The sequence below is a fragment of the Paenibacillus sp. FSL R10-2748 genome, assembly GCF_038005565.1.
Classification (GTDB): Bacteria; Bacillota; Bacilli; order Paenibacillales; family Paenibacillaceae; genus Paenibacillus; species Paenibacillus polymyxa_B.
The window spans coordinates 288357-1211102 of sequence record NZ_JBBOTK010000001.1 but is presented as its reverse complement, the minus strand read 5'-3'; the positions used below and the strand labels follow the sequence as shown (position 1 = coordinate 1211102).

Here is a 922746-nt window from a genome sequence, read left to right as displayed (position 1 = left end):
CTTGGCCCTGGATTATGCAGCTGATCTGGCATTGCTGCAAAGCTTTGCTGCCTGGATCAAGCGTGTCCGCAACGAAGGTAAAGGCGTAATCGCTGTATTCGGCGGTTCTGCGGCAGATGATGTGTCCAAAACAGCCGTCAGCTTGGCCTCTGCACGTTCCCTGGCGCTGAACCATGAAGGTATCGTGAACGTCGGTACAGGCGTACGTCTGGCAGGTACGGACTACAGTTCCGCCCAAACGGCTGCTTATGTAGCCGGGCTGATTGCAGGCCAACGTCTGAATCAATCGGCGACGTATGCGGTTACGCCTTTTGAGGATGTGACCCGTCGCTGGACACGTTCCGAGCAGGAGCAGGCAGTCCGTAATGGTGTCTTCCTGTTGTTCTTTGACGGTCGTCAGGTCAAAGCGCTGCGTGGCATCAACAGCTTGGTGAACCCGGCTGCTGGACAAAACAATGCATGGAAGAAAATTCGTTCCATCCGTGTCATGGATGCTATTAATGCTGACTTGCAGCGTGCAGCCGAAGAGACTTACATTGGCAAAATCAACAACACGGTGGAAGGTCGTCTGGCGCTTATCGGTGCGATCAAAGAATACCTGGCACAGCTGTCGCTGAGCAACGTCATCGAAGCAGACGGCTACGATGTCATTCTCGACCCAGCTTACTACGGAGATGCGCCAGTTATCAAACCGGAGCCGGATCAAGTGTTCCTGCAATGGAACGTGAAGCTCACCGACGTGATGGAACAACTGTTCGGCACATTTTACGTGCAATAAATAAGCATTTTACGTGTATAAGTAATTCAAGGCGATCAGCAGAAATAAAGTAGCTTGTTAACAACGAGGATTTTATGAAATCCCGAACTATATTATGAATCATTTTGAGGAGGAAAAAGAAATGTTGGATGCTTCAAGAGTCATTTTAGGTACGTATGGTCAGGCATATATTGATGGGGTATGGCAGACACATATTAACAAGCTCGAAGCTAGCGTGGAAATTGATAAAAGAGAATTGAATTTGGTTGGTAACACTTGGAAAGTGCATAAAAATGGAGCTAAAAAAGGTACTGGAACGATGAGTGGTTACAAAGTAACTTCTGATATGATTCGTCGCGGTTTTGAAAAATTCGATATTATTTCCAAGCTGGACGATCCCGAATCTTTTGGACATGAACGTGTTCGTTTGATTCGCTGCATGCCAGATAAGATTCAATTAGCTAACTGGACCGCAGGAGAGGAAGTACCAGAAGAAACGACCTTCACCTTCGAAGGTTATGAACTGCTTGATCCTATCGTTGCTGAGTAATCTATTGATCATGTTGGGCCTGGAGTAATTCCGGGCCTAATTTTCAAAATTTTATTAGGGGGATATAACATGAGCTTGCCTGAAAATATGTCAGAAGAACAAATTTTAGATAGTCTTTTTGAAGCTGCAGACAAATTACCAGAGGAAACTGTTCGAATTCAACGCCTCGATATGCTTCTCACACTTCGTGGTTTGACGTCCAACAAAGTAGATAGCATCCGTGAACGGTGCACAATTCGTAAAACCATTAAAGGCCGTGTGGATGAAAAAGTAGATACAGAAACATTTAATGCATTGCTTATCTCTGAAGCTACGGCTGGTCTAGAGGTAAAAGGTCTGCAAATTAATGGTTGGGGTGACCCGCGAATTACTAGCCGGCTTAAATTGTCCGGTGGTGAACAGGCTGTGCGCCGTATGCTTCTGGCAGGGGAACTGGATGCGGTAGGTGACAAAGTTCTGGAACTGTCCGGCTTCGGTGTGGAAATTGATGATCTAAAAAACTGATTCGCTCCGGCGGAATGACGACGGTGCTGTATCATCTGTGGATACGGCATCACCTCCGTCCCGGAGAGTTTTGGTCCTTAAACAGAGGGGAAAAATCCATGTTAATCGCTTTTGCAGAAGAGGAACTGGACGCATTATCAAAACAAATACAGCAATAATAGATACGCAAGGAGGTGAGTAGATGGCAGGATCAAGTAACTATAGAGTTAATATTGTTACAGATGTAGAGGATTTAATCATTACAAACCGGGAACTTAAAGCAACAAGTCGCTATATTGAGCAGATACAACGGCTTTCTGATCGCTTAGGTCGTGCCCGTTATCAGAGCTTGATTAAGCTAAATACGGAACTCAAGTATATGCACAGGCATCTGGGTAATATTTATAGCCTAGCTATTCGTCTTAGTCGGCTACGCATTAGGCCAAAAGTCTTTCTCATTGACAAGGCAACTCCGGTGCTTGAAGCGCTTATCAGAAAGCTAAAAAGTCTTAAGGATGCCTATATTGTTGCACGTGCTAAAACGGGCATTGATCAAGACAGTTCAAATAAGAAGAAAGCTAGGGGCGGCAACGGGGGAAACAATTTAAATGTTTCCAATATTGTGAACAAGTCTATCAGTGTTACTGCAAATATAGAAATAAAAGATCCTAAATTTGACTTTAACTTTAATTATGATATTAAGGTAAAACCACCAAGATTGAATATTAGAGTTGCAGCTCCAAAATATGCGCCTAAGATCAATGTAAAAACAGGTCCTATTCGAGTTTCTCCAAAAATTAAGGTGATCTGTGATTGTTGCTGTGGGAAAAAAGGAAACAATAAGAAAAGTATTGCTGAACAAGATGGACCTGATGGTAAAAGCAAAAACAAAAATAAGAACAACAAAAAAAATCCTGGAAAGAAACAAGGACTTCCTAAGCTGTGGGAAACGATAAAACGTATTTTTACCCCAAAGCCTGGCTCTAAGCCTCATAAGCCAGGAATTCCAGGAGGACCGAATGGAACTAAGGGGACACTTGGAAAAATATTTGATTTCGGTAAAAAAATACTTGGTGAAAATCCAGGAAATATGCTTAAAAAGATAGGCAAGGGAGCAATGAAGGGGGGCAAGAAGCTGCTTGGCCCAATTAGCATAGTATTAGATATTGTAGACATTGCTACTGCTTCGCCGGAAGAACGTCCGGCTGCTATTACATCAGCAGTTTTAGGAAGTAGTCTTACCACAGCTGGTGCAGCTATTGGTACAATGATTGCTCCGGGTATAGGTACCGTAATTGGTGGTCTTATTGGTGCAATTGCTAGTGTTATAGTAGATAGTTTAGCAGGTGAATGGTTAGCTCAAAAGTTCTCTGAAATGAGTGATTGGGCCGGAGAAAAAGCTACTTCTGCAATGGACTGGGTTGGAGAAAAAGCTATTGGTGCAAAGGATTGGATTGGCGAGAAAGCAAGTGTTGCGAAGGATTGGGTTGGTGAAAAAGCTTCCCAAGCTACAGATTGGATGAGTAATAAAGCATCTGATGTAAGTAATTGGTTTTCTAGTCAAACAAAAAGCTTGAAAAATGACTTCACCAATATGTTTGGTTATTCAAATGAACCTGAAAAATCACAACCTGCTGTTTCTGTAAATAAGGCCTCACAATCTTATAATCCCGCGTCAACTGCACCGGGGGCATCATTAGCTCTGTCAAGATTCCCCTCAGTTGATCCGGGACTTCCATTACCATCCTTTATCCAGCGTGCTCAAAACCGCTCCAAGGTAATTCAAGGCATGGGGCCAGGTGGTTCACAGATTTCTACGGCGAACGGAGGAAAACCCGCTCCGCAGTTCGTGCAAATAACGGATGAACAAATGAGTAGCTTCTCCGGTTTTCTCAAAGACTTCAAGACAGAAACGAACAACCAAATCAGTGTAACATTGCCTCCGGGAGCAGTACAGGTAACAGTTCAAGAAGATTCTATTGATTTCGACACAATGGCACTTCAAGTGGGACACCGGATTGTAAATGAGGTACGACAGGCAATTATTAATAGAGGTGGAGGGGACAATAGTTCCCTTAAAAAAGGTAAAGCTGTACTAGCCTAACGTAAATCTATCATAGTAGAAAGGAGGGGGGCTATGAGCATAGACTTTTTTCTGATTAATGGTAAAAGTGTATTTCAATTCCCGGTAAATCCTGAAGAGGTGAATATTTCACGACAAAAAGGATATGAGACAGTTACGATGCTTACACACGGAGAATTTGATTTTTCACAAGGAGAAAAGGTGAAAGAAATCACCTTTTCTTCTTTTTTTCCCAAGATGTATGATCCATCTTATTGCCGTTATAAAAATATTCCGGATCCTAACGAAGCGATGAACAAATTAAATGCAATGTTAAAAGCAGAGAAGCCGTATCAATTTATTATTACGAATACGCTAATTAATGTTCCTGTTTTTATCATTGCCCATAATACGACCTTTCGGGGAGGCGAGGCAGGAGACATATACTTTGAAATTACTTTGCGTACATGGCGTGAACCTAAAATAGTGTTGCGGAAAGGGGATTCCCCCAAAAAAGTAAACTCTAGTAACCTTCCACGCACGAATCTTAAAACCAAATCTAAGACGTATACTGTCAAAGCTGGAGATTCACTTTCTAAAATAGCAAAGCTGGAATTGGGGGACAGTTCCAAATGGAAAAGTATATATCAAATTAATACAAAGATCATAGGCAACAATCCGAATAAGATTAAAGTGGGCCAAAAGCTGGTGATGCCATGAGCTACCAAGTAATGCTTCAAGATAAATATGATCTTACCCCTCTGGTCGAAAAAATAACTTTAAAAGATGCTCTAAACCAAATTGCATATCAGGCCAGCATCCGTATAGCTGCTTCTCATGATATGCCGTCGATTACCCCAGGATTGCCTATTCGTGTCAGTGGAATTCCATTTGGAAAAAATGTGAAGGTACCACTTCTCCACCCTGCTGTTGTGTGGGAAGTAGAGAGCTCTAACAGCGGTACAAAACGTTTCTCTCTGGTGGTATATGACCGGACGATTTATTTGGATAAATCCGAGGATGAATATTTATTTCCCAAAGGACAAACGGCCACACAACGGTTGCGTAAATACGCGAAGGATTGGAAGTTTCAAATTCCCTCAATACCCGACACGAAAGTACAGTTAGGAAAAGGTATTTATCGTGCCCAGACTCTATATTCCATGATGCTTGCTGATTTGAAAGAGACAGCAAAATTGGGCGGAGATTTGTACCAGTTACGCATGACAAGTGCTGGATTGGAGCTATTTAAAATTGGTAGCAATCCTTCCCCCTATGTGTTAGACCGATTTATTGATCTTACGCAGTTGCGCACACTTGAGGGAGCCGTAACTAAAGTCAAAGTAATGACAGCTAATGAAAACGTAGGAAGCGGACAAGAGGTGCCGTCTAAGGTGCTGGCTGTAGCAGAAGGGGATACTAAAGCGCTAGGTACTTTGCAAAAACTGGTGGAAGATGATCAAGTGAAAGCAGCTGGTGGAGCGAGTAAGCTTGCTAAAAGTCATCTAACTGGAATCCAGGAAACTTTTACAGTTAATTTACCAGATATTAATACCATACGTGCTGGTGAAGCTGTGATGTTACAAGGATTAAAGTTGATTGTTACTTCGGTCAGTCGGGATTTGGGGAATCCGGGAAATATGACTTTAGAGCTCGCTTCCTTCGATATGGTTAAAAGGAGGTATTTTCTTGAGTAAAGACCCCTATGGTGCATTTGTAAGTGTAATGCAATCGTCTATGGCGGGACACACCCGGCAAGCGCTGAGTGGAGTGGGCGCGGTATTAGGCACGATTACCTCCACGGGGCTCAAGCTGGACGATTTTAAACATGAGCTTCAGGATTATCTGATCGCGGAGCTGCCGGGACTGCTATCTGTACCACGCCATATGTACAAAGGTACCTCAACCGCAGTGGAATCGGAAAATTGGGAAGGCAAAGAGCTGAAAACTTCCTTTTATATCGGGGAAGACGAGCTGGAGGATGTGAATCTCAGTTTGAACGAAGGACTCAAGCCCGGAGATCGTGTACTGGCGGTTCGGGTGAATAGCGGCAATGATGTGGTAGTCGTGTGCAAGGTGGTGAATGGACGTGGCTAATTTATTTCCCGAAACAGATGATATGATCTGGACAGACACGGATATGACCGACCCGGATGTACTGGAGGATACCCGCGCAGTATTTGGGCGAAGCTGGCGGTTTGATTTTGAAGCTGGAGAGTTTGTTATGAGCCCTAGCCGTAAAATCGTGACTACAGGGGAGAAAGAAGCCTGGGTACAGTGGTGTGAAAAAGCGATTCGCACTCCTCGCTACCGGCATGTGATCTATTCACCTGACTATGGTAGCGAGCTGGAGGAGCTAATTGGCAGCAGCTATGGGCACGGTGTGCAGGAAAGTGAAATTAAACGCATGGTCACAGAGGCGTTATTAGCAGATGCACGTACGGCTAGTGTGGACCAATTCACGTTTCGCTGGGAAGGTGAGGCGTGCCATTTTAGCTGCCAGATTACGAACGTGCGAGATGAAACGGAAATTGTGGAAAGTGTGGTGATCTAATGGCAGACTTGCCGGAATATTTGGTAGACCAGACGGAAGAGGAAATTTTAAATCGGATGCTGGAAAAAGTGCCTTCGGACATGGATAAGTCCGAGGGCTCTTTTATTTGGGATGCACAGGCGCCGGTAGCGTTTATGCTATCCGAAGCGGCAATCTGGGCGCAGGAGCTACTGCGACGTGGCTTTGCCAGCACAGCAGCCAGCGACAACCCGGATTTTCGCTCGCCGGAGCTGGATTTGCGGACAGCAGAGCATGGGGTGACACGGCGAGAAGCGGTTGCTGCCTCAGGTATGGTCACGTTCACGGGCACAGCGGGAACGACCGTCCCGGCGGGAACGTTGGTGGCGACCCCGGCAGATGATGTATCCGGGGAAGCTTCCATTGAGTATGGGACCACGGCATCGGTCACGCTAGATGAACAAGGTGCCGGGGAAGCGCCTATTCGGGCGGTCAATCCCGGGCGTAGCGGCAATGTGCCTGCGGGTGTCATCCAAGTGATGGCAACTCCGGTTAGCGGGGTTGCCTCTGTGATCAATACGGAGGAAACAAAAAGCGGTACAGACGTTGAGAGCGACCAGCTTTTGCTGGAGCGTTTTTATGCCAAGGTGCGGAACCAAGGCACAAGCGGCAACAAGGCGCAGTATACCCAGTGGGCGAATGAAATTGCTGGAGTGGGTGGCGTAGAAGTTGTTCCGCTCTGGAAAGGGCCAGGAACAGTGGGGTTATATGTACTGGATACGGACAAACGAGCAGCCAGCCCGGATATCGTGGCTGCGGTGCAAAAGTATATTGATCCGACGCAGGATGGGCAAGGAGAAGGGCTGGCACCAGCGGGTCCTGTGGTGACGATCATGCCAGCGACAGAAGTGGAAATTAACATCTCAGTCAAGGTACAGCGTACCAAAGAGAAGCCGTCCACATTGGATGAAATCAAAAAGCTGATCGAAAGCGGTGTGCGGACGTATTTGAAGCAGCTTGCTTTTTACAAGGAAGACCCGTTGGTACGTTACACCCGGATTTCTGCTGTGCTGCTGGACATTCCGATTATTATTGATTTCTCTGAACTGAAAATCAATGGACAGAGCAATCAGAATATTGAGATTGGATCAGGTCAGGTGGCAGTGCTGGGGACGGTGAGCGTCAGTGAGTAACAATGGAACGAACAGTTTTGAAGATTTATTGAATAACCCAGACCAGGGAAAACGTGCAAACCGTAGTGACACTTTTGTTAATCGGGTAACTATAGCGGGAGATACAGTGGGTCAAATGAGCAGCGAGCGGGGACGCGAGCTGCTTTCCTATTTGCCTGCCTATTATGAAACCTCACGTGTGATGCGTTCCGATATGGATGCTAAAGGAAGCGAATTGGACGCTTTGTATCTTGCAATGGATGCAACGGTGGGACAGTTTTTCGTGCGTACCGCCACATGGGGGTTGGAACGCTGGGAAATGGAGCTGGGTATCGAAACCGACCTGGCGAAGCCATTGGATCAACGGCGTGCGGTGGTGGAATCGAAGCTGCGAGGGGCAGGAACTTTTTCCGGCCGGCTTGTCAAAAATGTAGCTGAAGCTTACGACGGAGGCACGGTAGATGTTATCTTTCATCCCGCCGAATGGGGATTTACCGTCAAATTTATGGATACCATCGGGATTCCGCCCAACGTAGAGGATCTTAAAGCAGCCATTGAGGAGATCAAGCCCGCTCACATGGCGGTGGAGTACAAATTACGCTACCTGACCATTGCTGAAGTCGAGTCTATGACCGTCTATGAAAATGAACATACAACACAGGATAGATATTTAGGAGGTGGCGCATAACATGGCAAGCGAAAAAACACCAAATCTTGGCTTAAATCAAATTGACCGCACATCGCCCAAAACCACGTATTTTGATCTGGAGAAGTATTTGGACCAAAACTGGCGCGCTGTAGATGATTTTGCAGGTGATGTGAATGATGGTGTGAATGCGATCAAGAAGCGTCTGGATACGACGGATCGTAAGGCGGTAACTTTGGAACCTGGGGTACAAATTGTTCATGCGGAAAAGGCATCTCCGTTTTCGCTGACGGGGATGAGCGGGCGTACGTTGGTGAATCTGTTGGGGCGAGCAGGCTCTGGTGACCAAATCGGTAGCCTTTTAGGTTGGGATGCCGATCTTGCAGTTGATACATCTAATAAGGCGCAGGGTATGGGATCAATCAAGGTCACTGCAAAGAATGCCACCGGCGTGTATAACGTGTACAGTAGCGGATTAAAGCTTACTGGCGGAAGGTACTATATCGCCCTGGCTGATGTTAAAAACATCAATGCTTCAAATAATATTTATGTAAACTTTTCTACGGGTGGTAATAAGGCGCTCAAGCAGTCCATAGATAAGAGTCAATTTGTAACGATCTATACAAAATGTGCACCGGCAAACGATACTGCGATAAACTTGGAAGTTTCAGCGATTTCCACAGCAACGGGTCAAGCTTTTTATGCAGACGCGATTCGTCTCTATGAAGTTAGCGCCTCAGAATATGCTGCGCTGGATAGCATGGTTGCTGAACAGGTAGCTGCCAAATATCCATATGTAGACAGCGTAACGCCTGTGCGTAATCCGTATGCGATTCGGTATGGGGAGAATTTGGCCCCCCATTCCTTTTATTCTTGGAACGCTAAGGTGGGAACACCCGTTATTAAAGATGATCGAAGTGTTGTTGTTTCATCTTCCAATATAATGATATCTTCCATCTACCCATTAGTTTCTGGTCAGAGTTACACTATTTCCGCTCAGTCGAGTGGGTCAACGGGTAGAATACATGTAAATACACAAAACGAGACTGCGGTTGTCGGTAATGTAACAGGTATCGGACTTATCTCTTACACATTCACAGTTCCGGTAGGCACTAATGGTGTAGTGATCCGCTTGTTGGGGACATCCACTGACGATATAACGTTTTCCGATGTTATGCTTAACATCGGCAGCACAGCAAAAACATTCAGGTCGCGTGAAGACTCCATGCTTGCTCTCCAAACAGATCTGTACGCCGATCCGGTGACAGGTGGTAGTGCCGATAGGGTGTTTGAGCAGGATGGGCAGTATTTTAAAAGTAAGATGTGGAAGAGTTTGGTATTGGATGGATCGTTACCTTGGTTTTTTTTCTCGTCAGCAATGGGATATAAAGTTGTTCGTCTACCTATCACTAACGGCAGGGTTGATAGTGAGAGGATAACCAAGTTCGATGGTAAGTTGATTCAGCATGTTTTCCCACTGAGTGAGTCAGACCAATCCCACCTTAGCCCAGATTCGGGCGTAGTTGGTCTGTCCATCTCGAGCGCAGACAGCGGATGGGGAGACAACTATACGCCAACAACGGACGAAATTAAAGTGTATTTTATGGGTTGGAAAATGTATGATGCAGGAATATATACTCCAGAGGCGGCACAAGCAGCAACCACCGCGACATATAACGGTACAGGCACAAAATACTGGGTGCATCGTATTGGTGCAGCTACCTATTCCAAACCTTTGCCTACAGCTTCTTATGCGGAATACACGTCATATCAACTCATTTACCAACTTGCAGTTCCAGTTGTAGAGCATATTATCAGTGAAGGGCAACTATCCTTTGTTGAGGGCGATAATCAGATTGAAGTAGGTACGGGGATTGTACTGCGCGAAAGCTCAGGTATTAATACGATTCCCGGTGCTTATGCCTATGTGAATGCCGAAAGCCCTTTAAAATACAAACCGAGGAATATCCTTGCTGTGTACAAGAATGGTAAAAAGGATTCACGGTGGGAGGTTGTTATTAGGCCAGGTTCGGACGCCTTCGCACCCATAGGGGTAGCGTTTTCGCGGTTAGTTGTGGGGTTGTATGACCCAGCGGACAGCTTTTCAACAACCTACTTTATGACTGACGCATCTCCAGCCGTACCATTCACAGGCTCCTACGCAGCCAACGAGAAGACGCTTTTAGCGGACTTGGTGGAAAGTGTGCAGCAGAACACGGCGAGGGTGTCGGTGCTTGAGAACAAGAAGGCTGACAAAGATAATCCTGCATGGCTTACACCGACGTTGCTTAATGGGTGGACTAACATAGATACATCATTGAGCCAAATATCCTACCTAAAAGATTCAAATGGTTACGTCCACATAAAAGGTGTAGCCAAACCAGGCGCGATGAATACGAATGTGTTTCAGTTACCTGTAGGGTATAGACCTTCTCGAACGATCGTGGCTGGTGTGGCAGCGAATACAGACAAAGATCATGACGTTTTAGGGCGAATAAACATTGGAGCCAATGGCAACGTTGCGATACTTGCCGTAGCTGGCATCACGATAACAAATACTGGTTGGGTTAGTTTGGACAGTTTGCCGCCGTTTCTGGCTGAACAATAAGGAGGTCTAACACATGAAAGCAGTACCTAAAGTAAATACAAACGGCCTCTATCTGGAGGACGAGCTGGTGGACGATGCCTTTTCAGGTGTCGTCCCTTTTTATACTCCATCTTCGCCCACGCTATCTGATACAAAGCAGCAGCTAGACACCCATCGGCTTACTGACAGTAGCTCTAGTACCATAAATGGAACAAGTTCAGAAAGCATCCTTGCTGGTTATACGATAGCAATTTCAGTGCCGCCAGGCTTATATCATCCTCGTTTTGATATCCAAGGCTGGCTGACTTATGAAGCGGAATATAACCAAAAATTGATAGAAGCACAGGGTGCGTATGAGCAGTTGAACAAGGAATCTCAGGCAGCATTTCAGAAGCTGCATGATGAATGGCAAAACAAGCCGGAAAACGAACGCGGGGATGAACCTGTATATTTTGCTCAGACATTCACGGCTCCAGAACGAAGAGACCCAACGACGTTCTGGAGTGAAGGATTAAGTGCCGAAGCGATTAAGGAACTGACACAAAAAGCAGAGCAACAGCCAAGTGAGACAGATCAATTGAAGCAGCGTATTGCAGATCTCGAAGTAATGCTGACTCAGCTCATGCTTGGTAGCACAGGAAAATAACGTGTACTGACTATTATATATAGCAAAAATTTTTATATAAAAGAGGTGAAGTCATAACTATGACCGCTTTAACAGAGGCTCAATTGCGTATTTGTGCTCATGCTTGCATCACCCGCTATGAGCGGGGAGAGGGCGATATAGCAACGATCATGGGAAGCTACATTTTAGATGAAGAACAACGTGAACAAGTAATGAAGATTATTTTATCCAAGCGTTCTGATCTGGTAACGGGCAACGTAGGTGATTCATCATCAACTGAAGCTCTGAATGAGCAGGAAGAAACGGTTAAATGGTATAACTCTATTTTCCGTAAAAAAACAGTATAGAGAACAAAACAAAGATAATTGTTTATTTGCCCTTGGATCAGTCCAAGGGCATTCATTTTACACCTTGGTTCAGAAGGGGGAACAAACATGCATGAAAAGATCGATCAGATTTGGCTGGGGCTATCCACGGGGACCTTGATCGGTTATTTTTTTGGGGGGTGGACCACAATGTTGACGTTGCTGTGGTGGATGGTCGTGATCGACTTTTTCACTGGATGGGCAGCGGCCTGGATTAATGGAGAGCTAAAAAGCCGCCAGGGGTATTACGGTATTTTTCGCAAGGTTACCGTGTTTTTGCTCATTACGGTAGCTCATCTAATCGACGGTATTCTCGGGGATGCACATTACTTCCGGGATGCCGTCGTTTTCTTTTATTTAGCGAACGAGCTGTTGTCCATTATTGAAAATGTGGGCAGAATGGGAGTGCCGATGCCGGATATTTTGCGGAATGCGGTAGCTATTTTTGAGTCCAAGTCGAGTGGAGAAAAAATAAAGCCAACCGACCCTTCCGACAAAGAAAATAAAGCTTCATAAAGTGCCACCAGTAGCCACTACCAAAATAGGCAGACTACCTTTTCGCCCTTTTTTCGGTGTAAAAGTGGAAAAGCCCAGACCGTATGGATGGTCCAAGCATATGGATAACAGAGACAAAGTGAGCTACAACATTATGAATGATAAGGAGGGAACGCCTTATGCAGAATCGCAGCCCTAACGCTGCCGAAGGCATTGACGTATCCCGATATCAGGGAACGATTGATTGGAAGCGTGTACGAGCCGATGGTAAATCGTTTGCCTTTATTAAAGCGAGTCAAGGACAGCGTTACGTCGATCCGACATTTATCACGAATGCAAAAGGGATCAAGGCAGCCGGGATTCTCCTGGGAGCTTACCATTTTGTAGATGCAACTAGTGTAAACGCAGCAAAAGCGGAAGCCAGGCATTTCGCCGAGGTGCTGGATCAGGTGGGGGGTGCGAAAGCGCTGGACTTGCCAGCGGTGATGGATTACGAAAATAATCCAGGAGGGCTTAGCTCGGCCGCGATTCATGAGGTTGCGTTGGCATTTATAACGGAATTTGAACGAGTAAGCGGCCGCAAGCCGATGGTATATACAGGGAATGCTTTTGCTGCCCATTTCAAAGCCCCATTGGGTAGTTATAAGCTGTGGATTGCGCGTTATAGTACACGAGTGCCCGGCGACACCACGGCATGGAAGCGCTGGGACTTTTGGCAATATAGCGATAGTGGACGGGTTGATGGAATTCAAGGGCCGGTTGACCTGAATGTATACGTCGGAACAGAGGCCGAGCTACGCCAAGCATTTGTAGGAGAAAAGGGGGATGAGCCAATGACAGCAGAGGAAAAAGCGGCATTTAAGGCCCTGCAGCAGCAGGTCGCCGCCCTTGAAAACAGCAAAGATGTGCTTAAGCAGACGTTGAATGAACAAAGCGCTTATATTAAAAAGGTGGATCAGCGGGTAGCTGAACTGGAGGCGCGTCAGGCTATGCCTGTACCGACCTGGGCGAAGGAAGCGATGGCTGCCGCTGTTGCATTTAATCCGGCAAGCCCGATTGTGGATGCGAAACTGCCAAGCAGTTACGATTTTTATCGCTTACTGGTCGTACTGAACCGTCTGGGTGTGTTTAAAACAACCAAATGATCTTCGAAAGAACTCATTCACTGCCAATCCCACTTTTATATGAAATGAGTAAAGCAGTTACGCCCGAAGTCTAAATAGACAGGCGGTTGAAGGCAACCGCCTGCCCTTATTGCACCCTTATTCGAAAAGCAATTCAATATCCTCTTGGCTAATCCGAGCAGATTCAAAGTCCGAAGGAGTGAAGTGAACATTCTGCTGACTAAGTGTAAAATCAATCACACGGTGTAGAGTTTGGACATACATATGCATAAATTCAGTTATACTTTCTTTTTCAAACATTTCCGTGCTGTACATCATATGGACCACCAACTGGTCGTTAACAATCAGGCTGTTGATATCGATGCCAGCCGTTAGATGATTGACGAAGTCCACATCTTGAAGGCCTGGAGTATGCTTATATACATAGTCTGAACTCTGACTTTCATGATCGAACTGTCCCAGATAATTGAAGCGTAGGGGACGAATCTCTTTACTTTTTTCAATAGCTCCTAGCATGTATTTTAAAATGCCATAACCGATACCCTGTTGGGGAATGCGTCGGCGCAGTTCCTTGACATATGCAATGACACTGCCTATTTCTGTACCTGGCACTTGAATACGCAAGGGATGTAACACCGTAAACCAGCCAACCGTTCTGGATACGTCTACGTGATCCAGGCCCCTTCCGTGATGCTCAACCTCATAAGTGAAATCGTCCAACCCGATCCATTCCTTTACACTTAACGCCAAGGCAGCTAGCTGTAAATCCACAGGCTCAGTATGATAGACCTGATTCGCCTTGGTGAGCAGTTTGTGCGTATGGGTAGGGGAAAGTACTCCTTCGACGACTGCACATGAAGCATAGTTTACGGCAGTATCTGGCTGGCTTGTGATGAATGCTGGAAAATGGTCGTTGCCGCCCTCCATTTCATTCCAAAAATCAAGCTCCTCCCGTAGATCCGCAGTAGTGGAATAATGATGAAGCTCCTTGGCAAAGGTTTGAACAGAGGCTGTTTTTCTTGAAAAATGTACCTCCTTCCCTTCTTCTAAGGCATGATAAGCCTCCAATACATCCTCCAATATAATTCTCCAGGAAACTCCATCTACAACCAGATGATGCGCAGTGATGAACAATTCCCAGGTTCCTTGTCCGTGATCGAATATAGCTGCTCGAATAGGAAGACGGTGGGACAGATCGAAACCGGATTGCAAGCTATGCACCAGCTTATTGAATTCATGCTGCCGAGCCTCTGCTGAAATAGGAGTCATGTCATAACAATCCAGCTTGAATGGGATTGCAGTGAGTTCCGGGTTATAAAATAACTTGCCATCCGGGTGCATGCTCATCCTTAAAGCATCGTGATGTTCAATTACTTTGTGAAATGCCTTTTCTAGAGCAGAACGATCCATTTCATTTTTCAGCAGAAGCAAGACCGATTGATTATAGTGATGAGGATTATGAAATGACTGCTCCATAAACCACAAGGAGATCGGTGTAGGCTGAATTTCTCCGCTGACGGGAGCTGAAGAATCGTACAGTCGGCTCTTTTGGCGTGTGTAATGAGCAAGCTCTGCTATACTGGGATGCGCTAAAACATCCTGTACACCCACTTCCAAATCATAGTTATTTAATTTGGAAGTCATCTGGATCGCTTTAATAGAGTCTCCGCCCAGTGCAAAGAAATTATCGTGGATACCTATGGTAGACGTATGGAACAGCTCTTCCCAAACCTGCACGAGAATGCTTTCCACCGTATTATGGGCTTCCACATATATGTCAGTTAATCCAGAGGACACGTCTGGTACAGGAAGCTTTTGCTTGTCCACCTTGCCATTGGATGTAAGCGGAATGATTTCCAGCTGGAGTATGTGGCTTGGTACCATATAATGGGGAAGACAAGCATGTAAATAATCTTTGAGAAGCTTGGGAGAGATAGCACGATCAGATACATAATAGGCACACAAAACGGGATATCTATTCGCATCGCCTGTTTCCACAACGTTTACGACAGCATGCTGGATGTCAGGATAGGAGGATAAAGCTCCTTCAATCTCACCCAGCTCGATACGAAAGCCTCTGATTTTAACCTGGTTATCATTTCGGCCAAGGTATTCGATCAGGCCATTTTCCAGCCGTATCCCCATGTCACCGGTTTTATACATTCGTTCGCCAGGAACAAAAGGATTATCGAGAAACCTTTCTTTTGTGAGTTCCAGTCTGTTCAGATATCCTCTTGCCACTCCATGACCGGAAATGTAGATTTCTCCTTTTACCTGCACAGGAACAGGCTTTAAGTGCGTATCCAGCAAATATACAGCCACGTTATCGGAAGGCACACCGATGGGAACGGATCTTCTGCTATCCCGGTCTGCATCATACATATGGATCATGCAGCCTACGACGGTTTCCGTAGGTCCGTACTCATTGAACAGGGCAATACTTCCGCCAAACTTGTCATGAATGTTGTGAGCAAGACTGACTTTGAGATCTTCTCCTCCTACAATGCATTTGCGGACGCTCGATGTACGAATGTCCGACTCTTGTAGAAGGGACAAGTGTGCGGGAGTTAGCTTTACAATGGTTGTACGTTGGTCTTTCATAATGCGGAACAATACAAATTCGCCGGGATCATCATCTCTGTAGAGGTTAATGGCATGTCCGCTGATTAATGGGGTGAATATGGAAGTGACAGTCAGATCAAAGGCTATTGACGAATAACAAGCAAAGACCTCGTGAGCTGCGGACAAGTAGGTTTTATTCGCCCACCATATGTAATTCACAAGTCCCTTGTGCGGAACTGCCACTCCTTTAGGTTTGCCTGTGGAACCGGAGGTGTAAATTACATAAGCGAGCTGGTTCGGTCCGCTTTGTGGCTTCAAATTCGAGCAATCTCCATGGTACAGGGATGCATCGTCTATACGATAAACTCCTCTGGAAAATGAAATATCATCATTCAAAGGTGCATCGGTAAGAAGCAAAGCAGCCCCGGAATCCTCCAGCATATAGCTAACACGGTCAGCTGGATAGTGAGGATCTATAGGCAGATAGGCCCCACCTGATTTCAACACAGCTAAGACCGAAATGATAAGCTCAAATGAATGCCCAGCCATGATCCCCACGATACTCTCTTGCCCAATACCACGGCTTTTTAAAAACCTCGCCAGTTGGTTAGCTTGTTCATTTAACTCACGATAGGTTAACGTGTGCTCTTCAAAGTAACAGGCAATATTAGTAGCTTTTTCAACGACTTGCTGCTCAAATAACTGAGTAATGGTTAGGGACGAGGGATAGGAAGAACGTGTTTGATTCAGCCCATAGATCAGCTCATTTTGTTCCTGCGGAGATAGCATTTCAATTTCCGCAATCGGGGTCTGTGGCTGCTCGATCATCTCGCGAACGATATGAATGATATACTCAAACATTTTTGCGATCTGCGTCTCACTGTAAGAATTCACTTTATAGTCAAAGTCCAGCGTAATTCTTCCGCTCCCCTCCCAGTCACGAATAACCAGTTGCAGCGCATAAGGTTGATAACCACTGAAAACCTCCTGAACTTCATAGGGGCACCCATCAAATTGGGGACTAAATTTCATATTGTAATAATTAACACACATACCAAACAGACTGTTATATCCTTTTTGAGCAAGCTCCAGGTCACTAGCTAGAAGATCATATGGATATTTTTGATGAAAATAAAAATTCATCAGCTCTGCCCCCACATGCTTCATCAAAGAGCAGGCATCTAAAGCTTCATCCAGTTGGATGCGAAACGGCATGGTGCTGGTGAACATACCAAACGTATTTTTTTGTTTTTTGCCCGATCTGTTTAGGACTGGAGTCCCGATCACCACATCGGTTTCTTGAGTCGTCCGGTAGATGTAAAGCAGAAGGGCGGATACGAATAATACGTTTACAGAAAGTTTGGAGCTTTGGATAAAGGTCTGAATTATACGTGAAGTTTCACTGTCGATGGCAAAGGACGTTCGAACGGCCGAAATATCTTTGCTTTTGTTGATAGGTATCATGTCGGGTAAGGTTTGAAATTTTTCATGCCAGAATATTTTATTTTTAATAAAACGCTCAGATGTTAAATAGGCTTGTTCTTGATCAATGATAGGTATGTAGGAATATTCTTCATCAGCAGGCAGGGGGCTGTGGTTAACCAGTAGTGTATAATACTGCGAAATTCGTTCAGACACGATATGTAAGGCCCAACCGTCTGCAATAATATGATGAAATTGACCCAAATAACCAACATCACCAGGCCCAAGTTTAAAAATAACAAAAGAATACAGTTTGGCATTCAACAGAGGCATAACCTGTCCGCTCACAGCCTTCAGCCATTGTTCAAAATGAAGTAACGGATCAGGCTCATGACTAAAATCAATACATGTGATCTGCTCCTTTTCATAGGGCTTTACGTACTGTACGGGTTCTCCATTTTGCTCTTCGATCTGGATGCGGAGGCCTTCCGTTTTGGAAATGAAGAGTTGAATCGCTTTCTCCAGCGCGTCAAACTCTAGTTCCTTTTGAATGCGTACAAGTCCGGTCAAATTGTGCATGGCTGTCGTACCATATATTTTCTCGTTATACCAAACTCTTTTTTGAGAATGCGTTAATGCATAGAACATCCATTAGCCTCCTTATACATGCAGATATTGAAAAACATAGAGTCTACATAAAAATGATCCTAGACCACCCAATAAAAACAATCAAGCAGAAAAAATGTATTTTTAAACAAAAAATAAAACGGATTTTCGACAATTTTATTCCAATTTAAAAAGGCGAGTTCCCTTTAAAAGGTTTCCGTAGGTTTACAATGGAATTTTTAAAAAAGTGTGAATTAGCTCACTACATCCGATATGGATGAAATGTTAAGGTGTTAATACAATTTCGATAATATTGATAAATATTAATTTATTAAGTATTTCTGGTAATTGACTCTCCGATTTCGCAATCAATATCCTGGCATTCTTCCTTAATTTTCCTTTAAATAAATCCATTCCTATTTAACATATATTTACTCTTAAACTATTTAATTATCCATAAATTAAATATACAAATTGTGTATATTTATTCATGATGTTGAATACTATTTATCCTAGTTTTTTTATGTAATTACTAGATAAATAGTCTTACATATATTGGTCAAGCAAGCTTTGATTACATATTACAAAGAAAGCTGGAGCGATTATGGAATGTAAAAAGATGATCATGAGAAAAATGGCAGCGGTTATCCTGATTTTCGCTTTAGTGGCTACATGTATTCCGCCCAGTCGTGCGGAGGCCGCAGCAGGATTGGATGAAAACACCACTCAGCGTTTGGAAGCATTTATTCATGAGAAGATGCAGGAAGGTCATATCCCTGGAATGACAGTTATTGTGGTTCGTGGAAAGGAAACGGCCTATCTCAAAAGTTTTGGGTACGCCAATGTGGACAAGCAGGTTCCTGTAACACCCGAGACAAGCTTTGAAATTGCCTCTTGCTCCAAAGGATTTACAGCACTTGCCGTGCTGCAACTACAGCAGCAGGGGTTGTTGAAGCTGGATGATCCCGTTTCAAAGTTTTTTCCATGGTTTCAAGCCAAGTATAAGCACCAAAATGTCGAGATTACACTGCGGCAGCTGTTACATCACTCCAGTGGCATTCCATGGTACACAATTACCGACATCCCGATCTCCAACCGTCCCGATTCACTGGAACAGGTTGTACGAAATGTGAATGGCCTGGAATTACATAATCGTCCTGGCGAACGCTTTGAATATGCCACCATTAACTACGCAATCGTGGGGGCTGTCATTCAAAAGGTCACAGGGCAACCTTACGAAGATTATATGAAGACCCATATTTTTCAGCCTTTAGGTCTGAATAAAACTACTCTTTATCCCACAGAAGCCGCACCCACGATGGCAACAGGCTACAAGAACGGCTTTTTTCAAGCACGTGAATATCAATCCCCTGTCTTTAGAGGAAACCGTCCCGCTGGTTATATCATGATGGACGGAAATGACCTCGCCACTTGGCTCAAATATCAGTTGGGCAGCCTGAAATCTCCCATGACTCCATTAATTATGGAAACTCATGCGCCTGACCGCACCGTTACCCCCAGCAAGTTTGATATGTCGTCTTATGCTATGGGCTGGGCTGACTACCAAAGTGGAAACGGAGAGGTGTCCAAGGCTGGATTAAATCCGAATTTTTCTGCTTATATGGTTTTTCGCCCTCAGGATCAGCTGGCTGTAGGGATTATGGCAAACAACGGTACCACGTTAACGTATATCACCGGGCATGGTCTTATGGACATTTTACGAGATCGTCAGCCTGTGTCTCCGTATGAGCCAGATCAGAAAACAGACAATGCGTGGTCCGTTATTACGATCATGCTGGCATGTTATGTGCTGGCGGTAGTGGTCCTGTTGATGACGGTGGTACGAGATATCATCCGCAAACAACGTGTTTTGAAGCCTTTGAATCCAAAAAAGCTGCTCACATGGCTGCTATTTTTACTTTGCAGTACACCGTTTTTGTATGGAGTTTATTTGGTTCCTACTGCCATGCAGGGCGTTTCATGGACAACCGCGATTGTCTGGTCTCCGTTTAGCTTTCCGTTTGCGATTGGAGCCTTGGGGCTGGGATTGCTTTTGAGCTTTGGCTACCTGGTGTTGGGTACGATTTTTCCGAACACAGACGAAAATAAACGCTCGCTTCCTTTACTGGTAATGATGAGCTTGCTGAGCGGGGCGGCGAATGCCTTTGTCATTTTTATCGTCAATTTCTCAATTGGCAGCGAAATACCGCTCAAATATCTGCTGTATTATTTCGGATTAGCGCTGGCGGTTTATATTTTCGGTCGCAAGCTGATTGAAACCAAATTAGTGAAGATTACCTACAACATGATTTATCGAAAACGAATGGAACTGATTCAACGTGTGCTACACAGCTCTTATGACAAATTAGAACGCATGGACAATGGCAAAATTTTAGCCACTTTAAATAATGATACAGAGATGGTGGGCTTCTCGGCCAATGTGGCGGTGGGGTTCGCGACCAGTCTACTGACAGTCATCTGCTGCTTTGTTTATCTCGGTACGATTTCATTTTGGGGCACGATACTTTCCCTTGTTGTCATTGCGGTGATTGCCGCATTTTATAGCATCGTCAGCGGTACGGCTAACCGCTATTGGGAAGAGGCGAGGGATACCCAAAACGTGTATTTGGGGTTCATCGACCATATGCTCAAGGGCTTTAAAGAGCTTAGTATGCATGGACGCAAAAAGACGGAGTTTAGCAGCGATATTCAGGATAGCTGTGAACAGTATCGTCAAAAACGCTCCGTGTCCCGCATTAAATTTACCAATGCACTGGTGCTGGGCGAGACGCTGCTGATTTTAATTTTAGGTGTAGTTACCTTTGTGTTCCCGACGATTTTCCCGAACATTAAGGATTACACATTAATTCAATTTGTTGTCGTGTTCCTCTACTTGATCGGACCCATCAACGGATTGTTGCAGGCTGTGCCGGAGCTGTTCCAGATTCGGACCTCTTGGCGAAGAATTAAAGCCTTTATTGCGGAAATGCCGACTGATGACAGCGGAGAAGTGTATGATACTGCGAGTTTGGTGGATGAAGAAGTGGCTGTGGAACGAATTGGTTTTCATAATCTTAGCTTCGAGTACAGCAACGTGACTGGAGAGTCCAGCTTTCTGGTCGGACCTATTACACTGGAAGCGGCTAAAGGACAGACCATTTTCATCACAGGCGGCAACGGCAGTGGTAAAACGACGCTTGCTAAATTAATGACTGCCCTCTATCCTCCACAAACGGGATACATCACGATCAATGGAGAAGTCATTGATGCCCGCACGTCGGGCGAGTATTTTTCCACCGTCTTCTCTGATTTTCATCTGTTTGAGCGCTTGTACGACATTGATTATAAGGAAAAGCAGTCCGACATTGAGCGTTATCTGAAAAGACTGGGACTGGAGGAAAAAGTAACGGTCAAGGATGGATATTTCAGTACGCTCAAGCTATCAGGTGGACAACGAAAGCGGCTTGCGCTTTTGATCTGTTATCTGGAAGATCGACCCGTATATTTGTTTGACGAATGGGCTGCCGATCAAGATCCGGAATTCCGCAAGTTCTTTTACCATACACTTCTGCCTGAAATGAAGGCGGCGGGTAAAATTATTTTCGCCATTACGCATGATGACCATTATTTCCATACCGCAGACCGACTGCTGAAGATGGAAATGGGGCAGATGAAGGAGCTGGAGGTGTTGAGTGCTGAAGTCAGTGGCTCATAACCAATCCATTAAAATTTATGAAAAAGTGTGGGCTTAGCATGCAAAACTACATTGTTGTCAAAGGTGCAAGACAGCACAACCTGAAAAATATCTCCTTGCGGATTCCGCGAGATCAACTGGTTGTTTTCACGGGAGTTAGCGGCTCGGGTAAATCATCGCTTGTCTTCAATACACTATATGCGGAAGGGCGACGACGCTTAATGGAGTCGCTGTCCGCATATGAACGAATGGGTTTGCGAAAAACGGAAGAGGCGGATGTGGACTTGATCGAAGGGTTGTCTCCGGCAATTGCGATGGAGCAAAAGACGGTCTCGCGCAACCCGAGGTCAACCGTGGGTACATTGACCGAAATCTCCTCTTTTGTCCGGTTGTTGTTTTCACGAACAAGTCGGGCGGTTTGTCCCTACTGTCAGGAAGCACTGCCTGTGCAGACAAGGAAAAAAATCACGGAGCAGGTACTCCAATGCTCACCTGATGCTTCAATAGAAATCTATGCGCCGATCCTTTCCATGCCACATGAAGGGCCTGTCGCGTTGCTGAAGGAAATACAAAAAAAAGGCTACACCCAATTAAGCTGGAATCAAAAAATGCTGGATATAGAGCAAGCAGAAGCTTTGTTTTCCGGTAGGTCTCCACAGGCCGTACGTCTAGGAAAAGGAGACAGTCAGCTGGAGGTACTGGTTGGCAGAATTACGATTTCAGCTTCCGTGGAGCAACGCAAAGATATTCAAGCTATGGTGGATAAAGCACTGGATTTAGGAGATGGCTGGATTCAAATTCGACCTGTGGTTGATAAACGATTCGTATGTAATCTGAATTTTGGCTGCTCCTGTTGTGGTATGGTGGCGAGTGAAATTTCGGCAGGGGCTTTCTCGTCGAATAGTCCTTTGGGTGCTTGTCCGACTTGTACAGGACTGGGCACTCATTATGAAGTAGATCTGGAACGTGTGATTCCTGATCGATCCAAAAGTCTAGCTGAAGGAGCGATTCAGCTACTTGGCTGGCAATGTGAGCAAGAGAAATTTCATAAAAATCGAAAAATTTTGGAGGGACTAGCGACCCGATATCATTTTGAACTGAGCACGGCGGTAAAGGATCTGCCAGATGAGGCGTTATACGCTGTGCTATACGGTACTCAAGGGGAAAAGATTGCAATTGAGAATCCTGCTACAGGTGGCAAGCTGATGCACGAAAGATTTGCAGGTATTGTGAATCTTATTTATGAGCGCTTTAACGCTAATGCCAAGGATGAAATGAGCGCCATGAAAGCGGAAGACAAGGAAGTGATGCGGGAACAAGTATGTCCGAGCTGCGGAGGAGCACGTTTGAAGGCAGAACGACTGCTATATCGTGTGGGGGACAAAACGATCCGCGATTTTTCGAACATGCCGTTGGTTGAGCTGTATGCAGGCTGTGATGAACTACTGCGAATGGCACCTCAAGTTTTCGAGAGTCTTGCGGCTGTGGCCCAGCCCATTTTACAGGAAATCAAGACTCGTTTGACGCTGCTGCTGGATATGGGACTGGACTATTTAAATTTGAACCGTCCGGTGACCCTGCTCTCGGGTGGTGAATCACAGCGCGTACGCTTGACGACCCAACTAAGCTCAGGACTGATGGGCATGATCTACATTTTGGATGAACCCAGTGTCGGATTACACCCGAAAGATACCGGGAAAATGATAGCTATGCTTCACAGACTACGGGATTTGGGAAATACCATCTTGGTCGTCGAACATGATGAAGAGATTATGGCCCAAGCGGATTATCTTGTAGATATTGGGCCTGGCGCAGGATTGCTCGGTGGTGAAATTGTAGCACAGGGTACGGTGGAAGAAGTCATGAGCAATTCGAAGTCTTTGACAGGACAATATTTGAGCGGCAAGCGAGGTATTCCTGTTCCCACCCAACGAAGAGAGGCGCGTGACGGGAAATATCTTGAGGTGCTGGGAGCCAGGGAGAACAATCTACAGAACCTGAATATACGAATTCCACTGGGTTGTTTAGTTTGTGTTACAGGGGTATCAGGATCAGGGAAAACCACGCTGGTTCATAACGTTATATATGGGAAATTACGTTCTCGCCTGGAGGGTAAATCTGCATATCTGAAGCACGATGTAGAGCTGAAAGGAGAAGCGTCGATTGATCAGGTGATCTGTATCGATCAGAAGCCAATTGGACGGACACCGCGATCCACTCCGGCTACCTATGTGGGGGTGTTTGACGCTATTCGAAAACTATTTGCCAGGACAGAAATAGCTAGACAGCTCCAACGAAAGAGTGCACATTTTAGCTTCAATTCACCGGGTGGACGCTGTGAAGTTTGTTCAGGACTCGGGGTGATCGTCACTGAAATGCAGTTTATGTCTGACGTTGAAATGGTTTGCGAAACGTGCCGGGGCAGACGCTACAGCGAGGATATACTGGCAATTACATATCACGAGAAGAATATCGCGGATGTATTGGAGATGAGCATTGAAGAAGCTGCTGTTTTCTTCGCTGACCAACCGGATATTTACGGCAAGTTGAAGCTCATGAACGAATTGGGTCTTGGTTATATGAAGCTGGGTCAGTCTGCCACGACATTATCTGGCGGGGAAGCCCAGCGTATTAAGCTGGTAGAGGAGCTAAGTCAGTTAAAAAAAGGGCGCAGCCTGTTGTACATTTTGGATGAACCGACCACAGGCTTGCATGCCGACGACATTCAGCGACTGCTAACTATCCTTCAACAGCTCGTGGATGAGGGCAACACCGTACTCATCATTGAACATAACCTGCATCTGATCAAAACAGCAGATTATGTGATAGACCTTGGCCCTGAAGGGGGCACCCGAGGTGGACAGCTAGTGGCAGCTGGAACGCCTGAGCAGGTTGCGACCTGTGAGCACTCCCATACCGGATCTTTTTTACGTAACTTAGGAATGGATTACGACGAGAACGAGGTGAGAGCATGAGCAACAGATTGGAACATTTACGCATTCTCCCGACAGGCCCCCTAAATTATTATCTGCAAAAGCGATACAACGATCTGCCATGGGTGCACAAGTTTGGCTTGGATCACATCAAGGTAAAGGGGGATTTTATACTCATTCATACATGGAAGCCTGGGTATGTGAAGCTAACACGGGAACAGGCAAATCTTCTCAAAGCAGCCATTGAAAAAGGCGAAAATCCTGAGGACAAGCTTCCTCGGCTGCCAGAAGCATGGCTACTGGACGGAGAAGATGAACCTGATGTGGAAGGACTCTTGGCTAAGGTCATCGTGCCCGAGTTATTCGAACTGCTTTCCCCGGAAAATCTTCAAGAAGACGTGACCAGTCCGCAATCTATCCGGTTAAGAGCTATTTTGGAGCGTGTCGCCGAGCATGTACCTGTTTTTCCAGCCATTCAGAATCCCTATGAGCTGCGTCGTTTTCTGGAGGTCGTGAAAGGCCAAAAGCCTAAAACAGTCGTTGAGATCGGGACAGCCAGCGGCGGTGTGTTTTATTGCCTGAGTCAACTGGCCGATCCAGACGCGTTGCTCGTCAGTATTGATTATCCGGGTGGACCGTATGGAGGGGGTCAGGATGACAGTGAGGTACAGCTCTACTCCAGCTTTGGCAGCACGGGACAGCAGTTTTCTTTTATTCGAGACCGTTCATTTCACTGCTCCACCAAACAGGACTTGAAAAAGGTTTTAGGAGACCGGCAGATTGACCTTCTATTTATCGATGGTGATCATTCCTACGGTGGTGTGAGTTCGGATTTTCGTATGTATCAAGAGCTGGTAGCACCGGGCGGCATGATTGCTTTTCATGATATCAGCATGCGGCCTGAAACGTGGGGAAGAGGTTATGATGTTGGCGTTTTCTGGGATGAAGTGAAACAAAGTTATCCCTCCTTTGAGGAATTTGTAGACCCAACGGGCTGTCGAGAGCCGTTTATTCGTCACCCGCAAGAGGGACTGTTCGCATATGGGATTGGCACCATCATTCAATTGTAAGGGGGAGACAACCATGAGCCACCGTCCATTGAACAAAACACGTGTGGAGGATGTCATTGGTTTGACTCCCATGCAGGAAGGAATGCTCTACCACTATTTACGGGACAAGGATACAGGAGCTTACTTTGAGCAATACAGCTATACGCTGCAGGGTCAGCTTGATCTATCTGTCTGCTGTGAGGCGTGGAAATGGACGATTCAACAGCATGAAGTGCTGAGAAGCGTATTCCGCTGGGAAAAGATCCAGAACCCGGTTCAGATTGTCCTGAAAGGACGCGTCCTGTCTTTCACTTTCCATGACCTCACAGAAATGGAAGAGGTGGAGCGAGAGACGGTACTACAGGAGCTGCGCGAGGCAGACCGTGCTGTAGGATTTGACCTGTCCGAGGGCCCCCTACTGCGGATTACGGTGTTTAGGCTGGCACATGATCGTCATATCATGATGGTCAGCAACCACCATATTGTGATGGATGGCTGGAGTAATGGCATTGTGCTGGGTGAGTTTATCCGGGCATATGATGCGCTGCGTGCAGGCCGGGAGCCAGAACGATTAGCCAAGCCGCGTTTTGGAGAGTACGTGAAATGGCTTGGTACGCAGGATAGAAGCGGAAGCAAGGCATTTTGGCAAGCTTACCTGACTGGATATGAGGTTCAGCCCCTGTGTTTACCCGATACAATTTCTAGCTCAGAAATAAGCGATACGGCTTGCGAATCGTATGTTTTGCAATCGGAGCTGGTGAGGGGGCTTGAAGCTGTTGCGAAGGAAGAATCCGTGACAGTAGGTACCCTTTTTACAGCGGCCTGGGGTATTCTGCTGCAAAAGGTCAGCAGACGTCAGGATGTGCTTTTCGGCACGACGGTATCTGGCCGCTCCAGCAGCCTGCCTGGAATTGAACGGGTAGTGGGGCTTTTGATGAACACGGTTCCTGTACGGTTACAGTCAGGCAATGGAGATACGCTGCAACAAGCCTTGCTCGATATTCAGCAAGCCAGCGTAGCGAGACAGCCCTACGAAACAACACCGCTTGTGGATATACAGTCTTACGGCAATTTCAGAAGCACAGAGCGTCTTTTTGATACGTTGCTTGTGATTGAAAATTATCCGCTGGAGATCAATCAACAGAGTGAATTGAACTTGGAATCCTTTTCTGGCCATAGCGTAACGGATTATTCACTTCTGGTGAGCATTCATCAAATGGAGCAAACAGCCATCCAAATCATGTATCAGCCCTCAAAATATGAGCCGTCCGCGATTGAACTGTTATGTGAACGTTATGTTGCTTTGCTCAGGCTGATCGTTACAGAAAGAGATTGTGCCATTCAGAATATTCACTCCTTGACGGAGATGGAAAAGAGACTGGAAGAGGTTTGGGCGATTGAATTTGACTATAGCCCGGATACTTTGAAAAGGAGTGTATGAAGATGAAGAAGCCGAAAGCTTGGGAACAAATGGATTCCTATCAATGGATGACCACGAAAGAAACCGCCCACTATTACCGACTCATCGCCAATCTAATGAAGGAGATTCACGCTAAAATTCCAGATGAACAGTATCATTTGGACAAAGTAGCGACAGAAACGGATATTCGTGAGGAAAACTTTCAGGGAAAAAACTATCAACGCGCAGTCATGTATTTAATGTCTAACGGATGTGAGTGGGCCTTGAAAAACGGAAATGGCTGCACCATGTGCGGTCATTTGGCCAAGCAAACACGTAAAGACGGCCCTCTCTCTGCCCATTATTATTTGGAGCAATTTAGTGAGGAATTTAAGCGGATTGATTTTAGCAAATATCCTTTACTCAATCTGTATAATAACGGCTCCATTCTCAACGACAATGAAGTTCCGGCTGAAGCGCTGTGGGAAATCATACGCATGGTTGGAGAAAAGCCTGAGATCAAAATGCTGGTCATCGAAACCAGACCCGAATTTGTAACGAAAGAAAATATGGCGGAAATTAAGCGCCTTTTACCGGATAAGCATGTGGAAGTCGCCATGGGGCTCGAAATGATTGACGACTTTTTGCGGTATGTATGCATAAACAAAGGCTTTTCCTTAAAGCAATTTGATAAGGCCGCTCGCTTGGTGACCCAGGAGCTGAATTTACGCAGCTATGTGTTGCTGAAGCCGCCCTTTATTACGGAACAAGAGGCTATCGAACATGCCGTGCAAACGATTGAGCATGCTTTTGAGCTCGGTACGACGACCGTTTCACTGGAAAGCTGTACCGTACAGGATTATACACTGGTGCAATATTTAAGTGACCAGGGTGCCTATAAACCGGCATGGCTCTGGAGCATCGTTGAGGTGGTAAAACGGACGGCGCATTTGGGCAAGATCATCGTCGGCTTGTTCCAATTTTACCCTTCCCCTGTCGGGGTGCCTTACAATTGTCCGCATTGCAGTGATCGAGTAATAGAGGCGTTGAAGGAGTATAATCACACTCTTGATCCGAGCGTTCTGGAACATCTGGATTGCAGCTGCAAGGCTGAATGGGAGAAGGGACTGAATCACGTGCATCCTCCATTTGAGGAAAGACTGAGTATTTTGAATAGTGAATTAATTAAGTGATTCATTGAGATTATCAACTGGAAGATATGGTAGATTCGTCAGCTCATGAAGGCCTGGAACGGTTGACAGAGAGGGGAGTGTGTATGGACAAAAGTACACATTTGAAAGGCCGGATCATTGAAGAATATTGGATGGAAAAATGGTCTCAAGACCTGCCGAGGGAGTTACTGCCTGCAAGCAGAAGCAAGTCTAACCATCAGCTGGAGGCTCGCAAGGAAACGCTCGAAATGGTTATTCCCAGGGAAACGATTCGTCAATTGGATCAAATGTCGAAGGGCTCGGAATTGGGACGTTTTATTTTGTTCCTGACGGCGCTGTCAGGGCTGGTCTATCGCTATTCGCAGTCAGAGGATATTTGTATCGGCACGACGACGCTTATACAGTCCGAACCCAAGCGGGGAAATGTACTTTTTCTCAAGCCGCGGGTTCAGGGAAGCCGAACCTGGCGTGAGCTTAACGAAGACATGAAGGCCGAGTTTTCTCGAACGCTGAATCATCAGGATGTTTCTGTGCCCCTTCTCTATAACAAATGGACATCTCTTCACGGGAGAGAACTGCAAGAACTGTGGCAACTGGCATGTGTGGATGAGGGATTACAAACGGTGACTGAGGACCTGGATCGGTTCGATCTGATGATCAGGCTTGTACCAAACGAAGAAGGTCGAATGCTGCAACTGGTTTATCGGCCTGAGGTGTATTCGTTGTCCCTAGTCCAATCCTTTGCTGCAAATTTGCTGTATGTTCTGGCTCAATGGCCTGAGAAATCGGCGGTCTCTCTGGAGGATGATGCGGCAAATATGCTGGCTCCACAGCAACGAGAGCTTCTGGTACATGGATTAAATCAGACGGCTGTAGAGCTGCCGGGTGTGACCTTGCTGCATCAATTGTTCGAAGAACAGGTGATGACAACGCCTGAACAAGCTGCTGTGGTCGAGGCAGGGTATCGCATTAGCTATAGAGAGCTAAATGCGAAGGCAAATCAGTTGGCCCGTACTTTACAACGTCACGGAGTGGGATCGGATGATATCGTGGGCATCATGGCTGAGCCGACGACGGAGGTCATCATTGCCATCTTAGCGGTATTAAAGGCTGGAGCGGCGTATTGTCCGATAGATCCGACGTTTCCAGTAGAGCGGGTACAGCAGCTTTTAACGGATAGTCGGATGGAGTTGTTGATCTCACCTCCACAGCATGTGGATACCCATGCTTTTCAAGGAACAGTGCTCGATCTATCCAATCCTGCATTATATGCGGGGGAGCCGTCCAATCTACCGTTTGAGGGTAGACCTGATCATACAGCGTATGTCATATACACATCAGGCTCGACGGGAGCGCCCAAAGGGGTGGTGATAGAGCATCGTCATATTGTCAATCAATTGGCTGGACTGAAACGCAGCTATGAGTTCCATGAACAGTTGAGACATGTTTTGATGGCTCCGTTCACATTCGATCCCTCTGTGCAGCAGATTTTTTTACCGTTAGCTACAGGCGGGACACTGTATCTGATTCCGAAAGAAGCCAAAATCGATCCAAGCGCCTTTTGGGGACTGGTGCGGAAGGAACGGATTAACGTGTTGAATACCGTACCTTCACTGATGGAAGTGCTGTTGGAACAGGTGACAGATATCGAACATCACTTTGCCTTTATCATGGTGGCAGGTGAGGTTTGCAGCGGCGAGCTGGTACAGCAATTACGCGATAAGCTGAACATAGACAAGCTGCTCAACATTTACGGCCCGACGGAAGCGGCTATTAATACAACTCTGTATGAATGTCTGCCTGTAGAGCAGCGAGCAACATTACCTATAGGTAAGCCTCTGCTGAATTATCAGGTATATGTTCTGGATCCACAGCAGCACTTGCTGCCCTTCGGAGCTACTGGTGAGCTGTTCATCGCTGGCGCTGGACTGGCGCGCGGATACTTATACAATCCACGCTTGACGGCAGAACGCTTTGTGCCGAATCCGTTTGGGACCGAATCAGAACGGATGTATAAAACAGGCGATCTGGTGAAATGGTTGCCCGACGGCAATCTGGAGTTTGTCGGCAGGTCCGATGATCAGGTTAAGATCCGGGGGATGCGTGTGGAGCTGGGGGAGATTGAATCTGTTCTCAGAAGTCATCCGTCCATCAAAGAAGCCGTGGTCATTCCGCATGGATCAGAGGAACGAACCGAGGATCTTGCTGCCTTTTATACCTTGAAAAAATCGGGAGCCAGGCAAGAATCTCCGGTCGGAACGAGCGATGTCCAGTCGTACTTGAAGCAGCATGTACCGGGCTATATGGTCCCGACTCATATCGTCTGCTTGGAGTCCATGCCCGTCACAGTGAACGGCAAGGTGGATAAAAAAGCGTTGCCTCTGCACCAGATTGTAATTACCGAAACCCGTGCATATGTGGCACCACGTAATGAGCTGGAAGAACAGCTGGCGGAGATCTGGAAGAAGCTGCTGGTCGTACCTGTCGTTAGTGTGGAGGAAAGTTTTTTTGAAGCAGGTGGAAATTCGTTGTCTATCGTGCGACTGCAAAGCAGAATCCACCATCTGCTGAAAGTTCAGCTGACGATTCCGCAGCTCTTTACACATCATACGATCGCCATGCAGGCTAAAATCATTCAGTTCGGCGGTGTAGAGCAACCTACCGAAGCCCTTCGCAAAACGGAAACAAAACGACTACATACCCACAGACCTGAGCTTGGAAGCAAGGGGCGAAACGGTGATGTTGCTGTGATTGGCATGGCTTGCCGTTTCCCTATGGCGGACAATTGCGATGACTTCTGGGACAACCTGTGTCGCGAGGTGGATGCCGTCCGCGACATTCCGGCCCATCGGTTACAGGATATTGCTCAGAGTTCAGATGATGTAGTCGGGCAGTCAAGATCGTTGCCGCAAGGGGCATATCTGGATCGAATTGATGGCTTTGATGCATCGTTTTTTCAAATATCCCCTAATGAAGCACGGATGATGGACCCGCAGCAGCGTCTACTGTTGCAGGTTGTATGGGAAGCGATGGTGAATGCGGGATACTCGGAAAAAGAGGTGTATGGCTCGAAGACAGGAGTGTTCGTAGGGACAGGCACACCGCAATATGTGGACCTTATGCCACAGGTAGAGCCTTCCGCAATTCCGGGGAATTTGCAGGCTGTGATTGCCGGACGGATTGCTTATGCCTTCAATTGGACAGGCCCGGCGGAGGTTGTTGATACAGCCTGTTCCTCTTCACTCATCGCCGTGCATCATGCGGTACAGGAGATAACGTCCGGCGGTTGTGAAATGGCTGTAGCTGGTGGTGTCAATCTGTATCTGTCGATGGTGGATGAAAATCTCTTCAATATGGGAATCGCCTCACCTGATGGAAAGACGAAGGCGTACGACGCATCGGCAGATGGTACAGGCGGTGGCGAAGGGGTTGGCGCTGTTGTACTGAAGTCACTGGAGCAGGCGGTGGCTGATGGTGATTATATTTACGCAGTAATCAAAGGAAGCGCAGCTAACTCGGATGGTCGCTCCAACGGGATCACAGCTCCCAATGCGGCAGCGCAGGCTGAAGTGATTGAAGAGGCCTGGAAGCGTGCGGAGATTGATCCGCAGACGGTTTCTTATATCGAAACGCACGGAACAGGCACCAAGCTAGGTGATCCTATTGAAATGGAGGGCATTACACGGGCTTTTGGACGGTATACAGATCGTAAGCAGTTCTGTGCGGTAGGCTCCGTCAAAAGCAATATCGGGCATCTGGATTCAGCGGCAGGGATTGCCGGGTTTATAAAAGCAGTGCTGGCCATCAGCAAGCGTCAGATTCCGGCATCCCTTCATTTTAAAGTGCCTAACCCACATATTGATTTTGCAAATTCTCCGGTTTATGTTGCTCGGTCACTTCAGGAATGGACGCCAGACTGCGGAATTCGTCGTGCAGGGGTAAGCTCCTTTGGCTTGAGCGGAACGAACTGCCATGTTGTGCTGGAGGAATATGCGATCCAAAGAGAAGTTCCTTCTCTGGGCGAGGAATATGTATTCACCTTGTCAGCTCGGACTGAACAAGCGCTCTACGCTTATGCCGACAGGTTTGCAGCTTATCTGGGAAATACCAACGAAGCTTTGGCAGACATTTGTTACTGTACCAATATCAGCCGTGGAAACGACACCTGCCGTTTGGCTACTGTCGTCGGCTCGCAGGAAGAATTACGGCGTAAGCTCATGCTGTTCGTGGAGCAGAGCGATCATGATGCAGCTTCGGCATTACCGGATCGCGAACGAATATACGTAAATACGACAGCAAAAACAGGGAACAGCCCTGAGCCGTATAGGGTACAGCCTGCGGAATCGCTGGAGCATATGGCAAAGGCGTATATGCAAGGAAGGGATCTGAAATGGGAGGACTATTATCACGGGCAAAACCGGGTGCGAGTCCCTCTTCCAGGCTACCCGTTTGAAGAGAAGCGCTACTGGGTTGAACCCAAAGTTCAGCAACCACCGCATGTACGAAACAGTGCGGAATTGACCCCTGACACGCAGGAGGAATCTCCTGATTTCTGGCAGGCTACCGAGGCGGTTTTCCAATTTGGTGAACGGTTATTGGAAGAGAGCGGCTTTGCGGTAGAACAGGGCTATAAAAAGGCGGTTGATGAATTTGCGGCCCAGCTTATTATCGGATTATTCAGACAATGGGGGACGCTCACGGAACCCGGAAAAGTATATAAAGAGCCAGAAATGTTGCATACGATAGGGATTACTTCCACATATCAGCGTCTATTTCGGTTCATGCTGCGTTTCGTAGAAGAACAGGGCTACATCTGCATTGACGGTGATAATATCACGCTAACCCTTGAAGGGTCAGCTCCCGATCTGTCAGCCTTATGTAACCAATACGTGGAACAATATCCGGCATTTGCGGGAACATTCAAGGTGTTGAAGTATTGTCTGGACGCCTATCCGGCTGTGCTGACCGGGAAAAGGTCACCCCTGAGTGTGCTGTTTCCCGATGGTACACCGCAATTCCTGGCGGGCTTTGCCAATCAGGGACGTACGCTGGGCGATCTGTGTGAGACGATGGCGCTGGACGCATTAAAGCAGCATATTTTAGCGCAAGCGGGAAAACGGCTCCGCATTCTGGAAGTCGGGGCTGGCTCGGGAACGGTGGGCAAGGTCCTTTTCCCAGCCATAGCAGATCGTCAAGTCGAGTATTGCTACACCGATTTGGGCCGGGGCATCATTTTGGAAGCACAGAAGCAGTTTTCAGCTTACCCGTTTGTTCGATATCAGACTTTTAATATTGAAGAAGATCCTTTGGCACAAGGCTTTGCGCCAGAACAGTTTGATATCATTATTGGCCTGAATGTAGTTCATGCCACGAGCCGTTTGCGAACGTCCTTGTCCCAGTTGAAAAAGGTGCTTGCTCCCGGTGGAGTACTGTTTATGATCGAAAAAGTGCAGAACGAGCCTGCGGAAAATCTCGTCTGGGGGATGACGGAGGGATGGTGGCTGTTCGAGGATCAGGACATACGAAAGGATTCTCCGCTGGTTCCGACGGAAACATGGGGGCAGTTGTTGAAGGAGGAGCGATTCACGGAGGTACGAACCTTTCCTATGCATTTGCCAAACCGTGCCGAGGCTGAAACCGCGCTGATTATCGGTCGAATGAGCGAGCAAGAACAAGTGAGCAGGGTTGAAGATTTAATGTACCGTGTTCGGTGGATTAAAAAAGAACTGAAGAAGACAAGAGAAGGCGTGCTAGCTCAAGGAAACTGGTTAATTTTCCAAGACAAGCTGGGGATTGGTGAGGAACTGGTGCAACGCTTGACGCACTCCGGTCATCATGTGGTGACTGTAGAGGCTGGGCAAAGGTTTGAAAAAAGGAGCGATCATCAGTACACCATCCAGCCGGGGGTAGAAGCAGATTATGTTCAACTCATGAATGAACTGGGACAACGTAATCAGCGCTTGAACGGTATCGTTCATCTCTGGACCTGCACAGCCACCCCGTCAACCCAAGTGAACATTGAAACAGTGGATGCAGGTTTGGAGTCAGGTGTCTATAGTCTTTATTTTCTGACTAAAGCATTACTGCATCAGGGTCTGCATGAAACGCTGGACTTGCGGGTGGTTTCGAACTTTACCCAGCGGATATCGGACGAGCAACAAGTATCACCTGAAAAAGCGGCGATTCACGGTTTGGTCAAAGTTATTTCTCAGGAGCATCCACAACTGCAATGCTTCGGACTGGATGTCGAAACGCTCCACCACACCAACGAGCAAGTGGCGGATCTGATCATGACCGAGCTGCAAGAAAACAAAACGGATTCATTCGTTGTCATCCGTCAGGAGCGTTACATCCAAGGTATGTCTCGTCTCGAATCGGATACGGTAAGCACTTCAGATAATCGGAATCATCCGGGTATTATACCCCGGCGTTCCATCACCGTTCGTCCGGGTGCCGTGTATATCGTGACTGGAGGCGCAGGGGGATTAGGACTGGAGGTTAGCCGGTATTTATCAAAGCAAGCTCCGATCCATCTAGTCATCCTGAACCGAACGGAGCTGCCGGAAAAATCGCAATGGTCACACATCATAAATGATCCGGTGCAAAGGAAGGCTGATGCCGCAATTTACCGTAAGCTTTCGGCCTTTGCAGACATGGAAAAACACGGCTCACAGGTGCATTATTACGCGGGAGATGTGGCGGATTATAGGCAGATGCAACACATTTTTGACGATGTACAAGCTCGTTATGGCCCCGTTAAGGGAGTGGTTCATTGTGCGGCAGCTAGCGGCGACACCAGCCGTCCGCTGGAGATTCAGAATTTGGACGATTTTGGCAAGGTGCTTCGCCCCAAAATTCACGGAACGCTGGTATTGGATAAGCTTCTGGCGGAGCAAGAGACAGATTTCTTTGTTCTGTACTCCTCGGTAGCCTCGCTATGGGGCGGAGCTGGCGGTGGAGATTATGCGGCTGCCAATGCGTTTATGGATGCCTTCAGCGCACAGCGTAACATGCAGGGGCAAACGACGCTTGCGATCAACTGGTATGCGTGGGAGGGACTCACTGGACCAGGGTGCATGGACTATATGCCTGTATCAGATGCGCTGGCTGCTTTCCGCATGAGCTTGTCTTATCCGCTGGATCAGGTGGCCATCGGCAAGTTTGATACACAGAAGCTGCGTGAATGGGCGCCGATGATGAAAATTCAGCTGGCGACGGATATGTTGACGAGTCGACGCCGAGCTGTAGCTAAATCCACCAAGGAAGCAGGAGCTCTGCCATCTGTCGAGCCTAACCGTTTGGTGACAGATGTGAAGGTCAGTCTGAAAGGGAAAACAACAGAGCCTTACACAGAGCTGGAACAGCAGATCGCTCAAATATGGGCAGAGGTGCTGGGATACGAGGAAATTGATGTAGGTCAACATTTTTTTGAAATCGGCGGGGATTCCTTGCTTATTTTGAAAGTGCTGAGTCTTCTGAATGAACGGGTTGATCCCGAAGTGGAGGCCGGGGATTTGTTCTCGTACGGTACAGTTGCGCAGCTGGCTCAGTTTATGGAAAACAGGCATGCCGCCAGCACAAGAGAAGTGACGGACGTAGCACCGCACTTACAGGTTGAAGTTTCCGGGGCGGACGAAGCGGACGAGGATTTACGAAGCCTGATCAAGCGTGTAAAGGAGGACGCTATTTCAGTGGATGAAGCTATGAAAGGATATGAAAGCATATGAGGGATACGTTTGTTGAAGCCATTTTGCAGCTTGTAGCCAAACAGGAATTATCCGAAGAGCATGCGTATTCTCTGATCAAGCAATATCAGGTTCGGCTCAAAACTGCTTCATCGTCCGCAGCCCACGATGGAATAAACCGCAACAGGGATATAGCCATCATCGGCGTAGCCGGACGGTTCCCGCAAGCAGATAACAAGGAACAATATTGGAGTAATCTGGTCAACGGTTTGAATGGGATACGAACGTTTCCAAGCTCACGTTTGGAGCAGATTCGTCCCTTTTTGGATGAACAGAATCAAGGGCCATATATGCCGGCAGGCTATTTGGAGGAAGTTGATACGTTTGACGCGGCATTTTTTAATATTCTTCCGGGTGAAGCCAAATACATGGACCCGCAGCAGCGTATGTTCATGGAAACCGGTTATGAGGCCATTGAGGACGCAGGGTATGGCGGGGAACGCATTCGTGGCTCACGAGTGGGGGTATATGTCGGCTATAGTGAAGCGCGATACAAGGAGCTGATCGAAAGCGAGTCGTCCACCGCCTTTGTCGGGAATTTCCCGCCAGTTATCGCAAGCCGTCTCGCTTATGCGCTGAATCTGTCCGGTCCTGCATTGAGTGTAGCCACCGCCTGCTCGTCTTCCCTGGTTGCCTTGCATCTTGCATGTGAGGGATTACGCGCTGGAGATTGCAGCATGGCTTTGGTGGGTGGGGTAGCCATTGGTGCGTTACCCACCAGGATGGAGCCGGGCGGGCTGGGGATTACTTCTCCGCAAGGACAATCACGCAGCTTCGACGCGGATGCCGACGGTACGGGATGGGGCGAAGGTTGTGGTGTTGTTCTGATCAAGCCACTGGAGCAAGCCGAGAGGGATCACGATTATATTTACTCTGTGATTAAAGCAAGTGCCATCAATCAGGACGGTGCCTCCAACGGATTGGCCTCCCCGAATGCCCGAGCTCAGGAAGAAGTGATTGTAGAGGCGTGGAAGCGTGCGGGCATTGACCCTTCGACGATCTCTTACATCGAGGCCCATGGAACGGGGACCAAAATTGGAGATCCGATTGAAATTAAGGGGATTACGAATGCCTTTCGCAGGTATACGCAAAACAGACAATTTTGCGGAATCGGCTCGGTTAAAAGCAATATCGGTCATCTTGATTCCGCTTCAGGCATGGCAGGATTAATCAAAATGATCATGGCTTTACAGCATAAGCAGCTTCCGCCCACCCTGCATTTTGCTTATCCGAATCCGTTGATGAACCTGCATAGCTCTCCGGTCTATATCCATACGAAGCTAACCGAATGGCGAAGTGAGGACGGAATACCACTGAGGGCGGGTATCAGTTCATGGGGGTTAAGCGGTACAAATTGTCATGTGGTGCTGGAGGATTATCAGGGAAGCAGGCCCTCCCTTTCTTCGTCCTCCGATCTACCCTGCGGTGGGGAACGTGTATTTACCCTTTCGGCATACAGTGAGAATTCACTGCGAAGATTGACTGCCCGATATATTGATTTTTTGGAGAGTGACGATATTCCGCCTTTGGAAAATATCTGTTACGTCCTGAATACGGGCAGAGGGCATCATGCTTATCGGCTGGCGATTCCGGTCACGGATCGACGCAGTCTTTGGACAAAGCTCAAACAGGCTTACGATGCTTTGGTTCGTCAGGATGGAACAGGACTGGAGCAGCAGGGGATTTTCTGCACCATTTGCAGCGAGTCCCTGGCAGAAATGGCGCTGGATACAGATGATGCCCGGATGATTAGCCGGCGATATGTTGCCGGGGAGAACAGGCGCTGGGCGGAGGATTATCCGGTAGGTGGGTGTGTCAAAGTACCCTTGCCTGCATACGCTTGGGAGAAGCAACGATATTGGGTGGAGCCGCCGATCCAACGTAGAAGCAGCAACCGCGATGAACAGGTGTCAGCTTATAGCGAAGCACGCGTTTCCTTTGGCGACGGATATGTTCCGACGGAAACAGAAGACAGGCTGGCACGTATCTGGGGCCGAATTTTAGGGATTGACGAACTGTCTGTGGATGCGGATTTCTTCGAACTAGGCGGGGATTCTCTGCTGGCAACAGATCTGATTACTGCCATAAGCCAGGTATTCCATACACGAATTACATTGGTTGATTTGTTTGGACATCCCTGCATTCGTGAGCAGGCCAAGCTTATTTCAGGCGAAAAAAAATCGGATTACCCGTCCATTGAACCTGTGTCTCCACAAGCATTTTATCCCGTATCCAATGCGCAGCGCCGTCAGTTTATTTTGAAGCAGCTGGCAGAAGGCAATTTGAGTTACAACATGCCCGGAGCGGCTACGATCACGGGACGCTTGGATGTGGAACGCTTTAAAGCTGCTTTTGCTGCGATCATTCGTCGCCATGAATCCTTTCGGACGGTGTTTGATGTTGCGGAGGATGAAATTGTGCAAAGTGTTCTTCCGCAGGCTGAGCTTGCTATATCGCTGGGTGTGGCTCCAAAGGGAGCAGATGTGCAAAAGCTGATGGAGGAATTTATCCAGCCGTTTTCTCTGGGAGAGGCTCCTTTACTTCGGGTGCGCTTGCTGCGATTAACGGAGGAATGTGAGGAAGAGGACAAGTATTTGCTGATGTTTGATATGCATCATATTGTTTCGGATGGCGTTTCCATGGAGATCCTCATTCGGGAATTTACCAGTCTTTATGCCGGGCAGAACCTGCCGCCGCTGCGTATCCAATATAAGGACTATGCGGTATGGCAAAATGCTTTTCTGCAAAGTGAGCAGATGCTGCAACAGGAGCAATTTTGGCTGAGGACGTTAACGGAAGGACTGGAGTCAGGATTGCCTGTTCTTAAAATGCCCAGTGACTATCCCCGGCCGCCTGTGATGACTTTTGAAGGGGGGGTGTACTCGTTCACGATTGACAAAGTGGTCGCTGAACGCTTGCGAGCGATGGGACAGGAGCATGGCGCTACGCTGTATATGACGCTTCTTGCTATATACAATGTGCTGCTTTATCAATACATCGGGCAGGGGGATATCATTGTAGGCTCCCTCATTGCTGGCAGACGTTATGCGGGTGTAGAGCATACGATAGGACTTTTTACCAACTACTTGCCTATTCGTAATACTCCAGCGGGTGAGCGGCGCTTTACGGACTTCTTAAAGGAGGTGGCTCATCGCACCATAGCCGCGTATGATCATCAGGATTATCCATTTGAAAAAATGGTGGAGCATCTGGATCAGAAGCGCGATCTTTCACGCAACCCTATTTTTGACACCATGCTTATTTTACATAATCAGGGGATGCAGAAAACCCAATTTACGATGGGAGATTTAACGCTAAACATGGTGGACTGGGCCAAGCACAGTTCAACCATGGATTTAAAGCTCGACATTTTTCAGGGAATGCAAGGGGAACTGAAATGTACCTTTGAGTATTACTCCCGTTTGTTTCACGAACAGACGATCACTGCGCTGGCAGGACATTTGCTCAGCCTGATCGACCAGATTGTGGACCAGCCTGAGCAAGCTTTAGCGGAGTACCGGATTTTTTCACCTGAGGAAGCGGAGAAGATGAAACAGAAACGGCAGGGAAAGGACTCTACTTTTGCGCTTCCTGCGATTTGCCCGGCACCGGAGGCTGAGCAGCACCCTTTGTCTTTTTATCAAAAGCAGATATGGCGACATCGAGGATCAGCTCCTCATGTGATCGTTCATGCAGCGTGGAAAGGCAAGGTGGATCAGACGTTATTTGTCAGAGTGCTGGAAGAACTGCAAGCCGAACACAGCACGCTCAGAACAACCTTCAGGGAAGAGACAGCTGGGCCGACTCAGCAGGTGCAGGCGTATCTTCCGTTGGATTACAAATTCACAGATGTACTAGAGGGGGATGCAGCTTCTTGGGCGGAACACCGTGTGGCTGTGGAGTATCAAAACCCGTTCGAGTTACGACAAGGTCCGCTGTACCGGATACGCTTGGGTTGTGACAGCAACGAACGATGCCAATTGATCGTCGCTGTTCATCCATTACTAACGGAGTGCCTCGATCTGAAAGGTTGGCTGGAACAACTGTTTATTCGCTATTCCGCTGCTGTTACGGATTCGGCAGTGGATACAGACCACATATTTCAGTCCATCTCGCAGATTGATTTTACTTATTGGCAACAACGGTTGCTGCAGGAAGGATATTTGGAGCCTCAAAAGGCGTATTGGACTGAGGCACTGCAAAAGCCGCTTCCTCCGATCGGATTGCCGTTCAAACGCGGGGAAGAAGCTTTTGTAACACCCGAGTGGACTTCTATTGAAGTGCCTCTCGCCACAGAGGAGACTGAAGCTCTAAAAGCTTTTGCCTCCAGTCATGAAGGTTCTGTTACGGACGTTCTATTCGCCTGTTATTTCCTGCTGCTGCGGCAATTAACGCATGCGGAGGAGCTTTTGATCTATGTCATGCATCCCGAAGGACATCCAGTTCAGGGCAGCGGAGTACCTTTATGTATCCAGCATCCTGTGCCAGTCAGAGTTTCGATGGAGGGGCTTTCGTCGTTTAATCCTTTGCTAGAAAAAGTGAAGGACAAACATCAAGCTGCGCTTCAAGCTGTTTTATATCCGTTTCATTTGCTGCTGGACCCTAATGAGTTGAAGAGCGGGAGGGAGGGTTCATCACGTTATAACGTCGTCTTTTGCACAGAGGATGGAACGAGATCTTTACCCGAGGGAGGGGAAGTGGGATTGCGTGTATACCCCTCAGAGCCAGCAGCACTGCAACTGTCAGTCGTGAAATCAACAACCGGACTGACCTGTTCCCTGAGGTGGAATACCGCTTTGCTGGAATCTTCCTATGTCCACTCTATGCTGGAAAGGTATCACAAAATAATCAAGACCATTGCTAGTAGTGTGTCCAACCTGTCTAAGGTATCCCATTAACGTGCGGTTCATTCAAAGGAGGCAATTACAAATGGAATTAAGATCATCTATTGAATTTTATGACAATCGGTTTTTAATGTTCGTTCTGGATCAAATGGCTTATGAATTTGAGAAAAACGGCTCCAAAGAGGTCATTCGAATGACCTTGGGAAAATCCGAGCTACCTTTGCATGAGGATATCATTCAGTCGATGAAGGATGCGTTGGACACCTTTGAAAAAAGCTCGCTTGTATTTCCGCCGGGTTTGCCGGAATTAAAGGAAGCACTCGCGGAGGAATACAAGAAAACATATGATCTGGACATTAACCCTAACAATATCCTGATTAATGTAGGCACCAGCGCCTTGTTCCGAAATCTGTTTTATTTGCTGGCAAAAGAGGGGGATGAGGTTCTTTTACCGCGTCCGTACTATTCTCTGTATCATTTTTGCGCCCAATTGGTAGGGGCGAATGTTCGCTACTATGATATCAATTTGGAGACGCTAGCACTGGATCTGGATTCCTTTAAGGAAAATTTCACGGATAAAACTAGAATTGTAGTCATTAATTCGCCTGGTAATCCGCTAGGGAACATCTTAACGAAAGACGAGCTGTATGCCATTGATGAAATTATCAACGGTCAGGCAGTGGTCATTAATGATGAGATTTATGCCAATGTTTGCTTTGATGAACGAAGCACTTCGGTACTGGAGCTGACGGATACCAAATCAGCCTTTATTACAACGAATGCTTTCTCCAAAGGGTACCGGATGTACAGTCGGCGCGTGGGCTACTGCATCGTTCCTGACGAGCTAGTCACACCGCTCACGGTCATACAGCATCACACATTGCTGACAGCCGACCCTGTCGTGCAATTTGGCGCATTGGAAGCATTGGCACATCCCGAAGAGATTGAGCAGCTGGTCAGCCTGTATAAAGCAAGACGGGATTATACGGTGGAGCGATTCAATGAGGTTCCGCTCGTACGTGCTATCCCTGCACAAGGTAGCTTTTACTTCACACTCGATTGTGAAAAGTACATGGACGAGCACGGCATCGAAACGAGTTTGGAGCTGGCTGAACAAATTATGAGAGCCAAACAAGTGGCGACTGTGCCAGGTTCTGATTTTGGATTGCCGAAAATGCTGCGCCTGTCCTACTCTACAACGCGATACAACGAAGGCATAGATCGCTTAGTGGACTTTTTCACAAACAGCTTGGTAGGTCAATCGGCTGTATCTGCTGCAATTCCGGTTCGGGAGTAGACCCTATGGATCTGGATTTTGATGCATTTGAAATTCTATCGGCAGAAGAGGAACGCGTCATTGCGGAGATGAATCAGACTGCAAAGCTTTATGAGGATCATGTTACGATTCCTGATTTGTTTGCCCGTCAGGTCGCAATCACACCACAGCAAACCGCTATTTATGAATACGGCTCCTCCATTACGTATGCCCAATTGGAGGAACAAGCGAACCGAATGGCCCGCCTGCTGCACGCAGCAGGTGTGCGGCCTAACCAGCGGGTAGCAGTGGTAGCGGAACGGGGAATTGAGCTTTTAGTGGCTGTTTTCGGCGTATTAAAAGCAGGTGCAGCTTACGTGCCTATTGACCCGGACTACCCGAAAAAGCGGATTCAATATATGCTGCGCGACAGTGCTTGCGGTGTGCTGATCACCGAGTCTGCCAAGCTGCAAACGATGCTGGGAGATTTGCCGGAAAGCATGACGACGGTTGTTTGTCTTGACGAAACGAAGATGCGAGCAGATCATCTGAAGGTGTATCAGCGGTCGGATTGGGAGCGCCAGGAGCAGGGCTCATGGGCCTGTCCTGCCGGTGAAAATGATCTTGCGTATTTGATTTACACCTCAGGCTCTACGGGAGATCCCAAAGGAGTCATGATGACGCATAAAGCTGTGCTGAATACGCTCTTTTGGTTGCAGGACACCTTTTGTTTGACCGCAGAAGATGTGATTGCGCAGAAGACTTCTGCCAGTTTTACCGATTCGGTATGGGAATTCTTCTGGCCTCTGATATACGGAGCCAAGCTGTCTATATTCAGCTCGGATACGGTCAAAGATCCTCAACGGCTATATGAACAGCTCCGGGATGACAAGATTACCATTACCCAGTTCGTTCCGGCCCAGATGAGTCTCTTTCTGGATGCGGTTCCGACCGAAGAGACGGATCATCCGCTACCGGAACTTAAATGGGTATTCAATGGAGGCGAAGCCTTGCTCGTCAATGGGGTGCGGGACTGGTACAGCACATTCCAGCAAGCCAAGATTGCCAACATTTACGGTATGACCGAGTCGGCTATTTATGCAACCTGTTACCTGATTGACGCATCTCCGGCAGAGGGAGAATTGAGCATTCCGTTGGGAAGGCCCCTTGCGAACACGCATGTTTATATTTTGGACAAGGAGGGGCAATTGTGCCCCTTTGAGGTCAAAGGCGAAATATGCATCGGCGGGATTGGTCTGACGGAGGGGTACTGGAATAAGGCAGAAGCAACTGCCAAGGCTTTTACCCAGCATCCCAAAACAGGAGAAAGGCTATATCGTACAGGTGATTTGGGCATGTTACGGCCGGATGGCATTCTGGAGTATAGCGGCCGCAAGGATGATCAGGTACAGGTGCGGGGGTATCGCGTAGAACTCAAAGAAGTGGAACGGGCTGTATCCGTTTTTCCAGGGATCAAGGAAACAGCTGTGATTGCCCAAACGGATGAGTTTGGTGTAACCAATCTCTTATGTTATTTTACTTCGCTGGAAAAAGGGCTCGAAGTGGATGATCTGACAACACACCTGCGTGAAATATTACCTGAGTATATGATTCCGGGATTTTTCATGGAACTGCTGGAGATGCCGTTAACTCCGAACGGGAAGATTGATCGCAAAAATCTGCCACAGCCGGAGGACCGAGTTCACCGTTCAACCGCATATGTGGCGCCTCGCAATGAAAGAGAGCATATGCTGACGAAAATCTGGGCCGGAATTTTAAATATAAGCCCGGAGGACGTCGGCATCCATGACAGCTTTTTTGAAATCGGCGGCAATTCCATCTCGATTGTTCGGCTTCATCGAAAGATGAAGCACGCACTGGGCAGTGAGGCAACAGTAGCCGAGCTGTTTTCCTATCCTACGATTGCAGCGTATATGAATCACTTTGAAAATCAGTCCAAGGATGACGAACAGCTGGATCAGGATCTTATGAGCCTGCTGGATCAAATTGAAGATGGCTCACTGGATGTAAGCGAGTCTATACGGGCGCTGGACCATCTGAAGGAGGGATAACATATGAAACGGGTTCAGAATTATTTGCTAGCTCAGGTTGCCGCAAAACATCTCTCCAAGATAGAAGCTCTGCCGATGCTAAAAGAGCTATTCGAAAATGAGTCCAAAACGGTGAAGGTTGATGATATTGCCGTTGTTGGGATGGCCTGTCGTTTTCCGGGCGCAAATGGAACAGATGAGTTTTGGGATAATCTTGTGAACAGCATGGATGCCGTGAGGGACTTCCCGGAAAGCCGCAAGGCTGACGTGGACCAGCCTATTCGGGACTATTTTAAAGGTAAACGATACGCGCCGGAGATCAAGTATCGCAGAGGAGCCTATTTGGACCATATTGATCGTTTTGATGCGGAATATTTTAACATTACTCCCGCAGAAGCCCGGTGTATGGACCCTTTGCAGCGCATTTTCCTTGAAGTTACCTGGGAAGCACTGGAGGATGCCGGCTATGCCGAAAAGGAATTGTACGGCTCACGAACCGGGGTATACGTAGGGGATACGGATGCCGATTACTTGCAACTGATTCAGAACATGGAACCGTATGCCTTACCCGGCAATACCATTTCAGTCGTAGCCAGTCGGGTGGCCTACTTGCTGAATCTCGCCAGCGGCAGCCATCTGATTGATACCGCCTGCTCGGCATCTTTGGCTGCTGTGCATCATGCGGTCAAAGGACTGATTACTGGCGATTGTGACATGGCTGTAGCCGGCGGGCTGAACCTGACCCTGTTTCCTGTAGATGAAGGGCTGGTCGATATCGGCATTGCTTCTCCCGACTCTGTTGCGCGCACCTTCGATGCCGCAGCGAATGGGACGGTATGGGGCGAGGGATTCGGGGTCATCGTACTGAAGACGCTGGAAAAGGCTAAAAAGGATCGGGACCATATCTACGCTGTCATTAAAGGCAGCTCCATGAATTCGGACGGAAAGTCCAACGGCATTACCGCGCCAAGTGCCTTGGCTCAGACGGAGCTAATGAAGGAAGCTTGGCGTAATGCGGGTATCTCTCCGGAAACGGTAACCTACATTGAGGCTCACGGTACAGGAACTCGTCTAGGTGACCCAATTGAGATTGAAGGCATTACCAACGCCTTCCGCAGCTACACGGACAAGCGGCATTTTTGTGCCTTGGGCGCGGTGAAAACGAACATAGGTCATCTGGACACCGCAGCCGGTATTGCAGGTCTAATCAAAACAGTGCTGTTATTGCAAAAGAAGGAGATTCCGGCAACCCTCCATTTTAACGAGCCGAATCCGCACATTAATTTCATTGAATCGCCTGTGTATGTGAATACAGAGTTGGTTCCATGGGAGACGGAGGCAGGAGTGCCACGGCGGGCAGGAGTAAGTGCTTTTGGTCTAGCAGGAACTAACTGTCATGTCATATTGGAGGAATATGAGCAGGACGAGCAGAGCCAGTCCGCCAGTGGAGAAAACGTACCGTATGTATTTACGTTGTCTGCCAAGAGTAAAGCTTCCTTTGATGCTTTGGTTGACCGTTATCGTACGTTTTTGGATCGCACGGCTCATGCGCTGCCAGATATTTGTTTTACAAGCAATCAGGGACGGGGGCACTATGCTTATCGGCTTGCGATTGTAGCTACAAGTCTTGAAGAATTGAAGGAAGGGCTGGAGCGTTTTGCAAATGCAGATGAAGCTGCACGTCCAGCTTTAGCGGGAGAGGGGATATATTATACCCGCCTAACGACCCGTGAGGAGAAAAGCTTCAAGGTACAGCCTGACACCAGCCTAGATCGGGTTGTGGATGAATATATGCAAGGTAGCGAGATCAATTGGACAGCTCTGCATGATTTGGATCAAAGACATCGTGTTCCTTTACCTGTATATCCATTTGCAGGCAAACGACATTGGGTGAATTATATCCCGGAGCATGCGATGGAGCGTGTAGCAGATTCCCCAGCCTTGAGATCGGTACCAGAGAAGCAGGTTGACCAGTGGTTCTATGAACTGAATTGGGTAGCCAGTCCGTTGACGGCTTCTGCCTCCCAAGAACGGTCGGTTACCAGCAAGTCATGGCTTATTCTGGCGGATGAAGAAGGCGTAGCTGCTTCACTAAGCGAGTTTATGAAGGATCAAGGACTCACACCTATTATCGTAGAGGCTGCATCTGATTATGCTGCCATAGATCCGAGCCATTATCAGATTCGTCCCGGCTATGCGGAGGATTATAACAGGCTGCTTGCAGCCGTGACCGAGGTTGAGACGCGAGGGGGAGCAGAGCTTTCCGGTATCGTCCACTTGTGGACCTGCACCGAAATTCGCAGTCGCATGCGACAGCTCGATGATTTGAATGAAAGTCAGGAGCAAGGGGCTTTAAGTCTTTTTTATTTGATGAAGGCTGTTCAGGCAAGCTCGATTCATCGCCTGTTGGAAATCAAAGTCGTCTCGAACTACGCACAGCTGGTCGTAGCGGAGGATACATATGTGTTCCCGGAAAAAGCGCCTCTGTGGGGATTGATGAAGGTCATCTCGCAGGAATATAGTCAGCATCGTTGTAGCTGTATGGATGTAGAAACGATCGGACGCGACAATTCTGACATTGCTCAGGAAATCATGCTGGAATTGGATCGGGACGAAGCAGATCAAAGTTCAGCATGGCGAAGCGGTCAGCGGTATACGCAGCAGCTGGAACGGATGCAGCTTACAGCTCATCCACATCGGAAGATTACAATCCGTGAGGGTGGCGTCTATCTGATTGCCGGGGGAGCCGGTTCAGTTGGACTGGAAACCTGCCGCTATCTTGCCCGGCAGGCGAAGGTTAAGCTCGTGCTGGTGAACCGTACTGTGCTTCCAGACCGGGAAAGCTGGCAGGAACGAGCTGCGGGGCTGGATACCTCTGAAATTACGAAGAAAATCCGTGGACTGTTGGAGATTGAAAAGCTCGGCTCCGAGGTGAGCTACTATGCGGCAGATATCACGGATCTGGATGCAATGAAGAAGGTCGTGGATGATGTACATGCACGTTATGGCCCGATTCATGGGGTCATGAATGCCGCGATGCATTTGGAGGAAATTCGTCTGGAGCAGATGGATGCAGCGGGGTTCCAGCGAACCATGGGAGCCAAGGTAATAGGAACATGGGTGTTAAACGAGGTGACTAAGGATCAAACGCTGGACTTCTGGATTCTTTTCTCGTCAGTGGCTTCGCAGCTGGGAGGTGTAGGCTTGGGTAGCTACGCTGCTGCAAATGCATTTCTGGATCAGTATGCCCACTATCAGAGCCGTCGTGGCATGGAGATGATGGCGATCAACTGGTCGCATCTGGAGATGGGGGCTACATCGGACGAGCTGATGGATCAACGGATGTTATCTCAGCCGATTTCGTCGGAGGACTATGGCAAGCTGTTTGATCGGCTTTTGCAATATAAACTGACCCAAACGGTCATTGCCAACATTCGCAGCCAGGAGCTGGCTCAAGTGTTGACGCTGCTCAAGGTCCGCTTTTCCCCAGACTTAACAAAGGAAATTACAGAGCAAGCGCAGGGGCACAACGATCAAGAATCTGAAGCCTACAGTCATCTGCTGGAGTCCTATCAAGAGCTGAAGCAGTTCATTACCTCTAATGAGGCACTGAACGATATGATCCAGCGAAATGTGAAGCTGGGTGCTAAATTTGTCTCCTTCGAGGAAGAGCTGTTTCGTACGCTACAGCCCAAGTCGGAGGCTACGGACACTGGAGTGCACATGAACTCTCACATTCAAGTGACCTTGATCGGCCGTGATGGAGATGCGTATTCGAAAACAGAACGGCAGCTAGGTCAGATTTGGGGCGAGGTACTGGGGCATGAGGAAATTAGCATACACCAGGACTTTTTTGAAAATGGAGATTCGCTGATGCTGATGAGTGTCATTGCTAAAATTAAAGACCAGCTGGCCATAGATGTACCGATTCAGGTCTTTTTTCAGGAGCCAACGGTGGCCGGGCTGGGAAGCTGGATAGATGAATCCAATCGTGTCGATTTCGAGGAATCCGATATCATTCCGGTATTACCACGTCATTTTGCTGAGGCTGAACAATAAAGCGGCTTTGTGTTGGGCTAACAGGTGAGGAGTGAAGGAACATGTTATTCTGCGGACTGAAATTAACGCATGATGGTAGTGTGGCCTTGATTGAGGATAACAAGCTTATTTTCAGCTACGAGGTTGAAAAATTCAATAACAACAAACGCTACAGCGAAATTCCTGATTTGGATTTTGTCGAGGAAGTGCTTAACCTGCATGGCTATACCTCGGCAGATGTGGATCGGTTTGTCATCGACGGCTGGGCCGGATTGAAGGAAAGCAAGGTGGACACGCGTTCCCATGGACAGGAGCTGTCTCTCACGGTTGCACCTTACCGCGAAGTATCGCTATCAGCCGACGCGCTCCAAGCCTATTCAGGCAGTGGTCTTGCCATTGGCGGAAGAACCTACGACTATACCAGCTATATGCATTCAACCACACATATCGCCAGCACCTATTGTGCAAGTCCTTATGCGGTGACCAAGGAGCCGTCTTACGCGCTTGTGTACGATGGCGGCATGTATCCGCGTTTTTATTACTTTGATCCAGCGAACGGAAAATTAGAAAATCTGGGTCCTCTCTTCATGTACATTGGCAACATTTATTCACTGTTTTCGCTGCACTTTGAGCCATTTCTGCGCGGAGGGCAAGGACCACGTGTGGATGATCTTTCGGTAGCGGGCAAGGTCATGGCCTACATTGCCAAGGGACAGGTACGTCCAGAGCTGCTCGAACAGTTTGAATTAACGTATGCACGGCATTTTTCACCCTCGCTGGAGTTTAACTGGACCTTTTCCCAGGAAATCAAGCGATATGTAGATGAGCATCATATTCCGCATGCAGACGCCATGGCGTCTTTCCATCAGTATTTGGAGCAGCTTCTCGTAACCTCGCTGGAGGCGAGTGTGACCAAGCATGGACGGAAAACACGAAACTTTTGCTTTATAGGAGGCTGTTCTCTGAATATCAAATGGAACAGTGCGATTCGGGAAAGCGGATTATTTGACGATGTGTTTGTTTCTCCGTTTACCAATGATACAGGTTCGGCTATTGGTGCTGCCTGTTGTGAAATGATTCATCAGACAGGTCATCCTCATTTGAATTGGTCTGTGTACAGCGGACCCATGGTCATTCAAAATGAGCCAGCAGAAGGTTGGGAATCACGTGCTTGTACGGTAGCACAGCTCGCGGAGCTGCTGCATACGACAGATGAACCTGTCGTGGTGCTGCATGATCGGGCGGAACTGGGACCACGTGCTTTGGGCAACCGGAGTATACTGGCAGCTGCCGTTCAACCGGATATGAAAGACCGCCTGAATGCCATCAAGCAGCGGGAAGACTATCGTCCGGTCTCACCGATTTGTATGGAGGAGCATGCACCTGCTATTTTTTCACCGGGAACACGTGATCCGTATATGCTTTTTGATCATATGTTGCGTGATGAATGGGTGGAACGCATTCCTGCGATCCGTCATCTCGATGGAACGGCACGCCTGCAGACGGTGAGTCGGGAGGATAATCCGCTGATCTATGAATTGCTGCATGCGTACGAGAATTTGAGCGGTATTCCAGTGCTGTGCAATACTAGCGCCAATCTGCTCGGCAGCGGCTTTTTCCCGGATGTACGTTCTGCAACCGAATGGAACGGAACCCGGTATGTCTGGTGCAATGAAACGTTATACGAAAAGCAGTAGCATATCCTCGAATAATGTACAGATGGAGGTTTACACATGGGAGAGAAGCAGACCTATGATCTGTCTCATGGGCAGAAACGGTTCTGGGTTCAGTCCCAGCTGGACGCTCAGAGCAGCGCCTTAAATCAGTCGGTAGCCGTTCGAATCAGACAAGCTGTGAATACCGCGTATTTACAGCAGGCCCTCCATACCATCGTTGAAAGACATTTTATCCTTCGTACAGTGTTCACGGTGGTCGAAGGTGTACCGAAGCAAGTGGTGCTGGAGCAATTGACCTTAAACGTGCCTGTTGTGGATGTATCGGATACAGGGGAAGAAACAGCGTGGGCAGAGGTACAAAAAGAAATACAGACTGTGATGAATCAGCCTTTTGATCTGGAGCAGAGTCCATTATGGCGGGCACAGATCTACATGCTGGCGGCAAACGACTATGTTTTTCATATTTGTATGCACCACATCATTGAAGATGGTTGGTCTATGGATCTGTTTTTTCAAGAACTGTTTCATATTTATCAGGCGTTGGAGCAAGGAACAAGCCCCCATTTGCCAGAATTGCCGATCCAGTATATTGATTATGCACATTGGCAAAATCAGCAGGTGCTTACTGGAAAACTAAGCTCGCAGGAGCAATACTGGAAATCCCGATTGGATGGTGAATTGCCAAGTCTTCAATTGCCTTTGGATTTTCCGCGTCCGACCATCCGAAATGCTCCGGCGGCGGTGGAAAAGGTCATTCTGGATGCGGAATTATGCGCGGGCTTGGAGCGGTTGAACCGCACGTACGGAACCACCATGTTCATGTCGATCGTTGCCAGTCTAAATGTGTTATTAGCCCGGCTTACTCAGCAAGAGGACATTATTATTGGTACTCCTGTGGCGGGACGGAATCAAAAGCAGGTTCGAAACCTGATGGGTTTTTTTGTGAATACTCTCGTGCTGCGGAATCGACTTTCTCGAGACATTTCTTTTTCCCGATTGTTACAACAAGTTAAAGATGAGTGCGCAGGAGCATACGCCCATCAGGACTATCCTTTTGACAAGCTATTGCAGGTATTGAACCGTCCACGCCGCCTAAATCGTGCCCCACTGTTTGACGTTCTAATTAATTTTGCAGCCGGCTCCAAAAATGAGGAGAACTTCGGGGGAATCCCGATGGAAAGAATCAAGCTGGGAAATGGTGCCGACGCGAACGAGTTTGACTTGACCGTAATTGTGGAATCCGTAAATGACGAATTGGTCATATCGCTTAGCTATGGAACAGATTTGTTTACAGCCTTAACGATGTCCAGGATCGGAGCGTATTTCCGTAACATTATTGCGGGTGCCATTCAGGACCCGGAGCAGTCTGTGTGGAAAATGGATTACATGGGGGCAGAGGAACGCGCGGTCATCCATCGTGTTAATGATACGCAGAAGGTTTATCCGGCTGGAGTCACAATTACGTCTCGTATTCAGGAGCAGACGCTCCGTACCCCTGATGCAGTGGGGGTTCTGGACGGCGACATGGCTGTCACCTATAAGGAGCTGCACCTTCGCTCCAACCAATTGGGACAGCTTTTCAGTCGCTATGGAGTTCGTCCGAACTCGCTGGTTGCCACTATGGGGGATAGGAATGTCCCATTGCTTACCGCTATTTTAGGGATTATGAAGGCTGGTGGTGCCTATGTACCGATTGATCCTGATTATCCGCAATCCCGAATCCAATATATGCTTGACGACAGTTCGTGCCGCGTGCTTGTTACGAATTCACGTTATTTCGGGCGGACGTTAGATCATTTGCCAGACTGTATTAAAACTGTCATTTGTCTGGATGAAACGGTATGGGGAGAGTCGGAGTGGATCGTTAGACTGCGGGAGATGCGAGGGGATGAGTCTTATTTTATTCCTGTCAAAGCACAAGGGATGTCTACGGATGATCTGAGTCTGCAAAATATTCCTAATGAAAAAGACCTGGCGTATATCATGTACACATCTGGCTCCACGGGACAGCCCAAAGGGGTGATGATGACCCATAAGGCTGTGCTGAATACGTTATTTTGGTTGCAGGATACCTTTGCTCTGGGAGCAGACGATGTCATCGCGCAGAAGACGTCTACCAGCTTTACAGACTCGGTGTGGGAATGGTTCTGGCCGCTGATGGAGGGAGCCAAATTAACGATTGTACCTGCGGATATCGTCAAAGACCCTGCACAGCTATACCCATTTATGGAGCGGGAAAAAGTGACGGTTACTCAATTTGTTCCTGCGCTCATGAATGTTTTCCTAAGTGCTGTACGAAATGCGGGGGAATCTCATCCATTGCCTGATCTAAAGTGGATTTTTAACGGGGGCGAAGCGCTTCCGGTGAATATCGTGCAGGAATGGTACACTCTTTTTCGCACAGCGAAAATCGCCAATCTATACGGCATGACCGAATCGGCCATCTATGCGACCCAGCATATCATTCAGCACAAGCCGGATGCAGGAACATTACGTATTCCTCTGGGGCTGCCGATTGCGAATACTCATGTGTATGTGCTGGATCAGGATGGACAGCTTGCCGGATTCCAAGTGCAAGGCGAGATTTGTATCGGCGGGACAGGACTGGCGAGTGGATATTGGGCCAAGCCGGATTTGACAGCCAAAGCCTTCACTACGCATCCGTTGACCGGAGAAAGGCTTTATCGAACGGGAGACTTAGGCTGTCAGACCCCGGACGGGCAATTTCAGTATCTTGGGCGAAAGGACGATCAGGTTCAGGTGCGGGGATTTCGCGTCGAAATGAAGGAAGTTGAGCAGGCGCTGGTCAGTCTTCCATCTATTCGTGAGGCAGCGGTGATTGCACATGTGGAGGAAACGGGATTAACCGGGTTGATCGGCTACTACACATTGCAGTCGCCGGAAATGACGTCAGAAGGGGTACGTGAACATCTAAAAGAACGGCTTCCCGACTATATGGTTCCCGGTCTGTTGGTCCCTCTCGAAGCCATGCCTTTGACCCCACACGGTAAAATCGACCGTAAGCACATGCCAAAACCTGAGGGAAGAAGTCTTGCAGGAACAGAATATGTACCTCCAAGAGACGGCATGGAGCAGGAGCTATCCACCATTTGGGCAGAAATTTTGGATATAGCGCAAGTGGGTGTACAGGACCCCTTTTTTGCGTTGGGTGGACATTCACTCAAGATGGCAAAAATGATTTACCGGATTCAGGAGCGCTTGCAGGTGAAAGTGACGTTCAAAGAACTCTTTGATCATCAAACCATTCGTGAGCTGGCAGATTTGCTTCGTCAAAAGACCTCTGTTCATGCAACTTCTATCGAACCGTTGCCTGAGCAGGAGTATTACCCAGTTTCCGCCGCTCAAAGACGATTATTTGTTTTGCATCAATTGGAAGGAGAAAGCCTGAGCAATCACGTGTTCACTGCATGGCATTTGGAAGGCAGTATCCAACGAGAGCAGCTTGAACGTCTGTTTCGAACATTACTGCTCCGGCATGAAGTATTTCGAACGGGCTTTACCCTGCTGGAGGATGAAGTAGTACAGCAGATTCATTCGGATGTAGCTTGGAAAATGGAATATACCGAAGGGACGGCGGCCGATATGCCGCAGATTCAGCAATCATTTTTGCGTCCTTTTGATTTGCAACAGCCCCCGCTTTTACGGGTAATGCTGGTTCGATTAGCGGAGCAGAGCCATGTTCTACTGCTGGATGTGCATCATATTATTTTTGATGGAATTTCTGCGACAGTGCTTATTGATGAGTTTATCTCCCTAATGGAAGGAAGCACTCTGGAAAAATCGCACATTCAGTATAAAGACTTTGCCGCCTGGCAGCATACACAGCTCAGCGGAGAACATCTGAAAGAACAGGAAGCGTTCTGGCTGAAGATGTTCGACGAACAGCACACTGGAAAGGACATTCCGCTTCTGAATCTGCCGGGAGATTATCCAAGACCAAGACAAAGGAGCTTTGCCGGGGGCTCGCTGGAATTTAGTCTGTCGTCAGACTGTGCAACAAGTTTGCGGAAGCTGGCAACGGAGAGTGGTGCCACGTTATTCATGGTTTTGCTTGCAGCATACAATGTATTCTTGTCCCGCTATAGTGGGCAGGAGGACATCGTGGTGGGTACGCCAATAGCCGGAAGATCGCATGTTCAGCTGGAGCGGATGCTCGGTATGTTCGTAAATACACTTACGTTACGAAATGCTCCCGTACAGGAGAAGACCTTCCGACAGTTTCTGGACGAGGTTAAAGACAATGCGTTGAATGCGTTTGAGCATCAGGATTACCCCTTTGATATGCTCGTCAATCGCTTGCATCTCCAGCGGGATTTGAGTCGTAATCCGCTGTTTGACACGATGTTTCGGCTGCAAAATTTTATGGATGGCAGCAGGGAAGTGCCGGGTTTACTGGTGAAGCCTTATCCGTTGGAAAATTCTTTTGCTTCATTTGATTTGATGCTGACCGTGGTTGAGATGCCGACTGAGAAAGGTGCAAGTAATATTAGCCGTAATGGGCTGCATTGTACCTTTGAATACAGCACGGAACTGTTCCGCGAGCATACGGTTCGCCAGATGGCGCAGCATTTCATAGAGCTGGTGGCCCAACTGACTTCGCAGCCAGACCGCCCCCTGTATGCTGCCAGCCTGCTGACTCCTGCGGAGCAATCACGCATCCTTGTCGACCGCAATGCGACTGAGCTTGCGTTTCCGGCTGACAAGCTGATGCACCACCTGTTCGAAGAACAGGCTGCACGGATGCCGGACGCCATAGCGGTAGAATGTGGGAGCCAGTGTTTGACCTATGGCGAGCTGGATGTCCTGTCCAATCGGGTGGCGAGAACATTGCGCAGCAAAGGAGCGGACGTGAATACGGTGGTTGCCTTGCTGCTGGAACGGTCGGTAGATTTGCTGACGGCGATGCTCGGCATTTTAAAGGCAGGTGCTGCCTATTTGCCGATCGACCCCGACTATCCTGCGGCCCGTATTTCCTACATGCTGGAAGAGAGTGAAGCGCAATGGCTGATTAGTCGGGACACACTGCTGGATGGACTGGATTTTAGAGGCGAAGTCATTTCGTTGAATGACGAGAGTATATACCTTCAGGATGGAAAAAGGCTGGAGATCACACAGCCGGGACCCCATGATTTGGCGTATATGATTTTCACCTCAGGCTCGACCGGACATCCGAAAGGCGTGATGATCCGTCAGGAAGCCATCGTTAACCTGATCTACGGGATTACCGAGCGAATACCGTTTCCTGAAGGTCAAACCTTCTTCTCAGTAACTACTGCCGCATTTGATATTTTTGTATTGGAAACGCTACTGCCTTTGGCGAAGGGGCTACGGGTAGTGTTATCTACGGGAGAAGAGCAGGCGAATGCTGAACTGCTGTTGGAGGCAATTCACCGAACAGGTCCGCACTTGCTGCAAATGACACCCTCGCGGCTTCAGCTTTTGCTTATGCACCCGGAAGCAAAAGAGAGTATGCGCACGTTGCAGGTCGTAATGGTGGGAGGCGAGGCTTTACCAGAGTCATTGCTTCGTCAGACGCAGGACGTGACCACTGCGCGCATTTTTAATATGTACGGCCCAACCGAAACTACAGTCTGGTCAACTGTGCAGGAGCTTACCCAGCATGAGCGGGTGAGAGTGGGTACGCCGATAGCGAATACACAAGTATATATTCTGGATGGGCAGCTCCAGCCTGTACCGGATCTTGTAGCGGGTGATCTCTGGATTGGAGGCAAGGGACTTGCATCCGGTTATGACAAGCGCCCTGAGCTAACATCCGAGAAGTTCAAAGCCAATCCGTTCCGGTCCGGTGAGCGAATGTTTAAGACCGGAGATTTGGCACGGTGGCTGCATAACGGCGAGATTGAAGTGTTGGGCCGGATGGATGATCAGATCAAGGTCCGTGGCTATCGGGTGGAACTGGGGGAAATTGAACAGGCGCTGCTGGCTCATCCTGCCATTCGGGAAGCTGTGGTGGTACAGGACCGATCAGATGAACAGGAGAACCACTCCCTTTGTGCCTATTGGGTAGGCCAGCAGACTTTATCAGTGAGTGAGCTACGTAATCATTTGCTTGCCCGGCTGCCAGAATATATGGTTCCCTCGCATTTTATTACCTTGTCGGAGATGCCTTTAACGCCGAACGGAAAAGTAAACCGTCGAATGCTGCCCAAGCCGGATCCTAGCCGTCCTCTTCTTGAAGTGGAATATACAGCACCTGCTACAGAGGTGGAAATGCAGGTCAGCCGAATTTGGGAAGAGGTATTGCACAGAAGTGGACTTGGCATCCACGATAATTTCTTTGAGCTGGGGGGCAATTCGGTTCTGCTCATTCAAATGAATGTTCGTCTTCAGCAAATCTATCCAGGGAAAATCAGCGTTGCAGACTGCTTTGCCTATCCGACGATTGCGAGACTTTCCGGTTTTCTGGAGCAGCAGCAAGGAGAACAAGCATGGACGGATGCGGAACAGGAACGATATGAGCGTCAGGAGCAATACTGGCGTCTTTACTTGGCTGAATCGTTATCTTTTATTCCGTGGAATAAGGCGATGCGGACAGATGGAGGAGCCGAAGGGCAGGCTACGTTCACCTTTACCTTACCTGCGGACCTGCTGACCACGTTACAGAAAGCAGTTTGGAGTCAGGATTTTGCCCTAACAGACTTGTTACTAGCCGTTTATACGTATGTTTTGTCACAAATGACAGGTCAGTCCGAACTGGTATTGCTCATCGGTGAAGGGCACCTATTACCACATAAACAGTTCGTACACCATGGACAGTCCTCTTTCCTCGCATTACAACTGACAGGGGAGAGCTTGTATCCGCTGCGTGTACGATTGACGGAAAATGATGATTTTAGCGCCCTGTGCATAGAGGTTGCTGGTCATCGTCAAAAAGCGAAAGAGACCGACCTTTACCCGATCCCAGTTATGTTGCCAAATGGGACAGGAAACGCCAATCCGTCTGCTTTTCTCCCTTGTGTGTTTCTGAATCATACGCCGGCGGGACATGAGGTGACCCGACAATTTGACTGGGTGCTTCATATGGATGTGCGCACGGAGCAGGTACGGTTCCTATGCGAATATCAAGCTGGAAAACTGAAGAAGACTTGGGCGGAACAGATAATGAAGGCCTATGTCCACGTACTGCACAAGATTGCAGACCTACTATAAGGAGGATGGAACGATGAAAAAATTAGGATTTTTATTCCCGGGGCAAGGCTCTCAATATGTAGGCATGGGTCAAAGCTTATACGATGAATATTCAGTAGCAAGAGAAACCTTTGAAGAGGCCGAGGATGCGCTGGGGTTTGATCTAAAGACGCTTTGTTTCACAGGTTCCATGGATGAGCTGACTCTGACCGCTAATGCCCAGCCTGCCATTTTGACCGTGAGCATCGCAGCTTTTCGTGTACTGATGCAGGAATTGAAGCTTGCTCCATCTCTGGTAGCGGGTCACAGTCTGGGAGAATTCTCGGCATTGGTCAGTACAGGGGCGCTTGCTTTTTCGGATGCGGTGAAAATAGTACGTCAGCGGGGCATTCTGATGCAGGAAGCTGTTGCTCCCGGTACAGGAGCGATGCTGGCGGTAGTCGGGAGTCATGAGCGTGAGGTGGATGAGGTGTGCCAGAAAGCCTCGACAGCCGGTGTATCGGTCGGCATTGCGAATTATAATTCCTCTGAGCAGCTCGTCATTTCGGGTCATACTCCTGCACTGGAGAAGGCAGAAGAGGAACTGAACCGTAGAGGAATCAAAACGATTCGCCTCAAGGTGGGCTTTCCGTTCCATACGAATTTAATGCGGAGCGCTGCGGGGAAATTTCGGGAGGAGCTGGAGAGATATGATTATGGCCGTTTTCAATGGCCTGTGCTCTCTAATGTTACAGCGACACCCTATGCGGATCGTCGTTATATCCTATCTAACCTGACGTCCCAGATGGCACAGCCTGTGCAATGGCACAGAAGCGTTCAATACATGCTGAATCAGGGTGTGAATCATTTTATAGAAATCGGCCCCAAAACCGTATTGAGAAATTTAATGGCTGGTATCACCTCTACGGCTCATTCCTTTGCTTTTGAGCATCCCTCCACTCTGGAATTGCTGCGGAATGCTGATATCGAGAGCAAACCAGATGGTTTGGGTCTGGTGACCTCCTGTATTGCGATTGCGGTTTCAACCCAGAACCGGAACTGGAATAACGATGAGTATGAGCAGGGTGTAGTCGTTCCATACAAAGAATTGCAAAACCTGCGCGAACAATTGATCACAACCGGAACAGAACCAACGATGGAACAAATGCAGCAAGCGCTGGACAAGCTAAAGTCCATTTTTGCAACCAAATTAACACCAACGGAACTACGGGCTGAACGGTTTGAGCAGATTTTCAGCAATACGCATACACGCGAATTATTTCCCGCGTTTCAGGTCAGCTAATCGCAGCGAACACGAGGAACGGAAGGGAGTACGATGATGACAAAAACAGGATTCAATCTGGCGGCTCTTCAATTCAATGAACAGGATTTTCAGGACGCGGGTCCGATCGCGGTTAATGAGCTGCGAGATTCGGATATTGCAGTCATCGGGATTAGCTGTAAAATTGCCGAAAGTGAAAATGCAGCTCAGTTTTGGGATCTTCTGCGGGCGGGGCAGGACGCCATACGCCCTTTTCCTGCCCGACGAAAAAGGGAGCTGGAGAGCCTCTTCCAAGCCGGGCTGTTGAATGAACAAACGGCATTAAATGAAGGTGGATTTCTAGAAGAAATTGATAAGTTCGACTATCCCTTTTTTCAACTTTCTCCGGCTGAAGCGCGATTGATGGACCCAAACCAGCGACTGTTTTTGGAGTCTGCCTGGGCGGCAGTTGAAGATGCGGGGTACGGTGGTAAAAAGCTTTCCGGTAGTCGGACAGGAGTCTATGTCGGCTACAGCAGTGATTTTGGTGAGGAGTACAAGCGGTTTATAGCAGAAATGGCTCCTTCATCAGCTTCTTCGGCGATTCCAGGTAATATCCATTCCATGATTGCCAGTCGGATCGCCTATCTGCTGGATTTAAAAGGGCCCAGTCTGTTGGTGGATACCGCATGTTCTTCATCTTTGGTGGCCATTCACCTGGCCTGCCGGGATTTGCGGCACGGCGATTGCGATACGGCGATTGCCGGCGGGGTAAAGGTCACACTTGTACCTATAAAAGAGGGAAAGGGCGGGGGGCTGGGTGTAGGCTCCTCGGATGACCGGACGAGAACGTTCGATAGCGTTTCAGATGGCACAGGTGGAGGAGAAGGTGTAGCCGCTGTTCTGCTCAAACCCTTGAAGCGGGCCATTCAGGATCAGGACCATATTTATGCTGTCATTAAAGGCAGTGCTGTGAACAATGACGGGACTTCAGCCGGGATTACGGCTCCCAATTCGCTGGCAGGAGAGGATGTCATTGTACGGGCCTGGAAGGATGCTGGGATTGACCCAGATACCATTACATATATTGAAGCTCATGGGACAGGCACCAAGCTGGGCGATCCAGTGGAGATTGATGGTATACGGAGAGCCTTTCGGCAGTATACCGACCGGAATCAATTTTGTGCCATAGGCTCGGTCAAAACCAATGTAGGTCACCTGGATAACAGTGCGGGAATCACGGGCTTTTTAAAGGCAGTGCTCGCTTTGGAGCATGCAGAAATTCCGGCGAGCCTACATTTTACCTGCCCAAACCCGGATATTAGCTTTATTGATTCGCCTGTATATGTGAATGACAAGCTGCAGCCTTGGCCCAAGGAGGATTTTCCGCGACGCTGCGGAGTCAGTTCCTTCGGGCTCAGCGGTACGAACTGCCATGTCGTTCTGGAAGAGGCCCCGGTGTGGGCTGAAATGCAGGATGGTGGCCAGTTGGAGCAGGAAACACCGGAAACGGTTCAGCTTTTTACGTTATCTGCTAAAAATGAAACAGTGCTTGCAGCCTATGTGAAGCAATATCAGCAATATGTCATGGAACCCAAAACCTATCCGTTACGCGATCTTTGTTATACCGCCAATACCGGACGAGGGCAGTATGGCTTTCGTCTAGCGATTTTGTGCCGGGATTGGGATGATCTAGGAGCAAAGCTGACTCAAATTCAGACCTCAGGCTTCAGCGGACAAGCGAAACAAGAAGAGTTCATACCGGGTGTGTATTTTGGACGTCATAAGGTTGTATCTGCACAGAAGGAAAAAGAAGCAGGGGAGCTTACGCTGGAGGAATCCAGAAGACTGACAGCATCAGCCAAAGAGAAACTGACCCAGTCTTCATTCGAGTTCGATACGCTGGATTCCCTGTGCCGTATGTATGTTGAGGGAGCAGATGTGGAATGGGAGAGCTTGTATGAAGGCAAAGCGTGCCGCAGACGAAGCCTTCCCACCTATCCTTTTGAGCCTAAGCGATGCTGGGTGGAGGTAGAGGAGAAGGCAGTCGTTTCTCAGGCTTCCCATGTTCGAAAATTCACAGAGATGGAAACAACACATCCGCTTTTGGACTATTGTTTGGCAGAAACCGAGGATCAGGATATTTACCTGACCCGTTTCTCTGTTGGGCGTCATTGGGTACTAAGCGAGCATAAGATTATGGAAAACTGTATTGTACCAGGAACCACTTATCTGGAAATGGTTAGGGCAGGATTGGAAAAATACAAGCGTCCAGGCAAGGTGCTGGAGCTATATGATATCCAGTTTATTTCTCCGCTCATCGTGGATGCAGAGGAAGAAAGAGAAGTACACACCGTTTTGCAACGGGAGGGTGAGACGTTTTCGTTTAAGGTATTAAGCCGGACGGGACCCTCAGTTCAGCCGTGGGAGCAGAATTGGGTAAGGCATGCACAGGGGCGCGCCGTATTTGTAAAGGCAGCCCATCCTGTTATGAGTCTGGGCGATATTCGGACTGAGTGCAACGATCAGGAAGTAGTAGTCGGTGAGAATCATGCCGAAGCTGCTCCTGCATTTTCATTCGGGCCGCGGTGGGAGACGCTACGGACGATTGCGATTGGAACAGATCAAGTGCTGGCTAAGCTGGAGTTGCCTGCAGCCTATCATATGGATGTAAGCCAATATGTGCTTCATCCCGCTTTATTGGATGTGGCCGTCGGGGTAGCAAGCCAGAGTTTGGGAAATGGCCTGTTCCTGCCATTTTCATATCACAAGCTGCGCATTTACGACTCCCTCCCACGGCTTTGTTACAGCTATCTGCGCAAAAAAAACAAGGTCAGGGAAAGTGGAGAAATTTTAACGGTAGATGTGCTCATTCTGGGTGCCGAAGGTCAGGTACTGGTAGAAATTGAAGATTATGCAGTCAAACGTGTACACGAGGCGGATCTTAAACGAACCCGCTATACAGAACATCATAAATATCATCAGATTGTATGGAAAAAGCAAGAACAAGCACCCTCCGAGTATGAAGAAGATACAGTAACCCGGACCGCAAATGATTCAGTGTTATCCACACCGCTGGAAACGATTTTATTATTCACTGATAACCGTCCGATCGGTGTAACGCTACGTGGATTGTTAGCGCACGAAGGGTATGATGTGGTTGAAGTGAAGCGAGGAGTCACCTTTACTAAAATGTCAGACCATGCTTACTTCTCTACGGGTTCCGAGGAAGATCATAGACGCTTGTTGACAGAGATGCGATGTCAGAATGCTAAGAAACTGATATACCTCTGGAACGGGCAGTCTATGGTTCAGCTATTTTATCTGGCTAAGGCAATCGCAGAGACCAAGTCAGCTGTTAAGGAACTGACGGTGATCGCTGAGCAGGCTTATAAAGTGAATGAATTGGAAAATGAATTAAAACCAGAACATGCGGGCTTGTTTGGGCTGGCCCGGGTCATCGGTCAGGAATACCCTGATCTGAGCTGCCGTTGCCTCGATATAGATACAAGCACCCAGCCTTCAGAACTCATTCATTCCCTACGGCACGATGATGATACATTTCTGGTCGCTTGGCGTAACGGCGAACGTTATGTAGAGCAGATTGAACCTGTGGATCTGACGGAAAGCGAAGTTGACCCGATTACGATCAGACCGCAGGGAACCTATGTCATAACTGGGGGTACTGGCGGGCTGGGATTGGCAATCGGTAAATGGCTTGCTTCTAAAGGTCAGGTCACACTGGGATTGATAGGTCGCAAGCCTTTGCCACCCAAGGAGCAATGGGAGGCCATTGCAAACGCCGATTCCAACGGGAGCCCAAAAAACATAAGACAGAACTCAAATCCAGACATGAATACAAGGATGCTGAATACGGTTACCGCCTTGCTGGAATTGGAGCAGCAGGGAGCGCAGGTAGAATATTATGCTGTCGATGTAGCTGACGAGACCGCTATGAAGCAAGCCTTGAATGAACTTCGCCACAAGTATGGGTCTATTCACGGTATCATCCATGCTGCGGGTGTGGCTGGAGACGGTTTTATGGCTCTCAAGAGCCAGGACCGCTTTACCGAGGTACTGGCTCCGAAGGTAACAGGCACACATGTGCTTGACCGAATCACCACTGCGGATACACTGGACTTTTTTATTCTTTTTTCATCTGTGACTTCACTGATGGGTGGACCAGGCCAAAGCGACTACACGGCAGCCAACGCCTATCTGGATGCCTTTGCCGAGTGGCGGAATCACTCCGGCCGACGTACGCTTGCCATCAACTGGGCTCCTTGGCAGGAAGTTGGGATGGCTTTTGAGCATGAGGTTGATTTCCAAGAGAGCTTATTTCAGGCTCTGTCCACACAAGAGGGACTGGCCGCTCTTGAACAATTATTGCTTCATCCCGTTCCGCGTGTCATTGTGGGTGGCTTGAATTACGCTCAGGTGGCCGCGCTGGATTCCGCTGCCATTCCTTTCGGATTTTCTCATGAAATGCGGGCTATTCTGGACCGTCATCGTCGGCTTCTGCATGACCATGCGGTCACGTCATCTGCTGCCGTGCGCCGTCCTGTGCAGTTGCGTGGTCGGGCAACAGAACAATATAGCTCATCTGAAAAGGTGATCGCAAGCATATGGGCGGAAGTGCTGGGGCTTGATGAGCTGAACATCTATGACAGTTTTTATGAGCTGGGAGGAGACTCCCTGATTGCTAGTAAAATGGTGGGGCAGATGAATCAAAGCTTGTCCAAAAAAGTGGATATGAGCGATATCTTCAACTATATGACGGTCAGCGAATTAGCCCTGTATACGGATGGAGAAGCGAAGCAACCTCTTCTGACGGAAACGGAGCTGCCTGCACCCCAATCAGCTGACAAAAATCTGATCATTCATCCGGTGGAACAACGTGAGGTGTACCCAGCTTCCTCGACGCAGCGTCGATTTTATATGATGCGTCAAATGGCAGGATATAGCACCTTGAACAATCTATGCAGTGCGATGACCATCACTGGTAATCTGGATCATCATCGGTTGGAGAGAGCCATATATGCGGTAATTCGTCGTCATAGCTCGCTGCGCACCGCTTTTGAGTTGCGGGATAACGAACTGGTACAGAGAGTGTACCCGGAGGTAGATTTTTCGCTGGAATATAGCGAAGGGGACGGGCGCGAACTCGAAGCGTATGTGGATGAATTTATCCGTCCTTTTGACCTGAATCGTGCGCCGCTGTTAAAGGCGAAGCTGATCCGGCTGAAGGACGATTCCCACCTCTTTCTGTGCGATGTTGACCATATTGCAGCCGATGGAGCCTCGATTGGTATTTTATTAAGTGAAATGATACAGGGCTATTCTGGACAGGATCTACCGCAACTGCCTATGCAATATACCGATTTTACATTGTGGCAAAATCAGCGTCTGGACAGTGCCGAAATGAAAAAGCAGGAGGCATACTGGCTGGACGTATTTAAGGGGACGCTGCCTGTACTTGATTTGCCTACAGATGAGCCGCGGGCAGCGCAAATGAGCAATGCCGGGGATGTCTATACATTTGATCTGAGTGAGGAATTAACAGCTTTGGCTAAAAAAACAGCGGTACAGCATGGGGTTACGCTCTTTATGCTTCTGTACGCTGTCTATAGCACTTTATTGGCCAAATATGCGAATCAGGAAGAGATCATTATTGGCATTCCAAGCGCAGGTCGCCAGTCGGAAGAGGTCCAGCACATGATTGGGCTGTTCATCAATACGCTGGCCCTACGAACTGCGCCAGCTGAAGATAAGCCTTTCGCAGCATATTTGCAGGAGGTTAAGAAGCACGCGCTTGAAGCCTATAAGCATGAGGATTATCCCTTTGAAATGCTGCTGAATCAGCTTGACGTACCGAGAGACCGGAGCCGGAACCCACTTTTTGATGTTCAGTTTATTTCCCAGAACTTTCGGGGGGAGCCGATGAGCATCAACGGGCTTCGCTTTACTCCGTTGGAAGCTAAGATGGAGGCTGTCCAAGTCGATCTGACAGTCATATGGGTTGAAAATGAAGGCAAGCTGCGTTTTCACTTTGAGTATGCGACCCAACTGTTCAAGGGAGAGACCATACGTCGGCTTGCGAGCTATTACAAGAATCTTTTACAAGAAGTTTGTGCTGATGCTTCGCGGCCGATTGGCCTCATTTCCATGAATCAGGCGGAAGAACAGCAGCGAACCCTGTACGAGTGGAATGAAACCCGGGTGAATTACCCACAGGAAAAGCTGGTTCACCAGTGGTTTGAAGAACAGGCAGAACAGCATCCTGAGCGGATTGCTGCCGTCTACGGAGAGCATTCGCTGACTTACAGCCAATTGAATATCAGAGCTAATCAGCTTGCCCGGCACTTGCTAACTTATCATTTGGTACCGGACCAAGCTGTCGGCATCCTGGTTCCTCGTTCGCTGGATATGCTGACCAGCATGCTTGCCGTACTCAAAGTAGGAGCAGCCTATGTCCCTATGGACCCGGAACATCCGACGGAGCGGGTGGCCTACATGCTGGAGGACAGCGGCGTGTCTCTGCTCCTAACTTCTACGGGTACCGTCAGCATCGACACGCTGCGCTTTACAGGATCTGTCATGGATGTAAGTGATCCGGCCTTGTACAGCGGAGATGCTGATAATGTAGCTCTTGCACTTGCGGGCAAGGAGCCTCTGGCACCTCACCATTTGGCTTATATTTTGTACACGTCAGGATCATCCGGTAAGCCCAAAGGAGTCATGGTTGAGCATAGAAATGTAACGAATTACATCACGGCTTTCCAGCATGAATTCCACTTAACGGCTGAGGACGTAGTGCTCCAGCAGGCAGCCATTACCTTTGATGCATCCGTGGAGGAAATATACCCTACATTGGCAGCAGGGGGAACGCTGGCTATGGTTTCACGGGATGAACTGAAGGACATCCAATTGCTGAACCAATTCATTCGCCAGCAGCAAGTGACCGTGGTCAGCGCCTCGCCGTTTATTTTAAATGAGCTAAATCAACTGCCCCCTTTCCCTCATATTCGCACTTATATTAGCGGGGGGGATGTGCTGAAAAGTGAATATGTCACCCAGTTGTTGCGCTCGGCAAAGGTCTACAATACGTACGGACCAACAGAAGCGACCGTCTGTGCTACCTATTATTGTGTGCCGGATATTCCAGCTGTCCATCCATTGCCTGTCGGACGGCCTGTAGCCAATGCTGAGGTATACATCATGAATCGCAGGGGTACGGATGTTATGCCTATCGGGGTACCCGGTGAAATATCCATTTCAGGCTGGGGGGTTGCACGCGGCTATATGAACCGCCCCGAACTGACGCAGCAGCAGTTTGTAGCAAATCCGTGGATACCGGGCGAGCGGATGTACAAAACGGGTGATCTGGGCAGATATCTTGAAGATGGGCAAATTCAATTTTTAGGAAGAGTCGATCAGCAGGTTAAAGTGCGGGGTTACCGCATTGAGCCGGGCGAGGTTGAAAAATCGTTGCTCCAGCACCCGCGTATACAGGATGGAGTGGTGTTGGTTCAGGAAGTCCAGCCTGGTATGCATGAGCTATGCGCCTATATCGTTACAGATCAGGAATTGTCGGTGGCAGAACTGAAGACCCATCTGTCGGTAACCTTGCCTGAATATATGATTCCGTCTTACTTTGTTCGAGTCGATGAGATCCCGTTAACACATCACGGAAAAATCGACCGTCATGCTTTACCGCAGGTTAATGAAAGTATCAAGGTCGGTACGGCCTATGTACATCCAGCTTCACCCCTGGAAGAGCGCTTGGTTGAGCTTTGGTCGGAAATCCTGCACCGGGAGCAGATTGGCACACAGGATGACTTCTTCCTGCTGGGCGGGCAATCCTTGCTGGCAACCAAGCTGGTCTACCTTATTAACAAGGAATGGAATGTAAATCTGACACTGCGTGATTTCTTCCGGGCAGGTACGGTTCAAGGATTAGCAGCATGGATAGAAGAAATTCAATCGGGCCGTGAACGTGGAATATTAGTGGAACAGGACGGATTAATCAAGCCCTTTAATCTCCGGCAAAAGCCATTGTTCCGGATTCAGGTTATTCATCAGCCTGCCAACCGTCATTTGCTGTTCATTGATATGCATCATATTATTACGGACGGTCTTTCCCAGGAGATAATCGTCGAGGAATTTGCTCGTTTATACGGGGGCATGAGCTTACCGGAATTGACGATCCAGTATAAAGACTATGCCGTGTGGCAGCGTGAGTTTTTGAACAGTGTGGAATTCCGTCAGCAGGAGCAGTTTTGGCTGGAGCTTTTTCAAGGGGAAATTACAGAGCTGGAATTGCCTACGGATTTTTCACGCCCCGATGTGAGAAGAGGTGAAGGGCAAGCCATTCATTTTGAGCTGGATCAGGAATGGACGTGGAAGTTAAAACGCTTTGCCCTGCAACAAAATGTCACGGTATTTATGGTTCTATTGGCGGCCTATAACCTATTGCTGGCCAAAGCCAGTGGACAGGAAGATATTATCGTTGGCATTCCGGTATCCGGCAGAACTCATGCGAGCCTGAGTCCTCTTGTCGGCATGTTCGTCAATACGTTGGCCCTTCGCAACACACCGGAGAAGGACATGACTGTACACGAATTTTTAATGCAGGTAAAGGAGCGTTCTCTTCAGGCTTTTGAGCATCAGGACTATCCGTTTGAGCAACTGGTTGAGAAGTTGAATTTGGCTGGCAAAACAAGTCGCAATCCGCTGTTCGATACCATGTTTGCATTATTGAACGAGTCTTCCCGTACCATCGTAGAATTACCCGGTCTGAAACTGACTCCATGTGATGAAGCGGAGTATACAGGAGCACAATTCGATTTAACATTTACTGCAGCCATGACCGACGAGCATATCGAATGTATCCTTCAATACGATGTAGATCTCTTTACCGGGGAGACGGTGGAACGCTTGAGCCGGGAATTCCTTCAAATCTTACACACTGTCCTTGTCAATCCACAGCAAAAGATTGGAGAGCTTCGGATAGAAAAGGTGGCAGTTGACCCGAATCAGCGGGACAGAGAGGAAATACTTGAGTCAGCAAGCGTCCACAAGGAAGAGGACTGGGTGAGTGAGCTTGCCATAGCGGCTTCGGAATCGGTGAGCGAGGCGGAATGGAAGACACTTGTCCATGATTTCAATCAGACAGACATGGGTCCGGGGTCCGTAAAGCTGTTACATCAATATTTCGAGGGTCAAGCAAGCCGAAACCCTGAGCATATCGCTCTCATTTCCGGTCAACAGGAGATCAGCTACGGGGAATTGAATCGACGGGCGAATCTGGTCGCACATAGCCTACTGGACTCCGGTACCCGGCCAGAGCAAGTAGTAGCTATTGTTATGGAGCGCTCACCGGAAATGATTGTTGCTTTATTGGGCGTGTTAAAAGCAGGGGCGGCATACCTCCCCATTCATCCAGCCGATCCAAAGGAACGGATTCGCTACATCCTGGCAGACGCTGGGGCTGAATGGATTCTGACCCATCAGCAGTGCCATGCCAGCTGGATGGATGAAGAAATCCAGCAGATCATCGACGTTGACTTACTGTGTCAGGATCAGCAAGAACGAGGTAATCCAGAGCTTGTCATCCAGCCTGATCATCTGGCTTATGTCATCTTCACCTCCGGCTCAACCGGGCAGCCCAAAGGGGTGATGGTGGAGCATCACGCCTTTAGTGCGCGAGTGGTATGGCTGGCACAACAGCTTGGTTTAAGGGAGCAGGACACGGTGCTGCAAAAAGCATCCTATACCTTTGATGGTTCCATCGTCGAGCTTTTCAGCTGGTTCATGGGCGGAGGAAGATTGGTGTTATTGGAGGCAGGTGCAGAAACGGATACCCGTCAAATGCTGGATACCATTCACAGGCATCAGGTTACAGTGGCTTTCTTCATTCCTACCGTGCTGCAAATGTTTTTGTCAGAGCTTTCAGTCGAGGATACAATCCAAGCAGCCACTTTGCGTTGGGTCATGTCGGGTGGCGAACAGATAGGCCAGGAGCAGGTGCGAAGTTTTAATCTGAAGTTCCCGGAAGCGAGATTACTTAATCTGTATGGGCCTACGGAAGCCAGTGTGTTTGCAACAGCCTATACGTGTACGTCTGTATCTTCCGAAGGTCCGATTCCGATCGGACGGCCTGTGGGCAACACCCGGGCGTATATTTTAAATCAGGAGCTGGCGTTGGTTAGTTTGGGGCAGGTAGGAGAGCTTTGTCTGGGAGGGTGCCATCTGGCACGTGGGTATGTACATCTGGATGGACTTACGGCAGAGCGTTTTATCCCCAATCCTTTTGTACCAGGTGAGCGAATCTATCGGACAGGCGATCTTGCCCGGATGCTGCCTAGCGGCGAGATTGTTTACTTGGGACGATCGGATCAAATGGTGAAAATCGGAGGCTACCGGATTGAGACAGGTGAAATTGAAACAGCCCTCTTGCAAAATAACGACATTCAGCAGGCGGCTGTACTTGATTTGACAGATGAGCAGGGCAACAAGTATTTGTGTGCTTATCTGGTTGTGCAAACCGACTGTACAGTTCGAGAACTGCGGGCATTTTTGCTGGAACGATTACCGGAATATATGATTCCTTTACGTTTTGTGAAGGTGGAGACGATGCCTCTAGGTTCAAGCGGAAAGCTGGACCGTAAGGCGTTAAATACCTTGGGGGTAGAGTTGCCTTCCGGCAAAGAACATACACCGCCCCGCAACGAAATGGAACAGCAACTGCTCCTGTTGTGGGCGGACATTTTCAAAACAGGCGCAGTAGGTATAGATGATCATTTCTTTGAATTTGGCGGAGATTCGTTGCTCGCTTACCAGTTCATTTTGCGTGTGCGTCAAATGTTGGCCATCGAGATTACTTTAAAGGAACTTTTTGCAGCTCCGACTATTCGACAACTTTCAGATCACATAAGCTCCAGAAGAGTTGAGTGTCATCACGAGGATGAAGCGACAGTCCGTTCCTTGATCCCTGCTGCGACTCCAAGCGCCCATTATCCGGCCTCGTCTGCTCAAATGCGTCTTTTTATGATGCACGAGCTGAATCCAGAGGATCTAAGCTATAATCTACCGGGCGCCATGATGCTGGAAGGAGAACTGGACCTGGCCAGACTTGAGGGAGCCTTCCAAGCGCTTATTCAGCGTCACGACGCTTTTAGGACCACATTTGATGTGATCAACGGCGAGATTGTTCAGCTTATTCATGAATCTGTTCCGTTTGCCATTGAGTTTTTCAGAACAGAGGAAACCGAGATTAGCAACATACTTCGGGGCGATGGAAAGCTTATGAGAGAAGTCATCCCAGTTCAGCAGCATGCACTGTCATCAGTAAAAGTAGAGAAAAAAGAACGCCGACGGAGGGAGATTTAGCATCATGCATTATGAAGGATATGAAACATCTTCGGCGCAAAAACGGCTATATCTGATTCATGATCTTCTCGGACCTAACATCATCTATAATATGCCCAGCATTCGAATCATCAAAGGAGCGCTGGAGCCAGAGCGGCTGTACAGAGCATGGTGTAGGCTGACAGAACGTCATGAGGGCTTGCGAACGTCCTTTATTCAAAAGGACGGCGAGGTTTTACAACTCGTCCATGAATCCATCGATGTATCGATTCCCTATAGAGAACGTTCGGATCAGAGTACGGATAAGCTTGTTAACGAGTTTATCCGTCCGTTCAATCTGAACGAGGCCCCTCTATGGCGGGCTGAGCTTGTACCTTTGGTTGATGGGGAGATTCTGTTCCTGTTTGATATCCACCATATCATCGCGGATGCGGTAACCATCAACATTATATTTGAAGAGCTGATGGCTCTATATCAGGGACAGGAGCTTGCTCCATTAGAGTTTCAGTATGTCGATTATACGATCTGGCAAAACGATCAATTAAGCGATATTCATATTCAGAAACAGGGTGAATTTTGGCTGAACCAATTTACAGAGGATGTTCCTCTGCTGTCGTTGCCTACGGATGAAAAAGGCTTAAGGTCTGATTACAGCGGTGGGATCGTATCGTACTCGATTGAAGCTAACACGGCTCACTCCTTGCGTGCATTATGCTTGCAGCACAATGTTACGTTGTATATGGTTCTACTCGCCGCGTACAGCATCCTTCTGTCCAAATATGCCGGACAGGAGGATCTGGTCATCGGAACACCTGTCGCCGGAAGGACTCATTCCGAGTTTGAAGGGATTGTGGGCATGTTCGTGAACACGCTCGCCTTGCGTCAGAAACCGCAGAGAACCAAGCGGTTCTCTGATTTTCTGGAAGAAGTGGCAGACCGAACTTTTGCTGCGTTTGAGCATCAGGACTACCCCTTTGATATGCTGGTGGAGCAGGTCAATCCTGAACGAATCAGTGGTCGTAATCCCTTATTTGATGCTTGCTTTGTATTGGAAAATGTACCGCAGCCTGTCGTGCAGGCAACAGAGGTCACGTTTTCTCCTTATACTTTTGAACATAAAATCGCTAAATTTGATATCACCTTGTATGCATACGAAATGCAGGAGGGTATCGGGCTGGAACTGGAATATCGCAAAGCGTTGTTTACGGAGGAAAGCGCCCGCCGGATGCTACGACATTTTGCCAGAATTGTCGAAATCATTGGCGAACAACCCGATATTCGGATCGAAGACATTGATATGGTTACAGAAGAAGAGCGCACCGTTTTACTTCATACTTTTAATCAGACCCACAGCAAAAATGCATACGAAAAAAATTCGCATGGGGTAACCATCCATCGACTGTTCGAACAGCAAGTGATACGGACGCCTGACCATCCAGCCGTGAGGTGGAAAGAAAAGCAACTAACGTATGATGAATTAAATGAACGTGCCAATCAATTGGCGCGGGTTTTACGGCAAAAGGGAGTTCAGGCAGAAGATGTCGTCGGTATTTTAGCTACGCCTGCGTTGGAGATGATTGTTGGTATTTTAGCTATTTTGAAGGCCGGGGCCGCTTATTTACCGATTGATCCGCTCTACCCAGATGAACGGATTCAATATCTATTACAGGATAGTCAGGCGAAAATATGCCTTCTACCGACTGCCAGCACCAGACGCTTTCCTGGGGTGGACATGTTACTGCTCACAGACCATAGTCTCTATACGGGAGAACCCCGTAATCTGGAGGACAGCAATCAGGCGCACAATGTGATGTACATTATTTATACTTCAGGGTCTACAGGACAACCAAAGGGTGTAATGATTGAGCATCAATCCTTTGCTCGCCTAGTGTTAGAGCCAGGGCCTTTGGCTATTACGCAAGAGGATCGAATATTGCAGACGTGTTCCCTGGCCTTTGATGTGTCGGTTTTTGAACTGTGGGGAACACTGCTGAGCGGGGCAACCTTGTATCTCATTGAAAAAGAAGAGCTTTTATCTGCCGACATACTCGGCAAGAGGATGGCACAGTATGGAATCACGATGGCATGGTTCACGGCTCCTTTGCTAAATCAGCTGATTGATGAGAAACCTTCCATCTTTACTGGACTTCGATTGATCATGACCGGGGGAGACGCCTTGTCTCCGCAGCATATGAAGCTCCTTCGCGCCGCCCAGCCGGATTTAACGATTGTCAATGCCTACGGTCCTTCGGAGAATACTATTTTTACGTCGTTCCATACGATTCAGGAGGACTATGACCATAACGTGCCGATTGGCAAGCCTGTCGCCAATACACAGGTCTATATCCTGAGCGCGTCCAATCAACTTCAGCCCATTGGAGTACCGGGTGAGCTGTGCATTGGAGGTGAAGGATTGGCGCGTGGCTATTTGGCTCGGGAGGAATTAACGGCAGCCAAATTTGTTTCTCATCCCTGGCTCCCAGAAGAGCGTATGTACCGTTCTGGAGATTGTGCCCGATGGGTGGCTGACGGAACGCTTGAATTTTTGGGTCGCATGGATCACCAGGTCAAAATTCGGGGCTTTCGTATTGAAACCGGCGAAATTGAGGCTCGGCTTGCACATATAGAGGGGATTCAGGAAGCAGTCGTGCTTGTTCGTCAGCACAGCGACGGGATCAAATACCTCTGTGCTTACTTTGTTTCCGACGTAGAAATGTCACAGGCAGAAGTCCGGCTGGAGCTGGCTACATATTTGCCGGATTATATGATTCCTGCCTGTCTGATCCGACTTCCGCGTTTGCCACTGAATGTGAATGGCAAAATTGATCGGAACGCGTTGCCAGAGCCTGATCTTGAAGCACTGCGGGAAAATGAATATGTCCCTCCTTGCAATGAACTGGAACAGGAGCTGGTTCGCATCTGGTCGATGGTTCTGCCCACGAACCTGCCGACGGATCGCATTGGCGTAACGGACAATTTTTTCACCCTGGGAGGAAGCTCGCTCAAGGCTACCAAGCTGGTTTCGCTAGTTTTGCGTGAGTTAGGGATAGACCTACCGCTCACCAAATTATTTACTTTTCCTACCATCCGCCAACTGGCAAGTGCATTGCAGGGAAAGGAAAGAAGTGTGTTTCCAGCCAGAGCAGACACGCTTGTTCTCTTAAAGCCCGGCACAGCGCAGGATAAGCACCTTTTTTTCATCCATGATGGAAGCTTGGATGTCAGTTGCTACATGGAATTGGTCAACGGACTTACAGCTACTTGGAATTATTGGGGCATAAAAATGGATGCTTCGATTCTTGCTGAAAATAAAACAGCTGGGATGAAGGAAGCGGCACACCGATATGTGAATCAATTGAAAAGCATTCAGGAAACAGGCCCGTATTATGTTGCGGGGTGGAGTATGGGTGGAACGCTTGCTTTCGAAATAACCCGACAATTGGAAGAACAAGAAGAACGTGTCGAACTTTTGGCCATTCTGGACACACTGCCACCTTTGAAGTATGGCAAGGAAGATCACTGGGACCACCATATTCAGGAACTGGAGAGGATGGAAGAAACGTTCGATTTACTGCTTTGGAAGCGAGCATTTCCAGCCAGTGTACTCCCCTTGCTACCGGAATTTAATGAGTTGGGACGGAGTGAATTACTAGAACGCTTTAAAAGTGTGAATCATTGGGTGAAAATGCAGCATGTCTACCAGCCCGATCGAGCTGTAAAGGCCCCTGTATGTTTGTTTATTTCAGAACATACCTGGGAATTAGGATATAAAGGATGGGAATTGTATTGTAAGGGGGAAATGTTCACGCATAAAGTGCCTGGCGATCATTTCTCTATCGTAAAAGGAGCCCAAGCCGTGTCTGTAGGTTTGGTGCTGAATACATTTTTGAGGTAAGATTATGCTCCTGCTTGGAGGTTGAAGACCCCAAGCAGGAGTATTTATTTGATATGATCGTGTAAGTTGGTTTGTAATATTAATTGACATGATGTATAAAAACATATCCTAATGTATGAAAAACCCCCTTGTATGCTTCCAGATTTTATAGTAAAGTATCCAATAATCAACTTTGTTTGAACATAATATTCACTGTTTGTGAGTATATATCACACTTTCACCACGACCTCACATACTCCTCTTTCTATTTATTACATCACATCTATTCATTACCCTACAGCATCTCTTACACCACTAGATTATGAACACTTCTGTCCTACTACACCTATTTGATGAACTCGGAACCTGGGACCACAGCTTGAGGACAAGCTTGTCATGTCAATCCAAAGGAATTGGCATTCATCCGGTATCAACGAATTAACAATATATAAGGTGTGAAAGGGGTTTGCTGCATGAGCAAAAAGTATGCAAAACACAAAATCTGGACCGTTCTGCTGGTGCTTGCGCTAGGAGCTGTTTTGGCGCTTTCCGGTTGTGGGGGATCAGGTGAAGGAGCAAAGCCAGAGGCAGGGAAAACACCAAGCGGAGCAGGAGAGGGCGTGCAGGACACACTCATTTATGGACGCGGCGGAGATTCCGTGGCGCTAGATCCTGCCATTGTGACTGAAAGCGAGTCGCTAAAAATCGGAATGCAAGTGTTCGACACACTGCTGGAATATAAGCAAAACACAACGGAGATCCAACCGGGGCTTGCAGAGAGCTGGGAAGTATCACCAGATGGACTGGTCTATACGTTCAAGCTGCGTCAGGGTGTAAAATTCCATGACGGAAGTGATTTTAACGCAGAAGCGGTTGTGTTTAACTTTGACCGCTGGGCTGATCCGAAAAGTCCATACAAATTTGAAGGTGACTCGTTTGACTATTATGATTCTATGTTCGGTCCTGAAGGAAGTAGGGTGATTAAGGAGGTTAAAGCGGTAGATGCGAACAGCGTCCAGTTTACACTAAACAAGCCGCAGGCGCCGTTTTTACAAAATATCGCTATGCCATCCTTTAGTATTTCAAGTCCCAAGGCTATTCAGGAGAAAAAGGCTGATTTCAAGAGTAATCCGGTCGGCACGGGTCCTTTTGTATTTAAGGAATGGAAACGGAACGATACCATCACGCTGGAGAAGAATCCAAACTATTGGAAAGAGGGGCAGCCGAAGCTGGCTAAGATCATTGTTCGTTCCATACCCGACAATACCGCGAGATTTAATGCTCTGCAAAACGGGGAAATTGACCTGATGGAGGATTTGAACCCGGATGATGCAAAGCAGTTAGACGGTAATAGCGAGTTGGTGAAAATTGAACGTCCCTCCTTTAATGTGGCGTACATTGGCTTTAATTTAAAGAAAAAAACCTTCAATAATCCCAAGGTGCGGCAGGCACTGAATCATGCAGTGAACAAGCAGGCCATTATTGATGCATTGTTTGCAGGGCAGGCTAAGCCTGCGGTCAATCCGATGCCACCTACGTTATGGGGGTACAACGATAGTATTCAGGACTACGCCTATGATCTGGATAAGGCTAAATCTTTGCTAGCGGAAGCGGGCTTTCCTAACGGGCTTCCCGAGCCGTTAACCTTCTATGCAATGCCCGTATCTCGTCCTTATATGCCTGACGGCAAAAAGGTGGCAGAGGCCATTCAAGCCGATTTTGAAAAAATAGGCGTCAAAGTAAACATCCAATCCCCGGAATGGGCTACGTATCTGGATGATGTTAAGGCGGGGGAAAAGGATGATCTGTATATGCTGGGATGGAACGGGGACAATGGTGACCCGGATAATTTTCTTTATACATTGCTGGACAAGGATACGATTCCAGGCAATAACCGCAGTTTTTATGTGAATGAGGAACTTCATAAAATATTGGTGAAGGCTCAGGTTGAGGTCGACCAGAACAAGCGTGGGGAACTGTATAAACAAGCACAAGTGATTATTAAACAGGATGCGCCGTGGATTCCATTGGTTCATAGCACACCGCTGATGGCAGGTAAAGCGAACCTCAAGGGTTTTGTACCTTCTCCGGCAGGTATTGAAGCGTACGGAAATATTTATTTTGAATAGCCCAAACGCAAGCAGGCGGTGAATAGGATATGAACTCATATATTGTAAAAAGACTGGCTATATTGATTCCTGTATTACTGGGCATGACGCTCATCGTTTTTTCCATTATTCATGCCATTCCGGGAGATCCGGCGGAAACCATACTGGGAGATAAGGCTACGGAACAGTCCAAGCAGGCGCTACGTGAGCAATTGGGGCTGGATAAGCCGTGGTTACAGCAATATGGGACCTATTTAGGTGAGCTGGCACAAGGGGACTTGGGCGATTCCATTCGCACCAGGCAGCCGATTGCCCGGGAAATGCTTCCTTATCTGGCGGCTACGCTGGAGTTGACAGTAGCAAGCATGTTTTTTGCTGTAGTAGTCGGAATGAACGCCGGCATCGTGAGTGCCTGGAAGCGAAATTCCTGGTTTGACTATGTCAGTATGGTCATTGCCCTGGTCGGAGTATCGATGCCGATTTTTTGGCTGGGCTTGATGGAGCAATGGATCTTTGCAAATAAACTGCATTGGCTTCCTTCCATCGGACGCATGAATTCTCGTGATCCGGTGGAAGCTGTGACACATTTAGCCGTGATTGATGCGATCATAGGTGGACGTATGGATCAGGTGTGGACCGTCATCAAGCATTTGATCCTGCCCAGTATCGCACTGGGAACGATTCCAATGGCGGTCATTGCGCGCATTACCCGTTCCAGCATGCTGGAGGTTATGGATGCGGACTATATCCGTACAGCTCGGGCGAAGGGGCTGGCATCTTTTCAAGTCGTATACAAACATGCGCTTAAAAATGCTGCGATCCCCGTACTTACTGTCATCGGTCTTCAGACTGGCTCACTACTGGGAGGCGCGGTACTGACAGAAACCATTTTTGCCTGGCCTGGCATCGGACGGTACATTTTTGAAGCGATCAGCTCGCGTGACTATCCGGTTATTCAAAGCGGAATTCTGATCATTGCGTTCCTGTTCGTCATCATTAATCTGATTGTCGATTTGCTGTACGCGGTGCTCGACCGGCGTATCCGTTATCAGTAATCAAGTCGCCAATTGTTCAAGGGGGAGCTTGTCCGATGTCACAATTTTCAATGGAACCCAACAACATACCGACGACACGCAGCACATTGGCTCATTTGCCTGTCGTGACTGGCCCTTGGAGAGACGCATGGAGGGCTTTTCGTCACAATAAAATGGCGTTCGTCGGCCTGAGCATTATTATCTTCTTTGTCATCATTGCTTTGATCGCGCCGTGGATTGCTCCTTTTGACTATAAAGAGCAAAATTTGGTGAGCCGTTTGCAGCCTCCTTCTGCGGAGCATTGGTTCGGTACGGATGATCTCGGTCGAGATTTACTGACTCGCACGCTGTATGGAGCCAGAATCTCGTTGTGGGTCGGTTTCTTGTCTGTTATTGGTTCAATGATTGTAGGAACAGCCTTAGGTTTAATCGCAGGATTTTACGGAAAATGGGCAGATATGGTCATCTCGCGGCTATTCGACATTTTACTGGCATTTCCGGGGATTTTGCTGGCCATTGCCATTGTGGCCATTCTAGGACCTTCATTGGAAAATGCGTTGTATGCCATTGCCATTGTCAATGTGCCAACATATGGACGGTTGGTTCGATCTAAGGTGCTGAGTGTCAAAACGGAGGAGTATATCACTTCTGCCAGAGCGCTTGGAGCCAATAATACACGAATCATCCTCCGTTATATTTTGCCTAACAGCCTGACACCGATCATCGTACAGGGAACGTTGGGGATCGGAACGGCCATTATTGAAGCGGCAGCGCTTGGATTTCTGGGCTTGGGTGCACAACCTCCTGAGCCAGAGTGGGGTAAAATGTTGTCCGATTCGCGGCAATATATCCAGAACGCGCCTTGGACAGTTATTTTTCCGGGGGTATCTATCATGCTGACCGTATTGGGCTTTAACCTAATGGGGGACGGCCTGCGGGATGTGCTTGACCCGAGGGCGAAGCGTTAGAGCAAAAGTGGTGAGGTATATAAAGTTGAGTAAAGGGGTGTTCTCTGGCCTGAATCAAATGGCTGGGGAACACCTTTTTTATATGACATTAAGAGCTTTCCGTAGGATACTCGCTTCGAAAGCACAATCCGACTGCGCAGTGACGCTAAAAGTAACTTTTACAGCTGAAAGTCATGTGAACTTTCCTGAGGCGCGAAAAAAATGTATAATCACTCCAATTGAGTACGTAGGGAGTGGGCTTTATGACATGGCAGGACAAGAGAGAGCATCGGCAATTTGCGGAACAGACACGAAGCGACGCTTCACGGGCCGCATATGAGCGGGACTACTCCCGTTTAATCCATTCACCGACTTTCCGTCGGTTGCAGGGTAAATCACAGGTATTTGGCGCAGGCACGGGCGATTATTACCGCACACGACTGACGCATTCTTTGGAGGTAGCGCAAATTGCACGTGAAGCATCCCGAAGCTTGCTGCGCCGCCATCCCGAAGTAGAGCTGGAACAGGCAGATAACGCAGGACTGATCATTGACCCTGAGGTGGTAGAATGTGCTTCCATTGCACATGACTTTGGGCATCCCCCGTTCGGACACAAGGGAGAAGAGGTGCTGGACGGGATTTTGGATCAACTGATTGAAACAAAGGTAGAAAAGATATCCTCTGCCGGAGGCTTCACACCGGAGTCTAAGCGTGGACAGGAGGCCTATGCGCGTGAGCGACGAATTTATGAGCATTTTGAAGGGAACGCGCACAATTTCCGGCTGATTATGTTTTTGGAGAAGCGTGAGAACGTGGATGGTTTGAATTTGTCGGACGCTGTGTTACTCGGGATCAACAAATACCCGTACCCGGGGATTCTGAACAAAAAAGGGTTGTACCTGCATGAGTGGGAATACATACGTTCCATCCGCGAGGATTGGGGTATCCCTGATGGTAAAAAAACGTTGGAAGCCCAGCTTATGGACCTGTGCGACGATATCGCTTATTCTGCGCATGATCTGGAGGACGGGATTAAGGCTGGGAAAATCGAGGTACATGAGCACTTCTTATATGATCCGTATTTAATTCGTCTGATTACGGAGAAAATCACCACGTTGGAGGATAGCTTCTGGCAAGGCTGGCAACTGGCTCAGATTGAGCAGAAGGTAGCGGCTGTGCTGAGCGAATTTTTGAAGGTGTGGAACGGCAAGATGCCGATGTGTGAACACGATTATTCCCGTACCCGCCGTGAAGTGAAGGCATACTGGGTCAGCCTGTTTGTCAGCAGCTTGGGTGTAATTGAGGATGGAAATTGGAAAAAGGTGACCTTCGTACGGGATGGAAGCGAAGATTTGGATATGCTGCGCACTGTGAGTGTGTTGAAAAGCTTTGCTTGGGTTACGATGATCCGCGATCTGCGCGTACAGCGACTGCAAAAACGGAGTGAGTGGATGCTCAGACGGCTGTGGTTAGCTTTTCTAGACCCGGAAACGTCCAAATCTATTATTCCAAGCGACTGGCTCCAGCGCTATGAGCGCGACCAAGCCAAGGCGAAACCGATCTGGACATGGGAGCATATGGTCATAGACTATATTGCAGGCATGACCGATGCTTTTGCTGAAAAAATCTATAATGAGTTATACGGCCTGAAGGTGGGTTCGATTTATGATCTGGATTGACCTTTAAATTACCCCTATATAGTAGAAGGAACTGGTTTGTAATGGATAGCAGGAGGGAGGAATGTGTCTATGCAATCTCAGTCTTTATCTATAAAAAGGTTGAATCTCGGTGTGCTCGATATGGTGCCGTTGCTGCCCAGTAACCGTCCGGAGCAGGCGGTTCAACGAGCTGGTGAACTAGCAAGACAGGCAGAAGCATGGGGATATACACGCTACTGGACCTCGGAGCACCATGATATGGAGGGGCTGGCTTCCTCCAGCCCGGAAGTGCTGCTGTCTCATATCGGGGCGGTGACGAAGACAATCAAACTGGGTGCGGGTGCTATTTTGCTCCCGCATTATAGTCCAGTCAAGGTCGCGGAATGGTTTCATTTGCTGGCTGCTCTATATCCTGGCAGAGTCGAATTGGGCCTGGGGAGAGCACCTGGTGGTGGACCTCATGCTTCAATGGCACTGAGCGGTAATTTTCTTCAACATGTGACGGAGCTGCCACAGACGATGGAAGCTCTATTGGCTTTGCTGGAAGGTACATACGAATATGAACAGGTGCCTGTGTTTGCCCGGCCGATGCCTGAACAGCCGCCAGCAGTGTGGATGCTGGGTACAAACCGAAAAAGTGCCGAATATGCCGCCCAGTATTCAACAGGCTATGTATTCGGTCAGTTTATGAGTGAACAGCAAACGGAAGAAATGCTAAGCATTTACCGCTCCAGCTTTCAGCCATCCAACCGGATGGACAAGCCACGTACCATGGTTGCTGTAGGAGCAGTATGTGCCTTGACGAATGAACTAGCGCAGCAATGGGCTGGTCAGATTTCATTGGGCGACCCGGCAATGCGAGCCAGCTGGCTGGTGGGAACGCCGTCGGATATTGCCGAACGGTTACGCGGCTTGCAGATTAAATATGATAATGATGAGTTTCTGTTGGTCACACCGATTCCCGATTATGAGCAGCGGCTTCACTCCTACCGTCTAATAGCGGAGGCTGTAAATTCTAGCCTTGATTCCAAATGAAAAGAGATATGACATGAATAAACAGAAAACGAATATCGAAGAAATGAAACCAAGCTACATATATACCTATGCGTGTCATGAAACAGAGCGTGAGTTGTGTTTTTTGGAATTAAAATGCTTGTTCGGTCAGCCGCCCGTGCAGGACTCCATCCTATTGTCCCATCGGCGTCTGGAGCCGGGGACGAGCCCGTTTATTCATCTTAGGCTGGATGTAATGACAGATGCGGGAACGCTGGAAGAGCTATGCGAAGCAGCTTCTATGTTACAACTTGAGGAAGGAAAGACTTTCAAGGTGTTGTGCCTTAAAGAAGGTGACCATGAGGCTGACTATGACGAGCGGCGCGGGATCGAACGCCGAATGGGTGCACGCATTCATGGGCAGGCGCAAATGAAGACACCGGATATCACCCTTGGTGTTATTCGGATAGGAGAACGGTGGCTACTGGGCACGTGTCAGTATAGCGACAGATCGTGGCAGGAGCGTCGTCAGAAGCCGCAAAATTATTCTACTGGACTACCCGTTCTGGTTGCCAGAGCACTTGTGAATTTGGCAGCAACTGATCTAACAGCAGCAAAGGGAGAGTCAGGCTCATTGAAGCTGCTAGACCCGTGTTGTGGTATGGGCAATGTAATGATTGAGGCATTGAGTATGGGAAAGGATATTCGCGGTTGTGATATCAACCCGTTGGCGGTGCGTGGGGCACGAGTGAATTTGCGTCATTTTGGATATGAAGAAGATCTAGTGAAGCTCGGGGATATGAATATGCTCGAAGGCACATACGATGCAGCCATATTGGATATGCCCTATAACCTGTGCTCCGTGCTCCCGGCTGATGAACAAAAGAAGATGCTGCGCAGTCTGAGACGCTTGGCCGCGCGGGCAGTGGTCGTGAGCACGGAGCCGATGGAAACATTGTTATCCGACTCAGATTGGACCCTTACGGAGCAATGCCGCATACATAAGACAGGTATGAGTCGGGAAATTTGGATCTGTAAGTAGTGTGTTAATACTGAGTTTTGTAGTTAACCAAATTCAGCGGCAGTTCCTGATCAGCGGCATAGGCATTCAAATTAGTAAGAAAAATATCTACTGCCCGTTCGGCATATCGGTCCGTATCGCCTGCAATATGCGGTGTGATCAAGACATGGTCCAGACTCCATAGCGGATGTGAAGCAGGTAGCGGTTCTTCCTCGAATACATCCAGTCCGGCAAAGGCAATATGCTTTTGCTCCAAAGAGCGTACAAGCGCATCCGTATGAACGGTGCCACCGCGGCCTACATTAATGAAGAAGGCTCCCTTACGCATAGCTGCAAATGCTTTTTCGTCAAAGAAGTGATGGGTTTCCTTGGTGAATGGTAATATATTTACCACGATATCCGCCGCTCCCAATGCTTCGTGTAGTTGTTCGTTAGTATACATATGCTCTACATGGGGAGCTTCCTTGCCAGAACGACGGACTCCGATCACCCGCATACCAAAGGCTTCTGCAATCCGCGCTGTTTCGCGGCCGATTTCGCCAACGCCTGTAATCAACAGCGTTTTGCCACGTAATTCCGTCAGTTGGCCTTTCGGTGGCTGCCATGTTTTCTGACGTTGCAAGAGAGCTGCTTGCTGTAAATAACGTGTATGCGATAGCAGCATGCCAAAGATCTGCTCTGTAATTGGAATTGCATGCACACCACTCGTATTCGTGAGTAAAATGTTACGCTTTTCCAATTCGGTAAGCGGTAGCTTGTCAATTCCAGCCGACCAGGTTTGTATCCACTTCAGTTTGCTGTCTGGGTGTAACGCCTCTTCGGCAATATGCTTGGACCAGCCTAGAATAACCTCGGCCTCCCGGATTTGTTTAGGCTCCAATTCCTGAGCTTTGCCAATAATCAACTCGTAGCCCGGAGCCGTTGCACGAACTTGTTTTTTTTGCACTTCCGTAAGTTGATGTAAGCTTAAAATGTTTCCCATAGTTCATAGCCTCCTCGATTTGGAGTTTCCAATATATTCTGGCGAACCATCCTTTCAAGAATAACAGATTGCCGAAAAAATTGCATAATTAGGGTAAAAGCGAGCTCGCGGTGTCACTATATATAACAACAAATGGCTTTACCCTGATTAGGGACAATCCAAACAGCTACTCTTTGAGATATCCACCAAGATCTATTAGGAAAGGAGGTATAGATTGATGAAAAATGAATCGCAAAGACTTTTTACAGCTATTGCTCTCCCAAATGAGCATAAGAAGAAATTACATGATTGGGTGGAGCAGGATTTAAAAGACCTGACTTTTCGCAAATGGAGTGATTTTAGAGATTACCACGTGACACTTCAGTTTTTGGGTGATGTGGAGACCTCGGTTATACCGAAACTTGAGCAGGTTTTAGTTCAAGCTGCAGCTGAGCATGGCCCGTTCACACTCGGCATTGGAGAAGCAGGTTTTTTTGGCCGTGAAGAATTTCCGCGTGTACTGTGGAGGGGAGTGACTGGGCAGCGTGAGTCACTGGATCAATTGTACCAGTCCATACTCCAGGCTACGGAACCGCTGGGTTTTAAACCCGAGGAACGACCTTATCGACCTCATATCACCCTAGCACGCTCGTACACAGGAGAACAGCCTATTCCACCGTCTATTTGGCAGTCAAATGACCGATGCAGCGAGCCGTGGGAAGTGGGAGAATTTGTTTTATATGCAACCCGAATGGGTCAAAAACCAATGTACCAAATAATTCAAACATTCCCATTAATGAGGTGAAAGCCTTGATCTATCAGCGAATTTAGTGATATAGTGTTTCAGCGTTATTCAAAAGGCGCATTTTGGGTTACATATCTGAGGAATGTGCTTAAAGTTAACGGGAGGAACATTATGGAAATCGTTAAAGAACATCGTTGGTTTGCACCTCTTTTGAGTGTGCTGCTTGTTTGTATATTGGGGATAGGCCTCTACGCTGAGGTTCAGCAAACACAGAAAAATCATAAAAATACACCTATGCAATCTCTGAGCTGGTCAGGGAACTCTTCGGCTCCTTCATATGGCGACAGGATGGGGACCCATAACGGGTCAAACAGGACAAGCCCCATCTTTGTCGCTGCTCATGGGCAGCCAAGCTGGAAAGAAATCATGCCGACACCGTTACCCGCTTCCCAGATGAAGCAGGCGGAACAAGCTCGGAATAACGTTGCTACAGGCAAGAAAAAGCCTGAGGTCCAGCATAGCAAGTCCGCAATCCTAACCCCTCCTACAACCATCTACTTTACGAAGACAAAAATGCTCACTCAGGATGACAAGGCGTTGTCTACCTGGAGCTATCCTGTCTCCGCTAAAGAACTGCTCCTGCTGCAAAAAATAGTGATGGCAGAAGCAGAAGGCGAACCGTACGAAGGCAAAGTGGCAGTTGCCAACGTTGTCTTAAACCGGCTGCGGTCAGCCCCATTTCCCGATACGATTCAGGCAGTGATTTATCAAAAAGCGCAATTTAGTCCGGTCGCGAACGGGCGTCTTCGTCGTGTTCAGCCCAACCAGGACAGCATCCGTGCGGTTACTGCTGCTTTGAACGGCCATAAAGCCGTGCCTGATAACACCTGTTTTTTCCTGTCGCTTACGTTAGCCCAGGACCTTACGGTTCATCATTCGCGTACCAAGGTGAAAACTATCGGTCATCATACCTTTTATAAATGAGCATTTGGCATAAAACCCCTGAGCGTTTCAAATCAGTAATGTATAGATTGAAACGGTTTAGTTGGCAGCCTTCTACAAATAACAGCCCTTTCTAAACAATAGGGTTCAGCTTTGTGAACGGATTTTGTGGTACAGGTGAAGCCAGTATGCAAAAGAGGTATAATAGGTAAAGGAAAGTAACCAAAATAATGAAAGTGACAAAGGAGGCGTAGATGATATGAAAATCACATATTATGGACATTCAGTTGTACTGGTAGAGGCAGAGGGGAAACGGATTATTATTGATCCTTTTTTGACGGGAAATCCTAAGGCAACCGTAAAAGCTGATGATATTCAGGTGGATGCCGTGTTGTTGACACACGGTCATGCTGATCATTTTGGAGATGCTGTTGAAATTGCCAAGCGCAATGATTGTCCAGTAATCGCGGTCGCGGAACTGGCTGAATATTGTTCATCCTTGGGAGCCAAAGCTCACGGTATGAATCTGGGTGGGGGTCACCACTTTGACGGTTTCCATGTGAAATTCACGCTTGCGTTCCACAGCTCATCTTTGACGGTGGACGGACAAACCGTTTACATGGGAGAGCCGGCGGGGATTTTATTGACCATGGGAGGCCAAACCTTTTTCCATGCAGGGGATACTGGCCTGTTTGGCGACATGCGTCTCATTGGGGAAACTAACTCCATCGATGCTGCGGTATTGCCGATCGGAGATGGTTATACGATGGGACCGGAGGATGCACTGCTGGCAGCAAAATGGCTGCGTGCAAGCCGCGTAATACCGGTGCATTACAATACGTTCCCGGGTATTGAGCAGGACGGAGACGGCTTCTGTGATCGTCTACACAAAGAAGGCATTGAAGGGAAAGCATTGAAGCCCGGCGAAAGTCTCGAATTTTAATACGGATATCTGATTTGCGGGAATACACTTGATGGTCTATAAACTCATCAAATCTCCTTTGTCAGCCTTTTCTGTTCCTTAGAGGAATAGGAAAGGCTGTTTTTTAAAAGTGAATATTTATACATAAAAATGAGATATTTTTGCATTGATACGTTGAAGCTGTAATGTAAAAGATTTATTATCACAATCATAAAAACTTTGAATTGCTAACATGATAGGTCAATGATAAAATGATAGAACTAATTAGATTCATCAGTGGAATCGACGTATTTTTCAAGTCAAGCCATTGCATAATTATTGAAAAACATACGCATTCAGCGGACCGTACCGCCTTGAATACGTCACATGTTTTGTCCCCCATTCCTCGTAGTTGTTCTTTGAGTTACCTCTTGTTGCCACTGTCTTCTATTCGGCCGCCTGTATTTCAGGCCAGCATGACTTTATAACAGAAAGGTTGCGTTCCATGAGACAGACAGGTTTACCACCCAAACAGGGACTATATGATCCCCAATTCGAAAAAGACGCCTGCGGCATGGGCTTTGTTGCCCACATCAAGGGAAAACCATCGCACGATATTGTAAGTCAGGCTTTGACCATGCTCGTGAATATGGAGCATCGGGGCGGTCAGGGAAGTGAACCAAACTCCGGTGACGGAGCAGGGATTATGATTCAGGTCCCTCATCTGTTTTTTCAAGAGGAAGCGGAGCGATTGGGTTTCAAATTGCCAAAGGCCGGACATTATGGCGTTGGTATGCTTTTTGTATCCAATGATCCCAAAGTTCGTGAGGTACATGAGCAGAAGCTAAGAGATATCATCGTGGACGAAGGTCAAAATTGTTTGGGTTTTCGCGATGTTCCAACTTATGACGAAATGCTGGGGAAATCGGCAAAAGCAGCTAAACCGGGCGTGCGTCAGGTATTCATCGGTCGCAGTAGCGATCTAAAGGAAGAGCTGGACTTCGAACGGAAACTGTATGTCATTCGCAAACGTGCAGAGCTTGCTATTCGCTATAACCAAGAGGATGAGAACGGTGAGTCGTTCTATATTCCAAGTTTGTCATGTCGCAAGGTTGTATACAAAGGAATGCTGACAACCGAGCAGGTAGGCAAATTTTATCTGGATTTGCAGGATGAGCGGGTGACATCGGCGATCGCGCTGGTCCATTCCCGTTTTAGCACGAATACGTTCCCGAGCTGGGACCGTGCGCATCCTTATCGTTTTATGATTCACAACGGTGAAATCAATACTATGCGCGGCAACGTGAACTGGATGCATGCTCGCCAGGCACAGTTTGAAAGCGAAGCGTTTGGTGGAGATATCAAGAAGGTAAAACCAGTCATTAACCCAGATGGCTCCGATACAGCCATGTTTGATAATACGCTGGAGTTTCTGTATCTGAGCGGACGTTCCCTTCCTCATGTAGCCATGATGATGGTGCCGGAGCCTTGGAACAAGCATGAAACCATGGACCCGAAGAAGCGAGCATTTTATGAATATCACAGCACCATGATGGAACCGTGGGACGGACCTGCTGCGATGGCGTTTACAGACGGTATCCAAATCGGAGCCATTCTCGACCGCAACGGTCTGCGTCCTGCACGTTACTATGTGACCAAGGACGATCTGATCGCACTGTCTTCAGAGGCGGGTGTATTGGATATTGCTCCTGAAAATGTGCTCTATAAGGATCGTCTCCGTCCGGGTCGTATGCTGTTGGTTGATACCCAAGAAGGCCGTATCGTTTCTGACGAAGAGTTAAAGGAACGTATCGCTTCCGAGGAACCTTATCAGCAATGGCTGGATGAGCACTTGGTTGATCTGGATGAGCTGCCAGAAGCACTAGAACAGCCGGAGCCTAAACATGAAAATGTAAATCAGCTTCAGCTCGCTTTTGGATATACGTTTGAAGAACTGCGCAAAATTCTGGAGCCGATGGCACTTACAGGTGCAGAACCGATTGGCTCAATGGGGTACGACGCACCATTGGCGGTGCTGTCTGATCGTCCGCAACGTTTGTACAATTACTTTAAACAAATGTTTGCCCAAGTCACGAACCCGCCGATTGACGCCATTCGTGAAGAGATTGTAACGTCAACCGCAACTACGATTGGGCCAGAGCGCAATTTACTGCATCCAGAACCGGAAAGCTGTCGTCAGATTCGTTTGGATTCGCCGGTGTTGTCGAATGAGGAGTTTGCCAAAATTCGCCACGTACACCGTCCGGGCTTCAAATCAATGACAATTCCGATCTTCTTTGAAGCGAAGGAAGGTGCTGAGGGCTTACGCAAGGCGCTGGAAGGATTGTTTGAGGCGGCTGACCGTGTCATTGACAAAGGTCATAACATCCTGATTTTGTCCGACCGTGGAGTGGATGCGGAAAATGCGGCCATTCCAGCGTTGCTAGCTGTTTCCAGCCTGCATCACCATCTGATTCAGCAGGGTACACGTACACGTGTGAGCATTTTGCTGGAGTCCGGGGAGCCAAGGGATATTCACCATTATGCGGTGCTGCTTGGATACGGTGTGAGCGCGGTTAATCCTTATCTGGCTTTTGAAACGCTGGATGTCATGATTCAGCAGGGCTTGCTGCGCGGCATCTCGCACGAAAAGGCAGTTAAAAATTATATTAAAGCGGCAACAAAGGGTGTCGTTAAAATATTGTCCAAAATGGGTATTTCCACGATTCAGTCGTACCGTGGAGCACAAATTTTTGAGGCTGTAGGTCTGAAACAGGATTTTGTTGACCGTTATTTCACCTGGACACCTTCCCGCATTGGCGGTATCGGTTTGGAGGAAGTGACTACGGAAGCGCTCGTTCATCATAACCGTGCTTTCACCGACAAGGACGGCAACGACAAAGTGCTGGATTCGGGCGGCGACTATCAATGGCGTAACGACGGGGAAGAGCATTTGTTTAACCCGCAAACGGTGCATTTGCTCCAGCAGTCGGTTCGCTCTGGAGACTACAAGTTATACAAGAAATACGCCAAGCTGGTGCAGGGCGAAACGGAACAGCATTTAACGATCCGCTCGATGCTTCAGTTGAAGCCTACGGGTGAGCCTGTGCCGCTGGAAGAAGTGGAATCCGCTGCATCCATTATGCGTCGCTTCAAGACAGGAGCCATGTCCTTTGGCTCGATCAGTCAGGAAGCGCATGAAGATATGGCGATTGCGATGAATCGGATCGGTGGCAAGAGCAATACGGGTGAAGGTGGGGAGAACCCTGCACGTTTCATTCCGGATGCCAATGGCGATTCTCGTCGCAGTTCGATTAAGCAGGTAGCGTCAGGCCGATTCGGTGTAACATCGAATTACTTGGTGAATGCCGACGAAATTCAGATCAAAATGGCGCAAGGCGCGAAGCCGGGTGAAGGTGGACAACTGCCAGGACGTAAGGTATACCCTTGGGTTGCTGAGGTACGTGGTTCTACGCCAGGAGTAGGTTTGATTTCACCACCGCCGCATCACGATATTTATTCTATCGAGGATTTGGCAGAGCTCATCTATGATCTCAAAAACGCCAATCCGCGTGCTGACATTAACGTGAAACTGGTGTCAGAAGTAGGCGTAGGCACGATTGCTACAGGGGTAGCAAAAGGCCGTGCTGACATTATTCTGGTCAGCGGTTACGACGGTGGTACAGGCGCTTCCCCGCAAGGCTCCATTCGCCATGCAGGTATGCCTTGGGAGCTGGGTCTGGCGGAGACGCATCAGACGCTGATGTTGAACAACCTGCGCGACCGCGTGGTATTGGAGACAGACGGCAAGATGCTGTCTGGCCGCGATTTGGTAGTAGCTGCCCTGTTGGGCGCGGAAGAATACGGCTTCTCTACAGCGCCGCTCGTGGCGTTGGGCTGTATTATGATGCGGGTATGCCAAATGGATACATGTCCGGTTGGTGTGGCTACGCAGAATCCGGAGCTGCGCAAAAATTATATGGGCGATCCTGCCCATGTGGTGAATTTTATGCGTTTCATCGCAGAAGATGTCCGTGAAATTATGGCGGAATTGGGCTTCCGTACAATTCAGGAAATGATTGGACGTACGGATTGTCTGGATACCGTGAACGCCGATTCGCATTGGAAGAAGAAGGGCGTAGACCTGAGCTTGCTGTTGCATGTTCCTGAGTTGGAAGAAGGTAGTGTACGTTACCGCGTACAACGCCAAAATCACGGTCTGGAAGAAACACTCGACATGCAGCAGCTCGTACCGATGGCTGCGGAAGCGCTGGAGAACGGAACGCCTGTTGAGGGTACCTTACCTATTACAAACGTAAATCGGGCGGTAGGAACGATTCTGGGCAGCGAGGTCACCCGTAAGTATGGAGCGGCGGGTCTGCCAGAGGATACGATTCGCTTTAACTTTATTGGATCGGCAGGTCAGAGCTTCGGGGCATTTATTCCGAAAGGCATCACGCTGAGCGTGGAAGGCGATAGCAATGACTATGTCGGTAAAGGGCTATCTGGCGGTAAGGTTATAGTGAAAAAGTCTCACAAAGCGACCTTTAAGGCAGAAGAGAACATTATTATCGGAAATACAGCCTTGTATGGAGCGACCAGCGGTGAAGCTTACATTAGCGGAATCGCAGGCGAGCGCTTTGCCGTTCGGAACTCCGGCGCACGTATTGTAGTTGAGGGCGTTGGGGATCATGGTTGCGAATATATGACGGGCGGACGTGTAGCGGTATTGGGTGGAACCGGACGGAATTTTGGAGCCGGAATGTCCGGAGGTATTGCATATGTCTATGACCCTGAGGGGACGTTCCTGAGCCGTTGTAATCTGGAAATGGTGTTGCTGGAAGGTGTGGAAGAACCTGCAGAAGCAGCGGATTTGCGCGGCTTGATTCAACGCCATGTCACTTACACGGGCAGTGAAGCGGGACAACGTATTTTGGATGATTGGCAGACTGCGATTCAGCAGTTTGTACGAGTGATTCCAAAGGATTACAAGCGTATGGTTGAACAGATCCAAAAAGAAGAGGCAACTGGTTTGAGCGGAGATGAAGCTCTGTTGGCAGCATTTGAAGCCAATATGCGTGAATTGGCGCGTGCCGGGGGCTAAAATGTAGACTACCAAATTTACTAAAAAAGGACTCGCTGAATACCGCTGTTATAATCACGGTGGTACCAGCAAGTCTTTTTTAGGTTGCTAAAAATGTGATTCATTTCCTTGACAAACGTCATAAATTCTGACATTACCCCCAAAATGTTTTCCTGAAACGGTAAATATGTTATAAAAAGTACCAAATTTTTTGGAATGTAACCGTTTACGTAAGAGTTTATGTCTTGTTATTTATTTTTGGATTGGTTATGATTTTTTTAGAGTACACAAACAAACCTAATATGCCCATCGTCCCTTCAAAACACAGAATAGGGTGACAGGATGAAGTTGAGGAAGTCAGCAGAAGACAAAATGATTTTTTTATACCGTTATGTATCACTATCTCTAACGTCACTTGTTTTTCTGTTCGAATCATCTAGGTTAATCGTGTGGCAGAAGCTATTACTGATTGGTTTTCTATTTTTATCCGTTACAGCATTTACTTGGATTTACCGTAAATACAGACTTCATGATATGGTATTGAAATGCAGCATTGCACTAGAAACAGCAGGGATCATTTTGTTGTTATTCCCAACCGGAGGGATGGATAGCCCGTTCAAATGGTATGTGATTACCCCCATGCTGGTGGCTTGTGCTCATCTGTCTATGAGATACAGTTGGACACTCCTCCTTTCTTATATCGGCTTGGTGCTTACATTTTGTTATATCTTTTTTACACCAGGTCAATATTTTTTGTGGGATCTTATATTGCAGAATATCAATTTGTTTCTGGTACTGATCGTAACTACGATGGCAATGCAGGTTATCGGCGTCATGAAGGACGAACTGAAGGTGGCTAAAGAACAAGCCAATGAGACGATGGATCATATCAAGTCGATTTACCACATCATGGAGACGACCAGCCACAATGAGGCTTTAAATCTCGGCCAGGTCATCTCAGACTATACTGTTAAGCTAACAAAGCAGAGCCGTGCATTTTTCTGGCTGGATAGTCAGGAGGAGGATGCACCGGAAAGTAGCCAGACAGGCTGGACGGTAGAGGAGGAGGAGCAGCTATTTGAGGAGCTGGGGAATTATCGGGAGGAATTCAGGGAAGAGCGTGAACCATTTTTCAGACATCTGCCAGAATGGGGCGATTTCCTCATGATCACAGTACCGATGACGACCCGTTTTGTAGCGACGATTGGCCTCAAGCTGGGCCCGGATCAAAGTCTGACAGGAAGACGCTGGCTCGTGCAACAACTGATATTCTTGGCTGAGCTGAGCGCTGTGTTCTTGGAGCGCTATGAGCTGGAGCGTATTGAAAATCAGCTGATTGTGACGAATGAGCAGAACCGAATTGCAAATGAAATGCATGACAATGTTTCTCAAAGTCTTTTTGGTATTGTGTACGCAACGCATTCTCTCCGGCAAACCTGGTGTCATCAGCCAAAGGAGCAGGTGGAGGAGCAAATTGATCTAATTCAGCAATCTGCTAACCAAGCGGTTAGAGAGCTGAAAGGGGCGATTCATAGTCTAAGCTCGAAAAAAAGCGGAGGCTCAACTTGGTTAGGGACGGTGAAAAGTCATCTCCATACACTCTCCAAGCTGAACCATGTACAAATTGATTTTGACATTCATGGTGATCATTATTCACTTCCGTATTTGTACCAAAAAGCTTTGTTCCGCATCATTTCCGAAGCGGCGGGGAACGCAATCCGTCATGGATTGGCCAAGCGAATTGATGTGAAGTTAAAATTGACGCCCCAAGTGATTAGACTGTCTATTCATGACGACGGAGTAGGGTTTGAGACGGCGAGAATGGTAGCAGGAGGTGAGGCGGTCAGTGCAGGCGGGGGCCTGGGCATGATGAATATGGAATATTTAGCTCAATCGATGGGAGGCGAATTTGATATTTCAAGTCGAATCGGAGAGGGAACACAGATCCGATTGTCCATTCCGGTAAATGCTTATGAATGAGGATTTTGCAAAATCCTCGAATAAAATGCGTGAACATTCTGCTATACAAAATCTGCGGTAACAATCGGATACATAGGGATTATGCAAATCCTGAACTGTAGACAGGAGGCCGAATCATGAAAATTGTCATTGTCGATGATCATCCTTTAGTACGGAAAGGACTCGCTGCGGTTATATCCATGCAGCCCAATGTTCAGTTTGCGGGAGAGGCCCAGAATCAACAGGAAGCACTTGTGGTGATCGAGGAAACAGATCCGGATCTGGTGCTGCTGGATTTGAAACTAGCTGATGAATCGGGGCTGGATATTATCAAGATAGCGCGCGGACGTGGTTTCAGAAGCAAATTTATTTTGCTGACCTCTTCCGCAACACGTGAAGATTTTCTGAAAGCAGAGGAAGCTTCCGTGGATGGTTATGTGCTTAAGGAAGCATTGCCTGAGGAATTAATTTACGCGATTCATCTTGTCAACAAAGGACGCAAATATTATGATCCGGCTATTCTCGAAAACAAGCTGCGTGAAGATGCGGGCAATCTGTCGGACGACCTGACGCCAAAGGAAAAGGAAGTGCTGGTCGAGCTGGGACAAGGAGCCTGCAATCGTGAAATTGCATCGCGGTTATTTATCAGTGAGTTCACAGTCAAAAAGCATGTCAGTCAGATCTTGGCCAAGCTGCGGCTGGCGGATCGTACGCAGGCAGCATTGTATGCTAATGCCATTGGTCTGGCGAAGTACGAGCCAACAAACATGGTATGATGCGCTGACTCTATAAGCTGCGCTGCACTTTTATATGCGAGTGGAAAGAAAAGCCTCAAAATCACCAAGCTTTGTGATTTTGAGGCTTTTTTCGATTTCTTTTTCCATAATCGACAAAGCATGGTACAAAAGTATACCATGCCGTATCCGAAAGTATACATTTCCCTCCCCCCATAGTGAGGGAGAAAGTGCCATTCGGTTCCATGTCGTTCACAGAGCCAATTGTTACAATAAAGTCATACTTAAATATGAAGAGAAATTGTATAGGAGGGAGGATTTTTGTGGAGAAAACCATTTTGGATTATCTAGTCCTGATCAAAAGAAGATTGTGGCTGATCGCAATTTTTGTCATTCTCTCATGTGTAACAACATACTTTGTGAGCGACAATGTTGTGAAGCCAGTCTATTCCGCTTCAAGCCAACTGCTGGTTAATCATATTTCCGCCAAGCAGGGGAGTAACAATCTGAACGACGTCAACACAAGTCTTAATTTGGTGGAAAGCTACAAGCAAATTCTCACTTCACCTAAAATTATGGACGCTGTTGTAGCGGCTCATCCCGAGTTCGGTTTGACGCAGCAGAAGTTGGCAGAGAAGCTGCAGATTAAATCCTCGGATAAAAGTCAGGTTATCGGTTTGACGTTTGAGGCAGGGAGCTATCCACAGGCCGCAGCGGTTGTAAACGCGGTAACCCAGAAATTCGTACAGACAGTTCCGGGATTGATGGAATTGAATAATGTGAAAATTTTAAATGAAGCGGACCCTCAGGCCAATCCTGACCCGATTAATGGGAACCCGCTCATGAATATTGCGATTAGTTTTCTCGTATCGCTGATGATTGCATTGGGCACGATTGTGTTCCTGGAAAGCATTAACGGCACGCTGCGCTCGGAGAAAGAAGCGGACGCGGACATCGGTATTCCGGTAATTGCATCGATTCCAGTCATTCGCAAGAAGGACGTCGATGGAGCAGCCGGAAATTCCAAAGAACGGGTAGGGGAGCGTAAATATGCTGCGATTGAATGACATGTTGATTACAGAAAGTAATCCATCATCGTATATCTCGGAATCATTTCGATCCCTCCGTACATACATCCGGCAGCAGGTGATTGGGCAAAAGGACCGTGGCACGGTTCTATTGTTGACCTCGCCGGAAAGCGGAGCGGGTAAAACTACACTGCTCGCCAACATCGGAGTTTCCTTTGCACAAGAAGGCAAGAAGGTGGCTCTGGTGGATTGCAATCTGCATAAACCAGCGCTGCACGAAATATTCGGAATGGAGAATACCGCAGGTCTATCGGCTTATTTGCGCGGTGGTGCTTCTTCCAAGTCTATCGTTAGGCATGGTGGGCTGGAGCTATCGGTTGTTCCCGGTGGAGACACCCTGTACAACGCGGCAGATCTGATCGGTAGCGAACGTATGGCTGAGCTGCTGGAAGAGCTCAAACGTGAATATGACATCATCCTGCTCGATTCGGCTCCGGCGCTGAATTATACGGATGCTCGCCTGATTGCAGGCTTGACGGATGGTGTGATTCTCGTTGCTAGACATGGTCGTACCAAACGGGAAGATCTACGCAAAACAAAGCAACTCATGGAGCAGGCCAGTGCGACGCTGGTTGGAATTGTGATGAATCAGGTGAAGTAAGCAACACCAAAATTCGATGAAGCAAGGAGAATGAGTGCGATGACGAAAAGAGTGAAAAAGGCCATTATTCCAGCAGCAGGGTTAGGTACGCGCTTCCTCCCTGCCACAAAAGCGATGCCTAAGGAAATGCTTCCAATTATCAATAAGCCTACGATTCAATATATCGTGGAAGAAGCGATTGCTTCTGGTATTGAGGACATTATTATCGTTACGGGTAAAGGCAAACGTGCCATTGAGGATCACTTTGACAACGCATTTGAGCTGGAATCCAAACTGCTCGAGGACGGTAAGCTGAAGCTTCTGGAGGAAGTACAGCGTTCTTCGGGAGTGGAAATTCACTACATTCGCCAAAAAGAACCCAAAGGTCTTGGACATGCGGTATGGTGCGCAAGACGCTTTATCGGGGACGAGCCGTTTGGTGTGCTGCTGGGCGATGATATCGTAACAGGTCAGAAACCTTGCCTGCGCCAGCTGATGGATCAGTATGAGGAAACTCAAAATTCGGTTATCGGTGTGCAGCGGGTACCGCAGGAATTTACGAACCGGTACGGCATCATTGAACCGGATCAGCAGGACGGACGCTTGTACCGAGTGAATAATTTTATAGAAAAACCGGCTCCAGGCACAGCGCCATCTGATTTGGCTATTATGGGTCGCTACGTGTTCTCGCCGAAAATTTTCAAATATCTTGATCTTCAGGAAAAAGGAGCTGGCGGCGAAATTCAGTTGACGGATGCGATCCAAAAGCTGAATCAGAGTGAGCGTGTGTACGCCTATGATTTTGAAGGCACTCGTTATGACGTGGGTGAGCGTCTTGGATATATTTTAACCACACTTGAATTTGCACTTGCCAGCGATGATTTGAAGTATCCGGTTATGGAGGCCATGAATGAATGGTTGAAAAAGACCGAGAAAGCAACCACGGCAGGTTGAGAGGGGGTACGTCAGCATGAGCATGGAAAATTTACCGGAGGACGGCGAGGCTGTCATGTCAGGTAAAGCGTTTTACATGCCATACGGAAATACACAAATTCAGGATAAAACGTCCTACCTGGTCACAAAACGCCTCCTTGATATGCTGCTGTCGTTCGTGGGCTTGATCGTCTTGCTTCCGCTTTTTGTAGTGGTAGGCGTTTTGATTAAGCTCGAAGACCCAAAGGGAAGCGTGTTTTTCAAGCAAACTCGGGTGGGCAAGAATGAGAAGTTATTCGATATGTATAAATTCCGTTCAATGGTGTCCAATGCAGAGGAACTGAAAAAGGACTTGATGGAGCTGAATGAAGTGAGCGGCGCCATGTTTAAAATTAAAAACGATCCTCGGATCACGAAAATTGGCAGTTTTCTGCGCAAGACGAGTATTGATGAGATTCCGCAGTTGTGGAACGTGTTGGTTGGCGACATGACCTTAGTCGGTCCGCGTCCGCCGTTGCCCAGCGAGGTCGAGCAATATTCCGATTATGATAAGCAACGCCTGATTGTAACACCGGGATGTACGGGTTACTGGCAGGTGAGCGCACGTAACAGTGTAGGCTTCGAAGAAATGGTGCAAATGGATTTGAAGTATATTCATGTTCGCAATACGTGGCTCGATTTGAAAATCATCATGAAAACTGGCGTTAAAATGCTGTTCTCCAAGGATGCTTACTGATGGATGCATTCAAGCGATGTCCCGCAGTGTCCGTCGTTATTTGCACCTATAACCGGGCGGACCTGCTGGAGAAAACGTTAATGTCCCTGCTGGAGCTGGAAGACCTTGCACTGGCTGAGATCATTGTGGTCGATAACCGATCCACCGATCATACAGCAGCGACGATCAAAAGGTTCACCGTCGCCCATGGTCAGAATATCCATCTCCGATATCATTATGAGCGCGAACAAGGACTGTCTGCTGCTCGCAATGCAGGCATTACGTTATCAAGAGCGGAAGTCATTGCTTTTCTCGATGATGATGCAATTCCGTGTGTTACATGGTTGCAAACGATTATGTCAGCATTCGGGAGCAATCCTGAGCTGACGGCTATGGGTGGGAAAATTGACCCTATGTTTGAGACGGAACGACCGGGTTGGCTAACAGGCCCGCTTGAACTGCCTTACACGATTATTGATCTGGGCAAAGCCGTTCGTGAATATCCGTCTGGACTGAATCCATTTGGAGCGAATATGGCGATGCGCAAAACGGCTTTTGCCGCCGTTATGTTCCCGCTTCATCTAGGCAGAAAGGGAGATATCCTTCTATCAGGTGAAGAATCGTGGGTATTTGAGCAAATCCGTAAAAATGGTGGAACGATTATGTATCATCCACACATGTCTGTGGAACATTTTGTGCCGTCTTCACGGTTAACGAAAGAATGGATCATGAACCGCTACTATTGTCAGGGCATGTCTAACGCTGCTCAGGCCGTAGGTCTGCGTGGCAACGCGATGCTGATGGCGAAGACGGCAGCCAAAGTGTTATACATCACTGTGGATTCCCTGCTGGCACGTAGTGAGGGCAGGAAGCTGTTGAACCGGTGCAGGCTTGAAAGTATCCGTGGGACGCTGGATACACTGCGCAACCGGAAAAGCGAGTCAGCTGCGGGGTGAAAGATGGAACATGAGTAACTATCCTTGGACTACTAGAATAAACACCATACAGCATGTTTTTATTTTTCTACTGGGCGCTCTTGCTGTAGGAATTGCGGCTACCTATCAGCCGGTGGTCAGTATTGCGGCGGTATGTTTACTGCTCTTGCTGGCTGTTTCCATACATCATCCGGAGCGCATCAGCTACGCTGTTTTGCTAAGTACAGCAGTCTCAGTCGATTCTCTGTATCAGGGTGGCGTGTTCGGTATTGAGATTTTGTCATTGTACAAATTGGGCATTTTGGCTCTGCTGGTGCCGTGTATGCTCGTGTATGGCATACGTCTCAAGTTCAGCTATCCGGTCTGGGCATTGGTGATCATGCTGGGGATTACATTTGGATTTTCAGCATGGCTGCCTTTGTTAACGACCTCGATTGCCGTCAAGGCGTTTGTCGGTTTATCACTCCCTTTCTTTTTTTTATTGATCCAGTGGAAAAAGGATGTAGCAGAAAAGCATATCCGACTGATCAGTCTGTTGCCAATTATTAGTGTGGTCATTGGGCTGGGTTTGCAGGTTCTGGGGCTGCATTCGTTTACGGATGTAGAATTTACGGGCGCAGTCAGAGTACAAGGAGCGAATATACCGCCGCATCTGGCAATGCTCTCCTTTCTCGGAATTGCCGTCTCTCTAATTGAGGTCAAGCGCAGACCCAAGCAAGCTGCTTTTTATTACACTGTGTTGGCACTGAACTTTCTGATTCTGATCGCCACCGGTACACGTGGACCGATTCTGGCATTGTTATTAATGTTTGCTGTGTATCTGTTTGATATTGCCCGTCAGTACCTCAAGGGGAAAGTCAATTATTTGCTACCGCTGGCCGGATCGTTTTTGGTTGCTCTGGGGGCGGTGGCCCTGCAATGGAACAATTTAAAAAAACGCTCCTTCGAACGGGAGACCGATACAGGCATTGACCTGTCGGGACGCTCGGAGGCATGGGAATATTTTTTGAACAGAGTACATGATTACCCTTGGTCAGGGAGAGGTCTTGGCGCGGTAACGGTCGCGAACGATGGGACATTATTCAATGGCTTTGTTGTACCGCATAACGAGTATATACGCTTTTATTTTGACACGGGATATATCGGTTGCGGGCTATTAATGCTTTCATTGCTGATCGTGTTCGCTCTCATTTACCGGTCGCTTGCCAAGTCTATCAAACCTTATTTTGTAAGCTTAATTGCAGGCTTTCTGATCTACTCGTTTTCAGATAATACGTTGTCGACGGTTCAGATGATTATTCCATTTTGCTGGTATTTGAACGCGTTATACCAGACATCTACTCAAACCGATTTTCGCAAAGAGAAGTGATACGATGAGCAGAGTGAACATGTTCGATGTCAACTTTGATAATTACGATTTTAATGATCTACTCGAATTTATAGATACTTCTATTGAACATCAGCGTCATTCCTACATTTTGACCTGTAATGTCGATCATGTGATCAAGCTTCGCAAGGATGATGAATTCCGCAAGGTGTATTCGGATGCCGGAGCTGTAGTGGCCGATGGGATGCCTATCATATGGGCGTCCAAGTTACTGAAAAAACCCCTCAAACAAAAGGTGTCCGGGTCAGATTTGTTCACTCGGCTGGGAGAGGCTTTTGAGGATCGAGGCTATCGTTTATTTTTTCTGGGTGCAGCTGACGGTATTCCTGAGAAGGCTATGCTCAATCTCCAGGAATCTTATCCGAACATGAATGTGGTGGGCTGTTACTCTCCTTCTTATGGTTTTGAGAAAAACGAGGAGGAGAATAGGCACATTATCCAACTGCTTCAAGAGGCTCGCCCGGACATCGTTTTTGTAGGTGTAGGCGCCCCTAAACAGGAAAAATGGATCTACAGATATTACGAGACTTACCGCGCTCCGATTTCGATTGGGGTGGGAGCGACCTTTGATTTCCTGTCGGGAAATGTGAAAAGAGCACCGGAGCTGATGCAGAAGACGGGATTTGAATGGTTCTGGAGGTTGTCTCAGGAGCCTAAACGATTGTGGAAAAGATATTTGATTGAGGATTCCCAATTTCTCGTTCTGCTGTTTAAGGAGATGTTCAAGCGGAAGCGGATGAAGGGAGGTCAGGGGTGAGAAACATGAGTCGGTTGGCAGATCAGCAGATTTCCGTTTGGCTAGGAAATCGGCGTGGAATCAGCATGATCGGCATGGGGTTGCTGGCTTGTATGTTGCCACTCGCCATCGGATTTGTCAGCGCCAAGATGAATCCCACCATGAGCCAGCAGGGAGCCATATTGCTGGCGCTCGTTTTTCCGGCCTTCCTGCTGGCGATCTTGCAATCGCGGCTACTGATTCCTTACACACTGGCAGTGTGGGCAGTAGGCCCGGAAATCCGCCGCATTGCGGATTGGATGGAGGGAACGTATCACTCGGTTTCCTTGTTGAGCGTGGCACCGCTGCTGGTAAGCAGTATGTTGATTATTCCTGTGTTGCGAGGCATTCATCAGGCGGAAAAACCCTTGACCCGAATTGCTGTATTTTTCGGCATAGAATTGGCCTACGGAAGTGTGGTCGGGTTATTCAAAAATGGTATTGTTTTTGCTTATGATTTAGCCAATTATGTGGTTCCTTTGATCCTGTTGCCTTATCTTGCGATTAAGCCCATGAAGGCGAAGGAGCTGGACCGACTGCTGTATTCATATGCCAACATTGCTGTTCTTGTGGCAATTTACGGCATTATTCAGTACTTGACGGTGCCTCCGTGGGATGCATTTTGGATGAATCATGTAGAAATGAATTCCATTGGTGTTCCAGAACCACTTCAAATCAGAGTATTTTCTTCCATGAACTCGCCCGGTCCCTGCGCTATTTTCCTGGCGATGGCACTTGTACCCATGCTAATGGAAAAACGTTGGCGTGGCACTTTGGGATGGATCGGAATCCTGCTGACGGTCGTTTGTCTCTTAATCACGCTGGTACGTTCAGCCTGGCTAATTGCATTCGTCATGTTACTGGCTTACATTCTCAGTTCATCTTCCAAGGGAAAGTGGAAAACCTTGTTTCAACTAGCTATAGTTGGCCTTCTTCTCTACATCATTGTTCCAAAACTTCCAGGGGCAGAAGGTTTGGTGGCTCGCATGCAGACGCTGACGGATATTCAGCAGGATCATTCGTACAATGAACGTTTGGATTTACTGCATACGATGCTTCCGGCGATTGCTGGCAATCCGGTCGGGCAGGGGATTGGGAGTGTAGGAATCGGAACCAAGCTTGATAACGGCGGCGATCTCGGCGAACTTGGGATTATGGATAATGGATATATCGCCATTTTCCTCACCTTCGGTATTTTCGGGGCATTCTTTTTCTTCGGTGGTCTCTTCGTTATCATCAAGCGCCTTCTCGCCCGTATTGCCGCACGAGATGCCAGTCAGCCTTATATCAGACTGGCGTTGGCTACGTGGGCCGGAGCTGTAGCCAGTCTCATATCAGATAATGGTTTCCCCGGTATGCGCGGCTATCTGATCTGGATGATGATCGGAATAGGACTATGGGCAAAAGATGTCATCGCGGAAAGAAGGTAAAGGCTGTGCAAAACTTACAAGCATTATCCGCACCTGTCCGGACACTATGGTCCACGGTGATTCGGTTTGCCAAAAGCAAGGATAACAGCTCTGCAGCAGTAAAAACGATGATATTCAGTATGCTGATTCTCGTCGTGAATATGCTGACTGGTGTGCTAACGGCACGATTCCTGGGTCCTACTGGACGCGGGGAACAGACAGCGATGGTGAACTGGTCCCAATTTCTCGCCTTCTGCATGAGCTTCGGTGTCCCGTCTGCATTGATTTACAATGCGAAAAGGAAACCGGAGGAAACGGGCAAGCTGTATGGTCTGGCCTTGCTACTGGCTACCATGTTCGGGGGCTTGGCGACACTCGTCGGAGTTTTTCTAATTCCTTATTGGCTGCGCTCTTTTTCTTCATCGGTCATACTTTTCGCGCAGTGCTCCATGATGATGTGTCCGCTCATAGCGATTTCACAGATCAATAATGCATTGCTTCAAGTTCGCTCGGAATATAAGCAGTACAATTTATTCCGGTATCTGGTACCGCTAAGTACACTGCTGGGTCTGGCGATTCTGATCTTAACCGGAAATATGAATCCGTACACCTCGGCATTGGCCTATTTACTGCCGGGCTTGCCGATTTATATTGGTGTCACGATACGAATGATTCGGCTGTACAAACCAAAGGTAAAGAACAGCTGGACGCAATTTAAAAATCTCTTTACCTACGGTATGGGTTCATACGGAAATGATCTCATGGGGCAGGTTTCCACTTATATTGATCAGATTTTGATTGCGGGTCTGCTCAGACCCGCTGATCTCGGTTTATATGCAGTAGCGGTCAGCTTGGCCAGGATGGTGAATGTATTTTCTACCTCGATCATTGTCGTGCTGTTTCCCAAAGCCTCCGGTCTGAATAAGGAAGAGGCGGTGGCCATAACATTTCGGGCATTTCGAGTGACATCAACGGCAACCTTTCTGGCTGCGGTGATGCTGATGCTGATTGCTCCGTTCGTATTTACATTGTTATACGGTCAAGAGTTTAAACAAGCGCTTACGGTATTCCGGTTCCTGGTGCTTGAGGTTGCTATCAGTGGGGGAACCATGGTGCTGGCACAACAATTTATGGCGTTGGGTAAGCCCAAACTGGTTACCATTCTACAGGGTGTCGGATTGGCGCTCGTCATTCCATTGCTGTCCATACTCGTACCGAAATATGGATTGACGGGTGCAGGGATAGCAATGCTGTCTTCGGGGATTCTACGGTTCATTTTCATTTTATGTAATGTTAAATTCGTTCTAAAAATGAAGATTCCAAGACTGCTTATTTCCAAACAAGATTTTCAATGGCTCCGATCAACGATGTCACACTACATCCGGAAAAAGCCAGTTAACGGTTAGATAAAGAAGGAGGCACCCGCTAATGAACCACATGTCTAGCGTTCCCGCGGACAACCGGATATCCGTAGTTATTATCGCTCAGGATGATGGCACTCGAATCACAGCCGCCATTAAATCCTGCAAGCCCTTTGCGGACGATATCGTCGTCATTGACGGAGGGAGCAAGGACAATACGATTCAGGTAGCTGAATCCTTGGGCTGTCGGGTGTTTTCTAACCCGTGGCCCGGTTATGCCAAACAGCGCATGTTTGGTGTTGAAAAAGCGGAATTTGATTGGATATTCCTGATTGATACGGACGAAGTAGTGGATGCAGAGTTGCTTGGAGACTTGTTGAAAGTAAAGGAAACGCTCCACGATCCGGCCAAAGCATATTCCGTATTCCGGATTGGAGATTTTCTCGGCAAATGGATGAACAAAGGCGAATACCTGGTTCGTTTGTACAATCGGCGTATTTATGGCATTACGAATAGTCTTGTTCATGAAATGCCGGATGTAGCCTCTTCCCAGATTGTCAATCTGGAGGGCGTGTTATGGCACTACGGCTTCCGCAGCATCAGTGATCATATGACCCGTTTTAACAAATATACAGATCTGGAAGCAGAGACGGCATTTAACAAAGGAAGATCCTTTCGGATTACCAGACTGTTGTGGCGGCCTCCTGCCCGCTTTGTGCAGAAGTATTTTGTCCAAGGCTTATACCGCAAGGGATTGGCGGGTTTTGCCGTAGCAGTATTCTGGGTGATGTATGAGTTTCTCGTCTGCTTCAAGCATTATGAGCTAACCAAGCGGCGAAAAAAGATAGAAATCGTGGATGACGGACATACCGAGCAGAAAGGAGAAACCAGCTATGTCGTACAATAACGGATTTCGTATTGCGGCAACGGGGCTTAGCTGGCCGTCCTTGCAGCCAGGAGGCCTCAACACATATTTCAAATCCATCTGCGAGCAGCTTACGTTAGAGCGCAATACGCTGGATGCTCTAATCTGTAGTGAAGAGCAGCCGCAGGCGCCCGACCGTATTCGAATTCATTCGATTGGCAGCAAGCAGCAATCCATGTGGAAGCGTCGAGAGCTAATGCAAAAATATGCAGCAGAGCTGTTCGATAAGCAACCGATGGATGTACTGTATTCCCATTTTGCTCCCTATGGTGTCGGACCGGCGCTGGAGGCGAAAAAAAGAGGAATCCCGGTAGTTACCACCTTTCACGGACCGTGGACGGAGGAAATGAAGATTGAAGGACAGGGCATCAAGCATTTGCTAAAAACGACGTTGGCCAAATCCATTGAAATGAAGGCCTACGGATTGGCGGATAAATTTATAGTGCTAAGCGAAACCTTTCGGGATATTTTGCATGAGCACTATAAGGTTCCACTCAGCAAAATTCATGTTATTCCTGGTGCGGCGAATGTAGAAAGGTTCCACCCGGCAGAGGATCAAGAAGCGGTGCGGAAGCGCCTGAATTTGCCGCAAAATGCGACGATTGTGCTCACCGTTCGTCGTCTTGTTAATCGAATGGGACTGCTACAGCTACTGGAAGCATGGAGACGAGTCACCGAGCGTCATCCTGATCATGTGTTGCTGATTGGAGGGAAGGGTCCCTTGATGGAGGAATTGGCTTCCAAGGTGGCGGAATACAATCTTCATAACCATGTAAGGCTGCTCGGTTATGTGTCAGATGAGGAGCTTCCACTGTACCACCAAGCATCGAATTTGTTCGTTGTACCTACACAGGCACTGGAAGGTTTCGGTCTGATCACAGTGGAGGCGATGGCCTCGGGACTGCCGGTGCTGGCGACTCCTGTGGGTGGCAATAAGGAGATTTTAAGAGGATTCCGTCCCGAGCTTTTGTTCAAGGGAACGGATAGTGAAGCCATTGCTGAAGGGTTGCTGCGTGTGCTGGATCATCGTGAACTTCTACCGAATGCAAGGGAATGCCGGGACCATGTCCTGAGCAGATATACATGGGGACATGTAGCGGAGCAGGTGGAAGAGGTGTTCCGACAGGTCCTTGATAGAAAGGCGGCGGCGAAATGATGAGAGTAGCTTATATTGACCATACGGCAAGATGGAGCGGCGGCGAAGTCGCTTTGTACAACATACTGACGAATATCGGGGAACATATCGACCCGCTCGTTATTTTGGCAGAGGAGGGCGATTTAGCAGATCGGCTTCGGCAGCGTGATATTGATGTGCGCATCGTTCCATTGGACGATTCGATTCGCAATCGGGGACGGAATGCCGTGAATCTAGGTGCGCCTGCAGCAGCTTTTCGTTTGCTGGCTTACGGTAGAAAACTTGCGCCCTTGCTGCGTGAGGAAAAGGTCGTGTGCGTTCACACGAACTCGCTCAAGTCTGCACTGTATGGTACAGTAGCCGCCAAATCGGCGAAGCTGCCCTTGATCTGGCATATCCGTGACCACATCGGTCCGCCGTATCTGAAGCCGATTGTGGCCAAAGGGATTCGGCTGATGTCCCGCTTTTTGCCCAACGGAGTGATTGCTAATTCCAAGTCCACGCTGAGTGCGTTGGAGTTACCCCCGGACAAAAAGACGCTTGTCGTTTATTCCGCTTTTGCCAAAGCAATTACAGCACGTGACACGGCTGCGGATTCACGTGGTGATGACTCGTTTAACGTCGTATTGGTCGGCAGATTGGCGGAATGGAAGGGACAGCATATTTTACTGGAAGCGGCACGCTCCTTTTTACCGGATCAGCGCGTGAAATTCTGGCTGGCTGGAGATGCGTTGTTCGGAGAAGAGGAATACAAGCAACGATTAGAGTCCACGATGCGCGAATACGGGTTGGCTAACGTCAATCTGCTGGGACACGTCGATGACATTCAAGGCCTGATGCAGCGTTGTGATTTGCTGATTCATACCTCTATTACACCAGAACCATTCGGTCAGGTCATTATTGAAGGCATGGCTGCGGGTCTCCCAGTGATTGCTTCCAATGAGGGTGGACCCAAGGAAACGGTGGTACCCCATGAAACCGGGCTGCTTATTGAACCGGGTGATCCGGCTAAGCTGGAAGAAGCCATCCGCTGGATGTTGGAGCATCCACAAGAACGTCAGCAGATGGGTGAGAGAGGGATGGAACGGGTCAAAAAGCATTTTGTCATCGAGAACACAGTTAAGGATATAGTTCATTACTATAAGGGTTTGTTGGCAGGAGTCTGACCGACATTCGCGTTAAAGGATGATTCAGATGAAAATAGCGATAGCACACGATTACTTAATCCAAATGGGCGGAGCGGAAAGGGTAGTAGAGGTATTCCACGATATGTATCCGGAGGCTCCTATCTTCACAACGGTGTTCAGCGACGACCGCCTGTCGCGTAACTTGAAGGATGCGGATATTAGAGCCACTTGGCTACAAAAAGTCCCAGGAGTGAAGGACAACTTCAAAGGAGTGCTGCCGCTGTATCCCATTGCTATCCGTGATTTTGATTTTAGGGATTTCGACATTGTTTTAAGCTCCAGTAGTGCATTTATGAAAAGCATCCAGGTACCCAAACATACGTTTCACATTTGTTATTGTCACACACCGATGCGGTTTGCCTGGGATTACGATACATATATGGCCCGGCAGTCCAAATCCAACCTGCTCAAAAACATGCTCAAGCTGTACATGAACCGGTTGAAAACATGGGATGCCAAAACTTCTCGCAACGTAGACCAGTTTGTTGCCAACTCTTCGGTTGTTAAACGAAGAATTTTGCACTATTACCAAAGGGATTCGGATGTGATTTTCCCACCTATTAATACATCCCGTTTTAAACGCGCTACAAACATCGGTGACTATTACCTGATCGTATCCCGATTGGTGTCCTACAAGCGCATCGATCTCGCGATCGAAGCATTCAAACGTAACGGTCTCAAGCTGCGCATTGTGGGTGAAGGACCAGACCGTAAACGACTCGAAGGTATGGCTGCCCCGAACATTGAGTTCCTCGGCAGGCTTGAGGATGAAGAGGTTAACAAGCTGATGGCAGAATGCCGAGCGCTCGTTTTTCCGGGTGAAGAGGACTTCGGTATTACGCCTTTGGAGGCGAATGCGGCCGGACGGCCTGTCATCGCTTTTCAGGGTGGGGGAGCGCTGGATACGATTGTTCCTCATGTGAACGGCGTATTTTTCCGCAAGCATCAAGTAGAGGATGTGCTGGAGGCCGTCGAAAAGGTTGAGCAACATGCATGGAATGTGGACGATATCATTACCCATGCCCGCAAATTTGATGAAGAAAACTTCAAGGATCAATTAAAAAAGTATGTAGAACAAGCCTATGTGAACTTTCTAAAAGGAGGATGAACGGAATGAAGCTGGCTGTAATCGGTACTGGATACGTTGGGCTCGTCTCGGGTGTATGTTTTGCGCAAAAAGGTAATGAGGTGATTTGTGTCGATCTGGAGCAGCACAAAATCGACATGTTGAACCGGGCAGAATCTCCGATTTATGAACCGGGTATTGAGGAATTGATCGCGTTGAATCTGGAAGCGGGCCGGTTGGAGTTCACCTCGGATTTGGCCGATGCGGTACGCCGCTCGGATATCGTAATTTTGGCGGTAGGTACGCCTTCTCTGGCTAACGGCGAGGCGAATTTGTCGTACATTGAACAGGCGGCCGCTGATGTTGGGAAAGCCATGAACGGGTATAAGATTATTATGACCAAGAGTACTGTACCTGTCGGAACGAACGAAAAGATTAAGGACGTGTTGGCTCGTCACACGAGCTTGTCTTTCGATATCGTCTCCGCGCCGGAGTTCCTGAGAGAAGGCTCAGCCATCAATGATACGCTTCATCCGGATCGCATCATTATTGGTTTGGACAATACAGGATTGCGTGAAACCATGGTCACTCTGCATCAGGTCTTCACGGATAAAATCTATGTGACGGATATCCGTAGTGCTGAAATGATCAAATACGCGTCCAATGCGTTTCTGGCAACTAAAATTTCGTTCATTAACGAAATCGCTAATATTTGCGAAAAGGTTGGCGCCGATGTAACCTGTGTGGCTGACGGTATGGGTATGGACAAACGGATTGGCTCCTCTTTTCTACAAGCAGGGATCGGGTATGGTGGCTCTTGCTTTCCAAAAGACACAAATGCGCTTATCCAAATTGCAGGTAATGTAGACTATGAATTTAAGTTGTTGAAATCGGTGGTCGAGGTGAATACCGACCAGCGCTTTATGATTGTATCCAAGCTGCGCGAATCGCTGGGTCAACTGAACGGTGTGTCGATTGGCATTTGGGGCCTCGCCTTCAAGCCAAATACAGATGACATCCGCGAAGCTCCAGCACTGGAAATCGTAGAAACGCTCATTCAGGCAGGCGCTATTGTCAAGCTGTATGATCCCATTGCGATGGATAAATTCAAGGAGCGCGTGGATCACCCGAATATTATGTGGTGCTCATCCCCACAGCAAGCCGCTGAAGGTAGCGACGCTGTGTGCCTGTTGACTGATTGGGAAGAGTTCAAAAAAGTTGATCTCGTACAACTGGCCTCCATTCTGCACAAACCGGTTCTCATTGACGGTCGTAACGTATTCGCTGAGGAACAGATCCAAGGCTCCGGGCTGGAATACTACTCCGTGGGTCGTCCGCGGATGAGTGGGTGGAATCGGGATAAGGTGGAAGTTTAAACGTGACAGATTAAAAAGTGACTGTGGCGGTGTTGGAGGCGCTGAAGGCGCTGCGCGTGCAGATTGTTCTTCCGATTGCTGTTACCCCCGGATTTTCTGGATTATATAAAACATTCAAAGGTTAAAATCCGGGGATAAAGGCAAACGCTGACGCTTCTTCAGAACAATTCTGCCCGCTCCGCTGCTTTTCGCCGTGGAGTCACAATTTTTAAACTCCCACCTTATGGGGGGAGTAGAAGGGCAGATCAGAAGGAGCGGCGCGGTTGATGCCGCTCCTTCCGATCAAGCGGCGCTGCGCCGCCCCTGTGGAGCAAGCACTACCATGCGGATACGCTATGCTGCTCCTGCGACGCAAAGACGCCATTGCTGTTGCCGAAGGCGTGAGATTTTTACAGGCTGACCGGACTTAATAATGTCTGGTCGTGCCTTTTGCACCACAAGGTATGATCGATATGATGCATTTTTTGAGTAGCGAAGGGTTGGATTTGAATCTGGAGAAGCGATAGTGTTCGCCTTTGGACCGGGATTCAAACCTTTATACGATTTTATACAATCGAATGAATCCCGGTCCAACAGCGATCGTAAGATCAAATCCAGCCTGTAGCGGACTACTCAACCCTGCCCCATCCGATCACCCATACATTATAGAGAGGAAGTGGAGAGTTATGAAGCTCGTACTTTTGTCTGGTGGTTCCGGTAAAAGATTATGGCCTTTGTCCAACGATTCCCGTTCCAAACAATTTTTGAAGGTACTGGAGAGCCCGGAGGGGATTTCGGAATCCATGGTACAGCGGGTATGGAGACAATTGGGAGACAACGGATTATCAGAATCTTCGTTTATTGCGACAGGGAGAGCACAGGTCGAAATGATCCAGAGTCAGGTCGGGCCGAATACGCGCATTATTGTTGAGCCGGAACGCAGAGACACCTTTCCTGCGATTGCGCTGACAGCGACTTATCTATATTCCATTGCAGGTGTTTCACCTGATGAAATTATAGCAATATTGCCTGTAGATCCTTATGTTGAGGATGCTTTCTTCGCTTCCGTAGCCCAGCTGGAACATACGCTTCAGGAGAGTGAAGGCAAGCTTGCTTTAATCGGGGTTGTCCCTTCCTATCCTTCAGAGAAATATGGTTACATTATTCCGAAAAACGATGCCACTCAAGGTAGCACAGGCTACCGTGAAGTGAGCCATTTTCAAGAGAAACCCGACCGGGAGCAGGCGGAGCGTCTGATTGAACGCAATGCTCTATGGAACTGCGGGGTTTTTGCATTCAAATTAAGTTATTTGCTGGATATCTTGGCATCCAAGGGGTTGCCGCTTAATTATGAAGAAATGCAAAAGCAATACGCATCTCTGGAAAAAATCAGCTTTGACTATGAAGTAGTCGAGAAGGAAAAGGACATCGTAGTTCTTCCGTATGATGGTTTTTGGAAGGATTTGGGTACCTGGAATACGCTCACAGAAGAAATGTCTAATCAACAAGTGGGCAGAGGTGTAGTAACGGAGGATTGCGTCAATACGAGCCTTATTAACGAGTTAGACATTCCTGTGGCGATCATTGGAACGAATGATCTGATCGTAGCCGCTAGCCCGGATGGCATTCTTGTGACCAATAAGGCAGAAAGTCCTCGCATTAAGGAAGTGCTCAAGGCTCATGATCAGCGTCCAATGTATGAAGAACGTCGTTGGGGACAGTATCGGGTTGTGGATTATGTCAAGTATGACGAGGGTAACGAGGTATTGACCAAACGAATCCGCGTACGGAAAGGCAAAAATATCAGCTACCAGCTTCATTTCAAACGAAGTGAAATCTGGACCATTATTAGCGGTGAAGCGGAAATTATTTTGAATGAGAAGCTGCACAAAGTGAAGGCTGGTGACGTAGTACGTATCCCTGAAGGGACGAAGCATAGCATTTTGGCAGTGACCGATGTGGATTTTATTGAGGTGCAGACTGGCTCTGAGTTGGTTGAAGAGGATATTGTCCGCTTTTGTATGGATTGGAATGAAATTTCCCGTCACCAATTTATCTCCTAATTATTTTCGTAAAAACGAAAAAAAGACGAATTCATGAAAATTCATAGCCTAAACTGTCGAAATTGGGCGAAAACCTGTAAATTCATGAACATGACCTATTAAATTTTGGTAAAAAAAAGTCGATACTTAGGGTAAGAAGGAATCCAAACTCCTTCCAACGATAAACGCAGCCCTGTCGAAAGGCAGGTACGCAAAGCTAAAGGGCCTTCCACAAGGATGGCAGCCTGGCTACCGAAAGGAAGAGCGAAAGTGAGATTCAATTTTATTCCTCTGTATCGACTGATACGTCATGTACTCCCCGTTGTTATGCTTTTTTCATTGTTGCCCGTCGGTTTTGGAGATTCTCTGTCGGTGGCGAATGCCGCTTCATTACAACCTGTTAATTCGGACGCTTCTACTCAGGCCCGTGAACTATACAATTATTTACTCAACATCTCAGGGAAAAAAATAGTCACCGGTCAGCATGATTATTTGGAAAGTCCAGATGAATTAAGTAACAAGGTCCAAAAAATCAGTCAGGCATATGTTGGTGTACACGGCTATGAGATGGGAGCTACCTCTGGTCAATCTGACGCTACGGAAGCAGCACAACGTAAAAATGTCGTCGATAGTGCTATCCGTTGGGACAGATCCGGTGGAATTGTGACGATGACTTTTCATGAAGCGCTACCAGGTAGGCCACTGACTTGGGCCAATGTACAGGCGAAAGTAAGTCAGGCAGAGTTCAACAAATACGTGACTCCAGGTACTGCGCAGTATAACCTCCTCATTGCCGATCTGGATAAGGTCGCTGTATCGTTAAAGCAGCTTCGTGATGCAGGGGTTCCGGTTTTGTGGAGACCTTACCACGAAATGAATGGTGACTGGTTCTGGTGGGGAAACAAAACTAATTTCAATCAGCTATGGAATATCATGTATGACCGTTTTACAAACACACATCAATTGAACAATCTGCTGTGGGTATGGAGTCCGAATGCGCCCAATTCGTATACTGTCCCGTATACCCCAAAATACCCGGGGGATGACAAAGTGGACATTTTGGCAGTAGACATTTACAACAATGATTTTAAGCAAAGTCATTACGAAGGTCTGCTCGGGCTGGCACGGAATAAGCCGATTGCCATTGGGGAGCACGGTGAGATGCCTAGTTCTGAGGTATTGCAGGCTCAACCTAAATGGGTATATTCCATGACTTGGGGCAAGATGCTGACTGAGAATAACACAACAAATCAAATTCAGGATTATATGAATGATTCGAAGAGTTTGACGCGGGATGATGTGAAAAATGGGCTGGCAGCAATCGAACAACCTGGGACAGACGTACCGACCTTACCGGACGAGGGGCAAAGTGAGCCTATCCCGGCTCCGACTCCGGCTCCTCCTTCCGTTCCTGATGTGGTATATGTGAACGGGCTGCAGGGCGAATATTTTAACAATATGAATTTGAGCGGAAGTCCTGCTTTGATCCGTACAGATAGCAAGCTGGACTACAACTGGCGTGCCAATGCAGCTGATCCAAAGGTGAATGCCGATCAGTTCTCGGTTCGCTGGACGGGTAAAATCAAACCGCAATATAGCGAGACCTATACGTTCACAACGATATCTGATGACGGTATCCGTGTATGGGTAGATGGCAAGTTGGTTATTGACAGCTGGTTCAAACAAAGCTGGACAGAGCGTAAAGGCAGTATTACTTTGGAAGCAGGCAAAATGGTAGATTTAAAAGTGGAATACTATGATGAAAAAGGCGACGCGATGGCACGTCTAATGTGGGAAAGTCAGCATGAAGCGAAAGCGGTGATTCCCGGAAACGCTTTGTTTCTTCCTTGATTGATACTCTTTCCCGGTCAAAAAATTTGAGGAGAGAGGGTGGATCATATGATAAAAAAATGGTTATCCCATAGGTATTCAGTAGTTTTATCTGGACTACTAGCGGTCGTAGCTATAGCGATGATCGCTTGGTTTATATACACGCCTTCAAGAAGCGCAGAATTGCAGACGGATAAAATAGCGGCTGCCAGTCCAGTATGGAAGCTGGGTCAGAGGGATGACTCTTCAGCGGAATTCAAAGGTGTGGTCGGTAGGGATAATATCGATATTTCTACAGCAGCTGCCTCTACCGAATCGTCTGCTAAAGGATCATTGTCAGCATTGTCGGAAGCAGAGAGTACAACAGTTCCGGTATTGCTCAGCAGTGGAGATATTCCTCCCGGTTTGAATGCGTCCACGAACCCTGAACTGACACTCCAGTATAAGCTGAATCAGATTCCTCCCAATGGTATGATATTCCGTGTTCGGATTTTGGATGCGGGCAAAGCAGTCCCGCAAATGGCTGTATTTTCAAATCATCAGCTGTCCGGTATTATTCAGATTGCCGGGGTTTCCGGTACTGGGAGTGCTTATAATTTCAAAAACAACTACGAGCTGTATATACCCAAAGAGCAATTGCAAAGCGGTGTTAACGTACTCAAGCTAAAGACAGCGCGCTGCCTATACTGCTCCTCTGCAGAAGATAAAAATGTGTGGTGGACTTGGGATGACTTGAGCTTGGAGACGTTAGCTTCACCTGCGACCGAACCGGTACACGGTAAATATATACTGACCGGAACAAATGTGAACAATAAAGAATTTTATTATGATCAGGGTGCAGTTAAGCATTTACCATACGTTCTCAAGTGGCTGGGCATTGCTTATAGTGGCAACGTCATGAGGGTCACCTGTGCCAGTAATGTGGGCAAGGCCTGTACAGACGTGGATGATTACTATCAAACGTTAAAGCAGTATAATATGCAATCGTCTGCTTTGTATTTATATACAGGTGATATTAAGCTGCAAAAAGATGGTTCTCTACCAGAGACGGCCAAGCAAAAGTTGCGCGATTATGTAAAAAAATACGGTTCTTATCTTCAATATTATGAAGTAGATAACGAACCTGGATTATTTAATCGCTCCAAGGCGGTAAACCTGGCTGTGGCCAAGTGGTTGAATACAGAAGGCAAGCAATTGGCACCGCATCTCAAAACCGTAGCACCGGGCTGGGCCTACTGGCCAACGTACTCTACCAAGGCATGCAAAAATCAAACCAGTGGTACGCAAAAATGCGGTGACCCAGATGGATGGGAACGGGACCCGGCGCAACGTAAACAGCTGGAGGAAGTCACCGACCTGACCAATGGACACGCCTATGGTGAATCGTATAATGAAGAGGGCGGGGGCAGCTTCGTCCAAAATTTGAAAACCTTCGGCGGTTCGAGCAATGGACTGGCGAAAAAGATGCTGAACACAGAGTTCGGTACCAATGATACGCATCGAGACAATCCAGATTACGGGGCTAGTCAGCCACAAGCAGCTGCATTCGACCGGATTATGCGTTCGCAAATTGGGTTTGCCGATATGTTTATCCAGCACGCTGCTTTTTATAAAGATTATACGCTGTTTAAAACAGGCTTCGATCTGCAAAGTCATAACCCGGCCAACACAGAAATTTATCCGTTCGGGCAAGGACAGGACACCCGCGTTAAGATCATGAGACGCTTGAGCTTAGCCTATGCCACCCATGGAAAACCTCTGACTTATACAGTGCTGAATCCAGAGGAAACCAAGGATAAGATGGTGTATGTTCGTGCGGTGGATACGTCCAAGCTTAAACCGCTGGCAGGTAGCGGCGCTACTTCAGACAAATTGCTGGTGAATCTAGTGAATTTCGAAGCTACCCCGCAGACAGTTCGTGTACGGGTAACGATGCCGAAGGCCGGTTTGTACACGGGTGAACGTTTTGGAGCGGGTTCTACTTACAGTCAGGCACAACGTTCCATATCAGGACTCAAGGCTTCTCCTGCCCTTGATTTTGAAGAAAAGCTGGGTCCTGGTGAAGCGGTACAATATATTTTGGAATTAAAAAGTACAGATCAAACCGCAGCTTCAGCTCCAACAGGGGTGAAGGCTGCCTCTGTTCAGGATGGGGCAGTAAAGATTAACTGGCTTCAGGCAGAAGGCGTATCTTCCTATGATGTGCTGCGTGCTGACGGGACCGACGGGGCCTATCAGGTGATTGCCTCGCAAGTAGCGGGAAGCACGTATACAGATCGGACGGTAAAAGCCGGAGGTCACTATGTCTACAAAGTTCGGGCGACTGGAGGCACTCAGGTTTCCCAGGCAGCCGAGGTCGCTTAATATCAGATCGGAATGTATATAGGACCTTAGATAACGAATACCTAACATCATTTCGAAATAAAACAAAAAAGAACCTATCAGGAGAAAATAGGACCTGACAGGTTCTTTTTTGTTGGAAAATCGTTCTGATTTGCCAATACTTTACGTATAATGAAGAAAAAAATAAGAAAATCCTTTTATATTCTCGTCATAAGACGACAACATTGCAGGTATGTATTCATATATAATAGTTTTGTTCATGACTATACATACATGGTTTGTGGGAAATCTCTTTCCGGTGACCAAGAATAATAAAGCGAGGTTAGTGCTGAATGAACAAGGAGACAGAATTAGGGGTGAACAACCCTCTTTTTCGAAACAACGTACAGAAAGCAGACAAAGCTGCCATCCACTTGGACATCCGGGACATCTTGCTCCAATGTGGTATCACGATACCAGAATGGCTAGAAAGCGACGCTGATGAAACCACATACCGGAAGGACAAGCGCGTGTAAATTCCAACGGCTGGTCTTACTTGATTGAGACGTAAGGCAGTCGGCCGCGTTCTTTATTCCATCATTCGTTCCATTCGGACAAATGCAATAAAACGTTTGGCTTCTTCCTCAGACAAGGTGCGTCCGTCAATGGTCAGGTTGAAACGTCGCAGAATATCCTCGTCGGACAGTTCAAGCTGGTCCACAAATTCCCTCACATCTGAATCCAATATTGCCGCCGGATGGCTCGTACGTCCCACCAAGTAGTCAATCGTTACCCCAAAAATATCAGCGAGCTTGGTCAGGATCTCAAAATCTGGCTTGCGCCTATTTTTTTCATAGTGAGAAAGAGCTGCCCGCGTAATTCCGAGGGATTGCGCTAGTTCCTCTTGTTTTAATCCCTTATGTTCTCGTAATTCAGCGATGCGGGTGCCATAATTCATCTGTTTTTCCTCCTGAAGGCAAGGTTAAGAAAGGTAAAAAAGCAATTTTACGCTTGACAAGATACGTTTTGTATCATAAATTAGTTATGTAAGTTACATAACGTATCTTTATTTCATAGTTTTCACTTATGTCTTCGTTTATATACCCTAAGAGGCCACCGATGATTGAGCATTTTGTGCTTATTCGCTGGCTGGACCTTCTATGCGCTATTATACAACATTTTACTATAGATTAGAGGGTCATGCATCGTTCTTTTCCCCGTTATGCAGAGGATCAGTACAAGCGTTATTGCATCGAAAACAAGTCAATCAGGGAGGACTGGTCTTGTGCAGTTGAAAGAGTACATCCGTTTGATCCGTAAAAGAATGTGGTTGATTGGTAGCATCGTATTGCTGGTATGTACTGTAGTGGGCATAAAAAATGTATATTTTACCCCGCAGATTTACGAAGCTACCGCAAAGCTCATTATCAACCAGACGCCACGACCGGATCGTGCAGGTGTCGTTGATTACAGTGTAGTTCAAACGAATATAGCCTTAACGAACTCCTATAAGCAAATTATGATCTCCTCGGCGATTATGGATCAGGTGGTCGCCAGCTTCCCCGACCTTAAGGTCACTCCGTCAGCTTTGGCGTCAAAATTAAGAGTGAACACCGCAGGTGATTCACAGGTCATGGATGTAACAATCCGCGATTTATCGTATACGAAGGCTGTGAAAACCGTCAATGCGGTAGCCAAAGTATTCAAACGGCAAATCCCCTCTATCATGAAAATGGACAATGTCACCATCCTAAGCGAAGCCAGTCTGAATGATCCAGCAGTTCCCGTGAACAGTAATCCCGCTATACAGATATTTATTGCTTTTGCCACCTCTTTATTGTTGGGAATAGGCTTGGCGTTTTTGCTGGAGGTACTGGATGATACATTTAAGAATGAAGAGGATATTGAAAAAGAACTCGGTCTGCCTACCCTATCCCTGATTACGAAAATGAAAAAAGAAGATAAACGCTCCGACAGCTCCACTACAACTCCTAAACAGGTAGGTGAAGGGCAATATGCCGCGATTAATCAATAATCAGCTCGTTACATCCCTACATGCTCAGTCTTCCGTTTCGGAGGAGTACCGCATGCTTCGTACTAACATCCAGTTTTCTTCTATAGACGAGCCGATTGAGGTTATGATGGTGGCGTCCGCTCAGGCGGGTGAAGGTAGAACGGTCACGATTAGCAATTTGGCTGTAACCTATGCGCAAGAGGGGAAAAAGGTGCTGATTATGGATATGGATCTGCGTCGTTCCTCTTTGCACCATATGTTTGGTTTGCGTAATCACACGGGGCTGACACGGGTGCTTGCCAATCAACAGGCATGGCAGGATGTGGTTCAGGAAACCGGGATTGACCATCTGCATGCAATTACAGCCGGACCGAACCCGCCCAATCCGTCCGAGATGCTCAGTTCCCGCAGAATGAATGCTCTGCTGGTTGACCTAAAAGAACATTATGACGTGATCTTAATGGATACGCCGCCGTTGCTGTCCTTTCCGGATGGCTTAATTATAAGCGCTATGTGTGACGGAGTCATTCTGGTGGTGCAGGCAGGGAAAGTCAAAAAGGATATCGTCAAGAAAGCAAAAGCGAATTTGGAAAGAGTAAAGGCGCGCATTCTGGGTGTAGTACTTAATAATGTGAAGCGTTCGAATACCCGCGCCGAGCGGGGGATGGAGGAACGCAATCTGACATGAATAAAAAGGAGGAAAATGATAGTATATAAAATTCTTTTAACAATGTATAAATAATACTTATCAATAAGGAGCGAGGTGATGAGACGTGTCTTCTTCCCGCTCGAACGAGGCCGAAGTGCTGGGCGCGTCAGTGGATGTTTATTCGGTTGTTCATGGGCTTGAACGGCGGCAAGGATGGAACGTATACCCGTTCGTGAAGCGAAGCATGGATATTATATTGTCTTTCATTGGAATCATCGTGCTATGCCCGGTATTTCTGCTTGTCATTTTGCTGATTAAGCTGGAGGACCCAAAAGGAAGTGCAATATTTTATCAAGTACGTATTGGAAAAAACGAGCGGCCGTTTCGCATGATCAAATTTCGTTCTATGGTGTCTGATGCCGAAGCCAGATTGTCTGCACTGCTGGTGGAAAATGAAATTGAGGGTGCGATGTTCAAAATGCGGGACGATCCCCGAATTACCCGTGTGGGTCGCTTTCTTCGCAGAACGAGCATCGACGAGCTGCCACAACTGTTCAATGTACTACGTGGGCAGATGAGTCTGGTAGGACCCAGACCCCCATTGCCAAGAGAAGTCCATGATTACACAGTGAGGGATAAGCTGCGTCTGACGGTTACACCGGGCTGCACTGGTCTATGGCAGATCAGCGGTCGTAATCATCTAAGCTTTAACCAGATGGTAGAACTGGATTTGGAGTACATATCCAGACGCAGTTTCCGCACAGATATGATCATTATGCTGAAAACATTTCGTGTGCTGCTAGGCTCCAAGGATGCGTATTAAAGTCTTTCATTTTCACGAAGAAGGTAGGGGATAAGTATGGATCTTCATTCCAACATATATGTAGCAGGGCATAACGGACTGGTGGGTTCCGCTATTGTCCGAGCGCTTCAGGATGCGGGTTACCGTCATATTATTACTCGCACAAGCCGTGAGCTGGATCTACGCAATAAAGAGGCAGTAGATCATTTTTTTGAAACAGAGCCTGTGGATTATGTATTTCTGGCAGCGGCCAAGGTTGGTGGGATTTTGGCGAATAACGAATATCCGGCTGATTTTATCCGTGACAATCTGCTTATACAAACGAATGTGATTGATGCGGCATACCGGGCGAATGTAGGCAAGCTGTTATTCCTCGGCTCTACTTGTATCTATCCTAAATTTGCTCCGCAGCCGTTGCGGGAAGAATATCTGCTTACAGGTGAACTGGAGCCTACTAATGAGGCCTATGCAATTGCTAAAATTGCCGGGATTAAAATGTGTCAGTCTTACAACCGTCAGTATGGAACCCGGTTTATTTCTGTGATGCCGACGAATTTATACGGTCCGGGCGACAACTTTGATCTCCAGACCTCTCATGTGCTGCCTGCGCTCATCCGCAAGTTTCATGAAGCCAAGCTGAATCAATCTCCGACTGTCGAAGTATGGGGCTCAGGTACGCCGCGGCGAGAATTTCTTCATTCTGATGATTTGGCTGAAGCCTGTCTGTTCCTGATGAACAATTATGAGGGAAATGAAATTGTAAATATCGGCGTAGGTGAGGATATCTCTATTCGTGAGCTGGCTGAACGAGTGAAGAATGTAGTCGACTATGAGGGAGAAATTACCTTTAACACCTCCGCTCCTGATGGAACGCCGCGTAAGTTGGTAGATGTATCCCGAATTTCCGAGCTGGGTTGGTCGGCGCGTATTTCACTAGAAGAGGGATTAAAGTCTGTGTATCAGGCATTTCAAGGTCTGGATCTGGTTGAACAATAAAAAAACGGTGGGGGAATGGGAATGAAAAAAGCGCTGATCACAGGGATTACCGGACAAGACGGGTCCTATCTGGCTGAGTTGCTGCTGTCCAAGGATTATGAGGTGTACGGGGTGCGCAGACGAACCAGCACACCGAACTTTGAAAATGTAGCGCATATCCAGAATGACATCCACTGGCTTTCCGGTGATATGACCGATCTGGCTTCATTGATCGAAGCCGTCCGTCAGTCCGACCCGGATGAGGTCTACAACTTGGCTGCTCAATCCTTCGTAGCGGCCTCATGGCCGCAGCCGTTGGCTACAGGTCAGATTACAGCGCTGTCTGTCACCAATATGCTGGAGGCGGTTCGAATTGCCAAACCGGAAGCGCGCTTTTATCAGGCGTCAAGCAGCGAGATGTTCGGTAAGGTGCTGGAGACACCGCAGACAGAAACGACTCCGTTTTACCCACGTAGTCCCTACGGTGTCGCCAAAGTGTACGGCCATTGGATTACAGTGAACTATCGCGAAAGCTTTAATATGTTTGCTTGCTCTGGCATTCTGTTCAATCACGAATCCCCACGCCGAGGACTGGAATTTGTAACGCGTAAGGTGTCGGATGCGGTAGCTCGTATCAAGCTGGGGTTGCAGCAGGAGCTGCGCATGGGAAATTTGGATTCACTGCGAGACTGGGGTTTTGCAGGGGATTATGTAAAGGCGATGTGGCTGATGCTTCAGCAGGATCAACCGGATGATTACGTCATTTCCACGGGAGAAATGCATTCTGTGCGTGAACTGCTGCAAATTGCCTTTTCCCATGTAGGCCTAAATTACGAGGATTACGTCGTGATCGATCCTCAGTTTGTCCGTCCGGCAGAGGTAGATCTATTGCTCGGCGATTGTGCCAAGGCGAAAGAAAAGCTGGGCTGGCGATTGGAAGTAGGCTTCGAGCAGCTCATTCATATGATGGTGGATACAGACTTGGAGCGGGTAAAAAGGCAGGCTGCAGTTGAAGCTTCTGTCGTCGTGTAAGAGATGGAGAGGCCATCCGCCTGGGCGGGGGGTCTCTTCGCTGTACGCAAGGTCATTTTTCAAGATGGAGTAAAACCTATGACATTAGTCGAAAAACGCGCCAAACCGCGCAGAAGTTTGCTGGTGAATACATCATGGCTGTTCGGTGATAAAATGATTCGCATGGTGTTCGGCCTGGCAGTCAGCATCATCATGGCGAGAGTGTTGGGACCAGAGGAACTGGGAAAGTGGAATTATGCGGAATCCTTTTTCGGGATGTTTCTGATTTTCACGACCCTTGGCTTTGATTCTATATTAGTACGCGATCTTGTCAAAGACCCCAAGGATGAGCATGAGCTATTGGGTACGGCGGTTCTGCTGAAATTGGTAGGTACTCTGATAGCCATTGTACTGTCCTATTCTTTCATTTCACTGCTCAGACCGGAAGACAGTTCGGTGCGGTTGATCAATCTGATCTTGGCTACGGCCTCGGTATTTCAATTGTTTGATATCATCGACTACTGGTTTCGTGCGCAGATGCTGTCCAAATACACGGTCGTTGCCAAGAATACCGCCTTTGTTCTCGGCTCCACCATCAAAATCATTCTGTTGTTGTCCGGTGTTCCGATATGGGTGGTGGCGTTGTGTGCTCATGGAGAGTTTCTATTGGGGAGCCTGCTGCTGCTGTATTTCTTCCGTAAGGAAGGACGACGTGTGAAGCGATGGACGTTCCGCTTAGCCACAGCTCGGCGAATTATGAATCACAGTTGGCCGCTTATACTGTCATCTTCCGCTGTATATGTACAGGCACGGATCGATCAAGTCATTATCGGTGAACTGCTGGGGAACGCTGCGGTTGGGCAATACTCCGTTGCACTCCGACTCATCGAAGTGCTGGGCTTCATTCCGGTTGTTCTGACAACGGCCTATGCTCCAGTAGTAACCCGCTCCAAGCAGAAAGGAAGCGACGAATACAGACAGACATTGTCTACGGTGTATCGTCTGATGTTTATATGCTTTCTTGTGACCTCGGTACCTTTATTTTTTCTATCCCAATGGGTAGTGGTTGTGCTGTATGGGAAAGAATTTACCGAAGCAGGTTCGCTGTTGTCTCTGTTTGCGATTCGTCTGTTTTTCACTAACTTCAGTGTTGCTAAAAGCTTGTTTATTACCAATGAAAATTTGTTCAGATACACGCTGCTGACCTCGGTGGTGGGTGCGGTTACGAATATCGCTTTCAATTACGCGCTAATCCCGTTGCTTGGTGTCCGAGGGTCGTTAGTGGCGACGATCTTGTCCTTTACGATATCTGTATTTCTATTAGATTTGCTATTTAAGGAAGTTAAATCTAATTTGGGTTGGATGATGAAGTCCATCCTGACCTTCTGGCGTGTTCATATTACAGTACCGAAAGTTGGAGAGAACAATCATGATACCCATTAAACCGTTTGTTCGGCATGAGGAACAGTGCCCGCATTGTGGAAGTAAGGTACGTGGTGGAGAGGTGCTGTGGCAGGGAATCCATGTATGTGTCAGCACTGCGTGTGAGGGGTGCGGACGCGAATATCTCGAGGACATGAGGGTCGGTCATGCCACGTATTCACCTTATCGTGTAGAAATGCCTGACTATATTCTGACAGGTGATGCGAAGTCGAGAAAATGGCTCGGAGAGCCTTTGCGGCAATCGTTGATGAATCCTTCCTATGACTTAGCAGTCGGCATGACTGTGCATAAAATGAAAGCTTCTACACGTGTGATTATCATCAACACAATGGATTATTTGTATGGCCATGCTTTGCTCAAGCTGCTCAATGTGCAACGCGAATACGAGCAATCGCCGGACCTGGGCATCATCGTCATTGTGCAAAAGTCGCTGGAATGGATGGTGCCAGCATATGTGTCTGAAATTTGGACGGTTGATGTGCCGTTCAGCAGGGCACGAAACTTTTATCCTGTGCTACATCATCGGATGATTGAGGAACTGATGCGTTTTGATGAGGTGTATGTCAGCCCGGCATATTCACATCCCAATCAGTTTGATATTGAGCAGTTTACAGGTGTCTCCCGCTATGACGAGAGGCGTGAGTCGGAGCCGCGCATTACCTTCGTATGGAGGGAAGATCGCTTGTGGAGCGGCAGCTATCATATCGCAAGAGCGGTACAGAAATTTCCGCAGCTCAAGCGTGGGCTAAAACCGCTAATTTATCATCAGCGCAGTAAAATCATACGACTGTTCCGCAGGCTGAGAGAAAGCTTCCCAGATCATCGTTTTACAGTCGCTGGACTTGGGCGTACCGGGAGCTTCCCGGCATGGATTTCTGATGAGCGTGTCACACGCTTTGACCGGGAAAGTGAGCTGCGGGTCTGCGAGGTATACGCAGCCAGCCGATTAGTGATCGGCATCCACGGCTCTAATATGCTGCTGCCCTCTGCGCATGCTGGCATGACCATTGATTTGATGCCCAAGGACCGATGGGGGAATTACGCTCAGGATATTTTATTTCACGAAACCGATCATCGGCTTACGGCCTACAAATACCGCTTTGTGCCGATGGAATCGAGTGTGACTTTAGTGGCGGATATGGCAGCTGCCCAGCTCAAAGGGGCAGACCATTTTAATATGCAGATGATGGAGGAAAGGCAGCGTGAGCATTCGGTTTGGAGGGGAGAGGCCGCTTCGGGGCGGGTTTGATCCTGGAGCAACTATTGTGGATGGAAGGCCGCTTCGGGACGGGTTTGATCTTCCGATCGCTGTTGACGAGAGATTCCCTGGATTGAATAGGCCCTGTAAGAAGGCGGAATCCCTCGTCAAAGGCGACCGCTTCGCTTCTTCAGATTCAAATCCTTACCCTCCGCTACCCACCGCCGCCAAAAAGAATTTCCCCCAGCCCATAAGGTGGGGGAGGTAAGAACTGCCTGGCGATAGCTTCGCCCTATCGCCTCGAACATCACGCCGGGCATGCATGCCGGCGTAGGGCACACTCAGCACGGTTCTCTGTCAGGGTGACAGTGTTTGGTGGATAACACTCACGGCAAGCAACAATCAAGCCTAGCTAAGGTCTCGTGGTCAGCCCTGCGGTAGTAGCTCTATGCTGTTCAATCGTTTATCGCTATGTGACCGGTATACAAGTTAGCGTAGTCAACGGCTGCATGCATTCGCTCGCGTATATCTGCGCAGCGGGGGCACTTCATGTCAGCATTCCCTTTTTTAAAATGGGGTGACTTTATGGACCCGGCGGTCAGCAGCGGAGCGTTCCATTTGAATCTGAAGAAGCGCTAGCGTTCGCCTTTGCAGTGGGATTCTTACCTCGGAGTGTTTTATATATCCAGGAATCCCACTGCAACAGCGATCGGAAGATCAAATGGAGTGCGCAGCGGTCTCTAAACCCCGCCGCCATAACTCACCCAATATGAAATGGCAGGAGCCCTGATGATGATTCAAAAAATATTGTATCTCCGCAATTTTGCTAGCAAGGTGAACGGGGACTCATACAATTTACAGGAAGTCGGTTTGGGCAAAGCACTCGTTCGAAAAGGCTACGATTGCGATATTGTTTACTACAACGATCGTAAGGAAACCCATCTGGAACAGGTCTACCGTCACGAAGGATGCACCCTGCGTATTATCTGGCTCCACGGGTTTAAGTTCTTAAGCAACAGCATCTACAGAGATGTTCTCAAAGATTCTTTTCTGGATGCTTATGGTCTGGTCATTACTACAGAATACAACCAGATCATGACCTATCTGCTTTCCCGCAAATGCCCTGATAAGCTGGCGTTGTATCACGGCCCATACCGGGATAACACGCACGCGCTGATCCGCAAACTGTACGATATTATGCTGCTGCCGAAGGTAGCAAAATCTCTACGCCGTACCTATGTCAAATCCGATCTGGCCAAGTGCTATTTGGAGAATAAAGGTTTTGACAACGTGGTTACGATTGGAGTCGGACTGGATCGCAGTAAAGTAGAGAGAGCATTCGACAGTGACACCAGTAACAACAGTGAAGACATAAGCGGAGAACGTGAGGAAAACCGTGAGGTCGCGAATGAGCTGCGTCGAATCGGAGATCGTCCGGTGCTACTGTATGTTGGTGTACTGGAGGAACGGAGAAATATACGTTTTATGCTGAGTACGTTCAAAAGGGTACTCCAAAAGCATCCTAGCTGCCTTTTGTTAATGGTGGGGAATGGACGGAAGACGGACACAGACCGATATTGGACATATGCTCATGAACTGGGAATAACGGACAGTATTATACATTTTTCAAGAGTGGAGCAACGTCATCTGTGGCAGGTTTATGGAGCGGCGGATGTGATGCTGTTTCCGACCCAATACGATATTTTTGGTATGGTGCTGCTGGAAAGCATGCTGTTTCGCGTCCCGATTATCTCTTCGGTAAACGGGGGCTCGACTACCTTGATTGAGGACGGAGTGAGCGGAGTCATGCTGAGAAGCTTTTCAGAAGAGGAATGGTCTGGTCGGATAGGCGCTTTGCTGGATAATGCTGAGCTGAGACGAAGTATGGCGGAGAAGGCCTTCCTTACGGTCGAGCGTATGTCGTGGGATCGCATTGCGGATGAAATAGTAAGCCATCAAGGGATCAAGCCCGGGAATTCTAACCACGTTATGCAATCAACGCAGGAAAGAGGGGCAGCCACGTGAGCCAACAGGTCAGCAGACAGATGAACCCTCCTGTAAGCAAGGTGCTGATCATCCATAACTTTTATCAGCAAAGCGGGGGAGAAGACAAGGTTGTCGAGCAAGAATCGGCTATGCTGCGTTCCAGAGGAATAGAGACAGAGCATTACTATGTGCACAACGACAGCATTCAAAGCAGAGGGCTAGCGAACATGGCAAAGCTGGCAGTAGAGGCGGCATGGTCCCTGCCGGAATTCAAAAGAATCAAGAAGCTGCTTTTACAGGTGAAGCCGGATGTGGTGCATGTGCATAATTTTTTCCCAGTTATATCTCCTTCGGTCTATCATGCTTGTGAACGGCTGGGGATTCCGGTTGTCCAGACACTGCATAATTACAGGCTGATTTGTCCGGCGGCAACCTTTATGCGAGGGAATAAGGTTTGTGAAAAATGCCTGCACGGCACGCTGCTGCACTCCATCCGTCATGGATGCTATCGAGGTTCACAGCTTCAGACGATTCCGGTGGCGGCGATGATTAAGTTCAACGATCTGATCGGCACATGGCAGCACAAGGTAAGTCGCTATATTGCGCTGACGGAGTTTGCACGGGACAAATTTGCCGAAAGCGGTATTCCGCTGGATCGTATCGCGGTAAAGCCGAATTTTATCCATCATAAAACAGTGAAAACCCAGTATGACCCGAATGATCGTTATTTGTTGTTCGTGGGGCGGATTTCTGCTGAAAAAGGGGTTCGCAATCTGCTGCAAGCCTGGTCACAGTTGGAAGATCGGGGGGGATTTAGACTGGTCATCATTGGGGATGGTCCGGAAAAGGCTGAATTGGCCGCTGCTTATCCGCGGGAAGATGTTCGGTTTCTCGGTAAGCAGGATGGAGACACGGTACTGGACTGCATGAGCCGGGCTATGTATGTCATGGTGCCTTCCATTTGGTATGAAGGATTTCCCATGACCATTGTAGAGTCTTTTTCTGTTGGAACCCCGGTATTATGCAGCCGGCTCGGCGCACTGGAGGAAGTCGTGGAGGACGGGGTGACGGGTTTCCATTTTCAACATGATGATTTGGAAAATATAAAGACTGTGATTCGCTGTGCAGTAGCCTATGAAAACTATGCAGCTATGAGACAGAAGGTGTCGGAAAATTATGCTGCACGCTATACGGAAGAAGTGAATGTAAAGCAGCTGATGGCGATATATAGCGAGGCGATGGAGGAGCGTGATTATGAAACAGCTGCCCCAATATAGAGTCGGAAGGATTGCGGATGCAGATATTGCAGCACTTACGTTTCAGGAGACGGTACACATGCTGGAACAATGGGCAGTCGAACGAAAGGACGGCTATGTATGTATTTGCAACACGCATTCCATTGTCACAGCCGGGAATCATTCCGAGTTCCACAAAGCGCTCACTCAAGCCGATTTGTGTACTCCGGACGGTATGCCGTTGGTATGGGCGCTTAAGCTGTACGGATTTGAGCGTCAGGATCGGGTAGATGGTCCCAGTCTGATGCTCAAGTTGTGCGAACGTGCGCCACAGACGAAGGTGAGTATATATTTTTACGGCAGTACGCCGGATACGCTGGATAGCTTAAAAGAAAGAGTAGAACAGGATTACCCCGGAATCCGCATCGCGGGCAGCTTTTCACCACCATTTCGTGAGCTTCACCCAGATGAGGAGGAGCGGATCATTGATGAAATCAATGCGTCCGGCGCGCATATCATATTCGTCAGCTTAGGCTGCCCGAAGCAGGAAATATGGATGCATCGAAACAAAGACCGCATTCATGGCGTGATGATTGGAGTAGGGGCGGCCTTTGACTATATCACTGGAAAGGTTCGTAGACCGCCACTAGCGATACAAAAGCTGGGGCTGGAGTGGCTGTATCGTCTGATCTGCGAACCGAAGCGATTATGGAAGAGGTATGCCTATAACAATCCGATGTATGTATACCGTTTTCTAAAATCTTATCGGCAAAACAAACGGCTTACGCTTTATCATAATCGGCTTGCAGGAAGAGATATAGAGAAGTGAAGTCGGTAAAAGCAGGATGCAATGAGACAGCATGTAAAAGGGGGAGTTGCTTTGAAGCTATGTGTAATTGGTGCAGGGTATGTCGGGCTGGTGTCGGGGGTCTGTTTTGCCGCACTCGGGAATACCGTCGTCTGTGTAGATCAGAATGAGGACAAAATTCATCAGCTGCGTGCAGGTGGGGTGCCGATTTATGAACCGGGATTAAAGGCTCTAATTAAAGATAATGTAGAACAAGGCCGACTAAGCTTTACAACAGATACGGCTGCTTCGGTGGAGGCAGCCGAAATTGTTATTTTGGCGGTCGGTACACCTTCGCTGCCAGGCGGAGAAGCGAACCTGTCCTATATTGAAGAAGCCGCCTGCGAGGTGGCAGACGCCATGAATGGCTACAAAGTAATTGTCACCAAAAGCACGGTGCCTGTCGGAACGAACGAACGTATTCAAAATTGGATTGCGAGCCGCACAAACTATCCTTTTGGTGTGGCTTCGGTTCCCGAATTTTTACGCGAAGGTTCAGCAGTCATAGACACCCTTCAGCCAGATCGAATCATCATCGGAGCTTCCGATCCGCATGTGTCCACTGTGCTGACTACACTGCACGAGCCGTTGACGACAAATATCGTAACCACGGATATCCGTTCGGCGGAGATGATCAAGTACGCGTCGAATGCTTTTTTGGCGACCAAAATTTCGTTTATTAATGAGATTGCAAATATTTGTGAAAAGGTGGGCGCAGACGTTACACGCGTGGCACACGGTATGGGGCTGGATCAGCGGATCGGTTCCTCCTTTTTGTCTGCTGGTATCGGCTATGGGGGTTCCTGTTTTCCCAAGGATACACAAGCTCTGATCCAAATTGCTGGTAACGTGGACTATGAATTCAAGCTGCTGAAATCTGTGGTGGAAGTGAATCAGGGGCAACGTTTTAACGTGATTCGTAAGCTAAAAGAGGCGCTGGGTGATCTGGAAGGAGCCACGATTGGCATATGGGGGCTGGCCTTTAAACCGAATACAGATGACGTAAGAGATGCCCCGGCGCTGGATATCATGCAGTCGCTGCTGGAGGCAGGGGCGCAAATTCGTGCATATGACCCGATCGCTACCGCTAACTTCCGCCGACTGCTGGACAGCTCGGAAGTAACGTGGGCAGATAGCGCACGAGAAGCGGCAGAGGGATGTGACGCACTGTGTCTATTGACGGAATGGGAAGAGTTTGGTGATATCGGGTTGGGTGAGCTGAATGAGCTTATGAAGTATCCAATTATGATTGACGGACGCAATGTGTACAGCGAGGAGCAAATCAGACAATCCGCCTTTGCATACTATTCTGTCGGCAGGCCACAGATGAACAATCTGGATGTAGATCGTCATCAGTCTGTAGTAAATCCGTAAAGGGGAGGCTGCATATGAAACGATGGCTGAAGATGACATTGGGGGCTGCGGCGTTATTGGTCGTAGGGGCTACTGCCTACACCGCTTATGTGTATCATTCCTTTAAAACAGCGGCGAATGCGATGTATCATCCGCGCAGCATCGTGCAGCCTGGGGCGGTTTCTACCCTTGCAACGGGCGGAGCAGGGCGATCCGTAGATACAGACTCTGGATCAAGTATACCCAATCCGGCAGCCATCTCCCAGTTCAAGCCGTTCACCGTGCTGGTACTGGGCGTAGATCGGCGGCCTCACGATCCAGGACGATCGGATACGATGATCGTCTTGTCTGTTAACCCTGCCGAAGGCTCTATGTTGATGTTCAACATTCCGCGTGATACGCGAACAGAGCTGATCGGCAGGGGGCGTGAGGACAAAATCAATCACGCTTTTGCTTTTGGGGGCGTGGATATGTCGATCCGTACGGTAGAGCATTTTTTGAACCATCCGATAGATTACTATGTGCAGATGAACATGGAAGGGTTTGCGAAAATGGTGGACCTTGTGGGGGGAGTCGAGGTTCATAACCCACTTGATTTTCAATATGAGGGCCATCATTTTGCGCAGGGTAATTTGAACTTGAACGGGGCTGAGGCGTTGGCCTACGCCCGTATGCGTTTTGATGATCCACGTGGGGATCTCGGAAGAAATGCTCGCCAACGGGAGCTACTCAAGCAAATTCTTGCCCAGTCCATCAGCAAGGAAGGGCTGTTGAGGGTAAAACCGATACTGGAGGCAGCGGGGGAGCAGATTCGCACAGACATTACCTTTGACGATATGACCACCTTCCTGACCCGGATCGGTCCGTCCCTCAAGCAGACGGATAGCGTTGAGCTGAAGGGACATGGGCGTAAAATCAACGGCGTGTATTATTACATTGTGGATGAGCAGGAACGCCAGCGTATCCATGGAGTGCTGGAGAAGCACATGCTTACCACGGCCATATCGCCTTAGGTAAGCCTTATGTAGACGGGTGCCCTATTGGGAGGTCACCCGTTATTTTCTTATAAAGTCTTCTAAAAAAGGCTTGTCCCACATACATCTGTAGAGAATTCGGTATAGTCCAACAGAGGGAGGGGCAATGTGTGCTGTTTAGAAGGAGAGCGGCTTCGGCGTTCGTCCGTAAGCTATTATATTTTGCAATCATATGTGGATTGTTATGGTTGCTGTGGCTGGGTCTGCATGGGGTGATGTCTACAGGCGAGGGCGATCAAGCGGTAGAAGCACTGAACGAGTTCTACACTATGGAGCAATCGGGAAATTTCGGAGGCTCATGGGAGCTTTTTCATTCGCAAATGAAAAAGAAATTCGAGAAGTCCACGTATGTACAGCAGCGTGCGCACGTTTTTATGCAGGATATGGGGACGGATACGTTCACGTTTGAACTGGGGGAGCCGCAGGCTGAATATGACATTCGTACCGATCAGAATGGAGAAGAGTTAGGGAAAGTTTACCGTATTACAGTCACTCAGCATTACAAGACCCGATTCGGTAATTTTGATATCGTACAGCCTTGTTATGTGACGCAGGAAGATGAGAAGTGGCGGGTGCTTTGGATATACAAGGACAAGGAATAGAGGTTGCGTGGTGTTTCTAAAAGGTTAAATATGGTACAATACTTCCAAAACCGGAAATGTACAGTAAAATGGATCACAGCTTCACTCCGGATGGAAGGAGTTTCAAAGCATGCAGCAAGCGACAGGACAGGTTCCCGTCATACGTATGGAGGGTGTGAGTAAAATCATTTCCTCAAAAGCGATCGTGGATGATCTGACGCTGGAGGTTCCGGCGGGGCAGGTATTTGGTTTCCTTGGACCCAATGGTGCGGGAAAAACGACCACCATCCGTATGATGGTTGGCCTGATTTCGATCAGCAAGGGCGATATTCATATTTGTGGAGACAGCATTAATACCGATTTTGAAAAGGCCGTTGCCCATGTCGGCGCGATTGTTGAGAACCCGGAGATGTACAAGTTTTTGACAGGCTATCAAAATTTGCAGCATTTTGCGCGAATGTCTCCTGGCGTGACCCAAGAGCGCGTGGAAGAAGCGATTCGTCTGGTGGGACTCGGAAATCGGATTCACGATAAAGTAAAAACCTACTCGCTCGGGATGCGGCAGCGACTTGGGGTAGCTCAGGCGATTTTGCATCGACCGAAGCTGCTTGTGCTGGACGAGCCGACCAATGGCTTGGACCCGCAGGGTATTCGTGAACTGCGGGATTATTTGCGTCAATTGACCCGTACGGAAGGAATTACTGTATTCGTATCAAGCCATTTGTTGTCCGAGATGGAGCTGATGTGCGACCGTGTAGCTATTATTCAGAGCGGACGGCTGGTTGATATCAAGCAACTGAAGAATACAGGGGAGGAAGTGCATAAGGCGGAAATTGCTTTTGAGGTAAATGATGCCGAACAAGCTTATGCGCTTGCTGGAGCAGGGCGCGTCGAAGGTAATCAACTGCTGCTTCACCTGGAGCGGGAACAGATTGCAGAGATGAACAGCCTGCTGGCTGCAAATGGCATTAAAGTATATGCGATTCGCCCGGTTGCCCGTACGCTGGAAGATCAATTTTTGGAAGTGACGGGAGGCGGGGTCATTGGGTGATTTCTTCAAGCTGGTACATAACGAAAATCTGAAAATTTACCTGCGTGTGCGCACATGGATTATGCTGGGATTGCTGGCGGTCATCACTGCTGTGATTCCGATGCTGATTTCCTTGGTTTCCGATCAGGTCAGTGTGTGGGATGGGATTGCGTTGACGACGTTGTTTACATTTTTCCTCAATACGACGTTTACGGTCATTGTAGCCGCTGATTCGGTGGCTGGTGAATTTACTTGGGGAACGATTAAGCTGCTGCTCATCCGACCTTGGACTCGCAGCAAAATATTGTTGTCCAAGTATATATCCGTGATTTTGTTCAGTTTGCTCGGAACGATCATTTTGATTTTGATGGTTACGCTGTCCTCATGGCTGATGTTATCCAAGGATGCACCAGCGGGTTCTGTTCCGCTGTTCAGTGATCCGATATCTTACGTAACACTGAACTTCTTGTATAGCTATATCGCCTTATTCGTGACGATGGCCTTTGCTTTTATGCTGTCCGCTGTTTTCCGTTCCAGTGCCTTGGCGATTGGGCTGTCACTGTTCATGATGTTCACCAAAACAGTTTATAACACGATTGGTTTGTTCAGCACAGATCGTTTTGAATGGACCAAATACGTTCTATTTACGCATATGGATCTGAAAAAATATTTAGATATGCCGCCGGGTACGGTAAGTTCCAGTCTAACCTTTTCGCTCACCGTGCTGGCCGCTTATTATGTGATTTTTATCGCCATTGCCTGGGTGGTTTTCGTAAAACGGGATGTTTCAACCTAAATCGAAGTGCCATGGAGTAACACAAAGGACGTTCAAATGCCTAGCATTTGGACGTCCTTTTGTTATTTCAGAATTTTGTAAAATCCTCATTTAAGACTATTTTATCCTGTATCTATGTCATTTTTTACTACACATTCTACGTGCAGGGGTATATTGTAATCTATTTTCAGCAAGAATCAATCAATAGGGTCACTTTGCGTTTAAAGAGGTAGAGAGAAACAGAACAGAGGGGGGCCGCATGATATGCTGCAAAATAATCGTTTTTTTCGTCTGACTACGGGTATTGTCATGCTATTACTCATCATTTACTTGGGCACCAAAGTAAGCTTTATATTCAGTCCTCTCGTATCTTTGGTCAGCTTGCTGGTTGTACCGTTGATGCTATCTTTTTTCCTCTATTATTTATTGAGGCCGATTGTAGATGTAATGGAACGGAGAAAAATCAAACGATCTATCTCCATCTTGCTGATTTATTTGGTCATTGGAGTGTTATTGTTTGTTTTCACATGGGGTGTGTGGCCTACGCTGCGTGATCAAGTTACCAATTTATTTGAAAATGCGCCGAAGCTCATTAAAAGTCTGGTTGATCAATTGAGCCAATGGCGGCATAATCAATCCTTGAGACAAGTGCTGCCTCCGGGTGAAGACCCGCTGTCACAACTGTCAGATACGTTGAACGAAGCTTTTTCGACACTGTCTGATTATTCGGTAAAGCTGGTATCGTTCGTGTCCTACTTTTTTATTGTATTGGCTACCTTTCCAATATTGCTCTATTACATGCTGAAGGAAGGGAGCAAGTTTGGCCCTAAAATGCTAAACTTCTTTCCAAAAAAATATCACAAGGACGCATTGGAGGTTATGGAAGATATCGATAGTGCACTCAGCAGCTTTATCGTGAGTCGGGTGCTGATTAATGTCGCGTTGGGTGTGATGATGTTTCTTGGATTTTTAATTATTGGCTTGCCTTATGCCTTGCTGCTTGCCGTTATTTCGATTTTTCTTAATTTTATTCCCTATGTGGGGGCAGTGGCTGCTTCTATACCTGTGGTTATTATTGGATTACTCGAATCACCTTCGATGGCACTCTGGTCCCTGGTCGTGGTGATCGCTGCACAGCAAATTCAGGATAATTGGCTGTCACCTATAGTTTTTGGCAAGCAGCTGGATATTCATCCGTTGACTGTCGTTATTTTACTGTTAGTTGGTGGCGACCTGCTCGGGATTCTGGGTATCATTTTGGTGATTCCATTGTATATGTGCGGAAAAATCGTCATACGCAAGGTGTACCAATTATTTTTGGAACGCAGAGTGGAGGATATTATGGAATGAATGGAGAATGCACTGGATTTAAAGGAGTATATACTGACTTTATCCTGCTTCGGATTGCAGAGCGGCTTGGCTATCCTCCTTGTTTTTGCTGAAACTAGATTGGGTTTCGTCGTTTGACTCATCCGTAGAAGTTGACAACTCTACATCCTTTGTTCGGTTCATTTGAATTGTGCCGTCCAGTATACCGCCTTCAGAAATGACCAATGCAGTGGTCGCGGTATTTCCGTACAGTTCACCTGTCGGCGTAATGGTCAGTCGTCCTTCTGTAGTAATGCTGCCAAACACCTTACCGGCAAGAATGACGTCTTGTGCGATGATATCCGAACGTACAACAGCAGATTCTCCAATGACGACAGTACGAGTGCTGCGGATATCGCCCTGAAAATGACCGTCAATCCGAATATTGGCCTCTGCCTCAACTGTACCTTCAAAGCTGGTGCCATTAGCGAGCAGTGTATCCATAGCTGGGGCGGAGAGCTTTTTTTTGGATTCCTTGAACATGATGGTTTTCCCCCAATCTTTTATTGTAAATATTTTCAAAAATCCTCATTGTACATACAGTAATGGATCGACAGGTTGGTTATGCTTGACGATCTGAAAATGAAGATGAGGTCCTGTGCTTCTCCCAGTACTTCCCAGCAGACCGATGGTCTGTCCTTTGTGGACACGATCCCCCGGAGCCACCTGCATGCCGCTCAGGTGCATATACCAGCTCTGGAGTCCGTCAGGATGCTGGATGATGATGCACTTGCCGCGGGCTCCGCTAGAAGCAGCCTCCAAGACGGTGCCAGCTCCTGCTGCATAGACAGGATCACCGGTTTGTCCGGCAATGTCCACGCCTGAATGGAAGGCAGATCTGCCTGTAAAAGGGTCGCTGCGATAGCCGAAGCTGGAGGTCATTCGCCGTGAACCTACAGGCCAAACGGAGGGATTCCCTTGCTCGGCAAGAGCAAGTCTACGAGTCTGGAGTAGCTGTGCGGCTTGTTTGCGCTCCAGATTCTGCTGTACGGCATTTGCTTGCTGAATAGAGCGGGGAACCGTACGTTCCACCGTGTCCAACAGAGATTCGATCTCCTGAAAATCATCCATTGCCTGGCGAGTTAGGAGGGCAGTATTTTCATGCACTGCGATCAGCTCGCCCCCGATATGGCCGGAAGCATCCCAGGAGAGCGGAGTCATGGTCTTTTTATGGTTACTTGTGGCAGATGAGTTTCCGTGTTTACGAATGAATTGCTGCATTTGCTGTTCCAGCTCCGTTACACGCTGGAGGCGTTCACGAATATTGGTGGCTTGATTCGTCAGCTCCATGACTTCCTGCCGTAGTCGCCCAATGGCTGCATCCTTGTCCGCTACCGTGACCTCCATCTGCAAACTCTGGACAGCAAGATTCGTTTCCATTTGGGAGATAATATGGGAAGAATGGATTTGCAGCCCGATCACGAGTGTAGAGATAGACGCGATCACAAGAGTTGGGACGAGAATGACAGCGGCTGTAGAGCATTGTAGCTGCTTGGGCGGTTGCTGTGCATCCCGAATAACAAGCAGGGTCATCCGGCGATTTAGGCTTCCTTTTTTCATAATCGCTCCTTTCCGGACATCGCTCCTATAGTGCTTGGTTACTATCTATTCAGCTTAAGAGGCAAACATGTCAAAAAAATTGGAGCTTAGTATAAAACGTAGATGAGGATTTTGCAAAATCCTGAGATATATAAGGAGGCTTAGACATGCTGTGGTTGCTGTTGGTTTTAATTGTTTTTATTTTTCAGACCGGGACGATCCTGCTCTTTGAATTTCGCAAGCCGTCCAAAGCGGTAGCCTGGCTTTTTATTTTGTTTTGCTTCCCGCTCATTGGCTTTGTCGTGTACTACTTTGTTGCACAGGATTATCAGAAGCGCAAAATGGTTCGAAAAGGGGGATCGCAGCTGTTTCGTGAGTTTCGCGAGCGTCTGTGGGCGCAATCCAAGGTGATTGAACACGTGGAGCAAATGCATAATCCTCATTTCAAGCATCAGGAGCGACTGTTTAACCAGTTAATTCGTATGTCGGAAAACCCGTTGACTGGATGTAATCGCACACGTGTGCTGACGAACGGCGAAGAAACCTTCGAGGCTATGCTGACAGCGATGGAACATGCACAACATCATATCCATGTGGAGTTTTACATATTTCGGGCCGATGAAATCGGAAGAAAGTTTCAAGAGGTCATGATCCGCAAGGCACGTGAGGGAGTAAAGGTACGATTCGTTGTGGACGGTGTAGGAAGCTACCATTTGCCCTATTCCTTTATTCGTACCTGTAGTGAGGCAGGAGTGGAATTTCATTATTTTCTACCTCCGTTTTTCGCCACGTTGGACCGCCGGATTAACTATCGCAATCACAGGAAAATCGTGGTAGTGGACGGCATGATCGGATTTGTGGGGGGGATTAATGTAGGCGACGATTATCTCGGAAAATACCCCAAAGTGGGATTTTGGAGGGATACGCATTTGCAGATTGAAGGAGATAGCGTCTATTTTCTGCAAAATGCATTTCTTAGCGACTGGAAGCTGGCCTCAGGGGAAAGGCTGATGGATGTGAATTTATTTCCTCCACATACCTGCACCGGGGATGAGGAAGTACAGATTTTGAGCAGCGGTCCCGATCAGGTTTGGGATACGATTCAGGAAATGTGTTTTGGAGCGCTCACAGTTGCCAAAAAGCGGATTTGGATTACGACGCCGTATTTTATTCCCGATCTGGGGATTTATGAGGCGCTCAAGCTGGCAGCAGTCAGTGGCGTAGATGTGAAAATTATTATTCCCTACCAATCCGATTCGAAGCTGGTTCATCTGGCGTCTTTATCCTATGTGCAAGAACTGCTGGAGGCAGGGGTGGAGTTCTACCAATATCGAAAAGGATTTATTCACGCCAAAGTGGTGATTGTCGATGATTTACTCGGCTCGGTCGGGACCGCCAATATGGACATGCGCAGCTTTTTCTATAATTTTGAGTTGACCGCTATAGTTTTTGCTAATTCAGCGCTGGAACGGCTTTCGGAAGATTTTGTAGAGGACATTTCCAACTCCTCACGCATAGATTTAAACGTGTTCCGCAGACGGCCTCGATCTCAGAAAATAGCTGAAATTCTAACTCGCATGCTCTCTCCACTCCTTTAAAGGCGGTTTTCGCCGTTTTTATCGATATAATCCCGCTTTATTGTGATTTATGTGCTCTTTGCTAACTTTTTTGCGCAAAATCACAGTTTTATGGTATACTATTCATATAACACAAGCGCGGTAAAGGAGAGGGGACTGCGGATAGCAGCCCCTTTTTCGGTCCAATATACCATACTGTAACGGGGGGATTTATATATGAGTGTAGTGAGCAAGGAAGTTCAAAATCTGTCTGAAATCACAGATGTAACCGGAGAGTTGACCAAGATCAGCAAAATTCCAGCTAATCCGAAGAACAAAGCAAAACGCCTGTTTCAGCGTGCGGCCATGATTATTTTTGGTGCGACGCTTATGGCAGTGGGCCTCGAAATATTTCTGGTTCCTAACGGCGTTATCGACGGAGGCGTCACAGGTATTTCCATTATGGCCTCCAAGATTACTGGCTATCCACTCGGTATTTTCCTGACCCTGTTGAACCTTCCATTTTTACTTATCGGATACAAACAAATCGGTAAAACCTTCGCTTTATCCACATTATTCGGCATTATCGTGATGTCCATCGGTACCGCGTTACTTCACAATGTAAGTGCATTGACTCCTGGCGAACCACTATTGGGTGCTATCTTTGGGGGCGTCATTCTCGGCGTTGGGGTGGGTCTTGTGATTCGGTCCGGCGGCTCGCTGGATGGGACAGAGATCGTAGCTATTCTCGTCAGTGAAAAAACTCCTTTTTCGGTCGGTGAGATCGTACTGTTCGTTAATATCTTCATTCTGGGAAGTGCAGGTTTTGTGTTCGGTTGGCCGAATGCCCTGTATTCCATGATTGCTTATTATATTGCCATGAAAATGATTGATATTACGATTGAAGGTCTGGATCAGTCCAAATCGGTCTGGATTATTAGTGAAAAATACCGTGATATTGGGGATGCCCTGACGGATCGTCTTGGACGGGGCGTAACTTATCTGGAAGGTGAAGGCGGCTTTACGGGCGAAAGCAAGAAAGTGATTTTCGTCGTCATTACCCGACTGGAGGAAGCGAAGCTGAAGAGCATCGTTGAAGATTGGGACCCACACGCTTTCGTTGCGATCGGTAACATTCACGATGTGAAGGGCGGACGCTTTAAGAAAAAAGGAATACACTAGCGCAAGGGGACAATTTCTCAGCCTAATGGCTGCGGGGTTCGTCCCCTTTTTTGTTCTTCCAAGCATGGATCAGGTTCGGTGTGCCTTGGTGCGCATATGCTTGAGGACGTCTTCTACGGGCTGGGGAGGAACCTTGTCGATCAAGTCACCTACCTGGTTTAGCCGTTCCTCAATATTCAGCAAATGGTAGTCAAGTGGTGATACATCTTGCCGTACCTCTTCCCATGTTAGCGGAGTGGAGACCGTAGCGCCGGGGCGTGCCCGCGGGGTATAAGGAGCGGCCAGAGTTTTCCCCTGATAATGCTGCAAATAATCAAAATAGATGGCTGTTCCCCGATCCTTCTTTAACCGTTCGAGTGTGAACAGATGCGGGTGCTTTTCTGTCACAAACTGTCCAACTAATAGCCCGATGCTGCGAAGTTCGTCGAAGGTTATGCCTGTACGGATCGGAACGATAATTTGTACACCTGTGGCCCCGGATGTTTTGGGGACGGAATCCAAACCAAGCGAAGCCAGTACTTCACCGACAATAGAGGCTGCCTCCATAATACGTGGCTCCACCTCTCTGGATGGATCAAGGTCAATCATCCATTCACAGGGCAGCTTGCTTCCCGCTTCATGCAGAGAGGGGTGGAATTCCAACGCAGCTTGATTACCAAGCCAGAGAAGTTGTGGCAATTTGCCGAGCACGATATATTCAATACCATCATGCAGAGCGGTTTCAATATAGTCCGGCCGAGGACGTGGGGCATTTTTCTGATAAAAAAAATCACCGTGAATCCCATGTGGCCAGCGGATGACGGTCAGCAGACGATGATGGCAATATTTGAGCAGGAAGGGAGCCAATACCGCGAGCTTGCGAAGATATAGCGCCTTAGTCACGCCTGCTTCAGGCCACAGTGGTTTATCCGGGTTGGTGATAGGAATTTCCTGACCTTCAATGGTAATAGTACCTTTAACAGCTTGTCCCATAATGCTATCCTCCTTTGGCTAACATGCAGCAAAATCTTTATTTACAGGCTGATTGTTGAGCTTATAGATCTACATATGGTTTAACATGAACGTGAAGTGCTGAATTTATCCATCAAAGGGATTGACAAGATACATTATGTATCATAAATTTATAATAAAAATACGATATGTATCTATTAAAGTGTCTTGAGCAGAGGTAGAGGAGGAGTTTGCTTGATTGAAAAGCAAGGCGGAGGGCTGGTATTCCTGTTAAGTGTCCCTCGGAGTGGAAGCTCGTTGCTTACCGCCATTTTGCAAAACCATTCCCGCCTGTTTGCCACACAGGAAATGTGGTTTCTGCTCAGTTTATATGATCTTCCTCAGTCACATGCACGGCCATATGGAGGAACAGGGATACTTCGGCAATTTTTTAAAGGTATGGTTTCCTCCGATGTACTGGAGCAGGCCTCCCGTTCGTATGCACTTGAAATATATAATGGTCTGCTTCAAGGAACTACAGCAGATATGCTTATCGACAAATCCCCGCGTTACTATACGGTGCTGGAATTTATAGACCGTTTATTCCCTGATGCCCGCAGGCTGTGGCTTATCCGGAATCCTTTGGCCATTGTGGCCTCATTCAAAAAGGTCAATCAGCTACGGAATGGACGTTTTCAACTGCTGGAGGAACTGGGGAGTCCGCATTTTAATATGAAAATGACGGATATTACGGTTGGTTTGTTCCGTTACGCTCATTATTTTGCTACACCTCATCCACTTGCATACCCGCTTAGGTATGAACAACTCGTATCCAATCCAACGATGGAGATCGAGAAGCTGTGCGGTTTTCTGGGGATCAAGTATGAGCCGGGGATGGAAAAGTACGGAGACTTTGCGGATACGCCCAAATCCAGTCTTTTTTATAGCATGGGAGCGGGTGATCCATTCGTAGGAGAGCATGAGCAGGCGCATCAGGATTCGGTACATAGCTGGCAACATTTGTTGAGTAAAACGGAAATTGAGCTATATTGCAGAAGCATTGGGTCCCGCATGTTTAGGCAGCTTGGTTACGCGGAAGCGTTGGAGCAGGCTGAGCAGATGACTGGAGTCCGCTTTGAAGAGGAGCCGGATATAGAGCTGCTGAGTCAACGTACACAACAATTTCTCCAACAAAGCGGCTTTGAATGGAAGGCAGCTTATCGGATGCTGGAAGACCGGGATGCAGATAACAGAGAACTTGTGATAAATGCAACCCGTCATACTGTACCTCAAGATCTGGCAAGGATGCAGGTGGACCAGATCGTGAACGATCGGCGGATCCAATCACTGGAAAACAGGTTGGCACATAGCTATGAGGAGCGGAACCGTCTTATCGCTCAGCTCCAAAGCTATCAACGCCCAAATCAAAGTCTCCGATCTCGCAGCCTCTTTGCCCGTAAGCTCGGGCGCTTGGCGTCTGTAGCGTTATCAAGCATAGGAAAAGAAAAAGGGGGAAGAACGTGAGTGCGATTGCCGGAATCTATAGCTTTGGACATGAGTCCGTAAGCACCGAAGAAGGCGGGAAAATGATGCAAGCCCTGCGAAAATATCCCGCTGACCGCGTATGTGCTTGGTGCGAAGGCTCAATTTTTTTGGGTTGTCATGCCCAGCATGTGACCCCGGAATCTGTTCATGAGCGTCTTCCCTTCTATGATGAGCTAAGAGATTTGGCAATCACGGCGGATGCGATTATTGACAATCGTTCCGAGCTGTTTGAACGGCTGGGAGTTGAGCAGGAACGGCGGCAAGATATCACGGACAGCGAGCTGATTTTGCTGGCATATGACAAATGGGGAGTGGAAGCAGCCAGTTATCTGATAGGTGATTTTGCCTTTGTCATTTGGGATGCCAAGGAACATCGATTATATGGTGCTCGAGATATGACAGGAAATCGTACGCTGTACATCTACCAACATGACCGAGGATTCGCGTTTAGCACGGTAGTCGCTCCACTTTTGGCCCTGTCCTCTCTGCGAAAAGAACTGCATGAACCGTGGCTGGCCGAATTTTTGTCCATCCGTGCCATGCAGGAATCCGTCGATATCGGAACGACTGCATACAAGCATATCAACCAGCTTCCTCCTGCACATTGGTTCACTATGGAGGAGGGGAAGCGAACCCTTCATAAATATGCATGTCTGGATGAGGTAGAGCCACTGCGGCTCAAAACAGGGGGCGAGTACATAGAAGCTTTCCGCGAGGTGTTCACACAGGCGGTCACTGCCCGACTACGGACGCATCGTGCTGTAGGGGCTGCCTTGAGCGGAGGGCTGGATTCCGGGGCGGTTGCCAGCTTTGCCGCGCCATCGCTGCACCTGCAACAAAAGCCGCTGCATGCATACAGCTATGTGCCTGTTCAAGATTTTACAGACTGGACACCGCCTACATTGCTGGCGAACGAACGAAGCTATATTCAGTCTACGGCTCGCTATGTAGGCAACATTCACGAAAATTATATGGATTTTGAGGGGAAAAGTCCGTTTTCTGAAATTGATATTTGGCTGGAACTCATGGAAGCACCCTACAAATATTTTGAAAACTCCTTCTGGATCAGAGGTTTTTATGAAAAAGCACAGGAGCACAATGTCGGTGTACTATTAACCGGGGCACGAGGCAATTTTACCGTATCATGGGGCCCTGCACTAGACTATTATGCCCGGCAGTTTCGTCGTTTGCACTGGTTGCAATCCTTTCAGGGATTGTGGCGGTACAGCAAGCTTACGGGCAGGCGTATGTCTCATCTACTCCCTGTGATGTTGAAAAAGGCGACTTCGCTTGAATCTCGTTCATGGCTGCGGCGTAGCAATCGAAGTCCCGTTCCTTCACTGATTCACCCGGAGTTTGCCAAACGGATGCATGTAGAAGATATTCCTGTATTGAGCGGAACAGGCTGGATGAAAAACGCCGATCAGACGAGAAAAGAGAAATTTTCGAATTTGGCGATTGCTAACAAAAATGGTGTGGTCGCGACCAAACTTTCACTACGGTATGGCCTGTGGGAACGTGATCCGACCGGAGACAGCCGAGTGATTCGCTTTTGCTTATCGGTGCCTTTTGAACAGTATGTGCAAAACGGTCGGGACCGTGCCCTCATTCGTACGGCCATGCGTGATCATCTACCTGATGATGTTCGGTTGAACCAGCGGGTACGCGGTGTACAGCCTGCAGATTGGCTACATCGAATGCTTCCTTGCTGGGATACGTTTATGGGAGAGCTTCAACTGATGTGTCATGATTTACGAGCCGCCGAATATCTCAATATTGAGTTTATTAAGACGGCTATGGCGAAACTTCACCACCCCCGCCCTGAGCAGGCGTCTGATCCGAATATACGACTACTAATGCATAGCCTGATCGTGTACCGTTTTCTCTGTAGATTGAACTGATCGAACCTATCCGGTCAGACAGTTCGCCATTCGTTGGAGGGGAGGTGATGAGATGAGTAAAAAAGAATGGCAGGAACCGACGATAGAGGTGCTGGATATTAACCAGACTATGGCGGGTAAAGGCTGGAAACAGATTGACTGGGTGTCTGACCACGATGCCGATCTTCATAATCCAAGCTAACACATGGTTATACATGCAGCCGATGTTGGGCTGGAAGCAAAAAACTGGTCCGATAACGACTGAATGAACGAGAATAGCATAATCCATTGGACTCGTATTCAATACAAAGCCGTCTTTATTTCTTCGGGTTAGAGGTATTGCCCAAGAAATAAAGACGGGATTTTTAAGGACAGAGGAGTGAGTCCTATCGTGCATGACAGGAGTGCAAATGTCAGTTGGACGAAATATATAGCCTTTGGACTCAGAATTGCCAGTGAGCTGAATCTGCCTGAGCTGATCCTGGCAGCACCGGAAGCAGTAGAGGATGTAGTCATTCGGCAGGCTGATTTAACTGCATGGAGTGGTCAGCTGGAGCAGGCCAATTTTGTGATGCTAGATGAGCGATTTATGTTCCAAATACCAGGCACGGCCATTTATGCCGTCAGGGAAGGCAAGGAGATCGAAGTAAGCATATTCTCCGGGGCCGATCCTGACACCGTGCGGCTGTTTGTGCTGGGTACATGCATGGGTGTTCTGCTGATGCAAAGACGAATATTACCTATTCACGGAAGTGCGGTCGTCATCGGGGGGAGGGCCTACGCATTTGTGGGTGAATCGGGTACGGGCAAATCGACACTGGCTGCTGCTTTTAGGCAGGCAGGTTATCAGATGGTTAGTGATGACGTGATTGCTGTAAAAGCTACGGCTTCCTCAGCCATCGTGTATCCAGCTTATCCGCAGCAAAAGCTGGGGTTGGATAGCTTGCTCCAACTGGAGGCTTTACGGGAGAACAAGCATGCACGCAAAAGAAATAACATACGGTCCCTAACTGATGACAATTCTGTAATGCCACAATACAGTGATCTGCGTATGCTTGCAGGTGAACTGAATAAATATGCCGTACCCGCCGTAGATGAATTTTTTAACGATCCGCTGCCCTTAGGGGGCGTATTCGAGCTTGTGGCAGATTCTCCAATCCGTGCGTTGATGCGCGAAGGGGAGCTAGTGGCGGTTACGGAACAGCCCTTGAACGTTCTGGAGTGCTTGCATACATTACTACAACATACATATCGTAGGGTGATTATTCCGCGAATGGGTTTGAGTGAATGGTCGTTTGATACAGCGGCTAGGATGGCTCGTAAAGTAGAGGGCTGGCGGCTGCTGAGGGATAGTTCCGTCTTTACTGCGTCCGAGGTTGTACAACGGGTACTTGATATCATTCGTAAGGAGGAAAAGAGTTATGGCAGCCACTAATCCAGCTAAAGACCATTATCGCGTCATTTACGGTGAAGAGGTCTATGTCAGTGATATGGACGGAGAAAAAGTGATGATGAGCATTAACACTGGTAAATATTATAACTTGGGCTTCACAGGAGGACGAATCTGGGAACTGGCAGAATCCGGTCCTTCCCTTGGCGATATCGTAACTGTCCTGACGAATGAATATGAGGTGGACGAGGAACAGTGCAGACAACAGGTACATACCTTTGTGGCTGAGTTGGAGCGGGAAGGACTGTTGAAGCTTCTACGGGAGTCGGTATAACATGCGGATACAACGGCTTCTTCTCCTGTCTCCAGAGGTCAGGAAATTGTTGCCGGAAGCCTGGCTGGAGCTGGGATGGGCGAGGCTGCGCCAGCGTCGTTCTTTTGGGGATTACTCAAGGGTTTGGGGCATATGTATGGAAGAAACTCCATGGCAGTGTGATGTCAGGCAGGAGAAGTCCATTCAGCAGATTTCGCACGCTGTGGAGCTGGCAAGCCGTTATACTCCTTGGCGCAGTAGTTGTCTTGTACAAGCCGCTGCGGCGATGACGTTGCTGGGGCGCAGAAAACTGGACTGCACGCTGTATCTGGGCACAGCCAAAAATGCCGCTGGACGCTTGGCCGCACATGCATGGGTACGTAGCGGACCGATTTATGTTACGGGGAAACGGGAGATGGAAGCATTTACGGTGGTGGGGATATTCGGGAGACGTGCTGTGATGGCTACAAATACAAAAAATGAAAGATAAAGGCAGTTCTTTGCTTTAATGCGATGAGACAAGAAGGAGAAGAATGCATGCCCACCAAGTCTGTTTTGGAACTTGCGAATTGGAATGAGGATCAAGAATTAACGTTGTTACTCTCTCTATTGGGGAAAGACGTTTCTCATTGGCAGGATAAGACTGCTGCTACCCAACTGCGTGAGATGGATTGGGTCCGCTTTTTACGTCTGACCGAGCACCATCGAGTGGTACCTACGGTGTATCTCCAACTGAAAACATTGAATCATTCGTTCGTTCCCGCAGAATTGTTGCGAAACCTTCAGGCGCAGTATCATCGAAACACGCTTCGCATGCTCCATCTTCAAGCAGAAGCCGAGCGTCTGACCAGGCTCTTCATAGCTCATGGAATTCGTGTACTTATGTTGAAGGGTCCTGCTCTGGCGCAGCAATTGTACGGGGATGTTTCTCTGCGTACCTCCAAGGATATAGATTTACTCATTGCCCCTGACGATATGGATGAGGCTGAGCATTGGATGAAGGAAGCCGGATATGCGTCCAAGAGCGGAGAAGTGCGTGTCCTTGGAAGTTGGAAATGGAAGGACCATCATGCATCCTACCTCCATCCGCAAAAACGGGTAGAGATTGAGCTGCATTGGCGGCTTCACCCGGATGGGGGTGGGGAACCCTCTTTTGACGAGCTGTGGAACTGCCGGAAAATGGGCAAAGCTGCAGGAACCAGTCGGCAGGTACCGTTGGGACCTGCCGACAACAGGACTGTGATGACGTCCTGTATGTATACGCTTGGCAGCGAGCATCAATTTCTGTACTTGAGCGCGCATGGTGCGCGTCACGGCTGGTTCAGGCTGCGCTGGCTGGTTGACATCGACAGGCTTGCGGTATGTGCTGTCGATTGGGAGGCGCTACTGCCGATGATGCGCCGCTACGGTGGCCTGCCTGCTGGCGGGCAGGCTTGGGCACTCGCCGCTGCGCTGTTGGGTACGCCGATACCGGAGCCGATGCGTCCGGCATCGGCTACCCGGCAGGCGCACAGGCTCGCGCTGAGCGCGCTGGCCTTCATGCAGGCCAGCGTTCCCGCACCGTACCCGATTGCCCACGGGCCGAGTACAGGTAGGCTTGCTCCATCAGAGCTGCTGCATAGCAGAGCTTTGGCGGAGCAAGCGGAAGCCGCCCCTCCGGATGGCGGTGCTTCAGTATGCGGTACCTGTGGCGAAGCAGCCATGCTTGCCACCAGTGGCGTTACTAGCATCACGGAAGATGCCAGTAACGCCGATCATAGCCCGATGAGCACTGCTACCAGTTGTGCCCCCATTACTCCAGCTGTCGCCTCCAGCCAAGTCATGACCAGAAACACGGCGGCTGCCCATCAGCCGGTCAGCCGCACTTACTTGCTTTCCTTAAAAGAGCCAAGACACAGACTATGGTACCTCATCAGCCGTTTGTTTCCTTCTACGGGGGATTCGGCCGTTTTTCCACTGCCTCGCCAGCTGCATTTTTTGTATATCCCTTTACGTCCATTTCTTTGGCTGAAGCGGCGATTTTCAAAGCACTGACTCGATAGAGGATTTTGCAAAAATCCAATAAGCGACTTTCAATGAACAATATATAGATCGAAATGGTCTAGTTCGTCTATATATTGCACTTTGGAGCGACTGGAATCGAATTTTTCAAAATCCTGGATAAGGAGTGTGCATTATGGTTCACCTGCGATTATATATGACAAAGCTGTATAGCGTGAACGGCGGTGCGTTATTTCTCAATATTGGATGTATGATCATTGTCAGCCTGCTGGAGGGTTTTGGCATTTATATGCTTGTTCCTATGCTGGCGGCTATCGGCGTATTTGTTGGTCATTCAGGGATGCCATTTCTGTCTGGTGGATTGGAACATTTTTTGCCGTTCATTCCTAAAAGCTGGCTGTTGCCGGGGATGTTGATGGTTTTTATAGTGCTGCTTACAGGGCAGGCTTTGCTTCAGCGTTACCAATCCATCCTGAATTCGCGGATTCAGCAGCGTTTTATGCGCTCTTTGCGAATAGACGTGTACACTTCCTTTATGAAGGCGCAGTGGGCATTTTATTTGCGTCAGCGTAAATCTGATTTTAGCCATGTGATGACGACCGAGCTGGCGCGTGTCAGTCAGGGAACGAATTTGCTTCTTCAACTGACTACTGCTGTCATGTTTACGATGATCCAGATTGCGTTGGCTTTTTGGTTATCCCCCTCTTTAACCGGGCTGGTATTTCTGAGTGGATTGGGGCTGTTTGTCGTGTTCCGCCGCTCCATTCGAAATGCCAAACAATTAGGTGATCGTACCACTGAGCTGTCGCAGGTTTATTTTGCTGGGATTACGGATCACATGAACGGCATGAAAGATATTAAAAGCAATCTGTTGGAAGCGGCGAATATCCATTGGTTTCGCTCCCTGACACAACGCATGGAGGATAATACGACCCAATTTGTCCGGCAAAATGCGACCACACAGTTTTTTCATCGTACAGCGGCAGCTGTTTTTGTCGCTTGTGTCATATTTACATCGCTGCAGTGGCTGCATGTTACTCCTGAAAAACTGATTGTGCTGATTCTTATATTTTCCCGCTTATGGCCCCGATTTGCTCTTATTCAAGCGAGTCTGGAATACATCATGTCTATGATCTCCGCTTTTGAGAGTGTCACCAAGGTGCAACAGGAGTGCGAAGCTTTCACAGATCCGTCATTGATTGTATCTGCATCTGTACGGCAACCCCTGTCCCTTCGTCATGGGATCGAATGCAGCCATCTGGATTATCGCTACGATGGTGCAGCAGAGTCTGCGCTGCGTCAAATTAACTTGTTCATACCCGCTCGGGGAATGACAGCCATTGTAGGGAAATCGGGAGCAGGTAAAAGTACAATGGTCGATGTCCTGATGGGTTTTTTACGTCCAACTGGGGGGCAGATTACAATAGACGGGCTTGTTCTGGACGACGAATTGTTGCTCCAGTGGCGGCAGTCGTTTGGCTACGTGTCACAAGACCCATTTTTATTTCACGCGACTGTCCGCGAAAATTTGATGCTGGCAGATAAGGATGCTAGTGAGCAGCAGCTATGGGAGGCGTTACATTTTGCCGCCGCAGACAACTTTGTATCCAGATTGCCCGAAGGGCTGGACACAGTAATTGGAGATCGCGGGATTCGTCTGTCTGGAGGAGAACGTCAACGGCTAGTATTAGCACGGGCTGTCTTGCATCATCCTTCGGTACTTATACTAGATGAAGCGACAAGTGCGCTGGATGGTGAGCATGAAGCCGCAATTCAGGCAGCACTGGAACGGATGAAAGGTCAAATGACGTTGATCGTCATTGCTCACCGCCTGTCAACCATCAGACATGCGGATCAAATTGTCGTACTGGATCAAGGCGAGGTCATACAGCAGGGGAACTACCACCAACTGGAACAAGAGGAGCGGGGGGCGTTCAGTCAGCTACTATCGTATCAAAGCAGTGTCACCGCCACCCCTTAACCAGACTTTTCTGTAACTCAGCTTAAGTTTCTTTACGTTTGGCAGTGCTTCTTTTCTTTTTGACTGGAGTCGGAGAGATGTTCTCGCCTGCAACAGCCTGCTGTGCTGTTGGGGCCGCTGGTTTACGCGCAGGGCGTTTTTTCGCAGCAGGGCCGGGATCGGTAACGACAGGTTGCACTGCCTCGATGCTGGCCTGAAGGGCGGCCATTAAATCTACTACATTGGTCTGAGGCTGTGTTGGGGCGATTCGCACCTCTTCACCAGCCACTTTATGTTGAATGAGATCCAGCAGACGCTCGCGGTACTGATCCGTATACTTTGCTGCATCAAAAGGTGTAGATAGCTGCTCGATTAGCATTTTTGCCATGGTCAGCTCCTTCTCTTTAACCTCCTCCTGCCCCGGTAAGTTAGGCACTTGAGCAATGGGGCGAATTTCATCGGGGTAAAACATCGTCTCCACCGCCAAACATTCATCCAACACCCGAATAGCCGCCAGGCTGCTTTTAGAGCGGATGGAGATTTGGGCAATCCCGATTTTCCCGGTATCCTTCATCGCATTCATGAGCAGCTTATACGCATTGGAGCCAGCCTGATCTGGGGACAGATAATACGTTTTCTGAAAGTAAATCGGATCAATTTCCTGTAAATCCACAAAATCTAAAATAACAATATTTTTATCCGCTTGTCCGCTAACTTGCTCCAGTTCCTCCTTGTCGAACATGACAAATTTTCCTTTTTCATACTCGTATCCTTTTCCAATTTCCTCCCATTCGACCTCCTTGTCACAAACGGGACACTTTCGTACATAGCTAAGTGGGCTTCCGCACTCCTTGTGAATATAACGCATGGAAATGTCCTTATCCTCAGTCGCAGAAAACATTTTAACGGGCACATGAACCAGCCCAAAACTGATCGCGCCTTTCCAGACCGTATGCATACCGCAGTCCTCCTTTTCTTAAATCCGCATTTTGTATCCTTCGTTTCCAACGCTCGGCTGTGAGCATATCCATTTTTCACTTAGATTTTTCACTTAGTATGCTTCGGAGAAAGGAATGTATGAGGTGTAAAGAAAAGAGCAAGCCAACTAATCTGCATTCTGAGGTATGACTACATCGCATAATACAATGATATGAAGTTGTTAAGTTACATTAGTTATATTAAGATAAGGGATAACCAACGATTTTGACATTTTATAAGAAAGGAGTGTTCATGTCATGAAGAAAAGATCATTAAACTTTATATCTTTTGGATATGGATACTCTACTGCTGTTTTTTTCTAAAATCATTTTTATTGGTGGAGTCTGCCTAAAAGTGGTTAGAAGAAACGGTAGAAAAATTTAAAAATGACGAGGTCGATTAAATGAAAAATGAAAAAATAACTAGAAAAAACCCGGCAGCTATGCCGAAACCAGTAGGGAATTACACACATATAACTAAAGTTCCAAGAAATTCAGAGCTATTCGTGACTTCGGGTCAAGTTGGAGTAGATCAGAATGGCCAATTTCCAGAAAGCTTTAACCTACAAATCAGCAATACTTTTAATAACATTAAATCAGTTTTGGACGCCGAACAATTAACCGCTGACAATATTATAAAAGTAAATGTATGGGCAACTGAGCAGATAGATTGGGATTACATGTATTCCCAATGGGAAAAGTTATTCGGGAATGATTATCCTGCAATGACTATCGGCTACCTTACTGCTCTAGGATTGCCTGAAATAAAAATTGAAATTGAAATTTGGGCAGCTAAAGCATAAAAATAATACGCACCTCATTTATGGGATGGAATCATAGATAGCCCCGGTCTTCGTGAGAAGCTAGGGCTGTTTTATGTTTAAATTCACGAAAAATGTACATCCGTCGTCGCAAGCAAACGCACTAAAAGATTACCGAGCATCGCATAGTGACGAGCTATCCGCATCTGCATCCTTCGATTCCAACGCCTTGGCTGTGAGCAAATCATTTTTATGTTTCGTACAAAGGATTTGTATGAGTTGTGAATGAAGATTGCGAATTGCTTCCGCGTGCGCATGGTTACAGCAATTTTGGTACATAGTAAGGCATATCCGATTCAAAAGGGGGTACACAATTTATGTCCGGAAAATCCTATCCTCAGCAAATCAGGCATCGTGTGGGTCAAAGCCAAATCGCCTTTCGGGGCCCGGCTGGAGGCGAACAGGATGCATTGCCGCCCGAGTTTGCTCTTTCACATGGAATTCGTCCGCCTTTTCCCGTAGCTGTGGCTCATGTGGATTTGGAGGCTGTAGTCTCAACTTCGCCTTCTCATAGCATCCCTTCATTAGACGTTGAACGGATTATAGATGAAGACTAGGTGAACTATATTTCTGAATGAATGCACACAACAACAAACAGGAGGGGAAGAATAACATGAACGTGGAACGAGCAAAAGCTATTTATGATTCATCCGAAAATATTGCCGTACAATTGGATGGTAAACCGATCTGGATTGAGCATGTAGACCAAGCAAACGGTATGGCAACGGTACAGATAGGTAGCAGACCCGGCAATACCCAAACCGTCCGTGTGGATCGTCTGGAAGAACAATAGAAGAGGGGCACCAAACCAGATTTTTCCCATAGTATGGGGTATAGCTTTAGAAAGATCTTGGACAGCTGTAGGCTTTCATCGTAGAATGCTGCTTTAATGGTCCCGCTCCAACCCTAAAAGGCTCGCAATTGCTCAATGAGCAATTAGCGAACCTTATTTGTAATAATAAATGCAGTCGAGGGAACAAGTTAAACGCCAGACAAGTTAATTTGAAGGTGGAGTTGGTTCCTTTACATGACTTTATACTGCAATGGCCTTTAAATGTGGTGAAATCATCAGTTTAGCCTCAGTTGCCAATTGAACGTCTTCCACCGATAAACCCGGCGCAATTTCCTTCAGCATCAGTCCACTACCTGGAATAACATCGATGACAGCCTTTTCGGTTACGATGGTCTTTACAACATTTACAGCGGTGAGGGGCAGTTTACATTGTTCCAGTATTTTCGGCGCTCCATTTTTGTTCACATGCTCCATGGCTACAATCACTCTCTTGGCTCCGACCACCAAATCCATGGCTCCCCCCATGCCCGGAACCTTTTTCCCTGGGATCATCCAGCTTGCAAGGTTGCCTTTCTCATCGACCTCCAGGGCGCCCAACACGGTGATATCCACATGCCCTCCACGGATGATAGAAAATGAAAGCGAACTGTCGAAAAAGCAAGCTCCTTCCATAGTTGTAACATAGTTTCCGCCTGAATCGATACAATCGAGTCTTTCTTTCCCCTGAGTCGCTTTTGGGCCTACACCGAGGATTCCGTTCTCAGCCTGCAGCATAATATGAATGTTTTCGGGGATATAGTCTACCACCATTGTAGGCATTCCAACACCAAGGTTGACAACTTCGCCATTTTTAAATTCCTGGGCTATTCTTCGAGCAATGAATTCTCTGTTATTCATGCGTTTTCACCCACCTTTACAATTGCGTCGACAAATATTCCGGGAACGTTGACATGATTGGGGTCAATTTCTCCCGTCTTTACGTATTCGTCTGTCTGAGCAACTACATACTCTGCCGCTGTAGCCATTACCAAATTGAAGTTACGTGAAGAGCCGTTGATGACAAGATTTCCCGCTTCATCAGCCTTATGAGCTCTGATTAGCGCCACATCTGCTTTGAGCGGCAGTTCGAGCAAATATTCTCTCCCGTCAATTTGGATTTTCTTTTTTCCTTCCTCTACAATGGTGCCTACACCTACAGGCGTTAAAACACCGCCCAAGCCTGCTCCTCCTGCACGTATTTTTTCAGCGAGCGTACCTTGCGGGAAGAGTTGAACCTCCGCTTCTTTCGTCATCAGGAGCCTTCCCGTTTCCGGATTAGAGCCAATATAGGATGCAAAAATCCGCTTTACTCTGCCGCTTTTTACAAGCTTATAAATAGATAATTCCGGTGTGCCTGTATCATTGGATATAATCGTAAGATTGCTGGCGGGATTGGTGTCGACAAGCGCGCGTACAAGTTCCTCCGGAAAGCCTCCTGCCAGAAAACCTCCGACCATAACGGTGTCTCCGTCTTTGATCTGCTTAACTGCTTCTTCAGCGGAGATTACTTTGTTATTCATGGTTCCTTCTCCTTATATATATATTTTTAGGAAAGCAACTTTATTGGAGATAATCATAGAGGACTCTTCCATATGGAAGCGTTAAATCGGCAATAAAATGTTTTCCGCCAATATAAGCTTTTACCGGCAAATCTGCCACAGGAGCGTTGACATGGGGAATCAGGTTTAACCTCGCAGGCCCTGACCAGGCGCCTTTTACCGTAATGTTTTCGAGATTATACGCTACCAACTGAGCAATTTTAGGGGTACCGTCAACATCAGGAATTAATTTTAAATTAACTTGCGTTTTTGCGATGGCTTTAGCCGTTTCCTTTTCATCAAGAATGTTATATTTGAAAGGCATGGTTCCCGTGGCCACCAGGACGTTGTTGTAATGCAATGTACCCGTCAGCGTCTCCGTCTCCTCAACGATCAAGCGGGGCTTCGCCCATTTTTTCGGAAATCCCCAGATTTCACGTCCTCCCAGAATAGCAGGCGCGTTATCCAAATACATTTGGGCAACAAAATTACAGGGTTCTCCATGAAAAGTACACGGAATGACAATACCGCTTTCCTCATAGCTTCCTAACCCGGATGAATCGGGCATCTTGATCCATTCATAGGAAACGGTATTGCTTCCATCCGGCTGAAGAGGTTCCGGGACCGCCTGTCTAATCGCAGCGGGATCGGATTCATAGGTAATGATGAAAAATTCCCGGTTGATGAAGCGACATGGCGGGCGCCCATAACTGCCGCTGGCCGCAGGCATGGATTGGAGTGAAAGTACATCTTTTTGATTCATAGCGATCTCCCTTCCTTTTAAGAGATAGTTCTAAAAGTCATCCTGAACTCGCACTTTAAATGAGTGCATTTTCAACTAGCATCGCTATTCCCATTCCCGTTCCGATGCATAACGAGGCGATGCCGTAACGTGAAGATCTCCGCACCATTTCATGAACCAGCGTAACCAATACCCTAGCACCGCTTGCACCGACAGGATGCCCGATCGCGATCGCGCCGCCATTGACATTCACCTTCTCAGGATTGATTCCAAGCTCTTTCAATACCGCTAGTGCTTGTGCGGCGAACGCTTCATTAATTTCAAAAAGATCGATGTCATCAATAGACATTCCCTGTTGCTTCAGAAGTGACGAAATGGCCTTCACCGGTCCCATTCCCATATATGCAGGGTCAACGCCAACAAGTGAATAACCCTTGATATATGCCAACGGCTTTAACGCATGTTCCTTACATTTGTCTTCCGACACTACAAGCATAGCCGCCGCGCCATCATTGATTCCTGAAGCATTTCCGGCGGTAACTGTTCCGTTCTCCTTAAACGCAGGTTTTAATTGAGAAAGTTTTTCTTTCGTTGTATTTCCTCTTATGTGTTCGTCCTCCGTGAAAGAAATAGTTTCTTTTTTGTTTTTGATCATGACTGGAACAATCTGCTCTTCAAAAAGCTTCTTGTTTTTAGCTTCTACGGCCTTTATCTGGCTTTGATAGGAAAATTCATCCTGCTCAAGTCTTGAAATTCCATATTTCTCTGCAACATTTTCTGCGGTAATTCCCATATGGTAATGGTTGATCGGGCACGTAAGACCGTCGGCCACCAGGGAGTCTACCAACTCACCGTTGCCAAGTTTGTAGCCGTTTCTTGCATTCCTTAGCAGGTAAGGGGCATTCGACATGCTCTCCATGCCTCCGGCCAAGACGATGTTGCCTTGTTCCGCCAATATTGAATTGTAGGCTAAAGCAACGGCATGGAGTCCTGAACCGCAAACCGTGTTTATCGTTGTTTCGGGTACATCAATAGGGATACCGGCTTTTAGTGCCGCCTGTCTGGCAGGATTTTGGCCATTGCCCGCCTGAAGAACATTTCCTAAATAAATTTGATCAATCAAAGAAGGCTCTAATTTACTTTGCTGAAGGCATGCTGTCATCACAGTTGCTCCCAGTTCAGGAGCGCTTAGAGGCGCAAGGGTTTTGTTAAAAGAGCCGACCGCTGTTCTCAACGGGCTTACTAAAGCTACTTTTTTCATTAAAAACTCACATTCCTTTCGTTGTGTTCAAGACACAATACATCCATGATTGCACTTCAATTCGTAATTTCCGTTCTTAACCTACGAGATGTAGCGACTGCAAGATACATTTGCTTGCGGGCATATCATGGTGCCTAAGACAGTGAGTGTGAGGGTTCGATCGCCTTCTCTCGTTGGAAATTAAAACCAGTTTCATCATAGTTCTAATGCAGATTTTGCTCAATGTTCAAAAATATACACATATCTATGTACAGATGTTTATAGAGCCATATAGGCCACAATAATTAGGCCATTCTAACGTTTTCTGTTAATTTCTTAATTTTTCTGAAAATCATGATCATAAATTGAATTTTCTGTTAAAAATGAAAGTTACAATCCATACGTGAAAAAGTTTTCCTCGCAAATATCATCTAACTCATCGCTGGGAAATAAAAAAAAGCCTCCAGAATGTTCTGAAGACGGATTTGCCTTTCAATATTCATAATCTTCGTTATATTGTGCCAGCTTGCTTCTTGTTAACGGTGTCACTTGAAAGGGCGGTTTTTTCGTATGAACAATAAAAGAAGCCGACTTGCTTGAAAGCAATCGGCTTGGAACATAAAACTTCAACAACTCACGAAAAATGTACATCCGCTGTCGCGAGTAAACGCACAAAACGATTGCCAAGCATCCCATTATGATGCGCTACAATTTGTTCACTGCTCAGCACCTTGCTATCAAATGTACTATGTGCATCTAATACGAGCACGTTGTTATGGTATCCCAGACTATAGGCGCTTCGGCAAGTCGTGTCGAGGCAAAACTCGGTCTGCATCCCCGCGATTACGAGTTGATCGGCTCCCAGTTCCTTCAGCACATGGCCCAATTCGGTTTGATAGAAGCTGTCCCAGGATGATTTACGAACAATTCGTTCATGAGGAAGAGGACGCACCACATCGGCGATGGCCCAGCCTACACTGTTTTCCCGGAAATCCTCATCCGCTTCATCGGTATGCTGTACGAAAATCACTGGTGTACCTGTAGCTCTGGCTTTGTCCAAAAGCTGCTGCAAATGTGCTACAACTTCCTGTTCACGATACAGCTTCTCATCATACATGAACATAGCCTGCTGAACATCAATCATGAGTAAAACGGTTTGCCCCATCGTTTCAATCCCTCCCTGTGTGTATCACTAACTTACAATAGCATGTCTTCATGCCTTGCGGCGACATAAGGTGAACTATATAATAAAGAACAAGTTGGAACGGTCCGATTCGGACGAAAGGTGATTAAAATATATGACAATTTCGCAGGAGCAGTTTATGTTCCGTTCTGTCTCAGAGGCACAGACCGGGGCATTGGCAGGTTTTTTGGCAGCCAAAGCGGTCCCCGGAACGGTGATTGTGCTGGATGGAGATCTGGGAGCGGGCAAAACTGCTTTTTCCAAGGCTTTTGCCAGCCATTTAGGTGTGCCGGGTATCGTAAATAGTCCAACCTTTACCCTCATTAAGGAGTACGAGGGCCGATTGCCTTTGTATCATATGGATGTGTACCGGATTTCCCAGGACGAGGCAGAGGATCTCGGGCTGGACGAATATTTTTACGGGACAGGAGTATGTCTGGTGGAATGGGGTAGTATTATACCGGATATATTGCCGGAGCAGCGGCTTCACATGTATATAGAAACAACGGATGTCGGGGAGCGCTTGATTCACCTGACCGGGTACGGCGAGCCTTATGAACAATGGTGCCGCAGTTTGCGGGAGAATGGAGTTTGAACCATGCAAAGAGAGCATACAGATGTGAATGTAAAGCCGCGTGAGCGGTTTTTGACGTTAGATACAGCGACGACCGTGATGGCGGCCGCTCTGATGAACGGAAGAGAACTGCTGGGAGAAAGCAACGTCTATGGCGAACGTAATCACTCCGTGCATGTGATTTCCGAGCTGGAGCGACTACTGAATGAAGAAGGGCTGACACGAGATGATGTAGACGGTATTGCAGTTGGTGTTGGACCGGGGTCTTATACCGGTATCCGGATTGCCGTGACCGCAGCCAAAACACTCGCTTGGGCCTGGGGTGTTCCGGTGACGTCCATATCCACTTTGCACGCTTTGGCGTGGGGGGGTTGGAATCGCGGCATCGAGATGAAGGGGCAAGAAGGTAAAAATGAGTCTGTGAACAACGGTTCGTCCGGAGCACAGGCAGCAGACTGGATTGTGCCCGTGCTGGATGCGCGCCGTGGTCAGGTTTACACGGGGCTGTTCGCCGTGAGTACAGTTGACGACGTCGAGAGTCCGCAACGGCTGGAGCCAGATGCAATCCGGTTGATGACTGCTTGGACCGATGACCTGCTGCAACGGCTGGAGGCTTTACCCTCTGAAGAGCGTCCCCCAGTCATTTGGCTAGTCGGTGAAACGACGGTTCACGCCGAAACAGCCGATCGCTTGCGTGCATGGAGCGAGCTTCGTATCGTACCTTATGAGCTGGAAGGAAGATGGGTTGGCCGCCTTGGGGCGGATAAGCTGCTTCGTCAAGAACATGACGAGCTACATACGCTGGTTCCTAATTATACCCAGCTGGCGGAGGCGGAAGCCAATCTGCTTCGCCAGCGCTGAAGAGAGCGGTGAACAACATGGCAAAGAACATACAGCGGGAAGAGAAACTTGAGTTTCGCTTGATGCAACTGAATGATATTCCCGATGTGCTGGAGATTGAGCATGAAGCGTTCACGCTACCGTGGACAGAGGAAGCATTCCGCAATGAGCTGACGATGAATCATTTCGCTAAATATATGATTATGGAACTAGACGGACAAGCCATTGGTTACGCAGGCATGTGGACGATTATGGATGAGGCCCATATTACGAATATTGCGATTCGTGAGGCTTATCGCGGACGTAAGCTTGGAGACAAGCTGTTGGATGAGCTGATGCAGACCGCCTCTTATTTAGGGATGGAACGTATGACGCTGGAGGTGCGGGTAACGAACCGGATCGCTCAAGGCTTGTATGAGAAAAAAGGCTTTAAGCCCGCAGGTGTGCGCAAAGGCTATTATTCGGATAATAACGAGGATGCTGTGATCATGTGGGCGGATCTTCCCGCGCATGGGGCATCCGGTGAACAGGAAGGAAGCGTGCAGAAGCAATGATGCAAGAGGAAAAAGTAGGTACAGGCTCCGCCTCCGGCGAGCCTTGCTATATACTGGCAGTGGAAACGAGTTGTGATGAAACGGCTGTTTCTGTCGTGAAAAATGGCACAGAGGTGCTCTCGAATCTGATTTCCAGTCAGATTGAAACACACAAAGCCTTTGGTGGTGTTGTGCCAGAGGTGGCTTCACGCAAACATGTGGAGAGCATCACCTACATGCTGGACGAGGCTATGCAAACATCAGGAATTACCCCACGCGAGATTTCGGCGGTTGCCGTGACACAAGGACCAGGACTGGTTGGTGCATTGCTGGTTGGTATTGTCGCCGCTAAGAGCGCTGCTTTGGCGTTCGGCAAGCCATTAATCGGGACGCATCATATCGCGGGACATATTTATGCCAATCAGCTGGAGCATGATATCGTATATCCGTGCATTGCTCTCGTTGTGTCAGGAGGACATACAGAGCTGGTGCTGATGGAGTCCGAAGGTCATTTTCAACTCATTGGTCGTACAAGGGATGATGCGGTTGGAGAAGCCTACGACAAAGTAGCGAGAGCCATTGGATTTCCGTATCCCGGCGGTCCGCATGTGGATCGTGTGGCTCATGAATCGGAGGAAGTGGTTACTTTGCCGCGTGCATGGTTGGAGCCGGATTCTTATGATTTTAGTTTTAGCGGTTTGAAATCTGCAGTGCTGAATGTAATTAACCAGACGAAAATGCGCGGAGAAACTGTTCATGTCGGAGCGATCGCAAGAGGCTTTCAAGAGTCGGTCGTCGAGGTGCTGGTGGAAAAGGCGATTCGTGCCATGCGTGAATACGGTGCGAAGCAGCTCCTGCTTTGTGGCGGTGTGGCTGCTAATCGCGGACTGCGTACAGCATTGCGTGAGCGCTGTGAGCGCGAAGGAATTGAGCTGCTTGTACCATCGATGAAATATTGCACAGATAATGCAGCGATGATCGGTGCTGCGGCCTACGCCAAATGGAAGCGCGGGGAATTTACCTCATTGGATATGAAGGCTGATCCAGGACTGTCTCTGGAAGAATGGTCTGTCCAAACTTAATTGAAGAAGAATGAGCAAGACACGGCACAGTTGAGTCGTGTCTTTTTTGTTCTGCTCCATAACTATCATAAAAATATAAATTCAAGAGGATAAAATACAGGAGTTTGAGCAAATGAATGGCAGTATCTCATTCCCTCACATTATTCGTCACAATTGTTCACGATTTTTCATGATTCATAAAAAAAATCTGGAATTTTGATACTGCCCGAATAATGATGTGATTTGTCAAGTTGTGAACAAAGTTATCCACATATACCGCTTCTAATGTGGATAACCGAGCCCGAAGCAAGCAGGATAAGACTTTTTGGAGATAGCAAGTTGGGGGATATGTAACACCTTTAGTTCTTGTGAAATCTGTGGATAATGTGGATAAAAGGGTGGATAAATTTGGTTTTCATTTGAAAACGGCTTTTTATCAATAAAAAAATGGCCCAAAAGGCCATTTTTCAATCTCATTCATACACATAAGTTGTGGATAATCTTGTGTACAAAAATACAAAAGAGGAAAATGTGAAATTTTTAAGGCTGAGATTTTATGCAGTGGTGTTTATTCTTCTAACAGCTCTTCCCAAGCGGTATAGGTTTCAGTCAATTCCTGTTTATGGGTGTCGAGTTGTGCCTGAATATTCTGAAGCGCTGTGTAATCCTGATAGATCTCAGGCAGGGTCATTTGTTCCTCCAGCCCTAAAATTTGTTCTTCCAGCGTTTTAATCTGGTTTTCCAATGCCTCCAGCTTGCGTTGACGGCTGCGTTCCTCGCTTTTGGCTTGTTTGTCCGCCGCATAGGTGGCGGCGCGTGATTTGGACGTGGTCTCGTCTGTCACGGATGCAGAGGCAGCCGATGTTTTGCCGCGTGTGGCCTGATTTGCCTCCAGAGCTTCCAGCGCAATTTCCTCTAACTCCTGCTTTTTGGCTACATAGTCATCATAATTCCCCAGGAAATGTTCTATCCCTTCAGGATGCAGCTCGATGACACGTTCCGCCATTTTGTTCAGGAAATAACGGTCATGGGAAATGAACAACAGTGTACCGTCATAGTCCATCAAAGCTGCTTCCAGCACTTCCTTGCTAAACAAATCCAGATGGTTGGTAGGCTCATCTAGAATTAATACGTTGGCTTCGCGCAGCATGAGCTTGGCCAGAGAAACGCGGGCTTTTTCCCCTCCGCTTAATGCAGCTACTTTTTTCAGTACATCGTCACCGCTAAACAGGAAATTACCCAGCACTGTACGAATACGTGCTTCTTCCATATGAGGGTATTCGCTCCACAACTCCTCCAGTACGGTATTGGCGGGGTTCAGGTTCGTCTGCTCCTGGTCATACAGGCCGATTTTGATTTTTGTGCCCCAGTGGATGGAGCCAGCAACAGGTTTAAGTGATCCGGTCAGACATTTGAGCAACGTCGATTTTCCGATCCCGTTCGGACCAATCAGTGCCACGGTATCTCCACGTTTTAAGTCGAACGATGCGTGCTGGAATAAAGGCTTTTTACCTTCATACCCCACAGAGAGGTCACGTACCTCCAGCACTTCCTTACCTGACATATGGGCTGTTTCAAAGGAAAAATGAGCCTTTTTCAAGTCTCCCATGGGCCGATCCATACGCTCCATTTTATCTAACTGCTTGCGCCGACTTTGAGCGCGTTTGGTCGTGGAAGCCCGTACGATATTACGTTGTACGAATGCTTCTAAACGGGCAATTTCTCCTTGCTGCTTTTCGTAATGTTTCAGGTTCGTTTCGTACTCGGCAGCCTTCAACTCCATGTAGCGGCTGTAGTTGCCTGTATATCGGGTAGAACGATGGCGTTCGATTTCAATAATCGTCGTTACCAGTCGGTCCAGAAAATAACGGTCATGTGATACAACCAGCAGAGAACCGGAGTAGCCGCGCAAATAGTCCTCCAACCAGGTCAGTGTTTGAATATCCAGATAGTTGGTAGGCTCATCGAGCATAAGGACATCTGGGGCGAGCAGTAGGATGCGTGCTAGCGCAAGCCGGGTTTTCTGTCCTCCGCTCAGAGTAGCTACAGGCGTCTCAGGTGCAAATGAACCAAAGCCCATGCCGTGCAGCACGCTGCGAATACGGGTCTCCATTTCATAACCACCGTGATCCTTGAACCAGTCTGAACGACGTGCATAGCGTTCCAGCAGATCTGCGTAGCGTTTTTCGTTTTGAGCATTGGCCAGGTCAGCGATGTCCTGTTCCATTTGCCGCAGTTCCCGTTCCGCTTCAATCAGGGGAGTGAACACCAGCATCATTTCCCCCCAGATAGAACGATCAGAATTCAAGCCGCTGTTTTGCGCCAGATAACCGATGCTGGTCTCCTTCGCCTTGAAAATTTGTCCACTGTCATAGGATATTTCACCAGCAATGATTTTGAGCAGGGTCGATTTGCCTGCACCGTTCACACCTACGAGTCCAATACGTTCACGTTCCAATATTTGAAGGTTAATCCCGTCCAGAACGGGCTCAATTCCATAGGATTTAGTAATTCCGGTTACTTGCAATAGCATAGCGTATCGTTCCTCCATTACATTTTGCACAGTTCTACCTGCTTTCTTCGCAGGTACCTTCCTTCCAGTTTACATGAAATTACCCACTATTGCACTGCTTTCACCCTGTAAACCCTTGAGCCGCGTGTAGTCAATTTGTATAAACAATGATAAACTTAAACGAGAAGTGAAAAAGAATGAAAAAAACTTGCAACGTACAGCACTTACTGACAAATGGGACAATAGCAACGTTTTAAAGATTATCGACGATTGTGCGGGAGGGCGGATGTGATGGATGTCTGTGATGTGAAGAACGCGCTGCGTTTGCAGCAACGGGAAGCGCGTGACTCCATGGACCCGCTGACAAGGCAGAAGGCATCGGCTGTGGCCTGTCGGCATGCAATCGAGGCATGGGAGCAGCTTAGAATAGACAGAAACGGAGATAAGCTAACATTATTTAGTTATCTCTCTTTTGGCAGCGAGATTTCGACGACCCCCCTCATTGAGCATTGCTGGTCACAGGGAGATCGTGTCCTGGCCCCAAGAGTGGATCCGGTAACCCGGACTATGGAGCTGAGGGAGATGGATCAGTACGGAGATATTGTACCCGGTATCTGGAACATCCCTGAGCCTGCTTTGACATGCAAGGAATGGTCGCCTGAAATGTGGGCGGGAATTGACTGGGTTGTTGTGCCTGGCTTGGCCTTTGATCGTCGTGGGGGCAGGATTGGTTACGGCGGAGGCTATTATGACCGCTTTACCGTACAGGTAGAGGCAGAGAAGCGTAACAACAGCCACGTAGGTCCGCTTTATGTCTCGCTGCTGCTGCCGGGACAATTGCTGACACAGGTGCCCATGGAGCCAAGTGATTTGCGAGTGGACGTGCTGTTTACTCTGGATGGACGCTTAGATTGTGATTATGCAAAATTGACAAATGATGAATGAAGTAAAGTTGGGTATGTGAAAGGAGCTGTGAGGGAGTCGTGGATTCCTTTACTCATTTTAACGAACAGGGACGGGCTCGGATGGTAGATATTTCGGGTAAAACGTCTACGATTCGTACAGCAGTTGCCGTGACTCAGATTACGATGAATCCGGCTACATTGACGGCTGTAAAAGAAGGAAGAATCGGCAAGGGTGATGTTCTTGCTGTGGCCCAGGTCGCAGGGATTCAAGGTGCGAAAAAAACGTCAGACTGGATACCGATGTGTCATCCACTGGCCCTGACAGGCGTGAACATTACTTTTTCCGATAATGGACATGATGTGCTTCATATTGAAGTTGAAGTGAAGACCGAAGGTAAAACAGGTGTAGAAATGGAAGCTTTGACAGCGGCTTCAGCCGCAGCGTTAACCGTGTATGATATGTGCAAGGCGCTGCAAAAAGATATGATCATCGGCCCTACCATGCTGCAATCCAAAACAGGTGGCAAGCATGGGGATTTTCAAAGGGAGGACCACCGGGAACCTTGACATAGACAACATTGTCGCCGAGAGGGTACTGTGATGTGATGGAGGATGCAGCGTGGCTGTTTCTGATTTTCAGAAGAGAAAGTATTCTTTCATGATAGGAGAAGGGTGATCTTATGGTGTGGAAAACGGCGATCCTAACAGCCAGTGATAAAGGGGCAAGGGGAGAGCGTGAGGATACAAGCGCACAGGTCATCCGGGAACTCATCGAAGAAGAACTGGGCGGAGAGATTGTGGAATACCGGATCGTTCCCGATGAACCGGATGAAATTATTGCAGCTTTAATCGAAATGACCGATTATTTTCATGCAGACCTGGTACTAACTACGGGCGGAACTGAGCTGGCGATCCGTGATGTGACACCCGAGGCGACTAGGCGGGTTGTGGAACGGGAAGTGCCAGGCATGGCGGAAGCCATGAGAATGATCGTGATGCAGAAAAATCCAGCGGCTATGCTATTCCGTGGAATCGTGGGAATACGCGGACGTACACTGATTGTCAATTTGCCAGGAACGCCCAAAGGTGTGCATGAAAATTTGGCAGCGATAATGGACCAACTTCCAGAAGCGTTGCTTATGGTGACAGGCCAGTTCCGGTAGAAGGCAGCACATCGTGTGTGGTATGATACCTATAAGAATTTATAAGGCCGTATACGGGCAAAGATTCTTATTTTGTCCGTCAACATAAGGAGGATTACTACACATGCCCAATATTGGAGCACCGGGTTATATTTTGTTGATTATTCTGGCGCTGCTGTTATTTGGTCCGAACAAGCTGCCTGAGCTGGGTCGAGCTGTAGGGCGTACATTCCGTGAGTTTAAAAACGGGGCACGCGATATTTTATCAGAAGATGAACGGACTGAGCGTAAAGACAGCAAAGATAGTGTGGTCAAAGCATCACAAACGACGTCTTCAGAAGTTCAACCTCAGCCTGAGGATAAACGCATGTCATAGATTTAGTTATCGATTCTTGATGCTTGTACAATAAACAAGAGCCTCTTCTTCAGTGAAGGGCTTTATTTTTTAGGAGGCGCTGCTGCGTTCCGTTCAGAAAGGAGGAATGGACTTGACCCCATCAGAGCATGAAATGCCGTTAATGGAACATCTGGGAGAGCTTCGCCGCAGAATTATTTATGTGCTAATTGTATTTGTATTGGCACTGGCTGGTGGTCTGTTCGCGGCGGGTTCTGTCTATGACTGGCTTATTCGCTCCGGTTCGGCGCAAGCTTTTCAGTTAAACGCGTTTTCCTTTTGGGACGGGATTGGTATCTACATGAAGATCGCCATGATCATCGGGATTGCGGTGGCGCTACCGTTTGCCTGCTACCAACTGTGGAAGTTTGTCAGCCCGGGCTTAAGACCGCAAGAACGGAGTGCGACTTTGCGGTATGTGCCTTATGTGCTGCTTTTGTTCATTATTGGGGCAGCTTTTGCTTATTTCATTATTTTCCCAATGGCGATTCAGTTTACATCGTCCGTCACTAAAAGTATGGGATTACAGGAAACGTACGGGATCGCACAATATTTTACCTTTATGTTTAATATTGTACTGCCTGTAGCACTGCTGTTTGAGCTTCCCCTGCTTATCATGTTTCTGACGGGGATTCATGTTATAACACCAATACGGCTTCGCAAATGGCGGAAGATTTCTTATTTTCTGCTTGTGTTCGTCGCGGTTGTCATTACCCCGCCGGACTTTATTTCCGATTTTTTGGTGGCGATTCCGTTGCTGGTGCTATATGAAGTGAGCGTGTATTTATCTTCGGTCGTGTACCGCAGGCAGCTGCGTGCGCAGGAGGAACGTGAGGCCCAGTTGCGTGTAGCTTCGGAATAAAAAGGCAGGACCTGAATGGCTCAGTAAACAATTTATTCGGGTCCGCGCTACATGGCAACTTGCACATGATGAATAGCATTTGTATATCATAACTATTTACAGAGTATGAACAGCAGCAGCTTAGCTGCCCTAAAAATAAGCATTAGCCTTGGGTCAGCGGTTATTTTTAAGTCAGATGGAAATAATCGAGAAGGGCTGTCCATAAAAATTCCCATAAAAAATACATTAGGGACTTGAAATTCAATCTCAAGTTGAGTATCATAAAGTTGGTTGTTAGCACTGACGACTGTCGAGTGCTAATACATACAACATAACAACCAAATTACAGGATAAAACACTTAATAAGGAGGCTATTTTTTCATGATCAAACCTTTGGGTGAACGCGTATTGGTGGAAGCAATTGAGCAAGAGACAACGACTTCCTTCGGGATCGTACTTCCTGACTCTGCCAAGGAAAAGCCGCAAGAAGGCAAAATTATCGCGGTTGGCGCAGGCGCATTGAAAGACGGTGCCCGTATTCCTCTGGAAGTAAAAGAAGGCGACCGTGTCATTTTCTCTAAATACGCTGGAACGGAAATCAAATATGAAGGTAAAGAATATTTGATTATGAAAGAAAGCGATATCCACGCGATCATCGGTTAACCGGAACCCGGACAAGACCTGAATATAGGAATTGAAACAAATCATTCATAATCCATAGGGAGGTTTATCACAAATGGCTAAAGATATTAAATTCAGTGAAGACGCTCGTCGCTCTATGCTGCGCGGGGTTGACGCATTGGCTAACGCTGTTAAAGTAACACTCGGACCGAAAGGCCGTAACGTTGTACTGGAGAAAAAATTTGGTAGCCCGCTCATCACCAATGACGGTGTAACGATTGCAAAAGAAATCGAGCTGGAAGATGCGTTCGAAAACATGGGCGCTCAACTGGTTAAAGAAGTAGCAACCAAAACGAACGATGTAGCTGGTGATGGTACGACTACTGCTACTGTTTTGGCTCAAGCCCTCATCACAGAAGGTCTGAAAAACGTAACTGCTGGCGCAAGCCCAATCGGTATCCGTAAAGGGATCGACAAAGCGGTTAAAGCAGCTGTTGCTGAACTGCAAGCCATCTCCAAACCAATCGAAAGCAAACAATCCATTGCTCAAGTAGCTGGTATTTCCGCTGCTGATGATGAAGTAGGCGAACTGATCGCTGAAGCTATGGAAAAAGTGGGCAAAGACGGTGTAATCACTGTTGAAGAATCCCGCGGTTTTGCAACAGAGCTGGAAGTCGTTGAAGGTATGCAATTTGACCGTGGCTACATTTCCCCGTACATGATTACAGATACGGACAAAATGGAAGCTGTACTGGACAATCCATATATCCTGATCACAGACAAAAAAATCACAAACACACAAGAAATCCTGCCATTGCTTGAAAAAATCGTACAACAAGGCAAGCCACTCGTTCTGATCGCTGAAGACATCGAAGGCGAAGCGCTGGCTATGCTCGTTGTCAACAAACTGCGTGGTACATTCAACGCTGTAGCTGTTAAAGCTCCAGGCTTTGGTGACCGTCGTAAAGCAATGCTGCAAGATATCGCTGCCCTGACAGGCGGTCAAGTGATCACGGAAGAACTGGGTCTGGACCTGAAAACAGCTTCCGTAGACCAACTGGGTACAGCACGTCAAGTGCGTATCACAAAAGAAAATACGATTGTGGTTGACGGTGCTGGAAACAAAGCCGACATCGACGCTCGTGTTAGTCAAATCCGTACGCAACTGGAAGAAACCACTTCCGAGTTCGACAAAGAGAAACTGCAAGAGCGTCTGGCTAAATTGTCCGGCGGCGTAGCAGTCATCAAAGTCGGTGCAGCAACTGAAACAGAATTGAAAGAACGCAAACTGCGCATCGAAGATGCCCTGAACGCAACCCGTGCTGCGGTTGAAGAAGGTATCGTATCCGGTGGTGGTGTAGCGCTCCTGAACGTATACAAAGCAGTTGCAGCTGTTGAACTGCAAGGCGACGAGCAAACAGGCGTGAACATCGTGTTGCGCGCTCTGGAAGCTCCAATCCGCACCATCGCTGCTAATGCAGGTGAAGAAGGCTCTGTAATCGTTGAGCGTCTGAAACGCGAAGAAGTTGGCGTAGGCTTTAACGCAGCTACTGGCGACTGGGTAAACATGATCGACGCTGGTATCGTGGACCCTGCAAAAGTAACTCGCTATGCATTGCAAAACGCTGCTTCTGTAGCAGCAATGTTCCTGACTACCGAAGCGGTTATCGCTGACAAGCCAGAACCAGAAAAGGCTGCAATGCCTGACATGGGCGGCATGGGTGGTATGGGTGGAATGATGTAATAGGTTTGAAAAAACCTATAATACCGCTATTTAAAGGGCTCCCGAGAGGGAGTCCTTTTCTATAAAATCACATAAAAATCACATTCTATGCAACCAGTCAGATTTGAAGGATGTCTGCGAAGTGATTTTTAATCTTCTCATTGGCATTTTTCTTCATTTTCTCCGTAACGTGCGTATAGACTTTCAATGTAGTTTTAGCGTCATCTTGGCTAACTTGCTTCATGATCGTTTTGAGATCAACTTCAGCTTCAGTCAGCATCGATATGTGAGTGTGCCGAAGAATTTGAGGAGTAGCTTTCTTTTTTAATTGAGGTTTTCTTGAGAATACGTTCCATACGGATTAATATATTTTTTTGAATGAGTGGGTAGCCGTTCTTGTGGGCAAAACAAAGTTGTTTTCATGATAATCATCAAATAGTTTCTTATATTCAAGTCTGAGAGCTTGTTGTTTAACAATGTGTCTTTGGAGCAAATTCATAACGTTATCAATTATATTAAATTTACGGATAGATCCTGTAGATTTGGGTGGAGTTAGAGTGTATTTACGCATATTATTATCAGGATTGTAAAGTGTCTTGGTTATTCGTAACTCATTTAATTCAAAGTTAAAGTCCGTATCTTTTAAAGCGCAGAGTTCCCCAGATCGCATCCCTGAAAAGGCAAGCAAGTGAAAGATTTCAATGTTATCAGGTAAACCATGTTCATTAACTGCATTTAAAAATTCAGCCAGCTCATGTTTTTCTAAGTAACCATCCTCGATTGGGCTATTTTCAATTTCCTCTACCGTCAACATTTTCGCCGGGATAACTGTTCCCGAACATGGATTATCCAATCTCATTTTGTTTTTTTATTGCATATTTCATAATCATATTTGAAGTTACATGTACCCCTTCAATTGTGGTCCTAGCATACTCCTTATCTGGCGGGTTTTCTATTACTGTTAGAAGCGGAACTTTGAGAACTGGTGGCGGCTCTAGCTTTGCAGTATTACGAGCTTATGAATGGTGGGCATACGAATAAAAAAAGAGAAGAAGGTTAGTAATGAAAATCGGGCAAAAGGTGTACTGGAGAAAAACGAGCGGCTAGGTAATTTTTATGACCCCGCAAATTGAATCAGAATCAGCACGCGAGACAACCTAAAAGGATGATATGAGCTTTTACCCGCAGCTCAAGGGATATGACCTGGAACAGGTGGATGTGCTCAAACTGGGTTTTTATAAGTATAAAGAAGACTTTTACCACGCGACAAGGTACATGGTGAATCCTGACACTAAGACAATGGAGTTTACCTATCAATCTAATAACGGATCGGAATCTGAGAAATCTCTTACGGATCAGGTGACGGAACTTAAACGGGCTGATTTAGACCACAAGGAGGCCATAGCTGGGCTTATCCAGTTCGTTATGTCGCAGTCCGATGTTAAATAGAATCCGGGAGCGGGTTCTGTTTTTTATTTTCACGTAGCTCATGAGGGGAGGTGATAGCATGAATGAGCAGATCAAAAAAGCTTATGTGACGACATTTGTACATCTTATCCTTGATGGTCGTCGCACAGTTGCAGATGTACCAGCAGCATTGCAGGAACTGGTTAAGGCCGATCTTGGCCTGACAGAACCGGCAGCTACACAGGTGGCAGAACAACTAACAGAACAAGAAGCAAAAACGGCATATCCAATCGGATGCGCTATTTCTTTGCCCACGGTGAGTGGTCGGGGGCTTTACTTTTACAGGTTAGGCAGGGAGTCCTGACCACGGAGACGGGGGAAGCAAGTGGACAAGTTGGAGATTTATAAATTAAGTGCCGCCTTTGGGGGGAGCGCGATAACATATTTCTTTGGAGGGTGTCATTTGTCTTGGCTGCACTCCTTACATTTACAATATTTGATTATGCTACAGGGCTGCTTGCAGCGTGGACGGAGGGCAAAAAAGGAACGGGTCCCGGTCTAAAGAGCAAGATTAGTCTTATTGGTATTTCCCGTAAGGTTTTTATCTTTGCAATGATAGCCGTGGGTCATATTGTAGACGGTATTTTGGGGGATAGCCATTTGTTCCGAGACACGGTCGCCATTTCTATCTGGCAACGAACTACTTTCGATCATCGAAAACGGTGTTAGGATGGGTGCCCCAATTCCGCCAGGCGGTTGAGGTGCTAAAGAGCAAAGGCGGCAACCAAGGAGGAGATAGTAAGGGATCAAGTAAAAAAAATCTGAGAAGCGGTTGAGCGGGCTTCATTCGGTTTTCAAGCTAGTTATGGAGAAGCTCATTGAGCAGTACTATGGCTGTGGTGTTTGGATTGTGATAACCCAAGGTTTGCGAACATATGCGGAGCAGGACGCACTCTATGCCCAGGGACGGAATGGAGATAAGCGTCCCAAAGTAACCAAAGTGCGGGGTGGGTACAGCAATCATAATTTTGGGTTCGCTTCCGGATTGGAGCAAAGTCGTAGAGGAAGCCAAGAAACTTGGCCTAGAATGGGGTGGCGACTGGCGTAGCTTTAAAGACATGCCCCACTTTCAGATGACCTTTGGCCTTTCTACAGCAGATTTCCGTGCAGGCAAATGCCCAACTCAGGTGCAGCTTAATGCTGTGCTGGTCAGATTGAACAAATTGAATATGGGGGATGAGGAAATGACAGCAGAAGAAAAGGCAGCGTTTAAGGCGCTACAGAAACGTGTGATCGCGCTCGAATCTGCAAATAAACTCACAAAGGTTCCAACGTGGGCCGAGCAAGCTTGCATTAACGCTAAAGGTGCTGGAGTGCTTGATACGGAAAATGATGGCTCTTATGATTTTTACCGCATGGTCACCTTACTAGACCGGGCTGGCGTGTTCAGTGCGAATGGAAGTGTTGAGTAATGACTGATTGGAAACGTAAATTGTCTTCGCGTAAGTTTTGGGCTTTGTTGGCGCACTTATAACGAGCTTGCTTACTGCATTTGGAGCCAGCAAGGATACGGTTATTCAAGTGACTGGTGTGATCGGTACGTTCGGCGCGGTTATCGCATATATCTTAGCCGAGGCGTATGTGGATGGAAAATCGTCTGGGGCTACGGGTACGGACAAGTTGGAATAATCCCAAACGTTTGTTAGTTTACTATTTACAGAATCACCCAAATCAATTATACTTACCCTATATCCGAAAAGCATCGGTGAAAAAGGCTCCGGTGACAATATCCATAGGAGTTTTTTTTTACCACAAAAAAGAACATGTGTTCCTATTTTGTTTTTTGAAAAGTAAATTATCCAGAGAATAAAGACTATACAATTGTACAAAAATGTAAATGGAATGAATATAGTCGTAATTACGATTTAAAAGCAATCACAAAGTGTGACAGTTCTTTGTGCCTACTTTCTTATACAATCCACTTCTATATTGGCAAATTATGTAGACTGGTGACGGGTTATGTGCTACTTTAAACCTAATGAAATGAAATTTGTTGTCGCGTAGATCTTTTATTAGACTTACTGGCATATCTTAGGGGGAAGAGCAATGTCCGGAAAACCGTACGTAATATTCATACCGGGGATTAAAGGAAGTGATCTCTGGGAAGGGGGGAACAAGAGGTGGTTTCCTAAAAATCTTGAAGATGTAGAGGCTCTTAACATATGCAATCCAATGAAGGCTAAGAGTCCATTAAGTATCGTTAATGGATTTAATATATATTTCAAAAGGATTTATCGGGGAATTCTTAAAGAATTTTCTAGTGAGGAAGCAGAAATGTTTCCCTATGACTGGCGTTTAGATATCAATCTCACCGCAGACGAACTGGTAAGCACGATAACTAGGTTGAATGCGAAGCACGATAATATCCATTTAGTGGCCCATAGTATGGGAGGGATGATTGCCAAGATAGCAATTTTAAAAATGGATGATCTTGGGATTTCTAATATGGTAAAAAAATTGACGACTCTTGGAACACCATGGCATGGTGCTCCAGATTCATATAAGGCCCTATCATTTGGCGAGCCTGGATTTTTTCAAGATTTTACAAACATATTTGAAATGTTTGACGATAAAAAAACCAGGGATTTAGCTCGCCAATTGCCGTCAGTTTATCAGTTACTTCCAAGCGAGCACTACTTTAATGATCATGAAGAAGGTAAATTCCTGTTACAAAATGAAGATAATAATTCAGGCAAGGTTATTACATATCAGGATGTTCAAATGAAAGCACAAAACTTTTATGACGAACTAGTTGGAACTCATGGAGTAGTATCTAATGTTTGGAATGATTTCATGAGCCCAATTCAAACAATGATGCTTCAATCTATTCCTACTCATATCGAACATGATAATTTGATTGGTTGTCAGATACCTACCTTATATGAGTTGCCTATTGAGAGCAACAAGACAAGGTATCCTTTTAAAAGGGACTGTAAGTTTGAGAATGGCGATGGTGTTGTTCCAGTTTTTAGTGCCACTCCTGCACATGCTGCGAATTTATATTACTGTCCAGTACAGCATACAAAAATGGGTTCCGAGAAAGAAGTTATAAAATTTATCCGATGGTCATTAAGTGGTAAGCAAGGACATATGCCTCTAGGTATACATGAAGAGGAAAATACAGATCTATTCAGACAAGGTGTATTTGCAAAAATTATGTGCCCTGTTGATTCAACAATCCTTGACGAGGAGAATAGATATGTAGCAGGAGTATTTGATCCTAATATTGAAGAGATTAGCCCGTATGCAATAGAGGGAAATGTTACCTATATTAATATTGGTCAAGCAAAGTATGTTTATTTTGATGAAACAATTAAAGATGACATGATTATAAAGATCAATTCTTATGACAATGGGGTAGCCGATATTTCTGTTAAAATCTATGATGAGGATTCGGTGAAAGAGGAAAAGTTCGATCCAATTCCAGTATCTGATGAAACATCAGCTACACTGAGAATTCCTTTATCAAATAAAAACACAGAAACTTCTCTTCGAGTAGATAGTTCTACTATTGAACCGAAGGTGATAAGAAGGAAGAAAGTGGAAGGAGTTTCTAAGGTACAAGATGACCTTCCACAAGTAAAGATTAAAATAAGTAATCAGGGGCAAAAAGTTAAATACAGACAGGTTTACTCTGGGTTAGTCACATTGTTTCTGGATGTAGACCAGCCTGAAAACATAGCGAGCTTATTTTATACTGTCGATGGTGGAAAACCAAAGCGTTATTTGGAACCCGTGGATTTAAATCTTGATTCAGGTGCACATACAATTGAAGCATTTGGTAAAGATAATTTTAACAGATCAATAAAGACAAAAAAATTCACATTCAATGTTGATGGCCGGAACCCTTCCACAAAGTTAATTGTTGCTTTAGACCCAGAGGGAATAGATTTGTCCTTTAAGCCATTAACAAACGGGGCCCGAGCAGATTCATATTACAGAGTGGACAGTGAAGGTGAATTTAAGAAATTTGAATCGAGTGAAAAAGTGAACTTGAGTCCAGCTAAGTTACGTAGAGATCCAAATTCCTTTTATGAAATTGAATACTACTCAGTAAATGAATTTGGAAAACAAGGTGACATCGAATCATTAAAACTCAGTTTGGGTAATATTCCTATATTAATGTGGGAAGAGTACTCTTCTGCAACTCAACCGATCATGATCTGGGAAAACATACTCAAATACGAAACATTAGACATATATGATTTCGAAATTGTTTTACTGGGCAAAGGAAGCAAGATTTCGAGAAGAGTAACTCCAAATCAAGACATACCTGATAACATCAGAAGTGTAAAATTTAATTCTGATTCTTTGGAGCTTGATATTAGATTTTTAGAAAAATATTCTTTATATTTTTATGGCGCTCCAACAGAAGTTCTTGAAGTGGGAGAAGAATATGATTTTTCCTTCGAATTAATTTCTGAAAGAACTCATGAGACTATCACTCATACCCGACCTCGTGCAAAGTTGGTTGCAGTAAGAACTAATAAAGTGCCCGATAAACAGTTAGATCTTATTGAAGACGATAGTGGTATGTTCAAAGGGAAGTTCATAGTTGATGAAAAATTCCTTGAATACCGTTTTAAACTTGTAATAACTGATTTGAAAAACGTTCGACCGCCATTAAGGGAAATTCCACTTATCATGAAAGAAGATGAAGAAATATAATTAGGGGGTGAGGGCTTTGAATATTATGATAATGGTGCAATTTGGCTCACTTTTTCTCATATTCTTCATAGCCTTCATCTTATATTCAACTAGGTTATGGAAAGCAAGTGGACTTTTTGGAAGTTTTGATGTTAAATCTATACTTCTCCAACTTGTTCTGATAGCGTGGGCAATTGTTTCTTTTTTTGTTGGTTTGATAAAAATGATCATAGTTTCAGGTTTGGCTGTATCCACAATTGTTTTAACTATGGGTATTCCTATACTCCTCATTGCTTTTTTTAGCATTAAGATATATAGGAATTACTTCATAACTAGACAGGAATTGAAACGAATGAAAAATGCCTCAGTTCTTTGTAAGCAGTGGGCTTCTTCTTTTCCTTTTATTTCAGAAGAGAACACCCAATTGAAATTGCACTTAAGAGAAGGTAAACCAGAAGGTAAGATGATAATTACAAATGTTACAGAAGAGCAAGCATCAGAATTATACTCCCAAAAACAAGATCTTCCTAAAGGAATATTCTTGGATGTGTATCCAGTTAAGGAAGATAACAAAAACTTAATTCATTAAGTAAGTTCCATAGATTAGAGCCCTACAACCAATAAAAGTCAGCAGGGCTTTTTGGTTACTTGCTCAATTTGTACAGACAGTATTGATTCAGAGATACATTCTCTCCAGCTGCATGCTCACTAATTACCAGTGCAGGCTGTGGGGAATTCGAAGATTAAACTTCCCGCTGAATTCATTCTCACCCGGTTGCTCTGGAGAAGGATAACTATATTACGTGGGCGGATAAGTCCTCATTGCGGGATATAGTAATCATAGAGAGCTGGGACTGTGATCAAAAGATCGTTACGCCCCCAGGGACGAAGTGTTTTAGGGAATATTAACATCAGGAAGAGTATCATTGCTACTCTGTATACCTTGATATACAATTGTAGGAAAGCTGTCGGTAAGTCGGGTTTGTGTGAGGACAGAAATGTTTATTTGAATCACAAAAAAATCACAATTCCGGCGAATGAGGGCAGATGTAGACGAATAAAACTTTCTGAAGATAAGCCCAAACAAGCTATACAATAGATGATAAGTTTTACGACGTTCCTCTGCGAGAATCAATCAAAGATGGGCGGCATGATGTAATAGGTTTGAAAAAAACTTATGCATCAAGGGCTTCTATGATTAGACGCCCTGTTTGACCACATAGCGTAAAACAAAAGGCTGATTATGGACTCTCTCATAATCAGCCTTTTTAATGATCCAAAATGCAGTGTTATATAGATTTACACATGATCTATAAGGGTTTTTCGGTTCATTACATTTAAAATGAAAGCGTTGACATGTATTTCAACCCGCTATATACTTAGCTTAATTAAATGAATAGCTCTAGGATTGTTACTGTTACGCAGGCAAAACCTAAGGAACAAAATGTTAAGATCTAAGGATCTTATGTATTTTGTTATCTTAGGTTTTTTTGTTTATAGAGAGAGGAAGGTTAAATACAAGTGGTTTCGGCACTCTGCTGAAGCCATTTTCTTCTATTTATATGTTCACATCTGAGAGGAGCGACAAACTTGGAATACAAATATGAGCTGGTCCAGGCAGACAATCATTTTCCGTTAAAAATTATATTTCATTCCTCAAATGAACCAGCGTACATACCTGGGCATTGGCACGACAGCATCGAAATATCCTATGTGCTTTCAGGAAGAATCGACCATATCTACATCGATGGCGCGAGTTATAGCTCCAAAGAAGGAGATATTTTGCTCATTAATTCGAATGCCATTCATTCCTTTTCTGTAGCTAAGGGAAAAGGGAGAGAGGCTATAACGGTTCTGATTCCTTCTGAATTTATTAGAGCAAATGTTAACGGCAGTGACCCGATTTCATTTGACTGCGTATCCATTTTTGAAACTAACGAGCAGAGATTACTGCATTTTGCGGAGCTGCGTGATTTGTTAAACACCTTATTTGTGGCTTATCTCAACCGGCATAATGACCCTTTAGCGCATATCCATTTAACGTCATTATCTTATAAACTGGTGTATCTGTTATTAATGCATTTTAAAATGGATCATGAATCTATCCGTGGCTTTAACTCCGATAAATATTTGGAGCGGCTGACGTTGATAACCGATTATATCAAAAAGAATTACGATCAAAGCTTATCCTTGGATTCGATAGCTCAGGTTTTTGGGTTGTCTCCCGAATATTTGTCCCGGTTTTTTGTGAAGCATGTAGGGATGACCTTATTTCAATATATCAATGCCATCCGTCTGGAGAGATCTTTTCGAGCTCTCATGAATACGGATCATTCCATCATACAAATTGCGCTGGAGCACGGATTTCCGAACGAGAAGTCTTTTGCCAGGGTATTTAAAAAGGTTTATCAGGCAACACCGCATCAATATCGAAAAGAGAACAAGGGGTATTCTGGAGCAAGGAGTCAGTAATTGACCTGAATTAGGCTAATAAAAGACAGGATACAAATAAAAAAATCATTAAAATAAATAATGTAAGCGTTTTATTAATGGACCCGGGAGGTAAGACATCATGTTTAAACAGTTTCAAAAGGCTGCTAAAACAACTATGTTATTCACTTTAGCTATCGGTACGACCCTTGCTTTCAATTCCGGTACATGGGCCAAGGATGTAAAGATACAGCCCACCTCGTACCGGACGGTTGCGGAGGTTAAGGATTGGGGAGCAGCCATTACGAAGATCATTGTTAACCTGGGTAAGCCAGTACCTAAAGATGCGATAACAAAGGATACATTTAAGGTGCATGTGGGAAGAAGCGACAATAGGCTGGTAAATCCCTTTATTGAGAATGGCAACCGGAAAGTCACCAAGGCCTATGTATCGGACAAAAGTGGCAACCCTGTAAATAAAACCGGAAGCTACGTTGTATTGGAAATGGAAATCGGCCCGGCCTTAACACTAAGCTCCGCTATTCATTATGATGCGGCAGGCTCTGGGTTTAATGCATGGAATGATAACAAATACACGATCACGCAGCAAAAAGTTATTAAAACCAAATCAGGAACGATTTCCGGCTTGAAGATCGATACTTCCGCAGGAGAGATACGGAAGCTGGTTGATCAATTTACAACTGGCAAAGCTACTTTTGACGGTGTTACTTTAACGTATGTGGACTACGCACCGGCACAAGACAAAGTGAAAAACCCTCTAGTGATCTGGCTGCACGGTATGGGTGAGGGAGGTACCGATCCGACGATTCCGATTTCCGGAAATAAAGCAGCGAATTTTGCTTCTAAGGATATCCAATCCTATTTTGGCGGGGCTTATGTGTTGGCACCTCAGACCCCAACCTACTGGATGGATGGCTTTACAGGCTTTGGGGACGGAACCTCCAAGTACGAGCAAGCATTGATGTCCTTAATTAAGGAGTACGTGGCCCAAAACAAAGACATTGATACAGATCGAATCTATATTGGCGGAGACTCCAACGGTGGTTACATGACTATGCTGATGATCCGTGATTATAAAGATTATTTTGCAGCAGCTGTGGTGGCCTGTGAAGCCTTAAAGGACAGCCTTATTACCGATGAACAAATAAACGAAATGAAGAACCTGCCGATCTGGTTTGTGGCTGCCAAAACCGACACCGTAGTACCGCCCAACGATTATGCGATTCCGACCTACAACCGTTTAGTGAATGCCGGAGCAAAGGATGTTCATATGTCGTTATTTGATAACGTAGTGGATACCTCTGGTTTGTACAAGAAGAGCGACCAAACACCGTATGAATACAACGGCCACTGGTCCTGGATTTACGTGTATAACAACGAAGTATCGAAGGTGATTGACGGAAAGAAAACAACCATGATGCAATGGCTGGCCTCCAAAACATTGGACTGAAAGGTATAGCTAGCAAATGAAAATAGCAATATGATGTAATAGGCTTCTTTAAAGTTCAATGAAAAACTATTGAAAAATAGATTATGCTTTTGGGAAGCCAGCTTTACCGTACATTCTCTGAGTCATTCGTTAACAACACGTTATCGCTCGGCATTATCAGTTCCTTATTGGGTTTTCGCAAAATCCTCATGTATAAAACTCCGTCAACAAATAATTGACGGAGTTTAATTGTTCTCTTTCACTTATTCACTTCAATCAGCCCATCCGGTTTTTCCCGATTAGAGAGTAATTCGGATACCGTAACGAAGGTGTATCCTCTCTTCTTGAGCTCGGGTAGAATAATTTTCAAGGCTTCAACGGTTTGTGTACTTTGATGTACATAATCGTGCATGAGGACAATGTCGCCGTTACGGGCGTTGCGAAGGACTTTATTAGCGATGCGATGCACACCAGGTTTTCGCCAATCTAAGGTGTCCTGATGCCAGGACCATAAAATAATTTTCAGCCCTTTCTCCTTGGAGAGCTTAACCAGCGAATCGGTATAGGAGCCGCCGGGTGGCCTAAAAAGATGGGTTCCCGTACCAGTTGCCTGAACGATGCTCGCCTGAGCTTGATCCAATTCGGACAGAGCTTTGTTGCGGGAAATGTACTGAAAGGATGAGTGAAGAAAGGTATGGTTGCCAACTTCATGCCCTTCTTCTCGTTCCCGTTTGACAAGGTGAGGCAGCTTTTCGACACGACTGCCGACGACAAAAAAGGTCGCTTTAGCATCATATTCTTTAAGCAAATCCAAAATGGCAGGCGTGTTGCTTTCGTCAGGTCCGTCATCGAATGTGAGAGCGATAAGCTTACGATGGGTAGGAACTTCCCATACAATGTCGCCCCGTTCTTCGTAATAGGCCCTTCCCTTTGTAGGAGCAGGGGAGGCGTATGATGTGGCTTGTGCATTGGTAGATGGAGTGGGGCAAGAGCTGATACACAGTAAAGAAACAGCGATTCCAGCGCACAGCAAACGGTTATATTTCATAAGGCTTCTTCTCCGTTCTAACGTATTCTCACATTAGCTTGCCAAGAAGAAGCATATACCATTCCTCGTTTCTGAAATTCATCCATTCCAATCACTTAAAATTAGATCTAATTGCTTCTTCAGCAAGGCGCAGATTACGGAGTTATGCTCAAAAAGAGTGATAGCTTGCTTGTTGATAACATCCTGTACCCATGATAAGTTGTACATATCCATCCTTGGTTTCAATGTGCAGTTGAGGTAGGTCATTGTCCAGTTCGTGAGAGTCTTAATCTAACGAAAAATGAAGAGGTCGACGGGACAAGCCGCAAAAGCTGATCTGAGGTCAAGGAGCTGCGACTCGTTCCTGAACTTCGAACAGGAGATGAGACGGGATGAAAACAAATGAAAAAGAGTTGCGAGCTATTAGTCTGACGTTAGAAGCGGGCGAACACATCCGATCATATATGGGGTGTACGTATGATTTGAAACAGAGCTCCCAGAAGATATCGCTTCATGGAATGCTGGCAGTGACGTCCGAACGAATCATCTTTTATTCCTGCACTATGGGTACTCCTTGGGTCAAGTTCATCAATTATCACCATATTTCACTGGCTAAGCTAGATAAGGATTTGTCGGATTCTAGGGGGAACATCACGCTGATCAATCAGGGTGTGAACGAGGTGTTCACCCACCTGCCGAGTGGAGATTGTATAGAGGGCTTTGTAGCTGTACTAGAGCAAGAAGCAGGTATCTCTTGTGAGAACTAATGATTATGGAAAACAAATAACTAAAACCTCCAACTTCGTAATGTGCCAAGAAGGCTCCTTACAGAATTTGGAGGTTTTTTTGTCTTTTAATTAGAGAGAGATATGGATCGAGCGCTAACTCAATAGGGTTATAACCAATAAATTATATAATACCAGCGGCAGAATGACATTGTTGTAGGCATAGGAGCGATCAGGGGTTGTGGTGCCTGAGAAGGGTGAGTGATATTGCTGAGGGACCCTCAGATACAAATGATCCGCATCGATGTGCACAATCGTTCCTTCATATACTTGATGATCCATCGTTTGGACCCTGACCGTGTGATTCATGTAGGGGCTTAATTGATAATGCAAATGATCGCGGATATTTTTGAGTTCGGCCTGTAACTCCGGTCTAGCTTGATATAAAGTTTGCGGACTGACGGTGTTGTACGGCATTCGCCTCTAACCTCCATACCATGTAATGATGCATCGTATGCAGGAGTCTATGTCTTTGTGCTCATACCTATAGAGAGTTGCTTTTACAAAAAGAAAAAACATTAACATTTTACTCCAGCCCACTTGACGTTCCCTTTACATCGAAACGATACACTTACTGAGGTTGGTTTGAAAAGAAAGGGGCGATCCGTTTTGGGTGAGCTTAACAAATCTATGGGACTGGGGACGAGGAGTCAGCAACAGACTTCGTCTAAAGCCCGCATACGCACGGGTTCGCTAAAAATTCAAAGACTGCGCGAAAACGCGCTGGCTTATACCTTTTTGGCTCCATCGCTTATTTTGTTTGCTGTATTTATGTTTTATCCGATGATCAAGTCCGTTTATCTCAGCTTGCATTCTACAGATCCCGCAGGAAACGTTGCAGCTTATGTGGGATTAGATAATTTCACTACACTTTTCAGCTCGGGACTGTTTCTGCAAGGGATTAAGGTGACACTCCTGTTTGCACTGCTAACAGTACCAGTAGGTATTTTATTGGCGCTGGTACTGGCTGCACTTACACACAGTAAATTACGGGGAATGCGTATCTTCCAGTTTGCCTTTTCGCTGCCGATGGTGTTGTCGGTCGGTTCATCTGCGGTCATTTGGAAATTTCTTTTTCATCCGACACTGGGGATGTTCAACTATGTGCTTTCCCTGCTACATATCAATCCGGTTCCATGGCTGACCAGCCCGGATTGGGCGCTGTTCTCAGTAGCCATGATGACCATCTGGATGAATCTAGGCTTCAATTACATTATCTTATCAAGCGGACTTCAAGGGATTCCAGATGACATGTATGAAAGTGCCAAAATGGACGGAGCTGGCCCGCTCGTCACGTTCTGGCGTATCTCCATGCCACTGTTATCACCGACGATCTTTTTTGTAACAGTAGTTTCCATCATTGGAGCCTTCCAGTCTTTTGCTCAAATTAACATTTTGACCAAAGGCGGCCCGGTGAACAGTACGAATGTATTCGTGTATTCCATCTATCAGGAAGCTTTCGTTAATTTCCGGTTTGGAACGGGGAGCGCGCAGGCGATTGTCTTGTTTGCTGTCATTCTGCTGCTCACGATGATTCAGTTCAAATGGGTGGAAAGAAAGGTGCATTACCAATGAAAAGACACCTGAATTCAACATTGCTGTATGTGCTGCTTACGATTGCAGCTGCTCTCATTTTGTATCCGGTTATATATACGTTTTTTATGGCAGTCATGTCGCCGGAGGAAGCAAGCGCTTATCCACCAAGCTTTCTTCCACATTCTTTTCATATGGCGAATTTCACTGAAGTGTTTGAAATTGTACCGATTGCAGCCTTTATTGGAAATACATTTCTCATTTCGGTTCTAACCATGATTGGGCAGCTGATTACAGCCAGCTTGGCGGCCTACGCCTTTGCCAAAATGGAATTCAAGGGGAAAAACTTCATTTTCAGCATGTTTGTAGCGACGATGATGATCCCTTGGGAAGTGACCATTATTCCAAACTACCTGACGGTACGAAGCTGGAACTGGCTTGATACGTATCAAGGATTGACGGTCCCTTTTCTGGCGACGGCATTCGGGACATTCCTATTAAGGCAATTTTTTCTCCAGCTTCCCAAGGAACTGTTTGAGGCGGCTCGTATGGATGGGTGCGGGCATATCCGTTACTTTCTGTTCCATGTGCTTCCGTTATCGCGCCCTGCGCTCGGAACACTGGCTGTGTATTCGTTCCTGAATATGTACAATTCGTACCTCTGGCCTTTACTGATCACCAATAGCGAGAATATGCGTACGGTACAAATCGGAATATCCATGCTCGAATTTCAGGAATCGACTTCATGGAATCTGGTATTTGCGGGTACGGCCCTAGTCATTTTACCGTCTCTGCTTCTGCTGATCTTTGGACTAAAACAGTTGGTTCGTGGAATGGCAGCGGGTGCGCTTAAAGGCTAAGCACATATGTCAAATGAAAAGCAACACCTGCGCAAGCAGCCCATATACAGAGCTTCAACACACAAGAATACGCAAGAGAATGCCAATTCAAGAATCATTTAATCAAAGGGAGAGAAGAGAGATTATGGGATTTTTTCGTCTGAAAAGTGCATTGACCCTGCTTATTCTGACTGCCATGGTGGTTGCAGCAGGTTGTAGCAATAATACTGCTGCAGAGAAGCCGAGTAATGGTAGTGATGGGGGAGCAGCGGCTTCTCCAGTGAAGCTGACTTGGTGGCATTCGATGTCCGGTAACGGTGAAAAAGCAATCAAGCAGATCGCTGCTGACTTTAACGCCAGTCATAAGGACATTCAGGTAGAGCCAGTATATCAAGGCAAATATGATGACAGCTTGAACAAGCTGAAAGCGTCGCTTGGATCCAATAGCGGACCGGACATCATTCAGGTATACGAAATCGGCAGTAAATTTATGATCGACTCCAAAATGATCACACCCGTACAACAATTTATTGATGCAGATAAGTTTGATCTGTCGCAGCTAGAGCCGAATATTACACGATACTACACGATTGATGGTAAATTGAACGCCATGCCGTTCAATACGTCAAACCCGATTTTATATTACAACAAGGACGCATTCAAAGCCGCAGGACTTGATCCAGCTAATCCTCCGAAAACGTATGATGAGTTCGAAAAGGCTGCAAAAGCCTTGAGCAAGGATGGTAAATCCGGTGCTTCCATTGCCATCTACGGCTGGTTCATGGAGCAACTGTTTGCCAATCAGAACGCGGATTATGTGAATAATGGCAATGGTCGTGATCAAGCGGCAACGGAATCCATGCTGAATTCTGATGCCGGTGTAAAAACGCTGACGTGGTGGAAGAAAATGATCGATGAAAAGGTTGTATCCAATCTGGGACGTAACTCGGACGATACGGCAAAGGCTTTTTCCGCAGGACAAATTGCGATGACGCTGGATTCCACCGCTTCGCTGCGTAATATTGTGGAGCAGGTTGGCGATAAATTTGAAGTAGGCACAGGATTCCTGCCAAGATCCAATGAAGCTAAAGAAGGCGGCGTGGTTGTAGGCGGCGCAAGCTTGTACATCATGAACAACAAGCCCGAAGCTCAGCAGAAGGCAGCATGGGAGTTCATTAAATTCGTCGCTTCCCCAGCTGTACAGGCACAATGGAGTGTAAATACCGGGTACTTCCCGATCACGAAAGCAGCCTATAACGAGAAGGTACTCAAAGATAATATGGTAAAATATCCGCAATTCCAGACGGCGGTTGACCAATTGCACGCATCGGCACAATCCACCGCTACACAGGGCGCGGTGATGGGCGTATTTCCAGAAGCGCGTCAAATCGTAGAAGGTGCAATTGAGGCCGTGCTGAGTGGCCAGCAACAGCCAAAACAGGCATTGGATCAAGCTGCACAAGAAATTACAGGCAAAATTGCTCAATACAATCAAACCGTAAAAAAATAGTCGGCCTTCCCTTAAAATCGGTTGATAATCTGTAGAATGGCCCCCTTATCATCCGATTTTATGACATAACGGATCGAATGAGTGACCCCCTCACTTATTCGATCCGTTTTTGCATTTTCATTTTTAGAATGAGTGTTTAGACGAAATGTCTAAAATGAATTATTTTCATTTTTCCTATTGCTGGATAACTAAAAATGGGCTTATAATAAATACATAATTTTTGTACTGGACGGTCAGTTCAAAAAAGGAGGAAGCATGAAACAGCAGACAAAGGAAATTATTTTTAACGGCGCACTCAAAGCTTTTTCCGAACGAGGCTTTAATGAAACAAATATGGAGGAAATCGCCAAGGTATGCGGCATAGCCAAGGGCACCCTGTATTACAATTTTAAAAACAAGCAAGATTTGTACATTTACATTTTGAAGATGGGGATGGAGCGTTTTGTCCGGGATATCCATGAAGCAATGGCTCATACTCCTAAAGATCAGGTGGAGCTTAGGGTTCGTAAGCTGATCCAAGTACATATTGAGTTTATTGTGAGAGAGCCGGACTTTTGCCGTCTATTGGTCAGTAAGGGCTGGGTTTCACAAGAGCAGCATTTTAATATTAGGCAGGTGCTGGCTGATTATTTTGATTTTATGGAGGCAGAGATCGATTCCGGTAAGTTATATGGGAAAATTTCAAGTAAGCTGGATGCCAAAACAACAGCCAATTGCTTATTTGGGATTTACATTTTCGCTCCGATGCGGTCTATGGTTTGGGGCGAAACGATGAATCTGCAAGAGGTTCGAGAAAGTATTGAAGTATTTGTGTGTAATGCATTGGGCATGCAACATTAATAGACAGATGGAGTGATGAGAACATGAAAGCTAAAAAATATACGATTTACGTCGTACTTATTATTTTAATCGCGGTTGGAATATATGCCTTGACTGCTTTTCCACGGGGTGGAAGCAGCTTGTCTGCGGATCAGTCTTCTTCCATTCCTACGGCTTATGTGGAGTCGGATACCCTCAATGCCAGCTTTAAAATGGCAGGACGGATTGACCAGATGCTCGTCAAAGAAGGCGATCAGGTTAAAAAGGGGCAGGTGTTAGCCCATCTGGAAAGTCGCGAGTTGGAAGATAAGGTGAAGCAGGCACAGGCGGCGTTGCTGGCAGCCAAGAGTAATGTATCCAAAGCAAAAGCTGGAGTGTTGCAGGCTCAAGCAGGAGTAGGCCAGGCACAGGCCACTGTGAGTGCTGCTCAGGCCAAGAAAAGCCAAGGTACGACATCGGTCAGTGTGACCGCAGAGGCTTCCTCCAGCCAGATCGAACAGGCCAAAGCGGCTGCGAACGCCGCCAAGGCAAAACTGGATGCCCTCAAGAGCGGGGCAAGACCGCAGGAGCTTGAGCAATTACAAGTATCTGTGAAGATAGCCAAGGAAACGCTGGACCTGACCGTTAAAAATTTGGAGCGTGCCAAAAAGCTTCAAGAAGCCGGAGCAGCAACCCAGGCATCTTTGGATCAAGCGACATTGGAACATCAACAGGCAGTGGCCAAATATAATGCAGAGTCGCAAAAATTGGATATGGCACGGGAGGGAAGCCGCAAGGAGGAAATTACGGCGGCTGAAGCTCAATACCGTCAAGCCTTGGCTGCGGTGAAGGAAGCACAGGCAGGAGCGGGCAAAGTTGCTGTGCAACAGGAAGACGTCAAAGCTGCTCAGGCTTCGGTAGAGCAAGCGCAATCCGCTGTGAAGGCGGCGCAATCCACAGTTGAGCAGGCACAATCTGCGGTTGCAGGTGCCAATGCTCAGGTAGCCCAAGCGGAAGCCGCGCTTCAAGAGGCTCAGACCTATTTGAGCTACACTACGCTATATGCGTCAGAAGATGGAATCATAAAATCCAAGTCGCTTAGCTTAGGTGAAATGGCTAGCGCAGGATTCCCGGTCTATACCATTGAAACTTCGACACAACGTTGGGCTAAATTCTATGTACCTGAAACGTCTCTGAACGGTCTTCAAGCAGGGGATACAGTCCAAATTAAATTGCTGTCTGGCGGTAAGGAGCTGAAGGGTAAAGTCATTCTGTTAGAATCGGCTGCGGACTTTGCCATTCAAAAACCGAGCCAAAGCTCCGGTGACAAGGATGTCCGTTCCTTCGGTGTTAAAGTAGCATTGCCAGACCTTGCTGCTTCGGTTCCAACAGGCTCCACGGTTCTGTTTACAGGCAAAGGGGCGCAGTAATATGCAGGATTCACAGGAAAGACTTCGTATCCGCGATGTGTTTCGCGAGGAATGGCTGAGCATCTTCCGGGACCGCCGCTTTATGGCTATTCTGCTGATTACGCCGATTGTGTATACGATACTATTTGGCTTCCTGTATTCACATCAGCGGATTACCGAGATGCCTGTCACAGTGTACGACGGAGATAATTCGCAGCTCAGTCGCCAGATCATTCAGGCGTTTGATTCGACCGATTCATTTGCCGTTACACGGCAAGCGACCAATCAGGAAGATGTTGTCCGTCAGGTAGAGACCGGGGAAGCTAAGGTCGGAATCGTCATTCCCGACAACTTTACGACTCGGCTTAAGCATGGGGAAAATCCACCCGTGCTCACGCTGATTGACGGCAGTAATATGATGTATTCCAACAGCGCCAGTCGGATTGCGAATCAGGTTATTAGCAGTGTGAGTGCCGGAGTATCGGTCAATTCCATGAAGCAAAAGGGAATGAACTCCGATCAGGCTGCCGCGACGCTGACTACCATCCCGTTCCGGTCCAGAGTGTTGTTTAACCCGGTATATGATTATAAACTTTTCATGCCATTAGGGGTTATTTCTGCGGCTCTCCAGCAGTGTTTGCTGCTTGGTATTGCGTTGTCTTGCACGCGTGATAAGGAAGCAGGGACTTGGGGGAGATTTGGTGCATGGAGAAATACCCCTTGGCGTATGGCTATTGCCAAACTGGCACCGTATTATGCAGCGGGAGCTTTCAATGTGCTGACTGTATTCAGTATCAGCGCTTTATGCTTCGATATTCCGTTTAGGGGACAGGTATTACCGTTGATTTTAGTGTCGCTGGCCTTTAACTTTGCACTGTGCGGGTTAGGATTCCTATTCAGTCTCTTTTCCAAGACTAGAGTGGATGCGACCCAAACCCTGATGTTGATTGCTGTTCCTTCCTTTATGCTATCAGGCTATACGTGGCCATTAGAGGCAATGCCCGGCTTCTTGCGGGGGCTTGCTGAAATATTGCCACTGACGTATTACCTGGATGCTGTACGGAATATCACGCTCAAAGGACTGGATATCACATACATCTTCAAAGATATGATTGCCTTGGGCGTCATTGGTTGTGTGAGTCTGCTGGTGTCCTTCGCGATCTATCCGTTATTCTTTAGACAGCACCAGACGACAGGGCAGCATGCCGATGTGCCCGCTCAAGAAGGATTCACGCTAAAAGGCTGAGAGCAACTTTAAATATGGATATCATAAAAAGGCAGATCAGGATTAAATCCTGATCTGCCTTTCGCTTATTCGTATGGTTTAAAAGTGGAAAAAATATTATTGCGGCGGCTTAAGATCCTCGATAGAATCAATCGGCACATAGGATGGAACGACAAGCCCGGACATAACGCCAGTCATGCTGGTTCCGATGTCATCCACCTTATCCTTGTATTGAGCCCAATAATCAGCATGCGTCAATGGAAGCCAAGCGGCAGCAGTAGCATCTACACTTCCGCCGGCCACGCCAGTCCACATTGGGCCGATTTCCACTTGCAGGGCTGTTACTTTATAGCCCAATTTTTGTTCCAATACATATTTCAATACGTTCGTACTGGCAATTTCAGAATCCCAAGCAGCGTAGCTCAGCTTCAAAGGATCACCGTTGACGGGCTGTAGGCCCTTGATCCATTCCTGAACCTTGTCAGGATGTTTATCAGCCCAGTTCTTGGCAGCCTGTTGTGGGGCAGTACCGTCCTGAATCGCGATCATCACTTCACCCATATCTTCAGCAGTCCACTTAAATCTGCTTAGAAATTCATAAGCCACTGGAGCATCCTGCTTCAAGCCTTTGCGGGCGATGGTATGAATTTCTTCCTTATCACCGTACGCTTTTTTAGGATCTTTCAAGTATTTTAAATCATATTTATTAAACATCCAGTGAGGAGTCCAACCTGTTACGACGATAGGCTGCTTGGCTTTGATAGCTTTATCCAGTGTAGCGGTCATAGCAGCTCCAGAGCTTTCAAGCAGCTTCCAGTCGGATAAGCCATAGTCATTCATAGCTTTAGCGGTCAGCTTCATTAGTCCGGCTCCAGGGTCGGTACCGACAATGCGGTAGCCGACCTCTTTGCCAAAGTCCCCAGTTGTGGCGGAAGCCGGAGCCGCTTCGGCTCCGTTATCCTGCAAATCAGTAATCGATTTAACATCCATGTAAGCTGGAACGACTAATCCGGTTTTAACACCACTCATATTAGCCCCAAGATCGTCGAGCTTATCCTTGTATTTAGCCCAGTAATCCGCGTGGGTTAACGGCAGCCATGCCGCAGGTGAAGCATCTACATCACCACTAGCGACACCCGTCCACATAGGACCTGCTTCCACTTGCAGTGCGGTTACTTTATAACCTAGTTTGTTTTCCAAAATATATTTCAGCAAATTCGTGCTGGCAATTTCAGAATCCCAAGCCACATAACTTAGCTTGAAGGTGTCACCATTGACAGGTTGCAGTCCTTGAGTCCATTCCTGAACCTTGTCGGCATGTTTCTCCGCCCAATCCTTGGCAGCTTGCTCAGGACTGGTTCCGGCTTGAATGGCGACCATCATTTCACCCATATCTTCTGGTGTCCATTTGAAACGTTTCAGAAACTCATAAGCGATAGGAGCATCCTGTTGCAATCCTTTACGGGCAATCGTATGAATACCCTCGGCTTCACCATAAGACTTCTTAGGGTCTTCCAAATATTTGAGATCATACTTGTTGAACATCCAGTGTGGAGTCCAACCTGTAATAATGATCGGTTTTTTCGCTTTAATGGCTTTGTCCAGTGTGGCCGTCATGGCTGCACCGGAACCTTCAACGAGCTTCCAATCAGACAAATTGTAGTCTTGAATTGCTTTGGCAGTCGATTTCATAATGCCTGCCCCGGCATCAATACCGATAATTTTGTAACCGACTTCTTCGCCAACCGGGTTGGCAGCAGCGTTACCTTTGCCAGATGCGGAATGATCCGTACCAACAAAATATTGAGATGCACCAGCGATCAAAATGACAGCTGTAACTGCAGAAGTAATCCATACTTTTTGCTTGCTGGATACGCGGCTTTTGCCTTTTTGCGTAGGTTTAAACAGGTTTTGCGTAAAACGGTCAAGCACAATAGCCAGAACGACAACAGCTAGGCCGGCTTCAAAACCTTTACCGATTTGCAGCTGTGTCACAGCACGGTACACAACAGCACCGATGCCTTCTGCACCGATCATGGAAGCAATAACAACCATGGACAGTGACAGCATAATCGTCTGGTTAATACCAGCCATTAAGGTAGGCAAAGCCAGTGGAAGCTGAACTTTGAACAGCTTTTGCGCAGATGTTGAACCGAAAGCGTCTGAGGCTTCGATCAGCTCACCCGATACTTGCATAATACCCAAGTTGGTCATACGAATGGTTGGGGGGATAGCAAAGATAACAGAAGCGATAACACCTGGTACAACACCTAGGCTGAAAAAGGTAACCGCTGGGAGCAAGTACACGAACGCAGGCATCGTCTGCATAAAATCAAGTAAAGGCGTGATAATGCGTGATGCGGATTTACTGTATGCACACCAGATCCCGATGGGAATCCCGATAACAATGGATACGAGCGCAGACGTGATGACCAGTCCCAGCGTATTCATTGTTTCACTCCAATAGCCGAGATTATCAATTAGCAGGAAGCCGATGACAGTAAACAGCGTAAGCTGAACCCGCCCGATCATAAAGGCGATAATCCCGATAATCACGATGAACACCAGAGGGTGCGGAAGCATGAACAGGCCTGAGAAAAAGCCTACTACAGCTTCTATAATGGAAGAAATAACATTAAACAATCCAGCCAGATGAATACCCATCCAGTCGACAATGGATTGAATCCACTCAGCGATTGGCAGTTTCGGTATCATGGGCATTCACCTCCTTCATAGTGGTAACATCTCCACCAAGTGCGCCGAGCAATGCTCCACGGACGATAACGCCCAGTAGCTTCTGCTTATCATCGACTACAGCCAGCGGCACTTTGGACGAGCTTGTAATTTCAAACAAATCATTAATGACAGTCTCGGCAGGAACCTGCGGTCCGTCAGTGATCAAAATATCTTCAATCTTCAAATTGTTGCGCAGTGCATGCACAGCATCCTCGGCGTTAATAACACCCAGTAGCTTTTTGGTGCGGTCAATGACGAACAAATTGGAAATCCCACGCTCCCGCATCAATTCCAGAGCCACACGCGGACCACGATCCATGGTAATGGTTTCTGGACGAAGCATGACATGAGCAGCCGTCAATACCTTGGACAGATCCACATCCTCGACGAAGCGGGCTACATAAGAGTTAGCCGGTTGGATCATAATTTCTTCCGGTGTACCGATTTGTACGACCGCACCGTCTCGCATCAATGCAATCCGGTCACCAATCCGCAACGCTTCATCCAGATCATGGGTGATAAACACAATTGTTTTCTTCATTTTATCTTGAAGCTCCAACAGCTCATCCTGCATGTCACGGCGAATAAGAGGGTCCAATGCACTGAACGCTTCATCCATCAGGAGCACTTCAGGGTCATTAGCCAGCGCCCGTGCCAGACCGACACGCTGCTGCATACCGCCACTCAATTCATCGGGCATTTTATCGCCCCAGTTTTTAAGACCAACCAGTTCCAGCGCTTGTTGCGCCTTTTCCTGACGCTGTGCTTTTTCTACCTTTTGAATTTCAAGACCATATTCTACATTCTCTAATACAGTCCGATGTGGGAACAGGGCGAATTTTTGAAAAACCATGCTGATGGTTTTACGACGAACTTCACGAAGTTGTTCTTTGTTCATCTTACGGAGATCTTTGCCGTGGACCAGAATTTCACCGGAGGTAGGCTCAATCAAGCGATTTAGCATTCGCACCAAAGTGGACTTGCCACTGCCCGATAGCCCCATAATTACGAAAATTTCACCTTGCTTAATTTCCATGTTGGCCTTATTGACACCAACAGTAATCTGTTTTTCTTTGGCCAACTTTTCCTTGCCCCAGCCTTGCTCCAGGAGCGGAACACCTTGCTCTGCGTGAGGACCAAAGAGTTTGCTGACATTTTTGACTTCCAAAATCGTCATACATACACCTCTTCTTTCTATACTTTGCTTGGTATTAACCCCATGTTGCATTAAGGATTGAGTATAAAAATCATAATTCTGAACATCCTGAACGGTTAATGACAAAATTAATTGTAACAGAAGCATTGCTTACATTTCAAACAAAAAAACTGTTCGTAAAGTACGTACAGAAAAAACCGTACAAAGTTTCCTTTGATATGCTCCTTCGTTCTATAGAATGCTCAAACATTCGGAACTTTACAACCGATAGTGCTTTTTTTAAAATAGACAATGAAATATAACCATAAGAAAAAGATTTATGTATATCCATAATTTTAAAAGTTTACTATCATTAGCAATTTTGCGAATTATGATTTTGAACGATCCATGCTGTTGTAATATGGACAGAAGCTTTGCTTTTGAAACATTTCATTTATATTGAAAGATTTCATACATTGCGTCAAAGCTAATCTTTTACGGGTAAATCGTTCATACTAAGTTGTGCAAAATGCTCTAAAATTAGGAGGTTGCAAGCATGAGCTTGTACCAGTTAGGTGATGAGCAGCAGGCTTCGCTGCAAAAAATTCGCAAACGTGTTATAGAAGCTATAGGTAAAAACATGGACCTGTATGGGATCACTTTGTCTGCGGGGCATTTATACGGTTTGCTTTTTTTTGCGGATAAACCGATGACGCTGGACGAGATGGGCCGTGAAATGGAAATGAGCAAAACGAGCATGAGTACAGGAGTTCGAACATTATTGGATCTGAAAATGGTAAATAAGGTATGGAGCAAGGGCTCACGCAAAGACTTGTATGAAGTCGAATATGACTGGCATCAAACATTCACTGACTTCTTCGCTATTAAATGGAGAAAAGCGGTAGAAACAAATTTACTGGTGCTGCGCAAAGCCATAGATGAGCTGGACAGATTGATGAATCAGGGTGAAGAGTACGAGGAATTTAAGGCGATTCTTCAGCAAGACCGATTGAAAATGAAGCAGGCCGTCGCTTATTATAAGTGGCTAGACCGACTAATTGACTCTATGGAAAGCGAAGAAATTTACAAGCTGATTCCCAAAGAAGAAGTTCGGGATTAATCGCTATTTCTCTATCTTGTTTATAAAAATGCCGGAGCGCAAAAGTGCTTCCGGTATTTTTTGGTTTGGCCGTGTGCAAAGGGTATAATAGAGATATGTAAAGATTGATATTATACCGTTGTGTTGAAGATACGAAATAAAGGAGGCTTCATGATGGAGAGTATTACAGTACATACTCGTTTAGGTCAATTACGTGGGGAAACGGGGAATGGATATCATGTATGGAAAGGTATCCCATATGCACAGCCTCCTGTTGGAAAACTACGTTTTCACGCGCCCCAGCCTTTGGAGTCTTGGGAGGGTGTACGGGCTGCGACGAGTTTTGGGCCAATCTGTCCGCAACCTATGCCATCCGCTGAAAGCATGACTGGAAATCTGGTGGAACCGCCTAAGCAGTCAGAGGATTGCTTATACCTGAACGTTTGGACACCTGCTTCGAAGGCACCTGAGAAGGGACGCCCAGTGATGGTGTGGATTCATGGCGGTGCCTTTGTCACGGGGTCCGGGATTATACCTTTATATGACGGGGAACGCATGGCGAAGAATGGCGATGTTGTGGTTGTTACGATCAATTATCGATTGGGGCCGTTAGGATTTTTGCATCTGACTCCAAAGGGAGACGGCCTGACCTCTAATGCGGGACTGCTGGATCAGATCGCTGCGCTGGAATGGGTTAGGGATCACATCTCTGCCTTTGGCGGTAACTCGGACGAAGTAACGGTGTTCGGTGAATCGGCAGGGGCGATGAGTATTGCCGCTTTATTGGCGATGCCAGCAGCTGAGGGACTGTTCCAGCGTGCGATTTTGCAGAGTGGTGCGTCGCAGGTATTGTCAACTTCACAGGCTGAACAAGTGACGGCTGTGTATCTGCAGCAGCTGGGTGTGGACACTCAGCATCCAGAACGGTTGTTTACGCTGCCGACAGATGCGCTGATGCTAGCCATGGCGAAGACGCATGAAGTCATCGGACCAGGGATGGCGATGATCTATCAACCTGTCGTGGACGGTGTGACCTTGCCAGATGTACCGCTGTCTGCAATCGCGCAAGGTTCAGCAAAGCAGGTATCCGTTTTGATTGGAACGAACTTGCATGAGGGGGCCTATTTCATCCGAAAAGAATCCCATCTAATGAACAAGTCAACAGCGAGTCAGGCATTGGAGATGATGACGGGCATGTCAGACATCGGCGACCTGATAGAACCATTTCCGGTTACGATTGAGGGACAGGCGCAAATGTTGACTGATCTATTTTTTTGGCGTCCTGCGTTGGCTCTTGCTGTTGCGCAGTCGGCGCATACGCCTGTATGGATGTATCGTTTTGATTGGACATTGCCGGGGCATCCTACCTTTGGACAAGCGGTTCACGGTGCCGAAATTGCGTTTGTTTTCGATAATCTGGAGCTGCTAGGTAAGCTTGGATTAGAGATTCAACCGTCGATGCAGAAGCTGGCTCAAGCTATGCAGCAGGCATGGGTTGCTTTTGCACGTGATGGGAAGCCTGTGCTGTCGGAGGGGGCTTGGCCAATGTACGACAGGGAAGAGCGGACTACAGCTATTTTCCATCAGGATATTAAGGTAGAGCACGACCCCGAAGGAGATAGACGCCGTCAGTTAATCGGTCAGATGACCATATAAGTAGACAAGAGAGAGCATCCTAAGAACTCTAATGTAAAAAGCCTTCGCCCGTAATTTGTATACGGACGAAGGCTTTTGTTAGTCATAAGATGTATTGCTGTTCATTCTTACTTGCATGAAATTGCAACGCTGCAATGTGTAAGTTAAATCTTAAATCGCTTAACCAGCTGTTGCAAATCCTGCGCCATGTTGGACAACTCCTGAGACGAAGATGCGATTTCCTCCATGGCCGCCATTTGCTCCTGAGCGGCAGCAGATGTTGTCTGCGAACTGTCCGCTGAATTGCGAGACAGACTTGCCAAATGGGTGACAGTAGCGGAAACTTCCTCTGTACTGGCTGAGATTTGTTCAGCTGCAGCGGATACACTTTGAATTTGTTCCACGATATGAGATGTAGAGCGTTCAATATTCGTAAATGCACCTTCTGCATCTTGGCTAATACGTAATCCTTCACCTACCTGGTTACGAACATTACCGTTCATGGTAGCGGTGGAGCGTTGAATCAAATCGAGCATCTGAGTAATGATCTGACTGATGGAATCCGCGCTTTCCTTGGATTGCTCAGACAGCTTGCGTACCTCTATAGCGACTACGGCAAATCCACGTCCGGCTTCGCCTGCTCTGGAAGCTTCAATAGACGCGTTCAGAGACAACAAATTGGTTTGCTTGGCAATAGCGGCAATAGCTGTATTCATCTGCTTCGCATCGTCCGAGAGCTGGGATAGCTCATCCATCAGGCTAGCTGTTTGGCTTACAGCTTCCAGAATACGGTCCATTTGTGTCCGCACATGGCTGATCATTTGACTGCCTTGAGCCACATCATGCTCGGTTTGTCCTGCTGAATCCACGATGGAGCTTGCCGATTCGGCAATGGTGCTGACACCCTTCGCCATTTCTTCAACGGCATTAGCGGTTTGCTCGGACGCCTCGGCGCTGGTGGCTGCATTTTCCGCGGATTCCATAACCGTTTCCGCTACGTGTTGTACGGACTCCGTCGTTTGCTCTGTGCTTTCCTTGATCATCAGAGAAGAGGAAGCAAGTCGGGAGGACGTTTGATTGACCTCGGAAACCATCGTATGCAAGGAATGCGTCATCTGGTCAAAATTCTGTGCCAGTTCGCCGAACTCATCCTTGCTGGATAGATTAACACGTTCGGTCAGATTTCCGTCACGGACGATGCGTGTTCCTGCTTGCAGCTTGCGCAGCGGAATTAAGAACGAGCGGACCATAAGCACAATGATGATTGCAGCGGCAAGTATGGAAATGACAATCACAATTAGGCTTTGCTTCAGAATCGGTTGGGCTGCATCACTGTAATCCTCCAGATCCGACAGTGCGACAATGCTCCAACCGGTGAGAGGGTCCTTAAGTGTAAAGGCCAGCATATCTCGATTCATAAATTGAATTTGCGACATGGAAGGAGTATCATTTTCGACGGTTGTCGCCACTTCGGGAAGTCCCTCTATGGCGTCAGCAGGTTTTTTGCCTGCCTTGTTAAAGGCTGTTCCAGTCCCAGATACAACTTTATGTTCAGAATCAACAATAATGAGTCCTCCGCGTTCACCAATCTTAACAGACTGCAGACTTTCACCCATTTTGTCCAGATTCAAAGCCAATGAAACAGCTCCTTCACCGTCCTCCAGCGTTCCCGATATATTAACGACTAAATTCCCTGTCGTGACGCTGGCAACTGGAACACCGACGAATACCTTTCCCTTTTCCAGCATTGCATTTTTGTACCATTTTCTCTCCCGGGGGTCATAATCGTCCTCCTGTTTTTTCGGCGAACGTATGTATTGCCCTTTCGCATTGCCGAGAAGCGCGGCATCTAGCTCGGGATGAGCCTTGACGATGACATCCAACTTTTTCTGAAGGGCCTCTTGGTTGGTACCAATGGAATCAGATTTGATTTCAGTGGTAAGCACGTCCAGGTCTTTCATAATGGGCGCTACATACTGATTGACATTGCTTCGGATCAGATACAGATTCGTGTATACGGAACCGCCCATTTGCTGACTGAGTTGTGTCGTAGCCCCCTGATAGGAAAAGTACCCGATAAGTACGCTCGGAATCAATAACACAGCCAAAAAAGATATTATTAATCTTGTCCTCATTAAATAAAACTGCTTGAGAAACCTGTTCCACCACGGAACTGTTTGTTTTGTTTTAGTCATAGTTATTGCTCCTCTGTGTCTGATGATCACTACATTGTTTTATTCGACATAAACCGACGAATTTTATAGATGTAATCTTTGAGAAACGAGGAATAATTGCATGTTTTAGACACTTTTTTCGGAAAATAGGTCTAAAGAACTATGATTTATATGAATACGAATACATAAAAAGCCAAATCAGAGATGCAAAAGCATCTACACAATTTGGCTTGGGTGAGTCATGTAAGGGACATTGAACTGTTAATTTTTTTGCTGACGTGAAATCATAAAGAGCGTAATCCAGATGAGCATAAAACCAGTCAATTGCGCTACAGTGACAATTTGCTGAAATGCGATCCAGTTAATCACGACACCAACCATGGGAAAGCTTAATTCTGCCATCGTAGCATAAGACGCTTTGGTCGTACTTAAGCCTTTGTAATACAGCAATAAGCTAAGAAGACCCGGAAGCAATGCCTGCAATAGCAGATTGATAATCACAGCTGCGCCCGCCCATGTACCGGCAGGCATATTCCATGGCGCATGCTCTACAGAGGTGAGGACAATCAGCAGAGGGAGCGCGACCATGAAGCGGAGGGAGGTTACCGTTTCATATTTCATTGAACGAAGCAAGTAACTTCCCATGACTGTCGAACCGCCCCACAGAACTGCTGCACCGAGTGCAAGTAGACTACCGACCTGGACAAAATCACGAACATGTCCGAAGGGGAGCGACCAACCGAAGGTCAGAAGATACGTCCCGAACAGAGCGACGACAATTAATAATCCAAAATGACGCGGCAACATTTCCTTCAAAATAATACGAGCTAGAATAATAGCGACCAAGGGTTGAAGCTTCTGGAGTAAGAGTACAGCATTCAAATCACCATTGCTGAGTGCCATGGTGAAAATTACGCTGGCCAGAGCCGAGCCACCCCACGAGACGAACAAAATAGCGAAAACTTGACGAAGCCGTACCGCTTTGAGCTCCTCACGATGCTTCCACAACATCGGTGTCAGAGCGAGGAAAAGCAGCACATGCTCCATTAGTACAATTTGTGTTGAAGTAAATGACTTTAACAAAATAATACGAAACAGCGGGTCTGCGCCCCACAAGGCCGCTCCAATTGCGACCAGCCAAAAACCGCTTTTCATGTGGGAGCTACGATCAAAACCTTTGGATGTTAGTACAGTAGAAGATTGACTCATACTCAATTAGCTCCTTGCGAATACAGGACCGGTGGCACAAAAACCCCCGTCCATGGCGAATGGCCATGCAAGACGGGGGTTGATCAAATAAACTTGCCGCTTTATGCAAGTTAAATGAAGTTACTGCAAAACCAATAACGCAGTATTCATCCACTTCGCGGCATGTTGATATTTCGATCTTCTTCCATCCGGACTTTACCGTCGGCTTTGGCATCTCACCAAATCAGTCCGTATCCTGTTGCCAGATACAGAGTCGCGGGCTTAGCTCCATGAGCCATACCGCCGGTTGGGAATCTCACCCTACCCCGAAGATCCTTATTCCGTTTTTAATTTCTCCTATAGGATATACCTGTTTTAGAATGAAGTCCAGTGAAAAATGTGTGTATATCGAACAATGATTTTCATCTGTTTTTTGAAAGCGCTCTACGAAATTACATATTACGAGGTAATATCCTTATACTCAATACGTCGAATTGCCGCATAAGCCACAAGCATTCCCAGTATAGAGAAGCCTATTTGCACGGGGGCAATGGAGCTAAGGGTAGCGCCGTTATTATTGGAGAAAAGCAATGCTACAATCAGGATTGAGGTCACAATGGTGGTGGGTACAGAGTATCTTCGCATCCCCATATACAGCGGAACCAGTCCCATAAAGCTGGCAGCAACGGCATTGATTAACGTCCGTGCTGATTGTTGCCCCAGTATGGAAAGAGTAAGGTTATCCGGTACAATCAAAACAAACTGGTTGAGCAGATGAATAGCAGCCGTAATGATTATTTCCGAAATAATAATGGACAAGAACGTGAACAGTAATACGACCAAGAGTTTGGCGATCATCAGCTTTTGACGATGAATCGGATACATGAACAAGATCGTAATCGATTTGGACTTAAATTCCCCGACGATAAAGCGGCATAGGAGAACGGAAGCAAACACAATAAATGTAGCTCTTACAAAATTGTCTATTAGATCCAATAGTTGAGTGTACTGTGTGAATTCAGGTATTCCTTCACTTTGACTTTCCAGCGCAATAACACAGAGCAGCCCAAGAATGCATGCATTGGCGATCAGGGCTGAACGGATATAACCCGTCAGATGGAATTTTTTCAGCTCCAACTGCATCAATTTAAGCATGGAGATCACCTCCGTTTAACAGGCGAAAAAAGTAGTCTTCCAGCGTGCTGCTTTTCTGATGAATGGAATCCACCTCTATATCATTTAAGATGAGCGTCTTCGTAATTTGTTTCTGCGGTACATTTGTATCGTAAATACGTATACTCTGTTCATTTATCACCTTTATATTATTCAGGCTCAAATGATGGGAGAGGACGTAGGCCGCCTTCTTACAATCGTTGGTCGTAAATTCGATGTATTCCGTATTGGTTTCCCGCACCTGCTCCATCGATACTTCCTCAATCAGTCGTCCGTGATTAATCACGCCTACCGTATCCGCAATCTGCTCTATTTCCGCTAAAATATGACTGGACACGAGCAGGGTCATCCCATATTCCTTGCATAACATGTGGAATAGTTGGCGGATTTCCTTGATTCCCACTGGGTCCAGACCATTAATGGGTTCATCCAAAATGAGTAGCTCTGGCTTAGTCGCAATAGCGCGGGCAATCCCGAGACGTTGTTTCATTCCTAGCGAAAAATCCTTTACCGGCTTGTCATCTGCATTTCGCAAATTCACTAATTCCAGGGCATCCTGAACAGCCTGCTTATTATAGTAGCCCATATATTCACAATGAAGTTCGAGATTTTGCTGTGCCGTCAGCCTGTCATAAAAAATCGGGTATTCAATAATTGAACCCATCCGTCCGAGCAGATGATACGACTTCGGCGTTAATTTTTCACCGAATAATTCAATTTCACCCGATGTCGGCTTGAGCAGATTCGTAATCATTTTCATTATCGTCGTCTTGCCTGCCCCGTTAGGACCGAGAAATCCATAGGTTTCTCCCTTGCGCACATTCATACTGACTCCCGCTACAAGTTCGTTGCCCTTCAGGGCCTTGGTCAACTGATGTGTACGTATTACGTAAGTCATGGGTGTTCTCCCTTCGTATACTGCTGATAATTCAAGGATAAAGGGCAAAATGTTCATTTTTCTTTCGTGATTCTTACAAATTTATTAAGTTGAGCATGTTGAGTTCGATTAATAATTGATTTTCTTCAATGTAAAAGAGAAGACTGTCCGCTCATAAGGTCTACTAGTCAATTGAATTTCACCGTTCATCGTTTCAACCAGGCGTTTGGCAATCGTAAGGCCCAGCCCGCTGCCTTGTACCGCCTTATTGCGGGAGTCCTCCAGTGTGTACATGCGTTCAAAAACTTTATCTTGCTCAGATTCCTGTATGCCTTTGCCACGATCCCATACCTCTATACGCACCGTATCCTGCTGTTCCGATAGAGCCAGACCTAGCGTCCGTCCATCTGCCCCGTAGCGAATGGCATTCGAGATCAGATTGTTCAGCACCCGCGCAATCGCTCCTTCGTTCCCCAAGGCATGAATGGGGTGCTCTGGGATCTCAATATGCACAGTAAACCCCTGTGCGGTCAGCAGGTCATAAAACTCCAAAATACTGCGTCTGCACAGTTCTCCCACTTCTAGTCGAGTCAACGGAATATCCGTATCATTAGCCTCCAGCTTCGCCAAGCTAAAAAAGCTGCCGATCAGCTCAATCGCCTCGCTTGTCTTTTGATGAATTTTGGATAGCAGCTTTATACGTTCTTCTGGCAAAATAGTCGGATCGCCATCCAGCATCTCGGCATATCCAAGCACAACCGTAAGCGGGGTCTTGAGATCGTGGGAAATGTTCGAAATCATTTTGCGCATAGCGATTTGGCTACGGTTGTAATCTGCAGACACTCTGAGATTCAAGTCCAGTAGTCGGTTAATTTCCGTCATGAGTCGTTGCAGTTCAACGTCACCTGTGACATATAGCAGCTTTTCCGCATGATTCACCGTCACAATCCGCTCTAGTAGGGTTCGGATATCCTTTATTTTGCGCTTATAGGCCACACGCTCCCGCCAAAGCCATACTATAACGATTGACATGATGAGAACGATAATCCATTGAGAAATGTTTTCGATGTTCATATCAACCATTCTCCCATTTGTAGCCAATGCCCCATAGCGTTTTAATGTGGACAGGATGAGAGGGATCTTCTTCGATTTTCTCACGCAGGCGGCGAATATGAACGTTAATCACGTTCTCATCACCCATATAATCGTCTTTCCAAATAAATCCGTATAATTGTGCTTTTGTAAATACCCGATTCGGATTGGCTACAAACAGCTTCAAAATATCGGACTCTTTGGCTGTTAGCTGAATTTCATTTTCATTGCGTATGACTGTAAAATGATCAAAATCAATGCGCAGACTGCCGTAGGTCAAAACTTGTGCTTGCGGCTGTTCCTCCTGCTGTTGCTGACGGGCATATGTAGTAGATCTGCGGATCGCGGACTGAATACGAGCGGTCATTTCCAGCATTGAAAAAGGTTTGGCAACATAATCGTCTGCCCCAAAGCCCAGTCCAAGCGCTTTATCCACATCGCTGTCCTTGGCTGACATAATCAGAATAGGTACGGCGCTGTGGGTACGGATTCGGCGGATCACCTCCATACCGTCCACCTTCGGCATCATCAAATCCACCAGTACCAGATCATAGGTATGACGTTCAAAGGCAAGAAGCCCCTCTTCCCCGTCATAGGCAGTGGTTAGACTGTATCCTTCCTTAGTGAGTGCTTTGAGTAGCATTTCGGCGATGGATAGATCGTCTTCAATAAGTAAAATATGTTGTGACATAGGTGTGGAACACCCCTAATTTTTAGATTAAGCTCGCGTGACGAACTGTACCTGAATTATATAGAGCAGTGGAGGGGATTTCCATAAAAAATATCCAAAGGGAAAATTAATGTGTCTGGTAATATATCATTCCCCTATATTATACTGAAAGAGTTTATAATCGGATGTTTGGAATACGGTGTTATAATATCCGGGACATGCCTCATGTACGAGACTAGGTATGTCGAATCACGCTGCGGTACAGGACCGTCAATAAAGGAGAGCAACGATGTTTGTTATACGAGGAACACAAAAACTGCTGAAGGAATGGGAGACTGAACCACTTCAAGTTGATATTTATCCGCCTTTGAATAGTTGGCATGCCAGCTTGTTTTTACTTAATCGAAGAAAAAATATAGTGTTTATGCATGATATATCCCGCTTAAGCATCACGCTTTTTGGGATCAAAAAATCGCAGTACAACAACCTGCCAGTTCTTTTTGTGCAAGCTTTGAAGGAATTAATGATCAGTGAAGGCTTTGATGAGCAGATTGTAAAGGCATACACACAGGAAGGCGAGCAGATGCTGGCTACGACGACGAATAGTCATAGTGTAATGGGAACCTTGGATGAGATTATTTTTATCATGAAGGAACTGGATATGGAGCATGGGTGCGAGCTGGAAAAAAACCAGTGGAATAACCGGATTGTTTTCAAAACTGTTGAATACAAGTACCCTGTTGATGTTTTTAAAGAAATGCTAGAAAAGCATTATAAACTAGAGAGTATTTGAGAAATTTATGATTTTACCGAAATTAAGTTCCATTTATTCCCTCTGTCCTATATAATCTAATATAGTTCTAAAAGACTATATAAAGAGAGGTAAGGGGTAAATGAAAATTAAATTAAGAAATAAAACTGGAATGATCAAGGAACGCAAAGTAGGTTTTTCATGGACTACGCTCTTTTTCGGTTTTTTCCCTGCGTTGTTTAGAGGGGATTGGAAGTGGGCAGTTATTATTTTTCTGGTGTCGATCCTTACGAGTGGGGCGTCCAACTTTGTATTTTGCTTCATCTATAACCGCTTACATATTAATGATCTGCTGTCCCAAGGCTATGGTCCTGCTACTAAGAAATCCCAAGCTATCCTGATTTCTAAGGGATTTATTGCTGAAAATTACGCTGCTAACTTTGCAGGTTAATTTGAGAGCTGCTTGTTAAACGAGACGTATCAAAAGAGCATCCACCAAAGTCCATGCGGGCGGGGAATGCTCTTTTTTTATAACTCACATGATAGCAACGCTTGCGATGAAATGAATCATAGCGCAATAAGCGGCACACTTTGGTAAAATAAAACGATACAGGGTTTGGCACCATCGGTCAGACTTATAAAACGGGGGGTACATAACGAAAGATGAAGAGGATTATTGATATAGCCAAAGAAGCAGGAATTGAAGAAGAACATTTGGAGACGTATGGAAAATATAAAGCGAAGCTGAATCCGTCCCTGTGGGAGCAGTTAAAGGATCGCCCGAATGGAAAGCTGGTGCTGGTTACGGCGATGAATCCCACACCGGCGGGAGAAGGAAAAACGCTGACAACCATCGGGCTGTCACAGGCGCTGAATGCGCTGGGGCATAAAACCGTTGCTGCGTTGCGTGAGCCGTCCCTTGGCCCTTGCTTCGGCATGAAAGGAGGAGCAACCGGGGGAGGACAAGCCCAGATTGTTCCGGCAGAAGACATTAACCTGCATTTTACAGGTGATATTCACGCGATTTCAGCTGCGCATAATTTGCTGGCAGCGATGATCGATAACCATTTGTTTCATGGAAATGCTTTGCGGTTGAAACCGGAGCGGATCGTGTGGAAACGTGCTGTCGATATGAACGACCGGAGTTTACGAAATATTGTGACCGGATTGGGGTCAGGTAATGGAGCGGTGAGAGAAAGTGGCTTTCTGATTACCTCGGCTTCAGAAGTGATGGCGGTATTATGTTTAAGTGAAGATATGGACGATCTTAAAGTGCGATTGGGTAGGATGGTGATTGGTTATAACGTAGATGGCGAAACGGTAACAGCTGAGGAACTACATGCGGTGGAAGGTATGGCTGTGCTGCTTCGGGAAGCATTGAAACCCAATCTGGTGCAAACGTTGGAGGGAACTCCAGTTATTGTGCATGGCGGACCTTTTGCGAATATTGCGCATGGATGCAGTAGTTTGATCGGTACGAAGCTGGCCCTGAAGCTGGGAGAGGTGGTCGTTACGGAGGCTGGATTCGGGGCTGAGCTGGGGGCAGAAAAGTTTTTTGACATCAAGTGCCGTCAATCCGGTTTGCAGCCAGATGCGGCTTTGTTGGTCGTAACCGCCAAAGCGCTGAAATATAACGGCGGTGTAGCTAAAAATGAGCTGGACGCAGAAAATCTGGAGCAAATGCAACTTGGATTAGCCAACATGAACCGGCATGTACGGAATTTGCAAAAGTTTGGCGTGCCAGTACTGGTAGCGGTCAACCATTTTGTAACAGATAGCGAGGCCGAGCTGGAACTAATATTTTCGGAATGCCGCAAGCTGGGTGTACCCGCAGAGCTGTCACAGGTGTGGGCACAGGGAAGCCAAGGGGGAGAAAAGCTAGCCCAAAGCCTGCTCAACCTGCTCCAGGAGGACAAAGCCCATTTTGCACCATTGTATGAGCATACACTTGATTTGCAAGCGAAAATTAGTGTCATTGCGAAGGAACTTTACGGTGCGGCAGAGGTAGCTTACACTCCTGCGGCCAAACGGGCGTTGGCCGGTATGGAGCAGCTTGGTTTTGGACAACTGCCTGTATGCATGGCCAAAACGCCGTATTCTTTCTCAGATCAACCTTCTCTGCTAGGTGCACCGGAGGGCTTTACCATTCACGTGTCCCGCGTTTCTTTGTCCGCAGGGGCAGGCTTTGTGGTCGTGGAAACAGGCAATACTATGACGATGCCAGGATTGCCCAAATCCCCAGCAGCTGAGCATATGTCGCTGGAGGCAGATGGGAGCATTCAAGGTCTAATGTAGTATCTTTAGAAAAATGGCAGCTTCTCAGGATGGAGTGCCAAGCAGTTTGGGCAGTGCAGTAAGCAGTTTTTGCCGGGTCATGGCATCGCTCCAGTTCCAGCGGTCAGCTTCTACGAAATATACCCGACCTTGACGTACAGCAGGAAGGCTGCGCCAGAGAGGGCTGCTGATCATACGTTCCAGCGTACGTTTGGATTCTGGAGCTGTTGGGACAAGCATAAAAATGCGGTCCCCGGCGTACTCAGGCAATTCGTTCGGATCTATTTCTGCGAAGCCTTGTTCCGCGTCGAGCACCTTTTGGATCAGCTCAACGGGCTGAAAGCCCTGTGGGTGGTAGAGGGCCGACGAGAATCCGGACATCCCCATGACAAAGAGCCGATCACCATGATCGAAGATGAAGACGGAGGCCGTTTCTCCGGCTGTGATTTGCGTACCGAGCTGCTGCCACATTGCCAGATTGCGGGCTGTAAAGGTAGACAACCAGCGTTCGGCCTCCCGCTCCTTACCGAGCCAGACGCCAAGTGTACGCATCCGTTCCTCCAGCGTGGCGAAGGAGTTGAAGGTGACGGTGGGAGCGATACTAGCAATGCGCTCATATTCCTGTTCATCCGAATTGGCGATGATAATTAGATCGGGATCAAGAGCGCTGGTCAAGCGAATATCCAGTGGAAGGCCCACATCGGCGACATTCACAAGACGATGTTTATAGACGCTGTATTCACTGAGTCGCAGACTTCCACCGATGGCTTTGGCCCCTAATGCCAATAGATCGCCCATCGTTTCTCCATGATAGATGATGCGGCTTGCTCGGCGCGGAATGTGAATATGGTGACCCGTCCAATCCTTGACGCGCACAGAACCTGAGACAGAAAGTGCGTACTTGCCAGGGGGAATCCCGGTCATTTGCCTAAACCGTCGATTAAAATAATATTCGTCAGAGAAACCAACCTGACGGGCAATTTCACGTAAAGGCCGTTTGCATTCCAGCAGCAGCCGCTTGGCATGGTTCAAGCGCAGCTCAGTGAGGTAATGCAGCGGCTTTTTGCCTGTAATTTTACGAAACAATTGGGAGTATTGCCATATGGAAACGTTCGCTTGTTCAGCGAGCTGCTTGACGGTAATGGGCTTTTCATAGTGGTTTTCCATATATGAAAGGGTACCTTCCACCGATGCTGGCAATGCCGGATTAGAGGTATTATTTTGATCAATATGGGTGTGGTCTTCCTGCCACAACAAGAGCAACTCTTGAAACATGATTTGCTGCCGTAATACAGATGTTTGGTTATGCGGCTGTACCGTTTGTTGGGTACTATGAAATAACTCTTCAGTCAACTGAATAAGTTTGGAGGAAGAAGAGGAGGCAATGTATTCGCGCGGTCCCGGCAGGACAGGTTCATGATATAGGGATGGCATACGTGCTGCGTGTTCAGCCAAGGCCATGTCCGCTTGTGGTTCTGATGGCAAAGCGATGACCTCAAACGTGATTTTGTAGTATTCGGGTACAGTTCCATTCAGGGGAGCGATTTGATAGGATTCACCTGGAGCTAGCCAATACCCATGATCTGTATGGGATAGATACTGCTCTGGGCCAATGTCCACCATACCTGTCCCACCGATGAATATAAGAAGACAGTGATATGAATTGGGACGTGATAATAATTCATCGGTAGGCTCACCAACCAACGCAATTTCTTTAAAATGAAAAAGCAGTGAGCTGAATGGGGGAGGATATACGGACGACGGAGACTGGTTCACGGTATTGCTCCTTTTATTGAGAATGGTTATCATGTATGTATAAGTATACCTCCTTTAGGTTCAACAAAAAAGAAGCCTATCAACAAGTGTCGATAAGCTTCTCCAATTTTTATTTGATGAGCTTGGGCAATTCCTCCAGCAGCCATTCTCGAGTGGAAGCATCACTTTCAGTTTTGCCAATATCCTGAGTGTACACACGTCCCCGTTTGACAGCAGGAAGCTGGAGCCACAGCTTGCTTTTCATTAACTGTTCGGTGGATTGTTGGGCTTCTGAACTTGGTGTTCTTAGTATGAAAATCCGATCTCCAGCGTATTGTCCGATCACTTCCTGAGATATTTGTACAAATCCTTTGTCCTCATCCAGTGCTTTCTGAATAAGAGGAGTAGGCTTGAAACCATTCTTTTCATACAGTATTTGTGACAGTCCTGTCCGTCCCATTGCGAATAAACGGTCGCCAGGATAGTAGGTAAACACTGAAGCAGTTTCCCCCGCCTTAACACCCTCTGCGTGAAGCTTGGTCCACATCTCCGCTTCCTTTATTTTATATTGGGCAAGCCAATCTTCAGCAGCCTTTTTCTTATTCACAATGTCTCCGAGATGTAGCAAACGTTCGTTTAACGGGGCAAAGGTATCGAACATAATTGTAGGTGCAATTTTTGTTAACGCTGCGTATTGTTTTTCATCTGTATCGGCGGTAATGATCAGGTCAGGCTGAAGTTCCAAGGTTTTTTCAAAATTAATCGGGAACCCCAGATCGGCCACGTTCTGAACCTGCTTCTCATAAACCTTGCCCTCAATCATAGAAGTCGATGTACCTATAGCTTGTACGTCTAAAACCAATAGATCTCCATAGTTTTCTCCGAAGTAAGCAATGCGCCCAGGAGTCGTGGGAATGTTCACTGTATGTCCCTTATAGTCTGTGTAGTCACGAGTTGTGGCAGCTTCCGATGTTTTTGTAGATGCTGTTGTGTTGCTGCTTGCAGTCTGATTGTGAGATGCGCCGCATCCCAGTAGCAATGCCCCCATAAGAAAGAAAAGGCAGATCAGAGCAGTGTATTGTCGAGTAGAATTTTTGTTGATTGTCGAGTTCTTGTTGGTCATAGCAACCTCCGTATAATAGAATGATTCAGAATTTTGTAAATGAGAATTATTATCACAAAAGCAATGATAAGCGCTGGACCCTCAATACTCAATGGACAAACTTGGTCAATGAATCCGATTTTGTACAAAATAAGTCTCATGTGTTCTTAGCTCATTTCAGGTTTTTCAAATTTTATTGATTTGTCATTTTTTATGGTATAGAATATCGTTTTTATACATTTGAAAGGGGTTTTGAAATGGCATTGTTTATTACATATGTTTTACTAGGTTTCTCTATAGCACTACCTGTAGGTACAATTACCATTGAAATGACGAAGCAAGGGCTAAAGAATGGATTCATGCATGGATGGATTGTGGGCCTTGGGGGGATGACCGTCGATTTGTTATTAATCATTGGTTTATATTTTGGTCTGGCCTCAGTTTTGTCATTATCTGTTGTACAGGTGATCATGTGGTTCATTGGAGCTATATTTTTGTGCTACGTGGGTTACGACAGCATTAAAAATGCAGATCATGATATTGCGCTAGAAGGAGAGAAAAAGACGAAATCATTATTTTCTTCCTATAAAAATGGGCTGCTTGTAGCTGTTTCACCAGGAAATTTAGTGTTTTGGGTGAGTGTTTTTGGAACTGTGCTGGCAAGTTCATTTGATCGGTCAAATACAAGTCAGTTCTTGATTGTTGGCTTAGGTATTTTGTTTGGTATTCTTATCCATGATTTAGGCTTGATGATCCTTGTAGCGACAACACGAAAAGCGATGAATCGAACCGCCATCAAGTGGGTTACGATCAGTGCTGGTGTGGTCTTGATCGGTTTTTCTTTTTATTTCCTGTATGAATTTATGATCACTCTCCAAAAGATTTTATAGCATTACACAAGGATACGTTCAAGCTTGTCATGCCAGTCTGCATAAATCGAACAAGTCCTTCATAGACATGTACTAATTCATTTAAAACATGTGCTGAAGGGGTTGATGACATGCGCCGGATTTCATGGATGCTTGCCATGGTCATGTGTGTAACGCTGCTACTGGCCGGGTGCGGCAAGAAGAGCGCGGACGATGTGGTTAAAGATTTGAGTGACGTGGTGAGCGACCTGAACAGCTACCACGGTACAGCTTTGATGACGCTGCATACCGGCGACACGCCGCAGGAATACAAGGTTGATATTTCCTACCGCAAGCCGTCCTATTACCGAATTGCCATGACGAACGAGAAAAAGGATGTTACGCAAATTGTGCTTCGTAATGATGAGGGTGTATTTGTACTGACACCCAGCCTGAACAAAAGCTTCCGTTTCAAAAGCGACTGGCCAAACAATCAGGGTCAAGTATATTTATATGAAACGTTAGTTCGCAGCATTATCGGCGATGCCTCCCGTCAGTTGGCTACCGACGATAAATCCTATGTGTTTGATGTGGCAGCAAATTACAACAGCCATGCGCTGGTGAGACAAAAGATATGGCTGTCCAAAAATGACTATGCACCCACTCAGGTACAGGTGTCTGATGCGAATGCCAAGGTAGTTGTTGATCTGAAATTCGATCAATTTGCTTTTGATACGAAGTTTGACAAGGACTCCTTTGATATGGAGCGGAACATGGCTTCAGGTAAGACGAGTACGGGTAGCGAAGGGGCGCCATCTTCTGGAGCAGTAGATTCCAGCGGTCAGCTTGATCCTTCCGGTGCGGTGGATGGGACGACTGGCGTGACGTCTGGCGAACCCGGACAAGAGCAGGGAACAGCAGGGGATGCAGTCCAGCAGCCGTCAGGGGAAGCGAAGGTGGACGGTACTGCCACAAACGATACATCCAAACCGGACGCAGCAGCCAACGCAGAGGCGCAGCAACAAACCCCGGGCACATCGGATGCCACAAACGGAACGTCAGCGGGAACAAATGCGGCAGAAGCTGTGATGGGTGAGTTCGGCTTGATCGAACCGTCCTACACGCCAGCCGGAGTACAGATCAAGGATACGCCGGAGCTCGAGGATAATGGTACACATGCGGTGATGCTGCGGTATAGTGGAACGTATAACTATACCATTGTAGAGGCACGTCCCAAAGATCGGGCGGTCGCACTGGCCGCAGGCGAACTGGTTGATATTGGAGGAAGCTTTGCCGTTCTGACCGGAGGCGAACAGCAGACGATGACCTGGATGAATGACGGAATCGAGTTCAGAATCACCAGTGCTGACCTGCCTGTGAGCGAAATGATACAAATTGCCGCTTCTATACAGGATCAATCGGGTAAATAAAACTTTATAGACGGATGCAGACGGTCTAGAGTGTAAAAATGCTCTGCTGCCGCCCGTATCCGTCTTTTGTTCATTCGCGGTCTGGGATGTGCACCGCTTGTATGTCGTGTTCATTGTAGAGGATGCAGGCAAACGTCTCCTGCCATTGACAGCCACGTTTTTGAACATTACCATTAACCTTTGGAAGCAAGAACTTTGCCACACTCCGAATGGTAAAAGGTTATGTTACAGGCTAACAATTGAAGAAGGTGACTGGATTTGCAAGCACAATACAGATCGACCCGGGCCGAAATCAACCTGGATCACCTTGGCGCCAACTATGAAGCTTTTCGCAAGGCATTGCCAGCGGATAAGCTGATACTGGTCTGTGTCAAGGCTAATGCCTACGGACACGGTGCCGTGGAAATTTCAAAGGAATTGGAACGCCTTGGTGCGGATTATTTGAGCGTCGCTTTTCTGGATGAAGCGTTGGAGCTTCGTCATGCAGGGGTTCAGCTACCAATTCTAGTACTTGGTTACACCTCACCGGAAGCTGTACAAACGGCTTGGGATCATGATATCTCATTGACAGTGTTCAGTGAGGAAGTGCTGGAGGGTATCCGCAGACTGGACCGCCAAGGAAACGAACGCAAGTTGAAGGTGCACATCAAAATAGACAGCGGCATGGGAAGACTGGGTTTGCTGCCTGGAGAAGAGGCTATGGCTTTTGTCCGGCAGGCTCACGAATTAGAGCAAGTGCTGCTGGAAGGCATGTACACCCATTTTGCCCGCGCGGATGAAGAAGACAAAAGCTATACACTGCTACAATATGATCGGTTTCGGGGCGTGGCGGAAGCGCTAAGGGAACAAGGTATCACCATTCCCATTATACATACGGGCAACAGCGCCGCCACCATTGATACCCCTTCTCTTTCCCCCAATTTGGTGCGGATTGGTATCAGTATATACGGTCTGTACCCGTCTGATGAGGTTAACCGGCAAGCTATTGAGCTGCTGCCTGTATTGTCATTGAAGACGGCGGTGGTTTATACCAAGACGCTTCCTCCCGGCTGGGGAGTTAGCTATGGCACCCGGTATGTAACCTCCAGTGAAGAACGGATCGGTACACTGCCAATCGGCTATGCGGATGGATACTCCCGCATGCTGAGTGGGAAGATCGAAGTGTTGATACGCGGTCGCCGCGTCCCGGTACTCGGTACGATTTGCATGGACCAGTGTATGGTATCCTTACAATCTTTCGCAGAAGATGCGGAAGAAATCCAAACCGGCGAAGAGGTTGTTCTCATCGGCCAGCAGTCCGGCGAAACTATCGCGGCGGATGAGTTGGCATCCAAGCTTGGTACGATCCACTATGAGGTGATCTGCATGATCGCAGATAGGGTACCGCGTGTATACACACGAGGTCATGTTCCTGTTGTTCGAGTGAACTCGCTTCTTCCAACCCGCTGGAATTAATTTCATAACGCAAATTACCGAATAAAAGCAGGAGTTTTCGCAGAACGTCCCGAAATATGTACAAAGGAAAGAAAAGAGCGCTATAACTGTCAAAAGACGCATCAGGCTCCGCTGACACTTGTATTTCGGGGATCAAACGCCTGTACGAAAACGAACTGCGTAGTTTATAATGGAATGCAGCATAGATGATATACGAATATCATATACATTCTCTTGTATTCCGTTTGAATAAATTACCGGGAATAACGTTATAATGGTACAATGGCGACAAGGTTTTGGGGGTGGAAGAGAAGTTGGCCAATTTGCAGAACACCAAAAGAATAATGATCAGTTTGCCAGATCATCTCTTGCAGGAAGTGGACGGGATCGTAGCTATGGAAAATTCCAACCGCAGTGAATTTATCAGGCAGGCCATGAAGCTGTATGTAGGCGAACGTAAAAAACGTTACATTCGTGAAGCTATGCAGCGTGGATACATGGAAATGGCTAAAATCAACTTAACCATGGCATCCGAAGCCTTTCACGCGGAGGAAGATGCAAACAGCACCTTGGGCCGTACAGTTAGCGGGGTGTAATCCATATTGATCGTAAAGCGCGGCGACGTTTTTTTTGCAGACCTTTCACCCGTAGTCGGTTCCGAGCAAGGTGGCGTCAGACCTGTGCTGATCATTCAAAATGATATCGGCAACCGGTTTAGTCCTACTGTGATCGTAGCAGCTATCACCGCTCAGATTCAGAAGGCAAAGCTGCCTACACACGTGGAAATCGACGCGGCGACGCATGGCTTTGATCGTGATTCTGTTGTTCTTCTGGAGCAAATTCGGACGATCGACAAGCAAAGGCTTACCGACAAAATCACCCATTTAGATGAAGAAACCATGCGCAAAGTGAGCGATTCGCTACAAATCAGTCTCGGTTTGATTGATTTTTAGCGTGATGGAACGACGAGTGAAACGGGAAAAGGGCAGCGCTTGGGCGCTGCCCTTTTGCGTGTCCAATGAAAAATGCAGGTAGGGCTTGCTTTAACGTCACCTGCTGGCGCTTTGAATCTTTTTTTGTGATAATGAAAGACATGGTGTAAGACAAGAGCTGTGAGGAAGAAGGGATAGGTTTGTCTAACGAGGAAACGAAGACGGAAATCCGGCAGGAGCCGAACGAAGCAGAACGCCAAGAGCGGATTGTCAAACAAGTGGCGAGAGAGCTGTCGCTGGCACTCAAGCAAATCCGGACAACGATCAGTTTGTTGGATGAAGGGAATACAATTCCTTTTATCGCGCGTTATCGTAAGGAAATGACAGGAGAGCTGGATGAAAATCAGCTGCGTGAAATTGAAGATCGTGTGGTGTATTTGCGTAATCTGGAGGATCGTAAGGTAGAGGTCATCCGCATTATTGATGAGCAGGGCAAGCTGACGGAAGACCTGCAGACTGCTATCACCTCTGCGGTTAAACTTCAGGAAGTGGAGGATCTGTATCGTCCGTATCGGCAAAAACGCAAAACCCGCGCCAGTGTAGCGAAGGAACGGGGACTGGAGCCGCTGTCCATCTGGATCTGGAGCCAGCCGAAGCAGGGCGATGCTCTGAAAGAAGCCGAGTCCTATGTAAATGCGGAACTGGGAGTGGACAGCGCTGAGGCGGCCATCCAAGGAGCCTTGGACATTTTAGCTGAAAATATAGCGGATGATGCGGCTATTCGCCAATGGGTACGCCGATACACGCTGGACCATGGTATGTTGACCTCCGAAGCGAAGGACGCGGAGCAAGAATCCGTGTATGAGAACTACTACAGCTATCGTGAGCTCGCTAAGAAAATGCCACCTCACCGTATTCTGGCAATTAATCGCGGGGAGCGGGAAGGCATTCTTAAGGTTGGTCTTGAGGTGGCGCCAGATTCCATTTACAATTACGTGGCTGGCCAAGTGATTAAAGGATCGTCTGTCGTGCAAGATCTGCTGCGCAGTGTCATTGAGGATGCGTATAAAAGACTTATCGCGCCATCTATCGAGCGTGAAGTACGCGCTGAAATGACGGAGAAGGGCGAGCAGCAGGCCATCTCCATCTTTGCAGGCAACTTGCGCAGCCTGTTGCTACAGGCTCCGATCAAGGGCCGACGTGTGCTCGGTGTCGATCCGGCCTATCGGACAGGCTGTAAGCTGGCGGTTGTCGATGACACCGGCAAGCTGCTCGAAGTGGCTGTGACGTATCCGACACCGCCGAATAACAAGAAGCGCGAGGCTGCTGAAAAGTTCAAGCAGCTAATTGCCCAATATGGTATCGAATTGATTGTCATTGGTAACGGAACCGCTTCGCGCGAGACAGAGCAATTTGTAGCGGAAGTCATTGCGGACATTGGTGACAGCAGTCTAGCGTATCTGATCGTCAATGAGGCGGGCGCGAGCGTATACTCTGCCTCCAAGCTGGCACAGGAGGAATTTCCCGATTTGGACGTGGCTGAGCGCAGTGCGGCTTCCATCGCACGTCGTGTGCAGGACCCGCTGGCTGAGCTGGTCAAGATTGAGCCGAAGGCTATTGGTGTAGGCCAATACCAGCATGATGTGTCGCAGAAATATCTGGATGAAAGCTTAAAGGATGTTGTCGAATCAGCCGTTAACCATGTCGGTGTGGATGTGAACACGGCTTCCTCTGCGCTGTTATCCTATGTAGCGGGGATCAATGCGACGATTGCCAAAAACATCGTTAAGTACCGTGAGGAAAACGGTAAATTCAGCAGCCGTCGTCAGTTGCAGAAGGTGCCGCGCCTTGGTGCAAAAACCTACGAGCAATCTGTAGGCTTTATCCGTATACCGGGTGGAGAAAATCCACTGGACCGTACACCGATTCACCCTGAATCGTATGCTGTCGTAGACCGCCTGTTGGCGGAACTGAACATCAGCGCCCACGATCTGGGTACTAAGACTGCAATGGAAGCACTGAGCGTGTCCAACATTGACGAATTGGCTGCAAAGCTTGAAGTCGGCGTGCCAACACTGAAGGATATTCTGGACAGTCTCCAGCGTCCGGGCCGTGACCCGCGTGACGAGCTGCCGTTGCCTGTATTCCGCAAGGATGTGCTGAAGATCGAGGATCTCTCACCGGGTATGGAGCTTCAGGGAACCGTCCGCAATGTCATTGATTTCGGCGCATTTGTCGATATCGGTATTAAAAGTGACGGGTTGGTTCATATTTCACAGCTGCGCAGTGGCTTCGTAAAGCATCCGATGGATGTCGTATCTGTCGGTGATAACGTGACGGTGTGGGTGTTAAATGTTGATTTGAAAAAAGGCAGGGTTGGTCTGACGATGAAACCTCCTGCAGAGGCGCAATCGCAGGCATAATACTTTAAATAAAGCTGTACAACCTTCTTGTGAAGGTATAACAAAAGCCGGAATCTCCGAACTGCATCGGAGATTCCGGCTTTCATTTTTGGATGCCTTAGCTTCTACCCGTTGTTGGCATCGAACTCCACGCCAGGTGCTTTATGATAAAAAAACCAACAATCGTTCAACAGTTTAATTTGGCGCCGGTCCTTTTTGTAAAAGGCCCGCATGAGCTGGTTGCTGAGCCATTGAGGCAAGCCGATCTCCTCCTCTGCGTTACTTCTGTATGTTTAGCATATGGGGTGGGTACCTAAAGTGTGCTTATGAATTGGGGGTTAGACTTAGGCCGTTATTTTATAATATGCTTGTCAGTAAGGAGCAAAGGAGGAGAGACCGGAAGGATGGAGTCTAAGTCCCTGAGCAATTCAATGAACCATTCTATGAACCATTCTATGAACCGTTCTATGAGTAATGAAGAGCTTCAAGAATGGGTAGAGCGCATTTCGCTGGAGAGCTTCGGCGTGCCGTTTCGACATCAAGCCACCTTTAATGCGCGCCTGTCTTCCACAGGCGGTAGGTATTTTATGAAAAGTCATCATATTGAAATTAATCCACATCAACTCGCAGCTTACGGACGTTCTGAGGTGGAGAAAATTATTAAGCATGAGCTGTGCCATTATCATTTACATTTGCGAGGGATGGGCTATCAGCATAGAGATGCTGACTTCAAAGCATGGCTTGCCCGTGTAGGAGGGAGCAGGCATTGTCAGACTCTGCCAGGAAGAACGGAACGTAAGCCTCAGCCTTATCGTTACAAGCTAGTATGCGTTTCCTGTAAACAGGAGTATATGCGCAAGCGTAAGATGAATCCTCAGCGGTATCGCTGTGGGAAGTGTGGAGGTAAGCTTCGCCTGTTGGCACTTGACGGCACCCCCTGAATCATGGTAAATTAACCATACTGTATGATAATTTACAGTAATGTTCCCTGATAGCTCAGTTGGTAGAGCACTCGACTGTTAATCGAGTTGTCACAGGTTCGAGTCCTGTTCGGGGAGCCATGGAGAGGTACCCAAGTGGCTATAAGGGGACCCTCTGCTAAGGGGTTAGGCTGCGAAAGCGGTGCGAGGGTTCGAATCCCTCTCTCTCCGTTGGTATTTTAAGCAGAAAAAGGACGCTCGTATGCATTGTAATGATGCTTGCGAGCGTCCTTTTCGTCTATATCTGCTTTGAGAATAATGGTGGACTGAAATCGTTTAAATGGAGAGGCGGACGTGCTTCGTACAGCATGAAGCGACGTTAGCCTGTCTTGTACGCAGCCAATAACTTCTATTTCACGCTGTCAGCCTCGACTGTCTTGAGTATGTTCAACAGAGCATGAGCAACGCCATCTTCTGCATTAGTCAGAGTCACTTCGGAGCAGACGGCCTTGATGTCGTCTTTTGCATTGCCCATGGCAATGCCTGTTCCTGCCATCGTCAGCATGGAGATATCGTTGTAGCTGTCCCCAATCGCTACGGCTTCCTGCATGGGAATGCTCAGATGATTCGCCAGATAACGCAATGCATTACCTTTAGACGCATCCCTATGCTCGACTTCAAAGTTACGGTCTGAAGAGATGACCATGTTTAGGCCCTGAAAACTTCGGTAACGTTCACGGCCCCAATCCAATTTGGCTTGATCAAAGGAGAAACAGAGCACGTTATAAATCTCTACATCCAGTGGAATGTCCTCATATGAAGCGATGCGAGTATGTCCGGTCTGTTCATATTGTTTTTCAGCTGCATGTAATAAAGTATCCAGCGAAATATCCGGGTTGGAGCTCAGCAAGCGGTCCATTTCAACAGCAAGCAGCTGATGTCCGTTTTGTGGAGAATAAATAGCGCGGTCTGTCATGACCTCATAGTAAAAGTCGTTGTCATGCAGCCAGCTCAGCACTTCAAACGTTTCACTGCGGCCCATAGGAGTAGAGGTTAACTGACGACGATGCACATCGTGTACGGTTGCGCCGTTTGCTCCAATGACGGGAGTTACAAGCTCTGCTTCCTCTAGCTTCGTCCAGGCGTCATAAGCAGCTCTACCAGTGGCAATTGTCACCTGAACGCCTTGCTGCTGTGCTTGGCGTATAGCCTCCGCGTTCACTTTGCTTATTTTTCCTTCCTCGTTCAGCAGTGTTCCATCCATATCAATCGCAAACAGTTTCATTTCTCCCCAGCTCCTGTCTTTCGATATCTCTGTGATAAATCTTGAGTTCTAGCTAAGCAGTTTCATATTTATGAGGGTACAACAACTTCCACATCATAATGTTGCAAAATTTCCAGCATCGCTGGTTCTGGCAATCTGTCGGTGATCACGATATTAACTTCAGACAGATCGGCAAAACGATATGGAAAATTGATTCCGAATTTCGAATGGTCCGCAAGGATGATCACCTGATCTGCCTGTTTCATCATCTGATGCTTCAGCATGCCGTCTTCTTCATGAATCAGGCTTAGTCCGTGGGCAGATATACCACCAATCCCGATAAAGGCTTTGTCTACAAAATAGTGAGACAAAGTGGCGATCACGGAGGAGCCATATACATATCGGTGTTCTTTTTGCAGGCGGCCTCCCAGCAGATGAATGGAGACACCGTCTTTTCCAGATAGCACGTCAGCCTGATTGATTGAATTGGTGATGACCGAACATTCCTGCACATTCAGTCTTTCTGCACACGCCTGTACGGTGGTAGAGGAATCCAATATAATACGATCCTTATCTCGTACCATGCTGGCAGCCAGTTGTCCGATCACTTGTTTCTCCTCGGATACAGTAAGTAGTCTTTCATTATAATTTCCAATTGGATCGTGATGAAGTGTAGGGAGAAGAGCGCCGCCGCGGGTGCGAATAATTTTTTGATGCTCTTCAAGTTTTACGAGGTCTCGACGGGCCGTATCTCGTGAAACATTAAAAAATTCACAAATATCATCCACCGAAATACGCTTATGAAGCTGTAAGTAATCAACGATTTTTAACATTCGTTCTTCCTGATACATAAAAAGCTCCTCTGATATATAATTATTTCGGTATCTCGTAAGTGATTATAAGTAAATACAAGTGATATTGCAATCATTTATCGCTGTTTTCAGGATTTTAGTGATTTTAGATAAGGTATTTTAAGTAAATGCGAATTTTGTGCTTATAAAAACTGCTTTTTTAAAAATTTTAGAAATAAGTATTGCCATTCGTTATTCTATTTGATATACTCTTTCTTGTCGCCAAGTTGGCGTATAATAATAAGGCCCGTTGGTCAAGGGGTTAAGACACCTCCCTTTCACGGAGGTAACAGGGGTTCGAATCCCCTACGGGTCATTGTTGTCTTTATAGACTACATGTTGCATGCTTAAGGGAAATTCCTGAGGTCTGGTCTAATGGCGGACAGCTTGGATGAACAGCATGAGCCATTAGCTCAGTTGGTAGAGCACCTGACTTTTAATCAGGGTGTCGAAGGTTCGAGTCCTTCATGGCTCACCATTTATATTTTGTTATGCGGTCGTGGTGGAATGGCAGACACGCTATCTTGAGGGGGTAGTGAGCGTACGCTCGTGGAGGTTCGAGTCCTCTCGACCGCATCAATGGAATAAACGGAAAAGTCTCTCGCGGTAGAGGCTTTTTTTATTTGTGTAGTGATGTAATAAAGTAATGATTATGATGAAATAATGATTCCATAGTATAATATAATGCCATAATGTTATAGAATGATAAGTATAAACTTATGAAGTGACGGTGAAAAATATGGACACTCAACTGTTAGGAAATATATCAGAAAATATTTTGGGCTTGTTTCCGATTGTGAAGAAGAAATTTTTCACCTACGGTCCGCTCGATTTACCATTACACTTGTCGCCTAATAACTTTCAGGTATTACTGCTTCTGCGTGAGGTGCGCTTGTCTACGGTATCTGATTTATCCAAACAGCTCAATGTCTCACGTCCGAACATGACTCCTCTTCTGGACAAACTGGTGGAGCATGGGTTGGCTGACCGCCAGTCGTGTGATTCGGATCGCAGAGTCGTGAATGTGGCGATTACACAGGAAGGCGATGCTTTTTGTGAACAGGTATTTCATACCTTCTCCAATAAAATTCAAGAAAGACTGGTGTATCTGCCAGAAGAAGATTTATTGCATCTGAGTGAAACTTTGAATGAATTGAAGCATATCTTACTTAAAATCGACAACGCTGCTACGTGATTGGCGTAAGTGAACTGGCTTAAAGACCGCCCTTTCTTCGGAAAACAGGCGGTTTTTGTTGCGTGTTGTGGTATAATGGAAACCAACATACATAATTCGGTAATTTTAGCATACGTGATCTTTGAAATGGGAACAGAGAACATGATATCGTTATTTGAGAGCCTGCTAGGGAGGAAGGAACTTCTATGCAATCTATTTACCATCGCATTGAGGAACTCATCAAGGAACGGGGAATGACGAAAAAGGCGTTCTGCCAGCAGTTAGGCATTAGTACAGGGAACTTCGGGGATTGGAAAAGAGGAAAAACGACGCCGGGCACGAATAAACTCATTGAAATTGCTTCGTTTTTTGATGCCAGTCTGGATTGGATTATGCTGGGTCGAGATGTACAGGGTGAGGTGCTAAAGGAGTCGCAAGACCCTTATTTTTTTGACGCTTCAGGGCAACTGAATTGCCAGGAGGAACCGCTAAGTGAGGCGGAAAGAAATTTTATACTTGAGTATATTGAATTTACCCGCTTTCGTAAAGAGAAAAACCAGCGCAATTCTACTATGGGGTAATGGTTGCTTAGGATTTGATGAGGATTACTAATGAGTAAGGCTGAAAAATGAAAATTATTTCAGAAAAAGTTACTGTGTCGGAGGGGAAACATTTTGGGAGATCAAACTATTTATCAGCGGATTGAAGCTTTGATTAAGGATCGCGGAATGACCAAGAAGGCATTTTGTGAAAAACTTAAAATCAGTTCAGGGAATCTCGGTGATTGGAGAAGAGGTAAAACAACGCCGGGTACCACCCATTTGATTCAGATTTCGGACTTTTTTAATGTATCGCTTGATTGGTTAATGAAAGGGATTAAGCCAGGGGAAGGCGTACTTCAGGAGCAGAAGGCTGCTTATTTTTTTGGAGTGATGGGGCCACTGAATTGCCAGGCAGAAGATCTTGAGACGGAAGAACAGAATTTTATTTTAGAATATGTTGAATTTGCGAAATATCGTAAGCAAAAAAGTGAGAAGGATAAAACAAAGCCGGAATAATTTTTTGGCTAAAGATCGTCTGGGTTGAAAACCCGTAAACGACCTGGAGGGGTTCGCTTTACGGGTTTATTTGGTTTCTTGGTGATATGGAATGACCTATATGTAACTGGAATGCTTGTTGGGTTTAGAGTGGCGGTGCCTCCTTATAATCGTTATCGTCGATGTTCAGAATTGCAGAAACTTGTTTTCTGTACCTTTGTGCTTTGCGGGTGCCGTGAATCAGATTGGACAAGCGTGAGGGCGGAATATTGTGTGTCTCACAAAATGTTTTCTGATCCAGTCGAAGTTCGACAAGCCGTTGTTTGATGGCCCACCCGAAGGAGGTGACAGGCATTTTGTTGTTCAAGAGAAATCGCCCCTTACGGATTCTTGCGGAATAATTGGTGTGTTATAATAATCATCAGTAAACATGTTAGAATTAACCATCTGACACTATGATACACTTTTATACGTGTTTTTACAATCGTAAATGCGTCTTTTTGTTGAATTAATTACTTAATTAAGTGCTAGGTGGTTCTGATAATCCGTCTAGAGTCTGCTAATGGTGTGAATTGCGATTATATGTGGATAAAAAACACTCTGCCACCTGAGGAAAGGGACAGAGTGTTTTTCGTGTTGTGACCACATTGGCGAAGCGACGCATCAGGGGGATGCTGGAAGGCGTTTGAATAGACCTGAGGAGGAAAACAGTCTAGGTTCATCCAATTGGTTATTATGGCTCATATAAAGAGGTAGAGTGATGTAGGAGCTGGACCAATGTCTGTGAAGAAAGCGACGCTGAGATGCAGTTGGCTCAGGTTGGTTAAGCTTCTTCCAGGCAGAGAGGAGCTCGCTTGTCATACGCTCCATAAGAGGGTTCTTTTCCTCATAAGGAGGATTGAGTAGTTTGAAGGCATCTTCCACACAGAAGGACACCGCTGCGCTAAGATAGCCGTGAACGGTCTGTTCTACATCGTTTCCGAGGAGGAAGTTAATCCAGGTGTGAACGGTAGCGAGTGTGCCAATCGCATTGTATTGAATGAGTATGCATTCCAACTGGTCAAATTCAAGCCAAGGATAAAGAGCCTTAGCGAGCTTGAGCAGACGCTGACCGGATAGACGAAACTCCTTCACATGCTGCCAGGAGGGACGTTGGGTATGCAGCATCTTATCAATGAGGGCGATCCGCCAACTGTCATTCTGCTGGATGGCGACATACAGACTTTTGATAGCCATGCCGTCAACGGTTGTAAATTGAGGATACAAATCATCCAGCATGTAATGTTCCAGGTCTTGTAGACTGTTCAAATGTCCGTTACGCGATAGTTTCTCCAGTCCGTTAAAACGGGTGAAGCCACCAACAGGTAGGGAAGGGTCCAACAATAATGCATAGTTCAGCAAGCGGTTGCCTTTATGCAAGGTGGTTCGCCTCCTCGAAGTGAATCCTTATGTTATGTTATTTTACTTTTTACTTGGGGATAACGAAAAATATTCGAAATATATGTAATATATATTTACATTTAAATAGCTTTTGTGTCAAATTAAATATTCTTATCGCTCATATATGTTAGTTAAAATAACGTATAAAATAATTATTATATTTTTGTTTACAAATAGTTGATGAGAGAGTATAATAAATCTGTTGCCTCATTACATTATGATTTGCGGTCGTGGTGGAATGGCAGACACGCTATCTTGAGGGGGTAGTGGGCGTACGCCCGTGGAGGTTCGAGTCCTCTCGACCGCATTATATGCAAGACTCAGTTAAAAAAGCATCCTGACACGGTTTACGTGAAGGGATGCTTTTTTTGTTAAGCATTTTTCGTTATATCCTTTAGCCACAGAAGCAACGGTAGACAATAGGTCGTTTATTAACTGATAAAGAAGGATGTCAGTTTTGCTGCAAAAGCTTCTCTATATCTCCCGCCAGCTTATCTGGAGTGGTTTGCGGTGCATAGCGCTTAAATACGTTACCTTCTCGTGTAATTAAGAATTTAGTAAAATTCCATTTGATCGCTTTGGACCCTAATACCCCCGGAGCAGTTTGGGTCAGGTAACGAAATAAGGGGTGCGCTTGATCGCCATTGACATCTGTCTTGGCGAACATCGGAAAGGTAACACCATAATTGATCTGGCAAAACTCGGAAATCTCCTCGCTGGAACCTGGCTCTTGTTTGGCAAATTGGTTGCTGGGAAATCCCAAAATTTCGAGCCCCTGTTCATGGTACTGGTCATATAGCTCTTGTAGCGCTTTGTATTGGGGGGTTAACCCACATTTGCTGGCAGTGTTCACGATAAGCAGAACGTTCCCTTCATATGTGGATAACGGAATTTGTTTCCCTTGCAGGGTGTGCGCATCATATTCATAAACGGTCATAGTATCTCTCCTTATTCAATATTCAGCAATTAAATTGTAAGCAATTAAAAGCAAGGTTGCAAGTCTGGAAAAGCTGTATCAAGCCTTTAGCCGCTGTAAAATCGTATTTTGTTCAAAACAGTAAATCGCACCGCAAATGGAGCGAATTAAGGTGTTTCTTCTTATAAAAGCGGGTTCAATCGGTGTTTAGCTGGTACATATAGCGTATTTTCTTCTCTTTTTACAAAAAAAGGCCAAAAACGCTCTACCCTACGCCAATATTGACATGCTTGTCATTTTCAAAAAGGGATGAAAAACAGAGATTGAATGAGCTGTGAGAAGCATAGTTGCATTGTAAGCGCTATTATTAATATCCTAGGCTCTAAAGGCCGATTTATAACCCCGCAGTTGAGCTTTACAGTCTTCCATGCGCGGGTGTATGATTCAAGACGTAATTTCAAATTAACTTGAATGAAGCAACAACGAAATGTCTATAGCGCTGAATTTTGCAGTTGCAAAAGCGGGGGAACCAATCGAGATTGTACGGCTTCGGAAGCCGTGTGTCTCATGGGGTGAATTTTCAGGTCAAGTGCCAGAAATAGGGCGACTCTCACGTCCGAATCCGACAGCTAACCTCGTAAGCGTACAGGGAGAGGCAACAAACCGCCGTGTGCAGCCATGGTTTATTTTATCATGGATATGTAAGAAGCCGGAGGAAAGCCTTTTTCCTTCGGCTTCTTTTTGTTGTCTTTTTATACCGGGAGAGGAGCTACTGATGGAAGGTCGGTTAATTATTGTCACTGCACCGAATGAAGCGGGCAGAAGTTTTGTGAAATTGCTTATTTTCAAAAAATTGGCGTTTGCAGTTCTCACGAATAGCGCCCAGGAGGAACGACAGCTCAAAAAAATGGGTGTGGAGCACATTGTCCGCATCAATACCATGCAAGCGGGAAAATGGAATTTTCCAAAAAAAGAAATTGGTAGTGTGTATTTGTTCGAGAACAGCTTGAATCTGACGTGCCGTTTCCTGCAAATATGTCGGCCGCTAACATCGGAATCGATCTATGTTATTACGCACGGCTGTAATCCACAAGGAATTTATCGGGGATTGGGAGCGGATCATGTGATCTACACATTGAACGGAGAGGTGGGTTTTCTGCTGAACGGATAAGCACTTATAACATAGTTGTTTTATGATTTTATGATCAAATAAGAATGGCGATCTGAGGACCGATACGGAGGGTATAAACATGATGGATATATACATGCTGCTCGTCATGGCTGTGAGTTATGGAGTGATACTGCTGTTTGTACGCTGGTGTGATGCGCAGACCTCTAAAGGAGGACGAAGAGGATGATCGTTATACTTGGGCTTACGGCTATTGTGTTTATGTATTTAATCTACGCACTCCTGAACCCTGAAAAGTTCTAGTCAGCTATAGGGGATAGAGCGGGCGGGAACAACAGATCTGAATATTAAGCATCATAGGTAGCGGGTTTTCGCAAACGTGTGCACACAATTGGTGCTCTGGAAGCAGATCTGTTGTTCCAAACGCAGGAGCATTTTGAAGGAGGAATAAAGGATGGAGCTGCTTCAAATTGGAATTGTGATCGTCATATTGCTGCTCTTGGTAAAGCCAGTGGGCACCTATATGTATCATGTATTCTCGAATGAACCCAATCGGACGGATCGGATTTTTGGCGGAACAGAAAAGCTGATTTATAAGATTGTAGGATTGAAGAAGCTGGAGAGCATGCGTTGGACTACGTATGTTATGAGTTTCATTGCAACGAATGTCGTGCTTGTGGCGATCAGCTACTTGCTGTTGCGTTTACAGGGAATGCTTCCTGGTAATCCGGCTGGAAACAGTAATATGGAAGCATCACTAGCTTTTAATACGGTAATCAGCTTTATGACGAATACGAATCTCCAACATTATAGCGGAGAAAGCGGGCTTACGTATCTGACACAGATGGCGTTCGTCACGATGATGATGTTCACTTCGGCTGCTTCCGGTTTTGCGGTTGCTGCGGCTTTTATGAGAGGATTGACGCGGCGCGGTGAAGGGATGGGCAATTTCTTTCAAGATTTTATTAAAGCCATTATAAGGATTTTCCTGCCGCTGGCCTTTGTGCTTACGCTGGTGCTGGTTGGATTGAAGGTACCACAGACGCTACAGCCTACGGCGGATCTTACGACGCTGAGCGGAACACAGCAGCAGATTTCTATGGGGCCCATTGCTTCTCTGGAGTCCATCAAGCATTTGGGGACGAATGGAGGCGGTTATGCGGGAGCTAACTCTGCGCATCCTTTTGAAAATCCAAGTCCTTGGACGAACGTGCTGGAAATTTTGGCAATGTGGATAATGCCGGCTTCGTTGCCGTATACCTTTGGATTGTTTGCCCGTAATCGTAAGCAGGGCTGGATTATTTTTAGCTCCATGATGGTATTGTTTCTTATTTTTCTATCTATTACGTACGTGTCTGAAAAGACAGGTAACCCGTTAATCCAGACACTGGGTGTGGATGCTTCTCAAGGAAGCATGGAAGGGAAAGAGGTTCGTTTCGGCATTGGACAATCGGCTTTATTCACTGCGGTCACAACAGCGGCAACGACAGGTTCGGTCAATAATATGCATGATACACTAACCCCACTGGGTGGCATGGCTGCTTTGGGAGAAATGATGCTAAACGTCATTTTTGGCGGCAAGGGTGTCGGGCTGATGAATATGCTGATGTATGCGATTCTGGGTGTGTTTATATGCGGACTGATGGTCGGGAGAACTCCGGAATTTATGGGAAGGAAAATTGAAGGCAAGGAAATGAAGCTGATCGCGATTGCCATTTTGGTACATCCGTTCCTCATTCTCGCCCCAACTGCGCTTGCGTTTATGAGTCATTGGGGATACGACGCGGTCACTAACCCTGGCTATCACGGGTTGACTCAGGTGCTCTATGAATATGCGTCATCTGCTGCAAATAACGGTTCGGGATTTGAAGGTCTTTCGGATAACAACGTATTCTGGAACATGACAACGGGGCTGGTTATGTTCTTCGGACGATATGTATCTATGATTGCATTGTTGGCTGTGGCGGCTTCATTGAATGCCAAAGCACCGACTCCGGTGACGACGGGGACACTGCGTACGGACAACAAGTTATTTGGAGCCATTCTGATCGGGGTCGTGCTGCTGATTGGTGCGTTGACCTTTTTACCCGTTATCGTATTGGGACCTGTTGCTGAATTTTTGACCATGTGAAGAAGAAAATGAGAATGGATGAACGGGGTGTTTGATCATGAAGGAACAACGCAAACACATGCTGGACAGAAGCATCTTGAAGCATGCGATCAAGGATAGCTTTATAAAATTAAATCCGATGATTATGATGAAGAATCCTGTCATGTTCGTCGTGGAGATCGGTACATTGGTCGTGCTGCTAATGTTACTGCTTCCCGGTTATTTTGGAACTGGCAAGGAAATGGGCTTTAACCTGGCCGTGTTTGTTATTCTGTTGTTTACGTTGCTTTTTGCTAATTTTGCCGAAGCGCTCGCGGAGGGGCGGGGTAAGGCACAAGCTGCCTCTTTAAAAAAATCCAAGCAGGATACGCAAGCTAACAAGCTCATCGGGAATGACATTCAGGTGGTTAGCTCAACCGAATTGCGTAAGGGGGACGTGGTTATTGTCTCCCAGGGCGAAATGATCCCAAGCGATGGTGAGGTCATTGAAGGTCTGGCTTCGGTGGATGAATCTGCAATTACGGGCGAATCGGCTCCGGTCATCAAGGAATCGGGTGGTGATTTTTGCTCGGTAACCGGCGGGACGCGAGTGGTTAGTGACCGGATTAAGGTGCGGATTACGACAGAGCCGGGCGAGACATTTATTGATAAAATGATTTCGCTCGTGGAAGGCGCACAGCGGCAAAAAACGCCGAATGAGATTGCACTGAACACTTTGCTGATTAGCTTAACGATTATTTTTCTAATTGTAGTGGTTACGCTGGCGCCGATTGCCCGTCATTTTAACATTGATTTGCCTGTTCCTGTGCTGATTTCGTTGCTAGTCTGTCTGATTCCAACCACGATTGGAGGACTGCTGTCAGCCATCGGGATTGCCGGTATGGACCGGGTCACCCAGTTTAACGTGCTGGCCATGTCAGGCAAGGCGGTAGAAGCTTCTGGGGATATCAACACGATGATTTTGGATAAAACAGGTACAATCACCTTTGGGAACCGAATGGCGAGTGAATTCGTGCCTGTAGAGGGCGTGGAGAAGGCAAAGTTAGTGAAGTGGGCAGCGATTAGCTCTATGAAGGATGAGACGCCAGAGGGTCGCTCGGTTCTCGAATTGATGCGCAAACAGGAGCATACGCTGGATGCATCCTTGGCAGCAGGTGGAACCTTTATCGAATTCAAGGCGGAGACCCGGATGAGTGGTCTGGATCTGGCCGATGGACGAAAGGTACGCAAAGGCGCGGTGGATTCTGTTCGGCAATGGATCGTCTCGCAAAACGGCAGTGTTCCAGCCGATCTGGAGGAAAAAGCGAATCAGGTAGCCTCTGAAGGAGGTACACCGCTGGCAGTCGCGCTGGATGATCAGATATACGGCATTATTTATCTGAAGGATACAGTGAAGCCAGGCATGAAGGAACGGTTTGATCAGCTCCGGGAAATGGGTATCCGTACGATCATGTGTACCGGAGATAATCCACTGACAGCAGCTACAATTGCACGAGAAGCGGGTGTGGACGACTTTGTAGCTGAGAGCAAGCCGGAGGACAAAATAGCGGTTATCCGACGTGAGCAGGAACAGGGTAAGCTGGTTGCTATGACCGGAGACGGCACCAATGATGCACCTGCGCTGGCGCAAGCGGATGTCGGTCTTGCCATGAATAGCGGCACAGTCGCGGCCAAAGAAGCGGCTAATATGGTGGACTTAGATTCCGATCCGTCCAAAATTATTGAGGTGGTCGCGATCGGCAAGCAGCTGCTTATGACGCGCGGAGCATTGACAACGTTCAGCATTGCAAACGATGTTGCCAAATATTTTGCCATCATCCCGGCGATGTTCATGCTGGCCATTCCACAAATGGACGCTTTGAACGTCATGGGGCTTGGCTCCCCGCTGTCCGCTATTTTGTCGGCGCTGATCTTTAACGCGGTTATTATTCCGCTTCTGATTCCGCTGGCCATGAAGGGCGTGAAGTATAAGCCTATGAGCTCGGATCGCCTGCTGGGACGGAATTTGCTGATTTACGGTCTGGGCGGTATGGTCGTACCGTTTGTCGGCATTAAGGCCATTGATTTGCTGGTGCATTTGTGGATTTAGCGCAGAAAGGGTGAGCGACATGAGTGGTTTTTATCGGATGATGTCTGGACGCAGATTTACTGCGCACGAAAAAGCCGAATCTGGCGGGCAAGGTCATAACAAACGTACAGGGACCGGGACAGTGTCAGAAGGACAACCGGAGAGACAAGAGATGCGAGGAAGTGCAGTTATTGGAGTGGCTTTGCGAACTTCAGTGCTGATGATTCTCTTGTGCGGTTTGGCATATCCGCTAGCCAGTACAGGAGTAGCACAGGTTCTGTTTCCACAGCAAGCAAACGGCAGTATGCTTCGTGACGCGGAGGGGCGGGTGGTCGGCTCCGAACTGATTGGGCAGTCCTTTGCCGATTCGGCGTTTTTTCAAGGTCGGGTATCGAGCGTTGATTACAATGGGGCTGGTTCAGGCTCAAGTAACTACGCGCCGTCGAATCCAGCCTTGATACAGCGAGTCAAGGACTCTATTGCGGATTGGCAGAAGCATAACCCGGATGTACCCGTCAGTCAGGTTCCGGTGGACCTGATTACGAACTCCGGCTCCGGTCTGGACCCGCACATCTCGCCACAGGCGGCACGGGTGCAAATTCCGCGCATTAGTGGCTTGACGGGTATCCCGCAGGATCGACTGAGAGCACTGGTGCAGGAGCAGACAGAAGGCCGCAGCGCAGGGGTGTTCGGCGAGCCACGTGTGAACGTGCTCAAGCTGAATCTCGCGCTTAAGGAGCAAATGAAGGTAGAGCCTGCCAAGCGTTGAGAATATAATAAATTGATTTGTCTGATAATTAAGTTAAAATAGTACTCATATATGATCAAGGAGGCGGTCCAAATGGTAACGATGAATAAGCGGACAGACTATAGAAGGACAGCGCCTACTCGTCCATAAACTGCGTGGTTTCTTCTTGATGAGGGTAACCAATAATATGCAAGATTATAAATTTTTTAAAATGAATGATTTTTCAGATCATCAGATTGCTCGAATACGAATGTTGGAACAACTATGCAAGAATTTCGACGGATCAAGTTTAAGAGTGGGCATAGAAAGCCTTAAAGAAAATGGTGGAGATAAAGCGATCCTTTGCCAATTGGGCAACCAGTTGATTGGCTATCTCAGTTGGTATACATCAGATGAAATCGAAGCTAATATTAACGCTATGGTTCATCCTAATTATCGGCGCCAGGGTGTATTCCGCACCTTAATGTACAATGCTGCAGCTGAGATACAATTACAAGGCATCAAAGCATGTCGCATCAGAATCCCGTCCAATTCAATACCTGGAATAGATTGTGTGAAGCACTTGGGGGCCAACTTTAGTACGTCTGAATTCTCCATGAATTTAAATCGGTTCCAATCTGATAGGTTACATCAATCCGGCTTAGTTTTGCGGCTAGAAGAAGATCAGGATTTTGATTTTATGGTTGAATGTTCATCGCAAGCTTTTGGTGATTCCGAGTCTTGCACAAAGAACTATTTTAAGCATACGAGAGAACCAGAACGTGTAACTTACCTCGCTGTAGATAGACTGACACCGGTCGGAATGATTCGAGTCAATCATGTTCATACGGATACAGCTGTTATTCATGATTTCTGTGTACATCCATTATACCAAGGCAAAGGGTATGGCCGTGAAATTCTTGCTTGTTTGGTGAAAATCTTGCTTGCCAAGCAGTACACTAAGATTCGACTAGGAGTAGTTACGCAAAATGAGCGTGCCTTGAACCTCTATCGGTCAATAGGGTTTGAGATTTCTGCCGAGTCACATTATTATGTGAGTGCTATACAAAATTTAATTTATACAGGACAAATAAAATAGGATGAACAAAAAAAAGGTATCTCGCTGCCATTGGGGCAAGTGAGATACCTTTTTAATATATTCATATATTGGCTACCGATTAACCTGAAATCGTTTGGATGATGAGCACTACATTCAAGATGATAATGACAGCGGTCACGATCCAGGTTAATACTTTTTGCCACATTTTATTTGCGAATTCACCCATAATCTTTTTGTCGCTGGTAAAGAGCAGTAATGGAATGATGGCAAAGGGAAGCTGGATGGACAGGATGACCTGGCTCAGCACAAGCAGTTCCTCCGCACCTTTTTCACCTGCGATTGCAGTGACGATAACCGCTGGAATGATCGCGATGAGTCGGGTCACCAGACGACGCAACCAAGGTGAAAGACGAAGATTCAGAAAGCCCTCCATCACGATTTGTCCAGCTAAAGTGCCTGTAACGGTTGAATTTTGACCTGAGGCGAGTAACGCCACCCCAAATAGTATACTCGCCAGTGTGGTTCCCAGTAGTGGCGAAAGCAGATAATAGGCATCACTAATTTCGGCTACATCTGTTCTTCCTGCCGTATGGAATACAGCAGCTGCCACGATCAAGATGGCGGCATTAATAAATAAAGCGAACATCAGCGCTATACTGGAATCCCAAGTTGCAAATGTAATAGCTTCCCGTTTACCTGCTGAAGTCTGCTCAAATTTGCGAGTTTGTACAATAGAAGAATGCAGATACAGGTTATGCGGCATTACAGTAGCGCCCATAATACCGATGGCAATGTACAGCATGCTTGGATTCGTCAAAATTTGCGAGTCTGGTACAAAGCCGCCCAATACGCCGCCCCATTCCGGTTGTGCCAAAAGGAGATTAATGCCAAAACAGCCGGCAATCGTCGCCATCAGCACAATGACAAGTGTTTCCAATGCCCGAAAACCTTTGTTTTGCAGCAGTAAAATGAGCATAACATCAAATGCTGTAATGATAACTCCGTATAGTAACGGTAGACCGAACAGCAGCTTCAGCGCAATGGCTGAACCGATGACCTCGGCCAAATCCATGGCTGCAATGGCAATTTCACACAATAGCCATAAGCCGATCGCGACAGGACGACTATAGGCATCACGGCACATTTGAGCCAAATCTTTACCTGTGGCAATGCCAAGCTTGCCGGATAAGGCTTGCAGCAGGATGGCCATCAGGTTGGAGATTAGAATGACACTAAGCAGCGTGTAGCCGAATTTCGATCCGCCGGCGATGTCTGTGGCCCAGTTGCCGGGGTCCATATAGCCGACTGCGACCATATAGCCGGGTCCAGCAAAGGCAAGAAACTTCCGAAACCAGGTCCCGTCTTTCGGGACGCTCAAGGAACGATTCACTTCCGACAGTGAAGCGATTTCCGCGAAGTTGCCCTTTGTATTTTTCATACGCTTCACCTTCTTTATTGATGTTGAAATATATTATTAGTGACATAACGATTGTGTTATCCCTATTGTACACCCACAATAGTTTTTGTCTAGTGCAACTTTTGTGTGGTCAAGCAAGTTAATCGTATTTTTGAAGCAATATAGCCATCGTATAAAGCTGAACAATAGAAAAACCAAGCTATATCACTCTGATGGGAGCAGCTTGGTCGTTTTGGATTTTTTTTAAATTACATCTTTTAAATATTGCGGGAGAGCCGTGCAGCCAGTTCCTCAATTTCTTCCGAGGATAGTCCTGGGGAGAACATTTCTGGCTTTTCCTCCAAATCGGGGATGGGAGCTCCTTCGGGAGGACCGTCTTTAACATACAAAGGTTGTCCATCTTCCGGGTGAACGCCGTTCCATATTTTATCAATTTCCTTGTAGTCATTCGGACTGAAACGATAAATAGCCCGGTGCAATCCTTTTTCTTCGAATTTACGCGTTTCAGGTGGAATTAAACGGTAAATAAATCAGTTAACTTCCATGTTTTAAATGATTCATTTTGTGTAGTTCGTTTAAAGTACATACGAGAAGGAAATCATGTATTAACATGACGATAGATTCCTGCGGAATGCAAATAATATAGAGAAGGAGAGATGAAATCATGGAAGCATTATACACAGCATCAGCAACGGTACATGGTGGAAGAGACGGTTCAGTCGCTTCATCTGATGGGGTTTTGAAGCATAAGCTCAGTACGCCGAAGGAACTGGGTGGCGCAGGTGGAGAAGCTACGAATCCGGAGCAATTGTTTGCGGCAGGTTATGGTGCCTGCTATGAGAGCGCATTGGCTAACGTGGCCCGAAAGGCTAAGGTGAAGGTGGATAATGTTGAGGTCACCAGCCACGTATCTATCGGCAAGGACCCAAGCGATGGCGGCTTCCAGCTGGCGGTACGTCTGGATGTGAAAATACCTGGTATTGAACGCGCCCAGGCCGAAGATTTGGCACGCCAAGCACATGATTTTTGTCCATACTCCAAAGCAACACGCGGTAACATTGATGTCGAGCTCAATGTCATTTGACTGCATTTCTATAACTTTTACACTCTGGCCGCCGATTTATTGGCGGCTTTTGCACATAGATCTTGATTAGCTGAGATTCGCGACCATTTGACATCATCGCCAAAATTCATTAAGATGGCTTAGGTGATTCTGGTCATCAGGTACGAAACAAATTTGAAAAATACGGGTGATATGATGTCTTACAGACCGAATATTGTTAATTTCACGCTGGCTGGCAGCAACGAAAAAGAAGGGCTTTATGAGTTTAAAATGAGTTTGGCCGATGGAACGGAGTGCCGCGTTTTTTCTCAACGTAATCCGGAGTGGACCTTGACGAATATTAGTCGACTGCTAACGACGCCTTGCCCGGTATGCCATAAGGATTTTATCTGCAAGTGTATGGATAAGTTCCATGAGGAGTTTTTAGAGCAAATTAATACGAAACAGCTGTTTGAGAAAGCATTGAGCTAGTTTTTCGAACAGGTAAAGACTATACATTTCTAAACAAGCGTCGGATACTTTCGGCGTTTTTTTGTTTATATTCATATGGTTGCGTTGCTGGTATTCATGCCGTTGATTTCTCTGGAGGTGAAATGCATTTATGAACCAGTCTGATCATGCCCATTCAGATCATTCCATTGTGTTGGTGGATGGGGTATGCCACTTTTGTCAGAAAGCGGCCCGCTTTATTATCAAGCGTGACCCTAAGGGAACATTTCATTTTGGTTCCCTGCAATCTGAGGCAGGACAAGAACTATTACGTGCAGGAGGACTATCTACAGATCAGTTGGATACGTTCGTGCTGATTGAAGACGGTACGTATTATACAAGGTCAACCGCAGCTTTGCGAATTGCCAAACGTCTTCGTTTTCCATATCCGCTGGCCTATGTGTTCATCCTGGTTCCCCGCTTTGTACGCAATGCAGTCTATAACTGGGTGGCGCGTAACCGATATCGTTGGTTTGGCAAGGATGAAGAGGATCAATGTCAGATCCCCCCACCAGAAATTAGACAACGATTTTTTTAGAGGTTGTTCAAAAAGTCGTCTTTCCATAACGAAGCTAATCAAGAAGCGGATTCGACGTCGAATCTTGAATTCAGCCGGGCCTTCCGTTGCTCACGTAGATCTGTCTACGCTCCGCTACTCAGTCCCTAGCTTCATCCAACCTTCTCGGTCCTGAAAAGCCGACTTTTTGAACACGCACTTTTAGTTGCTTTTTTAAGTTTCTTTTTTGGAGCGATGTCTACGAATTAGTAAGATCACAGCGATCACGATCAGTATCAGGCTCGTAACAGCTACATACACGATATGTCGTACATTGGGTACGTTAACAGACAATTTTAGCTCGTTAGATTCCAAAGGAGCAATGTCCCAATATAGTGTTTTTCCGTCTTCCGACACACGGTCCGCATTATTGGTAGCAGGTTGGATGGGTAAGGATAGGCTGAAGTTAAGATCCAGCTGCCGCTCCAGTAATTTGCGCGCAAACACATTCATTTGCTCAAATTTGTCACTCAGTCCTTGAGCTTCTTTAGGAAGCATCCGTGGTAGATCGAGCTTCATGGTAAGATCAATATTCGTTGTGAAAAAATGTTGACTCACAGCACGCTTTATTTCTAATCCCTCAGGTAGATTTAATCCCTGACTGGGATTTTTTTTGTTTGTGCTCCAATCTCCTTGATAATGTCCCTTGATTTGATATCCCTTTCTTCCCTGTTCAGCTAGCGGCTGTACATCTACATTGTTGCTTTGAATACGCTTGACTAATCGATCTAGCAGCCCGGGATTGTCCAACATCATCAGTGTCTGGTTGTTTACACTGAACGTTGCATCCATATCTACACTTTGATCGAGATGAACATCTACATGGATGTCACCTCGAGCACAGGAAGTTAGGGCAAGCAGACAGCACACCAGCATAAAAATGAGCAGTATTTTTCGTATCCGAACTTGCCGACGTTTGTTCCGATAAGGGCTGTATCCTGTTGGCTCCATGACCTGCACCTCTTTATATGTATTCTTTGGTTTAATGACTGGATATCTTCTATATATTACACATTGGGAGAACGAAAATCGAACGGTATAACGAAATACACAAGAATTATATTTCATAAAATGTTTCCCTAGGTAAAAACTTTAGTGTATACTCTAAAATATAGTATTGATAAAAAATAATTGAATCAAGGAAATAGTTTGTCCCAAAACGAATATTCAAAGGAGGATTTTAAAACATGAACAAGCAGTTTAAGAAGGCTTTGCCGCGATGGGTAACGACGGTTGGAGTGTTGTCTCTAGCTCTAGTTCTAGCGACTGCATGTACCGATGCTAAGAAGAAGGAGCAGGGAACTGCGAGAGAGGCGGGACAAAAAATAAAGGCTACGGCTACCATCGGTATGATCTCTGACATTGTCGGCAAGGTCGGCGGTGATCATGTGGAGGTCACGGGAATTATGAAGTCAGGCGTTGACCCGCATTTGTACAAGGCTTCTCAGGGAGATATGCGCAAGCTGGATCAGGCCGACGTTATTTTTTATAACGGGTTGCATCTGGAAGGAAAAATGCAGGACATTCTGGAGAAAATCAGCAAGCAAAAACCCGTCATATCCGTGTCCAAAAACATCGCCCAGGATCACTTGCGTGCAGGTAGCCCGGAAATGGGATCTGAGCATGATCCACATATCTGGTTTAACGTACAGAATTGGATGTCTGCGGTAGAAACCGTCAGAGATGAATTGTCGGCGCTAGACGCTGTTCATGCGGAGGAATATAAGGCCAACGCAGAAAGCTATCTTACTGAGCTGCGAGAGCTGGATGATTACACGAGAGAGCAGATTGCCAGTATACCGGAAGCCCAGCGCGTGCTTGTCACGGCACATGATGCTTTCGGCTATTTCGGAGATGCCTACCACATTCAAGTGAGAGGACTTCAAGGTATGAGCACAGAATCAGAAGCGGGTTCTCAAGATGTGACCAAGCTGCGAGATTATCTGGTCGAACATAAAATCAAGGCTATATTCGTAGAATCTAGTGTTCCGAGAAAGGCCATAGATGCGGTTATTCAGGGGGCCGCTCAGCAAGGCCATACAATTAAGGTTGGTGGCGAGCTCTATTCGGATGCCATGGGTGAAGAGGGCACAGAAGATGGAACATATATTGGAATGGTCAAGCATAACGTCAATACGATTGTTAAAGCTCTTAAATAAGGAGGCAAAGATACATGGGGCATTCACCACTTGTCGTTCGTGATTTATCGGTAGCTTATCAAAAAAAGCCCGTTTTGTTCGATGTTTCCTTTGAAGTGCCAGAAGGCAAGCTGATTGGTATTATCGGTCCGAACGGGGCTGGGAAATCTACGCTGATTAAGGCAGCGCTTGGACTGATTCCAAAGCTTAGGGGCGAAGTGCTGGTCTACGGTAAGCCCTATAAGCAACAGCTACTCAAGGTTGGCTATGTACCACAGCGGGAGTCGGTGGATTGGGATTTTCCGACGAACGCATTGGATGTGGTTATGATGGGACGGTATGGCAGATTAGGCTGGTTTAAGCGTCCGGGAGCAGCAGATCGTCAGGCTGCGATGGAGAGTTTGGATAAAGTTGGAATGAGCAAATATGCAGACAGACAGATTAGTCAATTGTCTGGCGGTCAGCAACAACGTGTTTTTTTAGCCAGAGCACTCGCGCAGGATGCTCAGCTTTATTTTATGGATGAACCGTTTGTCGGTGTGGACGCTGCAACAGAAAAAGCCATTATTTCATTGCTCAACGATCTGAAACAGCAGGGTAAAACCGTGCTTGTCGTTCATCATGATTTATCTACAGTCACGGATTATTTTGATCAGGTTATGCTGTTGAACGGGCATCTGATGGCGTTTGGAGAGACGACAGATATTTTTACCGAGGAAAATCTGCAGCGTACGTATGGCGGGCGTCTGAGTATACTCAAAACAGGCCCGGATTCCGGTACGATACTCGGAGTGAGGTGAGCAGTATGACAAGCTTGGCAACGCTTTTGACCGACCCAAACATGCAGTGGATTTTGCTGGGATGCATTTTACTTGGTTTAAGCAGCGGGGTAATTGGCAGTTTTATGTATTTGCGCAAGCAGTCGCTCATGGGAGATGCTTTGGCACATGCGGCTTTGCCGGGGGTATGTGTGGCTTTTATGATCACAGGTACAAAATCCGTGTTTGGATTTATGATTGGGGCCGCCATTGCAGGGATTGTTGCGACCTTTGCCATCAGTGCGTTAACCCGGTATTCGCGAATTAAAAGCGATTCAGCGATTGCAGCGGTGCTGTCCGTGTTTTTTGGCTTCGGCATTATGCTGTTGACCGAAATCCAGCATAGTGGCGCAGGAAACCAAAGCGGGTTGGATAAATTTCTATTTGGTCAAGCTGCGGCAATGGTATTGTCTGATGTTTATACGATGGCGGTAATTTCGGTGGTTCTCATCGGAATATGTATATTATTTTTCAAGGAATTTAAGCTGCTCAGCTTTGATCCCGGCTTTGCCCGTGGTCTTGGTTTTCCGGCAGGTTTGCTGGATAAGTTGTTGATGCTAATGATTGTCATTGCGGTGGTTGCTGGCATTCAGGCCGTGGGAGTCATTATGATGGCTGCCCTGCTGATTACCCCGGCCGTGTCGGCAAGATACTGGACAGAGAAGCTGGGTGTCATGGTATGCCTATCAGGCTTGTTTGGTGCTATAGCAGGCCTTGGTGGGACGGTCATTAGCTCTCTGGGACAAAATCTGCCTACAGGACCGTTATGCGTGTTGTGTGCGACTGTGGTGTTTGGAGTGAGCTTGATTTTTGCGCCGCAGCGCGGGATGATCTCCAAGGCTATCGTTCGGTTGAACGCCAGAAAAAATCTGGAGCAGACAGTCGGAACACAGCCAAGGGAGGAGCGTGCCCTATGAGTTCATTTTATGTAATTTTGACGGGAATGTTAGTGGCAGGGGGATGTAGTATCGTTGGGTGCTTTCTCGTGCTCCGAAAAATGGCTATGATCGGTGATGCAATCAGTCATGCGGTATTGCCGGGGATTGTCATTGCCTTTCTCATCAGCGGATCGAGGGATTCGGTGTGGATGATGTTTGGTGCGGCTGTGCTGGGTCTTCTAACGGTGTACCTGATTCAGCTATTCCAACAAAGCGGTCTGCAAAGTGATGCTGCCATTGGCGTGGTGTTTACGACATTGTTTGCTATCGGTGTTTTGCTGATCAGTGTGTTTGCTTCCAATGCCCATCTGGATATGGATCACGTTTTGTATGGGGAAATTGCTTATGTGCCGTGGAATACGTTAGAAATAGCCGGCTTCAATGTCGGTCCGAGGGCTGTGTGGATTACGGGCGTGATGTTTTTGATCAATTTGCTCGTGATAGGGGGCTTTTTCAAGCAATTTAAAATTACTTCCTTCGATCCCGCCTTGGCAGCTTCATTAGGCATTCCAGTTGTTTTTTTTCATTATCTGCTGATGAGTCTCGTCTCACTAACGACGGTGGCGTCATTTGAGAGCGTGGGTGCAATTCTGGTGGTTGGCATGCTCGTTGTACCGCCTCTTACCGCTTATTTGCTGACGGAGAAGTTGTCCCGTATGATTGTATACAGCGTAGGATTTGGAGCCATCAGCTCGGTCGCAGGTTTTTACACAGCAAGTGTATTGGATGCTTCTATTGCGGCATGTATGCTGTGTATATCGGGTGTGTTGCTGCTTTTGGTATTTCTCTTTTCCCCGTCTCACGGTGTGGTATGGCAAAAGTTATTTCAACAACGGGGGATCGTTGGCGAAGATAGCAAGTGATTGTAGGAAGTGATCCCATATGAGTTATCCAAAATAGCGTGCATTCAGGCATAAGAGACCTGAATGCACGTTTTTTGCGCTTATACTGCCCTGTGCGGCTTTTTTTGAGGCAAGCTTGATTGATCATCTTGAATTGATTGGGACACGGGAGTACATTCATTACAACCATATAAGAATGGACGGAACAAACAAGCACGCTGTGGGGAGGAACGAAAGTGGAGAGCTTCAAACGTAAATCACCAGAGGAAATACTGGATTCGATTAACAAACTGCATCGAGGCAGACTCAAAATATACATGGGTGCGGTCAGTGGCTCGGGCAAGACGTATCATATGCTGCAGGAGGGACAATCGCTGCAGCATGAAGGTATTGATGTTGTGATTTGTGCGGTCTCAACCATGCAGCGGCCTGTGACCGTGGAACAGGTCGGCACGCTGGAGCGAGTGCCTAGCATTCATTGGATAAAAGATGGTGAGGAGCAAAAGGATCTGAATGTGGAGGCTTTGGTGGCACGAAATCCTGAGGTGGTACTGGTGGATCATTTGGCACATCATAACCGGAAAGACGCCCTATTTCCAACACGGCTGGAGGATATTCGGTATTTGCTGGAGCAGGGAATTAGCGTCATTACGACGGTCAATGTTTATGAACTCGAGGGAATTACGGAGTGGGTGTATCAGCTGACAGGCTTTGAAGCGGAATATACGGTTCCGGTTGATACACTGGAGCTGGCGGATGAAATTCGTCTGATTGATGCCACCCCGGAGATGATTTTGGAACGGCTGGCGAAAGGCTATATGCATACGCCCAATCCTGAGATGTTTCACCGGGGAAATCTGGGTAAATTGCGTGAGCTAGCCCTGCGATTGGTAGCAGAGGATGTGAACGATTCGCTGGAACGGCACCGGGAAGAGTTAGGCTTGCACGGGGCGTCTGGAGCCGCAGAGCGTATTTTGGTACCTGTCCAATATCATTGGAATGGGTCCATTTATGTACGTAGGGGGGAACAGGTCGCCAAGCGGTTGGGTGGAGATATGCTAGTAGTCTCCTTTGTCAGCTCGAAGCGCAAGCTGTCCAAGGAATCAGCTGCCTTCAAGCGTTCAATTGAGAAATTGGCTGACAAGATCGGATCAACATTTGAAGAAATCCCGCTTTTTTCCCGCAGAAGGTTGCCTCGTCAACTGATTCATTATGCGGTGACGCACAATGTTACCCGAATTGTTATGGGGCATTCTCGGCAGACGCCGTGGCAGGAGCTGATGAAAGGATCGCTTGTGAACGGGATTTTAAAACGAATGAAAAATATGGATTTGCTGCTGATTGCGGACCGGGCCGAGCAGGAGGGTGAGCGGATTTTGCCAACAATGAGACAGGAGGAGGGAGATAACGATCCGTATCATCGTTTGAGCGTTGAGGAAGCACAGGCTGAGGCAGCCAAAATCCTGCGGGGCAAGCTCAAGGTATACATTGGCGCTGCTCCGGGGGTCGGCAAAACATACACGATGCTGAGAGAGGGGAATGATCTGCTGGAGAGTGGGATCGATGTAGTTATCGGATTGCTGGAAACGCACGGAAGAGCAGAAACACTGGCCCAGGTAGGATCTCTGAAGATGATACCCCGTCAGTCCATCGAGCGCCATGGCGCACACTTGGAAGAAATGGACACGGAATCCATTCTCAGGCGTAATCCCGAGGTGGTGCTTATTGATGAGCTGGCACATACCAACGTTCCCGGAAGTATGAGATCTAAGCGCTATGAGGATGTGCTTACCATTTTGGAACAAGGTATTTCTGTGATATCCACAATGAATGTACAGCATCTGGAGAGCTTGAATGATGCGGTAGAACAGATTACTGGTATACGAGTGAGAGAGACTGTTCCCGACCATATGATGCGTCTGGCCGATGAAGTACAGCTTGTTGATGTGGCTCCCAAATCGTTGCAGCAGCGTATGCGTGAGGGCAAAATATACGATCCTGCGAAGGTGGAACAGGCACTTAGCCATTTTTTTAAACTGGGCAATCTGATTGCGTTGCGTGAACTTGCTTTGCGGGAATTGGCAGATGACGTAGATGAGCGGCTGGAATCCTGGGATCGACACGAATCACTTCGGGGACCTTGGCGCAGGGAGGAAGTGATCTTCGTAGGCGTGACGCTAAGCGAAAATGCTGAAAGGCTGATTCGCCGCGGTTTTCGTATCGCCTTTCGTCTGAAGGCTGTGTGGATTGTGACTTATGTTCATGTCGGTGAGCGTATGCCCGAGAGACTGAACCCTCGTCTGGAACAACTAAAGTTGCTGACCCACCGACTGGGGGGAACCTTTGAGATACGGCTTGTTTCCAGCCGAAGCGAGATTGCCGACATTTTGATTGCTCCAGTGGAAGGATATTCAGGTACGCAGCTCATCGTGGGGCAGTCTTCCCGAAGTAGCCGTTGGGGGAAGGCTGCGGTTGTGCCGAGGATTCTCCGTCAAGCACGTCATATGGATGTTCTAATTGTGGCGGATTATGATCCGGATATTAAGCTGGAGGTAGATCGTTAATTCGCCCAGTAAATTCATAAATAGTCATATGATGGTTACCGATGGTTCGCTGCTTCCATAGTATATTCTATCTCAAAGAAATGGAGGCGAATTAAAAATGTTTAAACATTGTCATTTGCGTAAGCCAAAAAAACGTATCTTTAAGAAGATCATTAAGGTGACTGTCATTAAGTTTAAACCTAAATTTAAACATGATCACCGGAAACATGAAGATTTTGATAAGAAATGTCATTGCCGGAAACGTCGCCATCACCGCCATCATCGTCATCATGACTGTCATCGTCGTCACCACAAATTCTACTAAGATGAAGATGCTAGGAGGCGGGGCTAGACTGCCCGCCTTCTCCTAGTACGAGGATTTTGGAAGATACTTGCACAAAAAATACTTGCTCTAATATAAGCGCTATGCTATTCTACCAGTAAATAGATTGCACGTGACGGAAGCACCGTTCACCAACCGTATGTACTTACGGATGGATGAACGGTGCTTTTTTGCGTTGTTGTGTTAGGGAAAGGGATGAGCGTTATAGTTCCAGTGAAAGTGGTATTGGCCGTAGAAAGCCGGGATTATATTGAGCCGCTGCTGAATTATGTTCACGGAAGCGAGTACGCCAGAAGGCTGAGAATCACGGCTTTTTCGCAACCGGAGGCATTTCATCAATACATGATGGAAACCAGTGGAATGAAAAGACCGGATGTGGTGGTAGGTGAAGCGGCTTTTTTGAATCTATGGACAGACAGGGAAGCTGCTGATATTCCTTGTTTGGTATTGCATGAGGGAGAACAAGTGAGCGAATATGGACAGCCTTTATTAAAGTATCAGCCTTTATCTGAGCTGGTCGGTTTTATTTTGGAAACGGCTAGACAGAGGTCGAACGGTCGGAAAAGTGTAAACAGTCGGGAAGGTGGAATGATTATCGGCATCGTAGCAGCTTCCGGTGGACTAGGCAAGACAACGGCCGCACTCAATATGTCCAAACAGCTGGGGAATGAGGGATATTCGGTATTCTATCTGAATCTGGAGACGGTGGATTCAAGCTCGTTGTTCACTGGTTCAGGCAGTGCTAGCGGAGCAGAAGGAGAAGGGCTGTCCAGGCTGCTCTATGATCTCAAGGCGGAGGGGAGTGAGGACACTCCATTATCCATGGCTTCCTACTGTATTCGTCGCCCTGAAATTCAGGCGGATACTTTTCAGCCTGTCTATAATCGCAAGGAGCTGACGGACATGACTTGTGATGAAGCGAAAGAGCTGATTCGAACGGTTGCCGAAAGTGGGCAGTATGATGTAGTGATCGTAGATGGCGATTCTGAAAAAGGTGATCGGGCTCAAGCCGTGCTTGAAGCTAGTCATAAGCTGATTTGGCTGCTGGCAGACGATTTAATGAGCATGCACAAGTGCGGATTATGGCTGGATGTTTTAGAAACCACGCAGCCTGAAGGGCTTGAAGACATGATATGCAAAACCAGCTTTGTGGTGAACCGCTATATGGGAACTATGATCAACTCATTACCTCGTGACTTCATGGAGATAAACGGAGCGTTACCCTATATACCTTCATGGAAGCAGATGCAGCACCATGAGCTACTGCTTAGTTCACCGATTTATCAGCGGGAAATTCGTCATCTGTGCCACGAGCTGCTGAATGTGGACAGTGTAACACATCCGCCCGCCGTTTGGTCTTAAAAGGGGCTGATGAACATGAATGAGGAATGGTTTAAGGCATTGCGAGCAGATATCCGAAACGGGCTGGACGTAACGTCTTCGGTAAAGGATGCAGATCTGGTACGGCATATTGAAAATCGAATTTTACACGATGTAGAGCTGGTGGGCTTAACTTCCCGTGAGAAGCATGCACTCGTCCGCAAGATTTTTAACTCTTTCCGTGGGCTGGATGTACTCCAGCCATTGATTGATGACCCGACCGTTACGGAAATTATGATTAACAGTCACCGGGAAATTTTTGTGGAACGGGCTGGTGAAGTGATGCAGGTACCTGATCAATTTGAGTCCCGCGAGCGGCTGGAGGATTTAATCCAGACGATTGTAGCCGGGGTGAACCGAATTGTGAATGAGGCTTCCCCCATTGTGGATGCCCGGTTAAAGGATGGGTCACGCGTAAATATTGTGTTGCCTCCAGTTGCTCTCAAGGGTCCGACGATGACAATACGGAAGTTTCCCGAGCGTCCTATGACGATGGATGACTTGATACAAATGGGTGCGCTTGATGCAGAAACCGCTGCTATGCTCAAGGACTTGGTACGTAGCAAGTACAACATTTTTATAAGCGGAGGAACGGGGTCTGGTAAAACAACTTTTCTGAATGCATTATCCCAGTTTATCCCGTCGTCTGAACGGATTATTACCATTGAAGACTCAGCAGAGCTGCAAATTGTGACGGTCCCTAATCTAGTTTCCATGGAAACACGGAATGCGAACACCGAGGGGAAGGGAGAAATCACAATTCGTGATCTGATTCGTTCCTCCCTGCGTATGCGGCCCAACCGCATTGTGGTGGGTGAGGTCCGGGGAAGTGAGGCATTGGATATGCTGCAAGCGATGAATACAGGACACGATGGATCGTTGTCAACTGGGCATGCGAATAATATCCGCGATATGGTCAGCCGGCTGGAAACGATGGTGCTCGGAGGAGCAGAGCTTCCGCTTGGAGTAGTACGGCAGCAGATCAGCTCAGCTATTGATATATTCGTTCATCTGTCACGGATGCGCGACAAATCTAGACGAGTGCTGGAAATTAGCGAAGTGATTGGTTTTGAAAGCGGTGAGGTGACGCTTAACCCTCTTTATCGTTTTCAGGAACGAGGAGAAAGTATGGGGCGAATCGTAGGAGGTCTGGAACGTTGTGGCGAGGGTCTGCAACATACTTTGAAGCTGCAAATGGCTGGGATCAATCCGCAAAACTGGCACAGGGGAGGAGTATCAGCGTGAAGCCAGGAAAAACGACTGCCAAGCAAGTATCACATGAGGTCCCTTCTCTGCCAGATTATACGGTGTATACATTATCGACAGTACAAAAAAGTCTGTGCATATTCTTTAGTGGCGTGCTGTTTGCGATGATCGGCTATCTATTTTATCACCAATGGATATTATCGTTGCTGTGCGCTGCCGGGGCTGTGGTGACGCCTCGTTATTTTAGGCGATTTTTGCTGCAACGACGCAGGTCTGCTCTAAGCATCCAATTCAAGCAGGCTTTATATTCGCTCTCGTCTTCTCTTTCAGCGGGAAGGTCGGTGGAGAATGGTTTTCGTGAGGCTGTAGAGGATTTGAGATTGCTTAGCCCGGATGGAGATCACGACCTGATTTTTGAATTTAACATTATTACCGCCTGTCTCGAAATCGGACAGCCTGTAGAGGCTGCTTTGCAGGATTTGGCCCGTCGGGCGCAGATGGAGGATATTACGAATTTTGCGGACGTATTTGCGGCTTGCAAGCGAACCGGAGGTGATCTGGTGGAAGTCGTACGACGAGCTTCAAGTGTCATTGGTGAGAAGTTGGAAATTCAGCAGGAGATCGGTGTAATGATTGCGCAGAAACGTTTTGAATCGAGGGTTATGTTTGCAGCGCCTTTTTTGTTTGTATTGTTTATGACGATGACAGCGAGTGATTACATGATGCCCTTATACAGCGGTACAGGTATGATTTTATCAACCTTTTGTTTATTGGTGCTTGGTGGGTGTCTTGTGTGGATCAACCACATTATGAAGATTGAAGTGTAAGGAGAGATGGGTATGGTGATGTTGGTTTGTCTGGTCATGCTGGTTCTGCAAGTGGGAGGCTGGGTGGTGCTGAACCAGATGCATGGTGCTAAGTATGCGCATTTTCGCCATATGAAGCTGGAGGGACTGCGGCTGCAAAGACTTTCAGTCCCATTTGTACACATGATTCATGCTTCACGTGCTACTCACAGGCTGCCTTTGCTGATGTTCAAGCTCCAGCGTTCGGTGCAGAAGCTGTATGGTATGCGCAACAGCGGAGAAAAAACGATGCTTTTTCTGACAGAAATGTTGGGTTACGGATATATAATGGCTGCTGGTGGAGCTTTAATATCGCTTATGCTGGGCGGGGATGCGACCGGGCTGGTGCTCGGATTGGGACTTGGTATTCTGGTACCCATCGCGCTGATCAAGGATTTACATGGGAAAGTACAGAAGCGGGATCAGCAAATTTTAATGGAATTGCCTGAACTGTTGAGTAAAATGATGCTTTTAGTAGGTGCAGGTGAGACGGTACAACGGGCATTGCTACATTGCGTGGAACGTAAAGGGGCGGATACGGAACATCCGTTGTATCGAGAACTGAGGCAGACGGTGGCGGAATGGGAAAGCGGCTATTCCTTTCAACAGGCATTTGAGCACCTGAGCAAACGTTGTGGTATTCAGGAAATGACAGTATTTACGACGACAGTTTTGTTGAATATGAGGCGCGGCGGGAGCGATTTCGTGATGGCTTTACGTGAGTTATCCCAGACGTTATGGGGCAAGCGGACTTCAATTAGCCGCACAAGAGGGGAGCAGGCTTCATCTAAGCTAGTATTCCCGATGGCGCTGATTTTGCTAACGGTAATTGTGCTGGTGGGCGCTCCGGCTTTAATGATGATGAATATGTAGGAGGAATACAACGATGATGATATTAGTAACAGGCAGTATTCGTAAGTTGTACAAGGATGAGGATGGTCTGGGTACGTTAGAAATGATCCTGATCATTGCCATTCTGATTGCGGTGGCAATTATTTTTAAGGATCAGATCAAGAAAATTGTAGAAGGGCTTTTGAAAAAGGCGGATAAAAAAAGTAACGATTTTATGGATTCATAATGCTGCGTAAATTAGCACAAAAAGAGGACGGGAGCTTCTCCTTGGAAGCTTCCCTCGTCTTTCCCATTCTACTGCTGGTCATTTTTGTGATGTTATTTTTTTGCCTGTACATATATCAAAAATCTATATTGGTGCAGGTCGCTGCTACTGCTTCGGAAAGGGCCGCTTACAGTTGGGATAACAGCTTCAAGGACCCACGTACGGGAGCATTTACACAAGGGCAACGGGATTTTCTCTATTGGCGCCTGAAGGATGATGTTATGCTGGGAGCCCTGTTTGGCTGGACCGGAGCCAACAATCAGGAAAGTGTACAGGTTCCGGGCGGCAATGGGGGAGGCTCGTTACCTGCTCAGAAGCTGTCCAATGCAGAAAATAGAATGCCTGCGGGCATGCAGGGGCAGATGACATATGAGAACAGTATGATTCACCGTAAGGTGACCACAAAGTTAAATAAGATAGTGAGGGTACCTTTGTTGAATCAGTTTTTAGATCAGACAGATTTGCAAGGGGAAATGAGCTCTGGTGTGGTCGAACCTGTGGAATGGATTCGTACGGTGGAGTTGGTCCGTTATTATGGTGCGAAGTTTATGGGCAGAGGATCAGGTGAAAAGGTAGATTCGGCAGTTGTAGGGAAAGTACTGATGCAATATGGTCAAAACGGTCAGTGAGAAGTAAGTAACGGGAATGTAACTGGAAAGGAGGAAGCGGGTGTTTGGTAAGAGACACAACACAAAGGACGGGGAATCAGGTGCTGTCACGGTCTTTTTAATTCTGATTTTAGCGGTCATGTTCGGTTTTATTGCTGTATTTATTGATTACGCGAGAATTGCTGCATTGCATGTGCAGACCGAACGGCAGACCCATGCGGCGGTTCGTTCAGTGATGTCTGCTTATGATCCGACATTACAACAGGAGTACGGTTTGTTTGCTTATGGCGAAGGCGGCGGAGAACAAATTATGGTCAAAGTGCTGAATGACAGCGCGCGGCGTACCGCACGCGCAGAAACGCTACCGCTTATGAATATGAAGCTGGATTCTAGTTCCCTGCAAATGGAAAGGGAGCTTGGTAAATATGCCATATTTAACGAGCAGATCCGTGAAGAAATGAAGTATAAAGCACCTGTCGATTTTACGTTTGAAGTGCTCGAAAAGCTAAAGCCGCTCTCTCAAAATATGAAAGAGGCTTCTCATACGGTAGATTTGCTGAAAAGGCTGCAAAAGCTGTACGACAGACGAGAGGCCAAACTGGATGACATGCTGGAGAAGCAGCGTAAGGCAGGAGCTTATATGGAAGAGGTTCGCAAGCGGATTATTAAACAGAGGGGCACCTATATGCCCAATCAGTATATATGGGACCCGCTTGAGGTTGTGGCCGATATTGCCGCTCAATATAAGCATTACGTACATGTATATGAAGACAATAAGAAAAGTGTGGACGACGTTAAAATCATGCAGATGGAAAAATATGCACGTAGAGCGAGGGCAGCGCTTGATCGCTTGCGTCAGATCATGGTTCAGGCTGGAGAAGAACATGATAAGCTGCTTCTGGAAGCCAAGGAACCGTTAAATGAGGCCCGACAGATTAATGAAGAGATGCGCAAAGTCATTGCCCAATATAAGCAGAGGGCGGCCAATGCAGGCTACGATGAGGTTTCAGCAGCCCCTACTCCCAGCGGAGCAGGCTCCAACGCAGATCCGTCGGTAGGAAGCGCACGGCAAAAAGCAGAGGATTTGTTGATTTCAGACAAGGAATTTGAGCAATGGGAAGCAGAAATCGAAAAGCAACGGACTTCTATAAATACTGCTAACAATAGAATAACGAGCATGATACGTACCTTATCCTTTTATACAGATCCATTTTTGAATGCAGACATGCTCAAGCAAGAAGTCGCATCAACGCTCAAAGAGATAGATAAATACTTGAATGCGTATGCTTGGGTGGGACCTGCCAATGTACTCGACGGTGAAGCCAAAATGATGGATACGCGACGTGGACCGGACAAAGAACGCAAGAAAATGGAAAAAGAGGCGAAAAACAAGCTTAAACAAGCCTATCGGATCATTGAGGTTCTTTCCAAAGGTAAACAAAGTGCAGAACAATTCCAAAATCTGGAGCGGTATTACAATGAAAGTATTTCGTTTAACCAGTCTACATCCAGTCCATCTGTATCCGCTGATTTGCCCTATGACACCTATGATGCTGCGGGAGCTTCCATGGATAGTATGGATGGTCTATACGGGTCGGCATCCAATTTACTGACTCAACTGGGAGACGAGTTTTACCAGAATGAATACGCACTTTCTTACTTCCATCATGTGGATTTTAGCCGTTTTGGCAGTTTGGCCGGATCGGGTGGAAATGTGGGAAATGCTGCACAGATTTTGGGAGATCAGCTGGAGGTGAATAATCAGGAAGTTGAGTATATCCTGTATGGCTTCCATAATCCGACGGGTAATCTGGCATCCGCCTATGGAGAAATTTTTGCTATGAGACTTGCCATTCGAACAATGGAGGGATTGGTTAAAAACAGCTCAAAAGGTAATCCGCTGGTCGTTTTGGCGGCAGCTTTGTTATATGGAGTAGAAAAAGCGATAGAAGATATGATTATGCTGGCACAAAAGGGAGACGTGCCATTGTCTGATTTTCTGAAATTTCGAATGACATACAAGGATCATTTGCGATTGTTCCTGATGCTCCATAGCAATAATGAACGAAAAATGTCCCGTATGCTTGCTCTGATCCGCCTGAATACAGATGTCAATCCTGCTGAGCGGCAAACGTATGCAACGGGTGAGGTCAAGAATGGGATGAGGCTGTGGTTTCTACCTGGGGTAATGAAGATGCTCGGAACCGCCTCAAAAGAAGGCGAGAGTATTAAGGGAAGTGTGTACTATGTCACGAAAACAGCGCATTTTTCCTATTAATCGGTGTTTACGGAAAGTTTGTGGGCAGAAGCAATGTGAACAAGGAAGTATTGTTTTAGAAGCGTCACTGGTGTTGCCAATGTTTCTGTTTTTTATTATTTTTCTCATTTATATGGTTCAGATGACGCTGGTATCCACAGCCTTGCAGAACACCGCTTCAGAAGCGGTTAAGCAGGTTTCGACTAAAATTTACCCAGTTTCTCTAGCCGTGGAGGCGGCGTCCGCGAAAATAGATGCAGTCCGTGAACCGCTGGATGAATTGCCCAAGTTATCTGTGAGTGAATATGCAAGCCAATTCGCTGCCCAGTTGCCACCTCCAATTGGTGATTGGGTAGAAAGCGCTGTTCAGGGCGGTCAAAAGCCGATGGAGGAGCTGCGGGGGCGATTTACGGAAGCTGCACTCGATCCTGTTCTGAAGCCGATGCTAAAGCCTTTTATGGAGGAAAGCATTCTGGAGTATGACCGTATTCATATAACGAGTGTACATGTACCTGCTCTTACAGGAACTAAGGACCCTTATTTTAGAGTAGAGCTATCGTATGAACTGCCGATGAAGGTCCCCTTTTTGTATCGCAGCATTGTGCTTCAAGCGGCGGCAGAGGAACGTCTCTGGATTGGGAACACAGGGGAGGGGACAGGTACAGGAGAGGCAACAGCGGATAAGGATGCGCAGCATTCCATACAGTTGCTCGTTAAGCCTGAACCTGCTGTGAAGGGTGTGTACAATTTGATCAAGGCCAAGGTTGAGCCTGGGACGAATGCTAATCTTTCTGTACTTTATAAGTCGGGCCAAAGCACGGCCCAGCATTTGGGCTGGACCTCTGCCAATGCGGACGGGATTATTGAATGGAACTGGTTTGTGGGAACGAACACAACACCCGGTCAATGGAGCTTTGTGATTGAAACAGAGGACGGTCAACGTATAGAAGTTCCGTTTACCGTGGAAAAGCCAGCTGATGGATAGATAGAATCGACTCGACATAGACGGACAGGAATACCTACGATGGAAAGTGATTTGGTAGTCTGCTAGTTCTATTTTATAAAGGGGGAAGATCGCATTGACGTGGATGTATATTGTATGCGGAGTTCTGCTCGCGATCGCGTTAGTTACGGATTTACGTAGCATGAAAATCCCTAATAAGCTTACATTGCCCGGCATAGTGGTAGGCTTGGTGTTCAATACTCTGTTTGGAGGGTGGCACGGTTTTTTATTTGCTGTTGCTGGACTGGGTACCGGATTTGGGTTCATGCTGATTTTGTACTGGATGGGAGCTGTTGGTGCAGGAGATGTAAAGCTGTTCGGCTTGATTGGAGCATGGACAGGTGCCGCTTTTGCATGGCAGTCAGCTTTATATTCGATTTTTTTTGCAGGTATTATTGGCATAGGAATTTTGCTGTGGAAGAGGGAAACCATCATGAGACTGCGGCGCGTGGCTTTTAATTTAGGAGGATTTTTTCTATTTCGCAGCGGCAAAGCGCTGACCGGTGGAAATGAAGCGCACCTCAGGTTTCCTTTTATGACGGCAGTCATTCCGGGAGCGATCAGTGCTTATCTTTACTTCTTGCCATGACATGTCCGCTGGGGGAGATCATGCTACCTCACGGAGATAGGAAATTGTTAAGGAGGTCATGAATTGTTTGGTTTAAGCAGGGATTTTGCCCGGAACGGCGGGACATTTATGATTCTAAACAAGGAAGACGGGCTCAAGACCGATGATTTAAATTCCGTACAGACCGGCATGATGACTGGTAATCGGATTCCCGGTCTGCTGGAACTTAGAATAAAGGAAGTCGATTTTCAGATAGAGTTACATTACGATATTTCGGGGCAACGCATGCTTTCCCAGTTATGGAAAGGTGGGAGCGTGTCGACTTCTGATTTCTACCGGATTCTTTTTGAAGTGGCAGATGCCCTCCATCGCAGCCCGCAATATATGTTAGATATCCGCCAGTTTATTTTGCACGAGGATTATATTTTTCTAAGTGGTTCAGGTACAAGGGAAACCGCCAGTTTAACCTATGTTCCTTTACGCAGTTTACAGTATGCAGGGCAAACAGGCAGTCAATTTAAGCAGATGGTTATTCGTTTAATGACTCGTGTGGCCCACCTTCAGGGAGAATATATACAACGCATACTCGATCTGTGTGATAGAAATGAATTTGAATTGGGATTGCTAAAGGAACTGCTATTGCAAGGAATGAAGGCTGGTACAGAGAGTGCTAGCGTGAAGGGAGAAAGTATGGAAGGGCGAGCTTTTTCATCAGCCGACCCTATCATATCTGCTCATACCTCACAGGGGAACTATACTGATCGTGGCGGAACATACGGGCAAGAGCATCGGGAGACTCTGCAGGAGATTCAGGAGCTTAAACGGATCAATCGGCTCAAACCGTCCGTGAAACCAGAGGAGAATTCTGAGCTTGTAACAGAAAACGAAGTAGAAGATGTGGAGCCTGGATTGCAAAAATATAAAACCTACATTACTCTCGGATGTCTGCTCGCTTCGGCCATCGTGTGGCGTTATATTTATCTGGATCATCCAGAGACGGTACCGTTGATCATTTCCGTGGTGCTGACCTTGGTACTTGCCGCTGTTGCTTATATAAGCTGGACGGGGAAATGGGAGCGCAATCGAGCTTCATCTCATATGTACAGCGATTCAGTACCTGTATTGGATTCGGAATGGTTAGGAACTACTTCTTCCTCAGCACAGCGGAAAAATGATCGTTATCAGGTAGATAAGCTGACCGGATTTGTAGCGGGACGTCATCATCAAGACAAGCAATCTTCCGATTCGAGTGATCAAGGGCAGGAGAGCTGGAGATGGACTTTTCCAAACTCAGAATCTAAAAGCGCGGGAAACCGAGTTACGGAAGATAGGGAGAACACTTCAGCAAACTATGACCTACACGAGCCATCGTGGAAAGGTGCGGGACGGGGAAATGAATTGGAAGCCAGTGATACCAGTGAGGCTTATTATAAGTCTCTCTCCGGGGTAACGGAGCTGCTAAATGCTGCATCTAAGCAGGAAACGATGCTGCTTCGTCCAGATCAAGAGATACAGATTTCACCTGTTCAGCAATCACCGATTGCTTGCCTGGAACGCAAGCCACTAGGTAGTGGAGGGACCGAGCGCATCCGGTTGCAGCCAGACCAATTCGTTGCAGGCAGCTTTATCATCGGGAGAGATCCGCAATTGGTCCAGTTTGTGGAGCATACGGATGGAGCTTCCCGTTCTCATATTGAGCTTTGCATAGTTACAGGAGAACATAGCCACATTGTTAAGGATTTATCCTCGACGAACGGAACTGCTCTGAATGGAGAGCCTATGGTGCCTTATAAGGAGTACATCCTGAATGAGGGAGACACTTTTAAAATCGCTGGAGTCTCTTATACTTATCGGTTGGACTCTTCTAAATCCTCCAATGCATCATAAATGAAGGTTATATGGATAGATGTCAAGAAGAGGCCTGTTAGATTTAGGGCTTCCTTCTTTATGAATAGTGGACTATTAATAAGAATAAAATGAGGCATCTTAAAAACTTGCAGTCTGCTCGATAGATTGTGTCTGACTTAAAAAATGAACCCTAAGCTGGTAGTGACACTACCTACCAGCCTGGAGTTCCTCTTTTTGAATTCAATGCTGTTTTTGGGAAGAATGGAGTTCCTCTAGAGCGTCCTTAAGTGAAGGATAGTTAAACTTAAATCCGTGCTCCAGCGCTTTGTGCGGGAGTACTTTTTGGCCATCCAAGACAAGGGTGCTCATCTCACCGAGCAGTTTTTGAACGAGAATGCCTGGAACGGGAAACCAATGCGGACGGTGGTATACCATAGCTACTGTCCTCCCAAACTGGTCGTTCGTCAAGGGATGTGGTGATGAAGCATTCACTGCCCCGACGATTTCCGTCGTATGGATGCAGTACGTGATCAGACGAACGATATCCTCAATATGAATCCAGCTCATCCATTGATGACCGCTGCCTATTTTGCCGCCGAATCCGAAGCTATAAGGTATCTTCATGAGTGGGAATGCCCCATTTTTTCTGTCCAGCACAAGGCTAATGCGTAACTTAATTAAACGGGCATCAGAAGGGTAGGCATTAGCGGCTTCCTCCCATTGCTCAACCACCTGAGACAAAAAATCTTCCGAACGACGCGGGCTCGTTTCATCGAATGTTTCGGTCAGGGATGCACCATAGGCGGCAACAGCCGAAGCCTGAATGATAACTTTCGGTTTTTTTTGTAGAGCATTCAATGCTTGAGCCAAACGGGCAACAGATAGCAGTCGTGATTGAAGAATTCTTTGTTTGGACTTATCCGTCCAGCGCTGATTCAGCGTTTCGCCTGCTAAATTAACGACCGCATCTGTGCCTTCCAGTACTTCAGGCTTTTGTTTTAATTCGTTCCAACTCATATATTGCAAGCGGGGGCTCGCTTCGTGTCCTACCAGTGGCTTGCGGGTAACGACTTTCACGGTGTATCCGTCGTCTAGCAGGCTTTTGACCAGTGCACTCCCCACCAATCCAGTTCCTCCACATACGATGATGTTCATGGAGCCAGCTCTCCTTCCGATTCACAAAAAAATACATCTGTTATAGAATATAACCCTTTTTGAGAAAAAAACTTCATATGAATGTACCTTTATACGGTTAAGGATGTCAATCCATGATTTTATTTACCCTCGTTTGACTAACATATATTCTGATGTGTACTTTATCTACGTGTTCCCTTAATAGAGTCATTTAAGAAAGCTGCCATAAAAGCTATGTTGTTTGATTTCAATAATCACGTTAAAATGATTAAATTAAAATAAGACAAGCATAACAGGATAAGGGGATGAATCAGGATCATGCTGAAAATTGGTTCTCATGTGTCCTTCTCGGACAAAGGTCTGCTCAGCGCTACAAAAGAAGCGTCTTCTTACGGGTCCAGCTCCTTTATGATATACACGGGAGCACCGCAAAACACGCGTCGTAAGCCGATGGAGTCCATGTATTTGGAGGAAGGCAAGCAGTTAATGGCTGAGAAGGGAATGGAAGATATCGTGGTGCATGCCCCGTATATCATCAACCTTGGCTCTTACAAAGAAAATACCTATGAGCTTGCGGTCAGCTTTCTTCAGGAGGAAATTCGACGCACACACGCGATTGGTGTGAAAAATATCGTGCTGCATCCAGGCGCTTTTACCGATAAGGATGCAGAATACGGAATCGGGCGTATTGCGGATGGTTTGAACGAGGTACTAAACGGCGTGAAGGAGACAGATGTTAACATTGCGCTTGAAACGATGGCAGGCAAAGGAACGGAAATGGGTCGTAGCTTTGAGGAGATTGCCTCCATTATAGATAAAGTAGAGCATAACGAGCGTCTTACGGTTTGTATGGACACCTGTCACATTCACGATGCGGGTTATGATATCGTAAATGATCTGGACGGTGTATTGGAGCAATTCGACCGTATTGTCGGCTTGAACCGCATCGCAGTTGTTCACATCAATGATAGTAAGAATCCGGTTGGCGCTCATAAAGACCGACATACTCCGATCGGATCAGGCTGGATTGGCTATCAGACCATTCATAATGTGGTGCATCATGAAGCACTTCAAGGACGTCCGTTTATTTTGGAGACGCCATGGATTGGTAAGGAAGCCAAAACTCAGCGTCCGATGTATGAGGTTGAAATTGCCTTGCTTCGCGGAAATGTAAAGGAGCGCTTTGGGGATGAGTTTGTGGGTCAGGTAGAGCAATTGCATTCGTTTTTCAAAAAACAGGATGTGGATGTCCGTAAATTTGTGCTGGACACCTGGGCTCTGCTAAAAAATGATGCCAAAGCAAGAAAAGCCGATCCACGTGAGCCGTTGGAGCGTCTGTATGACATGATAACGGAAGCAGCACTATTTCCAGATTTGAGCGAAGAACACATTAATCAACGGTTGATTGCCTGGTTTGCCGGCAGTCATTTGCCAGTGACGGTATAAGCTAAGGGGGATTAATAGCCACATGGAAATTCACGTAAAACATCAGCCAAATAGCACTCTGTCTGCCCATGAAAACCGCGCGCGTATGCTTGTATCTTGTCCAGACGGACCAGGTATTGTAGCGGCCGTGTCCCGTTTTTTGTACGAGCATGGGGCCAATATCGTTCAATCTGATCAATATACAATGGACCCGTCCGGCGGTATGTTTTTTATGCGGATTGAATTTGATCTGCCGAATTTGAGTGCAACCCAGCCACAGCTGGAGCAGGATTTTGCCGCTGTTGCTGAGCAATTCCGTATGGAGTGGACGATTTCTGCGGTTAGCCGCAAGAAAAAACTGGCTATTTTCGTTTCTAAAGAAGATCACTGTTTGGTAGAACTGCTGTGGCAATGGCAGGCAGGGGATCTGGACGCGGATATTTCATTGGTGGTTAGTAATCATCTGGATATGAAGGAGTATGTGGAATCATTTGGCATCCCGTATCACCATATTCCGGTAACAGCCGATACCAAACCGGAGGCGGAGCGCCGCCAACTAGAGGTCATTGGCGAAGACATTGACGTTATCATTTTAGCCCGTTACATGCAGATTATTTCTCCCAAGTTTATTGAGCATTATCGCAACCGGATTATCAATATCCATCATTCCTTTCTGCCGGCATTCGTGGGTGGGAAGCCATATGCCCAAGCCTATAATCGCGGTGTGAAAATTATTGGTGCTACTGCGCATTATGTAACTGAAGAATTGGACGGCGGCCCGATCATTGAGCAGGACGTGCAGCGTGTAAGCCACGGAGATGATGTAAATGAGCTAAAACGGATCGGTCGCACCATAGAGCGGGTCGTTTTGGCAAGAGCCGTGAAGTGGCATGCAGAGGATCGTATTCTGGTTCATGAGAACAAAACGGTCGTTTTTAACTAATCTTAAAATTTTAGAAAAAACTTGTGAGTATATATTTTTTGTTGAACAAAGCCCGCTGTATAACGGGCTTTGTTTTTTTATGTAAGGATTTTGAAAAATTCGACTCCAGTCGCTCCGAAGTGCAAGATATAGACGAACTAAACCATTTCGATCTATATCTTATTCATTGGAAGTCGCTTATGGGATTTTTGCAAAATCCTCATGTGAGTTACTCGCCTTAATAAACAGTCAGTACATAATATTTTTTTGTGATTTTATAATTTTTTAAATGAGGTTAATACATTACGGGTATATTTATATGAGGACTCGGTACTACATTTCCACAATCATCTTTATAAACGATCTGGCAAACTTTCACGGCAGATGGTACAATACTTAAGAATGTATAAGTCATATTGAAACATTCAAGCAGATTCACTCACTTCAATAGACATCGTTTCTATATCGGACGGTGATTTGGAGAGTATGACCGAATGCAATTGACATACTTTATACAATATGAGGAGGCAAACCATGACTGACCAGAACCAAGCGATTCAAAAGGATGAAAACTCCACGATCGACAATTTGTCCATCACAACTATTCGTACGTTGGCAATTGACGCCATCGAGAAAGCAAACTCGGGACATCCTGGGATGCCGATGGGCTCCGCGCCAATGGGATACCAACTTTTTGCTAAAACGATGAATCATAATCCCGATCAACCTACATGGGTTAACCGTGACCGTTTTGTATTGTCCGCAGGACACGGTTCCATGTTGCTATACAGCCTTCTGCACCTGAGCGGCTATGATCTTCCTATGGAAGAACTGAAACAATTCCGTCAATGGGGCAGCCTTACACCGGGACACCCTGAGTTTGGGCACACTGCTGGTGTAGATGCTACAACTGGACCTCTGGGACAAGGTCTCGCAATGTCCGTAGGTATGGCAATGGCTGAAGCTCAACTGGGTGCAACATATAATAAAGACGAATTTAAAGTTGTAGATCACTTCACATATGCGATCTGCGGCGATGGCGATCTGATGGAAGGTATTTCCCACGAGGCTGCTTCGCTGGCTGGTCGCTTACAACTGGGTAAGCTGATTGTATTGTTTGATTCCAATGATATTACACTGGACGGCAAGCTTAACCTGTCCTCTTCCGAAAGTGTTGCCAAACGCTTTGAAGCTTACAACTGGCAAGTACTGCGCGTAGAAGATGGTAACGACCTTCCAGCCATCCAAAAAGCCATTGAAGAAGCGCAAGGCGACTCGACACGCCCTACGCTGATTGAAGTGAAAACAGTCATCGGCTACGGAAGCCCGAACAAACAAGGTAAAGGCGGACACGGTGGTACTCATGGTTCCCCGCTGGGATCAGAAGAAGCCAAGCTGACTAAAGATTTCTACAAATGGGTATACGAAGAGGACTTCCACGTACCACAAGAGGTTCGCGAGCAATTTGCTAAAGTAAAAGAGCGCGGTATCGCGGCGAACAAAGCATGGGATGAACAGTTCGCGAAATACAAAGCTGCTCACCCTGATTTGGCAGCGCAGTTCGAAACAGCTGTAAACGGCGATCTTCCAGAAGGATGGGATCGTGATCTTCCGAAATACACGACTGGAGACAAAGCCGTTTCGACTCGTGTAGCATCTGGTAATGCTCTGAACGGATTGGCTCCAAACGTACCTTTCTTGACAGGCGGATCTGCCGATCTGGAGAGCTCCACGATGACACATTTGAACAACCTGACGAACTTTACGCCAGAAGACTACGCCGGCCGTAACATCTATTTCGGTATCCGCGAATTTGGTATGGCTGCTGCGATGAACGGTATGGCGTTGCACCAAGGTGTAAAAGTATTCGGCGGTACATTCTTCGTATTTACAGACTATCTGCGTCCAGCCGTTCGTCTGGCAGCTCTGATGGGATTGCCTGTAACCTACGTTTTGACTCACGACAGTATTGCTGTGGGTGAAGATGGTCCGACTCATGAGCCGATCGAACAATTGGCTTCCCTGCGTATTATCCCGAACCTGACAGTAATTCGTCCGGCGGACGGTAACGAAACTTCTGCTGCTTGGGCTTACACGCTGGAAAACAAGAAAAACCCGGTTGCTCTGGTATTGACTCGTCAAAACCTGCCAATCCTGGCTGCTAGTGCTGAGCATGCACGCGAAGGTATCAAACGCGGTGCTTATGTGGTTGCAGATGCAGCAGACGGCAAACCGGTTGCTCAAATTCTGGCTACGGGCTCCGAAGTACAATTGGCTGTTAAAGCTCAGGAAGCACTGGCAGAACAAGGTATTCAAGTACGTGTTATCAGCTTCCCAAGCTGGGATCTGTTCGAAAAACAAGACAAAGCATACAAAGATTCCGTTCTGCTGCCAGAAGTGAAAGCTCGTTTGGCTGTAGAAATGGCGTATCCACTGGGCTGGGAAAAATATGTTGGCGACCAAGGCGACATTCTCGGTATCAGCACATTCGGCGCATCCGCACCTGGCGACCGCGTGATTAAGGAATACGGCTTTACAGTAGAGAATGTTGTTAGCCGTGTGAAAGCTTTGTTGAAATAAAACACAGAGCATCTAAAACAGACAGTCGTAACCTGAGAAAGGCTTACGGCTGTTTGTTTCATACAGTTGATGTTTTGCAAAAAAATCACTATTGAATTCCAGTGTATAGCATACGGTGATACAGTGTGTATTTTCATACTGAATCTGGAATCAAATCTATGTTATGATGCACAAATATTCATTCAACCATTGAGAGCAGATGAGGGGATAACGAATGACACAGTTTGATGGAGTAAGCGTAGTTAAAAAAGCAAACGTTTATTACGATGGTCAGGTTACAAGCCGTACAGTCATCCTGGGTGACGGCAGTAAGGTTACACTGGGTATTATGCTGCCAGGAACGTATGAGTTCGGCACGGATTCCCGTGAGATCATGGAGATTTTGGCAGGGGATTTGAGAGTGTTGCTTCCAGGTACTGAAGAATGGCTGGAAATACAAGGGGCGGCAACCTTTCACGTACCTGCAAAGTCTTCATTTAAGCTGGAAGCACGAAGTGTAACTGATTATTGCTGTTCTTATCCCGAATAATAAGCCAAAACGGGTAAGCACACTCAGCTTTCAAGCCAAGTGTGCTTACCCTAAAGCTATGCCATATGTACACAAGCACAGCCGTATGGTTACAAAGAAAGGTACAGCTTATTCGAGAGGTTGACCACCAATGGTGCGGCCAATCCATGCTTCGTATGTCTTCACGACAGCGGATAGATCCTCGTCGCCGTAGCCTTGCGTTTGCCCGGCTTGAAACAAGCTTTTGGCAATGGATAACATAGGTGCAGGGATGGACAGGCTGTCTGTTAGTGAGGAAGCAAGCTTCAAGTCCTTAAGCATCAAGGCAAGTGAGAACTGGTTGCTAAAATCATGTTCAATGATTTTGCGCCCTTTCAGGTCAGCGGCCTTGCTGCCTGCCGATCCGAGTTGTACCAATTCAAGGAAGCTGTCTGCCGGGATACCGGATTTAGCCGCGATAGCAAAGCCTTCAGCCAGAGCGAGGTTATGAATACCAACCATCGTATTATGAGCGAGCTTGGCTACGGCTCCGCTGCCATTAGGTCCCATATGAAGTACCTTTTTGCCCAACGTATCAAAAACATCTGATTGTGCCGCAATGGCTTCTGCATTACCGCCAACCATGAACACGAGTGTGCCGTCTACAGCGGCGGGCTTACTGCCTGTTACGGGTGCATCAATGAAGGAACAGCCCAGCTTGTCCGCTTCGGCGGCTAGTTGTTTGACCAGCTCAGGTGAAATCGTGCTGTTGTCCATCACAGTCATGCCAGCCGTAAGACCGGCAAACACGCCGTCTTCGCCGTAATAGATGTCACGAATGGAGTGATCATCGCTGACCATGGTAATGACCAAGTGCTGACCTTCAGCTGCTTCACGAGGAGTTGAAGCTGTACGTGCGCCTTGCTCTGCCAGTGGTTCGCAGCGCGAAGCGGTACGATTATAAACTGTGACTCCGAATCCCTGCTTTAGCAGATTGGATGCCATCGGGGCGCCCATGGTGCCCAGTCCGATAAATCCGATGTTTTTCATTGCTAATCACCTTTCTTGTTGGAAGTTGCCGTCCGATGCAGATTGCGAGTTCGGCTTGAATTGAATATTGAAACAGGTTGATCTCAGTTAATTGTAGCATGGGCATGCTACCCTATCTACAAGAAGGGCTGTCAAGCACAGGATACACAGGTAACGCAAGCTTGTCAGGCCCAGCAAATTAAAGTATCCTATTCCTAAGTCCTTATGTTCGTATTCATGGTCTTAGTAATACCAAACAGGAGGTTCCAAACATGTCTAAAAAAGTTATTTTTGATTACACTAAAGCACTCTCCTTTGTAGGTCAGCACGAAATTGATTATTTTGCAGAGCCTATCAAGTTGGCTCATGAGCAACTGCACAACCAAACCGGTGTAGGTTCCGATTTCTTGGGTTGGATTGACCTGCCTACTAATTATGATAAAGAAGAGTTTGCGCGCATCCAAAAGGCTGCTGCTAAAATTCAAAGCGATTCCGAAGTACTGATCGTAATCGGTATCGGCGGTTCTTACCTTGGAGCACGTGCTGCGATCGAAATGCTGTCGCATTCTTTCTACAATGCGCTGCCTAAAGATCAACGCAAGGGTCCAGCTATCTATTTTGCAGGCAACAACATCAGCTCTACATATGTAAATCATCTGTTGGAACTGATTGAAGGAAAAGACTTCTCAGTGAACGTCATTTCTAAATCAGGTACCACAACAGAGCCAGCTATCGCATTCCGCGTATTCCGTGCAGCTCTGGAGAAAAAATACGGTAAAGAAGAAGCACGCAAGCGTATTTATGCAACGACGGATAAAGAACGTGGTGCTTTGAAAAAACTGGCTAACGAGGAAGGCTACGAATCCTTCATTATTCCTGATGATGTGGGTGGTCGTTATTCCGTGCTGACAGCAGTAGGCTTGTTGCCGATTGCTACTGCAGGCATTAACATCGAGGAAATGATGCAGGGGGCGGCAGACGCTTCCAAAGAGTACAGCAACCCGAATGTGGCTGAGAACGAGGCTTATCAATATGCAGCCGTTCGTAACGCTTTGTACCGCAAAGGTAAAGCAATTGAAATTCTCGTAAACTACGAGCCGTCTCTTCATTTTGTATCCGAGTGGTGGAAACAGTTGTACGGAGAAAGCGAAGGCAAGGATTACAAAGGCATTTATCCTGCTTCTGTTGATTTCTCGACAGACCTGCACTCCATGGGACAATTCATTCAGGAAGGCAGCCGCAACATTTTCGAAACGGTAATCCAAGTTGAAAATGTACCTAGTCACATCACCATCGAAGCAGATGAGGATGATCTGGACGGACTGAATTTCCTGGCAGGCAAAACTGTGGATTTTGTAAACAAAAAAGCATTCCAAGGTACATTGCTGGCTCACACAGACGGACAAGTACCGAACCTGATTGTAAATATTCCTGACTTGAGCCCTTACTCTTTCGGCTATCTTGCTTATTTCTTCGAAAAAGCTTGCGGCATCAGCGGCTACCTGTTGGGCGTAAATCCGTTCGATCAACCGGGCGTAGAAGCTTACAAGAAGAACATGTTTGCGCTGCTCGGCAAACCAGGCTTCGAAAAAGAAAAAGCTGAGCTTGAAGCGAGATTGTCTGAATAAGAGTGCTGTAATCTCTGATGCGAAACAGGATTTCGGTCAGAAGTGTTATAGTGTATAGCATTAATTAAAGTACAGGAAAGCAGTTCACCAGCTGCCAGAAGCGGGGGACTGCTTTCTTGTAAAATGAAGTAAGGAAGGTTATACGTGTATGTTGGAACAATACCGAACCGTACGCGGTGCCGGCAACAAGGAAATTGTGATCCGAAAATCCCGTTTTATCGGTCATATTCAGCCTGTTCAAACTGAGGAAGAAGCAACTGCTTTCATAGAACGTATCAAAAAAGAGCATTGGAACGCTACCCATAATTGTTCTGCTTACATGATTGGGGAAAGAGACGAAATCCAAAAGCAATCGGATGACGGAGAACCGAGTGGTACGGCTGGAAAGCCTATTTTGGAGGTGATCCGCAACCAGAAGCTGAAAAATGTCGCTATTGTTGTTACCCGTTACTTTGGTGGGATTTTGCTGGGAGCAGGCGGTCTGATTCGCGCATATTCAGATGGTGCTGTTGCAGCAATCGAGGCAGGGGATGCAATTACGCGTGTGCTGCATCGCGAAGTTTTTGTAGAATTGGATTATACCTGGTTGGGCAAAGTGGAAAATGAATTACGCAATCGCAGCATCCGCACTGGAGAAACAATGTTTACGGATAAAGTTACCTTAACCTGTCTGCCGCTGGCTGGTGATGCGGAATCCTTCAGCAACTGGATAACAGACTTGACGCAGGGGCAATCGCTTGTGTCGGAGGGAGAGCAGCTTTACTTTATTGAAGGGGAATAAATAATATGGCTAGAAGAGCAGTAGAACAGGAGTTGTCAAGAGGGCGGATTCTGGAAGCGGCCAGGCACTTGTTTATTACCAAGGGCTACCGTGCGATTTCAATGCGCAGCATTGGCCAGCATCTGGGTTACAGTCATGGTTCGTTATATTATCATTTTAAAGAGAAGGCTGAACTGTTCTATGCCATTGTGATTGAAGATTTTAATACATTGCGTGGGATTCTACTGCAAGCAGCAACAGGTACGTCTGATGATGGCTTGAGCAGACTGGAGTACTTGATGCTGGAATTTATCCGTTTTGGTTTGGAAAATCCATATCAGTACGAAATTATGTTCATGATGCACGATGAAGAACTATTTGCATACTGTCGCACAGAGCAAAACCGTTGTGTGGAACTATTTGCGTCTATGATCCGTCAAGAATTGAGTGGTCAGGGGCACTCGGAGGAAGATTGCTCAAGGGTACCGAAAAGCCTGTTTTTATCCATGCATGGCTTTGTATCCTTTTATATTCAGGACGGTTTAACATTTGAAGAAATTAGGCCCGCTGCTTTAGCACATGTAAAGCTGCTGTGCAGACACCTATGAGCGTACCTGCATTCACACGCTTCAGCCATGAACATGTAGGGCGCTTTTCTGGGTGTATGCACTTCATGACGGTGACTTATCATTACGGTACTTTGCGAAAGCGACTAAGGATTTAACAGACGATGATGCATCCAGCAGGAAAACATCATGGTCTGTTTTTTTTACCCGGTCCTTTAGCCCTCCATGATCTTTACATGGTATTGGCGTCTGCGTGGTCCGTCGAATTCACAAAAATAAAGTCCCTGCCATCGTCCGAGCAACAGCTTTCCATCATGGATGATGATCGTTTGTGAGGGGCCTGTCGTAATGGATTTTAAGTGGGACGCTGTATTTCCCTCCATATGGCGATATTGGGGATGCTCCCACGGATAAACTTCATCTAGTCTTAACATCACATCATGTTTGACATCTGGGTCTGCATTTTCATTAATGGCGATGCCGGCTGTCGTGTGTGGACAATAAACAAGTGCGGTTCCTTGTTGTACCCCGCTTTTTTCGATCAATGAAGCAACCTCTCGTGTAATATCGCGCATTTCATCTCGCCGTGTAGTGGATAATTCTAAAGTATGCAGCAATGACTCCATCTCCTTTCTTCTTAATACTTTACCCTTTTAATTCCTAAGATAATATATAGAGTTGACGAAAATTACTTTCCTTTGATAAAGTATCACATAAGAAAAAACAAAGTATATGCATTGGAATAATTAAATGTTTGAAATGAGGTACGTGCTTTGCGGTAAGCAAGGCTGCTGCTGTGCCTGAACAGGTCCAGAAGCGGAAAGGAAGTGTACGGATATGCATGTGGAAGTAAGAGGATTAAACAAGCATTTCGGTAATTTTCATGCAGTAAAGGACGTATCTTTTGATATTCAGGCGGGCCATCTTATTGGCTTACTCGGTCCAAGCGGTGGGGGGAAAACCTCCATTCTTCGCATATTGGCGGGTCTGGAGCAACCGGATGCAGGAGAAATTCATTTTCATGGAAAAAGGGTAAACGAGCTGTCCCCGCAGGAACGTGGAATCGGATTTGTATTTCAAAACTATGCTTTGTTCAAGCACATGAGCGTCTACGACAATATTGCCTTTGGCCTGAAAGTGAAAAAAAGCTCCAAAACCCGCATCAAGGAACGGGTTACAGAGTTGGTCGAACTAACGGGGCTCAAAGGTTTTGAGCATCGTTATCCGCATCAGTTGTCAGGTGGACAACGACAGCGGGTTGCTTTTGCGCGTGCTTTGGCACCAGAGCCTCAACTGTTGCTGCTGGATGAGCCTTTTGCGGCTATTGATGCCAAGATTCGTCAGGAGCTGCGCACCTGGCTGCGAGAGTTGATTGAGCGGGTGGGCATTACTTCAATTTTTGTCACCCATGATCAGGATGAGGCGATTGAAGTAGCGGATGAAATTATGGTGATTAATCAGGGACGACTGGAGCAGAAAGGAACGCCTTGGGATATTTATAAAAAACCGGGTACCCCGTTCGTGGCTTCCTTTATTGGGGAATCTACAGTGATTGAACAGGCAGGCAGTCTTAGAGGCTTCGAAGAAGCTGCTGGAGTGGGAACACGTGCCTTGATCCGTCCGGAGTATATTGATGTCGGGCCAAGCGAGGAATTTACGCTTCTGTCGGCGACCGAGGAAGGCATAGTGAAGCATTTGCATTTTCGTGGAAGTGAGTGGATGGTTGAAGTACAGGTCGGGGATCATCGTCTCATGACATACCGCTCACTGGAGAAGTCTACGCTGGAACCTGGTCAGCAGGTGCGAGTGTTGGTGCATCGAGCCTATCTCTATAATGACCAGTCCAGCTGGATGGTGGAAAACCGCCTGAAGGAAGATCCAATGCCTATCATCATCTAAAAATAAATACGATCACGCATGAGGGGATGTCTAGCCGGATTTCACGGCTTTGGGCATGCTCCTTTTGGCGTTGGACGCTGGAAGGATTTACGCAGATGATTTACGTAGAATCGGTCTGTTCGTTATAATAGTAGTAAAAAGACCCATATAGATAGGAGTTAAACCATGAATCGGCTTATTTTTCTTGGCACGGGGGATGCAATGGGGGTTCCGCGTGTATATTGTGATTGTCTCGTATGCACAGAAGCTCGCACGACAGGGGCGAATGTAAGATTGAGATCGTCTGTGCTGATCGAAAGCGAGACGGAGGACTTTATGATTGATTGTGGCCCGGACTGGTGCAGACAGCTAGAATTGCGCGGTCTGCGTTATATCCCTACGATCCTTGTGACACATGCACATTTTGACCATATTGGAGGATTACCAGAATGGGCAGATGCCTGTCGCTGGACTGGGAACAGAGGTCGCTTGTACGCGCCACAGGAAGTGATTGACACGATCTTGCGTCAATTTTCCTGGCTCTCTGGAAACTTGGATCTTATTCCAGTAGACCAGGGAGCCCAACTTGGCGGATGGAATATCCGGGGATGGCGTGTGAATCACGGGAAGAACGGATATGCCTACGCTTATCGTCTGGAAAAGGACGGCTTCTCGTGGGCTTACTGTTCGGATTCGATTGGATTGAATGAGGTGGAAATTCTGCCCTTGCACAATCTGAATTTGCTCGTCCTGGGAACGAGTTTTTATCATGAGGAGGCCGAGTATGCCACCCGTTCCGTATATGACATGCTGGAGGCTCAGGAGCTTATAGGAAGGCTTAAACCCGAAAGCACAGTGTTTACACATATGTCCCATGATGTGGATGTCACACGCAACTATGGGCTTCTGGAAGGGATTAGCTTGGCACACACCGGCATGAGTTTGCCGTTAGAATAAAGGTGCCCTTACCTTTACATCGTTTGACTGATACGTAGAAGTGTGGAGATTCCTTCTTTGATTTGTAGCTCGTTGGCGTATGAATAAGACAGCCGTATATGCGTTTTACCCTCTGCGCAGATGGGATCAAATACATTGCCGGGGACAAAGGATACAGACTCTTGTAAACTTTTGGCAAGTAATTCATTAGGTTTCAACGTAGAAGGCAGCTGGAGCCACAGGTTGAGTCCCCCTGCCGGGCTGGTCCACGTCCAACCGGAATCGCGGAGACTGTCTTCCATCGTTTCCTTACGAATCTGGAGCGCGATACATAGCTTTTTAATATGCTGCTGCATACGTGGAGATTGAAAGTATTCTAAAAACAGCTTTTGATTCAGCAGTGGCGATCCATTGTCCACTAACGCTTTGACGTTCAGCAGGCTGTTCATGAGCTGTGGTCGGCAGGTCACGGCTGCGATTCGTAGACCGGGTGCGACATATTTACTGTAACTTCGAATATAGACGACGCTTCCCGAAACATCATAGGCGAAAATCGGAGAAGGGGGCTTTTGCCCAAAGCTAATGTCATAGGTGCTGTCATCCTCAACAATAAGGCAGCCATAGCGCTCGGCTAGTTCAGGCAGTCGTTTGCGCTGCTCATCGGGGACCGTAAAGCCCGTCGGGTTGTGGAATGTTGGATTCATATAAAAGAGGCGTGGTTTTTCCGTTTTCATGCACCACTCAATCTGGTCCATATCATAACCTTCTGGTCGAATATCAGTCATAGTCAGACGTGCGCCTAGTCTACGGAATATTTCCATAGCGGGGCCATAGGCAGGGCGTTCGATCAATACACGGTCTCCTGTACGGAGCAGAGATCGGGCAATTAAATCAATGGCTTGCTGTGCTCCAGAGGTAATCAGCACTTCATCCGGTGATAAAGCAAAATGCTTATCCACGCTAAAATGCTGCGCCATGGCCTCCCGAAGCTCGGCATCGCCCTGTACAGCGGAATAGGTGGCCGCTACTTTTGGATGCTTTTCAAATACCTGCATCATCAGCTCTCCCCAAAATCGGTTGGGCAGGAGAGATGGGTCAATCAGCGCTTTGGAAAACTGGAAATTCGCATTTACCGATTGAACGCGGCTAAGTCCATCCATTCCTCTCCAGGCTGAAACTGACGGATCATCTGCCGCATGGGCAGATTCGGAGTGAATCGTGAGGTCAATGGACGAATGTCCCGAGTAGCCAGCATATTTTGCATGCCCAGTCGCTTGGGAAGCATGAACGTAATATCCTGATTTGTCTTTTACATAGACCAGTCCCCGTTGCTTCAACTCCTGATATGCCCGGAAAACAGTTAGCCGATGTACACCCAGCTCCTGAGCCAAGCTTCGTACGGACGGCAGCTTCATGTCTGTTTGCCAATCCCCGCGATCAATCCGCACAGTTACATAATGGATAACCTGCTCATACAGCTTTAAGGCATGATCGGCTGGAAAGAGTAGTTCGCTGTTGTTCTTACCCATGCTGTCCACGCTCCTTTCTGTGTATTGTACTATATAGCACTTTAAAAACGTATACAACTGTTCTGTAGTTATACATCTGTTCTGTTCGTCCCCCTGTATGCTTAAAAGCAACTGAAGGGAGAGGGACGTATCATGATAGGTATCGCGTTTACAGTAATGTGTCTTATTTTTGGCACAACGTTTTTGGCCATAAAAGTGGGAGTGGAAGCCGGACTTCCACCATTCCTATCGGCAGGTGTACGTTTTTTCGCGGCAGGGGCGATATTGTTCATTGCTATGAAGCTGACCGGAAAAGTACGATGGTCGTTATTATGGCGTAAGGAAATGTTGCTGATTGGAGCAGGAACGACCTTCGGTACATTTTCAGCCTTGTATTGGGCAGAGCAATATGTCAGCTCGGGGATCGGAGCTATTTTGTCAGCTACCGGGCCGATGATGATCGTCATTTTGCAATCTGTACTGCTACGGCAAAAAACGTCACGGATTACGGTCGTTGGCTGCATGATCAGCTTTCTTGGTGTGGTACTGGTTGTGCTGCCCGGATTGGCGGTTCAGATCAGTGGTCTGTGGCTGGCGGGATGCCTTGTCATTTTGCTGGGGGAGCTGTGTTATTCCGGGGGAGCTCTTTATTCCAAGCGAGTGATGGATGTATTTCGTGAAACGAACCCAATTGCCCTGAATGCGGCGCAAATGATCCATGGGGGATGGATGCTGCTGTTACTGTCTGCGATCACGGAACCGTGGAGTTCTGAGGGGTGGCAGTACCTTCCTGCCATGGGGTCTTTACTTTATCTGATCCTGTTTGGTTCAATGATTGCACATACACTGTTCTACTGGCTCATGGAGCGTACAAATCCCCTGTTTCCGACGACGTGGCTGTATATATCACCGCCGATTGCGGTGGGCTTGGGAGCGTTGTTGTATGGAGAGCATGTAAGCTGGTGGATGCTGGCTGGGGTGCTGCTCATTGTGACCGGACTAATCCTTATGAACAATGGAATTATCCGTCTGGTGAACAGGCGCAAGGTACGTTCTGCTGCCTGATATTTTATAGCGGTCAGGTTATTATATGATCTGACAGAAAAGGCCTCCAAACTGTCGTATGTTACTGATCATGCGACGTTTGGAGGCCTTGTTGTTGTATTACTTTATTTAAGTATTATGGGAGCAGGCACTTTTTGCTTATTCAACATTGAGTACGAATTTGTCGATGGCGTGCTTAACACCGTCTTCGTTATTGCTACGAGTGATATAATCAGCCAGCTTTTTCAAATCAGGAATGGCATTCTCCATCGCTATGCCGAGACCAGCGCATTCAAGCATTTCATGGTCGTTCCAAGAGTCGCCGATAGCAATCGTTTCCGACAGTTCACAGCCAAAATGGTTTGCAAGGAAGGTAAGCGCATGGCCCTTGGTGCCTTCATGATGCATAATTTCCAGAAAATGAGGCTTGGATTTTGTAATGTGAACTTCATTGCCAAGCAGTTCGCGAAGTTCAGGAATTAATTCATCCAACACTTCCGGCTCGTCGATGATCAGCAGTTTAGGAGCCGGCTGCTCTATAACTTTACTGAATACAGGCTCTACAAAATATTCCGTGTTGTTCAGTTCCGTGTAATCTTTGATTTTCTGATTATCTTCACGTGTGTACAATTTGTCATCTATATACGTTTGCAGATGCAGATTGCGTTCTACGCAGAATTCATACAGGCGACGTGCAGCCACGAGTGGAACATAACGCTCATACAGCACGTTTTCGTCCAGCAGGTTTTTAACCAAAGCTCCTTGGTACGTAATGATTGGCACGTTCAAACCAGTCTGACGAGCAATTTTATGTGCAGAGGCATAAGCTCGTCCAGTAGCGAGGGTAACCACCACACCTTTCGCTACAGCAGCTTCTAATGCCTGTTGTGTCGCCGGTGTAACTTCTTTCTGGTCGTTAATGAGTGTATCATCAATATCAATGGCAATTAATTTATACATATCGGTATTCTCTCCTTTATCTCTATCATGGGGCAATGTTAAAATTGTATCTTATAATATTCAAAATGACAATATCGCAATGAAAAGGGGACGGCCCCTATAAGAGCCTGTCCCCTTATAACCACTGAAGTATTGGCTTGAAACGATGGGAAAAAGTAACGGTTAGTCTTCCAAAAATACAAGTCCAACAAAATCGTCCAGCTCAATATTACCAAAATAGTGCTTCAAATCGAGAGAGGATAAGGCTTGACGTACCTCACCTCCATCATAGCGCTTGCCACGCAGGATATTTTCAATATCAGCAACGTCACCCACGCCGAAGAAATCCCCATAGATTTTAATATCACGGATATAGCCTTCCTTAAGATCCATGCGGATATCAATAATGCCGACCGGAAATTTACGTGTGTGCTTGATATTGCTCTCGGGGGATAGACCGTAGTTCCAATCCCACGATTGGTAGCGTTCTTTGGATATTTCATGGATTTTGGCCCAATCGGTATCGGTGAGCTTATATTGAGGTACCTGATCCAATTCTGCACCGAATATGAAACGCAGCAGTTCCTCGCGAAATTGCTCTATGGTCATCTCACGGTCCATCAGTTCGCTGATGTTAGCCACGCGACTGCGGACGGATTTAGTGCTTTTGGATTTGAATTTTTCGGGATTGGCATGCAACGATGCAGCCACATTGTCCAGATTCAGGTTAAACATCAATGTACCGTGGCTGAACATCCGTCCGCGTGTGGCAAATTGGGCGTTTCCTGAAATTTTACGTTCTCCGACCTGTAGATCGTTGCGGCCTGTCATTTCAGCTTCTACTCCCATTTGGCGCAGAGCATCAATCACGGGTTGCGTAAATTTGAGGAAATTATGAAAGGATTCCCCGTTATCCCTAGTAATGAAGCTGAAATTTAAATTACCGAGATCATGATATACAGCCCCACCGCCGGACAGGCGACGAACGACTTGAATATTGTTATCTCTGACAAACTCGGCGTTGATTTCTTCAATAGTGTTTTGATGCTTGCCTATAATAATAGAAGGCTGATTAATGTAAAACAGCAAATAGCTGTCGTCCAGCGGTAGATGCTTGAGCGCGTATTCCTCAATGGCAAGATTAATGGCTGGATCGTGTATCCCCTGGTTGTCGATGAACAGCATGTCCATTCCTCCGTATATAAACTGTGTAATTTATGTGTGCCTCCTTCTATTGTAACCCAAGTGAGCCATGTACAAAAGCTCATTTGCATTGACGGGACGCAAAAAGCAGCCTCATAATGGAGCTAAATGATTGGAAACGGCCGGAAAGGATGAGAGGTAATGATAGAGGTTTACGGTCATGGCGGGGACAGGGAAACAGCTGCGGCGACATTCGGCGGAGCTGCTGCGGATTTTGTAGATTTTAGTGCAAATATTAATCCGCTTGGTCCACCACCGGAGGTGCTTGAGGCGCTGCAACACTCATTTGACACTGTGATTCGCTATCCAGATCCTGGGCATCGGAATTTTAAAAATATGCTCGCACGGCGACTGCATGTTCCACCGGAGTCGTTAAGTATCGGAAACGGAGCGGCTGAAAGTATGGCGCTCCTGCTATTGGGACTGGCTCCTAAGCGTGTGGGTACAGTGGAGCCGTGTTTTTCAGAATATGCGGAGCTGGCTGGCAAATTCGGAGCTGAGATCAACCGGGTGTACGGGAAGGCCTCGCTTCAATGGAAGGCGGACGTGGAGGACATCCTTCAGCTCATGGAGCAGGTAGATGTTTTGTTTCTTGGGCAGCCGAATAATCCAAACGGTGTGCAATATGGTAAGCAGGAGCTGTGCGAACTGGCAGAAGCGGCTGGCAAAACGGGTACCGTGCTGGTGGTGGATGAAGCATTCATTGATTTTATCCCGCTGGAACGGCGAATCTCACTACTGCCTGTGCTGGATCGTTATCCTCATGTGATTTTGATCCGGTCAATGACCAAATTTTATGCCATTCCTGGCTTGCGATTGGGCTATGCGATTGCTCATCCAGATTATATCCGGCGAATGACGGCCAAACAGGTGACCTGGAGTGTGAATGGATTGGCGTTGCTGGCTGGGGAGGCATGTTTGAGAAGTGGGCAAGCATATGAGCACCAAACACAGGAGCTGATTGCTACGGAGCGCAACCGCCTGTTGACCGCCTTGGCGGAATGGGGCTGCGGTGTCGTTCCCGGCGAAGCCAATTACGTGCTGGCAAGGGCGCCGGGTACGTGGAGCGCATCGGCGATTCAGCAGGCGCTTGGACAACGCGGAATTCTTATACGTAGCTGTGCTATGTATCCGGGACTGACGACGAGCCATTTTCGAATTGCGGTCAAGGATGCAGAAGCCAACGACAGGCTGCTGTCTGTATTGGGTGAAGTGCTGGAGGAGGAGCAGCGGCGTGACAGTTAGCTTGATTATCCTGGCAGCCTATCTTTTGGACAGGCTGATCGGTGACCCGAGGTGGTTGCCGCATCCAGTCATCGGTATGGGACATGCCATTTCAGCATTGGAAAAAGTGATTCGCCGCCAGGCCCGAAGTGACCGGGGGTTGAAACGTGCGGGTATACTGCTTCCACTCATTGTGGCGGGAGGCTCCTTTACGCTCGCCTGGGCGCTATTGCACTTGCTTGCCTGGATCCATCCGTGGTTGTCTGTCGGCGTAGAAATGGTGCTGATTGCGACCACGATTGCTTCCAAAGGACTAAAGGACGCAGGAATGGCAGTATACCGAGCGTTGCAGGCGGATGACCTGGCTGCGGCACGGCGGGAGCTGGGCATGATAGTTGGGCGGGATACGCAACAGCTTGATGAGCCTGAGATTGTACGCGGTACGGTTGAAACGGTCGCTGAAAATATCGTGGACGCGATTATTTCCCCGCTTTTTTATGCCCTGATCGGGGGAGCACCCTTGGCGCTGGCTTATCGTGCTGTGAATACGCTCGATTCCATGGTTGGCTATAAAAATGAAAAGTATCTGCATTTAGGCTGGGCTTCAGCACGTCTGGATGATGTCGCTAACTACATTCCGGCACGCCTGACAGCGGCAATGCTTGTGGTAGCGGCGTGGATGTACAAGCGAGATGCTGCAAGAAGCTGGCGCACAGTCAAGCGAGACGCTCGTCTGCACCCAAGCCCGAACAGTGGCTTCCCGGAATCGGCTGTTGCTGGTGCACTGGGGATTCGTCTTGGAGGCTATAATGTGTATCATGGCGTGCGCTCCTTTCGTGCATACATGGGCGATTGGATACGACCGCTAGAGTCGAAAGATATACGGCATACGATCCAGCTGATGTTCGCCGTGTCCAGTATGTTTGTAGGATTGTGTTTGTTAGGAGCCGCAGGTTGTTTTGCCTTGGGATGGGTGCGGTGAGGAGTGACACACTGAATAATGATCGAGCAGGAAGTGACATTTCTTGAAACAAGATATAGCAGCAAAAAGGAGAGTAGAATACGCACAAAGTCCGAACTCACAGGAGGATAAGGTGCCGTATGATGCTAAAGAAGATCTGCATTGGGACATGGAACTCGTGTTAGTTCGTCACGGCACAACCTTATGGAACAAGGAACGTCGATATCTGGGACACTCCGACTTAGGTTTGCTACCGGGAGCAGAGCAGGAATTAAAGCCTTTGCAAGAAAAATTGCAAGGGCAGTCCTTTGCTCGAATCTATTGCAGCGATTTAATGCGATGTCGCCAGACCTTGCAGATCATTGTGCCAGAATCAGAATTGACGTCTGGAGATTCCCTATCTACTATGTCTCCTATGATGGAACCACGTCTGCGAGAGCTTCATTTTGGCGAGTGGGATGGAAAAACGTATGACATGCTCAAGGATGTGTCTTTGTATCGCGCTTGGATTGATGAGCCACAACGGATAACCCCTCCTGGAGGAGAGTCTTGGACAGATTTTGTGAATCGTCTACGGAAATTTCTTGACTCTCTGTATGAATGGCGTGTTGCTATGGAAGTTCAACCCATGGGTTTGACTGCTGCGCCGCTCTCTGTTTTGGTCGTTACGCATGGTGGCGTAATTCGTCAGTTGGCTTGCATGCTGATACCGGGTCATGATTTTTGGAGTCTGAATCCGAGGCCGGGAGAAGCATTTAGGATTCAATTGAGGCTGGCAGGACGGCACAATTACATAGCAGAAATGCTTCCTCATTAGGTTAGACACCTGCGGATAAAGAGGCTGTTTGGGTTGTAAGCCGCCTCTTTTTAACCTATAATCATCAAGTAAAAGAACGGCTTGACTACCACTTATCAAATATCCAGCAGACGAGGTCGGCGCAGCGTGATGAAACTATGGTTTCCCTTGCCTGCGCTGTTAAAAGGGAAGTCGGTGTGAGTCCGGCGCGGTCCCGCCACTGTAAATGGAAACATGCCCGTTAGTCCTGCTTTATGTGCTACTAAGCATATGAAAGAATTTCAGGACATGCATCTTACCATAAGTCAGGATACCTGCCCGTCCGCCTGTCACCATAATCCTTCGAGGAAAGGATGACGTGTTCGCAGTGACTGTCCATGCGGAAAGAAGCTGCCGCCTGCGCACGATCTGCGCTAACGTGACCCCTGTGTCCTGATATGAGGATGCGGGGGTTTTTTGATAGGAAAAGAAGGCTGGATTTAGAAGATATCTGATGATGCTCAAGTAACGCTCTTAACGATTTTTTTTATGAAGGGGTGCAAATCATGGCAGGAAAAAAAATAAAGGTTTGGACAACAGGTCTATTGGTTCTGATTTTGGCAGTTGTGCTGAGTGCATGTGGCGCTAATGGGAAAAATGCTGAAAATAAAGAGAATCAGACTTCTTCACAGCAGCCAGGAAAGACCGTAACCGCACAAGAGCCTCCGGGCAAAACAGTTTACCCACTCACGGTTAAGGATACAACAGGACAGGAATTTACATTCAAAAAAGCGCCGGATAAAATCGTTTCCGTCTCCCCGGCAGAAACCGAGGCGCTGTTCGCCATCGGGCTGGATAAGGAAATTGTTGGCGTCTCCGACTACTCTGATTACCCGGAAGCAGCTACGAAAAAGCCTAAAGTGGGCGGTATTATGAAACCGAACGAAGAGGCGATCATTGCTGCTAACCCGGAAGTCGTTTTTGCAGGGATATCACTTAGTGAACAGGCTACGACCAAGCTGCGCGACATGGGAATTATGATTTTTAAAACGGAACCGAAGACAGTTGAAGATGTCATGGCTAACATCGAATTGTATGGGAAAATCACCGATCATCAGAAAGAAGCGAGAGCGGTGACTGACAAGATGAGAGCAGATGTAGCTGAAGTGAAAGAAGGAATTAAAAATATCGGTAAAGGTCAGAAGCTGCGGGTATACGTCGAGTTTTCACCAGGCTGGACAGTTGGTAAAGGCGAGTTTATGGACGAGCTGATTACGTTGGCGGGCGGCGAAAATGTAGGCGCCACGCAGAAGGGGTGGTACCAAATTAGTGAGGAAAATATTATTGCTGCGAACCCTGACGTGATTTTGTACAGCAAAAGTGTCAAGGACGACAAAACTGGTCAAACGCTCGGTGAAATCATTAAAGCTCGCAGTGGATGGGATCAAATATCGGCTGTTCGCCACAACCGGGTGTTTGCCGTGGATGATAATTTGATCAGTCGTCCGGGTCCACGTGTAACGGAAGGTCTCAAGGAAGTGGCCAAGGGCGTGTATCCTGAAATTTTCAAATGAACCGTAAACTGATCGGCTTTGGAGGAACAGGTCTTGTCCTGCTGTTACTGACGCTGCTGCTCTGTCTTGGCATCGGCTCGGCCAAGCTTCCGGTCAGCCAGGTCACGGGCATTCTGGTTAACCACCTTCCGTGGTTAGGCGATACGTTTACACCGGATTGGAATACATCCTCAGAGCAGATTATTTTGAAGGTCAGATTGCCACGAGTGTTACTGGGAATGTTGGTAGGGGCAGCGCTGGCGCTGGCGGGAGCCGGATTTCAGGGTGTGCTGCGTAATCCTTTGGCTGATCCGTATACACTGGGGGTATCCTCGGGGGCTTCGGTAGGAGCGGCAGTACTGATTTATTGGGGCCTTCAATTTTCATTTGTTGGCATATGGACGCTGCCGTTAGTGGCATTTACGACCGGAATGCTGACGCTGTGGATGGTGCTGACGTTGGCACGGGAAGGTAGAAAAATCCCGACACAAAGTCTCATTTTGTCGGGTGTGGTGATGCAATCCTTTCTGGGGGCGGTTGTTTCCTTTCTGACAGCCATGTCGAAGGAGACGGTCAATGAAATATTGTACTGGACGATGGGAAGTCTTAGTCTGCGCGGTTGGTCATATACAGGAATCCTTTTACCTTATGTGGTCATAGGACTGGTATTTCTATGGAACCGGGCACGTGTGCTGAATATTTTGGCTTTGGGTGAACGTCAGGCGGCTCACATGGGAGTTCATGTAGATGCGACGAAGCTATCTGTTCTGATCATTTCCACGCTGCTGACAGCAGCCGCTGTCTCGGTATGTGGAGTGATTGGCTTTGTGGGACTCGTTGTACCGCATATCATTCGTCTGGTGACAGGGCCTGATTACCGGATGATTGTTCCATTATCTGCGCTCGGTGGAGCTATTTTTATGGCTTGGGCAGATACGGCGGCTCGCACGTTGTTAGCCCCCACGGAAATTCCTCTGGGCGTGATGACGGCCTTTGTTGGGGCACCGTTCTTCGCATATCTCCTGTACCGGAACAAGAAGCTGCGCAGGGGGGAAATGCTGTGACAGAACAAAGTGAATCACAGAAGGTACATGATCGGGCGTTAGAGGTAGCGGGTCTAACACGTGCCTATGGAGAGTTCCATGCGTTAAAGAATATAAGCTGGAGCGTCGACGAAGGAACTTGGTGGGGGATAATTGGTCCGAACGGCAGTGGAAAATCCACCTTGCTGCATTTGCTTTCCGGTGTAGATCAGCCAACTTCGGGAAACGTTCATATCTATGGCAAAAAGGTCGGTAGCTACAGCAGAAAAGAGCTTTCCCGACTCATAGCCGTACTCCAACAGGAAGGGCTTCCTCCAGTGGGATACACCGTCAGGGAAGTCGTAGAAATGGGACGTTTTCCTCATCAGGACTGGCTAGGCAGGGAAAAGGGTGTTGATGTGGAGGCGATCACGGATCGCGTGCTAGAGCGATTGGGTCTTACCACGCTGGCGGACAGAGCATTGGACCGCTTGAGTGGGGGACAGCGACAGCGTGTAGCTTTGGCAAAAGTAATGGTGCAGGAGCCACGAATATTGCTGCTGGACGAGCCTACGACCTATCTGGACTTGCGCTATCAGCTTGAATTTATGGAACTGTTGGCAGATTGGCGCCAAGAAACGGGTGTGACGATTATTGCGGTCTTGCATGATCTTAACTTGACAGCCCAATTTTGCGAAGATTTGCTTGTACTCAAAGATGGAATGGTTGAAGGATTGGGAGCTTCATCGAAGTTATTAACCGAGGATCGGATTCGACGAGTATACGGTGTTGAGCCTGTGATGCTTCCGCATCCCGATAGCGGTGTGCCGCAGCTCTTGCTGCGCAGGAGTGCTTCGGATACAGCAGATTAAATAAACGATGAAACACACTTAAAAAGAGCAGGGAGTGGAAGTTATGAACAACAAGCTGCGTCAGCTGATCGATAGCATTGCCCAGCCGGATGGGGTGGCGGCCTCGGCAGCTTCAGCCCATTTGGACCAATTAACAAAGCCACCGGGAAGTCTTGGAAAGTTGGAAAGTGTGGCCATCAAGCTAGCAGGAATTACAGGAGTGGACAAGCCTGAATTTGATCGTAAAACGGTTATGGTCATGGCTGCGGATCACGGGGTGTGTGAAGAGGGAGTCAGTGCCTTTCCGGCTGAGGTTACACAGCAAATGCTGTATAACATGCTGTCAGGTGGCGCGGCAATTAATGTGCTGGCACGCCATGCGGGCGCAGATGTCAAGGTGGTAGATGTTGGCGTGAATGCGGATGTCGCTCACGCGAATCTGGTGGACCGTAAGGTACGCATGGGTACTTCGAATATAGCTAAAGGGCCAGCGATGCTGCGTACAGAAGCGGAACAGGCGGTTTTGGCCGGAGCAGAAGCCGTAGCAGAAGCGGTCAAAGGTGGCACACGGCTATTCGTTACCGGAGAGCTGGGCATCGGGAATACGACAGCCAGCGCTGCGGTCGTATGTGCTCTCACCGGACTGGAGCCGGAAGTTATCGTAGGCCGGGGGACGGGTGTAGATATGGCTGGGCTTACCCGTAAAATATCGGTTGTCTGCCGCGCATTGGACGTGAACCAGCCAGATGCAAATGATGCGTTCGACGTACTCACTAAGGTCGGCGGTCTAGAGATTGCCGCCTTGGCAGGAGTCATCCTCGGGGCAGCCGCACATCGCTGTCCAGTTGTGTTGGACGGCTTTATTTCAGGCGCAGCCGCCCTCGTAGCGCGTGCACTTGCGCCTGCTAGCGCTGCGTACATGCTTGCATCGCACGCCTCGGACGAGCGCGGGCACGCGGCGGTGCTCCGGCAGCTCAAGCTGGAGCCCATGCTTCATTTGGACATGCGGCTCGGGGAGGGCACAGGCGGTGCGCTTAGCTTGCACCTGATTGATGCGGCGTGCCGCATTATGCGCGAAATGGCGACCTTTGCCGATGCAGGCGTATCGGACGGTCAGGGAGCCGCGCAGCGATGAAAGCGCTCGTGACTGGCGGGGCACGCAGCGGGAAAAGCGGCTTTGCCGAGCGATTATGCATGTCGCGCGCGCCTGGCGCCTGCTACATTGCAACGGCGCAAGCCTATGACATGGAGATGAAGGAGCGCATCGCCCTTCATCGGGTCCAGCGCGAGTCTGCCGGATACGACTGGCAGACGCTGGAGGAAGCGCAGGCGCTGCCGGAGCTGCTGCGACGGCTTGGCGGCGATCAAGCGTCGCAGCCATCACCCGCGCCTATGGTGCTAGTCGACTGCCTGACCCTGTGGCTGTCGAACGTGCTGCTGGCCGCAGGCGAGGACGGCGAAGCTGCGTCCAGAGCTGCCATTAATGAACTGGCGGCAGCTGTGGAGCAGTATCCGGGGCAGCTCGTCATCGTGACCAACGAGGTTGGTGACGGTATTGTGCCCGAATATCCGCTTGGTCGGCTGTATCGGGATTTGAGTGGGGTAATGAATCAGCGGATTGCCCGTCTTTGTGATGAAGTATTTTTGGTGACGGCGGGCATTCCCGTAGAACTCAAACAGTTGGAATATAAGCTATGAGCCGCGAACGTCAGGCTGTTGCTGCGGCTTTTCAATTTTTAACGCGTCTTCCGGTGAAGGCGGAATTGGATTTTTCCCCGGATTTGCTTAAACGCAGTGCAAGTTATTATCCGCTGGTCGGAGTGGTTATTGGCATCATTGTCTGGGGCTTTGCGGCGCTTACTTCTATGGTGTTGCCGCCGTTGCCGTGTGCGATTCTTACGCTTGTTGTCTGGGTTTGGTTGACGGGCGGATTGCATTTGGACGGGTGGATGGATGCGGCTGATGCCTTGTTCAGCTACCGATCCCGTGAGCGGATGCTGGAGATTATGAAGGATAGCCGTGTAGGAGCAATGGGCGTTATTGCTTGTGTGTTGCTACTCATGCTCAAGGCTTCTTTGCTGTATACAGTGTTGGTTGAACGGAATGTGTCTGGCTTACTGCTGCTTCCGATGGTTTGGAGCCGCTGGTTTATGGTACATGCAATGAAGCGCTGGCCTAAAGCCCGTAATGATGATGGGCTGGCTGCGCGTTTTGCTGATATGAGTGGTGGCCGCGTAGGGTTAGCCGTATTCTGGGCTGTATTAGTGACCCTGAGTGCTGCCGTAGGACAATATCTTCTGGCAGGTTTGGCTACAGCAACAAGGGATACTGGGAATCTGTCGTTGGCAGGATCAACCATACAGACGTTCCTTTCATATTCTGAGAGCCTTCCAATCTCGATAGGCTTTGTGTTGATTCCGGTCTTGGCTTACGGTGTTGGAACCTTCACGGCAAACCGTATTAACCGCCGCTTGGGTGGACTTACGGGAGATATATACGGAACTTTAAACGAATTGCTGGAGACTGTTTTATTGTTGTTTATTGTAATTTTGTACGGGTTGTGACCAGATTTGAAATGAATTCGTTAAAGGGGAAGAGGCAATTGTCAACTTTCGAACCGTCCTGCACGAACCCGGCAGCCGTATTGATGCTTCAAGGAACAGCGTCGGATGTGGGCAAAAGCGTGGTGACAACTGCGCTTTGCCGTATTTTTACGCAGGACGGATATCGTCCCGCACCGTTTAAGTCGCAAAATATGGCGTTAAACTCTTATGTTACCGAGGACGGCAAGGAAATTGGACGCGCTCAGGGGGTGCAGGCTGAGGCCTGCGGTATTGAGGCCACGACTGACATGAATCCGATTCTGATTAAGCCAGTCAAAGATATGCACTCACAAATTGTTGTACACGGTGTACCTTATGCCTATATGAGCGCCTCAGATTACCGGAAGGATTTTTTGCCAAAAGCCAAACAGACCGTTATGGATGCTCTGAATCGGTTGCGTGATACCTATGATATTGTCCTTATGGAAGGGGCAGGCAGCCCGGCAGAGATTAATTTGAAGGACCGAGATATCGTAAATATGAATTTGGCAGGTTGGGCGGATGCACCAGTGTTGCTTATTTCAGATATCGACCGGGGCGGTGTTTTTGCCTCTCTCGTAGGAACCATCGAGTTACTGGAACCCCATGAAGTACAGCGCATCCGCGGATTTATCATTAACAAATTCAGAGGTGATCTGTCTCTGCTTCAACCGGGATTAGACTGGCTGGAAGAACGGACGGGCATTCCTGTACTCGGTGTATTGCCCTATCTACCAGACATTCGCATTGAAGCAGAGGATTCGGTAGTACTGGACAAGAAGCCCAAGCAATCTGCAAAAGATAAAGAACTGGATATTGCGGTGATACGATATCCGCGGATTTCCAATTTTACGGACACGGATGCTCTGGCCGCAGAGCCGGATGTGAGTGTTCGTTATGTCACAGAAGCCGGACAGTTGGGCGTACCGGACGCCATTATCTTACCGGGGACCAAAGACACTATTGGAGACCTGCTGGAATTGCGTGAGAGAGGTCTGGAGAAAGACATTCGGCAGGCTATGAATACTGGACGCACACAGCTAGTTGGCATTTGTGGAGGTTATCAGATGCTGGGTACAGCGCTATTTGATCCCGAAGCCGTCGAATCTGGGTTGCCGCAGCAGGCAGAAGGGTTAGGTTGGCTGGCTCTATCCACGACCTTTTTAAAGGAAAAGCAAACCGTACGCGTACAGGGAACCCTGTCTAATCATTGCCCGCTTTTGCTTGCGCCTGATTCGGGTTCTGCCTCTAAGCCAAGCATTGAAGGCTATGAAATACATATGGGCGTTACGGAGTATGTTACGGAACCATACGCACCTATAGATAAAACTTTAAGCCTAAGCGAAATGAAAAGGCTATTCCATATCCGGCGTGGCGAAGGAACAGCTTTTGAGGAAGGCTGGGGTACGACAGACGGTAAAGTATGGGGAACCTATTTGCACGGTGTGTTTGATAATGACCGTTTTCGCCGGTGCTGGCTGGATGGATTGCGACAAGCTAAGGGCTTGGCACCTTTAAAAAGCACTTTTACTGTACGTGAAGCCAAGGAACGAGAGTTTGACCGTGTCGCAGAGGTGGTACGGGCTCATTTAGATATGGAGCAAATTTATCGTATTATGGGAATGAATTCATAAACTTCATGGATGATTATTAAAATCGCTTTTAAAAAATAAAGAGGTATCTCTACAGCCATTTTCAAGACTGTGAGATACCTCTTTTTATTCAGGATTTTGCAAAATTCGATTCCAGTCGCTCTGAAGTGCAAGATATAGACGAACTAAACCATTTCGATCTACATCTTGTCCATTGGAAGTCGCTTATGGGATTTTTGCAAAATCCTCTATTGTATCGGCTTACGTAATTTTAAATTTTTGAACTGCCTTTTGCAGCTCGGTTGCTTGTTTGCTTAATTGGCGAACAACCTCGCTGTGGCTTTCCATTTCATTTAGTTGCTCATCGGCGTTAAAACCGATTTCTTGAATCATATGCTGTGCATTGGCAGCGATGAGAGCTGTCTCTTCCACGGAAGCAGATACTTCCTCCGAGCTGGCGGATACTTGCTCCGTTGCTGCAGATACCGTTTGAATCGTGGCATTGATCTTTTGCATAAGCTCACTTAGCTGGTTAAAGGCTGAGCTCGCTTGTTGAACCATTTCCGTTCCCGAATGAATTTCACGGCTAACCTGGGTCACAGAGTCCACAGATTGTTGCGATACTTCTTGAATGGTAACCAAATAGTCAGAAATTTCTTGTGTGGCTTCTTTAGATTGCTCGGCAAGCTTGCGTACTTCTCCAGCTACTACGGCGAAGCCCCGTCCATGTTCGCCCGCACGGGCAGCTTCAATGGAGGCATTCAGGGACAACATTTGAATTTGCTTCGTAATATCGAAAATAGCCGAAACGATACTGCCAATGGCTTCTGAGCGCTCATTCATACTATGGATGTATCGAAGCGATTCATCGGCAGCATGTCCTACCTGTGACATTTGAGCTACAGCTTTTTGAGCGAGCGTATTACCGTTAACCGTTTCTTTCGTTGCTTCACTGATTTGATCGGATACATCATTGGCAGAGGAGGCGATGTGCTGAACACCTTGAGCGATTTCCTCCATAGCCTGTGCATTTTCAGCAGCAGTTGTAGCTATGCTGGTACTGCCCTTTGCTACTTCCTCTGCGGCAACTGTAGAGTCCTGCACTTTTACACTCATAGCCTCAGTCCGACGAAGCAGCTCGTCCGATCCTTCAACAACCGCACCGGATGTAGAAAGCACATGGCCGATCATTTCTTTCAAGTTATGAGACATTGATTGGAAGCTGCGGGCAAGTTGGGCAATTTCATTGACTCCATGAACCTTCGCTTCTTGTGAAAGATCACCTTGAGCGATTTTTTCGCTATGACGAACCAATTCAGCAATGGGTTCTACAACTTTACGTATCACGAGGGTAGAAATAATTCCGCCCAGCAGGAGCGTTGCCACTGTAATACCTATGCAAATCCATAAAATTTGTTGGGATTTTTCCTGTACGAATCCGACATCTTCGTTCACACCCAGAACTAGATTACTACCCGATATAGCAAAGAAGGCGGTTTTGTGTACTCCGTACGAATCGCTGTAAATTTCACTGATATTCATCTCGCCTTGTTTTGCTTTTTTAATATCCTCTACAGGAATGAGTGCATCCTTGACCTTGTATACTGATTTTACATTCCTTGCGACGACTTCGGCTTTACCATCCTTTACTACTGTGATATATGCCGATTCTAATTTGAGAGTATCGACCTTGTCCTGAAGATAGGATTCCATCTGTATAGCGGAGCCGGAATCAGAACCGCTTCCTTGTTGGGCCTGAACCGCTAAGGAAATATTGAGATCCTGATACACATTTTTAGCTCCAGTTTCTAGCAATTGGTCTACCTGAGGCATGACACTGTTATTAATGATACTCATGGATATTACATAGAAACTGACGCTGAATAAAAGGGATGCAAAGAGCTGAATCAGCAAAAACATAATTCGTAATTTCGCGCCAATGGAACGATTAAAACTCTTCATGAAAATTCTCCTCTCACATGATGGTAATAAAATCAGACGAATTCCCCTGCTTGATGTAGGCCGCTTGTCCAATAAGATACTAGGCACGCCATGATCTACTTGTTTTCCTCTCCTTGCTTGAAGAAAAGACTGAAAATGTTCGGATTCTATGTATATTTCAGCTGTATTCAAGGGACAAGAATGTGAAAGGGAAGTAATCCATGATTTACTAAAAAGTAGGTTAGACCTATTTTACATAATTAACAGGCGGTTGAATAGTCATATTTGCCCAAAAACAAACAAAAAATATATAACTATGGTCTTAGGTGTTTAGATGTAAGTTAGATGTAAATTATCAGGTGCATAAAAACGAATAGATTACTCCTTCTTTAAAACTATTGTAAAAAAGAAGTAATATAAGTAGCATAAGGAATACCGCTTTTATTACAATATTCTTCTAAGCTTGGTTTGGTAAGTTCGAAAGTGGTCTTCAATATACATATAAAAAGGGGAAAAGGTAGTTATGAATCGGGATTTACTTTCCAAAGAAATGATTTCGCAGGTCAGGGGAGAAGATGAACAGGAGCAGACTTCCGGAAGTTACAGAGCTGCCACAGGGAGAAATCCGATAAGTCGTCTATTAGATTATGTATCAGGCGTATTCACTCCGATCTTGCCGGCAATGATTGGGGCGGGAATGATAAAGGTATTAATATCTATTTTCATGTCCTTAGGTTTTTTGTCAGACCAACAGGTATTTACTAGTTTGTTATCTGATCAACAGGCGTATACCATTTTATTGGTTATCAGCGATGGGGTATTCTATTTTTTGCCCATTCTATTTGCGGCAAGTGCGGCAAGAAAGCTGAACAGCAATATGTTTGTTGCGGCTGCCATCGGAGCATCAGTATTGCATCCCCGCCTGACAGAGTTGTTCCAGTCTGGTGAGGAGGTTCGCTTTGGCGACTTGTCAGTCATAGACGGGCAGTCTGCTTCTTCCATAATACTAATGCTTGTTGTCGTTTGGATGGCGTCGTATGTGGAAAAATGGTTAGACAAGCATACCCCCTATTGGCTTAAAGTAGTGGCTGTCCCGACTTTGACTCTGATGATTTTTATACCTTTGATGATGTTCGTTCTTGGCCCGTTGTGGGGGTATCTCGGTCAACATTTATCGGATGGACTCGCATGGTTATTTGATAATGCAGGAGTGTTTGCAGGGCTGCTGCTCGGGGGCGCGATGTCTTTGCTTATTATGGCAGGTATGCAATATATAATGGTACCGATTATGATCAGCTCGCTTGCAACACTGGGCTACGATCATGTCTTTCCTGTGGTAGTGGCAGCGGTACTTGCCCAGGCAGGTGCAGCATTTGGCGTGCTTTTTAAATCCAAAAATGTCAAAGTGAAAACGCTGGCCTTTTGGACAGGCTTGCTTGCCATGATGGGGGTGGTTGAGCCGGCGATGTATGGAGTCACAATGCGCTTTAAGAAGCCTTTTGTTGCGGCGTTGATCGGAGGGGCTCTCGGTGGTGCATTTATGAGTTTATTTGAAACTGAAGCAACGGCTATTGGTGGTATATCAGGTCTGCCCAGCTTGGGATTATTCGTCGGTCCTACATTTATATATGCTATTTTGGGAATGTTAATCTCACTAGTTACAGCTGGCGTAATTACGTATTTTATGGGCTTTGTGGATGAAAAAGATGAGCATTCGCAAGTAGTGTCCACATCTGGCATGAATGCTTCTCCTTCTCCGAACTCGGTTGTGGAAAAGAGCCCTGGCAGCTAAGGCGTGCCAACGCCCAAAAGCCTCATGAAAGTGTTTACAAAAAAACTTGTCACCTCAGTCTTTATATGATATTATGGTATCAGTTATTCAAAACTGCACAATCGTGGATTGTTACTGAGCGTATCGGGCAAAACCATAAGCAGGCACTATGTGTCAGTTTTGGTATTGCCTTTTTTTACTACTCCAAGCGGCTTAAGGTGATGGAATGAAGATAGCAAAGGTGCTGAATAATAACGTCGTAACGGTCATTGATGAACAGCAGAAAGAATTAGTCATTATGGGAAGAGGAATTGCTTTTAAAAAAAACACAGGCGATGAGATTGAAGAAGAGAAAATCGAGAAAATTTTCAAACTTGAAAGTACCGAGGTTTCCCGCAAACTCATGACCCTGATGTCTGATATCCCTATTGAATATGTTGAAATTTCTGATGAAATCATCCAATATGCCAAAACGATACTTGGTGTAGAGTTGCATGACAGCATCTATATTTCGCTGACGGATCATATCCATTTTGCCATAGAGCGTTATCGCTTGGGTATGGATATCAAAAATGCACTTTACTGGGAAATCAAGCGAATGTACCGCAAGGAATTCACGATTGGGACCAAAGCACTGCACATGATTCAGGACAAGCTGGGAGTTACACTTCCAGATGATGAAGGAGCATTTATCGCCTTACATTTGGTGAATGCACAGCTTAATAGCGAAATGCGCGAAACGATAACCCTGACTAACATTGTCAAGGATATCATAAATATTGTAAGTCGCTTTTTTGTAATGGATCTGGATGAAGAGTCTTTAAGCTATTACCGCTTTATTACACATCTCAAATTTTTTGCTCAACGGGTAATGAATGGGACCCCTGTACAAAATACAGATAATTCCCTTCATGATATGGTTAAGGTTCAGTATAAGAATGCTTACGCCTGCGCGGAAAAAATAAGAGATTATACCACTAAAATCTATGGTCGAAGCTTGTCCCAGGATGAGATGTTGTATCTCACCATTCATATCGAGCGTATCATTAAAAATCAATGATTTCATGTATGATCAGGGATTTAGGATTGCTACTTCTAAACCAGAAGGCAAAACCTGAATGCTGAAAGAAGATTGGCTTTTTATAAAGCTGTCTGCTTTCTGTATTCAGGTTTTTTTATTGCCCATTTGCGCATTTTATTTTATACCTTAAAAGAAAAGAGGAACACCTCATGGATCGAAACCAATTATCCAAAGAGATACTTACACTGGTTGGTGGTGAAGAAAACGTAGAGCAGGTCATTCACTGCATGACCCGCTTGCGCTTCAACCTTCATGATGATAAGAAAGCTCAGAAAGAGCAGTTGCAGAAAACGGATGGCGTCATGGGAGTCATGGAGAGTGGCGGCCAGTTTCAGGTTATTATCGGCAATGATGTAGCTAACGTGTACAAATCGTTGGTGAGCAACATGTCCAAGGCTCCGCAAAGTGACTCAGGAGCAAGTACTGCATCTAAGAAAAAACAAAACCCGATCAGCAAACTGTTCGACTTTATTGCGGGTATGTTTACACCGATTTTGCCAGCGATCACCGGCGCAGGCATGATCAAAGGGATCATTGCTCTTTTAGTGGCAATGAACTGGATGTCCGATAAGAGTCAAACCTATACGATTTTAGCGGCAATAGGTGACGGTGCGTTCTACTTCCTGCCTATTATTCTGGCTGTCAGTGCTGCTAGAAAACTCGGCAGTAATATGTTTATTGGTGCGGCGATTGGTGCTTCCATTTTGCACCCGACGATTACAGCTTTACTGGCATCTAACGTGAAGGTTAGCTTTATTGGTCTTCCGGTGACAGCGGCCACATATTCTTCGACCGTTATTCCAATCGTTATTGCGGTCTGGCTGGCATCTTATGTTGAAAAATTCATTGATAAGTATACACATGCATCACTGAAGTTGCTCGTTGTTCCGACATTGACTTTATTGATTATTGTACCTTTGACTTTGGTTGCTGTAGGGCCGCTCGGCTCCATTATTGGTAATGGCCTGTCAGGCGGTATCTCTTGGTTGTTTGAAAATACAGGTGCACTTGCAGGTCTGCTGCTAGGCGGTACCTTCTCCCTGATCATTATGACAGGTATGCACTATGCGTTGGTTCCTATTATGATTGGATCGATTGCAACGTTGGGCTTTGACTACATGATTCCAATTATGGGAGCAGCCAACTTGGCACAGGCTGGTGCTGCACTGGGTGTATTCTTAAAATCAAAAAATGCCAAAGTCAAAACAGTGGCTTTCTCGACGAGCTTGACAGCTATTATGGGTGTAACTGAGCCTGCAATGTATGGTGTAAATATGCGGTTTAAAAAACCATTTACTGCTGCGTTGATCGGCGGAGCCGTCGGCGGGGGCTTCATGAGCTTGTTTGGTACAAAAGCGTATGTCATGGGTGGATTGGTTGGTGTGCCTGGTCTGGCGATGTTTATTGGACCGACTTTCTTATACGCAATCCTGGGTCTTATTATTGCATTTGTGGTTGCTACGATTGTTACCTATTTGATCGGCTTTACAGATGAAAAGAACGAAGAAGCACCACAAGCAACAACAGACGCTGCCGGAGACATCTCTACTGATGAAATAGCACAATCTGCTGTGTCCTCACTGCCGAAAGGTGAGAAAATCCCGGTATACAGCCCGATTATGGGTGAAGTTAAGCCGCTCAGTGAAGTCAATGACCCTGCATTTTCTCAAGAAATCATGGGTAGAGGTTGGGCTATTGAACCATCCGAAGGCCGGGTTGTTTCCCCAGTGGATGGTACAGTGTTCTCCATTTCCAAAAGTGGGCATGCTGTTGGATTGGTGAGTGATTCAGGACTTGAAATGCTCATTCACGTTGGGATGGATACGGTTAAACTAAAAGGACTTCATTTTACGCCTCATCTTAAAGCAGGAGATCGCGTGAAGGTAGGAGACCTCGTGCTGGAGTTTGATCTGGTGGAAATCCGCAAGGCTGGTTACGAAACGATAACGCCTGTTATTGTTACGAATGTAGCTCAGTTTAGCGAGTTGGAGTCCGCTGATAATCAGCATAAAGTGGTTAAGGAACAGGAACTGCTATACACAGTGATCGTCTAACGGCTGATAAAAATTTTACGCCTAAGTTGAATACATGTCGTTGTGTTCAGGACAAAAAACAGCAAGTCTTCGAAAGATGAAGGCTTGCTGTTTGGCATTTTCAATAAAACCCAAAGTGGAAGCTGCTTAACTATTTTATTGTTATAAAACCTACAAAAATAGTTGGTTTTGTGATATAGTAATCTTCGGATTGAAGGATCACCTTATAAAACATATTAAGTATAAGTTTGGAGGAAATAATACATGGATACCTTCTTTATTATTTTAAATGTTATTGTGCTGCTTTTGCTGCTAGGCGTATTGGTCTGGATGCAGAAAAAGCACATCTCCTTTACAAAAAGGGTATTTGCCGGACTTGGCTTCGGACTGATCTACGGGGCTGTTCTACAATATGCCTATGGGGCAGGCTCAGAGGTCATTACAAAATCAGTTGATTGGTTCAACCTCGCAGGTAATGGTTATGTCCGTTTGCTGCAAATGGTAGTTATTCCGCTTATCATGGTGTCGATTATTTCGGCTATTATGAATTTGAAGGGAAGACAGAACCTTGGCAAAATCAGCGTGTCCATTATTGCAGTACTACTGATTACAACGGCAATTGCTGCTTCAGTTAGTATTGTAACCAGCTTGTCGTTTGATCTAAAGGCAATTGAGATCCAAGGTGGGGAAAAGGAACAAGCACAGGGCTTGAAGATGGAAGAGCGCCTTGGAACAGTTCAGGACATGACCATTCCACAGCAGGTGCTGGAATTTATTCCTTCAAATCCTTTTGAGGATATGACGGGAGCACGTCGTACGTCGACGCTGGCGGTGGTCATTTTCTCGGCCTTTATCGGTGTGGCTGTGCTCGGATTGGATCGTAAAAAACCAGAACAGGCGCAAACCTTCCGTAAAGTGATCGATGCAGTGTACGCTGTAGTGATGCGGATTGTAACTCTGGTGCTGAGATTGACTCCTTACGGCATTTTAGCACTGATCACTAAAGTAGTAGCTACGACCAATCCGGATGAAATTTTGAAGCTAATCAAGTTTGTGCTCGCTTCTTATGTGGCTCTGTTGGTCATGTTTATCATTCATCTTATTTTGCTGGCCTTGTTCGGCTACAATCCGGTGACGTATGTGAAAAAGGTATTGCCTACACTGGTTTTTGCTTTTACTTCTCGTTCCAGTGCGGCGACCATTCCGTTAAATGTTGAAACACAAACGAAAAAGCTTGGTGTGTCCGACGGCATCGCGAATCTGTCTGCGACCTTGGGAGCGACTATTGGGCAAAACGGCTGTGCTGGTATTTATCCGGCAATGCTGGCGGTCATGATTGCTCCAACCGTGGGTATTGATCCAACGAGCTGGGATTTTATCCTCACGCTTATTCTGGTAGTTACGGTCAGCTCGTTTGGCGTGGCGGGTGTAGGCGGTGGTGCCACTTTCGCTTCCCTGATCGTGCTTTCCACCATGAATCTTCCAGTGGCATTGGCAGGATTGCTCATCTCAGTCGAACCGTTGATTGATATGGGACGCACAGCGTTAAATGTCAATGATTCTATTACCGCAGGTCTCATTTCAGGCAAGGTGCTCAAGGAGAACGATCAAGACGTGTTCAACAATCATGGCATGGATTTGGATGCAACGGCACACTCCTAAGTAAATGATAAACGAAAGGTGTACGATGCATTCCCCTATCGCATCTGTAGCCTATATAACACACGTACAGAATGTACTCAATACAAAGAGCCGGCCATAAGGTCGGCTCTTTGTATTGAGTTTAGGACAGTGTAAATTATAGCTGTTCACGAATCCTAATCTATGATACATTAAAATAATGTTTTTCCGGCTTGCTTCGGATGAACCGCGGTTCGCAACCATCCCGCGCTATCAAAACTAGGAGGATTTCATGTTTAATCTGTTATGGGGGGCAGCTTTTGTCCTCGTCAATTTTATGTTCTTTTTGTTATGTTTTCGGTTGTTCGGTAAAAAAGGGCTGTACGCCTGGATTGGTGTTGCTACTGTACTAGCCAATATTCAGGTAACCAAAACGATTGATCTGGTCGGCATTACCACTACATTGGGAAATACGATGTATGTTTCTATGTATATGGCCAGTGACTTACTGAATGAAAAATATGGGCCTAAAGAGGCGCGTAAAGCTGTGTGGTTCGGCTTTTTCACTCTGATTATGACGACGATAACGATGCAAATGGTGCTGCAGTTCCAGCCTACTGCAACGGATTTTGCCCAGACACCGATGCAACAGCTGTTTGGATTGTTGCCAAGGCTTGCGCTTGCCAGCTTGACAGCCTATGCGGTCAGTCAATTGCTGGACGTGCGTCTGTATGCCTGGATTCGCAAGTTTTTTCCGGAACGTCATCAGCTCTGGATTCGCGGCAATGGCAGCACGATGATCAGCTCGTTTATAGATACGCTCATTTTCTGTACTATTGCCTTTTACGGTTATGCGTGGGGGATATGGCTCGAGATATTATTCACCACCTACATCTTAAAATTTGTACTGACCGCGGCGGGTACACCCATTTTGTACATCGCACGCAATTTCCGCTTTATAGAAGAGGAGGAGCAAACCCTCAAGCCATGATGGCTTGGGGTTGCCCCTCCTTTTTTCATACTTTTTACATACCGATATAATGAATAGCGATGTTTTTATCCCAGCACTGTCAGTTCTTTTGGAAAAGAGGTAAGCACTTCAACACCATCAGAGGTGACCAGAACGTCATCTTCAATCCGCACACCGCCGAGGCCTGGCACATAGATGCCGGGTTCGATTGTGAACACGAAGCCTTCATGAAGCAGATCACTATTGCCTCCGTGTACAGATGGATATTCGTGAACACTCATGCCAAGGCCGTGTCCAACTCGATGGTTAAAGGCAGGGCCATATCCAGCGGCTTCAACAACAGTCCGTGCTGCCTGATCTACGGATGCGCAGGAAACTCCCGGGCGAATGGCGGCAATTCCCGCTTCGTTCGAGCGAAGAACCGTATTATAAATCGTTTCCAGCTCAGCCGATAGCTTTCCGAAAGCAAAAGTACGTGTAATATCCGAAGCATAGCCATCGGAGTATACGCCCATATCAAACATGAGCAGATCGCCATGCTGTAGCTTGCGGGTGCCTGGAACACCATGAGGCAAGGCTGTTTTGGGTCCAGACAGCACTGTTGTGTCAAAGGACGGGCCGTCTGCGCCGATCTTTTTCATCTGGTATTCGATTTCTGCCACCAGTTCGACTTCCGTCACCCCTTCACGCACATGGGTGAGACCGTGACGAAGAGCATCTTCTACCAAACGAGCTGCATGTTTCAGACGTTGTACTTCCTCAGGAGTTTTTCTCACACGCATTTCTTGAAGCACAGGGCCTAGATCCACATATTGAGCCGCGCCAATGGCAGTATGTAGCTGTTCGTAACGGAGGACGGAGACGTGCTCCTTTTCCAGCGCGAATGCTTTCACACCGGTGCCTGTACGTTGACGCAGCAGATCATATGGATTGTCTGTATCGGTGTGGGTGGATATACGAGTCACAGAAGAAGCAGCTTGGGCGGCTTCTGCATCCAGGGCGGGTACGATCAGTTCTGGTTCTTGGTCCCGAAGCAACACCAGACCAAGAAAACGCTCATGCGGATCACTGGCAAAGCCCGTCAGATAGTAAATATGTTTAGGATCGGTCACAAGCAGGCCGTCCCAAGACTGTGACTTCAGTTCATCATACAGTCGGGTTATTTTCTCATTCATAAAGTCTCATTCCTTTCTGTCTATTTATTCATTATAGCTCTTCATACATAATTATTTATAGCATTGAATGACTTATTCTCTTTCCTGACATAATGTTTGCAGTCGTGCCTGTACATTCTGATCATAGTAACCACCATGGTAGCAGAGTACCTTCTCGACATCCAATACAGTTAGTTTATCGAGGCTCTTCAGGGCCAGCGGCATATCCGGCGTAGCCGACTCTGCAGGACCGACCAGTTCACCTTCGACTACCAGCAGTTCATCTGCTGCCAATAGTAGCTTTTGTGCGGGCACATACAAGCTGATATGCCCGGGCGTGTGACCGGGTGTATGAATAATCTGTATGCCCCCACCATAAGGCAGATGCTCACCGTCCTCAAGAATATGAGCAAAGCGCAAATCTGGCAGGCGGCGAATCATATCCTCTGCTTGCTGCTTAAGCACAGTATCCATTTGTTTAATCCGTTCGGGCGTCAGCTTCACAAACGGTCGCTCTCCTGTCATGTAAGGAACGTCATCCTTATGGGCTAACAGGGCAGTATTCGGCAGCAGATCCAGCAGTGCATGAACATTTCCGATATGGTCAATATCCTGATGTGTTAAAATAATTCTTTTCACGCGGCTGATATCCTCACCCACATCTGAGATAGCCTTGCGTAATGGCTCCAATTGGCCCAGCATTCCCGTGTCAATCAGTGTAAGTCCATCCTCGTCCTTGAGCAGTACAGGATAAATAGTCGTTTTTCCAAAAAAAGATTCCATAGGTATTTCCAAAATCAAGAGTTGAGTTCCAATATTCATATTAAGCTGCTTCAGAATCCTTGACTCCGAAACATACCTCCCGTCTCATCGTGTTAAATCGCTTTCCCCGTTTTTATTTTTCCTTATCTTCAAGCTCTATTATAAAACCCTTTGGGACTAATCCGCAAAACAACTCGATATGGCTGATCGGGCGCTTGTCTTGTACAATAAATAAATCACACAATAGGAGGCGGATACGAATAATGAATAAGGACCAATCTTTTTCCATTGAATTTGCGTGCAAAGAGGATCTTCCCGATATTGTGGACATTTATAATTCTACGATTGCAGGACGAATGGTCACGGCAGATCTGGAACCGGTGACAGTGGAGAGTCGCATTCCATGGTTTGAGGCTCATCAGGAGAACCACCGCCCTTTGTGGGTATTAAAACAAAAGGGTGCAATTGCCGGATGGGCCAGCCTTCAGTCCTTTTATGGGCGTCCAGCTTATAACGGTACAGCAGAAATTAGCATATACGTCCATGAGGATTCTCGTGGAACCGGAACAGGAAGTCGACTGGTACAGCACTTGCTAAATGAATGTCCGAGACTGGGGATTACAACGTTGTTGGGATTTGTTTTTGGTCATAATGAACCAAGTATTGGGCTGCTGCGGAAGTTTGGTTTTGAGCAATGGGGATACTATCCGCGTGTAGCTGTGCTAGACAGCATAGAGCGAGATTTAGCGATATTGGGCAAGCGAGTGGATGAATAATAGCTTATGACAGTTAAATATTCTTTGTAATGTGTACAGAAAAAGGCTGTTTCCAAAATCGTCTCAAACACTGCGGATGATTTTAGGAGCAGCCTCTTTTACTTTGCTATTTTCATCGCTTTTAGCGCTGTGGTTTAAAACGTATGCTGTGAAAAATTTGATTAAGCACCTCAGACAGCACTAAACCGACAGCAATAGCACCTGCGATCATCAGCGTGCTCATGGCCAGCTCCAGTGCCTGAGGATAATGTTGTTGTACGAACTGGCGCATGGCATTATAGGCCATTCCCCCTGGAACGAGCGGAATCATGCCTGCCACACTAAAAATAATCACAGGCATTTTGTACAGCCGCGCAAAGCCTTGACTGACGATGCCGATGAGAATCGTTGCCAAAAGGCTGGCGCTCACAGGTCCCATGCTGTCCGTGGTTGAATAATAGACAAGCCAGCCTAGCATACCAACAAAACCGCATTGCAGTAGTGAACGCCGGGGGGCATGGAAAAGTATGCCGAAAGCAGCGGTGGCAATAAAGCTTGTGAATAATTGTGCAAGCATAGACTTGAATCTCCTCCGAATCACATATAAGAAATGATAACCGCAACGCCAGCTCCAATGCCGAAAGACGTCAGGCAAGCATCGGCTCCCTTGGAAAGACCCGAAACAAGGTGCCCGGACATTAAATCACGGATGGCATTTGTAATTAACAAGCCTGGAACCAGTGGCATGACAGAGCCAATAATAATTTTATCCATCATCTGTCCCCAGCCTACTATCGTTAATAGAGCCGCCAGCAAGCCGATTAGAAAAGATGCAGAAAACTCTGAGAAAAACTTAACCTTAACGAGCCTGTGAAAATACTGTACAGCTGCAAATCCGATACCTCCGCATAACACAGCTGCGGGGAAATCTCGCCAGACTCCACCAAACATGATCATAAAGCAACCGCTGGCCAACGCAGCAGCCATCAGCTGTACACGGTTGGAATAGCGGAGGGGGCCACGTTCAATCTCCGAAAGCTCCTTGACGGCAGCGCGAGGAGACAAATCACCTGTGCTGATTTTACGTGAAATGGAATTGACCTCTGTCACCTTGTGCAAATCGGTGGTCCGCTCTACGATGCGGATGAGCTTGGCAGGCTCCGAGTCATTAATGGCAAAAAAAATCCCAGTTGGTGTTACATAGCTATGGGACTGGGATATGCCATAGGCTGAAGCAATGCGGGACATCGTGTCTTCAACACGATAGGTTTCGGCTCCATTTTGCATCATCAGTTTGCCCGCCAACAGACAAACTTCAATGATTTCAGGAGTAGGATAGGAATGATTATTCATACTCGCTCTCTTTCATTCGTACCGGGCCGTTCGACCCTATTATTTTCATTTATTGTAGCACAAAAAGCCGCCTTTTCAGAGGCGGTTATGTTAGGCGGAAGCCAAGGATTTCATCAAGATTCTATCATATCGGGAATAACGGTATAGTAGGACTCTTCCAGATATGTTGCGGCCTCAGACAGACCCATCAACTTAAGCTGTCCAGCTACAAAAGCACGAAGGGCAGAATGGGTGAACAAATGCCGTGTCTGGGCATCCCGAATAAAAGCCAGTCTGGCTTCACGCGAACCGTTGTGGAACAACTCACGCACAGCTTCGCCTTGTTGTTCCCAAAGGAAAGGCTCCGTTACGGTTAAGAGGGCACTCTCCATAGAAGAGCTATGCTTCGCAGAAGAAGATAACTGAATGCCCAACCCGTTTAGCGTAGGAGCTGCTTCATTGTGCTTCCGTTCTGTTCGCAAGCTGTCGATATACGCAGCCATATCCTGAATCGGTTCGATACCAAAGCGTTCGCGAAAGCATTCGCGTACAAACGCGGTGCGTTCATCTACAATCTGAGGCAGTCGCTGACCTGCATGTCCAGAATAGTCATCTCCACTGGCATAGTATCGTTTTAATGAACTGTTCTCTGTATAAACAACGCTTAAAAAATCCTGCAAATGACGGGCAACCACCCACACACCCGTCCAATCGACGGGAGATACACATACTATAGGGGCCCGGGAAAGGTCCTTTTCAAGCCCAAAATCCGTTAAAAAGCCATAATGTATTCCGTCCACCCCTGCGTGGGCAAAAGGAACAACATCTGGTGGTGTAGCCATATATCGTGGCGCGCGGCCCTGCTCCATAATCAATCCCAAATCAAAACTCAGAGAATGCCGGTTCGCTTCGAGCTCTTTTTCAAATTCTATAAGTGCCTCAATCAAAGGTGTAGCTGATCCATAGGCTAGGTTAGAACCGGAATCCATCGTGTATGCCTCCCTTATCCAAGTACATCCGTAAAGCGTTCATCCCTAAAAGGTACGTGATTTTACACGAAATGTAAACCTGTATGACGAATATTTTCAAAAATGTGACCTTTTACCCGTGTGTTGTCAAATAAAACGCTTTCGGGCAAAGCAGGACAAGATACCTATGTTAGCTCGGTAGAGAAGTAAAGTGAGTTTGTGAAAATGCGGTCTTTTCAGTGTATGTTAGCAAACGTGAAGTGTGATTGCAGGATGCGCAGTTGAAGGACAAGGTGCAACGTAACAGGCCAACGGGTATAATATCAGGACAAGGTGAAAAGGAGCGTCATCCGAAGATTTAACAGAAAGAAGTGGGCATATGAATTTGCAAAAGAAGGCTGTTTTTTTTGATGTAGATGATACGATGTACGATCATTTGCACCCTACACGCGATGCATTGCGTACAGTATTAGGATTGAGTGAGCGTTTTCCTTATGAGAAAGCCTACCATCGTATTCGCTATTACAGCGATGTACTATCGGCTAAAGGAGGACTATTGGAGGGGAAGGCAGGGCCGGATGAACTGGATGAGATGAGGGAAGGCCGTTTCATTCTGGCTTTACAAGAATTCGGGGTAGAAATTACCCGTGAGCAGGCAGTACATGTTCAACAAGAATACTTAGATCGTCAGTACCGAATTGAGCCTTTTGAGGGGGCGATCTCGTTAATAAATGATTTGAGCTCGGCTGGCTTTTTAGTTGGATTAATTACAAACGGTCTTGAGGAACACCAGATGAGCAAGATCAAGGCCATGGCACTGGAAAATCATGTTGCAGCAGAGCATATCTTTGTATCTGGGACCGTTGGCTATGCCAAGCCTGATCCGCGCATTTTTGAAGTAGTGAACGAACGGACAGGAACGTTAGCAGAGCACTGCTGCTACATTGGGGATTCCTGGCGTAATGACGTGGCGGGAGCTATAGCTGCGAATTGGCAGGTGATCTGGTTCAATCACAGGAACGCTCCCCCGGAGACTGACGTGTTGGGGATCTATAAAACAGCAGCAAGCTATGCAGAGTTAAGAAGGTTGCTTCTGCCGGACGCTCGTTAGACACGGTACATACCGTATTTATATAAGAATCAACCTATTTTGAAGCCATTCCAAAAGATAACCCGTAATACTATTTATCTGTTATAGAACTAACTTTATTGGTATTGGTTTAGAACAGAGAAGGAGGGGATCGCGCATGGTAGAACAATGGAGGCAGGCAGAAGACATCATAAGTCAAGTGACCGTATACAGTACGGAGGATAATGATCCGGTTACCATTAAAACAGGCACTCAAGACGTCCGCTGTATTGGCATCGGGACAGATGCGGCCGTATTTACGCTCGATACGTTGCCAGGCTACGCGTTCAAGGTGTACTCAGACATGGCGATCGAGAAGAAAGATGCGGAGGCCGACGTATATGAGCGTTTGCGAGGGTCTGACTTTTTTCCTCATTATTACGGAAAAGGCGACAAGTATATTGTCATAAGTTATGAATCCGGTATTACGCTGCTGGATTGTCTGCTGCAAGGAATTCCTGTGCCAGAGCAGGTCATTCTGGATGTGGAAAAGGCGAGGGAATTTGTCCGATCCAAGGGGCTGAATCCCCGTGATATTCACCTCAAGAATGTACTTATGCAAGACGGACGTGCCAAGGTATTGGATGTATCTGAATACGTGAAGGAAGGCGATGACAAGCGCTGGGAGCATTTGGTGTGGGCGTATCATACGTTTTATTCCGGTATCTCGGAGGTTAAGGTTCCCTCATGGATTTTGGATACGATTAAAAAATGGTACTACAAGCTGGACAACTCCAACTTTAATCTGGAGGAGTTTGCCCAGCGTGCCAGTCAATTGTTCTCTAAATGGAGGTCATAACCGCTGTAAAGATAACGGATATGCAGACTGATCATTCGATAGCAAAAAGGATTGCACCCGTATTTAGGGGAGCAATCCTTTTCTTTTATCTGAAATCCCGAGGCACTCTTCTGGCTGTACCGCTCGCAATCGCGGCTTGAATCACCTTTTCACGCACCCGTTGAACTGCACTCTCGTTAAATACACCAGGGATAATATACAGCTTGTTTAGTTCTTCAGGACGGATCGTGCCTGCGATGGCCTCTGCGGCCGCCAGCTTCATCTCTTCGTTGATTTCACGGGCACGGCAGTCGAGCGCCGCTCGAAAGATGCCAGGGAAACAAAGCACATTGTTAATTTGGTTAGGATAGTCCGAACGTCCGGTGGCGATGACACCCGCAATGTCCTCGACGTCCTCTGGCGCAATTTCGGGAACCGGGTTAGCCATAGTGAACAGCACCGGGGCTTCTTTCATACGTTTCACGTCTTCTCGTTGCAGTAGTCCACCTGCCGACAGCCCGATAAACACGTCAGCATCCTTCAGAACCTCGGACAGCGTGCCCGACAGCCGTTCAGGGTTGGTATGCTGCGCATACCAGTTCCACATCGGATGCTCGTATGTTTCATCAGCTGTAAGCGCTCCGTGACGATCTACGCCAATGATGTTGACTGCTCCTGCAGATAGCAAAATTTTCGTACAGGCCACACCCGCAGCCCCGATACCACAGACGACAATTTTGACGTCAGACAGGGCTTTGCCGACAACCTTGAGCGCATTGATCAGCCCTGCGTATAAAACGACAGCTGTGCCGTGCTGATCGTCATGAAAAACAGGTATGTCCAGCTCTTTACGTAACCGCTGTTCAATCTCAAAGCATCGTGGCGACGAAATATCCTCCAGATTAATCCCGCCAAAAGCTGGGGCCATTTGTTTAATGGCCTTAATGATCTCTTCGGTGTCCTGCGTATCCAGACAGATTGGAAAGGCATCGACGGAGCCGAGCTGCTTGAACAGCATGGCTTTGCCTTCCATAACCGGCATGGCTGCATAGGGACCGATGTTACCTAGCCCGAGAACAGCGCTTCCGTCAGAGACGACAGCGACCGTGTTGCGCTTGATCGTCAAGCGGAAAGCTTTGTCCGGTTCCTCGTGAATCGCCATGCATACGCGTGCCACATCGGGGGTATATACCCGGGATAAGTCATCGCGGTTTTGAATTGGGACTTTGGGCTGCATTTCAATTTTGCCCCCGAGGTGTAATAGGAAGGTACGATCAGAGATGGATAATACCTTAACACCTTGTGCTTTTTTAATCCGAGCAATCATTCGGTCGATTTCTGCTGGATCGGCAATGGTAACTGTAATATCCCTCACAGTGACCTTCTCAGAGGTGCTAATGACGTCAATGGCAATCACATCTCCGCCATGTTCGTTTACCAGCGTAATCAATTGACCAAATTGGATGTGTCCGGTGGAAATTTCCAATCGCAAAATGATGTTTTTACCGCCAATACCGCCTTGCATACAAATTCCTCCTTTGTCTTCCATAACAAAATCATACTTAGGATCAATTGATTGCGCTTACAATAGGAAACGGATGTAAATCTATGCTGATATTTTAAATTAGTGGTTTCTTCCCCTATCATAGTGAACAATCTCTCGCTTGTACAGATCAAGTTGAGTAATATCTATTATTTTGTATTTAAAAAAGGACGAAAGCCCGGCTGTATTCCAGTCCAAGCGATCATCCTTTTTTTTATAAAATGATCTATTTTATTTTCACGCATTCGATCTGTTACGTCATATTTTTACCGTAGTAAATTTCGTCCATTTCGATTTTGAGACGTGTTGATATATTTTGTTGCTCTTTTTCACTCAGACTTTCCTTGGTGTAGCCGAACAGGTAATTGTCCAGATCGAATTGTTTTAGCTTACATTTGGTATGGAAAATATTTTCCTGATACACATTCACGTCGATCATGTCATACTGACTGCGCACTTCGTCTGGAATATAGTTTTGAATGGAGGCGATATCATGGTCGATGAAAAGCTTATGTCCATTCGTATCACGTGTGAAGCCGCGTACCCGGTAATCAATCGTCATAATGTCGGTGTCGAAAGAATGAGTCAAATAGTGGAGTGCCTTGAGCGGGGAGATTTCCCCACAGGTAGAGACATCAATATCAGCTCGAAACGTACTGATCCCCTCGTCTGGATGATATTCCGGGTAGGTGTGAACCGTAATGTGGCTTTTATCCAGCTGTATCACGACAGATTCAGGTAGGGGGCCTGGTGACTCGGCATAAGATTCAGTCGGTACCTCCACAATGGGTCCTTCTGATATAAGTACTGTTACGCTGGCTCCTTGAGGTACATAATCCTGCTGGGCTACGTTGAGTACGTGGGCGCCGATAATGTCAGATACATTTTTTAAAATAGCTGTCAGCCGATCTGAGTTGTATTGTTCATCAATATATTCAATATACGCCTCGCGTTCTTCTTTGGTTTTGGTGTAACAAATATCGTACATGTTGAAGCTCAATGATTTGGTCAAATTGTTAAATCCGTGCAGGGTAATCCGCTGTTCCGGTGTTATGGTCATAGGCTATTTCCCCTTATAGTCGCAGTATTCATACATAATATTCCCAACACTCCTTTTCATATACCGATTCATAAAATCAGTTCTGTAGCTGTTAGATTAAAGCCTTGAACAAGTATGTCTTACCCGTTTGGCATAATTAAAAACAGGCAGGGGAGCGTCTTTGTTTTTACATGTATGGAAATTTTAACGTATATATACTTTATTTCTTACTCAGCGATTTTTAAGTAACAGGACTTATAATGTAGACTATGCATAGGGCGAAGGAACTGAATGGACAGAGGACTCGTAGTAAAACATAAGAACCGGGTTAGTAATTCATTAATTTAATGTGTGTCACCTTCACAATGCTGAAAGCTTAACCGAATATGATTATAGACCCGAAAAAATAGTGATTTTGTATATTGCGTAAATCGAGAAAAGCAACTTCAGCTAATAATGTGCGTATAATGAAATAAACGTAAGAAGCTGAGAATTATGAAGTTAAAATGAATTTTGATAGCAAAATTTAATTTACAAACCGATCCCATGTTACTGTCAGGATTTTGCAAAATTCGATTCCAGTCGCTCCGAAGTGCAAGATATAGACGAACTAAACCATTTCGATCTATATCTTGTTCATTGGAAAGTTCATTGGAAGTCGCTTATGAGATTTTTGCAAAATCCTCTACTGTAAGAAAAACGGTGAAAGGAGTATCAAGATGCTGGCTTTGTCCGATCCGGCCTGGACTCTGCTCCAAGGCCCCTACGGTTCTTCTCAATACGTCCCAGAAATGTTGAAGCAGCTCCAAGCCGGATATGACGGCGAAATGGCTGACACCTTGTATTGGGAGGAACTGTATCACCAAAATACGTTGTATACTTGTACATTTGCGGCTGTACCTTACCTTGTAGACATTGCGTTAAAAAGTTCTGATATAGGGATTCGTGCAGATATATATAACATTTGCGGAATATTCGAAGCGAAGAATAACAATCCTCTACATACCAAAGTTCCATTGGAATTTACAAGGGATCAGGTGAAAGTGGATTCTAGTCTGGCTGAATATATTTATGCGCAATATCGGAGTGCCATTGTCCGACTTGCAGAATTGACTGAAGAAATGGTGCTCTATGCGAAGGAACACGAAGGAGATATCGGTAAACGCTATGTTCTGGCTGCGGGTGCTGCTTTTCAGGGTTATCGCTGCGTAGCTTATATGCTACAAAGCTTCGATACAGGTGACGAATATACGCTGGATTGTCCGCATTGCGGTACCCCGCTCTATATTTGGCCTGATGAACAGAATGACACCCTGGTTGTCTATGATAAAGATCCTGTAAATTCAGACAATCTGGTTCCCCATCCGATCAGCCCCCGTTCATTGGACCGTAGAGGTGCTAATATGCAGTGGTTACACGAATATGCCCAAAAAATTGAAGAGAACAAGCTGCTTGCCCAATTACCCTATTTAAACGGTTGGGTAGATTGTCCAGTGTGTAATACGCCCATATATATATGGGATGAGTTGATGAAAATGGCTGATGGTGTTCGGAGGTATACCGCTTAATCAATCAAAAAAGGGTGCTGTCTTCTACAGCCCCCTCATTTCCTCTTATATTTTTCCATCTAATCTCCGTATGCTTTGCCAATTCTACTCCCGAAACGGATTCAAAAAGGTTTTAGGAATGTCGGATTCAAAACGCAGCAATACTCCGGTGACGGGATGAATAAATGACAATACCCTCGCATGTAGGCCAAGACGCCCAATCGACTTGGATTTGGAACCGTATTTTTTATCTCCAACAATTGGATGGCCGATATCCTCCATATGTACGCGGATTTGATTTTTGCGTCCGGTTTCCAAACGTACTTCCAGCAAAGAAAAATGCCGATTGGCTTGAAGCAGCTTGTAATGAGTGACTGCGTGCTGTCCGTCATTCGGATAAGGACTGGAATACATTTTTAGCGTCTTGCTTTCTTTCAGCCATGAAGTGATCGTACCCTCAGCTTTTTTAACTTGTCCTTCGACAAGAGCAATGTATGTTCGTTCATACACAACTTCCTTCCACGCTTTTTGCATTTCCTGCTGTATGGCTTCGCTTTTCGCAAACATCATCACTCCTGATGTATCACGATCCAAACGATGCAGTACAAAAATACGATTGTACGGATGTTCGCGCCTCACATGGGCCGTAAGCTGGCGATATGCTGTTACTTCCTGCTCCTGCGCTGAAGCCACGGACAGCAACCCGGCATCCTTATGGATAACGATAATGGCTTCATCCTCATGCAAAATACGTAGCCCAGTCAGTGGTACGACGGGAGTTATTTTTTCCTTGGAAAGAGCGACAGTCTGACCTTGCTCCAGTGGAAAATTATGCACGGTACGCGGAATGCCGTTGACGGACACCTGCCCACGAGCCAGTGCTGATTTAATGGAGTTACGACCCATGCCAGTCACATGTTCTACTAAAAAGCTCAATAGCTCGGCAGGCTCCTGGACGATGTATGTTTTGGCAGGGGCTTTATCTAAAGCATTCGTTCTCCGTTGAGCTTCCGGTCTATGGGAGCCAGATCTTCCGGCAGGTTTATGACTGCGTTTGGAATGGCTTGCGTTTGACGTAGATTTTGTATGATTTTTCCGTTGGGGTTTCCGATTGTTCATGGATTCTTTCTCCTTCTTGGAACCGTGTCTCTTCATAGTTATGGACAAATTTGCGGCACCGTGTTCACTATATCATGAGAAAACAGCGAACGCCATAAGGGACTAAACCAGATTGGCAGTCTTCTAGCGGTTGAACATTACCCTGAACCCCGGTAAACTAAAGGTAACGAAAGAAAAGCCGATATGCGTCAAGGACGCTAGAAATATGAGGAGTTTTGAAACTATGAGTGTACAAGCACCAACATTGGAACGGGCGCAGGACTTGCTGCAAAAATTTTATGGCTATCCCGATTTCCGGGAGGGACAAAAGAAAATTGTGGCCAGTATGCTGGAGGGCAACGATACGTTGGGCATCATGCCGACAGGGGGCGGAAAATCGATATGCTACCAGATCCCCGCGTTGTTGCATGAGGGGCTGACCATTGTCGTGTCACCGCTCATCTCGCTGATGAAAGACCAGGTGGATGCGCTGACCACAATGGGGATTGCTGCTGCCTACATCAATAGTACGTTGAGTGGTCGAGAAGTGAATGACCGCATACGAGCTGCACGAAATGGTGACTTGAAGTTGCTGTATGTCGCACCGGAACGACTGGAACTGGACTGGTTTCGCGATGAAATGGCTCAGTTGCCAATTTCCTGCGTTGCGGTAGATGAGGCTCACTGCGTTTCCCAGTGGGGCCATGATTTCCGTACCAGCTATCTGGCTGTGGCTCCATTCGTGGACGGGCTGTATGAACGCCCAATCGTGGCTGCGTTTACGGCAACGGCGACACCGCAGGTCATGGATGACATCGTGCGCCTGCTTCGTCTGCGCTCACCGGAGACGTTCGTTACAGGCCTTGGACGGCCCAATTTGGCGTTCAGTGTGCTGCGCGGGGAAGACAAACGCAGCTTTTTACTGAATTATGCCCGTGAGCATGAGGGGGAATCGGGCATTATTTATGCGGCGACACGTAAGGACGTGGACGATTTGTACCAACGGCTGCGTGACGCAGGCATGGCAGCCGGGCGCTATCATGCCGGGATGACAGATCAGGAACGTGCAGATAGCCAGGAAGGGTTTTTGTACGACGATATCCGTGTCATTGTAGCAACCAATGCCTTCGGCATGGGGATAGATAAATCGAACGTACGCTATGTCATTCACTACAACATGCCTAAAAATATGGAGGCTTACGTGCAAGAGGCGGGACGCGCAGGACGTGATGGCGACCCAAGTCAATGTATTTTGCTGTTCGGACCGCAAGATATTGTGACGCAGAAGTTTCTGATTGAGCAAAATCCACAGGATGAAGACCGCAAGCGCAACGACTACCGCAAGCTCCAGCAGATGGTTGATTATTGCTACACGACTCGTTGCCTACGTACGGCACAGCTTGAGTATTTCGGAGAAGCGGAAGAGCATGAAGCTTGCGGTATATGTAGTTCATGTACAGATGAGCGGGAACTGGTTGATATGACCATAGATGCGCAAAAGATTTTTTCGTGCATTCATCGCATGCGGGAGCGTTATGGGGTCTCGATGGTCGCCTCGGTCTTGAAAGGCTCGCGTAACAAAAAAGTACTGCAGTATGGTTTTGACAGCCTGCCAACCTATGGCGTGATGGGCAACCGGACGGAAAAAGAAATTGCTGAAATTATCAATGTTCTTGTTTCGGAAGGCTATCTGATGTTGTCCGAGGGACAATATCCGGTCGTACGCTTGCAGCAGCTTGCGGCTGAAGTGCTGAAAGGCCAGCGAGAAGTCATGCAGCGTGTGGTGCGACATGCCACGGCTTTTGCAGGTGGAGCAGGTTCACGCGGACGACAGGGACGCGATGCATACCCGGCTGCAGTCAACGAAACCGTGTTCGAGCAATTGCGCCTGATCCGCCGCGATCTGGCCGCTCAGGAGCATGTACCGTCTTATATCATTTTCAATGATGCGACGCTGCGTGAGATGAGCGTAGCGAGCCCGCAATCCGAGGCAGACATGTTGCGGATCAAGGGTGTCGGGGAAGTGAAGTTCCGCAAGTACGGCAAGCCGTTTCTTGATTTTTTTCAAAATCAGGGGAATATCGGGGGAACGGTAAGCGAGGACGAGATTTATGCAGACGATGTGTACGAGGATTTTGAATAGCTATACTAAGGTAAGGATAGAACAGAACAGTTCATGCAAACTATAAAAGGTTGTGACCTATGAAAGTCATTTTATCAACATTAAATGCAAAATATATTCATACCTCGTTGGCAATTCGATGCCTCAAAGCCTACAGTGAAAAGGACTTTGATATCGAGCTGGCGGAGTACACAATTAAGGACCCGGTGATGAACATCGTATCCGATTTGTTTCAACGGGGGGCAGATGTCATCGGCTTTTCCTGTTATATTTGGAACATTGAAGAGACGATTAAGGTCATTGATGTGTTGAAAAAGATTATGCCCGAGGTCAAAATTGTTCTGGGTGGTCCGGAGGTATCCTACGATACGGATCACTGGATGAAGCGTTTGGCGAATGTGGATTTTATCGTGGTTGGTGAAGGAGAGGAAACATTCCATCAACTGCTGCAGGAGCTGGAAGGGGATCGCAAGTTCCATTTTGTCTATGGACTGGCTTACCGTAAGGGAGAAGAGGTTATTCAGATGCCCGGCCGCCCGAAAGCAGACTTGAACGAGCTGCCGTCGCCCTATCGTTTTGCAGAGGATATACCGGAACTCGGGAAACGGGTTGTTTATTTTGAAACGAGCCGGGGCTGTCCGTTCAGCTGCCAGTTTTGTCTGTCCAGCATTGAGGTTGGGGTACGTTATTACGATATCGAGCGCACAAAGTCAGATATTTTGTATCTGATCGACAATGGGGCCAACCTAATCAAGTTCGTGGATCGGACGTTTAATATTAAACGCGATTATGCACTGGAAATGTTCAAATTTTTGATTGAAAATCACCGTGGCTGTGTCTTCCAGTTTGAGATTACGGCAGATATTATGCGTCCTGAAGTATTGGATTATTTGGCGGAAAACGCGCCGCCGGGCGTATTTCGTTTTGAAATCGGCGTCCAATCAACGAATGATCCCACCAATGAGCTGGTTAAACGTCGCCAGAATTTTACCAAGCTTTCCCGTACTGTTACCAAGGTCAAACAAAGCGGTAAAATCGACCAGCATTTGGATTTGATCGCCGGATTGCCCTTGGAGGACTACAACACGTTCCGTAAAACGTTTAATGACGTTTTTGCGCTCGGCCCGGAAGAGCTTCAACTTGGCTTCCTCAAAATGCTGCGTGGCACCGGACTGCGTATCGACGCAGACAAGTATAACTATACGTATATGGATGTTGCACCGTATGAAATGCTGAGCAATGACGTCCTTTCCTTTGCCGATATCGTCCGGCTCAAGCGCTTGGAAGATGTATTGGAGAAATACTGGAACTCTCATCGTATGGATCATACAGTCAACTATCTGATTGAGCGTGAATTCTCGTCCGCTTTTGATTTCTTTCAGGAATTCGGAGACTACTGGGAAGGACAGGGCTGGCAAAAAATCGGACATCAGCTCGAAGACTTGTTCACGCGTCTCCAGTCCTTTCTGGAATCGCGTGGAACAAAGCGAATGGATATGGTGCTTGGACTGATGAAGCTTGATTATTTCCTGAACCATAAATACAAGCCGCGTAAAATCTGGTGGGAGCATACCTTGGAGAAGGACGATTGGTCCAGCTACATGAAAATGATTCTCCAGCACCCGGACGCGCTGTTGTCACCTGCGGTTGCAGATTTAGTGGCAGATGCGAGCAAGGAGAGTACAGGTGAGGCGAATGTAGGCAATCAACAGCCTCAGCCATACCGCGAGATTATTCCAGCCTTTGCTTCATTGAAGCTGAGTGAAAAGGAACTGCAAAAGCACGCGGTGCTGGATGTACTGCCATTTAGTCTGGATCATATCCTGAGTGGGGGAAGCCCATTGACAGCCGAAGGCCGCACGCTTCTGCTTGTAGTCTATCAGCAAAATGGACAGCAAAAACCGCTCTACTACACCATGCCGATCGGCAAAAATATCGCCGCCATTTAAATATAGACGCCAGAGGGCATCGACTTTGATAAACCAAGAGTCGGTGTCTTCTTTTGTTTTATAAAAAACAGGTGGTCACTCCAAATTTTACATTCGTGTAATCTTTTGCTTTACGATGCTTTACAAAGCAGATATATGATTACTTTATCATATATGAATATTAAATTTATTGGAGTGTGACCTTGTGAAAAAGCGTTCGATGAAAAAGAGTATCCTTGCTTTCGGTGCCATTACCGTTTTGAGTGCGCCATTGTTATCTGCTAATATTCCTAACGCTTTTGCAGCCTCATCTAGTACCAAGTCTACTACCGCACAGGTATCCAAAGGACTGAAAACCTCGTCAGCGAAAGTCGATGCTCCTAAGAATGTCATTCTCTTTATCGGCGATGGTATGGGAGAAGCAAGTCGCAACGCGATTCGCTTGGCGACGGTAGGGAAATCGGGATTACTTGAAATGGACAACATGCCTGTAACCGGCTTGGTTAGCACAAGTTCAGGGGATAACCTGGTTACGGATTCTGCCGCCGCTGCGACTGCAATTGCAACAGGTGTGAAAACGTATAACGGTGCGATCGGAATGGACTTGAATAAAAAACCAGTGACAACGATTATGGAGCTAGCCAAAAAAGCAGGCATGTCTACAGGTGTCGTGACGACAAGCCAAGTGACAGACGCAACGGGGGCCGCCTTTGGTGCGCATGTCGAAAAACGCTCCGCTCAAAGCGAGATTGCCAAGCAGTATCTGGAGAAAAGCAAGGTGGATGTTATTCTGGGCGGTGGTGAGGATTTCTGGTACCCTGCAGGAACAGTAGGCAAACATCCAGATGCTCCGGCAGAAGATCCTGAGGAAGCTAGTAAGGGAACTCAAGGAAATTTGGTAGAACAAGCGAAGAAGCTGGGTTATAGCTATGTGACAGATCAGACAGAAATGAAAGCAGCTAAAGGTTCTAAGTTGTTAGGGCTGTTCGCCAATGAAGAGATGTTTCAAGCTCACAACAAGCTGGGTAACTCTTACAACCCAACGGTTTCTTTACCGGATATGACGGCTAAAGCGATTGATGTTCTTTCCAAAAACCAAAAAGGTTTTTTCCTGATGGTAGAGGAAGAAGGAACGGATGAGATGGCGCATGACAATGAAGGTGAGTTAACGATTAAGGCCGGGCAACAGCTCGATAAGGCCGTTAAAGTAGCTAAAGAGTATGCCAAAGCGCATCCAGATACATTAGTGTTGGTGACGGCAGATCATGAAACGGGCGGTTTGGCGATTGAAGGCGAAGATGCGGAGGATGAATCCGGTGAAGGCGTCTCCAAAGAGGATGGTCCTTTTACTGTAAAAGGCTCTAATGAAAAGTTTTATATCGACTGGACCACAGGAGGACATACATCTGTTGATGTGGCGTTAACCGCGATGGGCCCCGGATCTTCTCAGTTTAGCGGGAATTACCCGAATACTGCCATTCATGACAAGCTGGTTAAGCTGCTTCAATTAAAGAAGTAACGTAGGGTGAAAGCTGCCTCTTAAAAAGATTTTCCATATTGGCAATATGGTTTTTCCTGTGATAAACTAAAGCTAATAAGTATATACTAAAAAAGAGTAAGGATGCTACCAACATCCTCACTCTTTTACAACAGCCGCTTATAAGGGCGGTGGCTGTAGGGTTGGATTAGTAAAATAGACCGCTAACCTTTTCCAGAGGGCGGTCTATTTCTTTTTGTTGAAGGAAATAATCAAGATCACCAACGTTGCAAATTGAATCATCAACATTAATGTATCTTTAACCTCCACAGGCATCACCTCCTTTGCAGGAGACTAGCCGACCGCCCATCTAAGCCATTCTGTTGTTAGTTTATAGTATATCATATGGATAGTATTGCTAAAAAGGACAAACCTGAACTAAAAAGTTACCTGTCGTGCCACTGCGCAGTCGGATGGTGCTTCCCATCGCCACCGCCCCCGGATTTCTTGAATTAGTCTTTGTTTAAGGTGGAAATCCGGGGACAAAAGCGACCGCTTCGCTTGTACAGCACCATTCCGCCTACTCCGTTTTTGTGTTTCATTTTTCGAGTTCAACTTATTTAGCCGAATTGACAATTTTGACGCAAGTAGAGTGCGCAGTTTTGGTCAAGAATATTATTTGGGCTAAAGTTCTCCTAACAGGGATAGAAGTTTCTTTTTAAAGTGAAAATATTAATCAGATAAAATTTGGTTTAAACAAACGCCATCTTTCAAGCCTTGTTCATACATAATAGATTCAACCATGCCTTGGAGTAGAGTAGTATTGGTATCATAATCGTAAAGAGTTTGTATGTATTCCTTTGGCAAGCAATCATGTAAAATAGAAAAGAGTTGATTACAGTCTTTCATTAAGTCTTTGTATTCTGGAGAATTAGCCAGCATCGACCCAGCTACATGTTCCAGGCGAATAGAAACGAATTGATTAAGGGCTTCTTGTATAGCTTTCATTTATCTTCCTCCATTATGGTGACATCAAAGTGAGATCATAATCTTATTTTAAGGTGACATCATTTTGATGTCAATAGGGTGCGTAAATGGGTTATCACAATGCTATAATAATGACATCACTATTGTGAGGAGTTTTAAACAATGACAACGAATAAAAAAGCATTTACTTTGCGATTAAAACCAGAAAACTTTGAGAAGATCAAATATATAGCTGATAAGAACAAACGATCAATTGCTAAACAGATTGAATATGTACTTGAACAGCATATTGAAGAGTTTGAAGAAAAAGAAGAAAAAGATAAGAAAGGTGATTCTATTACACAAGAATAACTTAGGGTTAATTAGTGTGGATAAAAATAAAAGATGTGTGAGGGGGAATATGCGTGAACGCTATATTAATTAATTCACGCCAAATTCCCTTTTTTACTGATCTAAAGTTGGTTTTCGAATCCATAAGTAATATCCAAACGGAATATAATTGGCTACTTACTGGGTTAGAACTGAATTGGATACCGGACGATCTTTTGGAGTATGTCGAGCAGAATCTGGCTTTTGAAGAAAACGGGTATGGAAACACGAAGTTATGGATGACTGGGGAACAACTGACACGTCTTGTACATAGATATGAGATTCAATTTATTTGGGGAATGCTCATGGGATTTGAAAAATCTGAGGCTGCAGATGTTGGTGCATTAGCTATGCAGTCCTATTCAAATGCCTATGAGGGCTGGTGGCAACTGGAATCGACAATGCAACATCCCAAAGCGAAAATTGAAGTTATTTGCTGGGATTCAACCTTAACTTTATTTCTCAGTAAGGATCAAACCGTAGTCCAGAGCTTTAAGGCTTATTTTAAAGACGCAAGAGATTTGGATGAGTATAATTTTGAGGCTAGTAACCGAGTTTAGAACAGAAGAGAATAATGAGATCTTTACCAACTGCAGTTAGCAAGCGACCATTATGGGCTGATCCTATAGCTCTGTTCTTTCATGTGAGGAATAAAGTCTATATAAGCTGAACTGAAGAAATGTACATGGAAAACGGAGTAGACGGAATGGTGCTGTACAAGGAAGCGGTCGCTTTAAAAGCTTTCCGTAGGAAAGCTCGCTTCGGAAGCATCACCTCCCCGGATTTCTACCTATAAAAGATTTTACTTGAAGAATCCGGGAGCGGTGGGAAGCACCATCCGTCTGCGTAGTGGCACTAAGGTAACTTTTAAATTCGCTTATATAATTATCCAAGCAATAAAAACACGTAATTACGTAATATTGGTTATAATGAGGTAAGAATAATTAAGGAGCCGTGCTCTAACGCGGCTCCAGCATACAGCAACTGCATAAAGAGCAGTCGGCCGCGTAAGATAGATCGAGAATAGACCGTTGACCTTTGGTTAGGGCGGTCTATTTCTTTTTCAAGTAGGTAAGTAACGCCAAAATGAACATGCCGAATAAGCTCAACCTTTACTCCTCCGTTGTTTTCTTCCCCCACACAAATTTCATTATAAAAAATATAATTGTCAGCATGATGAGAAGCAATGCCATCTGCAGGCCATAACGATGGATCAGTTCTCCTGCTGCTTGTACATGATCGCCAAAGATACGTCCGAGCAGAAAGAAGATCAGCGTCCAGATCAAGCCCGTTGAATAAGAGAACAAAGCATAGCGCTTGAAGCTCATTTTATTGATTCCGACAATATATGGAATAATGTGACGGACGATCGGTAGCAAATAACTGATGCAAATAGTGAAGTTTCCATACTTATGTACTAATTTTTCCGAAAACGTAATGTACTTGTCCATTTTTTTCTTCCGGCGCAAACGTTCTAGAATCGGTGTACCCACGGTTCTCCCCAATACATAACCTAAGGACAAGCCTGATATAACCCCAAGATATACAATTAAAAAAGCGGGTAACGGGTGAAGTATGCCCATGCTTGTTACAGCCCCGCCAGTCATCACAATGACTTCATCCGGGATGGGCAGACCTACAATTCCGAGCCATAGAGAAAAGAATAATGCTGCATAGCCGTATTGTTCGATGATGGAAATTAAATATTCCACGTCCATACGCATACTCCTTTCTTATGCTTTCTTTCGGCATACATACACGAATGCGGGTGGAACGTTCATAGGCACAAACTTGATTTCTTCAATATCAAACCATTCACCTAACTGTTGCTTCATCTGTTTAGAGTATTGAAAGGCGACAAACATTCCTCCATCCCTGAGTGATAGATGAATTTGTTCTACAATTTGATTTCGCATCTCTTGTGGAAAATTGAAAAATGGCAGCCCGCTAATTATGCAGTCAAGCTGTTCTATTTGGGCATTTTTCATAGCAAGCTGAAGCTCACGCGAGTCGGAATAGCACAGATAATTCGGGAATCTTCTTTTTAAATTCTGCTGCATGGCCTGGTCCTTTTCAAAGAGTAAGACCTTTGGTTGAAATTTAGCAGCAGACGGGATGTATTGAGTAATTGCCCCCGTGCCAGCACCAAGCTCGGCAACAGCATGAACTTCACTCCATGGAATGGATTCTATCATATTTTTAGCTAAAAATCTGGAACTTGGTGTTACACTACCCACATATGCAGGCGAGTACAAAAATTTGAATAGGAACATAAGTCTCTCGTGAACCAAATGGCTAATACGGATCATACATCATTCCCCTACTTTCAATTTTTAGAATACGTTCATTTATTCTTTGCTAAGAGTAACAAATTATCCCTTTACTTACTCCTGTCTCGAGTAGGGTTAATACCCCCGTCCTGCGGAGGGGATTTTCCTTGACTATGGTCTAGGAAATAAAAAAAGAGTGGTATTAATGAGTCTGTATTTATTCAGTTATCATTCAGCATACCCTCAGGTTGCATTCAGATTTGCTGCCGATGAAAGGTAGGTGGGCAGCTAAAAACATTATGTACACTGAGAGGGGATCTACTTTGTCACTATCCATTAACAGGCATCTCATCACGACTTCCTATGATCAATCGAATACGGTGAAGTCAAATGAGAATGGACTAAATACCACGGGTCATACCACACACAAGAAATCTAACGATTCACTCGAATTGAGCAAGGAATTTATGGAATACACGGGAGGAATGCAGGCTCCACTTCCTACGGAAAACTACAGTAATGATTACAAGTACGACGACCAGGATACCATTGTACTAACTACAGACCAACAGAAAACGCTGTTGTCTGATCTGCAAAGTTATCTGATGTCTTCAAGTGCTTCCTCTGATACAGATGAACTTACCAATAGCACGAAGAATCCGTTGGCTTCGGTTAACGATTTATTAGCCGATGTGGATCTTTCGACGGCAACAGATGAGGAAGTATCGGAGCTATTCGATAAGATAGCAGAAACGATCCAAAATAATCGTCCTGCACCGCCGCCAGAAGGAGACCCGTCCCATCCTGAAATGGATAGCAGTGGTCTGCCTCCTATGATGCAGGCAATGGGTGGAATTATGCCTCCATTCGCATGGAATATCCAAGAGACTTCCAATCAAGAGGATAACGGTGCTACATCTGAGAAAGAGCTTACAGTAGATGAAAAAAGATCCTTGCTGAGTGATTTGCAAAGCGTTCTGAGTTCCAGTCTTATATCCGGGGCAACAGCTTCGGACAAAGATAAGGAAACAGATCTGCTTTCTACATTAAAAGACGCGTGGGGAAATACAGACGAATCGAATGCCACAGATGAAGAAATATCGGCTTTATTCGATGAAATCGCTAAGATTTTTGAACAATCTGTATCATCGTCGTCTTAGTCATTAGAGTGCAATACCATAGCTTAGAACCGGTTAGCCCACACGTGTAAACTCATACTTTTATAAAGGGGAAATCTCGTATGAACATTTCATCCACATCCAGCAGTTCTATATCTATTGCAAGCACTTCGTCTTCATCCAGTACCAACGAAACAGCTAGTCTGGAAAAGCAAAAAGCTCAACTTGAAGCGGAGTACAACAAGGTACAGCAAAGTAAAGATAATAAAGATAATAAAGATACAAAAGAAACAAAAATGAAGCAGCTTCAACAGCAAATTAAACAGATTGAAGCTCAAATTGCACAGCAAAGTTCGCAATCCACCAGCACGTCAACTCCAAAAATGGAAAAGCCCGCTCCAAGTAACACGGAAACAACTCGTATCAACAGCGCTAACAGTAGTGATATTACAGGAGTTGGGAAATCACTGGATATTTCAATTTAATCATCCCATCTTTTTTCCTGTAGGACAGACGATGGATACAAACGATAGCAGGCTCTCCGTTTCAGAGGGGCCTGCTTTTTTCGTTTACTAAATATTTTGCATGAATCCAGGGAGCGACTTTCAATCAGCGATATTTAGATTAGAATAATTCTGTCCATCTAAATTGAATCATGTGACTAAACATAGAAAAGTATATACAATATATAACAGTAGGAAGATGAAAGTATTTTAACCCTATTATTTTCTATATTTAAATCAGTAAGTGCTAGTAATCATTTCAAATTGGAGGATTTATGCCATGACGCTGGAACCTCAGATGAATCGAAGTAGTAGAGATGAAGCGCGTTTAGTCAGAAACAAGTTGATTGAGTTTAATGCGAAACACGTCCCAGCAGATATTCGAACCCGATACGAAGAGATTAATCTTACGCTCAAAGATGAAGATGGTCAGGTGATCGGCGGTCTCCTAAGTGTACTATGTTGGAACTGGGTGGAGGTTGATATTTTGTGGGTAGATCAGCGCTACAGAGGAAAGGGCTACGGTTCACAACTGCTTGGTGAAATCGAACAAATTGCTAAAGATAAAGGGTGTAATTTTATACAACTTAATACCTTTACTTTTCAAGCGCCCGAATTCTATGAAAAGCATGGCTATGAAGTCGTTGGTGTCATTGACGATGCTCCAAGAAGCTTTAAACACTATTATTATAAGAAAAGTATCTACTGAGGACTCTATATATGCGCGTACAGATCAAGGAAATAAATAAAGATCATCATATCATCATTCGTAGTATTGGCAAGGAAAAAGTATACGGCTACTGGACATATTTTTGGCATGAACTGACTTCTGGATATGCGTATGTTGTTCCGTATGAACAAAGCTTGAATAAGATGATTCCCGGCTGTGTCATTTCGGTCGAGACTTCTCAATCCAGTATAGAAGGGTTCAGAAGGCTGAAGTCTACTGAAGAGACAGGGATTTTTCGACCTCAACCCAAGCTAGGCGACTACTGGATTCAAGGAACGATACATCAAGTGATGCAGGGCGAAGCAGGCGGGATAGAATGTCTGGAGATTGTAATAGGAGACACTACGTTTATTTTGGATTCTGAAGAAATGAATGGTGATGTCAACGTTAAAGTGGGCGATGGTGTCGCCTTTGAAATCATAGGCCTACAGTTGTTTGACGAGGGACTGTGATCGCTCCAGGTTACCCCGCTAATCTAGTCTATGGTTAGAGTTATTGCGCTCTACAAAATAACGAGTTAAAGTATGAGAAATACCATATTTAACCACAGTTTGTCGGTGTGAAAGTAAAGCTAGATTATAGTGAATCGTGAATAAAGAAAGGTATGATCGGATTGACAACAGAAGTGACACACAAAATATATACCATGTGTATGATTCAAGACGGAAGCAAGGTATTGCTTATGAATAGACCCAATCGAAAGGGGTTTCCGGGTTATATTGCGCCAGGAGGAAAAGTAGAGTTTCCAGAAAGCATTGTGAATGGGGCCATTCGTGAAGTAAAGGAAGAAACAGGCTTAACCGTTAAGGAAATTGTATTTAAAGGAATCGACGAATATTGTGACCCAAGTCAAGGGCTGAGATATATGGTCTTTAACTATTTGGCTACAGCCACTGAAGGTGAGCTATTAAAAAATCCCCCTGAGGGAGAATTGCTGTGGGTGGATATGAAGGAGGCGCTAAATCTGCCGATGCAGGATTGGTTTAAGCGGAGATTTCCATTATTTTTTGAGCCGGGAACGTTTGAGGTTAGTTTCGTTTGGCTGGCGGATACAGATGAAACCCTGGAAGCAACGATTAAGAGCTACGGTGTGTAGAGATGACGACGACATTTGGAGAACGGCGAAGAAGAGTTGGCAAAGGGTTTTCTTACTGCTTACGCACAAGGGATGGAAGCCAAAGAAGGATTTACTGAGCGTTTCCGGGTGCATATGCTGCATCAGCAGATTCTAAACTGGGGATGTGCCAAAGCGATGAAGCGAGTCACTTGGGATAATAAGCTCTCTTTTGCAGATTGGGCGCAAAATTCATGGATATTGAAATATAAGCAATAGCAGATGAATTGAACGTTTAAAGAGGAGGCCGTGAGTGGATGCAGACCGTCAGATTGGTACAGCCGGATCAGGACTGGAAGGAAGCTTATCTTTCATTTTATGAGGAATGGAAACAGATCCAGGAGCATATGGTACCTTGGGTGATCTCTGTAGAGCCGTACGATTTTGAAGGTATGTTGACGCTTTTAAGTAATCAGGAAAATGGAATTAACCTGTCTGAAGGCTGGGTCAAAAGCTCAACATACTGGCTTGTGAATGCGAATGAACAGGTTGTGGGAGCAGTGAATATCAGGCATGACCTTAACGAACACCTAATGAATGCCGGAGGTCATATCGGTTACGGTATCCGTCCTTCTGCACGAGGGAACAGGTACGCTGTTACAATGCTGGCCTTGGCGTTAGAAAAAGCAAAAGAGCTGGGGATTTCCCGAGCCTTGGTCGTATGCGACTCCGATAATATCGCCTCCAAAAAAACAATCATACAAAATGGCGGAACGCCGGACAAGGATTACATAGAGGAAGACGGAAACCGTGTAAACCGGTTTTGGATCGAACTGTGAGTGAGAAAGAGGGGAACGCGAGAAGCTCATGAAATTATGGCCTGAATATGCGCAAAACATCATTGTTGGTGTTATCTTTGAAGGGGAATGGAATTGGTATGTGACGGAAAGAGAGTATTGGTTTTTGAATACCGAGATGGAGGAACGGTTTGGTATCCCTATTTTGGATGAAACCACAGTGGGAGCATTTTTGGATCACATCTGTGAATATAAGGTGGCTACTGGGGAACTAACTTCAATGCTCCAGTTGCTTGATGGTGCTATTCAGCATCAGGATGAAGTGTTGGAGTTCTGTCCTGCTCTGTATGTTAACTTTGATGAAAAAGTTCTCTATTCGCTATTTCCTGAGCCAGCCTCGTTTGAACACTATGTCCCAGCGGGGTGGAAAGGGGAATATCAAAACTTTTTGAACGAGGTACCTTCACCTGAACAGTATTGGATGATCGAGGGAAGTAATTTTTTTGAGAAATTCACTTGATAGGACGAAGGAGGAAATAAATATATGGATTCTTCCATGCATGAGTTTAAAATCATATCCAAGCACAGAATGTACGATCAATATTTGGTAAAGTTGCGGGCATGCATTGTGCTTTTGGATGAACAGGTGCTATGGCGCGTAGGTGAGACGGAAACGAATAGCATTGGTGGGATCATCAACCATATCATGGTGCATGTGCGCAGAAACGCAGCCAAGCTCATAGATCCGACGATTACATACAAGCAAGGAATGGAGGATAGCTTTATACCTTCCATGCAAAACAAGGAACAACTGATGGATGAGGTAGAAGAAGCTTTTTCATCCTTCTGTGCAGCATTGGACCATACGGGGGCGATAAATATGTATGACGTATACCATGTGGTGGAGCATACGGCTTATCATCTGGGGCAGATCATAGACCGAGTTCAGAAATTGGCAGATCACCGTTTTCAATTTGTACAGACAGGACTAAATGAAAAAGCATTGCATGCGATAGTGCAGCAATCCTTGCATAATCTACGAGAATAATGGAAGCAGTAGCTATATAAACCTATAAAATGTAGTTCTAAGGTCACAAAAACCTCTGTAATGGTCATGTTTTTATTTCTTAATTGATATTGATAATTATTATCACTTATAATAGGAGCAGACATATTACGTTATGATAGGGAGAGTTGCAGAGTGACAGTGTCCTTGGAATTATATGATGTAACGATCATCGGCGGTGGTCCTGCCGGTATGTATACCGCATTTTACAGTGGAATGAGAGATATGAAAACCAAGCTGATCGAAGCCAAGCATGAGCTGGGCGGACGAATGCGCATATACCCAGAGAAGATGATTTGGGATGTCGGGGGGGTTACCCCGGTTTTATGTGAAAAGCTGATTGATCAGCTGGAGCAGCAGGCGCGGACGTTCGAGCCTACCATTGTGCTGGGACAGCAGATCACTGGTTTGGATCGGCAAGAGGATGGCACGTTCCTGCTAACTTCTGCCACAGGGGAACAGCATTGGACACGCACGATCGTTCTGACAGTAGGCTATGGTATTCTCAAAATGGCTAAGCTGGAGATTGAGGGGGCGGACCGCTATGAGGTTACGAACCTGCATTATACTGTACAAGAGCTGGAGCCATTCCGGGGCAAGCACGTCCTGATTTCCGGTGGAGGCGACTCGGCGGTGGATTGGGCAAATGAGCTAGAGTCTATTGCGGCGAGTGTGACCGTCGTACATCGTCGGGATCACTTTGGCGGACATGAGAAAAATGTAGCTCGTATGAAATCATCCTCGGTCCGTGTCCTCACACCATACGCGGTGAGTCAGCTACATAGCAACAATGGAGAGACGATTGAACAGGTGACGATCAGTCATGTAGATACGGGCGAAATACAGGTGTTGAATGTCGATGCTGTCATCGTAAATCATGGACTTAAATCCGACTTCGGCCCGCTTCGGGATTGGGGGCTGGATATGGGTGAGTGGCATGCCCGAGTGAGCGAAAAGCTGGAAACGAATCTGCCAGGTATTTTCGCGGCAGGCGATTTTGTCGAATACGGAAGCAAACTGTATCTAATTGCCGGTACGTTCACAGATGCCGCCCTTGCACTGAACAGCGCCAAGCTGTACATTGATCCAGCAGCTGACAAAGCGGCATATGTATCTTCTCATAACAGCCGATTCAAGGAAAAAAACCGCGAGCTTGGTGTCGTAGAGTAAGAATACGGAATAAGTTATATAGGATTAGAAATAGGGCAGGGAAAATGTAAAAGAACTTCCGCGACTACGATTTGTGTGGTTTTGGAGGTTCTTTTTTTGTCAGGTTACTGACTTCTCGTTCTAAAGGTTGGATAGCATACACCATATAGAATAAAATGAAGAAAGCCTGTCCTTTTCGGTCTTATATAGTAGATTTTGAGTAGAGAAGATAAGGAGCGTGAAAAATGAGTTTACAAGAGGTACTTGAACGGCTAGCATTTCATCTGCCAGACGACATGGTGGAAGCTTTGCATGTACATAGCAAGGAACGAGAGGGACGGAACGTTCAGCTTCGACTCATGAATGGGCAAGAGCTTGCCGAGGGCATCAAGTGGATGGGGCAGATGGAGGTATTTAAACATATCGTCCCTCTATGGACGGATGATCATTCTAATTATGTTGGCATATATGTGGAGGGGCCGTTAGCATATAAGTTGTGTTATATAAGTCACGAAGAAACGGATTTGTCACCGGCGTACAGAAATGTGGTTTCTCTGATTGCAGAGTTGGAGCAAAATCCAGCACTGGAGTGGGAACAGCTCCGTAAGGATTATCCGTCCGGCGAGGACATTAGCACAGAACAATTAGCGGAAGATATTCGTTGCATGAATGAACTAAGAGCCTTGCTAGAAAAGGATTCACCTGTGGATGATGATGTGAGATGTCAGCATCTTTATAGCTTAATGGCGATCACGCCTACCTGCGAACTAGACTCATTGCTTCCCTATTTGGACGATGAGGATATGTATGTACAGGAACGAGCATGTGTCCTTTTAGGACATCATGGATATGAACCAGCGACCGAATTATTAAAAGAAGTGGTGAAGCACGGAAGCCCGAATGGGAAACTGGCAGCCCGTAAGGCGCTCTCAATGATTCGCAGTAAGCAGATGGCCAAGCATTAAAAAATTAAACGAACCTACCATAGAAAGTATGGACGGGATTGAAAGGTGACATATGGAGAGACGAACGGAGCAACAGGAAGCGATTTTGGCAGATATTATTCAAAAGGCGGAGCCCTTTGTACAGCAGCAGTTGGAGCATGATCATAGTGGTCACGATTGGTGGCATATAGACCGGGTGAGAAAGCTGTCCCTTAAAATTGCTGCCAAAGAGGGCGCAGATTCGTTTATTTGTGAACTGGCAGCACTGCTGCATGATGTAGCGGATGAAAAATTAAATGATTCCAAGCAAGCGGGCCTGGATAAAGTAGAGCAGTGGCTGCTTCTGCATGTAAGTGATCCAGATGTGATCACGCACGTGATGACTATTATAGCTACGATGTCCTACAATGGTGGACAAAACCCGCCTATGGAAACGCTGGAAGGTCAAGTTGTGCAGGATGCGGATCGGTTGGATGCTCTTGGAGCGATTGGGATTGCAAGAACCTTTATGTATGCTGGCTCAAAAGGCAGTATGATGCATCACCCGGATAAAGACTTTTCACAGCATGATTATCGTGCCGCAGGTAAAAGTGCCATATACCATTTTTACGAAAAGCTGCTCAAACTCAAGGATTTAATGAATACCGCTTATGCCCGAGAGCTGGCGGAAGTTCGGCATCAATGGATGGAGATGTACTTGGAGCAATTTTATAGAGAATGGAATGTGGATGATAAATAAAGTGTTTCAATAAGGCTGTTTCCTCTAACCGAGCATATCGGAGGGGAAATGGCCTTTATTTTTTTATAAATGTCATATTGATATTATCGAAAATGTGTGTTATTTTATTGTTAATAACAAAATGATAATAACAAAATATTATAAACTATAAAGAAAGTGAGGAAGTGGCTATGTTTGGATTTAATTTTGTTAAATTTCAGCCCAGTGAATATGTGATGAAGGTGAAAAACGGGAAGGTGGTTCGGGAGGGTGTTGGATTATCTTTTTATTACTACGCCCCGACCACCTCGGTTGTTGTCGTGCCCGTCTCTTCCATTGATGCGCCGTTCATGTTTGAGGACATGACGAATGATTTTCAGGCGGTGACGGTGCAGGGGCAACTAACTTATCGAATTGTGGATTATCGGAGAACGACGAAGATTTTAAACTATACGTATGACTTGAAGGAACGACGCTACATTTCGGATGATCCGAGCAAGCTGGCCCAACGGGTGATTAACATCGCCAAGGTGCTTACCAAAAAGTATTTGGAGCGTGTCCCGCTCAAAGAAGCTGTTCAGTCCAGTGAACGTCTGGCCCAAAATATGACGAAGGATATTGCACAGCATACGGAAATGGAAAAGCTCGGCATTGAGGTTATGGGACTGTCGATTTTGGCGATTCTACCCAATAAGGAGACGATGAGAGCGCTGGAGGCTCAAGCGAGAGAAGAGATTCTTCGCAACGCGGATCATGCTTTGTATGAGCGTCGTAATGCATCTATTGAGCAAGAGCGGCGTGTGAAGGAAAACGAGCTGAACACTGAGATTGCAGTAGAGACGAAAAAGAAACAAATCCGCGAAACTCAACTCGATGCCGAGCGTTCTGTGAAGCAAAAGCAAAGCGAGATGAAAGAGGAGCAGCTACGATTTGACACAGCCTTGGAGGAGAAAAAACGCGAGCTGATTGAGCTGACTGTAACAAATAAAAAGGCGGAAGCCGATGCCAAGGCCTATGAGCTGACAGCAGTCATGAAATCGTTGCAGGATGTTGAGCCGAACGTACTTCAAGCTATGGCCAACATGGATATGAGCCCGGATAAGCTAATTGCGATTGCATTCCAGGAGCTTGCAGAAAATGCAGGCAAAATCGGTCAGCTGAATATTACGCCGGATCTGCTGCAAGGTCTCATGTCAGATACGGGAGCTAGCGGATCAGCAGGATCGAGAGGGTCTGGAGGAAGAACACGATGAGCAGCCGAATGACAGAGCAGAAGATCATTTTGGTGAAGCGTAAAACGCGACTGGAGGAACTGATTGTCCGATACAATACGGTGCAGCAGGCTCGCTTCTTTATGGAACGGTTGGGTGCGGATTTCAGTGATTATGTGCTGGAGGACGAAAATTACCGCAGGGCGGTGGCAACGGCAACGTCGGAGTTAACAGCCTTGGGTCGTGTTCAGATTGTGGAGCGGGAGCATGTGCCGAACTTTATTTTTGGTGAGCAGGATACAGTGGTGGTGTTGGGTCAGGATGGGCTGGTAGCCAACACGTTAAAATATTTGACCGAGCAGCCACTTATCGGTGTGAATCCAGATCCATTGCGCTGGGACGGGGTATTGCTGCCGTTTACTGTATCCGACCTGCGCTGGGTGGTGCCGGATGTGTTCGTGCACAGACGGCCAATTAAGGAGGTTACGCTGGCTAAAGCCCAATTAAATGATGGCCAATCCTTGTATGCTGTAAATGATTTGTTCATTGGGCGCAAAACTCATGTCTCCGCGAGATATGAGCTAAGGCTGGAGGATCAAGTAGAACAACAATCATCCAGCGGCATTATCGTTTCAACCGGATTGGGAGCGACAGGCTGGCTGACCAGTGTGCTGGCTGGAGCGGCCGGAATTGTCGGCAGTGCTACACGGCATCCAATCTCGCTGACTCCAGGCCAGCTGATGCCCGGTGTAGCCTTCACTCAGGAAGAGGCAGCAGACGGAATGAGTCATGATCATCGTGCAACTTGGAGTTCGCCATCGCTTTATTTTACGGTGAGAGAACCATTCCCCAGTCGAACGACTGCTGCGGAACTCGTGTTTGGTCAGGTAGCAGCCGAAAAACCGCTACGGATTGCATCGCAGATGCCGGAAAATGGAGTTATTTTCAGTGATGGAATAGAAAGCGACTTTCTGGAGTTTAATGCTGGCATTGAGGCGGTCATTGGACCGGCGGAGAAAAAAGGGCATCTGGTCGTGTAGAGGTTTGTACAGGACGGCAATGGGTAATTATGAGTAAAGTACAACCATCAGATGAAATTAAAAAAGGAGGAATCAACATGAGCGACTACACTCAAGACGAAGCGAAAATCCGCAACAAGAAGGACGAGGACGGAGATTCCTTGATGGAGAAAACGAAGCTGGAAAATGGCGTGGATATCGAGCCTGAGGCTGATGAATGGATTGCGAAGCCCTCACCAGTGTCATACGATGATACGAACTCCTCTTCGAAGAAATAAGGCTCTTGCGTCCAAATAGAGCAGTGATGCAAAGACAGATGATCCCTAATCGGGTCATCTGTCTTCTTTACATAGGTTAATTGAATCTAGAATATACCTTCCATACTAGCTCACGACGGCTGCTTACATCTGTTTTCAAGAAAATCGCTTTCAGATGATCCTGCACCGTGTAGGCAGTAATATGAAGTGCGCTGGCCAGCTCCTTGGTCGAAAAGCCCTGAACAATGAGTTGGACAATTTGTCTCTCTCGTTCGGACCATGAGTACACCTCGGCCATAAGCGGTAGCATGTCAGTTGCTTTAGCAGCCTCAAACCATACGGCTAGCTGCTTCTGGCCCGTATGCTCCTGTCCGCCTTGCAGAAGGGTGGCTCTGATGGTTACCCATGGGGTGCCTGCGTCTGCGGAAGGGATACATAGTCGGGCTGGTGCAGTGGCAGTAGATAGCGCTCGCAAGCATACCGCCCGAACAGGAGCCGGAAGGCTGTCTTCATGGATTCCCTCCTGCTGCCGAAGCAACTGTAGCCACTGCTCTGCTACTGTATTGGACGAGATCGGTTCTAGCTTATCGGAAAGCATTAGAATCCCTGGCTCAAGTTCATTTTCCGTGATCATGGCAGGGGCTGGAGATAAACCGACACTGGCCTGACGCAGATGGTAGGCTATGGACGGCGCTAATGCTTCAAGCAGTTGTTGCTCTTCCTCGCTGAATACAGGCTTTCCATGATGACGGAACAACGTAAGAAATCCCCAACAGCTCCCTTTGTACATAAATGGAACACGTAGCTCGTCCCCGAATCCGGCGGGTTGCAAAACATCTCTATATCGTGTGCTCCGATCCGGTTGGCCTTGTGTAGACCCATGTAGCGTCGCTACAGACTGTCCTTCTCGCACCAACTGATCATATTTCATCATATCGTCGTGCAGATATTCGTATTCCAGCAGTTTGTTATGAATGTCCTCCACACCCGACTCTGTAAATGCCCCCGTGGAAAGCAGCGTACGCGGATCTACTGAGGTGCAGCACGCCGCATCGAAAGCAATCTGAGTACGCAAGCGGTCGATTAGGGTGTGCTTGTACGTTAGGGATGAGGGTGCTTTTCCCCCCAGATCAATGATTTGCTGTCGGGCGTCCTTAAGTTGTGCAAATTGCGTGTAGTGTGCGTTCATCATTTACTCCTATCGTGAAAGCTGGAGATTCTCAAGCGCGATTATTAAATCCCACATTTATGGGATGGTGGATATTCGTATTGTATTTATAATTGAGAATGATTCTTAATAAAATCTACAATAAACGAATGGTCTGAGAAGATCAAGGCTAAATGTTTGGAGGAAAGCACATATGAGACATACCCCTATTGGAAATACGGACTCAAACCAACCTATGAGCTGGAATCATCCGAATGTGCATAAGTACGCGGATACGATTGCTTTAAAAATACCTGGATATGCTCATTTGTATGAGATGACAGACTGTCTGATAACCGCACAGCTTGAGGCACAAGCTCATACTAGAAATATAGATCCAAATATGCTAATTGTCGGTGCTGGAGGCGGTCAGGAATTGATAACGCTCGGAGGGCGCCATGGAGCATGGTCCTTTACGGCAGTCGATCCCTCTGAGCACATGCTGGATTTGGCACGTAAGCGTGTGACACATGCGGGCATCAGTTCAAAAGTATCGTTTGTTGCAGGTACGTTGGAAGAGTTGTCTGGAGAACAGCACGAAAAGCACGGCGAAGAGTCATGCAGAGAACCGGTCTATGACGCTGCTACCTGCCTGCTGGTGCTTCATTTTCTTCGGAGCTTGGAAAGTAAACAGGCATTGCTACGCCAGATATCCGCTCGACTCAAGCCGGGTGCACCTTTTTGTCTAGCTTCTATTAATGGGAATCCGCAGGAGCCTTCTTTTTCCATCCAAATGCAGGCATGGAAAGGTCATATGCTGAGTCAGGGCATTTCACTCGAGGATTGGGAACGATTCGCTGCTTCCATCGGTCGTGAGTCAAACCCGGTGTCCAATGCGGCAATACAGGAGCTGTTGATAGAGGCAGGCTTTACCCACATCACCCGGTATTATGGCGCTTTTTTAGTAAATGCATGGTTTGCGGTTAAAGAGGGAGAGACGACTTATGACAAAGGATAACATCATCATCATTGGCGGGTATGGCCATGTTGGAAAAATTATATGCACGGAGTTAAGTGAAATGTTTCCCGGCAAGGTATTTGCCGCAGGTCGTAGTCTGGAGCGGGCCACTGAATTTAGTAGACAATCGAATGGTAAGATACGGCCCTTGCAGCTAAATATTCATGAGCCGATGGACCCGTCGATATTAGAGCAAGCTAAATTGGTTATCATGTGTCTGGATCAGGACAATACGGCCTTGGTACGTGCCTGTCTTCGACATGGGGTGCATTACATGGATATTACCGCGAATGCGGCCTTTTTGAGTCAAGTGGAGCAGTGTCATCAAGAGGCTCGAGCTTATCAGGCCACAGCCCTGTTAAGTGTAGGATTAGCTCCGGGGCTGACCAATTTGTTAGCACTGCAAGCGACACAGCTCATGGATCAGACGGATGAGTTGAATATATCTTTGATGCTGGGCTTGGGGGATCGACACGGTCAGGCTGCCATTGAGTGGACAGTAGATCAGATTCATGCCGATTTGGAGGTTATAGAACAGGGACGCCCTGTGACTCGAAAAAGCTTTACCGACGGAATAGTAGCAGACTTTGGTGCAGGAGTGGGTCGTCATCGGGCGTATCGATTTCCTTTTTCGGATCAGCAGACACTTCCTCGTACGCTCAAAGTTCCTACGGTTAGCACACGCCTTTGCTTCGATTCGCGCTTGACCACCCGGCTTCTGGCAGGGCTTCGAACGATAGGAGTATCAGGTTTACTCCGACAGAAAACTGTGCGTGATGCTGTAGTTCGCAGCTTTGGCAAGATACATCTAGGAGGGAATGCTGTAGCGGTCAAGGTAGATGCCCGAGGAACGCTCAATGGCAAGGAGACGAAGGTCGAATGTCGGCTGAGGGGGCACCATCAATCTGATTTAACCGCTAAGGCAACCGTCTTTGCAGCGCTCGCCCTGTACCGTTCAGAACTTCCATATGGTGTATTTCACATGGAGCAGGTTTTTTCGTGGAATCGCATGCAGGCTTGGATGGGGCAGCAAGTAGCCGTAGATATTCAGGTGAACGGACAGCAAGTATAGAAGTCATATATATTATAATAAAGGACTCTCATATAATCCAAGCTTATTCAGCAATGTATTGCGGATAGGTCTTGGATTTCTTTTCCTATTGAATTACACTAGAAAGAAGTACATATTTTTGGAAAAGACCTAAGGGGATGATATGAAATGTGGAACCCCTATGAAAATAGCAGACAGCATACGCACGATTTTACAATAAAGTATCGATTTTACACGCCGGAAGAAGGAGGCAGGAAACAGCTGCCTATTCAGGGGTACCGCTGCGATTTTGCCTATGAGAGCGATGATATCACGACGACGGGAATTTACGCCATACATCCTGAGTTTGAAGATGGAGATGGTCAATTGATCATGGATACCGAGCGTCCGGTTCACCGGGAAGGACAGGCGAGAATGTGGGTTTTGTTTGGAGAAATGAGGGAAAAGGTACACCGACACCGCATACAGGTAGGAACGAGGGGATATTTTATGGAAGGCCCGCGCCGTGTTGGTGAAGTTGAAGTTACAAGCTTGGTAGGCCTCTTGACCAATCCGGTCAACTAGCTAGCTGCTGAGGAGTCGATAAGAGATGGATATCGCTTATATCATAGATTTATTACGTAAACACGATGTGACCCTAGCTCCAGGCTTATCCATACAAGAGGTTACCGACGTCGAAGACAGGTATGATATTCACTTCCCGCCCGATTTGAGGGAGCTTCTGATGAGTGTTCTTCCCATCGGTAAAGGCTTTATCCCTTGGAGAGATACGTCACCACAGCGGATGGGTGTAATTCGGCAAAGGTTGAATTGGCCACTGGAAGGTATGATTTTTGATGTAGAGCAGCATATATTCTGGCCTCCCGAATGGGGCGAAAAACCGACAGATTCGGCGGAAGCCGTTGATATATGTAAACGTGAGTTTTTACGTGTGCCCAAGCTAATCCCGATCAACGGACATCGATATATCCCAGAGCAGCCATCTGAAGAAGGAAATCCGGTATTTTCAGTGTATCAAACGGATATTATCGTGTATGGGGAATGTTTGCAGGAGTATTTCAAGCTGGAATTTGGGGAGAAGCCTTATGAACAAATTGATTTTAATGCCGTAAAAAAAGTGCGTTTTTGGAGCAACTTGTGTGAGTGAGTGTCAGGAAGATGAATAAGTCGAAACGAAGGAAGGGGAGCATGATGTGAAGGTGGAGCAGGATTTGGAAGAAATCAAAGAAAGGTTGACCCAGATCGAGATCAAACTGGAACAAAAGTCGACCTCCAAGAGAATCTTGAAGTACATGATCATCGTTTTCTTGTCTGTTTTTTTTCTTTTATTTCTAATAGGAATTATTCAATTTGTTTCAGCCTAATCGGTGCAAGAAGATGAAGGAAGGGAGCTATTTATGTCCATAGAAGCGATTATTTTTGATCTGGATAATACTCTTATTCATCGTAAACAGGCGTTTGCGGCATATACAGAGCGCTTTATTGAACGATTTATTGTGGCAGAAGAACCGGCGAGCCGCGCGGCTGTTGTTGAACAGATACGTTTGGCGGATCAGGACGGGTACCGGGATAAGAGGGAACTGTATACCGAGCTGCATGCAGACTTGGAACTGAAAAATTCCGATACGTCAGTACAAGAGATGCTGGGCTTTTGGTATGGTGAATTTCATAAGTTTACGGTGTTGATGGACGGGGCCAAGGAAGTGTTGTCCGAACTGCGGTCGCGTGGCTTGAAGCTGGGTATTATTACCAACGGCTCACTCCGCACGCAGCAAGCGAAAATCGACCGAGTTATGCTGAGGGATTATGTGGATTCTATTATCGTATCGGGCGGCGTCAACATCCAGAAGCCTAATCCTCGAATTTTCGAGTTGGCTCTGAATGAGCTGGACATTGTCGATCCCGGCCATGCCTGTTATGTAGGCGATCACCCGACAAATGATATTCGTGGTGCACAAAGTGCAGGATTGCATACCATCTGGCTGGAAGGCTTTATGACGTGGCAGGAAACAGGCATTGTACCGGATTATCAGATTGGGAGTTTGCGTGAAATCACAGGTTGGCTGGATCGTCGCAGTTATTCAACGAATAAGGAGGAGGGTGCATCATGAGTATGGAGCAGCAACCGAATCCCATTCTCTTATCGTTCCCTGACCAATTCCAGACGGAGCGATTGACCATACGCGCTCCGCAATGGGGGGATGGGGCGGCAGTCAATGAGGCGATACGAGAGAGTGCGAATGAACTGCGGCCTTGGCTTCCGTTTGCAAGAAATCTTCCTACGGCAGAGGAATCTGAAATCCGTTCGCGCCAAGCCAGACTTAAATTTCTGGATCGGTCTGATATGATGTTGTATATATTTGATACGGTTTCGGGAGAATTTGTAGCCAGCAGCGGTCTGCATCGTATTGATTGGGATGCACGAAGATTTGAAATTGGGTATTGGCTCAGAACATCATGGACCGGAAAAGGCATTATAACAGAGGCCGTACACGGTATTACCGATTTTTCCATACAGCATTTGCATGCCAATCGGGTGGAGATTCGTTGTGATTCCAGAAACACGCGCAGCGCCAAGGTAGCGGAACGTGCAGGTTTTACACTGGAGGGGATTTTAAGAAACGTCGAGTATGATGAAGAGGGAAGCATGGTACACCAAATGGTTTTTGCCAAGGTGCGTGGTATTGAATTTTAGTATCCTCACACGAACAGTTTGGAAGTTGCTGATACGTTTGTACGATATTACGGAGGCTCATTATGATTAATTATATTATGAAAAATACAGACAAGTTGGTGTGCATACAATATGACATCAGCAAAAGGTTCAGCAATCTTGCAAGCGCTATCCAAGAGAGGATGCTTTACGAATTTCCAGCAGCTTGGCGGAGATGTCCCAGCATTAGGACAGGTGATTTAGCATGAGGAGCGTTCGTAAGAGCGTCATTAGGAAGGCCAATCGGGAAATAAAGGGGAAATTCCGCTGGAAGGCTCGCGCTGCGTACCTAATTGCTGTGCTGGTCACGATCTTGTTGGGTTTGGGAAGCCGGGTTTACTCCTCCCGGTTGCCTGAATTCGTTGCTGATCACTTTGGGGATGCCTTGTGGGCGTGCATGATTTATTTTGGGCTGAGAATGTTGTGGGTGAATCGTCAATTGTCTGTAGCCCTGTGGGGCAGCTTGCTGTTTTGCTTCGCCATTGAGTTCAGCCAGATGTACCAGGCTCCCTGGATTAACCATATTCGGGCAACGACGCTGGGCGGCCTGGTGCTTGGGAAAGGGTTCCTAACCGCGGATCTGATCAGGTACACGGTTGGCATTGTGGTATCCTGGGCACTGGACCAAGGCTGTCAAAAGCTGGCGGGGATCAATACACGTATAGACAATGATAAACCACTCAAATAACCTGAAAAGCGAGGGTTGCGCTTGAAACAAAAGGGAAAGCGTCACAGGTTGTTCGGTAAGATGATTGGATTATGCGCAGGGTTCAGCTTGTTGTTTGCAACCATACTTATCCCAGGGCAGGCACTGGCCGAAAGACAGCTTGCGGCGCCTCTTCGATTTGACTTTGGCCCTGGGAACGTAGCTGACGGCTACACCCAAGTCACTGCCAAGGATGTTTACACGCCTGAGCGAGGCTATGGATTTACCGATCTTTCCAAAGTGAATGAAGAGGATCGTGGTGGAAGTGATGCTTTACGCTCAGATTTTGTTCGTGTTCAAGGATCATCATTTGTCGTCAATTTACCACCTGCGGATTACACGCTTTCTCTAATTGCCGGAGATACTGCCGGAAACACAGACATTACGGTTAAAGCCGAGTCCATCGTCAAGGTAGAACCTACTGCCAAAACAGCAGGACAATTTGTCGAGGCTGGATTTGAACTTGCACTCATCGATGGTCAGCTCGAATTGTATTTCTCAGGTAATGAAGCGAAGATTAACGCTTTGGTTATTACTCCAAAGGATGCTCGAACGGCTGGAGAACACCCTTCGGTATACCTTGCGGGAGATTCTACGGTTCAAACCTATAAATCCGCGATGAAGCCTCAGGCGGGCTGGGGGCAAAAGATTGCTCCGTTCTTCACAGATGAGCCTATTTTTGTGAACCGTTCTATTGGTGGACGAAGCACGAAAACCTTTCTGGTACAAGGGCGGTTAGATGATATTTTACGCAATATCCGTCCAGGAGATTATCTGCTCATACAGTTTGGGCATAATGATGCCGCGATCAACAACCAAGAGCGTTATGTTTCACCCGCGGATTACAAAGTTTACTTAAAAACCTACATCCAAGGAGCCATCCAACGCGGTGCAACGCCTGTGCTAATTACTCCTGTTGGCCGCCGGGATTATGATGCGGCAAGTGTCTCGTTTCGAATTAGTTTCCCGGAATATGTGCAGGCCATGAAGGAAACAGCATCGGAGACAAATGTTGCACTGGTCGATCTTAGCCGCTTGAGTGTAGCGTACTATGATACACTTGGCCTGGAAGGAACACTCCCGTTATTTTTACATGTGGAGCCAGGGGTGTATCCTGCATTTCCTGATGGAGTGAAGGATGATACACATTTTCAGGAATACGGTGCGGAGCAAATAGCTCGGCTGGTAGCTCAGGGAATACGTGAGTTGAATATTCCTTTATCCTCTTATGTACAGGCGGAAGATTCGCAATAAAACATTATTTCCATAGTCATGGTATACTTAGAAAATAAGCTGGCCCTACCCAAAGATAGCATTGCTTAGGCTTGGGTAGGGCTTTAATGTTCTGGATCTTAAGGAGGAAGCGAGAATGACAGTCGCTCAACTTCATAATCTTATTAACGATCAACTCCTGTACAATCAGCATCGGAGTTTATTTTATATGCGCGAGGGTTCTGTTCTGTTAGGACCTTCAACGGAAATGACGTACTGGCTGACGCAGAGAAGCTCGGAACTGATCCTCATGCTTCAAAGCTTGAAGCGCCAGCATACGTATAATGCTTTTGTGACGGATGTAGCGGCTAAAATACTGTCCCAGTTTGTAATTACCAATCAGTATCTACATTTTCACACAGATCATGCGAGGGAGCTTACGGAGCTGTATGATCGACTTTTCACCCGGATTGAAAAGTTGTTCCAGAAGAAATTCATAGATAGAGCAACCCTGGACTTGCTGCTCCAGCAGCATTACGGGCATTTGAGAGATTTTTTAACTCGTACCAATGGACGTGAAATGTTTGCTAAGTATGCAGAGTGTGAGTATACCTTTTGGATACCTTGTGAGGAGTATACGCCAGAGTTGCAAGCCAATCTACTGGGATTGGACATTGCTCGTTTGCAAGAGCCTGTTCTAGACGTGGGTTGCGGATCTGAGGCACGGTTAGTTACTTATTTACGTGCCTGTGGAATTGAGGCTTACGGAACAGATCGGTTGGCTGAAACAGAAGGTTGTGTCACTCAAGGAGATTGGTTAGAGATCACCTTTGGAGAACGTGCATGGGGGACGATCATTTCACATATGGCATTCTCCAATCATTTTATACATCATCATCTGAAGGCAGATGGTAATATTCATGAATATGCTCGCAAATATATGGAATTGCTTAGAGCCATTCGGCCAGGAGGGAGTTTTATTTACAGTCCGTGCCTTCCGTTTATGGAAGAGCTTTTGGATGCCCGAAGGGGTTATCAAGTAGAGTATATTCAGTCATCTGAAGGTTACAGGGCCACGAAAATAACGCGTATACATTCATAAGCGCGAGTAGTAGTCTATTCATTTGTCAGATTCATTCTTGGAATGGTAGTATAAGGATAGATATTACTCTATTTGGGATTCTGTTAATGATAGAGATTCTCATGACGCTAATTTGACACCATTAGAGGATGATCATTAGCAGCATGGCTGCCATGAATAATAATGATTAGCCTACGGATAACGGAATTTTCAGGAAAGATTAAACCATATTTTCCTAAAAGCCGATATATGGGAATGAGGCGAGAACATACTGTTATTATACCCGCCCGAAAATGGATGTATATAATTTGGGTTAGGAGAGTAGAAGAAGTGTCAGATCTGTATACGAAAAAAGAAGTAGAAGATTATGTAACGAACGTGGTTTTCGAACGACCTTTAGGTGTAAGCATTTCAGCCATTTTATTGATCTTTAATGGAGCACTTCTGTTGGTGACCCAGCTATTGACGCTTAATGCATTAAATGAGGCTTCTACGTTAGTAGGCATTTGTAGGGGCATGTTTCAAGGGTTTATCGCGTTACTCGGTTTGGCAGGGACGACTGCCGGTGTCGGCATGTTATTTGGTAAGAAGTGGGCTTGGTGGCTGGCAGTATTTTATTTTACATATGAGACCATGCGTTATACGTGTGCAATTCTGTTTATTCCGGATGTCCCTCCAACGTTGGGCGGTGTACAGCTAAACCCTGCTCTATACTACGTAAAATATGGTATGCGTATTATTTGGAATTTGTTGTTTACGTTGTTCATGTGTCGTAGTAAAGTGACTGTTTTTTTTCAAACAAGTGAAAGCAACAAGTGGAGAGCATGTATTGTATTATTCTTCATAAATGGAGTGATGGTTGGGATTGGCTGGTGGCTGATAAGATAGGTTCTTCGATGTGAAGGAGATGGATAATGTCAATGGAAACGTTTCCGATTTTAGAAACCGATAGGCTTCGTTTAAGACAGCTTACAGTAGGGGATGCGGAGGATGTGTTCGGCTATTTCTCCAAGGATGAGGTCACACAATATTATGACTTGGAAAGCTTTACAGAGGTAGAGCAAGCCGAAAAATTTATTCGTTCGATGCTAACCAGATATGAGAAGCAAGAGGGCTTTCGTTGGGGGATTACGTTAAAAAAAGCTCCTGAGCGGATCGTGGGTACAATTGGATTTCATAACTGGCAGAAGAAGCACTCCCGTATTGAAATCGGCTATGAGCTGGCACCGGAATATTGGCGGCAAGGTCTGATGACGGAGGCGATGAAGGTGGTCGTGGATTATGGCTTTCATTTGCCGCAGGTTCACCGTATAGAAGCCTTCATTGATCCAGATAACGAAGGCTCCAAACGGCTGCTACTCAAAAGTGGCTTTACTAAAGAGGGTCACCTGAGAGACTATTTTTATGAAAAAGGTCAATTTGTCGACGCTGTTATTTTTGGATACCTTCGGGAAGAGCATCCCGTGGATCGGTAAGTTTACAAATACCCTTTGTCCCCGTAAGGCTGGAGTCGATCAAGCCAGGTCTGCTCCAGCTTTGCTAGTGCATCTTTGACATCAAAGAACGCTGAGTCCTTTTTCTTCAAAACGTCCAGCACTTCAAATTCAAACGAATCTTCGCCATACTCATTCCATTCCTGTTGTAGTTGTTTATTCTTAAATCCACCCATGTTCAGCTCAAAACGCCGTCCATTCAGCGACTTTAAATTCAGCGTGGAAGAGACGAAAATTTTCCCATTACGTGTATTTCGAATGCAATAGATTCCTGCCTCTGTCTTCATCTCCATGTACTGCTGCACCAATTCTTTTCTTCGATTCATTGTCGAATCCTCCTATTTGAGCATTTTGCATAAATCCCAAGAGCATTTTCAAATCAGCAATGTATAGATCGAAACGATTTAGTTCGTCTATATATTGTACCTACGAGCGTTGGGAATCGAATTATGCAAATTGCTGATTTCATAAACGTTGAGATTCAAGATTCCTTCAACCAATATTCACTGCCATCCGGCTTACGATCCAATAGATTGTATTCAATCATATATCTTCGCACCGTGACATAATCGTCATATACTTCCTGTAAAATCGCATTGATATCTTTCTCATGATATATTTGTCCCTTTACAAAACGGTCCGCAATTTCACGCAGCACAATCAGCTTGTGCTTTTCTTGCATTTTAAAGGTCTTTAGGCGTCCGTCTGTCCCATTCGGAAAATACTTCGTGAGTACCTTTTGCCGCTCGTTTTCCGTAATGTTGTAGCGTTCGTCCACCATCCGTGCTCCTATGGGTACTTCTACAATGGCGGGAGCGTGGCGGTCCTTCTCCTTTAGCAGCTCCATTAATGTGAGAAATACCTTGGCCTGCCGTTCTTTTTCTTTGAGACCAAAGCGATGATTACGTATGGTGGATGCGCTACCGATTCCAGTTTCCTTTTGAATATCCGCATCGCCCATGCCTTGATAAAATAACTGAAGCAACCGATTCTGATGATCCGTCAGTCCAGTCAGCTTTTTGTCCAGACCGATCAAATAGTCAAAGACTGAACCATACGTCCGCTGAATATGAAGTCGCATATACCGCTCTGCGTCATAAAATACCCCTTGATCCTGATATATGATGCCTTGCTCATATCGCTGTCCGTCCAGCAGGCAAATGACCTGCTCTTCTTGGCGAATATATCCTCGCTTCAGTTCTTCGATACCAGCATTCCAGAATAGTTCGGAATGATCCATTTTAGCAAACACCTCAATTAAATGATGATTATTTTATAGACAATATAACATTTTGTTTATTTTAAATCAATGAGTGGGATGATTCTTAAAGTATACTGGATATTCAAATTCATATAATGTTTAAAAAAGGATGTTATTGTTTTAAACATAATTTATGGCAATTTAAAAATATTTATATATTTTTCTTTATTTCGACAATCTTCGCTATATACAAATTTAATACGACATTGTTATCATATGTAAATCAAAATACATTTTTCTGAAAGAGGGCGAAATATGATTGAATTATAAATTATTTTTAATTTTATTATTCTTCTAACTAGGCATTACCACTATATGCAGGAGGATGATTTTAAAAATGCAATTTTTTTTAAACGAAATGAGGCAGCGAGGGAAAGGAAAGAATGCTAAACAATTCTTTTTAATCATGCTTTGCTTATCTGTTTTTTTATCTCCATGGAGCGTAGCTGTGTTTCCTCAAGCAGTAGTGTCAGCAGCATTTACGGGTGGAATACCAGATCTGTATCCACCACCAGACAGAGGAGGATCAATTGGGCCTCCTGAAGAAAAGCCAACGCCTTCAGAACCATCATCTACACATGAAACTGTAACGTTGTCGGATGGTTCGATTGTACATGTACAGGCAAGTTCCCCTTATATCAATTTCATTCGAAATAATGTAGTCGTTTATTCCAAAAATCTTGGGGCTGCATTATCGGTTAAATTTTACAATGTCTCGGTATCTTCCAATGCTATAACGGTAAATTACTTTTATATAAATGAGTGGAATGGATCCAAATCCTCAGGAACTTTTACATACTCAGGAATTGTCTTAACCACTCCAGCCAGTCCACACATAAGTTCCAATATTACAGGGATGACGAATCAAAATGTTCTTATCCAATTGGATAGTGTACCTGCTAATTCTAAAAGCGAGTACAAAATCGGTGTGAACGGTACGTGGACTCCATATAGTAATCCATTTCAGGTGTCTGAAAACACTACTATTTTTGCTCGTTATACAGATAAATACGGAAACCTCAGCACTGAGAATTCATTGGTGATTAGCAACATTGATAAAGCACCACCTGCCCCACCGTCATTTAGTAATAGCCCTCCGAATGAAGTAGCAAATAATATCAGAGTGACAATCAACTATCCTACTGATGCAGCGAGAAGGGAATACCGTGTCAATCAAAGCGAATGGAAGGTGTATAACTCTCCCATTGATGTAAATGAGTATGGAACGCGAATACAGGCACGCGCAACAGATAGTGCCGGAAATGTGTCGCAAGTTACGGAATCGGTAATAAATTTGATTAATAGAACGCCAGTAACGATTAAGGGCATTCCAGCTACCACGATTGAAATGGATGAGGGAGCCTCAAATAAAGATTTATCCGAATATTTTACAGACCCTGACCAGCAGCAGCTTCAATATTCGGGTACAAATTCCAACTCAGTCGTAGTCATCCACCAATTGGTCAAGGACTCAAGGGGGAATACCTCACTACTGAATTTGCAGCCCCAAAGTTCGGGAGAATCGACGATAACCATAACAGCTACAGACCCGTTAGGTAAGTCTGTATCGCAGAATTTTGTTGTAAAAGTTTTGGATACCAAATATATAGAACAATTGGCCAAAGCTGAAGCAGCGGTGGCACAAGCAGAGACAACTCAATTACAGACGGATGTAAATACAGCTATAGAGTTAATAAACGAACTTCGTGATCAGGACAAGGGCAAGCTTGTTGAAAGAGTAGTAGCAATACAAAAAATCATTGATGCAAAAGCTGCCTATACTGAGCAATTGGCTATAGCTACGCACGCAGTTGAAAAAGCGGAAGCTTCAAAATTACAAACTGAGATTAATATGGCTCGCACTTTACTAGTGCATCTCAATGATGCAGACAAACAACAGCTTAACGACCGATTAGATCGTATACCAGCTATTGATGATTTGCCCAAGGATATAACAAGTCCTTCCAAAGCTAAAAAGTTAACCGGCTCCAGGCCTGCACCGAACAGCATTGTTTTAACATGGGAAGCATCTACCGATGATGTTGGAGTCGTTAGCTATGATGTGTATCGTGATAGTCAAATGATAGGTAATACCGGAGAATTAACCTTTCAAGTGAACCAGTTAGAGCCTCAGAAAATTTACAGGTTTGCAGTAAAAGCCAGGGATGCGGCTGGAAACTATTCGGAGTTTAGCAATAGTGTCAAAAGCGGCTTATCCAGAAAATATAAATATATTTATGATGCTAATGGAAGGCTTGAGCATATTGAACAGGATGGTCAGGTTGTTTTCCAATATCAATATGACTCTAATGGTAACCTGATACAGATCATAAAGTGAGCAGTTCCCAATAAATGATATGTAATACAATTTAAAGTCGGGAATGGAGAGAAGAACTTGCGATTTAGAACAGTAAGACGTCATATAGCGATAATCATGATTATTACATTTATTTTTGGCACAATTAGCGGCCTTGTTCCTCCAAATGTATTCGGTGCAGGGAAGGACAATTCGCAATATTCGGCGGATCAAATGGCTGCCCGATTTGGAGTCACATCATCTTTTCTTTCGGAACAGTTAAAGAAAGGTTATTCATTAAATCAAATTTATACAGCGTTATATATGGCTGAACAGGATCATATAAGCTACGATCAGGCAGTAGCTTCGTTATTTCCTTCAGAGGAAAACCAATCACAGACTGTAACAAGTGACGTATATAATAAGCTATCGGATGCTCCACTAGATAACCTGATTTCTCATAGTGTTACAGATGATGTTTATCCAACTGATGATTCTGTTCCTACGAACAAAGTCACTGAAGATGTATATAAGACGGATTTCCTGAAACTAAATCTCATGGCGAATGTGCCACAGCTTCCACCTATTAGAGAGGAAGCGCCCGTTTACAATAAATCTTCCTTTAATGAAGCACCTTATTCTGTTGGCGACGATAAAGAATCAATATCCACTTTATCAGGTAGCTTATCGCTGCAAAACACAGATTTAACTCTGCCTGGACGAAACGGACTGGGCTTTTCTTTGACGCGTCAATATGATACAAATCGTGCTCAATTTTTTGACAAAGGCGCTGAAATTGTTGACAACAGTGCTGCTGTGCAAAATTATTATGTCTACTTTAAGGCGATGATGAAACCTGTTATCAAGTCGTACAAGGTAGCCTATCAGCAAAAAAGATGGGTGCAAGAGGACACAGACGGTGATGGGAATGTTGATGTGAATACCTATAATCTTCAGCCGGAAACCAAAGTTATAGGCACATACACAACCTATGAAGCTGCTAGTCAAGCAGCGGGACAAAAAATAACCTATACTACAGCTCCGGAGTCCAGAGTAGAAAAGGACTCTCAAACGGGAAAATGGGAGAAGGCTTTTCCTGATTCAATAAAGTACAGCAAAGATGGATTTACAGGAACCTTAAACAAAGATGGACAAGCTAGAGTCATCAAGGGATCATATACAGCTCCAAGTTTTAAAAATGTATTCGGGGAACAATGTAGTGTTATGAATACGTTCTTTTATGATAGCGCTGGAAATATAACACGGAATTATCCAAGTGGTTCGTCATGTGGAGACTCTAAATTACATTACGACAGGGATTCATATGAAGGGGATTTGTCCTTAACAGGTATGATTGTTCCTCAAAGATGCCCTAGCTTTTCTCCTGGTAGAATCATGTGTAGCGAGTACGGAACAGCGTATTATTCAGGAACAGTGTTCAATAAGGGAACTGCTGATACCCGAGAATGGAGGCAAGATTATAGCGGAACCGTTACTAAGCCCGGTTATACCAGCGATATTGGTTATAGCGAGTGGACTAGCAACGGAAAAGGCGGAAGGACAAGAACGGCCTTTACCATGGAGGGCTCACCGCAAATTGAAACGATTGTTTCAGAGGGGCTCGAAACGGCTGTTCGTCGGCAGACTGCCCTGTTCACAACGATTGCTGAGGCTGAGTTCTATAGGGATTTAATTAACAGTAATCCTCAGACTGAAATTCCGAGTGACGATGGGAATAAATATTATATTGCAGCAGATGCGGACGCTACCGTTTTTGCTGAGATTGTAGCCTATCAACCTTCATTTATTTTTCAAAACCGTACCTATCCTGCCATGGAAGATCAATTGAGCCCTCTTGGCAAGGGGTGGTCCTGGAATTTACCTTATGTAGAAACCAAGGAGGGCAAGCAGTACATACACTTGGGGGATGGTGGCAGCTATGAAATTGAGGGCGACCAGCTCAAAGGTTACGACTGGAAAGGACTAAGCTTTACTCCTGATACTTCAGTAACAGTTAATGGAGAAAATTCATCAAATGTATTAACTTCTGTTGATGGAACGAAAAAACAATATTTCTCCAAAGACGGGCAGTTGCTACAAATTGAAGATGCATATCATAACACGATAAAGTTCAATTATGAACTCAATGCTACTTATAAACGCAAATTGCTTAGTAAGGTAGAAGATGCAATCGACAACTCGATTGATATTCAATATACGGCTTCAGACGTTACTTTGTCTAAAGGAAACCGCACAGTTGTCTATCATAAACATACAGAACAAGGTGTTGAATTACTGGATTCAGTTACAGATGCCGAAGGCAGAAAAACGACATATTCCTATACATTGGCACCTGCCAAGTTTAATTTGAGTGCGTCACATCCAGAAAGACAAATCTCTAATCCGTACGCTTTGTTAACCAAAGTATTTCATCCTACTGGAGCCTCTACTTTGTATACTTACGAAGACCAGCCAGTAAAACGCTATATTGGCTCCAATTCGGTAAACGAGGCATATCGAGCGGTCTCACGTGTAGATCAAATCACATATCAAAATAATCAAACGGAAAACTATAATCAGGAAACGATTCATTATAATTCTGATATGGGTGAGAGCTACGTGAAAGATACTTCGTTCTCTACTGTAACAGACAATGGATTAGTTCGTTCGACCTTCAATTATACTAAAAAGTTTATTAGTGCAGACACGCCACCACAGTATTACCTGGATCAATCTGTGGTTAAAGCAGGAGATTCTGAAAAGAGCACAGCTTATCAATACGGTAAGCAGGTGACAGGCAAAGCCTATACCGTACCTGTTCCAACGCGTACCTCGTCCAGCAATAATCAAAATGGAGACGTTTTGACAACGGCTGCTGAATATGATGATTACGGTAATATGACAAGCTCAGTGGATGAAAAAGGTTCACAAACTGCGTATACGTATGACGACAAGCATAGGATTAAAACCATTACAGAACCGATTGATTCTAACAGCACTGGAGTTACAGAGTACACTCGAAACCCGCAGGGGAAAGTAACACAAGCCATCGTCTCCAAGGATCATTCCGGGGGAGAATTACTACAAAAAGTAAATTATTCGGGTATCGATGCTTACGGAAATACAACCGTTCAGACGATTGCGAACGGTAACAAGTCCGTGACTACAACAACGGAATACAGTGGTGGCTACGATCATGCTTTTCCAACGAAACAAAGTGTGGAGGTTACAAATATTGATGGAGAAAAATCCACAGTAACCATTCAGTCAGATTATGATAAATCAACTGGTTTAATCACTTCCTCGTTGGATGGGAAAGGTCAGAAAACCGGGTATCAATACGATGCTCTTGACCGCGTAAAGGCTGTAACTTATCCGGACGGTAAAAGTATCCATGTAGCCTACGATGATCTCGAGAACACCGTAACGGTGACTAACGAGTTGGGTATACGAACAAAGTCACGTTACAATGCTTTGGGCTGGAATATCGAGTCAGGATTGTTCGAAGGTAACGATTACGTGATCAAGTCCAAGTCAGCTTATGACGCTAACGGAAGATTAGTGTCCAGTGAAGATGCACTTGGGCATCTGACACGATATGGCTATGACGCTTGGAGCCGTACAACCTCGACAGCCTATGCGGACGGTTCAGAAGCAGGAGTTAAGTATGATGATGCTCTACGTCAAGTAACTCAGCGAGATGGTGAGCTTAATGAACAAATTCAAATCTACGATAAATGGAACCGTCTGGTGCAAAATAAAGAAAAATCAGCAATGGACGGTAACGAGAAAATAACTTCCAAGATAGAGTATGATGCTGTCAACGACCAGATTTTAAAACAAACCGATGCCAATGGTAATGAGACTCAATTTTCATATAATGCCTTGGGTGACCAAACATCTGTGACGGAGCCCAACGGTGAAACGACGAAGTACACTTACGATATGCTGGGCAATCTCACTCAGATCACATATCCGGATGGTCATGCCAAGGTGAAGGCGTATGATGAATTGGGTAGAGTGATTCAAACCAAGGATGGAAAAACCAGGTAGAGAAGCGTTATTTTGATACCAATGGGAACTTATCCAAGAAAACAGATCGCAACGGGAACGTCACTTCATTTGAATACGATAGCCGTAATCGCTTGAAGTCGCGTATAGGAAAAGATGAGACGGTCAGCTACGTATATGATGCTGCGGGCAAACGCCTAAGTATGACAGATCAGACGGGTACAACATCCTATGCATATGATCCGTATACGGAGCAATTAGATACCTTGTCTTACCCGGGTGGTCTAAAGCTCTCCAATCAGTATGATGCTAATGGGAATCGAGCTGAAATGACAGGACCATTTGGCGAGCAAGTAAACTACACGTATGATCAATTGAATAGACTGAAGACCGTAGGTAGCACAAAAGATAAGCCTGTTTCGGAATATTCCTATACCAAAAATGGATTGCTGGATTCAACAGTATCTGCAAATGGTTATCGCCAGCAAAACAAATATAATGGGATTGAGTTAGTTGAATTAAAGCACACACGATCTGATGCGGAAACGAACAGCTTTCAATATAGCTACGATCCAGGTAAGAATATTACGAAACGTACTCAAAATGGTGTAGAGGATACCTTTACTTACGATAAGCTGAATCGGATTGCTACCTCCACCGAAAATCAGGATGCTTATTCGTATGATGCCAGAGGGAATCGTCTTACGATGGAAACGGAGAGAACTCCTCATACGAAGCCGCGTGAGAATCGCTTCGACGATCAGAACCGATTGACTCAAGTCAAGGCCGATGGAAAGCTCGTAGAGTACCAATACAACGGGGATGGGTTACTGACAGACCGTATACAGGACGGCGTTCATATCCGTTACTACTATGATGGAAACAGTGCTCAAATTATAGCAGAAGCTACGATTGAAAATGGAAAACCTGTTTTAAAAGCCAATTATATTCGAGGTCTGAAATTAGAGGCTATAGCCTATGCGGATCAAACCAAAGCCTATCCCGTCTATAATGGTCACGGAGATATTATTGAAATCAGGGATTCCTCCGGAGCGTTGCTGAATCAATATCAATATGATATCTGGGGCAATGAAGAGGTCAAGGAAGAAAAAGTCCACAACCCATTCCGGTATTCAGGCGAATTATGGGATGATACAACGGAATTACAATACCTTCGCGCCAGATGGTATGATCCTGATAGTGGAAGGTTTATTAATGAGGATGCGTATCAAGGAGAGCAGAATAATCCGTCAAGTTTAAATTTGTATACGTATGTCCAAAACAATCCATTGATTTATATTGATCCTAGCGGGCATTATATTTCAACTGGACCATTGGAACAGTTTAAATATGAATTAGAACTAGCTATGAAGGACGTACATTCTAAAAAGCAGGCCGATTATTGGCTGTGGAGAGAAGAAATAGGTAGTATTTTTGCTCCTGTTTATAATGACAATAACAATGAATTTAAATTTTTATTTGGGTTAGCGACCCAAACAAGCCCTTATGGAAATAGTAAAAAGAAGGCGGATTGGGCTAAGAGTTACCTACTAGAGGCTTATAGTGCTTATATCACAGGATATGTTTATGAATCTTCGGGTCTTGTTGGTACTGTGGGCACGATGTTTGGTCCTAGTAATAATAGGGGGGCGGGAAATGCTTTTAGTCGTGATACCATTATTAAATCAGCAACAGCACTTAAGAAGGGTGGAGAGACTGTTGTGGGACATGCTCTACAAAAACATGCAGGGAGAAATCCCGATATCTGGGGCAAAGTTAAGGGTGGACCTGACCAAATAAACCAGTCTGCAAAAAAACATTTGGAGGGAATTATTGATGCTCCAGGAGATTTCGTTAAAGTTACAAATGACAGGGGGATTACATTTCTAGAAAAGAAACTGCCTGATGGCCGAGGAGTAAGACTCAATCAAGATGGGACATTTAAGGGGTTTATTGACCAATAAAAAGGAGTGGTAGATTGGAAAATTTTGAAATTATACTGGAAGACTTTCGAAAAGATGAGTTAGACAAACTAGTTTTTGAAGAACTTAAGATCAACTCGTCAGAAGTAAAGTCCTCACATTTCTTTGATAACAACAGTGGAGAAGATATTGAATTTCATCAAATCAAAAGTTTACGGGAGGTACTTTCACCTATTGGAACAGGAAATGCTTTTCTGAACCAAGTGGAAATAGGTTGTAACCTAAAAGATGTGATGATAATATTTTCTTTTGAAAAATATACTGGGGATATTATATTTAATTTTCCAGAAATTGAGTTATTTACTGGTGAGGTTTCTGAAGTGAAGTTGAAAGCCGAGAAAATAGTGAAATTTTTTGTGGATTTAAAAGATAAATACAATATTCCGAAAATAAGAATCGGTTTCGAACCTGCATCGGATGATGATAGTTGTCTAGTGGAGATAGGTCCAGATAAAGTTAATCTAGAGAGTATCTTAAAGAAAATATTAATTTAGTTTTCAGAACCTTAAGAGATGTTCTCTTAAGGTTTCTTTTTGTTTGGTGGGATACCCAATGTCGATAGTAAAACGTTACGCTTTCTTTTATTACCAAGTTAAGATCACAAAATCAGGATGCTTACTCATATGGTGCCAGCGAAAATCGTTTTACACGTATGTGAAAATAATCCGTTGATATCTAAGTGGACATAAAGTAAGTGAGATTGAACTAAACACTTATCTTGAAATTACTACAAACGAAGGTGAAAATTCTTAAGTTTGGTGGAGATCAGAAGTATTATTAAAAAAGCCACAAGTTTAATTAAATCAGAACCAAGGTTGGTAAAAGCAGCTCAACAAATGGGGGGAAATCCAGCAATTCAAATAGAAGCAGATGAATTTGTGGCAAAATTCCTTAAAGGAAATATTAATCCGGGAAAAGAACGAGAAATTTAACAAGAGATATTAATTATTTAAGGGGGAAAAAGGAGCAAGAGTATTTTTTAAAATGAATAATGGCCAAATGAACATTTTGACTAAGTTTAATAAGGCTAACGAACAAACAGTTATAGATATCATTTATAAAGTTTACGGTAAATGAGGAGGTCCAAATGAGAGTGAGAAAAATTGTATATCCAACTCCACTATCTCAAATAGCAGATATTGAGGATGATAATATAGATGTATTTATTGAACTTGAAGATGGGACCAATATTTCTGTAGTTGTGTGTACCCCAAAAAATCTAATTAGTTATATGACCAAAGAGAATATTGATTTTATTCCTGCATCACCACCAGATATTATTGTGAAACTATTAACAGAAGAAATTATTGAACAAGCTATTGAAAATTATGCTCAAGAAGATGCTTTCTGGCTAAAGTTGTTTTTTGTAGCTGGCGTTGATAAAACAGTCATAGATTTAGACAGAATTAATTTGTGCCTTAAAGAAATGAAAAGAATAAATCAGGAACTCATGAACGATTAAAAATTAATATTATAGTTATTTTGACCACATGGATTAACTCTGTGTGGTTTTTCTTTTCTATAGGTTTAAGAGGAGTTGATACTGTATCGACTGTACAAGTTTATGCAGGATGAAAAAAGGATTAAAAGGTAAAAATGTATAAATTAACTATAAAATAACGAAACCACCCTTTTGATATGAAAGAATACTCTGAAATGAGTAAAAACGAAGCTAAAGAACATTTTAATTGGTTTAAACAACAAATACCTTCGCGTTTAGAGCAACTTGGCGCATTTTCACAGATACATCTGGATTACAGTGATCGTTCGCTCATAGATATTTGGGAATGGTATTTAAGAAATGTACAGATTCAAAACAAAAGTACGTCAGAATTAGAAGAGGAGTATTCAGAGACTGAAGAATGATTGAAGAGCTATATATGTGAGAATAAACTCGACACAAAATCCCAAGCTTTTACACTGGATATTGCCATTTATCTAGGTGAGGTTGTAAAAAGTAATCACAGTGGGTTGGATTGGGGAGTTGTTTTTAAACCCAAGTCGTATGTTAGCCTTAATCGCCCTGTTATCACTGGTTTGACTAAGCAAAAAGATATGGATGTGATCATGATTTTATCGAATAAAATGTTTGCAGTATTAAAGGGACAACGTAACCCTAATGCTTTATTTGACATTTATCATACATGGAAAGAGTTTATTTGAAATCGTCGATAGGAAGGGATTACGATGATCGAAATCAATTGAATGGGAAGATCAGTAAAAAATTTGAATATTATATAAAGAACAAAGAGCCGTTAAGCATGTTAGCGGCTCTCTTCGTCGTCTTCTGGCAAGTATTCGATCAGTTCACCAGGGAGTACACCAAGGGTTCTACAAAGTGTATTCAAGGTTGGAAAGTCAATTCGGGCGTTTGCGTTGGAGGCCAAAGCTTTAACCGTATTCCTATTAATTCCCGTAATAGAAACAATATCTTTCTGTTCTAGTCCACGGTCTTTCATAATTTTATCAAGAGAAAATCTAATCACAACAATTCCTCCAAAAAGTAATCAAGTAAACTAGTTGACATGTATGAAACATAAGTGTATATTTGTAATCAAGTAATCTAGTTAACAAGATTATAAGTAAACTAAGTTGATGCCTTCATAGTATCAAAATGCTTTAAATTTAGCAACAGTCACTATTTTGATAATCCTAAAACAATTAATGCGAGAGGAGGGGAAAATAAACGGAAGGGATCTAGTCTGTATCATCCTCTACATACTCGATAACATCTTGAACATGGCAGTCTAGAGCTTTACAGATTTTATCTAGCGTATCAAATTTCACACCGTCTGTTTCTTCGTTGTAAAGTTTGGTGATTCCGTTTCTATGTAATCCAGTCATGCGGGAAAGCTCGGCAATATTTATTCGTTTTTCGCCCATAATACGGGAAAGATGAATCTTTATCATATTTTCCTCCAGCTAAATGCATTCTATAGTGTTAAAAAGCAACATCAAAGTATTGACAATAAACACTGTTCGATGTATTCTGAAAACAACAAAAATAACACTGTAATGTGCATTTGGTTTATTGAAATGTTATTTGTGAACGTCGTAGTAATATGCTTATCGTACCAAAACGTTTTACAATTAGCAATTAATTATCGTTCAACCACCTAGTTTGAAAAACTACCTGTAGAAGAAAGTATATTGGCAAATAAGAAACTTTGAACAAAGGAATGGAGCGAGGATGTATGACAGAATGGGTAATGGGATTGGAACGGGTATCCATGGTTCAGGGGCCATATGATTTACCTCATATGTATGAGATATGCGAGGGGATTCTGTATGACCATCAATATTTCTTTTACCTCGAAAATGACATACTGTGTTTGCGCCATGTGAAGAAGGTGGAGCAATCATATCATACGCATCTTTTCCTGGATGGAGAGAGCGGAGGCTTGCAACTGGCAGAGGGTGTACAAGGGGAAGTTATGCAAGTTGTCACGGAGATCATCGAACGCTTACGCGCTAAGGATGGACTGACATTTTTATTCGATGAACTGCTGTGGCTACATGGGAGGGGCCCCATTGAATTAAACCTTTTCAATAAGAAGGATGAAGTGACCCCGAGTGGCAGACAACTTGCTACGAAATAAATGATTCTTATGCTCTATATCATGGAACTTGTAGAAAAAAATTATGATTTCAGTGAATGTACCAGTTGTTGACTGATAAAAATGAGCGGATACCGAATCAATATGGTCAATTCCACCACAACAGCATCACCAGAGGGAGTAAATCCAAAATCACCTCCCAATAATATGTTTTGCTGCTGCTTTGATGAAGGAAATTCCGGTTCATCCAAGCCATAATGTTCTTTGAATCTCTCTTTCGTTTCATGATCTATGACAAGGTTATCCTGTGCAAAGGTATAGCACATAGGAACACTTAACTGTATTAAAAGAAGTAATGCAACGGGTATAAGCACTTTTTTGCTTTGCATGGTTAGCTCCTAAGATCTCTGTCTTTGACCTCTTAACTTTTGTATCTACCATAATGAAAACAACTTAAAAATGCAACGGAAGAATGAGAAAATAATCCCTTTACAGGATTTTATGACCAGAATATAATGGTAAATAACAGCATCGATCTACATACACTGAGTTATCGGGGTATAGCGCAGTCAGGTAGCGCGCACCCTTGGGGTGGGTGAGGTCGTGGGTTCGAATCCCGCTACTCCGATTTTTATCAAAATGTCCTGCTGATGCAGCTAATGCGTCTGCCGGGCGTTTTTTTTTGAATATTACATATCCTATCGGTCTATGTCTCTACTGGGTTGTGACGAGCTAGTCGTATGCAACGAATGTATGAAGCCACCTCTGCACTGGATTCGGAGGCAGAAGTGGCAACTCAACAATCCCTGGCGGAATGGTCTGCTGTTTGACTTTTTTAATTTGACTATAAAGATTCCTGAAGGGCTTTAGAAGAAGTGCTGTAATCAGCATAACGGGGAAGCACAATAGTGTAGTATATTCCTACAATAACGGTACAGACCCCAACTAATAAAAACAAGAGCTCAATTGGAATAAATGAAGGGAAGCTTACAGCAATGAAACCTAATGTAAGAGACTGGGACAGCATCATTAACGGATTAATCAAACCTTGCACTCGTCCCATCATTTGAGGATCTACAATACGAGGAAGCCATCCTCCTATACCAATGTTAATGAACGGAAGTATCAGTGCAATGACAAAGTTGATAATCAGAAAAGCATAGAGGTGGTTAACAAATCCAAGTGTGCACATACCTATTCCGGCTACCAGAACTCCCGCTGCAATCATTTGGTGTAGCTTTAGCTTGGCGGAGATGAGAGATGCGATTAGGGTACCAAGCAACACACCAGCTCCAAAAATAATACCTGTCCATACCATATACTGCTCATAGTTGTCTGGAGCTAGCTTATATTTAAGAATAAACATCGGTAAAACGCTAAAACCACCATTTAAAATACCAAACATGAAAAAGCCTGAAACCAACCAAAGCAATAGTCTGTTGCGTAATATGTAAAGAAACCCTTGTTTAAAATCGATCATGACAAGTTTGAATTTTAATTGTTTAAATTGATGTGCCCCGTTCGGAAGGCGTACTTCCTTTGGAATTTTGCAGGAACGAATAAGCAATGCAGACACAATAAAAGAAACAGCATCAATCAGGATGGCTCCAGTAATTCCAAAGTGCCAGTAAACGACGGCCCCTAGAGTTCCTCCAAATAACATGAAAAGACTCCCCATCATTTGATTGAGGCCTGCGGCAATGGTGTAATCATCTTCGTTTAATATCCCCTGTATAATGGCACTTTCGGCTGGAAAGAAAAATTTGGAGGCAGCACTACGGATGAAGAGGAGGGCAAATATCAAAGGAATCGAATCGATCCAAATAAAAATAAGCAAACATAAGGATAAAAAAGCGCTGATCCAGTCACAATTAACAGCAATTTTTTGTCGGTCCATCCGATCTGCTAGCACTCCAACCACGAGAAATACTACCAGCATCGGGAGCGAATACATTAACTCGGCAAGCGTTGCATAGTATGGCTGATTGGTAAACCGTTTCAACAAATAAAACATGAATGCAGTAACCCCGATAATTCCTCCCATTTGTGAGGCGAAGGTTGCCAGAAAAAACCTGACATAATTCTTGTTTCTGAGTACTTGTTTTAATCCAGTCACAGTTCCATCCCTTTCGCTTTTAAAGCGGTTTTTAGATGCCTAATTAAAATAATAGTGAAAAGTAGGAATATTGTACAGAAAAGTGACTTTAATGTCACTTTAAGTTTGAATTTGCATCGTATCGGACCCTCTACCTTTTAAATTCTGCTGTTAACGTAATCATATTGGGGTGGACTGGGAAGTTGTTTTCAAAATGGTTTGGCGTAGTATGAGGAGCAACATAAACTTAAATAACCAGCCGTCGGTTGATATCTGACGGCTGGTTATTTAAGTTGCTAGGTGTTTGAGTCTGACTCACAAATGGGTGTCAGTCTTCAATCTTAATGAAGCTAAATCCTCGCCATTTGTAGCGATTACTTTTTTATTTTTTATACCAGTCAAAGCTTTTCTTCTTTTTGTGGAATGGCCTCTTTTAATTGTCCGATATGTTGTCTGAAATAATCAATACGGTAATCGTCTATAATGAGGGTGTAAGAATTACAGAATAGCCCGATTCATCTCATTTACGCATGGATATGTTGAGAAAAAGGAAATGCTCATAGCTAGAAAACTTTATACAATGGAAGAGGAATAAGAATTGTGAAATTCGACTTTTGATGAAGGATTTCATATAATGTGAGCATATTGTGAACAACTTAAATTGAAGACTTAATAAAAAAATGAAAATGATTTCCGTCCAGCTATGAATTTCAAAATTTGACGGAGGGAACGAGATGACAATGGAAGAGAGCAGCAGACAGGTACCTTGGCAGGCGTATTACGGACCTAATCTAGGTTATGTGCAGGACCAGTATGAAAAGTATGTAGCGGACCCCGGAACAGTTGATCCGGCTTACCGCGAGCTGTTTGATCAATGGGGTGAGCCGCCACAATCCGAATACTCGGCTGCTTCCATGATAGACAACAAATTGCAAGGCCCCCCCACAAGTGCTTTGGGGCACCTTGATTCGAACACATTGCAGAAAGCGGTTACAGCGGGGAAAATGGTGTGGAATATCCGTGAATACGGACATTTAGCCGCCCAAATCGATCCGCTGGAACTGGATGCAGAGCAGGATACACGCCTGCTTAATCCAGCATCTTACGGTTTAACTGAACAAGACTTAAAGGCTTTTCCAGCCTCTTTAATATGGGATAACGCTCCTGCGGGAACACTTAACGGATGGGAAGCCATTCAACGGTTACGTGTAGCATACACAGGTCCGATTGCCTATGAATTTAGTCATATTCATAACGAGGAGGAACGCCGCTGGCTGAACAGCTATGCAGAATCCGGCTGGTCCTCCAAGCCACTCACAACACAGGAACGCAAGTCGTTGCTGGGCAGATTGGTAGAAGTAGAACAGTTCGAAGAGTTTTTGCATAAAACATTCGTCGGACAGAAACGTTTTTCGATTGAGGGTAATGATGTGCTTGTCCCTGTACTCGACGAGATTATTCGTCTAACCACAAATGCAGGAGCAAGTCATGTCCTGATGGGTATGGCGCATCGCGGCCGTTTGAATGTACTGGCACATGTGCTGGGCAAGCCTTACAGTAAAATTTTCTCTGAATTTCATCATTCGCCGAATAAAGATTTGATCCCGTCGGAAGGTTCCACAGGAATTAACTACGGCTGGACTGGCGATGTGAAATATCATCTGGGTGCTGATCGTTTTGTAAAAGATGGGGGAGCGGTGCAGGCCCGTCTGACATTGGCGAATAACCCAAGTCACCTGGAATATGTGAATCCAGTGGTACAAGGATTTTCACGAGCTGCACAGGAAGACCGCAGTGAGGCTGGTTATCCGAAGCTGGATGTGAGCAAGGCAGCTACAATTATTATGCACGGTGATGCGGCTTTCCCAGGTGAAGGTATCGTGGCAGAATCACTTAATTTCACTAATTTGCGTGGCTTCCGTAATGGCGGCACGGTCCATATTATTGTGAATAATCGTCTGGGTTTTACAACGGAAAGTGTCGATTCCCGTTCGACCCGTTATGCCAGTGATCTGGCTAAAGGCTATGAAATTCCAATTGTGCATGTGAACGCGGATAATCCCGAAGCTTGTATTGCAGCTGCTCGTATGGCTGGCGAATACCGCAATCGTTTCAAGAAGGATTTTCTGATTGATCTGATTGGTTACCGTCGTTATGGTCACAATGAATCCGATGACCCGGAAACAACACAACCGCTGGTATATCGTAAGGTGAAGAATCATCCGACGGTGAGCAAATTGTATGCTCAAAAACTGATGAAGCAGGGAATTGTGGATGAAGCGTTTAGTGCTGGCCTTATTGAAAAGGTCCAAACCAGACTGAAGGAAGCGCATGAGCATGTGAAGAATCAACCGGAACAAGAGCCGGAAATGACTCCTGTGAAGGCGAAAAAGAATCAGAGTTCTATGGTACGTACTGCAGTGGAATTGAAAAAGCTGCGCCAAATCAATGAAAACTTGCTCAAATGGCCACAGGCTTTTCATGTATATCCGAAGCTGGATCGAATTTTACAGCGTAGAAAAACCGCTCTGAACGAGGGAGAAAAGGTAGATTGGAGCTTGGCGGAGACGCTGGCTTTGGCCACCATTCTCGCAGACGGCAAGCCTATTCGTATGACAGGTCAGGATGCGGAGCGAGCTACATTTGCTCACCGTAACCTCGTGCTGCATGAGCCTGAAACAGGCCGTACACATTGCCCGTTGCATACTTTGCCGGAAGCACGTGCTTCGTTCAGTATTCATAACAGTCCATTGTCTGAGGCATCTGTCCTCGGCTTTGAATACGGCTATAACGTGTATTCTCCTGAAACGTTAGTGATTTGGGAAGCGCAATTCGGCGATTTTGCCAACTGTGCACAGGTTATTTTTGACCAATTCATTTCTGCGGGCCGTGCTAAATGGAGACAGAAATCGAGTCTGGTGATGCTGTTACCGCATGGTAGCGAAGGACAAGGACCAGAGCACACGAGCGCACGTCTGGAGCGTTTTCTCCAGTTGTCCGCACAAAATAACTGGACTGTCGCTAATTTGAGCAGTGCCTCTCAGTATTTCCATCTGCTGCGCCGTCAGGCTGCATTAAGCGAAAGTGAGGAAGCCCGTCCACTTGTGATGATGTCGCCGAAGAGCCTGATTCGTAATAATCGTGTCGCTTCGCCTGCTTCTGAATTCAGCGAAGGAGCGTTCCGTCCTGTGTTGGAACAGCCTGGTCTGGGGGCACGTCCGGATCGTGTAGAGCGCATTGTACTGTGCAGTGGCAAGATTGCCATTGATCTCGAAGAAGCATTGGAAAAGGATAAGAATGAGGCAGAAGAGCGTCTGCATATTATTCGTGTGGAGCAGCTATACCCTTTCCCGGAAGAGGAAATTCGGAATATTTTCGGCCGCTTCCCGCATGTTAAGGAGTTCGTATGGGCTCAGGAAGAACCTAAAAATATGGGGGCTTGGAGTTACATTGAACCTCGTCTGCGGAATGTAGTGCCACAGGGAGCGGAAATTCGTTACGCAGGCAGACCAGATCGTTCAAGCCCGGCCAGCGGTTATCAGCAAGTACACAGCCTAGAACAACAGCGAATTATTCAATCGGCGTTGAAGCAGGATTCCAAAAACAATATTACACTTGGGAGGTAGCGGCTGTGAGCGATATTATAGTGCCAGCAATGGGAGAATCCATCACGGAAGGAACAATCTCCAAATGGCTTGTGAAGGAAGGGGATTCCGTAGGACAGGGAGATGTTCTACTGGAGCTGGAAACCGATAAGGTCAATCTGGAAATTAGTGCGGAAGAAGCAGGTGTGGTCCAGAAAATCCTTCGTCAGGAGGGAGATACTGTGGTCATCGGTGAAGCTGTTGGCTTGATCGGAAGCGGCAGTGGTGATGCGGAATCAACCGGTGCTGGAGAAGTTGCAGCGACTCAAGCGCCTGAAGCACCGTCCGTAGCGACTTCACCGTCTTCCGTAGGAGGCGGCGTTAAAGCAGAAGAAAAGTCTGCACCGCCTATTTCATCGAATGGCGACGGGAATGGCCAGACGGCATCACCATCCGCCCGGAAGTTGGCGCGTGAGCGCGGGATTGATCTTGAACAGGTACAGGGAAAGGACCCGCTCGGACGTGTTTTCCAGGAGGACGTAAAAACGCATAACAGCGCTGAAGTGTCACGTGCAGCATCTGTACCTACGTCTCCCGCTACTAGCAAGCCTGCGCCTCCGTCTCCAGCACAAACGGAGTACAGCAAGCCTGTGGAACGCCAGCGGATGTCTCGACGCAGAGCGACGATCGCTAAGCGTCTTGTTGAAGCACAGCAAACAGCTGCCATGCTCACCACTTTTAATGAAGTGGATATGACCGCCATTCTCGATGTGCGTAAACGCCGTAAAGATAAGTTTAAGGAAAAACATGATGTAGGTTTGGGCTTTATGTCCTTCTTTACAAAGGCAGTGGTTGGTGCACTCAAGCGCTTCCCTACCGTGAATGCAGAGATTAATGGCGATGATATCGTACTGAAAAAATACTATGATATCGGGATCGCTGTATCTGCCAAGGAAGGTTTGGTCGTGCCAGTTGTGCGGGATGCCGATCGTCTTGGCTTTGCTGAGATCGAGAAGAGCATTGCAGATTTGGCTGGCAAAGCTCGCTCCAATTCACTTTCTCTGGCCGACTTGCAAGGGGGAACTTTTACTATAACCAATGGAGGTATTTTCGGTTCCCTGCTGTCTACGCCAATTCTCAATACGCCGCAAGTGGGTATTTTGGGAATGCATAAAATCCAACTTCGCCCGATTGCCATCGACGAGGAACGCATGGAAAATCGTCCGATGATGTATATCGCGTTGTCCTACGATCACCGGATTATTGATGGTAGTGAGGCGGTTCGTTTCCTGGTAACGGTTAAAGAATTGCTGGAAGATCCGGAATCATTGTTACTGGAAGGATAAAATAAAGGTAAGTGGATCTTCTCTTTACGTGTATGACAAAAGCAGACTCTTGCGAGTCTGCTTTTTTTCCTGCATAGTTATAACATAAGGCAACTGATATGACAGGCAGTAGATGTAGAGAAGGGCGGGAACTGTTTTGGGCAAAGACTTGCGCTATCCGATAGGATCATTCGTTGTTCCAGATACCATTACAGAAGAACAGCTTATCGCATGGATTCACGATATTGCTGAATTGCCTGCACAACTACGTCAGGCGGTCGAAGGACTGAATGAGCAGCAGCTAAATACGCCTTATCGCGAAGGGGGCTGGACGATTCGGCAGGTAGTTCATCATGTGGCAGACAGCCATATGAACAGCTATATCCGTTTTAAGCTGGCACTGACGGAGGATACACCCACGATCAAGCCATATGATGAGGGGCGTTGGGCCGAAATACCAGACGCCAGGGAGCTTCCACTGGAACCTTCGTTGCAATTGCTAGAAGGACTGCATGAACGGTGGGTGACCGTGTTGCGATCGTTGGGAGAAGATCAGCTACATCGATCGTTTATTCATCCTGAATCGGGCCAGACGATCCGCCTGGAACGAAACATCGGCATCTATGCCTGGCATGGCAAACATCATACAGCTCATATTACTTCCTTGAGAGAACGAAATGCATGGTGATTTTTAAAACTATACCCAAATGAAATATAAAGGAATTAAAAAGAAACCTTCAATCCCACTTTGATCGTGGTTTTAAAGGTTTCTTTTCTTATTTCCTCACAAGGCTGATGACTTGGGCGAGTTTGATTGTTCAGGTGCCTCGAAGGCTCCAGACAATGCGGAAACAGAGGTCACCCCTGTGTTAACATGACGGTCGAGCCAGTCTACGATGTCACTCATCACCTCGTCGCGGTTTGTTTCATGCAGCATCTCATGGCGACCGTCAGGATAGAGGCGATACTCCATGTCCTGAAGCTCTAGGCTTCGATACATTTCCACTAGTGACAACACACCTTTACCGAACAAACCCACTGGATCACGATCCCCGGCAAAAATATAAACTGGCAGTTTGGGATTGATGTGTTTCAGCGAGGAAGGCCAGTGGATTTCTTGCAATAGCCTGAAAAAATCCAGAAAAAAGCCTGTCGTGCAAATAGCTCCACATAATGGGTCATGTACGAACTGATCTACTTCCTCAGGATCACGGGACAGCCAGTCAAACGCCGTACGCACTGGACGAAAGGCGCGGTTAAAGCCGCCAAAGACCATAGCGTTGAGCAGCATGCTGCGATGATCCATTCCTTGCAGCTTGGCTTGCAGTAGAGCAACTTGCTCTCCGAGCTTTAGGAGACCACGTCGTCCGTTGGTTCCCGATAAAATAAACCCGTGATACGTTTGCCTATCATCATACATAATTTTCTGGGTTAAAAAGGACCCCATGCTGTGACCCAGCAAAAAACGAGACTGATCAGGGAATTCCTTAGCCGCAATTTCGCCTAGCTCCAGCATGCCGTTTGCCATTCGATTAAACGCATTAGCTCCCGGCATACCCAGCTTATCAGGATCACCAGCCGTGCGCCCGTGACCGATATGATCGTTGGCATACACACCATAACCGCAACCAGTAAGCTTTTCGGCCAGTCGAATGTAGCGATAGGATGTCTCGCACATACCATGCGAAATTTGAACAATCCCCTTAATGGGCAAATTCTGATCAGGCAGCCAGCGGTAGGCAAAAAGCTCTGTTCCGTCATTTTCAGCGATGGTGAAGGTGTATTCCCGCATAATTAGACATCACATCCTTTAAGCTTTAAGGAAGATAAGATCTAAGTACGGTCATTCCGTCATTCAGCGTGTAACCGCTCAGGTTAGCAGGCAACAGGAAGCAATCTCCAGCTTTACAGGAAAGAGACTCGGTATTATTGTTCCATGTTATGGTCCCACTGCCTTCACAAATCACGAGAATGGTGAAGCTGTCTTCCGTTGTAGAAAGTGCCCAACTTCCATCTACGATACCCTTTTCCACAACAAAATACTCACAGGCAGCCAGCTGGAGCCATTTTCCAGGCTGTAAGCCGTCCGTTTTCATCGTTGTTGCACCTGCACCCTCGTAGGAGGTTACATTGAGGGAATCCTCGATATGCAACTCACGAGGCTTGCCGTCTAGTCCGGGGCGATTGTAGTCATATAAGCGATAGGTAGTATCCGAATTTTGCTGGATTTCAGCAACGACAACGCCTGCACACAGTGCATGTACGGTTCCGGCGGGAATGAAGAACGTATCGCCTGCTTCGACTGGAACCTGGCGCAAACTTCCGAGGATGTCCCCACTTTCAAGAGCTGTGCGCAGACTCTCGCGAGTTACACCTTCGGTCAGACCATAAATAATCTTGGCATCTGGCTTGGCATCAAGCACGTACCACATTTCAGTTTTCCCTAATTCTCCGGCTGGAAGTCCTGCGTAATCATCTGTCGGATGCACCTGAACGGATAAGTCATCATTACAATCCAGTAGTTTGATCAAAAGTGGAAATCGTCCGCCTTTTTCCGATACACCCTTGGCCCCGAGCCAATCCTGCCCGTAGGTCTCGCGGATTTCATCCAGTCCTTTGCCTGCCAGCTCACCATTGATGACCGTTGTTGTTCCGTTTGGATGATCGGCAATCATCCATCCTTCCCCGATATGTCCTTCTGGTGGGGTTAGACCAAATTGCTCTAAGGCCCGTCCTCCCCAAACTCTCTCTTTGAACTCAGGTTGAAATTGCAGCGGGTATGGCTTTAGCATAATTTCTCTCCTCCATAATGAGTAATGAGTGCGACCTAACAGAATAGGGAAATCAATAACGTGCCGCTGGGGCAATAAACTGGGATGAATAGCGCCCAAACGAGCTTGAAAAATGATATATGTAAGGCGGCTAAAAAAGCCGCTCATAACCTGAGTTTAAAATCCGACATTATTTCTTTTCAACCGCCACTACGTAAGGCGAAGCGGCTCGTTGTAATTGACGATAAATAATGCTTTGACCGCTGGAGACTGGGAGAGCAGAAGCCCATTGAAGAACGGCATCTGCTTCTTCAATGCCTCCAGCGTGCCCTGGATAGAGTACGGCAGTCAGAATGCCGCGTGGTCGCAGCAATTGTAAGGCAGCATCAAGTGCGACGAGCGTACTGTCTGTATGGGTGATGACAGTAGGATCGGCGCCTTCGGAAGGCAAGTAGCCGAGGTTAAACATGACCGCAGCGACTTTGCCATGCAGCATGTCTGGAACGGCCTTCCGCATTTGCTCGTGACCTTGTAGCAGTAGCGATACTTCTGCTAATGAAGGCGAAGCGTTTTCTTCCAGTCGACGACGGGCGCAATGCAGTGCTTCTTGCTGGATGTCGAAGCCATAGACACGGCCCCGTTTGCCAGCAGCTTTTGCCAGAAACAACGTATCTGCTCCTGTGCCGACGGTGGCGTCTATAGCAGTATCACCTGGCTGCACCCGCGCAGCCACCAATTGATGAGCGTAGCTCAGGACGGATAGGAACCCCATTTAAGGTTGCCTCCAGTATTTTCCCTGCCACGTTTCACGTGACTTCAGTTCATGATCGATGGCATTAAGCACTTCCCATTTTTTAAGCGACCACAGGGGTCCCACTAGCAAATCGCGTGGGGCATCTCCGGTTAACCGATGAACGATCATTTCGGGAGGTAAAATCTCCAGCGTATCAACTATCAGCTTAACGTATTCGTCCTTTTCCAGAAAGCGTAGCAATCCCGCTTCATACTGCTTGACCATGGGCGTTTTGCGCATGAGATGCAGCAGGTGGATTTTGATGCCCTGCACATCCATAGCCGCTACTGCACGTCCCGTATCGAGCATCATTTCATGCGTCTCTTGGGGCAGACCATAAATAATGTGGGCGCACACGCGGATATTCCGCTTGCGCAGCTTTTCCACCGCATCCAGATAGCATTGAGTATCATGAGCACGGTTAATCAGCTCTGAGGTCGATTCATGGACAGTTTGCAGACCCATTTCAACCCACAGGTACGTGCGTTCGTTTAGCTCGGCAAGGTAATCCACTACATCGTCAGGCAGGCAATCAGGACGTGTAGCGATGGACAGACCGACAACGCCTGGCTGCTCCAGAATAACCTCAAAGTATTCTCGCAGTTCCTCAACGGGAGCATACGTATTAGTGTAGGCTTGGAAATAGCCAATATATTTGGCGTTTGGCCATTTTAGATGCTGCCGATCCCGAATCGTATTGAACTGGGTGACCAGATCATCACGACGACGCCCAGCAAAATCACCCGATCCGCGTGCGCTACAAAAGGTGCAACCCCCTTTAGCGATGGAACCATCGCGATTCGGACAGGTAAAACCCGCATCCAACATGACTTTGAACACTTTATTTTGAAATTGCTCACGCATTTCGTAATTCCAAGTATGGAACCGTTTATCTCCCCACAGGAGAGGAGCAGGCAATAAATCTGTTTTCATGGGTGTACTCCTTTTTTTACGATCACCCTATTGTAACAAAAATCAGTCTTCATTGGGAATCATTTGACCGAACAAGTCAATAAAATGTGCGGATTTTATGGCGTTGCGGATTGAAAAAGGTTACACAATGTGTTATATTGTAAGCGGTACCAGACATACAATAAAAGGACTGTTTTCGATCCTGAAGATAAAAGTTATCCGTTGCTAATGATTATTCTTCAGGGAGGCAGCTATGCTGTTTCTATCGCCTGTTTTAGGGTAAGTGCACGTCGGTTCCATCACAAATAACCCGTGAGGTGATCTTTTATGAATGCGCAGGATAAGACGCGTATGGATAAAGTTACTGTTGAGTTAACCTTTGATGAGGCGTTGGCATTGACTGGTGTCCGTTTTGGGCAGGATCGTCAGATTGGAACGACCGCACGTCAAAAAATCAGAGCGGCTTGCCAAAAGACAATTGATTTTTCACCTGCTGATGGGGTAGACTATGAACAATTAAATTAGTTGGACCCCAATCCAAATATATTGAAAAAGGAATTTCATTTCCGTATCTTCAAGCGGGGGTGAAATTCCTTTTTCCTTGATAACAGAGTATATGGAGGAGTAACATGCGTTTACGCGGAAGAAAAGGAATACGGGAAAGTCTGGAAGAACAGCAGGATCTAGTCATCTTGGAGCCGGCACAGTATAAGGGGAAATGGCAGCAGGTTTTTGGTAATGATCGTCCCATTCATGTGGAATTCGGTATGGGTAAAGGGCAATTTATAAGCCAAATGAGCTTCCGGAATCCGGAGGTTAACTATATTGGCTTTGATATGTATGATGAGCTGGTTCGCCGTGCAACAGAAAAGTCTCGTCTGGCCTGGAGTAATTCAGAGGTTGATACGCCGCCTAATATCAAATTGGCACTGGCAAACATTGAACAGATCGAGAATGTTTTTGAACCAGGAGAGATTGAACGCATTTATCTGAATTTTAGTGATCCCTGGCCTAAAGCCAAGCATGCACGTCGTCGTTTGACGCATCCGCGTTTTTTGGACAAGTACCGTCAGCTTTTGAACAGCAAAGGACAAATTCATTTTAAGACCGATTCGGAGACACTGTTTGAGTTTTCTCTGAATTCGTTTGCCGATAGCGGTTTGCAGATGACGAATATTTCGTTAAACCTTCATCGTGAGGGGATCAACGAAGAGCATGTCATGACGGAATATGAACAAAAGTTCATGGGCAAAGGTATGAATATTCATCGAGTCGAGGTGCTGATCGGCAAAGATGCTTTGGAAGAGTACGGAAAAACACGTCTCGAAAAGTATGGGAAATAAAAACAGATCAAACGGATAAAATAAGACAGGGTGCTTCCTTTTAGGAAAGCACCCTGTTCGGTTCCAGTATATCCAGAATACTCTGTGCGCTCTGAAGAGGATAATATCGCGCTACATTATGGACGTGCTCCTGTCGCTTGCGGACGATTTCTGGAAAATCGTGTAGCAGTCGGTTCATCCATTTAACGACAACATCCAGCGAAGTAATCGGTTCTCCGAAGCCTTGAGCCGTAAAGTATTGACAATTTTCCTCCTCCTGTCCAGGGAGAGGTTTGTGAAACAGCATCGGAATCCCTTTGGCCAATCCCTCGGTGCATGTCATTCCGCCGGGTTTGGTGATGAGCAGATTCGATACCTCCATTAATTTGTCGATTTCCCGTGTAAATCCGAAGATATGAATATTTGGATGATTAAACCTAGGATCCAATTGCATTTTACGACGAATTTTATCATTATGCCCCAAACAAAAAATAAATTGAATGTTTTCTCTCCACTGAGTAAGCGAACGATGTATGACTTCGTCATTCATAAGGCCCCAGCCGCCACCCATAACGAGTACGGTCGGGATGGGTTTAAGTCCAAATTGTTCTCTAATTTCATCGTGCCCAGGATGTTCCCAAAAATTTGGATGAACGGGAATGCCGGTCACCTGGATTTTCGAGACGGGTACTCCGCGCGCGCGCAGCTTACGCATGACTTCAGGCGTAGATACAAAGTACCGGTCAACCTCGGGACTAATCCATGTTCCATGTGCATCGTAGTCTGTAATGACAGTACAAAGCGGAACATGTAAACCTAAGCGCTTCAAACGTGAAATTACCGCGCTTGGGATGGGGTGAGTACATACCACCAAATCGGGACGAAGCTGCCGGAGAATGTTTCGGGTCTGCGTGTAGAACAGACGGTGCAAAGCGAGCGTTGTAAGACGGTTTAATGATTTTTTGTACTGATGACGGTAAACCAATCCGACTAGGCGAGGCTGCGATACAACAGTCTTCTTGTATGCTGTAATAATAAGCGGGGCCATTCTTGGATTCAAAAAACTCCCCAGCTCCAGCACTCTTGTCTGCACATTCGGAGAAAGCTTCCGCAAACTGCTTGAGAGCGCGTAGGCAGCTTGAGTATGTCCGGCACCGAAACCTTCCGATAATAATAACACTCGTTTTTTAGCCACTCTCATTTCACCTGTTCCTGCTGGGATGTTCTCAATCATACCATATCGGCTTTAAGGCCAGAATGCAACCGTTCCTATTGCTGCAGACGTTCCGATGACCGCTCCTGCGAGTACATCCGTTGGGTAGTGGAGACCCAGATAAATCCGAGAAAAACCTACAATTGTCGCTACAGGCAACAGCAACAGTGTTAGCATCGGTGACTGTAGCATAAAAGGCACGGTAGCTGAAAAAATAGCGGTCGTGTGCCCTGAGGGAAAAGAATGGTCCGACAAGGGGTTGCGGAATGTATTTGTACCTGGTAGCGCCAAATACGGGCGAATCCGCGGATACAGCCTTTTAACGATAGCTACGGGGATGTGACTGACCCCGAGAGCGATGGCTCCCTTCATACCGGAATCTTTCCACGGATTCGGAGCGAGCCACCAAATAAGGAGTGTGGAGGCTATAGTAAAGGTAGCCCCACCTAAATGTGTGAGATAATAAAGCCAGAAGTTCAAAAAACGGTTGTGTAAGCGTCCGTTGATCCATTTGAACAACTGCTGCTCCAGATTTACAAGTTTTACGACTAGACGTTGCATTTGGTTTCCTCCGGTTGCCGGTTCAGGTCAGTCGGCAAATATTTTGAGTCATTTTGACATAATCAGACCATAAGTAATTATTCTCTTGCTCTCATCATATTTTTAAACGCTGTTCATTTCAAGAATCACTAAAGATTCATAAATTACTTGGTTCAATTCTACACAAAAATGTTAATGGAATATAAGCCGAATTGTATAACTTTCTTTGCGTTCATCCGTCTAATAAGATAGAGTGTTTAGAAGTGGTTGCTAATTGGCCCACAAAAAGGAGGGACCAAAGAAATAAAAAGTTAGCAAATGGATGAAAATAAGACCTAAGCGTCATGAATGAGAAGCCCAGCGCCGCATTCCCGGTTCAAACGGGAGTTTGTTGTGTTTTTTTGCTGCTGAGACCAGTTTAAGGGCTTTGACAAAAGATTGAAAACCAACGAAAATCGTAATGGCATTCCTGTGTCAGCCAAAAGGGGGCTGCGCACAGCCAATGAAGAAAGCAAGGGTCGGGTCAAAAACTACAGAAAAGGCGCGCAAAGCGCCGCAACTTGCGCTACACAGATAGAAAACAAACAAACGCAAGATTTTAAGGGGTATAAAAAGGGGGTAACAAGAGATCATGTTAGACGCTATTTTCGTGACGCTCCAGATCATTCTGGCGGTGATCGCAGTCTATCAGTTTGCATTCTCCTTGTTCGGATTGGTTCGCAAGAAAAGGAAAGAGCACGCGGCTCCAGAAAAATCATTTGCCATTTTAGTCGCTGCCCACAATGAAGAACAGGTTGTCGGAGCATTGATGGAAAATTTGAAGCAACTTGATTATCCGAAGGAACTTTACGATGTGTTCGTAATCTGTGATAACTGTACAGATAAGACTGCGGACATCGTTCGCGCTCACGGCATGAATGCTTGTGAACGTACGAATCCGAATCTGCGTGGTAAAGGCTACGCTATTGAGTGGATGCTCAAGGAATTATGGGCTATGCCGCGCCAATATGATGCTATTGTCATGTTTGATGCTGACAATTTGGCGCATACTAATTTCTTGAGTGAAATGAACAATGATCTGTGTACAGGTGCCCGTGTTATTCAGGGGTACATTGATACTAAGAATCCTGAGGATTCTTGGATTACAGCGGCATACGGGGTATCTTATTGGTACATCAACCGTTTGTGGCAGCTGTCACGTCACAATCTGAACATGGCTAATTTCCTCGGTGGTACAGGCATGTGCTTTGAAACAAATCTGCTTAAGGAAATGGGCTGGGGTGCGACAAGTCTGGTAGAGGATTTGGAATTCACCATGCGCTGCACACAGTGCAACGTATATCCAAGATTTAATTACGATGCCAAGGTATATGATGAAAAGCCGTTGACATTCAAGGCCTCGTCAAGACAGCGTCTGCGCTGGATGCAAGGTCACTTCACTGTTGCTCGTCGTTATTTCTTCCCGTTGCTGTGGCAAAGTATCAAGCATAGAAGCCTGATTAAATTCGATATGGCTCTTTATGGTCTGAACGTGTATATCGTACTGCTCACCTTCTTGATGACAGTAGCGATGTGGATAGATATCGCCTTCTTTGGTGGACCTAATATCGAGAACATCTATGTACAGTTACCAGCTTGGACTGGTGTTATAGCTATTGGTCTGAATGTTGCTACTTTTGTGATCGCAATGATTTTGGAAAAGGTCACATTCAAAAAAGTATATCTGTACTTATTGCTGTTCCCGATCTATGCGATTTCGTGGTATCCGATTACGGTCTATGCGTTCTTTACACAGAACAATAAGCAATGGAGCCATACCCAGCATACGCGTGTCGTTCGCTTGGAAGAGGTTCAAAGTAAGCAAGGTTAATTGGACGGTGAAATAGGACTGAAGATCGGTGTCATTCATTTTTCATTAAAGGGTTGACACCACGATTGCACCGTGATAAGATATTCGAGTATGTTAATTGAAAAGATGGATTAACAAGTAGAAGGTCCGACTTCTCACCTGCCCGGTATTGCCGGCTGGTCATGATCCAATGATTTGTGAATTGAACTTTCATGATGAATTGAGTATCAGACAGGGATGTCGGCTGTGTAGTCGTCATCCCTTTTTTGTGCTTAAACACAATACAACAATAACAGGTTCTGGAGGTGGAGGGTTATTAGTAAGGAACATATGATCAATGATGAGATTCGGGTGAGAGAAGTACGTCTAGTTGGTGCGAATGGGGAACAAATCGGGATTACACCGACGCGTGAAGCTTTGCAAATGGCGATTGATGCAAACTTGGATCTCGTGAACGTGGCGCCTCAAGCGAAGCCGCCCGTGTGTCGGATTATGGATTACGGAAAATTCCGCTATGAGCAACAGAAGAAAGAAAAGGAAGCCCGTAAAAACCAGAAGATCGTTGACATCAAAGAGGTATGGTTCCGTTCCAACATCGAGGAACATGACTACCAAACCAAGTTTCGCAATGTGGTGAAGTTCCTGAATGAAGGGGACAAGGTGAAATGCTCCGTTCGTTTCCGCGGTCGTGAAATTACTCATGCTAATGTGGGTCAAAAAATTCTCGAACGTGTGAAATTGGAAGTTGCTGATCTTTGTACCGTGGAGCGCCAACCCAAGCTCGAAGGACGCAGCATGATTATGATATTGGCTCCAAAGAGTCAATGACAAATTAAGGAGGAAGTTCAATGCCTAAAATGAAAACACATAGCAGCCTTAAAGGCCGCTTCAAAATTACCGGTACTGGTAAAGTAATGCGTTACAAAGCTTACAAAAACCATTTGCTTTCCCACAAATCCAAACGTGCAAAACGCGTTCTGGGTACTAACCCTGAGATGGCACCTGGGGACGTTAAACGTCTGAAACAAGGTCTTGCTAACCTGAAATAGCACTAGCACTGCAATGAATGAAGTATAAACATTATTTGGGAGGTCTATTGATATGGCAAGAGTAAAGGGCGGATTCGTCGTTCGTCGTCGTCATAAAAAAGTATTGAAGCTTGCTAAAGGTTATTTTGGTTCCAAACACCGCATTTTTAAAACAGCTAACGAGCAGGTAATGAAATCGCTTGTTTACGCATACCGTGACCGTCGTCAGACGAAACGTAACTTCCGCAGACTGTGGATCGTGCGTATCAACGCAGCAGCTCGTTTGAACGGTTTGTCTTACAGCAAATTGATGCACGGCCTGAAATTGGCTGGTGTGGACATTAACCGCAAAATCTTGGCTGATCTTGCAGTCAATGATATTAATGCATTCAACTCTTTGGCAACTGTTGCTAAAGGCAAAATCAACGCTTAATTATTAATAATGAAGCGTGGAAACCGCGAAAGTGGTAAAAAGGTATCCCAAGCAGTACGCTGTGTAGGGATGCCTTTTTTTGTACATACTCAATGTTATGGTAAAGACTTCGTTTTCTCCAAAATACGAATAAATATGACGTGAGATGGAAGAATGTATGTTTTTTTTAACTTTGTAGCGCTTACATTGATGGAACTTTAAAAAAAATTGACCCAAGGTTATTAATTGTCTAGATTTTAGCCGATCATAATTGTATAATCTCTAAAGTAAGTCTTCTGTACGATCTGTCTCGTCAGTAAATGACATGCATGAGCATGTACATGTTCAAAGAAAAGAGACAGTCCAGGGATCTAACACTAAGGGGGAACAGTATCAGCATGAAGAAAATGTTCAGTATGTCTTTGGTTATGCTGCTGGCGATCTCGGTCATTCTCGCAGGCTGCGGTAACAAAAATCAAGGTGCGTCCAACGCAAATGGTGGAGACACAGGTGGTTCTGCCAAAACATCGAATGTCCAAATTGGCATGGTTACAGATGTGGGTGGAGTAAACGACAAATCGTTTAACCAATCTGCTTGGGAGGCACTACAAGCCACTGAGAAAGAATCAGGCGCTAAAGTTAAATACCTGCAAAGTAAATCCGATCAAGATTATATTCCTAACCTGAACCAATTTGTTAAGGGTGATTTTAACTTGACTTGGGGAATCGGTTTTAATCTGGCGAATGCGATTGGACAAGTAGCGAAAGACAACCCAAGCAAAAACTTGGCGATCATTGACAGTGTCGTGGATGCGCCTAACGTGAAATCGGTTGTTTTTGCTGAAAATGAAGGTTCCTTCTTGGTGGGGGTTGTAGCTGGTAAACTTACCAAAACAAACAAAATTGGTTTTGTGGGTGGACAAGACAGTCCGTTGATCAAACGTTTTGAAAAAGGATTCGAAGCAGGAATTAAAGCTGTAAATCCAAATGCAAAATTGGAAGTTAACTACACAGGTGCATTTGATAAGCCGGACCTGGGTAAAGCAGCAGCTGCGACGATCTATAACAGCGGTGCGGATATTATTTTCCATGCAGCTGGCGGATCTGGTACAGGTGTATTTAACGAAGCACTCGCACGTAAGCAACAAGGGCAGCAAGTATGGGTTATTGGCGTAGATAAAGACCAATCGCTTGAGTTTGGTGACGACGTAACATTGACTTCGATGGTAAAACGTGTAGATGAAGCTGTAAAACGCGTATCTAAAGAAGTGATTGACGGTAAATTTAAGGGCGGTGTCGAGACACTGGCTCTGAAGGATAATGGTATTGGTTTGGCAGACACATCAACGAAAAACGTACCTAAAGACGTGCTTGATCTTGTAGAACAATACAAGCAAAAAATCATTAAGGGCGAAATTACAGTTCCTTCGAAATAAGTTTGGCTTGAAGAACATATAGGTGGCGACAAGGCTGGTTCATAAGACTAGCCTTGTTCTTACGTCTGGAGTTATATGGATTATAACGGGCAAAATCAGCTCATTGGAGCACATACTATAAAGTGTATAAGGGTGATCTCATGGATGCAGCGACCCCCGTCGTTGAGTTAAAGCAAATTACAAAACGATTCCCCGGCATCGTTGCCAACGACTCCATCAGCATCAAGCTGCATAAGGGAGAAATTCATGCCCTTTTGGGTGAGAATGGCGCGGGTAAATCTACGCTTATGAATATTCTTTTCGGACTGTATCAGCCGGATGAAGGGACAATTGAAATCGGAGGTAAACCCGTACAGATTGATAGTCCAAATAAGGCAATTGATCTGGGGATTGGCATGGTGCATCAGCATTTTAAACTCGTACAGCCGTTTACTGTGACCGAAAATATTGTCCTGGGCTCGGAGCCACGTAAGGGTCTGAAAATCAATTATAAAAAGGCTGCCGCAGAAGTACAGCGGTTGTCTGAGCAGTACGGCCTTCAGGTAAATCCGAATGCCAAAATTGAGGATATATCTGTTGGTATGCAGCAACGTGTAGAAATTATCAAAACGCTCTATCGCGGTGCAGATATTCTGATTTTCGATGAGCCTACAGCTGTACTGACACCGCAGGAGATCACTGAGTTGCTGGACATTATGAAACGCTTGGTCGCTGAAGGCAAATCAATTATTCTTATTACTCATAAACTTAAAGAAATTATGCAAATTGCAGATACGGTTACGATCATTCGCAGAGGTCAGGTTATTGATACGGTCAAGACGTCTGAAACAACACCCAATGAGCTGGCTGAAAAAATGGTGGGCCGTCGTGTGTCCTTTAAAGTGGACAAGCAGCTTGCGCAACCAGGACAGACGGTACTGGAAATGAACAATGTAATTTCTAAAAACAAGGATGGCATTAATGTTCTAAATGAGTTGAACCTGCAGGTTAAGGCGGGCGAGATTTTGGGGATTGCCGGAGTAGATGGTAATGGACAGAGTGAGCTGATCGAAGCTTTGACAGGCTTACGCAAGGTGGATGGTGGGAGCATTCGTTTGCTCGGACAAGAGGTGGCCAATCAGCCACCACGCAAAATTTCAGAGGCAGGCGTTTCACATATACCGGAGGACCGTCATAAGCATGGGTTGGTGCTCGATTTTTCTATGAGTGAAAATATGGTGCTGGAGACGTATTACCAGGCGCCTTACAGTAAAAATGGCTTCTTGAACAAAGATGCTATAGAGAAACAGGCCAAAAGTCTTATCGAAAAGTTTGATGTAAGAACACCGGATATTCACACGAAGGCAAGAGCATTATCTGGTGGGAACCAGCAGAAGGCTATCATTGCGCGTGAAATTGATAAAAATCCAGACCTTCTCATTGCAGCACAGCCTACACGCGGTCTGGATGTCGGAGCTATTGAATTTGTCCAGAAACAACTGATTGCCCAACGGGACCAAGGTAAAGCTGTATTGCTCATATCTTTTGAACTGGACGAGATTATGAATGTATCCGACCGAATTGCTGTCATCTATGAGGGCAAGATTGTCGGGGAAGTGCTGCCAGAAGAAACGAATGACCAGGAACTGGGACTGATGATGGCAGGAAGTGCAGTGAAGAAAGGAGTAGAGAATGGCTAATCTATTGAAAATATTCACAAAAGACTCCTTTGTACTGGCGCTGGTCTCTATTATTTTGGGTCTCCTTCTGGGTGCTATTGTGATGCTGATTGGCGGGTATGACCCTATTGTGGCCTATTCTGCTTTGTTTAGCCGTGTATACGGAGATTCCTACAACTTTGGAGAGGCTATCCGTGAGATGACTCCGCTGATTTTAACGGGGTTGGCATTTGCTTTTGCGGCCCGCGCCGGTTTGTTTAATATCGGCGGCGAAGGTCAGTTTCTGGTAGGTATGACAGCTGCTTCGATTGTGGGCATTAAACTTCATGGGTTGCCAGCTATCATTCATGCACCGCTAGCTGTAATTGCAGGTGCAGTTTTCGGAGGTCTGTGGGCTGCGATTGCTGGCTATTTGAAGGCCAAACGAGGCGTTAATGAAGTTATTACATGTATTATGATGAACTGGATCGGTCTGTATTTGGCTAATTTGGTGATCAATCAGTTCGCACTTATGGATGGTGAAAATCGTTCTGTGGATATTCAGCCTTCTGCTTCAATTTCCATCGAATGGCTGTCCCAGATGATGGGGAATGCTCGGGTACATTGGGGCACAGTTATTGCTGTGCTGGCAGCAGTCTTTTTCTACATTTTCATGTGGAAAACAAAGCAGGGCTATGAGCTTCGGGCTGTCGGATTTAATCAGGATGCATCCCGTTATGCAGGTATGAATGTAAATCGTAATATCATAAAAGCGATGTTTATTAGTGGGGTTTTTGCCGGATTGGCAGGCGCCTTTGAAGTGCTGGGAGTATTCCATTATCAATCTGTCATGGCAGGATCACCGGGAACGGGTTTTGATGGTATCGCTGTAGCTCTGATTGGGATGAATAACCCATTCGGTGTGCTGCTCGGTTCTGTTTTGTTCGGAACGCTTACGTATGGTTCTGCGGGGATGAGCTTTAGCGCAGATGTACCGCCCGAGATTATCCGGGTTGTCATTGGCTCGATTATTTTCTTCATTGCGGCCCAAGGTATTGTACGTTGGGTTGTGAAGCCGCTCTACTCCAAGCGTAAGAAAGAGAAGGTGTTGTAAAATGAGTTGGTTAACACTTGGTGAATTAATCCATACAACGCTCGTTTTTGCGACGGCGATTATTTTTGCGTCTCTCGGCGGAGTTTTTTCAGAAAAATCCGGTGTAACGAACCTCGGGTTGGAAGGACTTATGGTATTTGGAGCGTTTGCAGCGGGTGTTGGCGGATTTTATGCCGAGCAAGCTGGACTAGGAGGCACCTCTGCGGCTTGGGTAGGTGTGCTGTCAGCTGCCGTGTTCGGTATTTTGGTTTCGCTAATTCATGCTGTAGCCTCTATTACGTTTAAAGCCGATCAGGTTATAAGCGGTATAGTTATTAACTTTCTGGCAGCAGGTAGTACACTGTACATGGTTAAGCTTTTATTTGAGGGAGATGGTGACACCGGTCGGATTCAGGGTTTTAACGAAATATCGATCCCTTACCTTGTGGATATCCCGATTGCAGGAAAAGCCTTTTTCCAAGCTTACCCAACGACATATTTAGCCATTCTATTAGTTATTATTGGCTATTTTACTTTGTATAAAACACCGTTTGGCTTGCGTTTGCGTTCCGTTGGGGAGCATCCAGGAGCGGCCGATACAGTGGGTATTAAAGTAAATCGTCTTCGTTATATTGGCGTTATGATCAGTGGGGCGTTGGCTGGGATTGGTGGAGCTACAATTACTCTGACTACAACCAACATGTTCTCGCACAATACAGTTTCGGGGCAGGGATATATTGCTATTGCCGCTATGATTTTCGGTAAATGGAATCCGCTCGGCGCTTTTGGCGCAGCAGTGTTTTTTGGTTTTTCACAAGCCATTCGCAACTATGTGCAGCTGTTCGCATGGTCGCAAAGTATTCCCCAGGAAATTATTTTTATGTTGCCGTATCTCCTGACGATTATTGTACTGGTAGCGGCTGTCGGACGTTCACGCGCTCCGGCCGCTTTAGGTCAACTTTATGATCCAAGCAAGCGTTAAAACTTATAGACAGCTAATGTGCATGTTTTGAAAAATGTACATTGGTGTGAGGATTTTGCAAAAATCCCATAAGCGACTTCCAGTGAACAAGATATAGATCGAAATGGTTTAGTTCGTCTATATCTTGCTTCGGAGCGACTGGAATCGAATTTCGCAAAATCCTGGTGTATAAAAATCTGGTATCTGCATGTGCAGGTACCAGATTTTTTTATATTGTGCAGGCATTTAAACATACGCTACTGGCATGAATGGAATAGACTGTGCTATGCAGATTGGACGGGACGCTCGGCCCCTGTCAGCTCCGGTCTATTTTGTGGTGGTGATGAGCTATCAAGGAGCCGTTCAATCTGTCCATCCGTTGAGAAAGAAGGAGGAAATACGATGAAACAGGCAGTAACCAGAAAGCAGGTGGAGAAGCTTGTCGGCAAAGTCATCTTTGCTACTCGCAAGGATGGTTCCCAGGTCAGCGGCAAGCTGATTCGCATTTCGGGTAACCGACTGGTTCTTCAACCAAACCGCAAGAAAAAGGTAAACACGAAGGCGATTATTCCTCTGGTGCTGTTTGACTTGCTTGCCATCGGCACAGCTCCATACATTGGTGCCTATGGTGGGGGATATGGAGGCTACGGTCCAGGTTATGGAGGACCAGGATATGGTCCGCAGCCAGGCCCGTATACAGACGGGGGATACCCCGGAGTAGGATATCCGTATTACCCTAATTTATTTTAGTCATACAAAATTTTGAGCCCGAAAAAGATACTTTTTACAGTGACTTTTCGAGTTCATGGCATCGGCTCAGAGCTACGTATCGCAGCATTTGATATTGATGACGCAGATAAAAATGGATCCCCCTGATATTGTCTTCGTCCACCATAACTTTAGCCCGCTTGCAGCGACGTAGTCGTCCGTAGTGTTCGGCATGCTCCAGCAGTTTTTTTCCGTATCGCATACCTTGATGAGCCGAAGAGATTGCGATCAAATCAATGTATAATAGTTCGCCATGCAGCATAACATGAATGAAGCCAACAACCTGTGCATTATCCGGTCTGCAAGCTACAAAAGTGATGCCCCGGTTTAAGCGCCGGGGTAATTCTTTGCGTATTTGTTTCATTTCTTGGGCACTTAAATGCGATAGGGGGACAAGCTCTTGCTCGATTAGACGAAAGATGATGGTGTCATCTTGAGAGCTGCGTTTTCGAATCATAAACGGGCCTCCTTTTCTACCCTTTTAACAAGATAAGACGTGGCTTTGGAGGAGTGCACTGTCTCACCGTGTGGTCTTTTTTATAATATGCGGGTACCTCTTACAAGCGTGCGACTCTGAGGTGCTTCAGAAAAGAAACATAAATTTTTATGAAATATGGGTATTGACTATCCCAGATGAGAGACATATAATGTGTCTAAACATTTGAAAGAATGACATGAACTCAACGGCAATGAAGAGGACGAAGTGATTAGGGCTCTTTTGTTCAGAGAGTGAGGCATTAGCTGCAAGCTTCACCAAAATCCCTTTTTAACGAGCTCACCTTGGAGCTGTTTTCCTGAAAAGTATTTGGGCCCGATGATATTAACGGTCCGCTGAATCACCTATTAGGGAAAATCGTACGGTCTACGTTACAGACGCCAGATATGGAGATCCTTTGCGATTTCTGTACCTGCCAAGGTTCGATATTGCGAAATATCGGGCAAACACGGGTGGTACCACGGAAGCTACAGCCTTTCGTCCCTCAGTAACAGCAAGTCTGTTCTAGGGATGAAAGGTTTTTTTGTTTTTACAAATGTCAGATGTATGTAAATTTTGTAAAGGAGGATGACCAATGAGTGCACAAATTCCTGAAGTTAGGTCAACCAATGAATTACGTGAAAAGTGGATGAAGCCTGAAGTGATTACAGGTTCGGAAATTTTACTCCGTAGCCTGTTGCTGGAGGGAGTAGATTGTGTCTTCGGATATCCAGGTGGTGCAGTGCTTTATATCTATGATGCCATGTATGGCTTTAAGGATTTCAAGCATGTCCTCACTCGTCACGAGCAAGGAGCTATTCATGCGGCAGATGGTTATGCACGGGCGAGCGGTAAAGTGGGCGTATGTATCGCGACTTCCGGACCTGGAGCGACAAACCTGGTAACTGGTATTGCGACGGCTTTTATGGATTCGGTGCCGTTGGTGGTCATCACGGGTAACGTTATATCTTCCCTGATCGGTACGGATGCTTTCCAGGAAGCCGATATCACGGGAATTACAATGCCGATTACGAAGCACAGCTATCTGGTAAGAGAAGTAGAGGATCTGCCGCGAATCATCCATGAGGCCTTTCATATTGCCAACACAGGGCGGAAGGGACCGGTGCTGATTGATATTCCGAAGGATATTTCCGCAGCCCAGACGTTGTTCGTTCCACAAACGGGACCAGTGACCATGCGGGGTTATAACCCGAAAGTGCTGCCCAATAAAATTCAACTAGACAAGCTAACTCAAGCTATTTCCGAAGCAGAACGTCCATTCATTCTGGCAGGTGGAGGAGTTGTATACTCCGGTGGACATGAAGCACTTTACGAGTTTGTTCGTAAAACGGAAATTCCTATTACGACAACATTGCTCGGATTGGGTGGTTTCCCAAGTGGACATGAACTGTGGACGGGGATGCCGGGGATGCATGGAACATACACCTCCAATCAGGCGATTCAACAGTCAGATCTGTTGATCTGTATCGGAGCCCGCTTCGATGATCGGGTAACAGGCAAGTTGGATGGGTTTGCTCCTCAAGCTAAAATCGTCCACATTGATATCGACCCTGCTGAAATTGGAAAAAATGTTGCAGCAGATATTCCTATCGTGGGTGACGTGAAGGCAGTGCTGGAATTGCTGAATCAGGATGTGAAACGCGCGGATCGAGCTGATGCATGGAGAGCACAAATTCAGCATTGGAAGAATGAGAAACCTTATTCTTATAAGGATTCTGAAACGGTGCTTAAACCACAATGGGTTGTTGAGTTGTTGGATGAAACGACCAAGGGCGGCGCAATCGTAACGACGGACGTGGGACAGCATCAAATGTGGGCAGCGCAGTATTACAAATTCAATCAGCCACGCTCATGGGTCACCTCTGGTGGACTCGGTACGATGGGATTTGGTTTCCCTTCTGCAATCGGTGCTCAGATGGCCAATCCCGACAGATTAGTAATATCGATTAACGGGGACGGCGGTATGCAGATGTGTTCGCAGGAATTAGCCATCTGTGCAATCAATAACATTCCGGTTAAAATCGTTATTATCAACAACCAGGTGCTTGGAATGGTTCGCCAATGGCAGGAATTGATCTATGACAATCGGTACAGTCACATTGACCTGGCTGGAAGTCCGGATTTTGTGAAACTTGCCGAAGCATACGGTGTCAAAGGGCTGCGTGCTACGAATAAGGAAGAGGCACGTCGGGCTTGGCAGGAGGCGCTTGATACACCCGGACCGGTCGTTGTCGAGTTTGTAGTCAGCAAGGAAGAGAATGTATATCCGATGGTGACGCAAGGTTCGACAATTGATCAAATGCTGATGGGGGACGAGTAAAATGACAACAAAAAATACCATTGCTGTACTGGTAAATGATCAACCCGGCGTTTTGCAACGTGTGTCCGGCCTGTTCGGTCGCCGAGGCTTTAACATTGAGAGCATAACTGTGGGACAATCGGAAGAAGTTGGATTATCCCGTATGGTCATTGTGACTGTAGGGGATGAGAACAACCTGGAGCAGATTGAAAAGCAGCTTTACAAGCTGGTTGATGTGATCAAGGTCATTGATCTCAGTTCCAAGCCGATGGTAGCTCGGGAATTGGCGATGATAAAGGTGAAGGCAGAACCGCCTCAGCGGCCAGAGATCATGGGCGTGGTAGAAACATTCAGAGCAGCTGTAATTGATGTTGGAACGACGAGCTTGATCGTACAGGTCATTGGCGATACAGAAAAAATTGATGCCATGATCGAGTTGTTGAAGCCTTACGGTATTCGGGAGTTGACTCGAACCGGGGTTACAGCTATGATACGTGGCAATGCTTAATATGGAGCTTTAACGAATTACCGCTTATAGCGCATTACATCAATAAAGAACCGCCCGCATAAGAGCGGGGGCTCGAAGAGATTTTTAGATACTAATCACGAGGGAGTCTCTTGGAGTACCCGCTCATTATGAAGGGTCCAATTAAAAGGAGGAAATTAACCATGGCAGTTACAACGTACTACGAAAAAGATGCAGAACTCAGCGTATTGAAAGGAAAGACAGTGGCCGTTATCGGTTACGGTAGCCAAGGACATGCTCAGGCACAAAACTTGCGTGACAGTGGTGTGAATGTTGTTATAGGTTTGCGTGAAGGCAAATCAGCTGATGTCGCAAGAAACGACGGTTTCGAAGTTCTGAACGTAGCTGATGCAACAAGCCGTGCAGATGTGGTTCAAATTTTGTTACCTGATGAAACTCAAGCTTCTGTGTACAAAAATGAAATTGAACCTAACCTGAAAAAAGGCGCAGCTCTTTTGTTCTCCCATGGTTTCAACGTTCATTTTGGACAAATCGTAGCTCCTAAAGATAGCGATGTATTGCTGGTTGCTCCAAAATCCCCAGGACATATGGTACGTCGTACCTATGTAGAAGGGTTTGGGGTACCGGGGTTGATCGCAATTGAGCAGGATGCAACGGGTCAAGCCAAAGAAATCGGTCTTGCTTACGCAAAAGGCATTGGCTGTACACGTGCGGGCGTAATTGAAACCTCCTTCCGTGAAGAAACGGAGACGGATCTGTTCGGTGAGCAGGCGGTATTGTGTGGCGGCGTGAGCGCACTTGTAAAAGCGGGCTTTGAAACATTGACTGAAGCAGGTTATGCTCCTGAGATGGCATACTTTGAATGCTTGCATGAGCTTAAGCTGATCGTTGACCTGATGTATGAAGGTGGATTGGCAACGATGCGTGATTCCATCAGTAATACAGCGGAATATGGCGATTATGTAACTGGACCACGCGTGGTAACGGAAGATACGAAGAAAGCCATGAAGGATGTATTGACTGACATTCAACAAGGTAAATTTGCTCGTGACTTCATCCTTGAAAATCAATCTGGACGTGCATTCCTGACGGCTACTCGTCGTAATGAAGCTAACCATCCGATTGAAGTGGTGGGCGGACAATTGCGTGAAATGATGCATTGGATCAAAAAGTAATAATCTTTTGTACTATGAACTCGACAACATGAATTATTTATAAATATTAATTACAATGCGGCCCTGCTTATTGCGTGAGCCGCATTGTAATTTAAGGGTCCTATCCTGAGGAGGTGCGTTAGGTTGCGCAAAATATATATATTTGACACAACGTTGAGAGACGGAGAACAGTCACCTGGCGTGAACTTGAATACTCGTGAGAAAGTGGAGATCGCTCATCAGTTGGAGAAGCTGGGAATCGATCGTATGGAGGCTGGGTTCCCGGCTGCTTCTCCGGGTGATCTGGCGGCTGTTAATGCAGTAGCAAAAGCTGTAAAAAATTCGACGGTTATTGGCCTTTCACGTGCAAGGGAACAGGATATTGATGCGGTTCGCGAGGCACTCAAGGGAGCTCAGGACCCGTGTATCCATATCTTTTTGGCAACTTCTCCTATTCACCGTCAGCACAAGCTGCGGATGGAGAAGGCACAGGTATTGGAAACCGCTCGTGCTGCCATACGCTATGGGTTGAAATATTTGCCTAAAGTGGAGTTTTCTTTGGAGGATGCAGGTCGTACAGAGCTTGATTTTGTGGTTGAAATGGTCACTATGGCTGTACAAGAAGGGGCTTCTGTCGTCAATATTCCAGATACGGTAGGTTACTTGACACCCTACGAGTATGGAAATATATTCAAACACATTAAGGAAAATGTGGTCGATGTGGAGAAGATTCAATTGAGTGCACATTGCCACAATGACCTGGGAATGGCTACCGCTAATACACTTGCTGCCATTCTGAACGGTGCGGATCAGATTGAGGGAACCATTAACGGTATCGGTGAACGCGCTGGGAACACGGCTATTGAGGAAATCGCTATGGCACTGGAGACGAGACAGGAATTTTTTCAGGCCAAAACGTCTCTGCAATTGTCTGAAATTGCGCGCACGAGCCGTTTGGTTAGCCGTTTGACGGGGATGGTAGTGCCGGGCAACAAGGCGATTGTTGGAGCCAATGCTTTTGCGCACGAATCAGGTATTCATCAAGACGGTATGCTGAAAGAGAAAACGACCTATGAAATCATGACACCAGAAAGTATCGGTCTGAAAGAAAGCAAACTGGTACTCGGTAAGCACTCAGGTCGTCATGCTTTCCGTGAGCGTTTGATCGAGTTGGGCTACGAATTGAACGAAGAAGATCTGAATCGCGCTTTTGGGCAGTTCAAGGATTTGGCTGATAAGAAGAAGGAAGTTTCGGACGATGATATTTTGGCATTGCTGGAAGAAAAATTGGCCGATGCACCTGAAGTTTTCAAGCTGGAAACCATCTTTGTTACCTATGGGAACAAGGCTACGCCTTCCGCACAAGTGCGTCTGGTTAACGATGAAGGTCAGGTTATCGAGACAGAAGCTGAAGGAAATGGTTCAGTCGATGCGATCTATAATGCGATTGACCAAGCCAGCAGCGAGAGCGTTGTACTTTCAGATTACTCCATCAAGTCTGTTACCCATGGTAAGGACGCTCTGGGTGAAGTCCATGTAGTACTGACGCAAAACGGACTGTCTGTACAGGGACGCGGGGTAAGCACCGATATTCTGGAAGCAAGTGCTCGGGCTTACGTGGATGCGCTGAATGGTTTGATCGACAAGCGTAAAAACTACAGTAATCGCGTAGATTATAAATCTTAATTTTATGTAGACTTAAGAGTTGGATATATACAGGATCGGGTGTTTCCGGTCCTGTTTTCTTTTTCTCTGATGAAAAAACAAGCTTATAGGCTGTGCCTATTGAATTGATAGATTCTATATCTTGGTCAAAGCCCTGCCATGTATGTTACAAAGAAGGTATGAAAAATACAGTTGTATAGCTGTATAACAAGAGGAGTGTACGTGATGGCAGACGTTAAAAAGATTGCGGTAATAGCGGGAGATGGAATTGGACCGGAAGTGGTCGCAGAGGCAGAAAAAATTTTGAAACGTACGGAAGAAGTGTTCGGCCTTTCATTTGAAACGGAGCATGCGCTGTTCGGCGGGATTGCGATTGATAAGAAGGGCACACCATTGCCAGAAGAAACACTGGCAGTATGTCAAACTGCAGATGCCGTTCTGCTGGGAGCGGTAGGAGGACCACAATGGGACAACAATCCAAAGGAACTTCGTCCTGAAACCGGACTGCTGGGCATACGCAAAGAGCTCGGTCTATTTTCGAATCTTCGTCCTGCTGTCGTCTTCGACTGCCTCAAGGACGCGTCTACATTGAAACCGGAAGTGTTGGAAGGAACGGACCTGATCGTGGTGCGCGAACTGACGGGCGGCATTTATTTCGGCGAGAAGTTCAGACGAGAAAGTCCTCAAGGTGAGGAAGCAGTTGATACTTGTGCATATAATGTAACGGAAGTAGAGCGTATTGTGCGCCAATCTTTCGAAATTGCACAAAAACGTCGCAAAAAACTTGCATCGGTGGATAAGGCTAATGTACTGGAAACCTCCCGTTTATGGCGTGAAGTAGTTAACCGGGTTGCTGTAGACTACCCGGATGTCGAGTTGGAGCATGTATTGGTCGATAACTGTGCCATGCAATTGCTGCGTCGTCCATCTAGCTTTGACGTCATCGTGACGGAAAATATGTTTGGTGACATTCTCAGTGATGAAGCGGCTATGCTGACCGGATCCATCGGCATGCTCTCCTCCGCATCACTTGGACAAGGCAGCTTCGGCCTATACGAGCCGGTACATGGATCGGCGCCTGACATTGCAGGTCAAGGACTGGCGAATCCCATTGCAACGATTTTGTCCGTTGCTTTGATGTTCCGTCTCACCTTCGGGTACGAGAAGGCAGCTGATGCCATTGAGAAAGCGGTAGCTGAGGTACTGGATGCAGGGCACCGTACGGCGGATATTGCGGTGGATAAATCTCAAGCGATCTCGACAACTCAAATGGGCGATCTGATCGCAGCAGCTATTCGTTAAAAGCTTTGTAAATGTACCCGTTCTGAAAAAAAAGCTTCCTATTATATAGTAAGGTTATACAGTACAGCCTTTTCTGCAGATGTTTAGCACAGTAGCTCCTGAGCAATCAGGAGCTACTTGTATATTCGAAAGTTCAAAATGTGAATAAGTTGTGAATTTTCAAGCTAGTTTAAAATAATTATAAAAAAGTAATGGTTACAATATTGACTTTGATTTCAGCGAATGATAACATTTATCAAGTAAGTTGTTCATTACAATACAGATGATTGAGGAAAGCACATTCGGTGTTTTTCTTACATATTTTAAAGGAGGATTTCATATTATGGCAGAAAGATTGGTAGGAAGACCCGCCCCTGATTTTGCATTGGAAACAGTGACTGGAGACGGTCAAGAATTTGGTTCGGTGAAGCTTTCCGATTACCGTGGCAAGTGGCTCGTATTTTTCTTCTATCCACTGGATTTCACTTTTGTGTGCCCTACGGAAATTACAGCATTGAGCGATGCTGCTGACCAATTCAAAGAGCTGGATACTGAAATTCTGGGTATCAGTGTAGACTCCGTGCACAGCCACAAAGCATGGATTAACACAGCTAAAGAAAACAACGGTCTGGGCAAACTGAACTTCCCATTGGCTTCTGACATCACGAAAAAAACAGCAAGCGATTATGGCGTTCTGATCGAAGAAGAAGGCGTTGCATTGCGCGGCTTGTTCATCATTGATCCAGAAGGCGAATTGAAATATCAAGTGGTTAACCACAACGACGTAGGCCGCAGTGTGGAAGAAACTTTGCGTGTACTGCAAGCTTTGCAATCCGGTGGCTTGTGCCCAATGAACTGGAAACCAGGCGATCAAAATCTGTAATATAAGCTTCACAAGTTGAAATTAAACAAGCAAGCCCCCAACTAGCGGTTACTCTTCCGTTATTGGGGGCTTGCTTGCCTGCTCTGTGCAGCGGAAGATGTGAGGATAGCCTGTTTGAATGAGACAATACAGAGTGAAGTAACAAATAATTATGGAAATGTTGTTGTGTTCTGGAGGAATTTTGCCTGATGAAAGCGAATAAGGTATTGTAGAAGATAAACAAGGCAGAACAGGTTTTGTTCAGAGGAGGCTGAGCCCGGATGAGTTATTGCTGTGGAGCAAGCATGGTAGGAACCAAGGGAACGCTGAAGCATTACCGCACCCAAGTTCATAATGTTCCTTTGCTGTTTTGCCCGGTATGTCGTCGCATTGAAGTTCATTATAAAGTCGAAAATGAGTATGAAATTCTGGCTGAATATGCACATGGAGATGGGGCAACCGAGATTGATTTTCAGGATTATGTCATGGAAGACGATGATACGATATTTGAAAATTGTGTGAATCGTGAAAGTGAAGATGCGTTTGAAATTGTGAAGCGTCAAATTGACATATCCCTGGATTTATTGATGGTAGCCAAACAGATGAATGATGAAAAATGGCAGGGAGAGCTTAAGAGAAGACTGGCCGTTATGAGCCAAAGACGATCCCGGCTTCAACATAATAAGAGCGGCAGTTGACATCCTACACACCAAAGAAGCTCTCAATTCTGGAGAGCTTCTTTGGTGTGTAGGGCGCTTGTTCCTAACGTAATCTTTCATTTTGGTAATGTTGCGCAGATATTATGACGAAAGAAAACAGGATAAAAATGTGGATTCGACACTTTTTCCGATTGACTGCGATCCTTAATCTTGTCTATCATAAAATAAGACTCGAATTGGAAAGAGATGGTCGGATTTCTGTGAAACTGTTTTCTACACCATTGAAGGGTAGTCGATAGATGCCTTTCTCTTCTTCAAGATTATTACGCGTCCGATACGGCCAGTTTGTCATTCCGAAACAAGGGGGAAGCCTGGCATGATCAGTGAATTCCAAGAAGCCTTGCTTGATACCGTGGGAGCTTGTCCTTCCACACAGATCGCCAATAACAAGTATGAAAATGTGCTGGAGAACCTGGATAGTGGTATCATGCTGTTTGACAGTGACGGGGTACTGACCTTTATTAACGTGCAAATGGCGAAATTGCTGGAGCTACCACGGAGTTCGCTAGCAGGTCGCAATTTGATGCAAATTTTGCATCATCCTGAGTTAAGTCGGTTTAAGAAGAAGAAAATCATGCGGATTTATAAAGAAACTATCTTTCATAGAAAGCGCTATCATGAGTTGATTGATGAGTATGGTCGGCATTGGTTGATAACAGTGACCTACGGTGATCAGATGGATGGCGATTTTTTGTTTAGCGTCAAGGATGTGTCGGATTATAAGCAGATTGAGCAGACGGCGTATCAAAACGATAAGCTGGCGATGCTGGGACGGATCTCTGCCTCTATCGCCCATGAAATCCGTAACCCGCTTACCGCAATCCGGGGCTTTATTCAATTGCTTCGGCCGCATTTGGTGGAGCTGGGCAGGGATGAGTATGCTCGGATTATATTAACAGAAATTGATCGTGCGAACGACATTATTTATGAGTTCTTAAATTCGTCCAAGCCTTCGGCTCCGCAAAAAACGGCTGTATCTGTGATGGGGCTGCTGAAAGAGGTAGTGATGCTGACAGAAAGCGAAGCATTGATGAAGGGTTGCCAGATTGCATTGGACGAAAATGATGAGCTCATGAAGGTTTCCATTGACGTCAAGCAGATTAAGCAGGTTATCCTCAATATGATTAAAAATGCGATGGATGCCATCGAAAGCATCGGTGGGGAACGAGAGGGCTGCATCGATATCCATACAGTGCTTGAGGGCAATTATGTTCACATTTGTATTGAAGATAACGGTTTAGGTATGGATCATAATACATTGGCGCGTTTATTTGATCCTTTTTTACAACAAAAGAAAGTGGAACCGGATTGGGATTGGCTGTGAGCTATCGAATTATCAAAAATCACGGAGGCTTCATACATGTAGACAGTAAACATGGAAGTGGCACACAATTTAAAATCACGCTTCCTGTAGTTTAATATGGGGAGGTTTTCGCAGAGGGGTCCTGTACATACTATTTCTTTTATGTTGTGCAGCGTTGGGGTATAGGTATCACCTTTTTGGAAAAGGTTGTCTGAAGCGCATAATCTGACAAGATGATGCGCTTTTTTGGTGCTGTAAGCTCGGTTATTTGCGTAAATGCGAAAATGAATTCACGAATTTAAGACGAAAAAATGATTCACCTTTCACAGATTAAATGCTATTATATACCAGAATACAACATTATTTTTGATACTATAGACTTAAACAACGGCTTCCAAAGCTGTCAAACGTCTTAGATGATCGGAATCTCCGATATGCAGGGGGCTGAAGAGGCTGAATGAGTATACGGCTGGAAGTAAAAAAAACGATAGGTATCGGCATTGCTTCGATAGTTTTGTTTGTCTTGGTTCAGTTATTTCACGTAACTTTGAATAAGATATACTCCCATAATGTTTTTTTCTTGTTATATCCGATTGTAGGATTTGCCTGTGCTGCGATTTGTTTTTGTATTTTTTATCAATCCTGGTCCGTTTTACTGGAACAGTTATCTTTGCAGAGGCTTCTTATTGCCCCGACGTTTTTGGTGGCTGGTCTGCTTTACCTTGTTCATATTGTTTCGTTTAGTTTCGTAAGCCTGACGGACTTTGCTTTGTCTCCGGGCATTTCGTTATGGCTGCTATTTGTAAATCGTGCCTTTACCGCTGTCTTGCTCTTATGTATTTGTTTCCTCCCGTTTAGCAAGACGAAGTCTGAATACAAAACAGTGGCTTTGTGGGCGGGGATAGGCTGCACTTTGCTGATTCTAGGAGTTATTAAGACATTTGGTGCAGGCTTACCGGATCTACGTATACGATACGAAATAGGCAACCTGGGCTGGACGTTAAATCTGGCTGTGATGTTACTGCTTGTACTCACTTTTATTTTCGGGGTGAGAAAATATCGGAAAGCCCGCCCGGCAGAGTTGGGCATGTTGCTTATTATTCGTGGGATTGGGCTGTGTGTTGTGAGTCAGTTGTTCTATTTATTTGCTGAGCAAATGAGCGATATTAATCACCTTCTAGGACTTTTGACCAACGCGATAGCATTTTATAATATGTTGAGCGGGCTGGTTCGGTTGATGGTTCTGGTTCCTTATCGTGAAAAGCAGGCAGCAGAATCTGAGTTTAATCACATTGCTTATAATGATGATATAACAGGACTCCCCAATCGTCGTCGCCTTTCCCAACGCTTAGATAAAATATTGCGCAAATCATTAAAATCGGATGAGACAGTAGCGCTTTTAGTGCTAAATATTGATCGTTTCAAGGCGATTAATGATTCGCTTGGACATATGGCAGGGAATTATTTGCTGTATGCAGTAGGCGAACGCTTGGGGCATTTTAGCCGTGAAGGGGAAGCTGTCTTTAGCATGGGCGGAGATGAATTTGCCTTTCTTCTAACGGGATACGAAGATACAGATGCTATGAGAAATCGTATTGATGATATGGTGAAGCTGTTCGATCAGCCTTTCGATATTGATGGTGAGTCTTATCATGTGACGGTGAGCGTTGGTATAGCTTTATACCCGTTGGATGCGAATCAGAGTGAACAGCTTATTCAGCAGGCGGATACGGCTGTCCATAGTGCCAAAGAGCAGGGAGTGAATTTTCAGCGGTATGCCAGCGCGATGCAGATGCGAGCGCATGAAAGACTCCAGCTGGAAAATGATCTGCGGCGAGCACTTGAAAATGAGGAATTTTCATTGGTGTATCAACCACGTGTCCACCTGCAAAGTGGTGAGCTCACGAGTTTGGAGGCGCTGGTGCGCTGGAATCATCCTCATCGTGGGATGGTGATGCCGGGCGATTTTATTCCGGTGGCTGAAGAAAGTGGTTTAATTGTGCCCTTGGGAGAATGGGTGTTACGGGAGGCTTGTCTGCAAAATAAGCAGTGGCAGGAGCTCGGGTACCCACCAATCCCGATTTCGGTCAATTTATCCATGCGCCAATTTCAGCAAAAAAAGCTGGTGGATGTAATTCGGGGCATTTTGACCTATACGGAACTTGAAGCACGCTATCTAGAGCTGGAGATTACCGAAAGTATGACCTTTGATAAGGATCGGGCCTTTGAACAGTTGAAAAAAATAAAGGCTATTGGTGTCGCAATCAGTATTGATGATTTTGGAACTGGCTATAGCTCATTGCATTATTTGAAGAATCTCCCGATTGATCGTCTAAAAATTGACCGTTCCTTTGTAAATGAGGTACTGGTCGACAGCAAAAATGCGGCAATTGTATCTACTATTGCCTCCATGGCTCACCATTTGAAGCTGAAGGTTACGGCTGAAGGGGTGGAAAATGAGGAGCAACTTCATTTTTTGCAGGCACAGGATTGTCATGAGGGTCAGGGATATTACTTTAGTCGCCCCATTCCGGCAGAAGTCTTTGAAAAATTGTTTTTACGTAAACCTATGAATTGGCTGGCTCAGGATAGTATGTAGTATGCTTGCATTTTGCTGAAAGGTAAGTTATACTAAATAACATCCTGATTCAGCTGGTTGACGATAGGTTGAGCGTGTCATACATAAGAATCGAGATGTTATAAAATGCGGGTGTAGTTCAATGGTAGAACTTCAGCCTTCCAAGCTGATAGCGTGGGTTCGATTCCCATCACCCGCTTACTGTTTTAAGAAGTTCGGAACCCTTGTGACGCAAGGGTTTTTGTTATGTTTGGAGCTGGATAAATACATTATAGCCGGGGTGCCAATGGGGTATCACGGCTTTTTTGCGTTCTTACGAACTATTTTTACATTGCTGCACAAAATAAAATATAAAATATTTAGCTTAGATGCTATAAATAAACAGATAAAAAGAACTATTTACCAATTACTAAAAAATAAGTATAGTCGCATTGTTAGGATTTAACCAAAAAAAGGATGGTGTAGCTGCAATGAGGAAATTTACTTTTCTGTTTTTAGCATTAACTTTGATGCTGTTTAATTTTCCAGCAAGTTCTACGTTCGCCGCTGCTGATTTTCCAAATACGTCGACGAATGGAATGACTGGTTTTGCCGGACAGGCTAAAAGTGAAAATGGAGCTACGAAGTCTGCCACAACGGGGGGAAAAGGTGGTCAGGTCATCTATATCAATAATCTAAACGATTTGAAAAACCAGTTAGGGGATTCAACTCCTAAAATTCTGGTAATCGAAAAAAATATTTCTGCCTCCTCTAAAACCGTGATCAACATTGGTTCCAACAAATCACTCATTGGTTCTTATGCGCAAAACAAGCTGGTTAACATTCATTTGAAAACAACAAATAATTCGGGAAATGTGATCTTTCAAAATTTAACTTTTGAGCACAGTGCTAACATTAACGGTAACGATGACATCCAACTTTATCTTACTGCAGGTACAAATTATTGGATTGATCATGTTACATTTGCAGGTCACAATTATAATGCGAATGGCTCGGATTTGGACAAACTTTTGTACATAGGTCAATCGGCTGATTATGTAACCATTAGTAACTCCAAATTTGCCAATCATAAATATGGTCTCATTTTGGGATACCCTGATGATGGCAATAAAAATTATGATGGCATGCCCCATATCACGATCGCTAATAATTACTTTGAAAACTTGCTTGTACGTGGCCCAGGACTTATGAGATATGGATATTTCCATGTTAAAAATAATTATATTAATAATTTCCAGCTTGCTTACACCATTGCTACGAATGCAAGAATCTATTCTGAGTACAACTACTTTGGAAAAGGTAGTGAAAAGGGCGGTATTCTTGATGATAAAGCCAATGGCGAGTTTAAAGATGTGGGGAGTTTACCCGCCATCAACAACCAAAAATCGCGTGTAACCAACTGGAACCCAAGCAAAAACTATAGCTATCAGGTACAGACTCCTGAATATACTAAAGAGTTTGTAACGAAATATGCAGGTTCGTCCAATACAACTTTGGTATTCGGAAAATAACGCGGGTTATTTGCAAATGTGTTGTGATCTGCTATACTGACTGCAAGTAAGTATCCCATGAAAAGGAAGGTAACCATACGTCCGATGAAGTAAGCACACTGATTTTCCCACTTAACTGCACAGTTACTGGCAGGCGGCTGTAAGCTGCAACGGGAGAAGTGTGTCTGAAAATGAATGTAGGGACGTATGCGTTTATTCCGGAACGGGATTTGGCTTATTCGTTTGCGGTGTTATTTTTCATAAGCGTATGTTCTGAAACGATTCATAACAGTCATTCTATATTCCTTGTATGCAAGCCGCAGCCTTCTGCGGCTTTTTTTATTGCTTCCGGGATCAAAAAACCGGACTGGGAAAGGATGATCGTGGTATGAGAACAATTTTGCGTATTCGCAATGTAGTAAAGGATTGGAACGGGACATCTTTATTTGAGAATGTGTCGCTGGATGTGATGGAAGGAGAACGGCTTGCACTGTTTGGAAGAAATGGAGCAGGTAAAACGACGCTATTGCGAATATTGCTGGGAGATGAAGCACCAACCTCTGGTCAAGTAGAGCATGATTTGCCACTGGAAGAGCGGGGCTGGCTGAAGCAGCAGGATACGGTGGCTTGGTCTCGAACCGCACTGGAGGCCGCACAACAGGCCAGCCCTCGGCATTGGCGTCTCAAACAAGTGTTGGGACAGCTGGAAGCTGACCTAGCCGATGCTGGGAAGGATATGGAGCATCATCTGGAGCGTTACGGCGAGCTAATGGATGAATACGAACGCCTGCAAGGCTTTGCCTGGGAGTCTGAGGTGGAAAAGGCGCTCACTCGAATGGGAATGCCTGTCCAGACGTGGTCCATTGCTTATGGTGACCTGAGTGGCGGCCAGAAGACGAGAGTGCGATTGGCCGGACTCATGGTCAGGCAGCCGAAGCTGCTGGTGTTGGATGAGCCGACCAACCATTTGGATGCCGAAAGCTTGCTTTGGCTGGAGCAGTGGCTGTCTACGTATCCGGGAACGCTGCTGTTTGTATCGCATGACAGAGCCTTTTTGGATCGGGTGGCTACGAGTATAGTTGAGCTCACATCGACAGGTATTGGGCGCTATAAAGGCGGCTATAAGGAATATAAAGCGCAAAAGGAGCGGGAACTGCGAGAGCAGGAAGCCAGCTATCGAAAGCAGGAGCTGGCGAAACAGGCGCTGGAGGAAACGATTCGAAATTACAGGGAATGGTTTCATCAGGCGCATCGTGGCGCATCCAAGGTTGAGATGGCCGTTACGCAAAGCTTTTATAAGGCCAAGGCTAAAAAAAATATTTCCCGTTATCATGCGAAGGAGAAGGAACTGGAGCGACTGGAGGCCAATAGAGTAGAGCAACCGCGTGAGGCTGCGTCTTTGCACATGAAATTAAGTGACAGCGGGTTTCAGGCAAAATATTTGCTGCGTGCTGAGCAGGTTGACTTTAGCTACGACGACCGTATCATTGTGAAAAATCTAAATCTGATCGTTGCACGTGGAGATCGTCTGGCTGTTCGGGGGCCCAATGGAATTGGTAAAACCACGCTGCTTCGGTTATTAACAGGTCAACTGGAGCCGCAGACGGGAAAAATCACAGCCAACCCACAGTTGAACATCGGATATTTTTCACAGGAGTTGGAGCAGCTTCCGGAGGATCAAACGTTGCTGGACAGTCTGCTTGCGCTCCCGACGATGACCCAAACAGAAGCGAGAACGGTATTAGGCTGCTTTCTTTTTGCGAAAGAGGACGTGTTTAAAAGAATCGGGACACTTAGTATGGGAGAAAAATGCAGGGTAGCTTTTCTGCGTCTGTACTTTAGTGGAGCCAATCTGCTGGTGCTGGATGAACCGACGAATTATTTTGACATTGAAACCCGTGAAATTGTAGAGGATTCTTTGCGTAACTATGATGGAGCACTGGTGCTCGTCTCACATGATCGGGAGCTGGTGAGGTACACGGCAACTCGGTTACTCGATATGAAGCCGGGGGGCGGATATGAAATCTATGAGGGGACAGCCGACGAAAAGCAAGAAGATGAGCGGAGCCGTCAACGGGAGCCAGAAGACCAGGAGCGGCGTGAGGAACGTCTTCGATTACAATTGCGTCTTACAGAGTTGATGGGAATGACGGGCACGAATGACGAAAATGAGAAGTTGTTGAGCGAAATCAGGCGCATTCGTGCAAATCTGGAGCGGTTGGATGATCTCGATATCTAAAGAAATGAAACGTATGCCCTGCTTGCCAAAGCGCGGTAGTTTGCATATAATAATGAACAATAGTTCGAATTTTTGAAAATGTCTTGATGGAGAAGAGTAGACAGTGTCCGATTGAACAGGGAGGAAGCGCCGTAGGATTGAGAGCGTTTCTGCAAATACTGGGCTGTTGAAGTTCGCTCCGGAGCAGTTCCTTGAACCTCAGGCGCCATGTGAATGGCGAATGTGCAAGTAGGGGATACCGGTTCACGACCGTTACAACGTGCAGAGCGAGACGATGATGCATAGCATGAACAATCACCTGTAACTAGTTGCCGTAAGGCAGAACGCCGGGTGAGCTGAGCTTATTGTCTAACGAGGGTGGTACCACGGTCTTTTCGTCCCTTACCGGGAGAAAAGACCTTTTTTTGTTGTCTGAAAAGCTGGATATGAAGAAAGGGGACTGAACAGGCGATGAGCGAAACCATCCAAATGAAGGAACATTTGCTGGCCTTGAAGGAAGAAGCACTGGAAGTATTGGAGAAGGTGGCAACACCCAAGGAGCTGGCTGATTTACGGGTCAAATATTCGGGGAAAAAGGGCGCACTGACTGAAATCTTGCGCGGTATGGGCAAGCTGAGCGCGGAAGAGCGTCCGGTTGTTGGACAGGTAGCCAATGAGGTGCGCGAGGCGATTGAAGAAGTCGTTAACCGTAAGCAGGACGAGTTCACGAAAGCAGAAACGAATGAGCGTCTGCAAGCGGAAAAGATCGACGTTACGCTGCCTGGACGCGCGTTGCCGCAAGGTGGACTGCACCCGCTCAACAAAGTGATTGAGCAAATCGAGGATATTTTTACAGGTATGGGCTATCGAGTGGCTGAAGGTCCACAGGCAGAGACGGATTATTATAACTTCGAAGCATTGAACCTGCCTAAAAATCACCCAGCACGGGATATGCAGGATTCATTTTACCTGACCGAGGATCTGTTGATGCGTACCCATACGTCACCGGTTCAGATTCGTGCAATGGAAGCGATGAAGGGCGAAACGCCTATTAAGGTTATCTGTCCGGGTACGGTTTTCCGACGTGATGATGACGATGCAACGCATTCTTTTCAATTCCACCAAATTGAAGGGCTTGTCATTGGAAAAGACATTCGTATGAGTGATTTGAAAGGAACCTTACTTCAATTTGCACGCGAAATGTTTGGAGAATCGACCGAAATCCGTTTGCGACCAAGCTTCTTTCCGTTCACAGAGCCGAGTGCTGAAGTAGACGTGACTTTTGTGAAGAAAAATGGCGAACGTGTATGGATCGAAATTTTGGGCTGTGGCATGGTCCATCCGAAAGTGCTGGAGATGGGCGGTTTTGATCCCGAGGTGTACAGCGGCTTTGCATTCGGTATGGGTGTAGAGCGGATTGCTATATTGAAATACGGTATCGACGATATTCGTCATTTTTATAACAGTGACCTGTCGTTCCTGAAACAGTTTGCGCGTCAATAAACAACTATATCAAGGGAAGTGAACCCATATGAAAGTATCATTCGAGTGGCTGTCCGAGTATGTATCGCTGGATCAGGTAAGCGCGGAGGAGCTAGCAGAGAAAATCACCCGTTCGGGTATAGAAATTGATGAGGTCGAGCAGCGCAATCAAGGGATTACTGGCGTCGTTGTCGGCTATGTTAAAAGCAAGGAAAAGCATCCAGATGCTGATAAGCTGAATGTATGTATTGTCGATGCAGGTCAGGAGGAAGATCTGCAAATCGTGTGTGGTGCCAAAAACGTGGATGCAGGTCAAAAGGTTCCTGTTGCAGTTGTAGGGGCAAAGTTGCCGGGAGATTTCCACATTAAAAAAGCCAAGCTACGCGGTGTTGTATCTATGGGCATGATCTGCTCGGCCAAAGAACTGGGGATGAATGACAAGCTGCTTCCAAAGGAATTGCAAGAAGGTATTTTGGTGCTGCCTGAGGATGCTGAAATTGGTATGCCAATTACGAAGCTGCTGGCGCTGGACGATCAGGTACTGGATTTTGATCTGACACCCAACCGTTCGGATTGCCTGAGCATGCACGGAGCAGCATATGAAGTGAGTGCGATTCTGGGACGTGACATTTCGCTGGCTGACCCGGCTAAGGATCTGGTGGAAATTAGCGATGCAGCAGCAGATCATCTGTCTGTGAAGGTAGATACTCCTGAACTGTGTACGCACTATGCGGCCCGTTATATCACAGGTGTAAAAGTGGCGGCTTCCCCATTATGGATTCAAAACCGTCTGATGGCGGCAGGTGTTCGTCCGATCAACAACATCGTAGATATTACGAACTACGTCATGCTGGAATACGGTCAGCCGCTGCATGCTTTTGATGCGGATAAGCTGGAAAATGGAAATATTGAAGTTCGACTCGCTCGTGCCGGCGAAACATTGATTACACTTGACGATCAGGAGCGTAAGTTGGAGCCGCATATGCTGCTGATTACAGACGGTGTGAAACCAATTGCATTGGCAGGCGTGATGGGTGGAGCCAACTCCGAGGTTACGGATGCGACGGTCAGCATTGCGCTGGAATCTGCGAAGTTTGACGGCGGTACAGTTCGCAAAACGTCTCGTCAACTTGGACTGCGTTCGGAAGCAAGTCTGCGTTTTGAAAAAGAGGTTGATCCAGGAGCTGTTGTGCCTGCTGTGAATCGTGCAGCTGCGCTGATTCAGCGTTATGCGGGAGGCGCTGTACACCAGGGCATCGTAGAATCTGCGTCTGCAAAAGCTGAAAACCGCATTATCAAGCTGTCGCTAGATAAAATAAACCGATATTTGGGAACCGAACTGTCTTTGCTTGAGGTGAAAACGATTTTCGGTAGACTTCATTTCGGATGTGGCGACGCAGAGCAAGGGGTACTGGAAGTTGAAGTACCTACACGCCGTGGAGATATTACCATTGACGTGGACTTAATCGAAGAGGTAGCTCGTCTGTATGGTTACGACAATATCCCGACCACGCCGATTGAAGGGCCGACAACTCCAGGAGCTTTGACAGCATCGCAATCATTGCGCCGCTCCCTGCGCAGATTGCTGGCTCATGGTGGTTGGCAGGAGACGATCAGTTACTCTTTTGTACATCCGCAAAGTACGGGGTTATTTAATGCCCTGACAGAAGGTAGCCATCCGGTACGTTTGGCTATGCCTATGAGTGAAGACCGTAGTGTTTTGCGTACGAGTATCATTCCACAGATGCTGGATACAGCGGTCTACAACATGAATCGCAAGCAAGACAATCTGGCGATTTTTGAGATGGGAACGGTATTTTATACAGAGGAACAAACATTAACCCGTCAGCCGCAGGAAATTCAAGTGCTTAGTCTACTGCTGACTGGGGTACGCCGTGGAAAACAATGGAATATTGGTGCTGAAAAGGTTGATTTCTTTGATATTAAAGGCGCGCTTGAAACGGTGTTTGACTATTTCGGGTTGAGTGCCAGCATTCGTTATGTGGCTGACCAACCGCAAAGCTACCATCCGGGCCGTTCCGCTTCGGTATGGCTGGATGTGAATGGAAACTCTCAACGGATCGGTACCATTGGGCAGATTCATCCGGAGCTGCAACAATCTTATGGGCTGAATGATACGTATGTAGCGGAAATTGCGTTGCAACAGGTCGTTGAACACGCAAACTCTCATATTCAGTTCAGAGAGTTGGCTCGCTTCCCATCCGTGGAACGTGACATTGCCCTCGTGGTAAATAAAGACGTTGAGGCAGGTGAACTGCTTCGTGTTATTCACGCTGCAGGCGGAGAGCTATTGCAGGATGCGCGAGTGTTTGATGTATTTACAGGCAGTAAGCTTGGTGAAGATAAGAAGAGCGTAGCTATCTCTCTGACCTATCGTCATTGGGAACATACGTTGACGGATGAAGAGATCAATGCGGCGCATACTCCTGTCGTTACGTCTCTGGAACAAACTTTTGGAGCGGAATTGAGAAAGTAGCAGGAAATGCGGGAAGCTGTATCGAATCTTAGTGACAGAGGTTCGATACGGCTTTTTGGCCTATCATCATAGGAGCTCTCTTACTCTGATATTTACCCGCTGCGGGGAAGCCGGACTAACAAGGTTGAACGCTTCACGGAAGGCGGGTTACCATAGTACCGGACACACCTTAGAATCAACATACAGTAGTATTGAAGGAGGGCATAATTGTGACTACACCAGATCGTACTCGCGTCACTGTAGAGATCTACGGTACTTCTTATAAACTCGTCGGCAGCAATACCGATTATATGAAGCAGGTTGCCAATTACGTGGATGAGCGTATGCACAGCATTTCTCAAGCTCATTCGCGTCTGGATATGCCCCGAATTGCCGTGCTGGCTGCGGTTCATATGGCAGAAGAAGCTGTACAAATCCAGGAAATTCAGAGTCATATGAACCGCTTAGCAGCGGAACGAGCAGAGCTCCGGGGAGATCTGGCGCAACTCCAGACGGCTCTAGGGGAACAGCAGCAAAAAAATACAGATATGCATCAATCTCTTATTCAACTAAAGGAAGAAAAGGAAGCAACGCAGAAGAAGCTGATGGAAACCGAATCTGTATCAGCCAAGGAGATTGCCCAATTGAAGGCAAAGCTGGAACAGCAGGAGAAAAGAGCGGCTGAACTTGAAAATGGACAAAAACAAGCTAAACGTGAATTAGAGGAGTCTCGTCAAGAAGCTTCTCGCAAGCTGAAAGAGCAGCAGGAGGCGGCCAATGCTCGTATCCGGCAGATAGAAGAGCAGATGAAGAAGGAAGTGGCTGAAGCGGCTAAACAGGCTGAAGCCAAGCTGTCAGCTGCAGAGAAGACTCATCAGGAGCAAAAGCGTACAGAACTGGACAAGCTGCGATCTGCTTTGCAGCAAGAGCATAGTAAGAAGGTAAGCGAATGGCAGACCAAGTGCTCCGGGCTGAATGAGCAGCTGGAGCAGGAACGTAAACAGGCTGAATTGGCGTTGAATGAAGAAAAGCTCCAGCATCAGGAAGCGCAGAAACGAGCTGATGAAGCTGCACTGGAGCAGGAGATTCGGGTTGAGGAGCTTCAGGAACAATTAGAACAAGTACAGGCAGGCAGTACAGAGCTTTCTTCTCGTCTGGGAGAGGCTCAAGAGCAAGCAAGAGTACTGAAGCAACAACAGTCCGGGCTGGAGTCTGTACTGGAAACACAACGACAGGTTGCGATAGAGCGAGAGCAGGCAGATACGCTTGCACGTGAAGAACTGCAAAGTCGATATGATCAATTAGAAGCTGAAGCCAAGGCTGCGCAGCAGCAGACGGCTAAGCTGGAGGAAGAACAGCGGCGGATGCAGAAGCTGCTGGAGCAAGCTCACGTATCTTCTCGCAAGCTGCAAAGTGAGCTGGCTACGCTAGCTGAAAGCGAGAAGTCATGGAAGAAACTTGCAGAAGAACGCCAGTTAGCAGTTGATGAGCTGGAGCTCTCCCTGCTGGAAGCACGTGAACAGAAGGAATCGATACAGGAGCAATTACAGCACGCAGCGGCTGAGCTCGAAGCTATTAATGATAAATTTGCTTCACAACAGCAACGGCTAGTTCAACTCGAAGCGAGAATCAAGGAGCTTTCACCTGAGCTGATTCGTGTTCAGGATGAGCTTGAGAAAGCCAAAGTCCGAGAGCAAGAGGGAGCGAAGGCGTATCAATCGCTTCAGGAGCAATATGGAAGCATGAAGAGCCGAGCTGGACAGCTGGAGCAAAATATCAAGCAGCTTCAACAGGAAGATCACGAACGGCGGAGTAAGCTGGAACGTGCTGAGGAAGAATCTCTGGAGTGGCAACTTAAATACGATCAGTTGAAGGCAGAAGCGGAACGTCTGGAAGCTGAAGATGCTGCCCGTAAGGAAGAATTTGCATCTTGGGAACGGGAAATAGCGGTAACAGTTGAACAAAAGGAACAGCTTCAGGAGGAGACTCGTTTGGCGGTTGAAGCTGCCAAAACGGCGAAAGCTGAACAGCAGTCCATAGAGCAGGAACGAATGGCCTTGCAGTCTGAATTGGACGAAGTGGGTCAAAAATATGAAATGGCGGCGCATCAGCTTCGTCTGTTACAAGTACAACAGGACGTAGATCGGGAAAATACGGAGAAGATTTCTACAGAATTACGTCAATTACAGGAAGAATACACTAAGCTTCAAACGGAGTACAATGAATGGATTGAACTTATCGAACAGGATCAGTAGATACGGATTATAAATGTATGGCAATCCCCGGCTGCTCATCGCCGGGGATTGTTTACTTATTGTATCCACTCAGAAGTGTTTATGACAAAAAGCTGTCCTTTGGCAGACGAAATCTGCTTCGGGACAGCTTTGCCGGGAGGGTCTACTGAAATTATTTCCCGTCTTTGCGACCGGCTTCAAACGGTGTCGATACCGGAATGAACAGGTCGATAATCCCGATAACCAATGCAGCGAGCAATGCGCCCAGAACAGAAACACTGACATTGGTCACCACATACTGAGCGATCCAGATAACCAGAGCGCTCACTAGAAAACCTACGATACCGCGTCCAAATGGAGAAACGCGTCGGCCGAACACTGCCTCGATGATGTAACCAACCAAGGCAATGACAATGGCAAGAATCAGCGCGCTCCAAAAGCCGCCTACACTAAATCCGGGAACGATCCAGCTTACGACCATCAGCACCAGAGCGGCAACGATGAAACGTACAATGTGCCCGAGAATGCTCACGGAATAACCTCCTTTGTTTTTTGAATTTACAGGGTTAGACAAAGGTTAGTGTGTGGCATGAAGAGCTTTCTTATGTGTAAAACAGAGTTGGCAAATAGCGTAAGTTTGCTGCTTTCGGTATAATATAGATATAAGTGAAAGGAGTAGTGAAGTTGGACTCTAAAATTTTCAAAACCCTTGAATATCAAAAAATTCTAAATAAACTAAGTCACTATGCCCAAACGGCAACGGGACAACAGACAGCCCTTCGACTACAGCCCAGCGATGATTTGGAGCATATCAAGAAAATGCTGAAAGGCACGGATGAGGCTTATGCTGCTGATCGCCTCAAAGGAGTGCCTTCATTTAACGGAGTAGTAGATATCACTCCGGCGGTGAAGCGTGCCCGTATTGGTGGAACGTTAAGCCCGCAGGAGTTGCTCGGCATTCGGACAACAGTTCAGGCCGCACGCCGTATACAGGTATACGTGACAAGTTTGCATGAGGAAAATCCTGTCGAAACATTGCTGTATTGGAGTGAGCAGCTTTCGGAGCAGAGAGGTTTGGAAAACTCCATTAAAGGCTGTATCGACGAGAATGCAGAGGTGCTGGATTCTGCCAGCACAGAGCTTTCTCAAATCCGTCGGGAGCTGCGCTCGGGAGAAGTGCGTATTCGTGAAAAGCTGGATTCCATGATTCGTTCCTCAACTGTCTCCAAAATGCTTCAAGATCAGTTGATTACGATTCGCGGAGATCGGTTTGTGATCCCGGTTAAGGCCGAATACCGTTCTTATTTTGGCGGAATTGTTCATGATCAATCCGGGTCTGGTGCAACATTGTTTATCGAGCCTGAATCCATCGTAGCCATGAACAATAAGCTGAGGGAAACAAGGCTGAGAGAAGAGCGTGAAATTGAAGTCATTTTACAAAAGCTGACCGCACTCGTCGCAGAACAAGCAGATATGTTGCTGTATGATGTGGACATTTTGGGCAATCTTGATTTTATTTTTGCAAAAGCGCGTCTCGCCCGTGAAATGAAGGCAACCTTACCTTTAATGAATGACCGCGGATATTTAAAGCTGAAAAAGGGCAGACATCCTCTAATTCCGTTGGAGCAGGTTGTTCCCATTGATGTGGAGTTAGGCAATTCATACACCTCTATTATCGTTACCGGACCGAACACAGGGGGGAAAACCGTTACCCTGAAAACTATTGGCCTACTTAGCTTGATGGCGATGTCTGGACTGTTTGTACCTGTTGAGGATGAAAGCCAGCTGTGTGTATTTGATGCAATCTATGCCGATATTGGTGACGAGCAGAGCATTGAGCAAAACTTGAGTACATTTTCCAGTCACATGACCAATATCATTAGCATCCTGAAAAATATGACGCCAAAAAGTCTTGTATTGCTTGACGAAGTGGGGGCAGGAACGGACCCCGCAGAAGGTTCGGCTCTGGCTGTATCTATTTTGGAGCATATACATGCCATGGGTTGCCGCATGGTTGCGACGACTCACTATAGTGAATTGAAGGCGTATGCCTATGAGCGCAAAGGAATTATTAATGCAAGCATGGAGTTTGATGTCGCTACATTAAGCCCGACTTACCGCCTTCTGGTCGGTGTACCCGGACGAAGTAATGCATTTGCCATTGCCGAGCGATTGGGATTGCCAGGGCGTATTTTAGACTATGCCCGTGGTGAGGTAACGGAAGAAGACCAGCGCGTTGAGCACATGATCGCGTCACTGGAGCAGAACCGTTTGACAGCTGAGCAAGAACGGGAAAAAGCGGAGCAGCTACGTAAGGAAATGGAAGCATTGCGTAGCCGTCATCAGATGGAGCTGGATAAGCTGGAGTCCCAACGGGACCGTATGCTGGAAAAAGCTGAGGACGAAGCAAGGGTTCTCGTGGATAAGGCTCGTAGTGAAGCAGAGAAAATCATTACTGATTTGCGTAAATTGGCTCAGGAAGAAGGGGCCTCGGTTAAGGAGCATAAGCTGATTGCAGCTCGCAGAGAACTGGATGAGGCTGAACCGAAACAACGCAAAAAAAGTACCGTCAAACGCCCGGCTGCTACGCGTACTCGTTCTATCATGGCTGGCGATGAAGTATCCGTCCACAGTCTAAATAAAAAAGGCCACGTGGTTGAACTGTCCGGTACCAAGGAAGCTGTGATTCAACTGGGAATCATGAAGATGAAGGTCAGTCTGGATGATCTGGAACTACTGCAACCTGCACAAACAACGACTCCAAGAGTTCAAAAACCAGTGACTGGCGTTAAGCGGACACGGGATGATAACGTACGAAGTGAACTTGATCTTCGGGGGGCGAACGTGGAGGAAGCCTTGATGGAAGTGGACCGCTTCATGGATGAAGCGTTTCTGGCCAATCTGGGTCAGGTACACATTATTCATGGTAAAGGTACGGGTGTCCTGAGAACCGGTATTCAGGAGTACCTCCGCAAGCATAAGCATGTGAAAAGCTACCGTATCGGTAATTACAATGAAGGCGGCACAGGCGTAACAGTTGCTGAATTGGAATAGCTAGGGGTTGCCGGCTTTGCCCGGGAACGCTTGGTAGAACGGGAGGGACGAAGTTAAGATGGCGATTGATGAATTGCTGTCACATCCGTTGGGGATGATGCTGGGTTATTTCTCGGTGGCGGTGCTGGAGCTAATTGTATTTTTGTCGTGTTTTGAGCTGGTAACCCGCTATAAATGCTGGGAAGAGATCAAGCGCGGTAATGTTTCGGTAGCCATGGCTACGGGAGGGAAAATGTTCGGTATTTGCAACGTACTCCGCTTTGCAATGGAAGCCAAATCCAGTGTGTATGATACGATGATTTGGTCGTTCGTTGGCTTTTTACTGCTTCTTGCGGCGTACTTTCTTTTTGAGTTTCTGACACCAGTATTTTCTATCGATCAACAGATTAAAGAGGATAATCGTGCTGTCGGCTTGTTCTCCATGATTATTTCCATATCTTTATCTTATGTGATCGGTGCCAGTGTAACTTGACACATCTTGTATACTAGAGCTTGGTATACGCTTGGAACGGAAGGATGATAAAGCTTGGAAATGACTATTTGTCCATGGTGTAACATGGAAATTATTTGGGATGAAGAATTAGGACCTGAGGAAGAGTGTCCTTATTGCCATAATGATCTAAAAGGGTACTCTGACATCACCGATGATGAAGATGAGTCTGTTTCTCCACCTGTTCATAGACATGCCGGTGAGCATGGACATGAAGAGACGAAACATGATCATGTGGCTTCTGTAACCCCGGCGCCCCACTCTCATGGAAAAGAAGACCTGAAGGGTTATCGGACATTGAGTATTCAGCTCGGTGATGATGAGGAGCAGGATATTTTATATGAGGCAGATGATGAAATCGTAGTTGAAAAACCGGTTGATGCACCGTTGTTGCAGGATAATGAGCTTCATAAGTTGCCTGTGCTGCATACTTTGCAAAAATTTGAAGAAAGCGGTGCGGATCTGATGGCTTATGAACAAGGCGCTGAACAAATACTCGACAGACAAGATGAGGTTCTTGAATGTTCTCAATGTGGGGAGTACATGCTGCATGCAGGTTCGCAAACCGTAACCAGAGAAGGTTTTGAACCGTCGATGTCTCCAGCGCTTGGCAAGCCCGTTCTGGATTTGCCGTTCGTCTTGAATGTTTATGTATGCCCTAGCTGCTTCCATGTTCAGCAGACACTGTCAGAGAATGACCGACTGCGGATGCTGGAGAAGCTCAGCGGTATTTCCAACAATTAAATAGCAATCCCCCGGATAGGCCCAAGCTCAATACGGGCATCTTAAATCGAAGAAATCTTTGAACAAGCTGGCTTGAAATAAGCTGATTGGTGATTTTTCGGTTAGGGGGAACTGCATTGAAATCAAACCTGAACGGACAATCCATTCTGCTATTAAGCTTGAATGGATTGTTTGTGTTTGCAGCAGCATTGTCAGGCACATTTCTTAACGTGTATTTGTGGAAAAGCAGGCAGGATTACGCGATGATCGGCTGGTTTAATGTTAGTCAACAAATTGCACTGGGAATTATGGTCTGGGTGGCTGGAAAGTGGGTCAAGGAACATAACAAAATGAATGCCCTACGCGTGGGGACCGCATTATCAGGCCTATTTTATCTGATCGTGTTATATACGGGACCGCAGGCTGTGAACTACATATGGCCGCTCGGGATGCTGCTGGGTGCAGCATTAGGTTTATTCTGGCTGGCGTTTAATGTGATTTTTTTCGAAGTCACGGATCAGGCAAGCCGTGATCATTTTAACGGATGGGTGGGTCTGCTGGGCTCGTTTTCTGGTATAGTGGGTCCTTGGCTGTCCGGTTGGATTATTGCCCGTATGGAGGATGACGCAGGTTATCGCGTGATATTCAGTATTTCCTTGGCCTTTTATGTCGTAGGAGTGGTGCTTAGTTTCTTTCTTCGCAAACGTAAGCCGACAGGAAATTACAATTGGAAAGAGCCCAAGCAACGATTGTCACAAAAAGGGAGTATGTGGCGTCCGTTGTCGTTATCGCTTATTGCCCAGGGCATCCGTGAAGGGGTGTTTGCCTTCCTGATTACGCTGCTCGTATATGTAGCTACTCAACAGGAATGGAAGCTGGCACAGTTTTCACTTATCACCTCGGCGGTATCATTTTTCAGCTTTTGGGCTGTCGGAAAATGGCTCAAGCCACACTATCGTTCGGCGGGTATGCTGTTGGGTGCCGTGTTGTTGGTGATCGCGCTATTACCGTTATTGTGGCGTATGGAGTATAGCACGCTACTGATTATGGGGATCGGCACCGCTTTATTTATGCCTTTATATTTAATTCCCATGATTTCTGCGAGCTTTGATTTAATGGGGACGAGTAAAGGAGATGCCAATCAGAGAGTGGAACTGGTTGTACTGCGCGAACTATGCTTAATGGTAGGCCGATTGACCGGAACACTCATTTTCTTGGGTGTCCTAAGTATCAGCAAGGCTCCTACGGCGATGATCTGGTTGTTGATTGGCCTTGCATTGATGCCAGTGCTCGGATGGTTTTTTATGCGAAGTGTGCTGAAAATGGAACAAAAGACGAAGCAGAGCAAATCTCATTCCCATGTACAACGCTGGCACAAGCAAACCGAATAGTTTGAAAATACATTAAAAAAAGACCTCCAGACCCAATTAGTAGGGGAAAGAGGTTCTTTTTGTATTCATATGTTAAACCATCGGTTCCGTTGTTTCAGGCAAGGGCTTGGTAGTACGGATTAGAGAATAAAGCTCCATTTCAGGTCGGTGTGTGCCCGTCAGTTCATCAGCCAATAGCTGTGCGGCCATCATACTCGTAACCGTCCCATTTCCCCCGTAACCCTCCAAAAAATAGCAGTTTGGAAAACGTGGATGTGGACCAATATACGGCAAGCCGTCGTGAGAGGAGCCGAATACAGCCGCCCAAGCATAGTCGATCTGAAATGGAACACCCGGAAAATGCTCCTGTAGCGTTTGCAGCAGCTTTTGCTGTTGGTGTAGCAGCCTGATTTCACGTTGATGGGCGTCCAGTACAGGTTCATCCAAACCACCAATAATGATGCGTCCTTCCGGTGTTGAGCGTATGTACAGATAAGGACGAGCAGTTTCCCAGATCAGACACTGCTCATGCCACAAGGGAACATCTCCGATTGGATTGGTGGCGATAGCATAAGAGCTTTCCAGAACGGCTCCGCGATCTGTTTTAATCTCCTGTGTTTCATAACCTGTTGCAAAAATGATTTTTTTCGCTCGGATAATTCCACCGCTGGTATGACAAACAACTTCATTTTCGTTGAATTCAAAATGCTTGGCTTCCGTATGCTCATATAAGCGTACACCGAGACGGCTGGCGGATTGCAGCAGTCCTTGAGCAAACAAAAATGGATTAACCTCAGCATCTTCGTGTGTGTACAAGGCTGCTGGTTTTCGAAAAGGAAATCGGGCAGCAATCTGTTGCTCATCCCAGTATTCGACGGGAAATCCAAACCGGGTTAGCTGTTTGTACTCTTCCTGAAGCGTCTGAACATCCTCCGATGTACTTGCATAGTACAGGCTACTGCGGCGTATAAAGGACGGATCAATTTCCAGCGTGGTAGACAGTTTTTCCAACTGATCCAGAGCATCTTTGCACATACGGTAAAACAGTACACCGTTCGTTTCACCAAACGTATTGATGAAGGAGGTTAAGGTCTTATCATTGCTATATTGCAGCAGTCCGGTATTGGCCGAAGAACTTCCATGTACCAGCTTGCGTTTGTCAATAACCACGGTGTCTACCTGTCGTTCTCCCAATAGCCGGGAGCAGATGGACCCACCCATCCCGCCTCCGATGATCAGTACATCACAATTTAAATCCTCTGCCAAAGGCGGAAAATCCGATGTTTGCTCCAAGGTACTCGGCCAATACGTATTCCCGCTAATCAATTCCATATAAACAGCACTCCTTATAGGCAATATGTAGTATCTCTTATGTGTACATAGTATTTCGCCAAACGGACAAGATAACCAGCGTGCAACAAAACATTTAAGGAGGCACAGAGACTATGCAATCTACCAACATGCAACCCTTGACAGGCAAAGAGCTGGAGTACATCGTGGACTCCATTTCCAATGAAGAACTGCTGCTCAAGCAATGTACGGCGACAGCAGCATCCATTCAGCATCCAGCCATTCAGCAAGCTTGTCTGCAATTCGCGAGAACTCATGAGAACCACCTGAACCTGCTTTCCAATGCACTTCAACAGCACCAGCAGCTTGCTCCTATGCAACCGCAGCAGTAATTATGGATTAACCAATAAAGGAGGTAATATCACGATGTTTTCACAGAACAATACGTCATTTATGCCCGAAGAAGATTTGCTCTATACCATTCTTGCCGATATGAAACGCACGGTGGGAGAGTATACAACAGCGACAACGGAATCCAATTGTCCGTCTGTGCGTCAGATGTTCACCGACCTTACGAACGATACGCTGCGCCTACAAGGCGATTTGTATCGTCTGATGAGTCAGAACAATATGTACTCCACTTCGTCAAAAGCACTGCGCATCGATTTGGACAAACAGATTCAAGAAGCTCGCAAGACCCAACACGAATGCCAACAGTTCATTCAGCAAAAGTCGTCATCAGCGGGGGGATATGGTCAACCTATGCATCAGCAAGGGCAGCCTACTCACCAAAATAACCCTTACTATATGTAAACGGGATATTCCGTTTTTGAAGCAATTTCCCATAACAGCCGTCCGTCTGCCGGGTTTACCGGGGCGGACGGTTTTTCTTTGCAGGTTTAAAGTGCGTATTGTATGATGTATAGTAATCTCTTTCGATGGAGGCCTTATGTAGAATGACAGAGCTAAATGGTTTGAAATTAAAAGTACTGGAATTGTTAAAAGAAGATGCAAGAAGAACACCGACTTTGTTGGCTACTTTACTGGGGGTTGACGAGCAGGATGTACGCACCTCAATTAAAGAGCTAGAAGACCAACATGTAATCGTTAAGTACGCCGCCGTAGTCAATTGGGATAAAGTCGACGACGAAAAGGTTACTGCTTTGATTGAAGTACAGATTACACCCGAGCGTGGAAGAGGATTTGAAGGTATTGCAGAACGGATTTATTTGTATCCGCAAGTTAAATCGGTTTATCTCATGTCTGGAGCATACGACTTGCTGGTAGAAGTCGAAGGCCGCAACCTCCGTGAGGTCGCTAATTTTGTGTCGGAGAAACTGTCTCCTATTGACTCGGTCTTGTCCACCAAGACTAATTTTACGCTTAAAAAATACAAGCAGGACGGAATTATCTTTGAGGATCATCAGGAAGATAATCGTCTGGTGATTTCGCCGTAAAGGAAGATCATGATGAATCTCAAAACAGAAGCATTTACCGACAGTAACAAAGCCATGAGTTCCTATTTGTCCCCGTTGGTGCGCGAGATCCCATCTTCGGGCATTCGTAAGTTTTTTGACTTGGTGGGTGGCAACAAGGATATTATTACCCTTGGTGTAGGCGAACCGGATTTTACAACCCCTTGGCATATGCGGGAAGCCTGTGTCTATTCATTAGAGCGAGGTTTTACCAGCTATACGTCTAATGCGGGAACGCCAGAACTGCGTGAAGCGATTAGTGATTATCTGAATGAGCAATTTGAAGTTAATTATGATCCTAAAAATGAGATTATTGTGACCGTTGGGGGAAGCGAGGCGATTGATCTTGCCTTGCGTGCGTTAATTGTACCTGGCGACGAAATTCTCGTGCCCGAGCCGTGTTACATTTCATATTCTCCAATCACTTCAATTGGAGGCGGGATTCCGGTAGGTATTGAAACATTTGCTAAGGATGAATTTAAGCTGACGGCTGAGGCGTTGGAGGCAAAAATTACACCTAAATCCAAGGTGCTGATTTTATGCTATCCGAGTAATCCAACTGGGGCTACGATGACTTATGAAGATTGGCTTCCGATTGCCGAAGTCGTGGAAAAGCATGATTTGATCGTCATTTCTGATGAAATTTATGCTGAATTGAATTATGGAGAGAAGCATGTTAGTTTTGCCGCTATGCCTGGTATGATGGATCGTACGATTCTCGTCAGTGGTTTCTCCAAAGCCTTCGCCATGACAGGCTGGCGTATTGGATATACATGCGGACATCCAGATCTGATTGCGGCTATGCTCAAAATCCATCAGTACACCGTAATGTGTGCGCCTTCTATGGGGCAAGTTGCGGCACTGGAAGGCTTGCGGAATGGTTTGGGTGAGAAAGATCGTATGGTAGAAGCCTATAATCAGCGTCGCCGTCTGATGGTTGAAGGGTTCCGGGAAATCGGCCTGGAGTGCCATGAGCCAAGAGGGGCTTTTTATGTTTTCCCTAGTATTCAAAGCACGGGACTTAGCTCAGATGAATTTGCACAGCGTCTATTGGCAGAGGCTAAAGTTGCGGCTGTACCGGGTAATGTGTTCGGTTTGGGAGGCGAAGGCTATCTTCGTTGCTCATACGCGACTTCTGTTGCTCAGCTGACGGAGGCACTGGATCGGATTGGTCATTTTGTAGAAAAAGTAAGAAAAGAAGGTTAAAATTATTTTTTTATGGGTAATTCATAAAAAATAGTCTTTTATTTCTAAATTTCTATGCTATAATTTGAATTCGAAAGCAGGAAGTTCAATTTTTCAATTGTAGGAGGAATGCTCATGTCATATGTTGGATATAATTCGTCTAGTTCAATAGGATACGACATTTCCCTAGAAGATGAAATTTTGTTCCTGCGCAATGAGATGATGCGGACGTTTCAGGAAGAGCAGTCCTTCACCTCTGATCTTGTCATCGAGATTAGTTGCAAGCTCGATTTGAAAATCAATGAATACATGAAAATGTATGGTACGGAATGCAAGGTTTAACCGTGTGAAGTCAGCCAAAGGTAAGAAGGAGGCCGTAGGGCCTTCTTTTTTTGCATTCACAACTTATGATATATTAATGGCATGGAAGAGGGGGCGTACATATGAGAACAGGGCTAAAAAGGCTATCGCCATGGATTATCGGAATGTTGACACTTGTATTATTGGCTGGATGTGGGGGACGGGACAAGGACAGCTTCTCCATTTTTATTATGGATAAAGGGGATGCTTCAGTCATCCGTGAAGAGCTGGCACAAAAGCTTAAGGATAAGCTGGGCGAACAGGCTCCGACTATTGAGATTTCAGTCAGTCCGCTGTATAACCAGCAGAAGCTGGTTGTAGAATATGCGGCCGGGGAGCATGATCTGTTTCTTTTGCCGGAAGAGGACATGAAGCTGTATGGACAGAATGGTTCGAATCTGCCGTTAGATGATGCTTTTGACAAGAAGACGTACGCTCGGGGCGTGTTCGAGGGCGGCGTATTTAAGAAGAAGGGGCAGGAGGAAGAAGAAACAGATGTAAGCAAGGAAACTCATTTGTTCGGAATTCCGGTGGAGCAGATGAAGATGTTTAAGGAGCTAAAATATAACTCAAAAACATTATTTGCTACCGTGCCGCCTCGTACAAGCAATAAGGAAGAAGCCATCAAGGTGCTGAAAGCACTTACGGAATGATAAGGGGGATGGAGTAATATGGGGATCTATACCAGAACAGGTGATGAAGGACAAACTTCTGTGATTGGAGGTCGAGTGTCCAAAGATGATGACCGTGTGGAGGCATACGGTACAATTGACGAGCTGAACAGCTTTGTAGGACAAGCGATCAGCTTTGCCGAAGGGGAAAAGTTTGCGGATATTCGGACTCAATTGGAGGAAATACAGCAGGAGCTGTTTGATTGTGGTTCGGATTTGGCGTTTGTTAAAATCAGTGAAAGCAAATATAAGGTGAAAGACGAGCTGGCAGAGCGACTGGAAGGCTGGATTGATGCATGTCAGGAGGAAAATCCGAAGGTGGAGCGTTTTATTATACCGGGTGGTAGCACATTATCCTCAACGCTTCATGTTTGCCGTACGGTTTGCCGACGCGCGGAACGCCGTGCTGTTACATTAGGTAAACATACGGACATCAATCCGGCGGTACGTCGGTATTTGAACCGTCTTTCCGATTATTTCTTTGCCGTTGCTCGCACAGCGAATGTCCGTCAGGGTGTGCCCGATGTCGAATATGTGCGCAGCAAAAAAGTGTTCCGCAAATAAGGAGGCAACCGGGAATTTGTGATGAGCTTGTACTATGAACCTATCGTATATACGATCCCTCCTGAGGAGGAGGGCATGCTGTTGAAGACTATTTTACAAAAACGTATGAACATTTCTCGAAAGTTAATATCCAAACTCAAGCTGACCGAGCAAGGTATTATGCTGAACGGGACACGTGTGTACATCAGCGTTAAGGTAAAGTCCGGGGATCAAGTAGAAATTCGCATGGAGCGCGAGCGTTCTGATGATATTTTACCTGAACCCATTCCTTTTGAGATATTGTTTGAGGATGAACATTTGTTAGTGGTGAACAAGGCGGCGGGTATGATTGTCCATCCGACTCACGGTCATTACACAGGAACACTGGCTAATGGGGTTGTGCATTATTGGCAGGCCAAGGGAGAACTGTTCCGGTTTCGTCCTGTTCATCGTCTTGATCAAGAGACGACGGGTGTGCTGGTAGTAGCCAAAAATCCGTATGTACACCAGCATATTTCTGAGCAGATGATTGCGGGAACGGTGGATAAGCGCTATACGGCTCTGGTGCATGGGCGTCCTGAGCTGCAGGAAGGTAAGGTAGACGGACCAATTGACCGCAGCCCGGATAATCCGCATTTACGTATGGTGACCCCGGATGGTTATCCTGCCCTTACGCTGTATAAGCTGGAGGAAGTGTGGAACGGGGGAAGTCGCATCGGACTAAAGTTGGAATCCGGGCGTACGCACCAAATTCGAGTGCATATGACTTATATCGGTTGTCCGTTGATCGGAGATAAAATGTACCGGATTACACCCGATGATGCTGCGCAACGTGAGCGATATGATCAGCTTGATGCCAGGATGCCTCGACAAGCCTTGCACGCCTCAGAGCTTTCCTTGGAGCATCCTGTAACCGGGGGGCAGCTGACGTTCTATGCTCCTCTACCTGAAGATATGGCTGAAATGCAGGAGCTATTAAGAGCGCAATATTTTTCAGAATAAAATATAAATAAGCTATCAAAACCAAATGGAGGTTAATCTAGCGATGAGCCAACTGAAAGTATATCAGTATTCTAAATGCAGTACCTGTCGTAATGCAGTGAAATGGCTGCAAAACAAGGGACATGAGACGGAACTTATTCCTATTTTTGAACAGCCGCCCGGCCCGGAGGAATTGGAAGATTTAATTCGAAAAAGCGGGCTGGAGCTGAAAAAGTTTTTTAATACAAGCGGTGAGGTGTACAAAGAGCTAAAGCTGAAAGATAAACTTGGAGACATGAGTCGTGAAGAGCAAATTTCGCTTTTATCCTCGAATGGTAGATTAATCAAACGCCCGATTGTAACCGACGGGAACAAAGTAACGATAGGATTCAAAGAGGAAACATTTGAGGGCACATGGGAAGCTCAATAACGCCCAATTTACACTCACGATATGTTATACTGTGGGGGTTAAATATTATGATGAATGGGAGCAATACAATCTGTGACACAACGCAATGAACAATCCGTAATGCTGGTTGACGGCATGGCCCTGCTATTTCGCGCTTATTATGCAACCGCCGCAAACGGTTATATCCGTCGTACAAAAGCTGGGGTGCCAACGAACGCCATATATGGTTTTATTCGATATTTTTGGGACGCAGTCCAAACGTTTAATCCTACACATGTCATTTGCTGCTGGGATATGGGCGGAACGACATTCCGTGGGGAACATTTTGCTGCGTATAAAGGAAACCGAGCCGACGCACCGGATGATTTGATTCCCCAATTTACATTGATTCGTGAAGTGACGGACAGCCTCGGCATTCCCAACATTGGAGCGGAAGGCTTTGAAGCCGATGATTGTATCGGTACGCTTGCACGTCATTATTCGCAAAATGAGGACATGGATGTAATGATTCTCTCAGGAGATCATGATTTACTTCAATTAGTGGATGAGCGGACACGGGTCATTATTATGAAAAAAGGGCACGGCAATTATATGGTATACACCCCGGAGACCCTGCTGACTGAAAAAGGGCTTAAGCCACGTCAAGTGGTGGACCTTAAAGGCCTGATGGGGGATGCAAGCGATAATTATCCCGGAGTACGAGGTATTGGCGAGAAAACGGCACTCAAGCTGGTTCAGGAATACGACTCTATTGAGGGCATTCTGGAGAATCTGGATCAATTAACACCCTCGGTCCGTAAAAAAATTGAGAGTGATTTGGATATGCTGCATCTTTCACGCAAACTTGCTGAAATTCACTGTGGTGTACCTGTAGCATGTGCTTTGGATAGCTGTCTGCTGACGCTGGATCACGTGCAAATTGTAGACAAGTTTGAGCAGCTTGAAATGAAAAGCTTGTGTACATTGATGGGTGTCGCAACCGGATCTTAATAAAGCTGTTAGGCTTGATACGGACAATTTAAGTAAAGTAAGTAATATAGGGATGCTGACGCTTGGTGCGTTAGTGTCCTTATTTATATACCCATATGTCGACGGAGTTATATAGTCATGTGAAGGATTATATACAATTGCAATAAGGGGATTGACCTCAGGTACATTTCAGGTGAATATAGTGGAGAGAGAACCGGATTATCGAAAGGGGACAACAGCAACTATGACAGTATTGGGAGCAATTGAGGCAGGCGGTACCAAATTTGTATGTGGAATTGGCAACGAACGTGGAGAGGTACTGGAACGGGCGAGCTTTCCAACAACCACCCCAGCAGAAACAATGGAGAATGTCATCGCATTTTTTGAAGGCAAGGGCATTGAAGCATTGGGCGTAGGCTCGTTCGGGCCGATTGATCCTATCGAAGGTAGTGATACATATGGCTATATTACAACAACGCCAAAGCCACATTGGGGAAATTACAATCTGATTGGCAAACTGAAAGAGCATTTTGATGTGCCTATGGGGTTTGACACGGATGTGAATGGAGCAGCACTTGGTGAGTCTATTTGGGGTGCCGCCAAAGGATTGGACAACTGTCTGTATATTACGATAGGTACAGGCATCGGGGCGGGTGCTTTGGTTGGTGGAAAGCTGATACATGGATTATCCCACCCGGAAATGGGGCATATTCTGGTACGTCGTCACCCAGAAGATACTTACGAGGGGACATGTCCTTATCACGGAGATTGTTTGGAGGGACTGGCAGCAGGTCCTGCGCTCGAAAAAAGATGGAAGGTTAAAGGACATGAGCTTTCTGTCGATCACTCGGCCTGGGAAATGGAAGCGTACTATCTGGCACAGGCTTTAATGAGCTATGTATTAATCCTGTCACCGCAAAAAATTATTATGGGCGGGGGAGTGATGAAGCAGGACCAACTGTTCCCGCTCATTCGTACCAAGCTTCAAGAACTTTTGAACGGATACGTACAGCATTCGAGTCTGGCAACAGATATTGAGCAATATATCGTATCTCCGGGATTGGGTGACAATGCTGGATTGTGCGGTGCTCTGGCATTGGCAAAGGAAAAGCTGAATCATTAGAATTTATGGTTGACGGCACTCCAAGGTACGGTTATTATATAGGCAACAGTATAGTACGGCTCAAAAAGGGAAGCACCTTTCTTGCGAATACGCAGGATGGGTGCTTTTTTTTGCGTTTTTGTGTTGTGCGGGACTGTCTTTCAACGATATGAGGGAGGAAGAAATCATGGATATTGTATTTTTAAATCGCTTGTCCAAACGAAATGAACAGGGCTATGAGGACTTTGCTCAGGTATGGATTGGGCAGCATGAAGGGGGATGGAGTGCAGGCTGGAGCACACAGCATGTCCCGGATGAAAGTATAGACGACCTTTGGTATGAGGGCAGCTTGTGGCAGGAATTACTACATGTATACCGTCATGAGCTGGCGCTCAAAATGGCTGAGGGCTATAGGCCCTTAATCCATGGCGTATTTCATGAGCAAGAAGGATCATCAGGACGAGGACAAACGCTGCAAAAGCTGTATTGCTACAGTGATTTGTTTCCACGTGATGAAGTGTATGAGCAGTTGACGATGTGGAGACGGCAAAAGGCAGCAACGGAACGAAAAGCACCTTATTTTATCGCTACGAATCGGCTGCTTCGACTCATTAGCGTCTATCTTCCCCATACCGAAGAAGAACTGTTGGAACTGCCTGGTATGGGGCAGGGTAAAGTGTCGCAATATGGGACGGAGCTATTGGCTATTACGACACAAAATGACCGGACCACACCATTTCCGTTAAACTGGGTAACAGAGACGCTGGAAGAAGAAGTTTTTTTGTCATGGCTATACAAGCAAAAAGAGAACCAGTACAGGCAGGAGCTGAACAAATTCAGCCTAACTAGAACGATTATCGAAGGCATTTCGGACGGTCTTTCACTGGAGCATATCGGAATGAAGACAGGTTTGCATCGTAGAGAGATGATTGAAGCTGTGGAGCATTTGGACAGGGATGGCATTGATATGGAGAAGCTGATCCGCAAGGAGTTGGTGAATGTATCTGAGGAGGAGCAGGCAGCCATCTGGTCTGCTTATGAAGAGTTGGGGGATACGCTGCTCAAGCCCGTCATGCTGAAAGTGTATGGGGAAGAAAAGGCAACCGAAACAGGACTGGATCAAATTTACGAGCGTCTGCGTCTGATCCGTATACGGTTTCGTCATCAGCAGGTACCCGACCGACATGTTGGATAATATAGAACTGATTGAATAAAGCTAAAGTATTAAAGTACATTCAGGGTTCAACATACTAAAAAGCAGCAGCGAGTTCCACACAGGACACGGCTGCTGCTTTTTATGACCAAGCTGAAAATCGAAAAAAGTATCCAACTCGGTACTTTTCCCCCCTGTTCTTTTTAAACCCAGTCTTTCTTGCGGAAAATACAGAACATACTGACACCTAATGCCACCATAATACCAATGACGACAAAATAGCCATAACGTGTATGAAGCTCAGGCATATTATCGAAGTTCATCCCATATATTCCGGTAATGACTGTCAATGGCATAAATACGGTCGTAATTGCCGTAAACACACGCATAATTTCATTGGCACGGTTGGCGATACTGGATTGATAAGCTTCTCGAAGGTTACCCATCAAGTCGCGGTAAGTTTCAAAAGTCTCCGAAATTTTCACAGCATTTTCATAAATGTCGCTGAAATATTTTTGCAATTGATCGTCGATGAGCCGCAAATCCCGTTTGTTCAGGGTATTGATGACTTCTTTTTGTGGACCCAGCACTTTTTTCAGCCACAGAATCTCACTTCGTAAGCCGATGATTTCGTTCAAATGCGACTTTTTCGTATGCATTAGAATATCTTCTTCCAGCTTCTCAATGCGGACCTCAATCCGGTCACCAACCAGAAAATAGTTGTCAACAATCAAGTCGACCAACAGATACATAAAACGGTCAGGCTGGCTGACTTCTTGCTCCCACAGCATAGGCTTGAGGGTACGAAGCTCATTTATTTTCTGCTTGGTCACCGTAATGATAAAATGGCGGCCGAGAAAAATGTTCAAAGCTCGCAAAAATATTTCTTCATCATCAAAACGAATGCTATTTACAACGATAAAATAATGGCTTTCATAAATTTCAATCTTCGGACGCTGTTCTTCTTCACTCAAACAGTCTTCTACTGCAAGATCATGCATGGAAAATAAAGGCTGGAGCACTGTCAAATCATCGACATCGGCATCAATCCAATAAAAACCTTCTGCCGGTGCAGTAAGCGCCATTTCAATTTCTTCGACAGGGGTAAAAACCCCGTTGTTGACCAAACGGATTTTCATATATGTCACTCCTTATGCTCCGTCGTAACGGAAATACGTTTACCTTAAGCATAAGGAATGGACTCAGTTAGCCAGTTAGCCGGTGCGGGTAAGCGTGCACTCCCATCAAAAGCCGGAGGCTTTTGGAGCATGCAGAGCCTGGCGTCCCGTCTTTCGGCAAGCTGAAGTCATTCCTATGCTGTTGTTCAGGGATCGCCGCCTATTCGGACTCGGGTCGCCTTCCATTCCGGATTCACCTCTCAAATGTTCTTTTTTAGATTGCCACAGTATCGCAGGAAACACTCAAATCTGCACTACTACTCCATATTTCTGCCTAATAGCACTTGTATAGTATAACGCTCGGCCTACGGCCTTTCAAGCGCAAAATCATGGGCTAAATCAACAGTAGTGGCAAGAGCTTCAACGATAGGAGGGATATGATTTAACCTATGGAAAAGGTAGACAAAATGTGAATGCAGGGTACAAATTTAAAAGTCCCATCTTGACGAAGCCCAGCCGATGCATTAAAGTGAACAACAAGAACTTTGTGAACCTAAAATGAATATAGCGAAATCTTATCAAGAGCAGGTGGAGGGACTAGCCCGATGATACCCGGCAACCGGCGATTTTAATCGCACGGTGCTAATTCTTGCAGGACGCGCGCTTTGTACAAAGAGCGTTGCCCTGACAGATGAGAGAGGCGCATATGGATACAAATATGACCTTTCTCTAACCTGAGAAAGGTCTTTTTATTATATGCCCGGCATCTCAACAAGACGATTTTCGCAAAACTTACCGAACAAGGAGTGAGTTTACATGCCGATTAAAATCCCAGACACGCTACCTGCCAAGGAAGTGCTGGAGGGCGAAAATATTTTCGTAATGGATGAAAGCTTGGCTTATCATCAGGATATTCGTCCGTTGCGTATCGCCATTTTGAATTTAATGCCTACAAAGGAGACGACGGAAACCCAACTGTTGCGCTTGGTCGGCAATACGCCGCTGCAAGTGGATGTCACGCTGGTGCACATGAAGTCTCATGTATCCAAAAATACATCGCAAGAATATTTGAACATGTTCTATAAAACGTTTGACGAGATCAAGAACAGTCGTTTTGACGGCATGGTCATTACAGGAGCCCCGGTTGAACAGCTTGAGTTTGAGGATGTTAACTACTGGGAGGAGATCCAGCAAATCTTTGAATGGACGAAAACGAATGTAACTTCGACCATGCATATCTGTTGGGCCTCACAGGCAGGCTTATACCATCATTTCGATGTCCCTAAATACGGGCTCGACTACAAATGCTTTGGCGTATTTCCACACACCGTGATTAAACCTAAAGTAAAATTGCTACGCGGCTTTGATGAATTGTTTTATGCTCCTCACTCCAGACATACGGAGGTTCGGCGGGAAGATATTGATCATATTACCGAATTAGAAGTTTTATCCGAATCCGAGGAGGCTGGAGTGTACCTCGTAGCCACGCTTGACGGTAAACAAATTTTTGTAACTGGGCATTCTGAATATGACCCGCTTTCCCTGAAATGGGAATACGACCGCGATGTGGGCAAAGGAATGGATGTTGAAGTCCCCAAAAATTATTTCCCTAATGATGATCCCAAGCGCACACCACCCTCAATCTGGCGGGCACACGCCAATTTATTATTCTCGAATTGGCTGAACTATTATGTATACCAAGAAACACCTTACGATATCGGGCCCCAGATTTAAAAAGGGGCTTGTAGTTTACCCTTGTACAGTACCACCTTGCAGTAGCGCAGCAGTATAGTCTTTGACATCCATTTTTGCAGGATATGTTATAGCACCCACTATGGAAGTTAACAGGAGGATTCATATGAGTGAGAAACAGTGGAAAATCGAAAGCAGATTGGCACAAATCGGTTCAGTAGAGGAGCCAGTAACCGGGGCTGTTAATTACCCGATTTACCAATCTACGGCGTTCCGCCATCCCCGTCTAGGTCAAAGCACAGGATTTGATTACATTCGGACGATCAATCCTACGCGAAAGGTACTGGAAGAGGCTTCTGCTGCACTTGAATCGGGTGATGCAGGTTTTGCATGTAGCTCAGGTATGGCGGCGCTGCAAACGGTATTTGCATTGTTTGGACAGGGAGATCACCTCATTGTATCGCTGGATCTGTATGGCGGGACATATCGCTTGCTGGAGCGTATTTTATCTAAATTTGGTGTAACAGCAAGTTATGTGGATACGAACGATCTTGAAGCACTCGAACAGTCATGTCGACCGAATACCAAAGCTGTATTCATAGAAACACCTACAAATCCGTTAATGATGATCACTGATATTCGAGCGGTTGCCGAGTGGGCATCACAACATCAGTTGCTTACCATTGTAGATAATACGCTGCTAACCCCATATTTCCAGCGGCCATTGGAGCTGGGCGCTGATATTGTGGTACATAGCGCAACCAAATATTTGGGCGGACACAATGATGTGCTGGCAGGGCTGATCGTAACCAAAGGCAAAGAGCTATCAGCTGAAATTTCCTTCCTGCACAATTCCATAGGGGCCGTGCTTTCCCCGAGCGACTGCTATCAGTTGATGAAGGGGATGAAGACGTTAGCGCTGCGTATGGACCGACATCAGCATAATGCAACAGTGCTATCTAACTATTTACTGACGCATCCGGCGGTGGCGGAAGTATTTTATCCAGCTCTCGAAGGCCACCCAGGTCGTGAGATTCAAAATAAACAATCCAGCGGAAATACGGGTATCTTCTCCTTTAAAGTAAAGGATGCTCGTTATGTGGAGCCTTTGCTTCGTCACATTAAGCTCATTGCGTTTGCGGAAAGTCTCGGCGGTGTGGAATCGCTAATGACCTATCCCGCTGTGCAGACACATGCGGACATACCAGCAGAAATTCGGGATGCAGTCGGGGTGGATGACAGGCTGTTGCGTTTCTCCGTCGGCATTGAACATACAGACGACCTAATTGAAGATTTGCGTTCGGCGCTGGAAGTTGCACGTCAAGAAGTAGAAGGAGGGGAGCAGCAATGATAGAGGATGCGAGAAGGATCGGCCAGGATCTGGACAAAGAGCGGAAGTTCGCTACCAAGCTGCTGCATTTCGGCTCTGAAATTGACAGTGTTACGGGGGCTTCGAGCGTCCCGATCTATCAAGCTTCTACCTTTCACCATCATGATATTTTTAATCCTCCACAGCATGACTATAGCCGTTCAGGTAATCCGACACGACAAGCTTTGGAGGATTATATCGCCTTATTAGAAGGCGGAGCTAGCGGTTTTGCCTTTGCATCAGGTATGGCGGCCATCTCTACTACATTTATGCTCTTGTCTGCTGGAGATCATGTCATTGTTTCCGAGGACGTATATGGAGGAACATATCGACTGCTGACCTCCATTTTGAAACGGATGAATATCGAAACGACCTTCGTTGACATGACGGACCTCAACCATGTGAAAGAGGCGTTGCAGGAGAATACAAGGGCTGTATATATGGAAACCCCGTCCAATCCGACACTCAAAATTACCGATGTAGCAGGAATAACCTCTTGGGCACAGGATAACGGACTTTTGACGTTATTGGATAATACTTTTATGACACCTTATTATCAACGTCCGATTGAGCAGGGTGTCGATATTGTATTGCACAGTGCGACCAAGTTTCTGGGCGGACACAGCGATGTGCTGGCAGGACTTGCAGTAGCACGTACCGAATCGCTGGGGAGACAAATCAAGCAGCTCCAAAATGGACTGGGTACCGTGCTGGCTCCGCAGGAGTCATGGTTGCTCATGCGCGGTATGAAGACACTGGAGGCTCGTATGGCTCACAGCGAAAAGAGTGCAGCAAAGCTCGCCAATTGGCTGAACGAGCGCAACGACATTGAGGCGGTGTACTACCCGGGTCTGGAGAATCATCCAGGACGTGAAGTTCATGAGCGTCAATCCAGCGGTTATGGTGCAGTGATATCGTTTGATGTGGGTTCTGGTGAGCGTGCAAAAGAAGTCCTCAGTCGCGTACGTATTCCAATTGTAGCGGTGAGTCTGGGAGCTGTGGAAAGCATCTTGTCGTATCCGGCGATGATGTCACACGCGGCTATGCCCCATAGTGTACGATTGGAGCGCGGGATTACGGACGGATTACTTCGTTTCTCCGTAGGTCTGGAGGATATTGACGACCTGATTAGTGATCTGGATGAGGCGCTGCGCTAGAGCGTTAGCACATCAGTAGTATCTTTGTCGTCTTCAGGCAGGGAGCAAATATGTACAGTACTAAACAGCAAGTTTCCATTCATTCAGGAGGCTTGCTGTTTTCTATAAGAATGACATGAAGGACAGTGTGAAAAAATGCACTTTTCAGTTCTGTTTTCTTATTTCTTGGCTATATGCAATGTTGAGATAAGCTTGGCAGTTGCCTGTTTTCCTAGGTGAAAAGCAGAAAGAAGCGGGAATAAGTATGGTTCCTTACCTAAAGATATGTTAGTATTATCATTAGGTTTTACTATGCTAAATAGCACAGACAACATACAAGGCCAGTCATGAACATACATTACGGCAGGGTTCGAACGCAGGTTTGTGAAAGCATTCTCGTTCATAAGTCCTGTCTTTCATTTCGTCGCCCTGTGACAGCGAAGGAGGATACACCATGAGTGTAATCGACCATATTTTAGATAAAGCCCTACGCGGCGAACGCCTGAATTTAGAGGATACCGTTGCTTTGTTCGAATCAGATGAGGTAGAAAAAATAGGTCATGCGGCGAATAAAGTTATGAATCGCATGCACCCCGATCCCATTAAAACCTTCGTCATCGGACGAAATATTAACTATACGAACGTATGTGACGTATACTGTCGCTTCTGCGCTTTTTACCGTAGACCGGGTTCTGATGAAGGTTATGTTTTGCCGGATGAGGTGATCTTTCAGAAGATCAAGGAAACGCAGGATGTAGGTGGCACCGAAATTCTAATGCAAGGCGGTGTGAATCCGAATCTGCCGTTCAGTTATTATACGGATTTGCTGAAAGCTATCAAGGAGCGTTTTCCCGATATTACGATGCACTCCTTCTCGCCAGCTGAAATTCACAAAATGAAGGAAAAATCCGGTCTATCCATGGAAGACACGATTCGAGCCATTCACGAAGCTGGATTGGATTCGCTTCCGGGTGGAGGCGGAGAAATTTTGGATGACCGCACACGCCGCAAAATTAGCCGTCTCAAAGGCTCTTGGCGTGATTGGATGGATGTGATGCAAACGGCTCACAAGGTTGGGATGAACACGACTGCTACGATGGTTATCGGCTTTGGTGAGTTGATGGAGGAGCGTGCGCTGCATTTGTTGCGTGTTCGTGATGCTCAGGACGAATGCATTGAAAACAAATATAATTCTGAAGGATTTTTGGCCTTTATTCCTTGGACCTTCCAGCCAGACAACACCAATCTGAAGAAGGAACGCCAGACGCCGGAGGAATATTTGAAGACCGTTGCGATCAGTCGTCTTGTATTGGATAACATCAAGCATATTCAGTCTTCATGGGTAACCATGGGACCTGAAATCGGTAAAAAATCGTTGTACTACGGTTGCGATGATTTTGGCAGCACCATGATTGAGGAAAACGTAGTTTCTGCTGCAGGCGCAACGTATAAGGTTAACATCGAATCCATTTTACAGTTGATCCGCGAGACGGGTCACGTTCCGGCACAGCGCAATACCCGTTATGATATTATTCGTACTTTTGACAGTGCCAGCAGTATTGAACATGATTTTATCATGCAAAATTAATATCCGTTAATATATTGTTAATTACAAAACGCTTATCCATCACTAATCTATGTACAAGGATTAGTGTAGATAAGCGTTTTTTGATGTGTTACTTTGCTAAGCTTTCCATCGTTTCATATACATGATCTCAGCCTGCGGGTCTGCCATTTGGATGACTGCCTTAAAGCGCTGCAAATCCAACAGATGAACGCTGTAAACGATGACCATTTGTTCTTTTTTATCCTCAGATTCGCTTTTAATCTTGCCCTCTATCTGGGCAGAGTCTACAACAGGCGTGCTGTGTATACGCAGCCTGCGATATATGGCATCTTCGATGGTTTGCTGTTTCTTGCTGACAACACAAACCATACGCGTCAGACCAGTAAACATCAGCCGGGTCGTTTCATAGGCGGCGAGGCAGGATAAGGCTGAATAGAGAGCTGGCTCCCAGCCTAGCACAAAGCCAGCCGTAATGAGCAGCAGACCATTACACAGCATAACAATCTGTATTAACGGAATCTTGCGATGTGTTAGCAATAATGTGGATGGACGGCCATCGTCTGACTCGTTAAGTCCTAGTGAATCGAGCAGACCACCGTGACGAGCTGCCAGCCCTGCGCCAAGCCCTATACAGATTCCGCCGCCCAAAGCGCATACGACCGGATGGCCACTCACTGCCGGAAAAGGCGAAAGAATAATGGCTGAGCCCGAAAAGGCGAACAAGCCGGGTAGTGCACGGAGCAACATGGGTTTGTGAGTAGACAGAGAATACAGCAGCATGAGTGGCAAGTTCAAAACGAATAGCAGTAACCCAAAATGCTCTTGTGTATAAAGCGACATGAGTCTAGAGATCCCCGTGACGCCTCCAGCGATCATATCATGCGGATGCAAAAACAATTCCAGACCGACGGATGCCGTAATTCCGCCAATCACCGTATAAAAGACAGGGAACCTGCTCGCATCTCCTGAAGCGGGCTTGACAAGCCGCCTCATAGAGTTTCGGCATGTTTTACAGCGTGCGGCATAGCCTTCCCTCCTATGGATTGTCGTATCCAGCTTTTACAATTACGCCGATTTACTTTCTTCCTTTCGTAGGCGGGGGTCCTTGAACTTAAATATTTTGTTTAACATATTAAAAATAGGTTTTGACTGCTTTGTCAGAAGTGGTCCAAGAATCGCCAGTATGAGTACATAGATGGCTGCAAAGGGTTGAACAATATCAAGCAAACCGCCTTCTTTACCCAAGTTGGCCATGATAATCGAAAATTCACCCCGTGCCACAATGGTCAGGCCGATATTTGCTGACGCTTTGGGAGATAAGGAGGCCGTACGCCCAGCCAGCATTCCTGCCCAAATGTTACCAAACAACGTGAGGACGACTGCTGCCAGTGCAAGCCATATCGCGTTTCCTCCCAGGGACAGTGGATCAATGGATAATCCAAAGCTGAAGAAAAACAGGGCGCCAAAGAAATCGCGGAAAGGAACAATTAAATGCTCGATACGTTTGGCATGTTCCGTTTCGGCCAGTACCAGACCGACTAACAGGGCGCCGATAGCTTCCGCCACATGAATCGTTTCCGAAAAACCAGCCACCAGAAACAGAGAGCCGAAAACAACAAGTCCGAATACCTCATTGGAGCGAATACGGAGAATCCGATTTAACAGAGGGACGGCCTTACGGCCGATAATAATGACTGCAAGCATAAAGCCTAGCGCGATTAGCGCTGATAGCAGCACACCACCGAGCGAGGATGAATCGCTAAGAACCAATCCGGAGAGGATGGAGATGTATACGGCGAGGAAAACATCCTCGAACATAATAATGCCCAAAATCATTTCAGTTTCAGCATTGGCGGTCCGCTTGAGATCTACCAGCACCTTCGCAGCAATAGCACTGGATGATATTGTTGTAATTCCGGCGATAACCAGTGTCTCTGCTACAGGAAAGCCGCCCAGGAAGCCAAGAGCCAGCCCCAGTGTAAAATTGATGCCAATATAAATGGTTCCGCCCACGGCAATGGAACGGCCTGATTTAATTAACCGACCTACTGAGAACTCGAGACCCAAGTAGAAGAGAAGAAACAGCACTCCGATTCTTCCCATAAAATCAATAAATGGGGCGCTTTCGATAAAGCGAAAATCAAAATGCCATAGCTCCATCGCATGTGGCCCAACTGCCATTCCGATCAGGATATAAAAAGGGATGACCGAGAAGCGCAGTTTGGAGGAAATAAGTCCGGCTGCAGCGATGAGAGCAATAGCCAATCCAACCTCAAATACCAGATGATCCATCCAATCACCCGCTTCCGTTCATAAGGATTTGTTTAAAGCGTTTTTGCTGATCGCGTTCCCCAACAACGACTACAGTGGCATCATCGTTAATCATCACTTCAGGACCAGGATTTACATATTTCTTTCCTTTTTTCTCCACAATGGCAATAACAGTGGCTCCCGAATTTTGCCTTACATCCAGCTCACCGATGGATTTGCCGACACTTGCATAATGAGATTCCACTCTATACCATTCGATAATAAAATCGTCAAACGTCATTTCTACACTTTCAAGCTGTTTGGGCTTATAGGTCATACCACCGATGATGGAGGCTACCAATCGCGCTTCCTGATCATTCAGGGTTGTCATAGAAATACTTTGTTCCAGATCCTCGTAATCAAAGTGATACAACTCGCGCCTGCCATCATCATGAATAATAATGACAATTCGGTCGCCACTCTCTGCATCTATTCGATACTTAATCCCGATTCCTGGCAAAATAGACTCTCGAATATCCATTTGTAAAGCCTCCTGTATGATACGTTATTTAAATGAATGGTATGGGAAATAAATCACATACTTTGGGAGTGACATGGAAACTTTCTTTTTGTATTAAATTTTATAAATTAACATAAAAACCTGATAAATAGACTTTACGTATTACACTTATTGGGACAGGTTAACAAATAGACATGCAAATGTGGTGATGTGCATGCAAAGGGAGGTTAAGCCACATAACTAGAGGTAAATTTGATGGGGAACAAGTACAATTGCTTCTTTAGTTTGCAAATGACAGGAATAAAAGGCAGACGTAGTTTAGGGATGCTCAATAGCAGCACAAGCGCTATCAAAATGACAAAGGGAAGTGATTTGGCCGCAGCGATCACCAGATGAAGTAAAGGGGAGGACTTGCGTATAGCTGGTTTGGAATGATGCTCCAGACCGTGAGAGTCTGTTTCTAACGAGGAAATATCAGCATGAGGCATAAGAGAAGATCCCGCCGTAAACTGAAGGGATTGAGTGGTGTCTTCCGCATGAAACGTCACAGGAAGGGACAAAATCTGAACGAGGCTCAATATGACGATCATGAATGTACGCAGCATGTTCAGCATCGTTGACATCTTATCTCCTCCCTCTTGTGAAAAATTCATATTACTATAACCTTAACATACCCCACCCTAAATATTCAAACGTCGTTCGATTTTTTCCTATATCACAGTAATGTTTATAACACGCCAACCGGCTTTTTGAAACCAGATCATCCTCTTTTGAATATGTCTTTCTGTTTCCAGTCGTTCACTTCGTATAACCCTTCAGAGGCCGCCATATACTGAAAGCAGTGATCGAAAGGAGTGAGCCAATGGAACTGTTTACAGTGTGGACCAATACAGACGGAGATCAGGAAACCGACCGGTTTTACGAAGTGGTCAAAAGTAGAACAAAGGGACTACATATGTCACGGCGCGGATTTCGATTCACTTTCAGACAGCTGGATAACAAAGTGGCATGGACCTGCAAGGGCACAGAAAGCAATTCGGCGTTTGAAAGCTTTCTCCCCTGTGTATACAGCATCATGTCTTCGGCAATAGCGGATTATATTATCGAAGTCAAGGAGTGGGGGCTGCTCAATCTCATTCTCACCAAAGCCTGTTCGTTGCTGGAGAAAGAGGATGCTGAGCAAATTCGCAGTATGATTCGTTCACTGTTAAACGATGATGGCCCCAGAGGTCGTTTGAAGCGTCATGGTAAGCTGACTACTCTCCTGGAGAAGGATTTCAAGGAGCTTCGTGTGATCAATTTGGAAGGGCTGATTCAATTTAGGCTCCATGCGTATAAAAAAGAGCTTGAAGAAATCGTCGACTATGCTATGGAAGAATTCTGGGCAGATCGGCAATACGAAGAATTTATGGGGCTGCTTAAATATTTTGTTTTTTTTCAGGAAAGCAAAGTTCCGCTCGTACACGTACTTCACCAAGGCGGACATAATTTTACGATTCTGGATAGTGCCATGGTGCCCATACCGATTCCTGATGCAGATGACATCATTGTCGAGATGCCAGGCATTGAATTGGAAATGGAGGTCGAGGATCGAATCGTGAGCACCCTTATTTCGATTTCTCCTGCTTCCATTATATTGCACACAGACGATGAACACACCCCCATAGTGCGGACACTCCTGCATATTTTTGAAGATAAAGTGAAACTGAGCAGACTTTATCCAGGTCAGGATGTTCAAAAATAATAATCTGTTCGTATAAACTAATGGATTTCTGGAAAGCCTTTGCCTCAAGGGGAGGTTTTTTATGAGATCCATGTTGGTATGGAAACGGATTTTGGGAACCGTGTTAATTGCAACCTGTCTGGTATTGCCCGGCAATGAAGTTTACGGTCACAAAGAACCGGTCCAGCATAAAAAATGGCAGTCCACACCTGTTTTAGCTCCACGCGAAGAGCAGGTTATTACGACCATGACGGTCACGGCAACAGGATATACAGCAGGCTATGAATCGACTGGCAAACGGCCAAGTCATCCCGGTTACGGTATTACGTATTCCGGTGTAAAAGTGCGTCGTGACAAGAACACACTGTCTACGATTGCGGCTGATCCCAAAACGTTTCCTTTGGGAAGCATATTGTACATTCCAGGTTATGGATACGGGATTGTAGCAGATACAGGTTCTGCGATTAAGGGCAATAAAATTGACTTGTATTTTAAAACAACCCGGCAGGTATATTCTGAATGGGGCAAGAAAGATGTGGATGTTCAAATTATAAAAAAAGGGAACGGAAAATGTACAGAAAAGATGGTCAAATCGCTCCAAAAGGTGATAGAAACGCATAAAACTATTCCGACCGCGACACTGGATGCTTCCATATAATCCTTGAATATTGTTTTTTCCAACATCACATACTATGTTGCGGGATGAGCTTATCCCGCAAAACATACTGGGAGGTTGAGAATTATGCCAAATCAAGGCGGAAGTTCTTTCACGAACAAAGGCTTCAAGGCAAGCGCAGGAAATCAGTTCAAAGCGGAATTTGCACAAGACAATACGGTTGGTGTCGTTTCACAAAAGGTAAAGCAGTCTGAACAAAATAAAATTCAAGACAACTTTCAGACACCAAATGAGAAGTATGATGAAGAATTTGCAACAGAACAAGGCGGTACAGGCGCTGTAGCTCAAAAAGTTCAAAACTCCAGTCGCAACAAAGTTCAAAACAATGCTCAAACACCGAACGAAAAGTTCGACGAAAACTTTAACACGAAATAAAAAAGCATATACAATTGATAATGCTCCGGATTATATCCGGGGCATTTCGTTTTAAGTGAAAGTGAATAGGTACAATAGGTCTAAGGTTTTATCTCCTTTTTAATTGTTTTTAAGGTGGAATTAAGGTTTAAAGTGCAAAATAAAGTCAGTTAAACAACACCACCTTGAAGCATAGGGTTTGGGAGGAGATATACAATGGACGAATTTAAAAATAATAACTCCGGACGCCGGAACGACAACGATCAGGTTGATACCGATAATGCAACTCGGCAAAACGATTCGAACGGTTCCTCATATTATTATTCTTACGGCCCTTTTTCTTCAGTTCAATCGGACGGACAACGTAAGGAAGGGCAGTCGGTGGAAAAGGATGTTGAGATTACGCCACCACAGGCAGTGAGACCTCTTCCTCCCTCATACCATCGCGCTATGCCTGAGCAACAGGATGGTTCGGGTCGGAATGGTGGCAACTGGCAATTCAAACCGAATAAGCCCAAGTCGCAGGTGAAAACAATTTTCTTATCTTTTTTGGCTGGAATGCTGGTCATTACGGTATTGATGTACACAGCTGACCGAACAAATATGTTCACACCCGAGACGGCGTTAACTTCGGCGGCAGCTGAAAGTGGAGAAACGACTAATTCAGGAACAACTGGCTCGACTCCAAGCGCAGTTCCGGCTGTGATGCCTTCAGGTACCGCTGATGTTCAATCTGTTGTGGCCAAGGCTGGTCCGGCAGTCGTCAAAATCGAAACGCTTGCCAAACAAACCAGTGGTAGCAGCGGCAGACAAAGCAGCCCTTATTACAATGACCCGCTGTATCAATACTTTTTCGGTAATCAGTATGGTGACAGTGGCAGTAGCGGTAACAGTAATGAAAATGAAGGTAGCAACAGCGGGCAGCTGACTCCGCTTGGTATTGGTTCCGGTTTTATTTTTGATAAATCGGGTTACGTCCTAACCAACAACCATGTTGTTGAAGGCGCGAGTGTGGTTCAGGTTACAGTAGAGGGAACTAATAAGCCTTACGAAGCCAAAGTCTTGGGCAAAAATGCTGATCTTGATTTGGCGGTACTTAAAATTGAAGGCAAAAACAACTTTCCGACAGTAACTTTGGGTGACTCCGATAACGCTAAAGTCGGCGAGTGGATGGTCGCAATCGGCAACCCTGAAGGCTTTGAGCATTCGGTAACAGCCGGGGTGCTAAGTGCGAAAGAACGTACGATCACCATTAATAGTGAATCGACTGGAAAACCGACGCAATACAAGCATCTCATTCAGACGGATGCGTCCATTAACCCTGGTAACTCTGGCGGACCGCTGTTAAATCTGCAAGGGCAGGTTATCGGTATGAACGTAGCTGTTAGTGCAGACGCACAGGGAATCGGGTTTGCGATTCCGTCCAATACAATTTTGGAAGTCGTCGATAAGCTGAAAAATAACCAGCCTATCCCGAAAGAACCTGTACCTTTCATTGGTGCAAGTCTGTTAAATTTGAGTCCTGAAGTAGCCAAAGAATTGGGCACATCCCTAACCGAAGGCTCGGTAGTACGGGATATTATATACAAATCGCCAGCTTATCAGGCCGATCTGCGTCCTTACGATGTGATTATCGGAGCCAATGGCACGCCTTATAGCACATCACAAGAGCTGATCCAGTTCATTCAAAAACAAAAAGTGGGTACAGCACTGACGCTTAACATCGAACGAGCTGGGCAGAAAAAAGATGTTCAGCTGAAAATAGGCAACAAAAATGACTTTAGCTCGACGCTTCAGCAATAAGCTGATAACTCTACAAAAATGAACATGTGCACGCAAGAAACGGAAGGAAGATCCCTTCCGTTTCTTGCTGTATGGAGCAGCCAGATGCTACACGCGTCTACTCCTGCTACAATAGAGGGAAAAGAAGAGATAAAGGAGTTCGATCGTGTATGCGTTCTACTATTCTGATTATTGATGACGATGAAAAAATTGTTTCCATGCTACGCAGAGGGCTGGCATTTGAAGGCTATGAAGTGCTGACAGCCGCCAATGGAGCAGAGGGATTAAATAAAATGCTGACAGCTGAGCCTGATGTGGTCGTGCTGGATGTAATGATGCCGCAGGTCGATGGTTTTGAGGTATGCCGTCGCATGCGGGAGGGTGGAAGCACGGTACCTGTCCTGATGCTTACAGCCAAGGATGAGGTTGAGAATCGGGTTAAGGGCTTGGATCTAGGGGCCGATGATTATCTCGTCAAGCCGTTTGCTCTGGAGGAGCTGCTGGCGCGAGTGCGAGCGCTTTTGCGGCGTAAAACCGAACAACAGGACAATAACGGAAATCGGCTTACCTTCGAGGATTTACAACTGGATAACGAATCCCGTGAAGTGGTTCGTGGCGGCAAACGCTTGGAACTGACAGCCAAAGAATTTGAACTGCTCCATTTGTTCATGCAAAACCCCAAGCGTGTTCTGTCGCGTGATCTGATTATGGACAAAATTTGGGGCTATGACTATAGCGGAGAATCGAATGTGCTGGAAGTATATATTGCCATGCTACGACAAAAAACGGAGCAGGATGGCGGTAAACGGCTCATTCGTACAATTCGGGGAGCTGGCTATATTTTAAGAGGTGATGTGTAATATGTCTATTCGGTGGCGGCTGACAGCTTGGTATTCGAGCATCTTGGCTATTGTACTTGTCATTTTTGGTCTGGCTATTTACGGACTAGTATATTACTACACATATAATGAAGTGAAAAGTCAGCTTATGACTCAGGCGCCACAGATTAACAAGCAATTACGCCTTATTATTAAAGGGGGATTGTTTGAAGTCCCTAACTTGGATTTAGGATTGGAGCAGGGGCGTGGAATAGATGACTCACAGCTATATGTACAAATTTACAATTATACGTCCGGGGTTACCAAAACCACCCAAAATATGAAAGACCTCAATATCACCTTCCCTGTTCCATCTACAGCGGCAGGAGCAGTTCAAAATGAGGGGATTCGACGTGTGAACGTAAATGGGGATTCCTTTATGATTTATCAACAGCCCATTAAGTCCGAGGAGTTGGGGTTGGTGGTCGGGTTGCTACAGGTAGGACAATTCACGGGCTCTCAGGATCGACTCATGAACAGGTTACAAAATGTGCTTGTATACGGTTCGTTGTTTGCATTACTCGCTGCTGCGACCTCAGGTCTCTTTCTGGCTCGCAAGTCTATGAAGCCGCTGGTCAAGGTCATTGAGGGGGCAAATCAGATTCAATCCAGTAATGATTTGAGTGTACGGATTGAATATGACGGACCACCAGATGAAATTGGACAATTAATCGGGACGGTTAACAACATGCTGGGGCGTACAGAGGTGTTTTACAAGGAGCTGGAAGATGCGTACGGTGCACAGCGTCGTTTTGTGGCTGATGCTTCCCATGAGCTTCGTACGCCGCTAACGACGATCCGTGGCAACGTTGATTTTTTGCTCAAAATGTGGACTACCGAACCAGGAGAGCGACCGAATATGGATGAAGAGATGATTCGCGAGCTTTCTATGGAGGCATTAAATGACATGGCGGATGAAGGCAAACGGATGAGCCGTTTGGTGAGTGATATGTTGTCACTCGCGAGAGCGGACACAGGGAAAACGTTCGATAAGACTCCCGTTGCGTTGGAACCGCTTGTAAGTGAGGTTGCCCGTCGTGCTCAGTTTTTAGAGCGAACGGCCGAATGGAATGTGGGAGATTTTTCGTTGCTGAATGGTATTTATATGGATGGCAGCAAGGATTATTTGCAGCAAATGCTATTCATTTTCATTGATAATGCATTCAAATATACACCTGAAGGCACAGTCCGATTTGATGCCATTATTTATCAAGGACAGGTGGGGCTACGGATCAGTGATACGGGCATTGGAATGGATAAGAGTGAGGTTCCCTTTATTTTTGACCGTTTTTACCGGGCAGATGAGTCACGCGGGGTGACGGAGGGAATTGGGTTGGGGCTATCTATTGCCAAGTGGATTATTGATGAACATCACGGGTCTGTGGAAGTGGTTACGCGCCAAGGAGAAGGAACGACATTTGTCATCTGGCTTCCGGTCAGCTTTTCCGCGCCTTTGGAATAGGCTATAATAGGAAGGCAACTACATCATAGAATTGGCCGGTAGAGGCGTGGAAGCCCACAGCTGCCCAGTTTTGGAGCTGTATACTGTGTCGAAGAAAGCGGGGGCTCATTTTGGAAGTACTCAGAATTTCGCCCCGGGGTTACTGCTACGGCGTAGTCGATGCCATGGTATTGGCACGTCAGGCAGCCAGAAATCTGGACTTACCCCGGCCTATTTATATATTAGGCATGATTGTGCATAACAGTCATGTCACCAATTCCTTTGAAGACGAAGGGATTATTACACTGGACGGTCCGAACCGTATGGAGATTTTAAGCCAGGTAGAGAGCGGCACTGTTATCTTCACTGCTCATGGCGTATCACCAGAGGTTCGCAAGCTGGCACGAGACAAGGGGCTGACTACGGTAGATGCGACTTGCCCTGACGTCACAAAAACGCATGATCTGATTCGGGAGAAGTCTGCCGAAGGCTATCAGATTGTTTATATTGGCAAAAAGAATCATCCAGAGCCGGAGGGAGCTATCGGTATTGCTCCTGACCATGTTCATCTGATTGAAAAGGAAGAAGAAATCGACAGTCTTACGTTACCAGCTGGCAAAATCCTTATCACGAATCAGACGACCATGAGTCAATGGGACATTAAGCACATTATGAAGAAGCTGCTGGAGAAGTTCCCAGGTGCTGAGATACACAATGAAATCTGTTTGGCGACGCAGGTACGTCAGGAAGCGGTAGCTGAGCAGGCTGGACAGGCGGATCTGGTGATCGTTGTCGGTGATCCGCGCAGTAACAATTCAAACCGATTGGCTCAGGTTTCGGAGGAAATTGCTGGTACAACAGCTTATCGTATTTCTGATGTGACCGAGCTGAAGAGGGAGTGGCTTGAGGGAGTAGCCAAAGTGGCTGTGACTTCTGGGGCTTCCACGCCGACACTGATTACCAAAGAGGTTATTACGTATTTGGAGCAGTATGATGCGGCTAACCCGGATACGTGGGAGATTCAGCGAACCATAGATATGAAAAAACTGCTGCCTCCTGTACGGGAGAAGTCAAAAACGACGAAATAGTTTGTGATTGATTACAGCCGTTATTCGGATACAACCATCCGGATAGCGGCTTTTCAAATTGTTTTAATTTATAGATATTATTCGGTTAGCTTCACTAAGTTAGAATATTGAATAATTCGGGATAATTAAGCCTTGACGAGTATAGCTAAAACAGGTATAGTTGCTTTAACGAATAAAAGCTTAAAAGCGAACAAGCGTCTAAGTGTCATAATATCAATCTATAATGGGTTAATAAAATATGTATCATAGAGAGGAAGAAAAAAATGATCGTTATCGCTGGTGTTCAAACACCTGAAGAGCATATTCAAGCTATTGTTGAAGTTATTGAGAAAGAAGGATTGCAGGCTCATGTATCAAGAGGATCGGATCGCACGATCATCGGACTGATCGGTAGCGTAGAGCCCAAGCTGGCTGAACATCTGCGTCAAATGAAAGGCGTAGAAAATGTGGTTAAAATATCGAAGTCCTACAAATTGGCCAGCCGTGATTTTCATCCGGAAAATACGGTTATCTCCATTAAAGGAGTAAATATCGGCGGAGGCGAGCTTGTCATTATGGGTGGACCATGTGCCGTTGAATCTGCTGCACAGATAGATGAAATTGCCGGATTGGTCAAAGCAGCAGGTGCGCAAGTTCTCCGTGGTGGTGCTTTTAAGCCGCGTACAGGGCCTTATAGCTTCCAGGGAACTGGTGTAGAAGGTTTGATCATGATGGCTGAGGCAGGTCAAAAGCACGACCTCCTGACCATCACAGAGGTTATGACACCTGAATACGTAGACATTTGTGCGGAATATGCCGATATCCTGCAAGTAGGTACACGGAATATGCAAAACTTCGATCTACTGCGTAAGTTGGGTACTTGCGGCAAGCCAGTGTTGCTCAAACGCGGCTTTAGCTCGACTTATGACGAGTTCTTGAATGCTGCCGAGTACATCTTGGCAGGTGGCAATCCGAATGTTATGCTGTGTGAGCGCGGTATCCGCACTTTTGAAACCTACACCAGAAATACACTCGATTTGTCTGCGATCCCTGTGTTGCAACAGTTGAGCCATTTGCCGGTTATTTCTGATCCTAGCCATGGCACGGGTAGACGTGAATTGGTTGTTCCTATGACGAAGGCTTCGGTCGCTGCCGGAGCGGACGGACTAATTATTGAAATGCATACAGATCCCGATAACTCAATGACGGGGGATGGTGTACAATCCCTGTTCCCGGATCAATTTTCAGATTTGCTGAAAGATTTGGAAATATTGGCTCCTGCTGTGGGGAAAACATTTCACACGCCTAGTACCATTGCTTAAACCAATGTTTAACATTAATGCATAAAAGTTTTGCTGCAACGCAGTAATGAGATTTAAATTACCTAAAAGCCCGATGTTTCGGGCTTTTTGTGCTATTCAAATGTTATCAAGGGCGTAAGCATATCTAACATTAGTTTAAAAAATACCTTACATAGCTATTGACCCGTGTCATGTTTGAGATTTATAATGACGACAGAAAAAAACATTCGATCATGAACATTTCAGGGTTGTATAAGACTTAATGTTCGGAAAAATTGGGAGGAAGAAGACATGTCCGTTGAAAACGTATTGAAAACAATTCAGGAAAATAATATTGAGTGGGTAGATTTTCGTTTTGTAGATTTGTCTGGTCGTGCTCACCATATTTCATTGCCAGCTTCCGAAGTAGATGCAGAAACATTTGTTAACGGTGTTGCTTTCGACGGTTCTTCCATTCCCGGCTATCGTGGCATCGAGGAATCCGACATGGTTATGCTGCCCGATCCAGAAGCGGTTTTTATCGACCCTTTCACTCAGCATCCTACACTGAATATTCTGTGTGACATTGCTACGCCAGATGGCGAAAAATACGACCGCGATCCTCGCGGCATTGCAAAAAAAGCTGAGGCATTTCTGCAATCCGCAGGAGTGGGCACAGCAGCATTTTTTGCACCTGAGTCCGAATTTTTCATCTTTGATGATGTTCGCTACGAAAGCGGCATGAATAGCTCCTCCTTCTTCGTAGATTCCGAGGAAGCAGCTTGGAACACGAACCGTAAGGAAGAAGGCGGCAACCTGGGCTTTAAAGTGGGAGTGAAGGGCGGATATGTACCTGTAGCGCCAGTAGACACCCAACAAGATATCCGTAGTGAAATGTGCCGTTTGCTTGAAGAAGCAGGTCTGAGAATTGAGCGCCATCACCATGAGGTGGCTACGGCAGGCCAAGCGGAAATCAACTTCCGTTTTGACACACTCAAGAAAACAGCAGATAACCTGCTCGTCTATAAATACATTGTACACAACACAGCTCGTCAATATGGTAAAGTGGCAACATTCATGCCGAAACCAATTTTCGGGGACAACGGAAGTGGTATGCACGTTCACCAATCCATTTTCGATGGCGACACTCCTTTGTTCTACGAAAAAGGTGCTTATGCTAATCTGAGCGAAATGGCTCTTCATTATATTGGCGGTATTCTGTACCATGCACCTGCATTGATCGCTTTGACAAATCCAAGCACAAACTCGTTCAAACGTCTCGTTCCTGGCTACGAAGCACCAGTTAACCTGGTATTCTCCAAAGGTAACCGTTCTGCGGCTGTACGTATTCCAGTAGCGGCTGTTACTCCAAAAGGCTGTCGGATCGAGTTCCGTACACCAGACTCCACTGCTAACCCTTACCTTGCCTTCTCAGCGATGCTGATGGCGGGTCTGGATGGTATCAAGCGCAAATTGAACCCAATCGAATTGGGTTATGGTCCACTTGACACCAACATCTACGAGCTGTCTGACGCTGAAAAAGGTAAAATCCGTAGCGTACCTGGTTCATTGGATGAGGCTTTGGATGCTCTGGAAGCTGACTACGAATTCTTAACTGAAGGTGGCGTATTTACGAAGGACTTTATTGATAACTATGTAGAGTTCAAACGTTCTGAAGCTAAATCGGTGAACATCCGTGTTCATCCACACGAATATAGCCTGTATTTTGACTGCTAATAACTTGATTGCTTAGCTGCTTTGAATAACAACCACTAGCTTACGGGTAACAGTTGTTATTCAAGATAGGTCTCCGGTCTTATGCCGGGGACCTTTTAATATTAAAGTGAAAATTACAAAATAAAGATGTTAAATACGTTAACATTCACAACTTTGTCACATCATAAATGAAATTGAAAACATTTTTATACAAGTCTTGAACGCATTTATGAATACTGCTATCATAGCGATAATATCCACACCAGAGTAGAGAAGGGATGGGAATTTGTTGAGTAAGAGAGCCTACAATTTTAATGCAGGACCAGCGGCATTGCCGCTTAAAGTACTGGAACGTGTACAAGCTGAATTCGTAGATTTCCAGGGAACAGGGATGTCGATCATGGAAATGTCTCACCGTGGAGCTGTGTATGAATCTGTTCATAATGAGGCGCAGGAACGTCTGTTATCTCTGCTGGGCAATCCACAAGGCTACAAGGTGTTATTCCTACAAGGGGGCGCAAGTACGCAGTTTGCAATGCTGCCTTTAAATTTCTTGCGCGAAGGACAGACTGCGAGCTATGTAATGACAGGTAGCTGGTCGGACAAGGCATATAAAGAAGCCAAGCTACTGGGCAAGGCTCATATTGCCGCATCCTCCGCTGATGAGAAGTACATGCGTCTTCCGAATGTGGATTCCTTGGACTTGCCTGAGAATACTGCTTATGTGCATATGACGTCCAACGAAACGATTGAAGGTACACAATTTAAGCAATTCCCGGATACGGGGTCCGTACCATTGATTGTGGACATGTCCAGCGATATTTTTTGCAAGCCTTTTGATGTTACTCAATTTGGATTGATTTATGCTGGCGCACAAAAAAATCTGGGACCTTCTGGTGTGACGGTCGTGATTGCCCGTGAAGAGTTGCTGACTTCCTCACCGGACAATATTCCTACGATGTTGCGTTATAGCACATATGAAAAAAATAACTCTCTCTACAATACTCCCCCATCCTTTGCCATATACATGGTGAATGAAGTGCTGAAATGGATTCAGGAAGAAGGCGGTTTGGAAGGCATTGAGCGTGTGAACCAGCAGAAAGCTGCTTTGCTATACGACCGTATTGACAGTAGCGAAGGCTTCTATCGTGGTTGTGTGGACAGCGCTGATCGCTCTATCATGAATGTAACCTTCCGCCTCGCGAATGAGGATCTGGAAAAACAATTTATTAAGGAATCCGAACAGGCCGGATTTATCGGACTGAAGGGACATCGCAGTGTAGGAGGGCTTCGCGCCTCGATCTACAATGCTGTTCCACTGGAGAACTGTCAAGCATTAGCCGAGTTTATGGACGGATTCAAGCAACGTAACAGTTAATTACGCGGACATATATTTCGATACACGATATTTAAAATCGAAAAAGTAAATGTAGAGCCTTCCCTGAATGTGTATAGGGGAAGGCTTTTAGTGGTGTGGGTTGAAATTTTTGTCGTTTGATGTTCATATCTGTCTGATTTTGTTAAAATAAAAGAATGTGTATGTTTTTAATGTATACACTTTGGTTAAACTGTAGGTTATTTGTCTGATGAATTTAATGATGAAGGGAACGAAACGTGATGCCATTACATATTGTGCTTGTCGAGCCGGAAATCCCGGCTAACACAGGTAATATTGCCAGAACGTGTGCTGCAACCGGAACTCATCTGCATCTGGTGAAGCCACTGGGCTTCCGTACCGACGATGCCACGTTAAAACGGGCTGGACTTGATTATTGGTATGCTGTCCACATTGAATATCACGAGTCTTTTGCTGAAGTGCAGGAGAAATATCAGGAAGGCCGCTTTTTTTATGCGACGACCAAAGCGAATCAGCGATATAGTGATATTGCATTTCAGGATGGAGACTTCTTGGTATTTGGTAAAGAAACGAAAGGTTTGCCTCCAGAGCTGCTAGCTGCTAATCCAGATACATGTATCAAGATGCCTATGTCTGATAAAGTAAGATCTCTAAACTTGTCGAATTCCGCTGCGATTATTGTATATGAAGCGCTGAGACAAATGGATTTTCCGGATTTATCATAAAGAGCATCGAGTGAACAAGTATAAATGCGAATAAAGAACCAGGACCTTAGTTGCTAATAAGAGTTTCACCTTTGTTGCTCAAAGGTACATGACAGTGGAGCTTAAATAAAGGTTGTATGGTCGAAAATTTGCGAAATTTCTCAGCGAGGGCTAATGATAATTGGCTTTCCGGTCGATAAAAATATTATAGACATTCTGTACCATACTTTGATATGGTTCATGATTTTATGAAAAAATGTAATAAAATTTCCTGTGATCAGCAGGATTCGACAAAAAGACAGCGAATACTACATAAAGAATAGTGTCTTTGTACCTAGTTTTTCGCATGGTAAGAAATTTGTAAGTTATTACTCAATAGGAGAGGTGTACGATCACGATGAAACCTGCCGGTGTGGTACGTAAAGTTGATCAGCTGGGGAGAATAGTTTTGCCTAAGTCACTGCGTAAAAGGTACCAAATGAATGAGGGAGATCCTGTCGAAATTTTGGTTCAGGGTGACCACATTATTTTGGAGCGTTACCGTCCAAAATGTGTATTCTGCGGGTCAGTAGAACAAGTGAACGATTTCAAAGACCGTTATATTTGTGCTCAATGCCTGACAGAAATGACACAGTATTCCTCCTAAATGAGGCAAAAGCATCACGACATTCGTTCGTGATGCTTTTTTTCGGATAGAGCCGTACGTCGGCTAACATATTTAATTTAGTAGTAGACTATTAGGTAGCTATTTATAGAACAAAAAATGAGTAGGGACTGGACGCAAATTACCATCGGACGGTTTGTTTACGACTCGACCGTTAAGTATAAGCGACGAGGAACCGCCTCCGTCCAAATTATAGGCATCTTGAACACCTAGATTGTACATTTTCCCTTGCAGTTCTTCGAGCGTCGCGCCCGAACCCCCGCTTTCATTGTAGCCGTCTACGACAATAATGAGCAACTGATCATCTTTATAGTTGCCAATGACCGTACGCGGGGCCCGCTTGGGGGAGACTTTCCATTTGTCAGGAATAGGCATTTTTTGTCCCCTTTGCAGCAGGACGGGAACGAAGGTAGCCCCAAAGGCAGGCTTTAAGCTGTCAAGAGCACCTTGACTGTAAAATTTGCCACCGATAAGCTTGCCATCGTTACTCAGTCCGACGAAGGATAAATCCTTAAAACTGGACTGAAAGCCAGTAAGGTAGTGGCCGTTCAAGACAGTAGTGCTTAATGGATAGCGTTTGCCGTCTCCATCCGCAAAGCCGCCTGCATTGATGCCTGCAATAGCTCCGTGTCTCAAGACTGCACGCATGGTGGTTTCAGAGCCACCCAATTTGTCACTTCCCAAAGACATTTTCATAGCAGTAGGATCTTTAAGTTTGACCTTCATAGCGTAGCCATGATAAATTCCCGGGTTTACCTTAAACAATTCAATGGTAATCCGGTTGCTATCTACCCGCTCATAGGGAACCCCCAGTTTGGCGGTGATACGTCGATCATAGATGACCGCGGGCCGCTTGGACTGCGTAGAGGCAGTCACGACAAGCTGATTCATCGTTTGGGTCGTTTGCTTGTATAGCTCAGAAGTCCGGCGAATCGTAGACAAGGTGTATGTTGCCGTTTGCTTGGCTTCATCAAGCTGCTTGCCTACTGATTGCGTTTGTAGAGTGACTTCAGCTTTTTGCAGACTCGAAGAAGTAGACCCAGGAAAGCTCAATGAGGGATGCACTAACAAAATACACCCCAACAAACCGATAAAAGGAGCAAGGGCCAACATAAAGAACCGGTTCACTTGTTTTGCGTCTACATTCATTTTAGCAAGTCCATTTTTTTCTGAAGTGTACTGAGTTGCTGCTTGACTTCGTTTAATTGGGTATACAGTTTATTGCTGTTATCGGTCTTATTGTTTGCATTATCCTTCGTAAAGGTCAGTAGTTCATTGAAGGACTGGACTTTTCCCTGCAATCCGCTAACTTCCTTGGAAAGAGCAGTCAGTTGCTTTTCATAGTCAGATTTGAGTGCTTGAATCTGTTGGTCTGTATGGGTTTGCATCTCGTTTAGCATTTGCTGCTTCAAGTGATTGCTATACAGATAGGTTGCGAGAGCACCTAGTATAATAAGAATGAACCAAAATAGCAGAAAAGCCTTTACGGGTAACCCCTTTCTTGAATTGCTCCGCCGAGCTTCGGTAGGAGGACGTTCAGGTGAAGCTTGCATACGATTTTCAACTCCCGTGTAAAGTCAAATTTCCAGTCTTTATTTGCAGTACCAATTCTATCATGGGCCTATTTATTTCGCAAAAGCGAAATAGTCGTATAAAAATATTGGAAAAAGAGATTGCATCGGAAGGAAGTCCTAGGATACAATTTCCTTAAACGTTTTTCGCTTCCTATACGTTCACATTCGCGCAATTTCTACATATGCAATCCCCAATTTTAGAATTATTTTCGCTACTAACTATGTATTTTTTTGTAAAATCAGGAGGTTTAGATATGAGAAAAGTATGGCAGGTGGTCATCATAGATATCCATCCTACAAGTATGCTGGGAACAAAGCTTATTTTGGAAGACCAGCAGGATTTGCTTGTCAGAGGGATGTCTTCCTCCGGAACGGAAGGCTTGGAGCTGGCTTGTTCCATTCGACCGGAAATCATTTTAATGGACTACAGGTTGCCTGAGGGAACGGCGGAACCATTTTTGACACAAATGCGGGCCTTGTCTCCAGACAGCCATATTGTTATTATGACGGATGAGGATAATATTACGTTGTTTCAGCAGCTAATTTCGCTTGGAGCAAATGGAATGCTATCCAAGCAGGCATCACCGAGCCAGTTAATCCATCTGATCAACGGTTTACGCGAAGGATTTGCTTCTTTACCAATGGACTGGATTCGGTGTGGAAACTGGCCCTTTATGCCGTTAATGGCATCCGAGCCTTTTGACGAATTGACACAAACCGAAGTGTTTATTATGGAACGTATTGTACAAGGTATTACATATGACAAAATTGCTATCGAGATCGAAGTTAGCCGGCGCTCCATTGATAATTATCTACGTAAAATTTATGCGAAATTAGGCGTGTCCAGCCGGGCGCAGGCGATTGAACGTTATGCCTTATATGCGCGTCAGATGAAGCAGCTATATGCCTGACGCGTCAGCCCGGAGATCATGACCTATTTTTCAGGAGAAGGAGGATGTTCATGCAATATTCCTTTGCTTCACGAACGGCTGCGATGTTGGCTTCTCCAGTGCGTCATATCCGGGAAAATGCGAGAAGACACTCCTTTATATCTCTGGCTGAAGAACTACCTGCACAAGAGCTGTTTCCGGTGAAGTTGCTGGAAGAAGCGGCCCATGATGTGTTTGGCTCCGGCCCTGACGCCCTCCAGTATGGTGAACCGGAGGGCTATTTCCCTTTGCGGGCATGGCTTGCGGGAGAGTGGGAACAGCGTAAAGGAGTAAGAGTACCACCAGGTCAAATCCTTCTCACGACAGGCAGTCAGCAGGCCATTGACCTGATCATAAGGCTGATGGTGGATGAGCGTGATCCGGTATTAGTTGAAAACCCGACATCTCCTGGATGTTTACAAGTACTATCTATGCAGGGTGCGCAGATCGTTCCTGTAGAATCAGATGGGGAAGGTGTCATTCCTAATAAGCTTGAAGCTTTAATGATCCGTTATCGACCCAAGCTTTTTTTTGCCACGCCAACGTTTACGAATCCGACGGGCTCCTTGTGGAGCGCGGCTAGGCGGCAGGAAATTTTGGACCTGTGCAGGCATCATGAGGTGTTAGTAGTTGAGGATGATTCTTATGGTGAATTGCATTTGAAGCAAAAAAATGAGTCCCATGACAAGAGTCCGCATGGTCAGAGTCGAAAATTTGCTGAGACTTACCCCTCACTATTTGCGCTGGATCATGCGGGCCAGGGAGGTCAAGTACTCTATATCGGTTCGTTCAATAAAACAGTTGCTCCTGCGCTGAGAACGGGTTGGGCTGCTGGTCCTGCACCGTTAATTGAAGGGATGTACGCCTTGAAGCAGCTGGCTGATATGCAATCCAGTACGATGAACCAACGGCTGCTGTTCCAATTGTTGACCAGCTCGCGTTTTCAATGGCACGAACACTTGGCGATGTTGAACAAGGAATATTCGACTCGACTTCAATTAATCTTGGAACTGCTCAAGCGCCCGTTTTGGAAAGACGTGACGTATCATATTCCGTCCGGTGGCATGTATGTATGGGTGCAGTTGCCCGATGGGCTGGACAGCGCATTGCTGCTAAAGGCGGCGTTACCCAAAGGTGTAGCCTTTATGCCAGGTGCGCTATGTGCGGTTGGCAGTGAAGGCGCGTCCCATATCCGACTCAATTTTAGCCATCCGGGCCGTGAGCAATTGCTTATGGGCATGAATCTGATCGGTGAGACGATCAGTGAATTTACTGCGCGGAGCTAGCAAAAACCATCGCCCCATGTCAGTCATCCTCCGCTTCCGCAGCAACGGTGGAGTAAGTGATTGGCGCTTCCGCAATCTGAAGCTGTCCACTGTCCTCGTCAAGCTCTGCGTCCATTCCAGTGGCCGTTTTAATGCCATGCTCTTGCAGTACTGCCGCATACTCGTTCAGGGCAGCTTCGCCAAACGGAGTCAGTCGATAGCGGCCGCGGGATACGCGCTCAAACCAGCCGTAGTAGTTGTGCTGAAGTACGGCAGCAGCTGTGCTGACGGCTGCTATGCGGGCGAGCTGCGCCGGAGCGGCTTCCCCCAAGCTCTGCAAGGCTACGGCTACACGCAGCGCTTTTTCCCGATAGGCAGTGACCAGCTTGCGTCGGGTGCTGCCGCCGATATTGTGGTCACCGCTGCGTGCGTGAAATTCCCGCAGCAGCTTTTCCTTGCGCGAGCCGGGGCGTACCTTTGCTGCATTGTGGACATTGTCGCTAGGCGCCGCAGGCTTACACAGTACCTCAACGAGCGGCGGCTTAGTTTTAAAATGGGTGACAGTGAGCAAGCCAAGTCCTAACTGGCGGCACAGTCCGACCAGCTCGTTCCAGCGCTGATTGACTGCCCCTTTTTTGGCACGATTCCGTTCTACAGCTACATATACATTGCTGCTTAGTTTCAAACGCTGCATGCCTTGCAGCACAAGCGCCAGGTTAAACGTCTTTTTGATCTCCACAATCAGTGGTGTCTGTTGCCCTGGCTTGATACCCACCAAATCGCAGTTGCGTACCTCTCCTTTGACTTCATATCCCAAGTTCTCAAAAAAGGCTTTCACCGGAGCGTACAGCTCCGTCTCATGCCGAACCGCCATGACTTCTCCCGCTCCTTTATCCCATTATTCCGAGCTTATATTGTACCATAATGCGTCAGGTCCGCGTCGTTGTTGTATATTTTAGCACAGTGTATCCCTTGTTTTTTTCGAAAAAGCAGAGAGACCTGTCATAAAAAATAGGTCAATTCTGAAATCAATCTGCATAGGTATGTATTACACTTTTTTTAAGGGGATTGCATCATATCCTGAAAGGCGTGACGAGTGTAGCCATAATCATCAGGAGTGGAGGATAGTCATTACGCAGTCATGGGAGGAACCGAGCATGAATATTTTTGAACGCGTTGCGGAGTACCGGGCGGAAAACAACCGTCTGGCCTGGAGCGGCACTTTTAGAGAGTATATTGAGATACTCAAGAAAGACCCGACGCCGGCGATGACAGCTCATGCACGGGTTTACAAGATGATTGAATCTTTTGGTGTAGAAGAGGTTGGGGGACATAAGCGATACAAATTTTTTGAGCAGGAGATCTTTGGACTGGATCGAGCGCTGGAAAAGTTGGTGGAGGAATATTTCCATTCATCAGCCAGGCGGCTCGATGTACGCAAGCGTATCCTTCTTTTGATGGGACCCGTCAGTGGGGGGAAATCGACATTGGTCACGTTGCTAAAACGTGGTCTGGAGAAATTTTCGAGAACGGATCAGGGAGCTGTATACGCGATTGAAGGCTGCCCCATGCACGAGGACCCGCTTCATCTGATTCCTCATGAGCTGCGTCCCGATTTTGAAAAGGAGCTGGGTGTACGGATTGAAGGTAATCTCTGCCCATCCTGCCAGATGAGATTGCGCACGGAATTTGATGGCGATATTGAAAAGGTCCGCGTGGAGCGGGTATTTATATCGGAAGAAAACCGGATTGGTATTGGTACGTTCAGCCCTTCTGATCCGAAGTCACAGGATATTGCTGATTTGACGGGCAGCATCGACTTTTCCACGATTACGGAGTATGGTTCGGAATCTGACCCGCGTGCGTATCGGTTTGACGGAGAATTGAACAAAGCGAATCGTGGACTGATGGAGTTTCAGGAAATGCTGAAATGCGATGAGAAGTTTTTGTGGAATTTGCTTTCTCTGACCCAAGAGGGAAACTTCAAGGCTGGGCGGTTTGCGCTCATCAGTGCAGATGAACTGATCGTGGCTCACACCAATGAATCCGAGTATAAAAGCTTTATTGCAAACAAAAAGAACGAGGCGTTGCAATCACGGATGATTGTAATGCCGATTCCTTATAACCTGAAAGTATCTGAGGAAGAAAAGATTTACGCCAAGCTCATTGAACAAAGTGATATGAAACATATCCACATTGCGCCTCATGCGCTGCGAACGGCTGCCATTTTCTCCGTGCTTACCCGCTTGAAGGAGACGAAGAAACAGGGGATGGATCTGGTCAAAAAGATGCGCATGTATGACGGTGAAGAGGTCGAAGGATACAAGGAAGCCGATCTGAAAGAAATGCAAAGTGAGTTTCTGGAGGAAGGTATGTCCGGGGTAGACCCGCGGTACGTCATTAATCGTATTTCTAGTGCATTGATTAAGCAAAATGTGGAATCCATCAATGCCCTGGACATTTTACGAGCAATTAAGGATGGTCTGGATCAACATGCCTCCATCACAAAGGAAGAACGAGAGCGCTATCTGAATTTCATTTCCGTGGCTCGTAAGGAATATGACGAATTGGCTAAAAAAGAAGTGCAGAAGGCCTTTGTGTACTCTTTCGAGGAATCAGCCAAGACGCTCTTTGACAACTATTTGGATAACATCGAAGCTTTTTGCAATTGGGCGAAAATTCGCGATCCGCTCACAGATGAGGAACTCGACCCGGATGAGCGGCTCATGCGCTCTATTGAGGAGCAAATCGGGGTATCGGAAAATGCGAAAAAAGCGTTCCGTGAAGAAATATTAATCCGTATTTCCGCGTATTCTCGCAAGGGACGGAAGTTTGAGTATCATCATCATGATCGGCTGCGAGAAGCCATTGAGAAGAAGCTGTTCGCCGATTTGAAGGATATTGTGAAGATTACGACTTCGACCAAAACGCCTGACGCTAATCAGCTCAAACGGATGAATGAAGTGATTAAGCGATTGATTGAGGAGCATGGCTACACAGGAGCCAGCGCTAACGATCTGTTGAGGTATGTAGGTAGCCTCCTGAATCGGTAAGACGAAATAATAAACAAGTAAGTATGGTGAAACCATGGGTTGATCTGGATGGTGCCACACGGTTGTGAGGTATCCGATCAACGTGTTTCGTAGAGGGAATTCGGCAAGCACAGGGGATTTCAGGTGCTGCCGGATTCTTTTTTGTATCATCAGGCAGTTGTGATTATATATTTTCTGAAATTGCTATGAAAAAAATCATAATCAATCTTCTGCTTTTTTAACAATTTCTAAAAAGTTGCCGATAAATATGGTAATGTAAAATCTATGTAAACTATTATTTGGAGGAACTTATGATTCATGTCGCGGAGAGTAGATTAAAACAGATACAATATATTGGTATTACTGATGATGATTTGGCTTTATTGCATCATTATCAGGGACTATTCCAATCTATTGTGAATGAGGTGGTCGATCGGTTTTATGAGCATGTAGAAAAGGTTCCGCATCTCATGTCGATTATTTCCAAATGGTCGAATATTGAACGACTAAAACAAACGCAACGTGAATACTGGCTTTCTCTCGCAGATGGAAAAATAGATGATCCGTTTATCGAACACCGTCTTTTTGTGGGGCAGGTACATTCCCGAATCGGATTGTCTTCCGATTATTATTTGGGCACGTACATTGCTTATCTTGATATTGCAGTGGACATTTTAAAGCGTTCGGGGATAGAGGACTGGTTTTTTATTGTGCATGCTCTTTCCAAAATGTTCAACCTGGATTCCCAGCTTGTACTGGAAGCTTATCAGGAAAAGGAAAAGGAACAAATCAACGAGCTGGCCGACGAACAAACGCAGGTGCTGACCGTTGTGTCCCGAATTGCGCAAAATTTGACCGGGATGATTGCTGAGCTTAGGGAAAATACGGATAATATCGCGGAGAGTGCCTGCAACACTGCTTATTCGCAGGAACATACAGAGGAATTGGTACAGCATTTGAGTGACGAGATTAAGCATATTGAGCAGATGAGCGGTACGATCCGGGAACTGTCCGATCAGACTCATCTGCTGGGACTGAATGCGGCGATTGAGGCTGCCCATGCGCAGGAAGCAGGGCGCGGGTTTCAAATTGTGGCACAGGAGGTGCGAAAGCTTGCATCTAATTCGAAGCAAGCACAGGAGCAAATTCAGCGCAAGGTGCTGGATATTGCCCGTATGCTTGACAGTGTACAATCCGAAACAGCTGCCACAACAGCCAGTGCCCGGCAACAGGCTTCCAGCTCAGAGGAATTGGCTTCGTTCACAAAGCTGATCGAAAACATGGTGAAGGAATTGGAAATGCTACAGCACTCCTCGGAAATGCTGCAGGTGTAAGATGTGGCTTGAATGTACTATGGGGGCAGCAAGTCGATTGGCTTTAGCGGCATGCGCTTTTCCTGTAGTTGTTGTCAGAACACAAAAAAACAGACCTTTTCAGCGGGTCTGTTTTTTTTTGTTTAGTTCCAAGCTGACAGATTATAATAACGATCTAAGTTCACGTCGGTATTTGTTCAAATGCACGAACGACGGAATGACTCGCTTGGCAGAACGGAAGCCGCCTATTCTGATATTGCGGACCACATGATAGGGAGAGATCAATAGTGCGTGAAGCAGATGCAAATCATGGGTGCTCAATGGACGATATCGTTGATAGTAATCTATCGCGCGCAGCATCTTTGTCCCATTCCAAAGACAATTCCGATGAAGAAGATGGGAGAGATCTTTCATCCTTACATGTAGGGAGCAGTTTTCAAAGTCGATCAAATGGATTTTGAGCTGTTTGTCTTTAATCAGATTGGGATAATTATAGTCGCCGTGTATAAATGCGGCGGCTTTTTGCTCCTGAGCAATGGCTTCTCTAACTTTGGGCTGCTGTAGGCGATGGGACACTTCTTCACAAAGAGCTACGAGATGTGCTGTGCCTCTGTATGGGATGAGGCGTTTTTTGTATCCAGCTATTTCATCGCTCAAGCCTTCATAACGGATTCTGGATGGCGGAGCTTCAGTGATAGGAAAGCTAACGGCACTGGAATGGAATTTGGCTAAAGTAGCAATTCCCTTTTTGAAGTCTATTCTTTTTGTGAATTCTGGTCTGAGTCCATGAACCCAATTGGTTAATGTATACGAAACACCTTCATAGGTCATGTAAGCCGTTTGTTGTACTGTTGGATAGACCTTTTGGCTGCGTGTAAACCTGCGCTCATCCAAGTAGGACAAGACACGTGTAATAAAACGGATCTCTTCTTCCGGAAATTTGTAGGGTTTTAAGCAATAAGTCGTATTAGCGGTCTCAATCTTGTGAATGTCCTTCATTTGACGGGTACGCTGAATTTTGATTCCGTACATCTGCTCAACGTTCGATAAAATCGACATTTTGATCCTCACTTTCTTTTATACATGAGCCCACTCTTGCAAAATATGGATGATTTGTAATCGAAGAGGCCACGACTGATCCCAATTGTCCAGGATTTCGCGATCTCTTGAACGATTCGGGTGTCGGGAAGCATGCCAGGCTTCTCGTGGTAGTTTATATAAAGCTGTAACAATCTTCCGTTCAGTACGGCTTAGTGGTTTACGCTTTTGGTATCCCTTCAGCAAGGATTGCACAAATTCAGGATTGAATTGAGTAGTATTCATAAGGGCCTTTGCCAAATCAGCATAGATTGAGCCGATTTTAGCCCGATCCCAATCAATGATTTTGAGATGACCGTCATCCGAAATAATGACATTTGGGGTAGTGATATCACTGTGTATCAAGGAGGGATGCCGATGTTCCATCCGAAGCAGCCTTATGATGGATGCATCCTGCAAATCCTTCCATGCTCGCCTGGATAAACGTTTGCAGTTTTCGCCGTGAGCATTGTACCAGTTGCGGTACGTTTTATCATGGCGACTGTTTTTTATCATTTTTCTTTGAAAAAGACGATCCTGGTTTTTCCATATCCGCAATTGTTGAATGGTCGGAGGGGACTTTCCTTTATCCATCCGATGCAAGCCGGTGGAGGTGGCGTGAAGTGTGGCAAGTGCCCGCCCCAGTTTTTCGAAATCTTCAGCGGTTTCCAGTCCCCGTCCTTTGATCCACTGACTTACATAAAATGGCGTTCCTTGATGTAGAGTCCATAACTTGCCGGAATGAGTGGGGAGCCATGCGGGCATGTAGGTATACTTTCTCTTTTTCAAAAGCCTTATATGACTCGCAGCTCGTTCCATCTGTTGAATCGTATTTGAACGGACCATCTTTGTACGACTAAAGGGCTTTAATGCATAAGTTCCCTTTTTCGTTTTCACCTGGATCACTGCATTTTTTCGGTATAATGATGAGACTAAGCTTGATTTTAACGGGATCAGGCCGAAACGACGGGTGATTTTGCGAATCTGTGCTTTAGTATAGGATTTCGCCATAAGAACCTCACTTGACTTTGGATTGAAGAAAAAGGTAATCCTCTGTTAGTTATCAGTCTATTCATGAAGAAATAATAGGTGCAGTTTTATGAAGCCATCTTCGTTCTTTTCCTATGTCACATTGGTCAAAAAAACGGAGCAGCGAAAGTTCGCTGCTCCGTTTTAATTAGCTCTGTATTTAGTTACCCTGATTATGACCTGGGTGATTAATATTCGTTGTCATCATCATCTTCGTCTGTATCCACGATTGCGCCAGATGATGCATGGATTTCAAGCTCAACGGTTCCTTCGTTGGTGAGTACCTTTACCTCGTAGATGAACTGTCCATCTTCCTTATCCAATTTAGAAGACAAAAGGGTACTCCCGGGTACGTGTTTAAGCGCAATTTGTCCAGCCTGTTTTTCAGTCAGGGTGATGTGATTTGGCTTGTTAAGGGAGGACTCGTCATTCGAGTCATGATCAAGCTCAGAATGGGAACGGATGGTTTTCCCAGTATAAGCATCAACATCTATATCCCAATCTTTATCCCCTTGCTGGAGATCCACCTCATAGTAGACTTTTCCGTTCTTGCGCTCCAGTTCGACATCTTCAACTTGTGCATTATTCCCCACAGCCTTCTTGGCAATGTTGGCAGCGGCGGTCGCTCCAATAAGGCCCGTAGGTTTAGCGGCCCATACGGCATTCGCTGAGACACCCGTAACTGTAACTCCAAGCAGAACCGTGGCTGCCATAATTCCTAATGTATAGTTTTTTTTCATTACATAATTCCTCCTTGTGCTATAAGCATGAATACAGCTTATCTCTTGAACATGAGAGGAACATAATAGAATCATGAGAAAACCATGAGAAAACATGAGCTGAGATGATCATCAAGTCGTCATGATTCGTTGTGCTCCTGTTTTTCTTTTTCCCACGTTATAGAGTCGATAGAGCCCGATACTGCATTGACCTGTACTACTGCTTCACGCCCATCTTTTACCTCAACCTCAACCAGATAGTAGAGGCCTTTGTCGTTGCGATGAAGCTCAATATCATCGGATGTTCCGTTAACTGCTTTGGCAGCAAGCTTGGCTGCTTCTTTCTCTGTAATAACGAGAGAAACCGGGTCAGGTTTATTAGCTGGATTCGATGTGTCTCTGGTTGGTGAGTTACCAGGATTGTGGTCTTGGGGCTCCTGCTTCGCATCTGTATAAACCTGTATCCGCTTAATGGAGTCGATGACACCGTCATAGGCATTGGCTTTTATATCGTACTTCCCTTTGGCGCGTTCCAGCCTGATCAGATAAAAATCACCCAAGCGTTGGGATTCGAGCACCTCGCCGGGATACTGATGCAAAACGGATTGGATGACGGCCTTTTCTTCCAATGGAGAAGCTGCTAACGACCGTGCCCAAGGCCACTGTAAAAGACAAATTGTAATCAACACAGCCGCCAGCGTACCTCCAATCACCCACACATAGATGGCTTTCATCGTTATTCCCTCCTTTGGCTTATTATTTTGGAACGGTAGGGAGGATGATCGTTGCAGTTGTTCCGCTCCCCTCTACACTTTCTAGCCCAATTTGAGCATGTATAGCTTGTGCAATTCCTGTAGCCAATGATAAGCCTAGCCCAGCCCCACCTTCCTCGCGGCTTCTGGCTTCATCCACACGATAGAAGCGGTCGAATACTTTAGATAACTTTTCTTCCGGGATTCCAATTCCTTGATCTGTGATTCTTATGCAGGGTTGAGCTGTACCGCCCACCGTATCAATCATCAGGTGTATCGGCTCGTCACTGTATTTGCGTGCATTATCCAAAAAGATAAATAGGAGCTGCTTCAGCTTATTTTCATCGGTATAGCCAATGCAGTCTGTCTGTACATCCAGTTGAATTTGTCGGGCGAACGCATTTTCAAATGTAGCTTTTAATTCTGTCGCTATTCTGGTCAGGTGTACAGGCTCCAGCACGACATTCCATTGTTCTTCGTTTCTGGCCAACAGAAGAAGCTGCTCTGCCATGTCCTTCATTCGGATCGCCTCGGAATGAATCGCTTCAACGGATTCGGCGAAAATGTTGGGATGCTGCAACCCCCGCCGTTTGAGCAGGCTGGCATAACTTTCAATAATGGTGAGCGGTGTCTTCAATTCATGGGACGCATTAGATACAAATTGTTCTTGCCTGACGAAATTCCGCTCCAGCAGTTCAATCATGTCATTAAATGTTTCTCCCATTTCGACCAGTTCGTCGCGTGATGATGAATTGAGCGGAAGGCGTTTAAATTTCCCGCTGCGCTGAATTTCTTTCATCGTGCTAATCATAGATGTAATTGGACGTGTGATCAGTCTGCCGAGCAGCCTTCCCGACACCACAACAGGAATGAGCGCAATTCCAGTGACAGCCACAAGTACAATTCTGAGTACCTGTAGCGTCTGCATCGTCGGTTGCAGACTTTCGGTCACCTGGAGATTGACAACCTCGCCATTGGTCCAAATCATGGGGAGCGATACAAGAATGTAACGATTGCTTTCATAGGTAATCATGCGAACCTGCCGTGTTTCATCAAAAACGCCCTTCATCAAGCTAAGAGATTGCTCGGAAGAAGAGGTGATAGGGGGAAGAAAGTCACCTTCTGGTTTCATCAGCCGAAGCATGCCATCCAGCGGTACATAGGCTCGGAGAAGATCCTCAGCGGCTACGGATACCGGAGCACGTTGAATCCCACGAACTATGTTCTCTGCTGCGGCCTCTACCTGGTCTTTTCGATTGTCTATCGAAAATTGGCTGAATAGGAAATAGATCGAAAAATTAATGGCTACAAGTAAGACCGCGAATAATAACGAGGTGTACGTATGGATTTTGTTTTGTAGCTTCATAAAGATTCCTTCAGTACATAACCAATTCCGCGTACAGTATGGATCAGCTCAGGGAGCTGGCGCGTAGGGTCGATTTTATTGCGCACGTAGCGAATATACACATCGACCACATTGGTATCGCCCATATAATCTATGCCCCATACATTCTCCAGTAATTGTTCACGGCTAAGTACCTGCCGCTGGTGTCTGAGTAAATGAACGAGCAAGTCAAACTCTCGCGGTGTAAGCTCAATGTTGTGCTCTCCTCGAAGAACTTCACGAGTACCTTCATGGAGACGTAAATCCCCGGCACTAAGCCATTTATCTACCCCTTGTGGAGCCATGTCTTTCGTTGCACCCACTCTGAGTGCGGCCCGTACACGTGCAAGCAGCTCTTCGATCACAAACGGTTTGGTAACATAATCATTGGCTCCCAAATCGAGTCCCTCGACCTTATCTGCAATGGAACTTTTAGCCGTCAGCAAAATGACAGGAACGTTCGCATCATGCTTACGAATCCTACGAAGTAGCTCGATGCCATTGAGACCGGGAATCATAATATCCAGCAACACTAGATCCCAATTGCCTTTGCAATACGTCTCCAGCCCATCAATTCCGTTTTTTTCTTTACATACTTGATAGCCTTCAAATTGAAGTTCGATCTCTAGAAGCCGGGCAATCTTTTCTTCGTCTTCTACGATCAAAATAGATTGTTTCATGATCATGCCCTCCTGTAGGCGAATAGCCGATACGGAAGTATTTTAGCATATACGGACAGGTAAGGCACTTCAAAGCGCAGGGCAGTGAGGGAAGAGATGTTTATAGCACGTTATATTTCTTTACATTAAAAGGGATGAAAATGTAATGATAGCGCTATGATTTTGTTTTTTTATCCTTTATGCACAACAAACAAGCCTTTGTTTTGGTCAGTATGAACATTGTTTATGTTAGGAAAGTTGCAGTAACATAAATTAAAACTATTCATCAGAACCGAAATAAGGGCAGACCGCGAGCTTGCCCTTTGTCGCCAGGAGCGTAAAATAAAATGAAGCGAAAGCAGGGATTCAAAATGCATAAGCTTGGGATGATTACGATTGGGCAAGCCCCCCGGTCAGATGTGGCCCCTATCGTAGAAAGGGCATTGGAAGGACGGGCAGAGCTGGTACAGGCTGGTGCGCTAGATGGGCTCTCATTGGACTATATACAACAGCATCTATCACCGTCACCGGGAGAATATGTATTAACCTCGCGCTTGACGACCGGGGAGTCGGTGGTCATTTCACGCGAAAAAATCCAGCCACTGCTCCAGGACAAAATCACACGTTTGGAGGAGCAGGGCATACGTACTATTTTGTTACTCTGTACCGGTGTGTTTCCTGGGTTGCATACCCGAAGCGCTTTTCTAATTGAGCCAGATCATGTGCTTCCTCCTGTACTAAAGGCCATGTCCAGCGGAAGAAGGTTGGGTCTCATTGGACCGCTCGAAGAACAGAAGAACAACCTCAAGCTTAAATTCAGCCCTTATGGATTGAATCCAGAGTTTGCGGCGGCCTCGCCTTACAGTGGCAGTGAGGAAGAATTTCGCCGAGCAGCAGGACAGTTCAAGAATCAAGCCGATCTGATCGTACTGGATTGCATGGGCTATACGGAAACGCATAGAGAGCTAGCGGCGCATTACTCAGGGGTTCCCGTTGTATTGTCCAATGCCTTGATTGGCAAACTGGTATCGGAAATGGTGTAAGGACCTAAAAATTGGAGGTAAGAACTATGAGTCAACAACGTATTGAAATCAGTAAAAATGTATTGCAAAAATGTTTGGGACTTACCGCTGGAGAGACGCTTCTGGTCGTAACCGACGATGATAAAAAAGAATTGGGCGAGTCCATATATGAAGCTGGCAAGGCACTGGGGGCAGAAGCAGCTATTTTGACGATGAAGGTTCGTTCCAAATCGGGCGAGGAGCCTCCAGCCCCTGTTGCCGAAGCCATGCTTCGCTCCAACGTTGTTGTATGTGTCACCCGGTATTCGCTGACACATACAAGTGCCCGTAAGCAAGCCGCAGCTGCTGGAGCACGCCTGGCGACCATGCCTGGCATGACAGACGATATGTTCATGAATGGAGCAATTGCTGCTGATTATCCGAAGGTCAAGGCGCTGACCGAAGAGGTGACCGCATTGCTGACTGCTGCCAAGCAGGTACGGATTGAAAAGGATGGATATAGTCTGAACTTTACCATAGAAGGGCGCAACGGTGTTCCCAGCACAGGTATGTATTTGAATCCCGGCGAATCGGGGAACCTGCCTTCCGGTGAAGCGTATATTGCTCCGCTGGAAGGAACGGCACAGGGTCAGATTGTGGTGGACGGTTCTGTAGCGGGAATCGGTGCCTTAAAAGAGCCACTGCTGCTGACGGTGCAAAATGGTAGATTAATCGCGGCAGAAGGGGAAGCCGGACAGTCCCTGTTGGATATGCTCGGCGAAGGCGATGGTAGAATGCTGGCCGAATTTGGTATTGGAACGAATGATAAAGCCCGCATTACAGGTGTTGTGTTAGAGGACGAGAAAGTATATGGCACGATTCATGTCGCTTTTGGCAGCAATAATACCTTTGGGGGAACTGTCGCTGCGGGTGTACATATTGACGGAGTCGTACAAAAACCGGATGTATATCTGGATGATCGTCTGATTATGAAGGCTGGTCAGTTGCTAGAGCGATAAAGGGAGGAAGTTATCATGCTTGGAATAATCAGAGTGCTTACCATGCAGGACAAAGTAGCTATCGACCTTCACGGCCGGGTCATTGAGCAGCGCTACGGGCTACCTGTCACCAGTGTATGTATTCCCGATCAGCCGAAAGGGATCTACGATGATATCACAGACCGGGAAGCGGTGCCTAAAATTGTGCTCGCGGCGCAACAACTCGTTGAACAAGGCTGTACGTCTATCGGTATTAGCTGCGCGGCTGATCCGGCGCTAGAGGAAACTCGTCAGGCTGTATCTGTACCTGTATACGGGGCGGGGTCCTGTGCGGCACTCTTGGCTCTGACATCGGCCAGCCGTGTAGGCGTGTTGACCATTTTGGAGGAGGCTCCGCCGCTGATTCGCCGCATTTTGGGCGATTCCTATATCGGTACAGAGCGTCCCATAGGTGTGCAGACGACACTGGACTTGAACACTCCACAAGGTAAAGAGGCAGCTATGGCAGCAGCGTTACGGCTTCAGGAGAAGGGGGCTGAGGTAATTGTACTTGCCTGTACAGGTTTTGTAACAATGAACTTTGCGCCAGAGCTGGAGCGTACACTAGGGATTCGGGCTATTGACCCGATTGTGGCGTTGGGTGCAGCTGTTTCGGTACGCTAGCAGACACTTCGTGTGGGGTACAAGCAGGATAGTTCTTAAACTTCATTATAAATAGTTGAATATTAAAATAAACCGCCTTTTCCAGAAAAGGGCGGTTTATTTATGTTCCATTGAGCTCCTAAAGATAGGAATGGGCTGGTGTGGATAGATTTGACCAAGCGGTAAAAGGTTTTGTTTTGTACACTTTTTTGGTACACTATCCTGAAAATTAGATGAACTAAGGATTTTGCAAAATAAATAGCAGGGTGGTCTGTCTTTATGAAAATACCGGGTGTAACAGTTCAAGAGCTCATGGCAATACCCGTGTTGAAGGAGGCGAAGGTATTAAGCGGAGAACAAGGGCTAAGCCGGGTTGTCCGGTTTATTGACATTATGGAAGTCCCTGACCTGAAAGGCTGGGTCCGGGAAGGTGTATTGTTAATGACAACGGCTTATTCGATCCGTCATGAGCCTGAGGTATTGTGTCAAATTATTCAATTACTGCATCAGGGCGGGGCGGCGGCGCTTGTGATCAAGCCTACCCGCTTTCTCACGGAAATTCCCCATAGTGCGCTTGAAGAAAGCAATGCCTGTGGCCTTCCTGTGATTGAGATTCCAGCCGATATTCCCTATACGGATATTACGCAGCGTGTCATGGATATGGTGTTGAACCGACAGGCAGAGCTGCTGCGACGTTCGGAAGAAATCTATCGAACGTTAACGACGATGGTGCTGGAGAACAGTGGCATACAGGCTGTAAGCGATAATATAGCAGAGCTTTTTAAAGCTCCGGTTGCTTTGGTTGATAATGGTGGTCAAGCCATTGTCACTTCACCACAAGATTGGGATTGGGCGAAGGTACAAGATGCTCGTCATTTTCCAATTAGTGTGGATAAACGTACAGTCGCCAAGTTGGTCATTGCCCGCAATGAACTGGATGATATGGAGCAGGTTGGTATTGAGCAGGCACGGCTGGTGATGGCGTTAGAATTAATGCGTGAAAAGGCAGTAGAAGATACGGAAAGCCGACTACGGGGGAATTTTATAGATGAGCTCATGACACCTCCGTTGCCGGTGCGGCATGAGGTTGAGCGGAGAGGTCGTCAATTGGGATTCAACCCGGAATATAACTGGGAGGTGGCTGTACTGGAAAGTGCTACGGCTCCGCCAGAAGAGATTCTTTCTGGGTTATTGAGTATGGAATCGACCCGACGGCGTGTGGTGTCTCATATTGAGTTCCGTTCAAATCGTGCGATATTATTTCTGCCGACTCTTCAGCCGAATGATCATCAGAACGCACCTGGCTCTGATCAGGAAACGTCCTGGAGTGATACGCTGAAAAACTGGTCAACTGAAAAAGCCTGGGGTACCGCCGATTATTATTTAGGCATCGGAAGTGCCAAAAAGTTATGGGAGCTGCTGCAAAGCTACAATGAAGCACGTCGTGCCATTACTGTAGCCCAGCGGCTGTATCCTGATAAACGTGTATGCAAATACAGCGATATAGAGATGCACTATATGCTTGGAGAAGCGATGGACAAAGAGGAATTTTCAAATTTGTTTGAACGCAAGCTGGGGAGACTTCAGCAATATGATCGCTCACATGGCAGTGACTTACTCAAAACGTTATTTTATTATTTGGAAAACAGGGGCAGTCTGGTAGATACAGCCAATTATCTTTTTATACATCGTAACTCAGTAAAATACAGATTGGAACGGATACGCGACATGACGGATTTTGATCTTAACGATCCACGTGAGCAGTTTATATGTCATACATGTCTGATTCATTATTATTTGCGGGAACATAGGTAGCTGGAGCGTTTTTTTAATGCAGGGAGGGCAGGACATGGATAAAAAAATACTGATAGCGGACGATGAGGCAAGCATTCGGAATGCGCTGGCTTATGCGTTAAAGCGAGAGGGTTTTTTGGTGGAAACCGCTGTTGATGGGGAGGACGCCTTGGAAAAAGTGCGTTTGTTCCACCCGGATGTGCTCATACTGGATGTGATGATGCCCAAACTGGGTGGATATGAGGTGTGCCGCCGTTTGGAAAGTCGGAAGGGCATCGGTATTTTACTGCTGACGGCCAAAAACGATATCGTTGATAAGGTACTCGGGCTGGAGCTGGGTGCGGACGATTTTATGAGCAAACCGTTTGACCTAAGGGAGCTGCTCGCTCGTATTAAAGCATTGGTACGGAGACTGGAGCGAGAAGGAGCGCCTGCCCCGGAAGGAACAGAAATGGTACTCGGCCCATTACGGGTACGTCCGTCCAGCCGAACGGCTGAACTTGGAGCCATAGCGCTGGATCTGACCCCCAAGGAGTTTGATGTGCTGGCGCTGTTGGTGTCTCATGCCGGGAGGGTGTATACACGGGACGAGCTGCTAGAGCAGGTATGGAGCTTCGATTATGTGGGCGGAACGCGGACGGTGGATATTCATATCCAGCGCTTGCGCAAGAAGCTTGAGCCACACCAGGCGATATTACAGACCGTGTATGGTATCGGCTATAAGGCAGAGAAAATGACGTGAACGAACATCATTCACTCCATCAGCAAGGAAGCTTGCGGTCCACCGACCAACAGAAACGCAAACGCAAACCTACAGGCTTAAGCCTGCGTTGGAAATTTCCCCTGGTACTGGCGGCTTTGCTGCTGTTTACTGTCGGTGTGCTGAGCTGGCTCGTGCTTACTGGCATTCGCGCTAACCAGACAGACCAAATGGAACGCAGTTTAAAGCGCCAGGCCGAAATTGTAGAAATGCGTGTAAAACAGTCTTACCTGTTGGGAGTGCGCCAATCACCGGAAGGCTTCATGAAGAAGCAGGCGCCCCAACTCGCAGTGGAACTGGGCGTATCCAGCAATATGCGCGTTATTCTATATGATGGTCAGGGGCATGAGGTTGGCAATTCTCTACCGCTGGCTTTTAGAACAAATGTCAGCCAGGCCCTTTCCTATGCGCTCCAAGGCAAAATTGCGTATATTACGGAAGGTAGCGCAGTCACCTATTTGGCTCCGCTTCAAGGTCCGGACGGCTTACTGGGAGTGGTACAGCTTCATAGCTCAACAGAAGCGCAGCAGCAGTTCTACCAGGCCATTGCCCAGTTGTTTCTATGGACAGGGGGTGCGGTGCTGGTATTGAGCTTTATTTTGGGCTTAGGCTATGTCAGCCGCCAGACGAGAGATATCGGACGACTGACTCGCGCTTCCGAGCAGATATCGACAGGGCACTATCCAGAAGCCAGACTGCTGCGGCGGCAGGACGAGCTGGGAAGGCTGGATGAAGGAATGCTCCAGATGAGTCATGTGATTCGGGAGAGCATTACCGCGCTGGAAAACGAAAAGCTTCGGCTGGAAGAAGCGGTTCAGCGTTTGAGAGAGCTGGAGCAGCAGCAAAAATCTTTTATTGGAAATATCAGTCATGAACTAAAGACTCCATTAACCTCTATTCAGGCTTATGCTGATTTACTGGATATGTATGGGGATGATCCTGAACTGGTGCGTGAAGCGAGAGAAAGTATCAGTAAGGAAACAAAACGGTTATACGAGCTTGTCGAGGACTCGCTGCGGCTATCTGTGCTGGATAAATATGATTTTGAATTGCATACGGAGGCTGTGAAACTGCATTCGTTACTGGAAGATGCAGGGAGCCGTATTCGAGGAAAAGCGGCAGCGCGTAGACTGAATTTTTCGATAGATACCGTTCCTGCCCAGGTGTGGGGAGACCCTAAGCATCTGATGCATATTGTACTGAATTTGCTGGATAATGCAGTGAAGTACAATCGGGACGGTGGATGGATTACGTTATCGAATCGAGTGGAACAGGACACCGTGATTGTGTGTATACGCAATTCCGGCCCATGGATTCCTAGGGAGCAATGGGACATGATTTTTGAGCCGTTTGCTACCTTAAGTCGTGATCGATCTCGTCAGGACAGCGGTACGGGACTCGGTCTTCCTCTGGCGCGCAGACTGGCGGAGCGCATGGGGGGAGAGTTGCAGCTTACAGCTTCAGATCATAGTGGGTTGGAAAATGACAACGGGCATACAAATGTAAGTGGGAATGAATTTTCGCTTAGACTCCCTCTCTTGGTTCACGATGGCTCCCTGTAAACGGCCAACTGTTAGCACAGGGCTAAAATGGTGTCTTGTTTACAATTTGGAAACAATCCGATGTATTCATGAGATGTTCGGGCATTAAAATGGGGGTATCGTTAACAAGGAGGCCGTTGTACATGATAAAGAAAAACATAGGCAGCTATGGGCAAAAGAACGGCTCCTCTCATCGCGAAGATTCCCGTACAAGAGTTTTCAGACAGAAAGCCACGGGGGTGCTCATGACCGGCTTAATCGCCGGGGGATTGTTCAGCGGTTGCGGCATAAAGAGCGCAGGAGAGACAAATCCAGCATCCGGTATGAAACCGGGGCAACAGCTTACTGTGATTGACACGGATGCAGCCCAGCAGCAAGTAACGGACGAGCTGGTGGTATCGTCTATCGACAGGCTGGGGGATGTCTACGCGAGGTCTTGGCTGAGCGACGAAGAGCTGATTGTGGAGCGTAAAACCCAGCTGTGGATTCATAATGTAGAGACAGACAAGGAGCGGATTTTAACACCAGGTCGTAAGGCTCCACAGTTACTTGCTGTGGTATCACCGGATCAGCGCCATGTCTTTTTTACTGAAGGTAGCACCAGCAGCAAATATGATATTCAGGGCTACATTTTGGAACTAAGCAGTGGTAAGGTTACATCGATCGGCAAGCTGGATATGACTAACGAAGTGAGCTGGAGCGATGAGAATGATCTCATTACAGGCACACCGGATGGTAAAATCCAGCTGATTGGTCTGGACGGAAAAGCTAAAGAATTGAGTTTTCAAGATCCAAATCGCTCTGAATTGATGTCTCATGTCGAAAAAGTGGGTAACGCCATATTTTATACAGGCAGTGATAAACAAGGGTATCCGGTGCTGAATCGGTTCACCCTCAATCATCCTCAGGCTGTGACCATTGCAGAGGGGGCCATGTCCTTTGCCGTGTCGCCTGATGGTAAGTCAATTGCCATTGAAAAACGGAAATGGAATACATCCGAACCAGCCCGTATGATCATTTTGGATGAACAGGGCAAAGAGAAAGGAATCGTCGGTCAAGGCACTTTAATGAGTCGTGGAAGCTGGTCCAGCGACGGGTCCAAGCTTGCTTATTCCATTTATGATGAGGATCAGCAAGGCATGAGAGGGCTGTATGTATTTGACCAGTCCACGGGTAAAACCACTCCGGTTACGACCGATATCCAATCCTATGACAGCCCAACGGTATGGAGCCCATCCGCCCGGTTTTTATCCATGTACCAGAACATCTCGGAAGGTGGAAAACAGCTCAATCAAAGCTACATCGTCGAATTTAAGAGGAAGTAGTTTCTGGACCCAGTCGTACACGAGGCTCATCGTTGACAAGGAAATCATACCAGCGGTTGCGAAACCGAACCTGAGGTCCATCAGCGGGGACGTGTGCCTCCATTCGCAGCGCTTCTGGGATTGGACGCGGATGCTGGCTTTCCACCACTGCCCGATCCTCTTCCAGCACCTTGCCACTGTATCTGGAAAAAATGTGGCTCATACCCGGTACAAATCTGGCAAAATTACGTCCAGCCAGTCCGTAGATGGCAGTTAACTCTTGCTCAATCGGAGTGAAGGTGACGAAATTAATAAACTTGCTGCGTCCTTCTTTTGCGGGAGTCAAAATCCATTGCTGTGGAAAGGTATATTGCAATAGACCTTTCCCGTTTTTCACTCGAATATGATTGTCATCCGCTTCAAACTCGATATGAATGTCGGTGGAGGATTTTTTACCGATCGTTTTGTTATGGACAATTGGCAAATGAGCGACATCCAGCACGCTCTCCACAACTCTCGTCAGATGTGCCTTCCACACGGAATCGTAGGGAGACAAAATGAGAGAGGGGTCCTCCATCTCGGGAAAAATCTCCAAGGGAGGTGGGGACGTGGATGTCCCCATCTCTGAGTTTATCTCAGACTTTGAGCCAACGGCCTGAGGATATACCCACAGCAGGCCGGCTTTTTCAATCGCGGGATAGGCATAGGTATGAGCAAACTCAGGAATAGCCCGTCCCGGGTGTGCCGGAATATCCACACACTGCCCACTCTCATCGAAAGACCATGCATGATATGGGCATGTGATGTGCCCGCTTTGACAATAGCCGAGCGATAAATCAGCTCCTCGGTGCGGGCAATAAGCATGGATGGCATGTACCTGACGATGATCATCACGGTACAGGACAATATCTTTGCCAAGCAGTCGCTTTTTAAGCGGTTTATTTTTTAGCTCCTTGGACCAGCCAACGGCGTACCAGGCAATCGGGAATACCTGCTGATCACTTTCACGAACTTCACGAAAGCTGGGATGGGTGTTCATCTATATCAACGCTCCTTGTTCTGCTTCTCAATTATGACCCATGGGTCATTTATCATATTAGTATAATACACCCCTGATCCAAAACGAAACAGGTGTCCTGAAATTGGCAAGAAACGAAGGTCGCTTAAGGTTGTATGAAATAGTAAAAAAAGGCGCATATCCTTTTTAGGAATGCCCCTTTTTTAAATTAGGCTGGCTATTTGAGTTTGTATGACTATACAAACTTACGATGATGTTTCTTACCGTCATATGAGAATAAGGCGAGCTTTCCCTCAATCAATGTTTCCAAATGAACGGTGCGCCCCCACAGCTGATATACATACGGAAGTGTGCGCTCCATATATTTTAAATCCAGCTCAATGCCTTCGTACTGGTGCTTGAGCTTCAACTCGCCCGTATGCAGGTAATCTCCATCCTCGACGACGATATAAGGGGAGCCTCCATTCACACGTGAAAACACGAGCTGATCCCGTATGTTTTCCCAGGATTTATCGGTAATTTTCCAATCGGGTCCCCGTTTCTCAAACACGTACAGATCCAAATCCTCTGTCAGTTTCTTGGTCATGTAATTGCGTATAAAAGAGGTGTCTGAGTCGAACTCTCGTACCTCGAACATTTTAGCGCGTCCTTCGCCCGGTTTGCGTCCTTGTCGCTCTTGCTCCTCACGGGTTGGGTTATCCCATCGTTTTTCAATATCCTCAAATATTTTCAGTCCCAAATAGTACGGGTTCAGGCTTTGCTTGGAAGGCTGTACGACAGAAGCGTTCAGCATCGCAAATTCAACGGTTTCCTCCCCGGTCAAATCCAGTTCCCTTACAATCCGCTGGTGCCAATAGGAGGCCCAGCCTTCATTCATGATTTTGGTCTCCATTTGAGGCCAGAAATACAGCATTTCGTCCCGTAGCATCGTCATAATATCCCGCTGCCAGTCCTCCAGTACCTCCGAGAATTCCTGAATAAACCAGACGATATCTTTTTCAGGTTCCGGTGGGAACTTGCGTACCTTGATGCCCTCGGTCTCGGCGGGATCATGCTGCTTCACTGTGTCCAGTGACCATAGATCATCGTAAGGCCCAGGGGGACGCTGGCGTTTTCCGGGTTCTTTCTGCTCCCGAATTTTGAGCTCCATGTAACGCTGTTTATCCAGATGCCTTGGTTTGATGATCTGTGGGTCTACATGCTCTTGTATCGCCAGTACAGAGTCAATGAAGGATTCTACAGCCTTTGACCCGTATTCCATTTCATAGCTGTTGATTCGATCTGCTGTGGCCGACATACTCTCTACCATATTGCGATTAGAAGCTGAGAAGCGAGCGTTGTGTTTGAAAAAATCACAGTGTGCCAGTACATGGGCGACAATCAGTTTATTTTGCACCAAAGAATTTCCTTCCAGCAGGAAGGCATAGCAGGGATTGGAGTTAATGACCAGCTCATAGATTTTGCTCAATCCAAAATCGTACTGCATTTTCATCTTGTGAAATGTTTTTCCAAAACTCCAGTGGCTGAAGCGCGTGGGCATACCATAGGCTCCGAACGTGTATACAATATCCGCCGGACAAATCTCATACCGCATCGGGTAGTAATCGAGCCCGAATCCATCGGCAATCTCCATAATTTCTGATATCGCATATTCTAGCTCCTTCTGGTCGGTACTCATCCCACCGATCCCCCTTCCCGTTTGCGAAAAAAGGTACGTAAGGCTTGGTATACCTCACCTTTTTCCTTGATGACATAGTACATAAACTGATCCTTTTTAATATTCTTGTAGGCTGACATCAGCGTGCTGCTGCGATTATATTGATTCACTTCTCCATAGCCGAACATATTGCTCCGCTTTATAAGTTCCTCGATTAGCTTCACACACCGCTCATTGTCCGAGGTCAGGTTATCGCCATCCGAGAAATGGAAGGGATAAATATTGTAGCTGGAAGGAGGATATCGTTTGTCGATAATCTCCAGTGCTTTCAAATAAGCGGAAGAGCAGATCGTGCCGCCACTTTCTCCGCGGGTAAAAAATTCTTCTTCCGTAACCTCTTTAGCCTCGGTATGATGCGCGAGAAAGACAATTTCCACCTTTTCATACTGACGGCGCAAAAAGCGGGTCATCCAGAAAAAGAAGCTGCGAGCGCAATATTTTTCAAAAGAGCCCATCGAACCTGAGGTGTCCATCATAGCTATAATCACCGCGTTGGATTGGGGAATGGTCTTCTCTTCCCATGTTTTGTAGCGAAGATCGTCCGGACTAATATGATGAATGCCCGGTTTCCCCTCACGGGCGTTGCGGCGCAGATTTTCGAGAATGGTTCGTTTCTTGTCAATGTTCGCTTGCATGCCTTTTTTACGTATATCATTAAATACGATAGATTCAACCTCAATTTGATCCTTGTCTTTTTGCTGTAAATTCGGCAATTCCATTTCCTCAAACAGCATATCTTCCAGTTCTTCTATGCTGACTTCCGTTTCCATAATATCGTGTCCCGGCTGGTCGCCGGCTTTCTCACCTTTACCTGGCTTCTGGGAAGCAGGATCACGTCCAATGACATCCCCCACCTGACTGTCGCCATCTCCTTGGCCTACATGCTTTTGCTTTTGATAGTTATAAATGAAGCGATATTCATCCAGACTGCGAATCGGCACTTTAATAATCTGTTGACCGTCCGACATAATAATATTTTCTTCCGTTATCAGATCGGGTAGATTTTGCTTAATGACATCTTTGACCTTCTGCTGATGACGTTGCTGGTCCTGGTACCCTTTGCGATGCAGCGACCAATCTTCGCGGGATACGACGAATGAATATGGCTGGCGTGGTTCCGGCATTATTAGGCACCCCCCAAGTGGATACACGGCACAGTTTGGCCTTGTTGGTTATTAAGTATATTCACGGGGATGAACGATATGTGATGGAACTCGATTTAAATTCTGCCCGTTTGCTTTTATAATGAAAGTAAAAAATGTAAAAAAAGAATGGAGAACCTTGGGTTATGGAAGAAATTGCAGTACTTATAGTAGACGATGAGCAGGGGTTGCGGGATATGCTGACAACGGTGTTAAAAAAAGAAGGATTCCTTCAAGTCAAGCATGCTGCAACGGGTCGGGAAGCGCTGCAAGTCGTGATGGAATCTCATGTGGATGTGATTGTACTTGATGTTATGCTGCCTGATAACGATGGGTTTGAGGTGTGTCGTCAAATGCGTCTATATACGGATGCCCCTATTCTTTTTTTGACGGCAAGAGATACAGACCTAGACAAATTAATGGGGTTTGGTATCGGAGGGGACGATTATATTACCAAACCGTTTAACCCGCTGGAAGTCGTTGCGCGTATGAAAGCTCGAATGAAATATCGGAAAGTTTCGACAGTGGCCATGAAACCGACCTTACGCACTTTAGATTTTGGATATTTTCGTCTGGAACTGGAATCCGGTGTATTGTATGTGGAGGACAAGCAGGTCGATTGTCCGGCACGTGAATGGCTACTGCTGGTATTTCTGTGCAAGCATCCTAACCGTATTTTCAGTGTACGGCAGCTTTATGAGGCGATATGGAGCGAGGCCTTCTTGGGTGATGAGAAGACTGTAGTGATTCATATCTCCCGTTTGCGGAAAAAAATAGAACCTGATCCCAAGCACCCGCAATTTTTAATCAATGTAAGAGGACTTGGTTATAAAATGATGTCAGTCAAGATGGAGGAGCAAGAATGAACTCTCTGGTTAAGATGTCCTTTCGTTTTATGAAAGTAACATTATGCTTTGTACTGGCCTATGTTCTATGTTTTGTTATTTGCACGATCTTATATATTTTTATAAAAAGTATATTTGGAGCATCTCAAAATATAAATATTGATCTATTCTGGACAGGACTTGGTATCGTGCAGAGTGTTGTGTTCATAGCTGCCTACGGATGGTATATAGGCAAACCTTTGGTGTATGTAATTAAATGGATTGGAAATATTGCGACAGGGGAATTCCAAGCGCCGCTAAGTGAACTGGAACTGCCAGAGGGCAAAAAAAATCAGAAAAATAGTTATAAACCTCCGTATCAATTGTATAAAGAAGTTTTTGAACAAATGAACATCTTATCGGCTCAATTGCGCAGCAATGAGGAAGAGAGAGTGGAATTAGAGAAACGAAAACAGCAGTGGGTAGCAGGTGTAAGCCATGATCTCAAAACACCATTATCTTATATTGAAGGATATGCGGCTATGCTAACTGCTCAAGAGTATGACTGGTCTGATGAAGAAAGAAGAAGCTTTAGTATGGGTATCAGTGAGAAAGTGACGGAAATGAAGCAGTTGATTCAGGATTTGAATGCTTCTATGCAGCTTAAGGAAGGTCCATTGCCAATCCAATTGGAGAAGGAGGACATTGTGGAGTTTCTCCGTAGTACAGTCATAGATATCGCTAACCATCCTTCAGCCGAGCAATACGAATTTTCTTTTACGTCAATGGACGCGGCATGTATTATGCCCTTCGATAGTAAATTATTAGGCAGAGCGCTGCAGAATTTTTTGATTAATGCTATCATTCATAATCCTCCAGGTACACACGTTTCCATGGAAGTAAGCAAAGCGAACGATAAGCTTCATATTTCTATCGAAGACGACGGAATAGGAATGAATTCCAATGAGTACATGCAGGTATCTCATTCCCAAGGGCATGGAATACCTATTGCCAAAAGCTTTATTGAGGCGCATAACGGAACGCTTCATATCCTTTCAGGCAGTAAAGCGGGTACTAGGATGGAGATTTCACTGCCGCTAAACATCTAACTTTTTAACATTTGATCTCACATTTTGCAGTTTGCTCGGTTTTTTTGCCTGTTGTTTAGGGACTGTTTACCTGATGTTTACTTTACTTCAGTAAACTGTATGTAACTTAAGCTTCAGCATTAGAAGTCGAGAGGAGATCAGGAAATGTCTGAATATGTAATACATACACAGCAGCTAACTAGGCGTTTTGGAAAACGGGAATTTGTAAAACGAATAAATCTCCAGGTACCCGGACAGCAGATTTATGGATTTTTAGGACCTAATGGAGCGGGTAAAACAACCACGATTCGTATGCTACTTGGGCTGATTAAATCCACATCCGGGGAAATTGAGATTTTCGGGAAAAAGCTGAAGGATCAGCGTATGGAAATATTGAAGGATATTGGTTCCTTGGTTGAATCACCTGCCTATTATGCCCATTTATCCGCATATCGAAATTTAGAAATCGTTACAACCATGCGTGGACTGCCGACCCGAAGAATTCATGAAGTGCTGGATTTAGTGAGATTAACCAAGGATGCGTATCGTCCGGTAAAGGGATATTCCTTGGGGATGCGACAAAGACTGGGGATTGCTATGGCGCTTATTGCCAACCCCAAATTATTGATACTTGATGAACCGACGAATGGTTTGGACCCGTCTGGTATTCAGGAAATTCGGGAGTTAATTATGAGCCTCCCTGGCGCTTACGGAATGACGGTACTGGTTTCGAGCCATTTATTAAGCGAAATTGAGCAGATTGCAACCTATGTAGGAATTATTAATCAGGGTGAAATGATCTTCCAGGGAACGATGAAGGAACTCACCGCCAAAAGCAAGCCTCAATTATTCATTGAAACCCCAGATCCTGTTCTGGCTGCCGGTGCACTGATTCAGCATGGGTGGACGGCCGGGGCTGAATCGATTGAACAAAATGAGGTCGTGACTCCTATTGTAGATCGGCAACAATCTTCGGAGATGATCAAGGTGCTTGTGGAACACAATCATCCCATTTATCGGGTCACAGAGAAGAAAAAAACATTGGAGGAGATATTCCTGGAACTGACAGGTAAGGAGCGAAGCTTATGATACTCCGGGTTATAAAGGCAGAGGGGCTTAAGCTGAAGAAAATATGCTGGTGGATTCCTCTTATACAGGGGTGTGTACTTACAGGCATGACTGCTGTGGAATGGTATCTTTACTTTCGGCAAGGACCGGGAGGTGTCTACGCTGGTTTTGCCGTTATGTTTATGTTCCTTTCGTTTGTGATGCTGCTTGGCGGTACACTTTTGGCGAGTATTATGGCCGGTACAGAGCATGATACTCAAACATGGAAGCAGCTTATGGCCATGCCTGTTCCCAGAAGTTATATCTATTTATCCAAAATCGTATGGATTGTGATTCTGCAGTTGGGTACCGCCTTGATCACTGTAGCAGGTATGAGCCTCATCTGGGTGTTATATACAAACGAACCCATTCCTTGGCGGATCATGTTGTTACAGCCGATTAATGCAAGCTTGGCTACCCTACCAGTACTTGCAATTCAACTTTGGCTGTCTACGCTTTTCACTAATCAGGCATTCCCATTAGCGTTTGGTATATTCGGTTCAATTGCAAGCTTGTTTTTGGCACGCACAAGTATTCTGTGGATTAAAATATTGCCTTGGTCGTACCCTGCATTATCAAGTCCTCTGATGAAGGAACACATGATTTGGGTGATCGTTGCTTTAAGTGCAGGAGTCATCTTTACGGGACTTGGTACACTACAGTTTACCAAGCATGAATTCAAATAGAGAGGAAAAGATACATGGGCTCTATTTTACGCGTGGAGACAATAAAGCTTCAATGGATCATGGTTTGGATTCTCATTATATTGGATGCGATCATAAATTCTTTAATGGGAGTCCTGGAACTGAATGATTTGAAGCAGTTTTTTTCACCCAGTTGGTTAACTTTATATACTTATTCAGCGCAATTTCACTCTATGTTTTTTTATCCGCTCTATTGTGGAATTATTGCTTCTCTTTTGTGTGCGTACGAGCACCGGGATGGAGGATGGAAGATTTTATTGAGCAGCCCGTATCCTCGTCAGCAAATTTATTATGCAAAATATATATTGCTCATTCTCATACTGGGTCTGGATCAGCTTATATTTATAGTAGGCTATTTTGTAAGTGGAAATATAGCAGGTGCTCCAGGAGAGATCCCTTGGTCTGTCGTTCTTTCTACCGGTTTGGGAGGGTGGCTCGGGATTTTTCCCCTGGCAGCACTACAGCTTATGCTCTCGATAAAAATTCGGAATTTTGGAGCTTCTCTGGGAATGTCCATTTGTTGTGTGGTTCCTAATATTGTTATAACAGGCTTTCACTCTTCCATAGGTGCGTGGTTTCCTTTTACGATTCCTTATTATATTATGATGCCGCAAACAGCGACTTATGCACCCAGAGTTGAGCCTTACAGTCTCGGACTGATTGTCATTTTTACGTTTTTAGCCTATCTGTATGGTGGAAGAAAGATGTTTGTGAATAGGGACTGGTTGTAGTTAGGATAGCATGAGGATGTAATCCCAACCATTATTTTAATGGAGGAGGGCAAAATTGTGGAAGCAGGTAGTCATGAACACTTAATGGATATAGACGGAGTGTATGCAGAAATGTTTAGGCTGCAAGCCTCCTCGTATCTTTCACAACGAGAACGTGGTTTTGAGGAAGGAGATCTGTCGCCCTCGTTAGTAAGGACGACAGGTGGAGCCTAAGAAAGGACAGATGCCCTCCTATTGTAGGAGGGTAATTTTTTTCTTCACCACAAAAGTCGAATTACAGCCATACTCACAATACCGACAACGACGGTAGCCAGCAGGTTTTTGCTCCACAAGGCGGTCACTAGCGTAGGAAGAACAGCCATAAGCACTTGCCCATTAAGAGTGACTGAGGTTTCGGTTCGAACGAGCAGATTTTCCATCACGAGGGCCGTGAATATGCAGATGGGAATATAGGAAAGCCATTGTAGCACTGGCTTGGGTAGCGCCAGCCTTTGCAGCACGACAAAGGGAATGATCCTTGGAATCGCCGTGACAATCATGGCACCGATAATGATATACAGGACATTGGGATTAATGTTCATTTGTCGGTTAACACTCCAATCGTTGCGGTGATCATGGTCGCTATAATGACGGCGATATGTGATGGCACCCACCAGGCCAAAAGGTACATCAGAACAGCCATACATAGCACAAGCAGCAGACGATGCTTGAGTTTGGAGGTCTGGACACTTTGGAGCTGGGAAATGAGCAGGGCAAGAAACATCGCTGGCAAGGCAAAGTCCAGACCAAAAGCCTCCGGCCGGGAAATCCAGTTCCCGAGAACCCCTCCCGCTACACAGGATGCAATCCAGGCGAGATAAGCTGTAATATTAAGCCCGTTCATCCAGCGGTCACTGACCTGCCCGCCTTTAGCCAATTTATCCGACGCTACTCCAAAGGATTCGTCCGTCAAAAGAACACCGATGCCTATGTTTTTCCACAATGAATATTTAGAAAAGTAAGGAGCCAGCGACGCACTTAACAGCAGATGACGAGCATTCACAATGAAAGTCGTTAAAATAATGACGGATGGAGGACTGGCTGCAGCCAGCATCGAGCACATGATAAACTGGGAGGCTCCTGCGTATACAAGCGCCGACATGAAGGCAATTTCCATGGTGCTAACCCCTGATGAAGCGCCCACAATGCCTGCCGCGAACCCAATACATACATAACCGAGCAATGTAGGAATACAATCTTTAACCCCTTGTAAAAAGCTGAGTGAATCGTGCTTCGTTCCGCTCAACTCCGAAGCTATGGACATTTTAACCTTACCCCCAGTGTATAAATTTTATAATAGTATATAACGTAAGTTGTAAAGTATCAATATATTATACGTTTGTATGTTATGTTGAATAGTTCCTGCAGGAGAATTGCTCTTAAAAAGCTGTTTTACTGTTGACAACCCAATGAAGGCTATGTACTTACCAAAAAGGTTCGGTCGTGTTCCGGTTCCAGACGATTTGGCAGCAGCCAGTCATCCAAAAGTGGTGTTCAAATGTGCTCCCGATGAGCTCTTCGAAATGGAAAATGAGCAAGAACTGATGATGAATCAAAGCAGCTCGGATGTGTTCATACAAGGGCTGTTTTGACTGAATGGGGAACTCGTAAAAAAAGGGCGTCCCAGTCAGTTCATGACTTATGGGACAACCCTAAGGTGGTGATTTATATAAGCTCCTGCCGCTTTTTCAGATATCCGTAGAGAATAATTCCCGAGATCGCGCAGATGGCTGCGCATAGACCGATAACTCCATATCCCGCCTGAAGTCCGCGCAGTATGCCAAGCTCAGTGGTTGCGCCGTAGACTATCTTGACCCCTTCGATTACCCAGCCGATCACATAGTTGCCAATGACACTACCTATGCCCATCAGCGTGACGACGAACGTAATAGCTGTATCACTGTCCTTCGGATATCTCCTTGCTATGAACGCCATCACGGTCGGATAGATCATTGCAATACCTGCACCCGATACGGCAAAGAGAAACGCCAGTCTCTCTCCACCCGCGATTGCTGCGAACGTACATATCGCTGAGAAGGCGGAGAATAGAATCGTCGAAAGCACGAACCCCATCCGGTCTGTGAGTGGACCAAGCAACAGGCGCCCCAACGAGAAGGTAAGAAAGAACGCTGAGAGCATGCTGGACGCCTTCACCGTGTTCCATGAATACGCTTTCTCTAAAAAGTTGACCAGCCAGCCCCCAACTGCGAGCTCAGAGACTACTCCAAACGACAGGATCATTACCATCATCCAGAGTGCTGGATCGCGGGTTAGCGTCTTGAGTGAGGTTCGATCCTCATGCTGCAAATCGTCTCCCGGGAAGGTGCTGAGCAGTGCGGCCACAATCGGCAGCAAGCAGAGCGACAACATAGCCAGATACATCCCCCGCCAGTCCAGCATATGTCCAAATACCGTCAGTGACATGACTCCCGTCGCCAGCAAAGGGGCGACTGTTGAGCTGAGCCCATAGAAAAAGTGGGACAAATTCATCATCGTGCCGGTATTTTTCACAAAAATCCTCGCCCCCAAAATTGCGAGCGCAATCTCCAGCATGCCGTTCCCGATATACATCAAGAAGTAGGACGAGGCGAAGAACGGATACGTGTGCGACAGATAGATGAACACTCCCGAGATGATCATGGAAGCAAAGGAAATGATGCTGACCGCCTTGATTCCCCACTTACGGACAAGGACAGCGGTGAACGAGCAGGCAATCAAATAACCAAGTGCGTTTAGAGACAACAATGTTCCGAGCTGCTGTTCATCCAGATTGAAGTCGAATTGGATGCGTGGAATGGCAGGGCCTTTAATATTTTCCGAGATGCCAAATACAATAAAGCCAATAAAAATTGTCGCCAGCTGCATCGTATACATGTGGCGGGACTTGCGGGTTTGCAGATTCAAATTTAGTCCCTCCTAGATAGCCAAACTTGATTTTCTCACCTGTTGGGTGTTCAGGGACGGAAAAGTCATAGGATAGCAGCCCTCCTTCAGGATATTACAATAGTTTTGAAAAAAGTTTTAATAAGTGAAAAGTTTAAGGACATTTATATTCAATGTCAAATGTTTTTATTGCATGTTGAAGTAAGCGAGGAACCTGACCATATTACAATTACAGTAAATTGTAGCATGTCTACTTCCCGTTTAAGCTTTGTATTACCTTGATCGGCTACACTTAATTTACTGTGGATAATAAGTCATGCATCCAAAATTGCAAAAGATAAATGATATTTTACGATACAGTCTATATATAGCGAACACACAGTCTTTTGTGTATTCTTCTTATATAGACTTTTGGATACAAGGAGGCATCGTCCGTGGATTCAATGCAGCATATTATTGGCTCTAATTTGGCTCAAATCAGGAAGACTAGAGGATTAAGTTTGGATAAGGTGGCTGAACTGACAGGGGTCAGCAAAGGGATGCTGGCTCAGATTGAGAAGGGGAAATCCAATCCTACGGTAACAACCCTTTGGAAAATTGCGAACGGTTTGCATGTATCCTTCTCCACCTTTCTCAAAGAAGATCCGCCGCAAATCACGAAGATTCGGAGGGAAGACCTGCATCCGGTTATTGATGAGGACGGTAACTATTTTGTTTACCCTGTATTCCCGTATCACGCTGAAAAGAAGTTTGAGGTGTTCACGGTAAGTCTGAAGCCAGGTTTTACACACCAGGCAGAGAAGCATTTGGGGGAGGAAACGATTCTCATGATCCGTGGGGAAATGTACTTTGAAATGCAGGGGCAACAGCTCAAGCTGAGTGCAGGGGATGCCGTGCAATTTCAAGTATCTGACATACATACCTACCGAAATGATTCGGATGAGGATGCCGATTTTTATGTATTGATTTATTATGCGGATTAGTGGGATGATTAGCATAGTCTAAAACAGGCTTCCACATCATGATTTTGCAAAATCCTGAGATATAAAAAGAGAGCAACGAGGAAAAGAGAGGAAAGAATCCATGGAAAGCAAGTACATCCGAGAAACCTACTGCTTCAAGACGTCCCGAGTATTTCCCAACGATATCAACAATCATAACACGCTCTTCGGCGGCCGATTAATGTCGTATATCGACGATATCGCATCTATTGCAGCTGCTAAGCTGTGTCGTACGAACACAGTTACAGCCTCTACGGATTCGGTGGATTTTTTGCTACCTATCCATCCGAGTGATTCTGTCACGCTAGAAGCGTTCGTAACCTGGACAGGCCGTAGCTCGATGGAGGTGTTCGTAAAGGTAATTCGTGAAGGACTGATGACTGGCGACCGGAAAATCGCAGCCACCGCCTTCCTGACCTTTGTGGCATTGGACGAGAACAACCGTAAAGTGACCGTCCCGCAGGTGATTCCAGAAACAGAAGAGCAGTTACAATTGCACCAGACGGCTCCATCACGCGCAGCCATACGGCGTCAGCGGAGAGAAGAAAGTAAGCAGCTGGCTAGTTTTTTGACAACAGATTATCCGTGGGAACTGTAACGTACTAGAGATTATCAATTTCATCGTTTTACGTAAAAAGGAGCCGTCTTTTCCGTTAGCAGTCACCATGATCTGCTCGGAATACGGCTCCTTTTGAAAATAACTTGAGCTATTCTACCTTAACTACACGGAAATGCTGATTCGTTCCACCATTATCGCCCCATTGAATGGCTTTGGCTCCATCGGCGGTGGCGCCTTCAGAAATATCGATCAGCTTGCCGGTTGCCCGATTTTTCAGCTTGTAATAACCACCGGTTACGGATACTAATTGCCAATGCTGACTGGACCAGCCTCCGTCACTCCACTGCTCAATAACTGTACCGTCTGTTGTGGTACCGCTTTCAACACCAATTAGCTTTCCGCTGTTGCGGTTCACAATTTTATAATATCCGCTGCCTGCATCCTTGAGCTGCCATTGCTGGTTTGCTGCTCCGGAATTTGCACGCTGCTCCAGGTCTGCACCGTCCGTCGTTGCATTGCCAATAATGCTTAGTGGCTTATTGCTCTTGCGATTCACTAGCTGATAATAGGCATCCGGATCAATGGCAATTGATGTTGTTATCCCCTCGACCGCACCACTGGCGGTGTCAATATTAATGCTGTCGAACCAATCCATGGCTAATGAAGTCGCTGTTGGAAAACGCAGTGGCAGCCATACATATTGAGAATCCTGCACAGGACCGCTCCACGCACCCGCCCAACGGTCGCCCAAATACAGGTATGAAGTTGTCTGGGCACCTTCAACAGGAATCACGTAAGCCGACTGTGAACCATATGTCGTACCGTCCCCGAAGTTTATCGTATTACTCCAGGTTCCTTCAATGCTGGATGCGGTAGCATACTTGGCTTGATTGGGATTCCAGCCGGTTGCCCCGGATGTAATCAGGAAGTAGACGTCTCCTTTTTTGAACATCGCCGGAGCTTCACGATATTGTCCTGGCCAAAGTGTAGTCACCAGCGATTCAACTTGCAGAAAATCCGGTGTCAGACGATAGATGTTCAGATCCGCGTTTACCCGGGTAGCCGAAATCAGGTAAGCTGTACCGTTATCGTTGTAGACGGTCATATCGCGCGAATCGTAATCCAGAGGACGGAAGCTGCCCTGATACGTGTAATCGCCGTCCACGGTATCGGAAGAAGCAACAGCCACTCGGGCCTCGTTGTAATTAACCCCATTCTCCTTATGCATCCATAATACGTATTTACGTGTTTTTTCATTGTAAATCACTTTCGGACGTTCAATATTCGAAACATTCAGCTCCACAGCGGAGCTGCTGGTCAGTACATTTTTACGAAACTCCCAGTTTTTTAAATCAGAGGAACGGTAGGCGGATACCGCCTTGAACGTGCCGTTGGGATTACGATTTTCACCAAACCAATAATAGTAACCGTCTACTTTAATCATACCACCCCCATGGGCATGGACCACGTTTCCATCTGTATCTTTAAACTGAATGCCATTCACAACATTCGCTGAAGCGGCTGAAGCGATCTTAGGAGAAAACATCTGAAAAATGCTCAACGTCAGCAAAATAGAGAGCATAATACACAGCAAGCGGGCAAAATCATATTTCATTGTTTCGTCCTCCTCTGTATGCGTTATTTTAAAGCGCTTTCATTAATAGGCTCTATGAAGTAGTTTTAATAGAGATGCTTATCCCAATTGTATCCATATTGAATTGAAAGTGCTAGAGTAGTATATTGACCATGTACACGGCACACGCCATCCATATCTAACAGACTTCAATCGAACGGTGAGTGTTACAAACTGGCTGATATTCATTAGATATACAGGAGGCAACCATGAAAATATACGCGATTGATACGAGCAAGCCGGAAGCTGAGGAGCATTACGAATTACTGGTAAATCGGGTTTCGCTGGAAAAGCAGCACAAGTTAGATCGTTTTTTACATCGGGAAGATGCTTTGAGGGGCTTATATGCCGATGTGCTGCTAAGATGGTTGGCCTGCCGGCAATTGAAGGTATCTAATGCTAGTCTTCAATTTACATACAATGCATTCGGTAAGCCTTCCTTGATAAATGCACCCGCATTCCATTTTAATGTTTCTCACTCGGGAAAATGGGTGGTGTGCGCTATTGATGATCACCCGCTTGGAATCGACATTGAACAGCTCCGTCCTATTGATTTTGAGGTAGGTAGAGTGTGCTTTTCGGACACAGAGTATGATGCGTTAATGCGTCAGGATGCAGACAACCGCTTATCGTATTTTTACGATCTATGGACGCTTAAAGAAAGCTTTGTGAAGGCCGAGGGGCAGGGACTAACTCTACCGTTGAAGTCTTTTTCATTCGAGCTGAAGGCACAACCGTTCATAGGCTTCACGACAGAGGGCTTTACCACCGAGTATTGTCATTTTAAGCAGTATGAGCTGGATCAGGATTATAAAATGGCTGTCTGTGCAGCTCATGACCAATTTGCCCAGCAGGTGCAGCAGATAGATATAAATACACTACGCTTGGAAGTGGCGACACAGGCGTAATATGAAGTGGATATGCGTATAGTTGAAAAAAGGAGATGAGTGGCGTTGACATTCGTTTTGTTCAAGCACGGCCGGTTGCATGGGGATTGGGCTTCCAAAGGAGACTCCATCGTTGTACAGCAGGGTCGGATACAAGCCATCGGATATGCTCGGGAGCTTGAATTGCAGTTGACCGGTAAGGAATATGAAACTGTGGATTGGGAAGACGCCTATGTACTGCCAGGCTTAACTGATTCACATATGCATTTGTCTATGCATGGTATGAAGCTGGCTATGCTGGATTTAACATCAGCTACCTCCAAGGAAGAGATGCTGGCTATGCTGCGCAAACGGGTCGCTGTAACACCGCCGGGAGAGTGGATTTTAGGACTTAACTGGAATGAAAATGCGTTTATTCCTGTTGAAATTCCAGGTATAGCCGAGCTGGATGCCATTACAGATCAGCATCCGGTATATCTCACTCGTACGTGCTTTCATACGTTCTTGGCCAATTCAGAGGCATTTCGGCGTGCGGGTATTAGCGAGGACACCCCTGACCCGGCTTCGGGAGCCTATGGACGAGACGCACATGGACGGTTGAACGGATTGATTTATGAGGAAGCATCCTTTGCCTTTACTAGCGTGCAGCCAGAGCCGGATTATTCGGTTAAGAAGGATACGATTCGGCGGGCTTGCCTGGATGCGCTACGGCTTGGTCTAACTGCTGCGCACACGGAAGATTTACGTTTTTTGGGCAGCGTGGAGACGATGCAGCGAATTTACAGGGAGCTGAGGGAAGAAGGTCTTGCTTTTCGCACACATCAGCTCATCTATCATCCCTTTATGGAAGAAGCGAAAGTGCAAGGGCTGCGTGCAGGTACCGGAAATGAGTGGTTTAAAATCGGTGCGATTAAAATGTTTGCCGATGGCGCTATTGGTGGAAGAACGGCATTATTGTCAGAACCTTATAGTGATGCTCCACATACCCGCGGAATGGCGATTCAACCGCAGCCAGAGCTGAATCAGATGGTGGCAGCTGCCAGGGCCGCAGGCTTTCCAGTGGCTGTACATGCTATAGGGGATGGGGCAGCGCACATGATTTTGACAGCGATGGAGGCCCATGTGCTCACGGAGGAAAGCGGTTTGCCAGATCGCCTGATCCATGGACAGGTGCTTAGGAGGGGTTTGGTCAAGAGAATGGCGAAGCTGCCGCTGATTGCGGACATCCAGCCCCGTTTTGTCGCAAGTGACTTCCCTTGGGTACTGGATCGGGTTGGGAAAGAACGGACTGAATATTTATATGCCTGGAAAAAACTGCTGGAAGCAGGCATTCCATGTGCTGGAGGTAGTGACGCGCCGATTGAGCCGTTAAACCCTTTTCTTGGTATTCATGCGGCAGTGACTCGCGCCAAGCCGGAAGAAATGCATGAGGGCTATCTTCCCGCTGAAAAGCTGGATGTACATGAAGCCATTCGTCTGTTTACCACAGGAAGCGCAGTAGCAGCCGGGGAAGCTGATGAAAGAGGGGCGATAGCTGAAGGGAAAGCCGCTGACTTTACAGTCATTGACCGTGATGTATCGGAAAGCCCGCAAGCTTTACTTGATGTTAAGGTACGAATGACAGTTGTAAACGGGAAAGTTGCATATCGGTCATAGGCTGGTGCTAAGTACGTATGCAAAAAGCCTTCAACTTCACTTTTTACGTGAAGTTGAAGGCTTTTTATTTTATAAACCACGCTGTATGAATCGGTCTGCGTTTGTCACACTGGACCACAGATCAGAGCTGGCTCCGCCCGGATACCAGTAGGCGAAGCCAGCAAACCCAGCATCCTGCCCCAAGCGATACTTACGAGTGAAGGATCGTCCTTCCTCAAGCCAAAGCTTATGAAGCTGTGTGTCTTTGTAAGACACGGTATACTGCTGAATATCCTCATTCCAGATTGGTTTGGAAACGGAACGGGATACTAGCTGGTTTTGCTGATCTAGTGATATATCAGAGGAAGCGATTGAATGTCCGCTAGCATTAAGAGTCCAGTTCCGTGTAAATAATGGCAACGCCAAGATCGCTTTCTCCGGATAGGTGGTTTGTACGAAACGCCGCACGCTTTCACGGAGCCATGGCAATGAGGACACAGAGCCGGGGATCGAGCTACCTCCCCAATGCTCGTCATATCCCATCAGGATCAGATAGTCTGCCGCAGCGCCAAGCTGTTTATAATCAAAGGCGGCAGTCCAGTCCGTTCCATAATCAGGAGATACACAAATCGCCAGTACCGTATTCTGACTCTTCAACTTAGCTTTTAATTGTTGGACGAACAATGTTAAATTGGCACGATCCTGACCATCTACATTTTCAAAATCAATGACAAGTCCGTTCAAACCGTATACAGATACGGCATTGGCAAGCTGAGTTATAGTTTTATTCCGTAGAACCTCACTGGATAGAATTTGGTGCGTCAGCACCAGATTGGAACGGTTGCCTACCATAGCCCAGATATTTTTATGATGCTGTTTGGCCCAGGTAAGCAGCGACGCATTGGTATAGTCGCTTATACTACCTGTTTCATTTAGAAAAAACCAACGTGGTGACAGGGTGTTGATGTTGGATTGGAGCACCGTATTTTCAAACTGCTGAACGGTTTGATCATATTGCCAGCCTAGTCGGATGGAAGAAGCCGTGGAAGCAGTTTGGTTAGCATGCTTTGTTGAATACGTTAGCAGACGCTCCAGCAATGCCGCTGTTTCTTCGCGGGTTAGAGAGGATGCTGGACGAAAATAGTTACTTTCACCTTTCATAAAGCCGTAACGATTTACGGTGGTTACCGCATCAAGAGCCCAATCTGCAATTTCCCCAGTATCTGTGAAGGAGGAAGTAGCATTTCCTGATCCGCCCGAAGAACGGATGAGACGTGCGATCATCAAGGCCGCTTCTTGACGGGTTATAGGACTATTAGGTTGGAATGTGGCAGACGTTCCCCCCTGAACGATATTGAGTTGAGAAGCCGCTTCAATCCATCCATAGTACCACGTCTTTTGGGCAACATCTCGGTAGGAGGAAACGGCTGCTTGTACAGGCTCCAGACCGAGTGTACGGTCCAGTGCGGTAACCCATTCGGCTCTGGTAACAGCCTTTTTAGGAGAGAAGTAACCAGGTTGTGTACCGTTCAAAATTCCTTTAGCGTGCAGGGAAATAATAGACTGATAGGCATAGCTGTGTGCAATATCTTGGAACGTAGCGCCGGATGATGCTGCTGCTGGAGCAGCTAAGTATGAAGTGAATGTTGTGAATATTGTGATGGCTGCAGTTGCTGAAAGGGTGAGCCTGGTTAACCAACGTGATCGTTTGGAACTCATACCAAATAACCTTCTTTTTTATGATAGATTGTAGATTCATATATCGTTACTCGACGAATAATACTATCAAAAAGAGGAAAGTTATTCATTGCTAAATTGCTGGAAAAACACCAAAAAACCCGCTACCTATGCGGCAACGGGTTTGATATTGGATAAACTATGCTTTTTTGGCATACATAATACCGATAGTCTGTGGACCACAATGACTGGAAATGACACAGCCTGCTGTAGTTAGCAGTACCTCTTGTGCGTTCGTTTCTTCTTTCAAGCGAGCTTGCAACATCAGCGCATCTTCCTCGGCCAAAGCGTGCACGACAATAATGATATCGTTATCCATCTGATCTCGTTGATTCAGAGCGTTTTGCAGCATCTGATCCAGTGCTTTTTCACGTTTGCCGCGGACTTTGTAGGCAGGCGTCATTTTTCCGTCAATCACTTTGATCACCGGACGAATTTTGAGCAGACTGCCGATCAGGTTTTGCATGCCTGAGCATCTTCCGCCTTTATACAGGTATTCAAGTGTATCAATGACAAATTCCGTGTCTATTAACGGCCTGGTTTTCGTCAACATGTCTACAATCTGCTCTATCGTATTGCCGTTGGCTGCCGCACGAGCAGCTTTCATCACAAGCAGGCCAAAGCCGCACGACAAATTCAAGGAATCAAAAACCGTAATGCGGCCTTCCGGAAATTCGGAGGCAGCGAGTAGCGCATTCTGGTACGTCGATGATAGCTCGGAAGACAGACTGATATATAAAATGTCGTCCCCTTGTTCTATGTAGGGCGCAAAGGCTTGAATAAAATCCGACGGAGAAGGTGCGGCGGTACGCGGTAAATGTCCCTCGCGGCTTACACGTTGAAATAATTGTTCTGGGTGAATGTTTACACCATCCTGCAATGCCTCATCACCAAATACTGTATACAATGGCACAATACTAATTTCGTACTGTTGACGCCAGTGAGCAGGAATATCACTGGTACTGTCGGCAAAAATTTTAATTTTGTTCATACATTGAATCCTCTCTGTGTGATGCAGAAAAATTATAAAGATTGCACGGAGGAAGGATAGATATCCGCTGTGCTATTCGGAACGGAAAGACCGATGGCAAGAAGTGCAATAAAGCCCACAATAATAAGTGCATTAATGATTAAGCCTGTAATAGCAAAGGTTTTCTTACGGTTTTTTAACGCAATTCCAATGATACCGACCACAAGTCCGCTACAATTCAGCAACAGGCTGCCTAAAAAAATAAAAGGAAGCAGTACCGTTCCGGTTTGCTGCAGAGCGACTTCCGGGTTCATCGTTTGGTATTGGCCGAAATGAGCCAGCAGATTAATAACCATAATAGCCAGAATAATATATCCGATCAGGCTGACAAGCGACATAATAAAAGAAGCAATTCCGGGACCGGAATGTTTGAGCTTGACCGGAGGCTGGAACACAGGAGTTTCTGAAAAAACAGGGTGCTCCTCAGGCGCAGCAGGCTTTTGCAAATTAGGATCTTGGTAACTCATTTTTTCAACTCCTTGAACATAGTCCGAACAGGTACTAATTTTCCACAAAATAAACAAAAAAGCAAGCCACCCTACACATTACCCTTCAAAAGACAGGGTCTAATCATCCAATTCTGTATGCGGTCTGTTCACACACGCTGGCTGGTAAACTTCATACGGTTTCGATAAAATAAGAAGAACATTCGGTTAAAAGGATGAGATGAAAAGGAGTACACAAACATGCAACGAAAATGGATATTTGTGGGATCTATAATGATGATGTTGGCGGTAGCCATTGGAGCGTTCGGGGCACATATTGTGAAAGCCCGGATCGACGCGGATGCTTTGGCCGTGTATGAAACAGGTGTGAAATATCATATGATTCACGCTGTCGGTTTGCTGATCATTGCGTTGGCTGCTGGACAGTGGGGTTCTTCCAACCGTTTGAGATGGGCAGCGCGTCTGTTATTAACGGGTATCATTTTGTTTTCCGGCAGCTTGTATGTGCTAAGTTTGACCGGAATCCGTGTGCTGGGGGCTATCACCCCCTTAGGAGGCGTGTGTTTTATTGCAGGATGGATATTGCTGGCATGGGCTGCCATGGGTCTGAAGAAAGAGGATTAGAGTTCTTTTCGGATAATGCAAAAAAAAAGAGAAGGGGCAAGAAAGACGTCATGTTTTTCCTGCCCGTTCTCTTTTTTTTGCTTCGTTTTTTTATGAAGTATTTACATTTACGATGTGATTTCATCGATCTCATTCATTTTAAAGGAGTACACTTGCTTCTCATCTACATGATACACACTCAGCAGGCTATTATCATGATCCAGATTGAGGATGCGGCAAGGGATGCTACGCTGTCCGCCATAGCGGTTCACGATTAACCGTACAAGCGTATTATCTTGTATATAGCGTTTGATCCATTCATACGTACTAAGTTCTTGTTGTGTTGCAGGCTTTGGCTGTACGTGGGATTGTTTGATCTCTTGAACGACTGGCGGCTTGTTCGTAACTGCGGCTGACTTCTTTTTGGAGAACTTTTCCGCAAGCGTAGCAGCTGCGTCAGACGGGTTATTACTGGCTGACTGTTTTTTTAGATACAGTGCAGCTTCGATTAAATTCCCAAGTTCAATACCGGATTGAATCCGGCTATCCGCAATGTGTTCGTTTTGGCTCAAGAGATTAAGCAGGAACTGAAGGGCCTCTACGTTCGAACGGCCTTTAACTAATACATCTACATTAAATAAATAACTGGTTTCGTCTTGATTTGATTCCTTTTTCATACATCCTCCAGCCCAAGCCATGGGTAATTAGTCTTTTATAGTACCTATCAATATATCATTAAAACGTAATCTATCATAGTGCCTAAGGCCCTGTTGTTGGATATTAACAAAAATAAAATCTATATAAAGCCCTATGTGTAAAATTTTAATGGAGTACACCGGAATTGTACATTTTTGCATGTGTACACGAATGAGGTCAGTATGTGAGCACTAGATATAGATAAGCAAAGCCAGAGTTACATATACAGAGAATAAAGGAGGTAGGGGGTGAAATCAAGTAGTTTAAATTTTAAACATGTTACAGTGGGAAAATATAACGAAGCAGTATCATCCATCCAGAAGAAAAGTAAAATCCCCCTTAACGAAAGGGGGATGGGGCATATCAAAAACATGATATATTATAGTAATCGCAATTAAAGTAAATTTTATTTCGATCAAAATGGGATTCGTTGTGATCGAATAAGGTAGTCATGTTCGACTGCCCAACTCACAAGACCACTCCAGAAATCTTCACAGGCTGAAATGATCTTCGCTGGTTCAGCTAAATCTCCGGACATCACCAACTTAACTACATGATCAAATCCTTCTGGACGACTCGGCAGTTCCAGGGCCTCCGGTAGAACCATTGAACCCGTTGAGAAAAGCTTCTGATTGTGCAACCCAACTAACATAGCCCCATATTGGGCAAACTGCATTACCAAGTACGGCAAGTAGGTATGAGGGCCATTTACACGGACATTTCTAAGCTTTCCTATAAACTCGTACATTTCACCTACAAGCACTTCGTTGATGGCATGCCTGAAATCTTCCTTTGTTGGGGATTCGGCAGCTTCCTTTAATATAGAAAAAAAGTTTTTAGGATCATACAGACGAAGTGGGGAAAAGAAGGGTCCATGTGTCAATGGCCAATCGCCCTCAACAGTAGAGGCAATTTTAAGAAGAATGTCTGAACTACAGACGTTCACCTCAGCTTTCCAGGGCCCCGCCGACCATTCATGGCTAAATTCTACGGGGCCGTTTGGTTCACTTAGTACACAAAACATTTCAATGTCCGAGAAAGGGCCGTCAGTACCTTTGGCAACAGATCCATAGATCCCTATAGCCAGAATTTTGTCTCTGTATACTTCATGTAACCTCGCAGCTATTTCGTGGCAAGTCTGAAGTCTCTCACTTCGAGAAATGTTGACAGGTCCATTCATGTCCATTAGTGATCTCCCTCTATTTCCTACGGTCTAAGTGACTTGTCCAATTTACGGATTTGCCATTCAGCGAGGGTTTAATTTCACTTGTGAGCCCTTGCCGCCCGTCTGGATTCCAGTATCCTTCACTCCGGCTTCCTTCAGATCGACTAGTAGCCGCTCTAGTACAGCTTTGGCGAAAGGTGCTTCTTTTGCACCAGACGCTTTAACGACCAACTGCACCGGTTTGCCGGAACGCAGATGTTTGTCTGCCTGACGCAGCTTCGTGTCGTAATCATGCTCCTCAATATGAGCAGTGAAGCGAAGCTCCTTGACCTTTTCTTTGCCGCTGTTTTTTGCGGTTCGGCCGACATTCGTTTTGCTTGCTGCGGCTTCTTTTTGCGCAAGCGCTTTTCCTTTGCCCTTTGCGACCAAGCTACAGGGCGGTGGACTGCTCATCAGTGAGGTGCAGACCAGGTCCACCCCTTTGGATCGGGCCATAGCCAAGGCTTCTGACTTCGAGACAACGCCGAGCTTCTCCCCTGCGAGTCCAGTGAGTACCACTTCGTCAGCTTTAATTTGCTCGTTGATTAATACTGCCACGTAAATGTAGCCTCCCTTAAACAATGATAAAGCTATCATATACGGAACCCGTTTGCGATTCAATTTTAGATCTATCCGTATTGACAAAAGTCACTAAGCCCTATACTCTTTTACTGATAATGATTATCATTTTCCAATGCAATATACATACAGGGGTGATTGAGAGAAATGAAAAAGATGTTGAATAGCCTATTGTTATTTGTAGTATTTACTATTGTATTGGCGGGCTGCGGTGCAGCTGGGGATAGCTCGAAGACGGAAGGTACTGCTGGGTCTGAGCAGACATCTACTACGGCTGGTCCGGTTACGGTTAAGGACGACCACGGGGAAGTCAAGCTGGACAAGCCAGCGGAACGTGTCGTTGTACTCGAATGGACGTTTACCGAGGACCTCATTGCACTTGGCGTACAGCCTGTCGGCAATGCGGACAATGAAAACTACAAGCTGTGGGTAACACCGGAGGCAAAGCTGGCTGATACCGTAACTGATATCGGCACACGGGGCGAACCGAATCTAGAAGCGATTGCGGCGCTCAAGCCAGATCTTATTATCTCTAACGCCGATAACAATGCAGCGATCTATGCACAGCTTAAGGGGATTGCACCGACGATAGAATTCGATCCTTACAAGGGGAACGGCTATGATTACGACCGTATGGTCGAAATTTTCAAGCAAGTCGCTGTGGCTACCGGAAAAACGGAACAGGCTGATAAGGTCCTAAGCGAACTTGACCAGCACTATGTAGATGCAAAGGCTACATTGGAGAAGGCAGGCAAAGCAGACTTTCACTATGCGCTGACACAAGCCTTTACAGCTCAAAATGCTGCCAGTCTGCGAATGTTCAAAGAAAATTCGGTTGTAGTGGGAACGCTTGCGAAAATCGGCATGGTGAACGACTGGAAGTCGGACAAGACCGAGAAATACGGGTTTAGCACCGTTGGCATTGAAGCTCTTCCAGCTGTGCAGGACAGCAATTTTATCTATATTACGCAAAAGACGGACGATGTATTTGGAGCCGCGATGAAGAACAACTCGGTATGGAACGGACTGAACTTTGTCAAAGAAAAACGGACCTACCCACTGGACGGTACAACATGGACGTTCGGCGGCCCAATCTCATCCAAAGTGCTGGTTGATCAAGTAGTCGGAGCTCTGACGAAATGACCCGAACAGGCACAACGGGTTTATCGAAGACTTGGCGTGTAGGAAGCATTTTTGGGGGCGGATTGATCGTCCTCATCGTGCTTTTTTTTGTAAGCTTGTGTTATGGAGAGGCTTCAATCCCGCTGCATACAGTAATTGAGGCGTTGACCCAGCGTCAGAATACGCTCGATCATAACATGGTGTGGGATCTCCGAATGCCGCGTACGGTCATCGGAATCCTAGCAGGTGGTGCGCTGGCCATCGCCGGTGCTCTGCTCCAGGCCATCACCAAAAATCCGCTGGCGGCTTCTGATACACTAGGAATTAACGCCGGTGCCTACTTTGTGGTCGTCCTTGGCGCGGTGATGTTTCCCGGATTGCTGCATCAGGCGCCGTTTCTATTTGCCGCTGTCGGCGGCCTGCTTGCAGCGGTGCTGGCTTACTTCATGGGCGGGGGACGAGCTGGAAGTCCGATTCGGTTGGCGCTTGCCGGCTTGATTGTATCCATGGTTCTCGGTTCGTTTACCGGAGCTTTGCATATCTTTTATTCATTTGAAACGCAGGGATTGTTTCTCTGGGGTTCTGGCTCGCTTGTGCAAAACGATTGGAGCGGGACGACTTACGCCTGGCCATGGGTCGTAGGACTCTCGGTCATTGCCGTTCTGCTGTCAAGACAGTTTGATGTCCTGGATCTGGATGAGTCCACATCCACGTCGCTCGGACAAAAGGTTAGCTTGACCCGGGCGGTGGGAATTGTATTGGCTGTCCTGCTATCGACCATTACAGTCAGCGTCATTGGACCCATTGGTTTTGTGGGTCTGGTAGCTCCGCATTTGGTTCGCTTAAGCGGTCTAAAAATGCATCGTTGGGTGCTGCCCGGTTCCTTCCTGTGGGGGGCATTACTGTTGACTGGCGCTGACGTGCTGGCGAAAATGGTCCACCAATCAAGCATGGATCTGCCGACCGGAGCAATGATGGCCTTGATTGGGGCTCCTTGGTTAATTTGGTTGATTCTGTGGAAGATGAAGCTACCTTCTGGTATTAGTGGACAATCTTCAATGAACATAGGTGTGCGCTCTCGGAAATTACCGTATGGCAGGCTGGTCATGTTGCTTGGGTGCGGTGCCGTGCTGTTGACCGTATTCAGCCTGATGTTTGGAGGAATGCGAATTCCGGTCGGCGATCTATTGTCCGGCCTGTTCGGCGGTGAGAACGCAAATTCGGCCTTGCTGCAGTTTAGAATTCCGCGCACGCTGGTGGCAGCCGGGGCTGGTATCGCGCTTGCGGTCAGCGGTGTCTTGATCCAATTAGCTGTTCGTAATCCCTTAGCGGATGCCTCGATCATCGGTGTTTCTTCAGGGGCTGGTTTCGGCGCGCTTGCAGTGATTATCGTTTGGCCTGGGCTGCCTGTTTATATGCTGCCCATCGCGGCGATTGCCGGAGCGATGGTGTCAGCGGCGGTGATCTTCTTTTTATCATGGAACAAGCACCTAAACCCGTCTGTGGTCATCCTACTTGGGATTGCCGTATCAGCGATCGGAGCAGCTGGCATTCAGATACTGATTATCCAAGGTTCGCTTTGGGGCAGCACAGGCTATATTTGGCTGACGGGTAGTACCTACGCTCGAAACTGGGGGCAGGTGGCGACGATTCTGGCTTTTCTGCTCGTGTTGTTGCCAATAGCCTGGTGGCTAGCTCGCCGCTTCGATCTTTTGGTATTTGACGATAGCAGCGCCATGGGACTGGGACTTCCGGTGCGCCGCACCCGGCTGCTGGCCATGGCAGTGGGTGTGCTGCTGGCGGGCGGAGCGGTGGCCTGTGTGGGTACAGTTGGCTTCATCGGGCTGATTGCCCCGCATATCGTGCGTACGTTGATTGGGCACCATGTACGCCGCTCCATTGTTCTGTCGAGCATCTTGGGAGCGGTAATGCTGGTGCTGGCTGATACGATTGGCCGGACAGTGCTTGCGCCGACCGAAATTCCTTCTGGATTGCTGATCGCACTGATCGGTGCACCGTATTTCCTGTACTTGATGTATCGCTCCAATAAGAGTAAGTCAGTGTAGTTGAATATGTACACAAACAGGCTGTTTCCCAGCGGATTTTCTGTGGGGAAGCAGCCTTTATTATTAATTCTTCTACGTAGTCATTGGGCTTTATATTTACAAATCTAATAAAATAGATATAATGTTTTATATGGAACCGTCATTGATTTATAAAGCATTGTCAAACGAAACTCGTCGTCTAATTATGCTGTGGTTAAAAAAACCAGAAGAGTTTTTTGATGAACAGGCTTATCTAAAGCAAGGGCTTAATTTTCAAATTGGTGTATGTGTGGGAGATATACAGGCTAAAGCGGGACTTGCGCAGTCTGTGATTTCAAGTTATTTATTAACGATGCAAAAATCCGGTTTGTTAGAGTCTGAGCGTATTGGGAAGTGGACGTACTATCGTCGGAATGAAAAAACAATCCGGGAATTTGCAGAGTACGTTCAAAAGGAACTATAAACAGAAAGGAGGTTTTTTTTACATAACATATCTACAAATCTATATATATAATTAAATTGGAGGCTTATACTTAAAATGAAAAAGGTTAACCCGTTACTTATTATCATTCTGGCTTTAGGCGTATTCGGTATTATTACAACGGAAATGGGGATTATAGGCGTTCTTCCTCAAGTAACTCAAAAATTCAATGTATCAGCTGCCCAGGCTGGTTGGCTCGTCAGTATTTTTTCTTTAGTTGTAGCCATTTCAGGACCGTTCTTGACCTTACTCGTTTCCGGCATGAATCGTAAAGTCATTCTATTAACCGCTGTATTCAGTTTTGTCATTTCCAATATTGTCTATGCCTATACCACTCATTTTGAGGTCATGCTCATTTTTCGTGTTCTTCCTGCTATTTTTCATCCTGTCTTTTTTTCGGTCGCTCTCGTGACTGCATCTCATCTTGTCCCCCCTGAAAAGAGTAGTAAAGCGGTCACCAAGGTTTTCGCTGGAATTACAGTAGGATTTGCGTTTGGCGTGCCTTTGACTTCCTATCTTGCTGATAAGATATCGTTAGAAGCTGCTTTCTTATTTGGTGCTGTCGTAAGCATGATTGCATTTGTAGGAATACTCGTATGGCTTCCTTCCCTGCCAGTTCAGGAAAAGATGTCTTATGGCAAACAGCTTGGTATATTACGTAAACCTCAATTGTGGTTCAACATTGTGACTGTTATTTTTATCTTTGCAGCTATGTTTTCGGTGTATAGCTACTTTGCTGAATATCTTGGAGAAGTAACTCTTATGAACGGGTCATGGATCAGTATGATGTTGATGGTCTTTGGAATCGTCATGATTTTTGGAAACTTTTTATTTGGGGGATTATTACATAAAAATCTGACCAAGACTGTCATCATGTTCCCATTGCTATATATGGTCATTTACGTATTCACTTATGCTCTGGGGACTTCTTTCCTACCGATGATTGTGGTTGTGCTCATTTGGGGGGCCGTGCATTCCGGGGGGCTTATTATTAGTCAAACATGGTTAACCACTGAAGCGAAAGAAGCTCCAGAGTTTGGTAACAGCCTGTTTGTCTCATTTTCTAATCTAGGTATTACGATGGGAGCTGCTATAGGCGGCTGGTTTATCTCTCACTTGGGAATACACCAGCTCATCTGGAGCGGAATGATGTTTGCGCTGCTAGCGTTTTTATCTATGATTATAAAAATAAAATTGTTCAATTCGAATGCAACGGAAGTCAACGTGCGTTAAAATATGGAGAGACATTAGAAGAGTACTCTACATTATCTAACTGGGAGGAATAGATGAATATTCGAATGTATCACGATCTGGAGGCTCAATTGGAAGAAGTGATTTGGGCTCTTGGAGAGGAAGCAGCTCTTACACTCCCCATAGATAGCGATATGGCCGAGGAAAAGGCACAGAAGGCTTGGGATCTAATCCCTGAGCCTAAGCATAAATGGGGCATTACAGGTGTAACTTTGCATCAGTATGTTCAAATACTCAACTATAACAGCCATATGCAGCGATCAGTAGAGCTTTTAAATGAGGAAATTTTAGATTTAGAAGGTTCAGGGTACCGAATCATACATGCAGAGCCTTACATTCAAATGGCGGAAACGCTTCTTCTTCAGAGCAAGCCTGGATTAGCTCATAAATATCTCAAGAAGGCATACTCGATTGGGGGCGCACGGGCATTTCGGGATCAGCCCAAGCTTTATCTCGAAATGGCGAAAAGTAAAGCTCTGGATGAACAGGATGTATTACTTCGATTTAAGGCGTTGGATGTGAATGCCAAACTTCTAAGCGATTTAAAGGATAATCAATAACCAATGTAATGGCCTCATACAGTCTGAGATAAAATGCTGATCTGGATACGACGGAAAATGGGTTTCAATATTATTTATGGGGAGGACCAATGCATTGAAATTAAAAGAAGTGCTCTTAGGCACCCACAGTTTCGAAGCGATAAAAGCTTTTTACGGCTCTCTCTTGGATTTGCAGGTTGTGAAGGAGAACCCTTCGCGGTTGTCTTTTCAAGTAGGGGAATCGGTTCTTGCTTTTCAGGAATCTTCTCACATGGAAAATGAATTTTATCATATTGCGGTTACGATTCCAACGAATAAATTCATAGAAGCAAAACAGTGGATAATCGACCGTGGGATTTCATTGATTTCAAGACCCCAAGAAGATGAGTTTTTTTTCGAAAACTGGAATGCAACAGCGCTTTACTTCTATGATCCGGATCATAACCTTGTCGAGTTCATTGCTCACCATACACTCAACAACGCAGTCACTGAAGCTTTCGGGCCCCACTCTCTACTTCGTATAAGCGAGATCGGTCTTCCTGTCGATGATGTCTCCGAAGTATCAAGGATAATCACCGAAACGTTCCAACTTGATTCATGGGGAGGGGCTGGACAGAAATTCGCGCCGCTAGGGGATGTAGAAGGATCATTTATAGTCATAGACAAGCAACGGCCTTGGTTCCCTGATGATAGGCTTCCGGCCGTATTTAACACCAGAGTCTTGTTCGAAGCTCCATGCTCTGCCAGTCTTTCGCTTCACAATGGTTTGTATGAATTGAGATCAAACTGATTTAGGGCTTCCCCGGATTTCTGGAATAAAGCTTACACAAGGGGGAAATCCGGGGGCCATAATACATTCAGGAGAGAATATATGAATATTAGACTACTTGATTCAAATGAAAAATATCCATTAGAGCTCTTGTTACTAGCTGATCCTTCGCACCAACTTGTTGAGGAATACTTAAAAAGAGGGCAGTGTTTTGTAGCAGAGATTGACCATCATATTGTTGGAGTCTATGTTCTTTTACCTACAAGACCTGAAACAGTTGAGTTAGTGAATATAGCAGTATCAGAAGGTATGCATGGTAAAGGAATAGGCAGACAATTAGTGACACATGCAATTGAAACAGCCAAGAAACAAGGTTATAAAACGATGGAAATGGGCACAGGAAACTCTAGCATTGGGCAGTTAGCTCTCTACCAAAAATGTGGGTTCAGAATTGTTGGTGTAGATCTAGATTTCTTTGTCAGACATAACTATCTAGAAGAAATTTATGAGAATGGCATACAGTGTAGAGATATGATTCGTATGTCTCAGGATTTATAGAGCTTAATTTCTTTGCAAACCCTTCAAAGGTATCTTAAGTAAGGTTCTGAAAGGTATATGATATTGTGCCAAAAGATGGTACAATAAATTGCGGAAAGGCTATACAATCATTGGATTGCAATAGTCCTCTTTTTAATGAGTTGATATCCTAACAAGTTCCTGATAAGGGGTGGTTACTTTTGTACAACACAACCACGATACTCACAGAGATAACAAAACATATGAAAGATAAAGATTTAATCCTTAGTGATCTCGCCAGAGAGGCAGAAATGAATCCGGGAACCATGAGCAGTATTATTAATGGGAACCGCACTCTTTCAGTGGATCAGCTAGACCGAATTACAAAAGCAATGGGGCATCCCGTTGGCTATTACTACGAACGGTATGTGTCTGAGTATTTAACAGAGGCTAATCCGAATTGGCGTCGAATGAGTCCTTTTATACATAATTGTGCGAAATTGAACAAACTGGACTGCATTCATGATGTGGTCAATCTATTGATGGATAAGTTGGGCTATTCAGAATCCTTATTTGAGCTTGCTGAAGAGCTGTTTAAAGAAGAATGTTATGAAGCGGCAACTATTCTGTACGAGAATGTAGCTATGAGTGAGAAAAAACAGTATTCGGAACGTTTAGCAATTTGCCAATATCGACTGTTCCAAACGAGGCAAGGAGATAATCAAGAAAAAAATTATGATGCGGTTGTTCAATTTGAGGCTTACGTGGAACGTTTGGATGAAGCGGACCAGTTAGATGCGTTAAGAGATTTAGTAAATACTTGTCGTTCATTGCGAAAGTGGGATAAGGCAAATAACTTTGCTACGGCTTTGGGCAATAAAGCTGAAATACAATATAAAATTGACCAGCAGCATACAAAGAGTGAGCAAACAAAGAAGCCTTTTTATCCTCCATTTGTTTATTGGGCATTTTCGCATTTAATTCGTGCTGAAATTTGTGATGCTAATAAAGATTATGAGACAGCGCTTCAGCATATTCAAAAGTATGCCGACTTAAGCTGGGTAGAAGAAAAAGATGATACAACTTTAAAATGGAAAAATCAATTTAAAGAATGGGCCGACGCCAATACTTATGTGAATAGGCTTATGTCTGGCGATGTAAGCGTACTCTCTGATTATGTTGCTTATTTTTCTTCGAAGGAAGATGAAATACTTCCCGCAATAGATAACATAATCGAGGCGGCTAATCGATACAATATAAATGTAGATCATATACTTGCATTGTTTGAAGTAGAAATTCAATCTTTTTTGAATGAACAAAATCGAGTAGGCGTATATACTCAACAAATTATTTTAGAACGTTTTACTCATTTCTCCAATGAATTAGCAAAATACTATTTGAATAAAGGGATATATCCAGAAGGGTTTCGTTTTTTGTTGAGTTGTTTGGAAAAATCTACAGCTATTAATAATAAATCATATATAATCAAATGTGTAAGACTCTATGAGTCCTATCAAGAGTATGCATCACCTGAAACAAAGACAGCGTATAGAAATTTGATTAAAGAGGTGGAGGAAGATGAAGCATAAAATTGTTCTAACCATATTGGTGACTAGCTTTCTATTAATGACGATAGTGGTTGCTCCTTTCCAATATCAAGAGTTTGGGTCTAGATACGAACCAACAGGGCACCACGGGGGAATCTAAGAATAAAAAGTCTCCAGTATAAGGCACAGTAGAACCTAAAAAATTACTATTATTAAGTGGTTAGACGGAATGATCCGTCTAGCCTTTTTATTGCGTTTTGCTGTATATAAGCAATATGAGGAAATCTTCTTTTGAGAAATATATGTAAAAAGTGCAAAAATGTTATGTGTGCTGTTGTAAACAACTGAAGGGTATATGACTTTGTTCCAAAAGAAAATGATGGGCTAAAGTAATTCTTACTAACTGTTTCTCATTACATGGTTTAATTATGTATCATATGCCGAGTCTACGTTGAAAGGGTGGTTTATCTATGGAGATCACACCTACGATTAGAGCAGAAGTTCAAACCTATCTGATAAGAAAAAGCTTAACCATGACCGAGTTTGGTCACATTATTGATTTGAATGTAGGAACAGTTAGTGGCATTGTGACGGGCAACCGACCTATTTCTGTTCACCAGCTAGATCGTATCACTATGGGTATGAATTTGCCACCGGATTATTTTTATGAACGTTATATTGATGAATGTATTGAAGAAGAACCGCTCAACTGGCGAAGAATCAGCCCTTTTTTGTACCGATGCGTGGTGTTAGGACGACTTGATTGCTTGCGAAGAGTTGTAGGTATGTTGCTAGATAATCCTGTTTATCTTCCTTCACTTTTTGAAGTAGCCGAGGATTCTTTTAAAAAGGGTAATACTGAAGCAGCGGCGTTCCTTTATGAAAACGTGTCAGAAGGGGAAAAGTATCAGTATTCAGAACGATTGGCGGTTTGCCAGTATCGATTGTTTACGATTCGTATTGGAGACGATCAAGAGAAAAACTATGATGCAGCCATTCAATTTGAGCCTTACGTTGATCGATTAGATGAGGTAGATCAGTTAGATGCCTTAAAAGACTTGGCGAATACATACCGCTCGTTACGAAAATGGGATAAAGTAGAACTATTCGCTAAAGCAATGGGAGACAAGGCAAAAATTCAATATAAACTGCAACAACAGCGGCATCATGTACACAAAGACAATTCGAAGAAACCTAATTTTCCTTTGTTTGCGTATTGGGCATTCTCGCATTTACTTCGTTCACAAGCATGTGGTGAGAGGAAAGACTATGAAAAGGGACTTCAACACATTAAAAAATACGCTGATTTAAGTTGGGTTACTGATACAGATGAAGAAGCTTTGAAATGGAGAAAAAAGTACGAAGACTGGGCAGTAGTAAACACGTATGTTAATAAGCTTCTTTCTGGCGATAAGAGCGTTCTTTCTGATTATGTAGCTTATATTTCTTCAAGAAAAGATGAGATTCTTCCCGCACTTGATATTATGATTGAGGCAGCAAACCGATACCATTTTGATGTAGATGATATTTTAAAGCAATTTGAAAGAGAAATTATCTCCTTTCTGGAGCAGGAAAAAGTTGAAGGGTTGTATTCTCATCGATTCACAACGGAGCGATACACTCATTTTTCAAGGGAATTGGCAATCTATCTTTTACGTAAAGGGAAGTTTTCAGACGGCTTCACATTTTTGTTAAGTTGTTTGGAAAAGTCTGCTGAAGTTAATAATAAAATACAAGCAATTAGATGTATGAGGTTGTTTACGTATTTTAAAGAACATGAATCTGCTCATACGAGGGCAGTCTACGGAAATCTAATTAAAGTGGTTAATGAAGATGAAGAGTAAGTTGATTCCACCCTCTAGTATCCAGTTTTATGTCAGTAGCATTAGTAATTATGATCCAACTGGACAATATGGAGGAATGTTGGAATAAAATAGTCTCAATTTTAAGATCACAATAGACCTAGAAAATTAACTATGATCAAGAGGTTAGATGGAATTATACGTCTAGCCTTTTTCATATCGTTTGTTTTGCTCTACATAAATAAGCTTCTAGAAGTGACTTAGCTTGGACTTTTATCTGTCAAATGCTTATTCGATCATTGGAAGATTATATAATGTGGTTAGTAGTATTTAAATAACAAGACATATTGCCTATTCCCTTCATTTCCCTTATGATAATTGCACTACTACCAAAGAAGGAGATACATATGAAGAAAGCTATTCTACTACTATTAATGTTTGCTATCTTAATTCCATCACAAGTATTGGCAGCAACATCTACAAAAGCAATGTCAACAAGTGAAATCGAAAAAATATACTTTGAGAATTACAAAGATCGTGTGAAGGAAATTAAAATTGCACAAAAAAAACTTAATACTGTTCTGGGGGCAGAAGTTCGTGAGCTAACTCAGAGATTAAGTCAAGCATCAGCGCGCTATAAAAACGAAGTGAAAAATAAATCAAGTAAAGCGGTAATAGCTCAAGCCAAGGCTGATTGTGATAAATTAAAGAAGCAGCTCAGCGTGGCGAAGGTGGAACTAAGTAAAAGTATTAAAAATTACAAGCGAGAAAGTGACCAAGTTTTAAAGGATATTGCAAAGCAGAAAGCAGACCTTATAAAATTCATTAAGAATCACACGGTAGGAAAAGATAAACTTACAGAGTCTGAATTTAGCAAGCAAGTTAATGGAGGTATTATGTCGATTGACGGCTCATTTACTGGCATTTTAAAAATGTTGACGGAAGCTGAATAATGGTGAGTAAAGGCAGCAGGTATCACCTGTTGTCTTTTTAATTTAGGCTTAGAATGGAAGTCATTGTTGGAGACTTTGGATTGCTGTGAAATGGGGGACAAAGAGGATATATGGATGAAATAAATTTGTTCGTTTTTATATAATGAAGTACGATTAGCGAGGAGAAAAATTTATGAATCGTAAGTTTTTTATCATGGCTTTGATAAGGGGTATTTTCGGGTATTTCCCTTGTGGGCTGGGAGTTGCAGTTTTATTGGAGGCTTATAGCAGATATAGTCTAAGAGGTTTTTTAATTGGAGCTACATTTTTCCTTATCGGGGGATTGGTGCTTTATTTCACAAGACGCTATGAATCATCAGATTGGTTACTATAGATAAAACAAATATTTCATTACAAGGAGTATATGATGTTATCACCAAAACAAGAAGAGAGCCTTAGTAAATTTATGAGTAAAATTCTTAGGCATACACCAGAACAGTTTGGAATTAAGTTGGATCATGAAGGTTATTGTCACGTGCATGACTTAATTTCAGCAATTAAGTCAGAGAATAGATGGTCGGATATAGGAGAAGCAGGAATTGATCAAGTCGTAACTAATTGTCCAAAGAAGCGATACCACATGGTAAATGGATACATACGAGCTAACTACGGGCATAGTACAGGAAGATTAGATTACAAAGAATTCACTCCACCAACTTCTCTTTATCACGGAACAAATAGCAAAGTAGTTGATAAAATTATTACCGAGGGAATTAAACCCATGGGGAGAAAGTATGTTCATCTATCTGAGACACTTGAATTTGCAACATTGGCAGGTAAGAGACGTGGTGAATTAGTCATTCTTGAAATCGATACAGTAAAATCGATGGCTAATAATGTGAAGTTCTATATCGCTAACAATGGTGTTTGGCTTGCGGATTTTGTGCCCCCACAATATTTTAAAAAAATTTAACACTGATATTTTCGTTTATATTAAAAAGAGGCTTTATACAATACTTTTGACATAGTAAATCCGTTTATATCAGTCCATTTGTCACATAATATAAAAGGAAATTTCAGGATGACAGGTGGATATCCCTAAACATCTCCTTCTGATAAGATTATTTCCATCTAAATTAAAATGGACGTGATCAATTGGGGAGAATATTGGTTCCACCTGACAAGCTAATGGAAGTGGCTGACCAGTTCTTGCATGGTAAACACGAAATGGAACGTATGTTGAATTTACTGAATGGAAGAATTGATTTTGTCCAACAAGGTTGGTCTGGTGCTACCCGAGAGAGGTTTTTCCAAGATTTTCAGGTCTCTAGACAATCCATGGGCGTGACGCTTGAACGACTTTCTACGGTTGCACAAGAACTCATTTTTATTTCAAAAAACTTCACACAGGTAGATGGAGAAAAAGTCGTACTGGATGTGCCAGGGAATGGTGTGCCTGTTAAAACGGCATCAAGCGGTGAAGGTTGGTTACATAAAATCTTTGAACAGATCGGTAAAGCTGAGATCACCAAGGCTGAAGCTCAGATGGAAGCTAGTAAGCTTCAAGGGGAAATTTTGTGGGATACTGCTCAGGGAGCGAAAGGTGCTATTCAGGAAGATTTAACCTTGGGGATGCTTCCTGACAAAGACCGTGACTATGATCATCCAATGGCAGCTAAAGTAGGTGAAATTCTCGGTCACGTAGCTACGACATTGCAGGGAGCTGGTGAGGTAATCGTTGGAACAGGTGGAGAAGGATTATCAGTTGCTGTTTCATCCACAGGAGTTGGTAGTATTATCGGAATACCTGGATTGATTGGCTCAGCAGCTTTAGCGGCACATGGAGGTACAACCGCAGTTAAAGGCGCAAGCGGAATAGGAAAAAGCTCAGCGGAATTGTGGCAGATGATGAAGGGAGAAGGTGGAGGTTCATCTAAATCTACTCCATCTTCGGGAGCTAAGGCAGAAAAGGCTCCACATGTAATCGAGGGAACTCACAATAATAATATAGGGAGTATAATTAAGGAAGGAAATAAGACGAAATATACAAACCCTGCTGGCAATGAATTGACATGGGTTGATCAACATCCCAAAAATATTAACCGGGATATTGAGAACTTTATGAATAGCTCAGATGTAGGAAAGGCAACTGAAGCAAAAGTAGCTGGCTTTTTAAAAGAAGAACGGGAAGTCACTGGTTTTGGACAAAAAATTTTAAAGAAAGATGGTCAATTTGCAGGTGATTTAGATGTAGTTACAAAAAATGAATTAATTGAGGTTAAGGCTTCAATCAAAGCAGTTAAAGAAGGACAACTTGAGAAAATGACAATTACGACTGATAAGCTTTATTTTAATCCAGAACAGAAGAAAGTTATACTTTATATCGATAAGCCTTTGGGCAATCTATCTCAAAGTAATATAGAAAAATTAGATAATATCAAGAAGCTAGGAGTAACTGTTGTAAATTCCTTAGAGGAATTAAGAAAGGTGGTTAAGTGATGGGAAGTTCGGCTTTTATTTTAATAGAACGAGAAAAATATACACCTGAGAAATTACTGGGAGATGCAATCGTAGCTGCCTTTCATGCAGATGCTGGATTATATTTTGACAATGATAAAAAATATAAGAACGAACAGTTTTTTTCAACAACTCTAAATATATCTTATAACCCACTGGGTGCTGAAAATAACCAGCAGTTTATATTCTATATTGACGGAATTGATAATTACGAAATTAATTATGAGCATGATGAAGATATTAGTGGATTAGATTCAAGCTTGTCCTTGTATCAAGTAGGATGTATTGAAGATGTTTATGGTGTTGAAGAGCTAATTTTTCGATTTATATATGAATATCTCAAGCTAAATCCTACTGACTATTTTTGGATTCCTGATTATGATTGGGTTTACAGTTGGGAAGATATTCAGAAGTTCAGATCTCTGCCCTATGATCCAAACTGGTGCTATAAAAATCCTAAATCAATATAATTCACAGCAATTGATAAATATCTATAAGCTTGCTCCTTTAATAATAAAATGGGGGAAAGCTTTTTTCATATTAATTTATCTGATAAAGAAGATAATTTGCATGCACCTAAGAATTAAGAGGCAGGATTAATAGGAGAGTCTTCAATCAGACTACTAACTTAGTGATATGGTTAAAGTATACGGGAAGGTACGTAAATGTTATGAAGTATGATACATACTTAAAATTATGGGAAGAACAAAATAGTCTAATGAGACTATTAGAGAGGAGGGGGATGAATCAGAAATTTTTTATCATGGCTTTGATAAGAGGTTTTTTAATTGGAGCTACATTAGGGTTATTGTGACATTCAAGATTTGATTCAAGGGATAAGATCAGAGAATAGATGGGCCGATGTCTGTGAGTCGGATATCAAGCAAGTAGTAAACCATTGTCCAAAGCAAAGGTATGAAACTGTTAATGGATACATAAGAGCTAATTACGGTCACAGTACAGGCAGGTTAGATTATAAGGAAGCTACTCCACCAACCATTCTCTATCACGGTAAAAACACAAAGGTAATCCACAACATTTTTAATGAAGGAATTAAGCCAATAGGCAGAAAGTATGTACATCTATCGGAATCCCTTGAGTTTGCAATTTTAGTAGGCAAAAGACGTGGGGAACTAGTGATCCTCGAAGTAGACACAGAAAAGGCATTAGCTAATCAAGTGAAGTTTTATAAAGCCAACCATGGTGTTTGGCTTGCTGACCTTGTACCGCCACAGTACTTAAAGAAGTTTGACAAAGCGTAGACCTAGAACATTAACGATGATAAAGAGACTAGATGTGATGAATCATCTAGTCTTTTTGATATGGCCTGTTTGCTGTAAATACATAATTCTCCTAAAATTTTGAATGTATCCACGAGTGTCCACACTTACCCGGAAATGCTGCATAAAATATCCCGGGTGAACAAAGAGGAGGTGCATGTGAGAACAATGATACACATGGAATCCGTGCAAGTGGGTGAGCATACATTTATCGGAGTCGAGGTCAAACTGCCTAAAACAACGCTGCTGACTATCTCCTACTCCGTGGTTACTCATGTTTGGTGCGTCTAAGATACGGCTACTTCAGGGGATTAAAATCTCCTTTATTTAAGCCTTAAAGTCAAGCAGGACAAGCTTTCATAAATATTTGCTTCGAACCGTCAATTAAGAAAAGAAGCCGTTGCTTGGATGGCTCCTTTGCCTTAAAATTATTCGGATGAAATCTACTTATTTACTCTTATGCATAAAAAAGTAATTGTATACACCACTCCAGCAAAGAGGCTTAGTAGAAACGAGGTTGATAATGTTCTGAAAATAAAAGTAGAAGTGGGTACCGTATAGAATTCAAACATACCGTTGACCGAAGAGCTCGTTGTTGTTGGCCCTTTAATAAAAGAATAGTATATTCCTACAAAAAAACCGTAAGACAAATACTTAATAAGATTTTTTTCGAATTTACTCATTTGTTAGCCTCCAATAATGTTTTTGTAAAAGTAGAATTCTTGTACTATGAAGCCATTCAAAGTAATGTAGGAAAAGTCTATTAATATAGCGATCTTAAAAATCTTTGGTAAGGATGTTTATTGATATTATGTCAATTATATTGTTTTGAATCAAGAAAAAGGAATAATGATATATTCATCTTTACTCAATCTTTGGTATTAGCGCTATGGATAAAATCCCTGAAAATCTAGGTTATTAGGTGCGGAATAGGGAAGAGCTCAGCGGAATTGTGGCAGATGGCGAAAGGAAAAGGTAGAGGTTCATCTAAATCCCCAGAAGTTAAGGTAGAAAAGATACCTGATGGACTTGAAGGAACGGGTGAAATTCAAAAGAGAACGTATGAGCCTAATCCCAAACATGATCCTCAAAGTGGGTGGGGGAGTCCCAACCCAATTCCAGACGCTGAGACAGGGCAAAAGTTATTGGATGCAGCCTACTCATCTTCAAAAAATAAGCAACTATATAATATTTATGAGGGGAGCTTGTTAAATTTAAACCAGATGGTGAAATGGGTTGGCATCCATATGAGGTTACGAACCCTGCTAGGGAAGTACCTGCCGATGTATTAAGGCAGTTCCTAAGGGATGGTAAAATTACGAAAGTGGAGTACAATAAGCTATTAAGAAATAAGTGAGGTGCGTTATTCTGAGAACATTTGGAGATAAAAGTACTTTTGCTATCCAATATGAATTTGTAAATAATCCTTTTAACGAAAAGAGTTTAGCTGGTGAATCATGGGGAAGAATTGAATTGTTTGTTCGAGGAAGAAATATTTTCGAGTATAAGAGAGAAAACGTTGCAATACCTTTTCAATGGAATTTAATTTATATTGTTGAATGGTTTAGTGAAAATCATATGCATATATTGAGTGATGAAGCATTTCCTCTTCCAGCTGAAGGACAAAACTCTCTTGAACTTATAAATAATTGTTTGTTGTTTGAGTCCGATAATGACGCTGAATTTGATCAATGGTTTGATACAAAGCAAGAATGGGAGTTTAAACACTCATGGTTTTCAAATAGAGCAGGCTCATTTTTGCCTGATGTATTCTTCAGGAGAGTTAACGATGAAATAGAGATTGCATGGGATAATGAGTCTACGTACTCTTCGGAAGGGATCACTTTCATGAATCCAATTGGAGTTGAATATATCCCCATGGGTATATTTGATTCTACTGTAAGGAATTTTGTTGAATATTTCTTGGATAATCTTCTATTTAATTCTAAGAACAAAAGTGACGCCGAAAGAATTTGTGAAAAAATAAAGGGTTTAATAGTCCAAGAATAGTTTTACTGCTTTGATTATCTTTATGCCTCTAAGGCTTTTTTGATGAGCTATCAGTGCCCAATAAACCAATCATTAAACTATAACTCTTAATACTTAACACTAAACGATACAGTGGGCTAGATGGGATTATTCATCTAGCCTTTTCGGTTAGTATGGGTTAGAGGATTTATGTTTTTTAAAGACTGAAAAAATAAAGCCTCATTTAAAGGACTTTTTGTGGTCTGGGTGCTGTGTATGGGTACTATATAAATTGTAAGCACGACAAAGCATATAGTCTCCTATGCTCTAACATTCGTTATAAAGTAGTAAGATGCCATTACACCTAAGAAAATTAAAACAATTGCGCTACACGCGATGTAGGTTACACGAATCATGGAAATTTAAAGCAGCATCCAGAGTGGTCTCATGAACATGTTTTTGAATGGAAAGAAAGATGGGGCATTTAAAAGAGTTAACAAGAAGTAGGAGGGACTTTTTTGGAATACAATGAATTGGTGGAACGTTTTGAAATGCGGGAAGAGTTTCAGTTCTCCTATAAAAATGATAGCTATTGGATTAGCCAGAATGAAGAAGGGTACTTTCTTACTCGTGAAAGAGACAGTTTTTCACAGTCGTTTGAATCAGCAAGAGAGTTGTTTATTCTTGGGAAGATTGATGATAAGACTATTTTAGAGTTGTGGGATAACATAGACATTTGAAAAAGTACTATTTGAGCCTACTCCTTAATAATAAAAACGGGAGTGGGCCTTTTACATAGTTAGTCAATCTGAATAAAGGAGGATGACATTTACAAACACCTTGCTTCAAACGAAGGTGCGTCAAATTCAAATTACCATGCTCCAATATCAACATTACAAGTTGTTGAGCTAGGATAAGGGAATCAAGCAGATGAACAAAATGCCCATCTAAAAGATATTACCGATATTGTTAAGGAACTCGGTATCACGAAACAACAGCTACATAACTATAAAAAACTCCTAAAGTTGATTCCTGAGTTACAGGGTATGTTTGAAGATCAGGAGTTGAAAGCGAAGACTATAAGCTTTTGGTCATAGGTATAAAGTTATCTTATTTCACATAACAATTAGGAATTAAGTTCGTTTTCCATAAATCGGAATAATGTTACTATGTCATAACGAACTCAAACAGAGGTATATTATGACAACAATTAAAGTGACACCTGAGCAGCTTATGACTGCCTCCAAGCAGTTTGAGTTAGCACAGCAAACGGCAACTCAAATGAATAGTAATTTAGTACAACAAATTTCATCTATGGGGCAATTGTGGGAAGGACTGACTAAAGAGCACTTTTACTATTCCTTCCAAACCTCTCAGAAGAATATGAATGACTTTGTTACCTTGACGGATTCTATTGCTAGGGAATTACGTCACCATGCAGATAAATTCAGATTAGCAGATCTGATGGAAGCAGGTAACATTGACGCAAGTTGTTTACCACCTCCACCGAATTCATGTGCTGTTCCTGCTCCAGATACACGGAATGCGTTCCAAAAATCAGTAGATAGCTTAACTGAACTAGGTCAGGATTTTGTAGACGCTAACTCAGTACGCTATGAGAAAAAGTTTAATTCAGTCTGGAGCTTTCTAGATTATATGTCATATGGTATTCCAAAAGGAATGTACCAAGGGTACATGGAACGGGCAGCTAAACAAAACGATTCATGGAATGACATGCTCAATTTCGGTACATTTGGAGTAACAGGTATGATTCAAGGGGCATTTAATCCAAACAATGCCTGGTCAAAGGAACACTGGGCTAATATGATCGCTACAGCTGGATTAATTGGAGGAGTTAGTTCAGTAATCAAGCCTAAAATTGGTTTGAAATCATCTATTAAGTATGAGATTCCGAAGAATAATGCGAATTCGAAATTGCGTAATTCAATAGAATCTGAACCTAAAACAGAAGTACAAACAGGTGGAAGAAACGATCTTTCAATTGATGAATATTTTCGTAGAGAAGCTGAAGCAGATGAGATGTATGATCAAATCAGAGCGTCTGATAGTGATGTAAGAGCAATAGCTGAAAATTCTGGAATGAAGGAAAGTAGAGTTCAAAGAATCAAAGAACACGTTTTCATAAATGAACATATAAAGTCGAGTGGTTATGGCAGATTTCATTCTGATTACGAAATAGCTCAAGCATGGGATAGATTACAAAAAGGATTACAAACAGAAAAAGATATGGATTTGCTTAATCATGAATTGTTTGAATCCAGATTTGAGGGTATATTTAAAACAGACTATGAGACTGCTCATAAAGCTGCGGTAAGGTCGGGTCGTCCATGGGAAATAGAATAGAGGAGATTTTATAATGGGAGCATTTGTTTTACTTTTTAAAGAGCATGAGGATGAGAATGTAGTTATTTATAGATATGGCCCAAATGAACACATTATGGGGAAAATTCAATTGAACAAAGAGACTAAGCTATTCTCTGAAATTGAACCTTTACCAGATCCGAGTCATTCAAATAAATTTTATTTTGATAGGGCTGCACAGCGGATGGCACGTTGCTTCGTTAAAGAAGGTGGTATATTTCCCGAAAAGTTGACATTTGAATCATAAAGTAGCTTCAATAATACGAACCGAGCTTGCTCCTTTAACAATAAAATAGGAGTGAGCTTTTTTCATTTTTCATAGTAATTTATCTGATAAAGAAGATAATTTGCATGCAACTAAGAATTTAGAGGTGGGTTTAAACAGGAGAGTCTTCAATCAGGCTACTTACTTAGTGATATGGTTAAAGTATACGGAAGGTACGTGAATGTTATGAAGTATGATACATACTCAAAATTATGGGAAGAACAAAATAGTCTAATGAGATTATTAGAGGGGAGGGGTTTTATGAATCGGAGATTTTTATCATGGCTTTGATAAGAGTTTTTTTAATTGGAGCTACATTTTTCCTTATTGGGGGATTGGTGCTTTACTTCACAAGGCGCTATGAATTAATAAAGTGCTACTTTTATCACGAAAAGAGAAGCGCTGAGTAAATATATCAAACGCTTCTCTTATTAATAATCTGGTTAATAGATATAGAATAAGTAGTATGCCTAGCGCTATCCCTATTATTGTAACTGGTTCTTATTCATAATATTAATTGCGTCCTTTGTTATTAATTTAAAAATTGTGATTCCCAAGTACCGTCTGCATATCCCCAAATTGTATGTGTACCAGTTCCGATTACCTCTTCAAGAGACGGATGAGTAAAGTTCCAAGTGAAATATGCTGTCTGGTAGGCGCTGCGCTTGTCAGAGTTAATATGTGGTTTCTCTTCTTTTATGGTGATATTCACTAAAGGGACCCACTTTCTTGTAACAACTCCACCGCCATTTAGAATTTCAGTCACTTTCCCCGCACTAACTCTGTAATGTATATATACTTGTGTTGTAATAATATTGATACCAAATGTAGAAACGACTGTTTCAGCATGAGGTGTATATTCAGTCGCAAAAGGAGTAGTAGAGTGTGCTTGTTTGTTTTGGTTTACCCTCACTTTTATATCTCCATTATATAAATCTGAATCTTTTCCGCTTTGTATTACATTAAAAATTGATTTTATCGCTTCAGGATCATTCATATAATTTACAAACTTTTGTTGTTCTTCTTGCGAGAGATTTGTGAACTGCTCTAGAATGACAGAGGAGTCATTATCGTTCTGCGAGTTGAGTTCTTTATTATTGGCTTTTAGATAATTAATGTAGTCTTCAGGGGTGTTAATAGATAAAGAATCCTGTGCGTTAACTGAGTAAGGAAGTACACTTAAAAATAATACAAATACAACAAACAAACTTAATAATTTTTTCACTTTATAATCACTCCTTAGATATGTTGGTAAAACAAAACCATTAACATCCTTTAAATGGATTTGATTTACAAGGAATATACTACCATATATAAAATAAATTATCAAATTGTAGACTAGTAATAAATCTAATTGAAATCAAACAAATAAATATAATGAAAGTTGATAATTTAATAAAAGTATGTAACTAAAGTTCAGCTAAGGATGGAGACTATAACATATATGAATTGTCAAACGGCATCTTTTATTATCTCTGGTTGCGAGATCCCTTTAGGGGAAGTAATGAGGCGATGTACATATCTTAACTAATGATGATAAGGAAGTTGGATGGGTTACACTGATTAAGGATGTAAATAGTCTAGCAATGCTTATGAATTGGAGAAAAGTTGCTGTTACTATAACAATTAATCAGTTCTTGAGAAAACCGAATAATAAGTACTACTTCAAGAAGTTAGTGAAGCACTTACTACTTACTTGAGGAACATAAAAACAGTATTTGATAATCTTTTGAAGGGAGAAAATTACGTATGAAGCACTACTCAAAATACAAATATGTTTATAATAACTGGTATGTAGCTAGTTGCGAGAAGCATGGTGAAAAACCAATTGATTTGACATCTACTTTGAAATTGTTCCTGAATGTAAAATGGAAGAAATGAGACAGTTGTTGCATCGATGGAGTAACACCATAAAAGCAGGATTTTACTGTCACTTTTAAGAAATGTATATGGAATAAATATAGGAAGGCAAGTTGTTGAATAGTAAAATCACAATTCTCAATGGCAAAGAATCATTTTTGTATCGATTTATCTTAAATACAATTAACTTTGGAACCTTTCATGCTGATACTTTACATATTTCGATGAATTAATGATTGAAGAGTTGCAAACGCACGAAAAACTAGTTGGTTAGGGAAAAATGATGCTGGAGAGCCTTTTGGAGATAATTCAGTATTAAAATTGATTACCACAATAAGACTGCCAAATGGCCATCAATGAGAATATCAAAAATTACTGGATGGATTCGTCCCAATGAAAATATGACCTATGAAGAAGTATACACTTTTTACGCCAAGTGCGATTTTATCCCAGATGGAAAGTTGCTCAAATATATAGAATAAAACATAACAGTATAACATTGAAAAGATAAAACATAACAGTATGGCAATGGTAAAAAGATTTTATGGCTGTAGCATTAAATTTTGAATTAGAATGCAGACTGATAAAGATCTAACCCAGTACCAAATTCATAAGATTGTTAATGCCGTAGTTGAGAAAGTGCATAAGGAATTAGAAGAACTCAAAAAAGATTAAAAGAACTCGATGATGGCAAAACTCATGGGATATTGCTAATGCTTATTCCTGAGTTGCAGGATATGGTTGTTGTTACATCCTATAAGGCCTTTAGACGCAGATAGAAAGGTTAGCCTTTCTTGTAACAATTAGGAATTAATGTGGTGTTCCATAAATTTGAATAGTGTTTTTATGTCATAACGAACTTAAACAGAGGTATAATATGACAACAATTAAAGTGACACCTGAGCAGCTTACGACTGTCTCCAAGAAATTAGAACAGGCACAACAATTAGTAGCTCAAATGAATAGCAATTTAGTACAACAAATTTCATCTATGGGGCAATTGTGGGAAGGGCTGACTAAGGAGAAATTTTACAATTAACCCCATACATCTCAGAAGAATATGAATGACTTACCCTGACGAATTCTAGTGCTAGGGAGTACGTCACCATGCAGATAAATTCAGATTAGCAGATCTGATGGAAGCAGGTAACATTGACGCAAGTTGTTTACCACCCCCACCTAATTCTTGTGATGTTCCTACTGCAGATACATGAAACGCATTTCGAAAATCGGCAGATAGCTTAACTGAACTAGGTCAGGATTTTGTAGCCGCTAATTCAAAATGCTATGAGAAGAAATTCGATTCAGTGTGAAGCTTCTTAGATATATGTCTTTTGGTATTCCAAAAGGAATGTATCATGGGTACATGGAACGGGGAGCTAAACAAAACGATTCATGGAGATGTTCTTTTGGAGATTATGAAGTTAGACGATATTATTAAAACACCCAATAAAGGAATCATTTTAATTGGAACAAATATTGGATTAGATAAGCAGGATCATACGAATCTGAAAAGTTTGATAGGTTCAAAAATACAAGTAGATAAGGTAGATGGGACAAAATGTGAACTGGACGTATTGGATATTAGCCTTTCTTTTTCCATTGCTAACCTTCCACTCATTGGTATTAGTGTAAAGGATTCAGAAAATATTAAAGATATAAAAAAGGGAACACAAGTAGTGCAATTGTTGGATGGATAAGGTAATCAAGCAGATGGACAAAATGTCCATATAAAAGATATCCCCGATTCAATTGGAGAAGATGAATGGGTTGAAGACTATAAATGGTATGCTGCAATAGCAGCAAGGAACAGCCACATCTGAGCAAGTAAGGATGTTGGACCAGAGATACTGAAGGAATAATATTGTGAACACAGATAAAGTAAATGTGTCCACTTTCTAGTCTAGACCCATAAGCCTCCTAATATTTTGAATGTATCCACGGGCGTCCACACTTACCCGGAAATGCTGCATAAAATATCCCGGGTGAACAAAGAGGAGGTGCATGTAATAACCATGATACACATGGAATCCGTGCAAGTGGGTGAGCATACATTTATCGGAGTTGAGGTCAAACTGCCTAAAACAACGCTGTTGACGATCTCTAACTCCCGTGGTTACATCATGTGTGGTGCCCTGGATGTTGGACTGCTCAATGAACGGCTGGCGGATCGGAAAATTCTTGCCGCACGAGCTGTGGGGGTAAAAACGCTGAAGGAATTGTTGGAAGCGCCGATGGAATCGGTGACGACTGAAGCGGAGCAACTAGGGATTAAGCCAGGTATGCCAGGATACGAAGCACTTTTGAAACTGGTGTAATGAAGCCTATGTGCATATGTTGCATAAAAGTAGAGGAACAAGAACAGAAAAAAACCGGACTTTTTGGCTCCGGTTTTTTTCTATGAAAAGTTTTATTCTATCGAGTTGAATCATATGAATTATATACGAACGATATGACCTGCAAGAACAATTATTCGGCAAACAAATGGGTCAGGTTCTCGCTAAAGGGTGCTTGTACAATCCCTTTTTCGGTAATGATGGCGGTAATGTACTCATGAGGTGTAACGTCGAATGCTGGGTTGTAGACTTTGATGCCCTGCGGGGCGGTCCTTTTACCAAAGCTTTCGGTAACTTCCTCCGCAGAACGCTCTTCAATCGGAATATCTGAGCCTGTTGCGGTCTGCAAATCAATGGTAGATAGTGGCGAAGCGACATAAAAAGGAATGCCATGCGCCTTCGCTAGCACAGCTAGACTATAGGTGCCGATTTTGTTGGCCACATCTCCATTAGCAGCGACTCTATCTGTGCCGACAATAACGGCCTGTACCCATCCTTTGGACATCACCATGCCCGCCATATTGTCACAGAGCAGGGTGACATCAATGCCTGCCTGCTGAAGCTCGAAAGCGGTCAGGCGCGCCCCCTGCAGCACGGGGCGGGTTTCGTCGGCAAATACTTTGAGGTGAATGCCGTTCTCCTGCGCAAGGTACATCGGCGCGAGCGCTGTTCCGTATTTCGCTGTCGCCAATCCGCCTGCATTGCAGTGAGTAAGTACGCCCATCCCGTCCTCGAACAGAGGTAAAGCATGGATGCCGATCTGGCGACATACTTGCTCATCCTCTGCCTGAATGGCTGTGGCTTCACGTTCCAGCCCGGCATTCCAGTCTTCGACCTGACCTTCGCTAGCTTCAACGATGAGTTCCCCAGCCCGCTTCTTCATGCGGTCAAGGGCCCAGAATAGGTTCACTGCCGTCGGGCGTGAAGTAGCCAAATGTCCGCACACGGTGTGTACATGCTGCAGCCACCCAGCAGCGTCGGTGCCGTCGTAGGCGGTAGCTCCTAGCACAACGCCGTAGGCCGCAGCCATCCCGATAGCAGGCGCACCACGTACCTTCATGGCATGTATGCCATCCCATACTTCCTCGGCCGTGAATAAATCCAGCATGACAATCGTTTCGGGCAGCAGACGCTGATCCAACATAGACAAGCGGTTGCCTTTCCACACCAGCGAAGATAGAGCCTGACTGGACACTGCAGCTTTCCCAGAGGTTACGGGCGCCGATTCTTTCTTTTCACTCATATTCATTAAGCTCCTTTAGTTTGGGCAGCTGTTGCTGTCCGAACAATGTCTCCCAGTTCCCGAATCGAATGAAGCTCGCGATTGCGAAGAACCAAGGATTTACCGATAGATAACGCCAGACGTTCCGCAGCTTCCTTGATAGCAGGATCGGCAATGGTGTCGATATCTGCCACATGCGACAGGCTGATGATACGGCGAATCACTTTGCACCCTGCAAAACCAATCGTATCTTGCAGTACTTTCTGGAGATACAAGTCCTGATATCCCGCTGTACGTGCCATATGATCGGTGACATGCTCGTCCCACAGTTTGCGGAACCTACGCTCAAACTGTTCCCATACCTGAATGGCGGTCTCCAGAACCCAGTCACGCCTTTCCTTTAGAGCCTTCTCGCCAGAGGTCCATCCGGGTTGTGCTGCGTAGTTCAACAGCAGATTGGCGATCACCGCTCCGATATCAAAGCCCATGGGTCCGTAGTAGGCAAATTCAGGATCAATGACTTTAGTCGATTCGGTCGTTACAAAAATGCTGCCAGTATGAAGGTCACCGTGCAGAAGCGCTTCGGTTCGTGTCAAAAACTTTTCTCGCAGCAAAGCCACTTCCAGGTGAAGCACTTGATCTGTACGTAGTGCCTCTGCTTCGTCTTCGATGTACGCACCATAGTTGTTATTATCTGAGATCCGATACGGTTCATCCAGAATCAGATCTTCAGTTATTTTGCAGAGATCCGGGTTGATAAAGCGTTTAACCAGGTCTTTTTTATCCTGCTGATTCATGCCCAAATCTGAGGTGAAGAAGAGCGTGCGTGCCAGAAACTCCCCAATATGATTAGCGAAATATGGATAGGTGTTTCCTTCTATTAGTCCCTTGCGCATGATGGTGTGTGAGCTAAGATCCTCCATCACGGTCAACGCAAGCTCATCGTCATACGCCAGTACCGCAGGAACCAATTCGGGGCAAATGTAGTGTTCCTGCTGAAGTGCCTCGCGTTCAATACGGGCACGATCCAGTGAAAGCGGCCAGGATTCACCCACAATTTTTACATAGGGAAGTGCCTGCTTGGCAATGATACTCTTGTTAGATTCAGAATCCGTAATATGAAAAACCAGATTTAAGTTACCATCACCGATTTCTCGGCATTCCAGATGGGCTTCCTGACTAAAAAATCCGGGGATGTTCTTCACGAATTCGATTGCTTCTTCAGTCGTTAAAGGATGATATTGGGACAACGAAGTCACCTCCATAAAATGTGCGCATGTAAATAGTTTAAAAAATATCACAATATTAAACCAAGTATTTTGATAGGATAGAGAAAGTATAACGAAAATCATTGAAGTTTTGTACATTTTTTTTATGGGAATTGAAAGAGGAAGAAAGGAGTACTCTTTTTTTGTTTCGTCTCCGTATAGAGAGGGTAAATATGAGACAGACGTCCGGCAGGTGATATTAGGATGCCCGCTGGCGTCTTACCGTCAGCAATGGCGGTGATGGATACGTAAACGTTCCTGAAAATCAATTTGATGAAAAAGGAAGGGATTTATGATGGCTAAAACAACAAGTAACTCGAAAAATACGCAAACCAAATCGGTGGAGGAACTTTTAAACGGTCAAGTCGCTAACCTCAATGTGTTATATGTAAAAATTCATAACTATCACTGGTATGTGAAAGGCTCCAGTTTCTACACACTCCATGTTAAATTTGAAGAGTTATACAATGAAGTGACATTGAAAATGGATGAGATCGCCGAGCGTTTGCTCGCGTTGAAAGGTTCTCCTTCCGCAACGTTGAAGGAATACCTGGAGCTGTCGTCGATTCAGGAAGCAACCGGCAACGAAGATGCTCCTAAGATGGTACAAACCTTGATCGAGGATTTTGCAACTGTATGCGAGGAGTTTCAGGAAGGTATCGAACTGGCGGAAAGCAATTCCGACCAGCCAACTGCAGATTTGCTGATTGGTTATAAAGCGGATCTGGAGAAACATATGTGGATGCTTCGCTCTTATTTGGGCTAATTGGCCGAATTTCGCTCCATCACTCAATGCCTAGTTCGGTGAATTTAATTCCACTCCATAGTGATGGGGTTACGCTCTGAAATAAACTCTCTACATGTAAAACGCTACTGACGTCATGCTGTCAGTAGCGTTTTTATGGCTGGAAAAAGATCATGCATCCCATGTTTTTTGTACAAATTTATAATTATATGAACAACCACAGGATGAATTTTGCTATTTGTGTGCCTGGTAGGGTGAACATTTTATGAAGAAAGTTGGATAACGTGTGTCTGTTGGTTGCACCCTTAAAGATATTTATTATAAAATAACTTGAGAATCATTGAGAATCAGTTTAGAATGATTATAAATAAATTTTTAAATATTACTTGAAATCAGGGGGCTCCCCTGTTTAAATATACTTTCTGATTTCGACACCACACTACATTTTTTGGAGGGTATTGCGAATATGGCTACAAACTTTAAGATTGAAGGTCTCAAGGCGACCATTGAAGGCAAGGAAATTTTGAAAGGTATTAACCTCGAAATGAAGGGCGGAGAAATCCATGCCATCATGGGTCCTAACGGTACGGGTAAAAGTACACTCGCGTCTGCTTTGATGGGTCATCCTAAATATGAAGTCACAGATGGCAAAGTAACTTTGGATGGAGAAGACGTGCTGGATATGGAAGTGGATGAGCGTGCACGTGCAGGATTGTTCTTGGCGATGCAGTATCCGAGTGAAATTGCAGGGGTAACGAACTCCGACTTTTTGCGTAGTGCGATTAACGCGCGCCGTGAAGAAGGACAAGAAATCTCCCTGATTAAGTTTATCCGTCAAATGGAAAGCAAAATGAAAGAGCTCGAAATGAATCCTGAGTTTGCTCACCGTTACCTGAACGAAGGCTTCTCTGGTGGTGAGAAAAAACGGAATGAAATTTTGCAAATGATGATGATTGATCCGAAAATTGTCATTCTTGATGAAATCGACTCCGGTCTGGATATCGATGCTTTGAGAATCGTGGCTAGCGGTGTCAACGCTATGCGTTCCGAAGAGCGTGGTTTCCTTATCATTACTCACTATCAACGTCTGTTAAACTACGTTAAACCAGATTATGTACATGTAATGATGCAAGGACGTATCGTTAAATCCGGTGGTCCTGAGCTTGCTGAGCGTCTGGAAGCGGACGGTTACGACTGGATCAAGGAAGAGCTGGGTATCGTTGATGAAACTGTAGGACAAGAGGCGTAAGCCGGAAGCGAGGAGGAAAACTAATGACTACACAAACAATCCTTCCGGTAGATTCCGAGCAACTGCGTGTTCTGTCCGAACGTAACGGCGAACCATCTTGGTTGGCCGAAGACAGACAAAAAGCACTTGAGCTTGCAGGCAAACTGGAGCTTCCGGTATTTGAAAAAACAAAAATCGAACGATGGAAATTAAACGATTACGGTCAACATAAACAGAACGAGGTCATTGCATCGGTAGGGCAGGTCCCGGCAGCCATTGCTGATCTGGTCAAAGAGCAACAGGAGGGTGGTCTGATTATTCAGCGCAACTCCGGCGCGGTATATGTGAAGCTGAGCGAGGAATTGGCGGCGCAAGGCGTCATTTTCACGGATTTACAAACAGCGGTTAAAGAGCATGCTGATTTGGTTAAAGCTCATCTGAACACAGTTATTAAGGCTGAAGAAAATTCATTATCTGCATTGCACGCAGCACTCTGGAACGGTGGAGTATTTGCTTATGTGCCTAAAAATGTAGAGCTGAACGTTCCGCTTCAAGCTGTATTTCTGACGGACGATGCGACTGCAACGTTTGCACCGCATGTGCTGCTCATTGTTGAAAGCCACAGTTCCGTGACTTACGTAGACAACTATGTATCTGCGGATTTGGCGGCACCTGTTCTTCATAACGGTGCGGTAGAAGTTGTTGCAAATGCAGGAGCTAAAGTACGTTATGCGACAGTCCATCAGTTTGGAGAGCAAGTAACGGATATTTCGATTCGTCGTGCTACGTTGGGAAATGACGCAGCTATCGAATGGATTGTGGGCGAAATGAACAACGGTAATACAGCAAGCAATACCATGTCCGTGCTCAAAGGCAATGGCTCCAATTCGGATGCCAAGATCATTGCTGTTGGTTCCGGCTCACAAAAGCTGAACTATACGACACAAGCACAGCATTTTGGTAAAAATTCCGCCAGTCAGATGATTACGCGCGCAGTAATGCGTGAAGAAGCGTCTTCCATCATTAACGGAATTACAAAAATTGAAAAAGGTGCTACCAAAGCAGACGGTCAGCAAACAGAACGTGTTCTTATGCTCAGCCCGAAAGCGCGTGGTGACGCTAACCCGATCCTGCTGATTGATGAAGATGATGTAACGGCAGGTCACGCAGCATCGGTTGGTCAGGTAAACCGTGAACAAGTGTATTACTTGATGTCCCGCGGGATTAGCCGTGCAGAAGCTGAACGTCTGATTATTTATGGCTTCTTGGCACCTGTCGTATCTGAAATTCCGCTCGAAGGACTTCAACATCAGCTGCAAAGCCTTGTTGAAAGGAAGTTAGGCCAATGAATACTGCATTGATCCGTGAACAGTTCCCGATTTTACATCAGGAGATTAACGGTCATCCGCTGGTTTATTTGGATAATGCGGCCACTTCGCAAAAACCGCTGGCGGTCATCGAGGCGATCAAGCACTACTACGAATTTGATAATTCAAATGTTCACCGTGGTGTGCATACCTTGGGTAGTCGCGCAACGGATGCTTATGAAGGTGCGCGGGAGAAGGTAGCCCGCTTTCTGAATGCAAAGCGCAGTCAGGAAATTATTTTTACAAGAGGAACAACAACGGCGTTGAATCTGGTCGCTTCTTCCTATGGCAGGGCTAATTGCCAGGCAGGTGATGAAATTGTCATCACACAAATGGAGCATCACAGTAATCTGATTCCGTGGCAACAGGTAGCCAAAGCCACAGGCGCGACTTTGAAATATATTCCACTTCAAGAGGATGGTAGCGTTGATCTTGCTGATGTGGAGAATACCATTACAGAAAACACGAAAATTGTAGCGATTGCGCATGTCTCCAATGTGCTGGGTGTTGTGAACCCTGTCAAAGAGATTGCAGCTATTGCGCATCGCAAAGGCGCAGTCATCGTTATAGACGGTGCACAAAGCACACCACATATGAAAGTAGACGTGCAAGACATCGATGCTGACTTTTATGCCTTTTCGGGTCACAAAATGTGTGCTCCTACTGGGATCGGAGCACTGTACGGCAAGAAGACGCTGCTGGAAAACATGGAGCCCATTGAGTTCGGCGGTGAAATGATCGACGATGTGGGATTGTATGAATCCACATGGAAGGAGCTGCCTTGGAAATTCGAAGGTGGAACCCCGATTATAGCCGGAGCCGTTGGCTTGGGAGCTGCCATTGATTTTCTGGAAAGCATCGGACTGGACGCCATTGCACAGCATGAAAGCCGTCTGGTCGACTATGCTCTCAAACGTCTCCGTGAAGTGGAGGGGTTGACGATTTACGGACCTGCAGAACGTCATGTCGGGCTTGTAACATTCAACTTGGATGATGTGCATCCGCATGATGTAGCTACCGTATTGGATAGCAAAGGGGTGGCTGTACGTGCAGGCCATCATTGCTGCCAGCCATTGATGCGCTGGTTGAAAGCCAGTGCGACTGCACGTGCCAGCTTTTACCTCTATAACACGGAAGAGGAAGTCGACGCTTTGGTCAGCGCCTTAATCCAAACAAAGGAGTATTTTGGCGATGCAACTTGATGACTTGTACCGACGCGTGATTATGGATCATTATAAAAATCCGCGCAATCGCGGACGTTTTGAGGACGATGCCGTTACGGTGGATTTGAATAATCCTACGTGTGGTGACCGGATTTCTCTTCAACTCAAAACGAAAGACGGCGTGGTCGAAGATGCCCGTTTTACTGGCGAAGGCTGCTCGATTAGTATGTCCTCAGCTTCGATGATGACAGAAGCGGTTAAAGGAAAAACGATTGACCAGGCACTGGATATGGCGAGCCGCTTCTCTTCTTTAATGAAGGGAGAAGCCGTCGAATTCGATGATTATGAAGAATTGGAAGCTTTGTCAGGTGTAAATAAGTTCCCGGCCCGCATCAAATGTGCGACACTGGCTTGGAACGCGCTGCGCAAAGGGATTGATGAAGATAAATAATTTAAATAGAACAGAGGAGGTTTGAGAAACATGGCCAAGAAAGCACCGGAAATGGAAGAGTATAAATATGGCTTTCGTGACGAGCACAAGTCCATTTTCCAAACAGGTAAGGGTCTCACTCCGGAAATTGTAAAGGAAATCTCCAAAATTAAGGATGAGCCAGAATGGATGCTGGAGTTCCGTCTGAAAGCACTGAAACAGTTTGAAAAAATGCCAATGCCAAACTGGGGCGGAGATATGGATGAACTGGATTTCAACGATATCCAGTACTATGTAAGACCTTCCGAGAAACAAGGGAAGACATGGGAAGAAGTTCCGACGGAAATTAAAGAAACCTTTGATAAACTGGGTATTCCTGAGGCGGAGCAAAAGTTTTTGGCTGGTGTATCCGCACAGTATGAATCCGAGGTTGTCTACCACAGTATGCAAAAGGAACTGGAAGACCAGGGCGTTATTTTCATGGATACCGATACGGCGTTGCGTGAGCATCCTGAGATTCTGAAAGAGTATTTTGCAACAGTTGTACCTCCTGCGGACAATAAGTTTGCTGCACTGAACAGTGCGGTATGGTCAGGCGGTAGCTTCATCTATGTACCAAAAGGCGTGAAATGTGAAGTTCCATTGCAGGCTTACTTCCGTATCAACTCGGAAAACATGGGTCAATTTGAGCGTACGCTTATTATTGCGGACGAAGACAGCTTTGTGCATTATGTAGAAGGTTGCACGGCTCCAATTTACAGCACGAACTCACTGCATAGTGCCGTGGTCGAAATTATTTGTAAGAAGAACGCACGCGTTCGTTATACAACGATCCAGAACTGGGCACCAAACATCTATAACCTGGTAACCAAACGTGCGGTTGCAGAAGAAAACGCAACGATGGAATGGGTCGATGGTAACATCGGTTCCAAGTTGACGATGAAGTATCCAGCCGTTGTATTGAAAGGCCGTGGAGCGAAAGGGATGGTCCTGTCCATCGCTGTTGCAGGCAAAGGCCAGCATCAGGATGCAGGTGCGAAAATGATCCACTTGGCACCAGACACCACCTCCACAATTGTATCCAAGTCGATCAGTAAGCACGGCGGTAAAGTAACGTATCGCGGATTAGCTTCATTCGGTCGTCAGGCTCAAGGTGCAAAATCGAATATCAAGTGTGATACGCTGATTTTGGATAATCAATCAACTTCAGATACTATTCCTTATAATGAAATCATGAATGACGACATCACGCTTGAGCACGAAGCAACGGTTTCCAAGGTATCGGAAGATCAGCTGTTCTATCTGATGAGCCGTGGTTTGACTGAAGCAGAGGCAACGCAAATGATCGTTATGGGCTTTATTGAGCCGTTCACCAAAGAGCTGCCGATGGAATATGCGGTAGAAATGAACCGTTTGATCAAGTTCGAAATGGAAGGCAGTATTGGTTAAAACGCAGTAACCCTTGGTGTGACAAGGTTTTTGAGGTATTCTAAAGCTGTTAAATCGGAGTCGTGCCGATTTTGTGCCGACTCGGATTTCCTGCTAGTACAGAAGGCGAACTTTTTAAGTTCGCCTTCTTCTATTTTTTCCGTAATGTCTAAAAAGATGTCGGCAGTTTTCTGAATTGTCTTATGATCTAACGCTTTTATAAGGGGAGATAGAATTAAAAAAAATTATTGTTAGGACTGCGGATAATTGCCTAGCACTTAACTATGTTTGCTTAATAGGATATTGTAAAGCCACAAAACATAAGGAGGCAGGCAACGGATGCAGAAGAATAAAGCTGGAGTGAAGAAGAAACCCCTCTCTTCTAAACAGACACAGAGGCATGTACATGAATTTGAAGGTAGTACCAAACTGGCTGAAGAAGGCGCAGACCGACATAACCACCGCTTTGCAGGTGTTACTGGGCAAGCGATTCGAGTTGGAAGAAGTCATGTCCATGAAATTGATCTTTCAAAAACTGATTTCGTGAACCATTTTCATAATCTGAGAAGGATTAGAACAGGACCCGCTATTCCAGTCGGAAATGGCAAGCACGTACATTTTGTTACGGGCCAAACCACATTAAATGATGGTCATGTACACCAGTTCAATTTCGCAACATTGATTCAGGCACCTCTTATTTAATAAACAAATGTAGCAAATAATATAGTAGTAGAAACGCGTTTTTATTGTGTTTGATCGTTGTAAATTGTGACTAGGTTAATGTCCCTAACATAAAAAGAGGCTGTCCTTCGTAGAAGAACCTACGAATCAAGGACAGTCTCTTTTTATTCGCGTAGCCTGGGCTTCGGCAAGACATTTCGTTCCACCGAAGTAACGCCGGGAGGCAGTAGCGGATCAGGATTCCAAATAAATTTCATCAATGGATACATGGCGTTCCCTAGATAAATCTACATATTCATCATCGTTAATTCTCACTAAGGGTCTGAAGTAATCAGCAGGATTGTTCAGAATAATCGTTCCTGTCTGCCCTGTAGTCAGCAGAACCTGCTTATTAATGAAATTAGGAAGCATATGTCTGATGAACACTTGGGTAGCTTCTGGGTTTAGATGTCCAAAACTCATGCTGTGCAGCTCGCGTAATACGGCGAGTAGCTCCTGCTTCGTCTGGTACACACGATTGGAAATCATCGCGCTATACACGTCTGCAATAGCTGTTATGCTGGCAAAAGGATGAATTTCTTCCTTGAACAGTCCATGGGGATATCCACTTCCATCTTCACGCTCGTGATGCTGCAAGGCGACAATTGCAGAAATCTCATCGCTGGTTGAATTGCGAATAATATCATAGCCATAGAGAGAATGTTTCTTCATTTCATGAAATTCTTCAGGTGTCAGTTTATCCGGTTTGTTCAAAATTTCATCCGGTATCATGGATTTGCCTATATCGTGTAAATATCCGGCTTTACCAGCGGCATAAGCTTCTTCTTCTGTATATCCAAGCCATGTGGCAATGTAATATGACAGTACACCTACTTGGAGAGAATGATTATAGGTATAGTGATCTCCCCGCTCCATAATTAACAGCAGAGATACGACATCTTTTTGACGAGCCAGCTCTGAAACGAGAGGGCCGAACAGTTCATCAACTCGATATTCATCAAATTTTCCAGTTGAGGAAGCTTCGAGAAACATGCTTTCAAAGCCACTGATCGTCTGCTCCATGAGGGGAACGGCGCGTTTGAGGGATTCAGGGGAAGCTGGAACATCGGGGGCAAAGTCAACCGGAATGCTCGCAGAACCGGCATCAATGTCGATATAATCGACACCATGCATAATGAGTTTGGAAATGTCGTCATGCTGAAGCTCGGTGCCCTGAATCATGACAGGTACACCGTGCCCATTGTATGTATCGGATTTGAGGCGATCTCCCGGCTTGGCATCGGTAACGTGAACTCTCATGTGCTAACCTCCTTATTGTCGTAAATTTGTCGAAAATATGAAACAACCCTAATATATCAAGAATTATATGGGATGACAACGACTAAATTACTATTATTCCAAGCTGTAAAATAGGTCCCAGGCACCCGTTTCCTATCAGATTCCTACAGTAGATTACGTCAATGCTTTTCACTATGTTTATGATGTGAGATTGTTCAGAGAGTACAGCGAAGCTTAAGGACTATGTCCACTCATATGTACCATATTGCTAAATAACATGGTATGCTTAAACATTAGAAGCTCCAAAGTCGATATATATAAAGTATAGAGGAGGGCGGTTATGGAGATGACGACTCGGCAAACGTTGACCATTTTGCATACCAATGATATCCATAGTCATTTTGGCAGTATGCCTTCGATAGCCGCGATGATCGATGAACGAAGAGCCGCATCACGGGATGCGCTGCTTGTGCTCGACATAGGAGACCACATGGACCGGATGGCCCCCGAAACGGAAGGAACGCTCGGTGGGGCAAATGTGGATGTGATTAATCTAACAGGATACGATGCAATTACGATCGGTAACAATGAGGGACTGACTTTTACCCCGGATATGATTGAACAGGCATATGCGGGGATTCATTGTCCGGTCGTATGCGGCAATATGACAGAGCGTGCTACGGGGATGAGCCCTTCGTGGATGAAGGAATCCCTTATCGTAGACAAAGCTGGAATCAAGGTCGGTTTACTCGGTGTGACGGCTCCTTTTGTAGAGTTTTATCAATTGCTGGGCTGGGATGTGCTCAATCCGTTTGAGGTGCTGGGGAAGCAGATCGCGGCACTGAGAAAGCAGGTTGATGTTTTGGTCGTGATGTCGCACCTGGGTCTACCTTCCGATCAAAAATTAGCGTCGCAGTTTCCTGAAATTGACGTTATCCTTGGAGGTCACACCCATCATGTGCTGGAGGAACCGCTTTGGATCGGAAAAACAGCTTTATGTGGGGCGGGGAAGTTCGGAACGCTGCTGGGTGAAGTGACACTAAGTCGTAACAATAGCCTCGAACCGTTTCGAGTCACGTCAGGCGGCGTAGTTCCTGTAGATCAGACACTACTGGACGAAAAAGTGGCATCGGCCATTGTGGTGCATCGCAGACAAGCAGAGCGCGCCATGGAGAGCACCATTGCGGTGACGGATCGGAAACTGGAGATTGCATATGATCAGGAATCCCCTTTTGGGAATATGCTGGCACAAGCGGTGTCCCATTTTACAGGAACAGAAATTGCCCTCGTCAATGCGGGACAACTGCTCGGCCCATTACCTCAAGGGGATATCAGCAAAGGAATACTACATTCCTTATGCCCTTCGCCGATTAATGCCTGTGTTATGAAGTTGCGGGGAAGAGATATTCGGTTGGCGCTGGAGCAGTCCTTGCTGCCTGAATTTACAGACAAGCCCATGACGGGCTTTGGCTTCAGAGGCAAAGTGCTTGGCACGATGTGTGTGGAAGGCTTGGCCATTCAGTATGACTCGGGCCGTGCTCCTTATGAAAAAGTGACGGACATTCGTGTAGCGGGTCAACCTTTGGAAGAGCATGAGGAATACACAGTGGGCACGTTGGATATGTTCACTTTCAAAGCAGGTTATGAAGTGCTTGCGAACGGAACAGATCTCCGATTTATGCTTCCAGAATTTTTACGGGATTTGATTGAAATGGAGTTGAAGCGTCCGGGCGCGATGGAAGAATGTTTTGCAGCTAGGTGGCTTCAGGTATCAAAACAATCGGGAGAGGATTAAGCTGCGACTGGTACCTGTTACATTATTGAGAGCCGGCATGAAGCTGGGCAAAAAAATATACAATGAAAACGGAATGGTGCTGCTCTCGGAAGGTGTTGAGCTTACTTCGCGATTGATTGAACGTCTAGGCCAAGTCGGTATTGGATATGTATACATTGAGGATGCTGTGACAGAAGATATCGTCATTCCTGAGATGATCCATGAACAGACAAGGGCCGCGGCGCTACAGGAAATCAAAAAGCAGTTTCAAGGGTTGTCATCCTACTCCGTAGATCATAAGCACAAATATTTTGGCAAGTCATTTTATAAGGTGATGGAATCCATTCTGGACGATATTGGAGGCCGTCAGGACACCATCATTATGTTGATGGATATCGGGGCCGCGGATCAGGATTTGTATCATCATTCTTTGAACGTATGTTTATATTCACTAGTACTTGGAATATCCAATGGCTACGATAATAACCAGCTCATGGAGCTGGGGATAGGTTCACTACTGCACGATATCGGTAAAATGAAAATTTCACCTCAAGTACTCTATAAGCCGGGTAAATTGACGGATGAGGAATATGAGCATATGAAAACACACACGGTGATCGGCTACAAGCTGCTCAAAGACGAGCCTGGAATTCCCTTGTTGTCGGCTCATTGTGCATTACAGCATCATGAGCGTATCGACGGCAGTGGATACCCACATGGTTGGAAAAAGGACCAGATCCACGAATATGCGAAATGGATCGGTCTGGCGGACTCGTACGACGCAATGACAGCAAGTCGGATATATAAACAGGCTTTGTTGCCTTATGAAGCGATGGAAGTGCTGTACGCCGGGGCAGGAACGTTATATGAGCAGCGAATGCTGGAAGCCTTTCGTGATTGTGTAGCTATTTACCCCCTGGGACTCTCTGTGGTGCTCAACACGGGGGAAGAGGGGGTCGTGGTGCGTATACATCCCAAAATCCCGCAAAGACCCGTCATTCGCATTGTAAGGGACCGGGATGGGCAGGAAGTGAAGGCACCTTATGATGTCGATTTGTCCGTATCCCTCTCGGTTATGATTACAAACACATTGGGCGCTACTGCCGCCCCTTTCGGAGGAGTACACGTAGATTAGCAGATGATGTGGAAGAAAGCATGCAGACACTTTACACATCATGATATGATAATTATACGTCTTTTGAGGTTAATAACAGAAATAAGGTGAAAACATAATGACAGTTCTACAAAATAACACGCTACCCCAAATATCGCCAACCTATGATCCGTGGGACCCGATTGTCTCACTGCGTACACATGGTCGTCATTTGCTAACGAGTGTGGAAATGACCGTAACGCATCTATGTAATATGCGCTGTGAGCATTGCGCTGTTGGCGACATGTTAGTTATGAAGGAGGCCCCTTTCCTGCCGTTAGACCTAATGCTGAAGCGTCTGGATGAAGTCGAGCATCTGGAGACCATCAGTATTACAGGCGGGGAACCTGCTTTACTCGATAAAACAGTGGATGAAGTGATCGTTCCACTGCTGAAATATGCCAAGGAGCGCGGTATTCGCTCACAAATCAACTCCAATCTGACGTTAGATATTCGCAGATATGAGAAGATGCTTCCTTATCTGGATGTGATGCATATTTCGTTTAACTATTTGAATGCGGACGATTTTTATGAAGTGGGTTTTGCAAATACCGGCCGGCCGACTCCACGTGCGGGTGCTGTTCGCCTGTATGAAAAAATGATGGAAAATGCCCGCAGATTGAGTGAAATGGGAATGTTCATTTCAGCTGAATCCATGATTAATTATCGGACACACACGAAGCTGGAGGGCATTCATCAGTTAATCAACGAAATGGGATGCCGACGGCATGAAGTTCATCCAATGTATGCGTCGAATTTTGCCTCTGCTTTGCCTGTGCTTTCACTCGACGATATGCGAAACTCTATCCATAAGCTGCTGGATGTACGTAATCAGGACATGTGGATGTTGTTTGGGACATTACCGTTCTTTGCTTGTTCGGATCGGGAAGAAGACCGCAAACTGCTTCGCCGCTTGCGTCAGGAACCGAATATTACGGTGCGTAATGATCCAGACGGAAGAAACCGTGTGAATGTGAATATGTTCACGGGTAGCGTGTATGTGACGGATTTTGCAGACATTCCGGCTTTCGGAAACATTCAGGAAGACAGTCTGGACGATATTTTTGGTGAATGGCTGAATGAGCATCCGCTGAATCAGACTGTGAACTGTCATTGTGATGCCGCTGCCTGTTGTGGACCGAACCTGCTCGTGGCGGATATGTACTACAAAGGAATAGACTTTAAATCAAGAAAAGCATTACAATTATGAGTATTTTTGCATGATTTTAATTAGCAACTTCCAATCAATAAAATTTGGATTGAATTGCTTGCAAACCAAAAGATGCAAAATGCAAACTATAGAAATGGGGAGTTCGTATTGGATGGTCATACCGAGTTTCATTGGGGATTGCTAGCTGTGAATCTCCTCTTGGTACTGCTGCTTGTCTTTCTAAATGGTGTATTTGTGGCCGCAGAATTTTCGTTGGTCAAAATGCGCCAATCCCGATTGACGCAGCTCCAAAGCGAGGGTCATCGCCTGGCAGGCTATGCGCTGAAGGTGAACCAAAAGTTGGATGCTTATCTGTCCGCCACCCAATTGGGCATTACGCTGGCTTCATTGGGCTTGGGTTGGATTGGAGAGCCAGCAATATCCGGCTACCTGATAGAGCCACTCATGCACAAACTCGGTGTAACTGACGGTACACTGATTACAACGGTATCCGTTATCGTCGGATTTTGCGTAATTACCTTTTTGCATATCGTATTGGGGGAACTGGCGCCAAAGTCCTTAGCGATTCAGAAGACCGAAGGTGTGGCGTTGTTTTTATCGGCGCCTTTGCTGCTTTTTTATAAGGTCTTTCTGCCTGTGATCTGGGTATTGAATGCTGCGGCAAATTTACTGTTGCGTGCATTCGGCATTCAGCCGGCGAGTGAAGCCGAAGCGGCTCATTCGGAGGAAGAGATTCGTATATTGATGAATCAGAGCGCCAAAAGCGGTGTGATTGATAAGGACGAAATTAAGCTGATGGATAATATTTTTGATTTTTCTGACTTGCTTGCCCGCGAAATCATGCTGCCGCGTACAGATATGGATTGTTTGTACACGAATTTGTCGTTTAAGGAAAATCTCAAGATTATCAGCGAGACCAAGCATTCCCGCTACCCGGTAGCGGTTGAGGATAAAGACCAGATTATCGGTTTTGTCCATATTACGGATCTTCTGCTAGCTGAGCAGGGAGAGCAACTGGATCTGGCTTCGGTGGTACGTCCTATTTTGAATGTGCCGGAGTCCATGGAAGTGAGTCACGTGCTACGCCTTATGCAGAAAAAACATTCCCAAATGACTCTCGTGGTAGATGAGTACGGCGGAACGGCCGGGCTGCTGACAGCGGAGGAAATTTTGGAGGAAATCGTCGGGGATCTCTATGATGAATTTGAGGATGAACGCCCGAGCGTGGAAATGAAGGAGAACTTCATCTCTGTGGACGGTCGTATGCTCATTGAGGATGTCAATGATTTGACTGGAGTGAATATTGAAGACGACGAGGTGGATTCCATCGGGGGATGGCTGTTCAAGGAATTGGAAGGCATTCCGGTGAAAGGGAAGAAAATTGAGTTTTATAACCTTACCTTTGAGGTGGAGGAAGCAACAAGGCTTCGCATAATGAGAGTGAAGATTCACCGCAAGCCTGAGCCTGTGATTGAAGATGAGCTTTCTACCGATTGATTCCTGATCCACAGAGATAGGTAAGATCAGTTGAGGTATGTAAGTTATTATAGAGTGCTGAAGAAAGAGCCTTTAGATCCACGTACCGTGGGTTTAAAGGCTCTTTTTTGATTAGAAACAGTTCTATAGTTATTTTCTTTGAACAATTATTTTTATCTGTGATTTTTTGTTCGAGACTTGGGCGATGCGGCATATGTTGAATAGTAAAGCAGATGGATCAATCAAAGGAGGTCCCGGCCCGTGAAATTTCCACAGCAAGGTGAGTATGCCCCGTTTGTCGGCCCGTTCGATCCGTGTCCACCCGTCCTGTGCAAGACTTATGTGCTTCCGCCAAACTTATTTGTACAATTTCAGCCCCCTGGTCTACCGCAATTCAGTCCAGATGAGGCGCTGACGAAGGGGACACTATGGCCTCTACTTTACAGCCCTTATGAGCCTATGAGAAACCAGGGGGGAGGCGAATAGAATGGAGAATCCAAAACAGGGTCAGTCCCCAAACCCATTCCAACAGCAAATTCAGCATGAGAGTGGGTATCAACAGCCGAATCCATATCAAAGCCCTTATTCAAATCCGTATTCATACCAGAACCAGTATCAGAGCCAAGCTCAGGACTATAGTCAAGCCGGAAACCCAGCCCAAGGCTGCACGCCCCAAACCAAGCCGGGTGATGCCCAGTTTTATGCGCTGTTGGAGAAGCTTCAGGCGGTAGATTTTGTATTGGTGGAACTGAATTTGTATCTCAATACACACCCGGATGATTTACAGGCTATCGAACAGTTCAATAAGCTGACGCAGGAAAGAACGGCGATTGCTAACGAGTACCAGATCTTATATGGGCCTTTACAAAATTTTGGCCGTGCCTATTCCAAGTATCCTTGGGAATGGAACCAAACTCCTTGGCCGTGGCAGGTCTAGGTAGGTACAACCTTTTATAAAGGAGGAACATGAATGTGGGTATATGAGAAAAAACTGCAATATCCCGTACGTGTCAGCAAATGTGATCCTCATATGGCCAAACTGCTTATGGAGCAGTATGGTGGAGCGGATGGCGAGCTGGCGGCGGCTTTGCGGTATCTGAATCAGCGGTATACGATTCCGGATAAGGTTATCGGCGTACTTAATGATATAGGTACGGAAGAATTTGCGCACCTCGAAATGATTGCGACTATGATTTACAAGCTGACCAAGGATGCGAGTGTAGAGCAAATGAAGGCAGCCGGGCTGGGGGAATATTATGCGGCGCATGATCATGCGCTGTATTACCAGAGCGCAGGCGGAGTTCCTTTTACAGCGACCTATTTTCAAGCCAAGGGTGATCCAATTGCGGATTTGTATGAGGATATTGCGGCAGAAGAAAAGGCGAGAGCTACATATCAGTGGCTGATTGATTTAACCGATGATGTGGATTTGCAGGATAGTCTGAAGTTTCTGCGTGAACGCGAAATAATCCATTCGCTCCGTTTCCATGAGTCTGTGGAAATTTTGAAGGGGGAAAGAGACCGGAAGAAAGTGTTCTGAGAAAATGATACACAAGGTCTCTTGGTGAGCTTAAGCTTGCAGGAGACTTTTTTCTTTTGAAGTCATCTAAGCTATGAAATGGTCGTTCTCAAGGAGTAGCAATGGGCATTTTGTATATAAGAGGGGGCAAAAATAAAAGCCCCCAAAAATTGCAGGCTGTCAGCCCGGGTATCGTGCCGAGCACATATCGGCATGATGACTAAAAGGCCGGCTACATTAAACGACCTTCCCTGGCGCGTCTTTCTCATCCCTATTGCTTCAGTTGTGCAAAATATTGCTCGTTATATAACACGCTTGGATGGGTAGGATGGTGCAACTGAGCGATGCGATGATGCGATTTTGCCTTTTCGATGTCACCGATTCGGTCGTAACACAGGCATAATTGCAAGTGTGGAAACCAGGTATAGTACGAGGAATTGGTTAAGGCCATCACATCTTGTGGAGGCTCTATCAGCGTCGCCTGACGAAACCAGTAAATGGCTTGAGTATACTGCTCATCTTCAATGAACAAATTGCCAAAGGCACAGCAGAACTGTGCGCGTGGTACATCAAGGTTAAGTGTGCGAAGCAGAGCCATACGCTGCTCCTGTTTTTGACCCTGGTGAGCGTAGCAATCCGCTAGCTTAAAGCAAGCAGCAATCCGATCTTCAATCCATCCGAGATCTAGACCCAGATAGTGTTTGTACTGCTGGATGGCTTCTAGTATGCGTCCGTTATCATAAAGTTCATTAGCGAAGTAGTAGTGATCTCGTTCAGAAAATGCGGTGCCTTGCTCCCGATGCTTGAGATAGATATGCAAATTACGATCAGTGTAAGCACGTGTCTTTTTATGAGTCACCGCCATATTACTGTGAAAGGTACTGCCTGTCACATTCAGGAATTCGTGAACAAATCCGATCCATCTGAATTTACGATCACGTCGCACCATTCGGTTTCTTTTGAGCTTATGCAGCGGCTGCCCCTGTTCATCTACAGATAGCACATAATCCATCGTAATGCTGTCATACGAGACGGTGGCTTGTTTTTTCCAGTCGAGAAATGCCAGTCGGTCTTGCTCTTCTAAGATGTCGTCGGCATCCAGCCAAAATTGATATTCCTGTGTTGCCTGATCAAACGCATAATTGCGGGCTGCGGAAAAATCATCACACCATTCAAAAGGGTATATCCGAGCGTTGAACGATGCAGCTACCTCTTGGGTACTGTCGGTAGAGCCAGTATCAACGATAATGATTTCATCTACCAGGTCATGGACTGATTTCAGACAGGTATGAAGTGCTTCTTCTTCATTTTTGACAATCATACATAAGCTGACAGTTACCATGCTCTTTGTCCCTCCCAAAAAACTTGATATAATCTCCATTTTATGTAGGATAGCTTGCTCATTATGTAGTAATTCCGATGGAGCATTTAGAGGATGTGTAATGATCATAAATTCAAACTTGCTCTAATAAATTAGAAAATCAAAGTCTGATATGAAGGGGGAGGAGATTGTGCGAAATTCGATATTATCAAGTGCGACCGGGAAATAAATTTGATGGCTAAATGTAGTTGGAAAACAGGTGAAAAACAGAAAAAAGGCAGTTAACTGGATGTTAAGGTTGTATTTTTGTATTGATGTCGTTTTTATTGATATTTCCAGGTGTAAGTCCATTCCTACCACGCTCACTCCCATATCGCTTGGTCGCAATTATGGTATGCCTTAGGACATGGAGGGAGAACGGTTTATGAGGCTTCTACCTGATGGAGGCGTTGAATCATGCGTATACTAATCGGTAGCCCGGTGCACCAGAAACCGGAAACATTGTCTTTATTTCTTCAAGCTTTGGAGCGACTGGAGGCACCTGACGTGCTGCCCGATTATTTATTTGTCGATGATAATGACAATCCGACTTCAAGCCAATGGCTTGCCGATTTTTCTAATCGACTGCCAGGCAGGGTTTTGCCCTTGTTGACAGGCTCACAGCAAGTGGAGAACCGAAGTGATGAGCACACTCATTATTGGCCGCCTGCCCTCGTCTGGAAAGTGGCTGATTTTAAAAATCGTCTTATTGATTATGCACTTCAGCATAATTATGACGCGCTGTTTTTGGTCGATTCAGACCTGATTCTCCATTCCCGTACCTTATGTAAACTGGTAGAGGCGGAGAAGGATATTGTATCTGAGATTTTCTGGACACGCTGGCAGCCGGAGGGGCCTCTATTGCCTCAGGTGTGGGTTAGTGATGAATATAATTTGTTCCATCGTGAAGAAGGCGAAGTGTTGTCGGCAGAGGAGCGAGCGCAACGCGAGTTGCATTTCATACACCAATTGCACGTTCCTGGTTTGTACGAGGTGGGTGGTCTAGGCGCTTGCACCCTAATCCGCAGACGTGCACTGGAAGCAGGGATTCACTTTGGTAAAATCAAAAACGTTTCCTATTGGGGAGAAGATCGACATTTCTGTATTCGGGCAGCTGCATTTGGATTTCCACTTTTTGTAGATACACACTATCCGGCGATGCATCTGTACCGGGAAGCGGATAGAATAAAGGCAGAGCAGCTACTATTCACCCTAAAGTATTTTACAACGAGTGCTGTTCATACGGACCATTCAGAACATTTAGCATATCTGGATCACTCCGATACTTCTACTAACTCTCCTGCCTTCAATCGTTCTGCATCATCAAGTCCCTCTAAGTTCCCTGTACCTCCTGTTATACCGTATGATCTCCGTGAGTCAGCTGTCTTTGCCAAGTACACTGCAGATTCTTTTGCTGTACCACAAACATTCTCTGGTCCACGACAAAGTGAACTTCATACGCCGCCTGTCTCCAAACCCAAATTGACGCTGACCATGACGGTATACAATGAGGCAGATCGCAAGCTCATTGACGTGCTGCGGAGTCATCGGGAATATATTGATGAAGCGGTCATTATTGATGATGGCAGTCAGGATGATAGCGGAGAGTTGTGCCGCGAGATCCTGAAGGGAATCCCATTGCGTTTAATACGCAATGAAACAGCTTCTTTTACCAATGAATTAGAGCTGCGAAAACAGCAGTGGAGAGAGACGTTGGCATCCTCTCCCGAATGGATATTAAACATGGACGCTGACGAAATGTTCGAATCCCGTTTTGCTCAAGGGGTACATTCGTTGTTAGCAGGAACGAAAGCGGATACGATTTGTTTCAGGTTGTTTGATATGTGGACTTCCACGCATTATCGCGATGATGATTATTGGCAGGCTCATCAGTATTACCGTCCTTTTTTAATTCGATATAAGGAAGGGTTTTCTTATAAATGGAAGGAGCAGTCCTTGCACTGTGGGAGATTTCCCGAAAATGTGCTTGACCTACCCAGTGAAATCAGCAACTACCGCATCCAGCATTGGGGATGGTGTACACCTGCTATTCGCATGGCCAAATTTCAGCGATACCAGTTGCTTGATCCAAGTGCTCGTTATGGCTGGAAAGAGCAATATGAATCTATTTTGGACCCGAACCCCCGACTCACGCTTTGGGTAGATCAGGACAACATAAATGCAGAAAAAGAAACTGCACCAGAGTATGAAGCTGCCGATGATGTGAACGCCATGGATGTTGCTGAGATTGCGAGTGTCCAGGTTATTAATAATTCCGACCTACAAATAAAAAGTGAAACAAAGGACTTACTTTATAGTAAATGCAAACTGTGTGGCTCATCCGACACGGCAGTATTTCATAGCTATGAACGCTTTACCTTGATGGGATGCGGCTCCTGCGGATTGGTTTTTCGTAATGATGTAGATCATATACAGCCAGAGGATATGATTGCAAAAATTTATAATGCCGAATGGGTTGCTATGCGGGATAGTGCAGCAACTTCAACTTATGGAGATCATGCCCTTTTTGGACTTATGCTGCTGGATATGTTCAGTACCAGTAAAGGAAAATTGCTTGAGATTGGATCAGGTACCGGAGAATTTATTCATGCTGCCCTTCAAGCCGGCTGGGATGCAGTGGGCATTGAACCTTCCATAGACTCGCGTGCTTACGCCAAATACAAATATGACGTGGATTTATTGCCGGGTTACTGGGGCGATGAAGCCGAAGAAGATACTCAAACCGAAGAAGCACATGAAATACAGGAATTGAATGAAGAACAAGAAGCAGAAGAAGATACTGACTTAGCACTGGATCACAAATACGAGGCCGTAGCATGCTGGCATGTGCTGGAGCATATTGCGGACCCTGTTACATTTTTGACAGATTTAGGCGAACAGCTTCAACCTGACGGGACGTTGTATATTACGGTGCCCAACAAAAACTCGTTCACCAATGAGGCTTATGGTGTTTATTCGCCTTTATTTACGGAGGAAGATCATTTGTATCATTATTCTGAGCATACGCTTGCGCTCTTACTGGAAAAGTCTGGATTACGCCCAGTGGCTATGTTCACCCGCCAACTTCCCTCTGGTTTGGATGCCCTGCTGCAAGCCCATCCTTTGTACGGTGAGCTTGCCTTTACGGAGCAAATGGGATTGTTAGCCAAACTTCAAGGCGAGAAACGGGGTCATGAACTGTGCTGTGTCGCAAGAGTAATTTAATCATCCCTAAAAGGAGGCAGCATCCATGAACATGTCTGACCCGTATCTGTCTCGCTTTTTTGTATATTCTGATCCCAACTCCTCCAGCATGATTTACAGACTCCCCCAAAGCTGGTGGAGTCGCCCCTATGAGTATGAGTGGTGTCTTCAATTTATGTCTGGGCAAGATACAGTGCTGGACGCAGCATGTGGAATCCCACATCCATTCAAATTTGAGTTGGCCCGCCGTTGCGCTCAGGTCTATGCCTGCGATCTGGATATTCGGATCATTTCCGTGGATGCCATTTTGGCCGAGGTGCGGCGGGATATCGGAGAGGAGGCTGCCGAGCGCATTCAGGAGATTTTGCCAGTTCGGCTCCACTCCGCACATGCCAATCTGACGGCTCTGCCCTATGAGGATGCCAGTTTTGACAAAATTGTATGTATTTCGGTGCTGGAGCATTTAACACCTGATGAATCTTTGGCAGCCTTACGTGAATTTCACCGGACCTTACGCGATGACGGAATGCTTCTGCTGACGTTTGATTACCCTACAGTGGACCTGTCAGCGATGGAGCAATGGATAGAGCAGGCGGGATTTTCGTATTGGAATGGTGTGGATCTCAAGCTTCCACAGGGTGCTTTACACACGGATATGTGGGGTGGTTTGCATTGTTTCAGGACTGTTTTAAAAAAATATAAGAGTTAGCGGTATGCGCAATGAGGTTTACACGGACCTCTCTTATTGCTTATCATGAGAGGGGTTAGAGTTGTAAACCTACATAGGAAAGGAATGACTGATAACTACATGAACAATGCACCTGTGTTGAAGAAACCTGAGGCTATGGTATTTGATATGGACGGTACACTTTTTCAGACGGAGACGCTATTGCTTCCTGCGTACCACAAGCTGTTTGATACGCTGCGCGCCGAAGGGCTTTATGAAGGAGAGACTCCTCCCGAGGAGCTTATTTTGAATAGTTTGGGCATGCTGCTGGATGAAATCTGGAGAAGAGTGATGCCGGAAGCCAGCGAAGCGGCCCATAGAAGAGCGGACGAGCTGCTGCTTCAGCTGGAACTGGAAGGATTGAAGAACGGAAGTCATGCCCTGTATCCACATGTAAAAGAAACACTCCAGACCCTTCATGAGCAAGGTGTTCGATTGTTCGTAGCCAGTAACGGGCTGGAGGACTATGTAAAGGGGATCGCTGCTGCGTATGAAATGGTTCCCATTTTTGAAGGACTGTACAGTGCTGGGGAGTACAGCACGCTTTCCAAAGTGAATTTGCTGGAAATTCTGTTGAGCAAGCACGATATTTCGAACGTATGGATGGTAGGAGATCGTTCCTCAGATGTGGAAGCAGGCAAAAAGAACGGACAGACGGTGATCGGTTGCGCTTATGCTGGATTTGGTGTGAACGATGAGTTGAAGGGGTCCGATGCGATTATTACAGACTTTACGCAACTGCTTACACTTTATAAAAACGCCGAGTAACTGTGAAACACAGGTAATTGGTTATAAATAGGCTCGACGCACCATATAATTAAAACATGCTGGTACTGTCGGGCAGACGAAAAAAGAAAGGAAGGCAGCCACTTTACGTGGAGCCTTCCTTTGTCTTATTCTCTGTCTTATTCTCTGTCTTATTCTCTGTCTTATTTTCTGCTTTATCTTCTGTTTTATCTTCTGCTTTGTAGTCCGTCTGAGGCTTAGGATTAATTTGTGTGTGGTAGACCCACAAAGCATATTCCATGGGCTTGGCGATGGAACGGCGATAGGTTTCTTTTTCACCAATACGTGAAAAGACCTCACGGGCTGGCTTCGGGTTGACTTCCAGCACGTATATATGACCGTCCTTATTAATTGCCAAATCGAGCGCAAGCTCGCACAATGCCCCGTAGCTTTCTTCCAGATATGCAGCGATGTCCAGTCCGAGTTTTTCCCCTTGCTTGATGATTTTCTTTCTATGGCTTTCATCACGAATCCATTGCGTCAGCAATTGGCTCATCGGTACCGCCTTGCCTCCACCATGCAGGTTGGAAGTGACACTCCGATGTGCCCCGATTCGCCCGGCGCATCCGGTTAGCTCCCATACTCCTTGGCTATTTTTCTGTACCAGCATACGGTAATCATGGACTCTGCCATTCGGCAACTGCACAGGAATGCCTTCCTGAACAATGTAGTTATCCATGTTCCAGCTGCTCAGACGCGGCTCCAGACGGTCTAGACGTACCCGCTGCTGGGGAATAATATGGCGTTTGCGATTGCGGCCCTCAATCAGATACAGGCCTCCTTGCTTGTTAACAGGTTCAATACGTAAAATGCCGCGGCCTCCCGTACCGTTAATCGGCTTGAGGTACACTAGTGAATTCTGTTTAAGCATCCGTTTTACACTATGAAATCCACTGAACAGCTCTGTTGCAGGCAAATGGGCGCGAAAGGCAGACCTCCTCGCAAGCTGCTGATGAATGACCCACTTGTTACTCAGCGGTCGGTTTAAATATACAAGGTCTGTGTATTGCAATCGGAACTGCTTCAACTGACGATATCGCTCACTGCGCTGTACCCGGCAACGGTCGAAAATCATATCTGGAAACTCTCGCCATTTTCGGGTCCATTTTCCGCTGTGTGGATCATAGATTTGGGCAAGGAGCAGCCTGCGATCCTTGTGGACATCTGCAGGAGTGAATACATACATATCCAGTCCCAGCCTTTTCCCTTCTGCAATCATGCGCTCATATATGTCGCGCTCCTCCAATTGCTTCTTGTTGTTCAAATACAAGGTCATGATGCCTAGGACAGGTTTTGGCACAGCATTCCACCTTCCTCTGCCGTCTGCTTATCTTGGGATAACTCCCCGTGAAATATCAGCGTGGGTTTCCCGGTCGGTCCAGTTGTCATTTCGTGCGCAACAAGTCCAGCGCGGAAACAGGTTTTGAGACTGGACATATTGTCGGCGGCTACGCTGCACGTCAGACGGCGCAGCTGTTTGAGCTGGGCGGACAGCAGTCTAGCGCCCAGTCTGCGGCCCCGGTAAAGCGGACGAACAATTACGATGCAAGCATCCTTCCCGTAATTCAGAGCGAGGGAAAATCCCGCAATCCGCAGCCCCTTCTCCGTGCGCACATATGCGCACAGGAGGGAGGAGCCAGGGGTGTTCAATAGCTCGGGCGTTAAAACTGCCAACTGCCGCAGAGCATTACGAGTAATGCGCATGCCCCCTGAACTGCGGGCCAAAAACAGCAACTGTCGTCGTCTCAGTAGCCAGCTCCGGGCAGGCAAATGTTGAACATCGCTAATTTGCGGCATGATTCCACTTCCTTGATCATGATTTCAATCGTCCGGCCAAAAAGGAGCTGTACTGGAATATGCGTCTAAGCGACTTTTGGCGGATTTCCGGCTCGTCAAATTTCATCGGTTTGGCATTGGCCTCAAAAAACCAGAGTGTTCCGAGCGTATCCACGCCCAAATCCATGGACATTTCGCCGTGAGAAAGACCGGATGCGCGTTCAATTTGACGTGCAATCTGTATGGCCGTACTTTTAACTTTGTTCAGTAGATCCGTGCTGTCCTCAGGCCCAAACAGCGAGGACAGTAGCTTGAACGGGTCCTCTACACTCCCGCCACGCGGGACATGTGTGGTGATGCTCCCTTTACCCGCCAGTCTGGCACCGACCCCGGTTATACTCCAGGAGCCACGGATATTTTTTTGTACCAGGATACGCAGGTCGAAGGGTTTTTTCTGATAGGTTGCCAGATCGATACCCTGTTGAATGATATAAGGCGAGTTGCCTGCTTCCCGGCGGATACGTCCCCACAGCCGGGATAGCGATACAGATTTGTAGGTTACACTTTTTTTGTCATGCTGAATGGTCAGTCTGTAAGCCATGAGATGGTCTGGGTGGAATTTAAGAATCATAATCCCTTTTCCGGCCTTACCGTTTTCCGGCTTGAGATACAGGTATGGATACGCAGACAGCATTTTTCCTAATGAAGACAGGTTGCTTAACCGTTTGGTTGCCGGAACAAGCTGACGAGTGGTTTCCGAGGTACGCAACCACTTGAACAGTTCCCATTTGTTAAAAAAGCCTGGATTGTACAGTTCAATGCCTGAGGCATGTGAAATTTCATCCAACTTTGTGCGCACAGAGGTTTTAAGTTCATAATTACGGTTTGGGATGCGATTATAAATGACCTGTGGAGGTGGGAAATTCTGTTCCTCCCACGTCTGTAAGCTCTTGTTGAAGACATAGCCCTTAACCGTCTCATCTGCCAGTTTCAGGTCCCTGACGGTAACAATGTACACCTGATATCCCATCCGTGTTCCCGTTTCAAGAATATCCCTGAAATTGCGCTGATTGCCCTTGAAAAATTGCCCTTCGTCGTGCACTGTCAATACAGCAACGACTGGCTTATGCTCCGCCCGGGTATTCATAGTTCCTCTTTTCTGCGGAATTTACTGAGGTAAAGACAGTGGTCCAAAATATGCTCCACGGATGCTTTACCCTCCGCACGCAACGATGGATGCTGAAAAATGGATCGGCCTGGCTTGGAGTTGGCTTCAAACATCCATACCTTTTCATCCTGATCAATGCCCAGATCAAAACCGATTTCACCCAGTAGATGCTGGTGGTGGTGTTCAATGGCTTCAGCGAGCGTAACTGCTACATTCTTGGCACGTTGAAGCACTTCACCCGCCCGGTCTCCGAATACCCGGTTCAACGCCTGTTCAGGTGTCATAAGGGAGCCGCCATTTTTGATATGGGTTGTGACACTGCCACGTCCGGATTTTTTGGCTCCAATGCCGACAACGACCCACTGGTTATTTCCATTTTTATGCATGTGAAACCGGAAATCAATCGGGCAATTGTCAATCTCGATCAGCTGGATGCCCTGTTGAATGACATAACCCTTTAGCATCTGTCCCTGATTGGAGTGAAGCATCCTGAGCATGGAGTTAAAAGAGGTGAATTTTAGCAATACATTGCTATTTTTCTTACGGTACCTCACATAATATCCTTGCTTGGGAACATGGGACAGACGGTAGATTCCTTTACCGAGACTGCCTCCACTTGGCTTGTAATAAGCAAATTGATGTCGCTCCAGCATACTTCGGATACGTTCAGAGCTGGGATTCGTGTATGATTCAGGGACATAGCGGTTAACATCTGGGTTATTCTCCAGCAGATTATAGATATCGGACTTATTGAAAAAGCTCCAGTTAAAGAAGGGAATTCGTTTGCGGGAAAAGCGTTCGCGTAGTTGATTGATCGCTGGGGAAAAATCAGAGCGACGGCTCGGCAAACGATTATAGATCACGTCTGGCAAAGGTACAAGTTTACGTGTAAATTCCCCGCTGGATGACAGAAAATAGCCGTTAATCGTATCATTTTGCCAGTTGATATCCCGAGGGGTGAAGGCAAAAATATACGATTTTTTGCTACCTTCCTTCAGCAGTTGCTTAATAAAGCCTGTGCGTGATCCGAAAGGGCGAGTGGTGGAGGTGGTACCGTCAGACAGCACGCCAATCAACGGCCCTAGCTGTATATCACCATCCAGATTTCGCAAATAGATGGACCCGCTTTTGGGAACACGGATTGCGTTACGTAAGCCGGAGGTCAAGTATAGATGGCGTCCCGCCTTCTGAATTGGTTTTACTGTAGCGGGGATCTGATCCTTACCGAGCCGCAGACGAACGGACTTGGCTCCGGATAATTTAAGGCTTTTCAACAAGGCAGTGGATATATACGCCACCTTGTCGGGCTGCTGTGAGAAATGCACATTGCAATGCGTTAAACTCATCTGTTTATCCTCCTATACCGTATGTTCAAGGGAGGCGTCCGCGCCCTTTGGCCCTGTCGCTTTGGAATGGGTCATTAAATATCGAGCATATTCGAGCGGGCGGTTGACCGACTGGAAAGCGCACTCTGGCTGACGGGTCTGAAAAAAGGAGGCCCGCCCAGGTCGGGAATTAACCTCCAATAGCCAGATGTTCCCGATCCGGTCAATACCGTAATCAATTCCCAACTCGCCAAGGCGGCCATAACGTTCCTCCAGCGCCCTGGTAATGGTCAAGGACAGCGTCATCATCTGCCTGATGATGAGACGCGTGGTGTCCGCGCCAAATTGTTCACGAAGGTAAGGCTCAGCAGGATGGGCTTCGCCTCCACCGTGCAGATTAGAAGTCAGGGTTCCTTTTCTGCCTTCTCTTACGGCAAAGCCCGTCAGGCACCAATAGCCGTTTCCATCCTTTTGTATGAGTGCGCGAACATCAAAGGGATGATTGCTTTGGCTTGTTAATTTCAAATAAGGCTGCACGATATAAGCGCGTTTGTGTGCAATTCCGTGGATCCATGACAATCCTGCATCCAATTCGGAAAACGAGCGCCGGAACGGGCGGTTACGGGAGTCTCTACCCTGTACAAGTAGTCCCTGACCTCCTTCTGCCAGCCGGAGATACAGTGTGCTCTTGCCATGTGTTCCGGTCTGTGGCTTCATAAACAGCTCCGAATGGCGTCGTAGCCATTCCACAAGCTGAGTCGTGTCCCGGTAAGGCGCCGTAGGCGGCACAAAGGGACGCACTTTATCTACCGCATGCAAAGCGCGATACACCTGCCATTTGCCAGGTAAGTTACGCGACCAGTAGATGAGCTTGCGCGATTTTTGCTCCGCCATGTCTTCCAGTGTGCGCCTGACATTCTGGCTCTCGTGGACATGGAGACAGCGGTTATACACAATGTCCGGCAACGGAAAGCGACCGGATGTCCATACTCCGTTACGATAAACATAACCTCGTATGGAGTGATCTTCAGGTGAGACTCCTTCGGCGGTAAACGCCATTACGCTAAGACCAGAGCGCCTGCCCAACAGACTTAGCCTGCGGCAAAAATCGGCTTCGGTAATAGGGGGAGTGACGGCCTGATTCCGGCTAACAAGCACGCCCAGCGTACCTGGCACAACAAGAGACACCGACAACAGCTCCTTTGGCAGCCAGACTCTGGAAGAGATGAATTCATTTGAAGCCGGCTGAATAACAGCAGTATTCAATCATTTTTTTAACGGACGGGCGAGTTTTCTGATCATTTAACGGCGTGTTGTCATTCTTTGATGGCTTCGAATTGACCTCCAGCAACCAGATGCGCCCTGTGCTATCTATTGCCAGATCAATACCAAATTCCGCGAAATGGGCGGGAATTTCTTTTTCCACTCCGCTTGCGATATCCAGTGCTGCTGTTTTCAGAGAGGTATGCCCATTCGATTTAACGGTTGCGGGCAGCGTGGTTTTGGCAAGTGCTTCCTTGACTGTGCTCAGCGTGCCGCCTCTTGCCAGATTGGACACAAAGTGGCTTCCTCCAGCGATCCGGGCGACAATGGATGTTACGGTCCAGGTTCCGGACGAATTTTTCTGTACAAGCGCACGAAAGTCGACCGGACGCTTACCGTGATCAATCAAGGTAAGTCCCTGTTGGAGTTGAAAGCGTGTTGTTTTCATTTTTCCCGCTAAGCTTTTGTACAGCTTATCTACGTTGGCATACGTTTGCTTGCGGGGCGTGCCCGCTGTTGTGGATAACACCGAAAAGGTGCCATCGGTTTGCTTGTTAATGCGCATTATGCCTTTACCCAAGCTTCCGCGCACTGGCTTGAGAAAAACAGCGGGATACTGGTTGCACATTTTTTTGAAAACAGCAAAGGTTTGCAGCAAGTGGGACTCGGGTAAATACTTGCGCAGGGAAGAATTTGATTTAAGCGCATCAAATACTTCATTCTTATCCAGAAACTTTTCGTTAAAAATGGTCGTGCCGTACTGCGATTTTACTTCTTTCATGAAATGCTGTACGCTAGTTCTGTTCTCGAGTTTACGGGAGGTAAGACGGTTATTGACGACATCGCCGGCGGGCATGACCGTCTTTTTCCAGCCTCCGTCATACACCCATCCCTGAACTCGCCCGGGCTGACTTCCGATATGCTCCGGGGTGAAAAAATACACATATGCTCCTTGTCTGCGGCATTCCCCGACTAGTTCACGGCAGAACAGGGTGATCGACCCGAAAGGCTTGTCGGGCTGTTCGGGATAGTCCCGACTGACCAGCACGCTAATAAGTGGGCCCACTCGAAGTGTCCGGCGACCTCGGCTGTAGGTTACTCGCAGATCACAATTGGCATGAAGCCCCATTTTTCGGGCTAGCACGCTTCCCACACGTAGGCCGCTGTAGCGGGGCACCGATATGACGGTAACCTCTTGGCGGAACGAACCGAAGGCGAGCTGAACGGGGTGGCCAGCGGATATTTTCCATTTGCGAAGCAGGGACTCGCCGACCATGAGTACGTCATCCTGCAAGATGCCCGATCCGATGATTTGAATCGTTGTTTTTTTGATGGACATCGTGGATCTCCTTCCGGGCAGCAACTTGATGTCTTGAAAGTAACGGGAAACGTGAATGGGCTGTAATAGCACTGATTCATCATATGAGGACATATATCCCTTGGTGATTGACGGACAATGTGAAATGTTGACACTAAACTTGTATTGGAGGAATAAACAATCATGAACATCTATGACAAAGCCCATGATTTAGCGAAAGCATTGAAGGAAAGCAAAGAGGTAGAGGAAATTACGTCAGCGATGAAGCTGATCGAAACCGATCCAGAAGCCAAGAAAATGCTCGACGATTTCCGTGAACGCCAAATGGAAGTACAGCAACGGATGATGAGCGGCGATATGCCAGCACAGGAAGAGATGGAAAAGATGGAGAAGCTGTTTGAGGTACTTAGCTTGAACCTCAACATCCGACGCCTGTTCGACGCTGAACGCCGCTTGAGCGTGATTATTGAGGATGTTAACAAAATTATTGCAGACAGTCTTCAAGATTTGTACGGTTCATCTCTGTAAGTTTGTCTCATATTCCTTCCTGTCCTCTCATAGACTAGATACATAGAGTCACAGGGAGAGGAAGGGATACGATTGGGTTCTTTTAAAAAATGGAAACACGGTTTGTACACACTGATTGCGCTGGCTATGGTCTTGGTTGCGTTACCACGCATCTCGCTTGCAGGCGGTTTGAACTGGGTCAACGGCTTTGGGATAGTATGGGTACTTTTTGCGCTGCTAGTCATCGGGGCGAACATGCATTTTTTGCTGGGTGTGGATGAGGAAAAGCGCAAAACGCTGGAGCGTGTGCGGCGGGCCAAAATGCAGCAGTGGCAGATGAAATGGGATAAAAAAGCTGACAAAGGTAGCATGCAGTGAGTTTTTTTTAGCTTGTCCTGGGATTGCCCCCAGATACAAATCAATCATAGTAAGAAGCGGTCCTTGTAATAGAGGGGATCGCTTTTTTGCTATTTCCGAAGCAGAAAACTCAAAATGAACAAAGGTCTAAAATAAAGGTATTTTGTGCTATAATAGATACAGAATGATACAGATTGAACGTTGGGGGTGTAACAGAGTTGGACGGGCTAGATGAAACAGTTACGAAGCATGAGCAGCTATTGCGACATATCGAGCAGTTGAAAATAGGCTCCAAAATTTCTGTGCGCAGGTTGGCTAAAGAAATGAGCGTCAGCGAAGGAACGGCCTATCGGGCCGTGAAGGAAGCCGAGAACCTGGGAATTGTCATTACCAAGGAACGGATCGGAACAGTACGAGTAGAGAAGCGTCCGCGCGGCTTGTCCGAGCAGCTGACCTTTGCAGATGTCGTGAATATTGTAGAGGGACATGTGCTGGGCGGAAGTGAGGGGCTGGAGAAGCCCTTGCACAAGTATGTTATTGGGGCGATGCGCGAGGAAGCTATGGCCCGTTATATTGACGCTGGCAGTTTGCTGATCGTTGGTAACCGTGAGGATGCGCATTCACTTGCATTGGAGCAGGGGGCAGGTGTGCTGATTACAGGGGGATTCGGTACGAGCCGAGAGGTTAAGCAGCTCGCAGACAAGATCAGTCTGCCGATTATTTCCTCACGCCATGATACTTTTACAGTGGCATCTATGATTAATAGAGCCATATTTGACCGCTTGATCAAAAAGAAAATTATGCTGATTGAAGACATTGCGGCAGGCAAACCGAAAACGTTGACCTTGAAAATCAACAGCACGCTTACCGAGTTTGAAGAACTTTCGGTGACGACTGGACATCATCATTTTGCAATAGTGGATGAATGGAATCGTTTAATTGGTATCGTCAGCCGCAAAGATGTGGAGGGGCTTCAACCTGAGCATACGATGGATAAATGTCTGATCCGCAATCCGATAACGGTCACTTACCAGACCTCGCTGGCTTCAGCCGCGCAAATGATGGCGTGGGAAGGTGTGGATTACTTGCCGGTCGTGGACCGCAACCGCAAGCTGCTCGGGTCCGTTACACGGCGTGAGGTGCTGGAGGCGCTGCGTAACGCCCAAAAGCAGCCACAACTTGGCGAGACGTTCGACCAGTTGATCTGGAACGGGTTTGCTGAAGAGCGTAATGAGGATGGATCGTTATTTTTTCGCGGTTTTATCATTCCGCAAATGGCGACCAATTTAGGTACGATCTCGGAAGGCGTATTGGTCAACGTGATGACACAAGCGGGCTACCGGGCAGCTAGAGACATGACCGGCAAGGATTATGTGCTGGACAATTTAACGACTTATTTTATTAGACCCGTACAGATAGAGGATGCTGTCGTTCTTCGTCCGTTGTTGCTTGAGATGAGTCGCCGTACCTGCAAGCTAGAAATTGCAATTTCACGGGAAAATCATTTGGTATGCAAAGCAGTGATGACGCTTCAATCCATTGAACATGGTTAGTCTACCAATGGATTGGAGCAAGGTGTGAAGGCGAATAGATCGACTTAGTGGCTTTCAGGCAATCTTTCTTTTGCTTCCAGCCAAATTTGCAGCACACCTTCCATTACAAGCATCGTTTTGACCTGGATCGTATACTCCTTGTCACGAACGGTGTATTTTTTTTGGTGCAGCAACATACGTACCAGCTTGCTGTCAGAGTCAATCTCAAACATATCTCTGCCACGCAGCACCTCCAGATCACGACTGACACGGCGCAGAAGTTCCTTTAGGTTGATAGAATCAATTTTTTCGGCCGAAGCTTCCTCCGGAATCAGCTTGATCTCTTTGACAACGGTTTGGCGCTTGCTGTATTTGCGCAATGTTTTGTTGTCCTCCTCGGCTTGCTGGAGCTGGAATTGAAGATCCTGGTTGTTCGTCCATAGCTGATTGAAGCTGGCATGCCAGATGGCATTGTAGATCATTCCTCCCGTAATCATACCGAGTACAAAGACGGAGGATAATTGCATAAAAGGGCGCAGGCGCTCAAAAGGGGGGACTCTCATAGTCGTTTCACCTCACGGCCGTCCGTTGCCGCATACCCACTTGACCAGCTCTGCACCCATATGAGCGCCTAAAAAGGCGAAAATCAAATACAATATCTGCTTAATGGCAGGTGACAAATTACCATCTAACATATTGCTTTCAATGACCCGGATCGGGTCCATCGTCCCCCCCACAGCAGCGGCAAGCGCCCATATTTTAATTCTTCCAGCAACCTCCAGCATCGTCTGGGTAGGCGGCTGAAGCGATACCACAGCTCCCATTCCGCCGAGCATGGCTCCCCCGAGCACGATGCCGAAGGCAATGAAGAAGTCGAGAATCGCTTTGGATATAAAAGTGCTCATGCTCTTTTCCTCCTTAGGTATACGAATCAGGACGGCGCTTGTCCGCCGAGGTCTGTACTTTTATTCTATGGGCGCTACTAACGCGGATATGATAAAATAGTTTGAAGAAAATCAAGCGGTGAAAGGAAGAGAAGCGCATGAGTTCATTTGTGCATTTGCATGTTCATAGCGAGTACAGCCTGCTGGACGGCGCGGCTCGTACCGCGGAGTTGGTCAAACAGGCATCAGCTTACGGAATGAAGGCGCTGGCCCTTACAGATCACGGGGTCATGTACGGTGCCATTCCTTTTTATAGAGCGTGTGTAGAGAACGGCATTAAGCCGATTATCGGGTGTGAGGCCTATATGACGGCAGGATCGCGCAAGGAGCGTGGCAGCCGGAAGGATCAGCCCATATATCATTTAATTTTGCTCGCCAAAAATAAAACAGGCTATCAAAATCTGATGAAGCTGTGCTCCATCGGCCATTTGGAGGGCTTTCACTACAAGCCGCGCATCGACATGGAGGCTTTGGCTGCCCATCATGAAGGCATCATATGCCTGAGCGCTTGTTTGGGCGGTGAAGTGCCGCAGCATTTACTGCATGGTCGGGAAGCTGAAGCACGACGAGCAGCGGAGCGATATCGTAACATTTTTGGCGATGATTTTTATCTGGAACTCCAGGATCATGGTCTATCGGAGCAAAAACGCGTAAATCCTCTCTTGATCGCACTGGCGAAGGAACTGGATATTCCACTGGTGGCGACGAATGACGTGCATTACTTGACTGAGCCAGATGCAGACGTGCAGGACGTTCTGATCTGTATCGGGACAGGGAAGACAGTTGACGATGAGGAGCGCTTGCGTATACCAACACGTCAGTTGTATCTGAAAAGTCAGGAGGATATGGCTCGTTTATTCCCGCATGTGGCAGAAGCCATCGCCAACACGGTGCGTATTGCTGAAAAATGCGAACTGGAGCTGGAATTCGGTCAATCCATTTTGCCTGAATATCGTCCGCTGCCGGAAGGAATGACCTCTTCGTCCTATTTACGCAATCTGTGTGTGCAAGGGCTGGAGCGTCGCTATGGAAGCGATCCCGGATGGGAGCAGCCGGAGGAACGGGAAAGGCTGAACCAACGGCTAAACTATGAGTTAAATACCATTGACAGTATGGGTTTCAGCGATTATTTCCTGATTGTATGGGATTTTATTGCCTTCGCTCATAAGCATAAGATAGCAACGGGACCGGGGCGGGGTTCCTCAGCAGGCAGTTTGGTTGCCTATGTGCTTAATATCACGAATGTCGATCCGATGAAATACAACCTGCTCTTTGAACGGTTTCTGAATCCCGAACGAATTAGTATGCCGGATATAGATATTGATTTTAGTGATGAACGGCGTGACGAGGTTATCGACTATGTAGTACAAAAGTACGGAAATGAGCATGTAGCGCAAATTATTACCTTTGGAACGCTGGCGGCAAGAGCCGCTGTCCGTGACGTCGGTCGTGTATTGAACGTGCCATATGGCGAGGTGGACAAGGCAGCCAAGCTGATTCCGGCGCAGCTAGGCATTAATATCCGTCATGCGTTGGAAATTACCCCGGAGCTGAAAACGCTATATGAAACGAAGCCCAAGACACGTGAACTGCTGGATATGGCGATCAAGGTTGAAGGAATGCCTCGTCATGCTTCGACACATGCAGCAGGTGTTGTCATTTCGCGGACTCCATTGACCGATGCGGTTCCGCTTCAAGAGGGGAGTGAAGGGGTACCTTTGACGCAGTACTCGATGGAAAATCTAGAGCGCATTGGTTTGCTTAAAATGGATTTCCTTGGGCTGCGTACACTCTCCATTATTGAACGGTGCATACACTGGATTGCGGAAGACCATGGAGAAACGCCTGATTTTAGCCGTATTCCCGATAATGATCCACATACCTATGACTTGCTGGGCAAAGGAGATACAGGAGGCGTATTCCAGCTGGAGTCGGCTGGTGTACGCCGGGTACTCAAGGATTTGAAGCCGAGTGTATTCGAGGATATCATTTCTGTCCTGGCTTTGTATCGTCCGGGCCCGATGGGATTTATTCCTAACTTTATACAGGCCAAACATGGTCAGATTGAGATTTCTTATCCGCATCCTGACCTGGAACCGATCTTAAAGGACACGTACGGTATTATTGTGTATCAGGAGCAAATCATGCAGATTGCTTCGCGCATGGCGGGTTTTTCCCTGGGAGAAGCCGATCTGTTGCGCCGGGCTGTGTCCAAGAAAAAGCGCGAAGTGCTGGATCTGGAGCGCGGGCATTTTGTCGAAGGCAGTATCAAGCAGGGATACACGGAGGAGGAGGCCGGAAGGGTTTACGATATGATTGTCCGTTTTGCTGACTACGGCTTCCCGCGTGCCCATGCAGCTGCTTATGGTGTGCTAGCATTTCAGACGGCTTATTTAAAGGCCCATTATCCGGTACAATTTATGGCTTCAATGCTGACAGCGGTGATGGGAAGTCATCGAAAAGTGGCTGAATATGTTGTCGAATGCCGTCGTATGGATATCGCAGTGTTGCCACCTGATGTGAATGAGAGCGGGGTGCTGTTTACTCCGTTACAGCAGGGAGGCATCCGCTTCGGCCTGGCTGCGATTAAAAATGTCGGCACACAGGCGATGGAGAGCATTCTCGCTGTTCGCAAGGAACGGCCTTTCGACAGCCTGCTCGATTTTTGTCGACGTGTCGATTTGCGGGTATGTAATAAGAGAGTAATTGAATCGCTTATTCAGGCAGGGGCCTTTGATTCGTTGACGGGTCATCGGGCACAGTTGCTTGCCATGCTGGATGAAACGGTGGATGCAGCCGTCAAATGGCGCAAGGAACGGGATGACTTGCAAATTGATATGTTTGGTTTTGTGGAAATGCCCAATTGGGATATCGAATATCCCAATGTACCCCAATTTAGTGCCAGCCAGCAATTAGAGCTGGAACGTGAACTGCTGGGACTGTATTTATCGGGGCATCCGTTGGATGATTTTGAGTCGCTGTTGGAAAGCAGCGAGGCGGATCGTTTGATGGAGCTGGGCGATGTCCCTGATGAAACGGTTGTTGTGACTGCAGGCATGGTAGTGTCACTCAAAACGATTACGACCAAGCAGGGTAAGGCTATGGCCTTTATTGAGCTGGAGGATCAGATTGAGCGCTGTGAGGTTGTGCTGTTTCCTGAGGTATGGAAGCGAAGCCAGCAGTGGATTGAAAAGGGAGCTTTGCTTACGCTTCGAGCCAAGATGCAGCAGCAGGACGAGCACTTCAAGCTCCTTGCGGATGAGACCGCCCCGCTGGCGGAAGACTCGCTGGCACGGCTCCTCCAGCGCCGACGTGCCAGTACGCGCTCGTCCGCCACAGCTGGAGCATCCGTACCAGCTGCTGGTTCTGCTGCTGGCGGCCCAGGCGGGAGAGCGCCGCGTGTGTCACCCTCGCCTTCGGCAGCCACTGCATCTGCTTCGCCTCAGCCGAAGGCGGCCCGTCCCGTGACGGCTGCTTCACCGCGCGGAGCCGAAGCGGATCGCGGTGAACAGGTGCCGGTCCCGCGCAGCGTGGAGCGGACCACTCGTCAGCGGGTGTTTGTCAAAATCACTCGCCATGCCGAGGAGGACGCCAGCTTGCTGGTCAGTCTCAAGGCACTGCTACAGGAGCATTCCGGTGCTATGCCTACCGTGCTTTTTTATGAGAGCAACCAGCGTCTGCTTGCGTTGAGCGATGCTTACAACATTAAGCCTTCTCCTCAGCTTTTTGATCAAATGGAGTCGATGTTGGGTGAAGGCACGGTGAAAGTCAAATGATAGGCACACAGCAAAGCGCCCTTATTGTAACGGTTTAATGAACATTTTCCTTCCCTCCCGCATACACTTGGAAAACTGGCGGAACAGGAGATTCAACACGTACCCTGCACCATAAGGTCCCGTACGGTGAAAGAATAGAACTGCACGGTGAAAGCGGGAGGGAAATTATGTCCTATGAATATGCAGAAACTTTGTTAAATCGCAGAGGCATTCGGATCGAGTCCATTGCGGACATTGTTTTTCAGCTTCAGCTAAAATATTATCCTCATTTGACGATGGAAGAATGTATAGACAGTGTCAAAGCGGTTTTGCAAAAGCGCGAGGTTCAATATACGTTGCTCACAGGTATTGCGCTTGATGAACTGGCCGAAAAAAAACTTCTCCCCCAGCCATTGCAAGCCATTATGGAGGCTGACGAACCGCTGTACGGAGTGGACGAGACACTGGCTCTTGGAATTACGAGTGTGTACGGTATGATCGGCTTAACCAGTTTTGGTTATCTGGATAAGGAAAAGACGGGGATTATTGAACAGCTGAACCAAAAAGGCAGTGGTATTCATGTGTTTTTAGACGATCTTGTCGCCGGACTGGCTGCCGCTGCTTCTTCGCGCATTGCACATCGGAGCCTCCATGCTAAGCATTATCCTGCATCATTGGATGCTTAATTGACCTGTGTGGACAGAGTTGATGATTTTCTAGGCCCTCCGACGGAACTTGAATGATCAGGAGGGCTTTTGTTGCGGGAAAAAAGTAAGGTATGTTATCATGAGTCTATTATATGGGCTCAAAACTTGAGGCTTAGGGGGTAGAAACAAGGCATGTGGACGGTGATTTATATTGCACCGACGGCCAGACTGGCTGACATGATTAAGCTCAAACTGTCTGAAGAAGGTTTTATGGTGCAGGCCCGGGCCATCAGCGCATCCAAGCAACAGTTTGAGATACTTGTGCCTTCGGGTGAAGTCGAAGAAATACAGGAAGTGCTTAATTCGATTTTGCGCCCTTGAGTCCGGAACGGCGGAAGTGATACAGCAGCATGAGTGGAACAAAGGATGCACGATCGGCGGTAATGTTTTAGTAACAGGCGTTGACGTGTGTATGAACATAATGCTTAGAGGTGCCGCATAGACGGCAGAGGACCTTGTATCGGTTACGGCTGACAAATAAACGGCTGGAGAGGTGTAGTTGTGTTTAAAGATTTATTCCAAAAGAAGCGTAAATACGCGACCATCCCTTCGGAACGGGCGCTGAGCGGCGATCAAGCGGACATGCCGGATCGTCCCAAACGGGAAATTCCCGAAGGTCTTATGACCAAATGTGGCAAGTGCGGAAGTATTCAATACAGCAAAGAACTAGAGAAAAATTTGAAAGTGTGTCCGGTGTGCGGATACCATATGCGTTTGAATGCAATGGATCGCATTCGCATGGTGCTCGACGAAGACACATTTACGGAATATGATGCAGATATGATTTCGGTTGACCCGCTGGACTTTCCGGGATATGCGAGCAAGCTGGAGCAACAGACCCTGAAATCTGGCTTGCGAGAGGCTGTCGTTACAGGCGACGGCCTTATTTATGGACATCCTGTTGTCGTTGCTGTGATGAGCTTTGACTTTTTTACCGGCAGTATGGGTTCGGTCGTAGGAGAGAAAATTACCCGCGCCATTGAGCAAGCAATAGACAAGCGTCTGCCGCTAATTATTTTCTCAACTTCTGGCGGGGCACGTATGCAGGAAAGTATTTTAAGCTTGATGCAGATGGCCAAAACAAGTGCTGCTCTTGCTCGTCTGGATGAGCAGGGCTTGCTCTATATTTCTGTTATCACCGACCCGACTACAGGCGGAGTATCCGCCAGCTTTGCTACGCTTGGAGATATTAATATTGCGGAGCCAGGAGCTGTATTCGGCTTTGCAGGGCGTATTGTAATTGAACAGACAATCAGACAGAAGTTGCCGGATGATTTTCAAACATCCGAATTTAATTTGCAGCACGGACAATTGGATATGGTTGTACACCGCAAGGAACTGCGTGATACCCTCGGGCAACTGCTTGATCTGCACAGTGTGAAAGGGGTGGAATAGATGGCTGGTGAATTGCCTTATGAAAAGCCCCTGGTCGAGATGCGACAGAAGATCGAAGAACTCAAGCAATTCGGACAGGATAAGCAAATTGATTTTACAGATGAAATCAACCGTCTCGAGGACCGTTATCTCGAGATGGAAGAAGAAATATATTCGAACATTACAGCACCACAAAAAATGCATTTGGCCCGTCATCATCAAAGACCAACGTCTCTTGATCTGATTGAGCAGGTGTTTACGGACTTTATTGAATTACACGGCGACCGCTTGTTTGGAGACGATCTGGCGGTTGTGGGCGGAATTGCCAAGCTAAATGGTATTCCGGTGACCGTCATTGGTCAACAGCGTGGTAAGGATACGAAAGATAACATTGCACGTTTCTTTGGTAGTGCTCATCCGGAAGGATTTCGTAAAGGCTTGCGTCTGATGCAGCAGGCTGATAAATTCAAACGCCCAATTATTACATTCATTGATACGAAGGGCGCTTATCCGGGTAATACAGCAGAGGAGAGAGGTCAATCGGAAGCGATTGCCCGCAACTTGCGGGAGATGGCAAAGCTTTCGGTGCCTGTTATTTGTGTGGTCATCGGCGAGGGTGGAAGCGGCGGTGCGCTTGCGTTTGCAGTCGGTAACCGTGTGCTGATGCTGGAACATGCCATTTATTCGGCCATTTCTCCAAACGGTGCTGCCTCGATTCTATGGAAAGATGCTTCCAAGGCCGATCAGGCAGCTGAAGCCATGAAGATTACGGCTAATGACCTCCTGCGCATGGAAATTATCGAGGATATTGTGCCGGAGCCGAAAGGAGGCGCGCATCGTAACTATGAAGTGACCGCTGCCGCAATCAAGGAGCTATTGGAACGTCATTTGGCAGACCTTACGAATATGAGCTGCGATGAATTGAGGGAAGATCGGTATCAAAAATTCCGAAAAATAGGTCAATACACCTTCTTGAAGTCTTCGGAATCTGAGCCTATGTTGTAATACGCTGTAAACGGGTAACAATAAATATGACGAACTTCCTATACAAATAGGAAAAAGTGTAGTAGATTTAATTGTTGGAAAAAGATATAAAGAGTAGCACCTTTGAAAACGGAGGAAAAACCCAAATGCGCAAAACTAAGATTGTATGTACCATCGGTCCTTCCAGTGAGTCATTGGAAAATGTGAAGAAACTGATTTTGGCTGGTATGAACGTAGCCCGCCTGAATTTCTCTCACGGTGATTTCGAGGAGCATGGCAACCGGATTAAAAACATCCGTCAAGCTTGTAAGGAGCTTAACAAGAACGTTGCTATTTTGCTCGATACGAAGGGGCCGGAAATCCGGACAGGAAAGCTCGAAGTTGAACCTATTGAGCTTGTTCAGGACGAGTTCATTACGCTGACAACGGAAGAAATTCTCGGTACGCAAGATCGTATTTCTATTACGTACAAAGATCTTCCCTCGGACGTGGAGCCCGGCTCCACCATTCTGATCGACGATGGTCTGATCGGACTCACCGTTATTGAAGTATCAGGCACTGAAATCAAATGCCGCATTGTTAATGGCGGAACGATCAAGAGCAAGAAGGGCGTTAACGTTCCAGGCGTCGCTATTTCTTTGCCTGGTATTACGGAAAAAGATGCTAATGATATCATTTTCGGTATTGAGCAGGACATTGATTTCATCGCGGCTTCTTTTGTTCGTAAAGCAAGTGATGTGCTGGAAATCCGCGAATTGCTGGCGAAACACAACGCAAGTCATATTCAAATCATCTCCAAAATAGAAAATCAGCAAGGTGTTGACAACCTGGATGAAATTTTGGAAGCTTCGGATGGCCTGATGGTTGCTCGTGGTGACCTCGGTGTGGAAATTCCTGCTGAAGAAGTGCCTCTGGCGCAAAAATTGATGATTAACAAATGTAATGTAGCTGGCAAGCCTGTTATTACGGCAACACAAATGCTGGATTCCATGCAACGTAACCCGCGTCCGACTCGTGCGGAAGCAAGTGACGTGGCGAATGCTATTTTTGACGGAACAGACGCAATTATGCTGTCCGGCGAAACAGCTGCGGGTAAATATCCGGTAGAATCCGTATTGACGATGTCACGTATTGCAGAAAAAGCTGAGTCTTCTCTGAACTACCGTGATTTGTTCAAAAAACAAAGAACGGCTCAAGAAATTAGTATTACAGAAGCAATCAGTCAATCTGTTTCTATTTCTGCACTTGACCTGCATGCCAAAGCGATCCTGACGTCCACACAAAGCGGAACAACGGCGCGTATGATTTCTAAATACCGTCCTGAAGCTCCGATTGTTGCTGTTACAACACAGGAAAGAACAGTTCGCCGTTTGGCTCTGATCTGGGGCGTACATGCAGTACAAGGCAGACCAGTCGTTGACACAACAGATAGTCTGTTTGACAATGCGCTGGAAGGCGGTCGCAAATCTGGCCTCGTTAAAGAGGGCGATTTGGTTGTGATTACTGCGGGCGTACCTCTTGGTGATTCCGGTTCTACGAACCTGATCAAAATTAGCTGCGTTCCAGCACAAGCGTAATTAAAGTCTCGAAATAATACCGAGGCTGTATGTATTCGTTACAACAAGCAAAAGAGCATTCAAGTCAATAAGACTTGGATGCTCTTTTTTTATGCTCTCTAGCTTTTCATTTCCAGTCCTTCTCGTCGTATGAAATCAAGGAATGCCTGTTGCGTCAAGTTCATGTGTGTATCTTGTTGGTACACGATGTTTATTTGATAATGACTCCTTTTGTTATCAGCCTCGGGATAAGGAAGCCATTCCACCGAGGGAACAGCATTTTCATTATTATCGACTCCACTTGCAGGAAAGAAGGCAAGCGCTTCTCCGCCGCTTACGACTTGCTTTACCGCTTCCCAAGAGTTGATTTCCAGATGAGGCTTAACTAGCGAGGAATACTGATCTACAACTGATGAACCGCTATATTTTACCCATGTGTGCTTGTCCAGCATATCGGGTCCATCGAACTCCTCTGATATGGATGCAGGTGCAAGTGCAGATGCAGAACGGATAACTCCTACTTGATCTGAAGCCACTGGCTCTGCCACCGTATACTCTGAAAGAGAATCTCTATCGTCGAGAAAAGCAAAATCAATTTCTCCCTGTTTCAGTAGCTGCTTAATGGCATCCGGGGATTGAATCTCCAACTGAATACGACAATCTGGATATCGTTGAGCAAACTTAGCCATCAAAGTGGGGAGGAGATACGTACCTGATATCGACTCTGCACTCAGATGTAATTGACCCTGTGACTCTTCTGTCAGTTCATCTACAGCTTGTCTAGCTTCTTGCTCCAGAGAGATGATCTGTTTTGCGTAAGGTAATAATTTTTTTCCAGCTTCCGTTAGCATAATCCTGCCTTGTTGAAGAGAGAATAGGGAAACACCCATTTCCTTTTCCAAGCTTTTCATATGAAAGCTGACGGTAGGTTGTTTGACTTGCAAAGCTTCGGCCACATCCGTTGCCTTATGGAATTTGTCGATCAGCATCAAGATACGCAATTTTAGAATATTCATGGAATCCAGCAGCTCTCCTTATATGTCGTTCATATGTGAATTTCAAACTATAGATTAATTATATACCGAAAAATAATTTATCTATCAATATTTTATATTTGTTTTACAAAACCACGTCGTTCGTCTAACATTCCAGGCCTACAATGTAAAAGTGTTGATGGTCATAAATAAAAAACCGTCACTTAACTAAGGGGAGGACAATAAAAAATGTTGAAAAAATGGCCGTTCATTCTGATGACTCTCACCATGGTATTTGCACTTGCAGCTTGCGGATCAGGTAACAATGCTGCACCACAAGGAGAAGCTGCTACAGGAACAGACAATAAAGCAGCTGCTGAACTGACAGGAAATATTCTGGCTGTTGGCTCCACTGCACTTCAACCATTGGTAGAGCAAGCGGGACAAAAATTTATGGCTGTCGATAAATATAAAGGCATTGCAGTTCAAGTACAGGGCGGCGGTAGCGGTACTGGCTTGACTCAAGTTTCCGGCGGACAAGCGGACATCGGTAACTCCGACGTGTTTGCAAAAGAAAAACTGGAGAGCGGCGCAGATGAACTGGTCGATCACCAAGTAGCTGTTGTAGCCATGTCAGCGGTAGCGAATCCTAAAGTAGGCGTTACAGACCTGAAAAAAGATCAATTGGTACAAATCTTTACAGGTAAAATCACGAACTGGAAAGAAGTTGGCGGTGCAGATCAAAAAATCGTTATCGTAAACCGTCCAAGCAGCTCCGGTACTCGTGCAACATTTGAAAAATACGCATTGGGACAAAAAACGGAAGATCTGCCGGGCTCCATTCAAGAAGATTCCTCCGGTACTGTGAAAAAACTGATTGCTGAAACACCGGGTGCGATTGGTTATCTGGCTCTGTCCTACATCGACAACACAGTAACTACTTTGAAATATGATGGCGTTGAAGCTAACGTTGAAAATGTAGAACAAGGTAAATATCCAGTATGGGCTTACGAGCATATGTACACTAAAGGTGAGCCAAAAGAGCATGTAAAAGCATTCCTTGACTACATTCTGTCAGATGAAATCCAAAAAACGGATGTCGTAGACTTGGGATACATTCCAGTAGCAGGTATGCAAGTGAAACGTGATGCTGACGGTAATATCACGAAATAAGGAGAGTCACACCTCCTGTTCGATGAACGCAGCTAACGCGAGTATATTCACGAAGAAGAGGCGGACTAGCGTCCTGCCTCTATTCTTCGGTTAAAGGAGTTACAGTATGGAACCAATTGAAGGGAAGGCATACATGGAACAGAATAAACGATCCCGAGTTATGAAAGAAAGACATTACTGGGAAGAATGGACCGGCCGCATATATACGTCGGTTTGTGTCGTTTTTTTAGTTGCAGTCATTGTCTCCATCGTATATTTTGTTGCCTCCAAAGGTGTAGCTACATTTGCGGTGAATGGAGTCAGTCTGCGAGAGTTTTTCTTTGGAACCAAATGGAGCCCGGATGGCGAGCCTAAGTCCTTCGGAGCGCTTCCGTTTATTACGGGTTCTTTTGCAGTAACCATACTGGCGGCTTTAATTGCCAGTCCGCTCAGCTTATGTGCGGCTTTATTTATGACGGAAATCGTGCCGAAATCGGGTAAACGTATCCTTCAACCCGCGATTGAATTATTATCTGGTATTCCGTCGGTTGTATATGGCTTTGTCGGCTTGACCGTCATCGTCCCGCTGCTGCGGAACGTGTTTGGAGGACAAGGCATTGGCATTCTGGCAGGCTGCCTAGTGTTGTCAGTCATGATTTTGCCGACGATTACGAGTATTATGGCGGATGCATTGTCTTCCTTACCGGGGGGGCTGCGTGAATCCTCTTATGCTTTGGGTGCTACCCGCTGGCAGACAATTGCCCGTGTTATTATTCCGACGCTGCTGCCTGCTCTTTTAACAGGAATTATTCTCGGTATGGCTCGTGCCTTCGGAGAAGCGTTGGCTGTACAGATGGTAATCGGGAATGCTCCGCACATACCGCATTCCTTGCTGGAATCCGCTTCGACCTTGACCAGCGTCATTACACTTAGCATGGGGAATACAGCGATGGGCTCCGTTCATAACAATGCTCTCTGGAGCATGGCGCTTGTTCTTCTGCTCATGACATTCATTTTCGTGCTGCTGGTAAGGCTGCTTGAAAGGAGAAACCGGGTTTGATGAAAGCTAAAACGACCGACAAGATCGCTACATTTGTAATCTGTTTCTTCGCCTTGTTCATTGTTGCACTTTTGGTGGGATTACTGGGCTTCATTTTGGCCCGCGGAGTCAGTCATATTTCTTTTGACTTTTTAACCAGTGCTCCCCAAACATTACGTGCAGGCGGTGGCATTGGCCCACAACTATTTAATTCCGTATTTTTGTTAATCTTAACTTTGATTATCACCATTCCGATTGGCTGGGGCGCAGGTATTTACATGGCGCAATATGCAAAGCCGGGGAAAATTACGGACTTTATACGACTTGTCGTCGAAGTATTGTCCTCCTTCCCGTCTATCGTCATCGGATTGTTTGGACTACTACTTATCGTAAATACGTTTGATTTTGGCTTTTCCCTCTTATCAGGAGCCTTGGCTTTGGCCGTATTCAACCTGCCGCTGATGGTTCGCACAACTGAGCAGGCTTTCCGAGCTGTGCCGAAGGAGCAAAAGGAAGCTGGACTCGCGCTTGGATTATCCAAGTGGAAAATCATCACCTCCATTTTGTTGCCAGCTGCGCTGCCAAGCTTGATTACGGGTACGATTTTGGCCGCAGGCCGTATTTTCGGGGAAGCCGCCGCACTGCTGTTTACAGCAGGGATGAGTACGCCGCCGCTTGATTTTACCGATTGGAATCCATTGCATGCCAGATCGCCTATTAACCCGATGCGACCTGCTGAAACATTGGCTGTTCATATTTGGAAGGTCAACAGTGAGGGGATTGCTCCTGACTCCAAAGATATTGCTGCAGGCGCTTCTGCCGTACTGGTGCTGCTTGTGCTTGCATTCAACTTGAGTGCAAGATGGTTCGGAAGAGTTGTATACCGCCGTCTGACAGCTGCCAAACGTATGGATTAGAAAGGGGATGGAGAACAATGGAACATGTGATTACGCGAACGGCAAAAACCGCCGCACCAGCAACATCCGTTCAGTCTACGCGTTCGGAACAGCTTGCGGGGCAACCGCCGCATCCGTTCAGTACTGAGGATTTGAGTATTTATTATGGCAGCTTTGAGGCTGTGAAAAAAGTGAATCTGGCCTTTCCCGAGCAGACTGTGACTGCCCTGATCGGGCCTTCCGGCTGCGGTAAATCGACCTTTTTGCGCTCCCTTAATCGAATGAATGATGAGATTGCATCTTCCTCTACAACGGGTCACATCTGGATGGATGGACAGGATTTGACAGCACCGGAAACGGACGTGATCAAGCTGCGTCAGCAAATTGGCATGGTGTGGCAGCGTCCCAACCCTTTTTACAAATCTATTTACAATAATATCGCCTTCGGTCCCAAATACCGTGGGGTGCGCAAGAAGAAACAGCTTGATGAAATCGTCGAAAGCAGCCTGCGTAAAGCAGCATTATGGGATGAGGTCAAGGATCGCCTTCATGACTCCGCTCTGGCGCTGTCTGGCGGGCAACAGCAGCGGCTTTGCATTGCACGTGCACTATCCGTTCAACCGAAAATTCTATTGCTTGACGAGCCAGCCTCCGCGCTGGACCCTGTGTCTACAGGCAAGGTAGAAGAGCTCATTACCGAATTAAAAAAAGAACTGCGCATCGTTATTGTGACGCACAATATGCAGCAGGCTGCACGAATTTCCGATTATACTGCTTATTTTTATATCGGAAGTCTGGTTGAACATGGGAAAACGAACGATATTTTCACGAATCCTGAAAATGAGCTGACTCAGGAGTACATCATGGGTCGATTTGGTTAAGCGATGTTGCTCATCGACCTACTATATATTAGCTGCACGTAAAATCCTCTTACTAATCCAGCATTAGTAAGAGGATTTTTATTGTTTTCAACGTTTTGTAACTTTTTTAATCTATTAGTAAATTAAAATATATTGATCGTTTGGATATATTTTCATATAATACAACTAACTATTTATCATGCATAAATAGTGGTTCAGTTCCCTTCGCTATCAAAAAGAATCTTCAGCAAGAATATATAGGGTTAAACTGAACGCAATTACCCAACTCAAAATAAGGGAGAGGTTCAAATGAAGAAGAAGATGTGTCCAACCGTAAAGATGATAGCGCTCTCAAGTTTGGCGATTACAGTAACGTCAGGACTCCTAAGTCCCTCATGGGCTGCGGCACAGGAGATGGTGCCGGCTACATATGATTCAGGACGTGAATCGGCGACTGCTTCTTATGAGCTTACCACAGATTCAGCTGTGGGACGGGACGTTTATGGTGACGGTGTAAATTCAGGTGTTTTGGATCGTGAGCAATTATTTGGGCTGTCGGCTGTGACGAAGCCAACCGCTGTTGTGAATACAGACAGCCTCCTGAACAAAATGCGCGACTTTAGCAAGTTCTCTACGGGGAATACATCCAAGGATACTACACTTGCCTTAAATATTGTATCCTGGCAATTACCACATGGCGGATTCTTCAAAGCTATGGAAAAGAATTATAAATCCAAATGGGATGGCAAAACTGCACGCTCCACATGGAAGAGCAAGGATGGTGTTGAGCTCGGAACGTTCGATAACGAGGCCACGACAACCGAGATTCGCTTTTTGGCGGATGTATACAAAAAAACAAAAAATAAAGACATTAAGAACAGTGTACAAAAAGCAATTGACTTCGTTTTAACCTCTCAGTATTCCTCCGGTGGCTGGCCGCAAGTATACCCTAAACGTGGTAATTATTCCGATGCTGTAACTTATAATGATGATGCGATGGTTAGAGTTATGGTTTTGGCTGACGATATTGTGAACAAGAAGCAGCCGTTTGATAGCGATATTTTGGACGATGCATCTCGCTCCAGACTTCAGCAAGCGCTAAACAAAGGTATCCAGTACACAATTAAGTCTCAAATTGTAAATAATGGTACACCGACAATCTGGGGTGCACAGCACGATCCGGCTACTTATGCATCTGTTGAAGCCCGGGCATTTGAGCTACCTTCCAAAACAACTACGGAATCAGTAGGCATTACTGCTTTTCTCATGTCCCAGCCGCAAACCGCTGAAGTGAAAAAAGCGGCTCAGAGCGCTTTGAAATGGTTCGACGCGAACCGAATCGACGGTATCAAATACAATCGTCAAGGTCCGGAGTTTTTTCAAAAGGATGCATCGAGCGTAATGTGGTATCGTTTCTATAATGTGGAAGACAATAAGTATTTCTTTTCAGACCGGGATGGCAAAAAGTATACCGACATCATGAAAATTAGTGAGGAAAGACGACTTGGTTACGCCTGGGCGGGAAGCCAGGCTAAGAGTTTGCTTAAGCTGGCTTCGGATAGCGGATATTATAAACTGTCCAAGCCGTTGCCACAATAATAAAGGCATTATTATATATGATTTGCGAGGGTGGACCGGTCGGTCTGCCCTCTTTTTGTTCCTGGGCTGTAAATATGGTTTAATGGAGAGAGGGCAAAATAGAGATAAAGATGCACAAAGATAGGAGAGCTTGTATGACTCAAGAGGAGAAACAAACGGAATTACGCTGGTATGGCGCACCGCTACGTGTCCGTTATCAGGAAAGCGACCAGATGGGGGTCGTATATCATGCAAATTATTTGAACTGGTTTGAGATCGGGCGTACCGAAATGATCCGGCAGGCGGGCTTTAACTATCGGAGCATGGAGGAACGAGGAGTCTTGCTGCCAGTTATTGAAATCAATGCGAAATATGCGAGTCCTGCTCGATATGATGATTTAATTACCATTTATACGGCAATTACGGACTTCTCTAGACTACGTCTAAACTATACCTATGAGGTTCGACGGGTAACGGACGATGAGCATCAAAGGTATCTGGGAAAGGTATGGACCCAGGCAGACACGCTACCGGGAGAACTGCTTGTCACAGGGATGACACGTCATGTATGGTTGAACACCGAATGGAAGCCTGTTCGACTAGATCAGGCGCTACCTGAGCTGTACACTGCATTAAGGTTTGCTTTTACAGGCGGGGAGGGGCAGAAGTCATGATGATGCGTAAACGTCTATGGCTGTTGCTGCTGCTCATTCCTTTGGCGGAGCTGTACGGGTTTATATGGGTAAGTCATTGGATTGGAGCGGGCAAAACGATTTTACTCATCATTCTGACGACCCTAATCGGGGCTGCCATGATGCAATTTGAAGGTCGTAAGGTGATTGCCGATGCGAAAAATGAAATGAACCGGGGGCAAATGCCCGGCCGTAAAATGCTGGATGGATTATGTGTCTTTTTCGGTGGGAGCTTGCTGCTTATCCCCGGATTTTTAACAGATATTATTGGTTTTACGTTGGTATTCCCTTTAACACGAGCGTTGTACCGCCGCTTTTTATTGAAGTGGCTGGAGAAAAAAATGAAAAACGGCAGTATTACGTTTCGGCGATTTTGACGTGAGCTGCCGTTTTTCCTATCCATGATCTAGCGGACTCTTCCAGCGAGAATATAGTTGCGCAAGTCCTGAATGACATTCGCACGATTCAGTGCATCAACGACAATTAGTGATACAGGTCCGATAATTAATCCTAAAACGCCAAATAGCTTGAGCCCGATGAACATACCGATGAGGGTGGGAAGCGGGTTCAAGCCCACGCTGCTGGCCAGCACCTTAGGCTCCACGATCTGTCGTCCAATCAACAGGATGATATAAAGGATCGACAATCCTACCCCTAGTGCCAAATTACCAGACATATACGCATACAGTATCCACGGAATCATCACAATGCCAACCCCCAAATAAGGTAGCAAGTCCACTAGCCCGATCATCAAACCGATGGTAAAGGCGGATTCCACACGCAATATGAACAGCCCAACAATGACTGTTAATGCCGTAATGGAGATGATAATAAACTGTGCACGCAAATAGCCGTACAGTGCTTTACGCAGATCGTGCCATATATCCGACAATGGTTTGCGAATCGTATCAGGAACCGTATTTGAGAGCATCCGACTATGTCGGTCCCAGTCCTTACTAATAAAAAAGGCTGCTAATACAATAACCATTAGAACTGCTCCCATATTAGGCAGAGAGGTTAGCAAGTTCAAAACTCCATTAAAAAATTGAGCGACTAGCGTAGTGACAGCCGAACTCACGGTTTGAGTTGTCTTATCAATATTACTGTTAATGGTATGTTGGTAATCCGGATTATCCCGGATAAAATGGTTAATTTCAATAATTACATTTTGAATCAAATCGCTTTGTGTCCAATCGATAAACAGACTTTTAAAACGCTCAATATGTCCGTCGAAAGTCATGGCCAACTTTATAACTTCTCGGACCATGCGGGTGATTGCCGCAGATAGGATAATTGCAATTCCACCTAAATATACAAATAATGAGACCGTGACAGCCGTCCAACGCGGCATACGGGCTTTGTTACGCAGAAAACTAACCAGTGGATTCATGGCATAAGCCACAAGCCAGGCGAATAGGAAAGGATAGATGAGAGGGAAAAGCGCATATATGCCCAGTAACAGAGCTACAATCACGATTGCCACCCATAGAGCACGAAATATGCGATTCAGGATTAACCGGCTCAAGCTCTCACGGCTCCTTTCTTTTGCGATAGTTTTTCATAAAATAAATGCTCTACTATACATATGCGGGAAAGGGGGGAGACAAGACCTGTGTAAAAAAGTGCAAATGAATCAATAATTTTTGTAAGGGGTTTCAAAAAATTCTTTATGGAAGCGATAAAACATTTGAATGTGTTGGAATAGCCCTCAATGTTCACATAAACGACAAAATCCAGTATAGTGAAAGAAGGTTTAAATATTGACATATGGCGTTAACATTACTCAGCTATTTAAAAGACATATCTTACTTTTGAAAATGTTTACATTGCAAGTCCGTTCACAATGTTTTTACAAAGGAGAGATGTAACGATGACAGCGACTAAAGGTCTGGAAGGGATCGTAGCGACCACTTCCTCCATAAGCTCTATCGTAGATGGCGTTCTCACGTACCGGGGTTATAACATTGATGATTTGGCTGTTAACGCCGATTTTGAAGAGGTAGCTTATTTGTTGTGGTTTGGAAAATTACCTGATAAAGAGCAATTGCAGGAGCTTCGCAACCAGTTAAGCGAATACGCTGCTATTCCGGATGAAATTGTTACTCAATTAAAGTTATACCCGAAAAATTTGAGCACGATGGCTGCCTTGAGGTCAGCCGTATCGTCTCTCGCTTTGTATGACCCAGAGGCGGATGATATGTCGAGAGAGTCTAATGTGACTAAAACCGTCAAGCTTCAGGCGCAATTGCCCACCATTGTGGCAGCGATAGCACGTATACGCGAGGGCTTGGAGCCGATTGCGCCTAAAAAAGGTATTTCCATCGCTGAAAACTTTTTGTATCAGCTGACTGGCAAGGATCCAGAGGAGACGGCTATTAAAGCGTTCAATCAGGCTCTTGTGCTGCACGCCGATCATGAATTAAATGCTTCTACCTTTGCTGCGCGTGTAACGGTAGCCACATTGTCGGATATTTATTCCGGAATCACATCTGCTATTGGAGCTTTAAAAGGACCACTGCATGGTGGGGCCAATGAGGCTGTGGCCAAAACGCTGGAGGAGATTGGTGGTTTGGATCAGGTGGACTCCTATATTCAGGCGAAACTGGATAACCGCGAAAAAATTATGGGCTTTGGACACCGAGTCTATAAAAACGGTGATCCGCGTGCCAAGCACTTGCACAAAATGTCCCGCGAGCTGGGGGAAATGAACGGTGACACAACGTTGTTTGATATGTCAGTTCGAATTGAAGGAATTGTAACAGGGCAAAAAGGCTTGAAGCCCAATGTGGATTTTTATTCTGCCTCTGTGTATACCCAACTGGGTATCAAGAGAGACCTGTTTACACCTATTTTTGCTGTGAGTCGTGTATCTGGATGGACCGCACACATTTTAGAGCAGTATGAAAATAACCGCCTGATTCGTCCTCGCGCCGAATATACAGGTCCAATGGATCAAAAATATGTATCACCAGAGTTGCGCTAGCCCCTTGTCGAAGGAAGATTGAGGTTGTATACCCTGAATTTAAAAAATAAGGTACAATAGAGGGGACGACGAGAGATGTACGTTTTTGTCAGTGATAAAGATCATGTCTTTCGTCCTGTACCCATTCATATCTGAGGAGGAAAAGGAACTTATGGCGAAATTTGAAAAGTTTGAGCTCCCAACTGAAGGCGAAAAAATTACGATTGATAACGGTCAACTACAGGTTCCGAACCATCCGGTAATTCCGTTTATCGAAGGTGACGGCACGGGTCGCGACATCTGGAAAGCTTCCAAACGCGTACTGGACGCAGCTGTAGAAAAAGCATATAACGGCAGCAAAAAGATTGCCTGGTATGAAGTATTCGCTGGTGAGAAAGCTTTCAATACATACGGCGAATGGCTCCCTAACGATACTTTGGAAGCCATCCGTGAGTATATTGTAGCCATCAAAGGACCACTTACGACACCTATTGGCGGTGGTATCCGTTCGTTGAATGTGGCATTGCGTCAAGAACTGGATTTATACGTATGTCTGCGTCCTGTTCGTTATTTTAACGGTGTTCCTTCTCCAGTGAAACGTCCTGAATTGGTAGACATGGTTATTTTCCGTGAGAACACAGAAGATATTTACGCGGGGATCGAGTATGCTGAAGGGTCTGAAGACGTGAAAAAGGTTATTCAGTTCCTCCAACAAGAGCTGGGTGTGAACAAAATCCGTTTCCCTGAAACCTCTGGTATTGGCATTAAGCCAGTTTCTTCCGAGGGTTCAAAGCGTCTGGTGCGGGCTGCCATTCAGTATGCTGTTGACCACGGACGCAAGAGTGTAACGCTCGTACACAAAGGTAACATTATGAAATTTACCGAGGGTGCCTTCAAAAACTGGGGTTATGAAGTGGCTGAGGAAGAATTTGCAGATAAAGTATTTACTTGGGCCCAATATGATGTAATCAAGGAAAAAGACGGTGAGGATGCGGCGAATGCAGCTCAAAAAGCAGCTGAAGATGCAGGCAAAATCATTATCAAGGATGCGATTGCTGATATTGCACTTCAGCAAGTACTGACTCGTCCTTCTGAATTTGATGTGATTGCTACGCTCAACCTGAACGGGGACTATCTGTCCGATGCTCTTGCTGCCCAAGTTGGTGGAATTGGTATTGCGCCAGGTGCGAACATTAACTATGTAACAGGGCATGCTATCTTTGAAGCTACACATGGTACAGCTCCAAAATACGCCGACAAAGACGTAGTGAACCCTGGTTCCGTAATTCTGTCGGGCGTAATGTTGCTTGAACACTTGGGTTGGCAAGAAGCGGCTGACCTGATTTACAAAGGGCTGGAGACGTCCATTAATAAGAAGATTGTAACTTATGACTTTGCTCGTCTGATGGATGGTGCTACACAAGTGAAATGCTCCGAGTTCGCAGATACCATTATTAGTAACCTGTAAGGAAGGGGAATACCACTTGTCCATTCAACGTAAAAAAATATCCATTGTTGGCGCCGGTTTTACCGGTGCCACTACCGCATTGCTGCTGGCTCAAAAGGAGCTAGGTGATATCGTACTCATCGATATTCCGCAACTAGAGAATCCGACCAAAGGCAAGGCGCTTGATATTTTGGAGGCCGGTCCGGTACAGGGATTTGACAGCCAGATCACGGGCACTTCCAATTACGAGGATGCAGCTAACTCGGATATCGTCATTATTACAGCCGGGATTGCACGCAAGCCGGGTATGAGCCGTGATGATTTGGTAAATACGAACGCAGGAATTGTAAAATCCGTTTGTGAGAACGTGAAGAAGTATGCGCCGGATTCTATCGTCATTATTCTGAGTAATCCGGTAGATGCTATGACCTATACTGCCTATCAAACGCTTGGGTTCCCGAAAAATCGGGTTATTGGCCAATCAGGTGTGCTGGATACAGCGCGATATTGTACCTTTATTGCACAAGAACTGAACGTTTCTGTCGAAGACGTGCGCGGCTTCGTTATGGGTGGTCACGGTGATGATATGGTGCCCCTGGTACGCTATTCCAGCGTTGGAGGTATACCTATCGAAACCCTGATTTCGCAGGAACGTATCGAAGCGATCGTACAACGGACACGCGGCGGTGGCGGAGAGATCGTTAATCTGTTGGGTAATGGTAGCGCATATTATGCTCCGGCAGCTTCGCTTGCACAAATGACAGAAGCGATTGTAAAAGATAAAAAACGGATTATTCCGGTCATTGCATACCTGGAGGGAGAGTACGGCTATCAGGATTTATTCCTTGGCGTACCGACACTTCTTGGCGGCAATGGCATCGAAAAAGTGTTCGAGTTGGAATTGACAGCCGAAGAAAAAGCAGCGCTCGATCAATCCGCCGAATCGGTCCGCAGTGTGATTAAAATAGTTACCGTATAGATTCAATTTTCTACTAAGACGGTATACTTTTACTTGAAGAGGTGTCCCTAAGCCATAGTCATGGCCGCTGGACACCTCTTTTACTTTTAAGTAATCTATTCGTTTTCTTCTTTATTCCTTTGCTTTGACCCACTTCCCCGGTATAATAGAGTTCATATGTATTGATAGTTACATGAGGATTTTGCAAAATCCTGACATAGAAAAGCATGTCCCAAAACACTGAAAAGATGGTAGTCATTCGTTGGAATATGATCGTTCTATGGAAAAAAAGTTTGTAAGAAAACAAAGAAATGGAGGTTGTAAAGAATGTTTTTTATTCACATTATTGGATCACTGGCAATGGGTTTTTATTTATTGCTCCCCTTCGTTGTGGGCAAAATCGACAAATTGGCTCCTAGCGTGCAGGAGGGAACGATATCGGCTGTTCAGCTATTGAACCGTTTGGCTCAATTTGCACTGATCCTTGTGCTTGTTAGCGGTATTTATATGATTTTTCCCTGGGGTTCTTATTCGGTAGCATGGATCGTTGTCGTTTTGTTGTTGTTTCTCGCCATTTCTGGTATCGCGGGAGCCATGGGTAAGCCGTTACGGCTGTCGCTGGAAGCGATTCGTAGCCAACAGCCTATTACGCAATACGCTGGCAAAATGCGAATGTTCAGTACGCTGCTTGCCGTCTTCCTGATTTTAATTACGTTTTTAATGGTATACAGCCATATTATTTAATTATGCATTTGGTGAGAGCCTGTAATCGAATGATGACAAATGCTAAATTGAAAAAACGGTCTGTGCTGAATAAGCATAGGCCGTTTTTTTGTTTGCTCAAATAACTACATTTTCCTTTTTTCGTTTAACGAATAACTTTGTGTGGTAAATCAGGAGTAGAGTGGATGCAAATGTTGCATCCTAAAAAATATCTGATTTTGAAGGGAGAATGTACAATGCCTAAAAGTAACCAACCTCAGCAAACCTTGCCCCCACAGCATCAGGACCAGCAACCGGGGATTGAGTCCAAAATGTCGCCTGCACCCCAGTTTGAAAAACCAACTTACAAAGCTGCTGGCAAGCTAATAGGTAAAGTTGCACTTATTACTGGTGGAGACAGTGGAATTGGACGGGCTGTAGCTGTCACGTATGCCAAAGAAGGTGCGGACGTAGCTATCATTTACTTGAATGAACACAAGGACGCGGAAGAAACAAAACGTCAGGTAGAGCAGGAGGGACGCAAATGTGTGTTGATTCCTGGCGATATCGGAGATGACCAATTTGCCAAAAAAGCGGTTCAACAGACGGTTCACGAGCTGGGCAAGCTCGACATCGTTGTGAACAATGCGGCAGAGCAGCATCCACAGCAAAAGCTGGAGGATATTACCAAAGAACAGTTGGAGCGTACTTTCCGTACGAATATTTTTGGTATGTTCTTCCTGACGCAAGCAGCATTGCCGCATTTGAAGAAAGGAAGCACTATCGTCAACACAACATCGATTACCGCGTACGCTGGGAACAAGACACTCATTGATTATTCATCGACGAAAGGGGCAATCACATCCTTTACTCGTTCCCTTTCACTCAATTTGGCGGATCAAGGTATTCGGGTGAACGCTGTAGCACCAGGGCCAATCTGGACGCCGTTAATCCCGTCTACATTTGATGCCAAGACGGTCAGCGAGTTTGGAGGAGCACAGCCAATGAAGCGTCCGGGTCAGCCGGAAGAATTGGCGCCAGCCTATGTGTACCTTGCTTCAGACGATTCTTCATATGTAAGCGGGCAGGTTATTCATATCAACGGCGGTGAAGTTATAAACGGATAAGAGGATAAAGGAAAGGCTGGGGGCGTGTTATGCCCTAGCCTTTTTTTCTTTTCACAGTGGAACATAATGAAGGTAGCCTGTAGAATGAGACTTAACTTACATAAAGGATGGGCATATTTTATGAAATCGTTTCGTTTCAGGCTTACCCTGATCATGCTGATTTTGATTGGCGTATCTGTCCTTGCTGCTGGAATCACGATGGGACAAATTTTTAAAAATTCGAATATGAAGGTGCTAGAGGAGAACATGGGACGGGAGATTGACCTTCTTCGGGCTACATTCCCTTTTGTTAATGCAGATGCCCTGTCCAGTACGGATTATGTCTCTTATTATTCTCAAAAGGCGAAAGAAATTGCTCGTCTGACGGAATCGCGGGTGACCTTCATTCGCAAGGACGGGACGGTGGTTGGCGATTCGTTAAGTGATCCTCGTAAGATGGAAAACCACGCATCTCGTGATGAAATACGGCAAGCCACGGTGGAAGGAATCGGTCGGACAATACGCTACAGCGAAACTCTGCAACGAAACATGCTATACGTCGCTGAACCTGTTGTATCGGACAAGGGCTTTGATGGGTATATCCGTTTGTCTATGAGCCTGAAAGCGGTGGAGGAGGGAGTACGGCGCGGCTGGACGGCCATCGGGATTGGTCTTGTGTTGCTGTTTATTGCTGCTGGATTGGTGAGCTATCGTATTGCTCGCAGCCTCACCTCGCCCATTGAACATATTACAGGGGTAGCCAACCGCATATCAGGGCTGGATTATGACGCAAGAGTCGGTGTACAGCGCCGGGATGAGGTAGGGCAACTGGGTGAAGCCATTAATCGTATGGCTGACAGTCTCCAAGACCAAATGAAAACGATACGCGACAATGAGGATCTACTCCAGAGCGTCATGAGTAATATGACAGGCGGAATTCTAATGATTGATGCAAGTGAGTGTATTGCGCTTGTAAACCGTGAGTCTGAGCGAATGCTTGGTGTCGTGGGTAAACGGGTGACGGACAAGCCGTATCATGAGCTGAAGAAGCACTATGAGCTCACAAAGCTAATTGAGGGCAGCATACAAAGCAGAGAGAGGTTGCATGGTGAGGTTCATTTGTACAATCCCGAGGAGAGACTCGTGTTGCTGGACGGTGTCCCGATGTATGAGGATGAAGGCGGATACCGCGGGATGCTGTTCCTTTTACAGGATATTACGGCCATTCGACGGTTGGAAAATATGCGGAGTGAATTTGTGGCTAACGTTTCTCATGAGCTAAAAACACCGATTGCCGCGGTCAAGGGCTTTGCCGAGACGTTACTCGGTGGCGGGGTTAAAGATGAAGAAACGGCCCGCTCATTTTTGCAAATTATATATGATGAAAGCGAACGATTGAATCGGCTGATCGGTGACATTCTGGAGCTATCCAAAATTGAATCCAAGCGTTCTCCGCTGGATTGCTCGCCGGTGCACGTTTCGTCGTTCATAGATTCATTGCTGGAAAAACTGAACAATGTTGCGGCCAAAAAAAGAATTACGCTACACATGGATATCCCGGATGAGTTGTTTATGGAGGCAGATGAAGATAAGCTTCAGCAGATTTTCTTGAACCTTTTGTCTAATGGCATCAACTATACACTTGATGGTGGCAAGGTAAAGATTAAGGTTCTAACGATACAGCGGGAGAATGACACGGAAAAGGTCGTATTTACAGTCAGTGATACAGGTATTGGAATTCCGAAGAAGGACCTGCCACGTATCTTTGAGCGCTTTTACCGGGTGGACAAAGGACGCTCGCGCAACTCTGGCGGAACGGGGCTGGGATTGTCGATCGTCAAACACTTGGTCGATTTGCATCATGGCACCCTTTCGGTGGAAAGTGAGCTTGGATTGGGTACCACGTTTACAGTTGAATTACCACTATTGCAACAGGAAGAATGAACTAGAACATTTTTTACATTCTGTTAACAATGCCGTGATAAAATAAACGGGTGTCGCATGAGTATGGAAAAGGTTTCAGGATTTTGACCAATGCGCCTTTAACAGGTAAACAGGAGATGAAGTTATTTATGGGACAACGCTTGCTGGTTATTGAGGATGAACCAACGCTTGCCAGATTGCTATCCTACAATTTGATACAAGAAGGCTTCGAAGTGGACACGGAGGATCATGGCAGTGCCGGGTTTGAGAAAGCCTCCAGAGAGTCCTACGATTTGATCCTGCTGGATTTGATGTTGCCGGGAATGAACGGACTGGACATTCTGAGCAGACTTCGCCATCAGGGGCTGACGACGCCTATCATTATTTTAACGGCCAAAAACGGTGAAGCAGAGGTTGTTCAAGGGCTGAAGTCGGGTGCGGATGATTATATCACGAAGCCTTTTGGCGTTTCTGAGCTGTTGGCCCGCGTGACGGCTGTGCTGCGAAGAACTTCCGGCGGGGATGAAGGAGTGTTGTCTGATCAGAAAGATAGCTCCAAAATTCAATTGGGCGAGCTGGAGATTTACCCCGAAAAATATGAAGTCATTCTTGGAGGTCAGTCCATCAGCCTCAGACCAAAGGAATTTGAGGTACTTCTTTATTTGTCCCGCAAGCCGGGTGTGGTATTGACCCGAGATGATCTGATGAATGCTGTTTGGGGTTTTGACTACATTGGCGGTCAACGGACCGTGGATGTGCACGTCAGTTCCTTACGTAAAAAGCTGGAGCTAGATCCCGACTCGGTTCATATTGATTCGATCCGTGGAGTGGGGTACAAGCTGGTTGTAAATAAAAAAAGAAGCGCTTCTCATTTATTATAAATGAGGAGCGTTTTTCTTTATCTATGGCAGTGTCCGGCGACTTTTGTGTCCATTTCGTGATTTTACATTTCATTAACAAAACTGATCGCTAGAATCAACAAATGACCGATATGATGTTCCCGTCACTCCAAGTAGTTAAAAAAAGGGGACTTCAGAACGATGATAACGGAACCAAAGACCCAGCCGAGTTCCACTGCCGTGATTGAACGTGAAGCATACAAGCCGATTACTACCTATGTGCCATGCCGGGAGGTTCCGATCATTGGTACGGACATGTCTTGTAAAGAACTGTTAGCACTTATGAAAACACAGGAAGATATACCTTGTGTTATTGTTGTGGATAAAAATGATCTTCCACTGGGCATTATTATGAGAGATGCGTACAATCGCCATTTTACGGGCAGATTTGCTGCGGCGTTGTTCTATGACAAGCCTGCAGCCATATTTGCCGACCCCGATACATTAATTGTGGATTTAAAAAGCCGGGCATCGGACATTGTGGAATTGGCGATGTTGCGTGAAGAACAGCGTTTTTACGATTGTGTGTTGATTAAGGAAGGCACACGATTACTCGGCGTACTCACGATTCGTGATATCCTGTCCGTCGTGCAGCGAATGCAAAGAGAAGCGGACGAAGAGCGGGGCGATGTGATTCGGCATAGCTATGACGGAGTCCAGCGTATTCAGCTGACTGTGCTGGATGCAGCTAAAGAGGCCGATGACAGTGTGCGGCTAACCCGCTCAATGAGTGAATTATCCCGCCGTGGCAAAGTAGAATTGGAGGATGTTTTGCTCTCCTATCGTGCGGTCACGGAGCAAATGAAGCGCCAGCATGAGCAGATGACGGCGTTGACCCAATCGCTGAATGACATTGCGGGCATGGCCTCATCCATTCGTGCACTGGCAGATCAAAGCGGACTGCTGGCGATCAATGCGTCCATTGAAGCGGCGCATGCTGGCGAACACGGACGAGGCTTCCAGATTGTGTCTCAGGAGGTGCGGAATATGTCACTCCAGACGAAAGCTTTTTCCACGCAGATTACAGGCTTACTCACCCATATCGAGCAGATGCTGCGTGACACTGCTGAACTGACGGATACGAGTATGCAGCAGATTCATACAGGCTCTCAATATATTTCTGCTGGAACACAAACTTTTGCCAAACTATTGCAGGCTGTCGATGAAATTGAAGCCAAAAACAGCGAAATGTCCCATTCCGCAGAGAAAGCGGCTTTGAATGCAGCCGAAATTGCACAGGAGCTTGAGCTCATGCTAAGTTCTTGATCATTTTACATACCGTTAACAAATCCACCACACTAAATTTACACACAGCTTATATAATCTTCATATTGTGCAAATCAGGTGCAATGCTTGAGGATCATAACTGCAACACGAAGGAGATCATAAATCCATGAATGATTCCGTAATCCGGATTGATAAGCTGAATTTATATTATGAGAAATTTCACGCGCTGAAACATATAAACCTCGATATTCCTGAAAAAACGGTAACTGCCTTTATCGGCCCGTCCGGCTGCGGCAAATCGACCCTGCTGCGTACGCTGAACCGGATGAATGACATGATACCGGGAACGCGTATTGAAGGCACCGTGAGTATCGCAGGTCAGGATATATACGGCGATACTATGGAAGTAGAAACTCTGCGTAAGCAGGTGGGAATGGTTTTTCAACAGCCTAACCCATTTCCCAAATCGATTTATGATAACGTAGCCTACGGCCCACGTCTGCATGGAGTTCGGCAAAAGGACAAGTTGGACGAATTGGTCGAGCAAAGCCTGCGGCAGGCGGCACTCTGGGAAGAGGTCAAGGACTTTCTGAAGCGTTCAGCTCTGAGCTTGTCCGGTGGACAACAGCAGCGGTTGTGCATTGCCCGGGCGCTTGCCGTACAGCCAGATATTTTACTGATGGACGAGGCGACATCTGCGCTAGATCCGATCTCCACGATGAAAATTGAAGAACTGGTTCAGGAATTGCGAGACACATATACCATCGTCATGGTGACGCATAACATGCATCAGGCAGCGCGTGTGTCCGGTCGAACTGCGTTCTTTTTAAATGGTGTTGTGGTGGAAGCGGCGGATACAGAGACGATGTTTTCCACGCCGCAAGATTCACGTACAGAAGATTATATTTCAGGGCGATTTGGCTAAAGCCTACCAGATGAATATGCCAGAAGGGGTGACTTCGAAATGATACGTAGAAAAGGTTTTGATGAAGGGTTAGATGAGCTGAGAGCCGTACTGCGCGAAATGGGTGCACACGTTTCGAAGGCGCTCGATCAGGCCATTGAATGTTTGCAGACCAAAAATATAGAATTGGCTCAGCAGGTGGTCAAAAATGATGCATCCCTCAATACGCTGGAAGAGAATATTCTCGATATGGGTTCCAAGCTCATTATTACCCAGCAACCGGTAGCGAAGGATTTGCGCCGGATCATTGTTGCATTTAAAATTTCCAGTGATCTGGAACGAATGGGCGATTTGGCACTTGATATTGCCAAGGTGACACTTCGTTTGGAAGGGCAGCAGATCATTAAGCCTCTGGTGGATATTCCGCACATGGCTTCCATTGTTAAAGAAATGATAGATGATGCGATCAAATCCTATTTGGATGAAAATACAGATCTGGCCTACAAAATGGCCAAAGAGGATGATCGTGTGGATTCCATGTATAGCCACATGATCAGCGATCTGTACGCCTTTATGGTAGAAAAGCCGGCAGAGGCTTCACAAGCCATGCTGCAACTGCTTGTAGGACGATACATTGAACGAATTGGTGACCATGCTACGAATATCGGTGAAAGTACTGTATATCTCGTGACAGGGGAGAGACCAGATTTGAACCAGTAGAGCTTTCAGGTATATAGCGGTTGTTTCTGACCCAGACTTGTCTTTGAGCAAAAGGCAAATTTGGTTAGGAAGCAGCCGTTTTTTTCTGAAAAAGGAGTCTTGTATGTTAAGATAGGAAGAGGAATGCGTAAAACGTAAGAACGTTACGAATGCATTGATGAACTTGCGAGGTGCTAAATGGATAAACTCATGCTTATAGATGGTAACAGTATCATTTACCGGGCGTTTTTTGCTATGCCACCGTTAACGAATTCGAGCGGGCAGCAGACGAACGCGGTGTACGGATTTACGACGATGTTATTGCGGCTCTTGGAGGAGCACAAACCAACACATATTCTGGTTGCCTTCGATGCCGGCAAAATAACGTTTCGCCATAAAGGATACGAGGATTACAAAGGTGGACGGGAGAAAACACCGCCAGAGCTGTCTCAGCAATTTCCGTTGCTGAAAGAGCTATTGACCGCTTTCGGCATTGCCCAGTTTGAACTGGATGGCTATGAGGCGGACGATATTATAGGCACCCTGTCCAAGACAGCGGACGAAGCCGGTTTTAATGTGCTGGTCGTGACTGGGGACAAGGATATGCTCCAATTGGCCTCAGACCATGTCACAGTCGGCTTGACCCGCAAAGGGGTTACTGAGGTGGAGACGTATGGACCTGAGCAAATTCAGGAACGATATGGCCTGAAGCCGCTGCAAATTATTGATCTTAAGGGTCTGATGGGCGATACGTCGGACAATATTCCTGGTATTCCCGGCGTGGGAGAAAAAACAGCGCTCAAGCTGCTGCATCAATACGGTTCAGTCGAAGAAGTGCTGGCGCACACGAATGAGCTGAAGGGCAAAATGAAAGAACGTGTAGAGACACATGCTGATGATGCGCGAATGAGCAAAGATTTGGCGACCATTTATCGGGATGTAACGTTGGACAAGCAGCTGGAAGATGTGGCCTTCGGCGGGCTGCAAGCAGAAACGGCCGGGCCAGCTCTGGCGAAGCTGGAGTTCAAGTCCTTGCTGGAGCGTTTATCCTTTTCAGGTGAGGTTGGAAGTACTGGGGTAGACGTAGAGGAAGCCGCGGCTGACGTAACAGTGCTGGATGAGCAGCGGATTAGCGAATTGGTAGAAGTGTTGGATCGTGTGGATGTGCTGCATGTTGAGACGCATGGTGATAATCCGCATCATGCTGACATTGTAGGTCTGATATTTGCCGCAACGGGACAGCAATTTTTTATGACACTGGATGCACTGCAAAGCGATGCAGCTACACCTATTCGCGCATGGCTTGCTGACCCTGAACGCAAAAAACGCGGTCATGATCTGCATCGAACGGATTTGGCTTTACACTGGCATGGAATTGAGTTTGCAGGTGCCGAGTTTGATGTGCAACTGGCAGGGTACTTGCTGGACCCAACCGATGCAAACCAGACATTGAGCGGATTGGCAGCCAAATATGGCTTGTCTTCGATCCGTCCAGACGAAGAAGTGTTCGGCAAAGGAGCTAAATATAAAGTCCCTGACGTGGATGTACTGTCCGATCATGTGGCGCGTAAGGCAGCGGTGATTGAAGCTTTGGTGCCTGTGCAGCAGGCGGAGCTGGAAAAAACGGAAATGCACAAGCTGTTTCATGAGCTGGAGATGCCGTTGTCCCGCATTTTGGCGGATATGGAGAAGCAGGGCATCTTGGTGAACGTAGAAGAACTACGCGCCTTGGGGAAAGAATTTGAAGCCCAGATTGCAACGTTGGTGGGTGAAATCTACAGCATTGCCGGAGTAGAGTTCAATCTGAATTCACCTAAACAGCTGGGTGAGATTTTGTTTGATAAACTGGGTTTGCCTGTCATTAAAAAGACGAAAACGGGGTACTCGACCGATGCGGAGGTATTGGAAAAGCTGGCCCCCTATCATGATATTGTGCAAAATATTTTGCAGTACCGCACTATTGCCAAACTCCAATCGACGTATGTCGAAGGATTGCTGAAAGAAATTTCGGAGAAAACGGGTAAGGTGCATACGTATTTCCGGCAGACGGTTGCAGCAACTGGACGCTTGAGCAGTCAATTTCCGAATTTGCAAAACATTCCGATTCGTCTTGAAGAGGGTCGTAAAATCCGCAAAGTGTTTGTTCCGTCCGAACCGGGCTGGTCTATTTTGGCGGCAGACTACTCACAGATTGAGCTGCGGGTGCTAGCTGATATTTCGGATGATGAACGTTTGAAGGAAGCCTTTGTCCACGATATGGACATCCATACCAAGACCGCATCCGATGTGTTTGGTGTAGCAGCGGAAGATGTGGACTCCAACATGCGGCGTTCTGCGAAGGCAGTCAACTTTGGGATTGTCTATGGAATCAGTGATTATGGTCTGTCACAAAATTTGAATATTACGCGGAAGGAAGCGGCTCGCTTTATCGACCAGTATTTTGATGTGTTCCAAGGCGTTCGCCGTTACATGGATGATATTGTGAAGGATGCGAAGCGGGACGGCTACGTAAAAACGCTGTTGGAACGCAGACGCTATTTGCCGGAGATTAACGCCAGCAATTTCAACCTGCGTTCATTCGCTGAGCGTACAGCGATGAATACGCCGATTCAAGGTACCGCTGCCGATATTATCAAGTTGGCGATGGTACAGATGGATAAGGCGCTACGTGAACGTAATCTTCGCAGCAGAATGCTGCTCCAAGTACATGATGAGCTTGTGTTCGAGGTTCCGCCTGAGGAAATGGAGACGATGAAAGAGCTTGTCCCGGCTACCATGGAAGCTGCATTAAAGCTGGCTGTGCCGCTCAAAGCCGAAGTAAGCTATGGAAGCAATTGGTATGAGGCCAAGTAAGATATTTCAATGAGTAGATAGTCCCAATTTGACGCTGCTTCCGTTATAATATAGGGTGAGGTGAAGACATCATGCCGGAATTACCGGAAGTAGAAACAATTAAACGAACGCTAAACGAGCTTATCGTTGATAAACATATAGATCATGTCACCGTGAATTTACCGCGGATCATTCAACGGCCCGATGATATCCATGCTTTTGCGATGGAATTGGCCGATCACCGGATTACAGGGGTGGAAAGACGCGGAAAGTTTCTGCGGATTTTGCTGGACGGGCTGGTGTTGGTCTCCCATCTTCGAATGGAAGGGCGATATGGATTGTATTCGCAACATGATCCTGTGGAAAAGCATACCCATGTCATCTTTCATTTTAAAGATGGTACGGAGCTGCGTTATCAGGATGTGCGCCAGTTTGGCACGATGCACTTATTTCCGGCAGGACAGGATTTGCTGGAAAAGCCGCTGAACAAGCTTGGTTTGGAACCGATGGACGAGGCCTTTACACCCGAAATGCTGCGTGTCGCTGTTGGAACTCGTTCGACTTCGATCAAGGCAGCGCTGTTAAACCAGTCATATGTGGTGGGCATTGGGAATATTTATGTAGATGAATCGTTGTTTAAGGCGGGGATTCATCCAGCACAGCCAGCCAAAAGCCTAACGGATAGCCAATTTCATGTCTTGCATGAAGCTATTGTCTCCACGCTGGGTGCGTCGATTCAGGTTGGAGGCTCGTCCATTAAATCGTTCGTTAATGGACAGGGCAAAACGGGCGACTTCCAGCATCAATTGCAAATCTATGGACGTAACGCGAAGCCTTGCATTAACTGTGGCACATTGATCGAAAAATCTGTCGTAGCCGGACGTGGCACACATCATTGTCCGGTCTGCCAGCCTCTGCGCTAAACAGGCACAGTCACCCCAAGCCCATCCCTCTCATATATTGTTCCAAGTACCAATACTGCGGAGGGTTTCGGTTGTTATAAGGCCCTGCCTTCGCAATGGGAGGGAATTGGAGTGGCTAATCATTGGGGAGCCCTGCTGTTACTGGCATTTGCGCTAAGTTTGGACAGTTTCGGAGTCGGTGTTACATATGGTCTGCGCAAAATGAAAATTCCACTGTTGTCGATTGCTATCATCTCCGTATGTTCAGGTTTGGTGATTGGCATATCCATGCAATTGGGCGCATTACTATCTCGTGTCCTGTCTCCTGTATATACGACCGTTTTCGGCGCTGTCATCCTGATCTGTATCGGCTGTTACTCTTTGTTTCAAGCTCTGCACCGCAAAGAGGATTCGCTAGAGGATTCAGCGGAGGCCTCTCGGGGGCTGCTTCTTACAGAACAGACTGATCCAGTGAGCAGATCTGTTCTTGGAGAGAAGAAGAGTATAGAGGATGCTGATACAGAGGCTTTCCTTAGCTCAAGAAAAGATCTGTCGGCAGAAGCTTCTGTAGAGCAGCAGGAGCGAACGCTATTTTCTCTGGAGTTCCGCAAATGGGGACTTGTTATTCGGATTCTTCGAAGCCCGTCTGCTGCGGATATGGACCGTTCTGGCAGTATATCTGCTACCGAAGCGGTTTGGCTGGGTATTGCATTATCGGTCGATGCGTTCGGAGCGGGATTAGGGGCAGCTATGCTTGGTTTTCAGCCACTGTCTACTGCGCTGGCTATTACGTTATTCAGTGGAACATTTTTGATTGCAGGGATGAAAGCAGGCTTCTTTCTATCAGCATTTCGATTTATGAAGGCGCTGGGTGTATTGCCGGCATTATTACTGATTATGATGGGCATATTGAAGCTGTTATGAGGTGAAAGAGCATGAATATCGGATTAACCGGAGGTATTGCTACCGGAAAAAGCACCGTGTCGGCTCTTTTGGTCGCCAAAGGTGCGCTGCTGATCGACGCAGATGCCATTGCCCGGGAAGTGATGCTTCCGGGGCATCCGGTGCTGGCGGCGGTCATACAGCATTTTGGACAAGCTATAGTGAACAGTGACGGAACCCTGCACCGCAAAAAACTGGGTGATATTGTATTCGGAGACCCTGCCCAGCGGCAGGCACTTAACGATATTACACATCCTGCTATTCGTGAGGAAATGCGACTGCGTATGGAAGCATATGAACGGGAACAGCCGGACAAGCTTGTTTTGGCAGATATCCCGTTAATGTACGAGTCCGGGCTGGAGAGCTTGTACGAGGAAATTATGGTTGTGTACGTACCACGTGATATTCAGCTCCAGCGTCTGATGCTCAGAGACGGTCTGACGGAGGAACAAGCTGGACTTCGGCTGTCCGCACAAATGGATATTGAACAAAAGAAAAACTTGGCCGATATCGTTATCGATAATAGCGGAACACAGTCTGAGACGAAACGACAAATTGATCAATTTTGGCAGCGGAAGGGACTTGCATGAATATTTTGCGAAAGAAAAGAGTCCTGCTCACTTTGTTTGTCGGGTTTGTCCTGATTCTGTTCCTCAATTCAAATTGGATGTCCTGGTTCTATCCGATTCAATATAAGGATGAGATTCGGCAGTATTCACAAACGTATGAAGTGGACCCATTTTTGGTGGCGTCTATTATCCGCGTAGAAACCAATTTTAAAACCAGTAAGCAATCGCATAAGGGTGCACTGGGGTTGATGCAGATTATGCCGAATACAGCAAATTGGATTATGGACAGCGCCCAGATTCAAAAGGTTCCGCTAGACAGTGTCAAGCACGAGCCTGGTACCAATATAGAGCTGGGAACCTGGTATTTGCATAACCTATCCATGAAGTTTCAGGATAATCCTGTAGCAATCGTAGCTGCTTACAATGCAGGGCCGGGTAAAGTTCAAGAGTGGCTCGATAAGGGAGTGTGGGATGGAAAAGAAGAGTCCATTAAGCAAATCCCTTTTGGTGAGACACGACATTATGTACAGCGGGTCATTTATTACTACAGGCAATACACGAAAATTTATAATGATTTTTAAAAGACAAGTTAATGACATGATGAGCCTTTTCGCTTTAAAATGAAAAAAAGCGCAGGACAGGCTGTTTTTAGCAGCCCGTCCATACACTTTTTCTTGTTATTTCTGCATTATTACCGCGATTATTGGTATTGACCTGCCAATTGTTGTTCGGCGATCGTTACGAGGCGTTTTGTGATGTAGCCCCCGATCGAACCGTTCTCATAGGAAGTCATGTTACCTTGGTATCCATCTTGAGGAATGCTGATACCCAGCTCTTGAGCGATCTCATATTTCATTTGCTCCAGAGCGCCGGAGGATCTGCTGACTACCAGATTGTTGGAGTTGCCATTGTTTCCTTGTGCCATTGTTGTTCACCTCCTCGCGATGTGGTAAACATATTATGATCCGTTTTGACAAAATTATTACTAAAAATCTTCGGGAATTTATTGGAAAAAGAAAGTGGTGAGATTATGAAATGTCCGTATTGTGCCTACAATGGCACGAAAGTGTTGGATTCGCGACCTGCGAATGATAACAAGTCCATCCGTCGCCGCCGTGAATGTGAGCAGTGTGCCAGGCGTTTTACCACCTTTGAAATGGTGGAGGAAACCCCACTCATGGTCATCAAAAAAGACGGCAGCCGTGAAGAGTTTAGTCGTGATAAAATGCTGCGCGGTCTCATTCGAGCCTGTGAGAAGCGCCCAGTATCCGTCGAGCAATTGGATATGATCGTATCCCAGGTGGAGAACGCTATCCGCAACACAGCAGCCACAGAAGTCGATAGTCAGCAGATCGGGGAGCTGGTCATGGAACAGCTTTACCCAGTGGATGAAGTCGCCTACGTACGTTTTGCGTCCGTCTATCGTCAGTTTAAAGACATCAATATGTTTATGAAGGAACTGAAAACATTGTTATCTAAAGATACAGCCAGCGACTGATCGCTGACTGTATCTTTCTTGGGTCAAGGTGGGAAGATGATTATATTTTTTTTATAAAAGTATTGACACAGGAATAAAAATTTTATATGATATAGAAGTCGCTTGAAACGTTGATTAACTTACTTATGATGGGGCCTTAGCTCAGCTGGGAGAGCGCATCGCTGGCAGCGATGAGGTCAGGGGTTCGATCCCCCTAGGCTCCACCAAACTTTTATTATGGACTCTTAGCTCAGTTGGTAGAGCAGTTGACTCTTAATCAATTGGTCCAGGGTTCGAGTCCCTGAGAGTCCATCCTTTTAGAAAAAACGGCAGAGATGCCGTTTTTTTGTTGTTTATAGATCTATTCCCAGTCTAACCGAGAACAGTTATGGGGTTTTCATTAGCATTTTTTCATTAGCATATCAAAAGAAGTATGGCAAAAAAGAACATCATTGTTTAACGCTGACTGACATAATCGGAAAGGGATTTGAGATACTCACCATTCACCAATTTTCTTGGGGCGAATACGGCTGTTAAGAAAGTTAGAGATTTTGAACGCGCGATTTTTTCATCCATCATGGAATGGTCGGCTTCAGGTAAATGAATCACGGACAGCAGTTCTGGAGGTATTTTCTGGCGATAGACTCGCTCGGTATCCTTTACATCAACATTAATATCTTTGCCAGCCAGAACCAAGAGTACAGGAGAATGGAAGTGACTTAATTCTTCGGTGGAATCAGACAGAAAATTTTTGCCTATAAAGCTCCATCTTTCTTTGGAAATCATATCGTCAGGATCGGCTATGCCTAGATATTCTTCATAAGAAGCATGTTTTTTCAGTAACTGTAGAACTTCTTGATCGTAGTTCAATGTCTTTTGAATTTCTTGCGGAGTAGCTCCTTCTTGTTCCATTTCTTTTCTGGTATTAAATTGTCCTTGGGAAATCCAGTTCACGGCAGGCGATACAAGGATGCTGAATGCAATATCATGCTCCTCTTTAACGATCTTCGGAATGACCCATCCTGCTTGACTGGCTCCCCATAGGCCGATTTTTTGCTTATCAATCATCGGTAAGCTTCTTGCCCAGTCTATTGCATATCGGATCTCCTGTGCGCGGTCCTCCATGCTTTGGTCGAGCCAATTGCCAGGAGCGCTGTTAATACCGGGCTTATTCAGTGACAGGGAGGCATAACCCTTGGAAGCGAACTTTTCCCACAGTGGTTTGTATCCATCATCATATGTGTCATTAATAGGACCATCCCCATGGACAAAAACAACCAATCCAACCTTTCCCGAGTAGTTCTTAGGCAAAGCTAATGTACCTGTTAACAGCCCTTTAGGTGTCTTAATTTGTATTTTTTCTTCTGTCATCTTGTAGGAATTTTGATATAGAACAATTAGTATCAAGGCAACAGCCAGAGCTGCCGCAATACCAAAAGTAAGCTTGAATGTTTTTTTCAACGATGCTCTCTCCTCGAATGCAGGTTCTCTTTCCAACTCATCAGATACCATACAGGCTCCTTGAACCAAAAATGCCGTAACTCATTATACTTGGATTGTTCTACTTCAAACGCCAGTTTGTGATACAAACGGATAGCCCCTTGGTTCTTATGCGCTACATGAAGCGTCAATGCATGAAACCCAGATTCAACCGTAAATTGCTGTGCGAAAGCTAGAAGACGGCGTCCTATTCCCTGGTTACGATGACTTGAACGAATCGCCAAATGATCAATGTAACACTCATTTGCAGCGGGGGTATACTCCAGCGCATGCATACCTGTCAAAAATTTAAATACATTGAAGCAACCAAACTGTTTTAGGAGCGGAGCTAAAGAAATGGGATTTGTTTCAGGAAGTGAAGAGGAGGGGGCCTTCCATTTGAGGGAAAGAACACCGACAACATCTTCGTTCTCTTTGGCTACAAATTGTTTCATAGATGAAGAATAAGGATTTTGAACCCAAACCTGCATTAACAACTTCTGTATATCTTGCTCCTCCAGTGTAACAAGAGATTGGAATTTTGCTTTAAACGATTCGACTAAAAGACTGCAAACAGCTTCATGGTCTTGTTTCTGGTATGCAACAATGTCAAAGGATTTTGCACTCATTTAACGCCCTCCAAGATTTATTCTACTTTAACCTGAATTTCGTATTGCAGCTTGTTGTTGTCGAACATCGAAAGATAAGATTTTTCTACTAGAACAATCTTGCTTTGGCAGTTATATTGGTGATGAGCTACATATCGTTCCATTTGTTTAATTTCATAATCAATCTCTGGTTCTTCAATGACGGAAAGATGCTTATAAAGATAGTTGCCCTCTTCCAGAATATAGTCAGCCACATCCGCCGTTTCATAACATAGCTTCGCCTGTCCAGCATCAGACAAGTAATGCAGGTCATTTTCAAATAATCGAGGTGGGGCAGGGCGGTGTTCAAATAGGTTACCGGCAGTGAGCTCTTGACCATTCTCCAATGCAAACCATAGCTTTAAATGACGGGGACCTAATCGTTTGACCTGATACTCATCGTCCTGCTGGGTCCGATTATTATGTTCTTCTAACACTTTGTGAATAAACTGTTCATGCATCTTCAAGTTAGCTATTTCGGCCTGTACCTTCTGCAACGAATGCTCTAAAAGCTGGTTATAGTCATCGGCAGCATAGGAAGTCATACATTCTTGAATCTGATCGACAGGGACATTTAATTTGCGTAATAATAAAATATGCGAAAGCTGATAAATCTCATGAAGCCCGTACATTCGATATTGATTTTCTTCTGTATGTGATGGATACAGGACTCCCTTTTCTTCAAAATAACGCAGTTGATGTACAGATACATTCATGAGCTGAGCAAGCTGGCTGATCGTAATGTGTTCTTTCAATGGTAGGACTCCTTACTGATAGTTGAATAACTCCACTATAAACCTTAGGTCAGACCTAGGGTCAATAGAAAATATCAAATCAAATCTTGGATAGGCGTATGTGTCGAGCATTTGATGCCCACACCAAGGGGGAGACTGGAGAGTTTACCTGTCGGTGATAACCCGTTATAATCATAAGATTAGTGAGCATAAACAAGATGCTCCGGATGAAGGTTAGAATGGGGAAATCATGTTGAAAACTTTTAAAAAGGTATACATTGAGATAACGAGCATTTGCAATCTCGCATGCAGTTTTTGTCCTCAAACACAGCGTGTCAAAAAATTTATTGATCCGGAAGTCTTTCGAAATGTGCTTGATCAGGTCAAACCACATACGGATTACATCTATTTGCATGTAAAAGGAGAGCCGTTGCTCCATCCGAAAATTGATCTTTTGCTGGAAAGTGCTCATGAGAAAGGCTTGAAGGTCAATATAACCACCAATGGTACCTTGCTGCCGAAGACCGGACATAAGCTGCTTGGGCAACCAGCGCTGCGTCAGATGAACTTCTCTCTCCACAGTTTTGACGGGCATGAAGGCTCCGTGGATCGAGAAGGATATTTGGGTAATATTTTCACGTTTGTAAGAGAAGCGGTGAAACACAATGTCATTATTTCGTTCCGTCTCTGGAACTTGACTGAAGATAATTTGACTAATGTGCAGCGTCAGCGCAACCGGGAAACACTTGAACGACTGGAGCAAGAATTTGGACTGGACTATCGGATTGAGGAAAAGGTGATACCAGGCAGTGGGGTCAAAATCGCACCAAACGTTTATTTGAATCAAGACCATGAATTTGAATGGCCGAGCCTCAGTGCCCCCGAAGATGACGGAAAAGGCTTTTGCCATGCACTCCGTAGCCAAGCGGCGGTATTGGTGGATGGAACGGTGGTCCCTTGCTGTCTGGATGGAGAAGGTGTCATTAATTTAGGTAACGTGCATGAGCAATCTTTTTCCGACATTGTGGAAGGGGAGCGTGCAAACCGTCTGTACTTCGGGTTCTCTAAGAGAGAAGCGGTAGAAGAGTTATGCCGAAAATGCGGGTACCGCAAACGATTTGGAACATAACGGAGATTTGGCAGGTGGAGACTTCGAATCTCTGACAAATCGTTACCTCCGTTTTGAGTTTAGATTCTTAGGAAAAATCCGCTAAACATCAAGGATTTCTTGGTGTTTAGCGGATTTTTTGCATACGTAAAACATACTTACATTCAACTATTAACCAGCGCTTTGGCATACTGTTTGCCTGCCGAGAGAAGGCTGTCACTCAGTTTAGGATCATTAACAGAACGTGCAAGCACAAGAGAACCAACCATACTACTGAACAATGCACTGCCCTTGGACTGATCCATTCCCCCCAAATTGGAGATAAACGTAATCATTCTTTCCAACTCCTGCGTGAATATCTGCCGGATTTCTTCGGAAGAACGGGCTATTTCTACGGAAAGGGCAGGAATAATACAGCCTATTTCTGTTCGATCACGGTGATGGGTGCTTAAATAGTAATCGATGACAACATTAATTTTAGGATCTTGCTTTTCTTGGTCAACGGCCTCCTGAAGCAGTGCGAGGGTATCACTGACGGCATAGCGACAGGCTTCGGCGACTAGCTGTTCTTTGTTATCAAAGTGTGAATAAAACCCGCCGTGAGTTAATCCTGCCCCTTTCATAATAAAGGGCACACTTACATCTTGAATACCGTTGGCACGGAAAGCTTGGGCAGCACTTTCAACGATCTTACTCCGCACTTTCATCTTATGGCCTTTTGGATAAGGCATTGTAATCACTCCACGGGTTTATAATGCTAACTTCAAAATATTATAATCATCATAATAAAACGTGTCAATTTGTCTTCCTATAACGACAACTTCAGAAAGGCTGATCAAGACTATTGACGCTTTTAAAATATGATGATTATAATATATTATAATCATCATATTTTAAATCATGCCATTTTAACAGGAGGTATTAGTTATGAGCAAGCTTGAATCTGTAGAAACACTGGTCATTGGATCAGGGCCAGGAGGTTATGTGGCAGCATTGCGTTCTTCTCAGCTTGGAATGAAAACGGCGATTGTTGAACGCAGTCAGCTAGGTGGAGTGTGCACGAATGTGGGCTGCATTCCATCCAAAGCTTTGATTGCCGAAGCACATCGCTATGAGATACTCAGGCAGGTAAATCAGGCAGATGCAGCGATGTCATTCGTGAATGCTCAGGCTCTCAAACAGGGGATTGTGAATAAGCAGGCAGGCGGAGTTGGCTTTTTAATGAAAACGGCAGGTGTGAGCATTCTGGAAGGGGAGGCGAGTTTGGTTGATGGGCATACAGCCATCATCAATCAAAATGGAGCGGAACAAACGATATCCTTTAAGTATGCCATATTGGCAACCGGCTCCCGTCCAATCGAGCTGAAATCATTTCCGTTTGGCGGACGTATTTTGTCCTCTACAGAGGCGCTTTCGCTTCCAGCGGTTCCGTCCAGCCTGATCGTGATAGGTGGTGGATATATTGGCGTTGAGCTTGGACAAATGTATGCCAAATTTGGAACAAAGGTAATGATTCTGGAGGGAGGGGAACGGGTGCTGCCGGGATTTGAGACGGACCTTGTGGCCCCTGTTGTTAAGCAATTGAAAACAGATGGTGTAAGCATCGTAACTGGGGCGATAGCCGAAAAAGTCGTGCAGAATACGGATACTATTACGCTGCATTATTCAAAAGATCAAGAGCAGCATCATGTCACCGCTGAGTTTGTATTAGTTACTGTAGGCAGAAAACCGAATACGGATGGCAGATTAGGATTGGAGCACGTTGGCTTGCCACTCACGAGCAGGGGGTTGATCGAGACAGACGAGCAGTGTAGAACGGCTATTCCGCATATTTTTGCCATCGGGGATATTACGGAGGGTCCAGCCCTTGCCCATAAGGCTTCCTATGAAGCGAAGATTGCGGCAGAAGCGATTGCAGGTCAAGCTGCTAAAGTGGATTATAAAGCCATGCCGTTGGTTGTCTTTTCTGAACCAGAGCTGGCTAGTGTTGGCCTAAGTGAAACAGAAGCAAAGGAAAAAGCCTTACCGATTGTCATTGGCAGAGCTTCCTTTGCAATTAACGGCAGAGCATTGGCGCTAAGGGCAGCAGAGGGGTACATCAAAATCGTAGCAAAGCAGGGGTCGGGGATCGTACTGGGGGCGCAAATCGTCGGCGTCGAAGCTTCAACACTCATTTCCGAGCTTGCTCTGGCTATAGAGATGGGAGCAACCGTAGAAGACTTAGCTCTAACCATTCATCCCCATCCTACATTGGGAGAAGTAATCATGGAGGCTGCGGAGAATGCGATCAGAAAAATGGACCGTCCAAAGTAGAGGCTCCGTATGAAATCACTTCATTGCCTGTGAGAATAATTATCAACTATAATATATTATAGTTTGAATATGAGTGTGAGCAGGTACGTGGATGGTTTAGATCGGGGGCTGAACAAAAGCAATGAAGTTGAATGATCACATTTTGCTGTGGAATCATGTTTTTATACAGGTGATGGATGTTCGTCATAAGAAGATCGAAGAAGGGGAGGAGCTACGAACCTATCGACTTCCTGCCAGTGCGTTCTTGTATGCCGTTCGTGGAAACGCACGGGTACGGTTGGATAACAGTATTCACAGGGTAGAGCGTTTCCATGTACTGCATGGCGGAAAAGGAATGTGCCTGAGTATCCTCGCGGAAGAGGTGCTTGAATATTACATCATTTTGTACAAGGCAACGTTGGCCCTGCCTAGCCGCAAAGAGATTGCACAATTGCTGGAAAAGGAAAATCCTTTTCAGAACCAGTATGCTTTCGCACCTCATTACCCACTGCCTCTGTACGATAAAGTGAAGCTGTTGGAGCAAGAATGGCGTGAAGCTTCCGGACTTGGCAAACTGCATGTCAAAGCCTTATTTCAACAATTTGTATATGAGTTGTTGCAGCAGTTGTATCGGCAGGGCATTGAGCCTCTTAAGCCCGACCTGGTATCGCAGGCTGTAGCCTATATTCGTGAGCATTTTAGCCGGCCTATGGCACTTGAGTCCATTGCAGAGGAGCTAGAATGCAGTACCGGACATTTATCCAGGTTGTTCAAAAATAAAATGCATACCAGTCCGATTCATTACTTGGGCCAAGTAAGAGCAGATCGAGCGGCAGAACTGCTAATGCAGACGGACGCCACTTTGCAGGAGATCGCAGAGCGTGTGGGATATCCAGATGCCCATTCTTTAAGTCGCAGCTTCAAGAAATATAAGGGACTATCTCCCGTACGATTCAAAAAGGAACGGGAGCATCATGCTCAGAAGCAAGATCAAGATATGCCCCAAACGATGCTTAAATATGCCCTTCAGCGGACATCTTTCGCACGTTATACTGATATTGATTATCAATATCGGTATAACGCGGAAGGAGATTTGTTTATGCACGGAAGAGTCAAAATAACGGCCATGATGATTATGCTGTGTTTATCATTGATGCTGGGAGCTTGCTCGGCTCCGACGAATACAAATGGAAGCTCGCAAACGAAGGCTAATCATACAGCGACATCATCCAACAGCGATGGACAAGCGGCAGTGCAAGCACAGACAAGAACGGTTAAGACATTAAAAGGCGATGTGGAAGTACCTGCAAACCCGAAACGAGTGGCATCGGATCAGTATATGGGTCATCTTTTGAAGCTGGGGATTATTCCGGTGGGGGTCAGAAGTTTTATGCTGAATGAGGCTTGGATTGATCAATCGGGATATCCCAAAGAGAAATTGGCCGGAATCAAGGATCTCGGTGAATTTCCTATGGATTTGGAGGAACTGACCGTTCTGCAACCGGATTTAATTATCGGTTCAATCGAAAAGAACATCGACAGCTACCAAAAGGTAGGAACGACTGTGTTCCTGCCGTATTGGGAAGGCGAATCTACAGCGGGACCACTGGATAAATTCCGCAGAATTAGCGAAATCTTTGGCAAGCAGAAAGAAGCCGAGCAGTGGATTACTGAATATGAGAAGAAAGCTGCAGAGGCCAGAACGAAAATTCAAGGTATCGTTAAAGAAGGAGAGACGGTTTCAATTGTACAAGTCGCCAATAAATCGATATATGTTTTGGCAGCAAAAGGCGGCAATTACGGAAGTCCGACCATTTATCAGATGCTAAAGCTGCCACCTACCAAAAAGGCATTGAACATGAAAGAAGGATTTGAAAATATTTCGCTTGAGGTTTTACCCGAGCATATGGGAGATCACATCTTTGTATACGGTTCAGAAGATGAAGGGGCTAATCAGATTCTGCATAGTGAGCTATGGAAAGGCCTTCCGGCTGTAAAAAAAGGACAGGTTTATATGTACGGTTCATTCAGCGATAAAGGGGATGAGTTTGTGATGGAAGACCCTTATTCATTGGAGCTTCAATTGGATACCATAGTTAATCTCTTATTAGCCCACAAAAAATAAAGCTGAATACAGCTATAAAAATCGAAAATACGTTACCGATGAAACACTTGATTCATAGACAAAAAAACTGCTAAAACGAGGGTAAACCTCTGTGTTTAGCAGTTTTTTTGTCGTAATTCAACAGAGGCACTCACCTCAGTCGCTTATTGTAGTCGTCACCACGCCATTAATGACTGCCGTTCGCTGCAACGTCCCCGTTTACAAAAAACAGTGACTATTCTCACAAAAAACGACATCTTCCGACACTGGAATGCCATATTATAGTAAGTGTTGATAGGCTATAATCGTAGCAGTGAAAACGGATTGTCACAAAAATTTATTAGAGTCAGGATTGGTGGTTCAAATAATGAAGCTGGCAACAAAATTAACTTGGATGATGCTCATCATACTGCTTCTCGTAGGCTCCTCCATTGGATACTTCGGATATCGTACCGCTTACCATCAAGTGGATGAAGCTGCTGGGATCGAGCTGGTGGGTTGCGCCAATATTACGACTGGCCTTATAGATCCTGCGGATATATCGGCTCTGGTCAGTGGAGATAACAGCAAACTTGCTGCCATTGAAGACCGGATTGGCTGGATTGTAGCACATAAGCCTATTTTTAAGGAGGCTTTTATTATCTCTTTGGATGGAAAAATTTTGGCCGCCGATGCCAACTTTAAGCAAAGAGGCTATCAAGCTGGCGATTCCTTCTATTTTACAGACGAAGACAAAGAAATGATAACTACCATGAAGCATTCAGCATATTCCAAGGTTTATACATATGAAGGAACCTCGCTCAAAACTGGATACGGCCCCATTTATCAGGACCATGATCCCACCAAGCCCATTGTTGCACTGATGGCCATCAATTTTGACGGCTCGTTAATTCAGGAACGGACGTTGGATATTATTGTTCAGCCCTTTATTATTGGCGGCTCCATTTTCATGGTGGCTATCCTTGTTGTTTACCTGTTGATTCGCCATATGGTAAGTCCGCTTACCAAGCTGTCAGCCTCTGTGAACACCATTACCAAGGGCGACCTTACCCATGAACCGCTTCTCTTCAAAAACAAGGATGAAATCGGGACGCTGGCCCGCGACTTCAACGATATGACAATGAACCTGCGCAACCTGATTACCCAGGTCAATGACACCTCTATGCTGGTCGCTTCTTCCTCTCAAGAGCTGTCTGCCAGCGCACAGGCAACGAACCGTGCTGGAGAGCATAGCGTGAATGTTACGATTGAGTTGGCTGATGGGGCGCATACCCAATTGCAAAACCTGGAAGGAAGCTATAAAGCTATTCAGGATATGTCCCGCTTCATCAGCGATATTGCTGGCAATGCGGACATCGCAATGAACAAGGCCGCGGATAATGTCCAGAAAGCACGCCTTGGCCGGGAATCAATGGATTCCACCACCTCCCAAATGGGAGTTGTCAGCGAAAGCATCGGCGATCTCTCAAGCATTATTCATACGCTTGGCAGCCACTCCAAGGAGATTGAGAACATTGTCGGCACCATTGCCAGCATCGCCGAGGAGACCAACTTGCTGTCTTTGAATGCAGCGATAGAAGCTGCGCGCGCCGGAGAAGAAGGTCAGGGCTTTGCCGTTGTCGCTGGCTCTGTCCGCAAATTGGCCGAACGTTCTGCCAATTCTGCCACACAAATCAGCGAACTGATCAGTCTGATTATCGCCCAAATGGACAAGGCAGGAGAAACTATGAAGCGTTCCACGAACGAAATGATGCAGGGCAAGGAGTTGATCATATCAGCCGGGCGCTCCTTCTCCGAGATTGAAGTCTCCATCTCCGACATGTCTTCCCAAAGCGAGCAAATATCAGCCACAGTTCGGGATCTGGCGCTGATCTCTGAAGAGCTCGTTGAAGCCATTCAGAATACCGTAATGGTCTCTAACCATACGGTTAAAGGGGCGGAGTCCCTGTCCGCCTCTTCGGAGCAACAGCTTGCTGCCATGCAAGAAGTGGAATCCTCCGCAGCGCTCCTCTCATCACTGGCCGAGAAGCTTCAGGTGCTTGTGGAGAACTTCAAAATTTAAATATTCGAGGTTCAAAGAGAAATAAACCGCTAAAGACGAGGGTAAACCCTGTGTTTGGCGGTTTTTTATAGTAATTTTACGAAGGCATTCTCTCAGTCGCTTATGGTAGTCGTTACTGTGACATTGTTGACAGAGGTTGAGGAAGCACTAGAGTTGAAATTAACAACCTCAACGACTACTGTTGCACCAACAATCAGGCCTGTATTTATAATTAGATTTGTAGCAGAAAGCGTTGTTAAGCCGCCTCGCTGCAACGTCCCATTTACAAATACATTGTAGTATCCACTACTGGTCGGAACAACAAGACTGTTTGCCGCGACTGAAGTACCACTATCATTTGTGAAATTTTGTGCCGGGATAGTGGTCACTCCACCTAATATATTACCAAGCACGACAATAGCTGTGTAACGATTAACTACTGGAGTGACATTGATACTTGTTGTAATAGCAATGTTTCCAGATACGATACTGTCTGCTTCCAGATAGATTCGAATAATAGACATAGGAATTCCTCCATTCCTAATATTCCAGATAAATATTATAGTTTATGTGAATATTCTAGTATGGATTGGATGGGGAGGAGTCTTCCAATTATTTCTCTTTGTTCAAGCTTCTTTGGGCCCGGGTTACTATTCGCTTCGTTTCTTTGGTATCCGAAATCATCAGCCATGCATTACAAACTTGAAGAACCCATTCTGGGTTGGTTTTGCTGGCGTCATTCAACCAATTACCAACGGAGTCCTGGACATATTTGGCCGGATCGGACTGAACAGCCTCCAAGAGAGGAAGAGCCAGCTCGGGATGTTCTTTTAGTTCAGGGATGTGCTTGGCCCAAACGCCTTGTGGCCGGATTAATTCAATGGCAAAACGACGTATGTTAGCATCCTCATCTCGCACCCAACTGTCTAACAGGGCAAGCCCTTCAAGCAGTTGCAAGGATATGGATTCTCTCACGGCCATCCAGGCTATTTCACGTACTCCGAAATGGGAATCGGCTGCAAAGGGGCGAATGCCAGCCAATTTTTCCTTTACACTTAAACGGGGATCAATCCCGATGATGTAGGCAGCCCAGCAGCGAATGCTGTCTGAAAGATGGGAGGCCATCGCATCAAAGATGCGAATACGTTCTTCTATCGCTTGTTGCTCAAACACATGAAGCCACGCTCGCGCGATTGCGGGTATCATTTTCATGATCTTCTTTTCCTTCAGCTGATTCAATTCGGTCATGAAGACATCGGATGATCGCTGCAAGCCAAATTCATCAAGAGTATTTTGCAATAGTACAACATGATCGACAGCCAGCCATTCGGTGAGATTCACCGTCTCAAGCCGCCCCTGCTGTAGCAGCTGAAGCACATCATTAGGAATATCTGACCCTTTGCGGGCCCCTTTTCGGTGTAACATTTCATTCACTCCATATCGTAAATTGTCTGATAGGTATACGATACTTTTTTGGGTAGGAGTATAGATGTAATGTAGTTTACAACTTCATTAGCTTTTCGCGATGGATGTAAATCGTCTTAAAGCCGGTTTTAATGACCTTTTCTTTGACAAGCTCCTGAAGAGCAGTTGTTACAGCCTCACGGGTGGCCCCGACCAGATTCGCAATTTCCTGATGGGAGAGAGGAAAATTGATTTTGCAATACTCTTCACGGCTTTGGAGGGCGAACTGATCGGACAATTTCAGAAGAACATACAAAATTTTATCCTGTAAATTTCCCAAAGCTAAATGCTGGGCCAGACTGCTCATTCCTGAGATTCGGTCACTTAACACCTTGATCATGTTCATCATGAACCGGGGATGTTCTATTAAAAAATGCTCGAATCGGTCTTTGTCCATCCGGCAGATATCGCATTCTTCTATCGTTTCTATATACATATCCCTTGTCCCCAGTGAAATCATATCCATTTCACCAAATACATTTCCTTCGCTGAGGATATCCAAAGTAAATTGCTTTCCGTCAGCGTTTAGCTTATACAGACGTACTTTTCCCTTTTTCACAAAATAAAGTCCCTCGGAAAAGGTCTCTGGGGTTTGTATAAAGTTTTTTTTCGCTATAGTCGTAATGGAGGTCATTTGGTCCATTTCAATTAAATCTTCTAATGAGAGACTATGAAGCAAATTAAATTGGGACAGGTATTGAATGCTATTCATATGTTCTCCTTTTCGTTGCACAGGGTATACAGAATCATAATACAATTATAGCTTCTCTGAGGTATTTTGACCTCTATTACTCACTTGTTTGCGCTAGAGTGAATAATGAATTTTGGGGAATCTGTCGGATTTATGTAAAGGGGAGGTTGGTATAAAATAGATATGCATGTTTGATAGTAGATACATAAAGAGTGAGGTAATAACGATGATTAAATTAAAAGATGTAGGCAATTTCGAGGTTCTTCCTGAGATAGCGATGCATATCGTTCAAGGCAATATATCCGCTTTACGCCAAGCTCTGACCGAAGGCTGGGATATAGAACAAGGGATCGTACTCAGTAAATATACGACATTAAGTCCATTGGATATTACACTCATCACTGAGCAAATGGAAGTCTTGAAGCTACTGGTCGATGAGGGGGTTCAACTTAATGTGAAGGATAATCCCGCATTCCTGACGGCTGTTCGCTATGGTACCGAAGAGATTGTCCGTTATGTGGTCGCCCATGGCGCGAAGCTGGACGGGAAAAATCATGTCAAATCCGGTGCCTATGAGCAAGCCTACTACGGTAACAAAAGCAATATGCTGCTTATCCATGAGCTGGGCCTCGATATGAAGCAGCATGCTGGAGCAACACTCCGCAACGCAGTTAGTAAGCATGACCTGAAAACAGTAGCATTACTATTGGAACATGGCGTAGATATTAATTTCAATGCCCCTAATATGGTATATCCTTATAAAGCCACGCCTTTGACAGTGGCGGCACGCAACAATGATTTTGCGATGGTGAAGTATTTGGTTCAGCAAGGCGCTGATGTGACGCTGGCAGAAAAAGATGGAGAACGGGCATATACAATTGCACTAAGTAATAAAAACGTAGAAATGGCTGAGTATTTAAAGTCTGTAGAGCCTCCAGCATTTCATAATCTGGAAAATAAACGACATGCTTTGAAAAGCTACAAGCTTCCAAAGGAGATTGTTGCCTTTCTGATGGGGGATCAGCTCCGTGTGGACCTGCCAGAAAATGATCTTGATATTCAATTTGTTGAGTTCTTCTCATTCATAGATACGGTTGAGATGAAGGTAGGTCGGCAAAAGCTGTTGCGTCTGTCTCTAAAAGTAGATAATTACTCGGATATTATATTGGTGTGGAATCCGAGGCAGAAGTGCCTGGGTTATTATGACGAGGAGCATCAGGAATATGCGGATGTGTGCAGCTTTGCCGAGTTTCTTGCACAGCCGGAAGATTATCTGGAGAAGATTATTGAGGGGGAATATTTATCATAACGAGGTGAGCCATGAATGCGGTATGCACGCAGTCATGGCTCTTGTTATTTTAAAATACAGCGCTAGTGTACACAGATGCCTAATGCTCATCAGGAATGGTTACGTATGAGCTGAATGAGATTTAGGGTAGCGGTAGATAGGGGTTCGTTCTTGCGGGTACAGATGGCGATTGAATTGAGAAGCTGGATGTCTTCTACATATACCCGGCACAGCTCGCCGCGTTCTACATATTCACGCACGACCAGTGAGAACACAAAGTTGGCACCATATCCGGCAATAACCGCGGTAATCGCCTCATGCAGCCCTGTGAAGTTTAGGGTGACTTGGGGGGGCGGGGGCACTTCGCTTCTCGCATCCTGGCACCGTTATTATCGGTGATAATGTTATCCGTGAAGGAGAAGTAATTCAAGCTTATAGCACAGACCCTCGGGTGCAGGGAGTAAGAAAGTTTTATGATATGCTGGCTGAAGAATCAAGAATTACAGCTACAGCTATCCAAACCGTGGGGAGCAAGGGGTATGACGGTTTCGTCATTGGAATCGTTAAGGGCTGAACGCTAAGCGTCTCGATTGGCTAAACACAAAGGGGATCAGTCCTCGTGTTTAGCTTTTTTCTGAGTAGAGAAGATGGGGACGAATTGTGCGCATAATGGTAAAATAGTACTGATGGAAGCCTTAGAACGTTTTTGAACGTTTACTGCTGAATTCCTATGTAAGAAGAATGAATTTACATAAAAGTAGATGGATTTTCTTTAAAATGTAAACGCAATCATAATGATTGGATCAGGAATTCACCATTTTGTAAAAAAATGAATTAGAAATGAATTTTTTTGAATCTTTTTGAAGAAAAATGATTGTTTTTTGTCAAGTTTGTGGTACGATATGAACAGTTGGGGGAATGATGATGCTGACGGAAGAAAGATACAAGTTAATAATACAGCGCTTACAAGAATGTGGTGTTGTAAAGTTGCAAGAATTGGCTGATCTGTTGGGAGCTTCTGAGTCAACGATTCGGCGTGATTTGATAGATCTTGAGGGCCGTCAGTTGCTCAAGCGGATTCATGGCGGGGCAACCTTGCTGAATCAGAAAAGTCAGGAACCTGGCATGGAAGAAAAAACATTCAAAAACGTTCAAGAAAAAAATGCAGTGGCCCGTATAGCAGCCAAAGAAATTTTGGATGGCGAATGTATTTATCTGGATGCGGGAACAACAACGATGGCGATGATTCCTTACATTGAAGCTAAAGACGTGACGGTCGTGACGAATGGACTATCCCACGTAGAAGCACTGGTAAGCAAAAGAATCAGAAGCTATCTACTGGGAGGGATGATGAAAATTCATACCAAAGCCGTAATCGGGAGTATTGCCCTACAAAATTTGGACAATTTTCGATTCGACAAGTGCTTTCTAGGAACGAACGGGGTGGATATGGAAATGGGGTATACAACTCCTGATCCCGAAGAGGCGCTGATCAAGCGGCGTGCCCACCAGTTGTCTGGCAAAACGTATGTGTTAGCCGATTCCAGCAAAATTGGAGAAGTAACCTTCGCCAAACTGTTCGAGCTCAAGGAAGCTATACTTATTACCGAATCGATGCCAGAACGGTCACGCCGATCCATCGCTCAGAAAACTAAGATAATCGAGGGATAACAATGATATATACAGTAACGCTGAACCCTTCCATTGATTATATCGTGGAAGTTGATGATTTGAAGCTTGGTGATTTGAACCGGATGAAACGTGATTTAAAACTGCCCGGTGGTAAGGGAATTAATGTATCACGTGTACTGAACCAGTTGGGAGCAGATAGCACGGCGATTGGTTTTCTCGGAGGATTCACAGGCAGGTTTATCGACGATACATTGCGGGAAGAATCCATTAAAACTGATTTTGTAATTATCGAAGATGACACACGGATTAACATTAAGCTCAAGCATGGCGATGAAACGGAAATTAACGGTTTGGGACCTGCGATTCGTGAGCAAGAGGCCGATGCGTTGGTGCAAAAGCTGGCGGGACTCCAGAAAAATGACATTGTCGTCTTGTCGGGAAGTATCCCGCCGTCACTTGGAGGAGACTTCTATGATCGGCTGATTAGCGTATGCCAGCAAACTGGAGCTGAATTCGTCATCGACACCACAGGTGAGGCGCTGATGAAGGCACTGGTTCATAAACCGCTGCTCATCAAGCCGAATCACCATGAGCTGGCTGAGTTGTTTGGCGTAACGATTCATTCAAAGGAGGAGATCGTCACTTACGGTCGTAAGCTGCTGGAAGCAGGTGCAAAAAATGTACTGATTTCCATGGCAGGAGAAGGGGCTTTGTTCATTACGGCAGATGAAGTGTATCACGCAAATGTACCAGCAGGAACGGTGAAAAATTCTGTAGGCGCAGGTGATTCAATGATTGCTGGATTCGTGGGTACGCTGGCTCTTCATGGCGATCCGATCGAAGCATTCCGTGCAGGAGTGGCATCCGGAAGCGCAACTGCGTTCTCCGATGATCTGGCTACTAGAGAGAAGATTGAACAATTACGGCCGCAAGTCACGATTTCAAAACGGTAATCCAGCTGCATCATGAGCTTATTATGCGTGTCTCGACACGCTGATCGAACTTAGGAGAGTGTGAAAAATGAGAATAACAGACCTGATGATTAAAGAAACGATGATCATGGACCTGCAGGCGACGACAAAAGACGAGGCGATTGAGGAGCTCATCGCTCGTCTCGAAGCAAGTGGACGTATTAATGACCGTGCCTTGTTTAAAGAAATGATTTACAAACGTGAAGCAGAGTCCAGCACTGGAATCGGCGGCGGCATTGCGATGCCGCATGCCAAGACCAAAGCCGTGAATGAAGCGACTGTCGTTTTCGCCAAAAGCAGTAAAGGCGTAGAATTCGAATCGTTGGATGGTGAGCCGGCGAAAGTATTCTTCATGATTGCGGCTCCAGAGGGAGCAGCAAATACGCATCTTCGCACACTGGCTGCCCTTTCCCGGCTGTTGATTGATACCGATTTTATCGGGAACCTTATGAAAACGCAAACACCGGATGAAGTATCTATGCTGTTTGATACCAAGCAGGCGGAAGAAGAAGCTGCCAAGAAAGCAAAAGAGGCTAAGAAAGAGGATGCCAAAGCACAGCAAACGCCAGACGTTATCGTTGGCAATCCGAATTCTGACGAATTTGTGGTTGCAGTGACCGCTTGTCCTACAGGCATTGCACACACGTTTATGGCAGAAGATGCTCTCATTAAGAAAGCGAAAGAAATGGGTGTAAATATCCGTGTAGAGACGAACGGCTCGGAAGGCGCACAAAACGTACTGACAGCGGATGAAATTCGCCGTGCCAAAGGTGTAATCGTCGCAGCTGACAAGAAGGTTGAAATGGCCAGATTTGACGGTAAACCTGTATTGCAAAGACCAGTAAGCGACGGTATCCGTAAATCTGAGGAACTGATCCGCAAAGCGCTGAACGGCGATGCCCCAATTTATCGTAGTGAAGGTAAAGGCAGCGCTGATGAGTCGAAAGCGGAGAAGAGCAGTGTGGGCAGCAAAATTTACAAGGATTTAATGAACGGTATTTCTCATATGCTGCCATTCGTTGTAGGCGGGGGGATTTTGTTAGCAATTTCCTTCTTGATTGAACAAGTGGCAGGAGAAGACAATGTATTGTTCCAACTGTTGCAGACAATTGGCGGTGGAACAGGTGCGTTCCACTTCCTGATTCCGATACTGGCCGGATTTATCGCGATGAGCATTGGAGACCGCCCGGCACTGATGCCAGGTATGGTTGGGGGTCTGATGGCTGTAAACTCTAATGCAGGTTTCCTTGGCGGTCTGGCAGCTGGTTTCATGGCTGGTTATGTGGTGATCTTCCTGCGTAAAGCTTTTGCAGGTCTGCCGAAAGCGCTGGATGGTTTAAAACCAATCTTGTTATACCCTGTATTTGGACTCCTAATTTCAGGCGCGATTATGTTCTACCTGTTCGATCCGATTTTCGGTGGTATTAATACGTGGCTTGTCAATGTTCTGAACAATTTGGGAACAGGTAATGCAGTTATTTTGGGTCTGATTCTGGGCGGAATGATGTCGATCGACATGGGTGGACCTTTTAACAAAGCAGCTTACGCATTTTCGATCGGTGTCTTTACTTCCAGTGGTAACACGAACGGAGCTATGATGGCGGCTGTTATGGCAGGTGGTATGGTACCTCCGTTGGCGATCGCATTAGCTTCGACGTTCTTCAAAAATAAGTTTACTGAGCAAGAGCGCAAGTCTGGCTTGACGAACTATGTACTTGGATTGTCCTTCATTACGGAAGGAGCCATTCCATTCGCAGCTGCTGATCCTCTGCGTGTCCTGACCTCTTGTATTGTAGGTTCAGCGATTGCTGGTGGTCTGACGCAGTTCTGGCAAATCAATCTTCCAGCTCCACATGGCGGAATTTTTGTAGCAGCTCTTGCCAATCATGCTTTGTTGTTCTTGCTTGCAGTGGCGATTGGTTCCGTGATTTCCGCGCTCATTCTGGGATTGTGGAAAAAACCGCTCGAAGCGAAATAACGGGTATCACAGGAGTGAAAAAATAAAAAGAGGGTCACATTTCCTTAGGCCTTCAAAATAGTAAAGCCGCTAAACACCAGGTTTCTGAGTGTTTGGCGGCTTTTTCTTTATGCAAAGGTGTCGGCTTTGCCTATATAGCTTATTAGTAGTTATTGCATTGGAGCTATAGCCTACAAAGCTCCTTAACCAGCTGTATAAACAGCTTTCGGGCCGAAGACATATACTGCTGGTGATGGTTGTTTTGTAGGAGTCCAATAGGAATATTCGGGTCTGTTAACTGGAGGGGGACGGTGACCAGTTCCTCCTGCATAGGCATTGATGATAGAATCACTCCAACTGAAGGAATCGTTTTTACAAATGTGGGGATCGACGAAATTTGACTGACAGTATAAAAAAACGGCATCGACGGGAAGCGGGAAAGTTCTTTTTCCAGTCGTATATGGTACAAGCAATTCTTACCTCCGACGATAAGCGGGTACTCGTACAGATCTTCGAGATGAAGCTCACTTTTTAACGCAAAAGGGTGATTACGGGACACAATAAAGGCGATGTGTTCGTGATATATGGGTTCAAAGTGTAAGGAAGGAATCGAGTGAGGTTCCCCGGAGATTGCAAAATCCAGCTTACCGTCCACCAAAGCATGTGCGAGTGCATCCGTGTTTCCAACTGTAAAATGGCACGTAATTTTCGGCTTATGCTCTCGAAACTGCTGTAGAACCAAGGGCAGTAAGGTAGCCGCCACCGTTTCAATCACACCGATATGAAGCGTGCCAATCTCCTCCTTTTTCAGAGACTTCGCCTGGTCCATTACAAAATTCCAATGCTGAATAAGCCCGTCTATCTCCTCGGCATATAGTTTGCCTGGGGACGTTAACTCCGCATCCCAACCCCTTTTAAAAAGCTGAAATCCCAGCTCTTTCTCTAGCCTCTGGATTTGGCTCGTGACTGTAGACTGAGCGTAGTTTAATTTGGCAGCAGCTTTTGAAAACGTTCCTTCTTCGATTATGGTACGAAATGTAGTTAATTCTTTCAGATCCACGCATGCTCATCTCCATCGGTGAAATTGAATATATTTATGATTATTTTCAATTATACAGATGAAAGTAAGGGGGAGTACAATTATCTTATCCCAACGGATAGGAGAGATGAGCATGCCATTTGTACGAGTTGGATACATGGAGCAGCAATACACAGAGCAAGAGCTGCCTTGGATTAGCCGCTGTATCATGAACGCTTTGATCGAACATTTTCAGGTTCCGGAAAAAGATTACTTTCAGGTTTTTCATGCTCATAAGCAAAGCGAGTTTTATTATAGTCCCGATTATTTGAATGTACCCAGAACAGATAAGCTGCTGTATATTCAAATTACAATGGGAACGGGTAGAACTACGGAACAAAAAAAGAGTTTCTACCAAAAGTTAGCGGAACTCTTATCTATTGAATGTAAGGTTAGACCGGAGGATGTATTTGTAACACTGGTAGAGACTGAATTAGAGGATTGGTCCTTTGGCAACGGACTTGCCCAGATGATTGTATGAAGCATAAATTGATCAAATCGAGTGTTCGAGAAACCATCGGTGATTTTGCTCCCGCTTTTGTAGGTTATACGGAGGATGTTCTTTTTGGAGATGTATGGAGAAGAAGTGAGCTATCTCTCAGAGAACGGAGTCTCATCACCGTCTCCGCATTGGTAGCGGGTGAGCATGTAAATCAACTCCCTTATCACCTGAAACTGGCCAAGGAGAACGGGATTTCGGAGGAAGAACTGGTTGAGGTCATTACACAGCTTGCCTTTTATGTAGGATGGCCCCGGGCAGCCTCAGCTATTCAGGTTGCCAAAGAGGTATTTTGTAAAGAGAAAGAGAGTTAAACATGAACCTAAAAAAACCGCTAAGCACAAGGGATTCCGAGTGTTTGGCGGTTTTTTTGGCATGGCATACAAATGGAGAAGCGAAGGACTATCTGATCAGATGCAGGCAAAAGTCCAGATCAGCCTGGAGATGCTCCTTCATCAGCCGTTCTGCTGTATCGCCGTCATGTGCGCGGATAGCCTCACAAATATGCTGGTGCTCATCAATCAGAAAGGGACGATGATAGTAGACGACCGTATGACGGAATAAATAAATAACGGATTGCATCCGATTAAACAAATCAATCATCATCGAATTATTACTGGCCTTCATAATGATCTCATGAAACTCTTTGTTCGCTTGCATCACCTCATCCAGCGAGCCGGAACGCCCGATGTCCACACATTGCTCCAAAGCCAGTAGCTCTGTCTCGGACAAGTAGGCAGCCGCGCTGCGCGCCGCATGTCCTTCAAGCAGCATCCGTAGCTCAAAGGTATTGCGCAGGTCGGTTTCAGATAGCTTGACTACACGTTTATTGACGATAAGCCCTTCCTGCTCCAATTTGCGGATGGATTCACGGATAGGCGTGCGGCTTACACCGAGCTGCGTGGCAAGCTTTTCCTCAACCAACTTGGTTCCTTGAGGGATGGTTCCGTTCAGTATCATATCACGCAGTGTTTCATAAGATTGCTGGTGCGCCGTTCGAGAGTTATTGCTGCTGTACTGCATGTCATTCACCTCTACGTCTACTTTAGCGAAAAGATGGAGGTTAAACAATGTCTATCCTATATAATCGATAAAATTGATACAAATTTTAAATTTTTGTATGCAAAAATGAATTTATTGTGTACAATCTCAAATATAAAGACGAATTAATAGCGCTTACATGTGATAAAAAGCGTTTACAAATGGGTTTTTTATAAAAATCCTGAATAGGAAATCGAATTCGAAAAGCTATGGAGGGACTTTAACATGACAAAGAAAATTGGATTTATTGGATTAGGTATTATGGGTCGTCCGATGTCGTTAAATCTTTTGAAAGCGGATTATGAGCTGACCGTATTTGATATTAATCAGGAAACCGTCACTGCTTTGGTTGCGTCAGGCGCACATGCAGCGGCATCCCCGAAGGAAGTTGCAGAGCGCAGTGAAATCATTTTTACGATGTTGCCGAATTCCAATCATGTGAAAGAAGTCATTTTGGGCGAGAACGGGATTTTAAAAGGGGCTAGTATTGGAAGCGTTATCGTAGATATGAGCTCGATTTCTCCAGTCGTCTCCAAAGAGCTGTCGGTGAAAGCCGTTGAGGCTGGTCTGCACATGCTGGATGCCCCTGTCAGTGGTGGCGAACCGAAAGCAATTGATGGGACATTGGCGATTATGGTTGGTGGCAAAGAATCAGTGTTTGAGCATGTCTTGGATGTTCTGCATGTGCTGGGTCAGGATGTCACCTTGGTTGGTGATAACGGCTGCGGCACAACGGCAAAGCTGGCTAACCAGATCATGGTGAACCTGAATATCGCGGCCATGTCCGAAGCGCTTGTATTTGCAGCCAAGGCGGGAATTAATATTGAAAAAATGGTGCAAGCGATTCGCGGTGGATTGGCAGGCAGTGCGGTACTGGATGCTAAAGTTCCTCTGATCTTGCAACGGAATTTTGTAGCTGGGGGTCGGATTGATATTAACCTCAAGGACATCACGAACGTTATGGAAACCGCGCATGACATCGGTGTACCGTTGCCACTTAGTAGCCAACTGCTGGAAATATTCCACGCACTCAAAGTGGATGGTAAAGCGGCGGATGATCACGGCGGAATCGTGCAATATTTTGAAAAACTCGCAGGCGTACAGGTAAAAGCAGAGTAGTAGAGCATGCTAATCAAGAATTTGAATAAGGTGGAGATCACATGAATGTAAATGCAGGATATACTTCGTTGTTAGCTCTTCAAGCAGAATTGCCTCCTGAATGGGACAGCAAAGGATTGCGTCAGGAAATTCGCCGGATTAATGACGCCAGAGGACGGAAAATTATCGTATTAGACGATGATCCGACCGGGGTACAAACCGTTCATGATATTGATGTTTTGACGCAGTGGGATGAAGCATTGCTTCGTGAAGCATTCGACTCACCGGAAACGCTATTTTATATCCTGACCAATACACGCGGACTTGATGCGCAAACCGCAGAACGGATTAACCGCGAGATTGCTCGCAACGTACAGGCTGTCGCCACCGAAAAGGGCAAATCATTTACCTTTGTCAGCCGTAGTGATTCCATGTTGCGTGGGTATTACCCGCTGGAAACGGACGTACTGGCAGAAGAAGGATCGCGTCAAAGTGGACGGAGCTACGACGGTCATTTGATCATTCCAGCCTTTTTCGAAGCTGGACGAGTAACCGGAGGCAACACCCACTATATGGTGGAGGATGATACGCTAATCCCCGTACATGAGTCGGAGTTTGCCAAGGATAAGGTATTTGGCTATGAAAACGGCGATTTAACCGCTTGGGTGGAAGAAAAGACAGAAGGCCGTATTCATGCCTCGGAATGTCTTGTTATTTCACTGGAACAGATTCGCAAGGGACCAGACGCTGTGCAAGAAGTATTGCTACAAGCGAAGGATAACGTACCAATCATCGTCAACGTGCTTTCGTATGCGGATATGGATGTAGTATCACTGGGGCTGCTGAAAGCAGAAGAGCAAGGGAAAACGTTTATTTTCCGCACAGCTGCTTCTTTTGTGAAATCGTATGCCGGGATATCTGACCAGGAATATTTGCCAAAGGAACGACTGATTGCAAGTGGACAGGAAGGTCACGGTGGTATTGTGGTCGTCGGTTCCTATGTTCAAAAAACAACAAAACAGCTGGAGCAGTTACTTACGTACCCGGAAATTGTGGGTCTTGAAATTGATGTGGAACGGGTGTTGGATTCTGAGGGCTACACACAGGAATTAAGCCGTGTTATCGCAGAAGCCAATACACAACTGGCTGCGGGCAACAATGTGGTGGTATACAGTAGCCGCAAACTCATTGCGGTAGATAATAAAGCTGATAATTTCAAAATTAGTCAAACGGTATCCGGTGCACTGGTCGAAATCGTACAGTCGCTTGAGACGGTGCCTAAGTTTATCATCGCCAAAGGCGGCATTACTTCCAGTGATGTGGCAACCAAAGGTCTTGCTATCCGAAAAGCACGTGTACTCGGCCAGGTTGCGGCAGGCATCCCTGTGTGGCTGACCGGAAACGAAGCCAAATTCAGCGGCATTCCGTATATTGTGTTCCCTGGTAATGTGGGCGGAGAACGAACATTGCTGGAAACCGTAGAGAAAATTGAAAACGAGCAGGGTTAACCCCTGTTTTTCAACAAACTTAGAGAGCGCTTACTTAATGAGGGGGTTATAACATGTATTCCGTATTCGGACTCAGTCATGATGCAAGTTTGTTATTGTATGCACTTATTTCTATTATTGGACTGATTCTGCTGATCGCTAAAGTCAAAATGAACCCATTTGTCGCGCTCATCGTCGGTGCTGTATTCATGGGTCTAATTGCAGGTATGCCGCTGAAAAGTATTGTGACAGCTTATCAAGAAGGTGTGGCCAGTGTGCTCGGTTTTATCGCCATTGTTCTTGGTCTGGGTACGATGCTGGGTAAGCTGATGGCTGAGTCTGGTGGTGCGGAGCAGATTGCCAAGACCATGGTGCGGGTGTTCGGTGAGAAAAATGTTCACTGGGCCATGATGGTGGTCGCTGTCATTTGTGGTATCCCGGTATTCATTCAGGTAGGTATCGTACTGTTGTTCCCGCTCGTATTCGTTATTGCCAAGCATACCGGAACTTCGCTCATTAAAATCGGGATTTCTCTTGTAGCTGGATTGGCGGTTGTGCATAGTCTTATCCCTCCGCATCCGGCAGCGATGCTGGCAGTAGGTATTTTTAACGCGAATATTGGTAAAACGATCTTCCTTGCGCTTATCGTAGCATTGCCGTCCGCAGCGATTGCGGGTCCGATCTACGGAAGCTGGATTTCCAAACGTATCAAGGTGGAGACTTCGAGTGAATTGATGGAACAATTTACAGAAACGAAAGAAAGAGAATTGCCGGGCTTTGGTATTACACTCTTCACCATTATGCTGCCCGTTATTTTGATGCTGCTGGCGACGATTGTCGATCTGATTTTGCCAGAAGCCAACGTCTTCAGACAGGTCATTGATTTCATCGGCAGTCCGATTATTGCGTTGCTGATTGCTTTGCTGTTCTCGCTTTACTCTTTTGGTTATGCACGCAACTTCGATAGCAAGCAGCTATTGAAGTTTACGAACGATTGCCTGGGTCCGGTTGCTTCTATCATCCTGCTGATCGGTGCAGGCGGTGGTTTCAACAAGATTCTGACTGCCAGCGGTGTAGGAGATGCGATTGCAGGTTTTGCCCAGCATGCACATTTGTCTCCGCTTGTATTGGCCTTTGTGATTGCAGGTCTTATCCGGGCCGCCGTTGGTTCCGCCACGGTAGCCATGACGACGGCGGCAGGTATTGTCGCTCCGATTGCAGTCACGATGCCGGGGGTGAGCCCGGAGCTACTGGTGTTGGCTACCGGAGCAGGCTCGATCATTTTGTCCCACGTGAATGACTCCGGCTTCTGGATTGTTAAAGAATACATGAACCTGTCCGTACCTCAAACGCTGAAAACGTGGACAGTCATGGAAACCATTCTCGGGTTCAGTGCTTTTGGTATCGTGATGATACTCAGTATTTTTATCTGATTTGTTCATAAACGATCTTCCCAGAAGACTTTTCAGCATGATTGTATTGTTATTCTGCTTTGAAAGCGGTATAGTAAGAGTAATTGAATGAAGGGTCAAGTGCCCTTCGGGATTGTTACTGGTTAGCAGGCGATACCCAAATAATGACTAATTGATTTAGTCGTTATTTGGTTTTTTTTGTTATTACAAACTTTGTCATTACATCAATGAGGTGAGCAGATAAATGATCATCCGGCAAATATTTAACAACAATGTCATCCGGGCCGAAAATCAGGTGGGTCATGAATTTGTTGTCATCGGGAATGGTCTGGGCTTTAAAAAGAAAAATGGTCAGAGGGTTGATGAGGAAAAAATAGAAAAAACCTTTGTATTAAAGTCTGATAAAATTCCGCAAAAATTAATTGATCTCATTGGAGAAACATCTGTAGAGTATTTAAAGGTGGCGGATGAAATTGTAGGCAGCGCGAAAAGGGAAATGGGAGATATTTTTAGTGATAATATCTATATTTCTCTGATTGACCATATTCAATTTGCCATCTCTCGATACAGAAAATCCGTGGGACTTAAAAATTCACTGTTATGGCAAATTAAAAAATTTTACAAGAAAGAATTTATGATTGGAATGAATGCATTGGATATCATCCATGCTCAATTTGGCATCCAAATGGATGAGCATGAAGCCAGCTTTATTGCTATGCATTTTGTAAATGCAAGACAAGACGGTCAGGGAATGAAACAAACGGTTGAGATTACCGAGGTCATTGATGACATTTTCAACATTGTAACCGATTACTATCAGATTACACTGGATGAAACTTCGTTCAATTATTCCCGGTTTATTACTCATTTGCAGTACTTTGCCCAACGATTGCTGAGCAATGAACAAGAGCAACTGGCTTCAGGTGACAATTTCTTGTATGATCAGGTCAAAGATAAATATGCGAGGGCTTTTCAATGTACCCAATTAATCAATCAATATTTGGAATTAAAGCATGAAAGTGCTATGTCGATTGACGAAAAAGTGTATTTGACGATTCATATACAGCGTGTAACCTCCAGAAACGATATGGCTACTTCTTAGAAAAAAAGCTTGCAAACGATTTCTAAGTGATTTATAGTAGGCTCACAACTTAAATATAAGGATTGTTACTGGTTAAGCAGGCGATACCTAAATGAATGGCAGTGATCATGTTCTTTGATCATACAGGCCTTTCGTTTAGGTATTTTTTTGTTTTCAGGCAATCTGCCCAAGAGGAGAATGAACATGGACCATAAGAAAATGGGCGAAGACATCGTACGTCTCGTTGGAGGAGAAGAAAATATCAATGGGCTTGTCCATTGTGCTACACGACTCCGATTTGACCTGAAGGATTCACGAAAAGCCGAAAGAGAAGCGCTTGAGAAGCACGAGGGGATCATTACAGTTGTTGAAAGCGGAGGACAATTTCAAGTTGTTATTGGCAGCCATGTTGCCTATGTATATGCGGAGATCATGAAAAACAGGAATTTTGAATCGAATTCCTCTACAGCCAGTGAATCTAGTGGTAAAAAAACATCGGTCATATCCACAATCTTTGAAGTCATTTCCGGCAGTTTCTCCCCGTTGATTCCGGCGATGGCGGGCTCGGGAATGATAAAAGCACTCCTGACGGTTTTGACCTTGCTGGGATGGATGTCTGCAACAAGTGATACTTATATGATCCTGTCTGCTGCAGGGAATGCTGTGTTTTACTTTTTGCCGATTTTGCTTGGGATCACGCTTGGTATAAAGCTGAAGGCGAATCCTTATGTAGCTGGTGTGATCGGTGCGGCTCTCATGGAACCCAACTTTACGGGGCTGATGGACAAAGGCTCTGATGTATCGTTTTTAGGAATACCAGTGGTCATGATGAACTACTCCGCCAGTGTTTTCCCGATTTTCATATCCATTAGCATATATGCGTTGGTGGATAAGTTTTTGAAGAAGATCATTCTTAAGGATTTACAACTATTTTTAGTTCCGATGCTGGCTTTAATGATTATGGTTCCGCTATCTGCGATGGCTTTCGGACCTTTCGGTACAGGGGTAGGAGATTGGATTTCTTCAGGTGTGACATGGTTAATCGGTGTAAGTGGCATTTTGTCAGGGATTGTTCTTGGCGGTTTTATGACCTTTATGGTCGTCTTCGGACTTCACTGGGGTTTTACACCCATTACGATTCAAAATATCGGTGTTGGCGGTGATCCGATTGAGGCGATGGCTGCAGCAGCTGTATTTGCTCAAATTGGTGTCGCATTTGGTATCTTCCTGAAGGCGAGAAAAGATAAAACACTTAGAACTCTTGCTGGTTCCACGAGTATTACAGGATTGCTGGCTGGTGTGACAGAGCCGATAGTGTATGGACTTGTACTTCGCTTTAAACGTGTCATTCCAATCGTTATTATTGCAGGGGCTATAGGCGGTGCCATCAATGGACATTTTGGGGTGAAAATGACGGCTTATGTTTTTCACAACATTTTTGCGATTCCAGTATATACGCCAACCTTAATTTATGTTATCGCCATTGCATGTTCATTTATAGCTGCAACGATGCTGATCCTTATTTTTGGATATGAAAGCAAGGTGAAGGGGGAGGCCCCAGAAACAGTTGAATCCGTGAAAACAGCAGAACCAGAGCCTGTTGTTACAGCAACCAAGGCCGTTGATATCAAGAAAGAAACAATCTACAGCCCGATCACAGGCAGGACCACACCACTGAGTCAAGTGAATGATTCTGCATTTTCTACAGGGGCTATGGGAAAAGGGTTAGCCATTGAACCGTCTGTCGGCGAGGTTGTAGCGCCAATAGATGGGGTCGTAACCTCGCTGTTCCCCACAGGACATGCCATAGGATTGACTTCCAGTGCAGGTACAGAGATATTAATTCATATCGGAATTAACACCGTTGCGCTGAAAGGGAAGCATTTTAATCCAGTGGTTAAAGAGGGCGACAGCGTGAAACAGGGCGATTTGTTAATCCAATTTGACAGGGAGCAGATTATTGAAGCAGGATACGAAATCGTAACGCCTGTCATCGTCACACTTACGCAACATAAAGTGGACGTATTTGAGACAAATCAGGAGCAGATTCAAAAAAATGAAGTATTGTTAACTTTGGTTGTGTGATACTGGCAAGCATCATCATCACATATATGAATTGCGAACATCAGAAGGATATAACTATAACTGGAGGGACTAGATCATGAAACATAATCAATTGAAGGCATTTCCTGAAAATTTTTTCTGGGGAGCTTCCACTTCCGCTTATCAAGTAGAGGGTGCATGGGACGAAGATGGAAAAGGACCTTCTGTCATTGACATGGCTAATCACGTCGAAGGGGTCACTGATTTTAAGGTAACCAGTGATCATTACCATATGTTCAAAGAAGACGTAGCTCTGATGGCTGAAATGGGCTTTAAAGCATATCGTTTCTCTATTGCTTGGACACGTATTTATCCCCAGGGCGCAGGTGAAGTTAATCAGAAGGGAATTGCGTTTTACAGCTCATTAATTGATGAACTAATTAAATACGGGATTGAACCGATTGTTACTATGTATCATTTTGATCTGCCTTATGCTCTTGAAAAACAAGGCGGTTGGTCGAAGAGGGAGACGATTGATGCCTTCGAACAGTATGCCAAAACATTGTTTGAGAACTTTGGAGACAGGGTGAAATATTGGTTAACCATTAATGAGCAGAACATGCTGATTCTCCATCCCGGTTCTATTGGCACATTAGATACAAGTCTCGAAAATCCACAAAGGGTACTGTATCAACAAAATCATCATATGTTAGTCGCGCAGGCGAAAGCAATGGTATTGTGCCATGAAATGCTACCTGACGCGAAAATTGGACCTGCGCCGAATATCGGGGTTATCTATCCAGCCAGTTCCAAGCCGGAAGATACACTGGCGGCTGATAACTATGCAGCGATTCGCAACTGGCTCTATCTGGATATGGCTGTATTTGGCCGTTACAATCACATTGCGTGGAGCTATTTGGTCGAGAAAGGCTATGAGCCTGTCATTGAAGAAGGGGATATGGACATTTTAGCGAAGGGGAACCCGGACTTTATCGCATTTAATTATTATACCTCTCAAACCGTAGGAGAAAGTTTAGATGACGGAAATGATTTTTCACATACAGGAGATCAGCATGAAATTGTGGGTGAACCCGGAGCATATCGAGGTTCCGTCAACCCCAACCTGCAAACGACGGAGTTTGGTTGGGAGATTGATCCGGTCGGTTTTAGAACCACATTACGCCAAATTTATTCTCGCTACCACTTGCCTTTAATCGTGACAGAGAACGGCTTGGGCGCTTTTGACAAGCTTGAAGAAGGGGATTTAGTGAATGATCCTTACCGCATTGACTTTTTCAAGAAACATATCGAGCAGATTCAACTGGCTATTACAGACGGTGTAGAAGTATTCGGCTTCTGTCCGTGGTCTGCGATTGATCTTGTTAGTACCCATCAGGGCTCCAGCAAGCGTTACGGGTTTATCTATGTGGATCGTGAGGAGTTTGATCTCAAGGATCTGCGTCGTATTCGTAAACAAAGCTTCTATTGGTATCAAAAGTTGATCTCCACAAACGGTGAAATTCGTTAATTAAAGTATCGTAACTAGAGCACCTCTCTAAATGGAAGATTTCCATTTAGGGAGGTGTTTATATTTTTTAAACCTTAGGGGGAGAGGTTGATTTCATTTAAGCAACAATTATCCCTTTTCCAGAAGTGTGATTATGTATTATATAATAGAAGAAACACAAACGGAAAGGACATTATGCATTGACCTTACAACAATTAAAATATGTCATTGAGGTTGCCAATCGCGGTTCCATGAATGAGGCGGCAAAGCGGTTGTTCATTTCCCAGCCCAGTCTGTCGAACGCGATTCGTGATTTGGAGGAAGAAATTCATATCACCATTTTTGAGCGTACCAATAAGGGGATTTCTTTGTCCAAGGAAGGCGTGGAATTCCTCGGTTATGCACGCCAGGTCGTTGAGCAGGCGGAGTTACTGGAAAGTCGGTATCTGGATGCCAAGCCTTCACCACAGCATTTTGCTGTGTCCACGCAGCATTACGCATTTGCTGTAAATGCATTCGTAAATCTGGTAAATCAATATGGTCAAGAAGAGTATGAATTGGCTTTACGAGAGACCAAAACCCATGAAATCATACAGGATGTCAAAAGCCTGCGCAGTGAGATTGGAATCCTGTATCTGAACGAATTTAACGCCAAGGTCATTAACAAGCTGCTAAAAGATGCGAATCTGCAATTCAATAGCCTGTTTACGGCCAAGCCGCATATTTTTATCAGTGCCAATAATCCGCTCTCCCGACAGTCTATCGTGACCATTGATCAGCTTCATCCGTATCCGTATTTGTCCTTTGAACAAGGGGAGTACAATTCCTTTCACTTTTCCGAGGAGATTCTCAGTACGTTATCGCATCCCAAAAGCATTCGTGTCCATGACCGGGCGACCCTTTTTAATTTGCTCATTGGCTTGAACGGCTATACGATTTCTACCGGGGTGATCAGTGCGGATCTGAACGGTAACGACATTATTTCCGTCCCTCTGGAATGTGATGAGTCTATTAATGTGGGATGGATTTGCCATAAAAACGCTGCGCTCTCCAAGCTGGCTACCGTCTATGTAGAAGCGTTGCATGAGGCGATAGGGGAATAAAAGAATGGGTATAGCCTTAGGCTATAACTAGCTATAGTTTATTGGAGTTACCTTATAACTGAAAATGTATGTTATCTTTCTTACAAGAACTTCACTACAGAAGCGAAAAAGGAGATAACCCTAATGAGCAGCATCCTTGACAATGCATCCCAACGTAAAGTGACCCCTTTTAGACATGATATGGTCGGCAGCTTTTTGCGCCCGCAAGCGATTAAAGACGCCAGAATTCAATTTCAAAATAATGAAATCTCTGCGGACGAGCTGAGAAAGATTGAAGATAACGAAATTATCAAGCTAGTAGAAAAGCAAAAATCCGTAGGACTTCAAGCCGTGACGGACGGTGAATTCAGACGCTCTTGGTGGCATCTTGATTTTATGTGGGGGCTGGACGGCGTGGAAAAGGTACAGCTTTCGAACGGCTACCAATTCCAAGGTGTGGAAACAAGAGCGGAAACCGCACGCTTGTCCGGTAAAATCGGACATTCCCGTCATCCTTTCATTGAAGATTTCAAATTCCTGAAGCAAGTAGCAGGTGAGGATGCCATCGCGCGCCAAACGATCCCGGCACCTGCGCAATTCCTGGCCGAGCTGTTGCGCGGAGAGAATAAAGAAACAACCGATACGTATTACAGCAATCTGGATGAGCTGGTGACGGATATCGCCAAAGCTTACAAATCCGTGATTCAAGCGTTGTACAATGAGGGCTGCCGCAGTTTGCAACTGGATGATTGCACATGGGGTATGCTCTGTGATAAAAACTATTGGGAAGCTAGACAGCATGCGGGTGAGAATGTGGAAGATACCAAAAAGCTGTTCGCTCGCGTGAATCAGGAAACGGTGAATGATCTCCCAGCCGATTTGGTCGTTACGACCCACGTATGCCGTGGTAACTACCATTCCACCTGGGCATCCTCTGGCGGCTATGAGCCTGTAGCCGAAACTCTGTTCGGCATCGACAACATCGACGGCTACTATCTCGAATTCGATACCGACCGTGCAGGTGATTTCACACCGCTTAAGCATCTGAAAGATCAAAAGCAGGTCGTACTAGGCCTCGTTTCCTCCAAAACGGGTGAACTGGAAGACAAGCAGACGGTCATTAACCGCATTAAGGAAGCGACTCAATTCGTCGACATCAACCACATCTGCCTCAGCCCACAATGCGGCTTTGCTTCGACAGAAGAGGGCAATATTCTGACAGAAGAGCAGCAGTGGAAAAAGCTTGCTTTCATTAAAGAGATTGCGGACGAGATTTGGAAGTAAGGGTTTAGGAGAAATACCTTGGAGAAATTTGGTCATACCCCTGTCAAGTAGACAGAACTAAAAAGACATCTTTAAGCGGCAACCGTTTCTCGGTATTCAATCGGGGAACGGTTGTTTAATTTTTTCTGAAATCTATTTTCATTATAAAATAAGATGTACTCCCGTACGTGTTGTTCTACCCCCGCTAGGGTTCCGGGTTTCGTTAAATAAATCTTCTCTGTTTTAAGATGGGAAAAGAAGGATTCTATACAGGCATTGTCTAGGCAATTTCCACGCCTTGAATGGCTTCCAAGCATTCCAAGCCGCTTAAGTTTGCGGTTAAACGGCTTGGAGGTATACTGAAACCCCTGGTCTGAATGGAGAATGACACCCTCCATGTTCACGTTCTTACTTAGAACGTCTAGCGTCTCGCTAACTAGAGCAAGGTCATTTCGTTCCGAAAGACGCCAAGCCACAATTTCATAGCTAAACAGATCTTGAATGACAGAGAGATATACAAACCGCTCTCCAGCTCGTATGTATGTAATATCGGTAACCAGCTTGGGCGTAAAGCAGTAGCATACTTCATCATTTGGTTGTACTGCTGCCTAACCAGTTCCCAATTGATCGGGCGAGTCAGTACCGGTTGCAAATTCGGATAAGCATCGGTCATGCCTGGTTCCGGTCTAATAGCAGCCCAGGGGCGTTTTCCAATCAGCAATATATAAATCGAAACGTTTTAGTTCGTCTATATATTGTAACTACGAGCGTTGGAAATTGAATTATGAAAATACTGACATAAGAAAAATGGCGACACCCTTAATAATGAAATCATTGCAAGTATCTAAATAGGTATCCTAAGTAAATTTTGATATGTATATGATTTTATTCTAAAAAATGGTATGATGAATTGCGGAAAGGTCTATGCGATTCATCTGATTGCAGTAGTCCTCGTTTCATGAGTTGATTTTCTATATGTTCCTGATAAGGGGTGGTTATTTTTGTACAATACACCTACAGTTTCGGCGAAGTTTGAAGATTATATAAAACTAAACGATATGACACTGGCTCAATTTGCGGAATATTCAGGTGTCCATCAAAGAACACTTAGTAATTGGATTATTCAGCATCGTCCACTTTCCGTGCAGCAGCTTGATCGAATCACTGTGACTATGGGTTTATCGGAAGGTCACTTTTACGATCTATACATAGAAAACTACATCATTGACCTCCCCCTAAACATGAGACGAATTGAACCATTGTTATATCGTTGTACGGAGCTGGACAAGCTGGAAGCGATCCGTCGAATGGTTGGACATATTATGGACAAGCTTATGTACTTTCCCAGACTATATCAAATTGCAGAAACATTATTTTCACAGCGACAACATGCTGCTGCACTGTTTATATGTTAGAATATTTCAGAAATGGAAAGATATAAGCGCTCCGAGCGCTTGGCAGTCTGTCAGTATCGTATATTCACGATTCAGGTTGGAGACGATCAAAGCCGAAATGTCAGGGCAGTAGCCGTTTTTGAAGCTTTTGTCGAACGACTGGATGAAATAGAGCAGCTTAACGTATTGAAGGATCTGGCTAATGTATAGGTCTTTGCGTAAATGGGACAAGTTTGACGAAATGGCGAGGAAATGAGGGCTAAAGCGGAAATCCAATATTCGATGAAACATCAACAAGAAAGTCGAGAGCGTGATGATTCCGCCAAGAAGCTAAGTCGTCCCATCTTTGTGTACATCATTTATGCTGATCTACTGTGTGCTAGTGTCTGTGAAGCCCAAGGCGATTATCAACAAGTTCTACAATATACATATGACTACGCTGATTTAGATTGGGCCATAGAGACTGATGAGGATACCCGACACTGGATTGGTTTGTTTCAACAATGGGCGGAAGGCAATACTTACGTATATAAGCTTTTGTCGGGAGATATAAATGTACTACATGATTATATTGAATATATCGCTGCAACATGGGGTAGTTCCAGCGTAGCTGATACTACCCCATGTAAATGAAATGTGAAAAACGTATTTTTATGGGTAACATCTCTGGTGCTGTTGATCGTCGTATTTCAAGGAGGCCCGTACGTTTAAGAAAACGTTGTCTAGTACCAAGAATTACAAAATGAAAAGGAGGTACTTGCTGCGCTAAAAAGTATACCTTTAGGTTTGTTGTTAGGAAATATTGCGCAGCTATTACAAATTATGGAGTTTATCAGTGTGTTACATGTGGAGACTGATTCGGTATGGCGTGATTTAATCTGCAAATATGTGAAGCAGCAGCCAGATATGAAATATGTCGCAAGTATAGCAACGGAGCAGGAAGCCATTCATTTTGCAGAACAGTATAAAGTCGATGTTATCGTGATGGATGTAACACTGACCTCTTCGCAGTATGATGGGTTGGATGCAGTGAGAGAGATTTTGATGAGAAAACATGTTAGCATTATTATCCTATCTTCAGTAGATAATTTGGAAGTGATTGCAGACTCCTTTAGCGTTGGAGCCGTCAACTATATTATGAAGAAGAACTACACGGATCTTGCTGCGGCTATTCGCGATGCGTATCATAATCGCGTAGCGATTCATCCTGACGCTGCTAGCGTGCTGTGCGATGAGTTCCGCAAACTAAGATTGGAAGAGCTTGAACGCTCCCTTACGCGGACCGAGCGACAAGTAATCGTGTATCTACACGAAGGGTACTCTAAATCAAAAATAAGCGAAGTTCTGCATGTCGAACCGGAAACAATTAAAACACATGTGAAACATATACTCACAAAGCTAGATGTGGGTAGTTGCAAAGACGCAGTCAAAGTAGCAAGACGGCGAGGATTGTTTGATAACAATTACGTTATGCGATAGGGGGAGAAAAATGTAACCCTAGTAAAAAATAGAATCTATAATATAATTTGTAATAGAGGAGCTGGATCGCGCTATCTGTATTGGCGCCGGTATAGATTGCTATCACTGCTTCTCTAATTAGGAATTTGTCTAGCTTGGTGAAATACCGAGAGACAATGAAAATCTGAGGAGGTAGTTATTATGTCTAATAATCAATTTGATCTTGATGTACAAGTAAGCAAAAATGTTGGTAAAATCGAGCCTCAAGTTACCAGTGTGTTTGCTTGCACTCCAGGATGTATTACTGGACCGAATTGTGGATCTAGTGAGTGCGGAACTGTGCCTTGTGGTAAAACAACATCGAGACTTTGTTAATAAAAAACCAAGTATGATCATATGTAGTCAGTAATGTTAACGTTCTGCAGGCTTCTGTCTAGTTGTTAGTCGTGTGGGCTAATGCAAGACAGATGTCTGCACTTTTTTGTAGTGAAAGGAAGAGAGTAACCAATATAGCATACAGAGGTGTGACTGATGACCGAACTGATTCTGGAAGTGGATCGTGTGACGAAGCGAATAGGTAATAAGACTCTTATTCAAGAGACGTCCTTTAAATTGGAAAAAGGTATGATCTACGGATTTATAGGTCCTAATGGAGCAGGAAAAACAACATTAATGCGATTAATGACAGGGCTTATCCAGCCAACAAGCGGAGCGATTCGCATTGGGACATATGATGTGCAAAAGCAGAGAAAACAGGCACTAGCTAATGTAGGGGCGATTATAGAATCCCCCATCTTTTTTGAGTATATGACCGGAAGGCAGGTGCTTCGAAATTTATCTCGATTGCACTCTGAAATTCGCTCAGCAGATCGAGAAAAGCACATCGATCAGTTGCTCCAGAGTGTGGAATTGCAGTCCCGAGCAGATGATAAAGTGAAGACTTATTCGTTAGGGATGAAGCAACGATTAGGTATCGCGCAAGCTATGTTAGGGTCCCCCGACCTGCTGCTTTTGGATGAGCCATCCAATGGACTTGATCCGCTAGGTATGCGGGAACTTCGTAATCTGATCCTCCGGCTGAGGGAATCACGAGGTTTATCATTCTTCGTATCCAGCCACCTTCTAGATGAGCTGCAACTCATGTGTGACCATCTCATTGTTATTCGAGCAGGGGTGGTCATATGGACGGGGAATGTGAATGATTTGATTGTGGATGGTCAGAGGCTAGAAGACGCATTCTTGGAGTTGATGTTGTCATGAAAGTGTTAATCAGGATTGAATTCGAGAAGTTGATCCATCAGAAATGGGCATGGTTCATATTAGTTTCTTGCATTCCGTTTGCTTATGCATTGATAACATATTTTGTGTGGGTTGATCAGCGACATCTACCTGATAGCCCATTCTATGTAGCTGCGAGCATGTCGGCATCGAGAGGGATGAAAGAAAGTATATATTTATTTGGGAATTTAATGGTCGCGCTGTTGGCTGGTCTCTTATACACAGAAGAGTTTCAGGGTGGTAAATTGCGAATGTTTTTTTTAAGAAGCTATTCTCGGGGTCAAATCTTTGTTAGCAAATGGATGATAATGAATTTATTCATCCTGTTGATGATGGTTATTTTAGGCGTATCGTTCACGATTTTTGGCGTAATGAAACTTCCATCTCCCCCAGAGGTAATGATATCAGGGAATAGGATTCCTTCCACAAATGTTGCAATACTATTCTATACTTTGAAACAATATGCACTTGATTTCGCTACATTGATCGGGGGGGGCGGTTTGTTTATTTGGATTGCCATGTACTGTAGGACTGCGGCCCGTACAATTGGTATTGCGATGATCTATATCATTATATCAATATTTGCTACAAGTATTTTCGATCCGGGAAGTCCTTTAATAACGGAAAATGCATTCTTGCTTGCCTTGATTTATGCAGGGTTAATTCCAGGTATGCAGATTGTTGGTGTGGAGAAGGCATTGACGGGCGATGAATATGCACAAATTTCAATAGCCGTGGGTTTAGTTATTTACTTTTTCGTATGTATTGTAGCTGCTCGGAGAAAATTTACGAGAGCAGATTATTTAAATTAGGAGTGTTGGCGTGTGAACACTGGCTTGTGGATCAGTGAACTGGAACGGATATGGAAGGGGAAGCGGATTCGAGCGTTTGGATGCGTTTATCTACTCGCTCTATTGATCGATATTGGATTCTTACGTCTAACAGGCGGTATTAAAATTGACCTAAGCTCGTGGTTTTCGGTTGATGCACTAAATCTGCCGGTATTCATTATGAAGGATATGTCGTTCTTGTTGCAATTGTTTGTGTTGCCGGGCTTATTTGTAGAGTCGCTTGCTGATGAGATACATTCGGGTGCGTATCGCATATATATGTTACGTTCGTTCGATCGCTATCAGCACTGGCTAGTTAAATTACTTACACAGATCGTTTTGATTGTCTCGTTTATCTTTGGGACAACGCTGGTCTCGCTAGCGTGTGGATGGTTGTTCTTTTCTCATCCGCAATCGACAGTGGTGTACTTAGTGCCAGAATCGATTGGATATGGCAATGTGTTGTGGCTAACGATCCAATACGATCTCCTTCTTGTACTGACTAGCATTGCGGTGCTTGTGATATGCAGTGTTTTTTCTATCCTTATCACACGAGTTTCAATTGTGTATGCATGCACCATTTTAGGGTTGCTTGGCAGTTATGTCATCGTCTCTGAACTTCGTTTTCTGCATGATCCGTTTGTCAGTATTTTGAGAGTACTTTGCGGACAAGGAAGTATGATCTTCTGGGTGTACTTAACCGGGATTGTTGTGATATGTCCAATCATCAGTTTCTGGATTTGGAGTAAGAGAGGAATGTAAAAGCACGCATTATTGTTGATACAGATAAAACCCACATAGTCTTTCGTAGCAACCCGGGAGTGAAACCAATCAAATGAAAAGAAGAAGCCCCAAAGAAAGGAAGACAGAAAAAAGTTAATCCGCAGCTTGTTTTAGGGTGTAGTAAAGGTGAATGAATAGATTGGACACATAGAATTGAGAAGATTACGCCGCGGGACGGTACACACGTTCGCATTGGTTGGGCGTTAAGTACCCGATGGCAGAATGAATTTGTTTGCCATTATAGAAGCAGGTAATATACACGAATATGCTCTTCTTGGCTTGTACACGCGTTATCGTAGTAATTGTCTTTGCGGCTCATGCTGCTTTTCATCCCGTATTTCTGCAATCGTGCTTGGTATTCCAGGAAAGCATACTGGCTACCACGATCTGAATAGTGGAGAACTTCGCCGCGCGGTCCAGCACGTTTTCATGTACGGGTAAGTTAGGCTTAGAGTTCGTAGTTGCTTTATACTTCTTGATGGTTCGCGATTTCAAGCAAAGCCCAGTTCTTTCATGATGCGTGCAACGGTTTTTCCCGTCACATAAACGCCTTGCTGCTCTAGCGCTTCCTTTATTTTTCGGCTACCGTAAAGGCGACACGAATCCAAGAAGATTCGGCGTATGCGTTGCTCGAGCTCCTTCCGTTTTTTCTTACGCAGGGTTTCCTTGCCCTTGTTCTTTACCCCTTCATAATAATTGCTTCGTGAAACCTTAAATACAGATACATCTTCACGACACGGAGCTTGAAGCGGTGATTGTGGATGAAAGAAAAGATTAGCGCTGGTCTTTTGCGAAGTAGTGCTAAGACTTCGTTTTCCTCCTGCAGTTCACGGATCTGCTTTTGCAGACCGCGCATAGCCTGATCTGCGGGCGACAAATTCCCGCTGCCTGGGAAAGCCTGTTTTCCATGCTGTACATATTCAGCTTTCCAGCGATATAACGTGTTCGTGCTGATGCCAAGCTCGCGGGCTACCTGCGCCACCGACTTACTCTCTTCATCATCTGTACGGTTTGGATTTTAAATTCTTTGTCGTAGTTCTTAGTCATATCGCTCACCTCGAATGCTGATTTTTTTATTTTCGCATTCTCGGTTCTCCATGTCCACTTTCTACTCTAGTAGCATTTAACCAATGCACCGTAGTTTGGATGTGAGCAGTGTGGTGATGCGGTACGACTAGTGACTTTACCGTTGATGAGATTGACTTGCTCATCAATTCAGCATAGCCGATTTAGAATAATAATACTCATAATTTAACATGGAGATCACTTTGCCCTGTTCGTGGGGAAGAGGTGAATATTCTTCATTTTTGGTAATAAACATTTTTTATATATTTGCCATTTTATTATAGTCATACTGATCATCCTTCTATTTGATTCAACGCTGTTACGTGCTTTCAAAATTTAGGATTATAAAAGATTTCGGGTATGTGTCGAATGTAAAGAGGTCTGAAAGTATTTAGGCTCTAAAAGTACTCCCTAAATCTTTTTTTTAGTCCACTATAATTAGGAGGAAACATGACGAAAGAACCCAATATTTATCGTGCACTCGATTTTTTTATGATTCGTACGCCTGTTTTGCCATTCAATTTGTTTATACAGTGTTTTCCTTCCGATTGGAAAGACCAAGAAGAGCTTAAGCGTTATTCGCTAAATAAACTTGTCGAATTATCCAATGACCCGATCATTCGCGAAGCGATTGCGGTAGCGAGCCCGAGCTTGCTCGAGTCACTTTCTCATCTTGGTAATGACCAGAATGCACGAAAGAAAGCGCAGGCTATCAAAGGTTTCATGCGCTATCTGCTCCGCATGATGACGCGTCCCACACCATTTGGCCTGTTTTCCGGTGTGACTTACGGGCAATTCGCCGAACAGTCGCAGATGAACATAGAAGGCATCGCTACGTATCGCAAACGCGTGCGACCAGATATGGAATGGTTGTTAAAGATTGTTGATAAGATCGAGAAACAACGTGAAGTTGTGGTTCAGTTTCGTATTCAGCGCAACTCTCTTATCTACCGTCAAGGCGAACGAGCAAAGATTCCTTACGTAGCGAGATATGGCGATCTCGGCGTCGGAGAAAGTGATAGCGTATCCGTACGAGCCTCTGCAGTATTCGATCTGGTGATGGAAGCTAGTATGAATCCAATTCCGTACCTAGAACTCGTATCCCGGATTAAGAGTGCTTTCATGGAGGCAGAATTAGATACGATTCATCATTACATTTGGCAGCTTTTTGAACAAGAATTCTTAATTTCGGAATTGCGACCTCCGACGACGAGTATAGAGCCCTTCGATCATATCTTGTCTGTGTTGGATCGGGTAGAGGGTATAGATGAATGGAAGGTTGCTCTCAATGAAATTCGTCGGAATATTCGCTCTTATAATAGCCGATCAATTGGGCAGGGCGAGGAGCAACTACTTCAGTTGCGACAGATGATGAATGCTTTGGCGGAGGTGAAGACGACGGTACAGGTTGACTTGTCCTTGGAAGACCGTTCCGTGACCTTGCCCTCTCAGGTTCGTGAGGATGTTGAGAAAGTTGCACATTTGTTTAGTCGAATTTCTACGCGTAAGTACCGACACCTGGAGGAATACTGCAATGAATTCCTAGAGAAATACGGTCCGTATCGAGAGATACCAATTCTGGAGTTGCTGGATGAGGAGATTGGGCTAGGGGCACCGGCCACCTATCAAAATCCGAGCAGCGTTCATAGGCAGTTGAAGAATCCGAGTGTGCCATTCAGTACGAAGTGTGAACAATTACTCTTCAAATGGTTCGTCTCGTGTATGCATCAGGGTGAACAAGAGATTGTTCTCACGAACGAAAGGATTCAACAGATCTTGGAGGATGAATCTGATAAAACCACCAGTGAGTTAATTCCTACTCCGTCAATGGAACTCTACTTTTTAATGGTTGTGCAGGATCGGGAAGCGCTCAATCGCGGAGAGTACACGTTAGTACTTGGACCGAATCCTGGATCGAGTGGCGCGGGGAAAACGTTCGGACGATTTATTGATTTAATGGGTGTCTCGTTTAAAAACATGTTCAATGAGATTCATGAGGAAGAGCAACGCCTATCACCAGGTAAACTACTTGCAGAGATTTCGTACTTACCCAGTGCAGCCAGATCGACGAATGTCGTTCTCACGGAAAATTTTCGCACTTATGAAATCGGAATTGGCACGAATCACACTGTACCAGAGGATCAACAGATTCTTGTGTCCGATCTGATGGTTGGGGTGCGAGACGATAAGTTTTATTTGAAGTCACGCAAGCACAATTGCGAAGTGATCCCGACAGCGGGGCATATGCTGAACTACCAGGGTGCACCGAATGTGTACCGGTTTTTGGTGGAAGTTAGTCAGGAAGGATATCGACAATGGTCGACATTAGAATGGGGAGTAATGGATCAATCCCCCTTTACTCCGCGTTTAAGGTATGGGAACATCGTGTTAAGTCCAGCGACATGGCGTATACAATTGAGTGGCAAGACATCTGAGCGCGAGAGCGAGGAGCAATTGGCGCTTCTGGTTAGGGAATTCAGTATACAGTGGAAAGTACCTCGGTATGTGTATATGACCCAATTCGATAATCGTATCTTGTTCGATATGGAGCATTCTCTGCATGTGGAGGAGATCTGCAAAGACTTGAAATCAAATGGTCAAGTGACGCTGATCGAGCATATAGGGGGATTCGAGGATATGCCGATCCAGCGGAGCGATGGGCGCCTGACGGCGGAATTTGTCTTCCCACTCGTTAGACGCACGGAAGAGATGGATCTGACCCAAGCGGAAGTGGCGGTAAGTAAGGAGACAGAAATCTCTCGCCTGACTGTTGTTGATGCATCGCAGCGTGTGCAGTTGCCGGGTGGATCGTGGTTCTATGCCAAGTTCTATGGGATAGACAGTCGCCAAGATGAATTCATTGGTCGTCAGTGGGGAGATTTTGTTCAGAAATGCCGTGAGGCAGGTGTAATTGAACAAGCGTATTTCATTCGTTACTCCGATCCAACTCGTCATATTCGGGTACGGTTCAACATGCCAAGCGGTAATGACATATCTTCGTTCATCCCAATCTTCCATGAATGGACGACTATGTTACTTCAAGATGGAATGATAAATAAGGTTGTTGTGGATACGTATGAACCAGAGATCGAACGATATGGTGGACCTGAGCTTATGCGATTAGCGGAACGTATGTTTGCTTGTGACAGCGATGTCACAGCGAATTTGGTTCGGCTGCTTCGATTTAAGCAGATACAGCTAAGTCAGGAGGTCGTGGCGGTGTGTAGTGTAATACAATACATGACTCAGTTTGGTTACAACGAGCAGAAGGTTTACGAGCTCCTCAATGAGCGCTTCGATGTAAAAGAATATCTGGATGACTTCCGTAATGAACGGCGTTTATTCCTGCAGTTGTTAGGGAGGGATTCATCCGAATTAATATCATTGCATCAAGAAGGTAAGCTGATTCATCAGATTGGTCAGCACAGGGAAGAGGCTGTCAAGTGTTATCAGCAAGCACTTCTTGAGCATGAGCGGCAGGGCACTCTTATGAACAACAAAGACGATATCCTATTCAGTGTGATTCATATGTACTTAAACCGCTTGATTGGGATTGATCGAGATAAAGAACGTAAGGTAATGATTATGGCTCGTCATGCCCTTAATAGCTTGTTGCAATATTGGAGGAAGAGCCAATGAACTTTATTTGGAAGGGATGTCAGCATGAATTAGCTTCACTCTGGAAGACGGTTCGACACGGGCTGCAACTCTTCCAATTGATTTTCCATATGAATAAACAGTATATGATTCCAAGTATGATACTACACATCATTCAAGGCGCTGTGCCTGTGATGACATTAATGGTTACACAGAATTTGTTGAATAGTGTTTCCGTGGGATGGAAAGAAGGGGAATATTGGGTACTTTCTCAATTTGTTTGGTTCATCGTCATCTATGTTTTGAAGAATTTCATCGACGTCGCTCAAAGCTATGTGGAGGGTAATCTTCAGGCGGTCATTTCCAATTCGATGAATGTCATGATCTGCGAGAAATCAACCACGTTGGGATTGGCCGATTTTGAGAATGCTTCGATTAATGACCAATTAAAAAGGGTTTCACAAGAAGCCACTTATCGCCCCTATCAATTGTATAGCCAGATGGCTGGCATAGCTTCTGGACTCATTACACTTATTTCATCTGCTATCTTACTTGTTCTGTGGAAATGGTGGGTGGTGCTCGTGATTCTCATGATATCAACGGTTTCTATCTATTCGATTTTCAAAATCAATCGAGAACAGTTCCAAATCTACTTGGATCGCACTCCGCAGAATCGAGAATCGTGGTACATGACGTATCTATTAACAAACGATAGCACATTTAAGGAAGTGAAAATATTCCAATTGGGTTCTTACTTGTTAAACCGATACCGCGATTTGTTGCACGGCTTCTTCCTTGTGGATCGTCGCATATTGTTGAAGCGAATTCGAGTTACTTTTCTGTACGATATGCTAGAAATGGTGGCTTTGTTCTGGCTAATTGGGCTTGTAATTCACGAGACATTTATAGGAGCGATGATGATCGGGAGTTTGTATGGGTATATCCAAGCGATTATGCTCACGCAGAACCAGACGAAGGGGGTTATTCAGGGGCTTGTCCAGTTCTCACAGAACAATCTTTACATGGAGCAATTGCTCTTGTTCTTGCAATTGCCCACGTCAGATCCTGTTCATCGACAGAAACAGTTTCCCAATGCAACAGAACTATCGTGTGACGCAAATGCAAGTATCCAGATTACACAGATTTCGTTCGATCAGGTATCTTTCGCTTATCCAGGACAAGATTCGGATACGATTCGAGAAGTGGATGTGACATTCAAGAAGGGGCAGACTGTGGCTATTGTAGGGAAGAATGGTTCGGGTAAGTCCACACTCGTGAAGCTGTTAATGCAATTGTACACGGATTATCGTGGTACCATCCAAGTCAATGGCCGAAATGTTCTCGACTACGATCTGCAACAAGTCCAAGAACGCATGGGGGTTGTGTTTCAAGATTTTGTTCACTATGAAATGTCGGCTCGCCATAATATTGGCTTCGGCTCATTGGCTGAGCTCGAACAAGATGAGCGATTGATGGATGCAGCCAAAGTTGCAGCTATTGACCAAATGATTGCGAATTTGCCAAGCGGTCTCGATACACAACTTGGCAAATGGTTCGATGAAGGACATCAACTTTCGGGGGGACAGTGGCAACGTATTGCAATTGCAAGAGCCATTCTGCGAAGTGCGGATGTATATGTTCTAGACGAGCCGAGCTCGTTCTTGGATCCATTGGCTGAACGGGACTTACTGCAATTGTTCATACATTTAATGAGAGATACGATAGGGATTTTCATTACACATCGTATCTCGTCTGCGCGTCTAGCGGATCAGATTTTAGTCATGGAGGACGGCCGGATTATTGAGCAGGGATCGCATGCTGAATTGATGCGTTTAGGTGGGGTATATGCGCAGATGTATCAAGTGCAAGCAAGTTCATTTGCAGAAGAAGTTGGGGTGAATTAGAAGGAGATGATTGAGGGTGAAAGCGGCAAGTGCGGTATCAACACAATGGATCCCCTTAAAAGGGGAAGTTAGAAAGCAAGTAGCACAAGTGTTGCAGGCGATTGTGCAGCGTTATAAGGATCCTGATCAGGTACGTGCCCAGATGAAGCAAGTTCCTGGGCAAGTGATTGAAGGGAAACAGGTAGCACGATGGTCAGACACAAGCTTCTCGGGTGGATTTACAGGTATTTGTGTATTAATGGGACAACTTGATCAGTTATATCCTGATGAAGGTTGGGATATGGTAGGGCATAGTTACCTGCAAAAGATTCAACAGGTAATCGAACAGCAAGGTATTCATACTCTATCTTTATACAGTGGGTTAGCGGGTATTTTGATAGGCGTCCGTGCTCTGTCACGAAAGAATACGCGCTACCAAGGCATGCTAGATACACTGGCTAGTTGGTTCGAGGAAGCCGTGTTAAATTATGTAGAGATATGCAAAAACCAGTGGGAAGAAGGGCAATTGCGTATTAGTCAGTACGATACAATCGAAGGTTTGACAGGAATTGGACGAGTTGTGTTGGCTTTCTCAGATCGACCGCAGATGAAGATCATCTGGCAACGGATTGTTGAAGTATTCCATGTCTTCTGTGGGGAAAAAGATTATCTAGGACATCGGATCCCTGCTTGGCATATCCCGTCTGCGAATCAGTTCCTCGAACATGAAAAGGTGCAGTATCCAAATGGGAATTTTAACGTAGGTCTATCCCATGGTATCTCAGGACCGCTGGCTTTTCTGAGTCTATCGCAATTGCAGGGCATGACAACAGAAGCGATGCGTGCAGATCTACGGCGGCTCACCGAGTGGACATGTCGATGGCGAGTGAGCGGTGAAGCGGGAACGTTCTGGCCGGGGCGAGTCGCTGTTGAAGAGGTACTTCAGGGTGAATTGCATCCGAGCAGTATCCGAGACCCGTGGGACTCCTGGTGCTATGGGGTGCCTGGGATTGCACGATCCATCTGGCTAGCTGGGCAAGCGATGGATAATCAGGAATGGAGCGCAATTGGATTGCAGGCGTATGTAGAGATAGAGAATCGCATCCAGACTATGGGTGGACTCACCGCCTCTACCTTGTGCCACGGTGTAGGGGGACTGCTTCATATGATTCAACGTATGTATTCGGATACGGGTCATGTGACGCTTGGCGTGATGCGTGATGAACTAGTTGTGGCTGTGCTGGATAAGTATGCGGCAGAGTCGAAGTTTGGTTATTATGATGAACATTTTGTGAATGGCAAGTATGAGCAAGTGGATGAAGCGGGCTTTTTGACGGGTGCCGCGGGCGTGGCACTTGTGCTAGCTTCTTTGCTTTACGAGGAAAGCCCGGATTGGGATATGGCTTTGTTGATACGATAGGTTAACACCATACCACCGAACACCGCCGGGACTGATGACAGAAGGGTCTGAGGAAAAAATCTTCAGACCCTTTATCCATGGGTATTTCACAAACGATGTGATTCTTCATTGGTCTGGCTAGAGCTTCAAGCATTCGTAGAATGTTGAGGGACAACGTCGAAAAGAGGCAGTATGAGCAGTCAGCTCGTTCCCCCGTCGTTTTTCAAACCGGGGAAAGTCACTTCGGTAAATATCTTCTGCTTAGCTTCATCCGCCGCGGCCAAGTTATACGTGGGTTTGGTGTGATTGAGTCCAAGTCGGTGCACCATTTTAGAAATACCACGCAGAGAATAGGGATGACCAAACTCCCGCTTGATGTATTCGCCAATAAGAGATAGAGCCCAACAATATTTTTTCAGAAATCCGACTTCGTGTGGAACCGCGTAGTCACTTGTAGTTCGACTACTTATTTGTAGACCGTTCGTTCCGTTCTGTCGATGATTTCTGAGATCTCTTGTGCATTCTTTTCTTTCAAATGCTGATAAATGTCTTGATAATGCTCGAACATACGCCTATCTTTCTCCTTTTTCATCAAAGCTTCAATTTCAATAAATCCTTGTGTCTGTTCCACATTTTCACCGTCGCTTTTATGACTTTATAGTTATTTCGGGTTATTCGTAGTTTAGCGTGGGTCACGTAAATCTATAAAAATCGGACAAGGGAATCGTGTTCGGTGAGATGAGCGGGTTGTGGCTCCAAACTGATCGCGGTTCTCTTTTGTTTTAAATCTCGCCTGTCTTCAGTTTAAGTCTGCCAGCGATCAAATAAATCGTCGTCTTCAGGTTTTTGAGCGACCTGTAGCCGTGTGCCCGTCGTTTGGCACATTGAATAAGACCGTTAATGACCTCCATAATACCGTTTGTTATTTTCGATGTAAACCACTTTAAGATCCCTGTTGCATGCTGACGAATCGTTTTCGCGGATTTCACCATATCAGGGATTTGATTATGTGTCGCCCAAAAATACCAGCTATCCAAGAACACTTTCGCTTTCTCAGGCGTTTCCTGCTTCCACAACTTCGAAAATGTGAGCTTCAAGTGTTACGCTTTTGCCGTTTTCAGATCTTCATCCTTGAGACTCTTTGCTTGTTTTATAGTTTGAAGACAAACCCTAGTCTGATGAGCGAAGAAATCAACGGCCGTAAATACCACGAGGTAATCTGCGTAATGGGCTTTTGGTATCTTAAATAGAATGCCTAACAAGAAGAAGAGTAAAAGGAGCGGAACGGCCTGCGTCTACCGTCTCTGCTCTTTTTTCGTATTATTAGGTCAGCCAGAAACTTCTGGTCGGCCTTTTTTTTGGCTCCAGAGCATGGAGATTACCGATAATTTAATTGAACTGCTCATTCAGATTGTTCACTGTATCGGCGTTCGGGCTGAACGATAGGTTGAGAAGGAAATTCTGAACGACCTGCGGAAAGTGGGCAATAAGTACGGTATCTTATTTAACCTAGCACAATCTGCCGTCAATAATCCGGATGGAATTGTACAGGATGTGATCTTTCCAATCGTCAACGAGCAAACATTGAGGGATCTAGTAAAAGAGTTCAAGCATACAGGCCCGGCTTATCGCGAGAAAGTTCATACGATTATCCGTGCTTCCTATGGGAGCCATTATCCCCGCATGGTTCCTGAGATATTGGGTATCCTGGACTTCCGCTCCAATAACGAGGTTCATCAGCCAGTAATCCTCGCGCTGGAACTGGTCAAAAGGTATTCAGATACAGGCCAACACTATTTACCCCTGTTGGAAGATGTCCCGATTGATGGAGTCATACGTAACGTTAATAGAGAAATCATTGTAGAGAAAGACGAGAAAGGGCAGAGCGCATAAATCGTATGAATTATGAGATCAGTGTTTTGCAAGCATTAAGAGATAAGCTTCGCTGTAAGGAAATATGGGCGGTCGGTGCGAACCGATATCGGAACCCGGATGATGACTTATCTACCGATTTTGAGGAACGACGTGAAGAAAACTACAAGGCCCTAAAGCAATCTTTGGACGCCCATGTCTTTATTGAAATGCTGAAACAAGCTATGAAAGATGGATTGGAGAAAATGGATCGCGGGCTATCCAAAAACGAAAAAGTTCGAATTACAGAGAAAGGGAATGGTTGGATCAGTTTATCACCTTTAGAACCACAAACAGAACCCGTTAATTTATCCCGTGTAAAGTCAGAGTTACTACGACCTGATACTTCCCCAATTTTGAAAACAAAAAAATCCTTTTAATTTGTAATTTCCCTTATCACATTCCTCGCCAAACGTACTTTCTCTGGACTCGACTTTTTGAGCATCGTAATAATTTCTATAATATCTTCATCAGACTCCACAATTTTGGGGTCCTCGCTTACATATGAAAACAACTGAACTAAGTTTACGTCTAGTGCTTTTGCAATTTTAGCTACATTTATCAAAGAAACATTCTTTTCTCCACGTTCGATCTGTCCAATGTATGTAAAATGAAATCCACCTTTTTCCCCAAGAGCTTCTTGTGAGAGACCTTTTTCTTTGCGTAACACTCTTATTCTAGCCCCAACTAGCTTTAGTACTTCTTTGTCCTGCATTTATCTACACCCCTTCATACTAAAAAGTGTAGTCAAGATTTTCTTGGGTAAACATGAGATTAAGAATCGTATATTCAGCATTGATTATATCTATAAGTATTATTTTAGAGTATAATAAGACTAATATTGAAATTCTCTGGAGGAATAGATATGAAAGAAGCTCCTTCTACCTTTATTCCAAGTTCCACTCAACCGTCCAGACCCTCACAACACCTACATAATTCAATAACCGATTTCCACACTCTATCCCAATACCACATGAAACTAGCCCGAATTCTGCACAAGCACAACCAACTCCAATGTTGCATTATCCTAAGTGACTGGGCGTTAACCTCCATGTTAAAAGCTCTATATATGAAAGAAAACAACAGCCTTTTCCCTCCCGGATTCCTGTCTATGACTGATCTGCTGCACTTATTACATACCGAAACCAACCCGGGATTGGATGTTGTTGTATTTATAGGTACCACTCAATTTCTTTCATCCCAGTTAGAAACCCCGCTCCTTCAAAAAATGAAGTACAAGGATGTGAGCAGGTTACTGCGAAGAACGGACGACATTCTCTGCCAGTTGTCATCCCGAGTGATTAGCGATCCATCCGAGACGTATCAGTCCATTTTCTGAATAGCCCTTCCATGGCAAATAAACTTGCCAATTCGCCCTGTCGTAATCCGCTTTTCTTCATACGATAAGAGTAAGCTTTAACGCAAGGAGGGATTCAGACATGGGTGAAGTAGGTTACGGTGGAGCATGGACATCCACAGGAGCGATTTTGGTATTGTTCATTTTGTTGGTGATTATTACTAAGTCTTTTCTGATCTAACAGCAGGTTAGATCGCTTAAATCCACAAATCGGCCTTCTTTCACGACATCGTGAGGGAGGGCTTTTTTATGCAGAATGGGTGTTAGCCCAACATGTTGTCTGGCCCTGCAAGCATTGTTATACTTTACATACAGGGAGATTTTCCCTCAAGTATATGGCAATACGGATAGCGTAAGACGTGGGAAAACAGAAATTGGCTGACCAAAATCAGGAGGATCACATGATGAATACGGCAAGCAGTCCATTTCAATTTACAACAGATACGGCGACTCTTTGCCTATTTGATACGCAAGCTCTTAAGCATCGTTTGGACGATGATCCGGATTGGTGGTCCATTGAAGAGGACGAGCTGGGCGAGTTGAACAAAGGAAATGTAGCTTTTTTGAATCTGGGAGCCGACGGGACCTATGAGGTTGTGATGACAGATCATATTGACAAGCCTGCTGTACGGCTGTTTTTGAAGGTTCCCTCAGGCAACCTGTTTATTGGAGCAGGGGAGGAAGCCACAAGTGGTGGACTGGAGCCTGAATGTGTATGGGGAGGGACGTTCCTTTCTGTGCAACCCGGACTTTATGAATGCTTGGCGAGCAGAGAAGACAATCGTATTTATCTTTCTTTAAAAAAAGGAAGCGAAGGCACCAATAGCTTTACGGGTCTGATTCGATTGTAGGTTGCAGGATCAACCCGTAATGGCCCATACAAGCCACCTGAACAGGTGGAAGCAGGAACAACCGGAACCGGGGGAAAATGGAAAAAGGGATATCCCCACGGCTTACACATCCGTGAAGACAGCCCTTTATCCGTCTATTGATACTTTACAATAATGGCATTGCTGATTTGGCGGCCGGGTGTGGTGAGGTAGGAGCCGTTGTAATACAGCCCGCTGGAAGCACCGCCGTCCAGATTCATGGCCTGATAAGCTCCGGCCTGTTTCATCATTTGGGCGAGCTGCGGTATAGTCGCTCCGCTTGTGGTCAGGAGGATCAGCTTATGATCCCGACTCATTCCTATTGCGCTGCGGGCGCCGCCGCCTGTTAATATTTTTGGGTCCTTGAAGCCTTCGGCTTTGACATTTAGGGAAACCTGTCCATTTGTGACCAGACGAGGCCCAGCTTGCAGGGCACCTTCGACGTTACCTTGGCTTAACCGTTGTTCAAAGGCAGAACCTGACACCAGTTCAGCTAAATGGTTCGCATCGTAGGTGAAGACCGTCCGTTGGTCGCCGGAGCTTTTTTTCAACATCTTTCCGTGACTGACCAGGTAGCCGTAAGGCGTTTTGTAGGAGCTTTTGGTATAGGCGTCAAAGAATGTACCATTTATGGCTACAACCGCTTGATTACGTTTGGCGAGACTGCTTAAGTCTTCCACTTTGCCGATAGTATTGCCTGCCAGAGCCACATCCAGGCTTACCTTGGGATGGAGCATAGAGATGGTGACCACCTTAGCGGAAAAGGTACGAGATCCGACCTTGAAGCTTTTATGAGCCGTCGTAATGGGTGTAGTATTTCCGGGTAGCTTACCGGTAAGTACCGGAAGCGTGACGGACGTTGTACCCTGCTTAATGCGTACAGCTGAGGTTTCCTTTTGCCATGAGACTTGCAGGTTTAGATATTGGCTGATGAACTGCAAGGGTACATAGGTCGAACCATTATCGGTAAAAGGAGCATTTTGCAAACGGACCGTTTGATCGTTCACTTTGGCAGTAGATTTTCCGGCAAATAGGGTAATCCGAGTATTGCCTTGCGCAATTTCTATTTTTTTGTCCGCTGCCGTCATGTTGAGTGTGATCCCTTCATAGCTGTTCAGGAGACGAAGCGGGATGAAGGAGTGGTTACTCTGGTCCACATAGACCAGCATAGGTGCTGGGGCAGCAGCGTAGATCGGGGATACAAGTAATAGCAAGGACAGGATAACAAGTGCGGTGATTCTTTTCATGAATAGATCAATCTCCTTATGTAGTCTTGACACTTTACGAGGTGCTTGTAATTATATCGGGTTTTATAAGTTGTAAATGTATGTTATGCGAATTTTGAGTGTTTAGCTGATATAGGAAGCGGGAGGTTGGAGATGAGCAGGTATGAGACAAGACTTGAGGATTACCGTCGCAGAGAGCGCCCGTCTTATCGTGTATTTGAAGGATTACAGGAATTGGTGCGTAGCGTGGGGCAACTGCATAATAACTGGTTATATGTGAATGTGGATCAATGGGATCAGGACCCTGTTTACACACCGATTTATTATTGGGATGAGCATTGGCTAGAGGAATGTGCAGAGGAGGGTACAGCCGTAACCAACGAACAGGACGAGTATATTCCCAAGTGGGTGCCGGATCGTCAGGTTCAAACCTGGTTTGAGTTGGCGACCTTCGAAAGTATTGTAGAAGTCCTTAAGGCTGCTGGACAGCCAGTGACGCTTCAGATGGTGATTATGGCGGTAAAATACTATGACAAACGAGATGCCTATCTGGACTATGAAGAGGTGAAGGCAGTGACAGACCTGTGGTCTGTGCTGACAAAGGTGAGAAACCACCTTACATAATGAACAAAGCCTGTAGAACAAACAGGGCATACATACACTGGATGGGGGAAGCAAATGAGTTGGTTGAATCATGAAATGGCAGCAAAGTGGCGACAGGAAGGAAAAAGGTATGCCGCAGATGTGAATGAATTTATCAGAGTCGGCATGGAAAGTGAATGGCAGCAGGAGCAATCAGAGCCAAAGCAGGACGAACGCCCCAAGATGGCTAAAGATATTTTTCGTATGATTCAGGAGGCAAATCAGGCTGGTGAAATGGAGCAGTTACGTCGAGAAATTCCAGCCGCGTCTTGGCCGCTTACACCAGCGTTCGAGGAGGCTTTGCAAGCCGTTAGGCCGATAGCTTTTGTGAATGGAGGCAATGAAATCATTGTACATGCGGGCAATCCTCGGGAACGTGGGACGATCTATGTGACGGGAAAAGATGGAATCTTGCAAATCCCCGGACTGCATCGAGTAGGCTGTTCGCCGGACGGGACTTATTTTGCGTTGGTGGATGGACAGGGGATTCGTATTGTTCGTCAACCGGACCGAAATCTGCAAGGAGAAGAGACAGCACATTTTCAGTGGAAGGATATACAAGGACGCTTAAAAGCATCCATTCCTGATCTGGAGTGCTTGGGAGATGAGGATCATCCTGAGGATATATTAGATGAAGTGATTCCGTTTGGCGACGGACAGCGACTTCTGCTGGTTTGTGGTTACGGCGTTTATTTGCTGGCTGGTGATCAGGTGGATTTGATCCATCCTAAGGCGTCTGAACGAAGAGAACTAGAGCTGGAAGATACGATTGTGGATATGGCACATGGAGCTGTGTCGAGGGATGGACGCTGGATCGCATACGGCAGCCAGATGAGTGAGCATATGCTTATGGATCTGTCCGATAAGACGGTGCATACATTGGAGCCAAGTTCTAGTTATCCGCATTATGCCCTATTTTCCAAAGATGATCTGGACGTCTGGTACAATGCCTGTCATTTCTATAACGGTGCCACCATTCAAGTATCGATTGCTGAGGTGGAGCAGGGTCTTGCTCAGAATAAGGAAGAATGGTCGATAATGAATGAAGAAATGCGAGTATACGCTGCAACAGCGCTGACACAAGGATCTATTTTGGGTGATGCCTACGGTTATCTCCGTCTGATTGACAGGAAGGGTCGTGAACTTTGGCGCTATTTTGTCGGCAGTACGTTATCCGGGCTGGCAGTTACACCTGATGAAGGTATGTTGGCGGTTGGAACGTATGGAGGTATGCTTCATTTGATTGATTTGCAGAGCGGCACGAAGGACGAATATAGCATTGGCACCGCGCCAATTCACGAGACAGCGCGTTGGGTGATCTGGCGGAACTATGAGCCATTGCGCTGGTAATACTAATATTCCGCAAATGGTGATAAAAGCAAGTTCTGATAAGCTGAACTTAAAAAGTGTAGTAACACATGATTACAATGCTATTTTCAGATAGAGGGCATTTGGCATTAACCCATGATGCAAAATGTGAATAGAGAGGAAAGAGGTGTGAGGACATGGACAAGAAAGCGGATATTCGTACATCCATGAAGGAACTATTTGCTCAAATGGATGAAGCCTTTTTTATGGATGTGGAAGAAAATGTACCGATTGAAATGCGTGATGGGAATGTCGACGAGGAGGGATGGATCAAATGGAAGCCTCTCCCTTCACAGATTACTGAACAGGAAGTTCGGGAGATGGAGGAAAAATACCATTTTGAGCTGCCGCCCCTGCTGAGGAGTTTTATCATGGCCTACCATTATGTATCTTTACAATTCGATAATGAATCCATTCCGGGAGTATACTGGAGCGATTGTACGTTTGTTGAGTTTCCACGTCTGCCTGTAGGTCAAGGCTTAAAGGCATTTTATGATTTGATTGATCAATGGTCACCTCTGCTATCAGCAGGCTACATTCCTTTTGCAATAGCAGAGGACGACCAGGGCCCCGTTTGTTTAAATGCAGGCAGCAGACATAAGGACGGCGATTATCCTATTGTTTGGTTCTTTCATGAGGACCTACAGCATTTGAATGAGGATGAGCTACGAATCAGGAGTAATCTGCTTCCCCATGTACAGGGGCTGTTTCCATCTTCTGTCGAAATGTTTAACGTGATGTTTAAGCACATTAGACACTAGCGATTTCCTAAAATGTAATTTTACTGCTCAGCCAACCGAGATATTGACATAAAAAATGAGGAATGTTATAAAAAAGGTAGGCTAGCACTCGAATGATGGGAGTGCTAACAAAGTTGAATCGTTTGCATAGCTCATATCTGCTGGCCTTACATAGGTTCATATCTGAAAGGAGATATCCGAATGGAGAAAAAACAGTTTCAGGCTGAGTCCAAGCGTCTGCTAGAAATGATGATTAACTCGATTTACACGCAAAAGGAAATTTTCCTAAGAGAGCTGATCTCCAATGCAAGTGATGCGATTGACAAAATTTATTACAAAGCATTGACGGATGATCAACTGGTCTTTGACAAAGAAAATTATTATATCAAAGTAACGGCCGATAAGGATAATAGAACGCTAACCCTGCGTGATACCGGGATTGGTATGACCAAAGAAGAACTAGAAAATAACCTGGGTGTTATTGCTAAAAGCGGCTCACTGGCATTCAAAAATGAAAATGAATCCAAGGATGGTCATGATATCATCGGTCAATTCGGCGTCGGCTTCTATTCAGCTTTTATGGTAGCCGATGTGGTTACAGTGACTACCAAGGCTTTGGGAAGTGATACTGCTTATAAATGGGAATCCACAGGTGCAGACGGGTATACCATTGAAGCAGCTGAGAAGGACGAGGTCGGAACCGAGATTGTTCTGAAAATCAAAGCAAACACCGAAGATGAGTCCTACGACGAATATTTGGACGAGTATCGTTTAAAAGCACTGATTAAAAAATACTCCGACTTTATCCGCTATCCGATTAAAATGGATATTACAGGCAAGCGTCTGAAAGAGGGAAGCGACAACGAATTCGAGGATTACGAAGAAGAACAGCGTATCAACAGCATGGTTCCTATCTGGAGAAAAAACAAAAGCGAGCTGACCGACGAGGATTATCAAAATTTCTATGCGGAAAAACGCTATGGCTACGACAAGCCGCTCCAGCATATCCACGTCAGCGCGGACGGCGCGGTAGTGTACCAAGCTATTCTGTTTATTCCTGAAAATATCCCGTTTGATTTCTACTCCAAGGAATATGAAAAAGGGCTGGAATTGTATGCCAACGGTGTGCTGATTATGGAAAAATCTCCTGACCTGCTGCCGGATTATTTTAGCTTTGTCAAAGGTATGGTTGACTCCGAAAGCCTGTCACTCAACATTTCCAGAGAAATGCTGCAGCATGACCGTCAGCTGAAGCTGATTGCCAAAAATATCGAAAGCAAAATTAAAGGCCAATTGCTGACCTTGCTCAAAAATGACCGGGAGAAATATGATCAATTCTACAAATCATTTGGCAGACAATTGAAATTTGGTGTCTACAACGATTACGGCAGACATAAAGAAACTCTCCAGGATCTGCTCATGTTCTACTCTTCTACAGAGAAAAAGCAGGTTACTTTGGACGAATACGTATCACGTATGCCAGAGGATCAGAAGTATATTTATTATGCTTCCGGCGAGTCCAACGAGCGTATTGAAAAACTGCCGCAAACCGAAATGGTGGCCGATAAAGGCTACGAAATTCTGTACTTCACCGATGATATTGATGAGTTCGCTATTAAAATGCTCTTAAGCTACAAAGAGAAAGAATTCAAATCTGTATCGAGCGGCGATCTGGGCATTGAGCCTGACGAAAACGAGAAAGAAACAGAAGCAGAACAAAACGACAACAAAGAGCTGTTCGAGTACATGAAGGGCTTGCTGGAAGGCAAGGTATCCAGTGTTAAAGCCTCCAAGCGCTTGAAGACACATCCGGTATGTCTGTCCGCAGACGGCGAAGTGACGATTGAGATGGAGAAAATCTTGAACGCTATGCCTAATAACGCCGATGTCAAAGCGAATAAAGTGCTGGAAATCAACATAAACCATGCGGTGTTCAACTCTTTGAAAGAAGCTTTTGCCGAGGATAAGGAGAAAGTAAACCTCTATACGGCATTACTGTATAATCAGGCTTTGCTGATCGAAGGCTTGCCGCTGCAAGATCCGGTTGAATTCACGAATGATATTTGCAAAATCATGGTTTAAAAAGCTTTACTGTATAGAGCCGTTCCCATACTGGGGGCGGCTTTATTTATCATAAACGCTTCTTAAAGCTCCATAATAGGTCATATAGCGCATACAGAAGAAAGGATGGGCCACACAATGCCGATCATACTCGATACAAAGGAGGGCGATTACATGAGTCTGGATCGAGCCAGCGAGGAACTCCAAAATTTAAACCGAAGTGAGCTTATACAGTTGGTGGAAAAAATCATCAGAGATGAGGGAACAGAAGAGGAAATCGACAGCATGCTGACCATAGTGATGCAAAATACGCCCCATCCGGGGATCAGTAATTTGATCTACTGGGATGATCGTGATTTGAGTGCGGCAGAGATCGTAGATGAGGCATTACGCTATCAGCCCATAATTTTACCCCCACATGAATCTTCTTCATAGGATGCGGAGGGGTGGTCTTTTGTTTAGAAATAAGATAATATTAATTCTTTAGGGCTATGAGCATTATATTCAAAAAAACTTCCGTTAAATGCGTGCTGACTTCCCTGGTATGTATGGGGTAATGTTTGTTTTCTGCACACTTTACGAAGTTTTTATTCCTAATTTTGGGATTTGTAAAGTTTTTGTGACATGCTCCTGTGAATTTTGATACAGCAAATTGTCGTTTTTCTTGATTATTTGGTGGGATGTCTTTATAATCATTTTGTTTGCAAGAATGATTAGCGATTAGCGTATGGAATAAGGAGGTTATTTATTTTGGGAAAAGCATTGATTATTGGCGCCGGTGGCGTGGCCAGCGTTGTGGTGCATAAATGTTGCCAAAACCCAGATGTATTTGAAGAAATTTGTATCGCAAGCAGAACTGTTGAGAAATGCGATGCGCTTAAAGAGAAGCTGGGTGGAGGTCGTACGAAGATACAAACGGCTCAGCTTGATGCTGACAACACCGACATGGTCATTGACTTGATTCGAAGCTTTCAACCGGATGTAGTTATCAATGTGGCTCTCCCTTATCAGGATTTGACGATAATGGATGCTTGCCTTGAGACAGGTGTTCATTACGTTGATACGGCGAACTATGAACCGCCGGATACGCCGAAGTTTGAATACAGCTGGCAATGGGCCTACAAAGAAAGATTCGAAAAAGCAGGAATTACAGCTCTGCTGGGCAGCGGTTTTGATCCAGGCGTAACTGGAGTATTTACGGCTTATGCTCAAAAGCACTACTTTGATGAAATTCATACGATTGATATTGTGGATGCGAATGCAGGGGACCACGGATATCCTTTCGCAACTAATTTTAATCCGGAAATCAATATTCGTGAAATTACGGCGAAGGGCCGTTACTTTGAAAACGGAGAATGGATTGAAACTGAGCCACTTTCTGAGAAAAAGGTGTACGACCTTCCTGAAATTGGACCGAAAAATATATATCTTTTGTACCATGAAGAACTGGAATCTCTTGCAGTGAATATTAAAGGCGTGAAAAAAATCCGCTTCTGGATGACGTTCTCGGACAATTATCTGAATCATCTGAATGTACTTCAAAACGTAGGCATGACTTCTATCGAGCCTATTGATTACGAAGGACAACAAATCATTCCACTGCAATTCCTGAAAGCTATTTTGCCAGACCCGGCTTCTCTGGGACCAAGAACAAAAGGCAAAACGAACATTGGTTGCATCATCCAAGGTGTGAAAGATGGAAAACCAAAAACGTATTATGTTTACAATGTTTGTGATCATGAGGAATGTTATGCAGAGGTTGGCTCTCAAGCCATTTCTTACACAACTGGTGTTCCTGCCATGATCGGCGCAATGCTTATTATCAAAGGTATCTGGAAAAAACCAGGCGTTTACAACGTTGAGGAATTTGATCCAGATCCATTTATGGAAGCACTAAATAAACACGGATTGCCATGGCAAGAGAACTTTACGCCTACGTTGCTTGATTGAGGTCTGCGATGAATATTGATATTACAGGACTTCCATCACCTTGTTATCTTGTTGACGAAAGACTTCTTGTCAAAAACCTTGAGGTTTTAAATTCCGTCCAAGAGCGGACAGGCTGCAGCATTTTGCTCGCTCTTAAGGGATTTTCGATGTTTTCGACCTTTCCTCTGGTTGGCAAATACTTAAAAGGCGTAACCTCCAGTTCGTTGTTCGAGGCACGACTTGGTCGCGAAAAAATGGACAAGGAGGTTCACGTATACGCACCTGCTTATGTTGACAGTGAATTTGATGAGCTATTGAAGTATGTTGACCATATTGTTTTCAACTCCTTTGATCAACTGAAACGCTACAAAAGCAGAGTGCAAGGCGTAACTTCCAAAAAAATCGACATCGGCATTCGGGTTAATCCGGAATATTCGGAAATCGAAACGCCGCTGTATGATCCTTGCTACAACAACTCCAGAATGGGTGTGACCCTGGCTAACTTTAGACCTCAGGATCTGGATGGCGTGGATGGTATTCATTTTCATACGATGTGTGAACAGAATTCAGATACGCTGGAGCGCACCATTAAAGTCGTGGATGAGAAATTCGGGCCATACATTAAGAATATGAAATGGCTCAATTTCGGCGGCGGTCACCATATTACCAGAGAAGACTATGATCTGGACACGCTGGTACGCTGTATTCAATATTTTCAGGATAAATATGGTGTGCAGGTTTATCTGGAGCCAGGCGAAGCTATTGCTTTGAATACTGGATATCTGGTGGCTACCGTATTGGATACGATGAAAAACGGAATGGATATTGCCATTCTGGATACTTCGGCTGAATGTCATATGCCTGATGTGCTGGCTATGCCATATCGTCCGAATATCATTGATGCAGGCCAGCCTGGTGAGTATGCTTACACCTACAGACTTGGTGGACTTACGTGCTTGGCTGGAGATGTGATTGGAGACTATTCCTTTAAAGAGCCATTGAAGCCGGGAGACAAGCTTGTATTCTGCGACATGGCCCATTACACGATGGTCAAAAACCACATGTTCAACGGAGTCAACCTGCCAGCCATCGCCAGCTACAACGACGAGGAAGGCATTAAGGTAATCCGTCAGTTCTCCTACGAGGACTTTAGCTCGCGTTTGTCGTAAGGCTTACACAGGGGTAAAAGAACTAAGTGCACCGAATAGAATGACTGAACTACAAAAGCCTAGCCCCTTAAAAAAGGGGCTAGGCTCTTGGTGTAGTTAGAGTTTTTTGATTTTTGTACGCGCCTTTTGTATGTATCCAACACAACAGCAGGCATTAAATAATGATTAACAATTTGGTAAGTTACATAAATTTAATTAGTCTACCTTACAACTTCAGAAGAGATTTTATAGTCAAATATATGTCCTCCAGGTTGAAGTCCTAACGCAGTGACGGTCAAGTAGTAGTCCTTACCTTTTTCAAGATCTGCGTTTAAAAAATATTGACCGTTTCTTGATCTTTTAATCTTTTGACCATTACTATCGTAAAGAGTTAGTTCCAACCAAGAATCAGGATAACTGTCGCCCTGAATAGTAAACTGAATTTCGTTTGATCTAGAGGCCATAATTTTATATACATCGTAGTTTTCAAAAGTTCCTTGTACTTTTTCCCCGAGGGTTCCAATGACAGCATCAGTTATAAAATAATAGTTAGCTTGTTCAAAACTATCATTTGGTTCCTGTTCATGATATTCAAGTAAGGAGGTGAGATTTGATTCCTTTGCTACTGGTACAGAATCTGCATCTTCAGCAAAAGCGGCACCTGCAGAAGTGCTTAGCAAAAGTGTAAGACCTAATGAAGCTAACAACGTTTTTTTCATGAATAAGATTCCTCTCTTTTTTAGGATTTATATTCATTTATATGAATATATTAGTAGACAACATGAACTATTGTATATTAGTTACCAGAAAATTGGAATAATAAAAGGGATATTTATCAATAAAATAAATATAATAGAATATTTTGTTGCAGAATTGCATTTCGCTTGTTTACAGGTTTTTTTCAGGACTTCTGTTTAAAGGTTAGGTTTCTTGGAGGAAAATAGATATGGTATACTCATTGGATTAGGAACAAACTTCGACATGAGTTGGGGAAATAAATTGTAACGATAGGCAGAGGTGAATTGCACATGTTCGATCCGACCGTTTTTGATAATTTAAAAGTGGCCATGGAAAATACAGTATACGATCTGGATAATTTGGATTCACGTATTGACATTACACAGCGGATTGACAGATTGGAAATGTCTGTGATGTCACGTGAATTTGCTGTCCAATTCAGACTGAGAGAACACCCGGGTGTGACAGCAGAGATTCAACTAAAGGCGGATTTAAACAACTTGGCTGCGGAAATTTTGGAAATCAAAGATCAAGTTCCGGGATGTGTCTTGTTGCTGAGTTTTTACATGGAAATTCGTGAGATTGAGTCACAATGCAGCCGGATTGAAAATATACTGGCCGAAATTTGGAAGCCCGATCTTCGACCAGTACAAACGCTTAGTCAGATTTACGGAGAGAAGACGTCTACATACCAAAACAGGATTGAACTCCGATTTTCCAGACAAATTAATGAAGATCAGATGGAAGACATTCCAGAGCTGTTGGAACACATATTGCTGACGCTTATGGAATTAAACAAGGTCTAAAGGGTTAGGGCCCTAATGTAAATGACATTAGTAGACCAACAAGTTAACGTTAGAGGAGTTGAAAGTATAAATGAATGAACTTGAATTCTCTCAAGTATATGCGATTATGGAGGCTTCTTTTCCTGAAACGGAATGCAGAACATCCGAGTCACAGAGGGCTCTGCTTCATCATCCATGTTATCGTTTACTTACCAAAAAGGACGAACAAGGGCAAATAATTGCTTTTTTGGCGGGATGGGAGTTTACAGATTTTCGGTTTGTAGAGCATATTGCCGTAGATTCGGCTATACGAGGTGGCGGGTTAGGTAAAGAGCTTATGAGCACGTTTATTTCACAGTCCCGTAAACCGGTAGTACTGGAGGTTGAGCCACCAGTGGATGAATGGACCCGGAGAAGAATTGGTTTTTATGAACGTTTGGGATTTCATCTGAACCATTTTGACTATGTACAGCCTCCTTTAAGAGAAGGACAGGCTGATCTGCGGCTTCAAATAATGAGCTATCCAGGTGCGCTGGCTGAACAGGATTTTGCTCCGTTTAAAGAGATTCTATATGCCGAGGTTTATGGCTTAAATAGGAGACTAGACACTTAGTTGTAATAGATAAAAGTAAAAGGCTCTGCTTACGCCGTATTTCTACGGGAGCAGAGCCTTTGTACTACTAGGCTAAAGGTGCTAGGTGCTTCATTATCATTCATGTTTTGTCCATACCATTACAAATTCTTTCTCGTCAGTTTCGGCATCAACAGATTCCGCTTGAATGGTAAATCCATTTTTAGTATAGAAGCTAAATGCTTTCGTGTTCGACTGGTATACCTTTAATTGAATCTCATTATGTTGCTTCTTCACCCAATCTAGTAGTAACTTGCCATAGCCTTTTCTTTGAGAACCAACACGTATAAACAGAGCCGCCAAGTATCCATCCAACATGGAAACAAAGCCGCCAATGCTATGATCATCTTGTATGATAACGTAGTTTTGAGCGAGGGGAAGGTACCTGTTTTCCATCTCGGTAACTTGTGATGCCCAATACTGCGGAGCAATAAAATGATGGGCTTCTATGGAAGCATCCAGCCAGATGGCTGTCAACTCGTTGAGCTCTTCCACATTTGCGGGTCTAATCGACATCGTATCTCCTCTTTCACAGTGCAGTATGTAATCTTATAGATGATGTTGAAATAAAAAAGACCGTCCGAGGACGGTCTTTCTACCCGTGGCGCTTAATTAAAGCTTTGATCCGTATCCCGCGCCTCCGTCAACTCTGTAAATTAGAGAATAACGGACCGGGTAAGGGATACGCTCAACATGCGATTATTGATGTTGACGCACCTCCTTTCCTGATGGACCCATTTTACCATATATGGATTGTGATATCCAGTGATTTTCTTATATTTGCGGAAATGATTCATAGAAAATACAAAATAAAAATGGCTTGATTTTATGTTCTATGGAAGATATAATCTTAATTACGGTGACTGAAAAACATCGGTGTGAGTACATAATATGCGGTCGTGGCGGAATTGGCAGACGCGCACGGTTCAGGTCCGTGTGGGCTAACCCCCGTGGAGGTTCGAGTCCTCTCGACCGCATCATAGCCTAACATTTACAGGTTCTTGGATTGGCTGGATGCCACCAAGAGCCTGTTTTTATATGGTTAAGATGCGTGTACCATTATAACTATTTTATTTATACTGAAATATATATTTAATATAGTCCTTTGCACTCTGATTAATGTCTTCGTCGCTTGCTTGAAACGAGGCTCCGAAGACAGCGAAATAGGGTAATGTTATCGCGCCAACATGCACTGCGCTTGCTTTAAAAGGTGCTATAACTTCATCTACAGTAAAAGAAACGGAACCAGTAGGTGAGTAATTTTCTTTTTTATCGCCAATGGACATGGCTATCCCTAGCTTCTTTCCTTTTAACTTATCACCTTGTGAACCATAAGCCCATCCATGAGTAAAAACATCATCCATCCATTTTTTTAATAAAGGCGGGTAACTATACCAATATAAAGGGAATTGAAATATGATATTACTATGTGCTTCAAGTAACTTTTGTTCTTTCAAAACATCAATGCTCCAGTTTGGGTACTCTTTATAAATTTCGTGAATTGTAATTTCATTGGTATATTGAAGTAATTCTCGTTTCCATCTGTTATTTACTCTAGAATCTTCGATATGGGGATGAGCTAAAATCACAAGAGTTTTCATCATAAATCACCTTTCTTACGTAACATATTTGCCTTTGTAGATGCTCTATTATTATTCTGTATGCTTCAAAAAAAGTAAATACACACAATAAAGTAAGATAGTTACTTGAAAGTGTGCATTGGACTTAGAGTGAAGATACGCAATTATAAAATTAATTAGATAAACTTTGTTATTTTTAGCGTTGAAGAGGTGGTACTATGAAACAATATAATTTAGGCATAGAAGCAACACTTGAGATCATCGGAGGTAAATGGAAATCATTAATCATTTGTTTATTAATGTCTGGTAGAAAAAGGACAAGTGAATTACAGCGTAGTATTCCGGGCATTTCTCAAAAGGTTCTTATACAGCAACTTCGCGAACTTGAAAAGGATGGTATCATAGGTAGACATGTGTATAATCAAATGCCTCCAAAAGTGGAGTATTATATAACGGAATATGGAATTACAGCAAATGAAATTATTGACTTAATGTGTTCTTGGGGAAGGGCTAATATCCAAATAAGACAACAGCAAGGAGAAGATGTGATGTTGTTAGAAAATGATTCAAAATGAATAGTGGAGTAAAAAAGCGTTGTAGACTATGATGTTTACGACGGTTTTCTTCGGCTGCCTTCAAGTGCTAGGTTATATGTTGAGCCGCAAGCTGATTTGCTATATAGTTATGACTGGACAACCATTACATCCATATTAAATGAATGCTAAAGTAGGGGGACCCTTGCAATGATTATTAAACCGAAAATTCGTGGTTTCATATGTACGACTGCACATCCTGCAGGATGCGCGGCTCATGTTAACCGTCAGATCAACTACATCAAAGATAGCACATCAATACAAGGAGCTAAAAAGGTACTTGTGATCGGAGCATCTACTGGATATGGGCTGGCTTCTCGTATTGCTGCGAGCTTCGGTCTGGGAGCGGACACCATAGGGGTATCCTATGAACGTCCCGCATCAGAGGGGCGCACGGCTTCAGCAGGCTGGTACAATACGGTAGCCTTTGAAAGAGCGGCCAGAGCAGCTGGCTACATAGCAGAAAGCATTAATGGAGATGCTTTTTCTCATGAAATTAAGCAGGAGACGTTGAAGCTGGTAAAGGAAAAGCTGGGCAAGGTAGACCTGATTGTGTATAGTGTCGCTTCACCGCGACGGACACATCCCGATACGGGTGAGACCTTTAATTCCGTTCTCAAGCCTATCGGACAGTCTTTTTCTAATAAAACAGTGAATACCAATACAGGTGTCGTATCAGAAATTACGCTAGAACCGGCTACGCAGGAGGAAATTGAGAACACCATCACGGTAATGGGTGGCGAAGATTGGTCCTTGTGGCTAAAAGCGTTGGAAGAAGCTGATCTGCTGGCTGAAGGAGTAACCACACTGGCTTACTCGTATATTGGTCCTGAAATTACGGAGGCTATCTATCGTAAAGGAACCATTGGCCAAGCTAAAAATGATTTGGAAGCTACAGCACATACTCTAACAAAGCAACTGGAACGTTATCATGGAAAAGCCTATGTTTCTGTGAATAAAGCTTTGGTTACACAATCCAGTTCGGCTATTCCAGTCGTGCCTTTGTATATTTCTTTGCTGTTTAAGGTCATGAAAGAAAAGGGACTGCACGAGGGATGTATTGAGCAGGCACAACGTCTGTTCGAGACGCTATACAGTGGGTCCACTGTGGAAACGGATGAAGAAGGACGCATCCGTCTGGATAACTGGGAAATGAGAGACGATGTGCAGCAGGCTGTCAAAGCAGCTTGGTCCGAAATCACTACAGAAAATGTATCTGAATTAGGCGATCTTGAACAATACCGTCTGGATTTCCTTCAATTATTTGGATTCGGGTTTGATGAAATTGATTATGAATTAGATGTTAATCCAGAGGTTGATACAACTTTATAAGTGAATATTTGTAAAACAAAAACGGGTACTCTCAAGCGATGCAATTGCTTAAGAGACCCGTTTTTTATGTATATTGGCAAAAAAAACAAGTTGCACTCGTTTCACTAACAGCATTTATCGAGAATTAGACGTGGAAAGTGACTTACGGTGCAGCAAGCGAAAAACGGCAATGGTAATGACAATCCCCGCAACGCCAAAGACTGCAACAGAAGTCAGTGCCCGATAAGCTTGCCAGCCGAACAAAAAAGCAATACCACTGCCAAACGTTGTACCTGCCAGTAACCCAAGTGCACAGGCAATATCCGTTCCAAATTTCATAAACATGTTCCTTTCGAATATATAAATTAAAAAGTAACTTGTACTTTTTCTCTGGACTTGGACACACACTTGTGCGTACAATTAAATAGTAATCGTTTTCAAACGGAATCTCTTAATCATTATGGATCATTCTTGTGCAAATTATTCCTTTTTCAGGAGGCTGATGAAATGAATATGAATGAGCAGATCAAGCTGTGGAACGAAGAGGCGCAGGCTAGTAACGCTGATCATCCTCACCGAAAGGTTGAATTGTTTATTGAGGTACGGGATGGAGCACTGGAGTCTGTTGTTCCTTATCTGAACCAACAGGATTATCGTCATGTAACTCTGGTAGAAGATGAGCATACTTCGGCGGCGGCTGGAACAAAAGTGGCTGAGCTGATTCGTGAGGCAGGTTTGACAGTTGATGTCGTCCGCTTACCTCCGAATGCTGTAGGGGATGTCATTGCTGATGAAACCTACATTATGAAAGTGCTGCTGGGTGTGGTGGATAAGAGTCAGGCTGTACTTGCTGTAGGTTCCGGCACGATTCATGATCTGGTTCGCTTCGTATGTTATAAAATGAATCGTCCGTTCTTGTCAGTACCGACGGCTGCTTCGGTGGATGGTTTTACCTCCGCAGGCGCACCACTAATTGTGGACGGCAGCAAGCAGACATTCCAAGCAGTTCCGCCAGAGGCGATCTTTGCTGATTTGTCCGTGCTGGCAAATGCGCCACAGACGATGACTGCGGCCGGTTTTGGCGATATGCTCGGTAAGTTCACCTCACTAGCGGACTGGCATGTTTCCAGAGATTTGGGAAACGAGCCATATTCACCTGTGGCTAATCGCATTACTGAGGAGGCTCTGCGTGACTGTGTAGAGCATGTCGACGAGATTGCGGCAGGCAGCAAGGCTGGTGTTGAGGTATTGATGAATGCGTTGATTGCATCCGGTATTTCGATGCTGATGATAGATCATTCTCGTCCAGCGTCAGGGGGAGAGCACCATATTTCCCACCGAATTGAAATGGATTTTATTTCAGAGGGACGCAAGCAAGTTTTGCATGGTGCCAAAGTAGGCGTAGCATCCGCATTGCTTTCTGACCTGTACAGGGATTTAGCAGCCAGTCAGGATGTAGAGGCTTTTAAGGTGTATCGGGCTTTGCCTACGTCGGAGCAGATGCGTGCATGGCTGTCTCAGGTTGGAGGCCCATCTACCATTGCCGAGCTGGGGGTTACGGAGGAACAACTTGCTCGTGCATTGCGCACGGCTCATACCTTGCGTGATCGCTATACTGGACTCAAGTATATGAATGAACATCAATTGCTTCGTTCGTAATGTGCAACATCTACACAAATTGTCCTTAGATATTCGGCCAGTTATGTGTGGCAAGGAAGGGATAAGTGAATGGGTTTACACCTCCGGCAGCAATACGACGATATCCTGCTCCTGTAACATTTGTATGTACAAATGAACGGTATGCTATAATCGTGGAATATGAACAGGTACACGATATTGCAAGTACGGAGGAAATTATGGCGCCCAAATATATACAAGTTAAACAAGAAATTTTGTCCTGGATTCATTCATCCAAACTGGAACCACAAAGCCAGCTTCCATCTGAGCATGAAATGTCTGAACAATTTGCCGTTAGTCGGCAAACGGTGCGTCAGGCGCTGGGTGAGCTGGTACAGGAAGGCTGGCTGTTTCGGATGCAGGGCAAGGGAACCTTTGTCGCGACACGGGACAGCAAGCAGCCCGAAGATCCAAAGACGATTGGAGTCGTTACAACCTATATATCGGATTATATTTTCCCATCCATTGTACAGGGAATTGAATCCAAATTGAGTCGCCGGGGATACAAGATGTTGCTGTCAAGCACAGGTAATGACCCTGAGCAAGAAAGTCAGTGCCTGGAAATGCTGTTAAGTCAACCGCTGAGCGGAATTATTATTGAACCGACTAAAAGTGGAGAGCGTAACCCCAATCTGAACTATTATTTAACCGTGGAAAATCGCCAAATCCCTTATTTGATGATCAATGCACGTTATGAGGAAATGGATGCGCCATGTCTGCGAGTAGATGATGAAAAGGGTGGTTTTTTGGCGGCCGAACATCTGATTAAGCTGGGACACCGACGCTTGGCCGGATTTTTCAAAACCGATGATATGCAAGGAATTCTTCGTATGAAAGGATTTGTGGCTGCTCACCGCAAATATGGAGTGACATTACACCCGAACGCAGTAACGACTTACCGGACAGAAGAAAAAAATGAGATTCCGCTACAACGTGCGTCGAGGCTGCTGGCGATGGAGGCGGGAGAGCGTCCTACTGGATGGGTGACCTATAATGATGAGTTGGCTGTTCGACTCCTTGATATTGTACGTTCGGCGGGCCTGAACATTCCCAATGATCTATCGCTGGTTGGGTTCGATGATTCATTTTTGGCGACAGCAACGGAAATCAAGCTAACGACAATTCGGCATCCAAAGGAAGAATTGGGGTTACGTGCTGCCGATACCATGCTGTCGATGATTGAAGAGAAGGGGTACCATGAAGAAGATCGTCAGTTAATTCTACCGCCTGAGCTCATCGTTCGTGAATCTACGGGGCCTGTCCAGGTAATGCCTGGAGAACACTAGGCAGGGAGATCAGTCTTAACATGTCAGGACAAGTTAGTAAGTGTACAGCTTCAACGTTTAATATTTGATGGGCATGTTACTCGCCATACCGAACAGTCTGTTTTCTGGATTGCAGAAATAGACTGTTTTTGCTATGTTTTTTCTGAAAATGAGTACATAAATCTATCGAAAAAATACATAAAAAAGACTAGCTAGGTTGTACGTACAAGCATATAATGAAAGCGAAACCAAGAATAAAGGGTCGTTACGACCTTCCTGTAATTTTCCATTTGAGGCTAGTTTCAGTTACCTCCTCCATTGCAGATTTCAGAAATGATAGTAAAAGGTGTGTTTTATACATATTAGAACAATTGAAAAAGGAAGTATGGGAGGCCAATTTGGCTCTTCCAAGGAGTGGCCTATGAAGAACTGAAAGCGGAGCAACTGGTTGTACTGATTCTACAAGGCGATATTGTCGAGGTTGACCTTCGGCCTTCGTCAGATACGCCTACACATCATCTGGCACTATACCGTTCTTTCGTTCGGAATCCAGAATTCACCTTAGTGGATCTGGCGCTGCTGGGTAAGCATTTTCTGCGCAAGCATGGGGCGAACGCTTATGATGGTCAACGATAAAGGAGGAGGCACACAAATGAGCAAGTATACAATTGGTGTCGATTATGGAACGGAGTCTGGCCGTGCGGTCATTGTTGACCTGTCTGACGGAGCTGAAATTGCTACACATGTAACACTTTACCGTCATGGAGTTATTGATGAAGTATTGCCTGGTAGCAGACGCAAGTTGGATATGGATTGGGCGCTGGAACATCCGGCTGATTATATTGAAGTGCTGACTATTTCTATACCTGCCGTTATGAAGGAGACTGGCATTTCTCCAGACGATATCATCGGGATCGGAATTGATTTTACAGCATGCACGATGCTGCCGATCGACGCGCAAGGACAACCGTTGTGCTTTGACGAGAACCTAAAAGATAACCCGCATAGTTGGGTGAAACTGTGGAAGCATCATGCAGCACAGGATGAAGCGGACCGTTTAAATGCCATTGCCTCGCAGCGAGGAGAGGCCTTTCTGCCCCGCTATGGAGGGAAAATTTCTTCCGAATGGATGATCGCAAAAATTTGGCAAATTCTGAACGAGGCACCGGACATTTATAATCAAACAGACCGCTTTGTAGAAGCGACCGACTGGGTAATTTCCCAGCTCAGCGGGGAACTGAAACGTAATCAGTGTACAGCTGGCTACAAGTCTATTTACCATCATCGCGATGGTTATCCGGATCGTGAATTTTTCAGAGCGCTCGATCCGCGTCTAGATAATTTGACGGATACGAAGCTGCGCGGTGAGATTTATGAATTGGGTGCCCGTGCGGGTGGATTAACAGAGGAGATGGCTGCAAAACTCGGACTGAACCCGGGAACGGCAGTAGCGGTAGGCAATGTGGATGCTCATGCGGCTGTTCCGGCAGTAGGCGTCGTCACACCAGGCAAGCTGGTGATGGCGATGGGAACTTCCATTTGCCATATGCTCCTCGGTGAGGAAGAAAAAGAAGTAGAAGGTATGTGTGGCGTTGTAGAGAACGGAATTATTCCGGGCTATTACGGGTATGAGGCTGGACAATCGGCGGTAGGAGACATTTTCGCATGGTTTGTGGAACATGCTGTTCCGGGCGAAGTGAAGGAGCAGGCAGCTGCGGAAGGTGTGAACGTCCATGTATGGCTGGAGCGTAAAGCGGCTGAATATAAACCGGGCGAAACCGGATTGCTGGCACTCGACTGGTGGAACGGTAACCGTTCTTTGTTGGTTGACACCAACCTGACGGGGCTGATTGTCGGATATACGTTGCTGACGAAGCCAGAGGAAGTGTATCGTACATTGCTGGAAGCAACTGCGTTCGGAACACGTAAAATTATCGATGCATTCCATCATAACGGCGTGCCAGTAGACGTATTGTATACGTGCGGTGGATTGCCGCAGAAAAATCGTCTTTTGATGCAAATTTATGCTGACGTAACCGGACGGGAAATTAAGGTCGCTGCTTCTACCCAAACTCCTGCGTTGGGTGCAGCCATGTTCGCAGCAGTGGCTGCGGGAGCTGAAGCTGGAGGGTACGACGATATCGTCGTAGCAGCGCGTCATATGGCGCGTGTACGGGACGAGAGCTTCAAGCCGATCCCTGAGAACGCGGCCGTGTATGATAAGCTGTACGAGGAATACAGCCGTCTTCACGACTACTTTGGACGTGGAGGCAATCCGATGATGAAAAAGCTAAAGTCCATCAAGGAAGAAGCTAAACGTTCAACTGAAACGGCAAGCATTCATTCTTAAAAAGCTGACAAAATATAAGCAAGAAGTATTTAAAGGTCTGTTATCTAAAAAGCACAGTGCGCCGAGGAATCGGCAGACTGTGCTTTTTTGCATTTTTATATTCTGTGAATTACATGATGTGAAAGTCTCAGCGGATGAAAGATGGTAATGCGTTCCTTTCAAAGACTTTCATGAAAATTACAACTATTTCTCTTTTACGGACATTTTTACTTTTTCAGCATGGCATCAGCAAACAAAATGGATTTTGGAATACGGAAAAACTGTTCCGCCTGATCCTGGAAGGTTTGCGAAGGAACGGTACCCTGATGCAACCATTTCCGAAATGTACCGGGGTGAACACCAATCCAATGACTCACATCGGTCACCGAAATATCATGTACCATGCATAGACCCGCCAAGATCCGATTTTTAACCGGAGAACGAGTCACAGTCCGTTTCATAAAACGGGACGGCGCTGGTTGACAGATGAGTGGTGAACGCCGGACAACCTCTTCATTAAATAGAATATGGTGCGGATAACCAAGTGTATTACACGTCTTTTCCAGATTAGTGTTGCCGGGAATGCGACCTTCATATACCCACGCACTGACACTACGGGAGGAAATGGAAAGCTCCTCGGCAAGTTGGGACAGTTTAATGTCATTAGCCATCAAAACGGCAAGCAAAACGCGATTGCGCACTTGACAGCGTGTTGGTTTACGAAAACGTTTGACACGCACACCTTTTCCCAAATATTTGCGATTGATCAGAGACCACGCCTGAATGGAATGTTTATCTTGTTGTTTAGGCATATACCCTCCGATTTTTTTTAACCACATACTACTATACCCGAAGGGGGGTTTGCAAGTGACTCCTCTCCTGATTTTCTTTTAATCCCATGGGCTTAACCGGTTTATGGAAAATAAGGTCCATTTGGCCTATAAAAATGGAAGTTTAAGGTGTCGATATATTAAAATGTGACATTATTAATGGAAATGGAGGTAATATGTTCTTCTCTTACGATTGTAAGGATTATAGTGACTAATAAAAATGTCATTACAATTAATCCTGCAGTACCTTCACTAGGTAAATATGGTTTAAGTGATAGGAACTATACTGCAAGAGCAACGAATTATGTATTTAAGGACGAAATTTTGAACAAGACTTTGGGTGAAGTAGGCACTGGAAAAACGGTTTACTTACCTACGCAGTATGAAATTAAGTGGTGGCACTCTAAAGCATATAAGACTTGGCAAATGATCAGAAACCATAAAATGGGCTCAGTAATAGAGGCTTTGCAGGAGAAGAGGTATAAATGAAAGTGAAGAAAACATTGTTAATTCTAAGCATTCCGTTGTTGTTGGCATTTGCAATCATAGCGTTCATTGCTTTACCTTGGCTTCTAATATTCATAGGGATTCAATTAGAACCCAATCCCTCACATCCTGAAATCGCATATGGGAAATTTCCATTTCGTTTGGAATATGAAATTAACGGGCAACGAAAGGTTATTCAAGATACTTTAATATGCGAATATGATGGCATTGGTTCAAATGAAGCTCGCGGCAAATATCGTAAGTGGAAGTAAAGTTTATCCAGTGGAGGTAGATTTCTATCTTTACTAAAAGTAAATGGTAGAATAGAAATATCCTATCATCCAGGGATTGCAGAGTACTATATGGGTGATTTGGATAGCACCGACGAGTATCAGCAAACCGTTGCTGACTCTATATTTATTGAACAAGAAGGCTTTATCATTAAAAAAGATGGAAGGACTATTAACACTCAATTTTCCAATTCAAATGAATTATTTGATAAGTACCGTATTAAACTGATAAGCTGGGACTCTACTCCACCAATCAAGGATAATTTTCCTGAAGCCAAATAATGAGGAAGATGAAAAATTCCTTTTTTCGAGAAGGGGCTTTATTAGACCACAAACGAAGACTATTCTCGCTTGTTCAGCAATAACCAGTTTTCAACGCGTGTATATTATGTCATTATCAAAGCTGCAAAGGACGACTATACGAGTAACTTAAAACAAAATTATAAAGCACTTGAAATTCTTTATGGTGATTTCAGGTGCTTTTTTACGCCCCCGTATAATTCTATAAGTCTAGTAACATAACTATGACATTTGGCGAGATATAACTTCTTCACTGGAGAAGGTATCCAATCCATTTCATTACTCGGGTGAGCTATGGGACAGTACCACAGAACTTCAATATTTGCGAGCCATGTACTAAAATCACTAAATTTATTATTTTTTTTGAAACATTACTGGTAAAATCTATTCGATTAATCCGGTGATACTAATACAAGACTCAGATCAACTCTCGTAAAGACTAATGGATATTGTTTTACTATATGGTTTTATATTGTAATTTTTATTCTTTTTATAAATAGTTTTTGGATAAGTTGTTGGCATAGTAGTTGCTTTATATTGTTAATAAAAGAATTGAATTGCACAGTTTGATTTTATTCAGGGAGAAAGAGTGGATATGAATATCGTATTGACTTAATCAATCCTTTTCAGAGGAACAGTCGGGAACAATTGCATTTGAAAAATGTGTCAACCGAAGGAGGTAGCGATGGCTGGGTTTTGAGATTTTAAAACCGACAAAAGTACCGAATCAATATGAGTTGTCTAACATTGGATGAAAATAACAACGGTAGGTAGGGTATGGATGCTAGAGTTTTTTTAATGATGTAGAGGCTGGAAATGCACAAGTATTGAAGTGGAATTTTGAATTATTTAACCACATAGGGAATCTTTATAAACCTAAATTTGGAAGTAGTGACCAAAATGCGGTTACAATTATTTCATGAGGAATTACAACAGCCAATCCATAAAGAGTATGAGGGTGTCATTATGAGTAAATATATTTGTGCAGTCTGTGGTTATAATGAGTTGAATTATCCTCAATGGGATAAACATGGTTTTCCAACTCACGAAATATGTAATTGTTGTGGATTTGAGTCTGGATTTGATGATGATGCAAAGGACATTCCAGAGTCAATCGAAGAATATAGGATTAGGTGGCTAAGTGAGGGGGCTAACTGGTTTAGCTCATCAAAGACCAAACCTTTGAATTGGAACTTGGCAATACAGCTAAAAAGAATCAATGTGGATATTTCTAAATAGTATTATTTGACCTAGAACCCACTGTAGTTTACGGCCTTGAGACGAGTAAATCCTCTCAAGGTCTTACTTTACTCCTACCCAGTGTCGAATGAATGGGGCGGCTAAGTCCAAACGAACTTAACCCTCATTTCTCCCGTATAATATTCCTCTAATATGCCTGTACACAATACCAGATAGTTTCGTGTTGTGGTCTTTTTTATTAAAACTTCTTGACTGATAATAAATCTATGATCCTGATCAATATGTTCCAATGCATTTTTAATACATTGACCCGAAGACAGGTAGAACCACATTGGATTACTATTATTTCGAATGAATAGGATGATGAATTTGAAAATAAATTTTAAACAGCCTTATGGTGTGATTAAGCATAATATGTCAACAGAGAACATTGCTGACTTGATAAGCTTATTTATTGAAAATGATTCAATTGTATTATTTTCCTTTTACGAAAGGAATATGGATTTATTTGATGTAAATACACAGGAATTCATCTTAGAGAGGTGTGTTTTTGTGAATTCTGAGTGGATATTGCCATGGGGGGAATCTATACCTCATTGGGATGAACCGAATCAGACACCGCCGAAAATAATGTGGTTTTCGGCGGTGAAAAAAGAAGAAATTATTAAAGCAATTGAAATTGATAATTTATTTAGATGTATTGTCATTAAGGAGGGTTCAGATTTTAAACAACATTTCAATGTTTTATTCCATCAGGAATATTATTCGTCTATTGATGAGGAAGACTACGAATATTATTTAGGATTTACAAATAAGGATTTGTTTCTTGCTAATTATCTGGATGAAGTTAAAAAGAGGTTCGAGGTATCATTAATAGAATAGGCAAATGGAAAGATCTTGGGGGCGGCAATCCTCAAGGTCTTTCTTTACATCAACACCTAGTATTAAGTAAATGGGTTGAATGATACTCCTTTATGACAATCCCATAGTCTATTAGAAACCCAAAATCTTCAGATACCACTGTATCTTGCTCCAAATACCTTCTCTTCATTTTCTTCTGGTAGGTTCTAGTTCCATCAAAAGAATCTACTAATCGGTGTACTCTTATTAACTCCGGCCAATTTATTCACAAATTTGTAACCTTCTCTGGTAGGGGGGTTGCGAGATTGTTTTCAAATTGTTTTACTATATTTACCTACTATAGTCTGGTAATCTATTAATATATATAGGGGGAACGAAAAGACGTCAGGTTCAGTCGGTTCATACGCGTTTATGTTCTATATGTTGAGTGAATGTCTATATTGCCATGTCTATATCGTCATGTCTGTATAACTTCATAGACAAGCTAGAGATAGCTCCCGCACATTATAAAATACAGCACAGGATGGTGTAATGAATGAAGCTTTTAAATGCAAAATGGATGGCTGTATGCTTGATGGCAATCTGTTGTTTGGGTTTGCTAGGTATACATACGAATACGGCGAGTGCACAAGCGAAGGCTCCTTTGCTGGGGGTCAATGATGTGTTGCTAGATTCGAATACCATTCAGCCCGTAATGAAAAATGATAAGTTGTATGTTCCTATCGTTACATTAGGGCAAAAGATGGGGATTTCTACTTCGGCCAACGGCAACACATTGGTACTGACTGGACATAATCGCAGCTTTACGCTGGATTTGAACAAGGGGGATGTGTTCGAGCGTGGAGATCGTACAATGGTGCCAATTCGCACTTTGACCGATGCGTTCGGCTTCACTATTACGCTTCCAACAAGTAATCTATATCGAATTCAGAACGCAAATGCTAGTTTGTCTGATGCTCAGTTTTTGAATACATTCGCAACAGAAATTAAACAGTATGCAGCTGTCAAACCGGGCAAAGCCAGCAATTCAGGCAACAAGGGAACTGCCTCATCATCCAGCCGTACGATTTATTTGAGCTTCGATGATGGTCCTACGGCGCATACGTCGCAGCTGCTGGATATTTTAGATAAATATAATGCGAAGGCTACTTTCTTCATGCTGGGACCTGAAATTCGTCAACATAGCGCAGTGATGAAAAGAATGGTAGAGGCGGGTCATGGTTTGGGCCTGCATGGGATGACGCATCAGGTGAAGAAAATCTATGCATCCCCGGCAGCAGCATTGGCAGAGATGAATCAGGATAATGAAATTTTATTTAAGGCTACAGGAAAACGCACTTCTTTGATTCGTACACCTTATGGCAGCAAACCGTATTTGAAGAAAGCATATCGTGATCAACTGACGGGTGCAGGTTATCATATTTGGGACTGGAATATCGATTCCAATGATTGGCGTTATACTAAAAATCCAGAGCATTTTGTACAGACTGTCCTAAGTGATATTAGAAGATTGAAAAAGCAAGGCAGAACACCAGTCGTTCTTATGCATGATAAGCCATCTACGATCAAGGTTCTTCCACAAATCATGGCCGCTTTGCAGAAAGAAGGATATTCGTTCGAGCCGTTGAATGATAACCTGACTCCGCTTAATTTTTGGAATGATCATCGTTAATTGAATAGCATGAAAGAAAAGGCACCTTTTCAACCATTATATAGTGGTTGAAAAGGTGTCTTTTTGTTGTATTCGCTCGGAATTGTGAAGTTTGCAGCATGCTTTATATGAATCTATGAATTCATGTCTATGCACAGGTCATATGACTTTACGGGTTACCACGTCGCTGCATATATTACAGTAACCGCCCCGAGAGGAGGAGAGGTATGAATATTAATCCGAGTATGTTTAGTATGATTTGCGCTACCGCAGGAGCCCTTATTACGTTTGCCTTTGGCGGCTGGAATCAGCTAATGGTGCTATTCACGGTTGCAATGGCTGTTGATTATGTGACTGGAGTCGCCGCAGCAATTAAGACTGGGCAAGGTTTAAGCAGTAAAGCCGGCTTTTGGGGGCTGGCTAGAAAGGCTTTAATGCTAATGGTAATTTCTTTGGCGCATCACGTGGATCTCCTGATGGGTACCGAAATCATGAAAGGGGCGACAACGTATTTTTATTTATCCAATGAATTGATCTCTATTACGGAAAACTGTTCACGAATGGGTCTGCCGCTCCCACCGAAGCTCAAGAATTTTTTTGCCCTATTAAAGGACAAGGAGTCTGATGGTAAAAATGGCGGAAAAGATCGCTAGAATTACAAAGTTTCTTTCCGTATGTGGGGCGTTATGATAAAATTTTCAAGAGAACATTTTAAGATAAGGAGCCTATACGCATGATTAAACATATTGTTTTGTTCAAATTGAAAGACCGCTCCCCCGAAAGCATTGAGCACACGGCATCCATTTTGCGCAGCATGAACGGCAAAATCAAAGAGCTGCTGTCACTCGAAGTAGGTACGGATGTGATTCGTTCGGAACGTTCTTATGATATTTCCCTTACCGCTGTTGTCGAAACACTGGAGGATTTGCAAACGTATCAGGTACATCCTGTGCACCAGGAAATTATTGTACACATGAATGAAGTAAAGGATGTATCTATCGCAGTTGATTATGAAATCTAAAGCGATTACTGGAGGTGTAGGACCTTGTATTATGTCAACCGGGAACAAATTGAGCTTCGACTAGGGGCTGTTCCCGACATTGTCGCCGGACTTCGCCAGACTTCTGCTGCCTGGAACGGCGATCTGTTGCAGGGGCTAGTGCAGGAGCGCTGCCTTCATCTGGCAATTGAGACGGTAACGGACGTAGGAAGCTATATCATCGACGGATTTATTATGCGTGACGCTAGTAGCTATGAGGATATTATCGGTATCATTCATGAGGAGGGTGTACTGGATGATACCGTATTTCATTCGCTAGTAGAGCTGGTAGGCTTACGTAAACCCCTAGTACAGGAGTACTTCCATTGGGACCGGACAAGCCTTCACCCGCTTACACCAAAGCTGCCTGGGTTGCTGGAGCTTTTTGCATCTAACGTGCATGATTATTTAAATAAGGAATTGGGTCCCCAGCCCGAGGGAGTGTAAAGGCAAAAGTGACGGATAAGTATATCGTACCCGAAATGCCCACTAGGCGCATGATCATGACATTATTGAAAACCCAGGGACCTGTGGGCGTCGGAAGCTTGGCAGCTCAATTGGGCATTACCGAAATGGGAGTGCGCAGGCATCTCAAATTGATGGAGCAGGATGGTCTGATCGTGGCTACGATCGTGAGACAGGCGATGGGACGCCCGACGTTTTTATACAGTCTGAGCGAGCAGGGAAGCGAGCAGTTTCCTCGTAATTATGATCATCTGTTACTGGAACTGTTAGAGGAGCTGGATGAAGAACAGGGAATGGAAGCTGTTTACTCGCTGTTTGATGGTAGAAAACGTAAAATGATGAAGCGCTACGCCCCTCACATGGAGGGGAAGACTACACTGGCCTCACGTGTGGAAAAGCTTTCGGGCATCCAGAATGCTTCCGGATATATGGCAGAGTGGCACGAGGAAGAGGATGGTAGCTACTCTATTGTGGAATACAATTGTCCTATCTCTCAAATTGCAGGCCGTTACCGCAAGGCTTGTGAATGCGAGCAGCAAATGTTTGAGGAGCTGCTTGATGCCGAGGTTGTTCGTGAGGATTGTTTGGCGGATGGGGGCCGTTGTTGCCTGTATCGTATCCGCTCTAAAAAAAAGTAAAACTTTTCAGGCTTGTTTTCTGTATCATGACAAGCTCTCCATGCTTATAATGCACTAACAGATGGGCATTCGCCCGGGCACAAGGGAGAGATGATGATGAAGGAGAACTGCAAAAGTTTTATCCGAGGCGCGTTGGCAGGCAGCATTATTGGTTCGGTTGCTGCTTTGTTATTTGCCCCTAAGTCTGGTCGTGAGCTGCGTCAGAATATTACAGATCAGGCGCGCAACGTAAGTGATAAGGGACAGGAGCTAGCGGGGAAAATTTCAGACACCTCAATTGAGTATACTGACAAAATTAAGGAGACAGCCTCAGCCGTCATTCATGAAATTGGGCAATGGCGTAAAAAGGGTGAAATTATTCCTGAGGTTAGTATTTCATCAGCGACTGTTCAAGAAGATACGGAAAAAGATGCTCTGTAACGGTCTGTAAAACGTAGGTGAAACACTGAATACGGTTTGAATTCGTGGCTTCTCCCGTTGGGGTGGAGCCTTTTTATTGATCACTTCCTCGTTTTAGGGTAATCTTTTGGGGTACCTTTTACATTAATACGACATAAGGTATGTAGCAACGGATAGCTTTCCGAGATGAAACAACTCATATTTGAACAAAAAAGGAAGCGGTGTGTACGTGCAGCAAGCGATTGCAATATTGGATTCCGGTGTAGGAGGTTTGACGGTTGTAAAAGAAGTCATGCGTCAGCTTCCACGGGAAAAAATCATTTATTTTGGAGACACTGCGCGCACTCCGTATGGCCCCCGACCATCGGAAGAGGTTAAAAAATTTACAGAGCAAATGGTTGATTTTCTGATTCAATTTGATCCGAAAGTCATTATTATTGCTTGTAACACGGCTACTGCCGCGGCATTGGACTATATAAGCCAAAAGGTATCCATTCCGGTGATCGGAGTCATTCACCCTGGGGCTCGTGCTGCGATTAGCGCGACGGCTACCGGGCATGTCGGGGTGATTGGGACTGTCGGTACGATTCGAAGCGGAGCGTATACAGCTGCGCTCAAGCAATTGTCTCCTTATGTAGACGTGGTGAGCCATGCTTGTCCTGCGCTTGTTCCATTGGTGGAACAAGGGTTATTCCGCTCCAAGACGACATCGCAGGTTGTGGAGGAGACATTGAGACCTATTCAAACGTATCCGATTGATTGTCTGATTCTTGGTTGTACGCATTATCCTTTTTTGAAGGAAACGATTCAAGAAGTCATGGGGCCTGCAGTAAAGCTCATTAGCTCGGCAGATGAAACGGCGCGTGAGACGAGTACCATTTTGTATAACAAAGGCAAGTTGGAAGCTGGGGACGAAACGCCGGTGCATCAGCTTTTTTGTTCCGGCGATCCTGAATTGTTCCAGCGCATTGCCGCACAGTGGCTCGGGGAGCAAATTCGCCAAACGCCTGTCGTCTGGCAAGTCACCAATTTGGATTAACGAGACAGCCGACTTTTTTTGTCATTGGACAAAAGAAGTCGGTTGTTTTGCTTTTCGCTACATCAAGACACGCCGCGTCTGCATAACATGCAGTAAGGCAGATGGAAGGGGCGTAGTAAGATGAGGGAATATATCGTTCAAAAAGGAGATACATTGCACCGGGTCGCCTCGGCTTTTAAACTATCGGCGGATACTTTGATCGTAGATAATCCGTGGGCCGCCACGCAACCCTATCTGATTAGTGGTCAAGTGTTATATATTCGTCCGTCTACGGATCGTAAATACGTTATTCAGCCTGGTGAGTATGCAAGACAGATTGCCAAGCAGTTTGGTGTGGAGCTTGATGAGTTACGGCTAGCCAATCCAGGACTTGCGGAGCATGATTTTACGGAAGGAAAAACTATTGTTATTCCTGAAGACCATCAGGATCAGATTGTACGATTACGTGGAGAATATGGATATGAAGATTTAAAGGAAGACCTAGCGGCCTTGGCCCTCAGATATCCGTTTATTGAAGTTGGCAGCATTGGCACCAGTGTCATGGGGAAGGATATTCCTTATGTACGTATTGGGCAGGGAACCCGTAAAATTCATGCCAATGCTTCTGTTCATGCTAATGAATGGCTGACGACGCCTTGTTTGCTGCGTTTTATAGAGCAATATGCACAAGGGATCGATGGGACTGAAGAACATATAGGGACCTCTCAATGGGTGTATGGAGGTTCTCCGCAGGATTTGCTGGAGCATACATCCCTATGGGTGGTTCCGATGGTCAACCCGGATGGGGTAGAGCTGGTGCAACAAGGTGTACTCCCAACTCATCCGTTGTATCATGATCTCAAAAAGTGGAATGAAGGACGTGCTGATTATCGCGGTTGGAAGGCCAATATTCGTGGTGTCGATCTCAACGATCAATTTCCGGCATATTGGGAAGAAGAGGTACGCAGACGCGGTAAAATAGGTCCGTCTCGACGAGACTATGCAGGACCTGCACCTTTGTCTGAACCAGAGTCCAAGGCGCTTGCCGATCTGACGGAGCGCGAACAGTTCGACATGGTGTTATCCATACACAGTCAGGGACAGGAGATCTATTGGAATTATCGGGATCTAGAGCCTAAGGAGAGCCGAGATTGGGCCTTACGGCTAGCTGCCGCAACAGGGTACCGGGCGGTAAAGCTGGGTGGGAGCGATGCAGGGTACAAGGATTGGTTTATACAGCGATTTGGTAAACCAGGGTTTACCGTTGAAGTCGGTCTAGGTGTAAATCCGCTGCCCATGCGTGATTACGATGATATTGCAGCAGAAGTGGGCATGTTAATGGCAACAGTGCTGTCATGGTGAAAAATTCGGCCTACTGAAACGTATCGAATCATTTGCGCGTATTAGGAGGAACACGTTTTTTATAAGTGTTCCTCTTTACATGTCCCTTCAATGGGGTATATATACTTAGGAGCATTGGAAATGGAGTGAACAACTATGAAGTGGAAAAGATTACTATCTCTCCGTCAATGGTCACATGTATTTCGTCGTATGCCCCGATTTATTACTTCATCAAGGATTCCGCTGGGAGAAAAGTTACTCTTTGCGGTGCCTGTATTGCTCTATTGGGTATTACCTGATGTCATGCCATTTATGCCCATCGACGATATTGGTGTGACGCTATTGCTTATGAATTGGTTTGTCACCCGTGCCGAACGAAAATATCCAGATGTGCTTGAAAAACAGCATGTACGTGTTCGGTAGATAAGCTTATGAATTTCGTGATTGCGATTTTTCACGATTTTCTTTACAATAGGAATATTGCCTTTTGCTATGCTGAATATAATTGTGGTCTATCGGCTCATGATGATGTTTCAGACGCAGCTGTGCTGCCGTAGTACCTCTTTCCCTCTGGGATAGAGGCTAATTATTTGAGTTGTTGATTTTACCCGCTAGGTTGTGTGGTGTGGATATGTATCCAATGAACCACATTTCATTTAATGAATATGAAGGAGATGAAGTTTGATGAACTGCAAAATTACTCGTAACGCAGCTAAAGTATTGAAACTTGAACTGGATAAGGAAGAGAACCAAGGGAAGAGCCTGCGCGTTGTTATTACTCATGCTCATGGAGATCATGCTCATTACGGGCTGGATTTGGACACGCCTAAAGAAACAGATACTGTCGTATCTACAGATAAAGGCATTGACGTAATTTTGGAAAACGGCCAGCCGCTGCTGGATGGTGTGAAAATTGATTACTTGTACTTCCCCGAAGAAGGATTTGTCATTACTAACCCTTCCCAAGGTAATCACGGCGACCACTAAGCCGGAGCTCGGAGGGATGACAGATGGCCAATGATATTCGCGTATGTGATGAATGCAATCATATCCGCTTGAAAACGATCTTGCCCAAGTTGCAAAAGATGGCACCAGATGCCGAGATCAAAATCGGCTGCAAATCGTATTGCGGTCCTTGTGGGAAACGAGCGTTTGTATATGTGAACGGACGTTATGTGAGTGCGGCCACAGAGGATGAAGTATTGGAGAAGGCTGCGCGCTTTATCAAATAGTTCCAGTACGCAGCATTCGCAATTTTTGAATAGTTCTCCTTCTTCTGATCCATGCTAATGGATGTAGACCACTGCCCAGAAGGAGGAGTGACTCATGGCCCAATATGATTCTAATCTCGACAATCACAGTGTTGAAGCTCAAACACAAAACTCGGTGGACAGGCTACACAATGCCGTCTCTCAGGCATTGTCACATCCGGCTGAGCAACTGATTGAACAGGCGGAGCAATCTCGCACTCATGCGGAACATGCCATACAGCAGGCAAAGGATAGCCTTGGTGACGACTCAGTAGAAGTTGCAGAGGACATGCTTGGTGAAGAGGTACAACGGCTTGAACAAGCTAAAAAAACGTTGCGTTCCTAGCGCAGTCGAGTGACAATCCATATAAAAAAGCACGATCCACAGCACTTACAAGCTGATGGATCGTGCTTTTTTGTTATATACAGGGTGGGTATGCGATCGGCATCCTTAAAAGAGTTCGGGGAGGATGCTATGTTAGCAACCTCCCACAGAAAGTCTATTAGATAAAGAAGGAGTTACTTCTTTGTTTGTGGTTCCCATTCGCGAATAAGATCGTATGTGATAACCTGATCGGATATGTTCAACCGATTGAGAGCTTCGGTATAGCCCGGTCCGCAGGCGTTAACATCTGTAGGCTGGCCTGTACTCAGGTTGTAACAGGTCCCTTTGGAGAATGTACCGTCCTCAGATGGAATGTAGTACACTCGTCCATCGGTGAAAGCACCAGTACGCAGTACAACCATACGAGGCTTCCCGCTAAACAGATCGTTTCCCATAAAATGATATGGTTTTGTAGAAATCCCAAGTAGGTGCATTACGGAAGGCGTCAGATCCAACTGACCTGCCGGTTCCGTATACGTGCCCGCCTGACTTCCGTCAGGAAGATGCACAAGCAATGGCACTTGATTCATGATTTTCTGCATGTCCAGATCCGTAAGTGGCTTGCCTAAAAACTTCTCATACAGTGCTTTGTCTTTAATAGAATTGTCATGATCCCCATAAAACATCAGGATCGTATCATCCCACAGTCCGTCTTTCTTCATCTGATCTACCAATTCGCCCAGTGCTTCATCTACATAATGGACAGATTTCAGATAGTCTCCGAACATGGTACCTTCAAACTCGCCAACGTCCAAATCTACCGCGTCAGGTGACAGGTTGTACGGATGATGGCTGGAGATACCGACCATATAGGCGTAGAACGGCTGCTTAACTTCGGTGGTGAGATCATTGAGCGTTTGACGGAAAAAGGATTTATCTCCTAGGGACCAACCCAGTGGCTCATCTATTTTAAAATCTTTTTTACTGTAGAACTTGTCATAGTTCATTGCCTTATACATGGTGTAACGGTTCCAGAAGCTGCTATCGTACACGTGAAACGCATTGGGACTATACCCAGTATCCTTCAAAATGGAAGGTAACGTATCGAATTTATGGTCCGCATAACGGATAAATACCGAGCCAGTAGGGAGCGGATGCAGCGAAGCATGTGTAGAGAAGTCCGCGTCCGAAGTACGACCCTGCGCAGTCTGGTGAAAATAATTGTTGAAATACATGCTTTCCTTCGTCAGTTTGTCAAAGTTAGGCGTAATCGCTTGACCGTTGATCTGTTTGCCGATAAAAAAGTTCATGAACGCTTCAGCTTGTATGACCATCACGTTTTTGCCCTTATACTTGCCAGATAGATCATTTTTAACCTGAAGCAACTTTTGGTGCTGATTAAACCATTCCTTATCCTTATCGGATTCTGCTTGAGCCAATGTAGGCTGGGGACCAAGGTGATCTTGACCATAACGGTAGATGTCATATCCATGAAATCCGATCAATCCGGTTACGTTGTACAAGGCCATTGACCACCAGTTGCCGACAAATATGCCAGTTGCCCACGTGGAGGTATAATATTTGATCGGCCCAAATGTCAATACATAGCCAATCAGGAAGGCCAATGCCCCTTTGGAGAAGCGAAGCAGGAACCTCCTTGTGAACGAGCTTCGGGATGCTTCTAAATAAGTATCATTCGTTGTAAGTCGACGTCGTAACGAAGCCACAAATATGACATACGGAATGAATAGAATCCAGTCTGCAAAAAAGAAAATGTCCCACCAGTACATAAGGGATGCGATACTTCCGCCCAGAGAGTCAACTTGTCCGGCTTGAAGTAAGACGGGAATCGTAATGAAATCCTGGAAATACCGATAATAAACCATGTCGGAATAAATGAGTGCGGTGAGCAAAATATCGAGCACCACAAGAGCAATCAAACGTCCGCGACGTGGTAGCCATAAGGTCCAGAAGCTCACAAGTAAAAGAGAACCAATAGCGATGACATAATCCAGCGGATTCATGTCAATATTTTGGGCATGCAAGTTATAGTGAATCAGTACGAGCTTGCCGATCATAAGTACAAAAAACAGACCTAATCCAAAATATCGAGACAGCAGCACTCTGCTGAACGTGTTACCAGTGCGACTTGCACTGGACGTGCGAATAACCAACACTTTACCCCCTCCGGCAGAAATGTTCGGCTAGTATAAAATACATATTAACGTAATGTTAAAACCGAAATGCCTTTAATTATTATAGCGCTCATCTCGCGCATTTCAATGATTAAGTAAAGAAAATACAGCACAAATCAGGCCAGAAGAACGAACAGAGGGTTCGTTTCCTGGCCTAAACTTCATCATATTTAAGGCTGCAACGGCGAAGTATCTTTGCGGCGCGGAGGCAGAGGGCCTAGATACTGATAGTATTGGCATTCAATACGGCCGTTAAACAACTTCCGGCGCTTGTCTGCTTTACGGCCCCAATAATGCTCAAATTGCTTGGTGGAGCTGATGGCAAAGAAGGACCAAGTCTTCATTTCGGCTGCCGTGCGTGCGAGTGAACGGATCAGCTTTTCCACCTCGGATTGCTCGCTCAGTCTCTCGCCATAAGGTGGGTTTGTAATCATCACACCATATTGTCCTTCGAGTCTGACTTTAGTTACAGGCATTACCTTAAGAGGGATGTCTTTAGCAAAGCCTGCTGCTTTTACAGCTGCCTCAGCAACTTGTATGGCATTTGGGTCGATATCGCTACCTGCAATCTCAAAAGGAATGTCATCGCGGGTCAAATCCATCGCTTCGTCGCGAGCCTGATCCCATAATTCTCTGCCAATGACAGGCCAGTCTTCCGAGTTAAAGGTACGTCTCAGGCCTGGCGCAATGTTCCAGGCTTGCATGGCAGCTTCGACCAATAAAGTACCGGAACCGCAGCATGGGTCATAGAATGGTCGGTCAGGGCTCCAGCGACTAAGCTGAATAAGAGCAGAAGCCATCGTTTCTTTGAGAGGCGCCTCTGTAACGAGCTTACGATAGCCGCGTTTGTGCAGTCCTGGACCGGTCGTATCAAGTGTCAGCAATGCACGATCATTCAATAGAATGACCTCAATGACGTAACGAGGGCCATCTTCAGCAAACCAATCTGTGTGGTAGGTTTCCTTGAGCTTCTCTACAATCGCCTTCTTGACGATTCCCTGACTGGCTGGTACGCTACTAAGCTGTGATTTGTGCGAACGTCCCTCTACGGGAAATTCACCATCTACAGGAATCCAATCCTGCCAAGGCAATGCTTTGGTACCCTCGAACAGCTCGTCGAAGGTAGTTGCAGCAAATTCACCCATTTTTATAAGCACGCGGTCTGATGTGCGAAGCCACAGGTTACACCGGCATATATCCATATAATCTCCGGTAAAAACGACGCGGCCATTTTCAACGGTCAGATCTTCGTATCCGAGTTCTCTGAGTTCCCGGGCCACGACGGCTTCAAGTCCCATTGGCGCAGTTGCAATTAGTTGCAGTTGAGTCATTAAACGTATTCACTCCGTCCCCATAATCATGTAAGCTTGGTTCAATCCCTATAGTATAGGTCATTGTACTCGAAGAGACAAATCATTAAGGTAAAAAATTTACGAAGGACACCACGTCCAACCTGCGCTATGATTAAGCAAGAAGGAGAGATGAACCGTGGAAATTACACCAAATATGACGCCTGAACAATATGTAGACCAGCTGGTACGAGAAGATGAAGCACTGTGCAGTATTAGGGAGGCTATCGTTAAAGAAGGTATGCCGGAAGTATCCGTTGCTCATCCTTACGGAAAACTGTTGACCTTTCTAATTGAAGTATCTGGCGCACAGCATGTATTGGAAATCGGCGCATTAGGCGGCTACAGTGGATTATGTCTGGCCCGTGGGCTGGGAGAAAAGGGCCGCATTGTGTCACTGGAGCTGAAAGAAGCGTACGCAGCGCTGGCACATCGACATATGGAAAACAACGGATACGGTGACCGTGTCGAATATCGTATCGGACCCGCAGCGGACAGCTTGAAGGAACTTCAGGAAGAGGGAAGAACATTCGATTTTTTCTTTATTGATGCAGATAAGGAAAATTACCCAGTGTATCTGGAATATGCGATTGCTCTGGCGAATCCGGGTGCCATTATTGCGGGAGACAACTGTTTCCTTCGCGGACGGACGCTGAATACGGATAAGAACGGCCCTGCCGTCCAGGCCGTGAGACGTTTTAACGAAACGATAGCAACAGATCCGCGGCTGGTCAGCACGCTTTTGCCAGCGTACGATGGATTGGCGCTAGCTCGAGTTAAATAGCGTTCATTCCCCATGTATAGCCACATATAAAGAAAGAACCACCTTGTCCACGGCAGCGTGAACAAGGTGGTTCTTGTCTGTTAAGGCAGGCTTGTCTTACCCGAAGGTTATCTTACCTGAAATCAGGCGTAGCCTTACGATCAAAAAGCTTCATGCGTACCCAGAATATGTTGACGATTAACAGGACACCTGACATGATAAACAGTCCTTCGATGCCAATAAACCCGGATAGCACCCCGCCAATGACAGCACCCAGCATATTTCCGAGCGCTAGCGAACTGGTATTGAAGCCGAAAGAACGGCTTTCCATTCCTTCCGGTGTATACGTGCGAATCAACGCATTTACGCTTGGTAGCAGACCGCCCATAAATACACCCATGAAAAAACGGATAATGACAAGTTGCCATACTTCATTGACAAAAGCCTGCGGAATGAGCATAACCGCCGTTCCGAGCAGTGCAATGGTCAAGATCTTGTGCGCCCCTATCTTGTCACTCAATCTTCCAAGGAGCGGTGCAGCAACCATATTGGATACGCCTGTAATAGCCGTAACGAACCCGGCAATCAGCGCAATTCCTTCTGCCGACCCATACAGTTTTTGCACATATAATGGCAGCAGAGATACCGTACTGATCATGGCAAACTGGAGCAGAAACGTTACGGTGAACAAAGCCGGAAGCTGGGGCGTATGGCTTAGCTCCTTTAATCCGGCCAGAACCGAAATTTGCGGTATGCGTGCGGCTTCCGTTTTGCTGAAATTTTCTTTAACCAGAAACATTGCGATGAGCGAGGCTATAAAAATTAGAGCGCCTGTAATATAAAAGATCGGTCTGAATCCGACCCAGTCAGCCAAAAATCCGCCTAGCAGAGGGCCGAGAATCGTGCCAGCCATCTGACCGGATTGCATAATCCCCATAGCGAATCCGGTTCGCTCTTTGGGAGTGGTACCCGACACTAGGGAAATCGATGCCGGATTGAAACCCGAAATCGTACCGTTCAGCAGGCGAAGCGCCAGCAGTTGCCACGGGTGGGTGACCAAACCCATACATCCGATGACCAAAGCCATACCAAAGCCTGAGCGAAGCAGCATGACTTTACGTCCATATCGGTCAGCCAGCTTGCCCCACAAAGGCTGGAACATAAATGAGGTCAAAAAGTTAGCGGCAAAAATAACTCCGGCCCATAGACCAATATCGTGCTCTCCCTTCACATGAAGGTCCTGAGCCAGATACAGGGCGAGGAACGGAGTAATCATCGTGATACCCGCATTGACCAGAAACTGACCGAACCAAAGCACAATGAGATTGATTTTCCACGTCTCCCACGTCTCCCACGTTTTCAATGTGCTTTCACTTCCTTTCTGCCCATTCTCATCCTGTTGTAAATCCTACTTATCAAAGCATAACTTCTCCGGAGCTTTAAAAAAGCCATTTCTCTAGTATAGCACACTTCATTGAAACTTTATCCAAATGTCATGGGTTTGTCATGGTTTGTTCGAGAGCTGCGGTTGTTACGACTCTTGAAAAAGGGCATAATAAAATATAGTATTTATGATTCGAACTGGAGGCTGAAGTCATGACCTACAATGATACTTTTATCCGCGCTTGCCGCAAGCAAGCTGTGGATCATATTCCCGTATGGTACATGCGGCAGGCCGGAAGGTATGACCCTGAGTATCGCAAAATTAAAGAAAAATACACATTGCTTGAAATATGCCGCCAGCCCGAGTTGGCCGCAGAAGTGACCTTGATGCCCGTGCGCAAGCTTGGGGTGGACGCTGCAATTTTATATTCTGATATTATGAATCCGGTAGCCTCGCTAGGGGTTGATTTTGATATTGTCAAAAATATTGGCCCGGTTATTGATAATCCGATCCGGTCAGCTGCAGACGTAGACAAGTTGCGTCCGATTGATGTGGAACGCGATTTGGGTCATATTTTGGAAACGATTCGTATTTTGGACCGTGAACTAAACGTGCCATTGATTACGTTCGCTGGAGCGCCTTTTACCATTGCAAGCTATTTAATAGAAGGAAGGCCTTCGAAAGGATATATTCGCACCAAAGCGATGATGTATGGAGAGCCTGAGCTGTGGCATCGCCTGATGGATAAGCTAGGAGACATGGTTATTACATACGTGCGAGCCCATATCGCTAATGGCGGTAAGGCTTTTCAATTGTTTGATAGCTGGGTAGGTGCGCTCTCGCCTTATGATTTTCAAACTTTTGTGCTGCCGACTATCACACGTATTTTCCATGAACTATCTGATCTGGATGTACCTAAAATTTATTTTCCGGGCGTAAGCTCTGGTGAATTGCTCCCACACTTGAATGGGTTAAAAGCCGATGTGATTGGACTGGACTGGCGGGTAAGTATACCTGAAGGACGTCGTCGCTTGGGGAACGGTTTTGGTGTACAGGGAAACCTGGATCCTTATGTGCTTACTGCGCCAATCGATGTTATCAAGCAGTATGCGAAAACCATTGTAGATGAAGGCATTTTGGAGCCGGGTTACATTTTCAATCTCGGTCATGGTTTATTTCCTGAGGCCTCGCTAGATAAGCTAAGAGAGCTTACTAATTATGTACATGAGTATTCCCGCTCGGTTTTGTCAAAAAATGAATACATTAGAAATGTTAAGAGGTGATCTGTTAATGAAAACAAAAGTGGGTGTACTGGTCATGTCCTACGGGACGCCGGAGAGTCTGGATCAGGTGGAAGCCTATTATACACATATTCGTCGCGGCAATGCTCCCTCGCCGGAGCAGTTAAAAGAATTAAAGGATCGTTATGAAGCTATTGTAGGCGGTGTGTTTCCGCTGCGGCAGAACACGGATCGGCAGGTTCAAAACTTGCAGGAAACCTTAAATCGGGAAAATCGCAACCCGGACATTGAATTTATCTGTTATCAGGGACTCAAACATGCCAAACCGTTTATTGAGGACGGTGTGGAAGCTATGGTGCAAGATGGCATTCGTACAGCGGTGGGTGTCGTGCTGGCTCCTCATTATTCCGTTATGAGTGTAGGCACTTATATTAAGCGCGCACAGGCTAAGGCACAGGAACTGGATCTAGCCATATCATTTGTGGAGAGCTATTATCTTCATCCAAAGCTGATTAAGACGCTGACTGAGCGTGTAAACGCCAAACTGGCGCTTTTTGAAGAAGCTGGAGCCAAGCGGGATGAGGTTCGTGTTCTGTTTAGTGCGCACAGCTTGCCTGAACGGATTTTGGCTATGGGTGATCCTTATGTTGAGCAATTAATGGCTACATCGCAGGCTGTTGCGGACAAGGCGGGAATTACCAACTGGCAGTTTACGTGGCAAAGCGCCGGTCGTACAGCAGAGCCATGGCTGGGGCCAGACATTTTGGATACCATGCACAGTCTTAAAGAGGAGCAAGTGGAGTATGTGCTGGCTGCGCCAGTTGGCTTTGTTTCTGATCACTTAGAGGTGTTATACGATCTGGATATTGAAGCACAGGCGTTAGCGAAGGAATTGGATATGCGTTTTCAGCGTATTGATTCACTCAACAGTGATCCACTGTATATGGAGACGCTTAGTGATGTCATCATAGACCAATGGAAAAAGGGATGAGGACATAATGGAGCAAAAGTTACGTAATATTGTAATTGTAGGCGGAGGCTTGACCGGGCTTAGCACTGCTTTTTATACACGAAAAATGTACAAAGAAGCTGGCTATACACCTCGAATTACGTTGGTGGAGAAAGCTTCCGTGCTGGGCGGGAAAATTGAAACGCTGCATAAAGATGGTTTTGTAATTGAAAAGGGGCCAGATTCCTTTCTGGCCCGTAAAACGGCCATGATAGACCTGGCAAAAGAGCTGGAGTTGGATCATGAACTGGTGAGCACAAATCCTGAGGCTAAAAAGACATACATTTTGCATGAAGGACAGCTTCATCCGATGCCTCCTGGGCTGGTGCTGGGGATTCCAACAGAGCTGAAACCTTTTTTGCGCAGCGGCTTGATCTCTCTAGGCGGGAAAATGCGGGCTATGATGGATTTTGTCATTCCGCCTCGCCGTGTACCGGGAGATGAGGCGTTGGGTGATTTTATTGAACGCCGACTGGGCAAAGAAGTGCTGGAAAATGTAACCGAGCCACTGCTGGCGGGGATTTATGCTGCCAACATGAAGACGCTAAGTTTGCAGGCGACCTTCCCACAATTTGCTGAGGTAGAGCAGCAATATGGAAGCCTCATTCACGGGATGATGACAGGCCGAAAACCAGCTGAAACACATACAGGTACGAAAAAAAGCGCCTTTTTGACCTTCCGTCAAGGCTTGCAAAGTTTGGTGCATGCGTTGCTGAATGATTTGTATGACTGTGATTTACGCACCGGAATTGCTGTTACAGAATTCACAAAGACCACGGAAAGTGGAGACAGCCCATATCGCGTTATGCTGGATAATGGAGAGACGCTGGAGGCGGATGATATTTTTGTAACGACTCCCAACTTTGCTGCTGCGCCGCTATTGCGAGATCATGTCAATGTGGCTGCACTGGAAGCCGTTAATTATGTCTCCGTAGCAAACGTGGTCATGGCCTTCGATAAAAATGATATTGAGAATGTCTTTGACGGTTCTGGTTTTCTGGTCCCTCGCAAAGAAGGACGCAGCGTGACCGCTTGCACATGGACGTCTGCCAAGTGGCTACATACTAGCCCGGATGATAAGGTGCTGTTGCGCTGTTATGTAGGGCGAGCAGGAGCTGAAGACACTGTAGAGTTACCGGATGATGAGCTGATTGCACTGGTACGTAAGGATTTGAAAGAGATGATGGGAGTTACAGCAACTCCGCTGTTCACGGAAATTACACGTCTTCGCAATTCCATGCCGCAATATCCGGTAGGGCATCCGCAGGCTATAGCTGATTTGCGGGAAGAGTTACGCACTGCCATGCCGGGAGTGTATGTGTTGGGTGCTGGCTATGATGCGATTGGTTTACCGGATTGCATCCGTCAAGCTAAGGAATGGGCCTCCCATGCCGTTCAAACGACACAGCAGGAGGCGGTCCAGGTACAGGTGTAAATGTTCAATGATGAACCCTTCGCGATCCAGGCGAGGGGTTCTATTTATATTGAAATTTGATATATAATGGAGAAGGTGTAAAATTCGCCAGCTAATAAAGAAGTTATGCATATGCAATAGCATAGAAGGAGTGAAGAATGTACCCTCCCAGATCACAGAGAAATGAAGGTCGCAAGAAAGCAAGAAAACCAAAAATAGGCAAGGCTTGGATTATTACGAATCTGGTCCTGCTGCTTATGATCGTAGGTCTTTTCGGTTATTATTACATATTTGAACACGACAACAGTGGCTCTCTTGCGGAAAATGCCGGGTATTCGCAAACGGAGAAGAAAATCCAAACGGAATCTGCTAGTGAAGAGCGGTCTACTCCCTCGGTCAGTGAAAATGTTACAGCCTTGTCAAATAAACAGCTGGACGAAGGCCACCATGCAGATAAACAATTTGCTGACGATAAAACGAAGCAATCTGCTGCTTCAGACACAAGCCATCGTCCCGCGACAACGTCTGACACAAATGCTCCCGAAGGCAGCTCTTCAGGAGCAAAATTATCCTCGGGGAAAGACGGGCAAGCAGGGAACGATACGTCCAATAAGGAATACGACGGTAATCCATCCGCGGATAAGGGAGGAACGGAGGATGTAAAAAGATCCAAAACAGACGGTGCAGATTCTCCGACAGTCACGCTTCACTTTGTAGGGGATGTGCAATTTTCCGGTAAAGTTGAGCAGCGATTGGAACAGAATGGGTTTGAGTTTCCGTATCAATATCTCGGAAACTTTTTTCATAAAGACGATCTGACGATTGCCAATCTGGAAACGCCCGTGACAACGAATGGTGTGGGTGCGTTAAATAAAACGTATGTGTATAAATCTTCGCCCAAGGCGTTAACTGCGTTGGCTGCGGCAGGGATAGATGCTGTCAATTTGGCCAATAATCACATTTTGGATCAGGGCACAGACGGATTATTGGATACACTGAAATATCTGGATGAAAAAGGTATTTCCCATGCTGGAGCCGGACGTAATGCAAAAGAAGCGTATGCGCCGCATTATTTTGAACGTAAAGGGATCAAAATTGCGTTATTAGGGACTACACGTGTCATGCCTGAAGCCAACTGGAATGCGGGCGCCAAACTGCCCGGTGTAGCAGGAGCCTATGATTCGTCCGCTATCGTAAAGTCCATCCGTGAGGCACGAATGCAGGCCGATCTGGTGATTGTCATTGCCCATTGGGGGAAGGAGCGCGCTACTGCACTTGAGCCCCATCAGACCGAGTTATCGCATGCTTTTATTGATGCTGGAGCTGATCTTGTCATTGGCGGTCATCCACATGTGCTTCAAGGGATGGAGCAATATAAAGGTAAATGGATCGCATACAGCACAGGCAATTTTATTTTTTCTAAATCAACGGTGCCAGCCACTTGGGATACAGCCATATTTCAGGCAACCTGCACCCGAAAAGGGGCTTGCGAAATGAAGCTGACCCCTTACCGGGCGGAGCTAGGTCAACCGATCCCATTGAAGGAAACGGAGGCCAGTAAAATTTTGCAGAGAGTGGCGGCACTGTCACCAGGAAATGTCTCGATAGGGACGGATGGTACAGTAAGCGCTCAATAGAAGCTCGAAAAGAAATTTTTTATATGGGAATTGACGGAACGATCCTATGAGGGACTCCTTTATGGATGGAGGTCATATTAAGATGAATCATTTGTGCGTGGCTCACCGCGGTTTTTCGGGTATTGCTCCCGAGAACACGATGGCAGCCTTTAAGCTTGCGTTGAAGCAGCCATTTGTACACTGGGTTGAGCTGGATGTACAGCTGTCAAAGGACGGTGTTCCGGTGGTAATTCATGATTTTACGCTGGAGCGCACGACGAATGGTATAGGGAAAGTAAAGGATTCAGACTGGAAAGCATTGCAACAACTTGATGCTGGTAGCTGGAAAAGTGCAGAATACCGTGGAGAAATGATCCCTTCCCTCGCACAGGTACTGGATTTATGTCGTGGCCGCGTATCACTCAATATTGAGCTTAAAACAGCGGGAGATATGTATCCGGGACTGGAGAAAGCCGTACTCCGTGAAATTGTGATGAGAGGGATGGAGGGAGAGGTGGTATTAACCTCTTTTGAGCGTGCCGCAGTACGCCGGGCTAAGGAGCTGTCTCCTGAGATCCGTACCGGATTGATTATCGATGCGCGTCCAGATGATTTGGCAACGCAACTGGAGCAGCTACAATGCACTTTTTTATCCATAGGCTATCCGCGTTTGGATCGAAACCTGATGAAAGATCTCACTGGCCGCGGTATTACTGTCATGGCGTGGACGGTGGATGACCGCCGTATAATGCGGAAATTGTCCTCATTACATCCTGAATTGATGATTTGCACTAATTGGCCGGATCGCTGGGAGCAGGTTTTTTTGCTTTCCAAGCACCGGATGTGGCACTATATACGTAAACTTATTCGTTAATCAATTGGACTACATACGCGGGAAGGGTGACGGATCGTGATGAACGTGGAAATTCGTAATGTTTACTGTGTTGGGCGCAATTATAAGCTGCATGCGGAGGAGCTGGGTAATGAGGTTCCCGCAGAACCGATGATTTTTTTGAAGCCGTCTCATGCAGTCGTGCCGCTGGATGGCGCCACGCTGGAGCTTCCTCAGGGGCAGGGAGATATTCATTTTGAGACTGAGCTGGTCGTGGCTGTAGGACGTAAATACGAACCAGGCATGTCTGCAGATACGTGTCTAAACGCATTTGCATTCGGCATTGATTTTACCCTGCGTGATGTACAAAGTATCCTCAAGAAAAAAGGCCATCCATGGACCGCCGCCAAAGGCTTCAAATCGTCTGCTCCCGTGACACCATTCCTGCCTTTAGAAAAATTGGACATGCTGGAGCAGCAGGATTTTTCCTTGCTCAAAAATGGACAGGAAGTCCAGCGTGGACATGTTAAGGATATGATTTTTTCTATCCAGCACATCGTTGAATATATAGCGACTCATTATGGGCTGGGTGAAGGGGATATTATTTTTACAGGTACTCCAGCAGGAGTAGGGCCTACAGCAAGCGGGGATCGCTTTGAGCTTTTCTGGGGGAGTGATCGTCAGGGAAGCTTCACCATTGCATAAATTTGTGAACGGCATTCATGGATGAGGATTAAAAAAGGGAATGTTCTTGGTAGTTGGGAAGTAAAGAGCGATTCCCTTAGAAAAGCATTGTGAAGGCCGTGTCCTGTGCCAAAGCATGGGACACGGCTTTTATATAAGTGTAGAGCATTGTACAATAATATACAGAACGAAAAAAGAAAAACGGAGATTCATTTCAAAAGCGGGGGTATATCATGGACTGGATCATCGGATTGCTTTGTGCTGCTGTGGTGGCGGGAGCTGCATTTTATAAAAAATCCTTAACCTTATCTGGCTTTGCCACGGCTGTACTGATGGGAACCGTATATTATGGGGCGGGTAACCTGTTCTGGTTCGGCACATTGCTCTTGTTCTTTATCACGTCGACCCTCCTGTCGAGGTTCAAAAAGGAGCGCAAGGCTGAGCTGGAAAAATCGTATGCCAAAACCGGAAACCGGGATGCAGGCCAAGTATGGGCCAATGGGGGATTAGGTATGCTGTTATGCCTGGGCTATGCGATATGGCCTCATGTTACGTGGCAGCTGGCTTTTGTCGGTGTCATGGCTACGGTAACATCCGATACGTGGGCAACGGAATTTGGCAGCCTGAGTCGTAGGCCACCCCGTTCGGTGCTTAACGGGAAGGTGCTCGCACCCGGAACCTCAGGAGGAGTATCTGTATTGGGAACGGCTGCGGCCTTGGCTGGGGGTGTACTGATCGGCATAGGTGCATGGGGCTTTGGACACGCCATAGGAACGCCGAGCTTGCCGTTATGGCTGTGGGCACTGGTTGGAGGTATATCCGGTAGCGCCGGGGCCTTTGCTGATTCCTATCTAGGTGCTACAGTGCAAATGATGCGTTCCTGCACGGTTTGCGGACGGGAAGTAGAAGTAGAATCACATTGTGGACAAACGACGGTCTATGTACGAGGCTGGCGTTGGATGAGCAATGATCGGGTGAATAGCATTAGTTCTATTTTCGGAGGATTGGTCGCTCTTGCAGGTATTTTTTTTATACTTTGAACACGGAGCTGGAGATCATTACAAGGAAAAAATTGTTATAAGAATTGACCGTGTTTCAATCCTTGTATAAGGAGGTGCTAAGATGGGCGATATACAAGGAGATAAATATGAAGCTATTTTGGACGCCGCTTACACCGTCTTTGGCACCAAAGGCTTTTATGAAAGCAAAATTTCCGAGATTGCAGAACAAGCGGGAGTTGCCAAAGGCACAGTATACTTGTACTTTAAAAGCAAAGAGCAGCTATTTACAGCAGTCACACGTAGAGATTGCGAGCAATACCTAGCCGAAATGCAAGGCGCATTAATCAATCGTACTTTGGGAGAAGGACTGCTGCGGATGGCAAATTTGCATCTGCACTACTATTTCAAGCGCAAGCAGCATACTAAATTATTTTTTATGACCCCCAACAGTGACCCCGACCTAATGGAGTTTATGTGGGGATTTATCCAGGACTATACTGATTTGGTCAAAAATAAACTGGCGTCAGAGGGTGTACAGCAGTCTGAGTTTCATGCGAAGGCATTCATTGGTATGTTGGAACGCCTAAAAATGGATATTTTATTGAATAAAGATTTCCGCGAATGTGACGTAGATCAGACGGCTGAATTAGCGGCGAACTTATTTATGCATGGCTGTAAAGCCGGGGTACAAAAATCCTGACATCTTGTTGCTAAAAAACCGTACTGACTTCGTTCAGGTAACGGTTTTTTTAATCATTGGCTGTGTCTGTGTTAAAATAAACAGGATGCATCACAAAATAGGGGAAGAGTAGGGAATCCGTATGAATATTATGACCGTTGAACATATAACGAAAAGCTATGGCGAGAAAATGTTGTTTGAGGATGCTTCCTTTGGTATGGATGAACGTGACAAAATAGGGGTCGTCGGTGTAAATGGTACCGGCAAATCAACGTTTTTACGTGTAATTTCCGGCTTAGAGCCGCCAGATGATGGCAATATTGCAGTGAACAACGATGTGCGAATTCAGTATCTAGCACAAAATCCGGAGTTTGATCCCGAAATGAAGGTGCTCCAGCATATTTTTCATGGCAACCAGCCTGAGATGAAGGCGGTCCGTGAATATACGGAAATCATGGAGTTGTTGGAATTAAATCCGGGTAGCGAGGAGCTTCAAAATCGTCTATTGCGAGCAAGTCAGCAAATGGATACGTTCCAGGCATGGCAGCTGGAGAGTGAGGCCAAAAATATACTTACCCGACTGGGGATCACCCAGTTTGAGTCTCGTATGGGTGTTCTATCCGGCGGGCAGCGTAAGCGGGTGGCTTTGGCGGCGGCTTTGATCCAACCCTGCGAGTTGCTCATTCTGGACGAGCCTACAAACCATATTGATAATGAGTCTGTTGAATGGTTGGAGCAGTATTTGCAAAAAAGACGTGGTGCGTTGTTAATGATCACGCATGATCGCTATTTTCTGGATAGAGTTGCAAATGTCATGTTGGAGCTGGATCATGGCCGCCTTTTCCGTTATGAGGCTAACTATACCCGTTTTCTGGAGCTGAAGGCAGAACGTGAGGAGCGGGAAGCGTCTACGGAACAAAAAAGGAAGAACTTGCTGCGTAATGAGCTGGCCTGGATTCGTCGTGGAGCAAAGGCTCGTTCCACCAAGCAGAAAGCGCGTATTGATCGATATGAGCAGCTTAGGGATCAGCAACCGGAAGCTCGTTCTGGATCTGTAGATATGTCTGTCGCCTCCACACGTCTGGGTAAAAAGATATTGGAGATCGAGCATCTGTCCAAATCGGTAGATTCCCGTAAGCTGATACAGGACCTGAGCTACATTGCGGTTCCTGGTGATCGTGTTGGTATCCTAGGTCCTAACGGTAGTGGGAAATCCACTCTGCTCCAAATGATTGCCCAGCATATAGAACCGGATTCCGGCAGTGTTGTGCTGGGGCCGACCGTGAAGATAGGCTATTTTACTCAGGAACATCAGGAAATGAACGAATCACTGCGTGTTATTGAGTATATTAAGGAAGAAGCCGAAGTGATTCGTACAGCAGACGGTTCGACGATTACAGCTGCACAAATGCTGGAGCGTTTCCTGTTTGCACCAAGCGCGCAATGGACGGTTATTTCCAGGCTGTCCGGGGGTGAAAAACGGCGCTTGTATCTGCTTCGTGTTCTGATGTCGGCACCGAATGTGCTATTGCTGGATGAACCAACAAATGATCTGGATATTCAAACCCTTTCCGTTTTGGAAGACTATCTGGATGAATTCCCGGGCGTGGTGTTTATTGTTTCTCATGATCGCTATTTCCTGGATCGGACAGTGGACAAAATACTGGCGTTTGAAGGGGATGGACAGGTACGAGTACATGTAGGCGACTATAGTGAGTATGCAGAATGGATCAGTAAAAATGCTCAATCTTCTGTGAATACGTCTGTCTCGACGAGTACGGCTTCCTCGAATCGCTCTTCCGCGCCTAAGTCTGCGGGTCCTTCCGATTCAGTCAAGGAGACAAGTAAAACCAAGCTTAAATTCACCTTCAAGGAACAGCGGGAATATGAGCAAATTGATGAACTGATTGAACAAGCCGAACAGAAGTTGGCCGACATTCAGCGGCAGATGGAAGAGTCTTTCAGTGATTCAGCACGACTACAGGAGCTCATGGCTGAGCAAGTAAAGGCCGAACAGCATCTGGAGCACCAAATGGAACGCTGGACCTACCTGAATGAGCTAGCCGAGCAGATTGAACAAAGTAAATCTTAAAAACACAAAAGCAAGTCACCATTCAGAGTGGGGGCTTGCTTTTTTTATCGAATTATTAATACGTTTTTCATATTAAAAGCGAGTCAATTATATATTTCTAATATTAAATTACAGTGGGTATAATGGATTGCAGATGGAGGGGAGGAATTGAAAATGGAATATCGTAAACTTGGAAAAAGTGGTTTGATGGTAAGTGAGATCGCATTGGGAAACTGGATCACCCACGGTGCTCAAGTGGATGATACCATAGCGCAAGCCTGTGTAAACGCTGCATTAGACTCAGGGATTACCACGTTTGATACCGCTGATGTGTATTCGGATACCCTGGCGGAAACGGTTTTGGGTCATTCTTTAAAGGGAATACGCCGTGAAAGTATTGAATTATGTACTAAGGTTTTTCATCCCACAGGTACCGGACAGAATGATAAAGGGCTGTCTCGTAAACATATCATGGAGGCCTGCCATGCTTCTCTTCGACGCCTACAAACGGATTATATTGATGTATATTATGCACACCGTTTTGATCCAACCGTATCGCTTGAAGAAACTTTTTTGGCCTTATCCGACTTGGTGCGGCAAGGGAAGGTTTTGTATGTAGGAGTAAGCGAGTGGACAGCAGAGCAGATAAAGCAAGGAGCTGCTCTGGCTAGGGAATTAAAGGTCCCATTCGTGGCAAGTCAGCCCCAATATTCCATGCTATGGCGTGTCATTGAAGCTGAAGTGATTCCCGCTTGTGAGCAGGAAGGGATTGGGCAGGTGGTTTGGTCACCTCTGGCACAAGGTATTCTTTCTGGTAAATATGCAGCAGACAAGCCGTTACCCGAGGGTTCACGAGCTTCTACGACAGCAGGGTCACCATTTTTCGAACGTTTGGCTGGACAATGGTTACGTAAAGAAGTCCTTTTGGCAGTAAAGAAAATTCAGCCGATTGCAGAAGAATGCGGACTGACGCTGCCCCAGCTTGCAGTCGCATGGGTTTTACAAAACCCGCAAGTGTCCTCAGCTATTATCGGTGCTTCCAAGCCCGAGCAGGTTAAAGAGAACGTAAAAGCTGCGGGTGTCCGTCTAGATGGGCAGGTCATGAGACAATTGGATAGCGTTTTAAATGGTATTGTTGAACGTGATCCGAGAAAAACAGGTTAAGATATACGATCAAGGAGATTTACATGTCTAACTCTTCGTTACAAGCTGTTTCTTCAACCACTTCCAGAAAATGAGTCAGAACAGTTTCATGTGCACCTGTTTTCCATGCAGCATAAAGTGGGATGGACGGAGACTCTTCTTGAAATGAACGAAATACGACATCACTGCGTTGAAAGACAGATACGGAAGAGGGGACAATGGAGATACCTATACCCGCCGCTACCAAGTTAACGATCGTATACATTTGAACGGCTTCCTGTACGATTTGAGGCTGAAATCCATGTTGTCCGCAAAAGTCGAGTATGAGATTATGAAAAGAAGCTCCCATATGAGGCGGAGACAGGATAAAAGATTCGTCCGCTAAAGAACGTAAAGACAAGGTTGAATGGTGGGCTAACGGATGTGTCTGAGGAAGAACGGCCATGAGTGATTCGTTGGTGTAAAGACGAGAAGTGATATGTATAGATGGATCTGCACTGCGCAGGAAGCCCACATGAACTTTGCCATCGTGTATGGCTTTTAGTTGTTGGACAGATGTCATTTCAAATAACGTAAGCTTCACATCTGGGAAGCGCTCTCGGAATTTCTTCAAGGCATTAACCATCAGACTGCCAGAGGCTGAATCTACAAAAGCGATGGATAAATGTCCGAACTTCCCCTGACTTGCAAGCTGTGTGATCTTAATAGATCTTTCCAATTGAGCAACCATGTTTCTGGATTCTTCTAAAAATATCGCTCCTGCTGACGTAAGTCGAACTTGTCTTTTGGTTCGTTCCAAAAGCTTCACACCAAGCTCTTCTTCAAGGCTTTGAATTTGTTGGCTCAAGGGAGGTTGGGTGATATTCAGTTTTTTCGCAGCACGGTTAAAATGCAGTTCTTCCGCTACTGCGATAAAGTAACGTAGTTTTTTCAGATCCATAGCTGTGATTTCCTTTCACTAAGCCTTCACCGACCTATTCTCCAGTGGAACAGGTCGGTTTTTATCGTTCGAATTAAACTGTCACATAAGCTGCAAGCAGACGTGCAGTGTTCACCACGGCCTGCTTGTGTGTGCGCTCCATTGCATGGGAGGCGTGTACGCCAGGGCCGATCAAAGCAGCCCGGATGTTATTACCTGCTCTTAGTGCAGCCGAAGCGTCCGAACCGTAGTGCGGATAAATATCTACAGCATACGGAATATTCAGCTCTTTGGCCAGCTCAATCAGACGGGTCGTCATATTATAGTCGTAAGGCCCGGAGGAATCTTTGGCACAGATAGAAACATCCGTTTCCTTGCAGCTCAGATCTTCACCCATACAGCCCATATCGACAGCTATCATCTCACTGATTCCTTTAGGTATGTAAGCCGCTCCGTGCCCCACTTCCTCATAGTTAGAAATGAGCAATTTAACGGTATGTCGAGGCTTCCAGTTTCCATGTACAGCAGATTCCAGTAGACCAAACAGTGCAGCTACACTAGCTTTATCATCCAGATGCCGTGACTTGATAAATCCACTCGGTGTTACGACTGGACGCGCATCGAACGAAATAAAATCGCCCACCGCAATACCGAGCTGAAGCACGTCTTCTTTTGACTCAACAAGCTCGTCAATCCGAACCTCCATGTGGCTCTCCTTGCGCTCAAAGCTTCGTGCATCATCATAGACGTGCACGGATGGATGGCTGGACAGAATAGTGCCCGTATACGTTTGTCCGCTTCGGGTATGAATAAGGCAGTATTCGTTCTCAATGCTGTTCATCATGAAACCGCCGACGGATGTCAGACGTAGGGTGCCTTGTGCTGTAATCGAACGTACCATCGCGCCCAATGTATCCACATGTGCGCTCAGCGCCACCGTACGGTCCGTTTCCTGACCTTCCAGAGTCAAGATGGCACCGCCTTTTGCATTCCATTCGATGGGTACCCCGAGGCTCTCAGCTTCCTTATGAATCAGCTCCATCACATGGTGTGTGTACCCACTGGGACTGGGCGTGTTCAGTAGCTGATTTAAAAAGTTCATCATATAATCTTCATTTAATTGAATCGTCATTTGTTGCTCCTCCTCATTTGGACAACCGATCAGGGTTAGAGGACGGTTGCTCTATATCTTGGTCGAAAGTAGACCCTGTGCTGGAAGACCCAGTCGTGTCATAGGTCACATCCGCGTTTGCTTCCACCGTGGATGTGTGCTCTTCTTGTAATGTATGAAGCTGAGTAGTCAGACGTTTAATCTCTCTCTGAAGCCTATATTGGCGGAAAATACCGAAAGAACCGACAATAAGTCCACCTAGAAGAGTGCAACCAAGAATAAGCAGAATCAAAGGAATGCTAACCATACTGAATAGAAGGTTCACTTGAACCGAATTCACATTAATAACAGCAAATACAGCTGTTAACAGAGCAATAACAAGAGCTGCGATCAAAGACCATTGTGTTTTCAAAATGCCACCTCCTCCCGTTACATTATAAAATCCCTTGCCCGCCATGGACAAGGGATTTATCCGTGCATCATTTCAATGCTGGATTTTAAGTGCGCACGGTTTTACTTTCCTTCAGTTAGCTTTTCCATTTCTGTAATGACTTCTTCGAATACGCTCATCGCTTCGCGAATCGGCTGCGGAGAAGACATGTCAACACCAGCTTTTTTCAAAATATTAATTGAATAATCACTGCCACCGCTCTTTAAGAAGCCCAAGTAACGATCAACGGCTGGTTGGCCTTCTTCCAGAATCTGTTTCGAGAAACTAGTTGCTGCCGAGAAGCCAGTAGCATATTTGTAGACATAAAAACTGTTATAAAAATGAGGGATCCGTGCCCATTCCATTTCAATGTCTTTGTCTACCTTCATGTCAGGCCCGTGATATTTCACATTCAGATCATAGTAAATCTCCGATAAAAGCTGCGGTGTAAGGGATTCCCCCTGTTCAGCGCGTTCATGTACAATTTTCTCAAATTCCGAAAACATGGTTTGACGGAATACCGTTGTGCGGAATTGATCTGCATAGTAGGTGAGAAGGTACATTTTCTCTTTCGGATCGGTTGATTTGTTCAGCAAGTAGTCCATTAGCAACGCTTCATTGGTTGTGGATGCCACTTCAGCCAGGAAAATGGTGTACTGTGCATCTCTATACTTCAATGCGTTGTCTGAATAGTACGAATGCAACGCATGCCCCATTTCATGAGCAAGTGTGAACATGCTGTTCAGGTTGTCTTTATGATTCAGCAGCACATATGGGTGGGTACCATAAGCTCCCCAACTGTATGCACCAGTACGTTTGTTTTCGTTTTCGTATACATCGATCCAGCGCTCATCATAGCCTTTTTGCAGCGAAGCGAGATAGTCCTCGCCCAGTGGCTTAAGGCCTTCTTTTGTTTGCGTTTTGGCGTCTTCATACGTAATGTCCATCTTGTATTCGTCCACAAGCGGAGCGAACAAATCATACATATGGAGCTCATCCACACCTAACAACTTTTTACGCAGTTTGATGTAACGATGGAGCAGGGGTAAGCTTTCATGAATGGTGTCAATGAGATTCGTGTACACTTCCTTCGGAATATTGTCACCGTACAGTGACATTTCCAGTACAGAAGGGTATTTGCGAACACGAGAATAAAAAATATTCTTGTTTACATTGGCACTTAGTGTAGAAGCAATTGTATTTTTATTTTTGGCATATGTGTCATATACCGCTTTAAAAGCACGTTCGCGTACTTCGCGGTGCGGACTTTCGAGGAATTGAATGTAGCTGCCATGAGTCAGCTCAACCTCTTTGCCGTTCTCATCCTTAATTTTTGGAAACTTCAGATCAGCGTTGTTGAGCATGCCAAAAATCGTTTGCGGGGCTTGAGCCAGATTGCCAACCTGAGCGAGCAGCGCTTCTTCTGTCTTCCCCAAAATATGTGCTTTTTCCCGCTTCATTTCTTGAAGTGTAAACCGATAATCTGCAAGCTTTGGATCTTCAATGAAGGCATCAAGCTGATGATCCGGCAGTGCCAAAATTTCAGGCGTCACAAAAGAAAGAGACTCGCTAACCTCAACGCCTAATTTTTTTGCTTTTTGCGAAAGACCCTGGTATGTAGGTTCAGCTGTATCCTCATCATGATGCAGATGTGCGTACACATATACACGCTCGGTTTTAAGCGACAATTCATCTTCCAATTTAAAACAGCTGCCAATCGACTCTGCTGAATTGAGCTTGCCTTGGAATTGTTCAGCCTTTTTGGCTAGTTGTTTGACTTCTTCGTATTCTTGATCCCATGCTTTGCGGTTAGGAAACAAATCTTCCAGTTTCCATGTATTTTCCACTGGCGCATCAGCGCGTTTTACAATTTCACTCATGGAGAGCCTCCTCTGATCGAACGTAATGTGGGGTAGGGCTGCGGCAGTAAGGGACGGATGCCAAAACGAAGAAACCGCCACGCTTACCGTAAGCAGCAGGGCAAGAGGTTTTACAGGATGCATGTAACGGCAGATCCTCCTTATACCATGGCTTGTTATGCCATAGTATGACCTCTTACGCCCGAAAGTATAATTTTCCTTACTGTGGGTTGGAACCTATATTTAATAAGCTGTATACAATAAGATAAAAGGCAAGGCAAACCATGATTACAGCAGTGAGGGCCATCCACTTTTTGAGAGGAGTCGGTATCGTATCACGCTTCATGATCAGCACTCCGCCCAGCGTGAAGGCCAGAATAATGAAGATGAGATAGCTGTTGGACACCATGAATAGGCTAGACCTGTTTGAAAGCGTTCATGATCCGCTGCCACTCTTCCTCATTATCTTGAAAGGACTGCTTGGGAAACCGATTTTGAGCCCAATGCATCAGCGCCGGACGGCTTAAAAACGTGTGGGCTTCCTCGCCCCAATCATCGGATATTTCCCGTAGAACGATGTAACGGCCCTGCACCTCGACAGTCATCATGTTCCAATTGTCTTTTTTGTATATTTCGTGTTTTTTCATCATATGCATGTCTCCGATTTTATAGATGTTTTGGTTCATGATACCGCAGTTTCCGCCGCAAAAGCAAATCATTCCAGCCCGAAAAACCAGGAAAAACATCAATTGCATTGTGAAAAAGCATGAAGTATAATATGGATATTCGCCATAGATGGCGGTATTTTTAGGAGGTTGTTCACTTGAAAGGTACAGTTAAATGGTTTAACGCAGAAAAAGGTTATGGCTTCATTCAAATGGATGGTGGCGAGGACGTATTCGTACATTTCTCCGCAATCCAAGGCGACGGCTTTAAAACTTTGGAAGAAGGTCAAGCGGTTGAATTCGAAATTACTGAAGGTAACCGTGGACCCCAAGCAGCTAACGTAATCAAACTGTAAGTGTAACTGAATTGTAAGAATGGTTCCGTTTCTACGGATGTCTTATATATTACGGTTAAACTATGAATTGAGAGCGCAGTTCCTTACATTTAAGGGACTGCGCTTTTTTGCGTAAATACGTTTATGATATGAGAAGATTGAGCAGGAATAGGGTATTATACGTAATAAAACTAAGCAGAAGACATCTTAAAACGCTGTTTATGTTCTCTTTGCCGATGCTGTTCGGAAACATTCTGCAATCCCTGAATGGAACGATCAATTCGATCTGGGTTGGAAAGTTTCTGGGAGAAGCCGCATTGACTGCCGCTTCCAACGGAAATATTATAATGTTTTTTCTTATCAGTTCGATTTTTGGCGTCACCATGGCGGCCACCATTATGATCGGACAAAATATCGGAGCAGGAGACGTAGCTGAAACCAAGCGTGTAGTAGGTACAAGTGCAGTTTTTTTTCTGGTGCTCGCTTTTGCTATAGGTATTATCGGATTTTTGAGTGCGCCTTGGATTCTTCATGTACTCAATACACCTGCCGAATCGGTGGATATGGCGATCACGTATACACGTATTATTTTCGCAGGTATGCCCTTTTTGTACGGCTATAACTACATAATGACCGTAATGAGAGGCGCTGGAGATTCCAAAACACCATTTTATTTTCTAATCGTTTCTGTCGTACTGGATGTACTACTCAACCCGCTGTTAATATTCGGATGGGGACCGATTCCTGCTATGGGCATTGGAGGCTCCGCTACTGCTACCCTGATCGCTCAAGGGATTAGCTTTGTGTTGATCCTCATTTACCTATATCGAGTAAAATATTTTTTGCGCATTACTTCTTCAGAGCTTCATTTACTCAGATTTGATTGGAAGATTATTTGGACCCTAATCCGTAAGGGAGTGCCGATGGGGTTGCAAATGATTGCTGTCTCCACCAGCGCGATTGCTTTAATGAATCTGATTAATGGCTACGGAACAGTGGCAGCAGCAGCTTATACAGCAGCCAATAATTTGTCCAGCTATGTGCAGATGCCGGCAATGGCGTTAGGTGCAGCCGTATCTTCCTTTGCCGCTCAAAATATCGGAGCAGGACGTTGGGATCGAGTGCGCATGACAACCTGGATTGGGATTGTGTATAATTTTGTGTTGACTGGTGGAGCTGTGGTATTAATTTACGTGTTTAACCGTCAGGCCTTGCTCATGTTCCTTCCTTCTACGGGGGGTGCATTGGAATTGGGTATGCGGATTAATCTGATCACTTTGTGGTCTTTTGTTATATTCGGTGTTACTAATGTCATTACAGGTGTTGTTCGATCAACGGGTTCCGTAATGATACCGCTTTTAATTACCATTATTTCATTATGGGGCATTCGTATACCTTTGGCCTATGTATTTGTTGATGAGTATGGTCTAGATGCTGTATGGTGGAGTTTTCCTGTTGGTTTTGCTATCTCTGCCGTAGCAGTCATTTTCTATTATGCTTTCGGGAAATGGAAGCAGGCAAGCATGGGAGAGGGAATCCAAGGCGTGAAGCCAGCAGAGGACAAGGGATAAGTAGGCGGTAGGCCATTTATACTATTTGCGATTAAAGTCTTATAAGGATAGATTTTGTGTAACTCCTATTTTTGACTAATAAAACATTACAGGTATAAAGTCTTTTTGTGAGAATAGCTCATTTTTCTTGAATTTTAAAGAAAAAAGTGAGGTTGTTCATTTGTGCTAAAAGGACGAACATATTATAATGGATATGGTTTGGATAGGTATAATTACGTAGACAACAATGTGGAGGCACCGTCATTTGAGTTATGTTGAGCAAGGACGTTATCAAGTACCGAGAGGCCCCATAGGTCTAATGAGCCGAATGTACAAGCACATTCTCCCTGAAACGAAACTAGAATTGAGTAACTGGAAGAGCAAGGCCGAACAAATTCCGGACCCTGAGCTGCGAAGCCAGGCGCTTGCGAGCATAGCGGATAAGACGTTTCACTGCGTGGGTGGGGCGGTTTATGCCGCAGCCAATATGTCTGCCCGGCAGACGCTAATTCCGCTGATCGTAGCGTATCAGACCATTAGTGATTATCTGGACAACCTGTGTGATCGCAGTACGTCCATGGACCCGGATGATTTCAGGCTGTTGCATCAGGCTATGCTGGATGCGGTTAATCCGACGGCTAGGCCAGTGAATTATTATGAGTTGCGTCGTGAGCAGGAGGATGGCGGTTATTTGACCGGGCTGGTGACAACCTGTCAGTCTTGTGTAAGCAGGCTTCCGGGCTATGAGGCGGCAATGCCTTACGTTCAGGATTTGGCGCGATTATACACGGATTTGCAAGTATACAAGCATATTAAACCCGAGCTGCGGGAACAAGCGCTTTTGGACTGGTGGTCGCTTCATAAAGACCGTACACCAGAGTTGCGCTGGAATGAGTTTGCTGCGGCTACCGGTTCAACTCTGGGGGTCTTTATGCTGTTTCTTGCTGCCAGCGACCAGCATCTGACCGATGCGGGGGCTGCCTCAATACATGCATCGTATTTTCCACATGTGTGCAGTCTTCATATTTTGCTGGATTATCTAATCGATCAAGACGAAGACCGGAAGGGCGGAGATCTTAACTTTTGCAATTATTATGAAGATACCGACATGATGCTAGACCGGATCGCCTACGTTGTGAATCGGGCGCGGGCTGATATTGCAGATGTCCCTGCCAGCTCCTTTCACCGGATGATTATCGAGGGATTGCTGGCTTTATATTTATCCGACCCTAAAGTTAGCGAGCAGCAGGACGTTCGCGCTGTTTCGAGACGTTTAATGAAAAATAGTCCGCTCATGCGTTTGTTTTTCTTATTAAACAGTCGATGGATAAGAAGGCTTATATGATTATTTTGAGGAGGTCATAAATCATGACAGCAGTTAAGAAAATTGCAGTATTAACAAGTGGTGGAGATTCACAAGGGATGAACGCGGCAGTTCGCGCCGTCGTACGTAGCGGATTGTATTTTGGACTGGAAGTATTCGGGATTCAACGCGGTTATCAAGGCCTTTTGAACGATGATATTTTTCCAATGGATCTGAGAAGCGTCGGAGATATTATCCAACGTGGGGGTACTGTACTTCAATCTGCAAGATGCCTGGAATTTACGACTGAAGAAGGGCAGAAAAAAGGCGCTCAAATTTTGCGTAACCGTGGAATTGACGGCGTAGTCGTGATTGGTGGCGACGGTTCTTACCAAGGAGCTAACAAACTGACCAAGCAAGGCATTAAAACCATGTGTCTTCCGGGAACGATTGACAATGACATTTCTTTCACGGACTACACTATTGGTTTTGATACAGCGGTTAGTATCGTAGTGGACGCAATCAACAAGCTGCGTGATACGATGTCATCCCATGAACGTTCTTCCATCGTGGAAGTTATGGGACGTCATTGTGGCGATATTGCTCTCCATGCAGGTCTGGCTTCTGGCGCAGAAACGATTTTGGTGCCTGAGGTAGAATTTGATCTGAATGAAGTATCCGATCGGATGAAACAAAACTTTAAGCATGGCAAACGCCACAGTATCATTATTGTTGCTGAGGGTGTAGGCAAAGGCGAAACAGTAGCACAGGTTATCCAAGAAAACTGTCCGGATTATGAGCCTCGTGTTACAGTGCTTGGACACATCCAACGTGGAGGCACACCAACAGCGTTTGACCGCAACCTGGCGAGCCGTTTGGGTGACTTTGCTGTTCGCCAATTGATTGAGGGCATATCTGACAAGGCTTGCGGAACGATCGACGGTAAGTTGGTAGCTACAGATATTGACAAGGTTGTAAATACCAAAAAAGATTTCAATATGGAGCTTTATGAGCTGGCCTTGCGTTTGTCCCAATAATAAGAGCCTTTATGTAAAATAGATCGGCTCTGATATTGGAAAAGATCAAAATTATGCGGATGACCCGAGTCATCCGCTATTTTTTTAGCTTTGAGTCCTATCAGGAGGTAGTCATACATGTACCTATTCAAAATCGAAGTGGACAGTTCGGAAGGAGCGCTGACCGTTATTCTCGCCGCTGAAAATGAAGAACAGGCATTTGAGGAGATTGAACAACATGTGGAGAGACACTTTCTATTTCCTCCCAAGCTGAACGAAGTGGCGATTGTGGAGAAAAAACGAATAACTTTAGGCGCAGCATATGTAATCGAGACACGCAAAGGCTAGATAGCCTCTGCGTGTTGTTTTTTTTCGGAGAAACGACGTTGTACTTTCACCAGACGCCAGAGAAGTAAAATAGCGCCTACTGCCAATCCTGTAATCAAACCGATCCAATAGCCGTAGGGCCCCAATGAAGTCCAGCGTGCCAGTATATATCCTACAGGAAGCCCAATGACCCAATAGGAGAGGAATGTGAGCAAAAAGGCTGGATTGACGTCTTTATACCCGCGTAGCGCTCCTTGTGTAGGTGTAGCGACAGCATCAGATATCTGAAAGAAAATCGCATAGATTAGAAAATGCTGTGCCAATTGAATGACCTGCGGATCGGTGGAGTAAAGTCGAGCGACCTGTTCACCCCAGATAAGCAGTACAATAGCTGTAATCAGTGATAGACCTACTGCGCTGCTGATACCCATTACACTATAAGCTTTGGCATCCCGCGGGCGAGTAGCTCCTGTTTCATAGCCAACCAGAATCGTAAGTGCCATGCAAATGCTGAGTGGAATCATATACAGCGTAGATGCAAAGTTCATGGCGGCCTGATGTGCGGCTATGGTAGCTGTATTATAACTGCTCATGAAGAGGGTGACGGCTGAAAAGACGGCAGTCTCAAAAAATATAGCAAATCCAATCGGTACTCCAATCTTGATGAGCTCTTTCAAAGCACCAGCAGCAATCCCGTATATTTTGTTAAAGATTCGGTATTCGGCAAATATTTTTCCACGATGCGCAGTGATACCGGCAACCAGCATGATGATCCAGTAGGTGGTCGCCGTCGCTACCCCGGAACCCACACCCCCCAGACGCGGAAAACCCCAGTTTCCATAAATAAGTAGATAATTTAACAATACATTGATGGGTAATGACATGAGCGTGATTAACATCGTAAAGCGGGTTTGTCCCAATGCATCCATAAAGCTTCGGAGCACAGTGTAGGCAAATAGAGGAACAATCCCGAAGGCCATGGCACAAAGGTAGTATAGGGCCACATTATGAACTCTCAGTTCCAAATTCATACCGTTCAAAATAGGTTTGACCAAAATAATGCCAGCAATCAAAACGACCATAGACAGGGCGAGAGAGAGCCAAAGTGCTTGAATGACATAGTAGGAGACTTTATCTTTGCGCTGTGCTCCTACCAATTGAGATACAATGGGCGTGATAGCCATAAGTATTCCATTAAGGCCTGTTTGTACAGGAACCCATAGGCTTACTCCAATGGCTACTCCAGCCAGATCGGCAGGGGAAAAGTGCCCTGACATATTCGTATCGAAAAAAGTCATGGCAGATAGTGCAAGCTGGGTAATCAGGATAGGGAGCAAAATGTAGAAAAGCTGCTTCCATTTCTGCCCCGTTGTTAGTGTCAATTGCATTTTTGTTTTCCTCATTTACTAGGGATTGATTATTTGTATATATCATAACATGTAAGTATTTATTGTAAGGGATACCGCTACATTTGAACAGTAATAAAAAAGACTGCACCCGTTCGCCAAACAACGGGACAGCCTTCGAAATAATTATATAATTTCTAAATCTTGTATAAGAGAACGAGAAGTCCGGAGGGATAAATTATTTGTAAGTTACTCCACTTGTATAGCGGTTTGTGGCATTCCAGAGTAAATATTCATCCACTTTCATATCCTTAAGCGCGCGAATTTGATCCTCTACTTGAGTTTTCCCATACTTGGCATAATGTCCGCTCCCCAACCAACTTGCGGTAAAATCCTGGATCCAAGGACGGATAATTGGCTTTAGCTTGCCCGTCGGATCGAGCTTTTTGTGGGTATCGGCCATGGAGCCTTTAATCGTCTGGTAAGGATTCTTATCGGGATCTTTTACACCGAACCAGCCTGTGGTGTAGTGACTTGGATAAACCATGGGCGAAATGACATCCACATTTTCGGAGATTTTAGTGAAATCCTGTCCGATCCCCTCCGCAGCAGGAACGGATGCGGCATATCCGAAAATATCTACCGATACTCGTACACCTAATGGAGCTAGCTCTTTGCGGGCATATTGTACGAATTCAGCGACTGCATCCGAGCGGGATTGATCTGATTTGGTATATTTCAGCTTGTCTGCTCTTTTCTCAAAGCCTTCGGGGAAACGTACATAGTCAAATTGAATTTCCTTAAAACCAAGTTTGGCTGCTTCCTTAGCGATGGCGATATTATAATCCCATACTTCTTTATTATAGGGATTAACGAACCCGTCTCCTTTGCCGTTTTTCCAGACAGAGCCGTCAGGGTTACGGAAAGACATCTCGGGATTTTTGTTGGCCAGTACAGTATCTTTAAATACGACAATACGAGCAATCGGGTAAACATTATGCTTTTTCAATCGGTCCATCAAACCGGAAATATCCCGAATGAATTTTTGCGGCTTGCCCAATTTGAGCAGCTCGGGAGTGGTCGTTGGATAAGTGATGTAACCTGCATCGTCTTTAATATCAATAACCATGGAATTGAGCTCTGTCTTGTCAAGCAGTTCAAGCAACTGGGTCATACGCGAACCGCCTGCGCTATAAGCCGTGACATAGATGCCCTTGATAGCAGGAGTCGTCGGTTGTGGGTCAATTTTAACCGGAGGATTGGAGGCATCCACCTTCATATTATTGTGCTGAGCCTGAATCATGGCGCTGCTAATTGTTGTTGCCACCGTATCTTTTACATTTGGAGCGTTGGCTGACTGATCCCCGTTTCCGCCTATCCCCATCGCCAATAGCATAATTGCCCAAATCATATTCATTTCCTAACTCTCTCCCTTATGTATGTCGCTTACCTGATTATACGTAAAGTTATGTATCGAAAAACAACACGCTTGTAACCAATACTGGAATCATCATCAGGCACAGTCTTACATGATTAACCCAACCGGTGTTCATTGAATCCATAAAAATGCATAAATAATGCCGCTCTCTTCGCGGTCGTAGATGCAACCGGAAGAAGCGGCACTTGGTAAAGAAATTTATTGAAGATAATTATTGTCTTGATGCTCGCAAATACTGTACTGAATAATTTCTAGCGCATCCGTTGGCTTGAGTATGGCCATCCCGTCCCGAAGCACAATCATCGAGTTAAGCTCATCCTTTTTGAGAGAAGGGAGCATTTCCGGGTACCACCTTAAGACAATGTCGGACAGTTTTACCGTTTCCATTTCCACAAAAATCACCCTTTCCTGCTCGGAATCATTCCAAAAGAATCATTCAATACGATTCGGAAAAGCAAAGTGCCTGTGAAATAGCAGGTAAAGCTGGTCTTTATATACTATGGGAACAGCGCACATATAGTGTACCACAGAAACTGTATTTTGACACTTAGGTTTGTGCTTATCTTCGGCGAAATGAACCCATCACCCCAACCGTTTCCACAATATTGACAAAAGCAGATGGGTCCACTTCTTTAATGATGCGTTTTAATTCAACTAGCTCGTAGCGTGTCGTGACAGTCATCAGCATGTCCTTTTCGGTATGTGAAAATGCGCCTTCAATTTTTATTTTGCTAACACCGCGTGGTGTGGTCAACATCCGCTCCAGTAGCTTGTCGGTGTGCTCTGTAATAATGTAGACGGTAATCTTCGTGTGACTGACATAGATTTGATCCAATACCTTGCCAGTCACAAAAATAGATAGCATCGACGCAAGTGCAATATTCCAATCATCGTTCAAATATCCTGCTGCAAGAATGACCAGTCCATTCATGCCAACAAGTACAGTTCCTACGGGGAAGTCACGATAACGAGTGACGATGGAACCGATAATGTCAAAACCGCCCGTGGACCCTCCTACCCGAAAGGAAATTCCTGCTCCAACGCCGATCATTACCCCACCAAAAACGGAGGCCAGCAGGGGGTCCGACACGACAGATTGCACCGGCACCCACGCCAAAATCCACGTTGTAACGACAACGGATAAAATGCTCAGGCTAATAAAACGCTTGCCTAAAATAAACCAGCCTGCAATAAGCATCGGGATATTGATAATAAAATACATCGCGCTGATATCAAATTTTGTGAAGTAGCCGATTAACATGGAAAGCCCGGCTACTCCTCCGCTCAGCAAGTGGTGTGGCACGAGAAACAGATTAAAACCGCATGCAATGGCAGCGGCTCCAAGAATGACAGTTAAGCAGTTTAACACTATTTTTAACAACTTAATTTCACCTCATTTAAATTATACGGGAAGCAACTTGCTGGTATTCATGAATTGTTCTGTGCTATAATGCGATGTGGATATTCTTGAGTAGGGACCTATGTCCAGAGAAACACTTAAAATTTAAACTGTTTTAAAAAGGATAAATTCGTTTAAGATGTATCGGATAGGTTCCCCAAATTCATTACAGAAAGATGCAGTTATAGGTCTAAATAAACTGTCACTGTATTGGGGAAAACTTATACAATAATATCGCTACTTAAGAATACAGACAACATTGTGGATTGTCCACCACATCCACCATTATGAAGGAGTTTGAATAAATTTGACGACATTTGCAGAATTTGATCTTGAACCGAAAGTAATTCAGGCGATTACAGAACTGGGTTTTGAAGAAGCAACACCAATTCAATCCCAATCCATCCCGATTGCACTGCAAGGCAGAGACATGATTGGCCAAGCCCAAACAGGTACTGGTAAAACTGCTGCGTTTGGTATTCCGCTGATCAACAAAATTTCTAGAAGCGACGAAAAAATCAGAGCCCTGATCATGGCACCAACACGTGAGCTTGCTATCCAGGTAGCTGAAGAAATCGAAAAACTCTCCCGTTTCAAAGGTCTTCGTACTTTGCCAATCTATGGTGGACAAGATATCGTACGCCAGATTCGTGCTTTGAAAAAGAAACCTCAAATTATTATTGGTACGCCAGGACGCTTGCTTGACCATATTAATCGCAAAACCATCAAGCTGGAAGATGTAAACACAGTTGTTTTGGATGAAGCAGATGAAATGTTGGATATGGGCTTCATGGAAGATATTCAATCCATTCTGAAGCAAGTTCCAGACGAGCGCCAAACGATGCTTTTCTCGGCTACAATGCCTCCTAATATTAAAAGATTGGCTGAGCAATTCCTCAAAAATCCTGAGCATGTTTCAGTTATTCCTAAACAAGTTAGTGCTCCACTGATTGATCAGGCCTATATCGAAGTTCCTGAGCGTCAAAAATTCGAAGCATTGAGCCGTTTGATCGACATGGAATCCCCAGAACTTGCTATCGTATTTGGGCGTACTAAGCGTCGGGTAGACGAGCTGGCTGAAGCTCTGCAAAAACGCGGATATTCTGCAGACGGTTTGCATGGTGACTTGTCTCAAAACCAACGTGATGCTGTAATGCGTAAATTCCGTGACGGAAGCATCGATGTGCTCGTAGCGACTGACGTAGCTGCCCGTGGTTTGGACGTTTCCGGCGTAACTCACGTTGTGAACTTTGACCTTCCGCAAGATCCAGAAAGCTATGTTCACCGTATTGGACGTACTGGACGTGCAGGTAAAGAAGGGGAAGCTTGGTCTTTCGTAACGCCTCGTGAAATTGACCATTTGCACTTTATCGAACGTGTAACTCGTCACCGCATTCCACGCAAGCCGCTTCCAACGTTGGCTGAAGCTCTGGAAGGCAAACAACGTATCATTGCTGAACGTCTCCTAGAGGCTGTAGAAAGCGGTGAGCTGAACGAGTACAAAGGTTTGGCTATTCAAATGCTGGAGCAATATGATTCTGTACAACTTCTCTCCGCAGCTCTGAAACTGATGACTGGTGAGAAAAGAGAAGCATCGATTGAGTTGACTCCAGAAGATCCGATCCGTGCAAAACGTCGTAAACCAGACGTGCGTTCTGGCGGTCGCAAGCCTTCCAACTATAGCGGTCGCAGCAATGGTGGTTACAATTCCAACCGTTCTGGCGGTACCGGCGGTAGTGGAAGTAAAGGTGGATATGGCGGTTACAACCGTGGCAAAGAAGGCGGTGGCTACAACCGTGATTCAGGAAGCCGCTACAGTGGAGATCGTAAACCACGCCCGAGCAGCAATGGAGAAACTCGTCGTCCTGCAAGACGTGAAGATTCCTCTTCCGAATAAGAAATGAAATAATGAAAAGTCGAAGCAGATGAAGCTTCGGCTTTTTTGTTATGATTGATCAGTATGAATGAACCTTTTAGCGATCTGCTTTAATGGGTCATGTATTGATTTCTCTGGCGTATTAGGGCTGAAATACGGTATGATATAGTCAAGAGCCGGAATTTATAGGCATAGCAACATGAGTCTTGGAACTGCCAAGGCTTGCGGAGGGAGAGACTGACATTGGAGTTTAAAGGAGCTATGGGTGGTATTTACCGCCTGACCGAGTGGATTACCCGACTGGCGGCTACAAATTTGTTATGGGTGTTATGTTCGTCGCCTTTTGTATTCTGCCTCATACTGAAACTACTTGTAATGAATCAGAATTTGGCTAATGAGTCTTTACAAATGAACTGGGCGATGGCTATTTTGGCACCGCTTACTTTATTTCCAGCCACATCGGCTATGTTCACAGTGGTTCGCAAATGGGTAATGGGTGATACCGATACGGGCGTGTTTCGCACCTTTTTTAAAGGGTATAAAGAGAATTATAAGCAGAGTCTGATCGGGGGTATCTTTTACACATTGCTGTTTGTCATCATGTATGTGGATTATACCGTATATATGACACAACTCAGCAACTTGCAAATCGTGGGCGTAATTATGCTTATTCTTATCATTATTTTGCTTGTGTCTATGTTTAACTTCTTTTCGATGGTGGCTCATTATCATATGTCTACCGGACAAATTATTAAAAATGCGGTTTTATTGACGCTGATTCGACCATTCCGTGTATTTTCCACCATGCTCGGCAGCGCCGTTGTTATATTTATTGGAGTCAAATATCCTGTGCTTTTCCTATTCTTCATCGGCAGCGTGGTTGCCTGGTTCGCTTTCTTTAATTTTTATGGAACATTCCTCAAAATGCAAGATCAAATGGAAAAGATGAAGCAGAAAGATGAAGATACGGCAACCATTGAAGACAAGAAAAGTGATAACCTCTAAAAATAAAACATATTTCTCCTAGCATTTACTTTCTGAGTGAGAAGCGCTATAATAAGGTCACATCCTGCGATGCACGTTACGGTCATTTGTTGTTTTGAACCAATGACAATGTCTAGGGAGATCTATACGGATGAACAGCTGAAAAGCCCTGTCAATTCCTGACAAGGGGACTTCAAAAGTTTATTCTGCGGTCACCCACCTGCTAAAGCAGGTTCAGAAGACGCTATGGTCGGACGGCATCGGCGGGTACTCCAAAGATAATGAATACACTCTGTTCATGCTTCGTGCAGAAACAGGGTGTTTTTTGTATGTAACAATGTTAAACTAAGACATGAGGTACTAAGGTCGCATACCACAGGTATGGTCGGTTAAATTTTTGTTGTTTAACGTTTTTATAAAGCGCTTGCAGCAAAAAAACCGATGTGCTGCATTATGGCAACGATTATCGTGAAGGAGGAAATGTCTTGTCGTTGAAGAGGACTCTGGTAGGGATTGTGCGCAGCCAAGAAGGTACAAGCGACCGGGTCAAGGACCCCCAAATGAAGACACGCTATTATAACTTATCGAGAGACAAGGCTTGGGAAGAAGTATCATCTATTTTGAAAAAAATTCCTGGCTACAAGGTACTCCATGAGGTAGCATCCGTAGGTGAGATTACGTTAGAGAAGCGAACGGCGTTCGGTAGAACTGTCGACATTACCGTTTCTATATTGTCCGTCTCGCCAGTTCGGAGTGCGGTGGATATTTATTCTGCTTCGCGCGGATCGCTAGGGGACTTGGGCGCGAATTACCGCATCATTTTGCAACTGTTCGCTGTGATTGACAAGAAGCTGTCCGCTCACAAGGTCGTGCAGTAATTGTAGATGTGTGAGCAGTGATGTGGCAGACAAACGTCAAAAAAAGCGAGGAAGGCAACCCTTCACTCGCTTTTTTAATATTCAGTCTTGATTTAGACGAGTTTTTTCACTGCTGCAATCGCTTGCTCATAGTCAGGGTGCTCGGACATTTCGCTCAAGTATTCTACGTAAGCGATTTTATCATTTTGATCAATCACAAAAATAGCTCTATGATCCAAATGGAATTCCTTGATGAACACACCATAAGCTTCGCCGAAGGAATGATCCTTATAGTCGGACAGTGTCAATACGCGGTCGATACCGGCAGCACCGCACCAACGAGCTTGAGCGAAAGGCAAATCGACGCTGACAGTCAGCACTACGACTTGATCCCCAAGGGAATCAGCTTCCTGGTTAAAACGTCGAGTCTGTGCGTCACACACGCCTGTATCCAAAGAAGGAACAACACTGATCAATTTGACTTTGCCTGCAAAGTCTTGGAGCGTAGCTGCTTCTAGCAGGTTTTTCTGTAATTTGAAATCAGGTGCCTGATCTCCAACCTTCAGTTCAGGACCTAAGAGTGTCAAAGGATTGCCTTTAAAAGTAGCAGCTCCTGTACGTTCTTGTGCCATATGTAATAGCCTCCTTGGTTTTTAGCATTGGTTATCGTTGCCGAAATCTATTATAATCTTTTATAAAAGACATTGTCCAATTTGAATAAGGTGGAGACACCCATGAAGGAAGGATTGCCTTGATTTTTTTACGTTATGAGAACTGGAAAAGTTATTTGCGGTTTTACCCAGTAACCTGTCTGATTTTGCTCATTAATATTGTGATGTTTATTGTACTCACCGTACAGGGTGGATCGGAAAATAGTTTGACGTTGATCCGATATGGAGCTTTGATTAATGAAGCGCCATTCACTGATCAATTGTGGCGATATGTATCAGCCATGTTTTTACATGCAGGGTTTGATCATCTTCTGTTCAATTCCTTCGCCATACTCGTCTTTGCTCCTCCGCTGGAGCGTTTGCTGGGGTCCTTCCGCTATGTGTTATTGTATCTGGTCACGGGCATTGTAGGGAACATACTGTCCATCGCGCATTACAATATGATGACGGAAACGACAGTCTCTGTAGGAGCTTCAGGAGCGATTTATGGCATCTATGGAGCATTCCTATACGTTGCCCTGTTCCAGCGGTCACTGATGGATGACGCCTCGCGTAAAACGCTGTACACGCTGCTTGGGTTTGGTATCCTGTTTTCTTTCGCTGTAGCGAACATTAACTGGACCGCTCACTTCGGGGGATTGCTCAGTGGGTTTTTCCTTTATGGATTAATGATCAGATTGACTGGCCAACGCAAACGTCACTAAAGATAGTTTTACGGTAAGTTAGCAGGGGAAGAAAGAGGATGATGTTCGATTGACGTCTTCTTCCGGATGTTGAAAAACAGATTGGAGCGAATATCGGAGTGGAATTACGACAGTTGCAATACTTCATGAAGGTAGCGCAAAAAGAACATGTCACTCAGGCAGCCGAGGAGCTACATGTGGCGCAATCTGCGGTAAGTCGGCAAATTCATCAGCTTGAAGAGGAGCTGGGAGTCAATCTTTTTATGCAAAAGGGTCGCAATTTGCAACTTACGCCAGTGGGACAACTATTTTGCAAACGGGTTGAGACGATTATAAAAGATCTAGAGCGAGCTGTTTTAGAAGTTCATGAGTTTTTGGATCCTGAGGGGGGCGAAATCCGCATCGGTTTTCCGCACAGTTTGGGGATTCATCTTATTCCTACGGTGGTGGCTGAATTCCGAAAGCGGTATCCCAATGTTAAATTCAGATTTAAACAGGGGATGTACCCGAGTTTAATTCGTGATGTGTTAGCGGGTGAGGTGGATTTGGCTTTTGTATCTCCTTTTCCGGATCGTCATGATCATGTAGAGGGGGATGTGGTGCTGACCGAGGAGTTGTTTGCTGTTCTCCCGCCCAATCATCCTTTAGCTACGGCCAAACACATTACGCTGAGTCAGCTTAAAGGAGAAAAATTCATCCTGTTCAGAGATGGATATTCGTTACGTCCGATTGTCTGGCAGGCTTGTCTGGAGGCGGGGTTTACGCCGGATATCGCTTTTGAAGGTGAAGAGACAGATACGATTCGCGGATTAGTTGCGGCTGGTATGGGAGTCAGTCTTTTGCCTGAAATGGCGTTGTTTCAGACCAACCCGCTTCAACCTGCAAGAGTGTCGATTGTTGATCCAGAGGTCACGCGAACTATTGGCTTGATTCATCGCAGAGATGACAAACTACCATTAGTTGCAAAGTCATTCCGAACTTTTTTGTTGCAATATTTTGGCCTTAAAGGTAGTGCTGCTACTCCGAATGGAAGTGCTAAAGCGGATTTAGGGCAGTGAGTATAGCTGATTGGTTTTAGATAAAGGAAAAAGGTTGTTCCTCTTGGTGGAGGAACAACCTTTTTTGTAATACAAGCAATTAATCCCGGCTGTTAAAGATACCGATTAAGCGGATTAGTTCCAGCAAGGAAACGAGAGCTGCAGCCACATAAGTTAGTGCAGCAGCATTTAATACTTTGGCTATACCCCGTTCTTCATCACTACGGATAAACCCTTCGGAAACCATAATTTCTCGGGCGCGGTTGGAAGCATTGAATTCAACCGGTAATGTAATTAATTGAAAAGCGACAGTAGCCGAGAAAAAGATGATACCCAAGCCAATCAGGTTCGTGTAGCTGAATAAGAAACCGGCAATCAGCAGAAACGGTGCAATCCCGGAAGCGAAGTTTACGATCGGAAAGATCCGGTGACGGAGTGCCAGCATGGGATAATGCTCTTTATGCTGAATGGCATGACCAACCTCGTGACAAGCTACGGCAACTGCAGAAATGGATTTTTCATAATAAACGGGCTCGGACAGCCGTACGACTCTTTGTATTGGATCATAATGGTCAGATAAAGCACCAGGTACTGGTTCAATAGGCACATCATGCAAACCATTGCGATCCAGCATGTGCCGAGCTGCATCATAACCGGTCAACCCATTTTCGTTTGGGACATCAGACCATTTATTAAAAGTACCTTTTACACGGAATTGCGCCCATAAGGATAATCCGAACGCAAGAATAATCAATATATACATACCCATCATAAAGCAACCCTCCATTATTGTTCATCACTAGCCCGGGCATCTACATCATAGAACTATGCTCCAGCAGATACTTCAGAGCTTCGATACAAGCGGCGCTTTGTGGTAGTAGACCAGTAAGCAACTTGCGCGCTTGAACGGGCTTGAGCTGCCCCAGAAGAGGCTGTAGTTCATTGACTTCACGTTCCAGACGCTGCATGTGCATCTCTAGACTCGTTAGTTTGTCCGTGACGTGCTCTTCCCCCGCGACCGAGTTCCATTTAATCAGTGTCTGTCTGATTTCCTCGAGGCTATATTTCTCTTGTTTCATTTGGTTAATACGTTCAAGCCTGTTTAAGGTTTCATCATTATAAAGCCGATAATTTTTCAATGATCGTTCTTCAGGTGTGATTAAACCAAGCTTTGTGTAATAATCAATAGTTCGTTCGCTGACACCAGCCGCCTTGGCTAGCTCACCAATTCGATACAGCTTCATATCCCCATCTGTCTTCACCTCGCGCTCTTCGTTCAACCTTCAATATTAGCATTTGCAAACGGAGTGTTTATAAAGAATATTTTACATGATTCCCAACCATACAGTCAAACGTCATGCTTTTTTTCGGACGGAAACAAGCTACTTTTATAGTTAGTAAATGTGACATGGATTGTTTGGGAACGTATTTTTTTAACATAATAAAAAAAATCTTGTCAACTTTCATGTATTCTGATTATAATGACAATAAGAATTTCACGAAATGTAAAGAAACTTAACATTCGAGGGAGTGGGCTTCATGAGAAAAAAGTGGTTAGTTGTATTATTGGCCATGCTGACAGTATTAGCTTTTCCGGTAGGTGCATTTGCTGCTGACGGTCCGACAAATATTCAACTTCAAGCTGGGCTAAACACGGCCTTTACGTTCTTGGCATTTATACTTGTATTTTTTATGCAAGCGGGATTTGCATTGCTGGAGGCAGGCTCGACACGAATGAAGAATGCGGGCCATGTCGCTGGTAAAACGATTCTCACCACGGGTGTTGCGGCTTTGTCCTTCTGGGCACTTGGATTTGGATTCGGCTTTGGTAATGATGGCGGCAACGGATTTATGGGACTGACGGGTTTCTTCATGAGTGGTACGGATGCTGCAGTATCGTTTGATGCTCTTTCAGGTCTGGACGTTCCGATTACAATTATGTTTTTGTTCCACTTTGCTTTCGCTGCGGTATCACTTTCTATCGCATGCGGGGGGATGGCAGAGCGTGCAAAATTAAGTGTATACATTATCTTCGGTATTTTATTCTCCATCGTAATCTATCCGGTTGTAGCTCACTGGGTGTGGGGCGGCGGATGGCTTGGTAAGTTGGGAATGCAGGATTATGCCGGTTCGACGGTAGTCCATTTGACAGGCGCTACGGCGGCACTCGTCGCTACACTGCTGCTCAAACCGCGTCTGGGCAAGTTCAATAAAGATGGCAAGCCGAACATTATCCCTGGTCATAATCAGGTGTACTCTATCTTGGGTGTTATTATTCTCTGGTTTGGTTGGTTTGGATTTAACCCAGGTAGTGCTGTATCGGCTATGAACGACGGATTCTTTGGATATGTGGCCTTGACTACCAATATTGCTGCTGCGGCAGGTGGAGTTTTCGCTTTGCTCGTATCCTGGATGGTATACGGAAAGGCAGATATTCCTGCTATGTTAAACGGTGTGCTGGCGGCTTTGGTTGCCATTACTGGTTCTTGTGCCTTTGTAGCACCTTGGGCGGCACTGGTCATTGGTGCAGTTGCAGGGATCGTCACTTTCTTCACAGCGCAATGGTTTGAGCGTGCAAGAGTAGATGACCCGGTATATGCTTTCTCCGTGCATGGTGTTGCAGGGATGTGGGGCGCAGTGTCCACAGGGTTCTTCGCTACTCCTGAGCTTGTAAAAATAACAGGTGTAGGTCAAGCGGGTCTGTTCTATGGTGGTGGATTTACCCAATTAGGAGTACAGCTGCTTGGACTGATTGGCACCTTGGCTTTCGTGTTCGTCATTTCCTTCATTATTCTGGGTGCGATGAAAGCAATTATGGGTATTCGCGTTACGGAAGAGGAAGAAACGATGGGACTGGATATCAGTGAACACGGTACGTACGGGTATCCTGAGCAAATGAAGTTGGTTGCTGAGGCTGAAAAGCGTTCTGGAATTGTGAACTAATATGTAAAATATAAAGAACCAGTATGGATGAGCGGAGGAGATGGAAGTATGGAACTGCAAAATATGGCCCCTTGGGTGAGTTCCGCCGAAGTGATAGATCATGCAGATACACCTGAATCGCTAAGGCAGGCCAGGGTCGACTCTCAAAAATGGCTGCTGGCTTCCCAAGCCTCCGCTCCGTTATCAGACTGGTTACGAACGGCGAATGAAATGCATGACCGCATCGCGGCCAGAGCTGTACAAATGTGCGAAAAAGGGATGGTTGAGGATGGCTTCGGCCCTCCTCCCGTCCCTTACGCATTTATAGCCTTCGGAAGCATGGGGCGCTCGGAATCGACGCTGTGGAGTGACCAGGATAACGGTATGATTATCAGTGACACAATATCTGCTGACAAAGAATTGTATTTTAGAGAGTTTGGTCGCAGAGTGTCTGCGATGTTAGAGTATTTGGGATATCCCAAATGTGAAGGGAAAGTAATGTGCTCGGAGCCGTTGTGGCGTCAAACATTGTCTGGATGGCAAAAACAGCTAACGAAATGGTCGGATGATTTTGCTTGGGAGCCGATCCGTTATCTGATTATCTCGTCTGATATGAGGCATATCGCTGGAGATGAGCGACTATCTGCAAACTGGAAACGAAGTTTTTATGAGTTGTTCCGAAAACATCCTGATTTACCCTCGGCGGTACTTAGGAACACAGTGAGGCATAAAGCGACACTTAATATTTTAGGTCAGATCGTTACCGAGCGCTTCGGTGAGCATGCGGGCGATTTTGATGTGAAATACGGATTGTACATTCCACTGGTGAACGCAGTCCGTTTTTTGGCGTTGCAACATGGTGTAGAGGAAACCTCCACCTTCAAAAGGCTCAGTCGTCTCGCATCACTGGAAGCGGCACCGTTGCCTTTACTCGATGCTTGCGAGCGAGCCTTTCGGATTGCGCTTCAGCTACGAATGGCTACGCCAGTGAAAGAGAATGATGGATTGCTGGTCAGCAATGGCTACCTGGCTGTAAAGCCGCTGAAACAAGGTAAAGGCTGGCATGAGTTGCGCGAGGCGCTTTCGACGGTACGACGGCTGCATCGTGCGTTGCAAAGGCAGTTGCGATTTATGGAAGGGAGAAGGTCATGAAGGAACCGGCGCAGGGAAGTGGCTTCTGGAGCGCTCTCCGCAGAGGAGGAGTACCGTCTGCGATCGCATCTGTAATGGGGGCTCCTACGGCTCAGCAGATGGCGTTTATTCGCTCCTTAACCCGGGAGCAACGGCGCTCTGAAGTATTGCGGACCCCGCTGGATCGTTTGGAGACGGTAGTTTTTGATCTGGAGACAACGGGATTTTCAGCACAGCATGGAGATGAGATTTTATCGTTCGGGGCGATTCGGGTTGTCGGGGACATGATTATGGAAAAAGAGCAGTTTTATACGCTTGTTAATCCACGGACTGTGATTCCTGAGCACATTACCGAGCTAACTGGGATTACCCGGGAAATGACGGATCAAGCTCCACCACTTATGAATGGACTGCACGACTTTATGTCCTTTGTAGGTGGGCGAGTACTTGTAGCACATGCTAGCGCTCATGATAAGGCCTTTTTGAATGCTGCGTTATGGAAAACATCTAAAGTCCAATTGACTCATCGTGTTCTGGATACGATGATGCTTGCCAAATGGCTCGAGCCACAGCAACATCAAACCTACAGTTTGGATGAATTGTTGGCCTACCAATCCATTCCGATTGAAGGGCGGCACCATGCGTTAGAGGATGCGAAAATGACGGCTAAGCTGTGGGTTGCGTATGTTCAGGAAATGCTGAAGCGTAACGTGACCAATTTGGCAGATGTCTACGCGCATTTAAGTCATGCCTGATTCAGTACAAGGCATAGCATTCATATACACATAAAAACAGCAAGTTCGCGATTTCGTGGGTTTGCTGTTTTTTTGCGTCCTGTTCAGATTTAGAAGGTTAGAGGTGGGAACAGTATGGGCATCCTATGGAGAAGGTAAGGGTCATTAGATGAAAGACAGGTGATAAGACGTGAAAAGATTTCTTTTCATCAGAGCGATGGTTATGCTGGTTGTGGTTGGGGCTTCATGGGGAGTTATTGCAAACACAACTTATGCAGCAAGCCTGTCCATAAAAAATGTACCATTAAAAGAGGAATATGGTAGAGAAAGAGTTGAAGCTGAGAAAGAGGTAGAGGCTGAAGCACATGCGGTAGAGGTAATGAAAAAGATAAAGCCTGGTCAACGGCTTCCTTCTTTGATTTTAAAGGGGTTAAATGGCAAGTCCTACGATGTAGGGGCCACGCGCAATAAAGCTTTGGTTATTAGCTTTTGGGCTTCGTGGTGCGACCCGTGCCGATTAGAAGCACCTATGCTGAATGAGTTGTATAGTAAGTACAAAGATGATGTGGATGTTTATGGTATCAATGTAACTCGCTATGATCGATTGGAGGATGTACAGAAGTTTTCCCGCTCTTTGGATCTCCAATTTCCCATTTTACTTGATGAGCAAGGAGCATTGTTTGAACGATTTGGAGGGGTGGCTTTTCCGACCCATGTACTGGTTGATCATCATGGACAGGTCCGCGAAATCATAATCGGAATGCTCAGTGAGCAGGAGTTGGAACGCAAAATAAAAACTCTTCAAAAAAAGAAGGTGTCTTTGGGAGCCGAGTAGACCGCCAAAGGCACCTTATAGCTCATGCGAGCACCTGATTAGTGATTAACTAATCCATGATGAGTAAGCTCTGCCTGATCGTTTTTTGGAGTTGGTGCTTCCAACAATGCGTAACGGAAACTGTCCAAGAGAGCTTCCCAGCTGGCTTCAATTACATTTTCGGATACACCTACATTACTCCAGACGTCCTCGTAATTTTTAGACTCAATGAGCACACGTACCTTGGCGGCGGTGGCATCCTTTTCGTCAAGCACACGTACCTTGTAGTCAGCCAAATGCATGTCCCGCAAGGCAGGGAAATACTGAGAAAGAGCCTTGCGGAGTGCGTTATCGAGCGCGTTGACAGGACCGTTGCCTTCAGCTGCGGTATAGACACTCGTCCCTGCGACATTCAGTTTCAAGAATGCCTCGGATACGACCGGGCGGCCGGCTGTTTTCTCTACCAGCACTTTAAAGGACTCAAAAGAGAACATTTCCTTCACTTCACCGCCTGCTTCACGAATGAGCAGTTCCAGCGAAGCATCCGCGCCTTCAAACTGGTATCCCTGATGCTCCAGTTCCTTGATGCGGCTAATTACGCCACGTGCCTCATCACTGGATGGGTCAAGGGTGATGCCCAGCTCTTGCGCTTTGGATACCACGTTGCTTTGCCCGGCCAGTTCGGAGACCAAAACCCGCTGCTTGTTCCCCACGAGTTCAGGAGCGATGTGCTCATAAGTTCGCGAGTCGCGCAGAATGGCTGACACGTGAATGCCCCCCTTATGGGCAAAAGCTGCATTGCCAACATAAGGCTGGTTCACAGGCATATTGACGTTGGCGACTTCGCTCACAAAGCGGGCTGTATTGTGGAGTTGATTTAACTTTTCAATATCTAGACAGTCGTAGCCCAGCTTGAGCTGCAAATTAGGAATGACGGAGCACAGGTTAGCGTTACCACACCGTTCACCGTAGCCGTTGATGGTACCCTGAACCTGCCTTGCGCCTGCTTGTACAGCACTTAGAGAGTTCGCTACTGCCAATTCGCAGTCATTGTGTGTATGAATACCCAACTGTGACCTCGTTATCTGGCTTTGCAGCATAGTGACAATTTCCCGAATCTCATGCGGTAGGGTACCGCCGTTTGTATCGCACATCACGAGCCAATCCGCGCCTGCTTCTTCAGCTTTTTTCATAACGGCCATTGCATACTCGGGATTATTTTTATATCCGTCGAAAAAATGTTCGGCATCAAAAATAACCTCCATGCCCCCTTGCTTTAAAAAGGCGATGGAGTCGTAAATCATAGACAGATTTTCCTCCAGTGTCGTCTGTAAGGCGGTGTGTACATGAAAATCCCATGATTTACCCACAAGTGTAGCAGCCTGAGCGCCGGATTCCAGAATTCGTTGCAGATTGACATCCTGTGCTGCGATGCTATCTTTGCGGCGCGTGCTGCCAAAGGCGACAATCTTTGCCTGAAGGCCCAGCTCTTGTACCCGTTTGAAAAATTCGATATCCTTGCTGTTGCTTCCGGGAATCCCGCCTTCAATATAATGAACACCGAGATCATCGAGTTTTTTGGCGATTTTCAATTTGTCATCAGCAGACAAGCTAATTCCTTCTCCTTGAGTGCCGTCTCGCAGCGTTGTGTCAAAGATAGAAATAGCGGTGGACATGAGGGACTCCTCCTTTGCGGATTGCTCAGATTGGTGATGCTCTGCTTTTTTAAGCACATTAATTTAGTTGTTTAACGCTTAAAAACAGGAAAGCGTTAGTTTGTCGTGTTCGTATGTTAGTCGATTATATCAACTTATGACTTCAATTGTAATATATAATTATCATTTTTAGCCGCAAAACCATTATTTTTATGTAAAATAGAAATAGCATTTAAAAGTGTCTCAAGTATAAAATCAAAACACATATTCCCGCGATGATGGGTGAATTTACAGTTAAAAAGAAGGGTTGAGCATGAAAGATGTCAGTGCTTATTATCCGGCTGGTGGGCGAGTTATTCTGCATGTGGATATGAATGCATTTTATTGTTCCGTTCATGCAGCGGAGGAGCCGGAGAAATATAAGGGACTGCCTACCGCGGTGGCAGGCAGTAGTGAGCTGCGCAAAGGTGTAATTGTAACCTGCTCTTATGAAGCCCGACGATTGGGTATTTCAACAGGGATGGTCGTTCAGCAGGCTCGCCGGATCTGTCCACAGCTCATTGTAATACAGCCTGATTTTCACTTGTATCGTCGTTATTCCAAAGCATTTATGAGCATTGCATATTCGTATACGCCTATGCTTGAAGCGACTTCAATTGATGAGTGCTATCTGGATATTTCTGGCTCCAAACAGTTTGGAACACCTATGGAAATTGCTGAGGAAATCCAGCGCAGAGTAGAAGACGAGCTGGGCCTGCCCTGTTCAATTGGAGTTGCTCCTAACAAGTTGCTGGCCAAAATGGCTTCTGATCTGAAAAAACCACGCGGGATATCTATTCTACGTTTGCGTGATGTACCCAATATTTTGTGGAACCTTCCTTGTGGTCAATTGTTTGGTGTGGGCCGCAAAACGGCAGATAAGCTTCTACAAATGAATATTCGTACCATTGGGCAACTAGCTAAGGCCGATGAGCATATGCTGGTTGGCGTATTTGGTGTGACGGGTTCGTGGTTAAAATTGGCCGCTAACGGAATTAACCATTCACCAGTCAGCACTGAACGGGAGCCAAACAAGTCCATTGGTCACACGACTACCCTGCCTATGGATGTGGTAAAGCTGGAAGAAGCCCAACGGGTACTTCTTAACATTAGTGATCAGGTGGCCCGGCGGCTTCGACGACACGGTATGCTGGCAGGAGGTATACAATTGACGATTCGGACGCCGGATATGAAGACCTTTACGCGTTCTCAAGTCAGGAGCACTCCTACGGAAAGTGCAGAGGACATATATAAGGAAGCTTGTGCGTTGTATCGTCGCCATTGGGGAGAAGATAAGCCTGTACGCTTACTGGGGATTACGTTACAGCAGCTCATTCCAAAGGAGGAAGCGGCCGTTCAAATGGATCTATTTGAATACCAGGATCAGCCTAAGAAAGAAAGCTTATTGAAGACGATGGATGCACTGCGCGATAAGTTTGGTGAAAATGCAATTTTGACCGCTGGGATGCTGGGAGATGATCCTTCGGTACTTCTTCGCAACTCCAAGCTGCGCGGAACTTCGCTGCAAAAAGACAATCTACCAACTCCGGAGTGAACTTTTGGATAGATTATTGCAAGCATCAGAAGCTTACGTTATAAGCATTTTTTACACGAAGGATAAAGGAAAATAATTTGTAATAATATTGGGTTTGTATTAATATGTGAATAGAATGTAAAAGCTGGTTTGTTTGATTGTATAGGAGGAAGAGAAAAGTTATGGCTAAATACACTTGGGTAGAAAAAGATACATGCATTGCTTGCGGAGCCTGTGGCGCTACAGCACCTGACATTTATGATTATGATGATGAAGGTTTGGCTGAAGTGATCTTTGAAGGGGATGCAAACCAAGGCATCAAGGCAATCTCGGATGATTTGTTTGATGATATGCAGGATGCTTGTGACGGTTGCCCTACAGATTCCATTAAAGTAGCAGACGAGCCGTTCAATAAAGAAGGTTAAGCGTAGGCTTCTTTGATAGGCACAGCACCGACAGCTCCCTTCGCCGTATAACGGTGAAAGTAAGCTGTCGGTGCTGTTTTTTTAGATTATAGAATAGTTCAGCGGAGCTGAGCCATTCTATAATCTAAAAAAACTTCTGCCAAACGCGGTCTGGCTTCCGTGAAAGTCCATCGATAGACGTTTTTTTTATGTGCTGTCCATCGAGTCTATTTTTACCGATATACATAATAGGAAGTATGCAAGATTACACGATCAGGAGGATCCGATGAACCATTCGCCTCATCTTAAATCGTATGTAAAAAAACACCCTGATAATAAAATGGCCTGGTATTTACTCGGCAAAGAGTATGAGAGCAGCGGTCAGGAGGGCAAAGCAAATTATTGCTTCAATCGCGCAGGAGAAGTGTTCGAAGCCTTCGAGCATAAACAGATTCCGGCAGACGTATGGATGGAATATCAGGATAAACTGGTTCAGATGTCCAAGGAGAAGGAGCGAAGGACGGCTCGAACACGCCACCTGTTAACTGCGTTAATGGTACTACTGCTCATATGGGTTCCTTCAGCCAATTCACCGAGACCCTCAAATGAAAATACATCTGTTCCATCCGGAACTGAGCAGGCAGCAATTGATAATATTGAAGTTACGAAAGTGGCCGCTGCTGATCCGAAGGAGATGGCCCAGATCGGTGTGGTTGGTGGTGTGTTTACGGCTCAAGCTCGAAAAGGGAGTGGAGCTGGAACGGGGCTTACTGATATGTTGGCTAAGACTAGCCGATTGCCGTCCAAGACTACGGTGTTGGGCATGGAGCAAGGGGGCTCGTGGCTGCTCTGGAGAGAGGGCATGAAGCCATTACTTAGTGTACAGAACAAAGGAAACGGCGGATTAGCTGTTCAGTCTTACGACGCCGCTGCGTGTGCTTGCAAGCCGTCAGACAGTGAAAATCTTCGCAAAGCAGGTCTAAAATGGGCTGCTGGACAGGAGGAATTAGCTGTGTTGAATAGCTCCATGCGTGCTTTTCGCTCACAGCATCAACGTCTTCCCCAGAGTCTTGATGAACTGACTCGAGACTTTCCCGCTAACACGATGTACGGTACGACAGACGGGATGAAGAAGGCTTTTACACCTATGCGTAATTTACTTGCTTCACCTGGACAGGGAACAGGGAAGGCAGTAGATTTAGACGCTGACTCGTCGGCCGAAAGCAGTCCATTACTGGCATCGTCATTGCACGGACGACCTTTTCTGGGGCAACCGCTGCGAATTGTGGTGGACAAATCTAAGCACAGGCTCGCCCTGGTAAGTGGCAATGTACTTATTCGAAATTATCCTATCGGTTTGGGTGGAGAAAGAACACCAGAAGGGAAATTTGTGATTACCGATAAAGTAGTAAATCCGAACGGTAAATCCAACGGTGAGTTTGGTAGTCGTGGAATGCAACTGTCTGCAACGAATTATGCCATTCATGGCACGAACGAGCCGGACAGCATTGGCAAAAATGAGTCGTTGGGTTGCGTCCGAATGGGTAAAGAGGATGTGGAGGAATTGTTTGCACTCGTACCTTCGGGTACGGAGGTGGTCATTGGTAACGGGGGATTGCCTGATCAAGTGCTTGTGCCTGGTTCTCGATTTACAAGTGAGCCGCAGCATGACCAGACGAATCCCCGCAAAACCTATCACTGGCTAAATTAACGTTTTGATGCTATTGCTACTTGGTGTTTAACGATTTCCTGCTTGTGCTAAAACAATGACCAGAATAATCACAATGATGAGGAGAACAAAGCTGACGGCGGTCCATACAATCGCTTTCTTGTTCACCTCATCCTTTTTCTTTTGCAGACTGGGCGGCTTGCGCTTGGTCTTCATATCAGCAATCCCTCTTTTCTAACGGGCTAAGGTCTTGTCTTACTATGTCCATTGTAAATGGTTTGATTATACATTTTCAATGACATCTCCATGACAACTGAATTGTTCTGATACTACACCTCGCAAATTACTTTCTTTTTGGTATGGAAAAAGCTAAACTATTTTGTAGAGATGTTTTTTTAGGATTGTGCAAGGGCATAGAACGGAGTGGATGAATCGTGTTGTATCGAAGGATTGCGAAACCTGTTTTTTTTAAAATGAGTCCAGAGACGGCCCATCATGTAGTCATTGACGGCTTAAAACATGCGGGTTCACTCCCTGGTGGAGCAGCGACACTGCGAAGGATGTACGGAGTCAAGGAAACGGAGGATCTTGCCGTTGATCTGTTTGGCATTCATTTTCCCAACCCGATTGGACTGGCTGCAGGACTGGATAAAAATGCAGAAGCGGTTACTGGTTTTTCTTCTATCGGGTTTGGATTTATGGAAGTGGGAACGGTGACACCTGTGGGACAGCCCGGCAATGATCGACCTCGTTTGTTCCGACTGCCTCCCGATGAGGCGTTAGTCAATCGGATGGGCTTTAACAATCTGGGTGCTGAGAGCATGGCCAAACGTCTGGCTGCACTCAAACATCGACCTGTTCCGGTCGCAGTTAATATCGGTAAAAATAAAATCACGCCCAATGAGGATGCTCATAAGGACTATGAAAAGTGTATTTCCGCACTGTATCCGTATGCGGACTTCTTTGTAGTGAATATTAGCTCGCCGAATACGCCGGATTTACGAAAGCTCCAGCATGGTCATGAACTGAAGTCGCTATTGGAAGCGGTTCGGGCAGAGATGGGAGTCCAGGCGAAAAAGTACGGCAATGCCAAGTCTGTACTAGTTAAAATTGCGCCGGATGTATCGGATGAGGAATTGGAATATATGACAGATGCGATTGCTGCCAGTGGAGTAGACGGCATTATTGCGACCAATACAACGATATCCAGAGCTGGTCTGACGCACCGAAATGCGAGTGAAACAGGAGGGCTGAGTGGTAAGCCGCTGCGTGACCGTTCCACAGAGGTCATCGGACGGGTGTACCGCCAGACGGAAGGTAAGCTGCCTATTATCGGATCAGGCGGCATCTTCACGAGTCGTGATGCCTATGACAAAATTAAAGCAGGCGCAAGCCTGATTGAAATTTATACAGCATTGATCTACGAAGGGCCGGAAGTAAATAGGGCTATACATGCTGGCCTGCGTGAGCTGCTTCGAAAGGACGGCTTTAGACACATTAACGAGGCTGTTGGTGCAGATCACAGATAAAAAAGTGTTGTCGGAAGAGACAGGAGGTACGGGGATGGACGGAAGAGACTGGGGAACATTTTTACTGCCATACGATCAGGCGGTGGAAGAGCTTAAGGTCAAGTTCAAAACAATGCGTGCGGAGCTGAAAAAGCGCGAGGAATACGCTCCTATCGAATTCGTAACCGGACGGGTTAAAAAAATATCAAGCATCCTCGATAAGGCGAAGAGATTACAAGTTCCTTCTGATCAGCTGGAGACGGGAATCGAGGATATTGCAGGCATTCGCATTATGTGTCAATTTGTAGAGGATATTCGGCGGGTGGCCGAATACATCAGAAGACGTAAGGATTTGACCGTACTGTATGAAAAGGACTATATCACCAATTATAAAGACAGCGGCTATCGCAGCTTTCATATGATTGTGGAGTATCCGGTTCAGACAGCAGTGGGGTTGAAAATCGTGCTGGCAGAGATTCAAATCCGTACGTTGGCTATGAATTTTTGGGCAACTATTGAGCATTCTCTTAGCTATAAGTATCGTGAAAGCTTGCCTGATAATATGCGCACACGGTTGAAAAAGGCAGCTGAGGCAGCCTTTGTATTGGATAATGAGATGTCTTCCATGCGTCTTGAAATATTGGAAGCGCAGAAAAAGTTCGAGGATGAAGCCAATATCGTATCCAAAGTGCTAACAGGTATGCATCGGCTGTATTTCTACCATAAGATCAGTGAAACGATTGATGCGCAGCGCAGATTTAATGAACTGTGGGAACGGCACGACATGGAAGGAATCAAGCTGCTTCACGATGAGGTTAAAGAGATGCTAGAAGCCTCTACCAAGGAAGAAGACAGGGATGAATATTAAATGGCAAACCTTTCCTACGAACCGCTGTACGTGACTTATTTGGTATACTTCAATCGGGATCGGGATTACTTTGAATGTCATGAGGTACTGGAAGAGCTGTGGCTTAAGCTGGACCGTGACCCTGTATATAAAGGTTTGCTGCAAGTTGCTGTAGGACTGTATCATTTTCGGAATGGTAACTATCGTGGTGGACATATGATGCTGGATAGTGCGGTCCACCGGCTGGAGCATGCTCCTTCGCAGGCGCTGGGCATTAATATGGCGAAACTGGTGGACGAGGCGCGCGTTTGCGCCCGTCAGCTTGCTGAAGCTGTTATGACCTGCACGGAAGAGCTTCAGCACCAACCGCCGGTTTATCGGGATTTGACGATTGAAATCGTCGAGCCCGGGTTGCGCCGTGCCGTGGAGAAGGCATCGTCGTCCATTCCAGTCAACATCCCGCAGCAGAGAGGTCCTCGGCGTGGGGAAAAGCATGAGCAGCGTCAGCAGGCGCTGGAAGCTTCAATTAGGCGAAGACAGGCCGCTGGCGGATCGGGCTTTGTCTCGGTGGAAACGAAGGATGCGCCTTGAGTTTGAAGCACATGCACATGGTAAGCAAGCAGCCCGATCCGTTTCATGGGGATCGGGCTGCTTTATCGTTTCAGGTGTGTGAACGTTTGACTAGGAGGTTACGTTCTTTTTATATTTCTCAAAGAAGGCTTTGAAATCGTCGAGTGTGTACCCATTGTCCGAAGGACTTTCCTTCAACCCGCCTACCATACGTTCCTTTTCCACGCCTTTTTCGTAATAAATGAGCGTAGGGGTATACTCAATCTTATACTTGTCCCAGCCATCCTCATACTCACGCAGGTTAAATTCGTGCATCGTGATGTTCTCCTGCTTGCTCAAAGGCAAGAGCTTGGGAGTAGTGGCGCGGCAATGCACACAGTCGGACGCGAAATGATAGACGAAAAAGTTTTCCTTTTTATCAATTTTGCTCTGTAGATCTTCCGGCTTAATAATTTGCTGATAGTTCGGGTCATTCAGCAACTCTTGAGTAGCAGGATTTAACGAGGCTGTGGAAACGCCATACAGCTTGTTCTTAGTGCCTGAATTTAAAGCGAGTAGCACTCCAAGCAAAATGACCAGCACAACAAAAAAGCCGATGACAGGTATAAGCTTTTTTTTGTTGGATTTTTGTGCGTTCAATGCAATCTCTCCTATCAAAATTCAAAATATGTAGCTATGAATCTCATTATTATACAACATTACAGCTTGTAGTGAAAGTTTGTAAATCACACCGATATTGCAGGATAACAGGTTGAATATGGTACAATAAAATTTATTTTAAAAGGACAGGATGATTACGATTATGGGTGTACAGCTCCCCACAGCATTTGTAAAGCGCATGGAGCAATTGCTCGGCGACGAATTTGAAGCATTTATGACCGCCTATGACCACACGCCCCATGCCGGGATTCGCGTCAATACGTTAAAAATTCCGGTGGAGGACTTTAAGGAACGTTCTCCGTTCGAACTGCGGCCGATTCCGTGGTGTGCCACGGGTTTCTACATTCCGCACGGTACAAAGCCGGGGTTACATCCTTACTACCATGCGGGGCTGTACTATGTACAGGAACCGAGTGCAATGTCTCCAGTTGAGCTGCTCAATGTAGCTCAGGACGAAGCTGTATTGGACTTGTGCGCTGCACCGGGCGGGAAATCGACCCAAATAGCTGCCAAACTACAAGGAAGCGGCGTATTGGTGACAAATGATATTAGCACGGACCGAACCAAAGCGTTGGCTAAAAATGTGGAATTGTACGGTGTACGTAATGCCGTGGTACTGAATGAAAGCCCAGATCGAATCGCCGATGCCTTTCCTCATTTTTTTGACAAGATACTAATTGATGCACCTTGCTCGGGAGAAGGTATGTTCCGCAAGGATGAGGATATGGCAAAACAATGGGAGACGCATTCGGTGGATAAATGTGTAGTCATGCAACGGGACATTTTGCGTGTAGCGGCCTCAATGCTGAGCGCAGGAGGGAGAATTGTCTATTCGACCTGCACCTTTGCGCCAGAAGAAAATGAAGGAATGATCGCAGAATTTCTGGGGGCTCATCCCGATTTTGACGTAGTCCCTGTTCCATCAGGCTTTGCACCAGGTCATCCGGAATGGATGAGTGAAGAGGTCGCGGCAGCACACCCTGAACTGCGGGAAACAGCACGCCTTTGGCCGCATCTCGTAGAGGGAGAAGGCCATTTTATCGCTGTGTTGCAACATCGGGGTGGCAATGCTGCTGCGATGGAAGATCACACTGAATCAGAGGATTTGACTCCATTTGAGGACAAGAATGACAGGGCGTTGAACATAGATGCAGCGTATTCACGGAAGAAGCAGTTTTTGTCCGTCAAGGAAGCGCTGACGCCAAGCGGTCAAGGAAGACATGCGACTGGTGAGCCTAAACGAAGTGGTAAAGGAATGGACGGGAATTCCGGTAAAGGAAAGTCCGCGCGCGGCTTGGGTGGCAATAAGTCCCGTTCTGGCAAAGAAAATGTAAAATCCGCTGCACGCTCCCCACAGGATGTGCTGGAGTCCTATCACCAATTTGTGAAGGAGCAGCTGGAGGTGTGCTTAACAGGCTATACGGTGGTTTACGGAGATCGCATTTATCAGTCGCCACTGGCATCACATCGTTTGGACGGCCTGAAGGTGGTGCGACCAGGCTGGTTTATGGGTACCGACAAGAATGGTCGCTTTGTGCCTTCACATCCGCTGGCGGTGGCATTACGCCCTTCAGAGACGGTTAGAAGCATCAATCTCTCCAGTTCAGATGCTGAGGCCATCCGGTATTTAAAAGGTGAGACCTTGTCCATCCCCGTTGAGAGAATGGCACTGCGGAACGAAGTCCAGCCCAAAGGCTATACTCTCGTGTGCATTGATGGTTATTCGGCTGGGTGGGGCAAATGGCAGGACGGCATGCTCAAAAATGAATACCCTACAGGCTGGAGGTGGACATCGGTATGAGTGGAAAAGGAAGACAAACGCAACGTTTGGACAAAGTTTTAACCCATATGGGATATGGCTCCCGTAGTGATATCAAGAGACAAGTTAAGCAAGGGATGATCACGGTAAACGGGAGAACCACCAAGGATAGCGGCTTACAGGTTCATCCCTACCAGGATCAGATTGAAGTGAACGGGGAACTTGTTGTTTTTCGGGAGTATATTTACATCATGCTGCACAAGCCACCGGGCGTCATATCTGCAACTGAAGATACGAGGGAGCGGACGGTGCTGGATTTGCTGAGTGCGGAAGAACGACTTTTTGAGCCCTTTCCAGTAGGACGCTTAGATAAAGATACAGAAGGACTATTGTTGTTGACCAACGACGGTAAGCTAGCGCACGAACTACTTTCTCCACGGCGGCATGTCCCTAAAACGTATGAGGCTACCGTGTCGGGTCATGTCACGGAGGGGGATATTCATCAATTTACAGCAGGAGTGGAACTGGATGATGGGTATGTTACCCTTCCCGCGCAGTTGACCATTCTTCGTCACGAACATCCGTACCAGGCAGATGGAGAAGTCATTTCCTATATTTCGCTTGTAATCCATGAGGGTAAGTTTCATCAAGTGAAGCGTATGTTCGAGGCGGTTGGTAAAAAGGTGACCTATTTGAAAAGAACGGCCATGGGGCCATTGAAGCTGGATGAACAGCTTCCACTGGGCAGCTATCGAGAGCTGACTAGCGAAGAATTGGCATGGATCGGCCGGGATATAGCATCTGCAACGTCAGAAGTTTGATAGGCAGATTAAATATATATGACGCACAGGCTCTTATGAGATTCCTGTGCGTCATTTTATGATATAGACAACCTGACAGAGAATTATTCAAACTCAACGTTCAACACTGAATCGCAGTTTACGAATTATTGTGCGCGTGCTGCCCGGCTTTTTTTCACTTCGGCTGCTTTATAAGCTGTAACCTTGTTTTTACCTGTCGTTTTGGATATGTACATTGCTTGATCGGCCTGCTTGACCAGTTCATCCGGGTTCATTTCTTTCTTCACTGTACTGTATCCGACACTGATCGTGACAATGCTTTCTTCCGCGACCCGCTCGCGGATACGTTCTGCGACATGTCCAACCTTGGCACGTCGATCCACAACCATTGCGACCAGTTCCTCGCCACCGTATCGTCCGGTCAGTCCGATTTCATCCAGTTCATCCTCCATAATCTGTGCGACCTGTTTGAGTACTTCATCCGCACGAGCATGGCCCTGCGTATCATTCAGCTTTTTGAAATTGTCAATATCGCAAAAAATGACCGACACGCGGATTCCTTGATCCATATATCGCCGTAGTCGTCCCGAAAAATATTTGCGGTTATACAGCCCTGTCAGACCATCGGTGATGGAAGAACGATAAATCCTTTGGAGCAGCTCCACAATCCGTTCAAACAGGATGATGAACAACGTAGTATAGTACAGCAATGGTAAAAATGACATATATAGGACTGCGTTTGACCTGCCTGCTTCTTCAGGGATGTCATTTCGCAGCCACAAATAGCCGAGCCAGAGCAAATACATGAATAAGCCCGCTACATACTTCTTTGGCTGTCCGATTCGTGGGGTTATGAACACAAGGCTCAGTATAAGTACCAGTACTCGATAAAACAGAGTGAATCCAACTAGTTTCGCTGTGCTGATCCAAGCGGGTAACAAACCTGCAGTCCAGGCAATAACCGGCAAAATCAATAACGCACCCAGCAGCATCAAGGTCCATGTCTGCACACGTTTCAGCTTCCGGTAGAGTTGAAATACGGCGGCATTGATGAGCACGAAGGCAGACGCCTCCAGCGCATTTTTCCACACGATTCCTTGAAGTTGCATCTTGCCTCCGCCTGCTGAATAGAGATTCATGGCTTCATATGTCATAATAATAATAGCGGCAACCGAAAAAAGGATATAGGCTCTTTTTCGTTGTCTGCTATATATGATCACGCACATCAGTGCCATCATGAGTATAATATACAAACCGCAGGCTGCACTTACGGCCCCGGCCAGAGATGGGAAACCCAAGGTTCCCGATAAGGACAACAACGTCAACATCACCGACTCCATTTGCAAAAGTAGTCAATCTATTGAACGGATGATACCGTTCCGATACAATAGACAGGATTTATCCCATTTAAAATGTTATAATTTTCTTTTGTGACTAACATTTATTCTCAATATATCATCTTTCAGAAAATCCGGAAACCTATACATACAATCTGTGATCCGGGCAGTTTAATGCTTGAAAGGGGAAGCACGTCATGAAATTGCTACAGGCTCTCTTTTTCCCACCCGAGCAACCGGGAGGCGTTTCATCCATGATTCCATATCTGCAAGAGCGATTTACATCCCCCCGTTGGGAAATGGAGCTATTTTCAATCCCTAAACGGATTCGCAACAAGGGTAGGGACGAAGTAACTTTTGATACCTTTGACTGGACGAGATATGAACAATATCCAATCGTCCAAAAATATATTCAGACGTACCGTGACTATTTGTGGTGGACACGGCTTCGTATTCAGAAGCCCTATGACCTCATTCATGCCCATCATCCTATTGCCGGAATCGCCATGAAAACTGTTTTTCCTGACATTCCGCTCGTACAGACGATTCACTCTTCCTATGAGAAGGAGTTAATTCTAAACGGGAAAATAGAGGAGAACGGGCCTGAACACCAATTCTTGGTGTCACTGTATGGGGAAATGGAGCAGAAGGCGGATCGCTTGATAGCGGTATCTCATTCTTTTCAGCATTACTTAACTCCTTACGTTCAGAATCCGCAAGACATTGCAGTCATTCCGAACGGATATGATGAGAAGCGCTTCAAGCCCATTCCACACGAAAATGAAGTGACACAGCTCATAACCGTTTGCCGCCTTGTTCCGGCGAAAGGACTGGATATTTTATTGCGGGCCTGTGCTGAACTTAAAAAAAGAAATCTGGAATTTGTGCTTCATATTATTGGAGACGGTCCGGTTCGCCCTGAGCTGGAAGAGATGGCACGACAGCTCGATATATACCATGAGACGATTTTTTATGGATATACCCTTCATCCAGAAGAGTTTATGCCTTTCTTTGATGTATTTGTTTTGCCTTCTCGGGCGGAGGCCTTTGGTTCGGTATTTGCGGAAGCAGCGTTGAGTTGTCTGGCATTGGTAGGTACAGAAGTGGGAGGAATACCGGAGCAGATTGAGGATGGGGTAAATGGCCTGCTCGTGCCACCCGACAATCCGAGGGCACTGGCAGACGCTTTAGAGAAGGTCATTGCTGACCCTGCCTATCGTTATGAGCTGGCTAGATCTGCCTGCGATAAGGCTAAATCAAGCTATTCTTTAAGTCGGGCGGTTAACGAGTTGAAGAAAATGTATTTGAAATTTCCACATTAACCATGACGAGTATCACCTGGTTTGGAATCGGAATGCCGAAAGCTGGAGCGAGGACGTGAGGAACGGAAAGGTCTCCCGCGTCCTGCTATGATCAGTTTACTAACCCACATCAGACTGAGCATTCCGAAAATAGGATAAAGGACAGATAACAGTGAACTGAAGCCGAACTGACTGATTAAAAAACAGGTGAGCATAATGAATAGTGTGATGAGCTTGGGCGAAATTTGGACATGCTGACGAATTTGCAGACTGACTCCATAAATGTCAGCCACAAAGGTACTGAAGATTTCCATGAAAATGAGTAGAATGTATATGATTTCGACAAAGGCACCCAGACGGTAAGCAATGCTTCCCATAGGGATTTCAAATTGCTGAATGCCCGGCATATGTGCTGACATGGCAAAGTGCGCAGCCATCAGCATAAATCCGACACCAATTCCGCCCAAAACTCCGCCCCAGCGGATGGTTCTTCGGGAAAAGGTTTGGCTGCCAAGGGGTACAAGCACGGCTTGGGCCATAGTCAGGTTGAAGGACGTGTACAGCAGTGGAGAGAGCAAGGTTCGAAATGTACTGTGATCTGTCGTATTCGTAATAAAACTCTGAGGATTAGGCATGGAGAGCGTGCTGTGAACGAGCAGAAGAGACATGATGATCATCAAAGGGACAACCACGGTGTTCATATGCAAGATGGCTTTAATGCCTTTACTTAGCAGCAAATAAGTTCCAATCAGTGTAATAAGCAGTCCGGTTTGGTAATGCAGGTGAAGGTGCTCTACAAAAACAGAGCCAGCTCCTGCCAGCATGACGCTGTTTACGCCAATCAGCACGATGAGTGTGAACCAGCTAATCCATTTCCCGGCATTGGCGCCAAAAAGATGTTTGTTCAGGTCCTCGTAGGATTTGGCTGAAATATCATGAGCGATCAGCATCATTTTCGTACCCAACCATACAAATATGATTGTGGATAGCATAATAGTGAGTGTAGCCCAACGACCGTACTGCGTAAAAAATTGCAGAATTTCTTGTCCGGTAGCAAATCCGGCACCGACGATTGTACCGATGTATGTAAAAGCAATCTGGAAAACATGAATATTACGTTTCATCCCCAGTCCCTCCTTGCCTGCTTGAATAACGCTGCAGCGAGCATATAATACAAACTATGTTCAACTGAAATAGGACATGACTGGATGAGACTGAAAATAATTAAAGTGAATTAATGAGTAGCTTGACGGGAGCGTAATTTATGGGTCAAATCCTTGCATGGATACTGGAATACGGATATTTGGCAATGTTCGGCTTGCTTGCACTTGGAGTTGCGGGTATGCCGATACCCGACGAAGTGCTAATGATCGCCTTCGGCGGGCTCGTGTCTCAAGGGCACTACAACTTCATTGCTGCACTGGCAGTCACATTTTTCGGTAGTATGACGGGTATGATGCTTAGCTATACCCTGGGGCGTCTGCTGGGCAAACCACTTTTGCATCGATACGGAAAATGGGTGAGGCTTACGCCTTCTAGAATTGCCTCTTCTGAAAATTGGTTTGGGCGCTACGGTACCTGGGGAATCCTGTTCGGATATTTTGTCCCCGGCTTGAGACATGTATCCTCATATCTGGCAGGTACAACCCGTCTAGGCGTTTTTCGCTATATCAGTTATGCATCAGCAGGAGCTTTGCTGTGGTGCGGTACATTTTTGGGGATTGGACATGCGGTGGGCATGCATTGGGAGCAGGTGGCGAAGCTAATGGAGAAGGTGACGCATCGGATAGGGCTGGTCGTTATTCTTTTAATCGTTGTGGGAGGAATCACCGCATGGTTCTGGAACAAGCGTAAAAAAAATGTCACATGACCGCATGAAAAGCAGCTACAGCTTGAAAGCGGCGGGTGAAGTATGGTACTTTTACCGCATAGGAATGTCGTGGGAGGTCATGTAATGGAAGTATTAAAGAAACGAATTTTAAATGAAGGCGTGATTGCATCAGATCAGGTGCTGAAGCTGGATGGTTTGCTTAATCACCAGGTTGATCCAGAGCTGACAATGGCAATGGGACGAGAGTTCGCAGCACGTTTCCGGGAAGAGAAGATCACCAGAGTAGTGACCGTGGAGTCCTCAGGCATTGCCATCGGGTTTGCGACAGCATTGGAATTGGGTGTACCGTTGGTATTTGCTCGTCGTAAAAAGACCCTATTAGCTGATCCAGACGCGCTATGTGAACGCGTACCTTCGTTTACTAAAGGTATTGTTACGGATATTATGCTGTCTCGTCAATTTATTCACGAAGATGATCGTGTTCTGTTCATTGATGATATTATCGCTAATGGTGATGCGGCACGAGGCATGGTTAAAATCATTCAACGCTCCGGAGCGGAGTTGATTGGATTCGGTGTCGCGGTGGAAAAAAGCTTTCAGGCCGGAGCGAGAACCATCCGTGAGCAGGGTATTCGTGTAGAGTCATTGGTCAAAATTTCGTCGTTAGCTGACGGCAAGATTGAGTTTGCTGAATAGTAACAATTCAAAACTCCTGATCCTTATTTCTAATAATAACCTTTGCATGAGCTTCAATTTCGCTTATAATATAGATAAGGTTTTGGAGAGGAGGCAGCAACATGGGGAAAGAACAATTGACCGAACAGTTTTTTCTGGAAAAACTGGCAGCGGCTAAAGTACACTTTGAGCGTGCCTTGGATTGTAAGCATACGGAATTCGACGATTTGTATCCCTATATGATTGAACATCCTCAGTTTTTTTGGTATAAACGCTATGTGGCCTGGTCTGAGTTGTTGACGTTGGTTAACCTATGCGAAGAATTGTCCTTCTCTTGGAAAGAAGAATTTACTGCTCACCAAGTGGAGTATGTAGATCAGCGAGTGTTGTCTGCACAAGTGCTGGACTTCTGGTACGAGAAGAACGATACAAAAGAACATGATCACAGTGTAAACCAGTCGGGATAATTTGTCGCTCTGTTGGCAATCCATATAAGTAGTAAGAGAGAAGAGACCTAAATGATTGTTTAGGTCTCTTTTTAAACTTTTTTCATGTATATAGAATCATGGTTGCTGTGTTAAAAAAGTGAATAAGGAGGGGACAAGGATGATTATGGACGAAGAATTGGATGCTTATCGACTCTCCGGTGAAAAGGTGCGTGTCGTACGCGATGGATTGGAGTCCAACGATGTTGTTGGCATTGTACTGGCATGGGATGATGAACAGGTGCTTATTCGCCGCCAGAATCGACGTGTGGTCAAGTTGGATCGCAGTTATACATACCAGCCGTTCGGCGAGCCGCGTCACAATCCGATAGATCTGGGTTAGGAAGGGGTTCCAAATGGGTGTTGGATAAAAATAACTGAGCGATTCATTAGGCATACAGAAACTCTAAATCGGACACAGTAATGAAGGGAAATCCAACAGAGAGGACGTGCTGTGTCAATGACGGTTATGGACGAAAAAGTACATGCATACAAGGATCAAATCAGCCATTTGGAAGATCAGTTGCCCGAGGTAGTTCATGCATATCATCGCTTTACCGGAGAGTGCTTTCAAGCCGGCAGCTTAGATGAGAAAACCAAGCAACTGATTGCGCTAGGCATTGGCTTATTTGCCAACAATGAAGTATGCACGTTTTATCACGTGGACGAGGCGCGGTCCAAAGGAGCCAGTGATCAGGAAATTATGGAGACCATTGCTGTGGCCGCAGCAGTAGGTGGAGGACATGCTCTAAGTCAAGGGGTTACGCGTGTACAGAAGGCGTTGCAATAAAGCAAATCATTAATAGATATGCTTATACTTCGTGATAGCGAATATAGATCGATTTTGATATATGATGGTTATGGAAAGGAGCTTCCGAGCACAGTTGGTGTCTGCGGAAGCTTCTTTCTTTTGCGTGTTTGTTGTGCGGGGACTATGCTCTTCTGCTTGCGGCAAAAGCAGCAGGGCGAGACGTTTTACGCTTATAGGCCAAAGAGGATGTAACCAAACTTCGTTCAACGATGCGTAGGGGTTTGGAAGTTGAATTGTTTGGTAATTCGGGGCGATGTTTCTCTAGTAAAGGAAGGGCGGCTGTATGAGGCATGGAGGTCGAGAGCCCCAGATATGCTCGCATCCGCTCATACATTTCTTTACGGAATGCTGGCATAGCCATATTGAACTGCTCTTTATTTCCTTTACTTATATAGGTGGCGTGAACGCCGGAGTGGTTTTGTTGTATGTCTAGAACATGAATGTGATATTTATTAAATTCATGCTTTATTTCAGATAGCAGGATTCCGGTACGATCTACACCTGCGTTAACCATTTCGACATAAAGATCAGGGGTTTTCAGCATACCGCTTTCTTCAAGAATTAGGCTGTCCCGCTCAAATACTTTTTGAATAAAGGTAAGGAGCAGATAACTTTTCACAAGAGACCATTCATGCTGAGTAGTATCTAAAGAAGTCATTACCATTCACCGCCTTAGGAAAATGTGATGATAATTCATAACCGATTGAAAAAAAAAAGAACCTTCGTTCTCGAGAACTTATGTTCTTATTTTAGTTTATTATTCCTTTTTTTTCAAGGGGAAATTAACAAACATAAAAGGTTTGACATCTTGATATGAGCATGGTATGATCTATCTTGTCGCTAAGAAAGATAGATCTTTCGAGGTATATGACAACATATATGCGGTCGTGGCGGAATTGGCAGACGCGCACGGTTCAGGTCCGTGTGGGCTAACCCCCGTGGAGGTTCGAGTCCTCTCGACCGCATCATCTTATAATATACAGGTTCGTGAATTGCTTTTGTAGCAGTTTGCGGACCTTTTTGTATGCTTAAAAGATTTAAGTTGTTACCCAAGACCTGTGTCGAAGAAATCTCTCCGAAGCTATGAGAACAGGATAATAAGTCTACTGTTGGAATGACCTTATAAGCGCATTCCGGTGGATTTTTCCTAATTGAATCTACTGAATACGAGACTTTTGGAGGCACTCAAAAAATAACAAATAAAACAACTGCCGCTCGTAAGATGTAGCGGCAGTTGTTTAGAATTAACTACATGGAATTAACTGTATCAAAACTCAACATCTCTTTTTTTCTTGGAGCGCGCCCCTGCCAAACGGACAACTAGCGAAGCTACCACCAAAATTGCAGTTACTCCCACAAGGATAACAAAAAAGGATTGATCAAAAGCAGAACGGCCCGCATCTTTCAGTGCTTCTGCAGCCTGGGCAGGCAAACCCTCTGCAGCTATGAGCGCTTCATCCAGGCTGTCTTTCACATTCGCTGGAACGTGGAGTCCCGTAGGGACTTTCATAGCTAGGGAATACGCAAGAGTTGACATGCTTCCGATGATAGCAATCCCTGATGCTCCCCCCATTTCATAGGCAACTTCTTCAATCGATGCAGCCATGCCTGCTTTGTGTGCCGGGGCATAGTTCATAATGGAGTGAGATGCTGCTGTCATACCTGCTCCCAAACCCACACCAAGTAAAGCCAATCCAAGAATCTGCCCGGCCATGCCTGAATTAAATTGCGTGAGATAGATGCCCATTCCCAGACCGGCAATCAGAAGAGAGAAGCTTTTAATACGGATAACGTCATAGCGATGCAATATGGACCCGGTTAAGGGGCCAGCAATGAGAGATGCAATCGGTATGCTGATCGTGTACAGTCCTGCTTGGAGAGGCGACAGACCTTCCACCAGTTGAAGACGCTGAGTTACAATATATTGAATCCCCATCTGTGTAAATGCACCCACCAAGGCCGTTATAAATCCGGTGCTGAACCTTGTAATTTTAAATAAAGTAAGATCAATAAGAGGGCTAGCGCTTTTATTTTGACGACGGATAAAGATGATAAGTGCCAAGACGCCGATAACCGCACCTATTACGGCCAATATTGGAGACCCGTCACGACGGGCAAACTCTTTGATGGAATAGATGAGTCCCACCATGGCGATCATGATTTGGATGGAGCCGGTAAGATCCCATTTTTTCTCTTTATTGCCCGCATGTTTTGGAACATAAATCAGAGTTAATGCAAAAGCAATGATCGCAATCGGCAAATTAATCAAAAATACAGAACCCCACCAAAAATGCTCTAAAAGAAGCCCGCCGACGATAGGACCTAGTCCTGCTCCTCCTGCAGAAACGGAGCCCCAAATGCCGATCGCGAATCCACGCTCGCGTTCATCTGTAAATGTAACCCTAATGATTGACAAGGTAGCGGGCATCATCATAGACGCTCCGACTGCAAGAAGAACCCGAGACGCCACCAATACAAAGGGCACGGGGGAAAAGGCGGCAGTAAGCGAAGCAGCAGCAAATACAAGCAACCCGAGGGTAAAGATTTTTTTATAACCCAAGCGGTCCCCAAGCGTTCCCATTGCTGGCAGCAGGCCCGCCATAACGAGCGAGTAGCCATTGAGAATCCATAATTTTTCTGACGCTGATGCACCGAGGTCATGGGTTAAGCTCGGCAATGCGGTATACAGGATGGTCATATCCATCACAATAAGCAAAAGAGCGCTTGATACGATAGCCAGAACCAACCAGCGTTTGAATTTAGACATGTTGTTCCTCCGTGAATATAAATTTAAGTTATTACAATTTAAAACCTTAATCTATAGGGTTACCCTATAGTCAAGTGCTAATTCTCGGGATAAAATAGACATACTAAACTTCTAAAACATAACGGAGGAATGAGTTATGTCAAAAAGTCACAGCCCATACTTTACTACCAGTGAGCTGGCCAAGACTTGCGGAGTCACCAAACATACCCTGTTCCATTATGATGAGATCGGGCTCTTGAAACCAGAATTCACAAACTCAAAAGGCTATCGTTTTTACTCCATTCAGCAATGCTACGCGCTTGATATTATTAATGTGCTAAAGAAGGCGGGAAGCTCACTACAGGAAATCAAGGAATTTATTGAGAATCAGAATACGCCTCTGCTCATAGAGCTATTCAAACAGAAACTGCATGACCTTGAAGTGGAACGGATTAGAATAAAACGGATGCAAAGCCTATTGAAAGATGCCATTGAAATGACGGAGCAAGCCAAGGGAGAGTTACACGATGGACCGTCGATAGAAGAATGTGAAGAGGAATATTTCATTGCCACACAACTGGAACAGGGTGATGGTGATAAGGAGTTTGCTCACAAATTAAGTGAACATCGAGATTATTGCGAAAATCACTTTACTGATTATGAGTTTCCGATCTGGACCATTTTATCCAAGGATCGGTTTGAGTCAGGGGATTATTATTCCGATTATATTGCCAATAAGCTAAAGGCTCCGACTGTGGGAGAGAGAATAGTTACCAAACCCAAAGGCCTCTATGCTGTCTTAAATCACAGAGGATCATATGAAACAATGTCTGAAGCGTACTCCGTTATAAAAGAGTATATAGCGAGTAAAGGGATGACTGTGTGCGGGAGTGCGTACGCAGTGGATTTGCTCAACTATTTCGCAGAAAAAAATCCAGACGACTATGTAATACGGATATCGGTTGAGGTTTGTAAAGGGAGAAAATTTCTTTTATAAGGTTATCTTTTAAGATATGATAAAAAATAACGCACTTTATGATTGAAGCTATTGAAAGGTTGGATGAAATATGGAGAAAGCAACTTTTGCAGGTGGATGCTTCTGGTGTATGGTGACTCCGTTTGAGGAGCAGCCGGGCATTCATGGCATTGTGTCAGGATACACTGGAGGAACGATTCCTGATCCGACCTACGAGCAGGTTAAAACAGGAACTACAGGTCACTACGAGGTGGTGCAGATTACTTTTGAGCCTGAGCTGTTTCCTTATGAAAAGCTGCTCGAATTATATTGGCCGCAAACAGATCCTACCGACGGGGAAGGTCAATTCCAGGACCGGGGTACACAGTATAGACCCGCAATTTTTTATCATACAGAGCAGCAACGTGAGCTTGCGCAACAGTCCAAGGAGCAGTTGGTACAAAGTGGACGTTTTGATAAGCCAATTGTAACGGAGATTCTTCCTGCTTCTATTTTTTATCCGGCAGAGGATTATCATCAGGATTACCACAAGAAAAACGTGAAGCACTATAAGGAAGATCGGGCCCAATCAGGCCGTGATGAATTTATTGATAAGAACTGGTAAGCGGCTTTAATATACGTTTCTACGCACGATAAGGCAGATCAGGGAGTATTCCATGGATCTGCCTTATACATATTTAGACGAGGTTACTCACACAATGAAGGGACAGAGAAGGAGGCTGACCCGCAATGAGTACACGACGGAAGCTACACATGAGAAACATAATAAAAAAGGCTTTAAAGGCATCTCGCGGCCGGAAAGAGCCAGCTTATGTACCTGTATTCCATTCAAGCTCTAAAATACGGAGAACCGTAGTACTCTGTATTTCGGTATGCATGTTATTCATGGTCTGTTGTACTGGTGTTGCAAAAGCATTAGACAAACAGGACGTGCCGCAAAAGATGGTTGCCGTCATTATCGACGATCTGGGAAATAATATGAAAGGGACTGAGCAAATTTTAAATTTACCCGTTAAGATTACCGTTGCTGTGATGCCTTTCCTGCCTACAACCAAGCAGGACGCTATGGAAGCGCATAAGCGTGGTCATGATGTCATCGTCCATCTTCCAATGGAACCAAAGCAGGGAAAGCCCGAATGGCTTGGACCCGGAGCAATTAAGGCAAATATGACGGATGAAGAAGTACGCGCTAAGGTGACAGCAGCCATAAAGGATGTTCCTTATGCGATAGGAATGAACAACCACATGGGTTCCAAGGTCACTTCGGATAAACGCATTATGTCTATTGTTCTTGATGTTTGTAAGGAGCATGGACTATTTTTTGTCGACAGCCGTACTAATTATTGGTCAGTGGTACCTGAACTTGCCGCTAAAAAGGGAATGCCACCGGTACGCAATGATATTTTCCTGGATGATGTCCATACACTCGCTCATGTGAATCGGCAACTTACAAAAGTGGTTGAGTGGCTGGACGAGCACGATACATGCGTAACGATTGGGCACGTTGGCGTGTCTGGCATGTATACATCCTCGGCTCTTCATTCATCGGTTCCCAAGCTAAAGGAGCACGCCAAATTTGTGGGTATTAGCGATTTGGTGCGTGCTGTATGGGGATGGACTGGAGACCCAGCCACCAACACTACCATGCCGTCAGATGCGCAATAATGCCTTCGGCAACAGCTTCAGCAATGCTTTTTTGACCGCGATCCCCGGAAAGCATGGCTCTGTCCTGTTCGTTACTGATAAATCCGGTTTCCACAATTACAGCGGGATGCTGGATTTTATTCAGAAGATAAAAGGGTTTTCCGTACACTGTTTCTCTATTCATGCAAAATAAGCGGTTTAATGAATGCTGAATCCGTTCAGCCAACAGATAGCTGCTGCCTTCATCCTGATACAGCACAATGGGTCCACGTTTTTCGGTACGTTTGGTCCAATTGACATGCAGGCTTACAACCAAAGCGGTGGGCAGTTGTTCTGTTAGACTTTTACGTTGAGCCAGGTCTTTAAGGTGCCGGGATTTGGACTGCAACCAACGGTTATCGTCACTCAGTGCGTAGTCCTTGTCCCGGTTTAGGACAGCAGGGTAACCCTGGGAGCGTAAGATCAAGTACAGCTTTTGAGCAATGGCGAGATTGATATCTTTTTCCAAAAGCCCTTTGTGACTTGTTCCACCATCCACACCGCCATGGCCTACATCAATCAGGACAACGGGCTTGGCAAAAGCGTGATAGGACGAATGTACGTTGGATGGACCCTCTCTATACTTGTTCGGTTCGTTACTTTTCTCGTCGGGCTGAGCAGCTGTATAGGTAAATGGGGCAAATACAGCACTGCAAAGGATGCATAGACTCAACCCCAGCCCTGTCAGCCATATCTTGTTTAACTTTTTATTCCGCACGTTCTATTCCTCCAGTGGACGAATTGATTGTTTACTGAAAAACCATGCATAACAGACATCAAACCTAAAGCAGCTTAGCTGCCTTCAAACATAACAATTAGCCTTGAGGCAACTGTTATGTTGAAGATAGTATGTTCCATTTAAGGGAAACCATGCATAGTTATTCTCGCAGGGGTTAGACATTTTGGAAAATGAGCAAGCTAGTTGTATCTTCACCTAACGTGTAAATCCGATATTTTCAGGCAATGTGAATGGACATGATAGGGGCAGAATTGAGGAGGTCATGAAGGATGGCGAAGAGTGACGAACTGGTGACGTATATTACGCAGCGAATTGTTCGCTATATGGAAACGCCGCGTGATGTTCGACGCAGTCAAAAACAAGCCAGAGAGCCGTGGGTGAGCAAATGGTTTGGTATGTTGCCTCTGGCTCTGAAAATGTGGATGAAATCCACACGCAGAGAACGAAGAGAGCGACATTAAACTCGCCAAAGAGACCACAAGAGGCATAGGGGATGCCATTTGAGGTCTCTTTTTGTGTTGTAGGGATCATTCCGAATCATTTTGCGTGTTTCTTAATAACTAAGAGTCCAAACGATAAAATTCACCAGCTGACAATAACTGTTTTAAGGGTACAAATCGGGACAGTCCATGATGGTAGGTTAACGCATATAAATTGGGTTGGGACGGATGGTCTGGGGATATCCAGGACTGATACCCACTGATGGATAAGGGACCTCCAAAGGCAAAATTGATACCTGTGGCAGAAAATATAATACGCGGTGAAATACTCAGTGTATCCATAAATTGGGCTGTGTTACGGACAGAAAGTTTTTGCTTGGGTTGAAGCCAACCCAGATCGTCATAGGGATCAAAAGGAGCAGACGAGACCGTAACCGCTTGCGCCTTTGTTTTCAAAAAGGGTACAGATGAAGAGAATGCGTTGTTCTGGAGCTTATGTTTCCAACTCCCATCTGCCACTTCTACAGGTAACGGATCGCCAGTCACAGCATCAATACATATTTCGCTGCCTGTAGAGGAACGCACCAGCCAGTAGGCTAGTAGCGGTTCCTCATACATAGGTGTGATTTGCAGCTTGTCGATAGATGAAAGATCAGTATCTGTGAGCGACACCAGGGATTGACGAAGTACAGCCATACTATAAGGCCCGCCCGGACCATTCCCGTATTCGTTGAGTTGATATGCGCCATTGGAGTCTGAGCCGATAATCAGGTAGCCGATGTATTCTCCCGCACGGTTTACTTGAACAAGCCAACTATGGGTTCCAGGTCCGAGCGGATGATAGCTAAGCTCAGCATCTTTCCACGAGGCAAAAGGGGGCTGCGATGATAGGGATTGTACCGTGTTGTCCGCAGTCTGTTTTACGTCTGCGGGCACGCCTTGCTCCTCAGTAGGAAAACTTGCTGAAACGTCACCCGGGGAAGGGGTAATAGGACTCGTGGAATTCAATGGAGGAACCCACGAGCTTTCGTTGTAGAGAGACACCGAGTTTAAATTGTTGCCTTGTGCGGCTGAGGGAGCCGCATGAATGGAAGTGAACGGACAGACTGCGGACAGGCCGATCAGAACAGCTGCGATCATACCTATGCTATAGTGCCCGGAATGACTCTTATTCAATGTAATCCACCTTTCTGTCGGCTTGATTGCCCGACGGAGGCATTCTTTTTTATCCAGCATACAGCCTGTCCGATAAAAAGACTGCTGCACCTTGTCGGCATAAATGTCGTATCCAGGTTCGTTTTTTGCTGTCGATACATAGGAGACATGTTTAACCAAACTTGTGGTTACAGCAGCGGAAACTGATGTAGGCTGAAGCAAGATGTTACAAGCTGACGATACCTCTGCAACTTTTCTGCGAAGGAGCGAGAGATATCGGTTACCGCAGATGAAATATCCCGCAGTTAATGGCGGATACGAGTACCTTTGGCTCATATTGCCATACCATTTCTTTACGGCGGGCTTGATGCTGCTCTGAAATGGCTTCTTTTTTATCCTCTTCCTCTTTCTGCTCTTTGATTAGATCATCGTAGTAGTGGTCAATAACCTCCAATTCCTCGCGCAATCGTTCCTTCGCCTGCTCAGCCCAACCATAATCTTGCTGACGGAGTTGTTCAGTGATGTAGCTTTCAAGCGAGGTGGAAGCTTCAGGGACAGATAGCTTGGCAGGCTGTACATGCATATTGCCCGCCAGCAGCGGGCTGAGCTGCCGGGTTTCGAGCATGGCGCCAAAATCGGTTACAATGGTGCCGCTTTTGAGCGAAATACCTAGCCACTGAAGTTCCTCACGCTTCAAATCGCAGGCGAATTCAATCTTATAGCAAATGCTGAGCCAAGCTTCATAGACTACGGGAGAGCGGGCAGACAGCTGACGGGCATCAGGCTGCTCAAACAAATAAACATATTTCCCTCCATCCCGTGCGGCTTCAAAAATTTGATGCAGCCGACGGCTTCCATATCGAAGCTCCTCCTGCAAAATACGTCCAGGTCCCAATTGTTGTAACGTTGGTACATGACCGAAGTAACGCCCCATGACCTGATCCTGTGCTGCGTTGCCTGATGCTGGAGTTGGTGGCGTATGATCGGCTAAACGTTCCTGTTCTGTGCGATAGGCTTCCCCATCAAAGATGAAAGTGAAGGACATCGTCTGCGCTGGAACGCCAGTACGCTCTACGTATCCCCAATAGTAGGGGCGGTTTGTTAGGGCTTTATCCGCTTCTGGAGAAAGCTTGACAGTTACATGGTGGGGCGACCTCTCGATGACACTACATCCGGTAGCTTCCAGATAGGTGTGGACAAAGCGCTGGACTTGCTGTGCATTCATGGTCAAACTAGCGACCTCCCTTCACACTGCGTCGAGCTTTGCCTGGAGGAACCGTATTGCCTGCTAAGCCTAATAAATTCTCGGTGTTTGGCTGGTCTGTGCGCAGTTGTTCCATTTCCTGTTTGATGGAATCCAGCGAGTGACCCAGATTTTGCATTTTTTTGCGAATTTCATCATCGCTACTGGATTCAAGCATAATTTTATACAAACTTTTTTCAATGGATTCTTTCTTCTCAAACTTCTCCAGAATAACGTCCAATCCGCCAATGACCATCTCAAACATATTTATCTTTTCATGCAGCAGATGCAGGATATGCTCCTCAATCGTTCCAGTTGTGGACAAGTTAAAAATATTAACATCATGCGTCTGTCCAAGTCGATGTACCCGTCCGATCCGCTGCTCCACGCGCATGGGATTCCACGGTAAATCGAAGTTAATCATATGGTGACAAAATTGCAGGTTAATGCCTTCACCACCCGCTTCGGTGGCAATCATGACCTGAATGCGCCCACGGAACAGATCCATCATCCAATCCTTGCGTCCACGGTTCATGCCGCCTCGGTAAGGAACAGCAGATAGGCCACGGTCACGGAAATAGTTCAGCAAATACTCCTGTGTGGCTCGGTATTCTGTAAAAATGATCACTTTTTCGTTCATCTGACGGATAAGCTCAAGCGCTTTTTCTGCTTTGGAATTGGCCTTGATCGCTTTAATGTGTGCAACCAAATCCCAGACACGATCGCGTAGAGGAGAGTCTGGAGCCATCTTTTTAGACAAATTGACCAGAGTCACGAACACAGCGTCCCGGCTGCTGCACACTTCCCGTTGAAGGGTGACGAGAGACAGCATGCTACTTAAATTTCCGCCATTCGCCTGGTATTGCTCTTTGACAAAAGAGGTCACCCCATCGTACAGCGCTTGCTCTTCCGGCGAAAGTTCCAAGTGAATGTTGGAAACATTTCGTTTGGTGAATTGAACCGGGCCTTCTCCGCGACGATTGCGGATCATGACTTTAGACAGCTCATCCTTGAGCTGATCTTCATTTTTAGGCAGACGTTTATCTACAACAAAGTTGGCTGAAAAATCGCCATGTCTTCCCAATTGACCGGGCTTGAGCAGTGTAATCAGGTTAAACAGCTCAGACAGATCGTTTTGTACAGGTGTTGCTGTCAGGAGCAAACAATATTTTTTACGCAGCTTCATAATGAACTGGTAGTTGGATGTCTTTTTATTTTTCAGCTTATGAGCCTCGTCTATAATGAGCAGGTCATAATCGGTATCTAGCAGGATGTTACTATGGGGCTCCCGCTTGGCGGTATCCATAGAGGCCACGACGACCTCGGAAGACCAAGAATACGCTTTCTTCTGGGCGACAGCGGGAATACCGAATTTGCTGTTCAGCTCACGCACCCATTGTAGGACCAGGGATGCGGGTACAAGAATAAGCACTTTGGAAGCCAGCCCGCGAACCAGATATTCTTTTAGGATCATTCCAGCTTCGATCGTTTTGCCTAGGCCGACTTCGTCGGCAAGAATGGCACGTCCGGACATTTGAAACAGTACCTTCCGAGCGGTATCCAGCTGATGGGGTAGTGGAGTGAGGTCTTGCAAATGCTGTAGACATTGAAGCTCATCGAAGCTCGGCACCAGCTTGGCTTTTTCAGCCTCAATGGCCAGCTGATACAGATTCCAATCTCCCCAAGGGCCACCTTTGCGTAGGCGTTGGTCCAGCTCATCCTGCCAGCTTCGATCAAATTGCACCGGAACAGGCAGTGGCGCTTGATTGTGTATATGCGGGGAACTTGTCGATTTGGCTTTCATGATGATTCCCTCCCTCCTGGTAGTAGCACAGTTGAAGCTCTTGGTTCTGTCACATATGTGGCATCTATTTAGCACAGATCGTAGATGTAGTATGGACGGAAAAAGATATCTTCATAACAGGAGGGATGAAATCCTTTAGCTGCCTTCCATTAACTTTTGGAGTTTACTTTCCGTAGAGGTTTGCGCATTGGGGGTGTAAATGCTACAACGGAGATCAACACTGCCTTGTACCTGAAGAGAAGTCAGGTCAAATAGCATTTTGCCAGCCTTGGCATGACGAAATTCAATGAGCACCTCCGGTGCGGAGCTTACTTCACTCTGATTCCAAAGCTCGTTAAACTCTGGGTAGGCCTGGCTCATATTTTGTATAAATTGTGCATACCAGGGGTCTGTCACGTATTGCCCGTAATAAGCGCGGAAAATAGCAAGGAACCCCTTTACAAAGTGTTCCCAGTTCACGGCTAGACTTTTAAACTCCTTTTTGGTGAATAGCAGTTCAATCATATTGCGTTGCTCATGTGGTAGCTCGGCAAAATCCATAAAAACATGAGCAGCAGCGGCGTTCCAGCCGACAATATGACAGCGCCGATCTGAAATAATAGCAGGGCAGTAGTGCAGCTCTTGTACGATCTTTTGCAGAGAGGGGGAAATGACGGCTTGCTCTGCAGGAGCAGGAAGGCTGTGAGACCCGGCTTCGATCGCCAAATCATACAAATATTTGCGCTCGTCTGTGTTCAACTGCAATGCGGCAGCAATAGCATCCAACACAGAGGCGGACACCTTAATATCTCGTCCTTGCTCCAGCCAGGTATACCAGGTCGTACTGACACCTGCCAGCTGAGCGACTTCTTCTCTGCGCAAGCCTGGTGTTCTGCGACGTGATCCTTGGGGGAGACCGACCATATGTGGGTGTAGGCGGGCTCTTTTCGTTTTTAGAAAAACAGATAGTGCTTCCAGACGTGCTTCCGTTTTCATAGGTATTTTCTCTCCATTCAATGGGTATATCCGAAGTGAGCAAATAAGGCATTTACTATAGTAGTGTTCATTATACCAGGATAAACAAACACTTGTAATAGGATAAGACGAGGGTAAAATGAGGATTATAAGTAAGTCACCGAGCAGGAGGAATGAATAGCTTATGCAAAGAGTAGTGATAACAGGTATGGGTGTCGTTTCCCCACTGGGTAATGAAGTGGACACGTTGTGGAAGAATTTGCTGGAAGGCAATTCAGGTATACGTAAAATTGATACATTCGATGTGTCCGATTTGAAAGCACAAATTGCTGGACTGGTACAGGATTTTGATGCAGAAAAGCAATGGGGACGTAAAGATGCTAGACGAATGGATCGGTTTACTCAGTTTGCATTATATGCGGCAGAACAAGCGCTCAAGGATTCCGGTCTGGAACTGGATCATACCGATTTGGAGCGTGTCGGTGTTTATGTGGGATCGGGAGTCGGCGGTTTGGATACGTTGGTGGACAATGTAGATGTTCTGCTACATCGTGGACCGGGCAGAGTTAGCCCGACGCTGGTGCCCATGATGATCTCAAATATGGCTGCTGCTCAAATTAGTATCGCGTTTGGAGCGATGGGACCTACGCTTTCACCCGTGACGGCTTGCTCTATTGGGAATACAGCAATTGGAGAGGCGTTTCGGACGATTCGTACAGGAGATGCGGATGTCATTTTTGCCGGTGGGGCTGAAGCGGCGGTGACTAGATTAGCCTTGGCGAGTTTCGCTAATGCGACTGCCTTGTCCACACGTAACGAGGAGCCTTCTATAGCAAGTCGACCTTTTGATCAGAATCGGGACGGCTTTGTCATGAGCGAAGGTGCAGGTATTCTGGTACTGGAGTCACTGGAACACGCTATCCGACGTGGTGCGGAAATCTATGGTGAGGTCATCGGTTATGGAGCCAGTTCGGATGCTTATCACATGGTTGCACCGCATCCCGAAGGAACCGGAGCTTACTTGGCGATGAAAGCGGCCCTTCGTTCGGCTCACATCTCCCCTGAGGAAGTGGACGTGATTAGCGCCCACGCGACGAGTACGTCTGTCGGGGATGTCGCTGAGACCCTTGCAATCCACAAGCTTTTTGGTGATTATGCCTATCAGATTCCGGTTACTGCGAATAAGTCCATGCTGGGTCATATGCTGGGGGCTGCGGGCGGTGTTGAAGCGATTGCACTTGTGCAAAGCCTGCGAGAAGGTATCATTCCGCCAACCATGCATCTGGATAATCCAGACCCTGCTTGCGATCTGGATTATGTGCCTCACGAAGCGCGCAAGGTTCCACTAAATATTGGGCTATCTAATTCTTTCGGCTTCGGTGGTCATAATGCGGTTATTGTGCTGAAGCGCTACGAGTCATAATTTGTAAGGAGTTATTGAAACCTCAGGCATTCTATCCGGCTGGATAGAGCACCTGAGGTTATTTTAATCGAAGAATAACAGATTCATTTTAGATAAAAGATAGAGTAAGATGAAGGAAAACATTTGGAGGGACGTGAAACCATGATTTTAATCAGGAACATACAATCAGCAGACGCTGAAGCGTATTGGAATTTGAGACTGGAAGCCCTGCAAATGAACCCTGAAGCTTTTGGAACCTCCTATGAGGAAGCTGCGAGAGTTCCATTATCTGATGTGGTGAAGCAGATACAAAATAAACGAGATCATTACATACTTGGTGCATTTACAAAGGATCATCAGCTAGCTGGTATGACTGGGTTTAGAAGAGAACAAAAAATAAAAACGCAGCATAAAGGAACGATTTGGGGAGTTTATGTACCATCGACCTACCGAGGTCAGGGGATCGCTAAAAAACTTTTATTGGAAGTCATCAGCCAAGGTAGAAAATTGGAAGGTTTGAAGCAAATTAACCTGAGTGTGGTAACTACCAATCAAGCTGCTGTTAAGCTGTATAGGAAGTTGGGATTTGAAACCTATGGTATAGAAAAGAATGCTTTAGAATATCACGGACAGGAATATAATGAGGAACTCATGGCTTATTTTTACTAAGGGTGAAAGGTTTTGAAAAAATGAAAATTGACCGATTGCTTTCTATCGTCATTTTGCTGCTAAAGAAAAATAGAGTACAAGCGAAGGAACTGGCTGATTTATATGAGGTTTCGATCCGGACGATCTATAGAGATATTGAAGCGATTAGTATGGCAGGTATTCCGGTGGTGACTTATCAGGGAGCCAATGGGGGAATCGGTCTGATGGAAGGATACCGTTTGGATCGCAGTATGCTGACGGATAACGATGTCAAGGACATTGTGATGGGGCTGCAGAGTTTGTCCTCGACGTTGGGCAGCCCCAATGTGTCGCGGTTACTTCATAAATTTGAAAGTATTATACCGGAGTCCGGGAAAGAGCGATTTAGTGTCCGTACCACACAGTTTATCGTCGATCATTCGGGATGGGGAAATCAAGCTGCACAGGAAGGCAAATTGAAAAAGGTGAAAGAAGCAATGAGCCAAGCGCGTACTGTCGCTTTTACCTATCGAAATGCGGAAGGAGCCATAACGGAACGGAATGTTGAACCGCATACGCTCGTTCTGAAAGGACAACAATGGTTTGTATATGCGTATTGTCCCGATAGGGAGCAGTTTCGTCTATTCAAACTCTCCCGCATGAGTGACCCTGTGGTTACAGAGACAGTTTTTGCTCGCAGGGACCTTTCTTATGAAGTGCTGCCGTGGAATGAGGGACGGATGGAGGCATCCAGAGCCGTACAACCATTTACGCTACAATTTAACCGTAATTCAAGGCATTTGGCGGAGGACTGGTTTGGCGTAGAAGCATTGACCGAGCAGGAGGAAGGGATCTACACGGTTTCGGTCCCGTTTCCCGAGGATGCATGGGCGTACGGATTTATTTTAAGCCTGGGACCGGATGTGGTTGTCAAGGAACCAGCCCATTTGCGAGACAAGATTCATAAGATGGCGCTGAGTATTGCGTCTAATTATGAAGAAGTTCGGGAATCATCTTAGATTAAGTAAAACAAACCTGACCCATAGTTGTCAGGTTTGTTTCGTTATACTGGTGGCATACCTGATATCAGTTAGCGAAAGGGGATTTACGAGGATGGATAAAGCTTGTCAAAGTTGCGGGATGCCGTTGGAGCATGAGGACCAATATGGAACGGATGCACAACATCATAAAACGGATGAGTATTGCAAGTATTGTTACAAGGAAGGCGAATTTGTACAGCCTGAATTGACTATGGAGGGAATGATTCAGCAGTCTGTGCCTTTCCTGGTAGAGAAGGGGATGCAGGAAGAAGAAGCGACTTCGATGCTGCGTAATTACCTGCCGTTTTTGAAACGATGGCGGTCCTCAGAGGATACGGGGCTTACACTGGATGGACCCATTCGGGAAGAATATCGAGGTGAGATCCGTTTGATTGGGTTGAAAGCACGTACAAGTAATCAGAATGAACAAACATCTCACGGGATCATTCCAAGCATGTGGGAACGTTTTTGGAGTGAGGACGTGCCTGGTCGGATAAAGGAAAAAGCAGGACATGCTTCTGTCTATGGTTGCTATACTGACTATGAAAATGGAGCTTTGGGCGAGTATACATTTTTTATCGGGAAGGAAGTGGCTGTTGATTTCCAGACTCCTGATGACCTTGAAGAACTTGTCATTCCGGCTGCACGCTATGCTATTTTTCAGGCAACTCAGGAACCTTCTTCTGTCTTCCGTGTATGGCAGACGATTTGGGAGTGGGCTGCCATGGGACAAGGGGAGCGGACATACACAGGTGATTTTGAAGTGTATGGCAGTCCAGATGAACCTGTTTTGATTTATATTGCAATCAAGTGATGATTTTGTCGTGACAGAAGAGAACCGCCTGGCCATTATTGTGGACCAAGCGGTTTTTTCTGATTCAATCAATAGCAGTCTCCCCATCAAGTTGAACGTCGAGTTACAGCCCAAAAGATGAGAGCCAGAGCACTGACACCAGCTCCTAATAGACACACCCCGTTCCATCCGGCATAGATGTACATATGAGTGGAAGCAATGGCCCCGGTGGCGCTACCGATGGAATAAAATATCATGTAGCCTGCAGTAAGTCGGCTCCGTGCCTCAGGGCGAACATTGAAAATCAGGCTTTGGTTGGTGACATGTACAGCCTGTACGGCCAAATCCAAAAGTATTACGCCAAGAACTAAAGCGAACAGAGAATGCTCGGTGTAGCGGATAGGTAACCAGGATAGCAGCAATACAACTAGTGCGATACCCGTCGTCCGTTGTCCCAAGCCCTGATCGGCAAGACGCCCTGCTCGTGCTGCTGCTAATGCCCCGGCGACTCCAGCCAGGCCAAAGGCTCCGATGGCTGTATGTGAAAGAGATAGAGGTGGGGCACTGAGAGGTAACACAAGCGAAGTCCACAATATGCTGAACGCCGTAAAAATGAGCAGCGCAAGGACAGCACGAATACGCAGAATTCGTTCTTGCACGAACAGTACGATAACCGAGCGGAGCAGTTGCGGATAGGAAAGTGTCACACTTGTGGGTTCGTTCTTTGGCAACACCCGCAACAGAGCTACAGCCATAAACAGCGTAAGTATAGCAGAAACAAGGTAAACTGAACGCCAGCCTGCCAGATCAGTTAATACACCGGCCACGGTTCGTGCCAGCAGAATGCCGATAACGACTCCACTGGTCACCAGACCTACGATACGCCCACGTTCAGTCGGATTAGCCAAGGTAGAGGCGAAAGCCACGAGTGTTTGAGTGACTACAGCCAGCAGTCCAATCATTGCCATTCCCATAAGCAGTATTGTACGGGTAGGAGCAAAGCTAACCACGATTAGTGCCAGCACGGATAGCAGCATTTGCCCTGTAATCAGTCGCCGTCGATTCAAAAGATCGCCAAGCGGGACGAGCAGCAACAATCCCAACGCATAACAAATTTGCGTAATGGTAATGACCATGCCTACCGATGAGTGCGTAATGCCAAATTCGTTTGCCAGCGCATCCAGCAATGGCTGTGCATAGTAAATGTTAGCGACAGCCAGCCCGCAGGCTATGGCAAACAAGAGTGCCACAGATCGGGACAAGGAGGGAATGGGAGCTGTTTCGGCAGCATTTGCTACCGTTTGATGAGGGAGGAGTACCGCTTTTTCTTCTGACGTCTTCATTTTCACATACCACGTCGCTTTCTGTAATTTACATACCGTTGAGTATAATATACCGATTGGTATGTAATGAATTTAGGTCAATATAACTCGTGCAAATATAAAATGTCAAGAGTTTATCATGTACATATTTGACAGTTTCTTTTCCTGATCATACAATCTTAATATACTGAACGATATGAAAAGAAGGAGCTGCTTATGGTTCGACCACGGGAATTTGATGAAGATCAAGCGTTGAATGCAGCGATGCAAATTTTTTGGGAAAAAGGATTCGAGGCTACATCTTTAAGCGATTTAACCTCCAAAATGGGAATTCAGCGCCCTAGCATTTACGCTGCTTTTGGAGACAAGAAGCAATTATTCGAAGCCGCGCTGCGCAAATATACGCAATCCCACGCTGCTTATGTACGCTCTAGACTACAAAGCAATTCTTCTGTAAAAGAAGCGTTTTACAATTTTTTTGGAGGAATCGTGGCAGAAGAGTACGAGGATGGGCCTAATAGGGGATGCTTTTGTATCAATACGATGGTAGAATTAGCCCCTCATGATGAAAGATTTGAAATTTTAACCAGAGAACATCAGATGTATCTTTCTGCCGTCTTTCAGGAAACCCTTGAGCGCGGTATACGATCAGGAGAGCTGGAGGCTAGCATGGACGCACGAGCTCTGGCCCATACGATGGTCTCTTTGTTAATCGGGATTACCGTGATGATGAAATCACGTCCAGCGCGCTCTTTTGTAGATCAGGCGGTTGCGACTTTACTTATATTACTGGATGGGAAATAGAGATGAAGGGAAGAAGCAGGGATGCCACAGATAAAGGCCGTTCAAACCCCGATTGGAGCATTGTATGGACGAGATGCGATCTATTTGGACCATGTGCATATGAATTATTCGAAGAAGGAGCTAGTTTTGAAGGGAGAGATTAATGGGGGGCTGGCAGCGGAAGCAACAGATGGTTTTGTGCCCTACGAACTGATATTCACAGAAGTCTACTACTTCAACATGATTGAACTGGACGTTGCTTTGCACCTGTCTGATCGGGAATATACGCAGGGCAGCAGCTTTGATGAGCTTACAGATACGCCGTTATTGGCTACAATAGCAAGTGCACGGGGGAAAAATCTAAAGCACCTTATGCTGAAAACCTATGACGATATAGTAGAAATTGCCTGTGGAGACTATAAGATGACTATATAAACGGTTGATTTTTAGAAGAGGAGCAGGATCAATGGATACCCAAATTGAACTATTAAACGTGACTGTATGCTGAATATGTTATTCATACTGTCGGTCCTGTGTGGAATGGTGGCGACCATCGGGAAGAGGAGCTATTGGCGAAATGCTACCATAATGCACTCCAATTAGCTTTAGAACTGAATGCACGAAGCATTGCCTTTCCGAACATCAGCTGAATGAGAGAATACATGCGTGGAAATTAGGGGGGATCATGAATGCATGAGGAGCAAAACCAGGAACATTGGCCGGTGTGGGCTACGGAGCCTGTAAAAATAGTGAATGCTGATCCTGCCTGGTCAGAGCAGGGCTTAAAGGTCATTCACCAGTTGCGGGAGTTATTACTGCCGTTTAAGGTGACGGAAATCGAACATATAGGAAGCACGGCAATTCCCAATCTTTCCGCTAAGCCCATTATTGATATTATGGCAAAATTAGAATCTTGGGATCAACTGGAACAGGTCGTATCTGCTTTACAACCAGCAGGCTGGAACTATGTTCCACCTGAATTGGACGGTCGGGAATGGAGAAGATTTTTGGTTAAAGTGGAACAGGATCAAAGAAAGGGACATCTGCATCTCATGCTGAAATCTGATGAGCATTGGGATCAGCAGCTATTGTTTCGGAATCGACTTCGTGAACAGCCTGAGCTGATTCAGCAATATGATGTATTAAAAAGACGGCTGGCGATGGAAAATCAGCATGATCGTGAAGCATACACGGAGGCCAAGACTGATTTTGTGCAAAATGTTCTGAATACCGGACATCCTAAAGATTAGGACGACCGGACTCCTGGATACTTTCCGACCAAGCGCCGAAATCTCCGACATTTGTGATTGCCGTGTAGGGGAATGGCCGGAAGGCTTGCCAGCACACCAGAAAAAGCTTATTCAGAAGCTGCTAAAGTAACTTTCATCCAGTACTCATGTTCATTTCATGATAGGAAAAATCGTATTTATAGACGTTTCAAGAATACGCTGATGCGTTCCAAAGCCATTTCCAACTGTTCTCGTGATGATGCATACGAGCAGCGGATAAAGCCCTCGCCGCCTGGGCCAAATGCGGAACCGGGTACAGTAATGACTCCTTCTTCTTCCAGCAACCGCTTGGCAAACTGCTCTGAGCTTAACCCTGTGTGCATAATGGAGGGAAAAGCATAGAAGGCACCGTTTGGTTCGTGACATGGCAGTCCTGTCTGACATAGGCCTTCAACGAACCATTTTCTACGCAGATTGTAGGATTCCATCATACGATCTTTTTCCTCCAGCCCGTTACGCAGGGATTCAATTGCGGCAATTTGCCCGATAATAGGAGCGCACATGGCGGTATATTGATGAATCTTCAGCATAGCTGAAATCAACTCTCTTGGGCCGCACACGTAGCCGACCCTCCAGCCTGTCATCGCAAATGCTTTGGAAAAGCCGCTGATGAGCAGGGTGCGCTCTTTCATTCCCGGCAGAGCAGCGAAGCTTACATGCTTCTGTCCATAGGTCAGTTCAGCATAAATTTCGTCTGATATGACGACAAGATTATGCTCCTCAACCAGGCGGGCAATCGGTAGCCAATCCTCATAGGTCATCACCCCACCCGTCGGATTATTCGGATAACAGAGAATAAGCACTTTGGATCGTGGAGTCAGCTTGGCTTGGAGTGCCTCAGCTGTCAGCTTGAACTGCTGATCCGCAGAGGTTTCAACCGTTACGGTATGTCCTCCGTTCAGAAACGTGATGGGTGAATACGAAATATAACATGGAGCCGGAATGAGTATTTCATCGTGTGCGGTGATCAGGGCGCGTAGTGCCAAATCCAGTGCTTCACTGCTGCCAATGGTAACCATGATTTCATCTGTCGGGTTGTAGGATGTGCTGAAGCTGCTCTCCAGATATCCGGCAATCTCCTCACGAAGCTCGGGAAGACCAGCATTCGGTGTGTATGATGTTTTACCATTTTCCAGTGCTGTGATACAGGCCTTTCTGACATGTTGAGGGGTTACAAAGTCAGGTTCACCGACACCAAGCGATACAATATCTTTTCTGCCTGTACTATATTCGAAAAACTTACGGATGCCTGAAGGTGGCATTTCCCGTACAGCTGGAGTCAAAAAATCGGTTATTGATACTGCTGTCGATACATTTGTCATGATGATTTCCTCCTTTTTAAAAAACAAAAAAACCCGCCCCTGTAAAAGGGACGAGTTTATACCCGTGTTACCACCCTAGTTTCATTCCATAGGAAATGACACTCTGTTCACGTATCCATCAATACGTGTTCCGGTTAACGCTGGAAAGGCGGCAGAGCTTACTTCAGGTTCAGCCCGCTTCTCAGAGATGGCGTTCGGCTACCCTCGGAATGTTGGCTTTCACCTGCTCCAACTCTCTGCAAATCCGCTGTATAGCTTACTCGTTCTCGTCATTGAAATTTGTTACCGTATCAAGTTAGGTGTAATTATAAGCACAACATTTCAGGATGGCAAGTCTTTTTTTTAATAAACTTTAAAGACACATCATCATCATTGACGACTGGAAAATAACGTATATAGTGGTATCAAGGGGATTGTGCCCCAGATTTCAATGTGTTATATGACTATATTGCCAGAGAGGAATGGTATCCATATGAACGTATTTGAACGCTTTAGCGGTAAAGTTTTGCCGGCGGATTGGAGCTGGATCAATGAGCCGGCTAAATGGGGATTCGATGATTCCAAGTCTTTGCAAATTTCTGCACCTTCACAGGCAGATTTCTTTAGGGATCCGTCTGGCGCAGTGACTAAATCGTCCGCACCCTTTTTGCATACAACGCTTCAAGGTGATTTTACAATATGGACGAGGGTCCGTGTTGATATGAAGCAGCCTTATGATTCAGGATGCTTGATGATGATGGCGGATGATACCCACTGGGCTAAGCTGTGTTTTGAATATTTTGAAAGCACTCCATCTATTCTTAGTGTGGTCACTCGGGATACATCCGATGATTGTATCTCTGGGGTGATGGACGTGTCCAATCCATATTTACGAGTGGCACGAGCTGGAAATTGCTTTGCATTCCATTATTCATCAGACGGTCAGCATTGGAAGCTGGCGAGATATTTTGGTATGAATGTTCCTAACCAGCTAAAAGTTGGAGTTGTTGCTCAATCCCCGGTGGGGGAGGGCTGTGCTGTTACCTTTGATGCCTTGACGATAACAAACCATGTACCCGAGGACATACGAAACGTGGAGTAAATAGACAAAGGCTTTCTCTCTAAGTATGAAAGCGCTATAAAATAGGACTTAAAAAGACGTATATACGCATACTCAGGCAGGAGGTAGATGGAAACTTGCTGTTAAGAAAGAAGGGCTACAAGCTGCTCAGTTTGTTGGGAGTGCTGCTTGTAGCTACGTTGGGCTGTTTCGGACTCATTATGTATTTACAGTCCACAAGCGGAACAAGGATGTATCAATTTCTGTACTGGGATATATTCCTGGCCTGGGTTCCGGTCTTTATCACTCTGGGAATGATGGCTTTATCCAGACTGCGAAGTACAAAAGTGAGAAGTATTCTTTTATTTTTCTCTTCAATTGTATGGTTGTTTTTTCTGCCGAATGCTCTTTATTTGGTGACTGAGTTACTTCATGCGTTTCGTTTTTACGATGTGAATCCTGATACACGTTTTTGGTTGAACACACAATTTTGGTTTATCTTATTTACGTCTTTTTCAGCAGCAGGGCTGGGCCTTTTTCTTACATCCCTTTGTGTATTGGTGATCCACCATATGCTGAGGAGGATTTGTTCAGGTGGACTCGCATGGGCTGTAGTTTTTGTGTTGTTGTGGCTGGCCAGCATAGGCGTATATATTGGCAGATTTGCTCGCTGGAATAGCTGGGATGTATTATTGCAGCCACTGGTGCTCCTTGCGGATATTTGGAGATGGGGAGTACATGCAGGACCAAGGCTTCATTTGCTGTCCTTTTGCTGGCTGGTGTTTGGGATAGCAGTCATTTTTTATTTATTGATCTATATCTCTTTAAGTGAGAATCAGGATGTTTAGGCCGAGGACATGTATTCAATGAATACAGGCTTCGGCCTATTTTTTTACATGTAGAGTGTCAGGAGTTAGTGTTGTCCTCCCCGTGCACATCGTAAAGTACGCGTACAAGCAGATCCTGACTGAAATTCCCGAATCTTTTGCCAAAAATAGTGAGCCCACCTTTGTTTTCCGATTGATCGGTTACGGATAAACGGAGTGTAATGTCGCTTTTATAGTTAAGGTTAATATCGTCTATTGTGACTTCGGATATGCGGCACCCGTCAATGAAGCTGCCATGCTGATTGATGCGAATTAATTTGAGCATACCATATTGATTCAAATGCGGTGGCCACCAATCTGGATTCAGAACCCCCGGCACTTCTCCAAAATCTCCGGCGCTGGTCCAGTGCCCAATAGGGATACCGTTAATATGAAAACAAATGTCAGAGGGATATTCCTCACAATAGCAGGGTGCTTCTGAGCCCAGTTCTGCGGAGAATTGAATTTCCTTAAAGGATTGATTCGCTTTCAGATAGTTGGGGATGCGGTATTCCAAAAAACCTTCGGCCATCCAGATCATTTCCGACTCCAGCCGCCCGGGATCTGCAAAATAGCGTGGATCATCAAAATCGCCGATTATGCTGTCTCGGGTCACCAATCCACAAGTGGGGGACGCTTGGTAGTTACTATAATGACCTACGCGAATCTCAACCTCATACACATTTTTTTGTTCTCTGCTGCGCAAATCTACCATCAGCTTATCCTTGTTCAAATAACACATTTTTCGGGTACCGTGCTTGCCGCTAACGGTATTGATCTCCACAAGGCCGCATTCTTCCAACTTTCGAATATGCATTGTAATGGTACCGTTGCTCAAATTAAGTTTGTTTGCAATGTCATTCATACTTTGGCCCTGATAAGCAAGTAGCTCGAGAATTTGAATGCGGATTTCGGAACCCAGTGCTTTAAAAATATCTAACCCTGACATTAAGTTCTTAATATAAATCATAGCTATAGACCATCCTTATCTATAAAAATTGTGATGTAAGCGCTTATATTTTTTACTTTGATTTATGTTAAAATAAAATCAAAAAGAAGTAAACTGCTTTTTTGTAAATTTTTTTTACTAAATAAAGAGGGGAGTGATTAGGCTCCAAATTAGAGATTATTTCATAAATAAATCGTTTTTAAGTTTTATTACTGGTTTTTTAGATGAAAATTAACTTAAATACGATTTAATTTTGCTTTTCATGTTACTCTAATCTATGTTTTATAATTATTTAAAAAGATTGAAAAATACATTGACGAACTGAGGAAGCGCATGCTATATTTTGTTTGTAAACGAATTCATTATTGATAAAGTAAAATGTTAATTATATGGTACATGAGAGGGATGATAATCACAGCGGCAATCAACAACGGGTTGTGTACCGCACAGTTAAAGATTAGGCCGAGTGGTATGAAGTTATTTTAACACCAAATGTATGCGGTTTCATTTAAATTTAGGAGGGGTCGCGTTGATAAAGAAAAAAGGTTTTGCAATAGCAATGGTTGTTCTGTTGTTAATGATGGCTGCATTGACTGGTTGTGGCGGGGGAAGTTCCAGTAGTGATGGAAGCAAGGAACTGACATTCATGTTCCGTGGTGGAACAGATGAGCAAAAGGCTTATAAGGAAGTAATTAAGAAATTTGAAGCGGAACATCCTGGCGTAAAGGTTAAAATGGTCGTGACAGCAGCGGACCAATATGCTACAAAGCTTAGAGCTGCGATCACAGGAAATAATCTTCCAGATGTTTTTTATTTTAACCCTGGAGATGTGAAAGCTTATGTAAACAGTGGGGTACTGAAGAACCTCACCCCTTACATTGAGAAGAATAAGGATATAAACCTAGATAACATTTGGAAATACGGTGTGGATTTATATCGCTATGACGGTAAAATGGCCGGTCAAGGAGATATTTACGGTATGCCGAAGGACTTGGGTCCATTCGCACTTGGCTACAACAAAACGATGTTCGAAAAAGCGGGCGTGCCTTTGCCTGATAAAGACAAACCGTATACATGGGATGAGTTCATCAAGGTCAACCAAGAGTTAACCAAAGATACGAATGGTGACGGCAAGCCAGATCAGTACGGTACAGGCTTTAACGTTCAGTGGGCATTACAAGCCTTTGTATGGAGCAATGGGGCGGATTGGCTGGATGAGAGCAAAACCAAAGTAACGGTTGATGATCCGAAATTTGCGGAAGCGCTTCAGTACTTTGCTGACATGCAAAACAAATATAAAATCACACCTGGTATTGAACAATCGCAAACATTGGACACATACCAACGTTGGATGAAGGGCGAAATGGCATTCTTCCCGGTAGGTCCTTGGGATATGAGTACATTTGAAAAACTGCCATTCGAATATGATTTGCTGCCGTTCCCAGCCGGATCGACTGGAAAATCGGCAACATGGATTGGTTCCCTGGGTATCGGTGTTTCCTCTAAAACAAAATATCCAGATGAAGCTGTAGAACTGGTTAATTACCTGACCACTTCCAAAGAAGGAATGAAGCAGCTGGTAGATGCCAAGGTACAAATTCCGAATCTGCTGGACATGGCTGATGAATGGTCCAAAGATACGAAAACCAAGCCTAACAATAAACAGGAATTTATTGATATCGTAAATGACTATGGACGCTCATTACCAGGCAACTATACGTATAATGCAGAATGGTATGATATTTTCTTCACGGATATTCAGCCTGTACTGGACGGCAAAATTACGGCGGCAGATTATCTGAAGCAAGAACAACCGAAAATGCAGAAACTGCTGGATAAAGCGGTGGAGCAAGAGAAAAAATCACAGAAATAATGCGTAAATAGAGGAAAAAAGGATGATGTTAGTGGCTAAATATCATGCTGCTAACATCATCTTCATTCCAAATTAGAAACAGAGGTGAGCCCTGTGATAACCAAATCTAATCTCTACCGCAAAGAGAAGATATATGGATACTTATTTATTCTTCCACCTATTCTCGGTCTGCTAATCTTTACGTTATTCCCGTTTGTCTATTCGTTATACGGCTCTTTTACAGACTGGGACGGATTGGGACAAATGAATTTTATTGGTTTCGACAATTTTAAAGATTTATTTAGCGATGAGCTCTTTTATAAATCGATGTACAATACTCTTTTCTTAATGCTGGGTATTCCAATCGGTCTTGTACTAGCTTTACTGCTGGCACTAGGTTTGAATCGCAAGATTCCAGGTACGACAACATTTCGTGTGATATACTATATCCCGGTTATTTCTTCGTTGGCTGCCGTTTCTATTATGTGGAACTGGGCATACAACGGAGACTATGGTTTGGTGAACCAATTCCTCGAAATATTCGGTATTAAGGGTCCTAACTGGCTGATGGATAAGGATACGGTCAAACCGGCCTTGATTCTCATGACCGTCTGGAAGGGTCTCGGCTATACGATGCTGCTATATTTGGCAGCCCTGCAAAGCGTGTCTCGCTCTTATTATGAAGCAGCAGAGCTAGATGGAGCTAGCGGATTCCAGATGTTCCGCAATATTACATGGCCAATGGTGAAACCCGTAACCTTCTTCCTGGTCGTAACTAATATCATTGGTGGTTCGCAAATCTTTACTGAAATGAACATTATGACACCTACAGGGGGTCCGGAATACTCGTCCGCCTCAATCGTCTTTTATATTTGGGATAAGGCATTTAAAAACCTGCAAATGGGATATGCCTCCGCGATGGCTATGATTCTCGGCATCTTCATTTTTATCGTAACTTTGATTCAATTCAAAATGAATGAAAAATCGTCCTTTGATGGGGATTGATTTTCGCGGAAAGGAGTGAGTCTGATTATGTCCCATAGTCAAAAAACGAAAGTTACCAATACCATTATCTTTATTGTACTAGCGATTGGAGCGATTGTGATGATCGCGCCGCTGCTTTGGATGCTGTCCACTTCGGTGAAAGAAAAGCAGGATGTCTTTGCTCTTCCGCCAGTATGGATACCAGAGGTGTTCCAGTTTGGCAAGTATAAGGAAATTTGGGAAGCAGGACCTTTGTTAAGCGGGATCAAGAACAGTGTGATTGTGGCTGTAAGTGTTACCGTTATAGGTACCTTTACATCCAGTGTAGCCGCTTTTGCATTTGCAAAGCTGAGATTCCCTCATAAAAATAAACTGTTTCTGGCACTCATCGCATCTATGATGATTCCATACCCAACGGTTATGATTCCACAGTTTATGATGTTTTCCAAACTGGGCTGGGTGGACACACTGCTGCCTCTGATTGTTCCAGGTTTGTTCGGAAATGTAGTTATGATCTTTTTCCTGCGGCAGTACTTGCTTAGTGTACCAGATGCCATTATCGAAGCTGCTAAAATTGACGGAAGTTCTTATTTCCGACTCTATTCGTCGATTACGTTCCCGCTCATTAAGCCAGCAGTTGCAGCACAGCTTATTTTATGGTTCATGGGGATTTGGAACGATTATTTGGCACCGATTATTTACTTGAACTCACCAGAAACGCAGACACTGCAGCTGGTTATCGCGAATTTTAATGCGACTTACGCCATTCAGACGGACTATCCGCTTATCATGGCAGCATCAATTATAGCCTTGTTACCTGTACTGATTATATTCTTGATCTTCCAGAAACAAATTATTGAATCGGTTGCCATTTCGGGTGTCAAAGGCTAATTGACACTTGGAGGGTATGGATGAATGATGTAAGGCAGTCACAATATGTAATGGGTAAAGGAAGGAGGAGAATAACAGTTATGGTTATGCTGCTCATGCTGGGTCTATCCGGCTGTGGGGATAACACTCCGGACCCTGTGTATCCGCAGGCTCCGCCTCCCGATCACTTGTATGATCAAAGTACGATTAACGATGAACAGCGCTGGACCATTAACAATGCACATGACCCGGCGATTATCAAAACAGATCAAGGCTATTATGTCTACTCAACGGATGTAAAGACAGGTGGAGAATTGAGACCTGGTGTTATGGTACGCAAATCGACTGATCTGATTCACTGGAACTGGGTTCAGTATGCACTCCCCGGCATTCCAAAGGAAGCGGAGGCGTGGTCATCAGCAACCAATCTGTGGGCACCGGACATCATCAAGATGGGTGATACCTATCGGATGTATTACTCCGCTTCTACCTTTGGAAGCACACGGTCTGCGATCGGATTGCAGACATCCAGCTCCCCGGAAGGCCCTTGGAAGGATGAGGGGCTGGTCGTTAAAACGAGAGAGCATGACAAGCTGAATGCGATTGATGCCAATCCGGTGCTGGATGCAGAGGGAAATCCATGGATGGTATACGGCTCTTTTTTCGGCGGTATTTACATTACGCCGCTTGATCCCCTGACTGGAAAGCTTAAAGAGTCCGGCTATGGCAAAAATATCGCTGCCAGAGATCGGGCAACTGAGGACGGTGCTGTAGAAGGGCCTTACATTGTGTACAATCCAATGTTCCGTAAATACTACTTGTTCGTCTCGTATGATTCTTTGTTCGAGGACTACAATGTTCGCGTTGCTCGCTCAGATTCTATCACAGGGCCTTATGTGGACATGAATGGACATGACATGGCAGATACCAGCTATTTGCCTCAATACGAGATTGGAAACAAGGTATTGGGCGGTTATCGGTTCAGCGAAGGAGAAGGCTGGGTTGCGCCAGGTCACAATTCTGTCCTGAAGGACGGTGCGGATTATTATATTGTACATCATGCGCGGGGAGAAACGGACAAGAGCTGGCCGTACCTGCATGTACGCAAAATATTATGGACGGCAGAGGGCTGGCCGGTCGTCTCTCCGGAGCGCTATGCGGGGGAAAAGGAGCAGGATATACCCAAAAGGCTATTATCCGGCAACTGGGAGCGCATCGTGATAAGGCAGGAAGTAGATGGTCAGGTGGAAGCTGAACCGCTCCGTCTTGAAGATGGAGGGCGGGCAACCAGTGGTTCTCTTGAAGGTCACTGGAGCTTTGATGGTAAGCGTACTCTAACAATGGATTGGAGCAATACATCCGAAGGAACAAAGGAAGAACTGTTATTGCTTCCTTCATGGGACTGGGAGCTCGGTCGCCATACTCTAATTTTCACAGGTATGAATGAAAAGGGAATTTCCATCTGGGGAAAACGTATCAGCGATTAATTGTATGAACTACATACTACACATAGAGGAGAGAAAAACCATGAATCAATCTGTACCCTTTAATAATCCGGTCATTGAGCAACGGGCAGACCCTTGGATTTACAAGCATAGTGACGGATACTATTATTTCACCGGATCTGTGCCAGAGTATGACCGCATTGAGGTTCGACGAGCAAGTACTATTCAAGGCTTGAGTACAGCAGAGCCTGTCGCAGTGTGGCACAAATATGAAACGGGCCCGTTAAGTGCGAACATTTGGGCACCAGAAATTCATTATATTAACGACAAATGGTACATTTATTTTGCAGCAGCTCGTACAACGGAGACGAAGGAAGGCCTGTTCGACCACCGGATGTTCGTGCTGGAAAATGATTCAGCTAATCCTCTGGAAGGGGAATGGGTGGAAAAAGGACAGATCAAAACCCGTTGGGAGACGTTCGCCCTTGATGCGACAACCTTCCAGCATAATGGAGTTCTGTATTATGTGTGGGCTCAGAAGGACCCGGACATCGTCGGTAATTCCAATCTGTATATTTCTGAAATGAGCAATCCGTGGACGCTGCGCGGTGAGCAGGTCATGATCTCCACTCCTGAATATGATTGGGAAATCATCGGTTTTAAGGTGAATGAAGGAGCAGCGGTTCTGAAACGGAACGGGCGGATCTTTATCAGTTATTCAGCTAGCGCCACAGACCACAATTATTGCATGGGCCTGTTGACAGCAGATGAGAATGCGGATTTACTTGATCCGAAATCATGGACGAAATCACCTGAGCCGGTATTCTGCACCAATGAGGAAACAGGACAATTCGGGCCAGGTCATAACAGTTTTACGGTTGCTGCTGACGGTAGCGATGTAATCGTATATCACGCCCGGAACTACAAGGAAATTACAGGTGATCCGCTGTATGATCCGAATCGTCATACACGTGTTCAGCCGTTCAACTGGAAGGAAGATGGAACACCTGATTTTGGTATTCCAGCACCAGATGGCGTTTCTGTTGATAAATAAGCGAAATCTATTATAGATGGTTGACGTGTTGCACAGCGGTACTGTAACTTTCTAGAAATCATAGGGAATTATGATTCGACTGCGTATAACAAGAGTAATAAGATATCTTCTGAGCCTTCAGGCTGGAGGATATCTTTTTGCTTTTGGGACGGCAAGGAGGACTCTTTTCAAAAACTTCGATTTCTGCTATATTTAAATCGTAATATTTACGAATTGATCAAGGGGTGGAAATCTCGTGAACGAGCGGATTGATCCGTTTACCGTTAAAAAGGTTGAATACCTGCTGAATGGCTATATTGCGCTAAAGGTGCCAGGCTACGTGCGTTCTGACGTGCGGCTCATTTATCAAATAAAGGATAACTGTTTGATCTTGACGGAGGAAAGGCCTTCTAATGAAACTGAGTCGTGGGATCGCACGGACATTGTCCAATTTCGCTGGGAGGAAAATCATTGGCATGTATATGCCCGGCAAGAGGCTGAAAGCTGGCAGCGCGTAAAAGAGATTGCACCTAATCCGTGCTTTGAAGAACAGCTCGAACAGGTAGAAATAGATCCAGCAGGTATTTTTTGGACAGGTTAACGAAGTGCAGAATGATAAGTTCGGAAGATGGAGGTAGTGGGAGTCGTCCCGTTAAACTATATATGGAAGTAAACAGACTGACCGTAACTCCTTATATGGAGGTTACGGTCATTTGTTTTGTCTGGGGTGGCACTGTCTAGTTTACGTTTCCATGTCTTGTCATGAGGCTTGTTACGGGCACTGTAAATCAGGGTATGTGAAACACAGAGCGTGATAACGAGTGGGGAGCGGTGTGTAGTGAATGAGCAGCAACGTAATGACAGACAAAGGCGTGTAGATGAGCAGTATCGACCGGAACCTGAGATAAGACAAGTAGAGCGGGAGCTTGGAGCATTGTATCCAAAAGGCAGATCCCGAATTGCACTGACAGGCGCCAGTGGTTATATCGGGCATAATCTGCTGCAGAGGCTGACTGAGCATGCAGATGTCATTGCCTTATCCCGCAGTGGAGATCAGCGTAAAAATACAGAGCACGTGGAATGGCGCTCGTGTGATTTTTTTTCCATGGAGGATGCAAATCAAGGATTACATGGAGCGGATTATGCCGTATATCTCATTCATTCCATGCTGCCCTCAGCGAAGCTGACACAAGGAACATTTGAGGATATGGATGTGATTTTGGCAGAGCATTTTGCCCGGGCAGCGCGTAATAACGGGGTGAAGCAGATTGTATACTTGAGCGGTATCCTTCCCGAGCATACAAGTGAGGATGAACTATCCCGACATTTACGCAGCCGTCTGGAGGTTGAGCGTGTATTGAAGTCTTTTGGAGTACCTGTAACCACAATTCGTGCAGGCTTGATCGTCGGCCCACAGGGTTCATCGTTTCCAATTTTGGTCAAGCTCGTTCGCAGATTACCAGTCATGATTCTACCTCGTTGGACCCGAACCAAGACCCACCCGATTGCATTGGAGGATATTTTGAATGCGCTGGATCGGAGCATCGGCAACCGTACTCTTGATGAACAAATTATAGACGTAGGCGGGCCGGAGGTTATGACATATAGAGAAATGATGCAAAGAACAGCGGAAATAATGGATAAAAAGCGTCGCTTTTTTAATGTGCCGTTGCTGACGATCAAACTGTCCCGCCTTTGGGTTACCCTAGTGACTGGAGCCCCCAAAGAGATGGCTTATCCGCTGATTGAAAGCTTGGCTCATCCGATGGTGGCGCAACGGAAACATAAGGTTCAAGGCATCAGCGATGGGAAGATTTCCTTTGACAAAGCAGCTCGAACCTCACTCGAGCAGGAAGAAGAATATCGGCATAAGAAGAATTCCCATAGCAAGTCCAAAAAGCCGTTAAAGTCAGCAATTCGATCATTAAAATCTGATGTACGCTCGGTGCAACGGATCAAACTCCCGCCTGGTAAGGATGCAACATGGGCCGGGGAACGCTATTTGGCCTGGCTTCCGGTCTTTGCAAAACCTTGGGTGCGTGTCGAGACAGGAGGCCCGGATACCTATCAGTTGTATCTCTTGGGTAGTCGAAAGCCGTTGTTAGAAATGATTTATGACCGTGCGCAGAGCACCTCTGAGTTTGCACTCTATCGAATCACAGGAGGTACTTTTGCCACTGTAAAGGAAGACCATCGCGGCAGGCTTGAGTTCCTGCAAATTCCCGGTACAAATATTTGTGTCGTAGCCATTCATGATTATGTGCCATCGCTGCCTTGGTTTATTTATAAATATACACAGGCCAAAGTACATTTGGGGGTTATGTATGCGTTTGGCAAGTATGTCAAGCGGTTGATTGATACAAATGTTTAATATTTTCCACGAGATGGAAGCTACAAATGTATGGTAAAGTGTAATATATACAAGGTTTTATCCAAATGTCCTATCCAAAGTCTCCTGTGCATACCGAATCCGAATCACACGAGGTGAGAAAAATGCTGCAATCGTTAAAAGCCATTGCTAATTACAGGAAAGAAAATGATCTGGCCTGGGATACACCGACTTGGTTAAAGCTGCTTGTTTCGGCTGAGGAGCGTATTGTAAATTTGGAACGCATTCGATCTATAGGTGAGTTAAAGGATGCGAATCCTGTACTGGATTACGTGGAGCGTACGTTGCTTATTTTGGACGGACTTCCATTGTCATTCTGGGTTAAAGAGCTACTGGAGGATGTATTGGTGTGGTCTGAGACAGCCAAAGGAGGTACAGTCCGCGAACGGCTACGCTGGCAGCATGAGGGCATTAATTTATTTGTACATAATATCGGCTCCTCCCAACTGTATGTCAGACAGGCCCAAGCGGAGTCCCCTGCGTACCCGCGCAATAGCATGACCCGAATTCTGATTGAGACGCATGGATTGATCGGGCAATATATACGGGGAGAAATTCCTTTTGCGGAAAATCGACTGCTGCTTGAAATTACTCGTAAGGGCTGGCTGAGCTCTGAGGAACTGGAGCTTGTTTTACGGGCCCTGAACGAGTGTATTATCGCCGGGGTAGAACCTGCATTATGGGACCAAGTACGCAGTGAAGTAGAGCAGCTGATCGGCTGGATTGCATGGGATAACGCTCCTGTAGTCTGGAGTGTAAAGGAGCGACTGGAGAGATTACGGTCGGTTTCGATTCATGAAGGAGAGCCGTTCGAGCAGGCTTACACAGAACTAGAGCAGGAGTTGAATGTAGAGAAGGCGCTGGCTCCGTTGGAGAATCGGACACTTTGGTATGTAGAATCAGCTTTGCAGGATTTTTCACTTCAAGAACTGGTAAAGGTATTCTTACTCACATTAAGGGATGGGACGGGGCAGGAACAGCCTGCGACCGTTCGCCATATCAGTTTCGAATCGCTTATGAATACGATGTATTATGACTATCGTGGTGTCAAGAAAATTAACGTATATAAAAAACGAATGATAGAAAAATATTTAAGTGCACTGTCCTGGCAGGACATCTCAAAAGGGAAACGGAAGCATAATCCTCATTTGAGTGTGATCGTGGAGCATAAAGAGGAGCTGCCGAGTACTGTATTTTTTAATTTTGTATTTTCATCTGCGGCTGAGAAACTAATCGATTTTTGTATTGAAGCAGAAAAAACGCCTCTGTATGACAAAGCAGTCCTGCTGCTGTTCGATCTGTTCGGATTACGGCGTGATGCTTATGATCGCTTTCACAATGAGGAAACGTATCTTACAGATATGAACCAGACCGTAGATTACAAAAGGGTCATTTTGGATTACGTGACGGGAACCCGCATACTGGATATTGGACCCGGCGGGGGCGTGCTGCTGGATCTGATCGAACAGGAAAGACCAGATGCGAAGCCATTAGGTCTTGATATTTCTGTGAATGTCATTGAGGCACTTAAACGTAAAAAGCAATTGGAGCGCCATCGTTGGGATGTCATCAAAGGAGATGCGCTTCGGTTGGAGGAATATGTGGAAACGGGGAGCATGGACACGGTCATCTTCTCTTCGATTCTTCACGAGCTCTATTCCTACATCGAACGAGATGGAATTCGGTTCAATCCACAAACGGTGGAGGCTGCTTTGCAGAGTGCCTATCGTGTGCTTGCACCCGGCGGGCGTATCATCATTCGTGACGGTATTATGACCGAACCAGTAGAGCAGCGCAGACGAATTCGATTCTTGGAGCCGGACGGAATGGAATGGCTGATGCGGTATGCGCAAGATTTTGCAGGCCGCCACATTGAAATAGAGCGTGTGGGTGAGCATGAGGCTGTTTTGCCAGTGAACGATGCGATGGAATTTCTATATACCTATACATGGGGGGCGGAAGCCTATGTACATGAAGTGCAGGAGCAGTTTGGTTATTTTACCCCGTCACAGTATGAAGAGTGTATCCGTAACACACTTGGATCACAAGCGATTATCCGGGTGAGCCGCCACTATTTACAGGAGGGCTATGCCGAGGCGCTGTCCAGCCGTGTTGAGTTCATGGATGAGCAGGGCCAGCGGGTTCCTTTGCCAGACAGTACCTGTCTGATCGTGATTGAGAAGCCGAATAATAGGGCTGGAATTGCTGAATGATTTTTAATTTGAACAAGAGAATGCCTTCTGATTTGTGCCAAGCACGATTGGAAGGCATTTTTTAGAAAGCTAGTGGAGGTGTGTTCATGTATGTCCTCGCAGGTGGAAATATCCGGGTATGACCCGCAGTGGGCTGAAGAGTATATGCAAGAGCAAAGGAAAATTGTAGAGGCTCTCAAAGATGTATGTGTCGGCATAGAGCATATCGGTAGTACGTCCGTTCCTAATCTGGGAGCCAAGCCTATTATTGATATTATGGTTGGAGTAGAAGAGTTGGCAAGTCTTCAATCCGAACATCGAGAGCGTCTACAAGGGTTTCAATATGAATATGTATATAAGCCTGATTTTCCAGAGAGAGCTTTCTTTCGCCGTGGAGAATGGGGAGCTGGGACTCATCACTTGCATATTTACAAGTATAAAGGTGAGCATTGGGAAAACCATCTATTGTTCAGAGATTACTTAAAAGCGCATCCTGATAGCCTGCGAGCGTATGATACTTTAAAAAAAGATTTGGCGTACCAATTCAAATATGACCGTGCAGCGTATACCGAAGCCAAAGGACCATTCATTCGGAAGGTGATTGAGCGGGCGAAGCTTGAAAGATATAGGCAGGGACAGATGAATTCTTAGTACGCATGGACAAGGTGGAGGAATGATGAAGAATATGATGCTTGATGCACAGGTAACGCCGAATGGTTTAAAAGACAGAATGATGCTGCTGTCAGCGCTGGACATTATATTGTCCCCAGAAGATTGGTTACGCACGTATCGTATGCAATCTGAATGGTCTGGTGATGTATGCCTGGGTGAGGTGAACAACGGCGCTGGAGATACGATTCATATGCTATGGACGCGTGGAGGTGTGCTGTTGAAGGGTTTTGACCACGAATCCCCTGTAAGTCCTCATGCGAGAGACGAATATGAGGTCTGGCCGGGCATGTACGACGGTGTGCCTGATGATATGATGGAGCTTTTGGAAGACGAAGCCCTGGAGAAGGAGGACGTTACCTTTTGTATGTGGAGGAAAGCGGAAGATAAGGAGTGGCGTATGGGCAATGCGAACATTCCCGAGGCGTATGACGATGGCTCATCCTTTTTGCTGGGGAAAATTATAGTTACACCGGAGGAATATCAGGATTGGGCTGAAAGTTATTATGAGTTGCCGATTTCTCTAGGGGTGGTAAGCCAGATTTTCAACGGCGTTCCGGTCACTGCACAGATGATCTCTGCGCTTCATCCACAGCGTAACGTTACGGAAGCGATAAAGGAGCTAAAGCAGCTTGGCGTTCAGGTGCATGAAAGCTAAGAATACAGATTTGTTTTTCTTGACAAGTTTTGTATATAATACAGGAGAAATGGCTGGGTAATCACCTCGAATTAAAGGAGCTGTGTTGAAGATGTCCAAACGTTTGATTCCTTACATCACGATGGATGGAAATGCAAAAGAAGCAATCGAATTTTATGAAGAGGCATTGGATGCTCAACTGCTTTTTATTCAAACCTTTGGGGAAATGCCGGAAAACCCCGATTTTCCCATTCCCGCAGAGGTCAAGGAACGTGTGGGACATGCTACCCTTAAAGTGGGTGAGACAGAGCTCATGTTTTCTGATACCTTTCCCGGATCACCGTTTAGCAGCGGGAATCAGGTGAGTATCTGTATTACAACCGATAGTGTGGAGCAAGCTCAAAAAATGTTTGATGCTCTACAGCAAGGAGGACAGGTGGGAATGCCTTTGCAGGAAACCCATTTTAGTCCCGCTTATGGGAATGTAACAGACAAGTTTGGTGTCACCTTTCAAATGTTCACAGAGGCTCGGTCTTAAGAAATGGAAAACGGCTCGATTCCGCTACTTTAGCGATCTGGCCGTTTTTTTTACGTATAGTTCAATTTCTAGAATAAATAATGATTTTATTATTGTTGAAATAGAAACAAAAATATATTATATTATGTTGTTAATGCACCAACGGGTGGGAGGACAGGCCATGAACAAAGAAGAACAGGTCATAATGGGTTTCAGGGACTTATATAACAAGATGGTTTGGCTTAATAAGGATAAGATGGAAGACAGTCTTAAGGGTTATAAGTCTTCTGAAGTACATTGCATCGAATACATTGAAAGAAATGTAGATTCCAACGTGACAAAACTTGCGGAGTCCCTTTATATGACTAGCGGTGCCATAAGTAAAATAACTAAGAAGCTCATAAAAAGAGGCATTATCGAAAGCTACCAGAAGCCGGATAACAAGAAAGAAATCTATTTTAGGCTTACGGAGCAAGGGAAAGTAATCTATAAAATCCATGAGGAACTGCACAAAGAGTTTCAAGAGCGGGATAAAGCTGTATTTGAGCAGGTAACTGAGGAGCAATTTAACAGTATGATTAGCTTCCTGGAAAAGTATAGTAGGCATTTGGATGCAGAAATAAAGAAACAGGGTGTAGATATTAAGTCGGAATAAATTTGAATAATGAAAATCAAACCACAGGCAGCTGGGTTCTATTGAGAACGGGCTGCATTTTTTTTGCTACTGTTTTGTTGCCGAGGAAGCAAAACTGTGATACGATATTTTTGATTCCGAGGAAGCAAAACAACAATTTTTAAGGGGAGAATTTAAGTGTTCAAATTTAGATCACACCATGAACAGAACACAGAACAAATTGTAGATAAACACGCTTTAATATTCGGCCTTATCTCTGTGTTTCTTTGCGGAATAGGCTTCAGTATCATAGCACCTGTCGTCCCATTCTTAGTACAGCCTTATATAAGCAATCCGGGACAACAAGCTATCGTTGTCACGCTGCTGACCTCTGTTTATGCCTTCTGCGTGTTTTTTGCGGCCCCCATACTTGGAGCTCTGAGTGACAAATATGGCCGTCGTCCATTGCTCTTAGTATGCCTTTTGGGTTCCGCAATCGGGTACTTGGTTTTTGGCATAGGAGGAGCTCTATGGGTACTATTTGTGGGACGCATAATAGAGGGGATAACAGGTGGGAGCATAAGCACGATCTTCGCATATTTTGCAGACATCATTCCTCCAGAACAGAGAACCAAATACTTTGGATGGGTGAGTGCGGTTGTAGGTGTAGGCACTGTCATTGGCCCAACTCTAGGCGGATTACTTGCCAAGTTTGGTTATTCTGTACCTATGTATTTTGGAGCAATCATAACTTTATTGAATGTTGTTTATGGATTCTTTTTTATGCCAGAGAGCCTTGCCAAGAATAATAGACTGAAAGAGATTACCTTTGTAAGACTGAATCCACTTACACAGCTTGCAAACATACTTTCCATGAAAAGCTTAAGAAGGCTACTTGTCTCGGCGTTCTTACTTTGGATACCCAACGGATCTTTACAGGCCGTTTTTTCACAATTTACAATGGATACCTTCGGTTGGAAGCCTGCACTAATCGGACTTATGTTTTCAATTATGGGCTTCCAAGACTTCATTTCACAAGGTTTCATCATGCCAAAGCTTTTGATAAAACTTAATGATAAACAGATAGCAATTCTTGGAATGGTTTCGGAGATTATAGGCTACAGTCTTATTGCGCTATCTACTTTGTTCTCATTCTATCCTCTTTTTATCGCTGGAATGTTTATATTTGGTTTTGGTGATTCGATCTTTGGGCCTTCATTCAATGGGATGCTCTCCAAGTCTGTCGATTCTAGTGAACAAGGAAGGATTCAAGGAGGTAGTCAATCTATTCAGGCTTTAGCAAGAATGATTGGGCCTATCATTGGAGGTCAAATCTATGTGTCACTTGGTCATGCCGCACCCGCTTTTATGGGTATGATCCTTATAGCAGCGGCAATACCAGTTTTATATAAGCGAACGCAAGTAAATGAGGATTTTGCAAAAATCCCATAAGCGACTTCCAATGAACAAGATATAGATCGAAATGGTTTAGTTCGTCTATATCTTGCACTTCGGAGCGACTGGAATCGAATTTTGCAAAATCCTGAAATATGTAAACTATCTACTTTGTTTACAGTCTGAGCCATCCGCATGCGGACGGCTCTTCATAGTATCACCTTGCTAAATTAATTTCACGTATTTGTACTTATACGCCAAAATTAAAATCATCATCTGTCAGCGGCTCTACATTCATCGCCCGCACATAGCCGTTTCCTTTTTTAGAAAAGAAATCATGCTGCTTAGTGTGGGTGCTGATACCGTTGAATACAATGGGATTAACTTCTTCTTCTTCAAACAGTGGATCAAAGCCCAAGTTCATCATGGCCTTGTTGGCGTTGTAGCGCAAAAAGACTTTCACATCGTCTACGAGTCCAATAGGAGTGTAAATTTGCTCGGTGTATTGTTCCTCGTTATTGTGCAAGTAGCGGAGCAAGCCTACCAGCGTCTGGTAAAGATCACGTTGTTCTTCCTCGGCCAATTCTGCATAAATCTCCTGTGCCAGTACACCTACGTACACACCGTGAATACTTTCATCCCGCAGGATCAAATCGATAATTTCTCCACTGCATGTCAGCTTGCCCTGGCCCGCCAAATAAAGAGGGTAGAAGAAGCCGCTATAAAATAAATAGCTTTCTAACAGCACCGATGCTGCCATCGCGAGATACAGGTCTTTGGGTGTGTGGATATTCATATAATACTGACGAATGGTTTCTGCCTTGGTTTGGAGATGTGGATTTTCTTCCACCCAGCGGAACACACCGTCAATTTCTTCCGTGGAAGCTAGCGTTGTAAAGATGCTACTGTACGACTTGGCATGAATTTGTTCCATCATCGCCATAAAGCTTAGTACGGCTTTGCGTTGCAGTCCGTCCACATGCTCCATAATTTGCGGCATACCCACGCCGCCTTGAATGGTATCCAGTAGCGTCAATCCGCCCAGCACCTTCATGTAGGCTTCTTTTTCGATATCACTGAGGGTTACCCAGGACATTTTATCGTCAGACAACGGGATTTCATCATCCGTCCAAAATTGCATAATGTTCTGGTTCCAGAACATCAGTGTGAAATCATCGTCCGAGCGATTCCAGTTTACAGCTTGTATACCTGTCATTGTTAGCATTCTCCCTTCAGCTTGCGAGATTCCCTGGAAACACATATTGAAATAGTGCAGGCGAATCATCGTATGCTTGACATACGGAAGCTGTATCCGCGAGGGTCTTGTCCAGTCCCGTAAAAGGTCTGAACCACACGCTGGATACAGCTTCTAATGCAAAGCATCCATATCTATTCAAAATCTAATTTTTATACTACAGCTTGTTACCATTTATGCTTTAGATGGAGCAGGTGAGGCACTCTTCCACAGACAGCTTTTTGGTGCGTGTGTAGTATAACGATTTAAGTCCTTTGTGTGCGGCGTACAGATAGCAACGTGCTAACTGACGCGTAGTCACGTCACTGTTCACATGAAGCACGGTCGAAATTCCTTGGTCCACGTGCGGCTGGATTTCTGCAATCAGATCAAGCACTTTGAACTGATCCATTTGATAAGCGGATTTATAGAAGAACACGTTATCCTTTTGCAAATAAGGCATTGGATAGTAGGTCGTCGAATTGGCATAGGTACGGGTTTCAATCTGCTCAACAATCGGCATGACGCTGGATGTTGCATTTTGAATGTACGAAATGCTAGCAGTCGGCGCAATTGCCATACGATAGGCGTGGTACAGGCCATTTTTCATCACATCTGCTTTTAATTTGTCCCAGTCCGCTGAAGTCGGAACATAGATGCCTTTGAACAACTCTTGCACACGTGCAGTTGTCGGACGATAATCTGTGTTCAGGTATCGGTCAAAATATACGCCTGTCGCATAATCCGATTCCTCAAATCCATAAAAGCTTTGTCCAGCTGCTTTCGCGATTTCCATACTCTTTTCGATGGAATGATAGTTCATCGTCATGAAGAAGGTACGGACAAAGTCTTTTGCTTCATTGCTTTCATACGCAATTTTGTTTTTGGCAAAGTAGCCGTGCAGATTCATAACACCCAGACCGACGGAGTGCATTTCACGGTTCGCTTTCGCAACACCTGGTGCATTAGCTACTTGGGTCATATCGCTGACTGAGGTGAGCGCGATCATACCCTCATGAACGGATTCGCGAATTTTACCATGTTCCATCACATTTACAATGTTCAGAGAAGCCAGATTACAGCTCACGTCCCGGCAGATAGTATCCTGTTGTCCGTAATCTGTAATTTCGGAAGTTTCCTGCAACTGGAAGATTTCCGTGCATAGGTTCGACATCTTGACTTGACCCACGTTTTTAAGAGCATGTGCCTGGTTCGCGTTACTTTTGTTCATGATATATGGATAACCAGACTCCAACTGAATCATGGCAATTTTCGTCAGCATGTCACGTGCGCTCATCGCTATTTTTTTCTTCACCCGATCGTCAGCAAGCAGCGTGTCGTACATTTCATCCAAATCCATGTCGTCCAGATGCGTTCCATAGGCTTTGAACACACTGTAAGGAGCAAATACATGCAGCGGTTCATTATCTTGAGCCAGCTTGTAAAAGCGGTTTGGCACCAGCAATCCAATAGAAAGTGTCTTGAGACGTACTCTTTCGTCAGCATTGATTTTTTTGCTATCCAGGAACTCAAGCACGTCCCATCCGAAAATGTTGTAATAGGCTGCGCCAGAACCTTTACGTTGTCCCATTTGATCTGCGTAGGAGAAGCCGTCTTCCATCAGCTTCAGCACAGGCATTATGCCTTTTGCTGCGCCTTCTACACCCTTAATTGCTTCACCGCGTGCCCGCAGCTTCGACAGGTTAACGGCAACACCGCCGCCAATTTTGGACAACTGCATGCAAGTGTTCAGCACATAGTTGATTGAGTTCAGGGAGTCGTCCATTTCGAGCAGGAAGCAGGATACCAATTCCCCACGGCGGCTTTTGCCTGCATTCAGGAAGGTTGGTGTCGCTGGCTGGAGACGTTGCTCCATCATCGAGCAGGACAACAGGCGTGCCGTATCGGCGTTACCGCGTCCTAAATGCAGCGCGACAGCAGCAACCCGGTCAGGGTAATGTTCCAGATAGACTTTACGGTCGTTACTCTTCATTGCATAGTCGGTATAAAACTTGGATGCTGCCATATAGGAAGGAAATTTAAAATTATAGCTATGAGTGATATGGAAAATATCATTAATTTCGTCAGCCGTGTAGCTGTTATAGAAATTTTCGTAATAATCATTCTCAATCATATACAGCACTTGAGCGGCTGTGTCAGCAAACTTCAAACTCCGTTCCTGAACTTCCTTCATAAATTCCGCTACAGCCTCTTGGTCCTTTTCCAATTGGAAAAAGCCGTCTGTATCGCGTTTCATCAACATGTTGTTCAATTCAATATGCCGCAACTCGGCTCACCTCCTGTTTAAAACGTTCTACATCTCCGAACGTTCCAGATAATTCAAATTTACTAATTACGGGGACATTATAGTGGTCGGAAATCAAATCCGCACTTTTGGCAAATTTCTCACCCCAGTTACGGTTGCCGCTTGCAGCTACACCAACAAGGTTTTGTGCATTTTTTTTCAAAAAGGAAGATACCCTCTCAGGTATCTGCCCAAACCCGGTTGTATATGTAATAAGTACGTAAGGTTCTTCTATAGTCATTTGCTCCTCGATCTGAACCGCTGGAAGCTTGAGCTTGTTTATAAATCTTTTTACATTGCCGGTCTTGGAATCATATGCAATCAGCATGGTATGCAACCTCCTTAAACAATTAACGAAAAAAGAAAACGGCATTGCCTGAGATCCATCATAGCTGGAATCCCTTGCTGGCTGTGCCATTTAAAATTTTTGACTCTATATTTACATGTATTTTCATACCTGTATCTTCAAGATATCGGGCATAAATACGTTTTTTACACTATATTTAGAGTACATTCTCTATTTTATATCTATATATAGTTTTGTCAATCGGTCTAGAGGGGATCAGCGGACCCAGATCGGGTATAAGTCCAAGCGGGGTGCGGAAAAGAGCGAAAGAACTTTTTTTTCGTAAGTATGTTAAAAAAGTATTGGAGTTTTTGAGGGTGAAGATGTACGATTTGTCAATGGGCAATAGAATGGAAAATTTACATTTTACTGTAGAAAGGATGAAGCAGATGGGAAATGATTTTATGGAATTTCAATCGTTTAATATGATCTTTTTTATCGTATTTGGACTCATTGCTATTGTAATGATTATGGGAATTGTCAAAACGATAGGAGCGGGCCTGTCCAATCAAGCAGCCGAACGGATACAACGTTCATGTAAGGTTGTGGATAAACGGACGAGAGTGCGTGGGGGATCAGGCGATTTTTCAGCTTCGACATATTATTATATCACCTTTGAGTTTGACGGGGGTGAGCGTATGGAGCTGGAGGTGAAGGATACGGACTTTGGTATGATTGTGATCGGGGATCGTGGGGAGCTTCATTATAAAGGTACACGTTTTCTGGAGTTTGTAAGAGTAATGGAAGCATAAAGGTGTTGGCGGGGAGTTAGTATTGCCAAAACAAATACATAATTGGAGGGAAGATTACGATGCCGCATATCATTGGAAAACGAATAGTATTGAGAGAATACCGTCAAGAAGATGTACCAGATATCCGAAAATGGGTCAATGACCCGGAAATCACACGTGGTTTAAGCGACGTGTTTATCTACCCGCATTCACAGGTGAATAGCGAATCCTTTGTGCAGATGATGATTGACGGCAACCCCGAGATCAAAGGTTTTGTCATTGCGCATAAAGACACACTGGACTATATCGGACAACTGGATTTATTCAAAATCAACTGGGTAAATCGGCACGCTACCCTTGGTGTTGTGATCGGGCGTGACGGTGACCTGGGCAAAGGTTACGGACGGGAAGCGATCCGGCTGTTACAGAAATTTGCATTTCATACGCTGAATCTGCATCGTCTGGAGCTGGAGGTCTATGCGTTCAATGAACGTGCACACCGTTGCTATTTGGCATGCGGCTTCAAGGAAGAAGGTCGGCTACGGGAAAAGCTATTCAGGGAAGGGCAATACTATGACATTATTCAGATGGGGATTTTGCGAAGTGAATATGAGGCTGCACAGCAAGCGACGGAATCCTGAGAGTGCAACCTCATAAGCTATATTACTCCGTCAGCTTTCTTCAATTTTTTATGAGTGAAATCACGGGGACTACGCTCATCCTTTTTTTATTAGCTAAAGGACTTTCTCTGCAGAGTGCCAACTTCTTACTGGTTGTATTCTTTGTAAGTATTTTTCTGTTTGAGATACCCACGGGGGCTATTGCAGACAAGTATGGAAGAAAAATTTCTGTTATTTTGGGACTTTGTTGTTTTCTAGTCTATAGTGTGTTGTTCGTTTGGACAGATCAAATCGGGGTGCTTGTGTTTGCGCAAGTCTTTGGAGGTCTGGCTATATGTTTACAATCAGGTTCGTTGGAATCATGGGTTGTGGAAAATAGTGATAAGCCCATGGAAGTTCTTTTTACAACCTCTAACAGTATACAGTACATTTCGGGATTTATTTGTGGTCTGTTGGGGGCCTTCCTCGCAACTTTTAACTATTCACTTCCATGGGCGGCTAGTATTTTATCTATTATTGTATGCATTTTTCTATGTTTCTTTTATATGGATGAGGAGAATGTTGCACATCGAAAGACGTCTAATACTCGCATTAAAACGATTATCGGAGAAAGTGTCCGTATCGGTTTTGAAAATAAGTCTATCTGGATTGTGTTTATGATTGGCTTATTTATCAGCTTTTCGAACTCGGCGGGGAATACATTCCAACAGCCACGTCTGGTTGGCCTTTCTGAACAAGGGATTTGGATTATGGGGTTTATCAAGGCAGGGTATTCACTATGTATGACTTTGGGAAGTTACCTGGTTCGAAAGCTAGGCGCACGATTCAGTGATGTACATATACTCATGTATGCCTGCGGCATGATTGGGATATGGCTCATTTTAGCCGGTGCGTTCAACACATTTTATCCTGTGCTGCTTACCTTTTTGATCTATGAAATTGGGCGCGGCATGTACCCGGTTGCCAAACAAATTTTTCTGAACAAAAGAATCTCTAATGAGTATCGTTCTACACTACTATCTCTGGATTCTGCGATTTCACAATTAGGCATGTGCATAGGTTTAATCGTGACAGGGATCATCAGTCGTAATTTTACGGATTTGTCTTCCGATCAAACACCTATTCAAATATCTTGGGTGATGTGTGGGGGGATTGCGTTGATTCCAATCATTTTATTGTTTTACGTCAATCGTGTATCAGGGAAAAGTAATTCTTGGAAAGAAAAAGAAACCAAACAGAATATGTAATGTAAAAGTTAATGTAGAAGGGCTGAACAGCATGGTCTGTCAGCCCTGTAATATTTCATTAAAAGACAAACCCTATTTTTCGCCGTACCACAGCTTCAGCCGATTTTGGATTAGGCCAGTGTAGATTTCTTCAGCCTTTGGCACACCCGCCTGATCCAGCTCTTGGAGCATGCGGTCATACACAGCGTCGAACTGATCTGGCTTGGCGAGTACGGCCTCAGGAATGCGTTTGCGTACAATGTCCTGCGACTTTTGATAAATAACATTGTAATTCGTATTGGTCGGAACAGGCATGTTGTAGGCAGCCCCCCACTCTTTTACCGGAAAATCTTTTTCGTTCGGGAACAGGTCTTTCCACGTATGGGCTTTGTATGCCTGAAGGGACTCTTTCTCGGCTTGACTATAATTTTCGGTAATCATCTCCGGATAATTGGTTGTGTAATAATTGCCCGAAGGGTCCTTCACGCTATCGCCGTAATGTGGCCCCCATATCCAGTACAAACCGATACCTGACTCTCTGCTAAAAGAAGCGTTATCGGTGTTTTTACGTTGTTGCACATCCGCCGGAATGACTCGTTTGCCATTCTCTACATTGTAATGCTGGCCTTCAATTCCCCAATTGCGTAAAATTTGTCCTTCGTCGGAAGCCAGAAAATCCAGAAACTTGATAGCTCGCACCGGATTTTCGCATGAGGTTGTAATTCCGATCCCGGATGCGGTATCGAAGCCAATGGGCTGGAGGGAATGATCCTCGTATTTCTCATTTAAAGTGACTGGAAAATGGGCGTAAGTGAATTCATCCTTACCTGCTGCCTTGAGCGCATTTTCGGCATCTTGATAGTTCCATTCCTGATCAATGAGTCCGATGACACGGCCTGCGGCGATTTTGGACTTATACTGATCACTTTTTTGCACAAAAGTATCCTTATCCAACAGTCCTTCATTGTACATATGGTTCAACCAACGGAAATATTCACGTTCTTCTGGGCGCTTGTAGTGAAGAATGGCTTTGTGTGTTTTAGGATCAATATAATATTCGCCATCGTCGGGTCCACCTGTAGCAGTAACAGCCGGGTTAGTCACTGTAATTTGAATTTTCCAGTCTTCGGCATCAAGTGATAGGGGGATGGTTCGCTGGCCATTGGTAGTAGGGTATTTGGCGACATAATCTTTAAGTGCTTTTTCAAAATCTTGAACGGTGCGGATTTTAGGATATCCAAGCTTCTTAAGTGCCTGATGCTGGATTTCGAAGCCGGCTTGTGCATCAAACGCGATGTGATCCACACCCAAATTGGTCGGGATCGTGTAGATGGCTGGATCTTCACTACTATATTTAATACGATTAAAATAGTCTCCATACACTTTCTTAATGTTAGGGCCGTATTTGTCAATGAGGTCGGTTAGGTCAATGAGTGCTCCGGCATCGACCAGCTTGCCAATGTCTGATTTGGGGTACACGAGATCTGGATACTCTCCGCTCGCTGCCATTAAAGCAAACTTTTCCTCGCCTCGGCCATTGACAGCATGTTCAGCATTTAGCGTAACGCCCGTTTTCTTGATAATTTCCTGCCCGACAGCATCCTTCATGTTGTTCCAGTTAGAGCTGGAATCACCGCCAAAGAAAGTAAATGTAATAGGGCTGGTGTCATTAGGATCTTCCTTTTCTGCCTTACTGCCTGTTCCGTTCGCACAGCCCGTTGTAACGAGCAGCAGCAAAGACAGGAGCAGGATGGAGCTCTGACGTACCGACCTGTTCATGAACATTTGCAAATCCCCCTTAATAAGTATGATTTACACAATGTAAGTGCTTTCAATAGTAAATTGTAGGAAATAAAAAACCTCACGTCAAGTTATTTATAATTGTTTGTTATGCGGTTTGTTTTTTTATTAAGCAAACATATTTTGGTGGAGGGTGTGGATTTGTACAAATCTATCATTTGATGATCTAAAACAAAGTATGCTACGATGGTACCAGTTTATAGGTACACCCGTGTATTAGAAAGATTAAGGTAGAAAAAGACTCCGAATAGGGTTGGGTGAGAAGATGCGTGGAAAAGTAACGTTGCAAGAAATTGCGGATGCGGCGGGCGTTTCAAAGTTCGCTGTTTCGCGTGCACTGTCAGGCAAACCCGGTGTAAGTGAAGAGACAAGGGCGGTTCTGGTCAAGCTTGCTGCCCAGATGGGCTATTTTCGCAATCATCCCAAAATGACAGGGGTAGAGCCTCGGGACACAGATCCCAGAGAATGGTCGGGTACCGTGCTAGTGTTATTTCCGAATATTAGGTACCAGAACAGGGAATCCAGGTACTGGGGGCCTGTATTTGAAGGGATTTCCGAGCGTCTGAACCGTAAGGGTATGGATATGATCACGTTAACGGAGCCCTCGACTGAAGATACGTTTTCTCTACTGAACCCGGAGGCGATTAAAGGGATTATCACAGTAGGAACGATTTCAACTTCGTTGTTGCTGAACATTTATCGGATGGGTATTCCGGTCGTTATGGTAGATCATTGGGATTCTGCATTTTTAAGTGATACGGTGTTTACAGATAATCGCACATGCATGAGTGAATTAATGAAGGACTTGCTGTGCAGGGGCTATACCCGCTTTCAGTTTGTGGGTCATATTGATGACGCTCACAGTTTCTACGAACGCTGGGAAGCTTGTCGTTCCACACTGGAAATGAGCGGAGTAGAATTGCGGCAGAATAAAGCCCTTCTTCACGGAGGAGCGCAGGCGCTTGCTGAGGAAATGGACAAGTTGTCTGAGGACGAACTGCCTGAGGTTTTTGTATGTGCTAATGATGTGACTGCTGCGCAAGTCGTGGATGTGCTGAAAGAAAAGGGGATTGACGTTCCGAGGCGTTGCGGAGTGACCGGGTTTGACGATACGAATGAACAAATGCCGATTTATGCCACGGTGAGAGTGGATAAGGAATTGCTGGGAATGCGTGCAGTGGACCAGTTGTTGTGGCGCATAACGAACCCGGACTCGCCTGTCGAGAAAAAATTGCTACATGCTGAGCTATTCGTACGGGAAGTTCATGCACCCCGGATCAGTCGGGAAAATGATGACCGTGAGCGTTCCATCAGCACAATCACATATAGTTAATGTCCAGATACGTGTTATGACACCATACACCGTGGAGACGAAGGAGGTCGCTTTTAGCCTGTTTAGGGGCAGAGGGCGACTTTTATTTTGTATTTTGTCATTTGTTCCAAAAAACAATTGACTAATTTGTTAGCTTGATGTTATTTTTGTTATGTTACTGATGAATCCAGATGTTCCCAATCATGCTTATAGGGAGGCTTGTGACGATGGTTAATGTGATAGGGTTGGATGGCTGGAGGTTTAGGGAAGCACAAAGTGATGAGTGGCTCAGCGCGAAAGTGCCGGGTTGTGTGCATACCGATCTTTTACGACATGGCAAAATTCCTGATCCGTTTATCGGTATGAACGAGATGGAGGTACAGTGGATTGATAAGCAGGATTGGGTATATGAAGCCCATTTTGAGATAAATGCAGATCAGCTTCAATGTCAATGTGTAGAGTTGGTGTTGGAAGGTCTGGACACATACGCGGATGTAAAAGTGAATGGTCAATCTGTCTTGTCAGCCAATAATATGTTTCGGGTATGGAGACAAGATGTGAAGGCATTTGTTCAGCAAGGGGAAAATCGGCTGGAAATCAGTTTTCGTTCTCCGATTGCTGAAGATGTACCCAAGCTGGAAAGCTTAGGTTATGGACTCCCTGCACCCAATGATCAGTCCGAGATAGGTGGTTTGTCCGACAAAAAGGTAAGCGTTTTCGCACGTAAGGCTCCCTACCACTATGGTTGGGATTGGGGACCGAGGCTGGTGACGAGCGGTATCTGGAGAGAGGTCCGGATCGAAGCGTGGTCGGGTCTGATCGTGAGAGACTTGTTTATTCGACAGGACGAGGTGAATTCGGTAGGGGCTAAACTCATGGCAGTGGTAGAGATCGAAAATGCAGATGAGATTAGAGATGCCAAGTTGCGTATTTCCGCTGACGGGAAGGTGTGGTCCAAGCCAGTTCGGCTGCTGAAGGGGAAGCAGACGGTGGAGCTGGAGCTGGAGATGAAGAAGCCGAAGCTGTGGTGGTGCCGTGGGCTGGGGGAGCCGCATCTATATACGTTTGTGGCCGAATTGGTGGAACAAGAACAAGGAGCTGTAATTGCGGAAAAATCAGTAAAAACGGGACTGCGTTCCATCCGTCTTGTACGTGAACGGGATGCAGCAGGAGAGAGCTTTCATTTTGAGCTGAACGGAATTCCAGTGTTTGCAAAAGGGGCTAACCATATTCCGAATGACAGCTTTGTCACTGAAGTTACGCTGGAACGATATCGGTATGAAATTGCCAGTGCAGCAGCCTCGAATATGAATATGTTGCGGGTGTGGGGTGGCGGTATTTATGAACAAGACGTATTTTATGAGCTTTGTGATGAATACGGTTTGCTCGTGTGGCAAGATTTTATGTTCGCCTGCAGCATGTACCCAGGGGATGAGGATTTTATGGACAATGTGGCACAGGAAGCCGAGGACAATATCAAGCGGCTGCGTCATCATCCCTGCATTGCCTTATGGTGCGGGAACAATGAGATCGATTCTGCATGGGCGCATTATGAAGAGAACGGAGGCTGGGGGTGGAAAAAGGACTACACACCTGAGCAACGGGAGCGCCTGTGGGATGATTATGAAACGCTCTTTCATCGGATTCTACCGGAGGCGGTACACACTTGGTCTGCGCAGACAGCATATTGGCCCTCCTCCCCACTGATTGACCTGACGAGAGATCGGAACCAGCATGCCCATCGGTCTTCAGCTGCAGGTGATATTCATTATTGGGGTGTATGGCACGCGTCTGAGCCGTTTGAGAATTACCATGTCCATGTGGGTCGTTTTATGAGTGAATATGGTTTTCAGTCCTTTCCAGAATACAAGTCCGTTCGTACTTATGCGGAAGAGAAGGATTTGGAGCTGGAATCTGCGGTGATGCTGGCACATCAGAAGAACGATGCGGGCAATCGTCTGATTAAAGAATATATGGGGCGGTACATGCGAGAGCCAAAGGATTTTACAAGTTTTCTTCCCATGAGCCAAATTTTACAGGCAGAAGCAATGAAAGCAGCTATAGAGGCGCATCGTCGTCACAAGCCCTATTGCATGGGAACATTATACTGGCAAATGAATGACTGCTGGCCCGTTGCCTCCTGGTCGAGTATGGACTATTTTGGTCGTTGGAAGGCGTTCCAATATACAGCTAAGCGCAGCTTTGCCGATGTGCTGTTGAGTGCAACAGATACAGAACAGGGGAATAAGGCACTGCATCTGGTCAACGATACACTAGAGCCGATATCAGGTACGCTGCGGCTGACGCTTTTGCATATCCGTAGCAGCCAGGCTATTCATGAAGAGAATGTTAAGGTAAAGCAACCAGCAGGCGGTGCAGGAATTGTACATATACTGCCTATCGACAAATGGCTGAGTGGCCTGAAGCGGGCGGAGCATATGCTGGTCGCGCGTTTGACGCAGAATGGTGAACAGGTGGCCTCTGGTGAAATTTATTTTGCAGACACAAAAGAGATGGATTTACCGCAGGCAAAAATTGAAGTGACAGAGATTCAGGGAAGCGGGGGCAGCAGATTCATGCTGTGTTCGGATGTACTTGCTAGACACGTGTGGCTATCGGCAGAGCAGGAAGGTATTTTCAGCGACAACCATCTGGATCTGGCTCCTGGTATTCCAAAAACAGTGGAATTTTTGGCTTTGCGCAACGGTGCCTCAGTATTTGAGGCAGCTGCGCCGGGTACATTGACAGTACATTCATTGGTCAATTGGATACAAGGTTAGACAGAAGTAAAAGCTTATCCGTCTTTAAGTAGATGATGGATAGGCTTTTTTATAATATAAATTTATTTTATGATATGTAGAGCGTTTTCATAATGTTAATATACATAACAAAAGAGGGTTTTCGACTTAAGTGATAACAGATCATTTGTAAGAAATCTATCTATTTAGCATCTAATTTTGGTAGAATAGGTTCAAAGTATAATCAAATCCGCATTAAAACTGACATCACGAGTATGCTTAGTGTTGAGCGAAGCCCTATAGAGAGGGTCATGAAAGCATTAGGCGGCAGGGGGAGGACATGATGCGAAAGAGCTGGTACAGGAGATTGCTTTTTTCCTATTTCCCGATTTTTATGTTAACGGTGTCGATCCTCATTTTTTTATCCTTCCTGATTGTAAACGAAATATCGCGCAATGAAACTGGAAAGGCGAATCGGATTACAACCGGATTTGTGCTGGACAGTGTGGAGAAGTCGCTGACAAAGGTAGAAATGGACGTATTAAGCGAGGCGGAGACGAACAAGAGCTACAGTTCTTTTCTGAATGGGCAGGCGCAAAGTGGCAGCACGATGCTGTATGGGCTGGTTGGAAGCCTACGCGCGCTTAAGGATAATCATGAACTGGTACATTCCGTTTATATTTATCGAACGAAGGATCACACGGTGTTAACGAGAAGTGGACTTCAGGATGCTTCGACATTCGGTGATTATCCGTATATTGAGCAGGCTCTTCGGTCGGAGGATCGGCAGTGGTCACCTGTGCGGGAATGGACGGAGCCGGGAACACATACGTCAGAACGTGTGATTTCGATGCATAAGCGCCTCCCGTTGCCTTTTGGAGGACAAGGGCTGCTGGTAATCAATATCGGTGTGTATCCGTTGCAGCAAATGATTGGTCAAATGACGAATCCGACAGTTTCCTATCTGGTGATTAATGATGCTAGCGGTCAAACCATTTATCCAGCTGCATCTGGTACAAAAGATGCTGTAAAAGCAGAGGACGGGCAGCAACTGACTCATCTGATGTCCCCCCGGCTGGGATGGAGTTTTGAAAGTGGTATTCGTGCCGGACAGTTGTTCGAGTGGGTGTCTGTTATCTCTTACGTCTGGATTGTAGTTGGATTGGCTGTTGTTATATTAGCGGTGATCTACATTATTTATGTGACCCGCAGAAATTACAGGCCAATTCAGCTGATGATGCAGCGTATTCAACAACTGCCCAGCCGTCCGGGTGAGGAAAACAACAAGGACGAGCTGTGGATGATTGATCATGCGTTGCAAAGTCTGATTCGGCAAACGATTGATTATGAACAGCAGGAGCATGCGAATATACTCATTCGGCGGCGGCAGCTGTTCCTTGATCTTATGGAAGGTACAGGCACCGAAACGGTAGAGCTTCGGCTGAATGATCTTTCTCCTTTTGCGGATGGCGGGAAGAGAGGTGTTACTCTGGTTTATGCTGTCATGGTGGTAGAGTTGCACGATCTGGATCTGCCACAGACAGCAGACGGTAGCAGACGTTTAGAGGATCATGGGGGCGAAGATCAGCGTTTAAGCCTGTCGTTGCTTGGTGTGGTACAGGAACTAGCAGCTACCTATGGATGGCAGGGCTGGGCAGAATGGATGAGTCGTAAAAGAATTTCCATTTTATTGCGGAAAGAGGTAGATGATGGGGAAGGCTTACTGGGTGTGAAGCTGCAAGAAATGGCACAAACAGGCTGTGAGTGGCTGCATGGGCATCTGGGTGTACAGCTCACGATTGGGATAGGCGGCCAGATTCATGAGTTGGCGCATGTTCAGGATTCCTATCGGTCCGCCATTTCTGCTCTGCGGTACCGGTTAACGCTTGGAGTGCGTGATATTGTAACCAGTGAACAGGTTCCGCAGGCTGATGACATTCCATTATACTCCTATTTGCCGCTGATTTCGGAGACGATTCGTTCTTTTCGGCTGGCGAGCCACGATTGGCGTGTACAGCTGGAAGGACTATTTGGGGCAATGGAAACAGACAAGCTGAAGGATGGAGATATTTTAACGGTAATGCAGTGGCTGCAAGAGCTATTGGAACGAGAAATGCGTGAGATGAAGGATGTATCGGGGGCACTGGATCGTTATTTTAACGGGCCGGAAGCAGAACGATGGAAATCTGAGGTCGAGTCTGCTTCTTCATTGGCTGTGATGCATACGCTAATGCTGGAGCACATGACCACTGTGTATCGGACTTACGTTGCCGCCAGTGAAACCAAAAGCTACCGGGCTATGGTTAGCGAAATGAAGCAATATATTGAAGAGCACTATACGAATCCGGATTTATCGTTAAATCATTTGAGTGAACGTTTTGATGTGTCACCTAAATATGCTAGTCATCTATTTAAAACAGAATTTGATATGAAATTCGTCGATTTTTTGACTCGACTCCGTATGAATCATGCCCAGCAAATGCTGTGTAATACGACCGAAACGGTTCAGCATATTGCGACTCAGGTTGGTTATGCCAATTCGATTACCTTTGGGCGGGTATTTAAGCGTGTAGTCGGCGTAACGCCGGGAGATTATCGCAAGCTGAGATTAAAACCGGAGGATTCATTAACAGGGGGAGCGCTATAGGCGCTCGCCTTTTTTGTTTTTTTCATTAAAAGGGGGAGTAAAGCGCGTCAGTTTATGGGGCGGAATTTAGTTTATTGCGGCACAGGTGTTCAAATGCGATACTTATGTCCATATCTTGAACCTACAGGGCGTCAACAGCCGATGTATTGGCAGGCATGATGGCGAACCGGAATGACGGAGGATGGCTATGGCGGACATGTATGTACAAAAGCAACACAGGGATGAGCCGAAGGCTTCCGGCTGGGCCGCAGGCATTGATGTTGGCGGGACGAAGACGCTGATCTGTATCGGCACAGCGGAACAGCAAGTAGTGGTGAGGCATAAATTTCCGACAGTTCATACGAACGATGCCCATTTTTTCTTTGAGAGTCTATTCGAGGAGCTGGAACATTGTCTAAAACAGGAAGGCTTGTCGCTGGCACAGTTAAAAGGCATAGGTATCGGTTTCCCTGGTGTGGTAGATAACGATAGCGGAACGATTACCCACGCCCCGGCAATTCCATGGAGTGTTCAAGATCGTATACATGGCGACAGTACGCATGGCGGTAATGCGCATGAAAGTATACGATCTATCGTTGCACACCGATACAGTGGTCGCTTGGTGCTGGATAATGATGTGAATATGGCTGCTTTGGGAGAACAATGGTTAGGGGCAGCTCGGGGATTACGGCATGTGATGATGATAACGGTGGGAACAGGTATCGGTTGTGGCCTTATTTTAAATGGAGAGATGTATAAGGGAGCCGCAGGCGGAGCAGGTGAAATGGCTTATTGGATTGCAGGCGAGGAACAGGCACGGCAAGCAGCAAAACAGAAAGGGACGGATGAGTTCGGTGTGTTCGAATCTTTAACATCGGGGACGGCAATAACGCGCAGTGTAAAATCAGCACTCGCCTCTGGCATACCAGGTACACACATGATCCGGCTAGCAGGAGGAAACAGGGACGAGGTAGGGGCGAGACATGTATTGCAAGCGGCGTCCGAAGGGGATGTAGAAGCACAGATGATTTTAGAGCCTGCACTAGTGCATATGGCGATGGCTTTGACGAATGTGATCAGCCTGCTGAACCCGGAAATGATCGTTGTAGGTGGCGGTGTAGCAGAAGGTAACACGTATTATTTGGATGAAATTCGGCAAAGAGTAGCCTTATGGACGGATATTCCTTGTACTATTGTACCTGCTGGTCTAGGTAATGAAGCCGGGGCCATCGGAGCATTGGCTACGATTCTGGACAGCTCGGTACGCTAAACAACAGGGAGGTTTCCAGATGGTAGGCTCACAAATGCTGAAGCTACGAAGCTTCTATTTGTTTATTGGCTTGGCAGGGGGCATGTTTAATCCATATTTGACACTACTGCTGGTTCAGAATGGATTGACGAGCAGCAGTGTCGGTGTTCTGATGGCAATTGGTACGCTGGTATCCATTTTGGTTCAGCCGATATGGGGAATTATTGTGGATCAATATCGTCAAATGCGGCTGGTGCTCATTTTGAGTGTAGCGGTTCCGGGAATTATGGCTGTATGTTATCAGTCGGAGCGTTTTGTTCTGATGGCGCTTGTGTATTCCACTATGGCAATATTTACGGCAACGCAGGCGCCGATTGCGGATTCCTATGCGATTGTGGCGGCCAAGAAGGCAGGAACGACCTATGGCAGTATACGATTTATGGCGAGTATAGGCAATGCGGTGGGCGGTTACGCCGGGGGGCTATTTGTATCGCTGTTATCTGTGACTATGATGTGGGTACCTTTTTTGGTGCTGAACAGTCTTGCGGCCCTGACGGCGCTGGCGTTGCCGAAAAATACGGAGGAAGATCTCGTGCTGCGCAAATCGTTTTCGGACGGCATTGGTCAATTGATACGCAACAGGACATTTTTAATATTTTTGGGGGGCAGTTTTTTAGTAAATCAGACGTTAACCGCATTCAACACCTATTTCGTATTGGCCTTTAAGATGTCGGGAGGACTTACGAGTTTGGTCGGGGTTGCTCTGCTGATTGCGTCCATTACGAATGTCCCCTCCATGCTGCTCGCTTCACGAGTGATTCGAAAGATTGGGTTAGAGAGAACTCTTTTGCTAGGGGCAGTCGCTTATATGATTCGATGGGGAATTCAATTAGCTTTTCCCGACCCTACCGTTATGATTGCTGTGCAGGTGCTGCACGGATTGTCATTTGGTTTTTTCTACATTGCAGCGGTCGAGTATGTTTCACATGTAACTGAAAAGGATATGCAAGCGACCGGACAAAGCGTGTTCAATATGGTATTTGCCGGGCTGGCAGGGATTGTAGGTAATTTGTTAAATGGCTTTCTTCTTCACGCTGGAGGGCCGCAATTAATGAACCTGGCGTGTCTGATCAGCGCAACCTTGGGGGCATTAATGATGGTTTATGTATCACGTAGCCGTAAGGATGGGAAAACAGGGAAGGTACGCAAGCTATCCATGAGCCTCCCTTCAGAGACTTCACAGTAGGAGTAGTGACGTTAGTATTTCATTGAAATTAACAAAATGTAGTGTGAGCATCGAATCCCTGATGAGGGTGAGGATGCTCTTTTTTTCGTGCGAAAAACTTTTAAATCACGTGATATGGAACTATAGCTCACACAAAACGAACAAAGAAAATGGTTTATTCACAGGAAAATAGTGATTTTTAATAAGAGTAAGCGCTTCATCATGTTCAGTAATCGCTTTCAATCAACCGGTTTATGATTGGGAAACTAGTTTATTGTCAGTTTTCCTGCGGTCATGTCATACTAAGGCACATCCCGGACCAAAAGGGACAGACTCATGCCGATGCATGAAATGTCATAACCTCCTCCTCAGAAGAGGCGACGAACGGGAAAAGCAGACAAAGGGGTGTTCAGGAATGAGTGGGAATAAGGCTGGAGGAACATTGAAGAAGCTTCGTCTGCTGCTTGCAGCTACGGTTGCACTGTCGGTTGTATTGAGTGGATGCTCGTCGGGTGAGGCGGACAAGGCTTCGACCGCTACCGGAAACAAGGGTGGTTCATTGAAGGTTGAAATTTTTGACAGAGGCAATACACCTCAGGGCTATACCATTACTGACAGCTATTTAACTCGTTATGCAAAAGAAAACTTTGGCAAACCCAACGATATTGATCTGACGTACGTGCCCGTTCAGCGCTCCGAAGAAGTTACCAAGCTGAATGTTCTGATGGCTAGCGGTGGTGATGTACCTGATATCGTGTTCACTTATGATTCCGGAACCTTTGAACGGTATGCGGAGCAGGGTGGACTGACAGACTTGACCCCTCTGCTGAATGAGTACGGCCCAAATCTTAAAAAATTCCTCGGTGAAGATACGCTCAGCTACGGTCAGGTGGGGGGCAAGCAGTTCGCCATTCCCGGCAAACGTACCATCTTAGGGAAATATTCCTCTTTTATTCGTCAGGATTGGCTCGATACGCTGAATATGCCTGTTCCTAAAACGACAGACGAACTATACAACACGCTAAAAGCGTTCAAGGAAAAAGACCCCGGCAAGACCGGCGGTAAGGTCGTTCCGCTGGGAATGACGATGGAGCCGGGGCAATATGATCCGCTGTTGTGGTCTTTTATTAAGCCAGTGACAGATGAGCAGAAATATACGCTAACCCAAGAGCTGGGTTCCCGTGACTATCCAATCCTGCTACCTGGATTCAAGGATGGAGTTCAGTTTATGAACAAGCTTTACAATGAGAATCTGATCAGCAAGGACTTTGGTCTGGATAAGGACAAAAAACAGCTGACTCAGGATATTCAAAGCGGAAATACCGGTTTTTTCAGTGAAGATTACGACAACATCTATTATAACGACTCCGCCTATCCGAATCTGTTGGCTAACCAGTCCGCAGCGAAGCTGACTCCAATGGACCCTTATACCAACAGTGAGGGTAAGCACGCCAAGCCAGAATTTGCATCCAATGGACTCTACATTATGGTACCTAAATCCAGTGAGCATGCGATTGAGGCGATCAAGTATCTCGACTGGATGTCTTCCGAGAAGGTGCTGCTTGATATGCAAAATGGTGTGGAAGGCGAGAACTATACCTTGAAAGACGGAATTCCAGTTGCCAAGGAGAAACCGACACAAGAAGCGCAGGATCGTATCTATAATCAGGGTGATGTGGTCATTATTGCGAATGGCAAGATTGCAGGAGACGATAACAAAAACAAGGAAGCCTTTGTTTTGGGCATGCCGTCCCAATTCCAAGAGGATGTTCGCAAGGCGATGGATATTTCCAACACGGACACAATTTCACCAGTGAAATTTGACCATCCGATTAAAGCCGAGTCCAAATACAGTAACTCATTGCTGGATAAGTTTGACGAAATGGTCGTTAAATCCGTGATGGTGCCTCCGGCGCAGTTTGATGCAACATTCGAAGCGGCGTTGAAGGATTATATGGTGAGCGGTGGTCAAGCGATATTGGATGAGCGTACCGAAGCTTATAAGGCCATGACAGGCAAGTAAGAAGGCGGAAAGTAAAGGAGGAGACAGCGCATGAAAGGGAACGTTTACTTCCGCAGATATTGGCAATTATACGCGTTGCTTGTGCTGCCCCTGGCCTACTTCATTGTGTTCAAATATGGTCCGATGTGGGGAGTACAGATCGCGTTTAAGGATTTCAACTTTTTTCAGGGAATTACAGGGAGTGAGTGGATCGGGTTCGATGCGTTTAGAGAAGTGTTTCGTATGGATGATTTTTATCGAACGCTGCGCAATACCATCGTGCTAAATCTGCTTGATTTGCTGGTATCTTTTCCAGCACCTTTAATCTTGGCGATTTTGCTCTATGAAATGAAAGTAGTCTGGTTTAAAAAGCTGTCACAAACGATTTTGTACGTTCCCCATTTTATTTCGTGGGTGATTATTGGCGGGATTGTGTACCAGGTGTTTGGTACGCAGTCCGGCATGATCAACAATGTGCTTACTTCGCTCGGGTTTCAGGCGATTCCATTTTTGACAGATAAAAATGACTGGGTACTCACCTACCTGCTGACAGGAGTGTGGCAAAGTGCAGGCTGGGGAACGATTTTGTACCTCGCTGCCTTGACCGGGATTAACCGGGAATTGTTCGAAGCTGCCGAGGTAGATGGTGCAGGACGCATGAAAAGAATTTGGTATATTACGATCCCTGGCATGAAAACGACAATTGCTACGCTGCTTATCATTAATTTGGGTAATATGATCACTATTGGCTTTGATCGTCCTTATGTAATTGGAAATGTGGCGGTTCGAGATTATTCCGATGTACTTAGCACGTTCGTGTATCGCATCGGGATGGAATCCGGGCAATATACGCTGGCAACGGTGGTAGGCCTGTTCCAAGCTGTGGTTGGTCTCATCTTCGTATTAGGAGCTAACTATGCCTCCAAGAAACTGACAGATGAAAGTATTATGTAAGGGGAAAGGAGCTGGCATCTGATGAGTGAACGTACTGCAAATCGCACCTTTGATATCGTAACCACCGTGTTAGTGGCTGTGGCTGTACTACTGTGCTTGGCCCCGTTTATTCACATTTTGTCTATTTCCTTTAGCTCGAACCGGGCCATTACATCCGGGGAAGTTACTTTGTTACCAGTAGAGTTCAATTTGAAGGCATACGGAAAGGTCTTTTCTGATATGAGCATGATCCGTTCGCTCGGGTTTACAGTTATGCTGACGCTGATCACGACAGTGCTGAGTATGTTAATGACAATTATCGCAGCATATCCATTAACAAAGAAACACCTAAGAGGTCGTAAAACGATTATGTTCATTATTGTAGTAACGATGTTTTTCAGCGGCGGCATCATTCCTGAATACATTCTGGTGCGCGACTTACATTTGTTGAATAATATGTGGTCCCTTATTTTACCAGGGCTGATCAGCCCGTTTTATCTGATTATTTTGATTTCCTTTTTTAATGGGATTCCAGAAAGCTTGGAAGAAGCAGCAGAAATCGATGGCAGCAGCCAGTTCGGCACTTTGCTTCGGATTGTACTACCGCTGTCCTTGCCTGTGCTGGCGACATTAAGCCTGTTTTACGGTGTTGGCCGTTGGAACGGATTTCAGGATACGCTGATGTATATTCAAAACCCCGATTTGTTCCCGTTACAGCTCAAGCTGTATCAAATGATTCAAAATAATATGGTATCCGAGCTAACCAGGCTGGAAGGAGCCAGTGGCGCGAGAATTACGCCCGAAGGGTTGAAGGCAGCAAGTGTCATTTTTGCAACGGTTCCAATTCTGCTAGTGTATCCGTGGCTGCAAAGATATTTTGTCAGCGGCGTGATGGTGGGAGCGGTGAAAGGGTGATGATAATGAAGGCGAAGGGGGAATATTCCTTTTCCACCTGTTGGAATATTAAAAAGCATACGGTCGGCCGAGAACTTGTAGAGGAAATCCGTCAGTTGGGCTTTAGCAGGGTGGAGTTGAACTATAACATTACCCGGGAAATGCTGACGACGATTGAGCCTATGATTGAGCGGGGAGAAATCGGCATATCGAGTGTGCATAATACATTTCCTCATACACCAGACCCGGATTACGGCACGGATTCCGTTCTGCTCGGGTTTGACGATGAAAGCAAGCGACAACGTGCGATAGAGCTGTTGGTGCAATCTGCGGAATATGCGCATCGTTATGGTGCAAAAGCGGTAGTTGTGCATCCCGGAGAGGTTCCATTTCCATATGATATCAGTGAGGAACTAGAGGATATTTTCAATGAGCAGGGCAGGGATTCTGCTGCTTATCAAACGTTGTGGGGCCAAATGCTGGAGCGTCGGAATTCACTGAGTGGGCACTATGTACAACGCATCCGTGATAGTCTGGAAGAGGTGTGTGACCGCATCGCATCCAAGGGATATGATGTAGCCATTGGCATTGAAACGCGTTCACGTTGCTATCAGATGCCTACGTTGCAGGAGGCAAAGACGATTATAGATCGTTTGAAGGGTGCACCTGTCTATCTGTGGTATGACATTGGACACGGTATGATTATGGACCGAATGGGACTGTACGACAACGCCAAGGAAGCCAATGAAATGATCGACTATATTCTCGGTGTTCATATTCATGAAACCATTGGATTATCTGATCACTGGTGCCCTTATATTCATAGCGGTGATCTGGAGTTCTTTGATCGTTTCGTGAATATTATCCGGCAGGCCCCTATTAAGGTTTATGAGCTGAAAGCAGCTTGTCAGCCGGAGGATATTGAACGTAGCCATGAGTTGCTGACAAGTAAGATAGCGAAGCTTCAGCCGCAAGGATGATAAACGATTATGCATATTACAGGGGTTGAGAGGAATGTATAGTAAAATCGTAGCGATCAACGATGCCTGGGTAAAACCAGGTATGGACCATCAGGTGCTGGATGCTGACAGCCGTTATTACGGCGGAGTGACTGATGATGAGAATGGAATCGCCTGGCCTAATCATTCGGTCGGTACTCCTGCCGCAATGGCGATCTGGGCGGCAGCGCTCGTCAATCCGGATTCTGCATATTATCGGAATGAGGATGTACTCATCCGACTGGAGCTGGCTGTGCAGTACATGCTACGTGTGCAGCATGAGGACGGTTCTATTTCACCGGGCTGGACCAATTTTCACTCGCCACCGGATACAGCGTTCGTGGTGGTAGGCTACGCCCAGGTCTATCAGCTGCTGGTTGGTGACGACTGGCTGGAGCTGCGTCGGGTGATTGATGCGATCCGCTTGTTTCTGGAGCGGACGATTCCGGTCATGCTGACCGGAGGTTGCCATACGCCAAATCACCGTTGGGTATTGTGTGCTGCGCTGGGATTTCTACATGAGCTGTTTAATCTACCCGAGGCACTCGTGCGGGCCGAGGCTTGGCTAGCCGAAGGGCTGGACGGGACACCAGATGGCGAATGGACGGAGCGCAGCAACGGAATTTATAATGCCGTTAGCGATATTATGCTGATTCATGCTGCCCGATTATTAAAACAGCCGGAGCTACTAGAGTCGGTGCGCCGTAATTTACGCATGATGGTGTACCTTGTCCATCCTGATGGCGAAGTGGTCACAGAGTATTCAGGGAGACAGGATTTTGGGGTGATCCTGAACTTATCTTCTTATCTTCTACCATATGCCATGCTGGCTACAGAGGATGAGGACGCTATATTTGAAGCGATGGCTGTCGCCGCTATTCAAGTCATGGATCATCCTGGCGGTGCTCCTATCAATGCGGCTGTGCGCTTTTTACTAGATCCGCGTTTGCAAACTCGTAAAGTATCGCCAGCTACATTACCTGTCACCTATAACCAACTACTGAACGGAGACTTCCCAAGGGCTGACTATCTGAGTCGAATGGATGAGGCAGGCCATCACCAGCAGATTTATCATAGCCGACTGCATACGGACTTTGGAGCGCCAGTCGTTCGATATCGGCAGGAGGATACCAGTGCCACACTGATGACCGAGGCTTCATCGTTCCTATCGTTGCGACACGGAGATGCACGATTATTGGCGGTTCAGGCTGCATCGTATTTCTCGCCTGGTTTTGTACCCATGCAGAAGCTGACAGCTCACGAACATGGTTGGACTCTGTCGGGCACACAGGTCAAAGGTTATTATGGCCCTGTAGCGACCTTAGATCTGCCGCCTACCTCGCAGGAGGAAGTCAGTCCGTGGTACTTGCTTCCGCATCACAAACGGCCATTAACCCATGAACAAAAGCATGAAATTCGGGTCGATGTGGATCGTCAGGGTGATGTGTGGACGCTTCGTTTTCGCTCAGAGGGTCCAGTAGATTGCATGACACAGATTCGATTTATTTTTGGGCGCGAAGGACGCTTCACTTGCGGGGAATATCGGCTGGTTAACGAAACGATTCAATGTTGGACTGGCGGTATGGCGCGCTATGAATCTGGGAATGCGTGGTTTGAGTTGATGGGAACAACCGTAGAGCATATGGCTAATTCCGTAAGGGGAGCCACTCTCCCCATGGATTGCCATACATTGCTGGTCAACTGGATGGCTCCGTTTGATCAGACGATCCACATTCGTATGTCGCCTTTACCTGTGAGTGAAGTCTAAAACACAGTAAGCATCTATTTTTCGGGGATGAGGTCAATTCCCGGAGAACAGATGTTTTTTTATGTTCATTTATGTAGAGGTAGAGCGCTTCCATTGAGCTTGAAGCCATTGTGGTGTACACTGTCCAGAACAGGTGTAAATTGGAACGTCAGGAAGGCAGGACGGTTACAAGGAGGAAAGACACATATGTATGCCCGTTTAAGATCGTTAAATTATCCACTAAAACTCTATGTTTTTTTAGCACTGGCCTTATGCTCCGTAATCAGTACATTGTGGATCATTAACGTGCGACTGCCCTCAGGGGGCCGCCCTTATCTTTTTATTTGGTGGAATATGATGTTGGCCTGGATTCCTATGCTGTTGACGCTACTGCTTGATGTAATGTACAGCTCGTGGAGGCGGGGAACAAGGACATTTTTACTCTGGGTTACGGGGGCGGCATGGCTTTTCTTTTATCCCAATACACCCTATTTGATCACAGATTTGCTGCATGTATTCGCCAGATATCCATTTCTCGGGGAGCAACGTTTCTGGGGAAATCCGTACTTTTGGAATCATGTACTGGGAATGCTGCTGGTAGCCGTACTTGGCCTGACAATGGGTTTTGTATCGCTCGAATCCGTACGACAATTGGTACAGCGTGCACGTGGTGGGCTTGTTAGTTGGCTGTTTATGTTGGCGGTACTCTTGTTGAGCAGCCTGGGTATTTACATTGGCCGTTTCTTTCGAGGGAACACATGGGATATTGTTTCTGCGCCCTCTCAACTGTATGCACAGGTATCTTCTATATGGGCAGACTCCTTGCAACGTACTCATTTTGTGGAGTTTAGTGGGATGGTATTTGTTATTTTGCTCGTCAGCTATGTATCCACGATGTGCGTAGTCTGGATGGGGAACAACCGCCAGGACGAATGGCGTCGCTGGTGATTTGATTGCAGCTGAGTGGCTGGATATCATCAAAAAATTGTAAAAACAAAGGAGGAGTAGCTACAATGAACGGACAGAATCGATCCGATATTCGCGCTGGTCTTCAGGTAGATATTGTACTTAAAAAGGATCAGCCTACCGGTAAGCTGACGCGAGGAACGGTGAAAGATATTTTGACCAATTCCCCGCGTCATCCGCATGGAATCAAAGTGCGTTTGGCAGACGGACAGGTTGGGCGTGTCAAACATATCGTAACGAACGAAGGCTAGAGCTTTGGGCTGAGGAGGAATGAAGATGAACCAGGCAACGGCATGGTCTAAAAATGATCGCTACCCGCTTGTTTTACTTGTATTGCTGGCGCTTGCCCTCATTTGGTCCTTGATTCGCCCGGTGGATTATTTTACATGGGTACTGGAAGTTCTACCCGCGGTTTTGGGAGCTGTGCTGCTGACGGCTTTGTACCGTAGATTTCGGTTTACCAATCTGGTATACACCCTAATCTGGCTGCACGCATTGATCTTGATTGTCGGTGGACATTATACCTATGCCGAAATGCCACTGTTCAACTGGATCCGGGATACGTTCGGACTGGAGCGCAATTATTATGATCGACTTGGGCATTTTGTACAAGGTTTTGTACCTGCACTCATTGTCAGGGAAGTGCTGTTGCGTAAAACGGCCTTGGGAAGCGGGAGCTGGCTCACTTTCCTCACGGTTAGTGTGTGTCTTGCGATCAGCGCTGTGTACGAGCTGATTGAGTTTGCTGTAGCCAAGGCAACCGGAACGGCAGCAGAAGCCTTTTTGGGCACACAGGGAGATGTATGGGATACCCAATGGGATATGCTTCTTGCGTTCATCGGTGCCTTGACCGCAGTGATTTTGTTGAGTGGGGTACATAACAAGCTGCTGAAACAATTAAGGTATTAGCAGAATTTATTTACCTCGCTTTTATCATGCTATCTGGAATTTCGCTGTTTTTGAAGGCTACATTCGCGTCATGGGACGGCTGTCGAGGTGTAGGGTTGCTGCGTCCATATAGCTGTCCAGTAGCCGTTCAAAAATACGGTCCCACGTCTGCTCCAGGCTGTAGGCTCTACCCGCTCTGGACATCGAATCGCGAAGTGAGGCATCCTCGTACAACAGGTGTACAGCTTTGGCAAAGGCAGCGGCGTCCCCAGAAGGACACAATAGCCCTGTTTTTCCATGGATTAGATTATCTTTTACCCCGCCTTCATTGGCACCGACCACAGGTGTACCGCTCGCCATAGCCTCCAGTACAACGTTGCCGAAGGTTTCCGTGGTGGAAGGGAAGAGAAATACGTCGGCTGCGGCGTAGAGTTCAGCTAATTCCGGCCCTTTCACAAAACCAAGCCAGTGGACTGCATGCTCCGGCACCCCTATATCCGCTGTAGTTTTGACCTTATACAATGGACCATCTCCTGCAATGACCAGCACAGAGGCTGCGCGGACGTCGTCGGGTAACTGAAGATAGGAATCCAGTAACGTGTCTATCCCCTTTTCCGGTGCAAGCCTGCCCACATACAAAATAACAAATGCATCTGCATGAACGCCCCATTTCCTCCATACTGCATTACGGTCCACCTTTGGTTGAAATCGGTCAGTATCAATGCCTCTACTCCAGATTTCGAGCTGCCCCATTCCTTTATTGCGCAACAATTCCATGGTTGATTGAGAAGGGACATACACCCTTTCGCAATGTCTGTGAAACCAGAGCATGTATTTCCATAACGCAGGTTCAAGCCAGCGAAGCTTGTAATATTCGAGGTATTTATCAAAGTGGGTGTGATATGAGGCGACAAGTGGAATATGGTGTTTGGATGCGTAGCTTGTTCCATACAGGCCAAGGTTAAACGGAGTAGCGACATGAATCAAATGCGGGGAAAAGGCTGACAGACGCTCGTTGATCTGTTTGGCGTTGGGGATCGCAAGTCTGCATTCCCGGTACAATAAAAAGGGAATACTCCGAAATCGCTCCACACCCGGCCCAGAGGGCAGATGATGGTCTGCCTCCGGTGCGAAGACGAGCGTAGATACTCCATGTGTCTCCAGATAGCCAATCCATCGTTCCAGGGTCAGAGCAGCGCCATTCACGTCAGGCGTATACGTGTCCGTAAATAATGCAACTCGAAGCATGCCTTCATTCCTCCTCCGCCATTCTCATTTATCCTATGACGTTCCAGGGGAGTCCGCTTGGAGGCTCCGGCTTTTATTGTGTCATGATTTTGTTTACGGGCTTGCCGGGTTTTGTAAAAGCTGGCCCGCGGACGGGCGCTTTTCTCGGAACATTCTGTAATAGACGAGGGAAGACAAAATATAGAAAACACCTGTCATGCTAAATGTGATGGCATAGCCCCAGTAGTTGCCATAAGTTGTAACCAAATAGGCTTGTACAGGTCCCATACCTGCGGTGCCTAGCATCCAGGTCGTCTGGAGAATGGAGTTGGCAATGCCACGATTTTTATCTGACACACGTTCGACGAGAATGGCGGTTTGCAGCGGATTGGCTGCATTCATTAGCGCTTGCCTGAATAGAAAGCTGATGGAAGCGATCCATAGCACGTTCGTAAAGCCTGTAATGAGAAGGAACGGTAGCGAAAGCATTTGGAAGCCAACTACAGCTCTGACCAGTCCTATTCGGCTACTTAGGGTAGGTCCGATCAACATGGAGAGGATGGTCATGAGCTGGCCGAGTGCAATCAGTAAACTCATTGCGCTGAGTGATACGGAGAAGCGGTTCGTAAAATACAAATTAAGATACGGGATGACCAGACCTGAACCTAACCCAAGAAAAAACTGGGCCAGAACAAATTGTCCAATAACCCGGCGATCAGAAGCAGCAGCAGGCGTCTCCGAGTCAGGTATATCGGATGTACTGTGCGGCGTATGTACTTGTTCTGTTTGAGGTGAAGATTCGGCAGGAGCTGGTGCTTCTAAGGTTGCCGTAGTTTTTGTGATGAATAATAGAGGAATAAAAGCGGTCAATGTTGCCATTCCTCCAAGGAACAGAGCAACCCGCAGACTGGATAGCGGTGTGATTCCCCACGTCTGCAGCCCATCTGCGAGTACACCACCCCCGAAGCTGCCTAGGACTTGGGCTGCCAGTACAAGAGCTGAGTAATAGCTGAATATTTTTAAGCGTTGGGCTTTACTTATGCTTTCCGCTAAGAAAGGCACAGCCAGCACCTGAATAAAGGCGGCGAATACACCTGAGATTACGGCAAATACCAACATGCTTCCGCTGGTATCTGTAAAGGTACGGGCGAGAAAGGCCAGGCCGCTGAATAACGCGCCGATGAGCAGCATATTTTTGCGGCTCGTCCGATCGCCCCAAAATCCGACCGGAATGAACAGCAACGCCGTCGCTAGCGCCTGCATGCTGACCACTTGGCCGTTCATATCATCGTCAAAGCCAAGCTTTTGGATATACAGGTTGTACAGCACAGAAAACATTCCCGTACCCATCTGGTACAGCAGATTGGCCATAAAAAACAATCGGATATTACGCGGCCACTTTCGGGGCTCTTCTAACATTTTGCTAATCCATGACACGATGAGTTCCTCCTGTGACGTTGTTGAAAATAAGTTAATTCTGTTGATATGTATTCTATCAGGAACTGTACATTTCATAAATATTCCTGATCTCCGATTGTTTTGGGTAATAATAAAGCATGGACTTTACATTGAATTTTCATTATAGTAATTCGGTATGAATAAATTTGAAAGGTAAGCAGGAGGGATGGCTTTGGCTTTTGGAGCACGGGTGTTAAAAACGGGAATCGCAGTGACGCTCGCCCTTTTTCTGAGCACGCTTTTGAACACCCATTCGCCTGTGGGGGCAGCGATAGCCGCTATTTTTGCCATGCAACCGTCGATATATAGGTCGTGGCGTTATTTTCTGGATCAACTCCAAACAAGCACACTAGGTGCAATCATGGCGTTGCTGGGCGGAATGGTATTTTCGAATGAGCCGATTGCAGTCGGGCTGGTATGTGTATTGGTACTTATGATATGTCTGAAAATAAATATGGCTGATACGGTTGGATTGACACTTGTGACCGTTGTTTCTGTAATGGAAGCCTCAGGGGACTGGAAATTTGCGGTGACCCGCTTTGCACTCACTTTGATTGGGATTGTGTCTGCTTTTGTCATCAATGTTAGCGTTTTTCCCCCGAAACCGAAAAGGCAGTTTATTAATCAGATTCAAAATGTATTTAACAGCATGTCTTTGTTGCTGCGTACTGCCATTTCCGATGAGATTAAGGAGTCTGTCTTTAAAGAGGAAAAAGGAAATCTGGAGGGAGCTATTAAATCGCTGTCGGACAAATATCATTTGTTCGAGGAAGAGCAGAAGAAGCTCAAGCGCTCTAAGTTTAGTCAAACGAGACAAATGGTAGTATACAAACAAATGCTCGGAAGTTTGCACAAAGGATATGAGGTACTGGATGCAGTGGAAAGGCACTATTTCCAGTCTCTACGGCCAAAGGGAACGGATGCTTTTTTTGACAGTCATCTGGAGCTACTGATTCGTTTTCACGAGCATGCTCTACTGAAATTCGAAAATAAGCTAAAACCGAATGAGGACGAAAGTGAATTGTTTCAGCAAGCCAACGGCGAATTTATGAAGCATGCGATTACACGTTTTGACCATTGTCAGGAGGGAATGCTGCGGCTTTCCATTGTAGCTGCGGCGATGTACGACTATGGTCATCAGCTGGAGAGGCTGAGCAGACTGGCCGATCATATTCATCCTGTGGAAGAGAGCAGATAGGCGAATTTCCTAAAAGAAAAGCGACCGCATTCATCAATCAGATGGCTGGTCGCTTTTTTATGTAATGAATTCAATTATGTAAGAACAGGTTAATAGAAGGTTGCCAGAACGCACAAAAAAAGCCCGCTGGTTGCGAACAGGGACTGAACTTGATACAATAGAGGATGCTCTGTTTTATGGTAAAACCATATGCTTAAGTTGTAAATCATACTTCTTTTTATATTATAGCATGCTTCAAAGGATTAGTCAATTTTCCCGGATCAGGGGGATGCCGCGAGTATGCCCGGGTCCATAATAGAGCATAGTTTGTACGCAAGGGAGCCCTGCGTGGAGCAGGAGGAAACGGAACAGGAGCGATGTCAGTGACTACTGAACAGCAATGGAATGAAGAACAACGAAGAGTAGAAGATGTGACCGCAGTGATTAGCGGGCGTATTCGGAAGCTAGAGACAGAGGTTGGTTCTGTGCGCGGAGATGTCGTCGATATGCGTAAAGACTTCTGGGATGAGGTAACGATCAATTTCAGTGAGGCGGATGATGTGGGCGAGACGTCCACCAGTTTGCGTCAGCAGTCTGAGATTTTGTCTGAGCGGGAACGAAGACACAAGCATTCTACAGAGGCGTTAGGTCGTTTGAAAAAGTTACTTGATTCACCGTATTTTGCACGCATTGATTTTGCTGAGGAAGGGCAGACTGCGGAACGTGTTTATCTGGGGATTGCCTCCCTGCTGGATAATCAAGATGAGGAGTTTCTGATATACGACTGGCGCGCGCCTATTTCCAATCTTTATTACGATAACATGCCGGGGCCCGCTTCATATAAGACCCCGGCAGGGGAGATGGAAGGGGAACTCACGCTTAAGCGCCAATTCTCGATCCGTGATGGACAGATCCGTTTTATGTTCGATACAGGGGTGACGATTGGAGACGAACTTCTTCAAGCAGTATTGAGCCGCAGCTCGGATGCTCAAATGAAAAGTATTGTCGCTACCATCCAAAAGGAGCAGAATCGCATCATCCGTGATGATCGAAGTCGGATGCTCATTGTTCAGGGGGCGGCGGGAAGTGGCAAAACCTCTGCTGCGCTTCAGAGAGTAGCGTATTTGCTGTATAAGTACCGGGATCGCTTACGAGCGGATCAGGTCGTGTTATTTTCGCCTAACCCGATGTTCAACAGTTATGTATCGACAGTATTGCCTGAATTGGGTGAGGAAAATATGCTTCAGGCCACGTTTCAGGAATATTTGGAGCGGCGTTTGGGCCGGGAGTTTCAGTTAGAAGATCCATTTGAACAGCTGGAATATGTGCTTTCAGCGTCGTTACAGCCTGGGTATGAAGCCAGGATGGAGGGTATCCGCTTTAAGTCGTCCAAGACATTCTTACACGTGATTACAGGCTACAAGACGTATTTGGAACAGGAGGGAATGCGTTTTAAACCCATCCGCTTTCAGGGACGTGAGGTGGTTTCAGTAGAGCAAATGGCACGCAAGTTTTATGAATTCGACTCTACGGTGCGGCTGGCGAACCGATTGGAACTGCTGCGGGATTGGATGCTCAAAGAGCTGGCCCGCTTTGGTAAGGAAGAATGCTTCGCCCCATGGGTGGATCAACAGATGGATCTGATGGAGCCGGAGGATTATCAGCGTGCCTATAACCGCATGCGCCGTAAATCCAAGAATAAGGGCGATACCTTCGACGATTTTACGCGTGAAAGAGAAATATTGGCGCGTATGGTGGTCAGTGACCGCTTAAAGCCCCTGCGCAAATGGATTAAGGCGCTTCGCTTCGTAGATACGACCCGGCTCTACAGCGAGCTGTTTATGAACGAGACGCTGCTGAGCCAACTGGCGAATCATGCAGAGCTGCCCGTCAGCTGGGGTGAAATTAGTCGACAAACTCTGGAACGAATTCAGGCTGGGGAGTTAGCGTATGAGGATGTGACACCCTTTTTATATTTGCGTGAGTTGATGCTGGGTTTCCGTTCTAATAGCAACATCCGTCACGTGTTTATTGATGAGGCACAGGACTATTCCCCATTCCAACTGGCTTTCTTCAAGCGCTTATTTCCACAGGCTAAAATGACGGCACTGGGTGATTTTAATCAGGCTATCTATGCCCATGCCTCGGTGCTTCAGGATGCAGAGCCATTGTATGACTTGTATGGTGCAGATCAGACCGAAATGATTTCCCTGACACGAAGCTATCGCTCAACACAGGAGATTGTGGAATTTACTCGGGGGATGGTCGCTGGGGGAGAGCACATTGTACCGTTTAATCGTAAGGGTGAGAAGCCTCTTGTAACCGAGGTGCATTCGCGTGAAAAGTTGCATCAACAGATAGCTGGGAATGTCACAGAATTGTTGGCAGAAGGCTATGAATCCATCGCGGTGATTTGTAAAAATGCTGACGAAAGCGCGGCAGCCTACGAAGCGCTGGAAGAAAAGCTGTCAGTGAAGCCAAAATTGATTAAGAAAACAACTCCCGCTTTTGAAAAGGGGATTCATATCATTCCGGCCTACCTGGCAAAAGGCGTGGAATTCGATGCGGTCCTGATTTATGACGGATCAGCGAAACAATACCAGCGTGAGAGTGAGCGTAAGTTATTCTACACCGCCTGTACGCGAGCGATGCATCTGCTGCATATTTATAGCATAGGGGAGATTACGCCATTCGTGAGTTTACGGGATTCGGATACGTATACTCGCAAAGTGGAAGAAAGTGATAGTGTTCTATAGAGAGGACATTGGCAATCAGCTGGGGGCAAATACCTTAGAAACCCATGCGATGCTTGAATAGATGTAGAGTTGGCTGGCATTATGGAGCGTATTCCAGTAACATAAGCAAATAAGAAAAACAGGTAAGAAGCATAAACGGAGGTTACAAACGTAATGGACATGAAGAGTGTATTTCAACGCCCGCCGCTGGCGGACTGTGTACCCGAGCTGGTGGCTACAGCTAGAGGGGAGCGCAAGGCATCGCTGGTGATCCGCGGAGGAACGCTGGTCAATGTGGTATCGGGCGAATTGCTGCCAGGCATGTCTATTGCTGTGCAAGGTTCTCGTATCGCTTACGTCGGTAGGGACGTCAGTCATACGATTGGAGAAGACACCATAATCATTGAAGCCGAAGGCCGCTATATGGCACCGGGGTTACTGGACGGACATTGTCACATCGAAAGCACACAGCTGACCGTAACTGAGTTCGCTAAGGCTGTACTGCCGCTGGGAGTGACGGGTGGTTTTTTTGACCCGCATGAAATTTCCAATGTACTGGGTCTAAAAGGGCTTCGTCTGATGCTGGACGAAGCACGTACGACACCGCTGGCTGCTTACATGCAGGTGGCTTCTTGCGTGCCGTCCACAGGTCCGGAGCTGGAAACGACGGGTGCCTCCTTCGGCCCGGCGGAAGTCGCAGAGGCGTTAAGCTGGGGCCCGGATATGATCGGGCTGGGCGAAGTCATGAATTTCCCTGGTGTCGTCTATGGAGACGATGTGATGATCGGGGAAATTCAGGCCACGCTGCGCGCGGGCAAGGTGGCGGATGGCCATTTTACATGGGCCTCCGATGATTGGCGTCTGCCGGTCTATGCAGCCGCGGGAATTACGGGCGATCACGAGTGTGTCACGCCCGAGGATGTAGCCGAGCGTATCCGGCTCGGCATGTATGCCAAGATGCGGCAAGGCTCCGCATGGCATGATGTGGCCGAGACGATCCGAGCCAGCACGGAAATGGGTCTCGACACGCGCCGCATGATGCTGGTAACGGATGACCGCAGCGCAGAATCCTTGCTCCATGAAGGACAGATGGATTTCGTCGTGCGTCATGCCATTGCACAGGGCGTCAAGCCCGTAACCGCGTTTCAGATGGCCACGCTGAATACGGCAGAGCGCTTCGGCGTGGCACGGGATATCGGAGCGATCATTCCGGGTGCGATTGCCGACATTATTTTGCTTGATGGCCGATTGGCCGAAGTGAATGTGACGGCTACCATCGCAGCGGGCCAGCTGGTGGCCGAGCACGGTCAAATGGTCGCCGATTGGGACGGCTTCGTTTATCCTGCGGAAGTGATGGACACCGTCCATCTGGGGCGAGAGCTGAGTGCTGCAGATTTCCGCATTGCGGCTCCAGTACAGGAGGGGGATGTACCTGTACGAGTGATTCGTGTTACGGAAAATCACGTGGACACGAAGGAAGTGCGGATGACCGTTCCGGTCCGTAATGGAGAAGTCACGGCAGATCCTGCACAGGATTTGTGCAAAATAGCCGTTTTCGAGCGCCATCATGCCAGTGGCAGTCACGCGGTTGCACTTGTAACAGGTGTAGGCTTCACCGAGCCGGCTGCGATTGCCATGACCGTCGCGCATGATAGCCACAACTTGCTCGTCATTGGTAATGATGACGGGCTCATGACCCAGGCGGCGAAGCAGGCTGTTGCCCTGCGTGGTGGCGTGGTCGTCGTATCCGCCTCGGGTGAGACGCGCTTCCCGCTGCCTATCGCCGGGCTGATGTCCCCAGCTCCGTTTGCAGAGGTGGCTGCGCAGTCCGAAAGTATCAGCCGGGCGCTTCAGCAATCCGGCTGCATGCTGAACAACGCGCTGATGACACTGTCACTGCTCGCACTGGTCGTTATCCCTGAAATCCGTCTGTCGGATCAGGGGCTTGTCGTGATCGGAGCGGATGGCATCCGCAAGGTATCTCTTTTCGTGGAAGAGGATGCTGCGGAAGTCTGATAGAACACGTCGCTGGGGGTTGTCCTGCAGGTCTGACCAGACCTGAGGGATAACCCCTGTTTTTCATATACGAAGCCAAAAAAGTTATCTTCGATTCCTTTATAAAAGTCAAGGAGTGGTGAGCAGATGCATCCCTGTTATCGTTCATTAGAAAAGATGGCTCATCAAGCCTCGATTATAGAGCAGGATTGGAACAGGTTTGTAGAGCAAACCCATGTGAAGCATATTCAGCAGGGAATTTGCCTTTTATCTTTTGGAGACGAAAAAAGTGTAATAAGAAAAAATCACATTATACAGTTGTATTACTTATAATCTTCAGAAAACCGTTCTTCCCAGCGGTAAACATTAACTGATTAATGGATTTTCTTGCGGTATCGTTAAACAAATACCACTTATCTTTCGATACGTCATGAACTAAAATCTCTGGATATTCTGTTGAAAGTTCAGATGGAACAGGACTAATTAAAGAATAAATATCAAAACGAACTAAGCTTTTCCCTTTTTGGTCTAAGAAATCATATTGTGCATTTTTATAATAAGACCCAAATGTGTCAATAGTGAAGCTCCAAGAGTAGTTTGCAGGTGCTTCAACCTTTTCACCTATGTTTTTTGCAAAAATATTATAAATGGTTTCATTAAATGCATTTACATTAATTTGCTGAACTACGCCGCCCATAAACATATGGTATTCATATTGCAATGCTTTTACTTGTACACCGTCTATGAACAATGGTTTAGTATCAATAGTCACTGCAAAGTTGTTGTAATTGACATTACAGCCAAACGTCTCTGCAATAAAACGAAGTGGAACATATATGCGATTATTTTTCGTGTATGGTTTTACATCAAGCAGTATCTTTTCTCCGTTTTTTTTCGCGGTGCTTCTATTTATTGCTAATTTCACTTTCATATCGCTTTTTGCGAGAATAACCTCGGAATTGGACCACTCGACGCTAGCCCCCAAACTTTCACTAATAACACGTAGAGGTACCATTGTGCGTTTGTTCTTCATTTCGGGCTTCACATCGGATGTAGTAGTCACACCGTCAACTTTGATTTGATTTTCTGCTGCATAAGTAGTGGACGATGAAATAAATAAAAAAATTGTAAGAAAAGCCCCAAAGAAAGCTTTTTTCATAAATGATTGCTCCTTTCTTGGTTAAATTTATTGCACAGCAACTTTACCCCATATTAAGACGCAACTGGATAAAGATCGTTGCGCTGTCCTGTCTGTTAACTTAACGTAACAACCAGTTTGTACTATTCAATTAACTTCCTTCATTTACCAATGGAAAATTTCTAACCTTCCCGGGGAATTATGTCGATAACATTGAATATTATTCATAAAATTTATCAAAGTAAATCCTTAGGGGGAAAGTTAATGAGAATACAGCTAAAAGTTGCGATTTCTCTAGCATGTTTAATGATGTTTATAGGTTGCTCAGCCTCACCAGTATCACAGCAGACGACCAAGATTACACTTTTGAATTCCAAAAGTGAAATAAAAACTCAGTTAGAAGAAGTAGCAAAACAATACAATCAAGAGCACTCTGAAGTATCTTTGGAGATTATTACCGCTCCTGAGGGGACGTCTGCATATCAAAAGCTGATGTCGATGTATGGCTCAGGAAGTCCCGCTACCATGTCGATGCTGGATCCTGGGGATGCTCAGCAATTTCTGGATAAAGCCGTTGATTTAAGCAAAGAAAAGTGGGTAGCTGATACGATAGAAAATGGACTTGACGCCGTTAAGAAAAGTGATGCTGTGCTGGGGTTTCCATTTGCAGTGGAAGGCTACGGATTAATTTACAATAAGAAAGTGCTGGACAAAGCAACAGGTGGGGCTTTTGATGCTTCCTCGGTAAAAAGTAGAAGCAACCTGAACTCATTAATGGCTAAGATTCAGAAGACGGGAGTAGCACCGGTCATGCTTTCACCAATGGACTGGTCTCTCGGCTCTCATCTTTTAGCTTTATCTTATTCTGTTCAGCCTGGGGGTTTTCCGGAGTTTGTTAAAGGTATGCAGGATAACTCCATAGACATGTCCCAAAACAGTGTGATGTCTGGATGGGTACAAACTTTAGACCTACTCAAGGATAACAGCATCAATAAGCATTCGCCTTTGGACAGCACGTATGACGATGGAGCTAAAGCATTAGGAGAGGGAAAAGTGGGGCTTTGGTTTATGGGCAACTGGGCTTGGGCGGGGATTAAGAGCAATGATACAGCAAATGAGGAATACGGTTTTTTGCCCCTTCCGTTAAGCGATAATACGGATGACCCTAACAATGCTAAGATTACAGTCGGTGTAACAAAGTATATTTTCATTGACTCCACAGCTACCACACCTCAGGAGCAAGAGGAAGCAAAGAAGTTTCTGAACTGGCTGGTATACGACAAGTCCGGACAAGATTTTCTTGTAAACAAGGCTAATACGGTACCCGCGTTCAAAAATATTGATTTAGAGCCTGCCGATCCTTTGGGAAGATCAATCAAGTCGTATATCTCGAGCGGAAAGACGCTGCCGTTTATGTCAACCCTTCCACCTGATCATGGGGCCATCACAGGAGCATCTATCCAAAGCTACATCAGTGGAAAGATAGATAAGGCTGAGCTGTTGCGCCAAATACGCATATATTGGAAAGCTCAGCAGTGATGACACGAGACCAGTCACGGGAGGAAGATAAAGATGTTTAAATTAACGTTAAAGAAAAAAATAATTAGTGCAGCGCTCATACTGGTTATCGTACTTTCCCTTTCAAGTGTTATAGGCGTCATTAAGATGTCGGAAATGGGAGAGGCTTCTGACAAGGTAAATAACAGGTCTTTACCCGCGGTTATTCTTCTTCAGGGTATGGATAAGCAGATTACAGAAATCGATAGACTCACCGTTCGATTGATACTTGAAGAGGATGCGGCTGTTCGCAGCACTTATCAAGAAGAACTAACCAAAGCTACTGCTTCAATGGATAAGAGTGTAAATGAATATCAAAGTTTAGCCTCTACGGCAGAGGAAAAAGAACTGTTCACCAACTTTTATGGTCAGTGGGCAATGTATCTTCGCCATCTCAAAGTGGTTTCCGCTGCCATGGAAGAAAACGACAAAGTGATGGCCTACATGATCATTCATGGAAATTCTTCTATTTATAAGGCAGCATTAGATGATGTAAATAAACTGAAGCTACTTAATGAGCAGTACGCTACTGATGCCGCTAATCAATCGAGTCAATCTTACCATTCAGGTAGAATTTTAATGATTTCTCTGACGATCATATGTACGATACTTGGAATCATTGGTTCTTTTTTACTGGCTCAATCGTTCACTAAGCCCATATTAAAGATAGCGGAACAGATAAAGCTGGTAACGAGGGGGGACCTGCAAGTGGAACCCCTTAGTATCCGATCAAAAGATGAGGTCGGGGAACTGGCATCCGATTTTAATGAAATGTGCGATTCACTGCGTAACCTTTTAAAAGAAGTCGTGGATAACTCTCTACTGGTTGCCTCTACAGCAGAACAGTTAACGGCCAGTGCGGAACAGACAAGCATCGCTACCGAGCAGATAGCTATAAGTGCCACTCAAGTCGCAGAGGGATCTCAGACACAGCTTGCAGATATAGCTGAAACGCTGAATTACACGGTAGACGTTTCTAAAAGTGTAGACAACATAACCAATCGCTTTGTTCATGTGGCTAATCTCACAACCCAAGCACAAGAAAAAGCAAACAACGGGAAAACCCGAATGTCTTCGACTGTCTCCCAAATAAGAGATGTGCATACCAAGGTAACTCAATCCGCTGAAGTGGTAAATATTCTAGGCGAAAAGTCGGCGGAGATTAAACAGATCACAGCTATGATCAGTGATATAGCAGCCCGAACCAACTTGCTTTCACTAAATGCGAGTATAGAAGCTGCAAGAGCGGGAGAGCAGGGAAAAGGGTTTGCGGTTGTTGCTTTTGAAGTACGCAATTTGTCGGCACAAGCAAGTGAAGCAACAGGCAAGATCTCTTCTCTGGTCAACGAAATTACCTTAAGAACAAACGAAGTCGTGCTTTCAATGAACGAAGGTGTTCAATCTCTAAATGAAGGTATGATGCTTGTCGAAGGTGTCGGTAACGTCTTTTCTGAGATTGTAGGTGCCGTTGAAGAAGTGAGCGGTGAGGTGGACACTGCGGCTGTAGAAGCAAGATCTGTAAATGAAGGAACCGTTTCTATGGTGGAATCTATGAGAAAAATTGCTGAAATCTCCGAACGTGCAGCCGATTCTACTCAAACAGTCGCAAGCGTGGTCGAGGAAACTACCGCTTCCATGCAGGAAGTGTCTGCAGGTGCTAACATGCTTGCCAAGCGGGCGGAAGAGATGAATCAAACGGTGTCGGTATTCAAGATTTAAAATAAGCTTCAAATTAACTGGAGTTAAGAGCGGCAGCCTTGGACGAGAAAAACAAGTCCTAGACTGCCGCTGTTCTGTTAAGCTCAAACCATTAGATTACGAATGAACTGCTTCAGCTTTTTTGTTTGCTCTTTTCAAATCTTGTTTACGGCGTTCCTCCAGATACCGTTCCCCATTCTTCTTGTCTGCTGTCAGTGTAAAGCAGGATATGATGGTGAACAGGCCTGCAATGGAACCCAGAATTACATAGGTAATCGGGAAATTTAATACTTCATACATATGCCCCACAATGGGCGAGAAAATGGAAACCACCAGGGAGCCCATAAACAAATACAGCAGGTACATGGTGGAGGACAGGCGCTGGTCAAAGTTAACGGTAATATATTTGAAGATGGCTACCAGAATAAGCGGTTTCTCCAGGGAGTGAATCATCTTCATTGCAGCGACCCATATGGAACCGAATGGCAACGAAGAGCCGATAATACGCAAAGACATAATCGACCCGGCAATAATTAATGCCCATTTGGCGGTCGTTTTGTTTACAAACCAAGGGGTAACGAAAAGGAACACAAATTCCAGGAAAACTTGCACAGCGCTCAAATCGCCAAGGAATTGATTTCCTTCCGCTTTGGAACTGAACTGCGATACGAAGTATGTGGCAAACTGTTGGTCATATACCTCATAAATTTGGGTCACGCCAACCATGAATAGCATAAGAAACCAGAACTTTTTGGTACGTACGAGATGCAGTACATCAATTAGCTTCAACGATTCTGTTTTCTGCTGCTCCTGTCCGGAAATTTCGACTTTGGTCAGGAAGATGCAGATCATGGCAACAATGGCAGATACCGAGGCGATCCAGAAGGTCAGATTTACATTGATATTGATGACCCGTCCAGCAACAAAAGTAGCCGCCGCCCATCCGAGCGAACCCCACATACGAACCCGTCCGTATTCAAAGCCATATTTACGCGAAACTTTGTCCATATACGAATCGACGACACCGTTACCTGCATTAAACACCAGGCCGATAAATAGCGCACCAACAATGGCACCAATGACGAACTGCGTTTGAAGCAATGGACCGTACACATAGATAAAAAAGGGTCCGACGAGCAAAAGGATTGTAAAGAGTATGTACAGCAGATGTTTTCTCAAGCCCAGCTTGTCAGATAAGTAACCGAACAGGGGCTGCATGATCAAGGCGACGATTGAATTAGCCGCGTATAGAAATCCCGTGTAGGTTTGTGAAATTCCCAGGCTTTGTCCCAGCCAAATGACAAAAAAAGACATGGCGGCAGACCATGTAAACAGATAAGCGAAGTTAAAAATACTCAAAGACCAATAGTTGCGTTTTGCCAAATTCATCATGTTTAAGCACCCCTTTAAATTGTAGCGGCTCAAATTGTATACAACGTCAATATGCATTGTCTGTACTATTAATTGTAAGGATTATTCAGATGCTTCCATAGGGCATTTTCCCAAGATTTCCTGTACTTATTACAATCAGTTGATAATTCGAATAAAACAGCCGATCCTGATATGGATTAAATATGGTAAAATATACAAAACAGATTATGTATTACTCTTTCGAACAGAGATGAAGAATGCGTATGATTTTAAAGAAATCTAACATAGCGAACGCTTGAGAGTTAACTCACTTTCTTTATCCAAAAGCAACCAGGCAGCTCTTGATGTAAGCGATATGACGGTAACATGAGAATATGCTGTTACATGGGTGTTTGAACTAATTAAAAACTTTTACGAGACCTACCAGGTGTGTGTAACTACATCTACGTCTTGTAAGAAATAAGTCCTAAGTGTAAAATTCCCTTATAGTTCATTAAGCTCACTAAGTAGGAGGAGAAACATAGGGTAGCATCATAATTGTAAAAGCAAGGGGATGAAGTGATTCATTTTGCAAGTACAAAGTTACTTGAAACAGTGATCGTATATAGAGTATTGTGTAACGACGAGTTAAGACGAAACCCACTCACCCTAAAGGCACAGGTTATCACCCTACACTAGTCAGAAGGGGGGAGCGGATGGCTGTCCCTGATTGGTGATGGCATTTAGATCGAACTGAGCATTATTTGTGAAAAGCACCAGATTACATACTCTAGGCAATCAGATACCGTTCTTTGGATGCAACATGGGCTACGTCCCTATTAACATGTATTATACAAATTAAAGAGAAAACGAATAAAAACAAAATGTTGTGAATTCGTAGTTGGAGGATTTATTATGTCGAAAAGTGTTTCTTCGTCCTTTATTATCATTATAGGATCAATGCTATTTGCCTTATTTTTTGGTGCAGGGAATCTAATCTTTCCACCTATGCTTGGGCAAATGGCTGGAAAGAATGTATGGATAGCCAATGCAGGTTTCTTGGTTACTGGAGTTGGCTTACCATTACTAGCCGTCACAGCCTTTGTTTTTTCGGGCAAAAGCAATTTGCAAACTTTAGCGAGTCGTGTACATCCTGTATTCGGCATTGTCTTTACAACTATTCTTTATCTAGCCATCGGGCCTTTATATGCAATTCCTAGAACCGGTAGTGTGTCATTTGAAATTGGAGTAAAACCTTTTTTTTCAAACAATGCAGATCATCCTGTCGCACTTTTTGTATTTACTATCCTTTTTTTTGCAGTTGCATGTTTGTTATCACTTAATCCTACAAAAATTATTGATGTAATCGGAAAGTTTTTAACACCCATTAAATTGACATTCATTGGATTACTTGTGATTGTAGCTATTATTCACCCAATAGGAAAGTTCCAAGAACCTGCGGAGGGTTATACATCGAATGTCTTTTTCAAAGGCTTTCAAGAGGGTTATTTAACATTGGACGCTCTTGTAGCCTTTATTTTTGGAATTATCATTGTGAATGCAATTAAGGATAGAGGAGTTACTTCCAAAAAAGAGTTGATGATCATTTGTGCCAAAGCGATAGCAATTGCGGTTATACTCTTAGCTTTTATCTATACGTCTCTTTCATACATGGGAGCTTCTAGCGTTGAAAAATTGGGTGTTTTAGGAAATGGGGCTGAGGTGTTAGCTAAGGTTTCCTCCTATTATTTTGGATCTTATGGTTCTATTCTATTAGGCTTAATGATTACAGTAGCGTGTTTAACGACAAGTGTGGGGCTTATCACTTCCTGCTCTTCCTTTTTTCATGGATTATTTCCAAAAGTCTCTTATAAAATAGTTGCTCTCATGTTATCTATATTTAGTACCCTTGTAGCTAACATAGGTTTAACTCAGCTCATTAAGGTTTCAACGCCAGTATTAATGGCAATATATCCTATTGCTATTTCTCTGATATTTTTAACTTTTTTACATCCCGTATTTAAAGGAAGGTCAGAAGTATATCAAGGCAGTTTGATATTAACTTTTATCATTAGTTTATTTGATGGCTTGAATGCTGCTGGAATAAAAATTAATGTAATTAATGATTTTTTCACTCATCTTCTTCCATTATATAATGTAGGGTTAGGGTGGTTAATTCCCTCTGTTTTAGGAGGCGTAGCTGGCTACATATTTACTAAGTTAAGAGGAAGAAAAATAATTTTAGTACTTATGAAGCCCAAAAAAAATAAATGATTTATCCTATGCATATTAGTCTGTTATATAAGGGACAGCAAGCGCCTGATCTGCTTCGTGCTGCTTACGGTACTGCGAAGGGGTCAGGCCGTTCCATTTTTTAAAGGTCGCAATAAAATAGCTTAGATTGTCAAAACCAACATCCAGCGCAATATCAACCACTTTGCGATCACTTTGCTCCAGTAACCTGCAAGCCTTTTGAATCCGATGATAGTTAATATATTCTACCGGGCTTTTCTGAACCATCTGCTTAAAAAAACGGCAAAAATGCCCCTCACTCATTCCAATCTCATCTGCGATCTCCCGTAAACGTATAGGCTCATGAGCATGACTGTTAATATACACCAGCGCTTTTTTGATCCGTTCAACTTTATTGCGTTGCCCTGCCATAATCACATTCTCTCCGTTAGCGGGGGTCATGTGTGGGTACAGACAGGCGATCATGCTATAGAGCTGCGCCTTGGTCGCCAGTTCACGGGCAGGCGCATTCTGCTCATGGCTGGTGATAATGTGTCGCAATGCAGCCAGCACCTCTTGCTCCCAGGGCTGCACGCCACGAATGTGAGGGGGAGGGACAAGCTTTTTACTGATAAATGGGTCAATAAACTGCGTTTGCACCGTATCCTGCGTGCGGCTGTGCAGCATGTCGGGGTGAAACACCACCGCAGAAAATACGCAACGAGCGCTTTTTTGTAAATAACCTGCGTGAAGCTCGCCGCTGTTGACAAAAAGAGCTTCACCTTCGTTCACCTCCGTATAGACCATATCCGTCTGAAATATGGCGCTCCCCTGTTCCACTACGATAAACTCCATCTCCTCATGCCAATGGGACTCCAGTACACTATTTCCATTTAGCTGCTCTACGCTCGGATATACGCTGACCGGATACATGGGATTGCCGTGAATTCGATTTTCCCGCAACATTTCTCTTTGCATTTCTATGACTCCTTTTCCGCAAACTGATTTATATATAAAACATCAAAATATTGATACAATACGTCAAAATAAAAGAAGTAAACCCTTACATAAATCAATATTATTATAGTAAGGATTTCGAAAAAATCCAACAAGCGATTTGGGATTAAGAAAATAAAGATTGAAGCGGAGGAAGAAACAGATGAAATTTACTGATGGCTATTGGATGGTTCGCAAGGGCTATGAAATACAAAATCCTGCTGAAATCCGTGATATTGTGACGGACGATGCTTCCATGACGGTATATGCAGCCACCCACCGGATCGAGCATAAAGGAGATACGCTGAACGGAGCGTTGCTGAAAGCGACCTACAGCTCGCCTATGCCGAATGTCATTCAGGTGCGTCTGAACCACCATAAGGGACGGGTGCATCAGGGACCGAATTTTGAAATTCACACCTTGCCAACAGAGGTAGACATTACGGTGGATGAGGACGTAGCGGTACTGAAAAGCGGCGATCTGAGTGTGCGAGTCGGCCGTGGGAAGAGCTGGGATGTAGGCTTTTATGTCGAGGATCGCAAAGTCACAGGCAGCGGACATCGGGGACCAGGCTATATTACAGACCCGCAGGATCAGCCTTTTTTCCGGGAACAGCTGGAGCTGGGCATCGGTGAGTACGTATACGGACTTGGAGAGCGTTTCACTCCATTCGTAAAAAATGGCCAGGTAGTTGATATCTGGAATGAAGATGGCGGGACTAGCAGTGAGCAGGCATATAAAAACATTCCATTCTATCTATCTAATAAAGGGTATGGTGTGTTCGTCAACCATCCAGAAAAGGTATCCTATGAGATTGCATCGGAAAATGTATCAAAGGTTCAGTTTAGCGTCTCCGGCGAATCGTTAGAGTATTTTATTATTGGTGGAGCTAACCCTAAAGAAGTACTGGACAATTACACCAAGCTGACGGGTAAGCCTGCATTACCACCAGCCTGGACCTTTGGTTTGTGGCTGACCACTTCGTTCACAACAGATTATGATGAAGCGACAGTGAACCATTTTGTCGACGGGATGGCTGAGCGGGATCTGCCACTCTCGGTATTCCATTTTGACTGCTTCTGGATGAAGGAATACCAATGGTGCGATTTCCAGTGGGATCAAGACATGTTCCCGGACCCGGAAGGCATGCTGCAGAGATTGAAGGCAAAGGGTCTCAAAATTTGTGCATGGATCAATCCGTATATTGCGGAAAAATCCATTTTGTTCGATGAAGGTATGGAGAATGGTTATCTGGTCAAAACCGCCGATGGCAGCGTGTGGCAATGGGATATGTGGCAGGCGGGGATGGGGCTGGTTGACTTCACGAATCCGGCTGCAGTCGCCTGGTACCAGGATAAGCTCAAGGTGTTGGTAGATCAGGGGGTGGATTGCTTTAAAACTGATTTTGGCGAGCGCATCCCTACCCATGTGGTATATCATGACGGCTCTGATCCAATGAAGATGCATAATTATTATACGCATTTGTACAACAAGGCTGTATTTGATGTGCTGGAGGAAAAGCTGGGTAAAAATGAAGCCGCGTTATTTGCGCGTTCCGCTACAGCCGGGGGGCAACAGTTCCCGGTTCACTGGGGCGGAGACTGCTCGTCGACGTATGAGTCGATGGCGGAATCCTTGCGAGGCGGTTTGTCGCTTGGTTTGAGCGGCTTCGGCTTCTGGAGCCATGATATTAGCGGCTTTGAGTTAACGGCTGCGCCGGACGTGTACAAACGGTGGGTACAATTCGGGCTTCTGTCCTCTCATAGCCGTCTGCACGGAAACGAATCCTATCGCGTGCCCTGGCTGTTTGATGAAGAATCAGTCGACGTGGTGCGCAGTTTTACAAAACTCAAATGCTCGCTAATGCCATACCTGTATCCTTCTGCTGTGGAATCCTCAGAAAAGGGACTGCCGATGATGCGGGCTATGGTATTGGAATTCCCGCAGGACCCAACCTGTGCAACGCTGGATCTGCAATACATGCTGGGGGATTCCATTTTGGTAGCCCCGATCTTTAATAAAGAAGGCAATGTGCAGTATTATGTACCAGAGGGTAAGTGGACAAATTTACTTACGAATGAGAGCGTGTTAGGTGGTCGTTGGGTTAACGAGCATCATGATTTTACAACTTTGCCTGTGCTCGTGAAGCCGAACACACTTTTGGCAATCGGTCATGAGAACAGTCGTCCGGATTATGATTATGCTGATCAAGTGGCGCTTCATTTGTTTGAACTTGGTGAGGGGCAACAGGCTCGAACGATTATCGTGAATACGTCAGGTGAAGAAGAGCTAACGGTTACTGCTAGCCGCAAGAATTCTGTCATTACGGTGAAGGCAGAAGGTGCTGTTAAACCATGGTCGATAGTCCTGCGCGGTATCCACGAGGCTGTTCAAGTGGAGGAAGGCAGTAGCCAGTCGGGAGAACAGGGTGTAACCATTACACCAGCTTCCAGCGGACAGCAAGAGCTTACTATTCACTTGGGCTAGGTAAGGCGCTAGAAAGTGGATGAAGTATGTCATAATGTAGCGATTATATGCAAAAAAGGGCTTGCCTGATCCAATAGGCAAGCCTTTTTTGATGCAGATTTTTGATAGAGACCAGTTGCAACTTTTAGCTTTGGTATTTATTCCCATTTATTCTGCTGGAGTAGCAGCGGTACAATATACTGCCGGAAAATATCTACAGGAGTCCTTTTCTTTTTAAATCTATCAGCGGTAACGACAACAACCATGTCATACGACGGGACGACAACAATATATTGCCCACCAAAGCCGAGAGCGTAAAAGTAGTCTGTTTCAGTTCCTATCTCTGTTTCATCTGAAAAGGAAGAAGTCCACCAGTGCCAGCCGTAAAATGCCTTTTGTGGTTTGGCAGCAGGAAGAAACGGACGGGTTGAATATCGGACTGTCTCTGTTTGGATGATCTGCCGTCCTTCCCAGCCTCCTTGGTTCAGATAAAGCCGCCCGAATTTGAGCATGTCCATCGGCCTGAGATGCAGTCCGAATCCACCCGTATGAGTACCCTGAGGATCGGTTTCCCAATGATAGCTTTCGATACTGAGCGGTTGGAATAATTGCTGCTCGGCAAATTCAGCAACTGTTTGTCCAGAAACATTACGTAGTATGGTGGCCAAAAGTTGAGAACAGCCAGAACTGTATTCCATTCGCGTACCTGGCACATCCGATAATGGCTGTGAAAGCACAAATTGCACCCAGTCTGACGTTTTGCTCATGGTAGGAAAAGAATTTTGTCCGCCAAATTCCGTCCAGTTAAAGCCTGCGGACATCGTCAGCAGATGTTCAATCGTAATATCACGCTTACGAGAATCACTATCTGTGGCCAACTGGGGAAAGAATTCGAGGATCGGCGTCTCCGGTTTCGGTCCCCGTTGCTGGTCCATAGCGATACTAACTAATGCGGAAATCACGCTTTTGGTACAGGAATTTATTTTATAGAGTTCATTAGCAATTTGAGGTTCACGATAGTAATTCATGATCATGTTACCCTGCTGCTCAATAAGGCAGCTGCGGGTTTCCAATTCGTTAAGCACGTGAATAAGCGGTTTTAGTTCCAGACTTTTCATGCAGATCCTCCTTGAGGCTTATGGCATAGCAATACATAGTATATCATTTTAATAGTCCGAAATTCGAAGAGTACAAACTGAAAACAGTTCATTTACTAATTTTGAATTTTTTTGTTCTTTGATATTAAAAAAGATATATATGTTCACTGAATAGACACAAGTATATTTAAAAATCTATACACTTTTTCTGTTTCATTCAAAAAAACAATCGAATAAAACGATATATAGTAAGTTGGACATTTTATTCAGAAATAACTGGGGGACCGATTCATGAATTTAACAATTAAGGCCAAAATGATTCTTAGCGCGATACTGATTCCGAGTGTGATTGCAGCTATGCTGCTGACCAATTACATTTTAAGCGTACATAGTGAGAATGAGTACAAGGATATTATGAATCGTGAAGAGGCTATTGCGTATAACTCGAAGTCTCTTCAATTTTTGTTAAACGGCATATCTAATGATGAGCGGGCATATTTGCTAACTCGTGATGAACAGTACGGGCGAGAGATCGGAAACAAGCAAAGTGAAGTTGCAAAGTTGCTACAGGAGACAGAAGCTCTGCTTAATACAGGTAATGAGGATTCTAAGAAAAAAATGACTGATCTCAAGACGGGGATTAATACTTACATGAATCAAGTTCATCGTTTACTGACTACAGCGGGGTATCAGAGTACAAGAGACGATGCTTTCCCGCCATTTTCTGATTTGCTCGATGATTTTGAAAACGAACGGGTGTTGCGTAAGCAACTTGATACCAAGGTAGTAGCCTTTGTCAAAGCTCAAGAAGATATGGTAACGGTGAAAGTACAGCAAGCGCACCAAACGATGACGAATACATCCTTGATTACGAGTATTGTAGGACTTCTAGTTATCATTTACAGTATTGTTCAATCCATCGTTTTGATTCGTTCAATTCGTCCATTACACCATATGAATGAGCAGCTGTTGGAAATGTCTGAAGGTGGGGGAGATTTGCGTAGCCGACTGGATATTACGTCCAAAGACGAAATCGGTATGATTGCAAGCTCCTACAACAAGCTTATTGAGGGGTTCCGCAGTATTATAGTGGATGCTCAGGATACGGCGCGTACATTAACCGTAACCGCAGAGCGGGTTAGCGTAAGTACAGAGGAAATGAATCAGGCCAATCGTCATACTTCCAGTGTAATGGAAGAGCTAGCGGCTGGTATGGAGCATCAGGTCGATGATATTACACAAACTACAGATACCGTAAAAGAGCTAGCCCACGAACTGGAGCATATTGCAGCTACGAGCCAGCAGGTGTATGAGTTGTCTGATACAGCCGCTAAAGATGCAGAAGCAGGAGAACAATCTATAGGTCAGGCTATGCTTCAGATGGAGAAGGTAAGCGAAAGTGTAGACAGCTCTGCACGTGCTGTACGTTCACTTAGTGAACAGGCCGAACAGATTGGCATGATCGGAGCTGTTATTACTGGGATAGCCAAACAGACAGGAATGCTGGCGCTCAACGCGTCGATTGAAGCGGCAAGAGCCGGAGAGCAGGGCAAAGGATTTGCAGTTGTAGCCTCTGAGGTAAGAAGATTGGCCGAGCAGGTATCGGTTTCAGCAGCAGAAATCACACAATTTGTGCAAAATATTCAGGAGCATGTTGAAAATGTGGCTTCCAGTATGCAGACAGGGACGGTTGAAGTGCAGTCTGGCGTAAAGGTTATGCAATCCGCAGAAACCGCATTTCGTCAGATTGGAAGTTCCATTCAACTGGTCAGCGAACAGATTCACAGTGTAAATCGGTCTGTAGAACAGATGTCCGGCGGTTCCGAGCGAATGGTGGAAGCGGTGGAACGCATACGTGAAGTAGCAGAGCAGTCGGCAGGGGGAACCCAGAGCGTCAGTGCGGCAGCTGAAGAGCAGCTGGCTTCCATGGAGGAAATTGCATCATCTATTCATACACTGGCGGATATGTCGCAACTGCTGAATGCAAGGGTCGGTGGATTTAAAGTGTAACCGCATAAATCCCCACCAATGTAAACACAATAACATCTGTTGAACGAATCAGAACAGCTGTGTTATTACTTTTGCAAAGGTGGTAACGGGATGCAACAAAATAAAGGGAATCTGCTTGCGTTAGGTTCCATCCCGCTGATGATGACGCTGGGTAATTCCATGCTGATTCCTGTTTTACCGGAAATCGGACGTAAGCTACATGTAAGCTCTTTTCGGATTAGCATGTTGATTACAGTATATGCGGTAGTGGCCATTTTACTGATACCGATTGCGGGCTATCTCTCCGACCGATTTGGCCGTAAGGCGGTGATTGTTCCCTGTCTGATTCTGACTGTGATTGGAGGGGGGATTTCTGCGGCGGGAGCATGGCTGCTTCACGATTCGGCAGCATACTGGACCATTATTGGAGGCCGTCTACTTCAGGGTGCGGGAGCGGCAGGGGCTTTTCCTATAGTCATTCCGCTTGTAGGTGATCTGTACGAGAACGAGGATGAGGCCAGCAAGAACCTGGGCGTAGTCGAGACCTACAACACATTCGGTAAAGTGTTAAGTCCGATCCTCGGTGCCGCGTTGGGAGCAGTTCTATGGTTTTTGCCATTGGCAGTAATTCCAGGTCTCTGTCTGATTTCGCTCATTTTGGTGCTTTGGCTGATCCATGTGCCCAAACGTAAGAACCAACCGATTATTTTTCGAGAGTTTGTGGGAAATGTGAAGCGGGTGCTTGCTGAAAAAGGACGCTGGCTCTATGCTATTTTCGCTATGGGCGGTATTTGTATGTTTGTCATTTTTGGCGTCTTGTTCTATTTATCCGACATACTAGAAAGTCGTTACAACCTCCGTGGAGTCTGGAAAGGTTTTGTGCTGGCCATTCCGCTTATTTCCCTCTGTCTGTGCTCTTATGTAGGAGGCAAGATTATCGGCAAGCACAAAAAGCGCATGAAATGGATCGGTTTCAGCGGTTTGACCATATTGACGATCAGCTTTGCCATTCTCGGATTTTTTCAACATATTTATGCGGTGATTGGACTGTTTACGTTAGGGGGCGGCGGAATTGGGCTCGCACTGCCTTGTTTGGACACCCTGATTACGAAGGGAATTGAAAAAGAGGAGCGCGGAACCATTACTTCATTGTATAGCAGCATGCGCTTTGTCGGGGTGTCGCTAGGTCCTCCGGTTGTTTCCTTGCTGCTGGGCAGCAGTGGACATGGGCTGCTTTTTGGCGTGATGGCCGCTGTGGGGGGCATTGCAGCTCTACTGATGCTGTTTGCGGTCAGACCCAAGCAGGATGAGCCAGCGGATGACACATCCACTGACCGTAAAAATGTAAAGGAGGAGCTGACAGGCTTGTCCCGAGAAAAGCCTCTTTCTCCCAAGCTAAGACACAAAACTCCTGCGAAATAAATGAAAAGGCACCCGTTGTCCATGAAACTATGGCAACGGGTGCTTTTGATTATAAGCAGTTATAAACTAAATGTATTTGAAAACAATAGCTTTACCCATTGAGAGAAACATGCGATTTAGGCTTACGGCTTGCGATGATTTGTATAACATAGATCAGCAAAAACAGTACAATAAACAGCGAGGAAAGGCGGTACATCCACGCATAATCACTTGCTTTGGCAATAATGCCAAGTATAAGCGCACCGGCTGCAACCCCGAAATCGAGGGAATTGAGAAACATACCATTTGCCATGCCTCTTTGTTTAGGAGATACAATCTGAATCATCCAGGTCTGCAGGGTTGGCTGCATCACACCAAATCCGATACCGTAGCAAAGAGCCGACACATACATGAAATCATCACTGTGCGCGTAGGAAAGCAGGAGCAGACCGCCAATTAAAAAGAGGGAGCCGGGGATGAGCAGTGCTTTTGCTCCTTTTTTGTCATAAATACGGCCCGAGAAGGGACGCACAATCAGCACGGAAACCGCATTAAACAGGAAAAAATAGGCCGGGTGCGCCAGATTTGCTTCATTTCCGTAAAGCGCCATAAAGCTGAGTAGCCCACCATATGTGATAGACATCAGCATGTTCAGTAAGGCGGGAATCCACAGTTTACGGTTAAATGCCGGTTTTCGCCCCTCTTCCAAAGGAATCATAGGGGGTTCGATGTGCCCCTTAGGTAATGTACGAATGAGCCAGTGAGCCAAAGGGAATATAACAATAATGACAGCTGCTGTCGTATAGGCGAGCAGGTTAAAGCTCCCGTATTGCAGCATTGAGATGCCAATGGTCGGCCCAATCGACATCGCTAGACTGGTGGATAAACTAAAATACCCCATTCCTTCACCAAGGCGCTTGGACGGGATGACGTCAGAGGCCATCGTTGGAAAGGCCGTACTGCTCATACCGAAGCCGATCCCGAATAACATCCGCATGAGCAGAAGCACTGTAATCGTCGGCGAAACACTGTACCCCAGCGTTCCTGCCAATGCAAACAGCAGCCCCACGAAGATCAGAGTGCTGCGATGCCCTTTTTCCAGCATACGGGCGGAAAAGAGCCGTGCCGCAATCGCACTTAAAGCAAATAAAGTGGTAACGAGACTAACCTGAACGGAACTAGCGTGGAATGTATTTTTCACATAAGAAGGAATAGAGGATAGAATCATCTGTAATTCCAAAAACAAAAATAAATTGGAAACCGTAAGAACAATAAATTCCTTGGTCCAAAGAGGTTGCTTGCCTTGTTGCATATTAATCGTTATCTCCTTGTTTTTCTGATTCGGTCATGTTGGCGTGAATTTGTAAAAGAGTCTGGCGGAATTGCTCCAGATCGGCTGAGGAAATTCTTCTTACAAAATCGTGATTGGCATCATATTCAATAGGAAGAATCTCTTTTACAAGCTGTCGGCCTGCTTCAGTCAAATGAAGTAAATAGGCTCGACGATCCTGAGGGCTATTCACACGCCGTACCCAGCCCTTCTTGTCTAATAAATCAATAATTCGAGTCGTGGTCGGCTGGTCCTTCACGGCCTTAGCTGCAATTTCTTTCTGATTTAAACCCTCAGCCTGATAGATTTGGTACAGAACCGACCATTGCTCTGGGGAAATATCATAAGGCTTGAGACGCTGCAAGAGCTGCTGACTCATTTTGCGGTGAGTAATCCCGAGCAACATCCCAATGGAACAATCGGGAGGCAAGTTATTCATAAGGTACTCCTTTCTGTTTCCCGTACATAAATTACTTTGAAATCAATTAGTTGTTATAACAATTATATGAACAACAAGTTATTTTGTCAAAAAAAGTTGTTCGGCGTTTTTAATTCTGCCATCACAAAACAAAACAAAAAACAGCCCATAAAATACGGGCTGTTTAGGTTGATATAATATCGTTTGCCATGACTGGCGAATTAAGCTTTAGGTACAGTTTCCCAGTCCTTCAGGAAGCGTTCGATACCACTGTCTGTCAGCGGGTGTTTCCACAGAGAAGGGAGCAAGGAACCTGGAATGGTGGCAATATGTGCACCAGACAGAGCAGCATCTTCTACATGCTTAATATTACGGATGGATGCGGCGATGATTTCGGATTTCAGACCATGAATGTCCAAAATTTGTCTCAGTTCACGAATCAGCTTCATACCATCAACAGCGATATCATCCAGACGTCCTACGAACGGGCTGATAAAAGTAGCGCCAGCTTTGGCTGCCATCAAACCTTGAGCCGCGGAGAAAATCAGTGTTACATTCGTTTTGATTCCGTTTTTGGTCAGCTCGTTACAAGCGTACAAGCCGTCTTCGGTCATAGGAAGCTTGATAACCACGTTCGGTGCCCACTTGGCGATATCATAAGCTTCTTTTAGCATATCTTCAGCCTTCAGACCAATAACCTCAGCACTTACGGGACCTTCAACGATACTGCAAATCTCCTGAATGACTTCCTTGAACACTCGACCTTCTTTAGCGATCAGTGAAGGGTTCGTTGTTACACCATCAACCAGACCCAAACGTTCAATACGTTTGATTTCTTCAATGTTACCAGTATCCAAGAAAAATTTCATTTGATTTCCTCCTCAGGTTTATATAATACATAATACATATCACATGCGATGTACAATAGTTCATTTAAATGTAGCATATTGCACACGTTAAACTTATAATTAGTATGTATTACATCCTTAATTGTGACACATTTTAAATTTGAAAACAAGCTGTCTATGATTAAAATTTGATGAATTGTCGGAAGATGCTGAAATTTACCGATCTATGCTCATTTATAATATATACTACCCCACTTCATAAGGAGGTAATCATTATTCAACTGTCTGAAAGACAGCGGGAAATTGTTGATATTGTCCAGCGTCTGGCACCTGTAACAGGGGATAAAATTGCTGAAACACTGGGACTGACGCGTCCGACTCTCCGTTCTGATCTTGCTCTGCTCGTTATGCTCGGGCTGGTGGATGCCAAGCCGAAGGTAGGCTACTTGCCAGGACGTTACCCCAAATATGATAGTCATATCGGCAACATGCTCAAAAAGCTGACTGTGGCGGATATACTTAGTGATCCGATTTTGATTTCCGGTGACGCTACCGCCTATGATGCGGTGCTGATGCTGTTTCAGCAAAATACAGGCACGCTGATGGTCACAGGGGAGGAGCAGGAGCTCATTGGAATTGTTACGCGCAAGGATTTGCTGAAGGTCATGCTGGGGCATACCGATCTTCACACCGTCCCGGTGACCATGGCAATGACGCGCCGGGCCCAAATGACGACGCTTGCTCCAGAAGACTCTTTACTGGAAGCGATATCAAGACTGATTCGGCATCAGGTCAATTGTCTTCCAGTTTTGGACGAGCAATGTAGCTCCTCAACTCCAATTCAAGGGTTGGTAGGGCGGGTTACGAAAACGGACATCATGAACGCCATTCTGAGCTTGACAGAAGAAAAAACGTAAAAGATGAATAAGGGGGCCTTGTATGTATTGGTTGGCCATGCTGACGATGCTGATTGACCATGTCGGACTTGTGTTTTTTCCGACGGATCCGGCTTGGAGAATTGCCGGCAGACTTGCTTTTCCAATCTATGCCTACGCGCTGTATATGGGGTATACCCGTACCCGAGATATGCGGAGTTATATGCTCCGTCTACTCGGGCTGGCTCTGATTTCTCAGGTGCCCTATATGCTGGCGTTTGATGTATACAGACCGAATGTAATCTGGACGCTACTGGCCTCGTTGCTCGCGCTGGCTGCTGCATCCCGCTTGAAGCATTGGGCGGCTGTAACGGGTCTGTACGTCCTTACAGCTCTGGTCATGGAGTTCAGCCAGATGGATTACGGGGCCTATGGTCTACTGCTGGTTCTCATTTATCGATACACTCGCTCATATATGATGATTGCAGCCCATTTTGCTTTGAACGTAGTGTATGATATGGTGCACCACGCAAATCTCCAACACTTTAGTCTGCTGTCCAGCATACTGATCGTATGTTTTGCAACTGGAGAAAGCGGATTTTATAGTCGGGTACCGCGCTGGTTGTGGCGTAGCTTTTACCCGGTACATCTGGCTGTTATCGCGACAATTCGCATCTGGCCCTAATCTACATCTCATACAACAAAAGAACCTTTAAAACCACGACATAAATGGTTTTAAAGGTTCTTTTTTATCCTTGAATAAGCTAGCTAACGTTTAGGATACCTTGTTAGGACCTTGGGCAAAAGGAAGTGGGCGAAGGGGAGCACCTTCCTTCATGTATTGCACCAATACTTCCGGAATATTGTGTATTCCACCTGCATTGACGCGATAGCCGTTCGTTTGCCCTGGCGAGTTAATCCCACGTTTCACCGTGAACGTAACATCAATTCCCAAGGAACGGCAAATTTCCAGCGTTTCCTTGGTATACCCACCATATGGGAAAGCAAGTACATTCTGATCATTGTGTAGATGCTTGAACAGCTTCTTGTCAGCCATGCCCAAATCGGTATAAACCCGCTGTTTGAACTCATCCTCGGTTTCCATTCGCCCCAGCTTTTTCGAATACACAGGCCCCATCAGAAGCGGCTTTTGTTTGGTGCGTGCTGTGTTGGAGTACCCGTAAGCATGCTGGTCATTGGTATGATTGTAAAAATCAATGCCTTCGGCATGCATCTGATGAATTTGATCCCATGTCAGCTTTGGAATACCAATGTGTTTGGGATTGCTGATCGTGGACGTAATGAGAAAATTGGTTGCCGGAACCTGATACTTTTTCAACACGGGAAAAGTGTCCGTATAAAAGGACTCATAGCCATCGTCGAATGTCATGAGTACCGCATTATCAGGAACCTTGGCTTTATGTAAAATAAAGTCGGTATACTCTTTCATCGTGATCCAGTGGAAGCCGTTAGCTTTCATTTCGTCCAACTGCCTCGTTAAATTACTAAGCTTGAGAGCGCCGGGATCAGGTGGAGTCTTGGTCACCTCATGATACATCAGGACAATGACTTTGTTTTGGTAATATACTTTATCTGGTGTAGGCGTCAGTGAGAATAAATGGCGTACCAGTCGATCTGCATGAGCTGTACGTGTACGATGAGTCCCTTTAACTGTAGGTGTGTGGTATATGCTACGTGCTTCATACACCAAAATCCCTAAAATAGCCAACAAACTTATGATTAGCAACGTTCTTTTAAAAAAAGTGTGTTTCATTGAATGACATCCCCCGCATGCAAAAAATTCTGAAAGTATAGAGGTTTATACTAAATATGAAACTAGCAAAATCTAGTCTATCATACCGAAAACATTCGGGGGAAATATCACAACTTTGTTACCTCTGTGTTGCTTTTACAGATACCGATGAAGAGGTCGGGAAGTAACCGATCTCGACGGCATGCTGGATCATGTTCCGAATAAAGTTAAGGTCGGTTGCCGGGCATTGAACGCCAGCTTGTTCCAGCAGAGCTGCGGTTACAGAGCATCCGTAACGGTAAGCTGAATCCTTAGCTCCGTCACCTTCCAGTTGTCCCATAGCAAGGTGAAGTGCATCCTCCTGAATGCCGGAAGACGGATTCAGCAGCCAAGCGCTGTAATCGTCAAAAGGCAGGGTTTCTACTGCGTAACCGAGTTGGTTTACCATAGCGATCAGTTCATCATATGGCAATGGGTTCGGATTGCAGATATGGAAAATGCGGTTTGCGCTTTTTTGATGAACGGACAGCTCTACGATAGCACGGCTGGCGTAATCAATCGGTGTGAAGTCCGTATGCCAATCAGCTTGTGGCGCTTTGCCCAGCAGCAGCATCGCCTTCATCATGCGATAATAAGCATTGCTGTCGATATTTCGCTGGAAGCGTCCGTTGGCCGAATGGGCTGTCAAATTACCCGCGCGATAGATCGAGACAGGCGTACCCGCTTGAGCTGCTTGGAACAATAGCTTCTCTGCTGCGAGTTTACTGTTCGTGTACAGGTTGTCCACGTTCAATTCGTCTGGGAAGGCAGAAAGCTCCAATGCCGACTCCCATTTTCCTTCGTTTGCAAGATCCTCCGGTATCCCCATAGTGGAGACATGATGGAACGATACTCCCGGCTTGGCTTGAGCGATTTTCAGCAGTTCCAGTGTTCCGGTCACATTCGTGCGATCGAAGGCTGCCGAATCACCAAAATGGCGAACATCAGCGGCGCTGTGAATGATGCCGTCGATTTGGTGCTCCAGCATATGGCGGTCGACGGAAGAGAGACCAAGATCAGCTTGCTCCAGATCCCCATAGACAGCTTTTACCCGTCCTTCGATCAAGCTGGAGATATCTTGTCCAAAATATCCCATCAATACGGACTGAATACGCTCGATACCGGATGGACCGTCCTGAGAAGGGCGTACCATCGCGTATACTTTGGCTTCTGTCCGTTGAAGCAGGTCATACAGAATGTGCGAGCCCAGATAGCCTGTAGCACCGGTCAACAAAATCACGCGCAAGTCGCGGACTTCAGCTAAGTCAGAAGCACCAGACAACTCAATAGGATGCTCATTCAAGTCCATTTTTTCTTGAGAAATCGCAAGTGGCTTGCGTTGCGGCGTTTGTTCCGTACCTAATTGTTCCACATATTCAGCAAGCTCGCGAACGGTTTTGTAGCGGAAAAAATCTCCGATGCGCAGCGCGCCATAGCGCGGCTTTAGAATAGCCAGCACATGAATGACACGAAGCGAATCGCCCCCAATCAGGAAGAAATCATCGGTAGCGCCAATGTTATTTTTACCAAGCACTTGAGTCCATGCTTCGGCAATAAGTGTTTCGGTTCCTTCTCGGAGAGGTTCCCCGCCAAATGAAAGATCAGACGCTTCCGGAAGTGGTCGCAGGGCCAACTTTTTGCGATCGATCTTGCCAGTTGGTGAAATTGGCATGGCTTCCAGATGAACGACATGGCTTGGTACAAAATAAGAAGGCAGCTTGCCCCCAATATAAGACTGAATAACGTCTTGTGGAATGGATTGTCCATCCGAAGTGGTAAAATAGCCAACTAACATGTTCTGATCTGTGTGATCTTTGACGGCTACTACAGCGACGTCCTGAACACCTGGATGTTTGGAAAAATGGTCTTCAATTTCTCCAATTTCAATCCGATTCCCCCGAATTTTGAGTTGTGAATCCTTGCGGCTTACGTATTCAATCGTACCATCTGGCAGCAGCTTGGCGATATCACCCGAGCGGTACATTTTTTCACCCGGAACAAAAGGATTGTCCACGAATGATTGGGCTGTACGTTCTGGCTGATGGAGATAGCCATGGGCCAATGCAGGAGTAGCAATGCATACTTCACCCGGAATATTGACAGGGCAAAGCTTGTTATCATCGTTAACGATATACACTTTGTAATTGTAAATAGGCTTGCCGATCGGAATATTGACGACATGCTCAGGCACGGCACCACGGACCCGATGGGTCGTCGTTGCTACGGTGCATTCTGTCGGTCCATATACGTTTACGATGTCGGTATCTGTACCGAATTTGCTTTGGAACGCTCGAACTTGTGAGCCGTACAGCGCTTCTCCTGCCACGGTAACAATCCGTACCTTAGCGAGTTTGCGATAGCCTTCGTCTGACAAGTACGTAGATAGCTGATTAAAGAATACGGTCGGCAAAATGGTAATAATCGTCGTGCCTGTACGTGCAATGGCTTCAGCGAATTCTTCAACAGATACACGTTCTTCGGAAGACAGCAAGTACAATTTTGCACCGTAAAACAAGGCTCCAATTGTATCCCAAACGGATGCATCGAAGCTGTAGGTCGCAAATTGGGTCAATACATCCTGAGGTGTAATGTCGCAATCGCGTTGCACGACAGCTCCTAGGTTAACGACACCGCGGTGAGCGATCAGGGCACCTTTCGGTTTGCCTGTAGAGCCGGATGTATAGATGACATAAGCTAGATCATCCGGACTTACATTAACGTTCGGATTGCTTGCAGCATAGCCTGCCAGTGGCCCGTTAATCGCTAAAATTTCTTTTACCGTCTCAATGGAACCGCACAGTTCAGTCGCTTGTTCCATGAGTGCGGAAGTTGTTAAGACAAAAGGAGAACGCGTGTCTTCGACAATGTAGCTACTCCGGTCAGCAGGGTGGGCGGGATCAACAGGTACATATACGCCTCCGGCTTTCAGGATACCAAGCAGTGAAATGACGGTCTCTAAGCTCCGTTCCATGAAGATAGTCACGAATTCACCTTTGGTAAGACCTTTGGATAACAAGACACGTGCGACTTGGTTAGCACGTTCGTTCAACTCACGGTACGTGTACTCTCCAGTGTGTGAAGCAATAGCCGGACGATCAGGGTATTGTGAAGCCGCCTCCTCAAACATTCCATGAATAGTTTGGTGCTCAGGATATTTCACAACTGTATTATTTAAAGCTTCGTGAGCAGCTCGATCCGCATCCGATAATATATCAATGGAATTCACAAGTGCATGGCTGTTGGTTAGCGCGCCACGCAAAAGGGTTTCAAAGTATTCTGCGTATCGGACAACCGTTGTTTCCAGCAAGAGTGATTGATCATAACGTATCTGTATTTGATAAGCGCCATTGTGTTCACTAACAGCCCAGTCCATAATACGGGATTCTACACCGCTGTCCGTAGGCAGATTTGCCGAAAATGAAGTATCGGCTTGTGGTTCCGCAAGGTATGCATTAGGCTCACGGAGCATGTCCTGAAATAAGTCTGCTAGTTCGTGAAAAGTCGTTTCCTTTTCGACTGTCAGCGAAGCTGTAAGCAGACCGGTTTGTGGCACAAATGTAGAAAAAGAAACTTCTTCTTCTGCGGATAGGCGATATACCCATGCAGTATATGCTGATAAGAGCAACGCTTGCTTGTCTTCCGCAGTTTTTTGCTGATTTAATTGTTCCGAGATGGACGCTTCTAACTCTACTTGATAAGTAGAGGATGTATGCTTGCGTTGTATACGTGCACAATCCAAGGGAACTAGGAATGGGGATGGGATTGTCTGTGTGCTGTTTTGTAGTAATGAAGCCATTACGCTAACCTCCTGAATGTATGATGTCTTAATATAAATGATAAACTCAGTAAATGCCTCCGATCCCTTCAAATGCATGAACAGGAGGGAGGCATTACCGAATGATTTACTTATGAAATTAATTTTGGAGTCGATAAATAGTTATTATGATTTGGTACGGTTGGTGTCTGCAATTTTGAAATAAGATGTAATTTCTTGAAGCTCTTCAGACATGGATGTCAATTTATGGGATGAATCAATAATCGAATCCAAAGAAGCTTTTTGTTCCTCCACCGTTCGCACAATGTGAACACTGTTATTGGCTGTTTTGGTTACGGTGGAAGAAAGATCGTCTGCTGTTGCTGTCATTTCCTGTGTACCCGCAGATATTTGCTCAGTAGCACTGGATACTTCTTGGATTTGCCATGCTACATTTTTAGTTGCTTGAAGAATATCATTGAACAGCACGCCTGCTTGTCCGGCAACGACGATTCCGTTTTGAACTTCAACGTTTCCTTGCTCCATCGACTTCACAGCTTGTCCGATTTCACTTTGAATTTCTTCAATCAGGGACGTAATTTGTTTGGTTGCATCCGCAGATTGTTCTGCCAGCTTACGTACTTCACTGGCAACAACGGCAAAGCCTTTACCTTCTTCACCAACACGGGCAGCTTCAATAGAAGCGTTCAGAGCGAGCAGGTTGGTTTGACTGGAGATGCCTGAAATGGTACTGATGATATTGCCAATTTCCTGCGAACGACTGTCCAGCAACTTGATGATACGGGAAGTATTGGTTACTGTATCGGTAATCAAGTGCATTTGGGATGATACCTTACCTACAATCTCGTTGCCTTCATTAGAACGTTTCTCTACCGAATTGGCTTCCTCCGCAACATTGGAAGAACTAGTGGCAATATTTTGAATTACCGAAGCCATTTCAGCCATGGCACGTGCACTATCACCTGTTGCTTTTTCCTGCGAACGGATATTCTCCGTGATTTCACTGATGTTTTGATTGATGATGTTGGAATTGATTCCGTTTTGCTCGCAGATTGCGAGTAATTCCTTGGCAGATTCATTGACTTCATCCGTTGTCTGCTTCACTTTGGTCATAATGCTGTTAATATGACTTACCATATTGTTGAAGTTCTGATTCACGAGCCCCAAATCATCATGACCTGCATGAATTTGAACATCCAGATTTCCTCTGCTTACTTCACTGATACCGTACATCAGTTGCTTAATCGGGGACAGCGTGCGTTTTACAACCCAATATTGAAGCGCCAGGCAGATCAGTAGGAAAATCACTAAAATGGTAGCGCCGCTAATGAGTAGCTTGGTCAATCCTGCAGGTACGGCACCGGCATCTGCATCGACTGCAAAATATGCAAAGATTTTGCCACTTGGATCTTTAATCGGAGTCATCAAAGTCGTCCATGTACCAAAAGAATCATCGTAGAAGCTGGTGAATGTTGGTTTGCCACTGTCCAGCATACCGGTTACGCCTACTGCTACGACATTGGGTTGCTCGTACATGGAGCCAACGAGCAGCTTATCTTTTTCAAATGCTTCTCTGAGATCCGTTGGCATCGCCACAATAGATGTTAGATTGCCATTTTCGAGCTCCGTCCCGAAAATATAAGCATGAGAGATATTCGGATTCGTCGCCATGATGTTATCTAGATACGCGCGGAGTTTGGTTTGAACGGGTCCATCATAATTTTTCTCTTGAACCGCTTGGGTTACTTCATCGGAATTAATGCCCTGGGCCCACTTCAATGTGATTTTTTCCACTTGCCCATGCAATTGGTCTATCAAAATCGTACGTTGGATCAAATAACTGGACACAATAAGGACTAGCCCAATCAATACGATGTTGAAGAAGGATAATAATAAGTTTTTGGTGAAGAATGATAAGCTACTCCACTTTTTCAAAATGTTCCACTCCCTGGTTGTATTTTTGTATATGGTGTTGAACCGCTTATCGAATGAGATAATCAAGTCCCCCTTACAAACATATTAATCGAGATCATAGACCCTTGAATTTTAAGTAATAGGTCTTAAGTCCTTTTATAGACAAGTATGATATCCCTATATATATGTCGTACGAAAAGCCCTTGAAATGAATACCTTACACAATAAAAAATTAATTTTTAATAGGTAAACGCTGTCTGTGTTTCAGTATATTCCAATTTATACTTCTACTTGAAATTCGACTTCATTACAGTCCATAAGCAACTATTCAACAGAAACCATCATACTTTATAATAGAGTCAAATGCACTTATCAATTTGGGACATTTTTCATATTTGACGTTGGAAATGCTTGATTTAGCGCGGTTTTTGTGAATTGTTTGCGAAATGAGTCCTTATATCCATGTAAAGAGAAGAGGGATAAGAAGAATGTCCAAGCTTACGATTTTAAAGGTTGAGAGTAATCATGAGGATCTGCATAAGTTGATCCAAAGGCTGGATGAGGACTTGCTGGAAAGGTATCCTGCCGACGAAATTTACTTGGTCGATTTTTCCAATCCGAAAGTTAAAAAAATGGTTTTCGCTGTTGTGTATGTGGACGAAAAACCGGTGGCTTGTGGAGGGCTTAGGCCTATAGATGCGGAAGAAATGGAGCTCAAAAGGTTTTATGTCGATTCCTCTTATCGCAGACAAGGAATTGCGGTGAGTCTATTATCTTTTTTGGAAGAGGAAGCCAGCAAACGGGGAGTTGTAAGAATTAAACTGGAGACCGGAGCGGCTCAACCTGAAGCGATTGCTCTCTATACCAAACGGGGATACGAACCTATTGAACGGTTTGGGGAGTATGAACACGATGAAAACAGCCTTTGTTATGGTAAAAAGCTGTCTCTGTTATTATAAAGCGTTCTCTTATAAAATGGATGATGATCAATACTAGCCTATATAGCGGGAGAGATGATAATGAATTTGAAGCAAAAAGCGGCCGAAAAAGCAGTTGAAGCGATTCAGGACGGCATGAAAGTAGGACTTGGTACAGGATCGACAGCCTTTTGGGCTATTCAAAAAATTGGTGAGCGTGTAGCGCAAGGATTACATATACAGGCTGTAGCTACATCCCAAGCTTCGGAGGATCAGGCCAGGGAGCTGGGGATTCCCATCATTCCGTTTGATCAGATTGGAAGGCTTGACGTTACCATCGACGGTGCAGATGAGGTGAACCAGCAACTGGTACTGGTGAAAGGTGGAGGCGGAGCCCTACTGAGAGAGAAAATTGTGGAAAGCAATAGCGACCGATTAATTATTATTGTCGATGAGTCCAAGGATGTGAAGGTGCTGGGTGCATTCCCTTTACCCGTTGAGGTCGTACCCTTTGCCAGTGAATGGACGTTGGAGGCTTTGCGGCAGACGGGCTGTAAAGCGGAGTGGCGTATGAAAGACGGCGAGCGCTTCCTTACGGATAATGGTAATTATATTGCCGATTGTCGCTATGGTACGATCGAGAATCCGCAGGAATTGGAAATCCGCTTGAATCAAATTCCGGGTGTAGTCGATAACGGACTGTTCATTAATATGGCGGACCAGGTTATTATCGCACGGGCCAATGGACAGATCGACGTCCGTAACAAGTAATGTCTAGGACCCGCCTGCTTCATCATGTGGCATTGATGTTATTGATTTTATATACAGGGCTTCTATTATATTGGATGTTTCTCGGTTTTGGTCGTACATTACGACCAGGACCCCCGTATTCGTATAATATTGTTCCGTTTGATACGATTAGGCAATACTGGCGGGCAATGGAGTCGTTTCCTTTTCGGGTATGGGGTGTTAATTTGCTCGGTAATATTGGCGTATTTATTCCCTTCGGTATCCTTGTGCCTATCATTTGGGTGTCCATGCGAAGTATAGGCAGTCTGTTGTTAACGATAGTGATCGCACTGGTCATTCTTGAGGTGTCCCAAATGCTACTGGGCGCAGGTACAATGGATGTAGATGACATCATACTGAATGTTCTGGGAGTATTATGCGGCCGTGTTGCCTACGTATTTGTACGTAAGAAGTTAGGGATAACAACATAATCGTCCCGCTCTCTGGATCAGTGCTTTAAGACTGGCTGAGAGGGGGCTTTTTTTACATAATGAACTGCAACCTTCTCATAATAGACGGTAATTCCTCCATTTATAGGCCGTAAGAGCAGGGAAAGGAACGCTTAAACTTGACAAAAGTGCACAATTAAGATATCTTGGAATAAAGATATGAGTAACGGAGGCTGTTAATATGTCTGTAAAACCAGATGATCAGGACTTAGCACTTAATTTGTTCGTTGTTCTGGCTCGTGCTTATAATTCGGTCACGTCCCGTACGAATCGGGACATTCATAGTCATGGATTAAATACAACAGAATTTGGAGTGCTTGATCTGCTGTATTATCGGGGACCACAGCCTTTGCAGAAGATTGGTGAAAAGGTACTAATCTCTAGTGGGAATATTACGTACGTGGTAGATAAACTTCAGAAAAAAAACTTGCTTACCCGTCGTGCATCACAAGATGATCGGCGTGTGATTTATGCAGAATTGACTGATGATGGACGTCATTTCTTTGAGCAAATATTCCCGCAGCATCATCGTGTCATTATGGAGACCGTAGATGGCTTATCTGTGGAAGAGAAAGAGCAGGCTATTCATCTGTTAAAAAAGCTTGGACTAACGGCTGAGGGGCAGAAGAGTAACGGATCATAAATTGTGCATGTGCAGGTTAAATCTGCTTTTAGATAAAATACCGACTTCTCGGTATTTTATTTTTTTGTCGTATTTTGGGGAGTAGGGTTAATGTAGAGACGCAAATCAGGTATAATTGTCTAATAGTCACGTCTGGAACAAATCCCCAGTATCTGTTTCGAATACAATACCTTGTCGGGGAAGGAGCTGTACATGAGTATACAGCAATATACCGCAGGTGAATCGCTATTGATGCAAGCAGGAGCTTTGGCTGAATTAGTTACCCATAAGCAATACGAATTACAGCCCGATCTTTTGCAGCGTTTTGGGGATAACGGTAAAATAAAGACAAAACAGGATTCTATATATAGTTTGAACTATTTAGCTGAAAGTGTAATCATGAACAGCCCTATTTTATTTACACAGTATGTTTCCTGGTTAAAAAAGCTTCTGGAGGGTTTCGGCATAACCCAAGAAGATTTGAGCATCAATTTCAGATTAATCCAGGAGACGTTGATAGAGCACTTCGATCATACGGATAAAACCATGGTGCTGGAGCATCTGGATTTGGGGATACAGCAAATTGGGAAGAAAGAGGAGTATGCCTCTTTTATTACAGATGATAATCCTTATGCTGCTAATGCGGCTCAATATTTGGAATATTTACTCTCAGGTAATCGCAGACAGGCTTTGGATTGGATCGTCCGTTTGCTGGATGAGGGTATCTCTATTCAACATACGTATAAATATATTTTTCAAATTTCGCAATATGAAATAGGCCGTCTATGGCATGAAGGCAAAATCACCGTCGGTCAAGAGCATTTTTGCACTGCCGCGACTCAATTTATTATTTCCAGCCTGTACCCCAGATGGATGGGAAGTGGAAGTAAGGAACGCTGCCTCGTGGCGGCGTGTGTAGGCAGCGAGCAGCATGAATTTGGTCTGCGTATGCTGGCTGATATATTTGAAATGGATGGTTGGGATACGTATTATTTAGGTGCCAATGTACCTAACCGGAGTCTGCTTCAGGCCATTGTGAGTTACAAGGCGGATGTGGTGGCTATCTCAGCTACCATGGCTTACCATGTCCATCTAGTGAAAGAGTTGATTGCTCTCATTCGGCAAGACCCAACTACTAGCCATGTGAAAATTATGGTCGGAGGCTTGCCTTTTAATCTCGATTCCCACTTGTGGCAGGAAGTAGGGGCGGACGGATACGCACCAGGTGCGGAGGAAGCACTGGAGGTTGCAGGTGACTTACTTTCGCTCAGGAAATAAGGTTAGTTTTGTGAACCTGTTAGTCATTTTGTAAAGGGGGCCTTTTAATATGAAGGAACCGACAGCAGAAATGGCTGTCCTGCGGAAAACGGTCGAACAATTAACGGATGAGATTGTGAAAAGCAAGGCTGAGGAAGAAAAGCTGCTGAATGAATTTTCATCAATGAACAACGAACTGGTCAATCTGCAGCGTCAGCTTGCCAAAAGTAATGCGGAATTAACACGGACGAAGGAAGAAGCCGTACGGGCTAATGACCTAAAGAGCACTTTTCTGGCTGTGGTTAGTCATGAATTCAGAACGCCAATGAATGGAATACTTGGAATGATCGAAATGTTAGGTTCATCCAAACTTTCCCCAGATCAACGGCAGGCCATCGGTGTGATACGTGAGTCAGCCTCTCTGTTGTTGAACATGATTAATAATCTGCTTGATATATCCAAAGTGGAAGCAGGACAGATGGAACTGGAGATCGGAAATGTCAGAGTTCAGGCGATTATGAGTCACGTTGCCCAGTTGTTGGAGCCGCAAATCTATCAGATGGGTAACCGGTTGAGTATAGAGACCGATACCAGTGTGGCAGAGCATCTGGAGGGAGATTCGGCAAGGATCATGCAGATCTTGCTCAATCTGTTGAACAATGCGAATAAATTTACGAGTGAAGGATTGCTCATCGTTCGAACAAAATTAGTGGAGGAAACAAAAGATTCCCAACGTGTTCGGTTTGAGGTGCAGGATTCGGGTATTGGGATTTCACCGGAGGATCAGAATAAGCTGTTTCAGCCCTATGTACAGGCCGGTGAAGGAAGCGCCTCCCAATATGGAGGAACGGGTCTGGGGCTATGGATATGCAGTTCATTTGTGGAACTCATGCAGGGAGAAATTGGGGTCGTCAGTGAAGAAGGCCAAGGCTCTACGTTCTGGTTTGAAATTCCCTTCATGAAAGGATCGGAGCAGGCAGACGAAATGGAGAAGCATGAAACTGGTGATTTGAAGGTGTTTAGCGAGTTGCTGCGTGAGCACAGTCATTCTCAAACTATTTTGGTGGCTGAGGATAATCGGGTAAATCGTCAGGTGGTGCAATTACAGCTTAACCACTTGGGATTCCAGCATATTGATTTTGCTGAGGATGGACAAGCTGCTGTAAGAGCGGCCTCCGAACGATCCTACGCTTGTATTCTAATGGATCATCATATGCCTCTGCTGAATGGTCATGATGCGGCGAAAGCGATCCGCCAGCGGGAAGCAGAAAACCAGCAACCACCTGTGCCAATCATTTCTTTGACCGGAAATGTGTCCGAGGAGGATCAGGCACGGGGCCAGGAGGTTGGAGTGAACGATTACTTGATGAAGCCAGTAACGATTGAAAGGCTCTCTGAAAAGCTTGTCAAATGGCTTCCAAAGCCTGAAACCAAGCCGATTTTGGATGAGGAAGTTATACGTGAAATTATGATGCTGGACGAGGATGGCAGCACGGGACTACTGGAGTCATTGGTCGAAATGTATACTAGTGATACACCTGCCAAAATCAATAGGTTAAGAGAACTGGCTGCTGCGGGCGAAGCCACAAAAGTAGTAGAGGCTGCTCATGAGTTGAAATCAGGCAGCGTGAGTCTGGGTGTCGGGCGTTTGTCCTCGTTGCTGTCCGATATTGAACAGCTTGCACGGGAGAACCGACTTGAGAATGCGAAAGCGAAGTTGTCTGCGCTCCAATCTGTCTATCAAGCAACGTGTTTAGAGCTGGAACGCTATATTCACCAGTGCTAGACAGGTTTCCCCCTTGTTAGACTTGCATACGGAAGGAGGACGTAAGAGACATATATGAAAGAACAGTTACGTTCCATTCACCCGCTGGCCTGGACGATTATTGTCGGTACAATTTTTGGACGGATGGCGACATCCATGAGTATCCCGTTTTTGTCTATTTACCTTACCACCCGTCTAGGGGTGTCCCCCTTTCATACGGGGGTGATCGTATCGGTCAGCTCGTTGGTCGGCATTTTTGCCAGCTTTTACGGTGGATATATTTCAGATCGAATCGGACGGCGAAAGGTGATGCTGGTGTCCATTGCGAGCTGGGCGCTTGTATTCGTTGCTTTTGCGTTGGCGGAAGCGGCCTGGGCCTTTTTTGTCATTAATGCTCTGAATGGACTGTGCAGATCCTTGTTCGAGCCAACCTCACGGGCACTGTTATCAGATGTAACCCCGAAGGAGAAAAGACTGCTTATCTACAATATGAGATATGCAGCCATTAATGTTGGGGTGGTGGCAGGGCCGTTGCTTGGTTTAATGTTAGGATCTGCATCCACGGGGACGCCGTTTATGGTAGCTGCTGGTGTGTACGCATTGTACGGGGTACTGTTGTTGATCCAATTTGCCCGGTATGCATCGGATCTGCATATAGGTACAACGGCGGGAGAGGCTCCACTGCGGATGGGCGAGGCATTCCGTACAGCCAGCCGTGATCCGGTGTTTATGCCGATTTTGCTGGGAACGGTATTTTGTGTGATGGGCTATGCTCATTCCAATTCCACAATGCCTCAATTCTTGTCCTTATCCTTCGCAGAAGGAACCCGATGGTTTACATACATGCTGACGGTCAACGCGGTTTGTGTATTGGCATTTCAATATCCGCTGGTGCGATTGGCAAGTCGATTTTCCCCGGTGAATTCCTTGATTGCAGGGAATATATGTATTGCGGTCAGCCTGTTGCTGTGCGGTATGCTAAACTCAGGCTGGATGTTTATACTGGATATGGTGCTGTTTACGGTTGGTGAAGTGTTATTGTTCACGATGTTGGACGTACTGATTGACCAAATTGCAGATGCTCAATATAAAGGGACCTACTTCGGTACAATCGGCTTTAATAATTTGGGAAGCGTGCTGGCTCCTTTATTTGGTGGCTGGTTGCTGGATATCTATGGTCAAACGGCGCCGCTTGCCGTTTTTGTTCCGGTTGCCCTGTCGGTTGTGATTGGCATTCCGTTTCTTCTGGTCGCACGCCGCCGTCTGGCGCAGCGTACAGCACGGATCGCGGCTCAAGGAGGAGAATCGGTGCAGCAACTGTCATCATAAAAAGGGAGTTGAGTGCAGGATGAAGTCGGAAGAAAATGTGCTACGAATCATACAATATATGAATGATCCGCAGGTACTGCAAGACTTGCGATATGTGCGAGAGCTGAAGTTGCCGCAAGGATGTATTGCCGCAGGCTATGTACGTAACCGGGTTTGGGACAAGCTCCATGGCTATACAACTGCTACACCTTTAAACGATATTGATGTTATTTACTTTGACCCGAAAAATACGCTAGAGGAACGAGATGAGTATCTAGAATTGTCCTTGAACCGTAAGCAGGCTGGACGTAACTGGTCTGTCAAAAATCAGGCTCGGATGCATATTCGCAACGGAGAGGCTCCTTATTCCTCGATAGAGGATGCGATGAGCCGCTGGCCAGAGACGGCAACGGCTGTGGCGGTTAGATTGAATGACAAGGATCAAATAGAGGTCATTTGTCCGCATGGATTGGAAGATCTGCTGGATATGCGGGTACGGCAAAGTCCTTTGTTTCGTCACACAACGGCTTTTCGTCAGCGTGTATTTGAGAAGCAGTGGCTTGATAACTGGCCGTTGCTTATTATGGAGAATTAGAGGTAATCCTAATTTCAGGATATTAAGGAGAGACGACAAACAATGTTTAAAAATATAAAAACAGATTCAGATCGTGAGGAGGTTCTGGAGCTGTTAACCTACGCTGTGCTGGATCATCCTGAACGCGGAGAAGCAGCTTTACGTACCTATCAAGCCTCGGATGACTGGAAGCTGTTCGGTGTAGAAGATGAAGGACTTATTGTAGGTATTGTTGGCTTTGAGGAGCAGGAGGATGGAACAACCGTAATTCGCCATCTGGCCGTGTTGCCTGAAAACCGTCATAGAGGATATGCCAGAGGTATGCTGCTTACGCTTATTCAGGAGCGTAATCCGAAACGGCTTACTGTGGACACGGATGCGGAGGGGGCAGATTTCTTCCGCAATGTGGGCTTTGCCGTATATGGATCAGAGGATTTGCCGGATGGTGGGCAATTCCATTGTGTATATGAAATAGACGAAGAATAAGCGAATCTCCGGGTCCCGCGTTCCTCTTTCTACATAAGATATGTTATGTAGAAAGAGGGAGGTGGGTTTCATTGGCGTACCACTATACAGCGATTGGAGATTCTTTAACAACAGGTGCGGGGACGTTGCTGAGCGGCGGATTTGTACCTATCTATCGGCGAATGGCAGAAAGACATCTCCGTACGCCAGTCAGTTACGAGAATCTGGGAATCAACGGGCTGACATCGCAGGAGTTGCTGTCAATGGTCCGCAACAATCCGCTTTTTCGGTCGGCGCTCAGCCGGGCTGAACTTATAACGGTAACGATCGGCGGGAATGATCTGCGCCCATACATCAGCGCCCTTGCTGGAGGTTCCGGCTCGTCAGGTTCTTCCATTTCGCAAGCGCTGAATCACACCAAAGAACATGTGCGCCAAATTGTACATGCCCTGTATCAGATAAAATCCGGTCAGCGTGAGCCATGTATCATCCGGATGGTGGGATTATATAATCCTTTTCCTGAGGTAAGGGAGGCGGGAGTATATGTGCGCCAGTACAACTCGTTTCTCTACACATTGGGCGGACCCAATTACCGGGTGGCGAACATTTATCCCGCATTTGAGGGCTATGAACGGGCACTACTTTCGTTAGACCGGGTGCATCCGAACAGTCGTGGTTATCGTGTGATTGCGGAAGAGCTGAATCGGCTTGGTTATGCGCCGTTACGCTGAGCGTGAGAGGATGCTTGGGATCGGACAAAGTATATTAAAGAAAGAGGTTCATCATGGCAGTAGCAACTGACCATCATGAACCTCTTTCTTTGCACTAGTAGGCGTGCTGTTTAGCCGATTATTTTACGGAATAAGCTGCGTGCAGCCCACTTGCGCTCACTTCGTTTACGGTATTTGGGCAGAGAGCGATAGACGGCAATGGACTGGTTAAAGGCTACAATGGCCTCATCCTTGCGTCCCAGCATACGGTACATCAAGCCTGTCAGATAATAGCCCTCACTGGAAGAAGACTGAATCTCCTGAAACTGCTGCAGATAATGAAGCGACTTATTGACGTCACGTTCCTTGAAAGCAGCGGCTAAATGCAAATAAGGCTCACCGTATTGCACCCGCGGGTTAATGTCCAGTGCTTTCAATAAATGCTGTTCTCCAACCTCCAGATGGTTTGTGTGTACTTCAGCCGTTCCCCGTGCGTTCCAATAGTCTGCTGATTCTTCATAACGGGATTCAATTTCCAATAACAGCTCCAAAGCCTGCGGATATTTCTTGCTTTCGATCCAGATACGTGCCAAATCGAACTTGGCAGCCACATCGTTGGCGTTTAGCGTAATCTGTTGGCGCAATCGAGCGGCATTGCGTCTTCTTTTCCATGGTTTGCTGATGCTGGGCAATACACCGACAAAGCTGCGATCTAATATATAGATCACGATTAGGAGTACGAGCATTGCCAAAAACGGGTTGCCGAGCAAACTCCATAGTAGAGAGAAAATTAAAAATTTCCCAATCATTCTGCTCCAATCCTCCTGTGCATGTAACAATCCATACTTTCCACATTATAGCATAGGGTCACTTTAAGGGTCATTAGCATGATGAGATTTGGAAGGATGGTAGAGGGGGCGAGAAGAGAAATACTTATTTGTGATGCTCGATGTATAGTTTTACGAGAAAAGGAACCTTTTTTTATTTCCGCCAAAAGGTTGAACAGTCTGCCTTATCCAAAATATTAAACTCGATCATTTTCTCAAGTAATGAGAAATCAACGGGACTATCCCACTGGATACGTACCAACTGCTTGGTGTGATCATAGCCAGCCTGCACAATTAACTCAGAAAAATGATTAATCCCTGCCTTTTCAGGGGCAACGGCCAAATGATGTTTGGCTACGCTAAAGCCAATAATAAATGTGCCGTGATCCGTAAACATAGGTTGATTCCACGCAATTTTTGCCATTAAATTTGGAAACTTCTTGGTTACCCAAGCCAAAACCTCTTGCGTTCGGGCCCGATGTTGGGGGTTATCAATATGCTCTAAATATTCTGCAAAAGCTTCCATGTTGTTCCCTCCTTAATTAAAAATTATATCGTTCAGAAAAGTTCCTCAAACCTATTTGTCATTAAATGGTTTAACTATCATTTTATCGCAGCAACATGTTTCTCAAGGAGTAATTGTCTGTTGAATAATCAAAAATATATTTAGATATAAAAAACACCTTTTATGTCCTGTTATATTCCTCAGCAAGAATAGAGTACAAACATGAATCATGAAACTCGCCTTTGTAGTACCAGTGTTCACGCATCAAACCTTCACGTTGCATTCCGATCTGTTGCATAACCTTCTCAGAAGCCTTGTTTTCTGGACGACATGTTGCATAAATACGGTGGACAGCAAGTGTGCTAAATCCAAAGTCTAGTAACGCTCGTGCTGCCTCTGCTGCATAACCCTTCCCTTGATAATCTGGATTCAAAACGTAACCCAATTCTGCACTAGTATCTTTGACATGAATACCCATACCGCCGATCAGGATTCCATTATTTTTCAGACAAACGGCTAGTTCGTAGTCTTGTCGTGGCTGTTCCTGCTGCGAAGCTAAAACTTGTTCTATATATGCCTTTGTATCTACTTCTGTATTCGGTCCCCAGGCTGTATATCTAGTAACTTCAGGCAATGACGTGTACGTATGTATACTTTCCCAATCAGATCTGAAAATATCACGAATGATGAGCCGGTTTGTCTCAAATTGCATAATTATTTATTCCTCCTGTCTATAGTCAAAAGACTCTACCTAGTATTTCAAAACGATTAATACCTCAATCCAATTTTTTAAGCGAACGTAGTCTTTAAACGTTATGACCTCCATTTTACAATGAATCCAGACCTTTTGCCGCCTGAACGCAATCCGCAAGGGAGCGTCCGGCAAAAGGCAATTAGAAGATAATGAATGTGGACTGGAATAGCCTACTGTTACTGGCTATCTGGTTCGTCCTAAAACAGCCTGCGCGCTGTGACGAAACGTTTCTGCCATTTATCGTCAAGCGTGTCAAAATGAACGCCGCGTTCTTTGGAAAATGTATGCAGCAATTTGTTGTTCCCTGCATAGATAGCCACATGGCCGATCTCTAGCCCGCGTGCGCTGAAGAACAGCAGGTCGCCTTTGCGCAGCTCGTTCAGCCCGACCTCCCGCCCTTCTTTAGCCTGATCATAAGAGACACGGGGGAGGTCGATAGAGAGCGTATGCTGGAACACTTCCCCCACAAAAGAAGAACAATCAAAGGTCGATGTCTGTCCGGTTGCTGCGCCGAATTCATAAGGGATACCGAGAAATTTCTCTCCGTAGGCGATGAGTTCATCTCCCTGCCGTTCCGCCAGGGATGGGCTGGAATAGTCGCTGTATTTTGGTTTTGCCGATATGTATCCGGTCAGGTTGTCTTTAGTGCGCACTTCCAGCCAGAGAGCATTGACCTCGCGGATGACGTGAACCTTTTCGCTGGCTGGAATAAGCCGCAGGGAAGGGGAAGCTCCCGATGAATCCGGTTCGCTGCGCAGGTTGACCCTGGAAAGAACTGTTGTGAAAAAATCGTCCCTGGAGGCAATCCGGATTGTCCGGGTAAGGGCATCCCACTTCACTGTGCTCCCAAGTGCTTCGCTCACAAAACGCAGTGGAATCATCGTGTTGCCCTCAACGATCTGTCCCGGAACATTCAGGGACAGCGTTTTGCCGTTTAGGGTAGCAACGAGTTCCCCGATGTGGTAGGTCAGCACCGTGTCGGTTTTGGTTGCTGTTACGGTTTTGCTGAATCCGTTCCAGGAAAGCACAGCTCCTTGCGCCTCAAACAACTGACGCATGGGGACGAGCGTTGTCCCGTCTAGCAGCAGCGGCTCGGCGGCAAGCTGAAGCGGGTGGTCATCCACATAAACGGTCGTCACCGGAGTCAGCGGTACCGACTTCGCATAAGACGGGTTTGCTTGGAGCAGCGATACTGCCAGCAGAGCCAGCAATACTCCCTTGTTGATTGTCATGCTGTCATCACCTCGTTGTTAATGTGTTCATCTAAGTTGTACGAGGCTTCCTCCGATTAGTTGTGTACCAAATATTGGATTCGTTTAAAAAACAAAACAAACAAAAATAAAACCAATAAATATCTGTGTTTCATTATTGACATCAAAATAAAATAAAGATAAAATTATAAATGTGAAATATTTCACTTTAGAGAATAATTCTATATTTAGCGAGGCAACAAGAAGTGAATTCTTTAGGAGGCCGATTTTATATGAGTGCACATGTATTTTTTGTACCATCTATCAATCTTATGGGAACAGGCTGTTTGCATGAAGTTGGGCCGTATATAAAAGAACTGAATTTAAACAAAGCTCTAGTCGTTACGGATAAATTTTTGATGAAGAGTGGCATTGCAGGCAAGGTTACATCTTTGCTGGATGATATTGGATTGAACTATGCGGTATACGATGAAGTAAAACCAAATCCGACCTGTAAAAATGTACATGATGGTGTTCAGTTTCTGCAAGAAAACGGATGTGACTTTTTAATTTCGATTGGCGGAGGATCACCACAGGATACGGCTAAGGGAATCGGCATTATTGCTACCAACGGGGGACATATAACCGAGTATGAGGGCGTTCATAAATCCAAGCATAAATCGCTTCCTATTGTAGCTATTAATACCACAGCAGGAACATCGGCTGAAATCACGATCAATTATGTCATTACGGACGAAGAGCGCAAGGTCAAGATGGTTATGGTTGATAAGAATAGTGTAGCTACGATTTCGGTCAACGACCCTGAGCTGATGGTAGACAAACCCGCCGCGTTAACGGCAGCTACAGGGCTAGATGCTCTGACCCATGCTATTGAAGCTTTGGTTACGCCAGGTTCCTATCCTGTAACGAATGCGACTGCGTTGGCTGCAGTAGAGATTATTTTTAATCATTTGGCTCGTACAGTGAGAAACGGTCATGATATAGAAGCACGTGAGCAAATGGTATACGCTATCTTCCTGGGAGGGCTTGCATTTAACAATGCCGGATTGGGTTACGTTCATGCGATGGCGCATCAGCTTGGCGGCGTATACGATTTGCCTCATGGTGTTTGCAATGCCATGCTGCTGCCGATTGTGGAAGAGGAGAACGCCAAGCATGTACCAGAGAAGTTTCGTGCCATCGCTAAGGTCATCGGTTTTGAAGATAAGGGGAAAACGGATAAGGAATGCGCTGACTATGTAATCCAAAGAATCAAAGACCTGTCGAAGGAAGTGGGGATTCCTTCCAAACTTTCTGAACTGGGTGTAAATGAAGTGGATTTGGATCTGCTTGCCGAGAACTCAATGAAGGATGCTTGCGCTCCGGGCAATCCGTTCATACCTAGCAAAGAACAAGTTATCGAGATGTTTAAGAAAATTCTTTAAATAAAAGATGCAATTATTTTACTAAATACTATAAGGGCTGTCCCAGGAACTGATCGAAGTATACTGGGAACGGCCCTTTTTATTCGTATTTTCTGCTAAGAGATTTGTGAGACTAGAGATAAGACAACCCCATTGAAGATTAAAGGCACAGCTCTCTCGGCTAAATCTGTAGGAGACTCTTTTTTTCCTTCCACATTCCAGCGAAAGGTTACACCATAAATGGACCAGCTTAAAATGGTCGCGGCAAGTTCTAACGTTCTTTGGTCTGTATTATTGGCTTCTCTTGTTATGAGTTGAAGTATGAATTGCTCTAATTGATTCTTAATATGTTCTTCCAGGATCGGTGCCACTGAATTATATTTATGAACGCATTGGTTACTTGAGTCGTGATAGTCACATAACGAAAGAATAAGTTTCTGAATGATCTCCTCCGACAAACGTGCCTCAGCATCAATCCTCTTGATAACATACTCCAAAAATGCGTCTGACAAAAGGGTTTCAAGCAGTGCATATTTATCTTGAAAATGTGCATAGAACGTGGCACGGTTAATGGTGGCTTTTTGGGTAATGTCATTGATCGTAATCGTGTAGAAGTCTTTCTTATTTAATTGGTCAACGAATGCGTCGAGAATTAATCTACGTGTTCGAATGACGCGCGGATCGTTTGGGTTGGGTGAGGTTACACCAGGCATCCTCAAGACACTCCTTTCAGGTAAATTAAATGATTCCCCCATTATAAACATGTGTTGTTTTGTCAACAAGTGAGTTTAGATATACAACAATTTTATAACCCTTTTGGTTAAGCAACAGAATGAACATTTTGTCGGTTGAATGATAAATTAAACATTGCTAACATTTCACTTGCACCCCGTTTGATGGTGCACGAGCTTTTTATATATCGCTAAAAACGATAAAAGAAAATGGGGAGGTACAATCCTTGAGTAATCAACCGCAAAATGTCCATTCAACAGAAGCTTTATTTCAACCTTATACCATTCATAATCTGACCCTACAGACTCGTATTGTAATGCCGGCAATGGGCCGCGCTTTTTCACCAAATGGTGTGCCAGGACCGGATGTAGCCGCTTATTATCGCCGTCGCGCAGAGAATGGTGTAGGTCTTATTATTACTGAAGGTGCAGTAATTGACCATCCTGCTGGAACAAGTGAGCCGAGGATACCTAATTTTTATGGAGAAGCGGCTTTAAACGGTTGGGCTGAAGTGGTCAGACAGGTTCATGAAGCCGGTAGTAAAATTTTTCCACAGCTTTGGCATATGGGGATGGCTCGCCCTTTGGGATCTCAGCCGAACCCAGAAGCGCTGTCGATTGGTCCATCAGGGCTGGATCTGGAAGGAAAAAAAGTGACCGAGCCGATGACAGAAGAAGAAATCGTCAAGGTCATTGGGGCCTATGTCGATGCAGCTGCGAATGCAAAACGATTGGGCTTTGACGGCGTTGAAATTCACGGAGCGCACGGCTATCTGGTTGATCAATTCTTTTGGGAGAGAACGAACCAACGTACGGATCGCTATGGTGGCGATATCATAAAACGTGCACAATTCGCCATTGAGCTTGTGGAAGCTATTCGTGCTGAGGTTGGCCCTGATTACCCTATTGCCATGCGCCTATCCCAATGGAAAATGAATGATTACAACGCAAAGCCGTTCGATACACCGGATAAACTGGGGCAGCTCCTGAATGTGTTAGTACAAGCGGGCGTGGACATCTTCCATTGCTCGACACGTCGCTTTTGGGTACCTGAATTTGAAGGCTCCGATTTGAGCTTTGCCGGATGGGTGAAGAAGCTGACTGGAAAAACCACGATTACGGTTGGCTCTGTAGGTCTGGATGAGGATTTTGTAAGTTATACGGAAGGGAAAGGGGCAGGACACCAAGATATTAATGAACTTCTGGAACGGCTGGACAACAATGAATTTGATCTGGTAGCTGTTGGGCGTGCGCTTCTGGGTGATCCTGCATGGGCTACAAAAATACGTGAAGGCCGAATTCATGATCTTCAAACCTTTACACCTGAGGTACTTCAAACGCTCAACTAAAACATCTTATACTTCGAATACCTCTTTAAATAAACAGTGTAAGCCAAAATACTCAAAGTCAGGTAAGGAACTTCGGGTATTTTGGCTTTTTAATGCGTCTGCGACAGTAGTCACCATGAACCATTTTAGATTAAGTCATATTTGCTTTAAAGTTTTCTTTTCTTGGGTACTCAAGTATTTAATTTTCTTTAAAAGCTGCTCCATTTAATAAGCTCCTATCTATTTTAGATCCCATTATAACAAACTTATTCTTAATTCTTTGAAGCATTTCATACGTTAAAACCAAATCAGACTGACATAAACACTTGATATATATAGATGTCTATGTAATAATGCTTGTATGTTAAAAAATAATGCAGCTGCACTGATAGGAACCATTAGAGACTCGATCAATAAATTGATTGTGTCTGAGCTCGAATCAAATGGAATTGAAGGGATTGTTCCTACTCATGGCGGAATCTTAATGTTCCTTTATCAAAAGGACGGGCTTTCCATTAAGGAATTGACGCAAAAAATTTCTCGTCAGCAACCCACTGTTACTGTTTTGATCGACAAGCTAGTGAAGTTGGGATATGTCGAAAGAAAAAAAGAAAGGGAGGATAGCAGAGTTACCCTGATATATTTGACCGATAAGGGAAGAAAGCTGGAGCCTGTGTTTGCGGCGATCTCCAATAGATTAAAAGAAACCATCTATGGTGGTCTGAAAGACGAGGAAAAAGAACAACTGGAATATCTGTTAGAGCATGTAAAAAACAGATTATAATTTTTTTTTGAATAAATGCATAGATATCTATATTAATATCAAAATAACAATAAAACTTCTGGAGGTTATTTAAATGAAACATCTTATCATCTATGCTCACTCTAACGCTGAAAGCTTTAATCACGCGATACTCGAAACGGTTGTAAATACTCTGAAAGAAAAAGGTGACGAAGTCGTTGTACGTGATCTATATGCCCTTGATTTTCAACCTGTATTAAAACCTGAGGATACTGCCGCTATGAGAGCAGGGCAAACTCCGGCTGATATCAAAGTGGAGCAGGAATACATCTCACAATCGGATACAATTACTTTTATTTCTCCCATCTGGTGGACAGGTCTTCCTGCCATCCTGAAAGGTTACGTTGACCGTGTATTTGCATACGGATTTGCATATACGGCTGGTGCGGAAGGGATTAATAAGCTGCTTACAGGTAAAAAAGGTTTTATCGTGAATACACATGGTACTCCCAACGCGATCTACGATGAAATCGGTATGACCGCAGGATTGAAGATCACATCAGATACGGGAATTTTTGATTTCGTTGGAATTGAATCCGTCGGTCACTTGCTGCTTGGAAGTATTGGTTACCTTGATGAAGATGGTTATAAAGGACTGCTGAAGCAAGTCCAAGACACGGTTAAAACGGTGCTGTAAAGTCAGTTTATGTTCTCTTAGAAACGTAAGACATTCTTTAAATGATGAGGTCAACCCGTATTTAGTGGTTGGCCTTTTCTTATAGTGCTTATATATCTCCAACATCCCGGTTCATAGATCTTTTGAATTTGTAATAGCATCTTGGGGCAGATATAACTGGACATTCAAGGGTGGTTGAAGCATGACTCTATGATCTTTCGACGGTTTTGGAATGTCCCTCTACGATTAAGTACATGTAAACGTCAATAGGGTCCTCACGTTCAATTTTAAAACCAAACCGTTCATAAAGACGTCTGGCTGAGCTTCCTTGCAGAACATTTAAGGTTACATGTTTTCCTTTTACATGATTTTGTTCTAGCAGATTTTTTAATATTTGACTGCCGACTCCTTTACCTTGGTAACTGGGATGAATATAAAAATGCTCCAATAAATAACCGTCTAATCTCGGTTTAAAAGCTATGCAGCCCACAAAAGAAGAGTCTTCCTCAATGATCCAGGTATGGACAGAATCGAATGCATCACGAAAGCGTTGACGAACTTTCTCTTCATCAAACCTTCCTAATCTGGTTAAATCGTTCCGCAGTACAATCGCCCGTAAATTAGCAATGCTTTCAATATCCGAATTGTGGGATTGGCGAAGAGTAAACCGTTTCATCTTATGTAACAACTCCTTTACCGTAAACTGGCAAGAGGTGATCAAGCGTATTTTTTCTTATTCGACGCTGAGCTCATTAACCCTTGTATTAAAATTCACAAATATTTCATTGTTATTATCGTGGGCAATTCATTATAGTACATAGTATTAATAGTTAACTGTATGTATTATGTGTTTTGCGGAGGTTCACTATGAAAGATTATGAACTAAGGGACGAATTGAGAGAATCCGTTAACCGGATTTATGACATGGAATTATTCAGTAGCCTGACGGAGCTTGTTCAGGGGGAAAACCATGTGCTTCAATATTTAGTTCAGCATCGGGATGATGAAATTAATCCTTCCTTGCTCAGCGATCATCTGCATGTATCCAGATCAAGAATTACGGCAGCGCTTACGGGATTAAGGAAAAAAGGCTATGTGACTATGGAAATGTCTGAGCATGACAGACGACGAATGTGTGTAAGGCTCACAGTAGATGGTGAATCCTTGATCAAACAGAAGCAACAGAGAATTGAGGGTTATTTTGAAGCGCTTGTAGTAGGTTTGGGTGAGAAGAATGTGAAGGATTTTATACGGTTAATTGAGCTTTCTTTGAGTATTATGAATACGGGTTCTATTGAAAAATAACATAATGTGAGGGTGTACCGGGTGAGATATAAAATAATAGCAGACAGCTGCTGTGATTTAACGAGAGAGCTTAGAGAAGAGATGCAAGTTACTACGATTCCGTTAAATATGACGCTGGGAGATAAATGCTTCGTAGATGATGACACATTGGACTTGCCTCAGTTTATGGAAGAAATGAAAGCCTGTACAACCAAAATTGGATCCGCATCACCGTCACCTATGCTGTATAAGGAAGCCTTTCAAGGTACGCATACTTCTTTTGCCATTACATTATCCAGCAACCTGTCCAGTTCGTATTCCAGTGCATTGGTAGGAAAAGATATGGCGGAAGAAGAGGGGGCGGATGTTCATGTATTTGATTCGAAAAGCGCTTCGGCTGGACAGCTCTTGTTAGCTCTAAAACTACGCAAGCTTATCGACGAGGGCTATCATAAAAGCGAAATTATTTCTTCCTTGGAGAGCTTTATCAGCAAGATGAAAACGTACTTTGTTTTAGAAAATCTGGATAATTTGGTTAAGAACGGACGAATGAATAAAATCACTGGAAAGATACTTTCACTCTTGCATATCAGGCCTATTTTAGGCTCGGATGGTGACGGGAATATCGCATTTTTTACTCAAGCACGCGGTCAGAATCAAATTATCGAAAAGCTGGCAGATACTATTGAAAAAAGTGGCCGGGCTACCGAAGGAGAAAGCATCGTCATTACTCACTGCAATAATCCTGGGCTGGCGGAAAAATTAATGAATGCGCTGAAGAAACGCTATCAATTTAAAGATATTCATATTGTGTCCACCAGAGGGATTAGTTCAATGTATGCCAATGACAAAGGGATCATTATGGCCTTTTAAAAATATTCAGGGTTTATCCTCGCTGTATGGATAAACCCTTTTTAGTACACTGAGACTTTGCGGGAGTTCAAGCCTATCTCAATTTTTTAATGAGGACAGAAGCGTTTATACTGGCTTGAGTTCCTCCGGCTTGTGTTTGCAGGGTAACAGCAGTAGTAGAGCTATGGTTTCGCAGAGTAAGGACGTCACCGCATGCCAGAGCGAGGATAGCTTGCCCTGTGTTCTGTTGTGTCCCGGCTCCTGAGCCGTATACAGTTCCCACAGCCAGTGCGCCATTAATAAAGATAGCGAATTGGTTAGGTTCCACACCGGACACCGAAAAGTGAACTTCATATTTTCCAGCATCGGATACAGCAATCTGTGTAGTTCCTGGAACATGAGCAATTCCAGGTGTAAGTATACCGTTCGTATCCAAAATGACATCCCCTTCAATCGGAACAACTTGGGGCTTCACATTATAAATATAACCGAACTGCGCTAAATCACCTATGGTTCCAGGATCCCCTTCAGGCCCTAAAGCGCTATGATTAATATTCACACTTACAAGTTGCTTTTTGACGATGATATCTTTTCCAACCCCTTTCCGTTTCGAGCGGACTTTTCTCTTTGGGGGCTTTTCCTCAAACTTTTTTTCTAACTTATCAAACCAGGCACGGACAAAAACATTTTTTTTACGGCCTTTTTTTCGTTTTAATTCAGGATGACCCAATACAAACACCTCCATATGGTTTGTTGTATACTACTCCATTCATCTAGAGGAGGCATGGATATCTGTCCTGTGATTCATAGGAAACGATCTATTTTGACTAAAAACGGGCTGCTGTACAAGGTGCATTCGTCTAGTATGTAAAAAAGCACCTTTGAATGTGCACTTGGATGACAACCAAGGAACAGACAAAGGCGCCAGTAGAGACGAGTCTCATGATGAAGCGGTTTGAAGCCGTTTTTTGCGCACATATAGGGCGTACAAGATGCCCCCAAGCAGGCACAGGATACAGGCGAAGCCTGCCAGCAACCACGCTGATGAGACTGCTCCACCACGGTCCATGCTATTTCCGAGCCATAAAGGCAGCAGAGCTCCCCCAACTCCACCTGCGCCGATAAGCAGGCTAGTGGTAGATTCTTCTGTACCCGGCATCATTTTGCTGGCAAAAACAAGTGCGATGGAGAAGATGCCGGACATGCCCAGCCCCAGCAGTACAATAAGGATAAAGGCGCCTTCAGTCCCTTTGATCAGCGGGAACACGCACAGCAGCACGGTCGCTGCCAGTGAGCTCAGGGCGACAAAGACACCGTAGCCGTATCGATCGGCAATGTAGCCTGTGAATAACCGGCCGGTAGCCATTGCTAACCAGAAGCAGGTGACACTAAGTGCTGCTTCGGCTTGTGTGAGACCCAGCCGTTCGATGAACATGGAGGGCAGGAAATTAGCCAGGCTCATCTCTGTCCCTACATAGATAAAGAAAAAGACGATAAATAGTGCAAGTAGCTTCCAATTGCCTATAGGGCTACCCTTAGAAGCCTCCACCGTGGGGGATTTGGGTGAGTTAGTGGAACGCGTATGGTTGTCACCTTGGTGTTCCTGTTGGTCTAATACAGCGTCCAGCGTGCCGAAGGACCCGCGCAGCCAAGCTATAATGGTGATGGCTGCAAACATGGAAATGATGGGAAAGGCCAACCGCCACCAACCGAGTGCAATGAGCTGGCTGGCGATAGCGGGCATAGCCAAAGCGCCAATCCCAAAAAAGACTTCCAGACGGCTCATAGCCGCACCCGTTCCTTGAGTAATACCGCTGATAATAATAGTGCCAATGAGTGTTTCTATCATACCGAAGCCAAACCCGGCTGCTGCCCCGTTGGCATATAGCCAACCCCAAGGCGGCAGCAATGAGTACAGCACTTCCGCCGCGCATAGCAGGAGCAGGGCGAATACCAGACTTCGGCGTTTGCCGAAACTCCGGGCAAGCCACGGCGACAGCAGGACTCCAGCCAGAAAACCGGAAAATTGAGCGAAGATTAGACTTCCGCCATCCGTATAGTTTCTACCGTAATGCTCTAACAACACAGGCAGTAGGGAGCCTACAACCACGTGTGCCAGGCCGATTAAAAAATAAGATAAGCTGCCGCTCCATAGCAGTCGTTTCATGATGAACTCCTTTGATACCTAGATTTGACTCATGCGGCAAGCTAAACTGCATGAGTCAAATCTGAGTGATTATGATAGCTCCAGTACATGAAAGCCGTAGCCTTCAATAGAAATTTCTCCTTCCAGGTATTTACCGCTGATCAGCTCATTCCCTTTCTGATCATCCAGATGATATTGCTGCGTCTGGGCGTTATGATTCAGAACGAATAGATATGATTTTCCATCTTTGGTCCGTACAGTGGCTTCTACACCCGCAGGAGCGCGCAGCAGGGATGGAATCCCTTTTTGCTCACAAATGTAGCCCAGCAGGCCATCAAGGAAAGCTTCTTCAGGGTCTGAAGCAACGTACCATGCCTCACCTTGACCGAAACGATTGCGTGTCAGCACTGGCATGCCCTGATAGAAATCATCGCCGTATTCTGCCAGCACCTCGGCGCCTTCGCTATGCAACAAGTCGCAGAGCAGACCGCATTTATATTCACCTTGTAATACGCCCACCTTTTCTTTCAATACAATGCGATTGTGTGATTCCGGCAGAAGGGCGTCAATTTCTTCCACCCAGATCCCGAGCAAGTTACGTAGTTTACCAGGATATCCTCCGGTTGTGACCAGATCGTTTTCATTTACAATGCCACTGAAAAAGGTCGTTACGAAGGTGCCGCCATGCTCTGTGAACTGTTCCAGCTTCTCGGCGGTACCCGGCTTGACCATGTATAGTACAGGCGCGATAATGAGATCATATTTCTGGAAATCTGCATCAACAGAAACCAGGTCTACCTGTACATTCCGCCGGAAGAGGGGAGTATAATACTTGTGTACCTGATCCATATATTTCAAGGCAACAGAAGGGCCACTTGATTTTTCCAAAGCCCACCAATTATCCCAATCGAATAAAATGGCTACTTTGGCATTAACGGTCGCGTCAAGTAGTGTGTTGCCTAATGCGCCAAGCTCACTGCCAAGCTGTGCCACCTCGCGAAATACACGTGTGTTCTCATGCCCGGCATGCTCAATGACGGCCCCGTGGAATTTCTCACAAGCGCCGATCGAGCGGCGAAGCTGGAAGAACATGACCGTGTCCGCGCCATGCGCGACTGCCTGATAACTCCATAACCGCATAACGCCGGGCCGTTTAAGCGAATTATACGCCTGCCAGTTCTGCTGGCTCGGTGTTTGCTCCATCAGCATAAAGGGTTGCCCATCCTTCAATCCGCGCATCAGATCGTGCGCCATCGCCGTATAGCTTATCGGAGTATTGGCCCCGGGATAGCTGTCCCAAGATACAATATCCATGTACTTAGCCCATTTAAAATAGTCCAGTTGCTTAAAAAAACCCATCAGATTGGTTGTTACCACGGCATCGGGAACATGTTTTTTAATCGCGTTATATTCCAATAGGTAGCAATCCAGCATACTGTCTGAATTGAAGCGCGCATAATCGAGGGATATGCCCTGAAAGCAGGAGTGATTTTCTCCCCAATGCTCGCTCAGATTATTTGGCGGTACAATTTCATCCCAATCATAGAAGGTGTGACCCCAGAAGGAAGTATTCCACACCCGGTTTAGCTCTTCCAGTGATCCGTATTTTTGCTTGAGCCACACCCGGAATGCGGCCGCGCAGTTATCACAATAGCAATCCCCGCCGTACTCATTGGACACGTGCCACACGAGGATCGCGGGATGGTTTTTGTATCGTTCTGCAATTCGGTCAGCCATCTGCTCCGCGTATTTTCGATACGTTGGACTGTTCGGACAGGAGTTGTGGCGGCCACCGAATTTCCGCTTCCGTCCGTCAGCGTCTACCCGGAGAACGTCGGGGTAGCGGTTAGCCATCCAAGCAGGGTGCGCTGCCGTGCTAGTAGCTAGACAAACGAAGATATCGCTTTCATAAAGACTGTCAATCAATTGATCCAGCCATTCAAAATGATATGTGATTTCGTCGGACTGAATTTTGGCCCATGAGAATACGTTGACCGTGGCGATATCAATCCCTGCTTGCCTGAACATCCGTAAATCTTCCTGATGCGTGGCCTCATCCCATTGCTCAGGATTATAATCTCCACCGTAAAATACTTTAGGAAGTTTGCTGCTTATCATGCCAATCACCTCTGTATATAAGAATAATTCTATCTTATAATACAAATAACTGCTTTTAAATATAATAAAATGAACATGTATATAACAATATGGATCTACATGAAGAATACATACCCGCATACGCCGGAGGTGCTTTTTATGATTTTAACTCCCCATCATTTAAGATTTTTCCTGACTACACGTGAGCACTCTTTACCCCTTTTTATTGAAAGTATCGGATTTAACAGCAGGCAGGAGGATGTGTCCCGTCCAGAGGGTTATCCGTGCTTTCACTGGATTCAGACGGTGTCTGGTGAAGGGATGTTTACATTTAAAGGGGGGACCTTCCGTCTGGGAGAGCAGTCCGGGGTTCTGTTGCTGCCCGGGGAATCCCATGCATACAGACGGGCGACCAAGGTATGGCGAACGTTATACATTACATTTGACGGCCCCATCGCCGCTGCTGTATTGACTGCACTGGGATTGAAGCATACACGCGGGTATCATTGGGACCCGGATAGCGAGCTGCACAGCTTTGGGGAAACTATGCTCCATTCCATGGTTAGTGAACGTGATTTGTCTGGATTAGATGCTTCGGCCAATATGTATCGTTTTCTGACTCTACTGCGTAAACATGGACAACATAGCTCGATGCCTTCCCTATCCCATAATGTGGAACGTTTAACCCCTGTACTGGCCTTTATGGAGCAAAATTATGCCAGTCCAGATGTGGGCCTAGGTGATATGGCAGTTATGATGAATGTCAGCTCCCGTCATTTAAATACATTATTTAAGCAAGCGTTTGGTGTGACTTCTTATGCTTATCTGATTGTAATTCGGCTGCGGAAGGCCAAGGAAATGATGACGGAATATCCGCAATTAACAGTAAAGGAGATTTCGGAGCGAGTAGGATTCCGAGATGCCAGTCATTTTGTGGCAACTTTCCGCCGAGCTGAAGGAATTACCCCGGAAAGGTTCAAATTACTGTATACATAAGGGTATTTTATCGAAATACTCTTTCTTACTCGGGAATGCTCTTTTTAGGGAGCATTCCTTATTGTTTTTTTCAGGATGAGGGAGTATAAAATAATAGTTCATTTGTTTCATCAAACTGATGTGCAGGTGACATAATAAACATAAGATCCATAGTTCTTTTGCAAAACCCTCATCCAAAGAAGGAGTCAACGAAATGCTGAGTAAAGTCAAAAGATTATTAATCGGTCGTCCGCGAAAGTCGACGGCCCTTGAAGATGAGAAACTGAATAAGCTCAAGGCACTGGCCATTCTGTCCTCAGATGCCTTGTCCTCTGTAGCTTATGGAACGGAGCAAATTCTGCTGGTTTTAATTACAGCTGGCTTCGCTGCCCTATGGTATTCCATTCCTATATCCATTGCGGTATTGGGTTTGCTGATCATTCTGATCCTGTCCTATAGACAGACCATATTTTCCTATCCTGGTGGTGGCGGAGCGTACATTGTTGCACAGGACAATTTGGGAAAGAGTCCGAGTCTGATTGCAGGTGGTTCTTTGCTGGTCGATTATATTCTGACGGTAGCAGTTAGCTCATCAGCAGGTACAGATGCCATTACATCTGCGTTCCCGTCGTTACATGATCATCGGATCGCCATTGCTCTGATTATGATTATCTTTTTGACTATTATGAACTTGCGCGGGGTGACAGAATCTGCCTCGGTGCTGGCTGTACCGATTTACTTATTTGTTGTTGCTATTTTTGTTTTGATTATTAGCGGTATCATTCATTACGTGGCAGGGGGAGCTCATGCTGCAGCACCGCAATTTGGAGCTACGGTATCCAACGTCAGCCTGTTCCTGCTACTGAAGGCGTTCAGCTCGGGTTGCTCGGCGTTAACTGGGGTAGAGGCTGTCTCGAATGCCATTCCGAACTTCCGCAAGCCAGCTGCCAAAAATGCAGCAACTACACTAATGATGATGGGTTTGATTCTCGGGTGTATGTTTATCGGAATTAGTTTGCTGGCTTATTGGTACGGTGTTCGTCCTAATCCGCATGAAACGGTCATTTCGCAAATTGCGAACGCCACTTTCGGGCGCGGTGTAATGTATTACATCATTCAGGGCGTAACGGCGCTCATCTTGTTTTTGGCGGCGAATACAGCCTATTCGGCCTTTCCATTGCTTGCTTTTATGCTCGCGAAGGACAAATACATGCCGCACATGTTCATGGTTCGTGGAGATCGGCTTGGATACTCTAATGGTATCCTGTTTCTGAGTATCTTCTCGGCATTGCTGGTTATCGTATTTGGCGGAAACACAGAAAATCTGATCCCGCTTTATGCCGTAGGGGTATTTATTCCGTTCACGCTCTCGCAACTTGGCATGATGATTCGCTGGATCAAGCTCAAACCGCCAGGCTGGATCGTCAAACTTGCTATTAATACGGTTGGGATGCTGACCACGCTGTCGATTACGCTCATCTTTATTTTCACCAAATTTAGCCAGGTGTGGGTAATCTTTATTTTTCTGCCTTTGGTTCTGTATTTCTTTATGAAGATCAACAGGCATTACAAAAATACGGCTGAACAACTGCGCATTGATATTACCAAGGATAAACCTATGGTGAAAGGCAATACGATTATTATTCCGGTGGCAGGTATTACGCGAGTCGTTATGAATACGATCAGCTATGCCAAAACCTTGTCGGATAATGTGGTTGCCGTATATGTGGGTGTGGATGATGAGGCGATTCAAAAAATGGAACAGAAGTGGGAAGAGTGGGACGTGGGCATACGTTTAGTAGTGCTGAGATCCCGTTATCGCAGCATCATTAATCCGCTCCGCAAGTTCATCGATACAGTAGAGTGGAAAAAAGCAGACGAGGACCATATCACTGTTCTCATTCCACAATTCATCACCAAGCACTGGTGGGAAAATATTCTACACAATCAGACCAGCTTACTGATGAGAGCTTATTTGATTAATTACAAAGACGTGATCGTAACGACCGTACCTTTTCATTTAAATAAATGAGGATTTTGCAAAAATCCCATAAGCGACTTCCGATGAACAGGATATAGATCGAAATGCTTTAGTTCGTCTATATCTTGCACTTCGGAGCGACTGGAATCGAATTTTGCAAAATCCTGAAATAAAGTCACTGCCAATTAGCCCATACTCATTTGCGTGAGCTGACTATAGCAAGGACAAAATGAACATCTTTTGGCCGCATTTCTTTGCGGTCGGAGGGTGTTTTTTTTGCATAACGGAGATATTTACTTTGTTGATACATTTTGTGTATTATAGATACGAAATGTATCATTCGAGACTGTTATGGAGGGATACGATGCCCGAAGCCAAGGGGAAAATGGAAGATGACAAACTGCAATTTGTAGATACGCTGAGGGCGCTGGCTATTATTGGAGTTTTACTTGTGCATGTCAGCCAGCATGTGGACGGATTAAACGGATGGTTGCAAAAAGGCTTGAGTATAGGAGCTAAAGGTGTCGCTTTATTTTATATGGCCAGCGCTTTTACGCTATTTTTATCCTTGAGCAGACGTTCGGGTGACAAGAGGGAAAGAATTTCAGCTTACCTGTTGCGTCGTTTTTTTCGGATTGCTCCTTTGTATTACGTGATGTTAGGAATCTATTTAGTTGTGAACGGGACAGGTCCACGATTTTGGCTTGGAGATCAGGAGGGAGTCACTGCCGCCAATATCGCAGCTCATGTCCTGTTTTTGAATGGTCTGAATCCGTACTGGATCAACAGCATTATTGGTGTGGAATGGTCCATTGCGGTGGAATGTATGTTTTATCTGTTTATCCCCCTATTATTTAAGCTGATCCGATCAGTCCGCCATGCGACCTGGTTTGTTGTGATGGCACTTGTGGTAAGCTTTGGGCTAAATACGGTATTTGCTCAATATCCATGGATTAATGATCACTCTTTATGGGGGCACTATCTGTATTTATGGTTTCCGAATCAATTGCCTGTCTTTGGGCTAGGTATATTGTTGTTTTTCATTTGGAAAGACGAGCGGCATTGGAAAAGTATAGACCGGGTCAGTGGAGGTTTGCTGCTGGTTTCTGTGCTATTTGCATTTTTTGGAGGTATGACCGATTATCTCATGGGTATCGGGTTGCTGCTGGGAGCGTATGCTTTGTATCACTGGCAGCCGATCTGGCTGCTTAATCGGGTGTGGTCATGGATCGGCCGTCTTAGCTACAGCATGTATTTGACGCATATGCTGGTTCTGGGACTAATCGTACAGGTTAAACTACCTTTTACTCCCCTAGTCAGCCTCACACTTATGTTTATCATGACGTTGCTATTCACCATCGGACTATCCTGGTTTACCTACTCGTGGATTGAACAGCCCGGCATCCGTTGGGGGAAAAAGCTTATATCACGTATGAAGCCTGTGCACAAGCAGGGAGATTCGGTCAAAGAAAGTGTTGCCTAAGCTGCAACTTGAAGCAGCATCCGGTAACATTCGGTTGAAGTGCTTGAATAAATCTATGAAATAATTGAAAAGACCTCTTGAAAAGTAGCTCCCAGCCCTTTATATTCGATGTACATCCAAGTTTTTGAATACACCGATGAGGTTTGTTGGAATTGTAAAGGAGATGCACGCATGCTTTTGAAGCCAATCGGCTTTTTGCTTTTCTCCACGCTTGAGGGAGTAGCTGTTTTTGCACTGATTTTGAGTATTTTTAAAGTTAAAATGACCCCTTATCTATGGCAGGCCATTTTTGTTAACCTGATTATGAATTTGCAAAGTTATATGCTCCGAGAGGAGTTTTCCTTTTCGTATTTGGTGCCTGTCGTTAATATGCTGCTTTTTATTTTTTTACTCGCTACGGTCGTGAAGATTCCGATTGTGTGGTCCGGTATTATGACGGTTACAGGTTATTTTGCATATGCCGTTGTTCAGTCGGTATTCCTAAAAGTCTTGTTCGGCAACCTTCCGGTTTCTGAGCTGCAGGATGGGTCCTTGAAGGGCTATCTGCTACAAGTGGTAAGCGCGGCAGTAGTACTGCTTATTTCATTGATGTTGTATCGAAAAGGGATCGGCTTTTCCCCTAATTTCAAGAAGCTAAAGTTCAAAGAGGAATATGGCATTGTCATCACGCTGATTATCCTGTCGCTCATTTCAACTTCTATTGTGCTCTACTATAACGAGGTATGGTTAAATATGATATTTTTTGCACTGGTTTCGGGATTTTTCATCTATTATGCAATCGGAAAGGAATACCGGGATGATTGAAGCGATGGCTTTCAAACTTGCTAACCAGATCAAACGTACTGTGCCTGATCATCCGGCCTCTGTCGCGGTACTTAAATACGCACTTGCTCTCATTCTGAATGCGTCCATGATCATCGTGTTAACACTATTCGCCTCAATCTTCACGGGGCGGATGGTAGAGGCTGTAATGATTCTCGTCGCTTTCGCCCTGCTGCGCCAAATATCAGGAGGCATTCATTTGAAAACGGGCATGGCATGTGTGTTGGTGACCTCAGCAGCTTTTACTTACATATCCTGCATGGCCTTAAATAGTTGGTGGACAAACCTGTTTACCGGAATAGCTCTCATTCTCGTTTTATGTTTTGCCCCGTCCAGAATTGAAAAGCAGTCGCGCATTCCAGTACAATTTTATCCCCTCTTGCGACTGTTATCCTCCTTGCTTGTATGTACTAATTTTGTAATCGGTTCCTCTGTAGTGGCTATTGCTTTTTTGGTCCAGAGCCTAACATTGATCCGGGGAAGGAGGTGAGTGGAATGATGAGGAAAATGGTATATGGATTAGCTACATCGTTGTCTATGTTTGCAACATTTGCTGTATCAGTGGCGAGTTACGTGTATGTTTATCAAGGGGATACACCCGAGGAACTGCTGAAATAAACAAAATACCGAAATAGAAAAATGATACATAGAGCTGCTATTAAGCAGCTTCTTTTTATGCAAAAAAAATCAGGCGCTCCATTAAAGAGCGCCCGAATGGGAGAGGAGAAACCGGACGAAGAGCTTATGGGGAAACGTAAGTCTTCTCCGCGGTTGTCTACGACATTGGTTGAATGCCGATATCCTAAGGATGCCCAGGGAATGGTTTTTTATACCTGCCTCATCCTAAGTTTTTCAAACGGCGGTGCATGTGGTACGATAGCGTCATAATCTTATATGGTTATGAACACATATAGAAAATAGGTGAGTTTCAGCGTGAGAGTGGTATCGGGTAGTGCCAAAGGAAGGCCGTTAAAGGCAGTTCCCGGCACAGGGACGCGGCCGACCACGGATAAGGTCAAGGAAGCGCTATTTAGCATGATAGGTCCTTATTTTGATGGGGGAGTCGCACTTGATCTGTTTGCTGGCAGTGGTGGCCTGGGTATAGAGGCGCTTAGCCGGGGAATGGACAAGGCTGTTTTTATTGATATGGAATCCAAAAGCATTGATGTCATTAAAGAAAATTTGCGAAAAACTGGATTGGAAGGACAGGCTGAAGTGTTCCGCAATGATGCCGGACGAGCGCTCAAGGTGCTGGCAAAACGTGGAGCTCTTTTTGATGCTGTTTTTCTGGACCCACCCTATCGTCTCAAACACGGAGATGAATTAATGAGCCGTATGGCTGAGTTGAACTTGCTTCGTTCAGATGCAATCATCGTGCTGGAGTATGAATCGGGACATGAATATCCGGAAAGCTTCGGGCCGTTCGAACAGGTCAGAAAAGCAGTTTATGGTGAAACGGCGTTATCTATTTATCATTTTGCAGCCGATGTTTTGTCGGATGTCGTAGAACATACAGAAGCCGGAGGGGTCAAATTCGGCATCAGCGAATCAGACGGGGAGGACCATCATGATTGAGCACAAACCACGTATTGCTGTATATCCGGGAACTTTTGATCCCGTGACGATGGGGCATCAGGATATTATTCAAAGAGCAGCCAGACAGTTTGATCTATTGATTGTCGCGGTTCTTAACAATATTAGTAAAAATCCGCTGTTTTCACTTGAGGAACGAATGGAGTTACTGCGAACGGTAACTCGCGATATCCCGAACGTTGAAGTGGACAGCTTCCGTGATCTGACAGCTAATTATGTACGTCAAAAAGGGGCCCAGGTTATTGTCAGAGGAATTCGGTCGGTGACTGATTTTGAATATGAGCTACAATTAGCCTCTACAAATCATAAGCTGAACCCGGATGCGGAAACGATCTTTATGATGACCAATCCAGCTTATTCATATCTGAGTTCCAGTATGGTGAAGGAAATTGCGCATTTTGATGGCAAGGTTGTAGATCTGGTGGCACCGGAGGTGGAAGACGCACTGCGTGCGAAGGTCAACGCGAATCGTGGCGGCTCCACCATGAAGTCATAAAGGAAAAGGCCAACAGGGTAACTATAATTGTACCTAGCAGTGCAATGGACAGTACGGTTAGTTGCCAGGGGTACATAGATGTTCCTTCAATTTGTGTTAATAAGCCGCTGGCTCCGGCCATGACAGGATGCGTGGCGGATTCATTTACGCTTTCCGCAAAAGAAGACACAGAACTGCGACTGACGTAAGCGGGAGTTGTATTGCTGAAGATGCGGCTAAGCGGGACCCATGTCGCCAAGGTAAGTCCAAAAGCAATGATCCCATGGAGCACTCGTGACAGGGTGAAGGTGATGCCCTTGTCGGAAGGCCTGGTGACGGCGGTAATTTGAAGCCAGCCGCACAGGCCACCCCAGCCCAACACAGCACTGATCAGGGCTGCTTGTGTACGGAGATCAAAGGGCAGACGGCTGATTTCATAGGAACCCAGATGGATTTCCATCCAGGCAGGCCATATGAAAGAAAGCGATCCTTGGCCTGTATATATGGACAGCAGTCGAATCAGTACGGAAAAGAAAATAATGAATCCACCTGTCACCATCAGCGTCTGTACAGCATGGGATACGGTTTCGCCCAACAGTTTTCCGAAACTGCGGCCGTCCCGTTCTCTGGCAGAGCGGGTAGCTTCCCATGCGGATCGGATCAGGGAGGGAGAAGTACGGGAAACTGAGGTGCGCCGGAGGGCAGCTGGCGTTTCCCGTTTTTGCAATTCTTTGGACGGTACAGGTAGTCTGGCTGTGATCCAGCCTGCCAGCAGCCCGGAAATCCAGTGAACGGCAAGTAACATCACACCTGCGGCAGCATTGTGCAGTAGCCCTGTCCCGATGACGAGCAGGATGGTAATCGGATTGCAGAAATGAGCGATAGCGGTTAGACGTCGAAGCTGAAACGCGGTCATATCCTCCTGTTGTGCCCATTGGCGCACTGCTTCCGCAGCAGCCGGGAATCCTGCGGTCAGGCCGAGGGCCAATACCCAGCCGCTTCGCCCGGGTAGACGGAACCAGAATCGCATAAACGGCTCCAGCAGGACACCTAGTCCATGTACTAGACCAAAGGCGATGAGCATTTCGGACAGCATCAAAAAAGGCAACATGGCCGGGAAAATAATACTCCACCATAGCTTAAGGCCTTGAGTAGAGGCTTGAAATACTTTTTCTGGTGAGGCGACAACAGCCAGTACAAGTAAAATGGCTCCAAGGCCAAGCAGTACGGTTGTCCAATAAGGAGCGGAATGGGCTTCCTTTTGCATCAAAGAATTCACCTCTCATAAATATACTAAGGAGAGTCGGATGCTGTCTCCAGCGTTTATTCACGTTCGTTGTCTTGGGATAGGTTGTTCGTATACGTTGTCGTAAACAATGTATGCTTTTTCGGAAGGCTTGAGAACAGGTGGCGTAGAGGCACTTGGGTAAGATAGGAGAAGTTAGGCTGTAAGGGGGAGAAGCAATGAAACGAATAAACCGGAAAAGAGCTTTTTTTACAACCGGTTATGTCTTAATGCTGGCTGCAATGGTCTATGTGCTGGTCTATATGCCAACCCCTTATCTGATCTATGGACCAGGTGGGGCAAACGAGATCAAACCGATGGTTAGAGTCCAGGAGGGTGACAGCATCGAACGGGGGACTTTTATGATGACGACGGTATCGGCGCGTTATGCCAATGTTATCATGTTGGGCCTGTCCAAGTTGGACCGCAATTCGGAGATTCAACGCAAAGAGGATCGTCTGCATGGAAGAAGTGAAGACGAATATGCGGCAGAACAGGTATGGTATATGGGGGATTCCCAATCTTCCGCAATGGAGGCTGCCTACACCCGTGCCCATGTCCCCTATCGGATTGTGCCAGATTACGTGTATGTATTTAAGGTCCCGGGCTCGAACAGCGTGTTCGAGCCTGGAGATGAAATATTGGAGCTGAACGGAGTGAGGGTGACCGATAATCGTTCCATTCGGAAGGCTTTGGAGGACGAAAAACCGGGAACAATGGCTAAAGTGAAGCTAAAGCGTGATGGAAAGTTGCTGACCGTGCAAGCTCCCTTAACGACCATCAAGGACAGTGAGACGGGCAAGCAACGTTCTGGATTTGGCGTCAGTATTGCCACGGTACAGAAGGTACAGCCGAAGGATGGACGTAAAACGATTCATTTTACATCTACGGATGTTGGCGGTCCTTCGGCAGGGTTGATGTTTACCATGGAAATCTATAACCAACTGACACCAGGTGATCTGAGTAAGGGATATCGTGCAGCCGGTACGGGTACTATTGATAAGGACGGTCAGGTTGGAGCGATTGGTGGTGCAAAGTATAAAATAGTTGCTGCTGACCGTCAGGATGCGGATTTGTTTTTCGTCCCTGCAGATAATTATAAAGAGGCGAAGGCCAAAGCTGAGCAAATTGGAACCCGGATGAAGCTTGTTCCGGTTCGCAAGCTTGGCGATGCGCTGGATTATATGGAAAAGCTGCCCATCAAACCATAATGGGCGGTCGCAAGTAATCAGCATACATGTCGCGGATGGCGGGACGTGGCATCCCAGCTGCGTATATGGCGGCTGCGGCTGTATCCCAGTCCAGCTGAGGATGTGATCCGGCAGACAGCTTGACCCATACCGGAAGGGTGGCTGTCTGCTTCATACGTGCCAGCAGCTCGCGTCCAGCCCTGTTAAAGCCGAGCACGCGGATATAGCCCGGACCTTTCGCCAGCTCAGCCGGAGTCATATCGGTTTTGGCATGATTCAGCAAAATATGTGTACACATCCGCTGAAGCTTCGTACGAGTATACCGCCTTGTCTTGATCGCGGCGAGCAGGGCCTCCACAGAAGGCTGGGGCAACGTGTACAGCGATTGCCGCAGACGATGCTCCAGCCCTTCGGTGACCTCGTGCAGCTCCGCCAGCTGCTGCGGGCTACGTGTGATCAGAGCGTTCAGCAGCGGCTGGCTGAACGCTTCCCAATGCAGCGGCGCGCGTTCGGCTTGCCACTCGCGCCGCAAAATCTCCAGTGTCGCCGCAGGTATGTACGGCGACGCGGCCTCAGACCCGCCGTTCAGCAGCAGACGGCGGATGGCCGTGGCGCTGGCGATGACTCCGTCCGTAGGGGCCGCGGCTTCATGGTAGCCCGATCCCGTGCGGGCTACCGTGAAGGGCTTGATTGTGCTGCCCAGCCTTTCCAGCGCAATCAAGTAATGCAGCCCCAACGTATTGTTGGGCTGCTGCATGAGGGCGGCGAGCGCAGCGCCGTCCTCTCCTTCGGCCGCCAGCGCGGCTGCGGCTCCCGCGTAGGCAGCGGGATAGCTCGCGCCGCTGCTTAGGCGCTGCGCGATGCCGGCCTTGAGCTCGGCCGACTCTGCCGCCAGCACGCGGGCCAGCGCGCGCAGCGGGGCGATGTCTCCGCTCTCGCTACCGAAGCTGAGCGCGTCGACGATGCCCGTCGCATGGAGCAGGGCGACCGCTCCGCGGGCAAACCATTCTGCAGGCTGGACGGCATAGGCCACAGGCAGCTCCAGAACCAGGTCCACACCCATGGCGAGTGCCATTTCGGTGCGGGACCATTTGTCTGTAATCGCGGGTTCACCCCGCTGAAGGAAAGGGCCACTCATCACAGCCACTGTGCGCTGTGCACCAGTGATGCGAAGAGACTCCTCCCAGTGATGGACATGTCCGTTATGCAGAGGATTGTACTCTACAATCATACCGAGTGTTTTCAAGACCGTATGTCGGCTCCTTTCTTAAAGTAACTTATTGGGTAACTATTTTGATAATAATGGTTAAGTACCCGTGAATGATTGTTTTCAGGGCAGCTATACTGTTTTTCATCGTCGGCATGAACAAGACCATTGAGACCTGGACGAAAAAGCTTTATACTCGCATTATTGTACACGAAGAGTGGCGGGGGTACGATACTCATCGGTACATGTTTAGCACAATGCATTTTTGCTTTTGCATAAAACTTGTCGAACCATTGGAAAACCAGTGGATTTGTGAGTGGTGTAAAGTGAAAGGTGTTGACAAACGACTCGATCAGTCGGTATAATAATTTTTGTTTGTTTGGAGTGATAGTGATGCAACTATTTTTTCGCAAAGTAGCAACAAGTGACGGTCCTTTTCCTATCCGTGAATCTCTTAATGTGAGTGAATTGGTGGATGATCGTGCTGATGTTACGGCCGTTTCCCCGCTGGAGACCGACTTGGTCGCCGTTAGTCTGGGTCAAGGCTTGATGAGCGTAGAAGGCACGTTGACCGCAGGTCTGGACATGCTGTGTTCACGCTGTTTAAGCCCGATGCACGAGGATTTAAAGATTGAATTCCGTGAACGGTTCAAGCAAACCTCTTCGAGTGTTGAAGAGGAGGATGAAGATGGCGATTTTATCGCAGTGACGGAGGACTCCTTCGACATTGCACCGTATTGTGAAGAACTGTTTGTACTGCATGTGCCGTTTGCGCCTTTGTGCAGTGAGGATTGTCAGGGAATCGCACCAAAGACCGGACAAAACTGGAGTATTGGCTCCGGTGACAGTAACGATGGCGATACGGAAAAGATTGATCCGCGTCTGGCAGGGCTTAAGGATTTTTTTAAATGAGAATTGAGTTCAATTCTGAAAAATCATCATCCGCTTGTGCCGGAGAGTTACTGAACCGATGCGTGGATGTTGCAGGCTTGATTCACCGGCTGTAAGATTGCTTCTGGCATTTTCTTTCAGTCTTGAATGAGATAAGAAGTCATACCCGCTATGCGGGGGTGATCTGGTTAAGGAGGTGGGAATAATGGCAGTACCTCAACGGAGAACATCCAAAACTCGTCGCGACAAACGTCGTACTCACTTTAAACTGGCAGTACCAGGTATGGTGAAATGCTCCGAATGCGGCGAATTGAAACTTGCTCACCATGTGTGCAAAGTTTGCGGAACGTACAAAGCTAGAGAGATCATCTCTCAATAATGTCCGATAAGCGGATTCTTTGGAATCTTCGCAGGAAGAGTAGCGCTTCACTTCAGTGAGGCGCTACTTTTTTTTGTCTGCATGCTTCCTTTTTACGTCAGCATGCTATATACTGTTTTAGTACCAGGTTCTAAGAAAGAAGGGCCGAAGAGGTTCCTTTATACATACAAGAAGACAAATCGGCTTGAAGTTTCGCCGTTAGAAAGTGAAGTAAAGTAACCCGAACTGTCGTCTGAACGACAGTTTATTGTAGGGAAAGGAGGCGTCACTGACATCGAACGTTTGCCGAAGAGACAGAGACAGCAGCGGCTGACTCAATTAATTGATGATAATCCGTTCGTAACGGATCAGGAATTGACAAGACAGCTGAAGGTAAGTATTCAGACTATTCGGCTGGACCGGATGGAACTGGGAATCCCAGAATTGCGGGAACGGCTAAAGCTGATGGCTGAGCGCTCCTACGACCAGGTTCGTTCCTTGCCTTTGCATGAAGTGATCGGGGATATCGTTGATCTACAGTTGGATCGAAGCGGTATTTCGATTTTTGAGATTAAAGAGGAACATATTTTTTCGCGTACTGGCATTGCGCGGGGGCATTATGTATTTGCTCAGGCCAATTCATTGGCCGTTGCCGTGATTAATGATGAGATAGCATTGACTGCATCAGCGGATATACGCTTTGTCCGCCCGGTTCATTTAGGTGAGAAGTGCATTGCCAAGGCATATGTACGCTCAAATCCAGAACAAAAAGGGAAGGCTAAAGTGGAAGTCTTTGCCTACGTAGGAGAAGAAATGGTGTTCCAAGGCAACTTTGTCATTTATCGCTCCACGGAGGAAGAGTATAGCGAAGGAGGAAGTCAGCATGCGGATCGCCATTGATGCCATGGGGGGAGATAATGCTCCTGAGGCGACAGTAGAGGGCGCGCTATCTGCGGCAGCGGAATGGAAGGATACGGACATTACGCTGGTTGGTGACCTGGAACGAATTGAATCGGTTCTGAACGGTAGGGCGTTGCCGACGAACCTCAGCATTCGCCATGCATCCGAAATGATAGATGCGCAGGACGAGCCTGTAAAGGCAGTGCGCCGTAAAAAGGATGCCTCGATGGTCGTAGCTGGTCGAATGGTCAGAGAAGGCGAAGCGGATGCCATGATATCCGCAGGTAATACAGGCGCGCTAATGACCACAGGGTTGCTGGTGGTTGGAAGAATGGAGGGCATTGAACGTCCGGCTCTCGCGCCGATGATACCAACGATAGATGATCAGGGTATTCTAGCGCTGGACTTGGGAGCCAATATGGATGCCAAGCCTGAGCATCTTGCCCAGTATGCACTGATGGGGAGCTTGTATCGTCAGAAAGTTCACGGTGTGTCTTCTCCAAGGGTGGGTCTGCTAAATGTGGGGACCGAAGCTGGGAAGGGCAATGAACTGACGAAGTTGGCATATCCACTTATTGAGCAGTTACCTGTCAATTTTGTGGGTAATGTTGAATCGAGAGATGTGTTAACCGGGAATTGCGATGTACTGGTGTGCGATGGATTTGCTGGAAATATCATGCTAAAATCGCTAGAGGGTACAGCCGGAGCCATATTTTCTCTCTTAAAAGAGCAATTCACCAAATCCTTGAAGACCAAGCTTGCGGCAGCCTTGATTATGCCTGAGCTTCGCAGTCTGAAAGGTAAATTGGATTATAAAGAGCATGGCGGGGCTCCTTTGCTGGGTTTGAGTGGACTCGTCCTGAAAAGTCACGGTTCGTCTGACGGCGTTGCCGTCAAAAATGCGGTAAGGCAGGCTCGTACGGCCTTGCAAAACCGGTTGGTGGAAAGTATATCCAAGGAAATCAGCAGGAAGTGAGTGACGATATGAATAAATTACGGCCGGTTGGTGTTATCGGAACAGGGAAATACGTACCTGAGAAAATTCTGACCAATAAAGATTTGGAAGCAATCGTAGAAACAAGTGATGAATGGATTGTCAGCCGTACAGGGATTCAGGAGCGCCATATTGCGGCTCCAGAGCAGGCTACATCTGATTTAGCTTATGAAGCAGCAATTAAGGCGTTGGAGTCCGCGGGTATGACGGCACAGGATCTGGATTTAATTATTGTAGCTACGGTTACACCGGATATGGCGTTTCCGTCAACTGCCTGCATTCTTCAGGACAAATTGGGAGCCAAAGGCGCAGCAGCTTTCGATTTGTCTGCGGCATGCTCGGGTTTTGTATACGGACTGGCTACGGCAACGAGCTTCATTAAGACAGGTATCTATAATAATGCATTAATCATTGGGGCAGACTGTCTTTCTCGGATTACAGATTATACCGACCGCAATACCTGTGTTCTATTCGGAGATGGTGCAGGAGCTGTAGTGATTGGCGAAGTGCCTGAAGGTAGAGGATTCCAATCCTTTGATCTCGGGGCTGAGGGTGCCGGAGGCAGCTTACTCAAGTTGGAAGCAGGAGGCTCGCGTTTGCCTGCGAGTGCAGACACACTGGAAAATAAACAGCACTATATTTACATGAACGGACGCGAAGTGTTCAAGTTCGCGGTTCGTGTTATGGGAACGGCAACGGTCGATGTGTTGGAAAAAGCAGGGCTGTCCAAAGATGATATTGATCTGTTCGTTCCGCATCAAGCCAATGTTCGCATCATCCAATCGGCGATGCAACGTCTGGATTTACCAGAGGAAAAGGTAGTTGTTAATGTTCATAAATATGCGAATACATCGGCAGCATCAATCCCTCTCGCTCTTGTGGAAGCAGCTGAGGAAGGCCGCATGAAGGAAGGCGACCGTGTATTAATGGTGGGCTTTGGCGGTGGCTTGACCTGGGGAGCGTCGGTTCTTGTCTGGTAATAAGATGGAAGTTTTGATATAATATTGAATTTGTGTAGTGTTTTACAGGACAAGCATTGGATACAGAGAGGTGCATACACGATGGGCAAAACGGCATTTATATTTCCCGGTCAGGGTTCACAAGCTGTAGGTATGGCTAAAGATGCTTATGAAGCAGTTCCAGCTGCAACAGAAGTATTTCGCCAAGCGGACGAACGGTTAGGGTTCGCACTAAGCACACTGATTTTTGAAGGGCCGGACACAGCTTTGAAGCAAACATCCAATACGCAGCCTGCACTGTTAACGGCGAGCATTGCGTTGTATGAAGCGTTCAAGGAAGAAATGGGCATTCATCCCGATTATGTGGCTGGACACAGTCTAGGAGAATACAGCGCGCTAGTCGCTTCCGGTGTTCTCGCATTTGAGGATGCGGTTGAAATCGTTCGTACACGTGGCGAGTTCATGGAGCAGGCCATTCCTGATGGGCAAGGCGGGATGGCTGCTGTGTTGGGAGCTGATCGTGAAGCATTGGCAGCATTGTGCCGTGATATTACGGAGTCTGGTCAACTGGTCGAACTAGCCAACATCAATTGTCCTGGACAAATTGTTGTATCTGGTACGAAGGAGGGCGTAGCTGCTGTCGCTGAACGTGTGAAGGAAGCAGGAGGCAAGCGCGCTATTTCTCTGGAGGTTAGCGGTCCTTTCCACTCGTCATTGATGAAGGAAGCAGCGACCAAGCTCTCCGGCAAGTTGGAGGCTGTAACTTTCTCGAAAGCTCAGGTTCCGGTTGTTGCTAATGTAACAGCTAAACCTGTACGTGAGGGGAGCGAAATTCGCCAACTGTTGGTGGATCAGGTCTATTCTCCGGTACTGTGGGAAGACAGTGTAACATGGCTACTAGAACAAGGTGTTGACACCTTTGTTGAGTTTGGACCGGGAAGTGTATTGACTGGACTGGTTAAAAAAATCGACAAAACGGTTAAGCTGTATAATATAAGCAGCCTGGAGTCGTTTGCTTCTGTAACGGAAGCCTTGGAGGCCCGTTAAAAGTATAATCATTGCCTTAACGGGTTATATACTTGCAAGGGGGGACTATGATGTCTAAGCCATTGAGTGGAAAAACGGCGCTCGTTACGGGAGCGTCGCGCGGAATTGGCCGTAGTATTGCGCTGGCGCTGGCTGAAGCAGGTGCTAATGTGGCGGTAAACTATGCTGGTAGTGAAGCGGCTGCGACTGAGGTAGCAGAGCAGATTCGTGCCAAAGGTGTAGAGGCTATTACAGTTCAGGCAAATGTCGGTCGCGCTGACGAAGCAGATCAGTTGATCAAGGATGTGATTGGCGCTTGGGGCAAGATTGACATCCTGGTGAATAATGCCGGCATAACAAGAGATAATTTAATCATGCGCATGAAGGAAGAGGAATTCGATCAGGTGATCGAAACGAATCTGAAGGGTGTGTTTAATTGTCTTAAGGCGGCAACACGTCCAATGATGAAGCAGCGTTCTGGCCGAATTATCAATATCTCATCCGTGGTTGGTGTACTTGGCAACGCAGGACAAGCCAACTACGTTGCTGCTAAAGCAGGGGTAATTGGTCTTACCAAATCCTCTGCTCGAGAGCTTGCTTCGAGAGGTATTACAGTGAACTGTGTGGCTCCTGGATTCATCGATACTGAGATGACGCAGGTGCTGGCTGATGATTTGCGTGACAATATGCTGAGCGGTATTCCGCTGGCCCGTCTTGGACGGCCTGAGGAAATTGCTGACGTGGTGCTGTTCTTGGCCTCGGATGCTTCCTCATATATGACGGGCCAGACTTTGCATGTGGATGGCGGCATGTATATGTAGTAGCATGTTGCCAATCCGCATGCCCCGATGAAGAGTTGTCAATGAAAACTCTCTTCTATGGCATTTTAATTGTAATTTTCGTATAATACCTAAGAGGAGGTGAGCCGGATGTCCGATGTATTGGAGCGCGTAAAACGCATTGTCGTTGACCGTTTGGGAGCCGACGAAGCCGAAGTTACACTTGAAGCATCTTTTAAAGATGATTTAGGCGCTGATTCTCTCGATGTAGTTGAATTGGTAATGGAATTGGAAGATGAGTTTGATATGGAAATCTCTGATGAAGATGCAGAGAAAATTACAACTGTAGGTGAAGTTGTGAAGTACATACAATCTCATACCTAATTCATGTCATCAAAAGTCCCGTTCTGTTACAGGCGGGACTTTCTCCTAATTATACAGATTGAACTAAAGACGGAATTGCCGCGTGTTTTTGAGTCTGGCTCAGCTTCACTTAGTCAAAGGCTGAGGAGTATGCGGCATTACTAACTTTAGTTGATTCTATATTATTTTTACGCACAAGAGAGTGCGGTCTTAAAATACAATATGCAGTAGACATAGAGGTGATTATCTTTGAAACAACGTGTTGTCATAACAGGAATGGGTGTAATCACTTCGCTGGGACAGGATTTGAACACACTATGGGATAATCTGATGGCTGGAAAATCCGGCGTCAGTGAAATCGAAGCTTTCGATACAAGTGAGTACACTACGAAAATAGCCGCTTCCATTAAAGATTTTAATCCAGAGGATTATATTGAACGTAAGGATGCGCGTAAAATGGACCGCTTTGTGCAGTTTGCGGTTGCTGCTAGTAAATTGGCGCTTGAGGACAGCGGACTTGTAATCGGAGAAAATGCGGATGCTGAGCGTGTTGGTGTATCTGTCGGTTCCGGTATTGGTGGATTGGGAACTTGGGAGGATCAGCACAACGCACTGATTGAAAAAGGACCTAAACGCGTAAGCCCTTTCTTCATCCCGATGATGATTGCTAATATGGGTTCCGGTCAAGTGTCAATTTCACTCGGTGCTAAAGGCCCCAATACATCACCGGTTACGGCTTGTGCCACGGGCAGTCATGCTATTGGTGATTCCTTCCGCATGATTCAGCGTGGTGACGCAGACGCCATGATTTGCGGAGGAGCTGAGGCGACTATTCGTCCGATTGGTATGGCTGGATTTTGTTCCATGCGAGCAATGTCCACGCGTAACGACGAGCCTGAAAAGGCAAGCCGTCCTTTTGATACCGAAAGAGACGGGTTTGTTATGGGCGAAGGCTCTGGTGTTCTTATTCTAGAATCGTTGGATCATGCTTTGAAGCGTGGTGCGCGTATTTACGGTGAAGTGATTGGCTACGGTCTTTCTGGCGATGCCCATCATATGACGGAGCCTGATCCAGAGGGAGCAGCACGCTGCATTAGAATGGCGATCCGTGATGCTGGATTGAATCCTGAAGAGATTGATTATATCAATGCACATGGTACATCTACGCCAGTCGGTGATAAATCCGAAACGGAAGCAGTCAAGAAAACGCTGGGAGAGCATGCCTATAAGGTAGCGATCAGCTCAACTAAGTCGATGACAGGGCATTTATTGGGTGCAGCGGGCGGCGTTGAAGCCGTGATCTGTGGTCTCGCCCTTCAGCATCAGACGATTCCGCCAACGATTAATTTGGATAATCAAGACCCGGCATGCGATCTTGATTATGTACCTAATAAGCCGAGAAAAGCGGAACTGAATGTGGTTATGTCCAATTCCTTTGGTTTTGGCGGTCACAATGCTACGGTTATTCTAAAAAAATATGAAGCATAAGGGGTCAGTTCGTTGAGTGGAGACTTGAAGCAATTACAGCAGAAACTTCATATTCAATTCAACAATCGGCAGCTTCTGAAGCAGGCCTTTACGCACGCTTCCTACGTAAACGAACATCGGTTCAGTCAGCATGCAGACAATGAGCGTCTTGAATTTTTAGGTGACGCTGTTCTGGAACTGACGGTGTCCGAGCAATTGTACAATCAGTACCCTAACCGACCCGAAGGCGAACTCACCAAGCTGCGTGCAGCTATTGTCTGTGAGCCTTCTCTGGTGAAGTTTGCTGTCGGGCTTGAGTTTGGGCAATATGTACTGCTTGGAAAAGGTGAAGAGTTGACAGGTGGACGTACTCGTCCGGCTCTGTTGGCTGATGTATTCGAAGCGTTCGTAGGTGCGCTTTATTTGGATCAGGGTCTGGAGGCCGTCCGGTCGTTTCTGGAACGTTATATTTTTCCTCAAATTGTATTAAACGGTAAGCTTCAGATGAGTGATTTCAAAACAGAGCTTCAGGAACTGACGCAGCATCATAACATGGGGATGCTTGAATACAAGATTGTAGAGGAGCGCGGACCAGCCCATGAGCGCGAGTTTGTAGCTGAGGTATATATGGACAGCGAACGGCTAGGGGCAGGTACGGGACGCTCCAAAAAAGAAGCTGAGCAGCAAGCGGCGGCAGTAGCTTTAAACCGTTTGAAGCTGGCAGAATCGTAATCGGTACCTGAGCAGCCCGGACGGGTTACGCAAGCAGGGGACACAAAGTAAGAGCAAAGGGCAGTCCGCGGGGAGTCCCGGCCCGTAATGGCGAATGGACTGCGTTTTGCTCTTTTTTCGTGGCTTTGCTGGTGTAATGTGAGTGTCGGTACTGTGCTTTATACAAGCTAGTTTATGCTACAATAGGGATAATTCATATCAATCAGGTATACGGTGTTGTACAAGCATATTTGAAATGTTAGAGGTGAGATTGAGCATGTTTTTAAAGCGCATTGAGCTGGCGGGCTTCAAATCGTTTGCAGATAAAACGGAAATGGAATTTGTCCGCGGCATTACGGCAGTCGTCGGACCCAACGGAAGCGGAAAAAGTAATATTTCCGACGGGATTCGTTGGGTGCTGGGCGAACAGAGTGCCAAATCACTGCGTGGCGGCAAAATGGAGGACATTATTTTTGCGGGTAGTGATGCTCGTAAGGCTGTTAATTACGGTGAAGTATCGCTTACGCTGGATAATGAAGATCAGGCGTTGCCTCTGGATTTTGGTGAAGTCACGGTAACGCGACGTGTACATCGAAGTGGGGATAGTGAATATTTCATTAATCGGCAATCATGCAGACTCCGAGATATTACAGAGCTGTTTATGGATACAGGGATTGGTAAAGAAGCTTATTCAATTATTGGACAGGGACGCATTGAAGAAATTCTGAGTACCCGATCTGAGGATCGTCGAGGTATTTTTGAGGAAGCCTCGGGTATCGTAAAGTATAAATCGCGTAAAAAAGATGCGGTTCGCAAGCTGGATGAAACGGAGCAAAATTTACTGCGTATTCACGATTTGGTTAGTGAACTGGAGGATCAGATTGGACCGCTTAAGGAGCAGTCTGAAAAGGCGATTCATTTTAAAGAGCTGCGCGGTGAATTGAAATCCAAAGAAATTTCAATGTACGTCCATCAAATTGAACAAATTCATACTTCGTGGAGCGATGCGACTTCCAAACTAGCTTTGCTGCAGCAGGAGCAACTTCAGTTGTCTACGGTGGTGTCCAGCCACGATGCGATGCTGGAAAGCGACCGCAACGAATTACGCCAGCTGGAGGAGCAAGTAGAGCGGTTGCAAAGGGATCTGCTGCAATACAGTGAAGCGACGGAGAAAAGTGAAGGCTACGGCGAATTGCTCAAAGAGCGCACACGCAATCTGGAGGCTAATCGGGAACAATTGATCTTATCACTTAGCACAAGCGAATCACGGCATTCCGAGCGCAGGAGTGAACTGGATCAACTGAACGAAAAGCTGTCTGCACTGAATGTAGAGCTTGACGAGTTGCGTGGGCGGCTGTCTGACGAAGAGGCCAAACTGATTGGTGTTACAGGTGGAATCAGCCAGGAGCAGGAAGAAAGCCTAAAGGGTGGTCTGCTGGAGCTGATGAATCAAATGGCACAGGCCCGTAACGAAATTCGTTATACAGACCAACAGAAGGAAGCATTGGAACGGCGTGTGACTCGCGTAAGTGACGAATCCGGCAAATGGGAAGCCCAGAAAGTACAGCTTGAACAGCGCAAAAAGGGATTGGAAGCTGCTGTTCAGAAGCTAGGGCAGGAAATAAGTAGTTTGCGTAGTGGCTATATTCAGGGAAGTGAAAAGTACCAAGCCCTGCAAAAACTTCTGGAAGAAAACCAGGGTACGGTTCGTAAATGGGAACAAAAACGAGAGGCTCTAATTTCACGGCGAGATACGATGAAGGAAATGCAGGATGACTTTGACGGCTTCATGCTTGGAGTTAAAGAGGTATTGAAGGCTGCACGAAAAGAAACCTTGCACGGTGTACATGGAGCGGTAGCGGAGCTGATTCGGGTGCCTGAGCATTTAGAGCAGGCGATGGAGACCGCTTTGGGTGCTTCAGTTCAGCATATCGTGATGGAAAATGAATCCGTATCCAGACAGGCGATCAGTTTTCTAAAGCAACGTCAACTGGGCAGAGCGACATTTTTGCCTATGGATGTTATCCGCCCGCGTCAAATCGGTGCGGGGGAACGCCAAATTGCAGAAGGCGCTGAAGGCTTTGTCGGGATCGGTGCAGATCTTGTTCAGTATGATGATCGATATGCCGGAATTGTAGGCAGTCTCTTGGGGAATGTGGTCATTGCCCGTACGTTGGAAGATGCAAACCGTATTGCGGCCCGTTGCCAATATAGATACCGCGTGGTCACTTTGGAAGGCGATGTTGTCAATGCAGGGGGTTCCATGACTGGGGGAAGCCAGTTCAAGAAAAATGCTAATCTGCTTGGACGTAAACGTCAGCTGGATCAGTTGGATCAAGACATTGTAGATACGGAGCAGCAAATTGCAAGGTTGCGCCAGAGTGCAATAGATACCAAACGCCAGCTGGAGGAGACACAGACCCGTCTGGACGAGTTGCGTCAGGGCGGCGATGTGAAGCGCGGTGAAGAGCAGCAGATGGCAATGGAGCTCAAGCAACTGGAGCATGAACTTCGTCATGTTCTGGAGCAGGTCGCTGCGTCTGGTCAGGAGAAAAAGGGCTTTGATCAGGAAATCAAGGAGCTGGAAACTTCCCGTGAAGAAGCGTTGGTAAAGTTGGCTGCGCTGGAGGAAGAAGAGAAGAAAACGCATCAGGCCATTCACGCTGCCGAATTCGCCCGTAAAGCCAACGAATCTGCCAAAGAGCAGCTGCAGGGAGAGCTCACGAATCTCAAGGTAAGAGAAGGAAAGCTGGACCAGGAGCGCTTTTCATTGGAAGAGCAGCTGCGCAGATTGCGTGGGGATTATGATACTCTTGGTAAGGATTCGAGACAAAACAAGACCTTGCTTGCTTCCATCGAAGCAGATTTGCTGACCAATGAGCAGGAGACCGTGAAACAGATTGAAAATCTCAATCAATACCGTTTGAAAAAGGAAGAAGCCGCACAGCAACTGGAATTCAAGCGGGCTGCACGCAGCAGCTTGTCCAAAAAGCTGGAAGTGGCTGAGAACGACACGAAAGAACAGCGAATTCAGCTCAAGTCAGTGGAGGAGTTGCTTCGTCAAACGGAAATTGGAGTAAATCGACTTGATGTGGAACTGGAAAATGTTCTGAAAAAATTAAGTGATGATTATGAACTCAGCTATGAGTTAGCCAAGCAGCGTTACCCTATACCTGAAGATATTGAAGGTACGCAGAGTGAGGTTGAAAGGCTCAAACGTGGTATTTCCGCGTTAGGTGAGGTGAATCTAGGTGCCATTGAGGAATACCAGCGTGTGCATGAGCGTTATACGTTTCTTGATGAGCAAAAGTCTGATTTGGTGGAGGCCAAGACAACGCTTTATCAGGTTATTCGTGAAATGGATGAAGAAATGTCCAAACGCTTTAAGACTACATTCGATGCTATTCGGCGCGAATTTGGAACGGTATTCTCCAAGCTGTTCGGAGGCGGACGTGCTGATCTCGTGCTGCTTGACCCGGAACGCTTGCTGGAGACGGGAATCGACATCGTAGCTCAACCACCGGGCAAAAAACTGCAAAACTTGCAGCTACTGTCGGGCGGTGAGCGTGCGTTAACAGCGATGGCGTTACTATTTGCCATTTTACACGTTAAACCTGTTCCATTCTGTGTACTCGATGAAGTAGAGGCTGCATTGGACGAAGCAAACGTGGTGCGTTTTGCCCAGTATTTACGAGAATTCTCGGAGCAGACACAGTTCATTGTAGTCACACACCGCAAGGGCACAATGGAAGAATCTGATGTGCTGTACGGGGTTACGATGGAGGAAGGCGGGGTTTCCAAACTCGTATCTGTCAAGCTGGACAACGATGAAGCTGAGATTGCCTGACATTAAATAACATACTTTCAGACCAACGGAGGGAATCCATGAGTTTCTTTAGAAAATTGAAGGAAAGCATTGCAAACAAAACTGAATCTGTCACAAAACAGTTCAAAGATGGTTTGGAAAAAACACGTAAAGGTTTTGTTGAAAAAGTAACGGACTTGATGATTCGCCGTAAAAAGATTGATGAGGAATTTTATGAGGAACTGGAAGAAATTCTGATCGGAGCAGACGTAGGCGTCAACACGGTTATGAACCTCATTGAAGACCTGCGAGAAGAAGTGAAAAAGCGCAAAATCGAGGACGCATCCGAGTTACAGCCTGTATTGTCGGAAAAGCTGTCCGAGTTGCTGCGGGGTAATGACAATAGTCAGCTCAAAATGAGTCCTGACGGGATTACAGTCATTTTATTCGTGGGAGTCAATGGCGTCGGCAAAACAACAACCATTGGCAAGTTAGCTCACCGTTTTAAACAAGAGGGCAAAAAAGTATTGTTGGCTGCTGGGGATACGTTCCGGGCGGGTGCGATTGAACAGTTGGAGGTATGGGGCGAACGGGCAGGTGTAGAGGTTATTAAGCAGCAATCCGGTTCCGATCCGGCTGCGGTTATGTTTGATGCCGTACAGGCTGCCAAGCAGCGTAAAGTGGATGTTTTGTTGTGTGATACCGCAGGACGTCTTCAGAATAAAAGCAATCTAATGGAGGAACTGAACAAAATTTTCCGTGTGATTCAACGCGAAATTCCAGATGCTCCACATGAAGTGTTGTTGGTACTTGATGCGACGACTGGACAAAATGCACTTAACCAAGCCAAGCTGTTTGGTGAGAAAAGCGGTGTAACCGGGCTGGTACTAACGAAGTTGGATGGTACAGCGAAGGGCGGGATTGTTGTGGCCATACGTCAGGAGCTGAATTTGCCTGTTAAGCTGGTGGGCTTAGGTGAAAAAGTGAATGATCTTCAACCGTTTGATTCCGAGCAATTCGTTCATGCGTTGTTTGCGGGGTTGATTCAGGAAGAGACGGTCGAAGCAACTGCTACAGGCGAGGAAGAACAGAACTGATACGTTTAAAGTAGGCTTTCATGCTACGTTTGGGACTAAGTAGCCATCCTGTTGCTGCTCAAGTTCGCCCAGATGTATAATGAAAGCAAGAAGTCTGTCGATGCCGTATATGTAATGTATCTTGTATGTAAAATATAAATCAGGAAGCCGGGTGAAAAACCGATGGCAAACACCTATACCTACTCCCGACGGGAAGAAGTAGCCAACGCCATTACACATGGAATTGGAGCCGTTTTAAGCGTAGCAGCGCTTGTGTTGCTCATTGTTTTTGCTAGCATGAAAGGAACCACTTGGCATGTCGTCAGCTTTACGATTTACGGGATTACGATGTTGCTGTTGTACACCAATTCAACGTTGCTTCATAGCCTGCGTGAAGGGAAAATGAAAGATTTGTTCGAAATATTCGATCATTCTTGCATTTACCTGTTCATTGCAGGTAGCTACACCCCGTTTATGCTCGTTGCATTGCGAGGTACTATGGGATGGACGCTGTTTGGAGTGATTTGGGGGATTGCACTGTTTGGTGTGTTGTTCAAGGCGTTTTTCACCAAGCGCTTTCTGTTTATGTCTACCGTGTTTTACATTGTGATGGGCTGGCTCATCACCATTGCCTGGAATCCTCTTGTTGCGACTGTTCCCGCCGGAGGGATGACGTTATTGTTCGTAGGTGGTCTAATGTATACGTTGGGCACGATTTTCTATGTGTGGCGGGCATTTCCATATCACCATGCGATCTGGCATCTGTTTGTTTTAGCAGGCAGCATACTTCATTTTCTGGCTGTTCTGCTGTATCTTACTCCAGTAAGGGTTTAAGTAACAGTGGGCAAAAAGCCGATCCGTACTTCCGTTTGAGGGCAGTGGATCGGCTTTTTTTTGTATGACAAGGGATAACGCTTGACATCTTCTTTTCTTTTATGTATCATAAGGAACGTTGAAAAGAACTGTAAAGTGTTTTTCCTTGACGATGGAGGTATACAAGATGAGTCAGGAGAATCGGCTGGAAAAGACAAACCGGATTAACCGACTGTTTGACTTCTATGAACCTCTGCTTACAGAGAAGCAACAGATGTTTTTAAAATATTACTTCCATGATGATTTTTCTTTAGGGGAAATTGCATCGGAATTTCAAATTAGCCGTCAGGCAGTGTATGAACATATTAAACGCGCTGAACAGGTATTGGAAATGTACGAGGAAAAGCTTGGTTTGCTAAGTAAGTATGAGCGTAGAATCCAAGATCTCGAAGAATTAAATAAGACGTTGTATGAGGCATTCGGTAAAATCGGTGAGTCCGATGAAGGCACTCTGCAACATGTCCATCAAATTGTAAATCGCCTGCAGGAATTGTAGGACATATAGATATAAGAACAAACAACCCTGGTAGACAAGGAGGTGCGAAAGTATGGCATTTGAAGGATTATCGACTCGCTTGCAAAATGTATTCAGTAAACTGCGCGGTAAAGGAAAAGTGTCTGAGGATGATGTAGCTCAGGCGATGCGTGAAGTACGATTAGCTTTGCTTGAGGCGGACGTTAACTTCAAGGTTGTAAAGGACTTTATTGCCAAGGTAAAGGAGAAATCCGTTGGTAAGGAAGTGATGGACAGCTTTACGCCAGGCATGGTCATCATCGACATCGTGAACAAGGAACTGACCGAGTTGATGGGTGGCAGTCAGGCCAAGCTTGCCAAAGCAAACAAACCGCCTACGGTCATTATGATGGTGGGTCTCCAGGGCGCAGGTAAGACGACGACGTCTGGTAAACTGGCGAAATTGTTGCAAAAGCAAAATCATCGTCCATTGCTTGTAGCTGGTGATATTTATAGACCAGCCGCGATCAAGCAACTTCAGGTTCTGGGGGAGCAGATTAATACTCCTGTATTTACACTGGGAGATCAGACAAGCCCGGTAGAAATTGCGAAACAGGGTTTGCAGCATGCTAAGGATAATGGTAATGACTACGTTATTATAGATACTGCTGGTCGTCTTCATGTTGATGAAGAGCTCATGGAAGAGTTACGCCAGATTCATACCAACGTCAACCCGGATGAAGTTCTACTGGTTGTAGATAGCATGACGGGGCAGGACGCGGTTAACGTTGCAAAGCACTTTAATAGTAGCTTGGAGTTGACGGGAGTTGTACTGACGAAGCTGGATGGTGACACTCGTGGTGGTGCAGCTTTATCAGTTAAGGCTGTGACGGGATGCCCGATCAAGTTTGCTACATTGGGTGAAAAGCTGGATGCGATGGAGCCGTTTCATCCTGAACGGATGGCTTCACGGATTTTAGGCATGGGTGACATGTTGTCCCTGATTGAAAAAGCGCAGTCCAATATCGACGCCGATAAGGCGAAGGAAATGGAACGTAAAATGCGTAATGCCGAGTTTACTTTTGAAGATTTTCTGGAGCAAATGGATCAAGTTAAGAAGCTTGGTCCAATCGACCAGATTCTTGATATGATTCCCGGTATGGGCAACATGAAGCAAATGAAAGATATCAAAGTGGATGACAAACAGATGGGCCGGATTGAGGCTATCGTTCATTCTATGACCACACAGGAAAAGCAAAACCCAGACATGATTAATCATAGCCGACGCAAACGTATTTCTGTAGGCAGTGGAACATCACTGGCTGAGGTAAATCGTCTGATAAAGCAATTTGACGAAATGCGTCGCATGATGAAGCAGTTCTCAGATATGATGGGACCTAAGGGTGGCAAAAACAAGGCTATGAAGCAGCTGAAGAGTATGGGTAAAGGTATGAAGTTTCCTTTCCGCTAAGGCCGTTAGGCCCTTGGAATTATGGGATAACAATATACAGTCTACTTTTTGAAGGAGGTGAATTTTCGTGGCAGTTCGTATTCGTCTGAAACGTATGGGTGCACATAAAGCTCCTTTCTATCGCGTCGTGGTATCTGATTCTCGTTCCCCGCGTGACGGTCGTTTTATCGAAGAAATCGGTTACTACAACCCAATCACAGTACCAGCGGTTGTAAAAATTGATGAAGATAAAGCGCTGAAATGGTTGCAAGATGGTGCACAAGCATCCGACACAGTCCGTAACTTGCTTAGCAAAGCGGGCGTAATGAAAAAGTTTCATGAATCTAAACTACAGAAATAAGGTGCTGATACGGAGGGTCAACCATGGAAGAATTAGTGATAATCATTGCTAAGGCTTTAGTCGATCATCCGGAAGATGTAACCGTGAAGACCTTGGAGAAGGATCGGCTTGTTGTATATGAGCTTAGTGTGCATCCTGAGGATGTAGGCAAAATCATTGGTAAGCAGGGTCGTATCGCCAAGGCGCTTCGCACTGTGGTTGCATCAGCAGCCGTTAAGATGGATAAACGGGTTACCGTAGACATCATATCTTAAAGATATACGAAAGTGGGTTAGGATGTATGTCCTAACCCTTTTTCGTACATGATGAAGATGATATGGAGCGGGACCGATTACAAGCAGGAGGAACACGATGCAACAATTGTTTAATGTCGGAAAAATTGTGAACACCCATGGAATCCGTGGGGAGCTTAAAATATTAACGACGACAGATTTCCCAGAAGATCGTTTTGCTAAAGGTAGTGAGCTTTTGATTGTTCCGGCGGAAGGTAAAGCACCGATCCCCGTAACTGTTGAAACAGCGCGTTTTCAAAAAAATATGGTTGTCGCTAAATTTAAGGAATATCACAATATTAATGAAGTTGAAAAATATAAAGGTACATTGTTGAAGGTATCTGCTGAGCGGTTAGGCGAATTGGAAGAAAACGAATTCTATTTTCATGAAGTAGTCGGCATGGAAGTGGTGACCGAAGACGGAAATGAGCTCGGCGTGGTCAAAGAAATTTTGACTCCGGGAGCCAATGATGTATGGGTAGTCAAAATGCCTAAAGGCAAGGAACTGCTATTGCCGTATATAGAGGATGTTATTTTGGATGTAAACGTGCGTGAAAAACGGGTTACGGTACGGTTAATGGAAGGTCTGCTGTAATGAGGGTGGATGTGCTAACCCTGTTTCCAGAGATGTTTGATGGAGTATTTAATGCAAGCATTCTGGGAAAAGCAAGGGATAAGGGAATTGTATCACTGCAAGCGGTTAATTTTCGTCAGTATGCTGGCAACAAGCATGGACAAGTGGATGATACGCCCTATGGCGGTGGGGGCGGCATGGTTTTGAAGCCTGACCCTATTTTTGCTGCGGTGGAAGCGCTGTTGGATAAATCAGAGCAACCAACATTAGAGACAGCCGATGAAGTTATCCAACATGAAGGGGTAGAACGTAACACAGACATAAAATCTCCGCGTATCATTTTGATGTGTCCACAAGGCGAGACTTTTACGCAAAAGAAAGCGGAAGAGCTGGCCAAAGAGGACCATCTTATTTTTATATGTGGGCATTATGAGGGTTATGATGAGCGTATTCGAGAGTATTTGGTGACGGATGAGCTTTCTATCGGAGATTATGTATTGACTGGTGGTGAGCTTCCAGCCATGACCGTCATTGACAGTGTGACACGGTTGCTACCAGGAGTGCTGGGGAACGAAACGAGTGCGGTAACGGACTCGTTTAGTACGGGGCTGCTGGAGTACCCCCATTATACCCGGCCTGCGGAGTTTCGGGGCTGGAAAGTACCTGATGTACTCCTGTCAGGGCATCACGTCAATATTGATTCTTGGAGACGCCAAGAGGCGTTACGTCGCACGATGGAACGCCGACCAGACTTGTTGGAACAGGCTGAACTGACAGGCAAGGAGCGCATGTGGATTGAGGAGCAGCGCAAATCTGACTGTTTGGGGGATAAGCAATAAAGCGCCTTAGACATGAGTGGATTTGAAAGCAGGCGGTGACCTGTTTTATAATGGAGTCAATTAAATAATGTTTGGTCAAATCCCTTTTTGTTGTTGCAATGCGGTATCCTCCATGATACAATACATCTGTTGTGTGTAATACGGTGGTCCTCTGTGGATGATGAAGGAAACGGTTGTGTTTCCAGAAGAAGCATGAACACCTGTACGGAAGGAGGGAGTCATAGATGAATATCGTCCAAGCGATCACTGAAGAACAACTGCGTAAAGATTTGCCTAACTTTCGTCCTGGTGACACTTTGAAAGTGCACGTGAAAGTTATTGAGGGAACTCGTGAGCGTATCCAGTTGTTTGAAGGTGTTGTAATTAAACGCCGTGGTGGTGGAATCAGTGAGACTTTTACAGTTCGTAAAATTTCTTACGGTGTAGGTGTGGAAAGAACTTTCCCGCTTCATTCCCCGAAAATCGATAAAATCGACGTGGCTCGCCGTGGTAAAGTGCGTCGTGCGAAGCTTTATTATCTTCGTGAACTGCGCGGTAAAGCAGCGAGAATTAAAGAAATTCGTCGTTAATACAACGAATAACGAAAGGGGCTTGGTTACAAGCTCCTTTCGTTTTTTCTACGTACATAGGGAACTGTGGATTATTGACCGTAAAGAGAGGACAGTGAGCTATGGAGCAAGAAGTAGGACAAGGAGCTGTACAGCAGCCAACTGATCAGGATGGTACGCCCAAGCGTAAACAAAAAAATGAGATTTTTGAGTGGCTCAAGGCCATCATTATTGCGTTAGTGCTTGTCTTTTTAATCCGCTGGCTTCTCTTTAAGCCGTTTATTGTGGATGGCCCGTCGATGCAGCCTAACTTTCATACCGGAGAACGCGTCATTGTAAATGAGATTTTGTATGATTTCCGCGCCCCTAAACCAGGCGAAGTGATCGTGTTTCATGTGCCGGAGGAAGGAAGAGACTTTATCAAACGCGTCATTGCCGTTGAAGGAGATACGGTCAAGGTAGAAGGTGACACGATTACAGTAAATGGTAAGCCGATTCAGGAAGCTTATTTGAAAGCTCCTTTAGAAGAAGCCCATCAGAATGGCGAGCTTTACAACAAGTTTACAAATTTTCCAAATGAGAAGTTTAAGGATGGAAAAGTTCCGGCAGGGCATATTTTTGTAATGGGAGATAACCGTTCCAATAGTACAGACAGTCGGATGATTGGATATATTGATTTGAAGGAAGTCGTAGGTCGGGCTGACGTTATTTTCTGGCCGGCGAAAGATATGCAGTGGATTAACCACTAGAATAACTAATAAGCAGCATAGCTGCCGTAATCCTAACTAAGAGCCTAAGGGTAAAAGTAGGAGTTACGATCAATGGGGTGATGACGGTGACGATTCAATGGTTTCCTGGTCATATGACCAGAGCGCGCCGCCAAATTGAAGCAAAATTAAAGTTAATTGATTTGGTCATTGAGCTGATTGATGCTCGATTGCCGCTCTCCAGCCGAAATCCAATGATTGATGATATTTTGCAAGGCAAGCCGCGGATGATTATTTTGAATAAAGCAGATTTGGCGGACCCGGTAGTATCACAGCAATGGATTGCTTATTTTAAGGAGCAGGGGCATGTGGCCCTTCCGGTGGATGCCACAACTGGGACGGGACTAAAAGAAATTCCGATTCAGGCTAAGCTGCTGCTTAAGGAAAAGATAGATCGGCAGATTAGGAAGGGAATGAACCCGCGTCCTATGCGTGGGTTGATTGTTGGTATTCCGAATGTTGGTAAATCGACACTGATCAACCGAATGGCGGGACGTAATATTGCAGCTACGGGTGACCGTCCAGGGGTAACGAAGGCACAGCAGTGGATCAAGATCGGAGAAATTGAATTGCTGGATACACCAGGTATTCTATGGCCTAAATTTGAGGATCAGAATGTAGGCTATCGTCTGGCAGTTACAGGTGCGATCAAGGAAGAAATTCTGAATGTCGAGGATATTGCCTTTTTTGCGACTAAATATTTGGTTCAGTACTATTGGGATGCACTGGCAGAGCGCTTTGAGCTCACCGAACGTCCTGAAGATACAGAAAATCCTGATGAAATTGTCAACGTTATGGAAGCGATCGGACGTAAACGTGGCTGTATTGTTAGCGGCGGACGTGTAGATCTCGAAAAGGCGTCAAAAATCATTTTGCGTGAGCTGCGTGCAGGGAAGCTGGGACGATTCAGTTTGGAAGCTCCTTACTGATTTTACTGGTACACCGATGCAGAACATAGCATTTTGTGGCAAGGAAGAACCTTCCCCATCTCTCCGGAGAGGAGGAAGGTTTTTTTTGGTATTTGAAGGCAGTTAGAAAAGGGTTTTGGACGGTGAAGGTCTGTGGTAAGCTGAATTCAATCGCTAGAGTTACGGCATGAATGACGCGTTAAACTACATATAGATGGGCAGGTATTGAATATGGAAAATAAAGAGATTGTAGCGAAGGACATGCTACATTATGAAAAAAAATGCTGGGAGCAGTCTTGTGAGCGGATTGCAGGTATTGACGAGGTAGGTCGTGGATGCCTGTTTGGTGATGTTGTGGCCGCAGCAGTCATTTTACCAGTGGGTGAGTTACTGGAAGGTGTGGATGATTCCAAAAAATTGACGGACAAGAAGAGAGAAGCATACTACGAGCTGATTATGGAGAAGGCTATTGCTGTAGGAGTTGGCTATATAGACGCGCAGACGATTGATGATATCAATATTAAGCAGGCAGCTCGTTTGGCTATGAAGCAGGCTATTGAGGCTTTACATGTGTCTCCTGATTATTTACTGGTGGATGCAGAAAAGGTAGATGTGCCTATTCCTCAGCTCTCTATTATTAAAGGAGATGCGAACAGTCAGTCCATTGCGGCGGCCTCTATCATCGCCAAGGTAACCCGTGATCGGCTGTGTAAAGGTGAATGGGATGCGAAGTATCCGGAATATGGGATCGGTATACATAAAGGTTACGCTACCAAGTTGCATAGGGAACAAATTTTGGCGCTAGGACCTACAAAGATGCATAGACGCAGCTTTCTGGGCAATTTGCTGACAGAGCAACCGACACTGTTTGATCTGTAGTTACTTATTGTGAATCGGGACAATGCCGATATAAAGTATAACTAATACCATAAGCCCCTTTGAATGGGGGAGAGTGAGAGGAGGGGCGATATGAACATCGGATCTGTATTTCGTGGATTACTTGGAGATGTGAAGGCTGGAGAGGCTAAAAAACTTGATATGCAGCCAGGTCAGGTCGTACGAGGAGTCGTGCTAAAGGTGTCTGAGGACGGCGGTGAGGCTGTGTTGCAAATACAAGGTTCTCAGGTCAGGGCAAAGCTGGAGACCCCTCTTCAACCTGGACAGACTACAACGTTTCAGGTTCAACCGGCTTCCCCCAGCGGAATGACGGTGCTTAAGCCTCTGAACGATGTGGCCAATACACCACAGCAAACCGTAGCGCTGACAGATGTATTGGAATCGGTGGGACTGCCGGATACAGCTCAGAACAGGGAGCTTATACAGGCAATGCAAAAGAATGGTGTGCCGTTGACGTCGGAAAATGCGGCTTCTTTGCGAGAAGCTATGGCGAAGCAAAGCGGCAATGTACAATTGGGAACGTTTGTGCAGGCGGCGGCAGTTGCCTTTCAACGGGGACTTCCATTGACGGCAGAAAGCATAAACGGATTGCGTCAAGCGATGTTTGGGCCTCCTTTAAATGATCTGTTGTCTTCGCTGGAGCAAGAGCTTGAAACGGTATTAAAACAGCAAGCACAGGGAATATCCACTGATCGTTCAGTGGGGGAATCGCCAGCTATAAAGAACGCTGACCGAATGTCTGCTAGTCCAACAGGTGCTTCTTCTGTGGTGGTAGATGGACAGGAAGGCCAAGCTCCTACATTGTCCAAGGATGCTTCTGCCGCTGCAAAGCAGGCAGAAGCTGGACAAACCACAGGCGGCAAGGAATTGTTAAAAGGGACTCAAGCAGCCAACCTTGCTGCAGCAGCGAGTGCTTTGGCAACAGATTCAGATACTGCGACGGGGGCTGCATCTGCAGCCAAAGGGACTGCTCCAGGAGAATCGGAGGCAGCCAATGGACGCGGAGCGACAGTGGCATCGGAAGCTGGTGTAAATGCGCCAGAATCGAGTGCTGATGCATTAAATGGTCCCCGCACCAGAGTGGAGCAGTCACAGTCACAGCAAGCTACTGCGGCAAGCACACAGCTTAAGGATACGGATGGCGCTCCAGCGGCTGCCACGGCAGAGCCTGCGGGGGCAAAGCCCGCCTTAACCGCAGCCACGGCTGACCGTCTCTCCGCACAGCAGGCTGGTGCCCCTGTGCCGCAATCCACAGCAGGCAACACTGCTGCGCCAGAGGTGCCGCTCCAGCGGCTGCGCACGCTGTTGCAAGAGCTACGCGCGGCGGTGCCGCCCGCACTGAGCACGGCTGCCCCAGAGCAGCCCGCAGCGGAAGTGGCGCAGCGGGCGGCTGGCGCCTCGCGGGCCGCAGACGCCGCTGCATCGCAGCCTGTGGCGTCCAGCCCGCAGCTCACCCCCACGGAAGACCCGTGGGTGGGCCGCGTACTGAAGCTGCTCGGTGCAGAGCACGAGCAGCAAGTGCACCGCGCGACTACACAGGTCGCGCAAGGGGCGGCGGCACGTATGGAGTCGCCAGAGGGAATGCCTCAGACACTGCCGGGATTAGCGGCTGCGTCTGGGGACACGGTGTCAGCAGACGCAGACACCGTAAAAGGGGCACTGCTCCAGCTGATGAGCAGTGACGACCTGCCACCCGCTTTGAAAGAGGCGGCTCAGCAGGTTGTACAGCACCTGACAGGTCAGCAGTTGCTGCTCAATACAGACCGAACGGCGCCTTTTGCACAAGTACACATGTTTATACCATTCGTTGGACCGGACGGTCGCGAAACAGCTACGATCCAGATTCAGTCCCGCCGCGGCAAAAGGGGAGAGCTGGACGCCTCCAACTGTCGTCTTTGGTTTGATTTGGACATGAAGGGACTTGGACCGACCCTGGTAGATGTCCAGGTTGTAGATCGGATTGTAAGTGTCAAGCTCCATAATGATCATGAATGGGCGGCTTCGTTGTTAACCAGTGGGCGTGAGTCCATTCACACAGCGTTGGAGTCACTAGGATACCAGCTTCTATCGCTTCGTACCGAGCCCATGCCCATAAGGACTGAACAGAACAGCCTCGCCTCTTCTGAAGTACAAAGCTATGTGCCTCAGCCGTATAAAGGAGTCGATCTTAAAATATGAAAGAGCCGTTGGAACCTCCTTCTCCTTCCATAAAGAAGGCGGTCGCCCTTAAATATACGCCTGGTGAGAGCGAAGCACCGATTGTCGTTGCCAAAGGGAGCGGCCGTATTGCGGATAGCATTTTAGAAAAAGCTAAAGAACATGGTGTTCCAGTACAGGAGGATGCTGCGCTGGTTGAAGTACTGTCCAAACTTGATCTGGACGAACAAATCCCTGCTGAGCTCTATCAGTTGGTGGCAGAGGTGCTTACCTATATATATCAAATGGACCGGCTTGCATCAAGGGATGACTGGTGATGCGTAATGAGATGAAGGCTGGAAGCAAGGATCAACGGAAAGCCAAAGGAGCGATGGGTGAAGAGGCAGCGGCTTTGTTTTTAGAAAACTTGGGTTACCGAATCATAGAGCGTAATTGGCGATGCCGCAGTGGTGAAATAGATCTGATTGCCAAGCAGGAGCATACACTCGTGTTTATTGAGGTACGTAGTCGAAGTAGCTCCAAATATGGAACGCCAGCAGAATCAGTTACTGCGCGTAAAATAGCCCAAGTTCGCCAAACAGCCGCTGTATATTTGCATATGAACGGGATTGGAGATGCTCCAATCCGCTTTGACATGATTTCTGTACAATTAACTGACGAAAAGGCAGTTGTTACAGACCATTTAATAGGCGCATTTTAAGAGTAAGAGCTTTTTCGAAGCTAAGAGTGCGGGACTGAATTCATATGTACAGGTTGACAGGAAGGAAAGCTACAGGTATATTTTATTGAGAATAGTTATCATTTTCATCTGAAAATGAATATCGAGAAGTTGTACCTGTGAAGGAGGATTTACGTGACAAAACATACCTTTAGTGAACATGTCATAGATGTAATTCAGGAACGCCGGACGATTAAACGATTTAAATCCGACTCTATTCCGGTAGATACGATCAAAGAATTGCTGGACGTCGCTGTGTGGGCTCCTAATCATAAAATGCGTGAACCGTGGCGTTTTCTGTTGTTTGCTGGTGAAGGACGGAAAAAGCTTGCAAAAGCAATTGCAGCCGACATCGGTAAGGACAACAAGTTTGAGAGCGGCATTTTGCACAACCCGATCCAGCTTTTAGTAGTGCTGGAAGAAGACCCGCGTCAAGCGGTTTGGGATGAGGATTTTGCAGCGGTCAGCGCGCTTGTACAAAACTTTATGCTTGCCGCATGGAGCAAAGGAATCGGAACGTTTTGGGTGACAAAGCCATTTTTGTATTCGCCTAAGTTCCGTGAGCACTTGGGAATTCAACCAGGTGAGAAGGTAATAGGAATGATATATGCAGGCTATCCTGACGTTATCCCGGAATCAAGACCACGTACTCCCGCAGCCGATAAGCTGACCTTGTTTGACAAATAATCTGTCGTCAGATAAACTTAGTCAAGAATTTTGAAAGCATAGTTCGAAGCTAAAATTTCGAACATTACATTTGCAAAGAATGAAAATTTGGAAGCACCTTTTTTCATATATGCAATGATTCCCGAGAGGGAGCATTCCAATATGAGGAGAGGTGCTTTTTGATATGTATGGAAAATTACACGGAGCTTGTCTGTATGGAATAGATGGCGTTCTGATTGAAGTTGAGACTGATTTGTCCAATGGCTTGCCTCAGACAGCGATTATAGGATTGCCCGATTCGGCGATTCGAGAGGCAGTGGAGCGTGTCAGAGCAGCAATTAAAAACTGTGGCTTTAAATATCCGTCCCAGCGTGTCACGATTAATTTAGCTCCTGCTGATTTGCGTAAGGAAGGTTCAGCTTTTGACCTTGCTATCGCTTTAGGGTTGCTGACAACCAGTGAACAGGTCGTTTTACCCGTGGGAGAACGGACGCTGTTTATTGGCGAGCTGGCGCTGGATGGCAGTATTCGACCTGTAAATGGGGTGCTGTCTATGGTTGATCTGGCCAAGCGAGAAGGATTCAACTCTGTACTGCTTCCCCAGGAAAACGCAAGCGAGGCTCGTCTGATTACGGGTATACGTATTTACGCTATACGTCATCTAGCAGATCTTATCCCGATTGAAGATCGTGCACAAGGGACTGTTGATAGGCAAGCGACAACTCAGAGTTGTACTGCCAGTAAACAAGTCATGATCTGTTCCTATGACCATTTACCTCAGGCAGAGCAAATACCGTTGTGTGAGAAAGAAGAGATAACTAGCAACATGGAGGATTACAGCGATGTGCTGGGTCAGCTGCACGCCAAGCGTGCGTTAGTCATCGCTGCAGCCGGGATGCATAATATTTTGCTTATGGGACCGCCAGGGGCTGGGAAAACAATGCTCATCCGCAGGTTGCCATCTATCCTCCCGCCTTTGACTGAAAAGGAGGCGCTTGAAGTCACCAAAGTATACAGCGCTGCCGGGAAGTGGAAGGAGTCATCGCCTCATCTGATGAATATTCGTCCCTTCCGTTCACCTCATCATACGATCTCTGCTGCTGGTTTGGTGGGTGGGGGAGGTATACCCAAACCAGGAGAAATCAGTCTTGCACACCGGGGGATTTTATTTCTGGATGAGTTGCCTGAGTTTAGCCGTCATGTACTAGAAGTGCTGCGTCAACCTTTGGAAGACCACAATGTTACGATCAGTCGTTCACGTGCTGTTTTTAAGTATCCGGCGCATTTTTTACTTGCTGCCTCTTTAAATCCGTGTCACTGTGGCTTTTTCGGAAATGATACGGAACATCAGCGCTGTACCTGTTCACCTGCAGCAGTAGCTCGCTACCGTTCACGTATTTCCGGTCCACTGCTGGATCGGATTGATCTTCAGCTTGAAGTATCGCAGCCGAAGGATTGGCGGGAGGAAAAAGAATCATTGTCATCCGCTGAAATGCGAAGGCAGGTGCTGGCTGCTCAAGCGATACAAATCCACAGATATAGCAAGCTTCCCTTTTCATGGAATAGTGAGCTGTCCGGTCAGATGCTTCGTAAATATGCCGTATTAGAAAAAAATGCAGCGGACTTGCTTGATCAGACAATGGACGCACTCGGTTTAAGCATGCGTGCGTATGATCGAATTCTCAAGCTTTCGCGTACCATTGCAGACTTACATGACTCAGAGAAAATTTTGACTTCACATGTGGCTGAAGCTATTCAATACCGCCACATGGATAGAGCAAATGCCAGTTTTCCTGAAAGTTAAAAAGGCGATAAAACTTAGTAGTTATAACACAATCATTTTTATGAAAGAGTTTTTCCAAAGGGTATGTACAATAGAAAATGGAAAAAAAGGACAAAAAAAGCTCCAGACAATAAAGATCTGGAGAAGAAAAATAAGATTATGACATTAGTGATTATACTATGAATATATCAGTTCCGTATATACGTTTATGCAGCATCTCCCATGTTACTTGATGGAAAAAAACAAACAGTCTTTAACGAAGGGATAGCTGAAAGGATAACAAGCCCCTCGACAAAAACGGTTGAGGGGTTTGTTGTGAAATTCATTCTAACGAAACTATTGAATCCATGAAGAGAGATGAAGACGTCCCCCTACATGTACTAAATAAAATCTAAGTTACAAAACGTTCAGTTTCACTTCAATATTACCGCGGGTAGCGCGGGAGTATGGACATTGTTCGTGTGCGCCTTCCACCAGTTTTAATGCAGTTTCATGATCGACGCCTTTTACCAATACATCGAGGTTTACTCCAATTCCGAAGCCGCCGTCTTCCACTTTGCCGAAATGGACCGTAGCTGTTACTTCAGTACCTTCATGCTTAACACGTTGCATGCGAGCAACCATATTTAAAGCACTATCAAAGCAAGCGGAATAGCCTGCTGCGAACAATTGCTCTGGATTCGTACCTGCACCGCCTGCGCCGCCCATTTCTTTTGGGGTATCAATATCTAAACGAAGTTCAGGGGAAGAAGACTCGATATAACCGTTACGTCCACCAACCGCTTTTACTGTTGTTTCATACATTTTTTGTTGAATGGTCATCATAATCCAATCACTGCCTCTCGCTCAATTTATATTTTACACAATTTAATTTATCAAAATAATTATCGTTTGTAAAGTATTTTGTGCAATTAGCATGTATTTTATTATATAATGTGCTAAAATAATGACGAAAGTAGGTGATCAGACAGCATGGAAAACAACCCTAATGAAGGTACAGCGTTAAAACTTGATAATCAGTTATGCTTTGCCATATATGCATGCTCCAGAGAGATTACGAAGTTATACCAGCCTTATCTGGAAAAGCTCGGTGTGACGTACTCGCAATATTTGGTACTTATCGTGCTCTGGGAGCGTGAAGAGTGTACAGTGAAGGAATTGGGTGAGGCACTATATTTGGACTCCGGCACACTAACTCCGCTATTGAAGAGATTGCAGAACGCCGGGCTGATCGATCGAAAGCGTTCCACTCAGGATGAGCGTAAGGTGCTGATTTCTTTGACGACAGAGGGAAGCGCATTGCGGGAAAAAGCTCTATCTGTACCAGGATGCATCCAGGAAAAAACAAGTATGACTCATGATCAATTTGGGTCGCTTCTGCTCCAGTTCAATGATCTGCTTGACCGTGTTCATCAAGCGAATGTACAAATTGAAAAATCATAAGGTATTTTCAGTTGCTCTTGCGAATCTTATGGCATGAGTTGTTCTCAGCTGAAAGTAATAATGCTTGAAGAAATAAAGTGCCTCTTAATGCGGATTAGGTAATCCCATGTTGTAGAGGTGCTTTTTTTTTGTGTGAATTTGTATTAATGGTAATATCCAATAATATCCAAGCATTCGATTTTGGGAATGATAATGATATCAAAATACTGTAATTCATGAGGTTAAATTATAAGGAAAGCGTTTTAAAAACATGTTACAATGATGTAGGTTTAGTATAGATTTCCTTGTGAACCGCCCTTGTTGCAGTCATGTTGATAGGAGGATTCCAGAATGAATATCCATGAATATCAGGGTAAAGAAGTATTAAAGCGGTACGGAGTGGCTGTACCGAACGGTAAGGTTGCCTATACGGTGGAGGAAGCCGTTGCTGCGGCAGAATCGCTTGGAAGCGCTGTTACGGTGGTAAAAGCACAAATTCATGCTGGTGGACGCGGTAAAGCGGGTGGCGTGAAAGTTGCCAAAGGTTTGGATGAGGTGCGGACTTTTGCTTCTGAAATTTTGGGTAAGGTGCTGGTGACGCATCAGACCGGACCTGAAGGTAAAGAGGTCAAACGCCTTTTGGTTGAGGAAGGCTGCGATATTCATAAAGAATATTACGTCGGCGTTGTCGTAGATCGTGCGACTGGACGTATCGTAATGATGGCCTCAGAAGAAGGCGGTACGGAAATCGAAGAGGTGGCTGCAGCCACTCCGGAGAAAATTTTTAAAGCGGTTGTTGATCCAGCGATTGGGCTTCAGGTGTATCAGGCGCGTAAGTTGGCATATGACATTAATATTCCTAATGAACTGGTAAACAAAGCGGTCAAGTTTATGCTGGCGCTATACGAAGCTTTTGTGGACAAAGATTGTTCGATTGCAGAAATCAATCCCTTAGTCGTTACGGGTGATGGGAATGTACTGGCGTTGGATGCCAAACTGAATTTTGATTCTAATGCGTTGTTCCGTCATAAGGATATTTTGGAATTGCGTGATTTGGATGAAGAGGATGAGAAGGAAATTGAGGCATCTAAATACGATCTAAGCTATATCGCTCTGGACGGAAATATTGGCTGTATGGTCAATGGTGCGGGTTTGGCGATGGCAACCATGGATATTATTAAATATTACGGTGGCGATCCGGCCAACTTCCTAGACGTAGGGGGCGGTGCGACGACGGAAAAGGTAACCGAAGCGTTCAAAATCATTTTGTCCGATCCGAAGGTAGAAGGTATTTTCGTGAACATTTTCGGCGGAATTATGCAGTGTGACATCATTGCGAACGGCGTCGTGGAGGCTGCCAAACAGTTGGGGCTGACTCGTCCGCTTGTTGTCCGTCTTGAAGGTACGAATGTTGAGCTCGGCAAACAGATTTTAGCGGAATCCGGTTTGAATATCGTGGCAGCCGATTCCATGGCGGATGGCGCCCAAAAAATCGTCGAACTTGTTCAATAGCCTGTTTGCATTCCGATATGCCGAATAAACGATAGGGGATGTGAAGATCGTGAGTATTTTGGTCGATAAGCATACAAAGGTGATTACACAGGGGATTACGGGAAAAACGGCGTTGTTTCATGCCAAGGGTGCACTTGATTACGGTACACAAATGGTAGGTGGCACCTCTCCAGGTAAGGGAGGCACCGAGGTAGAAATTACACTGGAGAACGGACAACAGGTCAAATTGCCGGTGTTTAATACAGTGAGCGAAGCCAAGGAAGCTACTGGCGCTACAGCGAGCGTGATTTACGTGCCACCAGCTTTTGCCGCAGATTCCATTTTGGAGGCTGTAGATGCGGAATTAGATCTCGTGATTTGCATCACGGAGGGCATTCCGGTGCTTGATATGATCAGGGTCAAACGTTTTATGGAAGGTAAAAAGACCGTTCTGATTGGCCCTAACTGCCCGGGCGTTATTACGCCAGGAGAATGTAAAATCGGTATTATGCCAGGTTACATTCATCTACCAGGTCATGTAGGCGTTGTGTCACGTAGTGGTACTTTGACCTATGAAGCAGTGCATCAGTTAACGACCCGAGGTATAGGACAATCTTCTGCGGTTGGTATTGGCGGTGACCCCGTTAAAGGTTCAGAATTCATTGATATTTTGCAACGCTTCAATGAGGACCCCAACACTCATGCTGTCATTATGATCGGAGAAATTGGTGGTACAGCCGAGGAAGAGGCTGCCGAGTGGATCAGGGATAATATGACGAAGCCGGTGGTTGGTTTTATCGGTGGTGTGACTGCGCCTCCTGGCAAACGGATGGGGCATGCAGGTGCCATTATTTCTGGTGGAAAAGGAACGGCCAAAGAGAAAATTGCCACGCTTGAAGCCTGCGGGATCAAGGTGGCACCGACTCCTTCCGAAATGGGCTCGACACTGGTAAGTGTGCTGGAAGCACGTGGTATTTTGAATTTGTGTACGACACATTAAATCGTGTTCCTTCATTAATATACAGGCCATAAAACTGCATCGAAATTTGCCGCAGTCTAGTGTATAATGAAAGAAAGGTAAGCAACCTTTTTATCTTCTGAAACAGGGGATGAAAGGGTTGCTTTTTTTGCGTTAAGACAGGCTTGTCAGGGAAACGCTTGCAAAATGATTCATTGTGCCACAAAATAAGGGAGGGTTCACTCTTCCGTGAATGGGGGAACCATAGTTTGGAAGAAAGATGGCTTTTGTTAGGCTTACATGAGTTAGAGGGAATCGGAAGAAAAACAATTCAGCGTATTTGGTCGAGTGACTATCAATTGCATGAGCTACTGCATTTTAGCGAACAGAAGTGGATCGAGATAGGGTTAAGCCCTGCTCAGGCACGCATTGCGGCTCAGTGTTATGATGAAGAATGGGTGCATGAACGATATCAGCGAGTTCAATCCGGTGATATTGGAACGGTAACTTATGTGGACGAGGATTATCCCCTATTAATGAAGGAAACAGTTGACCCACCTTGGGTAATGTATACAAAAGGGGATAAATCACTTTTGCATACATGTTCTATAGCCATGGTAGGAACCCGCGTTCCCACCGCTTATGGACGTAGAGCAGCGGAGATACTAACAGAGGGATTATGTAATGCAGGGATTACAATCGTTAGCGGATTGGCGAGAGGGATTGACAGTATTTGTCACGAAACAGCCCTGCGTCGGGGAGGAAACACGATTGGTGTACTGGGAACAGCGATTGATCAAATTTATCCTCCCCAAAATGCGTCTTTATTTGCAGAGATGGCTAGCAATGGCTTGATCTTATCAGAGTATCCTCCAGGCACAAGGTCGCATCCAGGAATGTTTCCACAACGTAATCGGATTATAGCCGGTCTAACGAAGGGAACGCTTGTTGTCGAAGCAGATGCAAGAAGCGGCTCCTTGATTACCGCTGATGCTGCACTGGAGGCAAATCGAGATGTGTTTGCTGTTCCCGGACCCATTACGTCACCGAAGAGTAGAGGTACGCTGAGCTTGATTAAGCAAGGGGCAAAAACGGTCACTGAAGCTTCGGATATTATTGAGGAGTATGAAGCAGATTTGCGTACAAGGGAGGTTTCTTCATACAATAGAGAGCAGAGTCTTAATCTGAAGGAGGTCTCCAAAGTGCCAGAAAGTGAGACTTCTGAGGAAAACCGTGTCATACTGTTGCTTGAACAGGGAACCATGACACTGGATGAACTGCTTGATGCTACGGCATGGGATTTTGGACTTTTACACGCAGTTCTGTTATCGTTAATCATAAAAAAAAGGATCGCCCAGCTAGCGGGCACAAAATACAAGCTTATTTAGTAGTTGTTTTTGCAAAGTCCTTAGTTAGTAAATGCACAAATTCAATTTTAAACATCAGGTGGAGGGCAGTATGGCATTCATCCGCGTCGCGGATTCCTACTCCTTCCCCACTTCCTGAAATGTGTTGACATTATGACTCGCAGCAGCGGAGCAGATGGAATTTTTCTGAAGAATCTCAGCGATCCGGAAGAATGACCAATCTGTGAAGCTCTCTATCGCGTCATAACTCACCACATTTCAGGAAGTCTATCATATTCATGTGTGTAATTGAGAGGAGGAAGAGCCTATGGCGGATTCACTCGTCATCGTGGAATCGCCTTCCAAGGCGAAGACGATCGGCAAATACTTAGGCAGTAAATATATCGTCAAGGCTTCCATGGGTCATATCAGGGATTTACCGAAGAGTCAGATCGGCGTAGAGGTCGAAAATGATTTTAATCCCAAATACATTACCATTCGAGGTAAAGGCTCAATTCTAAAAGAATTAAAGGATGCCCGAAAAAAAGTAAAAAAAGTATATCTGGCGGCTGACCCGGATCGCGAAGGTGAAGCTATTGCCTGGCATCTGGCGCATGCGCTGGAACTGGACGATACAGCAGATTGCCGTGTTGTATTTAATGAAATTACGAAGCAGGCTGTCAAAGATGCTTTTAAAACACCCCGTAAAATCAATATGGATTTGGTCAATGCTCAGCAGGCACGACGGATACTGGATCGACTTGTTGGCTACAAAATCAGCCCGTTGCTCTGGAAAAAGGTAAAAAAGGGCCTATCCGCTGGGCGTGTGCAGTCGGTTGCGGTGAAAATTATTTTGGACCGGGAAAACGAGATCAGTGAGTTTGTACCGGAAGAATACTGGACGATTACAGCTAAACTAGCTATTAAAGACAGTACCTTTGAAGCGAAATTTCATAAGCTGCGCGGTGAAAAGAAAGAACTCTCTAGCGAAGCGGATGTACAAGAAGTGTTAGAAGCTATCGGAAAATCGTCCTACAAGGTACGCGATGTTAAAGAGAAAGAGCGTTTACGCAATCCTTCTCCTCCATTCACAACAAGTTCCTTGCAGCAGGAGGCGGCTCGGAAGCTCAACTTCCGTGCATCTAAAACGATGTCTGTAGCTCAGCAGCTATATGAGGGTGTGGATTTAGGTAAAGAAGGGACCGTGGGTCTGATTACGTATATGCGTACGGATTCCACACGGATCGCCGCTTCAGCTCAAGAGGAAGCGAAAGAATTAATTATTCAAAAATATGGCGAAGCTTTTGTACCTGAAACTCCTCGTCAATATTCAAAAAAAGCGGCCAACGCCCAGGATGCGCATGAAGCGATTCGTCCAACCTCTGCGTTACGCGATCCGGAAACAGTTAAGCCGTTTATGAGTCGGGATCAGTTCCGTTTGTACAAATTGGTATGGGAACGTTTCATGGCCAGCCAGATGGCTTCTGCTATTATGGATACTTTGTCCGTAGATATTGAAGCGGGTGAGACGATATTCCGGGCAGCAGGTTCTAAGGTTCGTTTTCCAGGTTTCATGAAAGTGTATGTAGAGGGAAATGACGACGGTAAAACCGAAGAAGATAAACTGCTGCCACCACTTCAACCAGGCGATAAGTTAAAAAAAGAAGCGGTTGAGCCGAAGCAGCATTTTACACAACCGCCTCCCCGTTATACGGAAGCGCGACTGGTGAAGACGCTGGAAGAACTGGGTATAGGACGTCCAAGTACGTATGCACCAACGCTGGAAACCATTCAGAAACGTGGGTACGTTGCTATTGAAGAGAAGAAGTTTTTCCCTACAGAGCTGGGCGAATTGGTCATCGAACAGATGGAGGAGTTCTTCCCAGAGATTCTGAATGTGGAGTTTACAGCTAATATGGAAGGTGATCTTGACCACGTCGAAGAAGGCGAAGGTAATTGGGTCAAGGTGTTGAGTGACTTTTACGAGTCATTCGAGAAGCGACTTGAAGTGGCTGAAGAAGAAATGAAAGAAATTGAAATAAAAGATGAAGTATCCGATGTCATTTGTGATAAGTGTGGCAGCCAAATGGTGTATAAGCTTGGCCGATTTGGTAAATTCCTGGCCTGTTCTGCTTTTCCAGATTGCCGTAACACAAAGCCAATTGTTAAGGATATCGGGATTAATTGTCCTACATGCGGTGAGGGTCATGTCGTCGAACGACGGAGTAAAAAGGGACGTGTCTTCTATGGATGTGACCGCTACCCGGAATGTGATTTTGTTTCCTGGGATAAACCGTCTATTAAGCCTTGCCCAAGTTGCAGTAGCCTAATGGTCGAAAAACGTACAAAACAAGGAACGAAGCTCAACTGTACTGTCTGCGATCACAGCGAAATGCTGGAAGAGAGCGATGAGAGCGTAGAGACTTCTTAAGAACAACAATAGCAGGGGGATTTAAACGTGAGTGAACTACAAAAGGTAACGGTCATCGGAGCAGGTTTGGCGGGCAGCGAAGCTGCCTGGCAAATTGCAAGCCGTGGAGTGCCAGTTAAGTTATATGAAATGAGGCCGGTTGTAAAAACACCAGCACATCATACAGATAAATTTGCCGAACTGGTATGCAGTAATTCCTTGCGGGCAAACGGCCTAACGAATGCAGTAGGCGTACTGAAGGAAGAGATGAGAATACTGAACTCCTTGATTCTGAGTGCAGCAGATCGTCATGCTGTTCCGGCTGGCGGTGCATTGGCAGTGGATCGTGACGGATTTTCCGGTCATATTACTGATACGCTTCATCAACACCCTTTGATCGAGGTTGTTAATGAAGAGCTTCAGGAAATCCCACAGGACGGTATTGTGGTCATTGCGACGGGGCCTTTAACTTCTCCAGCTTTGTCGGAACAGATTAAATCGCTGATGGGAGAGGAGTATTTTTATTTTTACGATGCGGCAGCCCCGATTGTAGAAAAGGACTCTATCGACATGAGCAAGGTTTATCTGGCTTCCCGTTATGATAAGGGAGAAGCAGCGTACTTGAATTGTCCGATGAACGAAGCGGAATTTGATGCTTTTTATGAGGCTCTGATTACGGCTGAGGTAGCGCAAGTCAAGGAATTCGAAAAAGAAATTTATTTCGAAGGCTGTATGCCCATCGAAGTGATGATGCAACGTGGGAAACAAACGGCATTGTTCGGACCGATGAAACCTGTGGGTCTCGTAAATCCACATACAGGTGAACTGCCCCACGCAGTTGTTCAGCTTCGGCAGGATAACGCCGCAGGAACGCTGTATAATCTGGTTGGTTTCCAGACTCACCTCAAATGGGGGGAGCAAAAGCGTGTATTTTCAATGATTCCGGGTCTTGAAGAGGCAGAGTTTGTTCGTTACGGTGTGATGCATCGCAATACCTTTATTAATTCTCCGCAGCAACTTCATCCAACCTATCAGTTCAAGGGAAGAAGTAATCTATTCTTCGCCGGACAAATGACCGGTGTAGAGGGATATGTGGAGTCGGCGGCTTCTGGTCTGCTGGCCGGGATGAATGCGGCACGAGCAGCGCGTGGACAGGAAATGTTTGTATTTCCTGCAGAAACGACATTAGGCAGCATGGCGCGGTATATTACGACCGCTGATTTTAAGCATTTTCAACCGATGAATGCAAATTTTGGTTTGCTTCCAAAGTTGGAGAAACGGATTCGTAACAAAAAGGAAAAAAATGAAGCTCTCGCTAATCGCGCGCTGGAAAGTTTGCATGGTTATATCAACGAAACGGGAGTTATGTCAGCTGAAGTACAGGCATAAGGATGAAGGAAAAGGAGGAGCGCGTTATGGATATGTCCTTTCATGCTACCACCATCTGCGCTGTACGCCACAATGGCAAAGGAGCTATTGCGGGTGATGGACAGGTAACGTTCGGCAACAGTGTTGTAATGAAGCAGACGGCAAAAAAAGTGCGCAGATTGTATCGTGGTCAGGTCGTTGCGGGATTTGCGGGTTCGGTGGCAGATGCTATCACGTTATTTGAAAAGTTCGAAAATAAGCTAGAGGAACACCACGGAAATCTTCAAAGAGCAGCCGTGGAACTGGCCAAGGACTGGCGTCAGGATCGTATTCTGCGCAAGCTGGAAGCGCTCATGATTGTGATGGACTCATCCGGAATGCTGCTCATTTCTGGAGGCGGCGAAATTATCGAGCCGGATGATGATGTGCTTGCGATTGGCTCAGGTGGTAATTTTGCATTGGCGGCTGCCCGTGCTTTCAAACGCCATGGCTCTGGCATGGAAGCAAAGGACATGGCACGGGAAGCGCTAGAGGTTGCTTCGGAAATATGTGTGTATACGAACAATCAGATTATCGTGGAAGAACTGTAAATCGGCTCTGAGTATTCAAGGGTGGAGGAGTGCAAAATGAATAATCAATCGTTGACGCCCAGACAAGTGGTATCCGAGCTGGATAAGTATATTGTCGGACAAAAGGAAGCTAAAAAATCTGTTGCTGTTGCCTTGCGTAACCGTTATCGGCGTAGTAAGCTACCGGATGATATCCGGGATGAAATTGTGCCTAAAAATATTTTGATGATCGGACCGACAGGTGTGGGTAAAACTGAAATTGCACGTAGACTTGCACGGCTCGTGGGGGCTCCTTTTGTCAAGGTAGAGGCGACCAAATTTACAGAAGTGGGTTACGTCGGTCGTGATGTGGAATCCATGGTGCGTGATCTGATGGAAACCTCCATTCGCATCGTTAAGACGGAACGAACAGAGAATGTGAAGGACAAAGCGGAGGACATGGCAAATGAACGGATTGTCAGCATCCTTGTACCTGCAGAAAAGTCAAACAAATCGCAACGTAATCCCTTTGAAATGCTGTTTGGCAATAACACGGGAACTTCGGTAGAAGAAGAACCACCACAACAGGATGGATCTTTGGCGGAAAAGCGCCGTAAGGTTAAATTCGATCTGTTATCCGGTAAGCTTGAAGATGATGTCATAGAGATTGATGTGGAGGATACTGCACCCAATATGCTCGATATGTTTGCTGGGCAAGGGAATGAACAAATGGGTATGAATATGCAGGAGATGTTCGGAAGTTTTCTGCCCAAGCGGACGAAGAAGCGCAAGCTACCAGTCAAGGAAGCTCGCAAGGTGTTGATTCAAGATGAAGCCGCCAAATTGATCGATATGGATGATGTGATTCAGGAGTCTGTGAAGCGTGCTGAGCAATCCGGTATTATTTTTATTGATGAAATAGATAAGATTGCCAGCCAGGGTAAGGGTAGTGGCCCCGATGTGTCAAGAGAAGGCGTCCAGCGCGATATTTTACCTATTGTCGAGGGATCTACCATCATGACCAAATACGGTCCGGTAAGAACAGATTACATTCTGTTTATTGCTGCAGGTGCTTTTCATGTTGCAAAACCATCTGACCTGATCCCTGAGCTTCAGGGCCGTTTCCCAATCCGTGTGGAATTAAGTAGCCTGACCTTGGATGAGTTTGTGTCGATATTGACGGAGCCTAAAAATGCGCTGACCAAGCAATACACTGATTTACTCCGTACTGAGGAGATTGAAGTCGAATTTTCTGAGGAAGCGATCCGTGAGATTGCCAGCATTGCTGAGTCTGTAAATCGCAACACCGAAAATATTGGCGCACGTCGTTTGCATACCATTCTAGAAAAGCTGCTGGAGGATCTGTCGTTTGAAGCACCAGAGCTTACATTGGATCATATGATCATTACCCCGGAATATGTACGTGAGAAGCTGGGAGATATTGCCCAAAACAGGGACCTTAGTCAGTATATTTTATGAATAGGGTTTCTAAAAATAGGGTGTGTGGTCCAGAATAACACTATCTTGCACCGTCGTTTAGACCTAGATAATGGTCAAGTTGATGATTTTTCTGTCTATTCCAAAAGTAGGACGTATAATCTTTTACAGGTGTAAAGTGCTAAGAAAACATTCATTTTCTTGAAATAAACCTGAAAAATTTAACATTTTATGCATCTAAAGCCCTCTTTTTTAAAAAAGATAGGGCTTTTTTCTTATTGTAATTAGGTCCCAACTCTACGAAACTTAGAATATATGACAGAAAGTTATTATTTTCTACTTAAGACCTAAAAGAAATGTATAATTATGAAATTTTATTGTCGAAAAAAAGTGAAAAATCTTGTTTTATTGAATCTTACTTTGGAGTAGACGCTGGGAGGGAGGAGCTAAATGAATCTGCTGGGTGATATGAGCTTTCAAAAGCTTCAGGCAGGTGTACAGGCGGCAAATACGAGACAACGTGTGATGGCGGACAATATATCCAATGCGGATACCCCGTATTTTAAGCGTTCGGAGGTTTCATTTGAAGAACTGCTTCAGCAGCAAATGGACGGTGATGTCACACCACTACGTGGAAAAGTAACCAATTCAAGACATTTTCAAATAGGACCTGTGAACTCCATTCCAGATGCCACGGTCACCAAAGATGGGTACTCAGTCATGAATAACAATATGAACAACGTAGATATCGACAGAGAAATGAGTCTTATGGCTGAAAATCAACTAAGATATAATACCTACATCCAAGAAATTAATGAGCGCATCAAAATGATGAGAACAGCGGTAGAAGGGAGATAGGACTAGGTGAAGATTAACAACGGCTTTGATATTAGTGCATCTGCTCTTACGGCCCAACGGTTGCGGATGGACGTTATATCTAGCAACATTGCCAACGCAGAGACAACTCGGGCGAAAGTAGAGAATGGACAAGCAGTTCCATATCGGAGAAAAACGGTTGTTTTGGAGCCGAACCAATCTGGCTTTGCCGATGTTTTAAAGGCTCAAATGGAAGGAAGTAGCACAAGCGCTGCTGGCGTTAAGGTTTCGCAAATTCAGGAAGATCAGTCACCTTTGAAGCCTGTGTACAATCCGGGTCACCCGGACGCTGATAAAGATGGCTATGTATATATGCCTAATGTAGACATTATGAAAGAAATGGTCGACATGATTTCCGCAACACGCTCATACGAAGCCAATGTAACAGCTCTGAATGCATCAAAGGCTATGGTTTCCAAAGCGCTTGAAATCGGTCGCTAAGTTCTAGGACTACTAACTACTTAATAGGGAGAGTAAAACATGATTCAGAACGCCATGTTTAATGTACAGACACCGGTAATACAGCAGATTCAATCGCCTAACAATGAGTTGACGAAAGCGACGCCTTCCGAATCCTTGAAGGATTTTGGTTCCTTCCTAAAGGATGCTCTCAATGAAGTAGGGCAGCAGGAAGCCGCTACGCACCAGATGTCCGACCAATTCATGGCAGGCAAAGTTGATGTAGATCAGGTCATGATCACTTCCCAACAAGCGCTGCTTTCCCTGCAGCTTACTACACAGGTCCGAAACAAAGCGATCGAAGCCTATCAGGAGATCATGCGTACACAGATGTAAAGAGGGTTTAGCAAAGTTTCGGATGGGGTGACGGAGTGAACGAGAGAATCGCCCAATATCGGGATAAGATTTCCGGGTATTGGAATAATTTCAGCAAAAAACAGAAGATATTACTTGTTTCGACATTAGCATTCATCATTATCGCCGTTGTAGTGCTAACGATGCAGTTTACTAAAACCGAGTATGAAGTGGCTTTCCGAGATTTAAATGCTAACGATGCAGCCGGAGTCATTAAATATCTCGATTCTGCGGGTATACCGTATCAACTTAATGCTGGTGGGACACAAATCTCAGTCCCAACCGCTAATGCGGATAAGGCGAAGGTAGATGTTGGGTCTCAAGGCCTGATTCAGAAGGGTTCAATCGGCATGAGTGCTTTTGACCAGTCCTCCTCTGCCATTGGTATGACGGAGAACGAGTTCAATGTGAAGTACAATAATGCATTGAACGGCGAAATACAGCAACTGTTGGAACGGATGGATGGTGTCCAAAGCTCCAAAGCTGTCATTAATATGCCAAAGGAAAACATTTTTGCCGGACTTGAAGAAAAGGACAAAGCCTCCGCTTCGATTCAAATGGAATTCGAGCCTGGCTTTACTCCAAATCAGCAAGCGATCGACGGATATTTTAATCTGGTAAAAACGGCCGTACCGAATCTGCCAGTGGAAAACATTACGATCACCAATAAGGAATATGAGTTGATTCCAACGGCCAAGGGCGGCCAAGGTGGGCTCACTAGTGGTGTTCAGGAAAACATGGCTCTACAGAAGAAGTTTGAGAGCGATGTAAGGAATAATGTTCAACAATTTTTGTCGAAAATTGTTGGAGACGACAAGGTAAATGTGCTGGTTATGTCCCAGCTAAATTTCGACAAAGTAACATCAAAGGAACAAATGGTCACACCTGTTGATCAAACGAAAATGAAGGGTATTGAAATTAGCGCCCAACAAATTCAGGAAAGCTATACGGGCAGTAGTGGACAAACCGGAGGAGTTGCAGGAACAGGAACACAGGATGTTCCAGGCTATCCTGGAGGAGCTAATTCCGGCAATACCAGCTCAGATAAGAGCTCAAGTACGATTAACTACGAAGTTAACCGAATTGCAAGGGATATTATCCAAAGTCCGTACACTGTAAAAGATTTAACCATTAATGTAGCAGTTGAACCACCAACAGGTCAGCAAACGTTGGATACTGCAACTCAGACAGCAATTCAAAATATTTTGGTTAATATTGTAAGAGCGTCGTTAGCGAATTCTGGTACTACTATTACAGACGCTGATTTGGCTAAGAAGGTTTCAGTGTTCTCACAAGCTGTTCCGGCGCCTGCGAGCACGAATACATTCTTCTCAGCTTCCAACCCTTGGCTATGGGGCATCGGAGCTGCTGTTCTGGCACTGCTGGCGGGTGTAATCTTCCTCATCGTACGCGGTCGTCGTAATCAGGAAGAAGAGTTGGATGAAGAATTGCAACTCATGCCAACGCCGACGGAGTTCCCGTCTATTACCATGGAAAGTGTGACAAATGAAAGTCAAGTGCGTAAACAGCTTGAAAGTCTGGCGAAAAAGAAACCCGACGAATTCGTCAATCTGCTTCGTACATGGCTGGCTGACGAATAGAGGTGAGTTCATTGGCAAAGGCAAGCAGTCAAGGTTTAACGGGAAGACAGAAAGCGGCTATACTTCTGATCACAATGGGACCAGAGGTATCTGCTCAAATATTCAAGCATTTGCGTGATGAGGAGATCGAGCAACTTACATTGGAAATTGCCAATGTGCGGAAGGTCGATGCCATTGAGAAGGACTCCATCATGGCCGAGTTTCATCAAATTTGTTTGGCTCAGGAGTACATTTCCCAAGGCGGTATTAATTACGCTAAAGAAATATTGGAAAAAGCACTCGGATCGCAAAAAGCAGTTGAGGTCATTAACCGTCTAACAGCGACGTTACAGGTAAGACCCTTCGATTTTGCCCGCAAGGCTGATCCAAACCAGATATTGAATTTTATACAGAATGAGAATCCGCAAACGATTGCTCTCGTGCTTTCGTACTTGCAATTCGAGCAGGCGGCTGCAATTCTGTCGTCTCTGCCACAGGAAAAACAGGCAGATGTGGCCCGGCGTGTCGCTGTCATGGACAGTACATCTCCGGAAGTTATTTCCCAGGTGGAACGAGTGTTAGAGCAAAAGCTATCTGCAACCGCAACGCAGGATTATACAAATGCGGGTGGTATCGAGTCCATTGTTCAGATTTTGAATGGCGTAGACCGCGGAACCGAACGTACGATTCTCGACTCGCTTGAAATTCAAGATCCAGAACTGGCTGAGGAAATCAAGAAAAGAATGTTCGTGTTCGAGGATATCGTCAATGTGGACAACCGTTCCATTCAGCGCATTATCCGCGATATCGACAATGCAGATTTGCAATTGGCGCTTAAAGTGTCCAGTGAAGAAGTACGCGATGTGATTTTCCGAAATATGTCGAAACGTATGGCAGAAACCTTCAAAGAGGAAATGGAGTACATGGGACCGGTGCGGTTGCGTGATGTGGAAGAAGCACAGACACGTATCGTATCGACAATCCGCAGATTGGAAGAGGCCGGTGAGATTATAATCGCACGCGGCGGAGGAGATGACATCATTGTCTAACTTGATCAAATCTTTCCAATATGTTCCTGTAGAGGCTTTGAAAACAATTGATGTGGCACATACGTATGCGCCAGAAACGACGGATGAAGAAATCACAACTGAATATACGGAGCCGGAGCCTCAGCGTGATCACGAGGCTGAACGGCTACGGGATGAAATGCTGAATGATGCTAAGGATTTTGCCGAACGTCAGGTTCGCGAGGCAGCTGAAGAAGCGGAACGGATGCTTCAGGAGGCACAGCAGCAGATTGAAGCCTGGTGGCAGGAACGACGCGAGCATGACGAGCAGTTAACTCAGTCGTTAAAAGCTGATGGGTTTCAGCAAGGATATGAAGAAGGTCAGAAGCTGGCTGAGGCCGAGCTCCAGACGAAATCAGAGCAGATGATGGAAGAAGCACAGGATATTCTGCGTCAGGCCTATGAGATCAAGGAACAACTGATTCAGGAAGCTGAGCCTTTCCTGGTTGAACTGAGTAGTGCTATTGCTGAGAAGGTCATTGAGAAACAGCTTAGCCTTGAGCCTGAATACACGATTGAATTAATTCGTAAAAATTTGGCTCGTAAGCGGGAAAAAGGAACCATTACATTGTGTGTGTCGCCTCAGCATTTCGCATTTGTGCAAGGTGCACGAGAAGAATTGTCATTAACTGTCGATTCGCAGGCAGAACTGCAAATTATTCCTGATGGTACTGTGAAAGATCGCGGTTGTGTTATCCGTTCTTCCTTTGGAAGTGTGGATGCGCGGATTGATACGCAATTAGCTGAGATCAAAAAGGAATTATTGCGTCTGGCACATGAGAATGAGGAGCGAAGACATGAAGGGGCTTAATGCGCAGCGCTACATGGATCATTTGCGCCAGCTGGACCCGGTTCGGGTAAATGGCAAGGTTACGCAGGTTATCGGCCTGATGGTTGAATCGGAAGGTCCAGACGCCAGTATCGGGGATGTTTGTTACATTTATCCGGGTAAAACGGCAAAGCCGTTGCAAGCGGAGGTCGTAGGCTTCAGGGACAATAAAGTGCTTCTGATGCCACTTGGAGAACTGCAATCCATTGGTCCCGGTTGTGATGTTGTAGGAACAGGGAAACCGTTGAATGTGCAGGTCGGGTCGGAGCTGTTAGGCAAAGTGCTGGACGGATTGGGTCAGCCTCTGGATGGCTCATTGATTCCCTCTCGAATGGCGAGATATTCAACCTTCAATATTCCGTCCAATCCGCTGAATCGTCCGCGTGTGCAGGAACCAATCAGTATCGGGGTGCGCGCTATCGACGGGTTGCTTACTATCGGTAAAGGACAACGGGTTGGTATTTTTGCAGGTTCGGGTGTAGGTAAAAGTACCTTGATGGGAATGATTGCTCGTAATACGGAAGCTGATGTGAATGTAATTGCCTTGATCGGGGAACGTGGACGCGAGGTGCTGGACTTTATTGAACGGGATTTAGGTCCAGAGGGACTAGAACGTTCCGTGGTCATTGTGGCAACTTCCGACCAGCCTGCGTTAATCCGTATTAAGGGTGCACTTATTGCAACGACGATCGCGGAATATTTTCGGGATCGCGGGTTGAATGTCATGCTGATGATGGATTCAGTTACCCGGTATGCGATGGCCCAACGTGAAGTGGGACTAGCCGTAGGGGAGCCGCCAGCAATGAGAGGGTACACACCTTCCGTGTTTGCTAGTCTACCTAAGCTTCTAGAACGTGCAGGGACAGGTCCTACTGGCTCCATAACCGCTTTTTATACGGTACTGGTCGATGGTGATGATATGAACGAGCCCATCGCGGATGCGGTGCGCGGGATTTTGGATGGACACATTGTCTTGAATCGTGGGATTGCGAACAAAGGACATTTTCCCGCAATTGATGTGTTAGCGAGTATTAGCCGGGTTATGAAGGATATCGCACCACGAGATCAGATAGACGCTGCCGAGAACATTAAGCGCTTGATGGCCGTCTACAAAGATTCGGAGGACCTGATTAATATCGGGGCCTATCAGCAGGGTTCAAATGCAGAAATTGACGAATCCATGGAGCGTATACGGGATATATGGGATTTTACAAGACAAAGAACAGATGAAAAGGCTGAGCTGGACGAGGTAAGGGAGCGTTTGATTTCTGAATTTACGAGGAGATGAAGGTTGAACGATGAGATTTCAGTATTCCTTTCAGAAAGTTGTAGACTTGAAAACCAACGAAAAGTCACAGGCCGAATGGTTGCTTTCCAGTGCTGTCGGACAATTGCAGGCTGAGGAGCAGACATTAACACAGCTTGTAGGCGAAAGGAATCGGGTCATATCAGCCATTCAAAAGGCTGCCGAGGATTGCGCGCCACTCTCTACTATTCAGGAATTACAGGCTTATGTTAATCATCTGGACCAATGTATTACACGCAAGCATAGGGATGTTCAATATGCGCAGCAAAATGTGCAAAGCAAACAAACCGTTTTGACCGATAAAATGCTGGATGAACAGGTTTGGCTGAAAGCGAGAGAGAAGGCCAACGTGAAATTCCAACAGGAAATGCTCCTGCGCGAGCAGAACGAGCTGGATGAAATGGCTTCCGTGCGATTTGCCATGAAAGCCCGGTAAGCGGAAAGTCATAGGATACGCATATCAGCTGCCTGAGGAGGAAGACGATGGCACAGAAGTTAGCAGAAAATGAACTGGATATGGATTTAGGAAAAGAATCAGGCGGGGGATTTGAACGGTTTATGTTTTTCCTGATTCCGATTGTGTTCACAATCGTTCTGGTCGGGGTCCTGCTTACATTGTTCAATATGGACTTCAGAAGCGAAATGATTTCATTAGGGAACAAAATACCAGTTGTTAAAAATTGGGTGCCTGAACCGAAAGATAAGGCTACCCAGACGAAAGAGGCAGATCAGAAGGCACAGTCTGAAAGTTCTGAAGCAACCATTCAGCAGTTAAAGGCAGATTTAGCCAAGCAGACGGAGGAGCTTAAAAAGGCTACCGCTGCTAGGACGACACAAGATAAAAAGGTTACTGAACTGCAGAATCAGGTCAATACGCTGCAAACGCAACAGGAACAGCAGCCACAGGCCAGTCAGCAGGGACAGGCTGGTACGCAAACTACAGGTGGAACAACAAATGAAGATCCTTATGTAAAACAGGCCAGAGATCTTGCTAGCATGTATGAAGGAATGACAGCTAGTAAAGCGGCACCGATTATGGAGAATCTGACTACGGAAGAGACTGTGCAGCTGCTAAGCTACATGGACCCTGCCAACAGTGCAAAGATTTTGCAAAAGATGGACGCTAAAAAAGCAGCCGATATTACTATGGCTCTGAAAAACGTAACGCCATCTACGGATTTGTCAGTTGCTGCGTTGCAGTCTCGTCTGAAAAAGGATCAAGGTACCACAGCTGGCACGACGAGTAAGAGTTTGCAAAGCACTCAAATCAGTAGCACATTTGCTTCCATGGACAAGAAGAGCGGTGCCGAACTTATTTTACAAACTTACAAAATCAGTCCAGACAAGGCATTAAACATATTAAATACAGTAGATGATTCGACACGTGGTTCTTTACTACAAAATATGTCTGCCAAGGATGCGGCTCAGACTGCAAAAATTTTGAACAAACTGATGGGCAGTAAGTAATTTAAATGAAGGGAGGTGAAAAATAAATGACCCTTATTTCTCAAAGTGTATCGCTCAGCTCCAGTCAAACAGCTAGCAGTACGACAGCCTCAACAACGAGTACAGCCACGGCTGCCGGAGCAACCACGGGTGCTTTTAATCAAACACTTACGCAAATGATGACAGGCGGGCAAACGGACTCAGCAGGCACAGATGCGAACGGTTCTCCATTAGTTATGGTACTTCCGCTGATTGCAACCGGAGAATCCACGGAAGCTCCAACCGAGCCGCTGGTCGAAACACTGGCTCCTTTGCTGCAAAATCTCGAAAAGCTGGATGATCAGGTAGCTGCCGATCCTGCTCTGCTTGCTTCTCTGCAAGCGTGGATTCAGCAAGTACAACAGTTTTTGCAAGGCGACGGAACAAATCAACAGTTAAACGGTGGAGAAACGTCAGAGGCGACAGGCTTAACAGCCTTGGCAGCCAACCCGGCTACTCTTCGATTTGCATTGCAGGACGCTTTGTCACAACTTGCCAATGTAGCAGAGCAGGCTTCTGGAGACCAAAAGTCCCAGGTGGCACAGTTGCTACAATCGCTCCAAAGCGCAACGGCAGGGACGGGAGCTATTTCCGATGAGCAGTGGAATGGTGTAATGAAAGCTGTGGAACTTGCTGATGGTGGGGATTCACAAGCGGTTCAGCCTTCTGCAAATCGAGCAAATGGTACTCAGACCGTAGCTACAGCTACTACAGACAAACAGGTTGTTGTTTCTCAGCAGCAAGCAAGTCAGGGCGAAACTAATCAGCAAGGTTCAGAAGGGCAACGTTCATCAACTAATATTCTCGTTCAGTCTACAGTTAAGACGACTGGAGCGGATGAAGCGAGTGCATTCGTAGATGCAACTGAGCAAGCGGATCCGACAGCAACTGACAATCAGACTCCAGTGATCACAACTGCGGGACAGCTTTCGGTACAAACGCAAGGAACAACACCTTCGGCTCCAGCTCAACCAGTCGTACATGTACGGCAATTTGCCAAGGAGATGACCGAATTTGTAGTTCAGAAACTTGACATTGTAAAACACACTGGTTTGACGGAAGCGACTATCATGCTTCGTCCAGATCATCTGGGCCAGCTGGAGGTTAAGCTGACAATGCAAAATGGTCATCTGGTTGCCCAGTTCATGACTGAGCATAGCGGAGCGAAGGATTTGCTGGAACAGCAAATGTCGCAGCTGCGTTCGAGCCTGCAGAGCCAAGGTATCCAGGTAGATAAGGTAGAAGTAACGCACAATGAGTCGCTTTCCTCCCATATGTATCAGGATGGACGCGGATCTGGAGCTAATCAGCAGCAGCAATCCAACCAACGTTCCAAAGCTCGTGGTAGAGAAGAGAGCGAGGATGCTATGAAGGTAGCTGAAATGGCAGAAGAGCTTCGTAACTGGACAGCAGAACAACGCGCAGATGATATGAATCGGACAGGCTCCTTTACAGCACAAGCGTAATGATGGAGGTGAGAACACAATGACGACTACAGACAACAATGTATCCACCAGTAACGTCTGGCCGAATTACAATGTGAATAATGTCAAAACAGCAAGTGCCAAGGATACTAAAACGATGGGTAAAGATCAATTTCTGAAAATTTTGATCACCCAGCTACAAAATCAGGATCCGATGCAGCCTTTGGAGGATAAAGAATTTATCGCTCAAATGGCCCAGTTTTCCTCGGTGGAACAACTGATGAACATTTCTACGCAGTTGAATGCATTAGGACAGTCTTTGGGTACGGCTTCCGGTTTGATAGGAAAAGAAGTCAGCTGGATTGAGGCAGGTAAAAAAGACTCCATTACAGGTGAAGCAGGCGCGGGTACAGTGAAAAGTGGAATCGTGGATTCCATCGTTATTCGCGACGGTGTGCAGTATGCCAAAATGGGAGCGGCTGAGGTAGCATTAAAAGATGTAACATCAGTAAGCCAGGCTAACACAACGACTCCCGCTACAGATACATCGGATACTTCATCTTCTTCCTCTACTGGAAGCGGTGAGAACTCATGAATGACAGGCTAACGGTCGGACGCCTTTTTCCCGCCAACGTGCCCCCGGCAGCAATCTCACAAAACCGAGTAAATTCGGTATCCAAGGATGCCAGACCGTTCGGTCAGGTATTGCAGGATCAGGTGCTCAAGCTGAGCAACCATGCAGCCAAGCGTCTGGAGCAGCGGGGAATAGAGTTGAGAAGTGACCAAATGGCGAAAATTAACTCTGCTGTGGATAAAGCAGCTGCCAAAGGCGCCAAAGAATCATTGATTTTAATGCAGGATATGGCTTTGATTGTAAGTGTACCTAATCGAACAGTTGTTACCGCGATGGATAAGAAATCCATGGAGGATAACGTATTTACGCAGATAGATAGTGCTGTAATTATTTCATGAAAAATGTATACGAAGTGGCTGGCCCGAATAGGAAAGCCATGAAAAAGCCGCGGATCGACTGATGCGGTCAACTAAGCAACCAATCAGAGGAGGATTTATACTCAATGTTGAGATCAATGTATTCAGGTGTATCGGGCATGAAGGGCTTTCAAACGAAGCTGGACGTTATCGGTAACAACATTGCAAACGTAAATACTACAGGCTTCAAGTCCAGCCGAGTGATGTTCAAGGATATCTTGAGCCAAACGAGTTCAGGCGCAAGTGCACCAGACGGAACCACAACCGCCGGGCAGAATGCCAAGCAGGTAGGTTTGGGGGTATCGGTCAGTTCAATTGATACACTGCACCTTCCAGGTAGTGCAATGACTACGAATAACCCAACGGATTTACGTATTAACGGTGACGGATTTTTCCTGGTCAAAATGAATGATGCACAGGAAGTTCCTTATCTGACTCGTGCGGGCGATTTCCACATAGATGCAAACCGAAATCTGGTTACATCTGATGGATTTTTCGTAGGAGATGCGGGTGGAGATCCCATCACACTTGCTGACAATGTTACGGCAGTCTCTATCTCACAGGACGGTACAATTGTACAACAATTGGATGACGGAACAGTTGATAATGGTACACAAATTGGATTAGCCAGAGTCACGAATCCAGAAGGTTTAGAAAAAATCGGTGGGAGCTTGTACCGTACTACGGTCAACTCAAATATTGATGCAATTGAGCCTGGAGCAGCCAACTCAGAGGGGCGTGGAGCTATCATCGCGGGTCAGCTGGAAATGTCCAACGTTGATCTGACAGGCGAATTTACCGAAATGATCGTAGCTCAGCGCGGATTCCAAGCGAACTCGCGTATCATTACGACCTCGGATGAAGTGCTTCAGGAAGTTGTAAACTTGAAACGATAATCTCATTTAAACGCGGAGGAGTAGAGGCTCCTCCGCACCTATCAGGAGGTTGGTGTTACGATGATCCCGTTAACGCGGCTGAACGGCTCGCCTATGTGGCTTAATGCGCTGCTCATTGAGACTGTGGAGGAAACACCGGATACATACGTCACTTTGGTGACGGGGAAACGGTTGATTGTATTGGAAAAAGCGGCAGATGTCGTCTCCTTGATCAAGGGTTACAGCCGTGAAATCGGCATGCATGCCGCCACGATAAAAGTGCAACAAATGGAGGAAGACGAATGAAGAAGATGCTGCCATGGCTCATTACAATTTTACTCGCGATTACTTTGATTGCAGGCGCGGCCTTTGTACTTATACCAGCGCTTAGCGGGAAGAAGTCGGAAGTCATACCGAATGCGCAAGCTGCTCAAGCAGAACAACTTCCAAGATTGTCAGCAGATGAATTGGTGGAAGTGAGCTCTGAAATTACCGGTATCAAAACGAATTTGGCAGACGCAGATTACATTGTCCAGATGAACCTATCTTTTCAATTGAACGATGCCAAAGCAAAAGAATCTTTTGAAAAAATCAAAGATATCAGTATTAAGCCCATCGTTATTCAATTACTTGCAGACACCAAACCTGATGAGCTCAGAACGGCTAAAGGCCGGGACCAGTTCAGTGACAAGCTGACGGATCTCATCAACAAGTCGCTCCCTGAAGGTCACCTGGGGAACGCCAAAATTACAGACTTTTTGCTGGCAGCCATTTGATTCCAGGTGAACTTGTCAGGAACACGTAAGGGGGTGAATAACATTGGTGGATGTACTGTCACAAGGGGAAATTGATGCCCTTTTAGCAGCTCTTTCGTCCGGTGAAATGGATGCGGAAGAACTTAAAAAGGAAGATACCCAAAAGAAAGTTCGCGCTTATGATTTTAAAAGAGCGCTTAGGTTTTCCAAGGATCATATACGGAGTCTGACGCGGATACACGAGAACTTTGCACGGTATCTGACCACATATTTTTCAGCGCAGCTTCGTACTTTTGTCCAAATTAATGTCGTTCAGGTGGAGCAGCTTCCTTATGATGAATTCATTCGCTCCATTCCAAAAATGACCATTCTAAACATTTTTGAAGCTGAACCGCTGGAAGGCCGTATGGTGCTTGAGGTTCACCCGAACGTTGCTTATGCCATGTTGGACAGGCTACTCGGAGGAACAGGTTCGGCACCGTCAAAGGTTGCTGCGTTGACCGAAATCGAGACGACGATCATGGAGCGAATTTTCAGTCGTACCTTTGATAGCCTGCAAGAGGCTTGGAAAACGGTACTAGACATTGAACCGCGCCTAGAGGCGATGGAAACAAATCCGCAGTTTATGCAGATTGTTTCGCCGAATGAAACGATTGCTCTGATTTCGCTTAGCACCAAAATTGGTGATACCACAGGGATGATTAACCTCTGTATCCCGCACGTGGTATTGGAACCCATTATGGCTAGACTGTCCACGCACCAGTGGTTTACATCCGAAAAGAAATCAAGGGCGCCCGAAGAGATCGACGCCTTGAGATTACGGGTCACCAAAGCAGAGCTCCCTATTATTGCGGAGTTGGGTGAATCCCGGATAAATGTAGCCGAGTTTCTGGGTCTTTCGGTAGGGGATGTCATTTCATTGAACAAGCCTGTCAAAGAAGGACTATCCATCCGGGTAGGCGAGAAATTGAAGTTTATGGGAAGTCCCGGCATGGTAAGAGATCGTGTTGCCGTACAAATTGATGAAATTGTCAACGAAGGAGTTGAAGAAATTGACGAGTAAAGACTATTTGTCCCAGGAGGAAATCGATGCCTTGCTGAAACAGTCTGAAGCGGGGACGGATTCTACTCCCGCCAACAAGACCGTTGACGATTTTCTGACTCCTCTGGAGCAGGATGCTCTCGGGGAAATCGGTAATATAACGTTCGGCAGCGCAGCTACGGCTCTTTCCACACTGCTCGGTCAAAAGGTGGATATTACGACACCTAAAGTTTCAATTATTACCCGTTCTGAATTTGAAACTGCATTTCCAAAGCCACACGTAGCTGTACATGTAAATTATGTCGATGGATTCGAGGGTATTAACTCACTCGTAATCAAAAAGCGTGATGCACAAGTGATAGCGGACTTAATGCTTGGTGGTGAAGGAAACCCAGTAGATGAAGAATTGAATGAAATCCACATCAGTGCCGTGCAGGAAGCGATGAACCAGATGATGGGGTCGTCGGCGACCTCTATGTCTACCATGTTTAATCGTTTTGTTAATATCTCTCCACCGGGGATTGATATTTTGGATCCTATGCACGGTGATGGAGTATCCAGTCTGCCGGATGAAGAGACGCTCATTACAGTATCCTTCCGGTTATTGATCGGGGATCTTATTGACTCTACGCTGATGCAATTGTTACCTGTTAATTTCGCCAAAAAAATGGTGAGCATCCTAATGAATGGCGGAGAGGAAGAGGAACAACCGCAAGCGTCCGCACAGCAGGTAGCTGCAACAGCAACTCCTGAAGCGCCGCAACAAGCTAGCGTTCCGCAGCAACCGCCTGCACCAGCCTATCAGCAGCCGCCTGCAGCCGCGCAGGCGCCGCAAGACCCAAGCTATGGGCAACAACCGCCAATGTATCCTCAAGACCCGGGATACGGGCAGCAGGGCGCTCCAGGCTATGGAACACCGGGTTATGGAATGCCAGCTGGTGTACCACCGCAAGCTCCTTACGGAACGCCTCATCACTACGGCGCAGTACCGGGACGTAATGTAAATGTACAACCTGTACAATTTTCTAACTTGCAGTCCGGTGCATTTGCGCAAGTGGATGAAAACAATTTAAATTTATTGATGGACATTCCCCTTAGAGTCACCGTAGAATTAGGAAGGACCCAAAAGCAAATTAAAGATATTCTGGAGCTCTCACAAGGTTCAATTATTGAACTGGACAAGCTTGCCGGGGAGCCGGTGGACATTTTGGTTAACAACAAACTGATTGCCAAGGGCGAGGTTGTCGTAATCGACGAGAACTTTGGCGTGCGTGTAACAGATATTGTAAGCCAATGGGACCGTATTCAAAAATTACAATAAAAGCATAATTTAGGGAGGATTTATTTCAGATGGCAAACCGTATTTTGATCGTGGACGATGCTGCATTTATGAGAATGATGATTCGGGACATCCTGTCCAAAAATGGATTTGAAGTAGTAGGAGAGGCCCAGGACGGATCACAGGCCATTGAAAAATTCAAGGAGCTTCGTCCGGACCTGATTACGATGGATATCACGATGCCTGAAATGGACGGCATTGCCGCTCTGAAGGAAATCAAACAAATTGACGCGAACGCAAAGGTTATCATGTGTTCCGCGATGGGTCAGCAAGCAATGGTTATTGATGCCATTCAAGCTGGCGCAAAAGATTTTATCGTTAAGCCTTTCCAATCGGATCGGGTTATCGAAGCCATCAACAAAACACTGGGTGTGTAAGGCGCACCCAGTATGGATACACAACAGGGTGCCTCTGACGCATTGAGTACATCCAGCAATATAGGCAACATTGCCTGGGTCCTTTTCGTGCTAATCTTTATCATCGTACTGATCGTGTACTTGATACGGTTTTTGAGTAAAAGAAATCAGAGCTGGTTCAGCAACCGCTCCGTTCGCATACTGGGAGGCGTGGGACTTGGTCCCAATAAATCCCTTCAGCTTGTTGAAGTTGGTAGCAGTGTGTACCTCATTGGTGTGGGAGAAGATATCCGGCTTGTTGACAAAGTATCCGATCCTGAAGAAGTGGAGCAAATTTTGGCCGCACTGGAGCAAGAAGCTTCTCTGCAGCGCGGCCCGATTGCCCCGCTATTCGCTAAAATTGCGGATAAGCTTCGCCGGAACAACGCGGCACAGCAGCAGCCTGAAGAGGAGACATCTTTTCACGAGATGTTTGAATCCAAGCTTCGGCAAATGCCGAATCGCAAGGATAAACTTGAAAAGCTGCGCAATGAGGAGAATACTACAGATCGGTCGGGAGATTCATGAGAAAAAAGATTATACTTGCATGTTTGCTGCTTGTCTTGTTCAGCTTCATTTCGGTGACGGCGGCCTCTGCGGAACCGATTCCGAACATTGATATTCAAGTCGGCAATTCGGACAAAGGACAGCCCGGTGCCACCTCGCTGTCTATTATTTTACTTATTACTGTCATTAGTGTAGCGCCGGCGCTGCTTGTACTTATGACAAGTTTTACGCGAATTGTGATTGTGCTTGGCTTTGTGCGAACTTCGCTGGGAACCCAGCAGATGCCGCCTAATCAGGTGCTTGTCGGGCTGGCTTTGTTTCTCACTTTATTCATTATGGCACCGACGTTCTCAGCTATGAATGAAACTGCACTTCAGCCGTATCTCAAGGGGGATATAACACAGTCTCAGGCGCTGGATAAGGCATCGGTACCGATCAAGACCTTTATGTTCTCTCATACACGTGAGAAGGATCTACTGCTCTTTATGAAATACACCAAGATGGAAAAACCAAAGAATTATCAGGATATTCCACTAACGGTGATGGTTCCGGCTTATGCAATCAGTGAGTTGAAGACGGCATTTCAGATGGGCTTTATGATTTTCATACCGTTTTTAGTTATAGACATTGTGGTGTCGAGTACACTCATGGCTATGGGGATGATGATGCTACCACCAGTAATGATTTCACTTCCTTTTAAAATACTGCTTTTCGTACTTGTAGATGGTTGGTATTTGGTTGTCAAATCATTGCTTCTGAGTTTTAACACATGAATACTTCATGCAAGGACAGCAATCAAGGAGGACGGCAATGACTTCGGAGTTTATTATTTCCCTGGCTGGGCAAGCGGTGTACATTGTACTCAAGGTGAGCGCTCCGATGCTGATTTTGGGGCTAGTCGTGGGTTTGATTATCAGCATTTTTCAGGCGACAACCCAAATTCAGGAGCAAACACTGGCCTTTGTTCCGAAGATTGTCGCCGTATTGCTGGCATTGCTTTTGTTCGGGCCCTGGATATTGACCACATTAGTGGACTTTACGTATAACATTCTGGACAATTTGTACAAATATATAGGTTAGGCTGAATGTTATGAACATATTGTTACAGAGTTTTCCTGTTTTTTTGCTGATTTTTTGTCGGATTACCTCATTTTTTGTAGTAGCGCCTATTTTTTCAACCCGAGGGGTACCTAATATCTTTAAGGTCGGAATTTCAGGATTTCTAGCTTTGGTCGTGTATCTTACATATGGTACGCATCAACAGGTACCGACCGATGTAGCGTATGTGCTCTTAGTGGGCCGTGAAGTGCTGATTGGGTTGTTATTGGGGTTTACTGCATATCTGTTCATGACAGCGATCCAAACCGCAGGTTCTTTTATAGACCTACAGGTGGGTTTCGGAATGGCGAGTGTGTTTGATCCCATGACAGGGGCTTCAACGCCTTTAACGGGGAATTTCAAGTTTGCCATAGCTGTATTGTTCTTTTTAAGTATAAATGGGCACCATCATCTGCTAAATGCTATCTTATACAGCTATGATTGGGTGCCGTTGACAAATGATTTTTTTGTAAAGCTGTATGGTGGCAGTGTAACTGAATTCTTGGTACGTTCTTTTGCGGAATCATTTATGCTTGCTTTTCAAATTGCTGCTCCCATTGTAGTGGCTACCTTTTTAACAGATGTGGGACTCGGTTTTTTAGCTAAAACAGCGCCACAATTCAACATTTTTGTTATTGGTGTACCTCTTAAAATTATTGTGGGACTGTTCATGTTACTGCTTCTCATGCCAAGTTTTGCTTTTATATTCGAAAGATTGTTTTCTGTGATGTTCGAATCCATGCGCAACTTGTTGGATATTATGGGTAATCGTCCTTAATGTCTGGTCTGGAGGAACGTAGTTTGTCATTTAAATATGCTATGAACCTGCAGTTGTTCTCAGGGGAAAAAACGGAAAAAGCTACACCCAAAAAGAAACAGGATGCAAGACAAAAAGGGCAGGTTGCCAAAAGCATGGAGTTGCCCGCCGCTGGTGTCCTGCTGGTTACGTTTTTTTGCCTCATGATTTTCGGCGGGTATTTTAAGGATCATGCTGTTCGACTATTTCGAGATATTTTTGTGAATCGGCTCTCTATGGAGGTAACGCCGAACACAACGCTGCTGATGATGGGCGAGTACGGCGTGCAAATCTTGATTATGCTGGCACCTATTTTTATTGGGGCTATTGTCATCGGGATAGTAGCGAATTACATGCAGATCGGTTTTTTATTAACCGGAGAGGGCATTACGCCCAAGTTTAGCAAGATTGATCCGATTAAAGGATTCAAAAATATTTTTTCCATGAGGTCATTGGTTGAATTCCTGAAATCTGTTTTAAAGATGACCGTAATTGGTTATCTGGTGTACAGCGTACTCTGGAAAACAAAGGCTGACCTACCCAAACTAGCTGAAATGTCCGGCGATCAGATGTTGAGCTTTACAGCTTCATTAACAATGGAACTGGGACTCAAAATTGGTGTGGTGCTGTTCGTTTTAGCGGTGTTGGATTATATGTATCAACGTTACGAGCATGAGAAAAACCTGAAAATGTCCAAGCAGGACATTAAGGATGAATACAAGAAAATGGAGGGTGACCCGCTGATCAAGGGGAAAATTCGCGAGCGTCAGCGCCGTATGGCTATGCAGCGTATGATGCAGGAGGTTCCTAATGCAGATGTCATCATCACCAACCCTACGCACTTTGCTGTGGCTTTGAAATATGACGGTTCGGAGATGGAAGCGCCGCAGATTATTGCGAAAGGGCAAGATTACGTTGCACTCCGAATTAAAGAAATTGCCAAGCAAAACGGCGTAATAACGATGGAAAACAAGCCGCTGGCGCGGGCGCTGTTTCAACGAGCCGAAATCGGGGATGCGATACCAGCTGATCTGTTCCAGGCCGTTGCCGAAGTGCTGGCGTATGTATATAAATTAAAAGGTAAAGTGAAATAAAGGGATCGGAGGGCTAGAGACCCGTGAAAATAAAAGAAATAACTGTCCTTGCAGGCGTCATCGGTATCGTTCTTATGATGATTCTCCCGATCCCATCATGGCTGCTGGATATCCTACTCGTCATTAATATTTCTATTGCTTTGATGATTCTACTCGTTTCTATGAACACGAAGGAAGCATTACAGTTCTCTATTTTCCCTTCATTGTTGCTCATTACCACGTTGTTTCGATTGGCACTTAATATTTCTACAACCAAACTTATTTTAGGTGAGGGCCATGCAGGGGAAGTAGTTGCTACGTTTGGTAGTTGGATTGCAGGAGGGCAAATTGCCGTCGGTTTTGTTGTCTTTCTCATTCTCGTGGTCGTACAGTTCATTGTTATCACCAAGGGATCTGAGCGGGTTGCTGAGGTAGGCGCACGGTTTACGTTGGATGCGATGCCGGGTAAACAAATGAGTATTGATGCTGATCTGAATGCAGGTTTGATCAATGAGCAGCAAGCCCGTGAACGACGCAGTAAAATCGAACGGGAAGCAGATTTTTACGGAGCGATGGATGGTGCGAGTAAATTCGTTAAAGGTGATGCCATTGCTAGTATTATCATTTTGATCATTAACTTGGTCGGTGGCTTTATTATCGGTATGGCCGTTCAGGGAAAAGGATTTCAAGAGGCGCTGTCGACTTATTCTGTCCTCACCATCGGTGACGGACTGGTCAGCCAGATTCCCGCACTGCTCATATCCACGGCGTCAGGCTTGATTGTTACGCGGGCTACGTCGGATGGCAACTTGGCGGAGGATTTAACTGGACAGCTCTTTTCTTATCCAAAACTGATCTACATTGTGGCAGCCACAATTGCATTATTGGGACTTTTCACACCTATTCATATCATTACAACTCTTCCACTGGCGATACTGCTGTTTTTCGCGGCTCGAAGAATGCAGGGCAATATGGAGCGCAAGCAGATAGCCGATGAACAGCTGGAAGAGGAGCAACAAATTGAAGAAGTCCGTAGTCCGGAAAGTGTCATTAATCTGCTTCAAGTAGATCCAATTGAATTTGAATTTGGATACGGGTTAATTCCGCTGGCGGATACACAGCAGGGCGGGGATTTATTAGATCGGATTATTATGATCCGTCGTCAATGTGCTTTGGAGCTGGGTTTGGTTGTGCCGGTCATTCGTATTCGGGACAACATTCAGCTCAAGCCTAACGAGTATGTAATTAAAATTAAAGGTAATACCGTGGGCGGCGGAGAGCTTCTGTTAAATCATTACCTGGCTATGAGTCCAGGATACGACGATGATTCTATTACAGGAATCGAAACGACGGAACCAGCCTTCGGATTGCCTGCGCTCTGGATTGATGAGAACACCAAGGATGTTGCGGAACTATCGGGTTATACCGTAGTTGATCCACCTTCAGTTGTAGCTACTCATCTTACGGAGACGATCAAGAAACATGCTCATGAGTTGCTTGGCAGACAGGAAACACGGTCGCTGGTCGACAATCTCAAAGAGAATTATCCAGTGCTGGTGGACGACCTTATTCCTTCTGTGCTTGCGATTGGGGATGTACAAAAAGTGCTGGCCAAGCTGTTGAAAGAAAAAATCTCCATTCGCGATATGGTGACTATTTTCGAAACATTAGCTGACTACGGCACTTATACAAAAGATCCCGACGTGCTGACTGAATATGTCCGTCAGGCGTTGTCCCGCCAGATTACGCAGCAATTTGCCCAACAAGGGGAGACGTTACGCGTTATTACAGTGGGACCAGGATTGGAGAAGAAAATTGCTGAAAGCGTGCAACAGTCGGAGCAAGGTAGCTACTTGGCTCTTGATCCAGTGTCTACGCAAACGGTGTATCAAAGAATGATGGAGCAAATCAACCGCCTTATTCAATCTGGACAGCAGCCTATTGTGTTAACGTCACCGACAATTCGTATGTATTTGCGGCAAGTGATGGAGCGGACGATGCAGGATGTCCCGGTGCTGTCGTACAGTGAGCTGGAGCCGAACGTTGAAATTCAAAGTGTCGGGGTGGTGAACTTATGAGAGTGAAACGATATGTAGTGGATACCATGCCAGAAGCTATGCTGCAAATCAGGGGTGACTTAGGAACAGACGCCGTCATTTTAAGTACAAAAGAAATGAAGGTTGGCGGTTTCATGGGAATGTTCAGTAAAAAGAAAATCGAAGTGGTTGCTGCGGTAGAGGAGAAGCAACCTCAAAAGCCACGACGGTTTGGACCCTCTTCACAAGAACTTGCCCAGGCGGCTTCACCTCTAATGAACGCTCCTGAACAGCCAGAAAAATCATTTATGCCTGTGGTTCCCAGACAAGCTGCTCCAGAAGCTTATCGACGGGTAACGCAGATGACGGGTGGTTCCAAAGAAGAACAAGCTGAATTAACGATTAATGAAGAACAAGCTGCTTCAGCAACTGAGCATTTGTCATCTAGGTCTGCAAATAATCTGGAGACTATATCTCAAGCACTTGATCATGAAGCATTGCTTTCGAACATGAAATCATCCAGTGAACTGTTTAAACAGCCCATTGAAGTAAGTGCTCCAGATAAGAGCGGAGTAGAGGAAAATCAGGCTCTGCTTAATGAATTGCGGGAAATGAAAGCCATGATGACTCGGTTTTCCCGAAATTCTTCATTGGAAAGTACTTGGCCGGAGCCGTTGCAAGAGATTTGTGAGCATGTACTGGAGCAGGAAGTGGAACGTGATTTACTGGAGTATTGGCTCGAACAGGTATATGTGCGTCGGAGTGAGCACCCTTTTGCGCCTGAAACTTTTGATTGGGAACAAGCCTTTCGTGAGGAAGTGGCCAGTTTTATTCAGACAAGACTGGACAAAGGGATCTCTAAAGATACCAAAATTGTGTATGTGGCAGGTCCTACCGGAGTAGGGAAAACGACAACCATTGCCAAGTTAGCAGCAGAGCAGTTGTTTAAGCATCATCGCAAAGTTGGATTTATTACTTCTGACACGTACCGGATTTCAGCCGTCGAGCAACTGCGTACATATGCTACGATTTTGAATGTACCGCTTGAAGTTGTGCAATCTCCTGGTGACGTCCATAGAGCCATTCAACGTCTGGAACATTGTGACCTGATCCTCATGGATACCGCAGGACGAAATTATCGTAATGAATTACTTGTTTCGGAACTGCAAAGTCTGCTTTCGCCTATTAATGAAAGTGAGACGTATCTGGTACTCAGTCTGACATCCAAAAGTAAAGATATGCTCAATATAACTGGACATTTCAGTAAGTTTGGTCTTGGTAAGGTTGTATTTACTAAGATGGACGAGACAGGTAGCTGTGGTGGGATGTTTAACCTTTTGCATCATTTTCCGATGCAGCTGGCCTATATTACCAATGGACAAAATGTTCCTGACGACCTGCTTCATCCCGATGCAGAAATGGTGACAAGCATGCTGCTTGGACCCAAAGCATCAACAGGAGTTAACGGAGATTCCATATGAGTGACCAAGCCCAATCACTTAGACAAATGGCTTCTTCCTTGGATAAATATCGATTGCCCCCACGTAATCGTCAAGCAAAAATTATAACGATCACCAGTGGTAAAGGCGGGGTGGGCAAATCCAATTTCACGCTGAACTTTGCTCTGGCTCTGCAATCCCTTGGTCGAAAGGTACTTGTGTTTGATGCTGATATAGGTATGGCCAATATTGATGTATTAATGGGAGCCAATTCACAATTCAATCTTCTTCACCTGCTAAAACGTGAGAAATCAATTGATGAAATTATTCAAACGGGTGTAGGTGGTTTGCCTTATATTGCTGGAGGATCGGGCTTGAGCGAATTGTTTACGTTATCGGATAACGATCTGAATTATTTTGCCGAAGAAGTAGAGAAAATGGCGGCAGATATGGATTACATTCTATTTGATACAGGTGCAGGTTTATCCAAAGAAAACCTTAAATTCATCACTTCAGCTGACGAATGCCTGGTCGTAACCACACCGGAACCGACGTCCTTAACAGATGCGTATGCGCTAATTAAAGTCGTCAGCGGGTTACAAAAGGATACGGTATTCAAAATTATAGTCAATCGTGCCGATAACGATAATGAGGCCCGTCAAGTTGCCGATAAGATCGCACTGGTTGCGAAACGCTTTTTGGAGATCGAAATCCCGTTGCTTGGACATATCAGTGATGATACTCATGTCATGCAAGCAGTCAAAAGGCAAGTACCTTTTATGGTTGCTTTTCCGGGATGTGCGGCTTCAAGAGATGTATTGAATCTGGCACACCGTTTTGCAGCAATGCCACAGATTCCGCAATCAGGTGCATTGAGTGGAATTAAAGGGTTTATGCAAAAATGGTTGCGGCGTTCTGTACATTGATTTTGATGAGAGGAAACAGAGGTGTTTAACATGTGTGCTTACCAGGTGCTGGTTGTAGATGATTCGGCCTTTATGCGCAAAATTATTACAGATTTAATTGTAAGGGATGAGTCGTTCAACATCGTAGGTACAGCCGCCAATGGCAAAGAGGCTGTAGAGAAAGTGAAGGAATTGCAGCCCGATTTGGTCACCATGGATGTCGAGATGCCTGAAATGAATGGTCTTGAAGCATTGCCATTGATTATGGCAGCCCATCCGCTACCTGTTATTATGCTGTCAGGCATTAATGAACAAGGTATGAAGGAGACCATCATGGCTCTGGAGGCAGGAGCTTTCGATTTTATAAGAAAGCCTTCCATTGCTCATGCGCAAGATATTGAGCAAGTGAGCAAGGCGCTGCTGGAACAGATGCACACTGCTATGCAAGCAGTGCGGAGCCGCCTGGAACGCAAGGAAGCTAATGAGCGCAAAGCTGCATTGGAACAAGCGGAGAAAACGCCACAGGAAAAGCCTCCAGGACAGGCTGTGACTGAGAAACGAACAGGCAGTCAAGCTTCGACAGACAAGCCTCCTATTGTTCCGCTTGCTCCTTCACCTGCTGTATCAGCTCAGCCGAAGCGTGATGTGGGCAAGTCCGTCCCGGCAACAGCCAAGCAGGAAACTAAACGACAACAGTCTGGAACATCTGTTACAGCGGGGCGCATAGAACAGCCAGCTGCTCAGCCGAGCAAGTCAGTCCAAGCACCTACTGTTCAGAAGAAGGAAGACTTGTCCAAGGGGATGGGACGAACACCAGGGCAACTAAACAGTTCTAATACGGCCGCTGGCAAATCGCTGCATGGTAAGGATAAAGCAGGGCTGGTTAAGCCGGAGCCCCGTAAGACGGTGATTTCATCAGCTACGCCTACTCCTGCGGCTGCTACGCCTCCAGTAACTGCACCTACAGTTCCTGCCACACCTAAGGGATTTTCTCTTAAAAAAGGTGTGCACACGTCCAGCTTTCGCAAACTGGTGGCGGTGGGATGTTCTACGGGCGGTCCGCGGGCGCTCAAGACGCTGTTGGAACGCATTCCTGGTGATTTTCCTGCTCCAATCGTTATCGTTCAGCATATGCCGCCAAACTTCACTCGTTCGCTGGCACAACGCTTAAACACGTTAAGTCCACTCCGAGTTGTGGAGGCTGAGCAGGGAATGACGCTGGAGACTGGAACGGCCTACATTGCCCCAGGGGGATATCAACTAAGAATTGTGCCAGGAGCCGGTGGTAAATACACTGTGTCACTGAAGATGGAGGAAGCTCGCAATGGTCACCGTCCTTCCGTAGATACGATGTTTGAATCGTTGCTCTCGTTAACCTCGTTGGAGCGGCATCTAGTATTGCTCACTGGAATGGGGAGCGACGGGGCCAAAATGATGAAAAAGCTTTATGATGCTGGGGTACAATCCACATTTGCTGAAAATGAGGAAACTTGTGTAGTGTACGGAATGCCCCGCTCAGCAGTAGAGTTAAAATGTGTGCGTCACCTTCTGCCAATGCAGGAGATCGCCCCCAAGCTTGTACAAGTTGTGAAATAATCGGAGTGTAACTCATGGAGGAGGTGTCTCACAATGGACATGAACCAATATTTAAACATGTTTATTGATGAGTCGAATGATCATCTGCAATCTCTTAACGAAAAAATGCTTCAACTGGAAAGCAATCCAACCGATCTAGGCATCGTTCAGGTGATTTTCCGTTCTGCCCATACCCTCAAGGGAATGGCTGCTACGATGGGGTTTGAAGACCTAGCATCGCTCACTCACCAAATGGAAAACGTTCTTGATCTGGTACGTAACAACAAGCTGGCGATGCATGAATTTATATTCGATACCTTATTTAAAGGATTGGATGCTTTGGAGTCCATGGTGCAGCACATTACAGAGGGAGGCGACGGAAAAGCGGATGTCTCCTCTATTGTATCTTCACTACAATCCATCGTGAGCGGGGATTTCCAAAAGTCTGGCGCAAATGCTGCCACTGAGGAGTCTCCATCTAAAAAAGTGGACAAAAACGATAGTGCTGGGCTTGTCTTGGATCAGTTCCAGTATTCTGTACTGGAGCAATCTATTTCTGAAGGACATCGTGTTCACTATATACAGGTAACAATCAGCTCAGAGAGCCAGTTGAAGGCGGCACGTGCTTTTATGGTGTTCAATACGCTGGAAAACTCTGGTGAAATCGTCAAGGCCTATCCGTCGGTACAGGATATTGAGCAGGAGAAATTCGAGCAAAGCTTCTCGTTATATTACATAACGCAGAAAGAAGTTGGGGAGCTGGAAAAGGAAATCGCGGGTATCTCTGAAATTGAGACTGTCTCAGTGGTACAACTAGATCAGGAATCACTTAAACAAATGAGCGAAGTTACTGCTGGACTGGCTGAGACTGCTGCGGTACAGGAAGCTCCTGTTGCCGTGCAACCACCTGCTCCTTCCCAGCCGCAGTCTCCAGCTGCGGCCTCTGTGGCTAAGCCAGCTGCAGGTAAGGCGCCAGCAGCTAAGGCAGCTGCGCCTACGCATAACCGTACGATTCGTGTAGATATTGAACGTCTGGATGTACTTATGAACTTATTTAGCGAGTTGCTTATTGACCGTGTGCGCTTAGAGCAGTTGGCAAGTGAAGCTTCCAATCCAGCACTGACAGAAACCGTAGAGCACATGAGTCGTGTGAGCAGCGATTTGCAAAACGTCGTTCTTAAATTGCGGATGGTACCAGTAGATACTGTTTTCAATCGTTTTCCGCGTATGGTGCGCGATCTGGCCAAATCGCTGGATAAAAAACTTGATTTGGTTATTACTGGAGCAGAGACTGAAATGGACCGCACTGTTATCGACGAAATTGGCGATCCTCTGGTGCATTTGCTTCGTAACTCCGTGGATCATGGCATTGAGTCGGTAGCCGATCGGATAGCAGCTGGTAAACCTGAGACAGGAACGGTTAACTTGCGTGCTTTCCATAGCGGAAATAACGTATTCATCGAGATTGAAGATGACGGAAATGGTATTAATCGCGATAAGGTACTAAACAGTGCTATTTCTAAAGGGATTTTGACGGCAGAGCAGGCAGCGGTCATGACCGACGAGGAAGCCTATCAGGTATTGTTTGCTCCGGGCTTTAGCACAGCTGCAGTCATTTCAGACGTATCAGGACGCGGTGTCGGTTTGGACGTTGTTAAATCCAAAATCACCGCTTTGGGTGGCAATGTTACGGTTCACTCTACACTGGGCCAAGGCACTAATTTCTCTGTGCAATTGCCGCTGACCCTATCCATTATTGCAGCCATGATGATACAGATCGGTTCTGAAAAATATGCGATTCCATTGTCCTCCATTGTGGAAACTGCGATCGTCAAACGGACACAAATTCGTTCTGTACATGGCAATAAAATGATTGCTTTCCGCGATTCTCATATCCCGCTCATCTCCTTGAGTCAGCTGTTTGAGGTACCGGACTTCAATGAAGATGAAGAAGAAGAGACAGAGGTCGTGGTCATCCGCAAGGGAGACCGTCTGGCAGCTCTTTCCGTACAGGACTTTTTGGGGCAAAGTGAAATTGTCCTTAAAAATCTGGGCAAATACCTTCCAAACATCCAAGGAATTTCAGGCGCCACGATTCTGGGTGACGGTCAGGTTGCTTTGATCATTGACCCGAATGTTTTCATTAAATAATGTCTTCATCAGAAATGAAAGAAATGTGAAGTTGCTGACATCAATAAGGAGGGTTTTTAGACATGGGAGAAGAAATTAAAGTTATCGTATTTAAGCTTGGTGAAGAGGAATACGGTGTTGAAGTAGAAAAAGTCCAATCTATTGAACGCATGGTGCCGATTACACGGGTTCCAAGAACCTACGATTTTGTTAAAGGCGTATTCAACATGAGAGGCGTAGTCATTCCGGTTATTGATCTTCGTGGCCGATTTGGATTGCCTGAAGCTGAATATACCGATCAAACTCGCATCATTATCGTTGCAGTGGGTGAAATGCAAGTCGGCTTTATCGTTGACTCAGCGAATGACGTTATTGACCTGAATACTGACAATATCGAGACACCACCGGAAGTGATTGGCGGAGTTAAGGCTAAATACCTTCGCGGAGTTGCTAAAATTGGTGAAGAGCGCTTGTTGATTATGCTGAACTTGTCCGAAGTCCTGAATCGTAGCGAGATGAACCAACTGGAAGGCTTAGAGGATTAACATATGGAAAATCTCGGAAATCTTGAAGACTTCAAGTTGGATGTGTTGAAAGAAGTCGGCAACATTGGCTCGGGGAACGCTGCTACAGCGCTCTCCCGGCTTCTCAATAAACCGGTCGATATGGGTGTCCCCAAAGTACAAATGCTGCCCTTTGAGGAAATTGCCGAGAAAGTCGGCGGCTATGAGCAACTTGTTGTTGCAATATTTTTTAGGGTAGAAGGGGAAGCCCCCGGGAATCTATTCTTCATATTGCAGCCTCAGGCGGCAAAAAGCTTACTTTCCCGTTTGGCGAATATTCCTTCAGATGACGAGGACAGTTTTAACGAAATGGAGCACTCAGCCCTGTCGGAGATCGGAAACATTTTAGCAGGCTCATACCTGTCTTCGCTGGCAGACTTTACGCGTTTATCTATGTATCCAACAGTCCCTGCGCTGGCGTTGGACATGGCAGGAGCAATTCTCAGCTATGGACTGCTGCAGTTTGGGCAGATGGGGGATGCTGCATTATTGATTGACACATCGTTTCTGGAAGGGCAGAATCAGATAGAGGGTCAATTTTTCCTGATTCCTGATCCAGAATCGTTCGGGAAAATCTTTAGGTCGTTAGGAGTCCCGATGAACGATGATTGAGGATAAAAGCATCATTAAAGTCGGTATGGCTGACTTAAATGTTACCAGTAACCCGAACTCGATTCGCACGACAGGACTTGGCTCCTGCGTCGGATTGACTCTCTACGATCCTCATTTGAAATTGGCAGGTATGGCACATGTGATGCTACCATCCTCGGATATTGCACGTGAAGGGCAACTGAATATTGCTAAATACGCCGATACGGCGCTGCCCGAGTTATTTGAGCGGATGCTGAAATTGGGTGCTGAACGACGCAGACTGATTGCCAAAATGGCAGGGGGAGCGCAGATGTTCGCCTTTGCTGGTAGTGGAGACACCATGCGGATTGGTCCACGTAATGTAGAATCATGCAAGGAAATGCTCGTAGATCTCGGCATTCCTTTGATTGCGGAGGACACAGGTGGCAATTATGGACGAACGATTGAGTTGGACTCTGAAACTGGCGTTTTGAATATTCGAAGCGTACAAAAAGGTGTAAAGGAATTATAAACATGTTATTTGGCAGCTTACGCATTAATCTTTGGTCTGGAGTAGTCGGATTTATTCTGACTTTTGTGTTGTCCGTTGGCAGCAATCTGCTGACCACGAGCTTAATTCGTGGCTTGATCGCCTTCGTTTTTTGGTTCCTACTTGCATTTGTGCTGCGCTGGACACTAGGTGTTGTGGCGCGGCCAGATCTGGGGAATGCCCAAAGCCGGGCAAGCTCTCAGGTAGATGGCGTAGGGGGTAACCTGGACCTGACGACACCAGACGAAAATGAAGACCTGAATGAATTGCTGAAACCGAAACCAGAGCAGACGGACGAGGGGAATAATGGTTTCGCACCTTTAAACCCACCTAAGCTGGTTTCCAACAAGGACCCTGAAGAATTGGCCAAGGCCGTTCGTCACCTGACAGACAAATAAGGAGGGTGAAGCCGATGAACGAGCGAAAAGCCGCTCATTTAAACCATTCCGAACTATGGGAACAATGGAAAGAACACGGTGACAAGGAAGCAAAAAAACAGTTAATTGAAAAGTATCTCCATATTGTGGAATATGTGTCAGGCCGTCTTGCAGTAGGATTGCCTAAAAATGTATCCAAGGATGACCTGGCGAGTAATGGCGTTATGGGTTTGATTGACGCTTTAGAGAAATTTGACTATGAGCGTGGCTTGCAGTTTGAGACCTATGCTTCTTGGCGTGTTCGTGGAGCGATTTTGGATGGTCTTCGTCAAGGGGATTGGGTTCCTCGTTCAGTTAGGGAAAAAGCGAAAAAAATCGAGGATGCCTACCAGCATTTGGAACAAAGATATCTACGCACGGTAAGCGACGAAGAGATGAGTCATTATTTGGACGTTTCTGAGAAAGAGTTTCAAAATATGATCCAGGAGGTCGCCGTTATGTCGATTGTCTCACTGGAGGACCCGATCCGCGAAGAGGAATCGGAAACACGGCTTTCCCTTTTGGTGGACGAGAAGGCGAAAAATCCGGATCATAAGGTCAATGAATTTACACTTCGTGATGCCCTTGCACAAGGCATTGATAAATTGACTGAAAAAGAACGTATCGTTGTTTCTTTATTGTATTACGAGGATTTGTCACTCAGTGAAATCGCTGAGGTCATGTCGCTATCTCCATCGCGAATTTCACAGTTGCATTCCAAAGCAATATTACGTCTGAGAGCGACATTGGACAAACAACGGGATTTGCTAATGCGTAAAGATTAACGTACGGGAGGTTACAGTAACAGTTAGACGGAAGGAGCACCCTTGTGGAGAAGCAATATGCTTTGGACCAGTTTTTAAAAGTGGTTGTCTCACCTGACAAACAAACCGCCTACTTGGAGTTTGCCAAACGTGAAGAAGGCTTTGCCTGTTCTGTGGAAGAATTAGAGCGTTTTCTAAGCAACCAAAAAATATCCTACGGTTTAATGACCGATGCAATTCGTGTATTTGCGGCAAGTCCGGAAGATCATTTCTTCGGAAAATTACTGATTGCTCAGGGAAAGCAGCCGATCCATGGCACAGACGGAAAAATTAATCTGGCTGATATTGTGACTGGCGAAGATGCACATAAGCCGCTTGAAACCGTGGATGGACGGGTGGATTATAAAGAATTAACTCGTTTAAGAAATGTAAAACGTGGTCAACTGATTGCCGAACGGGTTGATCCTGTGCCGGGTGTACCGGGGATTGCTGTAACCGGAGAGGAAATTCCTTTTCTTCCAGGTAAAGAGGCGCGTTTTAAAGTCGGAAAAAATGTAGTGATCCATCCAGAAGGTGTTGCGATGTATGCGGCTATTGACGGACTGGTGACTACGACTGAAAAGGGCAAACTTAATGTATTCCCTGTATATGAAGTGAACGGGGACGTCGATTATAGTGTCGGTAACATTGATTTTGTTGGAACCGTCGTCATTCGTGGGAATGTCTTGACTGGTTTTCGTGTTCGGGCGGCTGGCGACATTCGTGTCATCGGTGGTGTGGAAGGCGCTGAAATTGAGGCGGAAGGTTCAGTGGAAATCAGTGGCGGTATTATCGGATACCATAAGGGGTTCGTGAAAGCTGCACAAAATGTCAAATGCTCATTCATACAAGATGGTAACGTGATTGCCGGAGGCGATATACTTGTATCCCAGAGCATCATGCATTCCCAGATTAAAGCGAGTGTAAATGTACTCTGTGAGGGGACCAAAGGGCTTATCGTAGGTGGCAGTGTACAAGCTGGTAAAAAGGTAGTGGCTCGTACCATCGGTAATACGATGTCCACAGCTACTGTTATCGAAGTTGGTGTGCTTCCCGAACTGCGCGATGAACTGACAGAACTCCGCGCACGTTTGAAGCAGCAGACAGACAGTCAGGATAAAACGAATAAGGCTCTTACCATATTGGATCAGCTTGCCGCCGCCGGACAGCTTGCACCTGAAAGAATGGCTATGCGAATCAAGCTGACATCTACTAAAAAGTCTAATGAACAGGAGCTTTTGGAAACCAAGTCCAGAATGCTTGAAATTGAACGAACATTAGAGGATACAAGCCGCGCACGGGTAGAAGTGAAAAATGTAATTTACGGTGGCTCTAAAATAGTTATCGGCAGATATACAAAATTCATTAAAGATTCAGTGGAAAGAATGGCGTTTTATTATCACGAAGGAGACATCAGCATGTCCTCCTACGTGTAATTCGGCACACTGAAAAACAACATTCAACATTGTATTCCTTGGAAGACAGAACGGATGCCCAATCGGAAAGGGTGTGGTCCAATGAGCTTGAAGGCTGTTGAATTGCAAATTGCCGTACCTCGCACCAGCGAAGCAGGAAAATACCAAAGTGAGTCCCAGCAGCGGCCGATGAATGATCAAGCATTGCTTGGACAAAAGGCCGCGTTGGAGACGGAAAACATGCGTCAGCGAAGCAGTGCCGTAGACCAGTCTGCGGAAACATTCGTCGGTGAGCGGCAAACAGGAGGGCAGAGCAGAGATTCTTCCCAGCAGAGCCGCTCTCGCTCAGATGAGTCTGAGCTACCTAAGGAGCATCCGGCAGAGCATCCGTTCAAGGGACACCATATTGATTTTTCGCTCTGATCCGACAGGTGGAGAAGCGTTATTAAAGGAGACGATGGGCAGTGGATCAACCATGGATTTATATTGTTCTGCTGGGCGCCGCAGCTGTTGTCTACGCCTGGCTTCTGCCTAAGCGTCAGCCAAGCCGGGGAACAGAAGAGGCCGTCGTCCAAAAGGTCGAGGCCACATTGGAGCAATATATGGCCGATATTGAAAACGATAATGACGAGTTGATTGAGCTCGTTTCGGGTATGAAGCAGGAGCATACAGTTAAACAGGCGGCATTACAGGAGCAAGTAGCTGAGCTTCGGAGCCGTATCGTGGAGCTTGAGCACCAGGCTATGTTTGCTACTGTCTCTATGCAAACCGAGCCTGTATCTAAGGAAATACAACATACAGCTACTTCTCATCAGGCAGCGGTTGCATATGGTCAATTTCAAAGTCCGCAACCTGGAATGTCTGTGCAGGAAGGCTACTCTGGTTCAGAAGCTCCCCTCATAACTATGGAGGAGCAGACGGTATTACAAGACCCTGAAACTGAGCAGGAAGCAGATTCCATCCGTGATCGTTATCAAGAGTTGTTTGCGCTGCATGAGCAAGGCAAGTCAGTGGACTATATAGCCAAGCAATCAGGCATTCAACGAGGTGAAGTACAGCTCATATTGCAACTCGCGGAGCGGGAGGATGTAACGTGATCAAAAACCGTTCATTTATGCTAGGCATGGGTACTGGTCTGATAACGGGGGCATTGCTGTTGCAACTGGCAATGATCGGTCAGGGACAATCGCAGCAATCTTCAATAGACCCGAAAAACATGACGCGAGAGCAGTTAGAAAAGGCAGCAGCCGAATTAAATCTTCAGATTAATGACAGTTCTGATCCGAAGATGACAGAAGAGGAATGGCGTAATAAGGTGATTAAGGAAGGCAACAAAAATCCGGTTGCACCCCAAAAGGCTAAACCAGCTCAAACGCCGGCAACACCAAAGGCACCTGCAAACAGCACATCCTCGACTGCGTCTAAACCTTCGACTAGCACATCGGTTCCACAAAGTCCGAATAAGCCGCAAACTCAAAGATCCGGCACTACACCGACTCCCAATATCCCCAAGCAGCCTGCCACCCCACAAGTGCAGTATAGCATTGCATCGGGAAGCAATTTGAGAAGTGTGGCATCAGGATTGCAACGGGCAGGGGTCGTATCTGATGCTAGTGCATTTGAGGCAGCAGCTAAGGCTCAAAAAATCAATACCAAAATTCGTACTGGTACCTATCAGTTTGCTAAGGGTGAGGATTTCAGTTCTATCATTACTAAAATTACGAAAAAGCCGTCCAACTGACCAGACTGGGAAGTGGGCGGCTTTTATTCTTGCTGACAAGTTCGATGAGAGGCGTAAAACGTCACATTTTGCGTTGTTCCAACTATTGTCGAAAAGTTGGTTGCAACGATGCAAGTGTTATGGTATATTAATTGACGGTGTTAAAAACGCACGTCGGTTAATTTTATAAAGGGTGCTTTCTAATGGAAAGTCTTTATGAAAAATGATGTCGGCGGAGGACACACAAAAAACCAAACTTAGGAGGTGCGTGAAGATGGCAGTAATCTCCATGAAACAGCTTTTGGAAGCTGGGGTTCACTTTGGTCACCAAACACGTCGCTGGAACCCGAAAATGGATCGTTATATCTTCACTGAAAGAAACGGTATTTACATCATTGACTTGCAAAAGACAGTGAAAAAGGTTGAGGAAGCTTACAACTTCGTAAAAAGCATTGCAGCTGAGAATGGTACAATTCTGTTCGTAGGCACGAAGAAACAAGCACAAGATTCCGTTAAGGAAGAAGCAGCACGCGCTGGTCAATTCTACATTAACCAACGTTGGTTGGGTGGTACGCTGACTAACTTCCAAACGATTCAAAAACGTATTGACCGTTTGAAACAACTGGAAGCTTGGGAAGAAGACGGTACATTCGCAGTTCTTCCTAAAAAAGAAGTTATCATTCTTCGCAAAGAAAAAGATCGTCTTGAAAAATTCTTGGGCGGTATCAAAAACATGAAGGGCCTTCCAAGTGCTCTGTTCATCATTGATCCACGTAAAGAACGTATCGCGGTTGCTGAAGCTCGCAAATTGGGTATCCCAATCGTTGGTATCGTTGATACAAACTGCGATCCAGACGAAATCGACTATGTTATCCCAGGTAATGACGACGCAATCCGCGCTGTTAAATTGCTGACAGGTAAAATGGCTGATGCAGTTATGGAAGCAAACCAAGGCGAAGAAACTACAGCATAATATTTCCATTAGGAAATACCTATATGAATTAAATGAAAAGGGTGGTTGGCAGGTGTATAACCTCTCACTACCCTTTTTTTAAGGAATAAAGCACGGTATACCACTGAAAATCAAATTTGGAGGGAAATAATATGGCAGTTAATGCTAGCGCAGTAAAAGAGCTTCGTGAAAAAACAGGCGCAGGAATGCTGGATTGTAAAAAAGCGCTTGAAGAAGCAAACGGTGATTTGACAAAAGCGGTTGAAGTTCTGCGCGAAAAAGGACTTGCAGCTGCAGCCAACAAAGCAGGTCGTATTGCTACTGAAGGTGTTGTTGAATCCTACATTCATGCTGGCGGCCGTATCGGCGTACTGGTAGAAGTAAACTGCGAAACAGACTTCGTAGCTAAAACAGACCAGTTCAGAGATTTTGTACGCGACATTGCAATGCATATCGCTGCATCGAACCCTCGTTATGTTCGTCGTGAAGAAGTGCCACAGGAAGAAATCGAAAAAGAAAAAGAAATCCTGAAAGCACAAGCTCTGAACGAAGGTAAACCAGAGAAAATCGTTGAGAAAATGGTTGAAGGCCGCATTGGTAAGTTCTATGAAGAGTTCTGTTTGCTGGAGCAATCTTTCATCAAAGATCCGGACAAAACAATCTCCACGCTTATCAACGAAAAAATCAGTACAATTGGCGAAAACATCTCCCTGCGTCGCTTTGTTCGTTTTGAACTGGGTGAAGGTCTGGAGAAAAAAGAAGACAACTTCTACGAAGAAGTTATGTCTCAAGTGAAACAATAATTACCAACGAACGGTAATTGCATATGAAAAAAACGGAAATGGAACACATCAGTGTTCCTTTTCTTGCAACAGGACACCTATCCTGTTACATAAAGTATAAATGATATTGGAGGGTGATCATTTGGAAAAACCTGTGTTTAAGCGTGTTGTCCTGAAAGTTAGTGGTGAATCGCTGTCAGGCCCTAACGGTTACGGTATTGATGCGGATACGATTGCGTCCATTGCTGAACAAGTCAAAGATGTGGTGGAACTGGGAGTAGAAGTTGCTATCGTGTGTGGTGGCGGTAACATCTGGCGTGGTATTGCTGGAAGTGCCAACGGAATTGACCGGGCCACGGCAGATTACATGGGTATGCTGGCAACAGTGATGAACTCACTGGCCTTACAGGATGCTTTGGAACAGATTGAAGTACCTACGCGTGTACAAACATCCATTGCGATGCAACAGATTGCAGAACCATACATCCGCCGTAGAGCTATCCGTCATTTGGAAAAAGGTCGGGTTGTAATTTTTGCAGCAGGTACAGGTAATCCGTTCTTCTCGACTGATACTACAGCTGCACTGCGTGCCGCTGAGATTGAAGCGGAAGTGATTCTGATGGCTAAAAATAAAGTGGATGGCGTATATTCTGCTGATCCGTTTAAAGATAGCACAGCTGAGAAATATGAGCAGCTTACGTATTTGGATGTGCTCAACAAAAATCTCGGTGTCATGGATTCTACTGCTTCCTCGTTGTGCATGGATAACAATATTCCGTTGATTGTCTTTGCTATTACAGAGCAAGGTAACATTAAACGTGTCGTGCTGGGTGAGAAAATTGGTACGATCGTCAAAGGGAGTGTAAATTAATGCCACAATCTGTGAAAAAGAGTGCTGAGGAGCGCATGCAAAAAGCAATCCAAGCATTGCAACGTGATCTTGCATCTTTGCGTGCAGGACGGGCGACACCAGCTTTACTGGACCGTGTGCAGGTAGAGTATTATGGTGCAATGACTCCAGTCAACCAGCTGGCGAATGTCAATACACCTGACAGCCGGACCTTGATGATTCAGCCTTGGGACAAATCTTCCTTGGCCGATATCGAGCGCGCTATACAAAAATCCGATTTAGGTTTGACACCTTCGAATGATGGCAACACCATTCGTCTGAGCATTCCTGCTTTGACGGAGGAGCGCAGAACTGACTTGGTGAAGTTGACGAAAAAGAACGGTGAAGAAGCGAAGGTCGCTATTCGTAACATTCGTCGTGATGCAAATGATGACATCAAAAAAATGGAGAAAAGTGATATTTCCGAGGACGAATCTCGTAAATATCAGGAAGATATCCAGAAAACAACTGATAAATTTATTGCTGAAGTGGATAAAGTTTTAGCTGCAAAAGAAAAAGAAATTATGGAAGTTTAAAAGATTGGCAGCCCCTCCCTTACGGTGGGGTTTGTCTCTTTTCAAGCCTGAGGCACATTTTCAGAGAATGCTGGAGGAACTGGAATGATCAAACGGGTTCGGTCTTGGTGGAACGGGGAACAAAAACAGCAAACACCGGCCATTTCAAAAGACAATATTCCGCAGCATGTTGCTGTCATCATGGATGGGAACGGCAGATGGGCCAAACGGATTGGAATGCCGCGGATTGTAGGGCACCAAAATGGAATGAAGGCAGTGAAACGCACAGCAATTGCGGCGGATGAACTGGGTATTAAGTATTTGACTTTGTTTGCATTTTCAACTGAAAATTGGACGCGTCCAAAGGACGAAGTTGATTTTCTAATGCGCTTACCGCAGGAATTTCTGGCTATTGAGCTGGATGAGCTGATTGAAAAAAATGTGCAGGTGCGTATGATGGGAAACAAGGAACATTTACCTTCCCATACCGTTGAGGCGCTGACTGAAGCGACTCGACGAACTGAAAATAATACCGGACTTGTTCTTAATTTTGCATTGAATTATGGAAGTCGGTTGGAAATCACAGAATGCATGCAAACATTGGGCCGTCAAATTGCGGATGGGAAGCTTAAAACAGAAGATATAACATCTGAGCTGATCGGTAATACGTTGCTTTCTAGTGGTATGCCAGACCCTGATTTACTGATTCGAACAAGCGGTGAGCTTAGACTTAGTAATTTTATGCTCTGGCAGCTTGCCTACAGTGAGTTGTGGTTTACTGATATTTATTGGCCTGAGTTTAAGAAAGAACACTTATACGAAGCAGTGATCGAATATCAGCAAAGAACACGGCGGTATGGCGGACTGAAGTAAATGGAGGATGAAAGCCGTTGAGACAGAGATTAATTACCGGTATTCTGGCAGGCATATTCTTTTTGGCGATGGTCCTGTGGGGCGGCTTGGCCTACCATTTGCTTATATTGGCGATGGCCCTAATCGGATTTTATGAGTTCGCACGAATGACGCAGGTATCTCCTTTTGGAGGTACAGCAATACTTGGATACGTAAGCATATTTGCTTTTGTATTTCCATATGAACCTTTTGGTTTGCACTCACCCTTACCCATTGCCAGTATGCTTTGGCTGGTAATGATAGCTTTTATGATCATCACGGTAGGAACGAAAAATAAAATCCCGATTCAAACGGTAGCTATACTATTCCTTGGTACCGTTTATATAGGGTTTGGATTTTCGTATATAGCGGAATCACGTCATATGGAACATGGACTGTTATGGACTTTTTTATTGTTGGCTTGTATTTGGGCAAGTGATGCAGGGGCATATTTTGTAGGCAAAATGGCAGGGAAGACAAAACTATGGCCTGCGATTAGTCCAAACAAAACGGTCGAAGGATCCATTGGCGGCATTGTTTTAGCGTTGGTTATAGCTCTAGTATTCGCTGGATTGTCAGGTGGACTGCTGCCATGGGGCAAAGCCATCGGCATCGGTTTGTCATGTGCAGTTGTGGGACAACTGGGCGATTTGGTACAATCTGCATACAAACGAGTGTACGGCATTAAAGATTCCGGTAATCTGCTGCCAGGGCACGGTGGTATACTAGACCGCTGCGACAGCTGGATTGTCGTTTTTCCATTTGTACATATGCTGATGCTGCTTCCATGAGTCTGTTGATTACAGTTTATGCTCAGGCTTAATCTCTATGCTGTCACTCTGCGCTACTAAAAGGATGGAACCAGTAGCATAGCTGCCTGAATAACAAACAATGAGCTCCTGGCTAAAAGTGATTTTCAGGATAGGAAGGTGCATCATGAAAAGAATTACGGTACTTGGTTCAACCGGATCTATTGGAACTCAAACGCTGGATGTAGTGTCCATGCACCCGGATCAGTTTACTGTTGAGGCTTTAGCAGGTGGTTCTAATATAAAGTTACTTGCTGAGCAGGCGCATCTCTATAAACCCAAAAAAGTGTCTGTGGGTACTCGGCAGTTGGCGGATGAAATTCGTCCTTTACTGCCTTCTGGAATGGAACTGTATTGGGGAAATGAAGGACTCGTTGAGCTTGCTGCGAACACAGAGGCGGATATGGTTGTGACGGCTGTAATGGGCAGTGTCGGATTGCACTCCACGCTGGCCGCGATTGAGGCTGGAAAACAGATCGGTTTGGCCAATAAGGAAACACTGGTTACTGCTGGTCATCTGGTCACAGCGCGGGCTCGGGCGAAAGGAGTGCCGTTGCTGCCGATTGACAGTGAGCATTCAGCTATTTTCCAATGCTTGAATGGTGAGCGTATGAAAGATGTGGCACATATTACCCTCACAGCATCAGGGGGTTCTTTTCGAGATTTGACAAGAGAACAGTTGCTTGAAGTTACAGTGGAAGATGCACTCAAGCATCCCAATTGGTCAATGGGGGCCAAAATTACGATTGATTCAGCAACGATGGTAAACAAGGGGCTGGAAGTCATTGAGGCGCATTGGCTATTCGGACTTGATTATGAGCAGATTCATGTGTTGCTTCATCCGGAAAGCATTATTCATTCCTATGTTGAGTTTCAGGATACAAGCATTGTTGCTCAACTTGGGAATCCGGACATGAGAGTACCCATTCAATATGCGTTGACTTACCCTGAGCGTATGAAGTCCCCGGCGAAGCCGTTGTCACTGGCTGAAGTGGGTAGACTCCATTTTAAGGAAATGGATTATAATCGTTTTCCTTGTTTAAGGCTTGCCTTCGAATGTGGTAAAATGGGTGGTACAGCACCGACCGCCTTTAATGCAGCTAATGAGATTGCTGTTGCCCGTTTCCTGCGTGGAGAAATTTCTTTTCTGCATATTGAAGCTATTATTGAACGTGTGCTGGAGCGGCATGTCAATGTGGCTAATCCTGATCTTTCTGCGATTGAAGCCTGTGACGGAGAGACTCGTAGCATAGCTGCGGGGTTGTAGGCTAATGCTGGGTTAAGAAACGAAATGTGATTCTCTTGTGCGGGATTGGAGAATAATGATAATCTAGGAAGACAAACTCGATCTCATTGAAAGGGGAACGGAAACGATTGGAAACGATTCAAATAGTGTTGATGACGGTGCTCATGTTTTTCGTCATAGTGACGGTGCATGAATGGGGGCATTATTATTTTGCCAAGCGCGCCGGGATTCTGGTACGGGAGTTTGCGATCGGTTTCGGTCCGAAACTGTTTTCTTATAAAAGAAACGAGACGCGATTTACGCTGCGTTTGTTGCCGTTTGGTGGCTTTGCCCGCATGGCGGGAGAGGATCCGGAGATCAATGAAATTGAGACCGGACAAACGATTGCTGTACGCGTAACGGATGACGTCGTTAAAACCATCTATCTAGATCAACTGGATAATCGCAAGAATGTGGTACGCGGCGAAGTGTTGGATATTGATCTGGAACAGTCGTTAACTTTAAAATTGGATGTAGATGGCGAAGATCAGCAATACACAGTACACCCGCAAGCGATGATGGTAACCAAAGGACAATCCATTCAGATTGCACCAAAGGATCGGCAGTATGGGAGTAAAACAGTAGGACAGCGTGCGATGGCTATTTTTGCTGGACCACTGATGAATTTTATACTTGCCTTTATTCTGTTTGGTCTTCATATTCAGATGGTCGGCATACAAGTGGACAACCCGACCTATGTCCAAATTAGTGAAATTACAGCAGGTATGCCCGCTGCTGAAGCTGATTTGCATAAGGGAGATATCATCGAATCGGTGAATGGAATAGCCATTGGTGCAAATGTTGAAAACATGATCAAACTGATTGCGGATTCTCAAGACAAGCCGATGAAGTGGACGGTTCGCCGTGATAATAAGACCTTTGATCTTACTATTACACCTCGTGCAATGGAAGGACAAAAGGGTGGCAAGGTGGGCATTGTGCCTGAACTTCCAAAACGCCAAGCAGGTGTGGGTGAAACGTTCAAATTTGCCGGACAATCCATGGTCAGAACGACCGATATTATTTTCCAAGGATTTAGCCAGCTCATTCAACGTTTTTCTATCAACGACCTGGGAGGCCCGGTACGTACTTTTGAAGTGACGGGGCAAATTGCCAAGCAGGGGATTGAGCAGTTGACATATTGGACTGCTATAATGAGTCTTTATCTGGGGATATTTAATTTATTGCCTATTCCGGCGCTGGATGGAAGCAGACTTGTTTTCCTTGGTGTGGAGGCGGTAAGAGGACGTCCCGTTGATCCGAGCAGGGAAGGAATGGTCCATTTCGTTGGTTTTGCTATGCTATTCCTGCTTATGATTGCGGTCACGTATAACGATATTTTACGCTTAATTAATGGTTAATTAGAGACGGACTTATATAAAAACGGTCTATATGGGAGGACATGCATTTCTATGTCGAATGATAAACAGTTTGTCGAGGAAATTACGCCGCAGAGCGAAGATTTTTCCCGATGGTATATTGATGTTATTAAAAAAGCAGAACTGATGGATTATTCCCCTGTTCGCGGATGTATTGTATTCCGCCCCGATGGTTTTGAAATTTGGGAGCATATCAAGGAAGCCATGGACGTGCGTTTCAGAGAAACAGGCCACCGTAATGCCTATTTCCCAATGTTCATTCCCGAAAGCTTTTTTCAAAAGGAAAAAGAGCATGTTGAAGGGTTTAATCCTGAACTACCTTGGGTAACCGAGGCTGGTGGAGAAAAGCTGGAAGAGCGTCTTGCAATACGTCCGACTTCGGAAACCATGATAGGTCATATGTACTCTAAATGGATTCAATCCTATCGTGATCTGCCGGTGCTTATTAACCAATGGGCTAACGTAGTGCGTTGGGAAAAACGCACACTGCCTTTCTTGCGCACAAGTGAATTTTTGTGGCAAGAAGGTCACACGGCCCATGAAACAGAAGAAGAAGCACGTGAAGAAACGATGAAAATGCTGGAAGTATACCGTGAGGTTATTGAGGAAGTTCTAGCTATTCCAGTTATTACTGGACAGAAAACACCTTCTGAAAAGTTTGCAGGTGCGAAGGATACATTTTCACTGGAAGCGATGATGAAGGATGGACGGGCGGTACAAGCTGGGACTTCCCACTATATGGGAACTAATTTTGCTGTTGCATTTGACATTAAATATTTGAGCCGTGAAAACAACCTGGAATTCGCGCATACGACTTCATGGGGAACAAGTACACGTTTGATCGGCGCACTGATTATGGTCCATGGAGATGACCGTGGTCTGGCATTACCTCCTAAAGTTGCGCCTACGCAGGTTATTATGGTTCCAATTGGACCACCTAAGAAGCGTGATGCCGTTATCGCTCGTGCAGATGAACTATTTGCTGAGTTGAAACAAGCGGGAGTGCGTGTTAAAATGGACGACCGCAGTGATGTAAGCCCAGGCTGGAAATTTAATGAATATGAAATGCGCGGTGTGCCGGTTCGTATGGAAATCGGGCCTCGTGATATGGAAAACGGCGTCTGTGTGCTCGTATCCCGTATCAGCGGTGAGAAAAAAATCGTGCAGCAGGATAATCTGGTTGAGGAAGTACACGCGATGCTCGCACAGGTACAGCAGGAGATGTTTGATCGTGCGAAAAATTTCATGGAAGAAAATTTCTATTCTGTCGATACGTTGGACGAAATGAAGACTCTCATGGAGGAAAAACGCGGTTTTACTTTGGCAGGTTGGTGCGGATCTGAAGAATGTGAAGACAAAGTTAAAGAAGTGACAGGTGCTACAAGCCGTAATATACCGTTTAAAACAACCGAGCAAAAGTCCACATGTTTGTGCTGTGGCAAACCTGCCAAGCATACAGTAGTGTTCGCACGGGCGTACTAATATAGAAGTAGGGCAATACCACTATACTCACTTCATTCTCTTCGCCGACAGGGTAGCTGTTACCGGACAATGTTCCGAAGGATCTATGTCGTTGTGAGGAGGATTAAAGAGGGTTACGAAAAGCTTTTGCGGTCGGAGATGTTTTTGACGCAGAAGCTTTTCATGTTTTCAGAATGGTAGATTTGAAATTGGGGGGAGAGCCATGGGCGGAGCTGAAGAAAAGAGAAAGCGGCTGGAACTGCTGATGAAGCAGGTTGTGATGCCGACGGGAGTGGTTGAACCTTATTTTTTGGACGGTTGGATTGATCAAGTGGAGATTAGCCGTACCAATAAGGATTGGAATATCACTATTGCCAAGGAGACACTGGTCCCCGCTCAGGTGTATCGTACGTTCTGTATTCAAGTACAGGAAAAAATGAGTCACATCGCAAAAATTACGTTCCGTTTTCAGTATAGTGAGCAGATTCAGCCGGGTGATATCATTAGTGAATACTGGAAACTTTTTCTAGAGTGGGTACATCGTGAGATTCCTTCTGTTAACGGTTGGTTGAATCGGGCTGTGCATGAGTGGGAAGACGGTCTATTATTGCTAACGATGAGCGACAGTATGTCATTGGAACTGGCGCGTAAAAAGCAGATAGATCAAGCTATCATCAAATTTTACAATAAATATTTCGGGCTCTCTATGCGCATTAAAGTCCAGGTGGGTGAAAGTAACCAGGAGGCATTACAGCAATTCCAAGAGAAGAAGATGCAGGAAGAACGCGAAGTTATTCAGCAGATGATGGAAAGTATGGAATCCGAAATGCCGCCTTTGGACGAAGAAGAAGGAGACGTACGGCTTCAATTTGGTTATGACATCAAAGAACCGGCTGTTCCGATGCAAGATATTCAGGACGAAGAAAAGAAAGTCACCTTACAAGGGACAATCTTCGGTTTGGATAGTAAAGAATTGCGCAATGGCAGTACGTTGTTTACGTATTATTTGACCGACTTTAGTGATTCCCTGCAAATGAAAATGTTTGCTAAAACTAAAGAAGATCTGAAGATCCTCAGTTTGTTGGCTAACGGGAAATGGGTCAAAGTGCGGGGGCGAGTTGAATATGATCGTTTTATGCAAATTCCCGAGCTGGTTATGATTCCTTCCGATCTAGTTGAAGTACAGGCTCCACCCACACGTAAGGATAAGGCAGAGGAAAAACGGGTTGAGTTCCATCTACACACAAAGATGAGTGCAATGGATGCTGTCGCCTCGATTGATCAATACGTCAAAACAGCCGCCAAATGGGGGCACAAAGCGATTGCGGTCACCGATCACGGTGGTGTGCAATGCTATCCTGATGCAGCAAAAGCAGCGAAGAAAAACGGAATTAAAATGATCTACGGTATTGAGGCTAACGTGGTTAATGATGCCGTTGAGGTTGTAATGCAGGCACAACCATTAAATTTGAAAACAGCGACTTATGTCGTTTTTGATATTGAAACCACCGGTTTATCGGTTACACAGAATAAAATTATTGAGATTGCGGCTGTAAAAATGCATGATGGCAAAGAAGTTGATCGTTATGCTACCTTTGTCAATCCGCATGAGCGTATACCCTACAATATCCAACAACTGACCAACATTAACGATGAAATGGTCAAGGATGCGCCGGATGTAGAACCTGTTATGAAGGAGTTTGTAGCTTTTGCTGGCGATGCTGTATTGGTTGCCCATAATGCGCGATTTGATGTCGGCTTTATCCAGGCCACCCTTCGAAATATGGGCTTGCCTGAAATGACCAATCCGGTACTGGATACGCTCGAACTGGCTCGTTTACTGTTTCCAACGATGAAAAACCACCGTCTGAATACGCTGACGACCAAATATAAAGTGGCGCTCGAAAGCCATCACCGGGCCATTGACGATACAGTCGCACTGACTGAAGTGCTGAATGGCTTGCTGAATGATGCGGAACAAATTAAGGGTTTAAAAATGCTCGATCGTCTGAATGATTATGTGGGTAAGGATTTATCGACCGTTCGTCCTTTTCACTGCTGTATTTATGCCCTCAACCCGATTGGTAAAAAAAATCTGTACAAGCTGGTTTCGATGTCTCATACCGAATATTTCAAGCGTGTGCCTTGTATTCCTAAATCAAAATTGTCAGAAATGAGAGACGGATTGCTTATTATTTCTGGCTGCGAAAAAGGAGAGTTCTTCGAGGCTGTATTGAACAAGTCCGAGGAAGAGGCCGAGGAAATTGCACAGTTTTATGATGTGTTGGAGATTCAGCCTTTGACAATGTATATGCATCTAGTGGAAAAGCAATTGGTAAGTGGGCCTGATGCTCTGAAAACGGCGATACGCAAAGTATGCGAAATTGGTCGGCGACTTGATAAGCCCGTAATTGCCACAGGTAATGTTCACTATTTGGAAACTCGCGATAAGCTGTACCGTGATATTACGATACACGGCATTACGGGATTTAGCCCGCTAAAAGATATTCGTAAGCCAGATGCGCATTTACGCACCACAGACGAAATGCTGGCAGAATTCGAGTTTTTGGGCGAGGAGAAAGCCTATGAAGTCGTTGTGAAGAATACCATTGAGCTGGCGGATCGGTTTGAGGAGCTGGAGCTGTTCCCTGACAAGCTGTTTACACCTTTGCTGGATGGGGCGGACGAGGAAATCCGCAACACTTGCTACGAGACGGCTAAATCCATCTATGGTGAGGAATTGCCCGAGGTGGTTGTAGCCCGCCTTGAAAAAGAACTCGAGCCGATTATTAAATACGGTTTCTCTGCCAATTATCTCATTTCCGAGCGTCTGGTTAAAAAGTCTAATAAGGATGGATATCTGGTAGGTTCACGGGGGTCTGTTGGATCTTCTGTGGTCGCTACCTTTCTCGGAATTTCCGAGGTTAATCCACTGCCTGCACATTATATTTGTGGTAATCCTGAATGCAGACATAGCGAATGGATTTTGGACGGTAGTGTGCCGAGCGGATTTGACTTGCCAGACAAAAACTGTCCGAACTGTGGTGGCAAATTGAAGGGTGAGGGACAGGATATTCCGTTTGAAACGTTTCTTGGGTTTAAGGGAGATAAAGTTCCCGATATTGACTTGAACTTCTCTGGCGAATATCAGCCTGTCGCACATAACTATACGAAAGTATTGTTTGGTGAGAAAAGTGTATTTCGTGCTGGAACCATAGGTACAGTTGCCGAGAAAACAGCCTTTGGCTTTGCAAAGAAATATGAAGAGGCGCATCATAAAAAATGGCGTGGGGCTGAGCTGAACAGGCTGGCTTCGGGCTGTACAGGGGTCAAACGCAGTACCGGGCAACATCCAGGCGGAATTGTCGTTGTTCCCGATTATATTGAGGTCGAGGATATTACGCCGGTACAGTATCCCGCCGATGATACAAGCTCAGAATGGAAAACAACGCATTTTGATTATCACGCTTTTGATGCGAATTTACTCAAACTCGATATTCTGGGTCATGATGATCCGACCATGATGAGGATGCTTCAGGATTTGACCGGTGTCGATCCTACGACCATTCCAATGAATGATCCTAAGGTGATGAGCATGTTCAACTCCACGGAGGCGCTCGGTGTAACACCCCAGCAAATCCGCACGCCTGTAGCAACCTATGGTGTACCAGAGATGGGGACGA

At 45.8% G+C, this 922746-nt stretch carries 830 protein-coding genes, 12 tRNA genes, 1 other RNA gene, 13 pseudogenes, 5 riboswitches and 1 other annotated feature (2 of these 862 running past the window's edge); of the genes and pseudogenes, 659 read left to right on the top strand and 197 right to left on the bottom strand.

The features are described 5' to 3' along the window. From NSS66_RS05555 to NSS66_RS05485, 15 genes are all read left to right on the top strand, one after another. Window positions 1-778 carry the 3' portion of a phage tail sheath family protein gene (locus NSS66_RS05555; protein WP_160789420.1) on the top strand. Its footprint begins 689 nt before the window's first position, so the window shows 778 of its 1467 coding nt (coding positions 690-1467); its start codon lies off the left edge, out of view; the stop codon is at window positions 776-778. A 121-nt stretch (window positions 779-899) separates the two neighbouring features. Continuing rightward, window positions 900-1307 (top strand): phage tail tube protein, encoded by a 408-nt coding sequence (locus NSS66_RS05550; protein WP_190298777.1) that lies wholly within the window; start codon window positions 900-902, stop codon window positions 1305-1307. A 69-nt stretch (window positions 1308-1376) separates the two neighbouring features. Beyond that, window positions 1377-1811 carry a phage tail assembly chaperone gene (locus NSS66_RS05545; RefSeq protein WP_025678604.1) on the top strand — a complete coding sequence of 145 codons (435 nt, stop codon included), beginning with the start codon at window positions 1377-1379 and terminating at the stop codon, window positions 1809-1811. Window positions 1812-1992: 181 nt separating this feature from the next. After that, window positions 1993-3894 (top strand): hypothetical protein, encoded by a 1902-nt coding sequence (locus NSS66_RS05540; RefSeq protein ID WP_340958548.1) that lies wholly within the window; start codon window positions 1993-1995, stop codon window positions 3892-3894. 39 nt (window positions 3895-3933) lie between these two features. Next, on the top strand, window positions 3934-4572 hold the full coding sequence (locus tag NSS66_RS05535; protein ID WP_340958600.1) for a LysM peptidoglycan-binding domain-containing protein: 639 nt from the start codon (window positions 3934-3936) through the stop codon (window positions 4570-4572). Then, the gene (locus tag NSS66_RS05530; protein WP_340958547.1) at window positions 4569-5549 is read left to right on the top strand and encodes an XkdQ/YqbQ family protein; all 981 of its coding nucleotides are present in this window, start codon (window positions 4569-4571) and stop codon (window positions 5547-5549) included. Before NSS66_RS05535 ends, NSS66_RS05530 begins: the two co-directional genes overlap by 4 nt. After that, entirely contained in the window at window positions 5542-5949 is a 408-nt protein-coding gene (locus NSS66_RS05525) for a hypothetical protein (RefSeq protein ID WP_340958546.1), read from the top strand. The genes NSS66_RS05530 and NSS66_RS05525 overlap by 8 nt, the downstream gene beginning before the upstream one ends. Continuing rightward, window positions 5936-6406, top strand: a complete 471-nt coding sequence (locus tag NSS66_RS05520) for a DUF2634 domain-containing protein (protein WP_340958545.1) — start codon at window positions 5936-5938, stop codon at window positions 6404-6406. The genes NSS66_RS05525 and NSS66_RS05520 overlap by 14 nt, the downstream gene beginning before the upstream one ends. After that, the gene (locus NSS66_RS05515) at window positions 6406-7557 is read left to right on the top strand and encodes a baseplate J/gp47 family protein (RefSeq protein ID WP_340958544.1); all 1152 of its coding nucleotides are present in this window, start codon (window positions 6406-6408) and stop codon (window positions 7555-7557) included. The genes NSS66_RS05520 and NSS66_RS05515 overlap by 1 nt, the downstream gene beginning before the upstream one ends. After that, complete coding sequence (locus NSS66_RS05510) at window positions 7550-8224, top strand: YmfQ family protein (RefSeq protein ID WP_340958543.1); 675 nt, start codon at window positions 7550-7552, stop codon at window positions 8222-8224. The genes NSS66_RS05515 and NSS66_RS05510 overlap by 8 nt, the downstream gene beginning before the upstream one ends. Before the next feature lies 1 nt (window position 8225). Continuing rightward, complete coding sequence (locus tag NSS66_RS05505) at window positions 8226-10790, top strand: hypothetical protein (protein WP_279831935.1); 2565 nt, start codon at window positions 8226-8228, stop codon at window positions 10788-10790. Window positions 10791-10803: 13 nt separating this feature from the next. Further along, entirely contained in the window at window positions 10804-11415 is a 612-nt protein-coding gene (locus tag NSS66_RS05500; protein WP_279831934.1) for a hypothetical protein, read from the top strand. A gap of 59 nt (window positions 11416-11474) precedes the next feature. After that, the gene (locus tag NSS66_RS05495) at window positions 11475-11741 is read left to right on the top strand and encodes a hypothetical protein (RefSeq protein WP_023987386.1); all 267 of its coding nucleotides are present in this window, start codon (window positions 11475-11477) and stop codon (window positions 11739-11741) included. An 87-nt stretch (window positions 11742-11828) separates the two neighbouring features. Then, entirely contained in the window at window positions 11829-12275 is a 447-nt protein-coding gene (locus tag NSS66_RS05490) for a phage holin family protein (protein WP_023987387.1), read from the top strand. 158 nt (window positions 12276-12433) lie between these two features. After that, window positions 12434-13399 (top strand): glycoside hydrolase family 25 protein, encoded by a 966-nt coding sequence (locus tag NSS66_RS05485; protein WP_028543136.1) that lies wholly within the window; start codon window positions 12434-12436, stop codon window positions 13397-13399. Between the two features lie 117 nt (window positions 13400-13516). On the opposite strand, the gene NSS66_RS05480 is transcribed toward NSS66_RS05485, so the two are convergent. Continuing rightward, complete coding sequence (locus NSS66_RS05480) at window positions 13517-18010, bottom strand: amino acid adenylation domain-containing protein (RefSeq protein ID WP_264454074.1); 4494 nt, start codon at window positions 18008-18010, stop codon at window positions 13517-13519. A gap of 577 nt (window positions 18011-18587) precedes the next feature. Between NSS66_RS05480 and NSS66_RS05475 the strand changes: the two genes are divergently transcribed. The 21 genes from NSS66_RS05475 (at window position 18588) to NSS66_RS05375 (ending at window position 81260) form a co-directional block, all read left to right on the top strand. Continuing rightward, window positions 18588-21683 carry a cyclic peptide export ABC transporter gene (locus tag NSS66_RS05475; RefSeq protein ID WP_264454073.1) on the top strand — a complete coding sequence of 1032 codons (3096 nt, stop codon included), beginning with the start codon at window positions 18588-18590 and terminating at the stop codon, window positions 21681-21683. A gap of 38 nt (window positions 21684-21721) precedes the next feature. After that, on the top strand, window positions 21722-24637 hold the full coding sequence (gene uvrA / locus NSS66_RS05470; protein ID WP_023987391.1) for an excinuclease ABC subunit UvrA: 2916 nt from the start codon (window positions 21722-21724) through the stop codon (window positions 24635-24637). Further along, window positions 24634-25665, top strand: coding sequence for a class I SAM-dependent methyltransferase (locus NSS66_RS05465; protein ID WP_160789180.1), 1032 nt, complete (start codon window positions 24634-24636; stop codon window positions 25663-25665). Before uvrA ends, NSS66_RS05465 begins: the two co-directional genes overlap by 4 nt. Before the next feature lie 13 nt (window positions 25666-25678). After that, window positions 25679-27085: a condensation domain-containing protein gene (locus tag NSS66_RS05460; RefSeq protein ID WP_264454072.1), complete on the top strand. Its 1407-nt coding sequence runs from the start codon at window positions 25679-25681 to the stop codon at window positions 27083-27085. Window positions 27086-27087: 2 nt separating this feature from the next. Then, a complete protein-coding gene (locus NSS66_RS05455) occupies window positions 27088-28236 on the top strand; it encodes an archaeosine biosynthesis radical SAM protein RaSEA (protein ID WP_340858935.1) in 1149 nt (382 codons plus the stop codon). A gap of 83 nt (window positions 28237-28319) precedes the next feature. Beyond that, on the top strand, window positions 28320-35942 hold the full coding sequence (locus NSS66_RS05450) for an amino acid adenylation domain-containing protein (protein WP_340958542.1): 7623 nt from the start codon (window positions 28320-28322) through the stop codon (window positions 35940-35942). Further along, on the top strand, window positions 35939-40858 hold the full coding sequence (locus tag NSS66_RS05445; protein WP_340958541.1) for a condensation domain-containing protein: 4920 nt from the start codon (window positions 35939-35941) through the stop codon (window positions 40856-40858). Before NSS66_RS05450 ends, NSS66_RS05445 begins: the two co-directional genes overlap by 4 nt. A 31-nt stretch (window positions 40859-40889) precedes the next feature. Continuing rightward, window positions 40890-42101 (top strand): pyridoxal phosphate-dependent aminotransferase, encoded by a 1212-nt coding sequence (locus tag NSS66_RS05440; RefSeq protein WP_023987397.1) that lies wholly within the window; start codon window positions 40890-40892, stop codon window positions 42099-42101. A gap of 5 nt (window positions 42102-42106) precedes the next feature. Continuing rightward, the gene (locus NSS66_RS05435) at window positions 42107-44131 is read left to right on the top strand and encodes a non-ribosomal peptide synthetase (RefSeq protein WP_340958540.1); all 2025 of its coding nucleotides are present in this window, start codon (window positions 42107-42109) and stop codon (window positions 44129-44131) included. 3 nt (window positions 44132-44134) lie between these two features. Then, the gene (locus tag NSS66_RS05430) at window positions 44135-48169 is read left to right on the top strand and encodes an SDR family NAD(P)-dependent oxidoreductase (protein WP_340958539.1); all 4035 of its coding nucleotides are present in this window, start codon (window positions 44135-44137) and stop codon (window positions 48167-48169) included. A 41-nt stretch (window positions 48170-48210) separates the two neighbouring features. After that, window positions 48211-49845 carry a carbamoyltransferase N-terminal domain-containing protein gene (locus NSS66_RS05425; protein ID WP_338533343.1) on the top strand — a complete coding sequence of 545 codons (1635 nt, stop codon included), beginning with the start codon at window positions 48211-48213 and terminating at the stop codon, window positions 49843-49845. A 36-nt stretch (window positions 49846-49881) separates the two neighbouring features. Then, window positions 49882-57015 (top strand): amino acid adenylation domain-containing protein, encoded by a 7134-nt coding sequence (locus tag NSS66_RS05420; protein WP_340958538.1) that lies wholly within the window; start codon window positions 49882-49884, stop codon window positions 57013-57015. Window positions 57016-57028: 13 nt separating this feature from the next. Continuing rightward, window positions 57029-58276 (top strand): ACP S-malonyltransferase, encoded by a 1248-nt coding sequence (gene fabD / locus NSS66_RS05415; protein ID WP_310167442.1) that lies wholly within the window; start codon window positions 57029-57031, stop codon window positions 58274-58276. A 33-nt stretch (window positions 58277-58309) separates the two neighbouring features. Continuing rightward, complete coding sequence (locus NSS66_RS05410) at window positions 58310-69625, top strand: amino acid adenylation domain-containing protein (protein WP_340958537.1); 11316 nt, start codon at window positions 58310-58312, stop codon at window positions 69623-69625. Window positions 69626-69629: 4 nt separating this feature from the next. Then, a complete protein-coding gene (locus NSS66_RS05405; RefSeq protein WP_279831910.1) occupies window positions 69630-73499 on the top strand; it encodes a non-ribosomal peptide synthetase in 3870 nt (1289 codons plus the stop codon). A 452-nt stretch (window positions 73500-73951) separates the two neighbouring features. Further along, on the top strand, window positions 73952-75607 hold the full coding sequence (locus tag NSS66_RS05400; RefSeq protein WP_023987405.1) for an ABC transporter substrate-binding protein: 1656 nt from the start codon (window positions 73952-73954) through the stop codon (window positions 75605-75607). Between the two features lie 29 nt (window positions 75608-75636). Further along, complete coding sequence (locus tag NSS66_RS05395; protein ID WP_023987406.1) at window positions 75637-76641, top strand: ABC transporter permease; 1005 nt, start codon at window positions 75637-75639, stop codon at window positions 76639-76641. 35 nt (window positions 76642-76676) lie between these two features. Then, the gene (gene nikC, locus NSS66_RS05390) at window positions 76677-77588 is read left to right on the top strand and encodes a nickel transporter permease (protein WP_023987407.1); all 912 of its coding nucleotides are present in this window, start codon (window positions 76677-76679) and stop codon (window positions 77586-77588) included. 242 nt (window positions 77589-77830) lie between these two features. Further along, window positions 77831-79246, top strand: a complete 1416-nt coding sequence (locus NSS66_RS05385) for a deoxyguanosinetriphosphate triphosphohydrolase family protein (protein WP_028543119.1) — start codon at window positions 77831-77833, stop codon at window positions 79244-79246. Window positions 79247-79315: 69 nt separating this feature from the next. Continuing rightward, window positions 79316-80260, top strand: coding sequence for an MsnO8 family LLM class oxidoreductase (locus tag NSS66_RS05380; RefSeq protein ID WP_339202277.1), 945 nt, complete (start codon window positions 79316-79318; stop codon window positions 80258-80260). Between the two features lie 13 nt (window positions 80261-80273). Then, window positions 80274-81260, top strand: a complete 987-nt coding sequence (locus NSS66_RS05375; protein WP_028543117.1) for a TRM11 family SAM-dependent methyltransferase — start codon at window positions 80274-80276, stop codon at window positions 81258-81260. A 4-nt stretch (window positions 81261-81264) separates the two neighbouring features. On the opposite strand, the gene NSS66_RS05370 is transcribed toward NSS66_RS05375, so the two are convergent. Beyond that, window positions 81265-82221: a D-2-hydroxyacid dehydrogenase gene (locus NSS66_RS05370; protein ID WP_339201621.1), complete on the bottom strand. Its 957-nt coding sequence runs from the start codon at window positions 82219-82221 to the stop codon at window positions 81265-81267. A gap of 217 nt (window positions 82222-82438) precedes the next feature. Between NSS66_RS05370 and thpR the strand changes: the two genes are divergently transcribed. From thpR to NSS66_RS05245, 25 genes are all read left to right on the top strand, one after another. After that, entirely contained in the window at window positions 82439-83005 is a 567-nt protein-coding gene (gene thpR, locus NSS66_RS05365) for an RNA 2',3'-cyclic phosphodiesterase (RefSeq protein ID WP_075153885.1), read from the top strand. A gap of 111 nt (window positions 83006-83116) precedes the next feature. Continuing rightward, window positions 83117-83929: a cell wall hydrolase gene (locus tag NSS66_RS05360; protein WP_053324848.1), complete on the top strand. Its 813-nt coding sequence runs from the start codon at window positions 83117-83119 to the stop codon at window positions 83927-83929. 217 nt (window positions 83930-84146) lie between these two features. Continuing rightward, the gene (locus NSS66_RS05355) at window positions 84147-84830 is read left to right on the top strand and encodes a metal-dependent hydrolase (RefSeq protein ID WP_071559048.1); all 684 of its coding nucleotides are present in this window, start codon (window positions 84147-84149) and stop codon (window positions 84828-84830) included. 463 nt (window positions 84831-85293) lie between these two features. Then, window positions 85294-89892, top strand: a complete 4599-nt coding sequence (gltB, locus tag NSS66_RS05350) for a glutamate synthase large subunit (protein ID WP_340958536.1) — start codon at window positions 85294-85296, stop codon at window positions 89890-89892. Between the two features lie 321 nt (window positions 89893-90213). Further along, window positions 90214-91851 (top strand): sensor histidine kinase, encoded by a 1638-nt coding sequence (locus NSS66_RS05345; protein ID WP_028543112.1) that lies wholly within the window; start codon window positions 90214-90216, stop codon window positions 91849-91851. A 116-nt stretch (window positions 91852-91967) separates the two neighbouring features. Beyond that, window positions 91968-92606: a response regulator gene (locus NSS66_RS05340; RefSeq protein WP_013309148.1), complete on the top strand. Its 639-nt coding sequence runs from the start codon at window positions 91968-91970 to the stop codon at window positions 92604-92606. Window positions 92607-92887: 281 nt separating this feature from the next. Beyond that, window positions 92888-93631 (top strand): YveK family protein, encoded by a 744-nt coding sequence (locus tag NSS66_RS05335; RefSeq protein WP_023987416.1) that lies wholly within the window; start codon window positions 92888-92890, stop codon window positions 93629-93631. After that, entirely contained in the window at window positions 93615-94253 is a 639-nt protein-coding gene (locus NSS66_RS05330; protein WP_340958535.1) for a CpsD/CapB family tyrosine-protein kinase, read from the top strand. The genes NSS66_RS05335 and NSS66_RS05330 overlap by 17 nt, the downstream gene beginning before the upstream one ends. Before the next feature lie 39 nt (window positions 94254-94292). Beyond that, complete coding sequence (gene galU / locus NSS66_RS05325; RefSeq protein WP_013309151.1) at window positions 94293-95186, top strand: UTP--glucose-1-phosphate uridylyltransferase GalU; 894 nt, start codon at window positions 94293-94295, stop codon at window positions 95184-95186. A 16-nt stretch (window positions 95187-95202) separates the two neighbouring features. Beyond that, complete coding sequence (locus NSS66_RS05320; RefSeq protein ID WP_013309152.1) at window positions 95203-95901, top strand: sugar transferase; 699 nt, start codon at window positions 95203-95205, stop codon at window positions 95899-95901. After that, window positions 95901-96836: a glycosyltransferase gene (locus tag NSS66_RS05315; protein WP_076295008.1), complete on the top strand. Its 936-nt coding sequence runs from the start codon at window positions 95901-95903 to the stop codon at window positions 96834-96836. Before NSS66_RS05320 ends, NSS66_RS05315 begins: the two co-directional genes overlap by 1 nt. Before the next feature lie 10 nt (window positions 96837-96846). Further along, window positions 96847-98184, top strand: a complete 1338-nt coding sequence (locus NSS66_RS05310) for an O-antigen ligase family protein (protein WP_068938670.1) — start codon at window positions 96847-96849, stop codon at window positions 98182-98184. A 4-nt stretch (window positions 98185-98188) separates the two neighbouring features. Further along, entirely contained in the window at window positions 98189-98959 is a 771-nt protein-coding gene (locus NSS66_RS05305) for a WecB/TagA/CpsF family glycosyltransferase (RefSeq protein WP_028543109.1), read from the top strand. A 5-nt stretch (window positions 98960-98964) separates the two neighbouring features. Beyond that, a complete protein-coding gene (locus NSS66_RS05300) occupies window positions 98965-100407 on the top strand; it encodes an O-antigen ligase family protein (protein ID WP_023987420.1) in 1443 nt (480 codons plus the stop codon). A gap of 5 nt (window positions 100408-100412) precedes the next feature. Continuing rightward, window positions 100413-101792: a lipopolysaccharide biosynthesis protein gene (locus NSS66_RS05295; RefSeq protein ID WP_013309157.1), complete on the top strand. Its 1380-nt coding sequence runs from the start codon at window positions 100413-100415 to the stop codon at window positions 101790-101792. Between the two features lie 22 nt (window positions 101793-101814). Beyond that, entirely contained in the window at window positions 101815-102654 is an 840-nt protein-coding gene (locus tag NSS66_RS05290) for a glycosyltransferase family 2 protein (protein ID WP_023987421.1), read from the top strand. Beyond that, on the top strand, window positions 102641-103828 hold the full coding sequence (locus NSS66_RS05285) for a glycosyltransferase family 4 protein (RefSeq protein ID WP_076264388.1): 1188 nt from the start codon (window positions 102641-102643) through the stop codon (window positions 103826-103828). The genes NSS66_RS05290 and NSS66_RS05285 overlap by 14 nt, the downstream gene beginning before the upstream one ends. After that, window positions 103825-104973, top strand: coding sequence for a glycosyltransferase family 4 protein (locus NSS66_RS05280; protein WP_028543108.1), 1149 nt, complete (start codon window positions 103825-103827; stop codon window positions 104971-104973). The genes NSS66_RS05285 and NSS66_RS05280 overlap by 4 nt, the downstream gene beginning before the upstream one ends. Window positions 104974-105001: 28 nt before the next feature. Beyond that, window positions 105002-106102: a glycosyltransferase gene (locus NSS66_RS05275; RefSeq protein ID WP_023987424.1), complete on the top strand. Its 1101-nt coding sequence runs from the start codon at window positions 105002-105004 to the stop codon at window positions 106100-106102. A gap of 5 nt (window positions 106103-106107) precedes the next feature. Then, window positions 106108-107436 carry a UDP-glucose dehydrogenase family protein gene (locus NSS66_RS05270; RefSeq protein ID WP_023987425.1) on the top strand — a complete coding sequence of 443 codons (1329 nt, stop codon included), beginning with the start codon at window positions 106108-106110 and terminating at the stop codon, window positions 107434-107436. Between the two features lie 263 nt (window positions 107437-107699). Then, the gene (locus NSS66_RS05265) at window positions 107700-107846 is read left to right on the top strand and encodes a hypothetical protein (protein ID WP_155613653.1); all 147 of its coding nucleotides are present in this window, start codon (window positions 107700-107702) and stop codon (window positions 107844-107846) included. 255 nt (window positions 107847-108101) lie between these two features. Next, a complete protein-coding gene (locus NSS66_RS05260; protein WP_013309163.1) occupies window positions 108102-109478 on the top strand; it encodes a sugar phosphate nucleotidyltransferase in 1377 nt (458 codons plus the stop codon). Between the two features lie 155 nt (window positions 109479-109633). After that, window positions 109634-109714, top strand: a riboswitch (cyclic di-GMP riboswitch). 13 nt (window positions 109715-109727) lie between these two features. Beyond that, window positions 109728-111308 carry a glycosyl hydrolase gene (locus NSS66_RS05255; protein WP_340958534.1) on the top strand — a complete coding sequence of 527 codons (1581 nt, stop codon included), beginning with the start codon at window positions 109728-109730 and terminating at the stop codon, window positions 111306-111308. 48 nt (window positions 111309-111356) lie between these two features. Further along, complete coding sequence (locus tag NSS66_RS05250) at window positions 111357-113651, top strand: hypothetical protein (protein ID WP_340958533.1); 2295 nt, start codon at window positions 111357-111359, stop codon at window positions 113649-113651. A gap of 311 nt (window positions 113652-113962) precedes the next feature. Further along, on the top strand, window positions 113963-114145 hold the full coding sequence (locus NSS66_RS05245; RefSeq protein ID WP_071559043.1) for a hypothetical protein: 183 nt from the start codon (window positions 113963-113965) through the stop codon (window positions 114143-114145). 53 nt (window positions 114146-114198) lie between these two features. Here NSS66_RS05245 and NSS66_RS05240 read toward each other — a convergent pair whose 3' ends face one another. Continuing rightward, on the bottom strand, window positions 114199-114567 hold the full coding sequence (locus tag NSS66_RS05240; RefSeq protein ID WP_023987431.1) for a helix-turn-helix domain-containing protein: 369 nt from the start codon (window positions 114565-114567) through the stop codon (window positions 114199-114201). A gap of 327 nt (window positions 114568-114894) precedes the next feature. On the opposite strand from NSS66_RS05240, the gene NSS66_RS05235 reads away from it, so the two are divergent. The 16 genes from NSS66_RS05235 (at window position 114895) to NSS66_RS05160 (ending at window position 131892) form a co-directional block, all read left to right on the top strand. Further along, a complete protein-coding gene (locus NSS66_RS05235; protein WP_023987432.1) occupies window positions 114895-115644 on the top strand; it encodes a YveK family protein in 750 nt (249 codons plus the stop codon). Next, entirely contained in the window at window positions 115625-116311 is a 687-nt protein-coding gene (locus NSS66_RS05230; protein ID WP_023987433.1) for a CpsD/CapB family tyrosine-protein kinase, read from the top strand. The genes NSS66_RS05235 and NSS66_RS05230 overlap by 20 nt, the downstream gene beginning before the upstream one ends. A gap of 85 nt (window positions 116312-116396) precedes the next feature. Next, the gene (locus NSS66_RS05225) at window positions 116397-117095 is read left to right on the top strand and encodes a sugar transferase (RefSeq protein ID WP_340958532.1); all 699 of its coding nucleotides are present in this window, start codon (window positions 116397-116399) and stop codon (window positions 117093-117095) included. 36 nt (window positions 117096-117131) lie between these two features. Next, a complete protein-coding gene (gene fcl / locus NSS66_RS05220) occupies window positions 117132-118070 on the top strand; it encodes a GDP-L-fucose synthase (RefSeq protein ID WP_023987435.1) in 939 nt (312 codons plus the stop codon). A gap of 21 nt (window positions 118071-118091) precedes the next feature. Further along, window positions 118092-119081 carry a GDP-mannose 4,6-dehydratase gene (gene gmd / locus NSS66_RS05215; protein WP_023987436.1) on the top strand — a complete coding sequence of 330 codons (990 nt, stop codon included), beginning with the start codon at window positions 118092-118094 and terminating at the stop codon, window positions 119079-119081. 78 nt (window positions 119082-119159) lie between these two features. Further along, window positions 119160-120503 (top strand): flippase, encoded by a 1344-nt coding sequence (locus tag NSS66_RS05210; RefSeq protein WP_023987437.1) that lies wholly within the window; start codon window positions 119160-119162, stop codon window positions 120501-120503. Beyond that, a complete protein-coding gene (locus NSS66_RS05205; RefSeq protein WP_023987438.1) occupies window positions 120490-121752 on the top strand; it encodes a hypothetical protein in 1263 nt (420 codons plus the stop codon). The genes NSS66_RS05210 and NSS66_RS05205 overlap by 14 nt, the downstream gene beginning before the upstream one ends. Window positions 121753-122493: 741 nt before the next feature. Beyond that, window positions 122494-123726 (top strand): glycosyltransferase family 4 protein, encoded by a 1233-nt coding sequence (locus tag NSS66_RS05200; RefSeq protein ID WP_340958599.1) that lies wholly within the window; start codon window positions 122494-122496, stop codon window positions 123724-123726. Further along, window positions 123723-124964, top strand: a complete 1242-nt coding sequence (locus NSS66_RS05195) for a glycosyltransferase family 4 protein (protein ID WP_034094991.1) — start codon at window positions 123723-123725, stop codon at window positions 124962-124964. The genes NSS66_RS05200 and NSS66_RS05195 overlap by 4 nt, the downstream gene beginning before the upstream one ends. Next, on the top strand, window positions 124942-125751 hold the full coding sequence (locus NSS66_RS05190) for a WecB/TagA/CpsF family glycosyltransferase (protein WP_081365946.1): 810 nt from the start codon (window positions 124942-124944) through the stop codon (window positions 125749-125751). The genes NSS66_RS05195 and NSS66_RS05190 overlap by 23 nt, the downstream gene beginning before the upstream one ends. A gap of 51 nt (window positions 125752-125802) precedes the next feature. Continuing rightward, complete coding sequence (locus tag NSS66_RS05185; protein ID WP_028543098.1) at window positions 125803-127143, top strand: UDP-glucose dehydrogenase family protein; 1341 nt, start codon at window positions 125803-125805, stop codon at window positions 127141-127143. A 14-nt stretch (window positions 127144-127157) separates the two neighbouring features. After that, window positions 127158-128135, top strand: a complete 978-nt coding sequence (locus NSS66_RS05180; RefSeq protein ID WP_340958531.1) for an LCP family glycopolymer transferase — start codon at window positions 127158-127160, stop codon at window positions 128133-128135. Between the two features lie 131 nt (window positions 128136-128266). Then, window positions 128267-128758 (top strand): hypothetical protein, encoded by a 492-nt coding sequence (locus NSS66_RS05175; RefSeq protein WP_023987444.1) that lies wholly within the window; start codon window positions 128267-128269, stop codon window positions 128756-128758. 109 nt (window positions 128759-128867) lie between these two features. Continuing rightward, window positions 128868-129788 (top strand): ABC transporter ATP-binding protein, encoded by a 921-nt coding sequence (locus tag NSS66_RS05170; protein ID WP_068938660.1) that lies wholly within the window; start codon window positions 128868-128870, stop codon window positions 129786-129788. After that, a complete protein-coding gene (locus tag NSS66_RS05165; RefSeq protein WP_023987446.1) occupies window positions 129781-130563 on the top strand; it encodes an ABC transporter permease in 783 nt (260 codons plus the stop codon). The genes NSS66_RS05170 and NSS66_RS05165 overlap by 8 nt, the downstream gene beginning before the upstream one ends. Window positions 130564-130806: 243 nt before the next feature. Further along, window positions 130807-131892: an AI-2E family transporter gene (locus tag NSS66_RS05160; RefSeq protein ID WP_338533354.1), complete on the top strand. Its 1086-nt coding sequence runs from the start codon at window positions 130807-130809 to the stop codon at window positions 131890-131892. A 39-nt stretch (window positions 131893-131931) separates the two neighbouring features. Here the strand turns inward: NSS66_RS05160 and NSS66_RS05155 are convergent, their stop codons facing one another. Together NSS66_RS05155 and NSS66_RS05150 are read right to left on the bottom strand one after the other, a co-directional pair. Next, complete coding sequence (locus tag NSS66_RS05155) at window positions 131932-132393, bottom strand: bactofilin family protein (RefSeq protein ID WP_053324862.1); 462 nt, start codon at window positions 132391-132393, stop codon at window positions 131932-131934. 45 nt (window positions 132394-132438) lie between these two features. Then, the gene (locus NSS66_RS05150; protein WP_028543094.1) at window positions 132439-133470 is read right to left on the bottom strand and encodes a M23 family metallopeptidase; all 1032 of its coding nucleotides are present in this window, start codon (window positions 133468-133470) and stop codon (window positions 132439-132441) included. Window positions 133471-133616: 146 nt separating this feature from the next. Here NSS66_RS05150 and cls point away from each other — a divergent pair, with 146 nt between their 5' ends. Both cls and NSS66_RS05140 read left to right on the top strand, forming a co-directional pair. Beyond that, window positions 133617-135047: a cardiolipin synthase gene (gene cls / locus NSS66_RS05145; protein WP_028543093.1), complete on the top strand. Its 1431-nt coding sequence runs from the start codon at window positions 133617-133619 to the stop codon at window positions 135045-135047. Window positions 135048-135242: 195 nt separating this feature from the next. Further along, on the top strand, window positions 135243-136187 hold the full coding sequence (locus NSS66_RS05140) for a YitT family protein (protein ID WP_023987451.1): 945 nt from the start codon (window positions 135243-135245) through the stop codon (window positions 136185-136187). Between the two features lie 69 nt (window positions 136188-136256). Here NSS66_RS05140 and ligD read toward each other — a convergent pair whose 3' ends face one another. Next, on the bottom strand, window positions 136257-137159 hold the full coding sequence (gene ligD / locus NSS66_RS05135) for a non-homologous end-joining DNA ligase (RefSeq protein WP_013309189.1): 903 nt from the start codon (window positions 137157-137159) through the stop codon (window positions 136257-136259). A 213-nt stretch (window positions 137160-137372) separates the two neighbouring features. On the opposite strand from ligD, the gene NSS66_RS05130 reads away from it, so the two are divergent. From NSS66_RS05130 to NSS66_RS05095, 8 genes are all read left to right on the top strand, one after another. Beyond that, entirely contained in the window at window positions 137373-138641 is a 1269-nt protein-coding gene (locus NSS66_RS05130) for a sulfotransferase family protein (RefSeq protein ID WP_103744444.1), read from the top strand. Beyond that, the gene (locus NSS66_RS05125; RefSeq protein WP_076157926.1) at window positions 138638-140563 is read left to right on the top strand and encodes an asparagine synthase-related protein; all 1926 of its coding nucleotides are present in this window, start codon (window positions 138638-138640) and stop codon (window positions 140561-140563) included. The genes NSS66_RS05130 and NSS66_RS05125 overlap by 4 nt, the downstream gene beginning before the upstream one ends. Window positions 140564-140615: 52 nt before the next feature. Then, window positions 140616-140744, top strand: coding sequence for a paeninodin family lasso peptide (locus tag NSS66_RS05120; protein ID WP_023987454.1), 129 nt, complete (start codon window positions 140616-140618; stop codon window positions 140742-140744). Between the two features lie 189 nt (window positions 140745-140933). Then, window positions 140934-141977, top strand: a complete 1044-nt coding sequence (locus NSS66_RS05115) for a dephospho-CoA kinase (protein ID WP_053324867.1) — start codon at window positions 140934-140936, stop codon at window positions 141975-141977. Then, window positions 141964-142266, top strand: a complete 303-nt coding sequence (locus tag NSS66_RS05110; RefSeq protein WP_025720436.1) for a lasso peptide biosynthesis PqqD family chaperone — start codon at window positions 141964-141966, stop codon at window positions 142264-142266. Before NSS66_RS05115 ends, NSS66_RS05110 begins: the two co-directional genes overlap by 14 nt. A 1-nt stretch (window position 142267) precedes the next feature. Further along, window positions 142268-142735: a lasso peptide biosynthesis B2 protein gene (locus NSS66_RS05105; RefSeq protein ID WP_209941286.1), complete on the top strand. Its 468-nt coding sequence runs from the start codon at window positions 142268-142270 to the stop codon at window positions 142733-142735. Window positions 142736-142782: 47 nt separating this feature from the next. After that, a complete protein-coding gene (locus NSS66_RS05100; protein WP_340958530.1) occupies window positions 142783-144279 on the top strand; it encodes a nucleotidyltransferase domain-containing protein in 1497 nt (498 codons plus the stop codon). Between the two features lie 142 nt (window positions 144280-144421). Beyond that, on the top strand, window positions 144422-146227 hold the full coding sequence (locus NSS66_RS05095) for an ABC transporter ATP-binding protein (protein ID WP_071559030.1): 1806 nt from the start codon (window positions 144422-144424) through the stop codon (window positions 146225-146227). A gap of 22 nt (window positions 146228-146249) precedes the next feature. Here the strand turns inward: NSS66_RS05095 and ku are convergent, their stop codons facing one another. Continuing rightward, entirely contained in the window at window positions 146250-147164 is a 915-nt protein-coding gene (ku, locus tag NSS66_RS05090) for a non-homologous end joining protein Ku (RefSeq protein WP_013309197.1), read from the bottom strand. Window positions 147165-147587: 423 nt separating this feature from the next. Between ku and NSS66_RS05085 the strand changes: the two genes are divergently transcribed. The 3 genes from NSS66_RS05085 (at window position 147588) to NSS66_RS05075 (ending at window position 148797) form a co-directional block, all read left to right on the top strand. After that, the gene (locus NSS66_RS05085; protein WP_028543086.1) at window positions 147588-147986 is read left to right on the top strand and encodes a RidA family protein; all 399 of its coding nucleotides are present in this window, start codon (window positions 147588-147590) and stop codon (window positions 147984-147986) included. A gap of 335 nt (window positions 147987-148321) precedes the next feature. Then, window positions 148322-148561, top strand: a complete 240-nt coding sequence (locus tag NSS66_RS05080) for a hypothetical protein (protein ID WP_023987461.1) — start codon at window positions 148322-148324, stop codon at window positions 148559-148561. A gap of 56 nt (window positions 148562-148617) precedes the next feature. Next, complete coding sequence (locus tag NSS66_RS05075) at window positions 148618-148797, top strand: H-type small acid-soluble spore protein (RefSeq protein ID WP_023987462.1); 180 nt, start codon at window positions 148618-148620, stop codon at window positions 148795-148797. Between the two features lie 240 nt (window positions 148798-149037). On the opposite strand, the gene NSS66_RS05070 is transcribed toward NSS66_RS05075, so the two are convergent. The 5 genes from NSS66_RS05070 to NSS66_RS05050 all read right to left on the bottom strand — a co-directional run bounded on the left by NSS66_RS05070 (window position 149038) and on the right by NSS66_RS05050 (window position 153521). Further along, window positions 149038-149694, bottom strand: a complete 657-nt coding sequence (locus tag NSS66_RS05070) for a 3-oxoacid CoA-transferase subunit B (protein WP_023987463.1) — start codon at window positions 149692-149694, stop codon at window positions 149038-149040. Next, a complete protein-coding gene (locus NSS66_RS05065) occupies window positions 149691-150356 on the bottom strand; it encodes a CoA transferase subunit A (protein WP_023987464.1) in 666 nt (221 codons plus the stop codon). The genes NSS66_RS05070 and NSS66_RS05065 overlap by 4 nt, the downstream gene beginning before the upstream one ends. 40 nt (window positions 150357-150396) lie before the next feature. After that, a complete protein-coding gene (locus NSS66_RS05060; RefSeq protein WP_264454055.1) occupies window positions 150397-151137 on the bottom strand; it encodes an acetoacetate decarboxylase in 741 nt (246 codons plus the stop codon). 55 nt (window positions 151138-151192) lie between these two features. Then, window positions 151193-152377 carry an acetyl-CoA C-acetyltransferase gene (locus tag NSS66_RS05055; RefSeq protein ID WP_028543085.1) on the bottom strand — a complete coding sequence of 395 codons (1185 nt, stop codon included), beginning with the start codon at window positions 152375-152377 and terminating at the stop codon, window positions 151193-151195. 613 nt (window positions 152378-152990) lie between these two features. Continuing rightward, entirely contained in the window at window positions 152991-153521 is a 531-nt protein-coding gene (locus NSS66_RS05050) for a cysteine hydrolase family protein (RefSeq protein ID WP_075153900.1), read from the bottom strand. A gap of 133 nt (window positions 153522-153654) precedes the next feature. On the opposite strand from NSS66_RS05050, the gene tsaE reads away from it, so the two are divergent. The 4 genes from tsaE to tsaD are packed head-to-tail and all read left to right on the top strand — an operon-like array spanning window position 153655 to window position 156568. Further along, window positions 153655-154134 carry a tRNA (adenosine(37)-N6)-threonylcarbamoyltransferase complex ATPase subunit type 1 TsaE gene (gene tsaE, locus NSS66_RS05045; RefSeq protein ID WP_053324873.1) on the top strand — a complete coding sequence of 160 codons (480 nt, stop codon included), beginning with the start codon at window positions 153655-153657 and terminating at the stop codon, window positions 154132-154134. A gap of 3 nt (window positions 154135-154137) precedes the next feature. After that, window positions 154138-154974, top strand: a complete 837-nt coding sequence (gene tsaB, locus NSS66_RS05040) for a tRNA (adenosine(37)-N6)-threonylcarbamoyltransferase complex dimerization subunit type 1 TsaB (protein ID WP_340958529.1) — start codon at window positions 154138-154140, stop codon at window positions 154972-154974. 17 nt (window positions 154975-154991) lie between these two features. After that, window positions 154992-155507 carry a ribosomal protein S18-alanine N-acetyltransferase gene (gene rimI / locus NSS66_RS05035; RefSeq protein ID WP_071639897.1) on the top strand — a complete coding sequence of 172 codons (516 nt, stop codon included), beginning with the start codon at window positions 154992-154994 and terminating at the stop codon, window positions 155505-155507. Then, entirely contained in the window at window positions 155504-156568 is a 1065-nt protein-coding gene (gene tsaD, locus NSS66_RS05030) for a tRNA (adenosine(37)-N6)-threonylcarbamoyltransferase complex transferase subunit TsaD (protein WP_028543081.1), read from the top strand. Before rimI ends, tsaD begins: the two co-directional genes overlap by 4 nt. Window positions 156569-157115: 547 nt before the next feature. Here the strand turns inward: tsaD and NSS66_RS05025 are convergent. Further along, window positions 157116-159080, bottom strand: coding sequence for an ABC-F family ATP-binding cassette domain-containing protein (locus tag NSS66_RS05025; RefSeq protein ID WP_254348189.1), 1965 nt, complete (start codon window positions 159078-159080; stop codon window positions 157116-157118). A gap of 270 nt (window positions 159081-159350) precedes the next feature. Between NSS66_RS05025 and NSS66_RS05020 the strand changes: the two genes are divergently transcribed. From NSS66_RS05020 to groL, 7 genes are all read left to right on the top strand, one after another. Then, window positions 159351-160004, top strand: a complete 654-nt coding sequence (locus tag NSS66_RS05020) for a 5-formyltetrahydrofolate cyclo-ligase (RefSeq protein WP_076157955.1) — start codon at window positions 159351-159353, stop codon at window positions 160002-160004. A 38-nt stretch (window positions 160005-160042) separates the two neighbouring features. After that, on the top strand, window positions 160043-160531 hold the full coding sequence (gene moaC, locus NSS66_RS05015; protein ID WP_013309211.1) for a cyclic pyranopterin monophosphate synthase MoaC: 489 nt from the start codon (window positions 160043-160045) through the stop codon (window positions 160529-160531). A gap of 113 nt (window positions 160532-160644) precedes the next feature. After that, window positions 160645-161127 (top strand): MogA/MoaB family molybdenum cofactor biosynthesis protein, encoded by a 483-nt coding sequence (locus NSS66_RS05010; RefSeq protein ID WP_013309212.1) that lies wholly within the window; start codon window positions 160645-160647, stop codon window positions 161125-161127. 103 nt (window positions 161128-161230) lie between these two features. Next, window positions 161231-161482 carry a twin-arginine translocase TatA/TatE family subunit gene (locus tag NSS66_RS05005; protein WP_076294998.1) on the top strand — a complete coding sequence of 84 codons (252 nt, stop codon included), beginning with the start codon at window positions 161231-161233 and terminating at the stop codon, window positions 161480-161482. Window positions 161483-161594: 112 nt separating this feature from the next. Next, window positions 161595-162362, top strand: a complete 768-nt coding sequence (tatC, locus tag NSS66_RS05000; protein ID WP_340958528.1) for a twin-arginine translocase subunit TatC — start codon at window positions 161595-161597, stop codon at window positions 162360-162362. Window positions 162363-162722: 360 nt separating this feature from the next. Next, on the top strand, window positions 162723-163004 hold the full coding sequence (gene groES / locus NSS66_RS04995; RefSeq protein ID WP_007429271.1) for a co-chaperone GroES: 282 nt from the start codon (window positions 162723-162725) through the stop codon (window positions 163002-163004). 73 nt (window positions 163005-163077) lie between these two features. Beyond that, window positions 163078-164706, top strand: a complete 1629-nt coding sequence (gene groL / locus NSS66_RS04990; RefSeq protein WP_013309215.1) for a chaperonin GroEL — start codon at window positions 163078-163080, stop codon at window positions 164704-164706. A gap of 340 nt (window positions 164707-165046) precedes the next feature. Here the strand turns inward: groL and NSS66_RS04985 are convergent, their stop codons facing one another. Beyond that, a complete protein-coding gene (locus NSS66_RS04985; RefSeq protein WP_340958527.1) occupies window positions 165047-165538 on the bottom strand; it encodes a hypothetical protein in 492 nt (163 codons plus the stop codon). 317 nt (window positions 165539-165855) lie between these two features. Here NSS66_RS04985 and NSS66_RS04980 point away from each other — a divergent pair, with 317 nt between their 5' ends. The 7 genes and pseudogenes from NSS66_RS04980 (at window position 165856) to NSS66_RS04945 (ending at window position 171388) form a co-directional block, all read left to right on the top strand. Beyond that, on the top strand, window positions 165856-166134 hold the full coding sequence (locus tag NSS66_RS04980; RefSeq protein WP_340958526.1) for a hypothetical protein: 279 nt from the start codon (window positions 165856-165858) through the stop codon (window positions 166132-166134). A gap of 58 nt (window positions 166135-166192) precedes the next feature. Next, window positions 166193-166456 (top strand): hypothetical protein, encoded by a 264-nt coding sequence (locus NSS66_RS04975; RefSeq protein ID WP_340958525.1) that lies wholly within the window; start codon window positions 166193-166195, stop codon window positions 166454-166456. A gap of 21 nt (window positions 166457-166477) precedes the next feature. Continuing rightward, window positions 166478-166928, top strand: a pseudogene (locus NSS66_RS26815) (phage holin family protein). Further along, a pseudogene (locus NSS66_RS04960) lies at window positions 166925-167564 on the top strand (M15 family metallopeptidase). The pseudogenes NSS66_RS26815 and NSS66_RS04960 overlap by 4 nt, the downstream one beginning before the upstream one ends. A 67-nt stretch (window positions 167565-167631) precedes the next feature. Next, window positions 167632-167781, top strand: coding sequence for a hypothetical protein (locus NSS66_RS04955; protein ID WP_340958522.1), 150 nt, complete (start codon window positions 167632-167634; stop codon window positions 167779-167781). A 417-nt stretch (window positions 167782-168198) separates the two neighbouring features. Beyond that, complete coding sequence (locus NSS66_RS04950) at window positions 168199-170820, top strand: lipase family alpha/beta hydrolase (RefSeq protein WP_340958521.1); 2622 nt, start codon at window positions 168199-168201, stop codon at window positions 170818-170820. Between the two features lie 16 nt (window positions 170821-170836). Further along, the gene (locus NSS66_RS04945; protein WP_340958520.1) at window positions 170837-171388 is read left to right on the top strand and encodes a hypothetical protein; all 552 of its coding nucleotides are present in this window, start codon (window positions 170837-170839) and stop codon (window positions 171386-171388) included. 123 nt (window positions 171389-171511) lie between these two features. Here NSS66_RS04945 and NSS66_RS26810 read toward each other — a convergent pair. Further along, window positions 171512-171577: pseudogene (locus NSS66_RS26810) on the bottom strand (toxin-antitoxin system HicB family antitoxin); the annotation flags it as partial. Window positions 171578-172389: 812 nt separating this feature from the next. Between NSS66_RS26810 and NSS66_RS04940 the strand changes: the two are divergent. Both NSS66_RS04940 and NSS66_RS04935 read left to right on the top strand, forming a co-directional pair. Further along, the gene (locus NSS66_RS04940) at window positions 172390-173271 is read left to right on the top strand and encodes an AraC family transcriptional regulator (RefSeq protein ID WP_340958519.1); all 882 of its coding nucleotides are present in this window, start codon (window positions 172390-172392) and stop codon (window positions 173269-173271) included. A 100-nt stretch (window positions 173272-173371) separates the two neighbouring features. Continuing rightward, window positions 173372-174700, top strand: a complete 1329-nt coding sequence (locus tag NSS66_RS04935) for a prolyl oligopeptidase family serine peptidase (protein ID WP_068939838.1) — start codon at window positions 173372-173374, stop codon at window positions 174698-174700. Window positions 174701-174938: 238 nt separating this feature from the next. Here the strand turns inward: NSS66_RS04935 and NSS66_RS04930 are convergent, their stop codons facing one another. Next, window positions 174939-175727: a polysaccharide deacetylase family protein gene (locus tag NSS66_RS04930; protein ID WP_023987570.1), complete on the bottom strand. Its 789-nt coding sequence runs from the start codon at window positions 175725-175727 to the stop codon at window positions 174939-174941. A 371-nt stretch (window positions 175728-176098) separates the two neighbouring features. Between NSS66_RS04930 and NSS66_RS04925 the strand changes: the two genes are divergently transcribed. Then, window positions 176099-176473 (top strand): PH domain-containing protein, encoded by a 375-nt coding sequence (locus NSS66_RS04925; protein WP_023987571.1) that lies wholly within the window; start codon window positions 176099-176101, stop codon window positions 176471-176473. 114 nt (window positions 176474-176587) lie between these two features. Here the strand turns inward: NSS66_RS04925 and NSS66_RS04920 are convergent, their stop codons facing one another. After that, window positions 176588-176908 carry a hypothetical protein gene (locus NSS66_RS04920; protein WP_023987572.1) on the bottom strand — a complete coding sequence of 107 codons (321 nt, stop codon included), beginning with the start codon at window positions 176906-176908 and terminating at the stop codon, window positions 176588-176590. A 192-nt stretch (window positions 176909-177100) separates the two neighbouring features. Here NSS66_RS04920 and NSS66_RS04915 point away from each other — a divergent pair, with 192 nt between their 5' ends. The 6 genes from NSS66_RS04915 (at window position 177101) to NSS66_RS04890 (ending at window position 183826) form a co-directional block, all read left to right on the top strand. Next, on the top strand, window positions 177101-178066 hold the full coding sequence (locus NSS66_RS04915; protein WP_023987573.1) for a carbohydrate ABC transporter permease: 966 nt from the start codon (window positions 177101-177103) through the stop codon (window positions 178064-178066). Further along, the gene (locus NSS66_RS04910) at window positions 178063-178884 is read left to right on the top strand and encodes a carbohydrate ABC transporter permease (RefSeq protein WP_340958518.1); all 822 of its coding nucleotides are present in this window, start codon (window positions 178063-178065) and stop codon (window positions 178882-178884) included. The genes NSS66_RS04915 and NSS66_RS04910 overlap by 4 nt, the downstream gene beginning before the upstream one ends. A 124-nt stretch (window positions 178885-179008) precedes the next feature. Then, window positions 179009-180373: an ABC transporter substrate-binding protein gene (locus NSS66_RS04905; RefSeq protein WP_340958517.1), complete on the top strand. Its 1365-nt coding sequence runs from the start codon at window positions 179009-179011 to the stop codon at window positions 180371-180373. Between the two features lie 255 nt (window positions 180374-180628). Next, window positions 180629-181213 (top strand): TetR/AcrR family transcriptional regulator, encoded by a 585-nt coding sequence (locus NSS66_RS04900; protein ID WP_023987576.1) that lies wholly within the window; start codon window positions 180629-180631, stop codon window positions 181211-181213. Between the two features lie 23 nt (window positions 181214-181236). Further along, a complete protein-coding gene (locus NSS66_RS04895; protein WP_023987577.1) occupies window positions 181237-182601 on the top strand; it encodes an HlyD family secretion protein in 1365 nt (454 codons plus the stop codon). Between the two features lies 1 nt (window position 182602). Continuing rightward, on the top strand, window positions 182603-183826 hold the full coding sequence (locus tag NSS66_RS04890; RefSeq protein ID WP_023987578.1) for an ABC transporter permease: 1224 nt from the start codon (window positions 182603-182605) through the stop codon (window positions 183824-183826). A gap of 96 nt (window positions 183827-183922) precedes the next feature. Here the strand turns inward: NSS66_RS04890 and NSS66_RS04885 are convergent, their stop codons facing one another. Next, on the bottom strand, window positions 183923-186520 hold the full coding sequence (locus tag NSS66_RS04885) for a glycine betaine ABC transporter substrate-binding protein (protein WP_023987579.1): 2598 nt from the start codon (window positions 186518-186520) through the stop codon (window positions 183923-183925). Then, entirely contained in the window at window positions 186495-187718 is a 1224-nt protein-coding gene (locus NSS66_RS04880) for a quaternary amine ABC transporter ATP-binding protein (protein WP_028543061.1), read from the bottom strand. The genes NSS66_RS04885 and NSS66_RS04880 overlap by 26 nt, the downstream gene beginning before the upstream one ends. Before the next feature lie 514 nt (window positions 187719-188232). Here NSS66_RS04880 and NSS66_RS04875 point away from each other — a divergent pair. Both NSS66_RS04875 and NSS66_RS04870 read left to right on the top strand, forming a co-directional pair. Beyond that, window positions 188233-188796: a GbsR/MarR family transcriptional regulator gene (locus NSS66_RS04875; protein ID WP_023987581.1), complete on the top strand. Its 564-nt coding sequence runs from the start codon at window positions 188233-188235 to the stop codon at window positions 188794-188796. A 153-nt stretch (window positions 188797-188949) separates the two neighbouring features. Next, entirely contained in the window at window positions 188950-190431 is a 1482-nt protein-coding gene (locus tag NSS66_RS04870; RefSeq protein WP_340958597.1) for a carboxylesterase/lipase family protein, read from the top strand. Between the two features lie 143 nt (window positions 190432-190574). Here NSS66_RS04870 and NSS66_RS04865 read toward each other — a convergent pair whose 3' ends face one another. The 6 genes from NSS66_RS04865 to NSS66_RS04840 form a co-directional block, all read right to left on the bottom strand. Continuing rightward, window positions 190575-192605, bottom strand: a complete 2031-nt coding sequence (locus NSS66_RS04865) for a methyl-accepting chemotaxis protein (protein ID WP_053324890.1) — start codon at window positions 192603-192605, stop codon at window positions 190575-190577. Between the two features lie 240 nt (window positions 192606-192845). After that, window positions 192846-193793 (bottom strand): DMT family transporter, encoded by a 948-nt coding sequence (locus tag NSS66_RS04860; protein WP_023987584.1) that lies wholly within the window; start codon window positions 193791-193793, stop codon window positions 192846-192848. A 172-nt stretch (window positions 193794-193965) separates the two neighbouring features. After that, a riboswitch (FMN riboswitch) is annotated at window positions 193966-194110 on the bottom strand. Between the two features lie 121 nt (window positions 194111-194231). Then, complete coding sequence (locus tag NSS66_RS04855) at window positions 194232-194927, bottom strand: ABC transporter permease (protein ID WP_069080825.1); 696 nt, start codon at window positions 194925-194927, stop codon at window positions 194232-194234. Then, window positions 194920-195843, bottom strand: coding sequence for an ABC transporter ATP-binding protein (locus NSS66_RS04850; protein WP_340958516.1), 924 nt, complete (start codon window positions 195841-195843; stop codon window positions 194920-194922). Before NSS66_RS04850 ends, NSS66_RS04855 begins: the two co-directional genes overlap by 8 nt. A 108-nt stretch (window positions 195844-195951) precedes the next feature. Continuing rightward, on the bottom strand, window positions 195952-196896 hold the full coding sequence (locus NSS66_RS04845; protein ID WP_076158200.1) for a sensor histidine kinase: 945 nt from the start codon (window positions 196894-196896) through the stop codon (window positions 195952-195954). A gap of 1 nt (window position 196897) precedes the next feature. Further along, on the bottom strand, window positions 196898-197605 hold the full coding sequence (locus NSS66_RS04840) for a response regulator transcription factor (protein WP_023987588.1): 708 nt from the start codon (window positions 197603-197605) through the stop codon (window positions 196898-196900). A gap of 268 nt (window positions 197606-197873) precedes the next feature. Here NSS66_RS04840 and NSS66_RS04835 point away from each other — a divergent pair, with 268 nt between their 5' ends. The 3 genes from NSS66_RS04835 to NSS66_RS04825 all read left to right on the top strand — a co-directional run bounded on the left by NSS66_RS04835 (window position 197874) and on the right by NSS66_RS04825 (window position 200630). Next, on the top strand, window positions 197874-198377 hold the full coding sequence (locus NSS66_RS04835) for a DUF6933 domain-containing protein (RefSeq protein ID WP_023987589.1): 504 nt from the start codon (window positions 197874-197876) through the stop codon (window positions 198375-198377). Between the two features lie 100 nt (window positions 198378-198477). Beyond that, entirely contained in the window at window positions 198478-198786 is a 309-nt protein-coding gene (locus NSS66_RS04830) for a hypothetical protein (protein WP_013309242.1), read from the top strand. A gap of 212 nt (window positions 198787-198998) precedes the next feature. After that, window positions 198999-200630: a formate--tetrahydrofolate ligase gene (locus NSS66_RS04825; protein ID WP_053324894.1), complete on the top strand. Its 1632-nt coding sequence runs from the start codon at window positions 198999-199001 to the stop codon at window positions 200628-200630. 24 nt (window positions 200631-200654) lie between these two features. Here the strand turns inward: NSS66_RS04825 and NSS66_RS04820 are convergent, their stop codons facing one another. Both NSS66_RS04820 and NSS66_RS04815 read right to left on the bottom strand, forming a co-directional pair. Continuing rightward, window positions 200655-202385, bottom strand: coding sequence for an ABC transporter substrate-binding protein (locus NSS66_RS04820; protein ID WP_023987591.1), 1731 nt, complete (start codon window positions 202383-202385; stop codon window positions 200655-200657). Window positions 202386-202494: 109 nt separating this feature from the next. Beyond that, a complete protein-coding gene (locus NSS66_RS04815; protein ID WP_340958515.1) occupies window positions 202495-203487 on the bottom strand; it encodes an ABC transporter substrate-binding protein in 993 nt (330 codons plus the stop codon). A gap of 236 nt (window positions 203488-203723) precedes the next feature. Between NSS66_RS04815 and NSS66_RS04810 the strand changes: the two genes are divergently transcribed. The 6 genes from NSS66_RS04810 (at window position 203724) to NSS66_RS04785 (ending at window position 210533) form a co-directional block, all read left to right on the top strand. After that, on the top strand, window positions 203724-204356 hold the full coding sequence (locus NSS66_RS04810; RefSeq protein WP_023987593.1) for a LysE family translocator: 633 nt from the start codon (window positions 203724-203726) through the stop codon (window positions 204354-204356). Between the two features lie 110 nt (window positions 204357-204466). After that, window positions 204467-205744, top strand: coding sequence for an outer membrane lipoprotein-sorting protein (locus tag NSS66_RS04805; RefSeq protein WP_023987594.1), 1278 nt, complete (start codon window positions 204467-204469; stop codon window positions 205742-205744). 258 nt (window positions 205745-206002) lie between these two features. Further along, complete coding sequence (gene alr / locus NSS66_RS04800) at window positions 206003-207199, top strand: alanine racemase (RefSeq protein ID WP_340958514.1); 1197 nt, start codon at window positions 206003-206005, stop codon at window positions 207197-207199. A 293-nt stretch (window positions 207200-207492) separates the two neighbouring features. Further along, a complete protein-coding gene (locus NSS66_RS04795; protein WP_007429334.1) occupies window positions 207493-207774 on the top strand; it encodes a CopG family ribbon-helix-helix protein in 282 nt (93 codons plus the stop codon). Between the two features lie 6 nt (window positions 207775-207780). After that, a complete protein-coding gene (locus NSS66_RS04790; RefSeq protein ID WP_007429335.1) occupies window positions 207781-208131 on the top strand; it encodes a type II toxin-antitoxin system PemK/MazF family toxin in 351 nt (116 codons plus the stop codon). A 179-nt stretch (window positions 208132-208310) separates the two neighbouring features. Further along, the gene (locus NSS66_RS04785) at window positions 208311-210533 is read left to right on the top strand and encodes a Tex family protein (RefSeq protein WP_340958513.1); all 2223 of its coding nucleotides are present in this window, start codon (window positions 208311-208313) and stop codon (window positions 210531-210533) included. Between the two features lie 104 nt (window positions 210534-210637). Here the strand turns inward: NSS66_RS04785 and cmpA are convergent, their stop codons facing one another. Next, window positions 210638-210772: a cortex morphogenetic protein CmpA gene (gene cmpA / locus NSS66_RS04780; protein ID WP_007429337.1), complete on the bottom strand. Its 135-nt coding sequence runs from the start codon at window positions 210770-210772 to the stop codon at window positions 210638-210640. A gap of 144 nt (window positions 210773-210916) precedes the next feature. Here cmpA and NSS66_RS04775 point away from each other — a divergent pair, with 144 nt between their 5' ends. The 3 genes from NSS66_RS04775 to NSS66_RS04765 all read left to right on the top strand — a co-directional run bounded on the left by NSS66_RS04775 (window position 210917) and on the right by NSS66_RS04765 (window position 211663). Further along, entirely contained in the window at window positions 210917-211453 is a 537-nt protein-coding gene (locus NSS66_RS04775) for a SprT family protein (RefSeq protein WP_264454050.1), read from the top strand. A 44-nt stretch (window positions 211454-211497) separates the two neighbouring features. Further along, window positions 211498-211573, top strand: a tRNA-Asn gene (locus NSS66_RS04770). A gap of 1 nt (window position 211574) precedes the next feature. Continuing rightward, window positions 211575-211663: transfer RNA gene (locus NSS66_RS04765), tRNA-Ser, on the top strand. Between the two features lie 178 nt (window positions 211664-211841). Here the strand turns inward: NSS66_RS04765 and NSS66_RS04760 are convergent. Then, on the bottom strand, window positions 211842-212717 hold the full coding sequence (locus NSS66_RS04760; protein ID WP_340958512.1) for a Cof-type HAD-IIB family hydrolase: 876 nt from the start codon (window positions 212715-212717) through the stop codon (window positions 211842-211844). A 68-nt stretch (window positions 212718-212785) separates the two neighbouring features. Next, window positions 212786-213547: a DeoR/GlpR family DNA-binding transcription regulator gene (locus NSS66_RS04755; protein ID WP_013309250.1), complete on the bottom strand. Its 762-nt coding sequence runs from the start codon at window positions 213545-213547 to the stop codon at window positions 212786-212788. Between the two features lie 244 nt (window positions 213548-213791). On the opposite strand from NSS66_RS04755, the gene NSS66_RS04750 reads away from it, so the two are divergent. From NSS66_RS04750 to NSS66_RS04725, 6 genes are all read left to right on the top strand, one after another. Further along, window positions 213792-213863: transfer RNA gene (locus NSS66_RS04750), tRNA-Glu, on the top strand. 86 nt (window positions 213864-213949) lie between these two features. Further along, window positions 213950-214025, top strand: a tRNA-Lys gene (locus NSS66_RS04745). 15 nt (window positions 214026-214040) lie between these two features. Continuing rightward, a tRNA-Leu gene (locus NSS66_RS04740) sits at window positions 214041-214123 on the top strand. A 163-nt stretch (window positions 214124-214286) separates the two neighbouring features. Further along, window positions 214287-214742, top strand: a complete 456-nt coding sequence (locus NSS66_RS04735) for a MarR family winged helix-turn-helix transcriptional regulator (RefSeq protein WP_053324898.1) — start codon at window positions 214287-214289, stop codon at window positions 214740-214742. Window positions 214743-214927: 185 nt separating this feature from the next. After that, window positions 214928-215302, top strand: coding sequence for a helix-turn-helix domain-containing protein (locus tag NSS66_RS04730; protein WP_023987599.1), 375 nt, complete (start codon window positions 214928-214930; stop codon window positions 215300-215302). 93 nt (window positions 215303-215395) lie between these two features. Beyond that, the gene (locus tag NSS66_RS04725; protein ID WP_013309253.1) at window positions 215396-215779 is read left to right on the top strand and encodes a helix-turn-helix domain-containing protein; all 384 of its coding nucleotides are present in this window, start codon (window positions 215396-215398) and stop codon (window positions 215777-215779) included. Between the two features lie 124 nt (window positions 215780-215903). Here the strand turns inward: NSS66_RS04725 and NSS66_RS04720 are convergent, their stop codons facing one another. Together NSS66_RS04720 and NSS66_RS04715 are read right to left on the bottom strand one after the other, a co-directional pair. Then, complete coding sequence (locus NSS66_RS04720) at window positions 215904-216125, bottom strand: Rha family transcriptional regulator (protein ID WP_023987600.1); 222 nt, start codon at window positions 216123-216125, stop codon at window positions 215904-215906. Between the two features lie 296 nt (window positions 216126-216421). Next, on the bottom strand, window positions 216422-217159 hold the full coding sequence (locus NSS66_RS04715) for an urease accessory protein UreF (RefSeq protein WP_340958596.1): 738 nt from the start codon (window positions 217157-217159) through the stop codon (window positions 216422-216424). 263 nt (window positions 217160-217422) lie between these two features. Between NSS66_RS04715 and NSS66_RS04710 the strand changes: the two genes are divergently transcribed. After that, a tRNA-Leu gene (locus NSS66_RS04710) sits at window positions 217423-217505 on the top strand. A gap of 144 nt (window positions 217506-217649) precedes the next feature. On the opposite strand, the gene NSS66_RS04705 is transcribed toward NSS66_RS04710, so the two are convergent. Next, window positions 217650-218135, bottom strand: a complete 486-nt coding sequence (locus NSS66_RS04705) for a glutathione peroxidase (RefSeq protein ID WP_023987602.1) — start codon at window positions 218133-218135, stop codon at window positions 217650-217652. Between the two features lie 466 nt (window positions 218136-218601). After that, window positions 218602-218774: riboswitch (cyclic di-AMP (ydaO/yuaA leader) on the top strand. Window positions 218775-218889: 115 nt separating this feature from the next. Between NSS66_RS04705 and NSS66_RS04700 the strand changes: the two genes are divergently transcribed. From NSS66_RS04700 to NSS66_RS04680, 6 genes are all read left to right on the top strand, one after another. Then, on the top strand, window positions 218890-219285 hold the full coding sequence (locus NSS66_RS04700; RefSeq protein ID WP_023987603.1) for a hypothetical protein: 396 nt from the start codon (window positions 218890-218892) through the stop codon (window positions 219283-219285). Between the two features lie 183 nt (window positions 219286-219468). After that, window positions 219469-219546 carry a potassium-transporting ATPase subunit F gene (locus tag NSS66_RS26805; RefSeq protein WP_071559652.1) on the top strand — a complete coding sequence of 26 codons (78 nt, stop codon included), beginning with the start codon at window positions 219469-219471 and terminating at the stop codon, window positions 219544-219546. A gap of 151 nt (window positions 219547-219697) precedes the next feature. Next, window positions 219698-221374 carry a potassium-transporting ATPase subunit KdpA gene (kdpA, locus tag NSS66_RS04695; protein WP_053324899.1) on the top strand — a complete coding sequence of 559 codons (1677 nt, stop codon included), beginning with the start codon at window positions 219698-219700 and terminating at the stop codon, window positions 221372-221374. A gap of 37 nt (window positions 221375-221411) precedes the next feature. Beyond that, the gene (gene kdpB, locus NSS66_RS04690) at window positions 221412-223442 is read left to right on the top strand and encodes a potassium-transporting ATPase subunit KdpB (protein ID WP_075153918.1); all 2031 of its coding nucleotides are present in this window, start codon (window positions 221412-221414) and stop codon (window positions 223440-223442) included. A gap of 19 nt (window positions 223443-223461) precedes the next feature. Beyond that, window positions 223462-224190 (top strand): potassium-transporting ATPase subunit KdpC, encoded by a 729-nt coding sequence (gene kdpC, locus NSS66_RS04685; RefSeq protein WP_068939864.1) that lies wholly within the window; start codon window positions 223462-223464, stop codon window positions 224188-224190. A 166-nt stretch (window positions 224191-224356) separates the two neighbouring features. Further along, on the top strand, window positions 224357-225247 hold the full coding sequence (locus NSS66_RS04680; protein WP_053324900.1) for a GNAT family N-acetyltransferase: 891 nt from the start codon (window positions 224357-224359) through the stop codon (window positions 225245-225247). Window positions 225248-225326: 79 nt separating this feature from the next. On the opposite strand, the gene NSS66_RS04675 is transcribed toward NSS66_RS04680, so the two are convergent. Next, entirely contained in the window at window positions 225327-226646 is a 1320-nt protein-coding gene (locus NSS66_RS04675; RefSeq protein WP_023987609.1) for an Nramp family divalent metal transporter, read from the bottom strand. 236 nt (window positions 226647-226882) lie between these two features. After that, window positions 226883-227140, bottom strand: coding sequence for a manganese catalase family protein (locus NSS66_RS04670; protein WP_256026526.1), 258 nt, complete (start codon window positions 227138-227140; stop codon window positions 226883-226885). Between the two features lie 149 nt (window positions 227141-227289). On the opposite strand from NSS66_RS04670, the gene NSS66_RS04665 reads away from it, so the two are divergent. The 3 genes from NSS66_RS04665 to NSS66_RS04655 all read left to right on the top strand — a co-directional run bounded on the left by NSS66_RS04665 (window position 227290) and on the right by NSS66_RS04655 (window position 228715). Further along, window positions 227290-227709, top strand: a complete 420-nt coding sequence (locus NSS66_RS04665) for an organic hydroperoxide resistance protein (protein WP_013309264.1) — start codon at window positions 227290-227292, stop codon at window positions 227707-227709. A 123-nt stretch (window positions 227710-227832) separates the two neighbouring features. Then, a complete protein-coding gene (locus tag NSS66_RS04660) occupies window positions 227833-228159 on the top strand; it encodes a hypothetical protein (protein WP_025722703.1) in 327 nt (108 codons plus the stop codon). A gap of 130 nt (window positions 228160-228289) precedes the next feature. Continuing rightward, a complete protein-coding gene (locus tag NSS66_RS04655; RefSeq protein WP_068939871.1) occupies window positions 228290-228715 on the top strand; it encodes a thiol-disulfide oxidoreductase DCC family protein in 426 nt (141 codons plus the stop codon). 192 nt (window positions 228716-228907) lie between these two features. Here NSS66_RS04655 and NSS66_RS04650 read toward each other — a convergent pair whose 3' ends face one another. Continuing rightward, the gene (locus NSS66_RS04650; protein ID WP_075153921.1) at window positions 228908-229684 is read right to left on the bottom strand and encodes a DUF3153 domain-containing protein; all 777 of its coding nucleotides are present in this window, start codon (window positions 229682-229684) and stop codon (window positions 228908-228910) included. Between the two features lie 236 nt (window positions 229685-229920). Between NSS66_RS04650 and NSS66_RS04645 the strand changes: the two genes are divergently transcribed. From NSS66_RS04645 to NSS66_RS04575, 15 genes are all read left to right on the top strand, one after another. Beyond that, window positions 229921-230892 carry a metal ABC transporter solute-binding protein, Zn/Mn family gene (locus NSS66_RS04645; protein WP_340958511.1) on the top strand — a complete coding sequence of 324 codons (972 nt, stop codon included), beginning with the start codon at window positions 229921-229923 and terminating at the stop codon, window positions 230890-230892. A gap of 14 nt (window positions 230893-230906) precedes the next feature. Next, window positions 230907-231671, top strand: a complete 765-nt coding sequence (locus NSS66_RS04640) for a metal ABC transporter ATP-binding protein (protein WP_023987614.1) — start codon at window positions 230907-230909, stop codon at window positions 231669-231671. 5 nt (window positions 231672-231676) lie between these two features. Beyond that, entirely contained in the window at window positions 231677-232606 is a 930-nt protein-coding gene (locus NSS66_RS04635) for a metal ABC transporter permease (RefSeq protein ID WP_023987615.1), read from the top strand. Further along, a complete protein-coding gene (locus tag NSS66_RS04630; RefSeq protein ID WP_340958510.1) occupies window positions 232603-233490 on the top strand; it encodes a metal ABC transporter permease in 888 nt (295 codons plus the stop codon). Before NSS66_RS04635 ends, NSS66_RS04630 begins: the two co-directional genes overlap by 4 nt. Window positions 233491-233705: 215 nt before the next feature. Further along, window positions 233706-236033, top strand: a complete 2328-nt coding sequence (locus NSS66_RS04625) for a histidine kinase (RefSeq protein ID WP_028543032.1) — start codon at window positions 233706-233708, stop codon at window positions 236031-236033. 517 nt (window positions 236034-236550) lie between these two features. Further along, the gene (locus tag NSS66_RS04620; RefSeq protein WP_160789642.1) at window positions 236551-237717 is read left to right on the top strand and encodes a ParA family protein; all 1167 of its coding nucleotides are present in this window, start codon (window positions 236551-236553) and stop codon (window positions 237715-237717) included. Window positions 237718-237732: 15 nt separating this feature from the next. After that, the gene (locus tag NSS66_RS04615; protein WP_340958509.1) at window positions 237733-238980 is read left to right on the top strand and encodes a CpaF family protein; all 1248 of its coding nucleotides are present in this window, start codon (window positions 237733-237735) and stop codon (window positions 238978-238980) included. Beyond that, window positions 238977-239768, top strand: coding sequence for a type II secretion system F family protein (locus tag NSS66_RS04610; protein WP_340958508.1), 792 nt, complete (start codon window positions 238977-238979; stop codon window positions 239766-239768). Before NSS66_RS04615 ends, NSS66_RS04610 begins: the two co-directional genes overlap by 4 nt. 12 nt (window positions 239769-239780) lie before the next feature. Then, window positions 239781-240659, top strand: coding sequence for a type II secretion system F family protein (locus tag NSS66_RS04605; RefSeq protein ID WP_028543028.1), 879 nt, complete (start codon window positions 239781-239783; stop codon window positions 240657-240659). Window positions 240660-240672: 13 nt separating this feature from the next. Next, window positions 240673-240864 (top strand): Flp1 family type IVb pilin, encoded by a 192-nt coding sequence (locus NSS66_RS04600; protein WP_023987623.1) that lies wholly within the window; start codon window positions 240673-240675, stop codon window positions 240862-240864. After that, a complete protein-coding gene (locus NSS66_RS04595) occupies window positions 240864-241532 on the top strand; it encodes a TadE family protein (protein ID WP_340958507.1) in 669 nt (222 codons plus the stop codon). Before NSS66_RS04600 ends, NSS66_RS04595 begins: the two co-directional genes overlap by 1 nt. 40 nt (window positions 241533-241572) lie before the next feature. Beyond that, complete coding sequence (locus tag NSS66_RS04590) at window positions 241573-243789, top strand: hypothetical protein (RefSeq protein ID WP_340958506.1); 2217 nt, start codon at window positions 241573-241575, stop codon at window positions 243787-243789. After that, window positions 243758-244753, top strand: coding sequence for a TadE/TadG family type IV pilus assembly protein (locus tag NSS66_RS04585; protein WP_028543025.1), 996 nt, complete (start codon window positions 243758-243760; stop codon window positions 244751-244753). Before NSS66_RS04590 ends, NSS66_RS04585 begins: the two co-directional genes overlap by 32 nt. 94 nt (window positions 244754-244847) lie before the next feature. Beyond that, complete coding sequence (locus tag NSS66_RS04580) at window positions 244848-245360, top strand: A24 family peptidase (RefSeq protein ID WP_028543024.1); 513 nt, start codon at window positions 244848-244850, stop codon at window positions 245358-245360. A 63-nt stretch (window positions 245361-245423) separates the two neighbouring features. Then, window positions 245424-247226, top strand: coding sequence for a DUF6382 domain-containing protein (locus NSS66_RS04575; RefSeq protein WP_028543023.1), 1803 nt, complete (start codon window positions 245424-245426; stop codon window positions 247224-247226). A 201-nt stretch (window positions 247227-247427) separates the two neighbouring features. Here the strand turns inward: NSS66_RS04575 and NSS66_RS04570 are convergent, their stop codons facing one another. Then, entirely contained in the window at window positions 247428-248342 is a 915-nt protein-coding gene (locus NSS66_RS04570) for a TIGR01777 family oxidoreductase (protein ID WP_340958505.1), read from the bottom strand. A gap of 297 nt (window positions 248343-248639) precedes the next feature. Between NSS66_RS04570 and NSS66_RS04565 the strand changes: the two genes are divergently transcribed. From NSS66_RS04565 to ppnP, 4 genes are all read left to right on the top strand, one after another. Continuing rightward, the gene (locus tag NSS66_RS04565) at window positions 248640-249767 is read left to right on the top strand and encodes a deoxyribonuclease IV (RefSeq protein ID WP_023987630.1); all 1128 of its coding nucleotides are present in this window, start codon (window positions 248640-248642) and stop codon (window positions 249765-249767) included. A gap of 22 nt (window positions 249768-249789) precedes the next feature. Next, window positions 249790-250689: a formyltetrahydrofolate deformylase gene (purU, locus tag NSS66_RS04560; RefSeq protein WP_340958504.1), complete on the top strand. Its 900-nt coding sequence runs from the start codon at window positions 249790-249792 to the stop codon at window positions 250687-250689. A 513-nt stretch (window positions 250690-251202) separates the two neighbouring features. After that, window positions 251203-253248, top strand: a complete 2046-nt coding sequence (tkt, locus tag NSS66_RS04555; protein ID WP_028543021.1) for a transketolase — start codon at window positions 251203-251205, stop codon at window positions 253246-253248. A 214-nt stretch (window positions 253249-253462) separates the two neighbouring features. Continuing rightward, a complete protein-coding gene (gene ppnP / locus NSS66_RS04550; protein WP_340958503.1) occupies window positions 253463-253777 on the top strand; it encodes a pyrimidine/purine nucleoside phosphorylase in 315 nt (104 codons plus the stop codon). A 108-nt stretch (window positions 253778-253885) separates the two neighbouring features. Here the strand turns inward: ppnP and NSS66_RS04545 are convergent, their stop codons facing one another. Continuing rightward, the gene (locus NSS66_RS04545) at window positions 253886-254785 is read right to left on the bottom strand and encodes an NAD(P)-dependent oxidoreductase (protein WP_023987634.1); all 900 of its coding nucleotides are present in this window, start codon (window positions 254783-254785) and stop codon (window positions 253886-253888) included. Between the two features lie 251 nt (window positions 254786-255036). Here NSS66_RS04545 and NSS66_RS04540 point away from each other — a divergent pair, with 251 nt between their 5' ends. The 3 genes from NSS66_RS04540 (at window position 255037) to NSS66_RS04530 (ending at window position 257760) form a co-directional block, all read left to right on the top strand. Further along, on the top strand, window positions 255037-256392 hold the full coding sequence (locus NSS66_RS04540) for a glucose-6-phosphate isomerase (RefSeq protein WP_013369975.1): 1356 nt from the start codon (window positions 255037-255039) through the stop codon (window positions 256390-256392). A gap of 148 nt (window positions 256393-256540) precedes the next feature. Then, on the top strand, window positions 256541-257173 hold the full coding sequence (locus NSS66_RS04535) for a YigZ family protein (protein ID WP_023987635.1): 633 nt from the start codon (window positions 256541-256543) through the stop codon (window positions 257171-257173). A 5-nt stretch (window positions 257174-257178) separates the two neighbouring features. Then, window positions 257179-257760 carry a TetR/AcrR family transcriptional regulator gene (locus tag NSS66_RS04530; protein WP_023987636.1) on the top strand — a complete coding sequence of 194 codons (582 nt, stop codon included), beginning with the start codon at window positions 257179-257181 and terminating at the stop codon, window positions 257758-257760. Window positions 257761-257933: 173 nt separating this feature from the next. On the opposite strand, the gene NSS66_RS04525 is transcribed toward NSS66_RS04530, so the two are convergent. Beyond that, entirely contained in the window at window positions 257934-258335 is a 402-nt protein-coding gene (locus tag NSS66_RS04525; protein ID WP_023987637.1) for a secondary thiamine-phosphate synthase enzyme YjbQ, read from the bottom strand. A gap of 220 nt (window positions 258336-258555) precedes the next feature. Here NSS66_RS04525 and NSS66_RS04520 point away from each other — a divergent pair, with 220 nt between their 5' ends. Next, window positions 258556-259617, top strand: a complete 1062-nt coding sequence (locus tag NSS66_RS04520) for a sulfate/molybdate ABC transporter ATP-binding protein (RefSeq protein ID WP_023987638.1) — start codon at window positions 258556-258558, stop codon at window positions 259615-259617. A 165-nt stretch (window positions 259618-259782) separates the two neighbouring features. Continuing rightward, window positions 259783-260553 (top strand): MBL fold metallo-hydrolase, encoded by a 771-nt coding sequence (locus NSS66_RS04515; RefSeq protein ID WP_340958502.1) that lies wholly within the window; start codon window positions 259783-259785, stop codon window positions 260551-260553. Between the two features lie 14 nt (window positions 260554-260567). On the opposite strand, the gene NSS66_RS04510 is transcribed toward NSS66_RS04515, so the two are convergent. Then, complete coding sequence (locus NSS66_RS04510; RefSeq protein ID WP_340958501.1) at window positions 260568-262061, bottom strand: aminotransferase-like domain-containing protein; 1494 nt, start codon at window positions 262059-262061, stop codon at window positions 260568-260570. Window positions 262062-262193: 132 nt separating this feature from the next. Here NSS66_RS04510 and NSS66_RS04505 point away from each other — a divergent pair, with 132 nt between their 5' ends. Further along, entirely contained in the window at window positions 262194-263105 is a 912-nt protein-coding gene (locus NSS66_RS04505) for a DMT family transporter (RefSeq protein WP_013309297.1), read from the top strand. 138 nt (window positions 263106-263243) lie between these two features. Here NSS66_RS04505 and NSS66_RS04500 read toward each other — a convergent pair whose 3' ends face one another. Next, on the bottom strand, window positions 263244-264044 hold the full coding sequence (locus NSS66_RS04500; protein WP_023987642.1) for a Cof-type HAD-IIB family hydrolase: 801 nt from the start codon (window positions 264042-264044) through the stop codon (window positions 263244-263246). A gap of 162 nt (window positions 264045-264206) precedes the next feature. Further along, entirely contained in the window at window positions 264207-265208 is a 1002-nt protein-coding gene (locus NSS66_RS04495) for a lipoate--protein ligase (protein WP_340958500.1), read from the bottom strand. Window positions 265209-265367: 159 nt separating this feature from the next. On the opposite strand from NSS66_RS04495, the gene cobD reads away from it, so the two are divergent. The 10 genes from cobD (at window position 265368) to NSS66_RS04445 (ending at window position 275828) form a co-directional block, all read left to right on the top strand. After that, complete coding sequence (cobD, locus tag NSS66_RS04490; RefSeq protein WP_076158160.1) at window positions 265368-266471, top strand: threonine-phosphate decarboxylase CobD; 1104 nt, start codon at window positions 265368-265370, stop codon at window positions 266469-266471. Then, entirely contained in the window at window positions 266461-267432 is a 972-nt protein-coding gene (gene cbiB, locus NSS66_RS04485) for an adenosylcobinamide-phosphate synthase CbiB (RefSeq protein ID WP_023987645.1), read from the top strand. Before cobD ends, cbiB begins: the two co-directional genes overlap by 11 nt. 43 nt (window positions 267433-267475) lie before the next feature. Next, complete coding sequence (locus NSS66_RS04480) at window positions 267476-268228, top strand: histidine phosphatase family protein (RefSeq protein ID WP_339201655.1); 753 nt, start codon at window positions 267476-267478, stop codon at window positions 268226-268228. Between the two features lie 121 nt (window positions 268229-268349). Continuing rightward, a riboswitch (cobalamin riboswitch) is annotated at window positions 268350-268543 on the top strand. 209 nt (window positions 268544-268752) lie between these two features. Further along, complete coding sequence (locus NSS66_RS04475) at window positions 268753-269760, top strand: ABC transporter substrate-binding protein (protein WP_071559002.1); 1008 nt, start codon at window positions 268753-268755, stop codon at window positions 269758-269760. Beyond that, window positions 269757-270803, top strand: coding sequence for a FecCD family ABC transporter permease (locus tag NSS66_RS04470; protein ID WP_071559001.1), 1047 nt, complete (start codon window positions 269757-269759; stop codon window positions 270801-270803). The genes NSS66_RS04475 and NSS66_RS04470 overlap by 4 nt, the downstream gene beginning before the upstream one ends. Then, window positions 270800-271633 (top strand): ABC transporter ATP-binding protein, encoded by an 834-nt coding sequence (locus NSS66_RS04465; protein WP_023987649.1) that lies wholly within the window; start codon window positions 270800-270802, stop codon window positions 271631-271633. The genes NSS66_RS04470 and NSS66_RS04465 overlap by 4 nt, the downstream gene beginning before the upstream one ends. Before the next feature lie 43 nt (window positions 271634-271676). Next, the gene (gene cobT / locus NSS66_RS04460; protein WP_028543012.1) at window positions 271677-272747 is read left to right on the top strand and encodes a nicotinate-nucleotide--dimethylbenzimidazole phosphoribosyltransferase; all 1071 of its coding nucleotides are present in this window, start codon (window positions 271677-271679) and stop codon (window positions 272745-272747) included. Beyond that, a complete protein-coding gene (cobU, locus tag NSS66_RS04455) occupies window positions 272744-273310 on the top strand; it encodes a bifunctional adenosylcobinamide kinase/adenosylcobinamide-phosphate guanylyltransferase (protein ID WP_053324914.1) in 567 nt (188 codons plus the stop codon). Before cobT ends, cobU begins: the two co-directional genes overlap by 4 nt. Beyond that, window positions 273307-274176 carry an adenosylcobinamide-GDP ribazoletransferase gene (gene cobS / locus NSS66_RS04450; protein WP_023987652.1) on the top strand — a complete coding sequence of 290 codons (870 nt, stop codon included), beginning with the start codon at window positions 273307-273309 and terminating at the stop codon, window positions 274174-274176. The genes cobU and cobS overlap by 4 nt, the downstream gene beginning before the upstream one ends. A 38-nt stretch (window positions 274177-274214) precedes the next feature. After that, window positions 274215-275828 carry a cobyric acid synthase gene (locus NSS66_RS04445; RefSeq protein ID WP_254347808.1) on the top strand — a complete coding sequence of 538 codons (1614 nt, stop codon included), beginning with the start codon at window positions 274215-274217 and terminating at the stop codon, window positions 275826-275828. Between the two features lie 219 nt (window positions 275829-276047). Here the strand turns inward: NSS66_RS04445 and NSS66_RS04440 are convergent, their stop codons facing one another. Further along, window positions 276048-277748 (bottom strand): methyl-accepting chemotaxis protein, encoded by a 1701-nt coding sequence (locus NSS66_RS04440; RefSeq protein ID WP_340958499.1) that lies wholly within the window; start codon window positions 277746-277748, stop codon window positions 276048-276050. Window positions 277749-278250: 502 nt separating this feature from the next. Here NSS66_RS04440 and NSS66_RS04435 point away from each other — a divergent pair. The 5 genes from NSS66_RS04435 (at window position 278251) to NSS66_RS04415 (ending at window position 285223) form a co-directional block, all read left to right on the top strand. Beyond that, entirely contained in the window at window positions 278251-279519 is a 1269-nt protein-coding gene (locus tag NSS66_RS04435; RefSeq protein ID WP_340958498.1) for a PTS transporter subunit EIIC, read from the top strand. 205 nt (window positions 279520-279724) lie between these two features. After that, entirely contained in the window at window positions 279725-280558 is an 834-nt protein-coding gene (gene licT, locus NSS66_RS04430; RefSeq protein WP_023987656.1) for a BglG family transcription antiterminator LicT, read from the top strand. A 170-nt stretch (window positions 280559-280728) separates the two neighbouring features. Next, window positions 280729-282633 carry a beta-glucoside-specific PTS transporter subunit IIABC gene (locus NSS66_RS04425; RefSeq protein WP_023987657.1) on the top strand — a complete coding sequence of 635 codons (1905 nt, stop codon included), beginning with the start codon at window positions 280729-280731 and terminating at the stop codon, window positions 282631-282633. 243 nt (window positions 282634-282876) lie between these two features. Next, window positions 282877-284274 carry an L-cystine transporter gene (locus tag NSS66_RS04420; protein WP_025724316.1) on the top strand — a complete coding sequence of 466 codons (1398 nt, stop codon included), beginning with the start codon at window positions 282877-282879 and terminating at the stop codon, window positions 284272-284274. A gap of 250 nt (window positions 284275-284524) precedes the next feature. Beyond that, window positions 284525-285223 carry a queuosine precursor transporter gene (locus NSS66_RS04415; protein WP_023987659.1) on the top strand — a complete coding sequence of 233 codons (699 nt, stop codon included), beginning with the start codon at window positions 284525-284527 and terminating at the stop codon, window positions 285221-285223. A gap of 65 nt (window positions 285224-285288) precedes the next feature. On the opposite strand, the gene NSS66_RS04410 is transcribed toward NSS66_RS04415, so the two are convergent. Together NSS66_RS04410 and NSS66_RS04405 are read right to left on the bottom strand one after the other, a co-directional pair. Continuing rightward, window positions 285289-286377, bottom strand: coding sequence for a M24 family metallopeptidase (locus NSS66_RS04410; protein ID WP_340958497.1), 1089 nt, complete (start codon window positions 286375-286377; stop codon window positions 285289-285291). Between the two features lie 72 nt (window positions 286378-286449). Continuing rightward, window positions 286450-287178, bottom strand: a complete 729-nt coding sequence (locus tag NSS66_RS04405; protein WP_028543006.1) for an MBL fold metallo-hydrolase — start codon at window positions 287176-287178, stop codon at window positions 286450-286452. Between the two features lie 203 nt (window positions 287179-287381). Here NSS66_RS04405 and NSS66_RS04400 point away from each other — a divergent pair, with 203 nt between their 5' ends. Beyond that, window positions 287382-287894 carry a GNAT family N-acetyltransferase gene (locus NSS66_RS04400; RefSeq protein ID WP_068939939.1) on the top strand — a complete coding sequence of 171 codons (513 nt, stop codon included), beginning with the start codon at window positions 287382-287384 and terminating at the stop codon, window positions 287892-287894. A gap of 121 nt (window positions 287895-288015) precedes the next feature. Here the strand turns inward: NSS66_RS04400 and NSS66_RS04395 are convergent, their stop codons facing one another. The 3 genes from NSS66_RS04395 to NSS66_RS04385 form a co-directional block, all read right to left on the bottom strand. After that, window positions 288016-288450, bottom strand: coding sequence for a threonine/serine exporter family protein (locus NSS66_RS04395; RefSeq protein WP_013309318.1), 435 nt, complete (start codon window positions 288448-288450; stop codon window positions 288016-288018). 20 nt (window positions 288451-288470) lie between these two features. Then, the gene (locus tag NSS66_RS04390) at window positions 288471-289226 is read right to left on the bottom strand and encodes a threonine/serine exporter family protein (RefSeq protein WP_013309319.1); all 756 of its coding nucleotides are present in this window, start codon (window positions 289224-289226) and stop codon (window positions 288471-288473) included. 113 nt (window positions 289227-289339) lie between these two features. Continuing rightward, the gene (locus tag NSS66_RS04385) at window positions 289340-290194 is read right to left on the bottom strand and encodes a hypothetical protein (protein WP_071639990.1); all 855 of its coding nucleotides are present in this window, start codon (window positions 290192-290194) and stop codon (window positions 289340-289342) included. 358 nt (window positions 290195-290552) lie between these two features. On the opposite strand from NSS66_RS04385, the gene NSS66_RS04380 reads away from it, so the two are divergent. Further along, window positions 290553-291284 (top strand): HAD family hydrolase, encoded by a 732-nt coding sequence (locus NSS66_RS04380; RefSeq protein ID WP_076158147.1) that lies wholly within the window; start codon window positions 290553-290555, stop codon window positions 291282-291284. 136 nt (window positions 291285-291420) lie between these two features. After that, window positions 291421-292101 carry a serine/threonine protein kinase gene (locus NSS66_RS04375; RefSeq protein WP_023987697.1) on the top strand — a complete coding sequence of 227 codons (681 nt, stop codon included), beginning with the start codon at window positions 291421-291423 and terminating at the stop codon, window positions 292099-292101. An 85-nt stretch (window positions 292102-292186) separates the two neighbouring features. Here NSS66_RS04375 and NSS66_RS04370 read toward each other — a convergent pair whose 3' ends face one another. After that, entirely contained in the window at window positions 292187-293605 is a 1419-nt protein-coding gene (locus tag NSS66_RS04370) for an NAD-dependent malic enzyme (protein ID WP_023987698.1), read from the bottom strand. A gap of 271 nt (window positions 293606-293876) precedes the next feature. Continuing rightward, a complete protein-coding gene (gene speD, locus NSS66_RS04365) occupies window positions 293877-294683 on the bottom strand; it encodes an adenosylmethionine decarboxylase (RefSeq protein ID WP_013309324.1) in 807 nt (268 codons plus the stop codon). 698 nt (window positions 294684-295381) lie between these two features. On the opposite strand from speD, the gene NSS66_RS04360 reads away from it, so the two are divergent. Then, on the top strand, window positions 295382-296230 hold the full coding sequence (locus NSS66_RS04360; RefSeq protein ID WP_023987699.1) for a hypothetical protein: 849 nt from the start codon (window positions 295382-295384) through the stop codon (window positions 296228-296230). Between the two features lie 84 nt (window positions 296231-296314). Here the strand turns inward: NSS66_RS04360 and NSS66_RS04355 are convergent, their stop codons facing one another. Further along, window positions 296315-297328: an RluA family pseudouridine synthase gene (locus tag NSS66_RS04355; RefSeq protein ID WP_160789846.1), complete on the bottom strand. Its 1014-nt coding sequence runs from the start codon at window positions 297326-297328 to the stop codon at window positions 296315-296317. A 223-nt stretch (window positions 297329-297551) separates the two neighbouring features. Between NSS66_RS04355 and recQ the strand changes: the two genes are divergently transcribed. The 3 genes from recQ (at window position 297552) to NSS66_RS04340 (ending at window position 302876) form a co-directional block, all read left to right on the top strand. Further along, window positions 297552-299450 carry a DNA helicase RecQ gene (recQ, locus tag NSS66_RS04350; RefSeq protein ID WP_025724305.1) on the top strand — a complete coding sequence of 633 codons (1899 nt, stop codon included), beginning with the start codon at window positions 297552-297554 and terminating at the stop codon, window positions 299448-299450. A 59-nt stretch (window positions 299451-299509) separates the two neighbouring features. Continuing rightward, window positions 299510-301378 (top strand): B12-binding domain-containing radical SAM protein, encoded by a 1869-nt coding sequence (locus NSS66_RS04345; RefSeq protein WP_028543002.1) that lies wholly within the window; start codon window positions 299510-299512, stop codon window positions 301376-301378. 184 nt (window positions 301379-301562) lie between these two features. Next, the gene (locus tag NSS66_RS04340) at window positions 301563-302876 is read left to right on the top strand and encodes an alkaline phosphatase (protein WP_023987703.1); all 1314 of its coding nucleotides are present in this window, start codon (window positions 301563-301565) and stop codon (window positions 302874-302876) included. Window positions 302877-303080: 204 nt separating this feature from the next. Here NSS66_RS04340 and NSS66_RS26800 read toward each other — a convergent pair whose 3' ends face one another. Both NSS66_RS26800 and NSS66_RS04335 read right to left on the bottom strand, forming a co-directional pair. Continuing rightward, window positions 303081-303170 (bottom strand): putative holin-like toxin, encoded by a 90-nt coding sequence (locus NSS66_RS26800; protein ID WP_007429455.1) that lies wholly within the window; start codon window positions 303168-303170, stop codon window positions 303081-303083. Window positions 303171-303566: 396 nt separating this feature from the next. Further along, entirely contained in the window at window positions 303567-303842 is a 276-nt protein-coding gene (locus NSS66_RS04335; protein WP_028543001.1) for a hypothetical protein, read from the bottom strand. A gap of 141 nt (window positions 303843-303983) precedes the next feature. Here NSS66_RS04335 and NSS66_RS04330 point away from each other — a divergent pair, with 141 nt between their 5' ends. Continuing rightward, window positions 303984-304172, top strand: coding sequence for a hypothetical protein (locus NSS66_RS04330; protein ID WP_028543000.1), 189 nt, complete (start codon window positions 303984-303986; stop codon window positions 304170-304172). A 53-nt stretch (window positions 304173-304225) separates the two neighbouring features. After that, complete coding sequence (locus NSS66_RS04325) at window positions 304226-304750, top strand: hypothetical protein (RefSeq protein ID WP_049828510.1); 525 nt, start codon at window positions 304226-304228, stop codon at window positions 304748-304750. A gap of 552 nt (window positions 304751-305302) precedes the next feature. Here the strand turns inward: NSS66_RS04325 and NSS66_RS04320 are convergent. Continuing rightward, window positions 305303-305908 carry a DedA family protein gene (locus NSS66_RS04320; protein WP_023987704.1) on the bottom strand — a complete coding sequence of 202 codons (606 nt, stop codon included), beginning with the start codon at window positions 305906-305908 and terminating at the stop codon, window positions 305303-305305. Window positions 305909-305923: 15 nt separating this feature from the next. Beyond that, window positions 305924-306499 (bottom strand): class I SAM-dependent methyltransferase, encoded by a 576-nt coding sequence (locus NSS66_RS04315; RefSeq protein ID WP_250272556.1) that lies wholly within the window; start codon window positions 306497-306499, stop codon window positions 305924-305926. A 284-nt stretch (window positions 306500-306783) separates the two neighbouring features. Here NSS66_RS04315 and NSS66_RS04310 point away from each other — a divergent pair, with 284 nt between their 5' ends. The 15 genes from NSS66_RS04310 to NSS66_RS04240 all read left to right on the top strand — a co-directional run bounded on the left by NSS66_RS04310 (window position 306784) and on the right by NSS66_RS04240 (window position 317047). Further along, window positions 306784-307620 carry a hypothetical protein gene (locus NSS66_RS04310; protein WP_076158129.1) on the top strand — a complete coding sequence of 279 codons (837 nt, stop codon included), beginning with the start codon at window positions 306784-306786 and terminating at the stop codon, window positions 307618-307620. A gap of 80 nt (window positions 307621-307700) precedes the next feature. After that, entirely contained in the window at window positions 307701-308063 is a 363-nt protein-coding gene (locus NSS66_RS04305; RefSeq protein ID WP_279831678.1) for a FlxA-like family protein, read from the top strand. 298 nt (window positions 308064-308361) lie between these two features. Beyond that, entirely contained in the window at window positions 308362-308790 is a 429-nt protein-coding gene (locus NSS66_RS04300; RefSeq protein WP_053324927.1) for a GNAT family N-acetyltransferase, read from the top strand. Window positions 308791-308801: 11 nt separating this feature from the next. Beyond that, window positions 308802-309263, top strand: coding sequence for a hypothetical protein (locus NSS66_RS04295; protein WP_339201665.1), 462 nt, complete (start codon window positions 308802-308804; stop codon window positions 309261-309263). A gap of 152 nt (window positions 309264-309415) precedes the next feature. Then, window positions 309416-309907, top strand: a complete 492-nt coding sequence (locus NSS66_RS04290; RefSeq protein ID WP_053324929.1) for an 8-oxo-dGTP diphosphatase — start codon at window positions 309416-309418, stop codon at window positions 309905-309907. 15 nt (window positions 309908-309922) lie between these two features. Beyond that, on the top strand, window positions 309923-310144 hold the full coding sequence (locus tag NSS66_RS04285) for a hypothetical protein (RefSeq protein WP_053324930.1): 222 nt from the start codon (window positions 309923-309925) through the stop codon (window positions 310142-310144). A gap of 38 nt (window positions 310145-310182) precedes the next feature. Next, on the top strand, window positions 310183-310704 hold the full coding sequence (locus tag NSS66_RS04280) for a GNAT family N-acetyltransferase (protein ID WP_053324931.1): 522 nt from the start codon (window positions 310183-310185) through the stop codon (window positions 310702-310704). Window positions 310705-310732: 28 nt separating this feature from the next. Further along, window positions 310733-311182, top strand: coding sequence for a hypothetical protein (locus NSS66_RS04275; RefSeq protein WP_023987715.1), 450 nt, complete (start codon window positions 310733-310735; stop codon window positions 311180-311182). Between the two features lie 24 nt (window positions 311183-311206). Continuing rightward, window positions 311207-311710, top strand: coding sequence for a DUF1572 family protein (locus NSS66_RS04270; protein ID WP_053324932.1), 504 nt, complete (start codon window positions 311207-311209; stop codon window positions 311708-311710). Window positions 311711-311863: 153 nt separating this feature from the next. Continuing rightward, window positions 311864-312898 (top strand): NAD(P)/FAD-dependent oxidoreductase, encoded by a 1035-nt coding sequence (locus NSS66_RS04265; protein WP_053324933.1) that lies wholly within the window; start codon window positions 311864-311866, stop codon window positions 312896-312898. A gap of 224 nt (window positions 312899-313122) precedes the next feature. Next, window positions 313123-313842 (top strand): HEAT repeat domain-containing protein, encoded by a 720-nt coding sequence (locus NSS66_RS04260; RefSeq protein WP_316243455.1) that lies wholly within the window; start codon window positions 313123-313125, stop codon window positions 313840-313842. A gap of 52 nt (window positions 313843-313894) precedes the next feature. Continuing rightward, window positions 313895-314560 carry an HD domain-containing protein gene (locus NSS66_RS04255; protein WP_053324935.1) on the top strand — a complete coding sequence of 222 codons (666 nt, stop codon included), beginning with the start codon at window positions 313895-313897 and terminating at the stop codon, window positions 314558-314560. Between the two features lie 170 nt (window positions 314561-314730). After that, window positions 314731-315792: an SPFH domain-containing protein gene (locus tag NSS66_RS04250; RefSeq protein ID WP_076158111.1), complete on the top strand. Its 1062-nt coding sequence runs from the start codon at window positions 314731-314733 to the stop codon at window positions 315790-315792. Then, window positions 315789-316790, top strand: a complete 1002-nt coding sequence (locus NSS66_RS04245; RefSeq protein WP_023987720.1) for a sugar kinase — start codon at window positions 315789-315791, stop codon at window positions 316788-316790. Before NSS66_RS04250 ends, NSS66_RS04245 begins: the two co-directional genes overlap by 4 nt. Before the next feature lie 77 nt (window positions 316791-316867). Further along, window positions 316868-317047: a hypothetical protein gene (locus tag NSS66_RS04240; RefSeq protein WP_023987721.1), complete on the top strand. Its 180-nt coding sequence runs from the start codon at window positions 316868-316870 to the stop codon at window positions 317045-317047. 76 nt (window positions 317048-317123) lie between these two features. Here the strand turns inward: NSS66_RS04240 and NSS66_RS04235 are convergent, their stop codons facing one another. Further along, window positions 317124-318215, bottom strand: coding sequence for a LuxR C-terminal-related transcriptional regulator (locus NSS66_RS04235; RefSeq protein WP_023987722.1), 1092 nt, complete (start codon window positions 318213-318215; stop codon window positions 317124-317126). A gap of 172 nt (window positions 318216-318387) precedes the next feature. Here NSS66_RS04235 and NSS66_RS04230 point away from each other — a divergent pair, with 172 nt between their 5' ends. From NSS66_RS04230 to NSS66_RS04180, 11 genes are all read left to right on the top strand, one after another. Next, window positions 318388-319191, top strand: a complete 804-nt coding sequence (locus NSS66_RS04230) for a class I SAM-dependent methyltransferase (RefSeq protein ID WP_340858831.1) — start codon at window positions 318388-318390, stop codon at window positions 319189-319191. Next, complete coding sequence (locus tag NSS66_RS04225; protein WP_028542983.1) at window positions 319178-320263, top strand: saccharopine dehydrogenase family protein; 1086 nt, start codon at window positions 319178-319180, stop codon at window positions 320261-320263. The genes NSS66_RS04230 and NSS66_RS04225 overlap by 14 nt, the downstream gene beginning before the upstream one ends. A 147-nt stretch (window positions 320264-320410) precedes the next feature. After that, the gene (locus tag NSS66_RS04220; RefSeq protein WP_023987725.1) at window positions 320411-320806 is read left to right on the top strand and encodes a hypothetical protein; all 396 of its coding nucleotides are present in this window, start codon (window positions 320411-320413) and stop codon (window positions 320804-320806) included. 25 nt (window positions 320807-320831) lie between these two features. Continuing rightward, a complete protein-coding gene (locus NSS66_RS04215; RefSeq protein WP_023987726.1) occupies window positions 320832-321389 on the top strand; it encodes a hypothetical protein in 558 nt (185 codons plus the stop codon). Window positions 321390-321639: 250 nt separating this feature from the next. Beyond that, window positions 321640-322353 (top strand): HAD family hydrolase, encoded by a 714-nt coding sequence (locus tag NSS66_RS04210; protein ID WP_071558992.1) that lies wholly within the window; start codon window positions 321640-321642, stop codon window positions 322351-322353. Then, on the top strand, window positions 322350-322937 hold the full coding sequence (locus NSS66_RS04205; RefSeq protein WP_071558991.1) for a GNAT family N-acetyltransferase: 588 nt from the start codon (window positions 322350-322352) through the stop codon (window positions 322935-322937). Before NSS66_RS04210 ends, NSS66_RS04205 begins: the two co-directional genes overlap by 4 nt. A 223-nt stretch (window positions 322938-323160) precedes the next feature. Further along, window positions 323161-323643, top strand: coding sequence for a ribosomal maturation YjgA family protein (locus tag NSS66_RS04200; RefSeq protein ID WP_071558990.1), 483 nt, complete (start codon window positions 323161-323163; stop codon window positions 323641-323643). Window positions 323644-323703: 60 nt separating this feature from the next. Then, a complete protein-coding gene (locus tag NSS66_RS04195) occupies window positions 323704-324915 on the top strand; it encodes a rhamnogalacturonan acetylesterase (RefSeq protein ID WP_340958595.1) in 1212 nt (403 codons plus the stop codon). Window positions 324916-325030: 115 nt separating this feature from the next. Then, window positions 325031-325975 carry a class I SAM-dependent methyltransferase gene (locus NSS66_RS04190; protein WP_053324944.1) on the top strand — a complete coding sequence of 315 codons (945 nt, stop codon included), beginning with the start codon at window positions 325031-325033 and terminating at the stop codon, window positions 325973-325975. A 309-nt stretch (window positions 325976-326284) separates the two neighbouring features. Continuing rightward, window positions 326285-326842, top strand: a complete 558-nt coding sequence (locus NSS66_RS04185; protein WP_023987734.1) for a hypothetical protein — start codon at window positions 326285-326287, stop codon at window positions 326840-326842. A gap of 26 nt (window positions 326843-326868) precedes the next feature. Beyond that, on the top strand, window positions 326869-327429 hold the full coding sequence (locus NSS66_RS04180; protein ID WP_310167649.1) for a GNAT family N-acetyltransferase: 561 nt from the start codon (window positions 326869-326871) through the stop codon (window positions 327427-327429). A gap of 2 nt (window positions 327430-327431) precedes the next feature. Here the strand turns inward: NSS66_RS04180 and NSS66_RS04175 are convergent, their stop codons facing one another. Together NSS66_RS04175 and NSS66_RS04170 are read right to left on the bottom strand one after the other, a co-directional pair. Then, complete coding sequence (locus NSS66_RS04175) at window positions 327432-327773, bottom strand: GIY-YIG nuclease family protein (RefSeq protein WP_053324945.1); 342 nt, start codon at window positions 327771-327773, stop codon at window positions 327432-327434. A gap of 155 nt (window positions 327774-327928) precedes the next feature. Then, a complete protein-coding gene (locus tag NSS66_RS04170) occupies window positions 327929-328687 on the bottom strand; it encodes a DUF2087 domain-containing protein (RefSeq protein WP_069080684.1) in 759 nt (252 codons plus the stop codon). A 346-nt stretch (window positions 328688-329033) separates the two neighbouring features. Here NSS66_RS04170 and NSS66_RS04165 point away from each other — a divergent pair, with 346 nt between their 5' ends. The 7 genes and pseudogenes from NSS66_RS04165 (at window position 329034) to NSS66_RS04130 (ending at window position 339160) form a co-directional block, all read left to right on the top strand. After that, the gene (locus tag NSS66_RS04165) at window positions 329034-331046 is read left to right on the top strand and encodes a fibronectin type III domain-containing protein (protein ID WP_340958493.1); all 2013 of its coding nucleotides are present in this window, start codon (window positions 329034-329036) and stop codon (window positions 331044-331046) included. 96 nt (window positions 331047-331142) lie between these two features. Next, window positions 331143-336334, top strand: a pseudogene (locus tag NSS66_RS04160) (RHS repeat-associated core domain-containing protein); the annotation flags it as partial. 659 nt (window positions 336335-336993) lie between these two features. After that, a complete protein-coding gene (locus tag NSS66_RS04150; protein WP_340958490.1) occupies window positions 336994-337491 on the top strand; it encodes a hypothetical protein in 498 nt (165 codons plus the stop codon). A 261-nt stretch (window positions 337492-337752) separates the two neighbouring features. Next, window positions 337753-337929: a hypothetical protein gene (locus NSS66_RS04145; RefSeq protein ID WP_211201789.1), complete on the top strand. Its 177-nt coding sequence runs from the start codon at window positions 337753-337755 to the stop codon at window positions 337927-337929. Between the two features lie 155 nt (window positions 337930-338084). After that, complete coding sequence (locus NSS66_RS04140) at window positions 338085-338459, top strand: hypothetical protein (RefSeq protein ID WP_068939989.1); 375 nt, start codon at window positions 338085-338087, stop codon at window positions 338457-338459. Between the two features lie 194 nt (window positions 338460-338653). Further along, complete coding sequence (locus tag NSS66_RS04135) at window positions 338654-338863, top strand: hypothetical protein (protein ID WP_340958486.1); 210 nt, start codon at window positions 338654-338656, stop codon at window positions 338861-338863. Beyond that, on the top strand, window positions 338864-339160 hold the full coding sequence (locus NSS66_RS04130; protein WP_023987740.1) for a hypothetical protein: 297 nt from the start codon (window positions 338864-338866) through the stop codon (window positions 339158-339160). A 101-nt stretch (window positions 339161-339261) separates the two neighbouring features. Here NSS66_RS04130 and NSS66_RS04125 read toward each other — a convergent pair whose 3' ends face one another. Beyond that, complete coding sequence (locus NSS66_RS04125) at window positions 339262-339483, bottom strand: helix-turn-helix domain-containing protein (protein ID WP_010349271.1); 222 nt, start codon at window positions 339481-339483, stop codon at window positions 339262-339264. A gap of 211 nt (window positions 339484-339694) precedes the next feature. Next, on the bottom strand, window positions 339695-339907 hold the full coding sequence (locus tag NSS66_RS04120) for a helix-turn-helix domain-containing protein (protein ID WP_023987741.1): 213 nt from the start codon (window positions 339905-339907) through the stop codon (window positions 339695-339697). Between the two features lie 284 nt (window positions 339908-340191). On the opposite strand from NSS66_RS04120, the gene NSS66_RS04115 reads away from it, so the two are divergent. Continuing rightward, window positions 340192-340596 carry a hypothetical protein gene (locus NSS66_RS04115; RefSeq protein WP_023987742.1) on the top strand — a complete coding sequence of 135 codons (405 nt, stop codon included), beginning with the start codon at window positions 340192-340194 and terminating at the stop codon, window positions 340594-340596. A gap of 41 nt (window positions 340597-340637) precedes the next feature. Here the strand turns inward: NSS66_RS04115 and NSS66_RS04110 are convergent, their stop codons facing one another. Continuing rightward, window positions 340638-340943: a hypothetical protein gene (locus NSS66_RS04110; protein WP_023987743.1), complete on the bottom strand. Its 306-nt coding sequence runs from the start codon at window positions 340941-340943 to the stop codon at window positions 340638-340640. Between the two features lie 165 nt (window positions 340944-341108). Here NSS66_RS04110 and NSS66_RS04105 point away from each other — a divergent pair. Further along, window positions 341109-341182 (top strand) — tRNA-Pro (locus NSS66_RS04105). Between the two features lie 216 nt (window positions 341183-341398). Here NSS66_RS04105 and NSS66_RS04100 read toward each other — a convergent pair. Continuing rightward, on the bottom strand, window positions 341399-342670 hold the full coding sequence (locus tag NSS66_RS04100; RefSeq protein WP_023987744.1) for an MFS transporter: 1272 nt from the start codon (window positions 342668-342670) through the stop codon (window positions 341399-341401). 713 nt (window positions 342671-343383) lie between these two features. Here NSS66_RS04100 and NSS66_RS04095 point away from each other — a divergent pair. The 3 genes from NSS66_RS04095 (at window position 343384) to NSS66_RS04085 (ending at window position 348246) form a co-directional block, all read left to right on the top strand. Next, window positions 343384-346275, top strand: coding sequence for a 2-oxoglutarate dehydrogenase E1 component (locus NSS66_RS04095; RefSeq protein WP_075153957.1), 2892 nt, complete (start codon window positions 343384-343386; stop codon window positions 346273-346275). Between the two features lie 5 nt (window positions 346276-346280). Continuing rightward, window positions 346281-347579 (top strand): 2-oxoglutarate dehydrogenase complex dihydrolipoyllysine-residue succinyltransferase, encoded by a 1299-nt coding sequence (gene odhB, locus NSS66_RS04090; RefSeq protein WP_053324955.1) that lies wholly within the window; start codon window positions 346281-346283, stop codon window positions 347577-347579. A gap of 136 nt (window positions 347580-347715) precedes the next feature. Next, window positions 347716-348246, top strand: coding sequence for a YfiT family bacillithiol transferase (locus NSS66_RS04085; RefSeq protein ID WP_023987747.1), 531 nt, complete (start codon window positions 347716-347718; stop codon window positions 348244-348246). Between the two features lie 96 nt (window positions 348247-348342). Here NSS66_RS04085 and NSS66_RS04080 read toward each other — a convergent pair whose 3' ends face one another. The 4 genes from NSS66_RS04080 to NSS66_RS04065 form a co-directional block, all read right to left on the bottom strand. Further along, window positions 348343-349350: an alpha/beta fold hydrolase gene (locus NSS66_RS04080; protein WP_023987748.1), complete on the bottom strand. Its 1008-nt coding sequence runs from the start codon at window positions 349348-349350 to the stop codon at window positions 348343-348345. Between the two features lie 25 nt (window positions 349351-349375). Beyond that, window positions 349376-350350, bottom strand: coding sequence for a type I phosphomannose isomerase catalytic subunit (locus NSS66_RS04075; RefSeq protein ID WP_023987749.1), 975 nt, complete (start codon window positions 350348-350350; stop codon window positions 349376-349378). A 169-nt stretch (window positions 350351-350519) separates the two neighbouring features. Further along, window positions 350520-351101 (bottom strand): class I SAM-dependent methyltransferase, encoded by a 582-nt coding sequence (locus NSS66_RS04070; RefSeq protein WP_340958484.1) that lies wholly within the window; start codon window positions 351099-351101, stop codon window positions 350520-350522. After that, a complete protein-coding gene (locus NSS66_RS04065; RefSeq protein WP_340958483.1) occupies window positions 351102-352055 on the bottom strand; it encodes a TIGR01212 family radical SAM protein in 954 nt (317 codons plus the stop codon). It lies immediately after the preceding gene. Window positions 352056-352361: 306 nt separating this feature from the next. Between NSS66_RS04065 and NSS66_RS04060 the strand changes: the two genes are divergently transcribed. Both NSS66_RS04060 and trmB read left to right on the top strand, forming a co-directional pair. Beyond that, window positions 352362-352559: a hypothetical protein gene (locus NSS66_RS04060; RefSeq protein WP_013309373.1), complete on the top strand. Its 198-nt coding sequence runs from the start codon at window positions 352362-352364 to the stop codon at window positions 352557-352559. 104 nt (window positions 352560-352663) lie between these two features. Next, window positions 352664-353377 carry a tRNA (guanosine(46)-N7)-methyltransferase TrmB gene (gene trmB / locus NSS66_RS04055; RefSeq protein WP_023987752.1) on the top strand — a complete coding sequence of 238 codons (714 nt, stop codon included), beginning with the start codon at window positions 352664-352666 and terminating at the stop codon, window positions 353375-353377. Between the two features lie 40 nt (window positions 353378-353417). Here the strand turns inward: trmB and NSS66_RS04050 are convergent, their stop codons facing one another. Further along, complete coding sequence (locus NSS66_RS04050; RefSeq protein WP_023987753.1) at window positions 353418-354551, bottom strand: MGDG synthase family glycosyltransferase; 1134 nt, start codon at window positions 354549-354551, stop codon at window positions 353418-353420. Between the two features lie 51 nt (window positions 354552-354602). Further along, a complete protein-coding gene (locus tag NSS66_RS04045) occupies window positions 354603-355130 on the bottom strand; it encodes a phosphatase PAP2 family protein (RefSeq protein ID WP_013309376.1) in 528 nt (175 codons plus the stop codon). Window positions 355131-355740: 610 nt separating this feature from the next. Here NSS66_RS04045 and NSS66_RS04040 point away from each other — a divergent pair. The 9 genes from NSS66_RS04040 (at window position 355741) to NSS66_RS04000 (ending at window position 364275) form a co-directional block, all read left to right on the top strand. Then, window positions 355741-356979, top strand: a complete 1239-nt coding sequence (locus NSS66_RS04040; protein WP_023987754.1) for a glycosyltransferase family 2 protein — start codon at window positions 355741-355743, stop codon at window positions 356977-356979. A gap of 309 nt (window positions 356980-357288) precedes the next feature. Continuing rightward, the gene (infC, locus tag NSS66_RS04035; RefSeq protein ID WP_013309378.1) at window positions 357289-357786 is read left to right on the top strand and encodes a translation initiation factor IF-3; all 498 of its coding nucleotides are present in this window, start codon (window positions 357289-357291) and stop codon (window positions 357784-357786) included. Between the two features lie 20 nt (window positions 357787-357806). Beyond that, window positions 357807-358007 (top strand): 50S ribosomal protein L35, encoded by a 201-nt coding sequence (rpmI, locus tag NSS66_RS04030; protein WP_013309379.1) that lies wholly within the window; start codon window positions 357807-357809, stop codon window positions 358005-358007. A gap of 52 nt (window positions 358008-358059) precedes the next feature. Continuing rightward, window positions 358060-358419, top strand: a complete 360-nt coding sequence (gene rplT, locus NSS66_RS04025) for a 50S ribosomal protein L20 (RefSeq protein ID WP_007429517.1) — start codon at window positions 358060-358062, stop codon at window positions 358417-358419. Between the two features lie 377 nt (window positions 358420-358796). Further along, window positions 358797-359834 carry a BMP family lipoprotein gene (locus NSS66_RS04020; RefSeq protein ID WP_023987755.1) on the top strand — a complete coding sequence of 346 codons (1038 nt, stop codon included), beginning with the start codon at window positions 358797-358799 and terminating at the stop codon, window positions 359832-359834. A gap of 140 nt (window positions 359835-359974) precedes the next feature. Continuing rightward, window positions 359975-361513 (top strand): ABC transporter ATP-binding protein, encoded by a 1539-nt coding sequence (locus tag NSS66_RS04015; protein ID WP_023987756.1) that lies wholly within the window; start codon window positions 359975-359977, stop codon window positions 361511-361513. Then, complete coding sequence (locus NSS66_RS04010) at window positions 361506-362585, top strand: ABC transporter permease (protein ID WP_013309382.1); 1080 nt, start codon at window positions 361506-361508, stop codon at window positions 362583-362585. Before NSS66_RS04015 ends, NSS66_RS04010 begins: the two co-directional genes overlap by 8 nt. A 1-nt stretch (window position 362586) precedes the next feature. Continuing rightward, a complete protein-coding gene (locus NSS66_RS04005) occupies window positions 362587-363546 on the top strand; it encodes an ABC transporter permease (RefSeq protein WP_010349245.1) in 960 nt (319 codons plus the stop codon). A gap of 381 nt (window positions 363547-363927) precedes the next feature. Beyond that, on the top strand, window positions 363928-364275 hold the full coding sequence (locus NSS66_RS04000; protein ID WP_023987757.1) for a hypothetical protein: 348 nt from the start codon (window positions 363928-363930) through the stop codon (window positions 364273-364275). A 34-nt stretch (window positions 364276-364309) separates the two neighbouring features. On the opposite strand, the gene NSS66_RS03995 is transcribed toward NSS66_RS04000, so the two are convergent. Beyond that, window positions 364310-364750: a GNAT family N-acetyltransferase gene (locus NSS66_RS03995; RefSeq protein WP_340958481.1), complete on the bottom strand. Its 441-nt coding sequence runs from the start codon at window positions 364748-364750 to the stop codon at window positions 364310-364312. Window positions 364751-365363: 613 nt separating this feature from the next. Here NSS66_RS03995 and ilvB point away from each other — a divergent pair. The 15 genes and pseudogenes from ilvB (at window position 365364) to zapA (ending at window position 387058) form a co-directional block, all read left to right on the top strand. Next, window positions 365364-367109: a biosynthetic-type acetolactate synthase large subunit gene (gene ilvB, locus NSS66_RS03990; RefSeq protein WP_340958480.1), complete on the top strand. Its 1746-nt coding sequence runs from the start codon at window positions 365364-365366 to the stop codon at window positions 367107-367109. A 1-nt stretch (window position 367110) separates the two neighbouring features. Next, the gene (gene ilvN / locus NSS66_RS03985; protein ID WP_023987760.1) at window positions 367111-367596 is read left to right on the top strand and encodes an acetolactate synthase small subunit; all 486 of its coding nucleotides are present in this window, start codon (window positions 367111-367113) and stop codon (window positions 367594-367596) included. 161 nt (window positions 367597-367757) lie between these two features. Further along, window positions 367758-368750 (top strand): ketol-acid reductoisomerase, encoded by a 993-nt coding sequence (gene ilvC / locus NSS66_RS03980; protein ID WP_013309387.1) that lies wholly within the window; start codon window positions 367758-367760, stop codon window positions 368748-368750. Between the two features lie 123 nt (window positions 368751-368873). Beyond that, window positions 368874-370415 carry a 2-isopropylmalate synthase gene (locus NSS66_RS03975; RefSeq protein ID WP_025724101.1) on the top strand — a complete coding sequence of 514 codons (1542 nt, stop codon included), beginning with the start codon at window positions 368874-368876 and terminating at the stop codon, window positions 370413-370415. Between the two features lie 204 nt (window positions 370416-370619). Then, window positions 370620-371696, top strand: a complete 1077-nt coding sequence (gene leuB, locus NSS66_RS03970) for a 3-isopropylmalate dehydrogenase (RefSeq protein WP_023987762.1) — start codon at window positions 370620-370622, stop codon at window positions 371694-371696. 322 nt (window positions 371697-372018) lie between these two features. Beyond that, window positions 372019-372558: a peroxiredoxin gene (locus NSS66_RS03965; protein ID WP_023987763.1), complete on the top strand. Its 540-nt coding sequence runs from the start codon at window positions 372019-372021 to the stop codon at window positions 372556-372558. Window positions 372559-372818: 260 nt separating this feature from the next. Beyond that, a complete protein-coding gene (locus NSS66_RS03960; RefSeq protein WP_013309391.1) occupies window positions 372819-373235 on the top strand; it encodes a hypothetical protein in 417 nt (138 codons plus the stop codon). A gap of 337 nt (window positions 373236-373572) precedes the next feature. Further along, window positions 373573-374675, top strand: a pseudogene (locus tag NSS66_RS03955) (ATP-binding protein). A gap of 341 nt (window positions 374676-375016) precedes the next feature. Next, window positions 375017-377158, top strand: coding sequence for a bifunctional diguanylate cyclase/phosphodiesterase (locus NSS66_RS03950; protein WP_340958479.1), 2142 nt, complete (start codon window positions 375017-375019; stop codon window positions 377156-377158). Window positions 377159-377265: 107 nt separating this feature from the next. Further along, window positions 377266-377336, top strand: a tRNA-Gly gene (locus tag NSS66_RS03945). A 310-nt stretch (window positions 377337-377646) separates the two neighbouring features. Beyond that, window positions 377647-378648: a polysaccharide lyase family 1 protein gene (locus tag NSS66_RS03940; RefSeq protein ID WP_445671354.1), complete on the top strand. Its 1002-nt coding sequence runs from the start codon at window positions 377647-377649 to the stop codon at window positions 378646-378648. A gap of 367 nt (window positions 378649-379015) precedes the next feature. Next, on the top strand, window positions 379016-380866 hold the full coding sequence (gene abc-f, locus NSS66_RS03935) for a ribosomal protection-like ABC-F family protein (protein WP_340958477.1): 1851 nt from the start codon (window positions 379016-379018) through the stop codon (window positions 380864-380866). Window positions 380867-381316: 450 nt separating this feature from the next. After that, window positions 381317-382348: a phenylalanine--tRNA ligase subunit alpha gene (pheS, locus tag NSS66_RS03930; protein WP_269321413.1), complete on the top strand. Its 1032-nt coding sequence runs from the start codon at window positions 381317-381319 to the stop codon at window positions 382346-382348. 28 nt (window positions 382349-382376) lie between these two features. Next, on the top strand, window positions 382377-384824 hold the full coding sequence (gene pheT / locus NSS66_RS03925) for a phenylalanine--tRNA ligase subunit beta (RefSeq protein WP_075153963.1): 2448 nt from the start codon (window positions 382377-382379) through the stop codon (window positions 384822-384824). A gap of 209 nt (window positions 384825-385033) precedes the next feature. After that, entirely contained in the window at window positions 385034-387058 is a 2025-nt protein-coding gene (gene zapA, locus NSS66_RS03920) for a cell division protein ZapA (RefSeq protein ID WP_075153964.1), read from the top strand. 151 nt (window positions 387059-387209) lie between these two features. Here the strand turns inward: zapA and NSS66_RS03915 are convergent, their stop codons facing one another. Further along, entirely contained in the window at window positions 387210-387569 is a 360-nt protein-coding gene (locus NSS66_RS03915; protein WP_023987773.1) for a phage holin family protein, read from the bottom strand. 152 nt (window positions 387570-387721) lie between these two features. Between NSS66_RS03915 and NSS66_RS03910 the strand changes: the two genes are divergently transcribed. The 4 genes from NSS66_RS03910 (at window position 387722) to NSS66_RS03895 (ending at window position 392695) form a co-directional block, all read left to right on the top strand. Then, the gene (locus NSS66_RS03910; RefSeq protein WP_023987774.1) at window positions 387722-390091 is read left to right on the top strand and encodes an endonuclease MutS2; all 2370 of its coding nucleotides are present in this window, start codon (window positions 387722-387724) and stop codon (window positions 390089-390091) included. 58 nt (window positions 390092-390149) lie between these two features. Beyond that, window positions 390150-390563, top strand: coding sequence for a DUF350 domain-containing protein (locus NSS66_RS03905; RefSeq protein WP_013309402.1), 414 nt, complete (start codon window positions 390150-390152; stop codon window positions 390561-390563). Between the two features lie 54 nt (window positions 390564-390617). Next, the gene (locus NSS66_RS03900; protein ID WP_023987776.1) at window positions 390618-391325 is read left to right on the top strand and encodes a hypothetical protein; all 708 of its coding nucleotides are present in this window, start codon (window positions 390618-390620) and stop codon (window positions 391323-391325) included. A gap of 116 nt (window positions 391326-391441) precedes the next feature. Further along, the gene (locus tag NSS66_RS03895; RefSeq protein WP_071558979.1) at window positions 391442-392695 is read left to right on the top strand and encodes an MFS transporter; all 1254 of its coding nucleotides are present in this window, start codon (window positions 391442-391444) and stop codon (window positions 392693-392695) included. A gap of 72 nt (window positions 392696-392767) precedes the next feature. On the opposite strand, the gene NSS66_RS03890 is transcribed toward NSS66_RS03895, so the two are convergent. After that, a complete protein-coding gene (locus NSS66_RS03890; RefSeq protein WP_076264331.1) occupies window positions 392768-394006 on the bottom strand; it encodes an NAD(P)/FAD-dependent oxidoreductase in 1239 nt (412 codons plus the stop codon). A gap of 113 nt (window positions 394007-394119) precedes the next feature. Between NSS66_RS03890 and NSS66_RS03885 the strand changes: the two genes are divergently transcribed. The 12 genes from NSS66_RS03885 to NSS66_RS03830 all read left to right on the top strand — a co-directional run bounded on the left by NSS66_RS03885 (window position 394120) and on the right by NSS66_RS03830 (window position 402854). After that, on the top strand, window positions 394120-394356 hold the full coding sequence (locus NSS66_RS03885) for a hypothetical protein (protein WP_013309406.1): 237 nt from the start codon (window positions 394120-394122) through the stop codon (window positions 394354-394356). 34 nt (window positions 394357-394390) lie between these two features. After that, a complete protein-coding gene (locus NSS66_RS03880; RefSeq protein ID WP_013309407.1) occupies window positions 394391-394777 on the top strand; it encodes a spore coat protein in 387 nt (128 codons plus the stop codon). A 143-nt stretch (window positions 394778-394920) separates the two neighbouring features. Beyond that, entirely contained in the window at window positions 394921-395421 is a 501-nt protein-coding gene (locus NSS66_RS03875) for an Lrp/AsnC family transcriptional regulator (RefSeq protein WP_023987779.1), read from the top strand. A 12-nt stretch (window positions 395422-395433) separates the two neighbouring features. Beyond that, window positions 395434-396645 (top strand): aminotransferase class I/II-fold pyridoxal phosphate-dependent enzyme, encoded by a 1212-nt coding sequence (locus NSS66_RS03870; RefSeq protein ID WP_023987780.1) that lies wholly within the window; start codon window positions 395434-395436, stop codon window positions 396643-396645. Window positions 396646-396759: 114 nt separating this feature from the next. Continuing rightward, the gene (locus NSS66_RS03865; RefSeq protein WP_023987781.1) at window positions 396760-396966 is read left to right on the top strand and encodes an aspartyl-phosphate phosphatase Spo0E family protein; all 207 of its coding nucleotides are present in this window, start codon (window positions 396760-396762) and stop codon (window positions 396964-396966) included. 101 nt (window positions 396967-397067) lie between these two features. Next, a complete protein-coding gene (locus NSS66_RS03860; protein ID WP_023987782.1) occupies window positions 397068-397637 on the top strand; it encodes a hypothetical protein in 570 nt (189 codons plus the stop codon). An 18-nt stretch (window positions 397638-397655) separates the two neighbouring features. Continuing rightward, entirely contained in the window at window positions 397656-398219 is a 564-nt protein-coding gene (locus tag NSS66_RS03855; RefSeq protein WP_028542959.1) for a cob(I)yrinic acid a,c-diamide adenosyltransferase, read from the top strand. 21 nt (window positions 398220-398240) lie between these two features. After that, complete coding sequence (locus NSS66_RS03850; RefSeq protein WP_340958594.1) at window positions 398241-399200, top strand: RluA family pseudouridine synthase; 960 nt, start codon at window positions 398241-398243, stop codon at window positions 399198-399200. Between the two features lie 43 nt (window positions 399201-399243). Beyond that, entirely contained in the window at window positions 399244-399609 is a 366-nt protein-coding gene (locus NSS66_RS03845; RefSeq protein ID WP_023987785.1) for an arsenate reductase family protein, read from the top strand. A gap of 72 nt (window positions 399610-399681) precedes the next feature. Beyond that, on the top strand, window positions 399682-400578 hold the full coding sequence (locus NSS66_RS03840; protein WP_013309415.1) for a 5'-3' exonuclease: 897 nt from the start codon (window positions 399682-399684) through the stop codon (window positions 400576-400578). A gap of 223 nt (window positions 400579-400801) precedes the next feature. After that, window positions 400802-401680 (top strand): ROK family protein, encoded by an 879-nt coding sequence (locus NSS66_RS03835; RefSeq protein WP_023987786.1) that lies wholly within the window; start codon window positions 400802-400804, stop codon window positions 401678-401680. A gap of 166 nt (window positions 401681-401846) precedes the next feature. Next, a complete protein-coding gene (locus NSS66_RS03830) occupies window positions 401847-402854 on the top strand; it encodes an HRDC domain-containing protein (protein WP_028542957.1) in 1008 nt (335 codons plus the stop codon). A gap of 161 nt (window positions 402855-403015) precedes the next feature. Here NSS66_RS03830 and corA read toward each other — a convergent pair whose 3' ends face one another. After that, a complete protein-coding gene (gene corA / locus NSS66_RS03825; protein ID WP_053325030.1) occupies window positions 403016-403951 on the bottom strand; it encodes a magnesium/cobalt transporter CorA in 936 nt (311 codons plus the stop codon). A gap of 551 nt (window positions 403952-404502) precedes the next feature. Then, window positions 404503-404628, top strand: a riboswitch (SAM riboswitch). Window positions 404629-404746: 118 nt separating this feature from the next. Here corA and metA point away from each other — a divergent pair. From metA to mqnC, 4 genes are all read left to right on the top strand, one after another. After that, the gene (gene metA / locus NSS66_RS03820) at window positions 404747-405664 is read left to right on the top strand and encodes a homoserine O-acetyltransferase MetA (RefSeq protein ID WP_068940112.1); all 918 of its coding nucleotides are present in this window, start codon (window positions 404747-404749) and stop codon (window positions 405662-405664) included. 124 nt (window positions 405665-405788) lie between these two features. Next, window positions 405789-406973, top strand: coding sequence for a PLP-dependent transferase (locus tag NSS66_RS03815; protein ID WP_053325032.1), 1185 nt, complete (start codon window positions 405789-405791; stop codon window positions 406971-406973). Next, entirely contained in the window at window positions 406970-408148 is a 1179-nt protein-coding gene (locus NSS66_RS03810; RefSeq protein ID WP_053325033.1) for an aminotransferase class V-fold PLP-dependent enzyme, read from the top strand. Before NSS66_RS03815 ends, NSS66_RS03810 begins: the two co-directional genes overlap by 4 nt. Window positions 408149-408581: 433 nt before the next feature. Then, complete coding sequence (gene mqnC / locus NSS66_RS03805; RefSeq protein WP_023987792.1) at window positions 408582-409715, top strand: cyclic dehypoxanthinyl futalosine synthase; 1134 nt, start codon at window positions 408582-408584, stop codon at window positions 409713-409715. Window positions 409716-409811: 96 nt separating this feature from the next. Here mqnC and NSS66_RS03800 read toward each other — a convergent pair whose 3' ends face one another. The 4 genes from NSS66_RS03800 to NSS66_RS03785 form a co-directional block, all read right to left on the bottom strand. After that, window positions 409812-410687, bottom strand: a complete 876-nt coding sequence (locus NSS66_RS03800; RefSeq protein WP_053325034.1) for a YitT family protein — start codon at window positions 410685-410687, stop codon at window positions 409812-409814. A gap of 72 nt (window positions 410688-410759) precedes the next feature. Further along, window positions 410760-411986 carry a cation:proton antiporter gene (locus NSS66_RS03795; RefSeq protein ID WP_340958474.1) on the bottom strand — a complete coding sequence of 409 codons (1227 nt, stop codon included), beginning with the start codon at window positions 411984-411986 and terminating at the stop codon, window positions 410760-410762. 4 nt (window positions 411987-411990) lie between these two features. Continuing rightward, complete coding sequence (locus NSS66_RS03790) at window positions 411991-412485, bottom strand: cation:proton antiporter regulatory subunit (protein WP_023987795.1); 495 nt, start codon at window positions 412483-412485, stop codon at window positions 411991-411993. A 206-nt stretch (window positions 412486-412691) separates the two neighbouring features. Continuing rightward, window positions 412692-413087: a hypothetical protein gene (locus NSS66_RS03785; RefSeq protein ID WP_025723301.1), complete on the bottom strand. Its 396-nt coding sequence runs from the start codon at window positions 413085-413087 to the stop codon at window positions 412692-412694. Window positions 413088-413326: 239 nt separating this feature from the next. On the opposite strand from NSS66_RS03785, the gene NSS66_RS03780 reads away from it, so the two are divergent. The 12 genes from NSS66_RS03780 to NSS66_RS03725 all read left to right on the top strand — a co-directional run bounded on the left by NSS66_RS03780 (window position 413327) and on the right by NSS66_RS03725 (window position 426088). Further along, window positions 413327-414208 carry a putative sporulation protein YtxC gene (locus tag NSS66_RS03780; protein WP_028542952.1) on the top strand — a complete coding sequence of 294 codons (882 nt, stop codon included), beginning with the start codon at window positions 413327-413329 and terminating at the stop codon, window positions 414206-414208. Between the two features lie 61 nt (window positions 414209-414269). Then, the gene (locus tag NSS66_RS03775) at window positions 414270-414845 is read left to right on the top strand and encodes a 3D domain-containing protein (protein ID WP_023987798.1); all 576 of its coding nucleotides are present in this window, start codon (window positions 414270-414272) and stop codon (window positions 414843-414845) included. Between the two features lie 84 nt (window positions 414846-414929). Beyond that, window positions 414930-415238: a hypothetical protein gene (locus NSS66_RS03770; protein ID WP_023987799.1), complete on the top strand. Its 309-nt coding sequence runs from the start codon at window positions 414930-414932 to the stop codon at window positions 415236-415238. A gap of 195 nt (window positions 415239-415433) precedes the next feature. Then, a complete protein-coding gene (locus NSS66_RS03765; RefSeq protein WP_023987800.1) occupies window positions 415434-417020 on the top strand; it encodes a S1C family serine protease in 1587 nt (528 codons plus the stop codon). Between the two features lie 149 nt (window positions 417021-417169). Next, entirely contained in the window at window positions 417170-417859 is a 690-nt protein-coding gene (locus NSS66_RS03760) for a response regulator transcription factor (protein ID WP_013309432.1), read from the top strand. A gap of 1 nt (window position 417860) precedes the next feature. Then, window positions 417861-419339, top strand: coding sequence for a sensor histidine kinase (locus NSS66_RS03755; protein WP_013309433.1), 1479 nt, complete (start codon window positions 417861-417863; stop codon window positions 419337-419339). Window positions 419340-419449: 110 nt separating this feature from the next. Further along, window positions 419450-420406, top strand: coding sequence for a 4-hydroxy-3-methylbut-2-enyl diphosphate reductase (locus NSS66_RS03750; protein ID WP_013309434.1), 957 nt, complete (start codon window positions 419450-419452; stop codon window positions 420404-420406). Between the two features lie 263 nt (window positions 420407-420669). Next, a complete protein-coding gene (gene aroF, locus NSS66_RS03745; protein WP_023987802.1) occupies window positions 420670-421707 on the top strand; it encodes a 3-deoxy-7-phosphoheptulonate synthase in 1038 nt (345 codons plus the stop codon). Window positions 421708-421977: 270 nt separating this feature from the next. Beyond that, window positions 421978-423402, top strand: coding sequence for a type I glutamate--ammonia ligase (gene glnA, locus NSS66_RS03740; RefSeq protein ID WP_023987803.1), 1425 nt, complete (start codon window positions 421978-421980; stop codon window positions 423400-423402). A gap of 265 nt (window positions 423403-423667) precedes the next feature. Beyond that, entirely contained in the window at window positions 423668-424759 is a 1092-nt protein-coding gene (gene serC, locus NSS66_RS03735; RefSeq protein ID WP_028542950.1) for a 3-phosphoserine/phosphohydroxythreonine transaminase, read from the top strand. Window positions 424760-424998: 239 nt separating this feature from the next. Continuing rightward, window positions 424999-425463, top strand: coding sequence for a tRNA (uridine(34)/cytosine(34)/5-carboxymethylaminomethyluridine(34)-2'-O)-methyltransferase TrmL (gene trmL, locus NSS66_RS03730; RefSeq protein ID WP_023987805.1), 465 nt, complete (start codon window positions 424999-425001; stop codon window positions 425461-425463). Between the two features lie 376 nt (window positions 425464-425839). Further along, window positions 425840-426088, top strand: a complete 249-nt coding sequence (locus NSS66_RS03725) for an AbrB/MazE/SpoVT family DNA-binding domain-containing protein (RefSeq protein ID WP_013309439.1) — start codon at window positions 425840-425842, stop codon at window positions 426086-426088. Window positions 426089-426187: 99 nt separating this feature from the next. Here NSS66_RS03725 and NSS66_RS03720 read toward each other — a convergent pair whose 3' ends face one another. Together NSS66_RS03720 and NSS66_RS03715 are read right to left on the bottom strand one after the other, a co-directional pair. Next, on the bottom strand, window positions 426188-427255 hold the full coding sequence (locus tag NSS66_RS03720) for a phosphodiester glycosidase family protein (protein ID WP_209941471.1): 1068 nt from the start codon (window positions 427253-427255) through the stop codon (window positions 426188-426190). Continuing rightward, window positions 427252-427659 carry a hypothetical protein gene (locus NSS66_RS03715; RefSeq protein ID WP_316243472.1) on the bottom strand — a complete coding sequence of 136 codons (408 nt, stop codon included), beginning with the start codon at window positions 427657-427659 and terminating at the stop codon, window positions 427252-427254. Before NSS66_RS03715 ends, NSS66_RS03720 begins: the two co-directional genes overlap by 4 nt. A 275-nt stretch (window positions 427660-427934) precedes the next feature. Here NSS66_RS03715 and NSS66_RS03710 point away from each other — a divergent pair, with 275 nt between their 5' ends. Further along, window positions 427935-428591, top strand: coding sequence for a response regulator transcription factor (locus NSS66_RS03710; protein WP_023987808.1), 657 nt, complete (start codon window positions 427935-427937; stop codon window positions 428589-428591). A gap of 50 nt (window positions 428592-428641) precedes the next feature. Further along, window positions 428642-429895, top strand: a complete 1254-nt coding sequence (locus tag NSS66_RS03705) for an aminotransferase-like domain-containing protein (RefSeq protein WP_264454006.1) — start codon at window positions 428642-428644, stop codon at window positions 429893-429895. 19 nt (window positions 429896-429914) lie between these two features. Here the strand turns inward: NSS66_RS03705 and NSS66_RS03700 are convergent, their stop codons facing one another. Next, the gene (locus NSS66_RS03700) at window positions 429915-430748 is read right to left on the bottom strand and encodes a DUF2161 domain-containing phosphodiesterase (RefSeq protein ID WP_023987810.1); all 834 of its coding nucleotides are present in this window, start codon (window positions 430746-430748) and stop codon (window positions 429915-429917) included. Between the two features lie 283 nt (window positions 430749-431031). Here NSS66_RS03700 and NSS66_RS03695 point away from each other — a divergent pair, with 283 nt between their 5' ends. Further along, on the top strand, window positions 431032-432927 hold the full coding sequence (locus NSS66_RS03695) for a PrkA family serine protein kinase (protein WP_023987811.1): 1896 nt from the start codon (window positions 431032-431034) through the stop codon (window positions 432925-432927). 290 nt (window positions 432928-433217) lie between these two features. After that, window positions 433218-434240, top strand: coding sequence for a globin-coupled sensor protein (locus tag NSS66_RS03690; protein WP_279831530.1), 1023 nt, complete (start codon window positions 433218-433220; stop codon window positions 434238-434240). 141 nt (window positions 434241-434381) lie between these two features. On the opposite strand, the gene NSS66_RS03685 is transcribed toward NSS66_RS03690, so the two are convergent. The 6 genes from NSS66_RS03685 to NSS66_RS03660 all read right to left on the bottom strand — a co-directional run bounded on the left by NSS66_RS03685 (window position 434382) and on the right by NSS66_RS03660 (window position 439860). Continuing rightward, window positions 434382-435278 carry an aminoglycoside phosphotransferase family protein gene (locus tag NSS66_RS03685; protein WP_340958472.1) on the bottom strand — a complete coding sequence of 299 codons (897 nt, stop codon included), beginning with the start codon at window positions 435276-435278 and terminating at the stop codon, window positions 434382-434384. An 18-nt stretch (window positions 435279-435296) separates the two neighbouring features. Further along, window positions 435297-436307, bottom strand: a complete 1011-nt coding sequence (locus tag NSS66_RS03680; protein ID WP_076264328.1) for an aminoglycoside phosphotransferase family protein — start codon at window positions 436305-436307, stop codon at window positions 435297-435299. A 206-nt stretch (window positions 436308-436513) separates the two neighbouring features. Beyond that, complete coding sequence (locus NSS66_RS03675) at window positions 436514-437065, bottom strand: PepSY domain-containing protein (RefSeq protein ID WP_023987815.1); 552 nt, start codon at window positions 437063-437065, stop codon at window positions 436514-436516. A 119-nt stretch (window positions 437066-437184) separates the two neighbouring features. Then, window positions 437185-437778, bottom strand: coding sequence for a PepSY domain-containing protein (locus NSS66_RS03670; RefSeq protein WP_071558973.1), 594 nt, complete (start codon window positions 437776-437778; stop codon window positions 437185-437187). 22 nt (window positions 437779-437800) lie between these two features. Beyond that, window positions 437801-439162: a sensor histidine kinase gene (locus NSS66_RS03665; RefSeq protein ID WP_068940128.1), complete on the bottom strand. Its 1362-nt coding sequence runs from the start codon at window positions 439160-439162 to the stop codon at window positions 437801-437803. Continuing rightward, on the bottom strand, window positions 439159-439860 hold the full coding sequence (locus NSS66_RS03660; protein WP_023987818.1) for a response regulator transcription factor: 702 nt from the start codon (window positions 439858-439860) through the stop codon (window positions 439159-439161). Before NSS66_RS03660 ends, NSS66_RS03665 begins: the two co-directional genes overlap by 4 nt. Before the next feature lie 326 nt (window positions 439861-440186). On the opposite strand from NSS66_RS03660, the gene NSS66_RS03655 reads away from it, so the two are divergent. The 7 genes from NSS66_RS03655 (at window position 440187) to NSS66_RS03625 (ending at window position 447900) form a co-directional block, all read left to right on the top strand. Then, window positions 440187-440882 carry an AroM family protein gene (locus tag NSS66_RS03655; protein WP_034095005.1) on the top strand — a complete coding sequence of 232 codons (696 nt, stop codon included), beginning with the start codon at window positions 440187-440189 and terminating at the stop codon, window positions 440880-440882. 26 nt (window positions 440883-440908) lie between these two features. Beyond that, the gene (locus NSS66_RS03650) at window positions 440909-441859 is read left to right on the top strand and encodes an aminopeptidase (protein ID WP_028542944.1); all 951 of its coding nucleotides are present in this window, start codon (window positions 440909-440911) and stop codon (window positions 441857-441859) included. A 15-nt stretch (window positions 441860-441874) separates the two neighbouring features. Then, window positions 441875-442501: an aspartate/glutamate racemase family protein gene (locus tag NSS66_RS03645; RefSeq protein ID WP_340958471.1), complete on the top strand. Its 627-nt coding sequence runs from the start codon at window positions 441875-441877 to the stop codon at window positions 442499-442501. 258 nt (window positions 442502-442759) lie between these two features. Then, window positions 442760-444295, top strand: a complete 1536-nt coding sequence (locus NSS66_RS03640) for a PucR family transcriptional regulator (protein WP_028542942.1) — start codon at window positions 442760-442762, stop codon at window positions 444293-444295. 34 nt (window positions 444296-444329) lie between these two features. Further along, window positions 444330-445016 carry a response regulator transcription factor gene (locus tag NSS66_RS03635; protein WP_025723943.1) on the top strand — a complete coding sequence of 229 codons (687 nt, stop codon included), beginning with the start codon at window positions 444330-444332 and terminating at the stop codon, window positions 445014-445016. Continuing rightward, window positions 445013-446596, top strand: a complete 1584-nt coding sequence (locus NSS66_RS03630; protein ID WP_209941489.1) for a sensor histidine kinase — start codon at window positions 445013-445015, stop codon at window positions 446594-446596. Before NSS66_RS03635 ends, NSS66_RS03630 begins: the two co-directional genes overlap by 4 nt. A gap of 122 nt (window positions 446597-446718) precedes the next feature. Then, window positions 446719-447900 (top strand): PD40 domain-containing protein, encoded by a 1182-nt coding sequence (locus tag NSS66_RS03625; RefSeq protein ID WP_209941492.1) that lies wholly within the window; start codon window positions 446719-446721, stop codon window positions 447898-447900. Here the strand turns inward: NSS66_RS03625 and NSS66_RS03620 are convergent. The 3 genes from NSS66_RS03620 to yhbH all read right to left on the bottom strand — a co-directional run bounded on the left by NSS66_RS03620 (window position 447887) and on the right by yhbH (window position 451738). Next, window positions 447887-448918: an aromatic ring-hydroxylating oxygenase subunit alpha gene (locus tag NSS66_RS03620; protein WP_209941493.1), complete on the bottom strand. Its 1032-nt coding sequence runs from the start codon at window positions 448916-448918 to the stop codon at window positions 447887-447889. The genes NSS66_RS03625 and NSS66_RS03620 overlap by 14 nt on opposite strands. 214 nt (window positions 448919-449132) lie before the next feature. Further along, window positions 449133-450575 (bottom strand): SpoVR family protein, encoded by a 1443-nt coding sequence (locus NSS66_RS03615; protein ID WP_069080728.1) that lies wholly within the window; start codon window positions 450573-450575, stop codon window positions 449133-449135. Next, window positions 450572-451738, bottom strand: a complete 1167-nt coding sequence (gene yhbH / locus NSS66_RS03610; protein ID WP_023987828.1) for a sporulation protein YhbH — start codon at window positions 451736-451738, stop codon at window positions 450572-450574. The genes NSS66_RS03615 and yhbH overlap by 4 nt, the downstream gene beginning before the upstream one ends. 164 nt (window positions 451739-451902) lie before the next feature. On the opposite strand from yhbH, the gene NSS66_RS03605 reads away from it, so the two are divergent. The 6 genes from NSS66_RS03605 (at window position 451903) to NSS66_RS03580 (ending at window position 456423) form a co-directional block, all read left to right on the top strand. After that, on the top strand, window positions 451903-452622 hold the full coding sequence (locus tag NSS66_RS03605; RefSeq protein WP_023987829.1) for a response regulator transcription factor: 720 nt from the start codon (window positions 451903-451905) through the stop codon (window positions 452620-452622). Beyond that, window positions 452619-453689, top strand: a complete 1071-nt coding sequence (locus tag NSS66_RS03600; RefSeq protein WP_069080729.1) for a sensor histidine kinase — start codon at window positions 452619-452621, stop codon at window positions 453687-453689. The genes NSS66_RS03605 and NSS66_RS03600 overlap by 4 nt, the downstream gene beginning before the upstream one ends. Before the next feature lie 144 nt (window positions 453690-453833). Further along, a complete protein-coding gene (locus NSS66_RS03595; RefSeq protein ID WP_023987831.1) occupies window positions 453834-454757 on the top strand; it encodes an ABC transporter ATP-binding protein in 924 nt (307 codons plus the stop codon). Next, on the top strand, window positions 454754-455461 hold the full coding sequence (locus NSS66_RS03590) for an ABC transporter permease (protein WP_023987832.1): 708 nt from the start codon (window positions 454754-454756) through the stop codon (window positions 455459-455461). The genes NSS66_RS03595 and NSS66_RS03590 overlap by 4 nt, the downstream gene beginning before the upstream one ends. A 14-nt stretch (window positions 455462-455475) precedes the next feature. Next, complete coding sequence (locus NSS66_RS03585) at window positions 455476-456210, top strand: ABC transporter permease (RefSeq protein ID WP_013309463.1); 735 nt, start codon at window positions 455476-455478, stop codon at window positions 456208-456210. 57 nt (window positions 456211-456267) lie between these two features. Then, window positions 456268-456423, top strand: a complete 156-nt coding sequence (locus NSS66_RS03580; protein ID WP_155613660.1) for a hypothetical protein — start codon at window positions 456268-456270, stop codon at window positions 456421-456423. 44 nt (window positions 456424-456467) lie between these two features. Here the strand turns inward: NSS66_RS03580 and NSS66_RS03575 are convergent, their stop codons facing one another. Both NSS66_RS03575 and NSS66_RS03570 read right to left on the bottom strand, forming a co-directional pair. Continuing rightward, on the bottom strand, window positions 456468-456791 hold the full coding sequence (locus tag NSS66_RS03575; RefSeq protein ID WP_023987839.1) for an AzlD domain-containing protein: 324 nt from the start codon (window positions 456789-456791) through the stop codon (window positions 456468-456470). After that, the gene (locus NSS66_RS03570) at window positions 456788-457513 is read right to left on the bottom strand and encodes an AzlC family ABC transporter permease (protein WP_023987840.1); all 726 of its coding nucleotides are present in this window, start codon (window positions 457511-457513) and stop codon (window positions 456788-456790) included. Before NSS66_RS03570 ends, NSS66_RS03575 begins: the two co-directional genes overlap by 4 nt. Window positions 457514-457667: 154 nt before the next feature. Between NSS66_RS03570 and NSS66_RS03565 the strand changes: the two genes are divergently transcribed. After that, window positions 457668-457841 (top strand): hypothetical protein, encoded by a 174-nt coding sequence (locus NSS66_RS03565; RefSeq protein WP_160790889.1) that lies wholly within the window; start codon window positions 457668-457670, stop codon window positions 457839-457841. A gap of 73 nt (window positions 457842-457914) precedes the next feature. Here the strand turns inward: NSS66_RS03565 and NSS66_RS03560 are convergent, their stop codons facing one another. Beyond that, window positions 457915-459153, bottom strand: a complete 1239-nt coding sequence (locus NSS66_RS03560; protein WP_075153979.1) for an MFS transporter — start codon at window positions 459151-459153, stop codon at window positions 457915-457917. Window positions 459154-459566: 413 nt separating this feature from the next. Here NSS66_RS03560 and NSS66_RS03555 point away from each other — a divergent pair, with 413 nt between their 5' ends. Next, complete coding sequence (locus NSS66_RS03555) at window positions 459567-460115, top strand: helix-turn-helix domain-containing protein (RefSeq protein ID WP_023987843.1); 549 nt, start codon at window positions 459567-459569, stop codon at window positions 460113-460115. 100 nt (window positions 460116-460215) lie between these two features. Next, entirely contained in the window at window positions 460216-460731 is a 516-nt protein-coding gene (locus NSS66_RS03550) for an acyl-CoA thioesterase (protein WP_013309488.1), read from the top strand. 109 nt (window positions 460732-460840) lie between these two features. Here the strand turns inward: NSS66_RS03550 and NSS66_RS03545 are convergent, their stop codons facing one another. Continuing rightward, window positions 460841-462307: an RICIN domain-containing protein gene (locus NSS66_RS03545; RefSeq protein ID WP_254347879.1), complete on the bottom strand. Its 1467-nt coding sequence runs from the start codon at window positions 462305-462307 to the stop codon at window positions 460841-460843. A 227-nt stretch (window positions 462308-462534) separates the two neighbouring features. On the opposite strand from NSS66_RS03545, the gene NSS66_RS03540 reads away from it, so the two are divergent. Beyond that, window positions 462535-463233 (top strand): 4'-phosphopantetheinyl transferase family protein, encoded by a 699-nt coding sequence (locus NSS66_RS03540; RefSeq protein ID WP_075153982.1) that lies wholly within the window; start codon window positions 462535-462537, stop codon window positions 463231-463233. 45 nt (window positions 463234-463278) lie between these two features. After that, window positions 463279-464868, top strand: a complete 1590-nt coding sequence (locus NSS66_RS03535) for an amidohydrolase (protein WP_076158013.1) — start codon at window positions 463279-463281, stop codon at window positions 464866-464868. A 69-nt stretch (window positions 464869-464937) separates the two neighbouring features. On the opposite strand, the gene NSS66_RS03530 is transcribed toward NSS66_RS03535, so the two are convergent. The 3 genes from NSS66_RS03530 to NSS66_RS03520 form a co-directional block, all read right to left on the bottom strand. Continuing rightward, window positions 464938-466566 carry an S-layer homology domain-containing protein gene (locus NSS66_RS03530; protein WP_340958470.1) on the bottom strand — a complete coding sequence of 543 codons (1629 nt, stop codon included), beginning with the start codon at window positions 466564-466566 and terminating at the stop codon, window positions 464938-464940. A 157-nt stretch (window positions 466567-466723) separates the two neighbouring features. Next, complete coding sequence (locus NSS66_RS03525; RefSeq protein ID WP_053325058.1) at window positions 466724-467575, bottom strand: DegV family protein; 852 nt, start codon at window positions 467573-467575, stop codon at window positions 466724-466726. Between the two features lie 32 nt (window positions 467576-467607). Next, complete coding sequence (locus NSS66_RS03520; protein ID WP_053325059.1) at window positions 467608-468081, bottom strand: hypothetical protein; 474 nt, start codon at window positions 468079-468081, stop codon at window positions 467608-467610. Between the two features lie 219 nt (window positions 468082-468300). On the opposite strand from NSS66_RS03520, the gene NSS66_RS03515 reads away from it, so the two are divergent. Then, a complete protein-coding gene (locus NSS66_RS03515; protein WP_071640103.1) occupies window positions 468301-468684 on the top strand; it encodes a DUF423 domain-containing protein in 384 nt (127 codons plus the stop codon). Window positions 468685-468791: 107 nt separating this feature from the next. On the opposite strand, the gene NSS66_RS03510 is transcribed toward NSS66_RS03515, so the two are convergent. The 3 genes from NSS66_RS03510 to infC (NSS66_RS03500) all read right to left on the bottom strand — a co-directional run bounded on the left by NSS66_RS03510 (window position 468792) and on the right by infC (NSS66_RS03500) (window position 471121). Further along, the gene (locus NSS66_RS03510) at window positions 468792-469340 is read right to left on the bottom strand and encodes a hypothetical protein (protein WP_023987852.1); all 549 of its coding nucleotides are present in this window, start codon (window positions 469338-469340) and stop codon (window positions 468792-468794) included. A 434-nt stretch (window positions 469341-469774) separates the two neighbouring features. Then, window positions 469775-470545, bottom strand: a complete 771-nt coding sequence (locus NSS66_RS03505; RefSeq protein ID WP_340958469.1) for an ANT(4')-I family aminoglycoside nucleotidyltransferase — start codon at window positions 470543-470545, stop codon at window positions 469775-469777. A gap of 60 nt (window positions 470546-470605) precedes the next feature. Then, window positions 470606-471121, bottom strand: a complete 516-nt coding sequence (infC, locus tag NSS66_RS03500) for a translation initiation factor IF-3 (RefSeq protein WP_279831471.1) — start codon at window positions 471119-471121, stop codon at window positions 470606-470608. A 168-nt stretch (window positions 471122-471289) separates the two neighbouring features. On the opposite strand from infC (NSS66_RS03500), the gene NSS66_RS03495 reads away from it, so the two are divergent. The 21 genes from NSS66_RS03495 (at window position 471290) to NSS66_RS03395 (ending at window position 490540) form a co-directional block, all read left to right on the top strand. Continuing rightward, window positions 471290-472285 (top strand): ABC transporter substrate-binding protein, encoded by a 996-nt coding sequence (locus NSS66_RS03495; protein WP_023987856.1) that lies wholly within the window; start codon window positions 471290-471292, stop codon window positions 472283-472285. Further along, window positions 472282-474330 carry an iron ABC transporter permease gene (locus tag NSS66_RS03490; protein WP_340958466.1) on the top strand — a complete coding sequence of 683 codons (2049 nt, stop codon included), beginning with the start codon at window positions 472282-472284 and terminating at the stop codon, window positions 474328-474330. Before NSS66_RS03495 ends, NSS66_RS03490 begins: the two co-directional genes overlap by 4 nt. A gap of 130 nt (window positions 474331-474460) precedes the next feature. Further along, complete coding sequence (locus tag NSS66_RS03485) at window positions 474461-474772, top strand: ArsR/SmtB family transcription factor (protein WP_023987858.1); 312 nt, start codon at window positions 474461-474463, stop codon at window positions 474770-474772. Between the two features lie 75 nt (window positions 474773-474847). Then, complete coding sequence (locus tag NSS66_RS03480) at window positions 474848-476023, top strand: MFS transporter (protein WP_279831463.1); 1176 nt, start codon at window positions 474848-474850, stop codon at window positions 476021-476023. 53 nt (window positions 476024-476076) lie between these two features. Continuing rightward, window positions 476077-476601: a hypothetical protein gene (locus tag NSS66_RS03475; RefSeq protein WP_279831460.1), complete on the top strand. Its 525-nt coding sequence runs from the start codon at window positions 476077-476079 to the stop codon at window positions 476599-476601. A 94-nt stretch (window positions 476602-476695) separates the two neighbouring features. Next, window positions 476696-477370, top strand: a complete 675-nt coding sequence (locus NSS66_RS03470) for a VOC family protein (protein WP_279831457.1) — start codon at window positions 476696-476698, stop codon at window positions 477368-477370. An 81-nt stretch (window positions 477371-477451) separates the two neighbouring features. Beyond that, entirely contained in the window at window positions 477452-477907 is a 456-nt protein-coding gene (locus tag NSS66_RS03465; RefSeq protein WP_279831455.1) for a GNAT family N-acetyltransferase, read from the top strand. A 179-nt stretch (window positions 477908-478086) separates the two neighbouring features. Then, on the top strand, window positions 478087-479454 hold the full coding sequence (locus tag NSS66_RS03460) for a helix-turn-helix domain-containing protein (RefSeq protein WP_310167802.1): 1368 nt from the start codon (window positions 478087-478089) through the stop codon (window positions 479452-479454). Window positions 479455-479882: 428 nt separating this feature from the next. Beyond that, window positions 479883-481256 carry a helix-turn-helix transcriptional regulator gene (locus NSS66_RS03455; protein ID WP_340958462.1) on the top strand — a complete coding sequence of 458 codons (1374 nt, stop codon included), beginning with the start codon at window positions 479883-479885 and terminating at the stop codon, window positions 481254-481256. 365 nt (window positions 481257-481621) lie between these two features. Then, window positions 481622-482167: a hypothetical protein gene (locus tag NSS66_RS03450; RefSeq protein WP_076157982.1), complete on the top strand. Its 546-nt coding sequence runs from the start codon at window positions 481622-481624 to the stop codon at window positions 482165-482167. A 172-nt stretch (window positions 482168-482339) separates the two neighbouring features. Then, window positions 482340-482540 (top strand): hypothetical protein, encoded by a 201-nt coding sequence (locus tag NSS66_RS03445; protein WP_028542918.1) that lies wholly within the window; start codon window positions 482340-482342, stop codon window positions 482538-482540. A gap of 33 nt (window positions 482541-482573) precedes the next feature. After that, window positions 482574-483119: an RNA 2'-phosphotransferase gene (locus NSS66_RS03440; RefSeq protein WP_069080738.1), complete on the top strand. Its 546-nt coding sequence runs from the start codon at window positions 482574-482576 to the stop codon at window positions 483117-483119. Window positions 483120-483301: 182 nt separating this feature from the next. Beyond that, entirely contained in the window at window positions 483302-484645 is a 1344-nt protein-coding gene (locus NSS66_RS03435) for a WXG100 family type VII secretion target (protein ID WP_340958460.1), read from the top strand. After that, entirely contained in the window at window positions 484645-485133 is a 489-nt protein-coding gene (locus NSS66_RS03430) for a hypothetical protein (protein ID WP_071640119.1), read from the top strand. The genes NSS66_RS03435 and NSS66_RS03430 overlap by 1 nt, the downstream gene beginning before the upstream one ends. A gap of 345 nt (window positions 485134-485478) precedes the next feature. Next, on the top strand, window positions 485479-485925 hold the full coding sequence (locus NSS66_RS03425; protein ID WP_340958593.1) for an RNA 2'-phosphotransferase: 447 nt from the start codon (window positions 485479-485481) through the stop codon (window positions 485923-485925). 177 nt (window positions 485926-486102) lie between these two features. Then, window positions 486103-486234, top strand: a complete 132-nt coding sequence (locus NSS66_RS03420; RefSeq protein ID WP_279831444.1) for a hypothetical protein — start codon at window positions 486103-486105, stop codon at window positions 486232-486234. A gap of 668 nt (window positions 486235-486902) precedes the next feature. Continuing rightward, the gene (locus NSS66_RS03415) at window positions 486903-487235 is read left to right on the top strand and encodes a hypothetical protein (RefSeq protein WP_340958458.1); all 333 of its coding nucleotides are present in this window, start codon (window positions 486903-486905) and stop codon (window positions 487233-487235) included. Window positions 487236-487416: 181 nt separating this feature from the next. Continuing rightward, the gene (locus NSS66_RS03410; protein WP_340958457.1) at window positions 487417-487953 is read left to right on the top strand and encodes a DUF5984 family protein; all 537 of its coding nucleotides are present in this window, start codon (window positions 487417-487419) and stop codon (window positions 487951-487953) included. Window positions 487954-488429: 476 nt separating this feature from the next. Further along, complete coding sequence (locus NSS66_RS03405; protein WP_340958456.1) at window positions 488430-488651, top strand: hypothetical protein; 222 nt, start codon at window positions 488430-488432, stop codon at window positions 488649-488651. A 460-nt stretch (window positions 488652-489111) separates the two neighbouring features. Continuing rightward, window positions 489112-490275, top strand: a complete 1164-nt coding sequence (locus NSS66_RS03400) for a WXG100 family type VII secretion target (protein WP_340958455.1) — start codon at window positions 489112-489114, stop codon at window positions 490273-490275. A 13-nt stretch (window positions 490276-490288) separates the two neighbouring features. Further along, on the top strand, window positions 490289-490540 hold the full coding sequence (locus NSS66_RS03395) for a hypothetical protein (protein WP_023987879.1): 252 nt from the start codon (window positions 490289-490291) through the stop codon (window positions 490538-490540). Between the two features lie 550 nt (window positions 490541-491090). Here NSS66_RS03395 and NSS66_RS03390 read toward each other — a convergent pair. After that, window positions 491091-491783, bottom strand: coding sequence for a hypothetical protein (locus NSS66_RS03390; RefSeq protein ID WP_279831432.1), 693 nt, complete (start codon window positions 491781-491783; stop codon window positions 491091-491093). A gap of 1512 nt (window positions 491784-493295) precedes the next feature. Here NSS66_RS03390 and NSS66_RS03385 point away from each other — a divergent pair. The 3 genes and pseudogenes from NSS66_RS03385 to NSS66_RS03375 form a co-directional block, all read left to right on the top strand. Continuing rightward, window positions 493296-493844 (top strand): annotated as a pseudogene (locus tag NSS66_RS03385) (WXG100 family type VII secretion target); the annotation flags it as partial. Then, window positions 493828-494118 (top strand): hypothetical protein, encoded by a 291-nt coding sequence (locus NSS66_RS03380; RefSeq protein ID WP_071558963.1) that lies wholly within the window; start codon window positions 493828-493830, stop codon window positions 494116-494118. The pseudogene NSS66_RS03385 and the gene NSS66_RS03380, both read left to right, overlap by 17 nt. A gap of 315 nt (window positions 494119-494433) precedes the next feature. Continuing rightward, window positions 494434-494736: a YunC family protein gene (locus NSS66_RS03375; RefSeq protein WP_023987881.1), complete on the top strand. Its 303-nt coding sequence runs from the start codon at window positions 494434-494436 to the stop codon at window positions 494734-494736. Between the two features lie 151 nt (window positions 494737-494887). Here the strand turns inward: NSS66_RS03375 and mtnA are convergent, their stop codons facing one another. Continuing rightward, entirely contained in the window at window positions 494888-495997 is a 1110-nt protein-coding gene (gene mtnA / locus NSS66_RS03370; protein ID WP_068940172.1) for an S-methyl-5-thioribose-1-phosphate isomerase, read from the bottom strand. 5 nt (window positions 495998-496002) lie between these two features. Further along, a complete protein-coding gene (gene mtnK / locus NSS66_RS03365; protein WP_028542908.1) occupies window positions 496003-497226 on the bottom strand; it encodes an S-methyl-5-thioribose kinase in 1224 nt (407 codons plus the stop codon). Window positions 497227-497539: 313 nt separating this feature from the next. Here mtnK and NSS66_RS03360 point away from each other — a divergent pair, with 313 nt between their 5' ends. The 7 genes from NSS66_RS03360 (at window position 497540) to NSS66_RS03330 (ending at window position 504307) form a co-directional block, all read left to right on the top strand. Next, window positions 497540-498010, top strand: coding sequence for a Dps family protein (locus NSS66_RS03360; protein ID WP_340958592.1), 471 nt, complete (start codon window positions 497540-497542; stop codon window positions 498008-498010). A 445-nt stretch (window positions 498011-498455) separates the two neighbouring features. Then, window positions 498456-499238 carry a Fe-S cluster assembly ATPase SufC gene (sufC, locus tag NSS66_RS03355; RefSeq protein ID WP_013309552.1) on the top strand — a complete coding sequence of 261 codons (783 nt, stop codon included), beginning with the start codon at window positions 498456-498458 and terminating at the stop codon, window positions 499236-499238. Between the two features lie 23 nt (window positions 499239-499261). After that, window positions 499262-500566 carry a Fe-S cluster assembly protein SufD gene (gene sufD, locus NSS66_RS03350; RefSeq protein WP_023987884.1) on the top strand — a complete coding sequence of 435 codons (1305 nt, stop codon included), beginning with the start codon at window positions 499262-499264 and terminating at the stop codon, window positions 500564-500566. Then, window positions 500563-501786 carry a cysteine desulfurase gene (locus NSS66_RS03345; RefSeq protein ID WP_053325090.1) on the top strand — a complete coding sequence of 408 codons (1224 nt, stop codon included), beginning with the start codon at window positions 500563-500565 and terminating at the stop codon, window positions 501784-501786. Before sufD ends, NSS66_RS03345 begins: the two co-directional genes overlap by 4 nt. Next, window positions 501776-502198 (top strand): Fe-S cluster assembly sulfur transfer protein SufU, encoded by a 423-nt coding sequence (sufU, locus tag NSS66_RS03340; RefSeq protein ID WP_013309555.1) that lies wholly within the window; start codon window positions 501776-501778, stop codon window positions 502196-502198. Before NSS66_RS03345 ends, sufU begins: the two co-directional genes overlap by 11 nt. A 30-nt stretch (window positions 502199-502228) precedes the next feature. Further along, window positions 502229-503626: a Fe-S cluster assembly protein SufB gene (gene sufB, locus NSS66_RS03335; RefSeq protein WP_013309556.1), complete on the top strand. Its 1398-nt coding sequence runs from the start codon at window positions 502229-502231 to the stop codon at window positions 503624-503626. A 318-nt stretch (window positions 503627-503944) separates the two neighbouring features. Further along, window positions 503945-504307, top strand: coding sequence for a YmaF family protein (locus tag NSS66_RS03330; RefSeq protein ID WP_028542906.1), 363 nt, complete (start codon window positions 503945-503947; stop codon window positions 504305-504307). A 213-nt stretch (window positions 504308-504520) separates the two neighbouring features. Here the strand turns inward: NSS66_RS03330 and NSS66_RS03325 are convergent, their stop codons facing one another. Continuing rightward, a complete protein-coding gene (locus NSS66_RS03325; RefSeq protein WP_023987887.1) occupies window positions 504521-505585 on the bottom strand; it encodes an HD-GYP domain-containing protein in 1065 nt (354 codons plus the stop codon). Between the two features lie 319 nt (window positions 505586-505904). Between NSS66_RS03325 and NSS66_RS03320 the strand changes: the two genes are divergently transcribed. The 7 genes from NSS66_RS03320 to NSS66_RS03290 all read left to right on the top strand — a co-directional run bounded on the left by NSS66_RS03320 (window position 505905) and on the right by NSS66_RS03290 (window position 512678). Further along, on the top strand, window positions 505905-507359 hold the full coding sequence (locus NSS66_RS03320) for a bifunctional metallophosphatase/5'-nucleotidase (protein WP_023987888.1): 1455 nt from the start codon (window positions 505905-505907) through the stop codon (window positions 507357-507359). Then, entirely contained in the window at window positions 507313-508473 is a 1161-nt protein-coding gene (locus NSS66_RS03315; protein ID WP_025722542.1) for an HD-GYP domain-containing protein, read from the top strand. The genes NSS66_RS03320 and NSS66_RS03315 overlap by 47 nt, the downstream gene beginning before the upstream one ends. Window positions 508474-508570: 97 nt before the next feature. Then, the gene (gene yfkAB, locus NSS66_RS03310; RefSeq protein ID WP_023987890.1) at window positions 508571-509701 is read left to right on the top strand and encodes a radical SAM/CxCxxxxC motif protein YfkAB; all 1131 of its coding nucleotides are present in this window, start codon (window positions 508571-508573) and stop codon (window positions 509699-509701) included. A gap of 108 nt (window positions 509702-509809) precedes the next feature. Beyond that, window positions 509810-511159: a hemolysin family protein gene (locus tag NSS66_RS03305; RefSeq protein WP_023987891.1), complete on the top strand. Its 1350-nt coding sequence runs from the start codon at window positions 509810-509812 to the stop codon at window positions 511157-511159. 240 nt (window positions 511160-511399) lie between these two features. Further along, window positions 511400-511624 (top strand): spore coat associated protein CotJA, encoded by a 225-nt coding sequence (locus NSS66_RS03300; RefSeq protein ID WP_025722540.1) that lies wholly within the window; start codon window positions 511400-511402, stop codon window positions 511622-511624. A 1-nt stretch (window position 511625) separates the two neighbouring features. After that, a complete protein-coding gene (locus tag NSS66_RS03295) occupies window positions 511626-512075 on the top strand; it encodes a spore coat protein CotJB (protein WP_023987893.1) in 450 nt (149 codons plus the stop codon). A 33-nt stretch (window positions 512076-512108) separates the two neighbouring features. Then, complete coding sequence (locus NSS66_RS03290) at window positions 512109-512678, top strand: manganese catalase family protein (RefSeq protein ID WP_013309567.1); 570 nt, start codon at window positions 512109-512111, stop codon at window positions 512676-512678. A gap of 250 nt (window positions 512679-512928) precedes the next feature. On the opposite strand, the gene NSS66_RS03285 is transcribed toward NSS66_RS03290, so the two are convergent. Beyond that, window positions 512929-513999: a glycosyltransferase family 2 protein gene (locus NSS66_RS03285; protein WP_023987894.1), complete on the bottom strand. Its 1071-nt coding sequence runs from the start codon at window positions 513997-513999 to the stop codon at window positions 512929-512931. A gap of 435 nt (window positions 514000-514434) precedes the next feature. On the opposite strand from NSS66_RS03285, the gene NSS66_RS03280 reads away from it, so the two are divergent. The 3 genes from NSS66_RS03280 (at window position 514435) to NSS66_RS03270 (ending at window position 518716) form a co-directional block, all read left to right on the top strand. Further along, window positions 514435-517242, top strand: coding sequence for a bifunctional glycosyltransferase/class I SAM-dependent methyltransferase (locus NSS66_RS03280; protein WP_340958450.1), 2808 nt, complete (start codon window positions 514435-514437; stop codon window positions 517240-517242). A gap of 25 nt (window positions 517243-517267) precedes the next feature. Beyond that, window positions 517268-517930, top strand: a complete 663-nt coding sequence (locus tag NSS66_RS03275; RefSeq protein ID WP_340958449.1) for a class I SAM-dependent methyltransferase — start codon at window positions 517268-517270, stop codon at window positions 517928-517930. Window positions 517931-518014: 84 nt separating this feature from the next. Continuing rightward, a complete protein-coding gene (locus NSS66_RS03270) occupies window positions 518015-518716 on the top strand; it encodes an HAD family hydrolase (RefSeq protein WP_013309571.1) in 702 nt (233 codons plus the stop codon). Between the two features lie 103 nt (window positions 518717-518819). Here the strand turns inward: NSS66_RS03270 and NSS66_RS03265 are convergent, their stop codons facing one another. From NSS66_RS03265 to NSS66_RS03240, 6 genes are read right to left on the bottom strand one after another with little or no spacing between them, the layout of a single operon-like run. Continuing rightward, window positions 518820-520034, bottom strand: a complete 1215-nt coding sequence (locus NSS66_RS03265; RefSeq protein WP_340958447.1) for a YheC/YheD family endospore coat-associated protein — start codon at window positions 520032-520034, stop codon at window positions 518820-518822. After that, window positions 520016-520531: a GNAT family N-acetyltransferase gene (locus tag NSS66_RS03260; RefSeq protein ID WP_023987899.1), complete on the bottom strand. Its 516-nt coding sequence runs from the start codon at window positions 520529-520531 to the stop codon at window positions 520016-520018. The genes NSS66_RS03265 and NSS66_RS03260 overlap by 19 nt, the downstream gene beginning before the upstream one ends. A gap of 16 nt (window positions 520532-520547) precedes the next feature. Beyond that, window positions 520548-521657: a YheC/YheD family endospore coat-associated protein gene (locus tag NSS66_RS03255; protein WP_053325093.1), complete on the bottom strand. Its 1110-nt coding sequence runs from the start codon at window positions 521655-521657 to the stop codon at window positions 520548-520550. After that, window positions 521654-523024 carry a YheC/YheD family endospore coat-associated protein gene (locus tag NSS66_RS03250; RefSeq protein ID WP_013309575.1) on the bottom strand — a complete coding sequence of 457 codons (1371 nt, stop codon included), beginning with the start codon at window positions 523022-523024 and terminating at the stop codon, window positions 521654-521656. The genes NSS66_RS03255 and NSS66_RS03250 overlap by 4 nt, the downstream gene beginning before the upstream one ends. Window positions 523025-523036: 12 nt before the next feature. Next, window positions 523037-524191: a YheC/YheD family endospore coat-associated protein gene (locus NSS66_RS03245; protein WP_028542899.1), complete on the bottom strand. Its 1155-nt coding sequence runs from the start codon at window positions 524189-524191 to the stop codon at window positions 523037-523039. A gap of 43 nt (window positions 524192-524234) precedes the next feature. Beyond that, on the bottom strand, window positions 524235-525605 hold the full coding sequence (locus tag NSS66_RS03240; RefSeq protein ID WP_023987902.1) for a YheC/YheD family endospore coat-associated protein: 1371 nt from the start codon (window positions 525603-525605) through the stop codon (window positions 524235-524237). A 162-nt stretch (window positions 525606-525767) separates the two neighbouring features. Here NSS66_RS03240 and NSS66_RS03235 point away from each other — a divergent pair, with 162 nt between their 5' ends. The 3 genes from NSS66_RS03235 to NSS66_RS03225 all read left to right on the top strand — a co-directional run bounded on the left by NSS66_RS03235 (window position 525768) and on the right by NSS66_RS03225 (window position 528001). Then, window positions 525768-526112, top strand: coding sequence for a YlbF family regulator (locus NSS66_RS03235; RefSeq protein ID WP_013309578.1), 345 nt, complete (start codon window positions 525768-525770; stop codon window positions 526110-526112). Between the two features lie 72 nt (window positions 526113-526184). Then, a complete protein-coding gene (locus tag NSS66_RS03230; protein ID WP_013309579.1) occupies window positions 526185-526469 on the top strand; it encodes a hypothetical protein in 285 nt (94 codons plus the stop codon). A 197-nt stretch (window positions 526470-526666) separates the two neighbouring features. Beyond that, window positions 526667-528001 (top strand): DRTGG domain-containing protein, encoded by a 1335-nt coding sequence (locus NSS66_RS03225; protein ID WP_013309580.1) that lies wholly within the window; start codon window positions 526667-526669, stop codon window positions 527999-528001. Window positions 528002-528045: 44 nt separating this feature from the next. Here the strand turns inward: NSS66_RS03225 and NSS66_RS03220 are convergent, their stop codons facing one another. After that, entirely contained in the window at window positions 528046-528543 is a 498-nt protein-coding gene (locus NSS66_RS03220; RefSeq protein WP_023987904.1) for a hypothetical protein, read from the bottom strand. Between the two features lie 12 nt (window positions 528544-528555). Then, the gene (locus NSS66_RS03215) at window positions 528556-528885 is read right to left on the bottom strand and encodes a YtrH family sporulation protein (RefSeq protein WP_013309582.1); all 330 of its coding nucleotides are present in this window, start codon (window positions 528883-528885) and stop codon (window positions 528556-528558) included. Between the two features lie 137 nt (window positions 528886-529022). Here NSS66_RS03215 and NSS66_RS03210 point away from each other — a divergent pair, with 137 nt between their 5' ends. From NSS66_RS03210 to pyk, 6 genes are all read left to right on the top strand, one after another. Continuing rightward, on the top strand, window positions 529023-532700 hold the full coding sequence (locus tag NSS66_RS03210) for a DNA polymerase III subunit alpha (RefSeq protein ID WP_340958445.1): 3678 nt from the start codon (window positions 529023-529025) through the stop codon (window positions 532698-532700). Window positions 532701-532867: 167 nt separating this feature from the next. Beyond that, a complete protein-coding gene (locus NSS66_RS03205) occupies window positions 532868-533365 on the top strand; it encodes a phosphatidylglycerophosphatase A family protein (protein ID WP_023987905.1) in 498 nt (165 codons plus the stop codon). Between the two features lie 153 nt (window positions 533366-533518). After that, window positions 533519-533707 carry a hypothetical protein gene (locus NSS66_RS03200; protein WP_013309585.1) on the top strand — a complete coding sequence of 63 codons (189 nt, stop codon included), beginning with the start codon at window positions 533519-533521 and terminating at the stop codon, window positions 533705-533707. Window positions 533708-533887: 180 nt separating this feature from the next. Continuing rightward, on the top strand, window positions 533888-534781 hold the full coding sequence (gene accD / locus NSS66_RS03195; protein WP_013309586.1) for an acetyl-CoA carboxylase, carboxyltransferase subunit beta: 894 nt from the start codon (window positions 533888-533890) through the stop codon (window positions 534779-534781). Then, window positions 534782-535765, top strand: coding sequence for an acetyl-CoA carboxylase carboxyltransferase subunit alpha (locus tag NSS66_RS03190; RefSeq protein ID WP_023987906.1), 984 nt, complete (start codon window positions 534782-534784; stop codon window positions 535763-535765). A 125-nt stretch (window positions 535766-535890) separates the two neighbouring features. Continuing rightward, on the top strand, window positions 535891-537321 hold the full coding sequence (gene pyk / locus NSS66_RS03185) for a pyruvate kinase (protein WP_023987907.1): 1431 nt from the start codon (window positions 535891-535893) through the stop codon (window positions 537319-537321). 98 nt (window positions 537322-537419) lie between these two features. Here pyk and NSS66_RS03180 read toward each other — a convergent pair whose 3' ends face one another. Next, the gene (locus NSS66_RS03180) at window positions 537420-538316 is read right to left on the bottom strand and encodes a LysR family transcriptional regulator (RefSeq protein WP_160789319.1); all 897 of its coding nucleotides are present in this window, start codon (window positions 538314-538316) and stop codon (window positions 537420-537422) included. Window positions 538317-538523: 207 nt separating this feature from the next. On the opposite strand from NSS66_RS03180, the gene NSS66_RS03175 reads away from it, so the two are divergent. From NSS66_RS03175 to NSS66_RS03145, 7 genes are all read left to right on the top strand, one after another. Then, the gene (locus NSS66_RS03175; RefSeq protein ID WP_025722004.1) at window positions 538524-539447 is read left to right on the top strand and encodes a phosphate ABC transporter substrate-binding protein PstS family protein; all 924 of its coding nucleotides are present in this window, start codon (window positions 538524-538526) and stop codon (window positions 539445-539447) included. Window positions 539448-539553: 106 nt separating this feature from the next. Next, on the top strand, window positions 539554-540486 hold the full coding sequence (gene pstC / locus NSS66_RS03170) for a phosphate ABC transporter permease subunit PstC (protein WP_013370343.1): 933 nt from the start codon (window positions 539554-539556) through the stop codon (window positions 540484-540486). Further along, window positions 540486-541382, top strand: a complete 897-nt coding sequence (gene pstA / locus NSS66_RS03165; protein ID WP_023987910.1) for a phosphate ABC transporter permease PstA — start codon at window positions 540486-540488, stop codon at window positions 541380-541382. Before pstC ends, pstA begins: the two co-directional genes overlap by 1 nt. Before the next feature lie 17 nt (window positions 541383-541399). Then, window positions 541400-542242 carry a phosphate ABC transporter ATP-binding protein PstB gene (gene pstB / locus NSS66_RS03160; RefSeq protein WP_023987911.1) on the top strand — a complete coding sequence of 281 codons (843 nt, stop codon included), beginning with the start codon at window positions 541400-541402 and terminating at the stop codon, window positions 542240-542242. A 288-nt stretch (window positions 542243-542530) separates the two neighbouring features. Further along, window positions 542531-543820: a pectate lyase gene (gene pelA / locus NSS66_RS03155; RefSeq protein WP_028542895.1), complete on the top strand. Its 1290-nt coding sequence runs from the start codon at window positions 542531-542533 to the stop codon at window positions 543818-543820. A gap of 134 nt (window positions 543821-543954) precedes the next feature. Beyond that, on the top strand, window positions 543955-544473 hold the full coding sequence (locus NSS66_RS03150; protein ID WP_023987913.1) for an acyl-CoA thioesterase: 519 nt from the start codon (window positions 543955-543957) through the stop codon (window positions 544471-544473). Beyond that, complete coding sequence (locus NSS66_RS03145) at window positions 544470-544868, top strand: FxsA family protein (RefSeq protein WP_013309596.1); 399 nt, start codon at window positions 544470-544472, stop codon at window positions 544866-544868. Before NSS66_RS03150 ends, NSS66_RS03145 begins: the two co-directional genes overlap by 4 nt. 29 nt (window positions 544869-544897) lie before the next feature. Here the strand turns inward: NSS66_RS03145 and ytvI are convergent, their stop codons facing one another. Next, the gene (ytvI, locus tag NSS66_RS03140) at window positions 544898-546016 is read right to left on the bottom strand and encodes a sporulation integral membrane protein YtvI (RefSeq protein WP_023987915.1); all 1119 of its coding nucleotides are present in this window, start codon (window positions 546014-546016) and stop codon (window positions 544898-544900) included. A 345-nt stretch (window positions 546017-546361) separates the two neighbouring features. Between ytvI and citZ the strand changes: the two genes are divergently transcribed. From citZ to NSS66_RS03065, 15 genes are all read left to right on the top strand, one after another. Then, window positions 546362-547474, top strand: coding sequence for a citrate synthase (citZ, locus tag NSS66_RS03135; protein WP_028542893.1), 1113 nt, complete (start codon window positions 546362-546364; stop codon window positions 547472-547474). Between the two features lie 151 nt (window positions 547475-547625). Then, complete coding sequence (gene icd, locus NSS66_RS03130) at window positions 547626-548921, top strand: NADP-dependent isocitrate dehydrogenase (RefSeq protein ID WP_023987916.1); 1296 nt, start codon at window positions 547626-547628, stop codon at window positions 548919-548921. Between the two features lie 16 nt (window positions 548922-548937). Further along, window positions 548938-549879, top strand: a complete 942-nt coding sequence (gene mdh / locus NSS66_RS03125; protein ID WP_028542892.1) for a malate dehydrogenase — start codon at window positions 548938-548940, stop codon at window positions 549877-549879. 306 nt (window positions 549880-550185) lie between these two features. Then, entirely contained in the window at window positions 550186-550602 is a 417-nt protein-coding gene (locus NSS66_RS03120) for a hypothetical protein (protein ID WP_023987918.1), read from the top strand. A 215-nt stretch (window positions 550603-550817) separates the two neighbouring features. Continuing rightward, window positions 550818-551687, top strand: a complete 870-nt coding sequence (locus NSS66_RS03115) for an SDR family oxidoreductase (protein ID WP_279831362.1) — start codon at window positions 550818-550820, stop codon at window positions 551685-551687. Between the two features lie 120 nt (window positions 551688-551807). Further along, a complete protein-coding gene (gene pnpS, locus NSS66_RS03110; protein ID WP_279831360.1) occupies window positions 551808-553610 on the top strand; it encodes a two-component system histidine kinase PnpS in 1803 nt (600 codons plus the stop codon). Window positions 553611-553738: 128 nt separating this feature from the next. Beyond that, the gene (locus NSS66_RS03105; RefSeq protein ID WP_013309604.1) at window positions 553739-554470 is read left to right on the top strand and encodes a response regulator transcription factor; all 732 of its coding nucleotides are present in this window, start codon (window positions 553739-553741) and stop codon (window positions 554468-554470) included. Between the two features lie 159 nt (window positions 554471-554629). Further along, complete coding sequence (locus NSS66_RS03100) at window positions 554630-555754, top strand: methyl-accepting chemotaxis protein (protein ID WP_075154007.1); 1125 nt, start codon at window positions 554630-554632, stop codon at window positions 555752-555754. A gap of 127 nt (window positions 555755-555881) precedes the next feature. After that, window positions 555882-556640: a phosphate ABC transporter ATP-binding protein PstB gene (pstB, locus tag NSS66_RS03095; RefSeq protein WP_023987922.1), complete on the top strand. Its 759-nt coding sequence runs from the start codon at window positions 555882-555884 to the stop codon at window positions 556638-556640. Between the two features lie 39 nt (window positions 556641-556679). Then, window positions 556680-557339, top strand: a complete 660-nt coding sequence (gene phoU, locus NSS66_RS03090) for a phosphate signaling complex protein PhoU (protein ID WP_023987923.1) — start codon at window positions 556680-556682, stop codon at window positions 557337-557339. 177 nt (window positions 557340-557516) lie between these two features. Next, window positions 557517-560171, top strand: a complete 2655-nt coding sequence (polA, locus tag NSS66_RS03085) for a DNA polymerase I (RefSeq protein WP_340958443.1) — start codon at window positions 557517-557519, stop codon at window positions 560169-560171. Between the two features lie 71 nt (window positions 560172-560242). Next, window positions 560243-561073 carry a DNA-formamidopyrimidine glycosylase gene (gene mutM / locus NSS66_RS03080; protein ID WP_023987925.1) on the top strand — a complete coding sequence of 277 codons (831 nt, stop codon included), beginning with the start codon at window positions 560243-560245 and terminating at the stop codon, window positions 561071-561073. Between the two features lie 111 nt (window positions 561074-561184). Next, complete coding sequence (locus NSS66_RS03075) at window positions 561185-561976, top strand: MntP/YtaF family protein (protein WP_075154009.1); 792 nt, start codon at window positions 561185-561187, stop codon at window positions 561974-561976. A gap of 11 nt (window positions 561977-561987) precedes the next feature. Continuing rightward, window positions 561988-562584 carry a dephospho-CoA kinase gene (gene coaE / locus NSS66_RS03070; protein ID WP_075154010.1) on the top strand — a complete coding sequence of 199 codons (597 nt, stop codon included), beginning with the start codon at window positions 561988-561990 and terminating at the stop codon, window positions 562582-562584. Further along, window positions 562581-563144, top strand: a complete 564-nt coding sequence (locus NSS66_RS03065; protein WP_023987928.1) for a lytic transglycosylase domain-containing protein — start codon at window positions 562581-562583, stop codon at window positions 563142-563144. Before coaE ends, NSS66_RS03065 begins: the two co-directional genes overlap by 4 nt. Before the next feature lie 119 nt (window positions 563145-563263). Here the strand turns inward: NSS66_RS03065 and NSS66_RS03060 are convergent, their stop codons facing one another. Next, window positions 563264-563488 (bottom strand): alpha/beta-type small acid-soluble spore protein, encoded by a 225-nt coding sequence (locus NSS66_RS03060; RefSeq protein ID WP_013309613.1) that lies wholly within the window; start codon window positions 563486-563488, stop codon window positions 563264-563266. Window positions 563489-563593: 105 nt separating this feature from the next. On the opposite strand from NSS66_RS03060, the gene nrdR reads away from it, so the two are divergent. The 3 genes from nrdR to NSS66_RS03045 all read left to right on the top strand — a co-directional run bounded on the left by nrdR (window position 563594) and on the right by NSS66_RS03045 (window position 564352). Then, window positions 563594-564061, top strand: a complete 468-nt coding sequence (gene nrdR / locus NSS66_RS03055) for a transcriptional regulator NrdR (RefSeq protein WP_013309614.1) — start codon at window positions 563594-563596, stop codon at window positions 564059-564061. A gap of 130 nt (window positions 564062-564191) precedes the next feature. Continuing rightward, a tRNA-Ala gene (locus tag NSS66_RS03050) sits at window positions 564192-564267 on the top strand. Between the two features lie 12 nt (window positions 564268-564279). Beyond that, a tRNA-Lys gene (locus NSS66_RS03045) sits at window positions 564280-564352 on the top strand. 144 nt (window positions 564353-564496) lie between these two features. Here the strand turns inward: NSS66_RS03045 and NSS66_RS03040 are convergent. The 3 genes from NSS66_RS03040 to NSS66_RS03030 are packed head-to-tail and all read right to left on the bottom strand — an operon-like array spanning window position 564497 to window position 566921. Next, complete coding sequence (locus NSS66_RS03040; RefSeq protein WP_053325102.1) at window positions 564497-565501, bottom strand: alpha/beta hydrolase family protein; 1005 nt, start codon at window positions 565499-565501, stop codon at window positions 564497-564499. After that, window positions 565498-566148 carry a GNAT family N-acetyltransferase gene (locus tag NSS66_RS03035; protein WP_340958440.1) on the bottom strand — a complete coding sequence of 217 codons (651 nt, stop codon included), beginning with the start codon at window positions 566146-566148 and terminating at the stop codon, window positions 565498-565500. The genes NSS66_RS03040 and NSS66_RS03035 overlap by 4 nt, the downstream gene beginning before the upstream one ends. Before the next feature lie 17 nt (window positions 566149-566165). Further along, window positions 566166-566921: a helix-turn-helix domain-containing protein gene (locus NSS66_RS03030; protein ID WP_028542888.1), complete on the bottom strand. Its 756-nt coding sequence runs from the start codon at window positions 566919-566921 to the stop codon at window positions 566166-566168. A 229-nt stretch (window positions 566922-567150) separates the two neighbouring features. Between NSS66_RS03030 and NSS66_RS03025 the strand changes: the two genes are divergently transcribed. Beyond that, complete coding sequence (locus NSS66_RS03025) at window positions 567151-568029, top strand: radical SAM/SPASM domain-containing protein (RefSeq protein WP_025719701.1); 879 nt, start codon at window positions 567151-567153, stop codon at window positions 568027-568029. A gap of 143 nt (window positions 568030-568172) precedes the next feature. On the opposite strand, the gene NSS66_RS03020 is transcribed toward NSS66_RS03025, so the two are convergent. Further along, entirely contained in the window at window positions 568173-568739 is a 567-nt protein-coding gene (locus NSS66_RS03020) for a TetR/AcrR family transcriptional regulator (protein ID WP_023987933.1), read from the bottom strand. A 196-nt stretch (window positions 568740-568935) separates the two neighbouring features. Here NSS66_RS03020 and lpdA point away from each other — a divergent pair, with 196 nt between their 5' ends. The 3 genes from lpdA to NSS66_RS03005 all read left to right on the top strand — a co-directional run bounded on the left by lpdA (window position 568936) and on the right by NSS66_RS03005 (window position 574466). Beyond that, window positions 568936-570321, top strand: coding sequence for a dihydrolipoyl dehydrogenase (gene lpdA / locus NSS66_RS03015; protein ID WP_028542886.1), 1386 nt, complete (start codon window positions 568936-568938; stop codon window positions 570319-570321). Window positions 570322-570442: 121 nt separating this feature from the next. Next, window positions 570443-572425 (top strand): AraC family transcriptional regulator, encoded by a 1983-nt coding sequence (locus tag NSS66_RS03010; protein ID WP_034095007.1) that lies wholly within the window; start codon window positions 570443-570445, stop codon window positions 572423-572425. A 346-nt stretch (window positions 572426-572771) separates the two neighbouring features. Beyond that, window positions 572772-574466, top strand: coding sequence for a methyl-accepting chemotaxis protein (locus tag NSS66_RS03005; RefSeq protein WP_023987936.1), 1695 nt, complete (start codon window positions 572772-572774; stop codon window positions 574464-574466). A gap of 92 nt (window positions 574467-574558) precedes the next feature. Here NSS66_RS03005 and NSS66_RS03000 read toward each other — a convergent pair whose 3' ends face one another. The 3 genes from NSS66_RS03000 to NSS66_RS02990 all read right to left on the bottom strand — a co-directional run bounded on the left by NSS66_RS03000 (window position 574559) and on the right by NSS66_RS02990 (window position 576621). Then, a complete protein-coding gene (locus tag NSS66_RS03000; RefSeq protein ID WP_023987937.1) occupies window positions 574559-574969 on the bottom strand; it encodes a DUF4183 domain-containing protein in 411 nt (136 codons plus the stop codon). Window positions 574970-575057: 88 nt separating this feature from the next. After that, complete coding sequence (locus NSS66_RS02995) at window positions 575058-575870, bottom strand: DNA alkylation repair protein (RefSeq protein ID WP_028542884.1); 813 nt, start codon at window positions 575868-575870, stop codon at window positions 575058-575060. Between the two features lie 76 nt (window positions 575871-575946). Then, window positions 575947-576621: a Crp/Fnr family transcriptional regulator gene (locus NSS66_RS02990; protein WP_028542883.1), complete on the bottom strand. Its 675-nt coding sequence runs from the start codon at window positions 576619-576621 to the stop codon at window positions 575947-575949. A 205-nt stretch (window positions 576622-576826) separates the two neighbouring features. On the opposite strand from NSS66_RS02990, the gene NSS66_RS02985 reads away from it, so the two are divergent. Next, window positions 576827-577909 (top strand): ankyrin repeat domain-containing protein, encoded by a 1083-nt coding sequence (locus NSS66_RS02985; protein WP_071558954.1) that lies wholly within the window; start codon window positions 576827-576829, stop codon window positions 577907-577909. An 89-nt stretch (window positions 577910-577998) separates the two neighbouring features. Here the strand turns inward: NSS66_RS02985 and NSS66_RS02980 are convergent. Continuing rightward, window positions 577999-578244 (bottom strand): annotated as a pseudogene (locus NSS66_RS02980) (LysR substrate-binding domain-containing protein); the annotation flags it as partial. Between the two features lie 2 nt (window positions 578245-578246). Here NSS66_RS02980 and NSS66_RS02975 point away from each other — a divergent pair. The 4 genes and pseudogenes from NSS66_RS02975 to NSS66_RS02960 form a co-directional block, all read left to right on the top strand. Further along, window positions 578247-578462, top strand: a pseudogene (locus NSS66_RS02975) (methyltransferase); the annotation flags it as partial. Between the two features lie 350 nt (window positions 578463-578812). Further along, window positions 578813-579559, top strand: coding sequence for a DeoR/GlpR family DNA-binding transcription regulator (locus NSS66_RS02970; RefSeq protein WP_023987941.1), 747 nt, complete (start codon window positions 578813-578815; stop codon window positions 579557-579559). A 2-nt stretch (window positions 579560-579561) separates the two neighbouring features. After that, window positions 579562-580473 (top strand): 1-phosphofructokinase, encoded by a 912-nt coding sequence (pfkB, locus tag NSS66_RS02965; protein WP_023987942.1) that lies wholly within the window; start codon window positions 579562-579564, stop codon window positions 580471-580473. 67 nt (window positions 580474-580540) lie between these two features. Continuing rightward, window positions 580541-582469, top strand: a complete 1929-nt coding sequence (locus NSS66_RS02960; protein WP_076157068.1) for a PTS fructose transporter subunit IIABC — start codon at window positions 580541-580543, stop codon at window positions 582467-582469. Window positions 582470-582632: 163 nt separating this feature from the next. Here NSS66_RS02960 and NSS66_RS02955 read toward each other — a convergent pair whose 3' ends face one another. Next, entirely contained in the window at window positions 582633-583508 is an 876-nt protein-coding gene (locus NSS66_RS02955; RefSeq protein WP_340958434.1) for a LysR family transcriptional regulator, read from the bottom strand. Between the two features lie 112 nt (window positions 583509-583620). Here NSS66_RS02955 and NSS66_RS02950 point away from each other — a divergent pair, with 112 nt between their 5' ends. Both NSS66_RS02950 and NSS66_RS02945 read left to right on the top strand, forming a co-directional pair. Continuing rightward, a complete protein-coding gene (locus NSS66_RS02950) occupies window positions 583621-584007 on the top strand; it encodes a tautomerase family protein (RefSeq protein ID WP_023987945.1) in 387 nt (128 codons plus the stop codon). Then, on the top strand, window positions 584004-584339 hold the full coding sequence (locus NSS66_RS02945; RefSeq protein ID WP_023987946.1) for a carboxymuconolactone decarboxylase family protein: 336 nt from the start codon (window positions 584004-584006) through the stop codon (window positions 584337-584339). Before NSS66_RS02950 ends, NSS66_RS02945 begins: the two co-directional genes overlap by 4 nt. 88 nt (window positions 584340-584427) lie before the next feature. On the opposite strand, the gene NSS66_RS02940 is transcribed toward NSS66_RS02945, so the two are convergent. Next, on the bottom strand, window positions 584428-585048 hold the full coding sequence (locus NSS66_RS02940; RefSeq protein ID WP_279831321.1) for a GntR family transcriptional regulator: 621 nt from the start codon (window positions 585046-585048) through the stop codon (window positions 584428-584430). A 243-nt stretch (window positions 585049-585291) separates the two neighbouring features. Here NSS66_RS02940 and garR point away from each other — a divergent pair, with 243 nt between their 5' ends. The 8 genes from garR to NSS66_RS02900 all read left to right on the top strand — a co-directional run bounded on the left by garR (window position 585292) and on the right by NSS66_RS02900 (window position 596060). Continuing rightward, on the top strand, window positions 585292-586185 hold the full coding sequence (garR, locus tag NSS66_RS02935) for a 2-hydroxy-3-oxopropionate reductase (protein ID WP_071558949.1): 894 nt from the start codon (window positions 585292-585294) through the stop codon (window positions 586183-586185). A 41-nt stretch (window positions 586186-586226) separates the two neighbouring features. Beyond that, window positions 586227-587672, top strand: coding sequence for a four-carbon acid sugar kinase family protein (locus NSS66_RS02930; RefSeq protein WP_340958432.1), 1446 nt, complete (start codon window positions 586227-586229; stop codon window positions 587670-587672). A gap of 53 nt (window positions 587673-587725) precedes the next feature. After that, a complete protein-coding gene (locus NSS66_RS02925) occupies window positions 587726-589084 on the top strand; it encodes a GntP family permease (RefSeq protein ID WP_023987950.1) in 1359 nt (452 codons plus the stop codon). 223 nt (window positions 589085-589307) lie between these two features. Continuing rightward, window positions 589308-590165 carry a BglG family transcription antiterminator LicT gene (gene licT / locus NSS66_RS02920; RefSeq protein ID WP_023987951.1) on the top strand — a complete coding sequence of 286 codons (858 nt, stop codon included), beginning with the start codon at window positions 589308-589310 and terminating at the stop codon, window positions 590163-590165. Between the two features lie 183 nt (window positions 590166-590348). After that, window positions 590349-592229: a beta-glucoside-specific PTS transporter subunit IIABC gene (locus NSS66_RS02915; protein WP_023987952.1), complete on the top strand. Its 1881-nt coding sequence runs from the start codon at window positions 590349-590351 to the stop codon at window positions 592227-592229. Between the two features lie 76 nt (window positions 592230-592305). After that, window positions 592306-593715, top strand: a complete 1410-nt coding sequence (locus NSS66_RS02910) for a glycoside hydrolase family 1 protein (RefSeq protein WP_340958431.1) — start codon at window positions 592306-592308, stop codon at window positions 593713-593715. Between the two features lie 179 nt (window positions 593716-593894). Further along, window positions 593895-594797, top strand: a complete 903-nt coding sequence (locus tag NSS66_RS02905; RefSeq protein WP_023987954.1) for a LysR family transcriptional regulator — start codon at window positions 593895-593897, stop codon at window positions 594795-594797. 123 nt (window positions 594798-594920) lie between these two features. Further along, on the top strand, window positions 594921-596060 hold the full coding sequence (locus tag NSS66_RS02900; RefSeq protein ID WP_023987955.1) for a 5-methyltetrahydropteroyltriglutamate--homocysteine S-methyltransferase: 1140 nt from the start codon (window positions 594921-594923) through the stop codon (window positions 596058-596060). A gap of 71 nt (window positions 596061-596131) precedes the next feature. Here the strand turns inward: NSS66_RS02900 and NSS66_RS02895 are convergent. After that, a pseudogene (locus NSS66_RS02895) lies at window positions 596132-596602 on the bottom strand (IS3 family transposase); the annotation flags it as partial. Window positions 596603-596604: 2 nt separating this feature from the next. Next, window positions 596605-596727 (bottom strand): annotated as a pseudogene (locus NSS66_RS02890) (Tn3 family transposase); the annotation flags it as partial. 313 nt (window positions 596728-597040) lie between these two features. Here NSS66_RS02890 and NSS66_RS02885 point away from each other — a divergent pair. The 6 genes and pseudogenes from NSS66_RS02885 to NSS66_RS02860 all read left to right on the top strand — a co-directional run. Beyond that, window positions 597041-598024 (top strand): annotated as a pseudogene (locus NSS66_RS02885) (helix-turn-helix domain-containing protein); the annotation flags it as partial. Between the two features lie 246 nt (window positions 598025-598270). Continuing rightward, window positions 598271-598912, top strand: a complete 642-nt coding sequence (locus tag NSS66_RS02880) for a response regulator transcription factor (RefSeq protein ID WP_338533438.1) — start codon at window positions 598271-598273, stop codon at window positions 598910-598912. A 180-nt stretch (window positions 598913-599092) separates the two neighbouring features. Then, window positions 599093-599266, top strand: coding sequence for a gallidermin/nisin family lantibiotic (locus tag NSS66_RS02875; RefSeq protein ID WP_081047461.1), 174 nt, complete (start codon window positions 599093-599095; stop codon window positions 599264-599266). A 156-nt stretch (window positions 599267-599422) separates the two neighbouring features. Beyond that, window positions 599423-600151, top strand: a complete 729-nt coding sequence (locus NSS66_RS02870) for an ABC transporter ATP-binding protein (RefSeq protein ID WP_053325120.1) — start codon at window positions 599423-599425, stop codon at window positions 600149-600151. Further along, window positions 600148-600981: an ABC transporter permease gene (locus NSS66_RS02865; RefSeq protein ID WP_053325121.1), complete on the top strand. Its 834-nt coding sequence runs from the start codon at window positions 600148-600150 to the stop codon at window positions 600979-600981. The genes NSS66_RS02870 and NSS66_RS02865 overlap by 4 nt, the downstream gene beginning before the upstream one ends. Before the next feature lie 12 nt (window positions 600982-600993). Beyond that, the gene (locus tag NSS66_RS02860; RefSeq protein WP_053325122.1) at window positions 600994-601761 is read left to right on the top strand and encodes a hypothetical protein; all 768 of its coding nucleotides are present in this window, start codon (window positions 600994-600996) and stop codon (window positions 601759-601761) included. A 183-nt stretch (window positions 601762-601944) separates the two neighbouring features. Here NSS66_RS02860 and NSS66_RS26795 read toward each other — a convergent pair whose 3' ends face one another. The 3 genes from NSS66_RS26795 to NSS66_RS02855 all read right to left on the bottom strand — a co-directional run bounded on the left by NSS66_RS26795 (window position 601945) and on the right by NSS66_RS02855 (window position 602764). Continuing rightward, window positions 601945-602043 (bottom strand): hypothetical protein, encoded by a 99-nt coding sequence (locus tag NSS66_RS26795; RefSeq protein ID WP_425325617.1) that lies wholly within the window; start codon window positions 602041-602043, stop codon window positions 601945-601947. Between the two features lie 230 nt (window positions 602044-602273). After that, entirely contained in the window at window positions 602274-602390 is a 117-nt protein-coding gene (locus NSS66_RS26790; protein WP_209435656.1) for an IS3 family transposase, read from the bottom strand. 71 nt (window positions 602391-602461) lie between these two features. Further along, a complete protein-coding gene (locus tag NSS66_RS02855; RefSeq protein ID WP_445671353.1) occupies window positions 602462-602764 on the bottom strand; it encodes a transposase in 303 nt (100 codons plus the stop codon). Window positions 602765-603297: 533 nt separating this feature from the next. On the opposite strand from NSS66_RS02855, the gene NSS66_RS02850 reads away from it, so the two are divergent. Genes NSS66_RS02850 through NSS66_RS02840 form a run of 3 tightly spaced genes read left to right on the top strand, consistent with a single transcriptional unit; the run spans window position 603298 to window position 609747 of the window. Next, a complete protein-coding gene (locus NSS66_RS02850) occupies window positions 603298-606486 on the top strand; it encodes a lantibiotic dehydratase (protein ID WP_340958429.1) in 3189 nt (1062 codons plus the stop codon). Beyond that, complete coding sequence (locus NSS66_RS02845; protein WP_053325124.1) at window positions 606483-608348, top strand: ABC transporter ATP-binding protein; 1866 nt, start codon at window positions 606483-606485, stop codon at window positions 608346-608348. Before NSS66_RS02850 ends, NSS66_RS02845 begins: the two co-directional genes overlap by 4 nt. A 16-nt stretch (window positions 608349-608364) precedes the next feature. Next, entirely contained in the window at window positions 608365-609747 is a 1383-nt protein-coding gene (locus tag NSS66_RS02840; protein WP_053325125.1) for a lanthionine synthetase C family protein, read from the top strand. A gap of 179 nt (window positions 609748-609926) precedes the next feature. Here NSS66_RS02840 and NSS66_RS26785 read toward each other — a convergent pair whose 3' ends face one another. Beyond that, window positions 609927-610145, bottom strand: coding sequence for a helix-turn-helix domain-containing protein (locus tag NSS66_RS26785; RefSeq protein ID WP_441952288.1), 219 nt, complete (start codon window positions 610143-610145; stop codon window positions 609927-609929). Window positions 610146-610508: 363 nt separating this feature from the next. Further along, on the bottom strand, window positions 610509-610823 hold the full coding sequence (locus tag NSS66_RS02835; RefSeq protein ID WP_340958428.1) for a transposase: 315 nt from the start codon (window positions 610821-610823) through the stop codon (window positions 610509-610511). 382 nt (window positions 610824-611205) lie between these two features. Here NSS66_RS02835 and NSS66_RS02830 point away from each other — a divergent pair, with 382 nt between their 5' ends. After that, window positions 611206-611619, top strand: a complete 414-nt coding sequence (locus NSS66_RS02830; protein WP_340958427.1) for a hypothetical protein — start codon at window positions 611206-611208, stop codon at window positions 611617-611619. Window positions 611620-611645: 26 nt separating this feature from the next. Continuing rightward, complete coding sequence (locus tag NSS66_RS02825; RefSeq protein WP_340958426.1) at window positions 611646-612017, top strand: hypothetical protein; 372 nt, start codon at window positions 611646-611648, stop codon at window positions 612015-612017. On the opposite strand, the gene NSS66_RS02820 is transcribed toward NSS66_RS02825, so the two are convergent. Beyond that, window positions 612014-612352, bottom strand: coding sequence for a helix-turn-helix domain-containing protein (locus tag NSS66_RS02820; RefSeq protein WP_023987960.1), 339 nt, complete (start codon window positions 612350-612352; stop codon window positions 612014-612016). The genes NSS66_RS02825 and NSS66_RS02820 overlap by 4 nt on opposite strands. A gap of 396 nt (window positions 612353-612748) precedes the next feature. On the opposite strand from NSS66_RS02820, the gene NSS66_RS02815 reads away from it, so the two are divergent. The 3 genes from NSS66_RS02815 to NSS66_RS02805 all read left to right on the top strand — a co-directional run bounded on the left by NSS66_RS02815 (window position 612749) and on the right by NSS66_RS02805 (window position 613845). Beyond that, window positions 612749-612976: a hypothetical protein gene (locus tag NSS66_RS02815; protein ID WP_226887705.1), complete on the top strand. Its 228-nt coding sequence runs from the start codon at window positions 612749-612751 to the stop codon at window positions 612974-612976. A gap of 100 nt (window positions 612977-613076) precedes the next feature. Beyond that, entirely contained in the window at window positions 613077-613175 is a 99-nt protein-coding gene (locus NSS66_RS02810; RefSeq protein WP_014599622.1) for a hypothetical protein, read from the top strand. A gap of 220 nt (window positions 613176-613395) precedes the next feature. Continuing rightward, on the top strand, window positions 613396-613845 hold the full coding sequence (locus tag NSS66_RS02805) for a DUF6386 family protein (protein WP_068940224.1): 450 nt from the start codon (window positions 613396-613398) through the stop codon (window positions 613843-613845). 134 nt (window positions 613846-613979) lie between these two features. Here the strand turns inward: NSS66_RS02805 and NSS66_RS02800 are convergent, their stop codons facing one another. Then, complete coding sequence (locus tag NSS66_RS02800) at window positions 613980-615110, bottom strand: phosphodiester glycosidase family protein (protein WP_279831288.1); 1131 nt, start codon at window positions 615108-615110, stop codon at window positions 613980-613982. Between the two features lie 132 nt (window positions 615111-615242). Here NSS66_RS02800 and NSS66_RS02795 point away from each other — a divergent pair, with 132 nt between their 5' ends. The 7 genes from NSS66_RS02795 to nspC all read left to right on the top strand — a co-directional run bounded on the left by NSS66_RS02795 (window position 615243) and on the right by nspC (window position 622998). Further along, complete coding sequence (locus NSS66_RS02795; protein WP_053325130.1) at window positions 615243-615713, top strand: DUF7716 domain-containing protein; 471 nt, start codon at window positions 615243-615245, stop codon at window positions 615711-615713. Between the two features lie 54 nt (window positions 615714-615767). Then, window positions 615768-617081 (top strand): PQQ-binding-like beta-propeller repeat protein, encoded by a 1314-nt coding sequence (locus tag NSS66_RS02790; protein ID WP_340958423.1) that lies wholly within the window; start codon window positions 615768-615770, stop codon window positions 617079-617081. 155 nt (window positions 617082-617236) lie between these two features. Next, window positions 617237-617860 carry an SMI1/KNR4 family protein gene (locus NSS66_RS02785; protein WP_028542861.1) on the top strand — a complete coding sequence of 208 codons (624 nt, stop codon included), beginning with the start codon at window positions 617237-617239 and terminating at the stop codon, window positions 617858-617860. Between the two features lie 180 nt (window positions 617861-618040). Beyond that, window positions 618041-619921 (top strand): molecular chaperone HtpG, encoded by a 1881-nt coding sequence (gene htpG, locus NSS66_RS02780; RefSeq protein WP_023987967.1) that lies wholly within the window; start codon window positions 618041-618043, stop codon window positions 619919-619921. A 153-nt stretch (window positions 619922-620074) separates the two neighbouring features. Further along, entirely contained in the window at window positions 620075-620335 is a 261-nt protein-coding gene (locus NSS66_RS02775) for a bacteriocin immunity protein (protein ID WP_023987968.1), read from the top strand. 315 nt (window positions 620336-620650) lie between these two features. Then, on the top strand, window positions 620651-621850 hold the full coding sequence (locus NSS66_RS02770) for a saccharopine dehydrogenase family protein (RefSeq protein ID WP_013309649.1): 1200 nt from the start codon (window positions 620651-620653) through the stop codon (window positions 621848-621850). Between the two features lie 8 nt (window positions 621851-621858). Further along, window positions 621859-622998, top strand: coding sequence for a carboxynorspermidine decarboxylase (gene nspC / locus NSS66_RS02765; protein ID WP_340958422.1), 1140 nt, complete (start codon window positions 621859-621861; stop codon window positions 622996-622998). 200 nt (window positions 622999-623198) lie between these two features. On the opposite strand, the gene NSS66_RS02760 is transcribed toward nspC, so the two are convergent. After that, window positions 623199-623696 (bottom strand): hypothetical protein, encoded by a 498-nt coding sequence (locus NSS66_RS02760; RefSeq protein WP_340958420.1) that lies wholly within the window; start codon window positions 623694-623696, stop codon window positions 623199-623201. 309 nt (window positions 623697-624005) lie between these two features. On the opposite strand from NSS66_RS02760, the gene NSS66_RS02755 reads away from it, so the two are divergent. Together NSS66_RS02755 and NSS66_RS02750 are read left to right on the top strand one after the other, a co-directional pair. Continuing rightward, entirely contained in the window at window positions 624006-624521 is a 516-nt protein-coding gene (locus tag NSS66_RS02755) for a hypothetical protein (protein ID WP_340958419.1), read from the top strand. A 70-nt stretch (window positions 624522-624591) separates the two neighbouring features. Then, window positions 624592-625113 carry a GNAT family N-acetyltransferase gene (locus NSS66_RS02750; RefSeq protein WP_340958417.1) on the top strand — a complete coding sequence of 174 codons (522 nt, stop codon included), beginning with the start codon at window positions 624592-624594 and terminating at the stop codon, window positions 625111-625113. A gap of 96 nt (window positions 625114-625209) precedes the next feature. Here NSS66_RS02750 and NSS66_RS02745 read toward each other — a convergent pair whose 3' ends face one another. Then, window positions 625210-625647, bottom strand: coding sequence for an N-acetyltransferase (locus NSS66_RS02745; RefSeq protein ID WP_340958415.1), 438 nt, complete (start codon window positions 625645-625647; stop codon window positions 625210-625212). Between the two features lie 377 nt (window positions 625648-626024). Here NSS66_RS02745 and NSS66_RS02740 point away from each other — a divergent pair. Then, window positions 626025-626108, top strand: a tRNA-Leu gene (locus NSS66_RS02740). Window positions 626109-626201: 93 nt separating this feature from the next. On the opposite strand, the gene NSS66_RS02735 is transcribed toward NSS66_RS02740, so the two are convergent. Next, window positions 626202-626732 carry an NAD(P)H-dependent oxidoreductase gene (locus tag NSS66_RS02735; protein ID WP_053325138.1) on the bottom strand — a complete coding sequence of 177 codons (531 nt, stop codon included), beginning with the start codon at window positions 626730-626732 and terminating at the stop codon, window positions 626202-626204. 197 nt (window positions 626733-626929) lie between these two features. On the opposite strand from NSS66_RS02735, the gene NSS66_RS02730 reads away from it, so the two are divergent. Then, complete coding sequence (locus NSS66_RS02730) at window positions 626930-627286, top strand: winged helix-turn-helix transcriptional regulator (protein WP_023987974.1); 357 nt, start codon at window positions 626930-626932, stop codon at window positions 627284-627286. A gap of 168 nt (window positions 627287-627454) precedes the next feature. After that, a complete protein-coding gene (gene fabV, locus NSS66_RS02725; RefSeq protein WP_023987975.1) occupies window positions 627455-628636 on the top strand; it encodes an enoyl-ACP reductase FabV in 1182 nt (393 codons plus the stop codon). A gap of 114 nt (window positions 628637-628750) precedes the next feature. Here the strand turns inward: fabV and NSS66_RS02720 are convergent, their stop codons facing one another. Further along, window positions 628751-628954 carry a hypothetical protein gene (locus tag NSS66_RS02720; protein ID WP_023987976.1) on the bottom strand — a complete coding sequence of 68 codons (204 nt, stop codon included), beginning with the start codon at window positions 628952-628954 and terminating at the stop codon, window positions 628751-628753. A gap of 168 nt (window positions 628955-629122) precedes the next feature. Between NSS66_RS02720 and NSS66_RS02715 the strand changes: the two genes are divergently transcribed. From NSS66_RS02715 to NSS66_RS02700, 4 genes and pseudogenes are all read left to right on the top strand, one after another. Next, window positions 629123-630274: a sn-glycerol-1-phosphate dehydrogenase gene (locus NSS66_RS02715; RefSeq protein ID WP_340958412.1), complete on the top strand. Its 1152-nt coding sequence runs from the start codon at window positions 629123-629125 to the stop codon at window positions 630272-630274. Window positions 630275-630471: 197 nt separating this feature from the next. Then, a complete protein-coding gene (locus NSS66_RS02710) occupies window positions 630472-631578 on the top strand; it encodes a GntR family transcriptional regulator (RefSeq protein ID WP_340958591.1) in 1107 nt (368 codons plus the stop codon). Window positions 631579-631916: 338 nt separating this feature from the next. Next, window positions 631917-632097, top strand: a pseudogene (locus NSS66_RS02705) (class II aldolase/adducin family protein); the annotation flags it as partial. Between the two features lie 112 nt (window positions 632098-632209). Continuing rightward, window positions 632210-633907 carry a ribulokinase gene (locus NSS66_RS02700; RefSeq protein WP_053325142.1) on the top strand — a complete coding sequence of 566 codons (1698 nt, stop codon included), beginning with the start codon at window positions 632210-632212 and terminating at the stop codon, window positions 633905-633907. A gap of 206 nt (window positions 633908-634113) precedes the next feature. Here NSS66_RS02700 and NSS66_RS02695 read toward each other — a convergent pair whose 3' ends face one another. Next, entirely contained in the window at window positions 634114-634698 is a 585-nt protein-coding gene (locus NSS66_RS02695) for a helix-turn-helix domain-containing protein (protein ID WP_007429779.1), read from the bottom strand. Between the two features lie 177 nt (window positions 634699-634875). Between NSS66_RS02695 and NSS66_RS02690 the strand changes: the two genes are divergently transcribed. From NSS66_RS02690 to NSS66_RS02610, 17 genes are all read left to right on the top strand, one after another. Further along, window positions 634876-635205, top strand: coding sequence for a hypothetical protein (locus tag NSS66_RS02690; RefSeq protein WP_340958409.1), 330 nt, complete (start codon window positions 634876-634878; stop codon window positions 635203-635205). Next, window positions 635202-635474 carry a hypothetical protein gene (locus NSS66_RS02685; protein WP_340958408.1) on the top strand — a complete coding sequence of 91 codons (273 nt, stop codon included), beginning with the start codon at window positions 635202-635204 and terminating at the stop codon, window positions 635472-635474. Before NSS66_RS02690 ends, NSS66_RS02685 begins: the two co-directional genes overlap by 4 nt. 90 nt (window positions 635475-635564) lie before the next feature. Then, window positions 635565-635774 (top strand): hypothetical protein, encoded by a 210-nt coding sequence (locus NSS66_RS02680; RefSeq protein ID WP_340958406.1) that lies wholly within the window; start codon window positions 635565-635567, stop codon window positions 635772-635774. Window positions 635775-636758: 984 nt separating this feature from the next. Then, complete coding sequence (locus tag NSS66_RS02675; protein WP_028542847.1) at window positions 636759-637031, top strand: hypothetical protein; 273 nt, start codon at window positions 636759-636761, stop codon at window positions 637029-637031. A 324-nt stretch (window positions 637032-637355) separates the two neighbouring features. Then, window positions 637356-637874 carry a hypothetical protein gene (locus tag NSS66_RS02670; RefSeq protein ID WP_340958590.1) on the top strand — a complete coding sequence of 173 codons (519 nt, stop codon included), beginning with the start codon at window positions 637356-637358 and terminating at the stop codon, window positions 637872-637874. A 514-nt stretch (window positions 637875-638388) separates the two neighbouring features. Beyond that, entirely contained in the window at window positions 638389-639525 is a 1137-nt protein-coding gene (locus NSS66_RS02665) for a polysaccharide deacetylase (protein WP_023987984.1), read from the top strand. A gap of 206 nt (window positions 639526-639731) precedes the next feature. Further along, window positions 639732-640157, top strand: coding sequence for a phage holin family protein (locus tag NSS66_RS02660; protein ID WP_023987985.1), 426 nt, complete (start codon window positions 639732-639734; stop codon window positions 640155-640157). Window positions 640158-640237: 80 nt separating this feature from the next. Then, on the top strand, window positions 640238-640525 hold the full coding sequence (locus tag NSS66_RS02655) for a Dabb family protein (RefSeq protein WP_013309679.1): 288 nt from the start codon (window positions 640238-640240) through the stop codon (window positions 640523-640525). A gap of 24 nt (window positions 640526-640549) precedes the next feature. Then, complete coding sequence (locus NSS66_RS02650; protein WP_023987986.1) at window positions 640550-640990, top strand: DUF86 domain-containing protein; 441 nt, start codon at window positions 640550-640552, stop codon at window positions 640988-640990. Window positions 640991-640998: 8 nt separating this feature from the next. Beyond that, the gene (locus NSS66_RS02645; protein ID WP_028542843.1) at window positions 640999-641646 is read left to right on the top strand and encodes a helix-turn-helix transcriptional regulator; all 648 of its coding nucleotides are present in this window, start codon (window positions 640999-641001) and stop codon (window positions 641644-641646) included. A gap of 96 nt (window positions 641647-641742) precedes the next feature. Further along, window positions 641743-642066, top strand: coding sequence for a YtxH domain-containing protein (locus tag NSS66_RS02640; RefSeq protein WP_068940242.1), 324 nt, complete (start codon window positions 641743-641745; stop codon window positions 642064-642066). A gap of 208 nt (window positions 642067-642274) precedes the next feature. Then, window positions 642275-643084, top strand: coding sequence for a glutamate racemase (racE, locus tag NSS66_RS02635; RefSeq protein WP_023987989.1), 810 nt, complete (start codon window positions 642275-642277; stop codon window positions 643082-643084). Between the two features lie 120 nt (window positions 643085-643204). Further along, window positions 643205-644425 carry a M14 family zinc carboxypeptidase gene (locus NSS66_RS02630; protein WP_339201797.1) on the top strand — a complete coding sequence of 407 codons (1221 nt, stop codon included), beginning with the start codon at window positions 643205-643207 and terminating at the stop codon, window positions 644423-644425. Window positions 644426-644560: 135 nt separating this feature from the next. Then, window positions 644561-644827, top strand: a complete 267-nt coding sequence (locus NSS66_RS02625) for a hypothetical protein (protein WP_023987991.1) — start codon at window positions 644561-644563, stop codon at window positions 644825-644827. 261 nt (window positions 644828-645088) lie between these two features. After that, the gene (locus NSS66_RS02620) at window positions 645089-645391 is read left to right on the top strand and encodes a heme biosynthesis protein HemY (protein WP_013309686.1); all 303 of its coding nucleotides are present in this window, start codon (window positions 645089-645091) and stop codon (window positions 645389-645391) included. 23 nt (window positions 645392-645414) lie between these two features. Next, on the top strand, window positions 645415-645636 hold the full coding sequence (locus NSS66_RS02615; protein WP_007429791.1) for a DUF1450 domain-containing protein: 222 nt from the start codon (window positions 645415-645417) through the stop codon (window positions 645634-645636). Window positions 645637-645730: 94 nt separating this feature from the next. Continuing rightward, window positions 645731-646000 (top strand): hypothetical protein, encoded by a 270-nt coding sequence (locus NSS66_RS02610; protein WP_023987992.1) that lies wholly within the window; start codon window positions 645731-645733, stop codon window positions 645998-646000. Between the two features lie 173 nt (window positions 646001-646173). Here the strand turns inward: NSS66_RS02610 and NSS66_RS02605 are convergent, their stop codons facing one another. Beyond that, window positions 646174-648156: an LTA synthase family protein gene (locus NSS66_RS02605; protein WP_053325150.1), complete on the bottom strand. Its 1983-nt coding sequence runs from the start codon at window positions 648154-648156 to the stop codon at window positions 646174-646176. 188 nt (window positions 648157-648344) lie between these two features. After that, entirely contained in the window at window positions 648345-649505 is a 1161-nt protein-coding gene (locus NSS66_RS02600) for a THUMP domain-containing class I SAM-dependent RNA methyltransferase (RefSeq protein ID WP_023987994.1), read from the bottom strand. 157 nt (window positions 649506-649662) lie between these two features. Here NSS66_RS02600 and NSS66_RS02595 point away from each other — a divergent pair, with 157 nt between their 5' ends. Further along, window positions 649663-650307, top strand: coding sequence for a class I SAM-dependent methyltransferase (locus NSS66_RS02595; RefSeq protein ID WP_160789850.1), 645 nt, complete (start codon window positions 649663-649665; stop codon window positions 650305-650307). Window positions 650308-650419: 112 nt separating this feature from the next. Here the strand turns inward: NSS66_RS02595 and NSS66_RS02590 are convergent, their stop codons facing one another. Beyond that, complete coding sequence (locus NSS66_RS02590) at window positions 650420-651649, bottom strand: MFS transporter (protein ID WP_053325151.1); 1230 nt, start codon at window positions 651647-651649, stop codon at window positions 650420-650422. Window positions 651650-651882: 233 nt separating this feature from the next. Here NSS66_RS02590 and hemE point away from each other — a divergent pair, with 233 nt between their 5' ends. From hemE to NSS66_RS02540, 10 genes are all read left to right on the top strand, one after another. Continuing rightward, on the top strand, window positions 651883-652953 hold the full coding sequence (gene hemE, locus NSS66_RS02585) for a uroporphyrinogen decarboxylase (protein ID WP_023987997.1): 1071 nt from the start codon (window positions 651883-651885) through the stop codon (window positions 652951-652953). 7 nt (window positions 652954-652960) lie between these two features. Beyond that, window positions 652961-653902, top strand: coding sequence for a ferrochelatase (gene hemH / locus NSS66_RS02580; protein ID WP_068940250.1), 942 nt, complete (start codon window positions 652961-652963; stop codon window positions 653900-653902). A gap of 7 nt (window positions 653903-653909) precedes the next feature. Beyond that, complete coding sequence (gene hemG, locus NSS66_RS02575; RefSeq protein ID WP_076264302.1) at window positions 653910-655355, top strand: protoporphyrinogen oxidase; 1446 nt, start codon at window positions 653910-653912, stop codon at window positions 655353-655355. Between the two features lie 137 nt (window positions 655356-655492). Further along, window positions 655493-656971, top strand: coding sequence for a CapA family protein (locus NSS66_RS02570; RefSeq protein WP_340958401.1), 1479 nt, complete (start codon window positions 655493-655495; stop codon window positions 656969-656971). Window positions 656972-657053: 82 nt separating this feature from the next. Continuing rightward, window positions 657054-657824 (top strand): glycerophosphodiester phosphodiesterase, encoded by a 771-nt coding sequence (locus tag NSS66_RS02565; RefSeq protein WP_340958399.1) that lies wholly within the window; start codon window positions 657054-657056, stop codon window positions 657822-657824. A gap of 39 nt (window positions 657825-657863) precedes the next feature. Next, window positions 657864-658487 (top strand): fumarylacetoacetate hydrolase family protein, encoded by a 624-nt coding sequence (locus NSS66_RS02560; RefSeq protein WP_076294922.1) that lies wholly within the window; start codon window positions 657864-657866, stop codon window positions 658485-658487. A 212-nt stretch (window positions 658488-658699) separates the two neighbouring features. Further along, complete coding sequence (locus NSS66_RS02555) at window positions 658700-659506, top strand: DUF92 domain-containing protein (protein WP_053325156.1); 807 nt, start codon at window positions 658700-658702, stop codon at window positions 659504-659506. 82 nt (window positions 659507-659588) lie between these two features. Further along, the gene (locus tag NSS66_RS02550) at window positions 659589-660167 is read left to right on the top strand and encodes a TetR/AcrR family transcriptional regulator (RefSeq protein ID WP_028542833.1); all 579 of its coding nucleotides are present in this window, start codon (window positions 659589-659591) and stop codon (window positions 660165-660167) included. A gap of 121 nt (window positions 660168-660288) precedes the next feature. After that, a complete protein-coding gene (locus NSS66_RS02545; protein WP_339201802.1) occupies window positions 660289-662238 on the top strand; it encodes an ABC-F family ATP-binding cassette domain-containing protein in 1950 nt (649 codons plus the stop codon). Window positions 662239-662391: 153 nt separating this feature from the next. Further along, entirely contained in the window at window positions 662392-663381 is a 990-nt protein-coding gene (locus tag NSS66_RS02540; protein WP_068940254.1) for an aldo/keto reductase family protein, read from the top strand. A gap of 19 nt (window positions 663382-663400) precedes the next feature. Here NSS66_RS02540 and NSS66_RS02535 read toward each other — a convergent pair whose 3' ends face one another. The 6 genes from NSS66_RS02535 to NSS66_RS02510 form a co-directional block, all read right to left on the bottom strand. Continuing rightward, a complete protein-coding gene (locus NSS66_RS02535) occupies window positions 663401-664300 on the bottom strand; it encodes a LysR substrate-binding domain-containing protein (protein ID WP_279831192.1) in 900 nt (299 codons plus the stop codon). A 73-nt stretch (window positions 664301-664373) separates the two neighbouring features. Continuing rightward, on the bottom strand, window positions 664374-665411 hold the full coding sequence (locus NSS66_RS02530) for a M42 family metallopeptidase (protein WP_340958394.1): 1038 nt from the start codon (window positions 665409-665411) through the stop codon (window positions 664374-664376). A 13-nt stretch (window positions 665412-665424) separates the two neighbouring features. Then, window positions 665425-665847 (bottom strand): LapA family protein, encoded by a 423-nt coding sequence (locus NSS66_RS02525; protein ID WP_028542828.1) that lies wholly within the window; start codon window positions 665845-665847, stop codon window positions 665425-665427. A 56-nt stretch (window positions 665848-665903) separates the two neighbouring features. Continuing rightward, a complete protein-coding gene (gene pepF / locus NSS66_RS02520; protein WP_340958392.1) occupies window positions 665904-667700 on the bottom strand; it encodes an oligoendopeptidase F in 1797 nt (598 codons plus the stop codon). A 199-nt stretch (window positions 667701-667899) separates the two neighbouring features. Further along, entirely contained in the window at window positions 667900-668088 is a 189-nt protein-coding gene (locus NSS66_RS02515; protein ID WP_025715827.1) for a hypothetical protein, read from the bottom strand. 7 nt (window positions 668089-668095) lie between these two features. Further along, window positions 668096-668329: a hypothetical protein gene (locus tag NSS66_RS02510; protein WP_013309704.1), complete on the bottom strand. Its 234-nt coding sequence runs from the start codon at window positions 668327-668329 to the stop codon at window positions 668096-668098. 173 nt (window positions 668330-668502) lie between these two features. On the opposite strand from NSS66_RS02510, the gene NSS66_RS02505 reads away from it, so the two are divergent. From NSS66_RS02505 to NSS66_RS02485, 5 genes are all read left to right on the top strand, one after another. Then, entirely contained in the window at window positions 668503-668700 is a 198-nt protein-coding gene (locus NSS66_RS02505) for a cold shock domain-containing protein (RefSeq protein WP_013309706.1), read from the top strand. 200 nt (window positions 668701-668900) lie between these two features. Next, the gene (locus NSS66_RS02500; RefSeq protein WP_340958391.1) at window positions 668901-670250 is read left to right on the top strand and encodes an MATE family efflux transporter; all 1350 of its coding nucleotides are present in this window, start codon (window positions 668901-668903) and stop codon (window positions 670248-670250) included. Between the two features lie 244 nt (window positions 670251-670494). After that, on the top strand, window positions 670495-671574 hold the full coding sequence (locus NSS66_RS02495) for a tetraprenyl-beta-curcumene synthase family protein (protein ID WP_013309708.1): 1080 nt from the start codon (window positions 670495-670497) through the stop codon (window positions 671572-671574). A gap of 23 nt (window positions 671575-671597) precedes the next feature. After that, window positions 671598-672569 (top strand): 6-phosphofructokinase, encoded by a 972-nt coding sequence (gene pfkA / locus NSS66_RS02490; protein ID WP_023988013.1) that lies wholly within the window; start codon window positions 671598-671600, stop codon window positions 672567-672569. A 117-nt stretch (window positions 672570-672686) separates the two neighbouring features. Beyond that, window positions 672687-672896, top strand: coding sequence for a DUF3906 family protein (locus NSS66_RS02485; protein ID WP_023988014.1), 210 nt, complete (start codon window positions 672687-672689; stop codon window positions 672894-672896). On the opposite strand, the gene NSS66_RS02480 is transcribed toward NSS66_RS02485, so the two are convergent. The 4 genes from NSS66_RS02480 to NSS66_RS02465 form a co-directional block, all read right to left on the bottom strand. Then, window positions 672893-674263 carry an MATE family efflux transporter gene (locus tag NSS66_RS02480; protein ID WP_068940264.1) on the bottom strand — a complete coding sequence of 457 codons (1371 nt, stop codon included), beginning with the start codon at window positions 674261-674263 and terminating at the stop codon, window positions 672893-672895. The two genes, NSS66_RS02485 and NSS66_RS02480, sit on opposite strands and share 4 nt — an antisense overlap. 196 nt (window positions 674264-674459) lie before the next feature. Continuing rightward, a complete protein-coding gene (locus NSS66_RS02475; protein ID WP_028542824.1) occupies window positions 674460-675638 on the bottom strand; it encodes a putative glycoside hydrolase in 1179 nt (392 codons plus the stop codon). A 219-nt stretch (window positions 675639-675857) separates the two neighbouring features. Beyond that, window positions 675858-676046, bottom strand: coding sequence for a hypothetical protein (locus NSS66_RS02470; protein ID WP_080683009.1), 189 nt, complete (start codon window positions 676044-676046; stop codon window positions 675858-675860). Window positions 676047-676218: 172 nt separating this feature from the next. Continuing rightward, window positions 676219-677040, bottom strand: a complete 822-nt coding sequence (locus NSS66_RS02465; protein ID WP_025722295.1) for a YitT family protein — start codon at window positions 677038-677040, stop codon at window positions 676219-676221. Between the two features lie 325 nt (window positions 677041-677365). On the opposite strand from NSS66_RS02465, the gene NSS66_RS02460 reads away from it, so the two are divergent. From NSS66_RS02460 to NSS66_RS02445, 4 genes are all read left to right on the top strand, one after another. Then, window positions 677366-678955: a DEAD/DEAH box helicase gene (locus NSS66_RS02460; protein ID WP_023988018.1), complete on the top strand. Its 1590-nt coding sequence runs from the start codon at window positions 677366-677368 to the stop codon at window positions 678953-678955. A 222-nt stretch (window positions 678956-679177) separates the two neighbouring features. Next, entirely contained in the window at window positions 679178-679939 is a 762-nt protein-coding gene (locus NSS66_RS02455) for a YesL family protein (protein WP_023988019.1), read from the top strand. A gap of 58 nt (window positions 679940-679997) precedes the next feature. After that, window positions 679998-680192, top strand: a non-coding RNA gene (gene ssrS / locus NSS66_RS02450) — 6S RNA. Window positions 680193-680403: 211 nt separating this feature from the next. Continuing rightward, complete coding sequence (locus NSS66_RS02445) at window positions 680404-680796, top strand: DUF1499 domain-containing protein (RefSeq protein WP_013309718.1); 393 nt, start codon at window positions 680404-680406, stop codon at window positions 680794-680796. A gap of 92 nt (window positions 680797-680888) precedes the next feature. On the opposite strand, the gene tpx is transcribed toward NSS66_RS02445, so the two are convergent. After that, window positions 680889-681407 (bottom strand): thiol peroxidase, encoded by a 519-nt coding sequence (gene tpx, locus NSS66_RS02440; protein ID WP_053325164.1) that lies wholly within the window; start codon window positions 681405-681407, stop codon window positions 680889-680891. Window positions 681408-681526: 119 nt separating this feature from the next. Here tpx and NSS66_RS02435 point away from each other — a divergent pair, with 119 nt between their 5' ends. Continuing rightward, on the top strand, window positions 681527-682150 hold the full coding sequence (locus tag NSS66_RS02435; protein ID WP_023988021.1) for a rhomboid family intramembrane serine protease: 624 nt from the start codon (window positions 681527-681529) through the stop codon (window positions 682148-682150). Between the two features lie 98 nt (window positions 682151-682248). Continuing rightward, on the top strand, window positions 682249-683187 hold the full coding sequence (locus NSS66_RS02430) for a LysR family transcriptional regulator (RefSeq protein WP_023988022.1): 939 nt from the start codon (window positions 682249-682251) through the stop codon (window positions 683185-683187). Between the two features lie 79 nt (window positions 683188-683266). Here the strand turns inward: NSS66_RS02430 and NSS66_RS02425 are convergent, their stop codons facing one another. Both NSS66_RS02425 and NSS66_RS02420 read right to left on the bottom strand, forming a co-directional pair. Then, complete coding sequence (locus NSS66_RS02425) at window positions 683267-683938, bottom strand: zinc metallopeptidase (RefSeq protein WP_013309722.1); 672 nt, start codon at window positions 683936-683938, stop codon at window positions 683267-683269. A gap of 40 nt (window positions 683939-683978) precedes the next feature. Further along, window positions 683979-684410 (bottom strand): MerR family transcriptional regulator, encoded by a 432-nt coding sequence (locus tag NSS66_RS02420; protein WP_023988024.1) that lies wholly within the window; start codon window positions 684408-684410, stop codon window positions 683979-683981. Between the two features lie 295 nt (window positions 684411-684705). Between NSS66_RS02420 and NSS66_RS02415 the strand changes: the two genes are divergently transcribed. From NSS66_RS02415 to NSS66_RS02400, 4 genes are all read left to right on the top strand, one after another. Further along, complete coding sequence (locus NSS66_RS02415; protein WP_023988025.1) at window positions 684706-686109, top strand: ammonium transporter; 1404 nt, start codon at window positions 684706-684708, stop codon at window positions 686107-686109. A 48-nt stretch (window positions 686110-686157) separates the two neighbouring features. After that, window positions 686158-687240 (top strand): DUF294 nucleotidyltransferase-like domain-containing protein, encoded by a 1083-nt coding sequence (locus tag NSS66_RS02410; RefSeq protein ID WP_316243536.1) that lies wholly within the window; start codon window positions 686158-686160, stop codon window positions 687238-687240. Further along, entirely contained in the window at window positions 687237-687974 is a 738-nt protein-coding gene (locus NSS66_RS02405; protein WP_023988027.1) for an exonuclease domain-containing protein, read from the top strand. Before NSS66_RS02410 ends, NSS66_RS02405 begins: the two co-directional genes overlap by 4 nt. Window positions 687975-688143: 169 nt before the next feature. Further along, window positions 688144-688788, top strand: coding sequence for a TlpA family protein disulfide reductase (locus tag NSS66_RS02400; protein WP_076264296.1), 645 nt, complete (start codon window positions 688144-688146; stop codon window positions 688786-688788). 38 nt (window positions 688789-688826) lie between these two features. Here the strand turns inward: NSS66_RS02400 and cimA are convergent, their stop codons facing one another. Then, on the bottom strand, window positions 688827-690443 hold the full coding sequence (gene cimA / locus NSS66_RS02395; RefSeq protein WP_028542818.1) for a citramalate synthase: 1617 nt from the start codon (window positions 690441-690443) through the stop codon (window positions 688827-688829). Between the two features lie 292 nt (window positions 690444-690735). Between cimA and NSS66_RS02390 the strand changes: the two genes are divergently transcribed. The 3 genes from NSS66_RS02390 to NSS66_RS02380 all read left to right on the top strand — a co-directional run bounded on the left by NSS66_RS02390 (window position 690736) and on the right by NSS66_RS02380 (window position 694110). Then, complete coding sequence (locus NSS66_RS02390) at window positions 690736-692016, top strand: DNA polymerase IV (RefSeq protein ID WP_023988030.1); 1281 nt, start codon at window positions 690736-690738, stop codon at window positions 692014-692016. A 161-nt stretch (window positions 692017-692177) separates the two neighbouring features. After that, window positions 692178-692420 (top strand): ferredoxin, encoded by a 243-nt coding sequence (locus tag NSS66_RS02385; RefSeq protein WP_023988031.1) that lies wholly within the window; start codon window positions 692178-692180, stop codon window positions 692418-692420. Window positions 692421-692685: 265 nt separating this feature from the next. Further along, on the top strand, window positions 692686-694110 hold the full coding sequence (locus NSS66_RS02380; protein ID WP_028542816.1) for a L,D-transpeptidase: 1425 nt from the start codon (window positions 692686-692688) through the stop codon (window positions 694108-694110). 27 nt (window positions 694111-694137) lie between these two features. Here NSS66_RS02380 and NSS66_RS02375 read toward each other — a convergent pair whose 3' ends face one another. After that, entirely contained in the window at window positions 694138-694284 is a 147-nt protein-coding gene (locus tag NSS66_RS02375; RefSeq protein WP_023988033.1) for a hypothetical protein, read from the bottom strand. A 218-nt stretch (window positions 694285-694502) separates the two neighbouring features. Here NSS66_RS02375 and NSS66_RS02370 point away from each other — a divergent pair, with 218 nt between their 5' ends. Genes NSS66_RS02370 through NSS66_RS02360 form a run of 3 tightly spaced genes read left to right on the top strand, consistent with a single transcriptional unit; the run spans window position 694503 to window position 697014 of the window. Further along, complete coding sequence (locus tag NSS66_RS02370; protein WP_340958388.1) at window positions 694503-695597, top strand: quinone-dependent dihydroorotate dehydrogenase; 1095 nt, start codon at window positions 694503-694505, stop codon at window positions 695595-695597. A 34-nt stretch (window positions 695598-695631) separates the two neighbouring features. Then, window positions 695632-696444 (top strand): GTP pyrophosphokinase, encoded by an 813-nt coding sequence (locus tag NSS66_RS02365; protein ID WP_023988035.1) that lies wholly within the window; start codon window positions 695632-695634, stop codon window positions 696442-696444. After that, complete coding sequence (locus NSS66_RS02360; protein WP_028542815.1) at window positions 696445-697014, top strand: DUF309 domain-containing protein; 570 nt, start codon at window positions 696445-696447, stop codon at window positions 697012-697014. A gap of 90 nt (window positions 697015-697104) precedes the next feature. Here the strand turns inward: NSS66_RS02360 and NSS66_RS02355 are convergent, their stop codons facing one another. After that, the gene (locus tag NSS66_RS02355; RefSeq protein ID WP_013309735.1) at window positions 697105-697632 is read right to left on the bottom strand and encodes a thioredoxin family protein; all 528 of its coding nucleotides are present in this window, start codon (window positions 697630-697632) and stop codon (window positions 697105-697107) included. 163 nt (window positions 697633-697795) lie between these two features. Between NSS66_RS02355 and NSS66_RS02350 the strand changes: the two genes are divergently transcribed. Both NSS66_RS02350 and NSS66_RS02345 read left to right on the top strand, forming a co-directional pair. Continuing rightward, complete coding sequence (locus NSS66_RS02350; RefSeq protein WP_076264294.1) at window positions 697796-699454, top strand: RsmB/NOP family class I SAM-dependent RNA methyltransferase; 1659 nt, start codon at window positions 697796-697798, stop codon at window positions 699452-699454. Continuing rightward, window positions 699451-700233 carry a pseudouridine synthase gene (locus tag NSS66_RS02345; protein ID WP_076264293.1) on the top strand — a complete coding sequence of 261 codons (783 nt, stop codon included), beginning with the start codon at window positions 699451-699453 and terminating at the stop codon, window positions 700231-700233. Before NSS66_RS02350 ends, NSS66_RS02345 begins: the two co-directional genes overlap by 4 nt. A 125-nt stretch (window positions 700234-700358) precedes the next feature. Here NSS66_RS02345 and NSS66_RS02340 read toward each other — a convergent pair whose 3' ends face one another. Further along, complete coding sequence (locus NSS66_RS02340; protein WP_053325169.1) at window positions 700359-701540, bottom strand: GGDEF domain-containing protein; 1182 nt, start codon at window positions 701538-701540, stop codon at window positions 700359-700361. Between the two features lie 206 nt (window positions 701541-701746). On the opposite strand from NSS66_RS02340, the gene NSS66_RS02335 reads away from it, so the two are divergent. Beyond that, window positions 701747-702871, top strand: coding sequence for a glycosyltransferase family 4 protein (locus tag NSS66_RS02335; protein ID WP_023988040.1), 1125 nt, complete (start codon window positions 701747-701749; stop codon window positions 702869-702871). On the opposite strand, the gene NSS66_RS02330 is transcribed toward NSS66_RS02335, so the two are convergent. Then, entirely contained in the window at window positions 702868-703974 is a 1107-nt protein-coding gene (locus NSS66_RS02330) for a YkvI family membrane protein (RefSeq protein ID WP_023988041.1), read from the bottom strand. The genes NSS66_RS02335 and NSS66_RS02330 overlap by 4 nt on opposite strands. 140 nt (window positions 703975-704114) lie before the next feature. On the opposite strand from NSS66_RS02330, the gene NSS66_RS02325 reads away from it, so the two are divergent. The 5 genes from NSS66_RS02325 to NSS66_RS02305 all read left to right on the top strand — a co-directional run bounded on the left by NSS66_RS02325 (window position 704115) and on the right by NSS66_RS02305 (window position 706631). After that, window positions 704115-704720 carry a DedA family protein gene (locus NSS66_RS02325; RefSeq protein ID WP_023988042.1) on the top strand — a complete coding sequence of 202 codons (606 nt, stop codon included), beginning with the start codon at window positions 704115-704117 and terminating at the stop codon, window positions 704718-704720. A gap of 84 nt (window positions 704721-704804) precedes the next feature. Next, window positions 704805-705377: a xanthine phosphoribosyltransferase gene (locus NSS66_RS02320; RefSeq protein WP_023988043.1), complete on the top strand. Its 573-nt coding sequence runs from the start codon at window positions 704805-704807 to the stop codon at window positions 705375-705377. 101 nt (window positions 705378-705478) lie between these two features. Next, on the top strand, window positions 705479-705823 hold the full coding sequence (locus tag NSS66_RS02315) for a hypothetical protein (RefSeq protein WP_007429850.1): 345 nt from the start codon (window positions 705479-705481) through the stop codon (window positions 705821-705823). Between the two features lie 139 nt (window positions 705824-705962). Then, window positions 705963-706184 (top strand): hypothetical protein, encoded by a 222-nt coding sequence (locus NSS66_RS02310; RefSeq protein ID WP_023988044.1) that lies wholly within the window; start codon window positions 705963-705965, stop codon window positions 706182-706184. Between the two features lie 117 nt (window positions 706185-706301). Beyond that, window positions 706302-706631 (top strand): carboxymuconolactone decarboxylase family protein, encoded by a 330-nt coding sequence (locus NSS66_RS02305; RefSeq protein ID WP_013309744.1) that lies wholly within the window; start codon window positions 706302-706304, stop codon window positions 706629-706631. A 142-nt stretch (window positions 706632-706773) separates the two neighbouring features. On the opposite strand, the gene NSS66_RS02300 is transcribed toward NSS66_RS02305, so the two are convergent. Continuing rightward, complete coding sequence (locus NSS66_RS02300) at window positions 706774-707310, bottom strand: hypothetical protein (protein WP_023988046.1); 537 nt, start codon at window positions 707308-707310, stop codon at window positions 706774-706776. 223 nt (window positions 707311-707533) lie between these two features. Between NSS66_RS02300 and NSS66_RS02295 the strand changes: the two genes are divergently transcribed. After that, window positions 707534-707617, top strand: a tRNA-Leu gene (locus tag NSS66_RS02295). 302 nt (window positions 707618-707919) lie between these two features. Here the strand turns inward: NSS66_RS02295 and NSS66_RS02290 are convergent. Beyond that, window positions 707920-709419: an MFS transporter gene (locus NSS66_RS02290; protein WP_023988047.1), complete on the bottom strand. Its 1500-nt coding sequence runs from the start codon at window positions 709417-709419 to the stop codon at window positions 707920-707922. A gap of 136 nt (window positions 709420-709555) precedes the next feature. Here NSS66_RS02290 and NSS66_RS02285 point away from each other — a divergent pair, with 136 nt between their 5' ends. From NSS66_RS02285 to NSS66_RS02275, 3 genes are all read left to right on the top strand, one after another. Continuing rightward, window positions 709556-710395 (top strand): MerR family transcriptional regulator, encoded by an 840-nt coding sequence (locus NSS66_RS02285; RefSeq protein WP_053325172.1) that lies wholly within the window; start codon window positions 709556-709558, stop codon window positions 710393-710395. Between the two features lie 70 nt (window positions 710396-710465). Next, window positions 710466-710978: a peptide-methionine (S)-S-oxide reductase MsrA gene (gene msrA, locus NSS66_RS02280; protein WP_340958387.1), complete on the top strand. Its 513-nt coding sequence runs from the start codon at window positions 710466-710468 to the stop codon at window positions 710976-710978. Between the two features lie 125 nt (window positions 710979-711103). Further along, window positions 711104-712039, top strand: coding sequence for a divergent polysaccharide deacetylase family protein (locus tag NSS66_RS02275; RefSeq protein ID WP_340958386.1), 936 nt, complete (start codon window positions 711104-711106; stop codon window positions 712037-712039). Here the strand turns inward: NSS66_RS02275 and NSS66_RS02270 are convergent. Then, the gene (locus NSS66_RS02270; RefSeq protein WP_340958385.1) at window positions 712014-712775 is read right to left on the bottom strand and encodes an N-acetylmuramoyl-L-alanine amidase; all 762 of its coding nucleotides are present in this window, start codon (window positions 712773-712775) and stop codon (window positions 712014-712016) included. The two genes, NSS66_RS02275 and NSS66_RS02270, sit on opposite strands and share 26 nt — an antisense overlap. A 290-nt stretch (window positions 712776-713065) precedes the next feature. Here NSS66_RS02270 and NSS66_RS02265 point away from each other — a divergent pair, with 290 nt between their 5' ends. After that, complete coding sequence (locus NSS66_RS02265; RefSeq protein WP_023988052.1) at window positions 713066-713257, top strand: YqzE family protein; 192 nt, start codon at window positions 713066-713068, stop codon at window positions 713255-713257. Window positions 713258-713356: 99 nt separating this feature from the next. Here NSS66_RS02265 and NSS66_RS02260 read toward each other — a convergent pair whose 3' ends face one another. The 4 genes from NSS66_RS02260 to NSS66_RS02245 form a co-directional block, all read right to left on the bottom strand. Next, the gene (locus NSS66_RS02260; protein WP_340958384.1) at window positions 713357-714727 is read right to left on the bottom strand and encodes a hypothetical protein; all 1371 of its coding nucleotides are present in this window, start codon (window positions 714725-714727) and stop codon (window positions 713357-713359) included. Beyond that, entirely contained in the window at window positions 714672-715622 is a 951-nt protein-coding gene (locus tag NSS66_RS02255; RefSeq protein WP_340958383.1) for a YqhG family protein, read from the bottom strand. The genes NSS66_RS02260 and NSS66_RS02255 overlap by 56 nt, the downstream gene beginning before the upstream one ends. A gap of 1 nt (window position 715623) precedes the next feature. Further along, the gene (locus NSS66_RS02250; protein WP_068940291.1) at window positions 715624-717438 is read right to left on the bottom strand and encodes a DEAD/DEAH box helicase; all 1815 of its coding nucleotides are present in this window, start codon (window positions 717436-717438) and stop codon (window positions 715624-715626) included. A gap of 135 nt (window positions 717439-717573) precedes the next feature. Further along, a complete protein-coding gene (locus NSS66_RS02245) occupies window positions 717574-718413 on the bottom strand; it encodes a helix-turn-helix transcriptional regulator (RefSeq protein WP_023988057.1) in 840 nt (279 codons plus the stop codon). A 163-nt stretch (window positions 718414-718576) separates the two neighbouring features. Between NSS66_RS02245 and fabF (NSS66_RS02240) the strand changes: the two genes are divergently transcribed. From fabF (NSS66_RS02240) to NSS66_RS02225, 4 genes are all read left to right on the top strand, one after another. Beyond that, window positions 718577-719815, top strand: a complete 1239-nt coding sequence (gene fabF / locus NSS66_RS02240) for a beta-ketoacyl-ACP synthase II (RefSeq protein WP_023988058.1) — start codon at window positions 718577-718579, stop codon at window positions 719813-719815. A gap of 141 nt (window positions 719816-719956) precedes the next feature. Then, window positions 719957-720463: a GNAT family N-acetyltransferase gene (locus NSS66_RS02235; protein WP_023988059.1), complete on the top strand. Its 507-nt coding sequence runs from the start codon at window positions 719957-719959 to the stop codon at window positions 720461-720463. Window positions 720464-720483: 20 nt separating this feature from the next. Next, window positions 720484-721440, top strand: a complete 957-nt coding sequence (locus tag NSS66_RS02230; protein WP_023988060.1) for a helix-turn-helix transcriptional regulator — start codon at window positions 720484-720486, stop codon at window positions 721438-721440. 94 nt (window positions 721441-721534) lie between these two features. Continuing rightward, window positions 721535-722275 (top strand): zinc ribbon domain-containing protein, encoded by a 741-nt coding sequence (locus NSS66_RS02225; RefSeq protein WP_023988061.1) that lies wholly within the window; start codon window positions 721535-721537, stop codon window positions 722273-722275. Between the two features lie 86 nt (window positions 722276-722361). Here the strand turns inward: NSS66_RS02225 and NSS66_RS02220 are convergent, their stop codons facing one another. Further along, entirely contained in the window at window positions 722362-723597 is a 1236-nt protein-coding gene (locus NSS66_RS02220) for an MFS transporter (protein WP_069080864.1), read from the bottom strand. A 195-nt stretch (window positions 723598-723792) separates the two neighbouring features. Here NSS66_RS02220 and NSS66_RS02215 point away from each other — a divergent pair, with 195 nt between their 5' ends. From NSS66_RS02215 to NSS66_RS02200, 4 genes and pseudogenes are all read left to right on the top strand, one after another. Next, on the top strand, window positions 723793-724380 hold the full coding sequence (locus NSS66_RS02215) for a TetR/AcrR family transcriptional regulator (protein WP_023988063.1): 588 nt from the start codon (window positions 723793-723795) through the stop codon (window positions 724378-724380). Window positions 724381-724401: 21 nt separating this feature from the next. Continuing rightward, window positions 724402-724794, top strand: a complete 393-nt coding sequence (locus NSS66_RS02210) for a hypothetical protein (protein ID WP_023988064.1) — start codon at window positions 724402-724404, stop codon at window positions 724792-724794. Window positions 724795-724856: 62 nt separating this feature from the next. Continuing rightward, window positions 724857-725006 (top strand): annotated as a pseudogene (locus NSS66_RS02205) (macro domain-containing protein); the annotation flags it as partial. A 42-nt stretch (window positions 725007-725048) separates the two neighbouring features. Then, the gene (locus NSS66_RS02200; protein ID WP_023988065.1) at window positions 725049-725609 is read left to right on the top strand and encodes a GrpB family protein; all 561 of its coding nucleotides are present in this window, start codon (window positions 725049-725051) and stop codon (window positions 725607-725609) included. Window positions 725610-725785: 176 nt separating this feature from the next. Here NSS66_RS02200 and NSS66_RS02195 read toward each other — a convergent pair whose 3' ends face one another. Continuing rightward, window positions 725786-726970: an aminotransferase class I/II-fold pyridoxal phosphate-dependent enzyme gene (locus tag NSS66_RS02195; protein WP_023988066.1), complete on the bottom strand. Its 1185-nt coding sequence runs from the start codon at window positions 726968-726970 to the stop codon at window positions 725786-725788. 43 nt (window positions 726971-727013) lie between these two features. Continuing rightward, window positions 727014-727252, bottom strand: a binding site (T-box leader). A gap of 190 nt (window positions 727253-727442) precedes the next feature. Between NSS66_RS02195 and NSS66_RS02190 the strand changes: the two genes are divergently transcribed. Together NSS66_RS02190 and NSS66_RS02185 are read left to right on the top strand one after the other, a co-directional pair. Continuing rightward, a complete protein-coding gene (locus tag NSS66_RS02190) occupies window positions 727443-728051 on the top strand; it encodes a DUF1349 domain-containing protein (protein WP_340958381.1) in 609 nt (202 codons plus the stop codon). Window positions 728052-728146: 95 nt separating this feature from the next. After that, window positions 728147-728857, top strand: coding sequence for a DUF1361 domain-containing protein (locus tag NSS66_RS02185; protein WP_075154044.1), 711 nt, complete (start codon window positions 728147-728149; stop codon window positions 728855-728857). Between the two features lie 58 nt (window positions 728858-728915). On the opposite strand, the gene NSS66_RS02180 is transcribed toward NSS66_RS02185, so the two are convergent. Next, window positions 728916-729845 carry an ArsR/SmtB family transcription factor gene (locus tag NSS66_RS02180; protein ID WP_069080859.1) on the bottom strand — a complete coding sequence of 310 codons (930 nt, stop codon included), beginning with the start codon at window positions 729843-729845 and terminating at the stop codon, window positions 728916-728918. Between the two features lie 508 nt (window positions 729846-730353). On the opposite strand from NSS66_RS02180, the gene NSS66_RS02175 reads away from it, so the two are divergent. From NSS66_RS02175 to NSS66_RS02115, 13 genes are all read left to right on the top strand, one after another. Beyond that, on the top strand, window positions 730354-731697 hold the full coding sequence (locus tag NSS66_RS02175; RefSeq protein ID WP_023988070.1) for an ABC transporter substrate-binding protein: 1344 nt from the start codon (window positions 730354-730356) through the stop codon (window positions 731695-731697). Between the two features lie 93 nt (window positions 731698-731790). Further along, a complete protein-coding gene (locus tag NSS66_RS02170) occupies window positions 731791-732681 on the top strand; it encodes a carbohydrate ABC transporter permease (RefSeq protein WP_023988071.1) in 891 nt (296 codons plus the stop codon). A gap of 27 nt (window positions 732682-732708) precedes the next feature. Next, window positions 732709-733551 (top strand): carbohydrate ABC transporter permease, encoded by an 843-nt coding sequence (locus tag NSS66_RS02165; RefSeq protein ID WP_023988072.1) that lies wholly within the window; start codon window positions 732709-732711, stop codon window positions 733549-733551. An 80-nt stretch (window positions 733552-733631) separates the two neighbouring features. Further along, a complete protein-coding gene (locus NSS66_RS02160) occupies window positions 733632-735017 on the top strand; it encodes an arabinan endo-1,5-alpha-L-arabinosidase (protein WP_023988073.1) in 1386 nt (461 codons plus the stop codon). Window positions 735018-735057: 40 nt separating this feature from the next. Further along, window positions 735058-736029: a glycoside hydrolase family 43 protein gene (locus NSS66_RS02155; protein WP_068940562.1), complete on the top strand. Its 972-nt coding sequence runs from the start codon at window positions 735058-735060 to the stop codon at window positions 736027-736029. A gap of 235 nt (window positions 736030-736264) precedes the next feature. Next, a complete protein-coding gene (locus tag NSS66_RS02150) occupies window positions 736265-736609 on the top strand; it encodes a DUF3024 domain-containing protein (protein ID WP_023988075.1) in 345 nt (114 codons plus the stop codon). A gap of 237 nt (window positions 736610-736846) precedes the next feature. After that, entirely contained in the window at window positions 736847-738379 is a 1533-nt protein-coding gene (locus NSS66_RS02145) for an NAD(P)H-binding protein (RefSeq protein WP_305954119.1), read from the top strand. Between the two features lie 122 nt (window positions 738380-738501). Further along, window positions 738502-740610, top strand: coding sequence for a class I SAM-dependent methyltransferase (locus tag NSS66_RS02140; protein ID WP_069080861.1), 2109 nt, complete (start codon window positions 738502-738504; stop codon window positions 740608-740610). A gap of 90 nt (window positions 740611-740700) precedes the next feature. Further along, window positions 740701-741240 (top strand): GrpB family protein, encoded by a 540-nt coding sequence (locus NSS66_RS02135; RefSeq protein ID WP_076294903.1) that lies wholly within the window; start codon window positions 740701-740703, stop codon window positions 741238-741240. Window positions 741241-741262: 22 nt separating this feature from the next. Then, window positions 741263-741916, top strand: a complete 654-nt coding sequence (locus NSS66_RS02130) for a hypothetical protein (RefSeq protein WP_256704462.1) — start codon at window positions 741263-741265, stop codon at window positions 741914-741916. Between the two features lie 91 nt (window positions 741917-742007). Beyond that, entirely contained in the window at window positions 742008-742433 is a 426-nt protein-coding gene (locus NSS66_RS02125; RefSeq protein ID WP_053325184.1) for a VOC family protein, read from the top strand. 160 nt (window positions 742434-742593) lie between these two features. Next, a complete protein-coding gene (locus NSS66_RS02120) occupies window positions 742594-743067 on the top strand; it encodes a MarR family transcriptional regulator (protein ID WP_076294901.1) in 474 nt (157 codons plus the stop codon). Between the two features lie 156 nt (window positions 743068-743223). Continuing rightward, complete coding sequence (locus tag NSS66_RS02115; RefSeq protein WP_076294900.1) at window positions 743224-744477, top strand: MFS transporter; 1254 nt, start codon at window positions 743224-743226, stop codon at window positions 744475-744477. A 193-nt stretch (window positions 744478-744670) separates the two neighbouring features. Here the strand turns inward: NSS66_RS02115 and nrdF are convergent, their stop codons facing one another. The 3 genes from nrdF to nrdI form a co-directional block, all read right to left on the bottom strand. Continuing rightward, window positions 744671-745636: a class 1b ribonucleoside-diphosphate reductase subunit beta gene (gene nrdF / locus NSS66_RS02110; protein ID WP_025723500.1), complete on the bottom strand. Its 966-nt coding sequence runs from the start codon at window positions 745634-745636 to the stop codon at window positions 744671-744673. Between the two features lie 220 nt (window positions 745637-745856). Continuing rightward, window positions 745857-747941 carry a class 1b ribonucleoside-diphosphate reductase subunit alpha gene (nrdE, locus tag NSS66_RS02105; protein ID WP_340958378.1) on the bottom strand — a complete coding sequence of 695 codons (2085 nt, stop codon included), beginning with the start codon at window positions 747939-747941 and terminating at the stop codon, window positions 745857-745859. Further along, the gene (nrdI, locus tag NSS66_RS02100; RefSeq protein ID WP_053325185.1) at window positions 747928-748287 is read right to left on the bottom strand and encodes a class Ib ribonucleoside-diphosphate reductase assembly flavoprotein NrdI; all 360 of its coding nucleotides are present in this window, start codon (window positions 748285-748287) and stop codon (window positions 747928-747930) included. Before nrdI ends, nrdE begins: the two co-directional genes overlap by 14 nt. 407 nt (window positions 748288-748694) lie before the next feature. Between nrdI and NSS66_RS02095 the strand changes: the two genes are divergently transcribed. From NSS66_RS02095 to NSS66_RS02085, 3 genes are read left to right on the top strand one after another with little or no spacing between them, the layout of a single operon-like run. Beyond that, window positions 748695-749057, top strand: coding sequence for a DUF2500 domain-containing protein (locus tag NSS66_RS02095; RefSeq protein WP_023988085.1), 363 nt, complete (start codon window positions 748695-748697; stop codon window positions 749055-749057). Between the two features lie 59 nt (window positions 749058-749116). After that, the gene (locus tag NSS66_RS02090; protein ID WP_053325186.1) at window positions 749117-749677 is read left to right on the top strand and encodes a GNAT family N-acetyltransferase; all 561 of its coding nucleotides are present in this window, start codon (window positions 749117-749119) and stop codon (window positions 749675-749677) included. Between the two features lie 2 nt (window positions 749678-749679). Beyond that, window positions 749680-750903, top strand: a complete 1224-nt coding sequence (locus NSS66_RS02085) for an MFS transporter (protein ID WP_076264281.1) — start codon at window positions 749680-749682, stop codon at window positions 750901-750903. Between the two features lie 72 nt (window positions 750904-750975). Here NSS66_RS02085 and NSS66_RS02080 read toward each other — a convergent pair whose 3' ends face one another. After that, window positions 750976-752667, bottom strand: coding sequence for an ABC transporter substrate-binding protein (locus NSS66_RS02080; RefSeq protein WP_025723496.1), 1692 nt, complete (start codon window positions 752665-752667; stop codon window positions 750976-750978). A 280-nt stretch (window positions 752668-752947) separates the two neighbouring features. On the opposite strand from NSS66_RS02080, the gene NSS66_RS02075 reads away from it, so the two are divergent. The 13 genes from NSS66_RS02075 to NSS66_RS02015 all read left to right on the top strand — a co-directional run bounded on the left by NSS66_RS02075 (window position 752948) and on the right by NSS66_RS02015 (window position 770281). Further along, complete coding sequence (locus NSS66_RS02075; protein ID WP_076156968.1) at window positions 752948-754015, top strand: LacI family DNA-binding transcriptional regulator; 1068 nt, start codon at window positions 752948-752950, stop codon at window positions 754013-754015. A gap of 206 nt (window positions 754016-754221) precedes the next feature. Then, a complete protein-coding gene (locus NSS66_RS02070) occupies window positions 754222-756774 on the top strand; it encodes a beta-mannosidase (RefSeq protein ID WP_254348017.1) in 2553 nt (850 codons plus the stop codon). Between the two features lie 298 nt (window positions 756775-757072). Then, window positions 757073-759379 (top strand): helix-turn-helix domain-containing protein, encoded by a 2307-nt coding sequence (locus NSS66_RS02065; protein ID WP_081326392.1) that lies wholly within the window; start codon window positions 757073-757075, stop codon window positions 759377-759379. Between the two features lie 187 nt (window positions 759380-759566). Further along, a complete protein-coding gene (locus NSS66_RS02060) occupies window positions 759567-760628 on the top strand; it encodes an ROK family protein (protein ID WP_340958376.1) in 1062 nt (353 codons plus the stop codon). 19 nt (window positions 760629-760647) lie between these two features. Next, window positions 760648-761853, top strand: coding sequence for an MFS transporter (locus tag NSS66_RS02055; RefSeq protein WP_023988092.1), 1206 nt, complete (start codon window positions 760648-760650; stop codon window positions 761851-761853). Between the two features lie 394 nt (window positions 761854-762247). Next, window positions 762248-763855: an extracellular solute-binding protein gene (locus NSS66_RS02050; protein WP_028542781.1), complete on the top strand. Its 1608-nt coding sequence runs from the start codon at window positions 762248-762250 to the stop codon at window positions 763853-763855. 30 nt (window positions 763856-763885) lie between these two features. Beyond that, window positions 763886-764788, top strand: coding sequence for an ABC transporter permease (locus tag NSS66_RS02045; protein WP_025721738.1), 903 nt, complete (start codon window positions 763886-763888; stop codon window positions 764786-764788). Between the two features lie 21 nt (window positions 764789-764809). Next, the gene (locus NSS66_RS02040; protein ID WP_076156962.1) at window positions 764810-765682 is read left to right on the top strand and encodes a carbohydrate ABC transporter permease; all 873 of its coding nucleotides are present in this window, start codon (window positions 764810-764812) and stop codon (window positions 765680-765682) included. Next, window positions 765682-766641 (top strand): sugar phosphate isomerase/epimerase family protein, encoded by a 960-nt coding sequence (locus NSS66_RS02035; RefSeq protein WP_034095012.1) that lies wholly within the window; start codon window positions 765682-765684, stop codon window positions 766639-766641. Before NSS66_RS02040 ends, NSS66_RS02035 begins: the two co-directional genes overlap by 1 nt. A gap of 34 nt (window positions 766642-766675) precedes the next feature. Then, entirely contained in the window at window positions 766676-768427 is a 1752-nt protein-coding gene (locus NSS66_RS02030) for a hypothetical protein (RefSeq protein ID WP_340958375.1), read from the top strand. 186 nt (window positions 768428-768613) lie between these two features. After that, window positions 768614-769354, top strand: a complete 741-nt coding sequence (locus NSS66_RS02025; RefSeq protein WP_069080066.1) for a DUF1361 domain-containing protein — start codon at window positions 768614-768616, stop codon at window positions 769352-769354. Window positions 769355-769419: 65 nt separating this feature from the next. Next, entirely contained in the window at window positions 769420-769623 is a 204-nt protein-coding gene (locus tag NSS66_RS02020) for a YwbE family protein (protein ID WP_013309792.1), read from the top strand. A 25-nt stretch (window positions 769624-769648) separates the two neighbouring features. Beyond that, entirely contained in the window at window positions 769649-770281 is a 633-nt protein-coding gene (locus NSS66_RS02015; protein WP_023988099.1) for a DUF2238 domain-containing protein, read from the top strand. Between the two features lie 57 nt (window positions 770282-770338). Here NSS66_RS02015 and NSS66_RS02010 read toward each other — a convergent pair whose 3' ends face one another. Continuing rightward, the gene (locus NSS66_RS02010) at window positions 770339-771508 is read right to left on the bottom strand and encodes a glycosyltransferase family 4 protein (RefSeq protein WP_068940598.1); all 1170 of its coding nucleotides are present in this window, start codon (window positions 771506-771508) and stop codon (window positions 770339-770341) included. Window positions 771509-771601: 93 nt separating this feature from the next. Continuing rightward, the gene (locus tag NSS66_RS02005; protein ID WP_069080064.1) at window positions 771602-772924 is read right to left on the bottom strand and encodes an MFS transporter; all 1323 of its coding nucleotides are present in this window, start codon (window positions 772922-772924) and stop codon (window positions 771602-771604) included. Between the two features lie 187 nt (window positions 772925-773111). Here NSS66_RS02005 and NSS66_RS02000 point away from each other — a divergent pair, with 187 nt between their 5' ends. The 3 genes from NSS66_RS02000 to NSS66_RS01990 all read left to right on the top strand — a co-directional run bounded on the left by NSS66_RS02000 (window position 773112) and on the right by NSS66_RS01990 (window position 778873). Further along, window positions 773112-774143, top strand: a complete 1032-nt coding sequence (locus NSS66_RS02000) for an FUSC family protein (protein ID WP_175405266.1) — start codon at window positions 773112-773114, stop codon at window positions 774141-774143. A 356-nt stretch (window positions 774144-774499) separates the two neighbouring features. Continuing rightward, entirely contained in the window at window positions 774500-776878 is a 2379-nt protein-coding gene (gene helD, locus NSS66_RS01995) for an RNA polymerase recycling motor HelD (RefSeq protein ID WP_340958372.1), read from the top strand. Window positions 776879-777031: 153 nt separating this feature from the next. Next, complete coding sequence (locus NSS66_RS01990) at window positions 777032-778873, top strand: adenine deaminase (RefSeq protein WP_068940600.1); 1842 nt, start codon at window positions 777032-777034, stop codon at window positions 778871-778873. 289 nt (window positions 778874-779162) lie between these two features. On the opposite strand, the gene NSS66_RS01985 is transcribed toward NSS66_RS01990, so the two are convergent. Beyond that, window positions 779163-780011, bottom strand: a complete 849-nt coding sequence (locus tag NSS66_RS01985; protein ID WP_053325201.1) for a copper amine oxidase N-terminal domain-containing protein — start codon at window positions 780009-780011, stop codon at window positions 779163-779165. A 243-nt stretch (window positions 780012-780254) separates the two neighbouring features. Here NSS66_RS01985 and NSS66_RS01980 point away from each other — a divergent pair, with 243 nt between their 5' ends. Beyond that, window positions 780255-781529: an ABC transporter substrate-binding protein gene (locus tag NSS66_RS01980; RefSeq protein WP_023988107.1), complete on the top strand. Its 1275-nt coding sequence runs from the start codon at window positions 780255-780257 to the stop codon at window positions 781527-781529. A 33-nt stretch (window positions 781530-781562) separates the two neighbouring features. Further along, window positions 781563-783266 carry a methyl-accepting chemotaxis protein gene (locus tag NSS66_RS01975; RefSeq protein ID WP_340958370.1) on the top strand — a complete coding sequence of 568 codons (1704 nt, stop codon included), beginning with the start codon at window positions 781563-781565 and terminating at the stop codon, window positions 783264-783266. Window positions 783267-783362: 96 nt separating this feature from the next. On the opposite strand, the gene NSS66_RS01970 is transcribed toward NSS66_RS01975, so the two are convergent. Next, the gene (locus NSS66_RS01970) at window positions 783363-784637 is read right to left on the bottom strand and encodes an oligosaccharide MFS transporter (RefSeq protein WP_034095014.1); all 1275 of its coding nucleotides are present in this window, start codon (window positions 784635-784637) and stop codon (window positions 783363-783365) included. An 873-nt stretch (window positions 784638-785510) separates the two neighbouring features. Between NSS66_RS01970 and brnQ the strand changes: the two genes are divergently transcribed. Next, on the top strand, window positions 785511-786869 hold the full coding sequence (gene brnQ / locus NSS66_RS01965; protein ID WP_076294896.1) for a branched-chain amino acid transport system II carrier protein: 1359 nt from the start codon (window positions 785511-785513) through the stop codon (window positions 786867-786869). A 15-nt stretch (window positions 786870-786884) separates the two neighbouring features. Here brnQ and NSS66_RS01960 read toward each other — a convergent pair whose 3' ends face one another. Continuing rightward, window positions 786885-787805, bottom strand: a complete 921-nt coding sequence (locus NSS66_RS01960) for an AraC family transcriptional regulator (protein WP_340958368.1) — start codon at window positions 787803-787805, stop codon at window positions 786885-786887. Window positions 787806-787986: 181 nt separating this feature from the next. On the opposite strand from NSS66_RS01960, the gene yicI reads away from it, so the two are divergent. After that, window positions 787987-790311 (top strand): alpha-xylosidase, encoded by a 2325-nt coding sequence (yicI, locus tag NSS66_RS01955; RefSeq protein WP_316243557.1) that lies wholly within the window; start codon window positions 787987-787989, stop codon window positions 790309-790311. Window positions 790312-790448: 137 nt separating this feature from the next. On the opposite strand, the gene NSS66_RS01950 is transcribed toward yicI, so the two are convergent. Continuing rightward, a complete protein-coding gene (locus NSS66_RS01950) occupies window positions 790449-791408 on the bottom strand; it encodes a serine hydrolase domain-containing protein (RefSeq protein ID WP_340958366.1) in 960 nt (319 codons plus the stop codon). A 270-nt stretch (window positions 791409-791678) separates the two neighbouring features. Here NSS66_RS01950 and NSS66_RS01945 point away from each other — a divergent pair, with 270 nt between their 5' ends. Next, window positions 791679-793397, top strand: a complete 1719-nt coding sequence (locus NSS66_RS01945) for a methyl-accepting chemotaxis protein (protein ID WP_340958365.1) — start codon at window positions 791679-791681, stop codon at window positions 793395-793397. Between the two features lie 90 nt (window positions 793398-793487). Further along, window positions 793488-794798 (top strand): MFS transporter, encoded by a 1311-nt coding sequence (locus NSS66_RS01940; RefSeq protein WP_076294893.1) that lies wholly within the window; start codon window positions 793488-793490, stop codon window positions 794796-794798. 91 nt (window positions 794799-794889) lie between these two features. On the opposite strand, the gene NSS66_RS01935 is transcribed toward NSS66_RS01940, so the two are convergent. From NSS66_RS01935 to fsa, 3 genes are all read right to left on the bottom strand, one after another. Next, window positions 794890-796089 (bottom strand): MFS transporter, encoded by a 1200-nt coding sequence (locus NSS66_RS01935; protein ID WP_071558903.1) that lies wholly within the window; start codon window positions 796087-796089, stop codon window positions 794890-794892. A gap of 1 nt (window position 796090) precedes the next feature. Then, the gene (locus NSS66_RS01930; protein ID WP_023988117.1) at window positions 796091-796546 is read right to left on the bottom strand and encodes a MarR family winged helix-turn-helix transcriptional regulator; all 456 of its coding nucleotides are present in this window, start codon (window positions 796544-796546) and stop codon (window positions 796091-796093) included. 200 nt (window positions 796547-796746) lie between these two features. Continuing rightward, a complete protein-coding gene (gene fsa / locus NSS66_RS01925; protein WP_013309811.1) occupies window positions 796747-797394 on the bottom strand; it encodes a fructose-6-phosphate aldolase in 648 nt (215 codons plus the stop codon). 185 nt (window positions 797395-797579) lie between these two features. Between fsa and NSS66_RS01920 the strand changes: the two genes are divergently transcribed. Together NSS66_RS01920 and NSS66_RS01915 are read left to right on the top strand one after the other, a co-directional pair. After that, a complete protein-coding gene (locus NSS66_RS01920; protein WP_034095015.1) occupies window positions 797580-798290 on the top strand; it encodes a CBS domain-containing protein in 711 nt (236 codons plus the stop codon). Between the two features lie 22 nt (window positions 798291-798312). Further along, the gene (locus tag NSS66_RS01915; protein WP_339201865.1) at window positions 798313-798933 is read left to right on the top strand and encodes a TraX family protein; all 621 of its coding nucleotides are present in this window, start codon (window positions 798313-798315) and stop codon (window positions 798931-798933) included. Between the two features lie 90 nt (window positions 798934-799023). On the opposite strand, the gene NSS66_RS01910 is transcribed toward NSS66_RS01915, so the two are convergent. The 3 genes from NSS66_RS01910 to NSS66_RS01900 all read right to left on the bottom strand — a co-directional run bounded on the left by NSS66_RS01910 (window position 799024) and on the right by NSS66_RS01900 (window position 805750). Next, complete coding sequence (locus NSS66_RS01910; protein WP_068940615.1) at window positions 799024-800022, bottom strand: polysaccharide deacetylase family protein; 999 nt, start codon at window positions 800020-800022, stop codon at window positions 799024-799026. A gap of 118 nt (window positions 800023-800140) precedes the next feature. Continuing rightward, window positions 800141-803836: a non-ribosomal peptide synthetase family protein gene (locus tag NSS66_RS01905; RefSeq protein ID WP_071558901.1), complete on the bottom strand. Its 3696-nt coding sequence runs from the start codon at window positions 803834-803836 to the stop codon at window positions 800141-800143. Window positions 803837-803980: 144 nt separating this feature from the next. Then, on the bottom strand, window positions 803981-805750 hold the full coding sequence (locus NSS66_RS01900) for a methyl-accepting chemotaxis protein (protein WP_023988122.1): 1770 nt from the start codon (window positions 805748-805750) through the stop codon (window positions 803981-803983). Window positions 805751-806217: 467 nt separating this feature from the next. On the opposite strand from NSS66_RS01900, the gene NSS66_RS01895 reads away from it, so the two are divergent. The 10 genes from NSS66_RS01895 (at window position 806218) to NSS66_RS01850 (ending at window position 814606) form a co-directional block, all read left to right on the top strand. Next, on the top strand, window positions 806218-806688 hold the full coding sequence (locus NSS66_RS01895) for a GNAT family N-acetyltransferase (RefSeq protein WP_028542760.1): 471 nt from the start codon (window positions 806218-806220) through the stop codon (window positions 806686-806688). A gap of 60 nt (window positions 806689-806748) precedes the next feature. Next, window positions 806749-807417, top strand: a complete 669-nt coding sequence (rpiA, locus tag NSS66_RS01890) for a ribose-5-phosphate isomerase RpiA (RefSeq protein ID WP_340958362.1) — start codon at window positions 806749-806751, stop codon at window positions 807415-807417. After that, window positions 807417-807866 (top strand): VanZ family protein, encoded by a 450-nt coding sequence (locus NSS66_RS01885; protein ID WP_023988125.1) that lies wholly within the window; start codon window positions 807417-807419, stop codon window positions 807864-807866. Before rpiA ends, NSS66_RS01885 begins: the two co-directional genes overlap by 1 nt. Window positions 807867-808065: 199 nt before the next feature. After that, entirely contained in the window at window positions 808066-808527 is a 462-nt protein-coding gene (locus NSS66_RS01880) for a MarR family winged helix-turn-helix transcriptional regulator (RefSeq protein WP_013309820.1), read from the top strand. Between the two features lie 192 nt (window positions 808528-808719). After that, the gene (locus NSS66_RS01875; RefSeq protein WP_068940621.1) at window positions 808720-809784 is read left to right on the top strand and encodes a cobalamin B12-binding domain-containing protein; all 1065 of its coding nucleotides are present in this window, start codon (window positions 808720-808722) and stop codon (window positions 809782-809784) included. 49 nt (window positions 809785-809833) lie between these two features. After that, window positions 809834-811549, top strand: a complete 1716-nt coding sequence (locus NSS66_RS01870) for an ATP-binding protein (protein ID WP_053325213.1) — start codon at window positions 809834-809836, stop codon at window positions 811547-811549. Window positions 811550-811603: 54 nt separating this feature from the next. Beyond that, window positions 811604-812857, top strand: coding sequence for an MDR family MFS transporter (locus tag NSS66_RS01865; protein ID WP_028542757.1), 1254 nt, complete (start codon window positions 811604-811606; stop codon window positions 812855-812857). Window positions 812858-812876: 19 nt separating this feature from the next. Continuing rightward, window positions 812877-813431 carry a nucleotidyltransferase family protein gene (locus NSS66_RS01860; RefSeq protein ID WP_023988129.1) on the top strand — a complete coding sequence of 185 codons (555 nt, stop codon included), beginning with the start codon at window positions 812877-812879 and terminating at the stop codon, window positions 813429-813431. A gap of 42 nt (window positions 813432-813473) precedes the next feature. Further along, the gene (locus NSS66_RS01855) at window positions 813474-813896 is read left to right on the top strand and encodes a GNAT family N-acetyltransferase (RefSeq protein ID WP_023988130.1); all 423 of its coding nucleotides are present in this window, start codon (window positions 813474-813476) and stop codon (window positions 813894-813896) included. Window positions 813897-813967: 71 nt separating this feature from the next. Next, window positions 813968-814606 (top strand): GDSL-type esterase/lipase family protein, encoded by a 639-nt coding sequence (locus NSS66_RS01850; protein WP_254348066.1) that lies wholly within the window; start codon window positions 813968-813970, stop codon window positions 814604-814606. 110 nt (window positions 814607-814716) lie between these two features. On the opposite strand, the gene NSS66_RS01845 is transcribed toward NSS66_RS01850, so the two are convergent. The 4 genes from NSS66_RS01845 to NSS66_RS01830 form a co-directional block, all read right to left on the bottom strand. Beyond that, complete coding sequence (locus NSS66_RS01845; protein ID WP_340958353.1) at window positions 814717-815394, bottom strand: tetratricopeptide repeat protein; 678 nt, start codon at window positions 815392-815394, stop codon at window positions 814717-814719. Window positions 815395-815566: 172 nt separating this feature from the next. Then, window positions 815567-815938: an iron chaperone gene (locus NSS66_RS01840; protein ID WP_075154066.1), complete on the bottom strand. Its 372-nt coding sequence runs from the start codon at window positions 815936-815938 to the stop codon at window positions 815567-815569. Between the two features lie 160 nt (window positions 815939-816098). Next, on the bottom strand, window positions 816099-816629 hold the full coding sequence (locus NSS66_RS01835; protein ID WP_053325217.1) for a GNAT family N-acetyltransferase: 531 nt from the start codon (window positions 816627-816629) through the stop codon (window positions 816099-816101). A 239-nt stretch (window positions 816630-816868) separates the two neighbouring features. Next, the gene (locus NSS66_RS01830) at window positions 816869-817903 is read right to left on the bottom strand and encodes a C40 family peptidase (RefSeq protein WP_053325218.1); all 1035 of its coding nucleotides are present in this window, start codon (window positions 817901-817903) and stop codon (window positions 816869-816871) included. Between the two features lie 251 nt (window positions 817904-818154). Here NSS66_RS01830 and NSS66_RS01825 point away from each other — a divergent pair, with 251 nt between their 5' ends. After that, window positions 818155-819306 carry an iron-containing alcohol dehydrogenase gene (locus NSS66_RS01825; RefSeq protein ID WP_053325219.1) on the top strand — a complete coding sequence of 384 codons (1152 nt, stop codon included), beginning with the start codon at window positions 818155-818157 and terminating at the stop codon, window positions 819304-819306. Window positions 819307-819401: 95 nt separating this feature from the next. Here NSS66_RS01825 and NSS66_RS01820 read toward each other — a convergent pair whose 3' ends face one another. After that, on the bottom strand, window positions 819402-819998 hold the full coding sequence (locus NSS66_RS01820; RefSeq protein ID WP_023988140.1) for a TetR family transcriptional regulator: 597 nt from the start codon (window positions 819996-819998) through the stop codon (window positions 819402-819404). Between the two features lie 245 nt (window positions 819999-820243). Between NSS66_RS01820 and NSS66_RS01815 the strand changes: the two genes are divergently transcribed. The 3 genes from NSS66_RS01815 to NSS66_RS01805 all read left to right on the top strand — a co-directional run bounded on the left by NSS66_RS01815 (window position 820244) and on the right by NSS66_RS01805 (window position 822783). Next, window positions 820244-821365 (top strand): NADH:flavin oxidoreductase, encoded by a 1122-nt coding sequence (locus NSS66_RS01815; RefSeq protein ID WP_028542748.1) that lies wholly within the window; start codon window positions 820244-820246, stop codon window positions 821363-821365. A gap of 340 nt (window positions 821366-821705) precedes the next feature. Then, window positions 821706-822128, top strand: coding sequence for a MarR family winged helix-turn-helix transcriptional regulator (locus NSS66_RS01810; RefSeq protein WP_053325221.1), 423 nt, complete (start codon window positions 821706-821708; stop codon window positions 822126-822128). 73 nt (window positions 822129-822201) lie between these two features. After that, window positions 822202-822783 carry an NAD(P)H-dependent oxidoreductase gene (locus NSS66_RS01805; RefSeq protein WP_028542747.1) on the top strand — a complete coding sequence of 194 codons (582 nt, stop codon included), beginning with the start codon at window positions 822202-822204 and terminating at the stop codon, window positions 822781-822783. A gap of 187 nt (window positions 822784-822970) precedes the next feature. Here the strand turns inward: NSS66_RS01805 and NSS66_RS01800 are convergent, their stop codons facing one another. Continuing rightward, window positions 822971-823438 carry a GNAT family N-acetyltransferase gene (locus NSS66_RS01800; RefSeq protein WP_023988144.1) on the bottom strand — a complete coding sequence of 156 codons (468 nt, stop codon included), beginning with the start codon at window positions 823436-823438 and terminating at the stop codon, window positions 822971-822973. A gap of 191 nt (window positions 823439-823629) precedes the next feature. Here NSS66_RS01800 and NSS66_RS01795 point away from each other — a divergent pair, with 191 nt between their 5' ends. Next, window positions 823630-824067 (top strand): MarR family winged helix-turn-helix transcriptional regulator, encoded by a 438-nt coding sequence (locus NSS66_RS01795; RefSeq protein WP_075154067.1) that lies wholly within the window; start codon window positions 823630-823632, stop codon window positions 824065-824067. A 21-nt stretch (window positions 824068-824088) separates the two neighbouring features. Then, the gene (locus tag NSS66_RS01790) at window positions 824089-824919 is read left to right on the top strand and encodes a DegV family protein (protein ID WP_023988146.1); all 831 of its coding nucleotides are present in this window, start codon (window positions 824089-824091) and stop codon (window positions 824917-824919) included. A 73-nt stretch (window positions 824920-824992) separates the two neighbouring features. On the opposite strand, the gene NSS66_RS01785 is transcribed toward NSS66_RS01790, so the two are convergent. From NSS66_RS01785 to NSS66_RS01775, 3 genes are all read right to left on the bottom strand, one after another. Further along, window positions 824993-825628: a hypothetical protein gene (locus NSS66_RS01785; RefSeq protein ID WP_023988147.1), complete on the bottom strand. Its 636-nt coding sequence runs from the start codon at window positions 825626-825628 to the stop codon at window positions 824993-824995. A gap of 210 nt (window positions 825629-825838) precedes the next feature. After that, a complete protein-coding gene (locus NSS66_RS01780; RefSeq protein ID WP_340958342.1) occupies window positions 825839-827065 on the bottom strand; it encodes an MFS transporter in 1227 nt (408 codons plus the stop codon). A gap of 69 nt (window positions 827066-827134) precedes the next feature. Further along, entirely contained in the window at window positions 827135-829162 is a 2028-nt protein-coding gene (locus tag NSS66_RS01775; protein WP_340958340.1) for a beta-galactosidase, read from the bottom strand. 138 nt (window positions 829163-829300) lie between these two features. On the opposite strand from NSS66_RS01775, the gene NSS66_RS01770 reads away from it, so the two are divergent. From NSS66_RS01770 to coaD, 8 genes are all read left to right on the top strand, one after another. After that, on the top strand, window positions 829301-830137 hold the full coding sequence (locus NSS66_RS01770) for an AraC family transcriptional regulator (RefSeq protein ID WP_023988150.1): 837 nt from the start codon (window positions 829301-829303) through the stop codon (window positions 830135-830137). A gap of 193 nt (window positions 830138-830330) precedes the next feature. Beyond that, window positions 830331-832148, top strand: coding sequence for an APC family permease (locus tag NSS66_RS01765; RefSeq protein ID WP_023988151.1), 1818 nt, complete (start codon window positions 830331-830333; stop codon window positions 832146-832148). Between the two features lie 313 nt (window positions 832149-832461). Next, window positions 832462-833580, top strand: a complete 1119-nt coding sequence (locus NSS66_RS01760; protein ID WP_340958338.1) for an acyltransferase family protein — start codon at window positions 832462-832464, stop codon at window positions 833578-833580. A gap of 171 nt (window positions 833581-833751) precedes the next feature. Next, on the top strand, window positions 833752-834384 hold the full coding sequence (locus tag NSS66_RS01755) for a hypothetical protein (RefSeq protein ID WP_340958336.1): 633 nt from the start codon (window positions 833752-833754) through the stop codon (window positions 834382-834384). Then, window positions 834377-834892: an accessory gene regulator ArgB-like protein gene (locus tag NSS66_RS01750; protein ID WP_023988154.1), complete on the top strand. Its 516-nt coding sequence runs from the start codon at window positions 834377-834379 to the stop codon at window positions 834890-834892. Before NSS66_RS01755 ends, NSS66_RS01750 begins: the two co-directional genes overlap by 8 nt. A 5-nt stretch (window positions 834893-834897) precedes the next feature. After that, window positions 834898-835020, top strand: a complete 123-nt coding sequence (locus tag NSS66_RS01745) for a cyclic lactone autoinducer peptide (RefSeq protein WP_023988155.1) — start codon at window positions 834898-834900, stop codon at window positions 835018-835020. A gap of 315 nt (window positions 835021-835335) precedes the next feature. Next, the gene (rsmD, locus tag NSS66_RS01740; RefSeq protein ID WP_028542741.1) at window positions 835336-835977 is read left to right on the top strand and encodes a 16S rRNA (guanine(966)-N(2))-methyltransferase RsmD; all 642 of its coding nucleotides are present in this window, start codon (window positions 835336-835338) and stop codon (window positions 835975-835977) included. Further along, complete coding sequence (coaD, locus tag NSS66_RS01735) at window positions 835970-836491, top strand: pantetheine-phosphate adenylyltransferase (protein ID WP_013309846.1); 522 nt, start codon at window positions 835970-835972, stop codon at window positions 836489-836491. The genes rsmD and coaD overlap by 8 nt, the downstream gene beginning before the upstream one ends. Here the strand turns inward: coaD and NSS66_RS01730 are convergent. Further along, a complete protein-coding gene (locus NSS66_RS01730) occupies window positions 836454-837737 on the bottom strand; it encodes a nucleoside recognition protein (RefSeq protein WP_023988157.1) in 1284 nt (427 codons plus the stop codon). The two genes, coaD and NSS66_RS01730, sit on opposite strands and share 38 nt — an antisense overlap. Before the next feature lie 197 nt (window positions 837738-837934). Here NSS66_RS01730 and NSS66_RS01725 point away from each other — a divergent pair, with 197 nt between their 5' ends. Further along, a complete protein-coding gene (locus NSS66_RS01725; protein ID WP_023988158.1) occupies window positions 837935-838966 on the top strand; it encodes a YlbL family protein in 1032 nt (343 codons plus the stop codon). Here NSS66_RS01725 and NSS66_RS01720 read toward each other — a convergent pair. Next, on the bottom strand, window positions 838956-840191 hold the full coding sequence (locus NSS66_RS01720) for a nucleotidyltransferase (RefSeq protein ID WP_340958332.1): 1236 nt from the start codon (window positions 840189-840191) through the stop codon (window positions 838956-838958). The two genes, NSS66_RS01725 and NSS66_RS01720, sit on opposite strands and share 11 nt — an antisense overlap. 354 nt (window positions 840192-840545) lie before the next feature. On the opposite strand from NSS66_RS01720, the gene NSS66_RS01715 reads away from it, so the two are divergent. From NSS66_RS01715 to NSS66_RS01580, 28 genes are all read left to right on the top strand, one after another. After that, window positions 840546-841064, top strand: coding sequence for a YceD family protein (locus NSS66_RS01715; protein WP_340958331.1), 519 nt, complete (start codon window positions 840546-840548; stop codon window positions 841062-841064). Between the two features lie 184 nt (window positions 841065-841248). Further along, entirely contained in the window at window positions 841249-841422 is a 174-nt protein-coding gene (gene rpmF, locus NSS66_RS01710) for a 50S ribosomal protein L32 (RefSeq protein ID WP_007429979.1), read from the top strand. 282 nt (window positions 841423-841704) lie between these two features. Then, a complete protein-coding gene (fapR, locus tag NSS66_RS01705; protein WP_007429980.1) occupies window positions 841705-842301 on the top strand; it encodes a transcription factor FapR in 597 nt (198 codons plus the stop codon). Then, window positions 842285-843277 carry a phosphate acyltransferase PlsX gene (gene plsX, locus NSS66_RS01700; protein ID WP_023988161.1) on the top strand — a complete coding sequence of 331 codons (993 nt, stop codon included), beginning with the start codon at window positions 842285-842287 and terminating at the stop codon, window positions 843275-843277. The genes fapR and plsX overlap by 17 nt, the downstream gene beginning before the upstream one ends. 8 nt (window positions 843278-843285) lie before the next feature. Next, window positions 843286-844275, top strand: coding sequence for a beta-ketoacyl-ACP synthase III (locus NSS66_RS01695; protein WP_023988162.1), 990 nt, complete (start codon window positions 843286-843288; stop codon window positions 844273-844275). An 81-nt stretch (window positions 844276-844356) separates the two neighbouring features. Next, complete coding sequence (gene fabD / locus NSS66_RS01690; RefSeq protein WP_340958329.1) at window positions 844357-845301, top strand: ACP S-malonyltransferase; 945 nt, start codon at window positions 844357-844359, stop codon at window positions 845299-845301. Between the two features lie 50 nt (window positions 845302-845351). Further along, window positions 845352-846101 (top strand): 3-oxoacyl-[acyl-carrier-protein] reductase, encoded by a 750-nt coding sequence (gene fabG, locus NSS66_RS01685; RefSeq protein ID WP_025721716.1) that lies wholly within the window; start codon window positions 845352-845354, stop codon window positions 846099-846101. A 108-nt stretch (window positions 846102-846209) separates the two neighbouring features. Next, the gene (locus NSS66_RS01680) at window positions 846210-846443 is read left to right on the top strand and encodes an acyl carrier protein (protein WP_007429985.1); all 234 of its coding nucleotides are present in this window, start codon (window positions 846210-846212) and stop codon (window positions 846441-846443) included. Window positions 846444-846671: 228 nt separating this feature from the next. After that, window positions 846672-847910 carry a beta-ketoacyl-ACP synthase II gene (fabF, locus tag NSS66_RS01675; RefSeq protein WP_023988165.1) on the top strand — a complete coding sequence of 413 codons (1239 nt, stop codon included), beginning with the start codon at window positions 846672-846674 and terminating at the stop codon, window positions 847908-847910. Between the two features lie 12 nt (window positions 847911-847922). Next, window positions 847923-848621, top strand: coding sequence for a ribonuclease III (gene rnc, locus NSS66_RS01670; protein WP_013309856.1), 699 nt, complete (start codon window positions 847923-847925; stop codon window positions 848619-848621). A gap of 256 nt (window positions 848622-848877) precedes the next feature. After that, window positions 848878-852447, top strand: coding sequence for a chromosome segregation protein SMC (gene smc / locus NSS66_RS01665; protein WP_340958325.1), 3570 nt, complete (start codon window positions 848878-848880; stop codon window positions 852445-852447). A 38-nt stretch (window positions 852448-852485) separates the two neighbouring features. After that, window positions 852486-853502, top strand: coding sequence for a signal recognition particle-docking protein FtsY (gene ftsY / locus NSS66_RS01660; protein ID WP_023988167.1), 1017 nt, complete (start codon window positions 852486-852488; stop codon window positions 853500-853502). Window positions 853503-853664: 162 nt separating this feature from the next. Beyond that, window positions 853665-854315 (top strand): PAQR family membrane homeostasis protein TrhA, encoded by a 651-nt coding sequence (gene trhA / locus NSS66_RS01655; protein WP_023988168.1) that lies wholly within the window; start codon window positions 853665-853667, stop codon window positions 854313-854315. A gap of 166 nt (window positions 854316-854481) precedes the next feature. Beyond that, complete coding sequence (locus NSS66_RS01650) at window positions 854482-854850, top strand: putative DNA-binding protein (RefSeq protein WP_023988169.1); 369 nt, start codon at window positions 854482-854484, stop codon at window positions 854848-854850. A 52-nt stretch (window positions 854851-854902) separates the two neighbouring features. Next, complete coding sequence (gene ffh / locus NSS66_RS01645; RefSeq protein WP_340958321.1) at window positions 854903-856279, top strand: signal recognition particle protein; 1377 nt, start codon at window positions 854903-854905, stop codon at window positions 856277-856279. Window positions 856280-856346: 67 nt separating this feature from the next. Continuing rightward, window positions 856347-856619, top strand: a complete 273-nt coding sequence (gene rpsP / locus NSS66_RS01640) for a 30S ribosomal protein S16 (RefSeq protein WP_013309862.1) — start codon at window positions 856347-856349, stop codon at window positions 856617-856619. 23 nt (window positions 856620-856642) lie between these two features. After that, the gene (locus tag NSS66_RS01635; protein WP_013309863.1) at window positions 856643-856873 is read left to right on the top strand and encodes a KH domain-containing protein; all 231 of its coding nucleotides are present in this window, start codon (window positions 856643-856645) and stop codon (window positions 856871-856873) included. 97 nt (window positions 856874-856970) lie between these two features. Next, on the top strand, window positions 856971-857486 hold the full coding sequence (gene rimM, locus NSS66_RS01630; protein ID WP_013309864.1) for a ribosome maturation factor RimM: 516 nt from the start codon (window positions 856971-856973) through the stop codon (window positions 857484-857486). Next, on the top strand, window positions 857486-858304 hold the full coding sequence (trmD, locus tag NSS66_RS01625) for a tRNA (guanosine(37)-N1)-methyltransferase TrmD (RefSeq protein WP_023988171.1): 819 nt from the start codon (window positions 857486-857488) through the stop codon (window positions 858302-858304). Before rimM ends, trmD begins: the two co-directional genes overlap by 1 nt. 224 nt (window positions 858305-858528) lie before the next feature. Further along, a complete protein-coding gene (gene rplS, locus NSS66_RS01620; protein WP_010346403.1) occupies window positions 858529-858873 on the top strand; it encodes a 50S ribosomal protein L19 in 345 nt (114 codons plus the stop codon). 101 nt (window positions 858874-858974) lie between these two features. Further along, window positions 858975-859601, top strand: coding sequence for a signal peptidase I (gene lepB / locus NSS66_RS01615; RefSeq protein WP_023988172.1), 627 nt, complete (start codon window positions 858975-858977; stop codon window positions 859599-859601). Between the two features lie 86 nt (window positions 859602-859687). Next, window positions 859688-860548, top strand: coding sequence for a ribosome biogenesis GTPase YlqF (gene ylqF, locus NSS66_RS01610; protein WP_023988173.1), 861 nt, complete (start codon window positions 859688-859690; stop codon window positions 860546-860548). 210 nt (window positions 860549-860758) lie between these two features. Continuing rightward, a complete protein-coding gene (locus NSS66_RS01605) occupies window positions 860759-861406 on the top strand; it encodes a ribonuclease HII (RefSeq protein WP_071558894.1) in 648 nt (215 codons plus the stop codon). Window positions 861407-861496: 90 nt separating this feature from the next. Next, on the top strand, window positions 861497-863602 hold the full coding sequence (locus tag NSS66_RS01600; RefSeq protein WP_340958318.1) for a DNA ligase: 2106 nt from the start codon (window positions 861497-861499) through the stop codon (window positions 863600-863602). Further along, window positions 863599-863898, top strand: a complete 300-nt coding sequence (locus NSS66_RS01595; protein WP_023988176.1) for an EscU/YscU/HrcU family type III secretion system export apparatus switch protein — start codon at window positions 863599-863601, stop codon at window positions 863896-863898. Before NSS66_RS01600 ends, NSS66_RS01595 begins: the two co-directional genes overlap by 4 nt. Further along, window positions 863898-864281 carry a YraN family protein gene (locus NSS66_RS01590; protein ID WP_053325233.1) on the top strand — a complete coding sequence of 128 codons (384 nt, stop codon included), beginning with the start codon at window positions 863898-863900 and terminating at the stop codon, window positions 864279-864281. Before NSS66_RS01595 ends, NSS66_RS01590 begins: the two co-directional genes overlap by 1 nt. A 153-nt stretch (window positions 864282-864434) precedes the next feature. Continuing rightward, window positions 864435-864986, top strand: a complete 552-nt coding sequence (locus tag NSS66_RS01585) for a nitroreductase family protein (RefSeq protein ID WP_025723284.1) — start codon at window positions 864435-864437, stop codon at window positions 864984-864986. A gap of 163 nt (window positions 864987-865149) precedes the next feature. Next, window positions 865150-866769 carry a YifB family Mg chelatase-like AAA ATPase gene (locus NSS66_RS01580; RefSeq protein WP_068940648.1) on the top strand — a complete coding sequence of 540 codons (1620 nt, stop codon included), beginning with the start codon at window positions 865150-865152 and terminating at the stop codon, window positions 866767-866769. Between the two features lie 375 nt (window positions 866770-867144). Here the strand turns inward: NSS66_RS01580 and NSS66_RS01575 are convergent, their stop codons facing one another. Beyond that, window positions 867145-867573, bottom strand: coding sequence for an organic hydroperoxide resistance protein (locus NSS66_RS01575; RefSeq protein ID WP_025723282.1), 429 nt, complete (start codon window positions 867571-867573; stop codon window positions 867145-867147). A gap of 147 nt (window positions 867574-867720) precedes the next feature. Here NSS66_RS01575 and NSS66_RS01570 point away from each other — a divergent pair, with 147 nt between their 5' ends. The 55 genes from NSS66_RS01570 to NSS66_RS01300 all read left to right on the top strand — a co-directional run. Continuing rightward, complete coding sequence (locus NSS66_RS01570) at window positions 867721-868191, top strand: MarR family winged helix-turn-helix transcriptional regulator (RefSeq protein WP_023988180.1); 471 nt, start codon at window positions 867721-867723, stop codon at window positions 868189-868191. Between the two features lie 330 nt (window positions 868192-868521). Continuing rightward, complete coding sequence (sucC, locus tag NSS66_RS01565; protein ID WP_068940651.1) at window positions 868522-869682, top strand: ADP-forming succinate--CoA ligase subunit beta; 1161 nt, start codon at window positions 868522-868524, stop codon at window positions 869680-869682. Window positions 869683-869731: 49 nt separating this feature from the next. After that, the gene (sucD, locus tag NSS66_RS01560; protein WP_025723280.1) at window positions 869732-870661 is read left to right on the top strand and encodes a succinate--CoA ligase subunit alpha; all 930 of its coding nucleotides are present in this window, start codon (window positions 869732-869734) and stop codon (window positions 870659-870661) included. Window positions 870662-870888: 227 nt separating this feature from the next. Then, entirely contained in the window at window positions 870889-872007 is a 1119-nt protein-coding gene (dprA, locus tag NSS66_RS01555; RefSeq protein WP_023988183.1) for a DNA-processing protein DprA, read from the top strand. 286 nt (window positions 872008-872293) lie between these two features. Beyond that, complete coding sequence (topA, locus tag NSS66_RS01550) at window positions 872294-874396, top strand: type I DNA topoisomerase (protein WP_023988184.1); 2103 nt, start codon at window positions 872294-872296, stop codon at window positions 874394-874396. A 27-nt stretch (window positions 874397-874423) separates the two neighbouring features. After that, on the top strand, window positions 874424-875764 hold the full coding sequence (gene trmFO / locus NSS66_RS01545) for an FADH(2)-oxidizing methylenetetrahydrofolate--tRNA-(uracil(54)-C(5))-methyltransferase TrmFO (RefSeq protein WP_023988185.1): 1341 nt from the start codon (window positions 874424-874426) through the stop codon (window positions 875762-875764). 26 nt (window positions 875765-875790) lie between these two features. Beyond that, on the top strand, window positions 875791-876333 hold the full coding sequence (gene hslV, locus NSS66_RS01540; RefSeq protein WP_013309881.1) for an ATP-dependent protease subunit HslV: 543 nt from the start codon (window positions 875791-875793) through the stop codon (window positions 876331-876333). A gap of 36 nt (window positions 876334-876369) precedes the next feature. Further along, on the top strand, window positions 876370-877770 hold the full coding sequence (gene hslU, locus NSS66_RS01535) for an ATP-dependent protease ATPase subunit HslU (RefSeq protein ID WP_340958311.1): 1401 nt from the start codon (window positions 876370-876372) through the stop codon (window positions 877768-877770). 408 nt (window positions 877771-878178) lie between these two features. After that, on the top strand, window positions 878179-878586 hold the full coding sequence (gene flgB, locus NSS66_RS01530; RefSeq protein ID WP_013309883.1) for a flagellar basal body rod protein FlgB: 408 nt from the start codon (window positions 878179-878181) through the stop codon (window positions 878584-878586). Window positions 878587-878592: 6 nt separating this feature from the next. Then, entirely contained in the window at window positions 878593-879045 is a 453-nt protein-coding gene (gene flgC, locus NSS66_RS01525) for a flagellar basal body rod protein FlgC (protein WP_013309884.1), read from the top strand. A gap of 39 nt (window positions 879046-879084) precedes the next feature. After that, window positions 879085-879399: a flagellar hook-basal body complex protein FliE gene (fliE, locus tag NSS66_RS01520; protein ID WP_007430020.1), complete on the top strand. Its 315-nt coding sequence runs from the start codon at window positions 879085-879087 to the stop codon at window positions 879397-879399. A 35-nt stretch (window positions 879400-879434) separates the two neighbouring features. After that, a complete protein-coding gene (gene fliF, locus NSS66_RS01515; RefSeq protein WP_023988187.1) occupies window positions 879435-881018 on the top strand; it encodes a flagellar basal-body MS-ring/collar protein FliF in 1584 nt (527 codons plus the stop codon). Between the two features lie 11 nt (window positions 881019-881029). Further along, on the top strand, window positions 881030-882046 hold the full coding sequence (fliG, locus tag NSS66_RS01510; protein WP_013370674.1) for a flagellar motor switch protein FliG: 1017 nt from the start codon (window positions 881030-881032) through the stop codon (window positions 882044-882046). Beyond that, window positions 882039-882875 (top strand): FliH/SctL family protein, encoded by an 837-nt coding sequence (locus NSS66_RS01505; RefSeq protein WP_025723732.1) that lies wholly within the window; start codon window positions 882039-882041, stop codon window positions 882873-882875. Before fliG ends, NSS66_RS01505 begins: the two co-directional genes overlap by 8 nt. After that, a complete protein-coding gene (gene fliI / locus NSS66_RS01500) occupies window positions 882862-884181 on the top strand; it encodes a flagellar protein export ATPase FliI (protein ID WP_013309889.1) in 1320 nt (439 codons plus the stop codon). The genes NSS66_RS01505 and fliI overlap by 14 nt, the downstream gene beginning before the upstream one ends. A 10-nt stretch (window positions 884182-884191) precedes the next feature. Next, window positions 884192-884635 carry a flagellar export protein FliJ gene (gene fliJ / locus NSS66_RS01495; protein ID WP_013309890.1) on the top strand — a complete coding sequence of 148 codons (444 nt, stop codon included), beginning with the start codon at window positions 884192-884194 and terminating at the stop codon, window positions 884633-884635. A gap of 47 nt (window positions 884636-884682) precedes the next feature. Next, window positions 884683-885666, top strand: a complete 984-nt coding sequence (locus tag NSS66_RS01490; RefSeq protein ID WP_053325257.1) for a magnesium transporter MgtE N-terminal domain-containing protein — start codon at window positions 884683-884685, stop codon at window positions 885664-885666. Window positions 885667-885692: 26 nt separating this feature from the next. Further along, window positions 885693-887150, top strand: coding sequence for a flagellar hook-length control protein FliK (locus NSS66_RS01485; RefSeq protein ID WP_023988190.1), 1458 nt, complete (start codon window positions 885693-885695; stop codon window positions 887148-887150). Window positions 887151-887169: 19 nt separating this feature from the next. Then, entirely contained in the window at window positions 887170-887703 is a 534-nt protein-coding gene (locus NSS66_RS01480; RefSeq protein WP_053325259.1) for a flagellar hook capping FlgD N-terminal domain-containing protein, read from the top strand. Continuing rightward, window positions 887700-888080: a TIGR02530 family flagellar biosynthesis protein gene (locus tag NSS66_RS01475; protein ID WP_053325260.1), complete on the top strand. Its 381-nt coding sequence runs from the start codon at window positions 887700-887702 to the stop codon at window positions 888078-888080. The genes NSS66_RS01480 and NSS66_RS01475 overlap by 4 nt, the downstream gene beginning before the upstream one ends. A gap of 104 nt (window positions 888081-888184) precedes the next feature. Continuing rightward, the gene (gene flgF, locus NSS66_RS01470) at window positions 888185-888994 is read left to right on the top strand and encodes a flagellar basal-body rod protein FlgF (protein WP_340958304.1); all 810 of its coding nucleotides are present in this window, start codon (window positions 888185-888187) and stop codon (window positions 888992-888994) included. A gap of 60 nt (window positions 888995-889054) precedes the next feature. After that, complete coding sequence (locus NSS66_RS01465) at window positions 889055-889279, top strand: flagellar FlbD family protein (protein ID WP_013309896.1); 225 nt, start codon at window positions 889055-889057, stop codon at window positions 889277-889279. After that, on the top strand, window positions 889276-889749 hold the full coding sequence (locus NSS66_RS01460; RefSeq protein ID WP_023988194.1) for a flagellar basal body-associated FliL family protein: 474 nt from the start codon (window positions 889276-889278) through the stop codon (window positions 889747-889749). The genes NSS66_RS01465 and NSS66_RS01460 overlap by 4 nt, the downstream gene beginning before the upstream one ends. A gap of 43 nt (window positions 889750-889792) precedes the next feature. Continuing rightward, the gene (fliM, locus tag NSS66_RS01455; protein WP_023988195.1) at window positions 889793-890791 is read left to right on the top strand and encodes a flagellar motor switch protein FliM; all 999 of its coding nucleotides are present in this window, start codon (window positions 889793-889795) and stop codon (window positions 890789-890791) included. After that, a complete protein-coding gene (fliY, locus tag NSS66_RS01450; protein WP_023988196.1) occupies window positions 890781-892091 on the top strand; it encodes a flagellar motor switch phosphatase FliY in 1311 nt (436 codons plus the stop codon). Before fliM ends, fliY begins: the two co-directional genes overlap by 11 nt. Window positions 892092-892120: 29 nt before the next feature. Further along, entirely contained in the window at window positions 892121-892486 is a 366-nt protein-coding gene (locus tag NSS66_RS01445) for a response regulator (RefSeq protein WP_010346372.1), read from the top strand. Between the two features lie 12 nt (window positions 892487-892498). After that, a complete protein-coding gene (locus NSS66_RS01440) occupies window positions 892499-893032 on the top strand; it encodes a flagellar biosynthetic protein FliO (RefSeq protein WP_023988197.1) in 534 nt (177 codons plus the stop codon). Further along, window positions 893029-893784, top strand: coding sequence for a flagellar type III secretion system pore protein FliP (gene fliP / locus NSS66_RS01435; protein ID WP_013309901.1), 756 nt, complete (start codon window positions 893029-893031; stop codon window positions 893782-893784). The genes NSS66_RS01440 and fliP overlap by 4 nt, the downstream gene beginning before the upstream one ends. A gap of 37 nt (window positions 893785-893821) precedes the next feature. Then, complete coding sequence (gene fliQ / locus NSS66_RS01430; RefSeq protein WP_007430038.1) at window positions 893822-894091, top strand: flagellar biosynthesis protein FliQ; 270 nt, start codon at window positions 893822-893824, stop codon at window positions 894089-894091. Window positions 894092-894101: 10 nt separating this feature from the next. Beyond that, entirely contained in the window at window positions 894102-894887 is a 786-nt protein-coding gene (fliR, locus tag NSS66_RS01425; RefSeq protein WP_023988198.1) for a flagellar biosynthetic protein FliR, read from the top strand. Continuing rightward, window positions 894887-895999, top strand: a complete 1113-nt coding sequence (flhB, locus tag NSS66_RS01420; RefSeq protein WP_023988199.1) for a flagellar biosynthesis protein FlhB — start codon at window positions 894887-894889, stop codon at window positions 895997-895999. Before fliR ends, flhB begins: the two co-directional genes overlap by 1 nt. A 23-nt stretch (window positions 896000-896022) precedes the next feature. After that, window positions 896023-898056, top strand: a complete 2034-nt coding sequence (gene flhA / locus NSS66_RS01415) for a flagellar biosynthesis protein FlhA (protein WP_016820963.1) — start codon at window positions 896023-896025, stop codon at window positions 898054-898056. Further along, window positions 898053-899495, top strand: a complete 1443-nt coding sequence (gene flhF / locus NSS66_RS01410; protein WP_075154073.1) for a flagellar biosynthesis protein FlhF — start codon at window positions 898053-898055, stop codon at window positions 899493-899495. The genes flhA and flhF overlap by 4 nt, the downstream gene beginning before the upstream one ends. Continuing rightward, a complete protein-coding gene (locus NSS66_RS01405; RefSeq protein WP_075154074.1) occupies window positions 899492-900379 on the top strand; it encodes a MinD/ParA family protein in 888 nt (295 codons plus the stop codon). The genes flhF and NSS66_RS01405 overlap by 4 nt, the downstream gene beginning before the upstream one ends. 30 nt (window positions 900380-900409) lie before the next feature. Then, entirely contained in the window at window positions 900410-901954 is a 1545-nt protein-coding gene (locus NSS66_RS01400) for a chemotaxis protein CheB (RefSeq protein WP_075154075.1), read from the top strand. 33 nt (window positions 901955-901987) lie between these two features. Beyond that, the gene (locus NSS66_RS01395) at window positions 901988-904084 is read left to right on the top strand and encodes a chemotaxis protein CheA (protein WP_023988203.1); all 2097 of its coding nucleotides are present in this window, start codon (window positions 901988-901990) and stop codon (window positions 904082-904084) included. A gap of 62 nt (window positions 904085-904146) precedes the next feature. After that, window positions 904147-904608 carry a chemotaxis protein CheW gene (locus NSS66_RS01390; protein ID WP_007430046.1) on the top strand — a complete coding sequence of 154 codons (462 nt, stop codon included), beginning with the start codon at window positions 904147-904149 and terminating at the stop codon, window positions 904606-904608. A gap of 3 nt (window positions 904609-904611) precedes the next feature. Beyond that, on the top strand, window positions 904612-905238 hold the full coding sequence (locus NSS66_RS01385; protein WP_023988204.1) for a chemotaxis protein CheC: 627 nt from the start codon (window positions 904612-904614) through the stop codon (window positions 905236-905238). Then, a complete protein-coding gene (locus tag NSS66_RS01380) occupies window positions 905231-905728 on the top strand; it encodes a chemotaxis protein CheD (protein WP_010346358.1) in 498 nt (165 codons plus the stop codon). Before NSS66_RS01385 ends, NSS66_RS01380 begins: the two co-directional genes overlap by 8 nt. Before the next feature lie 2 nt (window positions 905729-905730). Further along, on the top strand, window positions 905731-906144 hold the full coding sequence (locus NSS66_RS01375) for a hypothetical protein (protein WP_013309910.1): 414 nt from the start codon (window positions 905731-905733) through the stop codon (window positions 906142-906144). A 14-nt stretch (window positions 906145-906158) separates the two neighbouring features. After that, window positions 906159-906947: a FliA/WhiG family RNA polymerase sigma factor gene (locus tag NSS66_RS01370; protein ID WP_013309911.1), complete on the top strand. Its 789-nt coding sequence runs from the start codon at window positions 906159-906161 to the stop codon at window positions 906945-906947. 44 nt (window positions 906948-906991) lie between these two features. Beyond that, complete coding sequence (locus NSS66_RS01365; protein WP_023988205.1) at window positions 906992-908401, top strand: DUF342 domain-containing protein; 1410 nt, start codon at window positions 906992-906994, stop codon at window positions 908399-908401. 81 nt (window positions 908402-908482) lie between these two features. Beyond that, a complete protein-coding gene (locus NSS66_RS01360) occupies window positions 908483-908803 on the top strand; it encodes a hypothetical protein (protein WP_023988206.1) in 321 nt (106 codons plus the stop codon). 41 nt (window positions 908804-908844) lie between these two features. Beyond that, window positions 908845-909477: a hypothetical protein gene (locus tag NSS66_RS01355; protein ID WP_053325263.1), complete on the top strand. Its 633-nt coding sequence runs from the start codon at window positions 908845-908847 to the stop codon at window positions 909475-909477. Next, complete coding sequence (locus NSS66_RS01350) at window positions 909474-910121, top strand: endolytic transglycosylase MltG (RefSeq protein WP_053325264.1); 648 nt, start codon at window positions 909474-909476, stop codon at window positions 910119-910121. Before NSS66_RS01355 ends, NSS66_RS01350 begins: the two co-directional genes overlap by 4 nt. A gap of 253 nt (window positions 910122-910374) precedes the next feature. Further along, window positions 910375-911073 carry a 30S ribosomal protein S2 gene (gene rpsB, locus NSS66_RS01345; RefSeq protein WP_013309916.1) on the top strand — a complete coding sequence of 233 codons (699 nt, stop codon included), beginning with the start codon at window positions 910375-910377 and terminating at the stop codon, window positions 911071-911073. A 131-nt stretch (window positions 911074-911204) separates the two neighbouring features. After that, window positions 911205-911855, top strand: coding sequence for a translation elongation factor Ts (tsf, locus tag NSS66_RS01340; protein WP_013309917.1), 651 nt, complete (start codon window positions 911205-911207; stop codon window positions 911853-911855). A 121-nt stretch (window positions 911856-911976) separates the two neighbouring features. Beyond that, window positions 911977-912705 (top strand): UMP kinase, encoded by a 729-nt coding sequence (gene pyrH / locus NSS66_RS01335; protein ID WP_013309918.1) that lies wholly within the window; start codon window positions 911977-911979, stop codon window positions 912703-912705. Then, on the top strand, window positions 912705-913259 hold the full coding sequence (frr, locus tag NSS66_RS01330) for a ribosome recycling factor (protein ID WP_023988209.1): 555 nt from the start codon (window positions 912705-912707) through the stop codon (window positions 913257-913259). The genes pyrH and frr overlap by 1 nt, the downstream gene beginning before the upstream one ends. An 84-nt stretch (window positions 913260-913343) precedes the next feature. Further along, a complete protein-coding gene (locus tag NSS66_RS01325) occupies window positions 913344-914111 on the top strand; it encodes an isoprenyl transferase (RefSeq protein WP_023988210.1) in 768 nt (255 codons plus the stop codon). Between the two features lie 17 nt (window positions 914112-914128). Continuing rightward, the gene (locus tag NSS66_RS01320) at window positions 914129-914920 is read left to right on the top strand and encodes a phosphatidate cytidylyltransferase (protein ID WP_053325265.1); all 792 of its coding nucleotides are present in this window, start codon (window positions 914129-914131) and stop codon (window positions 914918-914920) included. Between the two features lie 145 nt (window positions 914921-915065). Continuing rightward, on the top strand, window positions 915066-916205 hold the full coding sequence (locus NSS66_RS01315; protein ID WP_023988212.1) for a 1-deoxy-D-xylulose-5-phosphate reductoisomerase: 1140 nt from the start codon (window positions 915066-915068) through the stop codon (window positions 916203-916205). A gap of 107 nt (window positions 916206-916312) precedes the next feature. Then, entirely contained in the window at window positions 916313-917584 is a 1272-nt protein-coding gene (gene rseP, locus NSS66_RS01310; RefSeq protein ID WP_023988213.1) for an RIP metalloprotease RseP, read from the top strand. A gap of 51 nt (window positions 917585-917635) precedes the next feature. Then, window positions 917636-919084, top strand: coding sequence for a proline--tRNA ligase (gene proS, locus NSS66_RS01305; RefSeq protein WP_013309924.1), 1449 nt, complete (start codon window positions 917636-917638; stop codon window positions 919082-919084). A gap of 202 nt (window positions 919085-919286) precedes the next feature. After that, window positions 919287-922746, top strand: partial view of a PolC-type DNA polymerase III gene (locus NSS66_RS01300; protein ID WP_068940658.1) — the 5' portion only. Its footprint extends 857 nt past the window's final position; the window shows 3460 of its 4317 coding nt (coding positions 1-3460); the start codon lies at window positions 919287-919289; the stop codon falls past the right edge of the window.

Coding starts and splice junctions, on each gene's coding strand:
- NSS66_RS05550 (WP_190298777.1), top strand. CDS start 900: ATGTTGGATGCTTCAAGAGTCATTTTAGGTACGTATGGTCAGGCATAT.
- NSS66_RS05545 (WP_025678604.1), top strand. CDS start 1,377: ATGAGCTTGCCTGAAAATATGTCAGAAGAACAAATTTTAGATAGTCTT.
- NSS66_RS05540 (WP_340958548.1), top strand. CDS start 1,993: ATGGCAGGATCAAGTAACTATAGAGTTAATATTGTTACAGATGTAGAG.
- NSS66_RS05530 (WP_340958547.1), top strand. CDS start 4,569: ATGAGCTACCAAGTAATGCTTCAAGATAAATATGATCTTACCCCTCTG.
- NSS66_RS05520 (WP_340958545.1), top strand. CDS start 5,936: ATGGACGTGGCTAATTTATTTCCCGAAACAGATGATATGATCTGGACA.
- NSS66_RS05515 (WP_340958544.1), top strand. CDS start 6,406: ATGGCAGACTTGCCGGAATATTTGGTAGACCAGACGGAAGAGGAAATT.
- NSS66_RS05505 (WP_279831935.1), top strand. CDS start 8,226: ATGGCAAGCGAAAAAACACCAAATCTTGGCTTAAATCAAATTGACCGC.
- NSS66_RS05500 (WP_279831934.1), top strand. CDS start 10,804: ATGAAAGCAGTACCTAAAGTAAATACAAACGGCCTCTATCTGGAGGAC.
- NSS66_RS05495 (WP_023987386.1), top strand. CDS start 11,475: ATGACCGCTTTAACAGAGGCTCAATTGCGTATTTGTGCTCATGCTTGC.
- NSS66_RS05490 (WP_023987387.1), top strand. CDS start 11,829: ATGCATGAAAAGATCGATCAGATTTGGCTGGGGCTATCCACGGGGACC.
- NSS66_RS05485 (WP_028543136.1), top strand. CDS start 12,434: ATGCAGAATCGCAGCCCTAACGCTGCCGAAGGCATTGACGTATCCCGA.
- NSS66_RS05480 (WP_264454074.1), bottom strand. CDS start 18,010: ATGTTCTATGCATTAACGCATTCTCAAAAAAGAGTTTGGTATAACGAG.
- NSS66_RS05475 (WP_264454073.1), top strand. CDS start 18,588: ATGATCATGAGAAAAATGGCAGCGGTTATCCTGATTTTCGCTTTAGTG.
- uvrA (WP_023987391.1), top strand. CDS start 21,722: ATGCAAAACTACATTGTTGTCAAAGGTGCAAGACAGCACAACCTGAAA.
- NSS66_RS05465 (WP_160789180.1), top strand. CDS start 24,634: ATGAGCAACAGATTGGAACATTTACGCATTCTCCCGACAGGCCCCCTA.
- NSS66_RS05460 (WP_264454072.1), top strand. CDS start 25,679: ATGAGCCACCGTCCATTGAACAAAACACGTGTGGAGGATGTCATTGGT.
- NSS66_RS05455 (WP_340858935.1), top strand. CDS start 27,088: ATGAAGAAGCCGAAAGCTTGGGAACAAATGGATTCCTATCAATGGATG.
- NSS66_RS05450 (WP_340958542.1), top strand. CDS start 28,320: ATGGACAAAAGTACACATTTGAAAGGCCGGATCATTGAAGAATATTGG.
- NSS66_RS05445 (WP_340958541.1), top strand. CDS start 35,939: ATGAGGGATACGTTTGTTGAAGCCATTTTGCAGCTTGTAGCCAAACAG.
- NSS66_RS05440 (WP_023987397.1), top strand. CDS start 40,890: ATGGAATTAAGATCATCTATTGAATTTTATGACAATCGGTTTTTAATG.
- NSS66_RS05435 (WP_340958540.1), top strand. CDS start 42,107: ATGGATCTGGATTTTGATGCATTTGAAATTCTATCGGCAGAAGAGGAA.
- NSS66_RS05430 (WP_340958539.1), top strand. CDS start 44,135: ATGAAACGGGTTCAGAATTATTTGCTAGCTCAGGTTGCCGCAAAACAT.
- NSS66_RS05425 (WP_338533343.1), top strand. CDS start 48,211: ATGTTATTCTGCGGACTGAAATTAACGCATGATGGTAGTGTGGCCTTG.
- NSS66_RS05420 (WP_340958538.1), top strand. CDS start 49,882: ATGGGAGAGAAGCAGACCTATGATCTGTCTCATGGGCAGAAACGGTTC.
- fabD (WP_310167442.1), top strand. CDS start 57,029: ATGAAAAAATTAGGATTTTTATTCCCGGGGCAAGGCTCTCAATATGTA.
- NSS66_RS05410 (WP_340958537.1), top strand. CDS start 58,310: ATGATGACAAAAACAGGATTCAATCTGGCGGCTCTTCAATTCAATGAA.
- NSS66_RS05405 (WP_279831910.1), top strand. CDS start 69,630: ATGCATTATGAAGGATATGAAACATCTTCGGCGCAAAAACGGCTATAT.
- NSS66_RS05400 (WP_023987405.1), top strand. CDS start 73,952: ATGAGCAAAAAGTATGCAAAACACAAAATCTGGACCGTTCTGCTGGTG.
- NSS66_RS05395 (WP_023987406.1), top strand. CDS start 75,637: ATGAACTCATATATTGTAAAAAGACTGGCTATATTGATTCCTGTATTA.
- nikC (WP_023987407.1), top strand. CDS start 76,677: ATGTCACAATTTTCAATGGAACCCAACAACATACCGACGACACGCAGC.
- NSS66_RS05385 (WP_028543119.1), top strand. CDS start 77,831: ATGACATGGCAGGACAAGAGAGAGCATCGGCAATTTGCGGAACAGACA.
- NSS66_RS05380 (WP_339202277.1), top strand. CDS start 79,316: ATGCAATCTCAGTCTTTATCTATAAAAAGGTTGAATCTCGGTGTGCTC.
- NSS66_RS05375 (WP_028543117.1), top strand. CDS start 80,274: ATGAATAAACAGAAAACGAATATCGAAGAAATGAAACCAAGCTACATA.
- NSS66_RS05370 (WP_339201621.1), bottom strand. CDS start 82,221: ATGGGAAACATTTTAAGCTTACATCAACTTACGGAAGTGCAAAAAAAA.
- thpR (WP_075153885.1), top strand. CDS start 82,439: ATGAAAAATGAATCGCAAAGACTTTTTACAGCTATTGCTCTCCCAAAT.
- NSS66_RS05360 (WP_053324848.1), top strand. CDS start 83,117: ATGGAAATCGTTAAAGAACATCGTTGGTTTGCACCTCTTTTGAGTGTG.
- NSS66_RS05355 (WP_071559048.1), top strand. CDS start 84,147: ATGAAAATCACATATTATGGACATTCAGTTGTACTGGTAGAGGCAGAG.
- gltB (WP_340958536.1), top strand. CDS start 85,294: ATGAGACAGACAGGTTTACCACCCAAACAGGGACTATATGATCCCCAA.
- NSS66_RS05345 (WP_028543112.1), top strand. CDS start 90,214: ATGAAGTTGAGGAAGTCAGCAGAAGACAAAATGATTTTTTTATACCGT.
- NSS66_RS05340 (WP_013309148.1), top strand. CDS start 91,968: ATGAAAATTGTCATTGTCGATGATCATCCTTTAGTACGGAAAGGACTC.
- NSS66_RS05330 (WP_340958535.1), top strand. CDS start 93,615: ATGCTGCGATTGAATGACATGTTGATTACAGAAAGTAATCCATCATCG.
- galU (WP_013309151.1), top strand. CDS start 94,293: ATGACGAAAAGAGTGAAAAAGGCCATTATTCCAGCAGCAGGGTTAGGT.
- NSS66_RS05320 (WP_013309152.1), top strand. CDS start 95,203: ATGAGCATGGAAAATTTACCGGAGGACGGCGAGGCTGTCATGTCAGGT.
- NSS66_RS05315 (WP_076295008.1), top strand. CDS start 95,901: ATGGATGCATTCAAGCGATGTCCCGCAGTGTCCGTCGTTATTTGCACC.
- NSS66_RS05310 (WP_068938670.1), top strand. CDS start 96,847: ATGAGTAACTATCCTTGGACTACTAGAATAAACACCATACAGCATGTT.
- NSS66_RS05305 (WP_028543109.1), top strand. CDS start 98,189: ATGAGCAGAGTGAACATGTTCGATGTCAACTTTGATAATTACGATTTT.
- NSS66_RS05300 (WP_023987420.1), top strand. CDS start 98,965: ATGAGTCGGTTGGCAGATCAGCAGATTTCCGTTTGGCTAGGAAATCGG.
- NSS66_RS05290 (WP_023987421.1), top strand. CDS start 101,815: ATGAACCACATGTCTAGCGTTCCCGCGGACAACCGGATATCCGTAGTT.
- NSS66_RS05285 (WP_076264388.1), top strand. CDS start 102,641: ATGTCGTACAATAACGGATTTCGTATTGCGGCAACGGGGCTTAGCTGG.
- NSS66_RS05280 (WP_028543108.1), top strand. CDS start 103,825: ATGATGAGAGTAGCTTATATTGACCATACGGCAAGATGGAGCGGCGGC.
- NSS66_RS05275 (WP_023987424.1), top strand. CDS start 105,002: ATGAAAATAGCGATAGCACACGATTACTTAATCCAAATGGGCGGAGCG.
- NSS66_RS05270 (WP_023987425.1), top strand. CDS start 106,108: ATGAAGCTGGCTGTAATCGGTACTGGATACGTTGGGCTCGTCTCGGGT.
- NSS66_RS05260 (WP_013309163.1), top strand. CDS start 108,102: ATGAAGCTCGTACTTTTGTCTGGTGGTTCCGGTAAAAGATTATGGCCT.
- NSS66_RS05250 (WP_340958533.1), top strand. CDS start 111,357: ATGATAAAAAAATGGTTATCCCATAGGTATTCAGTAGTTTTATCTGGA.
- NSS66_RS05245 (WP_071559043.1), top strand. CDS start 113,963: ATGAACAAGGAGACAGAATTAGGGGTGAACAACCCTCTTTTTCGAAAC.
- NSS66_RS05240 (WP_023987431.1), bottom strand. CDS start 114,567: ATGAATTATGGCACCCGCATCGCTGAATTACGAGAACATAAGGGATTA.
- NSS66_RS05230 (WP_023987433.1), top strand. CDS start 115,625: ATGCCGCGATTAATCAATAATCAGCTCGTTACATCCCTACATGCTCAG.
- fcl (WP_023987435.1), top strand. CDS start 117,132: ATGGATCTTCATTCCAACATATATGTAGCAGGGCATAACGGACTGGTG.
- gmd (WP_023987436.1), top strand. CDS start 118,092: ATGAAAAAAGCGCTGATCACAGGGATTACCGGACAAGACGGGTCCTAT.
- NSS66_RS05210 (WP_023987437.1), top strand. CDS start 119,160: ATGACATTAGTCGAAAAACGCGCCAAACCGCGCAGAAGTTTGCTGGTG.
- NSS66_RS05205 (WP_023987438.1), top strand. CDS start 120,490: ATGATACCCATTAAACCGTTTGTTCGGCATGAGGAACAGTGCCCGCAT.
- NSS66_RS05200 (WP_340958599.1), top strand. CDS start 122,494: ATGATTCAAAAAATATTGTATCTCCGCAATTTTGCTAGCAAGGTGAAC.
- NSS66_RS05190 (WP_081365946.1), top strand. CDS start 124,942: ATGAAACAGCTGCCCCAATATAGAGTCGGAAGGATTGCGGATGCAGAT.
- NSS66_RS05180 (WP_340958531.1), top strand. CDS start 127,158: ATGAAACGATGGCTGAAGATGACATTGGGGGCTGCGGCGTTATTGGTC.
- NSS66_RS05170 (WP_068938660.1), top strand. CDS start 128,868: ATGCAGCAAGCGACAGGACAGGTTCCCGTCATACGTATGGAGGGTGTG.
- NSS66_RS05160 (WP_338533354.1), top strand. CDS start 130,807: ATGCTGCAAAATAATCGTTTTTTTCGTCTGACTACGGGTATTGTCATG.
- NSS66_RS05155 (WP_053324862.1), bottom strand. CDS start 132,393: ATGTTCAAGGAATCCAAAAAAAAGCTCTCCGCCCCAGCTATGGATACA.
- NSS66_RS05150 (WP_028543094.1), bottom strand. CDS start 133,470: ATGAAAAAAGGAAGCCTAAATCGCCGGATGACCCTGCTTGTTATTCGG.
- cls (WP_028543093.1), top strand. CDS start 133,617: ATGCTGTGGTTGCTGTTGGTTTTAATTGTTTTTATTTTTCAGACCGGG.
- NSS66_RS05140 (WP_023987451.1), top strand. CDS start 135,243: ATGAGTGTAGTGAGCAAGGAAGTTCAAAATCTGTCTGAAATCACAGAT.
- ligD (WP_013309189.1), bottom strand. CDS start 137,159: ATGGGACAAGCTGTTAAAGGTACTATTACCATTGAAGGTCAGGAAATT.
- NSS66_RS05120 (WP_023987454.1), top strand. CDS start 140,616: ATGAGTAAAAAAGAATGGCAGGAACCGACGATAGAGGTGCTGGATATT.
- NSS66_RS05110 (WP_025720436.1), top strand. CDS start 141,964: ATGGCAGCCACTAATCCAGCTAAAGACCATTATCGCGTCATTTACGGT.
- NSS66_RS05105 (WP_209941286.1), top strand. CDS start 142,268: ATGCGGATACAACGGCTTCTTCTCCTGTCTCCAGAGGTCAGGAAATTG.
- NSS66_RS05100 (WP_340958530.1), top strand. CDS start 142,783: ATGCCCACCAAGTCTGTTTTGGAACTTGCGAATTGGAATGAGGATCAA.
- NSS66_RS05095 (WP_071559030.1), top strand. CDS start 144,422: ATGGTTCACCTGCGATTATATATGACAAAGCTGTATAGCGTGAACGGC.
- ku (WP_013309197.1), bottom strand. CDS start 147,164: ATGCATACGGTCTGGAAAGGCGCGATCAGTTTTGGGCTGGTTCATGTG.
- NSS66_RS05085 (WP_028543086.1), top strand. CDS start 147,588: ATGAAAAATGAAAAAATAACTAGAAAAAACCCGGCAGCTATGCCGAAA.
- NSS66_RS05080 (WP_023987461.1), top strand. CDS start 148,322: ATGTCCGGAAAATCCTATCCTCAGCAAATCAGGCATCGTGTGGGTCAA.
- NSS66_RS05075 (WP_023987462.1), top strand. CDS start 148,618: ATGAACGTGGAACGAGCAAAAGCTATTTATGATTCATCCGAAAATATT.
- NSS66_RS05070 (WP_023987463.1), bottom strand. CDS start 149,694: ATGAATAACAGAGAATTCATTGCTCGAAGAATAGCCCAGGAATTTAAA.
- NSS66_RS05065 (WP_023987464.1), bottom strand. CDS start 150,356: ATGAATAACAAAGTAATCTCCGCTGAAGAAGCAGTTAAGCAGATCAAA.
- NSS66_RS05060 (WP_264454055.1), bottom strand. CDS start 151,137: ATGAATCAAAAAGATGTACTTTCACTCCAATCCATGCCTGCGGCCAGC.
- NSS66_RS05055 (WP_028543085.1), bottom strand. CDS start 152,377: ATGAAAAAAGTAGCTTTAGTAAGCCCGTTGAGAACAGCGGTCGGCTCT.
- NSS66_RS05050 (WP_075153900.1), bottom strand. CDS start 153,521: ATGGGGCAAACCGTTTTACTCATGATTGATGTTCAGCAGGCTATGTTC.
- tsaE (WP_053324873.1), top strand. CDS start 153,655: ATGACAATTTCGCAGGAGCAGTTTATGTTCCGTTCTGTCTCAGAGGCA.
- tsaB (WP_340958529.1), top strand. CDS start 154,138: ATGCAAAGAGAGCATACAGATGTGAATGTAAAGCCGCGTGAGCGGTTT.
- rimI (WP_071639897.1), top strand. CDS start 154,992: ATGGCAAAGAACATACAGCGGGAAGAGAAACTTGAGTTTCGCTTGATG.
- tsaD (WP_028543081.1), top strand. CDS start 155,504: ATGATGCAAGAGGAAAAAGTAGGTACAGGCTCCGCCTCCGGCGAGCCT.
- NSS66_RS05025 (WP_254348189.1), bottom strand. CDS start 159,080: ATGCTATTGCAAGTAACCGGAATTACTAAATCCTATGGAATTGAGCCC.
- NSS66_RS05020 (WP_076157955.1), top strand. CDS start 159,351: ATGGATGTCTGTGATGTGAAGAACGCGCTGCGTTTGCAGCAACGGGAA.
- NSS66_RS05010 (WP_013309212.1), top strand. CDS start 160,645: ATGGTGTGGAAAACGGCGATCCTAACAGCCAGTGATAAAGGGGCAAGG.
- NSS66_RS05005 (WP_076294998.1), top strand. CDS start 161,231: ATGCCCAATATTGGAGCACCGGGTTATATTTTGTTGATTATTCTGGCG.
- groES (WP_007429271.1), top strand. CDS start 162,723: ATGATCAAACCTTTGGGTGAACGCGTATTGGTGGAAGCAATTGAGCAA.
- groL (WP_013309215.1), top strand. CDS start 163,078: ATGGCTAAAGATATTAAATTCAGTGAAGACGCTCGTCGCTCTATGCTG.
- NSS66_RS04980 (WP_340958526.1), top strand. CDS start 165,856: ATGAGCTTTTACCCGCAGCTCAAGGGATATGACCTGGAACAGGTGGAT.
- NSS66_RS04975 (WP_340958525.1), top strand. CDS start 166,193: ATGAATGAGCAGATCAAAAAAGCTTATGTGACGACATTTGTACATCTT.
- NSS66_RS04950 (WP_340958521.1), top strand. CDS start 168,199: ATGTCCGGAAAACCGTACGTAATATTCATACCGGGGATTAAAGGAAGT.
- NSS66_RS04935 (WP_068939838.1), top strand. CDS start 173,372: ATGTTTAAACAGTTTCAAAAGGCTGCTAAAACAACTATGTTATTCACT.
- NSS66_RS04930 (WP_023987570.1), bottom strand. CDS start 175,727: ATGAAATATAACCGTTTGCTGTGCGCTGGAATCGCTGTTTCTTTACTG.
- NSS66_RS04925 (WP_023987571.1), top strand. CDS start 176,099: ATGAAAACAAATGAAAAAGAGTTGCGAGCTATTAGTCTGACGTTAGAA.
- NSS66_RS04920 (WP_023987572.1), bottom strand. CDS start 176,908: ATGCCGTACAACACCGTCAGTCCGCAAACTTTATATCAAGCTAGACCG.
- NSS66_RS04910 (WP_340958518.1), top strand. CDS start 178,063: ATGAAAAGACACCTGAATTCAACATTGCTGTATGTGCTGCTTACGATT.
- NSS66_RS04905 (WP_340958517.1), top strand. CDS start 179,009: ATGGGATTTTTTCGTCTGAAAAGTGCATTGACCCTGCTTATTCTGACT.
- NSS66_RS04900 (WP_023987576.1), top strand. CDS start 180,629: ATGAAACAGCAGACAAAGGAAATTATTTTTAACGGCGCACTCAAAGCT.
- NSS66_RS04895 (WP_023987577.1), top strand. CDS start 181,237: ATGAAAGCTAAAAAATATACGATTTACGTCGTACTTATTATTTTAATC.
- NSS66_RS04890 (WP_023987578.1), top strand. CDS start 182,603: ATGCAGGATTCACAGGAAAGACTTCGTATCCGCGATGTGTTTCGCGAG.
- NSS66_RS04885 (WP_023987579.1), bottom strand. CDS start 186,520: ATGATACCGAAACTGCCAATCGCTGAGTGGATTCAATCCATTGTCGAC.
- NSS66_RS04880 (WP_028543061.1), bottom strand. CDS start 187,718: ATGACGATTTTGGAAGTCAAAAATGTCAGCAAACTCTTTGGTCCTCAC.
- NSS66_RS04875 (WP_023987581.1), top strand. CDS start 188,233: ATGAGCTTGTACCAGTTAGGTGATGAGCAGCAGGCTTCGCTGCAAAAA.
- NSS66_RS04870 (WP_340958597.1), top strand. CDS start 188,950: ATGGAGAGTATTACAGTACATACTCGTTTAGGTCAATTACGTGGGGAA.
- NSS66_RS04865 (WP_053324890.1), bottom strand. CDS start 192,605: ATGACTAAAACAAAACAAACAGTTCCGTGGTGGAACAGGTTTCTCAAG.
- NSS66_RS04860 (WP_023987584.1), bottom strand. CDS start 193,793: ATGAGTCAATCTTCTACTGTACTAACATCCAAAGGTTTTGATCGTAGC.
- NSS66_RS04855 (WP_069080825.1), bottom strand. CDS start 194,927: ATGCTTAAATTGATGCAGTTGGAGCTGAAAAAATTCCATCTGACGGGT.
- NSS66_RS04850 (WP_340958516.1), bottom strand. CDS start 195,843: ATGACTTACGTAATACGTACACATCAGTTGACCAAGGCCCTGAAGGGC.
- NSS66_RS04845 (WP_076158200.1), bottom strand. CDS start 196,896: ATGAACATCGAAAACATTTCTCAATGGATTATCGTTCTCATCATGTCA.
- NSS66_RS04840 (WP_023987588.1), bottom strand. CDS start 197,605: ATGTCACAACATATTTTACTTATTGAAGACGATCTATCCATCGCCGAA.
- NSS66_RS04835 (WP_023987589.1), top strand. CDS start 197,874: ATGTTTGTTATACGAGGAACACAAAAACTGCTGAAGGAATGGGAGACT.
- NSS66_RS04830 (WP_013309242.1), top strand. CDS start 198,478: ATGAAAATTAAATTAAGAAATAAAACTGGAATGATCAAGGAACGCAAA.
- NSS66_RS04825 (WP_053324894.1), top strand. CDS start 198,999: ATGAAGAGGATTATTGATATAGCCAAAGAAGCAGGAATTGAAGAAGAA.
- NSS66_RS04815 (WP_340958515.1), bottom strand. CDS start 203,487: ATGACCAACAAGAACTCGACAATCAACAAAAATTCTACTCGACAATAC.
- NSS66_RS04810 (WP_023987593.1), top strand. CDS start 203,724: ATGGCATTGTTTATTACATATGTTTTACTAGGTTTCTCTATAGCACTA.
- NSS66_RS04805 (WP_023987594.1), top strand. CDS start 204,467: ATGCGCCGGATTTCATGGATGCTTGCCATGGTCATGTGTGTAACGCTG.
- NSS66_RS04775 (WP_264454050.1), top strand. CDS start 210,917: ATGGAGTCTAAGTCCCTGAGCAATTCAATGAACCATTCTATGAACCAT.
- NSS66_RS04760 (WP_340958512.1), bottom strand. CDS start 212,717: ATGAAACTGTTTGCGATTGATATGGATGGAACACTGCTGAACGAGGAA.
- NSS66_RS04755 (WP_013309250.1), bottom strand. CDS start 213,547: ATGTATCAGGAAGAACGAATGTTAAAAATCGTTGATTACTTACAGCTT.
- NSS66_RS04735 (WP_053324898.1), top strand. CDS start 214,287: ATGGACACTCAACTGTTAGGAAATATATCAGAAAATATTTTGGGCTTG.
- NSS66_RS04730 (WP_023987599.1), top strand. CDS start 214,928: ATGCAATCTATTTACCATCGCATTGAGGAACTCATCAAGGAACGGGGA.
- NSS66_RS04705 (WP_023987602.1), bottom strand. CDS start 218,135: ATGACCGTTTATGAATATGATGCGCACACCCTGCAAGGGAAACAAATT.
- NSS66_RS04700 (WP_023987603.1), top strand. CDS start 218,890: ATGGAAGGTCGGTTAATTATTGTCACTGCACCGAATGAAGCGGGCAGA.
- NSS66_RS26805 (WP_071559652.1), top strand. CDS start 219,469: ATGATCGTTATACTTGGGCTTACGGCTATTGTGTTTATGTATTTAATC.
- kdpA (WP_053324899.1), top strand. CDS start 219,698: ATGGAGCTGCTTCAAATTGGAATTGTGATCGTCATATTGCTGCTCTTG.
- kdpB (WP_075153918.1), top strand. CDS start 221,412: ATGAAGGAACAACGCAAACACATGCTGGACAGAAGCATCTTGAAGCAT.
- kdpC (WP_068939864.1), top strand. CDS start 223,462: ATGAGTGGTTTTTATCGGATGATGTCTGGACGCAGATTTACTGCGCAC.
- NSS66_RS04680 (WP_053324900.1), top strand. CDS start 224,357: ATGCAAGATTATAAATTTTTTAAAATGAATGATTTTTCAGATCATCAG.
- NSS66_RS04675 (WP_023987609.1), bottom strand. CDS start 226,646: ATGAAAAATACAAAGGGCAACTTCGCGGAAATCGCTTCACTGTCGGAA.
- NSS66_RS04665 (WP_013309264.1), top strand. CDS start 227,290: ATGGAAGCATTATACACAGCATCAGCAACGGTACATGGTGGAAGAGAC.
- NSS66_RS04655 (WP_068939871.1), top strand. CDS start 228,290: ATGAACCAGTCTGATCATGCCCATTCAGATCATTCCATTGTGTTGGTG.
- NSS66_RS04650 (WP_075153921.1), bottom strand. CDS start 229,684: ATGGAGCCAACAGGATACAGCCCTTATCGGAACAAACGTCGGCAAGTT.
- NSS66_RS04645 (WP_340958511.1), top strand. CDS start 229,921: ATGAACAAGCAGTTTAAGAAGGCTTTGCCGCGATGGGTAACGACGGTT.
- NSS66_RS04640 (WP_023987614.1), top strand. CDS start 230,907: ATGGGGCATTCACCACTTGTCGTTCGTGATTTATCGGTAGCTTATCAA.
- NSS66_RS04635 (WP_023987615.1), top strand. CDS start 231,677: ATGACAAGCTTGGCAACGCTTTTGACCGACCCAAACATGCAGTGGATT.
- NSS66_RS04630 (WP_340958510.1), top strand. CDS start 232,603: ATGAGTTCATTTTATGTAATTTTGACGGGAATGTTAGTGGCAGGGGGA.
- NSS66_RS04620 (WP_160789642.1), top strand. CDS start 236,551: ATGAGCGTTATAGTTCCAGTGAAAGTGGTATTGGCCGTAGAAAGCCGG.
- NSS66_RS04615 (WP_340958509.1), top strand. CDS start 237,733: ATGAATGAGGAATGGTTTAAGGCATTGCGAGCAGATATCCGAAACGGG.
- NSS66_RS04605 (WP_028543028.1), top strand. CDS start 239,781: ATGGTGATGTTGGTTTGTCTGGTCATGCTGGTTCTGCAAGTGGGAGGC.
- NSS66_RS04600 (WP_023987623.1), top strand. CDS start 240,673: ATGATGATATTAGTAACAGGCAGTATTCGTAAGTTGTACAAGGATGAG.
- NSS66_RS04595 (WP_340958507.1), top strand. CDS start 240,864: ATGCTGCGTAAATTAGCACAAAAAGAGGACGGGAGCTTCTCCTTGGAA.
- NSS66_RS04585 (WP_028543025.1), top strand. CDS start 243,758: ATGTCACGAAAACAGCGCATTTTTCCTATTAATCGGTGTTTACGGAAA.
- NSS66_RS04570 (WP_340958505.1), bottom strand. CDS start 248,342: ATGAACATCATCGTATGTGGAGGAACTGGATTGGTGGGGAGTGCACTG.
- NSS66_RS04565 (WP_023987630.1), top strand. CDS start 248,640: ATGCTGAAAATTGGTTCTCATGTGTCCTTCTCGGACAAAGGTCTGCTC.
- purU (WP_340958504.1), top strand. CDS start 249,790: ATGGAAATTCACGTAAAACATCAGCCAAATAGCACTCTGTCTGCCCAT.
- tkt (WP_028543021.1), top strand. CDS start 251,203: ATGACTGACCAGAACCAAGCGATTCAAAAGGATGAAAACTCCACGATC.
- ppnP (WP_340958503.1), top strand. CDS start 253,463: ATGACACAGTTTGATGGAGTAAGCGTAGTTAAAAAAGCAAACGTTTAT.
- NSS66_RS04545 (WP_023987634.1), bottom strand. CDS start 254,785: ATGAAAAACATCGGATTTATCGGACTGGGCACCATGGGCGCCCCGATG.
- NSS66_RS04540 (WP_013369975.1), top strand. CDS start 255,037: ATGTCTAAAAAAGTTATTTTTGATTACACTAAAGCACTCTCCTTTGTA.
- NSS66_RS04535 (WP_023987635.1), top strand. CDS start 256,541: ATGTTGGAACAATACCGAACCGTACGCGGTGCCGGCAACAAGGAAATT.
- NSS66_RS04530 (WP_023987636.1), top strand. CDS start 257,179: ATGGCTAGAAGAGCAGTAGAACAGGAGTTGTCAAGAGGGCGGATTCTG.
- NSS66_RS04520 (WP_023987638.1), top strand. CDS start 258,556: ATGCATGTGGAAGTAAGAGGATTAAACAAGCATTTCGGTAATTTTCAT.
- NSS66_RS04515 (WP_340958502.1), top strand. CDS start 259,783: ATGAATCGGCTTATTTTTCTTGGCACGGGGGATGCAATGGGGGTTCCG.
- NSS66_RS04510 (WP_340958501.1), bottom strand. CDS start 262,061: ATGGGTAAGAACAACAGCGAACTACTCTTTCCAGCCGATCATGCCTTA.
- NSS66_RS04505 (WP_013309297.1), top strand. CDS start 262,194: ATGATAGGTATCGCGTTTACAGTAATGTGTCTTATTTTTGGCACAACG.
- NSS66_RS04500 (WP_023987642.1), bottom strand. CDS start 264,044: ATGTATAAATTAATTGCCATTGATATTGATGATACACTCATTAACGAC.
- NSS66_RS04495 (WP_340958500.1), bottom strand. CDS start 265,208: ATGCTGTTCATCGACAACCAGGGGATACACGATCCAGCCATTAATCTT.
- cobD (WP_076158160.1), top strand. CDS start 265,368: ATGATAGAGGTTTACGGTCATGGCGGGGACAGGGAAACAGCTGCGGCG.
- NSS66_RS04475 (WP_071559002.1), top strand. CDS start 268,753: ATGGCAGGAAAAAAAATAAAGGTTTGGACAACAGGTCTATTGGTTCTG.
- NSS66_RS04470 (WP_071559001.1), top strand. CDS start 269,757: ATGAACCGTAAACTGATCGGCTTTGGAGGAACAGGTCTTGTCCTGCTG.
- cobT (WP_028543012.1), top strand. CDS start 271,677: ATGAACAACAAGCTGCGTCAGCTGATCGATAGCATTGCCCAGCCGGAT.
- cobU (WP_053324914.1), top strand. CDS start 272,744: ATGAAAGCGCTCGTGACTGGCGGGGCACGCAGCGGGAAAAGCGGCTTT.
- cobS (WP_023987652.1), top strand. CDS start 273,307: ATGAGCCGCGAACGTCAGGCTGTTGCTGCGGCTTTTCAATTTTTAACG.
- NSS66_RS04440 (WP_340958499.1), bottom strand. CDS start 277,748: ATGAAGAGTTTTAATCGTTCCATTGGCGCGAAATTACGAATTATGTTT.
- NSS66_RS04435 (WP_340958498.1), top strand. CDS start 278,251: ATGAATCGGGATTTACTTTCCAAAGAAATGATTTCGCAGGTCAGGGGA.
- licT (WP_023987656.1), top strand. CDS start 279,725: ATGAAGATAGCAAAGGTGCTGAATAATAACGTCGTAACGGTCATTGAT.
- NSS66_RS04425 (WP_023987657.1), top strand. CDS start 280,729: ATGGATCGAAACCAATTATCCAAAGAGATACTTACACTGGTTGGTGGT.
- NSS66_RS04420 (WP_025724316.1), top strand. CDS start 282,877: ATGGATACCTTCTTTATTATTTTAAATGTTATTGTGCTGCTTTTGCTG.
- NSS66_RS04415 (WP_023987659.1), top strand. CDS start 284,525: ATGTTTAATCTGTTATGGGGGGCAGCTTTTGTCCTCGTCAATTTTATG.
- NSS66_RS04410 (WP_340958497.1), bottom strand. CDS start 286,377: ATGAATGAGAAAATAACCCGACTGTATGATGAACTGAAGTCACAGTCT.
- NSS66_RS04405 (WP_028543006.1), bottom strand. CDS start 287,178: ATGAATATTGGAACTCAACTCTTGATTTTGGAAATACCTATGGAATCT.
- NSS66_RS04400 (WP_068939939.1), top strand. CDS start 287,382: ATGAATAAGGACCAATCTTTTTCCATTGAATTTGCGTGCAAAGAGGAT.
- NSS66_RS04395 (WP_013309318.1), bottom strand. CDS start 288,450: ATGCTTGCACAATTATTCACAAGCTTTATTGCCACCGCTGCTTTCGGC.
- NSS66_RS04390 (WP_013309319.1), bottom strand. CDS start 289,226: ATGAATAATCATTCCTATCCTACTCCTGAAATCATTGAAGTTTGTCTG.
- NSS66_RS04385 (WP_071639990.1), bottom strand. CDS start 290,194: ATGGATTCCGGTTCTAACCTAGCCTATGGATCAGCTACACCTTTGATT.
- NSS66_RS04380 (WP_076158147.1), top strand. CDS start 290,553: ATGAATTTGCAAAAGAAGGCTGTTTTTTTTGATGTAGATGATACGATG.
- NSS66_RS04375 (WP_023987697.1), top strand. CDS start 291,421: ATGGTAGAACAATGGAGGCAGGCAGAAGACATCATAAGTCAAGTGACC.
- NSS66_RS04370 (WP_023987698.1), bottom strand. CDS start 293,605: ATGCAAGGCGGTATTGGCGGTAAAAACATCATTTTGCGATTGGAAATT.
- speD (WP_013309324.1), bottom strand. CDS start 294,683: ATGACCATAACACCGGAACAGCGGATTACCCTGCACGGATTTAACAAT.
- NSS66_RS04360 (WP_023987699.1), top strand. CDS start 295,382: ATGCTGGCTTTGTCCGATCCGGCCTGGACTCTGCTCCAAGGCCCCTAC.
- NSS66_RS04355 (WP_160789846.1), bottom strand. CDS start 297,328: ATGAACAATCGGAAACCCCAACGGAAAAATCATACAAAATCTACGTCA.
- recQ (WP_025724305.1), top strand. CDS start 297,552: ATGAGTGTACAAGCACCAACATTGGAACGGGCGCAGGACTTGCTGCAA.
- NSS66_RS04345 (WP_028543002.1), top strand. CDS start 299,510: ATGAAAGTCATTTTATCAACATTAAATGCAAAATATATTCATACCTCG.
- NSS66_RS26800 (WP_007429455.1), bottom strand. CDS start 303,170: ATGCCTGTGGAGGTTAAAGATACATTAATGTTGATGATTCAATTTGCA.
- NSS66_RS04335 (WP_028543001.1), bottom strand. CDS start 303,842: ATGAAAGCTATACAAGAAGCCCTTAATCAATTCGTTTCTATTCGCCTG.
- NSS66_RS04330 (WP_028543000.1), top strand. CDS start 303,984: ATGACAACGAATAAAAAAGCATTTACTTTGCGATTAAAACCAGAAAAC.
- NSS66_RS04320 (WP_023987704.1), bottom strand. CDS start 305,908: ATGGACGTGGAATATTTAATTTCCATCATCGAACAATACGGCTATGCA.
- NSS66_RS04315 (WP_250272556.1), bottom strand. CDS start 306,499: ATGATCCGTATTAGCCATTTGGTTCACGAGAGACTTATGTTCCTATTC.
- NSS66_RS04305 (WP_279831678.1), top strand. CDS start 307,701: ATGAACATTTCATCCACATCCAGCAGTTCTATATCTATTGCAAGCACT.
- NSS66_RS04300 (WP_053324927.1), top strand. CDS start 308,362: ATGACGCTGGAACCTCAGATGAATCGAAGTAGTAGAGATGAAGCGCGT.
- NSS66_RS04295 (WP_339201665.1), top strand. CDS start 308,802: ATGCGCGTACAGATCAAGGAAATAAATAAAGATCATCATATCATCATT.
- NSS66_RS04290 (WP_053324929.1), top strand. CDS start 309,416: ATGATCGGATTGACAACAGAAGTGACACACAAAATATATACCATGTGT.
- NSS66_RS04280 (WP_053324931.1), top strand. CDS start 310,183: ATGCAGACCGTCAGATTGGTACAGCCGGATCAGGACTGGAAGGAAGCT.
- NSS66_RS04275 (WP_023987715.1), top strand. CDS start 310,733: ATGAAATTATGGCCTGAATATGCGCAAAACATCATTGTTGGTGTTATC.
- NSS66_RS04270 (WP_053324932.1), top strand. CDS start 311,207: ATGGATTCTTCCATGCATGAGTTTAAAATCATATCCAAGCACAGAATG.
- NSS66_RS04260 (WP_316243455.1), top strand. CDS start 313,123: ATGAGTTTACAAGAGGTACTTGAACGGCTAGCATTTCATCTGCCAGAC.
- NSS66_RS04255 (WP_053324935.1), top strand. CDS start 313,895: ATGGAGAGACGAACGGAGCAACAGGAAGCGATTTTGGCAGATATTATT.
- NSS66_RS04250 (WP_076158111.1), top strand. CDS start 314,731: ATGTTTGGATTTAATTTTGTTAAATTTCAGCCCAGTGAATATGTGATG.
- NSS66_RS04245 (WP_023987720.1), top strand. CDS start 315,789: ATGAGCAGCCGAATGACAGAGCAGAAGATCATTTTGGTGAAGCGTAAA.
- NSS66_RS04240 (WP_023987721.1), top strand. CDS start 316,868: ATGAGCGACTACACTCAAGACGAAGCGAAAATCCGCAACAAGAAGGAC.
- NSS66_RS04235 (WP_023987722.1), bottom strand. CDS start 318,215: ATGAACGCACACTACACGCAATTTGCACAACTTAAGGACGCCCGACAG.
- NSS66_RS04230 (WP_340858831.1), top strand. CDS start 318,388: ATGAGACATACCCCTATTGGAAATACGGACTCAAACCAACCTATGAGC.
- NSS66_RS04225 (WP_028542983.1), top strand. CDS start 319,178: ATGACAAAGGATAACATCATCATCATTGGCGGGTATGGCCATGTTGGA.
- NSS66_RS04220 (WP_023987725.1), top strand. CDS start 320,411: ATGTGGAACCCCTATGAAAATAGCAGACAGCATACGCACGATTTTACA.
- NSS66_RS04215 (WP_023987726.1), top strand. CDS start 320,832: ATGGATATCGCTTATATCATAGATTTATTACGTAAACACGATGTGACC.
- NSS66_RS04210 (WP_071558992.1), top strand. CDS start 321,640: ATGTCCATAGAAGCGATTATTTTTGATCTGGATAATACTCTTATTCAT.
- NSS66_RS04205 (WP_071558991.1), top strand. CDS start 322,350: ATGAGTATGGAGCAGCAACCGAATCCCATTCTCTTATCGTTCCCTGAC.
- NSS66_RS04200 (WP_071558990.1), top strand. CDS start 323,161: ATGAGGAGCGTTCGTAAGAGCGTCATTAGGAAGGCCAATCGGGAAATA.
- NSS66_RS04195 (WP_340958595.1), top strand. CDS start 323,704: ATGATTGGATTATGCGCAGGGTTCAGCTTGTTGTTTGCAACCATACTT.
- NSS66_RS04190 (WP_053324944.1), top strand. CDS start 325,031: ATGACAGTCGCTCAACTTCATAATCTTATTAACGATCAACTCCTGTAC.
- NSS66_RS04180 (WP_310167649.1), top strand. CDS start 326,869: ATGTCAATGGAAACGTTTCCGATTTTAGAAACCGATAGGCTTCGTTTA.
- NSS66_RS04175 (WP_053324945.1), bottom strand. CDS start 327,773: ATGAATCGAAGAAAAGAATTGGTGCAGCAGTACATGGAGATGAAGACA.
- NSS66_RS04170 (WP_069080684.1), bottom strand. CDS start 328,687: ATGGATCATTCCGAACTATTCTGGAATGCTGGTATCGAAGAACTGAAG.
- NSS66_RS04165 (WP_340958493.1), top strand. CDS start 329,034: ATGATTTTAAAAATGCAATTTTTTTTAAACGAAATGAGGCAGCGAGGG.
- NSS66_RS04140 (WP_068939989.1), top strand. CDS start 338,085: ATGAGAGTGAGAAAAATTGTATATCCAACTCCACTATCTCAAATAGCA.
- NSS66_RS04135 (WP_340958486.1), top strand. CDS start 338,654: ATGAGTAAAAACGAAGCTAAAGAACATTTTAATTGGTTTAAACAACAA.
- NSS66_RS04120 (WP_023987741.1), bottom strand. CDS start 339,907: ATGATAAAGATTCATCTTTCCCGTATTATGGGCGAAAAACGAATAAAT.
- NSS66_RS04115 (WP_023987742.1), top strand. CDS start 340,192: ATGACAGAATGGGTAATGGGATTGGAACGGGTATCCATGGTTCAGGGG.
- NSS66_RS04110 (WP_023987743.1), bottom strand. CDS start 340,943: ATGCAAAGCAAAAAAGTGCTTATACCCGTTGCATTACTTCTTTTAATA.
- NSS66_RS04095 (WP_075153957.1), top strand. CDS start 343,384: ATGACAATGGAAGAGAGCAGCAGACAGGTACCTTGGCAGGCGTATTAC.
- NSS66_RS04080 (WP_023987748.1), bottom strand. CDS start 349,350: ATGCGGGAATACACCTTCACCATCGCTGAAAATGACGGAACAGAGCTT.
- NSS66_RS04075 (WP_023987749.1), bottom strand. CDS start 350,350: ATGCTAAAGCCATACCCGCTGCAATTTCAACCTGAGTTCAAAGAGAGA.
- NSS66_RS04070 (WP_340958484.1), bottom strand. CDS start 351,101: ATGGGGTTCCTATCCGTCCTGAGCTACGCTCATCAATTGGTGGCTGCG.
- NSS66_RS04065 (WP_340958483.1), bottom strand. CDS start 352,055: ATGAAAACAGATTTATTGCCTGCTCCTCTCCTGTGGGGAGATAAACGG.
- NSS66_RS04060 (WP_013309373.1), top strand. CDS start 352,362: ATGAATGCGCAGGATAAGACGCGTATGGATAAAGTTACTGTTGAGTTA.
- trmB (WP_023987752.1), top strand. CDS start 352,664: ATGCGTTTACGCGGAAGAAAAGGAATACGGGAAAGTCTGGAAGAACAG.
- NSS66_RS04045 (WP_013309376.1), bottom strand. CDS start 355,130: ATGCAACGTCTAGTCGTAAAACTTGTAAATCTGGAGCAGCAGTTGTTC.
- NSS66_RS04040 (WP_023987754.1), top strand. CDS start 355,741: ATGTTAGACGCTATTTTCGTGACGCTCCAGATCATTCTGGCGGTGATC.
- infC (WP_013309378.1), top strand. CDS start 357,289: ATGATCAATGATGAGATTCGGGTGAGAGAAGTACGTCTAGTTGGTGCG.
- rpmI (WP_013309379.1), top strand. CDS start 357,807: ATGCCTAAAATGAAAACACATAGCAGCCTTAAAGGCCGCTTCAAAATT.
- rplT (WP_007429517.1), top strand. CDS start 358,060: ATGGCAAGAGTAAAGGGCGGATTCGTCGTTCGTCGTCGTCATAAAAAA.
- NSS66_RS04020 (WP_023987755.1), top strand. CDS start 358,797: ATGAAGAAAATGTTCAGTATGTCTTTGGTTATGCTGCTGGCGATCTCG.
- NSS66_RS04015 (WP_023987756.1), top strand. CDS start 359,975: ATGGATGCAGCGACCCCCGTCGTTGAGTTAAAGCAAATTACAAAACGA.
- NSS66_RS04010 (WP_013309382.1), top strand. CDS start 361,506: ATGGCTAATCTATTGAAAATATTCACAAAAGACTCCTTTGTACTGGCG.
- NSS66_RS04005 (WP_010349245.1), top strand. CDS start 362,587: ATGAGTTGGTTAACACTTGGTGAATTAATCCATACAACGCTCGTTTTT.
- NSS66_RS04000 (WP_023987757.1), top strand. CDS start 363,928: ATGAAACAGGCAGTAACCAGAAAGCAGGTGGAGAAGCTTGTCGGCAAA.
- NSS66_RS03995 (WP_340958481.1), bottom strand. CDS start 364,750: ATGATTCGAAAACGCAGCTCTCAAGATGACACCATCATCTTTCGTCTA.
- ilvB (WP_340958480.1), top strand. CDS start 365,364: ATGAGTGCACAAATTCCTGAAGTTAGGTCAACCAATGAATTACGTGAA.
- ilvN (WP_023987760.1), top strand. CDS start 367,111: ATGACAACAAAAAATACCATTGCTGTACTGGTAAATGATCAACCCGGC.
- ilvC (WP_013309387.1), top strand. CDS start 367,758: ATGGCAGTTACAACGTACTACGAAAAAGATGCAGAACTCAGCGTATTG.
- leuB (WP_023987762.1), top strand. CDS start 370,620: ATGGCAGACGTTAAAAAGATTGCGGTAATAGCGGGAGATGGAATTGGA.
- NSS66_RS03965 (WP_023987763.1), top strand. CDS start 372,019: ATGGCAGAAAGATTGGTAGGAAGACCCGCCCCTGATTTTGCATTGGAA.
- NSS66_RS03960 (WP_013309391.1), top strand. CDS start 372,819: ATGAGTTATTGCTGTGGAGCAAGCATGGTAGGAACCAAGGGAACGCTG.
- NSS66_RS03950 (WP_340958479.1), top strand. CDS start 375,017: ATGAGTATACGGCTGGAAGTAAAAAAAACGATAGGTATCGGCATTGCT.
- NSS66_RS03940 (WP_445671354.1), top strand. CDS start 377,647: ATGCTGTTTAATTTTCCAGCAAGTTCTACGTTCGCCGCTGCTGATTTT.
- abc-f (WP_340958477.1), top strand. CDS start 379,016: ATGAGAACAATTTTGCGTATTCGCAATGTAGTAAAGGATTGGAACGGG.
- pheS (WP_269321413.1), top strand. CDS start 381,317: ATGAGCGAAACCATCCAAATGAAGGAACATTTGCTGGCCTTGAAGGAA.
- pheT (WP_075153963.1), top strand. CDS start 382,377: ATGAAAGTATCATTCGAGTGGCTGTCCGAGTATGTATCGCTGGATCAG.
- NSS66_RS03905 (WP_013309402.1), top strand. CDS start 390,150: ATGGCGATTGATGAATTGCTGTCACATCCGTTGGGGATGATGCTGGGT.
- NSS66_RS03890 (WP_076264331.1), bottom strand. CDS start 394,006: ATGGAATTGATTAGCGGGAATACGTATTGGCCGAGTACCTTGGAGCAA.
- NSS66_RS03885 (WP_013309406.1), top strand. CDS start 394,120: ATGCAATCTACCAACATGCAACCCTTGACAGGCAAAGAGCTGGAGTAC.
- NSS66_RS03880 (WP_013309407.1), top strand. CDS start 394,391: ATGTTTTCACAGAACAATACGTCATTTATGCCCGAAGAAGATTTGCTC.
- NSS66_RS03875 (WP_023987779.1), top strand. CDS start 394,921: ATGACAGAGCTAAATGGTTTGAAATTAAAAGTACTGGAATTGTTAAAA.
- NSS66_RS03870 (WP_023987780.1), top strand. CDS start 395,434: ATGAATCTCAAAACAGAAGCATTTACCGACAGTAACAAAGCCATGAGT.
- NSS66_RS03865 (WP_023987781.1), top strand. CDS start 396,760: ATGTCATATGTTGGATATAATTCGTCTAGTTCAATAGGATACGACATT.
- NSS66_RS03860 (WP_023987782.1), top strand. CDS start 397,068: ATGAGAACAGGGCTAAAAAGGCTATCGCCATGGATTATCGGAATGTTG.
- NSS66_RS03855 (WP_028542959.1), top strand. CDS start 397,656: ATGGGGATCTATACCAGAACAGGTGATGAAGGACAAACTTCTGTGATT.
- NSS66_RS03850 (WP_340958594.1), top strand. CDS start 398,241: ATGAGCTTGTACTATGAACCTATCGTATATACGATCCCTCCTGAGGAG.
- NSS66_RS03845 (WP_023987785.1), top strand. CDS start 399,244: ATGAGCCAACTGAAAGTATATCAGTATTCTAAATGCAGTACCTGTCGT.
- NSS66_RS03835 (WP_023987786.1), top strand. CDS start 400,802: ATGACAGTATTGGGAGCAATTGAGGCAGGCGGTACCAAATTTGTATGT.
- NSS66_RS03830 (WP_028542957.1), top strand. CDS start 401,847: ATGGATATTGTATTTTTAAATCGCTTGTCCAAACGAAATGAACAGGGC.
- corA (WP_053325030.1), bottom strand. CDS start 403,951: ATGAAAATCCGTTTGGTCAACAACGGGGTTTTTACCCCTGTCGAAGAA.
- metA (WP_068940112.1), top strand. CDS start 404,747: ATGCCGATTAAAATCCCAGACACGCTACCTGCCAAGGAAGTGCTGGAG.
- NSS66_RS03815 (WP_053325032.1), top strand. CDS start 405,789: ATGAGTGAGAAACAGTGGAAAATCGAAAGCAGATTGGCACAAATCGGT.
- NSS66_RS03810 (WP_053325033.1), top strand. CDS start 406,970: ATGATAGAGGATGCGAGAAGGATCGGCCAGGATCTGGACAAAGAGCGG.
- mqnC (WP_023987792.1), top strand. CDS start 408,582: ATGAGTGTAATCGACCATATTTTAGATAAAGCCCTACGCGGCGAACGC.
- NSS66_RS03800 (WP_053325034.1), bottom strand. CDS start 410,687: ATGAGGCGGCTTGTCAAGCCCGCTTCAGGAGATGCGAGCAGGTTCCCT.
- NSS66_RS03795 (WP_340958474.1), bottom strand. CDS start 411,986: ATGGATCATCTGGTATTTGAGGTTGGATTGGCTATTGCTCTCATCGCT.
- NSS66_RS03790 (WP_023987795.1), bottom strand. CDS start 412,485: ATGGATATTCGAGAGTCTATTTTGCCAGGAATCGGGATTAAGTATCGA.
- NSS66_RS03785 (WP_025723301.1), bottom strand. CDS start 413,087: ATGTCAACGATGCTGAACATGCTGCGTACATTCATGATCGTCATATTG.
- NSS66_RS03780 (WP_028542952.1), top strand. CDS start 413,327: ATGGAACTGTTTACAGTGTGGACCAATACAGACGGAGATCAGGAAACC.
- NSS66_RS03775 (WP_023987798.1), top strand. CDS start 414,270: ATGAGATCCATGTTGGTATGGAAACGGATTTTGGGAACCGTGTTAATT.
- NSS66_RS03770 (WP_023987799.1), top strand. CDS start 414,930: ATGCCAAATCAAGGCGGAAGTTCTTTCACGAACAAAGGCTTCAAGGCA.
- NSS66_RS03765 (WP_023987800.1), top strand. CDS start 415,434: ATGGACGAATTTAAAAATAATAACTCCGGACGCCGGAACGACAACGAT.
- NSS66_RS03760 (WP_013309432.1), top strand. CDS start 417,170: ATGCGTTCTACTATTCTGATTATTGATGACGATGAAAAAATTGTTTCC.
- NSS66_RS03755 (WP_013309433.1), top strand. CDS start 417,861: ATGTCTATTCGGTGGCGGCTGACAGCTTGGTATTCGAGCATCTTGGCT.
- aroF (WP_023987802.1), top strand. CDS start 420,670: ATGATCGTTATCGCTGGTGTTCAAACACCTGAAGAGCATATTCAAGCT.
- glnA (WP_023987803.1), top strand. CDS start 421,978: ATGTCCGTTGAAAACGTATTGAAAACAATTCAGGAAAATAATATTGAG.
- trmL (WP_023987805.1), top strand. CDS start 424,999: ATGCCATTACATATTGTGCTTGTCGAGCCGGAAATCCCGGCTAACACA.
- NSS66_RS03725 (WP_013309439.1), top strand. CDS start 425,840: ATGAAACCTGCCGGTGTGGTACGTAAAGTTGATCAGCTGGGGAGAATA.
- NSS66_RS03720 (WP_209941471.1), bottom strand. CDS start 427,255: ATGAATGTAGACGCAAAACAAGTGAACCGGTTCTTTATGTTGGCCCTT.
- NSS66_RS03715 (WP_316243472.1), bottom strand. CDS start 427,659: ATGCAAGCTTCACCTGAACGTCCTCCTACCGAAGCTCGGCGGAGCAAT.
- NSS66_RS03710 (WP_023987808.1), top strand. CDS start 427,935: ATGAGAAAAGTATGGCAGGTGGTCATCATAGATATCCATCCTACAAGT.
- NSS66_RS03705 (WP_264454006.1), top strand. CDS start 428,642: ATGCAATATTCCTTTGCTTCACGAACGGCTGCGATGTTGGCTTCTCCA.
- NSS66_RS03700 (WP_023987810.1), bottom strand. CDS start 430,748: ATGGCGGTTCGGCATGAGACGGAGCTGTACGCTCCGGTGAAAGCCTTT.
- NSS66_RS03695 (WP_023987811.1), top strand. CDS start 431,032: ATGAATATTTTTGAACGCGTTGCGGAGTACCGGGCGGAAAACAACCGT.
- NSS66_RS03690 (WP_279831530.1), top strand. CDS start 433,218: ATGATTCATGTCGCGGAGAGTAGATTAAAACAGATACAATATATTGGT.
- NSS66_RS03685 (WP_340958472.1), bottom strand. CDS start 435,278: ATGTCGATTTTATCGAACGTTGAGCAGATGTACGGAATCAAAATTCAG.
- NSS66_RS03680 (WP_076264328.1), bottom strand. CDS start 436,307: ATGGCGAAATCCTATACTAAAGCACAGATTCGCAAAATCACCCGTCGT.
- NSS66_RS03675 (WP_023987815.1), bottom strand. CDS start 437,065: ATGAAAAAAAACTATACATTAGGAATTATGGCAGCCACGGTTCTGCTT.
- NSS66_RS03670 (WP_071558973.1), bottom strand. CDS start 437,778: ATGAAAGCCATCTATGTGTGGGTGATTGGAGGTACGCTGGCGGCTGTG.
- NSS66_RS03665 (WP_068940128.1), bottom strand. CDS start 439,162: ATGAAGCTACAAAACAAAATCCATACGTACACCTCGTTATTATTCGCG.
- NSS66_RS03660 (WP_023987818.1), bottom strand. CDS start 439,860: ATGAAACAATCTATTTTGATCGTAGAAGACGAAGAAAAGATTGCCCGG.
- NSS66_RS03655 (WP_034095005.1), top strand. CDS start 440,187: ATGAAGCGAAAGCAGGGATTCAAAATGCATAAGCTTGGGATGATTACG.
- NSS66_RS03650 (WP_028542944.1), top strand. CDS start 440,909: ATGAGTCAACAACGTATTGAAATCAGTAAAAATGTATTGCAAAAATGT.
- NSS66_RS03645 (WP_340958471.1), top strand. CDS start 441,875: ATGCTTGGAATAATCAGAGTGCTTACCATGCAGGACAAAGTAGCTATC.
- NSS66_RS03640 (WP_028542942.1), top strand. CDS start 442,760: ATGAAAATACCGGGTGTAACAGTTCAAGAGCTCATGGCAATACCCGTG.
- NSS66_RS03635 (WP_025723943.1), top strand. CDS start 444,330: ATGGATAAAAAAATACTGATAGCGGACGATGAGGCAAGCATTCGGAAT.
- NSS66_RS03625 (WP_209941492.1), top strand. CDS start 446,719: ATGATAAAGAAAAACATAGGCAGCTATGGGCAAAAGAACGGCTCCTCT.
- NSS66_RS03620 (WP_209941493.1), bottom strand. CDS start 448,918: ATGAACACCCATCCCAGCTTTCGTGAAGTTCGTGAAAGTGATCAGCAG.
- NSS66_RS03615 (WP_069080728.1), bottom strand. CDS start 450,575: ATGAGTACCGACCAGAAGGAGCTAGAATATGCGATATCAGAAATTATG.
- yhbH (WP_023987828.1), bottom strand. CDS start 451,738: ATGCCGGAACCACGCCAGCCATATTCATTCGTCGTATCCCGCGAAGAT.
- NSS66_RS03605 (WP_023987829.1), top strand. CDS start 451,903: ATGGAAGAAATTGCAGTACTTATAGTAGACGATGAGCAGGGGTTGCGG.
- NSS66_RS03600 (WP_069080729.1), top strand. CDS start 452,619: ATGAACTCTCTGGTTAAGATGTCCTTTCGTTTTATGAAAGTAACATTA.
- NSS66_RS03595 (WP_023987831.1), top strand. CDS start 453,834: ATGTCTGAATATGTAATACATACACAGCAGCTAACTAGGCGTTTTGGA.
- NSS66_RS03590 (WP_023987832.1), top strand. CDS start 454,754: ATGATACTCCGGGTTATAAAGGCAGAGGGGCTTAAGCTGAAGAAAATA.
- NSS66_RS03585 (WP_013309463.1), top strand. CDS start 455,476: ATGGGCTCTATTTTACGCGTGGAGACAATAAAGCTTCAATGGATCATG.
- NSS66_RS03575 (WP_023987839.1), bottom strand. CDS start 456,791: ATGAACATTAATCCCAATGTCCTGTATATCATTATCGGTGCCATGATT.
- NSS66_RS03570 (WP_023987840.1), bottom strand. CDS start 457,513: ATGTCCATAGCTTCGGAGTTGAGCGGAACGAAGCACGATTCACTCAGC.
- NSS66_RS03565 (WP_160790889.1), top strand. CDS start 457,668: ATGTACTTACCAAAAAGGTTCGGTCGTGTTCCGGTTCCAGACGATTTG.
- NSS66_RS03550 (WP_013309488.1), top strand. CDS start 460,216: ATGGAAAGCAAGTACATCCGAGAAACCTACTGCTTCAAGACGTCCCGA.
- NSS66_RS03545 (WP_254347879.1), bottom strand. CDS start 462,307: ATGAAATATGATTTTGCCCGCTTGCTGTGTATTATGCTCTCTATTTTG.
- NSS66_RS03540 (WP_075153982.1), top strand. CDS start 462,535: ATGAAAATATACGCGATTGATACGAGCAAGCCGGAAGCTGAGGAGCAT.
- NSS66_RS03530 (WP_340958470.1), bottom strand. CDS start 466,566: ATGAGTTCCAAACGATCACGTTGGTTAACCAGGCTCACCCTTTCAGCA.
- NSS66_RS03525 (WP_053325058.1), bottom strand. CDS start 467,575: ATGAACAAAATTAAAATTTTTGCCGACAGTACCAGTGATATTCCTGCT.
- NSS66_RS03520 (WP_053325059.1), bottom strand. CDS start 468,081: ATGAGTTACCAAGATCCTAATTTGCAAAAGCCTGCTGCGCCTGAGGAG.
- NSS66_RS03515 (WP_071640103.1), top strand. CDS start 468,301: ATGCAACGAAAATGGATATTTGTGGGATCTATAATGATGATGTTGGCG.
- NSS66_RS03510 (WP_023987852.1), bottom strand. CDS start 469,340: ATGAAAAAGGAATCAAATCAAGACGAAACCAGTTATTTATTTAATGTA.
- NSS66_RS03505 (WP_340958469.1), bottom strand. CDS start 470,545: ATGGACATGAATGGACCTGTCAACATTTCTCGAAGTGAGAGACTTCAG.
- NSS66_RS03495 (WP_023987856.1), top strand. CDS start 471,290: ATGAAAAAGATGTTGAATAGCCTATTGTTATTTGTAGTATTTACTATT.
- NSS66_RS03490 (WP_340958466.1), top strand. CDS start 472,282: ATGACCCGAACAGGCACAACGGGTTTATCGAAGACTTGGCGTGTAGGA.
- NSS66_RS03485 (WP_023987858.1), top strand. CDS start 474,461: ATGGAACCGTCATTGATTTATAAAGCATTGTCAAACGAAACTCGTCGT.
- NSS66_RS03480 (WP_279831463.1), top strand. CDS start 474,848: ATGAAAAAGGTTAACCCGTTACTTATTATCATTCTGGCTTTAGGCGTA.
- NSS66_RS03475 (WP_279831460.1), top strand. CDS start 476,077: ATGAATATTCGAATGTATCACGATCTGGAGGCTCAATTGGAAGAAGTG.
- NSS66_RS03465 (WP_279831455.1), top strand. CDS start 477,452: ATGAATATTAGACTACTTGATTCAAATGAAAAATATCCATTAGAGCTC.
- NSS66_RS03455 (WP_340958462.1), top strand. CDS start 479,883: ATGGAGATCACACCTACGATTAGAGCAGAAGTTCAAACCTATCTGATA.
- NSS66_RS03450 (WP_076157982.1), top strand. CDS start 481,622: ATGAAGAAAGCTATTCTACTACTATTAATGTTTGCTATCTTAATTCCA.
- NSS66_RS03445 (WP_028542918.1), top strand. CDS start 482,340: ATGAATCGTAAGTTTTTTATCATGGCTTTGATAAGGGGTATTTTCGGG.
- NSS66_RS03440 (WP_069080738.1), top strand. CDS start 482,574: ATGTTATCACCAAAACAAGAAGAGAGCCTTAGTAAATTTATGAGTAAA.
- NSS66_RS03430 (WP_071640119.1), top strand. CDS start 484,645: ATGGGAAGTTCGGCTTTTATTTTAATAGAACGAGAAAAATATACACCT.
- NSS66_RS03415 (WP_340958458.1), top strand. CDS start 486,903: ATGGCGAAAGGAAAAGGTAGAGGTTCATCTAAATCCCCAGAAGTTAAG.
- NSS66_RS03400 (WP_340958455.1), top strand. CDS start 489,112: ATGACAACAATTAAAGTGACACCTGAGCAGCTTATGACTGCCTCCAAG.
- NSS66_RS03395 (WP_023987879.1), top strand. CDS start 490,289: ATGGGAGCATTTGTTTTACTTTTTAAAGAGCATGAGGATGAGAATGTA.
- NSS66_RS03375 (WP_023987881.1), top strand. CDS start 494,434: ATGATACACATGGAATCCGTGCAAGTGGGTGAGCATACATTTATCGGA.
- mtnA (WP_068940172.1), bottom strand. CDS start 495,997: ATGAGTGAAAAGAAAGAATCGGCGCCCGTAACCTCTGGGAAAGCTGCA.
- NSS66_RS03360 (WP_340958592.1), top strand. CDS start 497,540: ATGGCTAAAACAACAAGTAACTCGAAAAATACGCAAACCAAATCGGTG.
- sufC (WP_013309552.1), top strand. CDS start 498,456: ATGGCTACAAACTTTAAGATTGAAGGTCTCAAGGCGACCATTGAAGGC.
- sufD (WP_023987884.1), top strand. CDS start 499,262: ATGACTACACAAACAATCCTTCCGGTAGATTCCGAGCAACTGCGTGTT.
- NSS66_RS03345 (WP_053325090.1), top strand. CDS start 500,563: ATGAATACTGCATTGATCCGTGAACAGTTCCCGATTTTACATCAGGAG.
- sufU (WP_013309555.1), top strand. CDS start 501,776: ATGCAACTTGATGACTTGTACCGACGCGTGATTATGGATCATTATAAA.
- sufB (WP_013309556.1), top strand. CDS start 502,229: ATGGCCAAGAAAGCACCGGAAATGGAAGAGTATAAATATGGCTTTCGT.
- NSS66_RS03330 (WP_028542906.1), top strand. CDS start 503,945: ATGCAGAAGAATAAAGCTGGAGTGAAGAAGAAACCCCTCTCTTCTAAA.
- NSS66_RS03325 (WP_023987887.1), bottom strand. CDS start 505,585: ATGAGAGTTCACGTTACCGATGCCAAGCCGGGAGATCGCCTCAAATCC.
- NSS66_RS03320 (WP_023987888.1), top strand. CDS start 505,905: ATGGAGATGACGACTCGGCAAACGTTGACCATTTTGCATACCAATGAT.
- yfkAB (WP_023987890.1), top strand. CDS start 508,571: ATGACAGTTCTACAAAATAACACGCTACCCCAAATATCGCCAACCTAT.
- NSS66_RS03295 (WP_023987893.1), top strand. CDS start 511,626: ATGGAGAATCCAAAACAGGGTCAGTCCCCAAACCCATTCCAACAGCAA.
- NSS66_RS03290 (WP_013309567.1), top strand. CDS start 512,109: ATGTGGGTATATGAGAAAAAACTGCAATATCCCGTACGTGTCAGCAAA.
- NSS66_RS03285 (WP_023987894.1), bottom strand. CDS start 513,999: ATGGTAACTGTCAGCTTATGTATGATTGTCAAAAATGAAGAAGAAGCA.
- NSS66_RS03280 (WP_340958450.1), top strand. CDS start 514,435: ATGCGTATACTAATCGGTAGCCCGGTGCACCAGAAACCGGAAACATTG.
- NSS66_RS03275 (WP_340958449.1), top strand. CDS start 517,268: ATGAACATGTCTGACCCGTATCTGTCTCGCTTTTTTGTATATTCTGAT.
- NSS66_RS03270 (WP_013309571.1), top strand. CDS start 518,015: ATGACTGATAACTACATGAACAATGCACCTGTGTTGAAGAAACCTGAG.
- NSS66_RS03260 (WP_023987899.1), bottom strand. CDS start 520,531: ATGCCGCAAATTAGCGATGTTCAACATTTGCCTGCCCGGAGCTGGCTA.
- NSS66_RS03255 (WP_053325093.1), bottom strand. CDS start 521,657: ATGAATACCCGGGCGGAGCATAAGCCAGTCGTTGCTGTATTGACAGTG.
- NSS66_RS03250 (WP_013309575.1), bottom strand. CDS start 523,024: ATGAGTTTAACGCATTGCAATGTGCATTTCTCACAGCAGCCCGACAAG.
- NSS66_RS03240 (WP_023987902.1), bottom strand. CDS start 525,605: ATGTCCATCAAAAAAACAACGATTCAAATCATCGGATCGGGCATCTTG.
- NSS66_RS03235 (WP_013309578.1), top strand. CDS start 525,768: ATGAACATCTATGACAAAGCCCATGATTTAGCGAAAGCATTGAAGGAA.
- NSS66_RS03220 (WP_023987904.1), bottom strand. CDS start 528,543: ATGAGAGTCCCCCCTTTTGAGCGCCTGCGCCCTTTTATGCAATTATCC.
- NSS66_RS03215 (WP_013309582.1), bottom strand. CDS start 528,885: ATGAGCACTTTTATATCCAAAGCGATTCTCGACTTCTTCATTGCCTTC.
- NSS66_RS03210 (WP_340958445.1), top strand. CDS start 529,023: ATGAGTTCATTTGTGCATTTGCATGTTCATAGCGAGTACAGCCTGCTG.
- NSS66_RS03205 (WP_023987905.1), top strand. CDS start 532,868: ATGTCCTATGAATATGCAGAAACTTTGTTAAATCGCAGAGGCATTCGG.
- NSS66_RS03200 (WP_013309585.1), top strand. CDS start 533,519: ATGTGGACGGTGATTTATATTGCACCGACGGCCAGACTGGCTGACATG.
- NSS66_RS03190 (WP_023987906.1), top strand. CDS start 534,782: ATGGCTGGTGAATTGCCTTATGAAAAGCCCCTGGTCGAGATGCGACAG.
- pyk (WP_023987907.1), top strand. CDS start 535,891: ATGCGCAAAACTAAGATTGTATGTACCATCGGTCCTTCCAGTGAGTCA.
- NSS66_RS03180 (WP_160789319.1), bottom strand. CDS start 538,316: ATGAATATTCTAAAATTGCGTATCTTGATGCTGATCGACAAATTCCAT.
- NSS66_RS03175 (WP_025722004.1), top strand. CDS start 538,524: ATGTTGAAAAAATGGCCGTTCATTCTGATGACTCTCACCATGGTATTT.
- pstC (WP_013370343.1), top strand. CDS start 539,554: ATGGAACCAATTGAAGGGAAGGCATACATGGAACAGAATAAACGATCC.
- pstA (WP_023987910.1), top strand. CDS start 540,486: ATGAAAGCTAAAACGACCGACAAGATCGCTACATTTGTAATCTGTTTC.
- pstB (WP_023987911.1), top strand. CDS start 541,400: ATGGAACATGTGATTACGCGAACGGCAAAAACCGCCGCACCAGCAACA.
- pelA (WP_028542895.1), top strand. CDS start 542,531: ATGAAGAAGAAGATGTGTCCAACCGTAAAGATGATAGCGCTCTCAAGT.
- NSS66_RS03150 (WP_023987913.1), top strand. CDS start 543,955: ATGACTCAAGAGGAGAAACAAACGGAATTACGCTGGTATGGCGCACCG.
- NSS66_RS03145 (WP_013309596.1), top strand. CDS start 544,470: ATGATGATGCGTAAACGTCTATGGCTGTTGCTGCTGCTCATTCCTTTG.
- citZ (WP_028542893.1), top strand. CDS start 546,362: ATGACAGCGACTAAAGGTCTGGAAGGGATCGTAGCGACCACTTCCTCC.
- icd (WP_023987916.1), top strand. CDS start 547,626: ATGGCGAAATTTGAAAAGTTTGAGCTCCCAACTGAAGGCGAAAAAATT.
- NSS66_RS03120 (WP_023987918.1), top strand. CDS start 550,186: ATGTTTTTTATTCACATTATTGGATCACTGGCAATGGGTTTTTATTTA.
- NSS66_RS03115 (WP_279831362.1), top strand. CDS start 550,818: ATGCCTAAAAGTAACCAACCTCAGCAAACCTTGCCCCCACAGCATCAG.
- pnpS (WP_279831360.1), top strand. CDS start 551,808: ATGAAATCGTTTCGTTTCAGGCTTACCCTGATCATGCTGATTTTGATT.
- NSS66_RS03105 (WP_013309604.1), top strand. CDS start 553,739: ATGGGACAACGCTTGCTGGTTATTGAGGATGAACCAACGCTTGCCAGA.
- NSS66_RS03100 (WP_075154007.1), top strand. CDS start 554,630: ATGATAACGGAACCAAAGACCCAGCCGAGTTCCACTGCCGTGATTGAA.
- pstB (WP_023987922.1), top strand. CDS start 555,882: ATGAATGATTCCGTAATCCGGATTGATAAGCTGAATTTATATTATGAG.
- phoU (WP_023987923.1), top strand. CDS start 556,680: ATGATACGTAGAAAAGGTTTTGATGAAGGGTTAGATGAGCTGAGAGCC.
- polA (WP_340958443.1), top strand. CDS start 557,517: ATGGATAAACTCATGCTTATAGATGGTAACAGTATCATTTACCGGGCG.
- mutM (WP_023987925.1), top strand. CDS start 560,243: ATGCCGGAATTACCGGAAGTAGAAACAATTAAACGAACGCTAAACGAG.
- coaE (WP_075154010.1), top strand. CDS start 561,988: ATGAATATCGGATTAACCGGAGGTATTGCTACCGGAAAAAGCACCGTG.
- NSS66_RS03065 (WP_023987928.1), top strand. CDS start 562,581: ATGAATATTTTGCGAAAGAAAAGAGTCCTGCTCACTTTGTTTGTCGGG.
- NSS66_RS03060 (WP_013309613.1), bottom strand. CDS start 563,488: ATGGCACAAGGAAACAATGGCAACTCCAACAATCTGGTAGTCAGCAGA.
- nrdR (WP_013309614.1), top strand. CDS start 563,594: ATGAAATGTCCGTATTGTGCCTACAATGGCACGAAAGTGTTGGATTCG.
- NSS66_RS03035 (WP_340958440.1), bottom strand. CDS start 566,148: ATGAGTGCAAAATCCTTTGACATTGTTGCATACCAGAAACAAGACCAT.
- NSS66_RS03025 (WP_025719701.1), top strand. CDS start 567,151: ATGTTGAAAACTTTTAAAAAGGTATACATTGAGATAACGAGCATTTGC.
- NSS66_RS03020 (WP_023987933.1), bottom strand. CDS start 568,739: ATGCCTTATCCAAAAGGCCATAAGATGAAAGTGCGGAGTAAGATCGTT.
- lpdA (WP_028542886.1), top strand. CDS start 568,936: ATGAGCAAGCTTGAATCTGTAGAAACACTGGTCATTGGATCAGGGCCA.
- NSS66_RS03010 (WP_034095007.1), top strand. CDS start 570,443: ATGAAGTTGAATGATCACATTTTGCTGTGGAATCATGTTTTTATACAG.
- NSS66_RS03005 (WP_023987936.1), top strand. CDS start 572,772: ATGAAGCTGGCAACAAAATTAACTTGGATGATGCTCATCATACTGCTT.
- NSS66_RS03000 (WP_023987937.1), bottom strand. CDS start 574,969: ATGTCTATTATTCGAATCTATCTGGAAGCAGACAGTATCGTATCTGGA.
- NSS66_RS02995 (WP_028542884.1), bottom strand. CDS start 575,870: ATGTTACACCGAAAAGGGGCCCGCAAAGGGTCAGATATTCCTAATGAT.
- NSS66_RS02990 (WP_028542883.1), bottom strand. CDS start 576,621: ATGAATAGCATTCAATACCTGTCCCAATTTAATTTGCTTCATAGTCTC.
- NSS66_RS02985 (WP_071558954.1), top strand. CDS start 576,827: ATGATTAAATTAAAAGATGTAGGCAATTTCGAGGTTCTTCCTGAGATA.
- NSS66_RS02970 (WP_023987941.1), top strand. CDS start 578,813: ATGCTGACGGAAGAAAGATACAAGTTAATAATACAGCGCTTACAAGAA.
- pfkB (WP_023987942.1), top strand. CDS start 579,562: ATGATATATACAGTAACGCTGAACCCTTCCATTGATTATATCGTGGAA.
- NSS66_RS02960 (WP_076157068.1), top strand. CDS start 580,541: ATGAGAATAACAGACCTGATGATTAAAGAAACGATGATCATGGACCTG.
- NSS66_RS02950 (WP_023987945.1), top strand. CDS start 583,621: ATGCCATTTGTACGAGTTGGATACATGGAGCAGCAATACACAGAGCAA.
- NSS66_RS02945 (WP_023987946.1), top strand. CDS start 584,004: ATGAAGCATAAATTGATCAAATCGAGTGTTCGAGAAACCATCGGTGAT.
- NSS66_RS02940 (WP_279831321.1), bottom strand. CDS start 585,048: ATGCAGTACAGCAGCAATAACTCTCGAACGGCGCACCAGCAATCTTAT.
- garR (WP_071558949.1), top strand. CDS start 585,292: ATGACAAAGAAAATTGGATTTATTGGATTAGGTATTATGGGTCGTCCG.
- NSS66_RS02930 (WP_340958432.1), top strand. CDS start 586,227: ATGAATGTAAATGCAGGATATACTTCGTTGTTAGCTCTTCAAGCAGAA.
- NSS66_RS02925 (WP_023987950.1), top strand. CDS start 587,726: ATGTATTCCGTATTCGGACTCAGTCATGATGCAAGTTTGTTATTGTAT.
- licT (WP_023987951.1), top strand. CDS start 589,308: ATGATCATCCGGCAAATATTTAACAACAATGTCATCCGGGCCGAAAAT.
- NSS66_RS02915 (WP_023987952.1), top strand. CDS start 590,349: ATGGACCATAAGAAAATGGGCGAAGACATCGTACGTCTCGTTGGAGGA.
- NSS66_RS02910 (WP_340958431.1), top strand. CDS start 592,306: ATGAAACATAATCAATTGAAGGCATTTCCTGAAAATTTTTTCTGGGGA.
- NSS66_RS02900 (WP_023987955.1), top strand. CDS start 594,921: ATGAGCAGCATCCTTGACAATGCATCCCAACGTAAAGTGACCCCTTTT.
- NSS66_RS02875 (WP_081047461.1), top strand. CDS start 599,093: ATGTCTAATAATCAATTTGATCTTGATGTACAAGTAAGCAAAAATGTT.
- NSS66_RS02870 (WP_053325120.1), top strand. CDS start 599,423: ATGACCGAACTGATTCTGGAAGTGGATCGTGTGACGAAGCGAATAGGT.
- NSS66_RS02865 (WP_053325121.1), top strand. CDS start 600,148: ATGAAAGTGTTAATCAGGATTGAATTCGAGAAGTTGATCCATCAGAAA.
- NSS66_RS02850 (WP_340958429.1), top strand. CDS start 603,298: ATGACGAAAGAACCCAATATTTATCGTGCACTCGATTTTTTTATGATT.
- NSS66_RS02845 (WP_053325124.1), top strand. CDS start 606,483: ATGAACTTTATTTGGAAGGGATGTCAGCATGAATTAGCTTCACTCTGG.
- NSS66_RS02820 (WP_023987960.1), bottom strand. CDS start 612,352: ATGCAGGACAAAGAAGTACTAAAGCTAGTTGGGGCTAGAATAAGAGTG.
- NSS66_RS02815 (WP_226887705.1), top strand. CDS start 612,749: ATGACTGATCTGCTGCACTTATTACATACCGAAACCAACCCGGGATTG.
- NSS66_RS02810 (WP_014599622.1), top strand. CDS start 613,077: ATGGGTGAAGTAGGTTACGGTGGAGCATGGACATCCACAGGAGCGATT.
- NSS66_RS02805 (WP_068940224.1), top strand. CDS start 613,396: ATGATGAATACGGCAAGCAGTCCATTTCAATTTACAACAGATACGGCG.
- NSS66_RS02800 (WP_279831288.1), bottom strand. CDS start 615,110: ATGAAAAGAATCACCGCACTTGTTATCCTGTCCTTGCTATTACTTGTA.
- NSS66_RS02795 (WP_053325130.1), top strand. CDS start 615,243: ATGAGCAGGTATGAGACAAGACTTGAGGATTACCGTCGCAGAGAGCGC.
- NSS66_RS02790 (WP_340958423.1), top strand. CDS start 615,768: ATGAGTTGGTTGAATCATGAAATGGCAGCAAAGTGGCGACAGGAAGGA.
- NSS66_RS02785 (WP_028542861.1), top strand. CDS start 617,237: ATGGACAAGAAAGCGGATATTCGTACATCCATGAAGGAACTATTTGCT.
- htpG (WP_023987967.1), top strand. CDS start 618,041: ATGGAGAAAAAACAGTTTCAGGCTGAGTCCAAGCGTCTGCTAGAAATG.
- NSS66_RS02775 (WP_023987968.1), top strand. CDS start 620,075: ATGAGTCTGGATCGAGCCAGCGAGGAACTCCAAAATTTAAACCGAAGT.
- nspC (WP_340958422.1), top strand. CDS start 621,859: ATGAATATTGATATTACAGGACTTCCATCACCTTGTTATCTTGTTGAC.
- NSS66_RS02760 (WP_340958420.1), bottom strand. CDS start 623,696: ATGAAAAAAACGTTGTTAGCTTCATTAGGTCTTACACTTTTGCTAAGC.
- NSS66_RS02755 (WP_340958419.1), top strand. CDS start 624,006: ATGTTCGATCCGACCGTTTTTGATAATTTAAAAGTGGCCATGGAAAAT.
- NSS66_RS02750 (WP_340958417.1), top strand. CDS start 624,592: ATGAATGAACTTGAATTCTCTCAAGTATATGCGATTATGGAGGCTTCT.
- NSS66_RS02745 (WP_340958415.1), bottom strand. CDS start 625,647: ATGTCGATTAGACCCGCAAATGTGGAAGAGCTCAACGAGTTGACAGCC.
- NSS66_RS02735 (WP_053325138.1), bottom strand. CDS start 626,732: ATGAAAACTCTTGTGATTTTAGCTCATCCCCATATCGAAGATTCTAGA.
- NSS66_RS02730 (WP_023987974.1), top strand. CDS start 626,930: ATGAAACAATATAATTTAGGCATAGAAGCAACACTTGAGATCATCGGA.
- fabV (WP_023987975.1), top strand. CDS start 627,455: ATGATTATTAAACCGAAAATTCGTGGTTTCATATGTACGACTGCACAT.
- NSS66_RS02720 (WP_023987976.1), bottom strand. CDS start 628,954: ATGAAATTTGGAACGGATATTGCCTGTGCACTTGGGTTACTGGCAGGT.
- NSS66_RS02715 (WP_340958412.1), top strand. CDS start 629,123: ATGAATATGAATGAGCAGATCAAGCTGTGGAACGAAGAGGCGCAGGCT.
- NSS66_RS02710 (WP_340958591.1), top strand. CDS start 630,472: ATGGCGCCCAAATATATACAAGTTAAACAAGAAATTTTGTCCTGGATT.
- NSS66_RS02700 (WP_053325142.1), top strand. CDS start 632,210: ATGAGCAAGTATACAATTGGTGTCGATTATGGAACGGAGTCTGGCCGT.
- NSS66_RS02695 (WP_007429779.1), bottom strand. CDS start 634,698: ATGCCTAAACAACAAGATAAACATTCCATTCAGGCGTGGTCTCTGATC.
- NSS66_RS02690 (WP_340958409.1), top strand. CDS start 634,876: ATGGAAATGGAGGTAATATGTTCTTCTCTTACGATTGTAAGGATTATA.
- NSS66_RS02685 (WP_340958408.1), top strand. CDS start 635,202: ATGAAAGTGAAGAAAACATTGTTAATTCTAAGCATTCCGTTGTTGTTG.
- NSS66_RS02680 (WP_340958406.1), top strand. CDS start 635,565: ATGGGTGATTTGGATAGCACCGACGAGTATCAGCAAACCGTTGCTGAC.
- NSS66_RS02675 (WP_028542847.1), top strand. CDS start 636,759: ATGAGTAAATATATTTGTGCAGTCTGTGGTTATAATGAGTTGAATTAT.
- NSS66_RS02670 (WP_340958590.1), top strand. CDS start 637,356: ATGAATTTGAAAATAAATTTTAAACAGCCTTATGGTGTGATTAAGCAT.
- NSS66_RS02665 (WP_023987984.1), top strand. CDS start 638,389: ATGAAGCTTTTAAATGCAAAATGGATGGCTGTATGCTTGATGGCAATC.
- NSS66_RS02660 (WP_023987985.1), top strand. CDS start 639,732: ATGAATATTAATCCGAGTATGTTTAGTATGATTTGCGCTACCGCAGGA.
- NSS66_RS02655 (WP_013309679.1), top strand. CDS start 640,238: ATGATTAAACATATTGTTTTGTTCAAATTGAAAGACCGCTCCCCCGAA.
- NSS66_RS02640 (WP_068940242.1), top strand. CDS start 641,743: ATGAAGGAGAACTGCAAAAGTTTTATCCGAGGCGCGTTGGCAGGCAGC.
- NSS66_RS02630 (WP_339201797.1), top strand. CDS start 643,205: ATGAGGGAATATATCGTTCAAAAAGGAGATACATTGCACCGGGTCGCC.
- NSS66_RS02625 (WP_023987991.1), top strand. CDS start 644,561: ATGAAGTGGAAAAGATTACTATCTCTCCGTCAATGGTCACATGTATTT.
- NSS66_RS02620 (WP_013309686.1), top strand. CDS start 645,089: ATGAACTGCAAAATTACTCGTAACGCAGCTAAAGTATTGAAACTTGAA.
- NSS66_RS02615 (WP_007429791.1), top strand. CDS start 645,415: ATGGCCAATGATATTCGCGTATGTGATGAATGCAATCATATCCGCTTG.
- NSS66_RS02610 (WP_023987992.1), top strand. CDS start 645,731: ATGGCCCAATATGATTCTAATCTCGACAATCACAGTGTTGAAGCTCAA.
- NSS66_RS02600 (WP_023987994.1), bottom strand. CDS start 649,505: ATGACTCAACTGCAACTAATTGCAACTGCGCCAATGGGACTTGAAGCC.
- hemE (WP_023987997.1), top strand. CDS start 651,883: ATGACCTACAATGATACTTTTATCCGCGCTTGCCGCAAGCAAGCTGTG.
- hemH (WP_068940250.1), top strand. CDS start 652,961: ATGAAAACAAAAGTGGGTGTACTGGTCATGTCCTACGGGACGCCGGAG.
- hemG (WP_076264302.1), top strand. CDS start 653,910: ATGGAGCAAAAGTTACGTAATATTGTAATTGTAGGCGGAGGCTTGACC.
- NSS66_RS02570 (WP_340958401.1), top strand. CDS start 655,493: ATGTACCCTCCCAGATCACAGAGAAATGAAGGTCGCAAGAAAGCAAGA.
- NSS66_RS02565 (WP_340958399.1), top strand. CDS start 657,054: ATGAATCATTTGTGCGTGGCTCACCGCGGTTTTTCGGGTATTGCTCCC.
- NSS66_RS02560 (WP_076294922.1), top strand. CDS start 657,864: ATGAACGTGGAAATTCGTAATGTTTACTGTGTTGGGCGCAATTATAAG.
- NSS66_RS02555 (WP_053325156.1), top strand. CDS start 658,700: ATGGACTGGATCATCGGATTGCTTTGTGCTGCTGTGGTGGCGGGAGCT.
- NSS66_RS02550 (WP_028542833.1), top strand. CDS start 659,589: ATGGGCGATATACAAGGAGATAAATATGAAGCTATTTTGGACGCCGCT.
- NSS66_RS02545 (WP_339201802.1), top strand. CDS start 660,289: ATGAATATTATGACCGTTGAACATATAACGAAAAGCTATGGCGAGAAA.
- NSS66_RS02540 (WP_068940254.1), top strand. CDS start 662,392: ATGGAATATCGTAAACTTGGAAAAAGTGGTTTGATGGTAAGTGAGATC.
- NSS66_RS02535 (WP_279831192.1), bottom strand. CDS start 664,300: ATGGATCTGAAAAAACTACGTTACTTTATCGCAGTAGCGGAAGAACTG.
- NSS66_RS02530 (WP_340958394.1), bottom strand. CDS start 665,411: ATGACGATTCAATTAAATGAAGATTATATGATGAACTTTTTAAATCAG.
- NSS66_RS02525 (WP_028542828.1), bottom strand. CDS start 665,847: ATGGCGGGCAAGGGATTTTATAATGTAACGGGAGGAGGTGGCATTTTG.
- pepF (WP_340958392.1), bottom strand. CDS start 667,700: ATGAGTGAAATTGTAAAACGCGCTGATGCGCCAGTGGAAAATACATGG.
- NSS66_RS02515 (WP_025715827.1), bottom strand. CDS start 668,088: ATGGTGTCCAACAGCTATCTCATCTTCATTATTCTGGCCTTCACGCTG.
- NSS66_RS02510 (WP_013309704.1), bottom strand. CDS start 668,329: ATGATGAAAAAACACGAAATATACAAAAAAGACAATTGGAACATGATG.
- NSS66_RS02500 (WP_340958391.1), top strand. CDS start 668,901: ATGTTCTCTTTGCCGATGCTGTTCGGAAACATTCTGCAATCCCTGAAT.
- pfkA (WP_023988013.1), top strand. CDS start 671,598: ATGACAGCAGTTAAGAAAATTGCAGTATTAACAAGTGGTGGAGATTCA.
- NSS66_RS02485 (WP_023988014.1), top strand. CDS start 672,687: ATGTACCTATTCAAAATCGAAGTGGACAGTTCGGAAGGAGCGCTGACC.
- NSS66_RS02480 (WP_068940264.1), bottom strand. CDS start 674,263: ATGCAATTGACACTAACAACGGGGCAGAAATGGAAGCAGCTTTTCTAC.
- NSS66_RS02475 (WP_028542824.1), bottom strand. CDS start 675,638: ATGAATATGATTTGGGCAATTATGCTATTGGCGATGGGGATAGGCGGA.
- NSS66_RS02470 (WP_080683009.1), bottom strand. CDS start 676,046: ATGGAAACGGTAAAACTGTCCGACATTGTCTTAAGGTGGTACCCGGAA.
- tpx (WP_053325164.1), bottom strand. CDS start 681,407: ATGGCACAAGAACGTACAGGAGCTGCTACTTTTAAAGGCAATCCTTTG.
- NSS66_RS02425 (WP_013309722.1), bottom strand. CDS start 683,938: ATGATGGGTATGTATATATTGATTATTCTTGCGTTCGGATTATCCTTA.
- NSS66_RS02420 (WP_023988024.1), bottom strand. CDS start 684,410: ATGAAGCTGTATCGAATTGGTGAGCTAGCCAAGGCGGCTGGTGTCAGC.
- NSS66_RS02415 (WP_023988025.1), top strand. CDS start 684,706: ATGAGAAAAAAGTGGTTAGTTGTATTATTGGCCATGCTGACAGTATTA.
- NSS66_RS02410 (WP_316243536.1), top strand. CDS start 686,158: ATGGAACTGCAAAATATGGCCCCTTGGGTGAGTTCCGCCGAAGTGATA.
- NSS66_RS02405 (WP_023988027.1), top strand. CDS start 687,237: ATGAAGGAACCGGCGCAGGGAAGTGGCTTCTGGAGCGCTCTCCGCAGA.
- cimA (WP_028542818.1), bottom strand. CDS start 690,443: ATGTCCACCGCTATTTCTATCTTTGACACAACGCTGCGAGACGGCACT.
- NSS66_RS02390 (WP_023988030.1), top strand. CDS start 690,736: ATGAAAGATGTCAGTGCTTATTATCCGGCTGGTGGGCGAGTTATTCTG.
- NSS66_RS02385 (WP_023988031.1), top strand. CDS start 692,178: ATGGCTAAATACACTTGGGTAGAAAAAGATACATGCATTGCTTGCGGA.
- NSS66_RS02380 (WP_028542816.1), top strand. CDS start 692,686: ATGAACCATTCGCCTCATCTTAAATCGTATGTAAAAAAACACCCTGAT.
- NSS66_RS02375 (WP_023988033.1), bottom strand. CDS start 694,284: ATGAAGACCAAGCGCAAGCCGCCCAGTCTGCAAAAGAAAAAGGATGAG.
- NSS66_RS02365 (WP_023988035.1), top strand. CDS start 695,632: ATGGACGGAAGAGACTGGGGAACATTTTTACTGCCATACGATCAGGCG.
- NSS66_RS02360 (WP_028542815.1), top strand. CDS start 696,445: ATGGCAAACCTTTCCTACGAACCGCTGTACGTGACTTATTTGGTATAC.
- NSS66_RS02350 (WP_076264294.1), top strand. CDS start 697,796: ATGGGTGTACAGCTCCCCACAGCATTTGTAAAGCGCATGGAGCAATTG.
- NSS66_RS02345 (WP_076264293.1), top strand. CDS start 699,451: ATGAGTGGAAAAGGAAGACAAACGCAACGTTTGGACAAAGTTTTAACC.
- NSS66_RS02340 (WP_053325169.1), bottom strand. CDS start 701,540: ATGTTGACGTTGTTGTCCTTATCGGGAACCTTGGGTTTCCCATCTCTG.
- NSS66_RS02335 (WP_023988040.1), top strand. CDS start 701,747: ATGAAATTGCTACAGGCTCTCTTTTTCCCACCCGAGCAACCGGGAGGC.
- NSS66_RS02330 (WP_023988041.1), bottom strand. CDS start 703,974: ATGAAACGTAATATTCATGTTTTCCAGATTGCTTTTACATACATCGGT.
- NSS66_RS02325 (WP_023988042.1), top strand. CDS start 704,115: ATGGGTCAAATCCTTGCATGGATACTGGAATACGGATATTTGGCAATG.
- NSS66_RS02320 (WP_023988043.1), top strand. CDS start 704,805: ATGGAAGTATTAAAGAAACGAATTTTAAATGAAGGCGTGATTGCATCA.
- NSS66_RS02315 (WP_007429850.1), top strand. CDS start 705,479: ATGGGGAAAGAACAATTGACCGAACAGTTTTTTCTGGAAAAACTGGCA.
- NSS66_RS02310 (WP_023988044.1), top strand. CDS start 705,963: ATGATTATGGACGAAGAATTGGATGCTTATCGACTCTCCGGTGAAAAG.
- NSS66_RS02305 (WP_013309744.1), top strand. CDS start 706,302: ATGACGGTTATGGACGAAAAAGTACATGCATACAAGGATCAAATCAGC.
- NSS66_RS02300 (WP_023988046.1), bottom strand. CDS start 707,310: ATGACTTCTTTAGATACTACTCAGCATGAATGGTCTCTTGTGAAAAGT.
- NSS66_RS02290 (WP_023988047.1), bottom strand. CDS start 709,419: ATGTCTAAATTCAAACGCTGGTTGGTTCTGGCTATCGTATCAAGCGCT.
- NSS66_RS02285 (WP_053325172.1), top strand. CDS start 709,556: ATGTCAAAAAGTCACAGCCCATACTTTACTACCAGTGAGCTGGCCAAG.
- msrA (WP_340958387.1), top strand. CDS start 710,466: ATGGAGAAAGCAACTTTTGCAGGTGGATGCTTCTGGTGTATGGTGACT.
- NSS66_RS02275 (WP_340958386.1), top strand. CDS start 711,104: ATGAGTACACGACGGAAGCTACACATGAGAAACATAATAAAAAAGGCT.
- NSS66_RS02265 (WP_023988052.1), top strand. CDS start 713,066: ATGGCGAAGAGTGACGAACTGGTGACGTATATTACGCAGCGAATTGTT.
- NSS66_RS02260 (WP_340958384.1), bottom strand. CDS start 714,727: ATGAGCCAAAGGTACTCGTATCCGCCATTAACTGCGGGATATTTCATC.
- NSS66_RS02250 (WP_068940291.1), bottom strand. CDS start 717,438: ATGAAAGCCAAATCGACAAGTTCCCCGCATATACACAATCAAGCGCCA.
- NSS66_RS02245 (WP_023988057.1), bottom strand. CDS start 718,413: ATGAAAACGGAAGCACGTCTGGAAGCACTATCTGTTTTTCTAAAAACG.
- fabF (WP_023988058.1), top strand. CDS start 718,577: ATGCAAAGAGTAGTGATAACAGGTATGGGTGTCGTTTCCCCACTGGGT.
- NSS66_RS02235 (WP_023988059.1), top strand. CDS start 719,957: ATGATTTTAATCAGGAACATACAATCAGCAGACGCTGAAGCGTATTGG.
- NSS66_RS02230 (WP_023988060.1), top strand. CDS start 720,484: ATGAAAATTGACCGATTGCTTTCTATCGTCATTTTGCTGCTAAAGAAA.
- NSS66_RS02225 (WP_023988061.1), top strand. CDS start 721,535: ATGGATAAAGCTTGTCAAAGTTGCGGGATGCCGTTGGAGCATGAGGAC.
- NSS66_RS02220 (WP_069080864.1), bottom strand. CDS start 723,597: ATGAAGACGTCAGAAGAAAAAGCGGTACTCCTCCCTCATCAAACGGTA.
- NSS66_RS02215 (WP_023988063.1), top strand. CDS start 723,793: ATGGTTCGACCACGGGAATTTGATGAAGATCAAGCGTTGAATGCAGCG.
- NSS66_RS02210 (WP_023988064.1), top strand. CDS start 724,402: ATGCCACAGATAAAGGCCGTTCAAACCCCGATTGGAGCATTGTATGGA.
- NSS66_RS02200 (WP_023988065.1), top strand. CDS start 725,049: ATGCATGAGGAGCAAAACCAGGAACATTGGCCGGTGTGGGCTACGGAG.
- NSS66_RS02195 (WP_023988066.1), bottom strand. CDS start 726,970: ATGACAAATGTATCGACAGCAGTATCAATAACCGATTTTTTGACTCCA.
- NSS66_RS02190 (WP_340958381.1), top strand. CDS start 727,443: ATGAACGTATTTGAACGCTTTAGCGGTAAAGTTTTGCCGGCGGATTGG.
- NSS66_RS02180 (WP_069080859.1), bottom strand. CDS start 729,845: ATGATTTATATTAAGAACTTAATGTCAGGGTTAGATATTTTTAAAGCA.
- NSS66_RS02165 (WP_023988072.1), top strand. CDS start 732,709: ATGTCCCATAGTCAAAAAACGAAAGTTACCAATACCATTATCTTTATT.
- NSS66_RS02160 (WP_023988073.1), top strand. CDS start 733,632: ATGGTTATGCTGCTCATGCTGGGTCTATCCGGCTGTGGGGATAACACT.
- NSS66_RS02155 (WP_068940562.1), top strand. CDS start 735,058: ATGAATCAATCTGTACCCTTTAATAATCCGGTCATTGAGCAACGGGCA.
- NSS66_RS02140 (WP_069080861.1), top strand. CDS start 738,502: ATGCTGCAATCGTTAAAAGCCATTGCTAATTACAGGAAAGAAAATGAT.
- NSS66_RS02135 (WP_076294903.1), top strand. CDS start 740,701: ATGTCCTCGCAGGTGGAAATATCCGGGTATGACCCGCAGTGGGCTGAA.
- NSS66_RS02130 (WP_256704462.1), top strand. CDS start 741,263: ATGATGAAGAATATGATGCTTGATGCACAGGTAACGCCGAATGGTTTA.
- NSS66_RS02125 (WP_053325184.1), top strand. CDS start 742,008: ATGTCCAAACGTTTGATTCCTTACATCACGATGGATGGAAATGCAAAA.
- NSS66_RS02120 (WP_076294901.1), top strand. CDS start 742,594: ATGAACAAAGAAGAACAGGTCATAATGGGTTTCAGGGACTTATATAAC.
- nrdF (WP_025723500.1), bottom strand. CDS start 745,636: ATGACAGGTATACAAGCTGTAAACTGGAATCGCTCGGACGATGATTTC.
- nrdI (WP_053325185.1), bottom strand. CDS start 748,287: ATGCTGATTGCATATGATTCCAAGACCGGCAATGTAAAAAGATTTATA.
- NSS66_RS02095 (WP_023988085.1), top strand. CDS start 748,695: ATGGGAAATGATTTTATGGAATTTCAATCGTTTAATATGATCTTTTTT.
- NSS66_RS02090 (WP_053325186.1), top strand. CDS start 749,117: ATGCCGCATATCATTGGAAAACGAATAGTATTGAGAGAATACCGTCAA.
- NSS66_RS02080 (WP_025723496.1), bottom strand. CDS start 752,667: ATGTTCATGAACAGGTCGGTACGTCAGAGCTCCATCCTGCTCCTGTCT.
- NSS66_RS02075 (WP_076156968.1), top strand. CDS start 752,948: ATGCGTGGAAAAGTAACGTTGCAAGAAATTGCGGATGCGGCGGGCGTT.
- NSS66_RS02070 (WP_254348017.1), top strand. CDS start 754,222: ATGGTTAATGTGATAGGGTTGGATGGCTGGAGGTTTAGGGAAGCACAA.
- NSS66_RS02065 (WP_081326392.1), top strand. CDS start 757,073: ATGATGCGAAAGAGCTGGTACAGGAGATTGCTTTTTTCCTATTTCCCG.
- NSS66_RS02060 (WP_340958376.1), top strand. CDS start 759,567: ATGGCGGACATGTATGTACAAAAGCAACACAGGGATGAGCCGAAGGCT.
- NSS66_RS02055 (WP_023988092.1), top strand. CDS start 760,648: ATGGTAGGCTCACAAATGCTGAAGCTACGAAGCTTCTATTTGTTTATT.
- NSS66_RS02050 (WP_028542781.1), top strand. CDS start 762,248: ATGAGTGGGAATAAGGCTGGAGGAACATTGAAGAAGCTTCGTCTGCTG.
- NSS66_RS02045 (WP_025721738.1), top strand. CDS start 763,886: ATGAAAGGGAACGTTTACTTCCGCAGATATTGGCAATTATACGCGTTG.
- NSS66_RS02040 (WP_076156962.1), top strand. CDS start 764,810: ATGAGTGAACGTACTGCAAATCGCACCTTTGATATCGTAACCACCGTG.
- NSS66_RS02035 (WP_034095012.1), top strand. CDS start 765,682: ATGATAATGAAGGCGAAGGGGGAATATTCCTTTTCCACCTGTTGGAAT.
- NSS66_RS02030 (WP_340958375.1), top strand. CDS start 766,676: ATGTATAGTAAAATCGTAGCGATCAACGATGCCTGGGTAAAACCAGGT.
- NSS66_RS02025 (WP_069080066.1), top strand. CDS start 768,614: ATGTATGCCCGTTTAAGATCGTTAAATTATCCACTAAAACTCTATGTT.
- NSS66_RS02020 (WP_013309792.1), top strand. CDS start 769,420: ATGAACGGACAGAATCGATCCGATATTCGCGCTGGTCTTCAGGTAGAT.
- NSS66_RS02015 (WP_023988099.1), top strand. CDS start 769,649: ATGAACCAGGCAACGGCATGGTCTAAAAATGATCGCTACCCGCTTGTT.
- NSS66_RS02010 (WP_068940598.1), bottom strand. CDS start 771,508: ATGCTTCGAGTTGCATTATTTACGGACACGTATACGCCTGACGTGAAT.
- NSS66_RS02000 (WP_175405266.1), top strand. CDS start 773,112: ATGGCTTTGGCTTTTGGAGCACGGGTGTTAAAAACGGGAATCGCAGTG.
- helD (WP_340958372.1), top strand. CDS start 774,500: ATGTCAGTGACTACTGAACAGCAATGGAATGAAGAACAACGAAGAGTA.
- NSS66_RS01990 (WP_068940600.1), top strand. CDS start 777,032: ATGGACATGAAGAGTGTATTTCAACGCCCGCCGCTGGCGGACTGTGTA.
- NSS66_RS01985 (WP_053325201.1), bottom strand. CDS start 780,011: ATGAAAAAAGCTTTCTTTGGGGCTTTTCTTACAATTTTTTTATTTATT.
- NSS66_RS01980 (WP_023988107.1), top strand. CDS start 780,255: ATGAGAATACAGCTAAAAGTTGCGATTTCTCTAGCATGTTTAATGATG.
- NSS66_RS01975 (WP_340958370.1), top strand. CDS start 781,563: ATGTTTAAATTAACGTTAAAGAAAAAAATAATTAGTGCAGCGCTCATA.
- NSS66_RS01970 (WP_034095014.1), bottom strand. CDS start 784,637: ATGATGAATTTGGCAAAACGCAACTATTGGTCTTTGAGTATTTTTAAC.
- brnQ (WP_076294896.1), top strand. CDS start 785,511: ATGTCGAAAAGTGTTTCTTCGTCCTTTATTATCATTATAGGATCAATG.
- NSS66_RS01960 (WP_340958368.1), bottom strand. CDS start 787,805: ATGCAAAGAGAAATGTTGCGGGAAAATCGAATTCACGGCAATCCCATG.
- yicI (WP_316243557.1), top strand. CDS start 787,987: ATGAAATTTACTGATGGCTATTGGATGGTTCGCAAGGGCTATGAAATA.
- NSS66_RS01950 (WP_340958366.1), bottom strand. CDS start 791,408: ATGAAAAGTCTGGAACTAAAACCGCTTATTCACGTGCTTAACGAATTG.
- NSS66_RS01945 (WP_340958365.1), top strand. CDS start 791,679: ATGAATTTAACAATTAAGGCCAAAATGATTCTTAGCGCGATACTGATT.
- NSS66_RS01940 (WP_076294893.1), top strand. CDS start 793,488: ATGCAACAAAATAAAGGGAATCTGCTTGCGTTAGGTTCCATCCCGCTG.
- NSS66_RS01935 (WP_071558903.1), bottom strand. CDS start 796,089: ATGCAACAAGGCAAGCAACCTCTTTGGACCAAGGAATTTATTGTTCTT.
- NSS66_RS01930 (WP_023988117.1), bottom strand. CDS start 796,546: ATGAATAACTTGCCTCCCGATTGTTCCATTGGGATGTTGCTCGGGATT.
- fsa (WP_013309811.1), bottom strand. CDS start 797,394: ATGAAATTTTTCTTGGATACTGGTAACATTGAAGAAATCAAACGTATT.
- NSS66_RS01920 (WP_034095015.1), top strand. CDS start 797,580: ATGCTGAAATTTACCGATCTATGCTCATTTATAATATATACTACCCCA.
- NSS66_RS01915 (WP_339201865.1), top strand. CDS start 798,313: ATGTATTGGTTGGCCATGCTGACGATGCTGATTGACCATGTCGGACTT.
- NSS66_RS01910 (WP_068940615.1), bottom strand. CDS start 800,022: ATGAAACACACTTTTTTTAAAAGAACGTTGCTAATCATAAGTTTGTTG.
- NSS66_RS01905 (WP_071558901.1), bottom strand. CDS start 803,836: ATGGCTTCATTACTACAAAACAGCACACAGACAATCCCATCCCCATTC.
- NSS66_RS01895 (WP_028542760.1), top strand. CDS start 806,218: ATGTCCAAGCTTACGATTTTAAAGGTTGAGAGTAATCATGAGGATCTG.
- rpiA (WP_340958362.1), top strand. CDS start 806,749: ATGAATTTGAAGCAAAAAGCGGCCGAAAAAGCAGTTGAAGCGATTCAG.
- NSS66_RS01885 (WP_023988125.1), top strand. CDS start 807,417: ATGTCTAGGACCCGCCTGCTTCATCATGTGGCATTGATGTTATTGATT.
- NSS66_RS01880 (WP_013309820.1), top strand. CDS start 808,066: ATGTCTGTAAAACCAGATGATCAGGACTTAGCACTTAATTTGTTCGTT.
- NSS66_RS01875 (WP_068940621.1), top strand. CDS start 808,720: ATGAGTATACAGCAATATACCGCAGGTGAATCGCTATTGATGCAAGCA.
- NSS66_RS01870 (WP_053325213.1), top strand. CDS start 809,834: ATGAAGGAACCGACAGCAGAAATGGCTGTCCTGCGGAAAACGGTCGAA.
- NSS66_RS01865 (WP_028542757.1), top strand. CDS start 811,604: ATGAAAGAACAGTTACGTTCCATTCACCCGCTGGCCTGGACGATTATT.
- NSS66_RS01860 (WP_023988129.1), top strand. CDS start 812,877: ATGAAGTCGGAAGAAAATGTGCTACGAATCATACAATATATGAATGAT.
- NSS66_RS01855 (WP_023988130.1), top strand. CDS start 813,474: ATGTTTAAAAATATAAAAACAGATTCAGATCGTGAGGAGGTTCTGGAG.
- NSS66_RS01845 (WP_340958353.1), bottom strand. CDS start 815,394: ATGATTGGGAAATTTTTAATTTTCTCTCTACTATGGAGTTTGCTCGGC.
- NSS66_RS01840 (WP_075154066.1), bottom strand. CDS start 815,938: ATGGAAGCTTTTGCAGAATATTTAGAGCATATTGATAACCCCCAACAT.
- NSS66_RS01835 (WP_053325217.1), bottom strand. CDS start 816,629: ATGCAATTTGAGACAAACCGGCTCATCATTCGTGATATTTTCAGATCT.
- NSS66_RS01830 (WP_053325218.1), bottom strand. CDS start 817,903: ATGACAATCAACAAGGGAGTATTGCTGGCTCTGCTGGCAGTATCGCTG.
- NSS66_RS01825 (WP_053325219.1), top strand. CDS start 818,155: ATGAGTGCACATGTATTTTTTGTACCATCTATCAATCTTATGGGAACA.
- NSS66_RS01820 (WP_023988140.1), bottom strand. CDS start 819,998: ATGCCTGGTGTAACCTCACCCAACCCAAACGATCCGCGCGTCATTCGA.
- NSS66_RS01810 (WP_053325221.1), top strand. CDS start 821,706: ATGTTAAAAAATAATGCAGCTGCACTGATAGGAACCATTAGAGACTCG.
- NSS66_RS01805 (WP_028542747.1), top strand. CDS start 822,202: ATGAAACATCTTATCATCTATGCTCACTCTAACGCTGAAAGCTTTAAT.
- NSS66_RS01800 (WP_023988144.1), bottom strand. CDS start 823,438: ATGAAACGGTTTACTCTTCGCCAATCCCACAATTCGGATATTGAAAGC.
- NSS66_RS01795 (WP_075154067.1), top strand. CDS start 823,630: ATGAAAGATTATGAACTAAGGGACGAATTGAGAGAATCCGTTAACCGG.
- NSS66_RS01780 (WP_340958342.1), bottom strand. CDS start 827,065: ATGAAACGACTGCTATGGAGCGGCAGCTTATCTTATTTTTTAATCGGC.
- NSS66_RS01775 (WP_340958340.1), bottom strand. CDS start 829,162: ATGATAAGCAGCAAACTTCCTAAAGTATTTTACGGTGGAGATTATAAT.
- NSS66_RS01770 (WP_023988150.1), top strand. CDS start 829,301: ATGATTTTAACTCCCCATCATTTAAGATTTTTCCTGACTACACGTGAG.
- NSS66_RS01765 (WP_023988151.1), top strand. CDS start 830,331: ATGCTGAGTAAAGTCAAAAGATTATTAATCGGTCGTCCGCGAAAGTCG.
- NSS66_RS01760 (WP_340958338.1), top strand. CDS start 832,462: ATGCCCGAAGCCAAGGGGAAAATGGAAGATGACAAACTGCAATTTGTA.
- NSS66_RS01755 (WP_340958336.1), top strand. CDS start 833,752: ATGCTTTTGAAGCCAATCGGCTTTTTGCTTTTCTCCACGCTTGAGGGA.
- NSS66_RS01750 (WP_023988154.1), top strand. CDS start 834,377: ATGATTGAAGCGATGGCTTTCAAACTTGCTAACCAGATCAAACGTACT.
- NSS66_RS01745 (WP_023988155.1), top strand. CDS start 834,898: ATGATGAGGAAAATGGTATATGGATTAGCTACATCGTTGTCTATGTTT.
- coaD (WP_013309846.1), top strand. CDS start 835,970: ATGATTGAGCACAAACCACGTATTGCTGTATATCCGGGAACTTTTGAT.
- NSS66_RS01730 (WP_023988157.1), bottom strand. CDS start 837,737: ATGCAAAAGGAAGCCCATTCCGCTCCTTATTGGACAACCGTACTGCTT.
- NSS66_RS01725 (WP_023988158.1), top strand. CDS start 837,935: ATGAAACGAATAAACCGGAAAAGAGCTTTTTTTACAACCGGTTATGTC.
- NSS66_RS01715 (WP_340958331.1), top strand. CDS start 840,546: ATGCAACTATTTTTTCGCAAAGTAGCAACAAGTGACGGTCCTTTTCCT.
- rpmF (WP_007429979.1), top strand. CDS start 841,249: ATGGCAGTACCTCAACGGAGAACATCCAAAACTCGTCGCGACAAACGT.
- plsX (WP_023988161.1), top strand. CDS start 842,285: ATGCGGATCGCCATTGATGCCATGGGGGGAGATAATGCTCCTGAGGCG.
- NSS66_RS01695 (WP_023988162.1), top strand. CDS start 843,286: ATGAATAAATTACGGCCGGTTGGTGTTATCGGAACAGGGAAATACGTA.
- fabD (WP_340958329.1), top strand. CDS start 844,357: ATGGGCAAAACGGCATTTATATTTCCCGGTCAGGGTTCACAAGCTGTA.
- fabG (WP_025721716.1), top strand. CDS start 845,352: ATGTCTAAGCCATTGAGTGGAAAAACGGCGCTCGTTACGGGAGCGTCG.
- NSS66_RS01680 (WP_007429985.1), top strand. CDS start 846,210: ATGTCCGATGTATTGGAGCGCGTAAAACGCATTGTCGTTGACCGTTTG.
- smc (WP_340958325.1), top strand. CDS start 848,878: ATGTTTTTAAAGCGCATTGAGCTGGCGGGCTTCAAATCGTTTGCAGAT.
- ftsY (WP_023988167.1), top strand. CDS start 852,486: ATGAGTTTCTTTAGAAAATTGAAGGAAAGCATTGCAAACAAAACTGAA.
- trhA (WP_023988168.1), top strand. CDS start 853,665: ATGGCAAACACCTATACCTACTCCCGACGGGAAGAAGTAGCCAACGCC.
- NSS66_RS01650 (WP_023988169.1), top strand. CDS start 854,482: ATGAGTCAGGAGAATCGGCTGGAAAAGACAAACCGGATTAACCGACTG.
- ffh (WP_340958321.1), top strand. CDS start 854,903: ATGGCATTTGAAGGATTATCGACTCGCTTGCAAAATGTATTCAGTAAA.
- NSS66_RS01635 (WP_013309863.1), top strand. CDS start 856,643: ATGGAAGAATTAGTGATAATCATTGCTAAGGCTTTAGTCGATCATCCG.
- rimM (WP_013309864.1), top strand. CDS start 856,971: ATGCAACAATTGTTTAATGTCGGAAAAATTGTGAACACCCATGGAATC.
- trmD (WP_023988171.1), top strand. CDS start 857,486: ATGAGGGTGGATGTGCTAACCCTGTTTCCAGAGATGTTTGATGGAGTA.
- rplS (WP_010346403.1), top strand. CDS start 858,529: ATGAATATCGTCCAAGCGATCACTGAAGAACAACTGCGTAAAGATTTG.
- lepB (WP_023988172.1), top strand. CDS start 858,975: ATGGAGCAAGAAGTAGGACAAGGAGCTGTACAGCAGCCAACTGATCAG.
- NSS66_RS01605 (WP_071558894.1), top strand. CDS start 860,759: ATGGAAAATAAAGAGATTGTAGCGAAGGACATGCTACATTATGAAAAA.
- NSS66_RS01600 (WP_340958318.1), top strand. CDS start 861,497: ATGAACATCGGATCTGTATTTCGTGGATTACTTGGAGATGTGAAGGCT.
- NSS66_RS01595 (WP_023988176.1), top strand. CDS start 863,599: ATGAAAGAGCCGTTGGAACCTCCTTCTCCTTCCATAAAGAAGGCGGTC.
- NSS66_RS01590 (WP_053325233.1), top strand. CDS start 863,898: ATGCGTAATGAGATGAAGGCTGGAAGCAAGGATCAACGGAAAGCCAAA.
- NSS66_RS01580 (WP_068940648.1), top strand. CDS start 865,150: ATGTATGGAAAATTACACGGAGCTTGTCTGTATGGAATAGATGGCGTT.
- NSS66_RS01575 (WP_025723282.1), bottom strand. CDS start 867,573: ATGATGACCATTCAACAAAAAATGTATGAAACAACAGTAAAAGCGGTT.
- NSS66_RS01570 (WP_023988180.1), top strand. CDS start 867,721: ATGGAAAACAACCCTAATGAAGGTACAGCGTTAAAACTTGATAATCAG.
- sucC (WP_068940651.1), top strand. CDS start 868,522: ATGAATATCCATGAATATCAGGGTAAAGAAGTATTAAAGCGGTACGGA.
- topA (WP_023988184.1), top strand. CDS start 872,294: ATGGCGGATTCACTCGTCATCGTGGAATCGCCTTCCAAGGCGAAGACG.
- hslV (WP_013309881.1), top strand. CDS start 875,791: ATGGATATGTCCTTTCATGCTACCACCATCTGCGCTGTACGCCACAAT.
- hslU (WP_340958311.1), top strand. CDS start 876,370: ATGAATAATCAATCGTTGACGCCCAGACAAGTGGTATCCGAGCTGGAT.
- flgB (WP_013309883.1), top strand. CDS start 878,179: ATGAATCTGCTGGGTGATATGAGCTTTCAAAAGCTTCAGGCAGGTGTA.
- fliE (WP_007430020.1), top strand. CDS start 879,085: ATGATTCAGAACGCCATGTTTAATGTACAGACACCGGTAATACAGCAG.
- fliI (WP_013309889.1), top strand. CDS start 882,862: ATGAAGGGGCTTAATGCGCAGCGCTACATGGATCATTTGCGCCAGCTG.
- fliJ (WP_013309890.1), top strand. CDS start 884,192: ATGAGATTTCAGTATTCCTTTCAGAAAGTTGTAGACTTGAAAACCAAC.
- NSS66_RS01490 (WP_053325257.1), top strand. CDS start 884,683: ATGGCACAGAAGTTAGCAGAAAATGAACTGGATATGGATTTAGGAAAA.
- NSS66_RS01485 (WP_023988190.1), top strand. CDS start 885,693: ATGACCCTTATTTCTCAAAGTGTATCGCTCAGCTCCAGTCAAACAGCT.
- NSS66_RS01480 (WP_053325259.1), top strand. CDS start 887,170: ATGACGACTACAGACAACAATGTATCCACCAGTAACGTCTGGCCGAAT.
- NSS66_RS01475 (WP_053325260.1), top strand. CDS start 887,700: ATGAATGACAGGCTAACGGTCGGACGCCTTTTTCCCGCCAACGTGCCC.
- flgF (WP_340958304.1), top strand. CDS start 888,185: ATGTTGAGATCAATGTATTCAGGTGTATCGGGCATGAAGGGCTTTCAA.
- NSS66_RS01465 (WP_013309896.1), top strand. CDS start 889,055: ATGATCCCGTTAACGCGGCTGAACGGCTCGCCTATGTGGCTTAATGCG.
- NSS66_RS01460 (WP_023988194.1), top strand. CDS start 889,276: ATGAAGAAGATGCTGCCATGGCTCATTACAATTTTACTCGCGATTACT.
- NSS66_RS01445 (WP_010346372.1), top strand. CDS start 892,121: ATGGCAAACCGTATTTTGATCGTGGACGATGCTGCATTTATGAGAATG.
- NSS66_RS01440 (WP_023988197.1), top strand. CDS start 892,499: ATGGATACACAACAGGGTGCCTCTGACGCATTGAGTACATCCAGCAAT.
- fliP (WP_013309901.1), top strand. CDS start 893,029: ATGAGAAAAAAGATTATACTTGCATGTTTGCTGCTTGTCTTGTTCAGC.
- fliQ (WP_007430038.1), top strand. CDS start 893,822: ATGACTTCGGAGTTTATTATTTCCCTGGCTGGGCAAGCGGTGTACATT.
- fliR (WP_023988198.1), top strand. CDS start 894,102: ATGAACATATTGTTACAGAGTTTTCCTGTTTTTTTGCTGATTTTTTGT.
- flhB (WP_023988199.1), top strand. CDS start 894,887: ATGTCTGGTCTGGAGGAACGTAGTTTGTCATTTAAATATGCTATGAAC.
- flhF (WP_075154073.1), top strand. CDS start 898,053: ATGAGAGTGAAACGATATGTAGTGGATACCATGCCAGAAGCTATGCTG.
- NSS66_RS01405 (WP_075154074.1), top strand. CDS start 899,492: ATGAGTGACCAAGCCCAATCACTTAGACAAATGGCTTCTTCCTTGGAT.
- NSS66_RS01400 (WP_075154075.1), top strand. CDS start 900,410: ATGTGTGCTTACCAGGTGCTGGTTGTAGATGATTCGGCCTTTATGCGC.
- NSS66_RS01395 (WP_023988203.1), top strand. CDS start 901,988: ATGGACATGAACCAATATTTAAACATGTTTATTGATGAGTCGAATGAT.
- NSS66_RS01390 (WP_007430046.1), top strand. CDS start 904,147: ATGGGAGAAGAAATTAAAGTTATCGTATTTAAGCTTGGTGAAGAGGAA.
- NSS66_RS01385 (WP_023988204.1), top strand. CDS start 904,612: ATGGAAAATCTCGGAAATCTTGAAGACTTCAAGTTGGATGTGTTGAAA.
- NSS66_RS01380 (WP_010346358.1), top strand. CDS start 905,231: ATGATTGAGGATAAAAGCATCATTAAAGTCGGTATGGCTGACTTAAAT.
- NSS66_RS01375 (WP_013309910.1), top strand. CDS start 905,731: ATGTTATTTGGCAGCTTACGCATTAATCTTTGGTCTGGAGTAGTCGGA.
- NSS66_RS01370 (WP_013309911.1), top strand. CDS start 906,159: ATGAACGAGCGAAAAGCCGCTCATTTAAACCATTCCGAACTATGGGAA.
- NSS66_RS01360 (WP_023988206.1), top strand. CDS start 908,483: ATGAGCTTGAAGGCTGTTGAATTGCAAATTGCCGTACCTCGCACCAGC.
- rpsB (WP_013309916.1), top strand. CDS start 910,375: ATGGCAGTAATCTCCATGAAACAGCTTTTGGAAGCTGGGGTTCACTTT.
- tsf (WP_013309917.1), top strand. CDS start 911,205: ATGGCAGTTAATGCTAGCGCAGTAAAAGAGCTTCGTGAAAAAACAGGC.
- frr (WP_023988209.1), top strand. CDS start 912,705: ATGCCACAATCTGTGAAAAAGAGTGCTGAGGAGCGCATGCAAAAAGCA.
- NSS66_RS01325 (WP_023988210.1), top strand. CDS start 913,344: ATGATCAAACGGGTTCGGTCTTGGTGGAACGGGGAACAAAAACAGCAA.
- NSS66_RS01315 (WP_023988212.1), top strand. CDS start 915,066: ATGAAAAGAATTACGGTACTTGGTTCAACCGGATCTATTGGAACTCAA.
- proS (WP_013309924.1), top strand. CDS start 917,636: ATGTCGAATGATAAACAGTTTGTCGAGGAAATTACGCCGCAGAGCGAA.